Source organism: Xanthomonas sp. MLO165, from assembly GCF_018831305.1.
Lineage (GTDB): Bacteria > Pseudomonadota > Gammaproteobacteria > Xanthomonadales > Xanthomonadaceae > Xanthomonas > Xanthomonas arboricola.
Window position 1 is genome coordinate 1,317,150 of the sequence record NZ_CP029263.1, and the last position, 922,746, is coordinate 2,239,895.

Genomic DNA, 922,746 nt, shown 5'->3' on the forward strand with positions numbered 1-922,746 from the left:
GGCACCCGCTTCGTGCTGCTGGTGGAAAACGCGCACGGTTATCCGCAGTTGTGCGCGCTGATCACCACCGCGCGGCGTGCGGCAAGCAAGGGCGCGTATCGGCTCGGGCGTGCCGAGGTGGAGGCGCAGTTTCGCGCTGTGGAACCCGGCGTGTTTGCGCTGTGGTTACCCGGTGCGCAGCCACAGGCCGAGCAGGGCGCCTGGCTGCAGCAGCTGTTCGGCGAGCGTGCATTCCTGGCGGTGGAACTGCACCGCGAACAGGACGATGCGGCGCGGTTGCTCGCCTTGCAGCTGCTGGCGCAGCAACTGGGCATGACCGCTCTGGCCAGCGGCGATGTGCATATGGCGCAGCGGCGCGAGCGCATCGTGCAGGACACCCTGACCGCCATCCGCCACGGCTTGCCGTTGGCCGAGTGCGGCGCGCACCTGTTCCGCAACGGCGAGCGCCATCTGCGCACGCGGCTTGCCTTGGGCAACATCTACCCGGATGCGCTGTTGCAGGCCGCGGTGGACCTGGCGCAGCGCTGCAGCTTCGATATCTCCAGGCTTGAATACACCTATCCGCGCGAACTGGTGCCGCAAGGGCATACGCCGGCGAGTTATCTGCGACAGCTCACCGAAGAGGGGATGCGTGAGCGGTGGCCGAATGGAACGCCGCCAAAGGTACGCGCCGACATCGAGAAGGAACTGGCGCTGATCGCGCATAAGAGCTACGAGGCCTTCTTTCTCACCGTGCAGGACGTGGTGCGCTTCGCCCGCGAGCAGCACATCCTCTGCCAGGGCCGTGGCTCATCGGCCAACTCGGCGGTGTGTTATGCGTTGGGCATCACCGCGGTCAACCCGGATGAAACGCGTCTGTTGATGGCACGCTTCCTGTCCGAAAAACGCGACGAGCCCCCGGACATCGACGTCGATTTCGAACACGAACGCCGCGAGGAGGTGCTGCAGTACGTTTACAACAAGTACGGCCGCGAACGCGCGGCATTGGCGGCGACGGTGATCTGCTATCGCGGCAAGAGCGCCGTGCGCGATGTGGCCAAGGCGTTCGGCCTGCCGCCGGACCAGATTGCGTTGCTGGCCAATTGCTATGGCTGGGGCAATGGCGAAACGCCGATGGAACAGCGCATCGAAGAGGCCGGGTTCGATCTGGCCAACCCGCTGATCAACAAGATTCTTGCGGTGACCGAGCAACTGCGCGATCACCCGCGCCATCTGTCGCAGCATGTCGGCGGTTTCGTCATCTCCGACCAACCCCTGTCGCTGCTGGTGCCGGTGGAAAACGCCGCCATGGCCGACCGCACCATCATCCAGTGGGACAAGGACGATCTGGAAACCATGAAGCTGCTCAAGGTCGATTGCCTGGCGCTGGGCATGCTGACCTGCATCCGCAAGACGCTGGAGCTGGTACGCGGCCACCGCGGGCGCGATTACAGCATTGCCACGCTGCCAGGCAATGACGAGCCGACCTACAAGATGATCCAGCGCGCCGACACGGTCGGCGTATTCCAGATCGAGTCGCGCGCGCAGATGGCGATGTTGCCGCGGCTCAAGCCTGCGGTGTTCTACGACCTGGTGATCGAAGTGGCGATCGTGCGCCCCGGCCCGATCCAGGGCGACATGGTGCACCCGTATCTGCGCCGGCGGCAGGGGCGCGAGGACGTGAACTACCCCTCGCCAGAGGTGGAGGACATTCTCAAGCCGACGCTTGGAGTTCCGCTATTCCAGGAACAGGTGATGGAGCTGCTGATGCACGCTGCCGATTACAGCGAGAGCGAAGCGGACAATCTACGCCGCTCGATGGCCGCCTGGCGGCGCGGCGGCGACATGGAACAGCACCGCGAACGGGTGCGCGAGCGCATGCAGGGCAAAGGCTACGCCTCCACCTTCATCGACCAGATCTTCGAGCAGATCAAGGGCTTCGGTTCCTACGGTTTCCCGCAAAGCCACGCCGCCTCGTTCGCCAAGCTTGTCTACGCCAGCTGCTGGCTCAAGCGCCATGAGCCGGCGGCCTTCGCCTGCGGGCTGCTCAATGCGCAGCCGATGGGCTTCTACTCGGCCAGTCAGATCGTGCAGGACGCACGCCGCGGCAGTCCCGAGCGTGCGCGCGTGGAGGTGTTGCCTGTGGACGTGTTGCACAGCGACTGGGACAACACGCTGGTCGGTGGCCGGCCCTGGCGCAGCGACGACGACCCCGGCGAGCAACCGGCGATCCGGCTGGGCATGCGCCAGATCGCCGGGTTATCGGAAGTGGTGGCCAACCGCATTGTCGCGGCACGCGCGCAGCGGGCCTTCGCCGATATCGGCGATCTGTGCCTGCGCGCCGCACTCGACGAAAAGGCGCGCCTGGCATTGGCCGAAGCCGGCGCCTTGCAGGGCATGGTGGGCAATCGCAATGCTGCGCGTTGGGCGATGGCTGGCGTGGAAGCGCGTCGGCCGTTATTACCGGGCAGCCCCGAAGAACGCACGGTGACGTTTGAAGCCCCGCGCGCAGGCGAAGAGATCCTGGCCGACTATCGCTCGGTCGGCCTGAGTCTGCGCCAGCATCCGATGGCACTGCTGCGCCCCCAGATGCAGCAGCGGCGCATCCTCGGCCTGCGCGACCTGCAGGGCCGCCGTCACGGCAGCGGCGTGCATGTCGCCGGCCTAGTCACCCAGCGCCAGCGCCCGGCCACCGCCAAGGGCACCATCTTCGTCACCCTGGAAGACGAGCACGGCATGATCAACGTCATCGTCTGGTCGCACCTGGCGCTGCGCCGCCGCCGCGCACTGCTGGAATCGCGCCTGCTGGCCGTCCGCGGCCGCTGGGAGCGCGTGGACGGCGTGGAGCATCTCATCGCCGGCGATCTGCACGACCTCAGCGACCTGCTCGGCGAAATGCAGCTGCCCTCGCGCGATTTTCATTGAAACTTTGTCTGGTCTGCGATTGCTGGTAAATTTCGCGCTCAGTTTGCACACGACATGGAGCAGTACGTGCGGAAAAGGATTTTTATTGCGGCCTTGGGGTTGCTGATGGCTGCCGGCACTGCCGCAGCGCAGGTGGATGTTGGCGCCTATATCAAAAAAGACAAGTTTGCCGATATCAAGCTATCGCCCAGCGGCGCGTTTTTCGCCGCTACCGTGCCGATGGAAGACAAGACCGCGCTGGCGATCGTGCGGCGTTCGGACAACAGCATGGGCGCAACCTTTGTGCTGGAGAAGAACACGTATGTGAGCGACTTTGCCTGGGTCAGCGAGACGCGTGTGTTGATCTCCATCGCACAGAAATACGGTCTGCTCGACAAGCCGTTGCCGACCGGCGAGCTGTATGCCATCAATGCCGATGGCACTGGTGTCGAGTTGCTGGTGGGCTATCGTGCTCGAGGCACCGGGCTTGGCACCAACATCAAGGTCAAGAAAACCGAAGCAGTTGCCGCATTCCTCACCGATACCTTGCCCGATGACGATCGCAACGTGGTCGTCGGCATCTGGCCGTTGTCAGGGCAGGACCCGTACACGCGCGCAGAAAAGCTCGACGTCAACACAGGTCGGCGTCTTCCGCTGGCGCGTGCCCCGATTCAGCGCGCCAGCTTCACCACCGACCACCATGGCGAGGTGCGTTTTGCGCAGGGCGCAGGCTCGGACAATGTCAGCAAGCTGTATTACCGCGTTGGTGGTGGAACCGAGTGGACGCTGCTCAACGACGAACAGGCCAGCGGCCGCATCGAAACCCCACTGGGCTTTTCGCAGGACGAGCGCATTGCCTACCTGCGCGTGCAGGCTGCCGATGGCCCCGATGCGATCGTGGCTTGGGACATCCAGGCCAATCGCCGTGAACAGGTGCTGCGTGACGCAGTGGCCGATCCACTGGACGTCATCTATCGCAACGGCACCACGATCCCGGTGGGTGCCATTTTCATGGCTGACCGTCCGCGCAGCCGCTTTTTCGACGAGCAGGGCCCCGAGGCGCGGATGTATCACAGCCTGGAGGCCGCCTTCGCCGGCAACGCCGTGCGTATCACCTCCAGTACCAGCGATGGCCGCTACGTCATGTTGCAGGTCGATTCGGGCAGCAACCCTGGCGATTTCTATGTGTTCGATACGCAGGAGAAAAAAGCCCAGCACGTGATCAGCCGACGCGACTGGTTCGATCCCGAGCGCACCGCGACCGTGCAGCCCATCGCGCTGCAGGCACGCGATGGCGTGCCGTTGCATGGCTACCTCACGCTGCCGCGCACCGGCGCGGCAAAGAACCTGCCGATGGTGGTGATGCCGCATGGCGGCCCGTTCGAGATCTTCGACAGCTGGCAGTTCGACGACGACGCGCAGTTGCTGGCGCAGGCCGGCTATGCGGTGCTGCAGATCAATTTCCGTGGTTCCGGCAATTACGGCCGCGCTTTCCAGCATGCCGGCGCGCGCCAGTGGGGCGGCACCATGCAGGATGACGTCACCGACGCCACGCGCTGGGCGGTGACGCAAGGCTATGCGGATGCGCGCAGGATCTGCATCTTTGGTGCAAGTTATGGGGCGTATGCAGCCCTGATGGGGGCAGCCAAGGAACCTGGGTTGTATGCCTGCGCGGCCGGCTATGTCGGCGTCTACGATTTGCCGATGATGTTCACCAGCGGCGACATCCAGAAGCGCGGTTCAGGCGAGAACTATCTGAAGCAATGGCTGGGCGATCCGGCAACCCTGGCCGCACGCTCGCCGGTCCATCTGGCCAAGCAGATCAAGGTCCCGGTGTTTCTGGCGGCCGGTGGTGAGGACGAGCGCGCGCCGATCCAGCACAGCAAGCGCATGGAGGCGGCATTGCGCCAGGCCGGAACGCCGGTGGAAACCTTGTACTACGACACCGAAGGCCACGGGTTCTATACCGAGCCGCATCGGCGTGCGTTCTATACGCAGTTGCTGGCGTTTCTGGCCAAGTCGCTGGGTGGTGCCAAAGCGAACTGACCGCGTCAACGCACGCATATCCGGATCTTGTCGACCGCGCCATCCATGATGGCCGTCGCTACGCGACCGGCGGGGCAGCCCGCCACAAGGCGATGACGCAAAAGCGCGGGTGAATAGCCGCCGTGGCGGGTCATCGTCATCCAACCGGTCTGTGCTACACCATGCACGCCGGCGCGGCCGCGCTGGCTTACCTTTCATCCACGAGGCGATCATGAAGTTGGAGGCGTTGTTCGACCAGTTGCACACCTTGCCCACCGTGCCCGAGGTGGCGCAGGACCTGATTGCCCGGTTCGACGATCCGGCAACCAACATCGATGTGCTGGCGCACACCATCGAGCGCGATCCGGTGATCGCCGCCAAGGTGCTGCGGCTTGCCAATTCGGCGCGCTTCCACGGCCTGCGCGACTCCACCAGCGTAGAAGACGCGGCCATGCGGCTGGGCTTCAACACGCTGCGCACCCTGGTGCTGGCCTCGGCGATGACCGGCGCGTTCCGCGCCGGCCCGGGCTTCGATCTGAAGGCGTTCTGGCGGCACAGTTTCGAGGTCGCCGGCATCTGCCGCCTGCTGGCGCGCCAGCACGGCGTGGATCCGGAAACCGCGTTTACCTGCGGCATGATGCACAACATCGGCGAGCTGCTGATCCAGTCCGGCGCGCCGGATTACGCCAGCCGCATCAATCACGACAGCTCATCGGCTGGCCATGCCGCCGAAGAAACCCTGCAGCTGGGCTTCGGCTACCCGGAGGTCGGCGCCGAGCTGGTACGTCGCTGGCAGCTGCCCGCCGTCATCCAGGAAGCGATCGCCTATCAGGTCCGCCCGGCCGCTGCGCCGGAAGGTGCGCGGATGCCGCTGCTGGTCGCCCAGGCGGTGCAGGTATCCGATGCGCTGCGTGCACATGGTGGCGCCACGCCGGCGGCGTTGGAGGCGGTGCGCGGTCCGTTGATGGACACGGTGGATCTGGATGCCTTGTTCGCCGCATTGCCGGACGTGATCGAGGCCGACCGCGCGTTTGCCGAACTGCTGCATTGATCGGACAGCCGCGCCGACGTCGCCAGCGTCGGCGCAGCCGCTGACGCACCATCGCCGGCAGCAGATCCCTGACGTGCAGAAAAAACGGCAGCGTCCAGTGCTCACGGCGATAGCGATGTAACGGCAACGCGTGCCGGCCGCTGCAGCAGCAGACCAGTCGGCCCTTACGGGCGCGCGGCCTCATCCGCGACCCCTCATCAGCGCATTGTCCCGCCAGCACGGGCGGCAGGCGACTGCCGGTACGAGCGATGGACGTGATGACGAGTCCATCGCTCGTTGTCACCTATCGGCCACGGCGCGCGTCGCTCATGGCGCCTCCGTCGGTCGACGAGCCGGAAAACCACATCGCTGCATCCTGATGCCGTATGCCGCTGGTCTGCATGCCATGCAGCAGTGTCCGCCACCTCCACACCGTGCGACCTATGCGCTTGCGATCCGCATGCGCGATGCAGTCGCCGGCACACGCTGGTACACGCCTGTCGTCCCCGTCGCTACATCCCCGGGTATTCCAGCCGCCACAGCAGGCACAGTGTCACGCCGCGGCGCAGCTGGACGGAACCCCGTGTAGGCGCTAGCGTGGTCCGGATTTTTTGCCACAGGGGAACTGCCCATGAGCCATGACGCGCAGCCGCGCCAGCTCACCTTCCGCGCCGTCGTGCTGGCCATCGTGCTGGCGGTGGTGCTTTCGGCCGCCAATGCCTATCTCGGCCTGTTCGCCGGCCTGACCATCGCCACCGCCATTCCGGCTGCGGTCGTCTCGATGGGCGTGCTGCGCCTGCTCGGCGGCGGCACCATTCTGGAAAACAACATCGTCCAGACCGGTGCCTCGGCCGGTTCGTCGATCGCGGCCGGGGTGATCTTCACCATCCCCGCGTTGGTGATCATGGGCTACTGGCCGGACTTCAAATACTGGTGGGTGCTGGGCATCGCCGGCATGGGCGGCTTGCTCGGGGTGCTGTTCTCGGTGCCGTTGCGGCGCTCGATGATCGTCGAAGACCCGCTGCCGTTCCCCGAAGGCAAGGCGGCGGCCGAGGTGCTCAAGGCCGGTGAAAACCCCGGCCCGGGCCTGAAGATCCTGGCGATGTCCGGTGCGATCGGCGCGCTGGTCAAGCTGGGTGCGGCCAGCGGCCTGCGGGTGATCCCGGATACCTGGGCGCAGGCCACCTATCTGGGCAGCAGCCGGCTGGTCGGCTATCTGGGCACCAACCTGTCGCCGGCGCTGCTGGGGGTGGGCTACATCGTCGGCCTGAATGTCGGCATCGTGGTGCTGTCCGGGTCGATCCTGTCCTGGCATATCGCCATTCCGCTGTATCAGCAGTTCTTCATGGGCAGCGACCCGGCCCTGGCGCAGAGCCTGGTCGGTGCGCCGGCGGCCGATGCGGCATTCGGCATCTGGGGCGCGAAGATCCGTTACCTGGGTGTCGGCGCGATGCTGATCGGCGGCGTATGGACGCTGTTCTCGCTGCGCAAGTCGCTGTTGTCCGGCGTCAAGAGCGGCTTTGCCGCCGCGCGCAAGAGCGGCGGCGGTGTGGTCGCCGAGACCGAGCGCGACCTGCCGATGAAGTGGATGCTGGCGGCGCTGGTGCTGTGCACCTTGCCGCTGCTGGGCTTGTACCAGGCGATCGTGCAGCAGTGGCACGTGTCGATCCCGATGACCATCATCATGATCGTGGCCGGCTTTCTGTTCGTGTCGGTGTCCGGCTATCTGGCCGGCCTGATCGGTTCGTCCAACAACCCGGTCTCGGGCATCACCATTTCCACCATCCTGTTCGCCTCGGCGGTGCTGGTGCTGTTGCTCGGCAAGGATGGTCTGGTGCCGGTCGGCATCGGCGCGGCGCCGTTGGGTGCGGTGGCGGCGATCATGATCGGCGCGGTGGTGTGCTGCGCGGCAGCGGTGGGCGGCGACAACCTGCAGGATCTCAAGGCCGGCTATCTGGTCGGCGCCACGCCATGGAAGCAGCAACTGATGCTGGGCATCGGCGCGTTTTCCTGCGCACTGATCATGGCGCCGGTGTTGAACCTGCTGGCGCAGGCCTACGGCATTGGCCCGGCCACGCCGCAGCACCCCAACTCGCTCGCTGCACCGCAGGCCACGCTGATGGCCTCGGTCGCCAAGGGCCTGTTCGGCGGGCAGCTGCCGTGGTCGATGATTGCCATCGGTGCCGCAGTGGGCGCGGCGATCATCGCGCTGGACGAATGGCTGAAGAAGACCGGCAAGCGCTTCCGTGTGCCGGTGCTGGCGGCGGCGATCGGTATCTACCTGCCGCTGGAGCTGATGGTGCCGATCTTCCTCGGCGGCCTGATCGCGCACCTGGTGGAGCGCTTCCACAAGATCCGCGCCGATGACGAAGATGGCCGCGACCGCGTGCATCGCCCGGGCGTGCTGTTCGCCGCCGGCCTGATCACCGGCGAGGCGTTGATGGGGATCGCCATCGCGGTGCCGATCGTGCTGTCCAGCCGCGCCGATGTGCTGGCGTTGCCGGCCAGCCTGCAGCTCAACCAATGGTTCGGCCTGGCGATTCTCGCCCTGGTCGGCTGGCTGCTGTACCGCGTCGGCAAGCGCGGCGAACAGACCGCCTGAGGGTGACGCTTCACTAAAGCATGTGCCCGCGCGCTGCCTCTCGACGGACACGCATCGCTGGATGCGTGTCCGTTTTTCGTTGTGGCATTGAAACCGGATTGCCGCAGTTCTGATTGCCTTGCCGCAGACGCGGTTCGAATGCGGCCCTGCTGCCGAACGCGCAAGTGCAGCAGCATGCCGGCAAGGCATGGTGCACCGAATCGATGCCGTGACCGCACAGCGGCACATCCAGTTCGAACATTCCTGCATGCTCGTGCATTGCCACCGTGAGCGGACCTGCATTGCCGGTGCAGGGCAACGTCGTTGGCGCATCTGGTCAATCAGCTGACACGACGAGCGCAGCTGCACCGCGCCAACGCATCAAGCGTTTGCCGATCGCGCAATGCACGCACAAGGCTCAGGCCATCGCGTCTGCACCACCGCAGCGCCTTTGCGCCGGCTTTACGCCCCACCCAGGCCTCGTGCATAGCGACTTTATGCGGCTGCTCCGTATCGTGCCGTCTCCCGCACCGATGGTGCACCACGGCGACCGCATGCCTCGATCGATCCCGGTGACGCGCCACGGCGCAGTTCATCGCTCCGCCTGACCCCATTAATGATGGGTGTGGAAAAGCGACTCACATCACGCTGTGCGACATCCGCACACTGTTGAGGCCGCTTTTGTCACCGACGGCGTTTTCGGACCTGCCGACGCCTATAAGATCGATTGGCAACACGCCGCCCTCCAGCGGCCATGCAGTCGTTCGACATCCACGCGCATTCCCCCTCCCACTGCTGGCCGTTCACGCGATCTGGCCAGCGTCTTGCCATGGAAACCACTGCAATGCTGACTGCTGCTATCTCCCACCGTTCCACCCGCGCACGCCGTGCCCCCTTATTGAGTATCGCCCTGGCCGGTGTGCTGTGCAGCCTTGCGCTGCAGGCGCAGGCACAGGAGGCCACCGACGCGGCGCTGTGTACCGATCGCCCGACCAAGGCCAATTCCACCTGTACCGTGCCAACCGGCGCCTGGCAGCTGGAAACCGACATCGGCAGCTACACCCGCGACAGCCAGCCCGGCACGCGCATCGAAACCTCGGTGTTCACCAATCCCACGCTCAAATACGGCGTCAGCGACCGCATCGATCTGCAGCTCAACTGGGCGCCGCAGCTGCAGGTCAAGACCACCGACCGCGCCACCGGCGCACGCAGCAGCCTGAGCGGCGGCGGCGACATCTATCTGCGCATGAAGGCGCGTTTCTACGAAAGCGACACCGCCAGCGTGGCGTTGCTGCCGTTCGTCAAGGCACCGACCGCGCGCACCGGCCTGGGCAACGACGAGTGGGAAGGCGGCGTCGCATTGCCGATCAATTTCGCGCTGCCCAACAGCTTCTCGCTGACCTTCGGGCCTGAGGTGGATTGGTTGGCCGACAGCGATGGCAGCGGCAAGCATGTTGCGCTGATCAATGCGATCAACCTGGCGCATCCGCTCACCTCCAAGTTGTCGATGGCGGTGGAAGTGTGGTCCTCGATCAACCGCGACCCGGCGCAGACCATCGAGCAGTATTCGGCCGACATCGCCGCTGCGTATCTGCTCAATCCGCTGCTGCAGCTGGATGTGGGCGCCAATTTCGGCCTCAACGACCGCACCCCGGACGCGCAGGTGTATGTGGGCATGTCGCACCGCTTCTGACGCGCGCAGCGCGCGCTGCGCATACAAAACGCCGCTGCGGTCCGCGCCTGTGCGGACTGCAGTGTTCCGCAGGAAACCGCTTCAGATATGTAATAACTGCCCGGTGCGGTGCGACACTATGTCGTCAGTCTGCCGGGCATGCCGGTGCCGGTCTCGCCAGAGGTACGCGGGCCGGGGAGGGGAGTGACAGAAAGTGGGCAGTGATGCTGCCTCTACTGGCCGCCGTGCGGGCACCTTGCAGCATCCAGATCGGAATGCCGGGCGCAATGCAGGGCGGAATCTCCTGATCGAGGTGTTGCAACGTGGAAACGAAATCGAAGTTGCCGGTCCCGGGCCGGGCATTGCTGCTGGTGCTGGGCATGCTGGTCGCGCTGGTGGGGCTGATCTTTCTGCTGGGTGGCGCGAGGTTGGCCAGCCTGGGCGGCAGCTGGTACTTCCTGCTGATGGGCCTGGCGACCGCTTTGGCCGGTGTCTTGATCGTGCTGCGTCGGCCGGCCGGTGCGCTGGTGTACGGCGTCGCCTTCGCGCTGACGCTGGTGTGGGCGCTGTGGGATGCGGGGCTGGAGTTCTGGCCGCTGGTCTCGCGGCTGATGCTGCCTGCGGCGTTCGCCGTGCTGGTGGCACTGGCCTGGCCAGCGCTGCGGCGCAGCCGGGCGTTGCCGACCGGGCGTACGGCCTATGGCGTGGCGACGGTGCTGGCGCTGGCGGTAGTGGCCGGGATCGGCGGCATGTTCGTGCCGCATCCGCCGGTGGCAGGTAACGCGGGGCCGGGCATGACGGCGGTGCCGCCTGGAAGCGTGCAACAAAACTGGTCCGCCTACGGCAATACCGATGGCGGCAGCCGCTTCGCTGCGCTGGACCAGATCAACCGCAGCAACGTCGACCAGCTGCAGGTCGCCTGGACCTACCACACCGGCGAGATCGCCAACAGCGACGGCAACGGTGCCGAGGATCAGCTGACCCCGCTGCAGGTGGGCGAGAAGGTGTTCCTGTGCACACCGCACAACAATCTGATTGCGCTCGACGCCAGCACCGGCAAGCAGCTGTGGCGGCGCGAGATCAATGCGACCTCGTCGGTCTGGCAGCGCTGCCGTGGCCTGGGCTACTTCGACGCAGACGCGGCGTTGCCGACGCCGAGCGCGGCCAATCCCTCGCCGATCGCCGCAGTGACGGTGGCGCAGGACGCCAACTGCCGTCGCCGCCTGTTCACCAACACCATCGATGGTCGCCTGATCGCGGTGGATGCGGACACCGGTGCGTTCTGCCAGGGCTTCGGCAGCAACGGTCAGGTCGATCTCAAGGCCGGCCTGGGCGCTGCGCCGGATCCGTTCTACCAGCTGACCTCGCCGCCACTGGTGGCCGGCACCACCGTGGTGGTGGGCGGACGCGTGGCCGACAACGTGCAGACCGACATGCCTGGTGGCGTGGTGCGCGGCTTCGATGTGGTCACCGGCGCGCAGCGCTGGGCCTTCGACCCGGGCAATCCGCACGACCGCCAGGCGCCGGCCGCCGGCAGCAGCTATGTGCGCAGCACGCCGAACGTATGGGCACCGATGTCCTACGACGCGGCGATGAATACCGTGTTCCTGCCGCTGGGCGGGCCGTCGACCGATCTGTACGGCGCCGAGCGCACCGCGCTCGATCACCGGTACGGCGCCTCGGTGCTGGCGCTGGATGCCACCACCGGTGCGGAGAAGTGGGTCTACCAGACCGTGCACAACGATCTGTGGGACTTCGACCTGCCGATGCAGCCCAGCCTGATCGACTTCCCCAACCCGGACGGCAGCCACACCCCGGCGGTGGTCATCGGCACCAAGGCCGGGCAGATCTACGTGCTCGACCGCGCCACCGGCCAACCGCTGACCGAGGTCAGGGAAGTACCGGTGAAAGGCTCGGATATTGCACACGAGCAGTATGCACCGACCCAGCCGCTGTCGGTCGGCATGCCGCAGATCGGCACCAAGCACCTGACCGAATCGGACATGTGGGGCGCCACTGCGATCGACCAGATGCTGTGCCGCATCGCGTTCAAGCAGATGCGTTATGAAGGCCTGTACACCGCGCCGGGCACCGATGTCTCGCTGAGTTTCCCCGGCTCGCTGGGCGGCATGAACTGGGGAGGCCTGTCGACCGACCCGGTGCATGACGTCATCTTCGCCAACGACATGCGCCTCGGCTTGTGGGTGCAGATGATTCCTGCCGACACCCGCAAGGCCGAGGCGGCCGGTGGTGGCGAGGCCGTCAATACCGGCATGGGCGCCGTGCCGCTGAAGGGCACGCCGTATGCGGTCAACAAGAACCGCTTCCTGTCGGCGCTGGGCATTCCGTGCCAGGCGCCGCCTTACGGCACGCTCAGCGCGATCGACCTCAAGACGCGCAGCATCGCCTGGCAGGTGCCGGTGGGGACGGTGCAGGACACCGGCCCGTTCGGCATCAAGATGCATCTGCCGATCCCGATCGGCATGCCCACGCTGGGCGGCACCCTGTCCACCCAGGGCGGGCTCGTGTTCATCGCCGGCACCCAGGACTACTACCTGCGCGCGTTCGACAGTGCCACCGGCAAGGAACTCTGGAAGGGCCGCTTGCCGGTCGGCAGTCAGGGCGGGCCGATGACCTACGTCTCGCACAAGACCGGCAAGCAGTACGTGGTGATCAGTGCCGGTGGTGCGCGGCAGTCGCCCGATCGGGGCGATGACGTGATCGCCTACAGCTTGCCTGACGCGCACTGACACCGCCCCCACCCCCGTGACCACGTCGCCAGCTGCGTCGGCGTGGTCACGGAGCGGCCGACAAACCTCGCGCGTGCCCGGCTGACCGCTGCGCACTCGCGTCAGCCGCTGTTGGCTGCAACCCGACGGCCGGGTGTCTCGCACATCCCGGCCAACGCTCCCGTTACCGCAGCGGCGCTTTGGCACACCGCCATGCATCGCCACCGCTGGCCGTGCACGCTGCCCCGATCAGAGAACCACGATGCATCGTCTGTCTTTCCTCCCGCGCCGCAGTGCGCTGGGCTACGCCTTGTTGCTGGCACTGCCGGCCACCGCAGTCGCTGCGGGCGATACCACGCTGACCGGCAACTGGGGTGGGCGCCGGTCAGCCTGGACCGAGCAAGGCGTGAGCGTCCGCGGCGACTACGTGTCCGAGACGTTTGGCGTGGTGGATGGCGGCTACGAAAACACCAGCGCGCTATGCGCAGCAATTGCGGGTGGGCGTGGATCTGGACATGGCCAAGCTCGCCGGCTGGGGTGGTGGCAGCCTGCACGTCACCATCAACGACCGCCGCGGCCGCAGCACTTCCGCCGATCTGGTCGGCAATCGCTTCCCCATCCAGGAAGTGTACGGAGGCCAGTACACCCGCCTGAGCGAGTTCAGCTACGACCGCAGCTTCAACCAGGGCAGGATGTACCTGAAACTGGGCTTCTATGCGATGGGCAACCAGTTCGCCTCGCACACGTTGCTGGTGAACTTTGTCAATGCCGCGTTCTGCGCGCATCCGCTGGCGTTTTCGGCCAATAGCGGCTGGTACAACTATCCGGCCGCGCGCTGGGGCATCGAAGGCGCGCAGCAGCTGACCCCGCAGCTCAACCTGCATGCCGGCTGGTTTCAGGTCAACCCGAATCTGGGCTTCGGTGCCCGCGATACCTACGCGTTCGAGCCGTTCGCCAGCGGCACCACCGGTGCGATCTTCCCGCTCGAATTTACCTGGAAGCCGGCCACCGCACGCTACCCGGGCGTGTACAAGTTCGGCGGCTACTACGACTCCTCGTCGGTGCCCAGACGTGGGCTGGATACCAGCCGCAGCACCGGCCGCGACGGCGCCTATCTGCTGGTCGAACAGAAACTGTTCACCCAGGGAGCGGACCCCGTCATCGGCCTGACCGGATTCGCCCAGTACATGGCCAGCGACCACGACAGTGCGCTGATGACACGGTGGTATTCGGTCGGCGGGGTGTACCAGGGCATCGGCACACGCACGCGGGACCGCATCGCACTCGGCTATGTGGCCGGCAGGATCAATCATCGGCTGCTCGATGCACGCCGCGCAGAACTGATCGATGCCGGCGTGGCGGCCGATTCGCCACTGGTCGGGCTGAGCGCTGCCGAAGAGCTCTACGAGCTCGCCTACAGCGCGCAGATCACGCCGTGGCTGATGTTGCGCCCGGACCTGCAATACATCGTCAACCCCGGGACCTACGCCTATACCCACACGCGCAACGCAGTGGTGGTCGGGCTGCAGGCCAAACTCACGTTCTGAGTGCGTGCCCACAGCGTGGCGCGCCGTTGCCGCACGGCGCACTGCGCGCTGTGCGCATTCGGCGCCTTGCAGGGCGGCCACGTGCGGCGCCTGCGGGTGCATGACCTTGTGCCTTTGCGCGTGCGGCGCAGCAACGCCTACCATCGACGTTTTGCCGTTGCAGGAACTCTCGATGAAGCTTCGTTACGCCGTGCTGCCCCTGTGTCTGTTGGCCGCCTTGCCAAGTCTTGCCGCTGCGCGCGGATTCGATGTGCGCGACATGGTCGCGCTGGACCGGGTGTCTTCGCCCACGCTCAGCCCCGACGGCAGCGTGCTGGTGTTCGCCAAGCGGCAGGCCAAGAGCAGCAACGGCAAGCCGGCCACCGGCCTGTGGACGCGCAATCTGCGTACCCGCGATGCCGCGCCGCCCAGGCGGCTCACTCCCGACGGCTGGAACGTCAACAGCCCGGCGCTGTCGCCGGACGGCAAGACGGTGTACTTCCTCAGCAGTAAATCCGGTACACAGCAGCTGTACGCGCAGCCGCTGGCCGGCGGCGCGCCGCAGCAGTTGACCGCCTTTGCGGTGGATGTGGACAGCTACAAGCTCTCGCCCGACGGCAAGCGCATCGCCTTCAGTGCCGGCGTGTTCCAGGACTGCGGCTCGGACCTGGGTTGCACCAAGAGCAAGCTCGCCAACCTCAAGAGCGCCAAGGCCAGCGGCGTGGTCTATGACCAGTTGTTCGTGCGGCATTGGGATACCTGGAACGATGGCCGACGCAACACCTTGTTCGTCGCCGACCTGCCGGCTGCCGGCGGCAAGGCCGTGGCCGGTGCCTCGGCGATCAGCGCCACGCTGGCCGGCGATGCGCCCTCCAAGCCGTTCGGCGGCAACGACGATTACGCCTGGTCGCCCGACGGCGGCAGTGTGGTGGCCAGCGTGCGCGTGCCGCAGCCGCATGGACCGGAAACCGGCAAGAAGGCAAGCGCCGGCGCCAAGCCCACCGGCAACGACGAGCCGTGGCAGACCAACTTCGACCTGTACCGCCTGGATGCGGCCGACAAGGCCGCGCCGGTCAATCTGACCGCGTCCAACCCGGCCTGGGATGCCGGCCCGGTGTTCAGCAGCGACGGCAAGACGCTGTACTACCGCGCGATGAAACGCCCCGGTTTCGAAGCCGACCGCTTCGGCCTGATGGCGATGGACGTGGCCAGCGGCAAGAGCCGCGAGATCGCCCCCAAGTGGGACCGCTCGGCCGGCGAGATCGTCTTGAGCGCCGATGGCGCCAGCCTCTACACCAGCGCCGATGACCTCGGCGAGCATCCGTTGTTCAAGATCGACATCGCCAGCGGCCAGGCGACCAAGCTGGTGGGCGAGGGCAGCGTGCATGCGCCGACCCTGGCCGGCAACACGCTGGCGTTCACCCGCAACTCGCTCAAGAGCGGCGACCAGGTCTTTGTGAGCGACGTGCAGGGCCAGGGTCTGCGTGCGATCACCCAGAGCGCCGGCGAGTTGCTGCCGGAGGTGCAGTTCGGCGATTACGAGCAGTTCCAGTTCAAGGGCTGGAACAACGACACCGTGCACGGCTATGTGGTCAAGCCGTACAACTACCAGGAAGGCAAGACCTACCCGGTGGCATTCCTGATCCACGGCGGGCCGCAGGGCAGCTTCGGCAACGGCTGGAGCAACCGCTGGAATCCGCAGACCTACGCCGGCCAGGGCTATGCGGTGGTGATGATCGACTTCCACGGCTCCACCGGCTACGGCCAGGAATTCACTGATGCGATCAGCCAGCATTGGGGCGACCGCCCGCTGGAAGACCTGCAGAAGGGCTGGACCGCCGCGCAGAAGCAGTACGGCTTCCTCAATGGCGACAAGGCCTGCGCGCTGGGTGCCAGCTATGGCGGCTACATGGTCTATTGGATGGCCGGCAACTGGAATCAGCCGTGGAAGTGCCTGGTCGACCACGACGGCGTGTTCGACAACCGCACCATGGGCTACGCCACCGAGGAACTGTGGTTCAGCGAATGGGAAAACGGCGGCACGCCGTGGCAGAACCCGGCCGGCTACGAGAAGTTCAACCCGGTGCTGCACGTGGACAAGTGGAAGGTGCCGATGCTGGTCATCCACGGCCAGCAGGATTTCCGCATCCCGGTCGAGCAGGGCCTGGCCGCGTTCACCGCGCTGCAGCGCAAGGGTATCGATTCCAAGTTCCTGTACTTCCCGGACGAGAATCACTGGGTACTCAAGCCGGACAACAGCGTGCTGTGGCACGACACCGTCAACAGCTGGCTGAAGCAGCATATCGGCCAGTGAGGTCGCGACCGGCACGCCGCCTGGAGCGGCGTGCCGGTTGGTGCGGCGATGACGCGTGAGACCTCGGCCTTTGATGCGGGTCGCAGGGTTGTTCGGTTTGCTCAGTTCGGCAGCTGATCGCGTTTGGCCAACTGGCCTTCGACGATCTGCAGGATCTCCGCCACCGCGATGCCGAACGAGCCGGCATTGCCGGCATCGAAGGCGGCCTTCCATTCTGCATAACCCGGCAGGTAATCCTGATTGGGCGCGGCAGTGCCGACGTGTTCGGCAGCGCTGCGCTCCAGGGTCTGCGCGATCACCGGGATGTGCGGCAGCGCGTCCAGGATCCCAGCGGGCAATCCTGCGTGACGCACCTGGATGTCGCTGATGCTCACGTGCAGGATCTGGCCGCCGTGGGGGTGCACATCGATCTGGTTGATCAGCAGCAGCGGGGCCTCGGTTGCGGTGCGCCCGCGGCAGCGCCAGAGCTGGCCGACCGCATAGACGGGGGAGGTGGTGTCAGGCATCGGGTACTCCACGATCAAACCGCAATGATGCAACGCGCTTGCGGAGATGGCGACTCTGCCGGCATGCCGGGGTTGGTCCGGCGTTCGACCCGAGGTCTGCGCAATCGCGCTTCGCCCGTCAGACGATGTTCGCAGGTACGGCGTTGCGTGCCGGCAGCGTCCACGCGTGGATGAGTCCGCTTGCGGAGCGTGGAGAGGGCCTGGATCGCCGCATCTGGCTGAATGCCAGCATGAGCCAGCAGTGCCGCAGTGCACGCAAGCCATGTCAAAATAGCGATTCTTTAACTTCCTCAACTCCCTGCCAGGATCGCAAGGACCGTTTGCATGCGCACCTTGTTCCGCCCCTCATTGTGGGCGCTCGCCCTCGTCTGTAGTCCTGCCCTGAATGCCGCATCGCGGCCCGCCGCCGTGCCCGCGCGTGCGCCCGTGGCTGCGACTGCCGCGGTTGGCACCGATGCGGTGGCCAGCGATCCGGGCGTGCCGCTGCCGGCCACGCTGAAGCCCGGCATGGGCTACCGCGCGTTTGCGCAGGCGGTGATGGAGCAGGGCTGGCAGCTGGTGGATCCGCTCGCCGCCGACAGCTGCATGGCCGCCGGCGATTGCGCCGTCGAGTTCATCGCACCCGGCGGCAGTGCACGCCTGCAGGTGCAGGTTGGCTCGCAGTCCGGCGCGGCGGTGGTCAGTGGCTGGCGCGCGCAGCAGGTGCCGCTGGATCGCATCGGCAACCCCACCGCAGCGGCGGTGGACAGCAAGGCTGCGCCGGCCGCGTCCAAGGTGGCCGACAACCCGCGCTGACGCGGTGCGCCGGCGTCTTAGGCGCGCGGCGTATCATGGCGCTGCATGCGCTGCATGCGCTGCATGCGCTGCATGCGCTGCATGCGCTGCATGCGCTGCATGCGCTGCATGCGCTGCGGCCTGCATTGGTGGCGCGCGTCAGCGCCAGCTGCGTCTTTCCTGATCCCGAGTCCAGTCCCGCATGACCTCCATGAAGAGCATCGATCCTGCCGATCTGGAAGCGTTGTTCGATGCGGTGCCGGACGTGCTGTTCTTCGTCAAGGATCGCGAGGGCCGCTATACCCACGTCAACCAGACCATGCTGCGGCGCCTGGGCCTGAAATCGCGCAAGGAATTGATCGGCAAGCGCGTTGCCGAGGTCTATCCCAGCGGGCTGGGCGCCAACTACGCCAATCAGGACGAGCAGGTGCTGGCCGGTGAAGTGATCGACAACCTGCTGGAACTGCATCTGTTCGCCAACCGCGAACCGGGCTGGTGCCTGACCTGCAAACGTCCGCTGCTGGTCGACGGCAAGGTGCAGGGCATCATCGGCATCTCGCGCGATCTGGGGCCGCAGGACGGGCACGAATCGCAGTACGAAAAACTGCGGCTCGCGCTGGCGTACCTCAACGCCAACTACGCGCAGAACGTGCGCATGCAGGCGCTGGTGGAGATCACCGGGTTTTCGATGTCCAAGCTGCAACGCTCGTTCCGCAAGGTGTTTCAACTCACCCCGCAACAGGTGCTGGCCAAGCTACGCCTGCAGATGGCCATGCATCTGCTGCACGGAAACAAGAGCCTCACCGAAATCGGGCATGCCTGCGGTTTCAGCGATCAGAGCGCCTTCGCACGGCAGTTCAAGCTGGCGGTCGGCATGACGCCACGCGAGTACCGCGCGCTGGCGAACGCGGCGCAGTTTCCTGCCGAACCGGCTTAGCGCGCCTGAGCAAGACGACTGCTCAGTTGCTGAGTCGGTCGAGCACGGCTTCTCTGTAATGCTTGCGGGGAGCTGCGTGAATCCATCGGGATTCCGGGTTGCAGTTTCGTTTGGTAGATGCAGTCGAAAGCCTGGTGAGTCGAGTGTGCGGCGCCCCCACCGCTTGCGGGACACGCCGTGAATCCGTCCATGGAGGCTCGGTGGCGGCATCCATGCCGCCACACGGTCCCGCAAGCGGCGAGGGCACCGCACCAGACAGTTGGTCGGCTGTTTTCCTGAAAGCTTGTTGCTCAGCCTGGGCAGAAGAGAAGTTGGTAGGTCACGTGTTGAAAGCCTGTCGGCTACCCCGCTTGCAACGGAGAGTCGTTAAGAGCTGGTCGCGCCCAGAGCAATCCGCCCAGCGCACCGCATGCTCTTGCTTGCAACCGTGCACACCGACCCTCTCGACGGGTCCTTGCCCGCCCACCGTCGCGGGACCTTACGCGGCATGGATGCCGCGTAAGAGCCTACACGGACGTACTTGCGGCGTGTCCCGCGAGGGTGGGCGGGCAAGGGCCTCGCAGCCAAACCGCAGCCCGCCGCTCTACTGCCGACCTGGTCGCGCGCACCGACACCCCAAAGACACGACCGAGCAACGACATAAAGACAGCCAGGATTCCAAGTCGCAGCATCGTTTAGTAGACGCGGCCAAAAGAATGGCTGAAGGCCGGCCGTTGCACAGGACGCGTTGATCTACTGCTGAAGATGAGTTGCTATCCGCATCAACGACTTGGGCGCGAACGACGTGGAGTCGTTCGCGCCCAAGCCTGTGCAGCCTATGCGGATGCGGTTACGCCAACATGCGCACCTTTGGTTCGCGTGCCCACTGGCGGGTCTTGGCGGCAGTGATGAATGCCTTGGTATCTGCCGCCGCGATCACACCCGCGTCCTTACCGACATTGCCGGCCTTCAGCAGCAGCTGCGCGCCATCGTCGAAGGCGATTGCCTTCAGATGCGCCCACGCATTGCTGACAAAATCCAGCGCCGCCGATTCGCGTGTCAGCGCCTTGGCAGCTTCCGACGACAACACCACTGCCACTGCATCGAACACCACCGAGGGTGTGCCGGCCAATTGACCATCTGCAGCCAGTTGCTTGCCGTCGCTGAGCTTGGCGCCGCCCAGTTTCGGCGCAACGATCTTGACCGTAGCACCGGCGGCTTCGGCGGCCTTGCGCACCTCCTTGATCGTCGCTGCATCGGAGCCATCGTGAATCAGGATGCCGACCGTGCGGCCCTGCAAGGTGTCCTTCATCTTGCCGATCAGCTGCAAGGCAGGCGACAGCGGCATGTCGGTCGGTGCGACCGCAGCCGGCGGCGCCGGCGGCAACGTGGTCATGCCCATGCCATCGGCCACACGCTGTGCCAGCGTCGGGTCGATGTGACGCAGGTGACCGACGATGGCTTCACGCACGTGCGCGGTCTCCACCTTGGACAACTCGAACACCAGCGCCGATGCCATATGCGCCTGTTCCGGTGCGGTCTGGCTGCGGAAGAACATGCGTGCCTGGCTGTAGTGATCGGCAAAACTTGCTGCGCGTACGCGGCCCTTGGCGCCGTCTTCGGCCGGTGTCGCATGGCTGGGGAATCCACGCAGCGCCTCACGCGGTGCATCGGCCTGCAACGAGCTGGGTTCGTAGGCGACACGGCCCTTGGGGACGCCCATCTGCATATGGCCGTCGCGCTGGTTGTTGGCGAACGGGCACTTGGGCGCGTTGACCGGGATCTGGTGGAAGTTCGGTCCACCCAGGCGGCTCAGCTGCGTGTCCAGATACGAGAACAGGCGGCCCTGCAGCAGCGGATCGTTGCTGAAGTCGATGCCGGGCACGATGTTGGCCGGGCAGTACGCGACCTGCTCGGTCTCTGCGAAGAAGTTGTCCGGCCAGCGGTCCAGCACCATGCGGCCGACGATCTGCAGCGGCACCAGTTCTTCCGGAATGACCTTGGTCGAATCCAGGTGATCGAACGGGAATGCATCGGCTTCCGCCTCGGTGAACAGCTGCACGCCCAGCTCCCACTCGGGGAAGTCGCCGCTCTGGATCGATTCGAACAGATCGCGACGATGGAAGTCCTGATCGGCGCCGGCGATCTTCACTGCCTCGTCCCAGATCGTGGACTGCAGGCCGAGCTTGGGGCGCCAATGGAACTTGACGAAGGTGCTGTCGCCCTTTTCATTGAGGAAACGGAAGCTGTGGATGCCGAAGCCTTCGATCATGCGCAGCGAGCGCGGAATGGTGCGATCGCTCATCGCCCACATGATCATGTGCATCGACTCGGGGCTCAGCGAGATGAAGTCCCAGAAAGTGTCGTGCGCACTGGCAGCCTGCGGGAAACCGCGGTCCGGCTCCATTTTCACCGCGTGGATCAGGTCCGGGAACTTCATCGAATCCTGGATGAAGAACACCGGGATATTGTTGCCCACCAGATCCCAGTTGCCTTCCTTGGTGTAGAACTTCACCGCAAACCCGCGCACGTCGCGCGGCGTGTCCACCGAGCCGGCACCACCGGCAACGGTGGAAAAACGCGTGAACAGCGGCGTCTTTTCGCCGACTTCGGTGAAGATCTTGGCAGTGGTGTACTGGCTCAACGACTTGGTCAGCTCGAAATAGCCATGCGCCGCGCTACCGCGTGCGTGCACGATGCGCTCGGGGATGCGCTCGTGATCGAAGTGGGTGATCTTCTCGCGCAGGATGAAGTCTTCCAGCAACGTCGGCCCGCGCGGCGTGGCGCGCAGCGAGTTCTGGTTGTCGCCAACCGGAATGCCCTGGTTGGTGGTCAGCTGCGGATGCGTGCCGCCGGCCTTCTGATGCAATTCATCGCCCGTGCCGCGCAACGTTTCGGGAGTTGCGCTGACAGCAGCGGTGGACGGAAGTTGCGCGGACTTGCTGGGGGACTTGGGCATGGGACTCCACTCTGGCGGGCTTGAAATGCGGGCTGATCCACTGAGCCTGGGAGGGGCGCTGTTAAGTGCATGTGTCTGCATGCGAACGAATACTCACATGCAACCAAAAGCTTGCGCTGGATCGCAGCCGTCCGATGCGTCGGTCACGCAATGTGCCGACGCACGTCTGCAAGCGCATGCAGCGAACGCGACCGTTACATGCCGACTACAGCAGATCCAGCGGCTGCTTGCGCGTCGGTGGCGGGAACGCACGGTCCAGTTCGGCAAGGTCCTGCGCGTCCAGGTGCAGCGTGCACGCAGCTGCATTCGCGCGCACATGCGCGGGCGTTCCCGATTCGGGAATGGCAATGACCTGGCCGCTGCGGATCGCCCATGCCAGCGCTACCGCAGTTGCGGCCACGCCGCGTCGCTCGCCGATCGCGTGCAGTACCGGGTGATCCAGCAATGCGCGGCTGCCTAGCGGCGAATACGCCATTACCGTCACCTCGTGCTGTGCGCACCACGGCAGCAGATCGAACTCGATGCCGCGGCTACCGGCGTGATACAGCACCTGATTGACCAGGCAATGCTGCCCGCCCTCGATCTCCCACAGCTCCTGCATGTCCTCCACATCGAAATTCGATACGCCCCAGTCGCGGATCTTGCCGGCATCGCGCAAGGCCTCGAAGGCATCGACCACCTCGCGCAGCTCGCTGCCGCCGCGCCAGTGCAGCAGATACAGATCCAGCGTGCGCACGCCAAGCCGCTGCAGGCTGGCCTCGCAGGCACGCGCGATGCCGCGCGCGCTGGCATTGCTCGGCAGGACCTTCGATACCAGATAAGGCCGCTGCGCGCTGTCCATGGCCTGGCCGATCAGTTGCTCCGACCGTCCATTGCCATACATCTCGGCGGTGTCGATCAGGCGCATGCCCAATTGCTGGCCTGTCTGCAGCGCATCGATCTCCTGCTGCGGCGGGTGTCGTCCCTGGCCCAGGTTCCACGAGCCGAGCCCGAGTGACGGCACGCTGCGTCCGTTGCGCAGGCGCACCGTGGGGCAGGGAGATGAGGTGGAAACGGACATGGGTGGCTCCTGATGATGCGATCAATGCGAGTGTGACTGTGCCGGCGTTGCTGTCGCGTGCGGTGGTGTCAGCGTTGCCTGTGCATCCCAGAACGTGCAGCGATGCCGTTGCGCGAAGTCGGGCGTTGCGCCGATCCTGCCGGGCGACAGCGTCAACGGAGCGTCGCCATCGAAGCGCGGCCATTGCGGACGGCCAGCCCCGTTCGGATCGCCGGTGCGCGCAAACGCGCCCCAGTAATCCTGCAGCGTATTGGCGAAGGCCTGCTGCGCCGGCGTGAACGCCGGCTCGCCACTGAGTACCCACGGACGCTGGAACAGGTACACCAGTTCGGACGCGTGATACGCGCCCAGCGGATGCGAGAACGGCAGGCGCAACAGGCCGTAAGGCGCCTGCGGGTTGTCGAATTCGTACGCATACACCGGCGCGCGGGTGTGCAAGGCCTGGCCCAGCCTACGTGTCGGGCAGGCGAATCCGCCATCGGTGACGATGTCGGCAAATGCATCCCAGCGCGATTGCGCGGCAACGTCCGCGTAGCGCGCCATGATCGCGCTAGGGTCGGCATGCATGCGCTTGAGGCGTGCCTCATAACCGCTGCGCAGGTTGAGCTTGCCGATGTAGGACAGCAACTGCGCAAACAGCCGCCCTTCGTTGCGGTTGGTGCCGATCAGCACCGGCACCTGCGCATGTTGCAGGTTGGCGATCGCCTTGGCGGGCGGCAACGGCAACACCTCGCCGCCGGACATCGGCGCCCACGCATCGCTGCCGGTCAGGCCACGTCGCTGCGGTTTTGCGTCGGCCACGCTGTCGGCAGGCAATGCGCGCAGGCACGCGGCAACATCGCCTGAGCGCTCGCAGCCAAGCGTCTGCGCCATGCGCACACCGCCGCGCTCGGCTTCGGCACGCGGCAGGCTGGAATCGCTGGCCAGGCAACTGCCGCTCTGCAGGATTGCGCGTTGGAACAGACCGGCCGCGCCCGGTGCGGCCAGTTGATAGCAGATGCTCCAGGCACCGGCCGATTCACCGAACACGGTGACGTTGTGCGCATCACCGCCGAAGGCGGCGATGTTGCGCCTGACCCAACGCAACGCAGCCTGTTGATCGAGCAATGCATATGCGCCTTCGCCCTCGCCACGCAGCGCCGGATGCGCGAAGAAACCGAACACCCCCAGCCGGTAATTGGGCGCCACCACGATGACGTTCTGCCGCGCCGCCAATGCACTCAGGTCGTAGTCGACATTGCTGCCCAGCTCCAGCGCGCCACCGTAGATCCACACCATCACTGCGCGCGGATGCGCCGGCGCAGGGCCGGGTGGCGCATAGACGTTGAGGGTGAGGCAATCCTCGGACACCTGCTTCTGCCCGAAGCGATAACGCGGCAGGCACGCCGGCCCGGCCTGGGTGGCATCGCGGACTCCCTTCCAGGCGGGCGCCGCCTGCGGCGCGCGAAAGCGCAATGCGCCCACCGGCGGCGCGGCGAACGGCACGCCCAAGAACACCCGCCCCTGCGCGCCGGCAACACCGCGGACTGCGCCGGCATCGGTCTGCACCACCTCGGCCTGCGCATCGGCCGCGTGCACCAGCGCCGGCACCTCGCCAGGGCGGCGGGGCGCGCACGCGGTCAGCGTGCAGGCCACCAGCAGGAGGATGCCGAAGTGTTTCAGCTGAAGCATGCGCAGGTCTGCCGTGTGCGTGAGGACGTCCGCCATCATCTCCACCGCACGTGTAGGGCAGGCAAACGTGTGGTTGGTAGGGCTCCGGCATGAGATGGCCGGGTACACGTGTCGCCGAGGATTGGTCAGATATCGCTGCCTACGACGTATGTGTATCTACTCGCGCAGTCCTCATGCACGAGTGTTGATGCATCCGCCGGCGAGGGGCAGATGGCATCGCTGTCGCCTGGTCGAGTGCGGTGCGATGAGCGCAGCACGCGCCGGAGGGCAATCTTTCATCGCTGCCCATGAAGAGCCGGCTATCGCCCTGGCTGTGACAAACGCAAAACCTGTGTTGGCGGCAGCGCCGTCCCGTCCCGGCACGGCAACAAAAAACCCAGCCGTGTGACCGGCTGGGTTTCGCGTTTTTACCTGGTGGTGGCGCTTACGCCTCCACGTCGTCCTTGTACGCATCCACCGGGATGCAGGCGCACATCACGTTCTTGTCGCCGTAGACGTTGTCCACGCGCGCCACCGGCGGCCAGTACTTCTGCTGCTTGAGGCTGGGCAGCGGGAAGGCGGCTAGTTCGCGCGGGTAGGCGTGGGTCCACTCGCTGGCCGACACCTGGGTGGCGGTGTGCGGGGCGTGCTTGAGCGGGTTGTCGTCGCGGTCCAGGCGGCCGTCTTCGATGGCGCGGATCTCTTCGCGGATCTGGATCATCGCGTCGATGAAGCGGTCCAGTTCGTGCTGCGATTCGCTTTCGGTCGGCTCCACCATCAAGGTGCCGGCGACCGGGAAGCTCAGCGTCGGCGCGTGGAAGCCGAAGTCGATCAGGCGCTTGGCGATGTCTTCGGCACCGATGCCGCTGGTCTTTTCCAGCGGGCGGATGTCGAGGATGCACTCGTGCGCCACCAGGCCGTTGCGGCCGGTGTACAGCGTCTTGTAGTGCGGCGCCAAGCGCTTGGCGATGTAGTTGGCATTGAGCAGGGCCACCTGGGTCGCCTTGCGCAGGCCGCCGCTGCCCATCATGGTCACGTACATCCAGCTGATCGGCAGGATCGAGGCCGAGCCGTAGGCCGCCGCGCTGACCATGCCGCCAATGCGCGAGGAGTGTCCACTCCCGCTTTCGGAGTTGAGTCCGCCGCCATGGATGGCGGCAGTTTGACCTTCGCCGGCATGGATGCCGGCACGAGGCAGGTATGGCGCCAGATGCGACTTCACCGCGCACGGGCCCACACCCGGGCCGCCGCCGCCATGCGGAATGCAGAAGGTCTTGTGCAGGTTCAGGTGCGACACGTCCGAGCCCCACTTGCCGGGCTTGGCCACGCCGACCAGGGCATTCATGTTGGCGCCGTCGGTGTAAACCTGGCCACCATGCGCATGCACCGCTTCGCAGATCGCCACCACGTCCTCTTCGAACACGCCGTGGGTGGACGGGTAGGTGATCATCAACGCGGCCAGACGCTCGGAGTACTTTTCCGCCTTGGCGCGGATGTCGTCGACATCGACATTGCCGTTGGCATCGCACTTGGTCACGACCACGGTCATGCCGCACATCTGCGCCGACGCCGGGTTGGTGCCGTGGGCGGATTCCGGAATCAGGCAGATGTCGCGATGCGCTTCACCGCGCGCGCGGTGATAGGCACGGATCGCCAGCAGGCCGGCGTACTCGCCCTGCGCGCCGGAGTTGGGCTGCAGGCTCACCGCGTCGTAGCCGGTGCATTCGACCAGCATCGCTTCCAGCTCCTCGATCAGCTGCGCATAGCCAGCCGATTGCTCGGCCGGGGCCAGCGGATGGATTGCGCCGAATTCGGGCCAGGTCACCGGGATCATCTCGGCGGTGGCGTTGAGCTTCATCGTGCAGCTGCCCAGCGGGATCATGGTGCGATCCATCGCCAGGTCCTTGTCGGCCAGCGAGCGCATGTAGCGCAGCAGTTCGTGCTCGCTGTGGTGGGTGTTGAACACCGGGTGTGTCAGGAACGCGCTGCTGCGCAGCAGGCCCTGCGGCAATGCGTCGGCGGTGGCGGCATCGAGTGCGTCCACATCCGCCTGCGCGCCGAACAACGCGGCCAGCGCGACCACATCGGCGCGCGTGCTGGTTTCATCCAGGCTGATGCCGACCGCTTCGCTGTCGATCGCGCGCAGGTTGATGCCGGCGGCGCGGGCCTTGGCGTGGATGGCCTCGGCATCGATCGCCTTGACGTGCAGGGTGTCGAAGAACTGCTCGCCCACGGTGACACCGGCGCCGCGCAGGGCGGCGGCCAGGATCGCGGCAAGGCGATGCGTGCGCCGCGCGATGCGGGTCAGGCCCTCGGGGCCGTGGTAGACCGCGTACATCGAGGCCATCACGGCCAGCAGCACCTGCGCGGTGCAGATGTTGGAGGTGGCCTTCTCGCGGCGGATATGTTGCTCGCGCGTCTGCAGGGTGAGGCGGTAGGCCGGGTTGCCGGCGGCATCGATCGACACGCCGATCAGGCGGCCCGGCATCGAGCGCTTGTAGGCATCGCGACAGGCCATGAACGCGGCGTGCGGGCCGCCGAAGCCGAACGGCACGCCGAAGCGCTGCGAATTGCCGACCACGATATCGGCGCCCCATTCGCCGGGTGCGGCGATCAGGGTCAGCGCCAGCAGGTCGGTGGCCACCGCGACCAGGCCGCCTTGCGCGTGCACCGCATCGGCCAGCGCAGCGTGATCGCCGATGTGCCCGAAGCTGTCCGGGTACTGCAGCAGCACGCCGAAGCACTCGGCCTGCAAGGCCTCTTCCGGCGTGCCGACGCGCAGCACGATGCCCAGCGGCTCGGCGCGGGTGCGCAGCAGTTCCAGCGTCTGCGGGTGCACCGCGTCATGCACAAAGAAGGTGTCCGACTTCGACTTGGCCGAGCGCTTGGCCAGCGTCATCGCTTCGGCCGCGGCAGTGGCCTCGTCCAGCAGCGAGGCGTTGGCGATCTGCATGCCGGTGAGGTCGGTGCACAGGGTCTGGAAGTTGATCAGCGCTTCCATGCGGCCCTGCGAAATCTCGGCCTGGTAGGGCGTGTAGGCGGTGTACCAGGCCGGGTTTTCCAGGATGTTGCGCAGGATCACCTTGGGCGTATGGGTGCCGTAATAGCCCTGGCCGATGAAGCTGCGCTGCACCTGGTTCTTGCTGGCGATGGCGCGGATCTTGGCCAGCGCCTCTTCTTCGGTGATCGCCTCGGGCAGCGCCAGCGCCGCTGGCGACTTGATGTTGCCGGGCACGATCGCATCGGTCATCGCATCCAGCGAGGCGTGGCCGACCACCTCCAGCATCTGTGCGATTTCTGCGTCGTTGGGGCCGATATGGCGTTCGACGAACGCACTGTGGTGTTCGAGGTCGCGCAAGGAAGACGTGGTCTGGGACATGGCGGGCATCCGGGGCAGGGGGCAGACGAATGGTCGACGGCCACCGGACCGGCGTGACGCGCGCAGCGCATCACCTCCTGTCGCAGCGACAGTCTTCCTCGCGCCCCTCTGTCCTTTTGCCTGAGAGTTTAAGAACGCGGCATGGCGCTGGGCCTGCCTGCGTTCCGTGCCCCTTCGGCGCCGGCATCGGCCGGTCTCTCCAGAGTTGTACTGCGGATGGTATCGGGCCTGAGCGATTACGGGCTGTTGCGCCTTCGGCAGCGGCAGTGCCGCTTCTCCCACCGTGTTGCCGGCCGATTATAGCCTGCGTGCGCACGCGCCGGAGCGCACGCGGCAGGCCATGCGCTCGGGTTTGCTTAACCTTGCAACGGCCAGCGCCTATCATCGACGCCCTTGTGCTCATCCCGACGCCGCCCCCAGGGCGGCGCCGGCGTGCGTCCCCCCGATGCACCACGTTTCGGATCCCTGCATGACCCCCACCACGCCTTCCACCCGTCGCATGGCGCTGCTGCTCGCCGGGTTGGCGATGTTCGGCCCGTTTTCCATCGACACCATCTTCCCGGCGTTCTCGCGGCTCAGCCGCAGCCTGGCGGTGGACGAGGTGGCGATCCAGCAGACCATCAGCGTCTATCTGCTCGCCTACGGGCTGATGAGCATCGCGCACGGCCCGCTGTCCGATGCCTGGGGCCGCAAGCGGGTGATCCTGGGCGGGCTGGTGCTGTTCATCGCCGGCTCGGTGGGCTGCGCGCTGTCTCAGGACCTGCCCACCCTGCTGGCGTTCCGCGCACTGCAGGGGCTGTCGGCCGGGGTAGGCATGATCGTCGGGCGGGCGGTGATCCGCGACCTGTTCCAGGGGGCGGACGCGCAACGGCTGATGAGCCAGGTGTCGATGATCTTCGGCATCGCCCCGGCGATCGCGCCGATCATCGGCGGCTGGATCCTGCTCAGCGGTGCCGGCTGGCCGCTGATCTTCTGGTTCCTGGTGGCGTTCGGGCTGGTGCTGCTGGTGGCCACGCTGACCTGGCTGCCGGAGACCCACCCGCCGGAGGCGCGCACGCCGCTGCAGCTGCGCCGCCTGATGCACGACTACGTGCGGATCGGCTTCAACCCGCGTTTTCAGCGGCTGGCGGCGGCCGGTGCGTTCAACTTCGCCGGCATCTTTTTGTACATCGCCTCGGCGCCGGTCCTGATCATGCGCCACCTGCACCTGGGCGAGGGCGACTTCGCCTGGCTGTTCATTCCCACCATCGGCGGCATGACGCTGGGCTCGTTCCTGTCCGGGCGCATGGCCGGCAGCATGGACCCGGTGCGGCAGATCCGCATCGGCTTCATCTGCTGCGGCGTGGCGGCGCTGGCGAACCTGGGCTACACCATGACGGCGGCGCAGATCGCGCTGCCCTGGGCGGTGCTGCCGATCTTCCTGGCCGGCGTGGGCATGGCGCTGATCTTCCCGATCCTGGCGCTGGCGGTGCTGGACATGTACCCGCATCAGCGCGGCCTGGCCTCCTCGCTGCAGGCCTTCACCCAGCTGATGACCAATACGCTGGTGGCCGGGGTGCTGTCGCCGCTGCTGAGTGAACACCCGCGCCATCTGGCGATCGGCATGACCGGTTTTTTCCTGCTGGGCTGGCTATTCTGGCGCTGGGAACGCCGCAGCGGCCGCCGTCTGCGCCGCCGCCAGGCCGAGGAGGCAGTGCCTCTGGAGCCGGCCGACCATCTCTGACCTCACAGGAGCCTGCATGTCCACCGATTCCAAGCTGCGCCGCGATGCCCGCAAGCGCGCCGCCGAGCGCCAGCGCAACCAGGCCGCCGCCAATCCCGCGCCGGTCTCGCCGATCGAGCCGCATGCCGAACTGCGCGACCAGCAACGCACGCTACTGGCCGGCATCGTCCGCCGCGACGGCGAATGGGTGCTGGGCATGGACGGCCGCATTGCCGGCGAAAGCACCAGCGCCGCCCAGGTGCTGGCCCTGATCATGCGCGCGGCCGAGCTGCACGAGCGCCAGGGCACGCCGGTACGGCTGACCTATTCGGATGCGCTCAAGGACGCGGCGCATGCCGAGGCGGCCGCCGACGGCAGGGATTTCGAGGCGTTCCGGATCGAGTTCGCGCAGAAGCTGGTGCCCGCGCGCACCAACTGAGGTCATAACGCAGCGGTGTCGGCGAGGCCGGCTCCGAACACGGCCCATTCCGCGTCAGCGGGCCGTGTTCGGTGCTGACCTGCGCCAGCGCTTGGCTGTGGATCAGCCGGCGCGCTGGATCAGCGCGCCGGAGCCTGTCGCTGGACGTCCTGCTGCTGCGCCTGTTCCTGCGCGGCGGCGTTGCGATCCTGCTCGGCGCCCACTGCCTGCGCGCGCTGCAGGCTGTGGTCCACCGGCGTCTGCTGCGCGGCCTGGGCATCGAAGGGTCCGCGCAGGTGCGCCGGCGAATCCAGCGCTCCCTGGACCACGAAGCCCTGTGCCGGGTCGCGGCCGAGCACCACGTGGTCGACGCGCTGCAGCCCGTGCTCGCGTGCGGCCACCAGCGCGCCGGCTGCCAGGCGCTCACTGTCCGCATCGGGTACGCGGCCGCGCGCGGCTTCCAGCTGCTCCACCGCTGCGGTGCATTGGGTCAGCAGCGCATGGTCCGGACTGGCCGGATTGCGCGGATCCGCCGCCGCGGTTTCCGCAGCCGCCTGGCGCGGAAGCGCCTCGGCATCGATGCGCTGCAACCGGCCGTCGTATGCCCCATCGGCGCCGTCGGCGATGCGCTGCAGCCGCTCGACGAACGGATACGGCTCGCCGCCCACATTGCGGGCCATCGCGATCGCGAAGCGTTCGGGTGACTGCGGTGCGGCGTTGCGGTCGCCGACCAGCGCCGTCAGCGAGCTGCCGCCGATCCTGCCGGCTTCGACGCTGGCCTGGGTCTGCTGCATCAGCGCCTGCATCTGCGCCTCGCTGAAGGCCAGCGTGGTCTTCTGCCCTGGCGCAATCGCACCGGTGCCCGCCATGTCGCCGCTCAGCGCGCTGTTGAGATTCTGTGCAATCGCCTTTTCCTCGCTGGCCTCGTTGCGCCCGCCCAGGCGTTGCAGCAGCCCCGGCGCGGCGACATCACCATCGATCTCGAAGCGGTAGCTGCGTTCCTGCACGCGTTCGGTGTCGTTGCCGTCGTACTGGCGCACGATCGTCAGCGGCACGTTGCCGCCGTATTGCAGCTGCTGCACCACGGTGTAGCCGTCCTGGCCCGGTGTGCTGATGCGCACCTGGCTGCCCTGATTCCGGTTGCCGGCCACATCGGCGCTGAGCGGGCCCAATTCCAGCTGCAGACGCTGCTGCGAGCTGAAACTGATCCGCTCCACCGTCTGTAGCTCATCGACGCCGGGCACGCCCGGTGCCATCTTGCCCTCGCGCACAAAGTCGCCCATGGCTGCGCGCGCACGCGGATCGGCCAGGTCGAATTGCGCGCTCTCCACACGCGACTGGCCCAGGGCGTCGGCGCGCCCGAGCAGGGCCTGCGCCGGTCCCACCTTGACGCCAACGGCGTTCACTGCCTCGATGGCTGCATTGGGCCCGGTCACCACACGCACGTGGCGCTCGTCCACGCGCTCGATCAGGTAGCTGCGGCCGCTGGCTTCGGTGATCTCGCTTTGCATGGTGAGGTGTTGCAGGCTCGCCGAGGCGTCGCGCTGGGTGTAGGTCTGCGCGTCCATCACCGCGCGCGCGCCGATCGGCAGGCTCTCCGGCTGCAGCGGATTGACGCGGGTGGCCGCTTCTGCAGGCTGGTCTGCACCGGGCAGCGTCAGTGCGTAACGCATGCGCTGCCCGGCACTGGTGCTGGTCTCGATGCTCAGCTTGCTGTCGCCGAGCTTGGTCTGCAGGCGTTGCTGCTGGCCGGTGTTGGCGTCGGCCTCGAGGTTGAAGGTGGTGGTCTTGGCTTCGGCGTCGCTGAGCTTGCCCAGGCCGAGCGAGCGGCTGCTGCGCAGGCTGTTCTCGCCCAGTGGCTGCGTCGGACTGCCGCTGCTCTGCTCGCTGGTATGGGAATACTTGACCGTCTGATCTTCGGGGCTGAGCTCGATGTTGCTGCCGCCCACTTCCAGCGCGTAGTCGCTGCTCTTGCTGCTGTAGATCGGGTCGAATGCGCGGTCGTTTGCGTCGTCGATGAACTGCTTGTTGCGGTCCGCGTCGCGCGGGTCCGGGCCGGTGGAGGTGTTGTTCACTGGATGCATCCTGCATGCTGCGCCGGTGCAGCGGGCGCGCAGTATATCGCCGGCGTTTTGTGCGTTTATCAAATCAACGTTATGCGGCGGCCAGGGTGAGGGCCGTCGCCTGCCGCAGGAAACGCGTGCGTCAGTGCGGTGCGGCAGGCACAGGCGTAGTGCTGGCGGCCGCGGGTGCGTTCGCCTGCCAGCCGCACAATTTCCCCTGGTTCTGCTGCTTCAGCCACTCGTTCATCGGCGCGAAATATTCCAGCATCGGGCCGGCATCCAGGCGGTCGTTGCCGGTGAGTTCCTTCAGCGTGGTCTGCCAGGGTTGGCTGGAACCCCGTTGCAGCATCGACCAGAACTTCTGCCCGGCGTCCTTGTTGCCGTAGAAACTGCACTCGTACAACGGGCCTTGATGGCCGGCGGCTTCGCACAGGCCCTTGTAGAACTGGAACTGCAGGATGTGCGCGAGAAAATACCGGGTGTACGGCGTGTTGCCGGGCACATGGTACTTGGCGCCGGCATCGAAGAACTCTTCGCCGCGCGGGCTCGCCGGTGCCACGCCCTGATACCTGGCTTTCAGTTCCCACCAGGCCTGGTTGTAACGCTCGGGGGGGATCGAGCCGTCGAACACGCCCCAGCGCCAGCGATCGATCATCAGGCCGAACGGCAGGAAGGCGATCTTGCTCAGCGCCATGCGCATCTGCGAATTGAGCAGCGCCTCGCGGCTGGTTTGCTGTTCGCCCACCATGCCGATCGACTGCAGATACTTGGGCGTCATCGCCAGCACGATGGTGTCGCCGATCGCTTCGTGGAAACCGTCGTTGGCGCCGTTCTGGAACAGTGGCGGTAGCGGGTTATAGGCCAGGTCGTAATAGATGTGCCCAAGCTCGTGATAGATGGTGGTGAAATCCTCTTCGGTCGGCTTGATGCACATCTTGGTGCGCACGTCCGCACCGATGTTCTGCGTCGCTTCGCCGCCCATGTTCATGTCCCATGCGCTGGCATGGCAGACCACGTCGCGGTCCAGCGGTTTGATGAACTGCGAACGCTGCCAATAGGTGTCGGGAAGCTTGGGCATGCCGAGCGAGGTGTAGAAATCCTGCGCACGTTCGGTCATCTGTCTTGCGGTGCGCAGCTGCGCTTCGCGCTCGGCCTGGAAGCGCGCGCCACTGCCGCCCTCCGTGCCGGTGGTGCGCGCCAGCACCGCACTCAGGTTGCCCTGGTACTGTTTTTCCAGCGCAGCGGTGATGTCCAGGTCGCCGGCACCCGGGTACGGCTGCAGCAGGTCCCACAGATTGCTCCAGTCCTGCTGCCACATATTGCCCATCAGATGCGCCGGCAACATGCCGCCGGCGAGCTCGCCCTTGTCCTTGCCGTACTGCGTATCGAGCTTGCCGCGCGCATAGCACTGCAGTTGTGCGTATAGCGGCTTGACCTGGTCCCAGAGACGGTCGGTCTCGCTGGCCAGTTGCGCTGGCGGCATGTCGTAACCGCTGCGCCACAGCACGCCGACATCGGCAAAGCCCAGCCCGCGCGCGCCCTCGTTGGCGAGCTCGACAAAGCGCTGGTAGTCCTTGCGCATCGGGACTGCAGTGCCATGCCAGCCCTGCCAGGCATCCAGCTGTTCGGCGTAATCACGGCTGCTGGCCAGCACCTGTTCCAGCTCGCCAAGCTGGCGGCAGCGGCGTTGTTCGCCATCGCCCATGCAATAACTGGCCGCACCATAATCGCCTTCCATCTTGGCGGCGATCCGGGTGAGCTCTGCCAGCTTGGCCGGGTCGCGTGGTGCGGGCAGGGCGCTCATCAATTTCAGCAGTTGCAATGCACGCGCGCTGTCGGCCGACATCGGGGTGCCTGCATACTGCTTGGATTGTTCGATCCAGCGGTCCAGTTGCGCCAGCGAGCGTTCGTTGGCCTTGGCGGCCAGCAGCTGCGAGTCGCCGTTGATGTAGGTCGAAGACAACCATTGCGCGGCGGTGAGTTCTGGGTAAGCGGCCTTGTACTCGGCGCTGATGCGCGCGACGAACTGGTCGGCGCTTTCCTCCGGCGCGGTTTTGGTGGCAGCGGGCTTGGCGGGTGCTGCCGCGTCCTGACGGCAGGCCGACAACGACAGGGTGCCGGCTGCCACGGCCAGTGCCAGCCACAACAAACGAGGATTCACGGGTGGTCCTTGCGGTGAAGTCCGACGCAGGCTAGAGCGCGTCGAGGTTCACCGCAAGCGCTGTCACGGTGTACGCGACTTGGGTGGGCTGCAAATCCATCTGTGCTCGTCAGAGCAAGTGCCACATTGGCGTGCTCACCGCAGGCGGGCACGGCCGTTACCTGTTTGCTCGCGATGTACTGCCAGTTGCTTCAAGACTGGGGGACCGATGGCATTGGGTTGATGGAGCGGTGTAGGCGGATCAGTTGCAGAGCGGATGATCTGCCGCTTGGCTGCGGGGCCCTTGCCCGCCCACCCTCGCAGGACACGCCGCAAGTACGTCCTTGTAGGCTCTTACGCGGCATCCATGCCGCGTAAGGTCCCGCGACGGTAGGCGGGCAAGGACCAGTGGAGATGGTCGGTGTGCACGGTAAGAGCAGTGCGTGATGCGCGTTGTTCGATACTCGACGTCCGACACACGCGCGACAAGCAGCTTTTCACGAGATTGCTTTTGGTGTCGTGCTCCAAAGGACTGGACGACGCTGATGTATCAGCTGCAGAGCGGTTGATCTGCCGCTTGGCTGCGGGGCCCTTGCCCGCCCACCCTCGCAGGACACGCCGCAAGTACGTCCATGTAGGCTCTTACGCGGCATCCATGCCGCGTAAGGTCCCGCGAGGGTGGGCGGGCAAGGACCAGTCGAGATGGTCTGTGTGCACGGTAAGAGCAGTGCGTAATGCGCGTTGTTAGATGCTCGAAGTCCGACACACGCGCGACAAGCAGCTTGTCACGCGTTGTTTTGGGTGTCGTGCTCCAAAGGTCTGGACAGCGCGGATAGATCGGCTACAGAGCGGATGATCTGCGGCTGGGTTGCAGGGCCCTTGCCCGCCCACCCTCGCAGGACACGCCGCAAGTACGTCCATGTAGGCTCTTACGCGGCATCGATGCCGCGTAAGGTCCCGCGAGGGTGGGCGGGCAAGGGCCCGTCGAGATAGTCGGTGTGCACGGTAAGAGCAGTGCCTGATGCGCGTTGTTCGGAGTGTCGTGCGTCCGAAAATCTTTCCATCGCAAGTTGCGCAGCAAGTCTTCAAAAAAGAATCCGACCAACTTACTGGCGCGGTGTCCTTGCCGGCATGGATGCCGCCAGGGCGCCTCCACGGGAAGATTCACGGCGTGTCGCGCGAGCGGCTAGGGCACCGTGCCTTCGATAAGCCATGCTTGAAGAAATCCAGCTGCATTTATCCCGTGCATTGCGCGAACAGATCGCGCTCGCGCGCATAGGCGCTGGTCTTGACCTGCATCAGACCGAGCACCGACGGAAACAGCGCGTCCTGATCGGTGTACTGGCCGGCACGGTGGCGCAGGCAGGTTTCGTCCAGGCCGCGGTCACGTGCGAACTCCGGCGAGAACCACATCACCATCGGCACGTGGGTCTGTTCCTTGGGCGCGATCGCGTATGGCACGCCATGCAGGTAGAGGCCTTTTTCACCCAGCGATTCGCCGTGATCGGAGAGGTAGATCATCGCGGTGTCGTAGTCCTGCAGCCCGCGCAGCGTGTGGATGGCCTGGTTGAGGAAGTGATCGGTATAGGTGATGGAATTGTCGTAGGCGTTGACGATGTTCTGGCGGCTGCAACTGCCCAGGTCGGCGGTCTTGCACACCGGCTTGAAGCGCTCGAACTGTGCCGGGTAGCGCTCGAAGTAACTCGGCCCGTGGCTGCCGAGTTGGTGCAGCACCACCACGCGGTCGCCGGGCTTTGCGCGGACTTGCGCAGCCAGGTCGCTCAGCAGGATCTCGTCCATGCAGCGGCCATCGGCGCACAGCCCTGGCGTGGTGGCATCGTCCAGCTTCTGGATGTCCAGGCCATCGCAGACGCCCTTGCAGCCGGACTGGTTGTCGCGCCACAGCGTGGAAATGCCGGCATGTTCGAGCACATGCAGCAGCGACTGGTGGCCGCGGATCGTGTCCTCGTTGTAATCGCGGCGACCGAACGGCGAAAACATGCACGGCACCGAGACCTCGGTGCTGGTGCCGCAGGAATGCATGTCGGGGAAATTGATCACCCCGGCCTGGGCCAGCTCGGGCGTGGTCTGGCGCGCATAGCCGTTGAGGCCCCAGTTCTGCGCACGTGCGGTTTCGCCCAGCACCACCAGCAGCAGGCGCGGACGGCTTCCGGGTGCACGTGGTGTGGCCATGGCGTCGTGTTCGACCGGTTGCTTGGGCGCATGCTTGATTGGCGAATCGGATTTGAGGTTCTGCCGCAGTGCCACGATGTAGTTGATCGGCGTGGCCAGGTAACGTACCTCGCGGTGATTGCGCATCAACGCCGAGACGTCCTGCGACGACAGCATCGCGCCGGCCGCGCCGACCACTGCCACCACCAGCAAGAAACCGGCGCGGATTGCCAGTGATCTGCCGATGCTGGGTGCCTGCAGGCGCGTGCGCCACAACAGCGTGGCCGGAATCAGGAAGTAGCACAGCAGCGGCAGGATCAGGTCGGGCGTGAGCAGTTCGCGCGATTCCTTGTGGTCGGTATGCAGCACATTGCGCAGCATGTCCGCATCCAGGTAGACGTTGTAGCTGTCCATGTAGTGCGCAGCCAGCGCGGTGGTGAACAGCAGCAGCGTCAACAGCGGCTTGGCGTTCCAGCGCCACACCAGCAGGCCCAGCAATAACGCATGCACGGCCACCAGCAAGGCCATCAACGAGATGGCAAACCCGAGACTGCCCGGATGCGTGGCCATGGCCGTGTGCCAGAACAGCTGGTTGCACACCAGTGCGAAGAACAGACTCGACAACAATACCAAGGTTTCGGTCGAGACCGTCGGTCGCGTCGTCCAGCTCAGTGCGCGCAGGCGCTTGAACCCACGCGATTGCGGTAGATAGGTACTCATGCTGCATCCCCCGATTGCAACACCACAACATTGGCGCGATGCGGTCGAGCCAGCATCACGCAGTACAGTGCAAGTGCAGTTCCCCAACACACCGCCAGCGACCACAGGTCGTGCGACAGAAAATGCGCGCCGCGTAATTGCTGCGCAATCCCGAACAACAACCCTGCCGCGATGCCCAGCCACAATGCAGGAACACGCCACGCAGGACGTAGTGCCAGCGCACAGAAATACAGCGCCACCCACGCATAACCGGCGCTGGCGTGGCCTGCAGGAAAACAACCGGACGCAGCAATGCCGTGGCGCGATTCGAACAGCCCGATCATCTGCTGGGTGCCGCCGTAACGGCTCAGATCCCACGGGCAATCCATCGCCGTCCACGACTTGAGCAAGGACACCAGCGAGGTCGACAGTGCGATCGATGCAGCCAGATACGTCAGCGGCCAGCGCAGCACACGCAGGCGCGGCCGGTACCAGGCAATCAGCGCCAGCACCAGTACGCTGACAGCGCCGGCGGTGCTCAACCATTTGCCGACACGGTGAATCACGCCACTGGTGAACCAGTGGTCCTTGAGCAGCCACTGCCCACCTTCCAGGCGATACAGCGCATCGGCAACCCACTGGTCGCCGCCGGCGCCCATCAACAACGCGCTGAGCACGAGCACGCCTGCCAGCGGCAGCCATAGATGCCGAACGAGAAAGCGGGTTTGCGCAACGGTGGCTGTGCGCGCCAGGGCTGGTGCGTATACGGGAAGCGTGGTCATCGAAGCATCGGCCGGTGGTCTATGCCCGGCATCTTCGAAAGCGGCATGTCGGAAAGCGGTCGGACCGGAGTTGTCCGGCGGTTAACGCGCTATCCGGCGTTCAGTCTGTCTCGCTGTCGCCACTGCCGGTGTTGGTGTCGGAGGCGGTTGCAACGCAACCGGCATGCCATGCCGTGCCCGGCACCAACTGCCATTGATTGCGGTTGGACTCGCCAATATCGATCCGTTGCGCCGGATCGATGCACGCCGGTACCGCCTGCTTGAGGACGAACAGCCAACGGCGCTCAGGTGCGTTTGCAAGCCACAGACCGGCCTTGGCCCACTGCTGCTGCCAACTCGCCTTGAAGCCGAAGTCGGTGACCGGTCGATCCGCCTGCAGCATGTTCTGCTCGCGCCAGGCCAGCATGCCGAGCTCGGCCTCCGGGCCGATGCGCTGTCCCACGCGCTGCATCAAGCGGGCGGCAGAACTGTACGGGTCCAGTGCCGGCATCAAGCCCAGGCCATACACGCTCCACAGCGCGGCGGTCACCACCACCACCGCGGTGCCGGTGCGCTTGCCACGCGACCATGCAATTGCCGCCAGGCCGACCACACCCAGGCCGATCAACCAGAGAGCCACCGACCGCAGCGAGGCCAACTCCATCCCGCGCTGCAGGGCGGTGTTTTCCGCCCAGTGCAGATGCAGTGCGATACCGCTGCCCAATGCAAGAGCGGCCAGCGCAAGCAGCAGCAGGTAGCCGGTCAGCAATACGCGGACGCCACGTTTGCGCAGCAGCCCGGCCAGAAGCGGTGCGGCGGCGATGCACAGGGCCGGCAGCATCGGAAAGATGTAGACCTCGCGCTTGCCCGGGCTGGCGCTGAAGAACACCAGCACCAACATGCTCCAGGCAAGCAGCAACAGATAGCGCGGGTCGCCGCGTCGCAGCCGCCGCCACCAGGCCGGCAGCAGCCAGGGCAACAGCAGGCAGCCGGGCAACCACAACGTGGCGATCACCTGCAGGTAGTACCAGGCCGGCTTGAGGTGATGCCAGGCGTGGGCGTAACGGGTACCGGTCTGCTTGAACAACAACTCGTGCGCGTAGGCATGCAGCGTCGGGTCGTTGCTCTGCCACAACGCGATACCCAGCGGACCAAGCCATACCGCGGTCCCCGCCAGGAACGCGGGCAGCACCAGCAACCAGCTGCGCCCGGCCTGTGCGCGTGCCGGCAGCACGCGCCAGTGCCTGCGCGGCAGCGCCATCCACGGCAGCAACAGCAGCAAGGGCAGAAAGCCCACACCCTTGGTCACCGTGCCCACGCCGGCGGCGAACAATCCCAGCGTCCATGCGCGCCAGTCCGGCCCGCGCAGCAGATGCCGCAGCATCCCCCACAACGACAGCGTGGTCAGCGCCACCAGCACCATGTCGATCTGCGCACGCTTGGCCATCAGGCCGAACTGCAGCACCGCAAACAATGCCAGTACCGCATGCCGCGCCACGCGCCGGTTCCACAACCGCCGCGCGATGTCCCAGGTCAGCCATAACGTGGCGAGCGCAGCCAGCAGCGACGGCAGCAGGAACGCGACCGGCCAGTGCGGCACCAGCTCGTAGCTGGCTGCCTGCAACCACATGAAGACCGGCGGTTTTTCGGCATACAGCTCGCTGCCCCGGTGCGGCAATAGCCACTGACCGGTCGCAACCATGCTGCGTGCGGCCAGCACAAAGCGCGGCTCGTCCGGCGGGTTGGGCTGGCGCAGGCCCAGCCCGGCCAGCAGGCTGACGACGATCAGCAACACGGCGGCGAGCAGTGCGCGCTGGCGGGAAGTGGCGGCGGAGATGGCAGGCGACACGCGCACGCCCCGATCGGTGGGGCGCCACACTATCCGGCAAGCAGGTCGGAATTTTGTCGGAGCCATCCAGAGCGGCTGTGTTCGGCCAGGCTCGGTTAGGATGCGCACATCGTCCCTGCCGGGCCGCCCTGGAAACGCGCTCATGCGGCTGCTGGTCATCGAAGACAACCGCAACATGGTTGCCAACCTGTTCGACTATTTCGAAGCGCGCGGGCACACCCTTGACGCAGCGCCCGACGGCATCACCGGCCTGCATCTGGCCACCACCCAGCAGTACGACGTGCTGGTGCTGGACTGGATGATGCCGCGCATGGACGGCCCGGAAGTGCTGCGCCGCCTGCGCGAGCAGCACCAGTCCGAGCTGCCGGTGATCATGCTCACCGCCCGCGACGAGTTGCCCGACAAGATCGCCGGCTTCCGGGCCGGTGCCGACGACTATCTGACCAAGCCGTTCGCGCTGCCGGAACTGGAGGTCCGCATCGAGGCCCTGCTTGCGCGTGCGCATGGACGCCGACGCGGCAAGTTGTTGCAGGTGGCCGATCTGCGTCTGGACCTGTCCACGCTGGAAGCCACCCGCGCCGGCCAGGTGCTGCATCTGTATCCGGCCTGCCGCAAGCTGCTGGAAGTGCTGATGCAGGCCAGCCCCGCCGCGGTTACCCGCCAGCGGCTGGAGCAATCGCTATGGGGCGACGATCCGCCCGATGGCGACATGCTGCGCTCGCATATCTACGAGTTGCGTCGCAGCGTGGACGGCCCGTTCGCGCAGAAACTGATCCACACCCTGCCGCGGCTGGGCTATCGCCTGGCGCCGCTGGAAGGTGCCGGCGATCCCGCTGCGGGCGAGTGCAGCGATGCTTAGGCAGCGCCCGTTGGGCCGCCGCGTGCTGGTGTGGTTGTTCGGCTACACGCTGTTGATGGTGCTGGCGGTGTTCGGCACCGCGCAGTATCTGCACGAGCGCGCAGAACACGGCGTGTGGCGCTCGTTGCTGAATTCGGAGCTGGACAGCATCCTGGATCGCAGTGCGCAGAATCCGGATTACCGCTGGCAGGACTCGGACACCTTGCGGCTGTATCGCGTCGACGGCGGCGCGGCAGTGCCGCCGGTCTTGCGCACGCTGCATCCCGGCCTGCACGACGAGCTGGAAATCGCCGGCCGCCAGAGCGCGGTGATGGTGCGCGACACACCGCATGCCGGGCGCCTGGCGCTGGTGCTGGACATCACCGACTTCGAGGCGCTGGAGCAGTTCATCACCCGCTGGATGCTGGCGGCAGGCGTCGCGCTGATCGGCATCACCTTGCTGATGGGCACTTATGCGATGGCGCGGTTGGTGCGCCCGCTGGTGGAGCTGGCGCGCGACATCGGCGCGCTGCGTCCCGAGCGGCGTGCACAACGCATTGCTGTTGGCCCGCAGGGCAGCGCCGAGCTGTACGTGATTGCCGACGCGCTCAACGACTATCTCGACCGCAACGGCCAGTTCGTCGAACGCGAACGCGCCTTCATCGACAGTGCCAGCCACGAGTTGCGCACCCCGCTGGCGGTGATCGGCAACGCCGCCGAACTGGCGCTGGAGCAACCCGGCACACCACCGGCGGTGCGCCACCAGCTGGAGCGCATCGCCCAGACCAGCGCCGCGGTGGAGCAGTTGATCACCTTGTTGCTGGTGCTTGCCAAGGACCCCGGCCGGCTGACGCGCAGCAGCGATACGCTGCGTCTGGACCAGTTGCTGCCGGAGATCGTCGCCGACCACGCGCATCTGCTCGCCGACAAGGACCTGCAGGTACTCACCGACCCGCTTCCGCCATGCAGCCTCACCGCACCGGTGGCGATCGTGCAGACCGCCATCGGCAATCTGTTGCGCAACGCGATCGAGAACAGCGACCGCGGCATCATCCGCGTCTCGCTATCGGCACCAGGTGTGGTGCGCATTGCCGACCCGGGCCACGGCATGACGCCGGAGGAGATCAGCGCGATCTACGCGCGCCTGGCGCGCGGCAACACACGCCAGGGCAACGGCATCGGGCTGGAACTGATCGGACGCCTCTGCGAGCATCTGGGCTGGCATCTGAACCTGGATTCCAATGCCGGCCAGGGCACGGTGGCGACGCTGGACCTGTCCGGGGCATTGGCCGCGACAGCGAAGGGATGATGGGGCAGTCACGCAGGCGGTGACATCGCACGTGGTCGCGCACACGCCGCGTGTGCGGCATCTGCCAGCGCCCGACGGCTGTTTACTACGGCGTGGCAGCCACTGCGTTGAGTGGACGCATCGACTGATCTCGAGAGCCGCATCCAGCGCAACGCCCCTCGACCACGGCGCGGGCACTCAGGCCGGCAGCAAACCGCGCGCGCTCAACCAGCTGCGCGCATTTTCCGCATCCTGCTCGAACCAGGCGCGCGTGGATCCCAGCCGGTAGGTATAGCCCCAGGTGTCCATGTCGGTCATCAGGCGCGCGCTGCCCACGCCCGGCAATTGCTCGGCCAGCAGGATCTGCAGATAACAGGTGGCGTCTTCCTCATCCACCGAATCGGTGGCGTCGGTATGCACAGCCGCGCGTTTGTCGGCCGGCAGGACGATCAGGTGCCCGGCCTCGTGCAACAGCGAATGCACCGGCGTGTCGTCACGCACATAGACATCGCAGCCGATGATGCCGGCTTCCGGTTCGCCCCAGAAACTGCCAGGGATCGGCGCGCCGGCTTCCACGCGATGCAGGCGCAGGCCATAGCGGGCGAGCAGCGCGGCCGGCGCGTCCAGGCCGATATCGCCCACGCACAACACGCTGGCTGGCTCGGGGCTGGGAGAGGAATCGATGGTCACACGCAAAGGCTCGCGGTCGGTTCGGGCCGTCAAGGCGGCACCGTGCAAACACGGTGCCGCAGGGGCGCTTACTTGTCGCCGTCTTCGGGCAAGGCAACCGAAATATCGAGCACGTCATGCTCGCCATCCTTGACCAGATCAACCCGCACCGCATCGGCGTCGATGTTGACGTACTTCTTGATCACTTCCAGCAACTCGCGCTGCAGCAGCGGCAGGTAATCCGGCCCGCCGCGGTGGTTGCGCTCCTGCGCAATGATGATCTGCAGGCGGTTCTTGGCCGTCTCGGCGGTGTTCTTCTTGCTCTTGAGAAAATCGAGCAGGCCCATGCTTACCCTCCGAACAGCTTGCTGAAGAAGCCTTTCTTCTCCACGGATGTGAATCGCATCGGGCGCTCTTCGCCCATGATGCGGGCGACCGCGTCGTCGTAGGCCTGGCCGGCCGGGGACTCGGCATCCAGGATCACCGGCTCACCCTTGTTGGAGGCGTTGAGCACATCGCCGGATTCGGGAATCACGCCGATGGCCTTCAGCCCCAGCACTTCTTCCACGTCGGTGATGCTGAGCATCTCGCCGCCTTCCACGCGGCCCGGGCTGTAGCGGGTCAGCAGCAGGAAGGCCGGCACGGTCTGGCCTTGCTCGGCCTTGCGGGTCTTGGAATCGAGTAGACCGATGATACGGTCCGAGTCGCGGACCGAGGAAACTTCCGGATTGACCACCACCACCGCGCGGTCGGCGAAATACATCGCCAGGAACGCGCCTTTCTCGATGCCGGCCGGCGAATCGCAGACGATGTAGTCGAAGCCGTCGGCGGCCAGGTCCTTGAGCACCTTCTCCACGCCTTCCTGGGTCAGCGCGTCCTTGTCGCGGGTCTGCGAGGCAGCCAGCACGTACAGGTTGTCGAAGCGCTTGTCCTTGATCAGCGACTGCTTGAGCGTGGCTTCGCCATGCACGACGTTGACGAAGTCGTACACCACGCGCCGCTCGCAGCCCATGATCAGGTCCAGGTTGCGCAGACCGACGTCGAAGTCGATGACGGCGACCTTCTTGCCGCGCCGTGCCAGCCCGCAGGCCAGGCTCGCGCTGGTGGTGGTCTTGCCAACGCCGCCCTTGCCGGAGGTGACTACGATGATTTCAGCCAAAGGATTTCTCCGAATATTTCTGTGGTTGGGCTGCGTCAGTCCAGCGCAGCGATCTTGATCTGATCCTGCTCCAGCCAGACCTGGACGGCCTTGCCACGCAGGTCCATGGGAACATCGTCCAGCACCTTGTAGTGGCCAGCGATGGCAACCAGTTCGGCGTGGAAGTCGCGGCAGAAGATGCGCGCGTCAGGGTTGCCCTGGGCGCCGGCCAACGCGCGGCCACGCAGGGTACCGTAGATATGGATGCTGCCGTCGGCGATGACCTCCGCCCCGGCACCGACCGTACTGAGCACAGTCAGGTCGCAGTTCTCCGCATACAGCTGCTGGCCCGAGCGCACCGCGTTGCGTTGCATGCGCCCAGGCGCCGGCCGCGCCGCGGGCGCTGCGGGTTCGGCACGCGCCGGTGGTGGCGGGGGTGGCGGCGGGCTCACCGCGGTCGGCTCGTATTGCGCACGGAACTTGGCCAGCAGCGGTACGCCGAGCTGCTGCGAGAGCAGGTCGATCTCGCTGGTGCCGTAGGCCAGCGCCACCGGCAACACGCCGGCATCGCGCAGACCGTCCAGCAGCGCCTTGGCCGTGGCCAGGTCCGGTACCTGCGACAAGCCGCCGAAATCCAGGATCACCGCCGCACGTCCGAACAACTTCGGCGCGCGGGTCACGCGTTCGCGCATCTCGCGCACCAGGCGCGGCACATCCAGCGTGCGCACGCGCAGGTTGGCAATGCCCACCTGGCCGATCTTCAGTTCGCCGGCCTGTTCAAAATCCACATTCACGCTCGCCACGCCTCAGCCCCCCGTCGACGGGTTGTCGGTGGCGGCGGCATGACGCGGCCGGCCGACCCACGGCAGGTGGTCGGGCAACTTGCCGGCATAGGTCTCCTTGACCCACGGATAGCTGCACATGTCTTTCATCAGCATGCTGGCGCGCACCTCGACATCGGCCATGGTGTTCTGGCCGACCTCGCGGAAGCCGAAGCTGCCATGGAACAGCAGCGCCGCATCGGCGCCATGGTCCAGGAACACCTCGCAGGCCAGTTGCGGGTAGCGCAACTCGGTGTAGCTCTGCACATCGGCGTAGAACGCACGCCCGACGCCACCGCCGCGACGGCGGCTGGCGACCACGATGCGGTCGATATAGAAGAATTCCGGGTAACGGTCCCGGAACCAGGCGAAATTGCTGCTGTCATGCGCACTGCCGCTGCCGAACCCGACCAGGAACCCGGCCAGGTTGCCGTCGCGCTCGGCGACGCGGAAATATTCGGCCTGCTCGTAGAAACGTTGCAGCTTGGTTGAATCCAGCGGCAGGATTGCCAGTCCGGCATTGTTGTTCAGGGCCAGGACGGAATCGAGCTCGTGCTCGCGCACGTCGCGGATAACGATCGACATTGGGACTCCGTGGGGTAACGCTCTCGACCCGAAATCGGATCTGCGTCGGATTATTGCATGCGTGGCCTGAAGCGGCGACCCGCCGTGTGCTGCCAGCCAGGCATGAGAACCGACTGCAGCATGCCAATGCCGGCAGCTCCTGCTGCCAGGCCCGGCGCGCCATGCCACGCGCATGCATGACTTCCGGCAAGAGGGCAGCCGCCCGGCGAGCGCCTAAGATGCCTGCATGTTGGGATACCTCAGTCATACGCGCGTCCTGCGCTTCGCCGGCCTGTTCACCTGGGCAATGATCGCCATGCCCTTGGTGTACACCTACTGGCCTGCGGCCGAAGAGGGCGACCACCGCAGCGTGGCCGAAGGCCTGCTGATGTCGGCGTTCTTCGTCGGCTTCGGCGCCAGCTACTTCTGGCTGACCCGCGGCCTGAGCAGCGGCGGCCATGCGCATTGGTACGACCGGCTGATCCTGCTGCTGCTGACGATCTTCGCGCTGGCGGTCAGCTATCTGAGCGGCACCGGGCTGGGCAGCATCCTGATGATGGTGGCGGCCGGGGTGATCCCCTGGCTGCTGCCGCTGCGCATCGGCGTGGCCTGGCTGGTGCTCAGCCAGCTGGCGGTGCTGCCGGTGTTCTATTACCTGCGCCCGGACTTCACGCTGTTTGCCGCACTGATGCAGTCGCTGCTGTACGGCGGCTTTTCGATGTTCATCTTCGTGACCAGCCTGGTCGCGCGCCAGCAGACCGATGCCCGCGAAGAACAGCGCCGGCTCAATGCCGAGCTGCGCGCCACCCGCGCGCTGCTGGCCGAAAGCGCCCGCGTCAACGAGCGCACCCGCATCTCGCGCGAGCTGCACGACCTGCTCGGCCACCACCTCACCGCGCTGAGCCTGAACCTGGAAGTGGCCGGCCACATCACCGACGGCCAGGCTCAGGAGCACGTGCGCCAGGCGCATACGCTGGCCAAGCTGCTGCTCACCGACGTGCGCGAAGCGGTCAGCCACCTGCGCGACAGCGGCGCGATCGATCTGGAAGCGGCCCTGCGCCCGCTGGTGACCCAGGTGCCGTCGCTGGACATTCACCTGGACATCGCCCAGCCGCTGACCCTGGACGACCCCGAGCGCGCCCACGTGCTGCTGCGCTGTACCCAGGAAATCATCACCAATGCGGTGCGCCATGCCGGTGCGCGCAATCTGTGGATCCAGGTGCGGCGCGATGCCGACACCGTGTTGATCGACGCGCGCGACGATGGCCATGGCGCCGACACGGTGGCGCCCGGCAACGGGCTGCGCGGCATGCGCGAGCGGCTGAACCAGTATGGTGGCCAGCTCGAGATTCAAACCCGGCGGGGTGACGGCTTCGGCCTGCGCATCTCCGTCCCAGGCGCGCCGGCACTGATGCCTGCGGCCGTGACTCAAGGAGTGTTCTGATGATCCGTGTGTGCCTGGTCGACGACCAAACCCTGGTACGCCAGGGCATCCGCTCGCTGCTGGCGCTGGATAACGGCATCGAGGTGGTGGCCGAGGCCTCGGACGGCAAGCAGGCGGTCGAGCAGATCCCGCAGGTCCAGCCCGACGTGGTGCTGATGGACATGCGCATGCCGGTGATGTCCGGCCTGGAGGCGCTGCAGATGCTCTCGCGCAACGGCACGCTGCCGCCGACCATCATCCTGACCACCTTCGACGACGACCAACTGGTGCTGGCCGGGCTCAAGGCCGGCGCCAAGGGCTACCTGCTCAAGGACGTCTCGCTGGAACAACTGGTCGGCGCGATCCGCACCGTGGCCGACGGCGGCTCGCTGGTGCAGCCGGCGGTGACCCAGCGCCTGCTGTCGGGCCTGGAGCACATGCGCAACGAGTTCGTCAGCCTGGACCGGCCCGATCCGCTGACCGACCGCGAGACCGAGATCCTGCGGCTGATGGCCAGCGGCTTCTCCAACAAGGAGATCGCCAACTCGCTGGGCGTGGCCGAGGGCACCATCAAGAATCACGTCTCCAACATCCTGTCCAAGCTCGGCGTGCGCGACCGCACCCGCGCGGTGCTGAAGGCCTTCGAGCTGCAATTGGTCTGATCGGCAGCGCAGGGGGTGCAGCTGCCGGCGCGCGGCGCTGCGCGCGCTTCGCAGCGCATGTGGCAACGCGCGTGGCGGGGTGGTCTGGTCGTTTCCACGCCGATCATGCGTGCTGCCGGAGGAACGAAAACCGCGCCGGCGGCAATCGCATCACACACAGGCATCGCGCGATGTGCATGATAGCTGCGCGCAATCTGCCCAAACCCTTGTGCAGGTTGGGATTGCGCAGTCATGGACTGCGCGGTTGCGCGGTGGATGACACCGCAAGACCGCGCTACCCGTCGCACAACTGAACATCTTTCTCGAAGCCTGCTAGGATGGCGGCTTCGCTTCACTCAACCCGGCCGTGGGATCGGCCCCGGAGACCTCCTGAATGACCCGTATTATCGAGTTCCTGATCGCCTTGGGGATCGTGGCTGGCTTGTTTGTCGTGGTGGGCTTGGTGTTGCCCTCGGAGCGGCAGATGTCCGAGAGTGTTGAGACCAACCGCAGGATGACGATTGTTTACGACACCGTGAACAGCTTCCGTCGTTTCAAGGATTGGAACCCGCTTGTGCTGCGTGACCCGAAGATCCAGCTGAAGCTGGTCGGCCCGACCGAGGGCAAGGGTGCACGCGTCGAATACAGCTCCACTGAAGGCTATATCGGCGACGGCAGCTGGGAGATCACCAACAGCGTCAAGAACGAGCGTGTTGAGATTTCGATCGACGATCCCACCAAGGGCTACGACAAAGTCACCAACTTCACCCTTGCGCCAACCGGCAAGAACAACAAGAACGTAAAGATCACCCAGGACTACAGCGTCAAGTACGGCTGGAACCTGTTCGGTCGTTATGCCGGCCTGTATGTCAGCCGCCACGTGGGCGACGACCTGAAGCTGGGTCTGTCGCGTCTGGCGATCGCACTGGCCACCGTGCCGAATTTCGACTACCGCGCCCAGCTCGACGGCAAGCCGGTGTTGAGCGATCTCAAGCTCGTCGATGTGCCGGCCGAGGACCTGCTGGTCGTCAACGCGGGCAACATCGATCGTGACAACGAGACGATCAAGAAGTCGATCAAGGACAACCAGGAGTGGATCAAGCGCGTGATGGACGCCAACGGCCTCGAGGCTGCTGGTCCGGTCCGCATCGTGACCACCGACTTCGCTACCGACAAGTACGCGTTCGACGTGGTGCAGCCGGTCCGCAAGCGTGCCGGTGGTGCGCCGAAGACCGATGCCAAGGCCGACACCGCCAAGGCCGATGCCAAGAAGGACGACGCCGCGGCTGCCGCACCTGTGGATGCAACCCCGGTTGCTGCAGCGGGCGAGGAGTTGAAGGTCAACATCCCGTCGGAAGCACCGGTCAAGTACGAGCGCACCAAGGCACACCGTTCCGCGTTTGCAACCTACGCAGGCCACATGGCCGGCCTGGATGCAGTGCGTAGCTCCCTGCGTGCCTGGGCTGCCACCAACGGCAACGACGTGACCGAGCGTCCGTACGAGTCGTGGAAGGGCGGCGTGGACAAGTCGTTTACGCAGGACGGTACCTACGACGTCTACTGGGCCATCAAGTAATCGTCTCACCACGATGATCTGATCCAGACGAAAACGCGCCGCAGTCCTGCGGCGCGTTTTTTTTTGCATCACGGCGCTGCAATGGAAACTTCGTTATGTCCCTGCTCGAACGTCGCAAGAAACATCCGTCGCTGCTGGCGTTTTGCGGCGCCTTGCTGGCCGCCGTCGCGGTGGGCCTGTCGGCCTATGCCTCGCACGGGGTGGCCGATGCGCTGGTGCAATCGCGGCTGCAACTGGCAGCGCTGTATGCCTTTGGCCACGGTGCCGTGCTGACGGTACTCGGCGCCACCGAAACGCGCGCGCTTGGCCGGCTCGGCCTGTATCTGCTGTTGCTCGGCACGCTGCTGTTTGCCGGCAGTCTGGTCGGCGGCGCGCTGCTGCACTGGCCCACCAGCCTTGCACCGGTGGGCGGCGTCAGCCTGATGCTGGGCTGGGCGGTGCTGGCGATCGGCGCGTTGAGGCGCTGAGCATGCCGCGCCATGCCCGCGGATTCGATGTGGAGGCCGCCTTCGCGCACCTGACCCGGCGCGATCGCGCGCTGGGCGCGTGGATGAAGCGCATCGGCCCGATCACCGCGCAGCCGGGTTGGCGCAAGCCGTTCGATCCGGTGGACGCGTTGGCGCGCGCGATCCTGTTCCAGCAACTCAGCGGCAAGGCCGCATCGACGATCGTGGCGCGGGTGGAAGCGGCCATCGGTGCGTCGCGCCTGCATGCAGACACGCTCGGTCGCATCGACGACGCGGCACTGCGTGCGTGTGGCGTGTCCGGCAACAAGTCGCTGGCGCTGCGCGATCTGGCGCGCCGCGAGCGCGATGGCGAGATTCCCTCCCTGCGCAGGCTCGCCTTCATGGACGAGGAAGCGATCGTGCAGGCGCTGATCCCGGTGCGCGGCATCGGCCGCTGGACGGTGGAGATGATGCTGATGTTCCGCCTGGGGCGCCCGGATCTTCTGCCCGTCGATGACCTGGGCGTGCGCAAGGGCGCCCAGCGCGTGGACAGGCAGGAACAGATGCCCACGCCGAAGGAACTGGCCATCCGCGGCGAACGCTGGGCCCCGTACCGCAGCTACGCCGCGTTTTATCTATGGAAGATCGCCGACTTCAGCGTGGCAGCCAAGGTGCCGACGCCGCGCTCGCAGGAATAGGGCGTTGCAGTGCGGTGCGTGCGGCTTGCCGCGCGCATTACGCCGCCGACCAACGCCAATGCCAGGGCTCGTAGATGATGCCGTAGGGATTGTCGCGCGGATAACTCAGCCGGTAGCCAAAGCGATCCGCGTTGTCGCGCAGCCACGCGAAGGCCGGCGTGGTCTCGAAGGATTCTTCCACCGGCGGCTCGCCGGGCGTGCCGATATCCAGTGCATCGCCGCTGTGGTGTTCGCTGAAGCCGGGCGCGGTGTTGACCGCCAGGATTTGCGGCACCGTCAGGCCGCGCGCCAGCTTGCGTTCGAAGATCGCCAGTTGGTAATCGTGGCTGCGATACCCGGACAACGCATCCAGCAGCACGCCAGCGCGTGCAGCGTCGGCCTGCATCTGCCGCCATGCATGGCTTGCGCCGGCGCTGAGCCACAACGGCCGTGCAAAACGATCGCGTCCGGCAAAGTGCAGGGCAGCAGGTTCGGCCACCAGGCTCAGCCCGGTCTGCCGTGGATACGCTTCCACGTCGATTTCCAGTTGCGCCAGCCGCTGCTGCACGCCGCTGACCGGCAACAGCGTGTTCGTACGGTCCGATGCACGCCCGCCTGGCAGTTCCAGCAGCGCCAGTGCCTCGTCCAGCCCCGGCTCGTACGCCAGTCGCGGGATCAACGGCATCACGCCCTGCGGCAGATGCGCGGCCAGGTAGCGTCCGTCGCGCTTGCGCCGCAGCAGCCAGTCGGCCTGCGCCAGCACGCGTGCATCCGCATTGCCGCGCGCACGCAGCAGGTCTGCCGGCCACAGTTCGATGTTGGAGGTGTTGAACAGAAAGCGTGGGGAGTTGCGCATCGCCGCAGCTTAGCGGGTGCCACGTGAGGGCTGCCAGTCCGGAGCGGCGCGAATGCTGGCGTGCGCCGGTAGAGATGCTCCGTTGAGCAGCGGCGGGGCGGATGCATGCGAGCGGAAGCTGATCCGTTCTGACGATCACTCACGCCTGTGCTTGTTCTCAACCGGGCTTACTTTCAAGCATCGGCGTCCTTGTCGCCCTGCGGCTTCGGCAGGCGCCCGGCCTTGCGTAGCGCATCGCGCAGCACGTATTCGATCTGCGCGTTGAGGCTGCGCAGTTCGTCGTCGGCCCAGCGCTGCGCGGCGGCCAGCACGTCGGCGTTGATGCGCAGCGGATAGGCCTTCTTCTCGCTCACTCGCGCTCCTGGCGGCCGCTGTGGCGGCGCAGGTGCATCACCATCGACACGATCAACACATTCACACCGACGAGCATGCCGATCACCACCGCGTAGATGCCGGCGCGGTTGTCGCCGGCCCAGTACAGGCAGGCAGCACCGATCAGGATGACCAGGCTGATCAGGGCCCAGCGCAGCCCCAGGCCGCGCGCGCGGTCGTCGTCGTCCGCACCGATGGAGGCGGCGATTGCCAATGCAGGCAAGCCGGAAAGCGCGACGACCAACGGCACCATGACATTCATTGCATCACCTCAATACAGCGAGCCGGCGTTGACCACCGGTTGGGTGCCACGATCAGAACACAACACGGTGAGCAGGTTGCTGACCATGTGCGCCTTGCGCTCTTCGTCCAGCTGCACCACGCCGTTTTTCTGCAACTCGGCCAGCGCCATTTCGACCATGCCCACCGCACCGGCGACGATGCGCGTGCGTGCGGCGATCACCGCATTGGCCTGCTGACGTTGCAGCATGGCCTGGGCGATTTCCGGCGCGTAGGCCAGGTGGCTGATGCGTGCTTCGATCACGTCCACGCCGGCCTGGGTCACGCGCTCGTCCAGATGGCGCTTGAGTTGTTCGCTGATTTCGGCCGGATGGCTGCGCAGCGAGATCTGATCGTCTTCGTGCTGATCGTACGGGTAGCTGGTGGCCATCGCGCGCAGCGCCGCTTCGGACTGGATATGCACGAAGCTTTCGTAATCGTCGACGTTGTAGACCGCCTCGGAAGCGTCCAGCACCTGCCACACGATGACCGCGGCGATCTCGATCGGGCTGCCGTCCAGTTCGTTGACCTTGAGCCGGCCGCTCTCGAAGTTGCGCACGCGCTGGCTGACCCGGCGCTTGGCGTAGAAAGGGCTGTTCCAGCGCAGGCCCGGGTCCTTGACCGTGCCGACGTACTTGCCGAACAGGCTCAGCACCGCCGCCTGGTTCGGCTCCAGCGTGTACAGGCCGGCCAGCATGAAGATGCCCGCCGCCACCACCAGCAGCGCAATCAGCAGCCCGCCTGGAGTCGGGCTGCCGGCCGCCAGGGTCGTGAGAATGAACCAGGCGGCGCCCGCGAACGCGGCGCCAGCGGCGAGGATGACCGGGATGCCCGGCAGTGAGCTGATCGGCTTCTCTTTCATGAGGTGGGTGTCCTTGGGGAGTTCAAAAAAGATATCAAAGTGATATCAGTCGATGCAAGTCGTGCGGTCGGCGGCCGGAGTGACGGCCCGTTAGAATGGCGGCCCCCTCCCGATCTGGACCGCGCTCATGACTACTCTCGGCACGCCGTTGTCGCCTTCCGCCACCCGCGTGTTGTTGCTGGGCTCGGGCGAGCTGGGCAAGGAAGTGGCGATCGAATTGCAGCGCTTCGGGGTGGAAGTGATCGCCGCCGATCGCTATGCCGACGCGCCGGCGATGCAGGTGGCGCACCGTTCGCACGTGCTGGACATGCTCGATCCCCAGGCGCTGCGCGCGCTGATCGCCCAGGAGCAGCCGCATCTGATCGTGCCGGAGATCGAGGCGATCCATACCGAAACGCTGCTCGCGCTGGAACGCGAGCAGGGCCAGCGGGTCATCCCGACCGCGCGCGCCGCACGCCTGACCATGGACCGCGAGGGCATCCGTCGCCTGGCTGCCGAAACACTGGGCCTGCCGACCTCGCCGTATCGCTTCGTCGACACGGCTGCCGAGTATCGCGAGGCGATCGCCGCGGTGGGCCTGCCGTGCGTGGTCAAGCCGGTGATGTCGTCCTCGGGCAAGGGCCAGAGCACCCTGCGCAGCGAGGCGGACATCGAGGCGGCCTGGGACTACGCGCAGACCGGCGGACGTGCCGGTGCCGGCCGCTGCATCGTCGAGGGCTTCATCGACTTCGATTACGAGATCACCTTGCTGACCGTGCGGCATGCAGGCGGCACCTCGTTCTGCGACCCGATCGGGCATTGGCAGAAGGACGGCGACTACCGCGAGAGCTGGCAGCCGCAGCCGATGTCAGCGGCCGCCTTGCAGCGCTCGCAGCAGATCGCGCAGGCCATCACCGACGACCTGGGCGGTCTGGGCCTGTTCGGCGTGGAATTGTTCGTCAAGGGCGACGAGGTGTGGTTCAGCGAGGTCTCGCCACGCCCGCACGACACCGGCCTGGTCACGCTGGTCTCGCAGGAGCTGAGCGAATTCGCCCTGCACGCGCGCGCGATTCTCGGCCTGCCGGTCGGTGCGGAAAACGGCGGCGTGATCCGTCAGAGTGGCCCGTCGGCGTCGTGCGCGCTGCTGGCGCACGGTCATGGCGTGCCGGCCTTCGACAATGTCGCGCAGGCTTTGCGCGACCCGGACACCGCACTGCGCCTGTTCGGCAAGCCGCGCGTGGACGGTCACCGCCGCGTCGGCGTCACGCTGGCGCGCGCCGACAGCATCGACGCCGCGCGCGCGAAGGCGCGGGTAGCCGCAGAGGCAGTGCAGATCCGGCTGGACTGAGCGCTGCGCGGGTCATGGCGCGGTTGCGGCGACCAGCCGCAATCGCGCCACGACACAAGCAACCACCCGACGCGTCAAATCCCCAATCCCCAATCCCCAATCCCCAATCACCGCGCCCCAGCCACATCCACCCAAACCGCATGATGGTCGCTGCCATCGGCGATCGCCGCTTCCGGCGTGGCGCTGGCGGGCCAGAAGATGCCGCTGCCGACCAAGGTGAACTGACGCGAAGGCAGCACGTAGTCCAGCCGCATCGTGCCCGCCTGCGGCCCGAAGTCGCCGGTGACCTGGTGCGGGTCGCCCGCATGGGCAATGCCTTGCGCGGCGTATTCGGCGGTTTTTTCCGGGCCGCCTGCACTGTGCGGCGTGGGGTACTGCAGCACCCGCGGGTGCGTGATCAAGGCGCGGATCGCATCGTGCCGGCCGGCGCCGTCGACCGGGTCGTTATTGAGGTCGCCGAGAATAACGAAGCGCGCATCGGCGGGCAGCCCGCCGCAGCGGCCCTGGTCGTCGCACAGCCAGCTGGCGTCCTTGGGATTGTCCAGATACTCGCGCCACAGCCGCAGCTCGTCGTGGTTGCGGGCGACGTTACGCTTCTCGGCGCCATCGAACACCGGCGGGGTGGGGTGCGAGACCAGCGCGTGCACCACACCAAGCGGCGTACGCACCGGCACGTCCCAATGTGATTTGGACGACAGCCGCAGTTGCGCCCAAATCGCGTCGCGATAGAACGCTTGTTTGCTGGACGGGTCGGTCGGGCGCAGCGCACCCGGCAGCGCGCTCCATTTCAGCAACTGGAAACTGCGCACCGCCTGCGTGTCGATCGGGTAGCGCGACAGCACCAGCATGCCGTACTGGCCGGGATGCAGCCCGTAACCCCAGGCATCGTTGCCGCGGGTGCGGCCATCGCCACCGACGCTGCCGTTGTTGTCCAGATCCAGGCCACTCGGCACGCCGGTATTGACCGGGGCCAGGTAGCGATACGGGTAGCGCAACGCTGCGCCGCCGCCCGGCTGGGCGACCTGAAGATAGCGCTGCTGGAACAGATCGGCGGCGCGGTGCTCGGGGTCGAAGTCGAACTCGTTGAGCAGCACCAGATCCGGACGCACCCGCTGCAGCACCGCGGCGATCTTGCGCGCGTGCGCGCTGTCGCCCTGCAGTTCGCGCACCAGGCCGCCGGCCTGATCCGAATACAGCGAGGTGTTGTAGGTCGCGATGCGCAGCTGGGCCGGCGCGGAGGCGGCAGTTGCCTTGGCGCTTGTCTCCGGAGAGGTCGCCTGATGGGCGCAGGCGGCGCAGAGCGCGGTCAGCGCAAGCAGTAAGAGAGGTCTGATCATCGCCACATTCTCGCATGTGCAAGACGACAGCCCGATGTCGTCCCGGCGGGGTTCACCCTTCCGGTGCAGCGGCAGGAAGCCCACGCCACTGGCGGCCGTCGTAGGCCTCCAGCGCGCTGAAGCGGCGCTTGTAGTTCATCTTGGCATGGCCGTCGATCCAGTAGCCCAGATACACATGCGCGCGGCGCTCGCGTTGCGCCCACTGGATCTGCTGCAGGATCGCAAAGGTGCCCAGGCTGCGCGCAGTGGCATCCGGTGCGTAGAACGTATAGACCGCCGACAACGCATGCTCGGTGACATCGGTGACCGCAACGGCGAGCAGCCGCCCAGGCGCATGCGCCACCGCCGGTTCGCGGATTTCCAGGAAGCGTCCATGCGACCAGCCGCCGATCAGGAACTGGTCGAATTCGGTGGCGCCATGCTCGTCCATGCCGCCGCCGGGATGGCGGTGCTTGAGGTACTGCCGGTACAACGCGAGTTGTTCGTCGGTGCGCTCGGCAGCAACCACGCGCACCACCAGGTCCTGGTTGCGCGCCAGGCAGCGGCGCTGGCTGCGATCGGGCCGGAACGCATCCACCGCGATGCGCACCGGCACGCAGGCGCGGCAACGTTCGCAATGCGGCCGGTAGACCAGATCACCGGAGCGACGGAATCCCCATGCCAAGGCCTGCGGATAGATCGCACCCAGACGCGGGTCGTGTGGATCCAGCACCAGGTCGCGCGCACGGCGCTCGGACCAGTAGCCACAGGCATGCTCGCCGGTCTGGAACAGGCGCAGGTCGTCATGGGTGTCGGCGTGGATGGCCATGGCGTCAGGATAGCGCCTGCGCGTCGCAACGGCGGCGACTGTCCGCCGGATGAATACGCCCGGTTGCCGCGTCAACGCGCGCGCCGATGGCTCGTTGATGTGGGTGTTGGTGGCAGCGCACGGTGGATCCGGATGCGCCACCCACGCGATGCGGCCCATGCAGGTGCCGCGTGTGGTTCCCACATTCCAGGAGTTTCTCATGACGTCTCGCAAACCGTTTCTCGCACTGGCCGTGCTGGCTGCCCTGTCCACCGGCGCGGTGTTCGCCGCTCCGCCTGCCGCCGGCGATGCGCCGCGTCCTGCCAAACTCGACAAGAACGGCGATGGCGTGATCGATCGCAGCGAAGCCGCCGCCGACCCCAAGCTGGCCGCACAGTTCGACACGCTGGACACCAACAAGGACGGCAAGCTGTCGCGCGACGAGCGCCCGCATCATCGCGGCCCGGGGCGCGGTGGACGCGGCGAATGGCTGAGCAAGCTCGACACCAACAAGGACGGCCGCATCAGCCGCGAAGAAGCCAAGGCCGACCCCAAGTTCGCCGCGCGCTTCGATGAGATGGACATCAACAAGGACGGCTTTGTCGATCGCGCCGACCGTGAGCTGCGCATGCAGCAGCATCGCGACGCGTGGTTTGCCAAGGCCGATACAGACAAGGACGGCAAGCTGAGCAAGGCCGAGTTCGATGCCGCATCCAAGCAGCGTGGCGAGCATGGCCGCTGGGGTCAGGGCGAGCATGGCGATCACGGCAAGCGTCCGATGCCGGCCAAGCCTGCCGCGGGCAACTGAGTTCATCCAGTCGCTTACCCGGTCGCAGTGCTGCGACCGGGGCAGCACTGACGTCACACGCAGCATGTAAACCGCAACACGCAACAAGGCGCCGATCGACCAACGGCCTCCCGCGCAAGCAGGGGGCCGTTTTTGTTGACTGGAATGGCCGCACTTGCCGCATACGGCGATGGCGCCACGCCGGGATCAGAGCATCCCCAGCTTCATGTAGTGCCGCACAATGGGCAGCATGACCGCCGCCGTGCTCACCAGCATCGCGGCCGGGCTGAACATGCAGCGATACAGCAGCGGTGCCCGCGTGGTGCCGCGTCGTTGCGCATCGCGTTCCAGCATCGGGCGCATGACGCGTGGCAGCACCCGGATGGATTGGTAGTTGAGCACCGCCATGCCTGCGCCCAGCAACAGCAGCGACGTCCATGCGCCGGCATCCAGGCGTTTGAGCAGCAGCGTGCTGCCCACCACCAGCACCGACGTCAGCGTGGTGATGTGCAGGAAACGACGAATCGCCGCTGCTTCGGCGGCGGTCTGCGCAAAGCGCAGCAGATACCAGCACGACCAGTACGTGCCGACGCCGGCAACCAGCACGGCGCCGGCGGCGAACAGCGACGGCAGGCCGAGCCAGAGGCTTAGCGCACCAGCGGCGCCACCCCCGCCCAATGCCGAGCCGGTCAGCCCGCTCACGCCTAATTTGCCCGCGCCCCCCATGCCGGTCAGCACGATGGCCGCGCTCGCCGTCCCCGGCGCGGCCAGCAGGGTTGCCGAGGTCACCGCGGTGGCAAAGGCCACGCTGGGCGCGCTGCCACGGGCGAACTCGCCGAAACGGCGCAGCAGCTCGCCGCGCACGCTGGCACGTGCCCGCGACAGGCGCTTGCGCACGGCCGCATCGCTCAGGCCGAGCAGCGAGGCAACCTGCCGCGAACTCTGGCCTTCGCGATAAAACAGCAGCAGCGTCTCGCGGCTCTCTTCGGGCAATGCAGAAATGATGTCGAGCGCGGCGATCTCTTCTTCCACCTGCAGCAACTGGTCGGCGGGCGAGGGGGCCGGGTCGGCAGCCATCGCGATCGCCAGGTCCGCCGCTTCGCCGCTGAGCGCGCGATGCCGGTTGGCGCGCAGCCAGTCGCGCGCCAGGTTGCGGGTGATCTGCCGCAGCCACGGCAGGAAACTAGCCGGCTGATGCAATTGCGCCAGCCGCTGCCAGGCGCGCAGAAAGGCTTCCTGGGCGATGTCTTCGCTGGCGGCGATATCGCGGGTGATCGCCAGCGCGATGGCGGTCACCGTGTTCTGGCAGGCGCGCACGATGCGGCCGTAGGCCTGCTGGCAGCCGGCGGCGGCGACCGGCAATTCGCGTTGCAACATCAGGTCTAGCGTGTCGGTGTGCATCGGCGCAATCCATGTCCTGGTCCCAGCATGACGCAGGCGAGCAGCGGATGTGACCAACGTGATGGCGGTGGCGCCTGGCGCAGCGCCGGGTGACTGCGCTCAGCGCGCCGGCTGGATCCGTACACGCACTTCGTCGTCTTCTGCGGCGGGCGGTGCGGTGGTGGCGGGCGCTGGTTGCGCGGCCGGCGGTGCCACTGGCCTGGCCGCATCCGGGGCATTGCGATGGCGCAGCACCACGAACATGGCGACCGCGCCGATCACCAGCAGCAGCACCAGCCGGATGCGCCAGGCCCAGCTGCGCGCATTGGTGCTCGAGCCGTTTTCGCCGTCGCGGAAGGTGTACTCCACATTCGGCAGATCGCGGCGGGTGGTGTCGAGCAGGCGTGCGTCGCGCAGCAGATCGCGGGCACGCGGCTGGTCGTCGGCGTGCACGATCCACACCGTGGGGTAGGCCTGGGCGTTGCCCTGTTCGAGATAGCTGAACTGGCCGCTGCGCTTGCTCTCGTAGGAGCGGCCGTTGCTCATGCGCACGTCGATACCGGCGTTGCGCAGGAGATCGGCCACGCCTTCGGCGGTTTCGATACGTTGACTGCTGAAGATCTTGCGCATGCTTAAGGAGTGCCAGCGATTGCCGAGCAGGGCGCGCTGCGAATGCGCTTGCTCGAGCTGAAAGAAAGGAGCGGCAAGGACGTCGATCCAGGCCGGAAAGTGCAGGCGGCCATCAGCATGCCTGCGCGCGACGAACGCGGTGCAGCGATCAACATGGCGAGTCGTTTGCCGGCACCGCGATCGCGCTGCCGTCGGGCACCACCCGGATCAGGCCTTCCTGGGTGGTGCTGGCGACCAGCACGCCATCGCGGGTGAAGAACTGCCCGCGCGCCAGGCCGCGCGAACCCTGTGCGGTGGGGCTGTCGAGCGAATACAGCAGCCAGTCGTCGGTGCGGAACGGGCGGTGGAACCACAGCGCGTGATCGAGCGAGGCCATCTGCACGTTCGGCGTGTAGTAGCTGATGCCATGCGGAAAGGTGGAGGTGCCCAGCAGCTGAAAATCCGAGGCATAGGCCAGCAAGGCCTGGTGCAGGCCGACGTCGTCGCCGACCGGGTCGCTCAGGCGCAGCCACATCTGCTGGAAGGGCGGGCGCTTGGGCGGCTTGAGTTCGTCGCGCGGAAACACATGGCGAAACTCGAACGGGCCGCCACGCGACAGCCAGCGCTGCACCTTGGCAGGCAGTTTCTCCAGCACCTCCGCTGCCAGCGGCGGGGTGGGTTCGATGTCTTCGGGCGGCGGTACCACCGGCATCGCGGACTGGTGTTCGGCGCCGTCTTCGCGCTGCTGGAACGAGGCCGCGCAGAAGAAGATCACCTTGCCATGCTGGATCGCGGTGACCCGGCGCACCGAAAAACTGCCGCCATCGCGGGTGCGGTCGACGTCGTAGACGATCGGGTGGTCGATATTGCCGGCGCGCAGGAAATAGGCATGCAGGGAGTGCGCCTGGCGACCGTTGTCCACGGTGGCCTGCGCGGCGGCCAGTGCCTGGCCCAGCACCTGTCCGCCGAACACGTACTTGGTGCCGATGTCGCGACTCTGGCCGCGGAACAGGTTGTCTTCCAGGCGCTCCAGCGACAGCAGGCTGATCAGTTCGGAGACGACGGGTTCGGCAGTGGCGGACAAGGGGCTGGCCTGGGCGTGCGACGGACCGCGATTATAGCGGGCCGCCCCCTGCGCGCCGTGCGGGAGCGGCGTCAGGCCTTCTGCAGCCGCGCCACTAGGCCGTGCAGGGCGGCCTGCGCATCCGGCGCGTACCAGCCGTCGATGAAGCGCTCCAGCTGGATCAGCTCCGGCGCCAGTGCCGCGCGCAGATCGGCGCGGGCAATCGCGCGCGTGGCCAGCATCGGCTGGCGCGGCAGCTGCTGCAGGTCCTGCAGCCAGGCCACCGCGCGCGCGGTGACCAATTCGCCATCGACCAGTTCGTCGACCAGGCCGATCGTGACTGCCTGCTCGGCCGGCAGCAGCTGCCCGGAGATCAGCAGGCGCTCGGCGCGGTGCGCCCCGACCACGCGGCGCAGCAGGCGCTGGATGCCTTCCGGCGCGGCCATGCCCACCTGCACTTCATTCAAGCCGATCGCATACGGTTTGGCGGTATCGGCGCTGCGCGCCATCACCCGGTAGTCGCAGCACAGTGCCAGCACGCAGCCGCCGGCCGGCGCATGCCCGCCGATGGCCGCGACCACCGGCACGCGGCTGTTGGCCAGCGCCTGCGCGGCCTCGAAGAAGGCCGTCCAGCTGGCCAGCAATGCGGCGCGGTCGGTGCCATGCGCCAGCAGGTGCGGCACGTCCATGCCACCGGAAAAGATCCGCTCGCTGCCCGACAGCACGATGCCATCGGTCTCCTCGCCGGCCTGCTGCACCGCAACGCTCAGGGCCTGGCACAGCGCGCTGTCCAGTGCATTGACCGGCGGGCGCGCCAGACGGATTTCGCGTAGACGGCCATGGTCTAAGATCTGGATGCTCATTCGGGGCTCCTGGAGGTTGGGTCATGATAGACGGCAGTCGAAGCAGGCAGCGCATGTACGCACGCGTGCTCGGTGCATGGGTGATGCTGGCAAGTGCAGGCGCTGGCGCGCAGTGCCTGCCCGAGTTCAAGGGCGGCTGGATCCGCATTCCGCCACCCGGTGGCATGGGCATGGCAGCGGGCTTCGGGCAGTTCCACAATGGCTGTGCGCAGCCGTCGAAGGTCACCGAGGCCAAGAGCAGTGCGTTTGCCGATGTGTCCATCCACGAGACCACGCAAACCAACGGCGTCAGCCGCATGCGCGCGGTGCCGGAGCTGGCATTGCCGGCCGGCAAGTCGGTGCCGCTTGCACCGGGCGGCCTGCATTTGATGCTGATGGAAGCGCGTGCGCCGCTGCAGGAAGGCGCGCAGGTGCCGGTGACCTTTACCTTGCAGGATGGCCGCGAGGTCAATACCACGCTGCAGGCGCGCAAGCGCGCGCCGGGTTCGTAAACGCGCGCAGTGCGTGGCTGAGCGAGGCTGCAGCCGTGCAGGTTGCAGTTCTTGCAGAGCCCACTACGCGATGTTGCCGATCAAACGCGATGCGTGGTGGCAGGTAGCCGCCACTTCACTGTGTCAGTCCGGTCTCGATCACGTGGCCTGTCGGTGGTATCGCGCAGCGGCATGACAGGATCGCTGCAAACAACAACGGCGGCTCCCGGAAGAGCCGCCGTCGTCTTATGGCGCTGGAGATCCAGCGCGCAACTGGCAAATCTCAGCTGCTGGCGGCGCGTACCGCGTCCGGCAGCGATGCGCTCTTGCCGGTCTGCGTGTCGATCCACACCACCACCACGTTGCCATCGGAATACAGCACGCCCTCGTCCTTCTGGTCGAGGATGCGGTGGCCGATGGTGATGCTGCTGCTGCCCAGGCGCTCGACGAACAGTTCCACCAGGATGTCGTTCGGCCATATCAGCGGGCGCTTGTAGTTGACGTTGGTGGCCGCGACCACCGGCGCGATGCGGTCGGTCATCGCCACGCCTTCAACGCCCAGCATCCAGCGCACGCGCGCTTCCTCCAGGTACGAAATGTACTTGGCGTTGTTGACATGGCCCATGCTGTCCATGTCGCGCCAGCGCACGCTGATCGGGATGCGTGCCAACACCTTGTGCTCTTCGCTCATCAGCTTGCCTTCTTCTTTGCGGTTTTCTTGGTGGCGGACTTGGCGACTTTCGCCACCTTCTCCGGTTTGATCTTGCGTGGCGGGCGCGCATCGGGCTTGTTGGCCATCGCCGCCGGCCGGGTCTCGCGCGCCTTCACCGATGGCAGCATCTTGGCCAGGAACTGCCCGGTGTAGGACGCCTTGTGCGCGGCCACATCTTCCGGCGTGCCGGAGACCAGGATGCTGCCGCCGCGATGGCCACCTTCCGGGCCCAGATCCACGATCCAGTCGGCGGTCTTGATCACGTCCAGATTGTGTTCGATCACCACCACCGTGTTGCCCTCGTCGCGCAGCTTGTGCAGCACGCCGAGCAGCGCTTCGATGTCGTGGAAGTGCAGGCCGGTGGTCGGCTCGTCGAGGATGTACAGGGTACGTCCGGTATCGCGACGCGACAGCTCCTTGGACAACTTGACGCGCTGCGCCTCACCGCCGGACAGCGTGGTCGCGCTCTGGCCCAGCTTGATGTAACTCAGGCCCACATCCACCAGCGTTTCCAGCTTGCGTGCGATCGACGGCACTGGCTCGAACAGCCGCAGTGCGTCCTCGACGGTCATCTGCAGCACGTCGCTGATGTTGAAGCCCTTGTAGCGGATCTCCAGCGTCTCGCGGTTGTAGCGCTTGCCGTGGCAGACATCGCAGGGCACGTAGACGTCGGGCAGGAAGTGCATCTCCACCTTGATCAGGCCATCTCCCTGGCAGGCCTCGCAGCGGCCGCCGCGCACGTTGAAGCTGAAACGGCCCGGCGAATAGCCGCGCGCACGCGCTTCCGGCACCTGTGCGAACAGCTCGCGCAACGGGGTGAACATGCCGGTGTAGGTGGCTGGATTGGAACGCGGGGTGCGCCCGATCGGCGACTGGTCGATATCCACGACCTTGTCGAACAGATCCAGATTCTCCACCTCGCGATGCGCGGCCACCGGATGCGAGGCGCCGTTGATCTCGTTGGCCGCCAGCGAGAACAAGGTGTCGTTGATCAGCGTGGACTTGCCCGAGCCGGACACGCCGGTGATGCAGGTCAACAGGCCGGCCGGAATATCCAGGTCGACATTCTTCAGGTTGTTGCCCGTCGCCCCGCGCAGATGCAGCATCATCTTCGGGTTGGGCTTGTGGCGCTGCTTGGGAATCTCGATGCGGCGCTTGCCCGACAGGTACTGGCCGGTCAGCGAGCCGGGTGCATCCAGGATGTCCTGCAGCGTGCCCTGCGCGCAGATTTCGCCACCGTGCACGCCGGCGCCGGGGCCGATGTCCAGCACGTAATCGGCCAGGCGGATCGCGTCCTCGTCATGCTCGACGACGATCACGGTATTGCCCAGGTCGCGCAGCCGCGTCAGCGTGCCGAGCAGGCGTTCGTTGTCGCGCTGATGCAGGCCGATCGACGGCTCGTCCAGCACATACATCACCCCGACCAGGCCTGCGCCGATCTGGCTGGCCAGCCGGATACGCTGCGCCTCGCCACCGGACAAGGTATCGGCCTTGCGTTCCAGGGTCAGGTAATCCAGGCCCACGTCGACCAGGAAGCCCAGCCGTTCGCCGATCTCCTTGACGATCTTGCTGGCGATCTCGCCACGCCAGCCCGGCAGCGACAAGCCGCGGAAAAAGCTCAGCGCCTCGTTGACCGGCAGCACCACCAGTTCGGGCAGCGGGCGGTCGGCGACGAACACGTTGCGCGCGGCACGGTTCAGGCGCGTGCCGTTACAGGCCGGGCAGGGCTGCTGGCTGACGTACTTGGTCAGCTCCTCGCGCACGGCCGGCGATTCGGTTTCGCGGTAGCGGCGTTCCAGGTTCGGCAGGATGCCTTCGAAGCGGTGCTTGCGCGTGGTGCGCCCGCCCGCATCGGTGAAGTAAGTGAAACTGATCGCCTCATCGCCGCTGCCGAACAGCACCGCCTGGCGCACTTTGGCTGGCAGCGTGTTCCACACCGCGTCCACGTCGAACTTGTAGTGCTTGGCCAACGAGGCGATCAGCTGGAAATAATAGGCATTGCGGCGATCCCAGCCGCGCACCGCGCCGGCCGACAGCGATAGCTCCGGATGCACCACGACGCGATCCGGGTCGAAGAACTCGGCCACGCCCAGGCCATCGCAGCTGGGGCAGGCGCCCACCGGTGCGTTGAACGAAAACAGCCGCGGCTCCAGCTCCGGCAGCGAGTAATCGCAGACCGGGCAGCTGTACTTGGACGAGAACAGGTGCGGGGCCGCGGCCGGGTCGTCCAGCGACTGCACTGCGACCATGCCTTCGCCGAGCTTGAGCGCAGTCTCGAAACTTTCCGCCAGCCGTTGCTTGATGTCTTCGCGCGGACGGAAGCGGTCGATCACCGCCTCGATGGTGTGCTTCTGGCGCAGCGCCAGCGGCGGCACCGCGTCGATCTCGTATAGCTCGCCATCCACGCGCACGCGCACAAAGCCCTGCGCGCGCAGCTGCTCGAACACCTGCGCATGCTCGCCCTTGCGCTCGCGGATCACCGGCGCCAGCAGCATGTAACGCTGCTCCTGGTCCTGCGTGAGCATGTGGTCGACCATCTGGCTGACGGTCTGCGCCTCCAGCGGGAAGCCGTGGTCCGGGCAGCGCGGCTGACCGACGCGCGCGTACAGCAGGCGCAGGTAGTCGTAGATCTCGGTGATCGTGCCGACCGTGGAACGCGGGTTGTGCGAGGTCGATTTCTGTTCGATCGAAATCGCCGGGGACAGGCCTTCGATGTGGTCCAGGTCCGGCTTTTCCATCACGCTGAGGAACTGGCGCGCATACGCCGACAGCGACTCGACGTAGCGGCGCTGGCCTTCTGCATAGATGGTGTCGAACGCCAACGACGACTTGCCCGAGCCGGACAGGCCGGTGATCACGATCAGTTTGTCGCGAGGCAGGTCGAGGTCGATGTTCTTGAGGTTGTGCGTCCGCGCGCCGCGGATGCGGATGAAATCCATCGCCATGGGGGATCCGATGTCGGGCCGGCGAACCGGCGGTGGTGCGAGCGTGCTCAGCAGGAATGAGTGGCAGTCGATCAGCCTACCCGCCGACCTAGGTGAGGGCAATTGCCCCAAATGCCAGTCTGACCGGGCGCCTGTGGCGGCCGGATGATGCGTTGCACGGGTGGATCGGGCGGGGCCATGGCCGGCTGGCCGGCAGGTTGACCCCAAACCCCGCCAGCCCGTACAATCCCGCTCCTGTCTGCCCTAGGGCACGTCAGTGCGACCATAATAACTACAGAGGAAAACCTGGTCATGTACGCAGTTCTGGTAACCGGCGGTAAGCAATACCGCGTCGCGCAGGGCGAAACGCTCCGCGTGGAAAAGCTCGATGTCGAAGCTGGCAACGAGATCAAGTTCGACACCGTCCTGATGCTGGGCGATAGCGATGGCATCAAGCTGGGCGATGCGCTGAAGGGCGCCTCGGTCACCGCCAAGGTCGTGGCCCATGGCCGCGCCGACAAGGTGCGCATCATCAAGTTCCGTCGCCGCAAGCACCACATGAAGCGTCAGGGACACCGTCAGCACTACACCGAAATCGAGATCACCGGCATCGCCGGTGGCGATAAGAAGTAAGGAGAACCAGTCATGGCACACAAAAAAGGCGTAGGTTCCTCGCGCAACGGTCGCGATTCCAACCCGAAGTACCTGGGTGTGAAGATCTTCGGTGGCCAGGCCATCGATGCCGGCAACATCATCGTGCGTCAGCGTGGCACCCAGTTCCATCCGGGCGCCGGCGTCGGCCTCGGCCGTGACCACACCCTGTTCGCGCTGGTCGACGGCAAGGTGGAGTTTTCCACCAAGGGCCCGAAGAAGCGTCGCACCGTCAGCGTGGTTGCCGAGGCGTAATCGCCCGCTCCATGCAGGCCAGTCCGTCAGGCATCGCTGCCTGGCGGACGAGACGGAAAGCCCCGCTTTTGCGGGGTTTTTCGTTTGACGGCCGGGAGTGGAGAATCGGGATTGGGGATTCGCAACGGCGGATTTCGAGAGTCCCGGTACCGCTGCTTCCTGCTGTTTCCGCGGCCGCCTAGCGGCGTCCTGCGGTGGTGTTACCAATCCCAAATTACGAATCCCAAATCTCATGAAGTTAGTCGACGAAGCAGAAATCCTGGTCAGTGCCGGCAATGGCGGCAATGGCTGTGTCGGCTTTCGCCGCGAGAAGTTCATCCCGCTCGGTGGGCCCGATGGTGGCGACGGCGGTAACGGCGGCAGCGTATGGATCGTGGCCGACGAGAACGTCAATACGCTGGTCGACTTCCGGCATGAGCGCACCTTCAAGGCGCAGCGCGGCGAGAACGGCATGGGCCGCCAGGCCTACGGCAAGGGCGGCGAAGACCGCATCATCGTGGTGCCGGTCGGCACCGTGGTGATGAACGTGCAGACCGACGAAGTCATCGGCGACCTGACCCAGCATGGCGATCGCCTGCTGGTGGCCAAGGGCGGCAAGGGCGGCCTGGGCAACATGCATTTCAAGAGCTCGGTCAATCGCGCGCCGCGCCAGTCCACCACCGGTGAAGAGGGCGAGGAGCGGTTGCTCAAGCTGGAGCTGAAGCTGCTGGCCGACGTCGGCTTGCTGGGCTTTCCCAATGCGGGCAAGAGCACCCTGATCCGCGCGGTGTCCTCGGCAACCCCGAAGGTGGCCGATTACCCGTTCACCACCCTGTACCCGAATCTGGGCGTGGTCAGTGTCGAGGCATACCGCAGCTTCGTCATCGCCGACGTGCCGGGCCTGATCGAGGGCGCGGCCGACGGTGCCGGGCTGGGCACGCAGTTCCTGCGCCATCTGCAGCGCACCCGTCTGCTGCTGCATCTGGTGGACATTTCGCCGATGGATGGTGGGGTGGAGGCGTCGCCGGTGGATCAGGTGCGCACCATCGAACGCGAGCTGGAGCGCCATGATCCGGAGTTGCTGAAGAAGCCGCGCTGGCTGGTGCTCAACAAGGCCGACCTGATGTTCGAGGACGAGGCGCGCGCTGCGGCCGAGACGATCGTGGCCGAACTCGGCTGGGCCGCGCCGTGGTATCTGGTCTCGGCGCTGGGCCGCGATGGCACCTTCCCGATCATGAAGGACATCATGGCGTTCTTCGACCGTCAGCGCGAGGACGAGCTCGAGGCACGCAATGCCGGCTGAGCGCATGCGCAGGCACACAAAAAACCCGGCCAAGGCCGGGTTTTTCTATGCCACCGCAAGCCAGGCCTGCGGTGATGCCAGCACGGCTCGCTTACGCGGCCTTGATGGCCTTGATGCGAGCGGTCAGGCGGCTCTTGTGACGCGCAGCCTTGTTCTTGTGAATCAGGCCACGGGCGCTGAAACGGTCGAGGATGGGCTGGGCAACGGCGAAAGCAGCTTCGGCGCCTGCAGCATCGTTGGCGTCAAGGGCCTTGATCACCTTCTTGACGGCGGTGCGCAGCATCGAACGCTGGCCCGTGTTGCGCTCATTGCGCACGACGGTCTGCTTGGCGCGCTTCTTGGCGGACTTGATATTGGCCACGGTGGTGGGTTCCTGAAAAATCGGTGTAGTGGAAAAAGCAAGCGGGAAAGTATGATGGGCTTAGTTATGTACGTCAAGTCAGTTGTCAAGAGGGATGCAGCGTGAGCAAGCCCGGCATGTTGAGAGGCCTGCTCTCATTCAGCAGTATGACCATGGTGTCGCGGGTGTTGGGCCTGATCCGCGACCAGGCGATCTCCACCACCTTCGGCGCCAATGCGGTCACCGACGCGTTCTGGGTGGCGTTCCGGATCCCCAATTTCCTTCGTCGGCTGTTTGCCGAGGGCTCGTTCGCCACCGCCTTCGTGCCGGTGTTCACCGAGGTCAAGGAGACCCGCCCGCATACCGACTTGCGCGAGCTGATGTCGCGGGTGTCCGGCACGCTCGGCGGCATGTTGCTGCTGATCACCGCGCTGGGGCTGATCTTCACCCCGCAGCTGGCGTCGGTGTTTTCCGATGGCGCGGCCACCGATCCGGATAAATACGGCCTGCTGGTCGATTTGTTGCGGCTGACGTTTCCGTTTCTGTTGTTCGTCTCGTTGACCGCGCTGGCGGGCGGGGCGCTCAACAGCTTCCAGCGGTTTGCGATTCCGGCGCTGACGCCGGTGATCCTCAACCTGTGCATGATCGCCGGCGCGCTGTGGCTGGCGCCGCGGCTGGACGTGCCGATCCTGGCGCTGGGCTGGGCGGTGCTGGTGGCCGGGGCGCTGCAGTTGCTGTTTCAGCTGCCGGCCCTGAAGGGCATCGACCTGCTGACGCTGCCGCGTTGGGGCTGGACGCACCCGGATGTGCGCAAGGTGCTGACCCTGATGATTCCGACCCTGTTCGGTTCGTCGATCGCGCAGATCAACCTGATGCTGGACACGGTGATCGCCGCGCGGCTGGCCGACGGCTCGCAGTCGTGGCTGTCGCTGGCCGACCGGTTCCTGGAACTGCCGCTGGGCGTGTTCGGGGTGGCGCTGGGCACGGTGATCCTGCCGGCGCTGGCGCGCCATCACGTCAAGACCGACCGCAGCGCGTTCTCCGGCGCGCTGGACTGGGGGTTCCGCACCACGCTGCTGATCGCGATGCCGGCGATGCTCGGCTTGCTGCTGCTGGCTGAGCCGCTGGTGGCGACCTTGTTCCAGTACCGCCAGTTCACCGCCTTCGATACGCGCATGACCGCGATGTCGGTCTACGGCCTGAGCTTTGGCCTGCCGGCGTACGCCATGCTCAAGGTGCTGCTGCCGGCCTTCTACGCCCGTCAGGACACCCGCACCCCGGTGCGTGCCGGCGTGGCGGCGTTGATCGCCAACATGGTGTTCAACTTCGCGTTGCTGGCAGTGGTCTACCAGGTCATGGTGCCGCCTGAGCTCAAGGCGCAGGGCGTGATGCAGGCGCTGGGCAAGCAGCCGGGTCTGCATCTGGCGCTGGGCATTGCCAGCGCGCTGTCCAGTTATCTCAACCTGGCTTTGCTGTGGTACTGGTTGGGCAAGTCCGGCGTGTACCAGCGCCGGGCGGGCTGGGCTGGCTATGCGCTGCGCCTGCTGCTGGCATGCGCGGCGATGGTGGCGGTGCTGTTGAGCCTGCTGTGGTGGCTGCCATCGTTCACTGTGATGGATAAGTGGGATCGCATCGGCTGGCTGGCGGTGCTGGTCGGCAGCGGTGGGGCGACCTACCTGGTGGCGCAAGTGGCGCTGGGATTGCGGCCGCGGCATCTGCGCGAGGGCTAGTCGTCCGCCGAGCTGGCCGAGCGGGTGCAGAGCCAGCCGTCATGCACGGTGGCTGGGGCCAATCCTGGGCCGGGAAGGCGCGCAATCGTCTGCCCGCTTCCGGGACGCGGCGGCACAGGCCCGGGGCCGCGCCCATGCGGATTGACAGGCACGGCTATACTTGCGGGTTATGCATCAACGAGGGTCGGCCGGTAGGCCGGCATCTGTTTGGATCGAGGAATGAGCAGGCTGTTTAGAGACGTCGAGGGCGGGACGCTGTTCCCGCACGGAAGCGTGGTCTGCATCGGCGCCTTCGATGGCCTGCACCTGGGGCATCGGGCATTGGTGCAGCATGCGGTCGCGCGCGCGCGCGCGCTTGGGGTGCCGGCGGTGGCGGTGAGCTTCGAGCCGTTGCCGCGCGAGTTTTTCGCCCCGGCCGCGCCGCCGCCGCGGCTGACCCTGGCCCGCGCCAAGATCGAAGGGCTGCACGGCTTCGGTGCCGACAGCGTGGGCATGATCCGGTTCGACGGTCGCCTGTCGGCGATGAGTGCCGAAGACTTCGTGCGCCTGGCCCTGGTCGGCCGGCTGTGCGCCAAAGAGGTCTGGATCGGCCCGGAGTTCCGTTTCGGCCATCGGCGTGGCGGCGATATCGGCCTGCTTCGCTCGCTTGGTGCGCACTACGGCTTTGCAGCGGGCGAAATCGCGCCGGTGCACCTGCACGGCGAGCGCATCTCGGCCACGCGCATCCGTGAGCTGCTGGGCGCGGGCGAGTTCGCGCACGCCGGGCAATTGCTTGGCCGTCCGTATGCCATCGGCGGGCGGGTGGTGCGCGGCAAACAGCTTGGCCGCACCCTCGGCTATCCCACCGCCAATCTGCGCTTTCCGCGCACGCCGGCGCTGTCGGGTATTTACGCGACCTGGGTGCATGGCGTGGCCGAGCGGCCGTGGCCGTCGGTCTCGAGCTTTGGCACGCGCCCGACCGTGGCCGGTGTGGAGCCGCTGCTGGAAGCGCATCTGTTCGATTTCCAGGGCGACCTGTATGGCCGGCATATCGAGGTCGAATTCGTTGCCAAGCTGCGCGACGAAGAGAAGTTCGACGGCCTGGACGCGCTGACGGTGCAGATGCATCGTGATGCCGAGCAGGCGCGTGCGGTGTTGGACAGGCACGCAGTTTCTGCAACACATGCGAGTTCCTCGCAACAGCCCGCCTATGATGCGAGTCCCTCGCAAGAGCCGACCTATGATGCGAGTCCCTCGCAAGAGCCCGCACATCCATGTGCGGACTTATTAAAAAATCCAGCGCAACGGTAGAGACCTGTGACCCAAGACTACAAAGCCACTCTCCATCTGCCCGCGACGGAATTCCCGATGCGTGGCGACCTGCCCAAGCGCGAGCCGGCGATGCTGGACCGCTGGGAGCGCGAGGGGCTGTACGCGCAACTGCGCGCCAATGCGGCAGGGCGCCCGCTGTTCGTGCTGCACGACGGCCCGCCGTATGCCAATGGCCAGATCCATCTGGGCCATGCGGTCAACAAGATCCTCAAGGACATCATCGTCAAGTCGAAGTATCTGGCTGGCTTCGATGCGCCCTACATCCCGGGCTGGGATTGCCACGGCCTGCCGATCGAGATCGCGATCGAGAAAAAGTATGGCAAGGTCGGCGTCAAGCTCGACGCCGCCGAGTTCCGCCAGAAGTGCCGCGAGTACGCCACCGAGCAGATCGATCTGCAGCGCCGCGATTTCAAGCGCCTGGGCGTGATCGGCGATTGGGACAACCCGTACAAGACGCTGGATTTCCGCTTCGAAGCCAACGAGATCCGCGCGCTGGCCAAGGTGGTCGACAACGGCCATCTGACCCGTGGCGTGAAGCCGGTGCACTGGTGCTTCGACTGCGGCTCGGCACTGGCCGAGGCCGAGATCGAATACGCCGACAAGGTGTCGCCGACGGTGGACATCGCCTATCCGGCGCGTGATCCGGCGGCTGTCGCTGCCGCGTTCGGCGCCAGCCTGCCGGCGGGCGTGGGCGTGGCGGTGCCGATCTGGACCACCACGCCGTGGACGCTGCCGGCGTCGCTGGCGGTGAGCCTAGGCGCGGAACTGGACTACGTGCTGGTCGAAGGCCCGGCCGATCGCGGCCAGCCGCGCTGGTTGGTGGTGGCCGAGGCCCTGGCCGGCAAGGCGCTGTCGCGCTATGGCGTGGACACGGTGGTGGTGCACGGCCATGCCAAGGGCGCGGCGCTGGAGCGGATGCTGCTGAACCACCCGTTCTATGCCGAGCGCGAGATTCCGCTGCTGCTGGGCGACCACGTGTCGGCCGAGGACGGTACCGGCGCGGTGCATACCGCACCGGGCCATGGCCAGGAGGACTACCAGGTCTCCAAGCAGTACGGCTTGCTCGAGCGTTACGGCGCGGCGCAGATCAACCCGGTGGACGGGCGCGGCGTGTACCTGCCGTCGACGCCGCCGCTGGGCGACACCGTGCTGGCTGGGCTGCACATCTGGAAAGCCAACGACATCATCATCGAGGCGCTGCGCGATACCGGCGTGTTGCTGGCGGCCAGCAAGATGGAGCACAGCTATCCGCATTGCTGGCGCCACAAGACGCCGATCGCGTTCCGCGCCACGCCGCAGTGGTTCATCTCGATGGAGCAGGCCAACCTGCGAGCCGATGCGCTCAAGGCCATCGACAACGTGCACTGGTATCCATCCTGGGGCCAGGCGCGTATCGCCGGCATGGTCGATGGACGTCCGGACTGGACCATCTCGCGCCAGCGCACCTGGGGCGTGCCGATCGCCTTGTTCGTGCATCGCGAAACCGGCGAGCCGCATCCGCGCAGCACCGAGTTGCTGCGCCAGGTCGCCGACCGGGTGGAACTGGGCGGCGTGGACGTGTGGTACACGCTGGATGCGGCCGAACTGCTGGGCGATGAGGCCGCCGATTACGACAAGATCACCGACATCCTGGATGTGTGGTTCGACTCCGGCGTGACCCACGAGGCGGTGCTGGTGGACCGCGGCCTGCCCAAGCCGGCCGACCTGTACCTGGAAGGCTCCGACCAGCACCGTGGCTGGTTCCAGTCCTCGCTGCTGACCGGCGTGGCGATGGACAAGGCGGCGCCATACAAGCAGTGCCTGACCCACGGCTTCACCGTGGACGAGCACGGGCGCAAGATGTCCAAGTCGCTGGGCAACGGCATCGAGCCGCAGGACATCATGAAGACCCTGGGCGCGGACATCCTGCGCCTGTGGATCGCCTCGGCCGATTACAGCAACGAGATGTCGCTGTCGCAGGAGATCCTCAAGCGCAACGCCGATGCGTATCGCCGCCTGCGCAATACCGCACGCTTCCTGCTCGGCAACCTGCATGGCTTCGATCCGCTGCAGCACCTGGTGGCGCTGGACGACATGGTGCTGCTGGACCGCTGGATCGTGCACCGCGCGCACGAACTGCAGGAAAAGATCGCTGCCGCGTATGCGCGCTACGACTTTGCCGAAATCGTGCAGGCGCTGCTGAATTTCTGCAGCGTCGACCTGGGCTCGCTGTATCTGGACGTGACCAAGGACCGCCTGTACACGATGGCCGAGGATGCACGCGGCCGCCGTTCGGCGCAGAGCGCGATGTATCACGTGGCCGAGGCGTTCGTGCGCTGGATCGCGCCGGTGCTGAGCTTCACCGCCGAGGAACTGTGGGGCTACCTGCCGGGCAAGCGGGTCGACAACGTGTTGTTCGCCACCTGGTACGACGGCCTGGCGCCGTTGCCGGCCGATGCCGCGCTGAGCAGTGCCGATGTCGACAGGCTGCTGGCCTTGCGCGAGCAGGTGGCCAAGGTGCTGGAGCCGATGCGTGCCAATGGGGCGATCGGCGCGGCGCTGGAAGCGGAGATCACCGTGGCGGCCGATGCGCAGACCGCCGCGCGCTGGCAGCCGCTGGCCGAGGAGCTGCGCTTCCTGTTCATCAGTGGCGACGTGACCGTGACTGCGGCCAGCACCGACGACATCTTCGTCAGCGCGCAGCCGACCAGCAAGGCCAAGTGCGTGCGTTGCTGGCACCACCAGGCCAGCGTGGGCAGTGATCCGCGTCACCCGGAACTGTGCAGCCGCTGCGTCAGCAATATCGAAGGCCCCGGCGAGCAACGCCACTGGTTCTGACGGGGTTGCGTGAATGCGCGTGGCGGGCAGGTCCTGCCACGCGTTATCGAGACCCCGTACGGGCTGGCGTGCGCCTCTGTCGCGGCATCATGGGCAGGCGCTGGTGCCGGACGGCGAGTGCCCCGGCGCTGCATGCACGCCCTTGCTGAAGCATGGCGCATGCGGCACGGCGGGGCAGGGTAGCCGGCTCCGGTGCCCATGCCATCCTTGCCTGCCTGTCATCCCGCTTTCGTCAGCTTCATCTGCCACCGCCCTCACTTATCGCCATCCAGGCATCTTCTCCGACGTCGGAGAAGTCACCCCCAACTGCGACCTTTCGACATGAGTCAACGCCCCAAACCCTCCGCCCTGATCTGGTTGCTGCTGTCGGCACTCGTGATCGGGCTGGACCAGTGGAGCAAGGCCTGGGTGCTGTCCAGCCTGCCCGAATACACCCCGGTGCCGGTGATCGACGGCTTCTGGAACTGGTACCGCACCTACAATACCGGCGCGGCCTTCAGCTTCCTGAGCGATGCCGGCGGCTGGCAGCTGTGGTTCTTCACCGCGCTGGCGGTGGGCATCAGTGGGCTGCTGGCGTTCTGGCTGTCGCGCACCGCACGCAGCGAATGGCGCAGCGCGCTGCCGTATGCGCTGGTGATCGGCGGGGCGATCGGCAACGTGATCGACCGCCTGATGCACGGCCATGTGGTCGATTTCATCCAGTGGTACATCGGCAGCCACACCTGGCCGTCGTTCAACATCGCTGACTCGGCGATCGTCGGCGGCGCCATCGGGATCGCGGTATTCGGTCTGTTCGACAAGTCCGGCAAGCGCGAGTCGGGGATGCGGAAGTAGGAATCGACGCTGAAGTCGCGGCGCACCGGCGCCGTCCGGTCCCATCCTCCATTCCCCATTCCCGTAGAATGCCCGCCATGGATGTCCTGCTCGCCAATCCCCGTGGTTTCTGTGCCGGTGTCGACCGCGCGATCGAGATCGTCAAGCGTGCGATCGAAACGCTGGGCGCGCCGATCTATGTGCGCCATGAAGTGGTACACAACCGTTTTGTGGTCGACGACCTCAAGCAGCGCGGCGCGGTCTTCGTCGAGGAATTGGACGAGGTGCCCGACAATGCCACGGTGATCTTCAGCGCGCACGGCGTCTCGCAGGCGGTGCGTCAGGAAGCCGAGCGCCGCGGGCTCAAGGTGTTCGACGCGACCTGTCCGCTGGTGACCAAGGTGCATTTCGAGGTGGCGCGGCATTGCCGGGCCGGCCGCGACGTGGTGCTGATCGGCCACGCCGGGCATCCGGAAGTGGAAGGCACGATGGGGCAGTGGAGCCGCGAACGCGGCCCGGGCACGATCTATCTGGTCGAGGATATCGAACAGGTCGCCACGCTGCAGATCCGCCAGCCGGAGAACCTTGCCTACACCACCCAGACCACGCTGTCGGTGGACGACACCATGGGCATCATCGAGGCCCTGCGTGCGCGCTACCCGGCGATGCAAGGGCCGCGCCACGACGACATCTGCTACGCCACCCAGAACCGTCAGGATGCGGTGCGCGATCTGGCGCGCCAATGCGATCTGGTGCTGGTGGTCGGTTCGCCCAACAGCTCCAATTCCAATCGCCTCAGCGAGCTGGCCCGGCGCGACGGGGTGGAGTCCTACCTGATCGACAACGCCGGCGAGATCGATCCGGCCTGGATCGTCGGCAAGCAGCACATCGGCCTGACCGCCGGCGCTTCCGCACCGCAGGTGCTGGTCGATGGCGTGCTGGCGCGGTTGCGCGAGCTGGGGGCCGAAAGTGTGTCCGAGCTGGAGGGCGAGCCGGAATCGATGGTGTTCGCGCTGCCCAAGGAACTGCGGTTGCGTCTGGTCAGCTGACGCAGGGCACGCCGGACTGGCTGAGCCGGCGTCGACTGCCTGCAGCAAGTTGGTGTGCCTCACCGCTGCAGGTGGCCATATCGGCCAGCCACAGCCCGGGTCCGGCGCCGGACATGCTGTCCTCCGCCTGGTGGCGATTGACCCGGCACCGGCTCCGCTCCTACAATTCACGGCTCGCCGGAATAGCTCAGTTGGTAGAGCGGCGCATTCGTAATGCGTAGGTCGTAGGTTCGATTCCTATTTCCGGCACCATCGCTTCAGCACTGGGTCGACCATGGGTCGGCCCAGTTGCGTTTTGGGCCGATCACGCACATCCCGGCGCTGCGCCGCCATATACGCCGCACATCACACAGGCCGCAATCGATGGCCGCAAGCGCATCTTTTCCGCCCTGCGCAGCGCTGCGACAACATGTCGCACAGTTTTGCGCGCATTAATTGCGGCAGATCATTGCCGATGGGTTTCGTGCAGGTGCAGCAAAGTCTAAAATCAGGGAGCTAACTCGTGTCTTCGGTCTGCGTGGCCGCCTTCCCCCGGGAAGCGCGCCGTCAGGACGAGTCCACATGGATACGACGAACGAGGCTGGCGTTCCTTCGCACTTGGATCGACCGATGATTCCGTTGAAACATCTCGGGCGTGTACTTCGTCCAGGCCTGATGCTGCCGTTCCTGCTGTTGGCAGGCTGCAACTCGGCCATTCTCAATCCGAAAGGCCAGATCGGCCACGACGAGAAGCAGCTGCTGATCACCTCGGTCGTGCTGATGCTGATCGTGGTCATCCCGGTGATCGTGATGACGATTGCGTTCGCGTGGAAATACCGCGCGTCCAACACGAAGGCGCGCTACGAGCCGGACTGGTCGCACTCCACCGCCATCGAAGTGGTGGTGTGGTCGATCCCGTGCGTGATCATCCTGGTGCTGGCGGTGCTGACCTGGCGCTCCTCGCATGCGCTGGACCCGTACCGTCCGCTGGATTCGGACGTCAAGCCGATCACCATCGAAGCGGTGTCGCTGGACTGGAAGTGGATGTTCATCTACCCGGACCAGAACATCGCCACGGTCAACGAGATCGCGTTCCCGGTGCATACGCCGCTGAACTTCAAGATCACCTCCGATACGGTGATGAACTCGTTCTTCATCCCGCACCTGGGCACGATGATCTACGCGATGGCCGGCATGGAAACCAAGCTGCACCTGGTGGCCAACGAGCCTGGCGAATACTTCGGCCTGTCGACCAATTACAGCGGTCACGGCTTCTCGAAGATGAGCTTCAAGGCGCATGCGGTCGATCAGGCCGGCTTCGATGCGTGGGTGGCCAAGGTCAAGGCATCGCCGACCGCGTTGAACGCTGCCGAGTACCAGGTGCTGGCCGCCAATCGCAACGACAAGGAACAGTATCCGGTCACCTACTACTCGTCGGTGCAGGACGGCATGTTCCGCTCGCTCGTCGACAAATACATGAATGGTCCGGGCCATAACAAAGGCCATGGCGACCATCAGGCAGCGGCTGCAGAGCCGGTTGCCATGTGCACTTCTGGAGACAAGTGATGCTAGGCAAACTTACGATCGAGGCGGTTCCGTACCACGAGCCGATCATCATGGTCGCACTCGGTGGTGCCGGCCTGCTCGGCCTGCTCATCGCGGGCGCCATCACCAAGTACAAGCTGTGGGGCTACCTGTGGAAGGAGTGGTTCACCTCGGTGGATCACAAGCGCATCGGTGTGATGTACATCATCGTGGCGCTGGTCATGTTGCTGCGCGGCTTCGCCGATGCGGCGATGATGCGAACCCAGCAGGCGCTGGCGGGTAACGGCGGCGAAGGTGTGCTGCCGCCGCATCACTACGACCAGATCTTCACCGCGCACGGCGTGATCATGATCTTCTTCATGGCCATGCCGTTCATGACCGGCCTGTTGAACCTGATCGTGCCGCTGCAGATCGGCGCACGCGACGTGGCGTTCCCGTTCCTGAACTCGCTGAGCTTCTGGCTGTTCGTGGCCGGTGCGGCGCTGATCAACATCTCGCTGGGTGTCGGCGAATTCGCGCAGACCGGCTGGCTGGCCTACCCGCCGTTGTCGGGGCTGGAATACAGTCCAGGGGTCGGTGTCGACTACTACATCTGGGCGTTGCAGGTCTCAGGCCTGGGCACCTTGCTGACCGGCATCAACTTCTTCGTGACGATCATGCGGATGCGCGCGCCGGGCATGACCCTGATGCGCATGCCGATCTTCACCTGGACCGCGCTGATCACCAACATCCTGATCATTGCCGCATTCCCGATCCTGACCGTGGCGCTGGCGCTGCTGGGTGCCGACCGTTACCTGGGCACGCACTTCTTCACCAATGACGGTGGCGGCAACGCCATGATGTACGTCAACCTGATCTGGATCTGGGGTCACCCGGAAGTCTATATCCTGATCCTGCCGGCGTTCGGCATCTTCTCCGAGTTGATCGCGACCTACAGCCGCAAGCGCCTGTTCGGCTACACCTCGATGGTCTACGCCACCTCGTGCATCGGCGTGCTGTCGTTCGTGGTGTGGTTGCACCACTTCTTCACCATGGGCTCGGGTGCCAACGTCAATGCCTTCTTCGGCATCACGACGATGATCATCTCGATCCCGACCGGCGTGAAGATCTTCAACTGGCTGTTCACCATGTTCCGCGGTCGTGTGCACATGACCTCGCCGGTGCTGTGGACGATCGGCTTCATCATCACCTTCACCATCGGTGGCATGACCGGCGTGATGCTGGCGATTCCGGCCGTGGACTTCGTGCTGCACAACAGCCTGTTCCTGATCGCCCACTTCCATAACGTGATCATCGGCGGCGTGGTGTTCGGCTACCTGGCCGGCCTGACCTACTGGTTCCCGAAGGCGTTCGGCTTCAAGCTCAACGAGAAGATCGGCAAGGCCTCGTTCTGGTGCTGGATCATCGGCTTCTTCGTGGCTTTCATGCCGCTGTACGTGCTCGGCTTCATGGGCATGACCCGTCGCATGAACACCTACAACCACCCCGAGTGGGCGCCGTGGCTGTACGTTGCTGCGGCCGGTGCTGCGATCATCGGCCTGGGTATCTTCCTGAACCTGGTGCAGATCGGTTACAGCGTGTGGAAGCGCAAGGAGCACATGGACTACACGGGCGATCCGTGGGATGGCCGTACGCTGGAGTGGGCCACCTCCTCGCCGCCGCCGTTCTACAACTTCGCCGTGCTGCCGCACATCGACGACCGCGATCAGTTCTGGGCCGACAAGCAGAACGGCAAGGGCTGGGTGCGTCCGTCCAAGTACGAGGCGATCCACATGCCGCGCAACACCGGGGCTGGCGTGTATATCGGTGCCTTCAGCGTGCTGATGGGCTTCGGTCTGATCTGGCACATCTGGTGGCTGGCCATCATCGGCCTGGTCGGCATGATCGGCAGCTTCATTGCGCGCACCTTCGATGACGACATCGATTACTGGGTGCCGGCCGACGAAGTGGAGCGCATCGAAAACGCGCGCTTTGCCCTGCTCGAACAGCAACATGCGGCGCAGGCCGCGAAGGTGGTATGACCATGTCTTCCTCGACCACGCTTGACCACGCCGCCCACGCGGGCGGCCACGACGACCACGAACATCACGACGCCGGTGGCAACACCGTCTTCGGGTTCTGGGTCTACCTGATGAGCGACTGCCTGCTGTTCGCCGGCCTGTTCGCCACCTATGCGGTGCTCTCGGGCGCCACGGTGGACGGACCGACCGCCAAGGAGCTGTTCGACCTGAAGTTCGTGCTGGTGGAAACCTTCCTGCTGTTGTTCAGCAGCCTGAGCTTCGGCGTTGCGATGATCTCCGCGCACAAGCGCAGCATGACCGGGCTGTACGCCTGGCTGGGCGTCACCGCACTGCTGGGTATCGGCTTCCTGTGCATGGAAGTGTGGGAGTTCAACCACCTGATCCATGAAGGGGCGGGTCCGGGGCGCAGCGCGTTCCTGTCGGCCTTCTTCACCCTGGTGGGCACGCACGGCCTGCACGTGGCCTCCGGTCTGTTGTGGATGGCAGTGCTGGTGATCCAGATCTCCAAGAACGGCCTGACCCCGCGCAACAGCACGCGTCTGGCCTGCCTGAGCCTGTTCTGGCATTTCCTGGACATCATCTGGATCGGTGTGTTCACCGTCGTCTACCTGCTGGGAGCGCTGTAATGGCCAATCACCACGCGCATGAAACCGCTGCCGACGCACATGCCGGCGGCCTGAAGTCCTATCTGATCGGCTTTGTGATGGCCGTGATCCTCACCGTCATCCCGTTTGCGATGGTGATGAGCGGGGCGTTCTCCAAGGGCGTCACCGTCATCGTGATCTCGCTGATGGCCGCAGTGCAGATGCTGGTGCACATGGTGTACTTCCTGCACATGGATCGCTCGCCCGAGCAGCGCTCCAACGTGCAGGTGGGCCTGTTCTCGCTGCTGATCATCGGCATCGTGATCGTCGGTTCGCTGTGGGTGCTGCACAACATGAACGTCAACATGATGCATTGAGACGGCGCTGTGCCGGATCACGGCACGCCGGATCCAAGGATGCTGGACAAAAAGCCGCCGGGTCACCGGCGGTTTTTTTGTGTGTGAATCGCTGCGCAGCATGACCTATGGCATACGGGGAAGCGCGGGCAGGCGCTTAGCATCGTGGGCTTGCCTGTTCCAGGTCCCTGCGGAGTTGCGATGAAGATCCCCACCTTGTTGTCCGTGTCGTTGCTGGCGGCACTGTCGTTGCCTGCGGCCGCACAAACTGCCGCGCCGCAGGACGTGCCGTTCGACGGCACCTTGAAGATCGACGTCGATGCCACCGATCTGGCCCATCGCATCTTCAAGGTCAAAACCACCATGCCGGCGCGGCCGGGCCCGATGACGCTGCTGTATCCGCAGTGGATTCCCGGCAATCACTCGCCGACCGGGCCGATCGACAAGCTCGCCGGTCTGGTGATCAAGGTCGATGGCAAGGTGGTGCCGTGGAAGCGCGACCAGTTCGATGTGTATGCCTTCACCGTGGACGTGCCGCAGGGCGCCAGCGAGCTGGTGGCCGAGTTCAGGTTCCTCTCGCCGCAGGCCCCGAACCAGGGCCGGGTGATGATGACCCCGGAGATGCTCAACCTGCAGTGGAACACCACGGCGCTGTATCCGGCCGGCGTCTTCGCACGCAACATCAAGGCCCAGGCCAGCGTCACGCTGCCAGCCGGCTGGAGCTATGCCACGGCGCTGGAGACTGACCGCCGGGTTGGCGACACGGTGACCTTCAAGCCGATCGACTTCGACGACCTGGTCGACTCGCCGATGTTCGCCGGCAAGTACTACAAGCGCGTGGAGCTGAGCGGCGGCAAGCAGCCGGTCTACCTCAACGTGTTCGCCGACGAAGCCAAGTCGCTGGAGGCCAAGCCCGAGCAGATCAAGGCGCATGCATCGCTGGTGCAGCAGATGGACAAGCTCTACGGCGCGCGGCATTTCGACCACTACGAATTCCTGCTGGCGCTGACCAAGAAGTTGGGCGGCATCGGCCTGGAGCACCATCGCTCCAGCGAAAACAGCGGCGTGCCGACCTACTTCACCGAGTGGGACAAGAGCTGGACCGGGCGCGACCTGCTCGCGCACGAGTTCAACCATTCCTGGAACGGCAAGTACCGCCGTGGCGCCGACCTGGCCACGCCCAATTTCAACGTGCCGATGGGTGACAGCCTGCTGTGGCTGTACGAAGGCCAGACCCAGTTCTGGGGCGAAGTGATGGCTGCGCGTTCGGGCCTGTGGACGCAGGATCAGGCGCGCGAGATGCTGGCCGGCGTGGCGGCGAACTACGAGCGTGGTCGCCCCGGCATGGCCTGGCGCACCGTGCAGGACACCACCAACGACCCGACCATGTCGATGCGCCGGCCCAAGGCCTACCGTAGCTATCAGATGGCCGAAGACTATTACTCCGGCGGCCAGATGATGTGGCTGGAAGTGGACAGCAAGCTGCGCGCGCTGACCAACAACAAGCGTTCCATCGACGATTTCGGCAAGGCCTTCTTCGGCATGAAGAACGGCGACTGGGACGTCAATCCGTACACCTTCGACGACATCGTCGCCACGCTCAACGGCATCGCCGCCTACGACTGGGCGAGCCTGTTGCGCAGCCGCATGGACGGGCATGGCTCCTTGAACGGCGGTATCGAAGCCAACGGCTGGAAGCTGGTCTATAACGAGGAGCCGAACCTGGCCACCAAGGCCGACGAGAGCGACGACAAGGACGCCAGCCTGACCTATTCGCTTGGCGTGTCCCTGAAGGCCTCTGGCGATATCAGCGATGTGCTGTGGGACGGCCCGGCCTTCAATGCCGGCCTGATCGCCGGCAACACCATCGTGGCGGTCAACGGCCGCGCCTTCAGCAGTGAGGTGATCAAGGACGCGATCAAGGCGGCCAAGGGCACCACCGCGCCGATCGAACTGCTGGTCAAGCGCCTGGACCGCTACGACACCGTGCGCATCGATTACCACGGCGGCCTGCTGTATCCGCATCTGGAACGCATCCCCGGCAAGCCGGATCGCCTGAGCGAGTTGTACAAGCCGCGCTGAGCGGCAGCCGCTCGCTCACAGCCGTTGAAGCGGGCAATGGCAAGACCTGGAGCTGCATGACCGGCTGCGATCGATCATGCGGCTCCAGACGCTGGTTCTGGTCGGTACCGATGCCGACCGACCAGAAGACAGCGCGCCAGCCAAACGCTCGGCGCCATCGATGTCCGAGTGAAAACGCAGCAGCAGGAATGCGCGGTTGCATCCATTCCAGCGCCGCCGCAGCCTGGCCGACTCCCGACTCCCGACTCCCGACTCCCGACTCCCGACTCCCGACTCCCGACTCCCGACTCCCGAATCCCGACTCCCGACTCCCGAATCCCGAATCCCGACTCCCGAATCCCGAATCCCGAATCCCGAATCCCGAATCCCGAATCCCGAGCCAGCGTCGCGCATCCTGAGACCAACGCCGACTATCCTGTCGCTCCAGAAGCGATTGGTTAACTGACGATGGCGAAGGCGAAAACGGCCTATGTCTGCGGCGAGTGCGGCGCCGAATACAACAAGTGGCAGGGGCAATGCACCGAGTGCGGGGTGTGGAACACGCTCAGCGAGATCGTGCTCGAAAGCGCCACGCCCGGCGGCAAGGCCTCGCCTGCGGCATCGCGGCGTAGCGGCTGGGCCGGCAAGGCCGAGGCACCCAAGATCACCGCGCTCAAGGACGTGCAGCAGTCCGAGCAGGCGCGCGTGTCCACCGGCATTGGCGAGTTCGATCGGGTGCTGGGCGGCGGCCTGGTCGAAGGTGCGGTGGTGCTGATCGGTGGCGACCCCGGCATCGGCAAGTCGACGCTGTTGCTGCAGGCGCTGGCGAGCATGGCCAGCACACTGCCGGTGCTGTACGTCACCGGCGAGGAATCGCTGGCACAGGTGGCCGGGCGCGCAGTGCGGCTGGATCTGCCGTTGGAGGGCCTGAACGCGCTGGCTGAAACCGGCATCGAAAACATCCTGCAGCATGCCAGCGTGGCGCGGCCGAAGCTGATCGTGGCCGATTCGGTACAGACGCTGTGGACCGAATCGCTGACCGCAGCGCCGGGCTCGGTCAGCCAGGTACGCGAGAGTGCGGCGCGGCTGGTGCGTTACGCGAAGGAGACCGGCACCGCGGTGTTCCTGGTCGGTCATGTGACCAAGGAAGGCGGCATCGCCGGCCCGCGCGTGCTCGAGCATATGGTCGATGCGGTGCTGTACTTCGAAGGCGAGAGCGGCAGCCGGTTCCGGCTGTTGCGCGCGTTCAAGAACCGCTTCGGTGCGGTCAACGAGCTGGGCGTGTTCGCGATGGGCGAGAAGGGCCTCAAGGAGGTCTCCAACCCGTCGGCGATCTTCCTGTCCGGTGGCAGCACCCAGCAACCGGGCAGCTGCGTGATGGTCACCCGCGAAGGCACCCGTCCGCTGATGGTGGAGGTGCAGGCGCTGGTGGACGCCTCGCCGCTGTCCAATCCGCGGCGCGTGGCGGTGGGTCTGGAGCAGAACCGGCTGGCGATGCTGCTGGCGGTGCTGCACCGCCACGGCGGCATCGTGGTGGGCGACCAGGACGTGTTCGTCAATGTGGTCGGCGGCATCCGTGTGCAGGAAACCGCTGCCGACCTACCGGTGCTGCTGGCGGTGTTGTCCTCGCTGCGCGATCGGCCGCTGTCCGAGAAGACCATCGCCTTTGGCGAAGTGGGCCTGTCCGGCGAGATCCGGCCGGTGCCCAACGGCGAGGACCGTCTGAAAGAGGCCGCCACCCACGGCTTCAAGCGCGCGATCGTGCCCAAGGCCAACGCGCCCAAGACCACCAGCATCAAGGGCATGGAGATCGTTGCGGTGGAGCGGCTGAGCCAGGCGCTGGAAGCGGCCGCCGAGTGATACCGGGGCGGTAGGTGAGCGACTGTCTTTACGAGGCGTCGCTCTGCATGCGATGAGCTGACCCCGCACCGCCGTGCAGTGGGCGGTATGGCTGCCTGCGCCATGCTTGAATGACATCAATGAAGTTTCGGGCTGGCTGTCGCCAGCTCCTGTGACCGTCCGTCGGCCAGCAGGTCGCGATCCGCCATTCGTCGATAAGAAAACGTTTTCAGCGCAGGGCGGCTATGGCAACATGCGCGGCCCGTTGCACTGTGCACCGGATCACGGACAGCGCTCACTGCGCGTTATCAGGAGAAAACACGATGGAATGGATGTTGTTGCCACTCAAGCGCTACGCCGACTTCAATGGCCGCTCGCGCCGCAAGGAATATTGGATGTTCATGCTGCTGCAGGCGATCGTCCTGCTGGTGTTGGGCGGCCTGTTCGGCATCGCGGCTGCACTGATGGGCGGCGAGAACGGTCCTGGTGCACTGGCATGGCTGGTTGCTGCCGTCATGGGGATCGTGGTGCTGGCATTGATTGTGCCGAGCATTGCAGTGACCGTGCGTCGCTTGCACGACCAGGGCAAGTCGGGTTGGTTCTATCTGATCAGCCTGGTGCCTTATGTGGGCGGCTTCATCGTGCTGGTCTTCATGTGCCTGGAAGGTACGCCCGGCCCGAACGAGTACGGCGAGAATCCCAAGCAGTAACCGGGTGCAAGGCCTGATCGAACAATGGCGCGGAGACTCCTCCGCGCCATTGTCGTTTCTGGAGATGTACGGTCGGCGCAGGCTGACCAACAACACGCGTGCGTTTGAGTGCCGGATTCGGCTCGATTGATGCGTTCTTCAACTGCCGGCAAAAACTTGGACGTCCTGCCAGGGTGTAGGAAGCAGTCGACCGGCAATGCGCCAAGCTCTATTTGTATATTCAATACATTATTGAACTATTAACTGGGTGCGTTTCCACTCGACATGGAGCCGGCGAACAAGCTCTGCCAGTTAATGCCTGACCAGATCAACGCATGGCAACGGCCGATTCACTGCCATGCAGGCGCCGGTAGCAGATAGCAAGCGCAAGTCGCCGCGCTTCGCTCTTGCAGGTCCGCATCGGTCAACAGGCCGCAGCATGATGGCCGGTGCTGGGGCTGACGACCTTGCCGGGCGTCGGTGCGTCCTTGACCTGCAGGGCAAGTTCCAGCTTGTACCCATGCGAATACACGGTTCTGATGCGCACCACGCCGCTGTGATTGCACAGCTGCAGCTTCTTGCGCAGCTTGTAGATGTGTTGCTCCATCGTGCGGTCGGTGAACTCGGTGTGGCTACCCCACACCGCCTTGGCCAACTGGCAGCGGCGGAAACACACACCGGGGCTGGAAAACAGCAGCCAGGCGATCGAGAACTCGCGTGCGGTCAACACGATCGGCTTGCCGTGCAGGTATACGGTATTTTCGTCGCGGATCAGCTGGTAGGGGCCCACACTCAGCTGTTGGCTCTCGGGGCACGCCTCGGCCACCGGCGACAGCGCCAATGCTGCGCGCACATGCAGCTCGTGCGAATTGAAGGGTAGGGCGAGCACATCGTGTGCGCCGGCGCGGTACCAGGCCAGGATGTCGTGGGCACAGTCGAAACGCCCCAGCACGATCAGCGGCGTGGGATGGCCGCTGTGGCAGCGTTGCCAGGCCAGCAGCGAGCTGTCGTCCGACGCGACGCAGGTCGCATCGAAGATCAACAGCTCGCAAGGGGAATGCCGCAGCGAGCGCAGAAGTTCGAGTTCATCGGAAAACACCGCAAAACTCGGGGCCAGCGGTGCGAGGCTCGCGTTGACCTGCGATGCCAGACGCGCGTCCTGCGTCAACAGGAAAGCCGATCCGTGCTTGCCGGGAAGGTTGCCGTGCATCAGCCGGCCTTCCCATGTCTGCACACGTACCAGGCGTACGTCGGATGCCTGTTGCGGACAGCAGGCGCCAATACAAAACCCACGTGTAGAGATAAGTGCATCGCCATCGCCTTTGGCTGCCAGGGGATCCGACCTGGGGCCGGACGAATGGTATGTACCATTGCCGAGCCAGAAAGTTTCACTGCTGCGTACTTTTCTTCGGCTTTGGGTAGGCCGGCTTTAACGTACGCTCATCTAGGCGTAAAGCAGCTCTTACATCCAGGGCATGCGTCGTCAGTAACTAACAAAATTCCGACATTGCGCAACGCGCAGCCGGTCGACGCGGCGAGACAACGGGCGCAGTCGCAGAGTCCATCCCATTGCGCGTCCAGGTCTATACCACGGTATTGCGATTTGCACGCGCTTGCAGCGCACATGGAATATCTGAGCGATCCGCCGATGCAGCACAACGGCGCGGCCATCGTTTGACGCGCATCTTTCATTTACTGAAGTACCGCGGATGCGGCCATTGCAACGTCATGCCGGGACAGCACTGAAGCCGACACAAGGCATGGGATTTGGTTGGCCCTGCCAATCTTCTCCGGCTGCCGTCCTGTCTTCAATACGGCTTCGCATGGCGTGCAATGTCCTATGCACGACAGCGCCGGCGGTATGCAAAAAGTGCCCTTTATCTGCATGCCGCATAACTGGGTTGGCAGGAGACAGAGTGAGGTTTTTTGATTTTCTTAGTGCCTTGGAGTGAGAAATTCCATTGGATCCGCTGCATACAATCGGTTGCGCCAGCCAGACCGGCGCATTGTTGTTTTTGCTCATCCCCCTATGAGAGAGCCCGGCATGATCCTTTCAACCTACTTCGCGGCGATCTCTGCGTTGTCGTACGCAGACCGTCTTCCTACCTATACAAGCAGGATGCTGGTTGGTGCCTGGCCGCAAGGTCTGCAACATCTTCAACAACGCCGTGATGGCCAGGCCGCCGCGGATGGCGCCGACGACGAAGTCGGCCTGCTCGGCGCCAGCGGCGACGCCTTGTTGATCCTCGAATACCAGGAGGAGGCCGAAGATGCCTACCGCCACGCCTTGAAGGCGATGCGCGGGCATCAGCGCCAATTGCGGTTGCTGTCCTGCCGCAATACCGCCTGGTTGATGCTGAGCCAGCGCCGCCTGAGCGCTGCATTGAACTGCTTTGCACAGCTGGCGATGGACCGCGAGACGCCGGCCTGCCTGTGCGGGGAGAGTCTGCTGGGCAAGGCGCTGACCCACTTTCATCTGGGCCAGAGCACGCTGGCGTTGCAGACGCTGGAGCGTGCCAACGACGTGCTGGCGGACCTGGACAGCGGCGCAACCGAGTGGCTGCGCATCGCCAATGCGCTGCGCCTGGACATGATTGCGCAGTTGCGCATCCGGCGCGCCGACCGGATGAGCGACCACGTGTTCTGGCAGGCCACGCTGCGCCAGGAGGATGCGGCGCACGCGTTCGAGCCCAACGAGCTGCGTGCCTGCATCGCCGACCTGGCCGAGAGCATGCCGGTGCTCGCACAGCGCATGCGCCACGTGCGCAATCTGCTGCGCATCGCCGGTGGCGACACCTTCGGTTTCGATGCGCAGATCGATGCGCTGCCGGCCGCCGCCACCGGTTGCCCGCCCTGCGCCCGGCAGGATGCGCAGGTGGAGCTGGCGCTTGCCGCATTGGCGGTAGGGCGTGCCGATCTGGCAGAGCGCGCCCTGGCCGGTGCGGGCCGGCACCACGCGCCGCGCTGGAATCTGGAGTTCGAGTATTGCCAGGCCAAGATCAGCCAGGCGCTGGGCAAGACCGAGCAGGCACTGCTGCTGTACAACCGCTATGCGCTGGGTGCGGTGCAGTGCCTGCGCAGCGAGGTACAGGCGCCGCGGCTGCTGGAAAGCGGCACGCCGGCGCATGTCAGCGACGACATCTCCGCGCGGCTGCCGGCCAAGTACCGGCGCGCCTACGCCTACATGATCACCAATGCGCACCGCTCGGATCTGTCGATCAACGAGGTGGCTGCGCAGATCGGCGTCACCGGGCGCGCCTTGCAGCAGGCGTTCAAGTCCGCTACCGGGCTGTCGCCGACCCAGGTGTTGCGTCGTTACCGGATGCAGAGCATTCGCGACGAACTACTGGCCGAAGGCGGCTGCGGCAGCGTGCTGCAGGCGGCCAGCCGCTGGGGCGTGGGCAGCCGCTCGGCGCTGGCCAAGGGCTATCGCCAGCATTTCAATGAGGCACCGATGGAAACCCTGCAGCGCTAGGTCGTTGCGCGCCACGGCCGGGCGTCGATGCAGGCCGTGGCGTGTCGTTTCCGAAGGCCGTGCTGCAGTGGCGACCGAACGGCCGGCCAGCCATTGGAAGTCGTGAGAGTGCGGCGCGCGTGCGTACGACGTGGCTTGCGGCTATCCTGTTCGGCTCGCACTGCCACCCAGGAAGGCGCGTCCGAGGATGGGCGTGGCCGCCAAGGAAACGACGAACGATCATGCAAGATCACACCTCCGAGGCGACGGACGCCTCCCAGATCCGCCGTGCAGGCGTCGATCTCAACGGACTGATGTCCGTGCTCAGCAAGCATCTGTATTCCACGCCGGTGGTCGCGCTGCGCGAGCTGGTGCAGAACGCGCACGACTCGATCCTGCGTCGCCGGCTGGAACAACCCGACTGGCAAGGCGAATCGCGCATCGAAGTGCATGCCGACGCTGCCCAGGGCATCGTGCGCATCATCGACACCGGCGCCGGGCTGACCCAGCAGGAGATCCACGATTACCTGGCCACGGTCGGCGTGGGGTATACGCGTGGCCTGCGTCAGGGCGGGCATGAGGACAGCGGCCTGATCGGCATGTTCGGGCTGGGCTTTCTGTCGGCCTTCGTGCTGGCGCGCCGCGTCACCGTGCGCACCACCTCCTACCAGAGCCCGACGCTGGGGCATTGCTATATCTCCAGCAATGCCGAGCAATACACGGTGAGCCCGATCCCGGCGCGTGCGCAGGTCGGGACGGAAGTGGTGCTGGAACTGCACCAGGACTATCTGTCGTTGGCCCAGGAAGCACGGCTGCGCGAGATCCTGTCGCGCTATTGCGCGCTGCTGCGCGAGCCGATCTGGATCGGCTCCGATACCCAGGCGATCAACCCCGAGCCGCCGCCGTGGCGCATGCACGATGCGGTGCCGTTGCATCCGGTGCAGGCCTGGCGGCGCCAACGCGAGTTTGCCGCACGTTTCGAGCGCAACTTCGAACCCTTGTGCTGCATGCCGGTGCGCGCGGAGGAGGGCAGCGATGCGGTCGGCCTGCTGTGGGTGCAGGACGGAGCCACCTACGGCACCAGCGACAACCGCAATCTGTCGGTGTTCCTGCGCGGCATGCTGCTGGACGACAACGCACGCGAATTGCTGCCGCCGTGGGCGGGCTTTATCGGGGGCGTGATCGAATCCAATCGCTTGACGCCCACCGCCAGCCGCGAAGACCTGCAGCGCGATGCCACCTACGCGGCCGTGCAGCACGCGTTGTCCGAGGCGCTGGTGCAGGGCCTGGCCGATGTGGCGCGTCAGCAGCCGGAAGCCTGGCGGCGCATCCTGCTGCGGCACAACGAGGCATTGCTGGGCGCTGCCTTGTGCGACGAGCGTCTGTTCGAGTTGCTGATGGAACACGTGCGGGTGCCGACCTCGCAGGGCGACCTGCCGGCGCAGCAATTGCCGGCGCGTGGTGCGGTGCACGTGATCCTGGACAGCGACAGCGGTTTCGAAGAAATGCTGTTCCGCGCGATGGGCGTGCCGGTGGCCTACGGAAATCGCTATGCGGTGGTGCCGTTCCTGCGCCGCTGGACGCAGGCCAAGGGCGTGCGCCTGGTCGAGCTGGGCACCGAGCAGGGCAACCGGCAGTTGTTCCAGCTGGACACGCTGCCGGCCGACGAACTGGCCTGGCTGGAACAGCATCTGGGCGATGGCGAAGCGCTGGTGCCGGCGCGTTTCAGCCCCGAGGCGTTGCCGTTGGTGGTGGTGCCCGACCGCGAGGCCGAACTGAAACGCCGCCTGGAGCAGGACGAGAACGACAAGCGCGTGTCCACCGCTGCGCTGCGGCTGGCCCGGCAGTTCACGGCGGGGATCGAAGCACGGCAGACCCAGCGGCTCTACCTGAATCTCGATAACCCGGCATTGCAGGCGCTGCTGGCGGCGCAACGCGCCGGCAATCCGCAGGCGGCGGTGGCGGCACGGCTGCTGCGCTCACTGAAGGTGATCGTGTCGGCGCAGGGGCGCACCCAGCCGCAGCCCGGTGCCAACGCATCGGGCGGATCGGATTTGAACCGGGCCTTCGGCGATCTTGCCGAGGCCGTGACCCAATTGCTGGCACGCTGAGCGCCGCATCGAAGGAGCAACACGATGGAAATCTGGAACTGGGTGGAGAAGCTACAGGACGATCTGGGCGAAGCCGGGCAGCCGCAGAATGCGCAACTGCTGACGCGCCTGACCGACCATATCTGCGACCTGCAGATCGAACGTGCCGAAGCGCTGTTGCCCGAGGCGCGTGCGCTGGGCAAGACGCTGGCCAATCCGTGGCTGGAGGTGTTCGTCGGGCATTGGGAAATGCGCAACCGGGTCGGCAACCTGTGCGAGGGCGAGCGTGCGCTGAGCGATGCGGTGACGCTGTTCGAGCGTGCGCACCGCCCCGATGCGGTGGAGTGCCCGCAGTCGGTGTGCGTGACCCAGGATCTGGCCGCGTGCTACGCCAACATCGACGGTCCGGGCTGGGTGGAAGAGCGCATCGAGGTGTGCGAGGAAACGCTGGGCCGCATCGATCCGAGCTGGTCGTGCTACCAATGCCTGAGCTGCGAAAAAGCCGATGCCTTGCTCGACGACGGACGCGGCGAGGCGGCGCTGAGTTATCTGGAGCAGCAGTCGCAGACCATTGTTGCGCATGGCGGGCAGATCTACGACGGCGTGCCGGACATGCGCATTTCGATCCTGCTCTCGCTGGGCCGCGCGGAAGACGCGCTGGCACTGATCGAGCAGCGCGAGCGCGAGGCCGCGCGCGAAGGCGCGGAGTGGGCCAACTGCAGTCAGCCGCGGCGTTTGCAGAAAGCCCGCGCCCTGGCGATGCTGAATCGCGACGACGAAGCACTGGAAGCGTTTCTGCCGTGGCGCGAGGTCGCGCCGCGCTACCGCCTGCACTGGTTGCGTGCGGTGGTGGTGCTGGTATCGCGCCAGCCCGAGCGCAATACCTGGGATCTGGGCAGCCGCCTGCAGGTGATGCTCGATCATTACGCGCAGGTCGGTGCACATCGCATCCTGATCGACGCGGCCGAGATGGCGATCGGGCTGGCCTTGCAGCGTGGCGCGGTGTGGACCGCACGCCGCCACCTGGCGCTTGCGCGTGCGCACGTGCCCAAGTTGCGCCAGGACCGGGGCGCCACGCAACTGCTGGACGGTCTGGCCGTGCGCATCGAAACCGCACCGGCCGGCGAGCCGGCGCCGGTGCCCGCCGAGCAGTTGCTGGCATGGCTGGATGCGCAGGGCGAAGACGTGGCGCGTAACCCCGAGCGCGAGGCGCAGTGGTTGCTGCAGGCAGTGGCCGAGCGACCCGACGATGCCGAGTTGGTGGACACCACGGCGTCGGCATTGAGCGCGTGTGCGGCCGACGACGAGGCGATCGCGCTGCTGTGGTCATTCGTGCAGCGGCATGCCGATCGCGAAACCAGCCCGACCTTCCGGCTGATGAATCTGCTGCTGGGCCGTGGCGACGAGGCCGGCCTGCGCCGGCTGGCGCAGCTGTATCGCCCGCTGGTGCCGGTGGCGGCGCTGTGGTGCGAAGCGCAGCTGGCCCAGCGGCTGGCCGATTGGCCGGCGCTGGAGCAGGCCTGCACCGCGTTACTGGAACTGTCGCCCGGCTCGCACGGTGCGCGCGGCTTGCTGGGGCGCATGTATCTCAATACCGGCCGCTTCGCCGATGCCACCGAGGTGTATCGACAGCTGACCGAGTTGATGGAAGAACCGCGCTCCGCGCATTGGGATCACATGACTGCGGCCAGCGCGGCGCAGCAATGGGACGCAGTGCGCACCTCGGCGCTGGCGCTCGGCATGGAGCTGAGCAGCACCAGCGGCGTGGTCGAAGAAACCTGGGGTTGGGTGATCGTGCGCTGCGTGGATGACGGCGAGGCAGCCGAGTACTACGCGCGGCGCACCGGCCCGGTCACCGCGCGTATCGTCGAAAATGCACCGGCGCATCGGCGCCAGCATGTCGGCGACTGGGTGGTGTTCGATGCGGAGTTGTTGTATCCGCCGCCGGAGGACGAGGCCGAGCGCGAGCGCTTCGTGCCGACTTATGCGCAGGTGCATGTGCTGGAGGCGGGCGGTTACGGCAGCAGCTGGCTGGTGGATGGCGTGCATCCCGGCGGGCAGGCGATCGAGGCCTTGCGCGAGGACATCGAAGCGCGTGGCTGGAAACTGTGGCTGCATAGCCGCGACGACTATCGCGTGGTCGATCCGGAACACGCGGAGGCGTTCGACCCGGAAGATGCGAGCACGGGTCTGCCGGGCGTGCTGTTCACCGTGGCGCTGCCGGAAGCGGCGCCGCCGTTGGAACTGCATCGCCTCCTGCTGGCCACGACCGCGCAGTGGGCGCACCCGATGTGCTGGCTGCGCCTGGCCGAGGCCTGCGACCAGGACCCGCGCCCGCATCTGGACGCAGTGGAGCGTTACGGGCTGTAGGGCGGCGATCAAGCTCGTCGCGCATTAGCTGCTGACGCGGCCGCCGCCGGGATTGGGGATTGGGCATTCGGGATTGGCATGCGTGGTTGCGTGCCAACTGCTGGCCTGTCGTCAGGAATGGTGATGCTCGGAAGAACGTGCAGCCCATCTGGCTGTTCGCATTTCTTTCCGCAACCGATAGCAATCGGTGGTGCTTGCGCGGTTGCCGGCGTGGGACCTTGCGCGGCATGGATCTCGCGCCAGAGCCTACACGGACGTACTTGCGGCGTGTCCTACGCTGGTACGCGTGCAAGCTCCCTCGGCAGACCGAGGCATTCGCGAAGAACCGGTGGATGTCGTGCGCAAGATTGATCGGTGTGCGGAGTCGGTCGGCGGCGCGGCGCCGCATCCAGTGTCGGGACACGCCGTGAATCCGTCCCTGGAGGCTCGGTGGCGACATCCATGTCGCCACACGGTCCCGCCACCGGACGCGGCGCCACGCTCCCCATATTGCTATCGCTGATCGGCAAGCAATGCTTCAAGCAGGTGTTGATGCCTGCGGACTTCGTGGCCGATGTAATCAGTAAGCCTTCCATCTACTGTCACGTCGCCAGGAATGGACGCTAGGAAGAACGTGCAGCTCAGCTGACCCTCCGCATTTCTTTCAGCAACCGACAACAACCGGTGGTGCTTGCACGCGTGCCGGCGTGGGACCTTGAGCGGCATGGATGCCGCGCCAGAGCCTACAGGGACGTACTTGCGGCGTGTCCCACGCCGGTACGCGTGCAAGCGCCCTCGGCAGACCGCAGCATTCGCATGGAACCGGCAGAGGTCTTGCACAAGATTGCCAGGTCTGCGGAGCTGGTCGGCGGCGCGGCGCCGCATGCAGTGTCGGGACACGCCGGGAATCCATCCCTGGAAACCCGGTGTAAGCGCCCGCAGCAGACCTAAGCATTCGCCTGTACGGCTATCTCGCAGTGCATGGCAGCTGCCCGATCAGCTGCGCTTGCCGTAGCGCTCCAGCCAGTGCGCGTACGAGGGCGGCAGCACCCAGGACGGGCGTTCTTCGCCCAGGGCCAATGCGGCGTGATACGGCCAGTGTGGGTTGGCCAGGTGCGCGCGGCCGACCATCACCAGCTCCATCTGTCCGGCGGCGACGACGCGGTCGGCTTCCAGCGGATCGTCGATGTTCCAGGACGAGGCAACCGGCAGCTGCGCCTCGCGGCTGACCCGTTCGGCGTAAGGCGCCAGCAAGGCCGGTCCCCATGGAATCTGCGCAGTCGGGGTGCTAAAGCCGATGCTGACGTTGAGCAGATCCAGGCCGCCTTGCTTGAAGTTGCGCGTCAGTGCGATGGCTTCCTGCAGGGTCTCTTCGTCGCGGCCATCGAATTCGATCACGCCAAAGCGTGCGGTGAGCGGCAGCTGTTCCGGCCAGACCGCACGCACGGCCTGCAGCGTTTCCAACAGGAAGCGCGCACGGTTGTCGGCAGTGCCGCCGTAGTGATCCTGGCGTTGATTGGCGTGTACCGAGAAGAAGCTTTGCGCCAGATAGCCATGGGCAAAATGCAGCTCCAGCCACTGGAAGCCGGCATCGCGCGCGCGCTGCGCGGCGGCGACAAAATCGCCGCGCACGCGGGCGATGTCGTCCAGCGTCATCTCACGCGGCACTTTGGGCAGGCCGCCGCCGAAGGCGATGGCCGAGGGCGAGATGGTGTCCCAGCCGCGCGGGTCGCCGTCGGGGATGTGGTTGTCGCCTTCCCACGGCAGGTTGGCACTGGCCTTGCGGCCGGCGTGGCCGATCTGGATGCCCGGCACCGCGCCGGCAGCGCTGATCGATGCCGCGATGCGCGCCAGTCCCTCGGCCTGGGCGTCGTTCCACAGGCCCAGACACCCGGGGGTGATGCGTCCTTCCGGCGACACGCCGGTGGCCTCGACGATGACCAGGCCCGCACCGCCGCGCGCCATGCTGGCGTAGTGCACCTGATGCCACGCGTTGCTGAGGCCGTCGACGGCGGTGTACTGGCACATGGGCGGCACCGCGATGCGGTTGCGCAGGGTGACGTCCTTGAGTTGATACGGAGAGAACAGCGATGACATGGAGAGCGACCACCTGAGAAAAGCAGGCTGCGATCAGAACACGCCCGGCCGCCGCGCAGACACTCTGCCGGTGGCACAGCGCGTTGCATGCGGTGCCGGTTGTGGACAAGCGGGCCAGCCGGCGCAGCGGGCGCGTCCGCTGGCATGGGATGCGCGCTTCCGACAGGTATTGGGCGGCGTCAGACGCGCTCCGCCCGCAAAACCATGACCACCGTTGCGTAGCGGTCGGCGGCTGCACGCACGGCCGAGCCGGCGGTGGACGCCAACCGGCGGCCGTCGCGCCTGCAATCGTCGCGCCTATGGCAAGGGAACGGGACGGCAGTTATCGCATCTTTCCAGGCGTGGTCGCGCTCACGTTCACCGCGTGCGCCGCAATGTCAAACTCTGTCTGGACCTTCCTCTGACCGCTACAGGTTCGTTGCTGGTTGCCGAAACTGAATTGCTTTATTCTGCTGCGCTTCGGCGTGGGGGCGCCGCGCCAGTCAGGGGGCGCCATCGTCCCGCATGCCCAGCCTTCTCTCTTCTACTCTCGGCGGGTGATCTCATGGTGGCATTGCAGCAGCGCTCGATCGATGCGATTCGTGGCCAGGAAACGGCGTTGTTGGCTGCATGGCTAAGCTCCAGCCTGGGCAGCGATGGACGTATTTCCCGGCAGGACGTCGAAACCCAGAGCGCGGACTTTTTGCATCTGCTGGTCGCTTCCCTGAAGGACGGCGGCAGCAGCCTGGATAGCGCCGACTGGAGCGAGGTGCGTCGTTTCCTGGAAAACCTCTCGCGCGACCGCGCCACCCGTGGCTTCGATTCGCAGGAAACCGCCAACTTCATCTTCTCGCTCAAGCGGGTGCTGTTTGCGCTGATGCAGCGCGAGTATGCCGATGCGCCGGAGGATCTGGGCCAGCAGCTGTGGGCGCTGTCCGAGCTGCTGGACCGTCTGGGCCTGTACACCGTCAAGGCGTTCCAGAAGACCCGCGAAGACATCATCGTGCGCCAGCAGGAAGAAATGCTGGAGCTGTCCACCCCGGTGGTCAAGCTGTGGGAGGGCGTGCTGGCACTGCCGATGATCGGCACGCTGGATTCGCAGCGCACCCAGGTGGTGATGGAGTCGCTGCTGCAGCGCATCGTCGATACCGGCTCGGAAATCGCCATCATCGACATCACCGGCGTGCCCACCGTGGACACGCTGGTGGCGCAGCACCTGCTCAAGACCGTCACCGCGATCCGCCTGATGGGCGCCGATGCCATCATCAGCGGCGTGCGCCCGCAGATCGCGCAGACCATCGTGCACCTGGGCCTGGACCTGCAGGGCATCGTCACCAAGGCCAACCTGTCCGACGCTTTGGCGCTGGCGCTCAAGCGCATCGGCGTGACCGTGGGCAAGGCGGGCTGACATGGAGCGCATCCCGATCCTGCGGATGGGCGACCTGCTGCTGGTCACCATCCAGGTGGACATGCACGACCAACTGGCGATGACGCTGCAGGAAGACCTGTCGGAAAAGATCAGCGCCACCTCCGCGCGCGGCGTGCTGATCGACATTTCCGCACTGGACATCGTCGACTCCTTCATCGGCCGCATGATCAGCACCATCTCCGGCTTGGCGGCAATCATGGATGCCAGGACCGTGGTGGTCGGCATGCAGCCGGCCGTGGCGATCACGCTGGTCGAGCTGGGCCTGACCCTGCCGTCGGTGCGCACCGCGCTCAATGTCGAACGCGGCATGCTCCTGTTGCAGCAACCCGATCACGCTTCATGACCACCGGTTCGCAACCGGTGCGCACCGAACAGGATGTGGTGCTGGCCCGGCAGACGGTACGCAAGCTGGTGGTGCAGTGCGGCCTGCGTTTGGTCGACCAGACCAAGCTGGTCACCGCAGCCAGCGAGCTGGCCCGCAACACCGTGATCTACGGCGGCGGCGGCGACATGGATTGGGCCCTGGTGGAAAGCGGCATCCGCAAGGGCGTGCAGCTGACCTTCCGCGACGAGGGCCCCGGCATTCCCGACCTGGATCTGGCGCTCACCGATGGCTGGACCTCCGGCAGCGGGCTGGGGCTGGGCCTGTCCGGCAGCCGTCGGCTGGTGGATGATTTCGTGCTGGACACCGCAGCCGGCAAGGGCACGCGGATCACCATCACCAAATGGAAGTGATGCTCGCCGGCGAGGTTACGCGCGCGTTTCGCGTCGACGAAACCAGCCAGGTCGGGCAGGCGCGCCGCGAGGCGGCGGTGCTGGCTCAGGCGCTGGGTTTCGATGAGGCCGCCTGCGGGCGCGTGGCGCTGGTGGCCACCGAGCTTGCCACCAACATGGTCAAGCATGGACGTGGCGGCGTGCTGCAGTTGTCCACGGTCGCCACCGCCCAGGGCATGGGCGTGGAGATCTGCGCCATCGACGGCGGCCCCGGGTTCGCACTCGTGGACGGCCTGCGCGATGGCTATTCCACCGCCGGGACGCCGGGCACCGGGCTGGGTGCGATCCAGCGCCAGGCGCAGGTGCTGGATGCGTATTCCGATGCCAAGGGTGCGCTGGTGATGGCACGGTTGTTTGCGCAGCAACGCGCCGAGCTGGACCTGCCGTACGGCGCCATTCGCCTGCCGCTGCACAACGAAACGGTGTGCGGCGATGCCTGGCATCTGGCGATCGGCGAGCAGCGGGCGACCGTTACCCTGATCGATGGCCTGGGCCACGGTCCGGGCGCCGCCGAAGCCGCCGACGCCGGCGCGCGCGCAGCGGCGGCGGCCCGCGGCGAACCCGGCGAGCGCATCGCGCAGCTGCATGCCGGTATGTCCGGTACCCGCGGCGGCGCGGCCGCGGTGATGCAGTTCGACAGCAGCACCGGCCGGGTGCGCTTTGCCGGGGTGGGCAATATCGTCGCCTCGCTGTGCGATGGCGACGGCGTGCGTGGCATGCCGTCGCATCCGGGCATCGTCGGGGTGCAGTTCCGCAAGGCGCAGCCATTCGATTTTGCGGATGCCGCCGGCAAGCTGCTGGTCATGCACAGCGATGGCCTGCAATCGCGCTGGAACCTGCGCGATCACCCGGGCCTGCTGTCGCGCCATCCGCGCCTGATTGCGGCGGTGCTGTTGCGCGATTACACGCGTGGCCGCGACGATTGCGGCGTATTTGTCATGCGGCTGGGAGGCCTGCAATGAATGCTTCCGGTGAGACACCACCGCTCGATCCGCTGGCCGAACTGGATGCGCTGCGGCGGCAGAACCAGGCCCTGCGCGAAGAGCTGGAAGAGACCAACCAGGGTGTGCTGGCGCTGTATGCCGAGCTGGATCAGCAGGCCGAACAGCTGCGCGATGTGTCCGAGCTCAAGAGCCGCTTCCTGTCGTACATGAGCCACGAGTTCCGCACCCCGCTCAGTTCGATCCTGAGCATCACGCGGCTGCTGGAAGACGGCATGGACGGGCCGCTGACTGCCGAGCAGTCCAAGCAGGTGCGCTTTGTCAGCGCCTCGGCGCGCGAGCTCACCGAGATGGTCGACGACCTGCTGGATCTGGCCAAGATCGAGGCCGGGCGCATCACCATCTCGCCGGGCTGGTTCGACCTGATGGACCTGTTTGCGGCCTTGCGCGGCATGTTCCGCCCGCTCACCGATGCCGGCAGCACCACCTTGATCTTCGAAGACCCGCCGGTGCTGCCGATGCTCTATACCGACGACAAGAAGCTGGCGCAGATCCTGCGCAACTTCATTTCCAACGCACTCAAGTTCACCCCGCAAGGCCATGTGCGCGTATTCGCGCAGCTGGAAGGCGAGACCCATGTGCGCTTCAGCGTGCAGGACACCGGCATCGGCATTCCGGCCGAGCTTCACGACGCCTTGTTCGAGGATTTTGTACAGGTGGATTCGCCGTTGCAGAAACGCCTCACCGGCACCGGTCTGGGGCTGTCGATCTGCAAGCGGTTTGCCGAGTTGCTGGGCGGCACTGTGGGGATCAACAGCGTGGTCGGGCAGGGCTCGGAATTTTTCGTGGTGCTGCCGGTCACGCTGGCAGCGGAGGATGCACTTGGGCAGTAAGCCACACATTCTGGTCGTCGACGATAACGCGGTGACGCGTTATTCGGTGCGCCGCGTGCTCGAACACCACCAGTTCGTGGTCGACGAAGCCGGCACCGGCACCGACGGCCTGACCAAACTGGCCGAGCAGGCATTCTCTGCGGTGGTGCTGGACGTCAATCTGCCGGACATGAGCGGCTTTGACATCGTGCGCACGCTGCGCGCCGAGCCGCGCACCGCGTTGCTGCCTGTGGTGCACGTGTCGGCCGCGTCGATCGCCACCGGCGACATGATCACCGGCCTGGAGGCCGGTGCCGACGCCTACCTGATTCACCCGGTCGACCCCAGCGTGCTGGTCGCCACGCTGCGCACCCTGCTGCGCGCGCGCCAGGCCGAAGACGCCTTGCGCATCAGCGAGGCACGCTTCCGCGAGATCTTCGAGCACATCAGTGCACCGATTGCGGTGGTCGATGCGAGCTTGCACACGCATGAGGCCAACGCGGCGTTCCAGCGCTTGATCGGTACCGTCACGCCCGGCGAGGCGCTTGCCGTGCCCGGCGTGGACCAGGCCGCCACCGTGCAGGCGCTGACCAACGCACTGGCGCAACGCGAGCGCTGGAGCGGTGCCTTGTCGATCCTGCGCGAGGGCAAGGTGCGCGAAACCGAGTGGCGCGTGTCGCCGTATCGCGAACCGGATCTGGGCCTGCTGCTGGTCGAGGACGTCACCGAACAGCGCCTGCGCGAGCGTGAGCAGCGCCAGGAGCTGGATACCGCCACCACCGAGCTGGCCCACCAGATCGCCGAGCGCCAGCGCACCGAAATCCAGTTGCTGCAGGCGCAGAAGATGGAGGCGCTGGGCAAGCTCACCGGCGGCATCGCGCACGACTTCAACAATCTGCTGACCAGCATCATTTCCGGCCTGGACATGATCCAGCTGGCGGTCGAGTCCAACCGCATCGAGCGGGTGCCGCGGCTGGCCGAGATCGCCACCGGCTCGGCGCATCGCGCCGCCGCACTGACCCAGCGCATGCTCGCCTTCGCGCGTAAGCAATCGCTGGATGCGCAAGCCTTCGACATCAACACACGCGTGCGTTCGCTGGAAGACATGCTGCACCGCTCGATCGGCGAGAACATCGTGCTGGAGCTGGAGTTGGCCGACACGCCACTGGTGGCAATGGCCGATGCCAACCAGCTCGAAAACGTGGTGCTCAACCTGGTGATCAACGCACGTGACGCCTTGAAGGGCCGGGGCACCATCCGCATCCAGAGCGCGGCCTACACCGCGCAAGGCGATCCGGAACTGGACGATGGTGATTACGTGGTGCTGAACGTGATCGACAATGGCAGCGGCATCGAACCGGCCATCCTCAATCAGGTCTTCGAGCCGTTCTTCACCACCAAGCCGATCGGCGAGGGCACCGGCCTGGGCTTGTCGATGACCTATGGCTTTGCGCGCCAGTCCGGCGGCACCGCACGCATCACCAGCACCGTGGGCCGCGGAACCACGGTGGCCTTGCTGCTGCCGCGCGGGCTCACTGCCAGCGCAGTGCCGCCGGCACCGGCACCGAGTTCGCCCCGTACACGCAGCGAGCGTATCTTGCTGGTGGACGACACCGATGTGGTGCGCATGATGGTGAGCGAGGTGCTCAGCGATGCCGGCTACCACGTGGTGGAAGCCGATGATGCCAACGGCGCGCTGGATCAGTTGCGTGCCGGGGTGGAGATCGATCTGGTGGTGTCCGACGTCGGCCTGCCCGGCATGAACGGGCGCGACATGGCCGACGTGGCGCGCGCGCTGCGGCCGGGCTTGCCGATCCTGTTCATCACCGGCTACGCCGAAAACGCCGCCACCCGCCAGGAATTCCTGGCCGACGGCATGGCGCTGCTGCCCAAGCCTTTCAGCCTCAACGATCTGCTCAACATGGTCGGGCAGATGCTCGATAGCAGCGTGATCGCCGCCCGCGCCTGACGCGGTTTACGCGCGTAGGCGCCAGCTGTCGGTGCCTGCCTGCCGCGCAACGATAACGATAGCGATGTGCCGCGACGCCTCAGGCGTTGCGCGCGTCCAAACCAGCGTCCAGCTGCGTGTGTTTCAGGTGTGCGCCGCCTGTGCCTGACACGCCGTGTTGCACGCACCTGGCTGCAGTGGATGCCTGTGCAGTGCGCCGGCAGCACCGGCGTGTCGTTGGCGTGCGTGCGCTCACTGCGCGTCCGCGTACGGGCCGAACGTGGCACCCAGGAAACCGCCGGCGCTGTCGGTACTGAGCATGCGGGCATCGCCCTGTTCCAGCAGCGTCTGCCACTGGCCGCTGCCGACTGCGTAATCCACATGCACGCGTGCGCCATCCAGGGCAAAGCGCAGCGTGACCGGTTGGGTTGCATCGGCCAGCGGCGCGCGCGCCAGCACGGTGCCGCTGCCTGGCTCCTGCGTCCCGGCGCGGCGCGACAGCACCACCGACATGCCGGCATCCTCGCGCACCAGCAGTAAGGCCAGGTAATGCGTTTCCCTGGCGACGATCGCCAGCCCCGCCTGTTCGCCCGCTGCCAGCGTGCTGCCATCGACGGTCGCCGCCAGCGTGGCGTGGTGATGCTGCAGACGGTGGCCCAGATACGCCGGCTGCCCGCGGCCGATATCGCCCAGCGCCACGCTCGAGGGCGTGATGCGCAGACCCTGCGGGCTGGTGACATACCACGGCGCCGTTGGCGGATGGATGGTCATCCATTGCATCGGCACGCGCGCGTCCTGGAAATGCTCGCTCCACTGCATTGGCCCGCTGGTGGGTGCGTCCTGCGTGCCTGCCGGCAGCGGCGGGCGCGTGGCGACCGCAGGCACAGCCGTGCCGTGCGGCAGTATCACCGGCCAGCCGTCGCGCCATTGCACCGGCAGCAGGAAGGTTTCGCGACCCAGGGTGTAGTGGTTGCCTTGATACGGGCGGGTGGCCAGGAATACCGCCCACCAGGAGCCGTCCTGCAATTCGACCAATTGCGCGTGGCCTGCGGAGGTGATCGGCGCGCTGCGGCTGGGGTCCAGATCGCGCTGGGTCAGCACCGGATTGCCGCTCCAGGGCTGGTAGGGCCCGGCGATCTGGCGGCTGCGGTAGATCATCTGTGCATGCTGCTCGCCGGTGCCGCCCTCGGCTGCGGTCAGGTAGTAATAGCCATCGCGACGGAACAGGTGCGGGCCCTCGATATGCTCGGGGTTGCTGGCCGGCTGGAAGCCCGCATCCACCAGTACCTGGCGCGTGCCGACCAGTTTCATGCTGGCCAGATCCAGTCGCTGCAGCCAGATCGCGCGGTGCCCGTCGTAACGCAGCTTGCCTGCCGGCACATCGTTGTTGACCAGCCAGGCGCTGCCGTCGTCGTCGAAGAACAGCGATGGGTCGATGCCCTTGGCATCCAGCCAGATCGGGTCCGACCAGGGCCCGGCCGGATCCTTGGCGGTGATCAGGAAATTGCCGCCATCGCAGTAGAAACAGGTGTTGGCGATGTAGAAGGTGCCGTCGTGGTGGCTGATGCTGGCGGCGAACAGGCCGCGGGTGAGTTCGTCGTTGCCGTATTTGATCTGATCGGGGCGATCGATCGCGTTGCCGATCTGCGTCCAGTGCACCAGATCGCGGCTCTTGAACACCGGCAGGCCGGGGAAATAGCCGAAGCTGGAGTTGACCAGATAGAAGTCGTCGCCGACGCGGACCGCCGACGGGTCAGGATGGAAACCGGCCACGACCGGGTTGCGGTACTGTGCCGCGGTCGGTATCGGGCCGCCGTCATCGCCCTGGTAGTCGATCCGGCTGATCACCGCGCTGCCGGCCTGCGCCAGCTGACAACTCACTGCGGCCAGTACGCCCGCCATCCATCCAAGTCGTTTCAAGCTCTGTTCCTCTCCGCTGAGCGCGTCCGCATGGCGCCAGCATGACAGCACGCGGCCAGCGCAGGCATGCCGTTTCGAAATGCCTGGCGCGCGCCGCGGCATGGCTCTGCAACGGCGGCCATGTGCGCAACGACACGCTTGCCATAGAGCTGCAACATTGCTGACATATCGTGCGCGCGGCGCCACCTTGCGTCGTCGGCCGGCATGCCCGGTGCCGACGGACGCTGGAGTGGCCAACAACACGTGGCGAGCAGGTGTCAGGTGGGTGCGGACGGTGGGGGAGGAACCGGCGTGTACGAGTGCGACGTGCCGATTCCAAGTACCGGCCGTGCCCGACTGATCGCCGCGCAGCCATGTTGATCGCCACGTTTGCCTCCGTGTCACCCCTCGCGTCACCTACCCAAGGATCATCTCGCATGTCGTTGTACTCGTCTGTCTCCGCGTCCCTGACGTCCGCCACCACGCACGCACCCGCACGCCGTCGCGCCGCCTTGCAGCGCACGCCGCTGGCGCGTGCCTGCGCCGGCCTGCTGCTTGCCTCGCTGGCCGCTGCTGCCTCTGCGCAGCAGGCGCCGACGCGCCAGGGCGAGGGCGAGGGCAGCCCGACCGCGCTGGATACGGTCACCGTCACTGCCGAACACCGCGAGCAGAACCTGCAGGAAGTGCCGGTGTCGGTGGGCGTGGTGCAGGGCGCGGCGATGCGCGAGTTCACCGCCGGTGGCGACGACACGCTGCTGGCGCTGTCCGGCCGCGTGCCGGGCTTCTATGCCGAGACCACCACCGGGCGCATCTTCCCGCGCTTCTATATCCGTGGCCTGGGCAATATCGATTTCTACCTCGGCGCTTCGCAGCCGGTGTCCATCATCCAGGACGACGTGGTGCTGGAACACGTGGTGCTCAAGTCCAACCCGGTCTACGACGTGGACCAGGTCGAAGTGCTGCGCGGCCCGCAGGGCACCTTGTTCGGCCGCAACACCACCGCCGGCATCGTCAAGTTCGACACCATCAAACCTGGCGATACCTACACCGGTCGCGTCGATGCCAGCTACGGCAGCTACAACACCGTGTCGCTGGATGGCGGCTTCGGTGGGCCGATCAACGACGTGCTTTCGTTCCGCGTGTCGGCCCTGTACCAGCACCGCGACGACTGGGTGGACAACACCTTCGCCGGCAGCAGCGCCGACGGCACGCGTACCCCGCGCAAGGATGCAATGGGCGGCTACAACGACCGCAATGCGCGCCTGCAGTTGCTGCTCAAGCCCAACGACGCGTTCTCGCTGCTGGGCTCGGTGCATACGCGCGACTACGACGGCACCTCCACGTTGTTCCTGCGCAATGCGGTCACGCGCGGCAGCGACAAGGTCGACGTGCCGCGCGATCGCGTGGCCTACGACGAGGCGCACGACAACCCGCAGGCGTATCAGACCGACGGCGGCTCCATCAAGGCGATCTACGATTTCGGCGGCGTGTCGCTGACCTCCATCACCGCCTACGAAACCACCTCCGGCTATAGCCGTGGCGACACCGATGGCGGCGCAGCGGCCAACTACCCGGTCAACGGCGTGCCGAACGGCTTCGGCCAGTCGATGGGGCAGATCCGCGACCTGGACCAGTACACCCAGGAACTGCGTCTGGCCAGCGAAGGCGACGACGCTCTGCAATGGCAGGTGGGCGCGTTCTACTTCGACGGGCGCGACACCACCGATTTCTATCAGCGGGCGTATTTCCTGCAGACCGCCGCGCGCAACCCCAACAACTGGGTGCGCCTGCGCAACACCAATACCTCCTGGGCCGGCTTCGGGCAGCTCAGCTACAAGGCCACCGACGCGCTCACCCTGACTGCCGGTCTGCGCCAGACCAAGGACAGCAAGGAAACCCGCCTGCTCAAGACCGCCGATACCGCCGCCGGTGCGGTGACCTATCGCGGCCGTCGCGACGTGCGCATGTCCGACACCCAGCCCAGCTGGGATCTCAGCGCGATGTATGAAATCAATCCCGAGCTGAGCATCTATGCGCGCGTGGCACGCGGTTTCCGCGGCCCGACCATCCAGGGCCGCAGCGCGGTGTTCAATTCGGATTTCACCACCGCCGATTCGGAAACCATCCTGTCGTGGGAAGCCGGCATCAAGAGCAGCCTGTTCGACAACCGCCTGCGTCTGAACGTCAGCGGCTTCACCTATACGGTGGACGACATCCAGCTCAACGGCAACGACTCGGACGGTAATGGCGTGCTGTTCAATGCCGACAAGGCCAAGGCCTACGGCCTGGAGGCGGATCTGGACTGGCGCCCGATCTCCAACCTGTCGCTAACCGCCGGCCTGAGCCTGTTGCATAGCGAAATCCACGACGATCGCGTCTACGCGCAGGCCTGTGCGCTCAACGGCGTGGTGGTGTGCACGGTCAACGACCCGACCATCCGCGTCGGTGCCAACACCTTTGCGCAGATCGACGGCAACCCGCTGCCCAACGCGCCCAAGTACAACCTCAACCTGGCCGCGCGCTACGACATTCCGGTGGGCAACGATGGCGCCTTCTTCGTCTCCACCGACTGGAACAAGCAGGGCGAAACCAGCTTCGTGCTGTACGACTCCACCGAGTTCCGCGCCAACGGCAATTTCGAAGGCGGCCTCAAGCTCGGTTACACCGGCGGCTATGGCGCGTGGGAGGTGGCGGCGTTTGCGCGCAACATCACCAACGAGAAGAACGTCAAGGGCGTGATCGAAAACTACATGGCGGCGGTGTACAACGAGCCGCGCGTGGTGGGCGTGTCGGTCAACGTCAACTGGCAGTAAGAGCGACTGAAAAGTCGCCAGCGGCTGCACAGTGCTCTGGTCAGCCGCTCCCGGTGCTTGATCGATCGACTGCATCACTGCGCGTGTGCCGCAGTGATGCCGATCGTAGAACGTAGAACAGACCCGCTGCGTGCATCATGCAGCGGGTTTTTTTGTATCAACGGCTGCGCAACACCGACTGCACCCAGCTGACGATCTGCGCGCTGCTCACCGCGCCGGAGTGACGGCCCAGCTCACTGCCGCCGCGGATGACCAGCAAGGTCGGGATGCTGCGGATGCCGAAGCGCGTGCCAAGCGCCGGATGCAGATCGGTATCGACCTTCGCCAGCCGGACCTGCGGTTCGAGCAGTGCCGCGGCTGCGGCAAACTGCGGCGCCATGCTCAGGCACGGCCCGCACCACGGCGCCCAGAAATCCACCACCAACGGCAGCGCGCTACGCACCGCATGCTTATCGAAATCGGCCTCCGACAGCGCCACCGGCGTGCCCAGGAACAAGGGCTTGTGGCAACTGCCGCAGTTGGGTGCATCGCGCAGACGCGCAGCTGCAACACGGTTCATCGCAGCGCAGCTCGGGCAGGCGATTAAAAGCGGTGCGTCGGTCATGCGGTGGTCTCCGGTGGCAGGCAATACAGTCGCTGCGCCCGCGCATCGTGGGCGGCGAGCGCGGCTGCATGCGGCCAGTGTAACGGCCAACGCCGAAGACCCGGTGCCGTCGGCCACTTCCGCAACACCGGGGGGGAGCGCGCACGTGAAAGACAGATACGCGTGCGCGCTGCAGTGCTCAGCCCGATTGTCCCAGGCTCAGGATCGGAACAAAGCCGCCGTAGATCAGTCGCTTGCCATCGAACGGCATCGGGTTGACCGACGGGTCCATGCGCGGGTCGTCCATCATCTTGCGCATGCCCGCATCGCGGGTCGCCTTGTCCGGCCATTCGATCCACGAAAACACCACGGTTTCGTCCTCGCCGGCAGCGACCGCGCGGTGGAAGTCGGTCAGTTGTCCATGCTGGACGTCATCGCCCCAGCACTCCACCACGCGCAGCGCGCCGTATTCGATGATGATGGCATCGCCCATGCGGGCATGTTCCAGAAACGCGGCCTTGTTGGCCGTGGGTACCGCGAGTGCAAATCCATCCACATACGACATGACCACCTCCTCGGACATGGCGCACGGCGTGCGCCGGATGATGACGACAGATGCTGGTGCGATCGAAACAGGCTGGAACGCTGCGCCGGGACGGGGCGTGGAGTACGAGCATACGGCGCATCCGTCATGCGGGCACTGGTCGCGCCCGCATGACGATGCAAACCGCTTTCGTGCCGGCTTCCGTTGTCGGACCGCATGCGCCGCGCGCTGCGTGAGGCGTCTTGGATGAGTTCGTCAGAGGGATTATGTTGCCGCGATGGGCGGGGCTTACGACAGGCCGCCAGCATCGGGATTGCATGGGTTTCGATCACCCCGCACGCCTTGCCGGGTGCCGCGGCGAACGCCCGGCGTGATGCTTGTCGCCCCGTTGGCCGCGATTACGCGGCCAGATTGTGTCGCCGCATCACGGCTTCAAACACCACGTCGCCGTTTTCGTTGCGTGCCTGCAGCGTGCCGCCGTGCGCCTTGACGAACTGGTCGGCGATGAACAGGCCCAGCCCCAGGCCCTGGCTGGTATGGAAGCTGGCCTTGAACGGCTCGAACAGGCGCGGCATCAGGCTGTCCGGGATGCGCCCGACATTGCGCACCGACAGCCGCAGCGTGTCGCGTTCGCGTCCGTCCAGATGCACCCGCACCGGCTGGCTGCCGCCATGCAGCACCGCATTGCCGACCAGGTTGGACACGACCTGGGCCAGGCGATCGCCGTCGCCATCGCCGTCCAGATCGCCTTCGGTACGCAGGTCGATCGGCGTGTGCGGGTTGGCCTGCGCCACTTCGCCCACCACGCTGTGGGTGACTTCGCCCAGATTGCAGGGGCCGAACTGCATCGACAGCCCGTCGCTGCGCAGGCGCGAGAAATCCAGCAACTGCTCGACCATCCGTGCCATCCGCCGCGCGCTGTTTTCCAGGTGATCGAGCGTGCGTGCGGCCGAGCCATCGGCCTTCACATCCAGGCCGAGCTTGTCGGCGCACAGCAGGATCACCGACAGCGGCGTACGCAGGTCGTGGGTGAGCACGGCCATCATGGTTTCGTTGAGCGTAAGCGCGCGTTCCAGCGAGGCGTTGCGTGCCTTGAGCAGGCGCCGCTGCTGGTACAACTCGATGAACACATTGACCTTGCTCAGGATCACGTGCGGCTCGATCGGCTTGTGCAGGAAATCCACCGCGCCGGTTTCGTAGCCCTGGAAGGCGCGCATCGGATCGTTCGGCGATGCGGTCAGGAAAATGATCGGCACATGCCGGCTGCGCTGCGAGCCGCGCATCAGTTCGGCCAGCGAAAAGCCGTCCATTTCCGGCATGTGCACATCCAGCAGCGCCAGCGCCACATCGTGTTCGAGCAGCAGCTCCAGCGCCTGCGCGCCGGACGCGGCACACAGCACCTGGAGGCCGTCGCGCTGCAGCAGCGCTTCCATCGCCACCAGGTTCTGCGGCACGTCGTCGACGATCAGCAGCTTGGCGGGTTCGTCGCCATTGCTGTGCGCAGCCAGGCCGGTCGCGGTGAGATTCATGGGTGAAAGGCTTCCAGTCGGCTGCAGATCGCCTGCAGGGTGAGCACCGCATCGGCGCCAGCATAGGCGAGAGCGGAGGCGGGCATCAGCGGTGAGGCGGCATCGTCGGGGCGCTGGATCCATGCGGTGCCACCGACTGCGCGCACCGCCGCCACGCCGGCGCTGCCGTCGCTGCTGGCGCCGGTGAGCAGGATCGCCAGCAGGCGCTGCCCGAAGACGTCGGCCGCCGATTCGAACAGCGGGTCGATCGCCGGGCGCGAGAACAGCACTGGTGCATCCATCGACAACGCCAGGCTGTCGCGCGTTTCAACCAGCAGATGGTAGTCGGGCGGGGCGATGGTCACGCTGCCGGCAAGCAGTGGCTGCTTGTCTTCGGCCTCGCGCACCGGCAAGGCGCAGCGTGCATCCATCAGCTCGGCAAGATGGCTGGTGCGGTCGCGCGGCAGGTGCAACACCACCAGCACCGGCATCGGCAGGTCTGCAGGCAGGCTGGACAGCAGCGCCTGCAAGGCCATGACACCGCCGGCCGAGGCACCGATCACCATCGCGTCGAACTGCGCCGCCGCCGCGTGCATTGCGTTCATGCCGCCGCCTTGCGGAACAGGCGCTGCTCGCGCGCCACGGTTTCGAACGCCTGCGCATGCGCACCGAACTGCAGCGACTCCTTGCTGCCCAGGCCCAGGAACCCACGGTGCACCAATGCATCGTGGAACAGGCCCACGGCACGGTCCTGCAGGCTGCGGTTGAAATAGATCAGCACGTTGCGGCACGACACCAGGTGTACTTCGGAGAACACCGTATCGGTGGCCAGGCTGTGGTCGGCGAAGACGATATTGCGCTTCAACCGGCGATCGAACACCGCGCCATCGTAGGCGGTGGTGTAGTAATCCGAGAGCGAGCCGCGGCCGCCGGCATCCAGGTAATTGCGGCTGAACTGCGCGATGCGGTCGATGCCGAAGGCGCCGGCCTCGGCCATGCCCAGTGCTTCGGGATTGATGTCGGTGGCGTAGATCACCGCCTTTTCGAGCAGGCCTTCTTCGTGCAACAGGATCGCCAGCGACCAGACTTCCTCGCCGGTGCTGCAGCCGGCCACCCACAGCTTGATCGATGGATAGGTGCGCAAGACCGGCACCGCATGCTCGCGCAGTACGCGGAAGTAGGCCGGGTCGCGGAACATCTCCGACACCTGCACGGTGAAGAACTGCATCGCCTGCGCGAAGGTGTCAGGTTCGTGCAGCAGGCGGTGCTGCAGATCGGCCACGCGCGCGCACTCCAGGCGTGCCATCGCGTGGCGCATGCGCCGGCGCAGCGACGACACCGCGTAATCGCGGAAGTCGTAGTGGTAGCGCTGGTAGACCGCTTCCAGCAGCACCCGCAGCTCCAGGTCGAACAGCTCAACCGCGTTCATTGCCGCGAGCACCACACCCGGCACAGCGACACCAGCTTGTCCACGTCGATGGGCTTGGCGATGTAGTCGTTGGCACCGGCCTCCAGACAGCGCTCGCGATCGTCGGCCATGGCCTTGGCGGTCAGCGCGATGATCGGCAGATCCTGCCACTGGCGATTGGCGCGGATCTGGCGCATCGCGGTCAGGCCGTCCATCTCCGGCATCATGATGTCCATCAGCACCAGGTCCACTTCGTGCTTGGCCAGATGTTCCAGCGCCTCGCGGCCGTTGCGGGCGATCTGCAGCGTCACGCCCAGCGGCTCGAGCACGCTGGAGAGCGCAAAGATGTTGCGCACGTCGTCCTCGGCCAGCAGCACGGTGGCGCCGTCCAGCACCGCGTCGCGGCGGCGCGCTTCGCGCAGCAGGCGTTGCTGGTCGCTGGGCAGCGAGGCTTCCACGCTGTGCAGGAACAGCGTCACCTCATCGAGCAGGCGTTCGGGCGAGCGCACGCCCTTAATGATGATGCTCTTGGAATAGCGGCGCAGGCGTTGTTCCTCGTCGCGGGTGAGCGCGCGCCCGGTGTAGACGATGACCGGCGGAAACGCGACTGCGTCGTTGCCGGCCATGCGCTCGAGCAGGTCGTAGCCGCTGCCGTCGGGCAGCGCCAGATCGGTGACCATGCAGTCGAAGGTCGAGCCGGCCAGTTGCTGCATCGCCTCGGCAATGCTGCCCACTGCGATGATCTCCAGCTGATCGCGCGCCAGCAGCAATTGCAGATTCGCACGCAGCGCGCTGTCGTCTTCGACGATCAGCAGGCGGCGCACCGCGCGTGCATTGGTGTCTTCCAGTTGACGGATCGCGCCCGCCAGCAGCTCGCGCGTGGCCGGCTTGATCAGATAGCCCACCGCGCCCAGTTCCAGCGCAATCTGGCTGCGCTCCAGCGCGGACACCACATGCACCGGAATATGGCGCGTGGCCGGATCGCGCTTGAGGCGTTCGAGCACGCTCAGGCCGGACGCATCCGGCAGGCCGATGTCGAGCAGGATGCCGCTGGGGCGCAGTTCGGCGGCCAGGCGCAGCGCTTCTTCGGCGCTGGGCGCCACCACGCAATCGAAGTCCAGCTCGTGTGCCAGGTCGACCAGCGCCTGTGCAAAGCGTGCTTCGTCCTCCACCGCCAGGATCAGTCGGCCGGGGCGGGTACGTTGGTCGCGATCATCGTCGGCGCGCTGCAGCGGCGGGGCGGCGGCTGCCGGAATCGGCAGCGGCATCCCCGTGGACGCACCCGTTGCACGCCCATCGAGGCGCGAGGCCATGGCCGTGCCACTGGCGGATTGCGACAACGGCGTGGCGCCGATCGCCAGCGCACCCGCGTTGGCCTGTGCTGCGGTGACCAGCTCGGCCGGCGCGCCGTCGATCGGCAATTCCAGCGTGAAACAGCTGCCACGTCCGGGCTGGCTGTCCACCCGAATGCTGCCGCCCATGCGCTGGGCCAGGTCACGCGAGATCGACAGGCCCAAGCCGGTGCCGCCGTAGCGACGGCGCGTGCTGCCATCGGCCTGACGGAACGCTTCGAAGATGATCTCGGTCTGTTCGTGCGCGATGCCGATGCCGGTGTCGTTGACCTTGAACAGCACCCGGCCCGGCGTGTGCGCCTGGATCGACAGGCTGACGCTGCCGTGCTCGGTGAACTTGATCGCGTTGGCCAGCAGGTTCTTGAGGATCTGCTGCAGGCGCTGGCTGTCGACGACCAGTTGCGTCGGTGCATCGGATTCGGCAGCCAGCTGCAACGCCAGGCCCTTCTGGCGCGCCAGCGGTTCGAAGGTCTCGCGCAGGCGCTGCAGCACCGAGCTGGTGGTGACGGTTTCGTCGGCCAGTTCCACATGCCCGGCTTCGATCTTGGACAGGTCGAGAATGTCGTTGATCAACGCCAGCAGATCGTTGTTGGACGACAGGATCGCCTGCGCGTATTTCACCTGCTCGGGGCTGAGCGTGCCGTCCTTGTTGTCCGACAGCAGCTTGGCCAGGATCAGCGCGCTGTTGAGCGGCGTGCGCAGCTCGTGCGACATGTTGGCCAGGAACTCGGATTTGTAGCGCGAGGCGGTGGACAGCTCGTTGCTGTTGCGCACCAACTGATTCTGCGCGATCAGCAAGGCCTGCTTCTGCGCTTCCAACGCCTGGGTGCGCTCTTCCAGCTGCACGTTGGTCTGTTCCAGCTCGGCTTGCTGCAGTTCCAGATCGCTCTGCGATTGCTGCAGGCTGCGGCTTTGTTCCTCCAGCTCCTCGTTGGCCACGCGCAGCTCTTCCTGCTGGGTCTGCAGCTCTTCGCTTTGGCGCTGGGTTTCTTCCAGCAGGGCCACCAGCTGCGCGCGCAGCAATGCCGTGCGCAAGGCCAGGCCGATGTTCTCGCCGCAGCGCGTGAGGAGTTCTTCCTCGCGCGTGCGGGCAGTGCCCGGCGCAGCGGCGCGGCCCAGCTCGAGGATGCCGATCACCCGCCCATCGGCGATGACCGGTGCCAGCAGCAGTTCCTGGCAGGCGCTGCGGCCCAGGCCCGAGGCGATCTGCAGATGTCCGGCTTCCACACCGCGCACCCGGCGCACCGTGCCGCTGCGCAAGGCCTCGCCGAGTTGGCCGGCATCGGTCGGCAATGTCCTGGACACATCGGCCGGCAGCGCGGCGCCGCCGGTCAGACGCAGGCGGTCGCCCTCGATGCGATACAACGCGCCGACCTGCGCATCCAGCGTGTCGCACAGCGCGCGCACGGCGGCATTGGCCAGATCGTCGGGGCTGTGATCGCCGCGCAAACTGGCTTCAACGGTGTTTTCAGCCTGCTGCAGCCACAGCGCCAGTTCGGCCTGGCGGCGCGCGCGGATCGCCTGCATCACCACCAGCGCCATCGCCAGGAACGACACCCCGCCGATGCTGCGGTTGATCGAGGAAAAACTCGAGCTGGTACTGGACGGCGCCAGCTGAAAACCGACGGCCAGCAGCACGCACGAGAGCGCGGCGACCACCAGGGGCACCTGCACGCGATTCTGGAAGACCGTCACGCCCACCGCGACGAAATAGGTCAGCCACACCGCATAGCCGAGCGGCGTGACCAGTTCCACGCCGAGCGTTCCGGCCATCAAGGCCCCCGCGATCACCCACACCCAGCGGTCGCGTGTGGTCGAGATGTTCTGCATAAAGGCGCGGACCGGACGGGGAGGGCGGTCATGGTAGCCGATAACTTTCACGCGCAAATCGCCGGGATTTTGACGCTCTGCAGCCGGGGCGGCTTGCACGCAGCCTTCACGCACTCGTCACTATGGTCGCGCGCTTTTCCGGGGGAAAGTTGCGTGATGGATGCGGAAACGGCCGTCGACAGTGCGGGGCCGCTTTCTCACGACAGCCGGCAGTGCCAGCTGTTGGTGCAGAGCGTGTCCGATTACGCGATCTACATGCTCGATACGGGCGGCCACGTGTGCAGCTGGAATCCCGGCGGCGAGCGCATCAAGGGTTACACCACCGCCGAGATCATTGGCTCGCACTTTTCGCGCTTCTATCTGCCGGAGGATGCGCAGGGCGGCGAACCTGCCCGCAATCTTGACACCGCCAGACGCGAGGGGCGTTTTGCCACCGAAGGCTGGCGGGTGCGCAAGGACGGCAGCCGCTTCTGGGCAAGCGTGGCGATCGAGCCGGTGCTGGAATTCGGTGTGTTGGTGGGGTTTGCCAAGGTCACCTGCGACATCGACCAGCGGCACCAGGCGCAGCAGCTGTTGCAGCATGCGCAGCATGCCCTGCTGCAGTCGCAGAAGGTGGACGCGCTGGGTCGCCTGACGCTTGGCATGGCGCACGATTTCAATAACCTGCTGACCGTGATGGTGACCAGCCTGGACCTGATCGCGCTGCGTGCCGGCGACGACGCGCGTACGCGCATGCTGGTGGACGCGGCGCAGACGGCAGTCGATCGGGGCACCTTGCTGACACGCCAACTGCTCGCCTTTGCGCGCGGGCAGCGGCTGATTCCCGAACGCCACGGCGCCAACGCGGTGGTGACGCGCTCGCTGGAGCTGCTGCGGCGTGCCTGTCCGGCCGGGATCGTGCTGTCGCTGGCGTTCGCCGAGCAGTTGCCCGATATCCGCGTAGACCCGGGCCAACTGGAGGCGGCCTTGCTCAATCTGGTGTTCAACAGCTGCGATGCCATGCCGGGCGGCGGCACCATCGTGCTGGAAACGGCGCTACAGCAGCGTGCTGCGCCATCCGATCCGCATGGCCGGCCGCGCGCTTACGTCAGCATTGCCGTACGCGATGACGGCCCCGGCATGTCGGCACACGTGGCGCAATGCGCCAGTGAGCCGTTTTTCACCACCAAGGACGTGGGCAAGGGTTCGGGCCTGGGATTGAGCCAGGTACACGGCTTTGCGTCCCAATCCGGTGGCTTCGTCGAGCTGGACACTGCGCCTGGCCGCGGCACCACCGTTACCCTGTTTCTCCCGGCCATCGAGGAGGCTGAGCATGACTGAATCCCTGCGTCTGTTGATGGTGGAAGATCAGCAGGAATTGCGCGAACTGATCGGCGAGGCGCTGCGCGACGCAGGCATCACCGTCGAAACCGCCGACGACGGCCACACCGCCTTGCGCATGCTGCGCGAGAACGGCCCCTACGATGTGGTCTTCAGCGACATCCGCATGCCCAACGGCATGTCGGGCATCGAACTGAGCGAACACGTGGCGCAGCTGCTGCCGCAGGCGCGGGTGATCCTGGCCTCGGGGTTTGCAAAGGCGCAATTGCCGCCGCTGCCGGCGCAGGTGGATTTCCTGCCTAAACCGTATCGCCTGCGTCAGCTGATCGATGTGTTGAAAGGCGTGGCAACCAACGCCTGAGCGTTGGCTGCGGGTGTCTTGCGCTGCAGGGGCCGTGACCGAGCGTCCTGCGCCTGCGCTGCTCAACGGCTCTGGTAATACACCTTGTCGATGGCGATCTCCACTGGCGCAGCCGGCGGATCGGCCACCAGCATGAACATCTGTTTGACCGCCTGCAGATCCAGGTCGTAGAACGCACTGAAGGGAATGCTCACCTCATGCCAGGCGCCATCGCGCACCAGGCCGTACTGATTGCCGCCCGCGACAAAATCCACCCAGCTGTCGCCAAAGCTGGTGTTGATGCCGATCTTGAAGGTCGATGGCGTGGTGGTTTTCAGGTGCAGCTTCAGCGCGCCGCCGGCATAGGCGGCCATGTTGCGATAGTCGGTCTGGATGCCCAGGCCATACCAGGCACCGGCATTGGCGCGGTAGGCCATCACGTTGCTGCCTTCGAACGGCGCCTGCGCAATCGGGGTGAGGTTGTTCCACAGATACAGCTCGGCATCCTGGCCGAAGTTGAGTCGCCCGCTGGTATCGGCCTGCTCGGTGAACACGCCGAAGCGCCCTGCGGGCGCCGCGTGTTGCGCGCCCACGTACAGCTGCGAACCGGGGTTTTGATACAGGCGGATGTAATCGATCTCCATCCTGCCCGGCAACGGCGCGGTCACCGCCGCAGGCGAGGTGATGCCGGTATAGGCGCCGCCGACGGCGAGATTGAGCAGCAGATACTGCTGCTGATGGAATTCGTGCAGCGAGGCGCCTTCGATATTGGAGATCGCAAACTCGAAGTACTGCTGGCCATCGATCGACACGCGGATGAACTGCGGGTCCCAGGTCATGCGGTACACATGGAAGTCGGCATGCAGATCCACCGGGCTGGTGTAGCTGGTGTCGTAGTCGGCCTGCTGGCCGTTGTAGTCCCAGTGCACCGCCGCGCCGATACGGCGATTGGCGGTGCCATTGGCGATCGCTGCGGCCATGCCGGCTTCCAGCAGGTCGATCTCGCCGCGACCTGGCCACACGCCGATGGTGCCCAGCATCCAGTACGCCGGCCATAGCCCGTTGCCCACGACCGGCGTCTTGATGCGCGCCTCCAGCGTGCCGTATTTGAAGTGCATGCGGCCTTCGGTCTTGAGACGCGCCGAGGTAAACGGCATGCCCTGGAACGCTTCGCGTCGCGCTTCGATCACCAGCCGGCCGTTATCGATGCGCGCGTTTTCGGCGCGGCTGGTGTAGTACTGCATCTCCCCGTTGCCCCAGCCGCACAGGCCGATCTGACAGCCGTTGCCGACGTCGTAGGTCCACTTGTTGCCGTCGATGCCGGGGCCGTTGAAATTGTCCTCCCACACCAGGGTTTGCGCGTGTGCGCCTGGTGGCATCGCCACTGCGCATAGCAAGGCGAACTGCACAGCGACACTGCGTAGCGTGTTCATTGCGTGCGTCTCCAAAAAGTGGACCGAAGTCCAGGGAGAAGTGACGCTGCGCAGCGGCTACTTCAGTGTCAAAGCAATTGTGTGGCGCGTTTCAGTTCCGTGGTGTTCATTCCGGAATCATCCATCATTGGCATGACGGCGGTCGCAGACTGCATGCGCCGGATGTTGCGTGGCAGCAGCTGGCTGCGGATGTTTCGTTGCGGGCGCGACCGCATCTGCGGCGTCCAGCTCAATGCGTTCAAGCCGGCAGATGCTTCGAGCGCCAACGCATGCACGCGTTGGCAGGCTTTGGAATGGCTACGGCGCAGGGGATGCCAACGTGGCAGGCAAGCCGCGTGCTGCGGCACATCGATGGCCTTGCGGATGCATCGGCACGATTGCCTGCGGCAGCGTTTCGCGCATGCCGCATACGCCAGACTCAATGCCCGGCGTGGACCGTCCAGGCCACCAGCCGTATCACCAACGGTCGCACCACCAGCACGCAGCAGAACGCGGTGGGCATCGCAATGCGGTAGGCATCCAGCACGCGCCACAGGTAGCCGGGGGCAAGGCCGGTATTGGCGCCGGTGATCACCAGGCACATCAGCAAGGCCATGATCGTGGCCATATAGAACGCGAACACGAACGGGGTGGTGCGCACGCCGAGTTTCCAGCGCGGGCGCAGCAATGGGGAGGAGGGGGGAGATGACGACATGCAGTGGCCTCGGTTGCCGCGGATCGGCGTGATGGGCAGCACTGTAGAGACGCCACCGCGGGCGGGGTAGATCGCGTAGCCTTGCGGCTTACGTAAGAAAAACTTACGAATCCTTTGGTAATACTCGCCTGACCAATGAACATTCTTCAGTCCATCCGTAGCTTTGTCAGTACTGTCGATGCCGGCAGCATTGCCGGAGGCGCCAAGCTGCTGGGGATCAGCGCGGCTGCGGTCAGCCAGAACATCGCGCGGCTGGAGCAGCACCTGGGCGTGCGTCTGCTGCACCGGACCACGCGCAGCCTGGCGCTGACCGAGCGCGGCACGCTGTACTTCGAGCAGGTGCGGCAGCTGGAGCGCGACCTGGAGCGCGCGCGCCAGTCGGTGGCCGGGCCGCAGCAGGCGCCGGCGGGGCGCTTGCGGGTGGCCAGCACCGCGGCCTTCGCGCGGCACGTGCTCGCCCCGATGCTGCCGGCCCTGCGTCAGCAGTACCCGCAGCTGGAGATCGAGCTGCTGTGCACCGACCGGGCGGTGCAGCACGCGCAGGAAAGCGTGGATGTCAGCCTGCGCATCGAAGCGCAGCTGGAAGACGGCCTGGTCGCACGCTGCATCGCCCAGGTGCCGCTGGTGGTGTGCGCAGCGCCCGAGTATCTGGCGCGCTGCGGGACGCCGCAGGGCACGGACGACTTGAAGTATCACGATTGCCTGCTGCTGCGTTACCCGGTCGACGGGCGCTGCCTGCCGTGGAATTTCGTGCGCAATGGCGTGCGCTTCCAGCCGGAACTGGGCAAGGCGATGGTCAGCGACGATATCGATGCGCTCGCCACCATGGCCGCGGCCGGCGGCGGCATCGCGCGCCTGGCCGCCTATGTCGTGCAGCCTTACCTGCAGCGCGGCGAGCTGCAGCCGCTGTTTGTCTCCGATCTCGGCAGCACAGCCCAGGCATTACCGGAGCCGCTGCGGATCTACCTCTGCGTCGCCGACCGCCGCGACTTCACCCCGAAGGTGCGCGCCTTCATGGAGCACGTGCTCGAACGCCTGCCGGTGCAATGGCGTACTGCCGAGCCCGCGCCGGCGCCGGCTCACGCAGCGACCGGGGTGTAGCCAGCATCTGACATCTGGAGCGCGCCTGGTTCGTGCTCTGTTCGACAGGGTGCACGCGGGCGTGACGTGCTGATGCGTGATGGATGCCACGTTGCTTGAGAGCGAACGACGCTGAAGACGCAGTTTGCGCAGTTGTCGTTCTCGACCAACGACTAAGGCGGCAGTTGATGCTGCCGCCGCCATCGCTCACTCCAGCTTGAGCATCACCACCGAGCGCGCCGGCAGCGCGACAGTCACTGCGTTGCCTTGCACGCGTGCCCCCTCGAACGCTTTGGGTTCCACCGTGCGCGGCTGCGTAAAGGTGTTGTGCGCAGTGATCGCCGGCCCGGTCAGAATCTGTCCGGTCACCCCGCGCGCCGTCAGGCCATCCACCTGCACATTGACGTTCGCGGCCGACGTCGCATCCAGATTGGTCAGGGCGATATAGACATGTCCATCCCTGGCCTTGACCGCCGAGCCGTGCACTGCGGGCACGTGGACATCGCCATGGCGATACTCGGGTGTACTTAGTTGCAACGGCAGCTGGGTGGCGTCCTGGTAGGGCTTGTACAGCGCGAACACATGGTAGGTGGGCGTCAGCACCATCTTGTCGCCGTCGGTGAGGATCATCGCCTGCAGCACGTTGACCATCTGCGCGATATTGGCCATGCGCACGCGCTCGGCATGCGCGCTGAAGATGTCGATGTTCAACGACGCCACCAGTGCATCGCGCAGCGTGTTCTGCTGATGCAGGAATCCCGGGTTCGCGTCCGGCAGCCCGGCGTACCAGGTGCCCCATTCGTCCACCACCAGTGCGACCTTCCTGCCCGGGTCGTAGCGGTCCATGATCGCGCTGTGTTTGCGGATCAGCTCGTCCATCACCAGCGTGCGCGACAGGGTGTCGATCCAGGCGGCTTCGTCGAAGTCGGTGGAGGAGGCGCGCGGCGGCCAGCCACCGGGCACGGTGTAGTAGTGCAGGCTCAGGCCGTCCATCAGCGTGCCGGCCTCGCGCATCATCACCTCGGTCCAGTGGTAATCGTCGTTGTTGGGGCCGGGCGCGATCTTGAGGATCTTCTGATTGGCCGGGGCCTTGACGAAGGTCTGGTAGCGCCGATAGACGTCGGCCGCGTATTCCACGCGCATGTTGCCGCCGCAGCCCCACAACTCGTTGCCGACGCCGAAGTAGGGCACCTGCCACGGTGCATCGCGGCCATTGGCGCGGCGTTCGTTGGCCAGGCTCGAGCGGGTCGGCGCCGTCATGTATTCGGCCCACTGCGCGATCTCGTCCGGCGCCGCATTGCCCACATTGCCGGCGATGTAGGCCTGGGTGCCGAGCAGTTCGGTGAAGTCCATGAACTCGTGCGTGCCGAAGCGGTTGGACTCTTCCACGCCGCCCCAGTGCGTGTTGACGCTGACCGGGCGCTTGGCCGGCGCACCGACGCCATCGCGCCAATGGTATTCGTCGGCAAAACAGCCGCCGGGCCAGCGGATGTTGGGCACTGCAATCGCCTTCAACGCGGCCAGCACATCGTTGCGATAGCCGCGCGTATTGGCAATCGCCGAGTCCTCGCCGACCCACACCCCGCCGTAGATGCCGGTGCCCAGATGCTCGGCGAACTGGCCGAACAGCTGCCGCGACACCTGCGCACCGGGCTGGTCCACGCGCAGCGTGCCGGTCACCTTGACCTCGGCCGCAGGGGCGGCGAGCGCGCTGGCGAGCAAGGCCGCGCCAACGACAGCCTGCAACAGCCGTCCCGGTGAGATTCGCAAAGCGGGGGAAATCCACTGCATCGGCTTGGCGCTCCTGTGCTGATCGATCGAGGTGGTCACACGCCGGTGCGGGGCGGGCGCGTCGCTAGCCTAGTGCCTGCAATGGCAGGTTGTCGCTGCATCACGATCAATCAGCCAGGGCTGGCGTAGGTCTCGCCGACACGATCATCGCATCGCACGCCAGGATGTGCGCCGGGGCATGGTCGGCGACCGCGCTCCCCCGCTATGCTCGCCAGCTTCCAGTATCGGCAGGACGATCCATGCAGCGAGTGTTCGGGCAGTTGCCAGACGGTGTCGAAGTCCACGCGCTCACGCTGCGCAGCACTGCCGGGCTGGAGGCGGAGGTGCTCACCTATGGCGGCATCCTGCATGCGCTGCGGCTGACCACCGAGCATGGGGTGGTGCCGCTGCTGCTGGCATTGCCGGATCTGCCGGCCTACGCCGCCGATGGCGACAGCCTCAACATCCTGGTCGGCCGCTTCGGCAACCGCATCGCCGGCGCGCGCTACACGCTGGATGGGGTCACCCACACGCTGGCCGCCAACGAAGGGCGCAACCAGTTGCACGGCGGCCTGCGCGGCTTCGGTCGGCGCGTGTGGAGCGTGCTGGAGCAGGCACCGGATCAGGTACTGCTCGGTTACGACTCGCCCGATGGCGAAGAAGGCTATCCCGGCAATCTGCAGGTGCGTGCGCGGCTGCAGCTGCAAGGACGCAGCCTGCAGCTGGACTTCGAGGCGCACTGCGATGCCGCCACCGCGTTGAACCTCACCCATCACCCGTACTTCAACCTATCCGGCAACCCGCATCGGCGCGCCGCGCTGCAGGTGCTGCGGGTGCCGGCCGATCGCTATCTGCCGGTGGATGCCGAATCGATTCCGACCGGCGAAATCGCCTCGGTCGCCGGCACGCCGTTCGATTTCCGCCATGCTGCCGCGTTGGCCGACAAAAGCGATCCGTCGCACCCGCAGGTGGTGCTCGGCAAGGGCTACGACCAATGCCTGGTGCTGGCCGCCGGGGCCGATTGCGTTGCCGAGTTGTACTCGCCGCACAGTGGCGTGGCGCTGCGCATCAGCAGCGACGCACCGGCGGTGCAACTCTACGAAGGCCAGCATCTGGACGACCACCATCCCGGACTCGGCCGCGGCGTCTGCCTGGAGCCGCAGGACTACCCGGACGCGCCCAACCACCCCAATTTCCCGTCGACGATCCTGCGGCCCGGGCAGGTCTACCGCCGCCGCATCGCCTATCGCTTCGCCAGCCCGGGGCCGGATCAGCCGTGGGCGGCGGTGAGCGCTGCGCTGGACGCCTGAGCGCGGGCGGTGTGGCGGCGGCGGGGCCTGGACGGGCCTGGAGCCAACGCGATCAGCGCGGCCCCAGCACCAGTTCGATCACGAACTTGCTGCCGAAGAACGACAACACCAGCAGCGCCATCGCGGTCAGCGTCCAGTGCACCGCTTTGGTGCCGCGCCAGCCATTGCGCCAGCGCCCGATCAGCAGCGCACCGAACACGATCCACGACAGGATGCTGAGTACGGTCTTGTGCAGCAGCCGCTGCGCCAGGAAGTCCTGCACGAACAGCAGGCCGGTCAGCAGGGTCAGGCTCAACAGCACGAAGCCGACGGTGATCGTGCGGAACAGCAGCGTCTCCAGCTCGGTCAACGGCGGCAGCGCGCGCAGCCAGGTATGGAAGTCGCGCCGGCGCAGGGCGCGCTCCTGCAGCCACAGCATGATCGCCAGCAACGCGGCGATGCCCAACGTGGCGTAGGCCAGCAGCGCCATCCACGCGTGCAGTTCCAGCCGCCAGCCCAGGTCCGAGCTCGGTTCGTGGCCGTAAGCGTGATAGCAGGCCAGCAGGATTGCCGACAGCGGGAACACCACCACGCCCACCGCCGCCATGCGCCCGCGCGCGCCGAACACCGCCGTCAGCGCGGCCATGCCCAGGCCGCACAGCGATAGCGCCGCGAAGAAATGCATGTCCGGCCCGCCGGCGGTGCGCAGCGCCACTAGCACGTGGTACCCGGCGTGCAGCGCCACGGCCGCCAGTGCCGGGATCAGCCAGCGTGCAGGCGCCTGGTTGCCATCGCGCAGCACCGAGCGGGTGAGCAGTGCCGTGGCCAGCAGATACAAGGCGAACGCGATGAGAACGATTGTCATCGTGGAAGTTTCGCATATTGGGGGATGGGAATCGGGAATCGGGAATCGGGAATCGGGAATCGGGAATCGGGAATCGGGAAAGCAGTTGCGAGCTGCGGGGCTGGAGGTGGGCTGGCGTGCTGGGGGCGGAGCGCGAGCGGGCAGGGGCTACCTGCTGGCACCGCAGTTGCCGTTCCCGTCCTGGCGCTGCTGCGCTGGTTGGCCGTGCGCGTTGCTGCGCGTTGGTGAAGCTGCTTGCGGGTCGGCTTCGCCGGTCGGGCGCTGGCGGCCGCCGGGGCGGCCGGCTGGCCGGTGCCGCTATAATCGACGCCCGTTTCCCCTCACGCGGTCCCTTGCGCATGTTCGAGTCCCTTACCCAACGTCTCTCCGGCACCATGGAGCGCCTGCGCGGCCGCGGCCGCCTGACCGAGGAGAACATCCGCGAAGCCACCCGTGAAGTGCGCATCGCGTTGCTCGAAGCCGACGTGGCGCTGCCGGTGGTACAGGCGCTGATCGAGCGCATCAAGGTGCGCGCGGTCGGTCAGGAAGTGCTCAAGTCGCTGACCCCGGGCCAGGCGCTGATCAAGATCGTCCGCGACGAGTTGACCGCTGTGATGGGCGCGGCCGCCACCGACCTCAACCTCAACGTGCCGGCGCCGGCGATCATCCTGATGGCCGGCCTGCAGGGCGCGGGCAAGACCACCACGGTCGGCAAGCTCGCCAAGCACCTGAAGGAAAAGCGCAAGAAGAAGGTCATGGTGGTCTCGGCCGACGTCTACCGTCCGGCCGCGATCGAGCAGCTCAAGACCCTGGCCGAGCAGGTCGGCGTGCTGTTCTTCCCCTCCGACGCCTCGCAGAAGCCGGTCGACATCGTGCGCGCCGCCATCAGCGATGCGCGCAAGTCGTTCGCCGACGTGCTGCTGGTCGATACCGCCGGCCGCCTGGCCATCGATGCGGCGATGATGGAGGAGATCAAGGCGCTGCACGCCGCGGTCAACCCGACCGAAACCCTGTTCGTGGTCGATGCGATGACCGGCCAGGACGCGGCCAACACCGCCAAGGCCTTCGGCGAGGCGCTGCCGCTGACCGGCGTAGTGCTGACCAAGACCGACGGCGACGCCCGTGGCGGCGCCGCGCTGAGCGTGCGCTACATCACCGGCAAGCCGATCAAGTTCGTCGGTACCGGCGAAAAGACCGACGGCCTGGACGTGTTCCATCCCGACCGCGTCGCCAGCCGCATCCTGGACATGGGCGACGTGCTGTCGCTGGTGGAACAGGTCGAGCACAGCGTCGACCAGGAAAAGGCCGCCAAGCTCGCCGCCAAGGTCGCCAAGGGCAAGAAGTTCGACCTCAACGACATGAAGGAACAGCTCGAGCAGATGCAGAACATGGGCGGCATCCATGGGCTGATGGACAAGCTGCCGGGCATGGGCCAGATCCCGGACAACGTCAAGCAGCAGGTCACCGGCAAGGAAGTGCCGCGCATGATCGCGATCATCAATTCGATGACCAAGAAGGAGCGCCGCAACCCGGCCCTGCTCAACGGCTCGCGCCGCGCCCGCATCGCCCGCGGCTCCGGCATGCAGCCGGCCGACGTCAACAAGCTGATGAAGCAGTATCAGCAGATGGAAAAGATGATGGGCAAGCTGGCCGGCGGTGGCATGAAGGGCCTGATGCGCAACATGAAGGGCATGATGGGCGCCATGGGCGGCCGCGGCGGCATGCCGTTCCGTTGAGTTTCAATCGGCGACGCGCGCGGTAAGTCCTTCGACAGGCACGCGTGGCGTTGAACTCGCGCACAACGCGTCATCACTTTAGGCCGCGCACGATGGGTTCGTTTTCGCAGATCGACGCCTTCCAGCAGCGTTTTGGTTTAGGCCTTCCCATCCTGCTCAGCCCCATGGCCGGTGCCTGCCCGGTGCCGTTGTCGGCGGCGGTTGCCGAGGCCGGCGGCATGGGCGCGATGGGTGCGGTGTTGTCGCAACCGCAGGACATCGTGGCGTGGATGGCGGCGTTTCGCGGCGCGAGCGCCGGGCCCGCCCAGGTCAATCTGTGGATTCCCGATCCGGCCCCTGTGCGCGACGCCGCGGCAGAGGCGCGCGTGCGTGCGTTTGTGTCGCAGTGGGGGCCGCCGGTTCCCGAGGATGCGGGCGACGCAACACCGGCCGACTTCGATGCCCAGTTCGACGCCTTGCTCGCCGCACGGCCCGCCGTCGCCTCATCGATCATGGGCGTGTTTCGGCCCGATCAGGTTGCGCGGCTGAAAAGCGCCGGCATCGCCTGGTTCGCCTGCGCCACCACGCTGGACGAAGCGCGTGCGGCCCAGGCGGCCGGTGCCGATGCGGTGGTTGCGCAGGGCGCCGAGGCCGGTGGGCATCGTGGTGCATTCGATGCCGGTCGCGCCGAGCGGCAGATGACCGGGTTGTTCGCCTTGTTGCCACGATTGGTCGATCACCTGGATCTTCCGGTGATCGCCGCAGGCGGCATCGCCGATGCGCGCGGCATTGCCGCGGCGCTGACGCTGGGTGCGAGCGCCGTGCAGATCGGTACCGGCCTGCTGCGCACGCCCGAGGCGGCGCTGCCCAGTGCCTGGGCGGACGCGCTGGCCCAGGCCGAGCCGGAACAGACCCAGCCGACCCGTGCATTTTCCGGCCGGCTGGGGCGTGCGCTCGCCACGCACTATGTGCGTGCTGCCATTGCGGCCGAGGCGCCGGTGCCGGCGCCGTATCCGGTGCAGCGCGCGCTGACCGCGCCGATGCGTCAGGCCGCCGCGCGCGACAACCGCCTGGACGCCATGCAGGCCTGGGCCGGCCAATCGGCCTGGATGGCACCTGCCCAGCCTGCCGCGCAATTGCTAACCCAGTGGTGGGCTGAGGCACAGGCGCTGTTGTGCCGCTGATCTTCTGCAACGGCGCAGTGGCGACAGCGCAGCAGTTGGGCGCGGCCGCATTGATCAATTACGGCCACTTCACCACGCTGCAGGTGCGCGGCGGTGCGGTACGCGGGCTGGACCTGCATCTGCAACGACTGCAACACGACGGCGCTGCCTTGTTCGGTGCATCGATCGATGAGGTATCCCTGCGCGCCCAGTTGCGCGCTGCGTTGTCGGCTGCGAACTGCGAAGACGCCAGCGTGCGCATCACCGTGTTTGCGCAGGATTTCGACCTGCGCGATCCATTGCGCCAGCTTGCGCTCGATGTGCTGATCTCCATAGCGCCCGCAGCCCGGATGCCAACCACCGCGCTGCGCGTGCAGCCGGTCCTTCATGTGCGCGAGCAACCCCGGCACAAGCATGTCGGCACCTTCGCGCTGCTGCATCTGCGTCGCCAGGCCATGGCGGCCGGTTACGACGACGCATTGCTGATCGACGCGCAGGCGCATCTGCTGGAGGGCGCCTTCTGGAATCTGGGCGTGTGGCAGCAGGGCAGGGTGGTGTGGCCGCAAGGGCCGGCGCTGCCCGGCACCCAGCAGCGTCTGCTGCAGGCCGGACTGCAGACGCTCGGTATCCAGCAGGAGTTTCGCCCGGTCATGCTGAGCGAGCTTGGCGGCTTCGATAGCGCCTTCAGCTGCAACGCGCGCGGTCAGCAGGCGATCGTGCAAGCCGGCGCGGCGTCATGGCCAGCACAGGCCGCGCAGCTGCCATTGCTGGAACAAGCCCTGCAGACTCAGGCCTGGCAGGGGATCTGAGCGATTCCGGGGTGACTTGGCTTCGCCGCCGGAGCCCGCTATAATCGCCGGCTTACCGCGCCATTCTGGCGACTGGGCAACTCAGGAAAACGACACCATGGTCAAGATTCGACTGACCCGCGGCGGCGCCAAGAAGCGTCCGTTCTACCACATCATCGTGACCGACGTGCGCAGCGCGCGCGACGGCCGCAACATCGAGCGTCTGGGTTATTACAACCCGGTTGCGCAGGGCGCCGAACCGCGCGTCGTGCTGGACGTTGCACGCGTCGACCATTGGGTCGGCCAGGGCGCTCAGCTGACCGACAAGGTGCGCAACCTGTATCGCGAAGCATCCAAGTCCCAGGCCGCTGCGGCCTGATCCTGGAGGGCCGGGCGCCAGCGCCTGGCCCAGAGTCGACGCAGATGAAGCCGACCGAGCGCCGCATCCTGTTAGGCAGGATTGTCGGCGCTTTTGGTGTCAAGGGCGAGCTCAAGCTCGAATCCTGGACCGAGCCGCGCAGTGCGATCTTCCGGTATCAGCCGTGGATCGTGCGGACGCCCTCGGGGCAGGAATCAGTCGTGAGCGGCGTACGTGGGCGCGATCAGGGCAAGAATCTGATTGCGGTGTTCCCCGACGTCACCGACCGCGACACCGTCGAGGCCATGCACGGAACCGAGATTTACGTCGCGCGCAGCGTGCTGCCGCCACCCAAGCCCGATGAATATTACTGGGTGGATCTGGAAGAGCTGCAGGTGGAAACCGTCGAAGGCGTCAAGCTCGGCACGGTGTCGCACCTGTTTTCCACCGGCTCCAACGACGTGATGGTGGTGCGCGGCGATCGCGAGCGGCTGGTGCCGTTCGTGCTGCCGGATTTCGTCAAGTCGGTCGACTTCGAAGCCAACCTGATCGTGGTGGACTGGGATCCGGATTTCTGACCGGAATGGCGCATCGCGCCGCTCCGCTATTGCTTTCCCCATTCCCACTTCCGATTCCCCAGTGCGCATCGACGTCATCAGCCTGTTCCCCGAGTTCATCGCGCAATGCGCGGCGTTCGGTGTGGTCGGGCGGGCGCAGGAGCGTGGCTTGCTGGAATTGCAGGGCTGGAATCCACGCGAGCATGCGCAGGGCAATTACCGCCGGGTGGACGATCGTCCGTTCGGCGGCGGGCCCGGCATGGTGATGTTGATCGAGCCGTTGCGGGCCTGTCTGGACGCGGTGCAAGCGGCAGACGCGCGTCCGGCGCCGGTGATCTATCTCAGCCCGCAGGGGCGGCCTCTCACCCAGCCGCTCGCTCGCGAGCTGGCGCAGTTGCCACGCATGGTGTTGCTGTGCGGGCGCTACGAAGGCGTGGACGAGCGCTTTCTGGCGCAGGCGGTGGATATGGAAATCTCCATCGGCGACTACGTGTTGTCCGGTGGCGAGCTTGGCGCGGCGGTGCTGGTGGATGTGGTGACGCGGTTGCAGGAGGGTGTGTTGAACGACGCCGAATCCGCAGCCCAGGACAGTTTCGAAGGCCCGCAAGGCCTGCTCGACTGCCCGCACTACAGCCATCCATCGACCCATGACTGGGGCGATGTGCCGGAGGTATTGCGCTCGGGCAATCACGCTGCAATTGCGCGCTGGCGTCGGCAGCAGTCGCTGGGCCGGACCTGGTTACGTCGCCCGGACCTGCTCGATGAGGCCGGGTTGGACAAGAACGATCGCCGTCTGCTGGACGAGTTTCGCCGCGAACTCGCCCCGGGCGACGAGAAATAAGGGCTCACCCCTAGCTCTTGCACTATCGATTGGGGTACAATATGCGGCTTGCTGGCCAGCCTTGCGTCTGGCCCTCCTACGAACCTCGAGCAATCGCCGTGCGGCGACTGCCGGTCCAATATCACCAGACACGCGGTGCCCATCATGAGCAAACTCAACAAGACCATCCTGGCTGACTTCGAAGCCGCCCAGATTCAGCGCAAGCTTCCCGAGTTCAACCAGGGCGACACCGTCGTGGTGAACGTCAAGGTGAAGGAAGGCAACCGCGAGCGCGTGCAGGCCTATGAGGGCGTCGTGATCGGTACCAAGAACGCCGGCCTGAACTCCGCGTTCACCGTGCGCAAGATCTCGCACGGCTTCGGCGTCGAGCGCGTGTTCCAGACCCACAGCGCCATCATCGACTCGGTCGAAGTGAAGCGTCGCGGTAAGGTGCGCGCCGGCAAGCTGTACTACCTGCGTGGTCTGGAAGGCAAGGCTGCCCGCATCAAGGAAGATCTGGCCGCCGCTGCACAGGCCAAGGCCGCTCGCCAGGCTGCTGCCAAGGCTGAGTAAGTCACTGGCAGGCTGGTCCTGCTGTTGCCAGACGGCCGCCTTCGGGCGGCCGTTTGCGTTGTGGGGATTGGGGAATCGGGATTGGGGATTCGCCGGTTGTGCGTACGCGATGCTCATCGGTTTACACGTGAGCGCGCGGCTGCTGCGCAGTGGGCGGGATGTCTTTTCGTCGTGACTCGGCGAGCGATGGCCTCGGTCGGCTGGGCCGATCACTCAAGAAATCCCTGCGCGCTGTCTTGATCATTTCAATACAGTGTCTGGCTCCTGCTTTCGCGTGATGTCGGCCGGTGTGGCAGCGTGCCGCCTGGTGCCAGCCGATGTCAGTGCCGGCGGGGCTGTGGCGCGCCTGCGATCGGCGCGGTATCGGCGACCGGCGAGGCCGGATGTGCCGGCACTTCTGCGGCGGCGGCCAGTTCGGCAGGATCTGCCGGCGTGGTCAGCATGCGTGCCTTGCGCCAGCCGCCCCAGCGGTAATACGCCAGCGACAGCAGCATCGAACACAGCGAACTGATCGGAAGACTCCACCAGATGCCATCGGCTCCCAGATGCGGAATCAAGGCGTTTGCCAGCGGCACGCGCACGCCCCACAGACCGAATGCCAGGATCAGCAGCGGCGGGATCACCGCACCGGTGGCCCGCACCACGCCGGAAACCACAAAGCTCACGCCGAACAGCAGGAACGACCAGATTCCGATGTGGTTGAGATGCCGCGCGACCTCCAGTGTCGGGCTGTCGGACGGCAGGAACAGCGCCAGTGTCCAGCGATCGAACACGATCAGCAGCCCGATCAGCACGCCGGTCATCAGGAAGTTGGCAGCGATGCCGGTGCGTGCGGTCGCATCCACGCGTGTCCACAATCCCGCGCCCACGTTCTGCGCGGCCATCGTCGAACACGCCGCACCCAGCGCCATCGCCGGCATCTGCACATAGGTCCACAGCTGCAACGCGGCGCCGTAGGCGGCTGCGGTGTCGGTGCCGAAGCCGTTCACCAGCGTCATCATCGCGATCATGGCCAGCGAGATCAGCACCATCTGCAGGCCCATCGGCACGCCTTTGACGATGAGCGCGCGCAGGATCGTCGGCGCGATGCGGAACAGGTGCAGATCGGCGCGGTCCAGCCACAGCACATGGCGTTTGCTGCGCAGATACAGCAGCAAACCGCCCAGTGCCACCGCCTGCGCCAGCAAGGTGGCCCAGGCCGCGCCGGCGATGCCCAGCGCCGGGAACGGGCCCAGGCCGAAGATCAGCAGCGGGTTGAACACGATGTCCAGCACCACCGACACCAGCAAGAAGCGGAATGGCGTGCGGGCATCGCCGGTACCGCGCAGTGCCGCCGACAGGAACGCAAACACATAGATCAGCGGCATCGCCAGGAAGATCACCCGCAGATACTCCTCGGCCAGTGTCTGCGACGCCGGTGGCGTGCCCATGGCGGTCAACAGATGCGGGGCCAGAAACCAGCCCAGCACCGCGATCAGCGCCGACAGCCCGCCAAAGAAACTGGCACTGGTGCCCATGACCTTGCGCGCCTGCGCGATGTCGCGCGCACCCATTGCCTGGCCGATCAGGATGGTCGAGGCCATGCCGATGCCGAACACCGAGCCGATCAGGAAGAACATGATGCTGTTGGCGTTGGCCGCCGCAGTCAGCGCCGCCTCGCCGAGGTAGCGGCCCACCCAGATCGCATTGATCGAGCCATTGAGCGATTGCGCGATGTTCCCGGCAAGGATCGGCATCGCGAACAGCAGCAGATTCTTGCCGATCGGGCCTTCGGTCAGGACAGCGGATTTGGGCATCGCAGGCGCGCCGTGGTGCGGAAGCTGCGAACACTAGCATTGGCAGGTGTGACGCGTGCTGTCGCCAGGCCGATGACACGACGCACGCTGTGCGGATCAGTCTGTATGAGTCAGCCAGCGTGTGGAAGGAAGGCTGTACTTGGACGGCAGCCACGCTTGAGTTACAGCGGGCTCGCCCAGATATTTCCCGCTCAACGCAGCCCGTTGCGACGCGCCGATACAGTGGCGATCACGGCAGCGGCCCGCAGCCCATTGGATCCGACGGCAAGCACAACGCGATGACTCAACTGGTGGAACAAGCGACGACGGTCAGGCTGGATGTCTGGCTGTGGGCGGCGCGCTTCTTCAAGACGCGCAGCCTGGCCAAGACGGCGGTGGACAACGGCAAGGTGGACGTCGCCGGCCAGCGGCCCAAGCCCTCGCGCACGCTGCGCAGCGGCGAACAGTTACGCATCGACCGTGGCGGCGAAATCTTCGAAGTCACCGTTGCCGCGCTGAGCGATGTGCGCGGCCCGGCTCCGGTCGCACAGACGCTGTACGTGGAAAGCGATGCCTCACGCGAGGCGCGGGCGCAATGGCGGCTGCAGCGCGCCGCCGAACGTACCGGCTATCGCGCACCCGAGGGCAAGCCGGACAAGCGCGCACGCCGGCTGATCAACGCGCTGGGCGATATCGACGCGTTGTAGCACTGCGCGGGCTATTCGCTGCGAATCGACTGACGGAAACAAGAAACGCCTTGGCATCCGTCATGTTGTTCAATCAATAAAAACGGCGCTTCTCCATCGCGGGGGAAGCGCCGTTCGTGATGCTCTGCTCTCAACCATGCACACCGACCATCTCGACGGGTCCTTGCCCGCTCACCGTCGAGGGACCTTACGCGGCATGGATGCCGCGTAAGAGCCTACAAGGACGTACTTGCGGCGTGTCCCGCGATGGTGGGCGGGCAAGGGCCTTGCAGCCAAACCGCAGACCCGCCGCTCCACTGACGTCTTCCGTGCCGAGTCGGTCTCTTGCGTGCAGTTCAACAGAGAGTTGGAAGCGCACGCACGATGGCGTGCGCCTTGCCACTCACGCCAGATCGAAACGATCCAGCTGCATCACCTTGGTCCAGGCGGCGACGAAGTCCTGGACGAACTTCTCCTGTGCGTCGGCACTGGCATAGACCTCGGCCACCGCACGCAGGATCGAGTTGGAGCCGAACACCAGATCCACGCGCGTGCCGGTCCATTTGGCTTCACCGGTGCTGCGGTCGCGGCCTTCGTAGACCTCCTTCGATTCGGAGGTGGCTTTCCACTCGGTGCGCATGTCGAGCAGGTTGGCGAAGAAGTCGTTGCTCAGCACGCCGGGGCGGGTGGTGAACACGCCATGGCTGGAGTCGCCGACATTGGCGCCGAGCACGCGCAGGCCGCCGACCAGCACGGTCAACTCGGGCGCGGTCAGCGTCAGCAGCTGTGCCTTGTCGATCAACAGCGCCTCAGCGGGCACCGCATAGCGCTGCTTGGCGTAGTTGCGGAAGCCATCGGCCACCGGTTCCAGCACCGCGAACGATTCGACATCGGTCTGCTCCTGCGAGGCATCGGTGCGGCCGGGTGCGAACGGCACGGTGACGCTGTGACCAGCGGCCTGTGCGGCATGTTCGACCGCGGCATTACCGGCCAGCACGATCAGGTCGGCCAGCGAGATCTGCTTGCCGCCCGCCTGCGCGCCGTTGAAGTCGGCCCGGATGCGCTCCAGCGTGCCCAGCACCTGTGCAAGCTGCGCGGGCTGGTTGGCCTGCCAATCCTTCTGCGGTGCCAGACGGATGCGTGCGCCGTTGGCGCCGCCACGCTTGTCCGAGCCGCGGAAGGTCGATGCCGATGCCCACGCGGTGGACACCAGCTGCGCCACGCTCAGGCCGGAATCGAGGATGGTCTGCTTGAGGGCGGCGGCGTCCTGCGCATCGACCAGCGGGTGGTCGACGGCCGGCACCGGGTCCTGCCACAGCAGTTCTTCGCTCGGCACCTCGGTCCCCAGGTAACGCGAGCGCGGGCCCATGTCGCGGTGGGTGAGCTTGAACCAGGCCCGGGCGAACGCGTCGGCGAACTGGTCGGGGTGTTGGTGGAAGCGACGCGAGATGGCCTCATAGGCCGGGTCGAAACGCAGCGCCAGATCGGTGGTCAGCATGGTCGGCCGATGCTTCTTCGCTGCATCGTGGGCGTCGGGAATGATGGCGTCGGCATTCTTGGCCACCCACTGGTGCGCGCCGGCCGGGCTCTTGCTCAGTTCCCACTCGAACTTGAACAGATGGTCGAAGAAGTCGTTGCTCCACTGCGCCGGGGTGGTGGTCCAGGTGACTTCCAGGCCGCTGGTGATGGTGTCGGCACCCTTGCCGCTGCCGTAGCGGTTGTGCCAGCCCAGGCCCTGGCTCTCCAGCTCGCCGGCTTCCGGCTCGGCACCAACGTTGTCGGCCGGGCCGGCGCCGTGGGTCTTGCCGAAGGTGTGGCCGCCGGCGATCAGCGCCACGGTCTCTTCGTCGTTCATCGCCATGCGTGCGAAGGTGTCGCGGATGTCGCGCGCGGCGGCGACCGGGTCGGGCTTGCCGTCCGGGCCTTCCGGATTGACGTAGATCAGGCCCATCTGCACGGCGGCCAGCGGGTTCTCCAGATCGCGGGTGTGCGGCACTTCGCTGTCGTCGTCCTTCACCAGCACGCCGTGCGCTTCGTCCACGCCGGGCGAACCGCGCGAGTAGCGCTCGTCGCCACCCAGCCACTTGGTTTCGCGGCCCCAATACAGGTCCTGATCCGGTTCCCAGGTGTCTTCGCGGCCACCGGCAAAGCCGAAGGTCTTGAAGCCCATGCTTTCCAGCGCGACGTTGCCGGTGAGGATCATCAGGTCGGCCCAGGAGATCGCCTGGCCGTACTTCTGCTTGATCGGCCACAGCAGGCGGCGCGCCTTGTCCAGGCTGACATTGTCCGGCCAGCTGTTGAGCGGTGCGAAGCGCTGCTGGCCGCGACCGCCGCCGCCACGTCCGTCGCCGATGCGGTAGGTGCCGGCGCTATGCCAGGCCATGCGCACGAACAGCGGACCGTAATGGCCGAAGTCGGCCGGCCACCAGTCCTGCGAGTCGGTCATCAGCGCACGCAGTTCCTGCTTGAGCGCGGCCAGATCGATGCGCTTGAACGCCTCGGCATAGTTGAAGGTCTGGCCCAGCGGGTTGGACTTGCTCGAATGCTGGCTGAGCAGGTCCACGCGCAACTGCTTGGGCCACCAATCGCGGTTGGTGGTTCCGGTACCGACGACGGCGTGATTGAAAGGGCACTTTGCTTCGGTTGTCATGGCAATACCTGTGTGCGTGAGCACTTGGGGAGCTGTGTGCCGAAACTGCGGACACGTGCTGGTGGAATCAAAAAGGTGGGCAATGCGTCAGCGGTGGTCATCGATCGAAGGCGCAGATGCGGCCGTGGGGTTATCGAGAATGGTCGCCGGGTGTGCCGATGCTAGCGCCTGCCTGCAGGCGCCGGTATAGGTCGATATGCAGACTGTGACTGGCAGACAGACGCATCAGGCGGACTCATCGTGGTGGCGTGCGCACACGATAAGCAGCATCGATCGGTTGGGGAATTCGAATTATTCAACCATATCGATAGCGAGACGCTATGGATGGCACGCCGGTGCCGAACCGACCTGTTGCTGCGATCTCAGCGCTTGCCGAACAGGCTGCCGCCGAGCTTCATGACATCGCCCAGTCCAAGCTTCCCGTCGCCGTCCTGATCCAGCACGCTGCCCAGCACGCCGTTGATCCCGGTGTCGCTGCTGGCGCGCTGCTGTTCCTGCGCCAGGGCCGGGCCGAGCTGGCTGCTGGCATCGGCATTGCCGCCGAGGAAACGCTTGGCCAGATACGCCATCACGATGGGTGCCAGCAACTGCAGCAGTTGATTGGCCTTGCCGGTTTCCAGGCCGGTGGCCTGGCCCAGACCAGCGGCAGCCTGCGGCGCCCTGTCGCCGAACAGATGCCCCACGATGCCGGCGCCATTGCCTTGCGCACCGCTGGCCGAGCCGCCCAGCAACGTACCGAGCAGGCTGCCGATGTCCGGGCTGCCGGCATGATCGCGCTGCAAGGCACCCAGCAACGCATCGGTGCCGCCGGCCTGCTGGCTGTTACGGCCCAGGGCGCCCATCAACAGCGGCAGCGCGGTCTGCACCGCCGATTGCGCCTGCTCGGGCGCAATGCCGAGCCGGCTGGCGAGCTGCTGCAACTGCGGGCCTTGCAACTGCGCGGCGAGTTGATCGGTCAACGAGGCGGACGTGGTCATGGGTGTCTCCGGTTGGACAAAACGTTGCCGCAGCGTGCGCCCGTCGCGGCAGCAGAGCAACACGGCACGCGTCGCACTGCAGGGCGAGGGCAGCGATGCCGCACAGTGGCAGTCAAGTCACTTCATCCGACAACAACACAGCAACGGGTTGACCAACCCCGCAAAGCATTAGAGCCAGGCAACTACGCTCCTACGATTCCCGATTCCCGATTCCCGATTCCCCGCCCTCAAAGCAACGCCTTCAACCGATACAAGGCTTCCAGCGCCTGCTTGGGCGTGAGTTCGTCCGGGTCCAGCGCCTGCAGCGCTTCCTGCGCAGCGGACGAGGGCGCGGTGAACAGGCCGAACTGTTGCGGGGCGTCCAATGCGGCCGGCGCCATCTGTGCGACATGGCTTTCGCCGCCGCGTTGTTCCAGTTCGGCCAGGCGATGACGCGCCTGGGTCACGGCGGCCTTGGGCAAGCCGGCGAGCGCGGCCACCTGCAGGCCGAAGCTGCGATTGGCCGGGCCGTCCTTGACCGCATGCATGAACACCAGGCGCTCGCCGTGTTCGACCGCGTCCAGATGCACGTTGGCGATGCCGCTGGCACCGCCGGCATGCGATTCGTCGGCCAGTGCGGTGAGCTCGAAGTAATGCGTGGCGAACAGCGTGTAACAGCGGTTGGTATGCGCCAGATGGCGTGCGACGGCATCGGCCAGCGCCAGGCCATCGTAGGTGGAGGTGCCGCGGCCGATCTCGTCCATCAGCACCAGCGATTGCGGCGTGGCGTGATGCAGGATGTAGCTGGTTTCGGCCATTTCCACCATGAAGGTGGACTGCCCGCGCGCCAGATCGTCGCCCGCGCCGATGCGGGTGAGGATGCGGTCGATCGGCCCGATCACCGCGCGGCTGGCCGGCACATAGCTGCCGATGTGCGCCAGCAGCACGATCAGGGCGTTCTGGCGCATGTAGGTCGATTTACCGCCCATGTTCGGGCCGGTGATGACCAGCATGCGGCGGTCGGCATGCAGCTCCAGATCGTTGGGTTCGAACGGCTGGTCGCGCACCGCTTCCACCACCGGGTGGCGGCCGCGTTCGATACGCAGGCAGGGGGCACTCTCCAGTTCCGGCTGCGCCCAGTCCAGCGCCTGCGCGCGCTCGGCGAAGGCGGCCAGCACATCCAGTTCGCTCAATGCACTCGCGCAACGCTTGAGACCTTCCAGCTCGCTGCCGAGTGCATCGAGCAGGCCTTCATACAGCAGTTTTTCGCGCGACAACGAGCGCTCGCGCGCCGACAGCACCTTGTCCTCGAAGCTCTTGAGTTCTTCGGTGATGTAGCGCTCGGCGTTGGTCAGCGTCTGCCGGCGGCTGTAGTGCAGCGGGGCCTTCTCGGCCTGGCCCTTGCTGATCTCGATGTAATAGCCATGCACGCGGTTGTAGCCGACCTTGAGCGTGGCGATGCCGCTGCTGGCGCGTTCGCGCTGTTCCAGGTCGATCAGGAATTGATCGGCATTGGTGGACAGGCGGCGCAACTCATCCAGATCGGCGTCGTAGCCGGTGGCGATCACGCCACCGTCGCTGAGCTTGAGCGGCGGTTGTTCCGCCACTGCGCTGATCAACAGGTGCGCGGTGGCATCGTGCTCGCCGAGTTCGGCATGCAGCGTCTGCAGGCGCGGCGAATCCAGTGGTGCGAGGATCGTACGCATCTTCGGCAACAGCGCCAGTCCATCGCGCAAGGTGGAAAAATCGCGCGGGCGCGCCGAGCGCAGCGCCACGCGGGTGAGGATGCGTTCCAGATCGCCCAGCGCGCGGAAGGCCTCGCGCACGTCGGCATCGGCGCCGCTGTCGATCAGCGTGCCGACCGCGTGGTGGCGCTGCACCAGCACCTCGCGCAGGCGCAGCGGGCGGTGCAGCCAACGTCGCAGCAGGCGCCCGCCCATCGGCGTGACCGTGCTATCCAGCACCCCGAGCAAGGTGTTGCGGGTGTCGCCATCGACGCGCGTGTCCAGCTCCAGATGCCGGCGCGTGGCCGCGTTCATCGAGATCGCTTCGCTGGCTACTTCCATTGCGATGGAGGTCAGATGCGGCAGCCGCTGTTTCTGGGTTTCCTCGACATAGCCCAGCAGCGCGCCAGCGGCGGCCGTAGCGCAGGGCTTGTCGTCGATGCCGAAGCCGGACAGGTCGTGCAACTTGAAGAACGCCAGCAGCTGGCGCCGGCCGCTGTCGGCGTCGAACAACCACGGTGGCCGCCGCCGCACGCCGACGCGGCCACGCAGGAACTCCGGCCAGTTGTCTTCGTCGGGCACCAGCAGTTCGGCCGGTTCCAGGCGTGCGATCTCCGCTTCCAGCGCGTCCACGCTGTCCACTTCGTTGACCAGAAAACGCCCGCCGGCCAGATCGGCCCAGGCCAGGCCGTAGCCTTGCTTGCTGCGCGAGATCGCCATCAGCAAGGTGTCGCGGCGTTCGTCCAGCAGCGCCTCGTCGGTGACCGTGCCGGGGGTGACGATGCGCACCACCTTGCGCTCGACCAGGCCCTTGGCCAGCGCCGGGTCGCCGATCTGTTCGCAGATCGCCACCGACTCGCCCAACGCCACCAGCCGCGCCAGATAGCCCTCGTAGGCATGCACCGGCACGCCGGCCATCGGGATCGGCGCACCGCCGGAGCTGCCGCGCTGGGTCAGGGTGATGTCGAGCAGCCGCGCAGCCTTGCGCGCATCGTCGTAGAACAGCTCGTAGAAATCGCCCATGCGGAAGAACAGCAGCAGGTCGGGGTAGTCCGACTTGGCGGCGAAGAATTGCTTCATCAGCGGGGTGTGCTCTACAGCCCCGTTAGCGTTCTTGGTTTTTTCTTTTGTATCAGTGCTTTGCAAGAAATGTTCTTCCGGGATGTGGCGGTCAATCAGGGTCGCCAGCGGCGAGTAACGGTGATTTGTTGCGAGGCTGTTGCGACGACCCTCCAAACGAGATCAATCGATGTTGCGACGAAACGGTCGAAGCGTTGGAATGGCACAGGATGTTGCGACGGAACCAGGAGCCGCCTCACGTCGGCGCGGACGCAAGTTTAAGCCCACCCACCGACAAATCCTTGCGCTGGCGGTCGAGAGCGTGCCGGCCCTGGGTCCCGGTGGGCGATTTGCCATTGGGCCGGGGCCTTCAAACGTCCATCGCCGGATCGCTCAACGCATACCGCCGCTGTCGCAGATGAATCGGCGACAGCGGCGCTAGTGCGCACGGCTGCCGGCTGGGCGGCCTGGCACCTGAGCGTGTGGCTCGGTCAGCCCAGGCACTTGCCGCTACGTCATGACCTGTGGACTTGCCGCAAGTCAGTACCAGCCAAGATGAGACCTCGACGGTCAATGTTGATGCCAAAACTTGGCAGGTGTTGGCACGCCGACGCTGTCGTGCGGTCCTTGTTGGTTGTCGTCGGTCAGCCATTGTCCGTTCTGTTCGCGGAACGCGCTTCGCGTACGCAAGATGCAGCCATGCGAGCACCCACAACGCAGCGTGCGGCGCGGCCATCAGCCATCAAACGACGCATGCCCGGCTTGCTTGGCGCGCTGTTCGGCGCTCGCCGCGCAAAGGCCCGCGTGTGCGCGGCGCATTGCACAAACCGCCTGTTGCTTTGGAACTCTTTCGCCTTGGGAAAAGCTAAGATCGAAACTTGTGCAAAGTCGGAGGCGCTAATGATCGATCGTCGTACCTTTCTTGCCACGGGTGTGGTGGCCGCCGCCAGCTTCAGTGCCTCGGCAGCTCGCATCGCGCAAACGCCACGCGCCAGCAGCCCCGCGCCGTGGGGTGCGGTGCCCAGTGCGCGACAGCTGCGCTGGCATCGGTGGGAGCAATACGCCTTCGTGCATTTTGCGATGAACACCTTCACCGACAAGGAATGGGGCTACGGCGACGAGGATCCGCGCAAATTCGATCCCAGCGATTTTTCAGCCGATCAGATTGTTGCTGCTGCCAAGGCCGGCAATCTGAAAGGGCTTATTTTCACGGCCAAGCATCACGATGGGTTTTGTCTTTGGCCGACGCGCCTGACCGAGCATTGCATCCGGAACTCGCCCTACAAGAACGGCAAGGGTGACATCGTCGGCGAAATGGCAGCGGCGTGTCGTCGCGCTGGCCTGGCGTTCGGCATCTACCTGTCCCCCTGGGATCGCAATCATGCCGAGTATGGGCGTCCCGGCTATCTCGACTATTTCCGCAAGCAGATCGTCGAACTCTGCACGGGTTATGGCGACCTGTTCGAGTTCTGGTTCGACGGCGCCAATGGCGGCGACGGCTACTACGGTGGAGCGCGCGAATCGCGCAAGATCGATGCGCCCGCTTACTACAATTGGCCACGGATGATCGAGCTTGTGCATCGGCACCAGCCGATGGCCTGCACCTTCGACCCGCTCGGCGCCGATATCCGCTGGGGCGGCAACGAGGACGGTATCGCCGGCGATCCGAGCTGGCCAACCATGCCCAATGCCCCGTATACCCAGGAAAACGGCAATTCCGGTGTGCGCGGTGGTGCGCTGTGGTGGCCGGCCGAAACCAACACCTCGATCCGCCCTGGCTGGTTCTACCATGCCGATGAAGACGGCAAGGTGCGCAGCCCGGAGAATCTGGTGCGCTATTTCGACACCTCGGTCGCGCGTGGCACCAACATGAACCTCAATCTTCCGCCCGACCGACGCGGCCGCATCCCCGACCACGATGTGGCTGTGCTGCAGAGTTTTGGCGACGCGATCCGCGCCAGCTTCGCCATTGATTTGGCCAAGGGTGCCAAGGCCAGTGCCAGCGCATCGCGTGGCCCCGGGTTCGAGCCGGCGCGCGTCCTCGACCGCCAGCCGGACAGCTACTGGTCCACGCCGGACGAGGTCACCACGCCGACGCTGACGCTGGAGTTGTCGGCGGTGCACAGCTTCGACCTGATCCGGCTGCGCGAGTATCTGCCGCTGGGCGTGCGCGTCACCCGCTTCGCGGTCGAAGCCGAGGTCGATGGGCAATGGCGGCGGCTGGCCGAAGCGCAGTGCATCGGTGCACAGCGCATCGTGCGACTGGATCGCCCGGTCGCCGCACGCCGGGTGCGCCTGCTCGTGCTGGAGGCGCCGGTGTGCCCGGCGATCAGCGAATTCGCGCTGTTCCGCGCCGTCGCGCCGGTGCCGGTCGCGCGGCCGACCACGAACGCGCCAGACGTGCTGTCCACCGCCGGCTGGCGAATCGTCGAGGCCAGCGCGCCAGGCGCGGACACGTTGCTCGACGACGATGCCAGTACGATCTGGATCACGCCCGCTCCCACGCCGGGCCATCCCGTACAAGCGACCATCGACCTCGGTGCGCTGCGTCAGGTTGCCGGTTTCAGCCTCACGCCCTCGCGTACGGTGATGAACGGTGCGGCGCCGCCTAAAGGCTATCGCGCTGAAACCAGCGAAGATGGGCAGCACTGGCAGCCGGCTGGCGCCGGCGAGCTGTCCAATATCGCCTATGCGCTCTCGACCCAGCGCCTGAATTTCCCCGAGATCCGCCAGATCCGCTACCTGCGGCTGTCGTTCGCGGAGACGGCGGTGCCCGCCGACCGGTTGGCGATCGCGGGTATCGGTGCGTTCTCGCGCTTGCGATGAGGCTTGCGCTCCCGCGCCGCCACGCGCCGCGCGGGAGCACATCGTTGCGGTGACGCAGTGTCGCGGGCATGAGATGGATCAGGCGAAGCGATGCAGAGATCAATCACGTGTTCGCAGCACGCGGTGACCTGAATCTTGAACTGTGCTTGCACACCGCCGTTCCGGATGACGCGCTATTGTGCGCGGCGCACGAGGCAAGCGATTCGGTTGGGTATGGAACAGAAACAGCAAGAGTGGATGCAGGCCGTGACCGAGGCGCTCAGCGACCTGCTGGCCGCACGCGTGGCGCAGGCCACGCTGCTGGAAGCGATGATGGTCTCGCATCCCGACCCGGTGATGCTGCGCAAGGCGTGGGACGAGCTGTCGTCCCAGCGCATCGCGTATGTGGCGCAGAAAAAGGCGGTCGCCGCCGATCCGCGGCCGATGGATGCCTACACGCTTGAGCAGTTCCAGGCGTGGGAAGAAAAGCTCAGCCGCTACTTTCCGCGTGCGCCGGATGCAGGGAGCACGGATGCGTGAACCGGCCCGCCAGCAATCCAGTCGCGCGACCTAGCGGCGGTGGGCCGGGCGGGTGTCGCCACTGCCTGTCGCTTGCGCACGCAGGCGCAGGCGACTGACTGTGCCGGGAGCCGGTCATGGACTCCCAGTCTTGCGGTCGGTTGGTGCCGACATGGTTCCTGATGATCACTGCAGCCGCTGCCACGGCCTGCGTCAGGCCACCGATGCGCGCGGTTTGGCCTTGTCGGCCTCCAGGCGCAGGGTGGCAGCGGCAAGGCCGGGTGCGGTGGCCTGCAAGACGATGCTGCCGGCGCTGCGCGTGCTCTGCAGCAGGGCCGCACACAGTCCATTGAAGGCCTTGCGTTGCGGTGCCTTGTCGTCCTCATGGCTGGCGGGGTCGCCGTTGCCCACGCCGATCAGCCGCGCAGGGCCGCGCAGCGCGAACTGCACCAGGTTGTCGGCGGTCGGCACCAGGCGGCCCTGCGCATCGACGATCTCCACCTTGACCACCGCCACGTCTTCGGCATCGGCGCGCACTGCATTGCGGTCGCAGCTCAGGCGGATCGCTGCCGGCTTGCCGGCCGTCTCGCGGCGTTCGCTGAGCACCAAGTTGCCAGCGCGATAGCCGCGTGCCTCGATCACGCCCGGTGCGTAGGCCACGCGCCATTCGACATGGCCGTAGGCCGGCACCTGCTGCAGGCCCTGGCTGACGCCGTTGACCAGCAGTTCCACCGCTTCGAGATTGCTGTGGCACCAGACCTGGATGCGGCCCTTGTCATCGGGCTGCAGCAGGCCGTCCCAGTTCCAGTGCGGGAACAGATGCAGCACCGGTTCGCTGGTCCATTGCGCGCGGTAGTACCAGTAGTTGTCCTTGGGAAACCCGCAGCTGTCGAGCACGCCGAATTGCGAGGCGACATTCGGCCAGCGGTTGTAGGGCGTGGGTTCGCCGCGGTAATCGAAGCCGGTCCAGATGAAGCCGCCAGCGATATATGGGCGCTGCGCGACATAGCTCCACCAGGCTTCGGCGGTGCTGGCCCACCATGGGTGGTCGGTGTCGTAGGCGCGGGTGTAGCCGCGCGCGTCGTCGCGCCGGTAGTTGCCGCGCACCGACACCGTGCTGCCGGTTTCGCTGCCGTAGATCGGAATGTGCGGGTATTGCGCGTGGAAGCCGTCCATCTGGCTGGTGCGGTAGTTGAAGCCGACCACATCCACGACCTGGCCGACGCCATCGCCAAAGCCCTTGTCCATGGCGAAAGTGGTGGGGCGGGTGGGATCGAGCTGGCGCACGCGTTGTTGCATGCGGCTGACGATGCGCGCGCCGCGCTCGGTGACCTGCTGCGGCTCTTCGTTGCCGAGCGACCACAGGATCACGCTGGGATGATTGCGCCCGCGCCGCACCATCGTCTCCAGCTCGCCCATGGCTTCGGGGTCGGTGGACATGCGGCGGGTTTCCTCGATCACGAACATGCCGAGCCGGTCGCACAGCGCGAGCAGTTCGGGCGTGGCCGGATTGTGCGAGCTGCGGTACGCGTTGCAGCCCATCGACTTGAGCTGGCGCAGGCGCCATTCGTGCAGGCTGTCGGGGATGGCGGTGCCGACGCCGGCGTGGTCCTGGTGGTTGTTGGTGCCGTGCAGCTTGAGCGGCGTGCCGTTCAACAGGAAGCCGCGTTGTGCATCGAAGACGGCCGTGCGCACGCCGAACGGGGTGACCAGCGCATCCACCGCCTTGCCATCGCTGTGCACGCTGGTGGTCAGGCGGTAGAGCTGCGGGGTGTCGATCGACCATAGCGCCGCTTCGCCGAGTGGCAGGGTCTGTTCGACGAGGTGCACCTGGCCGGGTGCAACAGTGACCGCGGCGCTGGCTGCCTGTGCGACGACGCGTCCATCCGGCGCGGTCACGCGCGCCTGCACCGTGCACTGGCGCGGGGCGCTGCCGTCGTTGCGCACCTCGGTGGACAGCTGCGCGGTGGCGGTGGTGCCTTGCAGCGTGCTGCGCACGAACACGCCGTCCTGCGGCAGATGCAGCGGATCGGTCTTGTGCAACCACAGATGGCGATAGATGCCGGCGCCTTCGTAGAACCAGCCTTCGCCCAGGGTGGCATCCACGCGCACCGCGATCAGGTTGGGCTTGCCGTAGTCGAGCACGTCGCTGAGGTCGACCTCGAAGCCGCAATAGCCGCTGGCATTGCGCCCGACGATGTGGCCATTGCAGAACACGATGCAGTCGCGGAACACGCCGTCGAACACCAGGCTGATGCGCTTGCCCAGATCGTCTGCGGGAATCTGCAGCACGCGGCGATACCAGCCGACGCTGGTTTCCGGAAAGCTCGTGCCCAGCGGTTTGTAGCCGTGCGCGGCGGCCGGATCTTCCTCGGTGATGGTGGCCGAGATCGGTTCCTGCCGGAAGGGCAGGGTGACGGCCCAGTCGTGCGGCAGATCCAGCAGTTCCCAGCCACTGTCGTCGAAGGCGAGTTGCGCGGCGGTCGCAGTGTCCTTGCCGGCCTTGGCGAAGCTGCGCTGGAAGGTACCGAACTCGAAGTCGCGCGCTGGGTCGCTGGCATGGCCCAGATGGAAGCGCCAGCCGAAGTCGAACAGCAGCCGTTCGCGCGGTGCCAACGCTGCATCGCCGAGCGCGGCAAGCGGCGTGGCGGTGTTACCTGCAGCTGGTGCTGCAGCGGCGATGGCGGGCAGCAACGCACCGGCCGTACCGACCGGAAGTGCAGCGCTTACGCCGCTGGCGAGCATGCCGCGCAGCAGTTCGCGGCGATTGATGCCGGTCATGGCTGGGTCCTCTTGTCGGTATCCGCAGCGTTGCCTGGCGTGCCCGCAGCAGGCTTGCTTGTCGTTGCAGGTACGCCGGTATACGGGTGGCGCATGAAGTCGATCGCCGGCAGCACTTCATTGCCATGCTTGAAGTCGAAGAAGCTGGCGTTTTCCCACGACGAGCCGGTGCCCCAGCGTGTCTTGCAGCTGCTGCTGGTCCATACCGGCTCCCAGTACACGACGCCGGCGCCGCCGGTGTCGATCACCAGCTGGGTGAGGTCGACCATGTAGCGGAACTGGCCCTGCGGCGTGGCCGGGTAGCCGGGAATCAGCGAGTCTTGGCCGAGCAGATTGTGCGAGGTGTCGCCGGAGTCCAGCGTCCACGGATAGGCGGTTTCCACCACCACCACGTCGGCATCAAAGCGGCCGCGCAGGCGCTTGATGGTCTTGCCCAGCTCGGCCATCGACTGGGTCGACCACTTGCGGTAGTAGCTGATGCCGATCAGATCGTAGTCGGTGACGCCGGCCTTGGTCGCGGCGGCAAACCACGGTTCCACATTCTCCGGCTGGGCGATATGCAGCATCACCCGCGGCTTGATCGCCGAGCGTGCGCCGATGTCGCGTACCGCCTTGATGCCGGCGTTGAACAGCTTGGCGTTGCGCTGCCAGTCGATGGGGCGCTTTTTGTCCCACGGCTTGCTGTCCATCAGATCGGAATTGCTTTCGTTGCCCACTTGCACCAGCTCCGGCATCAGGCCGGCACGGTCGAGCGCGCTGAGCGTGTCATAGGTGAAGCCGTACAGCGTGCGCGCCAGTTCATCGGTATCGGTGATGCTGGCCCAGGCCTTAGGAATCAGCTGTTTTTCGCCGTCGGCCCAGTCGTCGGAATAGTGCAGGTCCAGCAGCACCTGCATGCCTTGCGCGCGTGCGCGTGCGATGGTCTTCTTGACGTCGGACAGGTCGCTGTAGCGGGTCCAGCGGGCATCGTTCCACAACCGCACGCGCACCAGATTGGCGCCGTGCGCATGGAACAGTTCGAACGGGTCCTTGACCACGCCGTTCTCGCGGTACTGCACACCGCATTCCTCCATCTCGTTGACGTAGGACAGGTCCGCGCCCAGATACAGCGTGGCGGGGGCCGGGGCGGCGTGTGCGAAGGTGGAGATGGCCAGCGCGAGCAGCGCGGGCGTCCAGAGGCGGCGTGTGGAGCGCATGCAATTCCTCGACAGATGAAACGCGGAGCGGGTGACAGCCTGCCGCATGCGGCGGTGCCGTCGTGCGGGCGGTGCGCGCAATCACAACGTCAGTGACGTAGGCGATTGCGCACACCGCGCGCAGTGGTGGAGCAGGCGTGCAACAGCGGTGTCAGCGGTGCTTTAGAACTTGTAGGTCGCTTCCAGCGCGTAGCGACGGCCGAACACCTGATAGCCGCCGTCGTCCTGGTTGGCCAGACGGTTGGGCTTGTTGTCGGTGTAGGCGCGCAGCGGTTCGTTGGTGAGGTTGCCGGCCTGGAAGCGGAAACCGAGCTGCTTGCTGTACTGCCAGTTCAGGCTCAGATCCACCGTGCCTTCGCTCTGCAGCCGTGCCAGCCGCGCCGCATTCCAGCCGTACACCACGGTGTAGGGGCTGTGGTACTTGTAACCCACGCGCGCCTCGAAGCTGCCGTTGCTGTACCACAGGTCGAAGGTGCCGGTCTTGCGTGCCAGCCCGCTCAGCGGCAGCGGGTTGTCTTCCGGTGAGAATTCCTTGAGGTTGGAATCGACCAGCGAGAAGTTGGAGTAGACGCCGAAGTTTTCCATGTGCGGGATGAAGTAGAACGGCGTCTGGAAGGTGAGTTCCACACCGTTGATATGCCCGCCGCCGCCATTGAACGGCGCACTGACCAGGTAATCCAGGCCGTTGATCACTTCGCGGTCGGTGCGGTAGCCGATGCTGGAATCCACTTCCTTGCGATACACCGCAATCGCCGCCAGCGCTTCCTTGTGGAAGTACCACTCGTAGGACAGGTCGACCTGGGTGGCCTTGAATGGATCCAGCTGCGGGTTGCCGCCGCTGCCGGTGAGCTGGCCGACGGTGACGTTGGGGTCGTCCAAGCGCCGGCCGGTGCGCAACTCGTCCAGTGGCGGACGTGCGATGACCTTGGCCACCGCAAAGCGCAGGATGCGTTGATCGTCGATCAGGAAGTTGACGGTGGCACTGGGCAACACGTCGGTATATTCCTTGCTGTCGCTGCTGGCCTGCACGGTGGTGCCGACCGAATCGAAGCCGTCGCTGGTGGTCTTGGTGTTGACCAGGCGCACGCCGATGTTGCCGGTGACATCGGTGCCGAACAGCTGCGAGCTGAACACCGCCTTGGCGAAGGCTTCGCGCACGTCTTCCTTGACGTTCCAGTGGTCGAGCAACTGCTCGTCGAGCGTGGCCGGGTCGAAACCGCCGAAGCCGATCTGGGCGATGGCATCCATGTTGCCGCCGGTCAGCGTGGGCACGTTCAAGTCCGGCATGGTCACCGGATAGATCAGGCCCTGGTACGCCGAGATCGGTTGGTCGTAACCGGACTGGTTGCTGATGAAGCGGCGGTTCTGCTTCTCGCGGCGCGCGGCGCGTGCGCCGAATTCCAGTGAGGTGAACGCCGCGGCATCGACCGGGCGGCTGGCGTTGAGCGCCAGCGCGGCGATCTTGTCGCGCAGCCCCTGCGGCTCGGTCTGGCCGGCGATGCCCCACTCGGGCGTGTCCGAGCTGGTGCTGATGGTGGGGGTGACGCTGCGGCGGAAATCGAACGAGACGGTGTCCGGGTTGCTGCCGAAGCGCACCGCCTGCCAAGTGTTGTCGCGCTTGGCCTGCGAGAACGACAGGTCACTGCCCAGCGTCCACACATCGCCGCTCCACTTGGCGTTGAGGCCGCCGGCAGTGAGCGTCTTGACCTCGTTGTAGTGGCTGACCACATGGTCGACCTGCAGGTTCGAGTTGGCCAGCGTGCCGGCCACCACGTCGCCATCGACGATAGTGTAGGACGAGCCCGGCGTGGTGTACGGATTGGCGCCGGTCGAGAAGGTGCTGTAGGCCAGGCCGTTGAACCAGTTCTGCAACTGGTCCTCGTCGATCTCGATACGCGAATACAGGCCGTCGAACTTCAACTCGAAGTTGCCCGAGCGCCATTGCACGGTGCCCATCGCACCGGTGCGGGTCTGCTCGGTCAGCTTGAGCTGGTCGGCCGCGCCCCACGGGGTCGGGTCCACGCGGCCGTCGCCGTCCACATCGCGCGAGGTGGTGGCATCGGTATAGCCCCAGCTGCCGATCGAGGAGTTGGAGTTCTTCTGTTTCTGGTAGGTGGCACCCAGCGCAACCGCGAGGTTGTCGTTAATCTGGTGCACCCAGCTGGCACCGAAGCGGCTGCCCCACGGGGAATAGCCGTCCACGTCCTTGGCGTGGTCGTAGAACACCGGGCCGGCGGTGCCGACAAAGCCCGGGCCGGTGTAGTCCAGCGGGCTGATGGTGGAGATGTCCACCGTCGCGGCAAGGCCGCCGGCGACCAGGTCCGCCGACTGGGTCTTGTAGACCTTGACGGTGGAGACGATCTCGGTGGGAAACACTTCCCAGCGCACGGCGCGATTGGGCTCGGAGGAGGCGATTTCGCGCCCGTTGACGGTGCCCATGGTCATGCGCGGGCCAAGGCCACGCACGGTCGCCAGGCTCTCGTTGCCGCGGTCGCGGGTACCGTTGACGCCGGGCAGGCGCACCAGCGCTTCGGCGACGGTAACATTGGGCATCTGGCCCATGTTGTCGGCGGAGATCACTTCCATGACGTGATCGGACATCTGCTTGGCCTGCACCGCCTGGTTCAGGCTGGCGCGCTGGCCGATCACGGTGATGTTGTCGAGCGTGACCGGCGGCGCAGCCGTGGTGGTGGCATCAGTGGCCGGCGGCGCGGCAGGCGCGCTGTCCTGTGCGTGCGCACTGAACGCGGTGGCCAGCACACAGGCGATGGTGGTGCAGAGAACGTCGCGCACGGGGGTGCGGCGCAGGCGCATGCGCCGGCTGGCCGGGTGGCCGGTGTGGTGAACGGGCATCGTTTGATCCCTCCCAGGACAAAGTTACCGAATGAAATAGTGGCCGCTGGTGCGGCGCTGTGGCGCGGCTGCGCGTTGGCGTGTCCAACGCGGGCATGGCGGTTGCTGCGGTGTGGAGCTGATTGATCGTTTGCGTGACGCTGCGACGATGGTCGATCGCCTTGACGTCCCCCTGTCCTGCATGTGTCCGCTTCAGGGTAGAAGCGCAAGTCATTCCATTCCAATGAAGCATTTTGCGGGAGCTATCTCGCGTTGGAATGCTGCAGTGCAGCGGTAGCGTCTGCCCGGTCACAGTTGCGGTGTGCGTGGCCTGTACCGCGGACCAAGGTTGCCTGGTCGGCGCGACGGACCAGGGTTCTGCACTAGCGCGGGTGGGCAGATAACCGGGGCAATGCCGGAAAGGCGCGCTGCATGCAGTCGTTGCGTTCGCAGGTCAGGCAGCCGGGGCCGATCGGCACCGCATCGTCCACCGCGTCCAGGTCCCAGCCGCGCGCATACACCAGTTGATCGGCATGGCGCAGGTCGCAGCCCATCGCCAACGCAAAGGTCTTGCGCGGGCGGCCGTAGCCGGGCGCGCCGCTGCTGACCTGGCGCGCCAGCCAGAAGTAGCGCCGGCCATCGGGCATGCGCGCGATCTGGGTCAGGATGCGGTCGGGCTGGTTGAAGGCCTCATAGACGATCCACAGCGGACAGGCGCCGCCGACATGCGAGAAGTGGAAGTCGGTGGCCGAGTGGCGCTTGGACACGTTGCCGGCACGATCGACCCGCATGAAGAAGATCGGCAGCCCGGCCGCACCGCGCCGCTGCAAGGTGCTGAGCCGGTGGCAGACCGCCTCGAAGCCGACGCCGAAGCGATCGGCCAGCCATTCGATGTCGTAGCGCGAGCGCTGGGCGCTGCGCAGGAATTGGCCATACGGCATCACCAGCGCGCCGGCGAAATAGTTCGACAGCCCGATCCGTGACAACGCGATACGCTCGGCATCTTCGAAGCCGGCATCGGCGATGCGTGCGTCGAGCAAGGGCGCGCATTCCAGCAAGGCCAGTTGCGCGGCCATCTGGAAGGCCTGCTGGCCAGGGCGCAGATGCGCGGGCAGCCACAGCACGCGCGCCTGCGTATCCACACTGCGCTTGTCGCTGTGCAGATCGGGCGCGTCCTGCACCAGCAGGCCGTGGCGATCGGCCAGGCGTTGGCGCAGCCGCAGCGGCAGGTTGTCCGAGGTCAGGCCGAGTTCGGCATACAGCGCCTCGGCGCGCTCATCCAGTTCCGGCAGATAGTTGTGCGCGCGGTTGAAGTAATCGCGCACCTGCTCGCCCGGCGACAGCGAGGGCAGTGCGGCGTGGTCGGCGCCGATCTGTATTTCCAGTGCGGCGGTGCGCTCGAGCAGGTGCTGGTGGGCGCGGTGCAGGTCCAGCAGGGCCTGGGCCACCTGCGGCAGGTTGCCGGTGAGCACGCGCAGTTCGGCGGCCGAGAGGCTGTGGCCCAGGCTGCGCAGCGATTCGTCCAGCGGCTCGACCAGCGCGGCCGGGTCGTCCAGGTCGAGCAGGCCGTCCAGATCGCCCAGGGTGGCTTTGAGCCGCTGCTGGATTGCCAGGGTCAGGGGGCGCTGGTTGCGCTCGATCTGGTTGAGGTAGCTCGGCGACAGCCCGAGCCGGCGTGCCAGCTCCGCCTGGGTCAGGCCGTGGCGCTGGCGCAGCCGCTGCAGGCGCAGGCCGAGCTGGTGGCGGAGCGGGAGGGACGACTGCGGCATTCGCAAGATTCGCAAAATAGTGGCGGCAGCTTAGCGCGATTAAGCAGTCTCGGGCTGGGAATGCCAGGTCCCGCTGCGAACAATGCGAAGTATCCGTAGCGACCTTCTGCGAGCGACCCTGCAATGAGTGATTCCGTCCCGCGCGTTTCCCTGTTGATCGACGGCCAGTTCGTCACCTCCGCCAGCACCCATTGGCAGGACGTGGTCAACCCGGCCGATCAGTCGGTGCTGGCACAGGTGCCGTTCGCCACCACTGGCGAAGTGGCCGCGGCGGTGGCGGCGGCCAGCCAGGCCTTCGTGAGCTGGCGCAAGACCCCGATCGGCACGCGTGCGCGCATCTTCCTCAAGTACCAGCAGCTGATCCGCGAACACATGCCCGAGCTGGCCGCGCTGCTCAGCGCCGAGCAGGGCAAGACCCTGGCCGATGCCGAAGGCGATGTGTTCCGCGGGCTGGAAGTGGTGGAACACGCCGCGGCAATCGGCAACCTGCAGTTGGGCGAGTTGGCCAACAACGTCGCCAACGGCGTGGACACCTATAGCCTGCTGCAGCCGCTGGGCGTGTGCGCGGGCATCACCCCGTTCAACTTCCCGGCGATGATTCCGTTGTGGATGTTTCCGATGGCCATCGCCACCGGCAACACCTTCGTGCTCAAGCCCTCCGAGCAGGACCCGATGGTGACCATGCGGCTGGTGGAATTGGCGCTGGAGGCGGGCATTCCCAAGGGCGTGCTCAATGTCGTGCACGGCGGCGAAGACGTGGTCAACGCGTTGTGCGACCACCCGGACATCAAGGCGCTGTCGTTTGTCGGTTCGACCAGGGTCGGCACGCACGTCTATCGGCGCGCCTCGCTGGCAGGCAAGCGCGTGCAATGCATGATGGGTGCGAAAAACCATGCCGTGGTGCTGCCGGACGCCAATCAGGAGCAGACGCTCAATGCGATGGTCGGCGCCGCCTTCGGTGCGGCCGGCCAGCGCTGCATGGCGGCATCCACACTGGTGCTGGTGGGCGAGGCGCGGCAATGGATTCCGGCGCTGGTGGCCAAGGCCAGGGGCCTGACCCTGGGCGCGGGCAATGCGCCGGGCACCGAGGTCGGGCCGCTGATCTCCTGCGCGGCGCGCGAGCGTGTGGAAGGCTTGATCGCCTCCGGCGTCGAGCAGGGCGCCACACTGGAACTGGATGGGCGCGCGCCCAGCGTGCCGGGCTTCGAGCAGGGCAACTTCGTCGGCCCGACGATCTTCTCCGGCGTGCGGCCGGGCATGCGCATCTACGACGAGGAAATCTTCGGCCCGGTGCTGGTGATCCTGGAGGCGGCCACGCTGGACGAGGCCATCGCCCTGGTCAATGCCAACCCCAATGGCAATGGCACCGCCTTGTTCACCCAGTCCGGCGCGGCGGCGCGGCGTTTCCAGGAAGACATCGACGTGGGCCAGGTCGGCATCAACGTGCCGATCCCGGTGCCGGTGCCGCTGTTCTCGTTCACCGGATCGCGTGCCTCAAAGCTCGGCGACCTGGGCCCGTACGGCAAGCAGGTGGTGATGTTCTACACCCAGACCAAGACCGTGACCGCGCGCTGGTTCGACGACGAAACGCTGGGCCACGGCGTCAACACCACCATCTCCCTCAAGTGACACGATCGCCATGAATGCAGCCATCCAGCTACACGCCAATACAGCCGATTTGAATGACGAGCAGGAAGCCTTCCGCGCTGCCGCGCGCGACTTTGCCGACAAGGAACTCGCACCGCACGCCGCGCACTGGGATGCGGAAAGCCACTTCCCGCGCGAGGCGATCGCCAAGGCGGCTGAGCTGGGGTTCTGCGGGCTGTACACCGATGAGGGCGTGGGCGGCCTGGGCATGCGCCGGCTCGATGCCGCGGTGGTGTTCGAGGAACTCGCCACGGTCGATCCATCCACCTCGGCGTTCATCAGCATCCACAACATGGCCACCTGGTTGATCGCCAGTTACGGCAACGACGCGGTACGCGCGCAGTGGGGCGAGGCGATGACCAGCGGCGCCAAGCTGGGTTCGTACTGCCTCACCGAGCCGGGTGCCGGCTCGGACGCGGCCTCGCTCAAGACGCGTGCACAGCGCGATGGCGACAGCTACGTGCTCAACGGCAGCAAGGCCTTCATTTCCGGCGCGGGCGCCACCGATGTGCTGGTGGTGATGGCGCGCACCGGCGACGACGGCGCGCGCGGCATCAGCGCCTTCGTGGTGCCCGCCGATGCGCCCGGCATCAGCTACGGCCGCAAGGAAGAGAAGATGGGCTGGAACAGCCAGCCCACCCGCGGGGTGAGCTTCGAGAACGTGCGCATTCCGGCCGGCAATCTGCTGGGCAAGGAGGGCGAGGGCTTCAAGATGGCGATGAAGGCGCTGGATGGCGGCCGCATCAATATCGCCGCCTGCTCGTTGGGAGCGGCGCAAGGCGCGCTGGATGCCGCCCGCCGCTACATGGGCGAGCGCCGGCAGTTCGGCAAGAAGCTGGCCGATTTCCAGGCGCTGCAATTCAAACTGGCCGACATGGCCACGCAACTGGTGGCCGCGCGGCAGATGGTGCACACCGCTGCGCGCAAGCTCGATGCCGGCAGCCACGATGCCACCGTGTGGTGCGCGATGGCCAAGCGCTTCGCCACCGACGCCGGCTTTGCGATCTGCGACGATGCCTTGCAGATCCACGGCGGCTACGGCTATATCCGCGAGTATCCGATCGAGCGCCTGCTGCGCGACAGCCGCGTGCACCGCATCCTGGAAGGCACCAACGAGGTGATGCGCATGATCATTGCGCGCCACCTGCTCAACGGCGAGGAGGAATTGCGATGAGCGATTGGGCAACACGCACGCATACCGGTTTACATGTCGAACGCGACGGCCATGTCGCCATCGTCACCCTGCGCAATCCGCCGGCCAACACCTGGACCGTGCACAGTCTTGCAGCCTTGCGCGATCTGGTCCGCGCGCTGGATGCGGACCGCAGCATCTACGCGCTGGTGATCACTGGCGACGGCGAGAAGTTCTTCAGTGCCGGCGCCGATCTCAAGCAGTTTGCCGATGGCGACAAGGCTGCTGCACGGGAGGCCGCGCGCCGCTTCGGCGAAGCTTTCGAAGCCTTGAGCGCGTTTCGCGGCGTGTCGATCGCCGCCATCAACGGCTATGCGATGGGTGGTGGCCTGGAGTGCGCGCTGGCCTGCGATCTGCGCATTGCCGAGCAGCACGCGCAACTGGCTTTGCCGGAAGCCAGCGTCGGCTTGTTGCCGTGCGCCGGCGGCACCCAGAACCTGCCGCGCCTGGTCGGCGAGGGCTGGGCCAAGCGCATGATCCTGCTCGGCGAGCGTCTGGATGCCGCCACGGCGCACCGCATCGGCCTGGTGGAAGAGGTGGTGGGCACGGGCGAGTCGCGCGCGCTGGCCATTGCCTGGGCACAGCGCGCCGGCAAGCAGAGTCCGGCCAGCGTTGCGGCGTGCAAGCGCCTGGTGCAGTCCACCCGCCACGGCACGCATGCCGCCGCGCTGGTGGCAGAGCGCGAAGCCTTCGTCGACCTGTTCGAGCAGGCGGATCAGGCCGAGGGAGTGGCGGCCTTTCTCGAGAAGCGCGCACCGCAGTGGAGCAATGGCTGATGCTGGATGTGAGCCTCCCCGAAGAAGCCCCGGTGCTGTTCGAACAACGCGATTGCGCCGACGGGCATCGCATCGGTATCGCCACCTTGAATGCGCCCAGGACGCTCAACGGCCTGTCCCTGCAGATGACGCGCCTGCTGGATGCACAGTTGCGCATCTGGGCCGACGATACGCAGATTGCCTGCGTGGTGCTGCGTGGCGCAGGCGAGAAGGCGTTGTGCGCGGGTGGCGATCTGCATGGTCTGTACCAGAGCATGCGCGCGCATCGCGAGGCGGTGCCGGATGCGCAGCAACGTCGCGCGCAACCGCAGGGCAATGCGCACGCCGCTGCGTTCTTCGAAGAGGAATATCGGCTCGACCATCGCATCCACACCTACCCGAAGCCGCTGCTGTGCTGGGGCCACGGCATCGTCATGGGCGGCGGCATCGGCCTGATGTCCGGTGCCAGCCATCGCGTGGTCACCGAGCGCTCGCGGCTGGCGATGCCGGAGATCAGTGTCGGCCTGTTTCCCGACGTGGGTGGCAGCTGGTTGTTGCGCCGCGTGCCGCACGGCGCCGGATTGTTCCTGGCACTGACCGGCGCGCCGCTGGACGCCAGCGATGCCATTTATGCCGGGCTTGCGGATGTGCGCCTGGAGCATGCGCAATATGCGGCAGTGCTGGACGCCCTGGACGCGCATGCCTGGACAGGCGATGCCGATGAGGATCGCGCCCAGCTCGGCGCATTCCTGCACGGGATTGCGCAACCGCTGGCGCCGGGCCCGCTGCAGGTGCATGCGGCGCTGATCGCGCAATTGGTGGCAGGCCAGACGCTGCAGGAGGTAGTCGCCGCAATCCTGGCACTGCAAAGCGAAGATGCCTGGCTGCAGGCCGCGCGTGCAACGCTGGCCGCCGGCGCCCCCGGCTCGGCGCGCCTGGCCTGGGAGCTGCAACGTCACCCGGGCACCGGCACGCTGGCAGACACCTTTCGCACCGAGTACGTGGTGGCGCTGCATGCCGCCGCGCATGGCGACTTCGCCGAAGGCATTCGCGCGCTGTTGATCGACAAGGACCGCACGCCGCAGTGGCAGCCTGCCGCGCTCGAACAGGCCGATGCGCAATGGGCGGCGGCATTCCTGCAATCGCCCTGGCCGCCTGCACGGCATCCACTTGCCGATCTTGGTGCAGGTTGAGTCGCTGACACGCCGCTGCGAACGGTCTTGGCGGATGCGGACAATGAGCCGCATCCGCAGTGCAGGGCCGAGGAACGCCACTGCATCCGTTTGCCGCACTGCGCTGCGGCCGGGCACACCATTCAACGGCCGCGCCAGTCGGTGATGGCCGCCCAACCCTGGAAAACCACACCATGAGCAAGATCGCTTTTATCGGCCTGGGCAATATGGGCGGGCCGATGGCCGCCAACCTGAGCAAGGCCGGGCACCAGCTGCGGGTGTTCGATCTGGTGCCCGCTGCGCTGGATGCGGCAGTCGCTGCCGGCGCGCATGCCGCCAGCTCCGCACACGACACCCTGGCCGACGCCGAGATCGTGATCTCGATGCTGCCGGCCAGCCGCCATGTCGAAGCGCTGTACCTGGGCGAGGCCGGGATTCTGGCGCAGATTCCCGAAGGTGCCCTGGTAATCGACTGCAGCACCATCGCACCCGCCAGCGCACGCAAGCTCGCCGCCGAGGCGCAGGCGCGTGGCCTGGCGGTGCTGGATGCGCCGGTCTCCGGCGGGACGGCGGGTGCGGCGGCAGGCAGCCTGACGTTTATCGTCGGCGGCGCCGCGCAGGTATTGGAGCGCGCGCGGCCGGTGTTGCAGGCAATGGGCAAGAACATCTTCCACGTTGGCGACAACGGCGCCGGCCAGGTCGCCAAACTGTGCAACAACATGGCGCTGGGCGTGATCATGGCCGCCACCGGCGAGGCGCTGGCGCTCGGCGTTGCGCAGGGGCTGGACCCGGCGGTGCTGTCGCAGATGATGGCGGTCAGCACCGGACGCAGCTGGGCCACCGAAGTGTGCAATCCGTGGCCGGGCGTGTTGCCCAGCGCGCCGGCATCGCGCGGTTACAGCGGCGGCTTCGGCAACGATCTGATGCTCAAGGACCTGGGGCTGGTCGCCGAATCCGCAGTGCAGGCAGGCGTGTCGATTCCGCTCGGCGAGCTGGCGCGCAATCTGTACGCGATGAACAGCCAGGCCGGCAACGGTGCGCTGGATTTCTCCAGCGTGATCAAGCTGGTGGCCAAGGTTTGAGAGCGGCGAGCAAAAGTGTCTACGCCCACCGTCAAGTAGGTGCGGCTGGAGTGGTGATTCGTCTCTGTCTGGAGAGTTGATCGAACTAGGGGTGTCGGCTGTAGAGCGGATGATCTGCGGCTTGGCTGCGAGGTCCTTGCCCGCCCACCATCGCAGGACACGCCGCAAGTACGTCCTTGTAGGCTCTTACGCGGCATCCTTGCCGCGTAAGGTCCCGCGACGGTGGGCGGGCAAGGACCAGTCGAGTTGATCGGTGTGCATTTTTTTTTTTCAATAGCACAGCCAGCAAACTGTCTGACGCGGTGAGGGCACCGCGCACTCGACGCTGTGGTTTTGCTGCAGGGCCCTTGCCCGCCCACCATCGCGGGACACGCCGCAAGTACGTCCTTGTAGGCTCTTACGCGGCATCCATGCCGCGTAAGGTCCCGCGACGGTGGGCGAGCAAGGACCAGTCACGATGGTCGGTACGCACGGTTGCAAGCAGGGGCAGGCGGTGCATGCAGCACATGCAGCGCAGCCGTCCGACGAGGTGCGGTCTGATCGGCTTCTTTCTATCGAGCAACGTCACTGCCAATACGACATCACTCCACCCGCTAACGAAAGCGGGGGTTGCCGACACGTTGCCGCCATCGCTGCGGCGTTCGAGAGGTTCTGTTGGCCGCCCCAAGTCGCTATCCGGCCTGGGCAACAAGGTGCGGCGCCGCGCTCGCGTGATGTGATGTCATCACGCCCGGGTGTAATAGTCTCCGCCATCGCGTGCGCCTAAGGTGCGCGCATTGCACGAGGCCACCGCATCCATGGGACACGACCACAACCACGCACCCAGCGAAATCCGCCACGAGACACCGCTGTGGTGGGCGCTGGGACTCACCGCCACGTTCCTGCTGGCGGAAGTCATCGGTGCGTTCATCACCAACAGCCTGGCGCTGCTGTCCGATGCCGCACATATGGCCACCGATACCGTGGGCCTGATGATCGCCCTGCTTGCCGTGCGCCTGAGCCGTCGTCCTGCCGATGCGCGCCGTACCTACGGCTATGTGCGGCTGGAAGCGCTCGGCGCGCTGGCGAATGGGGCGCTGTTGTTCGCAGTCGGCGCCTACATTCTCTGGGAGGCCGCGCAGCGCTTCCGCGCACCGCAGGATATTTCCTCCAGCGGCATGCTGCTGATCGCCGGTTTCGGCCTGGTGATCAATCTGATCGCCATGAAGTTGCTGCACGCCGGCAGCGGCGAGAGCCTCAACGTCAAGGGTGCCTATCTCGAGGTCTGGAGCGACATGCTTGGCTCGGTGGCGGTGATCATCGGCGCGTTGCTGATCCGCTGGACCGGCTGGCAATGGATCGACCCGGTGCTGGCCGTGCTGATCGGCCTGTGGGTGCTGCCGCGCACCTGGGTGCTGCTGCGAGAGGCGATCAACGTGCTGCTAGAAGGCGTGCCCAAAGGCATCGATCTGCCGCAGGTGCAGCAGGCGCTGAGCAGCTACCCCGGCGTCGAAGACGTGCACGACCTGCATGTCTGGGCACTGGCCTCCAGCACGCCCGCGCTCACCGCACACGTGGTGGTCAGCGAAACCACCGACCGCGACCGCCTGCGCGACGCCCTCGCCGAGCTGCTGCACGCGCGTTTCGAGATCACCCACGTCACCTTGCAGGTGGAGAGTGGCGACTGCGGCACCGAGCCGTGTGGCGCGGCCCCGGCCGCGCAAGGCGCCGCGCATGACGATCACCGTGGTCACGCGCATTCGCACGGCGGCCACGCGCACTGACGCGGACCACGCCGCCAGTGGGCTTGTTGTCTGATCGGCGGTGGCATGGCGTTGCCTGGAGCAGCGCCCAGCCAGGTCATCGGGTCCGATCCAGGGGAGAACCGTCCTGCTTCCTGGCTGCCTCCCAGGCCGTATGATCGAGCCGGGGAAGACTGCGAGGCCGGCGGCGCAATGGCGGTACAGATCGAACAACGCAACGAACGCATCGCCACGCTGATCGCCGAGGCGGGCGCGGCAGCATCGGCCGGGCAATGGCAACAGGCCGAGCAATTGTGGACACAGGTGCGCCAGTTGGCGCCGACGCACCCGCAGGCCTTGTACAGCCTGGGCGTGCACGCCTACCAGCGCGGCGATGCAACGGCGGCGCTGGAATACCTGGCAGGCGCACGCGCAAGCAGCCCGGGCGATCCGATGATCGTGCTGACCATTGCGGTGGTGAAGCAGGCGCAAGGCGATGTGGATGGCGAATGGCAGGCCATCAGCGCGGCGCTGGCGCTGGATGCGTACTTCCTGCCCGGGCTGCTGGCAAAGGCCGCATTCCTGCAGGCACGCGGCCGTCCGCGCGCCGCCGCTAGTGTCTATCGCGATGCGCTGAAGGTCGCGCCGCCGGAGCCGCAATGGCCTGCGGTGTTGCGTCGCAAGCTGGCCCTGGCCACGCAGGCGGTGGAGCAGGACACGCTTGAGCTGGAGGCGCAATTGCGCGCCGTCCTGGACGCTCCTGGCATCGCCGTGGACGCCGCACTCGCAGGACGCTGGGCGGAAGCGGCCGCGATCGCATGCGGGCGCAGTCGCCCGTTCCATTCCCAATCCAACCGCTTGTACATCCCGCGACTGCCAGCCCTGCCGTTTCACCCGCCGGACGCGTTTCCCTGGATCGCTGCAGTACAGCGTCAGACCGCGGCGATCGCGCAGGAACTTCGCGCCGTCATGCACGAGGACAAGGGCGGCTTTGCGCCGTACATCGCCTACGCGCCGGACCAGCCGGTCAATCAGTGGAAGGAGCTCAACCATTCGCCGGCATGGAGTTCCTATCCGTTGTGGGCACATGGACAGCCGGTGGATGAGCATCTGCGGCAGTGCCCGGCAACCGCCGCCGCGTTGGCATTGGTCGATGCGGCGCAGATCGACGGCGTGTGCCCCAACGCGATGTTTTCGGTGCTTGCGCCGCAGACGGTCATTCCGCCGCACCACGGCGAGACCAACGCACGTCTGGTGGCGCATCTTCCGTTGATCGTGCCCGAGGGCTGCAGCTTCCGGGTCGGTTACGACTGGCGGCAGTGGGAGGTCGGCAAGGTACTGGTGTTCGACGACTCGATCGAGCATGAAGCGCGCAACGCGAGCGCGCAGCAGCGTGCGGTGCTGATCTTCGATGTCTGGAACCCGCTGCTGAGCCAGGAGGAGCGGCAGATGGTCAATGCCATGGAGACGGCGATTGCGCGCCACCGTGCGGGATGAGGTGGTGCCGGTAGTCGGCCGGTTCAGTCCGCAGGCATGATGCCAAACCGGGCAAGTGTGTCGCGCAGCGGAGCGAGCTGGGTCGCGTAGGGTTTCCAGCGTCCGGACGCATCGCCATGCAGGGGTTGGCGCACCTGCCAGTAGCTGGCTGTCCTGACGGCTCCAGGCGCCTTGTGGAAATCCAGGCAATCCGGTTCCCAGGGCAACTGCAAAAAGTCCAGCAGTGCGCGCAGGCTGGGCTCCGGCGCGGCGACAAAGGCGTCGTAGTCGAACGTGTGGATGCTGTCCGGATACAGCGACAGCCAATGCGCCATCAGTCGCTGGTAGGCGGCATAGAAATGCCCGATGTCCTCCAGCCGGCCCGCATAGTCAAAGCGTTGCGGATTGAGCTGCTGCATGAAGATCGACAGCCCGTTGTCCAGCGGGTGACGGCGTGTGTGCACGATCCTGGCCGCCGGAAACAGCTGCTTGATCAGCCCGATCAGCAGAAAGTTGTCGGGGCGCTTGTCGGTGATGTAGCGCAGTTGCGCATGCTGGGGAACGGCTGCTGCCATGCGTTGACGATAGGCCGCGGCCAGCTGCGTCAGCGTGTGCGAGGACAGATGCTGCGCGGCTTGCGGGAACGGCGACAGCGACTGTGCAACCAGTCGCGGCAGCGCATCCAGTTCGCCCCCGGCGGCAATGCACGAGTGGCGCGACAAGGCCTGTTCGATCAAGGTGGAGCCGGAGCGGAACATGCCGCAGATAAACAGTGCCGGCACCGCGTCGCCGACAGCATCCATGGGCGGTGGCTGGCGCGCGTCGCTTGCATCGGCAAATACCGCAGCGATGCTGTCGAACTGCTGCTGTGTGCGGATCGGGTCATAGCGCCGCGCATGTGCATGGCCATGCCGGTTGGCGGCACTGGCCGCAGCGAATGCCTGGCTGTGCAGGCCGAGGCGGTCGTAGGCATGGGCCAGTGCATGCAGCAGCGTGGCCGTCAACGCAGGATCCTGTCCCGCGACCGAGCCTGCCTGCGCAAGTGCAAGCAGGCGTGTGTCCTGCGCATGCGTGGGAGGATCCAGGTGCAGCAGGCGTGCGGTGGCTTGCAGCTGCAGCGCCCGTGTCTGGGCATCGACAGGAGGACTGGCGAGCAGCCGGCGATAGGCGGCGACCGCCTGGTCGCGTGCGCCCAGCTCTTCCTGCAGGTTGCCCAGATTGAGCAAGGCCGGGGCGTAGTCCGGCCGGCACTGCAGTGCCAGGTCGAGTTCCTTCAGCGCTGCCGCCTCCTGATGAAGATGGTCACTCAGCAGCGCGGCGCGATTGAGATGGATCTGTTCCGGCAGTGCGGCACCGCATTGCAATGCCTGCGCATAAGCGTCCAGTGCGGCGGATGCCTCGCCGGTCTGGCGCAGCAGATATCCCAGGTTGTACCAGGCATCGGCGCAGCGGGGCTGCGCTTGCAGGATGCGGCGATAAGCGGCGATCGCCTGCGCCAGATGGCCTTGTTGCAGTAAGCGTGCGGCGTGCTGCAAGGACGGGTCCAAGGCGTTTTCCAGGCATTCTTGCAGCGGGTGGGAGACCTGCAGCTTAGGCGGCGCCGTCGGTGCGTTCAATCGGCCCGTGGCGGACGGTGATGAGCGGTCTTTCCTGTGTGCGCCGCTTGCCTTGTATGCTCTGCTGCAATCGACGAGTGAAGATGCGCGCATGCACAAGCGAGTGGTGTGGGGGCTGACGGTGTTGAGCTGCGCCTGGGCGGCATCGGCGCAGGACGTGCCGACGCATCGCTGCGCCGCAGTACTCGATCCCTTGCCGCGGCTGGCCTGCTATGACGCCAGCTTCCCGCCAACGCAGGCGGTGCGGGCGGCGGAGGCGGACAGGGCAGTCAGGGCATTCGGCCGCAGCAGCCAACAGGCCTCGGCAGCGACAGGCGCGCAGCAGTCAGCGCCTGCGCAACTCACCGCGAAGGTGCTCGCGGTGGCGTATCAGCCAGACGGTACGCGCATCGTGTCGCTGGACAGTCGCCAGCGTTGGGCGCTGACGGAAGCGACCAGCCGTGGGCCGCTGGCCGAGGGCGAGGTCGTGGTGATCCGCAAGGCCGCAATGGGAAGCTACATGCTGGTCACCGCTGCCGGTGTGGCACTACGTGCCCGCCGCATCGACTAGCCAGGCCACCGACGGCATCGCAACAGACAGAAGAGAATGGATGACTGAGAGACCGCTACGCGCCCTGTTGCACAACGGGTATCAACTGCTGCGTCAGGGACGTTATGCCGAGGCAGCTGTGTTCGCCGACCGCGCCTGCGCAGAGCAGCCAGGCAATGCGCATCTGCTGGAGCTTGCCAGCGAAGCCCGGTTGGCCAACGGCGATCCGCAGGCCGCAGCCGACCGCATCGCACAGGCTGCGGCGGTTGCAACGTCACCGCTCCCGCTATTGATCAAATACGCCAGCTTGCTGCTGCAGCTGCGTCGCCGCCGCGAGGCCCGGCTCGTCGCCGGCCAGGCGCAGGCGTTGGCGGCCGCCGACGGCGCTGCATGGTGGCGGATCGGTGCGCTGTACAGTGGCTGCCACGAGGTGGCGGCCGCCCGTGATGCGTACCGGCATGCGATGACATTGCTGGGAGAACAGCCCGGCTTGCTGTACGACCTCGCCACCATGCAGTTCTTTGGCGGTGAATTCGATGCGGCTGAGCTCACCCTGGAGCGGCTATTGCAACTGGCACCCGGCACGGGCGATGCCTTGTACCTGCGCGCCACGCTCCGGCGTCAGACCGGGCAGCACAACCACCTGGACGATCTGCGTCACCGCTTGACCACGCTATCGGAACCATCCGCCCGAGCGGCCGGTCTGTACGCCTTGAGCAAGGAGCTGGAGGACCTGGGCCAGCATGCGGAGTCGTTCGAGACATTGACCGCAGCAGCGGCCTGCAAGCGCAAGACTTTGCAATACGACGTTGCTGCCGAGTGTGCGCATATCGCCCAGGTGCTCGAGGCGTACGGCCCGGCTGCCTTGCGCGCACTGCAGCCCGGTCATGCGGGCGAGGGAGCGATCTTCATCGTCGGTTTGCCACGCTCCGGCACCACTTTGCTGGAGCGCCTGCTGATCCAGCGCGGCGGTGCACGCTCGGCCGGGGAGCTGATGGATTTCGGTGCGTTGCTCGGCAGTGCGACCTCCGGCGTACTGTCGACCAATCCCGAACTGACCGCCGCCCAGGCATCGCTGCAGATCGATTTCGCGGCGCTTGGGCAGGAGTATCTGCGCGGTGCCCGTGAGCTGGTGCACGACCATCCGGTGTTCATCGACAAGCTGCCGGTCAATTACCTGTATTGCGGCATGATTGCCGCCGCGCTGCCACGCGCACGCATCATCCATCTGGTGCGCGATCCGCTGGACACCTGTTATGCGATGTACAAGACCTTGTTCTACAACGCCTATCCGTTCTCGTACGCGCTCGATGAGCTCGCGGATTACTACCTGGCCTACCAGCAGACCATGCGGCACTGGCATGCGGTGCTGCCCGGCGCCATTCTCGACGTGCACTACGAAGAGTTGGTGCGCGATACCGACCAGCAGATCACGCGGGTGCTGAGTTGGTGCGGGCTGGCGCGCAGCGACACCATCGCCGAACTGGAGCATGTGCCGTTCGTGACTGCGAGCGCGGCGCAGGTGCGCGGCGATGTCCACCAACGCTCGGTGCATAGCTCTCGCCGGCATCTGGACGTACTGCTGCCGTTGTTGAGGCGACTTCAGGCAGCTGGCGTGATCGTGCCCGGCGCCGAAGTGGTGTAGCGATTGGCGCTGGCCGATCCACCGGTCCAGTCCTCCGAGTGAGCGCGCCGCCGGCTCGCGAGCCACGAGCGAACACACGTGGCGGCATCGAGCCCTACATCAGACACCGGCGGCAAAGGGCCACTTTTGCCTGACTTCCGCACTGTTTTGGGGATTCGTCGCACCGATTCGGAGCATTTCTGAATGGCGCTTTAATTCTCCTCAACGTGGTCTTAACATCGGGTTGGCAACGTTTTTTCGGGCGCTCTTTCGTCCGGCCGTTCGCCAGTGTGGAAGCGCAGTTTGATGCGCTTGCCAACAACGTCGCAGCACGTGCCGGCATTGCCTCAGATGCCGATGCAGTGCGTCGCGCTCACCCGTTCGAACTTCTCGGAGAGAGAGATGAGATTGAAGACCACCAAGCTGCGCGACGCCATCCGGGTATCGCTCACGGTTGGCGCTGCCGCATTTGCCCTGTCGGGAACCGTGATGGCGCAGGAGCAGCCCTCGACGGAACTCAAGAGCCTGGACGCGATCAGTGTCACCGGTACGCGCATCAAGAGCCAGACGATGACTGCCTCCAGTCCGGTGGCAGAGATCAACAAGGAGGAATTCCAGTACACCGGCTCGACCAAGGTCGAAGATCTGATCAACCAGTACCCGCAGCTCTCGGCGAGCTTCGACAACTTCGCCAACAATGGCTCGCAGGGGTATGCGACCGTCGATCTGCGTGGATTGGGCGCGCAGCGCACCTTGACCCTGGTCAACGGCAGGCGCATTCCCAAAGGCATCGGCGAGAGTCCGGACATCAGCATCATTCCGGCAGCGCTGGTGCGCCGCGTGGACATCCTGACCGGCGGCGCCTCGGCGGTGTACGGCTCCGATGCCGTCGCCGGCGTGGTCAATTTCGTGCTCGACGACGAGTTCGAAGGTGTCAGTGTCGACATGGGCTACAACGCCTACCAGCACGACAACGGCAACACCTTGATGCGCGGTCTGATGGACGACGCCGGTTACGATTATCCGACTGGAAACTCCGGTTTCGACGGCATCTCCCGCAATGTGGATTTGGCCATCGGCGGCAGCTTCGGCGAGGCGGGGCATGCCACCGCATGGGCCACCTGGCGCGAAAACGATCCACTGCTGCAGGGCCAGCGCGATTACTCCGCATGCGCATTGAGCAACCGCGGCACCGCCTGCGGCGGCTCTGCCACCGCAGATCCAGCCAACTTCTATGTCGTCGCTCCGTCGGCTGGCGCGTTCTACGTGCAGCCTTCAGCCGGCGGCACCTGGTCGCAGGTCGCATCCCCGAACCTCTACAACTTCGCGCCGTTGAATTACTACCAGCGTCCGGACACGCGCTACACGGCCGGCACCAACATCAAGTACGAGGTCAACGAGCACTTCAAGCCCTATCTCGAAACCTTGTTCGTCAACCGCAAGAGTTCGACCCAGATCGCGCCGTCGGGTGCGTTTTTCACCGACCTCAACGTCAACTGCGCCACCTCGGTGATCGGCAGCCTGTGTAACGATGTGGGCATCACCGACGACGAGTTCACCGTCTACGTGGCCAAGCGCAACGTCGAAGGCGGCCCGCGCATCACCGACTCGGATACCAACAGTTTCAGCATCACCACCGGCGCCCAGGGCGACATCAACGACAACTGGTCGTACGACGCCTCGTTCACCTACAACCGCAGCACCACCAAGTCGGAAAACAGGAACGACTTCGTGACCACGCGCGTCCGCGATGCACTGCTGGGCTGCCAGCCTGGTTCGTTCGATGGTTGCGTGCCCTACAGCGTGTGGACCGACAGTGTCACCGCAGCAGAGGCAGAGGCATTGCAGGGCGTGGGTATCGTCAACTACGAAACCTCGATGCGCGTGTTCAACGCCTATGTGACCGGCAATTTCGGCTACAGCCTGCCGTGGGCCGGCGATAACCCGATCAGTCTGGTCGGTGGTGTCGAGACCCGCAACGAGACCTTCAAGCGGGTGGCCGACAGCAACATGCAGACCGGCAACTTCACCGGCCTGGGTGGCCCGACCTCCAATGTGTCCGGCGACATCGGCGTCAAGGAACTGTTCCTCGAAGGCGCGGTGCCGCTGGTGGCGCAGGCCGGTAGCCTGGATCACCTCGACATGCAGCTTGGCTATCGCTATTCGGACTACGACACCTCCGGTGGTGTGAGTACCTACAAGGCCGGTCTGGGTGCAACATTCGTCGATGGCAAATACCACCTGCGCGCGGGCTGGAATCGTGCGATCCGCGCTCCGAACGTGACCGAGCTGTATAACGAAAATACGATCGGGCTATGGAGTGGTAGCGACCCGTGCGCCGGTGCCAATCCGGTCTTCACCCAGGCCCAGTGCGCCAACACCGGTGTGACTGCGGCGCAATACGGCCGCGTTGCAGCCAACCCGGCCGGCCAGTACAACGAAATCGGCGGCGGCAATACGACGCTGCAGCCGGAAACGGCCAACACCTGGACCGTCGGTTTTGCTGCCAGCCCGATCAAGGGGCTCGATCTGAGCGTGGATTACTACGACATCAAGATCGACGACGCGATCCGCAGCATCGGCTCGTCCAACATCCTCACCGCATGCGGCGTGACCGGTAATGCGGATATCTGCAGCCGCGTGCGCCGCAATGCCACCACGGGCGATCTGTTCCGCGGTAGCGACCCGGACGTGTCCGGTCTGATCCTCAATTCCCAGGATAATTTTGGTTCGCTGCATTTCCAGGGCGTGGATCTGACCGCATCGTATGCCTGGAGCGTTGGCCCCGGGCGCCTGACCGCCTCGATGATGGGCAGCTACGCCATCAAGCAGGAGTACGAGCCGGTTCCGGGTGTGCAGGAAGTGACCTACGACTGCGCGGGCGTGGTCAACGTGGCCTGCAACAGTGCCGAATGGCGGCATGTGCTGAGCACGCGCTACAGCTTCGATCGCTACACCGTCGGGTTGCGCTGGCGTTATATCGGTGAGCTGGATTACCAGAACACCGACGGCACCCGTGGCACAACCGACGTACGCCTGGTGAACCAGGGCAACAAGGTGTCGGCGTACAACTACTTCGACCTGTCCGGTTCGATGCAGTTGGGCGATTACGTCACCTGGACCTTGGGCATCAACAACATCGCCGACAAGGAGCCGCCGCTGGTGGGCGGCAGCCTGACCTTCAACGGCAACTCGCTCGCCGGTTACGACCAGGCGGGTCGTTACTTCTTCACCAGTGTGGGTCTGCGTTTCTGAGGCACGTTGCAAGCTGGTAAAAACAACGGCGAGCCTCGGCTCGCCGTTGTTGTTTGTTGCCTGTGACAGCGTGTGTCGATGGCTCGCCGCGCTGCAACCTGCGGATCACCCCAGTCGCCGATCGCCCCCCGCTTGCGTGGCTGATCGACGTCGAAGACAGCGTCGACGGTTCACTCCACCGGTTCACGCAGCAACGGCGACTGCCAGCCCGGGCGCGGCGCGAAACGCTCGCCATAGCGCGCCTGCAGTGCCTGCAGACGTGCCAGCAAGGCGTCGGCGCCGACACTGCGGATGTGCTGGATCGGGCCACCGCGGAACGGCGCAAAGCCGGTGCCGAAGATCACGCCGGCGTCGAGCAGGTCCGCATCGGCCACCACGCCGTCGTGCAGGCAGGCGACCGCTTCGTTGAGCAGCGGCAGGATCAGGCGATCTTCCAGGTCTGCCGGCGCCTCGTAGCCGCTGGCGACCTCGGGCTTGACCGCGCGCCCGTTCTCCCACTTGTACAGGCCCTGGCCGTCCTTCTTGCCGCGCTTGCCCGGCTCTACAGTGGCCAGCGCCGCCGGAATCGGCAGGTGCAGGAACGGTGCGAGCTCTGCGCCCACGCCGGCGGCAACGTCCAGCCCCACCGTGTCGATCAGTTCGATCGGCCCCATCGGCATGCCGAACTTCACCGCGGTCTTGTCCAGCACCGGGCCCGGTACGCCTTCGGCATAGGCGGTGGCCGCTTCGAGCAGGTACGGGAACAGCACGCGATTGACCAGGAAGCCCGGCGTGCCGGCCACCGGTACCGGGAACTTGTCCAGCGCCTTGCAGAATGCCGCCAGGCGCGCGACGTTGGCCGGATCCAGCCCGTCGTGCTGCACGATTTCCACCAGCGGCATCATCGATACCGGATTGAAGTAGTGCAGGCCGGCAAACTGCGCCGGGCGCTGGATATGCCCGCGGAGCTCGGTCAACGGAATCGACGAGGTGTTGGTGGTCAGCAAGGCATCGGGCTTGAGCTGCGGCTCGATGGACTGATACAGCTCGCGCTTGGCCTGCGGGTTCTCGATGATCGCTTCGATCACCAGGTCCGCCTGCGCCACGCCCGCGCCGGCCAGGTCGCCACGCAGGCGCGCCGCCACCGCCGGCCGCTTGGCCTCGTCCTTGACGCGCTTGGCGAACAACTCGCCGCCGCGGCCCAGCGCCGTATCGATGAAGCGCTGCTCGCGATCCTGCAGCGTCACCTCGAAGCCCTTGTACGCCGCCCAGGCCGCGATATCGCCGCCCATCACGCCGGCGCCGACCACATGCACATGGCGGATCGGAGCCAGCGCCTCAGCGCCGGCATCCTTGCCGCCCAGCGCCTTCAGGCGCTCGGTGAGAAAGAAGATGCGGATCAGGTTGCGTGCGGTCGGCGTGCTGGCGAGCTTGACCACCGCCTTGCGCTCGGCCGCCAGGCGCGCCTGGATGCCGCTGCCGCCGGCCCGTTCCCACACGTTGATCAGGGCGTAGGGCGCCGGGTAATGCTCCTTGCGCGCCTTGCGTGCAACCTGCTTGCGCATCTGTGGCGCCAGCAGCTTGCGCGCGAGCAAGGTATTGGTGGCCCACGCGGTGGCGCGCTGCTTGAACGGGCGTTTGCTGCCGGTAAGCGCCAGCGCGGCGGCGACATCGACCAGCACCGCGGGCGCGGCGACCTTGTCGACCAGGCCCATCGCGCGTGCGGCCTTGGCCGCGACGGTGCGACCGGTCAGCATCAGGTCCATCGCCGCCGGCGCACCGATCAGGCGCGGCAAGCGGGCGCTGCCGCCCCAGCCGGGGAAGATGCCGAGCTTGGTTTCCGGCAGGCCGATGCGCGTGCCGGCATCGTCGGAGGCCACGCGATACCGGCACGCCAGCGCAATCTCGGTGCCGCCGCCCATGCAGAAGCCGTGGATCGCCGCCACCGTGGGGCAGGGCAGCTCGGCCAGCTTCTGAAAGACGCTCTGGCCGCGATGGATCGCATCGTTGACGGTGCCCTTGCGGTCGAACTCCTGGAATTCCTTCAGGTCGGCGCCGGCGATGAAGCCATTGGGCTTGCCCGAGCGCAGCACCACGCCCTTGGGCGGGTCCAGCGCCAGGCGCTCGACCAGCGCGCCCAGTTCGAGCAGCACCTCCTGCGAAAACGCGTTGACCGGTGCGCCCTGACGATCAAGGCTGAGCACGACCACGCCGTCCTCGCGCAGGTCGGCCTGCCAATGGCTGAATCGGAGCCCGTCGAAACCTGGAAGCATGCGTCTGGCCGTCCGGAGATATAAGGAAAGGTCGTTATCATCCAGAGGTTGTTTCCTTCACGTCAAATACCCATACCTGTCGGCAGGGCGGCGCGCGCCTCGTGCGAGGCGTCGCCAGTGGCGCATCGGTGCAGCTAGTCTGATGCGTGACGATCGTCCGGATCGGTATGAACTTTTCTTTTCAATGGTTGTCTCATTGCCCGACTTCGGTGGGCTGACAGGAGTGCGGCCCGACATGGCCGAAGTCGATACACCTCAGGAGCTGGACCTGGAACTGGTCCGGCGTGTGCAGCGCGGCGAGAGCGCAGCGTTCGATGTGCTGGTGCGCAAATACCAGCACCGCATCGTTGCGTTGATCGGGCGCTACATCGCCGACTGGAGCGAGTGCCAGGACGTGGCCCAGGATACGTTTGTGCGCGCCTACCGCGCGATCAACAGTTTCCGCGGCGACTCGCAGTTCTATACCTGGTTGCACCGCATTGCCGTCAACACTGCCAAGAACCATCTGGTTGCGCACAACCGCCGTCCGCCCACCGACGATATCGAGATCAGCGATGCCGAACAGTTCGATGGTGCCACCCGCCTGCGCGATACCGACACCCCGGAGCGCGAATTGATGCGACAGGAGCTGGAACAAACGGTGATGCGTGCGGTCCAAGCCCTGCCGGAAGAACTTCGGTCGGCCATCACCCTGCGCGAGGTGGAGGGGCTGAGCTACGACGAAATCGCGCGAAAGATGGATTGCCCGATCGGAACGGTGCGCTCGCGCATCTTCCGGGCGCGCGAGGCCATCGACATCGAGCTGCGGCCTCTGTTGGAGACCGAAAGCGCCACCCGTGAGCGACACCGTGTATGAGCCATAACCCTGCCATGTCCACCACCGACAAGTTCGAGCGTCACTACCGTCAGCAGCTGTCTGCGCTGGTGGATGGCGAATTGAGCGCCGACGAGTCGCGCTTCCTGCTACGCCGCCTGGCCCACGACGAGGAACTGGCCGGCTGCCACGAGCGTTGGCAGCTGTGCGGCGATGTGCTGCGCGGTGCGGCCAGCGCGCCGGCACCGCTGGATTTTGCCGCGCGCGTGCGCAGCGCCATTGCCGACGAGCCGGTGCCGCAGGCGCAGCCAGCCACGCGCGCGGCCACGCGCTGGCGCTGGGGTGGTGGCGCAGCGATTGCAGCATCGGTCGCGGCGATTGCCCTGTTCATGGCGCGCGAGCGCCTGCCCGAGACCGTACCGCCGGCCGAGCAGGTCCCGGTGTTCGCCACGACAGCGCAGCTGCCGGCGGCCACGCCGGCCCCCGCCACGCCCGCAGCACCAAAGGGTCCGGCCGAGCCCGGCCCGGCCGCCCCCGATGAGGTGGCCGCGCTGGCCGCAGCGGTGCCGGCCGCCGCGCTGGCATCCACGCGCCGTGGCGCGGCCACGCGCAACCAGCAGGTCGCCCGCAGCGTCGCTTCGCGTCAGCAGCAGGTGCCGACCCGCATGCTGGCGTCCGCTGCTCCTGCTGCGACGACGGCCACGGCCGGTGCGGTGTCGCCATCGAATCCGTTCACGCATCCGGATACCACCTTGCAGGCACGCCCATGGCCGCGCGCGGCGCTGTCCGGTGCCGGTGAAAGTCCGCTCAATGCCAGCTTCCGCCAAGGCGGACAGGGCACCGCGTTCTATCCGTTCGAGCCTGCGCCGCAGGGTGTTGCCAGCCCCGCGCCCAACCGGCCGCTGCCGGTGCAGCCGCAGGATTGATGTCGCCGCCGATCTTCATCCGTTCGGCGCCCTCCCTCCCGTTATCGTGCCGGACCCCTGCAGTGGCAGGGGCTTTGGCCCCTGTCGCCCTGCCATCGGAGGCAACCTGATGAACCATCGCATTCGCACCCAGATGTTCGGCCTGATCGCCATGACCCTGCCGCTGGCCGCCTGCGCGCAGCAGTCCGCGCCCACGGCCAAGGATGTTGCCCCGATTGCCGCCAACCGCAGCGCCGACCCGGCTCCGCAGCTGGTGGCCGGCTTGCCGGACTTCACCAATCTGGTCGAGCAGGTCGGCCCGGGTGTGGTCAATATCGAAACCACCATCACTCGCAAGGACGCCATGGCGCGCCAGCGGCGGGGTGGGCAGGACGGCGGCGCGATGCCCGGCGACGAGCAGATGCCGGAATTCTTCCGCCGCTTCTTCGGGCCGGATTTCCAGATGCCGGGCGGGCCGCGGCAGGGGCCGGGCCAGGGCGGCGATGACGATGGCGGCATCGCCGGCAAGTCGATGGGCTCGGGCTTCATCATTTCGGCCGACGGCTATGTGCTGACCAATCACCATGTGGTCGATGGCGCCAGCGAGGTCACCGTCAAGCTGACCGACCGCCGCGAGTTCAAGGCCAAGGTGGTCGGCAGCGACGAGCAGTTCGACGTGGCGCTGCTCAAGATCGAGGCCAAGGGCCTGCCGACGGTGCGCCTGGGCGACTCCAACACGCTCAAGCCGGGCCAGTGGGTGGTGGCGATCGGCTCGCCGTTCGGCCTGGATCACTCGGTCACCGCCGGCATCGTCAGTGCCACCGGGCGCAGCAATCCGTACGCGGACCAGCGCTACGTGCCCTTCATCCAGACCGACGTGGCGATCAACCAGGGCAACTCCGGCGGCCCCTTGCTCAACACGCGCGGCGAGGTGGTCGGCATCAATTCGCAGATCTTCTCCGCCTCGGGCGGCTATATGGGGATCAGTTTTGCGATCCCGATCGACCTGGCCTTCAGCGCTGCCGAGCAGATCAAGGCCACCGGCCATGTGAGCCGCGGCATGCTGGGCGTGGCGGTCGGCCCGATCGACTCGCTCAAGGCGCAGGGCCTGGGCCTGCCGGATACACGCGGCGCGCTGGTCAACGACATTCCGCCCGGCAGCCCCGCCGCCAAGGCCGGGATCGAGGTGGGCGATGTGATCCGCGCCGTCAACGGCAAGCCGATCGATGTCGCCAGCGATCTGCCGCCGATGATCGGCCTGATGGCGCCGGGCACCAAGGTCAACCTGGACGTGTTGCGTGATGGCAAGCCGCGCAAGGTGGCCGTCACCCTGACGACGCTGGACAACCCCGCCGGCAACGCCGCCCCGCGTACCGCGGCCGACGACGCCAAGCCCAGTGCTCCGGCCAGTGTGGAGCTGCTCGGCCTGCAGGTCGCCGATCTCACCGCTGCCGAGCGCAGCCGCCTGGGCCTGGAAGCCGGCGAGGGCGTGCGCATCGCCTCGGTGACCGGCGCGGCAGCACGCAGCACCCAACCGCCGCTGTCGCCGGGCCTGGTCATCGCCCGCGTCGGCCGCACCAAGGTCGGCAGCGTCGCCGAACTCAACCGCGCCCTGTCCAGCTACAAGAAGGGCGACGTGGTCATGCTGCTGGTCACCGACGGCAAGGCGACCAGCTATGTGGCCTTGAAGGCCGGCGGCTAACGGAAGCCGGGATTCGTCATTGGTGATTCGGGATTGGCAAAAGCAGGCTCCTGTTCGCGGGTGCCTGCTCTTGTTCTGCCTTTTCGAATCCCCAATCCCCACTCCCAAATCCCGGCTCCAAAGCGTGCGATAATGCTGCGTTACCCTGACGACGGCACCGCCGGCGCCCACCTCAATGTCCTCTGATTCAATGCGGAATATCCGCAACTTCTCCATCATCGCCCACGTCGACCACGGTAAATCCACCCTGGCCGACCGGATCATCCAGCTGTGCGGCGGCCTGCAGGCGCGCGAGATGGAGGCCCAGGTCCTGGACTCCAACCCGATCGAGCGCGAACGCGGCATCACCATCAAGGCGCAGTCGGTGTCCTTGCCGTATACGGCCAAGGACGGGCAGGTCTACCACCTGAACTTCATCGACACCCCCGGGCATGTGGACTTCTCCTATGAAGTCAGCCGCTCGCTGGCCGCGTGCGAAGGCGCGCTGCTGGTGGTGGATGCGGCCCAGGGCGTGGAAGCGCAGTCGGTCGCCAACTGCTACACCGCGGTGGAGCAGGGCCTGGAAGTGGTGCCGGTGCTCAACAAGATCGACCTGCCGACCGCCGACATCGAGCGGGCCAAGGCCGAGATCGAAGCGGTGATCGGCATCGACGCCGAAGACGCGGTGGCGGTCAGTGCCAAGACCGGTCTGAACATCGATCTGGTGCTGGAAGCGATCGTGCAGCGGATTCCGCCGCCCAAGCCCCGCGACACCGACAAGCTGCAGGCGCTGATCATCGACTCCTGGTTCGACAACTACCTGGGCGTGGTGTCGCTGGTGCGCGTGATGCAGGGCGAGATCAAGCCGGGCAGCAAGATCCTGGTGATGTCCACTGGCCGCACCCATCTGGTCGACAAGGTCGGCGTGTTCACGCCCAAGCGCAAGGAGCTTGCCGCGCTGGGCGCGGGCGAAGTGGGCTGGATCAACGCCTCGATCAAGGACGTGCACGGCGCACCGGTCGGCGACACGCTGACCCTGGCGGCCGACCCGGCGCCGCATGCGCTGCCCGGTTTCCAGGAAATGCAGCCGCGCGTGTTCGCCGGCCTGTTTCCGGTCGATGCCGAGGATTACCCGGATCTGCGCGAGGCGCTGGACAAGCTGCGCCTGAACGATGCGGCGCTGCGCTTCGAGCCGGAAAGCTCCGAAGCGATGGGCTTCGGCTTCCGCTGCGGCTTCCTGGGCATGCTGCACATGGAGATCGTGCAGGAGCGGCTGGAGCGCGAGTACAACCTCAACCTGATCTCGACCGCGCCGACCGTGGTCTACGAAGTGCTCAAGACCGACGGCAGCATCATCCCGATGGACAATCCATCCAAGTTGCCGCCGCTCAACAACGTGGAAGAGATCCGCGAGCCGATCATCCGCGCCAACATCCTCACCCCGCCCGATTACGTCGGCAACATCATCACCTTGTGCGAAGAAAAGCGCGGCACCCAGATCGGCATCAACTACCTGGGCAGCCAGGTGCAGATCAGCTACGAGTTGCCGATGGCCGAAGTGGTGCTGGATTTCTTCGACAAGCTCAAGTCGGTCTCGCGCGGTTACGCCTCGCTGGATTACCACTTCCTGCGTTTCGATGCCGGCCCGTTCGTGCGCGTGGATACGCTGATCAATGGCGACAAGGTCGATGCGCTGTCGATCATCGTGCACCGCAGCTACGCCGACCGGCGCGGCCGCGAACTGTGCGAAAAGATGAAGGATCTGATCCCGCGGCAGATGTTCGACGTGGCGATCCAGGCCGCCGTGGGCTCGCAAATCATCTCGCGCTCCACGGTCAAGGCGATGCGCAAGAACGTGTTGGCCAAGTGCTATGGTGGCGACGTTTCGCGCAAGAAGAAGCTGCTCGAAAAGCAGAAGGAAGGCAAGAAGCGCATGAAGCAGGTCGGCCGCGTGGAGATTCCGCAGGAAGCCTTCCTGGCTGTCTTGCAGATGGATAAGTAGCAGGGATTCGGGAGTCGTGATTGGGGATTGGCAACGACTTGCCAGCCCCGTGCTTTTGCGAATCCCCAATCTCCAATCCCAAATCCCGTTCCGAAGGAACATCAATGAAATGGTTTGAAATTGCCCTGGTTGTGTTGACGCTGGGCACCGGCTTCATCTGGCTGCTGGACAAGCTGTTCCTGGCCAAGCGCCGCGCGGCACGCGCCGGTCTGCTGGACAGCGAGCCGGCGATCATCGACTACTCGCGCGCTTTCTTTCCGGTGCTGGCGGTGGTGTTGATCCTGCGCAGCTTCGTGGCCGAGCCGTACAAGATTCCGTCCAGTTCGATGATGCCCAATCTGCTGATCGGCGATTTCATCCTGGTCAACAAGTTCGCTTACGGTTTCCGTCTGCCGATCACCAATACCAAGTTCATCCCGACCGGCGAGCCCAAGCGCGGCGACGTGGTGGTGTTCAAGCCGCCGCATGCGCCGGACCAGAACTGGATCAAGCGCGTGGTGGGTCTGCCGGGCGACAAGATCGGCTTCCACGGCGATACGCTGTACATCAACGACAAGCCGATGCGCTACACGGTCAAGGGCGAATACATCGGCAAGGGCAAGGGCGCCGAGATGACCGGCACCACCTTGCTGGTCGAGGATTTGCCGGGCCGCACCCACACGGTGCTGGAGTGGGTCGATCGCAACATGCCGGCCGGGCAGGGTGACTGGACCGTGCCGGCGGACAGCTATTTCGTGATGGGGGATAATCGCGACAACAGTGAAGACAGCCGGTTCTGGACCCAGACGCACTTCCTGCCGGAAGCCAACCTGCGCGGCAAGGCGTTCCTGATCTGGCTCAATTGCGAAGGGTGGTTCTGCAAGGGGAGTTTCGATCCGTCGCGGATCGGGACCGGAATCCAGTAATGCACGCACGGCGTGCCGGGGGAAGCACAATGAAGCGCAAGCAGAGCGGTATGACGTTGACGTCGTTCGTGGTGGTGCTGGCGGTGGTGGGGTTCGCGCTGTACATCGGAATGAAACTGTTTCCGATGTACCAGGAATACTATTCGGTGCGCACGGCCATGAAAGGCCTGGCCAAGGAACCCGACAGCGCCAACATGGATCCGTCCAAGTTGCAGGATCTGTTCTTTCGTCGGCTGTACATCAACTACTCGGAAAACGTCAAGAAAGAGGACGTCAAGTTCGAGCGCGTCGATGGTGGCTGGCGCATGAAGGTCAACTACGAAGTTCGCCGCGAATTGATCGGCAATCTGGATGTCGTCGGTAAATTCGAGACGTCCCAGGACATGACGGGACGTGGTGGCGAATAGGACTTTCCAGCGCGGCGATCCGATCGGGCATGCGTTTGCCGATCCGGGATTGCTCGCCCAGGCGCTGCGACACCGCAGCGCCGGGACACCGCATAACGAACGACTGGAATTTCTCGGCGACGGCATCGTCAACCTGCTGGTCGCCGAAGCGCTCTACCAGCGCTGGCCCAAGGCCGACGAAGGTGCATTGACCCGCGCGCGTGCCGAACTCGTACGCGAAGGGGCGCTGGCGGTGATCGGCCGCACCCTCAATCTGGGCGAGCGGCTGACGCTGGGGCCGGGCGAGCTGAAGTCCGGCGGCCATCGACGTGATTCGATCCTGGCCGACGCGGTTGAGGCGATCGTCGCGGCGATCTATCTGGACTGCGGCTTCGAACGCTGCCGCGCGGTGGTGCTGCCGTGGTTCGAGCCTTCGCTGGCGGCGCTGCCGGTGGGCAAGGCAGAAAAAGACCCCAAGACCCGGCTGCAGGAATGGCTGCAGGCGCGGCAGCTGCCGTTGCCCACCTACGCGCTGATCAGCGAAAGCGGCGACGAACATGCCAAGCAGTTCCACGTCGCCTGCATCCTGGAACAGCCCGTCGCCCGCGCCGAAGGCCAGGGCAGCTCGCGTCGCCTCGCCGAGCAACAGGCGGCCACCCTTGTCATCGCACAACTGGATTCCAACACGTGAGCGAAACCTCTTCCCCCCACCGTAGCGGCAGCGTTGCGGTGATCGGCCGGCCCAATGTCGGCAAGTCCACCCTGACCAATGCCCTGGTCGGCGCCAAGGTCAGCATCGTGTCCAACCGGCCGCAGACCACGCGCCATCGGTTGCTGGGCATTGCCACCTTCCCCGAAGGGCAGCTGGTGCTGGTCGACACGCCCGGACTGCATCGCGAGCAGAAGCGCGCCATGAACCGGGTGATGAACCGCGCCGCGCGCGGCTCGCTGGAAGGCGTGGACGCGGCAGTGCTGGTGATCGAAGCCGGCCGCTGGGACGACGAAGACACCCTGGCCTTCAAGGTCCTGAGCGACGCCGGAGTGCCGGTGGTGCTGGTGGTCAACAAGGTCGACCGGCTCAAGGACAAGACCGCGCTGTTTCCGTTCCTGGCCCAGGTCAGCGAGGGGCGGACGTTCGCTGCGGTACATCCGGTGTCCGCGCTCAAGCGCAAGGGCCTGGAGGCGCTGGTCGGCGACCTGCTCAAGCTGGTGCCGGAGGCCGAAGCGATGTTCGGCGAGGACGAAATCACCGACCGCAGCCAGCGTTTTCTGGCCGGGGAACTGGTGCGTGAGCAGTTGATGCGTCAGCTCGGCGAAGAACTGCCGTATGCCACCACGGTGGAGATCGAACGCTTTGCCGAAGATGGCGCGCTGCTGCGCATCGGCGCGGTGATCTGGGTCGAGCGCGAAGGCCAGAAGGCGATCGTGATCGGCAAGGGCGGTACCCGCCTGAAGGACATCGGCGGCAAGGCGCGCCTGCAGATGGAGCGCCTGTTCGGGGCCAAGGTATTCCTGGAGACCTGGGTGCGCGTGCGCGAAGGCTGGTCGGACGACGAAGCGGCATTGAAGGCGTTCGGATACGAGTGAGGCCCTGGCTGGCGCCAGTGCCAGTGCCGTGCTGACAGCCTGTCGATGCGGTCGCCGGCACCGGCACGGACATGGGGCTGCGATGCAAGCGATGTCCCGATGCACCGGATCGCGCCTGGCCATTGCGGCGGCTGCCGTCGACGGCTGCGACCAGCTGCGCTGCCGGCAGCGGCTCACGGCGGTCATCGCTGCTGGCCGCTCTTGTGTCCTGCAATCGCGCCCCCTGCCGCATAACAGACCATGCTGATCGAACACGAACGCGGTTTCATCCTGCATGTGCGGGCCTGGCGCGAGACCAGCCTGCTGGTGGAAGTGCTGACCGAGCAGCATGGCCGGGTCGGGCTGTTGGCGCGTGGGGTGCACGGGCCTCGCAAGCAGGCCTTGCGGGCCGCGCTGCAGCCACTGCAGTTGATCCAGTTCACTGCGGTGCAACGCGGCGAACTGGCCCAGCTGCGTCAGGCCGAAGCGTTGGATACCGCCCCCCGCCTGGCGGGCGAATCCATGCTGGCCGGCTTCTACATCAGTGAACTGCTGCTGCGCCTGGCGCCGCGCAACGACCCGGTGCCAGAGTTGTTCGATTGCTATGCGCAGGCGCGTGCGCATCTGGCATCCGGCCTGCCGCTGGCCTGGGGGCTGCGCCAGTTCGAGCGCGATGTGCTCGATGGCCTGGGCTTTGCGTTCGATCTGCAGCACGACCGCGACGGCCAGCCGATCGACCCGGCGGCGCGTTACCGGCTCGATCCGCAGGAGGGCGCGCTGCGCGTACTGAGCGAGGCGATGGCGCAGGACCGGCGCGACACCGTCACCGGTGCGGCGCTGCTGGCGTTGGGCCAGGACGTCATGCCGGCGGCCGACGACATGCCGGGCCTGCGTCGCAGCATGCGGGGCGTGCTGCTGCATCACCTGAGTGGACGCGGGCTCAAATCTTGGGAGATGCTCGAGGATCTGGCGCGGCGGCGTTGAGGGTCGCAAGGCAGGTCTACCAGTCTTGCGAGCAGTCGCCGGATGCGCGTTGAACTCCATGCGGAACCATCGTCATGCATGGTGCTCAATGTCACCAGTTCCGATCGCCGACGCTGCGCCGGGCCCAGGGACACCGCTGCAGTCCTCCTTCAGTGCAGCAGTGCAGCCACCGCCGCATGGAACTGGGTCTGCGCCGTGCTGGAGTGCGGGTCGCCGCGCAGCAGGCGCACTGCGCCGGCAAGCCGTGCTGCGCCGACAAAACCGCAGCTGGCCTGCAGCCGATGCAGATGGCTGCGCAGTGCCTGATCGTCGCTGACCTGCAAGGCCGAATCCACCGCGTCGCGGGTGCCCGGCAACTCGGCCAGGAACAATTCGCGCAGCGCGTTGAGATGGTGTTGCTGGCCGTTGAGCGCGCTGAGCGCGGCCGCTTCGTCCCAATCGCTGGCGGCAATGTCGACCACGCCCACCGGCGCCACGCTGTAGCGGCCGCGCGCCAGCCCACGACGCACCGCCTGCAGCAAGCGCTCGGAGGTCAGCGGCTTCACCAGTAGCTCCAGAAAACCATCGGACTGCAGGCTGCGTTGCATGGCCGTGGTGGTGTCTGCGGTATGGGCCAGTGCAGGCACGTCCGGGTGCAGCAGGCGCAGTGCGCGCAGCAGGCCGCTGCCGGTGCCATCGGGAAGATTGACGTCGATCAGCCACAGGTCGTGGCGACGCGCGCGCGCACGGTCCAGTGCCGACGACAGCGAGTCTGCACAATCCACATGGGCGGGAAGACCTTCCAGCACCGCCTGCAGAAAGCCACGGCTGATCGGGTCGTCCTCTACCAGCAAGAGGCGTGGTTGGGGTTCCTGGCGTGTCGCCATGTTCATGCTGCCTCCTTGTCAGCGATGCCGCGTCCTAGCAGCCGCGTGCAGCGGAAGTGTGCCTGTGTTTGCGGGGCGCGACAATTGTTCCACTGCGCGAAGCGGCCGGGATCGGTCGCATCTGCGACAATACGCACCCTTTTTGCCCGCAGCTCGTCGCCACGTGGCCAGAACCCGAAACCGCTTCGACCGTACTCCGTTCCAGACCGCGATCACCGACCTCAGCCACGACGGACGCGGCGTGGCCCGCCGCGACGGCGAGGGCGGCAAGGTCACCTTCATCAGTGGCGCCTTGCCCGGTGAGCTGGTGCGGGCCGAACCCACCGCGCGCAGCCGGCATTTCGACGAGGCCAGGACGGTGGAGGTGCTGGAGGCATCGCCGCAGCGGGTGACCCCGCGCTGCCCGCATTTCGGCGTCTGCGCCGGCTGCGTGCTGCAGCATCTGGACGAGTCGCAGCAGATCGTGGCCAAGCAGCGCGTGCTGATGGACAACCTGGAACGCATCGGCCACGTCACACCGCAGGCGGTGCTGCCGGCCCTGGTCGGCGATACCTGGGGCTATCGGCGCAAGGGCCGCTTTTCGGTCCGTCGCGTCGAAAAGAAGGACAAGACCCTGGTCGGCTTTCGCGAGCTGGATCCGCGCTTCGTGGCCGATCTGTCGGTCTGCTACACGGTGATCCCGCAGATCGGCGAGAAGATTCCGCAGCTGGCGGCGTTGGTCGAAGGCCTGGACGGCAAGCGCGATATCCCGCAGATCGAATTCATTGCCGGCGACGATGCGGTGGTGTTGACCATCCGCCATCTGCAGCCGCTCAGCGAGCGCGACCTGCAGGCGCTGACCGCGTTCGCCCAGGCGCACGGCTTTGCGATCTTCCTGCAGCCCGGTGGCGTGGAGAGCGTGCATCCGCTATGGCCGCAGGAGGTGCCGCTGTCGTTCCGCCTGCCGCAGTGGGATGTGGAGCTGGCGTTCCGGCCGCTGGATTTCATCCAGGTCAATGCCTCGCTCAACCAGAAGATGATCGCGCATGCGCTGGCGCTGCTCGACGCCGGGCCGGACGACCGCGTGCTGGATCTGTTCTGCGGGCTGGGCAATTTCACCCTGCCGCTGGCGCGCGGTGTGCGCGAAGTGGTCGGCGTGGAGGGCGATGCTGGGCTGGTGGCACGCGCCCGGGACAACGCGCAGCGCAACGGTCTGGCCAATGCGCAGTTCCATGCGGCCGACCTGACCCAGGACCAGCGCAACGCGGCGTGGATGCGGCAGGGCTTCGACAAGCTGCTGCTGGACCCACCGCGCTCGGGCGCGCTGGAAGTGCTGCAGCAGTTGCCGCTGAAAAAGTTCGAGCGCATCGTCTATGTGAGCTGCCACCCAGGCTCGCTGGCACGCGACGCCGGTTACCTGGTCAACGAGCAGGGCTTCACGCTCAAGGCCGCCGGCGCGATGGACATGTTTCCGCATACCGCGCATGTGGAGAGCATCGCGGTGTTCGAGAGGCGGTGATTGGGGATTGGGCATTGGGGATTCGCAGGAGCGCATTTCCTAAGCCCGCCAGTTAGCCGCTGTGACCAATCCCCAATCCCGAATCTCTAATCCCCAAAATCCCATGCCCATCGAAATCGAACGCAAATTCCTGGTCACCGGCGAGGGCTGGCGTAGCGCCGCGCATGCGGTGATCCCGATGGCACAGGGCTATATCAACGATCAGGCGGCATTGCGCAGCGGTGCGCAGAACGCATCGGTGCGGGTGCGCATCCAGGGCGAGAGCGCGTTTCTCAATCTGAAATCGCGTGAGGTGGGGCATACCCGGCAGGAGTTCGAATATCCGATTCCGGTGGTCGAGGCGCGTGCGCTGCTGGCGCTGTGTGTCGGCGGTCTGATCGACAAGCGCCGGCACCTGGTCCAGTACCAGGGGCATGTGTGGGAAGTGGACGAATTCCTCGGCGACAACGCCGGGCTGGTGGTGGCCGAGATCGAACTCGGCGATGCCGACGAGGCCTTCGCCAAACCCGACTGGATCGGCGCCGAAGTCACCGACGATGTGCGCTATTACAACCTGGCCCTGGCCTCGCACCCGTTCAAGCACTGGAGCGGGGATTTGTAGGGCGGGATTCGGGATTGGGCATTCGGGATTCGTAAAAGCTAACGCGATGCGTCGGACTTGGGCTGATTGCGTTGCGCCCCCCATCCCTGCCTTGGTATTGGGTTTATGCTCTGCGAGTCCCCAATGATGAATTTCCACTCCCCGCCCATGCGCATCGATATCTGGTCTGACGTGGTCTTCCCCTGGTGCTGGATCGGCAAGCGCCGTTTCGAGCAGGCGGTGGCCGCACTCGGTGCGCAGGCACCGGCGCTGGACATCCATTACCACGCGTTTCAGCTGGACCCAGATGCTGGCCTGGAGCCGACCCCGCTGCGTGATGCGCTGGCGCAAAAGTTCGGCGGTGCTGCGCGCGTGGAGCAGATGCTGGCGCAGACCCAGGCCACTGCGCGCGCCGAAGGCCTGCCGTTCGATTTCGGGCGTGGGCAGGTGCAGGTCAGCACGTTGCGCGCGCATCGGCTGATCTGGCTGGCCAGCCGCGAGGGCGATGTCCAGGCTGTGATCGAAGCCTTGTTCCATGCGCATTTTGCCGAAGGCCAAGACGTCGGCGCGACCGCAACACTGGTGACTGCCGGGGCCGCCGGCGGTCTGGACGAGGCCCGCGTGCGCGCGCTGCTGGACTCCGACGAAGGCGTCGTTGCCGTGCAAGCGCAACTGGCGCAGGCCGCTGCGCTGGGAATCCGTGCGGTGCCCAGTTTCGTCATCGATGGACGCAGCCTGATCCAGGGCGCGCAGCCGCCGGAGAGCTTTGCGCAGGCACTGCTGCAGCTGGCGGCCGAATCGGCGCCAATCGGTGGTCCCGATGCCTGCGGGCCGGATGGCTGCGCGGTGTGATCGGCCGGCGGCGTGTGGCAACGGCCTGCCGCTGACGAGATGACGCGGCCCATCCCATCGAGGACGGTTGCGGTGATCGGCGCCGGGCTGGCCGGGCTTGCCTGCGCGCAACGGCTGCAGGCTTCGGGACTGGCTGTGACGTTGTTCGAGCAGGGCGACCTGCCCGGCGGACGCATGCGCAGCTGTGGCGGCGCTGGCTGGCAGTGCGATCACGGCGCGCAGTATTTCACCGCCCGCGACCCGGCGTTTGCCGCAGTGGTGGATGCATGGATTGCGCGCGGTGACGCGGCGATCTGGCCTGCGCGCGTCGCCAGTTGGGATGGCGCCCACCTGCGTGCGTCGCAGGGCGGGTTGACGCGCTTTGTCGGGGTGCCGGACATGGGCGCACCGGCGCGTGCGCTGGCGGCGTCCCTGAATGTTCGGTTGGGCGCCTCTGTGCGATCGCTGCAGCGTGATGGCGAGAGCTGGCAGCTGGAGGTGACAGAAGACGGAACGACACGTAACTGCCGCTTCGACACCGTATTGCTGGCGGTACCGGCACCGCTTGCAGCTGCATTGCTGGCGGACAGCGCGCCCACGCTGGCGACGACGGCCGCCAACGCACGGATGCAGCCGGCCTGGGCGGTGGTGCTGCGTTTCGACATGCCGGTCGACCCCGGGTACGACGCATTGTTCGTCAACGCCGGCCCGTTGCGCTGGGTGGCACGCAACGCCAGCAAGCCGGGCAGGGATGGCATGGAAACCTGGCTGCTGCATGCCACTGCCGACTGGAGTCGGGCGCATCTGTACGCAACGCCTGAAACGGTGATTGCCAGCGTGTTGCCCGCGTTGGCCGCGCTTGGCCTGCCCCTGCCGCAGTCCTGCGATGCGTATCGCTGGACGGTGGCCAGCACTGAGCCTGCCTTGCAGATCGGCTGTGCCTGGGATGCGCCGCTGAGCATCGGCATCTGCGGTGACTGGTTGGCCGGTGGCAAGGTCGAAGGGGCCTGGCAAAGCGGTGTGGCCTTGGCTGCGCGTGTGTGTGCCGGCGATGCCGCCTGCAGTGGGCAGGAGTGATGCGGTGGCATGCGCGGCGGAGATATGCGCTGGCGTGTCGATGCAGAGCGCGTCTGCACGCCAGGCCGTTCGCCAACGCAAACGGGCCGCGCAGGCATGACAGACCATGTGCCGCTATGCAGTGCGCGCGCGCGTGCGACCTCGATTGTTGCGACGCTTTGTGCGCGTGCACGCGCCCGGCATAGATGAGCAATTCTGACGCGACCGCAGGCGAGCGTCATCCGCAGCCAGCTGCACACACGCTGCGCCTGGTCCTGGGCGATCAGCTCAACCCGCAACACAGCTGGTTCGATGTCACCGATGCGGGCGTGGTCTACGTGCTGATGGAAGTGCGCGAGGAAACCGACTACGTGCTGCACCACGCGCAGAAGATCCTGGCGATCTTCGCGGCGATGCGCGCGTTTGCCGCGCGTCTGCGGCAGGCCGGTCATCGGGTGCGTTACGTGGCCATCGACAATCCCAGCAATCGGCAATCGATTCCCGCCAATCTGGACGCGTTGATGGCGCATTACCGCGCCAGCCAGCTGGAGTATCAGGCGCCGGACGAATGGCGGCTGGACAAAGCATTGCAGCACTGGTGCGCGCGGCAGCCGTTCGCCACGCGCATGGTCGACAGCGAACATTTCCTGACCGAGCGCGATGAGGTAGCCGGGTGTTTTCGTGCTGGCGGCCAATGGCGCATGGAAGTGTTCTATCGAAAGATGCGCCGCCGGCACCGGATCCTGCTCGATGCCGCAGGCGAGCCGGAAGGCGGGCGCTGGAATTTCGATCACGACAACCGTGCGCCATGGCCAGGCGATCCGCCCGCGCCGCAGGAGTGGCGCGCCGCGCACGATCACCGCGCGCTGTGGAGTGTCATCGAGGCAGCCGGCGTGCACAGCTTCGGTGCGCCGAATGCCGATGCGCTACCGTGGCCGCTGGATCGCGACGAAGCCTTGCAGCACCTGGATGCCTTCGTTACGCATGCGTTGCCGCACTTCGGTCGCTACGAGGATGCGATGAACACGCGCAGCCCGCGGCTGTTCCATTCGCTGCTGTCGTTCGCGCTCAACGTCAAGCTGCTGCATCCGCGCGAGGTGATCGCGCGCGCGGAGGCGGCCCTGCATGACGGGCATGCGCCGCTGGCATCGGTGGAAGGCTTCATCCGCCAGATCCTGGGCTGGCGCGAGTACGTGCGCGGCGTGTATTGGTCGCAGATGCCCGGTTACGCGCTGTCCAATCGGCTCGACCAGCATGCGCCGCTGCCGCACTGGTTCTGGGATGGGCAGATCGGCATGCGCTGCCTGGCCGATGCGATCGGCAATTCGCTGACCAACGCGCATGCGCACCACATCCAGCGGCTGATGGTGATCGGCAATTTCGCGCTGCTGGCGGGGCTGGACCCGCAGGCCCTGCATCGCTGGTACCTGGGCATCTACATCGATGCGTTCGAGTGGGTGGAGCTGCCCAATACGGTCGGCATGAGCCAGTTCGCCGACGGCGGCCTGCTCGGCAGCAAGCCGTACATCAGCGGCGCGGCCTACATCGACCGCATGAGCGATTACTGTGGTGGCTGCCGCTATCAGCGCAAGGTGCGGGTGGGCCCGCAGGCCTGTCCGTACAACTCGCTGTACTGGGATTTCCTGGCGCGGCAGCGCACGCTGCTGGGCGCCAACGAGCGCCTGGCGCTGCCCTACCGGCAGCTCGACGCCATGGCACCGGAGGTACTGGAGCAGGTGCAGGCGCAGGCCGCGCACTGGCGGGCGAATCTGGAGGTGCTCTGAGCTGCAATCGAAGGGCAGTGGCGGGGCCGAGACGGCCGGAAGCACGGGCCTGCCTGAATGCGCGATCTGACGCTGCAACGCGCATCTGCGACAATGCCGCGCTGCGCCAACGTGGCGCCTGGCCCGGGAGTCCCCCCAACATGCTTCTGATCGGCGTTGCCGGTACCGAACTCAGCGCACAGGAACGCGACTGGCTGCAGCACGACGCGGTCGCCGGCGTGGTGCTGTTCAAGCGCAACTTCGCCTCGCGCACGCAGGTGGCCGAGCTGTCTGCGTCCATCCGCGCGGCCGCACCGCGCCCGGTGCTGATCTGCGTGGACCAGGAAGGCGGGCGCGTACAGCGCTTTCGCGACGGCTACAGCGCCCTGGCGCCGCTGCAGAGCTTCGGCGCGCACTACGCGCAGGACCCCGAGGCCGCGCTCGCCGCCGCGCGCGCACATGCGCAGCTGATGGCCAGCGAAGTGCGTGCCAGCGGCGTGGACCTGAGCTTCGCACCGGTGGTGGATCTGGGCCGCGGCAACCGCGCCATCGGCGATCGTGCCTTCAGCGACGATCCGCAGATCGTGGCCAGCTTCACCCGCGCCTATGTGCAGGCGCTGCACGGCGCCGGCATGGCCGCCACGCTCAAGCATTTCCCCGGCCACGGCACCGTGCTGGAAGACACCCACGTCGACCATGCCAGCGACCCGCGCCCGCTGCAGGTCCTGCTGGCCGAAGATCTGCTGCCGTTTATGGCCGGCATCGAGGCCGGTGCCGACGCGGTGATGATGGCGCACGTGGTCTACCCGCAGGTCGCCCCGGAACCGGCCGGCTATTCGCCGCGCTGGATCGAGCAGATCCTGCGCGGGCAACTGGGCTTTCGCGGCGTGGTGTTCTCCGACGACATCGGCATGGCCGCCTCGTTCAGCGCCGGCGGGGTGGCCGGCCGGGTGCATGCGCACCTGGATGCCGGCTGTGACGTGGTGCTGGTTTGCCACCCGGAACTGGTCGACGAATCGCTGCAGGCCGTGCAGGGCCGCAGCCTCAATACCGCAGCATTGATCGGCCTGATCGGCCGCGGCGCGCTGGGCTGGGATGGCCTGCTCGCCGGCTCCGACGCCTCATTCACCACCCCCCTTTCCGCCTCTTTCGGAACAACTGCCTGATGTCCACGCTCACCATTTCCCAGGCCCTGGCCCAAGCCGATCTGCTGGTCGATCGCCCTGCCATCGATGCGGCGGTCGCCAGCATTGCCGACGCGATCGCGCGCGACTATGCCGGCGAAGTGCCGGTGTATCTCACCATCATGCATGGCGCGTTGCCGTTCTCCGGGCAGCTGGCGCTGGAGCTGGGCGCACGCGGCCAGGACCTGCAGTTCGATTACCTGCATGCCACCCGTTACCGCGGCGAAACCACCGGCGGCGAGCTGGTGTGGAAGCACCGTCCGGCCACTGCGTTGTTCGGTCGCCGGGTGATCCTGGTCGACGACATCCTCGACGAGGGCTACACGCTGCAGGGCGTGCGCCAGTGGTGCCTGGAGCAGGGCGCCACCGACGTGCGCGTGGCGGTGTTGACCGTCAAGCGTCACGACCGTTGCGTGCCTGGTGTGGCCGCCGACTACGTCGGCGTGGAAGTGGCCGACCGCTACGTGTTCGGCTTCGGCATGGACGTCAACGAGCAGCTGCGCGGCATTCCCGCCATCTACGCGATGAAGCAGTAACTGCCGCAGTTTGCCCGCGTCGCTGCGGGCAGCCCGGCGCGCAGGGCTGCGCGTCACCATCCTGTCTTTCGTTGCAGAGGTTGCTTGTGTCCTCCACTTCCATCGCATTGGCCGTCATCGGCGGCACCGGCGTCTACAAGCTCGCACAGCTGGATCAGGTGCAGACGCACGACATCGAAACACCGTATGGCGCGCCCTCCGGCCCGATCCGCGTGGGCATGTTGCTGGGCCACCGCGTGGCATTCCTGGCGCGTCATGGCGAAGGCCATTCGCTGCCGCCGCACAAGGTGAATTACCGCGCAAACATCGCTGCGCTGCAGCAAATCGGTGCTGCGCGGGTGCTGGCGCTCAATACCGTCGGCGGCATCACCGAGCAGTTCGGCCCACGCGTGCTGGCGTGCCCGGATCAGCTGATCGATTACACCTGGGGCCGCGTGTCCACCTTCTGCGAAGAGCCAGGCAGCGAGGTGCAGCACGTGGATTTCGGCCATCCGTATTCGCCGATGTTCCGCAGCAAGGTCATCGCCGCCGCCAAGGTGACCGGCGTCACGATGGTCGCCGGCGGATGTTACGGCGCAACCCAGGGGCCGCGACTGGAAACGATTGCAGAGATCGCCCGCATGCGTCGCGACGGCTGCGATCTGGTCGGCATGACCGGCATGCCCGAAGCGGCTCTGGCACGCGAAAAAGGCCTGGAATACGCATGTTTGGCGATCGTGGCCAACTGGGCGGCCGGCTGTGGCGACGCGCAGGAAATCACCATGGCGGAGGTGTTGGCCAACGTCGATGCCGCCTCGTCCGGATTGCCGGAGCTGATCGGCGAACTTGCACGCGGGTGATTGTCATCGGGGCATAAGCTTTGCATACTCGGCGCGTACGCATCGCCGTACACCACCCATTAATTATTGCAAAGGTCTCGCATCACCATGCCGAACGGTACCGTCAAGTGGTTCAACGACGCCAAGGGATTTGGCTTCATCTCACCGGAGGACGGCAGCGCCGATGTCTTCGCGCACTTCTCCGCGATCAACTCCAAGGGCTTCCGCAGCCTGCAGGAAGGCCAGCGCGTCAGTTATGACGTGACCCAGGGCCCCAAGGGTGCCCAGGCTTCGAACATCACGCCGGTCGAGTGATGTGACTCGATTGTGCGGTTGAAGAACCCCGCCACGGCGGGGTTTTTTTTGCATCGCCCCATGCGGGGTCGGTGCCGTCCAGGGAGCGAAGGACATGCAGCGAGCATTGCGCATTGCGGTAGTGGGTTATGGAACGGCGGGGCAGGCACTGGCCGTGCTGCTGGGCGCCGACGGGCACCGGCTGGACGTGTTCGAACGTGCCGCCACGCCCGGGCCGGTGGGAGCAGGCTTCCTGCTGCAGCCCAGTGGCCTGCAGGTGCTGTGGAAGATGGGCCTGCTGCCGCAGGCGCTCGCGCATGGCGCACCGGTGCGCCGGCTGTATGGCGAAACGCCGTGCGGACGCGCGGTGATGGACATGCAGTACCGCGATCTGGATGCGCGGCTGATGGGCCTGGGCATGCAGCGCGGCGCTTTGTTTACGCTGTTGCGCGAGGCCTGGTCAGAGCAAGCGCAGCTGCATGTGGATACCCGGATCACCGCGATCGATCACGACGGCGCGCGCGTGCAGGACCAGCGCGGGCACTGGCACGGCCCCTACGATCTGATCATCGCCGCCGATGGTTCTGCGTCGAGCTTGCGCGCGCAGGCGCAGGGCACGCGGCTGGATCGGGTGTATCCGTGGGGTGCGTTGTGGTGCTTGCTGCCACGCGAGGACTGGCCGTTCGTCGATGAGTTGCGCCAGCGCTATGTCGGCGCGCGCAAGATGATCGGCCTGCTGCCGGTGGGCACGCGCCCGGGCGACGCCACCCCGCGGCTGAGTTTTTTCTGGAGCCTGCCGTGCAGCGATTTTGCCGCGTGGGAACAGCGCGGCATTGCCGCATGGCGGCAGGAGATTGCGCAGATGTGGCCGGATGCATATGCGCGTCTGGAAACCGTGCAAGTGCATGGCGCATTGGCGCGTGCGAGTTATCGCGACGCGGTGGTGACACGCTGGCATCGCGGCCGCTTCGTGCTGGCCGGCGATGCCGCGCATGCGATGAGTCCGCAGCTGGGGCAGGGCGTCAACATGGCGCTGCTGGATGCGTTGGCGCTGCGCGATGCCTTGCGGGTCGGCGCCGATCTGGATGCGGCCTTGCAGCACTATCAGCGCGAGCGCCAGGCGCATGTGGCGATCTATCACCGCTGGAGCCGTTGGCTGACGCCGTTGTTCCAGTCCGAACGCGATTTCTGGGCGCACGGGCGCGATCTGCTGCTGCGCCCGATGGGACGCGTGCCCGGCGGACGCGGGCATATGCTGCGGGTGCTCAGCGGCACCCAGCACGGCTGGTTCGGCAAGCTGGCACTGGCGCCGGACTTTGTGGACGCGTTGGCGCAACCGGTGCCGCGTGTTGCCGTCGACAAGGCCGAAGCGGCCGCATAGAAGAAGCGGCGGCCTACGCAGTGCCGCGCCCGCTAACGCACCGGCAATGCCAGCGCATCGTCTTCCACGCAGGCGACCAGGCGCTCGCCTTCGACCAGCGTTGGCACGATGCCCGCGGTGAAATGCGAGAACGCCGGCAGGATGGTGACGCGCTCGCGCAACCAGAACGCCGGCCAGCGACGCGACATGCCGGGTAGCGCAGCCAGCGGATGCAGGTGCCCGCACAGCACATGCCCGGTCGGATGGGGCAGCGGATCGTGGCGCAGCACGAAGGGGCCATCTTCTACCTGTTCGCCGGCCGCTTCGATATGCAGGTCGGCGCCCGACAATGCGCGGTCGTGATTGCCGCGGATGGCGATCACGCGCAACGCGCAACGGCGCTCGCGCCATGCGCTCCAGCGGCGATGCCAGGCCGCGCGCGGTACGGGGCCGTGCAGCAGGTCGCCGAGGATCCATAACGCGTCCACCGTGCGCTGTTGCAGCAGCGCATCCAGCCGCTCCAGATCGTGCGCGGTGCCGCCGGCCGGCATTCCGATGCCGGCGCGACGGAACACATCGGCCTTGCCCAGATGCAGGTCGGCGATCAGCAAGGCGCGTTGCGCCGGTCGATACAGCGCGCGTTCGCCGAGCAGTTCCACTGTTTCGCCAGCAAGCTGCAGTTGCACGCTATCGCCCATGTTTACGCTCCAGTTGTTCGGCAGCGCGCAACACGCGGGCCTTCCAGTCTTCGGTACTCAGTTGGCCGCGCACACGTTCGGCCCATAACGGAAACGACAACGGGGTGAGGCTGCGCGGTTTGCACAGGCGCAGTTCGCGCCGCGCGCAATCTTCCAGTGCATGCGCAAGCCGCGCCAGTTCGAGCTGGCCTTCGAACACTTCGCGCTCGGCCTGGGCAAGCAGCAGGTGATCTGGGTCGAAACGTTGCAACACGTCGTACAGCAATCCGCTGGAGGCCTGCAGCTGCCGCAGGCTGCGTGGTGCACGGCCGGGCAGCGATGGCGACAGCAAGCCGGCCACGCGCGCGATCTCGCGGAACTGGCGGCGTGCCAGTTCGCCCAGGTTGAGGCTGTCGCGCAGATCGGCAAACAGCCCCTCCGGCGACAGCAGCGCCTGCAGGACGCCCGCATCGAGTTCCACATCCTGCGCGGGCGACAGCACGAATCCGTAATCGTTGGCAGCAAAACTGAAGGTATTGCGCTGACGCCTGCCCCAGCGCGCCGCCAGCAACGCGGCCAGCCCTTCGTTGACCTGGCGACCGGCGAACGGATACACGAACACGTGCCGGCCATCGCGCGCCTTGATGCTTTCCACCACCAAATGGTCCGGGCCGGGCAGCGAGGACAGCGAGGCCTGCAGGCGCAGCAACGGCGCCAGCGCCTGCATTTCCGGCGCGTCGCCGGGATCGGCAAACACCGCTTCGACCTCGCGGCCCAGGGCCGACGACAACGGCATGCGTCCACCCATCCATTTGGGCACCACGCCGCTGCCACCCTTGGCCACGCGCACGTAGGCGGTCATGTCTTCCAGCCGCACCAGCTCCAGCAAACGGCCGGCAAATTGAAAACGATCGCCACGGCGCAGGCGGCCGACGAACTGCTCCTCCACCGCGCCCAGGCGGCCGCCGCGTAGGAACTGCACGCGCACGCTGCCGTCGCTGGTGATCGTGCCGATGGACAGGCGGTGCCGCAGCGCGACGCGCCGGTCGATGACCCGGTACACGCCTTCTTCGTCGCGCACGACCTTGTGGAAATCCGGGTAATGCGCCAGCGCGCTGCCGCCCTGCACGATGAAGTCCAGCACCGCCTGCCAGGTGGCGTGATCCAGTGCCGCAAACGCATCGGTGCCGCGCACCTGCTCGAACAAGGCATCGGCCTGAAAACCGCCGCCCAATGCCAGGGTCACGCAGTGCTGCGCCAACACGTCCAGCGACAGGCGCGGCGGCGGCCGTGCCTCGATCTGGCCATGCACGATGGCGCGCCGCGCGGCGGCGTATTCCACCAGTTCCAGCGCATGCGAGGGCACGCACACCACATGCCCGGATTCGCCCGGACGGTGGCGCGCGCGGCCGGCACGTTGCAGCAGGCGCGCAATGCCCTTGGGGCTGCCGACCTGCAGCACCTGATCGACAGCCGGGAAATCCACGCCGAGATCCAGGCTGGACGTGGCGACCACGCAACGCAGGCTGCCGTCGCGCAGGCCTTGCTCGGCCGCCGCGCGCAAGGACGGGTCCAGCGAGCCGTGATGCAGCGCGAGCGTGGCCAGATCGTCCGGCCACACCGCACTCAAGGCCTGATGCCACAACTCGGCCTGGGCGCGCGTATTGGTGAACACCAGGCTGGTGCGCTGCTGCATGATCTTCTGCAATACGCGCGCCAGCTGCGCCAGACCCAGATGCCCGGCCCACGGAAAGCGCTCGCCGCTGTCGGGCAGCAGCGTCTCCAGGGTCATCGCGCGGGGTTTGACGCCCGACACCAGCGCGGCATCGGGGCGATGCGGCAACAGCACGTCGCGTGCCTGCGCCAGGTTGCCCAGCGTTGCCGACAGGCCCCAGATGCGCAGCTGCGGCGCCCAGCCGCGCAGCCGCGCCAGGCACAGTTGCAGCAGCACGCCACGCTTGTTGCCGAGCAGCTCATGCCATTCGTCGACGATCACGCAGCGCAGCGCCGACAGCTGCGGCGCGGTGTCGGGATACGACAACAGCAAGGCCAGCGATTCGGGCGTGGTGACCAGCACATCGAGCTTGCCGCTGCGCGCCAGCCGCTTGTCGCGCGCGCTGGCGTCGCCGGTACGCAGGCCCACCTGCCAATCCAGCCCCAGGGCCTCCACCGGCTCGCGCAGCGCGCGTGCGGTATCGGCGGCGAGTGCGCGCAGGGGCGTGATCCACAGCACCTGCAGCGTGCGTTGCTGTTGGCGTCGCGCGGCCGTGGCGGGCTTGCTCGCCGGCTTGCGTCCACGCGTGGACAAGGCCTCCAGCAGCGGCCCACCGAAGGCTGCCAGCGTCTTGCCGCTGCCGGTGGGCGTATGCAGCAAGCCGGACTCGCCCGCGAGATAGCGCTTCCACACATCACGTTGAAACGGCAACGGCGCCCAACCGCGCTGCGCGAACCAGGCACGCCATTGTTGCAAGGGCGTGCCGCGTGTCTGCGCCGCAGCGCTCACCGTGCCAGCGCCTGCAGGCTGCTCAGGTGGTCGGCCTCGTTCATCGGCTTGTCCTGTCGCCAGCGCAGGATGCGCGGGAAACGCACCGCAATGCCGGACTTGTGCCGCGCGCTGCGGTTGACCGCTTCGAACCCCAGTTCGAAGACATGGTGCGCGGTGACCGCACGCACCGGTCCGAAGCGTTCGGTGGTGTTGGCGCGGATCCAGCGATCCAGCTGCAGGATCTCCTTGTCGTCTAGCCCCGAGTAGGCCTTGGCGATCGGCACCAGCTGGCCCTCGTGCCACAGCCCGAAGGTGTAGTCGGTGTACAGCGTGCTGCGGCGGCCATGGCCGGCTTGTGCGTACAGCAGCACCGCATCGATGGTGAGCGGGTCGATCTTCCACTTCCACCAGTCGCCGCGCCGGCGGCCGGATTGGTAGGCGGAGCTGGCGCGCTTGAGCATCAACCCTTCCACGCCGCGCTCGCGTGCATCCAGGCGCAGCTGCGCGGCCGCCTGCCAGTCGCCGGCCTTTACCAGCGGCGAGGCGACGATGCGTGGGTCGGCGAGCGTGCTCAGCACGCCTTCCAGCAATGCGCGACGCTCCTGCAAGGGGCGCTCGCGCAAATCTTCGCCGTCCAGCTCGAGCAGATCGTAGGCAACCACGCGCGCCGGCGCCGCCGCCAATGTCTTCGGCCCGGGCTTGAGCCGCTGGATGCGCGTCTGCAAGGCGGTGAACGGCATCGGCAAGGACTGCTCCGGTTGCCAGGCCAGCAGCTCGCCATCGATGACCGTGCCGTCGGGCAACTGCAGCGCGGCCTGTTCGATCTCCGGGAAACGGCCATCCAGGCGTTCCTCGCCACGCGACCACAACGCCGCTTCGCCAGCGCGCCGGATCAACTGCAGGCGAATGCCGTCCCACTTCCATTCCAGCAACCAGTCATCGACCGCGCCCAGCGTTTCGACCTCGGCTTCGAGTGGCGAGGCGAGAAAGAACGGGTAGGGCTGCTGGCGATCGCCGGGCAGTTCCTCGGCGGTCAGCAGAGTGGCCAGATAGCCCGGATGCGGCCGCCAGCTGCCGAGCATGCGCTGTGCAATGCGCGCGATCTCTATCCCGGACATCTCCGCCAGCGCCTGCTGCACCAGTCGCTGCGACACCCCCACGCGCAGGGCGCCGGTGAGCAGCTTGTTGAACACCAGGCGCTCGTCGAAGGCCAGGCTGCGCCACGCCTGCACGATGCAGGCCTTGCGCACTTCCACGTCCTGGTTGGCGATCGGCAGCAACCGCTGTTCGATCCACTCGGCCAGCGGCAGATCGGCCGCTTCGGTGATCGGGTCGTCCAGCAACAAGGCCAAGGTCTCGGCCAGATCGCCGACATGGTCGTAGCTGTCGGCCACCAGCCAGTCGGCGATGCCGGCGGTGTCGGTGATCCATTCGCGCAGTTCGCCGCTGCTGGCGATGCGCATGCGCGTGCTGGCCACCTTGCCACCGGCCAGCAGGTACAGCGCCCACGCCGCGTCGAACGGCGGCGCACTGCGGAAATACGCGACCAAGGCCGCACGCTTGTCGAGCGTGCCGGTGCTGCGATCCAGGGTGCGGTACAACGCGGCAAATCGCTTCACGCCGGGCCCTGCAGCTTGGTGCGGTTGTCGGCAGCACGCAGTTCCAGCGCGCGCCGCGTAAATGCGCCCAGGCAGCGCGGGCGCCGGTAAGGTCGTGGCGGCCCGATCACTGCCGCCGGCAGTGTGCGGTGCACGCGAAACGCCAATGCGTGGCGACGGAACGCGAGTGCGCCGGTCAAGCGGATCCGTGGGCGCGCGCGCGCATAACGACGTGCAGGCAAGGGGTTCATTCCTCGGCTCCGAAATCGGTACGGAAGGCTTCGGCAGCGACGCCGCGTTCCAGCAGGTGCTGAATCAAGGCATCGGTGTTGCCGTGGGTGGCGATCACCCGCCGTGCGCCGGTGTCTTCGATGGTGCGCAGCAGGTCCGGCCAGTCGGCATGATCGGACACCACAAAACCGCGGTCATAGTTGCGCCGACGGCGATTGCCGCGAATGCGCATCCAGCCCGATGCGAAACCCTGTTGCGCGTGCCGGAAGCGACGGATCCAGGCGCTGCCGGCCGCCGATGGCGGCGCCAGGACCAGTTGCCCGGCATAGTCGGCGCCACGCGCATGTTCGCTGACCGGTTGGGTATCCAGCATCGGGATGCCGGCCTGGCGATACACCTCCACGCCCACCGCAATCGCGCCATGCAGCAAGGCTGGTTGCGTATCCCAGGCGCGCAATTCCGCCAATACGCGTTGCGCCTTGCCCAGGGCATAGCAATACAGAATGGCGGCCTCGCCGCGCTCTGCACATTCGTGGCGCCAGGCGACGATGTCGGCCGCGACATCGGCGGTATCCGGCCAGCGATACACCGGCAGCCCAAAGGTCGCTTCGGTGATGAAGGTGTCGCAGGGCACCACTTCGAACGGTTTGCAGGTGGGATCGTGCTGGCGCTTGTAGTCGCCCGATGCAACCCAGACTTCGCCATCCACCTCGATGCGCACCTGCGCCGAGCCGAGCACATGCCCGGCCGGATGCAGCGACACCCGCGCGCGTCCCAGCTCGAAGGCTTCACCGTCGGCATGCGTGTGATAGACCTGCTCGCCCAGGCGCCACTGCAGGATCGGCAAGCTCTCGTGCGTGCAGTGGTATTCGCCCATGCCGCTGCGTGCGTGGTCGCCATGCCCATGCGTGATCACCGCACGTGGCACCGGCCGCCAGGGATCGATATGGAAGTCGCCCTGCGGGCAATACAGGCCTTCGGGGCCAAGCACCACCAGATCGCCAAGTTGTCCGTTGCCGTTGCGCATGGGGCAACTCTGGCCAAGCCGGTGTGCAGATCCTGAGAATGGGAATGGCACGCATCGACGCACCACTGCGCCAAGGCCTGCAGATCGCAATCGCTAGTCGAGCCAGTGCGCGATCAAGGCAAGGCCATCGACTCGAGCAAGCGCCCGGCGTGGCATGAGCTGTCCGTCAATGCAGCACGCCCGCCGCCAGCTCGCACCATTGCGCATCGGAATAATCAGTCAAGACTCGGAAATCGAACACCCACGCAGGCGCTGGCCCGCATCATCCACCCCGATTCCCGATTCCCGATTCCCGATTCCCGATTCCCCGCCCCAACCGCTAATGCCGCGACCGCCGCCCAGGCGAACGCACCGCAGTCGCCTCCACCGCCAGCGTAAAGCCGCGCTCCTCGCCGCCCTGCATTGCGCCGACATCCACGACCTGGCGCCGAATCTCCTCGCCCTTGCCGTTACGCACCACCACCACCACGGTGTATTCCCATGGATCGCCATCGGCGGGATGGCGAATGGTGCCGTCGACCTTGAGCGGCACGATCGGTGCCGGCTGTGCGTGCTGCGCCGCCGCCGAGTCGAAGCGCAGGTGGTGCTTGCACGCAGGGCAGACGCTGGCGCTTTCCAGGATCGTCGCCTTGCAGTGCGGGCAGCTGCGCGTGGCACCGGGCGTGCCCGGGCGGGGCGCACTCATGTGCCGTCGCTGTCTCCGCTGACGACCGGCTTGGCCGCAACGACCGTTTTGCCGGTGTCCTCGCCCCAGCCGAAATCGGCCTGGCCGCGCATGCGCGCACCCGAGGCCACGGTCAGGCTGCCGGCCTTGACGTCGCCGACCAGCACGCCGGAGGTCTGCAGCTCCACCTGCGCGGCCGATTCGATATTGCCCTCCAGCTCTCCGGCGATGATCACCTTGTTGGCGCGCACGCCGCCGTTGAGCTTGGCGCCGCGCTCGATGGTCAGATCGCCCTTGACGTTGACATCGCCCTTGAAGCGGCCGGCCAGACGCACGTGACCGGCGCCCTCGATCTTGCCTTCGATGCTGATGTCGGCGGCGATCAGCGATTCCTTGGCCTCGCCCTGGCGCTGCGGTGTGGCCGCGGCGGGTGCGGCGCTCGGTGGCGCGGCGGCGGGCACCGGGGGTGCCGGGCTGGCCTCGGCAGTGAACAGCCGTCCATCGGCAGCCGGGACCTCAGGGGCTGCGGGAACGCCGTCTTTCTTGTTGGGACCTTGATCGCGCCACATCGACATCGGACTGTCTCGCTCGGGGGTCAAGACCGACTATCGCCGCGCGGACCGATCTTTTGTGTGACGGGTTACGCAAACCAGCACCGATGGCGCGCGTGCTCAGTCCACTGCGGGCGTGGCGGCGCCATGCCGCTCGACCCGGTTACGACCGCCGTGCTTGGCGACATACAGGGCCGCATCGGCCTTCTGGATCAGGCTGGCCCCCAGTTCTCCATCGACCGGGAAGCTGGCCACGCCGATCGAGGCCGTCACCCACGGCAACGAGCGCGGGCCGTCGCTGACTGCCAGGGCCGCGATGTGGCCGCGAATGTCCTCGGCCACGCGCAGCGCCTCGACGCCATCGGCCTCGGGAAGAATGACCGTGAACTCTTCGCCGCCGTAGCGGCAGGCGACGTCTTCGGCACGCAGCCGGGTCAGCAGCAACTCGCCCAGCGCCGCCAGCAGCAGATCGCCGCCGGCGTGGCCCTGGCTGTCGTTGAATTGCTTGAAGTGGTCTACGTCCAGCATCAGCACCGACAACGGCAGGCCGCGGCGTGCGCAGCGCGCCAGTTCGTGGCTGAGCGATTCTTCCAGATAGCGGCGGTTGTACAGCCCGGTCAGCGGGTCGCGAATCGACTGCCGGCGCAGCGATTCGCGCAGGCGCAGATTGCTCAACGCCAGCGACAGCTGTTCGGCGGCCGCCTCGGCGATTTCCAGGCGGGGCATCGGCCCCGGACCCGGCGAAGACAGGAACAGGAAGCCGAGCTGGGTGCCTTGCGCGGACATCGGCAGGCATGCGGTGGTGACGGCGCTGCCGGGCTCGGGCGTACCGATATGCACGCACAGCGCATCCCGGCCCAGGTCGTCGACGATGTGCGGTTGTCCACGGCGCAGCGCCCAGCACTCTTCAGGCAGCAGATGTGGCGCGCTGTGCACCAGCGGCTCGCCCCAATGGCTGATCGCCTCGGCGCGATCCTGCGAGGCACGCAGCAGATACACGCTTCCGGCAACGCCCGGCAGCAGGCTGGCGAGGGTGCGGCTGCTCACCATCAGCGCCTCTTCTGCGCTGATGCAGCTTTGCAACAGGCCGGTATAGCGGCTGAGCAGATTGAGATCGGCGGTACTGCGTTGTAGCGCAACGACGCTGTCGCCCAACTCGCGATTGGCCTGCGCTGCCAGTTTCTCGGCCTGCGAGCGATGCCGCAGTTCGCGCATCAGCAAGGCATAGACGGTACCGACCACCGCCAGCCCGAACGGGATGCCGGCCAGTGCCAGCACCAGCAGCAAGGCCGCACTTTGTCGGCTGCTTTCGGCGCGCTGGGTCAGCAGCTCCTGCTCGCGTTGCACCATGGTCAGCGCCTGCTCGCGGATCGCGCTGGTGGTGCGGAAGGCGGTCTGCCGGATGCCCGCGCGGGCCGGCTCCAGGCCCTGCTGCGCGTACACGTCGAGCACGTGCTGGATCTGCTGCAGGCGCGTTTCCACCAGTCGCTGCAAGGTGTCCAGGTGCTGCACCTGGTCGGGATTGTCGGCAATCAGGCGACGCAGGTTATCGAGCAGGATCGGCAGGCGCTCGACGCTGGTCTGATAGTCGAGCAGATAGGCATCGTTGCCGGTGAGCAGAAAGCCGCGCTGCGCCGATTCGGCATCCAGTACGCGCGCCTGGATCTCGTCGACCCGGCCAATCACTTCATGCGTATGCGAGACGAGTGCTGCATCGGCCAACGAGCGACGGGCACCGACAAAGATGCCGATACCGATGGCGATGAAGATCAGGGCAGAGAACGCCAGCGCCAGCTGGTTGCGGCGGCGCGCAGTAAAAGAGGAGGGCATGGACGAATGCTAGCCTGCCAGCCTCGACAACACGAGGTCGCCGTTGGCGGGAAACAAGCGCGCCGGCCCAATTTGGCCGGCGCGTTCGCAAACTGCTGATACGGTCACACGGTCAATCAATGCTGCGGATGGTCGGCGTCGTGCTTGTCGGCGTTCTGCTCGGCCTTGTTGGCCATCTCGCGGGTCTTGTCGGCAGTGGCGTCTGCGGCATTGGCGGTTGCGCGGCTCGCATCGGCGGCCAGTTCGCGTGCAGCCACGCGTGCATCTGCGGTGGCGGCCTTGGCCTGCACGGCGGCGCGATCGGCAGCTTGTTCGGTCGCAGCCGCAGCGTGCTTGGCAGCGGAGGCGGCATCGCGTTGCGCCTGCTCGGCGTCAGGGCCCTGGCAAGCGGCGAGGGTGAGAGCGGCGATGGCGCTCAGCGACAGCATGCGGATCGTCTTCATGGGTGGTCCTGTTCCTGTTCCGGTGTTGGAAGAGCGAGCTTATGCACGGGCCGATGCAGCCGGCGTCAATGCGCGGCCGGCCATTCAGCCAACGGGCGGCATGCACCGTGCACGTCGCCACAGGGAGCCGCTCCGGTGCAGGAACGGCAACGCTGGTCAGGCGCCTATAAATCGCGGGCAAAGAAAAAGCCGCTGGAAACCAGCGGCTTTTTCCGAACTCGCTTGGAGCTAAGAAGTGATTACTTCTTGGCTTCTTCGGCGGTGTCCTTAGCAGCTTCGGCGGTGTTTTCAGCCGTCTTGGCAGCGTCGGCAGCCTGCTCAGCAGCAGCGTCGGTGGCGGCGCCGGAAGCAGCCTGGGCAGCGTCAGCAGCGGTGTCAGCCGAAGCAGCGGCGGTGTTGGCAGCAGCCTGAGCGGCGTCAGCCGACTGCGAGCCCGAGGCAGCAGCCTGGTCAGCAGCGGTCTGAGCGTCGGCAGCAGCTTCGTTAGCCGAAGCAGCAGCGTCCTGAGCCTGTTCCGGCTTCGAGCAAGCGGTCAGGGCCAGGCCCAGAGCCATTGCGATCAGCAGCTTGTTAATGGTCATTGTTTCAATCCTCGTCGTTAGATTAGGCAACGCGCTATTGCGCGCCCCCGACATGATGACGGTCCAAAGACCAGTGTCAAGCGTGCGCGCATTCAGTTTTGCAAAATCGCCGTTAAAAACAATTAAATCAATTCGATAGCGATGGCAGTCGCCTCACCGCCGCCGATGCACAGGGTCGCGATTCCGCGCTTGCCACCGCGCGTGCGCAACGCATTCACCAATGTCACCACCAGGCGGGCACCGGATGCGCCGATCGGATGCCCCAAAGCGCAGGCACCGCCGTTGACGTTGACCTTGTCGTGCGAAATGCCCAGCTCGGCGATCGGCGTCATCGCCACCACGGCGAATGCTTCGTTGATTTCGAACAGATCCACCTCATCCAGTTGCCAGCCGATCTTGCCGATCAACTTCTGGATGGCAGCGACCGGCGCAGTGGTGAACCACTCAGGTTCCTGCGAGTGGGTGACATGCCCCACGATGCGCGCCAACGGTGCGATGCCACGCCGCTGCGCCTCGTCTGCGCCCATCAGCACGGTGATCGCCGCGCCATCGGAGATGCTGGACGAGCTGGCGGCGGTGACGCTGCCGTCCTTCTTGAAGGCCGGCTTCAGGGTCGGGATCTTGGCGATGTCGGATTTGGCCGGTTGCTCGTCGCTGTCGACGACCACCTCGCCCTTGCGTGTGGCCACGGTGACCGGAACGATTTCATCGGCGAACGCACCGCTGCGCTGGGCAGCCTGCGCGCGTTCGACCGAGGCGATCGCAAACGCGTCCTGATCGGCGCGGCTGAAACCGAACTTCTCGGCGGTGGCCTCGCCGAACACGCCCATCGCCTGGCCGTCGTAAGGGTTGGTCAGCCCATCCCAGGCCATGTGGTCGACCGCCTGGAAGTTGCCGTAGCGGTTGCCGGTGCGCGAATTGGGCAGCAGATGCGGCGCATTGCTCATCGACTCCATGCCGCCGGCGACCACGATGCTGGCCGAGCCTGCCTTGATCAGATCGTGCCCGAACATGATCGCCTTCATGCCCGAGCCGCACACCTTGTTGATGGTGGTGGCGCCGGTGGAGGTGGGGATGCCTGCGGCAATCGCCGCCTGACGTGCGGGCGCCTGGCCCAGGTTGGCCGGCAGGACGCAGCCAACGATGACTTCTGAAATGTCGGCCGGCGCGACGCCGGACTGCGCCAGCGCGCCGCGGATCGCAGTGGCGGCGAGCGTCGGCGCCGGCACACCGTTGAATTGACCAAGGAACGAGCCGATGGCAGTGCGTTTGGCAGCAACGATGACGATGTCGGACATAAAGGAGATACCGTTTAAAGTGAAACGATTATCTGCCTCATGCTCGGTTCGCGCCAGCACGCCCCCGGCGCTGCAACATTCGCTACGCAATCAGCTGCGACAGCCGTGTGAGGATGCAGTATAAAGACGGCGTTCGGGCCCGGGATTGGGCCCTATCCATGGAATGGGTTCGGGGAGAGCATCAAATGAACAAGACAGACGTCGCCAGGACTGTCCTGGCCTCGGCGTTGGCCGTGGCGTTGACCGCGTGTGGCGGCGGTGGTGGGGGCGGTGGTATCCGTCCGAGTACACCGACGGCACCGCCACCGACGTCGCCACCGCCGCCACCGCCGCCGACTTCACCGCCACCGCCACCACCTCCGCCGCCGGTGGTGGCACCGCCGACGACCCCGGAACCCGCATTCGACGCGCATCTGGCGCTGACCAACGCACGCGCTGCGCAGGCATTGGGTTTCACCGGTGCGGGCTATCGCATCGGCGTGATCGATACCGGCATCAATTCCAATCATCCGGCCTTGCAGGGGCGGGTCAGCGACAGCTTCATCTATGTGGATCCGCGTACCAACAATGTCGCTGCGGGCGATGTGGTGGGCCACGGCACGGTGGTCGCGCAGCTGGCAGCCGGGCGCGCAGTGGGCCAGTGGCCGGGCGGCATCGCCAGCGGCGCCGGCCTGGTGTCGGCACGCATCATCAGCGACGAAGCGCCGGACGATGACGGCAGCGGTCAGGGCAACGAGGTCGATGGCCCGCTTGGCCTGGGTCCGGTGCATGCCGATCTAATCAGTGCCGGCGTGCGCATCATGAACAATTCCTGGGGCGGGCTGTATTGGAACGACCCGGCGGTGACCAACCAGATTGCGCAGGAATACCGGCCGTTCGTCATCGGCAACGATGGGTTGGTGGTGTTCGCGTCGGGTAACGAATCGCGAGCGCAACCCTCCGATACCGCCGCGCTGCCCAGCCAGCTGGGCCCGAACGGCACGCTGCCGGCCGCCGATCTGGAGCGCGGCTGGCTGGTCGTCGCTGCGCTGGATACCGCCAATCCCACGCAGCTGGCCTCGTACTCCAATGCCTGTGGCGTGGCGATGCGCTATTGCCTGGTGGCACCGGGCACCTCGATGTTCCTCGACCCCGATGCGACCGCCAGCAACATCCGCTACTTCTACGGCAGCGGCACCTCGTTTGCGGCGCCGTTGGTCTCCGGTGCGGCTGCGCTGGTGTGGCAGGCTTTTCCGTACTTCAGCAACGATCTGGTGCGGCAGACGCTATTGGGAACGGCCACCGATCTGGGTGCGGCCGGCGTCGACCCGACCTTCGGCTACGGCTTGCTCAATGTCGGCAAGGCAGTGTTGGGGCCGGCGCGCTTTGATTGGGGCACGGTGGATGTCACCGTCAACACCTTGCGTTCCACCTGGGCCAACGACATCAGTGGCACGGGTGGCCTGACCAAACGCGGCACCGGTACGCTGGTGTTGAGCAGTGGCGCCAATACGTTCAACGGCGACACCCAGGTGCTGGGCGGCACCTTGCAGACGGCCAGTCTGCAGAGTGCGCGCATTGGCATCGCCAATGGTGCGACGTTGATCGGTGCGGGCAGGATCGGCGGACGCGTCGATAACGCCGGCACCCTGCAGGTCAACAGTGCGACGCTGTCGATCGCGGGCAATTACACGCAGGCCAGTAACGGTCGCCTTGCCTTGAACGTGGGCGACCGGGTGAACGTGACCGGGACCGCGACGATTGCAGGTGATCTGCAAGTGCTCGGCCGCCGCGATTACGTGGTCGACAACGCGACCTACACGCTGTTGCAAGCCAGCAGCGGGTTGCAGGGCACGTTCGACACGCTCAGCCGCGGCGCGGCCGTGACCTTCCTGGATGCCTCGCTGACGTACGACAGCAATACGGCTTACCTTGCCTTGCGCAGCTTGAATGCCACCGCCGTTGCCGCCACGCTGGGCATGACCGGCACGGCAGCGATGGATTCGGCAATCCGCGTCGAGCAGGCGTTCCAGCAGGTGGATGCGCAGCAACTGCAGGGCATTGGCGGCATCAGCAGCGGGTTCATCCGCGCCGCAGCGGCGTTGCAGCAGTCGCCGGATGCCAAGGCTGCCGCCGATTCGCTGCGTAGTTTGTCGGGCCGTGCGCACGCCGAGTCGGCAGCGATGACCTTCGACACCATCGATCTGGGGCGGCGTGCGTTGGCCTCGCATTTCGACGGCTTGTCGCAGCAGCCGCGTATGCTGGGCGTCTGGCAACGCGCGCTCGGTGGGCCGGGCGAGGGTGGCGTGACCACCGCAGGATTCGCCACCTCCGGCTGGATGATGGGCAACGACCTGCGCCTGGCGTCGGGCGCAGTCACTGGCTTTGCCTTCGGCGAAACGCGCTCCAACAGCCTGGGCGATCTGGACGGTGCACGCGGGCGCGATCGGCAGGTGCAGGGGCAGCTGTACTGGGGTACCACGCTGGGGTCGGCGTACACGCTGAGTCAGTTGGGTTTCGGCAACGTCAACCGGCAGATCGAGCGCAGCCTGCAGTTGGGCGAAGACCGCAGCAGTGCCTTCAGCGACTACAGCGGCAGTTACCTCAGCGGCAACCTGGAAACCGGGTATCGCCTGGGTGGCGCGCGCGCCAGCCTGACGCCCTACATGGGGCTGGATTATGTGCGTCTGCGCAGCGAGGGATTCCGCGAAAGCGGTGGCGACGGCTTCGGCTTGCGTGCCGATGCCAGCACCTCCTCGCGCACCCAGGTGCTGGCCGGCGTGCGTTCGTCCTATCGCTGGCGCGGCGTGCAGCTCGGCGGTTATGCCGAATGGCAGCAGGCGTTGAGCAGCGAAGGCCTGACGCTGGATGCCAGCTTCATCGGCGTGAACGCATGGGCGCCATTGCGCGGCATGCAGCCGGCGCGCTCGGGTGGTCTGTTCGGCATCACCGCGGCCGCGCCGTTGGGGCCGCAGAGCCAGTTGCGCTTCGGCTACGACCAGCGGGTGGGCGAGCGCGGTGACGATCGCGCGCTGAGCCTGCATTACAGCGCCGATTTCTGATCGGCGCGCCTGATCGGTGGTTCATCTGTCCAGGCAAGATGCCTGGACAGGTGGGTCACTCGCCGCGCAGCTTGTGCAGGAAGCGCGGTGCGGTGCGGCCCAGCGGCAGTTTGAGCTTGCTGATGGCCTCGATACGCGCCTCGGCAATCTGGTCGGCCGCCTGCTGCGGCGCGACACCCAAGCGGGAGGACAAGTCGAAGACCTTTTCCAGGTTGTGATAGATGCTGCGGATCAGCCGCATCGCGCGTTCGCGGTTGTAGCCGTCGATCTCCAGCGACACGTTCATTACGCCGCCGGCATTGACCACGTAATCGGGCGCATACAGGATGCCGCGCCTGTGCAGCTCTTCGCCGATGGCGGCGCTGGCGAGCTGGTTGTTGGCGGTGCCGCAGATGATCTTGGCCCTCAATCGCGGCAACGTGTCTTCGTTGATTGCCCCTTCCAGCGCGCAGGGTGCGAATACATCGGCCGGCACCTGGTAGATCTCCTCGATGCTGACCGCTTCAGCACCGTATTCGGCCACCGCGCGATCCACCAGCGCCGGGTTCAGATCGGCCACATAGAGTTTGGCGCCGCGCTCCTTGAGCAGCTTCACCAGCTCCATGCCGATATGGCCCAGGCCCTGGATCGCGATGCTGGTCTTGCCGACTTCCTCGTGGCCGAGCCTGCGATTGAGCGAGGCCATCAACGCCTGCAACGCACCGTAGGCGGTGAACGGGGCCGGGTCGCCGGAGCCGCGATGCACCTGGTGCACGCCGGTGACGTACTCGCTCTCCAGATAGATCTGTTCCATGTCGTTGACGTCGGTGCCGACGTCTTCGGAGGTGATGTAGCGCCCGCCCAGGGTGTCGACAAAACGGCCGAATGCGCGGAACAGCGCCTCGCTCTTGTCACTCTTTGGGTCGCCGATGATCACCGCCTTGCCGCCGCCGACATTCAATCCCGCCAGCGCGTTCTTGTAGGTCATGGTGCGGCTGAGCCGCAGCGCATCGTCCAGCGCCGCCTCGCTATTGGGGTAGGGGCGCATGCGCACGCCACCCAGCGCGGGCCCGAGACGGGTGCTGTGCAACGCGATGATCGCTTTCAGGCCGGCGTCGCGGTTGTGACAGAAAATCACCTGCTCGTGGCCGGTGGTGTCGAGGGTTTCGAAAAGCATCGAAGGCTCCGCGGGGCTGCGTGATGTGCCTTCCCTGAGGCCGGGCTGGAACCCGTGCAATGGGAAAAAAAAACGCGACGTCTGCAGACCCTGTCCGATCACGTCGCGCTGCAACATTTTAAACCACGTCGGCGGGGGCTAGTGTATGAATCTGTTCACCAATGCCGATAGCGCTGCTGCCGGAACCACAGCGTTCCCAGCCATTTGCTCCCTGCGCTGACCGGCAGGCCGGCGTGCAGCGAGTCGGGGTCGGGGCGGCCATCGGCATGCAGATTGTCGAAGCACACCACCGACCCGGCACGTGGACGCACGCGCACGCCCGCGACCGGGAAGTCGGTATCGCCTCCCGCGTCGACGTCGTTGAGGTAGACGCAGGCGGTGCGCAGGCGATTGCCGGCAGTGGGGCGGTCGGCGGCGATCGTGCCGGGCGGCAGGTAGTCGCGATGCGCGCGGTACTGCTCACCCGGCGCGTAGCACAGCACCGACAGCGCTTCGGCATGGGTCAGCGGCAGCTGCGCGCAGGCCGCCACGCGCGCCTGCGCCGCACGCGCGGCAAAGTCTTCGAGGATGGGGTCCAGGGTGGCGCCGCGGCTGGTGCGGATCGGCGCGCGGCGCGTGCGCGCATCGTCGGGGTCGACCACTTCGGAGGCGCGCAGGTGCGGCCGCGCCAGCAACATCAACAGGCGGCACTCGTCGGCAGACAGCACGCCGCAGACTTCTTCGATCATGGGCGCGTCGTGGCGGCGCGTTGCGACATGTCGGGCAGCGAAACGGATGCGCGGATCGTCGACGAGCGGATCCGGCGGCGTGATCTGCACGGCAGGCGCCGCGGCGATACCCAGCGGCTGCAATTGCCGCAGCAGCTGCGCCGCGGCGTCGGGTTGTGGCCGGACGCCTTCGCCACGCAGCAGACGCTCGGCCAGTAGCGCGGCAGCCAGTGCGTCACCGGCTGCGGCGGCGCGCTCCAGCAAGGCAACGCAGCTGCGTTGCTGCGCGGGGTGATCGATCCGGCCGTGCTGGATGGCCAGCGCGCGCAGCGCAGGCGGATAGTTGGCTGCGGCCGCTGCATGCAAGCGGGATTGCGCCTGCGTGTCGAGCATCAATGGGGCGTCGGTGATGGCCACGGTCGCCAACAGATAGCGCGCTGCCGCAACATCCTGGCGCTCGGCGTGTTGCCAGTGCTCCTGCGCACGGGCCAGGTCCACCTCGCAACCCACACCGTAGGCCAGCATGCGGCCGGCTTCGATCTGCGCGCCGGCATCGCCTGCGGCCGCACTGCGCGTGTACCAGGCCAGCGCCTGCTCGGGCTGCCCGGTACGCACCAATGCATGTGCCAGCGCCGTCATTGCCGCGGGTTGGGCGGTCTGTGCGGCCTGGGTGAGCTGCTGGAGGGACGGTGCCTGCATGGAGGCATTCTAGGAGAGGCCGGCAACCCTGTCGTGCCTGATCCTAGGCGGGCGCCGCTGCGGCCCGCGTAGGGCGATGGCGGTCTCGCCGAGATCAATGCAGGTCGTGCGTCCCCGGCGGGCGACCGGTGGCCATGGACCGGTGGTCGCAGCGATGGGCTGCCTCGTCTAGCCGGTGCGCGATCAGGCGTCCGTGGACAGCGCCAGGTGGGTCAGATACAGGCGCAGGTCGAACTCCAGTTGGTGGTAGTCCGGGCTCATGTGGTTGCACAGCTGGTAGAAGGCCTTGTTGTGATCGGCCTCCTTCAGATGCGACAGCTCGTGGGCGACGATCATCTGCAGGAACGGTTCGGGCGCATCGCGGAAGATCGAGGCGATGCGGATCTCGCGGCTGGCCTTGAGCCGGCTACCGTGGACGCGCGAGATCGCCGTATGCGTGCCCAGCGCGTGCTTCACCACCTGCAGATGGTTGTCGTAGAGCGCCTTGTGCAGCGTGGGCGAGGAGCGCATGTAGCGCTCCTTCATGGCCTTGACGTAGTCGTACAACTGCCGGTCGGTGCGGATGCTGTGGCGGTCCGGGTAGCGGCGTGCCAGTACCAGGGCGAGTTTGTCCTGCGCGATCAGCTCGCGCACCTGATCCAGGACGGCGGGCGGGTAGCCGGCGAGATAGCGAAGAGTGTCCATGCCAATCGATTGCTGCGAGCTGCGCATGATCGCCGATGCAGGCGCTGCTGGCGAATCTGCGCGAATGTGGCGTCGTGTGTCAGGCGTATTCACGAATGCGGCACATCCGGATGCGTAGCGTGCAGCGCATGTTTTGCGGCACGACTGCGCAAGCACACGACTGAACACGGCACCGTGCCGGATGAGGAGACAACAAACATGATCAAGTGGGCCATTATTTTCGCCATCATCGGACTGATTGCCGGTGCGCTCGGGTTTGGCGGCATGGCGGGCGCTGCAATGGGGATTGCCAAGTTCCTGTTCTGGGCCGGCATCATCATCGCCATCGTGCTGTTCGTGCTCGGCATGACGATCGCCAAAAAGGTGACCTGACGCCCGAGGCGTGCATCGGCATGCGGTTCGCATGCCGGCTACATCGCCCGGAGTGCAAAGGAGCGGCCAGTGGCCGCTCTTTTTTTTTATTCCTGCAAGCTAATCAACCAACAAAACGACAAGCCGGCCGCGAGCGAGGTCTAGCGCAGGACACTCGCTGCGTTCTTGCGCGGATCAGACGCCGGTGTCGTCGGCGGTGGTGTGCAAGGCGATATTGAGTTGATCGATGGTCACGATCCAGTCGGCATCGTCGAGGCGCTCTTCACGCAGCAGCTGCGCCTGCGCCGGTGTCCAGAAGGGCGCTTCCTCCAGGCGCATGTCGCCCGGCAGCGGAGAGTGTTCGTCGATGAAGCTGCGGATGCTGACCTCATCCGACGGCAGGCCCAACTGGGCGAATAATTCGGAGAACGGGTGGACGTGTTGTTCCATTGCGACTTCCTCGAAGAGTGCGAATGGGCGGATGCTAAAGCACCTGATTTGAGCGCGCTGTGCACGTCCGGCTTGGATTTGCCTGGGCGCATGCCCATATTTGAGTTCTGAGCAGACAAGCCGAGGCGAACATGGCGACCGGATGGGCAGGTGATGGGGCGGTGCAGGACCAGATCGATGCGACCGTCGAGGACGCGATCAAGCGCGCGCGGAGCCAGCTGCATCAGGGCCCGAGCCTGACTCACTGCGAGGAGTGCGATGCGCCCATCCCCGAGGCGCGCCGCAAGGCAGTACCGGGCGTGCACCTGTGCGTGAACTGTCAGCAGGCGCACGACCAGGAGCAGGCGGCGCAAGGCGGCTACAACCGTCGGGGCAGCAAGGACAGCCAGCTGCGTTGATTGCCACGCGGCTTCAGCGCAACCGGCAAACGACTGCGCTTGCCGCCAGGCGGCTGCGGCCATCGCTCGGGGCCTACATGCGACATTCGTATGCCGTGTCCTTGCGAGGCGCCGACCGAGTCACCCGATAACGGCTCGCTACGTCCTGCCAGACGCCCTCAGCTGGCGTTGAAGTGGCTGGTCTCGCGCCAACGGCGCGTGGTGCGCTGGAAGAACAGGCTGTTGGGAACCTGCAGTACGCTGCCGGCATGATCGCCGGTTTCTTCCAGGGTCGTGTAAATCACGTTGATGTCGATCACCCGGCCCTTCAGGCCGGGCTTGTCGCCGCCTTCCAGCAGCTCGATGTGGTCGTGCAGGCGGAACGGGCGCGTGGTGATGATCAGGAAGGTGCAGAAGATATTGGACAGCACGCTCCATGCCGCGAAGAACGCCACCGCACCGACTGCCGCGAATCCGGTGAACGCGGTCCACAAGGTGCCGCTGGAGACGCCCAGCACGTTCAGTACGGTCAGCACCGCAGTGACGGAAATGATGAAGCTGCCCACGCGACGGATGCCGATCATCATTTCCGCCGGCAGGCTGTAGCGCGTACACAGGCGGCGCAGCACTTGCCGCAGCAGTAGCCGAACCAGCGCGGCAACGGCGAGGATCAGCACGATCTGGACCGTCAGCACTGCCACGGTCAGCCACTGCGGATTCCAGTGCGGCAGCAGGCTACGGATCATGGTGGGCAAAGCGTCGGACGCGGACATCGGATCGTGCAGGTTCACAGAGAACAGCCATTGTAACGGGGGCGTCATTGCGCAGCCGGTGCGCGGGGTGAACGCGTGCTCAGCGGTGGCGGCAGCGAGCTTGAGTCAAGGATGCTGCGATGGAGTGCCGCATCTCAGCTGTACGTGGCCGGGCGTTCGCTGCCATGCGCATCGATGAAGGCCAACACGGCGATACAGCAGCGACCGAAATTCATGATGACGCTGCAACCGGTCAACGCGTTGAACTGCGGCCATGCGCGGACAATGCGACAACACGCCGCCACAGCTGCTCGGCGCGGCGTACCGGCAACCAGTGCGCTGGTGAGTTCAGCTCGACGCATGACAGCCGCGTCGACGGCAGGTGCAGCAGGCAGGCCTGCAGGCGCGCAGGCGTCAGCGTGAGCTGCACTGCATCCATCGGCAGCGGGGCCGAGCACTGGGTGGAGCACAGGCTCAGCAGGATTCCGAGAACATGCGGCATGGCGACGTCCGATCAGGGGGCCTGCGCCTGGAGCGGCCAACGGCGGTGCTCCCGGCAAACGATGCGGCGCAGGATTGCGCCATCGCAGGCTTGGATGCGGCGAACGGCGAAAGGGTTTAGAACGGCAAAAAAGGAAGCGAGCAGTCGTCAGGTGGTAAGGACCGCACGCTCTGAACCGAAGTGGCACGACGGGGCCATGCCGATTCCGACCACCGGCCGCGCCCGCCGGGCGGCGGCGCAGTAGGCTGGTCGGTCGCGACTGGAACCGTGCTCGAAAAAAACCTGGGCGCGGTTTAAACCTTTGTGCTGCCCAGCGCATCGAAGTGGATATGCTCGACACCTCCATGCCCATCGATGCCTCAGCTTGTGACGGTCCGGCCGGACGCGACGATGCGGCGCTGGCGCGTGCCGCTGCAGGCGGCGATCGCACCGCCTACGAGGCCATCTACCGCCGTCATGCGCCGCGCCTGTATGCGGTGGTGTGGCGGCTATGCGGGGGCAATGCGGCACGTGCCGACGATGTGCTGCAGGAGACCTTCATTGCCGCGTGGAAGGCCTTGCCGCAATTCCGCTTCCAGAGCGCGCTGGGCACCTGGCTGCACCGGCTGGCCGTCAATACGGCCCTGATGGAGCTGCGTGCGCGTTCGGCTGCGGGCGATCAGATGGTGGACGATGCCGATGGCGAGATCCTCGCTGCCATTCCAGGTGTCGCAGCCTGCCAGGCCACCCAGATGGATCTGGAGCGCGCGCTGGAGACGCTGCCGCCGCGTGCACGCGCGGTACTGGTGTTGCACGACATCGAAGGCTGGAAACATCAGGAAATTGCCGACGAACTGCAGATGGCGGTCGGCAGTTCCAAGGCGCAACTGCATCGCGCGCGCGGCCTGCTGCGCGTGCGGCTGGGAGACATTGCATGAATCACGATCCGCTTGATCCGCACGCAACCGATGACGCCGCGTTGTCCGCGCGTCTGCGTGCGTTGCCGCAACAACGTCAGCCACCGGCACAGCTCTGGGAGCGCATCGCGCCCGCACTGACGCCGCACACCAACGTGGTTGCGCTGCAGCCGCGCCGCCAGCGTGCCTGGGCCTGGCCCGCGTTCGGTGTGGCGCTTGCTGCTGCGCTGGCCGTGGTGGCGATCGTGCCAGGGCTCGATCGCTCGACCCAGGCGCCAGCGCCAGCGTCGGCGCGCTCTGGCCTGGTGGCGCAGGCGCAGGCAATGGCCGGCCAGTACCAGCAGGCCATCGATGCAGTGCCGGTGCAGCAGGTGCCGGCCGATCTGCGCCCGGCGCTGGCCGAGCTGGACCAGAGTGCACAGGCCATCCACCACGCCATCGCGCAGAGTCCGCGCTCTGCATTCCTGTTGTCGCAGCTGCAACGCACCTATGCCAAGCGCCTGCAACTGACCCGTCTTGCCGCGCAGGGCGAGACGTCCTTTCCAAGCTGAGGAGCATGCCCATGCGTTACGCCCATCTATCCGTGTTGTTGCTGCTTGCGTTTTGCGCACTGCCGGCGGCAGCGCAGACCACCGTGAAGCAGAGCCATCCGCTGACGCGCGGCGGGCGCGTGGAGCTGGACAACATCGCCGGGCAGATCCGCGTGCGCGGCTGGGACCGCGACGACGTGGCGCTGACCGGCACCCTGGGCGAAGGGCAGCGCCTGGAGGTGGATGAAAGCCCGGACCGGCTGCAGTTCGAGGTGATCTACCCGCGTAACAACCGCAACAGCAGGGGGGCCCAACTGGAGCTGCGGGTTCCGCGCGCGGTGCTGCTGGAGGTGGAGGCGGTGAGTGCCTCGGTGGATGTCGATCAGGTCGATCTGGCGCGGTTGCAGCTCAAGTCGGTCAGCGGCAACGTGGTCGCAGCCGGACGCGCCAGGGAAGCGCAACTGGAAACCGTCAGCGGCGCTCTGCGCAGCACGGTGGCCAGCGCACGGCTGAGCCTTGGCACGGTCAGCGGGCAGATCGATGCGCCGGCCGGCGCCAGCGGCGTAGTGTCGGTCGAGTCCGTTTCCGGCCAGATCCGGGTCGGCGCGGGGCAGGTGTCGCAGCTGCGCGCCGAGAGCGTGTCCGGCGCAACGGCGCTGACGGTGGCCGGTCTGGCGCCGGGCGGCAGCATCGCTGCGGAGAGCGTCAGTGGCACGATCAGCCTGGGTGTGCCGCGCAACGTGTCGGCAGCGCTGCAGGTGGAGGTGTTCAGCGGCGACATCCGTTCGGTGGCCGGGCAGGTGGAGCGGCCGGAGTACGGCCCGGGCAAGAGCCTGAGAACCCGGCTGGGGGCCGGCAATGGCGACATCAAACTCGAGTCGCATTCCGGCTCGGTGCGCATCGATTACGGCAACTGAGCGGCTGCGCCAACTGTGGCCGGAAACGAACGTGCCACCTTGCGGTGGCACGTCGGTACAACGCTTCGGCTTGCGGGGGGTGACGCTTAGGCGATCTTGTCGCCATCGTTACGCGCAGGGCCGAAGTTGGTGGTGAGCACTTCGATCCGGCCGCCGGTCTTGCGGAACGCGGCGATGTCGGCAGCGATGCGCTCACGACTGAGCGGCTGCGACTTGCCTTCGCTGCGAGCGATGCTGGGCTGGGATTTCTGCTTGGTCGCGGGACGTGCCATGTGGCCTCCTGTAGCGGGGAAGTGCGATGACACCGCGTGCGGCTAGGGTGGCGCGCGCGGAAGCGGTGTCGAGAGGTGCGGTCGCGTTCGGTGCGCAATCGCGGCGGCACGGCAAGCGTGCCTTGCTGACAAGCCGGCTAAGCGGTATGCAGCAACCGTGCATTGTAACGGATGGGCGCCCGCGTTGCCTTAACCGTCCGACGGACGGGCCTGGCGGGCCGCCGCCCAGGCCAGACCCTGCACCACGCCGAAGGACGGATCGCCCTGCACCAGGCGCGATTGCGGGAACGCGGCAGCCACCGTGTCGCGGATATAGCCGGCACGCGACATGCCGCCGGTCAGGAACAGCGTGGCCGGCGGCGCATCCAGGTCGGCACGGACCTGCGCAAGCAAGCCTTCCAGTTCGCCCAGGTAGCTGGAAGCGGACGCAACCAGCGCGCTGGCCTGCACCTCCACCTCCAGCCCGCGTTCGATGAAGTCCAGCCCGGCCTGGTGCCGGTCGCGCTCGCTGAGCGCGATCTTGCAGGCTTCCACGCCGCGGTACAGGCGCGCGGTGTTGCCGGTGTCCTGCAGCGCCTGCAGGCGCTTGTCGAACGGGGCAGGGACGTCCTGGTACTTGTGCAGGCGGAATTCGCGCTGGCGGGTCATGTCCTGCACCATCGCCGCTTCCACGTAATGGTGGGTGGGCACGCGGGTGATGCCGCGGCCGAACAGCGGCATGTAGGCGGCCAGACTCAGCGCCAGATCGATATCGGTACCGCCGCGCGCGATGCCCCAGGCGCGGTGCACCTGCGGCGCGGCGCTGCCGCCGACGCTGGCATGGGCGATGTCGGTGGTGCCGCCGCCGATGTCCACCACCACGGTGTCGTGACGGCTGTCGTGGCTGACGTGGTAATGCATCGCGGCCGCTGCGGGTTCTTCGAGGAAATCCACGCTGTCGAAGCCGGCCGCGATGGCGGCGGTCTGCAGAATGTCCAGCGCCTGCGCGTTGCCGGCCTCGCCGATGGAACTGCGGAACTGCACCGGGCGGCCCAGCGTGGCGCTGCGGATATTGATGTCGAACTGGCGCGAGGCGGTGAGCCGGATGTGTTCCAGCACGTGCGTGGCGATGCCGGTGATGGTCTGGCGCGCACGCGGATGCAGGTTGTAGCCCAACATCGATTTGGGGCTCTGCACCAGGCTGCCTTCGCCTTCCAGGAAATACGCATCCAGCGCTTCGTCGCCATAGACCGCGTTCTGCAGCAGGGCGGCGGAGCTGCGCGGCTCGCGCACCTGCTCTTCCATCCACTGGCGGCGCACGATGCGGATCGCGTCGCGGCGCAGGCTGTCGTTGCTGGACGTGCGGCCTGCCGCGGCGGCATCGCGACGGCCGGAGTCGATCAGCCGTTCGACCTCGTATTCCAGCGCCGGGGTCAGGCTGAAATCGTCCGGGTCGCGCATGGTCTCGGGGAAATACACCGTGGTGCGGAACTGCAGGGCCTCGCCGAAGCGCACCGGGACCACCTGACCATCGACGATCGCCGCGGCGGCGGAGTTGCTGGTACCGAAGTCGATGCCGAGTTTCATGCAAGCGGGCCTGTGAGCGGGCCGCGCACTTTACTACTTCTGCTGCCGGCGACGCCCGTCGCGCTGCGTTCGGACGTCGCAGCAGCCGAACTGCCGCATGCCCACAGGCACGCGGCACACCCGATCAGGCCGCGACGCTGGCGACCTGGCCTTCGTTTAGTTCTTCGGTGGTGGCTTCGCGCACCTCGATGACTTCGACCGCGAAATGCAGGGTCTGCCCGGCCAGCGGATGGTTGCCGTCGACGGTGACCTGCTCCGGGCCCACCTCGGTGACGGTGACCAGCACCGGGCCCTGCTGGGTGCGCGCCTCGAACTGCACACCCGGCACGACCTCGACATCGGTCGGGAATGCCTCACGCGGTACCTGCTGGATCAACTGCTCATGGCGCGGGCCATAGCCTTGCTCGGGCACGACATCGGCAGTGAGTGTCTCGCCGACGCGCTTGCCGTCCAGCGCCTGTTCCAGGCCGGGCACGATGTTGCCGGCACCGTGCAGGTAGCTCAATGGCGCGTCCGGCGTCGAACGGTCCAGGACCTGGCCGCTGTCGTCGGAAAGGGTGTAATGAATGGTCGCAACGCGACCCTGGCTGATTTCCATCGGAAACCTCCATGACTTGTGATCGAGTGGGATGCGTCGGCTGACTCACGACGCCAAGAGGTGGTGCCCGCCTACCGTAGGCAATCGACCCGGATGATGCAACCGCAGCCGGGGCTGCGGTTAGGGCGAGGATCAGCTTGGTGGTGACGATGTCACCGCTGCGATGCAACTGCTTCCTACGCGATGCGTCGGTGCGTCGGTGCGAAGATGAGCCGATCGATGCGCGTCACGTGCGGCGTTTGGCCGCGTGGCGATGCACGCATTCCACGGCCTGCCGTGCACTAATCCTTCTCTGCTCCACGTTCGATCTGGGCGCGGCGCGCGTGCCAGGTTTCCGGCGTCTGCGGCTTGATGAACAGCGCGGTGAGCTCGGGATGCTGACGCTTGGCGGCCGCTTCGATGCGCCCGACGCAGGCTTCGATCTGTGGCGTGGTGCGGCTGTCTTCGAACTCGGCGCTCAACGCGGCGACCACCTGGTTCGGGCCCATCTGCATGGTCAGTACGCCGTTGGCGGCGCGCACATCCGGATCGCTGGCGGCAATGCGCAGTAGCGATTCGGTGACGTGCGCATGCGCGGGTTCGCCGATCAGCAGGCCCTTGGTTTCGCGCGCCAACAGGAAGGCGGTAAAGGCCAGCACGCAGGCGATGCCGATCGAGGCGATGCCATCGAGTTCGGGCATGTCCAGCAGCTGTGCGCCGGCCAGGCCCAGCACCGCCATGAACAGGCCGATCAAGGCGGCGCTGTCTTCGAGCAGCACGGTGAACGTGCTGGGGTCCTTGCTCTGCCGGAATGCCTGGAAATAGCCCATGCGGCCCTTCTTGGCGCGGAATTCGCGCAGCGCCACCACCCAGGAAATGCCTTCGAACACGATCGACACACCGAGCACGATGTAGGCGAGCAGATGGCTCTTGGCCGGCTCGGGATTGCGCAGATGCACGATGCCCTCGTACAGCGACACGCCTGCGCCCATCGCGAATACCAATAGCGCGACGATGAAACTCCAGAAGTACAGCTCACGCCCGTAGCCGAACGGATGGGTCGGCGAGGGGGCCTGCGCGGCGCGGCGCAAGCCGTACAGCAGCAACACTTCGTTGACGGTGTCCACCAGCGAGTGCACGCCTTCGCTGAGCATCGCCGAGCTGCCCGAAATGCCTGCGGCGATGAATTTTGCGATCGCGATGGCAAGGTTGCCGGCCAGCGCGACATAGACGACCAGATGCGAGCCGGTTTTCTTTGCCGCGCCCGGTTCGCCAGCCGTAGGCGCGGTGGATCCTGGCGCAGCGCCGGGGGCTTGGGGAAGCGATGGGTTGGGCACGTGCGACCTGCAGGGCATTCGACAAGCGCTGCACTATCGCGCTGGCGCCGTGCCGGAGACGTGATCGCGCGGCCGGGGCGCTACAATCCACGCCCGTTTTGAACCTAGGAATCGCATGTCTTCCGTTCCCGCCTGCCCGCAATGTGGCCTGGACAATACCTATGCCGATGGCGCGTTGCTGATTTGCGCAGACTGCGGCTTCGAGTGGAGCGCGGGCGAGTCCGCCGCGACTGCGACGGTGGTGCGCGACAGCAACGGCAACCTGCTGCAGGCCGGCGACACGGTGACCGTGATCAAGGACCTGAAGGTCAAGGGCTCGTCGATTCCGCTCAAGCAGGGCACGCTGATCCGCAACATCCGCCTGGTCGAGGACGATGCCGAGCACATCGAAGGCAATTCGGAAAAGATCAAGGGCCTGGTGCTGAAGACCTGTTTCCTGCGCAAGGCCTGAGGCTGTTGCGGAGGCAGCAGCACAGCCTGCAGCATGTGTAGAGGAGCGCGCTTGCGCGCGATGAAGCGGTATCGATACCGCCTCATCGCAAGCAAGCGCGCTCCTGCGTTGCGGCGTGCTCAATCGCGCGGATACACCGCCGCCACCGTGCAACTCTGGCGCATCCGCGCGGCCAGGCTGCCACGCGTGGTGCTCAGGTCGCCCTGCTGGCCGGATCCGGCAGCCGCGCCGGCAAGTGCCATTTCGTCGAGCACATCGACCTTGTCGCCGGGATTGCCGCAGATCGCATTCAGGCCCATGCCGGAGACGAAGCGGATCGGCGGCGCGCCACTGAGTTCGCGGCAGCTGTCCATCAGTTCGACGCGGTAGTGGCGATGCGTGCCGGGGTGACGTGGAGAGACTTCCACCACCAGGCCCTGGCCGTCCTCCGACCACGAGCGCAGCATGCTGGGATTGAAGCAGTAGCTGGACGAACCGGCGAAATTGCGCCGGCGCGCTTCGCGCACGCTGACCCCGTCCAGGGTCGGGATGCCGCTGTCGCGTTGCCGTGCCGCACTTGCGTATTCGCGCGCATTCAACGTGGCGATCTGGCTGACCGCGCAGTGCTGCTGGCCCGAGCGCACGTATGCCGGCGCACCGTTGCAGACCCAGCCGTGCGCCGCCAGCAGGCTCGCATCGGCTTGTGCGGCCAGTTGCGGGCAGTCCTGCGCCAGGCTGATGCGGAACAGCCGTCCGCCTTGTTCGGCCACTGCCAGCGTGCGCGGATCGGCTTGATGCAGCTCCGTCACCTTGCGCGCATCCAGGCACTCGGCGTTCGGTGCGGCAGGGCGCAGCGGCTCGGCCGCTGCGGTGGAGGACGCGTAACCGAATAGCGTGCTGCCGAGCAGAACCGCAGTGAGTAAACGCATCACGCACATCCTTGGCAATGAGGGGATGTCCGCATCATCTGCCAAGCAGGTCGCGCTGACAATCGCAGCAACGCGCGTCGGGTCGCGGGGCTCAACAACACTGGGCGGGCCGCCAGCGCTCGGCACCGCCAGCGCATACGAGTGCATGCCGATGCCGGGCTGCACGCATGTGCGCGCGCAACCTCACGCGCGTCTTTCACTTTGCTGCCGCAATAACGCAGCGCAGCCTGCGCTCAGGGCGCCTCGGGCGGATCCGAATCCAGCACCTGCAGCTTGCCGCCGGTGGTTTCGGGAAGGATGCGTTGGTCGGTGGCCACCAGCACCACACCAGGTGTCAGCAGCGGCAGCAGGCCGGCCAGGAATGCCGGCGGCACCTGCAGCCGCGCGATGGTGTCGGCATCCAGCGGCTGTCCTGCCGCGGCGCTGCTGCCCGGGATGCCGATGCGCATCCAGTTGGGCATGCGTTGACCGGGCAAGCCGGGCACTTCGCCAGGCAGGAAGCCCTGGCCGACGATGAACGCCTGCGTGCCCAGCGGCGCGGCGCCGGTCTGCGCGCGCAATGCCACTTGCGCGCGTCCGATTTCCACGCCGTTGCGATACACCACCAGTTGCTGATCGCTGCTGCTGACCAGCATCGAGATCGGGCCGGTGGGTGCCAGCGCCGGCTGCCATGCAAAGCTCTGGCCGTTGGGCAGCGGCAGCAATGCCCGCTGCGCACCGGTGGTCGGGTCGATCGGGCTGAGCGCGCGGGGATGCACCACCGCGTCCGCATCCACACCGGCTTGCGCGACCACCACCACCATGCCCATGTTGGAATTGTCGAACAGCAGCCGCGCGAATTCCGACGGCAGATGCACGCAGCCATGCGATTCCGGATAACCGGGCAGGCCGCCAGCATGCAGAGCCACGCCGTCCCAGGTCAGGCGTTGCTGATACGGCATGGGCGCGGCGTTGTAGAGGTTGGAGCGGTGGTCCTTGTCCTTCTGCAGGATGGTGAACACACCGGTCGGTGTCTCGTGCCCGGGCTTGCCGGAGCTGATGGTGGACACGCCGATCAGGATGCCGTTGCGATACGCATACGCGCGTTGCTCGGTGAGGCTGACGATCACCGCCATCGGCCCCCAGCCCTTGCTGACGCCGCCCCAGATCCATTCGCCCGGCTTGAGGTCGGCCGGCGCCGTTTCGGCAGGGCTGGACTGGCGCGCGCCCCAGAACGGCACCGCAAGCGCTGGCCCGCAGATCAGCAGCGTGCAAAAAACAATGGCAGTGAGCAGGGGCCGCATCGGCATTCCAGAGAGCAGTGTCGGCACGATCCTAGCGGGGCAGGGTGTACGCGTCATGTGGTTGCTACCGGGATGGCTACGTTGCGAAGCTCCCGGCATTGCGAGGGACGTGCTGTGTATGCATTTGCGTATTTGCCGAGCCCAAGGCGCAACACACGCACAAGCGCCTGGCCTTGCGCGCCGGTTCAACGATTGTCTTGGTAGATGCAGGAGGGCCGCCGCATTGCGACGGCGATCGGGCAAGGGATGCGTATCGCGCTTGCACGAGACGCCAGGCCGGCGACGTGCTTAGGTCCAACGTGCGCGTGCGGGCCGGCCGATCCGATACGGCAGCTGCGCTCGCTTGATGCCGAGCGCAGCCGCTGTGTCGGCCCGACCTGGTGCGGCTGACAAAACGGAGCTGGCAGGCGTCAGGTGGGTGCGGACGGCGCGCAGGAACCGGAATGTACGCGTGGTACATCCCGATTCCGGACATCGGTCGCGCCCGCCTGGCGGTGAGCGCAGGCGTTTTGCAGCCGCGCTCAGTTCGGCAGGGCGGGGTAGTCGGTGTAGCCCTTGGCACCGCCGCCGTACAGGGTGGCCTGGTCGAGCTCGGCCAGCGGGGCGTTCTCGTGCAGGCGACGCACCAGATCCGGGTTGGCGATGAACGGCCGGCCGAAGGCGATCGCATCGGCGTAACCGCTGTTGATGGCGTGGTCGGACAGCGCCTTGTCGTAGCTGTTGTTGGCGATCCAGGCGCCGTCGAACTTTGCGCGCAGCGCGGCATAGTCGAAGGCGACGTTGTCACGCGCACCGCCGGTTGCGCCTTCGATCACGTGCACGAAGGCCAGCCCGCCGATCAGGTTGAGACGCTCCACCGCACGTTCGAACAGCGGCTGCGGATCGGAGTCATGCATGCCGTACACCGGCGTGACCGGCGACAGCCGCACACCGGTGCGCTCGGCACCGATCTCGTCGGCGATCGCCTGCACCACTTCGGTCAGCAGGCGGGTGCGATTTTCGATGTCGCCGCCGTACGCGTCGGTGCGCTGGTTGGAGCCGTCACGCAGGAACTGATCGAGCAGGTAGCCGTTGGCCGCATGCACTTCCACGCCGTCGAAGCCGGCATCGATGGCGTTGCGCGCGGCGATGCGGTAGTCCTCGATCAGGGCGGGGATTTCGTCCAGCGCCAGCGCGCGCGGCTCGGAGACGTCCTGGAAGCCGTCCTTGGTGTAGGTCTTGCCTTCGGCGCGGATGGCGCTGGGCGCCACCGGCGATTCGCCCGGCGGCAGCACGCTGGTGTGCGAGACGCGGCCCACATGCCACAGCTGCAGCACGATCTTGCCGCCACGGCGATGCACTTCATCGGTGACCGCACGCCAGCCCTGGACCTGCTCGGCGGTATGGATGCCGGGCGTATCCAGGTAGCCCTGACCCAGCGGGCTGATCTGCGTGCCTTCGGCCACGATCAGGCCGGCACTGGCGCGTTGGCCGTAGTACTCGGCGGCGAGCGGCGAGGGCACCTGCCCGGCGACGGCGCGATTGCGCGTCAGCGGCGCCATGATCACGCGGTTGGCAAGATCCAGTGCGCCCAGGCGCACGGCGGAAAACAACGGGGACTCGGTGGATTTGGACATCAGCAACCAATTGGGTGTGGATCACGCGCCAGGCGCGACACCGCGCCGATCGCGAGTGCCCCCTAGCGATGGTGGCGGAGCAGCGCCGATTCGAGCGATAGCGATAGGACACAGCGTCTCCTGGCGCATCGAGAGCGGCCAGACCGTGATGTGCCGGGGCCTGGCGCTGAATCGCAGCAGGCGCCGCGCTTCCGTTGATTGCTGCGTTGCACAATAATACGCTGCCCCGTCATCCTGGAGTCGGGCATGTCCGATACCGATCTTTCGACGCCGCGCGTATCACGGCGCGATTACGTGCTGATCCTGTTTGCGTTGGCGATGGGCGGCTTTGCGATCGGCATCAGCGAATTCTCCACCATGGGCCTGATGACCCAGATCGCGCAGGGCCTGCAGATCAGCGAGCCGCAGGTCGGCCACGTGATCAGCGCCTATGCGCTGGGTGTGGTGGTCGGTGCGCCGTTGCTGGCGATCATTGGCGCGCGCTGGCCGCGGCGCACCTTGTTGCTGTTGCTGATGGTGTTCTACGCGCTGGGCAATCTCGCCAGCGCGTTGGCGCCGAGCTATCACACGATGTTGCTGTGCCGTTTCATCGCTGGTTTGCCGCATGGCGCGTACTTCGGCGTCGCTTCACTGGTGGCCGCGTCGATCAGCCCGCCCAACCAACGTGCCACTGCGGTGGGCCGGGTGTTGTTGGGCCTGAGCATTGCCTTGCTGGTCGGCAATCCGTTGGCGACCTGGCTGGGTCAGATCGTGAGTTGGCGGTGGGCCTACGCGGCGGTGTCGGTGCTTGCGCTGTGCACGGTTGCGGCAGTGGCGGCGCGCCTGCCGCCTGCGCCGGACGAGCCGCGGCAACAGCCGTTGCGTGAGCTGCGCGCGTTCAATCAGCCGCAGGTATGGCTGGCCCTGGCGATCGGCGCGGTGGGCTTTTCCGGCATGTTCTGCGTCTTCAGTTATCTGGCGCCCACCCTGACCGCGGTGACCGGCGTGGAGCCGGCGCGGATCCCGCTGGCGATGGTGGCGTTCGGGGTCGGCGGCGTGCTCGGCAGCATCCTGGGCGGCTGGCTGTTCGACCGCATGCAGTTCCGCGCGGTGCCGGTATTGCTGGTGTGGTCGGTGGTGGTGATGCTGACCTTTCCGTTGGCTGCGCAGCCGGGCCTGTGGGTGTTTGTGTCCATCGTGGCGGTCGGCACCATGGGCGCACTGGCACCTGCGCTGCAGACGCGCCTGATGGATGTGGCCGCGGAGGCGCAGACCCTGGCAGCGGCGTCCAACCATGCCGCATTCAATACCGCCAATGCGCTGGGCCCGTGGCTGGGCGGTATGGCGATCACCGCCGGGTGGGGCTGGACCTCGACCGGCTACGTGGGCGCGGCCACTGCGCTGGGCGGCTTGCTGGTGTATGCGCTGGCGGTCTGGCAGGAGCGCCGCCAGCGCGCGTCGCTGGCGAGCTGCTGAGGCGCTGCCGGCCTGCACTGCCTGCTGCAGTTGGAGTGATGAGTGGCAGAGTTGGCAGAAGGCGTGCTGGTTGCCACGTTGGTCAGTGCAGGACGCAAGGCCATATCCACGGCCAACTCACGAGCGCACGTCGAGACTGCACGCTTCACTGCAAGCGGACCGTACAGCGCCATGACCGAACACACGCCACCGCCCTGGAAGCGCGGCAAGCCCAAGGGTAACTCCGCCTCCACGCCGCTGACCGCAAGCCAAAAAGCCGCTGCCAAGCAGCGCGCAGAGGAGGCCGGTCGCCCCTATCCCAACCTGGTCGACAATATGTGGGCGAGCCGGCAGCCAAGGTAGGTTTGACCTGCTCTTGGCATCGATGAATCGCCATTCATTGCCTGCATGATCGCGTGAGGACAATCACCACATCACTCACATGTCGATTATGTGTGTCCCGCCAATCTAAGGCCGTACACAACGCCAAGGCATGCAATCAGCACATCGATTGCCTCATCCCCGAAAGCCAGCGCAGACGCATCCACCAACCGCGCAGCGCTGGCCCATCGCAACCAGGAGCGACACATGAGCATTCAGAGCAAGACCGAGCATAGCCTCAACGACCTCATCGCCATTTCCCGTGACGGCAAGGACTTCTACGAAGAAGCGGCTGCCAAGGTGGGCGATGCGGAACTTGCAACGCTGTTCCGCCGCATCGCCGGTGTGAAGTCCGACATCGTCAGCAATCTGAGCAGTGTGGTTGCATCGGTCGGCGGCAAGCCGGAAACCAACGGCACCATGGTCGGCAGCATGCAGCAGTTCTACGGTAAGGTGCGCGCTACGCTGGGCGATACCAAGTACGGCTACGTTGCCGAACTGGAAGAGTCCGAAGACCGTCTGCTGAAGGCGTTCGACGAAACCATCGCCGACCAAGACACCCCGGCTGCCGCACGCGACGCCGCACTGCGTCTGCTGCCGGAAGTGCGCGCATGTCACGACGTGATGCGTAACCGCAAGCATGCGATGAAGAACGCCGCGTAAGCTGCGTACGTGACCCAGGCGCATCCAGGTGATGCAGCTTGCGGAGTGAACCGATAAAGGCGGAAACGGGCAGCGCAAGCTGCCCGTTTCTTTTTGTGTCGCGAGTGGTCAATGCTGCGCGGTTGTTGTTCCACGCATTGCACGCGTTCCACGTTTTTGCATTGGCATTGAATGCGTGTCACGCATGCATCTGGTCTGCTAGTATCCGCCGCCCTTCTTCCCGGCAGGTCCGCGTACGCGGTCGTGGAATCAGCCCATGCAACAGCAGTTCCTGTACCTGTCCTCGGCCGAGGCGCAGTTGTCGCTCGGCCTCGGTGAGGAGAAGACCACCGAGCGCCTGTTCTTTGCGGTGATGGCCGATGCGGCCACCGGTCAACGCGCTGCGGCGATCGCCGATGGGCTGCTGCACAATGGTCATGTCGATGGCAAGCCGCTGGCGCGCGAGCGCTTGCATGTGACCCTGCATCATCTGGGCGATTACGCTGGCGGCTTGCCGCCTTCGCTGGTGAGCCGCGCCAGTCAGGCAGCCGAGCGCGTGGTGTTGGACGCGTTCGAAGTGGAGTTCGATCGGGTCGGCACCTTCGGCGGCCGGCGCTCGCAGCTGCCATGCGTGCTGCGTGGCGAAGACAAGGTGCGCGGGCTGTACGAACTGCAGGGCGCGCTGGGCCGGCAGCTGGCGCATGCGGGCATTGCCGGCGACGCGCAGTACACGCCGCATATGACGCTGCTGTATTGCAACCAGTCGTTGCCGCAACGGCGCTGCGATGCGCTGGCGTGGACGGTGCGCGAGTTCGCGCTGGTGCGCAGCTTCCTGGGCCAGTCGCGTTACCAGATCGAAGGGCAGTGGGCGCTGCGCTGATGTGCAGGCAGATGCGTACGCGGTAGCCTGCGTGCATGGATGCCACCACCACACCACTGCCATTGCAGCCCGAGCACCTGGCCGCGCTCGAACAGGCCTATGCCACGCCACCGCGCGCCTATCACCACTTCGGCCATGTGCGCGCGCTGCTGCAGCACTACGCCGAGGTCGCCGCCGGGCCGGGTTGGCAGCAGCCGGTCGAGGTCTGGCTGGCGGTGCTGTTTCACGATGCGGTGTACCAGCCCGGGCGCAGCGACAACGAGGCGGAATCCGCCAACTGGGCGGTGGACTGCATCCCGCGCTGGTGGCCGCAGGCATCGGTGGACCTGCAGCGCGTGCAGCGCCTGATTCTGCTCACCGCACGCCATGGACAACTGCAGCCGGCGGATGTGGACGCCGAAGCGGCGTTGTTCCTGGACTGCGACATGGCGATCCTGGCCGCACCGGCAGCGGTGTTCGATGCGTATGACGAGGGCATTGCCGCCGAATACCGTGGGCATGTCCCCAGCCTGCTGTTTCGGCTCAACCGCAGGCGCTTTCTGGCCGGCCTGCTCGAGCGTCCGCGCATCTTCCTGAGCGACTACTTCCATGCGCGCTGCGACGCTGCGGCGCGGGCCAATCTGCGCCGGCGACTGGGGCGCTGACCTGGCACGCTGCGCGCCGTGGTTCATCCAGGCGCAGCCACGGCGCACGCTACAATGCGCGCATGCACGACCGCGCAGCTTCCGATCACGATCCACGCCCGCAGCCGCCCGAGCCGCCTGCGCCCAACGAGTGCTGCGAAAGCGGTTGCCCGCTGTGCGTGCACGATCTGTACGCGGACGACCTGGCGCGCTACCGGCAGGCCTTGGCCGCCTGGGAAGATCGCCAGCGAGCACATGCGCGATAAGCGAAGCGCCGCGCTTCGCGTGGCCGCCTGGAGCGATTATCTTTGAACCACTTTTCCCGATGGTGCGACATGCGACGACTTGAGATGTGGAGCGCGCTCTGCGGCGCGGCGGTGTTGACGCTATCGGGCATGGCGGCTGCGCAGACCACGCAGCCAGTGAGCCACGGCCGCTTCGAGCAGGTGCCGGTGCTGATGCCCAAGGGCGAGCCGCAGCGCGTGGTGATCTGGCTGACCGGCACCGGCAACAACGTCAAGCGCCAGACCCAGGCGGAAAGCCTGCGCGCCGATGGCGCGATGGTGGCGATGGTCGATACCGCGCATCTTTACGCGGTGCTGCGCAAGGCCGGCGGTACCTGCGCGTTCTCGGTCGGCGATGTGGAAAATTTCTCGCGCTACGTGCAGGCCTTCTACCACATCCCCACCTACCGCCTGCCGCTGCTGGTCGGCGACGGCGAGGGGGCTGCGCTGGCCTATGCGATCGCGGCGCAAGCCAAGCCGCATGTGCTGGCCGGCGTGCTGACCGACGGGCTCTGCCCGGCGACGGTGTCCGATCAGGCGATCTGCCAGCCGGGCGTGCGCCCGGGCAGCAACACCCTGCTGCCGGTGCCGTTGCAGATTCCCTGGGTGCTTGCCGGCAGCCAGGACAAGCGTTGCCCGGCCGCGGCCGAAGACGGCTTCCTCAAGCAGGTGCCGCAGGCGCGCACGTTCACGCGTTCGGCGCAGGGCGACATCCTGCCGGGCCTGCGCGCGGCGGCACGTTCGCTGGGCGAGCAGAAGGGCGTGGCGCTGCCTCCACCGCCGGGCGGGCTGGAAGACCTGCCGGTGGTGGAGCTGCCGGCCAAGCCCGATGGCGACAGCGACGACGACACCTTCGTGATCTTCGTCTCCGGCGACGGTGGCTGGGCGGGTCTGGACGAAGAGGTGGCCGATGCGTTGGCCGCGCAGGGCATTCCGGTGGTCGGCCTGGATTCGCTGCGTTACTTCTGGACCGAGCGCACACCGCAGGGCTTTGCCACCGATCTGGATCGCATCGCGCGTTTCTATGCGCAGCGCTGGCAACGTCAGCGGGTGGTGCTGATCGGCTTCTCGCAGGGCGCGGACGTGTTGCCGGCCGCGATCAACAAGCTGCCGGCGCAGACCAAGCAGAACCTGCGCATGACCGCGCTGTTGTCGGTGGGCAAGCTGGCCGATTACGAATTCCACGTCAGCAACTGGCTGGGCTCGGACGACGAAGGCCTGCCGATCGCGCCGGAAGTGCAGCGTCTGCCCGCCGGCACCACCGTGTGCATCTACGGCCAGGACGACCAGGACGCGCTCTGCCCGAGCCTGCCGGCACAGGCCGCCAAGCGGGTCGCGCTGCCGGGTGATCACCACTTCAAGGGCGATTACGCGACCCTGGCCAAGGTGATCATGGAGCAGCTGCACGCGCTGTCGAAGCCGTAAGCGAGCGCGGCATGTCTGACCTGTCCCGGCCCGACTCCAGGCCGACACAGGTCAACAACCCGGTCGTAGCCGTTCGGTTCGGCCCCTGCAGCCAGGCAGGCCCCGGCATTTCTTTCCGCAACCGACACCAACTGGTGGTGCTTGCGCGGGTGCCGGTGTGGGACCTTGAGCGGCATGGATGCCGCGCCAGAGCCTACACGGACGTACTTGCGGCGTGTCCCACACCGGTACGCGTGCAAGCGCCCGCAGCAGACCGAAGCATTCGCGTGGAACCCCCAAATGCCGTGCGCAAGATCGATCGGTGTACGGAGTCGGTCGGCGGCGCGGCGCCGCATCCAGTGTCGGGACACGCCGTGAATCCATCCCTGCAGGCTCGGTGGCGACATCCATGTCGCCACACGGTCCCGCCCCCGGACGCGGCACCGCGCTCCCAGCATTGCCACTGCTGATCGGCAAGCAATGCATTCAAGCACGCGTGCGAGCGCACTCAGCAGCCTGAAGCACTCGCGCGCGTAAAACCGCAGGTATCGAGCGGCCTTACTCCTGCCGGCCCGGATCCGCCGAGATCAATCGGGTGACATCCAGCAGCGCCGCCGGCAGATGCATGCCACCGGGCGCGACCAGATAGCGCGGGCGCCAGGTCGGGGCGAACTTCGACTTGAAGCGGCGCAGGCCGCTGAAGCCATAGAAGCGCTCGCCGTGACGTGCGACCAGGCTTGCGAAGCGATTCCAGCGGCCGGCCAGGCGATGCTCGGCCAGGCCCGACAACGGCGCCATGCCCAGCGAGAAGCGCGTATAGCCGTTGGCTTGCCCCCACAGGAACAACTCGATGAACAGGAAATCCATCGTGCCCTTGGGTGCCTGTGCGCTGTGCCGCATCAGGTCCACCGACAACTCGCCGCCGGCCGGCGCCCACCACACATTGGCGAAGGCCACGATTTCGCCTTCCGCCTCGGCCACTGCCACCGGGAAGCGGCGCAGGTAGTCCGCATCGAAGCTGCCCAGCGAGAAGCCTTTTTCTTCGCCGGACTTTTCTTCCAGCCATTGTTCGGACACTTCGGACAGGCGCGGCAGTACCGCGTCCACCTGTTCGGGCTGCAGCATGCGGAAGCTCAGGCCGCCGCGCTTGCCGCGGTTCCAGGCCTGGCGCAGATCGGCGCGGTCGCGGCCTTCCAGGGTGAAGCCTTCCAGCGGCACGATCGCCTCTTCGCCCAGTTTGACCAGGGTCAGGCCCATGTCGAGGTAGGTCTGCCAGTATTTTTCGCCGACCTGGTAGAACACCGGGCGCAGGCCCATATGGTCGGCCTCCTCGCGGAAGCGCCAGATCAGGGCGCGCGCGACCTCCGGCGGGCCGACCGGGTCGCCCATCGAGATCAGCGAGCCACCGTAACGCTGCATCATCACAAAACCGCGGCCCTGCTCGTCGAGCAGGAAGGCCTTGTCGCCGGTCAGCGCCAGGCAGGCTTGGGTGTCGGTGCTGATGGCCAGGATCGGCGCCAGCGTCTGCAGGGTCTGCGCATCGGCGGACGGCATCGGGCGTCGGCCGCCACGCAGCAGGCGCGCCATGCCGAACACGATCACGCCCACGCACAGGATCAGCGCCGCGCGCAGCGCACGCGGTGCATTGGCCGAGGTGGCGAATTCCCACCACAGGTCGTTGCTGTATTCGACGTGGCTGTAGACGAAGAACAGCAGCCAGAACGTGGCCACCAGCACCAGGCCGAGGTTGCTCAGCCAGCGCCACGACCAGGCTTCGTCCAGCAGCGCGCCCTGGCGGTAAAACTCGCGGCGTGCCGCCCAAAGCGCCACTGCGGCCAGTGCCGCCGACAACGACACCGAGATATGGCTGCCGCGCAACAGCGACAGCGGCGGCAGCAGGATGCACACGCCCAGCGCCAGCACCCAGGCCGCATGGCTGCGGCGTTGCAGGCCCTGGCCGATCAGCAGCAGCACCATGCCGCCCAGGCTGACCAGCAGGTGCGAGGTTTCGATCAGCGGCAGCGGCGCCACTTCCTGGCGCGCGCGCGGAGTGGGCAAGGTGCCGTCGATGACCAGCGCGGCGCCCACCGCAAACACCGCCAACGCCAGGATCTGCGGCAACCACGGGCGCAAGGCCTTCCATACCGTGCGTGCGGTGCTGGCGCTGGCACGCACCGGTGCGCCCAGGCCGGAGGCTGCCGCCATCGCCACCGAGATCAGCAGCGGCACGATGTAGTAGGTGACCCGGTAGGCCAGCGCGGCGGCCAGCACCGCGGCGGGGGTGACATGCGGCAGCAGCTTGAGCAGGCTCCACTCGAACACGCCCAGGCCGGCCGGCACCGTGGAGATCAGCCCGGCGACCACCGCCACCAGCCAGATGCCGATAAACCCGAAGTAGCCGGTGCCCGGGTCCGGCGGCAGCAGCACGTAGAACGCAGCGGCGGCCAGGCCCAGCTCGACCACGCTCAGCGCGGTCACGCCCAGGACCGTGGTGCGGTCGGGCAGCCAGAAGCGATGACTGCGGATCCCGAATTCGCGGCCCTGTCTGCCGACCAGCCCCAGCATCGCGACGTAGCCGACCAGCAAGGCGATGCCGGCGATGCGGATGCCTTCTGCGGTGATCGGCAAGGCACGTGCAGCCGCTTCCGGTTCCAGCAGCAGCGCCAGGCCAAGCAACACCCAGGCGCCGAAGACGAAGCCCAGCGTGCTCATCAGCACCACCTGGCCGATCTCGGCCAGGGTCAGCCCGACGCTGCCATAGCCGCGCAGGCGGACCGCGCCGCCGGTCAGTGCGGCAAAGCCCAGCGTCTGCCCCACCGCATGCGCCATGAAGGCGGTGATGCCCACGCGCGCCGGATGCAGCCGCTTGCCGGTGCGCTTGAGCCCGACCCAGTCAAAGCCCACCAGGCAGGCGTAGCTGCTCAAGCCCAGCAACAGGGTGAGCGCGATCTGGCCGGCACCCAGGGCGCGGAAGGCCTGGCGGATCTGCCGATAGCCATGGTCGGTGAATTGCCCCGACAGCGCGTGCAGCGCCATTGCCAGGATTGCCAGGCTGATGATCACCGGCAAGGCGCGGCGCCACCCGCTGGCCGGCGCTTGGGAAGACACGGAGGTATCCGTCATGAGGGAAACGGGATCTGCTGAAGGGGAAGAAGGGCACATGCACGGTGCGTGCCGCGCGGGCGGTTGCTCTGCATGGGACGGTCGGTGTCAAGGTACATGCAGGGTGATCGCACGGATGCCGAATGAGGTGAACGCAGGGTTCGGTCGCGCCGACAGGTGTCGGCTCAGGACGGCCGCGCGCATCATAGGGCATCGCCGCGCCCGCGTGCCGCACGAGACCGACATGGACACGATGACCGTTGCAACACAGACAGGCTGCTGATGGAAGATCAACACAACAGCGGCACTGTGATGCCACCCGGGCCGGCCTGCCCGCCACGCTGGGCCGGGCAGGCCGGCGCAGTCGCCGCCTGCATGGGCCTGGCCTTCATCGCCTTGATCCTGCTGCTGCAATCGCTGCGCGGCGATCTGGACTGGATCGACGCACAGCTGAGCGCGTATCTGCACGGTGCCTACGGCCTGCTGCTGCGCACGGCCTATTGCGTGCTGGCTGCGGCGATGGCGTGGATGGCGCTGGGCCTGCATGCGGCACTTGCACCGCCCGCGCGCAGCCGCGCCGTGGTGGGGCTGTTCTGGGCGGCGGCGGTGGGCCTGTGCATGGTGTCGATCGGCGATAGCTGGATGCCGGAGCTCGCGCCCGACGCGGCCGTGCCGGTGCACCTGCTCTCGGCCGACATGACGTTTCTGTGCGTGATCGCGGCGGTATTGCTGCAGTCCTGGTACTTCCGCCGCGACCGGATGTGGCAACGCCACTTCGCCGCCGCGTTCGGCCTGGGGCTGTGCGCATTTGCGGTGTTGCTGTTCCACGTCACGGTCACCGGCGCGCCGTTGGGCATCAGCCAGAAGAGCGCCATCGTGTTGATCGTGGCCTGGATGGTGCGGGTGGGGGCGTGGTTGGCGCAGCACGTGCGCGCCGGGGCTGCACGTTTGCCGCATTCGCGGGACAATGCCCGGGTCAATCAACCGTAGGAAGTCTGAAAATGCTGCAGCGATTCGATGCGGGTCCGCGGATGTCGGAAATGACCGTCCATGGCGGCGTGTGCTACCTGGCAGGCCAGATTGCCGAAGACACCAGCCAAGACATCACCGGGCAGACCCGCCAGGTGCTGGGCGAAATCGACAAGCTGCTCGCGCAGGCGGCCAGCGACAAGACCAAGATCCTGCGTGCGGAAATCTTCCTGGCCGACATCGCCGATTTCGACGGCATGAACAAGGCCTGGGACGAATGGGTGCCGCACGGCTTCACCCCGGCGCGGGCCACGGTCGAAGCCAGACTGGCGCGGCCGGAATGGAAGGTGGAAATCGTGATCACCGCTGCAGCGAGCTGATCGCAGCGCGGCGCGCGGCTCGATCGCGCGCCGACGTCGCGTCATCTGCGCGCATGCGCTCGGACATGCAGCGCAGCGTTGGTGGACGACAGCGGCGAAGAACCGCTCACACGTTTGCTTGGCAGGACCGCCAGCGCGCTTGTCGGCGCACCCCATGAGTGGAACGCCGACATGTCGCGCTTCACTCACGCGGGCCGCCTCGTCGTTTCGATGCGCGCGCGTGCGTAATCAGCGTTTGACGAAGCGGTAATGCGCCACGCCCCATTCGCGGCCCTGGTCGTAACCGAACAGCTCGGCGCAGGCCAGCCAGAACATCCGCCAGCGCTGCCACCAGCGCTGCGCATCGTCGCCATAGGTCTGCCGCAGTAGCGGCATGATCTGCTCGCGGTGGCGGTCCTGGTTTTCCAGCCAGGCGTTGGCGGTTTTTTCGTAATGCTCGCCCGATAGCACCCAGCGCTGTTCGATGACCACGTCCTGCTGGAAATGCAGCAGGGTATCGGCCGCCGGCATCAGCCCGCCGGTGAAGAAATGCCGTCCCATCCAGTTGTCTTCGCCGGCCACTTCGAACGGGTAGGCCAGGTCGCGGTGGCAGAAGATATGCACGAACAGCTTGCCACCTGGCGCCAGCCAGCTGCCGACGCGCGCCAGCAGCTCGCGGTAGTTGCGCATGTGTTCGAACATCTCCACCGACACCACGCGGTCGAAGTTGCCCGGCGGCAGCGCCAGCGCGTTGACGTCGGCGGTGATGACCTGCACGTTGCTCAATCCGCGCACCCGGCACTGCTCCAGGATGTGCGCGCGCTGCGGACGCGAGTTGGACACCGCGGTGATGGTGGCGCCGGGATAGCGCTCGGCCATCCACAAGGTCAGCGAGCCCCAACCGCAGCCCAGCTCCAGGATGCGTTGGCCATCGGCCAGTTCGGCGCGCTCGCCGTACAGCGCCAGCATGCGTTCTTCGGCCGCATCCAGATCCGGCGTGGTGGCGTCCCAGTAGCAGCTGCTGTACTTGAGCCGGCGGCCCAGGCACAGGGTGAAGAACTGCGGCGGCAATTCGTAGTGCTGGCGATTGGCGGCATCGGTTTCGATCGCGATGGCGCTGGCACGCAGGCTGTCGATGAAGGCGCGTTGGCGTTCGCCGCTGGCGTCGGCACCGCCGGTACGCTCATCGCGCAGACGTTGCGCACACAGCCGGCGGATGCCGTAACGCAGTGCGGCGTCGGGGAGCACGCCGGATTCGGCCAGCCGGGTGGCGAAGGATTCTTCGGGCAGCGAGGAGGGCGGGATGGTGACAGTGGACATACGACTCTCCAGGCGACTCAGGACGAAGGGGGAAGTGGGAAAAACGCGCTGGTGCTGCGCTGGTATTGCGCGTAGTCCTCACCACGCGAGCGCAGCGCCTGCTGCTCGGTGTAGGGAATGCCGGTAAAGCGATACAGGAATACGAACATCACCACCGGCCCCAGCGCAGCCAGGGCAAGCGGCCACGGCCCGGCACCGACGGCCAGCGCCAGATAGGCGAACCAGTGCACGAACTCGAAGAAGTAATTGGGATGGCGCGAATACCGCCACAATCCGCTGCGGCAGGTGACGCCGCGATTGGCCGGGTTGGCCTTGTGCGCAGACAGTTGCCGGTCGGCCAGGGCTTCGCCACCGACCGCGATCAACCACACCGCAATCGCCAGCGTGCTCCATACGCTCCAGGCCGGAGTCGGGTTGCTGGCAGCGGCCAGAAACGGCACACAGAACAGCACCACGACCACCGCCTGCGCCAGGAAGAAGCCCAGGAATTTGCGTTGGTCGCCGTTCCAGTGCTCGCGCAGGGCGCGATAACGGCCATCTTCGTGCGGGTCGCCGAACACGCGCACGCCCAGATGCAACGCCAGGCGCGCGCCCCAGACACCGCCGAGCACGCCGACCAGCACGCGCGGCAGCAGCGCGCCATCGGACATCCACGCGCAATACGGCGCCGCCACCGCCAGGCACGCGGCCCACAGCACGTCGACCGGGCCGGCATTGCCGCTGCGGCGTTGCCACAGCCAGCCGATCACCATCACCACGCTCGCAAACACGCCCACATGCAGCAGCGGCCAGGCATTCATTGCAGTTCTCCCCTCAGGTGTTCAGGCGATGGTCGCGCGAGGCGGCGTGCATACAGCGACAACAGACCGCAGGCCACGCCCCAGCCGATGCCGACCGCGACCGCCGCATGCAGCTGCGGCGGCTGGAATTGCACCGCCTGCCAGCTGCGTTGCGCCAACCAGTACGAAAACGGCCCGAAGATCGCGCCCAGCAGCACCGCCAGCCACGGCCGCTGCATCACCGACGCCAGCGAATGATTGAGCGTGAGCGCAAAGCCCAGCCACAACGCCAGGATCCAGGCCGGCGCCAGCGAGGTGCCCGGCCACGGCGCGGCATAACGCACCCAGCCTGCGGCGGCCAGCGTGGTGTCCAGCAGCAAGCCCAGCGACAGCGCGGCGACCAGCAATTGCAGATCGCCCGGCGCACGCCGCGACGGCCATAGCTGATACAGCGCGAACAGCGCCAGCACCAGCAGGGTGGGCCAGACACGCGCCTGCGCGGCCGCGCTGACGGCCACCAGCCACAGCACCTGCAGGCCCAGATAGTTGCCGAGCTGCTTCATGCGTCAACGGGAAGGCCGGGCACGAACTGCGGCGGGCGTGCGCCCGGCTTGCTCAGCCATAGATGTACATCGCCGATCGAGCGCTCCAGGAAGCCGGCTTCGCAATAGGCCAGATAGAACTCCCACATGCGGATGAAGCGCTCGTCATAGCCGAGCGCGCGCACCTGTGGCAGCTGCGCCATGAAGCGCTGCCGCCAGGCGCGCAGCGTCAACGCATAGCTCGGCCCGATGTCTTCCAGGTTGAACAGGCGCAGGTCGCTGGCGCGTGCGATCGCGCCGGTCATCGCCGCCACCGACGGAATGAAGCTGCCGGGGAAGATGTGCCGCTTGATGAAGTCCACCGAGCGCAACGCCTGCGCATAGCGATGGTCTTCGATGGTGATGGCCTGGATCAGCGCCTCGCCATCGTCGGCCAGCAGGCTGCCGACCTTGGCGAAGTAGGTGTCCAGATACTGATGGCCGATCGCCTCGATCATCTCGATCGACACCACCCGGTCGTAGCGCCCGTCCAGATCGCGGTAGTCGCGCAGCAACACGCTGACCCGGTCGCTCAGGCCGGCCGCGGCGATGCGCTGGGTCGCCAGCTCGAACTGCTCGCGCGAGATGGTGGTGGTGGTGACGCGGCAGCCATGCTCGCGTGCGGCGTGCAGCGCAAAGCCGCCCCAGCCGGTGCCGATTTCCACCACATGGTGTTGCGGGCCGAGCCGCAGCTTCTGGCAGATGCGTTCGAGCTTGCGTGTGGCTGCGCGCTCCAGTGCGGCCTCGCCCTGGGCTTCTTCGCCCTCGACGAAGATCGCCGAGGAATACATCAGGTTCTCGTCCAGGAACAGGCGGAACAACGGGTTGCCCAGATCGTAGTGCGCGGCGATGTTGCGCCGGCTGCCGCTGCGGGTATTGCGTGCGAATGCATGCAGGCTGCGCATCGCCCAGCCGCCCAGTCGCGCGGTACCGGTCTCCATCGCATCCAGGCGCTCGCGATTGCGCAGCAGCAGGCGCATCAACGCGACCAGATCATCGCACTGCCATTGCCCGTCCATGTACGACTCGCCGGCACCGACGCTGCCGTTGAGCGCGGCCTGGCGATAGAAGCCGGGGTCGATGACGCGCAACTGCATCTGCAGCGCATCCGCACCACTGGCGTTGCCGAGGGTGGTGACGCCATCGGCTTCGTGCAGCTGCAGCTGTCCATCGCGCAGCTCGCCGAGCGTGGCCAGCAGGCGCTTGCGCAACAGGCGGTCCGTCCAGGAGGCCGCGCGCGGCGCAGCGGTGTCGGGCAGGGACGTGGCGTTCATCGGGGTTCTCGCACAGGCGGATGAGGGTGATCGTGGACGGGGTTGCCGCGCAGCCACAGGCGCAGGGCCTGCCAGTGGATGGCCAGCACCACCTGCACGGTCATCAAGGGGTAGGCCAGCAGCGTGCGCGCCAGGGTGCGTGCGTTGAGCGGCTGGCGTTGCAGAACCAAGGTGGCATCGAAGCGGCGCGTGCCGCGCTCGCTGCCCGCGCCATCGGCGTCAGGATGAGTGGCCGGCGTATCGCCGCCGGGTGCATCCAGCACCTGCATATGCACGCGCAATTGCGCATCCGGCACGCTGAAACGCCAGTCGTACTGATGCTGCATGCCCATGAACGGCGAGACGTGAAAGCGCTTGTCGAAGCGCCAGGCATGCACGTCGCGATGCGTGCGCGCCTGCGCGACTGGCAGCACGTAGGTGTGGCGCTGCTGCCAGGGCGTATTGGTGATTTCTGCAACGATCCAGCGCAGGCCACCGTGGCGATCGAAGCAGTAGTAGAAGCTGACCGGATTGAACACATGGCCGAAGTAGCGCAGATGCGTGAGCAGACGGATCGCGCCATCGGGGCGCTCGCCGGTCTGGGTCTGCACGCAATCGCGCACGGCCTGGTCCAGCGGAACCTGTGGGTCGCCGAGATAATCGCTGCGCCGGAACTGCGCCAGGTTGGCGCGTCCCACCGACCACAGCCAACGCCGCGCAAACACCGCATCGAGCTCGGACAGATCCAGGTACATCAGGAACAGCCGGTAGCGGAACGCCAGCGCCCTGGGCGCGAACCGACGGTGCCGCACCCAGCCAGTGTAGATCGCGCTGCGCAGTGTGCCGGCCACGCTGCCGGCACCGCTGTCCTCGCCCGGAGGCAGCGGTACCGCATCGGGGCTGGCTTCGCGCAGCAGCTGCATCACCAGTCCACTCCCAGGCCACGGGCCACGTCCACGCCGCTGCGCAGGCCGTCCTCATGGAAGCCGAAGCCCCATGCCGCGCCGGCAAACCAGGTGTGCTGCAGGCCCTGGATCTCGGCCTTGCGCGTCTGCGCGGCGAGCGCGGCGGCGTTCTGCACCGGGTGGCGGTAGCGCATGCGCCGCAGCACCTTGTCCGGGGCGATGTCGTGGTCGCGATTGAGACTGACGATGAACGGCTGCGGCGCTTTGATCGACTGCAGCGCGTTCATCCAGTAACTGACCGTGCACGGCGCCTGCGGGTCGGCCGGCACATGCGCATTCCACGCTGCCCAGGCGCGGCGGTCGCGCGGCAGCACGCTGGCGTCGGTGTGCAGGACGGTGTCGTTGTCCTGGTAGGTGATGCCGCCCAGGATCTGCTGCTCGGCCGCTGTGGCATCGCTGAGCAAGGCCAGGGCATCGTCGGCATGGCAGGCCAGCACCACGTTGTCGAAGTGCTCCTCGCCACGCAGGGAGCTGAGCACCACACCGTTGGGCGCGCGCCGGATCGCATGCACCGGCGTGGACAGGCGCTCGAGCACCTGCCAGCGCCGACGCAGCGCACGCACGTAGCTGTTGGAGCCGCAGCGCACCACCTGCCATTGCGGACGCCCGCTGAGCTGCAGCATGTGGTGATTGGCCATGAAGCCGATCAGCTGGCCCATCGGGAATTCGAGGATGCGTTGCGAGGGCGATGACCACAACGCCGAGGCCATCGGCACCAGATGCTGGTCGCGAAACGCGTCCGAGTACCCATTCCGCTGCAGATACGCGCCCAGCGTGCTGAAGCGCTCCTCGCTGTGCAGCACCGCCGGTGCCTGCCGGTAGAAGCGGCGCAGGTCGGCCAGCATGCCCCAGAAGCGCGGGCTGAGCAGGTTGCTGCGCTGGCAGAACAGCCCGCCCAGGCTGCCGGCGTTGTATTCGAGCCCGCTGCGCGCATCGTGCACCGAGAAGCTCATCGTGGTCGGCTGCGCGGCCACGTCCAGCTCGGCGAACATGCGCGTGAGCAGCGGATAGTGCTGCGGGTTGAACACGATGAAGCCGCTGTCCACCGCATAGCGCTGGCCGTCCAGCTGGATGTCGTGGGTATGCGTATGCCCGCCCAGATAATCGGCGGCCTCGAACAAGGTGACCTCGTAGCGGCGCGACAACAGCCACGCTGCGCCCAGGCCGGCGATCCCGCTGCCGACCACGGCAATCCTGCCCTCGCTCATCGGCTCACCCGCTCGGCACGCTGGGTGAGCGATTTCGGCATCGGCTTGAGGTCCCACACCAGGCCCACCCACGACATCGCGGTGAGCCCGTACCAGGTGACGTCGTACTCCCACCAGCGCAGGCCCTGGCGCGCCGAGCCGGGAAAGAAGTGGTGGTTGTTGTGCCAGCCTTCGCCGAAGGTGAGCAGTGCCAGCAGCCAGTTGTTGCGGCTGTCGTCGCGGGTGTCGAAGCGCCGGCTGCCGAAGCGGTGCGCCAGCGAATTGATGGTGAAGGTGGCATGGAACAAGGCCACGGTGGAGATCACAAAGCCCCACACCAGCAGCTGCGCACCGTTGGTCTTCAACGCGGGCGCGGCAACCGCCAGCCAGTCGCCGAGCAGGTACAGCCCGATCGCCAGCAGCACCGGCATCACGATGTCGAAGCGGTCCAAAAAGCGCAGCTCGGCAAAGCGACGCAGGTCGGGGATGACCTCCCAATCGGTGCGGAAGTTGCGCGGGGTCAGGAACCAGCCGGTGTGGCTCCACCAGAAGCCGTGCTGCGCCGGCGAATGCGGATCGCGGCCGGTGTCGGTATGGCGGTGATGGTTGCGATGATGCGCGGCCCACCACAGCGGCCCGCGCTGCACGCAGGTGGCGCCGATGGCCGCGAACAGGAACTGCAGCACGCGCGAGGTCTTGAACGCGCGGTGCGAGAAATAACGGTGATAGAACCCGGTCAGCGCGAACATGCGTAGCGCGTACAAGGCCACCGCCATGCCGACCGCGAACCAGGACGCACCGACCCAGAACACCGCCAGGCAGGCCAGGTGCAGCGCGATGAAGGGCAGGGCGCGCAGCCAGTCGATGCGGTCTGCGCGTGCTTCGTCCAGCGGCTCGTCGGTTTGCGAATCCACCCAACGACGCAGGCTGCCGGTGCGTGCTGCGAGCCACCCGCGACGGCGGGTGTCGGCAGGCTGCGGCGGCGCGGCATGTGGGTCAAAGCCAGTACTCGGCACGCGTGGTTCTCCGTGTGTAGTCGTGACCCTTTACGGACGCCGCCGGCAAACAGATGCACCAGCCCGTTTGATCGTCGCATGCGTGCGCGCGCTTGGCGTGCCGGTGCGAACGAATCGCGCAATTGCGCACACATTCAACGGCGCACGCCAGGGTTGAGGCGGATGAGGCTGTTGCTCGGAAGCCGCCTGCGACGTGGTCGCAGGCGGCGTCAGGCGCGCCGGATCAGGGCGCCATTGCCAGTGTGCTGATGCCGCCCTTGGCCACCACGGTCCCGGTGGCAATGCCGCCCGGTGCGCCGCCTGGCGGCTCCAGCGTGACGGCCAGGATGGCCTCGTTGCTGAGCATGGGCATCAGCTGGTCGGGAATCTGCGCGCGGCGTGCACGCTGGTCGTCGAAGGTACCCATCGAATGCGCCTTGCCGTCCGGGGTGATCAGCCACAGCTCGGGCACCTTGTCGGCGGTGGCGGTGCGGTCCAGCGGCGTCACCGTGATGGTGTGCTTGTCGGCATCCATCAAGGCGACATAGCCCGGGCGGCCGTCTTCGGTGGCCAGCGTGGAGGTCATCGCGATACCGGTCGCCGGCGCGGTGGTGGTTGCAGGCGGCGTGACCGGTGTCTGTACCACCGGGCCGGTGCCCGGCGGCGGCTGCACCGCTGCCGGCGGCGTGCGCAGGTTCAGCAGCGCCAGCACGCACACAGCGGCAGTGGCCAGGCCAGCGGCGCTTGCCCAGCGCCAGAACCGCACGCTGTTCCACACCGCTGGCTTTGGCGTGCCTATCAGCGGCGTTGCCGATGGCGCGGAGGCCACCGCATGCAACGGCGTATCGAAGCCCAGCGTCTGGCGGATGCGTGCCCAGACCTGGCCGGGCGGCGTCACTGCGGCGATCTCGTCCAGCAACGGCGCCAGATGTTCCTGCCACTGCGTCACCGCCTGGGCGAACTGGCCGTCGGTGGCGACGCGTTGTTCGGCAGCCAGGCGCTGGTCGGCACTGAGCAGGCCCAGCACGTATTCGCCTGCCAGCACGTCGCGCGGCGGTTCCTGGTCAATGGGAAAGGGCGTGCTCATCGTTCCAGACATGCCTTGAGTTTGGCCAGGCCGCGGCGGATCCAGCTCTTGACCGTGCCGATCGGTGTGTCGGTGCGCGCGGCGAGTTCTTCGTAGGTGATGCCATCGAAGAACGCGGTGCGGATCAATTCGCTGCGCGGCGGCTCCAGCTCGGCCAGGCAATGGTCGATGCGGCGACGCGTGCTGGCGCGCTCGGTGCGCTCCAGCGGCGAGGCATCGCCAGCGCGCAGTTCGCCGGCATCGTCCAGCGCCACGTTGCGGCGTTGCGGTGCATTGGCGCGCAGATGGTCGATGGCCTTGTTGCGCGCAATCATCGCCAGCCAGGTGAGCCCGCGTGCACGGGCGGGATCGAACTGCCCGGCCTTGTGCCAGATCAGCGTGAACACGTCCTGCAGCACCTCTTCGGCTTCGGCACGTTGCGGGATCATGCGCAGGCAGACCCCGAACAGTTTCGGCGAGGTCTGCCGGTACAGCGCTTCGAAGGCATGCCGGTCGCCGCCCGCGGTTGCGGTCAGCAGTCGTCCGGTTTCATCGTCGTCGTGGCCAGGGATGGCACTCATGCGGTCGGGCGTTGTCTGAGGTGGGAGCGATGCTACCGGACTGTGCTGACGCTGTCCTTCACTTGCGCTGAAACCACAGCAGCACTGCCGCGAGCAGCAGCAGGATCTCGACGCCTGCCAATGCCACCGTGGGTGCGGAGACCGGCCACAGGCGCGCCAGCGAGACGCTGCGGAACAGCACGATCGGCACGTAGAACGCGAGTGCGACCAGCAGGCCGGTGCGCGGTTGATCGATCCAGGCGAAGTAGCCGAACAGGAACGCCATGCCCAGCTGCAGGCCGCCATAGATGACCAGGTATTCCGATTGCCCGGCCGGCGAGAGCTGGGTGTAACCCACGGCATTGGCGGTCTTGGCCGGCGAGAGCGTGCACCAGATTGCCAGGACGACGTAGAGCACTGCGTTGATCCAGAGGTAGGCCTTGGCCATGGCGATGGTCCTGTATGGGGAAGAAGTGACCGGGCCGTTGTACGCAACCGCGTGTGGTCGAACGTGAAGATGGCAGGTGTCTGGTTCACGGGGCGCTGCAGCTCTTGGCCAGCGGCTGCTCGCGCGCCTGGCGCAGTTCATCGGCGCCGACGGCACGCGCAGCGGTGTCCGGAAAAACGATGCGTACGTGCGGATAGCGGCCACGCGCGTCGCGCAGGTTGCCCACGCCACGGAACTGCAGCAGGCGCTTGTCGGCGATGGAATAACGCACTTCGAGCGAGGGCACCGCCGCGCCGTACCAGACATCCAGGCTCAAGCGAAACCGCCGCTCGCCGCCGGTATCGCCGATACGCTCGACACGAAACGCCAACTGGCGTTGCAGGCTGGGCAGCACGAAGTCCACGCGTTGCGGCGCGCTGGCGAGCGCCTCCCAGTTGTTGCGCAGGTAGGCATCGAAGCCGGCATCGATCACGCGTGGGCCGTCGTCGGCCGGCAGTGGCGTGCGCTGCTCGGCCTTGCCGGGCTCCTGCTGGAACATCTCGCGCACGCCGTTGCGTTGCCGCACGCCCTGGCGATAGCCGTCGCGGCCGTCGATCAGGCTGAAGTCGGGCGAGCTGCCGCCGCCATCGACCTGCTTGCGCGCGAACGGGCGCCCATCCGGGCAGCGATACAGCACCACGCGTCCGCCATCGTCGAGCAGCCAGTGCGACTCGCGATAGCGCAACGCGCCGCTGTCGCCATCGAAGGCATCGCCATCCACGCGGGTGACCGCAGCCGCACTCAGAGGCAGGCCGCCCAGCACCAGCAGCAGCAACGGCGGAATCGGCCGGCAGACGGTGGCGAGCGCGGCAACGGCGGCGGCGAATGGGCGCATCGGCGGATTCCTCGATGGGAGTGCCTACCAATACGAGCGCATCCGCGGCACGGATGCGCCGGACGCGTCAGGACGTTCCTGACAAACAGGGCGTCGTTGGCGGCCGGTGCCGTTGGTCAGGGATCGCGTCGCGGTGAGATGCGCGCAACGCTGGCAGGCGTTGCGTTTGACGCGGCATGCCGCCTCGCCAGCCGCTCAGCTGCCTGGGTGCAGCGCGATGCAGTCCACCGGGCAGGCCGGCAGGCACAGCTCGCAACCGGTGCACAGCGCGGCGATCACCGTATGCATGTGCTTGGCGCCGCCGACGATGGCGTCCACCGGGCAGGCCTGGATGCATTTGGTGCAGCCGATGCAGTCGGCCTCCACGATCCAGGCCACCTGCGGCGGCGTGTGGCTGCCACGGCTGCGGTCGTACGGGCGTGCAGGACGCTGCAGCACGTGCGCCAACGCGCGTGCCCCGGCGTCGCCGCCGGGCGGGCAGTGATCGACATCGGCCTGGCCGTTGGCCATGGCGTGCGCATACGGGCGACAGCCGTCGTAGCCGCACTGGCCGCACTGGGTCTGCGGCAGCAGGCGGTCGAGGCGTTCGACCAGATCGGGCGATGAGGCGGGCGTTGCGATGTGCATGTCAGTGCAGCAGGTTGCCGCGATACCAGCGCTGCTGCGCCAGCGCCAGCATCGGCTTGTCCTCGCGGCTGTCGCCGTAGGCATGCACGCATGCGTAGTGCGACAGGTCGTAGCGCAGGCGGATCTGCGCAGCCTTGTGCGGGCCGCAATCGCCGTCTGCATAGCGCCCGCTCAGCACGCCGGCGTGGTGTTCCAGCTTGTTGCAGATCAACGACAGGCCATGCTGGGCGCACCACGGCTGCAGATACAGGTCCAGCGATGCCGACACCAGCACGACTTCATGCCCCTGTGCTTGATGCCAGTCGATACGTCGCATCATCTCGGCGCGCACCATCCCGGGCAATGCGTTGCGTGCATGGTCAGCCCCAAGGGCGGCCATCTCATCCAGCGAGCGACCACTGAAGACCAGGCGCGTGACGCGCGCGCGCAATGCGTGTGCGGAGACCAGCCCGACCCGATAGCCGAACACCCACGGACCGGCCTGCCACTTCGCCGTCGCCAGCTGCGCAGGCGTCGCCACCTTGCGCAGGAAGCGCGCATAGCTGTCGCAGGTGGTGATGGTGTGGTCGAAGTCGAACAAGGCCAGGTGCATGGGGGCGGGGATTGGGGAGTCGGGAGTGGGGATTGGTTGGAAGCGTGGTGTCTGTTCCTTCTCCTTTCGGGAGAAGGTGCCCCGCAGGGGTGGATGAGCGGTCGGGCCAGGCACGCGTGTCAGGTCTTCCTCAACTATCAGCTCCGGCTTTTACAAATCCCGATTCCCGATTCCGCTTCACCGCACCGGCATCCCCGGCTGCGCACCACCATCGGCGTCCAGCAGTGCCAGCGCGCCGCCGTCGAAGCCGGCCGACAGGATCATGCCTTCGCTGATGCCGAAGCGCATCTTGCGCGGGGCCAGGTTGGCGATGAACACCACACTGCGGCCGACCAGCGCTTCCGGTTCGCCATAGCTGGCGCGGATGCCCGAGAAGATCTGGCGCTTGCCCAGTTCGCCGGCATCCAGTTCGAAGCGCAGCAGCTTGTCCGAGCCTTCCACGAATTCGCACACCAGCACCTTGCCGATGCGCAGGTCGAGCTTGGCGAAATCGTCGATGCCGATGAGGCTGGAAGTGGCGGTCGGGGATTGGGGATTGGCAACGGCCGCCAATTTCGTCTCGGCCTTGGACGGGACGGGCTTGGCGGTAGTGACAGCGGGTGCCGCAGGTGCGGCCATGGTGTCTTTTGAAGCGTCGGTCATGGCGTCGATCAGTTTGGGGTCGATACGGGTGAACAGGGCGGTGTAGGGCTGGATCACGTGGGCGGTCAGCGGGCGGGTGACGTCTTCCCAACTGGTCATCGGTGCCGACAGGAAGGCTTCGGCCTCGGCACAGGTGCGCGGCAGGATCGGCTTGAGCGCGGCCACCAGGATCCGGAACAGGTTCAGGCCCTGCGTGCATACCGATTGCAGTTGCGCATCGGCGCCGTCCTGCTTGGCGATCACCCACGGCTTGGTGTCGTCGATGTACTTGTTGGCCTCGTCGGCCAGCGCCATGGTCTGGCGGATCGCGCTGGCCGCATCGTTGCGCTCGTAGGCCTCGCGGATCGGCGCCAGCGCGGCGACGAAGCGGTCGTACTGTGCCGGGTCGGGCAGGGCGTCGGCCAGCTTGCCGTCGAAGCGCTTGCCGATGAAGCCGGCGCAGCGGCTGGCCAGGTTGACGAACTTGCCGACCAGATCCGCATTGACCCGCGCGATGAAATCGCCCAGGTTGAGGTCCAGGTCGTCCACGCCGCCGGAGGATTTGGCCGCGAAGTAGTAGCGCAGCGCCTCCGGTTCCAGGCCCACGTCCAGGAAGGTCCGCGCCATCACGAAGGTGCCGCGTGACTTGGACATCTTGGCGCCGTCCACGGTGAGATAGCCGTTGACGTGTAGCCGGGTCGGCGCGCGATGGCCGGTGCCGTGCAGTACCGCCGGCCAGAACAGGCCGTGGAAATTGACGATGTCCTTGCCGATGAAGTGATGCAGCTCGGTCTGCGTGCCGGCGACCAGATGCGCGTCGAAGTCTTCGCCCATCTGCGCGCACAGCGTCTTGAAGCTGCACAGGTAGCCGATCGGCGCGTCCAGCCACACGTAGAAATACTTGCCCGGCTGGCCGGGAATCTGGAAACCGAAATACGGCGCATCGCGCGAGATGTCCCAGGCACGCAGGCCGCCCTCGGTGTCCAGCCATTCCTTGAGCTTGGCCTTGACTCCGGGCAGCGCCACATCGCCGGCCAGCCACTCGCGCAAAAATCCGTCGAAATGGCCCACTTCGAAGAAGAAATGCTCCGAGTCGCGCAGCTCCGGCGTGGCGCCGGAGATTACCGATTTGGGCTCCTTCAGCTCGGTCGGCGCATAGGTGGCGCCGCAGACCTCGCAGTTGTCGCCGTACTGGTCGGCGCTGCCGCAGTTGGGGCAGATGCCCTTGATGTAGCGATCCGGCAGGAACATGCCCTTGGCCGGGTCGTAGAACTGCGCCACCGAGCGACGGCTGATGTGACCGGCCGCTTCGAGCTTGGTATAGAAGGCTTCGGTCAGTTCGCGGTTGACCGGCGAATTGGTCGAATCGTAATGATCGAAGGTCACCCCGAACGCGGCGAAATCGCGCTCATGGCTGGCCTGGATGTTGGCGATGAAGGCCTCCGGGGTGACCCCGGCCTTTTCGGCGGCGAGCATGATCGGTGTGCCGTGGGTGTCGTCGGCGCAGACGAACCAGGTCTTGTCGCCGCGCAGCCGGCGCGCGCGCACCCAGATGTCGGCCTGGATATAGCCGACCAGATGGCCAAGATGCAGCGGCCCGTTGGCGTAGGGCAGGGCGGTGGTGACGAGTGCGGTGCGGGTCATGGCAGGCGTAATGCGGGGGACAGCCGATTATCGCATTAGTCGAGTGCCGGGATTGGGGCTGGGAGATTGGGGATTCGTCAAAGCAGGATCAGGCCGCGTGCCGGTCCAGACGCGCGGCCTTGGCCGTCGCTGCGGCAGCAGCGGACGATCCCGCCCAATAGGACAAGCCCCCAGAAATGCGCCGACGCACAAAAAAGGCGCCCGAAGGGCGCCCGCTTTTGCGAATCCCGACTCCCGACTCCCCAATCTCAGCTACTCGCGAATCCAGGTCTGGGTCCGGCCCAACGCTTCGATGCCGACATAACCGCGCATCTGCAGCTTCTTGCCGCCATCGGTCAGGGTGACCTTGGCCTTGTAGGTCTTGCCCTTGGCCGGGTCGAGCACCGAGCCGCCGCTCCACACCGCGGTGCCGTCCGGCTTGAGGCCCCACAGGATGGTCATGCCCTTGATCGGCTTGCCCTTGAGCGCGCCATCGCACTTGTCGCAGGTCGGGTTGGGCCCGTGGTTGGACTGCAGGATGTCGACTACCTTGCCGCTCAGCGTGCCGTTGCCGAGCTGTTCGATCTGCACCACCGACTTGGGCTTGCCGGTCTCGTCGTCGATGGTCTTCCAGCGGCCCACCGGCGAATCGGCGGCCTGGGCCAGCAGCGAGGCGGCGGCCAGCGGCAGGGCCAGCATCAGGGTCTTGAAGGTCTTGCGCATGTGTCCCCTCCCAGGGATTGCTATGGCCGCCGTCGACGGCCTGACCGGAATGTATACCGTGGAGTATGGTGGCGGAAAGACGCGCTGCGGAATGCGTTCATTCGGCTACTGCAGCGTCACCTGCTTGCGGTTGTCCGCCGGCACGCGGTCGATCAGCTTGTTGTCCGGATCGAAGCCGGCTTCGACCGGCAGGCGGTCCACGGTCATGCTGAAACTGGGCGCGGCGCTGGTGACGTGTTGCCGTTGCAAGGCCAGCACCGGCGCTTGCGCGTCCTTGCCGGCCGGAGCGCCGTAGATCGCCACCTCGATCCAGTCGTCCAGCGGCACTGCATGCTCCTTGCCCTTGCCATCGGCCTGCAGCTTGGCCGCCTGCGCTTGCACGGTCACCTCGAAGCGGCCATCGGGGCGCTTGCGTGCCTGCGCGCTGACCACGCGGTTGTCGTAGAAGGTGATCTTCTCGAACAGGTCGGTGATCAGGCCTTGCTGGTCCGGGCGTGCCTCGGCGCGAATGGCCTGCAGCAGCTCGGCCGAGGTAGTGTAGGGCGGTTGTTGAAACGCCTTGGCCGCCAGAAAGCGCTGCAATGCGCGATTGAGCGCCTGCTCACCGATGTCCTCGCGCAGCCGATAGAACGCCAGCGAGCCCTTGCGGTAGTGGATGTATTGCTGATCCTCCACCCGATACAGCGGCAATTCCTCGATGGTTTCGCCACCACGGCCTTCCAGGTAGCGATCCAGCTCGTAGCGGAGGAAACGGCGCATATGCGCGCGTCCGTACTCGCGCTCCATCACCATCAACGCCGAATACTGCGCCAGCGATTCGGACAGCAGGGTGGCGCCCTGCACGTTCGCACCGATCACCTGGTGCGCCCACCACTGGTGCGCCACTTCGTGCGCGGTGACATAGAACACGTAGTCGATGTCGTCCTTGTCGCGCAGGTCGGCGATGAAGCCGATCGACTCGGAGTAGGGAATGGTATTGGCGAACGACTGCGCAAACCGCGCGTAGCCGGGGAACTCGATGATGCGCACCTGATGATGCTGATACGGGCTGAAGTTGGCTTCGTAATAAGCCAGCGATTTCTGCACGCCCTCGATCATGCGCTGCACGTTGTACGGATGCTTGGGGTCGTAATAGATCTCGATCGGGATGTTCTTGTAACGCGCCTTGCGCACTTCCCAGCGTGCCGACAGGTAGGCGTAGAAATTGAGCATGGGGCGATCCATCACGTAGCGGAAGCAGCGCCTGCCATTGCGTTGGAATTCCTGTTGCAGATAGCCCGGCGCCAGCGCGATCTGGTCCGGCGCGGTGCAGACGGTGCTGGAGAAAGCGAGCCAGTCGGCATCGTTGCTGACGTAGGTGTTGGCGCGCGCGGCCTGGTCTTCGAGCTTGGGCATGCGGGTGGGTTCGCCCAGGCCGCGCTTGCGGCGCTCGTTGCGGTCGCTGATCTCGGCCTGCGTGTTGTAGCCGAACCAGGGCAGCCGGGTGGTGTTGAAGAAGCTGCCGTTGGCGACCAGTTCGGTTTGCGCCTGCTCGGCGGTGAGGCCGTGCGGGTGCTGGTCCACGCGGAAGCGGAACACGCGCTCCTGCCCGGGTTGCAGCGGTGTCTGCAGGCGATAGATGCGATAGCCGGCCGGGATATCGTGCGTGGTCAGCGTCTGCCCGCCCAGATCCACCTTGACCAGGCTGCGGTCGCCGGTGCGGCCCTGCATGCCGATGTGCACTTCGCTGATCGGTGTGGGGTGGGTGTTGCGCACCGTCCAGGTGGCATCGACCACGACCGACTGGGTTTCCGGATGCAGGTCGACGTGGTTGTCGACGGCGACGATGCGCGGCTGCGGCAGATCCTTGTACTTGCGGTAATCGCGCTCGTAGCGTGCCTGCAGGTCCAGCTGTTGTTCCGGCGACAGGAAGCTGTTGTAGACGTTGGTGTTCCAGTACAGCCAGCCGCCGATCGCCGCGAAGCCGAGCAGGGTGATCGCCAGGGCCGCACCGGTCGGGCTGCGCAGGCGCCGTAACGCCAGCCGCACGCGCTGGCGCAGGCCATGGCCCACGCCGCGCGGCCAGAACGCCGAGGACAGCAGGAGCAGTGCCAGCAGGAACACGCCCCAATAGCCCTGGAACCACAACTGGCCAGGCAGGAAGTGCCCGTAGCCGTTCATGTCCGAATACGGCGCGTTGGGCCAGCCGCCAAAGGTGTAGAGGTTCTGGGTGTAGTCGAGCATCGACAGCACCGATTGCCCGATCAACACCAGCATCAGCAGCGCATAGCCGACGAACTTGTTGTTGCTCAGCACCTGCAGCGCCAGCGCCATGCCGCCCATCAGCACGTACAGCACCGAGCCCAACGCCAGCGTCTTGAGATACAGCAGCGGCTCGATGCTGGTATAGCCACGGCCCAGCTGCAGCGCGATCGAGGTCAACGCACCGGCGGCCTGGAAGCTGGCGATCACCGCCAGCAAGGCGACGAACTTGCCGAGCAGCGGCACCCAATCGGGGACCGGCATCGCGTCGGTGATGCCGTCGATGCGGTTGCTGCGCTCCTTCCAAACCAGTTCGCCGGCATAGAACAGCACCACGATGATCAGCAGAAAGCTGTAGCTGTTCTGTAGCGCCTCCAGCATCAACGAGGTCACCGGCAGCACGGCAGTGCCGTAATAGCGCGCTTTGAACAGCGCGGTCGGAATGAAGTTGGCCAGGCCCAGCATCAGCAGCACCACGAACGGCGCGCTGCGCAGCACGCCCAGCGTGTCGAAGCGGATCTGGCGCAGCAGTTGCCGCCATGCAGTGGCCGCGCCAAAGCGCGGGGTGACCGTCAGGCGTGTCGTGCTGACGCGCGTGCTGGCGGGAGGTGCATCAGCGGGCGTAACCGACGCCACACCACGGCGCCGCCGCGTCCCGCTGCGCTCGGTACGGAATAGCGCGAACGTGGCGGCAAACAACACACCGCTCATACCCAGCCACACCGCGCGATTGGCGAGCAGGTAACCGGTCAGCGGCGGTAGCTGGTGGTTGCGCTGTTCCACCGACCAGTAGCGCAGCGTCTGCGATAGCGCGCGAATGCCGAGCGGGTCGGCCAGGGTGGCAATCCACACATTGTCCAGGTCGGCCATCAGCGCACGGCTCACGCCGTACAGCACGAAGAACACGATCACGCCGATGTAGACCCACAGGATGTTGCGCGTGGTCACCGCCAGCACCGACAGCAGCGCGGTGGTGAACAGCAGGTTGGGCAGCACCAGCACCAGCAGCGACCACAGATAGGGCAGCACCGCGACCGGCCCGAGCCGCGCCCGATCGATCCACGGCATGAACTGCGCGGCGAACATGCCCAGCGCGATCACCACATACATCAGCATGCCGGCGATCAGTGCAGCACCGATGCGGCCGAGCAGGTAGTCGCGCCGCCGTATCGGTGTGGAAAACACCAGCTCGGCAGTGCCCAGGTCAAAGTCGCGCAGCAGGGCATTGCTGACGAACAGGGTGATCACCAGCAGGCCAAGCAGGCTGAAAAGCCCCAGCAGCGTGGCGATCACCGTAGGCGCATTGCGCAGCACGTTGCCGATGCCGCCGCCGATCTGCACCGCATCGCTGGACAGCGCGGCAAACGCCAGCAACGCGTACAGCGCGGCCAGCAGCCACAGCAAGGGCGAGCGCAGTTGTTCGCGCAGCTCGAAGCGCAGGAACGCCATGATCATCGCCGCGCTCCGTCAGGCGGCCAGCGCTTGCTTGCGCAGGCGCTGGAAATAGACATCCTCAAGATCGGGAGCGACCTGTTCGAACCCCGGCTCCGGGCAGTCGGCACTGAACACGTGGATCACCGGGTGGCCGGCAATCAGGCGCGTGGACAGCACGGTGAAGCGCGCCTCGTAATCGGGCAATGCCTGCTTGCTGACCTGTTTGCGCCAGACCTGCTGATGCAGCATGTCGATCGCATCGGCGGGCCGCCCACTCAACAGCACCTGGCCCTTGTTCATGATGGCCATCGTCGGGCACAGGTCGGTGACGTCTTCGACGATATGGGTGGACAGGATCACCACCACGTTTTCGCCGATTTCGGCCAGCAGATTGAGAAAACGATTGCGCTCCTCCGGATCCAGCCCGGCGGTGGGCTCGTCGACGATGACCAGTTGCGGATTGCCCAGCAGCGCCTGCGCAATGCCGAAGCGTTGCCGCATGCCGCCGGAATAGGTGCCGAGCTTGCGCTTGCGCGCGTCCCACAGGTTGACCTGCTGCAATAGTCGCTCGACCACCTCCTTGCGTTGGCCGCGATCGGTAAGCCCCTTGAGCACGGCGAAGTGATCGAGCATGTCCAGCGCGCTCACCTTCGGGTACACCCCGAAATCCTGCGGTAGATAGCCCAGCCGGCGCCGCAATGCGTCCTTGTCGGCAAGTACGTCGATGCTGCTGCCATCGGCGTCGGTCAGGCTGACGCTACCCGAGTCGGGTTCCTGCAGCGTGGCCAGCGTGCGCATCAGCGACGACTTGCCGGCGCCGTTTGGCCCCAGCAAGCCGAACATGCCGCGCGGGATGTCGAGCGTGACGCCTTGCAGCGCATGCACGCCGTTGGCGTAGGTCTTGGACAGCGCACGGATCTGCAGCATGGACGGTTCCTGTGTCCTGGGTGGCCTGATCTTCACGGCGTGACCGCAGTGCCGCATGCGCCGAAAGTCACAGAGACGATCGACTACGCCTGCTCGACATGCCCGTGCGGCGGATGTGACCGAGCCCGCAGGCGATGCTGCGCTCAACCCACTTCGTACAATTCCAGCGGCAGGTCATCCGGGTCGGCGAAGAAGGTGAAGCGGCGGCCGGTGTACTCGTCGATGCGGATGTCTTCGGTGACCACGCCATGCGCAGTGAGATGCGCCACGGCCGCGTCCAGATCCTCGACACGGAAGGCGAGATGGCGCAGGCCGCGTGCTTCCGGGCGGCTGGGACGCAGCGGTGCGGCGGGAAACGAGAACAGCTCGATCTGGCCGCCATCGGGCAGTGCCAGGTCCAGCTTCCAGGAATCGCGCGCCTGCCGGTAATGCTCATCGAGCACGCGCAGGCCCAGGATGTCGCAGTAGAACCGTTTGGACACCGCGTAGTCGCCGGCGATGATCGCCACATGGTGGATGCCGGCAAGCTTCATGCTGCACCTCGCAAGCGCTGCGCGATCGGCTGCGACGCGCCCAGACTGTCGGCGAGCGCTGGTGCGTTGCGCGCAGCGGCTGTGTCACGTGGTGCGCGTGCGGGCACCGCCGCGCTGGTCGAGCGAGACGTCTTCGCATGCATGGGTGGTTGCAGGGCGTGCGGCATGGCGACCTTCCAGGTGAACAGTACGCAAGCATACCCGCGGGCCGTTGCACGCTGGTGCACCGTCACAGCTTGCCATCGCATGGCTGTGCTCGCCTGGCCGCGCATGGCAGGATGCGTTGCCACCGATCAGACACGCCGATGCCCGAGCCGCCGTCCACCGCCGCACCGCAATTCCAGCGCAGCATGCAGGTGCGCCACCTGGTGATGTTGTCGCTGGGGGGCGTGATCGGCACCGGCCTGTTCTTCAATACTGGCTACATCATCGCCAGCACCGGCGCGCTCGGCACGGTGATCGCCTATCTGATCGGCGCGCTGGTGGTGTATCTGGTGATGCAGTGCCTGGGCGAGCTGGCGGTGGCGATGCCGCAGACCGGCGCCTTTCATGTGTATGCCGCGCGTTATCTCGGCCCGGCCACCGGGTACGTGGTGGCGTGGTTGTACTGGCTGACCTGGACGGTGGCGCTGGGCTCGAGCCTGACTGCGGCGGCGTTCTGCATGCAGTACTGGTTCCCGCACACACCGGCATGGCCGTGGTGCCTGCTGTTCTGCGCGCTGATCTTCGGCCTGAACACGGTGTCGGCGCGCTGGTTTGCCGAGGGCGAATTCTGGTTCTCGCTGATCAAGGTGATCACGATCGCGCTGTTCATCGTGCTTGGCGGCGCGGCGGTGATCGGCGTGCTGCCGTTGGCCGATGGGTCGCCGGCACCCGGATTGCGCCACCTGCGCGCCGACGGCTGGTTTGCGCAAGGCACGCTGCCGATCCTGATGACGATGGTGGCGGTGAACTTCGCCTTTTCCGGCACCGAGTTGATCGGCGTGGCCGCTGGCGAAACCGCGCAGCCGGCGCGTGCGATTCCGCTGGCGATCCGCACCACGCTGGTGCGGCTGGTGGTGTTGTTCGTCGGCACCGTGCTGGTACTGGCCGCGTTGCTGCCGGCCGAGCAGGCGGCGGTGGACACCAGCCCGTTCGTGCGCGCGTTCGAGTTGCTGGGCATCCCGTATGCGGCCGATGTCTTGAATGCGGTGATCCTGACGGCGATCCTGTCGGCGGCCAATTCCGGTCTGTATGCGGCCGCGCGCATGCTGTGGTCGCTGGCCAACGAGGGCACGCTGCCGGCGCGGCTCGCAGGCCTGACCCGGCGCGGCATCCCGTTGCCGGCCCTGGTACTGAGCATGTTGGGCGGCCTGTTGGCGCTGCTCACCGGCGTCTATGCGGCCGACACCGTGTTCGTGGCGATTTCGGCGGTGTCCGGCTTTGCGGTGGTGGTGGTGTGGCTGAGCATCTGCGCCTCGCACTACCGTTTCCGTCGCCAGTTGCTGCGCGATGGCATCGCGCCGGAGAGCCTGGCCTATCGCGCACCGTGGTATCCGTGGACGCCGCTGCTGGGCTTCGCACTCTGTCTGCTGGCCTGCATCGGCCTGGCATTCGATCCGCAGCAGCGCATTGCGCTGTGGTGCGGCATTCCGTTTGTGGCGCTGTGCTATGGCGCCTATGCATTCACCCAATGGCTTGCGAGCAGGAGGCAACCCGCATGACGATTCTTCCGCGCCAGCCGCGTGCCGGTGCGCCTTTCAGCCAGGCGCTGCAGCATGACGGCTATGTGCTGCTGGATGGCGCGCTCGCCACCGAACTGGAGCAGCGCGGTTGCGATCTCAACGATGCGCTGTGGTCGGCGCGCGTGCTGATGGAGCAGCCGGAGCTGATCTATCAGGTGCATCGCGACTATTTCGCTGCCGGCGCGCAGTGCGCCATCACCGCCAGCTACCAGGCCACGCCGCTGGGCTTTGCCGCGCGCGGGCTGGACCTGGCGCAATCGCAGGCGCTGATCGCACGCAGCGTGGCCCTGGCCGCACAGGCGCGTGCCGATCATCTGCAGGCGCAACCGCAGCACGCGCCGTTATGGGTGGCCGGGTCGGTCGGGCCGTACGGCGCCTACCTGGCCGATGGCTCGGAATACCGCGGCGATTACGCCCTGCCGCTGGCGCAACTGATGGACTTCCATCGCCCGCGCATCGTCGCGTTGGCCGAGGCGGGGGTGGATGTGCTGGCTTGCGAGACGCTGCCGTCGGCCAACGAGATCATCGCGCTGCGCCTGCTGCTGGAGGAGTTCCCGCAGCTGCACGCGTGGTTCTCGTTCACCCTGTGCGATGCGGCACATTTGAGCGATGGCACCGCGCTGGCGCAGGTCGTACCCGCGCTGGATGCGTGTGCGCAGGTGATCGCGGTGGGCATCAACTGCATTGCGCTGGAGCAGGTCACCGCCGCGTTGCAGACATTGTCCGCGCTGACGGCGCTGCCGCTGGTGGTGTACCCCAATTCCGGCGAGCACTACGATGCCGGCGCAAAACAGTGGCATGCCGGCAGCACGACCGCCTGCACCCTGGCCGACCAGCATGCGCAGTGGCTGGCGGCCGGTGCGCGGCTGATCGGCGGTTGCTGCCGCACCACACCGCGCGACATCGCCGCGCTGGCGCGTGCGCGGGTGGCGGGCTGAGCTGCCTCAGCCCTTCTGCGTGGCGATCCAGCGCTGGATCTTGTCCTGCAGGATATCCAGCGGCACCGAGCCGTCCTTGAGCACTTCGGTGTGGAAGGCGCGCACATCGAAGCGCGGGCCCAGTTCGCGTTGCGCCTGCTCGCGCAACTGCGCGATCTTCATCTCGCCGACCTTGTAGGCCAGCGCCTGGCCGGGGATGGCCATGTAGCGGTCCACCTCGGCCTCGGCATCGGTCCGGGTCATGGCCGAGTTGTTGAGCATGTAGTCGATCGCCTGGGTGCGGGTCCAGCCCTTGCTGTGCAGGCCGGTGTCGGTGACCAGGCGAATCGCACGCCACAACGCATTCTGCAGATAGCCGTAGTAGTTGTACGGGTCCTGGTACAGGCCCAGTTCGCGGCCCAGCGATTCGGCATACAGCCCCCAGCCCTCGATATAGGCGGTCTCGCCGCCCAGGCGGCGGAACTTGGGCAGGTCGGTCAGCTGCTGCTGCAGCCCGAGCTGGAAATGGTGGCCGGGGATGGCCTCGTGCAGATACAGGCTCTCGGTCTCCCAGGTCCGGCGCGTGTCCAGGTCGGAGGTGTTGACGTAGAACACGCCCGGTGTGCTGCCGTCGCCGCTGGGGCGCATGTACGAGCCGCTGGCGGCCGACTGCGCACGCTGCGGTTCCACCACGCGCACTTCCAGCGCCGGCATGCCCTGCACATTGAACAGGCGCGGCACCGCAGCCTGTACGCGTCCCTGCAGGCCGCGGTAATAGCCCAGCAGTTCGGTCTCGCTGCGGAACGCAAAGCGCCTGTCGGTCTGCATGAACTTGTAGAACTTGGGCAGGTTGCCGCGGAACCTGACCTGCTTGGCCAGCGTGGCGATCTCTGCCTGCAGGCGCGCGACCTCGCCCAGCCCGATCTGATGGATCTGCTCCGGGGTCAGCTCGGAGGTGGTGCTCTGGCGCACATCGTAGGCGTACCAGGCCGCGCCATTGGGCAGCGCGGCCAGGCCGTCGGTGTCGCGGCAGGCCGGCAGGTACTCGGTGGCGATGAAGCCGCGCAGTGCTCGGTACGCCGGCATGATCCGCACTTCGATCAGCCGCTTGTACTCGGCGGTGATGCGCTGCTTGTCGGCCTCGGGCATGTCTGCCGGCAGGTTGCGCACCGGACCCCAGAACAGGCTGTCTTCGGCATTGCGCGCGATGATCGCGTCCAGCTGCGGCAGCACCTTCTGCATCAATACCTTCGGCTGCACCACGCCAGCCTGCATGCCCGCCCGCATGTTGGTGATGGCCTGGTCGAACAGCTCCGGGATGCCCACCGCGCGCCGCGACCAGTTGTCATAGTCCTTGACCGTCTTGAACGGCTGCGCGCCGGTGCCCGAGCCCAGCACCACCGCGATGCTGGCGATGTTGTAGAACTGATTGATCGGCAGCATCCAGCTGGGGAACTGCTCGGCCGCCAGTGCGCTGCGCGCATCGCGCACGAAGATCTGGTAGCTCAGCAGGTCCTGCCCGCTCAGCCCGTCTGGCCCCAGCGCCTCGGCCTTGCCCAGCCACAGCACGGTGAAGTCGTGCGACTGCTGCCGGAACGCCGGCGACAGGAAGTTGGGCAACTGGTCGTTGTAGCGGGTTTCGCCCTGGAAGGTGGCCTGCAGCGGGTTGAGCTTGAGCGAGGCATCCCAGTACTGGTCGTAGAGCAAATTGAGCTGCTGCGCCTTGGTCAGCACCACCGGTGCGGCCACGGCACGCGGCCTGGGCTTGGCGGCTTTGCCACCCCTGGCGGCCTTGGTGGTCTTGGCCGCCGGCTTGGCGGTCTTCTTGCCCTTGCTCGCCTTGGCGCGGGTTTGCGTGGTCTGTGCCTTGCCGGTTTTCTTCTTGGCCGCGTCGGCGGGCGCTGCCACTGACAGGCTCAGCACGGCGGCCAGGGCCAGGGACAGCAGGCGGGAAAAGCTGAGGGGCATTACCGGCTCCGGGAACAAGCGAGCGGGGAGCTTGCCCGATCCGCACCGTTCCGGCCACCCATGCGGCACACGGGGCGCGCCTGGAATTCATGAAGTCCGCTGCGCACGCCTGAAGCACGCAGGCATGTTGCAGTGCGATAGGCTTGCGCATATGCCAAGGGATGAATCGATATGCGGGACGCAGCTGCCGGTGCAGGGCGGGCAGGGCTTCTGGCGCGATCCGGCATTGCCCTTCGTCGAACTGCGCCAGGTGATCAACAGCCGCAGCCTGTGTTACGCCGCGCATACGCATGAGCAATGGTCGGTGGGCGCGATCGATCGCGGGCTGGCGCGTTATCGCAATGGACGCATGCAAGCGCAGGTGGGTGCGCGGTCGCTGACCCTGATCAACCCTGGCGATGTGCATGCCTGCAATCCGGATCAGCAGCAGGACTGGTCGTTCCGCATGCTGTATCTGGACGTGGCGTGGCTGCGCGAACAACAACGCGCACTCGGCCTGGCCGCCAATGCGGATGTGCACATGCTGGCAGCGCCGCTGTGCCAGACCCCGGCTGCCTATGCCGCCTTCGAGCGCATGCATGCCGTGTTGACCGATGGCAACGCCGATGCGCTGGCACGCGAAAGTGCGTTGATCGCGTTCGTGGCGCGGCTGCATCTGCATGTGGAGCCGATCAGTCGTGCGCTTGCGGTCGATACCGGGCCGATGCAGCGGGTGGCCGAGTATCTGCAGACCCATCATGCACGTGCGGTCTCGCTACGCGAGCTGTGCACGCTGGCCGGGATACCGGCACCGCGCTTGATTCGCGGCTTCCGTCAGGCGCACGGGCTGACCCCGCATGCGTATCTGCTGGATTGCCGTTTCCAGCGTGCGCGCGAGGCCTTGCGGCACGGCGGTGACATTGCCGAGGTCGCCTACGCGCATGGCTACGCCGACCAGGCGCACCTGCAGCGCAGCTTCAAACGTGCCTGGGCGGTGACGCCAGGGCGTTACCGCAATGCCGTGCCCCATTCCAGCAATAGATAGACCGCGCTCAGCACCAGCAGCGCCGCCAGCACCCGGTTCAACCGCCGCAGCTGCCTTGGTACCTGCACGTGACGCCGCAGCACGGCGCCGGCCAGCAACCAGCACCCCAGCGAGGGGTAGCAGATCAGCGCATACAACGCCGCAAAGCCCGCCAGTTGCGTGGTGCCTGCCGTCGCATACAGGGCAACGCCGGAGGTCGCCGCCAACCAGGCCTTGGGGTTGAGCCATTGCATCGCCGCACCGGTCCAGAACGAGGCCGCCGGGCGCGTCCCGGTGGTCTGGATGACGCCATCGTCGCGCAGCAGGCGCCAGGCCATGTAGAGCAGAAATGCCACCCCGGCCAGATGCAATGCACGGCCGAGCAGCGGCCAGCGCAGCAGCACCTGCTGCAGTCCCATGCCCACCAGCAACAGCAGCGCGACGAAGCCGACGGTGGCGCCGATCACATGGCCGTGCCCGGCACGCGCGCCGGCGCTGGCGCCGGTGCTCAGCGCGACCAGGTTGACCGGCCCGGGCGAAATCGAGCACACCAGCGCGAAGCTGGCCATTGCGACAAGATGGTCCATGGCACGGAATCCATAGCGGGGCGCAACAGCATGGCCAGCGAGCGCGGCGACGGATTGAACAAAATTTCGATGGGCGGTCGCTGTGGGCGTTGCATGATCGGTAAACGCAGCCAGCGGTCGTCAGGCAGCGACACGTATGACCGACGAGGCCGGGTGCAAGCCGCAGGCGCCAGCCGTCGCCTGGCAGTGCTGCGGTCGGCAGGTCTTGCGTTGTCAGCCGGCGGCGGCTTCTTCGCGCAGTTGCTCGGCGCGCTCGGCGCCCAGGTATGCGCCGATGGCGCGGCGCGCCAGATACAGCAGCGGGATCAGTGCGATCGCAAAGCCCATCTTGTAGACGTAGTTGAGCGTGCTCACCGCCAGAAACTGGTCGGTGGACCAGTGCTGCGGGCCGAGCACGAAGGCGATGTAGATCACCACGAAGCTGTCCATCAACTGCGACACCGCCGTGGAGCCGGTGGCGCGCAGCCACACGTGCTTTTCGCCGGTGGCGCGGCGGATGCGATGGAACACCGACACATCGATCAACTGGCCGAACAGGAAGGCCACCAGCGAGCCGCCGATCGTCCACAGCCCCTGGCCGAACACCGCTGCAAAGGCGGCCTGGTAGTCGGGCACGCCCTGGCTCTGCGCCGCCGTGACCCACCAAGCCGCCGGCGCCAGTGCGATGGCGGCGAACGCGAACACGAAGCCGTAGCCGATCAGCGCCACCGCCACCCACGAGATGAAACGCACCCCGCGGCTGCCGAAGAACTCGTTGATGGTGTCGGTCATGATGAACACCACCGGCCACAGCAAGGTGCCGGCGGTGAAGCTGAGCGAGCCGGTCTGGCCGAACAGGTTCCAGTTCAACGGCGCGATGCCGAGGGTGTCTTCCAGCGCGAAGATCTTGACCCCGATGAACTCGGCCAATGCCGCGTTGACGCAGAAGAACGCGGCCAGCGCAATGAACAGGCGAACCGCACGATCGTCGAGGGTGCGCACCTGTGTCATGGCGTTAGCGATCCGCGGTACGGGTAAAGGGAACCGATTCGGGCGCCACTGCGCCGCCGGAGATGATGAAGCTCATCGCCTGGTCCACGCTCCAGTCGGTGGGCGTGAGCAGCTCCACCGGCACGATCTCCAGATAGCCGGAGGTCGGGTTGGGCGTGGTCGGCACGTACACCGCCGCCAGCTCGCGGCCGGTGCCCTGTTCCTTGATCACCCGCGTGACCAGGCCCACCGACTTCATGTCGCGGTGCGGGAAGTCGATCAGCACCACGCGCTGGGTGCTGCCGGGCTGGGTCTGCAGGATGTCGAGCAACTTGCGCGCGCTGTCGTACACCACGCTGGCCAGCGGGATGCGCCGCATGATCGCCTCGAACCAGCGCAGCAGGCGCTGGCCGATCACCCGCCGGCTCAGGATGCCGACGAACAGGATCGCGCCCACGGTGGCGATCAGCGCGATGGTGTTCTGCACCCACAGCGCCTTGATCCAGCCCAGATAGTCGGGGAACGAGGCGGCGATGCGTTCGGACAACGGCACCACCCACGGGCTGCTGATGCCCGACAACAGCGAGAACACAAACTTCACCACCACCCAGGTCAGCCAGACCGGCAGCAAAGTGAGCAAACCGGTCAGAAAGACGCGTTGCAGGGAAGGGCGGGTGGGCGGAGTGGGGGATTCGGACATACGCGCATTGTAGGCATTCGGCCGCGTCCGGTGCAGGCGCGCGGCGCGCCTTGTTCGCCGGGGAGACGGCAAGTGCGCATCGGCGTATGCAACTCGCGGCTCTGTCCGGGCCGCTCTAAGATGACACAGCTCATCCACGGACGGTTGCCCCCGCATGCTCGCTAAATTCCTCAAGTCGGCCCTGCTGGGGCTATGCATCCTGGTCGCCCTGCTGGTGGCCCTGTACGCGATCTCCGCGCGCTGGCCGATTCCTGACGCGCAGCGCCAGGCGTTGGCGCAGATCGATCAACCACCAGCCGCACCGCCGGCAGGCTCGAATCTATTTGCTGCACTCTGGTTGCTGCCGTATGCCGTGCCGGCTACAGAACAGGACGTCGTGATGGCACGCGATCTGCAGCGGTTTGCGAAGGCCAGGACTGCGGCCGGTTTTGTCAGCGACGCAGCGCGCTATCCGCGCACGCCGCCGTGGCCAGCCGCTGCACCGCCCAAGTGCAACTGGTCCACTCCAGACTGCCTGGACAAGGTGCGCGCTCAGCCCCAAGCCTATGCCGATGCGCTGATGTCACAGGCACCGCTGTTGCAGCGCGCCGCCACGCTGTCATCGCGTGACTATTACCGCAATCTGTTTCCGACCCGTGCCGACACACCGCTGCCGGAGTTGCAGGGGTTGAGTGTGCCGATGACCCAGCACGCGCTGGACTTCGTCCAGGGCCACCAGCAGGCTGCGTTGTCTGGCGTGTGTGCGGACGCACAGGTGGCGCGCGTGCTGTTGCGCGGTCAGGACACACTGATCGCGACGATGATCGGGGCAGCCATGTTGCGCGGTAACGCCGAGCTGTTCACCGACATGCTGAGCGAACTGCCGTCCGCCCAGCCGTTACCTGCGCATTGCCAAGCGGCATTTGCGCCGTTGACGATGGATGAGACCAGCCTGTGTGGAGGTCTACGCGGCGAAGCACGCTTGGTCAGCGCCAATTACCGCGCGGTCGTCGAAGCCGGCGGCGAGCAGCGGCGCTGGTACGACAGGCTGGTACCGCCGCTGCTGGACGTTGAACGAACCCGTGCACTGACCGCGCCGTATTACACCTGGGCCTGCCACACCGACGTGCGCACGCAGCTGGAGCAGGACCGCAAGGTGGCGACCAGTGCCATACCCGCCGCGCCAACAGTGACCTTCGCCTGTATCGCTAACGCAATCGGCTGCCTGTTCGCCGACGTGGAGCATATGGATACCGCGCAGTATCAATGGCAGTTGCAGGATCTGGCCGCGACAACGCGGCTGACCTCGGCAGTGCTGTGGCTACGTGCGCATCCTGCCGAGCAACAGACGCTGGCGCAGCGCCTGGATCAACTGCCCGCCACGCTGATCCGACCAGGGCGCGACATCACCGCTGTAAAAGATGGAAAGACGCTAGAACTGCCGCGTTACGCGCGCAGCGATCACGCCAACCTGCAGATGCCATTGGCGGCAAGCAAGGTGGCACAGGCAGCAGCGATGCAGGGCAAGCCGTGACACTTGCGGCTGCAGAAGGCGACACCAGGGCAGGCAAGCACGCGTCGCTGATTGCATAACGGGCAACGCCACCCAGGAACGGATCCCGGGTGGCGTTGTCAGGCACTACATCAGCGTGATGCCCCTACTTAGAACCGGAAGTTCAACCAGCCCATCACGAAGGTCGAATCGCCGTAACCGGCCTTTTCGAGCGCGGGCCCGGCCATCAGGTGTTCGGCGCGGAAGGTGACCGACCAGTTCGGGTCGATGTTCCAGGTGGCGTTGATGCGCGGCATGGTGCCGATGCGGCGCTCGCCGGTGCTCTGCGTGCGGGCGTAGGCGCGTGCCTGGTTGTTGTAGATCGCATCGCTGGTGGTCTGCCGCCACAGGGTTTCCCATTCCAGGTTCACGGTGATCTTGGAAGTGGGCGAGAAGGTGAACGTGGGCGCGGCGGTGACCAAGTTGACCGGGCCGAAGAACGTGGCCCAGCTGAAGTAGATCGTATTGCCGTACAGGAAGTTGTTGTTGCGCAGCGTGCCGGTGCCGGAGGTGCCACCGCCGCCGGAAGCGATTTCGCTATGGAAGCCCAGCCGCGGTTTCCAGCCCGATTCGCTCAGCGTCCAGGCATTGGAGGTGCTGGCCATGTAGGCACGCAGATCGCGCCCGCCGTAGCTGCCGCGCTGCACGGTCACGAACGAGTCGGTGCGCAGCTTGCCCACATTGCCCCACAGGCGCAGGCCGTAATAGTTGCGGTTTTCTTCGGCGGTCTGCCGGCCCCAGATCTGATTGTCGTTGCGGAACTGGTAGAAGAACGGCTCCAGGTACATCGGCTTGGCGGTCGGCATGCGATAGCCGCCGACCACGCCGCGGAAGTGCCGCGAGCGGTCGATGCGATCATCGCCCAGGCCCTCGGTGCCATCGAGGTTGAAGTTGAAATCGAACAGGTCCACACGGGTCTTTTCGCCGATCGCCCAGGCGCGCACACCGTTGAAGGTCACGAAGATATCGGTGTTGTCGCGCAATGCCATCAGCGTGGTGGGACCATCGACAAACACCTGACGACCGACTCGCAGGCCGAGGTCGGCATCTTTGACGCGTCCTTTCACATCGAAGAACACCTGCTGCAGGATCGCGTTGTTTTCCTGCGTGCCGGTCTTGGTACCTTCGTTGCGTCCATCCAGGCTGCCGTGCGCCAGTTCCGTATACAGACGGAAATGCTCGCCGACATGGAAGTCGGCGCCGAAGAACGCGCGCAACAGATACTGCTGCTGCGAATGGCTGCCGGGAATCAAACCGGGATTGGTGATGGTATTGCTGCGCACGCGCAATTCATTGCTGAGCGAGACATACACATCGCCCGATTCATTGAGCGGAATATATTTGAGCGGATCGAACGGACTCTTGCGCTTGGACGGATCCTTCAGATACGACCAGTCTTCGGCCCAACGCACCTGCCACATGTTGCCGCCCTGCTTGGCGCCCCAACCCTGCGCTTCCAGGGGATAACCCTTCGCGGCAGCGGGCGCTGCCGGAGCGGCGGGCGCAGCCTTTGCAGGCTCCGGCTGGGTCTGCTCGGCGTTGACCGGCGCGGTCTGCGCCTGCGCAAACCCCAGTCCCGGCAGTGACAACCCGATCGCCAAGCACAGGCGCCGGGTGGCACCAAAGGAAGTTTCAGCCATGGCCGGCTGTGCCAAGCGTGCTAGTCGCATCGTGTCGCCCTATCGAAAAAAGTGAGTCGTCTGAGCGAGTGGTATCGGCTCAGTGGGCACTGACTGTAGTGGAGCGCTGCCGCAAAGGGAGTAACCCAATGGTTCTAAGCACATGAGCGGGGATTGGGGAGTCGTGATTGGGGATTTGCAAAAGCAGGCATGCAAGCGACGCCCTAGTTCTTCTTCAGTCCGCTTGAGTCAACGCAAGGAAATTCTCGGCCGGAATGCTCTGCGAATCCCCAATCTCCAATCTCCAATCTCCAATCCCCGCCTCATGACTACCGGCACATCCACTATACCCAACTTCGCAATAGCATTGCCTTCGACCTAGCGGAGATGGCCGATGAGCGAACCCGATGCCTACCTGCGGAAATTTCAGAAAGAGCTGAGTGCCGGCACGGTGTCGCTGGCCTTGCTGGCGGTGCTGGCGCAGGCCGAGGAGCCGCTGTACGGCTATCTGATCGCCAAGCGCATGGAGCGGCTGGACGGCGTGCTGAGCGGCAAGCAGAGCGCGTTGTATCCGGTGCTGCGCAATCTGGAGGGGGCAGGGTTGCTGCAAAGCCATGTCGAGCCGTCGGCGTCCGGCCCGCCGCGGCGCTATTACCGCATCACCCAAACCGGGCGTGATTGCCTGCGCGACTGGACCGCCGCTTGGCACGCCACCCGCGATTCCGTTGACTCAGTGCTGGAGGGGACCCACTCATGACGACCATTGCGCAGGCACGCCCGTTGCCGACCACCATTCCCGATTACCTGGCACAACTGCGCCAGGCCCTGGCCGGCGCGGACCCGGCGATGATCCAGGACGCGCTCTACGACGCCGAAGAGTATCTGCGCGCCGAACTGGCCGAGCAGGCCGGCAAGAGCGAAGCGGAGGTGATCGCCGGCGTGGCAGGCAGCTACGGTGCGCCGGATGAAGTGGCCGAGATCTATCGCGAAACCGAAGTGACGGTGACACGTGCACTGCGCGCGCCGCTGCCGCGCAGACGCAGCACATGGTACGGCAGGTTCTTCGGCGTGGCTGCCGATCCACGCAGCTACGGCGCGCTGTTCTACATGTTGTTGTCGTTGGTCACCGGCGTGTTCTATTTCACCTGGGTGATCACCGGCGCGAGCCTGTCGGCCGGCTTGATGATCCTGATCATCGGCGTGCCGTTGCTGGTGCTGTTCTTCGGATCGGTGCGGGTGCTGTCGCTGGTGGAAGGCCGCGTGGTGGAAACGCTGCTGGGCGTGCGCATGCCGCGTCGTCCCGCCCATCCGGGGCCGCAAGGTGGCTGGCTGCAACGCATCGGCGCGATGTTTACCGATGCGCGTACCTGGAGCACGATGCTGTACTTCCTGCTGATGCTGCCGCTGGGCATCGTCTACTTCAGCGTGTTCACCACCTTGTTGTCGTTGGCGCTGGGCCTGGCCGCTTCACCGCTGGTGCTGCTGTTCGACAACACGGCGGTGCTGACCTGGGATGGTGTGGATGTCACCAGCGCTTGGCTGACGCTGCCGTTGTTCGTCGTGGGCGTGCTGCTGCTGTTCGTCACGCTGCATCTGGCACGCGCCGTCGGCAAGCTGCACGGCATGTTCGCCAAGCACCTGCTGGTCAAGAGCGGTGAAGGCTGAGTGCATCGTGTGATTGCCGGTTGCCGGTTGCCGGTTGTGCGGCACGCGGCACGCGGCTGCGATCGCTGCAGTGTCACGTGGTCTGTAGTGAAAGGTCTGAAAGACGCAACGACTTGAAGTCCCGTAGTCGTGTAGGTGGTTGGACAGTGCGGATGGAGCGGTTGCAGGGCGGCTGCTCTGTGGCTTGGCTGCAGGGCCCTTGCCCACCCACCATCGCAGGACACGCCGCAAGTACGTCCTTGTAGGCTCTTACGCGGCATCCATGCCGCATAAGGTCCCGCGACGGTGAGCGGGCAAGGACCAGTGGAGATGGTCGGTGTGCATGGTTTTAAACAACGCAATCGATCAACTCTCTGGTGCGGTGTCCTCGCCGGTTGCGGGACCCTCAGCGGCATGGACGCCGCTGAGGAGCCTCCAGGGACGGATTCACGGCGTGTCCCGCGAGCGGCGAGGGCACCGCGCGCTCGACGAACCGAGCGTTTGACTGCACTCAACCGACGTTGCTGCGCGAAGGCCTGGTGTTAGCTGCGTAGCGTTTGATCTGCAGCTTGGCTGCAGGCCCTTGCCCGCCCACCCTCGCAGGACACGCCGCAAGTACGTCCGTGTAGGCTCTTACGCGGCATCCGTGCCGCGTAAGGTCCCGCGACGGTGAGCAGGCAAGGACCAGTGGAGATGGTCGGTGTGCATGGTTTTAAACAACGCAATCGATCAACTCTCTGGTGCGGTGTCCTCGCCGGTTGCGGGACCCTTAGCGGCATGGATGCCGCTGAGGAGCCTCCAGGGACGGATTCACGGCGTGTCCCGCGAGCGGCGAGGGCACCGCGCGCTCGACGAACCGAGGTGTTTGACTGCACTTAACCGACGTTGGCGTACAAAGGCCTGGTGTTGGCTGCGTAGCGTTTGATCTGCAGCTTGGCTGCAGGCCCTTGCCCGCCCACCATCGCAGGACACGCCGCAAGTACGTCCGTGTAGGCTCTTACGCGGCATCCGTGCCGCGTAAGGTCCCGCGACGGTGAGCAGGCAAGGACCATCGAAGATGGTCGGTGTGTGTGGTGGCAAGCAGTTTCAATAAAGCGACCGGCAAACTGTCTTGTGCGGGCGCCACGCACCTTGCCACGCAGTGCGCTGTCTTTACGCGAACCAAAAATCTGCGCATAAAAAAACGCCCCTTGATCGGTCTCGATCAAGGGGCGTTTTTTGTCGGCCGATCAGGCGCGCTTGCCGCGCTTGCGGATCGGGGTGACGGTGGCGGGGTCGCGGCTGCCGACCGGGTCGGCATCGTAGCGAGCGATGAATTCGCGCACCTGCGGGTACACCACTTCGCGCCAGCGACGGCCGCTGAAGATGCCGTAGTGACCGGCACCTTCCACCACCAGATGACGACGATGCGCCGCATCGATCCCGGTGCACAGATCGTGCACCGCTTCGGTCTGACCAAGGCCGGCGATATCGTCCAGTTCGCCCTCGATGCTGAGCAGTGCGGTATTGCGGATCGCCGACGGCTTGACCAGCTGGCCATCCACTTTCCACTTGCCCTGCGGCAGCAGGAAGTCCTGGAACACCACGCGGATGGTGTCCAGGTAATACTCGGCCGGCATGTCGAGCACGGCGTTGTATTCGTCGTAGAACTGCCGGTGCGCCTGCGCGTCCTGCAGGTCACCCTTGACCAGATCGGTGTAGAAATCCCAATGCGACATCACATGCCGGTTGGGGTTCATCGACAGGAAGCCGGCATGCTGCAGGAAGCCCGGATACACCTGCCGGCCGTGGCCCGGATACGGGAACGGCACGGTGTGGATCAGGTTGTTCTGGAACCACTCGATGCCATTTTCGGTGGCCAGGTTGTTGACCTGGGTCGGGCTGCGGCGCGCATCGATCGGCCCGCCCATCATCACTAGCGAGCGCGGCGTGGGTTCGTCGTTGGAGGCCATCAGCGACACCGCCGCAAGCACCGGCACGGTGGGCTGACACACGCTCACTACATGCAGGCGCTCGGCGCCGATGTGACGGATGAACTCCTGGATGTAGCTGATGTAGTCCTCGAGCCGGAAGGCGCCGGCTTCCAGTGGCACCATGCGCGCATCGACCCAGTCGGTGACATAGACCTTGTGGTTGCGCAGCAGGGTGCGCACGGTGTCGCGCAACAGGGTGGCGTGGTGGCCGGACAACGGCGCCACCACCAGCACGGCCGGCTGCTGCTTCATCGTGCCGATCAGCTCGACATGGTCGCTGAAACGCTTGAAGCGCAGCAGACGGCAGAACGGCTTGCTCAGCACCTCGCGTTCGATGATCGGCAACGAATGGCCGTCGACCTCGACATCGTCGAGCGCCCAGGCCGGCTTTTCGTATTCCTTGCCCAGGCGATGGAACAGCTCATTGCTGGCCGCCATGCGTTCGGCGCCCGGGAGCGAGGCCCACAGACTGTCGGGGTCGGAGAACATCTTGGCGTTCGCCTGGGCCTGGTGCACCCAAGGGGCTAGCAGATTGCGGGTCAGCTCGTGCAGTTGATAAAGCATTCCACCCATCCGTGCGGCTCTTTGCTGCCGCGCAGCATACCCCCTTTGGCGCATTTGCACCTTAATGGGGCTGCGGACGGTAGAGGCTGTCATACGACTTATGGCAGGCGTCAGCGCGTTGATTGGCCGCGATTTTGTTTGCCGCGATTGGTGATCCTTCGGATGGCTGTGCGAGCCGAAAGCGCGCGTTCGTCGCAGAACCCTATGGCTGCTGGACGATTCTTCTTTCCTGCAAGGCGGGGATGGGTGAGGTGCGCGGCAAAGCCCAGTGCACTCAACCCTCATCAGCGCTCGATCTCCACCAGGCTTCGCACGCACCCTCATCCGCCCCCGCGGGGCACCTTCTCCCTGCGGAAGAAGGGAATGAAGCCGCTCAGCGTGCGCAGAGGGATGCGTGAACTAAAGCCCCTCTCCTGCGGGAGAGGGGGGTGAGGGGACGCGGCGAAGCCACTTGCCATGCGTGCCTCAACCGGCCAACGTCCTGCTCAGCCGCGCTCCAGCGCAGACGCCTCATCGGCCAATTGCGGCGACAACCAGCAGTGCGAGCCGAGTGCAGCAAACCCCACGCTGGCGAAGCGGCGCCGATACCAGCGCGCCGGCCGCGCCTGAAAGCCATCGTGGTCGCCTTCGAAGGCATCCTCTTCGGCGAAGGTTTCCAGAAATGCCACGCCCGCGCACATCTCGGCCAACCCCGGCAGGCCCTGGTTGAACTCGCGCGTGGACACGTAATGCAGCACGTCCGAGCAGATCAGCAGATCCACTGGCGCGCACGGGCGCAGCCAGGCGAAATCGCCGAAGCGGGCAGGGTGGATCTGCCGGCTGCGTCCGTAACGCTGCACCGCGTAGGCGCTGCTGTCGAAGCCCAGATAGCTCAGCTTGGGGCGTAACGCCAGCAATGGCGCGCGCCAGGCCGCCTCGCCGCAGCCGATATCCAGCACGCTGCGGATCGGGCGCTCCAGGTAGTACTCGGCCTGGCTCACCGCCAGTGCGACCTTGCGTCGCAGACGCGCAGGGTCGGCCAGCCCGGCATCCCGGTACCAGCGGCGGAAATAGTGGGCGTCGTACTGCTTGTCGTCGGGTTCGGACATGGACGTCAGGTGCTTTCGCGTCGGCGGATAGGTGAAAATGCGGGCCATCCTACGCCAGCCAGCGAAGCCAGCACATGACCCTGTACCTGTGGATCAAGACCTTCCATCTGTTGTTCGTCACTGCGTGGATGGCGGCGGTGTTCTACCTGCCACGCATCCTGGTCAATATCGCCGAAGCCGGTGCCGAGCCTGCGGTGCGCACGCGTCTGGTGCTGATGGGGCGCCGCCTCTACAAATTCGGCCACAGCATGCTGGGGCTGGCGCTGCTGCTGGGCGCGGTGCTGTGGCAGGGCTATCGGGTGATTCCGGATTTCCCGACGATGGTGGCCGGTGGCTGGCTGCACGCAAAACTGTTTGCGGTGGCCTTGATCCTGGCGCATTACATCGTGGCCGGGCGCTGGCTGAAGGGCGTGGATCAGGGCCGCAGCCTGCCCAGCGGCCGCGCATTGCGGCTGTTCAATGAAGTGCCGGTGGTGTTGCTGGTCGGGGTGATCTGGCTGGTGCTGGCCAAGCCGTTCTGACACAACGCCCGGGCAATGCATGCGCTTGCCGGATGCGCTTGGTCGTCGCTGGCGTGTTTGCGCAGCACGGCGGTGATGTGGCGCGGATGGTCGAGGGATTCCGCCAGGGCGCCATTGCGAAACGGCTGCGTCGACGATTGCAGCAGGTGATCGATCCGGGCCTTCAGGCTTGCCGCTATCCCCATCCTTTCTGGGCATGGCGGCGCCCTCGGTTGCGTACCAGGTCTTCTACACACGGTGCGCGCATCCTGTGTGTTTCGCCGCTTGAGTATCGCGTCAGGCGGCGATCACGCCTGGGCGCCGAGCTCGCTCAGTCCCTTGCGCGCCAGGTCGATCCAGGCGCGCTGCTCGCGCTGGTAATGCTTGGGGGAGGCGGCTGCGTGGCGCAGCACCTGCTCGAGGACGGCCCTGGCGTCTTGCGGGCGCGCGGCGCGCAACAACAGCTGCGCATAACGCACGCGTGCCTCTTCGCCCGGATAGCCTTGCGCAAGCGTCTCGTATTCGTGCAGCGCCTCGTCGATGCTGCCGCTGTCTTCGACTGCGCGCGCGTACAGCAGGTGCCCGTCGTGCGAACGGAAACTCGGATTGGCCGCGATCAACGCGTCCAGCGTCTTGCGTGTGTCTGCGGCCTGGCCCAGCCCGTACTGGGCCTTGGCCAGGCCCAGCATCAGGTCCGGATCGTCCTGGTAGATGCCGCGCAGCGCGCCCTGATACAGCTCGGCGGCACGCGCGTAGTCGCCCTGTTCCAGCAGCGTCTGCGCGAGGCGGCGGCGATTCTCGGGGGTGTCGGCCACATCCAGCTGGCGCGATGCGTCGCGTTGTTCGCGTTGCGGATCGATGCGCTGACGCACCTTGCGCAGGCCACGGCGCGCCGTCGGGTCGTTGCGCAGGTCCGGGATCACCGCCACGCACACGTAGACCAGGACCGCCAGCAACGAAAACGCCAGCAGGATGAAGATCCAGTACAGCGGGCGGCCGCTGCGCACCACATGTACGCAGCAGGCGGCTTGCAATACCAGCGACAGCAGAAGTAGCGGGCTCATATCCGAACAGGTCCTTCCATGGTGGGCAATCGTCTTGCTGGCTGGCAATGCTGCGTGCAGCACCATCGCCCCGGCAGACCTCCGATCAGTTGCCTTCGTAGGCGCCGTAGCTGCGCAGGCGCTCGTAACGACGCTGCAGCAGGCCCTCGACCGGCAGCTTTTCCAGCGCTTCCAGCTCGTTGAGCAGCACCGCCTTGAGGCGCTTGCCCATCTGCTCGGGATTGCGATGCGCGCCGCCGGTGGGTTCGCGGATCACCTTGTCGACCAGGCCCAGGCCTTTCAGGCGCTTGGCGGTCAAGCCGAGCTGCTCGGCCGCGTCCTTGGCCTTGGCCGCGTCCTTCCACAGGATCGAGGCGCAGCCTTCGGGCGAAATCACCGAATAGGTGCCGTATTCCAGCATCAAGGTGCGGTCGCCCACGCCGATCGCCAGCGCGCCGCCGGAGCCGCCTTCGCCGATCACGGTGCAGATCACCGGGATCTTCAGTTCGGCCATCTCCAGCAGGTTACGCGCGATCGCTTCGGACTGGCCGCGCTCTTCGGCGCCGATGCCCGGGTAGGCGCCCGGGGTGTCGATGAAGGTCAGCAGCGGCAGGCGGAAACGCTCGGCCAGCTTCATCAGGCGCAGCGCCTTGCGGTAGCCCTCCGGGCGCGGCATGCCGAAATTGCGGGCAACCTTGCTCTTGGTGTCGCGGCCCTTCTGGTGGCCGATGATCACCACCGCGCGGCCATCGATACGGCCCAGGCCACCGACGATCGCTTTGTCGTCGGCATAGGCGCGGTCGCCGGCCAGTTCCTGGAATTCGTCGCAGATGGTGTTGATGTAGTCCAGCGTGTACGGGCGCTGCGGATGGCGCGCCAGCTGCGAGACCTGCCAGGCCGACAGGTCGCGGAAGATCTGTGCGGTACGCACGCGCAGCTTGTCGCGCAGCGCACGCACCTCGGTGTCCACGTTGACTGCAGGACCGGTGCTGGCCTTGCGCAGTTCCTGGATCTTTGCTTCCAGATCGGCGATGGGTTGCTCGAAGTCGAGGTAGTTAGGATTCATGCAGTGGTGTCGTCGACGTAAGGCGGGGAGTGTAGCTGAAGCGCTGCCTTCGGCCCGTACGGGGCCGTTCGGTGGCGGGGATTCGGGAGTCGGGATTCGGGATTGGCAACAGCGGCGCTGCTGCGTTCGGGTTGCTGTTGCCAATCCCGAATCCCGAATGCCCAATCCCCGCCCCTCAAGCCCACGGAGGGCTGTACTTGATCTTCAAGGTCCGCACCGCGGGGTCGGCGCGCAGGTTGTCCATCAGCTGCTGGTCGATCCGCACCGAGTGGCTGCCGTTGAGGTCGAGCATGCCGGCCACGCCGCCGGTCGGGGCGCGCAGCAGCAGGTCCAGGCGCAGGGGCGTCTTGCCGGGTCGGTGCTTGGCCAGCAGCGCGTCGATGCGCTTCCAGGCCTGTTTCTCGCGCAGGTCCAGGCGCAGCGACAGGCGCTGCGCGTGGTCGGCGCAGATCTGCTCGTAGTCCCAGCATTGGCGGATGCGCAGGCTGTAGCCGCCGTTGAATTCGTCCTCGCGCAGGCCGCCCTTGACGATCAGGATGCGGTCGCGGGTGAGCAGATGCCCGAACTCGGCCATCGCATCGGAGAATGCGCTGCATTCGACCCGGCCACGGCCGTCTTCGAGCTGCACGAACACCTGGCTGTCGCCCTTGCGCCGCACGCCGATCACCTGGCCGGCCAGGATCGCGCTGACTTCCGGGCGCCAGGCGCGCTTTTCGCCATCGCCACCGCCGCCACCGCCGCGTTGTTGCGAGGCGAGGATCTTCTCCAGCGCGCCCAGGTCGCAGCCGACCAGCTCGCGCACTTCGTCGCGGTGCGGGTCGAACGGGTGACCGCTGAGATAGAAGCCCAGCGTTTCGCGCTCGCCGGTGAGCAACTGGCCCAGCGGCCATTCCTTGCTTTCGGGCAGGTCCAGACGCAGCGCCGGCGCGCTCGGGTCCGGCCCGCCGAACAGCGAGTTCTGGCCCGAGGCGCGTTCGCGCGCCAACTGCTCGGTGGCCTTGACCACTTCCGGCAGCTGCAGCATCAGCGAGGCGCGGTTCTTGCCCAGCCCGTCCATCGCGCCGGCGTTGATCATCGCTTCCAGCGTGCGCCGGTTGAGCTTGGCGGTGCCCACGCGCGTGCAGAAATCCAGCAAGGTGGTGTAGGGGCCGCCGCGCTGGCGTTCTTCGACGATCGCCTCGCAGGCGCCCTGGCCGACACCCTTGATCGCGCCCAGGCCGTACTGGATGGTGTCCGGGCTGGCGGCCTCGAACATGTAGGCCGACTCGTTGACGCGCGGTGGCTTGACGGTCAGGCCAAGATTGCGCACCTCATCGAGAAAGCCCACCACCTTGTCGGTGTTGTCCATGTCCGAGGACAGCGTCGCGGCCATGAATTCGGCCGGGTAATGCCGTTTCAGCCAGGCGGTCTGGTAGCTGACCAGCGCGTAGGCGGCGGCGTGCGACTTGTTGAAGCCGTAGCCGGCGAACTTCTCCATCAGGTCGAAGATTTCGTCGGCCTTGGCCGCGCTCACTCCGCCCTTGGCCGCGCCTTCGCGGAAGATCTCGCGGTGCTTGGCCATTTCGGCCGGCACCTTCTTGCCCATCGCGCGGCGCAGCAGGTCGGCGCCGCCCAGCGAATAATCGCCGACGATCTGCGCCATCTGCATCACCTGCTCCTGGTACACCATGATGCCGTAGGTGTCCTTGAGGATGACTTCGGTGCGCGGATCCGGGTAGACGATCTCCTGCTGGCCGTGCTTACGCGCGTTGAAGTCCGGGATCAGGTCCATCGGGCCGGGGCGGTACAGCGACACCAGCGCGATCAGGTCTTCGAAACGGTCCGGGCGCGCGTCCTTGAGCAGGCGGCGCATGCCCGAGGATTCGAACTGGAACACCGCGCCGGTATTGCCCGAGGCGAATACGCCCTTGTAGGTGGGGGCATCGTCGAGCGGAATGGCGCTGATGTCGACCGGGTCGATGCCGGCGCGTGCGTGACGCACGTTGATCGCCTTGACCGCCCAGTCGATGATGGTCAGCGTGCGCAGGCCGAGGAAGTCGAACTTGACCAGGCCGACCGCTTCGACGTCGTCCTTGTCGAACTGGGTGACCTGGTTCTTGCCGCGTCCGTCCTGGTCGTGTTCGGCGAACAGCGGGCAGAACTCGGAGAGCGGTTCGGGCGCGATCACCACGCCGCCGGCGTGCTTGCCGGCGTTGCGGGTGAGGTCCTCGAGCTGACGGGCCAGATCCATCAGGTCGCGCACGTCGTCCTCGACCTGATAGCGCTGGATCAGGTCCGGCGAGGCCATCTCCGAGTCCTTGCCTTCGCCCATCGCATCCTTGAGCGTGATGCCCAGGATGTTGGGGATCAGCTTGGCGACGCTGTCGACCAGACCGTAGCTGAAGCCGAGCACGCGCCCGGCGTCGCGCACCACCGCCTTGGCCGCCATGGTGCCGTAGGTGATGATCTGGCTGACCCGGTCGCGGCCGTACTTGCGCGCCACGTAGTCGATCACCTCGTCGCGGCGATCCATGCAGAAGTCGATGTCGAAGTCGGGCATCGACACGCGTTCCGGGTTGAGGAAGCGCTCGAACAGCAGGTTGTACGGCAGCGGATCCAGATCGGTGATCTGCAGCGCCCAGGCCACCAGCGAGCCGGCACCGGAACCGCGGCCCGGGCCGATCGGAATGCCCTGGTTCTTGCCCCACTGGATGAAGTCGGCCACGATCAGGAAGTAGCCGGGAAAGCCCATCTTGATGATGGTGTCCAGCTCGAATTCCAGCCGGTCGACATAGTCCTGGCGGGTCTTGCCGGGCGCGATCGGGTTCTTTTCCAGGCGTGCGGCCAGGCCCGCGCGCGACTGGCTGCGGATCCAGCTGTCCAGCGTCTCGTCTTCCGGCACCGGGTAGGCGGGCAGGAAGTAGGTGCCCAGGCGCATCTCGATGTTGCAGCGCTGCGCCAGCGCCAGCGTGTTGTCGATCGCGTCGGGCACGTCGGCGAACAGCGCGGCCATTTCGTCGCCGGACTTCAGGTACTGCTGGTCGCTGTACTCGCGCGGACGTTTGGGATCGTCGAGCACGCGGCCGGAGGAAATGCACACCCGCGCCTCGTGGGCATTGAAGTCGCTGGCGTACAGGAAGCGCACATCGTTGCTGGCCACCACCGGCAGGCCGCGCACACCGGCCGCATGCAGCGCGAACTGGTTGAAGCGTTCCTCGCCCTCGCGCCCGGTGCGGGTCAGTTCCAGGTGCAGGCCATCGCCGAACACGCGCTGCCAGTCGGCCAGTTGCTGCTCGGCCAGGTCGGCGCGGCCCTCGCCGAACAGGCGCCCGGCCAGGCTGTCACGCCCGGCCAGGGCGAACAGGTTGGCGTGGCCGCTCTGCAGCCACTCCGGGTGGATCGCCACGCCGCCTTCGGGGCGGTGGCCTTCCATCCAGGCGCGGGTCAGCAGGCGCGACAGGCTCAGGTAGCCTTCGCGGTCCCGGCACAGTAGGGTCATGCGCCAGGGCGTCATGTCCGGGGTGGCGATCATCACGTCGGCGCCGGCGATCGGCTTGATGCCCACGCCTTCGGCGGCCTTGTAGAACTTGACCAGCGCGAACAGGTTGTTGAGGTCGGTGACCGCCAGCGCGGGCATGTCGAGTTCGACCGCGCGGCTCAGCAGGTTGGCCTGCTTGGCCTTTTTCGGGTCAGCCTGATCCGGTTTCTCGGGCACACGGATGGTGGAATCCGCCAGCGAGAACTCGGTGTGGACGTGCAGATGGACGAAGCGGGAAGTGGACATGCGAGACCGGAATAATGCGTGGTCAGGGTAGCGAGCGTGGTCGGGTCGAACAAGGCTTGACAGCGCCGGCGCAGGGCCGCGGCCAGCTGCCACGGGGGCTGGGCGGTGCGGCCGATTCAGGCTTTGGCTAGCTGCGCGCAGCGCGACGGTGGCGATTGCGCGGATCGGCAGGCGTGCGGGGCTGCGTGTGCGGGACGCGACGCTCCAGGCCATGGCCGCAGCGGCGGCATGCACGCCAAGCGAAGGAGGACGCCATTACCGTTTCAGGTTCGCCCGGAGGGCGGTCGATCAGTCGGCCAGCAGCAGGTCATCGGCCGGGGCCGCGCAGGGCACGTCCCACGGCGACTGCGTCGCCTCGATGCCCAACGCACGCCGCACCGGGGCGAAGCTGCGGCGGTGCTGCGGGCAGGGTCCGTGGCTGCGCAGCGCGGCCAGATGCACTGGCGTGGCGTAGCCCTTGTGCTGGTCGAAGCGGTATTCCGGATGCTGGGCGTGCAGGGCGTGCATCAGGCGGTCGCGGGTGACCTTGGCCACGATCGAGGCCGCCATGATGGCGCGATCGAGCGCATCGCCGCCGATCAATGCCTCGGCCGGGCAGGGCAGGCCCTTGGGCACCCGGTTGCCGTCGATGCGCGCAAACCCGGCCACATGCGCCACGCCCTCCACCGCACGCCGCATGCCCAGCATGGTCGCCTGGTAGATGTTGATGCGGTCGATCTCCTCGCTGTCGATCAGCACCACCGACCACGCCAGCGCCCGCTCGACGATGCGCGCATACAATTGCTCGCGCCGCTGCGCGCTCAGCTGCTTGGAATCGTCCAGCCCGTTGATGCGCGGCTTGCTCGGGTCGAACACCACCGCCGCCACCGCCACCGGCCCGGCAAGCGGGCCGCGGCCCGCTTCGTCGACACCGGCAATCAAACGCCGGGATTCGGCATTCGGGATTTGGGATTGGCCGAACAAGGGCGACTGGCGCGCCTCGGCTTGAGCGCCCGCAGCGATGATCTTCACGCTTTTGCTCCTGCCGAATCCCCACTCCCCACTCCCGAATCCCGGCCCTCCAGCAGCCCAGCCACCGCATCGGCCGCGCGTGCCGATGCGTCGCGGCGCAGTTCGGCGTGCAGGGCGAGATAGCGCGGTTGCAGGGCGGCGACCTTTTCCGGGTGCTTGAACCAGTCCAGCAGGGCCACGCACAGCCGTTCCGGGGTGCAGTCGTCCTGCATCAGCTCGGGGGCGAGGTCGTCGTTGGCCAGGATGTTGGGCAGCGCGTAGCGGTTGACCTTGAGCAGGCCCAGCGTCCTGACGATGCGGTAGGTGAGCGGGGCGACCTTGTAGCCGACCACCATCGGGCGCTTGACCAGCATCGCCTCCAGCGTGGCGGTGCCCGACGCCAGCAGCACCACGTCGGCGGCCAGCATCGCGGTGCGCGCCTGGCCATCGAGCAGGTGCGAACGCAGCACCGGCAGCGACGACCGCGACAACTGTTCGGCCAGCAACTGCTTGCAGCCGGGGTTGGCCGCGGGCACCAGCACGTGCAGGTTGGGCAGGTGCTCGGACACCAGCCAGGCGGCCTGGAAGAAGGTATCGCCGAGCTTGCTGATTTCGCCATGCCGGCTGCCGGGCAACACCGCCAGCACCGTGCTGGACGCGGACAGGCCCAGATTGGCGCGCGCGGCTGCGCGATCGGCCTGGTAGGCGATGTCGTCGGCCATCGGGTGGCCGACAAAGCGCGCATCGATGCCGTGCTTGGCATAGATCGGCGGTTCCATCGGAAACAGGCACAGCACCAGGTCGGCGCTGGCGCCGATCTTTTCCGCACGCTTCTCGCGCCAGGCCCAGACCGAGGGGCTGACGTAATGCACGGTGCGCACGCCGCGCTGCTTGAGCCAGCGCTCGACCGACAGATTGAAATCGGGTGCGTCGATGCCGATGAACACGTCCGGCTTCCACGCCAGCACCCGCTCGCGGAAGGCCCGGCGCAGCTTCAACAGCCGCGGCAGATGCTGCAGCACTTCGGTCAGCCCCATCACCGCCAGTTCGCTGGCATCGAACCAGGTCTGGCAGCCGGCACCACGCATCGCATCGCCACCGATGCCGACGAATTCAGCGCCCGGATAGCGGCGACGCAGCTGTTCGATCAGGCCCGCACCCAGGATGTCGCCGGAGGCTTCGCCGGCGATCAGCGCGATGCGTGGAGAGCGGAGATTGGGGATTGGGGATTGGGGATTGGCCAGCGCGTCGTGCACGACTTCGCCCGGTGTGGTGTGGACGCTTTGCATCCCCAATCCCGAATCCCGAATCCCGGCCTTCATCGCAACAACGGCCTTTCCGCCGCCTCGATGAACTCGAGTAGCCCGCGCACGTCTTCGCTGCTCTTGGCCTGTTCGGCCAGTTGCAGCTTGGCTTCGGCCAGCGGCAGGCCGGCGACGTACAGCGTGCGGTAGGCGCGCTTGATCGCAGTGATGCGCTCGGCATCGAAGCCGCGCCGCTTGAGCCCTTCGCTGTTGATGCCGCGCGGGCGGCCCAGCGATTCGCTGCCGACCATGGTGAACGGCGGCACGTCGCCGTTGGTCAGCGCGCCCATGCCCAGGAAGGCGTGCGCGCCGATCCGGCAGAACTGATGCGCGCCGGCAAAGCCGCTGATGATCACGTAGTCGCCCACGGTGACGTGGCCGGCCAGTGTGGTGTTGTTGGAGAACACGCAGTGGTTGCCGACATGGCAGTCGTGCGCCACGTGCGTGTAGGCCAGCATCCAGTTGTCGTCGCCAACCACGGTGATGCCGCCACCGCCGCCAGTGCCGCGATTGATGGTGACGAATTCGCGGATCACGTTGCCGTCGCCGATCACCAGCTCGGTGCGCTCGCCGGCGTACTTCTTGTCCTGCGGTTCGCCGCCGATCGCGGCGTGGCCGATGAAGCGGTTGTTGCGGCCGATCCGGGTCGGGCCGTGGATCGAGCAATGCGGCCCCACCTCGGTGCCCGCATCGATCTGCACATCGGCGCCGATCAGCGAAAACGCGCCCACGCGCACATCGCTGGCCAGTTGCGCCGACGGATCGATGACGGCGGTGGGATGAATCAAGGGTGCTTGATCACGCATCGTGTCTCACCTCCAAAACGGTTATTCCTTGGCGCCGGCGCACATGACTTCGGCACTGGCCACGACTTCGCCGTTGACCTTGGCCTCGCCGTAATAGCATCCCATGTTGCGGATCAGGCGCTTCATCTGCACTTCCAGCATCAGCACGTCGCCCGGCACCACCTGCTTGTTGAAGCGGGCGTTGTCGACCTTGACCATGTAGAACAGCTTGGACAGCGCGTCGCGCCCCAGGCCGAGCTGGGTCATCACGCCACCGGCCTGCGCCAGTGCCTCGATGATGAGCACGCCGGGCATCACCGGGCGGGTGGGGAAATGGCCCTGAAAAAATGGCTCGTTGATGCTGACGTTCTTCTGCCCGACGATGCGCTTGGCATCCAGGTCGAGCTCGATGACCCGGTCGATCAGCAGGAACGGATAGCGGTGCGGGATCAGCGTCTGGATCTGGTTGACGTCGATCGGCAGCTCGTAAGTGGGGTGACTCATTCTTTCTCCTTGCCCACAGCCAGGATGCGCCTTGCCAGCACATCGAGTTGTTTGAAGCGCGCGGCATTCTTGCGCCACGTGCGATTGTCGGTGAGAGGGGTGCCGGACGAATACTCGCCCGGCTCATGGATGGAATTGCGCACCACCGACTTGCCGGTGATCACCACCTTGTCGCAGATCTCCAGATGCCCGACCACGCCGACATGCCCGCCGAGCAGGCAGTAACGACCGATCTTGGCGCTGCCGGCGATCCCGGTACAGCCGGCGATGGCGCTATGCGCGCCGATGTGGCAGTTGTGCGCGATCTGCACCAGGTTATCCACGCGCACGTCTTCTTCCAGCACGGTGTCTTCCAGTGCACCGCGGTCGATGCAGGTGTTGGCGCCGATCTCGCAGTCGTCGCCGATCACCACGCCGCCCAGTTGCGGGACCTTGATCCAGTGCCCGGCATCCATCGCCAGGCCGAAGCCGTCGGCACCGATCACCGCACCGGGATGGATACGCACGCGCTTGCCCAGGCGCACCCGGGTGACCAGGGTGACGCGGGCGATCAGCTCGCTGCCGTCATCGACCATGCAGTCCTCGCCGATGATGCTGCCGGTGCCGATCACGCAGCCATCGCCCACGCGGCTGCGCGCACCGATGCTGACGAACGGGCCGACGTGGGCGTTCGGCGAAACCTGTGCGCTGGAATCGATCACCGCGGAAGGGTGGATCCCCGGTTCGCGCACCGGCGCCACGTCGAACAAGGCCGCGATCTTGGCAAAGGCGGTATAGGGATCCTTGGCGACCAGCGCGGTGCCGCGTGCATCCGCCGCATCGTCGGCGCGCAGGACCACCACGGCCGCCTGGCTCTGGCCCAGTTGCGGCCGGTAGCGCGGATTGGACAAAAAGCTCAGTTGCCCGGCGCCGGCATGCGCCAGGGTGGCGACGCCACTGACTTCGACGGCGCCATCGCCAACGACGGTCAACCCAAATTGTTCGGCAATTGCACTGGCGGTCAAGCGCATCGGGGTGAACCTCTTGTAAATGTGGGAGCGCCGCTTTAACGGGGAAAAAACACCATTAAACAGTTCCCAACAAAGCCTGCGTATTTAGGGTCCTGTCGCAATCAAGCGGCGAATCCAGGAGCAAGCATATGAAAACCGTTCTTTCCATCCTTGGTGGTCTGGTCATGATGGGCGCGGTCGCGAGTGCATCGGCCCAATCCTTCGATATCGAGCAGGGCAAGGCGATCGGTGAGCAGCAGCTGCAGTGTCTCAGCCTGCCTGCCGGCGACATCGCCAGCTGCCTGTCCAACACCGTGTCCACCTGGTTCGACAGCTGGTTCTGACCGGCCGACACTCCACCTGCGATACACGGGCGGCCCGCACGCGCGGGCCGCCTTTTTGTTGCCGTTGGCTGTTAGAACTGGCCGCCGAAGGTGAACTGCAGACGTTCGATCTCGTCGTTGTCTTCCTTCTTCAGCGGGAACGCGTAGCTGATCGAGATGGGGCCGACCGGTGCGCGCCACAACAGCGCCACGCCGGTGGACGCACGCAGCTCGTTGGCCTTGAAGTTGTCCACGCCGTCGTAGACGTTACCGAAGTCGAAGAACGCCGATACGCGTGCCGACGGGCTGTCGAACAGCTTGGGGAAATACATTTCCACCGAACCGACGGTCTTGAACGAACCACCCAGCGGCTGGCCGCGCGAATAGTTCACCGTCCGTTCCGAACGCGGACCCAGCGTGTTGTCTTCGAAGCCGCGTACCGAATTGGTACCGCCGGCGTAGAAGTTCTCGTAGAACGGCAGGCCGGTGGCGGTGATGGTGCGCGACACGCCATTGGCGTCGGTCACCACGCGCGTGCTGTCATTGCCGTAGCTGTCGCCATAGCCCAGCTCGAAGCGGGTGTTCAACACGATTGCCGGAATGATCGGCCAGTAATTGGAAATCTGATAGTTGAGCTTGTAGTACTCGACCGTGGAGCCGGGCAGGGTGGTCTCCAGGCCGACGCGCTGGTACATGCCGCGGGTCGGCATGAAGAAGTCGTTGCGGGTGTCGCGTGCCCAACCCAGCTCGGTGCGCCAGGCATGGAAGGTGCGCGTGCCGACCGCATCGATGTAGTCGATGATCGCCTGCGGGGTCTGGCCCTGGAACGTGTTGATCTGGTTGCTGTCGATGCCGACCATCGCCGAGACGGTGTCGTTCTCGGTGATCGGCACGCCGAACACCACCTGCGCCGAGCCATTCTTGCTGTTGTACTGCGCGGTGTTGAAGTCCGAGTAGTCCAGCGAGCGCCACGACAGGTTGTAGCCCAGCGACACGCCGTCGTCGGTAAAGAACGGGTTGGTATAGGAGAACGCGTAGCGCTGCTGGTAGCTGCTGCGCGAGGCTTCCACCGCCACCCGGTTGCCGCCGCCCAGGAAGTTGTTCTGCGACAACTGCACCGAGGTGGTCACACCGAAGCTCTGCGAGTAGCCCAGGCCGAACACGAAGCTGCCGGAGGTGGTTTCCTTGACGTTGTAGACCACGTCGACCTGGTCGTTGCTGCCCGGCACCGCCGGCGTTTCCACGTCCACGCTCTCGAAGTAGCCCAGGCGCTGCAGACGGATCTTGGAACGGTCGATCGCCGCCTGCGAGTACCAGGTATTTTCGAACTGGCGCATTTCGCGGCGCAACACCTCATCGGAGGTGCGGCTATTGCCTTTGTACAGGATGCGGCGCACGGTCACGCGCGGGCCCGGCACCACCTGCAGGTTCACCGCAACGGTGCGGTCCTCGCGGTTCGGAGTCGGGATCGGGTTGACCTTGGCGAACGCGTAACCGACGTTGCTCAGCGTGTTGGTGATCGCATCGGAGGTGTACTCCAGCAGCGCACGCGAGAAGATGTCGCCGGCCTTGGGGATGACCAGACGCTCGATATCGGCCTGCGGCAGCACGGTGTCGCCGGTGACCTTGATCTCGGAAATCTTGTACTGCTCGCCCTCGGTGACGCCGGCGCTGACGAACATGTCGCGCTTGTCGGGGCTGATCGACACCTGGGTGGAGTCGATGCTGAAGTCCACGTAGCCGCGGTCCAGGTACCAGGAGTTGAGCTTCTCCAGGTCGCCGGACATCTTTTCCTTGGAGTACTGGTCGTCGCGGCGGTACCACGAGGCCCAGTTGTGCTCCTTGGATTCCCAGTTTTCCAGGATGTCCTCGTTGGCGAACTTTTCGGTGCCAATCAGGTTGACGTGGCGGATCTTGGCCGCCTTGCCTTCCTTGATCGCGATCGCCACATCCACGCGGTTACGGTCCAGCGGGCTCACCGTCGGGGTGATCTCGACGTTGTACTTGCCGCGGTTGTTGTACTGGCGGGTCAGTTCCTGGGTCACGCGGTCCAGGCTCAGGCGATCGAAGGTGCCGCCTTCGGTCAGGCCGATGTCGCCTAGGCCCTTGAGCAGCTCCTCGGACTTGATGTCCTTGTTGCCGGTCACGGTGAGCTTGTTGATCGCCGGACGCTCCTTCACGGTGATCACCAGGATGTTGCCCTGGCGATCCAGCTGCACGTCCTCGAAGAAGCCGGTGCGGTACAGCGCACGGATCGAGTCGGCGACCTTGGCATCGTCCACGGTGTCGCCGCGGTTCACCGGCAGATAGGTGAACACGGTGCCGGAGGCGATGCGCTGCAGGCCGTCGACGCGGATGTCGCTGGCAACGAACGGCTCTGCGGCCAGGGCAACGACTGGCAGGCTGAGGCCGGCGGCAAGAGCGAGGGCAAGCAGGCGGCGAGTGGGAAGACGCGTCATGTCACATCCGGTTGGAGTCGATTTCGGGTGTTGCTGGATGCCGACGTATGACGACGACAACAGGCGGAAAGAGTGGAGCAGCTTCATCGTGGAACCAGGCCGAGGATGTCGTTGTAGAACGCCAGTCCCATCAGCCCGGCCAGGACCGCCAGGCCGACATATTGCCCGGCAATCATGGCCCGTTCGCTGATCGGGCTGCCCTTGACCAACTCGATAAGGTAATACAGCAGATGCCCACCGTCCAAGATCGGGATCGGCATCAGGTTGATGATCGCCAGGCTGAGCGACAGCAATCCCAAGAAATACAGGAACCAGTCGAGCCCGCGTTCGGCCGAGGCGTTGGCCGCGCGCGCGATCGTGACCGGCCCGGAGATGTTCTTGACCGAGGCCTGGCCGGTCAGCATGCGCTTCATCATGCCCAGCGAATCGGCGGTCATCCGGCCGGTTTCACGGATCGCCGCCGGCACCGCGGCGAACACGCCGTACTGCTGGCGGCTGTCGTAGGCCGGCGCCTGAGCCGCCGCAAATCCCACGCCCAGCAGCCACTGGCCCTGCGGCGATCGGCGCGGGGCGATTTCCAGCGCCAGCCGGTCTTCGCCGCGCGCGACCTCGATCATGCCGGTATCGCCTTGCGCGCCCAGTGCCTGCAGCTGGGCGGGAATCTCGTCGGCTGAGCGAATCGGCTGGCCGTCGATGGCGACGATGCGGTCGCCCGGCTGCAGCAGCCCCTGCGCCGCGGAGCCGGCGACCACCTGGCCCACCACCGGCGGCTGCAGCATGAACTGCCAGCCGATGCCGGCCAGCGAGGCCACGCGGCGCTCGTCAAAGCCGGCCGGCAGCTGCGACAGCCGCAGCGTGTGCTCGCGGTTGCCGGCGCCGTCGGTGGCTGTCAGCACGTGGATATCGCGCTTGTCCATCGCCGCGGTGGTGAGCTGCATGCTGGCATCGCTCCAGCTGCTGACATCGCGCCCATCGATGCGCACGATGCGCTCGCCCGGGGTCAGGCCGGCTTCTGCGGCCAGGCCATCGGCACGGCCGACGGTGGCCGAGTAATCCTGTTTGCCGACCACGAACATCGCCCACAGCATCGCCATGCACAGCAGCAGGTTGGCGATCGGGCCGGCGGCCACGATGGCGATGCGCTGCCACACCGTCTTGCGGTTGAAGGCCTGGTCCTGCTCGGCCGGATGCACGTCGCCTTCGCGCTCGTCGAGCATCCTGACGTAGCCGCCCAGCGGGATGGCCGCCACCACGAACTCGGTGCCGTGACGGTCGCGCCGCTTCCACAGGGGTTTGCCGAAGCCAACCGAAAAGCGCATCACCTTGACGCCGCAGCGGCGCGCGACCCAGAAGTGGCCGAATTCGTGGAAGGTCACCAACACGCCCAGGCTGACGATCATCCACCAGACCGAACCGATGAAATCACCCATGGATGCAACTCGTCTGCGTAAATCGATCAGGCATGAAGGCGGTGATGGGCGAGGGCACGTTCGGTGATCTGCCGCGCTTGCGCATCGGCAGAAAGCAGGGTGTCGAGGGAGTCGGCATTGTGCCGTGGGAGCGTTGTCAGTGTGTGTTCGACCAACGCGGGAATCGCTAGGAAACCCACCTGGCCCTGAAGAAACGCTGAAACAGCCACTTCATTGGCCGCGTTCAGGATCGCAGGGGCGGTTCCACCGGCCTCCAGCGCCTCCCAGGCCAGGCGCAGGCATGGGAATGCGGCGGTGTCTGGCGCCTCGAAATCCAGCCGCCCTTGGGTCAGCAGGTCCAGCCCGGCAACCCCGGACTCGACCCGCTCCGGCCACGCCAGGCCGACCGCCAGCGTGGTGCGCATGTCCGGCAGGCCGAGCTGGGCCAGGGTGGAGCCGTCGACGAATTCCACCAGCGAGTGCACCAGGCTCTGCGGATGCACCAGTACATCGATCTGCGCGCCGGGCAGGCCGAACAGGTGATGCGCTTCGATCACTTCCAGGCCCTTGTTCATCAGCGTCGCCGAATCCACCGAGATCTTCGGCCCCATCGACCATTTGGGATGGGCAACCGCCTGCGCGGGGGTGACAGCGCTCAGCGCGGCGCGGTCCCAGCCGCGGAACGGCCCGCCGGACGCGGTCAGGATCACCCGGCGCACGCCGCGACTGGCGTCGCAGGAGCGCAGACACTGGAAGATCGCGCTGTGTTCGCTGTCGATCGGGATGATCTCGGCGCCGGCCGCCGCCGCGGTGCGGGTCAGCAGCTCGCCGGCCAGTACCAGCGATTCCTTGTTGGCCAGCAGCAGGCGCTTGCCGGCGCGGGCTGCGGCCAGCGTGGAGGGCAGGCCGGCCGCTCCCACGATCGCCGCGACCACGGTGTCGCAGGCATCGCTGGCAGCCAGCGCGTCCAGGGCGTCGGAGCCGGCGTGCGCCTGGGTGGCCAATCCGGCCGCGCGCAGACCGTCGCGCAGTGCCGGATACAGGGATGGGTCGGCGATCACCGCATGCGCAGGGCGATGGGTGACGCAGAGCGCCAGCAGCTCGTCGACCTTGCTGCCGGCCGACAGCACGCTGGCGCGCAGCCGCTGCGGATGACGGGCGATCACATCCAGTGCCGACGCACCGATCGAGCCGGTAGCGCCGAACACGGCGACCTGACGGAGAGGGGAGCCAGCCATGCCTAGAATCCGAGAATTTCCTTGCCGAGTGCGAACACCGGCAGGGCGGCGAGCACGCCGTCGATACGATCCAGCACGCCGCCATGGCCCGGAATCACCGCACCCGAGTCCTTGGCGCCGGCGTGGCGCTTGAGCAGGCTCTCGAACAGATCGCCCAGCACCGAGGCCAGCACCGCCACCGCCGAGACCAGCACCAGCTGCGGCACGTGCGCCAGGGTCAGCCCGGCCAGCCAGCCGAATGCGCAGGCGACCACGATGCCGGCGACCAGGCCGCCGAGCAGGCCTTCGATGGTCTTGTTCGGGCTGACCCGCGGCGCCAGCTTGTGCTTGCCGAACGCGCGGCCGGCGAAATAGGCGCCCGAATCGGCCGCCCACACCATGGTCAGCGCGGTCAGCAGCCACAGGTTGCCCTTGTCCGGGTTGGCGTGCAGCAGCACCAGCGCGGCCCAGGCCGGCAGGACCGCCAGGGTGCCAGCGGCGAGCTTGAGCGCGCGCGCCTGGCCGTTGCCGTGATCGGCACCGAAGGTGAAAAAGCGCAGCCATAGCAGCGCCAGCAGCCACCAGACCACCCCCACCAGGGCGGCGATCTGGAACAGCACCATGGAGCCGGCCGAGGCCCACACCATCAGCACCATCAGCAGCAGATTGAGCATCAGCAGCACGGTGCGCGGCAGGCTGTCGTCGATGCCGGAGAGCTTGAGCCACTCCCACAGGCCGGTCAGGAACAGGATCGCCGCCAGCGCCGCCAGCCATTGCGTGGGCAGCAGCACGATCGCGCAGATGGCGAGCGGCGCCATGATCAGCGCGGCAATCACGCGGGTCTTGGTCATGCGGAGGAGCTCTCCGTCGCCTTGTCGGCGATCTGGGCGCTGGTCAGGCCGAAGCGACGTTCGCGCCCGGCATAGTCATCCAGTGCCTGCTGCAGTACGCCGGCATCGAACTCCGGCCACAGGGTTTCGGTGAACCACAGTTCGGTATAAGCCAGCTGCCACAGCAGGAAATTGCTGATGCGGGTGTCGCCGCCGGTGCGGATGAACAGGTCCGGCGCCGGCAGATCGGCCAACGCGACGCGGCTGGCCAGCAGCGCTTCGTCGATCTGCTGCGGTTGCAGGCGGCCGGCGGCCACTTCTTCGGCCAATGCCCGCGCGGCCAGCGCAATGTCCTGGCGGCCGCCATAGCTGGCGGCGATGCTCAGCACCAGCCGCGCATTGGCGGCGGTGACGCGCTCGGCGGCGGCCATGCGTTCGCGCAGCGGCGTAGCGAAACGGCTGCGATCGCCGATGAAGCGCACCTGCACGCCGCGCCGCTGCAGTTCGTCGACCTCGCGATCGAGCGCGTGCAGGAACAGCTTCATCAGTGCATCGACTTCCTCCTGCGGGCGGCCCCAGTTTTCACTGGAAAACGCGAACAGGGTGAGCGCCGAGACGCCTTTTTCCAGGCAGAAATCGATGGTGCGATTGACCGCACGCGCGCCGGCGCGATGACCGATCATGCGCGGACGCCGCCGACGCTGTGCCCAACGCCCGTTGCCATCCATGATGATGGCAATGTGGCGCGGCACGGCGGCAGCGGAAGGTGCTGGATGCATGGCAGGCGATGCCACGATCAGACCGTCATCAGTTCCTGTTCCTTGGCCTTGACGACCTCATCCACATCCTTGATGGCCTTGTCGGTGAGCTTCTGGATGTCGTCTTCGGCGCTGCGCGCCTCGTCTTCGGTGACCGCCTTGTCCTTGAGCAGATCCTTGACCTGCTGGTTGGCATCGCGACGGATGTTGCGGATGGCCACCTTGCTGTCTTCGCCCTCGCCATGCACGGCCTTGCTGAGCTCCTTGCGGCGCTCCTCGGTCAGCGGCGGCAGGTTCAGACGGATCACGGTGCCGACCACGGTCGGGGTCAGGCCCAGATCCGAGGCGTAAATCGCCTTTTCCACGTCCTTGATCATGCCCTTGTCGAACAGGCTGATGACCAGCGAGCGGCCTTCGGAGACACTGATGCTGGCGACCTGGTTGAGGGGGGTGTCGGTGCCGTAGGCCTTGACCTTGATGCCGTCCAGCAGCGCCGGAGAGGCGCGGCCGGTGCGCACGGTGGTCAGGGAATGGCGCAGAGCATCGATGCTCTTGGTCATGCGCGTCTGCGCGTCTTGTTTGATCTGGTTGAGCATCGCCGGAATCCGTGTGGAGCTGAATCCGGAGATTATAGCCGGGACTGCGTTTTGAGACTTGCCGGCCGGCAGAGTCCTGCGCAGCCGGTTCACCTGGGGTGCCACTCCACGCCCGGCATCGCCATCGGTCAGGCGTCAGCGCAGTCTCCGGGACCGCGCCTTTGCGATTCCCGAATCCCGATTCCCCACTCCCGGCCTCAGCTCCGGCCCTGCACCAACGTGCCGATCTGCTCGCCATGCAGGATGCGCAGCAGCACGCCGGGCTCGCTCATGCCGAAGATGCGCAGCGGCAGGTCGCTGTCGCGCGCCAGCGCGAAGGCGGCGGTGTCCATCACTTCCAGGCCCTGCAGGATGACCTGGTCGTAGGTCAGGCTGTCGTAACGCACTGCGTCAGAATGCTTCTTCGGGTCCTTGTCGTATACGCCGTCGACCTTGGTTGCCTTGAGCAGCAGGTCGGCGCCGATCTCGATCGCGCGCAGCGCCGCGCCAGAGTCGGTGGTGAAGAACGGGTTGCCGGTGCCGGCGGCGAAGATCGCGATGCGGCCCTTTTCCAGATGGCGGATCGCGCGCCGGCGGATGAAGTCCTCGCAGACATCGTTGATCTTGATCGCGCTCATCACGCGCACCTTGGCGCCGAGCTTTTCCAGCGCGTCCTGCATCGCCAGCGCGTTGATCACGGTGGCCAGCATGCCCATGTGGTCGCCGGTGACGCGGTCCATGCCGCTGGCGGCCAGGCCGGCGCCGCGGAAGATGTTGCCGCCGCCGATCACCAGCGCGACCTGCGCGCCGGCCTGCTGGGCTTCGATCACTTCATGGGCGAGGCGGTTGATGACCTTGGGATCGATGCCGTAATCCCCGTCCCCCATCAGCGCCTCCCCGGAAAGTTTGAGAAGAATGCGGCGATAGGCAAGTTCAGACATGGGGGAGACCTCGGTGTGGGGGATCGGCAAACGCCGGCAAGTCTAGCGGAAGCCTGTCACCGGGCGTGGTAAAAATTCGGTAGTTGGCGATGCCGTGATGCGTTGCTCAGTGCGCGCGCGGAGGTTGCGGCGTCGGCATGTCGGTCGCATCGTAGGCGGTGACGCGGTTGCGGCCGCGATGTTTGGAGCGATACAGCGTGCTGTCGGCAGCCTGCAGCAGATGCTCGATGCTCTCGAACTGCCGGTCGCCACCGCCGTGGGTGGCCAATCCCGCCGAGAAGGTGATGTGCAGCGGGCCGCCCTGCAGTTGCGCCATCGGCGTGCGTGCGGTCTCGGCCAGGATGCGCTCGACCACCATCAACGCCGCCTCGGCTGCAGTGTTGGGCAGGATCACCAGGAATTCCTCGCCGCCATAGCGGGCGACCAGGTCGCTGGTGCGCACCATGCGCTGCAGCGTCTGCGCGAAGTTGCGCAGCACCTCGTCGCCGACCAGATGGCCATGCGCATCGTTGACGCGCTTGAAGTCGTCCAGATCGATGAAGGCGATCGACAGCGGCCAGTTCTGGCGCGATGCCAGCTCGAACTCGTGCGCGAGCGCGGTGCCGAGCTGGTGGCGATTGAACACGCCGGTCAATGCATCGCGGCTGGCCTGTTCGGCCAGATGGCGCATGCGGTTTTCCGATTCGTCGGCATGCCGGCGCGCTTCGGCCACGTCCTGCAGCTCGCGCAGGCTGCGCAGCATCGCCAGCTCGCGGGCCTGCTCGAAGATCATCTGGATGTGCTCGGGCTGCGGCACGCGGATGTCGAACAGGGCTTCCAGTTCGGGCAGCGACTCGGCGATGCGTTCGATCACCTTTTCGAAGCGTTCGGCATCCAGTTCCAGCACGTCCTGCGCCTGGCGCTGCGCGTGCTCGGTGGCGGCCACGGCACTGGCCGACAGCCAGATGTCCGCCAGGCGTCCGGACAGCGCGACACAGGCCATGAACGGCTCCAGGCTGGCGGGCTCTTCCTCGCTCTGCGCGATGGCGTTCTGCAGGTACGGCGGCAGTTGCCATTGATGCGCGAGCCAGGCGCCGACTTCGGCATGGGTGGCGCCCAGATGCGCACGTTCGGCCTCGATCAGCGCGGCGTTGTCGGGCGCCTGTTCCAGCAGCGGCGCATACAGCTCGGGCGCGCCCTGCAGCAGGGCGAGCTTGCCGATGTCCTGCAACAGGCCGGCCAGCATGAGTTCTTCGGGTTTGCGGATGCCGTAGGCCTGGCCGAGGATGCGGCTGGCCAGCGCACACAGGCCGGCACGGCGCCAGATGCGCTCATGCAGCGGATGCGCGGTAAAGGTGCTGCGCACGCCATGCACCATCGAAAACCCCAGCGCCAGGCTCAGGGTCGCGTTGAGGCCGAGCATGGTCAGTGCCTGGCCGAGGTTGTCGATGCGGCGGCGGCTGGCGTACAGCGGCGAATTGGCAACCCGCAGCATGCGCGCGCTCAGGGCCATGTCCATGCCGATGACGTTGGCCGTGGTGGTCATATCCACGTCGGGGTCCTGCGCCAGCTCGATGACGCGCAGCGCAACGCCCGGGGGCGATGGCAGGTTGCGGCAGTAGTGCAGGGCGGCCTGTAGATCTGGTTGCATGGGTCATCGCCGACGGTGGGCGCAAGCATACCGCTGCGCTCGTTAATGGGGCACGCCATGCTCCGCCGTCGCCGCGCGGCAACGCGTGCGCGATAGGGGCGGAAAAGCCTGGTCGGCATCCAGTTCTAACGGCAACCGCCACGACATCTGTAGAGTTGAGGCCGGTCGCGGGCCCGGCGGATGCGTTCGCTTCAGCTTCGCGCTTTCATGGGCCTGCGCGACAGTGTCGGGCCCAAAAAAAAAAGCCGCGGCAGTCCGCGGCTTTCTCTATGCAGTGGCGAGGATCAGGCCAGGCCAGCCTGCTTCATCACTTCGGCGGCGTAGTCTTCCACCACCTTCTCGATGCCCTCGCCAACGGCCAGGCGCTGGAAGCCGACCACTTCGGCACCGGCAGCCTTGACGGCCTGCTCGACGGTCTGGTCGGTGTTCAGCACGTACGGCTGGCCGTACAGCGTGACTTCGTTGACGATCTTGCTGATCTTGCCGCTGATGATCTTTTCCAGGATCTCGGCCGGCTTGGCCTTGTCCTTCTCGGACATCTTGGCCAGTTCGATTTCCTTTTCCTTGGCGACGAACTCGGCCGGGACATCGGAGGCCTTGACGTGCGGCGGGTTCATCGCGGCGATGTGCATGGCGATGCCGCGTGCCAGCTCGATGTCGCCACCCTTCAGCTCGACCAGCACGCCGATGCGGCCGCCGTGCACATAGGCCGCGACGTTGTTGGCGCTGTCGATGCGGACCAGGCGACGCACCTGCAGGTTCTCGCCGACCTTGGCGATGACCGCGGCGCGACGCTCTTCGATGGTCTCGCCGCTGTCGAGCTTGACGCTCTTGAGCGCTTCGGCATCGGCGGCATCCGAGTTCAGCGCGGCGGTGGCCACGGTCTCGGTGAAGGCCAGGAAGTTCTCGTCCTTGGCGACGAAGTCGGTCTCGGAGTTGACTTCGACCAGCACGGCCTTGCCGCCGGCCTGTGCGGTGGCGATGCGGCCTTCGGCGGCAACGCGGTCAGCCTTCTTGTCGGCCTTGGCCAGACCCGACTTGCGCAGCCATTCGGCAGCGGCGTCGATGTCGCCTGCGTTTTCGACGAGTGCCTTCTTGCACTCCATCATGCCGGCGCCGGTGCGCTCGCGCAGTTCCTTGACCAGGGAAGCAGTGATTTCCATGGAATTACCTCATATGGACGAATGCGTGCGGCGGAGGGTTCCGCCAGTAGGGGACGGAGCAGCCAGGCCGGCCGCCCCCCGTAGAAATGTTCAGTGGCCTCGGCGACGGGCCGCGCTGGACCCGTCGGGGCTGCGGCCGCACAGCATGGTGCGGCCGCATTGCAGGCCGATTACTCGGCAGCCGGAGCGGCAGCGTCGGCCGGTGCGTCAGCCTTCTTGTCGCCCTTCTTGGCCGGAGCGCGACGGCCCTTGCCTTCGTCGGCGGATTCGGCCGAGAACTCTTCTTCGCGGACCGAAGCGGCGTTCGGCGCAGCAGCCTTGCCTTCCAGCACGGCGTCGGCGGCGGCACGTGCATACAGCTGCACGGCACGGATGGCGTCGTCGTTGCCCGGGATGGCGTAGTCGACCAGGGCCGGGTCGTAGTTGGTGTCGACCACTGCGATCACCGGGATGCCGAGCTTCTTGGCTTCCTTGATGGCGATGTCTTCATGGCCGATGTCGATCACGAAGATCGCGTCGGGCAGACGGTTCATTTCCTTGATGCCGCCCAGCGAGGCGTCCAGCTTCTCGCGCTCGCGACGCAGACCCAGCACTTCGTGCTTGACCAGCTTGTCGAAGGTGCCGTCGGTCTCGGCCGACTCCAGTTCCTTCAGGCGGGCAACCGACTGCTTGACGGTACGGAAGTTGGTCAGCGTGCCGCCCAGCCAGCGCTGGGTCATGAACGGCATGCCGCAACGCTCGGCTTCTTCCTTGATGGACTCGCGCGCGCTGCGCTTGGTGCCCAGGAACAGCACGGTGCCGCGCTTCTGCGCGATCGAGGAGAGGAAGTTCATCGCGTCATTGAAGAGCGGAACGGTCTTCTCGAGGTTGATGATGTGGATCTTGCCGCGCGCGCCGAAGATGTACGGCGCCATCTTGGGGTTCCAGTAGCGGGTCTGGTGACCGAAATGGACGCCGGCTTCCAGCATCTGACGCATGGTGACTTGGGGCATTGAAGTAACTCCTGATAGCGGAATCTACGTGCGCGGACTGGGCTTTGAAGAGTCCGCACATGGATGTGCGGGCCCTTGCGAAAGGATGCGCACAAACGATTCCGGGGTTGGGCTTCCCTGTCGCCTCCGTGACGAACCCCTCGCGGGGCACCCCGGCACGGATGGCGGCGGCAGGTGTGAATTCGTCGGTGACGTCCGACGTGAACGACGCAATGCGCAAGAGACGCAAAACAGCCGGCGGAGTATAGCTGGCTGAGCGGGCGGGCGCAATTGGCGAATCGGGATTGGGGAATAGGGATTCGGGATTCGGGATTCGGGATTCGGGATTCGGGATTGGCGGGCCGTGTGTCGCGGCAGTTGTTCGCTGTCGGTCCAGGATGGTCAAAGCGCCAGCTCTTGCGAATCCCCAATCCCGAATCCCCAATCCCGAATTCCCAATCCCCAGAGCTCACGGCTCCAACGCCAGCGTCGTCTCGATATCGCTGTTGATCCGCGCCACGAAGCGGCCATTGTCGGCGGCCACGTTGGCGGGCAGCGACCATTGGCGGGTCTGGCCGGGAAGCACATAGCCGGCAAGGTCGTCGCGGATGCTGCGGCGGGTGCCGCCGGCATCGATGTAGGCCAGGTCGGCCAGCCTAGCATGGCCGAGCCCGGCGTTGTGGACCTTCAGCGCGCGGCCGCTGCCCTGGCCGGACAGGCTGGCCTGCAGCAGCGGGCGCAGGTCGCCGGGCTGGCTGGGCAGGGCGAACACCGGCGTGGAATAACGCAGCAGTGCGGTGTCGCTACCGGAGGCATGCTGGGTCACTACCAGGCGGTAGCTGTCTTCGCTCTGCACCGGGCTGGGGCCCAGGCGGATCACCCGCAGCAATTGCCGGCCTTGCGCAGGAATTTCGAATTGCGCCGGGCTGACGGTGGCGGCGGTGGCCGGTTCAAGCAGTTCGCGGTCGCCATCCTGGCGCCAGCGGTAGAGCTTGGCTTCTGCGCGCCATGGCAGGGCTGCCTGGTTGTAGAGCCAGACGGTGGTCTGGTCGCTGTCGGCGGGAATGCGGGCGGTGGTCGGGGCGATGGCGATCTCGGCGGCAACGGCGCTGCCACCGATGGCCAGGCCGGCGAGTGTCAGTGCCAGCAGGCCGCGACAGGAGCGGGACGCGGCCATGGTCAGAACGCGATCGTGGTGATGGGCGCGCTGCCGGCAGGCGTTGGCCCGGCGAGTGCGCTGGCATCCTGCCCGGTGCTGGCGGCGGCTGGGGTGTCGGCGCTGCCGGCCGGCGGGGCGATCGCCATCGGCGTGCCCCTGGAGCAGCTGGCGCGCGGCGGCGCAGTGCGCAGTTCGCAGCCGCTGAGCAGGCGCAGGCCGATGTGCAGGGTGAAGTTTTCCGGGCCAGGCGCGGTGGCCGCGTTGGCCGCGGTAGAGCTCGCGCTGCAGACGAGGGCGACCAGCGTCAGGCGCTTCAACAAAGTGACCAGCGTCATGAAGGCAATCGTTTGCATTGGAGACGTAACAAATAGCGACGCCCCCAATGCGAACTTTATTAACTGTCAGTAAGTGATGGAGACGGTCACCGTGTCGTTGTAGGCACCCGCAATGGGCTGTTGCGGTGCCGGCGCGCGGCCATAGACGGTCACCGTCTGCGCGACTCCGTTGCCGGTGCCGCTGAGCGTATCCACACCGATGCTGGTGCCCCAGCGGTTGCCGCGGCCGGCGTCCCGATACAGTTCATAGGCGATGTAGTTGGCACTGCTGGCGTGGCGCATGCGCCGGACGTTGCCGGTGGCATTGATGCCATCGCCCAGCCCGATATTCCAGGCAGTGCGGTTGGTGCATGACAGGCTGATGGTGGAGGTGCGGTCGATGGCGGTATCGATGGTGCCGGCGATGCTGCCGAAATCCAGGTCGCTGGTGACGTAGGTACTGCAGCGTGCCGGCACGTTGGCCGAGGCCGTGAACGGAAAGGCGTTGCTGGCGGTCTTGGCACCGCTGCCGCCGGCCGTGCAACTGCTCGGCGCCGGCGGCATACCGATGACGCTTTCGTTGTAGGAGTAGCGCAGCACGGTGTCGGCACCGCCGAAGCTGCTGGTGTGGTTGCCGACCGACAGCGTCTGGTTGGCCGGAATGCGCCCGTACAGGGTAATGCTGGCCGTCTGCGAGCCGCCGGTGACCACCGGAACACCGTAGGACAGTGTCAGCAGGCGCGGCGAGGGCGTCGTCGACCCGGTGGCGCCCCAGACCTGGGTCCGCGTGGCCTCGCTGTAGATCTGGAAGTCCAGGCTGTCGCTGGTGGGGTTGAGCATGCGGCGTGGCGCGTACAGCCCGTTGCTGGCGCTGCCCGGCCCGAGGTCCAGGCACAGACTCACCTGGGCATAGCCGAGCACGCTGAGCGCTGCGGTCGCGCAGGAGACGTTGAGCGTTGCCACCGCATCGGTGGTGCCGTTGGCCGCCACGTTGCCGAACGCCAGCGGGGTACCGAGGGTGACGCTGCAGGTGGTGTCCGCGTGCGCGCCCTGGCAGGGGGCAAGCCACAACGTGGCGATCGCCAGCGCAACGACCAGGCGCCACAGTGCGGGCAGGCTCATGGGGTTTGCTGCTCGAGAACGCAGGGCAGCGGGCCGACCCGCGGGATGCCGCCGGGGTTGATCGGGTAGGTGAAGCGCGCGCTGCAGCGGCCATCCGGCAGCTCCACCAGGATGCGGTTGTCGATCTGCAGATTGTCCAGATAGGTTTCGCCGTCGTAGCCGACCACCACGCGTTCGGCGTTGCCCTCGCGTTGCACCACGCTGCCGACCGGCAACGGCACGCCCTGGGCGTCGTGCAGCACGATCATGGCCGCGCGCACCCGGGTGATGCCGAAGCGCACCGCCACCCCGGACTGCTGGCGCGGTGTCACCGCGGTATCGACGCGGTCCACGCGTAGGTCCGCCGGCAGATTCAAGGTGTCGATGGACAGCTGGTTGCGCTGCCACGACTGCAGCGGGGTGACTAGCAGCATCCCGCGCGCATCGGTGACGCCGATCAGGCGATTCTCCAGCCGCACCGGAATGCCGGGCTGGCCGTCGGTGGAGACCACCGCAAAGGCATCCTGGATATCGCGCGCGGCAAAGCCGCGGCCATTCATCCACACCAGGCTGCCGCTGGCGCTGGCATAGCCGAAGTTGGCGCCATCCTGGTTGGCGACGCCGAGGTTGTAGCGGCCGATGCGGTTCAACCACCCCAGCTCGGCCAGGCCGCCGTTGGCATCGTCGCCGGCACGCCCTTGCAGGCGCCAACCGATCCCGCCCAGGTCGCCGTCGCCGGGCAGCGGCTGGCTCAGATCGGCCACGAACCCGGTGCGGTTGCCGTTGCGCTGCATCGAGGCGCTGGCCTGGCGCAACTCGCCGAACGTGGTCGACAGCGACAGGTACAGGCTGCGGTCGCTGCGCACATCCAGGTTCTGGTTGCCGGACAGATTGGCCGCCCAGTTGCGCCCGAAACTGCGCGACCAGAACAGGCTCGCATATCTCGAGGTGTCGCCTTGCGGGTAGCTCAGCCGCACATAGCTGGTGCCCAGCGAGCCGATCGGATTGACGTTGACGCCGAACACCGCGCGGTCGCTGATGCGCGCCGGCAGCGCGCCCTGCAGCGCGCCCAGGTCGCGATAGTCGCCGTGGGTGCGCTGGGTGCCGACAGTGAAGTTGAAGCGACGGTTGTTCCAGGCATACCCCAGCACGTACTGGCCGCCGCGCAGCGCATCCATCCGGCTATGCGCGTAGGCCGCGTTGACCACGCCGCCCGCGCCGAGCAGCCACACGCCGCCGGCACCGGCATTGGCCACGCCGCCGCCGGCCTCGGTATGCGCTTCGATGGTGAAGTCATCGCGCAGGCCCTTGCGCAGCGTGGCGCTGGCGACCGTGCGCGACTCGTAGGAAAACGAGCGCACGCCGTAGTCCTGGCGCAGATGGCCGATGCCGGCCGACCATTCGGAAATGCCGCGCGCCAGCAGTTGCGGCGTGCCATAGAAGGCGAAGTCCAACCGGCGCACCTGGCCGAACGCATCGGTCACCACGATCTGCGCCTGCCCGGTGCCGCTGATGCCGGGTTGCGCGGCCAGCTGGAACGGGCCGGCCGGCACCTGGCCGCTGTACTGGCGCAGGCCATCGACGTAGAGCTCCACCGTTGACGGCACCACCGCCTCGCCCAGGAAGCTTGGTGTGGGGGTGAGCACGCGGTACGGCTGCAGGGCGTAATTGCGGCCGATCTGTATCCCGCCCAGGCGGATCGAGCGGCTCCAGTCGACAAAGCCGCTGTAGAAGTCGCCGACCGTCAGGCTGGTGGCGCTGTCGGGGAAATCCATCTGCCAGGCGCTGTCCAGGCGCACCGCTTCGCTGCGCCAGCGCTGGTCCTGCGGGCGGTCGTAGGCCAGGAACACCGCGGTGGTGTCGACCATGCCGCGGCCGATGCCGAAGCCGCGCACTTCGGTCGCCAGCGACACGCTGCTGGCCCCGGCATTGCGCGTGGCATAGAAGTCGTAATTGAGCAGCATGCCCGGCGAGGCAGTGGCGCTGGGCGGTGAGACCTGTTCGGCCTTGAGTACCGTGGTGGAGAGCGACAGCTGCGCCAGCGGCACCTGCAACGCAAGCCGTTGCAGCGCAGCGTCGTAGCGCACCTCCACATCGGGCAGGCGATCCAGATCGACCAGCTCGCTGGCGGGGCGGTCGGCCAGGAGGAAGCCCAGCTTGCGCAGCGTGTCGACGGAGCCGCGCAGGTGGCCGTTCACCAGTTCGAACGGTGCCAAGCCGCGCTCGGCCTGGTTGAGGCTGACATCCAGGTACAGCGTCTGCGGCAGGGCCGCCACGTTCTGCGGCGCCTGATCGGACAGTGGCGCCATGTCGGCCAGATCGCCAGAGGCGGCATGTGCCAGGCAGGTGGCGGTCGCAAGCAGCGTCATCGCCAGCCGGCCCGCATCACGGCGCTGCTGGCGCGGCCAACAAGGTGCGTTCGTCCGCCTCACCATTGATCCTTGCGATGATGGTGCCGCGGCCGAACTGGGTCAGCGGTGCCCCCAGCGACCAGCGCATGGTCTGGCCGGGCAGGACATAACCCACCAGCCCGTTCAATGCCGTCCTGGTCGTGCCATCGACCCGATGCTGCAGGTCGGCGACCTGGGCGTGCCCATTGCCGGTGTTGCTGATCTGGATCTGCGCATTGCCGTCGCTGCCGGCAATCACCTGCGTGCTCAAGGTCGGGGTGGATTCGGTCTTGCCCGGCGGCAGCAGGAAGATCGGCACCGAGTAGCGCAACACGAACTGCATGCCCTTGCGATCCGCATCGGCGTTTGGCAATTCGTCGACGATGATGCGGTAGCAGGCTTCCTCGCCGGTCGGCGCAGGCCCGGCGCGAATCACCCGAATCAGCTGGCGCTCGCCGGCGGCCAGCGTGCGCATCGGCGGGCTGACCAGCAGTTCCTGGGTCGGGTCGAGTTGATCCTTGCCGTCACGCTGGGTCCAGCGATAGGCGCGGGTCTGCACCTGCACCGGCGCGCTGCCGCTGTTGCTCAACCAGAGCCCGTCGGCGGACTGCTGTGCGCTCAGCGTCAGCGAGGTCGGCGCCAGCTGCAGGCTGGCCGCATGGGCCGGCTGCAGCGGCACGCCGCTGCCAAGCGCCAGCGTCAGGCTCAATCCGGCCGTGACCAGCCAGGCCGGCATCCGGTACGACAGGCGGTGGTGCAGTGGCATGCGCGCGCTCAATAGACGATCGTGGCGGTGATGGTGTCTTGGTAGGTACCGGTCGCGGGATTGTTGGCCGACGGGTTGGTCACGCGGCCGTAGACCGGATAGACCTGGTTGATGCCGGTGGCGGTGCGGCTCAGCGTATTGGTGCCGGTGGTGCTGCCCCATACCGTGCTGCGGCCCAGATCCTGGTACAGCTGGTAGGCGATGAAGTTGTTGGTGGTGACCAGCGCATCGGTGTTCTTCATGCGGCGGGTGGTGACGTCGTTGGCGGTGCCGGCATTGCTGCCCGCGCTCAACGCAATGTTGTACGGCGTCAGTGCGGTGCATTGCGCGGTCACGCTGCCGTTGGCGTCGGCATTGGCGGTGGAGGTGGACAACACCGAGCCGAAGTCGACGTCCGTCGCCGAGGCAGCGGTGATGGTGCAGGCCTTGGTGACGGCGATCTTGACGTTGAATGTGGTGGTATCTGCTGCGGTGGCAACGCCAATGGTCGAGAGCAGGCCGAGGGACAGCAGGACAGGGCGGACAGTACGCATGGACATTTCCTTGACCGGTCTGGTCATTGGTGACGCGACGACTCGTCGCCCTGCCTCCAATGCATCAGCTGTGCCAAAGATTACCCTGAATGATTTGGCTATCTCGCTGTTTATCCTCAGAGTTTTCCCGAAATTGCGATGTCTCTCGGATGACCCCGTTCATTGAGTTTTTGACGCGCGCGGTAGTGCGTCACACATGAATGCGCGGTGCCGCCAGATTCTTGCTGCCCGGTCCGTCTGGGCGCTTGATCGGCTGCGGCATGAAAAACAAACGCACGGGTCGTTCAGATTCAGGCCGAATCGGCGATAATCGCTGCCATGAGCGTCAATCTGAAAACCAAAGAAGAAATCGAACTGATGCGCGTCGCCGGCCGTCTGGCCGCCGAGGTGCTCGATGTCGTGGCGCCGTACGTGCAGGCGGGCGTGACCACGGCCGAGCTGGACCGCATCTGCCACGACCACATCGTCAACGTGCAGGGCACCATTCCTGCCAACGTCGGCTACCGCGGCTTTCCCAAGAGCGTGTGCACCTCGGTCAACAACGTGATCTGTCACGGCATCCCGAGCGCGGCCAAGGTCCTGAAGGACGGCGACATCGTCAATATCGACGTCACCGTCATCAAGGACGGCTGGCATGGCGACACCAGCCGCATGTATTACGTCGGCACGCCGTCGGTGATGGCCAAGCGGCTGGTGGAAACCACCTACGAGGCGATGTGGCGCGGCATCCGTGCGGTCAAGCCGGGTGCAACGCTGGGCGATGTCGGCCACGCGATCCAGAAATTTGCCGAAGCCGAGCGCTTCAGCGTGGTGCGCGATTACTGCGGCCATGGCATCGGCAAGGTCTACCACGACGAGCCGCAGGTGATGCATTACGGCCGCCCCGGCGAAGGCCTGGTGCTCAAGCCCGGCATGACCTTCACCATCGAACCGATGATCAACGAAGGCACCTACCACCATAAGACCCTGCCGGACGGCTGGACCGTGGTGACCAAGGACCGCAAGTTGTCCGCGCAGTGGGAACACATGGTCGCGGTGACCGAAGACGGCGTGGATGTGCTGACGCTGTCGCCGAACGCTCCCGCTCCGGTATGACGGCCACGCCGGCGGACCGACCCGACCCGGGTGTCGCCGGCGATGCCGAGTGGGCCGCGCAAGCGCGCCCGCTGCTGGTGCATGCCGACATGCGCCTGTGCAAGCGCTTCGACCAGGGCGAGCCGATCGAGCGCCTGGTGGCCTTGCGCGCCCGCGCAGTCGATCAATTGATGCGCAATGCGTGGACGCGCTGCATTCCGGCCGATGCCGGGCTGTCGCTGCATGCCGTGGGTGGCTATGGGCGCGGCGAACTGTTCCCGCGCTCGGATGTGGATGTGCTGGTACTGGGCGAGACCGGCATGCAGCAACAGCACGAGCAGGCCCTGGCGCGGCTGTTCGCCTTGCTGTGGGATGTGGGCCTGCCGATCAGCCACGCGGTGCGCTCGCCGGCGCAGTGCACCGCCGCGGCGGCCGATCAGACGGTGCTGACCGCCTTGATCGAGTCGCGCCCGCTGGTGGCCGGCAGCCAGGCGCGCGCCGCGCTGGCGGCAGCGATCTCGCCGCAACAGGTGTGGCCGGCGCGCGAATTCTTTCAGGCCAAGCGCGAAGAGCTGCTGGCGCGGCATCAGCGCTTCGGCGATACCGCCGACAATCTGGAGCCGGACATCAAGGACGGCCCCGGCGGCCTGCGCGACCTGCAGACGCTGGGCTGGATGGCGCTGCGCGCGTTCGGGGTCAAGGATCTGGAGGCGCTGGTCGGGCTGGGCCATGTCGGTTTCGACGAGGCCGTAGCGCTGCGACGCGAGCGCGAGGAGCTGGCGCGCTTGCGCTTCGGCCTGCACCTGGTGGCCAACCGGGCGGAAGAGCGGTTGGGGTTCGATTACCAGAAGACGCTTGCCGAGCGGCTGGGCTTTGCCGACGACCCGGAAAGCCTGGGCGTGGAAAAGATGATGCAGCGCTTCTACCGCAGCGCTGCATTGATCCGCCGCATCAGCGACCGCCTGCTGCAGCGTTTCGAAGAACAGTTCGACGGCGAGGCGGTGCCGGAGCCGCTCGGGGAGGGCTTCAGTCTGCGCCGCGGCTATCTGGCTGCGGATGCAGAGGACTGGCCGGCCGGCGACGTGCTGCAGGTCTTTGCGCTGTTTGCGCAGTGGGCGGCGCATCGCGAGGTACGCGGGCTGCATTCGCTGACCGCGCGCGCGCTGGCCGAGGTGCTGCGCGATTTGCCCGCTTACGACGTCGCCGATGCGACCGCGCGCGACCGCTTCATGGCGCTGCTGCGCGGCCCGCGGGCGGTGGAGTCGCTCAACCGCATGGCGCGTTTGGGCGTGCTGGGCCAGTGGATTCCGGCATTCGCCAGCGTGTCCGGGCGCATGCAGTTCGATCTGTTCCATGTCTACACGGTGGACCAGCACACCTTGATGGTGCTGCGGAACATCTCGCTGTTTGCCGCCGGTCGCGCCGACGAGCGTTTTTCGATCACCCATGAAGTCTGGCCGCGCCTGCGCAAGCCGGAATTGCTGCTGCTGGCCGGACTGTTTCACGACATCGCCAAGGGCCGCGGCGGCGATCATTCCGAGCTGGGCGCGGTGGATGCGCGCGCGTTCTGCCAGGCGCACCGGCTCAGCGAAGGCGATACCGCGCTGGTGGCCTGGCTGGTCGAACAGCATCTGCGCATGTCGGTGACCGCGCAGAAGCAGGACATCTCCGACCCGGAGGTGATCCACCGTTTCGCCACCCTGGTCGGCACGCGCGAGCGCCTGGATTACCTGTACCTGCTGACCTGCGCCGATATCGCCGGCACCAGCCCTAAGCTGTGGAACGCGTGGAAGGACCGGCTGCTGGCCGACCTGTATTTCGCCGCGCGGCGCGCACTGCGCGAGGGCCTGGAGCATCCGCCGCCGCGCGAAGAGCGCCTGCGCGAAGCGCGCGAGTCCGCCCGCGCGCTGATGCAGGCGCAAGGCCACGACGATGCCACCATCGACCGCCAGTTCGCCGGCATGCCGGATGAAAACTTCCTGCGCTTCCGTCCCGAGCAACTGGCCTGGCAGGCGGTGTCGCTGATCGAGGTGCAGATCGGCCAGACCCTGGTCAAGGCGCGGCGCGCGGTACCGGACAACGATGCGCTGGAAGTGTTCGTGTATTCGCCCGATCGCGACGGTTTGTTCTCCGCGATCGTCGCCACGCTGGATCGCAAGGGGTATGGCATCCATCGCGCCCGCGTGCTGGATGCGCCGCACGATGCGATCTTCGACGTGTTCGAGGTGCTGCCGCAGGACAGTTCCGCCGATGGCGACCCGCAGCGCCTGGCCGCGGCCTTGCGCCAAGTGCTGGCCGGCGACCTGCACAAGGTGCGTCCCTCGCGGCGTGCGGTGCCGCGCCAGCTGCGCCACTTCCGCTTTGCGCCGCGCGTGGAATTCAGCGAAAGCGCCGGTGGCCGCCGCACCCGCATCAGTCTGGTTGCGCCCGATCGCCCAGGCTTGCTGGCCGATGTGGCCAATGTGCTGCGCCTGCAACACCTGCGTGTGCACGATGCGCGCATCGCCACCTTCGGCGAGCGCGCCGAAGACCAGTTCCAGATCACCGACGAGCACGACCGCCCGTTGCCCGAATCCGCCCGGCAGGCGCTGCGCGATGCGCTGTGCGCCTGCCTCGATCCCACCTGAGTAGTCCGTTCGGAGACCCCCCATGGCCACCAGCAAGAAGACCGCGCGCAAGCAGGGCGCGACCCCCACCGGCGCGTCGCCCAAGCGCGCGCCGAGCAAGAGCGGCAAGGCGCCCCAGGCGCCGGTCGTCGACAAGCGCAAGGCCACCGCGGCGGCTGCCAAGCCCGTGGCCGCCAGCAAAAGCGTTACCAAGCAGGTCACCAGGAAAAGCGCGACCAAGCCGGCGACCAGTGCGGCCCCGCGCGTGGCCAAGCAGCCGGCCAGCGTGGTGTCCGCACCGGCTGCCAAGAAGGCTGCAGCCGCGAAGAAACTGCCGATCGCCGAAAAGGCGGTGCGCGGCGCTGCAACGCCGGTGGGTACTGACGAACTCAAGTTCGGCATCGAAAGTGCATTCGAGCGCCGCGCCAGCCTGACCGTCGACGAGATCGACGGCTCCACCCGTGCCATCGTCACCCGCGTCATCGACGGCCTGGAAAGCGGCGAGTTCCGCGTCGCCGAGCCGGACGGTCAGGGCGGCTGGAGCGTCAACGAGTGGTTGAAGAAGGCCGTACTGCTGTATTTCCGGGTCAACGAGATGGCCGTGATCGACGCGCAGCCGGCACCGTTCTGGGACAAGGTGGAGTCGCGTTTTGCCGGCTTCGGCGAGGCCGAGTTCCGCAAGGCCGGCGTGCGCGTGGTGCCGGGTGCGGTGGCGCGGCGCGGCAGCTATTTCGGCAAGGACGTGGTGCTGATGCCGAGCTTCACCAATATCGGCGCGTATGTGGGCGAAGGCACCATGGTCGATACCTGGGCCACGGTGGGGTCGTGTGCGCAGATCGGCGCGCATTGCCATCTGTCCGGCGGCGCCGGCATCGGCGGCGTGCTCGAACCGCTGCAGGCCAGCCCGACCATCATCGAGGATCATTGCTTCATCGGTGCGCGGTCGGAAGTGGTCGAAGGCGTGGTCATCGGGCACCACAGCGTGATCGGCATGGGCGTGTTCATCGGCCAGAGCACACGCATCTACAACCGCGCCACCGGCGAGATTTCCTACGGCTACGTGCCGCCTTACAGCGTGGTGGTGTCCGGCCAGCTGCCGTCGAAAGATGGCTCGCACTCGCTGTATTGCGCGGTGATCGTCAAGCAGGTGGATGCCAAGACGCGCAGCAAGACCAGCGTCAACGAGTTGCTGCGCGGCCTGGCCGATTGAGTAACGCGCAGCCTGTGCGCGGCACCATGCTGTCGCGGCCGCTCAGTGGCTGGGTGCGTTGGGGCATCCCCGCCCTGTGGTTGGGATGGGTGGCGCTCTACGTGGCCGGCTCGCTGGCGCGCGATGGCGTGCCGCAGCAGCTGGAGGTCCTGCGGTGGCTGGCGCCTGCGCTGACGGTGCTGATGACCCTGCGTCTGGCATGGGCATCCAGCCGCTGGGCACAGGTCCGCGATGCGGGCGATGCGCTGGAGATCGTGCAGCAAGGACGATCGCAGCGTGTGGACCTGGCCGAGCTGCGCTCGGTCGATGCCGCATGGCTGATCCCGCCGCGGCGGATGGCGCTGAAATTCCACGGCACACGTGCCGATGTAGTGTTCCTGCCCGCCCATGGGCAGGAACACGATCAACTGGTAACCACCCTGGTGGCGCGTGCAAGCGCGCGCCGCGGAGTCGAAAAGGCGACGACATGACCACGCTCTACGGATTGAAGAACTGCGACACCTGCAAGAAGGCGACCAAGTGGCTGGACCGCTTCGGCGTGGCCTACAGCTTCGTCGATTACCGCGAGCACACGCCCGCGCCGGAGACATTGGTGGATTGGGCCGGCCAGGCCGGCGGATTCGAGGCCTTGATCAACAAGTCCTCGACCACCTGGCGCCAGTTGCCCGACAACAAGAAGACGCCGGGTTCGGACGCCGAATGGAAGCTGCTGCTGCGCGAATACCCGCAATTGATCCGCCGCCCGGTGGTGGTGAGCGACGATGGCGCACTCAGCCAGGGCTTCTCCGACAACGGGTTCAAGGCGCGCTTCAACATCGCCTGATGGCGCCACCGCGTCATCGGTCCGTACAGGCCTGTGCGGGGCGGGCGCGGGGAAGGCAGGCGAGCTGCCGATGCCGGCAGCCCAGGTGGATCTTTTATCGGAAGGACGAGCATGACCAGCGACGTACTGCAACTGACCTGCGAGCTGATCGCACGCGCCTCGGTGACACCGGACGATGCCGGCTGCCAGGCGCTGCTTGCGCAACGCCTGGAGGCTGCCGGATTTGCTTGCGAGCATCTGCGCCTGGGCCAGGTCGACAATCTGTGGGCCACGCATGGCAGCGGTGCGCCGGTACTGGTGCTGCTTGGCCACACCGATGTGGTGCCGCCGGGGCCGCGCGAGGCCTGGACCAGCGATCCGTTCGATCCGCAGATCCGCGATGGTGTGCTGTACGGACGCGGCACGGCCGACATGAAGGGCAGCGTGGCCGCCTTCGCGATCGCTGCCGAACAGTTCGTCGCCGCCCATCCGCAGCATGCCGGCACGCTGGCGGTGTTGCTGACCTCCGATGAAGAGGGCGATGCCATCGACGGCGTGCGGCGCGTGGCCGAGCTGTTCCGTGCGCGCGGGCAGGCGATCGACTGGTGCATCACCGGCGAGCCGTCGTCCACCGAACGGCTGGGCGACCTGCTGCGCGTGGGCCGCCGCGGCAGTCTGTCCGGCACGCTGACGGTGAAAGGCGTGCAGGGGCACGTGGCGTATCCGCACAAGGCGCGCAATCCGATCCATCTGGCCGCGCCGGCCTTGGCCGAGCTGGTGGCGCGGCAGTGGGACGAGGGTTTCGAGAGTTTTCCGCCGACCAGCCTGCAGGTGTCGAACATCCATGCCGGCACCGGCGCCAATAACGTGATTCCGGGCGAGCTGCAGGTGGCCTTCAATCTGCGCTACACCCCGCTGTGGGATGCGCCGCGGCTGGAAGCGGAAATCACCGCATTGCTGGATCGCCACGGGCTGGACTATGCGCTGCGCTGGCATCGCAGTGGCGAGCCGTTCTACACCCCGGAAGGCCGCCTGCGCAGCGTCGCACGCGAGGTGCTGGGCCAGTTCGCCGGCGCACCGCCGGAAGAAAGTACTGGCGGCGGTACTTCGGATGCGCGCTTCATCGCGCCGCTGGGTGCGCAATGCATCGAAGTCGGCCCGGTCAACGCCAGCATCCATCAGGTCGACGAGCATGTGCGCGTGGCCGATCTGGAAGCGCTGCCGGCGTTGTATCGCACGCTGATCGAACGCCTGCTGGTCTGAGTTGCCAGGACATGCCCATGCCACGCGCTGGTTTACACACTACGCAGCCAGCGCACGGCATGCGTTCACCTGCCGCATGCCGATGCCGATGCCGATGCCGATGCTGCTGCGCGACGCGGGTATCGCCAAGCTGCACTAAGACCTTTGGGATTGCAGCAGCATCGCGCTTGCATTGCATTGCATTGCATTGCATTGCATTGCGCTGCCAGGTGGCATGGACGCACAAGGCTCGGGGGGCTAGTCGAACGTCCAGAACGGCGGTTTGATCGCCTCGCGCCAATGCGATTCGTCCGCGATATAGAACGTCTGTGCGGACGCCTTGGCAAACCAGGTTGCCGCGGTCTCCACGTCGCGCGTCACGCCGCTGCTCCCGCGTCCGAGCAGCAGACCGGAGAAATACTGACCATACACATTGCCCTGGTCCGCGGCGCGCCGGTACCAGCGCAGCGCTTCCGTACCGTCTCTGTCCACGCCACCCATTCCTTTTTCATGGAGTGCGCCAAGATCGACCTGCGCCTCGGCATCGCCGTTACGGGCGCGGCGCTGGATGTCGCGTACCAGCGGGTGCAATGCACCTCCGCTTGGCGCGATGGCGGCGGGAAGCCCCGACGATCCTGATGCGGAGCGCTCATAGATCGTCGCGCGCAGATCCCAGCGCAACGCCGCAGCCGCCTCCCCACGGTCGCGGTGAAACTTGGCGAGCTCGGCGATGGCATACGGGTTTCCATGCATGGCCGCTGCCAGGTACCAGTGCTCGCCCTTGCGCGGCGACGCAGGTAATGCGACGCGTTGGTCGATGTACGGGCTGTCGGGATGGAAGAGCGTCCCGCTTGCCCAGATCCGTCCCAGCGCCAGTTCGGCGCGGGTGTTGCGGAACGTCCACGGGGCGATCGCAGCGGCACGTTCGTACCAGTGGATGGCGCGCGGGTCGTTGCGTGCCTCCAGGCGTTCGGCCGCATTCCAGGCGCTATCGAAACTGCCATCGGCCGCGTGTTGTTCCAGCTGTTGCAGATAGACTGGATCGGTGCGCGGAGGGGCGCTGCTGCAGGCCTGCAGCAACACTGCAAGCAACAGGGCCAGGGGCGGCATGCGTCCGATGCGTGGGGTCATTCCATTACTGCCGATTGTTGGGGCGGTCATTATCCTCGCAATACGCCGGTGCGACCGCGGCGTGGTCTGCGATGCCGGGCTTGGTTGCCATCGCAACAGTTGCGCCGCCGTCGAAAGCGGGATACGGTCGAGGCATGTCATCGTTCCTGCCCAACCTCGTCAATAACGCCAACCGCAACAATCTGCGCGCGAACAATCGTGCGCGGCCGATGCGGGTCTGCGACTAGGCGAAGTAAAACCACACGCCCAGGAATCAAAGAACCCGCATCGGCCGATGCGGGTTTTTTTATGGGTGTCATTCTCGTGCAGCACGCTTGCCACCGGCCGCCAACCCCCGCAGTTTCATCCAGGAGTGTTTCCATGTGTTCCATCTTCGGTATTTTCGGTCTGCAACCCGGTGACGATCTGCAGGTATTGCGCCGGCAGGCGCTGGAATGTTCGCAGCGGCAGCGTCACCGCGGCCCGGACTGGAGCGGCGTCTATGTCGACGCCGGTGCGATCCTGGTGCACGAGCGGCTGGCCATCGTCGATCCGGCTGGCGGCTCGCAGCCCTTGTTGTCAGAAGATGGCGCGCTTGCGCTCGCGGTGAATGGCGAGATTTACAACCATCGCGAGCTCAAGCAGGAGCTGGTGCAGCCATACGCCTTCCAGACCGGCTCCGATTGCGAGGTGATCAACGCGCTGTACCGCGAGGATGCGCCGGCCTCCTACCTCAACCGCCTCAATGGCATCTTTGCGTTCGCGCTATGGGACAAGGCGGCCGGGCGGGTGATCATCGCGCGCGACCCGATCGGTGTGGTGCCGCTGTACTGGGGCCATGATCGCGAAGGCCGGCTGCGCGTGGCCTCGGAACTGAAGTCGCTGGTGGACGATTGCGCCGATGCCGCGCAGTTCCCGCCCGGCCACTGGTACGACAGCGCCACCGGTGCGCTGAGTCGCTATTACGAGCGCTCCTGGCGCGAATACGCGGAGGTGGAAGGCGTGCAGGTGCAGTTGCAGGAGTTGCGCGAGGCCTTCGAGCGCGCCGTGCATCGCCAGTTGATGACCGATGTGCCGTACGGCGTGCTGCTGTCCGGCGGGCTGGATTCGTCGCTGGTCGCGGCGGTGGCGGCACGCTATGCACGCCATCGCATCGAAGAGAACGACACCACCGAAGCCTGGTGGCCGCGCCTGCATTCGTTCGCGATCGGCTTGAAAGGCTCGCCGGACCTTGCCGCGGCCGAAGTCGCCGCCGCCGCGCTGGGCACCGTGCATCACGGCTTCGAGTACAGCTTCGAGGAGGGCCTGGATGCGCTGCCGGAGGTCATCCGCCATATCGAAACCTACGACGTCACCACCATTCGCGCCTCCACGCCGATGTTCCTGCTGGCACGACGCATCAAGGCGATGGGCGTGAAGATGGTGCTGTCGGGCGAAGGCAGCGACGAAATCTTCGGTGGCTACCTGTATTTCCACAAGGCACCCAACGCACGCGAATTCCATGAGGAACTGGTACGCAAACTGGATGCGCTCAACAACTACGATTGCCTGCGCGCCAACAAGTCGATGATGGCCTGGGGCGTGGAGCCGCGCGTGCCGTTCCTGGATCGCGAGTTCCTGGACGTGGCCATGCGCATGGACGCCAGTTTCAAGATGATCGACAAGACCAGCAGCGGCGCTGCGCGAATGGAAAAGGGCGTGTTGCGCGAGGCGTTTGCCGGCTATCTGCCCGAATCGATCCTGTGGCGGCAGAAGGAGCAGTTCAGCGATGGCGTGGGCTATGGCTGGATCGATGGACTCAAGGCGCACGCCGCCGCACATGTCAGCGACCGCGAGCTGGCTGCCGCCTCCAGACGCTTTCCGGTCAATCCGCCGCAGACCAAGGAAGCCTATTTCTATCGCACGCTGTTCGAGCAGTTCTTTCCCAGCCAGGCGGCTGCGGAGACGGTGCCGGGCGGCAAGTCGATCGCGTGTTCGTCGCCGACCGCGATCGCCTGGGATGCCAGCTTCGCCGCGATGGCCGACCCGTCCGGCCGTGCGATTGCCGGCGTGCACGAACAGGCCTTGGCGTCGTAACGCTGCTGCATCGAAGTTGAAACTCCAGCGGCCGGCATGCGCTCACGCGCTGCCGGCCGCTGCTGCGATCACTCGTGGCGCACGCAGTATCCGTAGCGCTGCGGCTCGATATCCACGCCGGCCACGTCGGCCTGGTTGTTGCGCCACAGGTTCGGCTTGAAGTCGGCCGCCGTGCAGTTGGCAGCGCGGTCCACACCGATGGTGTAGGTGAACGGCGTATTGGAGAAGCGGTTGTTCTCGAACACGTTGTCCTGGCTCATGCTGTTGTCCCAGCACAGGATTTCCGGCGTGCGGTAGCGGATGGCGCAGGCCAGGAACACGCCGGCGACCTTGTTGCCGTCGAACTGATTGTTGCTGAAGCGGTTGCGGCGCGCGTCGGACAGATAGATGCCCTGGCTGCCGTTGCGCTCGAAGCGGTTGTTGCGGATCTCGCTGTCTTCCAGATGCTCGGTGGTCAGGCCTGCAGCCACGTTGTCGTGGATGTAGTTGTTGACCATGGTGACCTTGGCGGTGCGGTTGAACGACACGCCGTCCCAGATCGCGCCGGACACATCGTTGTTTTCGATGGTGAGCTCGCGGGTGTCGTACTCGCTCAGCAGGCAGGCGCTGCGGCACTTGTTGACTTGCAGGCCGGCCAGCCGGATGCCCTGACCGGAACGCACCACCACCGCGCTATTGCTCAGGTACGGACGCTCGGGCATGAACTCCTTGTCGCCAGTGCTGGCGACGATCTGCATGTCTTCGATGCTGACATTGCGGATCACGCCGGTCGGCTGCTGGTTTTCGTAGTCGCCGACCACCAGCGCCGGTTGCTGTACGCCATCGGCCATGCGCAGCACCGTGGTCGGGCCCTTGCCGCGCAAGACGAGATTGCCGCGGTGGATCGAGACCAGCCCATTGAGCGGAAATTCGCCTTTTTCCAGGCACAGCACCGCAGGCGCATCGCCTTGCGGGAGCTTGTCGATGGCTTTCTGCAGATCCTGCCCGGGGCGCAGCTTGGCGGTACAGGCGGCGACCGGCGCATCCGGTGGGCCGGATTTGGCGGGCGGCGCTGCCGAGCAGGCAGTGGCAACGAGCAGGGGCAACAGGGCGGAAACGGAGCGGGCAAGCTGAGGCATGCGGATTCCGGTCAGTGGGGGGGAGGAGGGCGATCGTGCGCAAATACGCTGCAGATCGCGACGGCCTCTAGTGTGTCCCACCGGACGTTAAAGTCTGGCTGATTCCGGCCTGCCTGATTCGGCGCAGGTTCATTGCACTGCCTTGGTCAGGGCCGCAACTGTGCGTGCAGTGGCCGCTTTGGCCGACCAGCGTCACAGTTGCAGCATCGCCCAAGGCCTGGGCAGGCGCCCGTTCGCCCCGCTTAAAAACTGTAGGCCAGCTGCGCGTAGATACGGCGCGGTTCGCCAGGAAAGTGCCCGGTGCGTTCGGTGAACCCGCTGGCGGCGTAGACCTTGTCGAACAGGTTCTTGACGTTGACCTGCAGTTTCCAGGCATCCCACTGCGTCTGCCAGCTGATGTCGAAGATGGCGTAAGGTTTGACGCGCTGGCCTTCAAGGCTGACCCGCTCGCCCACGTAGTCGGCACCGAAGGCAATTGCCGAATTCCAGGCCGGCAGGTCGTAGCGCGTCCACAGACCGAAGGTGTTGCGAGGTGCATTGGCGAAGCGGTCGCCGGACGCATTGGTGATGCCGTTGGTGCCGGCATCGAGCACGCGTGCATCGTTGTAGGCGTACGTCAGGTTGAGCACCCAGCGTTCGGTGAGGTCGGCCAGCAGATCCACTTCCAGGCCCTCGCTGCGCACCAGGCCGAGCGCGGAGAGCTGATTGACGCCATCGACGATACTGCCGTTGGCCTGCACGATATTGCTGCGTTCGATGCGATACAGCGCGGTGTTGAGCGTCAGCCCGCCATCGTTGAGCGCGGTCTTCAGGCCCACTTCCCACTGCGTGCTGCGCTCGGGATCGAACGGCCCGCCGACGCTGCTGTCCTGATTGGCCGCATCCTGCGGCAGGAAGCCGCTGGCATAACTCGCGTACGCGTTGATGCCATCGCGCAGCACGAAGGTGCTGCCCACACGCCAGCTGAGATCGTTGCCGGTGACGCGCGAGCCGTCCAGACGGTTGTCGTCCTTGAAGCCATCCCAACGCAGTCCGGCCATCGCAAACCAGCGCGGCGTCAGCGTGAGTTCGTCCTGCAGATACGCCCCATAGCGCTGGCTGCGGGTACTGGTGGCGCGCCAGGGCAGGCTGTCCAGGCCGTAGTCGTAGAAGCCGCTGCGGCCATACACCGGGTTGAACAGGTCGATGCCCGGCACCGGCCCACGCACGCGGCCGGTGTCTGCGGTGTTGGCGGTCTGCGCGCGGAAATCCGCATCCAGCCGATAGTAGTCCGCGCCCATCAGCAGCTTGTGCTCGATCGCGCCGATGCGGGTGCGGAACACCGCGTTGACGTTGCTGGAGATCGCATCGTTGTCGCGGAACTGGTTGCGCAGCTGCCGCGTCATCCATTCGGCGGTGCCGTCGCCATCGCGGTCGATCAGGCCCATCGGCTCGTGATAGATCTGATGCTCGTCGTTCTTGAACCAGCGCATCGCCATGTCCACATCCCACGCATCCGATGGCGCAAAGCGGTACTGCGCGAACGCCACCTTGGCGCGCATGTCGAGGAAATCGGTGGGCTCGTTGTGGTTCCAGCGACGGTCGGTGAGGAAGTTGCCGTCGTCGTCCACCGGCACGCCGCGCAGGCGATTGCCGCCCAGGTTCTGGGTGATGTCGGTGTACTGCAGCGTGAGCTCGCCGGTCTGGCCGATGTCGAACGCCACCGACGCATCGCCGATCTGGCTCTGGCTATCGGTGTTGCGGCGAAAGCCATCCTCGCCATCGGCATAGGCGCCGATGCGGTAGCGAATGCGCCCGTCTTCGCGTGCCGGCCCGGTGGCCTCGAACGAGGCCGCCCCAAAGGATTGATTGCCCACCTGCAGCTCGACCCGACGCGCGGCCTGATGGCCGGGCTTGCGGGTGACGTAATTGATGACGCCACCGGGTTCGCCGCCGCCGTACAACGCACCGGCCGGGCCCTTGAGCACTTCCACGCGTTCGATATTGAACAGCTGCGGCACCGAGAAGCCGGCATACGGATCGCCACGCAATCCGTCGTAGAGCACGTTTTCCTGGCGGAATCCGCGCAGGGTGACGCCGGCATAGCTGAAGAAACTGATGCCGCTGATGCTGCGATACAGATCGGTGATCTGGCGCGCGGCCTGGTCGTCGATCAGCTCGCGCGGCAACACCTGCACCGACTGCGGCACCAGCGACAACGGCGTATCGGTGCGTGTGGCCACCGCGGCGTCGTCAGATTTGTACAACGTCTGCGCACGGCCGACGACGTCGACGCCATCGAGGTCGGTGACGGTTGCCGAGGTGCTGGTGTGTTGCTGGGCGAAGGCGCGGGGCGAGGGTAACGCCAGGACAGCGGCGAGCGCGGTGACAAGGAGCGTGGGGCGCATTGGTCACTAATGGGAATGGTTATCAAATGCATCTTAGCATGTTGTGCTCGCTTGATTGGGCAGATCGGTGGGTGGGCGTGGTTGCGGATACTTGGGTATCCAGATGTGCCAGGTGCAAGGTGCGCGGTGCGATCTGCAGAACGCAGACACCGATTTTGCGTTCGTCCAGCCCCCCAACGACGGTCGAAACCTGTGTCGACGCTCGAGACAGCAATGACCCCGCCTACTTCGGCTGCAGTTGCAACGAATAACGGGTCGCGGTCGGCAGGAACGGGGTCGGCCGGCCGTGTACCCAGTCGTCGTGGCCTGCGCCCCAGAACGGCGACAAGGGGTGTCCGCTCTGGCCGCCCGGCATGTGCACGATGCCGTCCTGTTCATGGCCGGGCGACACCACCATGCGTTCGGAGGCGCCGAAGGCCGGGCCTTGCACGCGCGGCATGTCGCGATCGCCTGGCAGTTGGTCGGGTGGCATGCACAGCCAGCGCTTGGCGAGCGCAGGCAATGCCCGCGCGATCGGGTGACAGATGGCGGCGGTGTTGCGTTCACCCCAGGTGCGTTCGCTCAAGGCGCCGTGCTGCGCAGCGAGATCGGTCTGCGCCTTGCGTGCAGCCTCGGCAAGCAGCTGATCCCAGTTTGCATAGGCGGGCGGCAGCAGATGCGCCGGGCGCTGCTGCAGCAACGGCCAGACGATGCCTTCCAGCTGCGCGCGACGCGGCGGCAGGAAGTCCTTGCCGAGCGCGGCTTTTGCCGGCGCCAGCAGGCCGGCTTCCACTGCGTCGATGGTCATGCCGCGAAAGCCGCGCACGATGCGGTAGCTGGTCGAGCGGGTGGATGCGTGCCCGTCCCACTGCCGGGTGGCGGCTTCGATCTGCTGCAAGGCCGGGTCCTTGCTGTGCTCGACCACGCTGCGCAACAACTGCCACCACCGCGTGAGCAGCACGGCGCGATCGTCGAGCTGGATGGCGAGCAGGTCCAGCTCGTTGAAACGTTGCCTGGCGAACAAGTCGTCGCGGATCTGCTGCGCACGCGCACCCAGGTCGTAGCCGGCATTGCCGAGCGTGGCCAACTGCTGCGCATCGACGACGCGGCTGTTGGCGGTCCACAGCCGGTGCGAGGAAGGATCGATCAGGGCGGGGGCAGCGTCGCTGCGCACCGGCCAGGGCAGGCAGCCGCCCTGCGCCGATGCCGCCGTTGCCGCAACCGAAGGCGATGCCGCGTCCGCACCCTGCGCCGAGCTTGCCAGTTCGGCGATGCCGCCCGGGCCACAGCCGGCGTTGCGCACCGGGCGCGCACCGATCAACCGCCAGGCGATGCGCCCGCTGCGATCGGCCAGCAACAGGTTCTGTGCCGGAATGCCCGAGCGATCCGCCACTGCAAAGGCGGCCTGCACATCGGCCGCCGTACTCATCTGCGCAAAGTCCAGCCGGATCGCGCCGGGCAGCTGCGCGGCCCAGCGCAGTGCGAGCAGGCTGCCATCGGCGTTGTCGTGCAGGACCGGGCCCCAGGCGCTCTCGCGCACCGCAAAGCGCACCGGCGCGGCGCCGGCCACGCGAATGGTCTCGATATGGGTGGTGAGCGCTTGCGGATGACCCGGCGTGGCCGGCGCAATCCGCGCAAAGTCGGCGGTGTCGATGTAGCTGTTGGTAAAGGCCCAGGCCACATGCCCGTTGCTGCCGACCACCACCGCCGGCAAGCCGGGCAGGGTGAAACCGGTGACGTCCACCTTGCCGTCGGGCGCACTGGTGTCCGGGTAACGCAGGCGTGCGCGGAACCAGATGTTGGGCGCGCGCAGGCCCAGGTGCATGTCGTCGGCGACGATGGCGCGGCCGTCGCTGGTGAGGCTGCCGTCCACGGCGAAGTTGTTGCTGCCCGGCGTCGGCGACTCGGCGCCTGCGGTGGCGGCTGCATGCGGCAGGCGGCGCAGATCCAGCGTGGCGGCGTCGGGCAGCACGGCGTCGCCTTGCGCGGGGCCGAACAGCGGCGCATCCCAGCTGGAGCCTTGATGGTCGAGCAATGCCGCCAGCGCCGCCGGCACCACCGCACGGATGCGGGCGGCTGCCAGTTCGGTCTGGTTGTCGTTGTCCTGCAGGTCGGCATACATCGCCATGCCGGTGAGGATGGAGTCGTCCAGCGTCCACGCGCGCGGTGTCTGCCGCAGCAACAGGTACGGCCAAGGGCGCACGCGCAGTGCAGCCAGCCCGGCATTGACGCCCTCGGTATAGGCCTGCAGCGCGGCGCGCTGGCTGCCGGCGGCGACATCCAGGCTGGCATGCACGCGCGCGCGCAGCCGGTGCACGCGATTGCGTTTGTCCAGGTCCAGCGCTGCGGCGCCGAACAGCTCGGACAACTCGCCGGCCGGTGCGCGGCGCATCAGGTCCATCTCGAAGTAGCGCTCCTGCGCGTGCACATAGCCGAGTGCGCGCATGGCATCGACCTGGCTGGCCGCATCGATGGTGACCACGCCACGCCGGTCGCGTTGCACGCTGACCGGTGCCGCCAGGCCCTGCAATGCGCTGTTGCCATCCAGCTGCGGCAGGCTGCCACGCATCAGCAGATACACGGCCAGCACGGCCGCCACGATCAACACCACGATTGCCAGCAGCAGCCGGCCCAGCCATTTGCGCATTGTCGAGTCCTTGAGTTCGGTCACAGTGTGGCGGCCGCTCATGACCATGGCGGGTCTGGCCGCAAGCGCAACTGAAAGTGATTCCGATTAGATCATTGCGCTGCGGCTTAGGGCACCATGCGCGCATTGCGTCGCTGGAGCACATCATGAAAGGCCATCCCGAAGTCGTCGACTACCTCAAGCAGCTGCTGCGCGGCGAACTGGCGGCACGCGACCAGTATTTTCTGCACTCGCGCCGTTACGAGGACCAGGGCCTGATGGCGCTGTACGAGCGCATCAACCACGAAATGGAAGAGGAGACCGAGCACGCCGATGCGCTGCTGCGGCGCATCCTGTTCCTGGAAGGCGACCCGGACATGCGGCCGGCCGAGTTTGCGCCAGGCAAGACCGTGGTGGAGATGCTCGAGCGCGATCTGGTGGTGGAATACGAAGTGCGCGCGAATCTCGCCGCTGGCATGAAGCTGTGCGAAGAGCACGGCGATTACGTCAGCCGCGACATCCTGCTCAAGCAGCTGCAGGACACCGAAGAAGACCACGCCTGGTGGCTGGAGCAGCAGCTTGGCCTGATCAAGCGGATCGGCCTGGAGCTGTATCAGACCTCGAAGATCGACAAGGGCCACGTCGCCGGCTGAGCCCGGTGACTGGGCACTGCGCAGGCGCCGAGCAGGCGCAGTGCAGGGTTGCAATCGGCAGGTGCCGCCCGGTGCGTTGCCGTTGCCTTGCTGCGTGGTCTGCGTCAGCTGCCGGCGGTCTGCGGCGCTGTTGCTCGGCGGCTTGCGCTGTTGTGCGAGCCATCGCGTGGCGCAACGCCGCGCGGTCCTGATCGGCGCGCGCTGCGCTGCCTGTGCAACATCTGCGGCGCCCGACTGGGGCGTCGGCAGCGCTCGCCGATGACAAAGTTCGCCCGTGACCGTCAGTTGCGTTGCAGACGATAGACGCCGGTCGACAGGGCGGTGACGCCATCGGCACGGAAGCGCGGCTCCTGATCGAGGATGTCGCGGTGTTCCAGTGGCTGCACCCGCCATTGCGTGTCGAACAGTGCGTGCACCGCGGCAGCATCCACCGAAAACGGCGGCCCGGCCTTTTCGGCCTGCGGGTATTCCAGGGTGATCAACAGCCCGCGGCATCCCGCAGGCAGGCGCGCGTACGTGGTGTGCAGATACTGCTGGCGCAAGCCGGCCGGCAGGGCGATCAATGCGGCGCGGTCGTAGACGGCGCTGCAATCGGCCAGCACGCTTGGCTCCAGTGCAAACGCGTCGCCGCAGATGATTTCGATCGGGCCGGCGATAAAGTGCTCGCCCGCGCGGCTGCTGTGGCGCTGCGGTTGCAGGCCGGCATCAGCGAAGAATTGCGTCACCGCCAGCGGCGATATCTCCACGCCCAGCACGCGATGGCCTTGTGCGGCCAACCAGTGCAGGTCCAGCGTCTTGCCGCATAACGGCACCAGCACGCGGGCAACCTGCGGCAGCTGCAACGCCGGCCAGTGCTTTTGCAGCAACGGCATCACCTGGTCCTGATGGAAGCCGGTCTGACCGTTCTGCCAACGCTGCAGCCAGAAATCTGTGTCCATGATGTTGTCTTGTTGGTTTGCGTTGACGAGTGCCGTGATGCAGCCAATGGCACTGACACTGCAGATCGAAAGGAACCGCTCACACCGCACCGCCGCGCGACATGCACTGCGCACAACCACGCACGCCGCGCTCGCAACCACCCATACCGACCATCTCGACCGGTCCTTGTCCGCCCACCGTCGCGGGACCTTACGCGGCATGGATGCCGCGTAAGAGCCTACAGGGATGTACTTGCGGCGTGTCATGCGATGGTGGGCGGACAAGGGCCCTGCAGCAAGGCCTCAGTCTCTCGCTCTACAGCCGACGCATCCGCACCGTTCGATTACCTCTCAAGGCAATGCAGAGCTTGAGCCTCAGCGTGACCTCGCCGTTGCAAGCCAACCTGGCCGAGGGCACGATGCCGTAACGCCGGCAGCGTCCAGCTGGCGGTAGTTTTGTGGGTCGCTCAAGACCGCGCGGCCAACGCGCCATCGCGCGGTGCGTCAGCGAATCACCGTTACTGCACTTCCAGCCCGTCCACCTTTTGCCGCGCCTCAGTAAATCGAGGCAGCGGCAGCGTCGAACGCGCCGCTGCGCGCCACGTCGGTGAACAGCCGTTACTGCACTTCCAGCCCGTCCACCTTTTGCCACCCTCGCGGCAGCAATGCACCGCGACTCGCACGCGCGCCCACATAGCTATCCAGATCCTTGAACGACAGGCTCATGGTGCGTGCGCCGCTGCGCACCAGCAGCGTGTTGCCCGGAGCCACCGCCACCACCGCGACCACGCGCTCGGTGCCGAGCTTGGCCTTGGGGATGTCGATGATCTTGTTGCCTTTGCCCTTGTCCAGCTCGGGCACATCGCTGGCGGTCACCGCCAGCAGATTGCCGGCACTGGTGACAGCGACGATGCGGTCGCTCTGCGGATTGGTCACCTGCGCAGGCGTCAGCACATGCGCGCCGGTGGTCAGGTTGAGCATCGCCTTGCCGGCCTTGTTGCGGCCGGTGAGGTTTTCGAAGCGGGTGACGAAGCCATAGCCGTGCGATGACGCCAGCACGAAGCGGGTGGCGTTGTCGGCGCTGGCCATGACCTGGAACGCCGCGCCCGAGGCCGGCGAGAAACGTCCGGTCAACGGTTCGCCATTGCCGCGTGCCGAGGGCAGGGTATGCACCGCGGTCGAATAGGCGCGGCCTTCCGAATCCAGGAACGCCACCTGATGGGTGCTGCGGCTGCGCACCGCCGCCAGCAGGCTGTCGCCTTCGCGGTAGGACATGCCGGCCGGGTCGACCTCGTGGCCCTTGGCCGCGCGTACCCAGCCCTTCTCCGACAGCACCACGGTCATCGGTTCGCTGGCGACCATCTCGGTTTCGTCGATCGCCTGCGCGGCGCCACGCTGCACCAGCGGCGAGCGACGTGCATCGCCGAACTTCTTGGCGTCGGCGGTCAGCTCGTCCTTGATCAACTTCTTCAGCTTGGTCTTGCTTTCCAGGATGGCCAGGATCTGCGCGCGTTCCTTGGCCAGGGCTTCCTGCTCGCCGCGGATCTTCATTTCTTCCAGGCGCGCCAGCTGGCGCAGCTTGGTTTCCAGGATGTATTCGGCCTGTTCCTCGCTGAGCGCGAAGCGCGCGATCAACACCGGCTTGGGTTCGTCCTCGCTGCGGACGATGCGGATCACTTCGTCCAGGTTGAGGAAGGCGATCAACAACCCTTCCAACAGGTGCAGGCGGCGCTCGACCTTCTGCAGGCGATGGTTGAGGCGGCGGGTGACGGTGTCGCTGCGGAAGCTCAGCCACTCGCTCAGCAAATGCCTGAGGTTCTTGACCTGCGGGCGACCATCCAGGCCGATCACGTTGAGATTGACGCGGTAGCTGCGCTCAAGGTCGGTAGTGACGAACAGGTGGCCCATCAGCTGCTCGGCATCGACACGGTTGGAGCGCGGCACCAGCACCACCCGCACCGGGCTGGTGTGGTCGGACTCGTCGCGGATGTCCTCCAGCCATGGCAGCTTCTTGGCGCGCATCTGCTGGGCGATCTGTTCGATCACCTTGGACGGCGAGACCTGGTACGGCAACGCATCGATGACGATGTTGGCGTGTTCTTTCTTATAGGTGGCGCGTGCGCGCACGCTGCCGTGGCCGGTCTCGTAGATTGCGCGCAGATCGGCCGCCGGGGTGATGATCTCGGCGGTGGTCGGGTAGTCCGGGCCGAGCACGTGTTCGCACAGCTCGGCGACCGTGGCATCGGGGTTGTCGAGCAGGCGCAGCAGCGCGCTGACGATCTCGTTGAGGTTATGCGGCGGCACGTCGGTGGCCATGCCCACCGCGATGCCGGTGGTGCCGTTGAGCAGCAGGTGCGGCAGGCGCGCCGGCAGCCAGGTCGGCTCTTCCAAGGTACCGTCGAAGTTGGGCGCCCAATCGGTGGTGCCCTGGCCGATTTCGCCCAGCAGCACCTCGGCGATCGGGGTCAGCTTGGATTCGGTGTAGCGCATCGCCGCGAACGACTTGGGGTCGTCGGTGGAGCCGAAGTTGCCCTGGCCCTCGATCAGCGGGTAGCGATACGAGAACGGCTGCGCCATCAGCACCAGTGCTTCGTAGCAGGCGCTGTCGCCGTGCGGATGGTACTTACCGATCACATCACCCACGGTGCGCGCGGATTTCTTCGGCTTGGCAGCGGCATTCAGGCCCAGCTCGCTCATCGCGAAGATGATGCGCCGCTGCACCGGCTTCAGGCCGTCACCCAGGAACGGCAGGGCGCGGTCGAGCACCACGTACATCGAATAGTCGAGATAAGCGCGTTCGGCGTACTCGCGCAGCGGCAGCTGCTCGAAGCCGTGGAAGGTGGGGCGGGTCAGATCGGTCATGTAAAGCCAGGTCCTACGAAAGAGGAGCCCGCGCCGTGGCGCGAGCTCGAAGAGCGCCGATTATCCGGATGCGGCGGGGGATGCCAAGCCGCGCGCATGCGTGCCGGCCAGATAACGCGTGGGTGGAGCGCCGAAATGGCGGTGGAACACACTGACGAAGGCGCTGGGGCTGCTGTATCCGAGCTGGTCGGCGACCTGGGCGACCGGGCTGCCCTGGCTGAGCCGCCGCAGCGCCTCTGCCAGCCGGGCCTGCTGCCGCCACTGCGCGAAACTCAGCCCGGTCTCGCTGCGGAAATGCCGGCTCAGGCTGCGCGCCGACAGCCCGCCCCAGTCGGCCCAGGCGTCCAGCGGGCGCGGGTCGGCCGGGGTATCGAGCAGCTGTCGGGCGATGCGCAGCAGCCGCCGGTCGGCCGGCATCGGCAGGTGCAGGTGGTCGATCTGCACCTGGTGCAGTTCGTCCAGCAGCACCGCGGCCAGGCGTTGCCGGGCGGGGTCGAGCGGCTGGCCCAGCGGCCAGTCGGCCGCGCGCATGATCACCTCGCGGGCGAGCCCGGTCAGGCGGATCACCCCGCCTTGCGCGGGCAACGCGGCGCAGGCGTCCGGCCGGACCACCACGCCCCAGCCGCGCAGCGGCCCGGCCAGTTCCACGGTGTGTTGCTGGCCGGGCGGCATCCAGCCGGCGCAGCCCGGCGGTAGCGACAGGGTTCCCTGCTCGGTGTGCACCGTCAGCACGCCATGCTCCACATACATCAGCTGCCCGCGGACATGCGCATGCCGCACCGTCTCCGGCGCCCATACCGCGCGCAGGTCGGCCAGGAACGCGATCACCTCCGGTCCGTCGGCCCACTCGAAGCTGTCGCGCACGCCGGGCGGCAGGGCATCGCGTGTGGTTGGCGGATTTTCGACAGTCATTGGCGCAATTGTATTACCAGGCCAGCGGCACAGGCGCGTAAGGTGACGATCCTTGCTGGCGGTTTAATCCCGTTAGAAATATTTGCGTTGACAAATATATTTTTCGGAAGAAAATAGCCCGCCATGAATGACCTCTCCACCGCCTCGCCGTCGTTCGGCCTGCTGTTGCGCCAGGTGCGCGATGCGCTGATGCGTCAGCTCGATGCCGAAATGAAGGGCGAGCTGCCGGACTTCGGCTTCAGCCACTACGTCGGCCTGAAGATCCTGGCGGTGCGCTCGCCCTGCACGGCCAACGAACTGGCGCTGGCGCTGGACCAGACCCCGAGCGCGGTCACCCGCCTGCTCGACAAGCTCGAAGCGCTCGGTGCGGTGCGACGCGAGCCACACGCGCAGGACCGGCGCGCGCTGCAGATCGTCATGACCGAACAGGGCGTGGCGCTGTGGGAGCGCCTGAAGCTGCGCGGCGAGCGCGCCATCGAGCATGGCTTGCGCGATCTGGCCCCGCCCGAGCGCGAGCAACTCACCTCTCTTCTCATCCGTGTCCGCGATGCACTCAACTCATGAACGCTGCTAGTTCCCCGATCCAGATACTGCGCCTGCGGTCCACGCAGCTTGCGCGGCCGCTCGTCCTCACTGCGCTGACGCTGGCGCTGGCCGCCTGCGCCAGCAGCCGCGGGCTTGCCCCGCAGGGCACCATGCTGGAGCCGGGCGCAGTGCATGCCGAGCGCACCCTCGCGCAGGCCAACCTGAGCCCGGCCGCCTGGCCGGCCAGCGACTGGTGGCGCGCCCTGGGCGATGCGCAATTGAACGCGCTGATCGCCGAAGGCCTGCAGCACAGTCCCAGCCTGGCGGCGGCCGATGCGCGCCTGCGCCAGGCGCAGGCACGCATCGGTAGCGCGCAGGCCGATCGCGGCCCCAGCCTGTCGGTGTCCGGTGGCTATGCGGGCGTGCAGTTGCCCGAATCGATGGTGGGCGATGAGCGCGGCGGCAAGTTCGGCGGCAACGGCCAACTGGTGCTGGACTTCCGCTATGGCGTGGACCTGTGGGGCGGCAAGCGCGCCACCTGGGAAGCGGCGGTGGACCAGGCGCATGCGGCCGAGGTGGACGCACAGGCGGCACGCCTGAACCTGTCGGCGGCGATCGCCGAAGCCTATGCGCAGCTCGACTACGCATGGCGCCTGCACGACGTGGCCAACGATGAGTTGACCCGCGTGCAGAAGACCCTGGAGCTCACCCGGCAACGCCGCGGCGCCGGCATCGACAGCGATCTGCAGGTGCGCCAGGCGCAGGCCCGCGTACCGTCGGCGCAGCAGCAGTTGCAGTCCGCGCAGCAGCAGATCGACGAGGCGCGCAACGCCCTGGCCGCGCTGGCCGGGCAGGGCCCGGATCGCGGGCTGGAGATCGCGCGCCCGACGCTGGAGGCGGCCATCGCCACGCAGCTGCCGAGCAACCTGCCTGCCGACCTGTTGGGCCGCCGCCCCGACGTGGTCGCCGCGCGCTGGCGCGTGGAGGCCGCCGATCAGGATATCGCCGCCGCCAAGACCCGCTTCTACCCCAGTTTCAACATCACGGCGCTGGGCGGTGTGGTGAATCGCGATGTCGGCCAGTTGCTGGAAAGCGCCTCGGTGTTCGGCGTGGTTGCGCCGGCGCTGAGCCTGCCGATCTTCGATGGCGGCAAGCTGCGCGCCAATCTGGCCGGCAGCGATGCGCAATACGACCTGGCGGTGGCCGATTACAACCAGAAGGTGATCGACGCCCTGCGCGAGGTAGCCGACCAGGTCAACGCCGTGCGTTCGCTGGAGCAGCGTGCGCGCGCGCAGGACGACGCCGTGCAGACCGTGACCGCCGCCTTCGAACTGGCGCAGCAGCGCTACCGCGCCGGCATCGGCAGCTACCTGGAAGTGCTCAGCGTGCAGGAGCAATTGCTGCTCGCACGCCAGCGCATGGCCAGCCTGCAATCGCAACAACTGTTGGCCTCGGTGAGGTTGCAGCGTGCCCTGGGCGGCGGATTCACGCCGGAACCTGCGCGCGATACCGCACACGCCGCGACCACTTCCGCATAACCGAATTCCTGAGACAGCGACGATGAGCCAGACGACTCCAACTTCTTCCCAACCTGCGCCGGCCGCGCCCAGCAAGCGCCGTGCGGCGCTGCGCATCGTGGCCATTGTGGTGATCCTGGCGATCATCGGTCTTGTGGTGTGGTACTTCCTGGTCGGCCGCTGGCACGAGGACACCGACGACGCCTACGTGCAGGGCAACCAGGTGCAGATCACCCCGATGGTCGGCGGCACCGTGGTCAGCATTGGCGCCGAAGACGGCATGCGCGTGGAGCGCGGCCAGTTGCTGGTGCAGCTGGACCCGGCCGACACCGCAGTCGCATTGCAGCAGGCCGAGGCCAATCTGGCCAAGACCGTGCGCCAGGTGCGTGGTCTGTACCGTAGCGTGGAAGGCGCGCAGGCCGAACTGTCCTCGCGCGAGGTGAGCCTGCGCAGCGCACGTGCCGACTTCGCACGCCGCAAGGATCTGGCCGCCAGCGGCGCGATCTCCAATGAAGAACTGGCGCATGCCCGCGAGGAACTGGCCGCTGCCGAAGCGGCGGTGAGCGGTTCGCGCGAGAGCTTCGAACGCAACCGCGCACTGGTGGACGACAGTGCGGTGGCCAACCAGCCGGACGTGCAGACTGCCGCCGCGCAGCTGCGTCAGGCCTATCTCAACCATGCGCGCACCGGTGTCATCGCGCCGGTGTCCGGCTACGTGGCGCGTCGCTCGGCGCAGCTGGGCCAGCGTGTGCAGCCCGGCAGCGTGCTGATGGCAGTGGTGCCGCTGGAGCAGGTGTGGGTGGAAGCCAACTTCAAGGAAACCCAGCTCAAGCACATGCGCCTGGGCCAGGAAGTGGAACTGCATTCGGATCTGTACGGCGGCGGCGTGGACTACACCGGCCGCATCGAAAGCCTGGGCCTGGGCACCGGCAGCGCGTTCTCGCTGTTGCCGGCGCAAAACGCCAGCGGCAACTGGATCAAGATCGTGCAGCGCGTGCCGGTGCGCATCGCGGTGGATGCCAAGCAACTGGCCGGCAATCCGCTGCGCATCGGTTTGTCGATGAAGGTCGACGTCAACCTGCACGACCAGCAGGGCAGCGTGCTGCCGACCAAGTTCGCCAATGGCGCGGTGTTCTCCACCGACGTGTATGCGCAGCAGTTGCAGGCCGCCGACGCGGACATCCAACGCATCATCCAGGACAACCTGCCTGCGCAGGCTGCGTCCAAGGCGGGCTAAGCCAGCATGTCTTCGCAAGCTCCCACCGCGCCAGGCGGTCCCTCGGCACCTGCACCCGCCGCCGGCTTTCGCCCGGCGAGCGTGGCGCTGTGCACCGTGGGCCTGGCGATGGCCTCGTTCATGCAGGTGCTGGACACCACCATCGCCAACGTCTCGTTGCCGACCATCGCCGGCAATCTCGGCGCCAGCTCGCAGCAGGCCACCTGGGTCATCACCTCGTTCGCGGTCAGCACCGCGATCGCCCTGCCGCTGACCGGCTGGCTGAGCCGCCGCTTCGGCGAGACCAAGTTGTTCGTGTGGTCGACGCTGGCCTTTACCGTGGCCTCGTTGCTGTGCGGCCTGGCCCAGAGCATGGGCATGCTGGTGGTGTCGCGCGCGCTGCAGGGGTTTGTTGCCGGGCCGATGTACCCGATCACCCAGAGCCTGCTGGTGTCGATCTACCCGCGCGAAAAACGCGGGCAGGCGCTCGCCTTGCTGGCGATGATCACCGTGGTGGCGCCGATCGCCGGGCCGATCCTGGGTGGCTGGATCACCGACAACTACAGCTGGGAATGGATCTTCCTGATCAATGTGCCGTTGGGCATCATCGCCAGCAGTATTGTGGGTTCGCAGTTGCGCCATCGCCCCGAGCAGCTGGAAAAGCCGCGCATGGACTACATCGGCTTGATCCTGCTGGTGGTCGGCGTCGGTGCGCTGCAGCTGGTGTTGGACCTGGGCAACGACGAGGACTGGTTCTCTTCCGACAAGATCGTGGTGCTGGCTTGCGTCGCTGCTGTTGCGCTGGTGGTGTTCGTGATCTGGGAACTCACCGACAAGGATCCCATCGTCGATCTCAAGCTGTTCCGGCATCGCAACTTCCGCGCCGGCACACTGGCGATGGTGGTGGCCTATGCGGCGTTTTTCAGCGTGAGCCTGCTGATTCCGCAATGGCTGCAACGCGACATGGGCTACACCGCGATCTGGGCCGGCCTTGCCACCGCGCCGATCGGCATCCTGCCGGTGCTGATGACGCCATTCGTGGGCAAGTACGCGCTGCGTTTCGACCTGCGCATGCTCGCCACCGTCGCCTTTATCTTCCTGTCGTTCACCAGCTTCCTGCGCTCCAACTTCAACCTGCAGGTGGACTTCAGCCATGTGGCCACCGTGCAATTGGTGATGGGCGTGGGTGTGGCCTTGTTCTTCATGCCGGTGCTGCAGATTCTGCTCTCGGACCTGGACGGTCGCGAGATCGCGGCAGGTTCCGGCCTGGCCACCTTCCTGCGCACCCTGGGCGGCAGCTTCGCCGCATCGCTGACCACCTATCTGTGGGCACGCCGCACCCAGGTGCACCACGCGCACATCACCGAACACATCTCGGTCTACACCCCGGGCATGCAGGAGCAGGTCACCGCGATGGGGCAGGGCGACCTGCAACGCGGCGCGGCCTCGCTCAACAACATGATCAATCACCAGGCCTCGCAGATGGGCTTCAACGACATCTTCTACCTGCTCGGCTGGACGTTTCTGGCGATCATCTTCTTCCTGTGGCTGGCCAAACCGCCGTTCGGTGCGGGTGCCGGTGGTGCAGCGGCGGCGGGTGGGCATTAGGCGCGGGTGACAAGGTGCTTGGCCGCTCTAACGTCGGCTAAGACCACGACTTCATGCCGGTCTAGTGCAGAGCGCGTGATCTGCGACTTGGCTGCAGGGCCCTTGCCCGCCCACCCTCGCAGGACACGCCGCAAGTACGTTCTTGTAGGCGCTTATGCGGCATCCATGCCGCGTAAGGTCCCGCGGCGGTGGGCGGGCAAGAGCCAGTCAATATGGTCGGCGTGCGTAGCGCTTCGCAGAGCAACCAGCAAACCGTTTGGAGCGGTGAGGGCGCTGCGGCCTTGACCGACGCAGATGCGGAGATTCGTGTGTTCGCGCTCAATGTGTTGCTGTTTCCGGCGTCCCGCAATGCTGGACAGCCTTGCCGAGGCGTATGAGGCAAGCGGAGATCTCGCCCGTTCAAGCGCCATCCGGCAGGGCATCAAGGACATGCCCGCCCCGCCAGGGGAACAATGATCCGACCGAGGGCGTGAGGCCTCAGCTGTTTGTTGCTGGTTGCAGCCCGACTGCGCGGTTCGGTGGTGCGTCGCCGTTGTCGGGCTTCGGTTCGGCATGTTCGGTATCATGGCGCGGCGTGTCGTCCTGCAGGGGAGCGAGTAGTTGCAGTCGCTTGCCCTGGTAACGGAACTCGAGCGCGTCCTCTAACTGACGCAGTGCCTGCACCTGGGTGCATAGCGCGTTGGCGCTGGCCTCGATGGTGGACGCCTGGGCATCCAGCCTTGCATCCAGTTGGCCCTCCATCTGTTGGGCGCGTTTGTCGATTCCGTCCGAACGCCCGGTGACGATTTGCCAGAGCATGTGGCGCGCGATGCTGCCCTTGAATTGCTCGGTTTCGTGTTCGACGTAGTTTGCGAAGTTGCCGTCGAAGGCCTTCTGCTCCCAACGCCCCTTGCCCAGGGTGCCGTCGACATACGCGCGTGCGCGTTTGCGCAGCCGTTCGATCTTGCGGGCGTTGAGCGCACTGCCGGTCATGACCTCGATGACACCGCCGAGTGCGTCGTAACTGAGGTCGATCACCTGATAGGCAATGCCGGCAACCTGCGGCATCAGTGCGCGGGTGCGCTGTTCCATCTCCCCAAGGCGTCGTGCATCGGCCGTGCTGGTCTGCTGCAGCTTGTGGTCGATGCTCAGTTCGCCGCCGTGGAAGAAAATTTCGCGTGGCCAATCGCTGTCGCGGTAAAGCCAGATGCCGCCGCTGTCGGCGAGCACGTTGAACGGCGTGCCCAGACCGCATTGCTGCGAAGACACCTGCGCGCGATGGCGCGGGGCATCGTGTTTGTCGGTCTGCTGTGCCCGTGCATGCGGACTGACAACGGCCGGCAGCAGGGCAAGCCAGAGGAGGATGCGCATGGCGCGTGCTGCCGTCGTGGAGGCGTTGCGCATGGTCGCCACAGCGGCAACAGGTGGTCGCGTGTCGAAAGTCACTGACGCCGCGCCCTTGCGACGCTGCCGATCGGCAGACATCACCGATGCCGCACACCATCGTGAATCGTATGGCCCAGACGCAAAAAACCCCGCCAGAGCGGGGTTTTTTACGATCTACCGTGAGTCGTGGTGCCCAGGAGAGGACTCGAACCTCCACGAAGTTGCCCCCGCTAGCACCTGAAGCTAGTGCGTCTACCAATTCCGCCACCTGGGCGACTCAGGACGCGAATTGTGCAAGTTGCGCGCGACGCTGTCAACGCATCCGGCACAAATTTTTCGTGGTGGCCGGTGCCTGCCGGCGACGGGAGAAGACAGCGTGGCGGACATGCGCACTGCATGCCCGCCACCACACCGGATTACGGCAGCTGCGCCGCCTGCAAGCTGACCTCCGCACTCTGCACCGGTTCGCCTGCCGAACGTGCCAGCTGCACGCGATAGGTGCCGGCGGCAATCGTCCAGTGACGCGCCTTGGCATCGAAGTCGGCCAGCGTCTTGGGTTCGGCGATCACCTGCACGGCGCGCTTTTCGCCCGGCTTGAGCGTGAGCTTCTGCCAGCCGATCAGGCGCAGCGGGGTGGCATGGCCGTCGGGCAGGGTGACGTAGAGCTGCGGCACGGCGGCGCCTTCGCGCTGGCCGATGTTTTCCACCTCGAAGTTCGCCGTGAGCTGGCTGCCGTTGGCTTCCACGCGCAGCCCGCCCATGCGGAACTGCGTGTACGACAGGCCATGGCCGAATGGATAACGCGGGGTCAGCTTGCGCGCGGCAAACCACTTGTAGCCGACGTTGGCGCCTTCGATGGCGTAGTCGATGCTGTCTTCGCCCGGCTTGGCCGGCTTGAAGCCCAGGCCCGGGATCGAGGGACGCGGCAGCTGCGATTCGTCCACCGGCCAGGTCACCGGCAGATGGCCGGAAGGGTTCACCGCGCCGGTCAGCAGGTTGGCGATCGCCTCACCGCCGCCGATGCCGGGATACCACGCCTGCAATACCGCCGGCACGCGCTCGGCCCAGGGCATGCGCACCGGGCCGTTGGTTTCCAGCACCACGGTGGTCTTGGGGTTGGCCTTGGCCACCGCCTCGATCAAGGCATCCTGGTTGTCGGGCAATTGCATGTCCGGCAGGTCCACCGATTCGGCCGACCATTGGGTGGCGAACACGATCGCCACATCGGCAGCCTTGGCCGCGCGTGCCGCGGCAGCGCGGTCCTTGCCGTCGACATAATCGATCTGCACGTTCGGCAACGCGGCGCGCAGCGCCTGCAGCGGCGAGGACGGATGGATGATCACCGGGCCGGGCCAGGTGGTCGGATTGAGGCCGGGTACGGCGTTGCCACCGTTGATGGTGTAGTCCACACGCGAGGAACCGCCGCCGGACATCACGCCCTTGTCGGCATACCCACCGATCACCGCGATGCGGCGCACCTCCTTGGATAGCGGCAAAGTGGCCTGCTCGTTACGCAGCAGCACGCTGCCTTCCTCGGCAACATGCTGCGCGGACAGCTGCCCGGCCTTGCCATCGATCGGCTGGCGCTGGGTGGGATGATCGAACGCGCCATGCGCGAACAGGCTGCGCAGCACGCGCTTGACCATGTCGTCAAAGCGCGCGCGCGGCACCACGCCGGCCGACACCGCCATGCGCAACGGCGCGTCGAAGAACACCGCCGCGTCGAACACTTCGCCAGCCGATTGCTGATCGAGTCCGGCCAGGGCCGCCTTGGAGCCGCTATGCACGCCGCCCCAGTCGGACATCACGTAGCCGGGGTATTTCCATTCCTGCTTGAGCACCTGGTTGAGCAGGTAATCGTGCTCGCAGCCGTAGATGCCGTTGATCTTGTTGTAGGAGCACATCACCGAGGCCGGGTCGCCGATCTTCAAGGCGATCTCAAACGCCAGCAGGTCCGATTCGTGCATCGCCTGCTCGCCGATCTCGGCGCTGTGGAAATTGCGTCGCGTCTCCATGTCGTTGAGCGCGTAGTGCTTCATCGTCGACAGCACGTGCTCGCTCTGCACGCCGCGGATCGACTCGCCGACCATGGTGCCGGCCAGCAGCGGGTCTTCGCCGGCATATTCGAAATTGCGTCCGTTGCGCGGGTCGCGCTGCAGGTTGACGCTGCCAGCCAGCAGCACATTGAAGCCCTGCTGCCAGGATTCACGGCCCATGGTCTTGCCGCCGGCATAGGCCAGCTGTGGATTCCAGCTCGACGCGGTCGACGGGCCGGACGGCATCGCGGTGGCGAAGTCGCCCTTGCGGATGCCGCCGGGATTGGTCACGCCCACGCCGGCATCGGCCAGTTGCTGCGCCGGGATGCCCAGCCGTGGGACGCCGGGGACATAGCCGGCCGAGCCCAGCGCGCCCTCGGGCTTGGGAATCTTGTCGGTGCCCAGGCCGAAGTAGCTGCGCAGCATCTGGAATTTTTCGTCCTCGCTCATCTGCGCGAGCAGACGGTCGGCGCGCTGGTCCGCGGTCAGCGCGGTGTCCATCCACGGCTGCGCTGCGGCGGCGGTCTGTGCGCCGAGCGGGGCGGCAAACGCGGTGCTGACGCCAAGGGCGATGGCCAACGCAAGACGGCGTGGACTGGAGTGTGTAAACGGTTTCATATCGAGATGGGGCACGGGTGGTCCTTGTGGTGCGGTTGCAATCAGGGAGGGCACCGCGGTGCCCGGGTTCGAAAGGCGCGCGTGCGCGCCGAATCAGGTGTTTGCCGGAAGCGGGCGCCGGCTCAGAACTGCGTCTGTGCCGTGCGTAGCACCGGATACAGGCGGTAGCGCTCGTCCCAGGAGGCGTGCAGGCGCGCGAAGAATTCCAGGCGTGCCTTCGGGTCGGCCGCGAAGGCCGCATCGCTGGCCAGACGCTGTTCGAATTGCGCCTTCACTGCCGGGTCGCGCTCGAGCATGTCGCGCGCGACCTCTTCGGCGACGTAGTCCTCCATGTATTCCTTGCGCTCGAATGCGGTGTTGAACAGGCCCCATTGCAGCAGTGAATCCGGCGCCTGCGGTTCCAGCATCGCCATCACCAGGCGCGACCTGGCCTGGGCGATCGGAACGAACAAGGAGCCGGCCGGCACGGTGCGGGTTTCATCGCGCCATTGCCCGGTGATCTCCAGGTTCTGGTGGCCTTCGTTGGAACGCGCGGCAAACGTTGCCTTGTCGGCACGGAAGCTCTGCACCGGATGGGCGGCAGTGGTGGCGATGGTGTCGAAGGCGATGCCGTGCAGGCGCAGTTTCTCCGCCACCAGCGCCGCTTGCGCGGCAGGCACCAGGTAGCCGCCGCGTGGCGCATCGACCACCACGTCCGGCTTGATCTGATCGCGTAACGGCACCTTCCAGAGTTGTGGCCTGGTCTCGTCGTAGCGCGTCATCAACGCGCCGGAAATCGGCGAGGGCGTCCGCGTGTAGGCGTAACCACGGAAGGCCACGGTGCGTGCGGCCGGGCCGGCAGCGAAGCTCAACGGCTCCATCTCGCCGGCCAGCCTGGTGGCGCGCTGATCGGCCGCCAGCGCATCGGCGCGCCAGCGGGCGCCGTTGCGCGCGGCCTGCTGCAGCACGGACACGATGGCGTTGCAGGTGACGCGTACGCGCACCGGGTAGGTCTTCCACGAGTGCGTTTCCACCAGCATGCCGAAGCGGTTGCGCAACAGGAAATAGCCATGCGAAAACCGCGGCGGCGACACGTCGTCGGCAAAGCCCGAGGTCGGGTCGTCCTCGTGCACGAATGAGGGGTAATACGGCAGCGGCAGCGAGCCCTGTCTGGACAGGTCGGCAATCACCGCATCGCGCCAGCGCGTGCCGTCGCGTTGCAGCGTGGCATCGCCGGCGTGCACGGGCTCCACCTGCACCGATACGTCGTGCTCGAACTTGGCACCATCGGTGACGTGCAGGTCCACGTACATCAACGGATCCCACTGCTGCACCAGCCGCAGCATCGCCTGCATTTCCGGCGCGTCGGCCTTGAGGTAGTCGCGATTGAGATTGAGGTTCTGCGCGGTGGTGCGCCAGCCCATCTGCTCGGGGCCACGTTGATTGGGTCGGTTCCAGGCGCCGAAGCGCTCGTGGCCGTCGACGTTGAACACCGGCACGAACACCCAGACCAGTTTGTCGAGCACACCTTTGCCGGTTTTGCCGTCCAGCAATTCGCGCAAGGCCAGAAAGCCCGCGTCCTTGCCGTCGATCTCGCCGGCATGGATGCCGCCTTGCACCAGCACCACCGGCAACTTGCGCTGCGCAGCGCTGTCGGCATCCAGTGCGCCGCTGGTGGAGACGATCAGCGCCTTCATCGGCCGGCCTTCCGGGGTGGTACCGAACTCGATGCAGCGCACCGCCTGCGGGTAGCGCTGCGCAAAGGCATCGCAGAGCGCGATGACTTCATCGTAGCGTCCGGTTTGCGCAAACCCGCTGCGCTCGGCCTGGGTGGTCAGCGGTTCGGCGGCCAGTGCGGCAGGGGCGGTGGTCAGCAGCAACAGGCTCAGGGCCAGGCGGGTGAAGCGGGGCATCCAGCGGTCCAGTGTTCCAGGAAAACGTTTGCAATGTAGCCGAGCCGGCGCAGCAGGCCAATCTGCACTGCGTCATGACTTGCGTGTGATCGGCGTGGTTGCGGCGTACCGACAGGTTTTTTTGGCACGCCTGGGCCGGAGGACGTGTCAGGCGCACCGCAACGGTGGCAACGAGCGCGCCGACTTCGATGCATGCAGCGGTGCACCTTGGGCCTTATCCAATGGTCGCGATGGCGGCCAACCGGCGGCCGCCGGTACGATAGCGCGTGTTTTCTGCTCGACCGGACTGCCCTTGACCACTTCCACCTTGCCGGGCCCCACTGCCGGTGCGCGGCTGCCGCGCCAGATACCCTTCATCATCGGCAACGAAGCCTGCGAGCGTTTCAGCTTCTACGGGATGCGCAACATCCTGGTGCAGTTCCTGATCACCTCGCTGCTGTTGCAGGAGGTCAGCGGACCCGGCCGCGAGGCGGAGGCCAAGCACATCCTGCACAGCTTCATGATCGGGGTGTTTTTCTTCCCGTTGCTCGGCGGTTGGCTGGCCGATCGCTTCTTCGGCAAATACAACACCATCCTGTGGTTCAGCCTGGTGTATTGCGCCGGGCATGCCTGCCTGGCGCTGTTCGAAGGCAGCCGCAACGGCTTCTTCCTCGGGCTGGGCCTGATCGCGCTGGGGGCGGGCGGCATCAAGCCGCTGGTGGCCTCGTTCATGGGCGACCAGTTCGACCAGTCCAACAAGCACCTGGCCAAGGTGGTGTTCGACGGCTTCTACTGGATCATCAACTTCGGCTCGTTGTTCGCCTCGTTGTTGATCCCGCTGGCGCTGAAGAATCTGGGCCCGGCGTGGGCATTCGGCATTCCCGGCATCCTGATGTTCGTGGCCACGCTGGTGTTCTGGCTGGGCCGCAGGCGCTATGTGCGGGTGCCATTGCCGCCGAAGGACCCGCACGGCTTCGGTGCGGTGGTGCGCACCGCATTGCTGACACAGGCGCCGGGGCAGGGACGTCCGGGGCTGATGCTGGCAGTGCTGTCGGTACTGCTGGCGCTGGCCTGCTTTGCGCTGGTTGACCAGCTCGGCATCGTCATCTGCCTGTGCATGGCGCTGGTGCTGTTGCTGGCCGGCATCGGCGGCGGCACCTGGTGGCAGCTGGAGCGCGCGCGCGGCATCCATCCCGATACCGCGGTCGAAGGCGTGCGCGCGCTGCTGCGGGTGCTGGTGATCTTCGCGCTGGTGACGCCGTTCTTTTCACTGTTCGACCAGAAGGCCTCGACCTGGGTCCTGCAGGGGCGCGAGATGACGATGCCGGCCTGGTTCACCGCCTCGCAGATGCAGGCGCTCAATCCGCTGCTGGTGATGCTGCTGATCCCGTTCAACAATCTGGTGCTGTACCCGCTGCTGCGGCGTGGCGGCTGGGAGCCCACCGCGCTGCGCCGCATGACCTGCGGCATCGCGTTCAGCAGCCTGGCCTGGATCGCGGTCGGTGCCATCCAGATCAGCATGGACGGCGGCGAGCCGATGCATATTGCCTGGCAGATCCTGCCCTATGCGCTGCTGACCTTCGGCGAGGTGCTGGTGTCGGCCACCGGGATCGAGTTCGCCTACAGCCAGGCGCCGCCGTCCATGAAGGGCGTGGTGATGAGCTTCTGGTATCTGACCACCACGGTGGGCAATCTATGGGTGCTGCTGTCGAACGTGGCAGTGCGCAACGCCACGGTGACCTCCCACATCGCCGATACTGGGCTCAGCGAAGCGGCATTTTTGATGTTCTTCTTCGCGGCCTTCGCGTTCCTGGCGGCACTGGCCTTCGGCCTGTACGCGCGCGGGTATCGCATGGTCGACAATTACCGTTCTGCCTGAGGTCCGCATGATTACCCTGATCCTGATCGCCATCACCGGCATCGTCTCGTGGATGGCGTTCAACAACCGCAAGCTGGCCGACCGCCTGATCCTGTGGCCGCCGGCGCTGGACAAGCACAAGCAGTACGACCGCCTGGTCACCTACGGTTTCATCCATGCCGACCTGGGCCACCTGGTCTTCAACATGATCACGCTGTTCTTCTTCGGCCGGGTGATCGAAAACGTGATGACCCAGCTGACCGGCAGCGTGCTGACCTATCCGCTGTTCTATCTGGCGGCGCTGGTGGTCTCGATCCTGCCCAGCTATCTGAAGAACCAGAAGAACCCGAACTATCTCAGCCTGGGCGCCTCCGGCGCGGTGTCGGCGGTGTTGTTCGCCTTCATCCTGCTGCAGCCGTGGACCATCATCCTGGTGCTGTTCATTCCGGCGCCGGCGATCATCTACGCGGTGTTCTATGTCGGCTACAGCCTGTGGATGGACCGCCGCGGCGGCGATCGCATCAACCACAGCGCGCACCTGGCCGGTGCCGCGTTCGGCGTGATGTTCATGCTGATCATGGAGCCGCGCGTGCTGCAGGTATTCATGGAGCAGCTGTCCCATCCGCGTTTCGGCTGACCGGTTGGCAAACCGACCGCCGGCAACCGGTGGCACGCGCGGTTAGGTCAAAGGTGTCGGGATGGGCAGGTCGCGTCGGGCGACCGGACCAGGACCATCGCGGCGAGTGCGCGAGCGGTCCTGGCGAGTGGTGCGATGCCGGCTCAGGCCGCGTCGCGGTTCTGGTCGCCAGCGACGCTGCCGGTGGGCACCGACCCGTAGGCCTGCTGCAGGCGCTGGTACACCGTGTCGTTGAGCTGCGCGAAGTCGGGGTTGTGGGTGTCGCCCTTGATGGCGAACTGGAACAGGCCTTCCAGCAGCGAGCTATCGCTGTCTGCGCCGTGTCCTGCCGAATCGTTGTGCATGCGGTGACTCCTCGTAGATAAGGCGAAGGCATCGGCGATCGCGCCGGCCCAGCTTGCAACGGGCGCCTTCGGCTCAGCTATCGGCGCGGCGCGAGCGAACTTAAGTGCCAGTTCGGCAGGCTGCGCGGGCGGTCACAGCATCGATTCATTTTCACGCAGGCGCGGCGCCGCGCTGGTCACACTGCTCGCCATCGTCACTGCCTCGTGCAGACCACCATGGAGGCAGCGACAGTGCAGGCAGACCACGATTCCACGCAGCAGCGCTTCAGCGTAGACACCGATGGACAGCATGCCGAACTGGCATACCGTCTGGAAGGTGAGCGCATGACCATCACCCATACGCATGTGCCCGACGCGATCGGTGGACGCGGCATTGCCGCAGTGCTGGTGGAGGCTGCCTTGGCGCATGCGCGCCAGCAGGGCTACAAGGTCGTACCTGCCTGCAGTTATGCCGAGGCGTATATCCGGCGGCACCAACAGTTTCAGGATCTGCTGGCCTGATCGCCGGCAGCGTGTCTTTGCAGATGTATCGATGGGGAGCAGGTGGGAATGGGGCGGTTGTCAGGAGTGAACGCAGTCCGGGGCTTGCTGGTGCTGGCCGTGTTGGCAGGATGTACGCAGCGCGAGCCGACGACGGCCGAATCGGCACAGCCGGCCGCTGACGCCGCCGCCGCCGCGGCACCGCCGGCCGAGCCCGTGCTGGTGCAAAGCGGCCCGCTGGAGGATGTGATCGAGCACGCGCCCGCCTATATGGTGGGTATCAGTTATCCGCGCGGGCTGGACGCGTTTCCCGAGCTGACCGCACTGATCCGCAGCTATGCGCAGGCAGCACGTACCGAGCTCATGGAAGCGGTCTCCGGGCTCGGCAACGACAAGCCGGCCGCACCCTACGAGTTGTCGCTGGCGTTCGAGACCGTGTTGCAGACACCGGACCTGATCGTCGTGTCCGCCGACGGCAGCCGCTATACCGGTGGTGCGCATGGCGAGCCGTTGGTGGCGCGCTTCGTCTGGCTGGTCAAGGAGCGCAAGCAATTGACCGCGCAGGCCTTGATTCCGGATCCGGCAGGCTGGGAAAGGATCGGGCGCGAGGTGGCCGTGCAATTGCACAACGCCGCCAGCCAGCGCGTGGAGGCCGATCGCGTGCCGGTCGAAGAACAGGCCGAGCAGCTGGCCTCTGCCGATCGCATGATTGCCGAAGGCACTGCCGCGCAGGTCGACAACTTTGCCCAGTTCGTACCGGTGCTCAATCCGGCAGGGCAGATCACCGCGCTTCGGTTCGTGTTTCCGCCGTATCAGGTCGGGCCGTATTCGGATGGGACGCAAACGGCCGAGGTCGCTGCCTCGACAGTGTTGGCCTCGGTCGCGCCGGAATATGTACATCTCTTCGCACGCTGAGGTGTCACCCCACAGATGATGTGATTGAATGGCTTGGCCATTCAGTAATGTAAGCAAACGGGTGATATGAGTAGTTTCGATCCAACCGCAAGTCGCGTGGACCACACCTGTGTGCGCTATCCGGCGTTTCCGCGTGAACCGGCCGTTCTGGTGCGGCTGATCAAGCACCTCTACAAGCGACTGCATACGCAGGGGTGCGCGCGGTTGAAGCCATACGGCATCAGCCCGCCGGAATACGAGATTCTGATGATGCTCTACGGCACCCCGGAGCAGGCGATCACGCCCACCGAAGTGGCCGAAGCCGCCAGCGAAAAGCCGGCTAACATCACCCGGCTCACCGATCAGTTGTGCGAGAAGGGCCTGATCGCGCGTGGCAGCAGCCCGGACGATCGGCGCAAGATCATGCTGACCTTGCAGCCGGCAGGCCTGGCGTTGATCAACAGCCTGCTTCCCGACGCCTGCACGCTGCTCAATGCAGAGACCTCCAGCATCAGCGATGCCGAGCAGGTGCGGCTGGAAAAGCTGTTGAGGAAATTGCTCGAGGGCGTGGATTCGGTCGAGCTCTGAGCGCGGCGGCTGCGGCTCGCGCAGCCCGCTTCATCGCGACCATCAAAAACGCCGCCCGGATCGCTCCGGGTGGCGTCTTGGTTTCAACGCAGTGCGATTACGGCTTGGACTGCGGCACTTCCGGCGTGGCGCCATCGCCACCTTGCGCACTCAGGCCGCGCTTCTCGAGCAGGGGCTCGATCTGCGGCGCATGGCCGGCAAAGTTCTGGAACAGTTCCATCGCATCGACGCTGCCGCCGCGCGAGAGCAGGGTCTGACGGAAGCGATCGCCGTTGGCGCGGCTCAGCCCGCCGTGCTGCTTGAACCACTGCTGGGTGTTGGCGTCGAGCACTTCCGACCAGATGTAGGCGTAATAACCGGCCGCGTAACCGCCCATGATGTGACTGAAATACGGGGTCTTGTAGCGCGGCGGCACCGGCGCGTAGGCGATGCCGTCCTGCTGCAGGGCCTTGGCTTCGAATGCCATCACGCCGGCGGCATCGGGCACCTGGCTGGCGCTGATCTGGTGCCAGTTCTGATCGAGCATGGCCGCACCCAGATACTCGGTGGTGGCAAAGCCCTGGTTGAACTTGGAGGCGGCAATCACCTTGTCCAGCAGCGCCTGCGGCATCGGCGTGCCGTTCTGGTAATGCTTGGCGTAGTTCTTCAGGATCGACGGCTCGTCGGCCCACATCTCGTTGACCTGCGAGGGGAACTCGACGAAGTCGCGCGGCACGCTGGTGCCGGAGAAATACGGGTATTTAACGTCCGAGAACATGCCGTGCAGCGCATGGCCGAACTCATGGAACATGGTGGTCACCTCGTCCCAGGTCAGCAGCGTCGGCTGGCCGGCCGGTGGCTTGGGGATGTTGAGGTGATTGGCGACCACCGGCTTGAAACCGGTCAGCGCCGACTGCGACACGTAGGAGTTCATCCAGGCACCGCCGCGCTTGGATTCGCGTGCATACATGTCGGCGATGAAGATCGCCAGCTGCTTGCCGTCGGCGTCGAACACGTCATAGACCGTGATGTCGTCGCGGTAGGTCGGCAGGTCGGTGCGCTGCTTGAAGGTCAGGCCGTATTCCTGATTGGCCGCATAGAACACGCCGTTTTCCAGCACGTTCTTCAGCTCGAAGTACGGCTTGAGCTGGGATTCGTCGAAGTTGTACTTGGCCTGGCGCACCTTCTCGCTGTAGTAGGCCCAGTCCCAGGCTTCGAGCTTGAACGTCGGCTTGCGCGCGGCCTTCTGCTCCTTGTCGATCATCGCCTGCAGATCGGCGGCCTCGCGCTTGGCATTGGCCACCGCCGCCGGCGCCAGCTTGCCCAGCATCGCGTTGACCGCCTCTGGTGTCTTGGCGGTCTGGTTTTCCAGCGAATAGGCAGCGTAGGTCGGGAAGCCGAGCAGCTTGGCCTTGTCGGCACGCAGCTTCATGATGCGCGCCACCAGTGCGGTGTTGTCGTACTGGCCACCGTGGCTGCCACGCGACACCGAGGCATCGTAGATCTTCTTGCGTAGTTCGCGATTCTTCAGCTGCGTCAGCGGCGGCTGGCCGGTGGTGTTGAGCAGCGCGATCACGTACTTGCCGTCGAGCTTGCGCGCCTTGGCGGCTTCGGCGGCAGCGGCAATCTGCTCCTCGGACAGGCCATCGAGCTGCTTGACGTCATCGACGACAACGGCGGCGGCATTCACTTCCGCCAGCACGTTCTGGCTGAAGGTGGTGCCCAGGTTGGCCAGCTCGGCATTCATCGCCTTGAGCGTGGTCTTGTCGGCATCGGAGAGCTTGGCGCCGTCGCGTACGAAATCGCTGTAGTACTTCTCGACCAGGCGCACGCCCTGGGCGTCCAGGCCCAGCTTGCTGCGTTGGTCGTACAGGGTCTGGATACGCGCGAACAGCTTGCCATTGAGCGAGATTGCATCACGGTGCGCGGCGAACTTCGCCGAATAGTCGGCCTGCAGTTTCTTGCGCGCGTCGTTGGTGTCGGCACCGACCAGGTTGAAGAACACCGTGGTGGCGCGATCCAGCGTGGCGCCGCTTTTTTCCAGCGCGATGAGGGTGTTGTCGAAGCTCGGCTTGGCCTTCTGGTTGGCGATCTTTTCCACTTCCTTCAACTGCTCGGTCATGCCGGCGTCGAAAGCGGGTGCGAAATCGCTGTCCTTGATCTTGTCGAACTGCGGGTAGTGCAGCGGCAGCGTGCTGTCGGCAAAGAAGGGGTTGGCTTGGGTGGCGGCCTGCGTGGTGGCGGGTGCGGCGATGCTGTAGGACGGCATGGCAAGTCCCAGGGAGGCGGCCAGGGCAAAGGCGAGACGGGTGGTCAAGAGGATGGCTCCAAAGTGCGAACCGCCGAGGCTACCCCAGCCGGGCCGGACAGGCGTGTGACAAAAGGCATGGCTGCACGGTCATTACGATGCCATCAGGCGGGCACGAGCGTTGCTGGTCTTGTGTGCACACGACCGATGACACCATGCGCATGCCGCCGCCGGGCGGGCGCTGCCTGTCTACGGTGCGGCGTGTTCCACCCGGCTGCATTCCGGCTGCTCGGCGGGCAGCGATGTCTCGATCAGTCCGCCTGACGGATGCTGGCCGGTAGCGCGCCGTGGTAGCGGCCGGCAACGGTCGGAACCAGCGGGAAGGGTCAGATGGCTGCGGCGACGCATGCGTTGAAAAACGCCTCTTCCGGATGACGCGCTCGGCGACCGCGATGCGACGCTGCCGGCTGCTGGGTTACGCTGCCCACCTCGCATACTTCAGGGCAGCCATGAGCGATATCTCCACGTTCGCATTCACCGACCTGGAAGGCCGGCCCCGCTCGATGCGCGATTACGCCGGCAAGGTGGTGCTGGTGGTCAATGTCGCTTCGAAATGCGGATTTACTCCGCAGTACGCAGGCCTGCAGGCGCTGTGGCAGCGCTATCGCGAGCGTGGTCTGGTGGTGATCGGGTTTCCCTGCGATCAGTTCGGTCATCAGGAGCCGGGCGATGCCGCGCAGATCCGCCAGTTCTGCTCGCTCGATTACGCGGTGGATTTTCCGCTGGCCGAGAAGGTCGAAGTCAATGGCAGCGGCGCGCATCCGCTGTGGCAATGGCTCAAGCGCGAACAGCGCGGCGTGCTGGGATCGGAGGCGATCAAGTGGAATTTCACCAAGTTCCTGATCGGCCGCGATGGCGCGGTGCTGGAGCGTTACGCCCCGACCACCAAACCGGACGCGCTGGCTGCGGACATCGAGCGCGCGCTAGTTGAATCGTAGGAGCGCACCTGGGCGCGACGAGGCATTCCCGGGAACGCTTCGTCGCGCCCGGGTGCGCTCCTACGATAGTGCATGCCGGCGTCGCGGTCTGCGTAAACGCCGCATCGCGCGGGCGTTTCGCGCGCGCCGCATCACTTCTCGACGAAGGCGCGCTCGAACACGTAATGCCCCGGCGTGCCGATGCGTGGCGAGGTCTGGAAGCCACGCGCATCCAGCAAGCTGCGCAGGTCGGCCAGCATCTGCGGGCTGCCGCAGATCATGAAGCGGTCGTTGGTCGGATCCAGCGGCGGCAACCCGAGCGTCTGCTGCATGCGGCCGTCGGCCATCAGCTCGGTCAGGCGGCCCTGGTTGGCGAACGCCTCACGCGTCACCGCCGGGTAGTACAGCAACTTCTCGCGCAGGATGTCGCCGAGGAATTCGTGCTGCGGCAGCTCGCGCTCGAAGTAGTCGCGATAGGCCAGATCCTGCACGAAGCGCACGCCCTGGGTCAGGATCACCTTGTCGAAACGCTCGTAGGTTTCCGGGTCCTTGATCACCGACAACCACGGCGCCAGACCGGTACCGGTGCCCAGCAGGTACAGGTTGCGGCCCGGGTGCAGGTCGCTGATCAGCAGCGTGCCGGTGGGCTTCTTGCCGACCAGTACCTTGTCGCCCGGCTGGATGTGCTGCAGCCGCGAGGTCAGCGGGCCGTCCGGCACCTTGATGCTGAAGAACTCCAGGTGTTCTTCCCAGTTGGCGCTGGCGATCGAGTAAGCGCGCAGCAGCGGCCGCGTCTCGGTCTCCAGACCGATCATCACGAACTGCCCGTTCTCGAAGCGGAAGCCGGCATCGCGGGTGGTGGTGAAGCTGAAGTAGGCATCGGTCCAGTGACGGACCTCAAGCACCGTTTCGGTGCCGAAAGCGGAAGACATACCGGTAAGTGTCGTGGGAAGAGTACCCGGCAATTCTACCTCAAGCAGGCCAAATGAGAGGGGCTCTCATTTGGCCTGCTGGGATTCGGGAGTCGGGATTGGGGATTCGCAAGAGCAGATCCTGGGTCCCGGACGCGCCGGGCTCGCGCATGAGCCAGCAGCTCTTACCAATCCCCAATCCCGAATGCCCAATCCCCGGCCTCACCGATACCCCGCCGCCTGCAATTCGAACAGCTCCGCATAGCGCCCGCCCTGGGCCATCAGTTCGGCATGGGTGCCGTTGGCCTCGATGCGGCCCGCGGCCAGCACCAGGATGCGGTCGGCCATGCGCACGCTGGAGAAGCGGTGCGAGATCAGCACCGCGGTGCGGTTGTCCGACAGCTCCTTGAAGCGCTGGAACACCTCGAACTCGCTGCGCGCATCCAGGGCGGCGGTGGGTTCGTCCAGGATCATCAGCTGCGCATCGCGCATGTAGGCGCGGGCGATGGCGATCTTCTGCCATTGCCCGCCGGACAGGTCCACGCTGTTCTTGAAGCGGCGCCCGACCAGTTGGTCGTAGCCATCGGGCAGGCTGTCGATCAGCTCGCCGGCCATCGCACGCTGCGCAGCGGCGCGGATGCGTGGCGCATCGTCCATCGCATCGACCTGGCCGACACCGATGTTCTCGCCCACGCTCAGGTGATAGCGCACGAAGTCCTGAAAGATCACGCCCAGGTTGGCGCGCACATCGTCCAGGTCGTAGTCGCGCAGGTCGCGGCCATCGAGCAGGATGCGGCCCTCGTCCGGGTCGTACAGCCGCGCCAGCAGCTTGACCAGTGTGGTCTTGCCGGCGCCGTTTTCGCCGACCAGCGCCAGCACTTCGCCGGCACGCAGCTCGAAATCCAGATGCCGCACCGTCCACTGCTCGGCATCCGGGTAGCGGAAGCCCACGTCCTCGAACACGAAGCCCTGGCGGATCGGTCGCGGCACCGGCAGCGCGTTCGGGCGCGAGCGGATCTCCGGCACGATGTTGAAGAACGAATACAGATCGTCCAGATACAAGGCCTGGCCGGCGACCTGCGAGAACCCGATCAGCAGACCTTCGAGCAACTGGCGCAGGCGCAGGAAACTGCCGGCCAGGAAGGTCAGATCGCCGATGCTGAAATCGCCGCGCACGGTGCGCCAGGCGATGTAGCCATAGGCCATGTAGTAGCCCAGCGTGCCCAGCGCGGCCAGCAATGCGCCCCACAACGCGCGCTTGCGCGCCAGTGCGCGGTTGGCCTGGAAGAACTTGTCGGCCAGACGGCGATAGCGTGCGATCAGGAAGCGGTGCAGGTTGAGGATCTTGACTTCCTTGGCGGTCTCGACGCTCGCGCCGACCTGGCGCAGGTAGTCGAGCTGGCGCCGCTCCGGTGTCCACTGGAAGTTGAGCGAATAGCCCAGCGCATTGAAATGCGCCTCGCCGATGAAGGCCGGGATCAGCGCGATCGCCAGCAGCAGGATCAACCATGGCGCGTACACCACCAGGCCCACCGCCAGGCTGACCACGGTGATGGCGTCCTGCACCTGGCCGAACAGCTGGCTCATCAGGTTCATGCGGTTCATGGTCTGGCGCCGCGCGCGATCCAGCTTGTCCTGCCGGTCGGGGTCTTCGAAGTCCTCCAGATCCAGCTGCGCGGCATGCTCCATCAGGCGCACGCTGGCGGCGTTGTTGAACAGCTCCGACAACAAGGCATCGGCGTAGCCGACCAGCCGGCCGAGCAGGTCCGAGCCGATCGCCAGGGCCAGTTCCAGCGCCAGCAATTCCAGCAGCCGGTTCAGCCGGCCGCTGCCCAGCGCCTGCGTCAGCGAGTCGAAGGCCGGCGGTTGACCGACCAGGTGGATGGCCTCGTCGATGATCAGTTTGCCGATATACAACGAGGCCACCGGCATCAACGCGCGCAGCACGCGCAAGCCGATGCTGCTGGCGCTCAGCCAGCGGCTGGTCTGCCAGATCTGGCGCAGGAAGGGCGGCAGGTTGCGCAGCGCATCCAGGCGCTCGCGCAGGGTGGGGCCGGTACGGGGAGCGGCAGGCGCAGGGGCGCCGGAACGGGAGGCTGACATCGGCTTAGTGTGCAGCGCCACGCGTCGGCGCGGGGTGTTGGAGGTGCACCGCGCCCACGGCGGACTGCGTGCGCTGCCGACTGCACGCGTGCAAGGCAATGCGGTCGATGGCCTGCAGTGTGCCCGTACCGCGGGGCAGCCCCCGCGCGCGATCGCAGGCCCGATCAATCGCCTCGATTGACGCAACGCCCGGACACGCCGGGAGTTTCGACTAAAATGGCCGGATTGCCCCCGCCAGCCGTAGAGCCAGCCGTGACCTCGATCAAGCAGGAAGACCTCATCCAGTCCGTCGCCGACGCGTTGCAGTACATCAGCTACTACCACCCGGTCGACTACATCAGGAACCTGTCCGCTGCCTACGAGCGCGAAGAGTCGCCGGCGGCCAAGGACGCCATCGCGCAGATCCTGATCAACTCGCGCATGTGCGCCGAAGGCCATCGCCCGATCTGCCAGGACACCGGCATCGTCACCGTGTTCCTGGAGATCGGCATGCAGGTGCGCTGGGACGACGCCACGATGGGCGTGGAAGACATGGTCAACGAAGGCGTGCGCCGCGCCTACAACCACCCCGACAACAAGCTGCGCGCCAGCGTGCTGGCCGACCCGGCCGGCAAGCGCACCAACACCCGCGACAATACCCCGGCGGTGGTCAACACCAAGATCGTGCCTGGCCACCATGTCGAAGTGATCGTCGCGGCCAAGGGCGGCGGTTCGGAGGCCAAGAGCAAGTTCGCCATGCTCAACCCGTCCGACTCCATCGTCGACTGGGTGCTCAAGACCGTGCCGACCATGGGCGCCGGCTGGTGCCCGCCGGGCATGCTCGGCATCGGCATCGGCGGCACTGCCGAAAAGGCCATGCTGCTGGCCAAGGAAGCGCTGATGGAGCCGATCGACATCGTCGACCTGCAGGCGCGCGGTGCGTCCAATCGCGCCGAAGAACTGCGGCTGGAACTCTACGAAAAGGTCAACGCGCTCGGCATCGGCGCGCAGGGCCTGGGCGGCCTGACCACGGTGCTGGACATCAAGGTCAAGGATTACCCGACCCATGCGGCGAACCTGCCGGTGGCGCTGATTCCCAACTGCGCGGCCACCCGCCATGCGCACTTCACCCTGGACGGCAGCGGCCCGGTGATGCTGGACCCGCCGTCGCTGGAAGACTGGCCCAAGCTCACCTACAACCCGACCAATGCGCGCCGGGTCAACCTGGACACCATCACCCGTGAGGAAGTGGCCAGCTTCAAGCCGGGCGAGGTGGTGCTGCTCAACGGCAAGCTGCTGACCGGCCGCGACGCCGCGCACAAGCGCATGATCGACATGCTCAACAAGGGCGAAACCTTGCCGGTCGACTTCACCAACCGCTTCATCTATTACGTCGGCCCGGTCGACCCGGTGCGCGATGAGGTGGTCGGCCCGGCCGGCCCGACCACCGCCACGCGCATGGACAAGTTCACCCGCCAGATGCTGGAGCAGACCGGCCTGCTGGGCATGGTCGGCAAGTCCGAGCGCGGCGATGCGGCGATCGAGGCGATCCGCGACAACAAGGCCGTGTATCTGATGGCGGTCGGCGGCTCGGCGTACCTGGTGTCCAAGGCGATCAAGGCCGCACGCGTGCTGGCATTCGAAGACCTGGGCATGGAAGCGATCTACGAATTCGAGGTCAAGGACATGCCGGTCACCGTGGCGGTGGATTCCACCGGCGAATCGGTGCACAAGACCGGCCCGCGGCAATGGCAATCGCGCATCGGCAAGATTCCGGTGGTGGTGGAATAAGGGCGCCAGCCAGCGCGCCCGCAGTGCGGGCTGTTGCATCGCGCAGTGCAACCAGAGTGCCAGGCAATGCCGCGCCGACCGGGCCGGCGAGCGCAGGTGCAGCGCCGCGGTGGCGCCGCGCTGAAACCGCTGCGACGATGTACGGAATCCGTCGCAGCGGGCCAACTGCCCTCGCGCGGGTCTTCGATGGCATCCACCAGGGCGAGGACAATCGCTGTGAACCACGCAAGCTCGCCTGCACCAACCGACTCAGGAATCCGTATGAGCGCCACGCTGTACCACACCCCCAGCACCGCAGCCCTGGTCGTGCATTGGCTGCTGATCGAACTCGACGTACCGCACGTACTGCATCCGCTGGATTTCGAACGTGCCGAACAGAAATCCCCGCAGTATCTGGCGCTCAATCCGGCCGGCGTGGTGCCGACGCTGGTGCTCGACGGACACGTGCTGACCGAGGCGGCCGCGATCGTGCTGCATCTGGCCGACCTGCATCCGCAAGCAGGGCTGGCACCGCCGCTCGGCACTCCCGAGCGTGCGGCGTACTACCAGTGGATGTTCTTCTGCGCCAACACCTTGCAGCCGGCGTACCGGGCCTGGTTCTATCCGGACGAGCCGGCCGGTGCCGCGCACGCCGAAGCCGCGCAATCCCAGGCGCGCGCCAGACTGGAGGCGGCCTGGGCCCGGGTCGATACGCACCTGCAGGCCAACGGCCCGTATCTGCTCGGGCAGACCCTGTCGGCGGCCGATTTCATGTTGACCATGATGATGCGTTGGTCGCGCAACATGCCCCGTCCCAGCGATAGCTGGCCGGCCTTGCAGGCGCATGCGCAGCGAATGAAAGCCCGCCCGGCATTTCAGGAAACCTATCGCCGCGAGGGGCTGAAGGACTGGACCTGAACCCGGGGGGGCGCGGGCTGCGAAATCGTGTCGACATAAGGTCCAGCCACGCCGTGGTGCCGCGCCTGCCGCGGTGTACGATCGCGGCACAACCAGAGAGCAGGGGCTCGTCCATGTCGCATTCCGCATCCCGTCGAAAACTGCTGCAATGTGCCTGTTGTGCGCCGATCGCGGCCGCCGCCGCGTCACTGCCGTTCGCCGCAGGCGCGGCGCCGTCGAAGAAGACCGATCTCAATGCCGAGCAGGCATTGCAGGTGCTGCGTGACGGCAACGCCGCCTTCGTGGAAAACCGCCCCAAGAAGGTCATTTCCGACAGCAAGCGCCGTCTGGAACTGGCGCTGGGGCAGACCCCGTTCGTGATTCTAGTGTCGTGCTCGGATTCGCGCGTGCCGCCGGAGCTGCTGTTCGGGCGCGGCCTGGGCGAGATGTTCATCGTCCGCAATGCCGGCAATACCGTCGACACCACGGCATTGGGCTCGATCGAATACGCGGTCAGCCAGCTTGGCGTGCCGCTGGTGGTGGTGATGGGCCACGAGAGCTGTGGCGCGGTCGCCGCGGCGGTGTCGGTGGTGGAAAAGAACGCATTCTTCCCGGGCGCGATCGGCGCGATGATCGAGCCGATCGTCCCGGCCGTGCTGACCGCCAAGAGCAAGGGCGGCGACGACCTGCTGGCGGCCTCGGTCAAGGCCAACGTCAAGCGCACCGTCGACCGCCTGCGCGGCGCGTCCGAGCCGGCGCTGCTCGAACCGCTGCGCGCGGGCAATGTCCGCGTCGTCGGTGCGTACTACACCTTGAAGGACGGCAAGGTCGATTTCTTCGACGTCTGATCGCTGCCAAAGCCGTTTCATGAAGACAGCGCAGGATGATCTCCTGCGCTGTCTTTTTTATATGTGCGGAGGGTGCGGAGCAGCCTATATATGCGCGGGGCAGCGTGATCGTCAGCGCTGCGGAACCAGAAGCGGCTATCAAGCTGCTGCTTTCACCGCCAGGCAGGCGTGGGCCATGTCCGGAATCGGCATGCGCTGCAATTCCTGCGCGCCGAGCTGACGACTGCCTGCCACGTCTACCGCTCCAGGCCTGCAATCCCGGACGCAAAAAAGCCGGCATGCGCGCATGCCGGCTTTTCAATGGTCTCGACGTTGCTCAGCGCAGCGGTGCGATGTGCTTAGAACCACTCCAGCAACGACACGCCCAGGCCGATGTAGGTGGCCTTGTGGTTGTAGTCGATCAGGCTTTCGCCGTAGCCGTCGAACACCTGCACGTGACCACGCAGCAGGTTGGTGATCGGGAAGCCGTAATCCAGCTGCACCGAGCCATGCGAGCGGTCGCCGCCGCGCAGCGAATGCCGCGCAATCAACGCCACTTCATGCCCGTCCTTGTTGTAGACCAGGGTGGCGTCGCCACGGCCCATGTAATCCTCGATATCGGGATTATTGTCGTCGGCGCGGTCTTCCTTGATGCGGAACCACGGGCGCAGCGTCAGTGCCCAGTTCTCGCGATCCAGCCCGATGTTGAGGATGACCCGGTTCCAGGAGCGCGACAGCGGATCTTCGCGGCCGTTGGACATGTGGTTGATGCTGATGCCGCTCATGCGGCCCTTCCAGCCGAACAGGCTGTAGTTGTTGCGGAACACCAGCATCGCTTCCGGCTCGTAATTGGTTTCGCGGAACGGGCGCGAGGCATCGGTGTTGTAGGCCTGCCAGCGCGAGCTCTGGGTGTAGCCCATCCAGATGTCGCCGTTGTCGCCGAACAGATCCTCGACCACCTTGGTCTTGAAGCTGAGCTGGAATTTCAGTTCGGTGCTGTCCAGTTGCTGCGGGGTGGACACCGAGTTGGCCGGGTTCGGCGACTGCGGGGCGCGGTTGGAGTCGCTGGTCCAGAATGCCGGCAGCAGGTAGACCGGCTTGTAGCCGCGCAACTGGAAGGTGCCCAGCTTGGAGTCCTTGGCCAGCTCCCAGCGGCGGTCCAGCAACGAACCGCGGCCAGCATTGGCGACCGCCTCGGCCTTGGGCTGATCCTGGCCGTCGGCACGGAAGAAGTCGCCGACGCGGCTGATGGCACGCTCGTCCTGCGGCTTGGACTCTTTCTGCTTGGCGATCTGCGCGGCGGCATCGGCCTCGGCGGTCAGCTGCGGGGTATAGCCCAGCGCCTGGTCGTAGCAGGCAAGCCGTGCCGCATCCGAGGTGACGGAAGTGCAGGCCTGCGGCGAGGCGGGGGTGGGGGCGATTTCCTGTGCGTGCGCCAGCGGCGCGGCCGCCAGGGCAATCAGCATCAAGGGACGGGTGCGGTGCTTGGACATGGGCAGTCTGGCCGAATAAAGGCGCCAGGCAGGCGCGTCAGATGCGAAGCTTAACGGTCGCGCCTGCATACGCGGTGTGTACACGGTGGCATAACATCCGGGCGACGCCTGCAATCGGCAGCTGTCTGCGACCGCGTGGCTGCCTGCGTCGTCAGTGTCCGGGAGACCAGTCGACCCAATCACCGTCTGTGAGCGCTGGAAATCCGCTAGAAAAACCAGGCGATCGCGAACACGCCCAGCATGCACAGGCCCAGTGCCAGCTTGGTCGCGGTGCCGAACACGATGCCCAGCCAGGTGCCGAAGCCGACCTTGGTGGCCTGGTCGGATTTGCGGGTCTGCCAATACTCGCCGAGCCACGCGCCGGCGAACGGCCCGACGAACAAGCCGATCGGCATGAAGAAGATGCCGACGACCGAGCCGATCACCGAGCCCCACAGTGCCGCCTTGCTGGCGCCGACCCGCTGGGCGCCGTACACGGTGGCAAGGAAGTCGATCGCAAACGACAACGCCGTCATCAGGCCCAGGATCACCAGCGCCACCCAACCGACATGGGCAAAGCCATCGGCCCAGGCGGCCACCAGCAGTCCCGCGAACACCAGTGGCAGGCCTGGCAGCGCCGGCAGGACGACCCCGGCAAGGCCGATCAGGACCAGCACGCCAGCCAGGATGTAGTAGACGACGGTGATGTCCATGATGTTTAAAAATGTCCTGTTTCAGGCTTGACAAAATTGCGCAAGAGGTGCTTGAAAATTCGTTTGGTGCGGGTTAAGTTGCCAGCGCTGCTGTTTGCAACGGTCACCGTGAATCGTGGCCTGATGCGGTAGATCGTTCGATCCGCTACATCCTTGTACCTCGCTTCCTCCTTGCAATCACAGCCACCACCGTCAGTCCATCACAGTGTCGTAGGGAGTCAGTCGAGATGTCCAATATCGAACGCGAGAATGGTGTCGTGAAGTGGTTCAACGATGCCAAGGGTTTTGGCTTCATCAGTCGCGAAAACGGCGAGGACGTCTTCGTCCACTTCCGTGCGATCCAGATCCAGGGCTTCAAGAGCCTCAAGGAAGGCCAGAAGGTCAGCTTCACCGTGGTGCAGGGACAGAAGGGCCTGCAGGCCGATGCAGTGCAGGTGGTCTGAGCGCGGTGCGACACCGCGGCCATCGTGCAGACAGCAGAAAGGCCCGTCGCCGGGCCTTTCTGTCATTCGCCAACACTGGCGAATTGAACGTAGCGAGCAGTGGTCAGGCGGGCACGAAGAAATCGAAGTACACGTGGATGCATGTCGATTCCGGGTGCCGACTGCGCGGATCTAGCGGTGAGCGCAGTGGTTTTACTGGCCGCTACTGGTAAGCGCGCCGATCAGCGCAGCACGACCTTGCCGTTGACCACGCGCACGTAGGCGTTTTCGCGCACGCCAGCCAGGTCGCGCTGGTTCACCACGATCACGCGGCCGTCGTCCATGCGCACCTGCACATCGAAGCTGTCGCTGGTGACGTTGTTCTGGATCGCATTGCCCGCCAGCGCGCCGGCGGCGGCACCGGCCACGGCCGAGACGTTCTTGTTGCCTTTGCTGCCACCGGTCTCCTTGGAGATCTGGCGACCGGCCACCGCGCCGACGATGCCGCCGAGCACCGCACCGGTGCCGGTGGGAGCGCTGCGGGTCGGGCCGACTTCATCGATGCGGGTCACGATGCCGCAATCCACGCAGCGTGCCTGCGGCTGCGAGTAGCCCTGGTCGTAGCCGCGGTCGCCGCGGTAGCTGCCGTACTGGGGCTGGGAGGTGGCGCAGCCAACCAGCGTCGCGGTTGCAGCCAGGCCAATGACGAGCAGTCGGGTCTTCATGAGGTCTCTCCGGGGTGGTTCGAAAAAGCGGTCAGGGCCGCGGCGACGTCATCCTGGGTTGGTCAGGGTGAACGGTCTGCCAACTGGATCACTCCAGGCTTAACGAAACCCGAGCGTCCTGTTCACCACCGCCGCCGTGAGCATCGATGCGGCGGTGCAATGGCGGGTTAGCGGAAGTCGCGATGACAGGCCTCGCAGGCGTCATTGATCTGTGGCCTGAGTGCGGCAAGCGCGGCGCAATCCGCTGGCGGCGTGCGCTGTGCCTGGTCCAGGACCGTGCGCAGGGCGCTGGCATGCTCGCCGAAGCGGCGGTCCTCGCCGATGTCCGGAAAGGCCGGCTCCAGTTCGCCGGCAAGCAGGCGCAACGATTGCAGTCGCGCTCGCTGGCGTGTGGAGTTGCAGCCACCATCGGTATCGGCTTGCAGGGCGCGCACTTGGTAAGCCATCACCTGCATCAGGCTGTCCGGCACCGGGTTGCGTCTGGCCTGCAGCACGCGCGCCACCATCACCGTGCACACCAGCCCGATCAGGATGCCCAGCACCAGCAGGAAGGCATAGCGGGACGCGCGCGATTGTTCGGTGGGTGGGGCGGGCATGGACGGAACTCCGGTGGACACGAGCTTCAATAGGTCGATGGGCGCGCGCTGAGCGGCGCGCGTAAAATAGGCCGATGAAAGCACAATGGCGTGAACGCTTTGCCGGTATCGACCGGCTATACGGAGTCGGCACGGTGGAGCGGCTGGCCGCCTGCCGCGTGGCGGTGGTGGGGATGGGCGGCGTGGGCTCGTGGGTGGTCGAGGCGCTGGCGCGTACCGGCGTCGGCCATATCCGCCTGATCGATGCCGACGACCTGTGCGTGTCCAATACCAACCGGCAATTGCCGGCGCTGGCCGGGCAGTACGGACGCAACAAGGCGCGCGCGATGGCCGAGCGCTGCGTGGCGATCAACCCGGAAATCGACGCCGACGCGGTGGAGTCGTTTCTCACCGCCGGCAATATCGAACAGCTGCTCGGCGATGCGTTCGACCTGGTGATCGATGCCTGCGACAGCTTCCGGGTGAAGGTGGAAACCATCGCCTGGTGTCGCCGACGCAAGTTGCCCTTGCTGACGGTGGGTGCCGCGGGCGGGCGCACCGATCCCACCCTGGTGCGGGTACGCGATGTCTCGCGCACCGAACACGACGCGATGTTGGCGCTGATCCGCAAGAAGCTGCGCAGCGAGTTCAATTTCCCCAAGAATCCGCAGCGCTATTTCGGCGTGCCGGCGGTGTACTCGCTGGAGAACGTCAAATACCCGCAGGCCGATGGCAGCGTCTGCGGCATCCGTCCGCAGCTGGATGCCGACGCCACGCTCAAGCTGGATTGCGGAGCCGGGCTGGGCGCAGCCACGCATATCACCGGCACCTTTGCGTTTGTCGCGGTGGGCAAGGCGCTGGAGATGTTGCTCAAGCCGAAGGTGGCTGCTGCCAGGCCTGTTGCCGAGGCTGCCTCGGCGGGGTGAGTGCGCGTTGCCGTGTCATGCGGCAACGGGCAGTGCGCTCAGCCCGGCAACCCGAACAACCGCCGCGCGTTGGCGGTGGTCTGCGCGGCGATGTGCTCGGCCGCCTCGCCGCGTAGCTGTGCGATGCAGTCCAGCACCGTGCGCAGGTAGGCCGGCTCGTTGCGTTGGCCGCGGATGCTGGCGTCGGGCTGATCCGGCGCATCGGTTTCCAGCAGCAGCCAGTCCAGCGGCATCGTTGCGGCCAGGCCGCGCAGGCGATTGGCACGCGGGTAGGTGACCGGGCCGCCCAGGCCGATCATGAAATCCAGCTTCCACAATTGCTGCGCCTGTTCGGGGCTGCCGGCAAAGCTGTGCACCACACCACGCAGACCGCCCACGGCCTTGATGCGGGCGATGACCTCTTCGGTGGCGCGCCGCGCATGCACGATCAGCGGCAGCTCGAAGCGCTTGGCCAGCTGCAGTTGCCCGTCGAAATAATCGCGCTGCATCTGCGCGTCCAGCCCGTCCAGATAGAAGTCCAGCCCGCACTCGCCGATGGCGCAGGGCCGCTCGCGCTCGATCCACTCGGCCAGCAGCTCCAGATGCTCGGGGCGGTGCTGATCGAGAAAAATCGGGTGCAGCCCGTAGGCGGGGTGCAACCCGGGGGCCAGGGTGCAGACGGAGCGCAGTGCCGGCCAGCTGGCGGCGGTGATCGCCGGGATCACCTGCTGTACGACACCGGCTGCCCGCGCGCGTGCGATCACCGCGGCGCGGTCGTGGTCGAACTCGCCGGCATCCAGATGGCAGTGGCTATCGACCAACTGCATCAATCGCGGCGCACCGGCGCTGGCAGCGGTGCCTTGCGGGTCTTCCAGTTGGCCAGCAGCAGCGTGGTCAGACCGAACAGCAGCTCGTCCAGGAATGGGATCGGATCGGGCATCACCAGGTCGACAAGAAACAGCGCCGCCGCCAGCTTGAACAAGGTGGGGTAGCGCAGGGTGCTGGCCCACTCCAGGGCGCGCGAGGTGATGGGATTGCGCATGCGGATGCTCCGGCTGTTAGAAGTGCATGAAATAACCGCTAGCTGAACTTAACTGCGGCGTTCATGAGCGAGGGCGTTTTTGTTCAGGGTTCGCGTGCTGGAATCACGCCGTCAACAACGCGGCGTGTCCGCACGGAGCTGGATCATGAAGAGCAATACGACAACTATACTGGTCGCTGCTGGTGCGTTGCTGGTTGGAGGCGTGGCCACGGCCGCCTTCATGAACAATCGCCCGTCGTCCGGCGATTTCGTCGCCAACGGCGAGCCGGCACCACGTGGTCTGGAATATGCCGACGTGGTCAAGGTCGCCCCGATCACCGAGCGCGAGCCGCAGTATGCGCAGGTCGTCAACAGCGCGGCCATCCGCGAAACCACCACCAGCTCCTCGCCGCGCGAAGTCTGCCGCGACGTGGTGGTGCAGGAACGTCTGCCCGAGCGCGACGGCAATGTTGGCGGCACCGTCGCCGGTGCGGTGATCGGCGGTCTGCTCGGCAACCAGGTCGGCGGCGGCAACGGCCGCAAGCTAGCCACGGTGGCCGGTGCGGTCGGTGGCGGCATGGTCGGTAACCGCGTGGACCGCAATCATGTCGGCGGCCGCGTGGTGGATCGCACCGAGCGCCAGTGCCATACCGAAAATGCCAATTCGCAGTCCTCGCGCGTAGTCGGCTACGACGTGACCTACCGCAATGCCGACGGCACCACTGGCACCATGCGCATGGACAGCAAGCCGGGCGAGCGCATCTCGCTGGGCGATGCCGACAACGTGGTGGCCTACGACGTGACCTACCGCTACGACGGTTTCGAGAAGACCGTGCGCATGAACGACAAGCCGGCCAGCGATCGCCTGCCGGTGGTCGACGGTCAGCTGGTGACCCAGACCGCTTCGACCGCCGGTGACAGGGGCGTTCGTGTGGATGCGGGCAGCACGCGTCAGTAAACCGCTGGCAGCGATCCGCCCAGGATCGCTGGTTGGCAGGAAAAGAGCCGGCATTGCCGGCTCTTTTCGTTTTCAGGCGCTGGTGACGACGTCCGTGCGCTGAACAGGTCGCCGCCATGTTCGGCCGGCAACTGGCTGATAATCGCCACTTCTCCTGGAGTGGAAGCCGACATGCCGGTGCGCCCCGATGATCTGTTCGATGTACGTGCGCTGCTGACCGACGAAGAGCGGGCAGTGCAGGATGCGGTGGCGCGCTTCACCGATACGCGGGTGCTGCCGGCGATCGGCGATGCCTTCGATGCAGGGCGCTTTCCGCGCGAATGGGTACCGGAACTGGCGGAGCTCGGCCTGCTGGGCGCCAGCCTGCCGGTCCGCGATGGCGGCGCGGGCCTGGGCGCGGTGGCGTACGGATTGATCTGCCAGGAACTGGAGCGCGGCGACAGCGGCCTGCGCAGCTTCGTCAGCGTGCAGTCCTCGCTGTGCATGTACCCGATCCATGCCTACGGCAGCGACGAGCAGCGCCAGCGCTGGTTGCCGGAGATGGCAGCCGGCCGACTGATCGGCTGTTTCGGGCTGAGCGAAGCGCAGGGCGGCTCGGATCCGGCCGCGATGACCACGCGCGCGGTGCGGCAGGGCGACGGCTGGCGCTTGAACGGGGCCAAGATGTGGATCACCAACGGCAGCATTGCCGGCCTGGCGATCATCTGGGCGCATACCGATGACGGCGTGTGCGGCTTTCTGGTGGAGACCGGCAGCGCCGGCTTCAGTGCACAGGACATCGCGCACAAGATGAGCCTGCGCGCATCGGTGACCTCGGGCTTGTTCCTGGACAACGTCTACGTGCCGGAGCAAATGCGCCTGCCGAACGCGGCCGGTCTGAAGGCGCCGCTGGGGTGCCTCAATCAGGCGCGCTACGGCATCGCCTGGGGCGCGATCGGCGCGGCGGTGGCCTGTCTGCGCGAGGCATTGGCTTACAGCGGGCAGCGCATCCTGTTCGGCCGGCCGCTGGCGGCCACGCAGAGCGCGCAGATCAAGCTGGCCGACATGGCGCGGCGGATTTCCACCGCGCAGCTGCTGGCGCTGCAGCTCGGGCGGCTGAAGCAGGCCGGCCAGCTGCGGCCAGAACAGATCTCGCTGGCAAAGTGGAATAATTGCCGCATGGCCCTGGATGTGGCGCGCGAGTGCCGCGATCTGCTGGGCGCGGCCGGCATCACCACCGAACATGTGGCGATCCGGCATGCGCTGAACCTGGAATCGGTGATCACCTACGAGGGGACCGAGACCGTGCATCAGTTGGTGGTCGGGCGTGCGCTGACGGGACTCAATGCGTTTTGACGAGGAGTGGGTGTTGATCGACAGGGATGGGAGGCGACGCCTGCGTGGCGTGTTCTGGATGCGCTGCGTGCTGGCGGTGGTGGCGAGCGTGATCGCACCGGCACAGGCCAGCGAGGCGCCGCGCATGGCGCCGCCACCGGCCTGGGTCATCGCCGATGCGGTGCCCGACAAGGTGCCCGGTGCCAGCGGGTTGCGCTATGAGCTGGTATCCGACCAGGTTGATCTGACCGGCGCGGCGCCGCAGGCCTATCGCCGCCTCAGTTACACCGTGCAGCGTGCGAAAAGTCTGGACGAGGCCGGGCAGATCTCCATCGATTACCAGCCGCAGTACCAGCAGCTGGCGCTCAACAGCCTGGAGGTCTGGCGTGACGGCAAGCGCATCGACATGCGCAAGCAGGCGCACTACGCCCGGTTGCGCCGCGAAAGCGGACTGGAAGACGGGCTGATCGATGGCGCGCTGACGCTGTCGATCACCTTGCCGGACCTGCGCGTGGGCGACCGGGTCGATTACGGCGTGACCATCACCGGCAGCAATCCGGTGTTCGGCAAGGGCTATTACGACGTGTTCGATGCGCGCTATGGCGTAGCGCTGGGCGAGCGCCGGGTGCGCGTGCGGCATCCGGCCGACATGGGATTGCAGTGGCGGGTGACTGCTCCCGGCTTCAGCCGCAACGTCAGCCGCACCGGCGATGTGGCGACACTGGACATCGCCGCACGCGACCTGCCCGCCGTGCAGGAAGAAAAGGATACCCCGGAGGATGTCGATCCGTATGGCCGGATCGAAGTCTCCACTGCCGGCAACTGGGCGGCAGTGGCGGCATGGGCAGCGCAGTTGTATCCGCACGCGTTCAAGGACGCGCGCGTTGCCGACGGGATGGTGCAGAACCTGCAGCTGCGCCGCGACGACCCGCAGGGCGCACTGCTGCGTGCAGTGGCCTTCGTGCAGGGCGAGATCCGCTACGTCGGCCTGGACATGGGCGAGAACTCCCACGCGCCGCATACACCGGAAGTGACGCTGCGCAATCGCTACGGCGACTGCAAGGACAAGGCGACGCTGTTGATCGCGCTGCTGCAGCTGGCCGGCATCCGCGCCGAGCCGGTGCTGGTCAGCAGCGACAAGGGCCACGGGCTGGATCTGCGCTTGCCCAGTCCCTACGCGTTCGACCACGTGGTGGTGCGCGCGCACCTGCCGCAGGGCGAGGTATGGGTGGATGCCACGCGCGACCGCGAAGAGGGCCCGCTGGCGCAACGCCGGCCGTTGCCGTTCGTGCTTGGCCTGCCGGTCGTGGCCGGGCAGCGCGATCTGGTGGCGGTGCCATCGCCGATGCCGACGCTGCCGCAGGTCGAGGTGGACGAGGAGGTCGTGATCTCGCTGCGCAAGCCGCAGCGCGTGGCGACCTTCACCGTGGACACCACGTATCGCCAGGGACGCGGCGAGCGCGTGGCGACCAGCTTCGACGACAACGGTGCGCAGGCGGTCGGCGAGCACTATCTGGAATTCATGCAGCAGTACTACACCGCGCTGACGCAGGTCGGCGTGCCGACCATCGACGCGGCCGATGTGTTGAACGTGCGCACGCACGAGGCCTACCGCCTGGAGTGGCCGACCGACGAGGGCGACGAGCTGGGCTTTCCGCTGTTCCAGCTCGGCGAATGGATGGACGCCCTGCCCACGGCGGCGCGCAAGAGCCCGCTGGCGCTGGGCGGCCCGCGGCTGGCGCGGCAGACCGTGCGGGTGCGGGTCGACCCGGCGGTGCGGGTGCAAGCCGATACGCAGGTGGTCGCCAACCCGTGGTTCCGGTTCTCGCGCACGGTCTCCACGCACGAAGGACGCATCGTCATCGTCGGCGAATGGCAACGGCTGTCCGACCGCATTCCCGCCAGCGGCGTGAAGCGTGCAGCCGCCGACATGGAGCGTGCCCGCGACCTGCTGTACTTCAATCACGACCTCAAGCCGCAGCCGCGCAGACAGCCGCTGGAGATGCACGTCTTCGTCTATCCGCTGGCCGCGCTGCTGGCGCTGATCGTGCTGGTGCTGGCATGCCTGGCCTGGTGGCGCGGCGGCGGCTTGGGCGGGATGCTGTTTGATCCGCACACCGTTGCGCAGCGCCTGCACACGCAGGCCGGCGCGCGCTGGAGCGCGTGGTGCGTGTTCGGCCTGATCCTGGTGCTCTCGAGCTGGATGTGGGTGTCTCCGCAGCCGTTGTGGGTGCATGCCATCGCCGTGGCGATCATGCTGGCCATTGCGCTGGTGGGCTGTGTGCTGTTGCAGTGGATGCTGCGCTGGATGGGCGGCACTGCGGAGTTTGCGGTGTTGCTGCCGGCGCTGCTGGGCAGTGCCTTGCCATGGCTGGTCTGCCTGCTGGCGGCACTGGCCGCGGTTGGCGGCGATATCGTCCTGTTCGGAACCGGTGTGCACGATCCGGCCGGGCTGGCGCAGGTGACCATGGCGGTGCTGATGCTGCTGCTGGGCGGGCTGTGGTGGTCGATCGCTGCGGTCCAGGCGGTTGCCGGTGCGACCGGCTGCGCACGCGCGCGGGCCTTCGGTGCGCTGGCATTGACGTTGTCGGTGCTGGGCATGCTGGTCGCCGTGCTGGGTGTGCCGGTGGCGCTGGTGGTGATGCGCTGAGCCGCGCTGCCGGCAGCGCACGCAACCGCGGCCACGCCTTGCAGCAGAATCGGTGCAGGGCTTTGCAAAGGCCCCCGGGGCTGTGACACTGCCAGCCCCTCGTTGCTGCCGCGGAGCCAGCTTGATGTCGACCGTGCGTCCCCCGTTGACCGTCCATGGCATGTCCAGTTCCGGCAACTGCTACAAGGTGCGCCTGCTGCTGGAGCAACTGGGCAGCCGCTATCACTGGGTCGAGGTCGACAGCGTCGCCGGCGAAACCCGCACGCCCGCGTATCTGGCCAAGAATCCCAACGGCAAGGTGCCGATGGTGGAGCGCGACGACGGCCGCGTGCTGACCGAATCCAACGCGATCCTGTTCTGGCTGGCCGAAGGCACTCCGTATCTGCCCACCGACGCGTGGCAGCGCGCGCAGGCCTTGAGCTGGATGTTCTTCGAGCAATACAGCCATGAGCCGTATGTCGCGGTGGCGCGGTTCATCAGCCTGTGGACGCCGCGCGATGCCGCGCGCCGCGCCGAACTGCCGCAGCTGCGCGCCCGCGGCGAGCAGGCGCTGGCCGTGATGGAGCAGCATCTGCAGCAGCACCGCTGGTTTACCGGCAGCGACTACGGCATCGCCGATATCGCGCTGTTTGCCTACACCCATTGCGCCGAGGACGGCGGCTTCGATCTGGAGCGCTGGCCGGCGATCGGTGCCTGGCTGCAGCGCGTGCAGGCAGTACCCGGTTTTATCGCAATGCCGGCGCCTGCGCCCGGCGCGGTGACGGCATGAGCGGCATGCGCTGCCGGCAGGAGCACTGACGATGTGCGGATTGGCTGGACTGCTGCTGGCCTCGCCACGCATGCATGGCGAACAACTCGATGCGCTGGTGCGGCCGATGGGCGCGGCCTTGCGTCATCGCGGCCCCGACGATGCCGGCACCTGGTGCGATGCGCAGGCCGGCGTGGCGCTGGCGCATCAACGCTTGAGCATCCTGGATCTGTCTCCGCTGGGCCATCAGCCGATGCGCTCGGCCGATGGCCGGTATGTGCTGGCCTACAACGGCGAGATCTACAACTTCGCGCAGCTGCGCGCGGCGCTGTCCGCACTCGGGCACCGCTTCCGCGGTCATTCCGATACCGAAGTGCTGCTGGCGGCGGTGGTGGAGTGGGGGCTGGACGACACCCTGACCCGCTGCAACGGCATGTTCGCGCTGGCGTTGTGGGACGAGCGCGACAACTGCCTGTATCTGGCCCGCGACCGTGTCGGCAAGAAGCCGCTGTACTACGGCTGGGCCGGCGACACCCTGGTGTTCGGCTCCGAACTCAAGGCGCTGTGGCAGCACCCGGACTTCGATAACGGGGTCGATCGCAATGCGCTGACCTTGCTGCTGCGGCTGGGCTACATCCCGGCGCCGGCCTGCATCCACGAGCGCACCTTCAAGTTGATGCCCGGGCGGGTGCTGCGGCTGGATGCGCAGATGGTGGCGGCCGGCGCGGCGGCGCATCGGCCGGACCAGGCGCAGCAGCCGTTCTGGAATGCGCGCGAGGCGATGCAGCGCGCGCTGGCGGCGCCGTTCACCGGCAGCGATGCACAGGCCGAGGAACAGCTCGATGCCGTGCTGCGCGATGCGGTGGCGCTGCGCATGGTGGCCGACGTGCCGGTGGGCGTGTTCCTGTCCGGCGGCACCGATTCGTCGATCGTCACCGCGATGATGCAGGCGCAGAGCGCCCAGCCGGTGCATACCTTCAGCATCGGCTTCGAAGGTTCGCATCACGACGAAGCGCCGCTGGCGCGCGAAGTGGCCACGCATCTGCACACCGACCACACTGAGCTGTATGTCAGCGGCGCCGACGCGCTGGCGGTGGTGCCGACCCTGCCGGACATGTTCGACGAGCCCTTCGCCGATGCCTCGCAGGTGCCGACCGCGCTGGTCGCACGGCTGGCGCGCGGCGGGGTGACGGTGGCGCTGTCCGGCGATGGCGGCGACGAATTGTTCTTCGGCTACGGCCGTTACCAGCGTGCGCTGCGCAACTGGCGCATGCATGGGCTGGTGCCGGGGCCGCTGCGGCGCTTGATGGCGCTGGCGGCGCGCCGCAACGGCGAGTCTTCGCGCACCGGCGGCCTGGCCGCGCTGGTGGCCGAGGCCGGCGCACGCGGCATCGGCGACATCTACCGCAACCGCATCTCGCGCTGGCGCGATCCGGCCGCGGTGGTGCTGGGCGCGACCGAGCCCGACAGTTTCTACAGCCTGGCCGACCCACTGCACGGTTCCGGCACGCCGGCCGACGCGATGATGCTGGCCGACTTCGCCGCCTATCTGCCCGACGATCTGCTGTGCAAGGTGGACCGCACCACCATGGCGGTGGGGCTGGAAGCGCGCGCACCGTTGCTGGACTGGCGGGTGGCCGAGTTCGCCTGGTCGCTGCCGCTGTCGCTGAAGTACCGCGACGGGGTCAGCAAGTACCTGCTCAAGCGCGTGCTGTGCCGCTATCTGCCCGACCCGATGGTCTACCGCGGCAAGCGCGGCTTCGGTGCGCCGGTCAGTGCCTGGTTGCGTGGCGACCTGCACGGCTGGGCCGACGATCTGCTGGCGCACGCCACGCTCGAGCGCGACGGCGTGTTCGCCGCCGACACCGTCGCCGGGCTGTGGAGGGACTTCAACGGCGGCGAGCGCAAATGGCATACGCATCTGTGGACGGTGCTGATGTTCCAGGCCTGGCAGGTGCATTGGCGCGCCCAACGCGCCGCGATCGGCCGCTGAGGCAGCCGCGCTTCACCGGGTCTGAGCGCCAGGCTCACTAGAGTCGGGCGCTGATTCCCCCAATGGAGCGTTCCCCATGAGCAAGATCACCATCGCCGTGCTGGTCGGCAGCCTGCGTGCAGCGTCCTACAACCGCCAACTGGCGCGCGCGCTGGAGCATCTGGCCGGCGACAAGGCCGTGTTCGAGTATGTGGAGATCGGCGACATCCCGCCGTACAACCAGGACCATGATGGCGATTACCCGGCAGAAGGCACGCGGCTGAAGCAACAGATCCGGTCTGCTGACGCGGTGCTGTTCGTCACCCCGGAGTACAACCGCTCGATTCCCGGCGTGCTCAAGAACGCCCTCGATACCGGCTCGCGCCCCTACGGCGATAGCGCGTTTGCGGGCAAGCCGGCCGCCGTGGTCGGCATCTCGGTCGGGGCGATCGGCACCGCCACCGCGCAGCAGCACCTGCGCAATGTGCTGTCGTATCTGGACATGCGGGTGCTTGGCCAGCCGGAAGTCTTCCTGCAGTACAAGGAGGGCCTGTTTGGTGCCGACGACCAGGTTGCCAATGCCGACAGCCGCAAGTTCCTGCAGGGCTTCGTCGACGCCTTCCTGGGCCTGGTCGAACAGTCTAAGCACTGAGTTGACCACAGCGGCGTTGGGCCTGGAGACAGCTGTCAACCGGCACCGGTAATGCGGCGCAAACCCAGGCGCAGCAAGCGTCTCGGTGGTTGCGACAGCGGTCGCGTAGAACGGTGATGCACCGGCTGTCCACCAGTTATCCACAGAGTTGTGCATGGTCGTCGGCGCCGCCGATGACTATGCTTCCTGCCCTCGTCTCCCTCGCGTCAGGTCTGTTTGTCCATGTCCGCTCGTCCTGGTTTCCGTTCCAAGCGCAATCGCGATCGCGACGACGACGATTACGATCGTCCCGAGCCGCGGCTTGACCAGTTGCGGGTACCGCCGCATTCGGTCGAGGCCGAGCAGGCCGTGCTCGGCGGGTTGATGCTGGCGCCGGATGCGTTCGACCGGGTCAATGACCAGCTGACCGAAAACGACTTTTACCGCCGCGATCACCGGCTGATCTACCGTGCGATTCGCGAACTGAACGAGAAGGACCGCCCCTTCGATGCGGTAACCCTGGGCGAGTGGTTCGAATCGCAGGGCAAGCTGGAGCAGGTCGGCGATGGCGCCTACCTGATCGAGCTGGCCAGCACCACGCCTTCGGCAGCCAATATCGCCGCATACGCGGAGATCGTGCGTGACAAGGCGGTGTTGCGGCAGCTGATCGAAGTGGGCACCACCATCGTCAACGACGGCTTCCAGCCGGAGGGGCGCGACAGCGTGGAGTTGCTGTCGTCGGCGGAAAAAGCGGTGTTCAAGATCGCCGAGGCCGGCGCGCGCGGGCGCACCGACTTCGTGGCGATGCCGGGCGCGCTGAAGGACGCCTTCGAGGAATTGCGCAGCCGTTTCGAAAACGGCGGCAACATCACCGGCCTGCCGACCGGCTACAACGATTTCGATGCGATGACCTCCGGCCTGCAGCCGACCGACCTGATCATCCTGGCCGCGCGTCCGGCAATGGGCAAGACCACGTTCGCGCTGAATATCGCCGAATATGCCGCGATCAAATCCAAGAAGGGCGTGGCGGTATTCTCGATGGAAATGTCGGCATCGCAGCTGGCGATGCGCCTGATCTCGTCCAATGGCCGCATCAATGCGCAACGCCTGCGTACCGGCGCGCTGGAAGACGAGGACTGGGCGCGCGTGACCGGCGCGATCAAGATGCTGAAGGAAACCAAGATCTTCATCGACGACACGCCGGGCGTGTCGCCGGAAGTGCTGCGCTCCAAGTGCCGCCGACTCAAGCGCGAGCACGACCTGGGCCTGATCGTCATCGACTACCTGCAGCTGATGTCGGTGCCGGGCAACAGTGAAAACCGCGCGACCGAAATCTCGGAAATCTCGCGTTCGCTCAAGGGCCTGGCCAAGGAGCTCAACGTGCCGGTGATTGCGTTGTCGCAGCTCAACCGCTCGCTGGAAACACGGACCGACAAGCGCCCGGTGATGGCCGACTTGCGCGAATCCGGCGCAATCGAGCAGGACGCGGACATGATCGTGTTCATCTATCGCGACGACTATTACAACAAGGAAAATTCGCCGGACAAGGGCCTGGCCGAGATCATCATCGGCAAGCACCGCGGTGGACCGACCGGGTCGTGCAAGCTCAAGTTCTTCGGCGAATACACCCGATTCGACAATCTGGCCCACGATTCGGTGGGCAGTTTCGAATAAACCCCCTGCGTGATGCCGGGCGACAATCCGTCGCTGCGGCATCGCGCCATCCTTGCATCTGCTGGCTTATGCTGCGCGCCTCATCGCCGCTGCCGAGCTTGTATGTCCTACGCCATCGTCTGGTTCCGTCGCGATCTGCGCCTGCAGGACAACCCGGCCTTGCAGGCTGCGCTGGATGCAGGGCACCAGCCGATTCCGCTGTATATCGATGCGCCGCACGAAGAGGGCGAGTGGACGCCGGGCGCCGCCTCGCGGAGCTGGCGGCATCGCTCGCTTGCGGCGCTGGATGCGGCCCTGCGCGCGCTCGGCAGCGGTCTGGTGATGCGCGCCGGTGACAGTGCGCAGGTGCTGGATGAGGTGATCGCGCAGACCAAGGCGGTGGCGGTGTACTGGAACCGCAAGTACGAGCCGGCCACGCAGCCGCGCGATGCGCAGATCAAGCGCAGCCTGCGCGAGCGCGGGATCGAAGTGCAGAGCTGCAACTCCGCACTGATGGTCGAACCATGGCAGTTGACGACGCAGCAGGGCGGCCCCTACAAGGTGTTCACCCCGTTCTGGCGCAATGCGCTTACGCAGCTGCAATTGCCGGCTGCCGTGCCGGCACCGCGCAGCCTGCCGCCGTTGCCTGCGCACTTGAAGAGCGCTGCGCTGGACACGCTGGGGCTGGTGCCGGCGCTGGACTGGGACCGAGGCTTCTGGGAACACTGGCAGCCCGGCGAGGCCGGCGCGCACGAGATGCTGGAAATCTTCATCGACGGCGCGCTGTCCGGGTATCGCGAAAACCGCGACCGGCCCGACCGGGTCGGCACCTCGCAGTTGTCGCCGCATCTGCATTTCGGCGAGATTGCGCCTTGGCGGATCGCCAGCACGCTGGAAGCCAATCGCAACGCACGCAACGGTGCCGAGATCGACGGCTATATCCGCCAACTGGGCTGGCGCGATTTTGCGTATCACCTGCTGCACCATTTTCCCGACACCACAAACCAGAATCTCAACCCGCGTTTCGAAGGCTTTGACTGGGCCAAGCTGGACCCGGTCGCATTGCAGGCCTGGCAGCGGGGCCGCACCGGCATTCCGATCGTCGATGCCGGCATGCGCCAGCTCTGGCACACCGGCTGGATGCACAACCGCGTGCGCATGATCGTGGCGAGCCTGTTGTGCAAGCATCTGCGCGTGCACTGGATCGAAGGCGCGCGCTGGTTCTGGGACACCCTGGTGGATGCGGACCTGGCCAACAACACCCTGGGTTGGCAATGGGTGGCCGGTACCGGCGCCGATGCAGCGCCGTATTTCCGTGTGTTCAATCCGGTCACGCAGGCGGAGAAGTTCGATCCGCAGGCCGCCTACATCACGCGCTGGGTACCTGAGCTCGGCAAGCTTGCGGTGAAGGAGCGCTTCGCACCGTGGCTGCATCCGTTGTCGCTGGCGCGTCTGGCACCGAAGTATCCGCGCACGCCGATCATCGGCCTGGCCGAAGGCCGCGATGCGGCGCTGGCGGCGTATGCAAAAACGCGCGGCTAAGCGCGAGCGACATCCTGATTGCGTGGTCAGCTGATGCTCGCTTCTGCGTGTTCTCTTCTACAAGGCTGCAGCGTTGCATGCGTGCGCTGCGACGCTTGTTTCGCACATCACCGAATGCGTTATGTGTGGGCATGCCGCTGTCCGAGCAGAAAACGTTTTCCTGAATGCAACACTAGCCGCGCGCGATCGGCGGTCGGTTTCATCATGCGCCAGTCGCGTTGGCCTGTTTATCCTCGCCGACACGATTGAGTGCCGGATGGTCCGGCCACAGGAGAACACCATGTCCCCAGCAGCCACCAAGAGCCTTGCCGTTGCCCTGGCCAGCGCCATTGCGTTGTCCGCCTGCGCCACCGGCGGCTCGTATGTGCAGCGCGACCAGTACGGCGAGCAGACCCAACAGCAGAACCGCACCGGCCGCAATGCGCTGATCGGCACAGCGATCGGCGTGGCCGCTGGTCTGCTGACCGGCGACAGCGCCACCGAGCGTCGTCAGCATGCGATGGTCGGTGCCGGCATCGGCGCGCTCAGTGGCGCGGCGGTTGGCCAGTACCAGGATCGCCAGGAGCGCGCACTGCGCGAGCGCACCGCCAACACCGGGATCGAAGTGCAGCGCCAGGGCGACAACATCACCCTGAACCTGCCCGACGGCATCACCTTCGACTTCGGCAAGTCTGCATTGAAGCCGCAGTTCTACAGCGCGCTCAATGGCGTGGCGTCCACACTGCGCGAGTACAACCAGACCATGGTGGAAGTGGTCGGTCACACCGACAGCGTCGGCAGCGACGCGGTCAACCAGCGTCTGTCCGAAGAACGCGCCGGCGCGGTCGCGCAATATCTGACCGCACAAGGCGTGCAGCGTGAGCGCATGGAAACCATGGGCGCCGGCAAGCGTTACCCGATCGCCGATAACAGCACCGATGCCGGCCGCGCACAGAACCGCCGCGTCGAAATCCGCCTGATCCCGCTGCGCTCGGAGGGTGCCGGGAACAACACGGGCATGCGTTGAGTCTGCCTCACTGAATCGTGGCGAGTCGATTGACGAGCCGCGATGGGTAAGCAAGACAGGCCGCGAAAGCGGCCTGTTTTTTTGCGCTACGAATTTCTGATCAGGCGCGCATCGGGTGCAAAGCTGCCGATCTGCGGGTTTTCTGCAGGGCCCTTGCCCGCCCACCATCGCGGGACGCGCCGCAAGTACGTCCGTGTAGGCTCTTACGCGGCATCCATGCCGCGTAAGGTCCCGCGACGGTGGGCGGGCAAGGACCTGTCGGGATGGTCGGTGTGCGTGGTTGCAAGCAAGGCAAGCCGTAGGTTGCTCGGAGCACTAAGTGTTCGATCAACCTCTCGCCATTTTCCCATCGCAAACCGAGCAACAAACGTGCTTTCAACACGCAAGCTACAAACGTCGCATCTGCTATCGCAAGCCGAGTAACAATCCTTAAAAAAGCAGCCGACCAACTCTCTGGTGCGGTGTCCTTGCCGGTTGCGGGACCCTCGGCGGCATGGATGCCGCCGAGGAGCCTCCATGGACGGATTCACGGCGTGTCCCGCAAGCGGTGAGGGCACCGCGCACTCGACCGACTGATCTTTTGACTTGCAGCTAGACGTTATCGCTAGGCATTGACCAACGCAGCTTCGGATCTCCAGACCACGCTAAAGCGCGCGCGCGGTCGCTTCAGGATTGCATCGGTCGACAACGGTCATGGTGATTCGCCGCGACAAGCAGTACCGGCGCCGGATGGCCCCGACACCCCTGCAGGAATTCGGGATTCGGGATTCGGGATTTGTAGCAGCCGGGACGTTTTCGCTTGTACGGGCAACGTCTCCCCATCGCCCTTCGGGCACCTTGTCCCGAGGGAGGGTGCCCCATTAGGCGACTATTTGATTACGGACTACGCCGTGACGTTTTCCAGGATGCGCTTGCCTTCTGCACGCAGTTCCGCGTCTGCGCCGACCTCGATCTTTGCATCGTTGTCGGCCTTTTGCGCGGCCAGACGCGCGGGGCACTGCGCCATCATGTAGTCCGCGTCGAAGTTCATCCGCGTCACCAGGAAGTCCACGAAAGCGCGCACTTTCGGCGAGACCAGGCGGCCGCCGGCGAACACCGCGTTGAAGTCCACCTCCGGCCCGGTCCAACCCGCGAGCACCCGGCGCACCAGACCCGATTGCACGAAGGGCTTGGCCATCACATCGCCGGTCAACAGCAAGCCTTCGCCGCATAGCACCGCGCCATTGAGCGCAGCCGGATCGTTGGCCACCATCAACGGATTGACCGGGAAATCGCGCACATCGCTGCCGTCGCTGAGCGACCAGAAAAAGCGGTTGTTGTGCACGTTGCGGTTCTTGCGCAGCGCCAGCGTGCGATGGAACTGCAGCTCGTCCGGATGCAGCGGCTCGCCATAGCGCTCGATGTAGGACGGGCTGGCGAAGACCTGCGTGCGCAGGCTGCCGAGCTTGCGCGCCACCAGATTGGAATCGGGCAGCGCGCCGACGCGCAGTGCCAGATCGGCTTCGCCGCCGATCAGGTCCAGCTTCTCGTTGCCCAGATGCATGTCCAGCTGGATTTCCGGGTATTGCGCATGGAACTCGCCCAGCAACGGCGCGATCCAGGTGATGCCCAGCGAGTAGGGCACGGTGAAGCGCAGCCAGCCGCGCGGACCGGACTGCAATTGCCCGACGGCGCTCTCGGCTTCTTCCAGTTCGCGTGCGATGCGCTGGCAATGTTCGTGATAGACCGAGCCGGCTTCGGTCAGGCCGATGCGGCGCGTGGTCCGGTGCAGCAGGCGGGCACCCAGGCGGGTTTCCAGTTCCTGCACCTTGCGGCTGACGGTGGTCTTGGGCAGGCCGAGCGCGTTGGCGGCGGCGATGAAGCTGCCTTGTTCGACCACCTTGACGAAGATCAGGGTGTCGTTGAGATCGTGAGTCATGGGGACTGCCTTCCGGGGGTCAGGAGGGATTAGACCGCTTACGGGACGATTATTCCCCTAAATCCGGACTAATCAAGTGCTGGTTTGGGGCCTAACTTATGCGGCATCCCCTCCATGCAGGAGCACGGCCATGTGGTTGTGCAATGTTTTCGGCTTGTCGTCGACATCGCGTAGCGCCATCGAAGGTGCCTTCGATCCAGTGGTTTCCACGGCGAGAAGCCCGCGTACCGGCGTTTCGCGCGCTTTTTCGGCATCGCCCCGGCGTCAGGCCGGCGGCGCTCCGACACAGCGGACTGGACTGTCGGCGCGTCTGGCGCAGCGCGGAATTGTCCCGATGTCGGGAGTGAAAGTCCCATGACCGGGATGGTCCAATCCGAGACAGCCGTCATTGGCGGCGCGGGCAATGTCGGCGCCGGTATCGTCGCCGCCTTGCTCGATGCCCGGATGCCGGTGCTGGTGATTGGACGCGACGCCGCCAAGCTCGACGCGCTGCGCGCGCAGCATGGCAATACACCGCTGCTGGAAACCTTGCAGGGCTCGGTCGCCGACGACGCTTCGGCGCAGGCGCTGGCCGGCGAACTGGCCCAGCGCCCGCGTCCGCTGGCGGCGGTGATCGCCAGCGTGGGCAGCCCGCTCAAGGCCGGCCGCCTGCTGGACCGCCCGGTCACTGCGCTGCGTCGCCGCATCGAGCGCGATGTGCTGCCGCACCTGGCGGCCGCGCGGCATCTGCTGCCGCTGCTGGCCGAGGCCGAGGGCGGTGGCCGCTACCTGTTGCTGGGCAGCCCCTGCGCGCTGCGTGCCTGGGCCGCGCACGGCGATACCTCGATTGCTGCTGCCGCCACCCGCATGCTCGCCCAGGTCCTGCACGAGGAAGCCAAGCCGCTCGGCGTCCGCGTGCACCTGCTGTCGGTCGAGCAGCCGGTGTGTACGCCGGGCCGCGCCAAGGACGCGTGTCCGGAATGGATCCGCGCCGTGGATGTCGGCCGTGCCGCAGTTTCACTGATCGCCGGGCCTGGCCAGCCCGGGCAAGCCATCGTGACCGTCAGCCGTCGCCTGCACGCCGCTCCTTCGGCCGACCGGCTCGCCGGTCTGCATTTTCCCATCCCCACCCGAGAGATTTCCCCATGACCCCGAACGCCACCCCGTTCCGTTTTCCCTTGCGTACTGTATTGACGGGCGCCGTACTCGCGGTTGTGCTGGCCGGTTGCGGCAGCAAGGCTGCCGAGACCGGCGCGCCGCCGCCGCCCAGCGTCAGCGTCGCCCCGGTGTTGCTGAAGGAGATCAGCCAGTGGGACGAATTCAGCGGCCGCATCGAGCCGGTGGAAAGCGTCGAGCTGCGCCCGCGCGTGTCCGGCTATATCGACAAGGTCAACTACGTCGAAGGCGCCGAAGTGAAGAAGGGCGATGTGCTCTTCAGCATCGACGACCGCAGCTACCGTGCCGAATTCGCGCGTGCCAACGCGGCGCTGGTGCGTGCACGCACGCAGTCCACGCTGGCCCGCAGCGAAGCGGCACGCGCCCGCAAATTGTCCGACCAGCAGGCCATTTCGACCGAGACCTGGGAGCAGCGCCGCGCTGCCGCCGATCAGGCCGACGCCGATCTGCTGGCCGCACAGGCCGCGCTGGATACCGCCAAGCTCAACCTGGACTGGACCCGCGTGCGTGCGCCGATCGATGGCCGCGCCGGGCGTGCGATGGTCACCGCCGGCAATCTGGTCACCGCCAGCGACAGTGCCAGCGTGCTGACCACGCTGGTGTCGCTGGACAAGGTGTTCGTGTACTTCGATGCCGACGAAGGCACCTTCCTGCGTTATTCGCAGATGGCCCGCAACGGCGAGCGTCCGGATGCGCGCGGCGGCGAGTTGCCGGTGCGCATCGGCCTGGTCGGCGAGCAGGGCTTCCCGCATACCGGGCGCGTGGATTTCCTGGATAACCAGGTGACCCGCAGCACCGGCACCATCCGCGTGCGCGCGGTGCTGGACAACGCGCAGCGCCAGTTCACGCCAGGCCTGTATGCACACGTGCAGTTGCTGGGCAGCGGCCAGTTCAAGGCCATGCTGGTCGACGAAAAGGCCGTGCTGACCGATCAGGACCGCAAGTACGTGTACGTGGTCGACAAGGACGGCAAGGCGCAACGGCGCGACATCGAGCTGGGCCGCAATGCCGACGGCCTGCGCATCGTGCGCAAGGGACTGGCCGCCGGCGACCGCGTGGTGGTCGATGGCGTGCAGAAGATCTTCATGCCTGGCATGCCGGTCGATGCCAAGACCGTGGCCATGGCCGCCGCACCGGACAAGCGCACCGCGTCGAACTGATTCATCGCTGCATCGCACCCGTGACAACCGGCCTTGAAACAAGGCCGGTCCGGGCCCGCTGTGCCGCGCCGCCACCCGGCGGCAACCTCTTTCAGGACCACCCCAATGGACTTTTCCCGTTTTTTTATCGACCGGCCGATTTTTGCCGCGGTGCTGTCGATCATCATCTTTGCTGCCGGCCTGATCGCCATGCCGCTGCTGCCCATCAGCGAGTACCCGGAAGTGGTACCGCCGAGCGTGCAGGTGCGTGCGGTGTATCCGGGCGCCAACCCCAAGGTCATCGCCGAGACCGTCGCCACGCCGCTTGAGGAAGCCATCAACGGCGTGGAAGACATGATGTACATGAAGTCGGTCGCCGGCTCCGATGGCGTGCTGGTGGTCACCGTGACCTTCAAGCCGGGCACCGATCCGGACCAGGCGCAGGTGCAGGTGCAGAACCGCGTCAGTCAGGCGCAGGCGCGTCTGCCCGAGGACGTACGGCGCCAGGGCGTGACCACGCAGAAGCAATCGCCAACGCTGACCATGGTCGTGCATCTGACCTCGCCCAAGGGCAAGTACGACTCGCTGTACCTGAGCAACTACGCCACCTTGAAGGTCAAGGACGAACTGTCGCGCCTGCCGGGCGTGGGCCAGATCCAGATCTTCGGTGCCGGCGATTACGCCATGCGCATCTGGCTGGATCCGGACAAGGTCGCCGCGCGCGGGCTGACCGCCAGCGACGTTGTGGCGGCCATCCGCGAGCAGAACGTGCAGGTTTCCGCCGGCCAGCTCGGTGCCGAGCCGATGCCCAACAAGAGCGACTTCCTGCTGTCGATCAATGCGCAGGGCCGCCTGACCACCGAAGAAGAGTTCGGCAACATCGTGATCCGCAGCGGCAACAGCGGCGAGATCGTGCGCCTGTCGGATGTGGCGCGCCTGGAACTGGGTGCGGGCAACTACACCCTGCGCTCGCAGCTGGACAACAAGAACGCGGTGGGCATGGGCGTGTTCCAGTCGCCGGGTGCCAACGCGATCGAATTGTCCGATGCGGTGCGCGCCAAGATGGCCGAGCTGGAAAAGCAGTTCCCGCAGGACATGGCGTGGTCGGCTGCGTACGACCCGACCGTGTTCGTGCGCGACTCGATCAGCGCGGTGGTGCACACGCTGCTGGAAGCGGTGCTGCTGGTGGTGCTGGTGGTGATCCTGTTCCTGCAGACCTGGCGCGCCTCGATCATTCCGTTGCTGGCGGTGCCGGTGTCGGTGGTCGGTACGTTCGCCGCGCTCTACCTGCTGGGTTTTTCGATCAACACGCTGAGCCTGTTCGGCCTGGTGCTGGCGATCGGCATCGTGGTCGACGATGCGATCGTGGTGGTGGAAAACGTCGAGCGCAACATCGAAGAAGGACTGGCCCCGTTGGCTGCTGCGCATCAGGCGATGCGCGAGGTGTCCGGGCCGATCATCGCCATCGCGCTGGTACTGTGCGCGGTGTTCGTGCCGATGGCGTTCCTATCGGGCGTGACCGGCCAGTTCTACAAGCAGTTCGCGGTGACCATCGCCATTTCCACGGTGATTTCGGCGATCAATTCGCTGACCTTGTCGCCGGCACTGGCCGCCATGTTGCTCAAGCCGCATGACGCACCGAAGGATGGCCCGTCGCGGTTGATCGATCGCTTGTTCGGCTGGTTGTTCCGTCCGTTCAATCGCTTCTTCAACAGCAGTTCGCACAAGTACCAGGGCGCGGTCTCGCGCACCCTGGGCAAGCGTGGCGCGGTGTTCGCGGTGTATGTGCTGCTGCTGGTGGTCACCGGCTTCATGTTCAAGGTGGTGCCGGGCGGCTTCATTCCGACCCAGGACAAGCTGTACCTGATTGCCGGAACCAAGTTGCCGGAAGGCGCCTCGCTGGAACGCACCAACGAAGTGATCCGTCAGATCACCCAGATCGCGCTGCAGACCGAAGGCGTGGACCACGCGATTGCGTTCCCGGGCCTGAACCCGCTGCAGTTCACCAACACGCCCAATACCGGCACGGTGTTCCTGACGCTCAAGCCGTTCAGCCAGCGCAGCCGCACTGCGGCGCAGATCAACGCGGAGATCAACGCCCGCATCAGCCAGATCCAGCAGGGCTTTGCGTTTGCGTTCATGCCGCCGCCGATCCTGGGCCTGGGGCAGGGCTCGGGCTACTCGCTGTACATCCAGGACCGCGCCGGCCTGGGCTATGGCCAGTTGCAGAGTGCGGTCAATGCGATGTCCGGTGCGATCTCGCAGACGCCGGGCATGCAGTTCCCGATCGGCACGTATCAGGCCAATGTGCCGCAGCTCGACGCCAAGGTCGATCGCGACAAGGCCAAGGCGCAGGGCGTGCCGCTGACCAACCTGTTCGACACCTTGCAGACCTATCTGGGTTCGTCCTACATCAACGACTTCAATCGCTTCGGTCGCACCTATCAGGTGATCGCCCAGGCCGACGGACAGTTCCGCGACAGTGTCGAAGACATCGCCAACCTGCGCACCCGCAACGATCGTGGGCAGATGGTGCCGATCGGCAGCATGGTTACACTGGGCCAGACCTACGGCCCGGATCCGGTGATCCGCTACAACGGCTACCCGGCGGCCGACCTGATCGGTGAAGCGGACCCGCGCGTGCTCTCCTCCACCCAGGCGATGCAGACGCTGGCCGGCATGGCGCCCAAGGTGTTGCCCAACGGCATGAACATCGAGTGGACCGACCTGAGCTATCAGCAATCCACCCAGGGCAACTCGGCGTTGATCGTGTTCCCGATGGCGGTGTTGCTGGCGTTCCTGGTGCTGGCTGCGTTGTACGAGAGCTGGACGCTGCCGCTGGCGGTGATCCTGATCGTGCCGATGACCTTGCTGTCGGCCTTGTTCGGCGTGTGGCTCACCGGCGGCGACAACAACGTGTTCGTGCAGGTGGGGTTGGTGGTGCTGATGGGCCTGGCGTGCAAGAACGCGATCCTGATCGTGGAGTTCGCCCGCGAACTCGAAATGCACGGCAAGGGCATCGTCGAGGCCGCGCTCGAAGCCTGCCGCCTGCGTCTGCGTCCGATCGTGATGACCTCCATCGCCTTCATCGCCGGCACCGTGCCGCTGGTGTTCGGGCATGGCGCCGGCGCCGAAGTGCGCTCGGTCACCGGTATCACCGTGTTCGCCGGCATGCTCGGTGTGACCTTGTTCGGCCTGTTCCTGACCCCGGTGTTCTACGTGGCGCTGCGCAAGTGGGTCACCCGTCGCGAACCCGCTGCACCGGCCACCGTCGCGCACGATCACCTCAAGGCGTGAGTGCGTCGTCCCCAATTCCCATTCGCAGTACAAGGACATTGAAATGAGCAACCACAAGATCGCATTGGTCACCGGCGCCACCCGCGGCATCGGCCTGGAAACCGTTCGACAACTGGCCCAGGCCGGCGTGCATACGCTGCTGGCCGGGCGCAAGCGCGACGATGCCGTCGCCGCCGCACTCAAGCTGCAGGCCGAAGGCCTGCCGGTGGAGGCCATCCAGCTCGACGTCAACGACGACATCAGCATCGCTGCGGCAGTCGGCACGGTGGAGCAGCGCCATGGCCACCTGGACATCCTGATCAACAACGCCGGCATCATGATCGAGGACATGCAGCGCACGCCGTCGCAGCAGAGCCTGGAGGTGTGGAAGCGCACCTTCGACACCAACCTATTCGCGGTCGTCAGCGTCACCAAGGCGTTCCTGCCGCTGCTGCGTCGCTCGCTGGCCGGGCGCATCGTCAATGTGTCCAGCATGCTCGGCTCGCTGACCCTGCATACCCAGCCCGGTTCGCCGATCTACGACTTCAAGATTCCCGCCTACGACGCCTCCAAGAGCGCGGTCAACAGCTGGACGGTGCACCTGGCCCATGAGCTGCGCGACACCGCCATCAAGGTCAACACCGTGCATCCGGGCTACGTCAAAACCGACATGAACGGTGGCGGCGGCGAGATCGAGGTGGAGCAGGGCGCGCACAGCAGCGTGCAAATGGCATTGCTCGACGCGCACGGCGCCACCGGCAGCTTTACGCATCTGGGAGAAGTGTTGCCATGGTAAGAACCTTTCTGAGCGTGGCACTGGCTGCGCTGGTGCTCAGCGGCTGCGCGGTGGGGCCGGATTACCGGCCCGACCCGCCGGCCGCGGTGACCTTGCAGGGCGCGCAGGATGCGGCCTTCAGCGGCGAATCACCGGTCGGTAATTGGTGGTCGCAGTTCGACGACCCGGTGCTGGAACAACTGGTGCGCGATGCCTTGTTCGCCAACCACGATCTGCGCATCGCCGTGTCGCGCGTCAAGCAGGCACGCGCGGTGTTCGTCGAGCGTCGCCTCGACCAGGCCCCGCACATCACCGCGCAGGGCAGCTTCGATCGACGCGAACAACAGCAGGTGGTTGCCGGCAACCAGCGCTTCCTCACCGAGCAGACCACCCTGGGTCTGGATGCGGCCTGGGAGCTGGACCTGTTCGGCCGCCAGCGGCGCGCCTCGGAAGCGGCACGTGCGGATCTGGAAGCCGAGCAGGCCAGCCTGCTCGACGTGCAGGTCACCGTCGCTGCCGAAGTGGCGCGCAACTACTTCGAGTTGCGCGGTACGCAAAAGCAGCTGGAGGTGTCCAAGCGCACGCTGACCAACCTGCACGACACCCAGCGGCTGACGCAGACGCGTTGGGACCTGGGCGCCGGCAGCGAACTGGATGTGCAGAGCAGCCTGGCGCGCCTGAAGGCGATCGAGGCGGACATTCCGTTGCTGGAAACCGCCGAGGCGCAGTACCGCCATCGCCTGGCGGTGCTGCTCGGCCAGGCGCCCAATGCCCTGGACGCCACCCTGGTGGCGCGCACCACGCCGGCGTTCGCACGTGCGTTGCCCTTGGGCGATACCGCCGGATTGCTGCGTCAGCGCCCGGACGTGCGCAGCGCCGAACGTCGCCTGGCAGCTGCCACCGCGCAGGTCGGCGTGGCCACCGCGGATCTGTTCCCGCGCATCAGCGTCAGCGGCTTTGTCGGCTTCCTGTCCGGCGACGCGGCCAGGCTGACCGAGGGCAGCGGCAAGGCCTGGTCGATCACCCCGTCGATCAGCTGGGCGGCATTCGACTTTGGCACCGTGCGTGCCCGCCTGCGTGCCAGCAAGGCGCAGGCCGACGGTGCCTTGGCGCAATACCAGCAGACCGTGTTGCTGGCGCTGGAAGACACCGAGAACGCCTTGATCGGCTACGGCCGCCAGCAGGCACGCCTGGCGATCGTGGTGGAGCAGGCCAATGCGGCGCGACGTGCCGAACAACTGGCGCAGATCCGCTACCGCGAGGGCTCGGAAGACTTCCTGACCCTGCTGGACGCGCAACGCACCCAGCTGGCCGCCGACGATGCGTTGGCGCAGGCCGAGGCCGCGGTGAATGTCGGCGTGGTCGGTGTGTACAAGGCGCTGGGCGGCTGGAAGCAGGGCGAAGCACCTGCGGCACCGGTGGCCGTGCTCAATCGGTGAGGCAGGCCTGCAGGGCGGCCGTCAGGTCGTCCTGCAGGCACCCGGCTGCGCCAACGCTTCGTCGGCCGATACGGCGGCTGGATTCCGGGCGACCGTCGGAACGCCTGCCGACCGGCCGATCACACGAGGGCTGCGCTCAGTCGGCAACCCGCACGCTGTCGCGGCCGCCGTTCTTGGCCAGATACAGCGCCGCATCGGCACGCGAAAACCAGTCCTGCCAATGCGTTTCGCCGTCATGGCGGGCCGCGCCCAGCGACACCGTGATCCGCCCACCCGGGCCACGCAGCCCGTTGCGGATCACCTTGCGCAGGCGCTCGGTGGCAGCTTCCAGTTCCTGCAGGGAGCCGGCACGCAACAGCACCACGAATTCTTCGCCGCCGAAGCGGAACACCTGGTGTGGCTCGCGCACTTCGAAGCGCAGGATCGTGGCCAGATCCGACAACGCGGCGTCGCCTGCGGCATGCCCGTAGAGATCATTGACCTCCTTGAAATGGTCCAGATCCAGAATGATCAGGCTGTTGAGCCGTTCATTCGGCTGGCGTCGGTCGATCTGATGGGTGAGCGCACGCTCGAGCATGCGCCGGTTGGGCAGGCCGGTCAGCGCATCCAGCGAGGCCAGCTCTTCCAGATGCACGCGGTCGTCCTGCATGCGCAGCGAGAACGCATACCCCACCGCCAGCGTCACCAGCGTCACCACGACCGTCGACACGCCCTGGCCGGGGCTGACGATCAGGCCCGGCAACAGCAGCAGCGCCGCCAGCAGCGGCAGGCTCAGCAGCACGGCGCGTTGCGGGCCGCACAGGAAGTAATTGGTGGCCAGCACTGGAAACAGCCAGGGCAGGGCGCCATCGCCGCCGGTCCAGCAGGCCACCAGACAGCCGCCCACATTGATCGAGGCCAGCCACACGCCGCCAGCGCCGGTGCGCTCTGCATCGCGCATCTTCCAGCCACGCCATATCGCAAGCACACCGAGCGATGCGGTGATCAGGCAGGCCAGCGCCTGACCGGTAATGGCCAGGTACACCGCATAGAGGCAAAGCAACAGCGCGGTGATCGGCCCCAGCATCTTGACGATGCCGAGACGGAAATCCCGCCGCAGGTGGAGGATCACAGGGAAGGTTCTATAGGAGTCGGCATCATTATCGGCGGAGCCTTGCGAAAGTTGAGCGTGCACGCGCCGCGGCAGCGGGTCGGAAAATGAAGCGTTGCCGGGTCGGGCTTCGCACATCCTTGACGGCCGTGCCGCAACCGTAGCGTCTTTGCCGTCGGAGTCTGCCATGCCCACACGCGAAGAACTCGACATGCGCCTGGACGCGCTGCAGGACGAACTGCCGCAGCTATCGGCCGATGAAGACGCGGATTTTGACTATCTCGATTTTCAGGCGCGTGCCCAGGCCGTGCTCAGCAGTGCCGCGGCCGAGGACGCGGCCTATGTGCGGACCCGCGTCGACAACATGCTGGCGGGTGCCGGCCTGATTCCAACCGATGCGGATGGGCGCAGTTGCGCTTGATGCCCGCTGTGCGCGGTCAGTGCAACGCCTGCATTGCGGGCGCGCGTGGCGCGTCGGTATGCCCGCAGACGCAGGTCCAATCTGATAACGGCATGTCTCAGCCTGCGGCTGCGGCGCCCGCACTCACTACCTGATTGCGTCCGGCCTGCTTGGCGCGGTACAGCGCCTCGTCCGCGCGACGCAGCAACTGCGCCATATTGCCCGCATGTTGGGGAAAGCTGGCCGCACCGAACGAGGCGCTGACCTTCGGCAACGACACGCCATCGGCCATCACCTGCAGCGTTTCGATGCCGGCACGCAGCTTCTCGGCCATCCTGCAGGCGGTCGCCAGATCCACTTCCGGCAGGATGATCGTCAACTCCTCGCCGCCATAGCGGCAGCAGATGTCTTCGCCGCGCGTCTGCGCCAGCAGGAATTCGCCGATCGCCGCCAGCACGCGGTCGCCGCCGCTGTGGCCGTGCAGATCGTTGAACTGCTTGAAGTGGTCCACGTCCAGCATCAGCACCGACAAGGGGAGGGCCCGCCGCGTGCAGCGCGCCAGTTCGTGATTGAGCGCTTCTTCGAGATAACGGCGGTTGTACAGACCGGTCAACGGATCGCGAATGGATTGCTGGCGCAGCGTCTCGCGCAGGCGCAGGTTGTGCAACGCCAGCGATAGTTGTTCGGCTGCGGCCTCGGCCACGGTCAACGAGGCCAGATCGCGCGGATCCTCGCTGCGTAGCGCCAGCATCCCCAGTTGCGTGCCCTGAGCCGATAGCGGGATGCAGGCGGTGCTCGCATGCGCCGGAAGATTGGCGCCGATGTGTTGGCAGAGCATGCCCTGGCTGGCGTCTTCCACCACATGCGTGCGGTCGCGGCGCAAGGCCCAGCACGTGTCCGGGGCGATGCTGGCGTTGTCGTCGTCGGCCATCGTGCCCCAGGCCACCACCTGTTCGGCACGATCGCGCGAGGCGCGCAGCAAATAGACCGCGCCGGCCGCGCCCGGGATCAGCGGGGCGATCGTGCGGGCGGTGATTTCCAGCGCTTCCTCGGCATTGCGGCAGTTCTGCAGCAGGCCCGAGTAACGTGCCAGCGCCTCCAGCCCGGCCGACGTGCGTTCGAGCGTAGCGAACGATTCGATCAGGCGTTCGCTGGTCGTGCTGGCCGCGTCTTCGGCGAGCACGCGTCGTTCCAGTTCGCGCGACAGCAACCGGTAGGCCAGCAACATCACCAGCAAGCCGCTGAAAATCCCGACCACCGTCACCCACAGCACCCACTGCGCGCTGCGCGCATTGGTGTCGGTACGCTTCACCAGTTGCTGGCGCTCCAGTTCCGTCATGGTCTGCACCTGGCGGCGCAGCGACGACGAGGTCTGGAACACGCCGCGTGCGATCGAGGCGCGCGCGCCATCCAGGCCCTGCTTGCGATAGCTGTGCAACAGGTCATTGATCTGGACCAGGCGCATGTCCACCAGGCGTCCGAGCGCCACGACGTTGCGCCGCTGCACCGGGTTGTCCTGCACCAGGGCATCCAGCCGCACGATGCGCTCGGGAAGCCGCCCGATCGCATCGGCGTACACCCCGAGAAACGCTTCATTGTCGGTCAGGACATAGCCACGCACCGACGACTCTGCCGACAGCATCCCGGCCTGGATCTCGTCGATGCTGGCGATCACTTCCTGCGTATGCGTCACCCAGCCGGCATCGGCCAGCGAGCGCTGCGTGGTGAAATAACCGCCCACGCCGATCAGGACGAAGATCACCCCGCCAAGCAACAAGGCGCCGGCGGCGTGACGTTTTGCGTTCCTGGTTAACACCGTGTTCCCCTGACATCGATTGTCTGGTTGAGGCTGATGCAAGTCGCGTGCCCATGCTCCACTTCGCTTGTCAGTCAGCTGCGGGACGGGCTTGAGGTCGCTCCGGCGCCGGCACGACGGTATCCTTCATGCTCGTCACCGAGCCGGGCAACAGAGTGGTCATTTTCCTTGGTAGCTATCGATTGACCTGTCGCGCTGCCCGGGGCGATGGCCCCAGCCGCGGCTGGGTCGCCGACTGGCAGATCGCCCAGATTGGGGCCGGCAGCGCCGGCGACCTGGCGGGCAGCGCCCTGTCTGCCACGTTTCCCGACCACCGCAGCGCCATGGCCGCCGCCCGGGTTGCCGGCATGGTGACGCTGGAAGCGATGCATGCCGAAGCGCAGCGGCAGCTCGAGTCCGCGTGAGCGGCATGCGTGCCCGGTCGCATCGACCATGCCGGCACCGCACCAGCTGGCATACGGTTTGCTTTCAGCCCTGAACAACGCTGGGGAGCGTCTTGGACGGAAGCGACATGCAAGAGCCCAACAAAAGTGCCCTGGCCCTGCTGCAGCAGGAAGCCACCGAACTGCTCGCGCTATTCGATCAACTGCGTGGCGATGCAGTGCCTGCGCATGACGCGGACAGCGTCGTCGCAGCCGCATCCGCCGAATGCACCGAACAGACCGCCCACGTCACTAATTGACTCAGCAGGTAAGCCCGCCGCCGTCTGCGATGCAGGGGCTGTCGGGCGAGACGCGATGCGGCATTCTGTCAGCGCCATGTCGCTGCCGATCATGCGTCACCACGGCAGGGTATCGCCCATGAAAAAGGCCGGAAGCCCTCTGCATCGAGGAGTCCCGGCCTTAGTCGGTCGTCTTAGGACCGTTGTTTGGTGGAGGTGGGCGGAATCGAACCGCCGTCCGGAAGCACTCCATCCCCAGCACTACATGCTTAGCCCTCCGTTGGATCTCATTCCCAGGCAGCACGGTTGGCAAAGCGCACCTGGAAACCAGCCTGCTTTATCTAACCGGTAGCTGACAGGCAGCCACTACCGATGGTTCCGTGATAATGACCCTACACCTACGAGCACGGGCACAAGTAGGTTCGGGGGTTCGCCTAAGGCGGCTGTAGAACTACAACTAAAGCCAATTAAGCGGCGATAGCGAAGTCCGAACCGTAGTTGTCATCGTTGGCAACTAAAAGTTTGCTGCTGGATTAACGAGGAAAGCTGCCCCCTCGGCATGCGCCAAGCGACTTCGCGACCCCCGTCGAAACCAGTGCACCCCCGGGGAAAGCATCAAAACGCTGACCTGGTCAGTGTAGGGATCGGAGCGCCCTGTCACAAGTGGTGAGACGTGCAGCGCTTACAGTGGCTTCAGTCCTATCGGACGGAAAAGTCTGGTAATCAAGGAGCCAAACGATGGCGACAGGCAAGTCCCCAGGTCCGCGGCAGGCACGCAGCACGCCCCGCAAACGCGCATCGGGCGTCGACGCCCCCAGGCCTCGACGCGCAGCCAAGGCTGCGCAGCAGCAAGCGCAGGACACCGTACTGACGCGCGTGCAGGGCAAGGCGCGCACCGTGATCTACATCCATGGCATCGGCAACAAGCCGCCGGCCGAGGTGCTGCGCTGTCAGTGGGACAAGGCCTTGTTCGGGCGGCCGATGGGCGAGCGCACGCGCCTGGCGTACTGGGTCAATCGCGAGCGCTATCCGGTTGCCGAACCCGGTAACTGCGATGCGCGCGATGTCGGCCCGGCGCTCAATCAGAGCGTGCAGCGCGCCCTGAGCACGCTTGGGCTGGTGCCAGGCGAGCAGGATCTGCATTTGCTTGCCGATGCGTTGGCGCAGAGCGAGCAAGAGCGTGTCGATCTGCACCGCTTGCTGGACGAACTGGATGCCGCGCCCGCGATGCCGGCGGCGGGCCAGGTGCAGGCCAAAGGTCCGATCGATGCGATCAACCGCGTACTGCTGCGGCTGATCTCCGCCGCGCTGCTGCAGGACGTGCACGATTTGTTCTTCGTGCCCGAGCGTGCGGCGTTGATGCGCGAGAGCCTGACGCAGCGGTTGCGCTCGGGTGGCGGGCCGTTTGTGGTGGTGGCGCACAGCCAGGGCTCGATGATCGCCTTTGACGTGCTGCGTCAGCTCCAGGCGGCCGAGTGCGAGGTCAGCCTGTTCCTGACCCTGGGCTCGCCTTTGGGCCTGCCGCAGGTGCGCAGCATGTTCAAGCGCTGGACCGGCACACGCAAGCTGCCGTTTCCCGCGTGCGTACGGCGCTGGATCAACGTGGCCGACACGCGCGACCCGATCGCGCTGGATCCGGATCTCGGCGACGACATCGCCAACGCCAAGGGGCGTTTCGAAAACCTCGCGGGCGCGCGCCTGAATCCGGACTGGCAGCACAACGCGCATTCGGGCTCGGGCTATCTGTCGATTCCGCAGGTGCGCGCGGCGGTGCGCGAAGCGGTGGGCGTCGGCTTCGACCAACCGGTCTCCAATGCGGTGCTGATCAAGGATCTCAGCGAGCAGCTGGAAGCGCATGGCGCCGAGTACCGGCATGAGGTGCTGATCGAGCTGGATCGCCGGTTGCTGGGCGACGACCCGGCCGCCACGCGTGCGCTGCTGTTGGCGCAGTTGCGCCAGACCGCTGCGGCGACCACCGGCTTGAGCGGCGATGCGCTGGACGAGGCGATCGAGCTGGAAGATGGCTTGCAGCGGTTTGTGTCGGCGCGGCTGACGCGGTTCGAGATCGAATCGCTGCAGGACCGCTACCGCGCGCTGGGATTCCGGCGCGTGTGGCGCGATGCCGGCAAGCGCGCGTTGATCAACGTGTCCGGCAACGTCCTGCATGCCGATGCGGCGCGCACCGCGTATCGCGCGCGCGGGCAACAGATCGGCTGGGCGGTGCTGGACACCGGTATCGCAGCCAGTCACCCGCATTTCTTCGTAAAGGGGGAGCGCGACACGGTGGTGGCGCAATGGGATTGCACGCGGCGGGGGGCAGCCAGGCGATTGACGCGCGCCGACGGCGATGCCTTCGCTCGGCTGGATCGGCACGGGCACGGCACGCATATCGCCGGGATCATCGCCGGCCATAGCCGCGCGGTGATTCCCGACGCGCAGGGCAACCCGGGCAAACCGCTGGAGTTTGCCGGCATGGCGCCGGACACCCAGCTGTACGGGTTCAAGGTGCTGGACGATGCCGGCAACGGCCGTGATTCCTGGATGATCAAGGCGGTGCAGCAGGTCGCAGCGATCAACGAGCGCGCCGGCGAGCTGGTCATCCATGGCGTCAATCTGAGCCTGGGCGGCTACTTCGATCCGGAGAGCTACGGCTGCGGTTTTACGCCGCTGTGCAACGAGTTGCGGCGGCTATGGCGGCAAGGCGTGCTGGTGGTGGTGGCCGCCGGCAACGAAGGCCTGGCCTGGTTGATGCGCAACGACGGCGATGCATATCCGGCCAACATGGATCTGTCGATCAGCGACCCGGGCAATCTGGAAGACGCCATCGTGGTCGGCTCGGTGCACAAGAGCAGCCCGCACAATTACGGCGTGTCGTATTTTTCGTCGCGCGGGCCGACCGCCGATGGACGCGGCAAGCCGGATGTCGTGGCGCCGGGCGAAAAGATCCTGTCGGCCTATTACGATTTCGACCCGAAAGATCCGGCCAGCCTGATGGTGGAGATGAGTGGCACCAGCATGGCCGCACCGCACGTCTCCGGCGTGCTGGCCGGCTTCCTCTCCGCCCGCCGCGAGTTCATCGGCTTCCCGGATCGGGTCAAGCAGCTGATGCTGGACACCAGCACCGACCTGCAACGCGATCGCTATGTGCAGGGCAGGGGAGTGCCGAATTTGATGCGGATGCTTGGAGCGACGTGATTCGGGATTAGGAATTGGGGATTCGCAAGAGCATGGGTTCTACGCGCCGCGTTGCTCGCCGGGGCCGAGAGCCATGCAAACGCCGGCTGCGAATGGATTTGCCGTTACCAATCCCCAATGCCGAATCCCCAATCCCGGCTACTCACGCATCCCGGTTATGCCGCCGCATCACGCGCTGCTTGTCGCGTTGCCAGTCACGGTCCTTGGCGGCGTCGCGCTTGTCGTGGTTCTGCTTGCCCTTGGCCAGCGCGATTTCCAGCTTGACCTTGTTGTTGCTCCAGTACAGCGCTGTCGGCACCAGGGTGTAGCCGTCGCGTTCGACGCTGCTCAGCACCTTGTCGATTTCCCGGCGGTGCAGCAGCAGCTTGCGATCGCGGCGTTCCACCGGCACGGTGTGGCTGGAGGCCTGGATCAGCGGGGTGATCTGGGCGCCGATCAGGAAGATCTCGCCGGAGCGCACATAGGCGTAGCCGTCGATGATGTTGGCGCGGCCGGCGCGGATCGCCTTGACCTCCCAGCCCTGCAGGGCCAGGCCGGCTTCGTAGCGCTCTTCCAGGTGGTATTCATGGCGCGCACGCTTGTTCAGCGCGATGGTTTTCGTGGCCGTCGCGCCGTTTGCTTTATCCTTGGCTGGTTTCTTGCTCATGCCGCCATTGTCGCCGATTCGGCGTCATCAAACGATCTTCTGTCTTTCACAAGTTAGCGAATGCCTACCATCCGTCGCAGCGCCCTGGTCGAACACAGCGCCACCCGCATGTTCGATCTGGTCAATGATGTTGCCGCCTATCCGCGCCGTTTCGGCTGGTGTGATGCTGCGCAGGTGCTTGAACAGGACCAGGCGCATATCGTGGCGCGGCTGGATCTGGGGTTGGGGTCGTTCCGCACCTGGTTCACCACCGAAAACGTGCTCGAACGTCCGCAGCGCATCGTCATGCATCTGCGCGACGGGCCGTTCAAGCGCCTGGAAGGCCTGTGGGAGTTTCAGTCGCTGGGCGAGAACGCCTGCAAGGTCAGCCTGACCCTGGAAGTGGAAACCAGCTCGCGGCTGTTGGGTCCGGCGCTAGCGCTGGGCTTTCAAGGCCTGGCCGACCGCATGGTCAACGATTTCGTGCGGGTCGCCGATCGCGGCGACGTCTGAGCATGCGGATCGACGTCGTGCTGGCCTGGCCGGACCGCTGCAGTTCGGTATCGCTGGAGCTGGCCGAGGGCGCTACCGTGGCCGAGGCGATTGCCGCCTCCGGTCTGGCACCGGATCGACCGCCTGCCGCGCAGGCGATCCATGGGCTGATTGCACGCGCGGATCAGGTGCTGCGCGACGGCGACCGGGTGGAATTGCTCAGGCCGCTGCTGCTGGATCCGAAGGAGGCACGGCGTCGCCGTGCCGGACCGAGCAAAAAGGCCGGTCCCAACGGATAGCTGTTGGCCGGCACTGCGATGCATGTGCGCCGTGCGCAACAGCGAGCTCTTCTGTTGAATGATCTGGGCTAGCGAGCGCAGCCTGTGGCTTGGGCAGGCGCCTGTCGCCGCAAGACGGCTGACGGAAAACCGCGGATGTCGATATCCAGATCAGCGCTGCAGTTCCTGACCGAACACGTCTCTGCGACCAGGCAAATAAAAAACGCATCCGTTCAAACGGATGCGTTTTCTGGTGCGGCGACACTCAGGCGATCGCGCAGTGCGCGACCGAGCGCATCAATGGCCGCGCTGCTTTTTCTTGTCGCGGGCCAGATTGCGACCGAACTGCTTGGGTGCCGACTTGGCCAGCTGCTCGTCCTGCGAGGGGAAATAATCGCCTTCCCAGCGAACGACCTGCTCGTTTTCGAAGAACACGGTGAAGTTCTTGATCTCGGTGCGCGCCAGACGGTCCACACGCTGGGTGGAGGTGTAGTCCCAGCGCTGCGAATGGAATGGATCGGGGATCGAGGGGGTACCCAGCAACGCGCTGACCTGCTGCTTGCTCTGGCCTACCTGCAGTTGCTCCACGGCATTCTGTTTGATCAGATTGCCCTGGTAGATCGGCTGCTTGTAGATGATGCCGCAGCCAGCGGTGGAGAGAGCAACGGCGGCGACCAGCAGGAGATTACGCATCGGGGATTAAGTGCTGAGGAAATCACGCCGATGATACACTCCCGCCGGTCGCCGCGACCCGTTTGATGGCAGCTGGCGCTAAATCGCCAATGAACGGAGAACATATGGAAACCCACGACCTGCGCAAAGTCGGGCTCAAGGTGACCCATCCGCGGATGCGGATCCTGGAGTTGCTCGAGCAGAAGAGCAACCAGCACCATCTCAGCGCAGAAGACATCTACCGGCAGCTGCTCGACCATGGCGACGAAATCGGTCTGGCCACGGTGTACCGGGTGCTGACCCAGTTCGAGGCCGCCGGTCTGGTGCTGAAGCACAATTTCGAAGGCGGCCAGGCGGTCTATGAGCTGGATCGCGGCGGCCATCACGACCATATGGTGGACGTGGATACCGGCCACGTGATCGAGTTCGAGAGCGAAGAGATCGAGGCCTTGCAGCGGCAGATCGCCGCCCAGCATGGCTATGAGCTGGAAGAGCACTCGCTGGTGCTGTACGTGCGCAAGAAGCGTCCGCGCTGACGGCAAGCCGGTGGTAGTGCGGCAACGACAAGGCGGCTTCGGCCGCCTTGTGCGTTTGCCGCCATCGGCTGCCTGGTCACCCCCGATGGCGGCCGAGACAGCGCCCGGCGGCTCAGGCGCTCTGCAGCAGCTTGCGTGCCGCCGCGCGGGCTTCCTTGCTGACTTCCACCCCGCCCAGCATGCGCGCCAGTTCTTCCTGGCGCGCCTGCGGGCCGAGCAGTTCGACCGCGCTCTGGGTCATGCCGTCCACCGGCGCCTTGCTGACCCGATAGTGCGCGTGGCCCTTGGCGGCCACCTGCGGCAAGTGGGTCACGCACAGCACCTGGCGCTCTTCGCCCAGGGCGCGCAGTTTTTGCCCGACGATGTCGGCCACCGCGCCGCCGATGCCGGAATCCACTTCGTCGAAGACCATGGTCGGCACGCTGTCCAGCCCGAGCGCGGCGACCTCGATCGCCAGCGAAATCCGTGACAGCTCGCCGCCGGAGGCGACCTTGCGCAATGCGCGCGGTGGCTGCCCGGCGTTGGCGGCGACCAGGAATTCCACCCGCTCGGCGCCGTTGGGGTCAGGGCGCAGGGTGTCCTGCGGCTGCAGCTGGATCAGGAACTGCCCGCCGCCCATGCCCAGCTCGCCGATCAGCGTGGTGGTGGCGGCCGACAAGGCCTCGGCAGCGGTGGTGCGGCTGGCGCTGAGGCTGCTGGCCGCGCTGCGCCAGACGCCGATCGCCGCCTCGATATGCTTGTCCAACTGCTGCAGGCGCTCGTCGGCGCCGCGCAGGCTCTCCACTTCCAGGCTCATGCGGTCGCGCTGGGCGGCCAGTTCGTCCGGGGTGACGCGGTGCTTGCGGGCCAGATCGTGCAGGCGGCCGAGCCGGCGCTCCATCGCCTCGAACTGGGCCGGGTCGGCCTCCAGGTCGTCGCGCACGCGGTCGAGCAGGGCCAGCGCCTCCTCGATCTGGATGACCGCGCTGTCCAGCAGTGCATCGACCTCGCCCAGGCGCGACTCGTGCTCGGCCACGCGCGCCAGGTCATGGCGGCTGTCCTGCAGCAGGCCCAGCGCGCAGGCGCCGTCGTCGCCATTGAGCTGCAGGGCCACGCTGTCGCAGGCGCCGATCAATGCGGTGGCGTGCGCCTGGCGGCGATGATTGACGTCCAGCGCGGCGATCGCGGCCGGGTCCAGGTCCTCGCGTTCCAGTTCGCTGAGCTGGTGTTCCAGAAAGCCGATGCGGTCGGAGACATCGCCCTGCGCGGACAGCGCATCGCGTTCGTCCAGCAGGGCTTGCCAGCGCTGGCTGGCCTGGCGCACCTGCTCGCGCTGCGCGCCGTTGCGGGCGTAGGCGTCGAGCAGGGCGAGCTGGCTGTGGCGGGCCATCAGGGCCTGGTGTTCGTGCTGGCCGTGAATCTCCACCAGCCGCGAGGCCAGCTCCGCCAGTTGCGAAGAGGTCACCGGGCGGCCGTTGATCCAGGCACGCGAGCCGCCATCGGCACGGATGATCCGGCGCAGCTGGCATTGCGCGTCGTCGTCGAGTTCGTTGTCCGACAGCCAGGTCAGGCCCGGGTGCTGGGCCGGTAGCTGGAATTCGGCCGACAGTTCGGCGCGGTCGGCACCGTGGCGGACCACGCCGCTGTCGGCGCGCAGCCCGGACAGGAAGCCCAGCGCGTCCACCATCAGCGACTTGCCGGCGCCGGTTTCGCCGGAAACCACGGTCATGCCTGGCCCGAATTCCAGTTCGGTGGCGCGGACGACGGCGAAATCCTTGATGGAGAGGTGTCTGAGCATGGGATCGAGTGTGAACGCTTTGGGGAAGCTTAGGGTGGGAGCGGCGGGCAGGGAATAAGACGCTTGCCAACCGCAGGGCCAGACATTATCTATGCCCAGTCTCACCGGATGATCCCATGCGCGCGTCCCAGTCCCCAACGCTTGATCCCCGCGCACGCCAACTGCTGCGGACGCTGATTGCCCGCTATATCCGCGATGGCGAGCCGGTCGGCTCCAAGACGCTGGCCCAGCACGCCGGGCTGGACGTCAGCCCAGCCACCATCCGCAACATCCTGGCCGATCTGGAGGATGTGGGGCTGCTCAGCTCTCCGCATACCTCGGCCGGGCGGGTGCCCACCGCGCACGGTTACCGGGTGTTCGTTGACAGCCTGGTGCAGATGCAGCCGCCCGGCGAGGAAGAAGTGCGCCGCCTGCGCGCGGAGCTTGCCAGCGGCAACGGCACCCAGTCGCTGCTGGGCAGCGCCTCGCAGATGCTGTCGGCGATGAGCCATTTCGTCGGCGTGGTCAGTGCGCCGCGGCGCGAGCAGTTTGCGTTCCGGCATATCGACTTTGTGGCGCTGGACGCGCGCCGGGTGCTGGCGATCCTGGTGTTTGCCGACAACGAGGTGCAGAACCGGGTGATCGAGCCGCGCCGGGCCTACGAACCGGCCGAGCTGGAGCGGGTGGCCAATTACCTCAATGCGCAATTTGCCGGCCGCGCGCTGTCGGACATCCGTGCTTCGCTGCTGCGCGAGCTGCGCATGGCAAAGAACGAGATGGAGCAGCTGCTGGCCCACAGCGTGGATCTGGCCAGTGAGGCGCTGGTGCCGGCCGACGCCGACGACATGGTGATGGCCGGGCAGACCCGCCTGATGGGCGTGCAGGACCTGTCGGACCTGGACCGGTTGCGCGAGCTGTTCGAGGCCTTCGCCAGCAAGCGCGAGATCCTGCAGCTGCTCGAACGCACCATCCAGGCGCCGGGCGTGCGCATCTTCATCGGCGAAGAGACCGGCATGCTGTCGCTGGACGATGTCTCGCTGGTCACCGCGCCGTATGCCGCCAATGGCCAGGTGCTGGGCGTGCTGGGCGTGATCGGGCCCAAACGCATGGCCTACGACCGGGTGATTCCGCTGGTGCAGACCGCCGCCCAGGTGCTGGGCGCGGCCATGGAGCCGCCCGGCACGCGATAAGCGGCAGCGATCGATACGATCGTTTTGCTTGAAACGCGCGCGCGCGCCCACATACGGGGTGACGTTGGGGCGGGCGTTCCGCTTGCCCGGGAACTGCACATGAACCAAGACCACCCCGAATTCGACTCCGAAGACCTGTCCCAGAACCCACCCGAGACCGATCCGCTCAAGGCCGAGATCGAGTCGCTGCGCAGCGAGATCGCGCTGGTCAAGGCCGATGCCCTGCGCGAGCGGGCCGATCTGGAAAACCAGCGCAAGCGCATCGCCCGCGATGTCGAGAACGCACGCAAGTTCGCCAACGAGAAGCTGCTGGGCGAGCTGCTGCCGGTGTTTGACAGCCTGGATGCCGGGCTGACTGCGGCCGGCACCGAGCCCAGCCCGCTGCGCGATGGCCTGGACATGACCTACAAGCAGTTGCTCAAGGTTGCGGCCGACAACGGCCTGACCCTGCTCGACCCGGTCGGCCAGCCGTTCAACCCGGACCAGCACCAGGCGATCAGCCAGGGCGAGGCCGAGGGCATCGCCCCGGGCCACGTGGTGCAGGTGTTCCAGAAAGGCTATCTGCTCAACGAGCGTCTGCTGCGCCCGGCCCTGGTGGTCGTGGCCAAGCACGACTGAACCGCAGCGCCCGGCTGAACTGCCGGGCGCATGCGCGAAACGCAGATTCGTGCAGGTGGCTTGAACACCTGCGCACCACCCCCACATCTCAGCCAGACCCGGCGTCGCCGGACACAGCTACAGAATCATCAGGAGCGTATCCATGGGCAAGATCATTGGTATTGACCTCGGCACCACGAACTCGTGCGTGTCGATCATGGACGGCGGCAAGGCCCGCGTCATCGAAAATTCCGAGGGCGACCGCACCACGCCTTCGATCGTCGCCTACACCAAGGACGGCGAAGTGCTGGTCGGTGCCTCGGCCAAGCGCCAGGCGGTGACCAACCCGAAGAACACCTTCTACGCGGTGAAGCGCCTGATTGGCCGCAAGTTCACCGACGCCGAAGTGCAGAAGGACATCTCGCACGTGCCGTACGGCATTCTTGCCCACGACAACGGCGATGCCTGGGTGCAGACCAGCGATGGCAAGCGCATGGCGCCGCAGGAAATCTCTGCGCGCGTGCTGGAAAAGATGAAGAAGACCGCCGAGGACTTCCTGGGCGAGAAGGTCACCGAGGCCGTGATCACGGTGCCGGCCTACTTCAACGACAGCCAGCGTCAGGCCACCAAGGACGCCGGCCGCATCGCCGGTCTGGACGTCAAGCGCATCATCAACGAGCCGACCGCGGCCGCCCTGGCCTATGGCCTGGACAAGAACGGCGGCGACCGCAAGATCGCCGTGTACGACCTGGGCGGCGGTACCTTCGACGTGTCGATCATCGAAATCGCTGAAGTCGATGGCGAGAAGCAGTTCGAAGTGCTGGCCACCAACGGCGACACCTTCCTGGGCGGCGAAGACTTCGACAACCGTGTCATCGAGTACCTGGTCGACGAATTCAACAAGGATCAGGGCATCGACCTGCGCAAGGATCCGTTGGCACTGCAGCGCCTGAAGGACGCCGCAGAGCGCGCCAAGATCGAGCTGTCGACCAGCCAGCAGACCGAAGTGAACCTGCCGTACGTCACCGCCGATGCCTCGGGCCCGAAGCACCTCAATATCAAGCTGACCCGTGCCAAGCTCGAAGCGCTGGTGGAAGACCTGGTCAAGAAGTCGATCGAGCCGTGCCGCACCGCGTTGAACGATGCCGGCCTGCGCGCCAGCGACATCAACGAAGTGATCCTGGTCGGCGGTCAGACCCGCATGCCGAAGGTGCAGCAGGCGGTTGCCGATTTCTTCGGCAAGGAACCGCGCAAGGACGTCAACCCGGACGAAGCCGTGGCCGTGGGCGCTGCGATCCAGGGCGGCGTGCTGGCCGGCGACGTCAAGGACGTGCTGCTGCTGGACGTGACCCCGCTGTCGCTGGGTATCGAAACCATGGGCGGCGTGTTCACCAAGATCATCGAAAAGAACACCACCATCCCGACCAAGGCCTCGCAGACCTTCTCCACTGCCGAGGACAACCAGTCGGCCGTGACCGTGCACGTGCTGCAGGGTGAGCGCGAGCAGGCCCGCTTCAACAAGTCGCTGGCCAAGTTCGACCTGTCCGGCATCGAGCCGGCGCCGCGCGGCATGCCGCAGGTGGAAGTGTCCTTCGACATCGACGCCAACGGCATCCTGCACGTGTCGGCCAAGGACAAGAAGACCAACAAGGAACAGAAGGTCGAGATCAAGGCCGGTTCGGGTCTGTCGGACGAAGAGATCCAGCGCATGGTCGCCGACGCGGAAGCCAACCGCGAGGAAGACAAGAAGTTCCAGGAACTGGTGCAGGCCCGTAACCAGGCCGATGGCCTGATCCACGCCACCCGCACCGCGATCACCGAGCATGGCAGCAAGGTCGGTGGCGATGTGATCGGCAAGGTGGAAGCGGCGCTGTCGGATCTGGAAACCGCCATGAAGAGCGACGACAAGGCGCAGATCGAGGCCCGCAGCAAGACCCTGGAAGAAGCCGGCCAGTCGCTGTACGCCGCCGCCGCCGCGGCAGAGCAGGGCGGCAACGCCGATGCGGCCAGCGGCAACGCGCAGGCCTCCAAGGCCGCCGACGACGTGGTGGACGCCGAGTTCACCGAGGTCAAGGACGACAAGAAGTAAGCCGTGATTTGGGAGTCGGGAGTGGGGATTGGCAGCCGCTAAAGGTGCCGATCCCCATCCCGATATCCTTTACGCGTCGCGTCGCCAAGGCGGACCAGCGCATGCTGTCCGCTTTTGCGTTTCAACGAATCTCAAATCACGAATCCCCAATACCGGCTTATGAGCAAACGCGATTACTACGAAGTGCTGGGCGTTGCCCGTGGCGCCAGCGACGAGGAGCTGAAGAAGGCGTATCGGCGCTGTGCGATGAAGCACCACCCGGACCGCAATCCAGGCGACGCTGCTGCCGAGGCGATGTTCAAGGAGTGCAAGGAAGCCTATGAAGTGTTGTCGGATGGCAACAAGCGCCGTGCCTACGATGCGCATGGCCACGCTGCGTTCGAGCACGGCATGGGCGGTGGTGGTGGGCCGGGTGGCCCGGACATGGGAGATATCTTTGGCGATATCTTCGGCAATATTTTCGGCGGTGGCGCCGCCGGTCCGCGCGCTGCGCGACGTGGCGCCGACGTCGGTTACGTGTTGGAACTGGATCTGGAAGAAGCCGTCGCTGGCATCGAGCGCCGCATCGAGATCCCGACCCTGATCGAGTGCGAGCCCTGCCACGGCAGCGGTTCGGAAGACGGCAAGGTGGAAGTGTGCGGGACCTGCCACGGACGCGGCCAGGTACGCATCCAGCGCGGCATCTTCGCCATGCAGCAGAGCTGCCCGCATTGCGACGGGCGCGGCACGCTGATCCAGAATCCGTGCAAGACCTGCCACGGCGCCGGTCGCGTGGAAGAAGACAAGGTGCTGTCGATCAAGGTGCCTGCCGGTGTGGATACCGGCGACCGCATCCGTCTGGCAGGCGAGGGCGAGGCCGGTCCGGCTGGCACGCCGCCGGGCGATCTGTATGTGGAGGTGCGCGTGCGCGAGCATGCGATCTTCCAGCGCGACGGCGACGACCTGCATTGCGAAGTGCCGATCCGCATCTCGCAGGCGGCGCTCGGCGACACCGTGCGTGTGGCGACCCTGGGCGGCGAGGCGGAAATCCGCATTCCGGCCGAAACCCAGACCGGCAAGCTGTTCCGGTTGCGCGGCAAGGGCGTGCGCTCGGTGCGTAGCCGTACCGAAGGCGACCTGTATTGCCGCGTGGTGGTCGAAACGCCGGTGAATCTGACCGCCGACCAGCGCGCGTTGCTGCAGCAGTTCGAGGCCACGTTCACCGGTGAGGATGCCCGCAAGCATTCGCCCAAGTCGGCCACGTTCATCGATGGCGTCAAGGGCTTCTGGGATCGGATGACGTCCTGAGGCCGGGGGTCGGGAATCGGGATTGGGGAATCGTAAGGGCGGTGTGGCCCGGCCTGCCGGGGTAGTGCGCCAGTGTGGCGATTCGGGATTCGTGGGAGCGGATGCCCGCTTCCGAATGCCCGGAGAGTTGCACGGCTGAGCGAAGTTCTCCCTACGAATGCCGGCCCCAGGGGCCGGCATTTGCGTTTGTGCGGCGGGAGCCCGTAAAGGTAAGAGCGATAGCGACTGCTGCCGGCGCACAGACCGGCCTGGTGGCGGCGCGTGCAGCGGCGAGCGGACGGTGGGCGCATCGATCGACGCCGGGCGCGCGGTGGCGCTGGCGTAAAATGCGGCGATGAACAATGCCCCCGACAGTCACCTCGTCCACGGTCGCCGCCAGCGCCCGGATGGTCCTTCGCCGATCGATGTGATCTCGGTGCAATCGCAACTGGTCTACGGCCATGCCGGCAACAGCGCGGCGGTGCCGCCGTTGCGTGCGCTGGGCCTGCGGGTGGCGGAAGTGCCAACCACGCTGCTGAGCAACGCGCCGTTCTACGCCACCTTGCGCGGCCGTATCCTGCCGGCCGACTGGTTGGCCGACCTGTTGCTGGGTGCCACCGAGCGCGGCCTGCCGCAGCGTGCGCGCATGCTGGTCTCCGGCTACTTCGGCAGCCTGGCCAATGGCGAGGCATTCGCCGACTGGCTCGAGCAGACCCTGCCGCTGGCGCCGCAGCTGCGGTATTGCCTGGACCCGGTGATCGGCGACACGCACACCGGCCCGTATGTCGAGCCTGGACTGGAGCGCGTCTTCGCCGAGCGGCTGTTGCCGCATGCCTGGCTGGTGACGCCGAATGCGTTCGAGCTCGGGCGCCTGACCGGTTTGCCGAGTCTGCAGCAGGACGATGCCATCGTCGCCGCGCGCGCATTGCTGGCGCGCGGCCCGCAATGGGTGCTTGCGCACAGCGTGGCCGGTGCGGCCGGTGAGCTGGTGACCCTGGCGGTCAGCGACACGGCGGTGTATCGATGGGCCACGCCGCATCTGCCGGTGGATGTGGCCGGCACCGGCGATGTGCTGATGGCCTTGCTGATTGGTTTGCTGCTGCGCGAGGTGCCGTTCGAGCTGGCGGTGGGGCATGCGCTCAGCGGCGTGCACAGCGCGCTGGAAGCGACCCTGGCTGCAGGCTTCGAAGAGTTCGATGTGCTGGCCGCCGCGCCGGCCGCACTCGCGGCCGTACCGCGCTTTGCCGTCGAGCGATTGGCGTGATGGCGCAGCCGGTGGTCGGCATCGTCGGCATCGCCGGCGCCTACGGACGCTGGCTGGCGCAGTTCCTGCGCACGCGCATGCGGCTGGAGGTGATCGGCTTCGATCCGGCCGTTGATGGCGACATCGACGAAGCCACATTGGCGCAGCGTGCGGACGTGCTGATTTTTTCTGCACCGATCCGCCACACCGCCGGCTTGATCGAGCGCTATGTGGATCTTGCCGGCCCGCGTGCCGCGTCGCAGTTGTGGATGGATGTCACCTCGATCAAGCAGGCACCGGTCGCCGCGATGCTGGCCTCGCCGGCCGAGGTCGTCGGCCTGCATCCGATGACCGCACCGCCCAAATCGCCCACCTTGAAAGGTCGGGTGATGGTGGTCTGCCAGGCACGCGTGCAGCACTGGTCCACGTGGGTACAGGCGCTGTGTACCGCGTTGCAGGCCGAGTGCGTGTACGCCACGCCCGAGCACCACGACCGCGTGATGGCGCTGGTGCAGGCAATGGTGCACGCCACCCATCTGGCGCAGGCCGGCACCTTGCGCGACTACGCGCCACTGCTCGGCGAGCTGCGCGCGCTGATGCCGTATCGCTCGGCCTCGTTCGAGCTGGATACCGCGGTGATCGCACGCATCCTCTCGCTCAATCCGGCGATCTACGAAGACATCCAGTTCGGCAACCCCTATGTCGGCGAGATGCTCGATCGGCTGTTGCTGCAACTGCAGGAGCTGCGCGCCCTGGTCGCGCAGGGCGACGATGCGGCGCGCGCGCAGTTTCGCGCCCGGTTCCTGGACGACAACGCGCAGGCGCTGCAGGGCGAATCGCTCGCGGCCGGCAACTACACCTATGAGCGCGTGGGCTACCTGCTGGCTGACCTCACCGAACCGCTGACCTTGAGCGTGTATCTGCCGCAAGACCAGCCCGGCTCGTTGCGTGCCTTGCTGCATGTGTTCGAGCAGCATGGGGTGAACCTGTCGTCGATCCATTCCTCGCGCACGCCGGTGGGCGAGCTGCATTTCCGCATCGGGTTCGAGCCGGGTAGCGATCGCGCGGCGCTGGCGCAGGCGGCCAGCGAAATCGACCGCAGCGGCATCGGACGGGTGCTGGAGCGTTCCGACCGCAACGGGTAGCAACAGTGCAGGGCGGCCGTGGGCTTGCCCACTGTCGATGGCCGCAGCAGGGTGCAGATGTCAGGCGCCGATCATGTGCTGGCCGAGCGATACCGCATGCTATGCATCGAGGGCGAGGGTGATTGTCGCTCGGCGCAATGCCAAATAACGCGCACCGGTTTCATCCACATAGGGTGTGGATGAAACCTGCACAAGCATGTGGATAACTGTGCGCAGCCTTTGCGCTGCAACGGCTACGGACGGGTTGGTCAAAAAATGACCAGTGCTATTTCAGGGCGTCGACAGGCGCAGCTCGCCACCATCGGTGATGAAGCGCTGGCCCTGCCGTTGCAGGCGGCGGCCATCGGGCAGTTCGTAGCGTGGCGCCGTATGCGCTTGCATGCGGCCTTGCTGCCCGTTGCGGGATTCGAGCTCGTCGCGGAATTCGATGATGACGTAGGACTCGCCATCTGCACCGATTGCGGGAAATTGCCGGAAAGACATACGCACCTCCGAAGGATTTCAGGGTCGCAGTGCGAGCCGCCAGGGACCGCACGCCCGGCGCCGGGCCGGTGCAGGCGAGCATGCGCAGGCAGGTGTTACCCGGGCGTCATTGCGCACTGCGGCACCGTTTGGCGAGCCGGCCAGAAGCCTGCTCAACGGCTCAGCTGCAACGCGTCCCGGTCGGCCGTTGCCGCTGCCAGCTCGGCACGCGCCGAGGCAATGCGCGCCTGCGCATCGATCAGGCGCACGCGGGCATCGTTGGCGGTTTCTTCGCGCTGATTGACCAGGAAGAAATCGCCCGACCCCAGTTCGAAGCGTCGGCGCTCGGCCACGGCCAGGCGGTCGGCCAGGCTGCGTTCTTCGTCGGCGATCTTGGCCAGCCGCTCGGCAGCGGTGAGCGAAATGACGATCGACTCGACCTCCACCGTGATCTGGTCGCGCAGGTAGCGGCTGCGCTGATCCAGCGCCTCGATCTCGGCGCGTGCTTCGGCGACCTTGCCCTTGGCGGTGCGGTTTTCCAGCGGCACGCTGAAGCGGAAGCCGATGATCGCATCGGTCGGCGAGCGGTTCGGGCCACCCACACCCGGCGCCCCCAGGTCCTTGCTGACCTCGAAGCTGACATCCAGGCGTGGTTTGAGATCGTTCTGCGCCAGCATCAGCCGCGCGGTGGCCTGGTCGATCCGGGTCAGCACCGCACGGTAATCGGGGCGCTCCACCGGCGCGGTGATCCTGCTGGCACCGGCCAGACCTTCCAGCGCCGATGTATCGGCCGGCAGGCGCTCGGTGGAGACGATCAACGGCATGCCGGCATCGTCGCGCAGGTACAGCGACAAGGCATTGGCGGCGTTGGCGAAGTCCTGCTCCGAGCGCACCACCAGGGCACGCCGGCGGACCAGGTTCTGGTCGTTCTCGGTCAGCAGGATGGTGGGCCGCGCGCCCAGCGTCACCTGCCGGGAAATCGCATTGCGGCGCTGCTCGGCCAGCTGCAGCAGGTCGTTGTACGCGCGCAGCTTCAGGCCGGCCGCGACCCAGCTCTGGTAGGCATCCACCGCGCGGCGTTGCACACCGATGGCGACCATTTGCGCTTCGTACTGGGCGACATCGATATCGCCACCGGCAACGCTGCGGCGGGTGCGGCGTTCGTCGACCACGCGGTCGCGCAGCAACGCATACAGCGCGCCGACTTTCACTTCGCCGCCGCGGTCGGTGTAGGACTTGTCTTCGTAGACCGGGAACGCGCCGCGCGAGGAGCGGTAACCGCCGTAGTAGTAGCCGCCGTTGTCATCGAAGGGACGCTTGACGGTGCTTTCGATCGTGCTGCCGTCGTAGTAGCCGGCCTCGCGCGAACGGCCGTCGAGATCAAACACGGTATCGAACGCACCATCGGCCGAGATGCCCTTGCCTTCGGCCTGGCGGACCTTGGCCAGCGCTTCGACGATCTGCGGGGAAGAGCGTGCAGAGGAGCGCAGCACTTCGTCCAGCATCAGCGGGGTGGTCTGGGCGGCGACCATGCCCGGTACGAGCGCGATCAGCAAGGCGACAAGACGGCGGATCATTTCTTGCCGGTCTCGTCGTCTTCGGCCTTGGGCGCCGCCTTGGCCTTGCCCTCATCCTGCGTCGTCGTCGCTGCCGGACGGCGGCCAAACTCCAGCGGGAAATTGTTGAGCTGGCGCCACAGTTCGTAGCCCACCTTCACCGTTTCGCCCTGCACCCAGCCGCGCACCTTGCCGCCCTGGCGGGCGAATTCCTGCGCCGGCCAGGCCGGCTTGCCCGGCTGCGGTTCGACCAGGATGCGGAACAGGCCGTCGGGCGCGGCATTGGGGTCGATGGCGCGCACGCGGCCATCGAACATGCCGTGCGCCACCGACGGCCAGCCGCTGAACTGGATCGCCGGCCAGCCTTCGAACTCCAGCCGCACCGGGCGGCCGGGGCGGATCAGCGGCACGTCGCGGCCGTCGATATATAGCTCGACCGCGCGCTCCACCCGCTCCGGCGCGATCACCGCCAGCACCGTGCCGGGCGAGACCATCGCACTACCGCTGGCGGCGTTGAGCTGCTGCACGCGGCCATCGCGCGGTGCGCGCACCAACTGCGCCGACTGGCGGTTCAACTGGATGTCGATGCGGGTCAGCTTGGCGCGCGATTCGGCCAGCTTGGCATCGGCCTCAGCGACCTTGATCTGGGTCAGCTCGAAGTCGCGGCGGCCGGCCAGCCCCTCGGCGAGCAATTGCCTGCTGCGTGCCACATCGATGCTGGCAACCGCGCGCGATTGCTGGATCGCGGTGATTTCCGCCTGCACCTGGGCCCGCTCGCTGGCCAGGCGGGCGAGCAGATCCGGGTCCAGGTCGCCGACACGCGCGATCGGATCGCCGCGCGAGACATGCTGGCCGTCGTGCACATACCAGCGCTCGACCCGGCCGGGCACGAAGGCGGTGACCTGCTGCTGGCGGTCGCCCGGATCCAGCGCCACCACCTGGCCCTTGCCGCTGGCGGTCTGCACCCACGGCGCCAGCGCCAGGATCGCGCTGGCAATGACAATGCCGATCAGCAGCATCCAGGCCAGCGCCTTGGCAATGCTCGGTGGGCGCATCGCCGCCAGGGTGGGGAAGTGCGCGTTGCGATCAGTAGCGTGCTGCATCGTTTGCCTCCTGCGTGGAGGCGACCAGTTCGGTGCGGGTGGCAAAGCGCTGCTGTCGCTCGGGCTGCAGGTGGAACCAGCCATCCAGGGTGATGTCTTCCGGCCGCCCGGTGCACAGCAGCACCGTGGTGCCGGCCGCCTTCAGGCGTCGCAGCACGCCGGCCAGGCGGTCGGCGGGAATCAGGTCGTACAGCTGCGACAGCATCAGCACGCGCGGGCGCACCAGCAGCGCATTGGCCAGCTTCAAGGCCATCACTTCACCGATCCACAGCGGGTAGCCGGAGGCGGCCAGCCGCGTGTCCAGGCCCTGCGGCAGCGCGGCGATACGGGTGCGCAAGCCCACCGCATCGATCGCCTCCAGCATCGCTTCGGAGTTCACATCGGCCGACGCCAGCGCCAGATATTCGCGGATGGTGACCTCGACAATGGTCGGCCGGTCGAGCACCGTCACTTCCGAGCGCAGCAGATACATGTCGAAGGTGGCCAGGTCCGCACCGCCCACCATGACCAGCCCGCGATCGGGGACCACGTGGCGCTTGAGGATCATCGCCAGCAGCCGCTCCGCGCCGCCATCGGCGATCGTCACCAACTGCTCGCCGGCAGCCAGCGAAAAATCGAAACGCGCGCCGTCGATCACCACCCCGTCCAGGCGCACCGCGCTGTTGCCGGGCGTCTTGCCGGGTGCCACGACCGCGCGTTCCTGCGGGATGGCGAACAGCAGCGACAGTTCCTCGGAGCTGGCCACCAGGTCGTAGAACGCGTCCAGGTACGCACCGAGTTGCGAGATGCCGTAAAAGACCGCGCTGAGGATCAGCTCGGCTGCCACCAGCTGGCCGATCGACAGCTCGCCCCGCAGGATCAGGTTGCCGCCCAGCGCCAGCAGCGCCGCGCTGGCGATCGCGTAGACCAGCAGGAACGCCACCGTCTGGGTGAAGCTGTAACGGAAGTGGCGCCGATGCCGGTCGACATAGGCGGCGGTGACGGACTCGGAGCGGTCCATCGCGAAGTTGAGGTGGCGGCTGGATTTATAGAAGCCGTTGGAGCCGCCGACACTTTCCAGCCAGCGCGCGGCCTCGTGCTTGGCATGGCTCAGGTCGACCGCGGTGCGGATCGACCCGCGCGACCAGATCATCCAGATGCCGAAGATGACCAGCAGCAGCAAGGCATTGAAGCCCAGGAAGAACGGGTGGTAGAAGCTGGTGAGTATCAGCCCGACCGCCGATTGCAGCACGATGGTGAAGGCGCCGATGGCCAGGCTCGGCACCGCTTTCTGCACCACCACCAGATCGAAGTAGCGGTTGAACATGTCGCCGCGGTTCTGGTCGGCGAAGAACGGATTCTGCGCATGCACCGCGCGCACGGTGATTTCCGACACCACGCGTGCGAACAGCCGGCGCTCGAACAGCGCCATGATCCACACCCGCATCGCGCTCAGGCCGGCGACCAGCAGCAACAGGCCCAGCAACAGGCTCGACAGGGTCCACAGCGGCGCCGCCAGCGCGGTATTGGCCACGCTGTTGATCAGCAACTGCACCGAGATCGGCGTGGCCAGCGACAGCAGGCTGATCGCGACTCCGTACACCATGGCCAGGCGCACATAGGGCATGTCCGGCCCGACGATTTCCGCCAGCCAGGCTCCCGCTTCCCGCCATCCGATCTGCTTGCCCGCCATTCGATTTCCGTTGATGAGTTCAATGAAGCATTGACGAGTTGCAGCTGGCGAACAAGGCCGCAGCACTTATTCGAGGCATAGGATTTTCCTATGCGGCCACCGCACGCAGAAGATCGGCGATCAGGCCGAAGGCCGGCGCGCGTCCTGCGCCCTGCCGCCACAACAGCCCTATCTCCCTATAGTAGCGTCCGCCTTTGATCGGCCGGACCACGACATCGTCGCCCTCGCGGATTTCCTGGCGCACATACAGTTCTGGCAGCAGTGCAAGACCCATGCCCATCCCGGCCATCTGGCGGATCGCATCCAGGCTGGTGCCTTCGTAATCGCGCAGCACATTGGCACCGACGTCCATGGCGATCGCCGCCACCTGTTCGGCCAGGCGGTACTCTGGCATCAAGGTGAGCAGGTTGGCGCCGCGCAGATCGGCCGGCGTGATGCAGGTCTTGGCCCGCAAGGGATGATCGGCGGCCATGGTCACGTGCAGCGGTTCGCGGAACAGCCGCTCGCTGTGCAGGCCGCGCCCGGCCACCGGCAATTGCGCCAGGATCAGGTCGTGCACGCCGCTGGTCAGGCCGCTGGCGAGCGCGGTCGGCAGGCCTTCGCGCACGTGTACGCGTAGTGCCGGATGTTCGCGGTGCAGGCGCGCCACCAGGCTCGGCATCAGGTAGGCGCCCAGCGTGGGCGATACGCCGAGCCGGATGGTGCCGATCAAGGTGTCGGCCGAGGTGGCGCGCACCTCTTCCAGATCGGCGACGTCCAGCAGGATGCTGCGCGCGCGCTCGAGCAGGTCGCGCCCCAACGGCGTCAGGATGGCCGGCACGCCACGTTCGAACAGCGCGGCGCCGACGATGGTTTCCAGCGCACGGATCTGCTGCGACAGCGAGGGTTGCGACACGCCCATCTGCTCGGCGGCGCGGGTGAAGCTGCCGGTGTCGGCGAGCGCGACGAAATAACTGAGTTGGCGAATGGTGGTTCGGGGGCGGGGCATGCGTGACGTCGTCAGGTGGGGGCGCGTGGGGGCGCAGGATCGGCCCGGGCCGCTGCCGCGGACACGCTGGCATGACAGCACACGCCGGTGTCACCCAGGCGTCATTGATCGATGAACTGCAGCCGCGCCAGCTCCGCGTACAGGCCGCCTTCGGCGATCAACTGCGCGTGCGTGCCCTGCGCGACGATGCGGCCGGCATCCATCACCACGATGCGGTCGGCCTTGAGCACGGTGGCCAGGCGATGGGCGATGACCAGCGTGGTGCGGCCTTCCATCAGCCGGTCCAGCGCCTGCTGCACGGCGCGTTCGCTCTGCGCATCCAGCGCGCTGGTGGCCTCGTCCAGCAGCAGGATCGGCGCGTCCTTGAGCAAGGCGCGCGCGATCGCCACCCGTTGCTGCTGGCCGCCGGACAGGCGCGTGCCACGTTCGCCGAGTTCGCTGGCGTAGCCCTGCGGCAGCGCGCGGATGAAACTGTCGGCCTCGGCGGCCGCGGCGGCGGCTTGCACCTCCGCATCGCTGGCATCCAGGCGCCCATAGCGGATGTTGTCGGCGGCGCTGGCGGCAAACAGCGTGGGTTGCTGCGGCACCAGGGCGATGCGTTCGCGCAGCAGTACCGGGTCGGTATCGCGCAGGTCCACCTCGTCGATACGCAGCCTGCCGCTGACCGGGTCGTGGAAGCGCAGCAACATCGCCAGCACCGTGCTCTTGCCGGCGCCGGAGGGCCCGACCAGCGCCACGGTTTCGCCCGGATGGACATGCAGGTCGAAGCCATCCAGCGCCGGCGCATCGGGGCGCTGCGGATAATGGAACACCACCTGATCGAAATGGATCGCGCCGCGCAGCGGCTGTGGCAAGGGTTGCGGCGTGGCCGGCGCGACGATCGCCGGCCGCTCGTCGAGCAGTTCGCCGACCCGGCCCATGCCGCCGGCCGCGCGCTGCAACTCGTTCCAGACCTCGGCCAAGGCACCGACCGAGCCGCCGCCGATCAGCGCGTACAACACGAACTGTCCCAGCGTGCCGGGGGTCATGCGTCCGGCGATGACATCGTGCGCGCCCAGCCACAGCACACCGACGATGGCGCCGAAGATCAGCATGATCGCCACCGCCGTCACAGTGGCCTGGGTGCGGATGCGCAGCCGTGCGGTATCGATCGCGGCGAACAGGGCCTGGCTGAAACGCTGGCTCTCGTAGCGCTCGCGCGCATGCGCCTGCACGGTGCGCACCGCGCCCAGCGTTTCGGCCGCCAGCGTGTTGGCATCGGCAACGCGGTCCTGGCTGGCGCGCGAGATCTTCTGCAGGCGGCGTGCGCCCAGCACGATCGGCATCACCGCCAGCGGAATGCCGATCAGGGTGAAGCCGGCTAGCCGCGGGCTGGTGACGAACAACATCGCCATGCTGCCGATCACCGTGACCAAGCTGCGCAATGCCACCGACATGGTGGTGCCGATCATCCCGCGCAGCAGCTCGCTGTCGGCCGACAGGCGCGACACCAGCTCGCCACTGCGGCTGCGATCATGGAAGCCGGCGTCCAGCCCGATCAGATGCGCATACAGGCGGCCGCGTAGGTCGGCCACCACTTTTTCGCCTAGCAGCTCGACGAAATAGAAGCGCGCGGCCGTTGCCACTGCCAGTACCGCCGCCACCGCTAACAACAGCGCGAAGGCGTGGTTGATCTGCGAGCCGCCGGAGAAACCATGGTCGATCATCTGCTTGACCGCCGCCGGCAGGCTCAATGTGGCGGCCGAGGAAATGGCCAGTGCGATCAGCCAGGCGGCGAACAGGCCACGCTGGCGCTGCACGAACGGCCACAAGGTGCGCAGGCTGCCAAGCTTCCGCAACGGGTTGGGCCTGGCGGCGGCTGGCTGGTTCATGCGGCTTCCGGTGATGAGAGATGGACACGGTTGCGAGTGGCGTCGCACAGGCGCGTTTTCAAGCCGGCCAGCTGATCGGCCGGCAGTTGCACGCGTAGTGCCGCGCCCTGCGCGTCGAAGTGCTCGTCCAGCTTGTCGGCGTGGAAGGCGCTCAAGGCAGCATGCACCAGGCCCAGGTCGTCGAACCGGCATTGCAGGTCGAGCAGCGACAACGCAATCAACGGCTGTCGCGCCGCCAGTCGCAGGCATTCGGCCGCAGCGCCGCCGTAGGCACGCACCAGCCCACCGGCACCGAGCTTGATGCCGCCATACCAGCGTGTGACCACCACCACCACGCGGTCGTAGCCCTGGCCATCGATGGCCGCGAGAATTGGCCGCCCGGCGGTGCCGCTGGGCTCGCCATCGTCGCTGGAACGGTAGTCCTGCCCGAATCGGTAGGCCCAGCAGTTGTGGGTGGCATCGGCAACGGAGACGCGCTGCACGATCTCCAGCGCCTGCGCGGGAGAGTCCAGTGCCGCAGCATTGGCCAGAAAGCGACTGTGCTTGATGTCCAGGCTGTGGTGCGCGTCAGCGGCGAGGGTATCGAGCATCATCGCCATTCTATGCGAGCCGCTCGTGCCGGACGCTGCAGCCATCGTGACTGCCGTTGCAAGCTTGCAGATCGGCAGGGGTTGGGCAGCGCGTTGCGTCTGGACGGATGTGCAATGAGCGCGCGAGCTCCCGGGCAGTTGCGTCAGGGCGCTGTCGTTGCTCTGTCGACTTGGTGAACAACGTGACGCGGTGCCTGACACGGCAGCGCCGCCGGGTGCGGCATCGCGCCGGAGCGATGGCCGCATAAGTGGGACATGGCCCGGTGCGTGGCTACTTCCACGCAGCTGACGTATGACTACAGCGCCGCTGCGTGCCTACTGAGGCGCGTGCCTGACGCCGGGCCTGGCAGGCGATGGGACAGGGAGCGGGCGTCGCCCCGCATCACACCAGCGTGGAGCGGCGCTTCTCGTCGATCCACTTGGAGGCCTGCGCCGGCGTGTAGTGCTGCATCCACTCCAGCATCTGTTCGATATCGGCGCCGTACCACAGGTCGCTGCGCTGGTCCGGATGCAGGAAGCGCTCTTCCACCATGCGATCGATCATGCCGATCAGCGGTGCGTAAAACCCTTCGATATCCAGGAACGCGCAGGGCTTGTTGCCGATGCCGAGCTGGCGCCAGGTCAGCATCTCGAAGATCTCTTCCATGGTGCCGAAGCCGCCGGGCAGGGCGACGAAGGCATCGGACAGCTCGAACATGCGCATCTTGCGCTCATGCATGGAGCCAACGATTTCCAGCGTGGTCAGCCCACGGTGCGCCACTTCCCAATCGGCCAGCTGCTGCGGAATGACCCCGGTCACCTCGCCACCAGCCGCCAGCACCGCATTGGCCACGGTGCCCATCAGCCCGACATTGCCGCCGCCATACACCAGCCGCAGGCCCTGCTCGGCGATGCGCTGGCCCAGCGCAGTGGCGCGCTCGGCGTAGGCGGGTTTGTTGCCGGCATTGGAACCGCAGTAGACGCAGATGCTTTTCATGGGATTCGGGAGTTGGGATTGGGGATTGGTAAAAGCGAGGCAGCGCTGCTGATTGCAGGTGATGCCATCGGCAGGGGGCGCGCTGAATTGTTTGAGTTATTGCCTGGCTTGAAAAACATAACGCCGGGTTTTCACCCGGCGCCATGTCATTGCCGGAGAGGGCCGGGACGGAGAGCCGCAGTTGCGAATCCCCAATCCCGAATCCACCAATCCCGGTCAGTTGGCCTTATGAATCGCGCGCTTGCTCACTGCCATCGCGGCATCGTGGATCGCTTCGGACAGCGTCGGGTGGGCGTGGCAGATGCGTGCCAGGTCGTCGGCCGAGCCGTTGAACTCCATCGTCAGCACGCCTTCGTGGACCAGCTCGGAGACGCCCACACCGACCAGGTGCATGCCCAGCACGCGGTCGGTTTCGGCATCGGCGATGACCTTGACGAAGCCGGCCGGCTCGCCCATGGCCACGGCACGGCCGATCGCCGCGAACGGGAAGCTGCCGGCCTTGTAGGCGACGCCTTCGGCCTTCAACTGCTGCTCGGTCTTGCCGACCCAGGCAATCTCCGGCTCGGTGTAGATGACCCACGGAATGGTGTCGAAGTTGACGTGGCCGGGCAGGCCGGCGATCAGCTCGGCGACCGCGATGCCTTCCTCGAAGCCCTTGTGCGCCAGCATCGGGCCGCGCACGCAGTCGCCGATGGCCCACACGCCGTCGACGCCGGTATGGCAATGGCCATCGACCTCGATCTGGCCGCGGTCGGTCACCTTGACGCCGGTGCCGTCAGCCAGCAGGTTCTTGGTGGCGGCCTTGCGGCCCACGGCCACCAGCAGCTTGTCCACGGTCAGGGTCTGCTCGCCGGCGCTGTCGGTGTAGCTGAGCACCACCTGCTTGGCATCGCCGCTGCCGGTGATCTCGGTCTTGCTGACCTTGGCGCCGAGCTTGATGTCCAGGCCCTGCTTCTTGAATTCCTTCAGCGCGGTCTTGGCCACTTCGGCATCGGCCAGCGCCAGGAAATCCGGCAGCGCTTCGAGGATGGTGACCTCGGCGCCCAGGCGCTTCCACACGCTGCCCAGTTCCAGGCCGATCACGCCGGCGCCGATCACGGCCAGGCGCTTGGGCACGGAGGTGAAGTCCAGGCCGCCGACGTTGTCGACGATGGTGTCGCCGTCGAACTTGGCGAACGGCAGCTCGATCGATTCCGAGCCGGCCGCAAGGATCACGTTGGTGCCCTTGAGTTCGATCTCGCCGCCTTCGTGCTGTGCGACCTTGACGATGTTGCCCGGCAGCAGCTGGCCGAAGCCGTAGTACGGGGTGATCTTGTTCGCCTTGAACAGCATCGCGATGCCGCCGGTGAACTGCTTCACGATCTTGTCCTTGCGGCCGATCATGGTGGGCACGTCCATCTTGGCGTCGTTGAAGCTGATGCCGTGGTCGCCGAACAGGTGGCCCATGTTCCAGAACTGGCGCGAGGAATCCAGCAGTGCCTTGGACGGAATGCAGCCCACGCGCAGGCAGGTACCGCCCAGCGCCGGCTTGCCATCCTTACCGATAGCCGCGTCGATGCAGGCGACCTTCATGCCCAGCTGGGCCGCGCGAATCGCAGCGTGATAACCGGCCGGACCGGCACCGATGACGACGACGTCGAATTGTTCTTGTTCGCTCATTCTTCGCTCACGAGATTGGGAATTGGGGATTGGGGATTCGTAAAAGCGGGATGCTTGGGAAAGGGCGGCTCTCGCCAATCCCCAATCCCGAATCCCCAATCCCGGCTTTCATCACAGACCGAACAACATCCGGCCCGGGTTTTCTAGCTGATTCTTGATGTCGACCAGGAACTGCACCGAGTCCTTGCCGTCGATGATGCGGTGGTCGTAGGACAGCGCCAGATACATCATCGGGGCGATCACGACCTGGCCGTTCTCGGCGATCGGGCGTTCCTTGATCGCATGCATGCCCAGGATGGCGCTCTGCGGCGGGTTGATGATCGGGGTCGACAGCAGCGAGCCGAAGGTGCCGCCGTTGGTGATGGTGAAGGTGCCACCCTGCAGATCGTCCAGGCCCAGCTTGCCGGCGCGGGCCTTGGCGGCGTAGTCGGCAATGCCCTGTTCGACGTCGGCAAACGACTGGCGCTCGACGTTACGCAGCACCGGCGTGACCAGGCCCTTGTCGGTGGACACGGCGATGGAGATGTCGCTGTAGCCGTGATAAATGATGTCGTCGCCGTCGATCGAGGCATTGACCAGCGGGAAGCGCTGCAGCGCGTTGGCGGCGGCCTTGACGAAGAAGCTCATGAAACCGAGCTTGATGCCGTGCGCCTTCTGGAACTCGTCTTGCAGCTCCTTGCGTGCGGCCGAGACCTTGGCCAGGTTGACCTCGTTGAAGGTGGTCAGCATCGCGGTGGAGTTCTTGGACTCCATCAGGCGCTTGGCGATGGTCTTGCGCACGCGGGTCATCGGCACGCGCTCTTCCGGACGGGCGCCGGACGCCTTGCCCACGCCGCCAGCCTTGGCGAAGTTGACGATGTCTTCCTTGGTCACCGCGCCACGACGGCCGGTGCCTTCGACCTGCGCCGGATCCACGCCCTGGGTGATCGCGGAAAAACGCGCACCCGGCGGCAGCGCATCGGCAGCGGACTTGGATGCAGCGGCAGGCGCAGCGGCAGCAGCCGGGGCCGGCGCGGCGGCCGGGGCAGCAGCGGCCGGCGCCGGTGCCTCGGCCTTCTTCTCGTCGGCCGGTGCGGCCGCAGCCACGGCGCCTTCTTCGATGATCGCCAGGATCTGGTTGCTGGTGACGGTGCTGCCGGCTTCGAACTTGATTTCCTTCAGCACGCCGTCGACCGGCGAAGGAACTTCCAACACGACCTTGTCGGTTTCCAGGTCGACCAGATTCTCGTCGCGCTTGACCGCTTCACCGGCCTTCTTGTGCCAGCTGGCGATGGTGGCGTCGGAAACGGATTCGGGCAGTACCGGAACTTTGACTTCGGTGGCCATTCGGGGAGCGTCCTAGGGTTTTCGTTCTTTGGGGAAGGTGAGTTATTCAGCGACTTGGTCGTTGAACGGATTGAGGAGCGCATCGGCGACCAGCTTCTGCTGTTCGACGATGTGGTCGGCCATATGGCCGGCGGCAGGCGAGGGCGAACGGGCACGGCCGGCGTAATGCAGGCTCTGGCCGCTGGCCAGGCAGAAGTTCAGGTGGTGGCGGATCTGATACCACGCACCCTGGTTCTGCGGTTCTTCCTGACACCACACCACGTCGGTGGCGTTGGCATAGGCCTTGAGCTCGGCGGCCAGCTGCGCACGCGGGAACGGATACAGCTGCTCCACGCGCAGGATGGCGACGTCGTCCTGGCCACGCTTGGTCTGGTCTTCGAGCAGGTCGTAATAGACCTTGCCCGAGCACAGCACCACGCGCTTGACCTTGCCGGCATCGGCCTTGGCGTCGGGAATCAGATGCTGGAACTCGCCCTCGGCCAGTTCTTCCAGGCTCGATACCGCCAGCTTGTGGCGCAGCAACGACTTGGGCGTCATCACCACCAGCGGCTTGCGGGTGGTCATGCGCATCTGGCGGCGGATCATGTGAAAGCACTGCGCCGGCGTGGTCGGCACGCAGACCAGCATGTTCTCCAGCGCGCACAACTGCAGGAAGCGCTCCAGACGCGCGGAGCTGTGCTCCGGGCCCTGGCCTTCATAGCCGTGCGGCAGGAACAGCGACAGGCCCGCGATGCGGCCCCACTTGGCTTCGCCAGCGGCGATGAACTGGTCGATCACCACCTGCGCGCCGTTGGCGAAGTCGCCGAACTGCGCTTCCCAGATGCACAGCGCATTCGGGTCGGTGGTGGAGTAACCGTATTCGAAGCCCATCACCGCTTCTTCGCTGAGCAGCGAGTCGATGATGGTGGCGTCTTCGGGGTTCTGCACCAGCTGGCGCAGCGGCAGGTGATAGCTGTCGGTCTTCTGGTCATGCAGGATCGCGTGACGGTGGAAGAACGTGCCGCGACCGGCGTCCTGGCCGACCAGGCGCAGCTTGTGGCCTTCGGCCAGCAAGGTGGCATAGGCCAGGTTTTCGGCAAAGCCCCAGTCGCCGGCCTGCTCGCCGGCCGCCATCTTGACGCGGTCGTCGTAGATCTTGCCGACGCGCGCATGCAGCTCGACGCCTTCCGGAATCGTGGTGATCAGCTTGGCCAGACGGTCCAGCTGCTCGCGCTTGACGCGGGTGTCGACCGGATCGGCAGCGGTGCCGACCAGATACTTGGACCAGTCGATGGCGAATTCGTCCGGCTTGCGCGTCGCCAGTTCGGTGGTGTATTCGCCCGAATCGAGCTTGTTGCGGTAACCGTCGACCAGAGCCTTGGCCTCGTCGGCGCTCAGCACGCCGTCGCTTTCCAGCTTGGCGGCGTACAGCTCGCGGGTGGTCTTGTGCTTGCGGATGGTCTGGTACATCACCGGCTGGGTCGCTGCCGGTTCGTCGGCCTCGTTATGGCCCCAACGGCGGTAGCAGACCAGGTCGATGACCACGTCCTTCTTGAACTGCTGGCGGAATTCGTAGGCCAGCTTGGACACGAACATCACCGCATCCGGGTCGTCGCCGTTCACGTGGAAGACCGGCGCGCCGATCATCTTGGCCACGTCGGTGCAGTACAGCGTGGAACGGGCGTCGTCGCGGGCGCTGGTGGTGAAGCCGATCTGGTTGTTGACCACGATGTGCACGGTGCCACCGACGGCGAAACCGCGCGCCTGCGACATCTGGAACAGTTCCATCACCACGCCCTGGCCGGCGAATGCGGCATCGCCGTGGATCAGGATCGGCAGCACGCTCTTGCGCTCGGCATCGCCGAAGCGTTCCTGACGCGAACGCACGCTGCCGACCACGACCGGGTCGACGATTTCCAGGTGCGAGGGGTTGAAGGCCAGCGCCAGATGCACCTGCTTGTCGCCACCGACCGCGATGTCGGCCGAGAAGCCCATGTGGTACTTGACGTCGCCGGTGTGGGCGCGGTCGTCGTGGGCGTGCTCGAACTTGCCTTCGAACTCGTCGAACAGCTTGCGCGGGTTCTTGCCCAGCGTATTGACCAGCACGTTGAGGCGGCCGCGGTGGGCCATGCCGATCACGATGTCCTTGACCTGATCGTTGCCGGACTGGCGAATGATCTCGTCCATCATCGGGATCAGCGCGTCGCCGCCTTCCAGCGAGAAGCGCTTCTGGCCGACGTACTTGGTGTGCAGGTAGCGCTCCAGGCCTTCGGCGGCTGTGAGCCGCTCCAGCGTGCGCTTGCGGCTGGCCGCGTCGCCGGCGATCTTGCCGCCGGCATCTTCCAGGCGCTTGTAGATCCACTGGCGCTGGTCGAATTCCTGGATGTGCATGAACTCTGCGCCGATGGTGCTGGCGTAGGTCGCCTTCAGGCGGGCCAGCAGGTCCTTCAGCTTCATGCGCGGCTGGCCGCCGACGCCGCCGGTGCTGAACTCGCTGTCCAGATCCGCCTGCGACAGGCTGTGGAACGGCAGGTCCAGGTCGGGCGGGTTGACCGGCGGGGTCAGGCCGAGCGGATCGAGCTGCGCGCCGAGGTGGCCACGTGCACGGTAGGCGGTGATCAGGCGGCCGACGTTGCGCTCGCGCTCGTCACTGGCCGCTGCGCCGGTGCCCGCGTTGGCAGCCTGCTTGGAGGCGGTGAGGATGTGGGCAATGGCTGCCGAGTGCGGCACATCACCGGCATCGCGACCCTTGAAGCCATCGAAATAGCTCTTCCACTTCGGGTCAACACTGTCCGGGGCGACGAGGTACTGCTCGTACAGATCCTCGATATAGGCGGCGTTGCCGCCGGCGAGCTGCGATGACTGTGCGAACTGCTTTAGGAGATTATCCACGATGGTAAGTCGGGTCTGCTGTGGGGATGATTGTGCGGAAGCGGCGGGGCGAGATGCCCTGTCGGTCGGTCTCAAATCTCGAAAAATTATACCCCCTTGCGCTAGTGAGGGGGCGTCTGCCAGCTGACCGGACGGGTAGGTGCAACCGCCTGGCGCCTACGTGCGAAGGGCGCTGCGGTCTCAGATGCCGAGTGCGCGCGGTTCGTTCCAAAGCGCGCTGCGCTCCCATATCTGCGCGAATTCGCGCTCCAGCTGGCGGCTGCGCGCCGCGCCCGACAGCCAGGTTTCGCCATCGTCGAAGCGATGGCCTGTTGGACGAAAGTAGTAGGCGTCATCGCCCACCACATAGGCCGACGCATAGCTGGCATCGACCGGATCGCTGACCGCACGGAAGCGGAACACGCTGGGCAGGCGCTGGGCCAGCCGCAGCATCGCGCTGCTGTTGGCGCCCGCGACGGCGGTGTCCTGCACCAGCACCTGCACGCGCTTGTCGTGGCGGGCGGTGGCAAAGCGGCGCAGCGCATCGAGCACTGCGGGGTTGTCGAACAGCGGTGGATCCAGTGCCCGCGTATAGATCAGCACCTGGCGGCGTGCGGCGTACAGCAGGCCGGTGGTGGCGGCCAGGGCCGCGCGCAGGTCGTCCACCGCCATCGGGCCGTCGAGACGGCGGTGCAGCGGCCTGCCCGGACGATCGTCCGCCGTTGCCGCGCTAGCGGGGTGCCGGTCGGAAGAGGTGTCCGGCAGGAAGCCCAGGCGTGCGAACACGGCCTCGGCGTCTGTGTTCACACGGGTTTGCAGGCCGGGCCAGCCGCGTTGTTGCGCGCTGGCGACGGCGGCTGCGAGCAACCGGTCGGCCAGGCCGCGGCGGCGCCAGCCCGGCAGCACGCCGAGCCGGTCGATGCGCCGATCTGCCGTCAGCCGCACCGAGCCGATCAACTGGCCGTCCTCGCTGCGCAGCGCCAGGTGCAGGCTGAGCGGGTCCAGGGCGTCCCAGTCGGCGGTGCTGCCGGTACCGCAGGCCAGGCGCAGCGCACGCAGGGCTGCGGCGTCGGACGCCGCCTCCACCGAGACGATCTGCGGCCCGGCCTGGGAACTCATGCGCGCTGGTCGGACCCGTCGTCGTCAGCGTCCGATGCCGCGTCGTCGTCGGCCAGCCCGCTGTCGTCGTCCTGGTCGGCATCCTCGCCTTGTTCGGCCTCCTCAACCTGGGCCGGGCCGTCCGCGGCGTCGGCGACCTGCTCGACGTCGGCTTCGGCGTCGATGTCATCGTCCGCGTCCGGCGTGTCGGCCCCGGCGTCGGCATCGTCGTGGTCGCCCGACAGGCTCAGGACGTGGGCCTGGTCGTCGTCGATGTCCTCAATGTCGTCCTCCGCGTCCTCGTGGGCGCGCTGGTAATGGCCCTGCGCCAGCAGCTCCAGCACCACCTCGCGGCCACGGTTGGACAGCTGCGCATACAGCGCACCGTCGATCTCTTCGGCTGCGGCCAGACGTGCGGCATCCTTGGCCGACAGCGGGAATTCCAGGCCGCTGCAGAACAGGGTGGCGCCACGCTTGGCACGCCGCCAGGCCAGCCGCGACCAGGGGTGACGGTGCAGCAGCACGCCTTCTTCCAGCGCCTGCTCGACCGCCTCGCGGGGGATCGGTTCGGGTGCCGGCACCACGTCGCCGGAGGCGCGGTAGGTGGTCATGAAGCGGCCGAACCAGTCGCCCAGGCGATCCGGATCGTTCATGCGCAGCGCGTTGAGCGCTTCGACCACGCGGTTCATCGCGGTGACGTCGATCTCGTACGGATCGGCCGGCACCTTGAGGTCTTCGTCGTGATAGCGCACGGCCTCGTCGGCATCGGCGATCAAGGTGTCCAGGTAGTCGCCGATCAGCTCGGCCGAGGACGGCGCGCGGGTGCCGATGGAGAAGGTCAGGCAGGCGTCTTCGGCCACGCCGTGGTGCGGCACCAGTGGCGGCAGGTACAGCATGTCGCCCGGGCCCAGCACCCAGTCGTGGGTGGGCTTGAAGTCGCGCAGCAGCTTGAGCTCGACATCGTCGCGGAACGCCAGCGGCGCGGCCTTGCGGCCCTGCTGCGCGCGTGCGTCGATCTGCCAGCGGCGGTGGCCCTGGCCCTGCAGCAGGAACACGTCGTAATGGTCGACATGCGCGCCGACCGAGCCGCCGGTGGCGGCGAAGCTGATCATGATGTCGTCGATGCGCCAGCGCGGCAGGAAGCGGAACTGTTCCAGCAGCGCGCGGACGTCGGCGTCCCACTTGTCCACGTCCTGCACCAGCAGGGTCCAGTCATGGTCGGGCAGGCCGGGGAAGTCGGTTTCCTGGAACGGGCCGGTGCGCACGTTCCAGTCGTCGGTGGCGCGGTCGTGGCTGATCAGGCGTGCCAGCACGCCGTCTTCGCAGGCCAGGCCGGCCAGGTCTTCAGGCTGCAGCGGGGACTGGAACTCCGCAAACGCGTTGCGGATCAGCAGCGGGTGCTTGTGCCAGTAGTTGCGCAGGAAGCGCTCGAGCGGCATGCCCAGCGGCTGGTCGCGGGTGGCATGGATCTCGAAGGGCAGTGGCGCGCCTTTCCTGGCGGCGATCTTTTTTGCGGGGGTCTTTTTCATGGTGTCACGGGTCCGACTGGAGGGCCGGCGCGGTGCGGCCGGCGAGGTGGCTTATTGTCGCCCAGCCCGCCATGCGCTGCCTTGCATGCGGGTGTCGCGGTAAGGTTGCGGTGCGCGTCCGGGCCATGCACGGTCGGGGATGCACCTGGGTGTCTCGGTGTCAGCAGATCAGCGGGTGGAGATCTGGTTGTTGCTGCCGTAGTCGTTGACCATCGCAGTGCCGGATTGCTGGGTGATGCGGTTGCCGCGGCCGTGCAGTGTGGCGGAGGCGATCGCCTCCGCCCGTACCTGGTTGTCGTCGCCCGGCACCAGCAGCGTACCGATGCGGCCGGCCTTGAGCGTGGAGGTGCGGCTGAACAGTTCGATGGTGCTGGCATCGCCGGCGAGGGTGACCTGGGCATCGTTGCCGACCATGCGCACTGCCTCGGCGCGCTCGATCTGCACGATCGCATGCTGGCCCAGCACTGCGATCGTGCCGCAGTCACCCTTGAGGACCAGATTGGCGTTCTGGCCGGTCAGATCGACGTTATGGCCGTCGCAGCTGACCGTGCCGCTGGTCGAGGTGACCATCAGTGTCGGCCGCTCGCCATTGCTGGCGACCTGGGTGGCGCCGTCCATGCTCGGAACCGACGGAACCGACGGAACCGACGGAACAGACGGAACCGGTGCGGCCGTCACGCCGGCCGGCGCGCGCGGCACGGCAGCGGCGGAGTCGGGCTGCGAGTCGGGAGTGGCCTGCTTCCCGCAGGCCAGCAATCCGCAGGCCACCGACGCAAGCAGGGAGACAGACAGCAGCGCGCGCAATGCCATGGCGATACTCCTGACAGCTGGATACAAGGGCGTGATACCGGTGGATGGATACCGCTGCTTAGATCGCGCGCGCCAGCTGTTCGGCCAGCCCGGTGTAGGCACCCGGTGTCAGCGCCCGCAGCCGCTGCTTGTCCTGCTCCGGCAACTGCAGGCTCTCGACAAAGGCCTGCATGGACGCGGCAGTGATGCCCTGGCCGCGGGTCAGCGCCTTGAGCTGCTCGTAGGGGTTGGGCAGGCCGTGGCGACGCATCACCGTCTGCACGGCTTCGGCCAGTACTTCCCAGGCCGCATCCAGATCGGCATCCAGGCGTTCGGGATTGACGGTCAGCTTGCCCAGGCCCTTGGCCAGCGAATCCAGCGCGACCTGGGTATGGCCGAACGCGGTGCCGAGCGCGCGCAGCACGGTGGAGTCGGTGAGGTCGCGCTGCCAGCGGCTGATCGGCAGCTTGGCGGAAAAGTGTTCGAACAGCGCATTGGCGATGCCGAAGTTGCCTTCGGCATTTTCGAAGTCGATCGGGTTGACCTTGTGCGGCATGGTCGAGGAGCCGACTTCGCCTTCCTTGAGCTTCTGCTTGAAGTAGCCCAGCGAGATGTAGCCCCAGATGTCGCGCGACAGGTCGATCAGGATGGTGTTGACGCGGCGGCTGGCGTCGCCGATTTCGGCCACGTTGTCGTGCGGCTCGATCTGGGTGGTGTAGGGGTTGAACACCAGGCCCAGGCTTTCGACGAAGCGCTGCGCGAACCCGGCCCAGTCCAGCTCCGGGTACGACACCAGGTGCGCGTTGTAGTTGCCGACCGCGCCGTTGATCTTGCCGGTGAGTTCGACCGCGGCGATCTGCTTGCGCTGCCGCTCCAGGCGCGCGACCACATTGGCGATTTCCTTGCCCAGCGTGGTGGGCGAGGCGGTCTGGCCATGCGTGCGCGACAGCATCGGCTGGCCGGCCTGGGCATGGGCGAGGGTGCGCAGGCTGGCGGTGATGCCGTCCAGCGTGGGCAGCAGCACCTCGCGGCGCGCCTGTTCCAGCATCAGGCCATAGCTGAGGTTGTTGATGTCCTCGCTGGTGCAGGCGAAATGCACGAATTCCAGTGCCGGGCCCAGCTCGGCATCGTCCTTGAGCTGTTCCTTGATGAAGTATTCCACCGCCTTGACGTCGTGGTTGGTGGTGCGCTCGATCTGCTTGACCCGCGCGGCATCGCCGACGCTGAAGTCGTCGGCCAGGCGGCGCAGGGTCTGGGTGGCGGCGGCCGAGAATGGCGCCAGCTCGGCGATGCCCGGCTCGGCGGCCAATGCCAGCAGCCATTCGATCTCGACCTTGACCCGCGCCTTGATCAGGCCGTATTCGGAGAAGATCGGGCGCAGCGCATCCACTTTGGAAGCGTAGCGGCCGTCGAGCGGGGACAGGGCGAGCAGGGCGGAATCCGACATGGGCAGGGCACTGGGAGGCTGGCGGGGGTGCGTATTCTACGCCGCCCCGGCGCCGGCTTCGCCGATTGGCCGCACCGTGATGGCCTGGATCCGGTGCCCGGCCATGCGCCGCACCGTCAGTGCGTGGCCGTCCAGCTCCAGGGTTTCGCCTTCTTCGGGCAGCCGCTGCAATTGGTGCACGATCAGCCCGCCGACCGAATTGACGTGGTCCGGCGCGCTCAGGTCCTGGCCCAGCAGACGTTCCAGGCGGAAGATCGAGGTGCTGCCGGCCACCAGCAGCGAGCCATCCTGGCTGCGGATCGGGGCATCGCGTACCACGTGGCGGTGCTCGTCCTCGATCTCGCCGACCACCACTTCCAGCAGGTCTTCCAGGGTGAAAAAGCCCAGGATGCGGCCCTCCTCCCCCACGCACAGCGCCAGATGGGTGGTGCCGGTGCGGAACTGCTCCAGCGCGCTGGGGATCGGGGTTTCCAGGGTCAGCAGGGTGGGCGGGCGTAGCAACGGGCGCAGATCGTCCAGATCCTGGCTGCGTGCCATCGCCACCAACAGATCCTTGGTATGCAGGATGCCCAGCACCTGCTCGCCATCGGCGTCGAACCACGGGTAGCGGCTGTAGCGCGACTCGCTGAACTCGGCCAGCACCGATTCCAGCGTCATGCCTTCGCGCAGGCTGCGCAGGTGCTCGCGCGGACGCATCAGGTCGCCGGCGACCAGGTCGGGCAGTTCCAGTGCATGGCTCATCAGGGCCAGCCCGTGATCGGGCGTGGCGGCGTTGGGATCCTGGCGGCCGACGATCAGCATCAGCTCCTCGCGCGAATAGCGATGCGACTGGTGCTCCACATCGCCCCAGCCCAGCACCCGCAGCAGGCGGTTGGCGCTGGTGTTGAGCACCCAGATCGCCGGGTACATCAGCCAATAGAACACGTAGAGCGGCGCGGCGGTCCACAGCGACATCCGCTCCGGGCGGCGGATCGCCATGGTCTTGGGCGCCAGTTCGCCCAGCACGATGTGCAGGAACGAAATCAGGCTGAAGGCAATCGCCAGTGCGGTGAACTGTGCCGCTTCCGGCGACAGGCCGGCGGTATCGAACAACGGCTGCAGCAGATGCGCGAAGGCCGGCTCGCCGACCCAGCCCAGGCCGAGCGAGGCCAGGGTGATGCCGAGCTGGCACGCCGACAGGTAGGCATCCAGATGCGCATGTACCCCGAGCAACAACCGCCCACGCCAACCATTGTTCTGCGCCAGGCCCACCGCCTGCGTGTGGCGCAGCTTGACCAGCGCGAACTCGGCGGCGACGAAGAAGCCGTTCAACAGCACCAGCAGCAATGCGACGAACAACAGCAGCACGTTACCCAACATGGCGTCCGCCTCCATGGCGCGTAGCGGCAGACCCGCGGTATGTCAGCGGCTGCGCGTCGGTGCCGGGGTAGTGTGCAGGCAAGCAAGACGCAAACGATGCGTTTCTACAGTCAGGGTCGTCGCCCATGGCGGCGTGGTACCTCGTATGGATCATTGGGCAGTCTAGCCCAGGGCTTGCGACGACACGGTCGCAACGCTGCGAGCGGGTATCGTAGGCAGCATCGCCAGCGTGGGTACGCCCGCTGCCAGCCATCCATCACCACAAACCAACCATGTGCGGAGAGTGCAGATGAGCGAACGTTTCAGGACCGAACACGACAGCATGGGTGAGCTGCAGGTGCCCGCCGATGCCTTGTGGGGCGCGCAGACCCAGCGTGCCGTGCAGAATTTTCCGGTGTCCGGCCAGCCGATGCCGCGTGGCTTCATCCGCGCGCTGGGGCTGATCAAGGCCGCTGCGGCCGGCGTCAATGCCGAACTCGGCCTGCTGCCCAAGTCGATCGGCAAGGCCGTGCAGGACGCGGCGCTGCAGGTCGCCGATGGCACGCATGACGCCCAGTTTCCGATCGACGTCTACCAGACCGGCTCGGGCACCTCGTCCAACATGAATGCCAACGAGGTGATCGCCACGCTGGCCACGCGCGCCGGCAAGGACGCGGTGCATCCCAACGATCACGTCAATCTCGGGCAGAGTTCCAACGACGTGGTGCCCACCGCGATCCGGGTGTCGGCGCTGCTGGCGGTGCAGGAACACCTGCAGCCGGCGCTCAAGCATCTGCGCAAGACCATCGACAAGCGCGGCAAGGGGCTGGACAAGGTTGTCAAGACCGGGCGCACGCATCTGATGGATGCGATGCCGCTGACCTTCGGCCAGGAATTCGGTGCATGGTCGGCGCAGCTGAGTTCGGCGCAGGAGCGCATCGACGATGCCCTCAAGCGCCTGCGCCGGCTGCCGCTGGGCGGCACCGCGATCGGCACCGGCATCAATGCCGATCCGCGTTTTGGCGGCAAGGTGGCCAAGGCCTTGTCGGGCCTGAGCAAGTTCAAGTTCGAGAGTGCGGACAACAAGTTCGAAGGCCTGGCTGCGCAGGACGACGCGGTGGAGTTGTCCGGTCAGCTCAATGCGCTGGCGGTGGCATTGATCAAGATCGCCAACGACCTGCGCTGGATGAATGCCGGCCCCCTGGCCGGGCTGGGCGAGATCGAGTTGCCGGCGCTGCAGCCGGGCAGTTCGATCATGCCGGGCAAGGTCAACCCGGTGATTCCCGAAGCCACCGTGATGGCCTGCGCGCAGGTGATCGGCCACCACACCGCGATCACCGTGGCCGGGCAGACCGGCAACTTCCAGTTGAACGTGACGCTGCCGTTGATCGCCTACAACCTGCTGGATTCGATCAACTTGCTGGGCAATGTGGCGCGGCTGCTGGCCGATAGCGCGATTGCCGGGTTGAAGGTGCGCCAGGAGCGCGTGCGCGAGGCACTGGACCGCAATCCGATCCTGGTCACCGCGCTCAACCCGATCATCGGCTACGAGAAGGCCGCGGCGATCGCCAAGCGTGCCTACAAGGAACAGCGCCCGGTGCTGGACGTGGCGCTGGAAGACAGCGGACTCAGCGAGGCGGATCTGCGCCGTTTGCTGGATCCGGCTGCGCTGACCCGCGGTGGCATCCAGGCCGGCAGCACGGGCGGCGGTGGCTGACCACCGCAGCGTGCGTGCGTAGGAGCGCACCTGGGCGCGATGGGGCTTTATCGACAACGCCCCGTCGCGCCCAGGTGCGCTCCTACACGGCTTTGCGCGAATCCGCGGCGTCGCCAGGACTCAGTGCCGCTCGGCCTGCACGTTGCCGAAGCTCTCGCGATACGGCTGCAGCGACGGGATTTCATCGAGCAATTCGCCGCTGAGCTTCTGGATCTCCGGCGTGGCCGTCAGCTTGATCGACTTGTACTCCGGATCCGCGCCAGCCTCGTTGATGGCCTGCTGGCGCAGCATCTGCAGGTGCCCGAACAGCAGCTGCAACTTGGCGCGCGTCGGCTCTTTCTGCGGCAGCGCGATATCGTCGATCTTCAGCGTGCCGTCCGGGGTGATTTCCGCATTGGCGGCCGGTGGGCGGCGGATCATCACCGACTGGGTGGTGATGGCAACGCGCGGCTTGCCGCGTTCGGCGCGCCGCGACGACTGGTCGCCGCAGGCAGTCAGGGCGCATAGCAGGAGCGCCATGCAGAGCATCACCAACTTGTTCATGGGGTCGCCGGATTCAGGGGAGCGCACTAGTGTAATCCCGCTCCGGCCAGCCGATCGGTGCCTGCGGCACATGGCGCGGCTGACAAGATGTCGCAGGCCGATGTTGGGTGCCTGGCGTGCGCGCAGCAATCGGTGTGACGATCCATCCGGTTTCCGGTCAGCCGCTGCGCCCGTCGATGTGGGCGCAGCGGCGATCAAGGCCGCGCTTACTTGCGGCAGTCGTCGACATCGTGCTGGCTGAGGGTCGAGTACGGCGCGAATGCCGGCACCAGTTGCGCGGCGGCGTCCTGCGCGTTGCGCAGCTTGGCCAGCTGATCGCAGATCTGCATCGCAGTGTGTTTGAAGGTTTCCGCCTGCGCTTCGATCTTGTCGCCGATCTGGTCGGTGTTGCCGCTGAGCACACCCTTGAGCGCTTCGCCAGCGGCATGCGCACCGAAGGCCGCGCCCTGCGTGCCGATGTCGATGCCTTTATCGGCGACGCCCTGGATCTGCACGTAGAAACCGCGCATCGCCTGGCGCTGCGCATCGTTCAGGCTCACCGGCTTGCCAGCGATGCTGAGCGCGCCATCCACGCCGATGGTGGCCGCGGGCAGGCCGTCGCGGTGGAGCGTCAGGCTCTTGCCGTTGAAGATCACCCCGTTCGCGTTGGTCTTGCCCGACACCACGACCGTGGGTTCGGACTTGCCGCAACCCACTAGCAGCGCACCCACCAATACCGCACAAATCAACAGTTTCATCAGCCGTCCCCCTCTCGAATGGTCAATGCAGTGGTCAGTTGTCGGTCGGCACGCGGGTGGTGCCGGCCACATCGCTGACGTCGATATCGCCGCTGCCCTTGCGCGCGACGCTGACATCGCCGCGCACCTTGTGCACGCTCAGGGCGCCGGAGTTGACCGCCTCCACGCCGACATCGCCTTGCACATCGTCGATGTCGACATCGCCGGAGCCGATCGTGCCGAACTTGACGTTGCCTGCCACGCCGCGCAGCTTGACGTCGCCCGAACCGACCTTGCCGACCTCCGCCGCGCCATGCACCTGCCTGGCCTTGAGATCGCCCGAGCCGACCGCCAGCACGCGCAGCGACCCCATCTCTTCCAGTTCGATATCGCCGGAACCGACCTTGGCGGTGACCCGGCCCCTGGTGCGGCGGATGGCCATGTCGCCGGAACCGACATCGGCACTCACGGCCGCAGCGCCGCTGATCTCGGCGTCACCGGAGCCCACGTCGAACTGCACCAGCAGCGTGTCCGGCACGCTGCCGCGCAGGTCCAGGTACGAATAGCTGTCGCCGATGGAGATGCGCAGCGGGCGGTCATCGGCCAGCGTCACCACCAGCTTGTCGCCGACCCGCTTCTGGGTGACGGTCAGGCCCTTGAGCAGCTCGGCCCTGGCCGCGCAGGCGCGGCCGCCCAAACGCCCGCCGTTGCCCGGCGCAGCGTCCAGATGCAGGTCGTTGGAGCCGACCTCGAACAGCACCGACTTCACTCCGCTCAGTTTCAACTCCAGGCTGCGCGGTTCGGAGAACTTGCATTGCTCCTCGGCAAACGCAGCGCCGGGCACGGCGAACAGGATGGCCAGACTCAGCAGACGACGCATGGGATGTCCTTCAGGCTTCGGAGCGCCGACGGCGCAGGTAGATGGAGGCGGCGATCAGGGCAACGCCGATTGCAGCGCCGATCCAGATGTCCGGATTGCCGTAGACCCGTGCGCTGTCGGTGTGCTGCAGCGCCCACTGCACCAGATCGCTGGGGTTCTGCATCGCGCTGCTGTCGAGGTTGCCGCTGACCGCGCGCGGCGACCAGGTGCCGGGCAGGGCGCTGAGCAGGCCGCGGTAGCCGACGATGTACCAGATCCAGCCGATCGGCAGCGAGATACCCGGCATCGCCGAGAGGATGCTCAGCATCACGCAGGCCAGCAGCGGGAACAGCACCGCCCACAGGAACGGCTTGCTGGTGGCCCAGGCCGAGCAGAACATCAGCCAGCCCACTGTCGGCAACGCCCACAGCAGACTCATCGGCACGGTCTTCAGCAACAGCCACAGCAACGAGAACGGGTGCGAATGGGTCGCCAGGGCCCAGGGGCTGGGGACGCCGGCGATCGAGGCGCCCACGATGGCGATCAGCCACAGTGCCAGGCCGACCAGCACGCCGATCACGATGGCGATCAGCGGCGCCAGCAACAGCGCCCAGGCGGCCTTGGACAGCACCGTCTGCACATCGGACACCGGCAGCGATTTCCAGAACAGCACGCTGCGGTCGCGGCGGTCGTCGTACAGGCTGCCCAGCGAATAGAAGAACACCACGAACGCCAGGACCACCGAGGCGATGCCGATGCCGCCGAGCAGCAGGCCGTCGCCGACCTGGCCCAGGGTGCGCGTGTATTCGGCCAGATCGTCCATCGTGATGCTGTCGCCGATCATGTTGCGACGCGCGCTGATCGCGCCGATCACCGCGCCCAGCAGCGCGAAGAACACCGCGATGCCGCCGGTGATGATCTGTGCCCAGACGAAACCGCCACGGTGTTCCCAGTACTCGCGTTTGAGCAGCCAGCCGAACGTGCGTGCGGGAGAAGCTTGGTGGGTGAGTGCATTCATGCGTAGGTCCCCTTCATGACCGCAACGAACAGGTCGGCAAGGCCGGGATTGCGGGTTTCGCCAAAACGGGCGAGCTGCGCTTTCGGCACGCCATCGAACAGCATCACGGTCTTGCCAAATGGGAGGCTGCGCTCGTCGATCGGCTGCAGGCCTCTGGCGGCGTCGAGATGCTCAGCACCCACCAGCACTTCGGTGTATCGCTCGGCCACGTTTTCCATGTCGGCGGTCAGCACAATGCGGCCGTCGCGGATGAACATCACATCGGTGAGGATGTGTTCGATCTCTTCGACCTGGTGGGTGGTGACGATGATGGTCTTCTGCTCGTCGAAGTAGTCCTCCAACAGGCGTTGGTAGAACTGCTTGCGATACAGGATGTCCAGGCCCAGCGTCGGCTCGTCCAGCACCAGGATGCGGGCATCGATGGCCATCACCAGCGCCAGATGCAGCTGCACGATCATGCCCTTGGACAACTCGCGCACCCGCGACTTGCGGTTGAGCTGCGTATTGGCCAGGAAGCGCTCGCACTTGGCGCGATCGAAGCGCGGGTGCACGCCGGCGACGAAGTCGATCGCCTCGCCAACCCGCAGCCAGCGCGGCAGTACCGCCACGTCGGCGATGAAGCAGACCTCGTTCATCAGTGCGTTGCGCTGGGTGCGCGGATCCATGCCGAGCACGCTCAGGTCGCCATCGAAATCGGTCAGCCCCAGCACCGCCTTGAGCGCAGTGGTCTTGCCGGCGCCGTTGGGGCCGATCAGGCCGACGATACGCCCGGCGGCGATGGTGAAGCTGGTGTTGTCCAGCGCGAGCCGATGCTTGTAAGCCTTGCGCAGGCCACGTGCGTCGACCACATGGTCGGAGGAGACGGCGGTCATGGTGTTTTTCCCTGTGGCAACAGATCGTCGATGGACAGTCCCAGGCGCTGGATGCGTTCCAGCACTGCGGGCCATTCTTCATTCAGGAAACGCTCGCGCTCGCTGCCGCGCAATTTCTGTGCGGCCTCCGGGGTCATGAACATGCCCAGGCCGCGGCGTTTCTCCACCAGGTTCTCGTCAGCCAGTTCCTGGTAGGCGCGCGAGACGGTGATGGGATTGAGTTGGTAGTCGGCCGCCACCTGCCGTACCGAGGGCAGGGCGTCGCCAGGCTTGAGGATTCCATCGAGCATCATGGCAATCACCCGTTCCTTGAGTTGGCGGTAGATGGGAGCGCCGTCGCTCCATTGGATGTCGTTCATGGTCAGCTCCGTGGGCGCAGAACCTGCGCGAAGGAGAAATAGGGCATCGACAGCGAAGCGCGCAGGTGCCGGCTGGGCCGGGTGCGCGCCTCGGGGGGAGTTGTCGCGTTTTCCGTAACCGCCTCCGACACGCCATAATCGGCGCCGGATTCCGTGACCTGACTGGAAGCGGCTCCCAGGCAACCAATGGCGAACAGGGCGCTGCCGAACAGCAGCAATGGAGCTGGTCGCGTGAAGCGTGTGCTGTTCATGCTTTCCCCTGCGTTGGATGACTGGTGTTGTATTCAACTATAACACCGACACGCAGGCAGTCAACTGCCTGTCATACCCAACTGATGGCACCCCGCGTCGGCGGGTGGCCCGGACCTATCGAAAGGGATCGCTCATGTTGCTCAAGCGTCTGCTGGTCGTTGTATTCGCTGGCTTTTTCTCCGCCTCGGCGCTGGCCGCCGGCGCGCCGGTGCTGGATCTGGACTACCGGCCGCTGGCCGGCAAGGCGCCAATCAACCTGAACCGTACCTACGGCGGCAAGGTGCTGATGGTGGTCAATACCGCCAGCAAGTGCGGCTACACGCCGCAGTACGAAGGGCTGGAGGCGCTCAACCAGCGCTTCGGCAGCCGCGGTTTTTCGGTGCTGGGCTTTCCGTCCAACGATTTCCAGGGGCAGGAACCCGGATCTGAGAAGCAGATCCAGGAATTCTGCACGCTGACCTATGGCGTCAAGTTCCCGATGTTTGAGAAGGTGCATGTGCTGGGTGCACAGGCCACGCCGCTTTATCAGCGCCTGACCCAGGCCACGGGTGTGGCGCCGGGCTGGAACTTCCACAAGTACCTGATCGGGCGCAATGGACGGGTGGTGGCGCAGTTCCCCAGCAAGATCAAACCGGACGATCCGAGCGTGCTGGCGGCAATCGAACGCGAGCTCAACGCGCCGTCGCGCTGAGCACGGCGCTCGCAAGGCCACGCGCACATGCGACAATGCGCATTCAGCGCCGGCGTCGGCGTGTCTTTTCACTTTCGGGAAGTGCATCGAATGAAGATGGGAAAGCGCGGCGCGGCGGCGTCGCTACTGATGGTGGCACTGTCGGCATCGATGCCGGCGATGTCGCAGCAACCGGCCGCAGCGGCCACCAAGGAGAAGCCAGTTTTGAATGCATCGTCTGAGAAGAGCACGCGCGACAACGTCAGCTACGCCATCGGTATGGACGTGGCACGTTCGTTCGAGCCGATTGCCCAGGACATCGATGTGAGCGCACTGCAACGCGCCATCGAGAATGCATTCAAGGGCGGCAAGCCGCTGTTGTCCGACGAGCAGACCCAGGCCACCGACACCGCACTGCGCACGGCGCTGGCGGCGCGTAACGGCCAGCAGGTTCCGGGCATGGCGCCGGGTAGCGCGCCGGCCGCGCCGTCCAAGGAAAATGTCGGCCTGATGCTCGGCGATCGCGCGGTCGGTCCGTCGCTGGCCGGCATCAAGGACGAGATCGACCTGTCGATCCTGATGGAAGCGGTGCGCACCGTGTTCGCCAAGGGCACCACGCGTCTGACCCAGCAGGAAGCCGCTGCCACCATGCAGGCGTTCGCCTCTGCCAAGCAGGGCGCCGCCGGTGCCAAGAATCGCGAGGAAGGCAATGCCTTCCTGGCCAAGAACAAGACCGAGAAGGGCGTGATCACCACCGCGTCGGGCCTGCAGTACATGGTGCTGCGCCAGGGCAGCGGGGAGCGTCCGATGCCCACCAACACGGTGCGCGTGAACTATGAAGGCAAGCTGCTCAACGGGCAGGTGTTCGACAGCTCCTACCAGCGCGGCCAGCCGGCCGAATTCGGTCTGAATCAAGTCATTGCAGGTTGGACCGAGGGCGTCGCGTTGATGCCGGTCGGTTCGAAATACCGTTTCTGGATTCCATCCAACTTGGCCTATGGCCCGAACGGCACGCAGGGGGGGCCGATCGGACCAGACGCAACGTTGACGTTCGATGTCGAACTGATGGGTATCCTTCCCTGATCCCCCACAGGAGTACCCCCACCCATGCGAGTTGCGATCTTTGGTACCGGCTATGTTGGTCTTGTCACCGGTACCTGTCTGGCGGAAGTAGGTCATCACGTTATCTGCGTGGATATCGACCAGGCGAAAGTTGATGGTCTCAATCGTGGGGTGATTCCCATCTATGAACCTGGCCTGGAGCCGATGGTGAAAGCCAACCACGCCTCTGGCCGGTTGCGCTTCACCACCGATGCGGCCGAGGCGATTGCGCACGGCGAAATCACCTTCATCGCCGTGGGCACGCCGCCGGACGAGGATGGCAGTGCCGACTTGCAGTACGTGCTGGCGGTTGCGCGTACCGTCGGTCGCCATATCGATGGCCCCTCGGTGGTCGTCAACAAGTCCACCGTGCCGGTCGGCACCGCCGACAAGGTGCGCGTGGCGATCCAGGAAGAGCTGGACGCACGCGGCGTGGACCATGAGTTCGATGTGGTCTCCAACCCCGAGTTCCTCAAGGAAGGCGACGCCGTGGCCGACTGCATGCGTCCGGATCGCATCGTGATCGGCGCCAAGAAGCCGGCGGCCATTGCCCGCATGCGTCGTCTGTATGCGCCGTTCAACCGCAACCGCGACCGCATCGTGGAGATGGACGTGCGTTCGGCCGAGCTGACCAAGTACGCGGCCAACGCAATGCTGGCGACCAAGATCAGTTTCATGAACGAGATCGCCAATATTGCCGAGCGCGTCGGTGCGGACGTCGAGCACGTGCGTAACGGGATCGGCTCGGATCCGCGCATCGGCTGGCACTTCATCTATCCCGGCGCCGGTTATGGCGGCTCGTGCTTCCCGAAGGATGTGCAGGCACTGGCCAAGACCGCCGAACAGTACGGCATGGAGCCGACCCTGCTCAACGCGGTGGAAAGCGTCAACAACGCGCAGAAGGGGCACCTGTTCGAACTGGTGCAGCGGCATTACGGCGCCGAAGGCACCGGCAGCATTGCCGGCAAGACCTTCGCGGTGTGGGGCCTGGCGTTCAAGCCCAATACCGACGACATGCGTGCCGCGTCCAGCCGCCGTTTGATGGAGCAGTTGTGGGAAGCCGGTGCCACCGTGCGTGCCTACGACCCGGAAGCGACCCATGAAGCCAAGCGCATCTTCGGCGAGCGCGACGACCTGACCTTCTGCGACGAGGCATTTGCCGCACTGGAAGGCGCCGACGCCCTGGTCGTGGTCACCGAGTGGAAGCAGTTCCGCAGCCCGGATTTCGGCAAGATCAAGCAGGCCTTGAAGGACGACGTGGTGTTCGACGGCCGCAACCTTTACGACCCGCAGGAAATCGAAGCTGCAGGTCTGGCCTACTACGCCATCGGACGAGGCCGTTCGTTGCATGCATGAGCAACTCTCGCCGCGCGACCAGGAACTGGACGCGCGGTTGGTTGAACTGGAAACGCGCCTGTCCTTTCAGGAGCAGGCGCTCAATGAACTGAGTGAAGCACTTGCGGACGCCCGTTTGACGGGCGCCCGCAATGCCGAACTGATCCGCCACCTGCTCGAGGATCTGGGCAAGGTGCGCTCCACGTTGTTTGCCGACGCAGCGGATGAACCGCCGCCTCCGCATTATTGATTGCAGATTGCCACCGCCATGAGCGATACCTTACGTGACCAGTTGCTTGGGTTGGGCTTCAAGTCCGCACCCAAGCCCGAACGCAAACCCGACGCACGGCCTGCCGCGCGTCAACATGGCCACGGTGGCAGGCCCGCGCCCGGCGGCAACAAGCCGGGTGGCCAGGGCAGGGGACCGCAGCGGCCGCATGCCGCTGCGGTGACAGACGGCAAGGGCGAGCGCAAACACGGCGGCAGGCCGGAGCGTCGCAACGATGGCAAGCCGGCAGGATCGCAACGTCCGCCGCAGTCCACGGCCGACCGCCGCGGACCCAGGCCTGCCCGCACGCGTGAGGACATCGACCTGGCCAAGGCCTATGCGATCCGCGCGCAACGCGAGAAGGACGAGCGCATCGAAGCCGAGCGGCTGAAACAGGAAGAAGCACGCCTGCGTCGCGAAGCCAAGGCCAAGCTCGAAGAACTGCTCAAGGACAAGGGGCTCAATCATGCCGATGCGGATATCGCCCGGCATTTCCCATATGGCGGCAAGATCAAGCGTATCTACGTGACTGCCGATCAGCTCAAGGCACTCAACGCCGGCGAGCTCGGCGTGTTGCAGCTCAACGGTCGTTATCTATTGGTGACTGCCGAGGTACTGGCCGACGCCGAAGCGGTATTCGCACCGTCGGTGGCATTGAAGGTGGACCCGAATGCGCCGGCAGGCGAAGACCCGTATGCCGATCCCCAGTACCAGGTGCCCGACGACCTGGTCTGGTAAGGCTGCGTAGATAGGTTTGCGTTGGCACATGGGCACCTGATGGGTGCCCATCTGTTGAGTGGTGGTCAACCCGATTGCGTGGCCGCCAAGTGGATGCGGTCGATGCGTCAAGGCGGGAGATCTAGTTTTCCTGCATGGCGGCCCGTATGCGTTTTAGAGTGCGCCGGTCGGCCGTTCGCGATGAGGGGCGGCCGCTTGTGTGCAAGTGACGAAACTTCGAGGATCAGGATGACGCGCTCGGCGACAGGGAATGCTTACTTCGCGCATATCGACGGATTGCGTGCATTGGCGGTGCTGTCGGTCATCGCCTATCACCTGGACGCCAGCTGGTTGCCCGGTGGCTTCACCGGCGTCGATATATTTTTCGTTATCTCGGGGTTTGTGGTCAGTGCGTCGGTCGATCGATTGCCGCGCATTGCGGTGGCCGCCGAGTTGGCGCGGTTTTATGCGCGCCGCTTGCGGCGTATCGCACCGGCCTTGCTGGTCTGCGTGCTGGTCACCGCGCTGTTTTCGACCTTGTTCATTCCCGAGTCGTGGCTGAGCGAAGCCAGCACCAAGACCGGGCGCATGGCCTTGTTCGGGCTGAGCAACTGGGTATTGGCCAGCGTCGGCCAGGATTATTTTTCTCCGCGTGCCGAGTTCAATCCGTATACGCAGACCTGGTCGCTGGGCGTGGAGGAACAGTTCTATCTGCTGTTTCCGTGGATGTTCCTGGCCTGGATGCGTGGCGGTGCCGGACGTGCCTGGTCGCTGGGCCTGTTCGCGCTCGCCAGCGCGGCCTCGCTGGGCTATGCCTGGCAGCGCACGCAGGTGCCGGGACACGAGGTCACTTCCTTCTATCTGACCACCGCACGCTTTTGGCAACTGGGTGCCGGCGTGGTGTTGTTTCAGCTGATGGCACTGCTGCGCCGCCGCGACGGGCAGCGTGTGTTCGCAGCAGGCATCGGCCTGCCTGCACCGTTGCGCGCAGTGCTGTTGCTGTTGGCCTTGGCAGCCATCGGCAACGGACTGTGGAATGCGCGGCCTGGGCATTCGCCCTGGAGCGATGGCCTGTGGCCGGTGGTTGGCACGCTGGTGGTGTTGGCGTTGCTGCATCGGCACAGCGAGGGCTGGATCGGGCGCGTGTTGTCCGCCAGGCCGGTGGTGACGATCGGGCGCATCTCGTATTCGTTGTATCTGTGGCACTGGCCGGTGCTGGTGCTGCTGCGCTGGACGATCGGGCTGGATGCGGTGGCTGCCAAGCTGCTGGCGTTGGTGCTGACGGTTGTTTGCGCGGCGGCGTCGTATCGCTGGGTGGAACTGCCCTGGCGCAATCGGCGTCTGGGTGGCTGGTCGAACGTGCGCGTGGTGATGGCCGGCCTCGCTGCGTTGGTGCTGGCCTTCGGCGTGCAATCGGCAGTGATCAAGTCGACGCCGTATACCTCGTTGAGTGTGGTCAGCCGCCACCCGCTGGATTGGTATGCGTATGCGCGCGGCTTGCGCAAGGAGCTGCCGGACTGCCGCCTGATCGCCAGCAACGCATCGGTGGGCGGGCAGCCGGTGCGCATCTTCGCGCGCGGGCAGTGTTCGCGTCCTGCGGCCAGTCAGCGCCAGGTCTTTGTGATCGGCGATTCGCATGCGCTGGCCTACAACGAAATGCTGCGGCGTTTTCCGTTGCTGGAAGGCGGCAGCGTGCGCATGTATGGCGTGGCCGGGTGTGCGGTCGCATCGATGCAGCCGGGTGGTCAGGGCGCAGGTTGCGACGCGTTCCTGCGACCGGCGCTGGAGGACGTGGCGGGCAGGGCGCGTGCGGGCGATGTGCTGTTCCTGCCTGGTTTGCGGGTGCCGCGGCTGGCCGAGCAGGACGTGTTGTTCGACCTGCACGGCAATATCGCCACGCTGCAGAGCGAGCCGGCACAGCGCGAGCGCGATGCGACGGTGGCGGCGACGATCGCATTGCTGGCACCGGTGCAGGCGCGGGGCGTTCTGGTTGTGTTCGAAGCGCCCAAACCGGTGCTCAGGGCACCGCCTTACCGATGTTCGGACTGGTTCAATCGTGGCAATGCGATCTGCGCCAACGGCATGCAGATCGAGCGCAAGGCGATGGAAGACTATCGCGCGCCGGCACTTGATGGATTGCGTCGCATCGCATCCGGGCTAGGGGGCGCCAGCATCTGGGACCCGCTGCCATCGCTGTGCGATGCGCAGGTGTGCGCGCCGACACAGCAGGGCCGGCCGCTGTTCTTCGATGCCGACCACTTGAGCGGGTATGGCAACCGTGTGCTGCTGCCGGGTTTCGCCGCGCATCTGCGTGGCTTGCCGGCGTCGGCACCGGTGGCTCAATAAAGGACCGGCTGCTCAGGAAAGGTTGACGTGCCGCTGGCGATACACGGGCCGGTCACGGCGCGCGCGGCACCATCGCCGCGTTATTGTCGACGCAGCCGGGCATGGTGCCCACTGCGTCGCTGCCCACTTCTGCCGATGGTGCCGCGTATGTCCTTGTTGTCGAACGTGTTGAAGTCCCGTGCCGTTGCGTCGGTTGCCTCCAACGCGCGTGGCGCTTCGGGTTTGCAGGCGACGCGCGCCACGGTGTTGGCCGCTGCCATGTTTGCGTTATGCGGGATGAGTGGGCAGGCCGCTGCACAGACGGAGGATGCCCCTGCGTTTGACCGTCCCGGCATTCCGTTTGCCGCCGAAGTGCTGCAGCCTGGCGTGTTCGCCTGGGAGCAGGGTCTGCCGGATGCGAGTACCGATCGCAGCGACGGGCAGCGAATCACCCAGTACACCGCCGATACAGTGCTGCGCCTGGGCCTGTTCCAGAACGTGGAACTGCAGGTCGGCAGCGACAGCTACAACTGGCAGCACGGTGGCGGTGCGCATGTGCGTGGCGGAGGCGATAGCCATATCGGCCTGAAGGTGGCATTGCCGTCGCAGTCGGACAGCTTTCATTGGGCCGCGCTCGGCAGCTACAGCGTGCCGACCGGCAGCGCTGCCTTCAGCGATGGCTACGCGCGCGAACTGGGCGTGACCGCGTCCTGGGATCTGGCCCAGCAGCGCGCACTGGCGCTATACGTCAACTATGCGCGCGACAGCGACGGGCATACCTGGACCTTCTCGCCCAACTACACGTTCTTTTCCGGCGAGCGTTTCAGCAGTTATGTCGAGGCAGGCTTCGATACCGGCAGCGAGCATTCGCGCGTGGCCGGCGCCGGCGGTGCCTGGCTGTTGCCGCATGCGATGCAGCTGGATGTCTCGGTGCTGCGCGGGCTGACCTCGGAGAGCCCGGACTGGCAGGGCGGGATCGGCCTGTCGATTGCCTTTCAGTGATGGCAAGATGGAAGGCGGCGGCAGCGTCGCGGCCGCTGTCCATGTTGCACTGCCGCATGCATTGAGTGCGTGGAAAAGGCCTAATTGGATCGATCCAATCGACGCCAGATGCATGCGCACTTTTCCCATTGCAAGGTCGGCAACGTGACGCGTGCCAAACCGGCGCCCTCCGCTTCGGAGGATGGCGACGCGCGCCGCAGCGGACGCGGGCCGGTGACCCTGCGCGATATCGCCAGTGCCATCGGCGTATCGCGCGCGACGGTGTCGTTGGTGCTGCGCGGCAGCCCGCTGGTGCATGCGAGCACGCGCGCGCGCGTGGAGGCCGAACTGGATCGGCAGCACTACGTCTACAACCGTGCTGCGGCCAATCTGCGCTGCCGCACCTCATCCAGCATCGCGCTGGTCATCAACGATCTGTCCAATCCGTTCTTTGCCGAATTCGCCGCAGGCGTGGACGAAGCGCTGGGCGCGGCGGGTTATGTGACCCTGCTCGGCAGCACCGGCGAATCGACGCAGCGCCAGCAGGCGGTGCTGACCTCGTTGATGGAGCACACCCCTGCCGGCATTATCCTGTCGCCGGCCGAAGGCAGCCAGGCACAGGCGCTGACCCAGGTGCTGGGACGTCAGCACAACGTGGTGTTGTTCAACCGCGAAGTGGAGGGCGCGGGCTGGGATCTGCTGGCGCTGGACAACGAGCAGGGCGCGTTGCTTGCCTGCGCGCATCTGATCGCGCAAGGTCATCGGCGCATCGTGTTCTTCGGTGGTCATGCCGAATCCAGTTCCTGCCGGCAACGCCGTGCCGGTTACGCGCGCGCGATGGCCGACGCCGGTCTGGCCGTGCATTACGTTGAATCCGCACCGAATCGACAGGATGCTGCGCTGTGCGCCGGTCGCATGTTGGACAGCGCCGAGCACGATCGCGCAACTGCGGCGGTCTGCTACAACGATAGCGTCGCGTTGGGCCTGATGGCCGCGCTGGCGATGCATGGCATCGTGCCGGGGCGCGATTTCGCGGTGACCGGCTTCGACGATATCGCCGAAGCCGCGTTGTTCACGCCCTCGCTGACCACGCTGGCCGCAGATCCGCGCGCGCGCGGGCGCCAGGCTGCGCAACTGGTGTTGCAGCGTATCGGGAGTCCCGCCCTTGCATCGCAGCGTCTGACCGCCGCAGTCGAATTGAAGATCCGCGCCAGCAGCGCCAGCGCGTTGAGCTCCGTGGTTCCGCTTCACTCCCCCAGTGATTCTCCCGCCCATTCCCCCACCAAGGCCTCAGGCCGCTGACCAGGCAATTCCTATGGTTTCCCTTTCCACGCAGTCCACAGTGCCTAGCGGCAACAAGGCGCCCGTCAACAACGGCGTTGCGTTGTCGGTCGTTACCACGATCTTCTTCATGTGGGGCTTTCTCACCTGCCTCAACGACATCCTGATTCCGCACCTGAAGGCGGTGTTCGAGCTCAACTTCGCGCAGGCGATGCTGGTGCAGTTCACCTTCTTCGGCGCGTACTTCCTGATGTCGCTGCCGGCCGGTTGGCTGGTGGCCAGGCTTGGCTACAAGCAAGGCATCGTGGCCGGGCTGGCGGTTGCCGCGGTCGGTGCGCTGGGCTTCTGGCCTGCGGCGGAATTGCGCGTCTATGGCGCATTTCTCGGCGCGTTGTTCGTGCTGGCCACCGGCATCACCATCCTGCAGGTGGCGGCCAACCCGTATGTCGCGCTGCTGGGCCCGGAGCGCAGTGCGTCCAGCCGCTTGACCCTGGCGCAGGCGCTCAATTCGCTGGGGACCGCGATCGCGCCGCTGTTCGGTGGCTGGCTGATCCTGTCCAACACCGTCATGAGCGGCGACCAGCTCAAGGTGCTGCCGGAAGCCGAGCAACTGGCCTATCGCGTGCAGGAAGCGCAAGCCGTGCAGGGGCCGTACATCGGTCTGGGCATCGTGCTGTTTCTGCTGGCGATCTTCGTGTTCCTGTTCCGTCTGCCGGCCCTGACCGATGCGGGCGCGCAGAAGGATGAAAGCAGGCATTCGCTGCTGGATGCGCTGGCGCATCCGCATGTGCGCTTTGGTGTGTTGGCGATCTTTTTCTATGTCGGTGCGGAAGTGGCGATCGGCAGCCTGATGGTCAACTATTTCTCGTTGCCGCAGATCGGCGGGTTCACCGAACGCGAAGCGACCCACTACGTGTCGGCGTACTGGACGCTGGCGATGATCGGCCGCTTCATCGGTTCGGCCTTGCTGGCCAAGTTGTCGCCGCGCGTGCTGTTGTCGGTGTTCGCCGGGATCAACGCACTGCTGCTGGGCCTGACCATGGCCAGCGGCGGCATGCTGGCGGTGTATGCGCTGGTGGCGATCGGCCTGTTCAATTCGATCATGTTCCCGACCATCTTTACGCTCGGTATCGAGCGGCTTGGCCCGCTGACCGGCCGCGCCTCGAGCCTGTTGATCATGGCCATTGTCGGCGGCGCCATCGTGCCGTATCTGCAGGGCCTGCTGGCCGACAGCATCGGTTTGCACGAGTCGTTTGTGCTGCCGCTGGTGTGCTACCTGTACATCGTGTTCTACGGCATCTGGGGTTCGCGTCTGCGCGGCGCACTGGCGGAGGCGCGCGCATGAGTGCCTTGAAGAACCGGGTGGTGTGTTTTGGCGAGGCCTTGATCGACATGCTGGCACTGCCACAGGCCGGTCCGGATGAGGCGCGCACATTTGCGCAATACGCCGGCGGTGCGCCGGCCAATGTCGCGGTCGCGGTGGCGCGCCTGGGTGGCGCAGCGCATTTCGTCGGCATGCTAGGGCGCGACATGTTTGGCGATTTTCTGCTGCAGAGCCTGCAGCAGGCTGGTGTCGCCACCGAGGGCATCGTGCGCACCGATGAGGCCAAGACCGCGCTGGCCTTCGTGGCGTTGGATGAAGCCGGCGAACGCAGTTTCAGTTTCTACCGTCCGCCTGCGGCGGATCTGCTGTTCCGGCCGGAGCATTTCGCCGCGGACGGCTTCACGCAGGCTGCCGTGCTGCATGTGTGTTCCAACAGCATGACCGAGCCTGCGATCGCGCAATGCACGCTGGACGGCATGCGCCGCGCACGCGCCGATAGCGCCATCGTCAGCCTGGATCTCAACCTGCGCCCGATGCTGTGGCCGCAGGATGTGGACCCGGCTGCACTGCTGTGGGAGGCGTTGGCGCTGGCCGATGTGGTCAAGCTCTCGCGCGAAGAACTTGATTACCTGGCCGGCACGCTCGATGGCGATGCCAGCGCGGTCACTCGCAAGCTCTGGCAGGGCCGGGCCAGCTGGTTGCTGGTCACCGACGGTGGTGGCCCGGTGCACTGGCAGACACGCACCGATTCGGGTCAGGTGCCGGCCTTCCGCGTGCAGGTGCGCGACAGCACGGCAGCGGGCGATGCGTTCGTCGGTGGCTTGCTGTTTCAGCTGGCGACGCGTGCATCCACGCTGGAGCAGCTGTCCGGCGATGCCGCTGCGATCACCGAGGTGATCCGCTTTGCCGCGGCGGTCGGCGCGCTGGCGGTGACGCGCAAGGGCGCGTTTGCGGCCATGCCGAGCGTCGATGAAGTCCATTCCCTGATCCAGGAACAATCATGAGCCGTTTGCCTGCGAGCCCCGCACCCGATTTCCGTTCGGCCGATGTGCTGCGTCAGCATATCGCCGACACCATGGCGTTCTACCACCCGCGCGCGATCGACCCGGCGGGCGGGTTTTTCCAGTATTTCCGCGACGATGGTTCGATCTACGATGCCGGGCATCGGCATCTGGTCAGCAGCACGCGCTTCGTCTTCAACTATGCGATGGCGTATCGCGAATTCGGCGATGCGCAGTACCTGCAGGCGGTGCGTCACGGCCTGGACTATCTGCGCAACGTGCATCGCAATCCGGCCACCGGCGGTTACGCATGGACCTTGCGCGACGGCGTGGTCGAAGACGACATGAATCACTGCTACGGCGTGGCCTTCGTGCTGCTGGCGTATTCGTGCGGCCTGAAGGCGGGCATCGAGGAGGCGCGCGCATGGATGGACGAGACCTGGCAGCTGCTGGAAAAGTATTTCTGGGAGCCGGAATTCGGCCTGTACCGCGACGAAGCCGATGCGCAATTCAACTTCACCAGCTACCGCGGCCAGAACGCCAACATGCACATGTGCGAGGCGATGATCGCCGCGTACGAAGCCAGTGGCGAGCAACGCTACCTGGACCGTGCGCTGTCGCTGGCCGACACCATGACCCGGCGCCAGGCGGCCAAGGCCGACGGTCTGGTGTGGGAACACTACGATCTGCAATGGAACATCGACTGGGACTACAACCGCGACAATCCCAAACACCTGTTCCGCCCCTGGGGTTTCCAGCCGGGCCATCAGACCGAATGGGCCAAGCTGCTGATGTTGCTGGATCGCTACGCACCGACCGACTGGTTGCTGCCGACCGCGCAACACCTGTTCGATGTGGCAGTGGAGCGCTCCTGGGATGCGCAGCGTGGCGGGCTGTATTACGGCTTCGACCCGGACGGCAAGGTCTGCGATGACGACAAGTACTTCTGGGTGCAGGCCGAATCGCTGGCGGCGGCGGCGTTGCTGGCGCAGCGCAGCGGCGAGCCGCGCTATTGGCAGTGGTACGACAAGCTCTGGGCGTATTCCTGGGAGCACATGATCGACCACCGCTATGGTGCGTGGTACCGCATTCTGGATGCGGACAACCGCAAGTACAGCGACGAAAAGAGCCCCGCCGGCAAGACCGATTACCACACCATGGGCGCCTGCTACGAGGTCTTGAACGTGTTGCGGCCGGCTGCTTGATGCTGGCGTGATCAAGGGCGCCGCCACGCAATGCGTCGGCGCCGCGTAGGAGCGCACCCGGGCGCGATGCGGATTTACCGGTAAAGCCTCGTCGCGCCCGGGTGCGCTCCTGCGATGTCTGTGGTCTGCGGCTGTGCTTATTCCGGGTCGTAATCCAGATTCGATGCCAGCCAACGTTCGGCCAATGCTACGGTGATGCCCTTGCGCTTGGCATAGTCGGCCACCTGTTCCTTGCCCAAGCGCCCGACCACGAAGTACTGGCTCTTGGGATGGCTGAAGTAATAGCCGGAGACCGCTGCGGTGGGCAGCATCGCGAAACTTTCGGTCAGCGTCATCGTGGTATGACGCTCGGCATCGAGCAGGTCGAACAGAGTGCGCTTTTCGCTGTGCTCGGGGCAGGCGGGATACCCTGGTGCCGGACGAATGCCGCGATAGCGCTCGGCGATCAGCGCCTCGTTGTCCAGCGTCTCATCCTCCACATAGCCCCAGAATTCGGTGCGCACGCGTTGATGCAGGCGCTCGGCCAGCGCCTCGGCCAGACGGTCGGCCAGGGCCTTGAGCAGAATCGCGTTGTAGTCGTCGTGCGCGGCTTCGAACCGCGCTACATGCGGCTCGATGCCGATGCCGGCGGTGACTGCAAACGCGCCGATCCAGTCCTGCTTGCCGCTGCTCTTGGGCGCGATGAAATCGGCCAGGCAGAAGTCGGGGCGGTCGATGGGTTTGTCGACTTGTTGGCGTAAGAAGTGCAAGAGCTGCCGGGATTGGGCATTCGGGATTTGGGATTGGCCGGGCTGCTGCGAATCTCCAATCCCGTTTGCCGAATCCCGGTGGTCTGTCAGCACCACTTCCACGTCATCGCCCACACTGTTTGCCGGCCACAGCCCGAACACCGCCTTCGCGGTCAGCCATTTTTCGGCGACGATGGTGCGCAGCATCTTGCGTGCATCGCGGTACAACTCGCTGGCCTGGATGCCGACCACCTCGTCGCTGAGGATCGCCGGGAACTTGCCGGCCAGCTCCCAGGCCTGGAAGAACGGGGTCCAGTCGATCAGCTCGATCAACTCCTGCAGCGGATAGTCGTCGAACACGTGCAGGCCCGGCTGACGCGGGGCGGGCGGTGTGTAGGTGTCCCAATCACCGTCGAAACGCTGTGCGCGTGCCTTTTCCAGCGACACCAGGCGTTTGGCGTCGCCGCGATTGCGATGGCGCGCGCGGATCTCTGCGTAGTCGGCATCGTTGGCGGCGACGAAGGCCTGGCGCAGGTCGCGCGAGATCAGCGATTGCGCAACGCCCACCGCGCGCGAGGCGTCCTTCACCCACACGGTGGGGGCGGCGTAATGCGGGTGGATCTTCAAGGCAGTGTGCGCGCGCGAGGTGGTGGCGCCGCCGATCAACAGCGGAATCTCGAAGCCTTGCCGCTGCATCTCGCGTGCGACATGCGACATCTCTTCCAGCGACGGCGTGATCAGGCCGGACAAGCCGATCAGGTCCGCATTCTCTGCGCGTGCACGGTCCAGTATCACCTGCGCCGACACCATCACGCCCAGATCCACCACGTCGAAGTTGTTGCATGCCAGCACCACGCCGACGATGTTCTTGCCGATGTCGTGCACGTCGCCCTTGACGGTGGCCATGATGATCTTGCCGTTGGACTTGCCGACATCGCCGGTCCGCAGCTTTTCCGCTTCGATGAAGGGCAGCAGGTACGCCACCGCCTTCTTCATCACACGCGCGGACTTGACCACCTGCGGCAGGAACATCTTGCCGGCGCCGAACAGGTCGCCGACTACGTTCATGCCGTCCATCAGCGGGCCTTCGATCACGTCCAGCGGGCGGGTGGATTGCTGGCGCGCCTCCTCGGTATCGGTTTCCACGAATGCATCGATGCCGTGCACCAGCGCATGCGCCAGCCGCGCACGCACTGGCTTCTCGCGCCAGGCCAGGTCTTCGACTTTCGCCGCGCCCTTGCTGCCTTTATAGCGCTCTGCAATTTCGAGCAAGCGTTCGGTGCCGTCCTTGCGGCGATTGAGGATCACATCCTCCACGCGTTCGCGCAGTTCCGGGTCGAGCTCATCGTAGATCGGCATGCCGCCGGCGTTGACGATACCCATGTCCATGCCGGCCTTGATCGCATGGAACAGGAACACCGAGTGGATCGCCTGGCGCACCATCTCGTTGCCGCGGAACGAGAACGACACGTTGGAAACGCCACCGGAAACATGGCAATGCGGCAGCGTGCGTTTGATCTGCCGGGTGGCTTCGATGAAGTCCACCGCGTAGTTGTCGTGCTCCTCGATGCCGGTGGCCACGGCAAAGATGTTCGGGTCGAAGATGATGTCTTCCGGCGGAAAGCCCACCTGCTCGGTCAGCACCTTGTAGGCGCGCGTGCAGATCTCGACCTTGCGCGCGCAGGTATCAGCCTGGCCCACTTCATCGAAGGCCATCACCACCGCGGCAGCGCCATAGCGCAGCACCTTGCGCGCCTGTTCGATGAACAGCGCCTCGCCTTCCTTGAGCGAGATCGAATTGACCACGCTCTTGCCTTGCAGGCACTTCAGGCCGGCTTCGATCACGCTCCACTTGGACGAATCCACCATCACCGGAATGCGCGCGATATCCGGCTCGGACATGATCAGGTTGAGAAAGCGCGTCATCGCCTTTTCCGAATCGATCAGGCCCTCGTCCATGTTGACGTCGAGGATCTGCGCACCGTTGGCGACCTGCTGGCGCGCCACCTCCACCGCCTCTTCGTAGCGCTCTTCCTTGATCAGCTTGCGGAACTGCGCGCTGCCGGTAACGTTGGTGCGCTCGCCCACGTTGACGAACAACAGGTCCGGGGTGATGACCAGCGGTTCCAGGCCGGACAGGCGGGTGTGGCGGGGAGTGCTCATGCGATGCTCTGAAGAAGGGCGGCCGCGTTGCTAGCCCGGATCGGAAAAGGAAGTGACGGGACGCAGTCGTCTGCACTCATCCGGCGCTGCACGCCTGCTTCCCCCGCATGCGGATGAAGGTGCCCGAAGGATGGATGAGTGTCATCGCTCTGCATCACGCTGCCAGCTCCTGCGCGCCAGGCAATTGCCGCGGCGGCAGGTCGGCGACCGCTTGGGCGATCGCACGGATGTGATCCGGCGAGGTGCCGCAGCAGCCGCCGACCAGATTGAGCAGGCCGGCCTGCGCAAATTCGCGCAAGGTTTCGGCCATTTCTTCCGGGGTTTCGTCGTACTCGCCGAAGGCATTCGGCAGGCCGGCATTGGGGTGCGCGCTGACGTAGGCGTCGGCAATCTGCGCCAGCGTTTCCACATGGGGGCGCAGGTCCTTGGCACCGAGCGCGCAGTTCAGGCCCACCGACAGCGGCCGTCCGTGCGCGACCGAGGCGTAGAACGCCTCGGCCGTCTGGCCGGACAAGGTGCGTCCGGAGGCATCGGTGATGGTGCCGGAGATCATCACCGGCAGGCGCCCGCCGCGCGCTTCGAACACTTCCTCGATGGCATACAGCGCGGCCTTGGCGTTGAGCGTGTCGAAGATGGTTTCCACCATCAGCGTGTCGGCACCGCCGTCGATCAGGCCGTCGATGGCCTCGCGGTAGGTGTCACGCAAGGCGTCGAAGCTGGTGTTGCGGTAGCCGGGGTCGTTGACGTCCGGGCTGATCGAAGCAGTGCGGCTGGTGGGGCCAAGCACGCCGATCACGAAGCGCGGCTTGTGCGGGGTCAGCGCCTCGACTTCGTCGCAGCAGGCGCGCGCAACCTGCGCGCCGGCTTTGTTCAATTCGTAGACCAGATGTTCCAGGTGATAGTCGGCCTGGCTCACCGAGGTGGCGTTGAAGGTATTGGTTTCCAGCAGGTCGGCACCGGCGTCCAGATAGGCGCGATGGATGCCGGCGATGATCTCCGGGCGCGACAGCAACAGCAGATCGTTGTTGCCTTTCAGGTCGTGGCCTTCCGGCGCGTGTGCGTGATCGCAGCCCGCGCCATGCACGTGCACCTGCGCGCTGTCGTAACCGTCGGCAAAGCGGCTGCCGCGGTAGTCGCGCTCCTGCAGATCGTGGCGCTGGATCATCGTGCCCATCGCGCCGTCGATGATGAGGATGCGTTCGGCAAGCGCCGCAGTGAGCCTGGCGGCGCGCTCGGGATGCAGCCAGGGCAGTGCAAACGGGATTGGGGGTTGGGAATTGGGGGTTGCTGCGGGCGTCATGATGCGATTCTCCGTGAGGCAGTGGCGCCGCTTTCAACGATTCCCGATTCCCGATTCCCAATTCCCGGCTTCACCGCAATCAATGAAATCACCTCGAAATGCGGCGGGCGCTTCTCGCGCGTCACCGTCTCCAGGCTGGACACGTCCAGCCCGGCTTTCTCGGCAAACTTGCGCAGTTCCTTGGCAGCAAAGCCGAGATTGACATGGCCATAGGCATGCACCGCGGCACGGTGTTCGTGCTTGGCCAGGCTGCACAGCAGCAGCCGCCCGCCGGGGCGCAGCACGCGCGCAGATTCGGCCACTGCCTGCGCCGGCTTGGCTGCATAGGTGAGCGCATGCATCAGCACCACCAGGTCGAAGCTGGCATCCGGGAACGGCAGCGCATGCATGTCGCCCTCGCGCACTTCCACATTGCGCAGCTTGCGCAGGCGCTCGCTGGCGGCGGCGACCACGCGTGCGCTGGTGTCGATACAGATGTAGCGGGTGGCATGTGGTGCCACCAGCTCGGCCAGCACGCCGTCGCCGGAGGCGATGTCGAGCACGTCGCCGGTTTCCAGCAGGGGCAGGGCGGTGCGCGCCAGCGCCTCCCAGGTGCGCCCCGGGGAATAATGCCGCTCCATGTCGCCGGCCACCGAGTCGGCCCAGTTCTGGTCGGCGGCGCGGTTGGCCAGCACTGCGGCCACGCGCTCGGCGTCCTGACGCAGCAGCGGGTCGTCGCTGCCGGTGCTCAATGCCAGCCACAGGGCGCGCTGCGCCGGGTCCAGCGACACCTCGTCGAAACGGTAGTAAGCCGACACGCCGGCGCGGCGGTCGCGCACCAGCCCGGCTTCCTTGAGCTTGGCCAGGTGCGTGGACACGCGCGGCTGGGCCAGGCGGGTGATCGCCGACAGCTCGGCCACGGTGAGTTCTTCCTGCTCCAGCAAGGTCAGCAGGCGGACGCGGGTGGCGTCGGCAAATACCTTCAGGCGCGCCGACCAGTCTTCCAGATCCATGAATATCTCTATATCGCGATATGGAGATATTTTCGGCCGGGCAGGGTGTGGGGTCAACTACATACGCATGCGAATGGTTGGGGCTACAATGGGCGCTCAGCCTAGGCCTGGAGGGGTGCGACGTGGATTTCAGCTTTACCGAAGAACAATTGATGATCCAGGATGTGGCGCGCCGCATCGCCCAGGAAAAGATCGCCCCCAGCGCGGAGCAGTTCGATCGCAGCGGCGAGTTTCCGCTGGAGAACATCCGCCTGCTCGGCGAGAACGGCCTGATGGGCATCGAGGTGCCGGCCGAGTACGGTGGGGCCGGCATGGACCCGATCAGCTATGCGCTGGCAATGATCGAGATCGCCGCCGCCGACGGCGCGCATTCCACCATCGTGTCGGTCAACAACTCGCTGTTTTGCACCGGCATCCTGAAGAACGGCAGCGAGGCGCAGAAACAGCTGTACGTGCGCGCGATCGCCGAAGGCGCGCAGATCGGCGCGTTCGCACTGACCGAGCCGCAGTCCGGTTCGGATGCCTCGGCGATGCGCTGCCGTGCGGTCAAGCAGGCCGATGGCAGCTTTGTGATCAACGGCAAGAAGAGCTGGATCACCTCCGGCCCGGTCGCCAAGTACATCGTGTTGTTTGCGGTGACCGAGCCGGACAAGGGCTCGCGCGGCATCACTGCTTTCATGGTCGACGCCGATCGCGCCGGCTTCCATCGCGGCAAGACCGAGCCCAAGCTCGGCATCCGTGCCTCGGCCACCTGCGAGATCGAATTTGCCGATTACATCGCCCAGCCCGACGAAGTGCTGGGCGTGGAAGGCGAGGGCTTCAAGACCGCGATGAGCGTGCTCGACGCCGGGCGCATCGGCATCGCGTCGCAGGCGGTCGGCATCGCGCGTGCGGCCTATGAGGCGACCCTGGCCTACGTCAAGGAGCGCAAGGCCTTCGGTGCGGCCATCGGCACCTTCCAGATGACCCAGGCCAAGATCGCCGACATGAAGTGCAAGCTGGATGCAGCGCTGCTGCTGACGCTGCGCGCGGCCTGGTTGAAGGGGCAGGGCCAGAAGTTCGGCACCGAAGCGGCCGTGGCCAAGCTCACCGCCTCGGAAGCGGCGATGTGGATCACCCATCAGGCGGTGCAGATCCACGGCGGCATGGGCTATTCCAAGGAGATGCCGCTGGAGCGTTACTTCCGCGACGCCAAGATCACCGAAATCTACGAGGGCACCTCGGAAATCCAGCGCCTGGTGATCGCGCGTGGCGAGACCGGCTTGCGCTGAAGGGCCTGATTCGGCAGTACACCGCGGTCGACACCATCGGCCCGAGCTGCGCAGCAGTCGATCCGGCACCGTGGCGCTGGCGATTGCCTCACCCTGTGTAGGAGCGCGCAAGCGCGCTCCTACACAGGGTGAGCGGTCAGATATCACAGAAGCGCCGTACATCGCACATGGTTGCGCCCGACCTTGTCGCGCGCGGCGCGCGCAGATCACAATCGCAGCTTCTCTGGCCTCTGGTGCGCGCATGCCCCGGTCCTTGCACGCTGTGTTTTCCCGCCTTTCGTTGTCCGCCCGTGTTCCGGCGCTGGTGTGTTGGGGGCTGTTGCTGGTCTGCGCTGCGGCAAGTGCGCAAACGCCGCCGCCCTCGATCGTGCCCACCGACCGCCTGCAGGAAGCCTGGTGGGCGCAGCGGCATGCGCAGGTGCTGGAGCAGGTGAAGCAGCACGCCGACACGCCGCTGTTGTTGATCGGGGATTCGATCACCCAGAACTACGAAAAAGCCAAGGCGCCGGACGAGGATTTTCAGCCGACCTGGCAGACCTTCTACGGCAGCCGTGGCGCGCTCAACCTGGGCTTCAGCGGCGATGGCACCGAGAATGTGCTGTGGCGGCTGGCCAATGGCGAGGTCGATGGCCTGCAGCCCAAGGTCGCGCTGGTATTGATCGGTACCAACAACACCGGCCATCTCGGCCAGACCGCGGAGCAGGCCCAGCTCGGTATCGATGCGGTGGTGGCGGCGATCGAACAGAAGTTGCCGCGCACCCAGATCTTGCTGGTGGGTGTGCTGCCCAGCGACATCTCCAGCGATAAGTCGCGCCGCGATGCGCAGATCAACCAGGGCCTGGCGGTGCGCTATGGCGACAATCCACGCGTGACCTATCTGGATGTGGGGTCGATCTTCCAGCGCGACGGCAAGCTGCGCACCGAACTGTTTTACGACACCCGCTTCCGTCCGCCGGCCGCTGCCCTGCATCCGGACACGCAAGGCCAGCGCATGCTGGCCGAGGCGATCGAGCCGACCCTGGCGCGCCTGCTGGGCGAGCCGCCAGTCAAGCCGGTTGCCGCGCTGGGCCGCGATTTTGCGACCTCGCTGATTCCGGTCGACCGGCTGGAGCAGGACTCCTACGACTGGTATGCGCGTCACCATGCGGCGCTGGCCGCAGCGCGCACGCTCAAGCCCGAGGTGGTGATGATCGGCGATTCGATCACGCACTTCTGGGCCGGCACACCGCAGGCCACGCGTGTCAGTGGCCCCGAGTCCTGGAGCTGGTTGTACGGCAGGGCCCCGGTGCTGAATCTGGGCTTTGGCTGGGACCGCACCCAGAACGTGCTGTGGCGCATTCGCCAGGGCGAGCTCGACGGCCTGGATCCGCGCTGGGTGGTGCTGCATATCGGCACCAACAACCTCACCGGCACCGCGCAAGCGCGCGCCTCCACGCCGGCCGAGGCCGCCCAGGGTGTGGAGGCGGTGGTGAGCGAGGTGCGTCGCCGTTTGCCCAGGAGTCAGCTGATCCTGATGGCGATCATGCCGCGCGGCCGCCATGCCGGGGATGCGCAGCGCGCGCCCATTGCCGAGACCAATCGGCTGCTGGCCGCGCGTTATGGCAAGGATCGGTCCGTGCGTCTGGTCGACATCGGTCCTCGGATGCTGCAGCCGGACGGGACCTTGCCCGAGGCGCTGATGCCCGACGGCACCCATCCCAGTGAGACCGGGTACGCGATCTGGGCCACGGCGCTGCGCGAGGCAGGCATCACGGCAACGCCATAGGCCGTCCTGCGCTGCGGAGTCAGGGCAGCGGCGTCGAAGAGGGCGCTGCTGTCGTGTAGCAGGCTATCCGGTTGCACGGTTGCCGCGTCATGGCGTGAGCGGAATGAAGCGCCGGCCGCCGATCAATAGCGGGCTGCCATCGGCCGGCAACGCAGGCGCACGGCTACCAGCAGAACTTTTCGGACCCCAGAAACCAGAAGACCCCCGATCGCTCGGAGGTCTTTTTAAACTGGTGCCCAGAAGAGGACTCGAACCTCCACGAAGTTGCCCCCGCTAGCACCTGAAGCTAGTGCGTCTACCAATTCCGCCACCTGGGCAGGTGAGCCGCAAATTTTGCAGACTCCCGGCGGGCTTGTCAATGCCTGGTGGCAGGCAATTGCGACCGGCCAGGCGAGGCGTGCCGCCCATGGCGCGGCCGCAAGGGGTACCATGTAAGCAATGACAAAGAAAAACACCCCAGATTCCGATCGGCCCAGTCGCCGCAAGTCCACCAGCCCGGGCGAGTCCACCACCGCCGAAAAGCAGAAGTTGCCGGGCTGGATGCCGGACTTCCTGGTCCGCGCCGCCGCCGGTGCGTCGACCAAGTCCGCCAACAAACGCGCTGCCGACAAGGCCGCCAACGCTTCGCCCGAGCTGCCGGTAGCGCCTGCGCTGCCCACGCCGCCGGCACCACGCGCACCGCATCCGCGCAAGAGCGGTCCGCCGGCGCCGCCGCCGGAACGCTTCCAGCAGGCGCCGACCGAAGCGTCCGCGCCGGCGGCGGAGTTCAAGGACCCGCATGCCGACCGCGAGGCACTGCGCTACGCCGAGCCGATCGCCAGCCGCGAGGCCATCCTGCAGTTGCTCGACGCCTGCGATGGCCCGCAGACCGCCGAGGAAATCGCCGAACAACTCAATCTCAGCGACCGCATCGACGCGCTGGGCAAGCGCCTTGCAGCGATGGTGCGCGAAGCGCAGCTGGTGCAGAACCGTCGCGGCGGCTACGCGCCGGTGCAGCAGACCAGCCTGATCGCCGGCGTGGTGATCGCCAATCCGGAAGGCTTCGGTTTCCTCAAGCCGGACGAGGGTGGCGACGACCTGTTCCTGCCGCCTTATGAAATGCGCAAGGTCATGCACGGCGATCGTGCGCTGGCCAACGTCACCGGCATCGACCGCCGCGGCCGTCGCGAAGGTGCGATCGCCCGCGTGCTCGAACGCCGTATGTCGCGCATGCTCGGACGCTTCTTCTACGAGCATGGCGTGGCCTATGTCGACCCGGACGACAAGCGCGTGCAACGCAACGTGCAGATCGCACCTGACGGTATCGGCGAGGCGCGCGAAGGGCAGTTGGTGGTGTGCGAACTGATCGCGCCGCCGGACGCGCGGCGCCCGGCGATCGGCAAGATCATCGCGGTGCTCGGCGACAAGCTCACCCCGTCGCTGGTGGTGGAGATGGCCATCCACGGCCATGAGCTGCCGCACGAATTTCCGCAGGAAGTGCTGGACGAGGCCGCGGCAGTGCCGTTGGTGGTCGAGCAGCAGATGATCGGCGGGCGCGTGGATCTGCGGCAGATGCCGCTGGTCACCATCGACGGCGAAGACGCCAAGGATTTCGACGACGCGGTGTATTGCGAGCCCAATGCCGACGGCTTCCGTCTGGTGGTGGCGATCGCCGACGTGTCCAACTATGTGCGTCCGGGCACGCCGCTGGACGATGAAGCACAGAAGCGTGCCACCTCGGTGTATTTCCCGGGGTTCGTGGTGCCGATGCTGCCGGAGACGCTGTCCAACGGCATCTGCTCGCTGATGCCCAAGGTCGACCGCATGTGCTTCGTCTGCGACATGCAGGTGGGGCGCGACGGCGAAGTCACCGGTTCGCGTTTCTACGAAGCGGTGATGAACTCGCATGCGCGCCTGACCTATAACCAGGTCTGGAAGGCGGTGGGCGAAGACGACGCCGACACCAAGGCCTTCATCGGCCCGTTGCTGCCGCAGGTGCAGCGCCTGCACCAGCTGTACAACGTGCTGTCCAAGGCGCGCACGCAGCGTGGCGCGATCGAGTTCGAAACCTCCGAAGTGCGCTTCGTGCTCGACAACACCGGCGAAGTCACCCAGGCCGGCATGCTGGTGCGCAACGATGCGCACAAGCTGATCGAAGAATGCATGATCGCCGCCAACGTCGAGGCCGCGCGTTACCTGCTGAGCATGCATGTGCCGGCGCCGTACCGCGTGCACGAGCGGCCGCCGGAGAGCAAGTACGAAGACCTGCTGGAGTTCCTCAAGGAATTCCAGCTGAGCCTGCCGGCATGGAGCAAGGTGCGCCCCGGTGACTACACCAAGTTGCTGAAGAAAGTGCGCGCGCGCCCCGACGCGGCGCTGCTGGAGTCGGTGCTGCTGCGCAGCCAGAGCCTGGCGGTGTATTCGCCGGACAACAACGGGCACTTCGGTCTGGCGCTGGAGGCGTATGCGCACTTCACCTCGCCGATCCGGCGTTACCCGGACCTGCTGGTGCACCGCGCGATCAAGCACGCCCTGACCGGTGCCAGCCCGGAAAAATACATCTATACCCCGCGTCAGATGGCGGCCTTGTCGCTGCAGTGTTCCGAGCGTGGTCGGCGTGCCGACGAAGCCGAACGCGAAGTCGACGAGCGGTATCGCGCCGCGTGGATGGAAAAGCATGTCGGCGGCCAGTTCGATGGCGTGATCAGCGGCGTGACCGGGTTCGGCCTGTTCGTGGAGTTGACCCAGTCCAAGGTCAACGGCCTGGTGCATGTCACCCAGCTGCCGCAGGACTATTACCAGTTCGATCCGATCCGCAAGACGCTCAGTGGCGAGCGCCGTGGCCGCACGTTCCGTCTGGGCGATCCGGTGCGGGTGCTGGTGCTGAAGGCCAGCATGGAAGAGCGCAAGATCGACTTCCGCCTGGCCGAGGATCGCGGCGATTCGCCCGAACCGCCGCCGCCGCCGAGCGCTCAGCCGGCCAAGCGCAAGAAAAAACAGTACTAAGCGCGTCTGCAGGATCACAAGCCGCCGTCCGTCGGCGGCTCGCGATGTATACGGACCGCCGGATATGAGCGGCAGGTCGTTGCGGGCAGACGCTCGCAACGCGCGCTGGGTGCCCACTTTCAAGGCTTGAGGCGACGATGGACGCAGCAATCGAGTACAGCGGTGGCTGCCAGTGCGGTGCGGTGCGTTTCCACGCGCGCGGCAGGCTGACGGACGCCTCGATCTGCCATTGCCGCATGTGTCAAAAAGCCTTCGGTGCCTACTACGCGCCGTTGGTTTCGGTGCGCGGTGTCGAGTTCAGCTGGACACGCGGCGAGCCGAAGCGCTTCGCCTCTTCATCGATGGTGTTGCGTGGCTTCTGCGCCGAATGTGGAACGCCGCTGACCTATGAAGCGCCCGACGGCCTGGCGATTGCTGCCGGTGCGTTCGATACGCCCGAGCGGCTGCCTCCGGCAATCCAGTACGGGGTGGAGCGCAAGCTGCCGTTCGTCGATGCATTGGCCGATCTACCGGCGCGCACCACCGAGGAAGATGTCGCCGCATTGACCTTTCTGGCCGATGTGGTGTCAAGGCAGCACCCGGATCACGATACCGCGCAGTGGCCAATGTGAGTCCGCGCCCGCAGGCCTGAATGCCTACCGCAGGGGCGCGCGACAGCGGGGTGCGTGCAGGTGCCGGCACCATCACAACGGGGCGAGCGCCATCTTCGATCCCCGCAATCGGCCGTACAGCGTGCTGAAGTTCTGGCCGTGGCCCAGGAGCACCGCGATCTCCTTGCTGGCAGCGCCGTCTGCGCTCCGGCCGTGACGTGGCAGGCCGCAGGCCCTACCATTCCCCTTTATCTCTTCGTATCCGGCGCAATGAGCAGCAAGCAGAATCAGTGGATCGTCGGCGTCAACGCCGTCGCCTCGTCCGTCGAGAACGACGCCGACAACGTGCGCGAGGTCTTGATCGAGGCCGGCAGCAAGAATCCGCGCCTGATCGAAATCGAAGAGCAGGCCCGCCGCAAGGGCATCGACGTGCGCCGGGTCAATACCCAGGCACTCGATGGCGTCGGTGGGCAGGTGCGCCACCAGGGCGTGGTCGCCCGCTATGCCGCAGCGCGGCTGTGGGCCGAAAACGAGCTCGAAGCGCTGGTGACCGCCGCCGAGGGACGTGCCTTGCTGCTGATCCTCGATGGCGTGCAGGACCCGCACAATCTCGGTGCATGCCTGCGCAGCGCGGCCGCGGCCGGCGTCACTGCAGTGGTCATTCCCAAGGACAAGTCGGCCACGGTCAACGCGACCGTGCGCAAGACCTCGGCCGGTGCGGCCGACCGTATTCCGGTGGTCGCGGTGACCAATCTGGCGCGTTGCCTGCGCGATCTGCAGAAGCAGGGCGTGTGGCTGTATGGCCTGGCCGGTGAAGCCGAGGCGTCGCTGTACAGCGTGGACCTGCGCGGCAACGTCGGGCTGGTGCTCGGCGGCGAGGCCGACGGCCTGCGTCGTCTCACCCGCGAGCACTGCGATGGTCTGGTCAAGATCCCGATGCCGGGCGATATCGAAAGCCTCAACGTGTCGGTGGCCGCCGGCGTGACCCTGTTCGAAGCGGTACGCCAACGCCTGGGCGCCTGAAGCGGTGACCGAAACGGCTGCGCTCACCGCCAGGTGGGCGCGGGCGCGGCCGATGCCCGACTCGGCACGCACCCCACCGTGCACTGCGCTTGCTGCACGTCTTCCGCATCCAGCTGGCGACTGTTCGCCCTGTGTTGCCAACCACTCTGCATCGCACGTGCGTGCCAATGGCGAGCGCAGGTCGATCGGCATGGCGAGATCGCGCGTGCGGCGCGGTTTCGATCCGCGCACCCACGCAGTGGCCGATCTGCGCAAACAATGGCGCTGGTGCGCTTGCCGCTGCAGTGCCGGGCGCGCAGGTGGCCCGCCGCGCATGACGTTGACCAAGGCGTACGACGATTGACCGGCGCGCGTGCCCGTTTTTGCCTACCATATCGCCAGCGAACGGCGTGTTATGTCTGATGAGAGATGGGGCGGGGGCCTGGTCGACGGGCGAGAACGGATGCGATGCCAAGGCGTCGGCACGGGGAGACAAGCGGCCGCAGCGCTGGCTCGGTGCCGTTGTCTGCATGCTGCTGGCGCTGTGCTCACTCGCGGCACTGGCTGCACCGGCCGGCACGGCGCCATTGCGCGACTACGCGATCGACAGCTGGAGCTCGCGTAACGGCCTGCCGCACAACTCCTTGCGCGATATCGCCCAGACCCGCGACGGCTACCTGTGGTTCGCCACCTGGGAAGGCCTGGTGCGTTACAACGGCCTGGAATTCGGCATCATCGACCGCAGCACGCGTCCCGGCCTGCCCGACAACGGCGTCGGCGCCTTGTACGTCGACCACGACGGGGCGCTGTGGCTCAGCGATGCGCGCGGCAATCTGGTGCGTCACGGCAGCGACGGGCAGTGGCGGCACTGGCAGCGGCAGGGACCGTGGCCGCAGGCGCTGATCCATGCAATGACCATGGATGCGCGCGGTCGCATGTGGTTGCTGTTCGAGGGCCACGGGCTGGGCTGCCTGTGGCCGGATGGGCGCTTCGAGTATTTTCCGCCGCGCGATGGCGTGCCGCTGCAGAGCAGCTTTCCGCGCATGGCATTCGACGACCAGGGCCGGCTGCTGATCGGCACGCTGGACGGCCTGATCTATCGCGAACCGGACGGACGCATGCATCGCGCCCCGGCCGCGTTCGGCCTGCCACCCGGGCTGGCGTGGCCATACCGCGCGCCGGACGGCACGCTGTGGGTCGTCGCCGGCGAGCAGCTGTATCGGCTGCGGGGCGAGACTGCCGAGCTGGTACGGCGGGTGCCCGGGCAGGGCCATTTCACCGCGATGCTGCAGGACCACCATGGCGACCTGTGGCTGGGCAGCGAAAATCAGGGGCTGCTGCGCATCGGCAGTCATGGAGTGGAGCATCTGCCGGCTGGTCGCAGCCTGCCGACCGGGCGCATCGTCAGCCTGCGCGAGGATGCCGAAGGCAGCATCTGGGTCGGCGCCAACGGCGGGCTGTTTCGGCTGCGCGAAACCCTGTTCAGCAGTTACAGCCAACGCGATGGGCTGAGCGGCGACTACGCCCGCGCGGTGCTGGAAGACCGCGACGGCAGCCTGTGGATCGCCAGCACCGCCGGCCTGGATCGCATGCTGCCGGACGGGCGCATCGTGCCGGTGGCGGTGGCCACGCCATCCGGGCGCAAGCTCTCGGTGCTCAGCCTGGCGCTGGATCGGCACGGCGATCTGTGGGTGGGCACGTATGCCGATGGCGTCTTCGTGCTGCACGACGGACGCCTGCTGCGGCATTACGGCGACGCCGAGGGCATTCCCAGCGGGCATATCCGCGCCATCGTGATCGACGAATCCGGCGTGGTGTGGCTGGCCACGCAGCGCGGCGTGGTGAAGCTGGTGAACGGCAAGCGGGTGCCCCTGGCGGTCGACGGCCTGCCCGATGGGGTGGTGACCGCGCTGGCCAGCATCGATGGTGCGCTGTGGATCGGCTCGGTCGACGGCGCGGCGGTACTGCGCGAGGGAAAATTGCAGCAATTGAATCTGGAAGCGCTGGGCGGCGCGCGGAGCGTGTTCGGTTTTCAGCGCATCGGTGACGCTGTCTGGATCTCGACCGATCGCGGCCTGTACCGGGTGCGCAACGGCAGGCTCGCACGCGTGGGGCTGGAGCAGGGCATGCCGGTCGATACGGTGTTCCAGCTGGTCGGCGACCGTCTCGGCAACGCCTGGATCAGCAGCAATCGCGGCGTGCTGCGCACGCAACTCACGCAGCTCAACGCGGTTGCCGATGGACGCGCCCGGCTGGTCATCGAACGCTATGGCGAGATCGACGGCATGGGCAACGCGCAGGCCAACGGCAGCTCCGGGCCGAGCATGATCGCGCGTGCCGACGGCTCGATCTGGGTGGTCACCGCCGGCGGCGTGAGCACGGTCGACCCGGCGCGCCTGCAGCGCTTTCGCGAGCGGCGCGCGCCGCCGGCGGTGATCGAAAGCGTGCAGCAGGACGCACGTCCGCTGACATGGCGGCAGCAGGCGCGCCTGCCGGGCGGGCATCGCCTGAACGTGTCCTACGTCGGCATGAGCTTTCTGCTGCCGGAGCGGATCGAGTACCGCACGCGCCTGGAAGGCCTGGACAGCGACTGGACCGAGCGTGGCCGGCAACGCAGCGTGGAATTCATCGGCCTGCCGCCGGGGCGCTACCGTCTGCATGTGGCGGCCCGTCACCCGGGCGGTGCCTGGAGTCCGCACGAGGCGGTGTGGGCGTTCGAGGTGCTGCCGCTGTGGTGGCAGCGCCAGGACGTGCGCCTGGCCGCGGTGCTGGGTGCGATTTTATTGCTGGCGCTGGTGTATCGGTTCCTGCTACGCCGCTACAAGAGCCATAACGCACGCCTGGCCGAACTGGTGCGCAAACGCACCGAAGATCTGCAACTGCAGGCGCAGCGTTTGCTGCAGGCCAACCAGGAAAAGAGCGAGCTGCTGACACGGCTGCGCATCAAGTCGGATGTGTTCGAGCGCCAGGCGCACGAGGATGCCCTGACCGGGCTGCCCAACCGCAGGCATTTCGACGAGGCGCTGGCGCGCGACATCAGCCGCGCACGCCGCAGCGGGCGGCCGTTGGTGCTGGCGATTCTGGATATCGATCATTTCAAGCGCATCAACGACCACTATTCGCACGCCAGTGGCGATGCGGTGCTGCACGAAGTCGGCGTGCTGCTGACCGCCGCCGCGCGCGCGTCGGACCTGCCGGCGCGCCTGGGCGGCGAAGAGTTCGCCCTGCTGCTGGCCGACACGACGCTGGAGGATGCACAGGCGCTGTGCCAGCGCATCCGCGCGCTGTTCCACGCGCGCCACGGCTGGGGCGGCGTGGAAGGCCTGCAGGTGACCTTCAGCGCCGGCGTGGCCCAGTTGCGCGACGACGACACCGGCTCATCGCTGATGCAGCGCGCCGATCAGGCGCTGTACCAGGCCAAGAGCGCGGGGCGCGATCGCATCTGTGTGGGTTAGGTGCTGGGATTGGGGAATCGGGATTGGGGATTGGCAAGTGCAGTGTGTTGGTCTGCTTTAGAACCCACCGACTGGCTGTGCCATTGCGTGCGGCGCGAAGGGACGCGTCAGGCAGCGTGCCTTTGCGAATCCCCAATCCCCAATGCCCAATCCCCGCTCAAACAGGCCCCGGCCAGGCATTGGCGATCGTGCAGAACAGTCGCGCGGTCTGCTCGGTGTCGTAGACCGCGCTATGCGCATCGGCGGCATTCCATTCCAGCCCTGCGGCTTGTGCCGCGCGCGCCAGCACGGTCTGCCCGTACGCCACGCCGGCCAGGGTCACGGTGTCGAACACGCTGAACGGATGGAACGGGTTGCGTTTGTGGCCCACGCGCGCAACCGCGGCGTTGAGGAAGTTCAGGTCGAAATGTGCGTTATGGCCGACCAGGATCGCGCGCTGGCAGCCGTATTTCTTCACTGCCGCACGCACCGGCGCGAACACATGGTCCAGCGCGTCCTTTTCCTGCTTGGCGAAGCGGAACGGGTGGTCGAGCACGATGCCGGTGATCTCCAGCGACTTCGGGTCGATCTCCAGTCCTGGCGCGGGCACCAGATGGGCACTGGCGGTGTCGCCGGGGAAGAACCGCCCGTCGGCATCCATTTCGATCGGCACGCAGGCAATTTCCAGCAGGGCGTGCTTGTTCCAGTCGAAACCTCCCGTTTCCACATCCACCACCACGGGCAGATAGCCGCGGAAGCGCCGCGACATGGGCAGGAAGGAGGGGGCAGGCTGCAGGTCGACCGGTTCGTTCATCGACATAGCCTAGCAGGTCGTACGGCCGGCCCGATCGTGGCAGCTGGCGGCCTGCCCGCGTGTACTGAGCGGCGATCCGGCAAACAAAAGCCCGACCCGTGTTGCCACGGATCGGGCCCGGAAGCTGTGCTACTCCGCTGGCGTCAGCGGGCGGCGACCACGCTTGCAATCAGCCCGGTGGCCACCGCAATCAGCACGTAGTTGTTGTCCACGCGGCGCCATTCGTGCCCGCGCTGCGGCGTGTTCAAGTGATGCTTGCGGTAGTCAGTTACCCGTGTGCCGCGATGGTCCGGTGCCAGACGTTCGCCACGCCGGTACGGCGGGCCGCGACGATCGTTGCGGTGGTCGTCGTTGTGCGCGCCGGGGCGGTGGTCACGCTTGTCATCGTGTCTGTCGTCGCGATGATCGTCGCGGCGGTCCGGGCCATGCGCGTCGTGGTGCTGCGCGCTGCGGTCGCGGTCGTCATGCTGTTGCGGCGTGGCGAACGCTGCGCCGGACGTGAGCAGCGATACAACCATGAGGGATCCGATGATGCGTTTCATCTGCCTACTCCTGCGTCACAGGAACAGCCTGTGCGAGTTCACCGTAGGCATTTGGAGCTGAATACGTAATGAAATAAGGCGTTGCGACCTGTGCCGGCAGATGCCGCCGGCACACGTTGACGATCAGATGACACCGGTGGTGCTGGTGTCGTCGCGCTTCAGGCGCGGCGGCAGCGGCTGTTCGCCGTGGACCAGGAACCACACGTTCTCGGCGATGTTGGTGGCGTGGTCGCCGATGCGCTCCAGGTTCTTGGCCATGAACAGCAGGTGCGTGCAGGGAGTGATGTTGCGCGGGTCTTCCATCATGTAGGTCAGCAGTTCGCGGAACAGCGCGGTGTATTGCGCATCCAGGCGTGCATCTTCATCGCGTACGCGGATGGCCGCATCGGCATCCTTGTTGCGGTATGCCTGCACCGCTTCGCGCACGGCATCGGCGGCCATCTGGCCGAGCGCACGCAGGCCCACCGTCTGTGGCAGCGGCGGTGCGGAATTAAGCGCGATCGAGCGCTTGGCGACATTGGCCGCGTAATCGCCGATGCGTTCGATATCGGCCGGAATGCGCAGGCCTGCCAGGATCTCGCGCAGGTCACGCGCCATCGGCCCACGCAACGCCAGCCGCATCACGTCGTGGCTGATCGCATGCTCCAGCGCATCGATCGCCTCGTCGTTGACCACGATGCGATGCGCGGCGTTGTCGTCGCGACGCTCCACCACATCCAGTGCGGCTTCCAGCTGCGCCACCGCCGTGTCGCCCATGCGCACGATCTCGGCGACAAGACGGTGCTGCTCCTCGTCGTAGCTTTTGACGATATGGTCGTTGAGGTGCTGGTTCATCGTGATCTCGATTCGTGGCGGTGGTGGATGTCCGCCGTAACCCTGGCGACATCGCGGGTGATGCAAATGTCGTGCCGGGCAGTGCGGCGGAGCTGCGTCAATGCGGCGTCGCGATGGCCCGCCTTACATCAACCGAAACGGCCGGTGATGTAGTCCTCGGTCTGCTGCTTGGACGGCTGGGAGAAAATCGTTTCGGTGCGGTCATGCTCGATCAGGTCGCCCAGGTACATGAAGGCGGTGTAGTCGGAGACACGCGCCGCCTGCTGCATGTTGTGGGTCACGATCACGATGGTGTATTCGCGTTTGAGCTCTTCCACCAGTTGCTCGATACGGCTGGTGGAAATCGGATCCAGCGCCGAGGTCGGTTCGTCCAGCAGCAACACGTCCGGGCGGAGCGCCACCGCGCGTGCGATGCACAGCCGCTGCTGCTGGCCGCCGGACAGGCCCAGCGCGCTTTGCCCCAGCTTGTCCTTGACCTCGTCCCACAGCGCGCCCTGGCGCAGCGCCTGCTCGACCCGGTTCTGCATGTCGGCCTTGGACAGTTTTTCGTGGTGGCGGATGCCGTAGGCGACGTTTTCGAAGATCGTCATCGGAAACGGCACCGGCTTCTGGAACACCATGCCGACCTTGCTGCGCAGCCGGTTCATCGGGTATTTCGGCGACAGGATGTTTTCGTTGTCCAGCAGCACTTCGCCACGCGCTTCCATCTTCGGATATAGCGCATAGATGCGGTTGAAAATGCGCAGCAGGGTCGACTTGCCACAACCCGACGGCCCGATCAGCGCGGTGACGCGCTTTTCCGGAATCTCGATGTTGATGCCCTTGAGCGCGTGGTACTTGTCGTAATAGAAGTCCAGATTGCGTGCGGCCACTTTCACCGGCGCCTGCGCGGCCGGTGCTCCCTTGGCGGCCGGAACGGCGATGCGATGCATCGGCATGGCGTTTTGGAGATCGTTCATGTCGGGTGTCCGGAGGGAGAGGTCAGTCATTGGAAATCTTGTTGCGCAATAGCAGGGCGCGCGCGCTCAGGCTCACCAGCAGCACGAACACGGTCAGCACCAGCGCGCCGGACCAGGCCAGGGTCTGCCAGGTCTCATAGGGGCTGCCGGCAAACTGATTCATGATCACCGGTACGCTGGCCATCGGCTGGAACACGTTGCTGTTCCAGTACTGATTGCCGAAGGCGGTGAACAGCAACGGCGCGGTCTCGCCGCTGATGCGGGCCAGGGCCAGCAGGATGCCGGTGAGGATGCCGGCCGAGGCGGCGCGATACAGCACCTGCACGGTGACCTTCCATTGCGGGATGCCCAGCGACAACGCCGCTTCGCGCATCTGCGCCGGCACCAGGCGCAGCATTTCGTCGGTGGTGCGCACCACCACCGGCAGCACGATGAAGGCCAGCGATAGCGCGCCGGCAAACGCGGAGAAGCGCCCGCCGGTCTGCATCACGTACAGCGTGTAGACGAACAACCCCAGCACGATCGACGGTGCCGACAACAAGATGTCGTTGACGAAGCGCACCACCAACCCGGCCTTGCGTGCATTGCCGTATTCGGCCAGCCAGGTGCCGGCGGCAATGCCCAGTGGCGTGCCGATCGCCAGCGCCAGGCCGCACATCACCGCACTGCCGAAGAAGGCATTGAGCAGGCCGCCTTCCTGCATCGGCGGCGGTGTCATCTTGGTAAACAGGTTGACGTCGATGCCCGGCACGCCCTTGGACAGCAAGGTCCACAGGATCCAGGCCAGGAAGAACAGGCCGAACACCGCGGTGACGCAGGACAGCAACAGTGCGATCGCGTTGGTCACGCGGCGGCGGTTGTACAGCGATTGCGAGACCGAGGACATCAGTTGCCCTCCCGACGCGACAGCTGCATCAGCATGAAGCGCGCAATCGCCAGCACGATGAAGGTCACGATGAACAAGACAAAGCCCAGCAGCAGCAATGCCGAGCGATAGGTTTCGGTGGCCTCGCCGAAGTCATTGGCGATCAGTGCGGCGATGGTGGTGCCGGGCTCCAGCAGCGACGGCGACAGCCGCACCGTGTTGCCGACCACGAACGCCACTGCCATGGTTTCGCCCAGTGCGCGGCCCAGGCCCAGGAACACGCCGCCGATCACCGCAGAGCGGGTGTAGGGCAGCACGATGTCCCAGCTGACTTCCCATTTGGTCGACCCCAGCGCGTACGCCGATTCCTTCAGGCGCGTCGGCACGGTCAGGAACACCTCGCGCATCACCGAGGAGATGAACGGAATCACCATGATCGCCAGCACGAAGCCTGCGGTCAGCAACCCGATTCCCAACGGCGGGCCCTGGAACAACGGGCCGATCAACGGCAGCGTGCCCAGGTGATCGTTGAGCCAGGGCGTCACGTGTTCGGTCATCACCGGCACCAGCACGAACAGGCCCCACATGCCGTAGATGATCGACGGGATGCCGGCCAGCAGTTCGATGGCGGTGCCGACCGGGCCGCGCAGCCAGCGCGGCGCCACCTCGGTGAGGAAGAACGCGATACCGAAACTCACCGGCACCGCAATCACCATCGCAATCAATGCGGTGACCAGGGTGCCGTAGATCGGCGCCAGCGCGCCGTATTTGTTTTCCACCGGATTCCAGTCGGCGGAATAGAAAAAGCTCAGGCCCTGCATCTGCAAGGCATGGCGCCCGCCCCACAGCATCGACAGCGCGGCGCTGCCGAGCGCCAACAGGACGAAGACGACCGTGGCGGCCAGCGCAAGCTTGAACAGGCGATCGGCACGTGCATCGCGCAGGTCGCGGCCGCGCGGGGCGGTCATCGCTTCGGGAATGGCGGTGGCATTCATTCGATTGGACTCGTCACCCGCGCACTGGCGGGAGCGTGAGACAGCAGGAACGGCGAGGCGCCCGCAGGCACCTCACCGCAGCGCAACCCGCCATGCCAGCGGGTGCAGGGCATCACTTGAACTCGCTGGCCCAGTAGGCCTGGATCTGCTTGACCAGTTCCGGCGGCAGCGGCACGTAATGCAGTTCGCTGGCCTGGGCCTGGCCGTTGTCCAGCGCCCACTTGAAGAAGTCCAGCGTCGCCTTGCTGCGCGCCGCATCCTTGGGCTGCTTGTGCATCAGCATGAAGTTGGTCGCGGTGATCGGCCAGGCCTTCTCGCCCGGTGCGTTGGTGATCACCAGGTTGAAATCCTTGGCGTTGGCCCAGTCGGCGCTGGCGGCAGCGGCGGCGAAGCTTTCTGCATTCGGCTCCACCCACTGGCCGGCCGCATTCTGCAGCGAGGCGTAGGGCATCTTGTTCTGCAGGGCGTAGGCCAGTTCGACATAACCGATCGAACCCTTGATCTGCTGCACGTACGAGGCCACGCCTTCATTGCCCTTGCCGCCGACGCCACCTGGCCACTGCACCGAGGTGCCTTCGCCGACCTTGCTCTTCCACTCCGGGCTGACCTTGGACAGGTAGTTGGAGAAGTTGAAGGTGGTGCCCGAACCGTCGGAGCGATGCACCAGGTTGATCTTGGTCGCCGGCAGGGTCACGCCCGGATTGGCCGCGACGATCGCCGCGTCGTTCCACATCGTGACCTTGCCCAGGAAGATGTCGCCCAGCAGCGCGCCGGTCAGGCGCAGCTTGCCCGGTGCGATGCCTTCCAGGTTCACCACCGGCACCACGCCGCCGATCGCCGACGGGAACTGGCCCAGGCCGGCCTGCTGCAGTTCGGCGCTGTCCAGCGGCTTGTCGGTCGAACCGAAGTCCACCGTGCCGGCCTTGATCTGCGCGATACCGCCGCCGGAGCCGATCGACTGGTAGTTCACCTTGTTGCCGGTGGCGGCGTTGTAGTCGGCCGACCACTTGGAGACCAGCGGATAGATGAAGGACGCACCGGCGCCGGAGATCTCGGCGCTCTTGCTGTCGCCAGCGGTGGCACCTGCGGCGGTGGCACCCTTGGCGGTGTCGCCGGACTGCGCATCCTTGCCGGGCGAGCAAGCGGCCAGGGCGAGGGCGATGGTGAGGGACAGGGCGGTCAGGCTGGCCGACTGCAGTTTCATGGAAGCTCCGAGGCTGGGTTGGCCGGGGGACCCGGCAGACCACGCTATGAAATGATGTTTTTGTTACACGTGCATGACAGTGCCTTTTGGAGAAGGCATCACAAAAAAGACGCGACCCCGTGGGGGCCGCGTCCCGGTGCCGACGCCGGGGAGAGAGACGGCGTCGTTCCTGTCGCTGTGGCTGGCGTTACTTGGGCAGGTTCTTGGCCCAGTAGCCTTCGATCTGGGTCACCAGGCTGTCCGGCAGCGGCACGTAGTCCAGCTGCTTGGCCTGCGCATCACCCTTGCTGTAGACCCAGCGGAAGAACTCCAGCGTGTTCTTGAGGCCGGTCGCGTTCTTGGGCTTCCTCTGCACCAGGATGAAGTTGGTGGCGGTGATCGGCCAGGCGTTGTCGCCGGAGGCGTTGGTCATCACCAGGTAGAAGTCCTTGCTGTTGCCCCAGTCGGCGCTGTTGGCGGCGGCGGCAAAGGTCTCGTCGGACGGCTGCACGAACTTGCCGGCGGCGTTCTTCATCGCGGTGTAGGCCATCTTGTTCTGCAGCGCATACGACAGCTCGACGTAGCCGATGCCGCCCTTGATCTGCTTCACGTACGCGGCCACGCCCTCGTTGCCCTTGCCGCCGATGCCGGTCGGCCATTGCACCGCGGTGCCTTCGCCGACCTTGCCCTTCCAGTCCGGGTTGACCTTGGACAGGTAGTTGGTGAAGTTGAAGCTGGTGCCCGAACCGTCGGAGCGATGCACCACGGTGATCTTGCCGTCGGGCAGCTTGACGCCCGGGTTGAGCGCGGCGATCGCCGGGTCGTTCCAGGTGCTGACCTTGCCCAGGAAGATGTCGCCCAGGGTCTTGCCGTCCAGCTTCAGCGCGCCTGCCACCACGCCGGGCACGTTGACCACCGGCACCACACCGCCGATCACCGACGGAAATTGCGCCAGGCCGGCCGCGGCCAGTTCTTCCGGCTTGAGCGGCGCATCGGACGAGCCGAAATCCACGCTGGCTGCCTTGATCTGGGCGATGCCGCCGCCCGAACCGATCGATTGGTAGTTGACCTGCTTCTTGGTGGCCGCGTTGTAGTCGGCCGACCACTTGGACATCACCGGGTAGATGAACGACGCACCGGCGCCGGTGACATCGGCGGCCTGGGCGCACAAGGCCAGCGAGGCGGTGAGCACGCCGACGGCCAGACGGGTCTTCAGAGAGTGGATCACGGAACAGCTCCTGTAGCGAAGGGATGAGGACGTCCCGCGGTCGTGCCATTGCAGGGCAGGGGCATGACTGCGCGATGTCCGGGAGATGACATGCAGATGACGGCGTTGCGGCGGGGCGCGTTGCCGGGTGGGATCAGGGTGATTGCCGCCGTGGCACGCTCACGGGAGCGCAGCACGGCAGCCGATCCAGCGCGCACTTACCAATAGAACTGCGCACGTGCCTCGATGATCGACGGGTTGTCGTCGACCAGGCCACGCGTGGCGCTGTTGTAACGGGTGCTTTCCACCTTCGCGTAGTCGAGTGCGAACTTGAAGTTGGAGCGCCAGTACCAGTTGGCACCGATCGTCCACACATCCATCTTGCCGCCCAGCACGCCGTCCACGAACGGGGTTGTGCCGTTGGAGACCAGGTGGCCGTCGTTGAGGTCCAGGGTGTCGTAGCGCACCGCCAACTGCCACATCCCCGAGGCCGGCGCGTTCGGCAGCGGGGTGGTCGGCACGCCGGCCTTGTAGCCCCAGGTCTCGCCGGTGATGTTCCAGACGCCGCTGACGTACCAGCCGTCACTCTTGTAATCGTTGGCGTTGTTGCCGATGCGCTTGGCGTTTTCCTGGAAGAACTCGCTCTGCAGCTTGAACGGGCCGGTGATCCACATTGCCTCGGCGCCGGCCACACCCACGCGGTCCACGTTGGTGATGGCGCCGCTGTCGATCAGGCGCACCGTGGTCAGGTCGGCGTCCGGGCGTGCGCGCAGGCGCAGGGTGTCGTCGTCGGTGTCATAACCCAGGTAGCTCAGACCGAAGTGCAGCACGTTGCCGCTCTCGTTGATCGGCGCCCAGGTGCCGCGCGCGCCGTAGCCGCTGCCGTGTGCCTGGTTGCGAGTCAGTTCGCGGCCGAACGCACTGGCGGTGATGCTCCAGTCGTTGTCGCCCATGCCGTAGGCCACGCCCAGCCGGCGCGAGATGCCGTAGGTGTTGGTCACTGCGGCCTTGGAGACGAAGTCGTTGTTCTTGGTGCTGGACAGCTCTTCCAGGCTGTTGGGCTGCTTGAACTGGCCGACCTGCAGGTAGTTGTTGGCGTTGCCAGCGAACTTGTACTTGATGTTGTTGTCGAGGAAACGCCCGGTGCTGCGGATGGTGGTGCCGCGGATGGTGACTTCCTTCAGCACGCTGGGGTCGTAACCGGCCACCCATTCGAAATTGCCCGGGCCCTTGCCCTTGAGCACCAGCTCGGCACGGCGGATGCTGAATTCGGAATTGTCGCCATTGGCACCGATCGGGCCATTGAGGTCCTGCACGTCGTTGTGGAACCAGTTGCCGTCGGCCTGGACCAGGCCTTCGAGCGACATCTCCGAGCCGCCGATCACGTCGATGGCGATTTCGGCGTGCGCGGCGGGTGCGGCCAGCGCCAGCAGCAGGGCGGAGCCAAGCAGGGTGGGAGAAAGTTTCATATGTGCCTTGCGACCTGAGAAAGTGAGCGCAGGCTATGGCGTGAAAGTTGCGTTAATGTGACAACTTCAGATCGTGTTGCAATCTGATTTTTGTCAACAAAGACAAAGATTTACGCGTGTTTGTTTTTTGTCAGTGTGTGTCATGAGTCTGAACAGGCCGCGTCGTATGACAGATGTGACAGTGGCATGGTTCACCGTTTCAGCGAGCTCAAGCTTATTGCGACCTGAACCAACGTAAGTGGAACTGCGGCGTATCAAGCGCTTTGTGCGTCGCACCACTTGCACAGGCGCGTTCTAAATTGTTAGTTTCGAGGCCATGTTTCCTCGATTCCTCCAGTTGCTGTTGGTCTGCCTGCTCGCGCTTACTGCGTGGTCGGCGGCCGATGCGCACAGCCGCATCCACGATGCGCTTGTGGGCGACGGCGTGGCGGTAATGGCGGACGCTGGCGAAGAACGTGATGCAGCCGATGATCTGCAGGGCGACGGGGACGCACAGACCCAGGTCGATACCCATTCTGCAGACGATATCCCCTTGCTCTCCCAGGCATGGCCGGTGGTCGCACGTTATTTCCCCTCTTGGTACGCGCATTACGCGCCGGCAACTCAAAAACGCGACCTGATCCCGCAACTGCGTCCTCCCAACGCAGTGCGCGCCTGATCCTCCGTTAGTCGCGTCAACCGGTGCAGCGCACCGGATTCCTTTGACTTGTTCGTCTTTGCACTTCGCGGTTTGCGCCGCGGAGAGCCATCCGTTGCCTAGAGGTATCTCCCATGGAAAGTTTGCTAGAAGGTTTTCGTCATTTCCGTAAGGAAGTGTATCCGCGCCAGAGTGCGCGCTTTCAGGAACTGGCCGGTGGCCAGAGTCCGCATACGTTGTTCATCACCTGCGCCGATTCGCGTGTCATGCCGGAGCTGATCTTCTCCGCACAGCCGGGCGAACTGTTCGTCTATCGCAATATCGGCAATGTGGTGCCGCCTTACTCCCAGCACGTCAGCGGCGTGGTTGCGGCGATCGAATACGCCATCGCCGTGCTGGGCGTGCGGCACATCGTGATCTGCGGTCATACCGACTGCGGCGCAATGAAGGCGGTGCTCAAGCCGGAATCGCTGGAAGACGTGCCGTCCGTGGCGGCCTGGCTCAAGCACACCGATGCAGCGCGTCACGTCACTGCCCATCACGGACACGATCCGCATAGCCAGGAAGCGCTGAGCTGCATGACCGAAGAGAACGTGGTCTCGCAGCTGGACCATCTGCGTACGCAGCCGGTGGTCGCCGCGCGTCTGGCGGCCGGCACCTTGCGCATTCATGGCTGGATCTATGACATCGCCCATGGCGAGATCCGCGCCTTCGATGCCGAGAAGGGTGGCTTCCGTCCGTTGTTGGCGGACAACACCCCCGAAGCCACCCCACGTCCGCGACTGCAGCAAGTCGTGCGCGCTGAACTCGCCTGACGGAGCACATCATGAACACATCAGGTATCGGCGGATATTTCCGCCAGGGACTGTTCGGACGTGATTTGTTGTCGTCTGTCGTGGTCTTCCTCGTCGCGCTCCCGTTGTGTATGGGCATTGCGATTGCTTCCGGCATGCCGCCGGCCGCAGGTCTGATCACCGGCATCATCGGTGGGCTGGTCGTCGGCTTCCTGGCGGGCTCTCCTCTGCAGGTGAGTGGACCGGCCGCCGGCCTGGCTGTGTTGGTGTTCGAGCTGGTTCGCGAGCATGGCGTTGCCGCCCTCGGTCCGGTGATCCTGCTGGCCGGTGCGATTCAGTTGATTGCCGGCCTGTGCCGCGCAGGCGTGTGGTTCCGGATGACGTCGCCGGCCGTGGTGGCCGGCATGTTGTCGGGTATCGGCATCCTGATCGTGGCCTCGCAGGCACATGTGCTGATGGACGCCGCTCCCAAGGCGCGCGGTCTGGAAAACTTCGCTGCTTTGCCGGCCGTGGTGTGGCAGGCGATCACCGAAGGGACCGGCCGTACCGCGTTGTTCGTGGGCCTGGCCACCATCGGCATTATCCTGGCCTGGGACAAGCTGCGTCCGCAGCGTCTACGCTTTTTGCCGGGTGCGTTGATCGCGGTGGTGGTGGTCACGGCGACGGTGCAGTTGCAGGGCCTGAACGTCAACAAGGTCGACGTGCCGACCAATCTGTTCTCGGCGATCAGCATCCCCAGCGTCGCGGACATCTTCGGCGTGTTCAATGCGACCTTGCTGGTGTCGGCGGTGACCTTTGCCTTCATCGCCAGCGCAGAGACCTTGCTGTCGGCGGCGGCGGTGGATCGCATGCATCAGGGTGCGCGTACGCAGTACGACCGCGAGCTGGCGGCGCAGGGTGTGGGCAATATGCTGTGCGGCTTCCTGGGCGCATTGCCGATGACCGGCGTGATCGTGCGTAGCGCAGCCAATGTGCAGGCAGGTGCGGCCACGCGCATGTCCACGGTGCTGCATGGCGGCTGGTTGCTGGTGTTCGCGATGCTGCTGCCGTGGCTGTTGCGGATGACGCCGGTGGCGTGTCTGGCCGGCATCCTGGTCTACACGGGCGTGAAGATGATCAAGATCGGGCAGGTCAAGGAGCTGGCGACCTATGGTCGTGGCACCGCGGCGATCTACCTGGCGACCACCTTCGCGATCGTGGCGACCGACCTGCTGACCGGCGTGCTGATCGGCTTCGGCCTGTCGTTGTTCCGTCTGGCCCTGCATTCTTCGCGCCTGAAGGTGGACGTGCGTGAGCACGAGCACAAGAAGGACGAGATGCATCTGACCCTGCAGGGTTCGGCGACGTTCCTGAAGGTGCCGGCGATGGCGCGTACGCTGGAAAGCGTGCCGCCGAACACCGCACTGCACCTGGACGTGGCCAAGCTGCATCACGTCGACCACGCCTGCATCGAGTTGCTGCGCGACTGGAGCCGGAACGCGGCCTCGCGCGGCTGCGAGCTGGTGGTGGACTGGAACGAGCTGGATCGACGCGTGGAAGGCCAGCCGACGGTGGAAAGCGCGCTGGTCGAACAGCGCGTGGAGCAAGCCAAGGCGGCGTAGACCTGCTGCAGACGCCCGGCGCTCGCGCCGGGTGACATCTATCGTGACCGGGTGATGCATGGCGCCGCAAGACGCATCATCCCGGTCGCGATTTTTTTTTGGGCGGGGATTGGGGAGTCGGGATTTGGGATTCGTAAAAGCGCACGCATGCTTTGCCGGCATGATTGCTTGGCGTTGGTTTTGCGGGTTCGTTGCTGTGACGGCTGGTTAGCCTTTTGCTGCTGTCGGCTTTTCGGCGGGTGCGGGGGTCTTGTCGCGGTAGCGGCACAGGTCGTGGATCACACAGCCTGGGCAATCGGGTTTGCGTGCCTTGCAGACGTAGCGGCCATGCAGGATGAGCCAGTGGTGTGCGTCGTGCAGGAATTCGGCCGGAATGACCTTGACCAGCTTGTCCTCGACCACGCGCACGTCCTTGCCCGGTGCAAGACCGGTGCGGTTGGCGACGCGGAAGATATGCGTATCCACCGCCATGGTGGGCTCGCCGAACGCGGTGTTGAGCACGACGTTGGCGGTCTTGCGGCCGACGCCGGGTAAGGCCTCCAGTGCAGCGCGATCGTGCGGCACCTCGCCGCCGTATTGCTCCAGCAGGATTCTGCAGGTGGCGATGACGTTCTTGGCCTTGGCGTTGAACAGGCCAATCGTGGCGATGTAGCGCTTCAGGCCTTCTTCGCCCAGATCGAGAATGTCGCGCGGGGTATTGGCCACCGGGTACAGCTTGCGGGTGGCCTTGTTGACGCCGACATCGGTGGCTTGTGCCGACAGCAGCACCGCGATCAGCAACTCGAACGGCGTGGTGTATTCCAGTTCGGTGGTCGGGTGCGGATTGAGCTCGCGCAGGCGCGCGAACATCTCCTGTATTTCGGGCTTGCGCATGTTGCTGCCGCGCCGTGCCGGCGCGGTGACGTGGATCGCGTTCATGGCTGTGCTCCACCAGCGGCCTTGGCCTTGGCGCGCGCCAGGATGGCCGCAGCCAGCGGCGGTAATGCGGCGGCCGCCGGTTGGCTGGGCGCCGCTGCAGGCGTCCGGCGTGCATCGCGTTCGGCAGCGCGACGTTGCAGGCGCGCGGCGCGTGCACGGTAGCGGTCGCGTGCTGCCCAGGCATCGCGTAGCCGTTGTTGTGCGGCCAGCAGCACCGCGCTCAGTTGCGGGCAGGCCGGATCCAGCAGGTCGTCGCGTGGATCGGGCCGGTACTCCATCAGGCCCAGTGCCAACGCACGATCGAGATCGTCGGCGTGGACGCAGTCGAACAGCTGCAGGGCCAGTGGACGTGGTGCCGATGTGGGGTCGAACGTCATGGCAGGCCGATCAGCGGTTGAGAAAGTGTGCGGGGCGTTTTTCGAGAAAGGCGCCGGTGCCTTCGCGCATGTCGTCGCTGGCGAACAACAGTGCAAATTGCGCAGTTTCCAGCTGCAGGCCTTCTTCGATGGCGCATTCGCCACCGAACACCACCGCATCCAGGATGCCGCGCAGCGCGAGCGGTGCGGCCGCGGCCAGGCGTTGTGCCAGGGCGAGGGTTTCGTCCTGCAATGCCTCCGGCTCGACCACGCGATTGACCAGACCCAACTGGAACGCGCGCGCAGCATCGATCGGCAGGCCGAGCAGGCACAGTTCCAGCGCTGCCGCTCGCCCGGTCAGACGCAACAGCCGTTGCGTGCCGCCGAAGCCCGGGATCAGGCCGAGATTGATTTCCGGCTGCCCCAGGCGCGCGCTGGATGCGACGACGCGCAGATGGCAGGCCATCGCCAGCTCCAGCCCGCCGCCGAGTGCAAAGCCATTGACCATGGCGATCACCGGCTTGGGCATGCGCTCGATCCGGCGCATCAGCTGCTGGCCGAGCAGCGAGAACTCGCGGCCCTGCATTGCCGACAGATCGCGCATTTCGGCGATGTCCGCGCCGGCGACAAACGCCTTGGGGCCGGCACCGGTCAATACCACCACGCGGATGTCGTCCGCGCTCGCTGCCTCGGCGAAGGCGTGATCCAGCGCCTGCAGCGTTTCCTGGTTCAAGGCGTTCAGTTTGTCCGGTCGATTGACCGTGATCGTCCGTACACTGGCGTGGTCGGCGATCAGAATGACGTGATTGGACATGGAAATCCTTACGAACGTAAAAAATTAGTAAATGCGGAACTTCCGAAAGCCTTGCTGGTCATAGCTTTCGTGATAAGTAGCGGTTCGCTATCGCGGCCGCTATCCTAGCGCGTCATCTCAGGCGGCAGACCCGTCCTGTGCCACCACCCTGGAGAATTGTTTGATGAAGTTGCGTTCTATCGCGGTCGCTGTGGCGGCCCTGGCCCTGACGGGCAATGCACTGGCCCAGGACACGACGTCCGAGAAGGGCAAGTTGAGCTACTACTTCGGCTATGACTACGGCAACAACCTTGCCGAGCTCACCGGCCGCGGCGAGCAGCTCGACATCAACTCGGTGGTAAAGGGTCTGCAGGACGCCTATGCCAAGAAGCAGCCGGCGATCACCGCCGACCAGCTGAAGCCGGCTGTCGAAGCGTTCCAGAAGCGTGAGCAGGGCCGTGCCCAGCAGGCCAAGGCCGAGTACGACAAGGCCGCTGCGGCCAACAAGACCAAGAGCGACCAGTTCCTGGCCAAGAACAAGGGCACCGCTGGCGTGCAGACGCTGCCGAGCGGCGTGCAGTACCGCGTGATCGAAGCCGGCAAGGGCGCCAAGCCGACCCAGGCCAGCACCGTGCAGCTGGAAGTGGCCGGTCCGTTCCCGTTCGGCGACCGCGAGAAGGCCCGTCCGGCGCAGCAGATCCCGGCCATCAAGGTCAGCGAAGTCGAAATGCAGGCCATGCGCGACACGCTGCTGCAGATGCCGGCCGGCTCGAAGTGGGAAGTGACCCTGCCGCCGGAGAAGGCCTACGGTGCCGACCCGCGTACCCCGTTCCCGCCGAACGTGGCCGTGCAGTTCGAGATCAAGCTGGTCAGCGTCAAGTAATTGCGTTTGCTGTTGCTGTGACAACGCCGGCCACCAGGCCGGCGTTGTCGTTTGGGTCCACCGGATGCGCGACAGGATGGACGGACGGCGTGAGGATGCGGTGCGGCGGGAGCCAGCGATGAGCGACACGGATTCGAACCGCAGTGGCCTGCCCAGCCCGTGTATCGGTGTATGTTCGTTGGACGCGCAGGCGCACTGTGTCGGCTGCCTGCGCAGCCTGGATGAAATTGCACGCTGGATGAGCATGAGCGACGGCGAACGTCAGGAGTATCTGCACACGGTTCTGCCCGCGCGCGCGTTGGCCGCGCGGCTGCCCGAATGTGCGCAGCTGCAGCGTGCGCTGTATGCGATGGACACCGCGCCCGACGGGCCGGGCTGGAATCATGCCGAATTGATCGACCTGACCGAAGGCGGCGCGTCTGCCGAGGCCGCGGTGCTGTGCGGTCTGGTGCCGCGCGCGCAGGGCACCATGGTGCTGCTGACCCGGCGCACCGACAGCCTGCGTCACCATGCCGGACAGGTCAGTTTTCCCGGTGGCCGGGTCGAGCCGTCGGATGCGGATGCGGCCGCTGCGGCCTTGCGCGAGAGCTGCGAGGAAATCGCGCTCGGCGCCGGCCAGGTGCATGCGCTGGGATATCTGGATCCGTTTCTGACCGTGAGCGGGTTTCGCGTCATCCCGGTGGTGGCGGTGATCGACCCGGCGTTCGTGGCGGTGCCGCAGCCGGATGAAGTGGCCGAGGTGTTCGAGGTGCCGTTGGCCTATCTGATGGACCCGGACAATCTGCGCAGCGTGGAGCTGGAGTTTCGCGGCCGGCCACGCCGCGTGCTGGAATACGACTGGCCTGGCCACCGCATCTGGGGCGCCACCGCGGCCATTCTCCTCAATCTTCGTCGTCGTCTGGAGCAGGTTGCATGAGTGCGGAACCCCACTGGACCACGCTGGTCGACAGCGCCACGCTGGCCGCGGCATTGCCGCATCCGCAGTTGCGACTGCTGGACGCGCGCGCTGCGCCACCGACTGCGCCGGACCCGGATGCAGCGCGCAAGGCCTATGCACAGGGGCATCTGCCAGGCGCGCACTACGCCGATCTCGACGAGGATCTGGCCAATCTGTCGCAGCCTGCGCAAGGGCGGCATCCGCTGCCGACCAGCGCGGCATTCGCCAGGCGGCTGGGCGAGTGGGGGATCGACCCGGACAGCCAGGTGGTGATCTACGACGCCGCCGACGGCAGCATGGCCGCGGCGCGGGCATGGTGGATGCTGCGGTTGTTGGGGCATCGCCGCGTGGCGGTGCTCGATGGCGGGCTGGCCGCCTGGCGCGCGGCGGGGTTGCCGGAAAGCACCGAGCCGCCGGCACTGCACGATTGCGCGGCATACCCGGGCAGCTTCGATGGCGATGCCGTGGTCGAGGCCGAGCAGATCCTGGCGCGGCTGGATCAGGCGCCGGGCTGGTTGCTGGATGCACGCGCCGCCGAGCGTTTTCGCGGCGAGGTGGAGCCGGTCGATCCGGTGGCCGGGCATGTGCCCGGTGCGGTGAGTCGTCCGCTGGGTGTGAGCCTGCGCGATGGTCGCTTCAAGCCGGCCGAGGAACTACGCAGCGAGTTGTCTGCGCTGCTGGGCGCGTATCGCCCCGAGCAGGCAGTGGTGATGTGCGGCTCGGGCGTGACCGCCTGCCATCTGCTGCTGGCGCTGGAAGTGGCCGGCTTGTCGGGCGCGCGCGTTTACGCCGGCTCCTGGAGCGGTTGGTTGCAGGATGCGACACGCCCGGTCGCGACCGGCCCCTGATTGCAGGCACAATGGCGGCAGGAACGGTGACCTGTGGGGACGCAGGTTCGCTGCGCGGAGCGCAGTTTCTCGCAGTGCTGGGTGACTCATGCGGTTGCAGTTGCAGGTCGGCGCGCTGTGCGTCGCGATGCTGTCGATGGCGGCCTGTTCGGCAGGGTCGACCGCCGACGCCAACGGTGCGCGCATCGCCGGTCGTGGACAGAGCGACCGCCATGCGGTGTATCAGGTCGAACTCGAACGTGCACGCGCCGAGCGCTTGCAGCGCTTGCGCGCGCCCGACGGTTGGCTGAGCTACACCGGCTCCGGGCGCGTGCGCGCAGGCCGTTACCAGGTGGGCAGCGATCCGCGCAGCGATCTGGTATTGCCGGCCGGTCCTGCGCAGCTGGGGCAGCTGACGCTGGATGGCGACGGCCGCGTGCACTTCGACGCCGCCGCACATGTACCGGTGTACTTGAACGGGGAGCGTGTCGATCGCGTCCGCCTGGAGCCGGAGCGCGCAGGGCAGCGGGGCGATCGCCTCGATGTGGAAGGGCGGCAGTTCTATCTGGTGCAAACCGGCAGCTTGTTCGGCTGGCGTTTCCGCGACCCGGCAGCGCCGCTGCTGAGCCATTTCGCCGGGCTGGAATATTTTCCGACCGATCCGCACTGGCGCATCCAGGCGCGCTGGCAGGCGTATCCCACCCCGCGCACGACCACGCTGCTGACGTCGATCGGCACGCCGCTTACCGTCGAGATACCGGGCGAGGCGGTGTTCTCGCGCAATGGCCAGGAGTACCGCTTGCAGCCGATCGTCAGCGACGACGGGCAGGGCCTGTTCTTCCTGTTCGCCGATCGCACCAGCGGCAAGGAAAGTTATGGCGGCGCGCGTTATCTCTACACCGCGCCGCCACACGATGGCCGGCTCGTGCTCGACTTCAATCTGGCCGAAAATCCGCCCTGCGCGTTGACGCCGCACGTGGTCTGCCCGATCGCATCGCCGGAAAATCGCCTGGATCTGGCGGTGAATGCGGGCGAGAAGACCTACCGCGCAGCCGAGCGTTGAGCGCTGTACCAGCGAAGGCAGAATGCTGTTTCGATGGGGGCACCGCTGCTAGCGCGGTGCATGCGACCAGCTGACCGCCGCTTCGATCTGCGGCCACGGAAACAGCGGGCCGGGATCGAGCTTGCGCTGGATCTTGCGCGACGGGTCGTCGCTGGCCGCTTCCTGGGTGGTGTCCAGTGCCTGGTGGCCGGCAATCCGGCGTACCGACGGCAACTGTTGTTGCAGCCATTGCAGCAGCGTGATCAGCGCGTTGATCTGCACCTGCGGGTACGGTTCGTTCATGCACTGATGGCGCGAGTCCAGCCAGTGCGGATAACGGCCGCTGTTGACCAGTTCGATGCCCAGCGTATGCGGGTTGTGGCCGCGCACGTGGTGGGCGACGCGCTCCAGCGCAACGTATTGCTGGATGCTGCCGTTGCGGTCGATGTAGTAATGCCCGCTGTTGCCGGTGCCGCTGTCGTAGAGCACGCGTTCGCCGTATTCGCGCGCCATCGCCATGTCGGGCAATTCGGTGCAATGGATGACCACCATGTCGATCTGCGTGAGCGCGCGTCGCGCCAGCCGCGATTCGTAGGACAACGGCGCATAGGTGATCGGTGGCGACGGCAGGACGGCATCGGACATGGGGCGGATGCTAGCATTCGACGATGGCTTTGAATCCCGACAGCCCTTTGGGCAAATTGATGGCAACCCTGCCGCAGACCGGCCAGGTGACCTGGATCGGCGTGCGCCCGGCGCGCGACGTGGACATGATCGAGGTGGACGCGGCGCAGGCCACCACCGGCATCGGCCTGGTCGGCGACCGCTACAAGGGCGGTAGCGGCAAGCGTGGCGTGACCCTGATCCAGGCCGAGCATCTGCCGGTGATCGCAGCGCTGGCCGGTCATACAGAAATTGCGCCGGCCACCTTGCGTCGCAACCTGGTGGTGTCCGGCATCCCGCTGATCGCCTTGAAGGGGCGGCGCTTCCGCATCGGCGATGTCGAGCTGGAAGGCACCGACCCCTGCGATCCGTGCTCGCGCATGGAAGACGCACTGGGCGCGGGCGGCTACAACGCCATGCGCGGCCATGGCGGCTTGTGCGCGCGCATCCTGCGTGGCGGCGTGCTGCGCATCGGCGATACGGTGCAGGCGCTATGAGCCGCGGTCATTGCATCCTGTCGCACGGCTTCGAAAGCGGCCCGGACGCGCTCAAGGTCACCGCCCTGGCCGATGTCGCCGGGCAGCTGGGCTGGACCCACGAGCGCCCGGACTACACCGATCTGGACGCACGCCGCGAGGTCAGTTCGCTCGGCGACGTGCAGGGCCGGCTGCAACGCCTGCTGGAGATCGCGCGGGCGGCGGCCGACAAGGGCCCGCTGGTGCTGGTCGGCTCCAGCCTGGGCTCGTACATCGCTGCGCAGGTGTCGTTGCAGGTGCCCACGCGCGGGCTGTTCCTGATGGTGCCGCCGACCCGGATGGGGCCGTTGCCGGCACTGGATGCGGCGCGCGTGCCGATTTCCATCGTGCATGCCTGGCGCGATGAATTGATTCCGGCCGGCGAGGTGATCGCCTGGGCGCAGGCGCGGCATGCGCGCTTGCTGCTGGTCGACGACGAACACCGGCTGGCGTCGCATGTGGATGCGTCGGCGCGCGCTTTCGCCGAACTGTTGCAGAGCCTGTGATGCGCAATGGTCTGAAGACAAGCGGGCCGCGGGGCCTGCGATGAACGTGCTGATTCGCGAAGCCAGCGATGGCGATGCTGCGGCGATCGAGCTGCTGACGATGGTCGCGTTCATGCGCGACGAACATAGCCGCCACGACGAGCAGCATGTGATCGCCGCCTTACGCAACGACGGCGCGCTGGCGCTGTCGCTGGTGGCCGACCACGACGGGTATGTGGTCGGCCACCTGGCGGTATCGCCGGTGTCGCTGTCGGACGATTCGCCCGGCTGGTACGCATTGGGGCCGCTGGCGATCGGGCCGGGGCATCAGCGCCAGGGGCTGGGCACGCGCCTGGTGCAGGCGGCGCTGGGCAGCTTGCGCGAGCGTGGCGCCGCCGGTTGCCTGGCATTGGGCGAGCCGGCCTTTTTCCGGCGTCTGGGCTTTGCGGTGGAACCGGGGCTGGTGTTGCCCGGCGTGCCGGCGTCCGAGCTGCAGGCGCTGGCGTTCGGCGACCGGCTGCTGCCGCTGGCCGATGTCGCCTATCACCCGGCCTTCGGGCTGGGTTGAGTCCAGCCGTTGGCGACCGCTTGGCATGATCCACGCCAGGCACTGGGTCGGCAGGGGATGGTTTCCGCGGGCTTGAGGACGCAGGGACACCGGATCCCGGCAATTGCGTACCGGCGAGCGCTCGCCGCGGTTTCCGGGGGCGCCTGGAGGTCGGCGAGGTGCTGGCCTGCAGGAGCGTGAACCGCCATGAACGCCGGTGCTCGCCATGCTGGGCTTGACCGCGGCCACGCCTGCGATTTGGCCTGGCTCGCAGGCTGACCTACACTTTGCCGCATTGCCCACTGTCTGAGGATTGGTCCAATGCGCCATTGATGCCGCCGTCGTGATGACGGCCTTACCCGCTGCCGGTCCGGCTGGATCGGTGCGTGTGCTGGCATGCAATGGAGACCCGTATGACCTGTCCGTCGCTGACGCTGGAAAGCGTTGCGTATGTGCTGCCCGATGGCAGCCCGCTATTTTCCGATCTGTCCATCCACATCGACCAACGCGCCACCGGCCTGGTCGGGCGCAATGGCGTGGGCAAGAGCGTGCTTGCGCGCCTGCTGGCCGGCGAGGTGCTGCCCAGCGCAGGGCGTTACGTGCGCAACGGCAGCGTGCATTACCTGCCGCAGCGCGTGCGCGTGGCGCCGGGGCAGAGCATTGCCGAACTGGCCGGTGTCGCGCCGCTGCTGGATGCGCTGGACCGTATCGCCGCCGGCAGCGTTGCGCCCGCCGATTTTGAACTGGTCGGCGAGCGCTGGACCGCCCATGCGCAATTTGCCGCAGAACTCGAACGACAAGGTCTGGGTGGGCGCGATCCGCGTGCACCGGCCGCGCAGCTCAGCGGCGGCGAAGCGACGCGCGTGGCACTGGCCGGTGCGTTTCTGACCCGGCCGGACCTGTTGATTCTGGACGAGCCCAGCAATCACCTGGATGGCCCGCAACGGCAGCGGCTGATGGATCAGTTACTGGCGTGGAGCGGTGGCTTGCTGGTGATCAGCCACGACCGCGACCTGCTCGATGCGATGCAGCGCATCGTTGAATTGTCCGCGCAGGGGCTGCGCAGTTATGGCGGCAATTACACGTTCTATGCGTAGCAGCGCGCCATCGAACAGCAGGCGGCCAGCACGTTGCTGGCCCAGCGCAAACAGGCGCGTTCACGCGGTGAGCAGGCGCTGCGCGAACAGCAGCAGCGTCAACAGCAACGCCAGGCACGCGGCGCGCGTGCCGCAGGGCAGGCCAACCAGGCCGCGATCCTGCTCGGCGCGCAGAAGCAGCGCAGCGAGCTCAGCGCGGGGCGGCTGCAACAGCAACGCCAGGCCGAACAGGCGCGGCTGAGCGAGGCTGTGGTGCAGGCCGCAGCGCTGGTGCAGGACGACCCCACGATCGCGCTCCTGGCGCCGACATCGCCCGCCGGTGCATCGCGGCAGCTGGCCACGCTGCAGCAGGTGGAGCTGGCCGACGGACGGCTGGGCGGGCGGCGGGTGGACCTGCTGCTGCATGGGCAGCCGCGGATCGGCCTGGTCGGCCCCAATGGCAGCGGCAAGTCGTCGTTGCTGCAGCTGCTGGCCGGGCGCCTGCAACCCAGCGCGGGGCGTTGCCAGGTGCATGTGCCGGTGGCGTACCTGGATCAGCACCTGGGGCTGCTGGATCCGGCGCGCTCGGCCGCTGCGCAGCTGCAGGATGCAGCTCCGGACGCGCCAGCACACGCGCAGCGGCTGCGCCTGGCGCTGCTGGGCCTGGACCAACAGCGTGCCGACCTGCCCACCGGCCAGCTCAGCGGCGGCCAACGGCTCAAGGCGGCGCTGGCATGTGCGCTGTACCGGGCGCAGCCGGCGCAACTGCTGTTGCTGGACGAGCCGACCAACCACCTGGACCTGGCCGCGGTGGAAGCGATCGAGGCGCTGCTGCGCAGCTACCAGGGGGCGCTGATCGTCGCCTCGCACGATGCCGCCTTCCTGCAGCGGCTGGGCCTGCGGCAGCGCCTGGAGACTGCGCAGCCGCAGTGGCGGCTGGCGCCGTGGTGAACCGCGCGGTGGGCGATCCGGCCGGCGGGCTGGTAAAGCCGGCTCCGATGGCCGACCATTTGCGCCCCGCCCGCGGCGGCCACGGCTTTGCCCTCCCGGGCGCCGGCCCAGCGTCCTGCTCCCACGCTCGCCCCCACGGCCAGCGTCTCCATCGATACCTGCCTACGTGAAATTCTTCGCATCCTGTGCCAAGGGCCTGGAATACCTGCTTGCCGACGAGCTGCTGTCGCTCGGGGCCAGCAAGGCCACCGCCACCATCTCCGGCGTCAACGTCGAAGGCGACCTGCGCGACGCGCAGCGCGCCGTGCTGTGGTCGCGCCTGGCCAGCCGCGTGTTGTGGCCGCTGAGCGAATTCGATTGCCCGGACGAGGACGCGCTGTATGCCGGCGTGGCCGAATTGCCGTGGGACGAGCACCTGTCCGTCGGCCACACGCTGTCGGTGGACGCGCATGTCTCCGGCACCGCGATCACGCACGCCCGTTACGCGGCGCAGCGGATCAAGGACGCGGTGGTCGACACCATGCGCCGGCAGGGCCTGGAACGTCCGTCGGTGGACGTGGACAACCCGGATCTGCGGTTGAACCTGTCGCTGCGCAAGGGCCGCGCCACCATCTCGGTGGATCTGGGCGGCGGCCCGCTGCACCGGCGTGGTTGGCGCATGGCGCAGAACGATGCGCCGCTCAAGGAGAATCTGGCTGCGGCGGTGTTGCTGCGCGCCGGTTGGCCGCGCGCCTACGCCGATGGCGGCGGCCTGCTGGATCCGATGTGCGGCAGCGGCACCCTGCTGATCGAAGGCGCGCTGATGGCCGCCGACGTGGCGCCCGGCCTGCAGCGCTATGGCAGCGATCTCCCCAGCCGCTGGCGCGGCTTCGACCGCGAGGGCTGGCAGCAACTGGTGGGCGAAGCGCGCGAGCGCGACAGTCTCGGCCGCGCCGCGCTCCGGCAGGTGATCCACGGCAGCGACATGGACCCGCATGCGATCCGCGCCGCGAAAGAAAATGCGCAAGTGGCTGGCGTGGCCGAGGCGATCTGGTTCGGCGTGCGCGAGGTGGGCGACCTGCAGACCCCGCCGCAGGCCACCGGCGTGGTGGTGTGCAATCCGCCTTACGACGAACGTCTGGCCGCCGATGCGGCGCTGTATCGCCGCCTGGGCGATAGCTTGCAGCGCGCCGTGCCGCAATGGCGGGCCAGCCTGCTGTGCGGCAACGCCGAGCTGGCGTATGCCACCGGCCTGCGCGCGGGCAAGAAATACCAGCTGTTCAATGGCGCGATCGAATGCGCGTTGATTGTCTGCGACCCGATCGCGGTGCCGCGGCGCACCCCGCTGGCGGCGCCGACCGCGCTCAGCGAAGGCGCGCAGATGGTTGCCAACCGCCTGCGCAAGAACCTGCAGAAGTTCAAGAAGTGGCGCGCACGCGAAGGCATCGAATGCTTCCGCGTCTACGACGCCGATCTGCCGGAATACTCCGCCGCCATCGACGTGTACCAGCAAGCCGATGGCGATCGCCGCGTGTTTCTGCATGTGCAGGAATACGCGGCGCCGGCGACGATTCCGGAAGCCGACGTGCGCCGCCGTCTGGGCGAACTGCTGGCCGCCGCACGCGAGGTGTTCGAGGTGCCGGGCGAACGCGTGGCGCTCAAATCGCGCGAGCGCGGCAAGGGCGGCAGCAAGTACGGCCGCTTCGAGCAGCGCAACGAATTCATCAACGTGCGCGAGCATGGCGCGCTGCTGCGGGTGAATCTGTTCGATTACCTGGATACCGGCCTGTTCCTGGATCATCGCCCGTTGCGCGGCACCATGGCCACGCAATCGAAGGGGCGGCGCTTCCTCAACCTGTTCTGCTACACCGGTGTGGCCAGCGTGGAAGCGGCGGTGGCCGGCGCGAGCTCGACCACCAGCGTGGACCTGTCCAGCACCTATCTGCAGTGGTGCGCCGACAACCTGGCCCTGAACGGCCAGGCCGGCAGCAAGCACAAGCTGGTACAGGCCGACGCGCTGGCCTGGCTGGAAGCCGAGCGCGCGCATTTCGACGTGATCTTCTGCGACCCGCCGACCTTCTCCAACTCCGCACGCGCCGAAGACTTCGACATCCAGCGCGAGCATGTGCGGCTGTTACGCGCGGCAGTGGCGCGCCTGGCGCCGGGTGGGGTGCTGTATTTCTCCAACAACTTCCGCCGCTTCAAGCTCGACGAGGAACTGGTGGCCGAGTTTGCGCAGTGCGAAGAAATCAGCCCGCGCACCATCGACCCGGATTTCGAGCGGCATGCGCGCATCCATCGCGCCTGGCGGTTGACCGCCTGAGGAAGTGGCCCGGTGACGTCTGGCCGGGCAGTACGCGCAGGGCGCGCGCGGGATTGCCGCGCCCGTTGCGCTGACGTGCGTCGTGTCACCGGTGGCGCCCGATCCCGATCGCGCAGGCGCAGGCGCAGGCGCGTCCGCGCAGGCGAGGGCGGGGCGGCTAGCCAACAAGCCCACCACAGCGCTGCGGTATGCTGATTCGCATGCTCTGGAGTCAACGATGACCGCACCACCCCGGATTGCCTTTCTCGCCAGTCACGCCGAGCCGGCGGTGACCGCGCGCGCGCGTCTTGTGCAGCGCTATGGCGATCATGCGCTGGATACCGCCGACATCGTCTGCGCACTGGGCGGGGACGGCTTCATGCTGCAGACCCTGCACCGGCACGGCGCTGCCAGCAAGCCGGTGTTCGGCATGAAGCTGGGCTCGGTCGGGTTCTTGATGAACCAGTACCGCGACGACGAGGATGACCTGCTCGCGCGTCTGCAACGTGCCGAACCGGCGCACCTGCGCCCGCTGGAAATGCAGGTGCAGACCGAGTCCGGTGCCAGCACGGTGTCGCTGGCCTATAACGAGGTCTCGCTGCTGCGCCAGACCCGCCAGGCCGCGCACCTGAGCGTGGATCTCAATGGCCAGACCCGCATCGCCGAGCTGATCGGCGACGGTGTCATGGTCGCCACGCCAGCCGGCAGCACCGCCTACAACTATTCCGCGCACGGGCCGATCCTGCCGCTGGGCTCGCACACGCTGGCACTGACCCCGATCGCCCCGTATCGCCCGCGCCGCTGGCGTGGCGCGATCCTCAAGGCCGACACCGAAGTGTGCTTCCGCGTGCTGGACCCGTACAAGCGCCCGGTCAGCGTCACTGCCGACTCGCACGAGATCCGCGACGTGGTCGAAGTGACCATCCGCGAATCCACCCAGCGCCAGGTGACGCTGCTGTTCGATCCCGAACACAATCTGGAAGAACGCATCTTCAGCGAACAGTTTGCGGTTTGAGGAGCGGGGATTGGGGAGTGGGGATTCGGGATTTGCAACGGCAGCAGCGTGCCACCTAGCGCACGCGATGTTGTCGGCACAGTACGCTGCGGTATGAATGATCCGGTCCCGAATTTGAAACTCCCTGATCCCTGCTCCTGACCAATCCCGAATCCCCACTCCCGAATCCCCGCCCCAATGACCGATAACTCCCCAAGACTCCTGACCGTCGCAGTGACCTCGCGCGCGCTGTTCGATCTCGAAGAAGGCCACGCGCTGTTCGAGGCCGATGGCGTGGAAGCGTATTCGGCGTTCCAGCGCGAGCATGAGGACGACATCCTGGAGCCGGGCGTGGCCTTTCCGGTGGTGCGCAAGCTGCTGGCGCTCAACCACGATGTGCCCGAAGAAACCCCGCGTGTGGAAGTGATCCTGCTGTCGCGCAATTCCGCCGACACCGGGCTGCGCATCTTCAATTCGATCCAGCACTACAACCTGGGCATCGTGCGGGCGACCTTCACCTCGGGTCAGCCGACCTGGCCATACGTGAAGCCGTTCGGCACCGACCTGTTCCTGTCGGCCAACCCGGAGTCGGTACGGCGTGCGCTCACCCATGGCATTGCGGCGGCGACCATCATGCCGCGCGCGCCGGGCGAACGCGCCGAGGCCGCCGCGGCGATCGTGGACAACGACGAAAGCCGCCTGTCGACGCAGCTGCGCATCGCCTTCGACGGCGATGCGGTGATCTTCGGCGACGAGAGCGAACGCATCTCGCGCGAGCAGGGCGTGGAGGCATTCGGGCGCCACGAGCGCGAACGTGCGCGCGAGCCGCTGTCGGTCGGGCCGTTCCGCAATTTCCTGTCGGCGCTGCATGCGCTGCAGGCGGCATTCCCGCCGGGCGAGGCCTCGCCGATCCGCACCGCGCTGGTCACCGCGCGCTCGGCGCCGGCGCACGAACGGGTGATCCGCACCCTGCGCGAGTGGGGCGTGCGTCTGGACGAGGCGCTGTTCCTCGGTGGGCGGCACAAGGGGCCGTTCCTGGAGGCGTTTGGCGCGGACATCTTCTTCGACGATTCGCAGCACAACATCGACAGTGCGCGCCAGCACCAGCACGTGGCGGCCGGCCACGTACCGCATGGCGTGGCCAACGATCCGCCGGGCAGGTGAGCGAGGCACCGAAGCCGGCCGGACGCGCCGCGCTGCGCTCCAGCTGGCGCCAGCTGGAGTTGTACTTCGCCGACGACACCGTGCAGACCCGCATGTCGCGCTGGGCACCGTACCGGCTGATGCTGCCATATACGCGCGGCATGCTGGCGGCGCTGTGGCTGCAGCCGCGGCCCGAACGCATCGGTCTGATCGGCTTCGGCGGCGGCGCGCAGGCCAAGTTCTGTCACCGCTATCTGCGCAGCACGCGCATCGAGGCGGTGGACGCCGATGCGCAGGTGCTGGCGTTGCGCGATGCGTTTGGCGTGCCGCGCGACGATGCGCGGCTTGAGGTTACGCATGGCGACGGTGCGCAGTGGATCGGCACGCGTGCCGGGCGCTACGACCTGTTGCTGCTGGATGCTTACGATGCCGATGGCATCCCACCGGCGTTGTGCACCCCCGAGTTCTACGCCGATTGCCGCGCTGCGCTGACGCCCGGCGGTGTGCTGGCGCTGAACCTGTTCCAGGTGCCACTGGCCGGGCATCTGGCCACGCTGCGCGAGGTATTCGATGGGCGGGTGCTGCTGTTGCCCGAGCCGGATCCGCGCAACCAGCTGCTGTATGCCTGGAACGGCAAACGCACGCCGGGCACTGCGGAGCAGGCACTGGCGCCGTTGCCGTGGCCGGCGCGCCGGCAACTGCGGCCGTCGATGCTGCGGCTGCAGGCAGCGTGGATGGAGCGGGCCTGGCGGTTTTCGTAAGCCGCTGTCCGGCGCGCGGCGTCAGCCTGCGCAAGAGAAAATCCCAATATCGCTCGCAAGCGCGCGCTTATGGGGGCAGCGGAGTTTCCGCATCTGCCAGCGGCAGCTGGATATCGGTCAGCCGCCAGCGCAGCCCTTGGCGGGTCAGCACGAACACCACCGGCGCTCCGGTCGCGGTGCGGGTGGTGGCGGTGAAGCGGCGGGTGGATTCGAAGCGCTGCTCGGCGCCTTGCAGCGGACGCGCCGGCGCCGGGGCCGCATAGGTGTCCGGGCTGACGGTGGTGCCGGTGACGCGATTCCACACGCTATGGCCTTGCAGCAGCGCGCCGATGCCCAGCGGCGTCACCAGCGTGTCCACGCCGGCACCGCTGATACCGCTGGCGAGCTGCAGGGCGAACCCGCCGAGCAGGCTCGATTGCATGCGGCTGCCGGCCTGGCGGACCAGGTAATCGTCCAGCTGCGCCTTGAGGTTGACCCGCAGGCTGGGGAAATCCACATGGCGTTCCAGTTGCGCCGTGTCGCGATTGGCGACTGCCTGGCTGATGCCGCGAATGGCCAGGTACGGGCCTGCAACCACATAGCTGACAAGCAGCAGCACGGCCAGTACGGGCAACAGCAACCAGCGTTTGTTCATGGTGTGCAGTCCATCGCGGTGGTTGGTGCAAGACGCAGCGATGCACAGCGCCGCGCAGCGAGAGATCGCTTCGGTGTGCCGACCGCCGGCGCCGCGTCGATGGCCGTCGGCGCCGCGCGATCCATCAAAATTCCAGATCCAGCGCGGCGCACAGGTAATCGACGAACGGCGCCAGCACCACCAGGTCGGCCTCGATGGTCTGACGCAGGCGCGGGCCGGTCATGACGGCATCGTCGAGATGACGCAGGTACGCCCAGTTGCGATGCTTGAGATCGTCGATGAACTCGAACTCGTTGGGAAAACCGCGCGGTGCACGCACCAGCTTCTCGCTGTCATCCAGCGCGAACTTGCGGCGCAGTCTGGGTTCGTAGGCGGCCGCTTTCCAGTTGGCGGGATTGTCGAAAATGAACTGGCGCAGCTTGCGCTGGGTGTCCGGCTCCGGATGCCACAGCCCGGCACCGACGAAACTCTCACCCGGCTGCAGATGGATGTAGAACGACGGCGCCGGCACCTGGCGGCGGCGCTCATGAAACAGGCGCGCGCCCTGCCAGTTCTTGTACGGCGACTTGTCGTTGGAAAAACGCGCATCGCGGTAGATGCGAAACAGCGAGCCGCCCTGGGTCTTGGGATCGGCGCGATAGTGCTCGCTGACCTCGGCCAGGGCCGGCTGCAGGTCGGTGATGAGCTGCAGAAACGGCTGGCGCACATGCGCCTCGTACTGATGCCGGTGGTCGTTGAACCAGGTCTTGTCGTTGTGGCGCGCCAGGGCGCGCAGGAACTTGAAACTGGCGTCGGAAAAATAGGTGGTCATAGCGTGCGTTGGAGGTCCAAACCCCAGGCGGCGAGCTGATCGAGCAGGGACTGCTTGGTAGCATCGTCGGGGTGAGCAAGCCGTAAATCCGCGATCTGCGCATGGAACTGATCGAGCGTGACCTCGCCCAGGCCACGGTCGTCGAGCAGGCGTTGACGGCGATAGACATTCCAGCGTTCCTGCTCTTCGAACGACAGCGTCTGCGGCCAGTTGCGCGCGCGGTAGCGGAACAGCAACTCGACCAGGCGCGGGTCGCGGAAGCGCGACTCCAGCGCGCCCAGTTCGGCCGGCGCACTGGCGCGCACCTGCGCCAGCAGGCGCTTGTCGCCTTCGGCCAGGAAGCCGTCGTAGAGCGAGGCATCGGCATCGTTGACCGCCGGCGCCGCAGCGCGTTCGTTGCCGTACACCTGGCGCACTTTTTCGGCCAGCTCAGGGCCGAGCTCGCGCAGGCGTGCAGCCTTGGCCAGCACCGCGTCGTGGTCGATGCCCAGGCGCTGGAAATCCGCTGCGCGCAGATGCTGCCAGGCCACCAGCGCCGGCGACTTGTTCAAGTGCACTTCCTTGAGCGGAATGTGCTGCTCGCCCTCGGGCAGGTCGGCGGCGCGGATATACAGCCGGTCGGCGATCTCGTCCGGGCTCAGGCGCAACAGCACTTCAGGGTCGCCATCCAGATCGAACACGATCACGCGGCTGTCGATGCGCGGATGGCGCGTCAACGGCAGCACCGCGGCGGCGCACATGCGCGAGGCGGGATAGCGCTGCGAGATATGCAGCACCGGTTGCATCGCGATGACGTCCAGCAGCGTCGCCGCAAAGCGCTTGTCGCGCAGGCGCAGCGCGTAGTCCCACAACTTGGGTTGATGCTGCTGGAACCTGCGCGCCATGCCGATGGTGGCGTACACGTCCGACAGCGCCTCGTGCGCGTCGCCTTCGCGCACTGCGTTGGCATCGGCCAGGTGTTCGAGCTTGAACGAGGTGGCGCCGTCTTCGCGCTGCGGCCAGACAATGCCGTCAGGGCGCAGCGCATGCACCAGCCGCAACACGTCGAGCAGGTCCCAGCGTGAATTGCCGCCGCGCCACTCGCGCTCGTACGGGTCGTAGAAATTGCGGAACAGCCCGCAGCGCACAAACTCGTCGTCGAAGCGGATCGAGTTGTAGCCCAGCGTGCAGGTCTGCGGCCGGCTCATCTGCTCGGAGATGCGCGCGAACGCTTCGGCCTCGCTCACGCCTTCGCGCAGTGCGTGTTGCGGGGTGATGCCGGTGACCATGGTCGCGTACGGCGAGGGCAGCAGATCGTCGGCCGGTTGCACATAGAAACTGATCGGCTCTTCGATCACGCGCAGTTGCGCATCGGTACGCACCGCGGCGAACTGTGCGATACGCGTGCGGCGTGGATCCTGGCCGAAGGTTTCCAGGTCGTAGAAGAGAAAGCTGTCAGGCATGCCGTATGAAATCCAGATCCGCGGCGCACTGCGCAGGGCGCCGCCAGTGCTGCCTAGTATCTCTTATCCGCACCTACGCCTGCTGACGCCGGCCTGTGCGGGTGGATCAGTGCGCGCCTTCCAGCGGCTGCAGGCGCGCATGCACGACCGCCTCCAGCGCGGCCCAGTCGATGCGCGACAGGTCGCTATGCCCGCGCGTGGCCTCGACCAGGATCTGACGCTGGATCTCGCTGCGCGCCAGGGCGATCGAGTAGCGCGTGCGCAGGAAGGTCACCATCGTGTAATGCGGCACGAAACGGGTGGGCCAGCGCGCCTGCAATTGCTGTTCGAGCGCGCGTTGCAGCAGGAAATCGGGATCGTCGACGCGGTCGCGCATCTCCAGGTAATTCTCCAGCGCCATCTGCTGGATCGCTGCGGCGTCGTCACGGCGTGCGGCCTGGAACGCGGCAAACGCAGTTTCCAGATCCTCGTGCGCATCCAGCTGCTCTGCCAGCGCCACGCAATCTTCGAACGCGCAGTTCATGCCCTGGCCGTGGAACGGCACCATCGCGTGCGCGGCGTCGCCGATCAGCAGTGCGCGGCCGCCCAGATGCCAGCGGTCCAGGGTGAGGGTGCCGAGCAGGCCGGGCGGATGTTCTTCCCAATGCTCCTTGAGCTGCGGGATCAGCGGCAGGGCATCGGGAAAATCACGCGCAAACAGGGCCAGCGCTTCGTCGCCGGTACGCGTGGTGGCAAAGCTGGGCTCGCCGGCGTTGGGCAGGAATAGCGTGACGGTGAAGGTGCCGCCGTCGTTGGGCAGCGCGATGCACATGTAGCGCCCGCGCGGCCAGATGTGCAGCGCATTGCCTTCGATGCGGAAACCGCCACCGGGCAACGGCGGAATTTCCAGCTCCTTGTAGGAGTGATCGAGGAATTCGGTGCGCTCGCCCAGCGGCGACTTGCGCTGCATCGCCGCGCGCAACGCCGAGCCGGCGCCATCGCTGCCGATCAGGCTCTGGAAGTGGATTTCGTGCGGCTGGTCGTCGCGGTCGTCGATGAAGCGCGCATAGCCGGCATCGAAGTCCACCGTGTGCAGGCGGCGATAGAAATGCACGCGTGCACCAGCGCGTTCGGCCAGATCCAGCAGTGCGACATTCAATGCGGCGCGGTGGATCGACCAGATCACTTCGCTGTCGTCGCGTCCGTAGCGTTGCAGCTGCGGTTCGCCGATCAACGGATGCACCATGCGCCCGCGCATCATCACCGCCTTGGCCATCACCGCGTCTTCGGCACCGGCCTGGCGCAGCGCATGGCGGCCGCGCTCGGCCAGCGCCAGGTTGATCGAGCGGCCGGACTCGTAGCCCTTGATGCGCGGATCGCCGCGGCGCTCGTAGACGGTGACCTGCCAGCCGCGACGCGACAGCAGGATGGCCAGCAGGCAACCGGCCAGGCCAGCGCCGATCAAGGTCAGGGAACGGGGAGAGACTGCGCTCAATGCGGTATCCGGCAGCGGCCGGACGCAAGTGCCGGCGAAGGGGGGGAACGGGGATGGCTGGCAACGGCACCTGCCGCGATCAGCCAGGTGCGGGTTCGGAGTGTACGTGCGCGTGTGCCGGTTCCGGCCCACGCACCGATCTGGTCGATGGCACAGTCTGTGCCGTGCGTACTCAGGCGCTGGCCCAGGTTTCCACCTGTTCGACCAACCGATGCAGATCGCTGAAGCGGTTGTACAGCGGCACCGGCGCGATGCGGATCACGTCTGGCTCGCGCCAGTCGCCGAGCACGCCGACCGACTGCAGGTACTCGAACAGCGAGCGCCCCTGCGCGCGGCCACCGGCCACCCGCAACGACAGCTGGCAGCCGCGTTGCGCCGGCTCGGCCGGGGTGACGATCTGCAGCGCCTGCGGCACGCGGGCGTGGATCAGCTGTTCCAGGTGCCCGGTGAGTTGTTCGGACTTGGCGCGCAGCGCCGGCATGCCGGCCTGATCGAACAGCTCCAGCGACGCACGCAGCGGCGCCAGCGCCAGCACCGGCGGATTGCTCAGCTGCCAGCCTTCGGCGCCAGGCGAGGGCACGAACTGCGGCTGCATGCGGAAGCGGCTCTGCTGCTCGTGTCCCCACCAACCGGCCATGCGCGGCAGGTCGCTGTTGGCATGGCGTGCGTGCACGAAACAGCCACCCACCGCGCCGGGGCCGGCGTTGAGATATTTGTAGTGGCACCACACCGCAAAATCCGCGCCGTCGTCGTGCAGCGTCAACGCGATATTGCCGACCGCATGCGCCAGGTCGAAACCCACCATCGCGCCCTGCGCGCGTGCCAGCCGCGCGATTTCGCCCAGCTCGAAGGCCTGGCCGGTGCGGTACTGGATGCCGGGCCACAGCACCAGCGCCAGCCGCGGACCGTGCCGTGCGATGGCATCGGCGATCGCCGCCATCGATACCGTGCCATTGGGTTGGTCGGCTTCCACTTCGATCAGCTGCGTGACCGGATCCAGCCCATGCAGGCGCAGTTGCGATTCCACCGCATGGCGGTCGGACGGAAACGCGCCGGCTTCGATCAGGATGGCGCCACGTTCGGGCGTGGGCCGGTAGAAGCTGGCCATCATCAGATGCAGGTTGACGCTCAGCGTGTTCATCGCGACCACTTCGCCGGGCTGTGCGCCGACCACGCGCGCCAGGCCATCGCGCACCAGCTGGTGATAGGTCAGCCACTGGGTGGGACCGGTGAAGTGGCCTTCCACCGCGAGCGCGCCCCACTGGTCGAGCACCTCGGCCACCATCGCGCGCGCGCCGCGCGGCTGCAGGCCCAGCGAATTGCCGACGAAATAGGTCTGGTCCTGGCCGGCATGCTGCGGGAACACGAAGTCATCGCGCAGGTGGCGCAGCGGGTCGGCGGCGTCCAGGGCAACGGCATGGGCGCGGGACAGCAGGTCGGTCATGATCACGGCTCGCAACGCAGGTCAGTGACGCAGTTTACCCGCCGGCACCGTGTGCGCCGTCATGCGCGGCCGCTGCCTCGGTTGCAGCGGTGGTCGAGGCTGGCCGGGCAGGGCGCAGTAGATGCGTCAAGGTGCCGATACTGTCGGTGATGCGGTCGATGGTGTCGGCCAGTGCGGCGGTGGCGGGCGAGCCGTCGGGTAGGGCTGCTAGCGCATCTGACAGCTGGCGCTCGGCGCCGCGCAGGGTGGCTGCGGCGGGAATGCCGCCGTCGACCAGGCAGGCGATCAGCTCGGACAATGCCTGGTCGGCCTGTTGCGCGAAGGCGGGCAGCGCTTCCAGCGCAGGCAGGGGATGGCCGTCGCGCAGTACCGCCTCCAGCGACAGGGTGGCGCGGATCAGCCGGTTGCCGTTGGCCAGCAAGGATTCGGCGAGTTTGAGCTCGTGCAGATTGCGCCGGCTGCGTGGCTCGCCGCGCAGGCGTTCGATCGAGGCCTGCGCGTTGGTGCGCGCCACGCGTGCGGCAGCGCGGGTGTCGCCCAGATCCTCCATCCTGCCTAGCAGCAGATTGCGCAGATGATCGCTATAGGCGCTCAGCAGTTGCGCCAGCGAGGCGCGGATATGCCGACGCTCGCGCGTGGGCCACACCGCGTAGGCGATCAACGCCCATGCACTGCCGGCGACCGTGGCCTGCAGACGCGCACCGATGGCCTCGCCCGGTGCCACGCCTTCGAAGGACAGCAGCAGCACCAGCATGCCGGTCAGAAACGCCACGCCGATGCCGTAATTCACCTGCGTCAGCAGGCGGAAGCCCAGGCAGAACAGCGCCAGCAACGCCAGGCGGACGCTGGCGCCGTCCATCGCCAGGTGCGCCAGCAAGGTCGCCACCAGCAGGCCGACGAAGGTGCCGGCCACGCGCAAGGCGCCGAAGCTGAAAGTGCCGCCGAAATCCGGCTTGAGCACGATGGCGGTGGTCATCGGAATCCAGAAGCCGTGCGGGATCTGCTGCCAGCGCTGGAAGGCGATCGCCAGCGCCAGGCACACGCCGCAGCGCAAGGCATGCCGGAACGCCACCGAGGACAGATCCAGGTTCGCGCGCAGCGTGGCCCAGGTCGCCGCGGGCCGCAGGGCCGCCGGCAGGCGCGCTTCGGCCAGCTGCGCCTGGATCTCGCCACGGCTGCTGGCCCAATGCGCGTTGCGGATCAGGGCGCGCAGCTGGCCGCCCAGGCCTTGCGCGCGCGCCACCGCCACCCGCACCAGCCGGCGCTCGCGGGTATCGGCGTTGTCGTGCTGGAACTGCGCCAGTGCGGCGACCAGATCGTCGAAACCGGTCATCGAGGCATTGGCGGCGAGCGGGTCTTCGCCCACCGTCATCGCATGCGCGAGCTGTTCCAGCACGATGGCGCTGCGTTCGAGCACGCGCTCGATCGCCGGGCGCGCCTGCGAGTCGGTCAGGCGGGTATCGACATCGGCCAGCGACAGCAGCTCGAGCCGTACGCGCTCGCACAGCTCGGCGATGATGCGGAAGCTCTGCACGGCGATCGCGCGCGAGCGATGCTCGCCATGCAGCATCACCATCGCATCGAGCACTTCCTGGGTGGCCGGTGGCGGGGCGCTGGCTTCCGGACGCTGGCGTGCGATGCCGGCCAGTTGACGCATCAGGTCGGCCAGCGCGAAGCGCTCCGGGCGATAGCGTTGCAATGGCCAGGCCGCCAGTGCCAGCACTACCTGGAGCAGGCCGCCGGCGAAGATCAATGCCGCCACGCCCGCGGCCTGCTGCACCGGCAGGCGCATGTCGGCGCTGACCACCAGCAGGATCATGCTGGTCAGCCCCACCCGCGCTGCCACCGGGCCAAGTGCCACCAGCAAGCCGCCGCCAAGACCGAGCAGCAGCCCGGCGATCACCAATGCCGGCGTGTTGTGGCCGACCCAGATGCCAAGCAACGCAGCCAGGCCCGCTGCCAGCGCGGCCATCAGCATGCGCTGCAGGCGCGCACGGTACGGGCCGGGCTGGTCGGTGAACATGGTGTTGAGCGCGCCGGTACACACGGCCAGACCGGCGGCGACATGCCCGGTGGCCACGCCGACCGCCAGCGGCAGCACCACCGCGGCGGTGTTACGCAACGCAACGCGCAATGGCACGTCGCGCGGCTTGAGGTCGATCAGCGTGCGCAGCATGGCATGGGGTTCAATGCGGACGCACGGCGCGGCTGCGGCGCGTGCACACGCTCGACACACGGTGCGCTGCGCGCAGCTGCATCGTCATTGCGTTGCGCGGCATTGCGAGGGCGCGGCGGCGCGCCGATGGCCACCGCCGAGCGAATGCGCTCGAAGACCTGTGCGACGCGTGCCTGGAATTGCCCCGGCCATCGCCCACTCATGCCTCGACAGTGGCATAGCGCTCCGGCGCAGGGTGCAGATGCCCGCACTGGCTGCAGGTGCGCAGCGCGAGCGAACGATAGAAATGATCGAACACCGGCGGAAAATCGGTTTCGATGTCCTGCAGCGGAAACATCGCCTCGTACAGTTTGTGATTGCACTGCGGGCAATACCACTGCAGCCCGTCCTGCTCGTTGGGCAAGCGTTCGCGTTCGATCACCAGGCCGATCGAGCCGGCCGCGCGTTGCGGCGAATGCGGCACCTTCGGCGGCAGCAGGAAGATCTCGCCGGCGCGGATCGGGATGTCGCGTGCCACGCCTTCGTCCTGCACCTTCAGCACCATCTCGCCTTCGAGCTGGAAGAACCACTCCGGGCCTTCGTCGTAGTGATAGTCGGTGCGCGCATTCGGCCCACCGACGATCATGATGATGAAGCCGTCCTGCTGGATGCATTTGTTGCCCACCGGTGGCTTGAGCAGGTGGCGGTGTTGCTCGATCCAGGCTTGCAGGTTGATCGGCGGGACCAGCATCGACGTTCCTCGGCAAAGAAGACGTCCAGCATAGCCAACCGACGGCGCCGATGGGCGCCGCGGCCGGATGGCGTGCGGGTGCGGCTCAGCGTTCGGCGTGATCGGCCTGGATGCGCGCCAGTGCGGCGTCGTAACGTTCCTGCAGCAGCTCCGGGCGGTCGATCGACATGCCCAGGTCGTGCGCACGTCCGTCGCGCAGGCTGTAGACCCAGCCATGCACCTGCAGTGCCTGGCCGCGGTCCCAGGCGTCGCGCACGATGGTGGTGCGGCACACATTGACCACCTGTTCGAGCACGTTGAGCTCGCACAGGCGCGCGTGCTGCACCGGCAGGTCGCCCGCGTCGTGCAGGCAGGCCTCGTGCTTGTCGGCCACATCGGTGACGTGGCGGATCCAGTTGTCGACCAGGCCCATGCGCTTCTGGGTCAGGCTGGCGAACACGCCGCCGCAGCCGTAATGGCCGACCACCAGGATGTGCTTGACCTTGAGCACGTCGACGGCGAACTGGATCACCGACAGGCAGTTCAGGTCGGTATGCACCACCACGTTGGCGATATTGCGGTGGACGAACACCTCGCCCGGGGCCATGTCGATGATCTGGTTGGCCGGCACGCGCGAGTCCGAGCAGCCGATCCACAGGTACTCGGGCGTCTGCTGGGTGGACAGCTTGGAGAAGAATTCCGGGTCCTCGCGGCGGATGCGCTCGGACCAGGCACGGTTGTTTTCAAGCAAATGGTTGAGCTCGTTCATGCGCGCAGTATTCCAGAAAACGCAGTGTTGGTGGCCCCTGTCGGGGCCCGGGATGAATCAGCTTTCAGGCTTCGTAGTATCGGTGAAGGGCCGATGTGCCGCTATTGCACCGATGCGGAAACTGGCGCCACCGATCAATTCAACAGGTGGCGCCGATGGCTGACTTCAACATGTTTTTTCCAACCCTGCTCAAGCACGAGGGCGGCTTCGTCAACGACCCCGCCGATCCGGGCGGTGCCACCAACAAAGGCATCACGCTGCTGACCTTCAAGGCCTGCGCCCAGAACTTGCTCGGCGTGGAGCCAAGCTTGGCGAACCTGCGTGCATTGACCGATGCCCAAGCCGGGGTCATTTACAAGACGCAGTACTGGGACCGGCTACGCGCCGACCAAATCGCACTGCAGCCGTTGGCCAACATCTTGTTCGACTTCTATGTCAACGCCGGCGGCAACGCGATCAAGCTGCTGCAGACCGTGCTCAACGCCCAGACCGGCGGCGCGCTGGTGGTGGACGGACGGATGGGACCGGCGACCTTCGCCGCCCTGGCATCCAGCAACCAGCAAGACCTGTATGCGCGCTACAAGGTCGGCCGCAAGGACTACTACCAGCGACTGGTCGCCGCGCGACCGGCGCTTGGCAAGTTTCTCAAGGGGTGGCTGGCACGCGTGGATAGCTTTCCCAACGTGGTCTGAGCCGTCACCGTCCCCGCGACATCTCCGACCAACGAGCCCAACATGGCGCAAATCTCCCTCAATGATCTGATCGAAGCGCTGGCCGGGGCAGTTATCGACGCCCAGGACCGGATCGAACAGCACCAGATGGCTAACCTGGGCGCGTTCTTTGACGAGGACAACCGTCCCAGAAGCGTTCTGATCCGCTTGCCGTCGCAGCACCCGGAAGCGGGCGAGAACGACGAAGACCTGTATCGCGCACCGCTGTTGCCGCTGGTGTCGTCCAATGTCCTGCGCATCAAGGACGTAGAGATCAGCTTCGATGCACAACTCGGCGAGCTCAGCGAACTGGACGAAGCCGCGTTGCCGGCGTCGCTGGCGGTTCCCGCCGCCGTCGATGACTGGCATCCCAAGCCGCCAGCGCTGCCCGGCCAGATCGGCATCGACCTCGGCTCCAATGCAAAAAGTGCGCGGCACAGTGCGGTGCATGTCGTGTTACGCGTGGAAGGCAGCGAGCCGACCGAAGGCGTGGCACGTCTCATCAATCGCCTTGCGCAGTCGCAAGGCGTGTTCAAGACGGTCAAGGGCGATTGATCCCCGCCGTCATCGATTGTTTTTCAAACAACCACTCTTCAGGAGAACACCATGAGCGATATTGTCAATATGTCCGACCAATTCAAGGGCCTGCCGATGGCGGACCTGATCGGCGCCCCGTTGCGTGCAGCCTGCGATGCGCAGGTCATGCTGGCCCGCGCCACCGCCGACTTCATCAAGGTCATCGGTTTTCTGCCGCCGACCGACCCTGCTGCCAATCCCAACGGAAACGGCGGTACGCGGACCGCGCAGTTCAAGTTCAAGCGCCCGGTCGAAGACCCCAGCGGTACCGGGATGGCCGAGGAGGAAGTCGAGATCGTCGTGCCGCTGCTGACCTTGGTCAACGTTCCCAATTTGAGCATTCAGACCGTAGACGTGACCTTCGACATGGAAGTCAAATCCTCGTTTTCGGAAAAGGAAGCCGAAGACAAGAGCCTCAAGGTGGATTTGGAGGCAAGCGTCGGCTGGGGCGTGTTCAAGGCCAAGGTCAACGTGCAGGGGTCGGTGTCCAGCCACAAGGAAAACACGCGCTCTTCCGATAACTCGGCCAAGTATCACGTCGCATTGCACGCCGAAGATCGCGGTACCCCCGAAGGGCTGTCGCGCGTGCTCGACATCCTGCAGACCGCTGCAGCACCACGTAAAGTCACTGCGCCTGTGCCGGTGCCGTAAGCGTCGCTGTTGAGTCCTACACCTTTCTATCACCCGAGTCGTTGCCGATGATCGATTTGTCAGAAGTGAGCTACATCAAGCGCATCGTCGTCGGCAGCGACAACCCGGCAAAGATGCAGACCGCTGAGCAGGTCGAGGCCGCGCAGCATCTGCTCAATCGCTGCCTCAGCGAAGCGCCCAGGGGAACGATTCTCGGCATCGAGAAGAGCTTCACCATTGTGCAGCTGGGCGAGCATCAGGTGGTGCTGCAATGGTTGTGCTACCACGTGGGGTTCAAGCGCAAGCCGATCTGGCTGACGGAGTCGTAGATGGCACACGCGGGCTATTCCCTGGACGCCTTCGTGGAGCTGCTCGACCAGGCCGTCCGACAAGCGCAACAGCGATGCCGCCAGCGGCACGCCGCACTGGTGGATGCTGTGGTGGCCGCCTACGGCATGCAGGTTCGCTGCATGCATGATGACGGAACGGCCCAGGGCGAAAGGGAGACCCTGCTGTCCATTCCGGTCTGCCAATTGCGTGCGCTGCGGCTATCGCAAATCAGCGAGTTTTCGTTGACGCTGCACGTGCAAATAGAGCCGGTCACGCAGAGCGACGGCGCTCCCGGACTGGCGCTGCGTATCGCGCCGCCATGCAGCCGTACGCCAAGCCACGCGCTGAAAATCGGCTATCAAGGCAGCGAGTGTCCGCGGGGCGTGCTTTGGTTCGATGGCATCGCGCTGAAGGAATGGACGCTTCATCCGTTCGTGGACGTGCCATCTTCCGATCCCGGAGCGGTGCCGTGAGGTTGCTGCTGTCAGACGCCGATGCCCGCGCGCTCGCCGAGCGGCTGGGAACCGATGTGGCGGCCCTGCATGCGGATCTTTGCCGGCGGTCTCGGTGCCGGCGGCGATCCATCTCCATCATTTGCTTGGTTGCAGTTCTGGTAGTTACTGCAGCCGGTGTGCTGAGCAGCAGCTTGATCGATCTTTCCATCCTGTCCAACTTCTTATCGGAGCTTTCTCATGTCTACCCAACCTCATCATCGACGTCACGTTCTCCGCATCACCTCAGCACTGGCCTTGTGTCTTTCGTTGACTGCAGTACAGGCCGCTCCGGCTGGTAGCATTCCGACGGGTGACTGGCGCGGAATCCTGTCCGCCAGCGGCGGTGCGGGCCCGGTTTATGTCCGCCTGAGCGGGCGCGCGGTGGGAGCCGACGGCACCCAAACGGCGGACGTGCGGTTTGGACCTCCTTTCAATTGTGCGCTGGAGCTACGAGCGCAGCCGGACGGTTACGCGCTGCTGTCTCGCAATGGCGGCAGGTTTTGCGATGGGCTAGCCGGTGGCCGCGCCCAGCTTGAGGTGACGGAGGGTGCGACGTCCGGCATGCAACTCACGCTGCCCGGCCGCGATTCGCCGTTGGTCGTTGCCTTGGATCAGAGCAGCGCAGGTTTGGCCGAAGCTGGGCGCTGGCGCGGGGCGGGCCTGATTTCCGCCCAGTTGGAGATTGTGGCGACCACAGTCCGCCCGGGAGACGTGCTCGGTCGCCTGCGCTATGGCGCCCCCCGCGACTGCCAGGTGGAACTGCGCTATGCCGGGCGTGCGGCAGGCGCGTTGAATGCCTGGATCGGCGCCAACGATAGAGGCTATTGCCGCCAGCTCAGCGATGGCCAAGCCAGTCTGCGGATTCGCGACGATGGCAGCGCAGAGCTTGCTCTTGTTGTGAAAGGTCAGCGCGATACGACGCTGTTCGAACGGATGCCCTGAGGTCGGGCTGGATGCGCGCCTGCATGTTGGGAATCACTTATGTGGAAGCGAACCAGGATGCGCGTCGGCCTGCGGCGACGCGCGGTGGCCCAGTCCGTCTCGTCGGCAGGATTCATCGGGCCGGTCTTCTCCAGCGTGCTTGAACAGCTGGAGCTCGAATGTCGGGCCATGGTGTCGTATGCGCTAAAGCAGGGGTTGGCGATGTCCCCCGATCTGCCTGGCCGGTTGGCGGAATTACGGGTGATGCCTGGCACCTCCCTGCATGGCGAAGCTGGCGCGCGCGAACTGGCCGCTCTGCACCGACAGCTGGTTCGCGCGATCCAACCCGCAACGCCGCAAGCTGTGGTGCTGATCGAGCGGGAGCGTTTGCGCGGTGGCTTTTTGCGCTGGCTCGGTCCAATTCCGCTGATTCGCACCTTGACTTTAAGCTCGGTCGGCTGTCTTGCCTCAGTGGTCGGGCTGGCGATGTCCAGCCTTGTCAACGAGCAGAACATCGCGCTGGGATTTCTCGACTCCTCGGGCAGTACGCTGGGCTGGAATGTGATGTTCATCCTTGCCTGTGCCGGGCTTGGCGCAGCGTTTTCCGCCCTGTTCCAGGCCCATCGTTACGTCGCCGACGCGACGTACGATCCGCGATTCGATTCTTCCTATGCCGCGCGCATGATTCTGGGCCTCATCGCCGGTCTGATCTTGGTGGAGTTGCTGCCGGAGGATCTGTTTGCCGAAAGTAGCCTGGGCGCGTTCGGAAAACCCGCATTGGCGATGATGGGTGGATTTTCGGCAAGTGCCGTCTATCGCCTGCTGCAACGCATGGTCGATGTCATGGAAACGGTCGTACGCGGCGATTCCAGCCAACACGCCGCTGCAGCGATCCAGTCTCAGCGCGCATCGGTCGAGTCTGAAGGTATCCGCGCGCGCGGCGAACTTGCCGCAGGTCTGCTGGACCTGCAGCGCGAGTTGGAGGCAGACCCGCGTCTGGATCAGGTGCGTCAGCAACTGACCGGCCTTGCCAGGCAGATGATGTCCGGCGACTCGTAATCTTTCGCGGTTGAGCTGCAGCTGGAACCGCGTTCGTTTTTTATCGGCAGTCTTATGCAGAAACGATGTCTGGCACAGGGTGCCAAGCATCAGGTGGCGGTGCGTGTTGGTCCGGAGCGGCGCAGTCCGCTTCGGCTCCGGTTCAACGTGCGTAACACACCTCAGGCAAACCTACCCGTCATTGCGTCGCACCGACATCTACACCGTTGTGCAAACCAGCATTCGACGGTCGCCAAATCAGTCCAGAACCGATGGTGTCGAGATGAGCGTATGACAAGCTCGCTCAAGTGCTCCTGCCGAGCATCTGTCGATTCGCTGCAGCGCGCCGCTCGAATGCCGCTGCACATCGCGGTCCCCATTCGTGTAACCGAGGGAATGATGAAGACACGTATCGTCGTCGCTGCTGATCGCACCATCCTCGTGGAAGGCATGGTCGCTTTGCTGCAAAAGGTTCCGGGTTTCGAAGTGGTGGGGCATGCCGAAGACGGACTGGCGTGTCTGCAGATCGCTGCCAGAGAGCAGCCGGATATCGTCCTGGTGGATGTCCTGCTCCCTGGCCTCAAATGGCATCGATCTGACGCGACGTTTGATTCAACGCAGTCCCGGCAGCCGGGCAATCTGCATTGCTCCGTCCGATGCCTGCATGCGTGCCAGCGCGGTCTTCGAAGCTGGCGCAAAAGCCTATCTGGCGCGAACCAGTACCTTCGCCGAGTTGCTGCGTGCGATTCAACTCGTTGGTCAGGATCAGATCTATATCAGTCCGCAGATGTCGCGTTCGTTGATCGCAGGACTGCGTCGAGCCGCCAAAGACGATTCTGCGTATACCCGGCTGACCTCACGTGAGCGCGAAATCGTGCAGCTCTACTCCGAAGGCCTGTCGACCAGGCAGATCGCCACGCGCTTGCACTTGAGCGTGAAAACGGTGGGCACGCATCGCGAAAACTGCATGTTGAAACTCAATATTCAAAGCATCGCCCAGCTCACCCGTTATGCAATCGCACAAGGACTTTCTCCGCTTGATCCTGCATCCGGCTGTGGCAGCGATCCCTGTGAGGCGCTTGTGCCGCAGCGATCGCGCCGGGCTGGCTGAGTTGCACTAGCCTTCGGGGAAATAGGGTGCCAGGCACGCCGGCGTCGGCCGACAATGTGGCCGACGCGTCCCAACCCTCTGGTGATCTGTCTTTCCAATGCGCGACTGAGGCCATCTCAGCGCGTCGGATTGGCGTCCATGGCCGCCTGCATCAACGCTGCGATCGCGTTCGAGGCTTGGTCGGGTTGCTGCGCCAGGAACTGGCTGACGCTGCGCTGATTGGCGGCGGGGTGGTTCTGGCTGAGCTTGAAGGTCAGCTCGATGCGGCTGGGAACGAAGCGGAAGCCGACCAGGCCGCGTAACTGGCGGCGGTGGCTGTCGCGTTCCATCTCGAACAGCCAGTCGCTGCCGACGCGTTGTTCGAAGTGGGTGCTCATGCGGCCGATCAGCTCGCCCAGCGCCGCCTCATCGCTCACCTGCTCGCAGCGTCCATGCAGATGCGCCACGGCGTAGTTCCAGGTCGGCACGCGTGCGGCCGCTTCCTTGTCCGGATACCAGCTCGGCGACACATAGGCATGCGGGCCCTGCACCACCAGGACCGCGTCGCCGGGGCTGCGTGCCTGCGGATTGGGGCGCGCCCAGTGGCCTTCGATGACAACTGCCTGGTCATCGCGTCGGTACAGCACCGGCAGATGCGAGATCGCCGGCTGTCCGTCCTCGCCGTGGCTGATCAGGGTGACGAACGGGTCGCGCGCGATCAGCCAGTCCAGCAGTGCCAGATCGGTCTGCGCGAACGCGCGTGGGGCGTACATGTCAGGCGCGACCGCCCAGGGTCAGCACCATGCGTTCGCGCAGGTCCGCATCGTCGTCGCCACGCGGCGGCGAGACCTCATCGAGCGAGAAGCCGCGCATCAGCGCGTCTTCTTCGTCCAGCCCGTCGAGCGCGACGAATTCGGCATCGAACAAGGCCGCGCGGGCGCTGTCTTCGCTGTCGTAAGGCAGGATCTTGCCGTCGCTGTCCAGGACTTCGGCGGTACCGGCCTGCTTCACGCGCAGGCGCGCCCAGATCAGCGTGCGGCCGATCGTGGCCAGCCACCACGAATCGTGGTCGTCATGTGCGGTGTCTTGCGGTGTATTCATGGCATTACCTTGGAAAGCAGGCCGAGCAGGGCTGCCATGCCCAGGCCGAAGAAGATGGTCAGCAGCGACAGCCAGGCCGGCGTGGCCAGGCCGGACAGCGCACCGTCGCGATGGCTGCGGTAGCGCCGCGCCAGCAACCAGCGCAGCGCCGCAGGACTGATGAAGGCCGGTTCGCCGAAGCTGGCCAACGCCTCTGGATGTCGGTCGCGCAGGTGCACCAGCGTCAGCGGCCAGAAGATCAGCAAGGCGGTGAGGCCGGCAACGGCCACACCGACAAAACACAGCGCGAAGAACAGGGTCATGTGCCCGCCAGCATCAGTGCGAGTTGGGGAAGTGCTGCGCCGATCACCAGCGCAGTGATGGTCCACCATAAAGGACGCACGGCGTGGATGATCGCCCTGCGTGCCGTGTCACCCTGCCACCAGGCGCTTGCACCGGGATGTGCGGCTGCCCGCTGCGCCAGTCGGACGCCGCGCACGCCGGCGATGTCGGCGCCCGGCAACGCCGCCGCGAAGGCCAGCAACTGCAGCGTGGCGGCGGCCAGCAGGCTCACATCAGAACTCGGCGCTGCCCGGCGCGCGCGGGTAGGGGATGGCGTCGCGGATATTGCTCAGCCCGCACACGTACACCACCAGGCGCTCGAAGCCCAAGCCGAAGCCGGCATGCGGCACCGAGCCGTAGCGGCGGAAATCGCGGTACCAGCTGTAGTGCTCCTGGTCCAGGCCGAATTGCGCCATGCGTGCATCCAGCACATCCAGGCGCTCTTCGCGCTGGCTGCCGCCGATGATCTCGCCGATGCCCGGCGCCAGCACGTCCATCGCCGCGACGGTCTTGCCGTCATCGTTCAGGCGCATGTAGAACGCCTTGATGTGCTCGGGGTAGTTGGTCACCACCACCGGGCGGCCGATATGCTCTTCGGTCAGCCAGCGCTCGTGCTCGGTCTGCAGGTCCAGGCCCCATTCGACCGGGAAGTCGAATTTCTTGCCCGAGTTCTGCAGCAGCTTCACCGCCTCGGTGTAGTCGATCTGCTCGAACGGGGCATTGATGAAGGCTTCCAGTTTGGCGATCGCGTTCTTGTCCACGCGCTCGGCCAGGAATGCCAGATCGTCGCCACGCTCATCGAGCACCGCGCGGAACAGGTACTTGAGGAACTGCTCGGCCAGGCGCGCGTCTTCGGCCAGATCGGCAAAGGCGATTTCCGGCTCGATCATCCAGAATTCGGCCAGATGGCGCGTGGTGTGGCTGTTCTCGGCGCGGAAGGTCGGGCCGAAGGTGTAGACCTTGCTCAGCGCCAGGCAGTAGGCCTCCACGTTGAGCTGGCCGGACACGGTCAGGAAGGTTTCCTTGCCGAAGAAGTCGCGGCTGAAATCCACCGCGCCCCTGGCATCGCGCGGCAGATTGACCATGTCCAGCGTGGAAACGCGGAACATCTGCCCGGCGCCTTCGGCGTCGGAGGTGGTGATGATCGGGGTGCTGATCCAGTTGAAGCCGTTCTGGTGGAAGAAGCGGTGCACCGCCTGCGCCAGGCAGTTGCGGATGCGGGTGACCGCGCCGAACAGGTTGGTGCGCGGGCGCAGGTGCGCCACTTCGCGCAGGAACTCCGGCGACATCGGCTTGGGCTGGATCGGGTAGGTCAGCGGGTCTTCGACCCAGCCGACGATCTCCACGCCGCTGGCCTGGATCTCGAACGACTGACCCTTGCCCTGCGACTTCACCAGCACGCCCTTGGCGATCAGCGAGCAGCCGCTGGTCAGGCGCTTGATCTCGTCGAAGTTGGGCAGCGTGTCGTTGGCCACCACCTGGATCGGAGCGAAGCACGAGCCATCGGTCACGTTGATGAAGGCCAGTCCGGCAGATCCGCGCAGTGTGCGCACCCACCCCCGTACCGTGACTTCGCCGCCTTCCGGGAGTTTTCCCGCAAGCGCATGTTCAACGCTGACCACCGTCATGACTTGTCCTCGCCGTAGCGACTTTGAATGGTCTGCGAGTTTACTGGCTGCGGGCGCGCTGGCGCGAGCATCTGAACCGCTTGCGGGTGGTTGCGCTTGTCCAAGGCCGGATATGGCCCCATCTAAGGAACACGGCGTCGCAGCGGCTGCAGCCCTGGTGATTGCTGCCTCGCTATACTTGCCACCATCGTTTCCGGAGCACCCCCATGGCCATCAGCCTCACCCCCGCCGCGCTGGAGCGCGTGCAGCGTTTCGTGCAGCAGACCCCGGGGACGCTGGGTCTGCGCTTTGGCGTGACCAAGACCGGTTGCTCGGGCTGGGGCCATGTCACCGACCTGGCGCGCGAGAAACGCGACGACGACGCGGTGTTCGAGCAGGAGGGCGTGCGCATCTTCGTCGACCCGGTCAGCCTGCCGCTGGTCGATGGCACCTGCATCGATTTCGGCAAGCACGGCCTGAGCGAGACCTTCACCTTCCGCAATCCCAACGCGACTGCCGAGTGCGGCTGCGGGGAAAGTTTCACGACCGAAGCCGAGCATCGCTGAGCTCGCTGGTGCGCGCTATTCCTTCTCCCACCGGGCGAAGGCGCCCGAAGGGCGGATGAGGGGACGGGCGAGGCCTCGCGCGGTTAGACGTCACCAGTGGCTTCGCCGCGGACCCTCACCCCAACCCCCGCGCCCCGGCCCGCGCTTGCGGCGCGGGCGTTCCAAGGCACGCGCGCCAGTAGCGCGCAAGCGGTGCCTTATCGCCCCGGCGGGAGAGGGGCTTAAGCAGTCACCACGTAGATGTTACGTTCCTAGGCTCAGCCGCTGGCTCGGCTCAGTTGCGGCTAAGCGCTTGAACTGCCATACTTTCCTGCTTCCTGCCCGGTTCCGGGTGGGAATCCTTGCTCCACCGGCCGCCTTGCGCGGGTCACCGGGGAGCTGTCCGGCCCACGTGGCCACATCCGAAAGGTAATACAACATGAGTCGTCATTACGAAGTCGTGTTCCTGGTCCACCCGGATCAGAGCGAGCAGGTCCCGGCCATGATCGAGCGCTACAAGTCGCTGATCGAGGGCGGTAACGGCACCATCCACCGTCTGGAAGACTGGGGCCGCCGTCAGCTGGCCTACCCGATCCAGAACCTGGTGAAGGCGCACTACGTGCTGCTCAACATCGAAGTCGACCAGGCCGTGCTGAGCGAGCTGGTGGAAAGCTTCCGCTTCAACGATGCGGTGCTGCGTCACCTGGTCGTCAAGCGCGATGGCCCGGACACCGAGCAGTCGCTGATCATGAAGAGCAAGGACGAGAAGGGCGACAAGCCCGAGCGTAGCGAGCGTCGTCGTCGTGATGACGATGAGGGCGATGCTGCACCTGCCGCCACCGATACCGACGGCGACAACGCCGAAGCCGCTTAAGGAGCGCTGTCATGTCCAAGTTCTTCCGTCGTCGCAAGTTCTGCAAGTTCACCGCCGAGGGCGTGAAAGAGATCGATTACAAGGATCTCAACACCCTGCGTCAGTACCTCACCGAGAACGGCAAGATCGTGCCGAGCCGCGTGACCGGTACCAAGTCCAAGTACCAGCGTCAGCTGGCCACGGCCGTCAAGCGCTCGCGTTTCCTGGCGCTGATCCCGTACACGGACAATCACGACGTTTAATCCGAGTCGTCGATGTGAGTTCCTCACAAAAGCCCGCACGGTTGTATGTGAGTTCCTCACAAGAGCCCGCACATCCATGTGCGGGTTATTAAAAATATAGAGGCCGGTCATTCGAGATGCGGTGTTGATCGTGCTCTTGCGATTCCCAAATCCCGATTCCCGAATCCCGTCTTTTCGGACAGCAAACGTTGCGTCGGCCAAAGTGCCGGCGCTAACGAATAACGGAGCACCACCATGGATCTGATTCTTCTGCAGAAAGTGACCAACCTCGGCGGCCTGGGCGACAAGGTCAGCGTCAAGCCGGGTTACGGCCGCAACTTCCTCGTGCCGCAGGGCAAGGCCGTTCCGGCCACCGCTGCCAACGTTGAAGCGTTTGAAGCCAAGCGTGCCGATTACGAAGCCAAGGCCAACACCATCCTGGCCGATGCACAGAGCCGCGCCGGCAAGTTCGAAGGCGCCAGCGTCACCATCGGCGCGCATGCGTCGACCGAAGGCAAGCTGTATGGCTCGGTCGGCCCGCGCGACATCGCCGAGGCGTTCACCGCCGCCGGCCTGCCGCTGGAAAAGAGCGAAGTGATCCTGGGCGAAGGCGCATTCCGCAATGTCGGCGAGTACGACGTTGTGCTGCACCTGCACGCCGATGTGGAAACCTCGGTCAAGGTCATCGTCGAATCCGACGCCTGATCCACGCTGCACGCTGTACCCGAAGGGCGCCTGGTTAGGCGCCCTTCGTCTTTCTGCGGCCACGCCAGCGATGCCAGGCCCGCTATACTCATGCTCCATTGCCGGTTCCACGGCCCATAGATCTTGTGGATCAAGGGCTTAGGGGCGGCTTCACAGGAAAAAGCGCCTGCCGGCCCCGCCCGTGCGGTGCCCGGAACCTTCAGTCCCATGCGCCTGTCCACGATCAAACTGTCCGGTTTCAAGTCGTTCGTCGACCCGACCACGTTGCACCTGCCCACCAACATGACCGGCATCGTCGGTCCCAACGGCTGCGGCAAGTCCAACATCATCGACGCGGTGCGCTGGGTGATGGGCGAAAGTTCGGCCAGCCGCCTGCGTGGCGACTCGCTGACCGACGTGATCTTCTCCGGCTCCTCGGCGCGCAAGCCGGTGTCGCAGGCGACGGTGGAGCTGATCTTCGACAATTCCGATCACACCATCAGCGGCGAGTTTGCCTCGTTCAACGAGATCTCGGTCAAGCGCCTGGTCAGCCGCGACGGCAACAGCGCCTACTACCTCAACGGCACCAAGTGCCGGCGCCGCGACATCACCGACCTGTTCCTGGGCACCGGCCTGGGGCCGCGCAGCTACTCGATCATCGAGCAGGGCATGATCAGCCAGATCATCGAGGCGCGCCCGGAAGACCTGCGCGTGTACCTGGAAGAAGCCGCCGGCATTTCCAAGTACAAGGAGCGCCGCAAGGAAACCGAAACGCGCATCCGGCATACCCGCGAGAACCTGGATCGCCTGGGCGACCTGCGCGAAGAGATCACCAAGCAGCTGGCGCATCTGCAGCGCCAGGCGCGTCAAGCCGAGCAGTATCAGGCCCTGCAGGAAGAGCGCCGGATCAAGGACGCCGAGTGGAAGGCGCTGGAATACCGCGGCCTGGATGGCCGGTTACAGGGCCTGCGCGAAAAACTGAATCAAGAAGAGACCCGGCTGCAGCAATTGATCGCCGAACAGCGCGATGCCGAGGCGCGGATCGAAACCGGGCGCACGCGTCGCGAGGAAGCCGCCGAAGCGGTGGCCAAGGCGCAGGCCGATGTCTATCAGGTCGGTGGCGCACTGGCGCGCATCGAGCAGCAGATCCAGCATCAGCGCGAACTCTCGCATCGCCTGCACAAGGCGCGCGACGAGGCGCAGAGCCAGTTGCAGGAGCTGACCCAGCACATCAGCGGCGATTCGGCCAGGCTGGCGGTGTTGCGCGAGGCGGTGGACGCTGCCGAACCGCAACTGGAACAGCTGCGCGAAGACCACGAATTCCGCCAGGAGTCGCTACGCGAGGCCGAAGCGCGTCTGGCCGACTGGCAGCAGCGCTGGGAAACCCATAACCGCGACACCGGCGAAGCCTCGCGTGCCGGCGAAGTGGAGCGCACGCGCGTCGATTATCTCGATCGCCAGTCGCTGGAGGCCGAGCGTCGCCGCGAAGCGCTGGTCAACGAGCGCGCCGGGCTGGACCTGGATGCGCTGGCCGAGGCGTTCGAGCAGATCGAGCTGCGCCACGAAACCCAGAAGACCTCGCTGGACGGGCTAACCGAGCAGGTCGAAGCGCGCAAGCACGCGCTCGGCGGGCTGCAGGAACAACAGCGCGCCAGCCAGGGCGAACTGGCCGACGTGCGCAAGCAGGCGCAGGCCGCGCGTGGTCGGCTGTCGTCGCTGGAAACCCTGCAGCAGGCCGCACTTGGCCAGGAGCAGGGCGCCGCAGTGGCGTGGCTGAAGTCGCGCGGGCTGGATTCTGCCGCACGTGTCGGCGAGCGCATCACGGTCGAAAGCGGCTGGGAAAACGCGGTGGAAGGCGCGTTGGGGCAGTTGATCGAAGGCGTGCTGGTGGATGCGCCGGAACAACTGGTCGATGCGCTGGGCGAATTGGGCGAGGGCCGCATCGCGCTGGTGTCCGGTGCCAGCGACAACGCGAGCTTCGCGCCGACCTCGCTGGCGGCCAAGGTGCAGGGGCCGATCGCGATCCGTCGCCTGCTCGCGCGCCTGCACGCGGCCGAGGATCTGGAGGCCGCGCGCACGCTGCAGCGTAGCCTGCCCGAAGGCGATTCGGTCATCACCCGCAGCGGCGAGCGGCTGGGCGAGGGCTGGGTGCGGGTGTCGCGCTCCGGTGCCGCCAAGCAGGGCGCCTTGCTGCGCGAGCGCGAGATCCAGGAGCTGCGTGCGCAGATCGAAATGCTGCAGGAGCGCGAGGCCGAACTCGAACAGCGCCTGGGCAGCTTCCGCGAGCAACTGCTGGCGGCCGAACAACAACGCGAAGATGCGCAGCGCCAGTTGTACATGGCGCACCGCAGCGTGTCCGAACTGGCCGGCCAGCTGCAGAGTCAGCAGGGCAAGGTCGATGCCGCGCGCACGCGCATCGAACGCATCGAAAACGAATTGTCGCAGCTGCTGGAAACGCTGGATACCAGCCGCGAGCAGGCACGCGAGGCACGCGCCAAGCTCGAAGACGCGGTGACCCTGATGGGCGACCTGCAAGGCACTCGCGAGGCGCTGGAGAACGAACGCCGTCAGCTCACCGATGCGCGCGATCAGGCCCGGGATGCCGCACGTGGCGTGCGCGATGCGATGCATGCATTGGCGCTGACGCTGGAATCGCAACGCACCCAGATCACCTCCCTGAGCCAGACGCTGGAACGCATGGACAGCCAGCGCGGCCAGCTCGATACGCGCCTGGAGGACCTGGTCGCCCAGCTCAGCGACGGCGACTCGCCGGTGGAAACGCTGGAGCACGAGCACCAGTCCGCGTTGAGCGAGCGTGTACGCACCGAGCGCGTGCTGAGCGAAGCGCGCACCATGCTGGAGAGCATCGATGGCGAGCTGCGCAGCTACGAGCAGACCCGCCAGCAGCGCGACGAACAGGCGCTGGCTCAGCGCGAGCGCATCTCGCAGCGCAAGCTCGATCAGCAGGCGCTGGTGCTCAGCGCAGAGCAACTGGAGGCCGCCGTGGTGAAAGCGGGCTTCGTGCTCGAAGACGTCGTCAATGGGTTGCCGGAAGCCGCGAACGTGGCCGAGTGGGAGGCGGCGGTCGGCCAGATCGACGGCCGCATGCGGCGGCTGGAACCGGTCAACCTGGCCGCGATCCAGGAGTACGGCGAAGCGGCGCAGCGTTCGGAATATCTGGACGCACAGAATCTGGATCTCAACACCGCACTGGAGACGCTGGAAGAAGCCATCCGCAAGATCGACCGCGAGACCCGCGGCCGCTTCAAGGACACCTTCGACCGGGTCAATTCCGGCGTGCAGGCGCTGTATCCGCGCCTGTTCGGCGGTGGCCATGCGTATCTGGAGCTCACCGGCGAAGACCTGCTCGACACCGGCGTGACCATCATGGCGCGCCCGCCGGGCAAGCGCGTGTCCAGCATCTCGCTGCTGTCCGGTGGCGAGAAGGCGATGACCGCAGTGGCGCTGGTGTTTGCGATCTTCCAGCTCAATCCCGCGCCGTTTTGCCTGCTCGACGAGGTGGACGCGCCGCTGGACGAAGCCAATGTCGGCCGCCTGGCCAACATGGTGCGGGAAATGAGCGAGAAGGTGCAGTTCCTGTTCGTCAGCCACAACAAGGCGACGATGGAGGCTGCGCGCCAGCTCTCGGGCGTGACCATGCGTGAGCCGGGCGTCAGTCGACTGGTCAGCGTGGACCTGGAAGAGGCCGCACGTTTGGCGGGTGCGGCATGACGTGCCATGCTTGTCGGAATATCGACACCTGTCACTCTTATGCGGAGGCACGCTGAATGTCCGACATGGCCATGATCCGGATCGGGATCCTGATCGCTGGACTGCTGCTGGTCGCGGCCATCTTCCTGTTTGGTCGCCCGAAAAAATCGCCACAAGGGCGCCGGGTCGACAAGGACGACGGGCAGCCGCGCGAGCGCCGCGAGCCGGTGATCTCCAGCGAGCCTGGCGTGGACGGCGACCCGTTCGAGCGCAATGAAGGCGCCGAGCAAAGCGAACTGAACCTGGACGATGCCGATGCGGCCGGCGGCAACGATGTCGGCAAGCGGCCCAACCAGGATTTCGACAAGATCGTCTCGCTGTTCGTGGCCGCCAAGGCCGGCCAGGTGCTGCGCGGCGAAGATGTGGTGGTCGCTGCGGAGAAGACCGGGCTGGTGTTCGGTCACATGAATGTCTTCCACCGTTTGGTGGAGGGGCATCCGGAGCGCGGGCCGATCTTCAGCATGGCCAGCATCCTCAAGCCCGGCAGCTTCGACATGGCCAACATCCGCGAGATGCAGACCCCGGCGATTGCGTTCTTCCTCACCTTGCCGGCGCCGATGACCGCGCTGGATGCCTGGGAAAAGATGCTGCCGACCGTGCAGCGCATGGCCGAACTGCTCGACGGCGTGGTGCTGGACGACAGCCGCAATGCGCTGGGCCGCCAGCGCGTGGCGCATATCCGCGACGAACTGCGCGCCTACGATCGCCAGCACCAGGCACCGCCGCTGACCAAGTCGCCGCGCTGGTGAGTGCGTATTGCTTTTAAGTGCGCGCTGCTGGTGATGTGCGTGGGTGGTGATTGCGCACCGCTGGTGATCGAGCGTCGCTGAGTCAGTGATTACGAGCCGTTGACCGCGAGCCATCCCGACCGCGAGTCATCCATACGCAGTCTGAGTCGCGACCTGCCGCAGGACGCGTTCTAGCGTGAGGTGAACGATGTGGAGCTTGCAGGGCGCGCTGGCGGTGCTGATGTTGCTGGCGGTGTGGGCCATCCTGGCCGCACCGCTGCTATGGATGGTGTCGCGGATTGCGCTGCGTTTGCGCAAAGGCGCGTCGACAAGCCCACATCGCGCGCAATGGAGCTCGATCGGGTTTGCTGTTGCGGTGACGCTGCTGGTTGCGCCAGTGCCAACGCCTATCGTCACTGTCTTCCTGCCGCATGCAATCGCGCTATTGGATGCAAGCTACTACGCGCGCATCTTTCAGGGCCCGCCGATGCTGCGCCAGCTCCTGGTGTGGATTGCGGTGTCGATGGCGCTGACGTTTGCGCTCAGCTACGTGTGGATCCGGCGCATGTTGCGTCCGAATGCTGCCGCGCCGCTTCCAACTCCCACGCGATAGGAAATCAAAGCCCCTCTCCGGCGGGAGAGGGGTGAGGGTACGGAGGCGAAGCAGTGCAGCAGTCGGTGATCCAGGTCTGCCGGCGCGTGGCGACGCGTTTGTCATTGCAGGTGTTGGCAGATCTCTTAGGCGCACCCTCAGCCGCCCTTTCGGGGCACCTTCTCCCGAGAGGGGAAGTGATGGCCACTCTGTGCTTGGCGATCAGCGCTTGGCCTTGGTAAAGGCCTCGCGAAAGCGCAGCATCTCCGCTTCGGTGCCGATGCTCACACGCACACGCTTGGGCCAGATCGGCCAGCTGCGGCCGACGATGACGCCCTGTCTCTGCATCGAGTCGGCGAACACGCCGGCGTCGCGCTTGACGTCGAGCAGGAAGCAATTGGCCTGCGTGGGCAGGCAGGTGTAGCCCTTGCTCTTGAGCCAGGCGATGGTGTCGTCGCGCACGCGGGCGTTCTCCGCGCGGCGGGTCTGCACCAGCTGCGGATCGCGCAGGCTGGCGATGCCGGCGGCCATTGCCGGTACCGACAACGGATTGCTGCCCAGGCTGGCGAGCTTGGTCTGCAGCCCCGGCGGCGCCAGCGCGGCGCCCAGGCGCAGGCCGGCCATGCCGTAGAGCTTGGAGAAGCTGCGCAGCACGATCAGGTCCTGGCGCTGACGCACCAGGTCCGCCATGGACGGCTCGTTGCTGTAGTGGATATACGCCTCGTCCACCACCAGCACCGCGCTGGCCGGCTTGTTGGCCAGCAGCCACTCGATATCGGCGCGCGGGGTGATGGCGCCGCTGGCGTTGCCGGGGTTGCACAGGTAGATCAGGCCGGCGGACGGGTCGGCCTTGGCCATCGCCTTGACGTCGTGCGCGCCATCGGCCCGCAGCGGCACCTTGCGTACCGGCACGCCGCGGGCGGTGGCGCTGTCGATGATCGGGTCGAAGCTCGGGTCGGCCACCACCAGCCCGGCACGTGCCGAGGTGAACAGGCTGCCGGCACGAAGCAGCGCGTCCCTGGAGCCGGGAAAGAACGCCAGATGATCGGCGGGCAGTTGCAGCTCGCCGGTCATCAGGTTGCGCAGGTCCTGCTCCATCTCGAACAGATAGCGGCCCGCACGTGCCAGCGAGCGCGTTGCCGCGTCCACTGCGGCGGGCGAGGGGCCGAGCGGATGCTCGTTGAGATTGAGAAACACCGCGCCCGCTGCCGGCGCCACGCCTGGCTTGGCCGGCGCAGCGGCACGCTTGCGGGCTGCCTCGGCCGCGGGTGCCAGTCCCAGTGCGGAGATCGCCACGCCAACGCTGGCAAGGCTGAGAAACGAACGGCGCGAGACGGGCAACGGCACGGTGAGCTCCAGGCGAGCAGGCAAAGAGGGCGCCACGCTAGCGGGTTTGTGCCTGTCTGCCTATCGGGAAATCGCTGCCGGGCTCGCTGTCGCGCGGTTTGGTCGGCGGTCGGGCAGCACTTGCACACCGGCACGGCCCGTTAGAATGGGCGGCCCAGAGCCAGCCCAGCGATCGTATGACTGTCAGCCCGGATCCCGCTCAGCGCATCGACGCCCTGCGTCATCGTATCGAGGACGCCAACTACCGCTATCACGTGCTCGACGAGCCGCAGATGGCCGACGTCGACTACGACCGCCTGATGCGTGAACTGGAAGCCCTGGAGGCGGCGCACCCGGAGCTGGCCAGCGCCGATTCACCGACCCAGCGCGTCGGCCACCTGGCCGCGTCGCGCTTTGCCGAGGTGCGGCATGCCCTGCCGATGCTGTCGTTGGGCAATGCCTTCAGCGACGAGGAAGTGACCGAGTTCGTACGGCGGATCAGCGAGCGGCTGGAGGTGAAGCAGCCGCTGTTCTCGGCCGAGCCCAAGCTCGATGGCCTGGCGATCAGCCTGCGCTACGAAAACGGCGAGTTCGTGCAGGGCGCAACGCGGGGCGACGGCGCCACCGGTGAGGATGTCAGCGCCAATCTGCGCACCGTCAAGGCGATTCCGCTGCGCCTGCGTGGCGAAGGCTGGCCGCAGGTACTGGAGGTGCGCGGCGAGGTGTACATGCCGCGTGCCGCCTTCGAGACCTACAACGCGCAGATGCGCCTGCAGGGCGGCAAGGTGCTGGCCAATCCGCGCAATGGCGCTGCAGGCTCGCTGCGTCAGCTGGATGCGCGCATCACGGCGCAGCGCCCGTTGAGTTTCTTTGCGTATGGCGTGGGCGAAGTGAGTGAAGGTGCGTTGCCGCAGACGCATTCGGCGATCCTGGCGCAGTTGCGCGCATGGGGTTTCCCGGTCAGCGCCCTGGTCGAGGTGGTGCAGGGTAGCGACGGCCTGTTGGCGTACTACCAACGCATCGGTGAGGCGCGCGACGGCTTGCCCTTCGATATCGACGGCGTGGTCTACAAACTCGACGATCTGGCCGGGCAGCGCGAGATGGGCTTTGTCTCGCGCGCGCCGCGCTGGGCGATCGCGCACAAGTTCCCGGCGCAGGAGCAGTCCACCACGGTGGAGGCGATCGAGATCCAGATTGGCCGTACCGGTGCGGCCACGCCGGTGGCGCGGCTCAAGCCGGTGCACGTGGCCGGGGTGATCGTCACCAACGCCACGCTGCACAACGCCGACCAGATCGCGCGGCTGGATGTGCGCGTGGGCGATACGGTGATCGTTCGGCGTGCCGGCGATGTGATTCCCGAAGTGGCCGGCGTGGTTGCCGAGCAACGGCCGCCCGGCACCCAGCCATGGCAGATGCCCACGCACTGCCCGGTCTGCGGGTCGGAGATCGTGCGCGAGGAAGGCGAGGCGGTGTGGCGCTGCTCCGGCGAGCTGACCTGCCCGGCGCAGCGCAAGGAAGCGTTCCGGCATTTCGTCTCGCGCCGCGCGATGGATGTCGATGGCCTGGGCGAAAAATTCATCGAGGTGCTGGTCGACAGCGGCGTGGTGCAGGGCGTGGCCGATCTGTATCTGCTCAACGTGGACCAGTTGCTGCAATTGCGCATGATCAGCACCGCCGAAAGCCCGCACGCATTCCTGCGCGAGGCGCGCGAGCATCTGGCCAGCGGTGCGTACGGCCAGCTGGAAAACACCGTGGTCGGCATCGGTGTGGACCTGGCCGGCGAGCGCGAGGCGCCGCACACCTGGCAGGCGGATCTGTTGCGCGCCGGGCTGCCGGCGTTCGATTGGAACCGCAAGAAGATCGCCACCAAATGGGCGGAAAACCTGATCGAGGCGATCGAGCAATCGCGCGATACCACGCTGGAGCGTTTCCTGTTTGCGCTCGGCATCGAGCATGTCGGCGAGAGCACCGCCAAGGCCTTGTCGGCGTGGTTCGGCGATCTGGAGTTGATCCGCCATCTGCCGTGGCCGCTGTTCAAGCGCGTGCCCGACATCGGTGGCGAGGTGGCGCGCTCGCTCGGGCACTTCTTCGACCAGCCCGGCAATCAGCAGGCCATCGACGACCTGCTGCAACGCGGCGTGCGCATCGGCGATGCGCATCCGCCATCGCCTAAACTGCGCGAGGCGCTGAGCTTTGCCAGCGTGCTGCAAGACATGGATATCCCCAAGGTGACGCCGATGCGTGCGCAGCAGCTGGCTGCCGCGGTGGCCTCCTTCGATGCGCTGCGCAGCGCCGGGTCCGATGCCTTGTTGCAGGCCGGCGTTCCCGCGCCGGTGGTGGCGTCGCTGCTGCAATGGCTGGAGCGGCCGGAAAATGCGGCCTTGGCAAGCGCTGCGCAGCAGGCGATGGAAACGGTGCTGTCGCGTCTGCCCGACGCCGACGCGCTGCAAACCGGCCCGCTCGACGGCCAGACCGTGGTGATCACCGGGACCCTGGCCGCGCTCACCCGCGATGCGGCCAAGCAACGGCTGGAAGCGCTGGGTGCCAAGGTCGCCGGCAGCGTCTCCAAGAAAACCGCGTTTCTGGTGGCCGGCGAAGAAGCCGGGTCCAAGCTGGACAAGGCGCAGTCGCTGGGCGTGGAGATCTGGGACGAGGCGCGCTTGCTGGCCTTCCTCGGCGAGCACGGCCAGCAACCATGACCGCCACGCAGGTCGATCTGGACGCGTTGCGGTTGCGCGCGCGGCTCAACGCGCTGATCCGCGCTTTCTTCGCCGAGCGCGACGTGCTGGAAGTGGAGACGCCGGTGCTATCGGAGGCCGGCAACACCGAGCCGAATATCGAGAGCTTCAGCACGCGCTTCAGCGGCCATGTCGATGCCGGCGCGCCGGTGCGCTGGTTGCGCACCTCGCCGGAATATCCGCTCAAGCGGCTGCTGGCGGCCGGGGTGGGCGATTGCTACGAGCTGGGGCGGGTGTTCCGCAATGGCGAGGCCGGCGGCCGCCACAATCCCGAGTTCAGCATGCTCGAGTGGTACCGGGTGGGTTGGGACGATCGCGCCCTGGCACAGGAGACCGTTGAGTTGGTGCGCTGCGCGCTTGCGCTGGTCGGGCGCCAGGCGCAGGTGCAGGTGCTGAGTTATCGCACGCTGTTCGTGCAGGCGCTGGGCATCGACCCGCTAAGCGATTCGATCGAAACGCTGCGCGCACCGCTACACGACATCGCCATCGATCCGGATGGCCTGACCCGCGACGACTGGCTGGATCTGCTGATGACCCATCGCCTCCAGCCGGGCTTTGCCAGCGACACGCTGACCGTGGTGCACGACTGGCCTGCCAGCCAGTGCGCGTTGGCGCGCATCCGCCCCGGGGAGCCGCCGGTGGCCGAGCGCTTCGAGCTGTATCTGGGCGCTTACGAGGTCGCCAACGGGTACCACGAGCTCAACGATGCGCAGGAGCAGCGGGCGCGTTTCATGCGCGATAACGCGGTGCGTGCGGCGCGCGGATTGCCGCAGCTGCCGGTGGATGAGCGGCTGCTGGCGGTGTTGTCGCAACTGCCCGATTGCGCGGGGGTGGCGGTCGGTGTGGACCGGCTGTTGATGGCCATGCATGGCACCACGCAGATTGCCGATGTGCTGGCCTTCGCCTTTGCCCGCGCCTGACCCACGGCGGTACCCAGTGTCTGCGCGGCACCGGGCGCGCGCCCGTTGCCATCCCGCTGTCATCGCCACCGTATTGCTATCTTCACATCGATGATGCTCTCATCGTGGCGTCCACGGGGGCGCGGCGCAGAGTGTGTTTGGGTGAGGATTGTCGGCATGAAGTGGCTGATCAGCTTATGCGGTTTGTGGTGCTTGCCGCTGCTGATGCTGGCCGATGCGCGTGCAGCGGATCGCGCCGCCGGCGTGGTGCGCTGCGAGTCCAAGGACATGGCGCGCGTGCATTGTGCGATGGATACCGAGCACGGCGTCCAGCTGGTACGCCAGCTGTCCGAGACCAGTTGCATCCGTGGCAGCGAGTGGGACATCGAACGCGGTGGCGTCTGGGTCGAACAGGGCTGCCGTGCAGAGTTTGCGACCGCACGGGCGCTGAGCGCTCCGCAGATGCGCCGCGTGGTGCGCTGCGATTCCAACGGCGGCAAGGTGGTATGCCCGGTGGTGCTGCGTGGTGCGCCTGTGCGCCTGCTGCGCCAGCGCTCGGTGTGGCCGTGCAAGGAAGGCCGCAGCTGGGGCGCGCGCCGTAACGAAATCTGGGTCTCGCGCGGCTGCGATGGCGAATTCGAGGTCGCTGCCGAGGACGGTTCCGGGTTCGTGGCCATGCCACGCATGGTGACCTGCGAATCGAAGAAGGGCGCGCGCCGCACCTGCGGGATCTCGGTGGAGCGCCAGGTGCGGGTAGGCCGGCAGATCTCCAAGAAGGAATGCGTGGAAGGCCAGACCTGGGGCTGGAGCCGCGACGGCGTGTGGGTCAACGACGGCTGCCGCGCCGAGTTCATCGTCGACTGATGGACTGACGAAGCCGCTGCTCTCCATCGCATAGGTGGCGTAACCAGCGCCGTGGCCCCCGTCAGCACGCGACCAGGTTGGTGAGGGTGTCTAGCCCTCAACCAGCTCTGCTTGGAACATCCAGACCACGCTGAAGCTCAAGCTCCCAGTTGTCTTGAGATGTGATTGAACGGGGTGCGGATGCGTCGGGTGTGGAGCGGGCGATCTGCGGCCTGGCTGCAGGGCCCTTGCCCGCCCATCCTTGCGGGACTCGCCGCAAGTACGTCCTTGTAGGCGCTTACGCGGCATCCATGCCGCGTAAGGTCCCGCGAGGGCAGGCGGGCAAGGACCCGTCGGGATGGTCGGTGTGCATGGTGCAAGCTGGGCATGACGTGCGCTGGTTGGATCACTGTGCGTCGGCCAGCTTCTCTTTGCCTTGCCATTGCAAGCCCGGCAACTGAAAGGCGTTCAACACGCCACCTGCCAACTTCTCATCCGCCTCGCGCAGGCTGCGCAACGGGCTTCCAAGAAGCGGCAGGCCAACGTTCTGGCGCGGTGCGGACGCCGCGCACTCGACCTGCTCAGTAGCGACATCGCCAGCGGGCTGAGCGATGCGGCCACTGACTGGGCTGCCCGCGCGCCTTACAATGTCCGGATGAACGACAGCGCCCATATCGATTACGCCCGCTACGACCATATCCGCCCGCTGCTGTGGACGGGCGATGCCCTGGAACTGCTCGACCAGCGCAAGCTGCCCTTCGTGGTCGAGCATGTGCGTTGCGACACCAGCGATGCCGTGGCCGAGGCGATCCATTCGCTGGCCGTACGCGGCGCGCCGGCGATCGGCATTGCGGCCGGGTGGGGCGTGGTGCTGGCCGCGCGCGACATCGCTGCCGACGACGGCAGTGCGGCCCTGCAGAAGCTCGAACCGGCGCTGTTGCGGCTCAATGCCGCGCGTCCGACCGCGGTCAATCTGGCCTGGGCGCTGATGCGCATGCGTCGCGTGCTGGGCGCTGCCGGCGCCGACTGGCGCGAGGTGATCGCGCGCGAGGCGCAGGCCATCGCCGACGAAGACCTGGCGGCCAACCGGCATATGGGCGCGCTCGGTGCGTCGTTGATCGAGACCGGCAGCGGCGTGTTGACCCATTGCAATACCGGTTCGCTGGCCACCGCCGGCTTCGGCACCGCGCTGGGCGTGATCCGTGCCGGCATGGCGCAGCAGCGCATCGCCAAGGTGTTTGCCGGCGAGACCCGGCCGTGGCTGCAGGGCGCGCGCCTGACCGTGTGGGAGCTGCAGCAGGACGGCATCGACGCGACCCTGATCGCCGATTCGGCCGCCGCGCATCTGATGAAGTCCGGGCTGGTGCAGTGGGTCATCGTCGGCGCCGACCGCATCTGCGCCAACGGCGATACCGCCAACAAGATCGGCACCTATCAGCTGGCGATCGCCGCGCGCCACCACGGCGTCAAGTTCATGGTGGTGGCACCGTCGTCCACGGTGGACATGGACACCGCCAGCGGCGATCAGATCGAGATCGAGCAGCGCGACCCGGGCGAATTGTTCGGGGTCGGCGGCGTGCGCACGGTGGCCGATGGCATCAACGCCTGGAACCCGGTGTTCGATGTCACCCCCGGCAGCCTGATCGATGCGATCGTCACCGAACGCGGGGTGATCGCGCAGCCGGACCTGGCGCGCATGCAGGCGGCGTTCGGCGGCTGAGGCCAGTGCGGCGCACTATCGCCGCATCGTCCCGTCAAAATCCTGCAAGTGCTTGTTTCTGGCCGGTAAACCGGCGGCATCGTGGTGCCCCTTCGTGATACAATCCGGGGCTTGAATCGATCGGCGGGAGCGTGGGGTCGGCAGCCTGTTGTCAGGGCGCCCCCGACGCGGCTTTCCGGCTCGCCCGCCACCTCACTTACGGAACCCGAATGGCAGAAACCGCCAAGGAAATCATCCAGGTCAATCTGGAAGACGAGATGCGCAAGAGCTATCTCGATTACGCGATGAGCGTGATCGTGGGCCGCGCACTCCCCGATGCCCGTGATGGCCTCAAACCCGTGCACCGCCGCGTCCTGTACGCCATGCACGAGCTGGGCGCACACAGCAACAAGGCCTACTTCAAGTCGGCGCGTATCGTCGGCGACGTCATCGGTAAATACCACCCGCACGGCGACCAGTCGGTGTACGACACGCTGGTGCGCATGGCGCAGCCGTTCTCGCTGCGCTACATGATGGTGGACGGCCAGGGTAACTTCGGTTCGGTCGATGGCGACTCCGCCGCGGCGATGCGTTACACCGAGTCGCGCATGTCGCGGCTGGCGCATGAGCTGATGGCCGACATCGACAAGGAAACCGTCGATTTCCAGCCCAATTACGACGAGAAGGAACAGGAACCGACGGTCATGCCGACCCGGTTCCCGAGCCTGCTGGTCAACGGCTCGGCCGGTATCGCGGTGGGCATGGCCACCAATATCCCGCCGCACAATCTGACCGAGGCGATCAACGCCTGCATCGCCTTGATCGACACGCCGGAGCTGGATGTCGAAGGCCTGATGGAATACATCCCCGGCCCGGATTTCCCCACCGCCGGCATCATCAATGGCACCGCCGGCATCGCTGCCGGTTACCGCACCGGCCGTGGCCGCGTGCGCATGCGCGCCAAGGCCGATGTGGAAGTGGCCGACAACGGCCGCGAAGCGATCATCGTCACCGAGATTCCGTATCAGGTGAACAAGGCGCGGCTGATCGAGAAGATCGCTGAGCTGGTCAAGGAAAAGAAGCTCGAAGGCATCAGCGAGCTGCGCGACGAGTCCGACAAGGACGGCATGCGCATCTACATCGAGGTCAAGCGCGGCGAGTCGGCCGAGGTTGTGCTCAACAACCTGTATCAGCAGACCCAGATGGAGTCAGTGTTCGGCATCAACATGGTGGCGCTGATCGACGGCCGCCCGCAGTTGATGAACCTCAAGCAGATGCTGCAGGCGTTCATCCGCCACCGCCGCGAAGTGGTCACCCGCCGCACCATCTTTGAACTGCGCAAGGCGCGTGCGCGTGCGCACGTGCTGGAAGGCCTGACCGTCGCGTTGGCCAACATCGACGAAATGATCGAGCTGATCAAGACCTCGGCCAACCCGCAGGAAGCGCGCGAGCGCATGCTGGCCAAGACCTGGGAACCGGGTCTGGTCGGTGCGCTGCTGGGCGCCGCCGGTGCCGAAGCCTCCAAGCCGGAAGATCTGGCGCCGGGCGTGGGCCTGGCCAACGGCTTCTATCAGCTCAGTGAAGTGCAGGCCTCGCAGATCCTGGAAATGCGCCTGCATCGCCTGACCGGGTTGGAGCAGGAAAAGCTGACCGACGAGTACAAGCAGTTGCTCGAGGTCATCCAGGGCCTGATCCGCATCCTGGAAAACCCGGACGTGCTGCTGCAGGTGATCCGCGACGAGCTGATCAACATCCGCGAGGAGTACGGCGACGAACGCCGCACCGAGATCCGTCACAGCGAAGAAGATCTGGACATCCTGGACCTGATTTCGCCGGAAGACGTGGTGGTGACGCTCTCGCATGCCGGCTATGCCAAGCGCCAGCCGGTGAGCGCGTATCGTGCGCAGCGCCGTGGTGGCCGCGGCCGGTCGGCGGCGGCGACCAAGGAAGAGGATTTCATCGACCAGCTGTGGCTGGTCAACACGCACGACACGCTGCTGACCTTCACCAGCAGCGGCAAGGTGTTCTGGCTGCCGGTGTACCAGTTGCCGGAGGCCGGCTCCAATGCGCGTGGCCGTCCGATCATCAACTGGATTCCGCTGGAACCCGGCGAGCGTGTGCAGGCGGTGCTGCCGGTGCGCGAATACGCCGACAACCGCTATGTGTTCTTTGCCACGCGCAACGGCACGGTCAAGAAGACCCCGCTGAGCGAATTCGCGTTCCGGCTGGCACGCGGCAAGATCGCGATCAACCTCGACGAGGGTGATGCGCTGGTCGGTGTGGCCTTGACCGATGGCGACCGCGACGTGTTGCTGTTCGCCTCCAACGGCAAGACCGTGCGCTTTGGCGAATCCACCGTGCGTTCGATGGGCCGTACCGCCACCGGCGTGCGCGGCATCCGTCTGACCAAGGGCGAAGAAGTGGTCAGCCTGATCGTGGCCGAGCGCGCCGGCGGCATCGAAGGCGATGTCGAGGACGAGGGTGTCGAGGACGTGGTGGAGAGCACGGACGGTGTCGAGGCGGAAGTGATCGACGTCGCCGAGAGCGACGACATGGCCTACATCCTCACCGCCACCGAGAACGGCTACGGCAAGCGCACCCCGCTGACCGAGTACCCGCGCAAGGGCCGCGGCACGCAGGGCGTGATCGGCATCCAGACCACCGAGCGCAACGGCAAGCTGGTGCGTGCGGTGCTGCTGGGCGCCACCGACGAAGTGCTGCTGATTTCCGATGGCGGTACGCTGGTGCGCACCCGCGGTTCGGAGATCTCGCGCGTGGGTCGCAATACTCAGGGCGTGACCTTGATCCGCTTGTCCAAGGGCGAAAAGCTGCAGGCGGTCGAACGCCTGGATGCCTCGCTGGATGAGGCCGAGGACGTGCTGGACGATGCAGCGGTTGCACCGGCAGCAAGTGCAGGCGACCTGCCACCGACCGAAGCGTGATCGCACCTGCCGAGCAACGCAGCTGAAGAAAAACGCCGGCGAACAGCCGGCGTTTTTTATTGCACGCGGTGACATCTGCAACGCAGTGTTTTTCGACGGCGTTCGCAAAGAACGCGGTTTTTTCACCGCGGCGGGTCGAAGGTTGGGGGTGGTGTGGCGGCGTTGCGTCGCCGCAGATCGAAGAGGAACAACTGATGACGACATTGCATCGTCCTTCCCGTCGCGGCCACTGGGCGCTGGCGACGTTGGGAGGCGTGATTGGAGTGCTGGGCGCCGTGCTGCTGGCAGGCGGCGTGTGGCTGGCCGCGCTGGGCGGCTCCTGGTATTACGCGCCTGTGGGCGTGGCCTTGCTGATCGCCGGCGTATTGCTGTTTCGCGGTCGCAATGCGGGCGCGTGGTGGTTTGCCGCAGTGGTGGCGGCGACGTTGCCGTGGACGTGGTGGGAATCGGGCAGCGACTACTGGCGTTGGGTACCGCGGCTGGGCTTGATCGTCGGCCTGGCATTCGTGCTGGCGCTGCTGCTGCCGAAGCTGGAGCGCCCGGTGTCGCGTGCGGTGTCGCGCAGCGTGGCCGGCGTTCTGGCGGCGGTGTTCGTGGTGGCCTTCGCGCTCGCCTTCGTGCCGTTTGGGGTGACCGAGGCCGATGGCGCGCTGGCACACGCCGCCGGCATGGCCGCGGGCCTGGTCAAGCGCAGCGCGTCTGCAGCGCCGGCCGCCGCCGACGGGCAGCCGGGCAATGCGCCTGCCGACGACGACTGGGCCGCGTATGGACGCAGCCAGGCCGGGCAGCGCTATTCGCCGTTGCAGCAGATCAACCGCGACAACGTTGCGCAATTGAAGCAGGCCTGGGTCTTCCACACCGGCGACCTGCCGAGCAAGCGCTGGGGTGCGGAAACCACGCCGCTGAAGGTGGGCGACAGCCTGTACCTGTGCACCGCGCGCAATCAGGTGATCGCGCTGGATGCCGCCAGTGGCAAGGAGCGTTGGCGTTACGATCCCAAGGTCAAGGACGAGGCGATTCCGTATACGGCCGCCTGCCGTGGTGTGTCGTACTACCAGGTGCCGGTGGCAGCCAACGACGCCGCCGCAGCAGTGGCAGCGGATGGGGCGCCGCTGTGCCGCACGCGCATCATCGAAGGCACGCTGGATGGCCGCCTGATCGCGCTGGATGCGCGTAGCGGCAAGCCGTGCACGGATTTCGGCAACAACGGCCAGGTCGACATCACCGTCGGCATGGGGCAGACGCCGCCGGGCTATGTGTCGATCAATTCGCCGCCCGCCATCGTGCGCGGGGTGGTGGTCACCGGCCATCAGGTGCTGGACGGGCAGAAGCGTTACGAGCCGTCCGGTGTGATCGAAGGTTTCGATGCGGTGACCGGCCAATTGCGCTGGGCCTGGGACATGACCCATCCGGACTGGAACGGCGCACCGCCGCCGGGCCAGACCTGGACGCGTGGCACGCCGAACATGTGGACCACCGCCGCGGCCGACGAACAGCTGGGCTATGTGTATCTGCCGATGGGCAACTCCACCGCCGATTACTGGAGCAGCTCGCGCACGCCGCAGGAGAATCGCTATGCGACCTCGCTGGTGGCGCTGGACGTCACCACCGGCAAGCCGGTGTGGAATTTCCAGACCACGCATATCGATGTGTGGGATTACGACCTGGGCTCGCAGCCGAGCCTGATCGACTTCCCCAAGGACGGCGTCAACGTGCCGGCGGTGTTGTTGCCGAGCAAGCAGGGCGAGTTGTACGTGCTGGATCGGCGTACCGGCAAGCCGCTGGTGGGCGTGGAAGAACGCGCAGTGCCAGGCGGTGGAGTGGAGCCGCAGATGCGTGCCAAGACGCAGCCGTTTTCGCTGTACCACACGCTGCGCAAGCCGGATCTGACCGAGCGCGACATGTGGGGGATGACGCCGATCGATCAGCTGGTCTGCCGCATCCAGTTCCGCAAGGCCAGCTACAAGGGTATCTACACGCCGCCGGAAGCCGACCGCCATTCGATCGAATACCCCGGCTACAACGGCGGTTCGGATTGGGGCAGCGTGTCGGTGGATCCGCAGCGCGGCGTGATCGTGGCCAACTACAACGACATGCCCAACTACAACCTGCTGGTGCCGCGCGCCAAGGCCGACAAACTAGGCTGGGCACCGCGCGATGAAGCGCGCGGCGATGCAGGTGGCGCGGAAGGTGCAGGCGATCCGCAGGCCGGTACGCCGTATGCGATCAACGTCAATGCCGGCTGGCGCCTGCCGTTCACCAAGTTGCTGTGCAAGCAGCCGCCGTATGGCGGCATCCGTGCGATCGATCTGGCCAGCGGCAAGACCCTTTGGGACCGCCCGTTCGGCAGTGCACGCGGCAATGGTCCGTTCGGCATCCGCTCGGGTCTGCCGATCGAGATCGGCACGCCCAACAACGGCGGTTCGGTGGTGACGGCCAGTGGCTTGATCTTCATTGCCGCAGCCACCGACGACCTGATTCGCGCCATCGATCTGGCCACCGGCAAGGAGCTGTGGCATGCCAAGCTGCCGGCCGGCGGCCAGGCCAACCCGATGGTCTACGCCTACAACGGCCGCGAGTATCTGGTGATCATGGCCGGCGGCCACCACTTCATGGAAACGCCCGCAGGCGATGCCGTGGTGGCCTACGCGCTGCCGCAGCAGGCACCATGACGCAGGCAGGGACCAAGCTCGCCAACCAAGGCAAGCCGGCCATTCCCGAGGCCTGAAACGAAAAAGCGCACCCCAAGCGGTGCGCTTTTTTTATGGGCAATCGCATCGCAGCAGTCGCTGCATCGGGAAGCGGTCAAACAGCATGCATCTACCTGTTGACCTAACAGAACCCCGCACCCACGCTCTTGCGATTCCCGATTCCCGATTCCCGATTCCCGATTCCCGATTCCCGATTCCCGACTCACCCAACATTAGCCGCAACCGCATCCTCCATCACCGCATCGTGCACATCCTGCGCCAGCGTCGCCTTGACGATGATCGAGCGGATGGCATCGGTGGCATCCGACAGCGGCACATCGCTGCTCAGGCGCTGGAAGGTGTCGCGGCTGTTGTAGCCAGACCCGTCCTTCAGATAGTGGTCGTACATCGACAGCAGATCCTGGCAGGCGGTGATCAGCGCCGCGACGTTGCCGCGCAACAGGGCATAGCCGATCTGGTCGAAGCTGTGCAGGCAATCGGCCAGCCAGTGCAGGTCGTAACGGGCGGTGGCCGGTTCCGGCGCAGTGTGGCCGCGGCTGTAGGCGCTGTAGCGGCGCAGGCTGCGTGCCACCCGTGCGACGTGCGCGAACAACGTGCCGATCTCGTTGGCGATATCCAGCCGCTGCACCATCACCATCGGAATCACCTGGCTGTCGGCAGCCGGCGCCTGTTCGGCGGCCGTCTGTTCCTGCTGCTCCAGCGATTGCTTGAGGATGGTGTAGCTGCGCTGCAGCGATTCCAGCTCCAGCACGCTGGCGGCCGCACGCGCCTTCGCCTGCGAGAGCGCGGCCTGGTAGCGGGCAAGGCTGTCCTGGGTGCTGGCGAGCTGGCCGGATTCGGCGCGCAGCTGCCGGCCACGCACGAACGCCAGCACGGTGGCAATCAGCGCCCAGAGCGCGAATGCAGGCACCAGGTAGATCAAGATGCCCATGGAGAGTCCTCGAAACGTTGCATACCTTGTCGGCCTGCACGCGGCGGACTTGAGGGCAATCGCCGAGAATGTGATGGGCAACGATGTCCTCGCTTGCAACCCGACGCCGGAAGCTGTCGCGCCCCCTGACCAAAGGCACGTGGCGGGCGGTATCCCGGCATGCTCGAATCAGCGCACCCGCCAGCCCGGAGCCTTGCATGCGCAGATGGATCGATCGCTGGCCGCCAACGCTGCGGCGCGTCTGCTCAGCCGGACTGATCTGGGTCGTGATGTGTGCCACCGCGCATGCCGCGCCAGCCATGCCGTCATCGGCACCCGTGCAGGTGGGTTACAGCGAGGCCACGGACCTGTTCAACCTGCTGGATAACCTGTCGGACTGGTTGCCGGGCTATACGGCGCCCGTGTATCGCAGCTATTTCGAAACCCATGGCGGGCTGGACCCGGCCGATCGTGCAGCGCTTGTGGCCTACGCAGATTTCCGTCGGCGCACCTCGGGGCTGGCAAAGGACGACGATCTGGAGGTGCTCGACCGTGTGTTTGCGCCAGATGCCACCCGTGAGGTGGATCCTTTTTCCCGGCATTTCCTCGGGAATGCGGGATTCGAGGCCTCAGCGGACGCCGCCATTGCCGAGCAGTCGGCAGACGACCAGGCGATGTTGCGCGCGTATTTTGCCCGCTTCGTTCCGCGCGCCAGGCACCTGGTCGCCGTTGCACCGCGTTTCGCGCAACAGGCGCGCGAGCTGGGCGAGGAACTGTCCAAGCCCGCCGTCTCGCGGTTGGCAGCGCAGATGCGGGCGTTCTTTGCAGTGCCGGAGCCTGCGGTATTCCAGGCAAGATTCGTCTGGTGGCCGGAGCCGGACACCACCCAGGCCAAGGTGCGCGGACGCACCATGCTGCTGTATTCGCAGCATGATGCGCGTACCGGCACGGCCTCGATGGACTGGGCGCCGATCGTGTTGCATGAATTGAGTCACTACCTGTCTGCGGGGCAGCCATCGGCGCGCAAACGCATGCTCGCTGCCAACTTTGTGCGGCTGTGTCCGGGTGCGGCTACCTTGCGTAATCCGCTCAACGCGCTGGAAGAGCCGTTGGCGGTCTACTGGGGACAGTATCGCTTCGAGCAGGCGGTGCGCGGGCGTTTGCTGCCGCCGTCGTCGCAGTGGTATATCCAGGCGGACGCCGATCGCGCGGCGAAGGCGATCGCAGCGGCCTATCCCGCAAGCGGGGCGGCACCGGTGCTCGATGACAACGCATTGCTGGCCGCTGCTGCATCGGCCTGCAAGTAGACCGTGATGGAGCTGGAAGCCGCCGGCAGAACGCGGCGGATCGTCGTCGCCTGCTGCGGACGCTGCGCCCACAACCGGTGATGTCCGCGTGCTGCATGCCGACCGCATACGGCGTGCACGCGGTCGGCGAAACAGCCGGGGCCGAGAATCCTCAGCCGAGAATGCCGGGCAAATCCAGGCCTTTTTGCTTCGCGCAGTCGGTGGCGATGGCGTAGCCGGCATCGGCGTGGCGCATCACGCCGGTGGCCGGGTCGTTCCAGAGCACGCGCTCCAGGCGTCTGTCGGCTGCCTCGCTGCCGTCGCAGACGATGACCATGCCGGCGTGCTGCGAGAAGCCCATGCCGACGCCGCCGCCGTGATGCAGCGACACCCAGGTCGCACCGGACGCGGTGTTGAGCAGGGCATTGAGCAGCGGCCAGTCGGAGACCGCATCCGAGCCGTCGGCCATGGCCTCGGTTTCGCGGTTGGGCGAGGCGACGCTGCCCGAATCCAGATGATCGCGGCCGATCACCACCGGCGCCTTCAATTCACCGCTGCGCACCATCGCATTGAAGGCCAGGCCGAGCCGATGGCGGTCGCCCAGACCGACCCAGCAGATCCGTGCAGGCAGGCCCTGGAAGGCGATCTTTTCGGCAGCCATGTCCAGCCAGCGATGCAGATGCGCATCGTCGGGAATGAGCTCCTTGACCTTGGCATCGGTCTTGGCGATGTCGTCCGGATCGCCACTGAGCGCGACCCAGCGAAACGGACCGATACCGCGGCAGAACAGCGGCCGGATGTAGGCGGGCACGAAGCCGGGGAAGTCGAACGCATTGTCGACGCCTGCTTCCAGCGCCATCTGGCGCAGGTTGTTGCCGTAATCGACGGTGGGCACGCCGAGTGCGTGGAAGGTGAGCATGGCGCGGATGTGGTTGGCCATCGAGTCGCGCGCGGCCGCTTCCACCGCCTTCGGCGCGCTCACGCGTTTCGCGTCCCATTCCTCCACCGTCCAGCGCTGCGGCAGGTAGCCGTTGATCGGGTCGTGCGCGGAGGTCTGGTCGGTCAGCAGGTCCGGCTTGACTCCACGTAGCAGCAGTTCGTCCAGCACGTCTGCGACATTGCCGAGCAGGCCGACCGACAGCGGCTTCTTCGCCGTGCACGATTCCTCGATCAGGCGCAGCGCTTCGTCCAGGTCATCGGTCCAGGTGTCCAGGTAGCCGGTGCGCAGCCGCATGTCGATGCTGGAACGGCGGCACTCCACCGCCAGGCACGAGGCGCCGGCCATTACCGCGGCCAGCGGCTGCGCGCCGCCCATGCCGCCCAGGCCACCGGTGAACAGCCACTTGCCGGCCAGGCTGCCGCCGTAATGCTGGCGGCCCATCTCCACGAAGGTTTCGTAGGTGCCTTGCACGATGCCCTGCGCGCCGATGTAGATCCAGCTGCCGGCGGTCATCTGGCCGTACATCGCCAGACCCTTGCGATCGAGTTCGTTGAAATGCTCCCAGCTGGCCCAGCGCGGCACCAGGTTGGAGTTGGCGATCAGCACGCGCGGCGCATCGGCATGCGTGCGGAACACCCCGACCGGCTTGCCGGACTGCACCAGCAGGGTCTGGTCGTTGTCCAGACGCGTTAGCGCGGCGACGATCGCATCGAAGGATTCCCAGTCGCGCGCGGCGCGGCCGATCCCGCCGTAGACCACCAGTTCCTGCGGGCGCTCGGCCACGTCCGGGTCCAGGTTGTTCATCAGCATGCGCAGCGGCGCTTCGGTGAGCCAGCTTTTTGCGGTGAGCGTGGTGCCGGTGGCGGCGCGGATGACGCGGGTTGCATCGTGACGGGTCATGCCGGTTTCCTTGCAATCAGCGGTGCGCCGCAGGCGGCGTGGTGGCGGAGGAGTGAGCGGTGGTATTGGCAAACTGCAGGCAGGCCAGCAGCACGTGGCGCAGCACCGCGCGTAGTGCGACCGCATGCGCGGGGAGCCAGGGCGTGGGCCAGTTCTGCGGGGTGATGGTGTCCGGCTCACGCATATAGCCGCGGCACGCCAGCTCCATCTGCAGCGTATGCACGCCATGCCCGGGCTGCGCGTAATGGCGGGTGATCCAGCCGCCCTTGAAGCGCCCGTTGCGCACGGTGCTCGAGCCGCTGCTGCGGCACAGCTGCTCCACGGCATCGGCCAGGGCCGGATCGCAACTGCGGTCGTCGTTGCTGCCGATGTTGAACTGCGGCAGCTCGCCATCGAACAGATGCGGAATATGCGAGCGGATCGAATGCGCGTCGTAGACCACGATGCTGGCGTGCTGCGTGCGCAGGCGCGCGATCTCGGCAGCGAGCGCAGCGTGATAGGGGTCGAACCACTGCGTGCGGCGCCAGGCGATCTGCGCTTGGTCGGGTTCGGCGCCGTCGGCATACAGCGGCTGGTTGTCGAAGGTGGTCAGCGGACACAGGCCGGTGGTGTTCTGGCCCGGGTACAGGGACGCTCCGCTGGGGTCGCGGTTGACGTCGATCACCGAGCGCGAGATCGCGGTGCGCACGGTGGTGGCGCCGAGCGATTGCGCGAAGTCGTACAGCTGATGCACCCACCAATCGGCATCGCGGCGTGCCAACCAGGGCGAGACGAACTGGTCGACCATCTCCTCGGGCAGCTCGGTGCCGGTATGCGGGAAGCTGAGGATCAGCGGCGCATCGCCGCGGTGGATCTCGAGCCAGGGCAGGGCGCTCATCGCGGTGCGCCTTGTGCAGATGCGATCGTCAAGGCGCGACAATGTCGCGCCTGCGTCCGGTCGGCGCGCGGCGCGCGAGCGCGCACCACGGCCTGACGCGCAAGCAGTCCGCGCGTGCGTATCGCCCGCAGTGCATGGTCGTCGCGCAGATGCGCGCTCGGCAGTGACGCAAAACCTTGCGCGTGCGTACACCACGTTGCCGAGATCATTCCAGCGGCTGCGAGGTGGCGCGTCATGCGTGCTGCTCCACGCCTGGCAAGGCGATGGCGACTGCCTGCGCGAGCGCACCCGAACGCACCAACGCACTGGCCGCCAGCATGTCGGGATGGAAATAGCGGTCGTCCTGCAGGGTCGGCACCTGCGCGCGCAGCAGGGCGCGCGCGGCTTCCAGCGCGGCGCTGGAGCGCAGCGGCGCATGGAAGTCGCAGCCTTGCACGGCCGCCAGCAATTCGATGCCGATCACGTGCGCGGCGTTCTCGGCCATCGCCAGCAGACGCCGCGCGCCATGCGCGGCCATCGACACATGATCTTCCTGATTGGCCGAGGTCGGAATCGAATCGACACTGGCCGGATACGCGCGTTGCTTGTTTTCCGACACCAGGGCCGCAGCGGTGACCTGCGGAATCATGAAGCCGGAATTCAGGCCCGGGCGCGGGGTGAGGAACGCCGGCAGGCCCGACAAGGCCGGGTCGACCAGCATCGCGGTGCGGCGTTCGCTGATCGAGCCGATTTCGCAGACCGCCATCGCCAGCATGTCGGCTGCGAAGGCCACCGGCTCGGCGTGGAAGTTGCCGCCGGACAAGGCCTCGCCGGTATCGCTGAACACCAGCGGGTTATCCGAGACACCATTGGCCTCAATCTCCAGCGTGCGTGCGGCCTGACGCATGATGTCCAGCGCCGCGCCCATCACCTGCGGCTGGCAGCGCAGGCAGTACGGATCCTGCACGCGCACATCGCCGAGCCGGTGCGATTCGCGGATGCTCGAATCGGCCATCAGCGCGCGCAGCGCGGCAGCGGTGGCGATCTGCCCCGGCTGGCCACGCAAGGCATGGATGCGCGCATCGAACGGCGTGTCCGAGCCCTTGGCCGCTTCCACCGACAGCGCGCCGGTGACCAACGCGGCCTGCAACACGGTTTCGATCTCGAACAGGCCGGCCAAGGCGCAGGCGGTGGAGAACTGGGTGCCGTTGAGCAGCGCCAGGCCTTCCTTGGCGCCCAGCACGCGCGGCTGCAGCTGCGCCTGCGCCAGCGCGTCGGCGGCAGGCAGGCGTTGCCCGCCGACGAAGGCTTCGCCGACGCCGATCATCACCGCGGCCAGGTGCGAAAGCGGTGCCAGATCGCCGGAGGCACCGACCGAGCCCTGGCACGGCACCACCGGTGTGATGCCCAGGCGCAGCATCGCGTCCAGCAATGCCAGCGTCTGCGGCTGTACCCCGGAAGCACCCTGGGCCAGGCTGGTGAGCTTGAGCGCCATCATCAGCCGCACCACCGGCACCGGCGTGGGCTCGCCGACGCCGGCGGCGTGCGAGAGCACGATATTGCGCTGCAGGGTCTGCAGGTCCTCGCGTTCGATGCGCACGCTGGCCAGCTTGCCGAAGCCGGTATTGACCCCATACACCGGCTCGCCGCGCGCCACGATGGCCTCCACCGTCTGCGCGCTGCGCAGCACCGCGGCCGCGCAGGCGTCGTCCAGCACGACGTCGGCGCCGCGATACAGCGCACGCCACTGCGCCAGCGTGACCTGGCCGGGCTGCAAGACAATAGAAGCACTCATGACGACTCCGGATTCAGCAGGAATGCCCGCGCCAGACGCGGGCATGAAGAGGGTTGAAGCCCATGCGGTAGACCAGGTCGGCCGGCGCATCGATGTCCCAGATCGCCAGGTCGCAGTGCAGGCCGGCGCGCAGCCGGCCCAGTCGCTCGCCGCGCCCGAGTGCGCGTGCGGCTTCGCGGGTGAACCCGGCGATGCACTCGTCCACGGTCATGCGGAACAGCGTGGCGGCCATGTTCATCGCCAGCAGTGGGCTGGTCAGCGGCGAGGTGCCCGGGTTGCAGTCGGTGGCCAGGGCCAGCGGCACGCCGGCGGCGCGCAACGCCGCGATCGGTGGCAGCTGGGTGTCGCGGGTGAAATAGAACGCGCCCGGCAACAGCACCGCGACGGTGCCGGCGCCGGCCATTGCGGCAATGCCGGCGTCATCCAGGTATTCGATGTGATCGGCCGACAACGCGCCATGGCGTGCGGCCAGTTGCGCGCCATGCTGATTGCTCAGTTGCTCGGCATGGATCTTGATGTCCAGGCCATGTGCCTGCGCGGCACGGAAGACCTGTTCGGCCTGCGCGGGCGAGAACGCCAGATGCTCGCAGAACACGTCCACCGCCTCGGCAAGCCCTTGCGCGGCGATCGCCGGAATCATCTGCGTGCAAACGGCGTCGATATAGCTCTGCGCATCGCCGCCCGGCGGCACCGCATGCGCACCGAGGAAGGTCGGAACCACTTCGACCTTGCGCAGTGCCGCGAGCTGGCGTGCCACGCGCAGCTGCTTGGTTTCGTCCTCCAGCGTCAGCCCGTAGCCGGATTTGATTTCCAGCGTGGTCACGCCTTCGGCGAGCATGGCGTCCAGGCGCGGCAGGCTGGCGGCCAGCAGCGCTGCGTCGTCGGCGGCGCGGGTGGCGCGCACCGTGGCCACGATGCCGCCGCCGGCTGCGGCAATCTCGGCATAACTGGCACCGCGCAGGCGTTGCTCGAATTCGTTGGCGCGATTGCCTGCATACACCAGATGGGTATGGCAATCGATCAGGCCGGGGCTGATCCAGCGGCGCCGGCAATCGTGCGCAACGTCCGGCGTCACCGCCGGGGCCTGCGCGGCCGGGCCGGCGTAGGTGATGCGGCCGTCCTGGCAGGCCAGAACGCCATCGTCCACGATGCCTAGGCCACCGTCTGCTGCGTCCAGGGTCATCAGCTGTGCGTTGTGCCAGAGGACGTCGCAATGCATGGCGCAGGCTCGTGGTGTCTGATATGTATATACAATAGAACCGGCAATCGAGGGTGTCCAGTGGCAGACCAACAGGTGCAGGCGTTGTGGACGGCGCGGGCTCTCCTGCCCGATGGCTGGGCGGGCGACGTGCGGATCACGCTGGCGCAGGGGCGCATCGCCTCGGTGCAGCCCGGCACCGCACCCGCTGCCGGCGACAGCCGGGTCGAGCGGCTGCTGCCCGGGCTGGGCAACCTGCATAGCCACGCATTCCAGCGCGGCATGGCCGGGCTGACCGAAGTGGGCGGGCGCAGCGGCGACAGTTTCTGGAGCTGGCGCGAGTTGATGTACCGCTTCGTCGACCGGCTGGACCCGGACAGCCTGCAGGCGATTGCCGAACAGGCCTATGTGGAAATGCTCGAAAGCGGCTTCACCCGCGTCGGCGAATTCCATTACCTGCACCACAGCCCCGGCGGCGCGGCGTATGCGCAGGCCGGCGAAATGTCCGGGCGCATCGCTGCTGCCGCCGCCAACACCGGCATCGGGCTGACGCTGTTGCCGGTGTTCTATGCGCATGCGGATTTCGGTGGCGTCGCGCCCAGCGCAGCGCAGCGTCGTTTGATCCACGACCTCGACGGTTTCGCGCGGTTGCTGGACGACTGCAAGGGCAGCCTGAAACCATTGCCGGATGCCGTGCTCGGGCTGGCGCCACACAGCCTGCGCGCGGTCACGCCGGAGCAGTTGGCGGCGTTGGTGCCGCTCACCGATGGCCCGATCCATATCCATATCGCCGAGCAGCAGCGCGAGGTCCATGCCTGCCTGGCCTGGTCCGGCCAGCGCCCGCTGCAGTGGCTGCTGGCCAATGCGCCGGTGGATGCGCGCTGGTGCCTGGTGCATGCCACGCATGTGGACGCGAGCGAGCTGCAGGGCATCGTCGGCAGCGGCGCGGTGGTCGGGCTGTGCCCGATCACCGAGGCGAATCTGGGCGACGGCTTGTTCCCGATGCAGGCATTTGCCGCTGCGGGTGGGCGCTTTGGTGTCGGCTCGGATTCGAATGTGTTGATTGACGCGGCCGAAGAACTGCGCCTGCTCGAATACGGCCAGCGTCTGAAGCTGCAGGCACGCAATGTGCTGGCGCAGGCGGGTGCCTCCAGCGGGCGTTGGTTGTTCGAGCAGGCGGGCGAGGGTGCGGCGCAGGCCCTGGGCATTGCGCGCAGCGGCATCCGGGTCGGCGCATCGGCCGATCTGCTCGAACTGGACCCGACCCATCCGGCGCTGCTGGCCCGCAACGACGATGCGCTGCTGGACAGTTGGCTGTTCGCCGCGCGCGGCGGTGCGGTGCGCACCGTCTGGCGCGCCGGGCAACCGGTCGTGCGCGACGGGCGCCATGTGGATCGCGCGCGGATTGCCGCGCGTTTTGCCGGGGTTCTGCGATCGCTGCTGAGCAAATGAGTGGATGCGCGCACAATGCGGGTCTGACCGGAGACCTGTTTTGACCGCCACCCCCACCGCCGCGCCCGGCACCCTGCATCAACGCATCCGGCAGGATCTGGAACGCCGCATCCACAGTGGCGACTGGCCGCCCGGTCACCGGGTGCCGCCCGAGCACGAGCTGATGGCGCAATACGGCTGTTCGCGCATGACCGTGAACAAGGTACTCGGCCTGCTTGCCGATGCCGGCATGATCGAACGCCGGCGCCGCACCGGCTCGTTCGTGGCGCGCCCGCATCCGCATCTGGAGCAGGTCGCGTTGTCGATCCCCGACATCGAAGTGGAGATGACCGCGCGCGGCCACCTCTACCGGTTCGCGCTGCTGTCGCGTCGACTGCGCAGCCCGCGCCTGCGCGTGCCGCAGGAGCGCGCCCTGGGCAGCAGCGGCAAGGTGCTGGCGCTGGAAAGCGTGCACCTGGCAGACGGCCGCCCGTTCGCGCTGGAGCAGCGGGTGATCGACATCACCACCGTGTCCGAGGCATTGCTGCAGGCGTTCACCGACGTGGCGCCGGGCAGTTGGTTGTTGCGCAACGTGCCGTGGACGCGCGCCGAGCACCGCATCAGCGCCGTCAATGCGGACGCCGCGCAAGCCGAACGCCTGCAGGTGGACGATGGCGCGGCCTGCCTGGTCATCGACCGCCACACCTGGCGCGGCGACCAGCCGGTCACCTATGTGCGGCAGCTGTTCCTGGGCGGATCCTACGACCTGGTTGCGCGGTTCGCACCGGGAATGCGCTGACCCTCAAGCCTCGCGCGCAGGCGCATGGGGCGATGCGTGAATCAGATCGTCGTGCACTGCCGCCAGCGCACCGCTTCGTCCACGCCGGGGCGCGGATTGAGTTGCACGCGCACGGTGCGCAGGTAGGGATAGCGCTGCAGTTCGCGGCAGATCAACGGCCACGCCGCCGCATCGTCAACCGAGCGATCCACCGCCAGCGTTGCCTGGGTGATCCAGATGCCGCGCACCAGGCCGGGCGTCTGTGCCAGCGCCTTGGACACCTCGCGCTGATAGCCCTGCATGGTTGCCGCATCCGGTTCGGCATCGCCTGCCAGTGGCGTCGATGCAGGCGGCGCCGCTGATGGCGGCGCGGCCTGCGGCGAGCTTGTGCCCTGCTGTGGGGGTGTTGCGGCGACCGCTGCGGCAGCGCCTGGGGCGGCCACCACCGCTGCCTGCTGCGCAGGCGCAGGTGGCTGCACCGGTTGCAAGGCCAGCACCGCGACTAGCGCCAGGGTCGCCAGCGCTGCACCGGCAATAAGGCTGTGACGGATCGCGCGACGGCGCGCCATGCCGACCACGCCGGTTTCCACATCGCCCGGCAGATACGGTTTGAGCAAGGGCCACAGGCGCACGCCATCCAGCACTTCGATGGACTGCTTCTCGGCGGCCGCCAGGCCTTCGCGTTCCATGCGGCCCTCGGTCACCATCACGCCGCCGCCCGCGCCGGCCAGCCGCGCCATCGCCCCCAGCTCGTTCACCGCTGCCACGCCGATGCGGTAGCCGCGCCCGTGCTTGCAGGCCACCAGGCGCGTGCCGTGCTCGGTCTGCATCATGAAGTCGGCCGTCGGCAGGCCGTCCTGCGGCACCTGCGTGGGTTGCCAGCCGCGTTGCTCCTGCAGCATGCGCTGCACCACGGCGGAAAAGTCGCGCCAGTGCATCGCCGCCAAGGCACGCACGCCCTCGCTGGTTTCGTTGGCACGGCGGCGCACCAGCCACACATACGCACACACTCCCAGCCAGAGCAGCAGGGAAGCCACAAGCGCCACAATCCAGGAAGGCATGAGCATCAAGCGAAGGTATGGAACGTATGACGAAGCGGTACGCCTAGAAGAATCTTTCGCCGCAGATTCGTCAATGGATCGCGAGCGGCGATACCACGCACCGTGATCCAGATAGCGAAAGACCCGCCAGTCCGAAGCCGTGAGGGGAGGGGAGCAAACGGACTTCGTATTACAGGACTGGCGGGTCCTTCCCGATTGTCTAAAAAATCATGCTGCTTTGCAACATCATCGGGCCGGCTTATTCACCATCGAATGCAGCATTGTTGGGACTGGAGCTGCCGCCGGCCGAGCCCGCGCCGGTGGTTTCGCTGCTGGCAGCCTGTGCGGCCTGATTGGCGGTGCGGTTGGCGCGCTTGGTCGCGGCAGTATTGGCGCGCACCTGGGCCTTGAGCGATTCCACCTCGCGACGCAGGTTTTCCAGTTCGTCCTGCTCGGGGATGTTGAGCGTGCGCAGCACGCCCTTGACGCGTTCGTCGAAGGCCTTGCCCAGCTTGTCCCAGCCGCGCACCGCAGTGTCGCGTGCCTGTTCGAACTGGGTTTCCACCTCTTCGCGCAGCTCATCGACGCTTTCGGCCGCCTTGCGCTGGCCGCTGCGCTCGTAGGCTGCGCCTTCGCGCACAAGCGAATCGAACAACTTGCCACCCTCGCTCTGCACCCTTCCCAGCGCACCGAGCCCGGCTAGCCACACCGTCTGCGCCGATTCGCCGAGCCGGCGCGAAATCTGTTCCGCCTGCGCCTGGAAGCCGTGCGCCGCATCGTCGCGCTTGCCGTTCTGATCGTATCCGGTCGTCATGGAATGCTCCTGTGGGTTGCCAAAGTGACGTTGCCTTCACCCTAGTCCCGGCACTGCATCGAGCAGGTGAAGCACGTCCAGAGCATCCGCCTGCCAAGGGCCGTGCGGGTGACTTGTCGCTGAAGCACCGGTGCGGTCGGGCTCTGGCAAGGCGATCAGGCCCGGACCAGCGACACGGCATGCTCAGGCGAGTTTTTCGGCCAGCAGGCGACGGATCTCCGACTCCACCATCGGCTGCATCGCCGACAACAGGAAGCCGAGCTCGGCGGTGACATGTACCTGCTGCGGCAGCAGGGTGATTGCCCCATCCACGCCAGCCCGCGCGATGCGCAAGGTATCGCCTTCCCAGTGCGAGGCGACGCCATAGCGATCGGTCAACTTGCGCGCCGCCGCGTCGATCGCTGCGCGGGCCTGGGCCGGCGACAAGGCATGGTCGTGGCGGATATCGATGCTGGACATGGGTTCCATGGGGAAGACGAAAGAAGCGTGCATTGTGCGCATGCGCGAGCCAGGCTCCAAGTGCGGCGCGCGTGTGGCCGAGCAGCGACGCACCTCGGTGCCGTACCTGCGTCGGCCGGACGCCGGTCACATTGTTGGCCGCGGCGCGGGGCAAACCTGCTAGGCTGCGGCGGGTGCGCGATCTGCAAGTTCATTTCACCCACCGGCAGCAGCCGGATCATTCCCTCAAGCCCGGCGTCCACCGGATCGTCCGCCATGCCTCTGGCAGTGTGCGGGTGGTTGCCGATGCGCAGGGAGCGTTGCTGTTGGCGCAGTTCTGCCTGGACCAGCGCGGGCTTTGGCTGCAGGTGGCCAACGGGATCCGCGGCATCCACGTCAACGGACGTCCGGTGCGGCGCATGGCGCTGTTGCGCCCCGGCGATGCGATCTACGCCGACGGCGTGGAGATGCTGCTGCGCAGTGCGCCGTCGAGCGCGCCGGCCAACGACGTTGCAGACGACGATGCCGGCCTGAGCGAGGTCTGCCTGTTGTTACGCGGGCTGGGCGGACGCCATCACGGGCGCAGCTTCACCCTGGACCGCTCACGCCTGGTCGGCAGCGACCCGGCGGCGGACATCGTCATCGACGACCCAGCCTTCGCCGCGCAGCACGCGCGTCTGGAACGCCACGGCGACCGCGTGCTGATCCGCGACCTGGGTTCGGAAGAAGGCAGCTGGATCAACGGCGTGCAGGTGCGCGACGGCTGGCTGCAGGCCGGCGACCAGGTGGTGTTTGATGCCCGCCATCGCTTTGTCGTGGAGGTGCCGCGCACCCATCACGGCACCACCTGGGACCTTCCCGAGTCGGAGCCGTTGCCGCCACCACGCGCGCCCGGCGAACCGGCACGTGCGCCTGTCAAAGTGGCGCGCTGGCCGTGGCTGCTGCTCAGCGCGGTGTTGCTGGCGGCGGCGTTGAGCGCCTTGCTGTGGTTCGGCGCGCGCTGAGTTTCTTCCAGATCCGCCAGCCCAACAGCACCGCCAGAATGCCGGCATATAGCGCCGGTTCGCGGATGTCGGATTTCACCAGCCACCAGAAATGCAGTACCGCCAGCAAGCCGATCGGGTAGATCAGCATGTGCAGGCGGCCCCAGTTGCGCTTGAGCCGCCGCATCCAGCCCTGGGTGGAGGTGATCGCCAGCGGCACCAGCAGCAGCCATGCCGCAAAGCCGACCGTGATGTAGGGGCGCTTGAGGATCTCCTCGAAGATCTGCGTCCAGAAGCCGCGCAGATCCAGGCTCAGGTAGGCCGCCAGATGCACGCTGGCGTAGAAGAATGCGTACAGCCCGAGCATGCGCCGGAATCGGATCAGCGTCGCCTGGCCGGTGAGCTGGCGCAGCGGCGTGATCGCCAGGGTGATCAACAGGAAGCGCAGCGCCCACAGCCCGGTGCGGTGCTCGATTTCGGCCACCGGATCGGCGCCCAGCGCATCGCTGCCGGTTTGCCATACCTGCCAGAACTGCCAGCCGAGCAAGGCGATCGGGGTCAGCGCGGCGACATGCACCAGGGTCTTGGCGGCGATCAGGGATGCGGAGGTCTTGGCCATGCGATCTCGAAGAAGGGAGCGATGCCGCGCGGGCATCAACATACATCGTAGGAGCGCACCCGGGCGCGACTGGCATTCCTGGTAACGCCCGTCGCGCCCGGGTGCGCTCCTACGCGGGGGACATCACTGCCTAGAACCACTTCTTCAGGTCCATCCCCGCGTACAGCGAGGCGACCTGGTCCGCATAGCCGTTGAACGGCTTGGTCGCGATGCGCTCGGCGAACAACTTGCTCGCGGTGCCGGCGATCCGGCGCTCGGTCTTCTGGCTCCAGCGTGGGTGATCCACCGCCGGATTGACGTTGGAAAAGAAGCCGTACTCGGACGGCTGCAGATCGTGCCACGCGGTTTCGGGCATCTTCTCGACAAAGCGGATTTCCACGATCGACTTGATGCTTTTGAAGCCGTACTTCCACGGCACCACCAGCCGCAGCGGCGCGCCGTTCTGCTGCGGCAGCGGCTTGCCGTACAGGCCGGTGGCCAGCAGGGTCAGCGGATGCATCGCTTCGTCGATGCGCAGGCCCTCGCGGTACGGCCAGTTGATCGAGCGGTAGCGCACGCCGGGCATCTGCTGCGGATCAGCCAGCGTGGTGAATGCCACGTACTTGGCCTTGGAGGTCGGCGCGAAGCGCTTGAGCACCTCGCCGAGCGGCACGCCCGTCCACGGAATCACCATCGACCAGCCTTCCACGCAGCGCAGCCGGTAGATGCGTTCCTCCGCGCTGATGCCCTTGAGCAACTCGTCCAGCGACAGACTGCCGGGCTTTTCGCATTCGCCGCTGACCTTCACCGACCACGGCGACAGCTTCAGGGTCTTGGCGGCTTTGGACGGGTCGGTCTTGTCGGTGCCGAACTCGTAGAAGTTGTTGTAGCTGGTGACGTCTTCCAGCCGGGTCAGTTCCTCGGCGGTACGGAAGCCGCTGCGCGCCTGCGCCGGGGTCACCACGGTCTTGGGCGGAGGCGGCGGATCGGCCTCGGCGCAGCCGGCCACGCCCAGCGCCGGGGTCAGCGCAAACAGCTGCAGCAGCCGGCGTCGGTCGCGGTAGACGGCCTCATCGGTGATCTCGCTGGACGGCGTCTTCAAGACATCGCGAAGGGACATGGCTCGCTCCTGACAGTGGCTACTGATGAGAATACCGGACCATGGTGATGACGCTGCCGATGGCCTACGCAAACCATACGTCGCCATGGGTGAGAAGGATGCACATGCAACTTTTCTGCAACGCTGCCAAGGCCGGTGCGCTGCGGCATACTAGAAGGCTAGCTCGCCAAGGTGTGCCATGACACGCGCGTTCAATTTCAGTGCCGGCCCTGCGACATTGCCGGAATCGGTCCTGCGCCAGGCGCAGGAAGAGATGGTCGAGTGGAACGGCGTCGGCGCCTCGATCGTGGAAATCAGCCACCGCAGCGCCGATTTCATGGCCGTGGCGGCCGCGGCCGAAGCCGATCTGCGCACCCTGTTGTCGATTCCCGACGATTACGCGGTGCTGTTCACCGCCGGTGGCGCCACCACCATCCAGGCGCTGCTGCCGCTGAATTTCGCCGCACCCGGCCAGGCCGCCGACTACGTGATCACCGGCCACTGGGGCAAGACCGCGATCAAGCAGGCGGCCACCTATGTGGATGCGCGCATTGCCGCAGACGGCCAGGCGGGCGGCTTCACCGACATTCCGCCGGTGGCCAGCTGGACCTTGTCGCCGCACTCGGCCTACGTACACATCACCGCCAACGAAACCATCCACGGCGTCGAGTTCCGCGACACCCCGGCAGTGGGCACGCTGCCGCTGTTCGCCGATTTCAGTTCGTCGATCGCCTCCGAGCCACTGGATGTCTCGCGCTACGGTCTGATCTATGCCGGCGCGCAGAAGAATCTGGGCCCGGTCGGGATCTCGGTGCTGATCGTGCGGCGCGAGTTACTCGAACGCGCCGGCCAGCCGCGCGCGGACATCTTCAACTACGCCTCGCATGCCGCCCGCGATTCGATGCTCAACACGCCGCCGACCTGGAACTGGTATCTGCTCGGACTCACCGTGAAGTGGATGCTGGAGCAGGGCGGGGTGGACGAGTTCGCCCGCCGCAACGCCGAAAAGGCCGCGCTGGTGTATGGCGCGATCGACGGCTCCGGCGGGTTCTATCGCAACCTGGTCAAGCCGGCGGTGCGTTCGCGCATGAACATCCCGTTCTTCCTGGCCGACGAGCAGCTGGATGCGTTGTTCGTCAGCGAATCCAAGGCAGCCGGTCTGTTGGCGCTGAAGGGGCACAAGGCGGTCGGCGGCATTCGCGCGTCCTTGTACAACGCGATGCCGGTGGCGGGCGCGCAGGCGCTGGCGAGCTTCATGCACGACTTCCAGCAGCGTCACGGCTGAGTCTTTCATTCGACCGCGGCGCGTGCCGCGCAGGCGCATGCGCCGCAATTTCAAGGAATGCCGAGCGATGGCTCCCAAGTCCAGCAAGCCCAGTGCCGCCACCGGCGGCAAGACCAAACCGGCAGGCAAGTCCGCCGCCAAGTCCGCGGCCAACGCCTCAGACAAGCGCGCGACCAAGCCGGCCACGGCTGCGCCGGTGCTGGCCGATGTGCGCGCCAAGATCGACGAGATCGACCGCACCATCCAGGCGTTGATCGCCGAACGCGCCAACTTTGCCCACCAGGTCGGCAAGGCCAAGGGCAAGCTCGCCGCAGCGGTGGATTACTACCGGCCCGAGCGCGAGGCGCAGGTGCTGCGCATGGTGGTGGACCGCAACGAGGGCCCGCTCAGCGATGAAGTGCTGGTGCACGTGTACCGCGAAATCATGTCCGCGTGCCTGGCCCAGCAGGAGCCGTTGAAGATCGGCTATCTCGGCCCGGAAGGCACCTTCAGCCAGCAGGCGGTGCTCAAGCACTTCGGCCGTTCGGCAGTCGGCCTGCCGATGGCAACCATCGAGGAAGTGTTCCAGGAAGTGGAAGCCGGCAATGCCGATTTCGGCGTGGTGCCGGTGGAAAATTCCGGCCAGGGCACCATCCAGGTCACCCTGGACATGTTCCTGACTTCCAACCTGAAAATCTGTGGCGAAGTCGAGCTGCGCGTGCATCAGTACCTGCTCTCGCGCAACGGCCGGCTGGAAGACATCGAGCGCATCTACGCGCATTCGCAGTCGTTTGCGCAGACCGCCGGTTGGCTGCGTTCGCACCTGCCTAAGGTCGAGAAGATCGCCGTCTCCAGCAATGCCGAAGGCGCACGCCGCGCCCGCAATGCCGAGGATGCCGCGGCGATCGGCGGCGAGAGCGCCGCGCATGTGTATGGCTTGAAGAAAGTCATCATGAAGTCGATCGAAGACGACGACGACAACACCACGCGTTTTCTGGTGATCGGCCGGCAGATCTTCCCCACCTCCGGGCATGACCGCACCTCGGTGCTGGTGTTCATCCACGACAAGCCAGGTGCGTTGTTCGACGTGCTCAGCCCGTTCGCGCGGCATGGCATCAGCATGAACCGCATCGAGTCGCGTCCCTCGCACCAGGCCAAGTGGGAATACGGCTTCTTCATCGACCTGGCCGGCCACGTGGAAGACGAGGCGATGAAGCAGGCGCTGGCCGAACTGGAAGTGCACTCGGCGCAGATCAAGGTGCTGGGCTCGTACCCGGTCGCCATTCCCTGAGCGCCGGGCGTCACGCCAGCGCCGTCCTGACAGGCGCGTCGTCACCGGCCGAGGTGACGGCAGCGCCACGACACTCTTCAACGCGCATCGCCGCACAGGGCGATGCCGCAGCAATCGGATCACACGCATGAGCAGCAGCACGCACCACTGGATCGCCCGGCAGGGCAGCGCATTGCAGGGCAGCCTGGCCATTCCCGGCGACAAGTCGGTCTCGCACCGCGCGGTGATGTTCGCCGCGCTGGCCGATGGCGTCTCGCAGATCGACGGCTTTCTCGAAGGCGAAGACACGCGCTCTACCGCGGCCATTTTCGCCCAGCTCGGTGTGCGCATCGACACGCCGTCGGCGTCGCAGCGCATCGTGCACGGCGTCGGCGTGGATGGCCTGCAGCCGCCCAGCCAGGCGCTGGACTGTGGCAACGCCGGCACCGGCATGCGTCTGCTCGCCGGCCTGCTGGCGGCGCAGCTTTTCGATAGCGAGTTGGTCGGCGATGCGTCGCTGTCCAAGCGCCCGATGCGGCGCGTGACCGGCCCGCTGGCACAAATGGGCGCGCGCATCGACACCGAGGACGACGGCACCCCGCCTCTGCGTGTGCATGGTGGTCAGGCCTTGCATGGCATTGACTTCGTCTCGCCGGTGGCCAGTGCGCAGGTCAAATCCGCGGTGTTGCTGGCGGGCCTGTATGCGCAGGGAGAGACGTCGGTCAGCGAGCCGCATCCCACCCGCGATTACACCGAGCGCATGTTGTCTGCGTTTGGTGTGGAAATCGATTTCTCGCCCGGCAAGGCGCGGTTGCGCGGTGGTCAGCGTCTGCGCGCCACCGATATCGCGGTGCCTGCGGATTTTTCATCGGCGGCGTTCTTCATCGTGGCAGCCAGCATCATTCCCGGTTCGGACGTGCTGCTGCGTGCGGTGGGCCTGAATCCACGTCGCACCGGGTTGCTGGCGGCACTGCGGCTGATGGGCGCGGATATCGCCGAAGAACGTCATGCCGAACATGGTGGCGAGCCGGTGGCCGATCTGCGCGTGCGCTACGCGCCGTTGCGGGGCGCACAGATTCCCGAAGCGCTGGTGCCGGACATGATCGACGAATTCCCGGCGCTGTTCGTGGCCGCCGCTGCCGCAACCGGGCAGACGGTGGTCACCGGCGCTGCCGAACTGCGGGTCAAGGAGTCCGACCGCCTTGCAGCCATGGCCACCGGGCTGCGCGCGCTGGGCGTGCGTGTGGACGAAACCCCGGATGGCGCCACCATTCACGGCGGCAGCGTCGGCAGCGGCGTGATCGAAAGCCATGGCGACCACCGCATCGCGATGGCGTTTGCCATTGCCGGGCAGCTGTCCACCGGCAGTGTGCGGGTCAATGACGTGGCCAATGTCGCAACCTCGTTTCCGGGCTTCGACAGCCTGGCGCGGGGCGCCGGTTTCGGGCTTGAAACGGCGTGAGTAGTGAAACGGCTTCGGTAGGAAAGACGGCAGTTCTCTTGCTGGTTGAGGACTGCTCTTCGGATGAGGAGCGGTCGACCAAAGGCGTCGTAACGCCTGTCAGTCGACGCTTGGATACCGCATTACAGCCAGCACGGCGCCACTGCGATCCGACTTGGTTGATGATCCCGCTCAGTGCTCGGCGGTGAACTCCACCGGCACCTGCACGCTGCTGACGACGGCGTGGCCATCGCGGGTGGCTGGCTCGAAACGCCACTGACGCAAGCTGTCCATCACCGCTGCATCCAGGCGCGGGTCATTGCTGCCGCTGCGATCGACGATGCTCACATCGCTCACCCGGCCTTGCACGTCCAGCTGCAGTCGCGCGGTGCGGCTGCCTGCGATCCCGGCCTGCGCGATGTCCGACGGGTAGCTCGGCACCGCATTGCCCGGCAGCGGAATCGCTTCTTGGGTGCTGATCGCCGCGCGCGCGGGTTGGTGCGCGATCATGGTCATCGCACGCGGACCCTCCGAGGTCGGCAGGATCTGGCGACTGGCCGCAGGCGCGGGGCGCGTGTCGGTCGCAAACGATTCATCGCTATGGCGGGCCCACCACCAGGTCGGCACCACCACCAGCAACGCCAGCAGGGTCGCCCACAGCCATGGCGAGGCGCCGTCGGCCGTGTCGTCGCCCACGCGGTCTTGCGCATGCACGGGGCGCTGCGGCAGTGCCTGGGTAGGGTGTGACGAAGGATTGGAGATGAAGGACATGGCCGGCCTCCTGGCGCATCTTTGGGATGACGTGGCCAGTCTGGTCGGCCTTGCCTGAGGGCCAGCTAAGGCAGGGCGCTCGGGAAGGTTTAAACGGCGGTAGACATTCAGCTTGGTCAAGCCGAGTCGGGGGCTGGTTCGCCCCGCCTTGTCCGGTTAACGCGCAGTGGTGTTCGTCGATTGCGGCAGTCTGGCCGCCGTCGTGTGCGGTGCGCACGACGCGGCGTATCGGCGGGGCTTACTGCGCCGGCTTGAACTCGAACGGGATATCCAGACTGCCGGCAATCGGCTGGCCGTTGCGCTGCGCCGGATGGAAGCGCCAGTGACGCACCGCTTCCATCGCGGCGCGGTCCAGATCGCGCGAGCCGCTGCGTTGCACCAGCGTCACCCCGCCCGGATTGCCCGCCGCGTCCACGTCCACCCGCACCACCACATCGCCGGCATCGCCGCGACGCAGGGCAGCCGAGGGATAGCGCGGCGGCGGCATCTGGCCCTGCATCGGCACCGGGCGATCTCCGCCTGCAGCCGCCGCGGTGTTTGCCGGTGCTGCGCCCGGCGCGCCGGGAACCGCGTCCTCCGGCAAGGGCGTCGGCGCGGGCGGGGCTGGCGGTGCAGTTTCCACCAGTGTCGGGGTTTCTTCGGGTGGTTTGGCCTGTGGCATGTCGCTGGCGCCGTCCTGGGCCGGCAGCGGCGCGGGCAGCGGCTGGATGTTGTCGTCGGCCTGCGCACCCGCAGCCGGTTGCGCCGGCGAGGCCTTGTAGAAGTCGTCCTTGCGGCCGGTGGCCCACACCAGCAGGAACAGCAGCAGGCCGGCAACGAAGGCGATACCGGCAATTTTCAGGGTGTGGCGGGGCAGTCGCAGGACAATCTGCCGATCGGACGCAGGGCGGGGCGCGGGCATAGGGCTCACCTGAAGGATCGGGCCAATTCTGGCATAGCGGCGGTGAATCGATCGCAGCAGGTGGCGGAACAGGCGATAATCTCGCGCTTCCTACCGACACACAGACTCCCGATGCTAGATCCGGCCCTGCTTCGCCAACATCCCGCCGACCTTGCCGAGCGCCTGCGCAGCACGCGCAGTTTCTCCCTGGACACCGCGGAACTGGAGTCGCTGGAAAGCGAGCGCAAGCGCATCCAGGTGCGCACGCAGGAGTTGCAGAGTCAGCGCAACTCCAAGTCCAAGGCGATCGGGCAGGCCAAGGCCAAGGGCGAGGATGTCACTGCGCTGATGGCCGAAGTGGCCGGTTTCGGCGATGAGCTCAAGGCCTCCGAAGACGCGTTGGAGGTGATTCGCGCCAAGCTGGAGACCATCGCGCTGGGCCTGCCCAATCTGCCGGCCGACGACGTGCCGCAGGGCAAGGACGAGAGCGAGAATGTCGAGCAGTCGCGCTGGGGCACGCCGCGCCAGTTCGACTTCCCAGTCAAGGACCATGTGGAACTCGGTGCACCGCACGGCTGGTTGGACGGCGAGACTGCCGCCAAGCTGTCGGGTGCGCGTTTCACTGTGCTGCGCGGGCCGGTCGCGCGGCTGCACCGCGCGCTGGCGCAATTCATGCTCGACCTGCATGTCGGCGAGCATGGCTATGAAGAAACCAACGTGCCGCTGCTGGTCAATGCCGAATCGATGCGCGGCACCGGGCAACTGCCCAAATTCGAGGACGACCTGTTTCAGACCGAAGTGGGCGAGTCGCGCCGCTATCTGATCCCCACCTCGGAAGTGCCGCTGACCAATATCGTGCGCGACGAAATCGTCGATGCCGAGCGTCTGCCATTGCGCATGACCGCGCATTCGATGTGCTTCCGCGCCGAAGCCGGCAGCGGTGGCCGCGACACGCGCGGCATGATCCGCCAGCACCAGTTCGAAAAAGTCGAACTGGTCACCGCCTGCGCACCGGAACACAGCGATGCCGAGCATCAGCGCATGACCCGCTGCGCCGAAGTGGTGCTGGAAAAACTCGGCCTGCCGTATCGCAAGGTGCTGCTGTGCACCGGCGACATGGGCTTCTCGGCGATCAAGACCTACGATCTGGAGGTGTGGCTGCCGTCGCAGGACACCTACCGCGAGATTTCGTCGTGCTCGAACTGCGGCGATTTCCAGGCGCGGCGCATGCATGCGCGCTGGCGCAACCCGGCCAGCGGCAAGCCGGAGCTGCTGCACACACTCAACGGCTCCGGCACTGCCGTGGGACGCGCGATGATCGCGGTGATGGAGAACTACCAGAACGCCGACGGCTCGATCGATGTGCCCGAGGTGCTGCGTCCATACATGGGCGGGCTCGAGCGGATCGGATAAGAGCGGCGGAGGCTCCGGCTGCGCGGTGTCCAGGCGGGCGCGGCCGATGCCTGGAATGGGCGTGTATCTTCATGCGCGATTTCGGGCAGGCAGGCAGCCTCGACTGGCGACTGCCAGCTCCGGCTCGCTCGTCAGCCTTGTTGAGCGTGTTGCTCGCGCGGCCGCTCAGCTGCCCAGGTTGCGATGGCGTAGCTGTTAGACATATTGATCAAGAACGGGGCCGTCACTGGCCCCGTTTGCATTTTCATGGAGCATGGCCTGTTGCGGCGCCTGGAAGACCCCGGCGGATCTAGCGAGCGCTACCTGCCGACATCTGTGCCGGGTGCTTGGCGTCGCTTTGGTAAAAAAGATGAAGCTCCATGCGCAAGAGTTCGATGGTCTGGCTGCAAGGAACTACATTTCTGATGTATCAGGTCGTTGCTCTGCTGGAATAAAGGTGATTAAATGTCACTTATCGTTCTATCCATGGATGCCTGCGCCATGCACGACCTGAATGACCTGTACTACTTCGCGATGGTGGTGGACCACGGCGGCTTCGCCGCGGCCGAGCGTGCGCTCGGGATCCCCAAGTCGCGCCTGAGCCGTCGTATCAGCCAGCTCGAAACGGATCTTGGCGTGCGCCTGCTGCAGCGCTCCACGCGCCGCTTTGCGGTCACCGACGTCGGCACCAGCGTGCATCGGCACGCGCAGACCATGCTGGCCGAAGCCCAGGCCGCGCGCGAGGTGGTGGATCGTCTCAGTGCCGAGCCGCGCGGTCTTGTACGTGTGAGCGTTCCGGTCTCGCTGGCGCAGATCCAGCTGCCCAAGCTGTTGCCGGAATTCCTGGCCAAGTACCCCAAGGTGCGGCTGCAGCTCAACATCAGCAATCGCCGCGTCGACGTCATCAACGAGGGCTACGACATCGCGCTGCGCGTGCGATCGCGCCTGGACGACGACGGCAGCCTGGTGATGCGCAGCTTTGGCCAGGTGCAGGAGTTGCTGGTGGCCAGCCCCAAATACCTGGACCGCGCCGGGCGTCCCAAGGACCCGAGCGAGCTGGCCAACCACACCACCATGAGCACCAGCGAAGACGAAGCGCACCAGCGCTGGGAACTGCACGGCCCCAACGGCGAGATGCGCCGCGTGGACCTGCAGCCGCGTCTGGCCGGCTTCGATTTCCCGTTGCTGCAGTCGATGGCGCGCGATGGCTTCGGCATCACCATGCTGCCGGAAACCGTGTGCGCCCAGGCAGTGCGCAGCGGCGAGCTGGAAGTGGTGCTGCCGCACTGGTCGCTGCCGCAAGGCATCTGCCACGCGGTGTTCGCCTCGCGCCGCGGCCTGCTGCCGGCGGTGCGGGTGTTCATCGACTTCCTGGCCGAGCACCTGCCGCAGGAAATTGAGCGTTCGCGCCTTGATTGCGGCGGCAACTGCGCCGAGCTGGCCGAAAAGCTCAAGCGTGCGGCCGCGACCGCACCGCGCCTGGCCGTGGCGGAAGCCGGCTGAGCGCTTTGCCTGTTCGTGGCTGAAGCCGGCCAAGCGCTGCGCCTGGTCGTCGAGGTCCTGGTTGTCGACGTTGGCACATCAGCGCTGCGCCGCCTGGCAAGGCCGCGTCGTCGGGAACGCTGCGTACCTGGCAAGCGGAACCGCTTTGCAAAGCCTGGCAGCTCGGCAAGACGCAGCGCTTAGCAAAGCGCGTCCGGGCATGCGAGAATGCGCGCCCGGGAGCAATCCCGGGTCGATGGCAGCGCGCAATGCGGCGTCCATCGACATGCGTCACCCGCATCGCGCGTGGCGCAGGCGTGATCACCCGACACCTTCGGCGGTCACGCAAGGCAGCATCGGAGAGATGGCCGAGCGGTTTAAGGCACCGGTCTTGAAAACCGGCGAAGGGTCAAACCTTCCGTGGGTTCGAATCCCACTCTCTCCGCCAGTCAATTCCAAATCCTTGATTTTTAACATAAAAATCTGAATTGGTCTGATTGGAAGGCAGGAAGCATGCAGAGGAAACACTCGCATGCGCATCCCTCATCATTTGAGCCGGTCGTCCACCGGCCGCTGGTCGTTTGTCCAACGTGTTCCCATCGATTTGCAAACCGTGATGGGCTGCCGGCTTATCAAACGCACCTTGCAAACGAAGGACTTGGCGCAGGCGCATGTGCGTGCGGTGGTGCTTGGGGCGGGCTATGCTCGGCTCTTCGCACAGTTGAAGGATCAACGCGTGGACAAGCTGAGTAAGACAGACGCTGATTTGCTCATCGCTCGCCTGACGAGTGCCGAGAACCTCCAAGAACTGACACTCAACCGCACCCGCCAGCCAGATGGGACGGTGACGGAGCAATGGCAGATCGATAGTCCGAAGGACTTGAAGCTGTATCGGCAGCTCATGGAGCTGGAAGCAATGGCCGGCGCTGCCTTGCAGGCTCGGGCAGTTCCGGTGGCCGCGCCAACCATGTTTGGCTCACCGCATGCGGGCCCGAGTAGGCAGGCCTCTGCGCCGGCCATTGAAACGATGACGCTGGGCAAAGCCCGTGACGCGTTCCTGGCGACCCTCAAAGGCTCGACGCTCCCGAAGACTTACACCATCAAAAAGACGGCGATTGAGGCATTGGTTAGTTTCCTCGGGGAGAAGGCCAAGGTCCACGCCATCACCCGGTCCGACCTGGCTCGCTGGTATCAGGAGATGCGGGAGAAGGGCGCTTCCACGCCGACGCTCACGAACAAACAGAGCTACATCGGCGGCAAGGGCGGGTTCTTCGAATGGGCCATGGCGTCGGGCCACTACCCGAAAGGCGACAACCCTGCTAGCGGCCACGTCAGCTACTCCCAGCGCGAAAAGCGGGCCCGGAAGAAGTTGGGTTTCAAAGCGTATGACCGTGCACAGATCCAGGCGCTGTTTGCGCCGGAGGCGTTGGCCAAGCTGTCCGAGTCGGCCCGTTGGGCCTCGCTCATTGGACTCTATACGGGGGCGAGGGCATCTGAGGTCGGCCAGCTCCTCGTCAAGGACGTGTTAGAGGAGGACGGCATCCCTTGCATTCGTATCTCGGATGAAGGCGAGCATCAGAAAGTAAAGACTGAGGTGAGCCTTCGAACGGTGCCGCTCCATCCCGAAATCCTCGAAATGGGCTTCCTGGATTGGATCGATGGCAAGCGCAAGGTCGGTGAAACGAGGCTGTTCCCGGCAGCTAAGGCCACGGCAGTCAACGGGCAGGGCAACTGGATCACCAAAGCGTTTAGTAGACATCTGGCCGAGGTGGGGAAGGGCTGGGTGCCGGCAAAGCGAGGCTTCCATTCGCTCAGAAAGACGTTTATCCAGGAGCTACAGGGGGCTGGTGTGGTTTCGGAACTCCGGGCGCAGATCGTCGGGCACGAGCTCGATGATGAGCATCATGCGACATATAGCCGAACCTTTACTGTGGTTGAAAAGCTCACGGGACTGGGGGCGCATTCTCCTGGCTTAAGTTCCCTAGCTTGGAGCTCGCGGTGACCCAGCTCGCCTAGTCGATGCAAAGATATGACGGTGAACTCATTAGCCGAAGCTCGGGCGATCACTACGTCAGATTCAGAAGACACCGGCTAGCCTTTTATCGATACGGGATCGCAGGCTGAATTTGACCTGGCTTAGATTCCTCTAAGTTTAATTTCCGGTTTCGCTTCCCATGCATCAGCGGGGCAGCTTGAACGACGATATACAATGTAAGGGCGGAGTGTGTTTGTGTAAGCGGGAGGAGATTCGGGTTATTCTTAAATGGGCTTTGGTTCTGTGCCAATCATTTAGTGATAAGGACTTCTAGCAGGTGAGTTTTATGTTAAGGAGCAGCCATGTCTGAGCAGGAAAGCGATGTTCAAGTGCAGCCAGTATATGTGGCATTTCAGGGAGGAGGAGCGAAAGGTGCGATTCACATTGGGGCCCTTAGAGCACTTGAATCTAATATAGTAGCTGAAAACTCTTTGGGCAAAACCCTTAAAGCCAAAATAGTTGGCGTGGCAGGCACTTCAGCTGGATCGATTATGGCTGCGCTCGTAGCATGCAAATATGAAGCTAATGAATTGTTTAAGAATGATTCTGAGCTTGTTTTTCTCGAAAAAATGATGGGGGGTGGGAAGAGTTCGTTGACCAGTATGTTTACCTGGAGGGGCTGGCTAAAAATTAGTTTGGCAAGGTTTCTATCTAAATTGTCCGCTGTGGCCCTGTGTATTATATCGGTCCTCTGCTCGCTGGTTATACTGCTATTGGCCAGTCCTCAAATTGTTTCGAGTAGCTATGGGGCGATCTACGATACGGCTCTCCTGACTTCGTCTTATGTGGCCGTAGCTTGTATATTCTTTGTTTGGATTGCTATTTATTTCTTTAGGCCGGGTCTGGCTCCTCTCAAAGAAGTTCGAAGTGCCATAAATAGAGCTTTGTCGGGAAGTGATATTTTTAAAGGTAAACCTCCCTCTGATGTTACGTTTAGGCAGCTTGAGGTGGCCGGTGGTAGGCCCCTTAAAATAGTCTCAACCAATCTCACCACTAAAGGCATACAGGTTTTTTCCGCGAGATCAACTCCTGACGTCTCAATTGCAGATGCGGTTTGCGCATCAATTTGTCTGCCTTACATATTTAAGCCGTATGAGGTTGCTCTTGATCATGATAGGAAGTGCAAATTCGTGGATGGAGGCCTGCTTTCCAATTTGCCGCTATGGGTATTCGACGAGGAGCGGCGGGTAGATGATTCGGGGAGCTGGACCATTGGATTTTCGATCGTGGGTGAGACGTCAGAGAAATCTCATTGGCTGGGTGCCATTCTCGATGCTGTCGTTGCTGGGCCCCCGGAGATCCACGCTCGTGGAATAGATAATCTTATGGTTGTTCCATTAAGTACTTCACTGGGAATGCTCGATTTTGGTGCTCCTCTAAAGGACTTTAAGAAAGAAATCGATTGTGTTGAAAAGGTTGCTAGCAATATCATAGTTTCTCGCCTTGATGAGTGGCATGTGGAAGGAGTTCTTGCGCGTCTTGGGGATTCTCTTGTCGATTCGTTCAAGCGTGAGCTGAAGAGATGTGGGATAGGCAAGAAGATAAGTTTGAAGTTGGCAATTGCGTGTCCGGGTAATAATGGTAATGGAGGCATGGTCACTCGTTTCCGTAGCGGATATCAGTTTTACGATATTCGCGAACGAGCGGTAGGGAATGACTCAAGTCCTATCATCGATTTCAGCTTGAAGCGCAAGAAGAACGATATAAGGCTGAGCAGCAGTATCTGGATTGTTGCCTTGCCTCTTAAAACGACGGCGGGCAGGGTGGTGCCCTCAGTGATCCTGATAGAGTCACCAGACTTGACATCTAGCGATGTTTGCCGTATATATGATTGTGAGTCGAAAGAGGCCTTTGGTCAGTTGGCGGAAACGTTGTCTGATGCAGTGGATCAAATGGATTTTGAAGCGGAAGTCGGCTCGATTGTTTTTCCGGAGACGAATAATGGAACGTAAAATCGCTAACGAAATATTCGACGTGACGATGGTTGATGAAAACGGCAATCGAACGAAGCGAAGTGTTTCGCAAAAAAAGGCAGGTTTTACCGTAACTATTAAGCCAGCGAGTGCATCTGAGAAGAGGCTTGGGATGGCCACCCGCGCCATTCATAAGCAGAGGCGGGGTCTGAAGGCGATTCCTGGTGAGGGCGTCTTCCTCAATCCGGACGCTAAGCGCGCCAAGCCGCTGACCTGAGTCGCTGACGCGAACAAGATGCTTTCAGTTTGTTGCAAGTTCTCAAGCTTGGGAATCCTTGTCCAGCATATCTATGAACCAGCAGGGCTGCGCTATGCGGCCCTTGCTGCGCTTAAGGTGCTAGGTTACTGAGTCAGCTTCTGCCACCGGGGGGCGTATCCCTAGCCTGAGCCACACCAGCTTTGATCGGGTAGAGGCGTCCTACCTTCCGTGTTCCTCGCCGGGCCATAAGCGGCCAGACAAGAAGCCCGAAAGGTCCTAGGAAGAGCAGAGACAGCGAATGCCGCCGGGAAAACCGGCTCCTGACAATCATCAACTTCCGGGGTTCGGCTGGTCAACGAGGGGAAGGGGCGCGCTCATTTGGCGTAGGCCCTGTGACCAATGCTTTCTGGGTTTGCGTAGGAGGGCGGGCCGCCACAAGCACAGAGTATCTCCGGAGTGCTGGAGCCAGCTACGGCAAACCGTGGCGTTCGACCCTCACGCTCTTGCGAAGATAAGGGCCCCAAGCTCAAGCCTCCCTACGCCTCCCTGCCAGGTGCCTATATAGCACGGGGTTCGCTCGAAAATGGGCCTAATGCGGTCGAAGGATGCGGCTAAACCTCGGTGTCTGGCGGCAGCAGTCGCCGAACGCACTCAGCCCGAGCCTTAGGCTCCATCTTGGAAAGCGACACCAACACCCCCGCCAGCTGGTCCTGCTGACGCGGAGGCTGCTGCCCCAGCGCCAAAACAGCGTCGGCCATGCTCGCGGTGCTGGCCAACAAGTAGGCCGGAGGGACTTCAAGGGCCTTAGCCAGCTCGAACAAGGCCTCCAACGAAATCGACATGGCTCCCGACTCGTATCTGGAGAGCCTCGCCGAAGCTGTGTATTTGTCCAGGCTCATACGCATCCCTACCTCGCGCTGACTCAAGCCCCGCAGCTCGCGGGCTTGGAGCAGGCGCGCGGCGACCACATCGCGGGGAGCGATCGGGGCGGGCTTCACAGGCTGAACAAATGCAGTGCAGGCATGCCCAGAGCATGACGGAACCGCTACGCCCCGGGTAGACTCTACGTGACACGTAACTTTGTCGCAACCCAAAGGAGAGGGGCATGAAGAAGCAGTGGGCAGCGGCCACAGGCGCGTGCGTCTTGGCAGCAAGCATGGCGGTGCAAGCGCAGGACAGGGGAAATCTTCTTCAACAGATTGGGCGGGCCATCACCGGGGCTCCGCAGGCATCGACGGACAGGGCCAAGAGCCCGTATCTCGATCCGCAAGGAGCCTACTGGGACCTCGACCAGGACGAACTGGCAGGCGCGCAACACATCCGCGCTGGGTTGGCGTCCACGGCCTCGGCGGGCTACCACACCTGCGATGCGAGGCTGATTGCGTCGACGCGGTCCAGCTACCGCTTGAGCAAGACCGAGCGCGAGCAGTGTTTGTATGGCGAGTGGCTGATCGATACGAAGCGGAACGGGCCTAATGGCATCACCGCTCAGGAGCCGGAAGCCATTGAGCGCAAGTATGGCGCGGCCTTTGATGCGCGGGCCGAGCGCTTCCGGGGCATCGACCGGTTCGCCGTTCGCCCCCATTTGGTCGACCAGCCGGCATACGACCCTAAGCGTGGCGTCCTGGACATTCATGTGCCGATTCCTTGGATCACCGGATTCCAGGTAGAGGGCATCACGGGCGAGGGGTTTGTCCCGACCAGTGCTCGCAGTGAGCGATCCGTTTGGACACCCCAGCATGCCGGGCACTTTCATCTTCCGATCCGCATGAGCGAGAGCGAAGCCACCGGATTGTTTAAGCAGGGCAGGGACGCCAGGGACGATCTGGTGGTCTTCACCGTCAAGCGGGTCTGGTTGGAGAACGGAGGCCCGCGCGCCGAGGTGGATGTTGAACGCGTCCAGGTGGGTTACCGAAACGAGGTCATCGGCGTGGACCTGACCAAACAGAAGAAGGGAGAGTCGTGATGCGGACCATTCAACGTGTTTGGATTTCGGCGTGCTTCTTGGCGTTGGGCTTGTCGGCCTGTGGTGCAAAGCATGCGCCGAGCAAGGAGGACGCTGTCAAAGCAGTAGAGCGATTCTTTACTGAGCAGGGGAGGCAGGCAACGCTTCAGCGGACTTGGCGGTTCGAAGTCAAGGAAGCGAGCGGGCTGGAGATCGCCTGCACAAAACTGCCCAACGGTGATCAGGACTGTCGGATCTCCGGGAGTGTCGATGGACTGGGCTTCATTGGCGATCAGCCTACGACGCCGAAGGCCAAGGAAATGCGCCTAAAGATGACGATGAAGTTCCGGCCGGCGGGCGAAGGTTGGGAACTGGTCGACGTGACCGACAACGGAACATCTGCGGGCTGACCCTCGACCAACCACTTGCCATGCGGTTGCCGTGACGCCGTTTGGTCTTGCTCCTAACAGAGAAAAAGAAATGAATCACCAAGCGAACTACCAGCGGCTTTATGCGCCGACCGGGCCGGCTGCCATGATCCTGCCCTGCGTTATTCTCGGGCCTTTGGGCATGCTGTTGTTTGGAGCAGGCCTCGACGCTGTTTTCAAAACCCAACAGCTGATGGGCTTGGTCTACTGCGCAGGTGGGCTGCTGATCGCCGGCTTCCTGGTGTTCTGCCTGATGCTGCACATCCGCGCCCAGCAGGTCTGGGCTTGGCATGTCAGGACCGGCCGCATTCCCTATTTCCGCAAAGGCGGATTTCTGAAGGGGGCGCTCGTGGGCGGCGGGGTGGGGCTTGTAGCCGTCTTCGGTTGCGCCGTGCTTGGCTGGAGGTTCGCGGAACATCCGGTCTACGGTGAGCTCGCTACTGCTGCCTTCTACCTCGCGTTCTTGTGGGGTCTTCTCGTCATCGTCGTGCCCGCAATCGTCCTTGGGTGGGCGAAGCGGGCGTGGGATCGAACGGCAATCCCTCTAAAATAGCTGTTCGTAAGATTCGCATCGATAAGTGAGCAGCGATGTGTCGGAAGAAATTTCTTCACTGGTCCTGACAATAGCCACGTAGTTAGCCGGCCGGGGAACTAAAGCGCTCCCCGGCCGATCGATTAGTTGTGACACGTCGCGGTTGGCAAGTCAGGCCAACATGCCGCCCAGGCGTCGCATCCAGTCCCGCACTTCGCCGCTAGGATCGCGCTCATCTAGCATGGCGCAGGTCATGCGGGGAAAGGCTCGGTCTGCTAGTTTGGCTTTGGCTTTTTTGTCACCGAGCGGGGCACCATGACCTCGTTGTGCCGCAAATGCTTCACCAAAGACCTTGGGTGTCGCCTTTCCTTCTATGGGATGGTCCGTCACCTCTATCTCAAACCCAAATGCCAACGCGATGGCATCTTTGTGCAGGTAGCTCTCGATCTCGTGCTTAATGGTGATCACGGCCCATGACCCGTCTCCTCGGCCGTTCACCTGCTCCGCGCTATCCGCGTAGGCCGGAACATCTCCATCGTAGATGTGCACCTCCCGCTTTCCGAGGCCGCGCAGGTAGTGCTGATTGACCCAATGCTCTAACGTTCCCCCTCCCAAGACGACAAACGCTACGCGCGAATCAGTGCCCAGGTTTGGCAATGTTGAGTCAGCTTCGTGGAGAGCGTTGGATAGGGCCTTTATTGCGAGGACATCGGTAGGTCCCTCCACGCACACCAATACTTGGATCCGACTGTCAGGAGTCACGCCCAGTGCCTCTGCAACCCTGCCAAACACGTCTACGCCCGATTCGATCTGAGGTTTTTTGGTATCGGTGTGGCGAGAAACATAGCGGATGCTTTCTTGGGGAAGCGATGAAGCGAACCCGGGACTGTGAGTGGTCAGGATGACCTGGCAGCCTGGATCCTCGGAAAGCGACTTGAACGAATCGATGAGGATGCGTTGGTTGTTGGGGTGCTGCGCGGTTTCCGGCTCCTCAATCGCATAGATAATGCTGCGCTTTGTGCTCGTTTTGAGCCGGCGCTCGGCCTCAGCTTTGAAGAAGCTGACCAGCACAAGCCTCCTTACGCCGCTACCGCGTTTGTTCAGCGGGATGCCGTCGTCCGTGTTTAGACCCAGCGAAAAGAGGCCCTGCCACTTGGCGGGAGTAGGGGGGCTGAACTCGGGCGTCAGTTCGCTTGCAAGACTGGGATCGATAGTGGCCAAAGCCGCGTGCGTGTTCTTAGCGATCTCCTCTGCCTTCTCTCGGACCTTCGCCTGAATTCGAGCGATGTCGTCTTGGACTTCGGCAATTGCGGCAGCTACGGCCGCTTTCATCGGACTCTGGACTTCAGTGTCGGAGTCGCGGCTGCTCCGATCACTTTGGAAGAGCGCGAACATGGGCATGTGCGGCTCGATTTGATCCCATATGCGCTTGACGTCCTCCTTGGGTTTGCCCACCGAGATGGCGACCTCTTGAAGCTTGAGGTCACCTGCGGCACCCCATAGAGCGCGACGCATACCGGGATTGCCCTTCAGAGGAACCTCCAAGCCAAGGTCTTTCACCTTCTTCTGAAGTTCTTTCTCCTTCAGCTCCAGAAGATTGTCGAAATCCGTAACAGTGGGGTGGAAGCCTAGGACAAATACATCAGCAGATGGCTTTTTGCTGGCGCAATCGTAAGATTTCCGAATCTTCAGCCGACCATCTTGCGATAGCAGATATTCGTCGGCCAAGGTTGTATCTGCTCCAGCGTCTAGCGTAAGTGTCGGTGGCAGCTCAGAGAACTCGCAGGTGACCGACACAATCTTGTTGGCGTTATGGACGTGGGCGTCGCCCTGCTCCATAGACACCACGTCCGAGTTGAAGAAAATCTCCAGCGCTTCGAGGATGGCTGATTTGCCGATATCGTTTCGACCCACGAACGTCGTTAAGTCGTCGAGCTCAACCCGGACTTCTTCGCCATAGCAGCGGAAGTTAGAGATACTGACTGCTTCCAAGCGCATATTGTCGCTCCCCCTGAGCGTATTCCATACGGCCAAGTCGACCGCCTCAGAATCATGCCTTGGGGCAGGCGGGGCGGCAACGGGGTGGTTTCGCCCACCAGCTGACAGCACCAAAATCTAGGGGTTAGAACTTCGCATCCTTACCCAGCTGCTACCGTTGGAGCACCGCCATCTGATGGGCCCGCTCTTCGGGGTTCTCCGTGGTTTGATAGAGGTTCAACACTGTCGTAAAGCATGGAAACCGAGCTCATGGGCAAACATGGAGCACGTGAGGGCGACAATGTGGCGGACGGGACCGGGGTAGCGAGCGCATTGATCGAGAGTGATCTTCGGCTTGATATATGTGCCAAGAATCGATCGAGAGCCTGGGTTATACGTTGGGGGAAGGCAAAGTATCTTCCTGAACTCGGCTTGAGGACAGCCGGCGCGCACTCTCTGAGCTCATGCTTCCATGTGTGTAATTGACGCGCTGTTGATCGGATTCGCTCCGTCGTCACTTCAACATCGCTTTTCCTCAATGTTTGGCCGGATAGGGTGCGGTTTCCCCTAATCTAACGAGGACATTCTCATGGCCGAACCCAAAGAAAACCTGCTTGATTGGCTCCGCGATGCCCATGCGATGGAACAGCAGGCCGAAACCATGTTGAGGGGCCAGGCGTCTCGCATTGAGCACTACCCGGTCTTGAAGGCGCGGATTGAAGAGCACATCCAAGAAACGATCGGCCAGCGAGAGTTGCTCGATGGGTGTATCAAGCGTTTGGGCGGTTCTCCCTCCACGATTAAAGACGTGATGGGCAAGATGGCGGCTCTAGGCCAAGCGGTGGGTGGGATGACCGCTTCAGACGAAATCGTGAAAGGCGCGATGGCCGGCTATGTCTTTGAACACCTCGAAATAGCGTCTTATACCGCGCTTATCGCGGCGGCCAAGACCGCCGGTGACCCGGAAACGGCACGCGTGTGCGAGGAGATCTTGGTTCAGGAGGAAGCAATGGCCGACTGGCTCGCGACGCACCTGCCAGAACTCACCGAAGAATTCCTGGTGCGCGATGCAACTCCGGGCGTTGAGGCGAAGAAGTAACGATTGGCTCTTCATCGGCGCCTTGTCGGATGTGCTGCGACGGCCCCACGGGCGCTGATTTGCATTACATCTTAGGTTTTGCGATAGGCGTGGGTGCCGAACTTCTAGAGAGCGAGCACCGTAAGAAGCAACACCAGCACGATGGCAAATAGCCATAGATCGAGGAGATCACCATGAGTGATGACAAGAAGAACACGGGTAGTCCGGACCGCGATCGGATCAACGTCAATGAAGACTACGAGCTGCAATATTGGACCAAGGCCTTGGGCGTCAGCGCGGATGAGCTTCGGGCAGCGGTCAAAGCCGTCGGCCCAACCGCGGCGGCCGTGCGTAAACACCTGGGCAAGTAACCGGGAGTAGGGCATGTCCCTCACCGAATACCGCCGCAAGCGGAGTTTTGACAAGACCAAGGAGCCCGAGCCAGGGAAGGCCTTGCCATCGGGGCGGCGCGCGATTTTCGTGGTTCAACTCCACCATGCCAGCCGCCGTCATTACGACTTCCGGCTCCAGGTCGGCGATGCGCTCAAGAGCTGGGCCGTTCCCAAAGGGCCCAGCTACGACCCCAAGGTCAAGCGCATGGCGGTGGAGGTCGAAGACCATCCCGTGGACTACGCCGGCTTCGAAGGCGAGATTCCGAAGGGGCAATACGGGGGCGGCCACGTCGCCCAGTTTGACCACGGGGTATGGGCCACCTCAGGCGACCCGGAGGCCCAACTCGCCAAGGGACACCTGCGTTTCGAGCTCTTTGGCACCAAGCTCAAAGGCGGTTGGCATCTGGTCCGGTCGGGCAAGCCGGCCAAGCAGCCGCAATGGCTTCTTTTCAAGGAAGACGATGCCTTCGCCAGCGATGTGGAGGCGGATGACCTGTTGGGCGACGTCACCTCGCCGCCTCCTGAAGATCTGAAGCGTGCAGGGGCTGGCAAGGCAGACAAGAAAAAGCTCACTGCCGTGGCCCTGTTAAGTAAGGGCCGTCGCAAGGACTGGGCGAAGAAGGCCGCCGCGCTGACCAAGGCCAAAAAAGCCAAGCCGCCAGAGGGCCCCCTCGAACCGCAGCTGGCCAAGCTCGGCGACGCTCCACCCCAGGGCGACCAATGGGTGCATGAGATCAAGTGGGATGGTTACCGCATCCTGGCCACCATTGCGAATGGCGTGGTGCGCCTTTGGTCACGCAATGCCCTGGAATGGACCGAGAAGATTCCTGAGATCAGGGATGCCGTTGCAGCCCTCGGGCTGAAGTCAGGAGCACTCGACGGGGAACTCATCGCCGGCAATGGCACGAAAGAGGATTTCAACCTTCTCCAGGCCACCCTGTCCGGAGAACGGCAAGGCACCTTGGCCTATGCCTTGTTCGATCTGCTCCACATCGATGGAATAGATGTTGCCGATGCGCCCCTGCTGGAGCGCAAGGAACTCCTGCAGGAGCTGCTGGAGGGCAGCCAAGGGCACTTGGCCTTCAGCTCCCACATCAAGGGCGATGGGGAATCGGCCTACCGGCTGGCAGGCGAGCGCCACTTTGAAGGCATCATCTCAAAGCGTGCAGACCGGGCCTATAAAGGGGGCCGGGGCGAGGACTGGAAGAAGACCAAGCAGCTGGCCAGCGACGAGTTTGCCGTCGTGGGTTACACGGCCCCGAAAGGCAGCCGCACGGGCTTTGGGTCGTTGCTTCTCGCCAAGCCTGACCCCAAGCACGGCTGGCTTTACGTGGGCCGGGTGGGTTCAGGCTTCTCCGATGTGCTGATCAAAGAAATTGCCCAACTGGTCGGCCGAGCTGGCAGCAAGACGCCTACCGCTTACGTTCCCACGGAGGACACCGACCTTCGCTCGGCCACGTGGTTTGAGCCGAGGTTCGTGGTGGAGGTCTTTTATCGCGGCATCGGCGGGCAGCAACTGCTGCGCCAAGCCTCGCTGAAGGCGGTCAGGCGAGACAAGGACGTGGCCGATTTGGCCGACTCGGATAGGGCTGCCACAGTCGAACAGCCCGCCGATGCCCCCCAGCTCAAAACCCCTGGCAAGCAGCTCGAGAGCGCCTCAAAGCACGGCAACGCTTCAAAGCACCGCACCGCTTCAGAGCACAGCACGGCCCCGACAGGAACCCAAGGCCGCACACCGCCTCGGCTGTCCAGTCCGACCAAGGTGATCTTTCCTGACATCAAGGCCACTAAGCAGGACGTGTGGGATTACTACACGGCCGTGATCGACCACGTGTTGCCCGAGGTTATCGGCCGCCCCTTGTCGATCATCCGGTGCCCCAGTGGGACCGCCAAACCTTGTTTCTTCCAGAAGCACCACACCGCAGGCCTGGAGCTCGTGGACTCGGTTCGGCTGAAGGAGGACAGCGGTATCAATGCCCATTACCTTGTGGTCAGGGATGCAGCCAGCCTGCTTGAGCTGGTTCAGTTCAACGCGCTGGAGTTCCACCCGTGGGGCAGCCACGCGGAAGCGCCTGATCGCGCCGACCGCGTTGTCTTTGACTTGGACCCCGGCCCCGACGTGCCCTTTTCCGAAGTCAAAAAGGCAGCCGTGGACATCCGCAAGCTGCTTGAACAGTTGGAACTGGAGTCGTTCTTGCGGGTGTCAGGCGGCAAGGGGCTGCACGTGGTCGTGCCGTTGAACCCGGGGTGCGATTGGGACCTGACCAAGCGTTTCGCCAAGGGGTTTGCCGACGCGTTGGCACAATCGGAGCCGACCCGCTTTTTGGCCACCTCGACCAAGAGTCTCCGCAATAAACGCATTTTTGTGGACTACCTGCGCAACGGCCGCGGGGCAACAGCGGTTGCGTCGTATTCCCTGCGCGGCCGCCCCGGCGCGCCAGTGGCCATGCCCATTTCCTGGAGCGAGCTTGCCAAGCTGACCCGTGCGGATGCTTTCGCTATGAAAGACGTGCCGGCGAAGTTGACTAGACGCAAGAAAGATCCTTGGGCGGATATCAACACGATCCAGCAAAACCTGGCCCGGTGGGCGCAAGACGCTTGATCTGGCCGCCTGCCTTGATACTGATTTGGGAGAGAAACCGATGCGTCGATCCATCCTGTCCGCTGCCGCAGCCCTCCTCTTAACCGCGTGCGGGGGCGGAAATACCGAGTCCAGTGTCCAAGCTCCTGGGGCGGAGGAAACGGCCAAGACGAAGGCCTTGGAAACGGGTGCGGCAGTGATGCAGGATCGGCCGCCGATCGATGCCGTCAACGCCTACCTGGACGGCTTTCATTTCTACAATGGTCAGATGAAGCTCCAGATGGAGGCTCATCATTACTGCTCAATCCTCAATGAGGATGTCATTCAGTGCACCATCTACGATGGCAATGTGAAAGACGCCAAGCTGATGGGCGTGGAATACATCATCAGTGAGAAGCTATTCGCGGGCCTCCCTGAGCAGGAGAAGGCGCTCTGGCATAGCCACGTCCAAGAAGTGAAATCGGGGCAGCTGATCGCACCAGGGATCCCGGAGGTGGCTGAGCATGAGCTCATGGAGAAACTCATCCGCACGTATGGGAAAACGTGGCACACCTGGCACACCGACCTGGACAAAGACCTTCCGCGAGGTATGCCGCAGTTGATGATGGGCTTCACGGCGGATGGCCAAGCGGACCCGGCGATGGTGGCGGCCCGCGACACGCGGCTTGGCGTCAGCAGCGAGGACAAGCGAAAGCGCCGCGCCGATATTGCTGCGCCGAACATAGACCCGGGCGCAGACGCCTGGCGAGAGGGGACGGTGATCCAAATCCAAGACCCAAGCGGTGGACACGCTCACGAGTCCGAGAGCCGGGATAAGGAGCCTTCCAACCGGAAGGAGAACGCGACGTCCAAAGGCTCGACCGACCAGTAGCTTCAGGAATGCTCGGTCGGGCGGCCGACTAGGCCGATGCACTCCTCTCATGCAGCGCTCGCAGTTGGTTGATAGGGGGCAGTCAGATGATTCAGGTCCTAGGCAAGCTTGGACCAGCGCTCATGAAACGGACCTCGTATACGCGGCTCTCCTGTGCAAGTGTCGTTCTCGCCCAGGTTGGCTTCACAGATTCTGACATAGCGATTGAGTAGGTGGTTGAGTGCCTATTTCACTGTGACCATAAAACGAAATAATCACTTTTGTGTCTCCGGCGCGACGGCGATTTCCATCCTGACCATCTTCCATAACAGTCGCGCAGCATCTATTCAGATTCTTTTGCGTATGCGTGTCATACGCTTTGGATCATCTACGCGCATAAGGAGCGCAAAATGCCTACGCCTTTCTCGCGAACCCTATTTTCCGTCGCATTCGGGCTTGCAGTTGTAACCACGTCTACCGCTGCTGTCGCAGCGCAGCAGTATGGAACTCAACCTCAGCGAGAATCGAACGATCGTGCAACCGCAGACCTACGCACCCGCATCGGGGCCACGGGAGAGCGGATCGAGGAGGCTCTGCGTGGCGGCGCAATCACGAGCGTTCGTGCGACCACGCTTCAGCGCCAGGTGGAGCAGACCCAGGCAAGCATGGACCGCCTTTCTCGCCAACAGGGTTTCGTGAGTGCAGGAGAATTGGCCTCCTACAATCGCACCTTGAGTGCAATTGACGTCGAACTCGATCGTCACGGCGCCGCGCGCAGTTACGGAAATGATGCGTTGGTGGCATCCGACAGCAAGGACCAGGCTCAAAGCTTCCGCTACGATTGTCAAAATGAACCGGTCGCAATTGCCATTCCAGGGGATCAGCTCGACCACGCCCTCGACCAGCTGCGCTTAACCACCCACTGTCCGATTTCTGGCACCGATCTCGCGCGCGGTAAGCGTTCCCAGCCAGTGGTGGGCACAATGACTCCAACCGCCGCCTTGCAGGCAATGCTCAATGGAACAGGCCTCCAGATGCGTTCGATCAAGGGCAGCTTTGAGGTTCTCCGTCTGCCTCGGTGATGAGGCAGCCAGAGTATCGATGGGCTACTAACCAACCATGTGCACGAGGACGGTTGATCGGTAACAACGGGTGAGCACTCTATGGAGCTTTGTAGTCCATGGCTTTCCAGTATCGACCGCTGAGTCCAATTACGGATAGAACTTGCGAACGGTCTCGTTGGTCTGGTTGATCAGGGTGATTTTCGACATGTATCAAACTCCTTTTGGTCGCAGGGAGAAATCCTATGTTGACCATTAGTGCAAAACGAATTGGGTAGCACAAGCTAGGGTTCCGCTCTTTTGCGATCTGCTTCGCTTTTTCTGAGGCTGGAAGAGTCACCCGTAACGGGCAGCCCCATGCGTGCGCACAAGCACCTGGTCGCCCATAAAGCGTGGCAAGGTCAGCCCATCACAGGAGATCTTATTCAGCGATTTTTTTAGGCTACTCATCCGACAACTTGGGTAAAAGAACCACGTAAAAGCCGGGAAGTGGCGCTCTGACGCTCGGGCCAACTCCCTTTTATCAGCCCAGCTGATGTCAGCATCCATCAAGCGTTCTCCGAAGGTCTGGCGTAGCGCTGAGAATCCGCTTTTTTTGATGCCATGAGAGCGCAAGTATCGAGCGAACTTGCTCCTAAGCCATGCGGCTGTGTCGGCTGTTCGCTCCCTCTGGCTGGTGGGAAAGAGTTCCCGCCTGTCCTTGCTTTTGATGGCTGCGACGTAGTCCGGAAACCCGGCATCAAGCAACACTTTCGGCACCGGAATTGACCCTGTGCTATGCCTCTGTCGAGTTCGGTATTTGGAGGCAGTGGCGCTTTCCGATTCCGGCGCAGCTCGATTCTTGAGCACGATGCACATCAGCCCGGCGGGTTCGATGATGTCGTCGATAGACAGCGCAGCCGCCTCCGATGCCCGGACACCCATGTAGAGTCCGAGCAAGGGTGCCCAAAAAAGTAGCGGTTCGTTGGCTGCCCATTTATCGTAGGCCGGAGATGCGAAAATCTTCGCTAGGTCGCTCTCAGCAAGACGCTGCGGGCGTTGGCGGTGAGATTCGGCATTCATAACAAATGCTGTGCTTGCGGTGCTGCGAGGTGTTCGAAAGGTTACTTTGCCAGGTAGGCGTTGATTGAGGAGAGAGGACAGATGTTCGGCAGTAGGCGTGCTGGTGATGCTCATGATTGAATTCCGAAAGGGTGGAGAAGGAAGGGTGGAGAAGGGCGTTGAGGTTTGAGCCGGCTGCGTCAGTCGTTTGGCCTCCGTCTTCAGTTGCCCAGCAACGGGGGTCGAAGCAGGCGACATAGCGGTGGCGACAGCACCGCAACAAGGTTGCAAAACCGGACATCAGGGCAGGGCACGGTCAGGGGTAAAACTTGCTCGGGTCCGCCAAACACTCCGAAAACTGGCCACGCTCATACTTGGGCAACTCGACCGGCGGCTTGTATTTCGCCAGAATTCTGATCTGCGTGGCCCGAGCAAGCTTGGGCTTCTTGTGGAAATACGCGTCATGCAAGACGGGCACGTTCTTCCGCAGCGAATGGCCGGTAATGAGGGCGATGTCTTGGTCGGACACGTTCTTGTGGTGAAGCTCGGTGGCAAGCGTGTGGCGGAAGGTGTGAGCGCCGATCCCCTTTCCGAAGCCCAAGGTCTTCATGTAGCTGCTGAACTGGTTCACCGCGCCTTGGCTGTAGCGCGCATTGGTCTCACCCGTTTCCCGGTTCACGCCCGCAGACAGATGCGGAAAGAGTCTGGGATGGCCAGTAGCCTTGATGTCCTCAATGAAATCCAGGAAACCAGCATCCAGCAATGGTTTCGGGATGGGCAGCGTGCGAACTGCTGCTTTGCCTTTTAGGCTTTGACGGCTCCTGTCTCGATCCTTATGCCTGAGATCGGCGTCGACCGTTTTTTGGATGCGGATACACCAGACCTTGGCCTCCTCAACGATGTCCGCGACCTTCAATTGAGCGAGCTCGTTGATGCGTGCGCCCGTGTAGAGCGAGATCATGGGCAGCCACCACCGATGCGGATACTTCTTGGCCCAGGCCGGGAACGTCTTGGGTGAAAAGATGCGCTGAAGCTCTTCCTCGTCGAACAAGCGCTGGGGCTTGTTCGTGTCCACGACCAGGTCTTTCTTGATTTTCGGGAACGCATCCATTGGCGATATGGGAATCGCCTTGGCTTTTACTAGATTGCTGAAGAAGGTCACCAGGAACCGCCGGTGCTTCTCCAGCGTGGCGGGAGCGGGCGGCGTCACGCCAAGTTCTTTGCCACGGGCAACCGCCTGCTCGAACGTGTAGTCCCGATACTTAAGGTCGGACAGCAAGAGCGGGGGTGCCCAACGCATCAGGTCCCAAAGCTTGTAGATGTGAGCGTGGTCGATGCGCGAGACAGGAACGTCACCACAGGCAATCCGTAGGAGCTTCAGCGTGCGAGCCGTGTCGTCGACGGTTTCCTTTGCCAGGCAGCACCGCTCGCGATGGCCGAGGTAGTCCGAGATCTCGACCGACAGCAGTCGAGCAGGAGAGCAGAGGGGTAGGGGCTCGGGGTAGAGCGTCCGATTCTTACTGAGGCGCACTCTACGGGAGCGCTCATCCGCGCGGTCAAAGAGCTCCAGGGCGTGGATGGCGGCTTCGCGACCCGTAATGTTGATTTCGGAGGCCCGGACGTTGCCGACATGGACATCCTTGATTTGTAGGAGCCCAAACGGGGAGGTGATGTAATCGCGGAGCTGTTGCTGGACGATAGAGGACATTGCTTGCTTCCATTGTTTCAATGGAAGTAGTGATAAAACAGCCCGGAAATTCGTCAATCAAAACGGGCTGTTTTTTTCTTTTCCTGAAGCAAACTCTACCGCAACGGTGTCGCATGGACTTGAGCCAAAATTATTATGTTCGCTTTCAACTCGATAGATCCATGTAATTCAATGATTTAAGTCTGACTGGCGAAATATTTTTGAGTGATTTGCCCTGGCATTATTGTACTGTTTAATGCAAATAAGCTAACTAAAGCAGTCTTTATGTTAGTTTTTAAGGTGTACCGTTCCTAAGTGACCTGCTCAGATGTTAGTATTATCTTGGTAGATAAAGCAGCTAAAACGGGAGTTAACTAACATGGACCATTTCGAGGGTGTGGTGCTTGATTACCTTCGAGCGGACCGCGCGCTTTTCGTCAACAGCCAGTGCTGCATCCAGCTCAACGAGGGCGCCAACCCGGACACCAGCGGCCCGCATTGGTATTGCGATGCGGTGGCCGTGAGCTTCAAGGAGGGGGCGGCTTATTTGTGCGAAATCAGCTACGCAGCCCGGTCCCCTTCGTTGATTGCTCGCCTGAAGGGATGGAACGAGCACTGGGCCGGCATCAGGGGCGCCCTTGAGCGAGACAGCGGTGTCCCGCTGGACTGGACGGTGAGGCCTTGGCTTTTTGTCCCCGAGGCTCAGGCCGAGCGGTTGCGCGCCAGCATCGCAGGATTTGGCAACCTTCCCAGCCCCCGCATCACGTTTTTGGAGGACGTGGTGCCTTGGCGCTATCGTTCCTGGAATCGCGGTGCATACACCGATACGACCCCATGACCCCGCTGACCTTTAGCGCTCCAAGTTACGCCCTCCTGCAAGCGACCACTCAGTGCTGGAAGTGCGCAAAGGCCATTCCTGTCACCACGGTGTGGGTGCCGTCCTTCATCGACAACGAAGGTGTTCAAAAGCCAGACGACGAGCCCGAGATAGGTGGCACGGCCATACTGGGCTACATCGAGGCGCTGGACCCAGGCACAGCGGCGCACATCCAAGCGGTTGCACCATGGCTCAAGCCGGGGCGCTCGGAGACCGCGAACGCGACCTATTGGGCCAACCACTGTGAAGTATGCGGGGCCATTCAAGGCGACCACTTCGTAAGGGGCGTGGACGGGCCGTTCTTTCCCCAGGATCAGGCCGGCGTGGACGCGCTCCAGGTCATCGCGGGCTGCGGCCCGTTGAGCGCCCAAGCTTCCGCATCTCAGTCTGGGTGGATGGATCTAGTGGCGAAACGTTTGGGCTGAAGATCAGGACCCCGTCCCCGCGTAATGGTTGATGTCCCGTAACTTCTGTGCGGCCGTGACTTGGTCGCGCCGGAGATGCCTCGGGGAGCTTGGCGCTATTGGATGACGGCTGGCTCAGAACTTCCTGACATCCCGTAGGGCGCGAGACCGATGGTTTCAGGAATGCCAGAGGCGCAATCTGATTCTGCCGGACGCGGGACCGATGGTCGCTCACCCCGCGCGACGCTTGAGCAGCGTCGTGCCGGCACAAATAGCCTTCGTGGTGGAGAGCGAGTCCACACATGCCAGCGGCATAGCTCCATCCGGATTTAGCCAGGGCAAGGCGGTGTGCAAAGCTATCACCTACTTCAGCTTTCGCCTTCAGAGGGGCGCAGCCATGTGTCTCAACCGATGCGACAGCGCTGCCGATACTTGAGGTCATGGACCGAGCCGAGTTGCGCATCCACCTCAATCAACTAGACGCAGCGGTGCCAGCGTTGCGCGCGTCGAGTCCTGACCGCCGCCACTTTTGGAGAGCCTTTACAGTCATGGCCACCGCCATCGAGAGCAAGGCAGCGACGAGCGAGGACGTGCAGTTCGTCGGCCGCCGGGCCGAGGAAATCTTGTTTTGGCATGGGCTAACAGACGCGGACGGCGAGGGCTGAGGTAAGGTGGTTGTCAGGCCGCGCTTACTGAGCCTGTGCTAGACACATAGCACGCGCAGCCATCCAGTGCTTGGCGTAGTCATACGCAGCGCTTCGATCAGGGAAGGCAACACTGAGGACTGGGTAGCGGTGAAGCGTGATGCCGCTGGGCCTGGAAATTAGGAGCTCTGGTAGGAACTTTCCGTCAGAAGGGGTGACGTGGGCTGTGAGCAGGCAATCGCCCACGTGCCGAGTTGTTGCCGTAACGCCCAACAGTGATCCTCCGAAATGATGCTATGCATCTCTGGTTGCCTGACACCATCGTCAGACAAACGACTGCCAGGGCCAGCCCTTGGGAAGACGTCATCATGGAGGGAAAGAGCTTGAGGCACTCTCGGCGAAAGGCGGACTGGACTGTAGGTATTTTCCTAGCCCGGTTCGAATCGCCGAGGTCGCTGTCTAGCTCAGGTGTCGCATCAGCCACTCGGAACTCATCGTTGAAAAGCCGGACCACGCGGCGTCCTTCTTTGCCAGCTTGGCAAGCAGAAGACGATCCTCCTTATCGAGGTAGTACCTTGATATGTCACCTGTGCTAGCACGTGAATAGCCGGGTCCGCAGGCAAGAGCAAGCGGTCTTAAAGACGAAGCCTCGGTGGTGACAGTTGGGAGAGTTACTCCGGCTATAATATCGAAACCACCTCGGCAAAGTAATAACGTGTCCAAACGTATCTATCTTGTCCCCGATACAAATGTGCTGGTGCAATGCCGACCGCTCGTCGAACTTCCCTGGAAGGAAGTGTTTCCCGGGTTTGACTCAATTATCTTAGTTCTGATTGCCCCCGTGATGCGGGAGGTTGACAGGCAGAAGGGAGGGCAGGGCCGCTTAGCAAAGCGTGCGAGAACCGTTAATGGCTTGATCGGTGAGCTGCTAGAGTCACCATCTGTCCTCATCTCTAAACAGGGCTCGCTACCTGACGTTAGCTTGATTTGCAGAGAAGATCTTCGTCCTGATCCTGAGACCGAAGAGTCTCTCGATTACAGACAGGCCGATGACGCCATCGTCGGGACGGTTTCTGCTTTGGTGAAAGCCTGCGCTGATGAGCCAGTGAAGCTTTTGTCCAACGACAACGGCGTTCTGATGAGTGCTCGGCGCATTGGAGTGCCATTCCATCGTGTGCCTCAAGAGTGGCTTTTGTCTGCTGAAAGCGATGAAGATCAAAGGAGAATCAAAGCTCTTGAGGGAGAGTTAAAACGGCTCAGGACTAGTGAGCCTGTCTGCGTGGTTAAGGCAGCAGCGCTACCCTGGCGATTCGAAGTGGACGGGTTTGAGGCCCTGAGTGAGGCACAAATAGTAGAGCTACTTAATGCGCTTAAGAGAAAATTTCCTCAAGAAACCGATTTTGGTCAGCGTGAAAGTTCAGTTCGTAGCACAAGGCCCGGACTTCATGGAATTCATGCACATTTCGGGAAGGAGGAGTTCGTTCCGGCCACCGATGACGAGATTCAGAAGTATCAGCAGGAAAAATATCCTGAGTGGATTTCCAACTGTGAGGCCTATTTCAAAGAGCTTCACCTTAAGCTTGAGAGGCGCCAGCCAGCGCCACGAATTTTTCTTGAACTGATCAACGACGGCGCATGTCCCGCTAAGGATGTAAGGGTGACGTTTTCCATCCGCGGCGGCGAGCTATTGGTCAAGCTGCCTGACGAAGACGAGGAGCCAAGAGCTGCTGATCTTGAGAATGGTATGCAGGTGGAGATCAATCAGGTGAATTTAGGGTTGGCGCTTCCACGCCCTCCTGCAGCACCGAAGGGCCATTGGAAGAAGGCGAGGGCTCTTAGCGCACTGGGGCGGACCGTCTCATTTTCTGGAATTTCCCACGGATTCGACCCCCTGACTTCCCACGTCCATAGATTCGTCTCTCCCATGCTGCCATCGACGTTAGAGAGTGATAAGTTTTATTGGGAATCGGGCAAGCGACCGAGGAGCCCCCGTCCCTCCACTGAACTGACCTGCCAGCAGTGGAGGCATCGTTCGATCCCCGAATCGTTTGAGTTTGAGGTCGTTTGGTTTGGTGGCGTGGAGTGTCGGAAAGGTGCTCTCACTGTGGAAATCCATGCAGCCAACCTGACAGACCCTGTGACAAAGACGATTCCGATTGAGGTGATTGCGCATGCCGGGGACACGTGGGCTGAGGCAGAGTCGCTGATCGAGCTTCTGAATAAACCAGCCGGACTTCTTTGTTTGCCACGAATATAGACGCGCTTCCTTTTATCGGCGACCTGTGCACATGAGATAGATGGATGAAGGGCTATAGAGTGAGCCAATAGCATTGGATTTTAGCGATGCATTGGGCACTTCCATGAGGGTATCGATGGATAATGGATATTATTGCGAGGTAAGCATCCTAAGGCTAGCTTTTTGCAAATTCGCTACTTTGGGGGAAGCGGGCGATTGGATGACGGCGATTTTAAAAATTCCTTACATCACCAAGGGCGTTTTGCCTTTCCCCATGACTAGCCTCAACCTTTTATAAGAGGGCTTCGAAGGCGTAATGCCGTGACCCTAAATTAGTATTTAAAAGTGGTGGGAAGTCTTTCATGTGGATGGTGGGTAAATACTATATTGCTATATTAACGCTCATTGCGTGATTGATAAAATCAAATAAAGTGAAATATGTTGGCGCTATTTCAATATGGAAAGCTTACGCATCGTGTCGCCATCGCCAACAAGTAATCTTGATGCAAGAATCTTGTTTGATGGGGTTATTATATAGAAGAAAAGTATGTTGAAGCTCTTATCTAATAGGGCTTTGTGACGTAATCCCGGGATGCCAAGCTCTTCTGAATATTTGGAATTTCCGAGTTTAGGGTGTTGCTTTATCCAAGTTCTTGTTTCTTTCACTGCATTTGTGAATGCTTTCCGACGCTCTTTCGTTTTATACGAGCAGGTCAAATCTTCCAGGTCTTGCCTAAACCAGTCTGGCTCGGTCATCGATTTTTAGGGCCTTTCGGGGCGGTCGCGTGATTGCCGAGGTCCGTTTCTATTGATGGAGGATCGCGAACGAGAGACTGTTCTAAAATTTCGTCAAAATATGCATCGTCTAGCTCATTGATATCTGGGCGGATGCCAGAGGTGAAAAACGTTATCAATTCAGCCTTTAGCTCGGCTTTGGTTTCTTCGTTGTGCTGTGACATGTGTAGTCTGCATCATAAGTGTGTTTCTCAATTATCACTTCTCACTCTGGTTTGTCAACTCGCATTGGGGCCTCTCAACATTTTCGTTTTTTACGTATGTTCTTAAAAAATTGCGCCGGGATTCGATAGTGTTGTGGAGTGCTCGTTGAAGGTTCAATGTGAGCTTGCCGGACGTGGGGTCGAATGGTTGCCTCCCGCAGGACGCCTGAGTAGCGTCGTGCTGGCATCCGAAAGAAATTGACTCCGCGCACCTTGGCGACGACGTGTCTCAGGCGGTGCGACCGCACTGCCGATACTCAGGCCCATGGACAGAGCCGAGCTACGCCTTCACCTCGAACGCCTGGATGCAGCCGTGCCGACATTGCGGGCGTCGAGTCCTGATCGCCGCCACTTTTGGCGAGCTTTTACAGTCATGGCCGCCGCCATCGAGAGCAAGGCAGCGACGAGCGAAGACGCACAGTTCGTCGGCCGTCGGGCCGAGGAAATCTTGTCCTGGCACGGACTGGAAAACACCGAAAACCAAGTCTGAGTTCATGAGTGTTGCCAAGGCCATCCCGATGGTTGCGCGCTTCTCGTGCGCAGTGATGCGTGCGTAAGGCAAGCAAGCACAGGTCCGCAGTAGCTCCATCAATGGCTGCAAAACCCAGCCATCGCCTGCTGACAACATCAGTTGCCTCGTCAATCCGCACGCCGTTTGGCCCGTAAGCCTTGTTGGCAGGCATGGTGTTTTCTCCACCAGCGCTGGGCCTCTCAAAAGGACCTTGGCTCCGCTGTCCCGACCGCAAGGGCAGGCCTCCTTCTCGACGCTGACGCTCTGTTGCGGCCCTTCGCTGCGCGCCTAACGGTGCTCACTCCCGGGTGCGGTCGGGCCGCACGCTTCGCCTACCGGTTCCCACGAGGCGCACAACGCGCTGGTGGAGAAGAACCGATGAAGCGCACCCAAGACCGAGCGGTCCAGTATCAACTTCAGATGGACGAGGAGGGGATTCTCCTGGCGGCAGCGAATATCCTGGAGCAGCGCCTTCAACGCCAAGGCCGCATCCACAGCCCGGAGCAAGCCGGCAGCTACCTGGTCGCCCGCTGCGCCCACCTGCCGCGTGAGGTCTTCGGATGCATCTTCCTCGACACCAAGCACCACATCTTGGCCACCGAGCACCTCTTCAGCGGCACCATCGACGGGTGCGATGTCCACCCGCGAGTCGTAGCAAAGCGTGCCCTGGACCTCAACGCCGTCGCCGTCATCCTCTTCCACAACCATCCGAGCGGGAATCCGGAGCCCAGCGAAGCCGACCGCAAAGTCACTAGGCGCCTGGAGCAAGCCTTGGGCCTCCTGGACATCCGAGTCCTCGACCACCTGGTTATTGGCGGCCAGCAGCACGTCAGCCTGGCCAGCAGGGGGTGGGCATAGCCCGCCCCTTTAAACCCATTCGTAGAAGCAGACGATAGCGGCAGTCCGTGCTGCCGCTCCGACGTTCACATCCACCAACTCACGGCTCTTCTCAAGAGCCCTATTTCTTGGTCGGAATAAGGGCCACAACAAGCTTGGTCCCTTTGGGTAGTTCCGCGCGCAGTTGCGCTTCCATGACTCCATCCTTCAAGTCGAACCAAGGATCCATATAGCCGCCTGGAACCTTGAGCAGGTAGTGATAGCTGGCGTATCTGACCCGGCTATGGATACACACGATGGTGCCGCTGGGCAACTTCGCGGGAGGATTCCAGTCGGCAACAACCTTTACATTTTTTTTGTAGAGAGCATGGGCGATTTCATCGATCTCGAAGCCTTTTGGCTTATCGTTTATCCCGGCCGACTTCTCTTTTTCTAGCAAGCGCTTTGCCCGCTGGTATGGGATGTCCAAGATCGATGCCACGCAGGCAGCCGCACAACCCCATTCGTCATCCTGCGATACAAGTTCGTATTTCCGCATGCGTCCTATGCTTTTCTGAGGTTGCTGCATTGTATGGCTATCCATACAGCTGGAAACGGCCGCGCTCAGCTGTCCATGGCGAAGGGTAGGGCGGTAGACTCTTGGGCAGAGCAATGGGTTGACACCCATATGGAGACCGAACGCATGGAAACGAAGACGATCAACGAACCCAAGGTCGGTGAGTTCTTCCAGTTACGTCCCGATGCCCGCAGAGGCGGAAAAGGCCACGGCGTGGTCTTCGAGAACGAGAAGGCATTGCTGTCGCCGCCGCGGCTCATCTTGAAGCCGGACGAGGGTGGGTTTCCGCCACTGCACGAGACTCCGCGCTTGGTCTACAACCCCAGCGAAGGGGAGTTGCCGCAGGACCTGGAGGGCGGCTTCAGTGGCTATTGGTTGGTCTCCGAACGGCTCCGCCAAGTGATGGAGTCTGTGGACGCAGATGCCTTCGTTTTCGCTGACGCCGACTATCGCCTGGCCGATGGCTCCAAGGGGCCGACGTTCTTCCTCTGCGATGTCGTTCGCACGTTGGATGCCTTGGACGAGGACGCGTCCGAACTCGACATCAAGATCAGCGATGACTATGAGGACGGGAAGTATTACAGCTTGGCAGGCGGGAGTCGTTTGGCTTTCAAGCATGACGTGCTTGGAGAGGCCCACGTTTTCAGGCTTCCTTTCCATGGCGGTGTTTTTTGCGATCGGGTGTTCAAGGACGCTGTTGAGGCAGCGGGGATTGGCACCGAAGGCCAGTCGGATGGCCTCTGGTTCTACGACGTAGTGAACCGTTGACGCGAGCCGCAAGCCAACAGGAAGGAGCCTGAGTCATGCCGAACTATCGGACGCTTTTTCAAGATCACCACAACATCGAACAGCAGACGCTCAAGAACAGCGAGTTGCTGGCGAAGCTTCAAGAGACGGGCCGGTTCGACATTCACGCCCCAGAGAATCGCCTGTTCTTGCCGTCCGATCCGCAGTTCGCTCAGGCGTTGGACATTACGCCGCACAGCGGCGGTCCTCTTGGTGCTTACCAAGATGGCGTGATTGAGCGCTTGGACGATCTCCAGGCGACGCGGGATGGTCGCGCCGCCTTGCGTGGCGACCCTGAGGCATTGGACCGCGTTGCCCAGCGTGTGGAGCAATTGCGCGACACCATCAAGGTCGGCTTGATCAATGGCGACTTGAACACCAACACGCCAGTGGGACTTTCGCCCTCACAGGCGAGCGCGAAAGTCCAGAACTTTTTCCGTGACACCCCGGGCTATCACGAAGCCCACGCTACACAAATCGATGCCCTGAAAGGCTTCACCGGAGTGGATCACGGCTGGGGAGGCGTGGCGAACTCTGAGTCCCGCATTGTCACCGCGCTCGATCAGATCCAGGTCAGCAGCACGGCCATTGCGCGTGGAGGGAATCCAACGCTGCAACGAAGTGGGCTCTCGGTTGCCATCGCCAATGCCCATCACGACGGACGTGTGGTGCTGTCAGAGCAGGGCATCCTCAAGGTTGAGCAAACCTTGGGTGAGGAAGCTGCACAAAACATCCGTGTGCCGCGCGGGCAGCGCGGTGATGTCGCCATGCAGCTGTTGATGGGCGAGGCCTCTGCTCGGGGCCTGACCCGTGCTGGCGGACTTTTGACCACGGGCACGGATGCGGTCATGACCGCGCGCACGGCGTCCGCGCTGATGGAGCAGGGAAACACCACGGCGGCACAGTCAGAGGTGCAGCACGCCATTGCCCGCAACGCGGGCGGCTGGGCTGGTGGTGCGTCCACGGCAGCGGCGCTGGGCAGCAGCGGAGGCTTTGTGCCTGCGGCCTTGGTGGTTGGCGACGCGGTCCTGATGAGCAAGGCCTTCGACAAAGGCGCCGATTTGCTGGACAACCGCGCCATCTACCACCAGACCGACAAAGCCGGTGTGGATTGGCAATTCAACGGCCGGGATTGGCAGCGCCAAGGCGCTTTCGAGCGCGGGGCCGATGGACGAGACACTCCTAGTCAGGCCCCAGTGGGGGCCAGCTACGCCAAGTCCCAGGAACTGGGTGCGGTGGCGAATGCCAGAGCTGCCGAGTTCGCGCTGGGCAAAGCACCGCCGCCGCAGGACCCATTCAACCTCCCGGCCCAGCCTGGCGATCGGACGGGTCTGGACAACCAGAATTGGCAGCGCAATCCGGCCACCGAGTCCTGGGAGCGCCAGGTCAAGACCGGCGTGACGGGTGCAAGCGACCAGGGTGTTTACGAGCCTCAGGCCGCTACCCCGGCGCAGGCGCAGCGCTTGAACCAAGAAGCCCTGTCGCGGATCGAGAGCAACATCGCTAATGGTCGTGAGGCCATCGCCCAGGCCTACCTTGAAAACCATGCCGCTCAGCGGTCACAGGATTACGGGGTGGTGGTGCCGGCGGCAGTGGAAAGTGCTCGTGCCCAGCAGGGCCGGGTGCAAGGCCACGATGGTCAGACCTACCAGCGCAATGAGGCTGGGCAGTGGACCAGCAGGGACGGGGTTGCCACCGGCAACCTGGCAGTGGAACTGGAGCTCACCAACCAGATGCGCCAGCCGTCCCTGGAGCGTGCTCAGGAGCACTTGGCGGCCATCCAATCGCGGCCAGCGCCCACGCCCGCGCAAATGGAGCACAACGAGCTCCTGCATCGCTACCGGGCCGCCGGCGTCGACCTCAACGCCCAAGAGAACAATCTTCAAGCGGTGGAGCTGGCCACCCAGCGCACCAAGCAGACCGAAGGCCTTGCTGGCCCGACGATGCAGCAGCTGAAGCCGAACGAGCACGGGCAATACGGCTACGACAGTCCCATTGCCCATTACCAAGTTGGCCAAGACGGGGTTGCCCACCAGGTCGCGTTGACGACCGCTGAGGAGCTACGCCAAGCCAAGGCCGAACTCGGCCAGCCTGCTATGGCGCATGTGCCGACGCTGGGCGCGGTGTCGGTGACCGGGCCAGGGCGCAGCAAGGAGCAAGAGGCCGAACCGGCGCTGGAGAAGGCGGCGGCTGGTCCGCTATTGGCGGACAACCCCGCGCACCCAGACCACTCCACTTACCAGCAGATCCATTCCTGGGTGCGGGGCACGGGCAACTGGAACGAAGAAGAGACCAGGAATGTCTCAGCTGCACTTTACAAGCAGCAGGTGGACGACCCGTTGCTCAAGCGAGTGGACAGGGTCACAGGAGGCTTGGGGAACGATGGCGCTCAGAACGTCGTTGCGATCTATGCCCCGCACGGGTTGGACAAAGCGCCGCAGTTCCATGCCCACGTGGATGGGCGCGAGGCCTCGCAGGAGCCGGCCCAGCAGAGCTTGCAGCAGGCGGAGGTCATTAAGCAGGACCAGACGCGACAGCAGCAGATGGAGCAGACCCAGCAGCGGACAGCTCAGCAGGAGCAGGGGCCCCGAATGACAATGTAGAGACCAAGGTTGGTCTGTTCTTGCGATTTGCAAGTGTCAGTCTGGCCAGTCACGTGTGGCTTACGGCCATGCGCTAGCGTTGGCTCCAGGTCGCGCCTGGCCGATAATTGCCGCTTGTTCGAAGGGATGTCTTAGATGCCGCTGCTCAACTGGTCCAACCGTGATGAGGACCTGACCCGTTCCGCCTTGACGCCCTATCGACTTCTGGAGCCGGTGGCCAGCTTGTCCTATGGGGAGGTGGACTCTCCCAACATGCTGATCGAGGGCGACAACCTGGATGCGCTGAAAGCGCTGCTGCCTTACTACTCCGGGCAGGTAAAGTGCATCTTCATCGACCCGCCATACAACACGAAGAGCGCCTTTGAGCAATACGACGACAACGTTGAGCATGCGAAGTGGTTGTCGATGATGTATCCGCGATTGGAGCTTCTTCGTGAGTTCTTAAGCAAATCTGGGTCCATCTGGATCACGATCGATGACAATGAGGGGCACTACCTCAAGGTCATCATGGATGAGATCTTTGGGCGGAAAAACTTCGTCGCAACTTGTATCTGGCAAAAGCGCTACTCACGTGAAAATCGCGAGGCCATCGGCGATGTCCACGACTATATCTTGGTTTATGCCAACGACCCTGACACATTCAAAAAAGCAAGGAATCGTGTTCCTTTTACCGAAGAGCAAGCCAAGGTCTACCGCAATGTAGATAAGGCTACCGGCCGACGCTGGCGTCCGATCCCGATGACTGCACAAGGCTATCGAGCCAATCAGATGTATGAAATTGAGGCTCCAGGTGGCGCTATTCACACGCCGCCTGAAGGACGTTGCTGGAGCACCATCGAGCCTGAATATCTAAAGATGAAGGCGGAAGGGCGCATCTACTTTGGCAAAGACAACAACTCTCAACCCAACATCATTCGTTTTCTGGACCAGTCGGAAGGTGTAGTCCCCTGGACTTGGTGGCCTTCCGAAGAGGTAGGTCATACGGACGAGGCTGCAAAGGAACAGCACCAGTTGATGGGGAAGGGTGACACCTTCGCCACACCCAAACCCGAAAGGTTGCTTAAGCGCATCATTGAGATAGCTACGGACCCTGGCGACATAGTTTTGGATAGTTTCCTCGGGTCAGGGACTACTGCGGCCGTCGCTCATAAAATGCGTCGGCGGTGGATTGGCATCGAGATGGGAAGCCATGCGCGGAGCCACTGCCAGCTTCGACTACAGAAGGTGGTCGACGGAGAGAAAGGGGGAATTTCCGAGGCAGTGAAATGGGAGGGCGGAGACGGATTCCGCTTCTTCAAGCTCGGCGTTCCTGTGTTCGACGAATCGGGGCATATCCGTGAGGGCATCAAGTTTGAGCACTTGGCCGCTCACGTATGGTTCGCGGAGACCGGCACGGCACGATCCACTCGCGCAGCCAAGCAACCATTCCTCGGGGAATACTATGAGGTGGGCTACTACCTGCTGTTCAACGGCATCCTGGGCGATGAGAGCAAGACTGGCGGCAACGTGCTGACCAAGCGGGTGTTGAAAGGCTTGCAGGCCTTTGAAGGGCCTAAGGTGATCTATGGCGAGTCCTGCGATTTGCCCAGGGAGCGGCTGGAAGAGCTCCAGATCACCTTCAAGCAGACCCCCTACGACATCAAGGCACGCTAAGCATGGCTCTTTCCCTCAAGGTGTATCAGCAGCGGGCCTTGTCCAGCCTGGCCCAGTTTCTCGAAGACGCCCGCCTGAACGGTCCCTCGCCAGCGTTTGAGAAGAACGTAGACGCCGGCCTGGTGACCCAATACAAGGCCATGCCAGGCTTGGTGGCTTCGCCCTACGTTTGCCTACGCATCCCCACGGGTGGTGGCAAGACGGTCATGGGCGCGCACATCATCCAGGCGGCAGGCGACGCTTATCTGGAGCGCGAGTTCCCGCTGGTTATGTGGATGGTGCCCACCACCCAGATCAAGACCCAGACGCTTGAAGCCTTCAAGAACCCTCGCCATCCCTACCGTCAGGAGCTGGACGAGGCGTTCGGGGGTAAGGTCGCCGTGTATGACGTGGAGGACTTCACCCACATCCGCCCCGCTGACCTAGGCACCAAGGTGTGTGTGGTCATCTCGACCATGGCCGCGCTGCGCGTGGAGAACCAAGACGGCCGCAAGGTCTACGAGCACCACGAGGACCTAGAGGCGCACTTCGCCGGCAGCGTGTCCGATCTGGCCTACCTGGAGCAGAATAAGGCGGGCAAGGCCATCGCGTCCTTTGCCAACCTGCTCAAGCTCCACGGCCCGTTGGTCATCACCGACGAAGCGCACAACGCCAATACGCCGCTCTCCTACCAGGTCTACGAGCGTCTGGGCGCCAAGGTGGTGGTGGAGCTCACGGCCACGCCGGAAGCCAGCAAGAGCAACGTGCTGGTGAGCGTAAGCGCGTTTGAGCTGAAGAACGCGAACATGATCAAGTTCCCGGTCGTGCTCAAGGAGCACGTCGGGCAGTGGGAGGTAGCCGTGGGCAGCGCCGTGGCCCGCCGCAACGAGCTGGGCAAGACCGCGCTCGGGGAGCCGGACTACATCCGGCCGATCCTGCTAATTCAGGCCGAGAACGCCAAAGGCACGGCCACGGTCGAGGAGGTCAAGAAGCACCTCATTGAGAACGAGAAGGTGGCCGAGAAGGCCATCGCCATCGCAACCGGCGACCAGCGCGAGATCGACGGCGTTGACCTGTTTGCCAAGGATTGCCCCATCGAGGTCATCATCACCAAGCAAGCGCTCAAGGAAGGGTGGGATTGCTCGTTTGCCTACGTCTTCTGCTCGGTGGCCCAAGTTAAGAGCGACAAGGACATTCAGCAGCTGCTGGGCCGTGTGCTGCGCATGCCATATGCCACTCGCCGCAAGCAGGAGGCCATGAACAAGGCCTATGCCCATGTCACTACGACCCACTTCAACCTGGCCGCCGCCGAGCTGACCAAATCCCTCATCGACATCGGGTTCAACCCGCTGGAGGCCGTGGGCGCGGTGCTGCCTGATCCCACTCCCGGTCCCGGTTTGGACCTGCAAGGTGGCAAGGTCAACCCGGTCCCCGTCACGCCCAAGACCACGATTACGGTGAGCAAGCAGCCGGACCTGACAGGCGTGCCTGCGCGCGACCAGGCCAGCGTTGTGTTCATTCCGAACGAGGAAGGCAAGGGCGGTTCGGTAGAGATCACCGGAGAGGTGGACGACTCGACCGTGGAAGCCATCACTCAAGCCGTTCCGGCCAAGGAGCGCGAGGAAGCCACCGCCACCATCGAGCGGCACCAAATTGCCTCCAAGGCGGTTGCAGCTCCAAGCCAGAACGGCGTGGTGTTCAGCGTGCCCCGGCTCGGCGTCATGGAGCAGGGCGAGCTGGAGTTTTTGGAGAGCGGGGCGGTGCCGGCCGGCTTCACTTGGGACCTGCTTGCGTATCCACCGGACCTAACCAGCCTCAAGTTCAACGCCGACAGCCAAACCTTTGAGGTGGATCTTGTCGATTCAAAGGTTAGCTACACAAAGATCGATGACGACGTAAACACCTACTTGCCGGGCTTCGCCAAAGATCGCACCCAAGCGGACTTGGTGGGCTGGCTGGACCAGAAGATCCGCGATCCGGGGGTCAAGCAGCCCGTGCTTCGGGAGTGGCTGCGCCGAGCCATCAGTTCTCTGTCCGAGGATCGCGGGTTCTCGCTGTCCCAGTTGCTCAACGGCCAGTTCGTTCTCCGGCGGAAACTGGGCGAGCAGCTCCAAATCGCCAAGGCCGAAGCGCTCAAGGACGGCTTCCAGCAGGCGTTGTTCGGTGCGGACGCCGATATCGTGGTCAGCGACGAACCCGGTGTGATGTTTACCTACCCGGCGGACATGACCCAATATCCTGCCCATTCCTATTACCTGGGCGGCACCTACCGGTTCCGCAAGCATTACTACCCGTTTGTGGGCGACCTCCAGTGGAAGACCGCCAGCGGCAAGGTAGGCGAGGAGTTCCTGTGCGCCCAAGCCATTGATCAGCTAGATGAGGTGGAATTCTGGGTCCGCAACTTGGTAGACAAGAGCCAGTTTTGGATGCCCACGTCAAAGCAGCGCACCTACCCTGACTTCGTCGCACGACTAAAGGACGGCCGCTTGCTGGTCGTTGAATACAAGGGCGGCGACCGCTATTCAGCAGACACGGAGAAGGAGAAGCGCATGATCGGCGAGTTGTGGGCCAAGAAGAGTAATGGGCGAGGCGTCTATCTCATGGCTCAGCTGAGAGATGAGAAGGGGAACAGCGTGACCGAGCAGTTGCAGGCTGCCATTTCAAAGTAGAGCAGTCAGGACATGCCTGGGGAGGTGTGTCATCCAAAAACGTTTGCGGAAGAAAATGCACAAACAGGGTGAGGAACATGGAAGGATTTGTCGGACGCCAACGTGAAGCGCAAGTGCTCAAGGACCTGCTTGAGGGGGCATCAAGTAGAGGGTTGAAGATTCAAAGCATTGAGGGTCCGAGCGGTATTGGTAAGAGCAGCGTTTTTGCTAAGGCGTTGCAAGCGGTCGATCTCGACAGTCTTGGATATCTCAAGATCGAATTGGCAGGAGCTAACCGGGGCGTGGATGGCTCAAGTGGTGACTTTACTGTGGCGGCTATAGACCAGTTGGTGGGTTCGATAGTTCGCTCGGCGGCAGGGCCCGGAATTGGGCTAAAGCCGCCCAGCTACTATTTTCCTAAGACACGTGAAGCGATTGAGGCTGTCTCGCGGATCCGGAGTGAGATCACTAAAGAACTCTCGGGCCGAGGAATTAGCACCGAGGATTTCAAGGGCGTTGCCGACCTAATCAAGACGGGAGCGTCGATTGTTGGCCGCGTTGGCGTGTTTATTCCGAAGATCCGCGAGTTCGTTGACGCGCAGGCAGTGAAGGATGCGGCTGACGAGATTCCACTAGCAACTGAAGAGATCAAGGCGCTGTCAGCGGGATCCATCCATTTCTGGGAGAAGCTGGGACTCGGTTCAGCCTCATCTCTTCGCGAAGCTGCCAAACAAGACCCGGAAGAAGTTCTTGCAAGTGCCTTGGTCGCTGACCTGACGGCCATTCTTGTTGGCACTCATGAAGGAAAGCTCCAGCCGGGTCATGGAAAAATCAAGCGGCTCGAGCGGTTGCTTTTTGTTGTAGAGGACTACGAGGCTCTACACAAACAGCTTGGTAGCCTATTGATACCGAAGCTCTTCAATAAGCTTAAGAACAGTGATATAGATTCAACTTTGATTGTTCTGACAAGATTTAGGCTCAAAGCTACAAATGCTTTGTGGAAGGATTACGAAGCGCAACTCAGGCGAGCCATAGTGCTCAAGCCTTTAGAAAGAGCGGAAGTCAATGAACTCCTCACAAACTTGGGGATTGACGATCCACAGGAGCACGAGCGAGCGTGGCATGAGTCGTCAGGTCTTCCGTATCACCTCTCACTATTGATCGATGAAATCGATAGTGGAGGGCGCAGCTCTACCAGTCTAAAAGAGCTTCATGACCGAGTTGTGATGTGGATGAGACCATGTGAGATTGCCTGGTTGCACCAAGTCCTTTATATGGATGTTATGCGAGTGGAAGCGTTAGAGCAGGTATTTGGCAGTGAACAAGAGGCTAAAGAGGTGCGTGATTGGTTTGAGTCGGAAGGCTCCATCCTTGATCAGGCTTCCTGCGAGCCAAGAATGCTTCCCTTCGTTCGTTCACGCCTCCGTGAGTATTTGGAGGGCCGTGACCGAAGAAAGACAAAGGAACTGAAAGCCCGTGCCGATGCAGTTGTGCTAGAGGAGTGATCACGACTCCAAGTGGAAAACTAGTATTCTTGGCCAAAGGATGCCTCGCGTAGATGCGCGCTTCTACCTTTCTGGGGCCCTTGGGTCAGTTCCGATTGAAGCCGCTGCGGGACATCAAGATTCGTTTCCAGTGTGATTCGCGCTTTTCGATTTGCTCCTCCTGTGAGCGCCTGTCCATGATTTCGAGGATGGAAAACCGTAAGTCTTTCTGGCGATCGTTGGCCTTGATGCCGAACTCTTGCACCAAAGCTTTGTTCCACCCGTGCCCGGTGCTCGAATACTGACACCAGCGGCCCCAAATACCGGCCTCGCCGTCGGCTTTGCCGACGTAGAGCATGCTAGTCTTGCTATCGGTGAGGAGGTAGATCCCTTTTACGCTGGAGAGCGCAGCACGCCACGAGTTGTTGCCGCTGGCCACGATGCGATCCAACGTGTCTTTTGGGATATCTACTTGATTGAAGCCAGGGAACTCACCATCTCCCAGCTTCTCTGCCAGCAGTTCGTGCACTACCATGTCTTCAGACAGTGTCTCACCCTTCAAATATGACGTGCGGCTGACGTATTTGCCAGTGACAAAGAGACGCCCTTCCAGCGAAAGTGTGCTGGGTATGCGTTCAAGCTCATACGCGTAGTGGAGCGTGCCTTCATGGTCATGCTCGGGAAGACTGCCGCGCGACCAGAAGAGTCCGGCAAACATCCAGCGATATGTGTCGGGAACTTGGACCAAGGCCAACACAAGGTCCCGCTCAAAGTTTCGTCTCTTCCGCTGCCAGCATTGCCACTCGTCGAACTTCCCGTTCAACCAAACATCCATTGGCCTGTCTCTGCCGTGGCTTCGAGCTAGATGCACTTTGGTGATTTCAGGCTTAAAGGAAGGCTCGTAAAGATTTATGAGGTCATACAGGCGCATGCGCAATCCCTGGCGGCAGTAAAGTCCACCATTTTCCCACCGCCAGCCGCTTCCGAACCAGTGTCCGGAAAGCGCCAGGGGAGGGTGTGGGCCCTTGCCGCTTGTGGCGTCCTTGATTGCAGCGTGCGCGCGCGGCCACCACGTTCTCGGGCACATCCAAGCCGCCGTCTTGTTGAGCAATCAGGTGTTCGGCCGTGCACTGGTAAGGACGTGCAGAGCGGTGACGTAAGCCCAGCTCGTTAGGCGAGGCAAGCCACATCGGGAGGCTGCAATAGAAACAGTGGCCCGCCTGGGCGTGGAAGGCACGGATGCGAAGAGATTTGAGGCGCTCGTTGCTCATAGAGGGCTCCGGAATCAAAAGACGATTCCCGCGGCCCCATTGGGTGGATGCTGCAACTGCCAGCGCTCATGCCCAGGACCGTGAGCCTCAAGGACAAGGATCTGCCCGTTGGCGTTGAGATCGGCGAGACGGAGAAGAAGTCCGTGGCCGCGCGCCAAGGCGGTGTGCGCGTGACCTTCCCGGTGCTGACCCAGAACGCGCGAGCGTTCACCCTGACGGGTTCAGCCATCGAGCCGGGCATCATGGCCTCTACGAGCAGCGATCAAGAGATGGTGGGCTGCGACGGCGCGCTTTACCTCGAACACCCCGAGCCGGGGATGGCCGTTGATGTGGCTGGGGTGTGCCGAGCCGTGTTGCCCTCGCCCCTGCCGGGTGTGGACGAAGTTGGCAGCATTCAATGCGGGAAGTTACGGTCTCAAGCTGGGAGATAGGAGGCCGTTACCGTCTACTGGTGCAGCCATGGTTCGCACCAGGTTCTACTGCTGGCAAGGACCGTGGCCAACAACTAAATTACGACCACGGTGGTCGTAGATGGCCATCAATCAGGGGATGACATGGGAAGTGTGACCGTTTCAACGCGGGATGAGTTGGAAGCAGCCAAGAACGCTAAGGCCAGTGAAATCTTGGTGGTGGGAAAGCTCGCTGAGGATCTCAAGAAGACGAAGAAGATCACCAAGATTGGAAAGATTGGTCTAGCTGCTGTTGTTGCGGCGGTTGGCTTGACTCCTTTTACCGGCGGGTTAAGTGGCGCGGTTGGTCTGGGTGGGTTGGCGGCAGTTACTGGGATGGAAGTGGCCGCAATCATCCTTGCTGCAAGCATTGGCATAGGCTTGCTTGTTGCGCTCTCGAAGGACTATGACGAGATCGACGTTGGGCCAAATCACGCACGTTTTAAGCGCAAGGCCGGCAAGTGAGCACCGGCCTAATTCCTGGTCCGCCATACTTCTTCGCATGCAAGAAATGCAAGCACCAGTTCAGCCGGCGCATCAATCTGGGATTGATTTGTCCTCAGTGTAAGTCGCTCTCAGTCATTCCTCGGCCGATCTTGAAGTAAGAGACTTTGCGAGTATCCAAGGAAGGACTCATGGCATTCGACTGGACCCAGCTTCCCCTCGCCAACACCCCCTGGCGCATCCAGGTCGTCGCCGACATCCTCCCAATCCTGATTCGCCGGGCGAAGGAGGGGCGGCCCATCTTTTACGGGGAACTGGCCGAGCAACTGGAACGCGAGTTCGGGCACGAGCCCAAGGCCCGCAAGACGATCTACGGGCCAGCTATCGGGGCTGTTGGACTGGCTATTCAACAACTCGGGCAGCTTCCAGAGTGGCGAGGTGAACGCATCCCGCCAATCAACACCATCGTGGTGAGCAAGAGCACTGGCTACGCGAGCACTGGTGCCGGAGAGATCGCGAGCTACTGGTTTGAGGATAACGGCGCCGGCATGGCCGCCAATCGCGAGGCCTACCTCGACGCTGCCATGAACGCGGTCTACCACTTCGACAAGTGGGACCAGATCGCCGCGGCGCTTGGAGTGGCCCGTTTGGAACCCGCGTCCGGAGAACTGGAGGCCGACAAGGGCGACGTGCTCCCGTTGCCCAAGGTTCAAGCCGGCGGAGCACCCGAGAGCGCCGAACACCAAGCCCTCAAGCGCTGGATGCGTCAACACCCCGAGGAACTGGCCGACTTCGGCGCCTTTGAGCCGGGCCGAAACGAGGCCGTGTTGAGCAGCGGGGATCGGTTGGACGTGCTGTTCGAGAACGGCAAGCAGCGCCTGGCGGTGGAGGTGAAGGCCAGCAAGTGCTCGGAGGACGAGCTCATGCGCGGGGTCTATCAGTGCGTGAAATACCGCGCCATCCTGCGTGCCGAACAGTTGGCCATGCGCCAGGTGCCCAATGGCGAGGCCGTCCTGGTGTGCTCGCGGGCTCCGAAAAAGGCGACCAAGGCACTCATCAAGCGACTCAATGTGAACTTCCACCGGGTGCCAGTGGACGCTGAAAAGTGAGGGCAAGCGTGGTCGCCCCTGATTGAGGTCAGCCTATTTCCCATACGCGCTCGTTGGATCTCATAGCGCGCCGGCTTCGAAGCTGATCAATGTGTTTTTCGGTGCTCTCCGACTTCCGGGAAAAGGAGTTGCACCGCACGAACTCTATGTCCTCCCAAAAGGCCGTCACTGCCATGAACATTTGCTCGAGGACAGTTCGGGGAAGGGTGATGGAATCGAAGGCAGGGTGGCGCGGTGCGTCAAGTGGGACGGTAAAGAGATTGGCAATGACCGTGCCTGGGGGAAGCCAGTTGATCCAGAGAGACGGGGCGAGCTTATGAATAGTCATAGCGGCGTTCCCGTCGCCGTGTCGAAGAGCATTGCCTAGCAAGTTGAGAAACAGCAGGTCATCGTGCAACCCGAACAGTTCCATCGGCGCATCGAATAGTTCAAGGAAGAGGCTTTGAAGGCTCTCCTTGCCAGTCAAAGAGCAGCGTTGGATCTGGCCTTGTTGGGCGTTGGACCATGCTTTCTTTCGCGCCATGGCGGTCATCAACCCTCGCAGTGCCCGTTCGTGCATGGACTGCGTGGCTAGCAAGAACGCTTCAACAGTGGATTGTTGGAGTTTCGCGTAACTATCAGCTGCCAGGGTTCTTTCCACTTCTTCCTGGCTGCTTCTTAGTTCGTCGATTTTTCTATCCAGGGAGTCGATAGCCGCGAACACCACTTCGTCTCGGAAGGTGGCAAAGGAGTAAAGGCGCAGCCCTTGGTAGACCGCGACCTCGCCGTGCTCCATGCGGACGTGCTCCAAAGGGTCAGCGTGGGTGTCCATCGTGATCCTTGTCACCAGCAAAGGCGCCGCCTATTTCGTTCATGGCCTCGCCTCGCATCCTGGCAAGCAGAGCCGAATGTGAAATCTTAGATGGGGCTCGCAGCGTCAACCGCTGTCCATGAAGTGTGCGATAGCAAGGATCGGTGACCGAATCGGAGACAGACACCAGCAGGTCTGGTGAGATGTCGAGCAATCCTGCATCAAACAGGGCGTGGATGTCCTTCCGAAGCAGCAAGCCGTTGCTTAGGGCGTTGGTAGAGATCCCGTTGTAAGGCTTGATGTGCGCGGCATCGATCACGCTTGCGTGCGACGTCCCGGTGACCATGCAGACGGCCCCGTAGTGCTCCACCAGGCGCTTTCGGAAATCGGATTGTCCTTCCCTGATCACACGCAGCACTTGCTCAACCCGTTTTCCCTCCAACGATGGGTCGGGCGGAATAGATGGGGGAGTCGAGGATAGATGGAGCCGGCCCGATTCTTCTAGTGAGCCCTTCAAGGCTTGGATGGCGTCGTTGCCCGTCATCTGCGCCGGAGATCGAAGGGACGCATCAATCCCCGAGCGGTGGCGGATGTGAGCAAGCAACCGTGCAGCGTCTTCAACATAGGACAGCTTTTGCGCCCGTTCGCTCCACAACTGGCGGAGCGAATCCATGTCCCAGGACCACAAAGCAAGGCGCAGCTCGCTGCTGGACAGGCGTGGAGACGGTTCAGCAGGCGCCGATGCCCGCTGCGCCAATGCTTGCTCTTCAGCATCCGCGGCGGCGTCGGCGGGATCGATGCTTTCCTCATCATCGTCCGCGAGGAAGAAGTGGCCTGCGAACTGCCGCGTGCGGCTTCGGCCGCGTTCCTGTTCGAAGCGTTCCTGACGCCTCTTCGCGCGCCACTGTGCGATCCGCTGCTTTTCGTCGTCCATGCGATTCCTTACTGGCTCTATTAGGTTAGACCATCGATGGAGCTCGCTTTCCTGTCAGCGAGTGGACTTCCGGCTGAGAGTGTCCGAGTAAGGATGGCGGCTAGTGGAAGTCCCGTCCAGTCGCCGCATCGGCATCCTTGTCCGCCTCGATCAGCGCTTCGCTGCGCATCTTCAGCACCGCCTTTTCAGCACTGCTACCGTTGTGCAAGGCCAGGCTGCGGAAGACCTTCCCCAAGTCCTCGCGCCGCACCAGGTTGAGGAACCGCGTGCCATCGGCGGTCGCACGAGCAATGTCTGGATACCCGCCGCTCTCCGCCATCACCACGATCAGCATGTCCGGGTTGCTCATCGCCAGGCCGCTCAAAAAAGTTTACGGCGCATCGCCGATGACCACCGGCTCTGCTACGCCCTGGTGGGGCTTGAGCGGCTACCCTCGGGTCGCCCGTGCTTTCGGGCCATGCTCAAGCGCTGCGCCGGCGCTTGGTCGGGAGGTGAGCCCCCGGACGAGCACGAAGAGCGCTTACGTGCTGCACTCATTCGTCTAGAGCTTTCAACCTGGCCCCTTCATGGCCGGATTGCGTTGGAAGAGAAGGGCGAGAACTTGCGCCAGCTCCACGTGCTGGATGCCTGGCACTACCTGGGCACCGTCACGACACTGACAGCGGCCAGGAAGCTGAAAGGCGAGCCGTTGGGCTTCGACCGGGACAGCTACAGGATCATCAGGGCTGCGATAGAGTCGGGACTTCATGCCATCACCGTCCTTGGCTCGTAGAGCTCTTCCGGGCTATCAAGCAGGGCCAGATCCGTTGGCAAGTCATGGAACCGATGCAGCCGGGGAGCGTCCAGCAGGAGCAAGGGCCTCGGATGACCATGGGCGAGCATTGGGTGGCTTGCAAAAAAGCTGACTTGATAGGGCAAGGTTAGTGAAGCAAGCCTGCCCGGTCCCTCATGTGATTGAGCAGCAACGTTTCCAGTTCTGCCTCGTCTAGTGCATGGGCACCGGTCTGGAAGACTAGATCAGCCACTCGCTGCCGTCGTCTCATCTCTTCGCGCCTCGCTGTTTCCTGCGCCTTCGCTTCGCGGCGCTGGTTGGCTAAAAGCTCTTTCGCTTGCAGCTGTGCTAAGCGCTCGGTGGCCCGCTGAATTTGATCTCGGTAGTGATTCGTTGCGGTCATGCGTTTCTCCTGTCGCTTGGAAATGAGTCAAGCAGGAAAACGGCTCGCGTCAAGTTCGCGCCGGCTTGAAAATTTGGGCTCCCTCGAAATTGAAAAAATCTGAAAAACAAGGCTTAAAAAAAAGAAGCAAGAGCGCACTGATGCAATGTCTGCGACATAGCGCGCGCCAGGTGCTACGCCCCCGGACCCCAAGCGCTCCGCGCTTGCGCAAATCAAAAGCCACGGCATAAAGAGAGCAACCTCATCCGGAGCTCTCCATGGCCATTTACCACTCTCGCGTCAAAGTTTTTAGTCGTTCCCGAGGCGATTCCGCTGTCGCAGCCGCTGCCTACCGCGCTGGTCTACTTCTCATCGATCACATCACCGGTCAGCGTCACGATTACCGCCGCCGCGGTGGAGTCGTGGCATCCGAATGCCTCGCTCCCCAGGATGCCCCAGCATGGGCACTCGTCCCGGCCGAGCTCTGGCCGAAAGCTGAGGCGGCTGAGAACCGCAAGAACTCGGTGGTGGCCCGCGAGTTCGAGGTCGCCTTGCCCCACGAGCTCAACGACGAGCAGCGGTCCGTGCTCGCCACGGCCATCGGCCAAGCGCTGGTCGCCCGCTACGGGTTTGCTGTGCAAGCCAGCATCCACTCGCCGGGCTCCCGTGACGGCCTGAACCATCACGTCCACCTCCTCGCCACCACGCGGCGGTTGACCAGCGACGGCTTTGCCGAGAAGACGCGGGAATTGGATGGCGGCGCGTCTGGGAAGATCGAGATCGAATGGGTTCGCCAGACATTTGCCTCCACGATCAACGAGCACTTGGCCGCTGCCGGCATCGATGCTCGGGTCGACCACCGCCGCCTGGAGGTCCAAGCAGAGGAGGCTCTGGCTCGCGGGGACTGGGCCGAAGCCATGGTGCTGTCTCGGCAGCCCACGAAACACGTGGGCAAGACAGCCACGGCATTGGCTAGTAAGGGGGTGATGACCGACCGTGCGGCTGAGAACGCGCGCATCGTTCGAGAGAACGAGGAAGCCTTTGAACAATTGCTTGCTCAAGCCGAGCAGGAGGGCAGGGCAGTTCCAGGCTCCAGTGGTCATAGCCATAACCAGGCGCAGCGTGACCGTCGACGCCGAGCTGGCTCCACGAACGACCTTCAAGCCTCTGTGCCCGGGTTGGAAATCCACGGGTTCCGCGGCATGCGCCTCTCGGATGCCCTGGGTCGGCCTGCGGAAGATGCGCGAGTGCGACCGCTGCGCTCTATCACTGAGCTGGTAGCAGAGGCAGCTCGGGACCTGGCGGAGATATTCTCGACCCGGCCAGACCTGGCGTTGACCGCTACGCAGCGCGTGGTGGAGCAGTGGACCGCGCGTGCAGCTGCCCTTGTCGACAGTGTCGATTTGCGCAAGTGGCTTAACGGGCTGGTTGAACGACTCGGCCGTCTGAAACGGAGCGTGCTCAAGTTCGCCCAGCGGACCAGCTCCTTGGGGCGTGCCGAGAAGCTCTTCCACTTGGCCGAACAGGCGTGGGAGCAGTTCAACGGCGACCACCCTCGTCCCGATGGCGAGTGGGCCTCTCAAGAATGGGAAAAGCGGCGGGGAAGGCGGTTGGCCGTCTTGGAGAAGCGCACAGCTGAACTGGGCGCAACCCAGGCGGCCGTCTCAGAGCAGCAGTGGAACGATTGCGAGAACGAGATTGAGACCCGCGCGGCTCAAGTGGAACAGTGGAGCGAAGCGATGCTCGCAAGTCCAGAGCCTGAAATCGTCCATGGCTCTGTTGGATCTATTGACGCTGCTCCTGCTTTGCCCAAGCCCTCCCCATTGCCGACGCCAGCGCCACGGCCAACAAGTCGGCGCCCGCGGCCATAATGAATGTCAAAAGCCCCGCATCTGCGGGGCTTTTTTTTCTTGGCCCTCAGTGCCGGGGCCGAGGACGCAAATCTATGTGCTCGACTCCAGTGGACTCCTTGGGACGGGGGACATTGTCCTTGTTCTTCTTCTTGCGTGCCTCTCGCCACTCCTCAATGGAGGTAGGCATGGTCGGCACGACGTTGCGATCCACGACCGCTCGTTTGACGAGGATGGGTTGAGCAGGCGCCATGGCCGACGCCTGGGTTTGACCGGCCGGCCCCGGCGCGCCGAGCCTCAATAGCTCGGCTGCCAAGTCGAGGGCGTATTGGATGTCTTCCACTTCGTGAGGGGGAAGACGGGTCGTGCGCTGCTGGAGGAGATGGCCGAGCAGGCGGCTAGCGATGTGAATCTGTGTTTGTTGGTGCATGGGTGCTCCTGTGTTGGGTAAGCCCTTATCCAACCAAGAAACGGTGCTTACGCAAGAGCTCGCTTGCGGCTGCATTTCACAAATTTGAATACGCGAAGAAATTCGATGGCAGTTATGCCATTTGACGAATAGAAAAGATTTCAACTAGGTCGGCATCCCCGATTCGTCGTTTGTAGAAGCACATGGACCGCTGAGGCAATGGGAGCAATCACGCCGTATCGGGGGGTTCTGGCTTGTGCGCGATGCTGACCGACCAGCCGCCGGTCTCCTCCCGTTGCGTGGTCAGCAGGTCGTAGGTTTTGACCATATTGAGCAACCCCGAATGGCCATAGAGGTTGGGTGAGAAGGACGGGTCAGTGCGTTTGAGGTATTGGCCCAGTGCTCCCAGTCCAACCTTGCCTTCAGAGGTGTCTCCCGTCAGCAGGGTTACGGCTTCAACCAAGAACCGAGGGCGGCGCTTGGGTAGCGGCTTGGCTTCAGCGCGGGGCGCTTCTTCTTTCGCCGCCTCCGATTTCAGGACAGGAAGTTCATTGCCCTGGACTTCGGGTGCTGCCGCTTCCTTGGCCTTCCGGTCCCATTCGAAGAACTGGTCGCAGGCGTTGCGCAAAGCATCCGGGGTCTTGGGCTCGCCCACGATGAAGACCGTCGCTCCACGCTCCCGGAGCTTGCGGCAAAGGTAAGAAAAGTCCGAGTCGCTCGTCACTAGGCAAAAGGTATCGGCTCGGTGATCGAACAACGCCTCCAAGGCGTCGAGCGCCAAAGCGATGTCGGCCGTGTTCTTGCCGGAGGCGTATTGGTATTGAAGGCACGGAGTGAACGCCTGGCGGACCAGGACTTCCTGCCATTTGTTGGCGAGGGTGTTGTGGTTGCCATACCCACGGCGCAGCACGACCCGGCCGAACTGGGCCACCATGAGCAACGCATGCTCGACGATGTCGGTCGGGACGTTGTCGCAATCGACCAACACGGCGACACCTGCTTCAAGCGGGCTGTTTAAGTTGCTCATGTCTGTGAGGTCCGAGTTTATGCAGACGGACAATGGCGTCAGCAACTTGCCGATGGCAAGCGGGCGCTAGCAATCGAGCCAAGACCGGGGCTATGATCGAGGAAACATTGAAAGGAAACCTGCTTGGCAGGCTTTCTGCAACGGTTAGAAGGGCTTAGGTCGAAGGTGATCCGATCCCACTCTCTCCGCCATACGTCGCTGGAGCACTAAGGCGCCCGATTTTTTCAAGACCCGCCGATTCGTCCCATCTCCTGTCCCATACTCGGCGCCGCGGTCTTTTCGTCATCGCGGTCACTGAGTTGTCGAGCCGTGGACAGCCGGAGGGTTTCTTCAGGGCACTGCGGTGTGTTGATGCCTGCTCGCGTGTGTTGGGGCTTGAAGTGTGTGTCATCCGATCGCCGGGCGGCGATCAGCGACGTTCATGCCCATCGTATGAATCAGGCGCGGGGCAGCCGCCAACCGATGCGGCCAACGCGTGTGCAAATCTCTGCCGTCTGTCTCGGCGCAGCAGCTGATTTATGGCCATCATCTGCTCGCCGTCCCCGCGATCGCTGCGGCCATTGCCGGGTAGCGCCGGGACGGCCTTTTCACTTGGTCAAATTCGCCATGGGGGCTTCCAATGTCTGCTCGACATCATCGTCTGCGTCGCATCTTTCGCATGATTTCGGCGCTCGCGCTTTGCCTGGTGCTGCCTGCAGCACCGGCTGCTGCGGCTGACAGCATTCCGCCTGGGGATTGGCGCGGAATCCTGTCCACCCGCGGCGGCACCGGGCCGGCTTATGTCGTTCTGAGAGCGCGTGCAGCAGGAGCCGATGGCATGCAGGGTGCGGACCTGCGATTCGGGCCCCCGTTCAATTGCGCACTGGAGCTGCGTGCGCAAGCAGACGATTACGCGCTGCAGTCGCGCAATGGTGGCAAGTTCTGCGATGCGCTCTCCGGCGGGCGTGCCCAGCTCCAGGCAGGGGATGGGATGGCATCAGGCATTCAGCTCACGCTGCTGGGTCGCGAGGCGCCGCTTGTCATTGCCCTGGACCAGAAGGCCGATGCAGCGTTGACCGAAGCAGGGCGCTGGCGCTCAAACGGCCTGACGTCGGCGCAGCTGGACCTGGTGGCGACGGCGGTCCGGCCGGGTGATGTGGTCGGTCGCCTGCGCTATGGCGCTCCTCGGGACTGCCAAGTGGAATTGCGCTATGCTGGCATGAGGCAGGTGCTTTGACTGCCTGGATCGGTGCCAACAATGGAGGCTACTGCCGGGGGCTCAGCGACAGCCAAGCCAGGATGCAGATGGGTCCGGATGGCAGCGCCGTGCTTTCGCTGCTCTTGCATGGTCAACGCGATATGGTGTCGTTTGAGCGAGTGCCCTGACCTCGGTGCAGGTGCAGGCTGCCAGTGCGACAACACCGCCGTCTTTCAAACGGTGATTACTGTGTGTTGGTGTGCTGATGGGAGTTAAGCCTTGCGGCAGCGAACGAGGAAAAACATCAGGGGCGTGGACTGGCTATAAATTGTTCATGAAATGAGCAAGATCAGCCGCCTGCGAGGACTGCCGCGGGTTTCTCCAACGAAGCGGCAGCTTCGGCCAGAAAAGCGAAAGGAATGCCGGGCGTGGGCTGCATCGCCCGTCTATTAGCCATTGCCATTGCAACGGCAGGCCAGAGTAGGCGTGCGGCCCTCGACGAGTGACTGCCTACGGCTTCGACGGAGCGTAAACAGCGGGTGTAGCACATTGGCCTGACCAGCCATAAAGCCAGGAACCCCATGAACGCGCCCGTCGAATATCGCCCCGATCTGGAAACGCCCAGCGTCAGTGAGCAGGAAACCATTCGCTCGCTGGAAGCGCTGTTCGTCGACATGGCAACAACCGTGGCGGAAAAGGAAGGGCACGCGCACCGCGCAGTCCATGCGAAAGGGCAGGGCCTGTTTACCGCCAGGCTTTAGCGTATTCAACGATCTGCCTGAAGAGCTGCGACAAGGCCTGTTCGCAGGGCCTGGGCAATACGATGCTTACATCCGCCTGTCATCGCCACCTGCAGAACAACTGAGCGATGCTGTGTCGACTCCGCGTGCCCTGGCGTTGAAGGTGTTGGGTGTCAGCGGCGAGCGCGTCGAGGGCGGAGACGAGAAGCACAGCCAGGATTTCTTGATGGTCAATGGCCCTTCCTTCACCACCCCCGGTCCCGACGGGTTCTTGCGTAATTTCCGGGTGCTGGCGACGACCACGGAAAAGGCGCCGGGCGCCAAGGCGGCGCTTTCAAAAGTGCTTCGGGGTGTCGAACACACGCTTGAAAAGATCGGTGGGGGAAGCGGCAGCATCAAGCAGATGGGCGGACAGCCGCAGGTTCATCCGCTGGGCGAGACGTTTTTCTCGCAGGTGCCGTACCTCTACGGGCGTTACATCGCCAAGTTCTCGCTGGCGCCGGTGTCCAGCAATCTCGTTGAACTCGATGGGCAGGAAGTTGGCGACTCGCCGGATGCGCAGCGCGAGGCCGTCCATCACGCCATCAGCACCCTGGACAGCCCGGCCGAGTGGGAGTTGCGCGTGCAGCTGTGCCGGGATGTGGAAAAGATGCCGGTCGAAGATGCGTCGATAGAGTGGCCGCAATCCATCAGCCCCTTTGTGGCGGTCGCGCGCGTGGTGGTCGAGCGCCAGGCCGGTTGGGACGGAGAGAACTCGCAGCAGCTGGAAGACCGCATCGCCTTCTCGCCGTGGCATGCCTTGGCCGCTCACCGGCCGCTGGGCGCCATCAACCGGGCGCGCCGTATCGTGATGGCAGCCTCGCGCCGATTCCGCTCCGAGTTCAATCGCTGCCCGATCCATGAACCGACTGGCGTCTAGCTGCTCCTGCTGCGTGCCCGTGTCGTGCAGCACGCCTGTATCCGGGGGGCCGGAGTGCCCCTGGATCGCAGCTGCCAGGCGAGGATTTTGATCAGTCGTTGAGCGACTGCGTCGACTCGCGTGGCATGCCAGGGTGACCGCCGCTGCGTTTGGCGAGGAGTAGCAGAAGCGGACTCGATCCACCGGGACTGCTGCTGTCTAGCTGAATGCTCGACTCACCCAGGGTGATGGATCGGGAAAGGACCATCAAGAACGACCGATCGCTGCCGCTAGGGACGCATCCCCAACGCAAGCAGCAGAGGCCGCTATGTTTTTCTCCGACAGCCACAAGGTGGACGCACTGACCAAGGCGGTTGATGCCACGTTGAAAGGTGGCAGTGCGCAGTGGCCCAACAACGGATCGGCTCTGCTGCTCAAGAAAATGGCTGAGCGTTTGTATGCGGCCCAGCAGGAGCGTGACCTGGCCAAGGCCGAGGCGGAAGACGCGACCACCGCGTTGCGCCATCTGGAGGGCCGTTTCGATCTGGTCGCCAGTGGTACGACCGACGGGCTCTGGGATATTGGTGTCATTGCCGGGGATCCCAGCCACCCCGACAGCCCGGTGTGGTGGTCGCCGCAGATGCGTCGGCTGCTGGGCTTTGCCTCTGAACAGGATTTTCCCAATGTCCTGGACAGTTGGGTCGCATGCCTGCACCCGGATGACAAGCAGCCGACGCTGGATGCCTTTGCGGCGCACCTTGCCGATCGCAGCGGTCGAACCCCTTACGACGTGGAAAACCGCCTGCGTCTGAAGTCCGGCGAATATCGCTGGTTCCGCGCATTTGGCACTACCGAGCGCGATGCACAGGGCTTGCCGCTCCGGGTGGCGGGTTCGCTCACCGACATCACCGAGCGTCGCGCGCGGGAGCAGTTCCTCGACATCACGCTGACGCGCTTCGAGCTCGGCTCGCAGATGCTCAGCGACGGCTTGTGGGACATGAGCGTGATCGCGGGTGACCCGATCAATCCGAACAACGAATTCTGGTGGTCGCAGCAGTTCCGCCATCTGCTCGGCTTCGAGTCCGAGCAGGACTTCCCCAACGTGCTCGATAGCTGGGCGTCACGGCTGCACCCGGAAGACAAGGAGCGTTCTTTGAACGCGTTCGCGGCGCATTTGAACGACCGCAGTGGCCGCACCAACTTCGATATCGAGTATCGCCTGCAGCTCAAGAACGGCCAGTACCGCTGGTTCCGCGCACGCGGCCTGACCAAGCGCGCTGCCGATGGCACGCCGTTGCGCGCGGTTGGAGCATTGATGGACGTGGAAGCCGGGCGTCAGCTGGGCGAGGTGGCAAATACGCTCAGCAGTGCGGCAGGCGATATCGTGCGCAGCAACGATGACCTGTCGCGGCGCACGGAGCAGCAGGCGGCGGCGCTCGAGGAGACTGCAAGCTCCATGGAGGAGATGACCAGCATCGTTCGCAAGAACGCCGAAGGTGCGCGTCAGGCCAATTCGCTGGCGAGCAAGGCCGCAGAGACCGCGTTGCATGGCGGTGAGCTGGTCAATGGTGTCGTCAGCACCATGGCGGCAATCCAGGCGTCGTCGCGGAAGATCGGCGAAATCATCACCGTCATCGATGGCATCGCGTTCCAGACCAATATCCTTGCCTTGAACGCTGCCGTGGAAGCGGCGCGGGCTGGCGAGCAGGGGCGTGGCTTTGCGGTCGTCGCGTCCGAGGTACGCAGCCTCGCGCAGCGCTGCACCATGGCGGCCAAGGAGATCCGCGACCTGATCGCCGATTCGGGTGCGAAGGTGGGGCAGGGCGCGGAGCAGGTCAACGTGGCGGGCAAGGCCATGGAAGAACTGCTTTCCTCGGTGCGGCAGGTCAACGACATCATGAGCGGCATTGCCGCGGCCAGTCATGAGCAGAGCGCTGGCATCGAGCAGATCAATCAAACCATCTCGCAGATGGATGCAGCGACCCAGCAAAACTCCGCTCTGGTTGACACCATGGCATCGTCGGCCCGCGCACTTGAGGATCAGGCGACGGCGTTGGTGGAGAGTGTTGCCAACAGCTCACGCAGCGCCTCCGGCAAGACGAAGCTCGCATTGGCTGCATAACGCGTGTAGCCAGTGCCGCCCTGTGACCTGGTAATGCCGGGAAGCAGGGCGGTGCACTGGAAACCAGAATGCGTTCAATGGCTTTTCTACGCTCGGCCTGAAAAGGCGCCCGGTCTAGGCCGATCGCCTGAAATGTTTCATCGAGCAGGTGCGGTGTCGATGCGTGCGCCGGTCGCGAATGAGGCTCTCTGGATTTTTCCGTCGACCACCTCGTAGAGGCATAGCATCTCAACAAGGCCGATCCCGTCAGGAAAGTTGCGGGTGATGCGCTCTGCGTCGGCGACGATGTTGCCGACGACGGTCCGCGACAACAGCTGCGCATGCAGGTCCGGCTCTTGAAAGCGGGCCAGAAACCGCTCGCGAAGCATGGCATGTCCCTTGGCCAGCTGTGGTCCGTGCAAGGTGTAATGCTCGGCATCGTCAGCATAGGTGGCCAGCAAGGCGTCGATATCCTTGGCGTTGTAGGCGTCTAGCTGCGCTTGAACGATCGAGAGCAGGCTATCGGTGGTCATGTCTGGACAGTCTGCTCATGCAGCGGAGGGCAAGGCGCTATCGTCCAGCATCCGTGGATGACGTGACAAGGATTTGTTGGCAGTGAGGCACACCGAAGCAAGCGGGGTCCTGGTAGGTACTTGCTAATACCAACCCAGATACAGCGTCGCAATGCCCCAGGTGTCGACCAAGCCATGCGCCAGGATCATCGCCCAGAGGTTGCGCCGTGATCGCAGGTAGACATAGCCGAACAACACGCCGACAAGCCCGGTCAGCAGCACCCCCGAGATGCCTTGGGTCAGGTGCATCGCGCCAAACAGGGCTCCCCCTGCCACTGCCGCCATCACGCGTCCGCCACGATGGCGGCCCAGCAGGTGATCGAGGTGGTGCATCAGGAACGCACGGAAGACCAGTTCCTCGCCAAGCGCCGCGCTGAGCCAGGCGCCGCCTGCCAGGTGGGCGGCCGCGTTGACGTTGCCAAGCAGTGCGCCGTAGCCGCTGTAGTCGGCCTTGGTCCCGGTCAGCGCATCGATCAGCGGTTGCACGAACGGATTGATGACGCCGATGACCAGCGCGAGCAGCAGCAGCGTCCAGCCGAGCAAGGCGCGAGACGACTGAGGCTTTAATCCGCAGGCACTCAGCGAGCGCGTTTCCAGCCAGACCAGGACAATCCCTAGAATGCCGACAAGCGGCATCCGCCAGGGAAACTGCACCCAGCGGTAGTGCGCCAGTGCGAGGATGACGGCGATTGCTGCGATGCGTGCCAGAGGATGTCCCAGTGCAGGAATGCCCGGGCGGGGATGTGCGCTTGAGGAGCCTTGTTGAAACATGCTGGACGAAGGATCGAGTGGGTCCTCGAACGGTAACCACGGGAGCGGCAAGCGTCCTGTGCCAGAGGGCATGGGTTGCTGACTGCGACGAGGGAAAGACATGCGCTGTCTCAGGCGCTCGACCGTGATCCGCACATTGAAGTGGGGCCGGCCGATGTCGCCGTGTGCGGTGAAGACGCTGCTGGCAGCGGCTGATTTCAATATTCATCACTGATGGTTTGCATTGAGTTCAAGCAATGTCTGCATCAGCCCAGTTTTTCAGTTGGCAGCTGCTCCACGCTCTCATTTCATTTTCTGGTGGTGGCTGGGGATTCGTTTCAGCTTGGACTGCACATCGCTCCGAAGTGACGATGTTCTTGGTGCCTTCGCCATCCGGCTTGAGTTGCCTGATCACAGCTTGAGCATTGATTGCCGGGCTCAACGTCAGCTGGTATCGATCATCGACCAACCAGCGTGGTTTCGTCCTGGCATGCATCTCTTCAAGCGATGGTTCTAGGTTGCAGAAACTAGGTTAGCTAGTGGTAACCGCTGACGTCTGTCATGCAGTGCTCTGCTTGAACTCGGCATCACCTTGCTTGTTCAGCTGTGTTTGCGCCGACTGGCAAAACGCACCACCAAGGACATGTGGATCCGGATACGCTATGCGCTTCCCACAGCGTTGTTGAAAGGTATGGAGCAGTTGAACGAGCAATGGATGACAGCGGTTGTGGATGCCTTGAGCGACCTGCAGGCAGCAAGGGTGGCGCAGGGCGCGGTGCTTGAGGCCCTGGTTGCTTCGCATCCATCCCCGGTGCTGCTGATGCGGTGTTGGGATCGCCTTTCCTCCTCCTTGGTTGCGACCGTTTCGCAACACAAGGCCTCGTCGACAATGGCAAAGCCGATCGAGGCGTATACGCTTGAGCAGTTGGCAGCGTGGACGGATCGAATGGAGCGCTGTTTTCCCCAGGCCAGAGGGCAATCCTAGCCTGGGCTACTGCAAGGCAGCGCTTGCCATCCCGCTCGATGCACGGCACCTGGCCATCCAGTGCGTAGCGTAGTCATACGCCGCGCCTGGATCAGCGAAGGCAACAATGAGCAGCCGCCAGCAATGCTGCGTGCTGGCGCCGGACGCTAGCCGGCCGTACAGAGCGGGCAGTCTGCATCGACGTGCTGGAGCTTACTGACGCATGCCAATCGCCAAACGATTGAATGCAGCCATCAGCGCGATGGCAAAACTCAGGTCAGCAATCTCGGCGTCACTGAAATGGGCTTTTAGAAGAGCAAAGTCATCGTCAGGGGCTCGGCTGTTTGCGATATCTGTCAATGACTCGGTCCACCCCAGGGCCACGCGCTCACGGTCGCTGAAATGCGGACTCACCCGCCACCCTGCCAGGCTGTCCAACTTGGCGTCGGGCATGCCGCCGGCGCGTAACGCAGCGGCGTGCATTTCCAGGCAGAAGGCGCGCCATTGAGTTGCGAAACGCGCAGGTAGACAAGTTCAATCAAGGGCTTGCCGAGGCTGCTCTTTTCCAGCGCCTTCTTGGTGATGCCAAATCCCTTATAGGCATCTGGAGATAGGGTTTGGTAAGGCAAACGAAGTGTGTTCACGCAGAATCCAGTCTTGAGTCAGTGGCAGCAAGCAGCCGTTGATCGGAGGGCAAACCCGCTGATGCTGCCGTTGCACCAATGAGGCCGCAGAACAGGGATGAGCGGCGAGCAATGTTCGGGTGCCCGGCGGAACTTCAGCCGCATCTTGTGCGACAACGCCTACTTTAGGAGACTGATGTCCCGGCTGGATGGGGCAAGAATTGAAGATTCGAGTAGGGCATGAGTGACAGGGGGCAGCGCGAGCCGGATACGGGGTCTTTCAGCAAGGTGCTTTTCCCTGGTCTACGCCTGGCCTATCTGGTCGTCCCCAAGGCAAAGACCGAACGTTTCACCGATGCAGCCGGGCAGCTTGGCGGCGTGGGATCCTTCGTGTCACAGGCCACGGTCGCCGAGTTCATGGAGCAAGGGCACTTCTCCCGTCACTTGCGCAGGATGCGCGTGCTCTACAGTCAGCGGCGCAGCTATTTGGTCGATGCGCTCAGCGATATCTTTGGCTCCCGCATGGCGATCCAGCCCCAGGCAGGCGGACTCCAGGTGTTGGCCTACCCCAGCACCGGGCAAAGCGATGCGCTGCTGGCGCAGGCCGCCCAAGCACACGGACTGCCACTCCAGGCATTGAGCAGGTGGCGAATGCGCCCCTCATCGTCGGGCGGTTTGCTGATGGGATTCTCAGGCTTTGCAACGCGAGAACAAGCGTATGCCTCGGTTCAACGGCTACGAGCAGCACTGGATGACGTGTGGGCGCCTGCAGGGCATCGCGTCCGTGCTGCATCGCCCCGGGCCTGAAGCACTTTGATCAACGCCCACCCTGAAAGCGGAAGGTGAAGCGCATGTTCGACGCGGCGGCCGTTGCCGAGTCTGCTGGTGGGGCAGTGGCGTCGACCAACGTCAACTGGCCATCGGCCACAGCCACCGGAACGCCAAGCGTGAGATCGATCTGTTTGGACCAGCCGCCGCCGAGCACGGTTGCCCTGACGATCAGCCGGCCCGCCACGACGCACTGCACCTCGGCCGGGCAACGGCTGTCTTCGATGACGCGGTCGGGACGTACCTTGGGGCCATCGACCGCCGCGATTTCTCCCAGCCGCACCGGGCCTTCGATGGGCTGGCTGGTGATGGACCCAGCTGCCGCGCACGCGGCAAGCCAGGCGACCAGAAGCGTTGCAAGCATCAGCGTGCGGAAGGGGCGGAGGCGTTCCATTGCGGCAATCATGCCCGTGTGTTGTGGAGATGCAAGCTGATGTCTTCGGTGCGCTGTGCGGATGTAGCGACCACATCAATGCGATGCAGCGTCACTTCGCCGTGACGCGCTCGCGCAAGTGCGCAGCATTGCGCGAGCGCAGGCAGCAACACGGCCAGTCACTAAGGATCGCACTACCCGGCCGGTCAGATCACCGAGGCATTGACCTTGAACACCTCGACCGCCTGCGTCAGCTGGGTCGAATGCGCTTCCAGCGAACGGGCTGCCGTGCTCGCGGCTTCGACCAGGCTGACGTTCTGCTGGGTGGTTTCGTCCATCTGGGCGATGGTCAGGTTGACCTGTTCGATGCCGCCGGCCTGTTCTTGCGAGGCGGCGGAGATGTGGCCCATGATGTCGGTGACATGCTGGACGCTGGTGACGACCTCGCCCATGGTGGTGCCGGCCTTGTGCACCAGCGTTGCACCGTCGGCGACGCGCTGCACGGAGTCGTCGATCAGGCGTTTGATCTCCTTGGCGGCGTCCGATGAGCGGTGCGAGAGAGTGCGCACTTCCGAGGCCACCACGGCAAAACCGCGGCCTTGTTCGCCGGCGCGTGCGGCCTCGACGGCGGCATTGAGCGCGAGGATGTTGGTCTGGAAGGCGATGCCGTCGATGACCGAGATGATGTCGGCGATGCGCCTGGACGAGGCTTCGATGCCGGACATCTGTTCGATGACCTGGCCAACCACGTCGCGTCCCTCCGAGGCGATGGCGGCGGCGCCCAGCGCGAGCTGATTGGCACGGCCGGCGTGCTCGGCATTCTGCTTGACGGTGGAGGTCAGCTCTTCCATCGAGGCGGCGGTTTCTTCCAGGCTGGCGGCCTGTTGTTCGCTGCGGCGGGACAGTTCCTGGTTGCCGCTGGCGATGTCTTCGGCGGCAAAACCGATGCTGTTGGAGGTGGTCTGGATATGCGTGACGATGTCGGTGAGGCGATGCACGGTGCTGTTGGCATCGTCGCGCATGGAGGCGAACACGCCGTGGAAGTTGCCGGTCATGCGCACGGTCAGGTCGCCATCGGCGATGCACCGCAGCAGGTCGGAAAACCTGGCCAGGTTGGTGTCGGAGGTGGCCATCATGGTGTTGAGGTTTTCGACCATCAGGCGGAAGTCGTGCTCGAACTTCTCAGGCTGGCCGCGCAACGCGAAGTTGCCGGCGCAGGCAGCCTGGGTGAGCTGCTGGATCTGCGCGTTGATGGCGCGCAGGTTCTGTTTGACCTGCTGCATGGTGGCGGTGATGGCGGCCTTTTCGCCGGGGTATTGCTCGATTTCGGGAGCCAGGTCGCCGATGGCGTAGCTGCCCATGACCTCGGTCATGCGCAGCTGGGTCTGCACGTGCGCATGCACCAGGGCGTTGGTGTCCTGCACCATGTGCCCGTATTCGCCGGGGAACTGCTGGGCGTCGGTGCGGTAGCTGATCTCGCCGGCATCGTGGCGGGCCGCCATGTTGCGTTGGGCGGAGATCACATCCTGCAGGCGGCGCTGCATCTGTTGCATGGCGCGCAGCAACTGGCCGGATTCGTCCTTGCTGGTGGGCAGGTCCTGGCTGCGCAGGTCGCCGTCGTTGATGCGCTCGGCCAACCGCAGCGATTGGCGCAAGGGCAGCACCACGCTGCGGGTCAGCAACCACGCAATGGTGGCGCCCAGCAGCAAGGCGATGACGGTGGAGACCACCATCAGCATTGCAAAGCCGCGCGCGGTGGTCACCGCGTCCTTGGCGGCCGCGCGGTTCTTGGCTTCCTGCAGGTCGATGAAGGCGTTGATGCTGGCCAGCCAGGCGACGAAAGCAGGGCGCGCCTGCTGCAGCAGGCGTTGTTCGGCATGCGGCTTGTCGGCGCCATCGCGGAACGCGCGCACCTGCGCGATCAACGGCATGGTGCGCTGCTCGATGGCCTTGATCCGCTGGAGGATGGCCTTTTCTTCCGCGTCCGTGGAGGCCGCGATCATGTCGTCCAGTGGCTTGGCGGAGCGGGCGTAGTCCGCGGCGAGCTTGTCGATCGATTGCTCTGCCGTGTGCCGCTCTGCCGGGTCGTCCAGCAGCACGACATCGCGCAGGGCGATCGCGCGGTCGTGCACGCTGCCGCGGAAATTGATCGCATAGCGTTGCTTGACGCTGTTCACTTCGTTGATGGCGGTGAGCTGCTGGTCGATGCTGCGTACGCGCTGGATGCCGACGACGGTGAGGATCACCATCAGGACAATGATCGCGAGGAAGCCGAGGGCCAGGCGCTGACCGATGCGCAGATTCGAAAGCAGGGACATAGGGAGTTTGATCGGTGATCCGGCGAGCGGAAGAGCGGGGGAGAATCCCAGCAACAGCTGGGAGGCGATGCGCCCGGGACACCGATGGGGTCGGCAGCGTTGCCGCTGCACGAAGGATGTCTCGACCTGTTCGTTAGCGGCCTGCGTCAGCGGAAATGAAACCGCCGGCGGTGGCAGGATTCATCCACGGTTGGCTTCGCAATGCCGTCAGCCATGGCGATCAGAACGCAAGCCAGCGGTCGCGGCCCCAGCGCAGCGCTTTGGTACCGGTCAGCGCCGGGGGGCAGAAGCGGATTCAGGCGCGGCAAGTGACCGAGGCGTGGAGACGGCCGCGGCGCCGGTGCTGCGGCCGATGGCAGGCGTCGATCGGCATGCATCGTGCCGCCACCGCAGCACGGCCGCCATCCAGGCGGCCTCAGTCATAGCGCGACAGATCCGGCGCCTTCATCGACGGCGTCATCAGCTTGGCGGCAATGTTCTGGACGCTGGGCTGGCTGGCGAATTTCAGTGCGCCGTGCAGCAGCTGGATGCCGAGCCGGCTGTGCGGATTCATCAGGCGCGGGCCGATCTTCGGCACGCCCTGGCCCTGTTCCACCATCGGCCGCATGGCGTCGGCGTAGGCGGTGAGGGCCTGTTCCAGTGTCGCGGCACGTGCGATCTCGTTGGCCAGCACGTAGCCGCCGGTGACCGCAAGAGTGGCGCCGATGCCGGCCAGCGGGGTTGCGCACCAGGCGGCGTCGCCGGTCAGCACGACGCGGCCGGCGTGCCAGCGCGGCATGCGCACCTGCCGCAAGGCATCGAAGTAGAAATCGTCGGTGGTGTCCATGCCGTCCAGTACCCGCGCAGCCTGCCAGCCGGCGTCGGCGAAGCGTTCGCGCAGATAGGCCTTCTGGGTTGCCAGGTCCCAGTCCTGCTCGCCCTCGGGGGCTTTCTGCAGCGACAGCATCGCGCGTGTGGTGCCGTGCTGGTCCGGGCGCAACGAGATGCTGCGCCCGCCGGTGGTGTGATACCAACGCCACAGGCGGTCGTCGTCGGCGGTGCGTGCGATGGTGAAGTAGGCAATGGTCAGATCCATCCAGCGCGGGTCGTTCTCGCCGGGAAACACCAGCTCGCGTGTGGCCGAGCCGACGCCTTCGGCGACGATGACGGCATCGAAGTGGTCGCTGCGTCCGCTCTGGAAGCGGACGGTGGCAGCCTCGCCGTCGTCGTCGATGCTGGCGATGCGGTCGCCGAACCGGTACTCGGCCGTCTGGCGTGCGGCGTCGTAGAGCAGGCGGGCGAGATCGCCGCGCAGGATTTCCAGTTCTGCGGTCGGGCCATCGCCATCGATGTCGTCGGTCGTGAAGGTCGCCACCGCATGGCCGTGGTCGTCGACCCAGGCAGTACCTTCCTCGCCGGTGCCATGATCGAGTGCGGCCTGCTCCAGGCCCATGCGCTGCAGGACCTCGCGGCCGACCCCGCGCACGTCGATGTTCTGGCCGCCATCGCGAAACTGCGCGGCCTGCTCGACGACGCTGACGTCGAATCCCTGCCGGGCGAGCGCCCAGGCCACGGTGTTGCCGGCGACGCTTGCGCCGGTGATGAGGATGCGACGCGGCATGACAGATCACCCGAAAGAAGAAATATCAGAAGTGATATTACATGCCCTGGTCGCGCTGCTCCAGGTTGGCGATCAGGCGCTGCATGAACGCGACAGTCTGCTGCGCCTCCTCGGGGGAGAAGTCCTTCAGCGCATCGGCATTGAGATCGATCAGTATCTTGCCGCCGATCTCGGCGATCTTGCGCCCGCGCGGCGTGAGCGAGACCACTGCGGCGCGGCGGTCCTGCGGCGCCGGGGCGCGCTCGATCAGCTGCAGGCCCTCCAGCTTGTCCAGCAGGGCCACCATTGCCGGCTGCTTCACCGCCGAGTCGATCACCAGGTCGCGTTGCAGCATCGGCCCTTTCCAGGACAGCAGCATGATCGGCCCGAGCAGTGCCAGCGACATGCCATGCGGGCGCAGTTGCGCATCCACCAGACGGTTGAAGACCCGTGCAGCATGGTTGGCCAGATACCCCGGGGCCACCGCAGCCAGCGGGTGAATGAGTGCATCGCGATCCTGCATTTGCGTCATCGTGCCACGCCGTTGGGCCATTTCGCGATTTTATCCGGGCACGCGCACCACCGGGCATCGCCGGCGCGCCGCGGCGCGGCATCCATGCCGGTTGCCGCGGCAGCGCGCCATGGTGGGCCCGGCGCGCAGTCGGCAGGCATCGTCACCTGAGTGTTGTAACGTAGGCGGGCGCTGCACGCCTTGCAGGGCGCCACCGGCAACGCCGGATGGCGTTGGCAGGTGCGGCCGGCATCTCGGCCCGTTCCGTTCCTGCCTGCCGGCGCTGCGCGGCGTTTGATCCTGGTTCTTCTTCAATGGTTCGTCAAAGATGCTTGTTTGGGTGATTGGTAAGCCGTCCGCGCACCGCGTTGCGTATTGTCCGCATGACGACTGCCGCTGGGCGGCAGCGCGCCTGGGCACCACGTGAGCGCGCCGTTTCCGTATGGCGACAGCGCCATGGCGCAGGCCGTGCGCGCCTACGACTGGGCCGCAACACCGCTGGGGCCGACCACGCAGTGGCCGTCGCCGCTGCGCAATGCGGTCAGCCTGATGCTCAGCTCGCCGGAAAGCATGTATGTGGTGTGGGGCGATGCGCTGACCTTTTTCTACAACGATGCCTATACGCCGATCCTTGGGCCGCGGCAGCCGCATGCGCTGGGTGCGCCGCTGCGGGAATTGTGGGCCGATGCCTGGGAGGCGGTACGTGCGCCGATCGAGGCCGCGTTCGCGGGGCGCGCCTCGCGCTTCGAGGAAGTGCCGATCGGCATGAACCGCTACGGCACGCCGGAAGACACCTGGTGGACATTCTCGTTCTCGCCGATCTATCTGGACGATGGGCGTGTGGGCGGCGCGTTCTGCGTCACCAACGAAGTCACCGACCGCAAGGTGGCGCAAAACCGGCTTGCCGATGAGCACGAGCGGCTGATCCGGTTGTTCGAGCAGGCGCCGATGTTCATGGCGTTTCTGAGCGGTCCGCAGCATCGGGTGGAGTTCGCCAACCCGTGCTATTCGCGATTGATCGGGCACCGCGACGTGATCGGCAAGCCGCTGGCCGAGGCCCTGCCGGATCTGGTCGAGCAGGGGCATCTGCATCGCCTGGACGAGGTGTACCAGTCCGGGCGCGCCTATGCGGCCAATGCGCTGGCCTACAACGTGCAGGCCGAGCCGGGCGGCCCGGTGGAGCGACGCCTGCTGGATCTGGTCTACCAGCCGATCGCCGGTGCCGATGGCACCGTCTCCGGCATCTTCGTGCAGGGCCTGGACATCACCGACCGCATCGGCCTGGAACGCGCGGTGCGCGAGGCGGAAGTGCGCAACCGGCAGATCCTGGACAGCGTGATGGACTACGCGATCATCGCCACCGACCTGCACGGCCTGGTCACGTCCTGGAACGAGGGCGCGCAGCGCATTCTGGGCTGGAGCGAGGCCGACATGCTGGGCCAGACCCTGGAGCGCACCTTCACCCCGGAAGATGTGGAGCGCCGGCAGATCCTGATCGAGGCGGCGGCGGCGCTGGAAAGTGGCAGCGGCATGGACGAGCGCTGGCATGTGCGCAAGTCCGGCCAGCGTTTCTGGGCGAACGGGTCGCTGATGGTGCTGCGCGACGAAACCGGTGCGGCGATCGGATTTGTCAAGGTGTTGCGCGACCGCACCGCCGAGCGGCTGGCCAGCGAAGCCCTGCGCGAGAGCGAGCGTCGGCTGGATGCGCTGGTGCGCGCGTCCTCGCAGTCGATCTTCTCGGCCAGCGCCGACTGGCGCGAGCTTCGCCAACTGGTTGGCGAGGGGGCGCTGAGCGATGCGCTCTCGGCAAGCTTGAACTGGCAGCAGGAGATGGTGCACCCGGACGATCGCGCGCGGCTGGCCGAGGCCATTGCGCATTCGATCGTCAACAAGACCGGGCTGGACGTGGAATACCGCGTGCTGGATGCCAATCAGCGGATGGGCTGGACCCTGATGCGCGCGATCCCCTTGCTGGACGAGGGCGAGCAGATCGTGGAGTGGTTCGGCACCGCGGCCGACATCACCGACAAGCGGCTGGCCGAGCAGCAGCTGCGCCAGCTGACCGAAACGCTGGAAGAGCGCGTGCGCGAACGCAGCGCGGCGCTGCTGCTGGCCGAGGAAAAGCTGCGCCAGAGCCAGAAGATGGAGGCGGTCGGCCAGCTGACCGGCGGGCTGGCGCACGACTTCAACAATCTGCTGACGGCGATCAGCGTCGGTCTGGAGCTGTTGCAGACGCGCATCGAACAGGGCAAGTACGACCGCCTGGAGCGCTATGTGGAAATGGCGCAGTCCAGCGCCGCGCGCGCCACCGCACTGACCCAGCGGCTGCTGGCGTTTTCGCGCCGGCAGACCCTGGCGCCCACCGCGCTGGAGGTACAGGCGCTGGTGCAGGGCATGCACGACATCATCGCGCGCACGCTGGGGCCTTCGATCGCCTTGCAGCTGCGCCCTGCAGCCGACCCGTGGAAAGTGCTGGTGGATGCGCCGCAGCTGGAAAACGCGCTATTGAACCTGTGCATCAACGCGCGCGACGCGATGCCCGATGGCGGCGAGCTCACCATCGCCGTCGCCAACCGGGTGCTGGACGCCGGCGCCGCCCAGCAGCTGGACCTGCCGATCGGCGAGTACGTGTGCCTGAGCGTGCAGGACACCGGCACCGGCATGAGCGCCGACGTGATGTCCAAGGTGTTCGAGCCGTTCTTCACCACCAAGCCGATCGGGCAGGGCACCGGTCTGGGCTTGTCGATGATCTACGGATTCACCCGCCAGTCCGGCGGCCACGTGCGCATCGATTCGGAGGTGGGCGTCGGCACGACCATGGCGCTGTACCTGCCGCGCTTCGATGGCGTGCTGGCGCAGGACGAGGCAGTGCCGGCGACCGAGCAACCGCTGCGCTCGACCGCGCCAAGCTGCACGGTACTGCTGGTGGAAGACGAAACCGCGATCCGCGTGCTGATGTCCGAAGTGCTGAGCGAAGCGGGCTACCGCGTCATCGAGACCGCCGAAGGCAGCGCCGCAGTGGAGCGGCTGCGCTCGCAGGAGACGATCGATCTGCTGGTGACCGACGTCGGGCTGACCGGTGGATTGAACGGACGTCAGGTCGCCGACGCGGGGCGGCAGTCGCGGCCGACGCTGCCGGTGCTGTTCGTCACCGGCTACGCGGCAACCGCGGCGGTGGGCGCCGGGCAATTGGAGGACGGCATGGAGGTGCTGACCAAGCCGTTTCTGGCCGTGGACCTGGAACGTCGCGTGGCGCAGTTGCTGGAACGCAAATCGCACTGAGGCCTGCGTGCAGGCTTGGCGATGATTCGGTCGGGGTTGCTTACAGCGCGGTCTGCACGATGCCCAGCAGGTCGCGCAACGAAAACGGCTTGGTCAACAGACGCATGCCGGTATCGAGAAAATCCGCACGCTTGGCGATGGACCCGGCATAGCCGGTCATGAACACGATGGGCAGGGCGGGATACAGACGGCGCGCATTGTCGGCGAGGTCGCGCCCGTTCATACCGGGCAGGCAGATATCGGAGAGCAGCAGATCGAACGGACGCGCCTGGTTGAGCTGCTCCAGCGCCTGCTCGGCGTCTGGCGACACGATGACCTGGTAGCCCTCGTCACCCAGGATATCTGCGGTCATCGCACGAATGGCATCGTCGTCTTCGACCAGCAAGATACGGGCGTTACATGATGCGTGGTTCACCGCAGTCCTCGAGCGATCGCAACCATGCGATGCACTTCAGGTGCAACGCTAGGCCCACGCGCGTGACGAACGTGTCGGAACTGTCATAAAGCGCGGCGCAGGTCACAGCACGCTACCGATATCGCGGGGGCTCAGCTCGCGCCAAGCAAGCTGATCGATTCAGTGGTGCGCAGCGGGCAGTGATGCGCCCGTGATAAATTTAAGCCTATGGGAAATCTGAAGCCGATGATCGCAAACCGCATTACGACTGGTACGACGGGGCTTGACACCATCCTGCGCGGCGGCCTGCCGCCCAATCGCCTGTACCTGCTGGAGGGCCAGCCGGGCTCGGGCAAGACCACCGCATCGCTGCAGTTCCTGCTCGATGGCGCTGCCAAGGGCGAGAGCTGCCTGTACGTGACCTTGTCGGAAACCATCGACGAGCTCAACGAAGTGGCCGCCTCGCACAACTGGTCGCTGGAGGCGCTGCATATCTTCGAGCTGGCATCGGCCGAAGCGTTTCTGGGCGATGGACGCCAGCAGTCCATCCTGCATCCGTGGGAAATGGAGCTGGACGGCACCATCAAGCTGATCCAGGCCGAGGTGGACCGGGTCAAGCCGACGCGTGTGGTGTTCGACTCGTTGTCCGAGTTGCGCCTGCTGGCGCAGGATTCGCTGCGCTACCGGCGTCAGGTGTTGGCGCTCAAGCAGTTCTTTGCGCCGCGCAACATCACCGTGTTCCTGGTCGATGACCTCACCGGCGAGAACGGCGAACGCGATGCGCATCTGCACAGCCTGTGCCATGGGGTGATTTCGCTGGAACGCATGACGCTGGATTTCGGCGCGGCGCGGCGGCGCATGCAGGTGCAGAAGTTGCGCGGCGTGGATTTCATCGCCGGCTACCACGACATCACCATCACCACCGGCGGCATGCGGATCTTTCCGCGGCTGATCGCCTCCGATCACCATGTGCCGTTCATCGGCGATGCGGTGTCCAGTGGCGTGGCGCGTGTCGATGCGCTGCTGCACGGGGGGCCGCTGCGCGGCACCAGCACCCTGCTCACCGGGCCTGCCGGTTCGGGCAAGACCAATATCGCGCTGCAGTATGTGACCGCCGCCTGCGAGCGCGGCGAGCATTGCTGCATTCTGGAGTTCGACGAGCGCACCGGCACTTTGCTGACGCGGGCCGAGAGCCTGGGCATGGATCTGCGCAAGTATCTGGACGCGGGCCTGCTGGAACTGCATCAGATGGACCCGGCCGAGCTGACCCCGGGCGAGTTCGCCTGGGCGGTGCGCGCCAGTGTGGAACAGCGCAACTGCCGCGTGCTGGTGATCGACAGCCTCAACGGCTATCTCACCTCGATGCCGCAGGAAAAGCAGCTGATGCTGCAGATGCACGAGCTGCTGTCCTACCTCAACCAGAGCGGCGTGACCACGTTCCTGGTCAATCCGCAGCACGGCCTGGTCGGCACCATGTCCACCGGCAACCTCAACATCTCCTACATGGCCGACACCGTCATCCTGTTCCGCTTCTTCGAGGCGCAGGGGCGCATCCGTAAGGCCGTGTCGGTGATCAAGAACCGCAGCGGCGCGCATGAGGATTCGATCCGCGAGTTGCGCATCGGGACGGGCGGTATCCATCTGAGCGAGCCGCTGGAGAAATTCCACGGCGTGCTGACCGGTACTCCGCATTTCGTTGGGGACGACACGCCGTTGCTGGATCGTCCACTTGACTACCTGTGACCCGGATGGGTCCATCGTCCACGTCATCGCGCCGTTCGGCCGCGATGCGGAGAGCATTGCCGGCATCGTCGGTCAGCGCGGACTGACGCGCCGGGTGTACGGGTCGCTGGCTGCGCTGGCGGACGACCTGCTCGATGCCTCCGGCGTGGTGGTGTTGACCGAGGAAGCGGTGGGCGGGGATCTGCGTCAGTTCTCGCATGCCCTGCAGAGCCAGGCCGCCTGGTCGGATATTCCGTTCGTGCTGCTGCGTGCGCCGCGCGGCAGCCACAACGGGCGCCAGGCCACGCTGCCGGCGGAAGTGACCAACGTCATCGAATTGGAACGGCCGCTGAGCTCGCCGTCGTTGTTGAGCGCGATCTCCACTGCGTTGCGCTCGCGCCAGAAGCAGTTCGTGATTCGCGACCAGATGGCGCAGTTGGCCGAAAGCAAGACGGCCCTGATGTCGAGCGAGGCCGAGCTGCGTCGCGTCACCGACGCACTGCCGGTGCTGATTGCCTTCATCGACAAGGATCTGGTGTACCGCTTCGCCAACCGCTCGTATGAAGACTGGATCGGCATCCCGCCTGCCGAGGTGATCGGGCGGTCCATGGTGGATGTGGTGGGACCGGCGATGGTGCAGCAGCGCCGCGCCTGGATCGAGGCCGCACTGGCCGGGCAGGCGTTGACGGTGGAGGCCAGTTGGCCGCACACCGACGGACGCCGGCGCGATGCGGAGATCCGCTACATGCCGCGCCTGGATGCGGACGGCCAGGTGGACGGCTTTCATGTGTTTGCCACCGACATCACTGCGCGCGCGCTGGCGCTGGAATCGATCCAGCAGCAGGCCAGCCTGCTCGAGGTCAAGGTGGCCGAACGCACCGCCGAGCTGCAGCAGCAGATGCTGGCACGCGAGTCCAGCGAAGCGGCATTGCGCCAGGCGCAGAAGATGGAAGCGGTAGGCCAGCTCACCGGCGGCATCGCACACGACTTCAACAACATGCTGACCGGCATCCTGTCGGCGCTGGATCTGGCGCGCCTGCGCATCGACCAGGGCCGCACCGAAGGGCTGGGCCGCTTTCTGGATGTGGCGTCGGCCTCGGCCCTGCGCGCGGCCGCACTGACGCAACGGCTGCTGGCGTTCTCGCGACGGCAATCGCTGGAAGCGCGGCATCTGCATCTGAACGACCTGGTGGTATCGCTGCAGGAATTGCTGGCGCGCACGCTGGGCGAATCGGTGCATCTGGAAACCGATCTGCAGGCCGACCTGCCGCAGGCGTATGTCGACGAAAACCAGCTGGAAAGCGCGCTGCTCAATCTGGCGATCAATGCCCGCGACGCCATGCCCGACGGCGGGCAGTTGCGCATCGCCACCCGGCAGTTGCAGGTCCAAGCGCAGCCGCTGGAACTCGGGCGCGGGGTGACGCTGGCGCCGGGCAATTACGTGGTGGTGTCGGTGACCGACAGCGGCGCGGGTATGCCGGCCGACGTGCTGGAGCGTGTGTTCGAACCGTTCTACACCACCAAGCCGATCGGGCAGGGCACCGGCCTGGGCATGTCGATGATCTACGGCTTCATGCAGCAGTCCAACGGGCAGGTGTGGGTGGAGTCCGAGCTGGGCAAGGGCACCACGGTGAGCCTGTATCTGCCCGCCGGTCTCCATCCGCAGGCGCTGTCGCCGCAACCGCAAGCCGGTGCCGTGGTGTCCGGACGCGGCCAGCAGGTGCTGGTGGTGGAAGATGACGAACAGGTGCGGCTGCTGGTCACCGAACTGCTCAATGAGTTGGGCTATGAAGCCGATGTGGTGGCCGACGCCGATGCGGCGCTGCCGATCCTGGCTTCGCAACGGCGCATCGATCTGCTGGTGACCGACGTGGGCCTGCCCGGGCTCAACGGGCGCCAGTTGGCGGAGATCGCGCGGCAGTCGCGGCGGGATCTGCCGGTGATCTTCATGACCGGCTATGCGGAAACCGCGCGCGATCGCGGCGAGTTTCTTGCCGACGGCATGAGCATGATCGCCAAGCCGTTTACGCTGGGCGAGTTCAGCGGAAAGCTGCACGAGGTGTTGGGGCCGTCGGCCTGATCGGGGTGCGCGGTCAATCGCGCCTGACACTACGACGGTGCTGCCATCGGCTGGTGTGGTGGTGTCCTTGAAGGCGGGTGCAGTCCAAGGTTGGCGTCAGGGCGCTGCGCGCCCGGATTGCCGCGCGCTGGCCAGCGACTCGGCCACGGCGATCTTGTCGGCCACCGCCTTCTGCATCGGCGAGCCGGCGTCGAGCAAGCCATGCAGATGCCGCCAGTGCTCGCTGGCAGCGCGGTAGTCCTGCTGCTGAAAGTCGCTGATGCCCAGCAGCCACAGGCCGCGCTGATGGTCCGGCTCGCGTGCGACCACCTGTTGCAGGCGGCTGCGTGAGTTGGCGTCGATGGCGAAATCGCTGCGCGTGGCCATGTCCGCGGCCACCCAGCCGACGATGGCGGCGCTGAGATCCGGCGCGATTTTGAGCGCTTGCGCATAGGCCTCACGCGCATCGGCGGGGCGGTTGTCCTGCTCGTGGGTCCTGGCTTGCTGCATCCACGACTCCAGCGCCTGCTCCTGCGCAGCGTCGGCGTTAGCCTCTGCGGCCCGGGCTTGCTCACCCGCGGCGGCGGCAGGCGCGTCTGCCGGTTGCGGCGGCGGCTGTGCCGTCGCGTAGACACGCCGTGCGATCGCGTCCGGCGCGCCGACCAGCCGATACAAGCCGGCCGTGGCGATCGGCAAGCCGAGCACCAGCACAATCGGCAGGCTGTAGCGTGCATTGCCCTTGCGCGCGGGCTGGCGCAGCAACGGCGCCAGTATCAACAGCAAGGCGACGACCACCAGCGCGGCGCTTGCGATATAGAAACCGGTCATCACCATTCTTCCTCCGGTTGCGGCGCCACCGGCGTACCGGCGCGCGCACGTTTGCGCACGGTATGGATCACCACGCCCGCACCGGCACCCAGCAGCAGCAACGGACCGAACCACAGCAGCCAGGTGCCGCGCTTGACCGGCGGGTCGTACAGCACGAAGTCCGAATAGCGATCGACCATGTACTGCTTGATCTGCGCATCGCTCCTGCCGGCCTGCAACTGCGCGAACACCTGGTGGCGCAGATCGCGCGCGAGCTCGGCATTGGAGTCGGCCAGGTTCTCGTTCTGGCACACCAGGCAGCGCAACTGCGCGGTCAGGCGCTGATAACGCGCTTCGTCGCTGCGGTTCTTGAAAGGCAGCGGGTCCACCGCCTGCGCCGCCAGCGGCGGCGCAAGCAGCACGCCCAGCAGCAGCACCAGCAGCAGACGCAGTTGCCGGCCGTGCATGCGCCGGTACCAGCGCCAAACCCAGCGCGCCGCCATCAGCGCGTGCCCCCGGGCAGTGCGGCGATGGCGGGCAGCAGCTCGTCGTTGATGACCGCGGGCGTGAGCACGCCGATGTGCTTGTAGCGGATCACGCCTTGCGCATCGATCAGGAAACTCTCCGGCGCACCGTAGACACCGAAATCGATCGCGGTCTGGCCGGCTTCGTCGGCAATCACCAACGCATACGGATTGCCGTACTGCGCAAGCCAGGCCGTGGCGTCGGCAGGCGCGTCCTTGTAGTTGTAGCCGATCAACGCCACCCCGAGCCGGCTGGCCTGCGCCATCAGCACCGGATGTTCGTGCACGCATTCGGCGCACCAGCTGCCGAAGACATTGAGGACGTAAGGCTTGCCCAGCAGCTGATCGCGGCTGACGCGTTGCTCGGGCCGATCCAGCCGCGGCAGCGAGAACGCCGGTGCCGGCTTGCCGATCAACGGCGAGGGCACATCGCGCGGGTTGTGCTGCATCGTCCAGTAAATGCCGAAGCCGAACAGCGCCGCCAGCAACAGAAAACCCAGCAAGGGCAGCAGACGGTTCATGCGTGCGATTCCTGCGCAGTGACACTGGTGCCGTGTGCCGGTGCCGTGGCCGCCGTCGTGGCGAGCGCCGGCGCACGGAACCGGCGGGCACAGGCGCTGACGAAGCCGCCCAGCATCATCAGCAGGCCGCCGGCCCAGATCCAGCGGATGAAGGGTTTGTAGTACAGCCGCAACGTCCAGTCGTATTCGATGTGCTGATCGTCCAGCGGCTCGCCGAGGGCGACATACAGATCGCGGGTGATACCGGGGTCGATCGCCGATTCGGTCTGGATGCGCTCGCTGCTGTACAGGCGTTTTTGCGGATGCAGTTGCGCGACCAACTGGCCATCGCGGCTGACCTGCACGCTGCCTTGTTCGGCCTTCCAGTTCGGCCCGTCGATCAGTTGCACGCCGTCGAAGCGGAAGGCGTAACCGGCGATCTCGGCGGTCTGCCCGGGCGACAGACGCACGTCGCGTTCGACCGACAGGCTTTCCGACACCAGCACGCCGGCCACGAACACCGCCACGCCCGCATGCGCGAGCAGCATGCCGGCCATTTCCGCCGGAAACCGCCGGCCGCGCGGCATCTCGCGCCAGCGCTTGTACATGTACAGCGCGGTGCCGGCCGCCACCCATGCGGCGACGCCGATGCCGGCGATCGCCCTGGGCTGGCCCTCGGCAAACAGGCTGCCGACCAGCGCACAGGCGACCGCGGCGATGCCGGCGCGCGTGCCCAGTGCCTGCAACGGCGCCGCCTCGGCCTTGCCCCAGCGCAGGTACGGGCCGAACGGCAGCAACAGCATCACCGGCAACATCAGCAGCGGGAACAGCAAGCCGAAGTAGGGCGGCCCCACCGACACCTTGCCCAGGCCGAAGGCATCGGCCACCAGCGGAAACAAGGTGCCCAGCAGCACCATCGCCGCCGCCACGGTGAGCAGCAGGTTGCCGATCAGGATGGCGGTCTCGCGCGAGGCGGCGGCGAACGGTTTGCCGCTGGCGATCCGGGGCGCGCGCAGCGCGTACAGCAGCAACGAGCCGCCGACCACCGCGATTAAAAAGATCAGGATGTACAGGCCGCGGCGCGGATCGGCGGCGAAGGCGTGCACCGAGGTCAGCACGCCCGAGCGCACCAGGAAGGTGCCCAGCAACGACAGCGAGAACGCCAGGATCGACAGCAGGATGGTCCAGGCGCGCAGGCTGCCGCGTTTTTCGGTGACCGCCTGGGTGTGGATCAGCGCGGTGCCGACCAGCCACGGCATGAAGCTGGCGTTTTCCACCGGGTCCCAGAACCACCAGCCGCCCCAGCCCAGTTCCGCGTACGCCCACCAGCTGCCGGCGACGATACCGGCGGTGAGGCAGGCCCAGGCCACATTGGTCCACGGCCGCGCCCAGCGCACCCAGGCCTGCTCCAGTTCGCCACCCAGCAAGGCCGCCACCGCGAACGCAAACGCCACCGAGAAGCCGACATAGCCGGTGTACAGCACCGGCGGGTGGAAGGTCATGCCCGGGTCCTGCAGCACCGGATTGAGTTCGTTACCATCCAGCGGAATCGGCGACAGCCGCGCGAACGGATTGGAGGTCAGCAGGATGAAGGCCAGAAAGCCCACCGACACCAGCCCCAGCACCGCCAGCACGCGCGCGGCAAAATGCTGCGGCAGATGCCGGCTGAAGGCGGCCAGCAACAGCGTCCAGCTCGACAGGATTGCGATCCACAGCAGCAACGAGCCTTCGTGCGCGCCCCACACCGCGGCAAAGCGGTAGTACCAGGGCAGGGCGATGTTGGCGTTGTCGGCGACATAGCGCACCGAAAAATCCAGCGACAGCAGCGACCAGGCGAGCAGGCCGAACGCCATCCACACGAACAGCGCCTGACCGACCGCGGCAGGCCGCGCAACGCCCATCAACGCGCCACTGCCGCGCCAGGCGCCGATCAGCGGCAGTACGCCCTGGGCAAGCGAAAGCAGTAACGCCAGGATCAGGGCGATCTGGCCGAGTTCAGGTGTCATGGGCGAATCGCATCGTGCAGCGAAGAGGCATCATTGAGGGAAGGAACAAGCTGCGCGCCGCATCAGCGCGGCGCAGGCAGCGGCACCGCGGCGGCGGGAATCGGCTTGCCGACATGGCCTTCGGCCATCGCGTCCTTCAGTTCCTTCGGCATATAGGTTTCGTCGTGCTTGGCCAGCACTTCGTTGGCGACGAAGCGCCCGCTTTGCATGCGCCCGTTGGCGATCACCGACTGGTTGTCGCGGAACAGGTCGGGAAGAATGCCGGTGTACTCGACCTGCGTCGCGGCATGCCTGTCGATCACGGTGAAGTGGACGGTGAGACTGTCGGTGGCGCGCTGGATCGAGCCGGCCTTGACCATGCCGCCGAGGCGGAATTGCCGGTAGCCGGCCGCCTCGCCGGCATGCACCTGGCTGGGCGTGAACAGGTAGCTCATGTTCCGCTGCAGCGCGAGCACGATCAGCGTGACCGCCAATGCCGCAGCGGCGAGTGCGCCGATCACCAGCCACAGGCGTTGCTTGCGGGTGGCGTTCATGGGGCGTCACGCTCCAGCGGCGCTGTTGCCGACAGCTCGCGCGTGCGCCGCGGCGTTTGCCGTTGCAGCTGGCCGCGCAGCTCGCGCGGCAGGCGGCGGCGACGCAACCATGGCGATGCCAGGTCGGCCAGCAGCACCAGCACGAACAGCGCGTATGCGGTCCACACGTATTGCCCGTAACCGCCCATCGCCAGCAGGGTCGTCATGCGGTGCGCTCCGTCAGCACGATGCGGCGCGCCCAGTCCTTGCCGCTTTCCAGGGCGAGCAGGTCCACGCGCACGCGGCCGAACAGGCTGGCCAGGTAATAGCACTTGGTCGCCAGCATCATCGTCAGCAGCGGCCACAGCATGTCCGCGCTCATCGTGGAGGGGCCGAGCAGGCGCACGGTAGAGCCCTGGTGCAGCGTGTTCCACCACACCACCGAGTAATGCACGATCGGCAGATTCACCAGGCCCACCAATGCCAGCAAGCCGGCCGCACGCATCGCCTGGCGGCGGTCTTCCACCGCGTGGTACAGGCCGAGCACGCCCAGATACAGGAACAGCAGCAGCAACTCGGAGGTCAGCCGCGCATCCCAGGTCCACCAGGTGCCCCACATCGGCTTGCCCCACAGCGAGCCGGTGCACAAGGTGATGAAGGTGAAGGCCGCGCCGATCGGCGCCGAGGCCATGGTCACCACCTCGGCCAGCTTGATCCGCCAGACCAGTGCGATGAACGCGGATACGCCCATCGCCGCGTAGATGAACAGGCTCATCCAGGCGCTGGGTACGTGGATGAAGATGATGCGGTAGGCATCGTGCTGCTGGTAATCCGGCGGCGCCAGCACCAGCCCGCCGTAGGCGGCCACCGCACCAAGCAACAGCGCCAGGCCCAATGCCCACGGACGCACGCGTCCGGCCACGCGATAGAAGGTCGGCGGCGAGCTCAGTCTGTGCAGCCACAAGGGAATCCACTTGGCCATGCCGGTGTCGTCAGTTGGAATGTCTGGCGGGAGGCGCCAGCGCCTGCACGGCGGCACCGGCGTTGACCTGCAACTGGCCGTCGGAGAGCTTGCTGGTGCGCTGCATCAGCTCGCGCAATGCGGTGGCGTCCAGCGACGGCGACAGCGACAACAGCAACGCGACCACGCCGCTGACATGCGCGGTGGCCATCGACGAGCCGGAGGTGAAGTCGTAGCGGCCGTTCGGCTGGGTGGTCAGGATGTCCTTGCCGGGGGCGCTGAGCACGCCGGGCATGGCCGCGGTGGGGCTGCTGCTGCGTACCACCAGCACGCCCGGCACATCGTTGGGAAAACCGTCCAGCCGGCCGTTGGGCGGCATCGCGGCGACCACGATGCGGCCCTGCTGCACCAGGTGCTGCAGCATCTTGCTCAGCAGTGGGTCGGCCGGGCCGCCCAGGCTCAGGTTGATCACGCGCGCGGAGCTGTTGTTGATCGCCGCCAGCGCCTTGGCCAGGGTGAAGGTGTTGCAGCGTGCGGTGGCGCCGACCGTGGGCGCATACCAGCAGGCCTTGTAGATGCTCAGCATGGCCTTGGGCGCCATGCCGACGATGCCTTGATGGTTGTTGCTGCCGGCGGCGATGATGCCGGCCACCTCGGTGCCGTGCGAGTCGCTGCTGGTCATCACCGGCGAATCGTCGACCAGGTCGTGCACGTCGCGGATGCGCGCCTTCAGGTCGGCATGCGTGGTGTCCACGCCGGTGTCGACCACCGCCACCACCACGCCGCGGCCCTGGGTGACGGTCTGCGCGCTGGCCGCATCGGTGGCGATGAAGCCGCGCTGCAGATCCACATAGGGGTCGTTGTAGCCGGAGAGCGCGGTGGTCTTTTCCGATGCGTCGGCGGAAAACACCGAGAAATCCTGCACCGGTTGCACCAGCTCCACGCCGTCGTCGTCGGCCAGCGCGCTGACCAGTTCGTCGCGCGACACCCCCGGCGGCGGCTGCAGCACGGCGCAATACAGGCCCAGCGAGGTGATCGGCCAGCCGGAGACTTCGCGCAGCTTGTAGCGCTGCTTGAGTGCTTCCATGCGCACGGCGGCCTTCTGACCGGCGCCGTAATAACTGGAGGCGTAGCCGATCAGGCTGGACCCGGCGCGGGCTGGTGGTGCGCTGAGCGGGTTGGCCACCGCCAGCAGGATGTCGCGGCTGCTGTCGGGCGTGTGCGCATCGGCCGCCGGTGGCGTGCTGGCGCTGGCGGCGGCCTGCGCCGGCTCCTGCGCGGCGGCCTGCGGGCCAAGGCCGATGCAGGCGGCGATGATGCCGATGGCGAGCAGGCGCTTCATGGTGCGGACACGATCTCGGCCATGCGGATGCCCGGGTTGGCGCGCAGCTGTTGCACGGTCTGCTGCGGCTGGGCCGGCGGTTGCGGCTGGGCCGGCACCACGGTGTAGGCGCCCATCTCGTTGGGCCCGCCGATCACCTGCAACTGCTGTGCATGCAGCAGGCGGTCCCAGTCGGCCACGGTCATCTTGGCGTCCGGCACCACCCGGATGGCGCCTTGCGGCACCGGCTGGGCGGTGGCGCTGCTGAGCGTGCGGTAGTCGTGCGAGGGCGCAGGCGTGGCCAGCCTGACGCCCATGACGCCCAGGCCGATCGCCTGCACCAGCGCTGCGGCCGCCAGCGCGCGCACCGTCCAGCTACCGGAGCGGCGCGCTGCCGGTGGCGCGGGCGCGCTGGCCTGCTCCGGCGCATCCAGGCGACCGAGCAGGCGCTGCAGGCCGGCGTTGGCGTCCAGCTTCACCGCCGACGGCAGCGCCAGCGCCTGGCGCAGGCGGTTCTGCTGGGCGAACTCGGCACTGCACGAGGCGCACTTGGCCACGTGCGCGATCAGCCAGGTGTTCTCTTCCTCGGTGGCGCTGTCGAGCAGGACCGCGGGCATCAGTTCCCAGGCGTGCGAGCATTCCTTGCCAGGCGCGATGAAAAACGTCTTCATTGCATGGTCTCCGTATAGGGGGCGCCGCCGGCCAGGCCGGGCAGCACATTGCGTAATTTGACCCGCGCATGGAACAGCCGGGCCTTGATGGTGCCTACCGGGCACTGCATGATCTCGGCCACTTCTTCCAGCTTGTGGCCGACGCCGTAGACCAGTTCGATCACCAGGCGCTGGTCCGGCGACAGCCGTTCCATGCCCTTGTCGAGCCAGTCGCGCAGCTCGCGGTCGTCGTTGTCGTCGGCGCTGGGGGCGTGGTCTTCCACCACCGCGGTATCGTCGATGGCCTCGCCGTCGTGCTGGCGCAGGCATTTGAGGCCGCAGCGATAGGCGATGCCCATGATCCAGGTCGAAACCTGCGAATCGCCGCGGAAGTCGCCGGCCTTCTGCCAGGCGATCCAGAAACAGTCGTTGATGGCTTCTTCGATGATGTCCGGGCGCCGGGTCAGGCGCGACAGGAAGCGGCACAGCCGGCCGTGATAGCTGGTGTACATGGTGGACAACGCGGCGCGATCGCCCGCCGCCATGCGGCGCAGCAGCATGCGATCGGTGGCATCACCCAGGGTGTCGGAATCATTCATCGAGGCAGGCACGGCTTAGGACGCATGTCAGTGCCCGCGGGCGGGCAAAAGGTTGCGTGGGGATCAGAAGGTGACCGACGCGGTACTCAGCCAGGGCGTTTCGCCGGGGCCGCCCTGCAGGCGTGGGGTGTTGTCGCTGGTGACGATGCGTTCCAGCTTCAGCGTCCATCGGTCCCGACTCCAGCGCAGGCCGAATTGCCCATACTGATAGCGGCCGGACCGCGCGGCGCCGTAGGCCATCGCCGGGAAACGTGACGAACCGGCGCCGACCGTCAGGCTGAGGTCGTCGCGCAGCGGGACATTGGCGGTGACGTCGATGGCGACATTCCACGGCGACTGGTCGGCACGCGGGAAATTGAAGGTCGACACCGAGAAGGTCAGCACGTCGCGATAGGACCAGGCCAGGCTGGCCTCCTGGCGGTCGAAGGTGCGCGTGGCCTGGTTGGTCGGGTAGCCGTAATACAGCGCGCTGGCCTGCATCTGCCAGCGGTCGCCCAGCATCCAGGCGCGTGCGGCCTGGGCGGTCACCGCCACCGGTCTGCTCAGCGAGGGCGATTGCAGCGCGACCGACGCCGACATCGACCAGCCCGGTGCGGGCAGCCAGTAGCCGGCGGTCTGCAGGGTGGCCTTGTTGGGCGCGATCGAGATGCCGCGGTCGATCAACTGCGAGGTCAGCGCCACCGCGCCGCCGACCGTGCCGGCGATGGCATTGCCCGGGCCCAACACCAGGGCCAGCAGCAGGCAGTGGCGCAACGCGGCGCGTCGGCGTGCGGCTTGCGCGTGCCGGCAGTGCGGCATGCCCCGGGGCGTGTGGCAGCGTCGCCGGCCCGCCCCGTGGCCGCTCGCGAGCCACGGCTGCCCGTCGCAGGCGCAGCTGCGTCGCGTCCGGAGCGGGTAGGGCCTGGCAGTCAAGGCATTCGGCAATGGGGTAAGCGTCTACATGGAACAGGGGCGCGATAGTGACCCATCACGCAAGACGAGACCGCTGCGACGGCGGTTGTTCCGTCCGTATACGCGAAGGAACCGGCACAGGCAACGCGCACCCGTGCCGGTATGCGCCGGCGAGCGCGCTTCCGGATGCCAACCGGCAGCGCTGGCGCCAGCACGCCGGTGGCGATCAGTGCAGGGTGTTGAGGTAGGCGATCAGCGCGTCGAGCTCCTTTTGATCTTCCAGGCCTTCGTACTTCATCTTGGTGCCAGGCAAGGCCTTGGAGGAGGACTGCGACAGATAGGTCTTGAGCTGGGCAGGCGTCCACTGCCACTTGCTTGCCTTGAGCGCATCGGAGTAATTGCTGTAGTCGGCCAGGCTGGCGGCCGGGCGCCCGGCCACGCCGAACATCGACGGGCCCTTCTTGTTCTTGCCCTGGGCGGCGCTGTGGCATTCGGCGCATTCGGTCATAAAAACGCCTTTGCCGTCGGCCGCGTGCGCAGGTGGGGCAAGCAGGGCGCCGGCCAGCAGCAGGCCGGCCAGCGGGGCGCACAACAGGGTCTGGTGGAATGACTTCATGGGGGTCCTTACGCGTGCGGGGGATCAGAACGAGACATTGACCGACAGCGCGAAGCTGTCGAGATCGCGTGGGTTGGTGATCGGAATGCCGCCACCGAACACATTGCTGGTGCTGCCGTTGAACTTGTCGAAGCGGAACCAGGTGGCCGCGAACCGCACGTTGGCATTGGTGGTGTAGGTGCCTTCCTTGCCGAACGGGGTCCAGTACAGCAGGATCAGATTGGCGGTGGTGTCGGGGATGCCGTAGGGCTGATAGCGCGCCACATCGAACGAGCCGCTGTTGATCAGATGCGCCGCCAGCACGCCGTAGGTCTGCTTGAACGCGTAGTTCATGCTGATGTTCTGGTCGCGCACGCTGCCGCGATCGCGCGGGGACATGCTCGGGTCGGTCGGCAGCAGCGGGCTGCCGTATTTGCGGCGCTCGTAGATGTTGACGTAGGCCAGCGACAGCACGTGCTCGCGGGTGCCAAGGAACTGATAGGTCAGGTCGTAGCCCAAGTCGGTGAGGTCATCGCTGGGGCCGCCGCTGCGCAGCCGCTGGCGGCGCGTGGTCATGGCGGTCAGGCCGGCCGAGAAGAACTGCCGCTTCATGTCCTTCATGTACGCAAGGCGCGCATAGCCGGTGTCGCTGAGCTTGCCTGGGTCGCCGTTGGGGTTCCAGCCCAGGTGGTCCTGCGCGTCGGTGGACAGCGCGCTGTAGCTGCCGACTTCGCCGTACCAATTGCGGTCGAACAGGCCGTACACGGTGGCGCCGATCACGCGGTTGGAGAGCGAGGACGAACTGAGCATGCTGGCCGAGCCGGCATTGGACACCGGGCTCAACGTCGATGCATTGGGCAGCACCTGGATCGGGTCGGACACGCCGGGATTGTTGTTGATGCTGACGCCGACCATCGCGTCCTTGCCGGCCAGCTGGAACGGCTTGCTGACAAAGCGCAGATCCACATCGTCGAGCTGGGTGTTGAAGGTGTCGTTGCCGCCGTTGTTGGAGCGGATCTTGGAGTAACCGCCGACGTGGTCGTTGACCCGTCCGGCCAGATACAGGTCCGCTTCGTTGATGCGTGCGCTGCTGTCGCCGCGGCTGGGATTGCGCCGGGTCCAGGTGACCTGGCCGGAGGCCGGGATCTTGGTGCCGTTGCCGTCGGTATCGGTGAAGCCGCCGAGCTTGAAGCGCATGCCGTATGGCGTCAGCGACGGACCGTAGGAGCCGACATGGCAGTCCGCGCACGACGAACCGGTCTGGCGTGCGAAGGAGGGAATCGCCTGCGCCTGGGTGCTGGCCAGCAGCAGCAACGGGCCGGACACGCACAACAAGGAGGTCAGGGAAGCGGTGCGCGTGGCAGTGGTGCGACGCGGAGCGGGCTGGGGTGTAGGCATGGAAAGTCCTTGTTCGACGGTACGGGGGGCGGCGCTGCGGGAGCAGGGGACAGCGGGCAACACGGCGGAGCTCATCGGCGTGTTCCCGGCAGCACGCGGTGCAGCAGGCCATCGCGCAACACCATGTGATGCCAGAGGGCGGCGCCGATATGCGCGATCACCAAGGCCAGCAACACCCAGGCGGCATTCAAGTGCCAGGTGCTCAGGGTGTCGGCCAGGTCTTCGTCCGGCGCAACCAGGTTCGGCAGCGTCAGTCCGAACAGATAGACCGGTTTGGCGTAGGCATTGCTCAACGACCAGCCGATCAGCGGCAGGGCGACCATCAAGCCGTACAGCGCGAGGTGGGTGGCGCCTGCAGCCAGCCGCATCGGCAGCGGCGATGGCGGGCCGGGCGGCAACGCGCGCAGGCGGATGCGCAGGCCCACCCGCAGGCCGAACAGCAGCAGCACCATCAAACCGAAGTGGCGATGGCCTTCCATCAGCCACTGCCGCAGGGCGCGTCCTTCCAGCTCGGCGCGCAGCAGGATCAGCGCGGCCGCCATGGCCAGGCAGAACACCGTCAGCCAATGCAATACGCGCATCGGTCTGGGCAGCGGAATGACGCGCGCCGGCAGTGCGGCCTGCTCCGGCAGCGCCGTGGCACTGTCGGCTGCAACCGCATCGGGCGCGTGGGGGGATGAACTCATCGATCGGTGTCCTGCGCTGGTGTCGTTGGATCCGGCAGTGCGCGGTGCGCTGCCAGGCCTGGCTCCCCACGCCGGCCGAACTGCGGCCACGTGAACGTGCAGCGATATGTGCGGCGCGGCCGCCGAAAGGTTGCATCGCCGTGCAGTGATGACGTGCCTGGGCACGGTGTTGGCGGCAGCGACTGCGCTTGCGCGCACCTGGGTTCGCAGCGCCGTGACGCCGCGCAACCTTTCGCGCATGCCGGCGCACTCAGGCATGTCGCACTACGTGCAGTCAGCGGTTACGCCCTTCCGATCATGGCCATCGAACGCATCCAGTTGCATACCCACGGCGACGATCGCGGGCTGCTCATCTCGTTGGAGCAGCAGCGCAATGTCCCGTTCGAGATACGTCGTGTGTATTACCTGTTCGGCACCCGCAACGGCGTCCATCGTGGACAGCATGCACACCGTCGGCTCAACCAGCTGGCGGTGGCCTTGCATGGCTCGGTGACGATCCTGCTGGATCAGGGCGACGGCCACGGCCAGCAGGAAGTAGTGCTGGACGATCCATCGCAGGGCCTGCTGCTCGGCCGCATGGTGTGGCGCGACCTGCATCGCTTCAGCCCCGACTGCGTGCTGATGGTGCTGGCCGACCAGTTCTACGATCCCGCCGACTACATTCTCGATTACGACCAGTTCCTCAGCGAAGTGCGCGCTGGCAGCGGTCTGGATGCACGCAGGCTGGAAGCATGAGCGTGCACAAGCCCCTGGTGATCGTGGGCGCAGGCGAATTTGCGCAGATCGCCTGCGAGTATTTTCAGCACGACAGCGACTACACGGTGGTGGCCTTCAGCGTGGAGCGCGATTTCCTGTTGCGGCCCACGCTGGCCGAGTTGCCGGTGGTGGCCTACGAAGAGCTCGAGCAGCGCTATCCGCCCGAACAGTACGAGGTCTTCGTCGCCATCCCGGCCACCCAGCTCAATCGCCTGCGGACGCGCTTTTTCCAGGACATGCTGCGGCGTGGCTATCGCTGCGCCAGCTATGTCAGCTCGCGTGCGTTCGTCTGGCGCAATGCGCAGATCGGCGCCAACTGTTTCCTGTTCGAAGGCAACGTGATCCAGCCGTTCACCCGGATCGGCGACAACTGCATCCTGTGGAGCGGCAACCATATCGGCCACCGCACGGTGGTGCAGGACAATGTCTTCATCGCCTCGCACGCGGTGATTTCCGGCTATTGCGAGATCGGGCGCGGCAGCTTCATCGGTGTCAACGCCACGCTCAGCGACAAGGTGCGCATCGCCGCCGACAACATCATCGGCGCCGGTGCGCTGGTCACCCGGCACACCGATGCCGAGCGTGTCTACGTCGGCTCGCCGGCGCGCGCGGTGGCCGGTAGATCCAGCTTCGACGTGGAGCTGTGAGCATGTTTGCCTGGACCAAGCGCGGCCTGGTGTTCGACGTCGCACGCGATGGCGTGGGTGGCTGGATGCAGCACGCCGCGCTGACGCCGACGCCCTACCGGTTGTCGGCGCAGGTGCTGCGTGTCTATGCGGGCTTTCGCGATGCGCAGGGCGTGAGCCGGATCGGTTATGTGGACGTACGCGCCGACGCACCGACGCAGATCGTCGGTGTCAGCCGGCAGCCGGTGCTGGACATCGGCCGCGCTGGCTGTTTCGACGACAACGGCATGATTCTCGGCGATGTGGTGGCCGGGCCGGATGGGCTGTACATGTTCTATGTCGGCTTCCAGCGTGTGGCCAAGGCCAAGTTCCTGGCCTTCACCGGGCTTGCGCTGTCCCGCGACGGCGGCGAGCGTTTCCAGCGCTTGCAGGACACACCGCTGCTGGATCGCGCGCCCGGGCGCAGCACGATTGCCGCGGTGCATTCGGCACGTTTCGAGGAGGGGCGGTGGCGGCTGTGGTACGCGGTGGGCGACGATTGGGAAACCATCGGCGGCCAGCCGTATCCGCGCTACCACATCCGCTATGCGGAGACCGACGATCTGCGCTGCATCCCTGCCGACGATGTGGTGTGCCTGCGTCCGCAGGGCGACGAATACCGCATCGGCCGTCCGCGCGTGTATCGCCTGGGTGATCGCTATCTGATGTATTTCACCCGCGGCGATACGCACGGCGGTTATTTCCCGGGTTTCGCGGCCAGTCGCGACGGTGTGCAGTGGCAGCGCGATGACAGTCAGCTGGGGCTGCAGCTGTCCGAGCAGGGCTGGGATGCGCAAACACTCTGTTACCCGGCCTTGATCCAGCAGCATGATCGGCTGTTGATGTTCTACAACGGCAATGCGATGGGCCAGGCCGGCTTCGGCCTGGCCGATGCAGCGTTGCCGCCGGACCTGCAGGGGCGCCATGTTTTCGGTTAGGCCGTATCTGCCCGGCGATGCGCCTGCCTGGGATGCCTTGGTGGCGTCCTCGCGCAATGGCAATGTGTTGCATCGGCGCGGCTACATGGACTATCACGCCGACCGCTTCGTGGACGCATCGTTGCTGATCGAGCGCGGTGGCGAGGTGGTGGCGGTGTTGCCGGCAAACGTGGAGGGCGACTGTGTCAGCAGCCACGCCGGCCTGACCTATGCGGGCCTGCTGTCGTCCACGGCCTTGCGCGCGGGTGCGACCTTGCAGGTGTTCGAACAGATCGCCGCGCACTATCGCGCGCGCGGGGTGCGCGAGCTTGTGTACAAGCCGGTGCCGCATATCTTTCACGCATATCCGGCCGAAGAAGACCTGTATGCCCTGCATCGCGTGGGCGCGCAGCTGTACCGGCGCGATCTGTCCTCGGCGATCGCGTTGCGCGAGCCGTTTGCGTTCAGCGCCGAACGTCGACGCTCGCTGGGCAAGGCACGCAAGGCCGGTATGCAGATCCAGGTCGGCACCCAACTCGATGAATTTCATGCCCTGCTGACCGAGGTGTTGCAGCGCCACCACGTGGCGCCGACCCATCGGCTGGACGAGCTGCAATTGCTGCAACGCCGGTTTCCGCAGCAGATCGTGCTGCATGAGGCGCGAGCCGAAGGGGAGCTGTTGGCGGCAGCGCTGGTGCTGGATTTCGGTCGCAGTGTGCATACCCAGTATCTGGCGGTGTCCGCGCGCGGTCGCCAGCTGGATGCGCTGAGCCTGCTGCTGGCCGAGCTGATCACCCAGGTGTATGCGCAGCGCCATTACTTCAGCTTCGGTATCTCGACCGAGCAGGCCGGCCAGGTGCTCAACGACGGTCTGGTCGAACAAAAGGAACGTTTCGGCGCACGCGCCGTGGTACAGGATTTTTATCGGTGGATGCTGTAATGGATGTGCCGTTCTTGGATTTGCGCGCGGTCAATGCGCGGTATGCGGATGAGCTGAAGGTCGCTGCGGCGCGGGTGATCGATGCCGGCTGGTATGTGCTTGGGCAGGAGTTGGCCGCCTTCGAGGAAGAATTCGCCAGCTACTGCGGCGCTGCGCAGGCGGTGGGTGTGGGCAACGGGCTGGATGCGTTGTCGCTGATCCTGCGCGGCTATCGCGAGCTGGGCGTGTTGCGCGAGGGCGACGAAATCATCGTGCCTGCCAATACCTTCATCGCCACCTTTCTTGCGATCAGTCAGAACCACCTGGTGCTGGTACCGGTGGAGCCGGACCCTGCGACCTTCAACATCGACCCGGCCAGTGTGGAGAAGGCGATCGGCCCGCGCACGCGCGCCATCATGGCGGTGCATCTGTATGGGCAGTTGGTGGATGTGGCGGCGCTACAGACGCTGGCGCATCGCTACGGGCTGCTGCTGATCGAAGATGCCGCGCAGGCGCATGGTGCCAGTGCGCACGGGCGACGTGCCGGCGCCTTCGGCGATGCGGCGGCGTTCAGTTTTTTCCCGACCAAGAACCTGGGCGCACTCGGCGACGGCGGCGCAGTGGTGACCTCGGATACGCGCCTGGCCGAGCGCATCCGCGCGCTGCGCAACTACGGTTCGCAGGTGAAGTATCACCACCTCTGCCAGGGCGTGAACTCGCGGCTGGACGAGATGCAGGCGGCGTTCCTGCGGGTTAAGCTGGGCTATCTGGACGATGAGATCGCCCGCCGCCGCGCGGTGGCGCAGCGCTACCTGCACGGCATCGACAACCCCCTGATCACCTTGCCGACGGTGGTGGCCGAAGCCCAGCACGTCTGGCATCTGTTCGTGGTGCGCAGCGCCCAGCGCGATGCCTTGCAGGCGCATCTGCTGCGCTCGGGCATCCATACCCAGATCCATTACCCGGTGCCGCCGCATCGGCAGCCGGCCTACACCACCTTGGGCGATGCCTGCCTGCCGGTGAGCGAGCGGCTGCACCGCGAGGTGCTGAGCCTGCCGATGGGGCCTGCGCTGGACGATGCGTCGGTTGCGCGCGTGATTGCCGCATGCCAGTCGTTTGGCGCCCCCGCATGAATGTCGTGCGCAGCAGCGCCTACACCGGCGTTGCGACGCTGGCCAAGCTGCTGGCCGCGCTGGTGGTGGTGAAGCTGGTGGCGGTCTACGCCGGCCCGCAAGGGGTCGGCCGGCTGGGCCAGTTCCTCAATCTGATGTCGGTGCTGGCGGCGCTGGCGGGTGGCGGCATCAGTGCCGGCATCGTCAAGTACGTGGCCGAGTACCGCGACGATACGGCTGCGCTGGCACGTCTGCTCAGCGCGGCGCTGTGGTACGCGTTCTGCGCGGCCTGCGTGATGGCGGTGCTGGCGTTGCTGTTCAGTGGCGCCATCGCCGAGCGCCTGCTTGGCGATGTGGCGTACCGGCCGCTGATCTGCGTGGCGGCGGTGGCGCAGCTGGGCATCGCACTGGTCAACTACGTCCTGGCGGTGATCAACGGCTTCATGGATGTGCGCCGCCTGGCATTCGTGCAGGTCAGCGGTGCGGTGCTGAGCACGGCACTGGTGGCATGGCTGTCCAGCCGGGCACAGCTGCAGGGCGCCTTGCTGGCGCTGGTGCTGGGGCAGGTGCTGTGGTTGCTGGCCGGCGTGCCGGCGCTGCGGCGCAGCGGTTATTTTCGACGCGAGATGTTGCGCATGCGTTTCGATGCGCAGATGACGCGCAGGCTGGCGGCGTTTTCGGTGATGACGCTGACCTCCACGCTGGTGCCGCAGCTGGTGGCCATGCTGGTGCGCGACCATCTGGCGCTGCAGTTCGGCTGGCAGCAGGTGGGGTACTGGCAGGCGGTGAGCCGGGTGTCGGATGCGTATCTGCTGTTCTTCACGACCGCGATCAACGTGTATTACCTGCCCAAGTTGGCATCGCTGCAGGAGCGTGTAGCGCTCGGGCGCGAGCTGCGCGCCGCGTATCGCCATGTGCTGCCGGCGGTGATCGTGATGGCGCTGGGCGTCTACCTGTGTCGCGATTGGCTGACCTGGCTGCTGTTCGACGCCCGGTTTGCCCAGGCCACCCCGCTGTATGCCCCGCAGCTGCTGGGCGATGTGATCAAGATCGCCGCCTTCGTGCTGTCGTACGTGATGCTGGCCAAGGCGATGACGCGGCTGTTCGTGATCTCCGAATGCGTGTTTGCCGCCAGCTACCTGGCGCTGGTGTATCTGTTCACCGCGCAATGGGGGCTGATCGGCGCGATGTATGCCTTCCTCGCCAACTACGTGCTGTATCTGCTGTTCAACATCGTGGTGGTGCGGCGCTATCTGGTGCAGCCGGCATGAGCGATTCCACCCAACCCGCCGGGCGCGCGCGCTGGCCGCTGGTCTCGGTGCTGATCCCGGCCTTCAACCACGAACGCTTCGTGCAACGCTGTCTGGACAGCGTGCTGGAGGACCCGTACCCGTGCAAGGAGCTGGTCATCATCGATGATGGCTCCAGCGATGCGACCGGAGAGAAGATTGCGCAGTGGATCGCCAGCCATGGCCACCGGCTGCCGGTGCAGTTCGTACAGCGCGCCAATCGCGGGGTGGCGGCCACACTCAACGAGCTGGCGCTGCGTGCGCGCGGCGAGTACCTGCGGCTGGGCGCGAGCGATGATTATCTGCTGGCCGGCGGGCTGGATGCACAGGTGCGCTACCTGCGCGCGCATCCGCAGAAACTGGCGGTGATCGGCGATGCCTGTGTGGTCGACCAGCATGGGCAGCTGCTGCACGGCAGCGCCATGCGCGACCTGCATCGGGTGGATGTGGACCTGTACCGCTCCGCATCCGGCATCCGCCGCGCGGTGATCCAGCAGTGGGCGGTTGGCGGCGCGGTGGCGCTGCTGCGCCGCAGTGCCTTCGATGCGCGCGCCGGCTGGGACGAGTCGCTGCGGATCGAAGACTGGGATTTCTTCCTGCGTCTGGCCGCGCGTGATGCGCTGGGCTTTGTCGACGTGCCGGTGTGCGCGTACCGGTTGCATGGCCACAACCTCAGCAAGACCGTGGACGTGCGCGCGCGCATCGCCAACCTGAGCGAGTCGCGTCAGGTGGCACGGCGCTGTGCGGAATTGTTCGATGCGCCCGAGCGCAGCTTGCTGCACGCGCAGTCGCACTACATCGCCGCAAAGGTGGCGTTCCTGCAGCGCCGGCCGCACCGGGTGATCGGGCATCTGCTCGCCTATGCCTGGGTGTCGCTGCCGGCCAGGTGGCGGCCCAGGCAGGCGCGCAGCACGGTGAAACCGGCATGAGCACGCTGCTACGCCGGCCGGTGACCTATCTGGCACTGCCGATGCTGCTCAGCTGCGCGCTGACCTTGCTGACCTATGCGCTGCCCGGCGACTACGCGGACGGCATCGCGCTGCTGGCCGCCGCCGCCGCCGCGACCTGTGTACTGGACGCCGTGCTGCGCGTGCAGTTGCCTGCGGTGGAGCGCTTTCGCGCCTACCGTTACGCCGGCACCCGTGATGCCTTCCTGGTGATGACGCTGGCGGCAGTGGTGACGCTGTTCTGCATCGTGGATGTGGCGCTGTTTCCGATTCCGCTATTCAGCGATCCGTCCTCGTATGCCACCTTGAGCCCGCTGCGCGCGCATGTGCGGCACATCTCCAACATGTGCTGGATCCTGCCGCCGATCGCGTTGCTGTGCGTGCGCCATCGCGGGCTGCGTGCGGCGATGCTGACGCTGGGATTCGTGTTTCCGATCGTGGTGATCGACCGCAACCGCATCTTTGCGGGGCTGTTTTCGTTCGTGCTGGTGATGCTGTTGCGCCGCGATCCGGCACGTCGCCTGCCGTGGAAGACCATCGGCCTGCTGGTGCTGGCCGGTGGCGGGGTGTTTTCCATCCTCGGCGCACTGCGTTCCGGCTCGCTGGCCACCGTGGCCCTGCCGTTCAGTGCCTTGTATCGCGCCATGCCGCAGGGCGTGCAGTGGTTGCTGCTGTACATCAGCGCCGGGCCGTACAACTTCGGCGCAATCCTGGCCAAGGGCTATGTCAACGCCAGTTTCCTGGTCAATCAGCTGGTGCCGTTCAGTGGCTCGATCGCCACTGCCGGCACCAGCATTCCGCTGGACGCGCCCAACATCAATGTAGGGACCGAATTCTTCCCGTTCCTGATGGCCTGGGGGGCGCCGGGTGCGTTGCTGGCGCTGCTGGCGTTGTATGCAGGGCTGGTGTGGAGCGTGCGCCTGCTCAACAGCTCGCTGTCGATCTTCCATGTGCTGATCTTCCTGCGCATCGCCTATGCCTGCCTGATGTCGCCATTTGCGCCGCAGGCCTTCACCTGGACCAATTTCGGCTTCGTCGCGCTGTGCCTGGTGTTGCATGCCTGCACGGTGCTGTTGCCTGTCCGCAATGCCGTACCCACCGCTGCTGCGTAATGCGCGGCCGCTTCGCTTCACCCTGTTCCAGAGCCGGTGCACCATGACTCAACACGACGATATCTATCTGATCGACCTGTGGCGCATCGCGCGCCGCGAATGGCGCTGGGCGCTGGCCGCACTGCTGGTGGTGCTAGCACTGACCTTGGCCTTCACCCGCCTGGCCCGGCCGCAGTGGGAGGCCACCGCCTGGATCCAGGTCGGCGAGATCGGCCCCACGCCGGCCGGGCGCGACCCCAAGGTCGAACCGTTCCAGCGCGTGATCGACCGCATGAAGACGCGGCTGTTCCAGGATGCGGTGCTGCGCCAGGCCGGCGTGCCGCTGAAAAGCCGCGCTGCGCAGCTGTACCGCGGCAGCCTCAAGCCGGACCCGGACCCGTATGCCAATCTGATCGGGGTGACCATCCGGGCCGAATCGTCGGCGCAGGCGCGCAAGCTGGCGATGGCGACGGTGACCGCCTTGCAGGGCCTGCACGGTGACACCAATGCCGTGGCGCTCGCACTGGCGCGTACACGCCTGCAAGGCCTCACCGACGATCTACGCGCGGCAATCCGCAACCGCGATCGGTTGCAGCAGCAGGTGCAGGCCGGGCAGGGCGCCGCCGCGGCCACGCCGGCCCAGGTTCTGGCAGGCGTGCTGTTGACCGACAGCAACACCACCGTGCGCGCATTGAAGAGCGAACGCGACGATCTGATTGCCCGCCTGACCACGCGCTACACCTATCAGACCTCGTTGGCGTGGCCATTGTACGTGCCCGAGCAGCAGGCGTTTCCCAACGCCGTCACCACCTGGGCCGCCGGTCTGCTCGGCGGGGCGGGGCTGGCGGTGCTGGCGGCGGTGTTGCGCAATGCATGGCGGCGCCGCGCGGTGGCCACCCCGCGCGCTGCCGGCTGATCTGCGCAGCGTCGTGCGGCACGCTGCGCAAGGCTGCCCACGCTGCAACCAAACCGCCGGCACGTGGCACTCACCGGTCAATCAAGCGATGCCGCGTTGGCGGTGTCGCGCCTGGAGAGTGTCGTGAGAACAGCTGGATCGGTGTGGGAGGCTGCGCATGTCGGTGGTCAATGAGCATGCGGCGCGCGGTGGCACGGTGGCCCCGGAGCGCTTGCTGGAGACGCAACGCGCGTTCGACAGCGTTGCGCCCGACTACGACGGCCCACGCGGCAACAACGCGCTGATCCAGCGCATGCGCACCACCTTGTGGGACACCGTCGCGGCCGAACTGCCGGTGGGCTCGCACCTGGTGGACCTGGGCTGCGGTACCGGCCTGGATGCCGGCGAATTCGCACGTCGCGGTTACCACGTGCTGGCCACCGACTGGTCGCCGGCGATGGTCGAGCGCACCCGCCACCGCGCGGCCACGCACGGCCTGCAAGAGCGCCTGAGCGCGGCCCATGTCGGCATCCAGCAGCTCGACCAGCTGCAGGGCAGCTTCGACGGCATGTATTCCAACTTCGGCCCGCTCAACTGCGCGCCGGATCTGCCGGCGGTGGCGGCCGAATGCGCGCGTCTGCTGCGCGCCGATGGCTGCCTGGTGTTCTCGGTGATCGGGCGCATCTGCCCCTGGGAAATCGGCCATTACGGCGTGCGCGGGCGGTTCAAACGCGCCGCGGTGCGCGCCGCGCGCGGGGTCACCGCGGTGGGCATGAACGGCCACACCATCTGGACCTGGTACCACCTGCCGCGCGAGTTCTACCGTGCCTTCGCCAAGCACTTCGTCCTGGACCGCTATCGCGCGTTGAGCCTGTTCCTGCCGCCGCCGTACCTGGTGGATTTTTGCGAACGGCATCCGCGCCTGTCCGCGCGCCTGGGGCAGTGCGACGACCGGCTGGGCGGCCTGCCGTTGCTGCGCGACATGGGCGACCACTTCCTGATCGTGATGCGCAAGCGCTGAGTGGAGACGCCGATGTCCATGGCCGATGTCTGTCTGCAGGGCGCGCGCTCGATCACCCTGGCCGGCCCTTCGCGCGCGCCGCTGACCATCCGCGCGGGGCGCTTCGGCGGCACGCTCGGCACGCGCAGCCTGCGCCTGGACCTGCAGGGGCATGTGCTGGCGCCCGGCCTGATCAATGCGCACGATCATCTGCAGGTCAACTGCGTGCCGCCGCTGCCGCAGGGCGCGGCGTTTCCCAACAGCTATGCGTGGATCGAGGCATTCCAGGCACATTTCCAGCATCCCGAGGTGGCCGCGGCCCTGCGCGTGCCCAAGGCGGTGCGTCTGCGTCACGGTGGACTGAAGAATCTGCTGGCCGGCGTCACCTGCGTGGCGCAGCACGACCCGTGGCACGCCACCCTGGACGAGGCCGGCTTTCCGGTTGGCCTGCTGCGCGAGTTCGGCTGGAGCTATGCACTGGGATGGACCGGCTATGGCCCACCGGTGCAGGGCAGCTTTGTCGCCACCTCGCCCGAGCATCCCTGGATGATCCACCTGGCCGAAGGCACCGACGCGGCGGCGGCCGCCGAGCTGGAGGAACTGGATCGGCTTGGTTGCCTGGCCTCCAACAGCGTGCTGATCCACGGTGTGGGCATGGGCGAGTGCGATATCGAGCGGGTGATCGCACGCGGCGCGGCGGTGGTGTGGTGCCCGTCGAGCAATCTTGCGCTGCTGGGTCGCACGCTCGACCCCTGGCGCCTGTGCATGGCGGGCCGGCTCGCGTTGGGCAACGATTCGCGCGTCAGCGGTTCGCGCGATCTGCTGGAAGAACTGCGCATTGCCGCCAGCAGCGGCTTGGCTGCGGATCTGCTGCTCGGCCTGGTCACCCATCAATCGGCGCGCATCCTGCGCATGGCCACGCGTGGACGCCTGGCGCCAGGGGCGGCGGCGGATCTGGTGATCGTGCGCGACCGCGGTGGCGACCCGGCCGACAGCGTGGTGGGCTGCGCACGCAGCGACCTGCGCGCGGTGATACGCGATGGCGTCCCGCGCATCGCCGACCCGGATTTTGCCGACTGGTTCGACGCTGCAGGTGTCCAGACCGTGCCGGTACTGCTGGATGGCCGCCCCAAACTGCTCGATGCCACGCTGGCCGATCCGGCGGTGCTGGCACTGGAACCGGGCCTGCAGCGCGTGGCGCAGGCTGCGCACCGGCCCGGTGTGGCCATGGCCGCCAGCGGTGCGCTGTCGTGAGCGCAGTGCCGACGCTGGAGCCGGCAGCGGCGTATGCGCTGTGGGCGCAGGCGTATCCGCCGCATGCGCACAATCCGGTGATGCTGGCCGAGGAGCGCGCCATGCTCGCGCTGATGCCGAGCGTGTTGCAGGGCCAGCACGTGCTGGACGCCGGCTGCGGCAGTGGCCGCTACATGCTGCATGCCTTGCGGCGCGGCGCGCTGCAGGTCACCGGCGTGGATCTGTCGCCGCAGATGCTGCAGCGTGCGCACGCCGAGCTGTCGCAGCACTGGCCAGCGGCGCGCATGCGCCTGCAACAGGGCAGCCTGGAGCAGCTGCCGCTGGACGATGCGGTGGCCGATCTCAGCGTCTGCGGCCTGGTGGTCGGCCATCTGCAGCGGCTATGGCCGGCGCTGGAAGAACTGCATCGGGTTACCCGCGTCGGCGGCATCGTACTGTGCAGCGACGTGCATCCGATCGGCCATGCGCTGGGCTGGCGGCGCGACTTCAAGGCCGATGGCCGGCAGTACGCGGTGCGGCACACGCAACATCTCTACAGCCATTGGCATGCAGCCTGTGCGGCGCTGGGGATGGAGATCGAAGCGGTGGCCGAGCCGATGCTGGACCCGGCCGACATCGCGCCCGGTGCACGGTTCGATCAGGCCGCGCTGCAGGTGCCGGTCGCGCTGGTGTTGCGGCTGCGGCGCATCGCGTGAGCGCCGTGGCGGTCATGCTGGCGTGTGCCTGCAGCACCTCGGCCACGGGCAAGCCTTGCCGCTTGCGCATCGCGCAGTGCGCGGCATGTGGCTGGATCGCGATTGCAGGCCGTGCAATCCGTGCGTGGTCGCTGTCATGAGCTTGCGGGTGGCGCAACTCAACCTGGTGCCGACGCCGGCCGGCCTGACGGCAGAACAGGTGTTCGCGCAATGGCCATCGCTGGCAGATATCGCCGAGGCCGTCGCCAGCGCCGGGGTGCGCGTGGCGGTGATCCAGGCCTCCACACTGAACCTGCGGCTCACCCGCCAGGGCGTGGACTACCGCTTCGTCGAGCTGGGTGCGCGCGGCAGTGCGCGGCGCGCGACGCTGCTTGCGGCGATGCTGCGCGAGATCGGTGCCGATGTGGTCCATGTCCACGGTCTGGAATTTGCCGGCGATGCACGCCGGCTCGCGCGCCTGCTGCCGCATACGCCGATCCTGCTGCAGGATCACGCCAACCGCCCGCCGCGCTGGTGGTCCCGGAGTGTGTGGCGGCGTCGCTACGCTGCCGCCGCCGGGATCGCGTTCACCTCGCTGGACATGGCGCAGCCGTTCGCACAGGCGCGCCTGTTTCAGGCCAGGACGCAGCTGTTTGCGATTCCCGAATCGAGCAGCCGCTTCTCGCCGGGCGATCGCCTGCAGGCACGCGAGCAGACCCGCCTGCATGGCGACCCCTGCGTGTTGTGGGTCGGGCATCTGAGCGCGGCCAAGGATCCGCTGTGCGTGCTCGATGCCGTCGCCCTGGCCGCACGCGTGTTGCCGGGCCTGCGGCTGTGGTGCGTGTTCGACCAGGCGCTGTTGCTGGAGCAGGTACAGCAGCGCCTGCGCGCCGATCCGTCGCTGGCGCGCTGCGTGCAGTTGCTGGGCAAGGTGCCGCATGCGCGCGTGGAAACCCTGTTGCGTGCCTGCGACCTGTTCGTCTCCGCCAGCCATGCGGAGAGCTGCGGTTACGCGGCTGTGGAAGCCTATGCCTGCGGCACCTTGCCGCTCTTGACCGATATCCCGGCCTTTCGTGCGCTCAGCGATGACGGCGCAGTCGGCGCGTTGTGGCCGGTGGGCGATGCCTCGGCCCTGGCGGAACTGCTGTTGCGGCTCTTCCGGCAACGCCCCGACCGCGCACAGGTACGCGCGCATTTCGAGGCACGGCTGTCGTTTTCCGCGGTGGGGCAACGCTGGAAGCATGCGTACACCCGGTTGCTGGCCGCCGCGCCAGGGCGGGGCGCATGAAACTGGCCCTGGTGGTCCCGGGTGGCGTGGACCGCAGCGGCGAGGTCCGCGTGATCCCGGTGTTCCTGACCCTGATCGAATGGCTGGCGCGCCATCACCAGGTGCATGTGTTCGTGCTGCACCAGGAGCCGCTGCCCGGTACCTGGGCATTGCGCGGCGCCACCGTGCACAACATCGGCGCCAGGCGCACCCGCACGCGCGCGATCGCCGCCATTGCCAGCGAGCACCGGCGTGCTCCCTTCGATGTGATCCAGGCCATTTTTTCCGGCTACTGCAGCCTGATCGCGGTCGCCGCGGCAAGGCTGTTGCGCCGTCCCAGCGTGGTGCATATCGCCGGTGGCGAACTCGTCGCATTGCATGGCATCGGCTACGGCGGCCGGCAGCGCTGGCGCGGGCGTTTACGCGAAGCGGTGATCCTGCGCCTGGCTGATCGCGTCACCGCGGCCAGTGCGCCCATCCTGGAGTCGCTGACGGCGCTCGGCATCCACGCGCAGCGGGTGCCGCTGGGCGTGGACCTGCGGGCCTGGCCGCCGGCGGCGCCGCGTGCACGCAGCGGCGGCATCGCCCGCTTGCTGCATGTGGCCAGCCTCAATCCGGTCAAGGACCAGACCACCTTGCTGCAGGCAATGGCGGCGCTCAAACGCGCCGGTGTCGCCTTTACCCTGGACATGGTCGGCGTCGATACGCTGGATGGCGCCATGCAGCGCCTGGTGCACCAGCTGGACCTGGGCGGGCAGGTGCGTTTTCTCGGTTTCAAGACCCAGCGCGAGTTGCGCCCGATCATGCAGACGGCCGACCTGCTGGTGCTGTCGTCCTTGCACGAAGCCGGCCCGCTGGTGCTGCTGGAAGCGGCGGTCGCCGGCGTGCCCACCGTCGGTACCGCAGTCGGGCATCTGGTCGAGTGGGCACCGGTGTGTGCGCTCGCTGTGCCGCCGGGCGACTGGGCCGGGCTGGCAGAAGCCGTCCGCCAGGTCCTGGCCGATGACGAGCTGCGCCTGCGCCTGGCCTGGGCAGCGCAATGCCGTGCGGTACGCGAGGACGCGGCGTTGACCACGCGGCTGTTCGAGCAGCTGTATCGGCAACTGTGCGAGGCGCGGCCGCTGCGCTGACTGCGCCTGCAAGGACGCAGCCTGCAGCGGCCGCCATGCAGTACGCGCGGTGCAGCAACGAGGCTGCCAGGCCAAACCTGGTGACATCCTCGCAAGGGTGGTCGGCTGAACAAGCCGGCAGCCTGTGCACGCCTGCCGAAGTCCTGGAATCACCAACAAGACGTCGCGATCGGCCGATGGATGGATGCGGCCGGCGCGCCCGGAATCGGACTGTGCGGCTGATACCTGCGGACTCAGGGCATCGGCCGCGCCGGCGCGGCAGTGAGCGCAGCAGCGTTGTCAGCCGCGCTCAGGCTGGTTGCAGATAGCCGTCCAGCGCTGCACGCACCACATACAGCATGTCGGTGCGCGGCACCGGCCGGGTCAGGCGCGTCATCATCCGGCGCAGCTGGGTCTGCCGCACCCATGGTTGGTCCTGAAGCCACAACTGGGTCTGCAGCATATCCGCACGTTCCTTGCGGCTCTCGGCCGACGGCACCACCCGGTTGCGCAGGTACTGGCGCGCTTCGCCCAGCGAGCGTGACCATTCGATGCCGGGCAGTGCCGACAACCACAGGTTGGAACACGAGGCGGTGGTCAGGGTCTGGCGGGCCGCACGCATGCGCAGCAGGCGCGGGCAATTGGCCTGCAGCCGCGCCATCACCGCCGGCGGCACCACGCTGCGGTAATAGCGTTGCAGCAGCAGCAGCGGCGGCAACGCCCACCACGGCGCCATGGCCGGGTCGTCCCACAACTGTTCCCAGTCGCGCGGGCCCATGCGCGTGGCCAGCAATGCCAGGTCATGCAGATGCATCAGGCGGATGCTGCGCTGGCAGATGCCGCCGGCTGCATGCAGCAGCAGATGGCACATCAGCGCGCCGACCGACGGGTAGGGGTTCAATCCCGGCTGCGGACGCTCCGGCAGGATGCGCGCGGTGATGTCCACGCTGCTCAGCGGCAGGCGTTCCTGGATGCGGGTATGCAGCTCGAGATTGATCGGCGCATCGCGATGCTCGCCCAGTCCCGCAACCGCCTCGCCCTGCAGCGGCTTGAACACCTGGTGCTTCCATTGTTCGAAGGAGGCCACGTAACCGAGTTCGCACAACAGTGCCGTCGCCGCGGGCGCATCCTCCGGCGCCACCAGCAGATCGATATCGGCCATCGGGCGATCGCCGGGCAGATAGACGCCGAGCCGATGCAGGGCGGTGCCCTTGAGACCGACCAGAGCGATGCCCGCCGCACGCGCTGCCGCGTCGATGCGCGTCAGCAGCAGCGCGATGCGCCGATGGCGGTCTTCGACATGGCTGCGTTGCTCGCGCAGGAACGCGGTCCAGTCGGCGTCGTGCCACAGCGAGCGGCGTTGCAGCAGCGGCGACACCCCATGCGCGGCCGCCGCGGCCGCGGCCAGCTGCCATTGCAGCCGGTCCCACTGCGGCACCGCCTCGCCGGGCTGCGCCAATTCCCGGGCCAGCCGTTCGGTGGCCGTCTGCAGGCCGTGCTTGATGGTGCGAAGGGAAGGCTGCATGCGGCGGAAGTCCGAGAAAGGCAACGTGAGGTCGGGAAGCGAGGTCGGCGGGTTGCGCGTCAGCCGACCAGCACGCTGGCCAACTGGCGCGGTTGGCGTTCGGCAGCGCCGGCAAGCGGCTCTGTGCGATGTTGCCTTTCGCTGGCGATCAAGGCGGACCAGCGCGCTTCCAGCGCGTCTGAGGCCTGTGCAAACGCATCGGCGCCCAGCGTGGCGCGCGCCTGTTGCAGGTCCACCTGCGTATGCAGCAGATCGCGCACGCTGCGGTAGAACTCCGAGTCGTACGCGCCATGGAACATCATCGCCAGGTCGTCGCTGTCCTGCCAATGGGTCTTGCCGCCCAGCTGGTTTTTCACTTCCTCGTAGAACTTGGTGCCGGGCAGCGGATAGGACACGCTGACGCCGATGATGTCCGGGTTGGCCTGCGTCACCAGTGCGCGCGTGGCCAGGATGTCTTCGAGTTCTTCGCCCAGGTAGCCGAGTTGAATGAAGAAGCCCACGCGGATCCCGTGCGCACCCAGGCGCCGGCGTGCGGCGATCACCTCGCCAACCTCGGTGCCCTTGGTCATTTTGTCCAGGATGCGCTGGCTGCCGCTTTCGGCACCCAGCCAGGCCTCGGCGCAGCCGGCGCGCGCCAGCGCGGCAGCCATGCGCTCGCTGGCCAGGTCGGCGCGGGTCTGGATGGTGAACGGGATCGCGCCATCGGCGTCGCTCAGGCACTGCGCAAAGGTTTCCACCCAATCGATATGGAAGCCGAAGATGTCATCGGCCATCCAGAGGTGATCGGGCTGGAAGCTGCGCTTGAGATGGATCATTTCGGCAGCCACTTCGTCCGCATCGCGGCGCTTGTAGTGATTGCCCCAGATCGGTTTGGCGCACCAGTTGCAGCGGAACGGGCAACCGCGCGAGGCGGCCATGTTGAGGCTGAAATAGCCGTGCCGTTGCCGCCAGAAACGCTGATAGCGCGGCATGTCTACCAGGTCCCAGGCCGGCAGGCCGCTCAGGCGCGCGTCCGGCGGTTGTGCGCCACGATGCACGTGTGCTGCAGCAGCTGGGCTGACGGCGATACGTGCAACGCCCGCGAGCCAGGCGTCTGTATCGATGATGGGATCTTCTTCGACGCGCGCCACCAGTTCGAGCAGTGGTGCGATGCCTTCGCCGATCAATACCGCGTGCGCGCCGGCAGCCAGAAACACATCCGGGTTGTCGGATGCATCGGAGCCGGCGACCAGCACGCGGCAGCCGGCCGCGCGCGCTTGCGCAATCATCTGACAGGCCGCCTCGCGCATGCGGCTCAGGCACATCTTGGTGAGGAAGTTGAAGTTGTCTTCGTAGAACACCACCAGGTCCGGCTGCGCAGCGTGCAAGGCGCCGGTGTAGTCCTGCACGTCGTCGGCCAGCATCGCGTCGAACAGGCTCAGCGCATGGCCGCGCTCGCGCAGCAATGCCGCGACCTGCAGCGTCGCCAACGGTGGATACGGCTTGCCGCGCTCCCATTGCTTGGGGTCGTAACGCAGGAAATACGAATGACTGACCTGGATCTTTAGCATCTGCAAAGGCTCTCGTTCTGTCGCCAGGTGCGCGCAGCGGCGGCGTGCGCAGGCACCGGCATTCGGCTCGGCAGTAGGTGCGGATGAAGGTGCCTTTGGTTGCGCCGATCGGCATGCCGTCGTTGGCGTGCATGGGGCACAGGTGCCGATGCGGATGCGGCAACCTTTCTGTTGCCGTTCGGCACACACCGGCTGATCGATGCAATGGGTGGAAGGGCATGCCGCAGTCGGCTGCGTTGGCGCAATTGATGCCGGTGGGCGATTACGCAGGCACTGGCGCGCCGGATGCGGCGGCAGTGGCAGCAGATCCGTTCGGCGAACATCGGCCGCGTCGGCAGTGCGTGCGCCGGCAGATCCTCGGCGCACTGTTCCACTTCGAAAGCGACAGCGAAGCGCTGCTGGCATTGGTGGACCTGGCCTACGCGGGCCTGCCCGCGCATCGCCTGCCGGGTGCGCCGGAATTCCATATCACGCTGGATCTGGTGGCGCGTGGTCACGCGTCTTCGAGCGCACAGCCGCCACCGGTGCGCACCCATGCCAGCGGCGGCTTGCTGTGTGGCGTCATGGATGCCTGCAATTACCTGATGTTGTCGGTGCCCGCGCGCCGCGCCATGCTGGTGGTTTCCGACGACATGCTCGCCCACGCCTATCACGTGCGTTATGAGCTGATCGAATTTTCGGTGTTCCTGCTGGCGGCGCGCGGCATGGGCCTGGTGCCGTTGCATGGCGCCTGCGTGGGCCGGCAGGGACGCTGTGTGCTGTTGCTCGGCGCCAGTGGCGCCGGCAAATCGACCCTGGCGCTGCACAGCCTGCTGCATGGCCTGGATTTCATCGCCGAAGACGGTGTGTTCGTGGCGCCGGAGAGTCTGCTCACCACCGGCGTTGCCAACTTTCTGCATCTGCGCGCCGACGCGCTGAGCCTGGTCGATGCGGACACCCGCGCGTGGATCAGCGCCTCGCCAACCATCCGTCGCCGCAGCGGTGTGGAAAAGTTCGAGATCGACATCCGCCACGGCCGTGCGCAACTGGCACACGCGCCCTTGCAGCTGTGTGCGGTGGTGATGCTGTCGGCAATGCCGGCGAGCGATCCCGCACAGCCATTGCTGGCGATGCCGACCGAACGCATTGCCGCTTGCCTGGCAAATGATCAGCCGTATGCGGCCGGGCAACCGGGCTGGCAGCGCTTTGTCCAACAGGTACAGCGCATCGGCATGTTCACCCTGCGCCGCGGAGCGCATCCGCAGGCCGCGCTGGATGCGCTGCTGCAGGTGTTGCGGTGAGCGCGCCGGCAACGCGGCAGCAGCGCGTCCTCTTTCAAGCCGACGCCATGCCGTATCCCACAGTGAGGGTCAGGCGTGACTGAGATACGCGCGGCTGCAGATCGCAAGCCCATGCGCGCGCTGTGGCGCGATTTCGTCGACACGCTGGTGCCGGCGGATGTGTCGACCATCGTGCTGTACGTGGGCTTGTCGCTGCTGGCCGCACTGGCCGGCAGCCTGGTCGCGGTCAGCCTGGTGCCACTGGTGCAGCCTGGTCATGCCGTCCGCCTGGCCGGCTACGCGCTGGCGTTACCAGATGGTCTGGCGATGCAGGTGACGCTGTTTGCCGGTGTCAGTCTGGTGTTTGCCGCACTGCGCTGGCATGGCGCACGGCTGGCCGCACGGCTGACCAGCCGCTACGCGATCGGGTTGCGGCAGCGCGTGCATGCGGCGCTGATCGATGCGCCGCTGCCGGCGCTGTCCGGTGCCAGCTCGGCGGAAATCGCCAATGTGCTGACCTACAATATCGAGATCGCCACCCAGGGCTTCAGTGCGGCCTTGCAGCTGCTAGTGGCCGGCATGACAGCTTTGGTGAGCATCTGCATCGCGGTCATGATCGCCCCCGCGTTGCTGATGGCGACGCCGTTGCTGCTGGCACTGGCGTGGCTGGGCTTGCGCATCTCCAGCAGCGACACCCAGGCGCGCATCAGCCGCGATTACGTGGCCGACATGACGCAGCTGTTCTGGCTGAGCGAAGATTTCCCGCGTCGCCTGCGGCATGTGCGTTCGTTTCAGCGCGAAGCGCTGGAAACCCGCGATTACGAGCGCATTTCCGCTCGGCTGGGGCAGGGCTATGCGCAGCAGCAGGCGCTGGTGGCGGGCAGCCGGCTGATGCTCGAGGCCACCGCAGTGGCTGCCATCGCCGGCATCCTGGTGCTGGCCAACCTGTGGCAGGGCGCGGATCGCGCTGCGTTGATCACCGTCAGCCTGCTGCTCGGGCGCCTGCTGCCGTATCTGGTCAGCACCCGGCAGAGCGTGCAGCAACTGCGCTCGGCGTGGCCGGCGTTGCAGCTGTGGCGGCGCCATGTCGCGCTGGGCACAACGCGTCCGCCGGCGTCGGCCGCACCGGCACAACCGTTGCCGGCCGCCCTGCATCTCGAACACATCGGCCTGGCACCGCCGTTGCCCAGGCTCGCTCTCGATCCGCTGCTGTTGCTGCCCGGCGAGCTGACCTTGGTCGTCGGTCCCTCCGGCATCGGCAAGAGCAGTCTGATGGACGTGCTCTCGGGTCAGACCCCGCCTGCACAGTTCACCGCGCACATGGCCGGGCGCCGGCTGGATTTTGCTGCGTATCGCGCCCTGGTGCGGCATAGCGCCTACCTCGGCCAGGGGGTGCGGCCGTGGCAGCGCACGGTCCGCGCCTGTCTGGACTGGGCATTGCCCGGCACCAGCGATGCGCGCATGTGGCAGGTGCTGGCCGACGTCGGCCTGGGCGCGCGTCTGCAGCGCGACGGGCAGGGATTGGACAGCCCGATCAACGGCCCGGATGGGCGCCTGTCCGGTGGCGAAGCGCAGCGCCTGCTGCTGGCGCAGGTGCTGTTGCGCAAGCCGACCCTGGCGGTGCTGGACGAGGCCACCAGCGCACTGGATGCCGAGGCCGAACAGCAGGTGTTGTGCATGCTGCGGCAACGCCTGCGGCAGACCGTGCTGGTGGTGGTCTCGCACCGCACCAGCCTGGCCGCAATGGCCGATCGCACGGTTGTCTTGGGCATTGCAGTGGCGGCGCAGACCGCTGCCCACGCCGATGCGGTTGCAAGCTCAGACGCGTGATGTCAGGTGGCGTGCTCGCGTCGGCAGCGCGATCAGCCGGCAATCTCTTCCAGCGCCCGATTGCGCGTGCGCGGACCCAATAGCGCAATCACGCTGGCCACGATCGACATGCTGATCACGATAAAGGCCAGCACGCCATGGCTGCCGACCTGGGCGAGCAGCCAACCGATCAGCACGCTGCTCACCGCCGTGGAAAGACGGCTGAAGGAATAGCAAAAGCCCACTGCCCGCGCGCGCAAGCCGGTGGGGAACAGCTCGGCCTGATAGCCGTGATAGGCAAAGCTCATCCAGGCATTGCAGAACGCAATCATCGCCCCGCACAGCACCATGCCGAGCGCCTGATGCTGCAGCGAAAACAGCACGCCGAACAGCACTGCGCCCAGGGCCGATGCGGTGATCTGCCATTTGTTCTCCCAGCGCTGCGCAAAGCGCAGCAACAGCAGCGGCGCCAGCGGGTAGGCCAGCGAAATCGCAAAGGAATAGGCCAGGCTCCTGGTCACGCCGGTGCCTTGCGCCGAGATCAGTGCCGGCAACCAGTTGCCGAAGCCAAAGAAGCCGATCGCCTGAAAGATATGGAATACCACCAGCATGCCGATGCGCCCGCGATACGGCGCACGCCACAGCATCGCGGTCTGCATGTCGCCGGCCGGCGAGGGGGCAAGCGGCTGCGCTGCGGCCAGGGGCGCACCCAGATCGCGCACGCAGCGCGTTTCGAGCTGGGTCACGACCGCATCGGCTTCGGCATGGCGTCCCTGCGCCGCCAGCCAGCGGGCCGATTCGGGCAACCGGCTGCGCAGCCACCAGATCGCCAGCGCAAACACCCCGCTCAGCAGAACTACCCAGCGCCAGCCGCTCACCCCCAGCGGTGCATGCGGCACCAGCAGCCAGGCAGTCAGCGCCACCGCAGGTACCGCCAGAAACTGCACGAAGAACGCAAACGCGAACGCGGCACTGCGCATATGCCGCGGCACCAGCTCGGACAGGTAGGTGTCGATGGTGACCAGCTCGATGCCCAGGCCGATCCCGACCACCAAGCGCAGCACGATGACCCCGGTGGCGGTGTGCTGCAGGCCCATCGCCACGGTCGCGGCGGTGTACCAGATCAGAGCGAAGGTGAACACCGGACGGCGCCCGAAGCGGTCGGCGAACGGACTCAACAGGGCGGCGCCGACGAACAGGCCCAGAAATGTCGCCGCCGCGAACGCGGCCTGGTCGGACATGCCGAACGCGCCATCGGCAGCGCTGGCGAAGATGCCGTCGCGGATCAGCCCGGGGCTGATGTAGGCGGTCTGGAACAGGTCGTACAACTCGAAAAATCCACCCAGCGCGAGCAGGCCGACCAGCCGCCACAGCGTGGCGCTGGCCGGCAGCCGGTCGATCCGCGCGGCGATGTGCAGGGTGGCGGAAGCGGGGTCAAGCGGAGCGGTCGAAGCCATCGTCATGCAGGCGCTGCCAGTGCGGTGTTCATCATAGCCAGCAGCCCTGTTACCCGGCGCCCGCGCTTCGCGGTCAGGCAACTGCATTCGCAGGCGATCCGGCGAGCGCAAGACACCCCACAGCCATCGCGCATGGCCTGATATCCCTCCCTCCGCGGCGAATGTGTGGCTTGCGCGCCATCGTCGCCCTGCATTGCAGCACCCGTCCAACAAGGCGCGGGCCCGGGCACGGAGCGGGGCAGTGCCCAGCTACAGATCCTCCCGTTGTTTGACCACTGGAATGCTGTAATCCCCCCAGCGCCACCTGGGCAGGTGGCAAAGCCGCCTGGCCAGCCCCATCTCTTGCACATCACTCATTCCCCGGAGTCATCCGATGACGCCCATTTCCGTGCTCGACCTGGCGCCGGTCTGCGAAGGCAGCGACACCACCCACGCCTTCGCCAACATGCTCGATCTGGCCCAGCACGCCGAGCGCTGGGGCTACCAGCGTTACTGGCTGGCCGAGCACCACAACATGCCGGGCATCGCCAGCGCCGCCACCGCGGTGTTGATCGGCCACGTCGCCGGCGGCACCAAGACCATCCGCGTCGGCGCCGGCGGCATCATGCTGCCCAACCATGCGCCGCTGCAGGTGGCCGAACAGTTCGGCACGCTGGCCTCGTTGTACCCGCAGCGCATCGACCTGGGCCTGGGCCGTGCGCCCGGCACCGACCAGCCGACCGCGCGCGCCCTGCGTCGCTATTTCGACAGCGCCGACCATTTCCCGCAGGACGTGGCCGAGCTGTTGCGCTACTTCGCGCCGGTGGTGCCGGGGCAACTGGTGCAGGCAGTGCCGGGGGGCGGTCTCGACGTGCCGGTGTGGCTGCTGGGTTCCAGCCTGTTCAGTGCGCGGCTGGCCGCGGCGATGGGCTTGTCGTTCGCGTTCGCCTCGCATTTCGCGCCTGACGCGATGGACGAGGCGGTGGCGATCTACCGCCGCGAGTTCCGTCCGTCCGCGCAGTTGGCCAAGCCGCACGTGATGCTGGCCTTGAATGTGGTGGCTGCGGAAACCGAAGCGCAGGCACGCCGCCTGTTCACCACCCAGCAGCAGAGCTTCGTCAACCTGCGCCGCGGCAAGCCGGGCAAGATTCCCGCGCCGATCGACGATATCGACAGCTTCTGGCAGCCGCACGAGCGTGCCGGCGTGGAGCGCGCGTTGGCATGCACGGTGCTGGGCGATGCCGAGCAGATCGCCCAGGGCGTGGCCGAGTTCATCGAGCGCCACACCCCGGACGAACTGCTGTTCACCGCCAACATCTACGACCATGCTGCGCGTTTGCGTTCGTTCGAAATCGCCGCCATGGCCTGCCGCGAGCTGGACGTGACTCCTGCGTGATTCACGTCGCTTTGCGCGGCGATCCGCTCAGATGCATGCACCTCCATTGGGAACACCAGCATGCAATTTCAGGAACGCAGCGAGAGCATCAAGCAGTTGGCGGAATTGATCCGCGGCGTGGACATCGCGATGTTCACGACCGTGTCGGCCGACGGCAAGTTGGTGAGCCGGCCGTTGGGGACGCAGGAAGTCGAATTCGATGGCGACCTGTGGTTCGCCACCGCCGCCGACAGCCCGAAGGTGGCTGAAATTGCCGCCGATCCGCGCGTCAACGTGGCCTATGCCTCGGCCTCGAAGAACAGCTACGTATCGGTCGCCGGTACCGCACGCGTGGTCGATGACCGCGCCAAGATCGAACAGCTGTGGTCGCCGGCGATGAAGGTGTTCTTCCCCGGTGGCAAGGACGACCCCAACCTGCGCCTGATCCATGTGCGCGCCGAATCGGCCGAGTACTGGGATGGCCCGAGCGGGCTGCTCGGCAAGGCGCTGTATTTCGTGATGACGGCCGTGACCGACGATACCGGCAGCCTGTCGGACAACCGCGTGGTCGATCTGAAGTAACTGCGCTCCAGGTGCGCCGGCCGTCGCGCGCTCAGCGCCAGGCGGCCGGCCACCAACCGCGGATCAGGTCCAGTAACTGGTCCGAGGTGACGCCGAACACCGCCACCGAGATCAGCGCAGCGGCCCAGCCCACCAGCAGCAATGCGCCGTCGCGCTCGAGCAGGGCCAGCGCAAACAGCAGCAGGATCAGCCCAAAGATGTAGTTGGTGAACGGAATCGGCAGCGTCAGCAGGATGCCGACCAGCACCAGCAGCGCGCCGGTGACCATCTGCGCCGGCATCCGGTCCAGCATGCCGTGCAGGCGCGGCTTGAGCAGCCGGTCCAGGCGCTGCAACGTCGGCGCAAGCCGCGCGACGAAACGCTGGCTGGTACTGCGGCGCGGCCCGCGATCGCCGATGAAACGCGGCACCCACGGCTTGCGCAGGCAGCACATCATCTGCAGCCCGATCAATACCGTCAGCGGGCCACTGATGCCGCCGGCCAGGCCGGGAATCGGAATGAACGACGGCAGGATCGCCAGGAACAGGAACACCCCGAATGCGCTCTGCTGCAGATCGGCCAGGATCTCGCGCACCCGCAGCACATGCTCCGGATCGCCCTCGCTGAAGGCCGCCAGCAGGCTACGGATGCCTTCGTTGCGATAGCGCATCTGCGCGCCGTCCGCTCCATCCGATGGCGGTACGCGGTTATCCGACGATGTCATCGCTGCCCTCGTCGCTGACGCGGCTCAGCAGCAGCTTGTCCACGCGTGCGCCATCCAGATCGACGATCTCGATGCGCCAGCCGGCCCAATCGAAGAATTCGCCCGCCTGCGGAATGCGCCCGAAGTAGTAGATGCACAGGCCGGCGAGCGTGTGGTAGTCGCCTTCGTCGGCCTCCGGCAGTTCGGCGCCCAGCACTTCGCGCAGTTCCTCCACCGGCAACGAGCCGTCGATCAGCAGCGAGCCGTCGGCGCGCGTGACCACCAGCGCGTCCTCGTCGGTGTTTTCCACCGCCTGCAGGCGGCCCACCACCGCGCCCATCAGGTCACTGATGGTCACCAGTCCGCGGATTTCGCCGTATTCGTCCACCACCAGCGCCATCGACTGCTGCTCTTCGCGGAAGATCTCCAGCAGCTTCATCGCATGCGTGGACTCGGACACGAACAAGGTGTCGCGCAGCGCCTGGAACAGCTGCGCGCCGTGTCCGTCCATGCGCGTGACCAGCGATTTGACCTCCAGCACGCCGGCGATGTCCTGGTCGCTGCCGCGGTAGACCGGATAACGCGAGAATTCGTGTTCGCGCATCACCAGCAGATTGCGTTCCGGCTCGGCATTGGCATCCAGCCAGGCGATGCGGTTGCGCGGCGTCATCAGGCTGTCGGCGGTGCGGTCACCCAGCCGCATCACGCGGTTCATCATGTCGCGCTCGTGCGCATCGATCACGCCGGCCTCGTGGCTTTCGGCCACCAGCATGCGGATCTCCTCTTCGGTCACCGATGCCGATTCGTCCTTGCCCATGCCGAGCATGCGCAGCACCAGCCGGGTCGAGCGCGCCAGCACCCACACGCCGGGCGCGGCGATCTTTGCCAGCCACGCCATCGGCACCGCGACCACCCCGGCGATGTCCTCGGAGTTGCGCAGCGCCAGCCGCTTGGGCACCAGTTCGCCGAAGATCAGCGTCAGGAAGGTGATCAGGGCCACCGCCAACGTGCTGCCGATCACCACCGAATACGGGCGCGGCTTGCCGACCAGCTCGAACGAGGCCGACAGCGCCGGGAACAGCCCCTGCAGCCAGCTGCTGATGGCCTCGCCGATCGCCTCGCCACCGAACACGCCGGTCAGGATGCCGATCAGGGTGATGCCGATCTGCACCGTGGACAGGAAGTTTTCCGGGCTTTCGGCCAGCGCCAGGGCGCGGGCGGCGCGCTTGCTGGAGCCGGCCATCTGCTTCAGCCGGCTCTTGCGCGAGGTCATCAGGGACATTTCCGACATCGCGAAGAAGCCGTTCAACAGGATCAGCGCGATGACGATCAGAAACTCAACCACGGGCGTCTTCCCCGGTCAGTGAAGGGGAGGGCGGGCGAGCACTGGGTTGGCCGGCGCGCACAGGGGCGGGGCGGCAACGGGGGAATATAGGGTCGTCTTCCATAGGGTGCACCCGAGGGCGCGGGAGCATGTTAGCAAACCACAGGGTGGTTCGAGCCGGGAAATGCCGATGTGAAGGCCGCCTGCGCCGCCGAGATACCCAGACAGGTCATGGAACGGTCATAATTCGCGCTTGGCGTCCGTCTCTCCCTCGACGGCAGGAAGTTTTCCACCCATGTTCTCGTTGCAGACCATCTTCGGCTCCGGCAAGCAGTTCTATGCGCTTCTGAACGAAGCGGCGCAGGCCGCCTACGACAGCACCAAGGCCTTGCACGCCATGATGCGCACGTCCGACCGCCAACCCGCGCTGGACGCCTTCAAGCTGGCCCGCCTGCGCGAACGCGCCGCTTCGGACAAGATCGGCCAGGCGCTGGTGGACAGCTTCATGACCCCGATCGAGCGCGAGGACATCGAAGCGCTGGGCTCGGCGCTGTACAAGATTCCCAAGCAGGTCGAGAAGTTCGCCGACCGCTACTCGCTGGCCACCAAGCATCTGGAGCACATCGACTTCGCCCCGCGCGCGGCGATGCTGGAGCAGGCCGCCGCGGTGGTGGTGGAGATGGTGGCCGACCTGCCGCAGATGAACATCGATCGCATGACCGCGCTCAACGACAAGCTGCGCATGCTGGAAAACGAGGCCGACCGGCTGATGCTCGAGCTGTACCGCGACATCTATTCCGGTCGCCTGGACACGCTGCAGATGTTCCTGCTCAAGGAATTCTTCGAGATTCTGGAAAAGGCCATCGACCGTTGCCGCGAGGCAGGGGTGGTGGTGTACCAGATCGTATTGAAGAACAGCTGAGGTCGCCGCGTGCTTACCCTAGTTCTGGTGGTGATCCTGGCGGCGTTGGTGTTCGAGTTCATCAACGGCTTCCACGACACCGCCAACTCCATCGCCACCGTGGTCGCCACCAAGGTGCTGTCGCCGGGCTGGGCGGTGATGCTGGCCGCCGGCATGAACCTGATCGGCGCGCTCACCGGCACCGCGGTGGCGTTGACGATCGCCTCCGGCCTGCTCAACACCGAGGTGGTCGAGGTCACCCCGCAGGTGATCCTGTGCGCGCTGCTGGGCGGCATCATCTGGAACCTGATCACCTGGTGGAAGGGCCTGCCGTCGTCGTCCTCGCACGCCTTGATCGGCGGGCTGTGCGGCGCCGGCCTGGCCGCCGCGCACAACAACTGGAACGCCTTGATCTGGTCGGAAAACATCGGCAACTGGGCCAAGAACAAGGGCCTGTTGTGGAAGGTGTTCGTGCCGATGATCACCTCGCCGATCGCCGGCTTCCTGCTCGGCATCGTGGTGATGCTGCTGCTGTGGGCGATCATCGCCGGCATGGCCCGGCTGGGCGGGCCGATCGGGCGGCTGGCGCGTCCGCGCTGGGTCAATGCGTTCTTCGGCAAGGCGCAGATCGCCTCGGCCGCCTACATGGGCTATGCCCACGGCCATAACGACGCGCAGAAGACCATGGGCATCATCGCCATGACCCTGATCGGCGCGCAGTCGGCCGGTGCGCTGGACGATCTGCCGAGCTGGCTGTCGTTCCTGCATCCGGGCACCGGCCTGGCCGCGGGTGCCGGCATTCCGATGTGGATCGTGCTGACCTGTGCGGTGGTGATGGCCGCCGGCACCGCCTCGGGCGGCTGGAAGATCATCAAGACGCTCGGCCACAAGATGGTCAAGCTGCATCCCATCCACGGCTTTGCCGCAGAAACCAGCTCGGCCACCGTGCTGACCGTGGCCGCGCACTTCGGCATGCCGGTGTCGACCACGCACAGCATTTCCACCGCGATCATGGGCGTGGGCTTTGCCAAGAACCCGCGCTCGCTGCGGCTGGGTGTGATCGAGCGCATCGTCTGGGCCTGGATCCTGACCATCCCCGCCGCCGGCGGAGTGGCGTATCTGATCCTGCGCTGCTTCGAATGGTTCGGCTGGACCTGAGCGATGTCGTGCTGTGGTCACCTCGGTGGGCGAGCATGCGCGCCAACCGCGGCGTGCCCTGCAGGCCCCCCGTTCGACCCTGATGTGCCAACGCGTCCTGCCTGAGGAAACGCGCCGATGATGCTTGCGCTGGTGTGCGTGCTGTTCTTGCTGTCCTGGCTGATCGGCCGCAGGCGCTGGCTGCGCAGTGCGCGTGCGCTGGCAGCGGCCACATTGGCGTTGCTGCTGCTGGTCGGCTGCGGCCCGTTGGCGAGCTGGATGCTGCACGGGCTGCAGCAGACCGGCGTCAACGATTTCAACGACTGGCGCGCGCGCAACATGATCGTGCTGCTGGGCGCGGGCACGGTGCGGCCGGATGGCCCCGACGCCACCGCCGAGGCCAACATGTTCGCCTACGGCCGCATCGTCGAGTCGGCGCGGCTGTACCGGCAGTGCCGTGCGCATGGCGGCGGCTGCAAGATCGAGATCAGCGGCGGCGACGCGCGCGGGCTGGGCCTGTCCGAGGCGGTGGTGTATCGAAAGGTGCTGATCGGGCTGGGCATCGACCAGGCCGACCTGATCATGGAGCCGTCCAGCATGAACACCTGGCAGAACGCGCAGTTCAGCCAGCCCTTGCTGCGCCAGTACCGCCCCGATCGGGTCGTGCTGGTGTCCTCGGCCACGCATCTGCGGCGTGCCGAGCTGTACTTCCGCCACTTCGGCATCGACGCCACGCCAGTACGCTCGGACTGGTTGACCGCGTCCTGGGCGTGGTTGCCGCAGAGCTACAACTTCACGGTGGCCGATGTCGCCTTGCACGAGTACCTGGGCATTGCGCGCTATCGGGTTTACGAGTGGCTGGGGTGGAATGTGGAGGCTGTTCGGGCTGGGGCGTTGTGAATCGGGAATGGGGAATGGGGGAGTGGGGAATCGGGATTCGGGATTCGTAGCAGCTGGTGCGCTTCCTGATATGTGCGGCTGATTAGCGTCCGACAGCGCTTGCCGCTCCGGATTAACGGGGTAAGGCGTGTACGCGGCGGTCGGGAGGGGATTGCGCTGCTTGGTGGCAGCGCGGCTGGTTGCGCATTTACTTGCGGCTGGCGTGATGCATCGCCCGCCGCGTGTGCGGCCGGCGATGGTGGTGCTCAGCGGGTTTCGTACATCGTCCTGACGTCGTTGCGGAATGCGGCCTGGCTGTCGGCGCGGTTGTAGAACATGTGGCCGCCGGGATATTCGCGCACCTGTACGCGCTTGGGGTCGCTGCCCATCGTCGGCATCTGGTCCACCGTCAGCACCGAGCCCATGAACGGGCAGGAGAGATCGTTCCAGCCATGCGCGATCAATACGCGCAGCTTGGGGTCGATCGCCACCGACTGGCGCAGCTGGGTCACCGCGCCCTTGCGCAGTTCGTCGTTCCAGTCCCATAGCGTGTTGACGTCGTAATTGAGCGCCTGATAACGCGCATCGACCTTCCAGCCGACCACGCGGGTGACGAAGTCCACCATCGCGGTGGTGGTCGGCGCGATGATGCTGTCCAGCAGCGGGTCGTTGGCGCGCTGCTCGGGATCGTTGGGGAAGGGGTCGAACGCGGTCACGTTGGCGTCGTAGCGGCTGCCCAGCTCGCCCTTGTCGCGGAACACCTCGCGCAGATACGCCTGGGTTTCCAGGCGCCCGCCGGAGCGGCGCACATAGGTCGCGTCCAGCCCGGTCATGCGGGTGACCTGCTGCAGCATCGCCTCGGTCGCCTGCGGGTCAGTGCGGCCCCTCATCAGCGCCACCGCGTAGTCGCCGCGGGTGTAATCGATCACTTGGCGCATCGCCGTGTCGCTGAGCTGGCCCTGGCGTTCCAGGTGTGCGGCGGCGATCGAGGGCAGCGTCATCATCCAGGCCAGCGGCGACACATCGCTGTTGTCGTCGAGGGTGGGATTGAGATACGGCGACACCAGCACCACGCCGTTCATCGCCACGCCCAACCGGGTCTGCAGGTACTGGGTGATGCGCGGGCCGCGGAAGCCGCCGTAGCTTTCGCCGACCAGGTACTTGCGTGCCTGCAGGCGGCGGTTCTTCAGCAGCCAGTCGTAGACCACACGCGAGAGATATTCCACGTCGGCCTGCGGGTTGTAGAACTGTTTTTTGGCCTCGTCGTCGCCGATCAGGGCGCGGCTGAAGCCGGTGCCGACCGGGTCGATGAACACCAGGTCGGTGAAGTCCAGCCAGGTGCCGGGGTTATCGCGCAATGCCGCCGGTGCGGAGGCGCTGTCGCCTTCGGCGCCGAAACCGACCACCTTGGGTCCGATCGCGCCCAAGTTCAGATACACCGACGACGCACCGGGGCCGCCATTCAGCGCGAAGGTCACCGGGCGGTCCTTGCCATCGACGGTGTAGGCGGTGAACACCACCTCGCCGGTGGTCTTGCCCTGCGCATCGCGCACCGGCAGCGTGCCGACGGTTGCGGTGTAACTCAGCGTGCGCCCACCCACGCGGGTGCTTTGCCGCACGCTGGCATCGGCCGGCAGTGGCGCGGGTTTGGCGGCCGCGGCATCGGCCTTGGTGTCGGTTTTTGCAGCGTTCTTGTCGGGCGCGTCGGCCAGCGCGGTTCCGCTGAGCAGGACGCAGGCCAGCAGGCTGGCACGGAGGAAGCAGGGCATGAGCATCGGAAGGTTCGGCAGGGAGCGACGATGCTAGGCCGCCGATGGCGTCGGATGGATGTGCACAAAGGCATGTGTGTCGCGTTGGCCGACGTGGCCTGCCTGGCTAGAAGCAGCATGTGCCACTGCAGGTGGCCGTCTGAGCCGAAGGGTGGGGATCGGCTTCGCCCTCACCCCAACTTCCGCTTCGCACCCCCGGCCCGGGCTGGCAGCGCGGGCGCTCGAAGAGACCTGCGCCAGCAGTGCCTTCTCGCCCCGCTGGGGGGGCGAAGCTTTCGCTGCTTGGTGTTTTCAGAATTTCAGCGAACTCAAACCTCCAGCGACGCCAGATCGCCCTTGGTCTCCAGCCACTGCTTGCGGTCGCCGGCGCGCTTCTTCGCCAGCAGCATGTCCATCAGCGAGCGGGTCTGTTCGCCATCGTCGATGGTCAGCTGCACCAGGCGACGCGTATCCGGGTGGATGGTCGATTCGCGCAGCTGTTGCGGATTCATCTCGCCCAGGCCCTTGAAGCGGGTGACGCTGACCTGGCCCTTGAGCTTCTCGCGCGCGATCTTGTCCAGCAGCGTGGTCTTTTCCTCTTCGTCCAGCGCGTAGAACACCTGCTTGCCCACGTCCACGCGGAACAGCGGCGGCATCGCCACGAATACGTGGCCGGCCGCGACCAGCGCCGGGAAATGCTGCAGGAACAGCGCGGTCAGCAAGGTGGCGATATGCAGGCCGTCGGAGTCCGCATCGGCCAGGATCACTACCTTGCCGTAACGCAGCCCGGTGATGTCGTCCTTGCCCGGGTCGCAGCCGATCGCGATCGCCAGGTTGTGCACTTCCTCGGAGGCAAGCACGCTGCCCGATGCCACTTCCCAGGTGTTGAGGATCTTGCCGCGCAGCGGCAGGATCGCCTGGAAGTCCTTGTCGCGGGCCTGCTTGGCCGAGCCGCCGGCCGAGTCGCCCTCGACCAGGAACAGTTCGGTGCGCGACAGATCCTGGCTGATGCAGTCGGCCAGCTTGCCGGGCAGGGCCGGGCCCTGGGTGACCTTCTTGCGGACGATCTGCTTTTCGGTCTTCAGGCGCGCGCTGGCGCGGTCGATGGCGATCTGCGCGATCTTCTCGCCGATCTCCACGTTCTGATTCAGATACAGGCTGAAGGCATCGTGCGCGGCGCCTTCGATGAAGCCGGCGGCCTGGCGCGAGGACAGGCGTTCCTTGGTCTGCCCGGAGAACTGCGGGTCGGTCATCTTCAGGCTGAGCACGAAGGTGACCCGGTCCCACACGTCTTCCGGCGCCAGCTTGACCCCGCGCGGCAGCAGGTTGCGGAAGTCGCAAAACTCGCGCAGCGCATCGGTCAGGCCCGAACGCAGGCCGTTGACGTGGGTGCCGTGCTGCGCGGTCGGGATCAGGTTGACATAGCTTTCCTGCACCAGCTCGCCTTCCGGCACCCAGGCCGCGGCCCAGTCGACGATCTCGGTGTCCTTCTTCAGGCTGCCCACAAACAGGTCGGCCGGCAGCATCTCGTGCGCGGCCATCTCGCCCTTGAGGTAGTCGCGCAGGCCGTTCTCGAAGTGCCAGCTGTCCTGCTCGCCGGTGGCCTCGTCGTGCAGCTTGACGGTCAGGCCGGGGCACAGCACCGCCTTGGCGCGCAGCAGATGGCGCAGCGCGCGCACGTTGAACTTGGGCGTGTCGAAGTACTTCGGATCGGCCCAAAAGCGCAGGCGCGTGCCGGTGTTCTTCTTGCCAACGGTGCCGACCACTTCCAGCTTGGAGGCGGCGTGGCCGTCGCGGAACTCCATGCGGTGCTCGCTGCCTTCGCGCTTGATGAACAGCTCGACCTTGGTCGACAGCGCATTGACCACGCTCACGCCCACGCCATGCAGGCCGCCGGAGAAGGTGTAGTTGCGGTTGCTGAACTTGCCGCCGGCATGTAACCGGGTCAGGATCAGCTCGACACCGGGAATCTTTTCTTCCGGGTGCATGTCCACCGGCATGCCGCGGCCGTCGTCGGACACCTCGCAGCTGCCGTCCTTGTACAGGGTCACTTCGACCTGCCTGGCGTGACCGGCCAGCGCCTCGTCGACCGAGTTGTCGATCACTTCCTGCGCCAGATGGTTCGGGCGCGCAGTGTCGGTATACATGCCAGGGCGGCGTTTGACCGGGTCCAGGCCCGACAGCACTTCAATATCGGCGGCGTTATAACGGGTGTTCATGCATCTCGTTGGCACGTGAAACGACGCGCAAGTGTGGGGGCTGAGCCGATTTTTTGCACGCGACAGGCGTTCAGTGCAGGGCGGGGTGCGGCTGGATACCCTGGCGTTGGATTCGGAACCAAACGTCCCCACCTGAGGATGTCACCGAACCCGGAGGACACCATGAAGTTCAAGCACATCCTGATGCTCACCCTCGGTGCTGCCGCAGTGGCCGCGCTTCCTGCCATGGCCCAGGCCGCTCCCCAGCAGACCGGGCAGGGCGCCGGTGCCAGCGCGCAGAAGGCCGACGACGCCAAGGCCAAGACCGAAGCCGAGCGCAAGGCCGAGCGCCGCGCCGCCGCCGCGGCACACAAGCCCAAGGCCGACGCCGCCACGCGCGAGGAAGAGGAAGAAGAAAAGCCGGCGCGCTGATTCCATTGCGCGACGGCACAACGCCACACGGACGCCCCGGCCTTGGTCGGGGCGTCTGCATTTGCGCGCCAGGCGCAGTGCGTTTTTCGCCGCTGTGACGACATGATCGTCACGCAACCCTTGGGCATTCGCCCGACACCCGCTAAACTATGGCTTTCCGGGAGGCTTCAAGCCCCATGACCCCCCTGATTTTTGTTACCGGCGGCGTAGTGTCCTCGCTAGGCAAGGGCATAGCCGCCGCTTCGCTTGCCTCCATTCTGGAAGCGCGTGGCCTGAAGGTCACGATGATGAAGCTGGACCCGTACATCAATGTGGACCCGGGCACGATGAGCCCGTTCCAGCATGGCGAGGTCTACGTCACCGACGACGGCGCCGAGACCGATCTGGATCTGGGTCACTACGAGCGCTACGTGCGCACGCGGCTGTCGCGCAAGAACTCGGTCACCACCGGCCGGATCTACGAGAACGTGATCCGCAAGGAGCGTCGCGGCGATTACCTGGGCGCCACCGTGCAGGTGATCCCGCATATCACCGACGAGATCCGCCGTTGCATCGACGAGGCCACCGCCGGGTTCGACGTGGCGCTGATCGAGATCGGCGGCACCGTCGGCGATATCGAGTCGCTGCCGTTCCTGGAAGCGATCCGCCAGGTGCGCACCGAGCGTGGTGCCGAAAAGGCCATGTTCATGCACCTCACCCTGGTGCCGTACATCGCCGCCGCCGGTGAGTTGAAGACCAAGCCGACCCAGCATTCGGTCAAGGAGCTGCGCTCGATCGGCATCCAGCCGGACGTACTGCTGTGCCGTTCCGAGCAGGCGGTGCCGGATTCGGAGCGCCGCAAGATCGCGTTGTTCACCAACGTCTCCGAGCGCGCAGTGATCAGCTGCCCCGATATCGATGTGCTGTACGGCATGCCGCTGGAGCTGCGTCGCCAGGGCCTGGACGAACTGGTCATCGATCAGTTCAAGCTGCGCGACAAGGTGGCTGCGCCCGACCTGTCCGAATGGGCTGCGGTGGTGGATGCGGTCAAGCACCCGCTGGACGAGGTCACCATTGCGGTGGTCGGCAAGTACGTCGATCACCAGGACGCCTACAAGTCGGTGGCCGAAGCGCTGCGTCACGGCGGTCTGCGCCAGCGCACCAAGGTCAACCTGAAGTGGCTGGAAGCGCAGGATCTGGAAGGCAGCGACATGGCTGCGCTGCAGGATATCGACGGCATCCTGGTGCCGGGCGGCTTCGGCGACCGTGGTTTCGAAGGCAAGGTGCTCACCTCCAAGTACGCGCGCGAGCACAAGGTGCCGTACTTCGGCATCTGCTACGGCATGCAGGCGGCGGTGGTGGACTATGCCCGCCACGTGGCCGATCTGGACGCAGCCAACAGCACCGAGAACGATCGCCAGTCGCCACACCCGGTGATCGGCCTGATCACCGAATGGCGCACCGCCACCGGCGAAGTGGAAAAGCGCGACGAGAAGTCCGACCTGGGCGGCACCATGCGGCTGGGTCTGCAGGAGCAGCGGCTCAAGCCGGGCACGCTGGCGCGCGAGGTGTACGGCAAGGACGTGGTCGCCGAGCGTCATCGCCACCGCTACGAGTTCAACAACCGCTACCGCACCCAGCTGGAAGACGCCGGCCTAGTGATCTCCGGCAAGTCGATGGACGACACGCTGGTGGAGATGGTGGAGCTGCCGCGCGATGCGCACCCGTGGTTCCTGGCCTGCCAGGCGCATCCGGAATTCCTGTCCACCCCGCGCGACGGGCATCCGCTGTTCATCGGTTTCGTGCGCGCTGCGCGCGAGAAGAAGGCGGGCGGGAAGTTGTTGAAGGAAGCGCGTGCCTGAGCCACTCCTTCTCCCGTCGGGAGAAGCTGGCGCGCAGCGCCGGATGAGGGGCGCCGCAACGCACCGGAAGTTGGCAGCCATGACGGACGCGTCGCCACGCGTCATTCAGGGCAAACCATCGCACGTCAGCAGCGCTTCGCAACCGTACCCGCACACCAACCCCTCTCCCGACGGGAGAGGGGCTTTAATCAATAGGTGACCTGATGAAACTGTGTGACTTTGACGTTGGCCTGGATCAGCCGTTGTTCCTGATCGCCGGCCCCTGCGTGATCGAGTCGATGCAGCTGCAGCTCGACGTGGCCGGCAAGCTCAAGGAGATCACCGGCAAGCTGGGGATCAACTTCATCTTCAAGTCGAGCTTCGACAAGGCCAACCGCACCTCCGGTACCAGCTTTCGCGGCCCGGGCCTGGAAGAGGGCCTGAAGGTGCTGGCTGCGGTAAAGCAGCAGATCGGCGTGCCGGTGCTGACCGACGTGCACGAATACACCCCGATGAACGAGGTCGCCGCCGTCGTCGACGTGCTGCAGACCCCGGCCTTCCTGGTGCGCCAGACCGATTTCATCAAGAACGTCTGCGCCGCCGGCAAGCCGGTCAACATCAAGAAGGGCCAGTTCCTGGCGCCGTGGGACATGAAGCCGGTGGTGGACAAGGCCAAGTCGACCGGCAACGAGCAGATCATGGTCTGCGAGCGTGGCGCCTCGTTCGGCTACAACAATCTGGTCAGCGACATGCGCTCGCTGAGCGTCATGCGCGACACCGGCTGCCCGGTGGTGTTCGATGCCACCCATTCGGTGCAGTTGCCGGGCGGGCAGGGCAGCAGTTCCGGCGGCCAGCGCGAATTCGTGCCGGTGCTGGCGCGCGCGGCGGTGGCGGTGGGCATTTCCGGCCTGTTTGCCGAAACCCATCCGGACCCGTCCAAGGCCTTGTCGGACGGCCCCAACGCCTGGCCGCTGGACCGCATGGAAGAGCTGCTCGAGACCCTGATGGAACTGGATGCCGTCACCAAGAAGCACGGATTCGCGCGCTTCGCATGAGTTCCGATGCCTGGGCGCTGGCCGCGTCGCAGCGCCAGCGTCGGCAGTGGCGCCACTGGCCCTGGGGCTGGATCGCGCTGGTCGCATCGATCGCCGCGTGGGCGTGCATGGCCGCGATGGTGTTTCTGGTCGCTGCCAGCATCGGCATGCCGGGTGACGGCGACCATGCCATGCAGGCCACGCGGGTGCCAATGCTGGTCACGCTGCTGCTGGCCGCAGTCGCGATCACAAGTTGCCTGATCGCCGGTCCGCTGGCGTTGCGGCTGGCTCGCCAATCCGGCGCAGCGATCTTTGCGTTGGTGTTGCTGTCGGTCTTGCTGCTGCTGTCTGGTTTACCGCTGCTGGGCTTGATGGCCTAGCAGCATGCTTGCGGGCCTGTTGCGTGCGGCAGCTTCACGCGATTTGGCAATGTGCCGGTGTGCGGCGATAATCCCGCAGCTTGTTTCCGGTGTACTTCCCCCTTACTGGTAACCGATCGACCTATGACCACTATCGCCAAGATCCTCGCCCGCGAAATCCTCGACTCCCGCGGCAACCCCACGCTGGAGGCCGAAGTCACGCTGGACGACGGCTCGTTCGGCCGCGCTGCCGTGCCCTCGGGCGCCTCGACCGGCACCAAGGAAGCGGTGGAACTGCGCGATGGCGACAAGACCCGCTACCTGGGCAAGGGCGTGCTGCATGCGGTGCAGAACGTCAACGGCACCATCGCCGAGACGCTCAAGGGCTTTGACGCGGCCGACCAGCAGGGTCTGGACCGCCGCCTGATCGACCTGGACGGCACCGAGAACAAGGGCCGCCTGGGCGCGAACGCGCTGCTGGGGGTTTCTTTGGCCGCCGCGCATGCGGTGGCCGCCTCGCGCAAGCAGCCGCTGTGGCAGTACCTGTCCACCATCACCGAGTCCGATGTGGCACTGCCGGTGCCGATGATGAACATCATCAACGGCGGCGCGCATGCCGACAACAACGTCGACTTCCAGGAGTTCATGGTGCTGCCGGTCGGCTGCAGCTCGTTCTCCGAAGCGCTGCGTGCCGGCACCGAAATCTTCCACGCGCTCAAGTCGGTGCTCAAGGGCCACGGCCTGAGCACGGCGGTGGGCGACGAAGGCGGCTTTGCGCCGGACTTCCGCAGCAACGTCGAAGCGCTGGACACCATCCTCGAGGCGATCGGCAAGGCCGGCTACACCGCCGGCGAAGACGTGCTGCTGGGCCTGGACGTGGCCTCCAGCGAGTTCTACGACAACGGCAAGTACAACCTGGTTGGCGAAAACAAGCGCCTGACCAGCGAGCAGTTCGTCGACTTCCTGGCCGACTGGGTCGCGCAGTACCCGATCATCAGCATCGAAGACGGCCTGGCCGAGGACGACTGGGCCGGCTGGAAGCTGCTCACCGACCGCGTCGGCAAGAAGGTGCAGCTGGTCGGCGACGATCTGTTCGTCACCAACCCGAAGATCTTCAAGCAGGGCATCGACTCGGGCACCGCCAACGCGATCCTGATCAAGGTCAACCAGATCGGCACGTTGACCGAGACGCTGGAAGCCATTGCGATGGCGCATGCGGCCAATTACGCCTCGATCGTCTCGCACCGCTCGGGCGAAACCGAAGACACCACCATCGCCGACATCGCCGTGGCCACCACCGCCACGCAGATCAAGACCGGCTCGCTGTGCCGCAGCGACCGCGTCGCCAAGTACAACCAGTTGCTGCGCATCGAGCAGGCGCTGGGCTCCGGCGCGCGTTACGCCGGCCGCGACGCGTTCGTTTCGCTCAAGCGCTAAGCCGTGCGCAACTGGCGCTGGCTACTGCTGGTGCTGGCGGTGCTGCTGGCTTGGCTGCAGTACCGCTTCTGGTTCGGGCCTGGGAATTCCGGTGAAGTGATGATGCTGGAAGCCCAGGTCGCGCATCAGACACAGGACAACGAAGGTCTGCGCCAACGCAACCAGGCGTTGGCAGCAGAGGTGAAGGATTTGAAGGACGGCGAGGCGGCAATCGAAGAGCGCGCGCGCAGCGAACTGGGCATGATCAAACCGGGCGAGACGTTCTATCGCGTGGTCGAAGATGCACCGCCGCTGCCGCCCGCAGTGGCCGCGCCGTCCGCTGCGCCCGTCGAGCCTGACGCTCCGGCGGAACAGCCATGACCGGTTCGATCTGGGCGATCGTGCCGGCCGCCGGGCGCGGCACGCGTTTTGGTGGGCAGACCCCCAAGCAATATCTGTGCGCTGCCGGGCAACCGCTGATGGCCTACACGCTGGCGGCGCTTGCCGCGCATCCGGTGGTGGCCGGCATCGTGGTGGCCATCGCGCCCGACGATGCGGATTGGCCGGGCTGGACCTCGGTGCAGGGCAAGCCGGTGCTGACCTGCGTCGGTGGCGGGACACGTGCGGCATCGGTACTGGCCGGATTGCTTGCCCTGCCGGAGAGCGTGCGGGCCGATGACTTTGTGCTGGTGCACGATGCCGCGCGGCCCAATCTGGCGCTGGCCGATCTGGAACGTCTGCTGGAGATCGGCCGCGGCGATCCGGTCGGCGCGATCCTGGCTGCGCCGGTGCGCGACACGCTCAAGCGGGCCGGCGACGATGGCGGCATCGATGCCACCGAGCCACGCGAGCGGCTGTGGCGCGCGCTGACCCCGCAGCTGTTCCGTCGCCATCAACTGATCCGCGGCCTCACCGAGGCGTCGGCGGCCGGGGTGGACGTGACCGACGAGGCGATGGCGATGGAGCGGCTGGGATTGCGCCCGTTGCTGGTGGAAGGTGCCGAAGACAACTTCAAGGTGACCACGCCAACGGATCTGGCGCGCTTCGAATTCGAGCTGGCGCGCCGAGGTGTTGCAGTGGATGCCCAGTCGCCTGCAACCGACCCGCGCGCCGGGGCGGTCGTTGGCCACACCGATGCGCTGTCCGCTGGTGCCCACCACGACGCCGACGCTCCCTAATCACCACGGATTACCATGTCTTTCAATTTTCGAATCGGTCAGGGCTACGACGTGCACGCGTTCGGTGCGGGCGACCACGTGATGCTGGGCGGCGTGCGCGTCGCGCACAGCCATGGCGTGCTCGCGCACAGCGATGGCGACGTGGTGCTGCACGCGCTATGCGATGCGATGCTGGGCGCGCTGGCGCTGGGCGATATCGGTCAGCACTTTCCGCCGTCCGACGCGCGCTGGAAGGACGCCGACAGCGCGCAGTTCCTGCAACATTGCGATCACTTGCTGCGCGAGCGTGGCTGGCGGGTCGGCAATGCCGATGTCACCGTGATCTGCGAGCGTCCCAAGATCGGCCCGCATGCACTGGCGATGCGCGAACGCATCGCCGGCCTGCTGGCGATCGAACTCGATGCGGTCAGCGTCAAGGCCACCACCAGCGAAAAACTCGGCTTCACCGGCCGCAGCGAGGGCATCGCTGCGCAAGCGGCAGTCTTGCTCGGCAGGATCGCCGGCTGACCGCGGCTCACAGACGCCTGCGCACCGTCGGTGGCATGGAAGGTGCCGGGCATGGCGATCATCCCGCATACCCTGCAGTGCTGAGCCTGCCGTCCACGCATCCGGCCACTGCCGGCTAGCTGTTCCAGCCGCTCCAGATCGCGGTTACCTGCGCCGGGCTCGTCTTGGCGTCGCACCGCGACATCACCGCGCCGAGGCATTCGGCACATAGCGCACGACCTGTCGGCGCGAAGGTAAATCACAGCATGAGCGACACCTCTGTTCTGCCGCGCGCGCATGGCGCTGCGGTCCTCGGCGCGGCAATGCGCAGCACGCCCGACGATTTTCAGGTCGATGAGCTGCCTGCCTTCGAGCCAACCGGCGAGGGCGAGCACCTGTTGCTCACCATCCGCAAGCGTGGGCAGAACACCGCCTATATCGCGAAGAAACTCGCGCAGTGGGCCGGAATCGCCGAGATGGGCGTCAGCTACGCCGGGCTGAAGGACCGCCATGCGGTGACCACGCAGCGCTTCAGCGTGCATCTGCCCAAGCGCATCGCGCCGGAGCTCGCCGCGCTCGACGACGATGAGATGCAGGTCATCGCCAGTACCTGGCACAACCGCAAGCTGCAACGCGGCGCACTGCTGGGCAATCGTTTCGTGTTGACGTTGCGCCAGGTGCACGGCGAGCGTGCGGCGATCGAACAGCGCCTGCAGGCGATCGCCGCGCGCGGTATCCCGAACTGGTTTGGCGAACAGCGCTTCGGCCGCGATGGCGGCAACGTGGCCTCCGCGCTGGCGATGTTCGGTTATGTGTCCAATGCCGACGGCACCTTGTCGGCGGCGCCGGCATCCCGGCGGCGGCTGCGCAACGATCAACGCTCGATGCTGCTGTCGGCGGCGCGCTCGGCGCTGTTCAATCGGCTGCTCACCGCACGCGTGGAGCAGGGCAATTGGGATGCCGCGCTGGATGGCGAGGCGTGGATGCTGGATGGCTCGCGCAGCGTGTTCGGCCCCGAGCCGTTCACCGATGTACTGGCAGAGCGCCTGGCGCGCTTCGATATCCATCCCAGCGGTCCGTTATGGGGCGCCGGCGAACTGCGTTCGACCGCGCAGGCCGCGGCGGTGGAGCAGGGCGCGTTGTCGGACCCGCAATCGGAGGTGCTGCGACAAGGCCTGGAGGCCGCGGGCTTGAAGCAGGAGCGCCGCGCACTGCGCTTGCGTCCGCAACAGTTGGCGTATCGCTGGCTGGATGCGGATAGCCTGCAGATCGCATTCGCACTGCCGCCGGGCTGCTACGCCACCGCGGTGCTGTGGGAACTCGGCGAGGTCAGCGACGCCGGCCGTCTCAACGCCGGCACGCGTCCCGACGCCTAGGTCTATCCAGTGGTCGTCGGCTGCCCGGCAAACACGTCACCGCCGTAGGAGCGGACCTGGCCGCGACAGGCCTGCCCATCAACACGTCCTTTGCGCAAGCGCATGCCTGCACCAGCGACCCGTCACCCAATCGGCGCTAACGCCGCGCCAGCAACACCAGCAATGCTCCGGTGCCACCTTGCGTGGCCGGCGCGGAATGAAACGCCAACACGTCGTTGCGCTGACGCAGCAGGCGATCCATCAGGTTTTTCAACACCGGCGCGCCGTTGTCCGACTGCAGCCCCTTGCCGTGGATGATGCGCACGCAGCCATGGTCGTGCGCATGCGCTTCCAGCAGGAACTGCCGCAGCAGCGATTCCGCCTGCGCGGCGGTGGCGCCATGCAGGTCCAGTTCGTCCTGGATCGAGAACTGACCGCGCTTGAGCCGCTGAAACAATCGGGTGGGAAGATTCTCGCGCCGGTAGCTGGCGGTATCGCCCGCCTCCAGCGGCGCACTGTCGCGCAGCAGACGCGCGAATTCGGTGTGCGCTTCCTCATCGTCGCGCTCGGCCATGCGTGCGCGCGGCTTGGGGCGCGGCTTGGCATTGGCCGGTGGGGCGACTTCACGAATCGGCTTCACCGCGCCGATCGCTGCGCGGAACAGCGCGCCGTCGTCTTCGTCTTCAGGATGCGACATGCTCACAGCCTAACCTGCCCAACCTCAGGCGCAAGCGAAGATCAAGCGCGAAGGGCGCGGACGCATCCGGTATCATGACCCGGTTTTCCGAGGAGTCCCATGCGCGTACTGGTTAGCAACGACGACGGTGTCGACGCCCCCGGCATCCAGATTTTGGCCGAGGCGCTGCGCCATGCCGGTCATGAAGTGATGGTGGTCGCGCCCGACCGCGACCGTTCCGGCGCCAGCAACTCGCTGACGCTGGATGTGCCGATCCGCACCCGCCGCATCGACGCGCAGACCTGCGCGGTTGCCGGCACGCCGACCGACTGCGTGCATCTGGCGCTGACCGGCATGCTCGATTACGACCCGGATATCGTGGTCTCCGGCATCAACAACTCGGCCAATCTCGGCGACGACGTGATCTATTCGGGCACCGTGTCCGCCGCGATGGAAGGCCGCTTCCTCGGCCTGCCGGCGGTGGCGGTCTCGCTGGTGACGCACAATCACGAAGCGCATCACTACGAAACCGCCGCGCGCGCCGCGGTGGAGATCGTGGCACGGCTGAAGTCCGACCCGTTGCCCGCCGATACCATCCTCAACGTCAACGTGCCGGACCTGGCCTGGTCGGAGGTGCTCGGTTTCGAGGTCACCCGGCTGGGCAACCGCCACCGGTCCGAGCCCTGCGTGCCGCAGCGCGACCCGCGCGGCCGCACCGTGTACTGGATCGGCCCGGCCGGGCCGGAGCAGGACGCTGGCGCCGGCACCGACTTCCATGCCGTGCGCACCGGGCATATCTCGATCACCCCGATCCATGTCGACCTGACCCGCTATCAGGCGCTGGAGACGGTGGCCGGCTGGGTGGGCGGCCTGACCGCCGCGCTGGATACGCCGGCATGACGCCGAGGCTGCGGCTGCAACCGGAATCGGTCGGGATCGGCATGACCTCGCAACGCGTGCGCGACCGGCTGGTCGAGCGCCTGCGCGAGGCCGGTATCCAGGACGAGGCCACGCTCAACGCGGTGCGCACCGTGCCGCGCCATCTGTTCATCGACGAAGCGCTGGCCTCGCGTGCCTATGAAGACACCGCCTTGCCGATCGGCCACGGCCAGACCATCTCGCAGCCCTGGGTGGTCGCACGCATGACCGAGGCGGTGCTGCAGGTTGGCCCGACCAAAGTGCTCGAAGTGGGCACCGGCTCCGGCTACCAGGGCGCGATCCTCGCCGCGCTGGGGCTGGAGGTGTACACCGTCGAGCGCATCGGCGACCTGCTGCGGCAGGCGCGCAAGCGCTTCCGCCATCTGGGCATGAACGTGCGCAGCAAGCACGACGACGGCCGCATCGGCTGGCCCGAACATGGCCCCTACGATGCCATCGTGGTCACCGCCGCCGCCCCGGCGCTGGTCGACGCGCTGGTCGATCAGCTGGCGGTCGGCGGGCGGCTGGTCGCGCCGGTCGGTGGCGCCTCGTCGCAGTCACTGGTGCAACTCACGCGCGCTGCCGACGGCGCGATCGAGCAGCAGGTTCTGGCGCCGGTCACGTTCGTCCCGCTGTTGTCGGGCATGCTGGATTGAATCCATGAGAGTTTTTCGATGAAGATCTTCGGGCCGTTGTACGACGTGGCCATTCGCTGGTCGCGCAATCGCCGCGCTCCGGCGCTGCTGACCGGCCTCAGTTTCGTGGAGGGCTTCATCTTCCCGGTACCGCCGGAGGTGATGCTGGCGCCGATGTCGCTGGCCGAACCCAGGCGCGCCCTGTGGTTCGCCACCTTGAGCCTGATCGGCTCGGTCTGCGGCGCGCTGGTCGGTTATCTGCTGGGCCATTTCGCCTTCGCCGCCTTGCAGCCGCTGATCGAATGGCTGGGCTGGAGCGCCAAGATCCAGGCGCAGATCGAGACGTTGCGCACGCTGGTCGCCGATTCGCCGTGGAAGGCCTTCTGGGCGCTGGTGCTGGTGGGCTTTACCCCGATCCCGTTGAAGATCTTTACCTGGGCCTCGGGCGTGGTCGGCGTGCCGATCCTGCCCTTCATTGCCAGCATGCTGGTGGGGCGCGGCAAGCGCGTGTATCTGGTGGCCGGCGCGATCCGGCTGGGTGGGGCGCGTGCCGAGGCCGCGCTGCATCGCTGGATCGAGCCGCTGGGCTGGGTGGCCATGGCCGTCCTGGCGGTGGGAGCAGGCTGGCTGGTGTGGAAGACAACCAACGGATGAGCAAGTTGCAGATGAATTCGGTACGTAAGACAGCAGTCCTGCTCGCAGTCGCCGTCGGGCTGGGCGCCTGCAGCAGCGCCACGGTGGTGCGCTCGCCCGGAGCCGGCGGTGGTTCGGCGTCCGCGCGTCCGTCCGCGGCGCCGCGTCCATCGGTGCCGCGCCCGGGTGCGACCGTCACCGTGCAGCGCGGCGACACGCTATACGCCATCTCGCGCCGCACCAACATCACCGCGCCGGACCTGGCGGCCTGGAATGGCCTGTCCTCGCCGAACACCATCTATCCCGGCCAGACCCTCAAGCTCTATCCGCCCGGAGCCAGCAGGCCGGGCGGCAGCAGCTCCAGTGCCGGCACGGTGGTTCCGCCGCGCCCGAGTGCCCCGATCGCAGCACCGGTCAGCAGCGGATTTCCGTGGCGCTGGCCGGCCGATGGCGTGGTGGTCGGCACCTTCGTCAGCGGCGAGACCACCAAGCAGGGCGTGGACATCGCCGGTGCCAGCGGGCAGGCGGTGCGTGCCGCGGCCGACGGTGTGGTGGTGTACTCCGGCGCCGGCCTGGTCGGCTACGGCGAGCTGATCATCATCAAGCACAACGACCAGTGGCTGTCCGCCTACGGACACAACCGCAAGCGCCTGCTCAACGAAGGCCAGAGCGTCAAGGCCGGCCAGCAGATCGCCGAGATGGGCCGCAGCGGCGCCGCCCGCGACATGCTGCACTTCGAGATCCGCTACAACGGCAAGCCGGTGGATCCGCTGCTGTATCTGCCTAAGAAGTGAATCGGGATTTGGGATTTGGGATTCGCAACGGCAATGGCGCTGGGCTGTCAGCGCTACTTACAAGACGCTGACAGCGGCTGGGAAATCGTTTGGGGTGTCGCTCCTGCTGTTGGCATGAGAGCGACACCTGCTCCAGCCCGCGGTTGCAAATCCCCAATCCCGACTCCCTAATCCCGGCCTTCCAGGATCATCGCCAGTGCCACCCGGCGGCCTTCGCTGGCCAGCACGTTGTAGGTGCGCGCCGCGGCCGCATTGGTCATCGCTTCCAGGCCGATGCCGCGGGTCAGGCATGCTGCCAGCACGTCCGTCTTCGGGAACTGCTGCCGCTCGCCGGTGCCGAGCAGGATCACCGCCGGGGCGAGCGCCAGCACCGCGTCCATATGCGCGACCTGGAGCTGTTCCAGGCCGGAGACCGGCCAGCCTTCCACCAGCTCGTCGGGCATCAGGATGAAGCTGTGCTGCAGAATCTGATCGTTCACCTTGGCGTGGCGGCCATCGGCCGCGCGCAGCGCATAGGTGTAGTCGGGGTGTTCCTGGCTTAAGGGCATGTCGAACTCGTCGGGTCAGCCGCGCGGCAGCACGATCTGACGCTTTTCCTTGCTGGGGCGGTACAGGATGGCGACATGGCCGATCCGCTGCACCAGCGCGCTGCCGGTCTGCTCGGTCAGTTCGGCAATCATGGCGTCACGGGCCTCGCGATCCTCCGATGTCACCTTCACCTTGATCAGTTCGTGGCGCTCGAGCACTTCCTCGAGTTCGGCCAGAAATGCCGGCGTGACCCCTTTGCCGCCGGTTTGCAGCAGTGCCTTGAGATCGTGGGCCTGGCCGCGCAGGAAACGGTTCTGGGCGGAGGTGAGAACAATGGACATGCAGGATCAAAGGGCAGCAAAGGGTGTTCAGGGTATCATGGCGACCCGTTCAGACCCCTTTGCCGATGCCCTCCCGTAGTAAAAGCAGCCAGCGCTGGCTCAAGGAACACTTCGCCGATCCGTTCGTCAAGAAGGCGCAGGCCGAAGGCATGCGCTCGCGTGCGGCCTACAAGCTGGAAGAACTGCTCCAGCGCGACCGCCTGCTCAAGCCGGGCATGGTGGTGGTCGACCTGGGCGCGGCGCCAGGCGGTTGGTCGCAACAGGTGCGCAAGTCCATGGGCGACAGCGGCCGGGTGGTGGCGCTGGATATCCTGGAGATGCCGCCGCTGGCCGGCGTGGAGTTCCTTCACGGCGACTTCAGGGAGCAAACCGTCCTATCGGAATTCGAGGCGATGCTGGGCGATGTGCCGGTGGACCTTGTGCTGTCCGATATGGCCCCCAATAAGAGTGGCATGGATGCGGTCGACCAACCGCGGATGATGCACCTGGCGGAACTGGCGATGGAATTTGCCGACACCCACCTCAAACCGGGCGGGGCGTTCCTGATCAAGCTGTTCCAGGGTGTCGGGTCCGACGATTACATTCGTGAGCTTCGCCGCCGCTATGACAAGGTGACGATTCGCAAGCCGGCGGCCTCGCGCAAGCGTTCCCCGGAAGTTTATGCGCTCGGTCAGGGCAAGCGTGCCCAGATCAAGTAAGCTGCCAATGACCACCGTGTTTCAAGAATTTGAAGAGTAGAGGGCACCGGAGCCAATGAGGATGAACGACTTGACCAAGAATCTGCTGCTGTGGGTGGTCGTCGCGGTTGTGCTGATGGTCGTCTTCCAGAGCTTCTCGCCGCGGATGGCGGGCGGTGTCGGCCCCGACTCGATCACCTACACCCAGTTCCTGAAGGAAGTGGACTCGGGCCGCGTCAAATCGGTGGACTACACCGACGAGACCAACCTGGCGGTCAACGCGATCCGCTTCAAGCGCACCGACGGCAGCGAAGCCACCGTCTACGGTCCGCGCGACGACAAGCTGGTCGACGTGCTGTATAGCAAGAACATCGAAATGACCCGCCAGAAGCCCTCCACCGGGCCCGGCTTCTGGTCGTTGGTGCTCAATTTCCTTCCGGTCATCCTGATCATCGGCTTCTGGCTATTCATCATGCGCCAGATGCAGGGCGGTGGCGGTGGCGCCAAGGGCGCAATGAGCTTCGGCAAGTCGCGCGCCAAGCTGCAGGGCGAGGACCAGGTCAAGATCACCTTCGCCGACGTCGCCGGCTGCGACGAGGCCAAGGAAGAAGTCGGCGAGCTGGTCGACTTCCTGCGCGACCCGACCAAGTTCACCAAGCTGGGTGGCAAGATCCCGCGCGGCGTGCTGATGGTCGGCCCACCGGGTACCGGCAAGACGCTGCTCGCCAAGGCCATCGCCGGCGAGGCCAAGGTGCCGTTCTTCAGCATCTCGGGCTCGGACTTCGTGGAAATGTTTGTCGGCGTAGGTGCCAGCCGCGTGCGCGACATGTTCGAGCAGGCCAAGAAGCATGCGCCATGCATCATCTTCATCGACGAAATCGATGCGGTGGGCCGTCATCGCGGCGCCGGTCTCGGCGGCGGGCATGACGAGCGCGAGCAGACCCTGAACCAGTTGCTGGTCGAGATGGACGGTTTCGAAGGCGGCGAAGGCGTGATCGTGATCGCGGCGACCAACCGTCCCGACGTGCTGGATCCGGCGCTGCTGCGTCCGGGCCGTTTCGACCGTCAGGTCGTGGTCGGCCTGCCGGACGTCAAGGGCCGCGAGCAGATCCTGCGTGTGCACATGCGCAAGCTGCCGCTGGCCGACGACGTGGTGCCGATGGTCATCGCACGCGGTACGCCGGGCTTCTCCGGTGCCGACCTGGCCAACCTGTGCAACGAGGCGGCGTTGTTTGCCGCACGCGGCAGCGAGAAGGAAGTCCGCATGGACCACTTCGATCGTGCCCGCGACAAGATTCTGATGGGTGCCGAGCGCCGCTCGATGGCCATGAGCGAGGACGAGAAGACGCTCACCGCGTACCACGAGGCAGGTCACGCCATCGTCGGCCGTCTGGTGCCCGAGCATGACCCGGTCTACAAGGTCACCATCATTCCGCGTGGTCGTGCGCTGGGCGTGACCATGTACCTGCCCGAGGGCGACCGCTACTCGATGAATCGCGTGGCGATCGAGTCGCAGCTGTGCTCGCTGTACGGCGGCCGCGTTGCCGAAGAACTGATCTTCGGTGGCGACAAGGTCACCACCGGCGCGTCCAACGACATCGAGCGTGCGACCAAAATGGCACGCAACATGGTGACCAAGTGGGGCCTGTCCGACGAGCTCGGCCCGGTGGCCTACGGCGAGGAGGAGGACGAGGTGTTCCTGGGGCGTTCGGTCACCCAGCACAAGAACGTTTCCGACGAGACCGCGCGCAAGATCGACGAAGTGGTGCGCTCGATCCTGGACAAGGCTTACAGCAAGACCAAGGCCATCCTCACCGAGAACCTGGACAAGCTGCACGCGATGTCGCAGTTGCTGCTGCAGTACGAGACCATCGACGTGCCGCAGATCGACGCCATCATGGAAGGCCGCGAGCCGCCGCCGCCGGCGGGTTGGGGCAAGTCCGACAAGGACGGTGGCAACAACAACGACAAGGGCAGCCCGCGTCCGTTGCCGCCGATCGCCGGGCCGGCCGAGCAGCTGTAACCGACGCATCGGTCAGCTGCAGCAGCATCCATCAAGGCCGGGAAGCGATTCCCGGCCTTGATGCGTTGTAGCGACGCCTCGCCCCGGCGGCGCTGATCGCAACCATCCAAGGAGACACCACCGATGTTCGATACTGCCCTCAAGCTGGATTGCGCCGGTCGCGCGCTGCGACTGGATGCGCCGCAGGTGATGGGAATCGTCAATGTCACGCCGGATTCGTTTTCCGACGGCGGCCAGCACGCCAGCTGCGACGCCGCCATCGCGCATGGTTTGAGGCTGGTCGAGCAGGGCGCTGCGGTGCTGGATATCGGTGGCGAATCCACCCGTCCCGGTGCCACGCCGGTATCGCTGGAGGAAGAGCTGCAGCGCGTGGTCCCGGTAATCCAGGCATTGGCGCAGCAGACCACTGTCCCGATCAGCGTGGATACCTACAAGCCGGAGGTGATGCGCGCGGCGGTCGCGGCCGGCGCCGGCATGATCAACGACGTGCATGCGCTGCGCTCGCCGGGTGCGTTGGATGCGGCAGCCGAATTGCGGGTGCCGGTGGTGTTGATGCATGCACGCAGCGCGCCGCATGCGATGCAGGACGCGCCGCACTATGACGACGTGGTGGCCGAGGTGCATCGCTTCCTGGCCGAGCGCATCTTCGCGGCCGAAATGGCCGGGATCGACAAGCGCCGCTTGATCCTCGACCCGGGGTTCGGCTTCGACAAGACCACCACGCACAATCTGACCGTGCTGGCGCAGTTGCAGCGCCTGCAGGAATTCGGTCTGCCGGTGCTGGCGGGGCTGTCGCGCAAGCGCAGCATCGGTGAGTTGACCGGGCGCCAGCTCGCCGCAGAGCGCGTATACGGCTCGGTCGCCGCGCATCTGATCGCCGCCCAACACGGAGCGATGTTGCTGCGCGTGCATGATGTGGCCGCCACCGTGGATGCCCTGAAGGTGTGGAGCGCGATGACGGCGATTCCGCTGCCGCGCGTGAGCGCGCCTGCGGCACCGAGCATTCGCTGGCCGGACGAGGACTGATGCCGGCCGACCGCCGCCCGCTGGCGATTGCGCTGATGGGGCCGACCGCCAGCGGCAAGACCGCGCTGGCACTGGACGCCGCGCAGCGCTGGAACGGCGAGATCGTCAGTGTCGATTCGGCGCTGGTGTATCGCGGCCTGGACATCGGCGCGGCCAAGCCGGATGCGGCGATGCGCGCGGCGGTGCCGCATCACCTGATCGATCTGCGCGAGCCCTGGCAGATCTATTCGGCGGCGGAATTCGCCAGCGATGCGCGGCAGGCGATCGAGCAGATCGTGGCGCGCGGCAAGCTGCCGATCCTGGCCGGCGGCACCGGGCTGTACTTCCGCGCCTTGCTGGAAGGGCTGTCGCAGTTGCCCGAGGCCGATCCGGCGGTGCGCGCGGCAATCGCAGCCGAAGCCGGGGAACTTGGCTGGGCGCGGATGCACGCACAACTGGCGGACGTCGACCCGGTCGCGGCGGCGCGGATCCATGCCACCGATCCGCAGCGGATCCAGCGCGCCCTGGAGGTCTACCGCATCAGCGGCAGGCCGATCAGCTACTGGCAGGCGCTGCCGTCGGGTCCCCGTTTGCCGGTGCGGGTGCTGAAGGTGGTGCTGGCGCCGCGCGAGCGCGCGGTGCTGCATGCACGCATCGAGCAGCGCCTGGACACGATGCTGGCACAGGACTTCCTGGCCGAGGTGGAACGTCTGCGGGCACTGCCGCAACTGCGTGCAGTCTCCGCGCCGCTGGATCTGCCCGCAGTGCGCGCGGTGGGGTATCGCCAGGCTTGGGAGTACCTGGATGGGGCCGGTCGCCTGGCCGACTTTCGCGACAAGGCGGTGCAGGCCACCCGTCAACTGGCCAAGCGGCAGCTCACCTGGCTGCGTGGCGAGCTCGACGCGCGCTGGTTCGACCCGGAGCATGACCGCCAACGATTGGAAACTGCACTTGTCGGCTTCCTCGGCCAACGTCCCGCTGTACGGCAGGCTTCAGGCGTGTAACATCCCGTTTCCGGGGCCGGCTGGGGATGGCAGGTGTCGACCGGGACTATAAGAACAATAATGAAGAGGAGTTTTCGATGGCTAAGGGGCAATCTTTACAGGACCCATTCCTCAACGCGCTGCGGCGCGAGCGGGTGCCGGTTTCTGTGTATCTGGTCAACGGCATCAAGCTGCAGGGCACGATCGAGTCGTTCGACCAGTTCGTGGTCCTGCTGCGCAATACCGTGAGTCAGATGGTCTACAAGCACGCCATCTCCACGGTCGTGCCGGCGCGCAATGTGCGCGTGGGACCGGGTGGTGGGTATGTGCAATCCAATGAAGGCAACCAGGCGGAAGATGACGACGTCGAGCAGTAATGGAGTAGTGCGTGTTTGATCGCTCACGCAAGGGTGAACACGCGTTGTTGATTCAGACCCACTCCGGTGGGCCTGCCGAAGAAGATGTGCTGGAGGAGTTCGCCGACCTTGCCAAGTCGGCGGGCGCCACGGTGGCGGCCACGCTCACTGCGCGCATCGACAAACCGAACCCGTCGACCTTGATCGGCAGCGGCAAGCTGGAAGAGATCAAGGCCGCCGCCGAGGCCACCGGTGCGGATCTGGTGTTGGTCAATCACACCTTGTCGCCCGGCCAGGAGCGCAATCTGGAGCGCTATCTGGAGCGGCGCGTGATCGACCGCACCGGCCTGATCCTGGACATCTTCGCGCAACGGGCACGCAGCCACGAGGGCAAGCTGCAGGTGGAGCTGGCGCAGTTGCGGCATATGGCCACCCGGCTGGTCCGCGGCTGGACCCACCTGGAACGTCAGCGCGGCGGCTCGATCGGCCTGCGCGGCCCTGGCGAAACCCAGCTGGAAACCGACCGTCGCCTGCTGCAGAAGCGGGTGGAGCAGTTGCAGCAGCGGCTGGAAAAGGTCGAGGTGCAGCGCACCCAGATGCGGCGTGCGCGCATGCGCAGCGAACTGCCGCGGATTGCGTTGGTCGGTTACACCAATGCCGGCAAATCCACGCTGTTCAACGCCTTAACCGGTGCGGAGGCCTACGTGGCCGACCAGTTGTTCGCCACGCTCGATCCCACCGTGCGCCGCATCGCGCTGCCCGGTGGCAGTGCGATCCTGGCCGATACGGTCGGCTTCGTGCGTGACCTGCCGCACCAACTGGTCGCCGCATTCCGTTCGACCTTGTCCGAGGCGCGCGACGCCGATCTGCTGTTGCATATCGTCGATGCGGCCGACCCGCTGCGCGAGGAACGCATCCAGCAGGTCGATGAGGTGTTGCATGCGGTGGGTGCGGGCGATCTGCCGCAGCTGCTGGTATTCAACAAGATCGACAAGATCGAAGGCGCGCAGGTGCGTCACGATGCGCAGGACGGCATTCCCGACCAGGCGCGGCGTGAGCGCGTGTGGGTCTCCGCGCGCGACGGACGCGGACTGCAGGAATTGCAGCATGCGCTCGGGCAGCGACTGGACCTGCGCCATGTGACCGGGCAACTGCGGTTGCCGCCGTCGGCCGGCCGTCTGCGCTCGAAGTTGCATCAACTGGAAGTGGTGCGCGGCGAGCAGTCCGACGAGGACGGCTGGTTGCTGGAGGTCGACCTGCCGATGGTCGAGGCCGAGCGCCTGGCTGCCGGCGACGACGGTGCGCCACTGCGGGCGATGCTGCCCGATCGTCGCGAAGACTGGGAGTCGTGAGCGGCGCTGCACGGTCGGCTTGTGCCAGCCGTGCAGATCGCCGTTGTCGGGGCAGGCCGATATCTGCCGGCGGTGTGGCGATCGCGCTGGGTGACGGTGGGTTCTGTTGCTGGGGCGACCGAATGCGTGTCTGCAGCAGTCGTGCAGGCGTGAGAATGTCCGCCAGCCGCCGATATCCTTGCGATCCGGTTACCAGCGCAGCCGATGCCCGTTGCCATCGGCTGCACACGGCCACTGAACCCTGGCCACGTCGTCGCTGGCGCGGATTGGGCGCCAGCGCAGACAGGCGCGGCGAATTCGGCTAAAACGTCGGTTGCTTCTTCATGCGCCGTGCCCATGTCCATGTCCGCCGAATCCGAACTGCAGCAGCTGGCCGAACGCCTCGGTCAGCAGCTGCTTGCCGCGCGCGAGCGCCTGGTCACTGCCGAGAGCTGCACCGGTGGCTGGATCGCCAAGGCAGTCACCGATGTGGCGGGGTCCTCGCACTGGTTCGATTGCGGCATGGCCGCCTACAGCTACGAGGCCAAGCAGGCCTTGCTGGGCGTGCGGCCGCAGACGCTGGAAGTGCATGGTGCGGTCAGCCGCGAAACGGTGATCGAAATGGTGTCGGGCGCGCTGGTCAATTCCGGTGCGAGCATCGCGGTGGCGGTGACCGGCATCGCCGGCCCGGGTGGCGGCAGTGAGGACAAGCCGGTCGGCACGGTATGGATCGGCTGGAAGCGGCGCGGCGGCTATGCCACTGCGCAGTTGTTCCAGTTCGCTGGCGATCGCGATGCAGTGCGGCGTCAGACCGTGGTTGCCGCGCTGCAGGGCTTGAGCGCACTACTCTAATTCCGGCGAATCCGTCGACCGCTACGAGCTCGGCGCCAGGGCCAGCTGGCTAGGTGACAACCGTCTGCTCAATGCCGCGCTGTTCTACCAGGACTTCAGCGACTTTCAGCGCAGTCATTTCCTCGCAACCAGCTTCTGGTGGGTGCCATTCCCAGCGAGGTGTCGCGCGGCATCGATACCGAACTGCTGCGGCAGGGCGTCATCCCCGGCCTGATGCGGAAGGGCGGGCTCAGCTACACGGATGCTGCGTTTGGTCGCGATCCGCTGCTGCCCGGCAGTCGTGATTGTCTGGGCGCGCCGCGCACGTATGGGGTGACCTTGCGCTTACGGGATGAAGGCTCGAAGACCTGGGCACGCCATTGCCAAGCCACCAGGATGCAAGCGTAGGCGCAACCTCGGCTAAGCCGGCAAACGTTCATGACGCGACAGGCTGGTGCAGATCGGCTACAAACAAGGTCCCGTCTTCAACCCGCATGCCGATGCTTCCGCTGTTTGCTCATGCGTTGTTTTTGTCCGTACCGTCTCGATCTGCTGGCGATGTCCCGGTGTTGCCCGATGGCCTGCGCGCATCCGGCAGGCAACCGATGCCGGAGGCGGCCGCTCGGTGCGTCATCGTGTGCGCAAGCGATCATGCCGCCATGGCGGTTGCGCGTGGTCGTGCATGCTCAATGGGTGCGCGCAGCGACGGCACACATGCAGCGATGCACGTTAACGCCATTTGTCCTGTTGCCGCAGCGCGATCGCAGGCGGTGTGCTGATGTGGGAAGCGCTCGGCACCGTTCGGGACCTGGGGCGGCTGCAGGAAATCGCCGCGGTGCTGATCCGTTACGGATTCGGCGATGTGGTGCGGCGCATCGGGCTTGCCGACGTGCTCGAACGTGCCGGCAAGCTGCTGCACTGGCATAACGCCGAGGGCCGCCTGCGCATGTCCGCCGCGACGCGGGTGCGGCGCGCGCTCGAGGAACTCGGGCCAACCTTCGTCAAGCTGGGGCAGGTGCTGGCCACGCGTGTGGACCTGCTGCCGCCGGAGTGGATCGAGGAGCTGAGCGAGCTGCAGAACGCGGTGCCTGCGCTGCCGTTCGAACAGATCCGCCCGCAACTGGTCGCAGCCCTGGGCGCGGAGCCGGAAAGCGTGTTCGCACGCCTGGACGAGCAGCCTCTGGCTGCGGCATCGCTGGCGCAGACGCATCGCGCCTGGCTGGCCGATGGCACGCCGGTGGTATTGAAGATCCGCCGCCCCGGCATTGGCGATGTCATCGATGCGGATCTGCGCCTGTTGGCACGCCTGGCGGAAATCGTGGAAACGCGTGCTCCCGATCTCAAGCGCTATCGCCCCGCCGAGGTGGTGCAGCAGTTCACCGTCTCCCTGCGGCGCGAACTCGATTTCGCCGCCGAGTGCCGCAATGCCGAGCGCATCGCAGCCAATTTCGTCAACGACCCCCAGGTGGTGGTGCCGTCTGTCGATTGGCAGTGGACCTGCGAATCGCTCAACGTGCAGGAATTCATCGACGGCATCCCGGGGCGGGATCTGGTCGCCGTGGATGCGGCCGGCCTGGACCGCAAGGCGCTCGCACGCACCGGCGCCGGGATCGTGTTGAAGATGGTGCTGCAGGATGGCTGCTTTCACGCCGACCCGCATCCGGGCAACATTTTCTATCTGCGCGATGGGCGCATCGCCGTCATCGATTTCGGCATGGTCGGGCGCGTTTCCGAGCAGCGCCGCTTCCAGGTCGCACAACTGCTGCATGGCATGGTCAGCTACGACGCCGAAGCGGTCATCGACGTACTGCTGGAATGGGCCGGTACCAGCCTGGAGATCGATGAGTCGCGGCTGCAGCAGGATATCGGTGCCTTCGTCGACGAGTACCGCGGGGTGCCGCTGAAGGAGCTGCGCATCGGCGCGATGCTGGGAGATGTGACCTCCATCCTGCGCGATCACGGGCTGACCCTGCCGTCGGATCTGGCGCTGATGATCAAGGCGTTCCTCACGCTCGAAGGCATGGGGCGCCAGCTCGATCCGGATTTCGACATGGCCACCGAGGCGCGTCCGTATCTCGAACGGGTGGTGCTGCAGCGTTATGCACCCAGCGCAATGCTGCGGCGCAGCCGTCGCACCGTGACCGGCGCGATCGACCTGATCGGCGATCTGCCGCGCGACCTCAAACGGCTGCTGCAGGCCGCGCGGCGCGGCAAGCTGCAACTGCAGATCGAAACGCGTGCATTGCGCGAGTTCGGCGAGCAGGTCGATCGCGCGGCCAACCGGCTCACCATGGGGATCGTGACTGCCGCGCTGGTGATCGGCTCGTCGATCGTCATGAACAGTGTCGGGGGCAGTGCCAGCCGCTGGCTGCTCGCGTTGGGCGTCGGCGGGTTCATCGGTGCAGCCCTGTGCGGCGTCTGGATCCTGTTCTCCATCTGGCGCAGCCGACGCTAGACGCGGCACGCGTGCCGACTCCGGTGGCTGACCCGTGCGTAGCGTACGACACGGCTATTGCGCAGGCGCCAGTTAGTAGTAATACTACTAACCATGGACCTGACCGATACCCAGCAAGCAATCCTGGCCTTGATCGCCGAGCGCATCGATGCCGACGGCGTACCGCCCTCGCAGACCGAGATCGCGCGCGCCTTCGGCTTCAAGGGTGTGCGCGGCGCGCAATACCATCTGGAGGCATTGGAGCAGGCCGGTGCGATCCGTCGCGTGCCCGGCCAGGCCCGCGGCATCCGTCTGGCCGGGCAGGGCGCCCAGTCGCGCACCCCGCCTGCCGCTGCAAACGAGCTGGTGCGCGACGATGTGCTGCGCCTGCCGGTGCTGGGACGCGTGGCGGCAGGCCTGCCGATCGGCGCGGATATCGGCTCGGACGACTTCGTGGTGCTGGACCGGGTGTTCTTCTCGCCGTCGCCGGACTATCTGCTCAAGGTGCAGGGTGACTCGATGCGCGACGAAGGCATTTTCAACGGCGACCTGATCGGAGTGCACCGCACCCGCGACGCGCGTTCGGGGCAGATCGTGGTGGCGCGCATCGATGAGGAGATCACGGTCAAGCTGTTGAAGATCGGCAAGGACCGCATCCGCCTGTTGCCGCGCAACCCGGACTACGCGCCGATCGAAGTGTTGCCGGATCAGGATTTCGCGATCGAGGGCCTGTACTGCGGGCTGTTGAGGCCGAATCGTTGAGTACTGCGCCTATGGCCTCACTGGCGTTATCCCGAGCCGGTGCCGCAGGATTTCCCGCTGCCATCGCCATGGCCGCCTCCCTAATCTGAGCGTGTCGCAGCCAGTCTCAGCCTGTGCGATACACCGCCGTTACATTAGCCCTACACCGAAATCACTGACAAGGATCACCCAGATGGATGAGAACAAGAAGCGCGCCCTTTCCGCCGCACTGAGCCAGATCGAGAAGCAATTCGGCAAGGGCTCGGTGATGCGCATGGGCGACCGTGTGATCGAGGCCGTCGAAGTCATTCCGACCGGCTCGCTGATGTTGGACATCGCACTGGGGATCGGCGGCCTGCCCAAGGGCCGCGTGGTGGAGATCTATGGTCCGGAATCGTCGGGCAAGACCACCCTGACCCTGCAGGCGATTGCCGAATGCCAGAAGAAGGGAGGCACCGCTGCCTTCATCGACGCCGAGCATGCGCTGGACCCGATCTACGCCGCCAAGCTGGGCGTCAATGTCGACGACCTGCTGCTGTCGCAGCCGGACACCGGCGAACAGGCGCTGGAAATCGCCGACATGCTGGTGCGTTCCGGTTCGGTGGACATCGTGGTGGTCGACTCGGTCGCCGCGCTGACTCCGAAGGCGGAAATCGAAGGCGAAATGGGTGACCAGCTGCCGGGTCTGCAGGCCCGCCTGATGAGCCAGGCGCTGCGCAAGCTGACCGGCAATATCAAGCGTTCCAACACGCTGGTGGTCTTCATCAACCAGCTGCGCCACAAGATCGGCGTGATGATGCCGGGCCAGAGCCCGGAAGTGACCACCGGCGGCAATGCGCTGAAGTTCTACGCATCGGTCCGTCTGGATATCCGTCGTATCGGCGCGATCAAGAAGGGCGACGAAATCATCGGCAACCAGACCAAGATCAAGGTGGTCAAGAACAAGCTGGCGCCCCCGTTCAAGCAGGTCGTGACCGAAATCCTCTACGGTGAAGGCATCAGCCGCGAGGGTGAGCTGATCGACATGGGCGTGGAAGCCAAGCTGGTCGAGAAGGCCGGCGCCTGGTACAGCTACGGCGAAGAACGCATCGGGCAGGGCAAGGACAACGCGCGTGGCTATCTGCGCGACAACCCGCAGGTTGCAGTGCGGCTGGAAGCCGAGCTGCGTGAGAAGTTCCAGCCGGCCGAAGCGCCGCGCGAAGCCGGCGATGACGTCGAGAAGGAATAACAGCAGCCAGGCAGTGCGAGCCCAGCCGTCATCAGGCAGGTGTCTCGGCAGCAGCGCGAACCGGGACGTCCGCGTGGGGCCACCCCGGTTCTGCCTACCGGCCGCGTCCGCCTGATGGCAGAACGGCAGCACTGACGGCTGTGGCAGGTTTTCTATCGCGGGGACGGCGGAGTCAGTGCCGTCGCTTCCCGCGGTAGATCTATTGAAGGCCAGGAGGGCAGGCGCCACGGACGGCGCATTGATGCTGTGTGGTTTTGGTACTCGGGACACCCACGATGGACGAGCAACAGCCCGCGCCAAAGCGGGGACGCCGGTTCAAGGAGCAGACGCCGGTACAACGCGCACTGGGATTGCTGGTGCGGCGTGAGCATTCGCGCAAGGAATTGAATCGCAAGCTGCTGGCACGCGGTATCGAGCCGGACGCTGCACAGGCGGCCGTGGAGCGCCTGGCTGAGGAGGGGTGGCAGGACGACACCCGTTTTGCGGCCTCGGTCGTACGCAATCGTGCAGGTTCGGGCTACGGTCCACTGCATATCCGCGCCGAGCTCGGAACTCACGGCCTGGACAGCGATGCCATCAGCGCCGCAATGGCGACGTTTGAGGGCGACTGGACCGAAAACGCGCGCGACCTGATCCGCCGTCGCTTCGGCGAGGAAGGGCCTACCGATCTCCCGCAGCGGCGCAAGGCCGCCGATCTGCTGGCACGGCGTGGTTTCGATGGCAACAGCATTCGCAGCGCCACGCGCTTCGACCTTGAGGACTGAGGGCGTCAGGCCTGCTACCCTTCGTGGTTTCAGGTTGTTCCGCTCATCTGCGCCCACATCTCATTGGGTGACCGGGACTGCCGCCCGCCCAATGCCAGCACATGAACGCATCCGCCAAATTCAGCACTTCCCAGATCCGTAGTGACTTCCTCGCGTTCTTCGAGGGGAAGGGCCACACCATCGTGCCATCCGCGCCGCTGGTGCCGGGCAACGACCCGACCTTGCTGTTCACCAACTCCGGCATGGTCCAGTTCAAGGACGTCTTCCTCGGCGCGGAGAAGCGCAGCTACGTGCGCGCGGCCGACGTACAGCGCTGCCTGCGTGCCGGCGGCAAGCACAACGATCTGGATTCGGTGGGCTACACCGCGCGCCATCACACCTTCTTCGAGATGCTGGGCAACTGGTCGTTCGGCGATTACTTCAAGAAGGATGCCATCAGCTGGGCCTGGGAGCTGCTGACCCAGGTCTGGAAGCTGCCGGCGGAGCGGTTGCTGGTCACCGTCTATCACACCGACGAAGAAGCCTTCGCGCTGTGGCGCGACATGATCGGCATTCCGGAAAGCCGCATCGTGCGCATCGGCGACAACAAGGGTGCGCCGTACGCGTCGGACAACTTCTGGCAGATGGCCGATACCGGCCCGTGCGGCCCCTGCACCGAGATCTTCTTCGATCATGGCGACCACATCGCCGGTGGCCCCCCGGGCTCCCCGGACGAGGATGGCGACCGCTTCATCGAGATCTGGAACCTGGTGTTCATGCAGTTCGATCGCCAGCCCGACGGCACCCTGGTGCCGCTGCCGGCGCCGTGCGTGGACACCGGCATGGGCCTGGAGCGCCTGGCCGCGATCCTGCAGCACGTGCATACCAACTACGAGATCGATCTGTTCCAGGCCTTGATCGGCAAGGCCAGCGCGCTGACCGGCGTCACCGATCTGGAGAACAAGTCGCTGCGGGTGATCGCCGACCACATCCGCGCCTGTTCGTTCCTGATCGTCGACGGTGTGCTGCCGTCCAACGAAGGCCGCGGCTATGTGCTGCGCCGGATCATCCGGCGTGCGCTGCGCCACGGCTGGATGCTGGGGGTACGCCAGCCGTTCTTCAGCAAAATGGTGCCGACCCTGGTCGAGCTGATGGGCGAGGCCTATCCCGAACTGGTGGTCGCGCGGGAGACCGTCGCGCGCGCACTGCTGGCCGAAGAAGAGCGCTTTGCCGAGACGCTGGACGCCGGCATGAAGATCTTCGACGACGTTGCTGCGCGCTCGCAGGAAGTGATTCCCGGCGCCGATGCGTTCCGCCTTTTCGATACCTACGGGTTCCCGGTCGATCTGACCTCCGACATCGCACGCGAGCGCGGCTTGCGCGTGGACATGGAGGGCTTCGAGTTCGCCATGGAGCGTCAGCGCGAGACCGCGCGTGCCGCCGGCAAGTTCGGTGGCGGCGTCGCATTGCCGGCCGATCTGGTCGCCACCATGTCGCCGACGGTGTTTCTGGGCTACGAAGCCTATGACGCCGATGCGCTCAAGGTCGTGGCGTTGCTCAAGCAGGGCCGTCCAGTTGAACGCGCGGAAGCCGGCGACGAGGTCATCGTGTTCACCGACCGCACGCCGTTCTATGCCGAGTCCGGTGGTCAAGTCGGCGATAGCGGCCAGCTGAGCGGTAGCGATGTCTCCATCGAGATCACCGACACCCAGAAATTTGCTGGCCAGTTCCATGGCCATGTCGGGCGCATCACCGAAGGTTCGCTGGCATTGGGCGATGTGCTGGCAGGCGGCATCGACGTGCAGCGTCGCGGCAAGACCATCCTCAACCACTCGGCCACGCATCTGCTGCATGCGGCCCTGCGCGAGGTGCTGGGCACCCACGTACAGCAGAAGGGCTCGCTGGTTGCACCGGACCGCTTGCGGTTCGACTTCTCGCACTTCCAGCCGATCACACCCGAAGAGCTCGCCGTGATCGAACGCAAGGTCAACGCCGAAGTGCGCACCAACCACAGCGTGGAAGTGCACAACATGGCCATGCAGGAGGCGCTGGATTTCGGCGCGATGGCGCTGTTCGGCGAAAAGTACGGCGAGAACGTGCGCGTGCTGAAGATGGGCGGTTATTCCACCGAGCTCTGCGGCGGCACCCATGTCACCCGCACCGGCGACATCGGTTTGTTCAAGATTACCTCCGAGGGCGGTGTGTCCTCGGGCGTGCGTCGCATCGAGGCGATGACCGGGCAGGGCGCGCTGGACCATGTCGCCGATGAAGAGCGACGTCTGCTCGAGGCAGCCAGCTTGCTCGGCGGCAATGCGACCGAGGTGGTCGACAAGGTTCGCGCGCTCACCGAACGTCAGAAGCGGCTCGAGCGTGAGCTGGAGTCGCTCAAGGCCAAGCTGGCCTCCGGCGCAACTGCAGACCTGGGTTCCAGCGCGGTCGATGTGGCAGGCGTCAAGGTGGTCGCCGTGCGTCTGGAGGGCTTCGATGCCAAGGCGTTGCGCGATGCGATGGATCGCCTCAAGCAGCAGTTGGGCGATTCGGTCATCGTGTTGGCAGGCGCGGCTGCCGGCAAGGTTGCGCTCGTTGCCGGCGTGAACGGCAGCCCAACTGGCAAGGTGAAGGCGGGGGAACTCCTCGGGCATATCGCCAGTCAGATCGGAGGCAAGGGCGGTGGTCGTCCGGATCTCGCCCAGGGTGGTGGCGAGGATGGTCCCGCCCTTGCGACCGCGCTGGAAGGCGTGCCCTCCTGGGTCAAGCAACACTTGGGCTGAACACTTGTCCTGGTATGCCTTGCTGCTTGGCAGGGTGTCCCGCTACCATTTCCGGTCTATTCCCTTTACCTAGGGCGCGCCTCGTCAGTCGGCCGCCGATGCTGGTGGGAAACCCACCGGTTCCAGGAGATTTGCAAAATGTTGATCCTCACTCGCCGGGTAGGCGAAACCTTGATGATCGGCGACTCGGTCACTGTGACCGTACTCGGCGTCAAGGGTAATCAGGTGCGTATCGGCATCACCGCACCGAAAGATGTTGCTGTACACCGCGAGGAAATCTATCAGCGGATCCAGCGTGGGGATGAGCCGGTCGCTTCCGGTGCGCATCAAGGCGACGATTCTTCGAATTGATCGTCATAAAGGGTTTACGTTAGCCCCTCTTACCCGGTATTCTTCGCGGCCTGCAACGGACACCGCGGCAGGACGCAAAAACTGGAGCGATGCCCGAGCGGCTGAAGGGGCTCCCCTGCTAAGGGAGTATAGGGTCAAAAGCTCTATCGAGGGTTCGAATCCCTCTCGCTCCGCCAGTGTTTCAGACGCCCGCAAATCCCTGATTTGCGGGCGTTTTCATTTGTGCCGGCAGGTCAGTGACGGTCTGCAGTGGCATTGCTCGCGCCACGCTGGTGGCTGTGCCGGCCGCAGCATCTGAATTGCCACGAACGTGTTGCAGGCGGCGATTCAAGTAAGCCGGGCACGGGTCGCTAAGGCTGTGACACCTCTCTCGGATCTCACCCCGATGCGCCTACCGCCTCTGCTTGGACGCCTGTTTTCTTCCCGGAGCCGTGGGCTGCAGCACAAGGCCGATGCGGTGGACCGGGTGATGGCGGTGATCGAGTTCGATCTTGATGGCCGCATCCTGCATGCGAACCAGAATTTCCTGTCGCTGATGGGCTACCGGCTCGACGAAGTCGTCGGTCAGCATCACCGCATGTTCGTGACCCCCAGCGACCGCGACAGCGAAAGCTATCAGCAGTTCTGGCAGGCGCTGCGTCGTGGCGACTTCAACGCCGGGCGATTCTGCCGGCTGGACAAGAACGGGCGCGAGGTATGGATCAACGCTTCCTACAATCCGTTGCTGGATCGTGCAGGCAAGGCCTATCGGGTGGTCAAGTACGCCACCGACATCACCACGCAGGTCCGCCAGACCGCCGACTTCGAAGGCCGCATCGATGCGATCGACAAGGTCATGGCGGTCATTGAGTTTTCGCTGGATGGCACAGTGCTCGATGCCAACGAGAATTTCCTTGCGGTGATGGGCTACAGGCTCGATGAGATTCGCGGCAAGCACCATGGCATGTTCGTGGACGCGCAAACGCGCCAGTCGGCGGCCTATCGCGCGTTCTGGGAGAAGCTGGGACGCGGCGCGTTCGACGCGGGGCGCTACAAGCGCCTCAACAAGGACGGCAGCGAGGTGTGGATCCAGGCGTCCTATAACCCGGTGCTCGACGAGCACGGGCGGCCGTACAAGGTGGTCAAGTACGCCACCGACGTGACCCGTCAGGTGATCGATTCGGCCGACGCCGATGGTCGCATCCAGGCCATCGACAAGGTGATGGGCGTGATCGAGTTCGATCTGGAAGGGCACGTGTTGAGTGCCAACGACAACTTCCTGGCCATTTTGGGGTACTCGGCCGAGGAGGCGATCGGCCAGCATCACCGCATCTTCGTGGACGCAAACTACGGTGCCTCCGAAGACTATCGGCATTTCTGGGCGAAGCTGGCGCGTGGGCAATTCGATGCGGGCCGCTACCGTCGGCTGCGCAAGGACGGCAGTCCGGTGTGGATCCAGGCGTCCTATAACCCGATCCTGGATGTGTCCGGTCGTCCGTACAAGGTGGTCAAGTACGCCACCGATGTCACCGATCAGGTGCGCTCGGCCGAGCGCATGCGTCAGTTGATGCAGCAGACCATGAGCATTGCGCAGAACGTGCAGCGCGAGGCGCACCATATTTCGGTCAGCAACCAGGACCTGGTGAGCCGCTCGTCAACGCAGTCGGCAGCCGTGGCGCAGACCTCGACCACCATTGACCAGCTGGCAGAGACCGTACGCAGCAATTCCGACAGTGCCGGCTCGGCGCAGCGCATGGCCGAGGCATCGGCCGATGTTGCCCGACGCGGCGCTACCGTCATCGCCGACATGGTCAAGACCACGGCCGGCATACGCTCGGCTACCGATCGTATCGGCCAGATCATTGAGGTGATCGACGGCATCGCGTTCCAGACCAATATCCTGGCCTTGAATGCGGCCGTGGAAGCGGCACACGCTGGCGAGCAGGGGCGTGGATTTGCCGTGGTGGCGACCGAGGTGCGCAGCCTGGCGCAGCGCTGCAGTGTCTCGGCGAAGGAAATTCGCGGCTTGATCGACAATGCAGCCGACCAAGTGGGCGATGGTTCGCGCCTGGCCGAGCAGGCCGGGGCGGTGATGCAGGACATGGTCAGCTCGGTGCTGCGGGTCACCGCGACCGTGGAGCAGATTGCCGCTGCCAGTCAGGAGCAGGCGCGGGACATTTCCACCGCCAACACCGCGCTGCAATCGATCGGTGTGCAGGCGCGCGACCAGGCGCAGATGGTCGACGATCTGGCGCGCTCGGCGCGTGTGCTGGAAGCCGATGCCGACGCGCTGTTTGCGCTAGTCAATGGCGACAGCGATGGCGCGGTGGAGGCGGCTGCCGTGCGCAGCGAACCCGCGAGCAAGTCGCTTGTCAGGCCTGCCAAGCCGCAGGCGGCATGATCCCGCGCAGAGTGCTGCGCGGGATTGTCGATGCGCGGCGTCGTTGCAGCTGCCCTGCAAGCAGAGGTGCCTGAGCACAAAAAAGCCCGCCGGAAGCGGGCTTTTTGATATCGGCCGATCCCCAGTGCGCGGCGTGCCGCCTGGTCTGCGGCACGCCGTGCGCTGAGCTGGTGGCGCTTACCTCGGCAGATCGAACACCAGCACTTCCGCATCGCGTGCATCGGCCAGCACGATCTCCGGCTCGTCGGTGATCTGCAACGCATCGCCGGCCGACAGCGCCTGGCCATTGACGCTCAGGCTGCCGCGCGCCACCTGGACGTAGCCGATGCGGCCCTCGGCCAGTGGCTGCTGCAGACGCACCTCGCCATCGAGGATCGAGGCATACAGGCGCGCGTCCTGATGCAGGCGCAGCGAGCCGTGCTCGCCGCCGGGCGAGGCGATCAGGCGCAGTTGGTTGCGCTTGCTGTCGGCATCGAAATGCTTCTCCTCGTAGCTGGGCTCGATGCCGCTGCGCTCGGGCATCACCCAGATCTGCAGGAAGTGCACCGGTTCGCTGGCGGAGTGATTGAACTCGCTGTGGGTGACGCCGCTGCCGGCGCTCATGCGCTGCACGTCGCCGTAGTGCAGGACCGAGCCGGTGCCCATGCTGTCCTTGTGCTCCAGTGCGCCACCCAGCACGTAGGAAATGATCTCCATGTCGCGGTGGGCATGGGTGCCGAAGCCTTCGCCCGGGGTCACCTTGTCTTCGTTGATCACCCGCAGCGGGCCGATGCCCATGTGGCGCGGGTCGTGGTAACTGGCGAAGGAGAAGGTATGGCGCGAGGACAGCCAGCCATGTTCGGCGCGGCCACGGGTTTCGCTCTTGCGGACATTCAACATGCTGCTTCTCCTTGAAAGGGTTGGTGTCGCCAGGGAGTGACTCGGTGTCCCGGCGGCTTGGTGGCTAGTCTCTACCTCCGCGCCGGCGCCAAAAAGCGAGTAGATTTGGTCGCTACCATCGAAAAAATCGAACAATGAAGATCAGCCTGGAAGCACTGCAGATTCTGGATGCGATCGACCGCCGCGGCTCGTTCGCGGCCGCGGCCAAGGTGTTGTTCAAGGTGCCGTCGACGATTTCCTACACGGTCTCCAAGCTGGAGGACGATCTGGGTGTGCAGCTGTTCGAGCGGGTCGGCCCCAAGGCGACACCGACCCAGGCCGGGCGCGAACTGCTGCGCGAGGGGCGGCAGCTGCTGCGGGCCGCGCAGGAGCTGGAGGTGCGGGTCCGGCGGGTGGCGTCGGGCTGGGAGTCGGACTTTGCGATCGGTCTGGATGCGATCCTGCCGGTGGCCTTGCTGCAGACGCAGATCCTGGACTTCTACACGGTGGCCGACAGCACCCGCCTGCGCGTGGTGAGCGAATCCTTGTCCGGCAGTTGGGAGGCGCTGCTGGATCGGCGCGTGGACCTGATCGTGGCGGCGGGCGAGGGGCCGAGCGGTGGTGGCTATGTGGCCGAGGCGATCGGCACGCTGGGCTTCGTGTTCGCGGTGGCCTCCACGCATCCGCTGGCGGGCGCCGGCCTGCTGGGCGCGGCCGAGCTGGCCGAACACCGTGCGATCGCGGTGGCGGATTCGGCGCGGCGTCTGCTGCCACGCACGGTGGGCCTACTCTCCGCGCGCGATGTGCTCACCGTGCCGGACATGCAGGCCAAGCTGCAGTTGCAGCTGGCCGGTGCCGGCTACGGTTTTCTGCCCGAGCCGTATGCGCGCGGCGCGCTACAGGACGGGCGGCTGTGTGCGCTGCAGGTGGAGCCCCGTAAACCCGATGAAACCTTCTACCTGGCGTGGCGGCCGGGCGAGGAGGGCGAGGCACTGGGTTGGTGGCGGCGCGCACTGCGCCGCGATGGACTGTTCGATGGCTGGTTGCAGTCGCTTGCCGAAACGTATCGTTCCGTCGCCGGCGGGCAGCCGCGCGTGTGAGGAAGGGCGGATAATGGGCCCTCGCCGTCGCGCAGGGTCGCCGCATGCAAGGCTTGATCGAACAGTACGGATTGGCGCTGGTCTTTGCCAACGTGCTGGCGTTGTCGCTGGGCCTGCCGGTGCCGGCGCTGCCGACCCTGGTGCTGGTTGGTGCCGGCTACGCGCTGCAGGGCGGGAGCGACGCCTGGCTGGCCGGATTGCTGGCGTTGGCTGTGTCGGTGCTGGCAAGTCTGCTCGGTGACCTGGCCTGGTATCTGGCAGGCCGCCGTTTCGGCAACCGCACCCTGCAGTCGCTGTGCCGGCTGTCGCTGTCGCGCGATACCTGCATGAAGAAGACTGAGCGGTTCTTCTCGCGCTGGGGTGTGCGGGTATTGGCGGTGGCCAAGTTCGTGCCCGGTCTGTCGATGGTCTCGGTGCCGATGGCCGGTGCGATGCGGGTGCGCCCGGCGGCATTCCTGCGCTACGACGCCCTGGGTGCGTCGCTGTGGGCGTTCGTCGGGCTGAGCCTGGGCGCGCTGTTCGCGCATCAGGTCCAGGACGTGCTCGCGTTGCTGTCGGATCTGGGCTCCGGTGCGGTGGTGGTGCTGGCCGTGTTGCTGGCCTGCTACGTCGGCTGGCGTTGGTGGCGGCGGCATGCCTTGCTGCGCTCGCTGGAGCACGCGCGTATTGCGGTGGACGAACTGGTGCCGTTGCTGGATGGCGACGAAGCGCTACGGCCGACGGTATTGGATATCCGTGCGCCGGGCCATCGCGATCTGCAGCCGTACACGATTCCCGGCGCGGTGTTTGCCGACGAGCGTCAGCTTGCGCAGATCCTGGCCAGCGTGCCGCGCGATCGCAGTGTGGTGATTTATTGCGCGTGTCCGGACGAGGTGTCGGCGGCGTGGTTGGCCGGTCGGATGCGCGAGCGCGGATATGGCGACGTGCGGCCGTTGCTGGGTGGGCTGGATGCATGGCGCGACGCCGGGCATCCGGTGACCTCGTTGCTGCCGGTGGCGGTGGTTGCCCGTACCGATGATGTGCTGGGCGCGATGGCCTGACCGCAGTGACGCGATGTCCTGTGACGGGCGTGCTGGTCTTTGGCAGTTGCTGCGTCGCGTTCGCTGCGTGGTAACAGCGCGGCCACGCCATGCGCTCGAACGACAGGCAAAAAAAAGACCAGCAAGCTGGTCGTTTTCTTCAAGATTGGTGCGCCCGGAGAGATTCGAACTCCCGACCGCCTGGTTCGTAGCCAGGTACTCTATCCAACTGAGCTACGGGCGCATTATCTTGTTTTGACTTGCATTTCCAACTTGCAGATCCGTCGCAATGCGATCGAATCCTTGTAACTAAAAAGACAGCGGTTGAAGGCTGTCTCTTATTGTTCTGAAGATGGTGCGCCCGGAGAGATTCGAACTCCCGACCGCCTGGTTCGTAGCCAGGTACTCTATCCAACTGAGCTACGGGCGCGTCGTCAGGAGCGGAATTATGCGGATGCCCGGAGTCCTCGTCAATCCCCTTGTGACATTCGATTGTCGCTACCCCCATCGCCAAGACGCCGGCGCAGCGCGGCGGCCACGGCGGCGGGCGTCTTCATCCATGCGAAGTGATCGCTGCGCGCGCCCAGTTGCGCATCGTCCAAGGCGACACGTTCGGCACGTGCCTGCGGCATTTTCTGCAGCAAGGCCTGCAAGGCGCCGGGCGGGCCGAAGCGGTCGCGTGCGAAGGTCACTGCGCTGATCGGCATGTCGAGTTGGCCCAACGCCTGCTCGAGATCCCACGACGTGCCTGCCGCACGATAGCGATTGCTGCGACCGACCTGCGCCCAATCGGCGATCAGGCTGCGCGCCTCGGTGCCGCCGAAACCGAGCGTTCGCCCGTGCAGCACGCCTTGCGTGCGTGCCAGCCATGGCAGCAGCCGGAAGATCAGCGGCAGGCCGTAGCGCATCGGCACCGGAAAATTGCGCCAGTACGGCGAGCCGCTGGCGACCAGCCACAGCTGCGCAATCCGTACCGGCTGCAACGCGGCATGGCAGCAAGCCAGTTGGCCGCCCAGGCTATGACCGCCCAGCACGCACGGCAGTTGCGGGTCATGCAGGTCGAGCAGCGCGCGGCTGGCGGGGATATCGTCGGCAAGCAGCGTGCGATAGCCCCAGTCGTGCTCGCGCGAGGGGCGCAGGGTGCTGCTGCCGTTGCCGCGCCACTCGTGCAGATAGACCGCAATGCCGGCGCTCGCCAAGGCGTGCGCGAACGGCTGGTAGTGCCGGGCGGCAACGCCCAGTGCCGGCAGCCACAGCAGGCTGGCGATCGGCCGCGCCGGTGCGTGGCGCAGCACCTGCCAGGCATGTCCATCCGCTGCGGTCACGGCGAGCGTGCTGGCCTGCACGCTCATGGGCTAGGCGCGGCGCCGAAATGGTCCAGCACCAGCACCTCGCTGTGACCGGGGCTGTGGCCAAGGCGGATGGCGCGCGCGATATAGTCGATGGCCGCTTCGCAGGCGTTGAGCAGGGAAAGGCCTTGGCACAGCTGCGCGGCAATGGCCGCCGACAGGCTGCAACCGGTGCCATGCGCATCGACCTGCAGGCGCGGATGCATGAACACGTCCTGGGTGACACCGTCATCGAAGCGGTCGATCACCCGCGTGCCTTCGTGCAGGTGACCGCCTTTGAGCAGCACCGCATTGGCGCCGAGTTCGAGCAGGGCGGCGGTGGCGTGCTCGGCGCCATCGGCATCGTCGATACGGCGGCCGGTCAGCAGCTCGGCTTCGGGCGTATTCGGTGTGATCAGCGTGGCCAGCGGCAGTAGACGCGCGCGCAGGGCCTCCAGCGCGGCGTCTTCGAGCAGGCGGGCGCCACTGGTGGACACCATCACCGGGTCGAGCACCACGAACGGTGGGCGATGGGTTTCGAGCAGATCGGCCACGCAATGGATGACCTCGGCGTTGGCGAGCATGCCGAGTTTGACTGCCTGAATTTCGAAGTCCTCAAAGCAGGCATCGACCTGCGCCCGCAGAAACGCGACCGGGGGGATATGCACGGCAGTGACGGCGCGGGTGTTCTGCGCGGTCAATGCGGCGATCGCCGACAAGCCGTGCACGCGGTGCGCGGCAAAGGTCTTGAGGTCGGCCTGGATGCCGGCACCACCGCCGGAATCGGAGCCGGCGATGGTCAGGGCGGACAGCGTGCTGGACGTGGTCATGGGTGGATTCTGCACTGCTGTCTGGCGGATGTGCGGATCAGCGCGTGCGCCAGCGACGCCACTGCAGGTAGCCAACGTAGCCGGCACCGGTCACTCCGGTCAGGCCCGCCGGCAGGTAGAGCGCGTCGTAGTGCCAGCGCTGGAATAGCCAGGTGCCGAGCATGCTGCCGCCGAGAAAGCCGCCGATGATCAGCCCGCTCAGCGTGAGCCGGCGCACCTGCAGCGGGCGCCCGCGCAGCAGATGCCCCAGGCCGATGCCCAGGTCGGTGAACATGCCGCTCAGATGGGTGGTGCGGACCGCGGCGCCGCTGAGGGTGGTGGCCATGGCGTTCTGCAGGCCGCAGGCGCCTGCGGCGACCAACGCGCCGCCGACATGGTGCAGCTTGAACAGTGGGATTGCGGCCAGCAGCAGCAACGCTTCGAGCAGCAGTGCCGCACCGTAGCGCTGTCCCAGCCGCAAGACATCGTCCTGGATGATCAGGCCGCTGAGCATGGCGCCTGCGCAGAACGCGATCAGGATGCCCCAGAGAAAGCCGATCTCCGGTGCGCTGTTCTGCACCAGGGCCACGCCGAGCAGGCTGGTGGTGCCGGTGAGGTGGCTGACCACCTGATGCTCGGAGCCCAGGTAGCCGACCACGTTGACCATGCCGGCCACGCCCGATAACGCTACCGCGCCGATCCAGACCCAGCGCGGCAGCAGCAGGCCCATCGCGGGTCAGGGCGTACCGTTGACGGCGATCTGCGAGAACGCGCCGGTTTGCGGATCGTACAACGCACCCCAGAAGGCGCTACCGCCATCGCACACCCGGATCGCTTCCTTGGCCGGTTTCACCGGCGGATCGTTCGGGAGTTTGAAGGCGTTGATGTAGATCAGCTGCTGGCCCTGGACCACCACGCCCACGTACTGGCGATCGAAATCGCGCGGCTCGGGGATGGTCGGCGTCAATGAGTCCTGCCGGGATTCGAGCTGTTCGATCTGCTGCTGGCTCGGTGTCCAGTAGCCGGTGATCTGGCCCGGATGCCGCGCCGGGCTGTCGCGCGAGCAGGTGTCCAGCACCTGCTCGGCGATGCCCTGGCGGGTTATGACCCAGGACTGCCCGTTCTTGAGGTTGGTCGGCACGCTCGCTGGCGGCGGCGTGGTCGCGCAGCCGGCCAGTGCCATCACGGCGAGTGCCGCCGCGCCGCGCAGCCTGTGCATCACAGCACCTCCGAAGCGAAGTCGGCCAGGCGCGAACGCTCGCCGCGCCGCAGTGTGATATGCGCGCTGTGCGGCCAGGCCTTGAAGCGATCCACCGCATAGGTCAGGCCGGAGGTGGTTTCGGTGAGGTAGGGCGTGTCGATCTGTTCGACGTTGCCCAGGCACACGATCTTGGTGCCGGGGCCGGCACGGGTGATCAGCGTCTTCATCTGCTTGGGCGTGAGGTTCTGCGCCTCGTCCAGGATCAGGTAGCGCGACAGGAAGGTGCGCCCGCGCATGAAGTTCATCGAGCGGATCTTGATGCGGCTGGCGAGCAGGTCGTTGGTGGCCGCACGCCCCCAGGCGCCGCCGTCCTGGTTGTGGGTGAGCACTTCCAGGTTGTCGGTCAGTGCGCCCATCCACGGCGTCATCTTTTCTTCCTCGGTGCCGGGCAGGAAGCCGATGTCTTCGCCGACGCTGACGGTGGCGCGGGTCATGATGATTTCGCGGTAACGCTGCTGATCCATCGTCTGCGCCAGGCCGGCGGCCAGGGCGAGCAGGGTCTTGCCGGTACCGGCGGTGCCGAGCAGGGTGACGAAGTCGATTTCCGGGTCCATCAAGGCATTGAGCGCGAAGTTCTGCTCGCGGTTGCGCGCCACGATGCCCCAGACCGCATGTTGGCCGCTGCGGAAATCGTCGACCAGGCACAGCGTGGCCTTGCCGCCGCCGACCTTGGCCACGCGCAGCTCCACTTCGTCCTCGCCCGGCAGGTACAGGTACTGGTTCGGATACCAGTCTTCGTCCTCGGCCAGCACGATCTCGTAATGGGTGCGGCCACGCTCGTTCCAGCTGCGCAGGTCCTGATTGTGCTTTTCCCAGAAGTTGTCCGGCAGCTCGATGGCGCCGGTGAACAGCAGGCTGAAATCGTCCAGCGCGCGATCGTTCTGGTAGTCCTCCGCGTTCAGGCCGCTGATATAGGCCTTGATGCGCAGGTTGATGTCCTTGGACACCAGAATGACCGGCACGTCCGGATGCTCTTCGCACAGCGCCAGCACCGAGGCCAGGATCTTGTTGTCCGGGATCATCGCGCCGAAGGTGCGGCCCGGGTCGATCGGATGGATCTGGAAATACAGCCGGCCGATCGCCGCCTGGCCCTTGAGCTGGATACCCTGCGGATGGCTGAGCAGGATGCCGGCCTGGATCTGCTCGGCATTCGTGTTCTCCAGCAGTTCGTCCAGGAAGCGGCTGACCTGGCGCGCATTGCGGCTGACTTCGGACGTGCCCTTCTTGGCGTTGTCGAGTTCCTCGATCACCTGCATCGGCAGGAACACATCGTGTTCCTCGAATTTGAACAGCGCGGTGGGATCGTGCATCAGCACGTTGGTGTCCAGCACGTAGATGCGCTTGCCTCGGGTCATTGGGTCTTCCAAGTGATGGAGCAGGGGCGAGCCATCACGCCTGCAGGGCAGGGTGATGGAGGACACGGGAAACCAGGGGGCGTCACTGTCTGGCGTGCGCCTTCAACGCGGCCAGCACGGCATCGGCGTGGCCGGGGACCTTGACCTTGCGCCAGGCCTGCACCACCACCCCTTCGGGCGACAGCAGGAAGGTGCTGCGCTCGATGCCGAGCACCTGCTTGCCGTACATGTTCTTTTCCTTGATCACGTCGAAGGCGCGGCACAGGGCCTCGTCGCCATCGCTGACCAGCGGGAAGGTAAATCCCTGCTTGGCGCAGAAATTGTCGTGCGACTTCACCGAGTCGCGCGAAACGCCCAGCACGACCGCGCCGGCCTGGGTGAACTGCGGCAGCAGCGCGTTGAAATCCAGGCCTTCGGTGGTGCAGCCGGGCGTGCTGTCCTTCGGGTAGAAGTACAGCACCACCCATTTGCCGGCGTAGCCGCGCAGCGTGGTGTTGGTGCCGCCGGACAGCGACAGTGGCAGGTCGAAGCTTGCAGCAGGTAGTTCGAATACAGCGTCGGTCATCGTTGCTCAGCCCTAAGTGGAGGGGCGTACGGCGCGGTCAAGCCGGGCCGACGTCCATCCCATCATAAGCAGCCACATGGAAACGTTTGGCAAGCGCATCGAACTGCGCATTGCGCTGATTCAGCGACTCGATGGTGTGCTGTTCCAGCTTGTCCACGTGCAGGAAGTACGACTCTTCGTCGTCGCCATCGTCTTCGTCGCGTTCGCCCAGGAAGATGTCGATGACCCGATAGCCGTCCCGGGTCAGTTGCTCGGCGAGGTGTTGCAGCGGTTGCTGCGCCGGGTCGGCGAAGAAATATTCCCAGCGCAACGGCCCGTCGAGATTCCAGTCGGTCTCGGAGCGGATGTGCTCGAACATCTGTTTTAGGGCGGAAAGGGCAATGGCCATCGGAACGTCTGCCTCAGAACTTCATCGGGTCCATGATCGCGTCGAGATTGAGGTGATCACAGAATTCCAGGAAATCATCGCGCAACGCGGCGATGTGCATGTTGGCCGGCACGCCGATGGTCACCTGCGCCGAGAACATCTCCGCGCCGGTCTGCATGGCGCGGTAGCGCGTGCTCTGCAGGTTCTCGATGGTGATGCCCTGGCGGTCGAAAAAATCGGCCAGCTGGAACAGGATGCCCGGCTTGTCGGCGGCGATGACTTCGACGATGTAGGGCAGCAGGTTGGACTGGGTCTGCTTGGGGCCGGTGCGGTACCACACCAGCTTCAGGCCTTCCTCGCGCTCGAGCCGGGTCAGCATCGCTTCGAGCTTGGCGACCGAATCCCAGGAGCCGGTGGCCAGGGCGGTGACCGAGACATCGCGCCCCACCGTGGCCAGGCGGGCGTCCACGAGATTGCAGCCGCTGTCGGCGATGCGGCGGGTGACGGGCAACAGGGGGGACTCCGGATGCGTCGTATAGGCGTTGATCAGGAGGTGGTTTTCGGTCGGCGAAGGCCGGGGAGTCGAGTCGGTCAAAGGGGCTTCCGGCATTGCATCAGGCTGAATGGCCGCCCGGGCAGGCGCCCTGGCGGTGACCAGCATACTTGCCCGTGGTTTCGCGCCGCAAGTAACATGCAGGCGGCCACAACCCGCGTGCGCGCGGGCCTTTCCTGTCACGTAAGAGCAGCAGAATCTTGTCCCTTTCCGGCATCATCACCGCGCTGGCGACCCCTTTCGGTCCGGACGGCGCACTCGAACTGGATGCCTGGCGGCGGTTGCTGGAACAGCAACTGCACGGCGGCGTGCAGGGAATCGTCGTCGCCGGTTCCACCGGCGAGGCCGCGGCATTGAGCGACGAGGAGTACGACACCTTGTTGCGTGCCGCCGTCGCGCAGGTGGCCGGCCGTGTGCCGGTGCTGGCCGGTACCGGCCTGTCGGGCACCGCCAAGACCATCGCGCAGACGCGCCGCGCTGCGGCGCTGGGTGCGCAGTACGCGCTGGTGGTGACGCCGCCGTACGTGCGTCCGACCCAGGCCGGGCTGCAGGCACATTTCCAGGCGGTTGCCGACAACGGCGGGCTGCCGGTGGTGCTGTACAACGTGCCCGGCCGCACCGGATGCGATCTGTTGCCGGAGACGGTTGCCGCACTGGTCGGCCATCCGAATATCGTCGGTATCAAGGAAGCGCGCAGCGAGCCGGAGCGCGTCGCCGCGCTGGTGGCGCTGCGCAGCGAGTCCTTCGTCGTGCTCAGCGGTGACGATGGCAGCGCCGCGCAGGCGATGCTGTCCGGTGCCGACGGGCTGATTTCGGTGGCGTCCAACGCGTTGCCGTCGGCGTACCGGCGGCTGTGCGATCTGGCCCGCGATGGTCAGCGCGAGGCGGCCACCACGTGGGACGCACGCCTGAGCGAGTACCACAGTTTCTGCGGGATCGAATCCAATCCCATCCCGGTCAAGGCGCTGCTGCAGCGCGCCGGGATCGGGCACGGCCTGCGCCTGCCGTTACTGCCCCTTTCTGCGGCGCACCAGCCTGCCGCCGACCGCCTTGCCGCCGACGCTGTTGCGTTGGAAGCGCTTTCCAGCCGCGAAATGCTCGCGGCCTGACCCAGGAGATTTATCGATGCGTCATTCCGTTTCCCCCGTCCGCGTGCTCTCGCTCGCGTTGCTGGCGACCGCCACCGTCGCCGCCACGAGCGGTTGCAGCTGGTTCCACAAGGGCGCACGCGGTGACTACGCGCTGGCCCCGGAAGCCCGTCCGCTGGAAGTGCCGCCGGATCTGAACCTGCCCGACACCTCCGGTGCGATGAAGGTGCCGACGCTGGCATCGAGCGCGCAGCAGAACACTTCGGCGCCACCGTCCGCCAGCGCCAACAGCGGTTTCACCGTGCCGGGCGAGCGCGACGAGGTGTTCGCCAAGGTTGGCGCGGCGCTGGCCGACATTCCCGGCCTGACCATCGCCAGCAAGGCGCAGATGCTCGGTTCCTACGACGTCAGCTACGAAGGCTCCAGCTTCCTGGTGCGCGTGGTGAAGGTCGAAGCCGGCAGCTATGTGTCGGCGGTGGATCCGCGCGGCATGCCGGCCACTGCGGCAGCGCCGGTGGCGGTCATCACGGCGTTGAAGGGCAAGCTGGGCGGCTGAGGCCGCTGCAGCAACTGCAGACAGCAGAACGGGCGCTTCGGGCGCCCGTTTTGCGTTCTGGTGCGTGGTATCGCTTTATCGCTGCGTTGTCGCCGGCTGGATGCTGCCAGGCGCCGTTTCAGCGTTGCAGCAGTGGCAGCTTGTTCGGCTTGCCGTCCCACTCGGCGGCATCGGGCAGCGGTTCCTGGCGCACGGTCAGCACCGGCCAGGCCTTGGCCAGCTCGGCGTTGAGCGCGACGAAGCCTTCCTGGCCTGCCGGGACGTCGTCTTCCGGGTAGATCGCATTGGCCGGGCATTCCGGCTCGCACAGCGTGCAGTCGATGCACTCATCCGGGTCGATGACCAGGAAATTCGGGCCGACATGGAAGCAATCCACCGGACAGACCTCGACACAGTCGGTGTATTTGCACTTGATGCAGTTTTCGGTGACAACAAAAGGCATGGCGGAATCCGGCGTTTAGCCTGTCAATTCTAAAGCAGTCCGGTGGCCGGTGTGGGGTTGGCCGGGATTTGTCGGCCTCCAGCCCTGGCCGCTCGGCGCGGTTCTGACCGTCTCCGGTCAGGCCAGCCCGCGCTGCCTGGCCAGTGCGAACAATCCCGTGGCAGCCAGATCTTCCCGATGCAGCTGCGTCCGCACGCCCAACTGCGCCAGCGCCAGCGCGTAGCGCTGCGCCAGGCCGGGGCTGCCGACCAGGTGCACGGTGGCGTGAGTGCCGCGCTGCTCGCGCAGTTCGTGGCCGATCAGCAGGCCCGAGAGGTAGGACGGCAGCGCGGTGGCGGTGAGGCGGTCGAACAGGCCCAGCGTGCGGGCGCCGAACAGGTGGTGGCTGAGGCCACCGGGCGCGGCGCTGCGGTCGACGCCTTGCGCGAAGGCATCGGTGTCCAGGTCCGCAGGGTCGTCCTGCATCAACTTGCCCAGGATGCTGTGCTGGCGCAGCACCGCATACAGCTCGCCGGTCATGACGGTGGCGAAACCGGTCAGCTGGCCGTGCGCGATCTGCGCCCATTTGCTGTGGGTGCCGGGCAGGCAGGCGACGTGTTCGCCATCGCCGAGTGCGGCGATCAGGCCAACCAGCTGGGTTTCCTCGCCACGCATGACATCGGGCACGCCGTGCTGCTCGCCGGTACTTACGCCGGGGACGAACCACAGCGTGCGTCCGGGCAGCAGGTCGGCGTAGCTGCGCATCGCCTGCGCCAGGGCGGCGGTATCGGCCGGGCAGGGCAGATAGGCCTGCTCGACCCAACCATTGCGGCTGCCGATCATGCCCGACAGCAGCAGCGGGCCGTCCCAGCCGTCGATCAGCGTGCTCAGCACCTCGGCGAAGCGGCCCTGGCAGGCCAGGATGCCGTCGCTGCCGCGGCGTTGCTCCAGCACCGTGCCGTCGGCAGCGAGCAGGTAGCCGCGCAGGCTGCTGGTGCCCCAGTCGATGGCGATCATGCGCTGGCCACCCGGCTCTCGGGCAGGCCCTTGATCGGCACGTCGCAGACGTACAGACCGCCGGCTTCCGGCGTGCGCGCCAGTTCTTCGGCGCTGTGGTCCAGGCGCGAGCTGATCACGTGCAGGCGGTCCAGCGCGGCGCCGCCGAGGGCGCTGCAGGTGGGGTGCTTGACCGGCAACTGCACGATGCGCTCGATGCTGCCGTCGGGGCGGTAACGCACCACGCGCCAGGCGCGCCATTGCGCATTCCACAGATGGCCTTCGCTGTCGATGATGGAGCCGTCCGGCTCGGCATCGTCGCGATCCAGCGTGGTGAACACGCGCACGTTGCTGGTCTGCGCAGTGTCGGCGTCGTAATCGCAGCACAGGATCTGCGGGCGCAGCGAGTCGCAGTAATACAGCGTGCGGCCGTCGGGGCTGAAGCAGATCGAGTTGGGGATCGACACGCCCGGCAGCGGCAATGCACGCAGGCCGTGGCGCAGCGAAAACTGGTACATCGCGCCGCGTGCGGCCTTGTGGTCGTGCTCGTCCATGGTGCCGAACACGAGGTTGCCGTTGCGGTCGGCGCGGCCGTCGTTGCTGCGCGTGTGCGGGTTGTCGGCTTCGATATCGGCCAGGTGCTCGAGCGGCAGCGTGTCGGCGTCGGCGTTGTCCGGGTCGGCGATGCAGACCGACTTGGCCAGCGCGATCAGCAGACGGCCGTCGTCCATCAGGCCGAGGCAACCGGGGCGGTCCGGCAGCGTCCAGTACTGCGTGCGTGCGCTGTGCGGATGATGCCGCCACAGCCGCTTCTCGCTGATGTCCACCCAGTACAGCGCTTCACGTTGCTCGCACCACAGCACGCCTTCGCCATGCGTGCAGCGGCTGTCGACCGCCAGCACGGCGGTGTGTTCGGGCGTGCTCACCATTCGGCGATGCTGCCATCGCTGTGACGCCAGACCGGGTTGCGCCAGTCCGGCGGATTTTCGTTTGCGCGCTTGAGCATGTCTTCGTCGATCTCCACACCGAGCCCGGGTTTGGGCAGCGCGGCGATACTGCCATCGACACACTGAAAATCGTCTTTATTGATGACGTAATCGAGCAGGTCGGCGCCTTCGTTGTAGTGGATGCCGATGCTCTGTTCCTGCAGCACCGCGTTGTGCGAAACGAAGTCCACGTGCAGGCAGGCGGCCAGCGCGATCGGCCCGAGCGGGCAGTGCGGGGCGAAGCCGACATCGTAGGCTTCGGCCATCGCGGCGATCTTGACGCACTCGGTGATGCCGCCGGCATGCGACAGGTCCGGCTGCACCATGCCGATACCGCCGGCGCACAGCACGTTCTTGAATTCGAAGCGCGAGAACATGCGCTCGCCGGCCGCCAGCGGAATCGAGGTGCTCGCGGCCAAGCGCGGGTAGTACTCGGCCTGCTCGGCCAGCACCGGTTCCTCGACGAACAGCGGCTTGAACGGCTCCAGCTCGCGCAGCAGCGCCTTGGCCATCGGCGCGCCGACGCGGCCGTGGAAGTCGATGCCGAAGTCGATGCTGTTGCCGAAGGTCTCGCGGATCTCGGCGACCTTGACCACCGCCGCATCGACCGCGCGCGCGCTGTCGATCAGCTTCATCTCCTCGGTGCCGTTGAACTTGAAGGTGTCAAAGCCCAATGCACGGTAGTCGGTGATCTGCTGGATGATTGCGCCCGGGCGGTCGCCGCCGACCCAGCGATAGGTCTTCATGCGGTCGCGCACCAGCCCGCCCAGCAGCTCGTACACCGGCACGCCCAGGGCCTTGCCCTTGATGTCCCACAAGGCCTGGTCGATACCGGCGATGGCGCTCATCAGGATGGCGCCGCCACGGTAGAAACCGGCGCGGTACATGGTCTGCCACAGATCGTTGATGCGCGCCGGATCCTTGCCGACGACGTAGCCGGCCAGTTCGTGCACGGCGGCTTCCACCGAGCGCGCGCGGCCTTCGATGACCGGCTCTCCCCAGCCGGTGATGCCCTCGTCGGTTTCGACCTTGAGGAACAGCCAGCGCGGTGCGGCGTGGTAGGTGGTGAGGCGGGTGATCTTCATCCTTGCAGTTCCTGGTAGGCCTGCACGAAGGCGCGTGCATGCGTCTGGGTCGTTTCGAGCGATTGCGCGGGTTTGTACAGTTCGCCACCGATGCCGGCGCCGGCGGCGCCCTGGGCAAGGAAGCCGGCCAGGGTCTGCGGGCTGACGCCGCCGACCACGTAGACCGGAATGTGCTTGGGCAGCACCGAGCGCAGCGCGCGCACATGCGCGGCGCCATAGGTGGCTGCGGGGAACAGCTTCAGGATCGTGGCGCCGGCATCGATGGCGTCGAACGCCTCGCTGGCGGTGGCGAAACCGGCCACCACGGTGAGCCCGCGCGACACCGCATGGCGGATCAGCGACGGGCGCGTATTCGGGGTGACGATGAAGCGCGCACCGATCTCGGCCAGGGTGTCGACATCGTCGTTGCGCAGCACGGTGCCGGCGCCGATCCAGGCGCGCTCGCCGTAGGTCTGCTGGGCCAGGGCGATGCTCTCGGCCCAGCGCGGCGAATTGAGCGGGATCTCGATCGCGTCGAAGCCGGCGTCGATCAGTGCACCGACATGGTCGAGCGTTTCTTCCGGCGTGATGCCACGCAGGATGGCGATCAGCGGCAGGGCGAACAGGCTGGCGGTGGTGTCTGAGGTCATCGTGTTACTCGCGATAGAGCGGAAAGCGGCCGTCGGCGTCCGGATGGGCGCCAGCGTCGGGGGAAGTTGCAGCGCTGCCTAGCAGCGCGCGGAGGGCGGCAGGCAGCCGCGACGAGTTGGCTGCGGCACTTGCGTGCGCACTCCAACGGCCTGCAATTGGCCGGCAAGTTGCCGTCATCGTCGTCCACCTCCGCAATCATGGCGTGCGTGTTGCCATCTCGTGGAAGATGGGTCACGTCTGTTCTGGCCGCGCCCGGGAGGTAGGGGCTCCTGCTGCGGCGTTCGATAGCCTCGCGCGGGGAGATATGTGCTGCAAATGAAATTTTCGGCATATTCTATTCCTCCTACGAATACAGCTGCGTGGCGATACCCCATGGCAAATTCCGGCACTCCCTGGTTCAACGCTGCCCGCCTCAAGACGCGCCAGCTCCTGCTGCTGCTGCATCTGCACGAACAACGCTCGGTGCTGCGCGCGGCCGAGGCCGCCAGCATGACCCAACCGGCCGCCTCCAAGCTGCTGGCGGAAATGGAAGACATGCTGGGGGTGAAACTGTTCGAGCGGCATGCCCGCGGGGTGGAGCCCACCTGGTACGGCCATGTGCTGATCCGGCGTGCGCGTGCGGCGATGTCGGAGATCGGCCGGGCGCAGGAGGAGATCGCCGCGCTGCGCGCCGGGAGGATGGGCCAGGCCTCGATCGGTACGGTGGTCAATCCGGGCACCAACCTGGTGCCGCAGGCGATCGCCGAGGTCAAGCGCGAGTTCCCCGACATCCTGGTGCGGGTGGAAATGGATTACAGCCGCCCGCTGGTGGCCAAGTTGCTGGATGGCCAGCTGGACATCGTGATCGGCCGCATCCTGGGGCCCGAAGGCGTGGGCGAGCTGGAGTTCGAGCCGCTGGCCGACGAGCCGCATTCGGTGATCGCGCGTGCCGGCCACCCGCTGGCCAGTCGGACCGGCCTGCAGCATGCGGATCTGGTGCGGCATGGCTGGATCCTGCCGCCGGCCGACAGCGTGCTGCGCGCGCGGCTGGATTCGATGTTCATGGAGCACGGCGTGCAGACGCCGACCAATGCGATCGAGACCTCGTCGCTGCCGGTGACCTCCACGCTGTTGCGTGGCACCGACATGCTGACCGCCTTGCCGGTGGAGTCGGTGGCGCCGCTGATCCAGGCCAAGCTGCTGACCGTGCTGCCGATCGAGCTGGGCGTCCGCATGGAGTCGTTCGGCATCATCCGGCGGCGCGATTACATCCTGCCGCCCGGGGCCGAGCGCATTCTGCAGGCGCTGCGCACCACCGCGCGGCGTTTGTACCCCGGTCTGCGCGGGCCGGAATCCACTGGTTAAGCGGGCTCTTCCATTTGTATTCCGGCACGGAATACCAGGCTGTGAATTTTTCATTGGCTGGCGCTAGACCACGCGCCTATATCTGTGAGCCAGATCGCACGCTGAAGCGCACGTGAAGTCGGGCAGGTGATCGGCGGGCAAACCGTCAGATAGAGGGAGGGGCAGGCGTCCGTGCCGGCTCCGCCGTGATCACGCGGGCCGCGTCGCGGCGCCGCGACAACCAGTCTTCAGTCGTCTTGCGTCCTGGGAGGGATTCAGATGTACAAGTTTTCAAGCCATGCCTCGGCAGGGACGGGCGTGCACGCACGTCGTACCCCGCGTTTGTGTCATTCGGCCATGGCCGTCAGCATCGGGTTGCTGCTCGCCGCCCCCGTCTATGCGCAACAGGCGCAGTCGTCGCAGGCCGCCTCCAGCGCCAATGGCGGCACCAGCGCGGTGGATCTGGACACGGTGGAAGTGCGCGGCGTGCGCGCCAGCCTGATCAAGTCGCAGGTGATCAAGCGCGATGCCAGCCAGATCGTGGATTCGGTCAGTGCCGAAGACATCGGCGCCTTGCCCGACCGCAGCGTCACCGAAACCCTGCAGCGCGTCAGCGGCGTGACCATCGATCACTTCGCCGCACGCAGCGATCCGGACCATTTCTCCGCCGAAGGCAGCGGCGTGATGATCCGCGGCCTGACCCAGGTGCGCGGCGAACTCAATGGGCGCGACATCTTCAGCGCCGCCAGCGGCCGCGGGCTGAGCTTCGAAGACGTGCCGGCCGAGTTGATGGCCGGTGTGGACGTCTACAAGAACCCCTCGGCGGAAATCATCGAAGGCGGGCTGGGCGGCACGGTCAATCTGCGTACGCGCATGCCGTTCGACAATCCGGGCCGGATCGTCGGCGGTAATGTCGATTACAACTACGGCGACATGAGCAAGAAGTACAAGCCGTCGGCCTCGTTCCTGTTCAGCGACCGCTGGAACACCGGCATCGGCGAAATGGGCTTCATGATCGATGTCGCGCATTCGGAGCTGGCCACGCGCTCGGACGGCATCCAGGTGGAGCCGTACGTGCGGCGGACCGATGAGGCCGTGCTGGCCGGAAGCGGGCGCAGCGAAGTGTTCGTGCCGGGCGGGGTGAACTGGCGTCAGCTGGATTTCGAGCGCAAGCGCGACGGGATCGCGGCGGCGTTCCAGTGGAAGCCCAGCGACGCCACCGAGATCTATGCGCAGTTCCTGCGCTCGCGCTACGAGATGAACTGGCAGGAGCGCGCCGCGTTCTTCAACGACAGCAACAACAGCATCACGCCGGCACCGGGCACCACCTTCGACTACGACGATCGCGGCGCCTTCCTGCGCGGCTCGCCGGTATCCAGCTCGTGGCGCGGGGTGCTCACCGGCGATGGTGTGCGCTTCAATACCGATAACCGCTATTCCGAACAGCGCACCACCACCACCGACATGTCGGTGGGCTTCAGCCATTTCTTCAACGACAACCTGCAGATCAAGGGCGATATGCAGTTGGTGGAGTCGGAGAACGAGCAGCTGGATTTCACCGTGTTCAGTGCGACCTATCTGCCGGGCCTGTCGTACGACGTGTCGGGCAAATATCCCAGCGTGCAGATCGCCAATCCGGGCTTTACCCAGGACCCGTCCAACTACTTCTGGGCGGCGGCGATGGATCACCTGGGCAAGAACCGCGGGCGGCAGCTGTCCACGCGTGTGGATCTGGAATACACCTTCGATGACAGCAGCTGGTTGCGCTTTGCGCGCTTCGGCATGCGCGCCACCGACCGCAACCAGATCAACAAGAATTCCGGCTACAACTGGGGCGTGATCTCCGACAACTGGGCCGCCATTCCGGGCACCAGCAACGGCCTGGCGAATATGTCCGAGTTCATGACCGACCAGTCGTCGTTGTTCACCTTCTCCGACTTCTTCCGCGGCGGGGTGAACGTGCCGACCACGCTGGTGGTGCCCAACAGCAGCCTGGTCAACAACTACCGCTCCGCCTCGCAGATGATCCAGCAGATCGTGGCGCTGCGCGGCTACGGCTGGGCGCCGGACACCTATCAGCCGCAGGACACCAACCGCCAGCACGAACGCACCCAGGCCGCCTACGCGGCGCTGTACTTCGGCAATGACGAGGCCTGGGGCGTGCCGGTGGACGGCAACATCGGCATCCGCGTGGTGCAGACCAAGACCCAGGCCGAAGGCTTTGGCCAGTTCCAGAACCTGGCCGGTCTCAATGTCTCACCGGAACTGCAGGCGCGCTATACCGGGCAGTACTTCGAGAACAACTCCCAGGGCAGCTATACCAACGTGCTGCCCAGCCTGAACCTGCGGCTGCGCTTCACCGACAGCCTGCAGTGGCGCTTTGCCGCCTCCAAGGCGATGGCGCGCCCGGACTACACCCAGCTGCAGCCGTATGTGTTGCTCAACGTGGAAACCAACGACGCCGGCCAGGCGACCGATTTTGTCGGCACCGCCGGCAACCCGAACCTCAAGCCGATGGTGGCCAACCAGTTCGACACCGCGCTGGAGTGGTATTTCGACACCAGCGACATGCTGTACGCCACGCTGTTCTACAAGAAGGTCAAGGATTACTTCTCCACCCAGACCCGCAGCGAGATCTACGACAACCGCCCCTGGCTGGTGACACGCCCGTACAACATGGACGAGGGCACCATCCGCGGCGCGGAGCTGGGCTATACCCAGTTCTTCGATCAGCTGCCGGGCTGGCTGAGCGGGTTCGGCGTCAATGCCAACTTCACCTTCGTCGACAGCCAGGGCGGCGCCAACACCGCCACCGACCCGTACACCAATACCACCGTCACCGGTGTGGAGCTACCGCTGGAAGGCCTGTCGCGGCGCAGCTACAACCTGGCTGGTATCTACGAGAAGGGCCCGTTGTCGTTGCGTCTGGCCTACAACTGGCGCTCGCGCTACCTGCTGACCACCAGCGATGCGTCCACCCGTCTGCCGACCTGGGCCGACGACTACGGCCAGCTCGACGGCTCGTTCTTCTACCGCTTCAACGAGCACCTGCAACTGGGCGTGCAGGCCAACAACCTGACCAACACGGTGACCAAGGTGCTGATGGGGCCGACCTCGTACGAAGGCGGCGAGGTGGATCCGCGTCTGTATACGCGCTCCTCGTTCGTCAACGACCGGCGCTATTCGCTGGTGCTGCGCATGAACTGGTAAGCGCGGGCCATCACGGAACTGCCGTGCGCGGGCTCGCAGACTTGAGCCCGCTTTGGCCGCTCCGGCCGTCCGGATCCGCAATGCCATACCCGGCGGGTTTGTTGGCGTTGCTATAGTTTTTACGAATAGCTTTCCAGGAATATTTCATTGGTGTGGCACGACAGCGCCGCCCTATGCTCCGGCCGCAGCCGCTAGGTAAGCCTTGTCAGGATTACCACGCATCGCACCGCCCGGCCTTCCGGTCGTGGGCGGATGCGGGCCAGCACCAACGACGGGCAGGGCGTTCGCGCACCGGCCCGCTAAAAATTAGAAGTACATGCGTCCTGGGAGGGAGCACCATGTCAGTGCAACATCGCCACATTCCGGCAGGCCGGACTGTGGGTCAGCGTTCGATCCGTGATTTCCGCCGCTCCGTGATGGCCCTCAGTGTGGCCACGCTGTTGAGCACGCAGGCCTACGCGCAGGACGCGACCACCACAGCCACCCCGGCTCAGGACGCCACCACCCAGCAGCTCGACACCGTGCAGGTCACCGGCACGCGCAGCAGCGTCACCAAGGCGCAGCTGGTCAAGCAGAATGCCGAGCAGATCGTCGATTCCATCGTTGCCGAAGACATCGGCAAGCTGCCCGACAACAACGTCGCCGAGGCGCTGCAGCGCATCTCCGGTATCCAGATCTCGCGCAACTACGGCGAAGGCAGCTCGATCGCCATCCGCGGCCTGACCCAGGTGCGCACCGAACTCAATGGCCGTGACATCTTCACCGCCAACGATGGCCGTGGCCTGAGCTTCGAGGACGTGTCGGCCGAACTGCTCGGCGGCGTCAACGTGTACAAGAATCCCTCGGCCGACATGATCGAAGGTGGCCTGGGCGGCACCGTCGACCTGCGCACGCGCCTGCCGTTCGACTACGACGGCCGCAAGATCGCCGGCAGCGTCCAGTACAACTATTACGACCTGGCCGACGACGGCAAGCCGGCGTTCTCGGGCCTGTTCAGCGATCGCTGGCAGACCGGCATCGGCGAGATCGGCCTGCTGGTGAATTACTCGCAGCAGAAGAGCCCGTTCCGCCAGGACACCATCTCGATCGAGCCGTGGTACACGCAGACCGATCTGCCGGGCTATGAAGGCCAGGGCGTGTCGGTGCCGCACGGCGCCGGCATCAACACCACCATCGGTGAGCGCGAGCGCAAGACCGGTGCGTTCGCAATGCAGTGGCGTCCGAACGATTCGGTCGAGGTCTACACGCAGGTGCTGCGTTCGGATTATGACTTCAGCTGGCACGACTATTCGTTCTTCGCCCTGACCGGCGCCAACCCGATGCAGGGCTTGCCGGGCATCCAGGTCAACGACCGCAACGAGTTCGTCAATGGCTCGTTCCAGAACGTGCCGACCGAATCCAACACCAGTCTGACCGAGCGGCATTCGGTGACCACCGATTACTCGCTGGGCGCCAAGTGGACGGTCAACGAGAAGCTGACCCTGAGCACCGACTTCCAGTACGTCGATGCCACCACCAAGGGCACGCGCTACATCGTCGCCACCGGGCAGGACACCAGCCCGCAGTTCAACGTCGACTTCCGTGGCGATCTGCCGCGCCTGTCGGTGACCGATGCCAGCGGCGCGGAAGGCTATCTGGCCGATGCCAACAACTACGACGGCTGGCGCTGGCACCTGGACAACAAGGACGACAACAAGGGCACCGAGTTCGCCTGGCGCGCCGACATGGACCTGGCCTTCGACAGCGACTTCGTGCGCAGCTTCAAGGCCGGTGTGCGTTACACCGACCGCGATGCCGAGACCAAGGGCAATATCTACCGTTTCATGTGCATCAACGATTGCTCGGGCACGCCGTTCTCGCAGTACCCGACCATCGGTCTGGTGACCAACCCGATCACCGACTTTTTCCGCGGTGAGAGCAGCACCTTCGGCCGCACGCTGACGGCTGCCGACTCGGCAGTGGCCAACTACGAGCAGACCCTGGCTACCTTCGGCGCCAGCCCGCTGGAATTTGCGCCCAACAACATCAATACGCAGAACGAGAAGACCTACGCGGCCTATGGCGTGCTGCGCTTCGGCGTGGACAGCGACTCGATTCCGTTCGACGGCAACATCGGCGTGCGCGTGGTGCGCACCGAGGTGGGCTCGCAGGGCGTGCGCACCGGAACCGACAGCGAAGGCGGCGGACTGATCCCGGTGGATGCGCAGCAGACCTATACCGACGTGCTGCCCAGCTTGAACCTGCGCTGGATGCTGAGCGATCAGCTGCAGTGGCGTTTTGCGGCCTCGCGCGGCATCTCCCGTCCCACCTTCGACCGGCTCAACCCGAACCTGAGCCTGAGCACCGGCACCTCCAATGGTGCCTCGACCTTCACCGGTACCGCGGGTAACCCGAGTCTGGAAGCGGTCAAGGCCGACCAGTTCGACACCGCGCTGGAGTGGTACTTCGGCCAGGGCTCGATGATGTACGGCACCTTGTTCTACAAGAAGGTCGAAGGCTTCATCGCCAATGCCGTCTTCAACGAGGTCTACGACGGCCAGGTCTGGCAGATCACCCGTCCGGTCAACGGCGATGCCGGCAAGATCCGCGGTGCGGAACTGGGCTATACGCAGTTCTTCGACTTCCTGCCGGGCTGGCTGAGCGGCTTCGGCCTGCAGACCAACTACACCTATGTCGACAGCGAGGCGCCGAGCCCCACCGCCACCGACACCAACGGCCAGGCGCTGACCGTGCCGCTGGAAGGCCTGTCCAAGAACAGCTACAACGCGATCCTCAGCTACGAAACCTCGCGCTTCCAGGGCCGTGTGGCCTACAACTGGCGCAGCGACTGGCTGGTGACCACCGCGGGCAACGGCACCGGCAACCTGCCTGTCTACAACAAGGGCTTCGGCCAGCTGGATGCCTCGCTGCGTTTCAATATCAATGATGTGTGGTCGATTTCGCTCGATGGCGTGAATCTGCTCGATACCCGCCGCGAAAGCTATCTGGGCACCGAGTCGCGCTACCGTGACTTCGTGATCAACGATCGTCGGTATGGCCTGACATTGCGGGCCAGCCTGTAGAACGCGCCGTAGGAAGTGCGTCTCCGGTCCGGCGAGCTGTGCAGGCAGCCCGTCGGGCCGGTGTTTTTCCTATCGACGGCAGGCCGTCGATCGCAAGAGGAGCCGGAGGAATGATCGCTGTGATCGATCCGCCTACTGTGCGCCGCGTTACCGCAGCGATGTGGCTGGTCCGTGTATGGCTGGCACTGCTGGTGCTGTTGTCGCTTTCGATCCTGCCGCTGCAGGCCGCCGACCCGGCGGTGCAGGGGCCTTACCAATGGCGCAGCGTCGCCATCGGCGGTGGCGGATTCGTCACCGGTGTGCTGTTTCATCCCGCCGAGCGCGACCTTGCGTATGCACGTACCGATGTCGGTGGTGCGTACCGCTGGGATGCGCGCGCGCAGCAGTGGGTGGCTTTGACCGACTGGCTGGGTGCCGACGACTGGAACCTGATGGGGATCGATGCGTTCGCGGTCGATCCTGCCGACCCGCAGGCGCTGTATCTGGCTGCGGGCACCTATATGCACGAGCGCGCCGGCAATGCTGCGGTGCTGCGTTCGTTTGATCGCGGCCGCAGTTTCGAGCGTGCCGAGTTGCCGTTCAAACTCGGCGGCAATCAATTGGGCCGTGCCAATGGCGAACGGCTGGCGGTGGACCCGCACGATGGCCGTGTGCTGTTGCTGGGCTCACGCGATGCAGGCCTGTGGCGCAGCGACGATCGCGGCGCGCACTGGGCGCGGGTGGATGCATTTCCCGCCGAGGCAATGGCGGGCGCGACGGCGCGCAATCATGTCGGACGCGAGCAGGCGGTGGGCATCGCCTTTGTCGTCTTCGATGCCGCCAGCGGCCGTGCCGGCCGTCCGACCCCGCGCATCTATGTCGGCGTGTCCACCGCGCAGACCAGTCTGTATGTCTCCGACGACGCCGGTCGCAGCTGGTCGGCGGTGGCCGGGCAGCCCAAGGGCCTGCGTCCCAGTCATATGGCCGGCGGCAGCGATGGGCAGTGGTATCTGAGCTACGGCGACCAGCCCGGGCCGGACCTGATGGCCGGCGGCGCGCTGTGGAAATACACCCCGGCGCAGGGGCGCTGGAGCGAGATCAGCCCGATCGCGCAGCCGGCCAGCGGCGATGGTTTCGGCTGGGGCGCGGTGGCGGTGGATCCGCAACAGCCGCAGGTGCTGCTGGCCAGCACCTTCCGCCGTCGTAGCCCGCGCGATGAGCTGTTCCGCAGCGTCGACGGCGGGCGCAGCTGGACTCCGTTGCTGGCGGGCGCGCAGTTCGATCACAGCGCAGCGCCGTGGACCGCGCAGGCCACGCCGCACTGGATGGGCGCGCTGGCGATCGATCCGTTCGACAGCAACCACGCGCTGTTCGTCACCGGCTACGGCATCTGGGCTTCGCGCAACCTGCAGGATTTCGCCAGGCAGCAGCGGCCGTTGCAGTGGTGGTTCCAGGATCGTGGGCTGGAAGAGACCGTGCCGCTGGATCTGCTCAGCCCGATGCAGGGCGCGCACCTGCTCAGTGCGCTGGGCGATATCGACGGCTTCCGGCATGACGATCTGGAGCGTGCGCAGCTGCAGTACGCCGGCCCGCGCCTGACCAATGGCGAGAGCATCGATGCCGCCGGGCAGGCCGCACAATGGGTGGTGCGCAGCGGCACCGTGCGCGATCGCCGCAACAACGAGATCCGTGCGCTGTATTCGCGCGATGGCGGTACGCAGTGGACGGCGTTCGCCAGCGAGCCGCCAGCCGGGCAGGGCGCCGGCAACATCGCCATCGCCGCCGATGCATCCCATGTGGTGTGGGCGCCCGAGAAAGGCGGCAACTGGCGCACCGCCGATTTCGGCAAGCACTGGCAGCGGGTGCAGGGGCTGCCCGAGACCGCGGTGGCGGTGGCCGATCGCGTCGATGCGCGGCGCTGGTATGCAGTGGATACCGCCAGCGGGCGCTTGTACGAGAGCCGCGATGGTGCAGTGAACTTTCGCGACACCGGTGCCCAGGCCGGCAATCCGGCGCGCGACGAACGGGCGCGCCCGCAGCTGCGCCCGGATCCGTGGCGGGCAGGGGTGGTGTATCTGGCCAGCCCCGCGCTGGGCGTGATGCGCTGGCAGGACGGGCGTTTGCAGACCTTGTCCAGGCCGGACGAGGCGCGTTCGCTGGGCATTGGCAAGGCACTGCGCGATGGCGCACCGCCGGCGCTGTATCTGGCCGGCCGCGTGGATGGAGTGGACGGCGTGTTCCGCTCCGACGATGAAGGCGCGCACTGGTTGCGCATCAACGACGACGCGCACCGGTTCGGCAAGCCCTACAGCGTCACCGGCGATCCGCGCCTCCCCGGGCGCGTGTACTTCGCCACCGGTGGGCGTGGCATCTTCTACGGCGATCCACGATGAGCGCTGCGTCCCTGCGCGCGTCATCGCGCTGTCTTACCGTGTACGGCGGCATGCGCCGTCGCATCGCTGCGCGCCGAGTGGCCGCGCCGACCCTGGAGATCACTGCATGACCGCTTCCCTCATCCGTCGTGGCTGCCTATTGGGCCTGGTCCTGGCCAGCCCTGCTGCGTTGGCGCAACCGAGCCTGCCGTTGTTGTTTGCCGATGGCGCGGTGCTGCAGCGCGACCAGGCGATGCCGGTGTGGGGCTGGGCCACGCCCCATGCCGCCATCACGGTCGGCTTCGACGGCAAGCGGGCCACCGCCAAGGCCGATGCCAAGGGTCAGTGGAAGGTCAGCCTGCCCGCACACAAGGCCGGCGGCCCCTATGTGCTGAGCGTGCAGGGCGACGGCGGCGAGTTGCAGGTGCGCGATGTGCTGGTCGGCGATGTGTGGCTGGCCAGCGGTCAATCGAACATGGAGTGGCCGCTGGCGCAGGCCAGCGATGGCCCGCAGGCGGTGGCGGCGGCCAACGACCCGCAGTTGCGGCACTTCAAGGTGCCCAAGTCGTGGTCGCTGCAGCCGGAAGCGCGCCTGACCGGCGGCGACTGGAAGCCCGCCACACCGGACAACGCCGGCGAGTTCACCGCAGTCGGTTATTTCTTCGCCAAGGAGCTGCGCGCCAGCACCGGCGTACCGATCGGCATCGTCAACAGCACCTGGGGCGGCAGCGCGATCGAGGCGTGGATGGATGCGACCTCGCTGGGCCTGGATGCCGGGCAGAACCAGGGCGCGATCGAGGCGATCAAGCAGCGCGATGCCGCTGCGCAGGCGGCCACCGGCAAGCGCATCGCGCGCTGGCCCAAGGTGGATGGCGAGATGCCGCAGTGGCGCGAAGCGACATTCGACGACAGCGACTGGGACAGCATTCCGACCACCCAGCAGTGGGAATCCAGCGGCTATGACGGCATGGACGGAATCGCCTGGTATCGCACCACGGTCACCCTGAGCGCTGCCGAAGCCAAGGCCGGCATCAGGTTGGGCGTGGGACAGATCGACGACTCGGACATCACCTACGTCAATGGCCAGCAGGTCGGCACGACCGAAAAGCAGTGGAACCTGCCGCGCGTCTACACCGTGCCGGCCTCGGTCTTGCATGCAGGGGTCAACCACATCGCGGTGCGGGTGGAAGATCTCAGCGGCGGTGGCGGCATGCATGGCCCGGACGAGCAGCGCTTCGTGCAGACCAGCGCCGGTGCCAAACGCGCGTTGGGCGGCTGGAAGTTCCGCCCCGCCGACGTGCGCGTGTCGCTGGTCGACAACAAGAATCAGCTGCCCACGCTGCTGTACAACCAGATGATCCATCCGCTGCAGCCGTTTCCGGTCAAGGGCGTGATCTGGTACCAGGGCGAAACCAATGCCAGCGACACCGGCGCCCTGAAGTACCGTGAACAGTTCGCCGCGATGATCCAGCAATGGCGCGCCGAACGCGGCGCGAAAACGCTGCCGTTCCTGTGGGTGCAGCTGGCCAACTTCAAGGCCGGCGGCGACAAGGGCGAGCTGAGTCCGTGGGCACTGTTGCGCGAGTCGCAGTCCAAGACGCTGGCGCTGCCGGCGACCGGGCAGGCGGTGATCATCGATATCGGCAACCCCACCGATATCCATCCCACCAACAAGCGCGATGTCGGCCATCGCCTTGCGCTTGCTGCACGTCATGTGGCGTACGGCCAAACGCTGGTGTACAGCGCGCCGGTGTTCAAGCAGGCGCGCTTTGTCGATGGTCAGGCAATGCTGAGTTTCGATCTGCAAGGCAGTGCGTTGCAGGTGCGTAATGGTGGCGAAGTGCAGGGTTTCCGCGTCGCCGGTGCCGACAAACACTTCCATCCGGCCACCGCGCGCATCGAGGGCGATCGCGTGATCGTGCGCAGCGACGCGGTGGCTGCACCGGTCGCGGTGCGCTACGGCTGGAGCGAAAACCCGGACGACGCCAACCTGGTCAATCGCGAACAGCTTCCCGTTTCCCCCTTCCGCACCGATACCTGGTGACACGGAGTCCTATGTCCATGCATTCCCCCGTTGCACGTCTAATCACTTCTTCCCCTGCACGCCGTTGCCTGCGTCCGCTGCTGCTGTCCGCGCTAACGCTGGCCCTGGCAGCGTGCCAATCCGGCGAGCAGGAAGAGAAAGCCAAACCGGCCGCAGTGGCACCGACTGCCGGTAGCGCAGCGACCGCGCCTGCCACGGCAGCGGCGCCGGCTGCGCAGACACCGATGCCGCAGTTCGTCAGCAAGGACGGCAAACACGCATTGATGGTCGATGGTGCGCCGTTCCTGATCCTGGGCGCGCAGGTCAACAACTCCAGCAACTATCCCGGCGTGATGGACAAGGTGTGGCCGGCGATGCAGGTGCTGGGCCCCAATACCGTGCAGGTGCCGATCGCCTGGGAGCAGGTCGAGCCGGAAGAAGGCAAGTTCGATTTCTCCTTCGTCGATACGCTGCTCACGCAGGCACGCGAGCACAAGGTGCGGCTGGTGCTGCTGTGGTTTGCGACCTGGAAGAACAACGGCCCGGCGTATGCGCCGCATTGGGTCAAGACCGACAACCAGCGCTTCCCGCGCGTGGTGACGCGCGAGGGCAAGGCGATCGGCTCGTTGTCGCCGCATGCGCAGGCCACCCTGGATGCCGACCGCAAGGCCTTCGTCGCCTTCATGCAGCACCTCAAGCAGGTCGATCCGCAGCACACCGTGATCATGATCCAGCCCGAGAACGAGCCGGGCACCTACGGCAGCGTGCGCGACTTCTCGCCGATGGCGCAGCAGCTGTTCGACGGCCCGGTGCCGGAAGAGCTGCTCAAGCGCTTGAACAAGCAGCCGGGCAGCTGGGCACAGGTGTTCGGTGCCGATGCGGACGAGATCTTCCATGCCTGGTCGATCGGTCGCTACATCGACCAGGTGGCCGAAGCCGGCAAGGCCGAATACCCGCTGCCGATGTACGTCAACGCCGCACTGCGTGGCCCGTTCAATCCCGGCCAGCCCGGCCAGTACGCCAGCGGCGGCCCCACCGACAACGTGCTGGATGTGTGGAAGGCCGCCGGCCCGCATATCGACCTGCTGGCGCCGGACATCTACATGCCCGAGTACCGTACCTACACCACGGTACTGGAGCGCTACGCCCGCCCGGACAATGCGCTGTTCGTCGCCGAAACCGGCAACCGCCCGGAATACGCGCGCTATCTGTTCCCCGCGCTGGGCCACGACGGCATCGGCTGGTCGGCGTTCGGCATGGACTACACGCGTTATTCCAACTATCCGCTGGGCGCCAAGCACGTCAACGCGGAAACCCTGGCCCCGTTCGCGCTGGGGTTCGAGCTGGTCAAGCGCGGCATGCGCCCGTTCGCCAAGGCCGCGTCCGAAGGCAAGCTGCACGGCACTGCCGAAGAACCCGGCCAGGCGGTGCAGGAGCTGCAGCTCAACGAGCGTTGGGGCGCCACCATCACCTACGGCGTGCCGCAGTTCTGGTTCAAGGGCGAGCCGCCGGGCAACCCCGAGCCGATCGGCGCGGCCTTGATTGCCGAGCTCGGCCCTGACGAATTCCTGGTCACCGGCTACCACGTGCGCGTGACCCTGCATCCGGCCAGCGAGGCGACCGCCAACATGCTCTACGACCGCGTCGAGGAAGGCGTGTACGACGGCAGCGACTGGAAGTTCGAGCGCAACTGGAACGGCGACCAGACCGATTACGGCGTCAACTTTTCCAGCGCACCGCAGCTGCTGAAGATCAAGCTGGCCACTTACAAGTAAACCTGCACGGCCACTTGCTGCGCAGCCAGATCGCTGCGCAGCACGCCGGCTTCCAGGTCGAACGCAATGAACCCATGCGTTGCCGCCCCCGCGGCAGCGTTTCGTAATCCAAGGGAGTGAACATGCAAACCATCAACCGTTCCGCCGGCCATGCGCCTGCCACCCGACGTACACCGCTTGCGCAGTGCCTGGCGTTGTCGCTGGCCTTGCTGGCCAATGCCGCGCACGCGCAGGAAGTGCGCAAGGCCGCCGATGGCGTCACCGTGGTGCCGAGCGCCAAGGGCGCCGCACCGGTGCGTCTGCAGGTGGTCGATGCCGGCATCATCCGCGTCAGTGCCGACCCGGACGGCGACTTCGCGCGCAGCCCCAGCCTGATGCGCGTACCGGTGCAGGGCGATGGCAACTTCCAGCTGGCCGAGCAGGGCGACAGCGTGCAGCTGAAGACCGGCAAGGTCACCGCCACCGTGTCCACCGTCGATGGCCATGTCAGCTTCGCCGATGCCAATGGCAAGCCGGTGTTGTCGGAGGTTGCCGGCGGGCGCAGTTTTGCGCCGCTGAAAGTGGAGGGCAAGCAGTACCTGAGCGTGCGTCAGCGCTTCCAGTCGCCCGACGACGAAGCCCTGTACGGCTTCGGCCAGCACCAGCAGGGCTGGATGAACCAGAAGGGCCGCAACATCGAGTTGCAGCAGAACAATATCGACATGGCGGTGCCGTACCTGGTGTCCAGCCGCAACTACGGCCTGCTGTGGGACAACAACTCGATCAGCCGCCTGGGCGACCCGCGCGGCCTGCAGCCGCTGCCCAAGACGCTGAAGTTGTATGACGCCAAGGGCAAGGCCGGTGCGCTGACCGCACGTTATGCGATCAACGGCAAGCAGATCGTCGAACGCCGCGAGAGCGAGGTGAACTACCAGTACCTCAGCGACCTGACCAAGTATCCGAAGAAGGCGATCACCAAGGACAAGGACAGCCGCATGCAGGTCACCTGGGAGGGCGAGATCGAAGCGCTCACCGGTGGCGAGCACACCTTCTCGCTCTATTCGAGCGAGTACGCCAAGCTGTACGTGGACGGCAAGCTGGTCGTCGATCGCTGGCGCCAGAACTGGAACCCGTGGAATCACGAGTTCAAGCTGGATCTGGAGCCGGGCACGCGCCACACCGTCAAGGTCGAGTGGGACCTGATCGACCCCAGCTACATCGCGCTGCTGCACCGCGACCCGCTGCCGGCCGCCGAAGCGAAGGACCTGTCGCTGTGGTCCGAAGCCGGCCAGATGATCGACTACTACTTCGTCTCGGCCGATTCCTACGATCAGGCCGTGGCCGGCTACCGCGAGCTCACCGGCAAGTCGGTGATGCTGCCCAAGTGGGCCTACGGCTTCTGGCAGAGCCGCGAGCGTTACAAGAGCCAGGACGAGTTGGTCGGCGCGGTGGCCGAATACCGCAAGCGCAAGTTGTCGCTGGACAACATCGTGCTCGACTGGTCGTACTGGCCCGAGAATGCCTGGGGCTCGCACGATTTCGACCCGCAGCATTTCCCCGATCCGGACGGCATGGTCAAGGCGGTGCACGACATGCATGCGCAGATCATGATTTCGATCTGGCCCAAGTTCTATCCCACCACCGCCAACTACAAGGAACTGGACGCGGCCGGTTTCATGTTCAAGCGCAACGTGGAAGTGGGTGAGCTGGACTGGATCGGCAAGGGCTACAAGAACTCGTTCTACGATCCGTATTCGGAAAAGGCGCAGGCGATCTACTGGCGCCAGGTCAACGAAAAGCTCAACAGCAAGGGCTTCGATGCGTGGTGGATGGACGCCGACGAACCGGACGTGCATTCCAACCTGGACATCGGCGAGCGCAAGGCGCGCACCACGCCCAACGCGCTGGGCTCGTCCACCGAATACTTCAACTCCTACCCGTTGCCGCACACCCATGGCGTGTACGTGGGCGACCGTGCGGCCGACGACAAGCGCGTGTTCATCCTCTCGCGCAAGGGCTACGCCGGCACCCAGCGCAATGCGGTGGCGGTGTGGAGCGGCGACATCGTCTCGCGCTGGGACGACATGCGCGACCAGATCTCCGGTGGCGTCAACATGGCGCTGTCGGGCCTGCCCAACTGGACCTTCGACATCGGCGGCTTTGCGGTGGAGAAGCGCTACGAGAACCAGGACCCGGCACACCTGCCGGAATGGCGCGAACTCAACACGCGCTGGTTCCAGTTCGGCGCATTCGTGCCGATCTTCCGCTCGCACGGCCAGTTCCCGTACCGCGAGATCTGGAACATCGCCCCGGAAGGCACGCCGTTCTACGACAGCATGGCGTACTACAACCGCCTGCGTTACGCGCTGCTGCCGTACATCTACAGCCTGGCCGGCGACACCTATCAGCGCGATGGCGTGATCATGCGCGGCATGATGATGGACTTCCCGAACGACCCCAAGGTCCGCGACATCAACGACCAGTACCTGTTCGGCCCGGCCTTCCTGGTCGCACCGGTGACCCGCTTCGGCGCCACCTCGCGTCAGGTCTATCTGCCGGCCGGCAGCAGCTGGCTGGATTTCGCCACCGGCAAGCGCTACGAAGGCGGCCAGAGCATCGAAGCGGCCGCGCCGATCGAGCGCATGCCGTTGTTCGTGCGCGCCGGTTCCATCGTGCCGACCGGCCCGGTGCAGGAATACGTGGATCAGAAGCCGGATGCGCCGCTCACCGTGGTGGTCTATACCGGTGCCGATGGTCAGTTCTCGCTGTATGAGGACGACGGCAAGGGCTACGGCTACGAGAAGGGCGAGTTCAGCCGCATTCCGCTGAGCTGGAACCAGGCCAAGGGCGAGCTGAGCATCGGCAAGCGCGAAGGCAGCTGGACCGGCATGCAGGCCAAGCGCACCGTCAACGTGCGCTTCGTCGACGGCCCGCGCGAGGACGCCGGTGCGCTGGAGCCCAGGACCGATGCCAGCATCCAGTACGACGGCAATCCGGTCAGCGTGTTGCAGCGCAAGATTGCGTCCGGCAAAGCGCGTCGTCGATGATCGCAACTCGTTGTCAGTCAGTGAGTGCGCAGATGCCGGATCGCCGCAAGGCTCGGGCGTGCAGGTCCGGTCATGCAGCACGGTGGTGCACGTGCTGACCCGCAGGGAAGTCTGCAAGGCAACCGGTGCCGCACTCGCGGCGCTGGGCGCTGCGCCGGCTGCGTCCGCCATTGCTGCGCCGGCCAAGGCTGCCGGCGAGCAATCGCTGCCTGCCGTTGCTGCGGGCGATGCTTTGCAGCTGTGGTACCGCGAACCGGCCAACGAATGGGTGCAGGCGCTGCCGGTCGGCAACGGCCGGCTGGGCGCGATGGTGTGGGGCGGCATTGCCCACGAGCGCCTGCAACTCAACGAGGACACGCTGTACGCAGGTGGCCCGTACGATGCCACCAGCCCCGAAGCACTTGCAGCCTTGCCACAGGTGCGCGCGCTCGTGTTTGCCGGGCGCTATGCCGAAGCCGAAACCCTGGCCGACGCCAAGATGCTCTCGCGTCCGCTCAAGCAGATGCCGTATCAACCGCTGGGCGATCTGTTGCTGGATTTCGATCGTGCCGACGGCATCAGCGAGTATCGCCGCCAGCTCGATCTGGATACCGGCGTAGCCACCACCACGTTCCGCTCCGGCGGTGCTGTGCACAAGCGCGAAGTGTTCGTGTCGGCGCAGTCGCAATGCATCGTGGTGCGTCTGTCCTGCGATCGGCCACGCGCGATTTCCCTGCGCGTGGGCATCGACAGCCCGCAGACCGGCGCGGTCACGGTGGAGCAGGGCGGGCTGCTGTTCAGCGGCCGCAACGGCAGCTTCGCCGGCATCGACGGCAAGCTGCGTTTTGCCTTGCGCGTGCTGCCGCAGGTCAAGGGCGGCACGCTCAGCGGGCTGCGTGACCGCCTGCGCATCGACGCCGCCGATGAAGTGGTGCTGCTGCTCACCGCCGCCACCAGCTACCAACGCTTTGATGCAGTCGATGGCGATCCGCTGGCATTGACCGCAGCAAGCATGCAGAAGGCCGGCAAGCTGGACTATGCCGCATTGCTGCGTGCGCATCTGGCCGATCACCAGCGGCTGTTCCGGCGCGTGGCAATCGATCTCGGCACCAGCGAGGCGGCAGCACTGCCCACCGACGAGCGCGTGCAGCGTTTTGCGCAGGGCAACGACCCGGCGCTGGCCGCGTTGTATCACCAGTTCGGCCGTTACCTGCTGATCTGCAGCTCGCGGCCCGGCACCCAGCCGGCCAATCTGCAGGGCATCTGGAACGACCTGATGCAGCCGCCGTGGGAAAGCAAGTACACCATCAACATCAACACCGAGATGAACTACTGGCCCAGCGAGGCCAACGCGCTGCACGAGTGCGTCGAACCGCTGGAATCCATGTTGTTCGATCTGGCCAAGACCGGCGCGCACACCGCACGTGCGATGTACGACGCACCGGGTTGGGTGGTGCACAACAACACCGATCTGTGGCGCCAGGCCGGGCCGATCGATGGCGCCAAGTGGAGCCTGTGGCCGATGGGTGGCGTCTGGCTGTTGCAGCAGCTATGGGATCGCTGGGATTACGGCCGCGACCGTGCCTATCTGGGCAGGATCTACCCCTTGTTCAAGGGCGCGGCGGAGTTCTTCGTCGCCACGCTGGTGCGCGATCCGCAGACTGGCGCGATGGTGACCAACCCGTCGATGTCGCCGGAAAACCAGCATCCGTTCAACGCCGCGCTGTGTGCCGGCCCCACCATGGATGCGCAGCTGCTGCGCGATCTGTTCGCCCAATGCATCGCGATGAGCAAGCTGCTCAAGGCCGACGACGCCTTCGCGCAACAACTGAGCACGCTGCGCGAGCAATTGCCGCCCAACCGCATCGGCAAGGCGGGACAATTGCAGGAGTGGCAACAGGACTGGGACATGCAGGCGCCGGAGATCCATCACCGCCACGTCTCGCATCTGTACGCCTTGCATCCTTCGAGCCAGATCAATCTGCGCGATACGCCCGAGCTTGCCGCCGCGGCCAAGCGCACGCTGGAAACGCGCGGCGACAACGCCACCGGCTGGGGCATCGGCTGGCGGCTGAATCTGTGGGCACGGCTGGCCGATGGCGAGCATGCCTACCGCATCCTGCAACTGCTGATCTCGCCCGAACGCACCTACCCGAATCTGTTCGACGCGCATCCGCCGTTCCAGATCGACGGCAACTTCGGCGGCACCGCCGGCATCACCGAAATGCTGCTGCAAAGCTGGGGCGGCAGCGTGTTCCTGCTGCCTGCCTTGCCCAAGGCATGGCCGCGCGGCAGTGTGCGTGGCTTGCGCGTGCGCGGCGGTGCCAGCGTGGACCTGCACTGGGAGGGCGGCCGCCTGCAGCAGGCACGCGTGCACAGCGAGCGGGGCGGGCGCTATCAACTGTCTTACGCAGGGCAGACCCTGGACCTGGAACTGGGTGCCGGCCGCACCCGGCAGGTGGGCCTCAACAACAACCGATTGGTGACGCAATGAGCTTGTACGTAGGACTGGATGTGGGCACGCAGAGCGTCAAACTGGTGGCCTACGATCCGCAGGAGCGCGCCGTGGTCGCCACGATCGCCGCGCCGATGGAACTGATCAGCCGCGACGACGGCACCCGCGAGCAACAGGCGCAGTGGTGGATCGACGGCATCGTGCATTGCTTCGCGCAGCTCGATGGCGAGCAGCGTGCGCAGGTGCGTGGCATCTCGGTCTCCGGTCAGCAGCACGGTTTCGTGCCGGTGGCCGCCGATGGCAGCGTCACCGCACCGGTGAAGCTATGGTGCGATACCAGCACCGCACTGGAATGCGAGGAAATCATGGATGCGGTGGGCGGCGCCGCAGGCAGCGTGGCCACCGCCGGCAACCCGATCATGGCCGGCTACACCGCCTCCAAGCTGCCGTGGACGCGCAAGCATCGCCCCGAGGCGTACGCGGCGATGACCACGGTGATGCTGCCGCACGACTACGTGAACTTCTGGCTCACCGGCGAGCGCTTTGCCGAAGTCGGCGATGCCTCCGGCACCGGCTGGCTGGACGTGCGCACGCGGCAGTGGTCCGAGCGCATGCTCGGCGCGGTGGATGCGCAGCGCGACCTGCGCGAGGCACTGCCGCCGCTGGTGGAGACCGGCGCGGTCTATGCCTTGTCCGACGCAGCCGCCGATGCCTTGAATCTGCCGGCCGGCGTGCGTGTCACCACCGGCGGCGGCGACAACATGATGGCCGCCATCGGCACCGGCAACGTGGTGCCGGGACGCCTGACCATGAGCCTGGGTACCTCGGGCACCTTGTTCGCCTACGCCGATCACCCGGTGGTGGACGACGAGGCACGCTGGGCCGCGTTCTGCTCGTCCAGCGGCGGCTGGCTGCCGCTGATCTGCACCATGAACTGCACCGTCGCCACCGAGGCGGTGATGCGCATGTTCTCGATCACCCGCGAGCAGACCGACGCCTTGATCGCGAGTACCACGCCGGGCGCCGATGGGCTGGTGCTGCTGCCGTTCTTCAACGGCGAGCGCACCCCGGACTTGCCGGCCGCCCGCGGCTGCCTGTTCGGCATGGACCTGCACAACACCACCCCGGCGCATTTCTATCGCGCCGCGATGGAAGGGGCGACCTATAGCCTGCGCAACGGCTTCGATGCCTTCGTTGCGGCGGGTCTGCAGTTCGACACCATCCTGCTCACCGGCGGCGGCAGCAAGAGCGCGCAATGGCGGCAGATGGTGGCCGATATCTTCAACCTGCAGGTCGTGGTGCCGACCCAGCCCGAAGGCGCTGCCTTCGGTGCCGCGCTGCAGGCCTTGTGGGCCTGCGATCGCGATGACGGCGGTACGCACGCGTTGTCGGATGTGGTGCTGGAGCATCTGCAAGTCGACGACAGCCTGTCGGCGCGCCCGGATCCGCAGCGCGTGGCCCAGTATCAGCAGCACTACCAGCACTTCCTCAAGCACCTGCATGTGGTCAGCCCGCTCTACGCCGGCTGATCGACACGCTTTCTACAACTCCCCCAGCAGCAAGGACATTCCACCCCATGAGCAACACCGTCTACATCGGCGCCAAGGAATATTTCCCCGGTATCGGCAAGATCGGCTTCGAAGGCCGCGACTCGGACAACCCGCTGGCGTTCAAGGTCTACGACGCCAACAAGCAGGTCGGCGACAAGACCATGGCCGAGCATCTGCGCTTTGCCGTGGCCTACTGGCACAGCTTCTGCGGCAACGGCGCCGATCCGTTCGGCCCGGGCACGCGCGCGTACCCGTGGGATATCGGCAACACCGCGTTGAATCGCGCCGAAGCCAAGGCCGATGCCGCGTTCGAGTTCTTCACCAAGCTCGGCGTGCCGTACTACTGCTTCCACGACGTGGATCTGTCGCCCGATGCCGACGACATCGGCGAGTACCAGAGCAACCTCAAGCACATGGTCGGCATTGCCAAGCAGCGCCAGGCCGATACCGGCATCAAGCTGTTGTGGGGCACCGCCAACCTGTTCTCGCACCCGCGTTACATGAATGGTGCGTCGACCAACCCGGACTTCAATGTCGTCGCGCGTGCGGCGGTGCAGGTCAAGGCCGCGATCGATGCCACCGTCGAGCTGGGCGGCGAGAACTACGTGTTCTGGGGCGGCCGCGAAGGCTATGCCTGCCTGCACAACACCCAGATGAAGCGCGAGCAGGACAACATGGCGCGCTTCTTGACCCTGGCACGCGACTACGGCCGCGCGATCGGCTTCACCGGCAACTTCCTGATCGAGCCCAAGCCGATGGAGCCGATGAAGCACCAGTACGACTTCGACAGCGCCACGGTGATCGGCTTCCTGCGCCAGCACGGCCTGGACCAGGACTTCAAGCTCAACATCGAAGCCAACCACGCCACGCTTTCGGGCCACAGCTTCGAGCACGACCTGCAGGTGGCATCCGATGCCGGCCTGCTCGGCAGTATCGATGCCAACCGCGGCAACCCGCAGAACGGCTGGGATACCGACCAGTTCCCGACCGACCTGTACGACACCGTCGGCGCGATGCTGGTGGTGCTGCGCCAGGGCGGGCTAGCACCGGGCGGGCTGAACTTCGATGCCAAGGTGCGCCGCGAGTCGTCGGACCCGCAGGATCTGTTCCTGGCGCATATCGGCGGCATGGACGCGTTCGCACGCGGGCTGGAAGTGGCCAATGCGCTGCTGACCTCCTCGCCGCTGGAGCAGTGGCGCGCCGAGCGCTACGCCAGCTTCGACAGCGGCGCGGGCGCGGACTTTGCCAACGGCAGCAGCACGCTGGTGGATCTGGCCAAGTACGCCGCCGGCAACGAACCCAAGCAGCTCAGCGGCCGTCAGGAAGCCTACGAGAACCTGATCAACCAGTATCTGACCCGTTGATGTCCCGTGGCCGGCGGCGCGTTGCGCGTCGCCGGCCGATGTCGGCCGCCCCCGTGGCCGCTCCCTTGCATGCTTCCAGGTGAATCCATGTCCAGTGTCTCCGTAAACGGCGCCCCCGATGCCGGTGAGAACACCCGTTTTATCGTCTTGATCAGTTGCGTAGCCACGATCGGCGGTTTTTTGTTCGGTTTCGATAGCGGTGTGATCAACGGCACTGTCGACGGCCTGAAGCAGACCTTCAATTCCAGCGCCGCCGAGACCGGGTTCGAAGTCGCCTCGATGCTGCTGGGCTGCGCCATCGGCGCCTTCTTTGCCGGCCGTCTGGCCGACCGCTGGGGCCGCCGCGCGGTCCTGATCATTTCGGCGGCACTGTTCCTGCTCTCGGCCATTGGCGCCGGTGCCTCGCACAGTTCCGGCTTCTTCATCTTCGCTCGCGTGATGGGCGGCTTTGCGGTGGGCGCCGCCAGCGTCATCTCGCCGGCCTACATCGCCGAGGTCGCCTCCGCGCGCTATCGCGGCCGGCTCGCCACGATGCAGCAGATCGCCATCATCAGCGGGCTGTTTTGCGCATTCCTGAGCAACTACCTGCTGGCCAACGCCGCCGGTGCCTCCACCGAGCCGCTATGGGCCGGGCAGGCCGCCTGGCGCTGGATGTTCTGGATGCAGGCGGTTCCCTCGCTGCTGTTCCTGTTGCTGTTGCTGGTCATCCCGGAAAGCCCGCGCTACCTGGTGGTCAAGGGCCGCCGCGAGCAGGCGCTGGTGGTGTTGAAGCGGCTATACGGCAACGCCGCCGCGCAGACCAAGCTGGCCGAGATCTCGGCCTCGATGTCGGCCGACCAGCACAAGCCCAAGTTCTCCGACCTCATCAACAAGGCCACCGGCAAGATCCGCCCGATCGTCTGGATCGGCGTGGGCCTGGCGGTGTTCCAGCAACTGGTCGGCATCAACGTGGTGTTCTATTACGGCGCGGTGCTGTGGCAGGCGGTGGGCTTCTCCGAGCAGGACGCACTGCTGATCAACGTGCTCTCCGGCGGCCTGAGTATCGGCGCCTGCCTGGTCACGGTGATGCTGGTCGACAAGATCGGCCGCAAGCCGTTGCTGTGGATCGGCTCGGCCGGCATGGCGGTCTCGCTGGCCCTGGTGACCTATGCCTTCGCCACCGCCTCGCTGGACCCCAACGGCAAGCTCGCCATGTCCGATGCCATGGGCATGCTCGCGTTGGTGGCCGCCAACGTCTACGTGGTGTTCTTCAATGCCTCGTGGGGCCCGGTGATGTGGGTGATGCTGGGCGAGATGTTCCCGAACCAGATCCGCGGCTCGGGCCTGGCCATTGCCGGCGCCGCGCAGTGGACCTCCAACTTCGCCATCACCGTCAGCTTCCCGATCTTGCTCGGCAGCATCGGCCTGGCCGGCGCCTACGGCATCTACACCGTCGCCGCCTTCATCTCGGTGTTCTTCGTGCTCAAGTATGTCTACGAGACCAAGGGCAAGGAGCTGGAGCAGATGGAGGGCTGATCTGCCCCGTTATGCTGATATCGGCATGGAAGACGAACAAGGCCGCGCACTGCGCGGCCTTGTTCGTTGACGGTCTCGCCGGGATCTTGCCGATGTCTCGCATGCCTGCGGGCGCCTCAATCGCGCTGGCTGTCATCGTTGGGCTGGATTGGGTGCGTGCGTCGTCTCGTGACTGCCGGCAGCTCTGACCTGTGCTGTGTCAGGCGGCCTGATTCCCGCGTGGCCCAACGCACCAGCAAAGTGCAATGCGCGTCTTCAATGGCGATAACCGCCTGCAAGGGCACCGGCTCTTTTTGCAAATTGTGCGCCACCGCTATACTCCACCAGGCAGTTTCCCTCCAGACTAGGGCGAATCGTGGAACCAAGGAGTGGTGGTATGGCGGTAGCTAAAGAACTTGTCAGGGGCATGCTGATCAGCGTGTGCTACTGCCTGGTGTTTCTGATGCTTTGGCGCTTGTCGATCGAACAATGGTATCTGCCGGTTGGTTTGCGCGTAGTCGCCTTGCTCTTTCGGCCTTATCGCGAGTGGCCTTTTCTGTTGGCAGGTGACGCTGCGGCGATGTTGTTCTTGCGTATTCCGCTAGGCGAGTTACAGGGCTTCAATCCGTTATGGTCATATCTAAGTCCCTTCATTCATGCGCCTTTGATTGCTGGGGCGATTGGCCTGCTTCGATATCAAGTTCCTCATATTGTTAAAAGCCAGCAATGGTTTATTCCTGCTGCTCTTGCGATAGCTCTCTGGAACGCTATATGCAGTCTGTTAATAAACGCGACCCTCGGTGGACCGCAGGCTGACCCTGCACTAGACCTGATAGTGCTCTATTGGTCAGGTAGCTATCTGGGCATGCTGGTCTTGCTTCTTCCTGCGATGTTATGGGCGAACTGGAATGACGGTCCTGTACGCCCGAGTCTCCAGCGAGATCTCGGAATCGCGGTGGCTGTTATCCTCGGTCTGTTCTTCTTATTAGGGGTCTCGCAGGAACCACTGACTCGAAGCATCTTGATGGTTGCGATGCTCGTGCCAATGGTCGTGTTGACTTTCAGGCAGGGGTGGAGAGGCAGTGCTCTAGGGTCACTATTGGCAAGCTTCGCAATTGAGTTCTCGCTTCCTCGGGTGTATCAGATCGGGTTTTTTGATCAACAAGTTTTTAGTATCCAGTTGCTCTATGCGGTCACGACGACGGCTCTTTTTGTTTTCAATGCTCGTCTGCGCAAGCCTGCCCGCGATAAGGTTTCGAGCCAGCCAAGAGATGATGCCTTCACACTAGCCCGAGCAAGCTATTCCAGTGCTGAGCGCATGTTGCGCAATCGGGTGCTCGAATACTCTGACATCAATGTTCAGATCAACAAGATGCGCAAAGATGTGGTGGCTGATTTGAGGGGCAGAGGGCAGCATTCTGCAGCAATGGAGATGACGCGGGTTGGTGTCCTTGAGTCGCAATTGCTTCAGCAGTATGTCGCCGCGCTGTATCCGTTGGAAATCGAGACGCATGGGCTGTATCAGGCTCTGCGTTCGTCAGCACTCGAACGCTTCTGCCAATCTCAGTTTCAATGCGTGTTTCGCGGTGACTGCAGGAAGCTGTCATTGGAGCTCCAATTGAGTGCTTATCGCAGTACGCTCAATTGTGTGGAGATCTTGCCGCCGGCTAGTCGGCACTTCATTCAGGCTCGTGCTTGGACAGGGAGAGGAGCTAAGGGCGTGTTGGTGCGCGTGATTGCGGATTCGTCGTCAGCTGAGGCGGCCAAGAGCGACTCGATCGATGTGGAGGCTGAACTGAAGGCGCGCTTGAAAGCGCATGGCGGCATGTTTCGCCGCCGCCATGCGTTGGTTCTCACCTTTCTGGTTGCCGAGCCAGTCTCCGTTGCAGTCAGGGGGAGACTATCCAGTGTTCCCCAGTTGCTTCCCGCCAGTTGAATACCGTGAAGTTCTTTGTTTTGTAGACAAGTCGTGCTTGATCACGCTGAGTTGAATCAAACATTGGCGGATTGTTTGAACTCGTGCCTGCCGAAATCCTGTTCGCCGCCGGCAGCACGACGCGTTCTACATCCTTGCCCATTGGCAAGGTCCAGAGTGCGTTGTCCACTCGTGCTACCACTGCGTGGACCACTCCAGTTACATCGTTGATCTGGAGATATGTCACTCCATCGCGATGGAGTTCATAAATGGCAAGCGACGGATCCATCGTTAGGTTGGCTGCCTTGGGATTGCTGTCGCCAAGTCCTGTCATTGCATGTACGCCGACGCCACCATTGGCACAGCATTGAGCCATTGCCATGCCTGACGACAGCATTCCAGCAACGACGCAAAAAGCCATAAGCCAATTTTTTGCGTTCTTCATGATTTTGCCTTCCCCCTGCATGGGGCAACTCCGCCTGCGATTCAGGCGCTTATACGTTACGTGTTGAATGGCAGATTTTGTTGATTGTTTGTCGCAGAAAATCGCTGCGGCATACCGTTGCCGATCAGCGAGGAACAGTCAACCGCATCCGCTGTTACCTGGACCTATCCGGTCAGGCGTGATGTGCAGTGCTGGAGCGCGCGCGCTATTTAGCGGCTCGGCTCGAGTTCGCCACCGGCACGTTCAAACCATCCAATCACTCGCCGGTGATGAGATTCGCCCCAACGACGCAAGAACTGCTGGGTGTGGTGGTCGCTCAGATCGCGCAGGCTTGCGATTCGTTGGGTGATGAAAGGGGCGGTCAGTGGCTGGGCGCAGTCGACTTCGATGCAGTGGCGCCAGGCGGTATAGCTGTCGGGGATGACGGGCGACATCGTTGTGCTCTTCGGTAAAAGTGAACGTGAGGGCAGTGGCGGGGCACGGCGGGCTTGATTTTGCGCAATAAGTGTTACTTTATAACACTTCATCCATCGTTCGTCCGGTCACGCCGTGTCGCGTTCCTTGCCGCAGAGTGTCGTTTGCCTGGTCACCATGCCGAACCGTCCGTGCTCGAAGTGGCGCGGTGGCCACGTCGATCCTCCGGGGTTGGCTCGATGAGGCGGCGGCAGGTGTTGCACGCCGTCGGTGCCGCCTTGGTGCTGTCGCCGCACCTGGTCCACGCGCAGCCGCAGCCGCTGCTGCGCAGTTGCAATCTGCAGCGTCAGGGCGCGGGACTGCGACTTCGGCTCGCATTGAGTACGCAGGTCGCCTACCGCAGCTTCAGCCTGTCCAATCCAGCGCGCTTGGTCATCGACCTGCCGGGCGTTTCGACGCAACCACCGCAGATCGATCCATTGCCTGACGATCTCGCGGTCGTCGCCATCCGTAGCGGCTCGCACGGCGATGGGCTGCGCGTGGTGCTCGATCTGGCGCAGCCGCTGACAGCCACGGCGCGCTGGGAGGATGGTGCACTGGTGGTCGATCTTGCTGCTGTGTCCGGCACTGCGTCGTTGTCCGCGGCCGATCCGACCGAGCCAGCCGTTGCGGCGGCTGCGCCCACGCGCTCCCGCCTGCATCCCTACGTGGTCGCCATCGACGCCGGTCACGGCGGCAAGGATCCCGGCGCGGTCAGTGCCGATGCGCGCTACGAGAAGCATGTGGCCATGGCGGTCGCGGGGCGGCTGCACCAGCGCCTGGCGGCCGATCCGCGTTACCGGCCGACCATGATCCGCAGCGATGATCGCTTCGTGGCGTTGCACGAGCGGGTGTTGATCGCCCATCGCCGCAATGCCGATCTGTTCGTGTCCATCCATGCCGATGCTGCGCCCAGCAGCCAGGCGCGCGGCGCGTCGGTGTTTGCCTTGTCGCAGAACGGCGCCAGCTCTGCATTGGCGCGCTGGATCGCCGACAGCGAAAACGCCGCCGACGACATGGGCGACAGTACGCGCCGTCTGCGGGTGCCAAGCAACCCGGTGTTGTCGCAGGTGCTGGCCGACCTGTCGCTGAGCGGCACCATCGCCAGCAGCGTGGCGTTCGGCAAGGTGATGCTCGGGCGGCTGCAGCAGGTGACGCGGCTGCATCAGGACCAGGTCGGGCAGGCCGGCTTTGCCGTGTTGAAGTCGCCGGATATTCCGTCGCTGCTGGTGGAAACCGGCTTCATGAGCAATCGCGACGATTGCCGGCGGCTGTGCGGCGATACGCATCAGGACGAACTGGCGCACATGCTGCATGCCGGTATCGACGATTACTTCCAGATGTTTCCCGGTCGCGCCTGAGGCGCGATTGCCCTCATCCCTTCTACGAGCTTTCGATGTCCGCCACGCTGCCCGATGTTGCCGTTACCGAACCTTCCCCACTGAGCGCGCCGCTGCGCTGGGTCGGCATGCAGGACATCGCCGTGCCGCTGCGGCTGGCCGATGCCGGGCCCAGTGGCAGCGTAGCCGCGCGTGCCAGCGTGCAGGTGGATCTGCCGCGCCCGGAACTCAAGGGCATCCACATGTCGCGCTTGTACCGCCTGCTGGATCGGCATCTGGAGCAGCCGGTGTCGCCGGCGATGGTGTCGCAGCTGCTGCAGGCGCTGATCGACAGTCATGCCGATTGCGGCAGCCGTGCGGCGCGGCTGGGGCTGAACTTCGAGTTGATGCTGCGGATGCCGGCGCTGCGCAGCGAAGGACTGAGCGGTTGGCGCGCCTATCCGGTGCGCATCGATGCGCAATCCAGGGCAGGCCGCACCGAGATCCAGTTGCAGGTCGATGTGCTGTACGCCTCCACCTGTCCCTGTTCGGCGGCCTTGTCGCGCCAGTTGCTGAGCGATGCGTTTTTGCAGCAGCACCAAGGGCGCGATGCGTTACCGATCGCAGAGGTTGCGCAATGGCTGCAACACAACGGTTCGTACGCCACGCCGCATAGCCAGCGCAGCGTGGCGCAGGTGCGCGTGGAGCTGAGCGCATGCGCGCAGCGCTTGGACATCCGCGAGCTGGTCGGCCTGTGCGAACAGGCACTGGCGACGCCGGTGCAGGCGGCGGTACGGCGCATCGACGAGCAGGCGTTTGCCCGCTTGAATGGCGCCAACCTGATGTATGTCGAAGATGCCGCGCGGCGGTTGCGCAAGGTGCTGGCCGAGCGCCACGCCGTCTTCCATGTGGCAGTGCGCCACCTGGAAAGTCTGCATGCACATGACGCCACCGCCGAAACCGACAGTAATACCGATGCCGATGCGTTTCATTCCTTCGCCGAGTGAGGAATTGCCATGCAGTGCAAACATCCACGTCGATCTGCCGTTGCTGCGCGCAAGTGCGAGGTCGATCGCACGCTGCGGCGATGCGGACGCGCGGTCGCGCAGGCCTATGTGTTGATCGGGCCGTACATGATTTTTTTAGTGGGGTGATCGGCAAGATCCACGCCCATGCGCCCACGCCAGGGTGCACCACGTGCAGTTGCAGGACTGAAGTGCGCGATCGACGGCAAGGTCAAACCCGCTGCGCCCGGCGCCGTAACCAGCCTCAGCCAGTCGGCGCATCTCAGCACCTTGGATCGATGGCGTTGCCATGGGAGCTGCGCTTCTCTGACCCTGGGCGGGATCGAGGCGCATCCACCCGACCAGCGGCAACCACCCATGCCCAATAACGCAAAAACCCCGCAATGCGGGGTCTTGGCGTGTTCTGCAGTCAGACGACGGTGGTGCTCCCTAGGGGACTCGAACCCCTGTTTTAGCCTTGAGAGGGCCACGTCCTAACCATTAGACGAAGGGAGCGTTTGGTGCGTCTTGTGCAGCGCGCTAGTATAGTGCGCTAAAACCCGTTGGGCAATCCTGCAACACAAGACGGAAGCGCCATCATCGAACCCTCAGTTACATCTCCGTTCACGCTGCGCGTCATCCCACGCGATCAGCACACCATCTCGCGCAAGGACATCAGCCCCAACGCGCTGCGCGTGCTGTACCGCCTGCGCGAATCGGGCTTTGGTGCCTACCTGGTCGGCGGCGCCGTCCGCGACCTGCTGGTCGGCGGCCATCCCAAGGATTTCGACGTGGCCACCAGCGCCACGCCGGAAGAAGTCAAAGCGCTATTCCGCAACTGTCGCCTGATCGGCCGCCGCTTTCGCCTGGCGCATGTGGTGTTCGGCCGCGAGATCATCGAAGTGGCCACGTTCCGCGCCAACATCGACGATGGCAGCGGCGACCGCGAACTGGATAACGGCCGGCTGGTGCGCGACAACGTCTACGGCACCATCGAAGACGATGCGATCCGTCGCGACTTCACCTGCAACGCGCTGTACTACGCGATCGAGGATTTCTCGGTGCGCGACTACTGCGGCGGCTTCGAGGACGTGCAGGCGCGCCTGATGAAGCTGATTGGCGACCCGGAACTGCGCTACCAGGAAGATCCGGTGCGCATGCTGCGCGCGGTGCGTCTGGCGGCCAAGCTGAACTTCGATATCGAAGCCGGCACCGCAGAACCCATCCCGCGCCTGGCCGGTCTGTTGTCCGAGGCCGCGCCGGCGCGCTTGTTCGAAGAGATCCTCAAGCTGTTCCTGTCCGGACACGGTGTGGCCAGTTTTGAGGGGCTGGAGCGTTACGGCCTGCTCGGTGCGCTGTTCCCGGAGAGTGCGGCCGCATTGCGCTCCAACCGCAGTGGCGCATTGCGCGCCATGGTGCTGGAAGGCCTGCGCAATACCGACGCGCGCGTGGCCAATGACGAGCCGGTGTCGCCGGCGTTCCTGTTCGCCCTGCTGCTCTGGCCGGCGTTCTGCCGCACCCTGATGGGCCTGCAGGCACAGGGCGTGCAGCCGGAAGACGCGCAGCGTCGCGCCGCCGACCGGGTCACCCTGCATCAGCTCGAGCGCGTGGCGCTGCCGCGCCGTTTCTCGCTGCCGATGCAGGAAATCTGGCTGCTGCAGACGCGCTTCTCCTCGCGTCAGCGCAAGCGCGTGTTCCGCACCTTGTCGCACCCGCGTTTCCGCGCCGCGTTCGATTTCCTGGTGTTGCGCCAGTTCGCCTCGGCCGATCACGCCGCCGATGTGGAGTTCTGGCGTGAGGCGCAGAAGTCCTCCGGCCAGGAACTGGTCGATGCGATCGAAACTGCGCAGGCCGATCACGAAGGCGAGGAAGGTGCACCGCGCAAGCGCCGCCGCCGCCGCCGTCGCACCGGCGCGCCTGCAGGCGAGTAGGGCGTGCACACCGCCTTCGTCGGCCTGGGCGCCAACCTGGGCCCGGCCGAGGCCAGCGTGCGCGCGGCCATCGCCGCACTGGGTGAGCTGCCGCAATCCACCCTGATTGCCGCCTCGCGCCTGTATCGCACGCCGGCCTGGGGCCGCGAAGACCAGCCCGATTTCATCAATGCGGTGGCGCAGCTGCGTACTGCGCTGGCGCCATTGCAACTGCTGGAGGCCTTGCTCGGCATCGAGCAGGCCTTCGGCCGGCAGCGTATCGACGGCGAGCGCTGGGGCCCGCGCACGCTGGACCTGGATCTGCTGCTGTACGCCGATCAGGTGATCGACCTGCCACGCCTGCAGGTCCCGCACCCGCATCTGCAGGTGCGCGCCTTTGCGCTGCTGCCGCTGTCCGAGCTCGCTCCGGAGGCGATCATTCCGGGCCATGGAACAGTGCGACACGCCCTGCAGGCCATCGATGTCTGCGGGCTGGAGCCGATTGGGTAGATAATGGCCGGCTTATCACCCCACGTAATGACTTCATGAGCAGCCATACCGACAGCAAGCCCTGGACCGTGCCCGCCTTGGCGCAGGCCAAGCGCGAGGGTCGAAAACTGGTCATGTTGACCGCCTACGACGCCGGCTTTGCGCGGACCTTCGATGCCAACGGCGTGGACCTGATCCTGGTCGGCGATTCGCTGGGCATGGTGGTGCAGGGGCACGATTCCACCTTGCCGGTGACCACCGCCGACATGGTCTACCACACCGCCGCAGTGGCCAGGGTGCTGGAGCGGGCGTTGCTGGTGGCCGATCTGTCGTTCCAGGCCGATGCCACGCCCGAGCGCGCACTGGACGCTGCCACCCAACTGCTGCAGGCTGGCGCGGAGATGGTCAAGATCGAGGGCGCCGGGCACAAGCTCGAGGTGATCCGCTATCTGGTCGAGCGCGAGATCCCGGTCTGCTCGCATCTGGGGCTGACCCCGCAATCGGTGCTGCGTTTCGGCGGTTACACGGTGCAGGGGCGCGGCGAAGCCGGCGAGCAGTTGCGTCGCGACGCGCAGGCCGTGGTCGATGCCGGTGCCAGCCTGGTCGTGCTGGAATGCGTGCCCACGCCGATCGCCACCCAGATCAGCGCCGCGCTCAGCGTGCCCACCATCGGCATTGGCGCCGGTCCCGGCTGCGATGGCCAGGTGCTGGTGATGCACGACATGCTGGGCCTGGACAGCGGTCACCGCCGGCCCAAGTTCGTCAAGGATTTCCTCGCCGAAGGCGGCTCGGTGGCGGGCGCGGTGCGCGCTTACGCGCAGGCCGTGCGCGACGGCAGCTTCCCCGACGCAGCGCACGCGTACGCCGCATGATCCAGACCCTGACCGATCTTTCCACCCTGCGCGCACTGGTCACCGGCTGGAAGCGCGAGGGCCTGCGCGTGGCGCTGGTGCCGACCATGGGCAACCTACACGCCGGCCACTATTCGCTGGTGATGCTGGCGCGCCAGTACGCCGACCGCGTGGTGTCGAGCGTGTTCGTCAACCCGACCCAGTTCGGCCCCAACGAAGACTTCGCACGTTACCCGCGCACGCCCGAGGCCGACCTGCGCGGCCTGGAAGACGCCGGTTGCGATGCACTGTGGCTGCCCGACGTGGACACCATGTATCCGCTCGGCACCGCACTGGCCACACCGATCCACGCGCCGGGCGTCAGCGACGTGCTGGAAGGGGTGTGCCGGCCGGGGCATTTCGACGGCGTGTGCACGGTGGTGGCGCGGCTGTTCAATCAGGTGCAGCCGGACGTGGCCGCTTTCGGCAAGAAGGACTATCAGCAGCTGGCGGTGATCCGCCAGATGGTGGCCGACCTGGCGTTTCCGATCGAGATCCTGGGCGGCAGCATCGTGCGCGAGGCCGACGGCCTGGCGATGAGCTCGCGCAACCAGTATCTGACCGACGACGAGCGCCCGCGCTCGACCCAGATCCGCAAGGTGCTGCTGCAGATGCGCGACAGCTACGCGGCCGGCACGCCGCGTGCGCAGGTCGAGGACGCCGCCACCCAGGCGCTGGAACAGGCCGGTTTCCGCGTCGATTACGCGGTGGTGCGGCTGCCCGATCTGAGCGAGCCGGGCGACAGCCATGCCGGCGCGCGCGTGGCCCTGATCGCCGCCCGTCTGGGCAGCACGCGGCTGATCGACAACCTGGAATTCTGAGCGGTCTGATGCCGCTGCAAGCGCTGCATCAGACCGTCACCGGCGACACCCGCGGTCCGGCGCACAGGCGCATTTGTCCAGTGCCGGCCTGAAGCCCTCACCACCGGTTGCGCGGCAGGCCGGTGGACACCGGCGCTTTCCGCTAAAATGCCGGCTTTCCTTTGCCGTTGCCCGTCATGCACCTGTCCCTGCTGAAAGCCAAGATCCACCGCGCCACCGTCACCCATTCCGAGCTCAATTACGAAGGCTCGATCGCCATCGACGGCCTGCTGCTGGAAGCCACCGGCATCCGTGAGTTCGAACAGGTGCATATCTGGGACGTCACCAACGGTGCGCGTTTCAGCACCTATGCCATCCGCGCCGACGAAGGCAGCGGCATCATTTCGCTCAACGGCGGCGCCGCGCGTCACGTGCAGGTCGGCGACCTGATCATCGTGGCCGCCTTCGCCAGCATGAGCGAAGCCGAAGCCGAGACCTTCAAGCCCAATCTGGTATATGTGGACGGCAACAACACGATCACCCACACCAACCACAGCATCCCCACGCAGGCCGCATGACACATACCAACGGATTCGACGCGCTTCACGCCCACGCCCAGCGCCTGCGCGGCGCTGCCATCCCCGCATTGCTTGCCGCCGAGCCGCAACGGCCGACGCAATACGCCAGGCAGGTCGGTCCGTTGTATTTCAATTTCGCGCGGCAGAAGTACGACCGCGCCGCGCTGGATGCCTTGTTCGCCATCGCGCGCGAGCGTGACCTGGCCGGCGCGTTCCAGCGCCTGTTCCGCGGCGAGCAGGTCAATGTCACCGAACAGCGCGCTGCATTGCACACCGCATTGCGCGGCGACCTGACCGATGCGCCGGTGGCCTCCGAAGCGTATGCCACCGCTGCGGAAGTCCGCCAACGCATGGGCGCGCTGATCCAGCAGCTGGAAGCCACCGACGTCACCGATATCGTCAGCGTCGGCATCGGCGGTTCGGACCTGGGGCCGCGGCTGGTGGCCGATGCCTTGCGGGCACCGTCGGGTGCGCGTTTCCGCGTGCATTTCGTCTCCAACGTCGATGGCGCGGCGATGCAGCGCACGCTGGCCACGCTGGACCCGGCACGCACCGCCGGCATCCTGATTTCCAAGACCTTCGGTACCCAGGAAACGCTGCTCAACGGCAGCATCCTGCACGCCTGGCTGGGCGGCAGCGAGCGCCTGTACGCGGTAAGTGCCAATCCCGAGCGCGCTGCCAAGGCCTTCGACATCGCACCGAGCCGCGTGCTGCCGATGTGGGACTGGGTCGGTGGGCGTTATTCGCTGTGGTCGGCGGTAGGTTTCCCGATCGCCCTGGCGATCGGCTTCGAGCGTTTCGAACAATTGCTGGAAGGCGCTGCGCAGTTCGACGCGCATGTGCTCGACACGCCACTGGAAGAAAACGTCGCCGTGCTGCACGGCCTGACCGCGGTGTGGAACCGCAACCTGCTCGGCAGCGCCACGCATGCGGTGATGACCTACGACCAGCGCCTGGCCCTGCTGCCGGCCTATCTGCAGCAGCTGGTGATGGAAAGCCTGGGCAAGCGGGTCAAGCTCGACGGTTCTGCAGTGGACAGCGACACCGTGTCGGTGTGGTGGGGCGGTGCGGGCACCGATGTGCAGCACAGCTTCTTCCAGGCGCTGCATCAGGGCACCAGCGTGGTGCCGGCCGATTTCATCGGCACAGTGCACAACGACGATCCGTATGCGGAGAACCACGTCGCGCTGATGGCCAACGTGCTGGCGCAGACCGAAGCGCTGGCCAACGGCCAGGACAGCAGCGATCCGCACCGCAGCTATCCGGGCGGCCGCCCAAGCACGGTGATCCTGCTCGATGCGCTGACCCCACAGGCGCTGGGTGCGCTGATCTCGATGTACGAGCACAGCGTCTACGTGCAGTCGGTGATGTGGGGCATCAACGCGTTCGACCAGTTCGGCGTGGAGCTGGGCAAGCAGCTGGCCAGCCAGTTGCTGCCGGCGCTGAAGGGCGAGTCGGCCGACGTGGCCGACCCGGTAACGCGCGAGCTGCTGGCCAAGTTACGCGGCTGAGCCTGTCGCGCATCGATGGTGTCAGACGACGGGGCCTGCGGGCCCCGTTTTGTTTTTGGAGTTCCTGCGTGGCGATAAATTTGGGCCAAATAGCCAAATTTCCCAAAATGGGACGTTGGGAGTAGGCTGAAGCTACCACAGCGCGCAGGACCGTCCCATGTCTCGCCTCCAGGATCTGCCCGAGCTCGAAAAATCCCCCGCCGCCGACATCAAGGTGAAGGGCTGGCCCAGCCTGATGCGCAAGGTGCGCTCGCATGGCGCAGTGGTCATCACCAACCACAATCACCCCGAGGCGGTGGTGGTGGACGCGGAGGAATACCGCCGGCTGGTCAGCCAGGCAAGTGCAGCGACGGCCGCCTCGACGCGCGCGCAGTCGCTGCAGGCATTGCAGACCAGGTTCGATGCGCATCTTGCGGCGGTGACCGATGGCGCAGGCCTGGCCCAGGTGATCGGCAAGCCGGCACGCCGGGGCAGCAAGATCGCGCTGGGGCCGTCGCTCTAAATCGTGGGGAACATTCTGGTGCTGGCCGGCGTCAACGGCGCCGGCAAGAGTTCGCTGTTGGGCAGCCTGCTGCGGGAAGACGGCGCCACCTGGTTCAACCCGGATGCGTTCACCCGGGACCTGGTGGAGCAGGGCTGGTCACCCGAAGACGCCAATGCACAAGCCTGGCAGGAAGGCGTGCGGCGACTGCGTCAGGCCATGGACGCCGGCCATGACTATGCGTTCGAAACCACCCTGGGCGCGACCACCATCCCGCGCCTGCTGTGGCAGGCCTGCGCGACGCACACGGTGGCGGTCTGGTTCTGCGGCCTGTCGAGCGTCGAGCTGCATATCGCACGTGTGGCGGCGCGCGCGGCCGCTGGCGGGCATGCCATCCCCGAGCACAAGATCCGCGAGCGTTACGATGCCTCGCGTGCCAACCTGATCGCGCTGTTGCCGCACCTGTCGGTGCTGCATGTCTACGACAACAGCGCGCCTGCCGACGCGACCGGGCAGGTCGCGCCGCTGCTGGTGCTGGAACTGGACCGCAATGGCCTGCAATACCCGCAAACGCCCGAAGAACTGGCGCAGGTGCCCAATTGGGCCAAGCCCATCGTGATGGCGGCGCTGGAGTTGCGGCAGCCCTGACCGCGCTCAGGCACTTGCGGTCTGATCTGCTTCTCGCGCCCAGGTGTGCTCCTACCGGCCTAGCGACAGCAGCGAGAACGCCACGCTGCACGTTCGGCCTCACCCGTAGGAGCGCACCGGGGCGCGACAGGCCATACCGATAAAGCTCCTCGCGCCCAGGTGCGCTCCTACCGGCCTTGCGACAGTAGCGAGACGCCATGCTGCACGTGTCGGCCTCACCCGTAGGAGCGCACCTGGGCGCGACAGGCCATACCGGTAAAGCTCCTCGCGCCCGGGTGCGCTCCTACTGGCCTTGCGACAGTAGCGAGAACGCCACGCTGCACGTGTCGGCCTCACCCGTAGGAGCGCACCGGGGCGCGACAGGCCATACCGGGAAAGCTCCTCGCGCCCAGGTGCGCTCCTACTGGCCTTGCGACAGCAGCGAGAACGCCATGCTGCACGTGTCGGCCTCACCCGTAGGAGCGCGCCGGGGCGCGACAGGCATACCGGGAAAGCTCTTCGCGCCCAGGTGCGCTCCTACTGGCCTTGCGACAGCAGCGAGAACGCCACGTGGCACGTGTCGGCTGCAGCGTCACGCAGCGCTGTAACTGCAACGGCGGCGCTTACGCCTTGCCCAGCTTCACCGCCACCGGGTCGCCGGTGAGATAGCCCACCGCTGCACCGAAACGGTTCTTGTAGTTGGCGCGGATCAGCGGATCCAGCGTGGCCTTGACGGTGTCGTGCAGGGGGCTTTCCCAGTCGCCGGGATGCTGGAAATTGCTCATCACGTAGGTCCAGCCGTGGATCTGGTCGACCGCATGCAGGCCTGTGGATTCGGCGCCGGCCGGCACCGACAGCACCCGCGTCAGCGTGCCGCTGTCCACGTTGTAGGCCCACAGGAAATTGTTCACGTGCAGGCTGCTGTCTTCGCCGATGAACAAGGTGCGCAGCGCTTCGGAGAACTTGAGGTTGTCCGGGTTGGCCAGCCGTTCCGGGTCGGCCAGGTTGCCCAGCGCGTCGGCCTTGGCCAGATCGTGGCCGGTGAGCGCGGCCGGTGCGGCCATGTCGATCGGCACCCAGTCGCTGTGGATCGGCGCGCCGTGGTTGTCGCGCTGGCCGCCACGCAGATTCAGGGCGTACACCGCACCCGCATCCGGGCCTTCCACCTTCACGTCGCCCGAGCCGTTGCGCATGCTGGTGACGATGTAGGACATCGCCATGTAGGCGATCTTGTCGCGCGCGTTGACGGTTGTGCCTTCGAGCTTGGTGAAACCCAGGCTGCCGCCGGCCAGCGCCGCGTAGCGATGGGTTTCCAGATAGGTCGCCGCCTTCTCCATGCCCGGCTTGATGCGGATCCAGTTGAAGGTGCCGTTGAACGGGATCTTGGTAAACGAGGCATCGCTCGGGTCGCTCAGATGCACGTCGAGGATGTCGGCGGCGGTCAGGCGGTCGGCCATGGCCTGGATCTCGGCGCTGGTGGCGTGGCCGAGCTTGATCCAGCGCAACGTGGCCGCGCCCGGGCCCACGCCCGAGGTCTGCTGCCACTTGCCCACGTACAAGGTGCCGGCCGACAAGTCCGCCTTGCGGTCGGCGATGAACATGAAAAGACCGCCATTGGTGGCGTCGTCGCCCATCAGCACGGTGCGCTGGTCGGGCATCACCTGCACCAGCTCGTGCGAGATGCGGCCCAGGCAGTAGTGCTTGCGCACGCTCCCGGTGCCGTCCGGGTGCACGGTGATTTCGGGCAGGTGGCCGTAGTGGTACGGATTGGCTTTTTCCGGGTCGCCGTACAGATGCGTGCTGTAGCTGCGGAACTGGGTGTTGCCGGCCAGCGCGGTGGCGTCGGGTTCGTACTCTTCGCTGGACAGGTGGGTATTCCACGGCGACAGGCTGGCGCCGCAGGTGGTCCACAGCCCGTGCACCGGCGCGGTGTCGACGTTGTGGTATTTCACCAGCGACAGCTTGCCGGTGGCCGGGTCCTGATCCAGCGTCAGCACCGCGATCGGCGCGGGCAGGTGGCGGTTAGTGTCGTTGCCGGCCTGGTCGCGGGTGGTGTATTCGAACTGCACCACCGCAAATACATGGTTGCCCTTGACCCCGGGCACCTTGGCATCGGGCAGGGTCAGCAGCGAGGAGCCGTCCGGGCAATCGGAAAAGAACGGGCGTTCGGCACCGGGTTTGGAGCGGTCGATGATCGGCCGATGCTGGATGTCGTAATAGCCACCGGCCAGCACGGTGCCACCCTTGCCGTCGGGCACCTGGTCGCCGGTGACGAAGAACGGGTGGTACGCAAGCGCATAACGCTGGGTGCTGCCGTCGCTGCGCGCCACCGTCAGCGCCGACCCCACCGTGGTGGTGGCCATCGCCGCGGGGTTGGCCAGGCTGGGTGCGGGCATGCCATGGAAGGTGGCCGACACCAGCTGGGTCGGGTTGTCCGACGGCCGCAACGGGTGTGCGGCCAGTGCCGCGCCGCCGAGGTGTTGCAGGGCGGCGGCGCTGGCGCTGCCCAGCGGCAACAGCGGGACGGACGCCAGCAACTGCATCAGGCGGCGGCGGGCGGGATCGGGGGAGGCAGACATCGAAACTCCAGGCAAAGACGGCGATCAACGATGGCCGGTGGCGCATCGGCAAGCCGGTCACGCTAGGCCCGAGGTATGACAGTTGTTTGACGGCGAGCTCACCCGTTGGCGGGCGTTCGTACACGGTGCAACAAGCGAACCCAGCAGCGCGCGTGCAGGTGACAGGAGCTGCGCAATGGTGATCGCGGACAGTGGTGCATTGCAGCAAACTGCGCCGCCGCGAAAGACCAAGCGCCACGCCGGATTCGGCGCTTTGCCGTGGTTTGACAGGTGCTGCCGGTATTCCAAGCCTATAGCCCGGGCCAATAAGTTGGCCGGCGTTTGGCATACAAGCGCGTGTTGTTGACAGGGTAGGGGATTCACGCAAGCGTACGCCGCCTAATGGCCTGCGGCGTCACGCATCGCCGTGGGGAGAACCACCTGGAGACCTGGATCTTGGACAAGCTGCTTCGTCGTACCGCCGCGCCCGTGGCGCGTCGTGCCCTCTCTCTGGCCACCGCCGCAGCGGTGCTGATGCTGGCCGCCTGCCAAGGCAAGGACACCGCTGCCGAGGCGAGCAAGACCGCACCGGCCGCCGCACCTGCCGAGGCGTCCACCACGATCCATCCCGACCAGTGGCCGTCGCCGAAGTGGCCGTTCGCCCAGGACCAGGCCCTGGAGCAGCGCATCACCGATGTGATGGCCAAGATGAGCGTCGAAGAGAAGGTCGCGCAGACCATCCAGGGCGACATCGCCAGCATGACCCCGGACGATGTGCGCAAGTACCGCATCGGCTCGGTGCTGGCCGGCGGCAATTCCGATCCAGGCGGCAAGTACGACGCCAGCCCGGCCGAGTGGTTGAAGCTGGCCGACGCCTTCTATGAAGCGTCGATGGACACCTCCAAGGGCGGCAACGCGATTCCGATCATCTTCGGCATCGATGCGGTGCACGGCCAGAGCAACATCGTCGGCGCCACGCTGTTCCCGCACAACATCGGCCTGGGCGCCACGCGCAACCCGGAGCTGATCAAGCAGATCGGCGAAGTCACCGCCGCCGAAACCCGCGTCACCGGCATGGAGTGGACATTCGCGCCGACCGTGGCGGTGCCGCAGGACGACCGCTGGGGCCGCAGCTACGAGGGCTATTCCGAGTCGCCGGATGTGGTGGCCAGCTTCGCCGGCAAGATGGTTGAAGGCGTGCAGGGCGTGCCGGGCACCCCGCAGTTCCTCGATGGCAGCCACGTGATTTCCTCGGTGAAGCATTTCGTCGGCGACGGCGGCACCACCGACGGCAAGGACCAGGGCGACACCAAGGTGTCCGAAGCCACCATGCGCGATATCCACGCGGCCGGTTACCCGCCGGCGATCGCGGCCGGTGCGCAGACGGTGATGGCCTCGTTCAACAGCTTCAATGGCGAGAAGATGCACGGCAACAAGGTCATGCTGACCGACGTGCTCAAGGGCCGCATGAACTTCGGCGGTTTCGTGGTCGGCGACTGGAATGGCCACGGCCAGGTCAAGGGCTGCACCAACGAAAACTGCCCGGCCTCGTTCATTGCCGGCGTCGACATGGCAATGGCCTCCGACAGCTGGAAAGGTATCTACGAGACCGAACTGGCGGCAGTGAAGTCGGGCCAGATCTCGGCCGAGCGGCTGGACGATGCGGTGCGCCGGATCCTGCGCGTCAAGCTGCGCCTGGGCCTGTTCGAAGCCGGCAAGCCGTCCAAGCGCCCGCTCGGCGGCAAATACGAATTGCTGGGCGCGCCGGAACACCGCGCGATCGCCCGCCAGGCGGTGCGCGAGTCGCTGGTGCTGCTCAAGAACCAGGCCGGCATCCTGCCGCTGGATCCGAAAAAGCGCGTACTGGTGCTGGGCGACGGCGCCAACGACATGGGCAAGCAATCCGGCGGCTGGACGCTGAACTGGCAGGGCACCGGCACCAAGCGCAGCGACTATCCCAATGGCAACACCATCTGGGAAGGCCTGGACAAGCAGATCAAGGCCGCCGGCGGCAAGGCCGAGCTGGCAGTCGATGGTGCGTACAAGACCAAGCCCGACGTGGCGGTGGTGGTGTTCGGTGAGAACCCGTACGCCGAGTTCCAGGGCGACATCGCCACCCTGCTTTACAAGCCGGGCGACGAGAGCGAGCTGGCGCTGATCAAGAAGCTCAAGGCCGAAGGCATCCCGGTGGTGGCGGTGTTCCTGAGCGGGCGTCCGTTGTGGATGAACCAGTACATCAACGCCGCCGATGCCTTCGTCGCCGCCTGGTTGCCGGGTTCGGAAGGCGAGGGCATTGCCGACGTGCTGCTGCGCAAGGCCGATGGCACGGTACAGAACGACTTCAAGGGCAAGCTGAGCTTCTCCTGGCCCAAGACCGCGGTGCAGTTCGCCAACAACGTCGGGCAGAAGGATTACGACCCGCAGTTCAAGTTCGGCTTCGGCCTGACCTACGCCGACAAGGGCGACCTGGCTGCGTTGCCGGAGGAATCGGGCGTGTCCGGCGAGCAGTCGGTGGGCGGGGTGTACTTCGTGCGCGGCAAGCCGGCACTGGGCATTGCGATGCAGCTGTCCAATGCCGGCCAGGCCAACATGCCGGCCACCACGCTGCCGGTGGGTCTGTCCGATGGCAGCCTGAAGATGACCGCGGTCGACCACAAGGCGCAGGAAGATGCGCGGCGCCTGGTCTGGTCCGGTGCCAAGGCCTCCAGCGTATTGCTGGTGTCCGGCAAGCCGGTCGATGTCTCGCGTGAGAGCAACGGCGATGTGCAGTTGCAGCTGACCGTGCGCCGCGACAGCGCAGTGACTGCGCCGGTGTGGCTGGGCGTGGGCTGTGGCGACAAGTGCGGCGGCCGCGTCGATGCGCAGAAGACCCTGGCCGCGCTGCCGCAAGGCCAGTGGAAGGTGGTGGGCGTGCCGTTGAAATGCTTCGCAGTGGCCGGTGCGGATGTGACCAAGCTGACCCAGGTCGCCAGCATCGAAAGCGCTGCAGCGCTGGACCTGTCGGTGTCGAAGATCGCGCTGGGCGCGCTCAACGAAGCTGAAGTCACGCTCGACTGCCCGGTCAAGTAGGCAGCACGCCCGCAGGCGCGCTTGCGGGTATGCCCAGGTAACAACCCCATACATGCGTCGCCGGCCCCGGCGATGTGTCAAAGCGGCCACCCTCAGCGGTGGTGTCATCAGCCGCCGCGGGACGCGCGCGTCGATCGGCCGGGACGGCCTGCAGCTGCGGTTCGCCGCGCTGCTGTCACGCACGCAGTGCGGGCGGCGGCAGTCTGCAGACCTGTCCGGTCCACGACGCTCAGCCCAGAGCCAGACAGGAGAGTGCAGTGGGTTTGGCGACGTTGGATATCGTGATTGTGCTGGTCTATCTGACCGGCATCTTCGTGCTCGCGCAGTGGGTCTCGCGCGAGAAGGCAGGTCACAGCAAGAGCGCCGAGGATTACTTCCTGGCCAGCAAGTCGTTGCCGTGGTGGGCGATCGGCGCCTCGCTGATCGCCGCGAACATCTCGGCCGAACAGATCATCGGCATGGCCGGTTCCGGTTATGCGATCGGCCTGGCGATCGCCTCCTACGAGTGGATGGCGGCGCTGACGCTGCTGATCGTGGGCAAGTTCTTCCTGCCGATCTTCCTGCGCAACGGCATCTACACCATGCCGCAGTTCCTGGAACAGCGGTACGGCAAGTGGATCCGCACCCTGATGGCGGTGTTCTGGCTGCTGCTGTACGTGTTCGTCAATCTCACCTCGATCCTGTGGCTGGGGTCGATCGCGGTCAGCCAGGTCACCGGCATGGACCAGACCCTGGCCCTGGCGTTGATCGGCGTATTCGCGCTGGTCTACCAGCTGTACGGCGGTCTTAAAGCGGTGGCCTTGACCGATATCGTGCAGGTCACGCTGCTGGTGCTGGGCGGCCTGCTGGTGGCCGGGCTGACCCTGGCACGGATCGGCGACGGTGCCGGCGTGCTGGCCGGCTTCAAGCACCTGTGGACTGCGCACCCCGAGCACTTCCACATGATCCTGAGCAAGGACAACCCGTTCTACAAGGACCTGCCCGGCCTGAGCGTGCTGCTGGGCGGTCTGTGGGTGATGAACATCAGTTACTGGGGTTTCAACCAGTACATCATCCAGCGCGCGCTGGCGGCCAAGAACATCGGCGAGGCGCAGAAGGGCATGGTGTTCGCCGCGTTCCTGAAGCTGCTGATGCCGTTGGTGATCGTGGTGCCGGGCATCGCCGCGGTGGTGCTGGCGCCGGACCTGGCCAAGCCCGACCAGGCCTATCCGACCATGATGCAGCTGTTGCCGACCGGCATCCTGGGCCTGGTGTTCGCGGCGCTGGTGGCGGCGATCGTGGCCTCGCTGGCTTCAAAGATCAACTCGGTGGCGACGATCTTCACCCTGGATTTCTACGCCAAGTTCCGCCCGCAGACCGAGCAGAAGCAGCTGGTGCGCGTGGGTCGCATCGTGGCCATCGTAGCGGTGGTGATCGGCATCCTGACCGCGCGGCCGCTGCTGGGCAACTTCGATCAGGGCTTCCAGTTCATCCAGGAATTCACCGGCTTCTTCACGCCTGGCGTGGTGGTGATCTTCATGCTTGGCCTGTTCTGGAAGCGCGCCAACGAGGCCGGCGCACTGACCGCGGCGATCGGCTCGGTGGTGCTGTCGTTCGCGCTCAAGTTTGCCTGGCCGGAATTGCCGTTCATGGACCGCATCGGCGTGGTGTTCGTGGCGGCGCTGGTGCTGGCAGTGCTGGTGTCGTTGATGACCGCGCCCACCCAGGCACGCGACCTGATCCGTACCGACGATGTGGCCTACGGCACCACGCTGGGCTTCAAGGTCGGTGCGATCGGGGTGGTGGTGATCCTGGTCGCGCTGTATGCGGTGTTCTGGTAATCGCCCAGCCAGTCCGCTGAAATTGGTTGTGCGCACGCGGCGCGACACTCAGGTGTCGCGCCGCGTGCGTTTTGGCTGCTGTGCTGCTTCCGCTTACACCCGCGCCGCGGCCAGGCTTGCGGCGAGCAGATTGACCGGCGCTTCCAGCTGCTCATGCCACGGCGTCTGCAGCCAGGTTTCCAGTGCGGCCGCCGGCATCGGCTTGGCGATCCAGTAGCCCTGACCTTCGTCGCAGCCCCAGGTGCGCAGCTGCGCGTAGGCCTCCGCCGACTCGATGCCTTCGGCGACCACGCGCTGGCCCAGGCTGTGGCCGAGCTGGATCATCGCCGGCACCAGGGTGCGGTCGGTGCGGTTGTCCGGCAACGAGCGGATGAAGGACTGATCGATCTTCAACGAGCTGGCCGGCAGCTGCTTGAGATAGCTGAAATTGCTGTAGCCGGTGCCGAAGTCGTCGATGGCGATATGCACGCCCAGCGCCGCGATGGCCGCCAATTGCTCGGCCAGATGCTCGGGGTGGCGGATCATCGCGCTTTCGGTGAATTCGATCTCCAGCCGGCGCGGATCCAGGTTGTGGCGCTCCAGGCCACGCCGCAGCAGGCCAACGAATCCGGGCCGGTCCAGATCGGCGGCCGACACGTTCAGTGCCAGATTGAAATCCAGGCCCTGTTGCTGCCAGCGCGCGGCCTGGGCAATGCCGTTGTCGATGACCCAGGCGGTAATGCGGTTGATCAACGCGGTTTTTTCGGCCATCGGCACGAAGTCGGCGGGCATCACCGGGCCGATCATCGGATGCTGCCAGCGCAGCAGCGCCTCCACTCCGACGCAGCGGTGATCGTGCAGGTCCACGCGCGGCTGGTAGTGCAGGCGCAGTTGGCTGGCGCTGTCCAGCGCGGCGGGCAGGGAAGCCAGCAGGCGGAAGGTGTTGCGCTGGGCCACGTCGTGCTTGCGCTCGTACATGCTCCACGGCACGCCACGTTCGCGCGAGATGTCCACCGAGGTGGTCAGCGAGCGGATGGTGTCGGCCGCGCCATAGCTGGTCTGCAGCGAGACCGCGCCGATCGAGGCCACTGCGGTATGCGGAATGCCCTGATGTTCCAGCGTCTCGGCAAAGGCCTTGGAGACCTTGGTGCACAGCGCGGACAGACGCTGCGTTTCGGCCTGGGCCAGAAAGCCGAAGGTGGTCGGGTCCAGCCGATACAGCGCGGTGCCGGCGGGCAGATACGCTGCCAGCCGACGCTGCGCGATCGCCACATAACCGTCGGCATAATCCCAGCCTAGCGCCTTGACCATGTCACGGAAGTAATCGCTGCCGCAGATGTCGACCGCCACCGCGGTAGTGGCCGGCGCGCTATCGCGTTGCGACAGCCAGGCATCCAGGTCTTCGGCAAAGCGCGACCGATTGGGCAGCCCGGTCGGTCCGTCGCGGTAGGTGGTGCTGCGCAGGTTTTCCACCCGCAGCACCGCCAGGTCGCGCAGGCCTTCCAGTTGGGTGATCGCTTCGGCGTCCAGGCCCGGACGCGGGCTTGTCCCGATCACGCACAAGGTGCCGATGCGGTGGCCGTCGCGCAGCGTCAGCGGCGCGCCGGCGTAGAAGCGGATGAAGGGTGGCCCCAGCACCAGCGGGTTGTCGCAAAAGCGCGGATCCAGTTGCGCGTCGGGCACTACCATCACCTCGGGGGCACGGATCGCATGCGCGCAGAACGCCTGGTCGCGCGGCGTTTCCTGCGGTTCCAGGCCGATGCGGGCCTTGAACCACTGACGATGCTCATCCACCAGCGACACCAGCGCGATTTCTGCGCCAAGGTTGCGGGCGGCCATGGCGGCGATGGTCTCGAACACCGGGTCCGGCGGCGAGTCCAGCAGGCACAGGCCACGCAGGACGGACAACCGGGTCGACTCGTCGACCACGGGCGGAAGAGGGGAATTGGCAGGAGCAAGCACGGATTGCATGTGCTTCTATCGGCCTGAAGCGTAATCCCTTGATCGACGCTGCTAGGTGGCGTTCAGTTGAGGCGGCATTGCCGCGCGATGGCTGCGCCAACGCCGCTGCAGGGACAACAGCGGTGCGATGGCATCAGGCCACAGCATGACGAGGCGGCCTACGCGCCAGGTCGACGGTCGCTCTGACTCACGCGTCATGCGTGATGTAAGCAAACGTGCGGCGTCGTGGTCGGCGCTGGCGCACGACCGCTAAACATTGCCGCCCCCTCGCCGATGACTGAGGGTGCGCCTGCCTTGTCCCCCACAACAACGTAATCGTTCAGCGCACTTGTTTCGGCGCTTGTTCGATATGTGACAGGGGTTGCATCGGCTGGCACGTCAAATTGACACAGTGTTCACGCGCACTGTGAGTTCCGCCATCGCTCGTCCTCCTCCCCTCTGTCTGGAAAAATCGATCGTGAAATCACCGTTGTCTCGTTTTGCCCACCGCATGCTGCTGGTCGTTGCAGGCCTAGCAGTGTCGTCTGCCGCGCACGCGGGGCTGTCGGTGTCCGGCACACAACTGCGTGAGTCCAATGGCAACACCGTGGTCCTGCGTGGCGTCAATCTGCCGCATGCCTGGTACGCGAGCCGCACCGACGCGGCCCTGGCAGCCATCGCTGCCACCGGCGCCAATAGCGTGCGCGTGGTGCTCAGTTCCGGTTATCGCTGGAACCGCACGCCGGAGGCCGAGGTGTCGCGCATCATCGCGCGTTGCAAGAGCCTGGGCCTGATCGCGGTGCTGGAAGTGCACGACACCACCGGCTATGGCGAAGACGGCGCTGCCGCTGGCCTCGCCCACGCTACTGCGTACTGGACCAGCATCCGCAAGGCGCTGATCGGCAACGAAGACCAGGTCATCGTCAACATCGGCAACGAGCCGTTCGGCAATCAGTTGAGCGCCAGCGAATGGGTCAACGGCCATGCAACCGCAATCGCCGCATTGCGCAAGGCCGGATTGACTCACGCCCTGATGGTGGATGCGCCGAACTGGGGCCAGGACTGGAAGTTCTACATGCGCGACAACGCTACCGCGTTGCTGGCGCGCGACAGCCGCCGCAACCTGATCTTCAGCGTGCACATGTACGAAGTGTTCGGCAGCGATGCGACGGTCAACAATTATCTGCGCGCCTTCCGCGATAAAAAGCTGGCGCTGGTGATCGGCGAGTTCGGTGGGGACCATCGCGGCGCGCATGTGGACGAGGCAGCGATCATGCGCCGTGCCCGCGACTACAACGTCGGCTATCTGGGCTGGTCGTGGTCGGGCAATGACAGCAGCACGCAATCGCTGGATATCGCAATCGGCTGGAACGCCACGCGCCTCAGCAGCTGGGGGCGCAACTTGATCCTCGGCGCCGATGGCATCACCGCGACCTCGCGCAGGGCGAGCGTGTTCGGGCCACGTTGAGAGTGAAGCCCTGAAGCCAGCGTATTTGGTTTTTCGGGATGGGTGGATAGTTAGCTGCGGAGCTGCCGATCTGCGGCTTGGCTGCCGGGCTCTTGCCCGCCCACCATCGCAGGACACGCCGCAAGTACGTCCTTGTAGGCTCTTACGCGGCATCCATGCCGCGTAAGGTCCCGCGACGATGGGCGGGCAAGGACCAGTCGAGCTGGTCGGTATGCATGGTTTTCAACAAAACAGCCGGCAACCGGTGCGGTGTCCTCGCCGTGTTCTCGACGCTGTGAATTGGCTGCACGGCCCTTGCCCGCCCACCATCGCAGGACACGCCGCAAGTACGTCCTTGTAGGCTCTTACGCGGCATCCCTGCCGCGTAAGGTCCCGCGACGGTGGGCGGACAAGGACCCGTCGAGATGGTCGGTGTGCATAGTGGAAATGACACAGGACGTGCGTTGGTCGGATCACTAAGCGTTCGATCAACCTCTGACTATTTTCGCGTCGCAAGCCGAGCAGCAAACGGGCTTTCAACACGCAAGCTGCAAACGTCGCATCTGCTGCCGCAAGCCGAGCAACACGCTTTCAAGAAAGCAGCCGGCCAACTGTCTGGCGCGGTGTCCTTGCCGGTTGCGGGACCCTTGGCGGCATGGATGCCGCCAAGGAGCCTCCATGGACGGATTCACGGCGTGTCCCGCAAGCGGCGAGGGCACCGCGCTCTCGACTCACCGAGCGTTTGAGCTATGTATCGGATCTCGCCAAAAACAGCGCCATGGTTGAATGGATCAAGCCTCGGGTAGCGCCTGAAAAACGCCACGGTTCAACGTCTCGATGCCAGGCCTCAACGCCCGGGCTCGCGTAACGGCCCCGGGCTTGGCCGCTTGGTCAGCTTGCGCTGCAGCGAGCGGCGGTGCATGCCGAGCAGGCGTGCGGCGGCGGAGACATTGCCGCCGGTTTCGTGCAGCGCCTGCTGGATGTGCTCCCACTGCAGGCGGCTGAGCGGTGTCATCATTTCCCGCGCGGTTTCTTCTTCGTCCGGCTCCGGCAGCTCGTCGTCCTCTTCGCCCAGCGCCCGCATGATGGTCGGGATATTGGCCGGCTTGGGCAGGTAGTCGTCGGCGCCGAGCTTGATCGCCTCCACCGCGGTGGCGATGCTCGCATAGCCGGTGACCAGCAGGATGCGCATGTCGGCGCGGATCTCGCGCAGCGGCTGGATCAGGCTCAGGCCGGAATCGTGGCCGAGCTTGAGATCGATCAAGGCGAAATCGGGCAAGGCGCTGCGTGCGGTCGACAGGGCACTGGCCGCGTCGGTGGCGGTCAGGGTTTCCACGCCGCGGCGGGCGAGGCTGCGCTGCAGCGTACGCAGGTACAGGGTGTCGTCGTCGACCAGCAGGCCGGTACGCAGGGGAGTGCTTGTCATGCGAGTGCCTCGTGTTCGGAGAGCGGCAGACGGAAACCGACGCGGGCGCCGCTGCCTTCGGCGGGCAGCATCCACAACTCGCCCTGCAGCCGCTCGACGGTGGCGTGCGAGAGCGCCAGCCCAACGCCCATGCCGTCGTGTTTGCCGCTATTGAACAAGGTGCCCGGCAGCATGGCCTGCGAGGTGTCGAAGCCCGGACCATAGTCGCGGACTTCGCCGCTGAGATGGTCCTGCTCCACGCGCAGGGTGAGATCGATCTGCGGCCGGCCGGCACGTTCGCCGGCATCGGCCGCATTGTTGAGCAGCACCATCAGCAGATGGCTGACGCCTGGCTGCAGCAGCAGGCGCATCGGTGCGTCGTCGTTGCGGCGCAGCTCGATGGTCGGGCGCACCAGCCGCCATTGTTCCAGCACGTCCTTGACCGCCACCTCGCGGCTGAGGTGGCCGTTGTCGGCCGGTGCGGCCAGCGCCAGCACGCGCTCGTGACACTGCACCAGCAGCTCGCGCAGGGTGTCCAGATCCTCGCGCAATTCGCCCTGGTCGCATTGATCGGCGATGTCGTCGACCAGCAGGGTCATCGTCGCCAGTGGCGTGTTGAGCTCATGCGCCACCGAGGCGGCATGCGTGGCCAGCGCGACGATGCCCTCGTTACGCGCAAAGCGCTCGCGCAGCGTGGAGATCTCGCGCTCGCGTTCGCGCATCGACAAGGCCAGCCGGGTGGCGAAGGCCAGCACCACCACCGTCGACAGCAGGAAGTTGGCGGCCATGCCCCACATGTGCAGGCTAAGCGGGTCGAAGCTACCGTAGGGCAGCGGCAGGCCGAACGCCGCACTGATCACATAGCCGGCCACACAGGACGCCGCCACCGCCATCGCCCAGCCCAGCGGCAGGGCCAGCGCGGCCAGCGCGATCAGCACCAGGAACAGCGAGCCGAACGGGTTGGCGATGCCGCCGCTCCAGCCCACCATCCAGGTCAGCACGGTGACATCGACCAGGATATGGCCGAACTCGGTGGCCGGGCTGACCGCGCCACGGTGGGCCACCCGCAATTGCGCATACAGGTTGAACACCGCCAGTGCGGCCACGCCGGCCCACAAGGGTTGCTGCGGCAGGTCCAGGCCCATCAGGCCGGTGGCGACCAGGATGGTGGCGGCCTGGCCGGCGGTAGCCAGCCAGCGCAGGCTGCACAGGGTCCGCAGGAAGGAGGCGTCTGAGGAATTCATCACGGCAATGCTATGCGCTCGGGGGCGTGGCGGCCTGCGACAAACCGTCGCATCGGCCCGGAAGACGACCCGCGCAGCGCTTCAGCTGTGAGCGGACCGATGACAGGCTAAAATACCGCGATGTATGACGCCGTGACTCGCCCAACCCCTCCCGCCGACGCCACCGCCTGGCCGCGCCGCATCACCCAGGCCGTCAAGATCGGCAGCGTGACTGTGGGCGGCGGCCACCCGGTGGTCGTCCAGTCGATGACCAATACCGATACCGCCGACATCGCCGGCAGCGTCAAGCAGGTGGCCGACCTGTGGCGCGCCGGCTCGGAAATGGTGCGCCTGACCGTCAACAATGCCGAGTCGGCCGCGGCCATTCCGCGCATCGTCGACAAGCTGCGCATGATGGGGATCGAGGTGCCGTTGATCGGCGACTTCCATTACAACGGTCACCAGTTGCTCGCCGCCGAGCCGGCCTGCGCCGAAGCGCTGGCCAAGTACCGCATCAATCCGGGCAATGTCGGCTTCGGCAAGAAGAAGGATCTGCAGTTCGCGCAGCTGATCGAGTTCGCGATCAAGTACGACAAACCGGTACGCATCGGCGCCAACTGGGGCTCGCTGGACCAGTCGCTGGCTGCGCAGCTGATGGACGAGAACTCGCAGCGCGCCACGCCCTGGGATGCCGGCCGCGTGCTGCGCGAGGCCTTGATCCGTTCGGCGGTGGATTCGGCCGAGCGCGCGGTGGAACTGGGGCTGGCGCGCGAGCGCATCATTTTGTCGGCCAAGGTATCCGGTGTGCAGGAGCTGATCGCGGTGTATCGCGACATGGCGAGCCGCTGCGACTTTGCGCTGCATCTGGGCCTGACCGAGGCCGGCATCGGCAGCAAGGGCATCGTGGCCTCCGCCGCCGCGCTGAGCGTGCTGCTGCAGGAAGGCATCGGCGACACCATCCGCATCTCGCTGACGCCGGAACCGGGCCAGTCGCGCACCCAGGAAGTGATCGTCGCGCAGGAACTGCTGCAGACCACCGGCCAGCGCGCCTTCACGCCGATGGTCACAGCCTGCCCGGGCTGCGGCCGCACCACCTCCGAGTTCTTCCAGGAACTGGCCGGCGTGGTGCAGAACCATGTGCGCGCCAAGATGCCGGAGTGGAAGATCAGCAACCCCGGCGCGGAAAACATGACCCTGGCGGTGATGGGCTGCGTGGTCAACGGGCCGGGCGAATCGCGCCACGCCAACATCGGTATTTCGTTGCCGGGCACCGGCGAGGCGCCGTCGGCACCGGTGTTCATCGATGGCGAAAAAAGCGTCACCTTGCGTGGTGAAAACATCGCCTACGAGTTCATCGATCTGATCGATCAGTACGTCGAACGCACCTATGTCCGTCGCGCCGGCTGAATCGCCGGCGGGTTTCAGGGGATGGCTGCGCAGCAATGCGTGGCGCATGGCGTTGCTGTTTGCCGGCGTGCTGCTGCCGTTGGGCTTGTTCGTCGACCTGGCCGACGAAGTCCACGAGCTGGAAAATTTCTATTTCGACGAGCCCCTGCTGTGGAGCATGCGCAGCATCGCCACGCCGGGGCTGGATGCGTTTTTCGGGGTGGTGTCCAAGATCGGCTACCAGTACGGGGTGATCCCGGCCGATGTCGCCATCGTGCTGGTGTTGCTGATGTTGCGGCGCTGGCGCGAGGGAACCTTTGCCGCACTCGGCTTCGGCGGCTCGGCCTTGTTGAACATGGGCGCCAAGCAGGTGTTCCAGCGCGACCGCCCGAGCCTGTGGGAATCGATCGCCCCGGAAAGCACCTTCAGCTTTCCCAGCGGGCATGCGATGGGCTCGATGACGCTCGCTGCGGTGGTCATCGCGCTGGCCTGGAACACGCGCTGGCGCTGGCCGGTGACCACTGCCGCCAGCCTGTTCGCGGTGCTGGTCGGCGTGTCGCGGATCTACCTGGGCGTGCATTATCCCTCCGATATCCTGGGCGGCTGGTCGGCCGCGCTGGTATGGGTGGTCGGGCTGTATCTGGTGATGTTTCGCGGCGCACGGCGGCCGCATTGGCGCCGCCATCTCACCTCGGCCTGAGGGTACGGCCGCGCGACGTCGAACTTGGTCGGCGCAGGTGTGTGACCGGGACTGGCGCAGACCGGCACGGTGTTCGACTCAGTAACGACGTACGCGCTCCCGGCGCCACAACTGCAGCCCGATCACGCTGCCGATTGCGGCCAGCAGAATCATGTAATACGCCGGGCCCATCGGGTGCTGCTTGAGCAACATCACCACCACCAGCGGGGTCAGGCCACCGAATACCGCATAGCCCAGGTTATAGGCGAACGACACGCCGGACAGACGCACCACCGGCGGAAACGCTTCGACCATGACGCGCGGAACCGCTCCCAGGACGCCGAGCGCCGCGCCCAGCAGGGCGTACAGCGGGAACAGCAACTGCGGATCACCGGCCAGGCGATAGAACAGCCAGGCGCTGGCGCCCAGGAACACGCTGCCGGCAAGCAGCACGCGTCCGTTGCCGTAGCGATCGGACAAGGCGCCGGCCACGATCGAGCCGATCGCCTGCAGCAGGACCGCGAGCAGGTTGACCTGCAAGGCGACCGCTGCCGGGTAGTGGTACGCGCTCTGCAGCAGCGTCGGCGTCATCAACGACACCACCAGCACCCCGGCTGCCACCATCCAGGTCAGCCACAACGACTGCGCCACACTGCGTGGATGATCGCGCAGCACCAGCTTGAGCGGCGTTTCGCGCGCGACGGCACGCATCGCCATCAGCTCGGCGAACACCGGTGTTTCGTGCAGCCAACGCCGCAGATATACGGAAAGCAGGCCGAAGAGGCCGCCGGCCAAGAACGGCAGGCGCCAGGCATAGTCGGCGATTTCCTGCGGCGTGAAGGCGCGATTGATCGCCCCGGCGCTGAGCGAACCGAGCAACACCCCGGCGGCCAGGCCGGCGGTCAGTGTTCCGCAGGCCAGTCCCCTGCGTTGCGCAGGCACGTGCTCTGCGACGAAGACCCATGCACTGGGGACTTCGCCGCCGATGGCTGCGCCCTGCAGCAACCGCATCGTCAGCAGCAGCAGCGGGGCGGCCAGGCCGATCTGCGCGTAGGTCGGCAGCATGCCGATGGCCAGCGTCGGCAAGGCCATCAATCCGATGCTGAGCGCGAACATGCGCTTGCGACCGAGCAGGTCGCCGAAGTGCGCCATCACGATCCCGCCCAGCGGACGGATCAGGTAGCCGGCAGCAAAGATGCCGAAAGTCTGCAACTGCCGCATCCAGTCCGGTATGCCCGGCGGAAAGAACAGCTCCCCCAGCACCGTCGCGAAGAAGATGAAGATGATGAAGTCGTAGAATTCCAGCGCGCCGCCCAGCGCGGACAGGGCCAGGGTCTTGTAATCGCCGCGTGTGAGCTGGCTTGTGGGTGCAGTGCCTGTTGCGGAAGGGGTCTTCAAGGCATGACATCCTGTGGCAGGTGCTCGCGCGCATGCGCGTGCTGGAGCAGTGAGGTATGAGTCATCCGTGCTATTGCCGCGGCAATGCCCAGCTTGCACGCTTGCCCGCCACGGCCAGGCGCATGCACTTCGGGAAAGGCGCGCTGGCTGCGACTTCGGTGCCGATCAGTCGCGCACACTTGCGTGCGCCGCCGCTTCGGCATGCAGTGCGGTGGTGTCGAACAACGGCAGCTGCGCATCGCTGCTGTCCACCAGCAGCGAAATCTCGGTACAGCCCAGGATGATCGCTTGCGCACCCTCCTGGCCGAGGTCGGCCATGACCTGGCGGAAATAGCCGCGCGACTCCGGCCGGATGATGCCCTGGCAGAGTTCGTCGTAGATCACCCGATGCAGTTGCGCGCGTGCTTCGGTCGGCGGTACCAGCACCTGCAGGCCACGCGCAGCCAGGCGCTCGCGATAGAACGGCTGTTCCATGGTGAAACGCGTGCCGAGCAGCCCGACCCGGGTGACCCCCGCGGCAATCAACGCATCGGCGGTGGCATCAGCGATATGCAGCAATGGCAGCGGCGTTGCGGAGGTGATCGCATCGGCAACGCAATGCATGGTGTTGGTGCACAGCACCAGGAGGTCGGCACCGCCGGCATGCAGCGCGCGCGCCGCTGCCGCCATTGCCTGGCCTGCGCCGTCCCAGTCGCCGGCGTGTTGCAGGCGTTCGATCTCATGGAAATTGACGCTGTACAGCAACAGCCTGGCCGAATGCAGGCCGCCGCAGGCCAGGCGCACCCGCTGGTTGATGATGCGGTAGTAGGGCAGGGTGGATTCCCAGCTCATGCCGCCGATCAGGCCGATGGTTTTGCTTGGAACCGGCATGCCGACCTCACCTTGGAACAGTCAACGAATGTGCGTGCGCATCGCCCCTTCGATGGCCGGGGAGCGCGTACCAGCGCAGTGTACGTCGGCATCGTCGCCACGCCACCGCGCGGGCCGGTCAGGCCGCGCGCAGACGCTCGATCACTCGCCCGGTTTTGCGCCTTCCAGCGGTGCGTGCGTGGCGGCGCGACGCGCCAGCACGCTTTCACGATGGGCGATGTAGACATTGGCGCAGATGATGATGGCCGCACCGATCAGGGTATGGTGTTCGATCGCCTCGCCGAACAGCCACCAGCCCAGCAGCGCCACCAGCGGCAGCTGCATGAAGCTGATTGGCTGCAGTGCGGAGACTTCGCCCAGCTTGAGCGCGCGCGTCCAGAACAGCTGGCCGGCGGTGCCGAAGATGCCGGTCGCCGCCAGCCAGAGCCAGTCGATGCCCTGCGGCCAGCTCCACTGAAACAGTGCCGGAATCAGCGACATCGGCACCCAGAACACATAGGTGTAGAACACCACGGTGTCCGAGTCGTCGCTGCGCGAGAGCTGCTTGATCTGGATCGCCACCACGGCGCTGATCACCGCTGCCAGCAGCGCAATCAGCAGACCGGGCGTAAAGGTGGACGAGCCTGGCCGCAGGATCACCAACACGCCGATGAATCCGGCCGCCACCGCCAGCCAGCGGCGCAGGCGCACCTGTTCGTGCAGCCACACCACGGCCAGCACGGTGACGAACAACGGGGTGGAATACGACAGCGAGATCGCCTGCGACAACGGCAGGTGGCCGATCGCCCAGAACCCGCACAGCATCGACGCCAGGCCGATCAGGGTGCGTGCCAGGTACTGCGGCAATTGCCGCGTGCGCGGCGCCTTGCCGGCGCGCAGGATCAGCGGCAACAGGGCTAACAGCCCGAACGCATTGCGAAAGAACGCGATCTCGGTGGTGGCGATCGTGCCCGACGCCAGCCGGATGCAGATGGCCATCAGGCCGAAGGCGAAGGTACTGGTGAGCATCCACAGCGCAGCACGTCGCGATGCCTGCTGCACTGTCACCAATGCGCTCCGATGATGCGCGGCTCCGGCTCCAGGATCACCGAGTAACGCTCGCGCACCGATTCGGCGATGCGCCGCGCAAAGTCCAGCAGCTGCGCACCGCTGGCGGTGCCGTAATTGACCAGCACCAGGGCGTGATCCGGCGACACTCCGGCATCGCCTTCGCGCCGGCCCTTCCAGCCGCACTGCTCGATCAACCAGGCCGCCGACAACTTGCCCTGGCCGGGCTGTTCGCCAGGGTAGACCGGCATATCGGCAAAGGTGGCCTGCAGCGCGGCAATCTGCTCGCTGGGCAGCAAGGGATTCTTGAAGAAGCTGCCGGCATTGCCGAGCACATCCGGGTCCGGCAGTTTGCGCCGACGGATGTTGATCACCGCCTGCGCCACATCGGCGGCACCGGCCAGGTCGGCGCCCATGCTGGCCAGCTCCTCGCGGATACCGGCGTAGTCCAGCCGCAACTCGTGCAGCAGCGGCAAATTGAATTCCACCGCGACGATCAGATAACGCTCCGGCTGCTGCTTGAACACGCTGTCGCGATAGGCAAAGGCGCACTCGGCCGCGGTCAGCCGCACGAACTGCTGGGCGTACAGATCGAAGGCATCCACCACATGGATGAAGTCGCCCACCTGCGCGCCGTATGCGCCGATGTTCTGGATCGGGCAGGCGCCGACGGTGCCGGGAATCAAGGCCAGATTCTCCAGCCCCGACAGGCCTTGCTGCAGCGAATACAGCACCAGCGCGTGCCAGTTGACGCCGGCACCAGCGCGCACGATGGCGTGGTCGGCGTGGTGCGCGATGATGGCGACGTCGCGGTTTTCGAAACACAGCACGCAGCCCGGCGGGTCGCCGGCCAGCAGCACGTTGCTGCCGCTGCCCAATACCAGCAGCGGTTGCCCGGCGATCTCCGGCGCTGCCAGCGCCTGCGGCAAGGCATCGGCTGCGTGGATGCTCAGCAACCAGCGCGCCGTGGCATCGACATGAAAGGTATTGAGCGCGCGCAGGGGCGCGTGTTCGCTCAAGCGCCAGCCGGCCTGCGTTGCATCGCTCATAGCGGCGACACCGCACCGCCGCTGGGCGCTTCGCGGCGGCGACGGATCGCGTCCACGCATTCGCCGATCAGCGGCGGCCCGCGATAGACCAGGCCGCTGTAGCACTGCACCAGCGTCGCGCCGGCCGCCATCTTGGCCACCGCATCCGCACCGGAGTTGATGCCGCCCACGCCGATCAACGGGATCGACTCGGGCAGACGCGCGCGCAGGCGGCGCAGCACCAGCGTGGATTGCCCCAGCAGCGGCGCGCCCGACAGGCCGCCGGCTTCGGCAGCCAGCGGATGGTTGGCGATCAGGGTGCGCGTCACCGTGGTGTTGGTGGCGATCACGCCATCCACCGCCAGATCGGCCAGCACGCGTGCGGCCGCATCGATGTCGCGATCGTTGAGATCCGGCGCCACCTTCACCAGCATCGGCACGCGCTTGCCGTGTTGCGCGGCCAGGGCTTCCTGGGTGTCGCGCAGATCGGCGATCAGCCGGCGCAGCGCCTGTTCTTCCTGCAGTTCGCGCAAGCCGGCGGTATTGGGCGAAGAAATATTGACGGTGATGTAGTCGGCCAGCGGGTATACGCGCTCCATGCAATAGCGGTAGTCGCTGGTGGCTTCCTCGTTGGGCGTGTCCTTGTTCTTGCCGATGTTGATACCGAGCAGGCCGCCACGACGCCGCGCGCGTTGCACGTTGGCCACCAGCACATCCACGCCCAGATTGTTGAAGCCCATGCGGTTGATCACCGCCTGGTATTCCGGCAAGCGGAACATGCGCGGCTTGGGATTGCCTTCCTGCGGCCGCGGCGTCACCGTGCCGATCTCGACGAAGCCGAAACCCAGCGCGAGCAGCGCATCGATGTGCTCGCCGTTCTTGTCCAGGCCGGCACCGAGCCCGACCGGGTTGGGAAACATCAGACCGAAGGCCGGCGTCGGCAGCGGCACCGGGCGCTTGGCCAGCAGCGGCGTGGTGCCGGTGCGGTAGGCGACATCGATGGAGCGCAATGCCAGCGCGTGGGCGCGCTCGGCATCGAGGGAAAACAGCAAGGGGCGGGCAAGCGAATACATGCGGGTCAGTTCAATCCCCCGGCGAACACCCGGGTCTGGTATTGGAAGTCGATCAGCCCGTCGCGTGCATGCGCGTCGAACAGCGTGCGTAGCGCGGCGAGCATCGGGGCATGGCGTGGGTCATGCGCGAGCGGGGCATACGACGAAGACAACAGCCGGCCGCGTAAGGCATCGAAGTCCAGCCGTTGCACATTCGGAAAGCGTGCCATCGCGCGGAAGCCTTCGCCGAACCACGCCTGCATGGTGGCATCGTCCTGATAGCGTTCGGCCACGGCCGAATAGTCGGTGCCGTAGTCCAGCAGCAATTGCTCGTAGCCGCGCAGGAAGTCGGTGGTGTCCAGCTCGCGGCTGTTCCAGTAGATCACCGCCAGCCCGCCGGGCTGCAGGATGCGCGCCCACTCGGCACGCACCGCCTGCACGTCGAACCAGTGAAAGGCCTGCGCCGCAGACACCAAGCCGACGCTGGCATCGGCCAGCCCGGTGGCCTCGGCGGTGCCGTCGACCGCGCGGAACTTGGGGAACTCCGCCAGCCACTGCTGCGCGGCTGCGCGCATGGCCGGGTTGGGTTCCACCGCCGTGACCGGGTAACCGGCCTCCAGAAACAGCCGGCTGGAGATGCCGGTGCCGGCACCGATATCGGCCACCGCGGTGGCCGGCGTCAGGCCCAGCTCTTCGTGCAGCCAGCGCAGCAGCTGCGGCGGATAGCTCGGCCGGTAGCGCACATAGGCCGCGACGCGGTCGTTGAAGCGTTGGGCGGAGGAGGGCGCGGCCATGCTCAACTGTTGGCGGCCGCAAGCCAGGCCAGGCCGCCGAAGAACAGGATGAAGATCGCCACCCCTGCCACCCAGAGCGCGACCGCCAGCCAGCCAAGAATCAGCCCGCCGATGGCCAGCCCGTCGCCGTCCAGCCCCTGCGGATTGCGGCGGATTTCGCCGCGCGCCAGGTGGCCGGTGATGATGGCGCAGAGGCTGCCGAGGAACGGGATCAGCGTCCAGCCGAGAATGCCCGAGACCAGGCTGACGATGGCCATGGCACTGGTCTGTCGAACGACGACGTTCATCATGAACTCCTGAAGTGGCGGCAGCCGACGGCTGGCGTGGGCCGATTATCCCAGAGCCGCCGCCCGAATGGCGTGCCGTCTGCGGCCAGACGCGGTGCGTGGCCGGTTTTGACCGGAATGGGCGAGGCTGCATCTCTGGCCGTGCCCGACATCGGGACTAGCGGCCGATGAAGCGTTGAGCACCGAGGTCGTGCGCAACTGCGTGACTCACTGCAAATGATCCAGGCACCCGGCCGCCGCTGATTGGCCGAGCCGTGCGCAGGCACAACGTGGCGGCCATGCTCCGGTACGCGTGCGACAGCGCGCCGGCTCGATGCCCGGCGCGCTGCACCTCGATCAAAGATCGAACTTGATGCCCTGCGCCAGCGGCAGCGAGTCGGAGTAGTTGATCGTATTGGTCTGGCGACGCATATAGACCTTCCACGCATCCGAGCCGGATTCGCGGCCACCGCCGGTCTCCTTTTCGCCGCCGAACGCGCCGCCGATCTCCGCACCCGAGGTGCCGATGTTGACGTTGGCGATGCCGCAGTCGCTGCCAGCCGCCGACAGGAACTTCTCGGCCGCCTTCAGGTTCTGGGTGAAGATCGACGACGACAGGCCCTGCGGCACGCCGTTCTGCAGCTCGATCGCCTCGTCCAGCGTGCTGTACTTCATCACGTACAGGATCGGCGCGAAGGTCTCGTGCTGCACCACCGCGTCGCTGTTCTGCAGCCCGGTGACGATGGCCGGCAGCACGAAGTTGCCGGGGCGGTCGATCGCGGTGCCGCCCACTTCGACCGTGCCGCCAGCGGCCTTGGCCTTGGCGATCGAGGCCAGGAACTGCTCCACCGCGCCCTGGCTGTTGAGCGGGCCCATCAGGTTTGCCGGGTCGGTCGGGTCGCCGATCTTGCTGTCGAGCTGCTTGTACGCCTTGACCAGCGTGGCCAGCACGTTGTCGTAGATGGATGCGTGCACGATCAGGCGGCGCGTGGTGGTGCAGCGCTGTCCGGCGGTGCCCACCGCGCCGAACACGATGCCCGGGATGGCCAGCTTCAGGTCGGCGGTCTCGTCCAGGATGATGGCGTTGTTGCCGCCCAGCTCCAGCAGGCAACGGCCCAGGCGGTGCGCGACCTTTTCCGCAACCACGCGACCGATCTGGGTCGAACCGGTGAAGCTGATCAGCGGCACGCGGCCGTCTTCGACCAGCTTCTGCGACAGCGCCGTGCCGGCATCGTTGATCAGGAAGAAGATGTCCGGGAAGCCGGCGTCCTTCAATGCCGCATTGCAGATCTTCATCGTCGCGATCGCGGTCAGCGGGGTCTTGTTGGACGGCTTCCAGATGCAGATATCGCCGCAGATCGCCGCCAGGAACGCATTCCACGCCCACACTGCCACCGGGAAGTTGAACGCGCTGATGATGCCGACCAGACCCAGCGGCTGGTACTGCTCGTACATGCGGTGGCCCGGGCGCTCCGAATGCATGGTGTAGCCGTACAGCATGCGGCTCTGGCCGACCGCGAAGTCGGCGATGTCGATCATCTCCTGCACTTCGCCATCGCCCTCGGGCTTGCTCTTGCCCATTTCCAGCGCCACCAGCGAGCCCAGCGCATCCTTGTGCGCACGCAGCGCCTCGCCACACAGGCGAACGGCTTCGCCACGGCGCGGCGCAGGCGTGGTCCGCCACACCTTGAAGGCGGCCTGCGCACGCTGGACGATCAGCTCGTAGTCTTCCGGCGTGGTGGCCTGCACCTCGGCGATCACCGCGTTGGTGGTCGGATTGAGCGGCTGCAGCACCCCGGCGCCGGTGGCCTGCGACCAGGTCGCCTCGCCAAGATAGGTACCGGAATTGGACGCGGCGAGGTCGAGCGCCTTGAGCAGGTCAGCGGACATGGGATCTCCAAAGGTCGGGACGGTCGCGTGGCGGCCAAGGCCCCGCGACACGGGTAGCCGCCGATTTTAGCAGGCTCCGCCGACCACCCGCCGGCTTGGCAATCGCAACGATCGTGCGACAATGCCCACCTTGGCCCCGTAGCTCAGCTGGATAGAGCGTCCCCCTCCTAAGGGGAAGGTCGCCCGTTCGAATCGGGCCGGGGTCACCAGAAATCAGTGGTTTAGCGCGACACGCGCGTACTGCCCATTTTGCGTGACTACTGCCAAGGGTCGTATGGCGGGCCATGTCCAACTTGCACGTGTCCTGACCCTGTGCCCTCGCGATGCCACAGGGTCGGTCACCGACATCGCAGACGTTGAGAACCCAATGACCCGGTCCACGGTTCCTGGCCGGGCAGCAGGCGCTACCTGATCAAGCACTTCTAGCCCTGCTTCACGTCGAAGGGCTATCAACGAATGCCAGGAGCTGCGTTTTGTGCATTTCCGCCCAAGCACGGACGTTGATTGCTGGCCGGCCCAGCAGATAGGGGACGTCGTCCTTGACCGTACCCATGTAGCCCATGCGTCCATCGGCGAACTGTGTCAGTAGCTCGAATGAGCTACGGGCATACCAGTCCTCGACTTCCACAGTACCTTTCTTGAAGTGCGCTTCCACATCAGAGACACCGAGCATGTTGCAGTGAATCGGACGGTCGAGCACCTCGCTAAACGCGGCGGCAAGCTCTGCGCCGGTCATGGTTTCGGTACTGAGGTAGTAGTTCTTGGACCCGTGGCGTTCCGGACCCTCGCGCAGGACCTTGGCAGTTACTGCCGCCAGATCGTGAAGCGCGACATAGCCGACTCGGTTCTCACCCCAATAAACCGAGAACGTGCCTCCGACCGGCGGCGACACACTCAGCATGTTTTCGAGAAACACGTTGGGGTGCAGGTGCGTCCAGGCAATGCCGCTGGCCTCGATGTAGGCTTCGACCAGCGCGAACCAGCAATACTTCGAATCGGTAGCGTCGTCTGCCGCGAAGACTCCCTGGTTGACGATGTGCCGGACGCCGGCCTTTTTCGCCGCGTCCACCACGGTCTTGGTCTGGTGAGTCATGGCGATGGTATAGCCGGTCAGGACGTTCATGCGATCGACACCGCAGAGCGCAGTGGCAAAGGTGCGTGGATCATCGAGGTCGAATAACACGGCATCACGGCCCTCAGCGCGCAGCCGTTCCAGATCCTCCTGCTTGCGCACGCCGATGCGAACGCGCACGTCGCCTGGGTTCTTGTCGAACTCTTGTAAAATTAGGCGGCCGGTCTGGCCAGTGGTACCCATGAGGAAGATGAGAGGAGTGCTTTGGCTCATAAACGTTTTCCAGTGGTGACTTTTGGGTTGTGCAGGGCATGCGCGATCCGGCTAGGGCAATCTGGGCGTCGTGCATGTCCCAAGGCGAAAGAGCAGGGACACTTAGCGAGGCAGCAGAGTGCCGCCATCGTGGCGGCTCACCCATAGCCGGAACGCCGCAGTGGTCCGTTCGAACCATGAGCAACGCCTCATCGACCTGTTATGCCTCGCCGGCGGTGCCCACGCCCGAAGAGGGCAGGGCGCGCTTGATTGCAAAAGACGATATGTTTCGGACCCATCAGCCGGCAGTCTGCCGCTGAGGTAGCTCCTCAAGGCACGTTGCGACGCTCACATGAAGAGCGCCCGGGTAAGGCGAACGGCATACTCCGAGTCGGGGTTGGTGGTTCCGTCGCCAACCCGCTCCATGATCGCCTCGATCGCCAGGTCGCGGCGCTTAGGCAAGCGTGCACGGTCGGTAGCCTTCAAGGCCTGGGGCAGCTCCTCGCGCGTGAGGTCAGTGCAATAGCTTGGCGATCCAGGCTGCTGGCGCCATGATTCGCTGAGCGGTCCCGAATGGACGGCGTCAAGTCCGGTATCGTCCACCAGCCTCATCGCCATGTCGCGTGCACGGTCATCGTTGGCAGCGACGGGGATGGCGATTCGCCCCTCCGCGCCGGCAGGGACACCCTTCTCCGCGAAGGACGCGGAGGTGATGGCATTCCACGCCTTGGCGATAGAGCGGCCAAGCTGTGCTGCGACCCATTCGCTCTCTGTCAGCCCAGCCTCGATCTCCGCAATCTCACCATCGCGCTTGGGGTAGTAGTTGGAAGTGTCGATCACAACGGGATTGGCAGACAGGTTGGCAAACAGTGGGGCTATCTTTGGAATGGCACCGAGGGGCGTCGATAGAATCACCACGTCCACGTCCTGTACCGCTTCCAGGGACGTGACGGCACGGGCACCATGCCCAAGGATGTCGCCCTTGATGGTGTCCGGCCCTCGCGAATTGGCCACTTTGACTTCATGACCTGCGGCACTGAGTTTCTTCACGAGCGTTTTGCCGATGTGGCCGGTTCCCAATATGCCTATTTTCATTGTTTATCCTTTGAGTGGTCGATCGCTGCCAAAGGCGCGGCAAGCCGCGCGAAGCACTCCGTTCACCGCCCCGACTCAATGGAGTGGGCGCGGTGGATAATTGAATGCGCGCTGGCGTGCGTCAGGAATGGAAGGTCGTACTCGTGTCGACGGGCACGCGATCCATATAAATCCGGTTGCCAGGCGCTGCCTCATCTACGTACCCGAAAGAGATGCCGAACAGCAGCTTCAATTCGTCGGGAATGCCAAGGAATTCGCGGATTGTTCCGGCAAAGAACGCGAGCGCGGTTTGCGGGATGCCGCCGAGTCCGCGAGCTGCAAGCGACAGAAGGATGGTCTGGCCATACATGCCCATGTCACCGGCGACGCGTACATTGTCGCCAAATGAGGGCATGAACAAGAACGCGACCTGTGGGGCATTGAAAAACGAGTAGTTCATCGCTCCTACGCGGCGCCGGCCTTCCTTGTCTTCGCGCATGACGTTCATGGCTTCGTAGTAGGCCTTGCCTAGCGCGTCGTTACGTTTGCGATACTCGCCGTAGAAGTCATTCTGATCAAACGAGAAGTCGGGAGTGAATTCTCCTGCGTCGTTCTTGGCATGCAGTAACCTGGAAAGCTGCTTGAGCTTGTCGCCGCGGACAATGTGAGTATTCCAAGGCTGCGTGTTGCAATTGGACGGCGCGTGTTGCGCATCCTCCAGAACCTCCCGGATAACACGATCCGGCACCGGCTCATCCAGAAAGCCGCGTATCGAGCGACGCACGCGAGTTGCCTCGGTGAACGAGAGCATTCCTTCGGAGGTCGTTGCTGATTGTTCTCTGGCTTTGTGCATTTTTATGAATACTCCCGGATTTGTAAGGGCGTTCAGAGAATCCTCCAAGTCCGCCGCGGAACCTCAGAAAAATCTGGTGAACTACAACATAGTGCGCTAGATAAATGGGTTGAAGAGAAGGCTCTGGCGGCGTCTTTAGCCGAGTTGAGGACGACTCAGGGCCTGCAAGGTGTCGCGTAACTCGATCAAGCCCTGTTCGTCGAGCTTGCAAGCACTCTTGATCTTCTGGCTGACGCTCAAGATCTCGTCCCGGATGCCGCCGGCACGCGCTGTCAGATCAACAAGCACGCGTCTTTCATCGCGTGGGTCGCGGGCACGGGTAACAAATCCCGCCGCTTCAAGCCGCTTCACAAGGGGGGTGATGGTGCCGGTGTCCATGTCGAGACGCTCGCCAAGCATGCCTACGGACTGCGGCGAGCCATGCAGGAGCTCAAGTATCACAAGGTACTGCGGGAACGTCAGGCCCAGTGGCTCAAGGAACGGCTTATGCATCCGAGCCATTCTGTTGGCCGCTCCATACAGAGCGAAAGACAGTTGCAAACCCACGCTTTGAGACTTCGGCATCACGTTTCTGGTGAATTAGTCTTGTGCGCTAGACAATAAATCCGGCAATTCGCTATTGCAATAGCTGTGATTGACAAAGGGAACCAGCATGGCCTTTCCATACATTTTCGAGCGGCTGTCAACAGGCTTGGTCAGCGTATGTCAGCTGAGTCCCACGGATACGCTTCGTACGTGGGGAAGCCTTGTGCGCCCGAAGGCCGTTGTTCAGTGATGTGCAGTCATGGCTCAGACATTCTTGAATTGCGCCAGCATAGCCATGGTGTAGCGAGGTCGACTGTTGTCATCTGCATCTACACGCTCGGCGCTGCCCCCCGCGAGCAACAGGGACCGAATCTTCCCTCCTCCTAGCCACAGCGAGGCCATGGATCGGCACGAAGCCCTGCAGCCCCGGAAGGTCGCCCGTTCGAATCGAGCCGGGGTCAACAGAATCGACTAGACTGACGCTTGCGCTCGGCGCATTGCTGAGCGAGGTCATCGATTGCCTGAGCGATCGGTCGTATCTATCGTTCATCAACCCGACTCACCCATGCCGCACAACCCGCACCCCCACCGGCCTTGCAAACTTATCCATCGCTACCGAGGAGATGCGGCTATGGCGTAGCAGGCTGCCGAGTTGCTCGGGGACGCCCAGGCGTTGATCGACTTCCGGTTCGAGCACGGTGCGGCGGCGTTTGCGTTGATCGGCCTTGGCGAAGCGGATGCGGTTGTACTCGGCCCAGCCGACGGTGGTGATGGCGCTCATCAGGGCGATTACCGGCAGGGCGCCCAGTGCGAACGGATCCAGCGCGTTGTGCTTGAGATACAGCTCCGTGTAGGCGCTGCGCAGGCCGAAGAACCAGGCGATCAGCGTTGCCAGGGGTGCCCACAGATAGAAGTAGACCATCCAGGCGCCAGCGGTGGCGGCGCCGTAGGCGAGGCGGCGCGAGCGGCCGAGGCGTTGCGGCAGGTTGATGATGGGCGGTGTCATTGGATTCCTCGGTCGGGGCTTTTCCAGCGGGCGCGTTTGCTGCGGCGCGCGAGCAGGGCACGGGGGAAGGCGATGACGGCAGTGAGCATGCCGATCATCCAGAAGGCGACCGGATACCAGATCACCCAGAAGAACTGGCGCGCCAGGCCTTTTTCGTAGCGGCGTTCGATCACCAGGCTGGTGGCGAACTGCATCAGGCACACCACCGCCAGCACCAGGCCATGCCAACGCGGCAGGATGGTGTCGACGTACAGCGCAGGCGGCAGCGGGATGACCTTGCCGAGCAGCCACAGCACGATGATGAAGAGCATCGTGTAGGCCCAGGCCAGGCTGAGCGCATATTCCAGCAGCACGCCCCACATGCGTCGGCTGCGCCAGGACAGCACGCGGCGGCCATGGCTCAGCAACACTTCCACACCACCGCGCGCCCAGCGCAGGCGCTGCATCCACAGGCCACGGAAGGTCTCCGGCATCAGGATCCAGCACAGCGCGTTGGGTTCGTAACGGATATCCCAGTCGTCGAGCTGCAGACGCCAGGAGATGTCGATGTCTTCGGTGACCATGTTGTCGGACCAGAAGCCGACGTGATGCAGCGCCGACCGCCGGAACGCGCAGATCACGCCCGACACGGTGAACAGCCGTCCGTAGACACGCTGCGCACGCTTGATCAATCCGACGATGGCGGAGAACTCGCCCACCTGCATGCGGCCCATCAGCGTGGTGCGGTTACGCACCCGCGGGTTGCCGGTGACGCCGCCGACGCGCGGGCCGGAGATCAGGTGGCCGACCATCCAGCGGGTGGCATTCGGGTCAAGGATGGCGTCGGCATCCACGCACACCAGATAGTCCGAGCGCGATGCCAGCGTGCCGACGCGCAGCGCGTTGGCCTTGCCGTGGTTCTGCTCCAGGTGCACCACGCGCAGGCGCGGATGCTGGTGGGTGAGATCGTCGAGCGCTTGGGCGGTGTCGTCGCTGCTGCCATCGTTGATGGCGATGATCTCGAAGTCCGGATAGTTCTGCGCACTCATCGCGACGATGGTTTCGCCGACATGCTTGGCCTCGTTGTAGCAGGGCACCAGCAACGACACGAAGGGCTCGCTGGCCAACGGTGGCGGCGACGAGGGACCTGGCGTGCCGCGTTCGCGTCGCAGGTAGTAGTACGTGCCTCCGATCATCCAGAAGAACGCCATGATGATGGGATAGAAAAACGCGAAGTTGAACAGGGCGCCCAACAGGAGGCTGGTCGTCATCGGCTACCGCTCGATATATGGGAATTGCCGAGCCGACATGGCCTCGCGCGCTTCGGGAAGAGACGGGCGGCTGCCGATGAAGTCGTCGGGGTAGTACGCCAGGTGGCGCACGCCCGCAGCCAGGAGCAACTTGCTGTGTTCGAGCAGCACGCCCTCCGGCAAGGGCTTGCCGGTGCGCCAATCCACGGTCTGCAGTTCGAAAATGGTGTTCTCGAAACCATGCGGCTGCTGGCCGACCCGCTGCGCCAGCTGCTGCAGCCACTGCTGTGGGTCGTTGGCTTGCTCCATGTACGGCATCGCCATCAGCGCGGTGTAGTCGTAGGCCGAAGCAAATGCGTCCAGGCGCTGCGCGAACCAGGCCTCGCTATGCGGCTGCAGCACTGGCTGCGCGAACAGGTTGCGCACGGTCACCAGCTTGGGGCGCCAGCGTTCGGCGGCCGCTTTCAGCTCCTGGGTGAAGCCGATCAGCTGCTGCGTGCGCGTGGCAGGATCGCCATTGCCGTAGGCAGGCACTTCGTCGTCGCGCAGATAGGCATCGTCGTGGAACAGCAGGCCTTCGAAGTAGGTGTTGGCGGCCAGGTCTTCGTAGATGTCGGCGACCAGCTGATGCGTGCGCGGATTGCCCGGATCCAGGCGCGGCACATCCTTCGGGTCCTTGCCGCGAATCTGCAGCGCCGCCTGCTGCTGCGCGTCGGGGAGACGGAAGCCCAGCACTGGCAACCAGGCAAACACGCGCACCCCTGCACGGGTGCGCAGCTGCCAGGCCACACGCCCGAACAGATCCGCGCGCATCGGCAGATGCCGGTTGGGGAAGTACAGCGCATCGGCTGCGCCATCGCCATCAGGGTCGGCGAAGGCCTGCAGGAATACATGACTGGGGCCGATGTCCTTGACGCGCTGGACCAGGATGTCGAGGTTGCGTGCCAGCTGCGCCGGGTCCGGGTCGTAGACGTAATCCAGATCGATCTGGATCGCACGCAGGCCATCGCGCGACAGGTCGCGTCGCAGTTCGCCGGCCAGGTCGCGCACATCGGGGTTGTTGAACAGCAACAGGCGGCCGAGGCTGGCCAGCGATTGCCCGTCCACGCGGTCGCGGCCCTGCTGGCCGATATCGGCTTCGTGCGAACGGCCTTCCAGGTCGAAGCTGAGCGTCATGCCCAGTTGCGCGGCAATGGCGTTGCTGGCGCGGTTGTAGGCGGCATACGGCCACACCATGGCGCGCGGCGGTTTGCCCAGGTGCGCCACGATGGCGTCGCGGCTATGGCGCAGATCGGTCTGGATGCGCTGGCGATAATCCGCTTCGCTCTCATAGCCCTTGCCCGCTTCCCAACGACGGGTGACCGCTGCCGGGGTCTGATTGCCGAATGGATTGCCGGGGATACCTTTGTGCAGATCGTCGCTGTGCGAACCGATTTCGATCAGGCCGCTGTCCTGCATTTCGCGCAGTTGCGCCCAGGTGACGAAATCATCGTGGGTGAAATCGCGATGGCCGTAGGGCACCACCTGGCCGGCCGGTAATTCAACCCAGCTGGTGACGGGGGCAACCAGCGCGGGATAACCATAGGCCTGCAATAACGGAAAGACGCGCGTGTAGACGCTGCGCAAGCCGTCGTCGAAGGTCAGTAGCACCGGCCTGGAAGGCAGGGCGCGCCTGCCGGCACGTGCATCCAGAACCTGCTGCACACTCACCGGGTGGTAGGCGTGCGAACGCAGCCAGTCCAGATGCGCGGCGAAGTTGCTGGTGGACACCGCATAACGATCGGGATCGCCCTTGGCGGCGACGTCGTCGCGAATATCGTGGTAGCTGAGCACCAGCAGGCCCGCCTGCGCCGACGACGCGAACGTCATCAGCAGCAAGGCGACCAGCAACAGCGGCAGGCGGATCAAGGCGTACCTCCCCATCGGAAATCCAGGTCGAATCCAAGTTGTTGTTCGCGCTGGCCGTCGTAGACCGGGCGCGACCAGCTCACGCCGTAGCTCAGCGCACTGCCGTCGCCCAGCGACCACAGGTGCCGATACGCCGCGCTGGGCACCCACTGGCTGCCGAAGCCGGACTGATAGGTCGGCCCGACGGTGACCTCCAGCCGCTGCCGGAAGGCGTAGTCGTAGCGACGCCAGCCGATCTGATCGATGCGCACGCCAGCGGCCACCGCAGAGTTGCGGCGCGGATTGAAGTAATTGACGGCGCGGTCGTCTTCGGCGCGTCCGGCCGAAGCGGCGAACAGGCCATCGAGCAGCACGTGCGGGCTGGCCCACAGGCGCTGGCTGCCGGACAGATCCAGCTGATCGCGCCGATTGCCGTCGCTGTAGCGCAGCTGGCGTGCCTGCAGTTCCCAACGGCTTTCGTCGTTGGGTATCCAGCGCAGGGCGGCGCCGATGCTGTCGCCAGTGATGCCGAAACGGCGTGCCTGCAATGAGGCGTCCGGATCGCGTGTGCGCCAAGCCAGGCTGCCGTACCAGGCATCGGAAAACCGCCAGCCGGCATCCAGCGCCCAGGCGGTGCCATCGCGATCGAATTCGTCGAGCGCCCGTCCGCCGTAGGCGCTGACATCCAAGCGGTCGTAGCGGTAGTGCGTGCCCAGCCAGAAGCTGCGATAACGTACGCGCGTGTCCTGGAAATCGGCCCAATCGTCGCGTGCACGCAATCCCACGCGCCAGCGCTCGCCGAGCAGCGGCGATTCGGCTTCGAGCAGCGTGCTGCCGAAGTCGTTGCCGAGCGGCGAGGTGCTGTTGGTCAGGGTGTCATTGTCGCTGCGGCCGCGCGCATGGCTGAGATGTACCTGCCAGCCGCGTTGGCGTTCCAGCGAGGCGCCAAGCCGCTGCAGGCCGGCGTCATCCGGATATTCCTTGCGCAGCGGCGCAAAGGTCGCCTCGGCCAGATCCAGGCGATCCAGATCGCGCTGCGCTTCGACCACGCCACTGCGCGCCTGTTTCTGGTGCGGATCCAGCGTCAAGGCCATCGCATTGCGTTGCAGCGCGGCGCTCGGGTGCCCGCGACGGAATTCGATCGAGGCCAGTGCCGCTTGCAGCTCCGCATTGTCGGGGCCGATGGCTACGCGTTCGCGCAACAGGGCGTCTGCGTCGCGATTGTGGTTGGCCGCCGAGCGTGCGGTGGCCAGGGCGATGTCTGCGCTGAAGCGATCCCAGTTTTCGTAGCCGCTGCTGGCGCCGTTGCGGCGCGGCCACGGCGCCTGCGTGGCCGCGAGTCTTTCAAACAGCGGCATCGCCAGGTCGAAGCGCTCCTGCTCGAGCAAGGCGTAGCCCAGCAACAGCTGCGTATTGAAGTCGTCGGGATTGTGCTGCAGGGCCTGCCGGAGCACGGCTTCGGCCTCGGCCGGGCGACGCAGGCCCATCAGCGAATCGCCGACCGTCGGCAGTACATAGGCGGGAACCTCGATACCTTCCGCCTTCAACGCCTGGTAGTTGGCCACGACGTCGCGATGGCGCTGCCGCTGGTTGAGCGCGACCAGGCTGTCGACGCGCAACCGCGTGGCTTCCCAGGTCAGCGTCGGCGGTGATTCGCGTTCGATGCGGGCGACGTTGACCAGGGCCTGGTCGGTCTCGGCATAGCGGTGTGCGGTGTCGATGGGTTCGGCGCTGGCCCACCCGATCATGCGGGCGACACGATCGTTTTCGATGCGCTCACGCTCCTGCTGCGAGAACCAGTCCGGATGCCGCCACACGGCCTCTGCGGCAAGCTGGGCGCTGCCGAGGTCGCTCAGCGTGATCGCACGCATGGCATAGGCGCCACGATCCCGCGGATTCGCACGCAGTACGCGCTCATAGATGGCCAAGGCATCCGCATGGCGTTGCTGGCCGCGCAATTGCTCAGCCTGCTGCATGGGAGTGAGGGCGGTGGAGGCGTCAGTCACCCCGTTCGGCCGCACTTCACCACTGTGCGCCTGGGGCACACATGCGGCAATCAAGGCGAGGCTGAGCAGAGGAGTGAGTGCGCCCGTGCGGTCAGGACAACCGCGACGCACGTGGTTGCAAAAGCTGGGGGAAAAGGCAGTGCATTAGCGGTCCAGGCGTATGACGACTGGCGATACTGCGTATGCCTATGTAAAGCCTACGTCATCACGAATTTAACGCGATCTTCATCGGATCAGTCTGCTTTAAGTGTGACATCAGTCACTAAAAACGCGTCGAGGCAATCTTCCCGTTCCAGTCAATCGCCTTCAAGCGGCGCCACGGGGGCCCGGAAATTGACGGGGCGGGCATCACTCGAATACGCCCCATGATTTGCCACGCTGGTCGCAGTTACATATGCATTAATCGTCATTACTGTGTTGTCTACGTTAGTCACGCGTTGCCGGATGTTTTGCGCTTAAAAGGGGCGAATCAGGTAGCAGAGCCGATACGCAGGGATATTTTTGCCCGCTTTTTAAGTGATTTGAGTCACAAAATTGGAAGGGTCGGGTTTTTCTTACAGGGTGACCCCTACACGGCGCGTTGACCAGTTCTTAACGTTCCATCACAGTTGCGCCGCGTTCGTTGTGCTGAAGGTTGCGTCGCCGTCTTGGTGGCCGGGCATGGCGGTGTGAGCGACGGGGCGCCCAAGCGCGGCCCGCCGGACAGGGGGCAGGACAAATGTGGATGCGTTCGGCGCCAATGGCGCTGGCGGCTTGCCTATGGGCTGTCGCCGGGCTGGCGGCTGCACAACAAACAGCACCGACAACGCTGGATCGCCAGGAGCAATTGCGCCAGGCCGAGGAGATTCAGCGGCGTCAGGAACAGGAGCGACAAGCACCCTTCGCCGGCCCGCGCGAGGATGCCGAGCGCGTGGATGCGCGCAGCACCGTGCTGCCAAAGGAGGAACTATGTTTCCCGATCGCCCGCGTGCGCCTGTCCGGTGCAGGGAACGACGGTGCACGCTTTGCGTGGTTGTGGACCTCGCTGCGTCGTTATGAGGGCCGCTGCATCGGTCGCGCGAGTATCGACATCATCCGCCGTCGCGCCCTGGACCAGCTGGTCGCGCGCGGCCTGGTCACCACCCGCATCGGCGTGCCCGAACAGGATCTTTCGCGCGGCGAACTGCGTTTCGAACTGATGCCCGGCCGCTTGCGTGCGGTGCGCGTAGTTTCCGACACCGGCGGCGAACATTGGAAGAGCGCGCTGCCGCTACGGCACGGCGACCTGCTGGACCTGCGTGCGATCGAGCAGGCGGTGGAGCAGTTCAAGCGACTGCCATCGCAGGACGCCAAGATCGACATCGCGCCGGGCGAGGCACCGGGCGAATCGGATCTGGTCATCACCTTGCAGCATGGTCGGCGCTGGCGCGGCGTGGCCAATGCCGACGATTCTGGCGTGGAAGCTACCGGGCGCGTGCAGAGCGGGCTGGATTTTTCGCTGGACAACCCGCTGGGGCTCAACGATCTGCTCAGCGTCGGCTACAGCCATGACCTGGCCACGCGCGACGAAGAGCGCGGCACGCGCGGCAATAGTCTCAGTTACAGCCTGCCATGGGGCTGGTGGACGTTTGCGTTGTCGGCCTCGTCGTACCGCTACCACCAGCGCGTGGACGGATTTTTGCAGACCTTCCAGTCCAGCGGCGAATCCAGCAACGCGCAGCTGGATATCCAGCGCGTATTGCATCGCAACGGCACCAGTAAGACCTCTGCCGGTGTCACGGTTGGCCGGCGGCGTGCGCGCAGTTATCTGGATGGCGTGGAGATCGGCATCCAGCGTCGCGATACCAGCAGCGCGGAGTTCTACGTCACCCATCGCCGCTATCTGGGGACGATGCAGTTGGACGTGCGCATCGCGCATCGGCGTGGCACGCCGTGGTTCAACAGCCAGTGGACCGGTTACGACCCGCAGATCGGCTTCCCGACATTCCGTTATGGCGTGACCACGCTGGACGTGAGCACCGCCATGCCGTTCAAGCTGGGACCGGTGCCGATGGCGTGGGAAAGCAGCCTGCGTGCGCAAACCGCAGGCGAGCTGTTGCTTGGCTCGGAGTTCGTCACCATCGGGGGCCGCTACAGCGTGCGTGGCTTCGATGGCGAAGCGACCTTGGGCGCGGAAAAAGGCGCGTATTGGCGCAACACCTTGAGTTTTCCGATCCAGCAGATCGGGCTGACACCGTACCTGGGCCTGGATGCCGGTCGCATCGATGGCACCAGTGCCAGCGGCCTGCGCGGCCGCAGTCTGGTGGGCGGCGCGGTGGGTCTGCGCGGGGGCTGGTTCGGTGCCAGCATCGATGCGTTTGCCGGCTGGGCGATCCATCGCCCGGATGGGTTTGGAAGTGCGCAGCCGGCGTATGGCGCGCGTGTGATCTACCAGTTCTGACATGGATCGCGCCGCCAGCCGGCAGCGCGCTGTTGATTGATGACGCCGACCAGTGGCGAGAGAGAAACGATGGACACCGAAGCGATGAGCGTACGTGCTTACCTGGCCGAACAAAGCAAGCGCGCGCTTGCGTTGCTGCTGTGCTGCACGGTCACCTGGACATCGTTTCCGGCGTGGGCACAGGTGGCACCAACGCCAAATCCCGGCGGCCAGACACCCGGTCAACAGGTCGCCGCCAATGGCGTGCCGGTGGTGGACATCGTCGCGCCCAATGCGCGCGGCATCTCGCATAACCGCTACAGCAATTTCAACGTCGGCCCGAACGGGTTGATCCTCAACAACAGCGCGCAGATCTCCAAGACCGAGCTGGGCGGCTATGTCGCCGGTAACGACAATCTGCAGCGCAGCGGTGCCGCCTCGCTGATCCTCAATGAGGTCACCTCGGCCAGCAGCCGCTTGCAGGGGTACACCGAAATCGCCGGTGCCAAGGCGCAGTTGGTGATCGCCAACCCCAACGGCATTTCCTGCGATGGCTGCGGGTTTCTCAACACTTCGCGCGTGACCTTGACCACCGGCACGCCCAACCTGGGCAGCGATGGTGCGTTGAACGGCTTCAGCATCACCGGCGGTGCGCTGAGTATCGGCAGCAACGGTCTGGATGCGTCTAACGTGGATCGCCTGGACCTGCTCTCGCGTCAGCTCAGCGTGGAGGGCTCGATCTGGACCAGGGAACTGGTCGCCGCCGCAGGTGCAGGGCGGGTCAGCTACGACGGCATGCTGCTGGACGTGATGCCGGACACCGATGGCGCCGCACCGTCGATCGGCATCGACGTGGCGCAGCTGGGCGGCATGTATGCCGACCGTATTCGTCTGATTGCGACCGAAGCCGGTGTCGGCGTGGTAAGTCGCGGCACCCTGGCGGCGCAGAGTGGCGATCTGCAGATCGACAGCGCGGGCCAGGTGAGCCTGAGCGGGACCACGGTGGCGCGCGATGGAATGGGTGTGCGTGCCGCCGGTGACCTCGGCCAGCGCGGCGTGCTCGGCTCGCAGCAAGGCGATGTGCGTCTGCGCGGCGCGCGCATGACCCTGGCAGGCGATCTGGTCGCCGCCGGTACCCTGGATGCACAAGCCAGTGGCACCTTGAGCCACAGCGGCCGCAGCAGCGCCGGCGCTATCCGTCTGTTCGGTTCGGAATTGAATGCCGATGGCAGTCTGCATACGACTGGTGCGCTGGATCTGGGCGCCGATGGCGTGTTGCGCAGCAACGGTGTGGCCTATGCGGCAACCGCTGCAACCCTGCGCGCGGGGCAGATTGGCCTGACCGGCACGCTGCAGAGCGGCGGCGCGATCGGGCTGAATGCGAACGCGATTGATGCACTGGGCACCCTGGACGCGGCCACCGCCTTGCGCGTGAATAGCAGCGGCAACGTGCGCCTGGGTGGATTGGCGCAGGCCGGGCAGGGTGCTGATGTGCAAGCCGGCGGTCGGCTGGAACTGCAGGGTCAGCTGATTGCAGCAGATGCAGTGGCGCTCAATGCGGCGGGTATCGACATCGCACAGCGCGGTTCAGTGTCTGCGGGTGGCGATCTGGAGTTGCGCAGTGCAGGTGCGTTGAACAATGCCGGTAGCGGCTACGCCGGCCGCGATCTGCGTCTCCAGGCAGCGTCTGTCGCCACGACGGGCAGTCTGGCGGCCGCACGCGATGCGCAGGCGGCGGTTGCCGGTGGTCTGGTCAATAGCGGCACGTTCGTTGCAGGCAATGCGCTGACCATCGACGCGGCGCAGCTGGACAGTCGTGGCGATATCGGCAGCCAGCGTGGGGAGACGCTGCTGCGCAGCCGCGGCGGTCTGGCGCTCAGCGGCAACACCGTGGCAGGTACTGTTCTGGGCCTGGACGCCGCAGCGGACGCGCAGGTCTCGGGCATCCTCAACGCCGGTCGCGTAAATCTTAGTAGCGGCGGGGATACCGCACTCTCCGGCACCCTGCAGACCACCGCCGGTGGGTTGGTGATCGCCGCAGGCGGTGAGCTCGTCAGCGATGCCGTGGTGGGTTCGACAGGCACGATCGATTTGCAGGCGAACGGCGCGCTGCGTCAGCGTGGTCAGCTTCGCGGCGACGGCGCGGTGCAAGTGCGCGGCGCGGCGGTAGAGCACAACGGTGTCATCGATGCAGGTGGCGACCTGCGCATCACCAGTGCTGCCGAGCTCGCGTTGGACGGCACCGTGCAGAGCGCTGGCTCAGCCACATTGCAGGCGGGCGCAGCACTGCAGAACCGCGCGAAGGTGATCGCAGCTGGTGCGCTGGATGTAGAGGCAGCCTCGTTGCGCAACGCGCAAAGTGGCGCGTTTTCGTCGGATGCCGGTGCGCGCGTGCGCACGGCCGGCACATTGGACAATGCCGGCAGCCTGTATGCGGCGAGCGATCTGCAGCTGACCGCAGGCGCGTTCACGCAAAGCGGCAGCGCCAGCTCGGGCAACACGCTTTCGGCAGCTGTGAGCGGGTCATTCGACAACGCTGGCAATGTGATTGCCAGGAACGCGCTACAGATCGATGCCGGCAGCGTGCGCAGCAGCGGTCAACTCGGCAGCGAAGCGGCAAGTGTTCGTCTGGACAGCCAGGGCGATATCGCGCTGCAAGGCGTGGTTGCCGCTGCGACCACGCTGCAGGCCAGCGCCGCTGGCGATCTGCAGCAGGCAGGCTCGCTAAGAGCGCAGTCGCTGGCATTGAGTGCCGGGCGTGATCTCACCGCTGCTGGCAACCTGCAATCAGCGTCCACGCTGGATCTGCAGGCACAACGTGCTCTGACATTTGCTGCCCAGGGCCAGGCTGGCGGTGATGCTTCGATGCGCGCTGCCACACTGACAACCAGCCAGGATGCGGTGTTGCAGAGTACGGGAGCGATTGCGCTGGACAGCGCGGCCATCGACAGCCGCGGCAAGCTGGATGCAGGGAGCGATCTGCACATCCGCAGCCAGGGCGATCTGGTGCTGGCGGGTGTGGCACAAGGAGGGCGCGACGTTGTGTTGAATGCCACCGGCGCGCTCAGCAACGCAGCGCAAGTGTTTGCAGGCCGCGATCTGTCGTTGCAGGCAGCTAGCCTCGACAACACCACGAGCGGTGTGTTGGCGGGCGAGGGCAACATCGCCCTGACCACTACGGCACTGCTGAACAACGCTGGCCGCGTGCAGGCCGGTGGCGATCTGCAGGTCAGCGCAGCAAATATGGACCAAGGCGGCAGCGCGTCTGCAGGCAGGGCGTTGCGCGCCGCCATCGCAGGCACGCTGGCCAATCGTGGCAATCTGATCGCCAAGGATGCGTTGCAGGTCGATGCGGCCACGCTGCGTAGCAGTGGGCAGCTGGGTAGTGAGCGCGCCGATGTCACGTTGAACAGCCGAGACGCGCTGCAACTCGAGGGTGTGGTTGCAGCGGCCACTGCATTGCGTGCGACTGCTGGCGGCGATTTGCAGCAGGCCGGCTCGCTCAAGGCACAGTCGATCGCGTTGCAGACAGGGCGCGACCTCACTGCAAATGGCACTCTGCAATCGGCATCCACGTTGGACCTGCAGGCGCAGCGCACGCTCGCCCTGAATGGACAGGCATCGAGTACGGGTGAGGCAACCGTCACCGGTGCAACGGTTCTGACAGGCGCTGCAGCAGTGCTGCAGAGCGGTGCCGCCATCACCCTGGATGGCGGCTCCATCGATAGCCGCGGTTCGCTCGATGCGGCGACCGATTTGAACGTGCGTAGCGCCGGTGATCTTGCACTGGCTGGCGTGGTCCAGGGCGGGCGCGATGTTGCGCTGACCGCTGCGGGCGCGTTGAACAATGGCGCTCGAGTCGTCGCAGCCCGCGATCTACACCTGCAGGCCGCCAGTGCTAACAACGCCGCAACGGCGACCCTGGGTGCACTACGCGATCTGCGCGTCGATGTCGCTGGCGTGCTGGAAAACAATGGCACCCTGCATGGCGAGCGTGGCCTTGCACTGAACACCGGCACGCTGCTGCAGCGCGGCCGTGTCTACAGCGGGGATGCGGTATCGATCTCGTCGACAGGCGTATTCGAAAACGCGGGTCAGTTGGTAGCGGGCAAGGGTCTGAGCATCGCTGCCGACAGCATCGTCAGCAGCGGGCAACTCGGCTCGGTCGACGGCGCACTGACGCTGACCAGCCAGAACGCGATCGATCTGCACGGTGTGGTGGCTGCGGCGACCACGCTGCAAGCCACCGCTGGCACCGATCTGCTGCAGGCCGGCTCGCTCAACGCGCAGGCCGTGACATTGCAGGCCGGCCGCGATCTCACTGCCGGGGGAACCCTGCAGTCCGCGTCTGCGTTGGATCTGCAGGCGCAGCGTAGCCTGACGTTGAACGGTCAGGCGCAGGCGGGCAGTGACGCTAGCCTGCGCGGCAACAGCATCGCCACCGGCCGCGACGCCGTGCTGAAAAGCGTCGGCGCGATCAGCCTGGACGGTGCGGCAATCGACAGCCGTGGCACGCTTGATGCCGGCACGGACCTGCGCCTGCGCAGCACGGGAGCACTTGCGCTTGCAGGCGTGGCACAGGCCAATCGCGATGTTGTGTTGAGCGCAACCGACACCTTGAGTAATGCGAGCCAGGTGATTGCTGGCCGTGATCTGTCGGTGCAGGCAGGCAACATCAACAACGTGGCGGCCGGCGTGTTGGCCGCCGATGGCAGCGTCACGCTGACCACTGGCGCGTTGCAGAACGCCGGCAGCCTGCAGAGCGGTGGCGATCTGCGCATCACCGCCGCCAGTATGGAGCAGGGCGGTACTGCGATTGCAGGCAAGGCACTGACCGCGAAGGTCACTGGCACGCTGGACAACCGCGGCAACCTCATTGCCAAAGAGACGCTGCAGGTGGAGGCAGGCAGCTTACGCAGCAGCGGCCAGCTCGGTAGCGAAACTGCCAACGTCAGCTTGATCAGCCAAGGCGACATGACGCTACAAGGCGTTGTCGCCGCAGCGACCACACTGCAGGCGACTGCAGTTGGCGATCTGCAGCAGGCCGGCTCGCTCAAGGCGCAATCGATCGCGCTACAGGCCGGGCGCGATCTCATCGCCGCAGGCACGCTGCAGTCGGCAACGCAACTGGATCTGCAGGCGCAGCGCGCACTAACAATGAACGGACAGGCGGTGGCGACGGGCGATGCAACCCTGCGCGGCGCGCGGATCGGCACCGGTCAGGCTGCCGTGCTGCAAAGCGGTGGCGCGATCAGCCTGGATGGCGCCGCGATCGACAGCCGTGGCGCACTCGATGCAGCCGCTGATTTGAATCTACGCAGCACCGGCGACCTGGCGGTTGCTGGTGTCGCGCAAGCCGACCGTCATGTGGCGCTGAGCGCAGCTGGCGCGTTGACCAATGCGGCGCAAGTCGTCGCTGGTCAGAGCTTGAACGTCACCGCAGCCAGCGCAAGCAATGCCGCCAGCGGCGTGCTGCTAGCGCAGGGCGACGCCACCTTCACCATCGGCGGCTTGCTCGACAATGCTGGCGCCGTGCGCGCCGGCAATCAACTCGCCTTGGGTGTCGGGTCGCTGCGCCAGTCCGGCCAGGCCTATGGCTTGCAACGCCTGGGTGTCATCGCCACTGGAGCGGTGGACAATCGCGGTGACCTGATTGGCGGCAATGGCTTGCGCGTGGAAGCGGCGCAAGTCAGCAGCAGTGGCCAGCTGGGCAGCGAGCGCGGCGATGTCGCATTGATCAGCCGCGGCAACCTGGAGCTCGGCGGCAACCTCGCATCGGCAGGCAGCTTCTCGGCGCAGGCCGATGGCGCGCTGGCACAGAGTGGCACCTTGAGCGCTGGCAGCACGCTGGAGTTACGCTCCAAGGGCGATCTGGGTGTGGCCGGTCAGCTCGGCGCTCAGCAGGTCACCTTGACCAGCGACGCCGTGTTGCGTCAGCAGGGCACCGTCAGCGGTACGACGGTAGGTCTGCAGGGGGGCCGCATCGAGAACGCCGGGCAGACCACCGCTTCGGGCAACTTGAGCCTGCGTGCGGGTGAGATCAGTATCGCCGGCACGGTGGGCGCCGGTATCAGCGCAGACGGCAGCCTCGGCAGCGGACGCACGCTGAGCCTGATCGCCGATCGCCAACTCAGCGCCTCCGGCAAGCTGTTGGCTGGCGGCAACCTCACGGCGCAGGGCAGCCAGCTGCAGCTGGCGGGTGCCAGCACACGCGCAACCGGCAATGTCGCACTGACCACCGGCGGCAACCTCGATCATCGTGGCGGTGATTTGCTTGCCGGCGGCACGCTCACCGTGCAGGCCGGCGGCAACATCGACAACGGGCGTCTCAACGCTGTTGCCGGCCAGATGCAGGCCAACCAGCTGAGTATCGACGGCGCCAGCCTGAGCAATGCCGGCGGGCGGTTGGTGCAAAGCGGCAACGGACTGACCCGCGTCAGCATCGGCGGCGCGATCGACAACACCGGTGGCACGCTGGCCAGCAATGCGCAGGATCTGACCATCACTGCAGCCAGCCTGGAAAATGCACAAGGACGCATCGAGCACGCCGGTGCCGGCGTCCTGTCGGTCACCAGCCGTAGTGCGCTGGGCAACAGCAGTGGGCGCATCCTCACGCAAGGGCAACTGCACCTGGACGCGAGTGGCGCGTTGAACAACCAGGGCGGCGCGATTGCCGCAGCGGGCGATGCAGCACTCACTGTTGCTGGCCTCAATAACATCGGTGGTTCGGTCTCAGCACGTGAATTGAAGGTGCAAAGTACCGGCGCGGCCGACAACCGCAACGGCTTGCTGCAGGCCAGCGGTGGTGCGCTGACCTTGCGTGCCGACAGCCTCAGCAATGCCGGCGGCATTGTGCAGGCGGTCGCGAACGCTGGTGCGGGTGGAAGCCTGCGCGTCGAACTCAATCGTGGCCTGGACAACGGCAACGGTACGATCGGTGCCGGCACCGACGCAGTGGTTACTGCGGAAAACATCAGCAGTAGCGGCGGCAGTCTGCAAGCAGCGCGCGACCTCAGCGTCACGGCACGCGGCCAGCTAGACAATCACCAAGGCGGCAAGCTCAGTGCTGGCCGTGATCTCAACGTTGCCGTCGCCGGCGCGTTGCTCAACAGCGGCGGCCAGCTCGATGCCGGCAATACGCTGACCGCCTCCGGCGGAAGTATCGACAATAGCCAAGGCAGTATCGTCAACAACGGCGGTGGACTGACACGCATCACCACTGGCGGTGCATTGACCAACAGCGGCGGCAATCTCGGTGGACGCGGCAGCGTGGTGATCGATGCCGCCAGCATCGCCAATAACAGCGGTCAGCTGGTCGCCGGCGGCGACCTGATCGCCAACACCAATGGCTTGAACAACCAGGGCGGCAACGTCTATGCCGGCGCGAGCTTCCTGCTGCAGCGCGCAGGCGCCACGCTAGACAATCAGAACGGCACCATCAAGGCCGAGCAGGCAGTCCGCTTGAACCTGCAGAACTTGAACAACGCGGGTGGCAAGATTGGCGCCGGCAGCATGACCGGCGGCGCCGGCGATGTGGTGATCGACACCGTCGGCTTCGACGGTGGCGGCAGCATCCTGGCGCAGAACCTGCTGGACCTGACCTTGCGTAGCGACTACACCCACCGCGCCGGTGCAGACCTGATCAGTAATGGCACTTTCAACCTGCGCGTCGGTGGGAGCCTGGTCAACGAGTCCACGCTCAAGGCTGCGCGCAGCCTGGACATTACGGCCAGCAGCATCACCAACCGCGCCGGCGCCAATATCCTGTCCAACGACACCCGCCTCAACGGCGGCAACATCATCGACAACGCCGGCAGTATCTCCGGCAATGGCTCACTGTCGCTGGAGGCGAACAGCATCAACAACACCGGCAGCATCGTCGGCGGCAACGTCTCGGTGAACACCGGCACATTGGTGAATGGCGCCGACTTCGGCGGCGCGACCGACAACGCAGCCTATGGCTCGGCCTTGCTCGGTTCCACCGGCAACATGAATCTGATCGTGCGCGATCAACTGCTCAATCGCGACGCGCGCATCTTCAGCCTGGGCAATATCGCCATCGGCGGCGCGCAGGATGGCGGCGGTACCTTGGTATCGCGTACGGGTGTGGTCAATAACCTGTCGGGCAGTATCGAGGCTGATGGGAGCATCTTGATTGCGGCCAATCAGCTGAATAATCGGCGGCGGGTTTTGACTGCCGCATTGGGTACATTGACCGACCAAGAAAAGGCAGCTGCGAATGCAACGATGCCCGAGGAGCTTATTGAGTCACGCGGAATCGTCTATCCAAGGCAGTCTTACTTCATTCGTATTCCTTACGTCGGAAAAAATCCTGGTGTTTATCGTTCCTATTCGGTCGAGCAGCAAGAGCGTCTCATCGCTGCAAGTGCGGAAGGACGAATCGCGGCTGGAGGAAATATAGCGATTTCCGGAAGCGTCACCAATAACACTTCGTCGATTGCGGCGGCTGGTGCGCTGCAAATAAATCAACGTGGTGTGGGTGGATTGAGTGATGGGCTTTTCGTTGGTGGAGAGTCGATCTTCAACGAATCGCTTGCCTTGAATAGGCAAGTCGTACAGAGAGACTACGAGTATGCAGTAACAGCGGTCATTGACGACTGTGCGCTGAACCAAGGAAATCGGCGTCCTATCTGTACATATGATGCTGAATCAAAAACCATTTCTTCTTCCACGATCAATACGAGCTATATCGCCCTGGGCGCCAGCATGACCGGTGGCCAAGGCGTCAGCATCAATGGTGCCAACATCAGCAATGGTGCCGTCGGCAGCGACGGTCGTGGTATCAGCGGCGCTTCGCTGAACGGTGTCGGCGCACAAGGTGGCTTGACCGGTCGCGCCATGCAGAGCGCCGGTGGAGTGGGCGGCCAGGCAGTGATCGGCCGTGCCAATGGCGGCGCGAACAGTATTCGTGTTGCCACCGGTACGACCGGCAGTGCAGGCACCCAGGTGGGCGCCAACACGCAGGACGCAACGCTGGCCACATCGGGTGGCATCGTCAAGATGTCGGTTGCACCTGTCGCGTCCAACGACAGTGGGCTTGTACGCAGCAGCGTCGATCAGGCAGACGTGCAGGCCACCGCGGCTGGTACCGGCGTCACTGCCGTCGCGACCGACAGCCGTACCCGCGTCGATCCGGCCACCATTCCGGTGACCAACATTGTGGGTAGCGGGCAAACCTCGCTGACGCAGATCGATCTGCCCATTGGCGGGCTGTATCGCCTATCCGGCGGCACCGGTACCGATCTTACTGCAATGGGCCGTGCCGCCAACGGGCTGGGCGGCATCAATGCCTGGCGCAGCAATGGCCCGGGCCGTCGTTACCTGATCGAGACCGATCCGCGCTTCGTCAACTACGACAACTTCATCAGCAGCGACTTCCTGCTGGACAAGCTGGGTGTTGACCCGGAGTGGACCCAGACCCGCCTGGGCGATGGCTTCTACGAGCAGCGCCTGGTGCTGGACCAGATCACCCAGCTCACTGGCCGCCGCTATCTGGGCAACTACGCAGATGGCGTGGCGCAGTACCGCGCCTTGCTGGAGTCGGGCGTGGCCGCCGCAGGCCAGCTGCAGCTGAGCATGGGCGTGGGCTTGACCGCCGCACAAGCGGCCGCACTGACGCAAGACATCGTGTGGATGGTCGAACAGGACTACCAGGGCCAGAAGGTGCTGGTGCCGGTTGTGTATCTGGCCTCCAACTCGCTGCAGTTGCGCGGCAACGGCGCATTGATTGCAGGCGGCAACGTCGAGCTCAACGCCACCAATTCCATGAGCAACCAGGGCGTCATCGCCGGTGCCGACGTCAGCGTCACCGCCGGTAACCTGCTCAACCAGGGCCGCATCAGTGGCACTGGCGCTGTATCGCTGGAAGCCCGTAACGACCTGCTCAACCAGGGCCAGATCCAGGGACGCGATGTGGCGCTGGTGGCTGGCAACAACCTGGTCAGCGAAGCATCCAAGGCCATCAACGGCGTCGGCATTCTGTCCGGCATCAGCGCCAGTAACACCCTGCAACTATTTGCCGGCAATGACATGACGCTGAGCGGTACCCGCGTGCAGGCCGATGGCAGCGCGGCGCTGATCGCAGGCGACAACCTTAGCCTCACGTCCAGCGCCTTGCGCAACGACAACGGCCTGCTGCGCGGTGGCGATGCGGTGTCGGTGACCACTGGCAAGGATCTGGTGATGTCTGCAGGCAACGACCTGCAACTGCATGGCGTGACCATCAACGCCGGCGGCAGTGCCGCACTGCAGGCAGGCAACAACCTCTCGCTGACCCCGACCATCGGCCTGGACGGCAAGGTCGCCACGCGCACCAACATCAGCACCGGCGACAGCCTGCAACTGACCGCCGGCAACGACCTGACCATCCGCCAGGCCGACGTCAAGGCCGGCGGTGATCTGATTGCTGCAGCCGGCAACAACCTCAACGTCGAATCCGTCCTCAACGAGACCGAAACCAACAGCTACAAGAGCCGCAACGGCAAGACCCGCGTCACCACCACCACGACCACCCAGAGCATCGACCAGCAGGCACTCACCGCCGGCGGCAACCTGATCCTCAGCGCCGGCAACGACGTCAATCTAGTCGCGGCCAAGCTGGACGCCGGCAAGGGGCTGGGCATCAGCGCCGGCAACGACATCAATGCCAGCACGCTGACCACGGTGGACACCAGCAACACGCTGGAAACGCGCAAGCGCTTCAAGCAGACCACCGCGACCAGCGACGAGACCGTCCACGGCACCGAGTTCAACGCTGGCGGCAACCTGGCGATGCAGGCCGGCAACGACATCAACCTCACTGCCGCCTCTGCCGCCACCAGGGAAGGCGGCATCACGCTGGCAGCCGGCAACGACGTCAACCTGCTCGCCGCCAGCGAGCAGCACGACGCTGTGCAGGACATGACCAAGAAGAAGAAGGGCACGTTCTCCAGCAAGACCACAACCACGCATGATGAGTGGCACGACAACGTGGCGGTCACCACCACGCTCAGCGGCGACACGGTGCAGATTGCGGCGGGTAACGATCTGCTCTCGCAAGGTGCGCAGATTGTCGGCACCGGCGACGTCACGCTTGCAGCAGGCAACAACCTGACCTTGGAAACTGCTCAGAACACGCATAGCGAAGAGCATGACAAAGTCACCACCAAGTCCGGTCTGTTCGGAAGTGGCGGTATTGGGGTGACGCTCGGTAAGCAAAAGGTCTCCACTGGCGCCGACATCGACCAGATCACGCATACCGGAACGACGGTCGGCAGCCTGGAGGGTGACGTCACCCTGGTGGCCGGCAACAAGTTGGCGATTACGGGCGGCGATGTCATGGCGTTGCAGGGCGACCTGACCGCGACCGGCAAGGACATCGCGATCACGGAGGTCTATAACGACAGTGATGCGGAACAGCGCAGCAAGTTTAGCCAAGGCGGTTTGTCGCTGACCCTGAGCTCGGCTGCGATCAGCCTGGCGCAGGCGGCAAATGACAGCTACAAGGCCAGCAAGGAGGTCAAGGGCGACAGTCGCATGGAAGCACTTGCGCTCGGATCGGCGGCCTATAATGCATATGGGGCAGGACAGGCGCTGGGCCAAGCTGGCAGCGCGTTGAGCAGTGGCAGCGCCGCCGGCGCAGCTCAGGGGGCCAATCTGAGCATTGCCATCAGCATTGGCGGCAGCAAGAGCGAGAGCAAGAGCACGCAGACGGCCAGTCTCGCACAAGGCTCCAAGCTACAGGCAGGTGGTGACGTCAACCTGATTGCCACCGGCGGTGGCGACCAAAGTAATTTGTTGATTCGTGGGAGCGACATCAAGGCGGGCACTGATCTGCTGCTGGCAGCCGATCACGATGTACTCATCGAAGCAGCCAAGAACACCGCCGAGCAAAAAAGTACCAGTAAGAGCAGCAGCGCGTCGCTGGGTGTCGGTATCACTTACGGCCCGGATGGTGCCGCATTTGGCGTGATGATCAGTGCAGCTGGATCGCGCGGCAAAGCCAATGGCGAAGACGTGACCTACAGTAATAGTCATCTGGTTGCCGGCAACACGGCCACGGTCATCAGTGGCAATGACACCACGCTCAAGGGCGCGCAGCTGTCGGCGGACAAGGTGATCGCCGATGTCGGTGGCAATCTGAGCATCGAGAGCCCGCAGGACACCAGCACGTACGACAGCAAGGACAAGAGTGTTGGCGCGAGTGTGACCTTTGGCGCAGGGTTCAGTGCCAGCGCCAGCTATAGCAGTAACAAGGTCAGTGGCGACTTTGCCAGCGTGACCGAACAGAGCGGTATCCAGGCCGGCGACGGCGGCTTCGACATCCGTGTCGGCGGCAATACCGATCTGAAAGGCTCGGTGATCGCCAGCACCCAGGCGGCGGTGGATGCCGGCGTCAATCGCCTGCAGACCGGCACGCTGACCTATAGCGATATTGAAAACACTAGCAGTTACGACGCCAAAGGGTTCAGTCTGTCGGGCGGATATAGCAAGGGAACAGGCGACAAGAAGCAGCAAGGAGAAACCGGTCAGGTCCAGCCGACAGTCAATAACGGCGCAAACTGGTCGTGGCAGAACTTCCAGACTGGAAGCACCGGTACAGCGGCTGGCATTGGGAGCAAGAGTGGCGATGCGACATCGACCACCACCAGCGGGATCAGTGGTGGCAGCTTGCTCATCACCGACGAGGCTGGGCAACTCGCCAAGTCTGGTAAGACCGCTGCAGATGCATTGGCGGGTCTTAAGCGCGATGTGATCAGCGGCGATGACGCAGGTGGCTTGACCAAGCAATGGGATGGTCAGGCACTGCGTGACCAAGTTGCCGCGCAAGCGCAGATCACCGCCACCGCAGGGCAGCAGGCAACGAAGTTTGTTGGCGATTACGCACAGGGAAAAGTTGACAAGGCGGCCGAGCTCTATGCGGAAGCAGATGCAACCGGTGACGACAGCAAGCGGGCTGAAGCTGATCAGTTGATGAAGGATTGGGGCAATGGCGGCACGTTGCGTGTGCTGTCACATGCGGTTGTGGGTGGTCTGACAGGTGGCACAGAAGGAGCGCTAGGCGCAGCCGCAGGCACCGTGGCGGCACCATACCTGGCAGAAGCGTTGGAGAAAGCCGGAATCAATAAAGCGGTGGCTGCCACGTTGACAGGGTTGTCAGCGAGCGCGCTAGGCGCTGCGACCGGTGGTGCTGCAGGCGGTGCCGCAGCCTTGAATGAGGTGTCCAACAATTACCTCGGCCATCAAGAGCGGATGGAATATGCCACAGCCCTGATCGCTTGTTCCAAGTCTGGCACCCAGTGTGAGCGCGCCGAGCAACTGAAGGCGCTGTCGGAAGAACGCAATCTCGCGTTGCGCGGTGCGTGTAGCGATCCAGCCAGCGGCGGATGCGCGGAGCAAAAACAGCTGGCCGCCGCAGCCATGCAAGATCAGCTCGATCACGCTGGGGAATACACCGCTTGGCTTGCGGGTCATGTGCCTGAGTTGGTTGGCCTGTTTAACTCCGACAAGGACGGTTCACTGACCAAGGACTTCGTCACCCATGTGACGACTGCAGATCTTGGCCACAAGCTTGCGTGTGCGATGGCAGGTGATTGCAGTAACCAAGCGCTGGCTTCGGCAGCATGGAACGGTAGCATCCCGCTATCGGTTGCTACCGCTGATTCTGCGCTGCGCGCGGCGCTGGGTATGGGAGCAGGTACGGTCGGTGCTACCGGCCGGGTTTGGGAAATGGTTACCGGTGTGGCAGAGCTGGCCAACGGTATGAGTCCTGCAGGCCAGGTCGGAAAATCGATTGATCAACTAGCCTACCTGTGGGGGAATGGTTACGCAGCTACTGCCGAGAAGAACTTTAACGACGCAAAGAGCGCGTTAAATGCAATAAAAACTGGTATCAGCGGCTATGCAGAGGATCTTGCATTTGCGGCCTACACGAACACGCACGGTTCTTGGGATATCTATGACATAGCCAAGGCGGGTGCAATTGGTGGCAAGGTCAGCGTTGACGTTCTCTCGCTCGTTGTTCCAGAGCTCTATGCAGGGAAGGGTGGTGTCGCTGCAAAGGCAGCCACAGGCTTGGGCGACGCGTTCAAGGCCGATGATGTAATTGATTACCTGAATTCGACGCGACCAAATCCTAACAGCTTAATTAGAGATGGGGCTGGCTCGGTCGCTGACTCTGAAGTTGTCAATTATTTCAGGGTCGAGGGCGGTGGGACGGGCACTGCTACGAGTAAAAATCGTATTACTGCGAACTCTGATGGTAGTATAAGCATTAATCCCGGCTGTTCTGGTCAGCTTTGTGTAAGTGTGGGGACCGCCGATCACGCGGTTTATTATCTTTCAAATAAGCGGCCTGACGGTTCTGTCATAGTTTTTGAGGTTGATGCTAGTCTCCATGGTGAAATTATGAATTCCGCTATACCTCAGCGCCCTATTCCGGGCATTCCTAGAGATCCTAAGGCGCCAAAAATTGTGGATCCTAATAAGCCCGGTACAGCTTTAGAGCTTCCTAAGGTGTGGGAGTCATTGCTGGAGAATGGGTCTAGAAATGCAAGGGTTTACACTCATGATGAATTTTTGAAGGAGTTTGGAAAGTGAGATTGAATAGAAGTATTTTTGATGATTTATATAGTGGCGAGAAAGCTATATGTTTTTTTGTGCACCATGGGAGGTGTTACTGGGTTTTGGATCATAAGTACAATTTTTCTCTTGATGCGGAGCGTGATTATAAGGCGCATCTTGACAAAGGGAATATAAATAAAGAGCAATACCTGTCGGCTTGTGAGAGCTTTAGGGGTGGCGTACTTAAGTTAAATTCAGAGAATTTCTTTAAATACTTGAAAGTTGATGGTGTGGTCGTAATTTCAAAAGATGATCTCGAAAGAACTTTTTTTTCCGATAGCGCCGGTGATGTTTTGTCAATTTTTAACTCTGTTGAAAAATATTATCTATCTGGGGTTGAGTTGAATGCACATGATTTCAGAGTTGCTGGAAATATTTCAACACTACTTCCTATGTTTTATATCAATTTCGATAGAATGATCTATATGCACTTGGATCATGGTAGATTTCATGAAGATCTTGTTTATCCCGGCTGGATTGCAAAAAATGTTGATTTCAATTTTCTAATACCAGAAAAAGAAAAATATTGGATTGCTAGAGGGGACTGCTGGAAAATTAGATTCATTCAGGGCGCGGTTTAGTTACGTAAAAATTTATTTAACACCTGTGAGTGGATTTTTAACTTTAATTGGGAAGATGCATCTATTTGTATTTATAAATAATAAATATTTGTACTTGTCGTAGGAATTGACCCGATGACCGAAGCTCGCGTACGGGCCGGTGTCAGTTTCCACGCCAACTGAGTACTAGCTATGAAAAAAGACAGAGGCTTAAGGTTGAAACTCAGTGTCGAACCCGTTGGGACTCGGTCAACCCAATAGTCATGTAGGCCTTGCAGTCAGCGATATGGTGGGGCTAGCACATGTTTGATTGGTTGGGTTCAGACGGTTTATTCGTGTAGTCACGGCTTGCACAGATGCTCTGCCACGCTGCGAAGCGCTTACAACACTTCAGGCAGTCATGACGCAAAGTACTTCAAGAAAGTCGCAATGGTTCGGCCTCTTCGGCTGGTTGGCGTTGTGCTATGCGGTCGCTGGGTTTGGTGCGATGGCATCCATCCAGGCGGCCGGCTTCTATGCAGAACTTGCGCGGCCGGCGTGGGCGCCGCCGGGCTGGTTGTTCGGACCGGTGTGGACAGTGTTGTACGGAATGATGGCGGTGTCGGTCTGGTTGGTGTGGCGGCGTGGCAGCCGGGCGGGGACGCGTCCGGCGCTGGGCCTGTTCGTGCTGCAGTTGACGCTCAATGGTTTGTGGAGCTGGCTGTTCTTTGCGTGGCAGTTGGGAGCCTGGGCGTTTGCCGACATCGTGGCGCTGTGGCTGGTGTTGGCCGGAACGATCGCCGTGTTCGCGAAGCGGCAGGCACTGGCGGCGTGGTTATTGGTGCCGTATCTGGCGTGGGTGAGCTTCGCGGCTGCGCTCAACTTTTCGGTCTGGCAGCTCAATCCTCAGGTGCTTGGCTGATCTTTCTGCTGCGCTTGCTGACTTGCACCGTGCGTCGCGGCGATGGCGATCATCTACCGTTGATCCGAAGTGATATGTTGCTTGGCGTAGTGACACCGGCAGCGATGTGATGCACTCGCGCACAAGCGATCCCTCAGCCGCATCGCCTTAGCCAAGTCGCACGACTGCATCAATCCATGCTCGAAACCTGCGCAGCGCCACCCACTGAAGCCGCTCCAAAAGTTTCCATAGCAATCAATTGCTTGCGAGCGCGTCGCTTAAATCCCTGAGCCGCAAGGTTTTCTGTTCTGTTTGCCGAGCACGTGCGCCTACCCATTCACACAATGCTTGACACGCCTCGGCCCTGTGATGTCTTTTGCACGCATGCCTAACGCCTCCGCCATCTCCTCGCTTACCTGTCAGCCGCAGCTGCGGCCGGGTGCGGGCGTGGCCGGCATTAGCACCACCATTACCACCGTCACCATTCGCCCGGTGCGGCCCGTCGTCTTCGCGTAACTTCCGAAAACAACGGCCCCGCACCCGGATCAGGATGCGGAGGCTTTCCTCCCTCATCTGATGCGGACGGGGCCTCCCTAACGAGGTCTGTCGATGTCATCGTCTGTCGTTTCGCTCGAACCCGCTGCTGTTGCCGCCTCTTCCGCACGCACCGTCATGCACAAATTTGGCGGCACCTCGGTGGCCGATGCCGAGCGCTACCGGCATGTGGCGCAGTTGTTGCTGGCACGCGACGAGTCGGTGCAGGTCACCGTGGTGTCGGCGATGAAGGGGGTGACTGATGCGTTGATCGCGCTGGCCGAACTGGCCGCGCAGAACCGCCCCGAATGGCGCGAGCGCTGGCATGAGACGCGGGCGCGCCATCGCGGTGCGGCGGTGGCCCTGCTGGGCGAGCATTCCGGGCCGACCGTCGAATGGCTGGACGAGCGCTTCGAGCATCTGTCGCAGATTCTCGGCGCCTTGGCGGTGATCGGCGAGCTGCCGCGCGAGGTGCTCGACCGCGTGCAAGGCCTGGGTGAGGTGTATTCGGCGCAATTGCTGGGCGACCATTTCCGTGCGCTTGGCGAGGATTGCGCGGTGCTGGATGCGCGCGATGTGCTGGTGGTCAACCGTGGCGAACTCGGTGTCGATGTGGACTGGGACACCAGCGCGCAGCGCCTTGCCACCTGGCGCCAGGCGCATCCGCAGACGCGCGTGGTGGTCACCGGGTTTGTGGCGCGCGACCGCGCCGACCGCATCACCACGTTGGGGCGCAACGGCAGCGATTATTCCGGTGCAATTTTCGCGGCCTTGTTCGATGCCGATGAGCTGCATATCTGGACCGACGTGGACGGCGTGCTGTCGGCCGATCCGCGCGTGGTGCCCGAAGCGGTGCAGCTGGAAACGCTGAGCTACGACGAGGCCTGCGAGCTGGCCTATTTCGGCGCCAAGGTGGTGCACCCGCAGACGATGTCGCCGGCGATCGAGCGCGGCTTGCCGATCATCATCCGCAACACCTTCCAGCCGGAACATCCGGGCACGCGCATCACTGCCAGCAGTGCGGTGAGCGGGCCGATCAAGGGGCTGACGCTGAGCCCGGATCTGGCCGTGCTCAACCTGGAAGGCACCGGCTTGATCGGCGTGCCGGGTACAGCCGAGCGGGTGTTCGCGGCGCTGCGCACGGCGCAGGTGTCGGTGGTGATGATCTCGCAAGGTTCTTCCGAGCATTCGATCTGCTGCGTGGTCAAGCAGCATGAATCCGAGCGCGCACGCAATGCCTTGCTGCAGGCCTTTGCGCATGAACTCACGGTCGGTCAGGTGCAGCGTGTGCAGCTGACCACCGGCATCAGTGTGCTCGCCGCAGTGGGCGATGGCATGGCCGGGCAGCCGGGTGTGGCTGCGCGGCTGTTCGAGTCATTGGGGCGTGCGCAGGTCAATATTCTGGCGATCGCACAGGGTTCGTCGGAGCGCAACATCTCGGTGGCCATCGACGCGGCGCATGCGACCAAGGCCTTGCGTGCGGCGCATGCCGGCTTCTGGCTGTCGCCGCAGACGTTCTCGGTGGGCGTGATCGGCCCGGGTAACGTGGGTGCGGCGTTGCTGGACCAGTTGCGCATTGCGCAGCCGCAGTTGCTGGGCAAGGCCAACCTGGATCTGCGCCTGCGCGCAGTGGTCTCGCGCGGCCGCATGCTGCTGGACGAGCGCGGCCTGGTCGGCAACTGGCGCGATGCCTTCGCCTCTGCAGCCACCGCGACCGATCTGGAGCGTTTCACCACGCACCTGTTGTCCGCGCATCTGCCGCATACGGTGATCATCGATTGCAGCGGCAGCGCGGAAGTGGCCGATCGCTACGCGGACTGGTTGGCTGCCGGCATCCATGTGGTGACGCCGAACAAACAGGCTGGCTCCGGTCCGTTGCAGCGGTATCAGGCGATCCGTGCGGCGGCCGATGCCAGCGGCGCGCGCTTCCGTTACGAAGCCACCGTGGGCGCCGGCTTGCCGGTGATCACCACGCTGCGCGATCTGGTCGATACCGGCGATGCGGTGACCTCGATCGAGGGCATCTTTTCCGGCACGTTGGCCTGGCTGTTCAACAAGTACGACGGCAGCGTGCCGTTCGCCGAACTGGTGACGCAGGCGCGCGGCATGGGCTATACCGAACCGGATCCGCGTGACGATCTGTCCGGCGTGGATGTGGCGCGCAAGCTGGTGATCCTGGCGCGCGAAGCCGGGCGCGCGATCAGCCTGGAAGATGTGCAGGTCGAAAGCCTGGTGCCCGAAGCACTGCGTCAGGCCAGCGTGGACGATTTCATGGCGCGCCTGCATGAGGTGGATGCGACGTTCGCGCAGCGCCTGGCCGACGCACGTGCACGCGGCAATGTGCTGCGCTATGTCGCGCAGCTGCCGCCGGATCGTGCTCCCAGCGTGGGTCTGGTCGAACTGCCGGCCGATCACGCGTTCGCCAACTTGCGCCTGACCGACAACGTGGTGCAGTTCACCACGCGTCGCTACTGCGAAAACCCGTTGGTGGTGCAAGGCCCGGGCGCTGGCCCGGAAGTCACCGCGGCCGGCGTGTTTGCCGATCTGCTGCGGGTGGCGGCGGGCGAGGGGGCACGCTTGTGAATCAGGCGGTTGCAGACCAGTCCGCGGAGATGCAACAGGTGGCGATCGCTGCGCGCGAGCTTGGCCAGGCACGCGCCTTTGCACCGGCCTCGGTGGCGAATGTGGCGGTGGGATTCGATCTGCTCGGCTATCCCATCGACGGCGTCGGCGACACCGTCACGGTGCGGCGCATCGATGCGCCTGTGGTGCGCATCGCCGCCATCCGCGGCACCACCGTGGCCTTGCCGCTGGATGCCGAACGCAACACGGCCGGTGCGGCATTGATGTCGTTGCGCGCGGCGTTGTCGCTGCCGTTCGGCTTTGAAATCGAAATCGACAAAGGCATCGCCTTGAGTTCGGGCATGGGCGGCTCGGCAGCGTCATGCGTGGCGGCGTTGGTTGCCGCCAACGCGCTGCTGGACGCGCCGCTGAGTAACGAGCAGCTGTATCAGCACGCACTCGATGGCGAGGCGGTGGCCAGCGGTAGCCGCCACGGCGACAATCTTGGCCCGTTGTTTTTGGGCGGCCTGGTGCTGTGCACGCTGGAGCGTCTGGTGCCGATCAGCGTGCCGGCGGCGTGGCACAGCCTGCTGGTGCATCCGGATGCGGTATTGGAAACGCGCCGCGCGCGCGAAGCCCTGGCCGGCGACTATCAGCTGCGCGAGTTCGTCGCGCAGAGCACCAACCTGGCCTTGGTACTGGCCGGCTGCCATGCCGGCGATGCGGGGCTGGTGCGGGCGGGCCTGCGCGATGTGCTGGTCGAACCACGCCGCGCGCCGTTGATCGCCGGCTTTGCCGCTGCCAAGCAGGCCGCGCTGGGTCACGATGCCTTGGGCGCCAGCATCTCCGGCGCCGGCCCCAGTGTGTTCGCCTGGTTCGCATCGCGCGCGGCCGCCGACGCGGCCGCCGCATCGGTCAAGGCCGCCTTCGCAGGTGTTGGCCTGGACAGCCAGCACTGGGTGTCCCCGATCGCCAGCCCGGCCGCGCGGTTGCTCGCATGAGCCATCGCGCGGATGTCGTCGTCGATCGATCGCCCGCGCACGGCAGGCATGCCGTGCAGCGCGCAAGGCACGCTTCAACCGACCACGACCTCACTGATCTGCATGACCGGCGCAAGATCGGTGTAGTTGGCGATATCGGCGAGAATCTCCTCGGCGTGCGGCCCGAAGCTAGCGCCGAAGGCCTCCACCGACTCGCAGAAGATATGGCACATGCCGATGAAGGCCGGGGGGCTGCCCGGCTCGCCGCCGCTGATGCCCTTGTCCACCGTGTAGCGCAGGCAGGCCGCGCCCATCCGCGCGCTCACCAGCGGCATGTGCGAGTCGCGGTAGTAGGCATGGTCGAAGCGGGCGCCTTCGCGGTAGGGGTACATCACGCTGACCTTGATCATCTGCCGGCTCCACTGGAAGGTGCGCGCAGCATAGCGCTGCGCCGCCCTTGCCGGGCGCCGCCGCAACGCGGCGCGGCCATGCCGCAGTGTCCGGCCTTCTCATTCACGGGCAACGCCCCGTCTTCGTCTTGTCTGGAGTCGTCACCATGAACTTTCTCTCCACCCGTGGCCGCGCGCCCGCCGCAAGCCTGAGCCAGGCGATTGCCGCCGGCCTGGCGCCCGATGGCGGCCTGTACGTGCCGCAGACCCTGCCACCGGCACGCACGCTGACGGCCGGCACCACCTTGGCCGACACCGCCGCCACGTTGCTGCAGCCGTTCTTCGACGGCGATGCGCTGGCGGCCGAGCTGCCGGCCATCTGTGCCGAAGCGTTCGACTTCCCGGCGCCGCTGGTGGCCCTGGGCACGCCCGGCGATTACGCGCTGGAGCTGTTCCATGGCCCGACCGCCGCGTTCAAGGATTTCGGCGCACGCTTTCTTGCCGCCTGCCTGACCCGCCTGCGCCGTGCCGAAGACCGCCCGCTCACCATCCTGGTTGCCACCTCCGGCGACACCGGCGCTGCGGTGGCCGCGGCATTCCACCGCCAGCCGGGTCTGCGCGTGGTGGTGCTGTATCCGGACGGGCGCGTGTCGCCGCGCCAGGCGCATCAGCTGGGCTGCTTCGGCGACAACATCCACGCCCTGCGCGTGGCCGGCTCGTTCGACGATTGCCAGGCGATGATCAAGCAGGCCTTGAACGATGCCGACCTACAGGCGCAGCTGCCGCTGAGTTCGGCCAACAGCATCAGCCTGGGCCGCTTGCTGCCGCAGATGAGCTATTACGCGCACGCCGCCCTGCAGCACCATGCCGGGGCGGGGGCGGCGCTGAATCTGGTGGTGCCCACCGGCAATCTGGGCAACGGGCTGGCGGCGATCCTGGCGCGCGCGCTCGGTGTGCCGCTGGGCCGTATCGCGTTGGCGTCCAATGCCAATCATGTGTTGCCGGATTATTTTGCCGGCGACGATTACGCGCCGCAGCCCAGCATCGCCACGCTGGCCAATGCGATGGACGTGGGTGCGCCGAGCAACTTCGAACGGCTGCGCTGGCTCTACCAGGGCGACGATGCGGCGCTGCGCGAGGCCTTCCGTGCGCTCTCGGTGGACGATGCCGCGATCCGCCACACCGTGCAGCAGCGCTTTGCACGCTATGGCGAAGTGCATTGCCCGCATACCGCCACCGCCGTGCATGTGCTGGAGCAGCTGCGCGCAGAAGGGGCCGAGGGCGGCACCGGCGAATGGGCGGTGGCGGCCACCGCACATCCGGCCAAGTTCGAGGGCGTGGTCGAGCCGCTGATCGGGCGTGAGGTGGAGGTGCCGACGGCACTGGCCGCGCTGCTGCAGCGTCCTGCGCATGCCGAAACGCTGGCGCCGGACTACGCGGCGTTCCGGCAGCGCCTGCTTGCGGATGCGGCCTGACCGAACGCGTTCAGCCTGCCGGGGTTGGAAAGTGCCGCACATGCGGCTATTTGTAGGGGGTGCGGTTCCGCCATGGCGCCGCGTCCGATGTGGGTCGTTGCATGTCTTATCGAGTGATCGCCGTTGCCGCCGCGTTGTGCGGTTGGTCAGCGGCTGGAACGGCCAGTGCGGCCGATGCCATCTCCGCCGCACCGTTGCCGGGGCTGGGCGCACCGCGTATCGGTCTGGTCGAAGCACTGGCGCGGCAGGCGCCGTCGCTGGATCGCCAGGTGCTGGCCCTGGCGGCCGAGGCGCTGCAATGCGCGCGGCAGCGCCAGCAGGTGGGCGCCGAACGCGTGCTCAGCGTCATCGACTACAGCCGGCCGTCGACCGAGCGCCGGCTGTGGGTGTTCGATCTGGAGCGGCAGCGGCTGCTGTTCCAGGAATGGGTGGCGCACGGGCGTAATACCGGCAACAACCTGGCGGCCAAGTTTTCCAACGACGACGGCAGTTTCCAGTCCAGCCTGGGCGCGTTCACCGCGCAGGAGTCGTACACCGGCCACAACGGCTATTCGTTACGGCTGAAGGGCCTGGAGCCCGGGTTCAACGACCATGCGCGCGACCGCGCGATCGTGATCCACGGCGCGCCCTATGTCAGCGAGGCGGTGATCCGCACGCAGGGCCGGCTTGGCCGCAGCCTGGGCTGCCCGGCGGTGCGTCCGGCGGTGGCCCGACAGTTGATCGATACCTTGCGTGAGGGCGCCTTCGTATTCGCCTACTACCCGGACCGGGCCTGGCTGCGGCAATCGCGGTTGCTGGGCGGCGGCTGCGGCGCGTCGGTGGCGAGCGCGAATCTGGGCGGTCGCTGAGTCGTTGTAGGCGGCGCGGGCGGTGACGATCGCGCGAGCGGCCTGGAGTGCCGGCATCGCGTTCGAATCTGCGGGTCAGTCACGCGCGGCGATGCTTGCTGTCTGCGCGACGCGCAAAGCAAAGCTTGGTCGATGGCCTGGTGCGGACGGGCGCGCAAACATCCGAAATTGTTGATGCCAACATCCGCACCACTTGCGCCTATGGGTGCGTGCGCTCGCTGGTTACATCGGTCCTGTTGGCCGTCGCGTCTCAGACGGTATCGCCCGCCAGGCTGCGCAGCGCCGCGTAATCCAGGATCTGCACCAGATGCAATTGCGGCAGCGCGATCAGCTGCTGTTGCCGCAGCTTGGTGAAGGTGCGGCTCACCGTTTCCACGGTCAGCCCGAGGTGGTCGGCGATATCGCTGCGGCTCATCGGCAGGGCGACGGTGTCGCCGCTGGCGCCGGGCTGGGTGGAGCGGGCGGCCAGTCGCAGCAGGAAGTGCGCCAGCCGTTCGCCCGGTTGCAGGCGCGCCAGCAGCAGGCCGGTGTCCTGCGCGGCGGCCAGCTCCATGCTGGCACGCTGCAGCAGCTTGCGTTCCAGCTGCGGGTAGCGCTCGCGCAACTGGCGCATCTGTGCCAGCGGCGTGCGGCAGACCCGGCTGTCGATGATGGCTTCGATATCGTGGCGGTGCTGCGGGGTTTCGGTCAGCCCCACGTAATCGCCCGGCAGCACGAAGCCGGTGACCTGGCGGCGGCCGTCGGCCAGCGTGCGCACCATGCGCAGCGCACCGGAGGTCAGCGTATAGACGTGGTGGCGGGTGTCACCGGCGCGCACCAGGGTGCTGCCGGGCGCGTACGACTGGGCGCTGGTGGCCTGGTCGAGTGCGTCCATTTCCTGCGGCGACAGCGCCGCGCAGATGGCCCGGCCGCGGACCGCACACTGTGCGCAGTCGGAGCCGCGCGCATCGGTGCGCGTGGCCGCGCCGGGCGCCGGGCAGGTCGTGCTGGGGTCTGGAAGCTGCCGGTACATGAGTCACGCACTGCTGGAATGCGTGTGAATGATACGCCATGCGGTCAGCGCGGCCGGCAGCCGGTAGAATTGCGCGTTCGCCACATTGCCCTGCAGGAGTTTCGCTCGTGATCAAGCCCCGTACGCCGCCCGGCATCATGGAATTGCTGCCGCGCGAGCAGATCGCGTTCCAGCGCATGCTGGACGTCATCCGCCGCAACTACGAGCGGTTCGGGTTCCTGCCGGTCGAAACCCCGGTGTTCGAGCTGTCCGATGTGTTGCTGACCAAGTCCGGCGGCGAGACCGAGCGCCAGGTCTACTTCGTGCAGTCCACCGGCGCGCTGGCCAATGCCGCCGCGGCGGCAGACGAGGGCGGCGAGGGCGGCCTGCCGGAGCTGGCACTGCGTTTCGACCTGACCGTGCCGCTGGCCCGCTACGTGGCCGAGCACGAGCACGACTTGAGCTTCCCGTTCCGCCGCTACCAGATGCAGCGCGTGTATCGCGGCGAGCGTGCCCAGCGCGGGCGGTTCCGCGAGTTCTACCAGTGCGACATCGACGTGATCGGCAAGGATGCGTTGAGCATCCGCTACGACGCCGAAGTGCTGGCGGTGATCCACGCGGTGTTCGCCGAGCTGGGCATCGGCGCGTTCAAGGTGCAGTTGAACAACCGCAAGCTGTTGCGCGGCTTCTTCGAAAGCCTGGGCGTGGCCGAGGGCGAGCTGCAGCTGGCGGTGTTGCGCGAGGTCGACAAGATCGACAAGCGCGGCGCCGATTACGTGCGCGACACGCTGGTGGGCGAAGGCTTCGGCATCGCCGCCGCGCAGGTCGACAAGATCCTGGCCTTCGTGGCGGTGCGCTCGAACGGGCATGCCGATGCGCTGGCACAGCTGCAGGCGCTGGAGGCCTCGGTCGCTGCGAGCGCGACGCTGGGCGAGGGCATTGCCGAGCTGCGCGAGGTGCTGGAACTGGTCAAGGCGCTGGGCGTGCCCGAGAGCGCGTACTGCCTGAACTTCTCGATCGCGCGCGGGCTGGACTACTACACCGGCACCGTCTACGAGACCACGCTGACCGACCACCCGCAGATCGGCTCGATCTGCTCGGGCGGCCGTTACGAAAGCCTGGCCAGCCACTACACCAAGTCCAAGTTGCCCGGCGTGGGCATCTCGATCGGCCTGACCCGGCTGTTCTGGCAGCTGCGCGAGGCCGGCCTGATCCAGGGCATCGCCGAGAGCAGCGTGCACGCGATGGTCGCGCTGATGGACGAGTCGCGCCTGGACGACGCGCTGGATATCGCGCGCCGGCTGCGCATCGGCGGCATCAATACCGAAGTGCAGATGGAGCCGAAGAAGATCGGCAAGCAGTTCCAGTACGCCGCACGCGCGGGCATCCGCTTCGTGGTGCTGGCCGGCGACGACGAGCTGGCGCGCGGGGTGGTGGCGGTCAAGGACCTGGTGCGCGAGCAGCAGTTCGATGTGGCCCGCGACGAGCTAGCCAGCACCTTGCTGGTGGAGCTGGAGCAGGCCAGGGCGATGCTGGTGGCTGGTAACGTCAACGGCGATTGACGCCTCCGAAAGCAGCGCGATGGCGTCGCCAGGGTGGTAAAGATGGGTAGCGGCGCTCACCCCTGCCAAAGCATGCACAGGCCCACTGGCACCTCGGTGTCGGTGGGTTTGTCGTTTCTGGTCCGCCGCCACGGTCCGGGACTTCTCTGAACGCTTCGCCCATCGGGCTTGTCTCAGGGTCTGCCTTTGCGTTAATGTGCTAACACGCTATTACATTAACGCAATGAAACAACGACCTGCCCCCCGCGAAAGTGCCGATGCCGCCGCCTCCCTCAAGATGCTGGCCGATGCGCTGGCGTGCCTGAAGGAACCCGGCGCGGTCGAGGCCTTTCTGCGCGACCTGTGCACGCCCGCCGAGCTGGAGGCCATGTCCGACCGCTGGCGGGTGGTGCCCTTGTTGATCAAGGGCGTGCCGTATCGCGAAATCCACGAGCTGACCCAGGTCAGCGTGACCACCATCGGGCGCGTTGCGCGCACCCTGGAACATGGCGCCGGCGGCTATGCCGAGGCCCTGCGCGAGCAATCGTCGCGCCCTGTCAAATCCCACTGAGAGAACAAGATGAGTGCTTCCACGGCAGCACCGGCACGTGACCGGTTGCGTATCGCCATCCAGAAGAGCGGCCGCCTGGCCGAACCGGCGCGCAGCCTGCTGGCGGCCTGCGGGCTGAGCTGGCGGCAGAGCCGCGACAAGCTGTTCTGCTACGGCGAATCGCTGCCGGTGGACCTGCTGCTGGTGCGCGATGACGACATCCCCGGCCTGATCGCCGATGGCGTCTGCGATCTGGGCATCGTCGGCCAGAACGAACTCGAAGAGCAGGCATCCGAGCGACGCCGCAACGGCCTGCCGGCCGCGTATCACGCGGTGCGCGGAGTCGGTTTCGGCCAGTGCCGGTTGATGCTCGCGGTGCCGGAAGAGTGGGACTGGCAGGGCGTGGCGCAACTGGCCGGCAAGCGCATCGCCACCAGCTACCCGTCAATCCTGGCCGACTGGCTGGAGCGCCAGGGCATCGACGCGGCGGTGGTGGAGCTGTCCGGCTCGGTGGAGATCGCCCCGCGCCTGGGCACCGCCGATCTGATTTGCGATCTGGTTTCCAGCGGCGCCACCCTGGCCGCCAACCAGCTCAAGCCGGTCGAGCTGGTGATGGAGAGCGAAGCAGTGCTGGCCGGTGCGGTGCGCGAGCCGGCCGACGCACGCGCCGCGCTGCTGGCGATGCTGTTGCGGCGCATGGACGGTGTGCTCAAGCTGCGCGACAGCAAGCTGCTGATGTTCCGCGCTGAACACGGCAACGTGGATGCGCTGCGCCGTCTGCTGCCCGATGCCGAGCCGCTGGTGCAACTGCCCGACGATGGCAACGGCGCGTTGCGCCTGCAGACCATGTGTCATGGCGCGGTGACCTGGCAACGCTTGGAAGAACTCGAACGCGCAGGTGCGCAAGGTCTGATGGTGTTGACGGTGGAGCGCTCGCTGGCATGAATATTCTCGATTGGTCGCAACTGGATGCCGCTGCGCGGACGCAGGCATTGACCCGCCCGGTGCAGACCGTGGCCACGCAGACGCGCGACGCGGTGGCTGCATTGATTGCCGATGTGCGCACACGCGGCGATGCCGCCTTGCGCGAGATCACCGCGCGTTTCGATGGCGTGGCGCTGGACAGCTTTGCCGTGAGCGAGGCCGAATTCGCTGCCGCCGAAGCGGCGGTGGCGCCGGAACTGCGTCAGGCCATGCAGGATGCGGTGGCGCGCATCGACACCTTCCACCGCGCCGGCATGAGCGACGGCTATGCGGTGGAAACCGCGCCGGGCGTGGTGTGCGAAAAGATCGTGCGGCCGATCGGCCGGGTCGGCCTGTACGTGCCGGCCGGCAGTGCGCCGTTGCCGTCGACTGCGCTGATGCTGGGCGTGCCGGCACGTCTGGCCGGATGCCGCGAGGTGGTGTTGTGCACGCCGCCACGCAAGGACGGCAGCGTGGACCCGGCGGTACTGGTCGCCGCGCAGCTGACCGGCGTGCGCCGGGTGTTCAAGCTCGGCGGTGCGCAGGCGATTGCGGCAATGGCGTATGGCAGCGAATCGGTTCCGAGTTGCGACAAGCTGTTCGGCCCGGGCAACAGCTTCGTCACCGAGGCCAAGCAGCAGGTGGCGCAGTCCGGCGCGGCGGCCATCGACATGCCGGCCGGTCCGTCCGAAGTGCTGGTGATCGCTGATGCCGGTGCGCAGCCGGCCTTCGTTGCCGCCGATCTGCTGTCGCAGGCCGAACACGGCCCGGATTCGCAGGTGCTGCTGTTGTCCGACAGCGATGCGCTGATCGCGGCGGTGCAAGTGGAACTGGACACCCAGTCGGCGCAACTGTCGCGCGCCGGGATCGCACGCCAGGCGCTGGCGCAATCGCGCCTGATCAAGGTGCAGACCCTGGACGAGGCGTTTGCGATCAGCAACCGCTATGCACCTGAGCATTTGATTCTCGCGTTGCGCGAGCCGCGTGCGTGGCTGAGCCAGGTCGAAGCGGCTGGCTCGGTGTTTCTCGGCGATTACACGCCCGAAGCGTTGGGCGATTACTGCAGCGGCACCAACCATGTGTTGCCGACCAGCGGCGCGGCGCGCGCCTACAGCGGCGTGAGCGTGGCCAGCTTCCAGAACATGGTCAGCGTGCAGGCCGCCAGCAAGGCCGGCATCGACGGCATCGGCGCATGCGCGCTGATTCTGGCGCGCGCCGAAGGCCTGGATGCGCACGCCAATGCAGTGGCATTGCGCATGGGAGTGGCAGCATGAGCACGTCTTCGATTCTGGAACTGGTGCGCGAGGACCTGCGTGCGTTCGCCGGCTATTCGTCGGCACGCACCAGCGCTTTGCAGGGCGATGTGTGGCTCAACGCCAACGAGTCGGCCTGGGGCAATCCGGCCGACCCCGGCGCAAGCACGCGGCGGTATCCGGATCCGCAACCCAAGGGCTTGCGCAGTGCACTGGCGGCGCTGTACGGCTGCACGCCCGAGCAGCTGTTGATCGGCCGCGGCAGCGACGAGGCGATCGATCTGCTGGTGCGCGGCCTGTGCGCCCCCGGGCGCGATGCGGTGGTGGTGACGCCGCCGGTGTTCGGCATGTACGCAGTGTGCGCACGCCTGCAGAACGCACCCCTGGTCGAGGTGCCGCTGGTGGACGGGCCTGCGGGTTTCCACGCGGATATCCCGGCGATCGTCGCGGCAGCGCTGGCCTCGCAGGCCAAGCTGGTGTTCCTGTGTTCGCCGTCCAACCCGGCGGGCTCGGCGATTGCCCTGGACGCGATCGAAACCGCCGTGCAGGCCCTGCAGGGCAAAGCGCTGGTGGTGGTCGACGAGGCCTACGGCGAATTCTCCGATGTGCCATCGGCTGTGAGCCTGCTTGCGCGCTACGACAATCTGGCGGTGTTGCGCACGCTGTCCAAGGCGCATGCGCTGGCAGCGGCGCGCATCGGCAGCCTGATCGCCAACGCCGAGCTGATCGCCCTGCTGCGGCGCTGCCAGGCGCCGTACCCGGTGCCGACGCCGTGCGCGGCAATGGCCGAGCAGGCCTTGTCGGCGCCTGCGCTGGAGGTCACGCGTCGGCGCATCGCCGAGGTGCGCAGCGAGCGCACGCGCGTGCACCAGGCGCTCGAGCAGCTTGCCGGTGTGCGTCAGGTGTATCCCTCGCAGGGCAACTTCCTGCTGGTGCGCTTCGACGATGCCGAGGCGGCATTCCAGGCGCTGCTGGAGGCCGGTGTGGTGGTACGCGACCAACGCGCGGTTGCGCAGCTGTCCGACGCGCTGCGCATCACCCTGGGCACGCCCGAACAGAACGAGCGCGTGCTGAGCGCGCTGCAACGCAAGCAGGAGGCCGCCGCATGACCCCGATTCTTTTCGTCGACCGCGACGGCACGCTGATCACCGAGCCGGCCGATTACCAGATCGACGCCTACGAAAAACTGCGCCTGGTCGACAACGTGATTCCGGCGATGCTCAAGTTGCGCGATGCCGGCTATCAGTTCGTCATCGTCAGCAACCAGGACGGGCTGGGCAGCGACAGCTATCCGCGCGCGTCCTTCGATGGCCCCAACAACCTGATGCTGCAGATCTTCGCCAGCCAGGGCATCGTGTTCCGCGAGGTGTTGATCGACTGCAGCTGGCCGGCCGACAACGCGCCCACACGCAAACCCGGCGTCGGCCTGATGGTGCCTTACCTGCAGGACCGCACGATCGACTGGGCACGCTCGGCAATGGTGGGCGACCGCATCACCGACATCCAGTTCGCGCAGAACCTCAATATCCGTGGCTTCCAGTTGCGCACCGACGAGTTCGGTGGCGAGTGGGACTGGCCCGGCATCGCGCACGAGCTGGCCGATGCGCCAAGGCGTGCGGTGGTTCAACGCAACACCAAGGAAACAAAGATCCGCGTCGAACTGGATCTGGACCGCGTGGCCGAGCCGAAGACCGCCACCGGCCTGCCGTTCTTCGATCACATGCTGGAACAGATCGGCAAGCACGGCGGTTTTGCGCTGGACATCCGCGCTGAAGGCGACCTGCACATCGACGAGCACCACACCATCGAAGACACCGGTCTGGCGCTGGGCCAAGCCTTGCGCGAAGCGCTGGGCGACAAGCGCGGCATCGGCCGTTACGGCTTCGATCCCGACGACAGCCCGTGGCGCGTGGCCGGTGACACCGCGCAGCATGGCTTCACGCTGCCGATGGACGAAACCATCGCCAGTGCCGCGCTGGATTTCAGTGGCCGGCCGTACTTCGTGTTCGAAGGCGAGTTCAAACGCGAACGTGTGGGCGACATGCCGACCGAACTGGTGCCGCATTTCTTCCGTTCGATCTGCGATGCCTCCGGTTTGAACCTGCACCTAAGCGTGCGCGGCGAAAACGATCACCACAAGGTCGAAGCCTGCTTCAAGGCCCTGGCACGTGCGTTGCGCCAGGCGATCCGTCGCGAAGGCACCGCGTTGCCCACCACCAAGGGTGCGCTATGACCGATGTCGCGTTGATCGATGCCGGCGGCGCCAACCTGGGCTCGGTGCGCTACGCGCTGGAGCGGCTGGGCGTGGAAGCGCGGCTGGTACGCGATGCAGCCGGGTTGCAGGGCGCGCAGCGGGTGATCCTGCCTGGCGTCGGCGCTGCGCCCGAAGCGATGTCGCGCCTGCGCGCACAGGGCCTGGTCGAGCCGTTGCGACAACTGCAGGTGCCGCTGATCGGCATCTGCTTAGGGATGCAATTGCTGTTCGAACATTCCGAAGAAGGCGATGTCGATTGCCTAGGCTTGCTGCCGGGCATCGTGCGTCACATGACGCCGGCGCTCGGCATTCGCGTACCGCATATGGGTTGGAATCAGCTGGTGCCGATGCGCGCGTCCGCGCTGCTGGACGGCCTGCCGGAGCGTGCCAGTGCGTATTTCGTGCATGGTTATGCCGCGCCGGTGACGGCCGACACCGTGGCCGCCTGCGATCACGGCGGTCTGTTCACGGCGGTGGTGCAGCAAGGCCTGCGCTGCGGCGCGCAGTTCCACCCCGAGCGTTCGGCCGAAACCGGTGCACGCATCCTGCGCAATTTTCTTGAGATGAGCTTCCCATGAGTTTCACCGTTTACCCGGCCCTGGATATCCGCAACGGTCGCGTGGTGCGCCTGCTGCAAGGCGACTACGCACGCGAAACGCAGTACGGCGACGATGTGCTGCCGCGCGCGCAGGCGTTTGCCGATGCCGGCGCGCAGTGGATGCATCTGGTCGATCTGGATGCGGCAAAGGCCGGTGGTTACACGCTGGCCACCACACTGGGCGAGATCGCACGTGCCACCGGCTTGCGGGTGCAGACCGGTGGTGGCGTGCGCTCACGCGAGGACGTGGCGCGCATCCTCGATGCCGGCGCCGCACGCGTGGTGATCGGCTCGTTGGCGGTGCGCCAGGCCGACAGCGTTATCGAATGGCTGCAGGAATTTGGCGCCGATCGGTTGACCATCGCGCTGGACACGCGCCAGGACGCCGACGGCATATGGCAGTTGCCGGTGCACGGCTGGACCGAGCCCGCCGAGGCCACGCTGGATCAGTTGGCCGTACGTTACGCGCAGGCCGGCCTGCAGCATCTGCTTTGCACCGACATCGCGCGCGACGGCATGCTGTCCGGCCCGAACATGGATTTGTACGCGCACCTGCGCACGCTGGCGCCGCAGTTGCAGGTGCAGGTGTCCGGTGGTGCGCGCAACCTGGCCGATGTCGCGGCCGCCAAGGCTGCCGGCTGCGCCGGCATCGTGCTCGGCAAGGCCTTGCTGGAAGGGCATCTGGCGTTGAAGGAGGCACTGGCATGCTGAGCCGCCGTATCATTCCGTGCCTGGACGTGCGCGACGGGCGCGTGGTCAAGGGCGTCAAGTTCCGCGACCACATCGACATGGGCGACATCGTCGAACTGGCGCTGCGCTACCGCGAGCAGGGCGCAGACGAACTGGTGTTCTACGACATCGGTGCCAGCCCGGAAGGGCGCTCGGTCGACTACACCTGGGTCGAGCGGGTGGCGCGGCTGATCGATATCCCGTTCTGCGTAGCCGGCGGCATCGGCAATGTGGAAACCGCGCGCGCGGTGCTGCATGCCGGTGCCGACAAGATTTCGATCAACTCGCCGGCGCTTGGCAGGCCGCAGTTGATCTCCGAGCTGGCCGATGCCTTCGGCGTGCAATGCGTGGTGGTCGGTGTCGACTCGATTCGTGAGGACGATGGGCAGTGGAGGGTGCGTCGCTATACCGGCGACCCGAGCAAGACCCAGGCCTTGCCGATGCGCACGCTGGACTGGGTGGCCGAAGCGCAGCGCCTGGGTGCGGGCGAGATCGTGCTCAACTGCATGGACAACGACGGCGTGCGGCGCGGCTACGACATCGCGCAATTGCGTCAGGTGCGTGCACTTTGCAGCGTGCCGTTGATCGCCTCCGGCGGTGCTGGCGAGATGCAGCATTTTGCCAACGTGTTCGACCAGGCCGATGTCGATGGCGCGCTGGCGGCCAGCGTGTTTCACAGCGGCGCGATTCCGATCCCGGCACTCAAGCAATTTTTGCGCGCGCAACAGATCGAGGTACGTGATGGGCAGTAACGAGACGGCAGCGGGCGACGCGCTCGCCGCGCTGGACTGGAGCAAGGGCGAGGGCCTGTTGCCGGTGGTCGTGCAGGACGCCGACAACCTGCGCGTGCTGATGCTGGGCTACATGAACGCCGAAGCGCTGGCGGTGACGCAGCAGCGTGGCGAAGTGACCTTCTTCAGCCGCAGCAAGCAGCGCCTGTGGACCAAGGGCGAGAGCTCGGGCAACGTGTTGCGGGTGGTGTCGATCGAGACCGATTGCGATGCCGACACGCTGCTGGTACAGGCACGCCCGCACGGGCCGACCTGCCATCTGGGCCGCACCAGCTGTTTCCCGGGCGCGCCTGGCCAGTTCCTCGGCAGCCTGGACGCCTTGATCGCCAGGCGCGAGCAGGAGCGCCCGCATGGCAGCTACACCACCAAGCTGTTCGAACAGGGCATCCGCCGCATTGCGCAGAAGGTGGGCGAGGAGGGCGTGGAAACCGCCTTGGCCGGCGTGGTGCAGGGCGATGCCGAGTTGCTCGGCGAGTCTGCCGATCTGCTGTATCACCTAATCGTGCTGCTGCGTGCGCGCGGCCTGGGCCTGGGCGATGCGGTGGCGCTGCTGGAGTCGCGGCACAAGTAACGTAGTCATGTAGGAGCGCACCCGGGCGCGACGCGTTAGGGGTAAGGCCCGTCGCGCCCGGGTGCGCTCCTACGGGGCACGTGTCGGCGTGTCTTTGGCGCCGTGCGCCTGGCGAGGGCGGGTACAATTTCCGCTGATCTTCGCGCGGGAAAACGCATGCAGCTTCGCTTCGCTCTGTTGGCCCTGGGTGTGCTCGCGGGAAGCGCCTACGCGCGCGATGCCGTGGTCGATGGCACCGTCTACGAAGAACGCGACGGGCGTGCCGGGCGCAGCGCCGATGAGCCCGGCATTGCCGATGTAGCGGTCTCCAACGGCGAGCAACTGGTGCGTACCGATGCGCAAGGCCGCTATCGCCTGCCGGTGCGTGACGGGCAGACGGTGTTCGTGATCAAACCGGGCGAGCGCAGCTTCGTGCCAGCCGCCGACGGACTGCCGGGTTTCTGGCGTCACTACGCGCCCAAGGGCTCGGCCAAGCGCAAGTATCCAGGCATCGCCGCAACCGGGCGCAATACGCAGCACTGGGATTTTGCGCTGACCCCGCGCGCCAGTGCCGGCAAGGAAGGCTTCCAGATGCTGGTGTTTGCCGACAGCCAGACCGCCAGTCTGACCGACGTGGGCTACTACCAGCGCGATATCGTGGCACCGATCGTCGGCAAGACCTCGGCCAGGCTGGGCACCACGTTGGGCGATATCGTCAGCGACGATCTGAGCCTGTACCCGGCCCTGAACAAGGTGACCACCCAGCTCGGCGTGCCGTGGTTCCATGTGCCGGGCAATCACGATCTCAACGTCGACGCCGGCGACGATGCGCATTCGCTCGACAGCTGGCGTGCCGTCTACGGCCCGGACACCTATGCAGTGGAAGAGGCCAACGTCAGCTTCGTGTTCCTGGACGATGTGATCTATACGCCAGGCGGCAGACCGGCCTATGTAGGCGGCCTGCGCGAGGATCAGTTCGCGTTCCTGCAGGCCTATCTGGCGCAGCTGCCGCGCGAGCGGCTGCTGGTGCTGGGCATGCATATTCCGTTGTTCGACGCGGCGCCGGGGCAGGAGACCTTTCGGCATGCCGATCGTCGCCGCCTGTTCGCCTTGTTGAAGGATTTTCCGCATGTGCTGGTGCTCAGCGCACACAGCCATACCCAGCGACAGGTCGATCACGGCGCCGACGAAGGTTGGCAGGGCGCCCGCCCGCTGCACGAATACAACGTCGGCGCGGCCTGCGGGGCGTTCTGGTCCGGTGCCAAGGATGCCGACGGCATTCCCGACGCGACGATGAGCGACGGCACGCCGAACGGGTACGCGGTGCTGCAGGTCGCGCCCGGCGGCGACTACACGCTGGCCTATCACGTCGCGCGCTCGGTCGATGACGCGCAACTGCTGCTGCACGCGCCCAAGGTGCTGCGCCAGGGTGCGTATGCGGCCTGGGGCATCTACGCCAATGTCTTCATGGGCCAGGACAACACCCTCGTCGAGATGCGCATCGACAATGGCGCGTGGCAACCGATGAAGCGGGTGGAGCGTGCCGATCCGCGCCTGCTGGCCGAGAACGTGGGCGACGATGCGGCCGAGCAATTGCGCGGCTACGACCGCTCGCCCGAGGCCACGCCGTCCACGCATCTATGGCGTGGTGCGCTGCCGACCACGCTGGAAGTGGGCGAGCACACGGTGGATGTACGCGCATCGCTGCCGACCGGGCAGTACAGCGCACGCACGGTGTATCGCTTGCAGCGCGCCGATCCCTGACGGGGAGGCGTGCGTAGTGCTGGGGGTTCTGGTGTGGAGCCCGTCGCGCATCAATGCGCTCCTACGGTGATTGGTTGTTGGTTCGTTGACGCTTGAACCTTATCGCCGGAAACACAAACGCCTCCACGAGGGAGGCGTTTTGGGATCCGGGCTGGCAGGCGATGGCGCGCTGGCGGGATCGATGCTGGCTGGCGTGAGCTGGCTGGCAGGGCGAGTGTAGCGAGGCTGCGCAGGCGTTGACGAAATGAGAATTAGTCTCAGCGCGTGGCAATCTTCATGGCGTCGCGGGTGCCGGCACGGGCGACGGTTTGCGCGGGCTGGCCGGTGCGGCCGGCACCTTGACCTTGGTCGGGTTGTCCAGCGACCTGCTATCGGGATCGGCTTCCGGATCCTGGTCCTGCCCGGCATCCGGAGCGGTCTCCAGCGGCGGATACGGGTAGGCCACGGCCGGGCCTACCTGTAGTCCCGCACGCCAGCGTGCCAGCACCGGCGCGATGCGCTTGCCGAGTGATTGCTGCGGCAACGACGGCAGTTCGCCTTCCTGCTTCTCGCGCGCGGTGATCGCTGTCCTGGCCATATCGAACGCGGCCAGCGGGTCGTCGCTGCGGTTCATCGCATCGATCAGCCAGGCCTGGCCGAAGTAGGTTGCATTGGAGGTGTTGCCGCAGCCGAACGAGGGCCGGTCGGCGCGCGCGGCGGTGAGGATCAGCGTGTCCGGCGAACGCAGCGCCGGAATGAAGCCACCCGAGTAGCACGCCGACAGCACGATGATGCGATTGCCGATGCCGGCATCGTCCAATGCCTGGCGCAGATCCTGCGGGCTGATGAAGTCTTCCTCGTTCTGGTCCACCTGCACGTACAGCGTGTGGTCTTCGGTGCCATGGGTGGTGACGAACAGCAGCAGCGCGTCTTCCTTGCGATCCATGCGCTTGCCGATTGCGGCGAGCGTGTCGTACAGGTTGTCATAGGTTGCCAGCGGTGCGTACGGCTGCTCGCCCAGATTGTCGGGGTTGTTGACCAGCGTCACCACGCGGCCGCGCGCATCGAAGCGTTGTTCGAACAGTTGCCTGAGGTAGAGCGTCTCGTTGCGAAACACATCGTCGCTGGCATCGCCGGCGAAGCCGACCACATACAGGTCGGTCACCCCAGGACGCTGTGGCTGCAGCGCGTTCAATGCCTGCGCAAGCGCCGCCTGGTCGACCGGGTCGACCTCATCCTTGCCTGCCGCCGCCTGCTTGGGCAGTGCGGCACCGGCATCGGGGTGACAGCCGGCCATCAAGGCCACGATGAGGATCAACAAGGAGAGTCGCCGCAACAAGGCGTTCGGTCCGAAGGGGGAGTGCAGCGACATGACAAACGCCGAGGTCTGGGAGGACGGGTGGAGCGCCTGGGCGCAGTGATCGCAACGCAGGCCACGACGTTGCACAACGTCCATCGATCCGCTTCAAGCACATCTTGCAGAACACGTTGCCTGCAGCAGGCCTTGCCTGCCAAGTCTCGCCACTGCGCATCGTCGATGTCGGCTGACCCACGCCTGCAACCGCGCCGCGAGCGCGCCGTCAGGCAGGTGCGGACGGCGCGCTTGAACCTCAATACATCAGTAGCGCATGCAACGCCGAGTAACGACTGCGCTCACCCAAGGATGAGCGCAGCGGGCTTGCCGATCGCGCTTACAGCGCCAGCTCGGTGAAACTTTCCACGCGCTGGTGGCTGCCGATCTCGTCGGCCGAGCGTGGGGTGGGGTAGTCCTCAAGGCGGTCCAGCAGCGCGGTAGGCATGCCGGCACGCTTGGCGGCGTCCAGCTCTTCGATCACGTCCGACAGGAACAGGATCTCGCCCGGCGGCACGCCGATGCGTTCGGCGATGCGGCGGTAGCTGGCGCTCTCGCGCTTGGGGCCGACCTCGGTATCGAACCAGTCGCTGATCAGCCCGCTCAGGTCGCCGGCATCGCTATGGGCGAAGAACAACTTCTGCGCCGGCACCGAGCCGGACGAATACACGTACAGCGGAATGCCGGCCGCATGCCAGGCCTGCAGCTGGATCGCCGCATCGGCATAGATGTGCGCGGTGAAGTCGGCGGTCTTGTAGCCGTCGCTCCAGATCATCCCCTGCAGCGCCTTGAGTGCGGTGTGCTTGCGATCCTCGTCGATCCAGGTCTGCAGGGTGCTGACCAGGACTTCGTCCGGCACGTCCTCGCCGATCTCGTCGGCCACCTGGTTGAGCCAGTGCCGCACCTGCGGGTGACCGCCGTGCTCCTGCACGTAGGCCGGCATGGCGCGGCGCGCATACGGAAACAACACGTCCTTGACGAACGAGATGCTGCTGGTGGTGCCTTCGATATCGGTGAGGATCGCTTGCGGTCGTGTCATCGTCAGCTGGCCTTTGGAGGTTTCTCGGGGGCGTAGCGGGGGAATTGTTGGGCAATCTCGGTGCCGGTGAAGTGGCCTACCCAGCCATCAGGCTCGGTGAAGAAGCGGATCGCCACAAAGTGCGGCTCCGGCCCCATGTCGAACCAGTGCAGGGTGCTGTCAGGCACGGCGATCAGGTCGTCCTTCACGCATTCGATCTCGTAGACCTTGTTGTCCACGTGCAGCGTGAACTGGCCCGAGCCGGCGACGAAGAAGCGCACCTCGTCTTCCTTGTGGAAGTGCTCGTCCAGGAATTTGGCGCGCATTTCCTCGCGCTTGGGATTGTCAGGCGCGATGCTGACCACATCGACGGTCTTCAGCCCGCGCTCGGCGCTGAGCCGCTCGATATCCTCGCGGTAGGCCGCCATCACCTGCTCGGGTGATGCACCCGGCTCGATCGGCTGATTGGCCTTCCAGCGCTCGAAGGTCACGCCGATCTTGCTCAGCTCGGCGGCAATCTGCTCGCCGTCGCGGCTATCGAGCTGCGGCAGGTTGGGATCGGAATCGTTGTAGATGCGAAGTCGGCTCATGGCGATCTGGCTCACAAGGGAAGGGGGAGGTGGCGAGGACTCAGCGCGGGCCGCGCAGCTTCAGCAGTTCGAGTTCGCAATGCAGCAGGAATTCGAAGGCCTCCAGGTGACGGCGCGCCTCGGCCATGTTGCGGCCCCAGGCATACAGACCATGTCCTTCGATGAGATACCCCCACAGGCTCTGTTTGTCCAGCAGGGCCTCGACCTGCGCGGCCAGCACCTGCATGTCCTGCGTATTGGCGAACACCGGCACGTCCACTGCCGTTTCATGTGTGGTGTTGCCTTCGAAGGCTTTCAACAGCTCATAGCCCTCCAGCCGGATCATGCCGCTGCCGGCGTACAGTCGCGAGGCAATGGTCTGCACCGGCGAATGCGTGTGCAGCACGCAGCCGATCTCGGGGAAGCGGCGATACAGCTGGGTGTGCAGCAGCGTTTCCGCAGACGGGCGTAACGGACGGCCAACCGCCAGGCCATCGAAGTCCACCACCATGATGTCTTCTTCGACCAGGCGGCCCTTGTCGCGGCCGGACACGGTGATCGCCGCGTGCTGTTCGTCCAGGCGATGGGAGAAATTGCTGCTGGTGGCCGGCGTCCAGCCGGCCTGGGCCAGCTCGCGGATATTGCCGATCAGCAGGTGCGCTAGCTCGTGCAGACGCGCGGCGCTATAGGGCAGGGGGGCAGTGGTCGCATTCATGGACCTATTCTACTGCCCCGCCGGATTACGGTCAGGTGCAGCGCAGCAGGGTTTTGTTCCTGCCAGGCCCGTACCCAGATCGGCCTACTAAACGTGAGGAGCGCGCGCTTGGCAGAGGTCAAATGCCTAGCTGGTCGGGAGCGCGGTGCCCTCACCACTTGCGGGACACGCCGTGAATCCGTCCATGGAGGCTCCTTGGCGGCATCCATGCCGCCAAGGGTCCCGCAACCGGCGAGGGCACCGCACCAGGAAGCTGATCGGTGGTCGTATGAAAAGCCGCTTGTCGCCCCCGTGTCGCACCTCGAGCCGGCGCATCAGTGTCGAACAAAGCGCACTACGCACGGCGGTTACTGCTCTTCAACTGTGCACACCGATCATCCCGATTGGTCCTTGCCCGCCCACCGTCGCGGGACCTTACGCGGCATGGATGCCGCGTAAGAGCCTACAGGGACGTACTTGCGGCGTGTCCTGCGAGGGTGGGCGGGCAAGGACCCTGCAGCCAAGCCGCAGACCAGCACCCACCAACCAAGCTACAGATCAGCCCGCCCAGATCAGCCGCTCTGCGATAGACCGGCGCGCAGGCGTTCTATCGGCCGCTCTCAGCCCATGCGTGTGCTCAGCGACCGTCGCGCAGACGGCTGTGGCGGTAACCGTAGCCGAAATAGACCACCAGCCCGACCAGCGTCCACACTCCCATCAACATCCAGTTGTGCAGGGTCATCGCCGACAGCAGGGCCAGGCAGCTCAACACGCCGGCGCTGCAGATCAGCCAAGCCACCGGCATGCGAAACGGACGCGGCAGTTCCGGGTGGGTACGGCGCAGGATCAGCACGCCGGCGCACACCGCGGCGAAGGCGATCAGCGTGCCCATCGAGGTCAGCTCGCCCAGCACATCCAGCGGGAACACTGCCGCCAGCAGGGCGATGCCCACGCCGGTGATCACGGTATTGACGTGCGGGGTGCGGTACTTGGGGTGGATGCGGGTGAAGATCGACGGCAGCAGCCCGTCGCGCGCGATGATCATGAAGATGCGCGGCTGGCCGATGATCATCACCAGCACCACCGACGACAGCCCGATCAGCGCGCCGACTTCCACCACCACGCGCAACCAGGCCAGCTGCGGATGCGCCGCCACCGCGGTCACCACCGGCTCGTCGGTGCCGAGCAGGGTGTAGGGCACCAGGCCGGTCATCACCGCCGCCATGGCGATGTAGAGCACGGTGCAGATGACCAGCGACAGGATCATGCCGATCGGCAGGTCGCGTTGCGGGCGGTGCGATTCCTGTGCCGCCACCGACACCGCCTCGAAGCCGATATAGGCGAAGAACACCATCGCCGCGCCGCGCAGCACGCCTTCCATGCCGTATTTGCCCGGACCTTCGTTGGCCGGAATGAACGGGTGCCAGTTGGCGGTATCCACGTACTTCCAGCCCACCGCGATCACCAGCAGGATCAGCCCGGTCTTGAGGATCACCATCGCCATGTTCATCGCCGACGACTTGCGGATGCCCACGTAGCACAGCCAGGTCAGCAGCAGCACGATACCGGCGGCAGGCAGGTTGGCGATCGCGCCGGTGCGCTGCAGCTTGCCGTCCAGCGGCGCGCTGACCAGGGCGGCCGGCAGGTGGATGTTGAAATGCTCCAGCAGGCTGAGGAAATAGCCGGTCCAGCTGACCGCTACCGCCGAGGCGGACACGCCGTACTCCAGCACCAGCATCCAGCCGATGAACCAGGCCGCCAGTTCGCCGAAGGTGGCGTAGGTATAGGTGTAGGCGCTGCCGGACACTGGCACCATCGCCGCGAACTCGGCGTAGGCCATTGCGCAGAACGCGCAGCACACCGCGGCCAGCACGAACGACAGCATGATCGCCGGGCCGGCATGGTCGGCCGCGGCCTGGCCGGTGATGACGAAGATGCCGCCGCCGATCACCGCCCCGATGCCCAGGGCGGTCAGCCCCCACGGCCCGAGTGCGCGTTGCAGGCCCAGCCCGTCGGCCGCCTCGTGGCTGGCGTGCGGGTGCTTGGTGGCCCAGAGTTGCTTGAACATGCAGCGGTTCCTGTTGAATCCCTGCACATGGCGGTGCGGGCGTGTGCGAGATGTGCGGGCTGTTGCGAGGGACTCGTGTCGTCAAATCCCCGCACACGGATGTGCGGGCTCTTGCGAGGGACTCGCAATCAAACCTTGCGGGCCAGCCGGCTATGGCGAATGCCATAACCGAAATAGATGACCAGGCCGATCATGGTCCAGCCCACGAACACCTTCCAGTGTTCCTGGAAGGCCTGGAAGAACAGGAACAGGCAGGCCAGCGCGCCCAGCGGGCAGATCAGCATCGCCAGCGGCACCCGGAACGGGCGCGGCAGATCCGGCTTGGTGAAACGCAGCACCATCACCCCGGCGCACACGGTGGCGAAGGCGAGCAGGGTGCCCATCGACACCAGTTCGCCCAGCACGCTGAGCGGGATCAACCCTGCCAGCAGCGCCGCGACCACGCCGACGAAGATCGTCCCGACATAGGGGGTATGGAACTTCGGATGCACCTTGCCGAACAGTCGGGGCATCAACCCATCCTTGGCCATGGTGTAGAAGATGCGCGGCTGCGCCATCAGCATCACCAGCACCACCGAGGACAGGCCGGCGATCGCGCCGATCTCCACCGCGGTCTTGAGCCAGGTCAGCTGCGGGTGCGCTTCCAGCGCAGTGGCCACCGGCTTGGCGGTGCCGAGCTGGGTATAGGGCAGCAGGCCGGTCAACACCGCGCAGACGATGATGTAGATGACGGTGCAGACCGCCAGCGACACCAGAATGCCGATCGGCATGTTCTTCTGCGGATCCTTGGTCTCGCCGGCGGAGGTGGAGACCGCGTCAAAGCCGATATACGAGAAGAACACGATGGAGGCGGCGCGGAACACGCCGTCCCAGCCGAACTGGCCCGGCCCGGTGTTCTCCGGGATGAAGGGATGCCAGTTGGCCGGGTCGATGTAGGCGATACCGAAGCCGACGAACAGGCAGATCACCACCACCTTGATCGCCACCACGATGGCGTTGGCGAACGCCGACTGGGTGACGCCCACGTAGCACAGCATGCTCACCGCAGCCACGATCAGCACGGCCGGCAGGTTGATGAGGTTGCCGGAGCTGACAAAGTTGTGGCCGTCCCAGGCCAGTGGCGCGCCGGCCAGCTCGGCCGGGAACGGCAATCCAAGCGTGCCGGTCAGGAAACTGATCAGGTAGGCGGACCAGCCGACCGCAACGCTGGAGCCGGCGAACAGGTATTCCAGCACCAGGCACCAGCCGATGAACCAGGCGATGCCCTCGCCGAGGGTGGCATATGAATACGAGTAGGCGCTGCCAGAGACCGGCATCATCGCCGCGAACTCCGCGTAGCACAGGCCGGCGAACGCACAGGCGATGCCGGCGAATACGAAGGACAGCATCACCGCCGGGCCAGCATGGTTGGCAGCGGCCTGGCCGGTCAACACGAAGATGCCGGCGCCGATCACCGCACCGATTCCCAACATGATCAGGTGCTTGGCGGTCAGGGTGCGTTGCAGGGTGGCTTCGCCTTGCAGGCTGCCTTCGACCGGTTCGCCCCCGTCGACATGTCCAGCGGGCTCGATCGGTTTGACCCTCAACAGAGACTTCAGCATTCGGTACATCCCTAAGTGGCAACTAAGGCGCGCGCGCCTGGGCGAAGGTGGTGCGCCGCGTCCCGGTGGGACAGGCAAGCGGCCTACCTTGCCAAAGCTACACGCTCACGACAAGCGCGTACGCAGCATGAATGGCGATAATGGCCGCCTGGCCCGCAACGGGCGACCGGGAACGACAGATGGTGGATGCAACCCTGCAACAGCGATTGGCCGACTACCGCGCACGCTGGCCGGACGAAGCGGAGTTGGCCGAGCAGTTCGCTCAGCTGCTGGACGATGCCACCAACCCGTTCCTGCGCGAGCGTGTCGAAGGTCATTTCACCGGCTCGGCGTGGGTGGTCAGTGCCGATGGCACGCGCACGTTGCTGACCCATCACCGCAAGCTGCAACGCTGGCTGCAGCTGGGCGGGCACGCCGACGGCGACCGCGACCTGGCGCAGGTGGCCCTGCGCGAGGCGCAGGAGGAATCCGGATTGACCGGCTTGCGCCTGGCTGACGCGGCCATTTTCGACCTGGACCGGCACTGGATTCCCGCGCGCGGCGAGGTGGCCGGGCACTGGCATTACGATGCGCGCTATGTGGTGGTGGCGGGAGCGGACGAGGCATTCGAAGTCAGCGAGGAATCGCTGGCCCTGGCGTGGCGCCCGGTCGCCGAGCTGCTTGCCGATCCGCAGCTGGATCCGTCGATGCGGCGCATGGCGGAGAAGTGGGTGGCGCGCGCGCGTTGAGCAGCTTGTCAAAGCCCCTTTCGTCGGGGTAATAAGGCGCTGCTTGCGTGCCACTGGCTCGGGTGCCGCAAGCGCGGGCACGCCTGTTACTTGACGGCTTCGGTGGGCGGCAGCAGCGCGGCCGGCGATCGGCTGCTCGGCTCGGTCAGACATCCTGTCTGACTCGCCGCCGCGGCACATCCGTGTGCCGCTCTCCGCCAATCCCCGGCCACGCTGCTGCCTCGGCCATTCGCTGTCATGGCCTTGGAAGCAGTGGGTGAGTGATGAGACGCTTTTTCGTGCTCAGGTCTGCGAAAGCCCCTCTCCCGTCGAGACGAGCAGGCACAGCTTGCGCGCCACAAGCGCGGCCTGGCCTGTCGCTTAGCGGCTTCGGTGGGTGGCAGCAGCGCGGCCAGCGATCGGCTGCCCGGCTCGGTCAGACATCCTGTCTGACTCGCCGCCGCGGCACATCCGTGTGCCGCTTTCGGCAATCCCCGGCCACGCTGCCTCGGCCATTCGCTGTCATGACCTTGGAAGCAGTGGGTGAGTGATGAGACGTTTTTTCATGCTCAGGTCTGCGAAAGCCCCTCTCCCGTCGAGACGAGCAGGCACAGCTTGCGCGCCGCCTTTGATCGCCCGCGCCGCAAGCGCGGGAGGGCCGCGGAGCGGAGGTTCGGGGTGAGGGAACGGGTGGCTAGAGTTTTCGAGTCACCCGTACCCTCATCCGGCCCTTCGGGCCACCTTCTCCCGATGCGAGAAGGGAAGGCTGCGCAGTTTTGTGCTGGCTTCCTTACTGGCGCGTGGCGAGGCGTTTGCCATGGCAGACGCGCCGAAGTTGGCCGCAGCGCGCCTCTTTGGGCCACCTTCTTCCGTTGGAGAAGGGATCACCTCAGTACAACGTCCGCTCAGTACAAAATGCGCGTCCGCAAGGTCCCTTCGATCAAGGCCAGGCCTTCCTTCAACGCGGTGGCCTGCGCCTCGCTGGCGCTGACGTCGATCACCACGTAGCCGACCTTGGGATCGGTGCGCAGGAACTGGCCGTCGATGTTGACGTTGTGGCGCGAGAACAGTTCGTTGATCTTGGACAGCACACCCGGCACGTTGCGGTGGATATGCAGCAGACGCAGGCTGTCGGGGTGCTCGGGCAGGGTGACCTCTGGGAAGTTCACCGCCGACAGGGTGCTGCCGTTGTCGCTGTAGCGCACCAGCTTGGCGGCCACTTCGATGCCGATATTGTCCTGCGCTTCCAGCGTGCTGCCACCCACGTGCGGAGTCAGGATCACGTTGTCGTGTGCGGTCAACTTTGATTCGAACGCATCGCCATTGCCCTTGGGCTCGATCGGGAACACGTCCACCGCCGCGCCGCCGATCTGGCCCGAGCTCAGCGCCGCGTCCAGTGCGTCGATGTCGATCACGGTACCGCGCGAGGCATTGATCAGATGCGCGCCGTGCTTCATGCGCGCGATCTCCGCCGCGCCGATCATGTCCTTGGTCGACGGCGTCTCCGGCACATGCAGGGTCACCACGTCCGCGCGTGCCAGCAGGTCGTCCAGATCGATCGCCGCGCGCGCGTTGCCCAGCGACAGCTTGGTTTCGATGTCGTGGAAGATCACCTGCATGCCCAGCGACTCGGCCAGTACGCCGACCTGGGTGCCGATATGCCCGTAACCGACGATGCCCAGCACCTTGCCGCGCGTTTCGTGGCTGCCGGCAGCCGACTTGGACCACCCACCGCGATGGCACTCGGCGTTCTTCTGCGGGATGCCGCGCAACAGCAGGATCGCCTCGGCGATGACCAGCTCGGCCACGCTGCGGGTATTGGAGTAGGGCGCGTTGAACACCGGGATGCCGGCCAGCTCGGCCGCGTCCAGATCGACCTGGTTGGTGCCGATGCAGAAGCAGCCCACTGCGATCAGCCGCTTGGCATGCGCCAGCACCTCGGCGCTCAACTGCGTGCGCGAGCGGATGCCGACGATATGCGCCTCGGCGATGCGCGCGATGAGCTCGTCTTCCGGCAACGACTTGGCGTGCAGTTCGATCTGCGAATAACCGGCGGCGCGGAACACATCCACGGCCGTCTGGCTGATGCCTTCCAGCAACAGGACGCGGATGTCCTGCTTGGGAAACGAGGTTCTCTTCGGCGACATGGGGGGAGCGCATTGCAGCAATCGGGTCGGCAACTATGCCAGATGGGCCGCGCGATGGGGCGCCCGCAACGCAGTGTTTGCGCAGGCAAAGTCCTTGCGGTGCAACGGTTTCAGCTGAATCCAACGCGGTGGCGGCGCCACGCCGTGCAACTGGACGCGCCTGGCGCGCACTGGCACGCTGTGCGGTTCCTACCGCAGCGCCGTGTGCCATGACCGATCCCCGCATCCTTTCGTTGCAACAGGCCGTGCCCGCGTTGCGTTTGAAGACCGAGCCGGCCGACCTGGAACACTACGGCCGCGACTGGACGCGGCGCTGGACGCCCAACCCGCTGGCGATCGCCTTGCCCGGTGCGGTGGACGAGGTGCAGGCGGTGCTGCGCTGGGCCAATGCGAACGCGGTTGCAGTAGTGCCCTCGGGTGGGCGCACCGGCTTGTCCGGCGGTGCGGTGGCTGCCAACGGCGAGCTGGTGCTGAGCCTGGAGCGCCTGAACAAGCCGCTGGAGTTCAATGCGGTGGATCGCACGCTCACCGTCCAGGCCGGCATGCCGCTGGAAGCGGTGCACAATGCCGCGCGCGAGCATGGGCTGGTGTATCCGGTGGATTTCGCCGCGCGCGGCTCGTGTTCGATCGGCGGCAATATCGCCACCAATGCCGGCGGCATCCGCGTGATCCGCTACGGCAATACCCGCGACTGGGTGGCCGGCCTGAAGGTGGTCACCGGTGCCGGCGAACTGCTGGAGCTCAACAACGCGCTGGTGAAGAATTCCAGCGGCTACGATTTCCGCCATCTGATGATCGGCTCCGAGGGCACGCTCGGCGTGGTGGTCGAAGCGACATTGCGACTGACCGACCCGCCGCCGCCCAGCAACGTGATGCTGCTGGCGCTGCCTTCGTTCGAGGTGTTGATGCAGGTGTTTGCCGCGTTCCGCGCGCAGCTGCGGCTGGAGGCATTCGAGTTCTTCACCGACCGCGCGCTCGAACACGTGCTGGCGCACGGCGCGCAGGCGCCATTTGCGCAGGTGCATCCGTATTACGTGGTCACCGAATTCGCTGCTGGCGACGAGGCGCAGGAAGCCGCAGCGATGGCGGCATTCGAGACCTGCATGGAGCAGGGCTGGGTCAGCGACGGGGTGATCAGCCAGAGCGATGCGCAGGCCGCGCAACTGTGGCGGCTGCGCGAAGGCATCACCGAAGCGCTGGCGCGCTACACGCCGTACAAGAATGACGTGTCGGTGCGCATCTCGGCGATGCCGGCGTTCCTGGCCGAAACCCATGCGTTGCTGCACGATGCGTATCCGCATTTCGATGTGGTGTGGTTCGGCCATATCGGCGACGGCAACCTGCATATCAACGTGCTCAAGCCCGATGGCACCAGCCAGGCCGATTTCGTGGCGGCCTGCGATCAGGTGACCAAGTTGCTGGCGCAGGCCTTGCAGCGTTTTGGCGGCAGCATCTCTGCCGAACACGGCATCGGCCTGGTCAAGAAGGCCTATCTGTGGAGCACGCGCTCGGCCGAGGAGATCGCCTTGATGCGCGGGATCAAACATGTGCTCGATCCTCATCTTTTGCTGAATCCCGGCAAGCTGTTCGAGATGGACGACGCGCCTGCCGCCACGCGTGCCGGTTAGTCTTTCACCACCTTCACATGGAATCGATACGCCAATGATGCGCTCCCTCGTGTTTTGCGCTTTGACGCTGCTGCCGCTGGCGGCCTTCGCATCCAGCCTGGCCGGAACCTCGGCGGGTGCATCGTCGGCCGGTTCGTCCAATTCCTCCGGCAGCAGTTCCGGCGACGACAAGGTGGTGGCCGACGCACGCGAAGATGCCGCCGGCTTCGTCGCCAGCGATGGCGCGATCCGCGGGGCGCGGCTGGAAGCGGCGCTGCTGCAGTTGCGTAGCCGTAGCGATGCGGCGCGGCTGTCCAGCGACCTGGAGCTGGCGCAGTCCATCCTGGCCCAGTGAGTTTTCCTCGCCGGTGCTGGTGGCTGTGGCTGGCCGCAGCGATCGCACCGGCGGCGCAGGCCGAATTACGCATCGATGTCGATCCGCAGGGCCTGTCTGCGGCGCAGATCGATGCCACGCACGCATTGGTGGAACAGGTGGCGCAGCGTCTGCCGCCGGCCTGGATGCAGCGCATCGACGCACCGATCCAGCTGCAGTGGCGCACGGATTTGCCGGCACACGTGCATGGCCGCGCGATCGGCCGCCGCATCCTGCTCGATCGTGACCTGCTGGATGCCTGGAGCGTGCAGGCGACAGCTGCGCAGACCGACCCCGAGGCACCGGCCACGCGCGCGGCAATGGCCGCCGTGGTGCATGAACTGGCGCATGTGCTGGACCGCGGTGCGCACGGCGGCCTGTCGCGCGACCCGCGGCTGCGCGATCTGGCCGGCTGGCAGGTGCGTCCCTGGCGGATCGGGCGTGGCGCAAACCGGTTCAGCGATCGCAGCCCCGACGATTACGAGCGGCGCAGCCCAGCCGAATTCGTCGCGGTGAATCTCGAACACTACGTGCTCGATGCCGACTATCACTGCCGGCGTCCGGCGCTGGCGGCCTGGTTCGCCGAGCAGGTCGGTGGCATGCCCGGTGCAACGCATTGCGAGACGACGCTACCGTACCTGCAGGCCGACAACGATGCCGGCGCGATGTCGCTGCTGGCACTGGATCCAGCGCGTGTGTACGCGGTGGACTACCTGCTGGCCGAGGGCAATGCGCAGCCGATGAGCCGCTGGGGCCACAGCATGCTGCGTCTGGTGATCTGTGCCCCTGGCCGCGCGCCCGGTCCCGATTGCCGTCTGGATCTGCAGTATCACCGCGTGCTGTCGTTCCGCGCCTTCGTCGGCGATGTGCAGATTTCCAGCTGGCGCGGGCTGACCGGTTCGTATCCCTCGCGGCTGTTCGTATTGCCGTTGAATCAGGTCGTGGACGAATACACCAAGGTGGAGCTGCGCGCGCTGTCGTCGGTGCCGCTGACACTGGCGCCCGGGGAGATCGCCGCGCTGCTCGCACGCGCAGCGCAGGTGCATTGGAGTTACGACGGGCGCTACTACTTCGTCGGCAACAACTGCGCGGTGGAGACCTTCAAGCTCCTGCACGACGGCGTGCCGCGGCTGGCCGCGGCCCGGCTGTCGTCGATCACCCCGCGCGGCGTGAGGCAGCGCTTGCAGCGCGCCGGAATCGCCGACATGCAGGTGCTGGACGACCCTGCGCAGGCGATTCGCCAGGGCTATTACTTCGAGTCGGCGGCGGCGCATTACCAGACCATGTTCGAGGTGATCCGCCACGGCCTGCAGGTGCCGCAGACCAGCGTGGAGCAATGGCTGGACGCGCGCGCGGACGCGCGTGCGCAGTGGTTCGACCGCGGCGGTCTACGCGAGACGGCTGCAGCGTTGTTGCTGGAACAGGCTGCGTTGCGCCGCCAGGAGTTGCTGGCACGCGATGCGCTCAAGCGCCTGCTGACACCCGGCGCGGCCGCGCGTGACTCGGTGCAGGGTCAGCTGCAGTCGGTGTTCGCGCGGCAGGCCCGGCTCAGTCATCCGGCCACGCTGTTGGGCAGCGCCAGCTACGGACTGCCGCAAGCGGAAGAGCGGCAGGACCTGAGCGCGCGCGTGGCGCAGGAAACCGTCGTACTGGTCGACGGCTGGAAACAGCTGCAGGCGCTGGGGCGGCAGCAACTGCCGGCCGACATCCGCACTGGATTGGAGCAGGGCGAGGCGAATGTGCAGCGCCTGCGCGCACGCCTGCGCGAGCTAGCGCGCGGTGATGCGGCCGACGACAAACGCCTGCAGCGGTAAGTCCCAGTTCCCGGTGCTCCGGCCAGGGACGACGGCATTGCACCAGCCGGCACCTGTCACACCAGCCGGCGCACTTCAGCCAGCCGGTTGCAGATCCGCCTGCACCGAATACTTGCGTAGCCAGTCGCTGACCTGCGCGTTGTTGCGGTACTGCTGCATCAGCTTTGCAAGCCGTGCCGGTGCCGGCGTGCAGAATTGCGCGATCGCCACTTCGATCTCGTGGCGACGATCGGCGTCGTACGGGTCCTCGCCCGCGAAGTGCTCGCAGGTGTCGTAATCCTCCACCAGCGTGCGTACGTCCTCCGGCATGCCGCACAGGCCGGGCGGATGTTGCAGCCACTCCTCGTCCACCTTGGCATCGGTGCAGGCCACCGGCGCAGGTGCGGGCGTGGCTGTCGGCGCCGGGGCTGGTTGCGCCGTGCAGGCGCCCAGCAGCCCCAGCGTCACCACAACGACCAGCTTGCGCATCAGTCGGCGCGGCCCGCGAATTCGCCGGTGGTGGTGTTGACCAGCACGCGCTCACCGTTGGTGATGTACTCGGGCACCATGATTTCCAGGCCGGTATTGAGCTTGGCCGGCTTGGGCCGCTTGGTGGCGGTGCCGCCCTTGAGTTCGGGCGGGGTTTCGACCACTTCCAGCGTCACCGTCTGCGGCAGTTGCACGGCCACCGGCTGGTCGTCGATCACCTGCACGTAGATGCCGGTCAGCCCGTCGATGATGTAGCCGGCATCGGTGCCGATCACGTCCGCATCCAGCGTATACGGGGTGAAATCCTCGTCGTCCATGAACACGAACGCCTCGCCATCCTTGTACGAGAACGTCGACAGGCGACGCAGCAACTCCACTTCCGGCAGGTTGTCGTCGGCGTCGAAGCTGGCGTCCAGCTTGGCGCCACCGGGCACGCTGTACATGATGAAGCGGAAGCGCACGTTGCCACCGCGGCCCTGCGGCGAGCTGCGCTCGATGTCGCGGATCTGGTAGATGCCGCCGTTGTATTCGACGACGTTGCCTTTCTTGATGTCGTTAGCTTTCATGGAATGAGTCAGGGATTGGTGATTTGGGATGAGGGATTGGCAAAGCAGGACTGGAGCGGGCGGGCAGGGCAGTAGTGCTGTTACAAATCCCCAATCCCGACGCACCAATCCCTGCTACTTCGGCGCCAAGCGCACGCCGCCGTCCAGGCGAATCACGTCGCCGTTGAGGTAGCGATTGCGCAGGATGAAGGCGACGGTGTCGGCGTATTCGTCGGGTTGGCCCAGACGCGAGGGGAACGGGATCGCTGCGGCCAGCGATTGCTGCACCGCCTCGGGCATGCCGTCCACCATCGGGGTCCAGAACACGCCCGGTGCGATCGTCATCACGCGGATGCCGAAGCGCGCCAGCTCGCGCGCCATCGGCAAGGTCATGCCGACCACACCCCCCTTGCTGGCGGCATAGGCGGCCTGGCCGATCTGGCCTTCGTAGGCGGCCACCGACGCGGTGTTGATGATCACGCCGCGCTCGCCGTCGTCGCCGGCGCTGTTGTGCTGCATTACGTCGGCCGCGGCCTTGGCGACATTGAAGCTGCCGACCAGGTTGACCAGCACGGTGGTGCGGAAGGTCGCCAGCGGCATCGGCGCTTCCTTGCCGAGCACGCGGCCCGAGCCCAGGATGCCGGCGCAGTTCACCGCCAGGTTGAGCCCGCCCAGCGCCTGCGCGGCCTGCGCCACGTTGGCGGCGACCTGCGCTTCGTCGGTGACGTCGGTGGCGAAATACTGCGCGTTGCCGTCACCGAGCAGCGCCAGCGCCGCCTCGGCCTTGTCGGCGTTGACGTCGAACAGGGCGACCTTGCCGCCGTCGGCCACGATGCGCTGCGCCACGGCCAGGCCCAGGCCGGAAACGCCGCCGGTGACGATGGCAAGAACAGAAGAAGGCTGCATGCGGTGGTTCCTTGGAAATCCTGGAAGCCGGTGGATGCCGGCAGGCGAACGGGTGACGACGCAGCCGGCGATTCTAGCCGAAGCGTCCGTGTGACCGCCCTGGAAGATGTGCGGGTGCGGCAGCGTGCGGGACTGAAATCTCAGCCGGCCGCCGCCAAGGCCTTGCCGACCTTGCTGCCGGTCTCGCGGCCCAGTAACTGCGCCAGCCAGCGGCCGGTACGGGCGAGGGCAGGCAGGTCGATGCCGGTCGACATGCCCAGCCCATGCAGCAGATACACCACATCTTCGCTGGCCACATTGCCGCTGGCGCCCTTGGCGTAGGGGCAGCCGCCGGCACCGGACACCGCCGCATCGACCACGCGCACGCCTTGCTCCAGACAGGCGGCGATGTTGGCCAGCGCCTGGCCGTAGGTGTCGTGGAAGTGCACGGCCAATGCCGGCATCGGGACCGCCTGCGCAACCGCGGCCAGCATCTGGCGTGCCTTGGCCGGGGTGCCGACGCCGATGGTGTCGCCCAGCGAAATCTCGTAGCAGCCCAGTGCGTACAGCCGTTGCGCGACATCCACCACGTCGGCCACCGGCACCGCGCCCTGATACGGGCAGCCCAGTACGGTGGAGACATAACCGCGCACGCGCACGCCGTCGAGCGCGGCCTGTTCCAGGATCGGCCGAAAGCGCGCGATCGATTCGTCGATGCCGGCGTTGGTGTTGGTGCGATTGAAGGCCTCCGACGCCGCGGTGAACACCGCCACCTCCTGCACACCGGCGGCGCGTGCGCGCGCATAGCCCTGCAGGTTCGGCACCAGCACCGGATAGGCGATGCCCGGCGCCTGGGTGATGCCGGCAAACACCTCGGCCGCATCGGCCAGCTGCGGCACCCAGCGCGGGCTGACGAAGCTGGTCGCCTCGATGCTGCGCAGCCCGGTCGCGGAGAGTTGATCGATCAAGGCGATCTTGTCGGCGGTGGCGATCGGTGCCGCTTCATTCTGCAGGCCATCGCGCGGGCCGACCTCGACAATGCGGACGAAGTCGCTCACGCCGCGCCCTCCGGCACCCAGGCCGGGCTGCGCTTGTCGAGGAAGGCGCCCAGGCCTTCCTGGCCTTCCGGGGAAACGCGCAGGCGCGCGATCCACGCGGCATTGGCAGCGTCGATGGCGTCGCGGTCGATCGGTGGCAGCACCGCGCGCACCAGCGCCTTGGCGCTGGCCGCGGCCAATGGGGCGGCCGCCAGCAACAGGCGGACCTGGCGCTCCACCGCGATATCCAGTTGGTCGGCGGCGACCAGTTGATGCAACAGGCCCAGCAGCTGCGCGGTGGCCGCATCGAAGATCTCGGCAGTGGCGAACCAGCGCCGTGCCTGGCGCGCGCCGATCGCGGCGATCACATACGGTGAAATCACCGCCGGCAGCAGGCCGAGCTTGCTCTCGGTCAGCCCGAAGCGCGCCTCGGTGCAGCCGATGGCGATATCACAGCACGCCACCAGGCCCACGCCGCCGCCGAACGCCGCGCCGTTGACGCGCGCGATGGTCGGCTTGGGCAACTCGTCCAGCGTGCGCATCAGGCGCGCCAGGGCGAGTGCATCGGCCGCGTTTTCGGCCTCGCTGGCACCGGCCATGCCGCGCATCCAGTTCAGGTCGGCGCCCGCGGAGAACGCAGCGCCGGCACCGGTGATCACGACGACGCGGATCTGCGCTGCCCGGCCGGCCTGCTGCAAGGCGTCGGTGAGCGCGCCGATCAAGGTCGCATCGAAGGCGTTGTGCACCGCTGGGCGGTTCAGTCGCAACGTGCGGACCGCTCCCTGGTCCTCCACGATCAAGCCGGTGTCCTGCATTGCGTCAACGTCCATGAATGGGATGCGAACCATGATAGCGGCACGGGTCGGCTGAGCCATGACGCGGTGCGTCGATGCTAGAATTGAGAACCATTCCTAACAATCAGGCCGTCTTTGTGACGCTGTCCGACATGCCCTTGCATCGCGCCGCCATCGTGGATTCCGTGGAGGATCGCCTCCCCAACGACACGATCGCCCGGCGTCTGCGCGAACTGGGTTTTGTCGCCGGCGAAGAAGTCACGGTGCTGGCGACCGGGCCGGTCGGGCGCGAACCGCTGCTGGTACAGGTCGGTTACACCCGGTTCGCCCTGCGCCGCAGCGAGGCCGCACGCGTGCAGGTGCGCGTCGATGGAGCACAGGCATGAGCGCGGCGAGCGTCCCGTTGCGGCTGGCGCTGGTGGGCAATCCCAACAGCGGCAAGACCGCACTGTTCAATCAGCTGACCGGCAGCCGGCAGAAGGTCGCCAACTACACCGGCGTCACCGTCGAACGCAAGGAAGGGCAGTTCCGTGCGCCATCCGGGCGCGACTTCGCGGTGCTGGATCTGCCCGGCGCCTATAGCCTGCAGCCGGCCAGCCTGGACGAGGCGATCACCCGCGACCTGTGCCGTGGCTTCTATCCCGGCGAACCGGCACCGGACGTGCTGGTCTGCGTGATGGATGCGACCAACCTGCGCCTGCACCTGCGCTTTGCGCTGGAGCTGCGCGAGCTGGGCCGGCCGATGATCGTGGCCTTGAACATGGTCGACGCCGCGCAACGACGCGGCATCGTCATCGACCTGCCGGCGCTGGAACAGGCGCTCGGGGTGCCCGTGGTGGAAACCGTGGCGGTGCGCCGCGGCGGTGCCAAGGCGCTGGTCGAGCGGCTCGATACACAGGCCGCGCGCCTGGCGGCACCGAGCGCCACGCCGCCTGCCGATGGCAACTACCATGCGCAGGTGCGACAGATCCTGAGTGCGGCTGTGACCATGCCGACGCGGACCTCGCGGGTGGACGATGCGCTGGACCGCTGGCTGCTGCATCCGCTCTGGGGCCTGGTCACGCTGGCGGTCGTGATGTTCCTGATCTTCCAGGCGGTGTATGCCTGGGCCACGCCGGTGATGGACCTGATCGACGGCGGCACCTCGGCACTGGGCGAGTGGGTCGGCGCCACCTTGCCGGAAGGCCCGCTCAACAGCCTGCTCAAGGACGGCATCATCGCCGGCCTGGGCGGGGTGGTGATCTTCCTGCCGCAGATTTTGATCCTGTTCGCCTTCATCCTGGCGCTGGAGGAGTCCGGCTACCTGCCGCGCGCGGCCTTCCTGCTCGACCGCATGATGTCTGCCGCCGGCTTGTCCGGGCGCTCGTTCATTCCGTTGCTGTCGAGCTTTGCCTGCGCGGTGCCGGGCATCATGTCCACACGCAGCATCCAGGACCCGCGCGACCGGCTCGCCACCATCATGGTCGCGCCATTGATGACGTGCTCGGCGCGCCTGCCGGTGTATGCCTTGCTGATCGGCGCCTTCATCCCGCAGAAGACCGTGTGGGGCATCTTCAACCAGCAGGGCCTGATTCTGTTCGGTTTGTATGCCGCGGCCATCGTCAGCGCGCTGCTGGTGTCGTGGACGATGAAGAAGTGGCGCCGCGACAAGAGCGAGCATCCACTGATGCTGGAGCTGCCGTCGTACCGCCTGCCGCATCTGCCCGACCTGGCGCTGGGGCTGTGGGAGCGTGCGCTGATCTTCCTCAAGCGCGTCGGCGGCATCATTCTGGCCCTGACCATCCTGCTGTGGTTCCTGCTGTCGTTCCCGGCCGCGCCGGCCGACGCCACCTTGCCGGCGATCGATTACAGCTTCGCCGGGCGCATCGGCCATGCGATGGCGGTCTTCTTCGCGCCGCTGGGCTTCAACTGGCAGATCTGCATCGCGCTGATTCCGGGCCTGGCCGCGCGCGAAGTGGCGGTGGCCTCGCTGGCGACCGTGTACGCGCTGTCGGCGGCCGACGACGATGCCGCCGCGCAGGCCTTGTCGCCGCTGATCAGTGATGGCTGGTCGCTGGCCACCGCGCTGTCGCTGCTGGTCTGGTACATCTACGCGCCGATGTGCATCTCCACGCTGGCCACGATCAAGCGCGAAACCAACTCGTGGAAGCAGATGACGGTCAGCGCGGTGTACCTGTTCGCGCTGGCCTACCTGGCCTCGCTGGTGACCTACCAGCTGGCCGTGCTGCTGGGAGCCGGCTGAAGTGGATCTGTCGCTTACGCTGCAATACGTTGTCATCGCGCTGGCGGTGTTGCTCAGCCTGTGGGTGGTGATGAAGAAGCAATTTCCCGGCACGCTGCGGCGTCTGCGCGGCGCAGTGGCGATCGGCCTGCTGCGCGATGGGCGGCCTGCGTGGATGCGGGCGCTGGGCCGCCGCGTGGCGCCGCCGGCCGCGCAGAACGCCGCGGCCTGCGGTGGCTGCGACAGCTGCGGTCCGACCCCGCCACGTCGTCACTGACGCACCGCAGTTCTTCGGTAGCGCCACCGCAACCCAGGCGTGTGTCGTGACGCGTGGCGATGGTTGGCGCAGCGGCGATACCGCCACTGGACGGGTTGCGTCGTCGACGCTGCAGTGCACAGCGCGTCGGCCACTGGCCTTCGCTATGCTTGCGCGATGACGACCTCTTTCCAGATCTCCCGACGTGCGCAGGCGCTGACCAGTTCGGCGATTCGCGAAATCCTCAAGGTGACCGAGCGGCCGGAGGTGATTTCCTTCGCCGGCGGGCTGCCGTCGCCGGCCACCTTTCCGGTGGAGCGCATGCGCGCGGCCAGCGATCAGGTGCTGCGCGATGCGCCGCAGGCCGCGCTGCAATACGGCCCCACCGAAGGCTATGCGCCGCTGCGCGAATGGGTGGCCGCACGCCTGAGCCGCGACGGCGCCAACATCCGGCCCAGCCAAGTGTTGATCACCACCGGCTCGCAGCAGGGCTTGGACCTGCTCGGCAAGGTCTTCATCGACGAAGGCAGCAAGGTGCTGGTGGAAACGCCAAGCTACCTGGGCGCGCTGCAGGCGTTCTCGCTGTTCCAGCCGAGCTTTGTCGGCATGCCCTCGGACGAGGATGGAGTGGTGGTGGACGCGCTGGATCCTGCAGTGCTGGCCGATGCGCGCTTTCTGTATTGCCTGCCGAATTTCCAGAACCCGACCGGTCGCCGGTTGCCGCTGGCGCGCCGTCAGGCCCTGGTGGCGCGCGCGGCGGAGGCGGGCGTGCCGATCGTCGAAGACGATCCGTATGGCGAGCTGTATTACAGCGGCCAGCCGCTGCCGAGCCTGCTGTCGCTCAGCCCGGAGGGCGTGATCTACATGGGCTCGTTCTCCAAGGTGCTCGCGCCCGGGTTGCGGCTGGGCTATGTGGTCGCGCCCGAAGCGGTGCTGGGCAAGCTGATCCAGGCCAAGCAGGCGGCCGATCTGCATACACCCTCGTTCACCCAGCGCGTGGTCCACCAGACGTTGCAGGACGATTTCCTGGACACGCATATCCCGCAGATCCGCGCGCTGTATGCGCGTCAATGCAGCCTGATGCTGGAGGCACTGGATCGGCATTTCCCGCCCCAGGTGCAATGGAATCGCCCCGAAGGCGGCATGTTCCTGTGGGTGACCCTGCCGCCCGGGCTGGATGGCACCGCGCTGCTGGCGCGTGCGATCGCGCGCAATGTGGCGTTCGTGCCGGGCGCGCCGTTCTACGCCACCTTGCCGCAGGTCAATACCTTGCGGCTGTCGTTTGTCACCGTGCCCGGCGACAGGATCGACGCCGGCATCCAGGTCCTGGGCGAGGTGCTACGCGAGGCGCTGGCCGAATTGCCCGGGCAGGGCGCGTGAGCACGCAGGCCGCTGGCGTGCAGGCGCCTGCGCTCGCGATCACTCTCGACAGCGTCGCGATCGGTGTCGCACGCGACTTCACCCGGCCCGGTAGCCGCAGCGCGATCGACAAGCGGGCGGTGGACGGCAGGGTGCACGTCGGTCCCGACGGTCTGCACGGCGACGAGCAGGGCGACCGGCGTGTGCATGGCGGGCCGGACAAGGCGATCCACCATTATCCACGCGATCACTACGCCGCCTGGCGGACCGAGCTCGGTGCACATGCGTTGCTGGAGACGGCCGGCGCATTCGGCGAGAACCTGAGCAGCCTCGGCCTTACCGAAGCCGAGGTCTGCCTGGGCGATCGCTTTGCGTTGGGTACGGCAGTGGTGGAAGTGTCGCAGCTGCGTCAGCCATGCTGGAAGCTGTCCGACCGTTTCGGCCTGCGCGACATGGCGCGCCGCGTGCAGGACACCGGCCGCACCGGCTGGTACTACCGCGTGCTGCAGCCCGGCGACGTTGCTGCCGGCGATACGCTGACACTGCAGCAGCGACCGCATCCGCAATGGACGCTGTTGCGCCTGCAACAGCTGCTGTATGCGCGCGATGTCGATGTCGCCGCCATCACCGAGGTGCTGCAACTGCCGCTGGTGCCGTCATGGCAGGCGCTGTTCGAACGCCGCCTGCAACGCCGCGAAATAGAGAGCTGGAGCAAACGCCTGCAAGGCGCAGGCGACTGAGAGCCGCCAACACCATCGCGCGCGATCAATGGCCGCGGCCGCGCCAGCTGCAGGGCTGAGATTTGGGATTCGGGAGTCGGGATTGGGGAATCGCGGCCACGAAGTCGGCAAACGCCACCTTCCAGGCGCCGCAATGATGGCCGTATGCCATGCGTCCTCATCGTCCTTACCAACGTACAGTGGCGCAGCCTTTACCAAGCCATGGCCGCTCGCGACGTTGTATGCCAACCACCACGCGCACCCCACGGACGCCACCAAGCCAAAGCGCCACAGCACGTAAAACGCGCACACCCGCACCCGCTCTCACGAGTCCCTGATCCCGATTCCTGGCTTTAACGACTCCCCAATCCCGACTCCCCAATCCCAGCTTTTACGATTCCCGATTCCCGATTCCCAGCTATCTTGTACAACCCCATCGCCCAGCTAGGCCTGCCGCCATGACACCGTCTCCTGTGAAAGTTCTGATCCACGGCGCCTCCGGGCGGATGGGCAAGGCATTGCTGCGCCTGGCTGCCGAAGACGAGGCGCTGCACGTCGTCGGTGCGGTGGTGGGGCGCTCGCCTTCGCAGCGCGTGGTGGACGGCGTGCCGTACTTTGCCGCCAGCGAACTCGGCGGTGCGCCGGCCTTCGATGTGGCAATCGACTTCAGCCTGCCGCAGGGCTTCGCACCGATCCTGGCGCTGTGCGCGCAGCGCGGTAGACCGCTGGTGTCCGGCACCACCGGTCTGGATGAGGCGCAGCGCGCTGCGTTGCTGGAGGCCGCGCAACAGATCCCGTTGGTGTGGGCGTCCAACTTCAGCCTGGGCGTTGCGGTGCTGACCGAACTGGTGGAGCGTGCCGCCGGCAGCCTGCCGGGCTGGGATTGCGACATCGTCGAGGCGCATCACGTGCACAAGCAGGACGCACCCTCCGGAACCGCACTGACGCTGGGGGAGGCGGCCACCGGCAGCGGCGCGCAGCCGCGCTTTGCCAGCCTGCGCGCCGGCGACATCGTCGGCGAGCACACGGTGCAGTTCACCGGGCTGGGCGAGCGGGTGGAGCTGGTGCACCGCGCCACCAACCGCGACATCTTCGCGCGCGGTGCCCTGCATGCGGCCAAGCGGCTGCTCGGCAAGCCGGCCGGCAGCTATCGCGTGCGCGATCTGGTGCTGTAAGCCGGCGCGTTGCTGCGCATGAATGGCGAATGATCGCGGTGGCGCATTCATCCCGCCATTGCGATGTCACCGCGGCAACCGGTGTTCTCCAGGCTGGCATGCCGGGGCACTTGCCTTTACAATTCTCGCTTGCCCGAACCAGCGTCGGACCGGTCCTCAGCACCGCGTCCGCGCTTTGCTGCAACCGGAATTTGGCCGGAAGCGCATCGGAGTCCCAGGCAGCCAGAGCGAGACCCCCACGTGACCCAACCCGCAATCCTTGTCCTCGAAGACGGCACCGTGTTCGAGGGCGAATCCGTAGGCGCCAACGGGCTTTCCGTCGGCGAAGTGGTGTTCAACACCGCCATGACCGGTTACCAGGAAGTCCTGACCGATCCCTCCTACGCCCGCCAGATGGTCACGCTGACCTATCCGCATATCGGCAACACCGGCTTTACCGATCAGGATGACGAGGCCAGCAAGATCTGGGCCGCCGGCCTGATCGTGCGCGATGTGCCGCGTCGCCCCAGCAGCTGGCGCAGCGAAGTCGCACTGCCGGAGTGGCTGCAGGCCCGCGGTGTGGTGGCCATTTCCGGCATCGACACCCGCAAGCTGACCCGCCTGCTGCGGCAGAAGGGCGCCCAGAACGGCGCACTGATGGCCGGTGAGATCGATGTCGCCAAGGCGCTGGAAGCCGCGCGCAGCTTCCCCGGGCTGAAGGGCATGGACCTGGCCAAGGTGGTTTCCACCGAGACCAGTTACAGCTGGCAGGAAGGCTCGCTGGATCTGAATTCCGACACCTTCGTGCGCGCCGAGCTGAAGCACAAGGTTGTTGCTTACGATTACGGCGTCAAGCTCAACATCCTGCGCATGCTGGCCGACCGTGGGTGCGACGTCACCGTGGTGCCGGCACGCACGCCGGTGGCCGAGGTGCTGGCGATGAATCCGGACGGCGTGTTCCTGTCCAACGGCCCGGGCGACCCGGAGCCCTGCGATTACGCCATCAGCGCCATCCAGGAACTGATCGCCAGGCAGGTGCCCACCTTCGGCATCTGTCTGGGCCATCAGCTGCTGGCGCTGGCCGCCGGCGCCAGCACGGTCAAGATGACCACCGGCCATCACGGCGCCAACCACCCGGTGCAGGATCTGGACGGCGGGCGGGTAATGATCACCTCGCAGAACCATGGCTTTGCGGTCGACGAAAGCACGCTGCCGGCCAATGTGCGGGTGACCCATCGGTCGCTGTTCGATGGCACCAATCAGGGCATCGCGCTGACCGACGCACCGGCGTTCTCGTTCCAGGGCCACCCGGAAGCCTCGCCGGGGCCGCGCGATGTGGGGCCGTTGTTCGACCGGTTCGTGGAGTTGATGGCCAAGGATGCCAAGCGCGCATGAGCGCTCGTTTGATGGGTGTGCTGATCGTGCTGATGGGCGTTGCGCTGACGTATTGGGGCGTGTGGATGCCGCTGGAGCAGGCACGCGCTGGTGCACAGTCGATCACGCTGCATGGCGGCATGAAGCTGGCCTTGCTGGTGCCGATGTGCTTCGTTTTCGGCGTCGGCTATGTGGCTGGAGGGGAATCCTTTCACCACCGCATGCAGAACACCGACCCGGACAAGGTACGCCGTTGGGGCAAGACCTCCGGGATCGGCTGGCTGCTGATCCTGGGCAGCTTTGCCGCGTCCTTCGGGCTGTATCAATGGATGCAGCACACCCTGCGCGCCCTCGGCTATGGATCTGCCGGATGAACCCGGCGTTCGGCTCTGCCGAGCCGATGCACTATCACGCCGCGTCGCGATGCGATCGCCGCGGCCACTCTTCCGCACCTGCGGCTTGCCGCATGTTCCTAATCGAGTAAAGAAATGCCAAAGCGCACCGACCTAAAAACCATCCTGATCATCGGCGCCGGCCCGATCGTCATCGGCCAGGCCTGCGAGTTCGATTACTCCGGCGCGCAGGCGTGCAAGGCGCTGCGCGACGAGGGCTATCGCGTGGTGCTGGTCAACAGCAATCCGGCCACGATCATGACCGACCCGGACATGGCCGATGCGGTGTACATCGAGCCGATCAACTGGCAGACGGTCGAGAAGATCATCGCCAAGGAAAAGCCCGATGCCCTGCTGCCGACCATGGGCGGGCAGACCGCGCTGAACTGCGCGCTGGATCTGGCCGACCACGGCGTGCTGGAGAAGTACAACGTCGAGCTGATCGGTGCCAAGCGCGAAGCCATCCGCATGGCCGAAGACCGCGAGCTGTTCCGCGTGGCGATGGGCGAGATCGGCCTGGATTGCCCGCGCGCCGAAGTGGCGCACACGCTGGAAGAGGCGCTGGATATCCAGACCCGGGTCGGCTACCCGACCATCATCCGTCCCAGCTTCACCCTGGGCGGCAGCGGCGGCGGCATCGCCTACAACCGCGAAGAGCTGATCGAGATCGTCGGCCGTGGCCTGGAACTGTCGCCGACCACCGAGGTGCTGGTGGAAGAATCGGTGCTGGGCTGGAAGGAATTCGAGATGGAAGTGGTCCGCGACACTGCGGACAACTGCATCATCGTCTGCGCGATCGAAAACCTCGATCCGATGGGCGTGCATACCGGCGACTCGATCACCGTGGCGCCGGCGCAGACGCTGACCGACAAGGAATACCAGCGCCTGCGCGATGCCTCGATCGCAGTGCTGCGCAAGATCGGTGTGGATACCGGCGGCTCCAACGTGCAGTTCGGCATCAGCCCGACCACCGGCCGGGTGGTGGTGATCGAGATGAACCCGCGTGTGTCGCGCTCCTCGGCGCTGGCGTCCAAGGCCACCGGTTTCCCGATCGCCAAGGTCGCCGCCAAGCTGGCGGTGGGCTACACGCTGGACGAATTGAAGAACGAGATCACCGGTGGTCTGACCCCGGCCTCGTTCGAGCCGTCGATCGACTACGTGGTCACCAAGATCCCGCGCTTTGCGTTCGAAAAGTTCCCGCAGGCCGATGCGCGCCTGACCACCCAGATGAAGTCGGTGGGCGAGGTGATGGCAATGGGCCGCACCTTCCAGGAATCGCTGCAGAAGGCGCTGCGTGGCCTGGAAACCGGCAAGATCGGGCTGGACCCGACCGGCCTGGATCTGAGCAGCGAAGACGATATCGCCGCGCTCAAGCGCGAGCTCAAGGCGCCGGGCCCGGAGCGTCTGTTCTATGTCGCCGATGCGTTCCGCGCCGGCATGAGCGTGGCCGATGTCTACGCGCTGTCGTTCATCGACCCGTGGTTCCTGGACCAGATCGAAGAACTGATCAGCCACGAACAGCAACTGGCCGATGACGGCATGCCGGCACTGGATGCGGCGCGTCTGCGCACGCTCAAGCGCGCCGGTTTCTCCGACGCGCGGCTGGCCGAGTTGACCGGCACCAACGAAGAGTCGGTGCGCACGCTGCGTCGCGCGCTCAAGGTGCGCCCGGTCTACAAGCGCGTGGATTCCTGCGCCGCCGAATTCGCCACCAGCACCGCGTATCTGTATTCGACCTACGAGGACGAGTGCGAGGCGCTGCCGACCGACCGCGACAAGATCATGATCCTGGGCGGTGGCCCCAACCGCATCGGCCAGGGCATCGAGTTCGACTACTGCTGCGTGCATGCGGCGCTGGCGCTGCGCGATGACGGCTACGAGACCATCATGGTCAACTGCAACCCGGAGACCGTGTCCACCGACTACGACACTTCCGACCGTCTCTACTTCGAGCCGCTGACGCTGGAAGACGTGCTGGAAATCGTCGAGCTGGAAAAACCCAAGGGCGTGATCGTGCAGTACGGCGGCCAGACCCCGCTGAAGCTGGCGCGCGCGCTGGAAGCCAACGGCGTGCCGGTGATCGGCACCTCGCCCGATTCGATCGATCTGGCCGAAGACCGCGAGCGGTTCCAGCAACTGGTCGACAAGCTGGGCCTGAAGCAGCCGCCGAACCGCATTGCCCGCAATGCCGAGGAAGCGCTGGTGCTGGCGCGCGAAATCGGCTATCCGCTGGTGGTGCGCCCGAGCTACGTGCTGGGCGGCCGCGCGATGGAAATCGTCTACGGCGAATCCGACCTGGCGCGCTATGTGCGTGACGCGGTCAAGGTCTCCAACGATTCGCCGGTGCTGCTGGACCGCTTCCTCGACAACGCGGTGGAAGTGGACGTGGACATCATTGCCGACAAGGACGGCAACGTGCTGATCGGCGGGCTGATGGAACACATCGAAGAGGCTGGCGTGCATTCGGGCGATTCGTCCTGCTCGCTGCCGCCGTACTCGCTCTCGCCCAAGACCCAGGCCGAGCTGCGCCGTCAGGTGGTGATGCTGGCCGAAGGCCTGAATGTGGTCGGCCTGATGAATACCCAGTTCGCGGTGCAGGTGAACGAGGCCGGCGACGATGTGGTGTTCCTGCTGGAAGTGAACCCGCGTGCCTCGCGCACCGTGCCGTTCGTGTCCAAGGCGATCGGCATGCCGCTGGCCAAGATCGCCGCGCGCTGCATGGCCGGCAAGACGCTGGCCGAGCAGGGCGCCACCAAGGAAATCGTGCCGGGCTATTACTCGGTGAAGGAGGCGATCTTCCCGTTCGCCAAGTTCCAGGGCGTGGACCCGATCCTCGGGCCGGAGATGCGCTCCACCGGTGAGGTGATGGGCGTGGGCCGCAGCTTCAGCGCCGCGTTTGCACGCGCGCAGGAGGCCGGCGGCATCAAGGCCCCGCCGGTGGGCAAGGCGTTCGTGTCGGTGCGCGATCCGGACAAGCAGCGCGTGTTGCCGGTGGCGCAGGCGCTGGTGGAGCGTGGCTATACGCTGGTCGCCACGCGCGGTACCGGTGCCTGGCTGCAGCAGAACGGGCTGAGCTGCGAGATCGTCAACAAGGTCGCCGAAGGGCGCCCGCATATCGTCGATTCGATCAAGAACGGCGAGATCGTGTATATCGTCAACACCACCGAAGGTCGCGCCGCCATCTCCGACTCGTTCTCGATCCGGCGTGAAGCGTTGCAGCATCGCGTGACATATTCGACCACCGTTGCCGGCGCCAAGGCGCTGGTGCATTCGCTGGAATTCCGCGGCACCGGCCCTGTGTGGTCGCTGCAGGAACTGCACAAGGAGCTGGAAGCATGAGAGCACCCATGACGGCAAAGGGCGCGCAGCGTCTGCGCGAAGAGCTGGACCAGCTGAAGTCGGTCAAGCGTCCGGCGGTGATCAACGCGATCGCCGAAGCGCGCGCGCACGGCGATCTGAAGGAAAACGCCGAATACCACGCCGCGCGCGAGCAGCAGAGCTTCATCGAAGGCCGCATCAAGCAGCTGGAAGGTGAGCTCTCGCATGCCGAGATCATCGATATCACCAAGCTGTCGGCCGGCACCAAGATCGTATTCGGTGCCACGGTGACGCTGGCCGACACCGAGACCGACGAAGAAAAGCGCTACCAGATCGTTGGCGATCTGGAAGCGGACATCAAGCTGGGCATGATCGCGATCTCCTCGCCGCTGGCGCGTGCGTTGATCGGCAAGCTGGAAGGCGACTCGGTCACCATCGATGCGCCGGCCGGCCAGCGCGAGTACGAAGTGGTCAGCGTTGCCTATCTGGACTGACGGGCCGGGATTGAACGACGCCACCGCCCGATGACCACCGCCACGCTGCTGCTGCCGGAAAAACGTCGTCTGCCCGGTGAACTGGGCGACACGCCGGTGGCGCGTGCGCTGGCGCGTGCCGACCAGCACGGTGCCGAGCCCGGCGAAGTGGCGCAGCTGCAGCGCCACTTCACGCTGACGCCTGCGCACTGGCCGGTGGCCGCGTTGACCCGCCAGCTCGATGCCGGCGATGCGGCCGGTGCGACCTGGGTGCGTGCCGATCCGGCCTATGTGGTGCCGGATATGCAGGGCGCGCGCTTGATGGGCTACGGCGAGGCGCTCGGTCCCACGGCCGAGGACCTGGCGGTGTTGCTGCCCATCCTCAAGCCGATGTTTGGCGATGCCGGCTTCCTGCTGGATGCGCCCACGCCTGCGCGCTGGTACCTGCGGCTGTCGCCGGATGCCAAATTGCCGGAATTTGCGCCACCGGATCTGGCGATCGGCGACGACCTGTTCGAGCATCTGCCGGCCGGCGAGATCGGCCGGCGCTGGCGCGCCTTGCTGACCGAGGCGCAGGTGCTGCTGCATCAGCACCCCTGGAACGAGGGCCGCGTGGCCAGCGGCAAGCCGGCGATCAATTCGCTGTGGTTCTGGGGCGGCGGCGTGCTGCCGCATGCGGTGAGCTCGCCGCACCGTCAGGTACGCAGCCGCGAATCGCTGCTGCGTGCGCTGGCGCTGGCGGCCGGTGCCGATGCGCAGGGCGAACAACGCGTGGATGCGTTGGTGGACCTGCGCCATCTGCGCTCGCTGCAGCAGTTCAGCGACGATGCGGTGGCGCCGTTGCTGGCGGCGATGGCACGTGGCGAACTGGATCGGCTGGTGCTGGATTTCCAGGACGGCGAAACCGTGTCGCTGACGCATGCGCAACGCTGGCGTTTCTGGCGCAAGCCGCGCGTACAGCTGGCGCAATGACCTCCACCCCGCGGATCGTTCGGCGCCCGCCCGGGCAGGCCGGCAGCTGGCCCGATGCCATGTTGCCGCTGCTGCGCCGCATCTATGCCGCGCGCGGCGTCACCGATACCCACGGCGCGCACCCGCGCCTGGGTCAGTTGCTGTCGCCGCAGTTGCTGCACAACAGTGACGTGGCCGCCGAGTTGCTGGCCGATGCGATCGCCCGGCAACGGCGCATCCTGGTGGTGGGCGATTTCGACTGCGATGGCGCCACCGCCTGTGCGGTCGGCGTGCGTGGCTTGCGCATGCTCGGCGCGCTGGATGTGCATCACGCGGTACCCAATCGCATGGTGCATGGCTACGGCCTGTCGCCGGCACTGGTGGAGGAACTGGCCGCATTGCAGCCGGATCTGCTGGTCACGGTCGATCACGGCATCGCCTGCCACGCCGGCGTGGCCGCGGCCAAGGCGCGTGGCTGGACGGTGCTGGTCACCGACCATCACCTGCCTGGCGAGGTATTGCCGCCGGCCGACGCGATCGTCGATCCGAATCTGGCCAACGATCGCTTCCCGAGCAAATCCCTGGCCGGGGTCGGGGTGATCTTCTATGTGCTGATGGCCTTGCGCGGTGTGCTGCGCGCGCGCGGCGCCTTCGCGGAACGCGCCGAGCCGGATCTGTCGGTATTGCTGGACCTGGTGGCAGTCGGCACCGTCGCCGATCTGGTGCCGCTGGACACCAACAACCGTGCGCTGGTGTCGGCCGGCCTGCGCCGCCTGCGCGAGGGCAAGGGTTGCATCGGCCTGCGCGCCTTGATCGATGCCAGCGGCCGCGACGTGGCGCGTCTGAGCGCCAGCGATATCGGATTTGCGTTGGGCCCGCGTCTCAACGCAGCCGGCCGGCTGGAAGACATGGCGCTGGGCATCGAGCTGCTGCTCAGCGAGGACTGGAACCGGGCGCGCGAGATCGCCGGCATGCTGGAAGAGATCAACGCCGAGCGCCGCGCGGTGCAGCAGTTGATGACCGACGATGCCGAGCAGGCCGTCACCAAGGTGGTGCTGGATGCCGATGGCGCGTTGCCGATCGCCGCATGCCTGTTCGATGCCGACTGGCACCCGGGCGTGATCGGCCTGGTGGCCTCCAAGCTCAAGGACCGCCTGCATCGCCCGGTGATTGCATTGGCGCCGGCCGAGCCCGGCAGCAGTCAGCTGCGTGGTTCGGCGCGTTCGATCCCCGGCCTGCATATCCGCGATGTGCTGGCGGCAGTGGATGCGCGCCACCCGGGCCTGATCCAGAAGTTCGGCGGCCATGCGATGGCGGCCGGGCTGAGTCTGGAGCATGCCGCGCTGGCGACCTTCGAACAGGCATTCCAGCGCCAGGTGCAGGCGATGGTCGACGCCTCGCTGCTGCATGCCGAATTGCACAGCGATGGCGAACTGGCCGCGCACGAACTCGATCACCTGCATGCCGAAGCGCTACGCGTGGCCGGGCCGTGGGGGCAGGGCTTTCCCGAGCCGCTGTTCGATGGTCAGTTCGAAGTGCTGCAATGGCGCCTGCTCAAGGAACGCCATCTCAAGCTCATGCTGCGCTGCGCCGGCCGTGCCGAACCGCTCAACGCCATCCACTTCAACGGCTGGCGCGGCAGCGAGCCGGCACGTATGGTGCGGCTGGCGTACCGCCTGGTCAGCGACGACTATCGCGGCGGCACCGCGGTGCAGTTGATCGTCGAGCACTGCGAGCCGGCGACAGTCACGGGCTGAGCGCGCGGCTGTCAACCGCGGGCTTCGGTAGGGGCGGCAGCGCGGCCCTGCAGCCAGGCTTCACATCAACCGCTCTACACGGGGCGGCGCACCCACAGCCGGCATGTACGTGGTGGTACATGCCGCAAGTGGCGCATGCCTGATGGCGGCAAGGTGGTTTGGTTCGTCGCTCAAGGCGTCTTGCAAGACAGTGCTGCAAGCAGACCTGCGCTCGCACGACCTCGCCCCGGTCAGGGCGCCTTCTTGACCTCGGTCACCAAGGTCGGCAATTCCCACGCGCCGCCAGCGGCGACCAATCTGCACAGGCCCGAGGTGGATTCGGAGGTCGGCACGAAACGGCGGCCGTCCCAGGTCCAGCTGGACTCGCTGTAGCAGTCACCCAGGCCGCGTCCCTTCTGCGATGCAAGGATGGTGGAGCCGTCGATATCGCTGGCTTGCGTGGTCACCAACGTCGGCGCGAACGGCGCGCGTGCATTGATGACCCAGAAACCGGTGCCGATGTTGTAGGCGCCCATCCAGCAGTCGGTCGAGACCAGCAGTTTGTCGCCGCTGAGCCGGGTGACCGACAGCGGCTCGGCTGCATCGCCAGCCTGCAGCCCCTTGCATTCCTCATCGGCCGGCAAGCTGGCACGCAGCGCTTGGTACAACGCCGGCAGCGTGCCCAGGCGCGCATCGGCTGCTTGCGTTGCTGCGAGTTTGACCGCTCGCACCTGCGGTGCGGGCACAGCCGGCAGCACTGCAGCCTCGTCGCGATCGCCCTTGCGCAACAGGGCGCCGCGCGTGCCCAGCCGGCCCTGGAACTCGTCCATCTTCAGCAGCACCGCTGCGGCGCCGCGGTCGGACAGCTGCCAGCGGCGACCATCGTTGCCGAGCGCCACGATCTTGCTGCTGCGGGTCAGTGCGGCCAGCAGCGCGGTCACCTGCGCGCTGGTCAGCGGTGCAGTGCCGCTGTCGCGATTCAGTGCCAGCTTGCCCAGGTCGCGCTGGTCAATGCGCAAGGTGAGCGATGCCGGCATCTTGAGCTCGTCGTACTGGCCCAGCATCAACTCAGCAGTGACCTGCTGCCCCGCACCGGCCTTGCGCGTCAGCAAGACCGACACCGGCGTGCTGCCGTCGTCATCCGGCTGATAGCCAGCGGCGCGGCAGGTGCGGGTGTTGTCGCAGGCGATGGTCCAGTCCTGGTGCTCGAAGGCGATGCCGACCGGCGCATCGGCAAGGGCGGCGGCAGGCGCGAGCAACAAGGTGGCGGCAAGCAGGGTAGGGCGCATGGTGTCTTCGAAAGAGCGTGTCCGGCGCGCATCTTGCGTTGCTGCCGACGGGCCGTCCAGTGCGTCGCATGCCGAAGCGGGACACGCCTGCGCAACATTTTCATGACGGCACCGGCGCGCTGTCGGTCTTGCTCGCCGGTCGCGGCCTGCGTGCACGCAATCCGAACAAGGGACGCAACCAGCGCGCCCGGCGGATCGCAAACTCATGCAACGTCAGGCAGCCGATCACGGTGGCGGCGATCACCAGCGCCGGCTCCAGCCAGGCATGCAGATGCAGGGGCATCAGCCAGTACAGCGTCACGATGATCAGGCTCTGGTGCAGGATGTACCACGGGAACACCGCCTCCGTGCAGTACGGCAGCCAGCGGAACGGGCGATTCAATCGAAGCCTGGCCCAGCCAAGAATCGTCAGCAGCGCCAGCCAAGTGTAGGCGGCCCGTGCGCTGTGTTCGATCGCCTCCCACGGCAGCGCGGCCAGCGGTGCACCCAGTTGCGCAGTCTGCCCCTGGATGCTGGCATAGCGAATGCCCAGTTCGGTGCCGATCGCCACCAGTGCGGCGACCAAGGTGAGCCAGCGCAGTTGTACGGCCAGCTGCCAGAAACGCTCGCGGCGTGCCAACAGATACCCCAGGACGAACAGCGGGAACGATTCGGCGTGCACGAACCAGTCGCCAAACAGCGCGTGGGTGGGCGGATGCCGCGGCATCACCCACAGCACGCAGAACGCTTCCCACAGCATCGGCAACAGCAGCAGCGCCGGCACCGCCAGCGCAGCGGGTAAGCGCGGCCACGCGGCCAACCGCAGCGGTCGGGTCAGCGACACCAGCGCCGTCAAGGCGATGGTGTAGGGCAGCAGATAGGCCAGATACCACAGATGGTTCCAGGTAATGCCGTGCTCCCAGCCATCGAAACTGCCGGCCGGCCATGGCCGCACCTGCCAGTAGCGCAACAGGAAGCTACCGAAGCCCGGGCTGACCTTGCCGTTGCTCACGCCCTGGCAATAGGCCTGCACCGCGACCACCACGAACATGCCGAACAACAGCGGCGGCAGCAATCGCCCGCAGCGTTGCAGGGCGAAATGCCAGGGCCTGGCCTGCGGCCGCGCCAGCCCGATCGCGATGCCGGAGATCATGAACAACAGCGGCATCCGCCAGCGGTTGAGCACGATCATCGGCCATTGCAGCCATTGCGCGGTGTGCACGCTCTTGAGGTGGAAATCCCAGTCGGCCACATAGGCCATGCCCACGTGGTAGAGGATCAGCAGTGCGAAGGCGAAGACGCGCAAGGCATCGATATCGTGACGGCGTTCGGTCATGGTGGTGTCGGCAGGAGGCATGCCCGCATCCTCGGCAACGCAGGCCCCAAGCAGCTGCGCCAAGGGCGGCAATGCCGTCCCCGAGTGACCAGTTGCGGTCCCACAGGGACGAACCGGGGACGGCAAGCGGGCGGTTTGCATAGAATGCGCGGATGAATTCACCTGTGTCCGGGGCTATCGCACGCGAGACCGACAGCGATTCCGGCGCGGGCAGGCGCTGGGTAGCGTTGATCTGGCTGCTGGTTTTCTATGGCAGCGCGCTGGGCAACACTGCGAGCATATGGCTGGCGGCACGGCGCGACGGTCAGCCGCTGCTGCTGTGGCAGGTGCTGACCTGGGAGCTGAGCAGCGCGACCGTCTCACTGCTGCTCTTGCCGCCGCTGATCTGGCTCTGCACGCGTTGGCCATTGCATGCCGATGTCTGGCGGCGGCGCGTTCCTCTTTATCTTGCGGCCGCACTCGTCTGGTGGCTGCTGCACGTGAGCGGCATGGTGCTGCTGCGCAAGCTGGTCTATCTGGCGGTCGGTGCGCACTACGATTTCGGTGCCTTGCGGTTGCAGTGGCTGTATGAACTCTCCAAGGATCTGCGCACCTTTGCCTTGCTGGTGGCGCTACGGCATGCGCTGGCATGGTATGGCCGGCGTCGGCAGGGCGAGGCACATCTGCTGGCCGCCCCGGACGAAGGCCCGCCGGTCGAGCCGCTGGACCGTCCGGAACGTTTTCTGGTGCGCAAGCTGGGGCGCGACTTCCTGGTCGCCACCGCCGACATCGAATGGATCCAGGCGTCGGGCAACTACGTCAATCTGCATGTGCGCGGCCACGATTACCCGCTGCGCAGCACGATGGCCGCGATCGAGGCCAAGCTCGATCCGGCCGTGTTCGTGCGCATCCACCGCAGCTATCTGGTGCAGCTGGCACGCGTACAGGCGATCGAGCCGCTGGAATCCGGCGACGCCCGCGTGCACCTGGCCGACGCCACCGTGCTGCCGTGCAGTCGCCGTTACCTGGCCGCGTTACGGGCGATGGCAGGGCAGGCGCCTACCCCGCAGCGTGTGGAGGCCGCGCAGGGCTGACGGTTGTCCAGGCTGTCAGCCCTGCGATCGCACCGAGGGCTTTGCAGTGTCAGATGGGCCCAGGCGCTCGTCATCTGAGCCGCCTCCTGGCTGCCTTGTTCCGGTCTGAGCTTGCAGTGCTGGCCATGACGTCCACCGCCGGCACGAAACTGCGGCCCGTCACGATCGCCACCGCGTTCCGCCACCGTCGCCCGCTTGCTAAACTAGCCAGCTTGTTTGCCGGAAGTCCGTCATGATCGAAACCAATCCGATCCGCCAGCGCATCACCGATCTCAACGATCGCGTGCTCTCGCTCAGGGGGTATCTTTGACTACGACGTCAAGAAAGAGCGTCTAGAAGAAGTCAGCCGGGAGCTTGAGAGCCCCGATGTGTGGAACGACGCCGAGCGCGCGCAGGCCCTGGGCCGCGAACGCTCGCTGCTGGAAAAGACCGTCATCGGCATCGCCGATGTGCTGGCCGGCCTGAGCGATGCGGCCGATCTGCTGGAACTGGCCGAAAGCGAGCAGGACGAGGACACCGCGGTGGCGGTGATCGCCGATCTGGACAAGTACCAGACCCATGTCGAGAAGCTGGAATTCCAGCGCATGTTCTCCGGCCAGATGGACGGCGCCAACGCGTTCGTCGACATCCAGGCCGGCGCCGGCGGCACCGAGGCGCAGGACTGGGCCGAAATCCTGTTGCGCATGTACCTGCGCTGGGCCGAGTCGCGCGGCTGGAAGACCGAGCTGATGGAAGTGTCCGGCGGCGAAGTGGCGGGCATCAAGTCGGCCACGATCCGCATCGAGGGCGAGTACGCCTATGGCTGGCTGAAGACCGAGATCGGCGTGCACCGGCTGGTGCGCAAGTCGCCGTTCGATTCGGACAACCGCCGGCATACCAGCTTCACCTCGGTGTTCGTGTCGCCGGAAGTGGACGACAACATCGAGATCGACATCAACCCGGCCGATCTGCGCACCGACGTGTATCGCTCATCGGGCGCCGGTGGTCAGCACGTCAACAAGACCGAATCGGCAGTGCGCATTACGCATATTCCGACCAATACCGTGGTCGCCTGCCAGACCGGCCGCAGCCAGCACCAGAACCGCGACAACGCGATGAAGATGCTGGCCGCCAAGTTGTATGAGCTGGAAGTGCAGAAGCGCAACGTCGAGCGCGACGCGCTGGAAGCCACCAAGTCCGACATCGGCTGGGGCAGCCAGATCCGCAACTACGTGCTCGACCAGAGCCGCATCAAGGATCTGCGCACCGGCATCGAACGCAGCGACACGCAGAAAGTGCTGGACGGCGACCTGGACGAATTCGTCGAGGCCAGCCTCAAGGCCGGTCTGGCGGCAGGCTCCAAGCGCCTGGATGCCTGACCGCAGCAAGACCTCGCCGCGCCCGCCGCGCAGCGACGTCTTTTTTCGCGGACGCTGCGACATGTGCAGCGCCGCGCAGCCTGTACATCGCCACGCAGTCCCGTTGCGCCGTGCAGTTGTCACCGATACACCGTAAAACGCAGGAACCGGCCAGCCCGGTTCCGCATTCTCCACCGGGCACGCGCCCGACCTATCGCAGACCGATTCCCGCCATGACCGAGCAGACCCCCGCGCCGCAGATCCCCGCCGACGAGAACAGCCTCATCGCCGAGCGTCGCGCGAAACTGGGCGCGTTGCGCGGCCAGGGCATCGCCTATCCCAACGATTTCGTGCGCGAACACTTCGCCGGCGATCTGCAGGCCGAATTTGCCGATGCCGACACCTGGACCTCTGAGGCACTGGAAGCAAGCGGCCGCACGGTCAGGATGGCCGGCCGCCTGATGGCCAAGCGGGTGATGGGCAAGGCCAGCTTTGCGCAGATCCAGGACGAGTCCGGGCGCGTGCAGCTGTTCCTGCAGGGCAATGTGCTGGGCGATGCCTATACCGCGTTCAAGGGCTGGGATGTCGGCGACATCGTGGCGGTGGAGGGCGGGCTGACCCGCACCAAGACCGGCGAGCTGTCGGTCAAGGCCAGCGCGCTGCGCCTGCTGACCAAGTCGCTGCGTCCGTTGCCGGACAAGTGGCACGGCCTGTCGGACGTGGAGCAGCGCTATCGCCAGCGCTACGTCGATCTGATCGTCACCCCGGAGGCGCGCGAGGTCTTCATCAAGCGCTCCAGGATCATCCGCGCGATCCGCGCCTGGCTGGATACGCGCCGCTTCCTGGAAGTGGAAACGCCGATGATGCATTACATCCCCGGTGGCGCCACCGCCAAGCCGTTCACCACCCACCACAACGCGCTGGACCTGGACCTGTACCTGCGCGTGGCGCCGGAGCTGTACCTCAAGCGGCTGGTGGTCGGTGGGCTGGAGCGGGTCTACGAGATCAACCGCAATTTCCGCAACGAGGGTGTGTCGACCCGGCACAACCCCGAGTTCACCATGCTCGAGCTCTACGAGGCCTATGCCACGTATCACGAGATCATGGACCTGACCGAGCAGGTGATCCGCGACACCGCGCAGTCGGTATTGGGCACCGCCCAGGTGAACTGGGACGGCGCCGCCATCGATCTGGCGCCGGCTTTCCGGCGCTGGCGCATGGATGAGGCCGTTCGTCACCACAATCCGGAGATCAGCGCGGCTGATTGCACCGATCGCGATGCGCTGCTGCGCCATTGCGAACGGCTGAAGATCAAGGTCAAGCCGTCCTACGGCTGGGGCAAGTTGCTGCTGGAAATCTTCGAGGCCACCGTGGAACACACCCTGGTGCAGCCGACTTTCATCACCGACCACCCGGTCGAGGTGTCGCCGCTGGCGCGTTCCAGCGACACCGAGCCGGGGTACACCGACCGCTTCGAGCTGTTCATCAACGGCAAGGAGCTCGCCAATGGCTTCTCTGAGCTCAACGACCCGGAAGACCAGGCCGCGCGCTTCCAGGCGCAGGTGCAGGCCAAGGACGGTGGAGACGACGAAGCGATGCATTACGACGCCGATTACATCCGTGCGTTGGAGTATGGCATGGCGCCGACCGGCGGCCTGGGCATCGGCATCGACCGGCTGGTGATGCTGCTGACCGGCAGCACCTCGATCCGCGATGTGCTGCTGTTCCCGTACATGCGTCCGGAAGCCTGATCTTTTTTGTGCCGTCGGCGTGCCGACGGCACAGATACTGCATATGCTAGAGCGGAGCCCCGAATGGCGTATCGTCGGGGGAGTCGGCACAGCGGCCGGCGTCATCGCTTTTCCGTTCTCGGGATAGAGGAGCAACGGCTATGCAGGATGTTTTGGGTAATCTTGCCGGCGTATCGTCGGCGGATCCATCGGGAAGCTGGTCGGAAAAGGCGGATCTGGGATTGAACATCGTCATTGTCGATGACCAGATGTCTGCGCGGACGATGCTGCGCCACGTCATCGAGGACATCGCACCGGAGTTGAAAGTCTACGATTTCGGTGACCCGCTCGACGCGCTGGCGTGGTGCGAGGCCGGACGGGTGGATCTGTTGCTGCTCGACTACCGCATGCCCGGCATGGATGGGCTGGAGTTCGCCCGGCGTCTGCGCCGGCTGCCCAGCCATCGCGATATTCCGATCATCCTGATCACCATCGTCGGCGACGAGCCGATCCGCCAGGCGGCGCTGGAAGCGGGCGTGATCGATTTCCTGGTCAAGCCAATCCGCCCGCGCGAACTGCGTGCGCGCTGCGCCAATTTGCTGCAGCTGCGTCAGCAGAGCGAAAGCGTCAAGCAACGCGCACTGTCGCTGGAGCAGCGTCTGCTGGCCAGCATGAACGAGGTCGAGGAGCGCGAACGCGAGACGCTGTCGCGACTGGCGCGTGCCATCGAGTACCGCGACTCGGGCACCAGCGCCTTCCTGGAGCGCATGTCGCACGTGGCCGGCCTGATCGCCGAGCAGCTCGGCTTGTCGGAAGAAGAAGTGCGCATCATCGAGATGGCCGCACCGCTGCACGACATGGGCAAGATCGCCATTCCCGATGCGGTGCTGCTCAAGCCGGGCAAGCTCACCGACGACGAGATGAGCATCATGAAGCGGCATCCGCGGATCGGCTACGAGCTGCTCAGCGGCAGCCAGAACCGCTTCATCCAGGTCGGCGCCCTGATCGCGCTGCGTCACCACGAGCGCTACGACGGCACCGGCTATCCGGATGGACTGGTGGGCGAGGCGATTCCGCTGGAAGCGCGCATCGTGGCGGTGGCCGACGTCTTCGACGCACTGTTGTCGCCGCGCCCGTACAAGGAGGCCTGGACCATGGACGCCGCGCTGGCTTATCTCTACGCACAACGCGGTCGCCTGTTCGACCCACGCTGTGTGGATGCGCTGCTGCGCGGCCGCGCGCAGCTGGACCAGATCTGCGGCGAATTCTCGACCGCATCGGCACGACCCGGGGTGTAAGGCTATGAATCCGTTCGGAAGGATCCGGCAGCGGTTGATGAATCGACCTGACAGCGAACATGGCCAGGCGATCGTCCGCATCGTTCTGATCAGCCTGATCCTGTCGTATGTCCTCGTGCCGAGTGTCCGGCACAGTTTGCCGCTGCACCAGCACACCGGTGTCTTGGTCATCGTGCTGACAGGTCTCGGGCTTGGCCTGGCGTTGTTTGGATGGCTGCTGTGGCGACCCGACCGCTCCGATGCGCGTCGTATCCTGGGCATGCTGGCCGATTACGGGTTGATGGCGGCCGGCATGATCCAGATGGGCGAGCCGCTGGCCTGGGTTTATGTCGTGGTGATGTGGGTCACCGTCGGTAATGGCCTGCGCTACGGCAACCGCTATCTGTATCTTGCGGTGGCAATGGCGGTGGTGAGCTTTTCCACGACGCTGTCGATGACCGAATACTGGCAACGCAACCAGCGCCTTGGGGTCGGGCTTGCGGTTGGTCTGGCCGCCGTTCCGCTGTATTTCTCCAGTCTGCTGCGGCAGTTGACCCGTGCAACCGCCGAGGCGCGCCGCGCCAGCGAGGCCAAGAGCCGCTTTCTGGCCAACATGAGTCACGAGTTTCGGACACCGCTGAACGGTCTGTCCGGAATGACCGAGGTATTGGCAACGACGCGTCTGGACGATGAGCAGCGCGAATGCCTGAAAACCATTCAAGCCTCCACACGCAGTCTGCTGGCGCTGGTGGAGGAGGTGCTGGACATCTCGGCCATCGAAGCCGGCAAGCTCCGCATCAATGCGTCCGATTTCGCATTGCGCGATACGCTGCAGGCCATTGCGCTGATCCTGGAACCGCAGGCGAAGACCAAGGGCCTGGACTACCGGGCGAACGTGGCAGAGAACGTGCCGACGCTCTTGCATGGGGATGCGATCCACCTGCAGCAAATCCTGCTCAATCTGGTCGGCAATGCGGTCAAGTTCACCGATCATGGCCGCGTGCAGCTGACCGTGGCGGTCAGCAATGCCCAGGCGGCGACCGCAGTGCATGCCCGCGCCGGACTGCGGCTGCGGTTCGAGATTCTGGATACCGGTATCGGCGTGCCGGTCGACATGCGCCCGCGCCTGTTCGAGGCCTTCGAACAGGCCGATACCGGACTGGCCCGGCGGTTCGAAGGCAGCGGGCTGGGAACGACCATCGCGCGGGGACTGGTCCAGTCGATGGGCGGCGCAATCGGTTTCGATGAAAATCCAGAAGGCGGTAGCCTGTTCTGGTTCGAGCTCCCGTTCGGTCCGGCGACCGCCAAGCCGGCCACCTCGACACCGCCCGTGTTGCAGGACGCCGATGCCACAACGATCCCGGGCAACGTGATCGCGTTTGCCGATCCATTCCTGCGCCACCGTGCCCGCGTACGCAGCATGATGATCCTGGTGGCAGACGATCACCTGGCCAACCGCCTGGTCCTGCAGCGGCTGTTGCAGAAAGCGGGACATCGCGTGACCTGCGTGGATGGGGGTGAGGCCGTGCTGGACGCGTTGGCCGAAACCGACTACGACGCCGCCATCGTCGACCTGCACATGCCCGGCGTCAGCGGCCTGGACATGCTCAAGCAACTGCGGGTCATGCAGGCGGGTGGCAAACCGGGCACCCCGGTGGTGGTGCTGAGTGCCGACGTGACACCCGAGTCGATTCGCAGTTGCGAGCAAGCGGGTGCATATGCATTTCTGGCAAAGCCCGTTGCGGCGGTCAAGCTGCTGGACACCCTGGCCGACATTGCCGTCAACCAGAAATTGCGTCAGGCCGATCCGGTCATCGTCCAGCGTGGCCCGGCGTTGAGCGGTGTGGTGCTCGATCCTGCGGTCCTGGACGAACTGGCCGAACTGGGCATGGGGAAGGAATTCGAACGCGAGTTCATCCAACAGTGCCTCAGCGATGCGGCTGCCTGTGTGGTGCAGCTTGGCAAGGCCGCCGCCGACCAGGACTGGGAGCGGTTGCGCGAGCATGCGCATGCCGTCAAGGGGGTGTCCAGCAATCTCGGGCTGGTCGGACTGGCCGAGCAGGGCGGTGAGTTGATGCGGCTTTCCGAAGCCCAGTTACGCGCCGAATGGCGGCAGCGGCTGGAGCAGCTCAATCACGGGTTGATGCAAGGACGCGAAGCGCTTGCCCTGCGGGCCCAGAAAGCATCCGATGGCGACGTCACGGGCAACGGCGATTCGGGCTGAGCAAAGCCCGGCCATCGGCCGGGCCTGATTCCCCCAGTATTGGATCGACCAAAAATCAGGCAACGCTTGCGCCGGCTCGGCGATTTTGTGCCTTGACCAGGCGGTCCATCGTACGCAGCGATTTGTCGCTCAGGGCCAGCGCCGTGTCGACCCAGACTTCGGTAATGCGCAGCAATTCGTCGTAAGGCACTGCCTGTGCCAGATTGCGCGCCGCGTTCATTGCCAGATAGGAATTGGAGATGCGCTTCTGCTGGCGGATGAGGGTCTGGGTAGCCGCGACGCCCTGTCCCTTGGGTACCAGCACGTCCACGATCCCCATCGCATGCATCTCTTCGCTGCTGTAGATGCGTCCATCGAGAATGATCTTCTCTGCCAGTTGGGGCGAAACGCGACGGCACAGGAAGGAATACGCGCCCATGCCCGGAAACAGGCCGAACAGGACCTCGGGCAGCCCCATGCCGATGCCTTCCTCGGCAACGATGGTGTGGCAGGCCAGCGCCATCTCCAGCCCGCCTCCCAATGCATCGCCTTGCAGCAGCGCAATGCTGCGTACGTCCCCACCGAAGCCGACATGCAGGTGATGGACGCCTTCCACGCAGCGAATCGCATAACGCATGAGCTGCTCGCGATTCTGTTCGCGGATCAAGCGTGCGAACAGGTCCAGATCGCCGCCGAGATTGAATGCGTTCGCGTCGGAGGCCAGTACGAAATGGCGGAGCTCGCCGGTGCGACGCTCATGCGGAGCGCGGGTGATGGTGCTCATGATCTCCCACATGTCTTCCAGCAAGTCGGTCCGGCAGCACGGCCGTACTCCGGCATCCGCGTCCGCATGCATAAACAACCAGTGGGTGCCGTCGGCGACCGATGAGTCAACACGAATGGTGGGGTGAGGACGGCCGAGGTAGCGCTTTTCAATCGTGTTCATGGGCATGATCCTGGGAGGGCCCGCGATGGGAGAGTGGATGCCGGCGGGCGCGCACGATCCACTCCAAATCGATGCTACACCGGCACTATCTCCATGAACGCAGAGGGCTTTCCCATCGCCGGGAAAGCCCTCTGGTGTGCATCTTCGGCAGGGTCTTCACTTCCTGCCGGGACATGTCTGCGATTACCTGGGTGGCGTATCCCGCAATTCGCGGCGCAGGATTTTGCCGACGTTGGTTTTCGGCAGTTCCTTGCGGAACTCGATCACTCGCGGCTGCTTGTAGCCGGTCAGGTTGGCGCGGCAGTGCGCCTTGACGGCGTCGGCGGTCAGGGCAGGGTCCTTCTTCACGATGACGGCCTTGACGATCTCGCCGGACTTCTCGTCCGGTACGCCGACGGCGGCCACTTCCAGCACGCCGGGCATCTCGGCAATCACGTCCTCGATCTCGTTCGGATACACGTTGAAGCCGGACACCAGGATCATGTCCTTCTTGCGGTCGACGATGTAGACGAAGCCCTGTTCGTCCATCCGCGCGATATCACCGGTATGCAGCCAGCCGTCGGCATCCATGACCTTGGCGGTTTCTTCGGGCTTCTTCCAGTAGCCCTTCATCACCTGCGGGCCCTTGATGCACAGCTCGCCGATCTCGCCCAATGGCAGCGCCACACCGGCGTCGTCCTTGATGCAGGCATCGGTGGACGGAATCGGCAGGCCGATCGAGCCGTTGTAGTCCTTCAGGTCCATCGGGTTGATGCAGGCGGCCGGCGAGGTTTCGGTCAGGCCGTAGGCCTCGACCAGGGTCAGGCCGGTGACTTTTTTCCAGCGTTCGGCGACCGAACGTTGCACCGCCATGCCGCCGCCGAGGGTCATCTTGAGCGAGGAGAAATCCACCTGATCGAAGCCGGGGGTATTGAGCAGGCCGTTGAACAGCGTGTTGACCCCGGTGAAGGCGGTGAAGCGGGTCTTCTTCAGTTCCTTGACGAAGCCGGGCATGTCGCGCGGATTGCTGATCAGGTGATTGCAGCCGCCGATCTTCATGAAGACCAGGCCGTTGGCCGTCAATGCGAAGATGTGGTACAGCGGCAGCGCGGTGATCACCACCTCGGCGCCTTCTTCCAGCTTGCCGGTGCCGGCAAGCCACTGATGGGCCTGCTGCATGTTGGCCACCAGATTGCGGTGGGTGAGCATCGCGCCCTTGGCCACGCCGGTGGTGCCGCCGGTGTACTGCAGGAAGGCGATGTCGTCGGGCTCGATCTGCAAGGTCGGCACGCTGTGCTTGCGGCCCAGCGCCAGTGCGTCGCGGAAACGGATCGCGCCATTGAGGCGGTAATCGGGCACCAGCTTCTTGACGTACTTGACGACGAAATTGACCAGCGCCGCTTTCGGGAAGCCGAGCATGTCGCCCAGCCCGGTGGTGATCACCTGCTTGACCGGGGTGTCGGCGATGACCTGCTGCACGGTGGTGCCGAAGTTGTCGATCACCACCAGCACGCTGGCACCGGAGTCGATCAGCTGATGCTTCAGCTCGCGCGGGGTGTACAGCGGATTGACGTTGACCACGGTCAGGCCGGCACGCAGGATGCCGAAGGTGGCGACCGGATACTGCAGGCAGTTGGGCATCATCAGGGCGACGCGGTCGCCTTTCTTCAACTGCAGTTCGCCAAGCAGATAGGCGGCGAACTGCTCGACCAGTTGATCAGCTTCGCGATAGGTGATGGTCTTGCCGAAGCTGTGATACGCGGGGCGGTCGGCAAACCGCTCGACCGAGGTGGCGAACACCTCGGCCACGGTACGGAACTGCTCCAGATCGATCTCGGCGGCAACGCCGGCCGGATAACTTTGCAACCAAGGACGTGCCTGATTCATCTGCCCCCCTCCAGGGTATTCGGTACGTGACGCGGTGTGTTCCACGGCACTACAACAGCGGGCAGCATACCGTCATGGATGGAAAAGGCGAAGCGTGATGCAGAGCAGCATTCAAGCGTGGTGGCGGGTCGGGCTGGTCGCGATTTTGGTCGTGGCCTTGAGCGGTTGCACGCGTGCCGCACCGGAGCAACGGCTACGCGCAACACTGGAAGCGATGCATCAGGCGATCGAGGCGCGGCAGATTGGCGCGGCGATGGCGCCGGTGGCCGAGGACTTTGTCGGCGAACAAGGGCTGGACGCAGCCGGGCTGCGGCGACTGATGCAACTGCAGATGCTGGGCAACCGCCGCATCGGCGTGACCCTGGGGCCGGTGGAGGTGCAGCTGCGCGACGACACCGCGCGCGTGCGCTTCACCGCGCTGCTGACCGGTGGCAGCGGACGCTGGCTGCCCGAGCAGGCACAGACCTATCAGGTGACCACCGGCTGGCGCCTGCAGGACGGCGACTGGCAGCTGACGCACGCGCAATGGGAGCCCGCGGGGCGCTGAGCACGGCGACTCCGGTGTGCGCATCGTCAGGCGAGCGCGGCCGGTGTCTGGTGGCAAGGTATCTCCCCCGTTGCGCTGCGTCGCGTGCAGCGTCTTGCTGCCTCCGACGACGGTTCACCGTCCCGGCGTTGGCGAGTTCTGGCCACCCAAAACGACACTCCCGCCAGGCGGCGGGAGTGTCGTCGAGCTGATGGCGCAGCGCGCCTTGCGATCAGGCTGCCTTGCGTGCGGCCAGTTGGCGCAGCACGTACTGCAGCAGGCCGCCGTGCTTGAAGTACTCCACTTCCTTGGGCGTCAGCAGCAGCACCTTGACCTGGAACTGCTTGACGCTGCCGTCGGACTTTCTGGCATCCACGGTGGCACGGCGGCTGGCGCCGTCCTGCAGGCCGGTAATGTCCAGCACTTCGGAACCATCCAGGCCCAGCGTCTGCGCGTTTTCGTTCTCCAGGAACTGCAGCGGCAGCACGCCCATGCCGACCAGGTTGGAGCGATGGATACGCTCGAAGCTCTCGGCGATCACCGCCTTGACGCCGAGCAGGTTGGTGCCCTTGGCCGCCCAGTCGCGCGAGGAGCCGGTGCCGTATTCCTTGCCGGCCAGCACCACCAGCGGCACGCCGTCGGCCTTGTACTTCACTGCCGCATCGTAGATCGCCAGTTTTTCCGGCGCCGCGCCGTCCTTTCCGTAGTACAGCGTGTTGCCGCCTTCTTCGCCGCCGAACATCAGGTTCTTGATGCGGATGTTGGCGAAGGTACCGCGCACCATCACGTCGTCATTGCCGCGGCGGCTGCCGTAGCTGTTGAAGTCGGCCGGTTGCACGCCGCGCTCCTGCAGGAAACGGCCCGCCGGCGAATCCTTCTTGATGTTGCCGGCCGGCGAGATGTGGTCGGTGGTGATCGAGTCGCCGAACAGGCCCATGATGCGCGCACCGTGCACGTCCTCGACATGGCCGACCTGCATGGTCATGCCGTCGAAGTAGGGCGGGTTCTTGATGTAGGTCGAGGCCGCGTCCCATTCGTACAGCGCACCATCCGGGGAGGCGATGGTGTTCCAGCGGCTATCGCCCTTGAACACGTCGGCGTAGTTCTGCTTGAACATCTCCGGGCCGACGGTGGCGGCGATGGTGTCGCCGATTTCCTTGTTGCTCGGCCAGATGTCGCGCAGATACACCGGCTGCCCGTCGCTACCGGTGCCCAGCGGATCGGTGGTGAGGTTGATGTCGGTGGTGCCGGCGATCGCGTACGCCACCACCAGCGGCGGCGAGGCGAGGTAGTTCATCTTCACTTCGGGATGCACGCGACCTTCGAAGTTGCGGTTGCCCGACAACACCGAAGACACCACCAGGTCGTCCTTGGCGATCGCCGCAGACACATCGTCCGGCAGCGGGCCGGAGTTGCCGATGCAGGTGGTGCAGCCGTAGCCGACCACGTAGAAACCGAGCGTTTCCAGATCGGCGAGCACGCCGGCCTTGCTCAGGTAATCGGTGACCACGCGCGAGCCCGGCCCGAGCGAAGTCTTCACCCACGGCTGCGCCTTCAGCCCCTTGGCCGCCGCGTTACGCGCGAGCAAGCCGGCGCCCAGCATCACTGCCGGGTTGGAGGTGTTGGTGCACGAGGTGATCGCGGCGATCACCACCGAGCCGTCGCGCAGCTGCCAGCCGGCACCGCTGTCGGTGGAACTCTCGGCCTGCGCTGCCTTGGCGCCGACCGCAGTGCCGCCGCCGCCTTCGTTCTTCAGCCGGTCTTCCTGCTTGATATCGGTCAGGCGCTTGCTGCGCGCATCCACGAACGGCTTGAGGCTCTCGCGGAAGTTGGACTGCATGTCTTCCAGCAGCACGCGGTCCTGCGGGCGCTTGGGGCCGGCCAGCGACGGCTTGACCTCGCCCATGTCCAGCTCCAGCGTGGCGCTGTACTGCGCCGGCGGGGTGTTGGCGTCGTGCCACAGGCCCTGCGCCTTGGCATAGGCTTCGACCAGCGCGATCTGCTCCTCGCTGCGGCCGGACAGGCGCAGATAGGTCAGCGATTCGTCGTCGACCGGGAAGATGCCGCAAGTGGCGCCGTATTCCGGTGCCATGTTGCCGATGGTGGCGCGGTCGGCCAGCGGCAGATGCTGCAGGCCTTCGCCGTAGAACTCGACGAACTTGCCGACCACGCCGGCCTTGCGCAGCATCTGGGTGACGGTGAGCACCAGATCGGTGGCGGTGGCGCCTTCGGGCAGCTTGCCGCTGAGCTTGAAGCCGACCACCTGCGGGATCAGCATCGACGAGGGCTGCCCCAGCATCGCGGCCTCGGCCTCGATCCCGCCCACGCCCCAGCCCAGCACGCCGATGCCGTTGATCATGGTGGTATGGCTGTCGGTGCCGAACACGGTGTCCGGGTAGGCGATCTGTGTTCCGTCCTTGTCCGCGCTCATCACCACGCGCGCCAGATTCTCCAGGTTCACCTGGTGGACGATGCCGGTGTTGGGCGGCACCACCTTGAAGTTTTCGAACGCCTTCTGGCCCCAGCGCAGGAAGCCGTAGCGTTCCTGGTTGCGCTGGAATTCGATCTTGCCGTTGAGGTCGAGCGCATCGGCCGAGCCGAACACGTCCACCTGCACCGAGTGGTCGATGACCAGCTCGGAGGGGATCTGCGGGTTGATCTGGTCGGCGTTGCCGCCGAGCTTGACCACGGCATCACGCATCGCGGCCAGGTCGACCACACACGGCACGCCGGTGAAGTCCTGTAGCACCACGCGGGCGGGCATGAAGGCGATTTCGATATCGGGCTCGGCGGTGGGGTCCCACTTGGCGACCGCTTCGATATGGTCCTTGCCGACGGTGACACCGCCGTCCTCGTGCCGGAGCAGGTTCTCCAGCAGGATCTTCATCGAATAGGGCAGATGGCCGATATCGAAGCGCTCGCCCAGCTTCGGCAGGCTGTAGTACTCGTAGCGCTTGCCGTGGACCTCAAGCGAGGTGCGGGTGGAAAAGGAATCGCTCATGCATCACTCCTATGGCTGCAGGCTGTAGGTCTGTGTGGAACAGTGTGACCAATTCAGTGTGTACGTTCGGTTGCAGGACAGGGTATGTGGCCTTGAGTACGACAAGTCAAGTATGTAAAATCGGCGCATACTTTCTGCCGGGGTCACCTCCATGGAAGCCACAGTTGCCGAACGCGGACAGATCACGCTGCCCAAGGCCGTGCGCGATGCCCTGGGCCTGACCAAGGGCACCACGCTCAAGATCGAGCTCGACGGCGGGCGCATCATCCTGCGCAAGGACGTCAGCGAGGCGCTGCGCAAGGTGCGCGGCAAGTTCAAGCTGGTCGACGGGCTGACCAGCACCGACGAGGCGATGCGCGCCATCCGCGGCCGCGCCCCCGGGGATCCGTTCGACCCATGATCGCTCTGGATTCCTCGGTGCTGCTGGACATCCTGGTCGGCGATGCGGTCTACGGCGAGGTGTCGGAGATCTGCATCGGCGATGCGCTGGCGCGCGACGAGGTGGTGGTCTGCGATGCGGTGGTGGCCGAGGTGCTGGCCATGCTCGATACCCAGGTCGACCTGATGGAAACCCTGGCCTCGATCGGGGTGCGTTACGAAGCCACCCAGGAAGCGGCGGCGGTACGCGCCGGCCATATGAACAAGCGCTTCCGCGCGCGCGGCGGCAAACGCGAGCGGGTGGTGGCCGATTTCCTGATCGGCGCCCACGCGCTGCTCCAGTGCGACGGGTTGATCACCCGCGACGAGGGCTTTTTCCGCGACTACTTCAAGGGTTTGAAGATCATTGTTCCCAAACCCGCAAGCTGATCCACGTTTCGCGTCTACACATTCACTGTTGTCTTTCGGAGAATCCGCATGTTGGAAGCCTACCGCCACCACGTTGCAGAGCGCGCCGCGCTCGGTATCCCGCCGCTGCCGCTGACCGCGCAGCAGACCGCCGAGGTCATCGAGCTGCTGAAGGCTCCGCCGGCGGGTGAAGAAGAGTTCCTGGTCGAGCTGCTCAGCCAGCGCGTGCCGGCCGGCGTCGACGATGCCGCCAAGGTCAAGGCTTCGTACCTGGCCGCGGTGGCCTTCGGCACCGAGAAGACCGCGCTGATCAGCCCCACCCGTGCGACCGAGCTGCTCGGCACCATGCTGGGTGGCTACAACATCCAGCCGCTGATCGACCTGCTCGACAACGCCGAGCTGGGCGCCACCGCCGCCGAAGCGCTCAAGCACACCTTGCTGGTGTTCGACGCCTTCCACGACGTGCAGGAAAAGGCCGAAGCCGGTAACGCGCATGCCAAGGCCGTGCTGCAGAGCTGGGCCGACGCCGAGTGGTTCACCAGCAAGCCGGAAGTGCCGCAGAGCATGACCGTCACCGTGTTCAAGGTGCCGGGCGAGACCAACACCGACGACCTGTCGCCGGCCCCGGATGCGACCACGCGCCCGGACATCCCGCTGCACGCGCTGGCGATGCTGAAGAACAAGCGCGACGGCGCGGCCTTCGAGCCGGAAGAAGACGGCAAGCGCGGCCCGATCCAGGCCATCGCCGATCTCAAGGACAAGGGCCATCTGGTCGCCTACGTGGGCGATGTGGTCGGTACCGGTTCCTCGCGCAAGTCGGCGACCAACTCGGTGCTGTGGTGGACCGGCGAGGACATTCCGTTCATTCCGAACAAGCGCTTCGGCGGCGTGTGCCTGGGCAGCAAGATCGCCCCGATCTTCTACAACACGATGGAAGACGCCGGCGCGTTGCCGATCGAGCTGGACGTGTCGCAGATGGAGCACGGCGATGTGGTTGAGCTGCGTCCGTACGACGGCAAGGCGCTGAAGAACGGGCAGGTGATCGCCGAGTTCGCGATGAAGTCGGATGTGCTGTTCGACGAAGTGCGCGCCGGTGGCCGCATTCCGCTGATCGTCGGCCGCGGCCTGACCGCCAAGGCGCGCGAGTTCCTGGGCCTGCCGGCCTCGGACCTGTTCCGCCTGCCGATGGACCCGCCGGACACCGGCAAGGGCTTCTCGCTCGCGCAGAAGATGGTCGGCCGCGCCTGCGGCTTGCCGGAAGGCCAGGGCATGCGCCCGGGTACCTATTGCGAGCCGAAGATGACCTCGGTGGGCTCGCAGGACACCACCGGCCCGATGACCCGCGACGAGCTGAAGGACCTGGCGTGCCTGGGCTTCTCGGCCGACCTGGTGATGCAGTCGTTCTGCCACACCGCCGCTTACCCGAAGCCGGTGGACGTGAAGACCCACCACACCCTGCCGGAGTTCATCTCCACCCGTGGCGGCGTTTCGCTGCGCCCGGGCGACGGCGTGATCCACAGCTGGCTCAACCGCATGCTGCTGCCGGACACCGTGGGTACCGGCGGCGACTCGCACACGCGTTTCCCGATCGGCATCTCGTTCCCGGCCGGCTCCGGCCTGGTGGCCTTCGCCGCCGCCACCGGCGTGATGCCGCTGGACATGCCCGAGAGCGTGCTGGTGCGCTTCAAGGGTGAAATGCAGCCGGGCGTGACGCTGCGTGACCTGGTCAACGCGATCCCGCTGTACGCAATCAAGGACGGTCTGCTGACCGTGGCCAAGCAGGGCAAGAAGAACATCTTCTCCGGCCGCATCCTGGAAATCGAAGGCCTGCCGAACCTGAAGGTGGAACAGGCGTTCGAGCTGTCCGATGCCTCGGCCGAGCGTTCGGCGGCCGGTTGCACCGTGCACTTGGACAAGGCGCCGATCATCGAATACCTGACCAGCAACATCACCCTGCTGCGCTGGATGATTGCCGAAGGCTATGCCGATGCGCGCACGCTGGGCCGCCGCATCAAGAAGATGGAAGAGTGGCTGGCCGATCCGCAGCTGCTGCAGCCCGATGCCGACGCCGAGTACGCCGCCGTCATCGAGATCGACCTGGCCGACATCCACGAGCCGATCGTGGCGTGCCCGAACGACCCGGACGACGTCAAGACGCTGTCCGACGTGGCCGGTGCGGCGATCGACGAGGTGTTCATCGGTTCGTGCATGACCAACATCGGTCACTTCCGTGCCGCTGCCAAGTTGCTGGAAGGCAAGCGCGATATCCCGACCCGTCTGTGGGTTGCACCGCCGACCAAGATGGACGCCTCCGAGCTGACCAAGGAAGGCCATTACGGTACCTTCGGCGCGGCCGGTGCACGCATGGAAATGCCGGGCTGCTCGCTGTGCATGGGCAACCAGGCGCAGGCACGCGAGGGCGCCACGGTGTTCTCCACCTCCACGCGTAACTTCCCGAATCGTCTGGGCCGCAATACCAACGTGTACCTGGGTTCGGCGGAACTGGCGGCGATCTGCTCGCGTCTGGGCCGTATCCCGACCAAGGACGAGTACATGGCCGATGTGGGCGTGATCAAGACCAGTGGCGATCAGATCTACCGCTACATGAACTTCGATCAGATCCAGGAATATCAGGACGTGGCCGATACCGTTGCTGCCTGATCCAGTTGGTTGATCACCTGTTCGAAAAACGCCCGGCGATGCCGGGCGTTTTTCGTTATTCGGGCGATGACTTCGTTTTGGCTGCGCAATGTCGGGAGTTAAGGCAATCGCAGTTAACTCGTCTGTCGCATTGCAACAAAAATCTGAAGTCGGCAGGTCTAGAGTGGTGCCGCTCCCATCGCTCTGATTGATCTCCAATGCCTACTTGCACGATCGCTGGTCAAACGCTGCATTACGCACAATACGGTCAAGGGTTTCCGGTGTTGCTTGGCCACAGTTATCTCTGGGACGCGGCCATGTGGGAGCCGCAGATCCAGGCGCTTTCGCAGCACTATCGGGTCATCGTTCCCGAGTTGTGGGGGCACGGGCAATCGGCAGCGCTGCCAGCGGGCACGCAGACGGTTGGCGATCTTGCCAGGCAGATGCTGCTGCTGCTGGATGCGCTGGAACTGCCGCAATGCGCGGTGGTCGGCCTGTCGGTCGGCGGCATGTGGGGCGCCGAGCTGGCGCTGCTGGCACCGCAGCGCGTGCGCAGCCTGGTGCTGATGGATACCTTCCTGGGTGCCGAGCCGCAAGCCACGCAAACGCGTTATTTCGGTCTGCTCGATGCGATCGAAGCGGCCGGGCAGGTGACGCCTGAGTTGATCGAGGCGATCGTGCCGATCTTTTTCCGCCCCGGCATCGATCTGAATTCCGCGCTGCCGGCTGCGTTTGCGCAGCGTCTGGCGGCGCTGTCGGCCGAGCAGTTGCGCACCTCCATCGTGCCGCTGGGCCGGCTGATCTTCGGGCGCGCGGATCGCCTGGAGGCGATGGCCGCGCTGGATCCGGCCAGCACCTTCCTGCTCGGTGGCGCAGACGATATTCCGCGCCCGCCCGAAGAGCTGTGGCTGATGGCCGAGGTGATCGGGTGCGACTACGAGCTGATTCCCGATGCTGGGCACATCGCATCGCTGGAGAATCCGGCCTTCGTCACTGCGCAATTGCTGGGTTGGTTGAAGCGCACCGTGGCATCGGATTCGACGCGGATGCAAAGGCGCGCGCTTGAAGACAACAGTCAGGCACAGGCATCGCTCTCATGATGTGCCGCTGATCTGGCGATCAGAACGACACCATGCGTTGCTTGCAAGCATGAGCACCGGCCACCTCAGTTGGCGCTGCTTGCAACCATGAGCACCGACCACCTCACTTGGTCTTTGCCCGCTCACCGTCGCGGGACCTTACGCGGCATGGATGCCGCGTAAGCGCCTATAAGGACTTACCTGCGGCGTGTCCTGCGAGGGTGGGCGGGCAAGGGCCCTGCACAGAACCACCAGATCAGATGCTTTGCCTTCTGGCAATTTGCTTCGACTTGCTGGTGCGTGCGTAAAAACGCTATGAGAACAGCCTGACAAACCACGACATGGTTGTCGTGAGCCGCTCTAAGACTGCGCACCCAGCCAGGCTTCCAGTGCCGCCGCCGGCAATGGCCGCGAAAACAGATAGCCCTGCAGCACTTCGCAGCCGAGGTCGGCGAGGAACAGGCGTTGGGCTTCGTTTTCCACGCCTTCGGCAACCACGTGCTTGCGCAGATGCTCGCCGATGCGCAGCACCGAGGTGGTGAGGGCGCGGGCGTCTTCGCTGTGTTCGATGTCGCGCACGAAGCTCATGTCCAGCTTGAGCTCGTCGATCGGCAGGCGATGCAGGTGGCTCAGGCTGGAGTAGCCGGTGCCGAAGTCGTCCAGCGACAACGAGATGCCGGCTTCGCGGATGGCGTGCAGGTTTTCCAGGACGCCGGGTTGCCCGGAGAGCATCACGCTCTCGGTCATTTCCAGCGTGAGGTCGGAGGGCTGCGCGCCCATGTCGGCGATCAGGCGCAACAGGTCGCTGAGCATGCGCGGGCTTTCGAAGCTGCTCGCCGACAGGTTCACCGACACGCGCGACACCGGCACGCCACGCTTGCGCCAATCGGCGATCTGCCGGCAGGCACTGCGCAGCACCCAGTCGTTGAGCTGCGGCATCATGCCTTGCTCTTCGGCCACGGGCAGGAACCGCGCCGGCGAAATGGCGCCCATCTGCGGATGATTCCAACGCAACAGCGCTTCCACGCCGTATAGCGCGTGCGGTGCGGCGCTGTGCAACTGCGGTTGGTAGTGCAACTGCAGTTGATCGCGGTCGATCGCCTGGCGCAGCTCCGCTTCCAGCGCAACGCGTTCCTGCGCCATGCGGTTCATGTCGGAACTGAAGAAACGGAACCGCCCGCCGCCTTCCTGCTTGGCGCGGTTCATGGCCAGATCGGCATGCCGCAGCAGGATGTTGATGTCGCGCCCATCTTCGGGAAACATCGCCACGCCGATACTGGCCGACGGATGCACGGTCATGTGCCCGACCGGCAACGGCCTGGCGATGGTGCCCAGCACGCGTTCTGCGGCGGCACTGGCTTGCTCGGCACTGCATTGCGGCAGCGCGAGCGCGAATTCGTCGCCGGCCAGGCGCGCCAGCATGGCGGTGGCGGTCAGCTGTTCGCCGATGCGCAAGGCGATGTCGCGCAACAGGCCATCGCCGGCGGCATGGCCCTGGCTGTCGTTGATCAACTTGAAGCGGTCGATGTTGATGAACATCAACGTGGCCGGTTCGCCGGCGTATTCGGCCTGTGTCAGGGCTTGCTCGGCGCGTGCGCTGAACATGATGCGGTTGGGCAGGCCGGTCAGCGCATCGTAGAACGCCAGTTGATGCACGCGCTGGCGGATCTGTTCGCGTTCCAGCGCCAGTGTGCACAACTGCTGGCACAGATCGGTGAGGCGTACGTGCCAGGCATCGGCACGCTGCGCCTTGCGGTAGTACAGCGCGAAGGTACCGAGCACGCGTGCGCTGTTGGAGCGGATCGGTGTGCTCCAGCACGCGCGCAGACCCATCGGCAGCAGCAGTTCGCGGAATTGCGCAAACAGCGGGTCGGTGGCGATGTCTTCCACCATTACCGGGCGGCCGCGCCAGGCGGCCGTACCGCAGGCGCCTGCACCCGGCGCGATCTTCAGTCCGTTGACCGCATCGGCATATTCCGGCGGCAGGCTGGGCGCGGCCAGCGAATGCAGGCAGCCCTGGTTGTCCGCGCTCATGACCGTGGCCAGCACGTCCGGTGCGATGCGCTCGACCTCGGTGCAGATCAGCGTCATCACCTCGATCAGCGGCCGTTCCTGCACCAGCGCCTCGAGCACGCGGTGCTGCAGCACCTCATGCATCTTGGTGTCGGTGATGTCGGTCAGCACCGCCACGTAATGCGACGGCAGATGCCTGGCGTCGTAGATCGGATTGAAGTTGAGCGAAATCCACAGCGGCGTGCCGTCCTTGCGGTATACCAGCAGGTCGGCCTGGGTCTGCTGCAACGCATCGGCGCGGTCGCGGATGCGCGCCACCTCGTCCTGGTCGCTTTGCGCGCGGGTCAGCACGTCCGAGGGACGCTTGCCGACCAGTTCGGCCTCGGTATAGCCGAACATGCGCTGGAAGCCGTCGTTGGCGTAGAGCAGGCGCGATTGCAGATCGCAGATCAGGATCGCACTGCTGCTGCCGTCCAGCGCTTCGGCCAGCAGGCGCGAGCGCGTGGCATCGGGATGTTCGTCCGGCCTGCTCACGCCAGCGGTGATCGGGCCGACCTTGAACGTCCTGGGAAGGGGCGCGTGATCTGCCGGTGTCTCCGCCGTCGCCAGCGATGCGGTTACCGCGACGCCGGGAACCGCCGCCTGTTCAGCCGGATGCGGGGGACGAACGGTCATGCCGGATCAACGCGCCTGTGCCGACAGCGCGATCAGGCGCTCGGCAACGCGGCTCAGCGGCACCACTTCCTGCGCGGCGCCGAGCTTGTAGGCGGCGCCTGGCATGCCCCACACCACGCTGCTGGCTTCGTCCTGCACCAGCGTGGGCGCACCGGCCTGCAACATTTCCAGCAGGCCGCGTGCACCGTCGTCGCCCATGCCGGTGAGGATGGCGCCGACCGCGTTCGGGCCGGCGTTGGCGGCGACGGAACGGAACAGCACGTCCACCGCCGGCTTGTGGCGATTGACCGGCGGGCCGTCGTCGATGCGGCAGCGCCAGCGCGCACCGTCGCGGATGATGCGCAGGTGCTGGCCGCCCGGCGGCAGGTAGGCGTGACCCGGCAGGATCGCCTCGCCATCGCTGGCCTCGCGCACCGACATCGCCGAGTGGCGATTGAGGCGTTCGGCGAAGGCGGTGCTGAAGCTGGCCGGCAGATGCTGGGTCATCACCACCGCCGGGGCATCGGCGGGCATGTGTTCGAGCACCACGCGCAGGGCTTCGGTGCCGCCGGCCGAGGCGCCGATGGCGATCAGGCGGTCGGTGGTGCGGAAGCGCAGCGCGCTGCCGGGAACCGGTGCGGACTGCATGTCCAGGGTGACCTTGGGCGCGCTGGGACGATTGAGCGCGCTGACCTTGGCCTTGGAGGCCATCTTGACCTTGCTGACGATTTCTTCCGCGTAGCCTTCCAGCCCGCGTGCGACGTCGATCTTGGGCTTGGAGACGAAATCCACCGCACCCAGCGACAAGGCCTGCAAGGTGGTGTCGGCGCCGCGCTCGGTCAGCGACGAAATCATCACCACCGGGGTGGGGCGCAGGCGCATCAGGTTTTCCAGAAACACCAGACCGTCCATGCGCGGCATTTCCACATCCAGCGTGATCACGTCCGGATTGAGGCGTTTGATCTTTTCGCGCGCCAGGATCGGGTCGGCGGCCGAGCCGATCACCTCGATGCCGGCATCGCGCGAGAGAATTTCGGTCAGCATCTGGCGTACGACCGCCGAGTCGTCGACGATCAATACACGCACAGGGGTTTCCAGCGTCATTCGAACAACTCCACTCCACCGGTAACCGGTGCTTTGGACAGACGGGCGCGCACGGCCGATTCGGCGGCGGCGACTTCGGCTTCGTGTGCATGCGGCAAGCGCTGCACGACCACGCGTCCGGTCGTCGGGAAGAACCACACCTTGCGCGGATGGATGCCGCACAGATCTTCGGCAATGATGGGAATGTGTTCGGCCTGCAGGTACTGGCGCACGAACTCGGCGTTGCGGGTGCCGACCGGGTTGCTGGTGAAGCCCTTGAGCACGTTGGCGCCGCCGAAGACCTTGGCTTCGATACGTTTGCGGTGCGCGCCGCGCTTGAGCATGTCGTTGATCAGCAACTCCATCGCATAACTGCCGTAACGCGCGGGTGCGCCATCGCCGACCTGGCCTTCCGGCAACAGGAAGTGATTCATGCCGCCGATCTTCAGGACCGGGTCGCGCAGGCAGGCGGCAACGCACGATCCCAAGGTGGTCGTCAACGCGGTGTCGTCGTCGACCACCAGGTACTGGGTGGGCAACAGCTTGGCGGTGATGGTCTGGAACCGCGAATCGCGGTAGCGCATGACATCGTCGACCTGCACGGCGGTACTCATGCAGACGCTCCCGCGCGCGGGCTGCGCCGATACAGCGTGCGCCCGCACGGCTGGATCAGATCGGCCGCGTGCAGGTAGTTCTCCGAATGCCCGGTGTAGAGCAGACCGTCGTCGCCCATGTGGCTGACCAGCCGCGACAGGATGCCGCGCTGGGTCGGTTTGTCGAAGTAGATCATCACGTTGCGGCAGAACAACGCCGCATACGGGCCGCCCACGTCGTAACGCGGTGCCAGCAGGTTCAACTGGCGGTATTCGATGAGCTGGCGCAATGCCGGGATCACCCGGCACTTGCCTTCGTTGGGGCCGCTGCCGCGCTGGAAGTACTTGCGCTTGATCGATGCGTCCAGCGAGGCGACGCGGTCGATGGCGTAGACGCCGCGCGAGGCGGTCTCCAGCACCTGGGTGTCGACGTCGGTGGCGACGATGCTGACCGGCGGGGTCAAGGTGCCGAAGGCTTCGCAGGCGGTGATGGCGATGGAGTAGGGCTCTTCGCCGGTGGAGGCCGCGCACGACCAGATCTTCAACGGCGCCTGCGAGGCGCGCTTTTGCAGTTCTTCGCGCAGCTTGTCGAAGTGGTGTGGCTCGCGGAAGAACGAGGTCAGGTTGGTGGTCAGCGCGTTGGTGAACGCCTGCCATTCCTCCTCGTCGTTGCCTGCTTCCAGCTGGTCCAGGTAGTCGCGGAAGGAGCGCAGGCCGAGCACGCGAAGGCGACGCGACAACCGGCCATACACCATGTCGCGCTTGGCCGGAGCCAGGGCGATGCCGACACGCTGATAGATCAGGTCGCAGACGCGCTTGAAATCGCGGTCGCCAAAATCAAATTCGCGTGTGTCTGAAGCGGGAGTCGAGGTGGTCGTCATATCCATACGCGTCGTTAGCTATGACTGGATATCGGCCATGTGGTCATGCAACTGAAGCACCAATCGTGCATTGCAGACAGCCGGGTCCGCTGGCGGTGCACGGCGCTGCGCGGGCGGTGCGATCGCAGCCGGCGACAGGGCAGTGCGCGCTGCGCCGGGGGCAGATACACAAAGCCCCGGCAGTGCCGGGGCTTTGTGGGGAGACAGCAGCGGCTTAGAACTCCTGCCAGTTACCGTCGGCCAGCGCGGCCTGCGGCTTGGCCGGGCGCGATGGGGTGGCTTCACGCGTCGCCGCCTTGGCTGCGGACTTCACCGCGACCGGGCGCGAGGCGACCGGGCGTACGCGCGCGGCCGGGGCGGCCGGCTCGTCCAGCTTGAACACCGACACCGCTTCGGCCAGGTGGCCGGCCTGTTCTTCCATCGAGCGTGCGGCCGCAGTGGCTTCTTCCACCAGGGCGGCGTTCTGCTGGGTGGTCTCGTCCATCTGGGTGATGGTCTGGTTGACCTGCTCGATGCCGGTCGACTGTTCCTGCGAGGCGGCGGAGATCTCGCCCATGATGTCGGTCACGCGCTGCACGCTGGCCACGATCTCGGCCATGGTCGCACCGGCCTTGCGTACCAGGGCCGAGCCCTCGGCCACCTTGTGCACGGAGTCGTCGATCAAGCCCTTGATCTCCTTGGCGGCACCGGCCGAGCGCTGTGCCAGCGTACGCACTTCCGAGGCGACCACGGCAAAGCCGCGACCCTGTTCGCCGGCACGGGCGGCTTCCACCGCCGCGTTCAGGGCCAGGATGTTGGTCTGGAACGCGATGCCGTCGATCACCGAGATGATGTCGGCGATCTTCTTGGACGAGGCTTCGATGCCCGACATGGTGGTGACCACCTGCGAGACCACCTCGCCGCCCTGCGAGGCCACGCCGGTGGCGCCGATGGCCAGCTGGTTGGCCTGGCGGGCGCTTTCGGCGTTCTGCCGGACGGTGGAGGTGAGCTCCTCCATCGAGGCGGCGGTTTCTTCCAGATTGGCGGCCTGCTGCTCGGTACGATGCGACAGATCGCTGTTGCCGGAGGCGATCTCGCCGGCCGCCGAGTTGATCGCTGTGGACGAGACCTTGATGCGCCCGACGATGTCGGCCAGCTGCTCGGCGGTGGCATTGGCATCGTCGCGCATCTGCGCGAACACGCCGCTGAATTCGCCATGCATGCGCACGGTCAGGTCACCGCGCGACAGCGCCGACAGCAATGCCGAGATCTGCTCCAGGCTGCCGGCATTGGCATCCAGCAGGCCGTTGAGCTGCTGGGCCAGCTGCAGGAAGAAGCCCTGCTTGCCGTCGGTTTCCACCCGGCCGCTCATGTCGCCGCTGGCGGCGGCACGCACGATGCGGGCGACTTCTTCTTCGACCTGGACTTCGATGGTGCGGTCGCGCCACTCGCAGACCTCGCCGGTGCTTTCGCCGTGCTCGTTCTTGATCGAGGTGACGGTCTGGGTCACCACGAACTCGCCATAGCGCTCTTCGAAGCTGGTGATGCCGTCGCGTTCCAGTGCTGCGATGGCCTTGCGCACGGTCGATTCGGGCATGCCGAGATAGCTGATGTGCTGGCCGATGATCTTGTTCGCATCGAAGTCGGACGATGCCAGGCGGATGCTGCCTTCGTAATGCGTCACAATCTTCATGAACGCCTCGTTGGCGTAGATGATGGTGCGATCGGCATTGGTGATGAAGGTGCCGGTGGACGATTCGTCCAGCGCGGTGCGGATACGCAGGTTTTCGTCGGCGATCTTCTGATCGCGTTCGATGCGTTCCTTCAGGTCGCGCTGCATGCGGTGCATGGAGCGCATCAGTTCGCCCACTTCGTCCTGGCCCTGCACATTGATCTGGCCATCGAGCTTGCCGCTGGCGATTTCGGTGGCGGTGGACACGGCGCCGCGCATGCTCTTGACGATGGAGCGTGCGAACAGGAATGCCAGGCCCAGGCCACCGGCGATGCCGATCAACAGCACCATCACGGTCAGCGATACCGAGGTGGCATGGACCTTTTCGGCCTTGCTCTTGGCAGCCTGCGCCAGCTTGTTGTCTTCGACGATCAATGCGGCCAGCGAATCCTTGGCCTTGTTGTGCAGGGTGCGGGTCTCGCCGACAAAGGTGTCGACGGCATCGTCGGGCAGATTGAGCTCGATCATTTCGTCGACGCTGGCGTAGGACGCGGCTGCCTTCTTCCAGTCGGCCACGAACACGTCGAACAGCTTCTTCTGCTGCGGGCTCTCGATCAGACGGGGATAGCCCTTGATCGTGGCATCGATTTCGCCATGGAGCCGCTTGGCGCGGACCTTGGCTTCCTGCTTGACCGAGTCGCTGGCGCGCACCAGATTTTGGTAGGCCGCATTTCGATATTCGCCGAGCATGCCGCGCAGGTCGCCTGCTTCGCGCACGCTGGACATGGTGTTGCCGGCCAGGTCGCGGGTGACGTTATTGAGCGACGCCAGGCCCGCATAGGCGATGATGCCCTGCACCAGCATGATCAGCAGCACGATGCCGAACGCCAGCATCAGCTTGGGCATCAGTTTGAGATTGTTGATCCATTGCATTGACACGATTCCCCGATAGAAGTCAGTGCGCATAACCGCAAACGGCAGATCGCCACGCGCGAGGGCGTGGCGATCTGCGGGGCGATTACTTGATGGTGGCCAGCTTCAGGCTGGCCGGCGAGCTGACTTCGATTTCGGCACGCGAGCTGTCACGCTGGATCTTGCCGAGCACACAGACGTCCTTGCCTTCCAGGCTTTCCGGGGCAAAGCTGAACTTGCCGCGGTTGGCGCCGTCGATGCGGGCCGAGAAGGTGTGACGCGGGAACATGCCGCCCATGTACAGGAAGGTGGGTTCACCTTCCGAGCTCTGGGCGTACTTGGCCTTTTCGACCTTGCCGCACACCATGCCGTCCTTGCCGACGAAACGGGTCGCCATTTCCGGCGGAATCATTTCCTGCGACTGAGCCGACAGCGTGGGAGCAACAATCACGAGAGCAGCGACGGGGAGGAGCGAGAGCAGGAACTTCATAGGGATTCTCCAGAATCAAAAGTCGAACGGTGACCCGTTTGTGTACGCGGGCTTCTATTCAGCTATCGGCTAGCCGCCGTTCAACTTGAATCCGAAAAACGTGATTTCCATCTCACTTCAACTTCGTTGTGCGTCTCGTGTCGGGAAGCTCCCGACACCAGATGGTCTGAATCAGGCCGCTTCTTCGGCCAGTTGCTGCTGACCGAGCTCGGTGCTGTCCAGCAGGGTCTCGATATCCAGCAGGATCAGCATGCGATCGTCCTGGGTACCGATGCCCGAGATGAAGCGGGTGTCGACCGAGGCGCCGAATTCGGGGGTGGGGCGGATCTGGTCGTCGTTGAGCGGAATCACGTCCGAGACGCTGTCCACCACGATGCCGACCACGCGGTCTTCGACGTTGAGCACGATCATCACGGTGAAGGCGTCGTAGCGCGCTTCTTTCAGGCGCAGCTTCAGGCGCAGGTCGATCACCGGCACGATGGTGCCGCGCAGGTTGATCACACCCTTGATGTAGTCCGGTGCGTCGGGCAGGCGGGTGACCGAATCGTAGCCGCGGATTTCCTGCACCTTCAGGATGTCCACGCCGTAGTGTTCTTCGCCCAGGGCGAAGCTGAGGAATTCACCACCGGTGCCGGTGGTCGTGCTTTTGTCGTTCATGGAAACTCCGGGCGTTGCGGCTGAGTGTCGGATTGCAGCTATAGGAAAAGCATGCGGATGAGGATTGCCCTAGCAACATCGGCGCAGCGCAGGGCAACTTTAGCCGTGCGCCGCAGCTGGTGCGGGTGGGTTCAGAACACGCCGCTCTTGCGCGCATTGCGCTGGCGGTCGACCCGGAAGATATAGCGCTGGATGGTCTCGTCGGCACCGCGTGGCAGGTCGCTGAACTGCATGCCGACGCGGAAACCTTCGCTGCCGTTGGGCAGGGTCTGCTTGTACTGGCTGCACACCGTCAGCGGCAGGGTGATCGGCGCGGTGTCGGGCAGTTGCAGCGTGCAATTGCGGTAGGTGCGCTGCGGTTCGAGCAGAGGCATGCCATCGGTGAGCGAGACCGCCAGGCCGCCGCTGCTGATATCGATCACGCGCAGCTGCAGGTTGAGATTGCCGCCCTGTGCCTCGTCCTGGCGAATGATGCAGATGGGCGAGTCGGTGATCGGCGTTTCCAGCCGGTACGACTCGCGACGCTGCAGGTGATACATCGCCTCGGGCAGCTCGGCGCGGAAGGCGACGTGGATGTCGCGCTCCAGCCGCTCGGGCGTTTCCAGGCGGAAGCGGATATTGACCCGTTCCAGTTGTGCGTAGCACAGCAGGTACTTGGCGTCCTGGATGGCGCGGTTGGAGGCTTCGTTATGGCTGCCGTCCAGAATCACGCAGTCGTCGTCCTCGTCCACCTCGAGCACGGCGGTGGGCACGGCCATGTCGCGCCCGGCCACATGCATGGTCACGATGGCGCGCTGGTCGAGCAACTGACGTAGCAGGCCACGGATCTGCCGTTTGTTGCGCAGCAGATAGCGCTCGTCACCTTCGGCGAGGTGGTCGGCGTCGTGGTCCAGCTCTGAGGTATCGCCTTGGGACATGGGCACAGGCACAGTAGATGCGGGAAACCGCCGGAACGGTTGTCCCGGCGTCGCCTTGATATCGGCGGCAAAGCGAAATCTTTAAGAGCGGCTGACAAAAACTATTGCGTGAAGCCTTGGTTGCTTTGGGCGTTGTGTTCCCAGCGGCTGAATAGTGCACATGGATCAAGTGTAGAGCGCGTGGTGCTGCCGCTTGGCTGCAGGGCCCTTGCCCGCCCGCCATCGCAGAACACGCTGCAAGTACATCCATCTAGGCGCTGGCGCGGCATCCATGCCGCGCAAGGTCCCGCGACGGTGGGCGGACAGGGACCAGTGGAGATGGTCGGTGTGCACGGTTCCAGGCCTCTTTTTTAGTTGCCGTGTTTCGATGGACTTGGGGAGTGCAAATATATAAGTCGCAGAGCGGGTGATCTGCGGCCTGGCTGCAGGGCCCTTGCCCGCCCACAATCGCAGGACACGCCGCAAGTACGTCCCTGTAGGCTCTTACGCGGCATCCATGCCGCGTAAGGTCCCGCGACGGTGAGCGGGCAAGGACCAGTTGAGATGGTCGGTATGCATAGGGGAAGCGATGCATGACATGTGCTGGTCGGATCACTAAGCGTTCGATCAACCTCTGACCATTTTCCATTCGCAAGCCGAACAATACGCTTTCAAGAAAGCAGCCGACTAGCTGTCTGGCGCGGTGTCCTCGCCGGTTGCGGGACCCTTGGCGGCATGGATGCCGCCAAGGCGCCTCCATGGACGGATCCACGGCGTGTCCCGCGAACGGTGAGGGCACCGCGCACTCGACTCACTGAGCTTTTGATTCAATCAGGATCGCGCCTAAATGACGCGACGCAGTCTTCGCTTACGGAGTCACGGAGTTTCCGCAAGCGGCGAGGGCATCGCGCCCTCGACTTACATATTCGACGGGCGCGCCGTCGTCGTCTGTCGCATCAGGTGTAGGCGTGGCGTGCGTTGGCCTGCAAGGTGTTGAGTTGGTCCTGCTGTTCCAGGCGGAACACGGCCACTGCATCCACCAGTTGCGCGGCCTGGTCTTCCATCGCGCGTGCAGCCGCGGTGGCTTCTTCCACCAGCGCGGCGTTCTGCTGGGTGGTTTCGTCCATCTGGGTGACGGTCTGGTTGACCTGGGTGATGCCGGCGGCCTGCTCGCGCGAGGCGCTGGTGATCTCGCTCATGATGTCGGTGACGCGCTGCACCGAGCTGACTACCTGCTGCATGGTGCTGCCGGCTTCGGACGCCAGTGCGGCGCCGTTGCCGATGCGGGTGACCGAGTCCTGGATCAGGTGCTTGATCTCCTTGGCTGCGCCGGCCGAACGCTGTGCAAGCGTACGTACTTCCGAGGCGACCACGGCGAAGCCGCGGCCCTGTTCGCCGGCGCGTGCGGCTTCCACTGCCGCGTTCAAGGCCAGGATATTGGTCTGGAAGGCGATGCCGTCGATGACGCCGATGATCTCGGCGATCTTCTTGGACGAGGTGTCGATGTCGGCCATGGTGGTGACCACGCGGCCGACCACATCGCCGCCCTGGGCCGCCACGCCGGCGGCGTCCAGCACCAGGCGGTTTGCCTGGTCGGCGTTGTCGGCATTCTGCTTGACGGTGGCGGTGAGCTCTTCCATCGAGGCGGCGGTTTCTTCCAGGGCCGCAGCCTGCTGTTCGGTGCGACGCGACAGGTCGCCATTGCCGGTGGCGATCTCGGTGGCGGCCGAGTTGATCGCCAGCGAGGAGTCCTTGATCCGGCGCACGATGCCGGCCAGCTGATCGGCAGTGGCATTGGCATCGTCGCGGATGGTGGCGAACACGCCTTGCAGGTCGCCATCCATGCGCGCGGTCAGATCGCCCTGCGACAACGCAGAGAGCAGGGCGGACACGCGCGACAGCCCGTCCGCATTGTTGTCCAGCAGCGCGTTGAGTTGCTGGGCGAGCAGCAGCAGGAAGCCCTGCTTGCCTTCCAGGCCGACGCGCTCGCTCAGGTCGCCGGCAGCGGCGGCCTGCACGATACGTGCGACCTCCTGTTCCACCTGGACTTCCTGGGTGCGGTCGGCCCATTCGACCACAAAGCCCATGCGCTCGCCGGCCGCGCCCAGCACCGGGTTGACCACCAGCCGCATGGTGCGGCCACCCACATGGATCTGCGCGGTGTGGGTGCCGGTGAGCTGGTCGAGCATGCGTGCCTGGTGCTCGGGCTTGCGATGGAACTGGTCGATGCTGGCATTGATCAGCGCATCGGCATCGAAGTTGGGCAGGTCGCGGCGCAGTTCGTCCTGCACGCTCTTGAGCATGCGTTGCAGCGGGCGGTTGACGTAGATGATGCGGCGATGGGCATCGGCGATCATCACGTTGGTGCTGACATCGTCCAGAGCGGTGCGCACGCGCAGCGCTTCGCTGGCGATCAGCTGATCGCGTTGCAGCCGCGCGCGCAGGTCGTCGCGCATGGCGCGCGCGTTGAGCAGCAGGCGACCGAGTTCGTCTTGGCGGTCGATCTCGATCGGGTTGTCCAGGCGCCCGGCAGCCACATCGCCGAGCACGCGTTCCACCGCCAGCAGCGGGCGGGTGACCATCTTGCGCGCGGCGATGAAGACCACTGCGATGCACAGGCCCAGCACCACCAGCGAGAACAGCAGCATGCTGCCCATCAGCTCGTCCAGCGGGCCGTCGATGGCACTGCGCGGCTGGGTGCCGATCACCGCCCACTGCCACGGCGCGTAGCGCTGGGCGGTGACTTCGAAGGCCTGGGCGTTGCCCTGGGCATCGCGCAACTGCAGGCTGGCGCTGGGCTGCTTGCCGTCCAGCACCGACTGCAGCAGCGATTGCTGCTCGGCCGGCACCAGCGCCGCCAGCGTGGCCGGTGTGCCCGGCGGTGCGGCGATGACCTGGCCCTGGTGCTCGCCCGGCGCCATGTCGACGATGAGGAAATAACCGTCCTGGCCCAGCTTGGTGGTGCTGACCTGCGCCTTCAGCGCGGCCAGGCCCTGGGTGTAGTTGCGCCCGACGAACAGTGCGCCGATCACCTCGCCGGCGGCATTGCGCAGCGGCTGGTAATGGGTCATGTACTGCTCGCCGAACAGCTGCGCCTGGCCGGTGAAGGCCTTGCCTTGCGACAGTGCGGCGTAGGCCTTGCCCTTGCGGTCGAGCAGGGTGCCGATCACGCGCTCGTTCTGCTTGTTGCGCAGCGAGGTGGTGATGCGCACGAAGTCGTCACCGGTGCGCGCAAAGATCGTGGCGACCCCGCCGGCGGTCTGCGCGAAGCGATCCACGGCGTCGAAGTTGAGATTCAGTGCCTGCTTGCCGGCACGCAGCGACGGCGTCTGCTGCGCGCCGATGGCGACGGTGCTGGCGGTGTCGAGAGTGCGCTCGCCGCTGGGGAGCATGGTCTCGAACACGCTGCCCAGGCGCTGGGTGCCCTCGGTCAGGGTGACGTCGTACATCGCCACTGACTGCTGCATCAACCGGGTGCTGGAGCGCAGCTCGGCCTTGACCTGGGATTCGATGTCGTCGGCGGACTGGCGGTAGATGGTCAGGGCCAGCAGGCCGAGGGAGAGCGCGATCACCACGGTCAGCAGCGCGGACAGCCGGGTGCCGACGGACAGGCGGTTGAAGGAGTGCATGAGGAATCGACCTTGCCCGGGGGAGGGCGTTACGGATGCGTGAAGTCGATAGCGGCCGTTTATGCAATTAATTGATGGTTTGTGTCGAAATCCGCACAATTGTCCAGTTCGCTTTCCCGATTGGGCCGCTGCGGTGATGTAGTAATTGTTAATTCTTGATGAAGTATGACGCGTCGCCTGACGCCCGCCGGCGGATGTCGACAGATTCTCGGAACAAAAAAAGGGCCGCTTCCCTCGCCAGGAAGCGACCCTCAAGATTCGTCACCGAATCAAACTGCGCTCGAATGGTATTTCTGGAGACTGCGGGTGTGACGCGTTGCGGTGGGGCTCAGAACTCCTGCCAGTCGCTCGGATCGGCGGTGGCTGCCACCGTCGTCTTGCCGGTGTTGCTGCGGCGCGGGGCCGCGTTGCTGCCGGCACGGGCAGCCGGGCGGGCGGCAAAGCGTGCATTGACCGGCGCAGCGACCATCGACGCGGGCTGACGTGCGGCCGGGCCCTGCTCGACGATCTTGAACACGGCCACCGCCTCGGTGAGCTGCTGGGCCTGTTCTTCCATCGCGCGGGCGGCGGCGGTGGCTTCTTCCACCAGCGCGGCGTTTTGCTGGGTGGCTTCGTCCATGTGGGTGACGGTCTGGTTGACCTGCTCGATGCCGGCCGACTGTTCCTGCGAGGCGGCGGAGATCTCGCCCATGATGTTGGTGACACGTTGCACGCTGGCCACGATCTCGGCCATGGTCTTGCCGGCCTGGTCCACCAGCTGCGAACCGTCGGCCACCCGCTGCACGGAGTCGTCGATCAGGCTCTTGATCTCCTTGGCCGCCGCCGACGAACGCTGTGCCAGGGTGCGCACCTCGGAGGCGACCACCGCAAAGCCGCGGCCCTGGTCGCCGGCACGCGCCGCTTCCACGGCGGCATTCAAGGCCAGGATGTTGGTCTGGAACGAGATGCCGTCGATGACGCTGATGATGTCGGCAATGCGCTTGGACGAGGCCTCGATGCCGCTCATGGTGTCGACCACCTTGCTGACCACCTCGCCGCCCTGCGAGGCCACGCTGGCGGCGCCGATGGCGAGTTGATTGGCCTGGCGTGCGCTTTCGGCGTTCTGGCGCACGGTGGAGGTGAGTTCCTCCATCGAGGCGGCGGTTTCCTCCAGGTTGGCGGCCTGCTGTTCGGTGCGCTGCGACAGATCCTGGTTGCCGGCTGCGATCTCGCTGGCGGCGGCATTGATCGAGGTGGCCGAGTGCTGGATGTGCCCGACGATGCCGGACAACTGGGTCGCCGTGGCGTTGGCGTCGTCACGCATCTGTGCAAACACGCCCTTGAACTCGCCGTCCATGCGCGCGGTCAGGTCGCCCGCCGCAATCGCGCGCAGGATGCCCGACAGCGACTGCAGGCTGCCGTCGGCGGTGGCCATCAATTGGTTGAGGCTCTCGACCATGACGCGGAAATCGAACTGGAACTGCGCCGCATCGCCGCGTGCACCGAAGTTGCCGTCGGCAGCCGACTGGGCCAGCTGCTTGATCTGCTGATTCATCGAGGCCAGGTTGGTTTTCACCTGCGCCATGGTGTCGGTCAGCCTGGCCTTTTCGCCGGGCAGCGCGTCCATGTCCTCGCTGAGGTCGCCGATGGCGTAGCGGCCCATGATCTGCGCCAGACGCAGCGTTACCTGCACGTGGCTGTCGACCAGTGCGTTGGTATCGCCGGCCATGCGGCCATAGTCGCCCGGGAACGCGTCGGCATCCATGCGGAAGCTGATCTGGCCGTTGTCGTGGCGCTTGGCCATGTCCAGCTGCGCGGTGATCAGGTTGCGCACCTGCGACTGCATCTTGTCCATTGCCTGCAGCAGGCGGCCGGTTTCGTCGCTGGCCTCGCTGTGCACTTGGTTGTCGAGCCGGCCGTCGGCGATCGCCTCGGCGGCGCGGGTGGCGCGGTTCAACGGGCCGGTGAGGCTGCGGGTGATGGTCCAGGCCAGCAGGGCGCTCAGCAGCACCACGGCCAGGCCGCCGCCGATCAGCATGCTGCGGCCACGTGCCATGGCGTCATTGGCCTGCGTGTAGGCGACCTGGCTGCTCTTGCGTTGCGCTTCGGAGTAGGTGCGGATCGCATCCTGCCAGCGCTGGGTGGCTGGGGCGGCACGCTGGATCAGGATCGGCATGGCCTGGTCGACCTTGCCGGCTGTGCCCAGTTCGCGTACCTGCTGGTTGTGCGATAGCGCCTGTTCGCGCGCCAGATCCAGCGCATCGCGCATGCGCTGCCCTTGGGCATCGGTGGGGAAGGCATACAGCTTGTCACGCACTTCCTTGTAGCGAATCCGCTGCGCATCGATCGCATCACCGAACTGGCGATTCTGCTCGGCAGTGGTCGGCAGCACGATGTTGCGCAGGTTCAACGAGATGGTGGCATTGGCGTCCAGCATGTCGGTGGCGTACTGGATCATCGCCATGTTGCGGTTGACGATGGTGTCCAGGCGCTCACGCGCCTGGCTGAGCGTGTACAGGCCGGCGGCCACCAGCGCGCAGGACAGAAGGATCAACACGCCGAAGGCCAGGGAGAGGCGCTTGCCGACGTTGAAGCGGTGCAGAAAGGAATTCATGAAGTGATCCGAGCGAATGTGCAGTTAGGTGGACTGGCATGCGATGCAGTGCTGGAGCAGTGCGTCGCACGTCATGCCTTGTGTGATGCGTCGGTCAGATAACGGCGTTAGAACTGCTGTATTGAGGCAAGCCGGGCTGGCCGGTAAAGCCGGGTCTCAGGCACGTGACTGCCATGTGTACAAGGGGTAAGGAATTGGTGGGGGTGTGTCGGGAATTCCCCTAGAAAACACCTGTTGAACGTGGTTTTGGAGGCAACGCGAGAGAGTCCGGGGTGCACGATGTGAAGTGCGTTTTCACGCCGGACGCGGTGTATGCGGGCTTGCGGACAGTTGGCATGGCGCGCACAACGCAAAACGGCACCGCGTGTGCGGTGCCGTTGTGACCTTGCTGCGGATGCGGAACTGCACGGCCGCGTGCTCGAGCGTGGTGTCGAGCGTGTGTATCCCGCGCACCGTGCACGCCGGTTGCAACAACTGGCGTGCACTGCTGTCGATGTGCTGACAGCACCTGTTGGCGGTTTAGAACTCCTGCCAGTCGCCCACGTCGTTTGCCGTTGCCGATGCACCCGCGGTGCTGCGGCGCACGGGCGCGGCCATGCTGGCGCGGGCGATCGGGCGCGGTGTGCTGCGGGCATTGGCGGGCGCATTGGCAATGGCCGACAACTGGCGCGCCACCGGTGCGTGTTCGGCAACCTTGAACACGGCGACCGCTTCGGTGAGCTGCTGGGCCTGTTCTTCCATTGCCCGTGCGGCGGCGGTGGCTTCTTCCACCAGCGCGGCATTCTGCTGGGTGGTTTCGTCCATCTGGGTCACGGTCTGGTTGACCTGCTCGATGCCGGAGTACTGCTCCTGCGACGCAGAGGAAATCTCGCCCATGATGTTGGTGACGCGCTGCACGCTGGCAACGATTTCGGCCATGGTGGTGCCGGCCTGGTCGACCAGGGTGGCCCCCTGGGTGACCTTGTCGACCGAGTCGTCGATCAGGTACTTGATCTCCTTGGCCGCACCGGCCGAGCGCTGCGCCAGTGTGCGTACTTCGCTGGCGACCACTGCAAAGCCGCGCCCCTGTTCGCCGGCACGCGCCGCTTCCACTGCTGCATTCAAGGCCAGGATATTGGTCTGGAAGGCGATGCCGTCGATCACGCTGATGATCTCGGCGATCTTCTTCGACGAGCTCTGGATGTCGGACATGGTGGTGACCACCTTGGCCACCACATCGCCGCCCTGCGACGCCACTGCCGCCGCGCCGATGGCGAGCTGGTTGGCCTGGCTGGCGTGTTCGGCATTCTGCTTGACGGTGGAGGTGAGCTCTTCCATCGAGGCGGCGGTTTCTTCCAGGTTGGCGGCCTGCTGCTCGGTGCGCTGCGACAGATCCTGGTTGCCGGAAGCGATTTCGCCCGAGGCCAGGCCGATCGCGTCGGCAGCGGTCTGGATGCGGCCCACGATGCCGGCCAGCTGTTCGGCGGTGGCGTTGGCGTCGTCGCGCATCTGTGCAAACACGCCCTGGTACTGGCCACTCATGCGTGCGGTGAGATCGCCGGCGGCGATCGACTGCAGCAGGCCGGACAACGACTGCAGGTTGCCGTCGGCGGTGGCCATCAAGGTGTTGAGGCTTTCCACCATGATGCGGAAGTCGAACTGGAACTGCTCGGCATTGCCACGCGCGGTGAAGTCGCCGTTGGCGGCGGCCTGTGCCAGCTGCTTGATCTCGGCGTTCATCGTCGACAGGTTCAATTTGACCTGATTCATTGCCGTGGTGATGGCGGCTTTTTCGCCCGGCAGCTGCGGCATGTCTTCGCTCAGGTCACCGATCGCATAGCGCTCCACCAGGTGGATGGTCTGCATCTTGACCTTGATGTGCGCGGCGACCAGCTCGTTGGTGTCCTTGGCCATGCGGCCGAAGTCGCCCGGGAAGGCGCCGGCATCCATGCGGAAGCTGATCTGACCATCATCGTGGCGCTTGGCCATGTCCAGCTGCGCGCTGATGAGGTTGCGCACCTGGCCCTGCATGCGATCCATGGCCTGCAACAGGCGGCCGGTTTCGTCGTTGGACTGCGTGCGTACGTCGTTGTCGAGATTGCCGTTGGCGATCGCTTCGGCGGCGCGGGTGGCCTGGGTCAACGGGCGCACCAGGCTGCGGGTGATCAGGAAGCCGAGCAGGGTACTGAACAGCACCACCGCCACGCCGCCGCCGATCAACAGCGCACGGCCGCGGGCCATTTCTGCCGTCGTGGTCACATAGGCTTCCTGGGTGCGCTGACGCTGCAGATCCGAATACTCCGTCAACGCATCCTGCCATTGCTGCGTGCCCGGTGCGGCCTTTTCCAGCAACAGCTTGAGTGCCTCATCAGCCTTGCCGGTCAGGCCCAGCTGCACGACGGTGTCCCTGGTCTCGCGGGCCTGCTCACTGGCAAGGTCGATCCGCTCGCGGATCTGGGTGGCCTGGGGCGAGGCCGAAAATGCATACAGCTTGCGGCGCGTGTCTTCGTAGCTCTTCAGCTGGTTCTTGATGATGGCGTAGAAGCGCAGATTGTCTTCTTGCGAGGTCGGCAACACGATGTTGCGCAATTGCACGGCGATGACCGAGGTGGCGTTGGTCATGTCCTGTGCGTACTGCATGATCGTGATGTTGCGGTTGACCACCGTGTCCATGCGATCGCGGGCCTGCGCCAATGTATGCAGGCCGGCGGCGACAAGTGCGCACGACAACAGGATCAGCGTGCCGAAGGCGAAGCTCAGGCGCTTGCCGACGTTGTACCGTTGAAGAAGAGCGATCATTTGGGGGTCTCAAGGCAGTGGGACAAGAAGGAACAAGACGCGTCGGGTTGACGCGTGGGCGATGCGCAGTGACGGCGCAGCAGGCAGGCATCCAGCCGATCCATCGCCCGGGCCGTAGCGCGGCCCGGGCGATTGCAAGGCAGGTAGGCGGGCCGTTGTAGGTAACGGCCAGCGGCTATGGCACTGAACGGGTCAGCCTCGCTGCGTATGGGTGGCCGTCACCGAAGTGACGCGCATGTGCACAAACGGCCGAAAAATGCTGATGGGAGCGCTATCAACGCGCCTGCCCGCATCGGCGGATTCACATCTGTCTCACCCCATCGGGCGCGATGCGAGACGCCAGGCGCGAGCATGGCCGGGTGCAAGACACCGGCGGATGTAGCAATCCACCCGGCGATGCGACCTTGTCGCACCCGCGCGTAGAAGCAGGGCTTGGCCTGCGCCAGGCATCGAACGTGCCCTGCGCCGTGTTGACGCGGCAGCGGTGATCTCATGCCGCTGCATTGGTTTGGATCAGATGCAGCGCTTTCTTACGGAACAGGGGCTGTCACGTTGCACGAGAGCCCCGTACGCCGGCCCGCAGGTGTGCGACAGACCGCGCGGCGCGCACACGCACATCCGCATGCGACCGCGTCACGCGGCGCGCACGAGCCTGGCTGGCCTGGCGAGGCCGTGCAGTTGGAACACCGACACCGCATCGCGCAGCTGCTGCGCCTGTGCTTCCATCGCACGCGCGGCGGCAGTGGCTTCTTCCACCAGCGCGGCGTTCTGCTGGGTGGACTGGTCCATCTGCGCGATGGTCTGGCCGACCTGTTCGATACCCTGCGACTGCTGCTGCGAGGCTTCGCTGATCTCGTGCATGATCTCGGTGACGCCGCGCACCGAATCGACGATGTCCTGCATGGTGCGGCCGGCCTGGCTGACCAGCACGTTGCCTTGCTCGACCCGGTTCACCGAATCGTCGATCAGCTGCTTGATCTCCTTGGCCGCGCCGGCCGAGCGCTGCGCCAGGGTACGTACCTCGGAGGCGACCACCGCAAAGCCGCGCCCCTGTTCGCCGGCGCGTGCAGCTTCCACCGCCGCATTCAAGGCCAGGATATTGGTCTGGAACGCGATGCCGTCGATGACCGAGATGATGTCGGCGATCTTGCGCGAGGCGGCCTGGATGCCGGCCATGGTGCCGACGACTTCGCCGACCACCGTGCCACCTTGCGCGGCCACCGCGGCGGCACCGACCACCAGCTGGTTGGCGCGCCGCGCATGCTCGGCGTTGTTGCGCACGGTGGAGGTGAGTTCCTCCATCGAGGCGGCGGTTTCTTCCAGGTTGGCGGCCTGCTGCTCGGTGCGCTGCGACAGGTCCTGGTTGCCGGCGGCAATCTCGCTGGCGGCATCGTTGATCGCGTCGGTGGACTGCTGGATGCGTCCGACGATATCGGCCAGTTGCACCACGGTGGCATTGGCATCGTCGCGCATCTGCGCGAATACGCCGTGGAAGTCGCCATGCATGCGGGTGGTGAGGTCGCCGGCGGCGATGGCCCGCAGCACGCTGGATAGCGCGCCCAGATTGCCATCGGCGGTGGCCATCAGCTGGTTGAGACTCTCCACCATGGCCAGGAAGTCGTGCTGGAAGCGCTGGGTATCGCCACGCACGCTGAAATCGCCGTTGGCCGCAGCCTGCGCCAGCAGCTTGATCTCGCTGTTCATCGCAGACAGGTTGCGCTTGACCGCGTCCATGGTGTCGCTGAACACGGCTTTTTCGCCGGGAAGGCGGTCCATGTCCTGGCTCAGGTCGCCGATGGCATAACGCGACATGATCTGGGCGAGTTTCATCTTCACCGCGATATGCGAGCCGACCAGCGCGTTGGTGTCGCGCACCATGGTGGCGTACGCGCCCGGGAAGGTCTCGGCGTCCATGCGATAACTGATCTGGCCGGCGTCGTGGCGCTGGGCCATCTCGCTCTGCGCGGCCAGCACCCGCTGCAGCTGCTCCTGCATCCGGCGCATGTTGTCGAGCAGCTGGCCGGTTTCATCGCGGCTGGGCGCGGCGATGCGCTCGCCGAGCTGGCCTTGCGCGATATTGGCGGCCACCACAGCGGCGCGGCGCACATTGCGGGTCAGCCGCGACAAGGTGTACCAGCCCAGCGCTGCGATCAGCACCGCCAGCAGCGTCAACCCGGCGATGGCCTGCCACATCGCGTTGCGGGCATCGGCCAGGTGGCGTTCGGACTGGCGCTGCAGGGCCTGCAGCGAGACGCTGCTGAGCGCCTGCATGGCTTGGCCGAGATTATCGAGCGCAGCGTTCCATTGGGTGTCGGCGTTGGCGTCGCTGCCGTCCAGCGCGGTGCCGAGCGCGGCCAGCGCCGCGGTTGCACGCGTGGTTTCGGTCCTGGCGGCATCGGCCAGGGCGGGGTCGGGTTGTTCCAGCAGGCCCATCGCCTTGTCCAGCTCATGCCGGAAGCGCGCATGGCTGCGCGCCAACTGGCCGAGCTGTTCGCGCAGCATGGCGCGGCTGTCGGCCGCCTGCGACGGATCGCTGGCCGCATCCAGGCGGGTCAGCGATTCGGTGGCATCGGGACTGTAGATCAGGGTGGCCACCACCAGGTGGTAGCTCTCGATATAGGGGGTATAGACCAGCTGGCTGTCGTCGCGCAAGGCGTCGAGCGCAGCAAACGCCTGCTCGCTGACCGCGGCGTAGCCGTCTGCCGCGGCGCTGGCGACGTGGCGCTGCTGCAGGCCCAGCAAGGCCTTCTGGCTGCGTTCGAAGCCCGGCATCGTGGCGGTGGTGGCCAGCAGGTGTTGCAGATCGCGATCGGCGCGCGCGGCCGCGGCTGCAGCGGCGTCACCGCTGTCGACGTGGGCGGCGTGCAGGTCGGTGATCAGGCCCAGCATCTGCCCAAGCGGCGCATAGCTGCGCAACTCGTTGCTGCTGATGGCCACACTTTCGTTGAGCTTGCCGCTGTACAGCAGTACCGGAATGACCAGGCCGGCCAAGGCCAGGATGCCGATGATGCCGAGTTTCTTGGCGATCGCCAGATCATCCCAGCGGCTGCTCCAGCGCTGGTGAGGGGGTGGGGCGGTCTGCGGCGACAGCGCGGGCGAAGTGGTCATGGAAGATTCTCGTAGGCGTACGCAGCCTATCGGCCGATAACAGTTATGCCTTGAGCCGGTCGGCATCGATGCCGACCGGCTCCATTCAGACTGTTGTGCTCGCTTGGCTCAGAACTCCTGCCAGCTGGCGTCGTTGCTCGGCGCGGTGACCACGGGGCGCGGCTTGGACGCGGCGGTGCGTCCGGCCGCGACCACCTTGGCCTTCAGCGCGGGAGTCACCACCGGCCGCGGCGCAGCGGTGCGCACCGGCGCCAGGGCATGGCCGGCATCGGTCTTGAACACCGCCACCGCGTCGGTGAGCTGGGTGGCCTGGTCTTCCAGCGCACGTGCGGCGGCGGTGGCTTCTTCCACCAGCGCGGCGTTCTGCTGGGTGGTCTCGTCCATCTGGGTGACGGTCTGGTTGACCTGCTCGATGCCGGAGGATTGCTCCTGCGAGGCCGCGGAGATCTCGCCCATGATGTCGGTGACCCGCTGCACGCTGGACACGATCTCGCCCATGGTCTTGCCGGCGCTGTGCACCAGCACCGATCCTTCGGAAACACGCTGCACCGAGTCGTCGATCAGCCCCTTGATCTCCCTGGCCGCCGCGGACGAGCGCTGCGCCAGCGTGCGCACTTCCGAGGCGACCACGGCAAAGCCGCGTCCCTGCTCGCCGGCGCGGGCGGCTTCCACCGCCGCGTTCAAGGCCAGGATGTTGGTCTGGAACGAGATGCCGTCGATGACCGAGATGATGTCGGCGATCTTCTTGGACGAGGCTTCGATGCCGCTCATCGTCTCGACCACCTTGCTGACGATCTCGCCGCCCTGCGAGGCCACGCCGGCCGCGCCGATGGCGAGCTGGTTGGCCTGGCGCGCGCTCTCGGCGTTCTGCTTGACGGTGGAGGTGAGCTCTTCCATCGAGGCGGCGGTTTCTTCCAGGTTGGCGGCCTGCTGCTCGGTGCGCTGCGACAGATCCTGGTTACCGGCCGCGATCTCGCTGGCAGCGCCCTTGATCGACACCGCCGAGGCCTTGATGCCGCTGACGATTTCGGCCAGCTGCGTGGCGGTGGCATTGGCGTCGTCACGCATCTGCGCGAACACGCCGCGGAAGTCGCCGCTCATGCGTGCGGTGAGGTCGCCGGCGGCGATGGACTGCAGCAGGGTGGAGAGCGACTGCAGGTTGCCGTCGGCGGTGGACATCAGGTTGTTGAGGCTTTCCACCATCAGGCGGAAGTCGTACTGGAAGCGCTCGGCATCGCCGCGGGCGCTGAAGTCGCCGTTGGCCGCCGACAGTGCCAGATGCTTGATCTCGGTATTCATTGCACCGAGATTGACCTTGACCTGCGCCATGGTCTCGCTGAGCACGGCCTTTTCGCCGGGCAGTTTTTCCATATCCTCGGACAGGTCGCCGATCGCGTAGCGGCCCATGATCTGCGCCAGGCGCATCTTCACCGCGATGTGCGAGCCCACCAACATGTTGGTGTCGTGCGCCATGCGGCCGTACTCGCCGGGGAAGGCAGCGGCATCGATGCGGAAGCTGATCTGGCCATCGTCGTGGCGCTTGGCCATGTCGGTCTGCGCGCTGAGCAGGTTGCGCAGCTGCAGCTGCATCTTGCTCATGGCCTTGAGCAGGCGGCCGGCTTCGTCATTGGCCTGCGTATTGACGTCGTTGTCCAGGTTGCCGCCGGCAATCGCTTCTGCGGCGCGGGTGGCGCGGCTCAACGGCTGGGTGAGGCTGCGGGTGATCAGCAGGCCCAGCGTAGCGCTCAGCAACACCACCAGCAGCGAACCACCGACCAGCAGCTTGCGCGAGCCGTCCATGGATTGCAGCGCTGCTGCCGAGGCTTCGCTGGCCAGCTTGTCTTGCAGTGTGATGTTTTCGCCAATCTTGTCCTGCCATTGCTGCATTGCAGGTGCCGCCTTGGTCAGCAGCAAGGGCAGTGCCTCGTCTCTGCGACCGGTCATCACCATATCCATGACTTTGTCGTTCAAGACTTTAACTTCGGCGCGGCGGGCATCGATCTCCGCGCGCAGGATCTTGCCTTTTTCGGACGGCGGCAATGCATACAATTCGTCGCGTGCCTTGGTGTAGTCGGCACGTGCAGACTGGATCTTCGCAATGAAGTCGCGATTTTCCGCATCGGTAGTGGGCAGCACCACATTGCGCAACTGCAGGCCGATAATGAAATTGGCATTGATCATGTCGTTGGACAGACGGATCTTTGTCATGTTCTCGTGCACCAGCTGGTCCACCAGCGAGCGGGCCGAACTCAGGCCGCGGTAGCCGATAAAGGCGATGACGCCAGACAACAGGATCAGCACGGCAAAGGCCGCCGCCAAGCGAGGGCCGACGTTGTAGCGTTGGAGAAGTGCAGTCATGACAGATCCTGGAAGGCGTTATGCGATTGAAGGGAAGCGACCGAGTAGCGCCGACCACATGCTGTATGCCGCGTCGCTATGCGCAGTAACGGCGCGCAATGCCTATTACTTAATACCTCCATATCAAAAATATATAAGTCGAGTCATGCTTGTGAAATCGACTTTGCGGAGTAAATCGCGGCGCGCTCCGAATTTAAGTCTTCCAGAGATACATAATGCCGGGCTCAAGTGCTGGTTTATTGATACACAAGTAAAATATTATTATCTATATGCGTTTATTCTTGCCTCATGGCTGAGACTGCTTCCGGAACATTGCGGCAATAAAAAAGCCGCGCTCCCGAAAGAGCGCGGCCTGGACTGCAGCGACTTGTATGTCGACGATCTGCGCGTTTAGAACTCCGCCCAATCCGACTCGTTGGACGGCGCTGCTGCAGCGGCAGTACGTGCGGTCGACCGTGCGGCAGCCGGCTTGGAGGCAGCCAGCGTGGACACCGATGACCTGGCAGCGGGCGTCTTGGCAGCAGGCGCAGTGCTGGCGGCCGGGCGCTTGGCGGTGATGTGGCGCACCACCGGTGTGGCACGCGTCACCGCTTCCAGTTCGGCCGACAGGCGGAACAGGGCCACCGCTTCGGTGAGCTGCTGCGCCTGTTCTTCCATCGAACGCGCGGCGGCGGTGGCTTCTTCCACCAGCGCGGCGTTTTGCTGGGTGGCTTCGTCCATGTGGGTGACGGTCTGGTTGACCTGCTCGATGCCGGCCGACTGTTCCTGCGAGGCGGCGGAGATTTCGCTCATGATGTCGGTCACGCGCTGCACCGAGGAGACGATCTCGCTCATGGTGGTGCCGGCCTGGTTCACCAGCGCCGAGCCTTCGGCCACCTTGCTGACCGAGTCGTCGATCAAGCTCTTGATTTCCTTGGCGGCGCCGGCCGAACGCTGCGCCAGCGTGCGCACTTCCGAGGCGACCACCGCAAAGCCGCGGCCCTGTTCGCCGGCACGTGCCGCTTCCACCGCCGCGTTCAGGGCCAGGATGTTGGTCTGGAATGCGATGCCGTCGATCACCGAGATGATCTCGGCGATCTTCTTGGACGAGGTCTGGATACCGGACATGGTTGTGACCACCTGGCCGACCACGCTGCCGCCATGCGAGGCGACATCGGCCGCCCCGATCGCCAGCTGATTGGCCTGGCGTGCGTGCTCGGCATTCTGCTTGACGGTGGAGGTGAGCTCTTCCATCGAGGCAGCGGTTTCTTCCAGGTTGGCGGCCTGCTGTTCGGTGCGCTGCGACAGGTCCTGGTTGCCGGCGGCGATTTCGCCAGCGGCGGTGTTGATGGCCAGGGTGGAGTGCTTGATGCGCCCGACGATGTCGGTCAGGCGCTGGGTGGTGGCATTGGCATCGTCGCGCAGGCGCGCGAACACGCCGTGGAATTCGCCGTCCATGCGTGCGGTCAGGTCGCCTTCGGCGACGGCGCCGAGCAGCTGCGACAGCTTGCCCAGATTGCGGTCGCTGACCTCCATCATCGAGTTCAGGTCCGCCACCATCACCGCGAAGTCGTACTTGAAGCGCGTCGCGTCGCCGCGTGCGCTGAAATCGCCGGCCGCTGCGGCTTGCGCCAGCTGCTTGATCTCGGTGTTGATCGACAACAGGCTGGCCTTGGCCGCATCCATCGCCTCATGCAGGATGGCGCGGCTGGCCGGCAGACGACGTGCGTCCTGGGTCAAATCGCCCTGTGCGTACTGGTTGAGGATGCGCACCGCGTCGGTGATGGCATCCAGATGCTCGAAGATCATCGTGTTGATGCCGCCGGCCAGGGTGCCGTACACGCCGGGGAAATCCTCCGGCATGCGGTGGGTGATGTCTTCGGCCGCGTGCAGGTGCGACATGCGCGCGGTTTCGTCGCTGAAGCGGCGCAGCATCTGCGTCATGCTGCCGGTGGCGTCGAGCATCTGGCCGATTTCGTCCTTGCTGGTCTTGCTGACCTGCACGCTCAGATCGCCACGCGAGACCGCCTTGATGGCGCCCAGCGCCTTGGACAGCGGATTGGTGATGCCGCGCGCGATCAGCCAGCCGAAGGTTACCGACAGCGCGGCCATCAGCAGCGTGCCGATCAGCAATACCGCGCTGGTCAGCTTGAACGAGGCGTCGCTGGCCGCGACCATGTCGCTCAGGGCCTTGGATTGCTGTGCATACAGCTTGTCGACCGAGGCGAACAGTTCCTTGCGGATCTCGCCGGACTGCTTGCGCGAAAATTCCATCGCCGCAGCGCGGTCGGGTTCTGCATAGAGCTTGCGCAGCTGCTGGTTGGCGGCAAAGTAACGCGTGCTGGCATCGCTCAGCTTCGCGTATTCGGCCTGCAGCGGCGAGCCGGCGCCGATCTTGGCGTCCAGCAGCTTTTGCGTTTCGAGGTACTTGGCCTGGATCTCATCCATGCGTTTGAAGAACATCGCATAGCGTTCCGGATCGTCCAGATTGACGAACTGGCCCACTTCATAGACGCGGAATTCGCCGGCAAAGCCACGCAGCTCGGACAGACGGCTCAGCACCGGCACCACGTCCTGGTTGATCAGGGTGGTCTGCCGCTGCATCTGCTGCATGCGCGAAAAACCGAGCCCGCCAAGCAGGGCGGTCAACACGGCACTCAGGCAAAAGGCAAACATCAGTTTGCGGCGGATCGGCCAATCGTTGAACTTGTTCATCAGTAACTCCGGGGCATTGCGCAGGAACGCTCTCCAGCACGCTAGCGGCTGCCCGGTATGATTCTTTATCTTTGAAGGATGAACGGTGCCGTGGCCGGCTCGCGGATGCCGCGATCAGGCCGCCGGCAACGCTGCCGTGGCGGGCAGGGCGGGCACGCCGGTGGCGCTGCAGCTACGCGGGTGCGGCCCAGGCTTGGGCCGCCTGCACGCGTGGCTCAGAAGTCCTGCCACTGCCCGTCGTTGCCGCTGGCAAGCACCGGCGTGGTTGCCGGCTTGCGTGCAGCCGCTGCGCCGGGGCTGCGCTTGGGCGCAGCCACTGCCGCTGTGGCGGCTGGCGCTGCCGCCATCGGTGCCGGCGCATCGGCAAGGGTGAAGCGCGACACCGCCTGGGCCAGCTGGCCGGCCTGGTCTTCCATGGTGCGCGCGGCGGCGGTGGCTTCTTCCACCAGCGCAGCGTTCTGCTGGGTGGCCTCGTCCATCTGGGTGATGGTGAGGTTGACCTGCTCGATGCCGGCCGACTGCTCCTGCGAGGCGGCCGCGATCTCGCCCATGATGTCGGTGACACGCTGCACGCTGGCCACGATGTCGGCCATGGTGGTGCCGGCCTGCTGCACCAGCACCGAGCCTTCGGCGACCTTGCTCACCGAGTCGTCGATCAGGTGCTTGATCTCCTTGGCGGCGCCGGCCGAGCGCTGCGCCAGCGTGCGTACTTCCGAGGCGACCACCGCAAAGCCGCGCCCCTGTTCGCCGGCACGCGCCGCCTCCACTGCTGCATTCAGGGCCAGGATATTGGTCTGGAAGGCGATGCCGTCGATGACGCTGATGATCTCGGCGATCTTCTTCGACGAGACCTCGATGCCGGACATGGTGGTGACCACCTTGGCCACCACCGCACCGCCTTGGGAGGCGACGCCGGCCGCGCCGATCACCAGCTGGTTGGCCTGGCGCGCGCTTTCGGCATTCTGCTTGACGGTGGAGGTCAGCTCCTCCATCGAGGCGGCGGTTTCTTCCAGATTGGCGGCCTGTTGTTCGGTGCGCTGAGACAGGTCGTTGTTGCCGGCGGCGATCTCGCTGGAAGCGGTGTGGATGCTGCCGGCGGCTTGCTGGATGCGTCCGATCACCAGCGCCAGCTGCTCGGCGGTGGTGTTGGCGTCGTCGCGCATGCGGGCAAACACGCCGTGGAAATCACCCTGCATGCGCGCGCTCAGGTCGCCATCGGCCAGTGCGCTGAGCAGGCGCGAGACCTCGGCGATGCTGACCGCGTTGGCATCGAGCAGTGCATTGAGCTGCTGCGCCAACTGCAGGAAGAAGCCTTGCTTGCCGTTGCTGTCGATGCGCCTGGACAGGTCACCGGCCGCGGCGCTGCGCACCACATCGGCCACGTCGATTTCCACGCGTGCCTCGGCGGTGCGGTCGCGCCATTCGCAGACAAAGCCCAGATGCGCACCGGCCGAGTCGCGGATCGCCGAGACATCCTGGGTGATGCATGCCGCGCGGTACTGCACCTGGCGTTGCGCCGAATCCTGGCGATCCAGACGTTGATAGATCTCCGCATCCTGCGCATTGCCCACTTCCAGCATGGACACCGATTGGCCGATCAGGTTGCTGGAGCGGTCGAACGCCGGCGCGCAGGCATGGATGTCGTCGGCATAGGTCTGCAGCAAGGTCCGCAGCGCGGTGTTGGCGTAGATGATGGTCAGGTCCGGGTCGGCTATGTACATGCCGGTGGAGGCGTTGTCGAGCGCGGTGCGGATGCGCAGGTTTTCCGCAGCGATGCTGCGCTCGCGCTCCAGGCGTTCGCGCAGGTCGCGCTGCATGCGCGCCAGTGCGGCCATCAGGCTGCGCGTGTGATGTGCGGCCACCGGAATGGGCTGGTCCAGGCGACCTTCGGCGATGTGCTGCGCAGCGCTCATGGCCAGCTGCGGCTCGCCGCCGAGCAGGCCGAACACCGAGCGTAGGATCCAGCCGGCGGCCAGTGCCAGGCAGACGAAGGCGAGCACCACCGCGCCGCCTTGCTGCCACATCACCCGGTGGCTGTCCTGTTCGGCCTTGAGCCGATTGGCCTTGTTCAAGGCCAGGATGCGCTCGCTGATCGCGCCCATGCGGGTTTCCAGCTGGGCGAACTTGGCGGTGAAGTCGGCGTAGGCCGCGCCGCTGTCGGCCTGCGTCTCGGCCAGGGTCATGACCTGGTCGGCCGCGCCGATATAGGCCTGCAATGCCGGTGCCGCCGCGTCCAGATCGCTGCGCAGTGCCGGGTCCAGCGGCAGTTTGCGGTTGGCCTGCAGCGCCTGACGAAATTCCGTGGCGTGTTCGCCCAGTGCGCTGCGTGCTTCTGCGATCGCGGCGGCGTCCTGGCGCGAGGCGGCCAGCAGGGCGGCTGTGACGTCGCCGCGCAGGGCGTCGTGCATCATGTCGGCCTGCATGTGGTTGCGCAGCGCATCGGAGGAGATGACCTGTGCGGCGATCGCGTCGAGCAGGCCGCGCTGGCCGTTGTAGCCGACGCCGCCCAGCGCGAGCAGCGCCAACGCTGCCACCAGCACCAGGATCCCCAGCATATGCATGATTTTCATTGTGCGGCCTGTTTCAGAAGCGGAAAGACAGACCCACGCCGAGCGCGTGATCCGGTGAGCGATCGTTGAGGCCGCGGCTGTACACCGCGTCCAGTTGCACGTCGTTGCTCAGCAGCCAGGCCGAGCCGACGTCGAGCAGTGCCACGGTGCCGCCGTCCTCGCTGTTGGCGACCTGCGGCAATGCCACTTCCACGAAGGAGCGCACGCGCTCGTTCCAGGCCTTGCCCAGCACCGCACCGAAGATGCCGGCGGTGTAGCGGTTGCCTTGCCCATCGTCGTCCCACACCACGCCGGGCATCAGCCCGGCCGAGAGGCTGTCGCTGAGCTCCCATTCGGCCACCAGCCGCAACGATGGCCGTGCACCGTGCCCACGCAGGGCGCGGGCGCCGCTGGGCAGGTCCACATGCAGCAGCCAGGCCAGCGAGGCCTTGCCGTCGTCGGACCCGGCAAGATGGTGCTTGACCCCGAGCGCCACATCGGACATGCCGCTCACCTTGGCCTCGCCGGGTGCGTCGATGCGCTGCCAACCGTCGGTTTCCAGCCGCAGTTCCCAGCTCTGGCCGAGGCCGTAGCGAAACAGCGTGGGCGTGGAATATCCGTCGACCGAGGCATCGCGCTCCCAGGCGACGCTGGTTTCCACCTGCAACCGGCGGTCGCCGACGGTGAGGCTGGACTCGACGAAATCAGGACGGTCGGTGGCGATCGGATCTTCGGCGCGGGCATGGCCGACGACGCAGAACAGCACAATACAGCTGGCAACAAGGCATGGCTTCATGGCAACCCCTGGAACGCGCGAATCTCCGGGCGCATGCGCGGGTCTGGCGACCGGGCAGATGCGCTGCTGGACCGGCTGCTACGGTGGGGGGCGCAGGCAGTCGATGTCTTCCTCGCTAACGGCAACGGCGGCTGAATCTTTAAGCGTCGCCGATGGCCGGAGCCGGGCAGGGGAACGCGGTCGAGTGTCAGGTCCGCGATAGGACGATGTGGATGTGCTTCATCCTGTGTCGGCAGCTGCGCGCGTGCGCAGCTGCCGACGCCGCACTCAGAAATCCTGCCACTGGCTGTCGTTGCCGGCGACACTGCCGGGCGACTTGCCGGTGGGGGGACGCGGCGTTACCGCCGCACGTTTCTTGTCGGTCGGCGCCCGTGTGGATGGCGCAACCGCGCTGACCACCGGTCTGGCGGCAGGGGCAATCGCCGCCGGCCTGCCGGCATGGCTGAGCTTGAACACCGCCACCGCCTCGGTCAGCTGGCCGGCCTGTTCTTCCATCGCCCGCGCAGCGGCAGTGGCTTCTTCCACCAATGCCGCGTTTTGCTGGGTGGCCTCGTCCATCTGGGTCACGGTCAGGTTGACCTGCTCGATGCCGCTGGATTGCTCCTGCGAGGCGGCGGAGATCTCGCCCATGATGTCGGTGACGCGCTGCACGCTGGCGACGATCTCGGCCATGGTGGTGCCGGCCTGCTGCACCAGCGACGAGCCCTGCGCCACCTTGCCGACCGAATCGTCGATCAGGTGCTTGATCTCCTTGGCCGCGCCGGCCGAGCGCTGCGCCAAGGTGCGCACTTCGCTGGCGACCACGGCGAAGCCGCGGCCCTGTTCGCCGGCGCGTGCAGCTTCCACCGCCGCATTCAAGGCCAGGATATTGGTCTGGAACGCGATGCCGTCGATGACCGAGATGATCTCGGCGATCTTTTTCGACGAGACCTCGATGCCCGACATGGTGGTGACCACCTGCGCCACCACCGCGCCGCCATGCGAGGCGACATCGGCCGCGCCGATCGCCAGCTGGTTGGCCTGGCGTGCGTGCTCGGCGTTCTGCTTGACGGTGGAGGTCAGCTCCTCCATCGAGGCGGCGGTTTCTTCCAGGTTGGCGGCCTGTTGTTCGGTGCGTTGCGACAGGTCGCTGTTGCCTGCGGCGATCTCGCTGGCGGCTGCGTTGATCTGCGTGGCCGAGGTCTGGATGCCCGAGACGATGCCGGTGAGTTGCGCCACGGTGGCATTGGCATCGTCGCGCATGCGTGCGAACACGCCCTGGAACTGCCCGTCCATGCGCACGGTGAGGTCGCCCTCGGCCAGCGCGCTGAGCAGGCGGGAAATACGCTCCAGGCCTTGCGAGGTGGTTTCCAGCAAGCCGTTGAGCTGACGGCCGAACTCCAGATAGAAGCCGCGCTTGTCGTCCAGCGCAAGACGCTGGCCGAAGTCGCCCATCAGGGCCGACTGCACCAGCGCGGCGACCTCTGCCTGCGTGCTGACTTCGGCACTGACATTGCGCCACAGCAGCATGCTGCCGCTGCGATGGCCGTCGGCGGCGTAGAGCGGGGTCATGGTCAGATCCAGCGTCACCGGGCCGAAGGTGTAGCGCTCCAGGGTGGTGGACTGCAGTTGCTGCAGGCGTTGCAACCGCGCCTTGCCCTCGGCATCGGTGCCGAACACGTAGTCCAGCGGTTTGCCGACCACCGCATCGGCGCTGAAGCCCTGCTGGCCCTTGGCATGAAATGCCGCTTCGCCACCCTTGAACGAGGTGTGCAGCGCCTCGGTGATGAACACGGCAGTGTGTTGCTCGTCGGCCAGCAGCACTTCCATTTCCGAATGTTCCAGCGCGGTGCGGATGCGCAGGTTTTCGTTGGCGATCTGTGCGTCGCGTTCAATGCGCTGGCGCAGGTCGGTCTGCATGCGCTGCATGGCGCCCATCAGGCGGCCCACTTCGTCCTGGCGCTGCGCGGCAATCTGGTTGTCCAGCTTGCCGGAGGCAATCGCACCGGCCACCTTGGCCGCGGCGTCCAGCGGACCCACCACCTGACGCCGCAACAGTGCGAACAGCGCCAGGCTGAGCACCAGCGCCGAGCCCAGCCCGACCGCCAGAATGGTCCACAACAGGCGATGTGCCTGCTGCATGATCGCCGCATACGGCACCACCACGCCCAGCGCAAAACGCTCCTGCGCCTGGCCGATCTGCAACGGCACATAGGCGCTGACCGTGCCGGCGGCATCCGGCGTGAAGTCCAGATAGTCCTTGCCGGCCCTGGTGGCCGCCAGCATCGCGCGATAGTCGGCGCCGTCGGCCGGCTTGCCGATCCGCGCAGCGTCGCGCGAGGCCAGAATGACGCCGGCGGGCGAGATCAGCTCGACATAGCCGTCGTCCATCGGACGCAAGGCACTCAGGCGTTTCTGCAACGCGGCCAGGGCGAAATCCACCGACACCACGCCCACATACTTGCCCTGATCCAGGATGGGCGTGGACAAGGTGGTCATCAGCACCGGCTTGCCGCCGATCTGGTAATCGTAGGGGCCGGCCACGATCTGCCGGCCCAGCTCGCGCGGTTTGAGGTTCCAGTCGCCGTCGCCGGGTTTTTCGTAACCGACCAGGGGTTCGCGGATCAGCGATTGCCCGTTGTAGGCCCAGTAGGTCATGAAACGGCCGGTGTTGTCGTGACCCTCGGCATCGACATAGTCGCTGTCTTTGCCGTCGAAGGCCTGCGGCTCCCACAACGTGCCCATGCCCACCCATTCCGGATGGTTCTGCAACTGGTCGTGCACGATCGCCGACGCCGCCTCGCGGCTCACCCCGCCGTGCGCACGCTGCGCCAGCAAGGCGCTGGCGACCGACTGGCCGGTGGTGAACGCCTGTCCCAGCTCGCTGCCGATCTGTTCGGCCTGATAGCGCGCCGCGTTCTGCATCGTGGTCTGTGCCGAGGCGATCAGTGCGCGACTGCTTTGCCAGTAGCTGATCGCTGCGGTCAGGCCGAAGCACAGCAACGCAGCAACGGCGGTGCCGAGCATCAGGCGATACGCAAGACTGCCGCCGGAGCGGGGTTGCGTGGGGGACGAGGGCATGGGCGTGGCTTCGAAGTGAGGGAGGGAGTGCGGGAACGATCTGGCAATCATCAGCTGGCGACGCGCAAGGCCTCCGCGCGCGCGGCAGCGCGGCCGCTGCCGCGCTGCGCCGACGAGGCAGCGCTCACGCGGAAGCTGGATACCGCCTCGTCAAGCTGCTGCGCCTGCTGCTGCATGGCGTTGGCGGCGGCGGTGGCTTCTTCCACCAGCGCGGCGTTCTGCTGGGTGCTCTCGTCCATCTGGGTGACGGTGAGGTTGACCTGCTCGATGCCGGCCGATTGTTCCTGTGAGGCGGCGGAGATCTCGCTCATGATGTCGGTCACGCGCTGCACCGAGGACACGATGTCGGCCATGGTCTTGCCGGCCTGATCCACCAGCGCCGACCCCTGCGCCACCTTGCCGACCGAGTCGTCGATCAGGTGCTTGATCTCCTTGGCCGCGCCGGCCGAACGCTGTGCCAGCGTGCGTACTTCGCTGGCGACCACCGCAAAGCCGCGGCCCTGTTCGCCGGCACGCGCCGCTTCCACGGCGGCATTCAAGGCCAGGATGTTGGTCTGGAAGGCGATGCCGTCGATGACCGAGATGATCTCGGCGATCTTCCTGGACGAGGTCTGGATGCCGGACATGGTGTCCACCACCTGGCTGACCACCTGGCCGCCCTGCGAGGCCACCGAGGCGGCACCGATCGCCAGCTGGTTGGCCTGGCGCGCGTGCTCGGCGTTCTGCTTGACGGTGGCGGTGAGCTCCTCCATCGAGGCGGCGGTTTCTTCCAGGTTGGCGGCCTGCTGCTCGGTACGCTGCGACAAGTCGTTGTTGCCGGCGGCGATCTCGCCGGCCGACCCGGTGATGGCACCGGCGGCCTGCTGGATGCGCCCGACGATGCCGGCCAGCTGCGTGGCCGTGGTGTTGGCGTCATCGCGCATGCGTGCGAACACGCCGTGGAACTGACCATCCATGCGCGCGGTGAGGTCGCCTTCGGCCAGCGCGGCCAGCAGCTCGGACAGCTTGCCCAGGTTGCGGTCGCTGACTTCCATCATCGCGTTGAGGTCGTTGATCATGCGCGCCGAGTCGTGCCTGAAGCGCGTGGCATCGCCGCGCTGGCTGAAGTCGCCATTGGCTGCGGCCTGGGCCAGGCGCTTGATCTCGGTGTTGATCGCCAGCAGGCTGGCCTTGGCCGCATCCATCGCTTCGTGCAGCACCGCGCGCGTGCCCGGCAGGCGCGCGGCGTCGCGCGACAGGTCGCCTTGCGCGTACTCGTTGAGGATGCCGATCGCATCGATGATGGCGTCCAGGTGTTCGAAGATCATCGTATTGATGCCGCCGGCCAGTTCGCCGTAGACACCGGGGAAATCGGTGGGCATGCGGTGGCCGACGTCTTCGCCGGCGTGCATGTGCACCATCACCTTGGTCTGCGCGGAGAAGCGCTCCAGCGTGTGCACCATGTCGTCGGTGGCCTTGAGCATCTGTCCGATTTCATCGCTGCCGTGCTGTGCGGTGCGCACGCTCAGGTCGCCACGCGCCACGCCCTTGATGGCGGCGAGCGCACGCGAGACCGGCTCCAGGATCGAATTGCCGATCAGCCAGCCCACCAGCAGGTTGAGCAGCACCAGCACGCCGCCGGCCAGGGTGACGACGCCGGTGAAGGCCAGCGCCTGCGACTGGGTGTCGTCCAGATACACGCCGGTGCCGATCACCCAGCCCCACGGCTTGTACAGCGCGGCGTACGAGGTCTTCTGCACCGGCTCTTTTTCACCCGGCTTGGCCCAGGCGTAATCGACGTAGCCGCCGCCGGCCTGCGCCGCAGCGACGAAGGCCGGGAAAATCCGTTTGCCGTCCGGGCTCAGCACATCGTTGAGCGGCTTGCCGTTGAGATCCGGGCGGATGGGGTGCATCAGCATCACCGGCGTCTGGTCGGTGACGTAGATGTAATCCACGCCGCCACGTGCGCGCATGGTGGACAAGGTATGCAGCGCGGCTTTCTTGGCACTGTCCACATCCATCTCGCCCTTCTCGGCGCGCTCGGCGTAGCCATTGACCACCGCAATCGCCATCTCGATCTGGCTCTTGAGCCCGTCGCGGCGCGTATCGGTGAGATCCACGTATTGCATGCGGGCGGCGATCACTGCCAGCGCGATGATGCCCAGCGCCACCAGTGCGGTCTGCGCCAGAAACTTGCGCTTCAGCGGAACGTTGGCCAGCGTGTTTGCAATCGTGGTCTTGAAGGTCATGGCAGGTATCCAGCAAAGGAATGTGACCGGGATAAGTCGAATAGCGACCTGATCCCCAAAAGGTTGAGTGCCGCGCGATAGCCGGTCTGATGGCGGTTTTTCAGCGTGTTTGCGGCTGTAGCCGCACGCCGAGCGCGCCTGAGCCGGTTGCCGGCGCTGCGCGGCGGCAGCGCGCAACCGTGCGGGCAGGGCAGGCGGCATTGGGATCAGTCGGGGCAGGGCGCACGCTTACCTGCACGGCAGGCCGCGTGGTTTGGCGCAGCGGGCTGGCTAACCGGGAATGCTGCAACGCCGCTGCGACCGCTGAGGTCGCAGTGCGGACAATGCTCAGTTGCGTTGCGTGGTGCGCACGCTGGCGACCGATTGCTGCAGGGCCTGCAGTTCGGTCCACAGCACATGGCGCGTGTCGCCGGCATGGCCCAGCGACAGGGCCTGCGCGTATTGCAGGTCGCCCTCGTGCAGGGCGCGGTTGGCCTGCCGATGCTGCGCCAGGTAGTGGCCCAACTGCTGCTGCACCAGCGCAAACTGTCGCGCCTGCTCGCCCTGCGGCGCGCTGGCCTGGAAGTAGCCCGCATGTCGTGCAATGCGTTGACGCAGCTGACCCAGGCGCTCGTCGTAGGCCTCGATGCGGGCGGGATCGTGCGCGGCGGCAAGCTGCGCCCGCTGGTCGTCGCGCAATTGCACCAGGTCGATGGCGAGCGACTGCAACGCGCTCATCGGGATGTTGTCCAGCAGGACCGAAACCGGCGCGGCCGGCGCTGCGAAGGAGGGCGGTAACCAGACGCTGGCAGCCAGCAGCGCGACGGCGAACACCGAGCCCAGCATGTGGCGGGCAGAGCGGGGTGAGTTGACGGTAGGCATGCGGACTTCCTTGGACGTGGCGCGGGCCAGGCAGCCCCCATTGCTCCTGGTATCGGCCGTCGAAGCTTGTGCTTGATCATCTTTCGACCAACGGCAGCATTGCCAGGCGATCGCAGGGATGGTGTGGTGCGTCTGTGAGTCGCTGCCGGATGGCAAGACGCCCCGACAGGATCGGGGCGTTACGGGTGCCGATGTAGAGGTGCCAGACCCGACAGCGCGGTTGCCTGTTCCCGCGCACGAGAGTGGCGTGCAGCCCCTGGGGAGGGGACGAAGGCAGCCTCGTTTGGCTTAAACCACGGCCAGATGCCGCGGGGCGGATTGGCGGCTTGCCGGCGACAGCGCAGCATGCGGCTGGATCTTGAAGATCGCCACCGCATCGGACAGCTGGCCAGCCTGTGCTTCCATCGTACGCGCAGCGGCGGTGGCTTCCTCCACCAATGCCGCGTTCTGCTGGGTGGCCTCGTCCATCTGGGTCACGGTCAGGTTGACCTGTTCGATGCCGGCCGACTGCTCCTGCGAGGCGGCGGAGATTTCGCCCATGATGTCGGTCACGCGCTGCACCGAAGACACGATGTCGGCCATGGTCTTGCCGGCCTGATCCACCAAGGCCGAGCCCTGCGCCACCTTGCCGACCGAATCGTCGATCAATTGCTTGATCTCCTTGGCCGCACCGGCCGAGCGCTGCGCCAGCGTGCGTACTTCCGAGGCGACCACGGCGAACCCGCGCCCCTGTTCGCCGGCACGCGCCGCCTCCACTGCGGCGTTCAAGGCCAGGATATTGGTCTGGAAGGCGATACCGTCGATGACGCTGATGATGTCGGCGATCTTCTTGGAAGACACCTCGATCCCGGACATGGTGGTGACCACCTGTGCGACCACGCTGCCGCCTTGCGAGGCCACTGCGGCGGCGCCGATCGCCAGCTGGTTGGCCTGGCGCGCATGCTCGGCGTTCTGCCGCACGGTGGAGGTGAGCTCTTCCATCGAGGCGGCGGTTTCTTCCAGGTTGGCTGCCTGCTGCTCGGTGCGCTGCGACAGGTCCTGGTTGCCGGCGGCGATGTCGCTGGCGGCCGAATTGATCGAGCCGGCGGCCTGCTGGATGCGCCCGACGATGCTGGCCAGTTGCTCGGTGGTGGCGTTGGCATCGTCGCGCATCTGCGCGAAGACGCCGTTGAACTGGCCGTGCATGCGTGCGGTCAGGTCGCCGGCGGCAATCGCCTGCAACAGCGTCGACAGGGAGCGCAGGTTGGCATCGGCGGTGGCCATCAGCTGATTGAGGCTGTCCACCATCGCGTGGAAATCGTACTGGAAACGCTGCGCATCGCCGCGCACGCTGAAGTCGCCGTTGGCAGCGGCCTGTGCGAGCAGCCTGATCTCGCTGTTCATCGCCGACAGGTTGTGCTTGACCGTATCCATGGTCTGACTGAGCACGGCTTTTTCGCCGGGCAGGCGGTCCATGTCCTGGCTCAGATCGCCGACTGCATAGCGCGACATGATCTGCGCCAGCTTCATCTTCACCGCGATATGCGAGCCGACCAGAGTATTGGTGTCGTGCACCATGGTGCCGTAATCGCCCGGAAATGCGCTTTGATCCATGCGGTAGCTGATCTCGCCGGCCTCGTGGCGTTGCGCCATTTCCGATTGCGCCGCCAACACTGCCTGCAGTTGTCGCTGCATGTCCTGCATGCTGCGCAGCAGCTGGCCCGCTTCGTCGCGGCTGTCGACATGGATGGCGTTATCCAGCTTGCCTTGGGCGATGGCGCCGGCCACCCGCGTGGCGCGACCGAGCGGCCCGGCGATGCTGCGGGCGATGAACCAGCCTGCGGACGCGGCCAGCAGCACCGCCAGCGTCATCGCTGCGAGCATGATGCGCACCGAGGTTTGATACGCCGCTTCGGCCATGGCGATTTCGGCATTCATCTGCGCGGTATTGAACTTGGTCAGCTCCACCAGCTTGGCGAACAGATCCCGACGTGCGGGGCGCGACTGCTCGTCGGACACGGTGTTGGCGGTGACCAGGTCGCCGGCACGCACGGCTGCGCCAAGCGCCGCGTTGGCCTTGTAGTAGTCGGCGAGCTTCTGCTTGACCGCCTCGTACAGCTCGGCCTCCTTGCCCGGCTGCGTGGTCCTGGCATACGCAGTCTGCGCGATCTCGACCTCGCTGCGGGCCTTGTCCATGCGCTCGAAGTAGTTCTGCACCGCCTTCGGATCGTCTGCGTGCGCAAGTTGCGCGAGCTCGTAGGTGCGGAATTCGCCAAGCAGCGCGCGCATTTCGCTGAGCTGTTGCACCGCCGGTGCCCAGGTATAGCCGATCTCGCGCAGCAGATGCGCACTGGATTGCATGCGTGTCAGCGCGAATACGCCAAGGCTGAGCGTGATCAGGACGGTAATGGAAAAGGCAACGGCGAGCTTGCGGGCAACGGCGAGATTGCGGAACCAGTTCATCGAAGTCATCTCGTGCGTACAGAGATCAATGGGCAGCGTTGGCGTCTGCAAGCGGGCAGACGCGCCAGGACGGTCGCTGAGTTGGACATGGCCGCGGGCCAGGACACCCCGCGGGTCGTGCCATGCCGCGCGGGTTCGGCGCTGCCGGCGGGCCCCAGACCGCCGGAAACATCACACCATGGTGTTGGATGTGTTGCAGGTGTTACAGGTGTTGCGATGCGGCGTCCGTGCCGCGGTTGTTGTACTGACTCAGGCGGCCTGCGGCACGCGCAGCGAGCGCACCAGCCCACCGATGTCCACGATCAGCGAGACCCGTCCATCGCCCAGGATGGTGGCGCCGGACACGCCCGGGATGCGGCGGTAGTTGTTCTCGATGTTCTTGACCACCACCTGTTGCTGGCCGAGCAGTTCGTCCACTTCCAGCGCGATCTTCTGGCCATCGCCTTCGACCACCACCACCAGCGGTTCCTGCGAGGACTGCTGCCCGCCGAAGCCGTAGTAATCGGTGAGCGACAGGATCGGCAGGTACTCGCCGCGCACCCGCAGCACCCGGCCGTCGCCGGCCATCGAGCGGATGTCTTCCGGTGCCGGCTGCAGGGCCTCGAGCACATAGGCCAGCGGCAGGATCAGGGTTTCGCCGGCCACCGACACGGTCATGCCGTCGAGGATGGCCAGGGTCAGCGGCAGACGGATCAGCACGCGGGTACCGCTGCCGGCGTTGCTTTCCAGCTGCACTTCGCCACCCAGGCCCTGGATGTTGCGGCGGACCACGTCCATGCCCACGCCACGGCCGGACAGGTCGGTGACGGCATCGGCGGTGGAGAAGCCCGGTGCGAAGATCAGGTCCCACACCTGCGCATCGGTCGGGTTGTCCGGCACGGCGATACCGCGTTCGGCCGCCTTTTCCAGAATTTTGGCGCGATTGAGGCCACGGCCGTCGTCGCTGACTTCGATCACGATATGACCACCCTGATGCGAGGCCGCCAAGGTGATCGTGCCGGTCTCGTCCTTGCCGGAGGCGCGACGCGCATCGGGCATTTCCAGACCGTGGTCGATCGAGTTGCGCACCAGGTGCACCAACGGATCGGCAATCTTTTCGATCAGGCCCTTGTCCAGTTCGGTGCCTTCGCCGATGGTGCGCAGGCGCACCTGCTTGCCGAGGCGGCTGGAGAGGTCGCGGACCAGGCGCGGGAAGCGGCGGAACACCGCATCCACCGGCAGCATGCGCACGCCGATGACCGCTTCCTGCAGATCGCGGGTATTGCGTTCGAGCAGATCCAGGCCGGCGAACAGCTGTTCGGCGTGCGCCGGATCCAGGCCGGTGGAGACCTGCTTGAGCATGGCCTGGGTGATGACCAGTTCGCCGACCAGATTGATCAACGCATCGACCTTGTCGACGCTGACGCGGATCGAGGTTTCCGCTTCGGCAGCGGCGGCCTTGGCCGGCGTGGCAGCAGCAGCGGCGGCAGGTTCGGCAGCAGCGGCGGGCGCCGCAGCGACGGCGACGGGCGCCGCGACAGCGGCTTCGACGGCCAGGCTCGGCGGCGGGCCGGGCACCGCCATCGGGCGGATGTCCAGCTCGCAATCGTCCACCACCCAGGCGAAGGTGTCTTCGATCTTGCTGCGCGGAATCTTGCCGATCAGGCCCAGATCCCAGGCCAGGTAGGCTTCCAGCGGGTCGATGTTCTCAAAGCCCGGCATGCGCTCCAGGCGTGCGGCAATCTGCAGCGGGCCCAGGTGCTCGAGCTCGCGGATGATGCGCAGCGGGTCGTTGCCGCTCATGAACAGCGACGGCGCCGGGGTGAATCCGATATGCCAGGCTTCGGGTTCTTCTTCCTTCGGCTTGGCGACCGCCGCAGCGGCCGGCGCTTCGCCGGCCAGCACGGCGTTCAACCGGGTATGCACGGCCTTGACCGCGGCCGGGTCGGCCGGGGTGCCGTGTTCGGCTTCGCGCAGCAGGGCGCGCAGCACGTCGACCGAGCCGAGCATGGCGTCGACCGCATTGGGTTCGAGCTGGCGCTTGTTGGAGCGCAGCTCGTCCAGCAGCGTCTCCAGCACGTGGGTCAGGCCGGCGACGGCTTCGAAACCGAAGGTGGCCGCGCCGCCCTTGATCGAGTGCGCGGCGCGGAACACCGAGTTGATGATTTCCGGGTCGCGGTTGCCCTCTTCAAGGGACAACAGCCCGGCCTCCATCGCGTCCAGCCCTTCGCGGCTTTCCTCGAAAAAGGTGGCGTGGAAACGTTGCAGGTCCATGCTCATGGGCGTGAGATCCGATGGTGAAGCGAGTAAGGATTAACCCAGAACTTTCTGGACGGTGGCGATCAGCTGTTCCGGATTGAACGGCTTGACCAGCCAGCCGGTGGCACCGGCGGCCTTGCCTTCGGACTTCTTGTCGGCCGCCGACTCGGTGGTGAGCATCAGCATCGGGGTGAACTTGTAGTCCGGCAGCTGGCGCAGCTCGCGGATCAGCGAGATGCCGTCCATGTTGGGCATGTTCACGTCGGTCACCACCGCATTGAAGCGTTGGCCCTTCGCGCGGCCCAGCGCAACGGCGCCGTCCTCGGCTTCTTCGACGGCAAAGCCGGCAGAGGTGAGGGCGAAAGAGACCATCTGGCGCATTGACGCCGAATCGTCCACCACCAAGATACGTGCGCTCATGCGGCGTTCTCCACAGATTTCAGGTTGTCATTGGATGCGGAAAGTCCGAGCGCGTCGGTGACGCCGAGCAGACGGGCCGCATCTCTAAAAGTGTCGTTGCAGCCATCGAATTCGGTATGCAAGCCCGCCTGGCGGCGGCTCTGCACAAAGGCGCAGAGCAACTGCACGCTGGCGGTATGGATGCGCCGGACGTCGCCGGCATTGAGCACCAGGTCGCCGTCCTGGGTCAGGAACGCGGCAAGCTTCTGCTTGAGGTCGGCGCTGGTCTCGATGCCGAGATCCTCACCCAATGTCACTGTGCTCATTGTTGCTCCGAACGGATGGTTCTATGCGTACTAACGGCGGGGGGCGGGAAAGCTTTAACGCTGAATCGTTGCGCGTGCAGGTGCGCGTCAGCTGCGCGCTGGATCAATGCAGCAGATGGCTGGCATCGAGCAGGATCATCGGCTGATGGCCCAGCCGCGCGACGCCGCGGAACAGGTTGTTGGAAATGCGGCACAGGCGGGCGTTGTCCGGCGGCTCGATCTGCTGATCGGTCAGGCTGGTCACATCCTCCACCGCCGACACGCGCAGGCCCATGGTTTCGCCATTTTCTTCCAGCACCACCACACGCGTCTGCAGATCCATGTCGATCGGTGCCGAGCCCAGATGCATGCCCAGGTCGATCACCGGCACCACCTGGCCACGCAGGTTCATGATGCCGAGCATTGCGCTGGCGGTGCCGCGCAGCGGCAGCAGCGGCACCGGCAGCACCACTTCCTGCACCTTGAGCAATTCCAGCGCGTAGGTCTGCTCGCCGCAGCGCAGGCGCAGCCAGCGCGTACTGCGTTCGCTGGCGCGCCGCTCGGCCTGGATGTGCTCGGCCTGGCCGGGCGCCAGCAGCGCCTGCAGGCCTTGCGGATAGATCGGCGACGGTGGTGCGCGGTGCGGTGCCTGCATCGGTGCCGGCGCAGGCCGCGCCGGTGCCGGCGGGGCGGGTGCGGCATCGGCGAAGGCCGGGTCGGCATCCATCTCCGACAACAGATCGGCCGCCAGCAGGTCCGCGCCGGAGGCAGCGGTGGCAAACGCCGGGTCGGCGTCCATTTCGGCCATCAGGTCGGCGGTGCTCATGAACGGGCTGGGTGCAGCGGCGGCAAAGGCCGGGTCGGCATCCATTTCGGCGAGGAAATCGGCAGCGATATCCGCGGCGCTGGGCGCGGCAACCACCGGCGGCCCGAAGGCCGGGTCGGCATCCATTTCGGCCAGGAAGTCTGCAGCGATATCCGCGGCGCTGGGTGCAGCGACCACCGGCGGCCCGAAGGCCGGGTCGGCATCCATTTCGGCCAGGAAGTCTGCAGCGATGTCCGCGGCGCTGGGCGCGGCAGCCACCGGCGGCCCGAAGGCCGGGTCGGCATCCATTTCGGCGAGGAAATCGGCAGCGATATCCGCGGCGCTGGGCACAGCAGCCACCGGCGCCCCGAAGGCCGGGTCGGCATCCATTTCTGCGAGGAAGTCTGCAGCGATTGCATCGGCGCTCGCCACCGCGGCAACCGCGTGGGCGGTAGCCGCTTCCGACACGGCGGCGGCTTCGGGAGCCGTGGCAGCCTGCACCGGCGGCTCGGCCAGCGCGAGGTCTGGGTCCGCAGGCGCCGGAGCCTCGCTGGCAGCAGGGGCGGCAGCGGTGGCAGCGGGGATCTCGACGCCGGCATCGTGCAACAGGCCTTCCAGATAGTCGTCCAGCTCACCGTTGGCGGTGTGGTTGCTCATGCAGCTTGCTCCATACGCATCGCGTCATCGGCCAGCACCCATTCCAGCGCGCGGCGATAGGCGGACAGGCCGCGGCCCTGGTAGTCGCCGCCGGTGGCGGGGACAGTCAGCGCGGCGGCATTGCAGATTCGGGTATCCACCGGCACCGCGTCTTCCCAGACGACGGCGCCGTAGGTGTCCTGCATCTCCTTGAGTGTCTCGGTGCCGGCGCGGGTGCGCCGGTCGAACAGGGTCGGCAGGATCGACACCGGCAGCGCGCGGCGACGCGAGCGCTGCACCATGTCGGCAGTCCGCACCATGCTGGCCAGGCCATGCAGCGCCAGCGGCTCGGCCTGGGTGGGCACCACCACGCGGTCGCAGGCGGCCAGGGCGTTGATCATCAGCAGGCCGAGCGTGGGCGGGCAGTCGAGCAGGATGTAGTCGTGCTGGCCGGCATGCCGGGTCATCGCGTTCTGCAGCGCCAGGCCCAGGCCGGGCTGGTTGGCGCTGCGGCGTTCCAGCGTGGCCAGTGCGGCTTGTGCGCACACGTAGGACAGGCCGGGGATGGCGCTTTCATGGGCCAGGCTGGCCAGGTCGCTCGGCGGGGTGCCGAACAGGTCCAGTACACCGCGCGGCGGCGGGTCGATCGCCACACCGAACGCGCGGGTGAGGGAGGAGTGCGGATCGAGGTCGATCAACAATACCCGGTGGCCGAGCGCGGCCAGGCCGCGACCCAATGCCAGCGTCGTGGTGGTCTTGCCGACGCCGCCCTTTTGGTTGGCGATTGCCCAGATACGCATCTCACTGCACTCCTTGAATTACGGCGGGGACGGAACTTGTGCCGCTTTCGGTGGTGACGGCCGTTTGGCCGCCGTCAGACTTGGGAAGCTTGGGCGCCCCGGCGGCGGTCGCATGCATCTGCGATGGCGGATCGGGTGCGAGTGAGCCAGCCGAGTCAGCGAGGATGATCAACACCACACGCCGGTTCGCATTCCGTCCCGCCTCAGTGCTGTTATCGGCACGTGCGCGGAATTCTCCATAGCCCACCATCGCCAATCGTTGCGGGGCGACGCCGTCGTCGGCAAACAGGTGCACCACGCTGGCGGCGCGCGCGGCCGACAGCTCCCAGTTGGAGGGGAACTGTGCGGTGGCGATCGGCTGGTTGTCGGTATACCCCTCCACGCGCACGCCATTGGGCGCATCGCGCAGCACCGCGGCCAGCGCCGACAGGGTGCCGCGGGCGCTGCCTGCCAGCGAGGCCGAGCCGGTGCCGAACAGGATGTCGCTGTTGATCTCCACCTCGATCCACAGGTCGTTGCGGCGGATGGTGATGAGTTTCTGCTCGATCAGCGGCGCCAGCGTCTTGCTCAGCTGCTGGGCCACCGCGTCCATCTGCCGCTGCGCGCGCGCCAGCTGCGCCTGGTTACGCAGCGACACCGGCATGCGCATCTGCGCGGCCATCGACGGCAGCAGGGTGGGGTCGGTCGGCCCGCTGGAGGCGGCCATCGGCGCGCCGGCCTTGATCACCGAGGGGCGGTCGTAATCGGCGCCCAGGGTCTGGGTCTTGCCGATCTGCACCGGGCTGGCGGCAGTGGACGAGCCGCCGAAAGCGGTGGTCAGCGCCTGCGCCATGACCTTGTACTTGCCCTCGTTGAGCGAGGAGATTGCGTACATCACCACGAAGAACGCCAGCAGCAGCGTCATCAGGTCGGCATACGGAATCGCCCACGCTTCGTGGTTGCCATGGTCTTCGTGATGTTTGCGACGGCGGGCCATGACGGGACTAATGCAAGTATCCGGCCAATTTCGACTCGATGTTGCGCGGGTTCTCGCCCTGGGCGATCGCGATCAGGCCTTCGATCGCCATTTCGCGCTCGTTGGTGCTGCAGTGGATGACGCTCTTGAGCTTGGCGGCGACCGGCAGGAACAGCAGATTGGCCGAGGCGATGCCGTAGATGGTGGCGGTGAACGCCGCGGCGATGCCATGGCCGAGCATGGCCGGGTCGGCCAGGTTCTTCATCACCGCCATCAGCCCCAGCACCGCGCCGATGATGCCCAGCGTGGGCGCATAGATGCCCATGCCTTCGAACACCTTGGCCGCGGCAAGATCCTGACGCTCCTGGTTGTCCATTTCGATCTCGAGCATGTGCCGCATGGATTCGGGCTCCACGCCATCGACCAGCATCTGCAGGCCCTTGCGCAGGAACGCATCGTCCTGGCGCGGGAGCTGGTCTTCCAGGCCCAGCAGGCCCTGGCGGCGGGCGATGTTGCTCCATTCGACGATACGCGCGACCAGCTGCGGGCGATCGCTGGCCGGCGGCTGGATCACCCAGCGCAGGATCTTGAAGGCGCGCCGGAAAACCGCCGGCGAGGTGTGCAGCAGGATCGCCGCCACGGTGCCGACGATCACGATCACGAAGGCAGCCGGCGACCACAGCGACGAAATGCCGGCGCCTTTCAACACGCTGCCGCCCACGATCGCCACGATCGCGAGCACCAGTCCGATGATGCTGAGTCTGTCCATGGAAGCGATATCGGCGCGAGCCCGGCGGACTTGATAGACGCACTCGGTCGATGCGCCAGAAAGTTGTCGTTTTGCGGCATGGGCCGCTTCCACGCTGGCGGCGATGCAGGGTTGACAGGTCATCGGCGCATGCGCTTTCCGACCAAGGCGTGTCATCGATGCCGCAGGAGGCCCCGCCGCCCTTGCGCGTGTACGCAGGCAACAAGCGCGCGCATGTTCGGTGTGGCGATCGCGTTGGCGATGGCCGCCAAGCGGCGTGTGGCAGGCGATGCCCTCACGTCGATCCAGTCTGTTGCTGAGCTCGGTTTCAAACAAGGTGTGTGCTGGCGCGTCGGCAAACCGCTTGCGTCCGGTTGCGGGCAAGGGTGTGTTGCTTGCAGCGATCACCCTGCTGCAGCCGGCAACGCGGCAGGCCGTGCCATGCCGCGTGCAAGCGTGGCGGGCCGGCCGGCCATCGTGGATGCCCTGCAATGCCGCGGGCCTGTTGCGGGGCAGAATGCGCTGCCGCATGGGCTGTGCTACTTAGCTTTCCACGGTATTAGAACGATCTAATTGCATCTGCGTGGAAGCGGACGCAAGAGGAGGGGGGGCGCAACGGCGCCGGATATTTTTGTGTCACTTCGCGCAGCGTTCTTGGCGGATCGTTGGATCGACAGGAATCGGCCGAAGCCAATCACTATTGGGAGAGCATGATCGAAATGAACTGCATGCCATTCGCACGCAACCGCAGCACGCTGTCCGCCGGTATCGCCATCGTCTTGTTCGCGAGCGCCGCCTCTACCACCGCTGCCGCCCAGCAGGCCGACGCCACGCCGGCGCCCACCGGCCAGGCCGAGGTGCAGGCCACGGACCTGGATGCGGTGACGGTGACCGGCTACCGCTACGCGATCGAAAAAAGTCTGGAGCAGAAGCGCAACGCCAACGCCGTGGTCGATGTGATCACCGCCGAGGACGTGGGCAAGTTCCCCGACAAGAACGTGGCCGATGCGCTGCAGCGCGTGCCCGGCGTGGTCATCAGCCGCGACGGCGGCGAAGGCAAGAACGTCAGTGTGCGCGGCCTGTCCTCGGAGCTGGTGCTGACCGAATTGAACGGCAACTACATCGCCACCGCCGAATCCAACGGCGACCCGACGCGCTCGTTCAACTACACGCTGCTGCCATCGAACCTGCTGGGCAGCGCGGAGCTGTACAAGACCCCGGAAGCACGCATCGACGAAGGCGGCATCGGCGGCACGGTGATCCTGCAGACGCGGCGCCCGCTGGAACTGGAGCCACATTCCGGCTTCGTCTCGGCCGAGGGCACCTGGTCGGATACCAGCAAGAAGACCGACGGCCAGTTCTCCGGTTCGTACTCGTGGCACGACAAGGACAACCGCTTCGGTGTCTTCGTGGGCTACACGCAGCAGAAGCGCACCGCTCGCACGCTCAATGCCAGTACCGAGAGCTGGCAGTGGTACGGCCGCGACGAAGTCGGCCCGGCGGTCGACGTGAATGGAAATCCGTCGGACTTCAACGCCAACTGGTGGGGCGGTACCGGTTTCTGGGACCAGAACAGCAATTACTACACCGGTTTCATGATGCCGACGGCGGTCAGCCTGGACGCCAAACGCGAGGAGCGCGAGCGCAAGGGTGGGCAACTGACCTTGCAGTTCAAGCCGACCGACGACCTGACGCTGACCGCGAACTACTTCCGCTTCGACCTGTCGCAGGACTCGCAGACCAATACCATCAAGATTCCGGAGTGGAACATTGCCCGCTATAACGGCGACGGCAACTGGCGCGGCGGCCGTCTGCTCGACGGGCTGCAGTTCGATCCCAGCGGCACCATCGTCACCGGCGCCGCCTACAGCCTGCGTCCGGGCAAGACCTATTATTGCAGCGAGGCGCAGGCCGCCGCGGCCGGCCTGCCGCCGGGCGGCTGGGGCTCGGACGATTGCACCGTGCCGACGCCGCAGATCACCGGCAGCTACAACATCGAGAAATCGCAGTCGCAGACGGTGGACCTGGGCGGCGAATGGCGTGGCGAGCAGGTGGACGTGGCGTTCAAGGTCGGCCGCACCTGGGCCAAGGGCGGGCCGGAGCTGCAGTTCTCCCTGCCGATCAAGCCGCGCCTGCAGAACGCCGACGGCAGCTGGAGCAATGGCAACTTCGCCAGCGCCTGGGACCTGACCGGCACGCCGTCCATGACATTCTCGCCGCAGCTGATGCAGAACCTGCGCGACGGCATCCTGCAGGTCGACCTGGGCTCGACCGGCTCGTCCTGGACCCGTAACACCAATCAGCAGCAGTACGCGCAGATCGATACCACCTGGCATTTCGATGGCGAGGTCGTCGACTCGCTGCAGTTCGGCCTCAAGCGTCGCGACGGCGGCATCCACCGCAGTACCGGCAACAACTACTGGGTGTGCCCGGGCACCGATCCGGGCGACTACGACAACCGCTACTGGAACGGGCGCTGCAATGCCATCGCCACCCAGTTCTCGCCGGGCCTGCTGTTCGCGCAGGACAACCTGGCCGGTGGCGTCAACGCCAGCGCGTTCCCGGCGATCAACTTCCCGGGCTACATCGGCTACTTGAACCAGACCTACGGCGCGATGCAGACCCGCAGCGAAGACAACTTCGTCTACAACGTCGACGAGGAGATCTATTCCACGTACCTGCAACTCAACTTCCACACCGAGCGGCTGCGTGGCAACGTCGGCGTGCGGGTGGCGCGCACCGGCCAGCGTGCCGATTCCACCGACAAGGTGACCGCCTACAACGACTACTTCTTCGATGGCGCCGACGGCAATCCGCTGGCCTGCCAGCAGGGCGCCGCCATGCCCGGCGGCGCCCCGGCCGACACCTATTGCGGGACCGAAGGCTACTGGCGTTTGTCCGACAGCGTGCAACGCACCGAATCGTTCGTGGTCAGCGGGCTGGACCGCAACTACACCGACGTGCTGCCGAGTTTCAACCTGGCCTACGACCTGACCGAGAACCTGCTGCTGCGTGCGGCAGCCGCAAAGGTGATCGCACGTCCCAGCTACAACGACATCGCCGCGCCCGGCAGCCTGGAGTTTTACAGTCCCGAGTACGTGGCCGACCGGCGCCTGACCGGCGGTGCCAGCGAGCAGGGCTGGTACGGCTCGGGCAGCAACAAGAACCTGGAGCCGTACAAGGCCAACCAGTTCGACCTGGGGCTGGAATGGTATTTCCAGCCGGGCTCGGTGGCAGGTGTGGGACTGTTCCGCAAGAACGTGGAGAACTTTGCGGTCGACGTGATCAGCGACGTGAACATGATGGTCGACGGGCAACCGGTCACCGTGCAGAACTACAGCACCCAGGCCGGCGGCCAGGATGCGGTCTCGCAGGGTGTGGAGCTCTACGCGCAGCACACGCTGCCATTCGGTCTTGGTGTGCAGTTCAACTACACCTACAACGATGCCAGCAAGGCGGCGGTGCGGCTGGAGGACGGCACCGAGGCCGGCAAGACCTCCATGCCGGGCAGCGCCAGGAACCAGACCAACCTCACCGTGTTCTACGAGACCGACAGCCTGCTGCTGCGCGCCTCGTACAACCGTCGCGGCGAGCTGGTGCAAGGCCTGGTCAACGGGCTGAACGTCTTTGAGGAGCCGTACTACCAGGTCGATCTGAACGCGGCGTACAACATCACCCCGGCGCTCAGCCTCACCGCCTCGGTGCTGAACCTGACCAAGCAGGAGTCACGCTCGCACCTGGGCGAGGACACCCGCGCCCGCTTCTACACCGGCGGCTACGCAGGCCGGCTGGCGTACCTCGGGCTGACCTACAAGTTCTAGCGCCAACGTGTCGCGCCCATGCCTGCCGCGTGGCGGTATGGGCGCGATGGTTCGCTGACGGCCGGACTGCAGTGTTCGCTGTCCGCGACGACATTGTCGCGTGTGCGCGGTCGTTCACCGCAGGATCTCATCGCATGAGGTCTTTGCTGGTGCGAATGCTCTCCCTGTCCCCGGTGCCGTCGCTGGCCACGCCGACGCTGGCTGCCGCACCGCGGTCAAACCGTCGCGCGATGCGGCGGTCTAGTCGGGCCTTGCTGAAAAGAAGTGGACCTGGGCCCGTTATTTCGACCCGTTATTTCGACACCACGGGCGACGACGCAGCGCCATTTCGTCGGCGATCGGGGTGATTCATCGGCGGCTTCTGTGGCTTGGTCGCAAACGGATTGCCACGCCCCCGCGCGGATGGCAACTTGCAGCGGCGATCACGTCGACCTGGAGCCCCGCATGACCCCCGTTGCCCTGTATTCGCCCGATCCAGCCCGCGGCTGGCTGCCCTGGGCCTGGGTAACGCCGATCCTGATGATCCTGTTCAACGCGGCACCAGCGATCGCGCTGGACGGGTGGATGCAGTCGCAGCATTGGTCGACGCCGCACGGCGATCCGATCGGCCTCGCTGGCTTGTATGCGCTGTTGTGGATCGGCTTCGCGCCGACGCTGGCGGCCGTGCTCGTCTGGGTACGCTTCGTCGAAGGGCGCTCGCTGGCCAGTATCGGGCTGACCGGTCCGGCGCCGCTGAAAACCTTCCTTCGCGGACTGGCCGTTGGATTGGGCACGATCGCGCTGGTCGTAGTTGCGATCTGGATGGCTGGCGGCATGCAGGCGGCGGGCTTGGGGCAGGCTTGGCGGTCGCCCGTCAGTCTGCTGCACATCAGTCTGCTGCTATTGAGTTTCATGTTCCAGGCGAGCGTGGAGGAAGTCATCTTCCGCGGCTGGATGCTGTCGGTGGTCGCGCGCAAGACCAATGTCGCGGTGGCAGTGCTGCTGGTGTCGCTCGTTTTCTGCTTCCTGCATTTCAGTCCGCACCAGCCGCCCCGGGTCATGCTCGGCACGTTCCTGTTCTCGCTGTTCGCCTGCGCCTGGGCGCTGCGGACCGGCAATATCTGGGGCGTGATGGGCTGGCACGCGGGGTGGAACTGGTTGCTCGCGACCGGCTTCGAACTGCCCGTCACCGGCATCGATGCGCACTTGCCGGCGCTGCTGGTGGCGCTACGCCCGCAAGGCCTCGACGCTCTGACCGGTGGCGCGCAAGGGCCGGAAGGCAGTTACCTGTGCAGCGTCTTCTTCGTCGCCGCGATCGCGTGGATCCAGTGGCGAAAGACGTGCGGAGCTCAGAACTTCTCGCCGACCAGCAGGTAACGCCACTGCCCGGGCGGCATCGCCCCGTCCGGGCCCTTGCCGATCGGATGCTGGTTCGCGCCGTACCGGCGACGACCACGCAATGGAGCGTCTGCTAGCGCTCGGTGGGCCGATCGACGCTCCGCTACGGGGCTTCTCGGTAGGGTAGGGGGACTGCTATCCAATACCAGAATTAGGGATGTTTATCGGGGGTAGGGCAGCTCCCGACCCTAAGCGGTCACTCAAAAGAACGGGCTCAGATTCACTCAAGGAAGTCGACCTGACCCTAAGGTTTCAGAACTACGGCACCCAGGCCGGCGGCCAGGACGCGGTCTCGCAAGGTGTGGAGCTCTACGCGCAGCACACGCTGCCGTTCGGTCTTGGTGTGCAGTTCAACGACACCTACAACGATGCCAGCAAGGCGGCGGTGCGGCTGGAGGATGGCACCGAGGTCGGCAAGACCTCCATGCCGGGCAGCGCCAGGAACCAGACCAACCTCACCGTGTTCTACGAGACCGATAGCCTGCTGCTGCGCGCCTCGTACAACCGTCGCGGCGAGCTGGTGCAAGGCCTGGTCAACGGGTTGAACGTCTACGAGGAGCCGTACTATCAGGTCGATCTGAACGCGGCGTACAACATCACCCCGGCGCTCAGCCTCACCGCCTCGATGCTGAACCTGACCAAGCACGAGTCCCGCTCGCACCTGGGCGAGGACACCTGCGCCCGCTTCTATACCGGCGGCTACGCAGGCCGGCTGGCGTACCTGGGGCTGACCTACAAGTTCTAGGCGCCAACGTGTCGCGCCCATGCCTTCCGCGTAGCGGAAGGCATGGGCGCGATGGTTTGGCGAATGCAGTGCTGCATTCGCCGTCCGCGACGGCACCGTTGCGTGCGCGCGGTCGTTCACCACAGAATCTAGTCGCGTGACGTCTTTGCTGCTGCAAACGCTGGCACTGTCCCTGTTGTTGGCTATGGCGTAGTCTCGCAACCTTCTCCAACCGAACTGGTCGGCGATGCTGCGTTTGACTCAGAGTTCGCTGAAGGAAGTGAACCTGGAACTGTTATTTCAGAACCGTTATTTCCACCCCAAGGATTGTCCCGGGTTGTGGACCTCAATAGTTCTGGGCATTAGTTCGTCCACTTTGTTTTCTGGAGCCTCCCTCAAACGCCAGTGCTTCACTGAGCAATGTGAGAGGCCCCCGAATGACCTCTGCAACGGCGTGGAAGTCCTCCTTCAATAGAGCGCCGTGGCTTTTTTCGAATGGAACAACCGCAAAGCTGGAAATGTCGAGGTCAGCCGGGAGGGTCTCGATTGCCAGGACCACTTGATGGCTTGCGCTGGCCGCACGTTCGGCGACTTCGATCATCTTCCGTAGATTCTTCTCGTCCTGGCCGGACTGTTGCGGGGTATCCATGACAAACGGGAACAAGGGGCAATCCCCATACTCGGCGTTTGTGCTCAACAGCCCGAGGTGGACGGCGAGCATGGAGCGTGGGGCAGAACTTCCCCCAGCCTCAGCACGATCCCCGGGCACAACCTTGGAGACTTGCTCATCGCTTGGAACATTGAGTGTTTGTGAGAACGTGGCAACGGCGTTGGAGAAGTATTCCTGGACAGTCTTGATGCGGTGTTTATCGAGGAACTGTTTAGCGCAGGCTTTTAGCTCCCGCTCTTGAGCCTCAAGGTCTGTCAGGTTGACCTGAATTTCCATTGATACGCGGCGAAAAGCCTCATCTAAGGTGCGTCGACTTTGCGCGGCGAGAAGTTCGCCAAGTGCGAGGTCCGCCTTGCGCTCATGCGCCGTGCGATCAAAATCGGCGATGGTCCTTGCGATCTCAGAAAGCTGTGATCGGATGCTTTCCTCTTCCGTCCTAAGCTCGTCTGAGCGGACTTGGAGCTCCGCGACAAGAGCAGCCATCGTGTCCGCATCTTGCGATAGCGTGAGTCGCGCATGGAATGAGTTTTCATGCTGGACGCCACAAGTGGGGCACTCGATAGGACCGGGCGGGAGGTCGGATAGATAGACGATGTCTGAGTTCAATTCTTTGTGGGCTGCTCCAGCTAGTTGCAGTTCTGCCCGCATCTGTTCACGCGCGCCCATCACGGTGAGAAGCTTCGCGCGCGTCTTTACCTGGAGGTTGTAGGCGTTAGTTGCTTTCCTACCCAGCTCTGCCAGTTCGTCTCGGAAAGCCTGCGGGTCTAGAGTCGGTACGTCTTCCGGGAGAATCTCCTCCACGCGCCGGAAGGCTGCGGTTTGAGCATCCAACTCCCTGCGCTTCTCGTTTAAGACGATAGATAGCTCGTCTTGCTTCTGCTTCGCTTCGAAGTATGCATTGGGCTTGAGCCCGATGAAAGATTCGAACGCGGGCTTCTTCCAGGCTTTGAATTGGCCGAGGTTTTCATACGTGTCCCAACTCGCGCCCCAACTGCCGTCCTGGTCCATATAGAACGGGAGGGTAAGGTAGTCCATCCCTGCTTGATCGAAGCGGTCGCCCTTGGGGCGGGGAAGCTGGAGGCGGTAGCCAAATATCCGGGCTATATGTCGATTCCACTCGCTCATCTTCTGAGCGCCAAAAAGCAGCCGCCCATCGAGGAACAACCCCAAGCGGTTCCCCTGACGCAATACAAAATAATCCTTACCATCAAACGAGAACTCAAGCGCCCCGATGGTTTCAGTGTCCCAATTGCCGACGTTGCGCTTGGGTGGATTGCAGCCAAAGACCCAGAACAGGTTCTTAGTGATTCTCGATTTCCCCGTCCCGTTCGAGCCGAGAAGGAGAGTCTGCTGGGACAAATCCAGCTTCCGAGCGCTTGCGTCTCGCTGCGATATCAGAAATAGCGTCTTGAAGGTGACTTTCCGGCTCATGCTTGAGCCTCAGATTTCGGATGAGCCGCAATATGGAGTACGTCGATTTCGATTCCATCGTTTAGCACCAATAAGGCAACCGCATTTATGTATCCAGGCTTGAGCCCGGCAAATACGGAAGCGTTTGCGGAGAGGCCTGCTTGCACCAAATTGTCCATGAGCTCCCCCAGTTTGGCTCCAACCGCCGCAGTCATAACTTCGTTAACTTGCGTCGCAAGGATTGAGACGCACTGCTTTAGCTGATTGTTTGTTCGGTCCACGGCATGGGCGAGCACAGTCACGCGCTCGGCTTGGATCGACTTGACTGCTTGGAATGGGTGCGTTTCGACGTGAAGTCGAGCAATGGCTCCATCCAGGACTTCGCCGATTTGAGGCTTTGCTCCGGCAACGCTGGCGAGAGCCTGAACGGCCTCGCTTCGGGAGAGAAGCCTCTTCTTTAGCTCGGCGAAGTTCGACGCGTAGCCGATATTCGATGCTTTGGATTGCAATATAGATGCCAGGACGCGCGCCGCGACGTTCGGCTGTTTCAAATCGAACGGAAGCTTCCCGCTCTCACTGAGTTCCGCAAGCTTTCCGGCAAGGAAGACGTGCTGCTGCCCAAGTGGTAGATCGCTACGATGAATTACGAAGTTGCTCAGGTCCAGGTCTGCCGCTGCAATGCCTAGCTGCTTTCCAAGGTGCTCTCGAAGCTCGTCCTGCTGGCTCGTCGCTAAGTCGGACAATTGACACTGATTGACAAAAACATTGTCTGCCTCTTCGAGCGAGACCTTCACTCCAACATTCGAGACAAACCGAAGCTTTGTGGGGTGGCCCGAAAAATCACTCCTGCGTTTGTAGAGCTTCGCTAGAGGCGACGCATCTCGCGTCTTGTCCTTGCGTTTTCGGCCTTCCGTCCGGAGGTCTTTTAGCTTCCACCCTCCTGTTTGCTCATTCTTCTTTATCTGGCAGAACTCGACAGCTGTGGGCGAGTCGGCAGAGTCCAGAAGCGTCACGTCTTCTTTGACTTCCATGCCAACTGCAAAGTCTTCTTCGCTTGCGAGCAATTCTGCTACCGCCAAAGCTCCCCACCATTGTTGGTAGGTAAATCCGAGAGTGGCGTTTGCGCCGGTCTTCTCGTCGGTCGGCTTGTCCCGAAGCAGCAGCTCAAGAGCATCCGGCTTGTGCTCTTGGTCACTTAACAGGTCCGTCATGCGTTTTCCCTCGCTCCCCCTACTCGAAGAGTAGCGCATTACAGGACGAAGTTGCCGAGGCCAAAAAAGCATAAGGACGACCCCGAGAACGTCCTAGGTGTACTGTTGACGTAAGCTAGAAGATGCTGTTTGGACCGAGATGGGGTCAGGTGCACTTATCAGGCGGCGGCGCTCGGCTTGCTTGGCCCTTATGGAACTGCGCCAGCGGCGCACGTAGCCGCGCGAGACTTGCCAGCGTGTATTGACACGCCAGACCGCGTACTTGCAATCTAGGCCCAAGGAGCGTCGAAACTCCTCACGTAGCGGTACCCACCTCCGTCAAACCGGTGGGTTTTTTGTGCCTGCATCCTGCAGGTACAAGCCGACGCAATGCCTGCGTCGGGAGGGCGGCTAATACAACACCCGCAAGGGGAATATGCCCGCCGGCTACGTGCGGTTTCGAACCTCCCGACATCCCGTCGCCGTTGGCGGCGGTTCTTGGGTTGTTCCAGGAGGGCATTGCCATGTCTACCGCACTATCCATGCCGGCATCTGTGCCGGTTGATCTGTTGCCAGCCTCTGCTCACCGCCTGCGGTGGGATCTGGACGATGTGCTGCGCCGGCTCGTCGCATGCGCAGCTATTGAGCAGGCGAGAGACCATACCGCGCATCCGCTGAGTCGCCAGCTCGGTGTGTCGCCGCACACCTCGCGCCGCCTGTTGGCACGCAGAGCTGTGCCATTGCAGCAGTACGTCGCTGCAACCATCGCCCGCTATCACCCGGAGGCGCCATGACACGCCGCCGCCCACCCACGGCATCTGCCAGCGCACGGCCCACCCGCACGCGTGCGCGCCCAACGCCGCCCAAGCGGGTGCAGTGGGTTGTTGTGGAGCCCGACCGCACCAAGCTGCCACCGATGCTGCCGCCCGACCCGGACGCCTCGCCGCAAGGCCCCGGCACGCTACGCGCACCCCGCCGCGCCCGCCGCCCGCGCCAATGCACCGTCAGCTACACCCATTACCCCGGCGCCCACGACCACGCCGGCGACCAGCACGTGCCCCACGTCCGCCTCAGCGGCCTATGGCTGGAACAACTGGGCTTTGCCATCGGCACCAAGCTGCGCATCACCGCCAGCGAAGGGCAGCTGCTGATGGAGGTGTTGCCGCCGGTGGAGGTGCCGGCCAAGGCGCGCAGCGTGCGGCGATGATGCTGCGTCTGCCAGACGCCTTCCGATTGACCTCGGTGCCGGATGCCACTAGCGTCGCAGCCACACCAGCGCACAACGGGAAATAACGGTTCCAGGTTCACTTCCACGGCAGCCTGGCCGTCGCTAAACCATCGCGCCCATGCTTGCGCGCGTAGCGACATAGATCAGCAGCGATGCTGGTAGTGAAACGACAACGGCCGCAGTACGCGGCCGTTGTCATTAGATCAGGCAACCAGGATCGTCTTGACGATTCCCGATTCCCGATTCCCGATTCCCGATTCCCGATTCCCGAATCCCGAATCCCGAATCCCGAATCCCGAATCCCCAACCTCAATGATCGCTGGAACGCAGCCCATCCACATCCAGGATCAGCGCCATGCGGCCGTCGCCGATCAGGGTGGCGCCGGCGTAGCCGGGCAGGCCGCGCAGGGCGCGGGGCAGGGGCTTGATCACCACTTCCTCGCGGCCGCGCACCTGGTCCACCACCAGGCCGAAGCGGGTTTCGCCGGCCTGCAGCAGCACCACGGTCAGCAGCGGCGGTTGTTCGGCGGGCACGCCCAGCCAGCGGCGCAGGTCGATCAGCGGCAGCGTATGCGAGCGGCGGTCCAGCACGGCGCGGCCGTCGAACCAGCCCAACGAGGTCTGCGGGGCGTGCAGCACCTCGACCACGCGCGCCAGCGGCAAGGCATACACCGCTTCGCCAGCCTGCACCAGCAGGGTCGGCAGGATCGCCAGGGTCAGCGGCACGCGGATCATGAAGCGGCTGCCGCGGCCCAGTTCGGACTGGATCTGGATCTGTCCGCTGAGTTCGCGGATGCGCGATTGCACCACGTCCATGCCCACGCCGCGGCCGGAGATGTCGGTGACCTCGGCCTTGGTCGAAAAGCCCGGCATGAAGATCAGATGCAGGCACTCGTCGGTGCTCAGGCGGGCGGCGGCTTCGGCATCGATCAGGCCCTTGTTGCGGGCGATTTCGCGCAGGCGTTCCGGGTCGATGCCGGCGCCGTCGTCCTGGATCTCGATGCTGACGTAGTCGCCTTCCTGCTGCGCGGACAGGCGCACATGGCCGCTGCGCGGCTTGCCGGTGGCTTCGCGCAGGGCCGGCGATTCGATGCCGTGGTCGATCGCGTTGCGCACCAGGTGCACCAGCGGGTCGGCCAGAGCCTCGACCAGGTTGCGGTCCAGTTCCGTCTCGGCGCCGATCAGTTCCAGTTCCACTTCCTTGGACAGCGTGCGCGCGACATCGCGGGCCACCTTGGGGAAGCGCGCGAACACCTTGCTCACCGGTTGCATGCGGGTGCGCATCACCGCGGTCTGCAGACGCGCGGTGGCGATGTCCAGCGTGCTGACCGCGCGGTCGAGTTCTTCGTCGCGCAGGCGGGTGCGCAGGGTCTTGAGACGGTTGCGCGACAGCACCAGTTCGCCGATCAGGTTGACGATGGCGTCCAGGCGCTTGGTGTCCACGCGCACGGTCTGCTCGGCGTCGGCGGCCTTGGCCGCCGCCTTGGGCGCGGCCTTGGCGCCCGGCGCAGCAGCGCCGTGTGCGTCATCGTGTGCAGGTGCAGCGGCAGCGGCCTTGGGCGCGGCCTTGACCGCCGGCGGGCCGCTCTTGGCATCGAACTGCGCAATCAGCGAGGCCGGTGCATGCGGCACGGTTTCGCCCGAGCCCATCGCATCCAGCATGGCCTGCAGATAATCCAGCGACTGCTGCGCGGCATCGAAGTGATGCGCCTGCAACACCGCCTGGCCGGAGCGCGCCATGCCCAGGGTTTCCTCGGCGGCGTGGCAGAGCTCGACCATCGGCTTGATCGCCAGGAAGCCGGCGCCGCCCTTGAGCGTGTGGAAGCCGCGGAATACCGCGTTGAGCTGGTCGGCTTCGTCCGGTGCCTGTTCCAGCGACACCAGCTGTTCGCCGAGGCGATCCAGGATCTCCTGGGCCTCGACAATGAAATCGGCAGCAATATCGTCTGGAACAGCACTCATGGTTACAGCCCCAATCCGGACAGCAGGTCGTCGGCGTCGTCCTGCGACACCGCGTGACGGTCCAGGCCCTTGACTGCAGGACCGGCAAGACCGCCGTCGTCTTTCTTCGGCTCGGGATTCTTCGGCGGCAGGCCGAGCGCACCGAAGCCCTCGTGCACGCGCCGCACGATCCCGGCCACGCGACGGATGATCTGGCCGCTCAGGTCCTGGTAGCTCTGCGCCAGCGACAGCTCGGTCAGGTTATGGCGCATCTTGTCCATCAGTGCGCCCTGGTCCTGGTTCAGGCCACCGTCGCGCAGCTGGTTGGCCAGCTCGCGGCATTCCTCGACCAGATCCAGCGTGCGATGGCTGGCCTTCTCGGTCATTTCCACCACGTGGTCCAGGCGCGAGCAGGCATCGTCCAGTTCGCCGGCTTCCTCGGGCACGGTGGGCAGCTCGCCCAGCGCCTGCCCGAGTTCGCGCGCGAGCCGGCTGAGGCTCTGCATCATCGGGCGCGTGCGCAGCGCGGCGAGGTGGTCCACCTCGCGCCGCCAGGCGACCTGGTCACCGCTTTCCAGTGCATCGAGCGCGTGCTGCAGGCGCTCGATCAGGGCGGCACGTTCGGCATCGGCTTCCACGGTGGCGTTCATCAGGCGGTCGCCGCCAGACGTTCGAACACCTTGCCCAGCTTCTCTTCCAGCGTCTGTGCGGTGAACGGCTTGATGATGTAGCCGTTCACGCCGCACTGGGCCGCTTCGATGATCTGCTCGCGCTTGGCTTCGGCGGTCACCATCATCACCGGCAGGTGCTTGAGCTTGGCGTCGGCGCGGATGTTGCGCAGCAGGTCGATGCCGGTCATGCCGGGCATGTTCCAGTCGGTGACCACGAAATCGAACGGGCCGGCCCGCAACGCCGCCAATGCGCTGTTGCCGTCTTCGGCCTCTGCGGTATTGGTGAAGCCCAGATCGCCCAACAGATTCTTGACGATACGTCGCATCGTCGAGAAGTCGTCCACGATCAAAATCCGCATGTTCTTGTTCACATCAAGCTCCTAACACTAAAAAATGCGCGAAAAAATCATTCGTCAATTTCGACACCGGCATCGGCCAGTTCGAAGACCTTGAGGCGGCCGCGCAGACGCACCACCGCCTGGCCATGGATCTGGCAGACGCGCGATTCGCTGACACCGAGCACGGCGCCGATTTCTTTCAGGTTCAATTCCTGTTCGTAGTACAGCGACAGCACCAGCTGCTCGCGCTCGGGCAACTGGCCGATGGCCTTGCCCAGCTCGCGGCCGAATTCGCCACGCTCCATCATCTGCTGCGGATTGGGGCCGCCCTTGGCGGTGGTGTCCAGCTCGCCGTGATCCTCGATCCGCGACTCCAGGCTCAGCACCTGGCCGCGGGCGGCATCTTCCATCAGACGCAGGTAGTCGGGCAGCGGCATCTCCATCGCGGCGGCCACTTCGGTGGCGGCAGCGGCGCGGCCGGTGTGCTGTTCGATCTTGCGCACGGCGGCGGCAGCGTCGCGTGCGCGGCGGTGCACCGAGCGCGGCACCCAGTCGCCACGCCGGATTTCGTCGATCATCGAGCCGCGGATGCGGATCGACGCATAGGTCTCGAACGAGGCGCCCTGTTCGGAGTCGTAACTGCGCGAGGCTTCGATCAGGCCGATCATGCCGGCCTGGATCAGATCGTCCACTTCCACGCTCGCCGGCAGGCGCGCGGCCAGATGGTGGGCGATGCGGCGCACCAGGTCGGCGTGCTGGGTGACGATGTCGTTGGCGTTGTTGCGCTGCACGGCGCGGTACTGCGCGCTGGCCGTGGTTGCGGTAGCGGTGCTCATGCGGCCACTCCCCGTTGGATGATGCGTTCGACGAAGAACTCGACATTGCCGCGCGGCACGGTGGGGGCCTGCCAGCGCGAGGTACGGCGAGCGATTTCTGCAATGGCCTGCGCCGACGGACTGGCGGGGTAGGCCTTGATGACCGGCTGCTGGCGCTGCACCGACAGGCGCAACCAGTCGTCCTGCGGCACGTGGCCGAGGTAGTTCAGCGACACGTCGCCGAGGAACTTTTCGCAGACCCGCGACAGCTTGTCGTACAGCAGGCGGCCTTCGTTGGGGTCGCGCACCATGTTGGCGATGATCTGCAGGCGGTCCACGCCGCGTTCGCGCGAGAGCACCTTGATCAGCGCGTAGGCGTCGGTGATCGAGGCCGGCTCGTCGCAGACCACCACCACGGTGTCCTGGGCGGCCTGGCAGAAGGTCAGCACGCTGTCGGTGATGCCGGCGGCGGTGTCGATGACCATCACGTCCAGGTCGCGTTCCAGCTCGGAGAACACGTTGACCAGGCCGATGTGCTGGGCCGGGGCCAGTTCGGCCATGTGGCGGCGACCGGAGGCGGCCGGGACCACCAGCACGCCGCCGGGGCCTTCGATGATCACTTCATCCAGCGTGCAGCGGCCGGCGATCAGGTCGGCCAGGGTGTACTTGGGCGACAGGCCCAGCACCACGTCCAGGTTGGCCAGGCCCAGGTCGGCATCCAGCAGCAGGGTGCGCTTGCCCATGTCGGCCAGCGCTACGGCCAGGTTGGCGGAGATGTTGGTTTTACCCACGCCGCCCTTGCCACCGGTCACGGCAATGGTGCGCACCGGGCCCAGGGGCTCGGGACGGGTCGCCGACAGGGGGAAGGCGTTGGTCAGCTTGGCGTATTCACGCGACTGCATGGTTGTGCTCCGGAGTACAGGGCTTATCGGCAGCGCGCCGCAAATCTTCAAGGCGAAGAACGAGACTGGCGGCATTGGCGCGGTGCAGGTCGTCGGGGACCCGCTGTCCGTCAGTCACCCAGGTGATGGGCATTTGGTGATCGACGACGACCGACAGCGCACTACCGAAGCGGCCGGTCTCGTCAAGTTTGGTCAGCACCACGCCCTGGGGCTTGGCGTGGGCGAAGCGGCGCACGACCTCGTCGAGGTCGGAAAAGTGCGCGTTGGCAGGCAGCACCAGCAGCGAGGTGACCTGGTGCGCGGCGCGCAGCCAGTTCAGCTGGGCGGCCAGGGCGCGGTCGCGCTGGCCCATGCCGGCGGTGTCGATCAGCACCAGCTTGTAGTCGCGCAGGCGCTCGAGCAGTTCCAGCAGGCTCTCGGCGCTGTCGGCCTCGTGCACGGCGATGCCGAGCTGACGGCCGTAGCTGTGCAGCTGCTCGCGGCCGCCGACGCGCTGGGTGTCGGTGGTGACCAGGGCCACGTCGCGCGGGGCGTGCTGGGCGGCGAAGCGCTGGGCGAGCTTGGCGATGGTGGTGGTCTTGCCGGCGCCGGTCGGGCCGACCAGGGCGATCACGCCGCCGCGTTCCAGCGGGTCGACCGGGGCCACCGGCAGGCGCTTGGACAGCAGCCCCAGCATCAGCCCGCGGCCGCGGTGCAATTCGGTATCGGCCGGAATCTGCAGTGCCACGTCGCGGATCAGGCCGGCGTCGAAGCCGTAGTCGTCCATCAGCTCCAGGGCCTGCGCGCGCACCGGCGAGCCACGCAGGCGCTCGTCGGTGAGGCGGTTCATTTCGCGCTCGATCATCTGCCGCATCAGCGCCAGCTCGCCACGCAACTGCTTGAGTTCTTCGTCGTTCTGCGGCGCCGGGGCGGCGGCGACCGGCACCGCGGCCAGCGCCGGCGGGGCAACCACCAGCGGCGGCAATGCGGCCGGCGGCAGGATCTGCGGCAGCGCGTCCAGGTCGAAGTCGGTGTCGTCGTCCAGCGCGTCCTCGTCCTGGTCGTAGCCGGCCTGCGCAGGCGCAGCGGCGGCGGCCATGATCGGGGTCGGCGCCTGCACCGGGGCAGCCTGCACGGCGGCGCGCTGCACCGGCGCGGTGGTCAGGAAATCGGCGAACAGCTGTTCCGGCACGGCCGACAGCGCGTGTTCCTGGCGCGGCGCGGCGGTCACCGCAACAGCGTGGGCCAGGGCCTGGGCGGCGGGCGAGGGGACGGCGGCGCTACGCACCGGTGCGGGCACCTGCGGCTGACGCGGCACGTTGACCGGCTGGCGCAGCGCCATCGCGGCGATCATGTCCTCGGCGGCACTGGCAACGCGCTGGCGCTGGCTCGTGCCGGCATCGGCGGCCGGCTTCAGCGGTGCGTGGACCGGTGCGGCGGCTGCTTGCGGGGCCGGTGCCTGCGGGGCAGCTGCCGACGGGATCGGCGCGGCGGCAACGGCCGGCGCCTCGGAGCGCGCGGTTTCCAGGGCGCGCTGCACGAGTTCTTCGTCGTAGTTGCTGGCAGCGACGATCTCGATGCCTTCGGCGGTGCGGCGATTGGACAGGATCACTGCGTCCGGGCCGTGTTCTTCACGCACCATGCGGAATGCGGTGCGCATGTCCGGGGCAACGAAGCGTTTGATTTTCATGCGAAGTGCCTCCAGGAACGGGACCCGCCGGACGCCGGACGGGTGCGCGATGAATGTGGGTGTGTTGCCAGCGTCATGAGTTGCCTGTCCCGTTCGGTTGTTCCAAGTGCTGCTCTCGCCCCGCAGCGGTGGCGCTGGCTGCGGTCTCGGCAGAGCTAATGCACGCGGCGTGCCAAAACGGGGTGCCGGGGTTCCGGCGCGGGGAGCTGGTGCGTTAGGACCAGGCGGGAGTTGTGTGTCCGGCTGGGTCCGACGGCTTCAAGTCAATGGATTGATTGACTTTTTTCCAGGGCGGCTGTGCGCTGGTGGCGTCGTGCGGGCGGATGCGTTTGCGGGCGGAAGGCCAAGCTTGGAGCACTTGGACCGTCTGGAAACGGCCAGCGCCGTGCAATCGATTGGAGATCCGGACCAGTGGCGGCTTTCCGACGCCGGGTGCTGGTCGGCGTGGTGGGTAGGTTCGTAGGAGCGCACCTGGGCGCGACGGGCCGTGCCGGTAACGCCTGTCGCGCCCGGGTGCGCTCCTACCGTGGTGTCGGCGTCTGAGATGTGTTGTCGGATTGCCCGGCCTGTCGTAGGAGCGCGCCCGGGCGCGACGGGCCGTGCCGGTAACACCTGTCGCGCCCAGGTGTGCTCCTACGGTGGTGTCGGCGTCCGCGATGTGTTCCCGGGTTGCCCGGCCTATCGTAGGAGCGCACCTGGGCGCGACGGGCCGTGCCGGTAACGCCTGTCGCGCCCAGGTGCGCTCCTACCGTGGTGTCAGCGTCCGCGGTGCGTTCCCGGGTTGCCTGGCCTATCGTAGGAGCGCACCTGGGCGCGACGGGCTGTGCCGGTAAAACCTGTCGCGCCCGGGTGCGCTCCTACCGTGGTGTCGGCGTCTGCGGTGTGTTCCCGGGTTGCCTGGCCTGTCGTAGGAGCGCACCCGGGCGCGACGGGGTGTGCCGGTAACGCCTGTCGCGCCCGGGTGCGCCCCCACAGGGTGCGTTGGCCGGTGGGCGGTCTCAGCTGATCGTGCCGACCAGCTTCAGGCGCTTGTCTTCGGGCACTTCGCTGTAGGCCAGCACCGACAGGGACGGGACGCTGTGGCGGACCAGGCGGGCCAGGGCGGCGCGGACCTGGCCGGGCACCAGCACCACTGCCGGTTCGTTGCGCGCTTCCTGCTTGCCGACGCAGTCGGCCAGGCTCTGGTGCAGGCGTTCGGCCAGGCCGGGCTCCAGCGCCACGCCGTTGCCGTGGGTGGATTCCTGCAGCACGCGCTCCAGCTGCGGGGCCAGCGTGTAGACCGGCAGCTCGGCCGACATGCCGGCGATTTCCTGCACGATGAAGCGGCCCAGCGAGGTGCGTACCGCGGCGGTGAGGGTGGTCGGGTCCTGGCTGTGCGGGGCGTGTTCGACCAGCGCTTCGACGATCTTGCGCAGCTGGCGCACCGGGATGCGCTCGATCAGCAGGTTCTGCAGCACGCGCACCACCACCGACAGCGGCAGCGCCTTCGGGGTGAGGTCTTCGACCATCTTCGGCGCGGTCTTGGCCAGGGTCGCCAGCAGCTGCTGCACTTCTTCGTGGCCGAGCAGTTCCGGGGCGTGTTCGCGGATCAGGTGCGACAGATGGGTGGCGACCACGGTGGCCGGGTCGACCACCGTATAGCCCATCGATTCGGCATAGGCGCGTTGGTGCGGCTGGATCCAGGTGGCGTCCAGGCCGAACGCCGGGTCCTTGCCGGGGATGCCGTCGAGCTGGCCGAGTGCACCGCCCGGGTCCAGCGCCAGTTCGCGATCGGGATAGATTTCCGCGGTGGCCACGGGCACTCCGTGCACCAGCAAGCGGTAGGCATTGGCCGACAGTTCCAGGTTGTCGCGGATATGCACCGGCGGCACCAGGAAGCCGATGTCCTGGGTGAGCTTGCGGCGCACGCCCTTGATGCGCGCCATCAGTTCGCCACCCTGGTTCTTGTCCACCAGCGGAATCAGCCGGTAGCCCACTTCCAGGCCCAGCGGGTCGATCGGGCGCAGCTCGTCCCAGCTCAGCTCCGAGCTGGCCTGGGCGGCAGTGGCCGCGGCGGCGGCCTTGGGATCGGTGGCGGGGTCGCCGGTCGGCGGGATGACCAGGCTGCGCTTGTACATTTTCCAGGCGATCACGCCCAGGATCAGGCCCAGCGTCAAAAACGCGACGTTGGGCATGCCCGGCACCAGGCCGACCAGGCCCAGGATGGCCGCGGCCACCGCGAGGGCGCGGTGCTGGCCGAACACCTGGCTGATCATGGCGCCGCGCATGTCCTGCGCGCGCGAGGCGCGGGTCACCAGCAAGGCGACCGAGGACGACACCAGCAGGGCTGGCAGCTGCGCCACCAAACCGTCGCCGATCGACAGCAGGGTGTAGGTGGAGGCGGCATCCACAAAGCTCATGCCGTGCTGGAACATGCCCACCGCCATGCCGCCGACCAGGTTGATGAACAGGATCAGGATGGCGGCGATGGCGTCGCCGCGGATGAACTTGTTGGCACCGTCCATCGCACCGTAGAAGTCGGCTTCCTCGCGGACTTCCTCGCGGCGGGCCTTGGCTTCCTCGCGCGTCAGCAAACCGGCATTGAGGTCGGCGTCGATGGCCATCTGCTTGCCGGGCATGGCGTCCAGGATGAAGCGCGCGGTCACTTCCGACACGCGTCCGGCACCCTTGGTGATGACCACGAAGTTGATGATGGTCAGGATCGCGAACACCACGATACCCACGGCGTAGTTGCCGCCGATCACGAACTGGCCGAACGCCTCGATCACCTTGCCGGCTGCGGCATGGCCGTCCTGGCCGTTGATCAGGATCACGCGGCTGGAGGCGACGTTCAGCGCCAGCCGCAGCATCGTGGTCATCAGCAGCACGATCGGGAAAATGGTGAATTCCAGCGGGCGCTGCACGTAGACGACCGCCAGCAGCACCATCAGCGAGATGGCGATGTTGAAGGTGAACAGCGCATCCAGCACCGGCGCGGCCAGCGGCACCATCAGCATGGCCAGCATGGCCATCAGGGCCAGCGGCGCGCCCAGGCCGTTGCGCAGCAACTCCATGATGCGCCGGGCGTTCATCGGGGCGGGTTGGGCGCTCATACGCTGGCTCCCTTGCCGAACTCATCCACGTCCAGCGACGGCAATTCCGGCATCGGGCCGCCGTTCCAGCCACGCAGCTGGTAGACGTAGGACAGCACCTGGGCCACGACCGAATAGAGTCTCACGGGAATTTCCTTGCCGATTTGCGCTTCTCTATACAAGGCGCGTGCCAAAGGCGGGGCGGTGACGATCGCCACGCGGTGCTGTTCGCAGGCTTCGCGGATGCGGAAGGCCATTTCGTCCACGCCCTTGGCCACCACGATCGGGGCGCGCATCTTGCCGCCTTCGTACTTGAGCGCCACCGCGTAGTGGGTCGGATTCATCAGCACCACGTCGGCCTTGGGCACTGCTTCCATCATCTGGCGCTGCGACATCTGCATCTGCATCTGGCGGATGCGGCCCTTGACCTCCGGGCTGCCCTCGCTTTCCTTCATCTCGCGCTTGATCTCTTCGCGCGTCATCTTCAGCTTCCGTAGCCAGTTCCACTTCTGGTAGGGCGCGTCGATGGCGGCCAGCAGCACCAGCGCGCCGGCGGTGTAGAACAGCAGGCTCTTGGTGAAGTCCAGGCCGTTGCCCACCGCCTGTTCCAGCGGCTGGTTCACCAGCGAGCGCAGGCCGTGCAGGCCCTTGGAGATGCACAGGCTGGCGGCCAGGCCGACGAACAGCAGCCGCAGCACCGACTTGATCAACTCGGCCAGGCTGTTGCTGCCCCACATGCGCTTGATCCCGTTCATCGGGTTGAGCTTGTTGAGGTCGGGCATGATCGCCTTGCCGGAAAAGCGCAGCCCGCTCATCAACAGCGGGCCGGCCAGGCCGGCGGCCAGGCAGATGCCGATCAGCGGCAGCATCACCCACAGCAGCTGCAGCAGCAGGTCGCCGAAATGGCCGAACAGCGCCATCGGGTTTTCACGCATCTTCGGGTCCGGGCTGAGCGCGGTCTTCATCCAGACGCTGGCGCCATCGCCGATGCCGCGGGCCAGGGCCATCAGCGCGAACACGCCGGCACCGAACACCGCGGCGGTGGACAACTCGCGCGATTGCGGGATGTTGCCCTGCTCGCGGGCTTCGCGCAGGCGTTTTTCGGTGGGAAGCTCTGTGCGTTCGCCGCCGTCTTCGGACTCGGACATGGAGGTGCCGGTGACTGGTCAGCCCTGTGTCATGCAAGTGGCGTTCCAGTCGCTGGGGCCGGGGTTGGGGAGTCGGGGTCGGGGGAGAGCTGGCCGAGAGGGGGCCGGCCTGAAAAAGTGGCTGATCGGGGCAGGCGGCGCTGTGGGGCCGCTGGGTTGGATGCGCCTGGCCTGCGCCCCGGGGCGCGGCTGCTCATGCCACCGAGGATTCGGGCTCTTCCGGTTCGATGCGATTGCGGCCATGCCGCTTGGCGCGGTACAGCGCCTCGTCGGCACGTGCCAGCAGCGTGGCGGCGTTGTCACCGCTCCGGAACCAGGCCACGCCGACCGAACAGGTCACCGGCAGCGGCCGGGCGGCGCCCACCTCGTACGGTGCCAGGCTGAGCTTTTCGTGGATGGCGCGCAGCCGGTGCTGGCTATGCTGCGACATGCCCGGCAGCAGCAACAGCAGTTCCTCGCCACCGTAACGGCCCACCTTGTCCGAGTCGCGCAGGCAGGCGGTCAGGCGAGCGCCGACCTTGGCCAGCACCGCATCGCCGACCAGATGCCCGTGTTCGTCGTTGACCAGTTTGAAGTGGTCCAGATCGATCAGCACCACCGCCAGCGGATGCCCGCCGTGCGCGCAGGCCTGCAGTTCTTCGGCCATGGCTTCGAGCACGCCGGAGCGGTTGAGCAGGCCGGTCAGGGCATCGTGGCTGGCCTTCAGGGCCAGCGCCGCACGCGCGCTTTCCAGATCGCGTTTTTCGTGTTCCAGCTGATAGGTGCGCTCGGCCACCAGTTCGGCCAGCATGCGTTCGCGCGCGACCAGATGGCGGTGCCGCCAGCGCCACAGGCCGGCCAGCAGCGCGCTGCCGATCAGCACATACAACACGATCGCCGGCGGGCTGCGCCACCACAGCGGGGCCACCGCAAACGGCAGGTCGGCGATCGGCGAGGCGGTGCGGCGGTAGCGGTCCAGCACCTGCACCTGCAGCCGGAAATGCCCGGAGGGCAGCGGCGCCTGGTCGATCGACAGGTTGTCGCTCTGGATCCATTCGTTGTGCAGGCCGAGCAGGCGGTAACGCACGGTCAGGCGGCTCGGGTCGTCGTACACCTCCATCGTGGACAGCTCGATATGCAGCGGCTGGTCGCTCCAGCCCAGCAACTGGCCGCGCTGCACCGGCACGCCGCCACGGCTGACGCTGTCGATGCGCACGCTGGGCTGGCGCGCATCGAACAGCCGCGCCGGGTCCAGCAGATGGCTCACCCCGCGCGAGGTACCGATCCAGATCGACCCATCCGGATCCTCGGCGAAGGCGGCTTCGGAGATGTCGTCCCACAGCAGGCCCTGCGATTGCGACAGATGCGCCCAACGCTCGCCGTCGTAGACCTCCACGCCGCGCGCATGGCCCACCCAGACCCGGCCGAGGCTGTCGCCGCGCATCAGGTAGACGCCGACATCGCGCAGCGCCTCGTCGCTGATCGCCTGCAGATCCAGCCGCTCGCCCAGCAACATGCCGTGCCAGAGACCGGGCCGATAGAACGCCAGCCACACCTCGCCGCTGTCGCTGATGTGGAACTTGCTGATCCACGGGTCCGAGGCGCCGCCATTGACCAGCACCTCGACCCTGGACCAGCGTGCGCCCTGCAGCCGGAACAAGCCGTTGGCGGTGGACACCCACAACGTGCCGTTGGCGGTCTGCTGGATGTCGGTATAGGCGATCGTGGGCATCTCCGGAACAGCTTCCATCGTGCCGCCCTCCAGCGGATGCCGGATCACGAACAGGCCGCCCGCGCTGAGCATCCACATCCGCCCCTGCCGATCGATCAGCAGGCGGCGTGCGGTGCGCGGCAGTTTGGCGATCTGCGCGCTGCGGCCATCGGGCCAGGTGCGGCGCAGTGAACCGGCCGAATTGAGCGTCCACAGGCTGCCATCGGCGCTGCGTTGCATGCCCACGATCTGGATCCCGGAGGCCTGCAGGGCCGGGACGAACCGGCCGCCCGGATCGACCTGGCGGCCGGTGCCGTGTTCGTTGCCGACCAGCAGCGCGCCCTGCGCGTCGCGGGCGATCGACCAGGTGGGCGCGGCCGGCATGCCCTGCGAGGCGTCCCAGTTCTCGATCCATTCGTAGCCGGCCCAGCGCACCAGGCCTTCGCCATCGACGGTCATCCAGACATCGCCATCGCGGTCCACCAGGATCGCATCGCTGCTGCCGGGCGGCAGCCCGTTGTCGGCGCCGAAACTGCGCCAGCGGCCGTTCTCCCAGCGCGCCAGCCCGTCGTTGCGACGTACCAGCACGCGTCCTTCGCGGTCCAGCACCAACGGCGCCTGTCGCCCGATGGTTCTGCCATCGAGCAAGGGCAGCGGCCGCACGCTGAATTTGCTGGCGCCCGGCGCGCGATAGAGCAGGTTGCCGGTGCCGCGGACCCACAGTGCGCCGTCGTGATCACGCAATACGCTGTACCAGCGATCTTCCGGCACGCCTTGGTCCGGCCCGTACACCTGCACCTTGCGCTGCGCATCGATGGCGCACAGCCGCTTGGCGCAGCCGGCCCACAAGGTGTCGCCGTCCACCGACAGGCTCAGCACCTTGGACAGCTCGGGCACGCGCACCCGGGTGGCGGTATCCAGCAGCGGCTCGCTGTGCCAGTGGCCGTTGCCGCGTGCGCTCAATCGTTCCAGCGTGCCGCCATTGGCCAGCACCGTGCCCCAGGAGGGACTGGCCAGCAGCATGTCTTCCTGCAGGTGTTCGGCCTCGTCGGGGGCCAGTTTGCGGAAGCCGTGCTCGTCGCCGACGAACAGGGCCTGGAAGCCGGCCACCCACAGCCGCCCGTCGGCGGCTTCGGCCATCGAGGTGATCGGTTCGTTGCGCAGGCCATCCAGCATCACCTGCTGGAAGCTGCGCCCGTTGTAGCGATACAGGCCGCTTTCGGTACACACCCACAGCAGCGTGGCGCGGGTCTGCAGCAGGCAGGTGCCGGCCAGCCCGAGCAAGCCCTGGTCGTGGGCGTAGCGACGAATGCTCGCGCTCTGCGCGCCGGCCAGATCGGCTAGCGACAGCAAGACCAGCAGCAGCACCGCCAAAAACGGTGCACGCCGGCCTGACGACCTGCATTGACGGTACTCAACCCCCACGAGCGTTGCACTCTCCCACGCATCGGCGCGTGTGGTCCGCGCCCCTCGCGCGGGTGTCTCACGCTTGCCATGGGCGGCCCCCATAGCAGGCCGCAGTAAACCGACTAGCGGCTGTTCACGCGTGTTTCTTTAATGCTTAAGCAGGCATGGCGGCGTGAGTGCGCAGCGCGCACGGCCCTTGCCGGGCGCGTGTTGTTCCCTGGGCCGGACCCTGTCGCTGCAGGCGCGATCACGCCGATGGCTTGATGCCGGTCGCGCAACGGCTGCATGGCTGCCCGCACGCGGGTGTCGCAGCGGATACGTCTTTCCCGGCGAGGCGTCCGTGGGAGGCTACGTGCCCGGCCGGTTGGCAGATCGCAGCAATGGCGCTGTCCTTCGGCCTGCGTCCAGACGCGGGTTCAGCCGCTGGACGCGGCGTCGTAGCGCACATGGTCGTAATCGATGCGGTTGCGTCCATTGCGCTTGGCGCGATAGAGCGCGGCGTCGGCACGCGCCAGCAGCTGTTCCAGGGTTTCGCCCGGCTGGAACCAGGCCACCCCGACCGAGCAGGTCACCGGCAGCACGCCACCATCGATCGGGTAGTTGCCGCAGATCCCGCGATGCAACGCCTGCAGGCGATGGGTGGACTGGGCACTGAGCCCCGGCAGCAGCGCCAGCAATTCCTCGCCGCCGTAGCGACCGATGCGGTCGTCGCCGCGCACCAGCGTATCCAGGCGCCGGCCGACTTCGGCCAGCACCGCGTCCCCGGCCAGGTGGCCGTGCTGATCGTTGACCAGCTTGAAGTGGTCCAGGTCGATCAACACCACCGCCAGCGGCCGCGCGCTGGTGTCGGCACGCGCCAGCATGCCGCGCAGCGCGTGCAGGATGCCGGCGCGATTGAGCAGCCCGGTCAGCTCGTCGTGGGTGGCCTTGAGCGCGAGCTCGGCGCGTGCCGCCTCCAGCTCGCGCTTGTCCTGTTCCAGCTCGGCAGTGCGCTCGGCCACCAGTTGCTCCAGTTCGCGTTTGCGCCGCAGCAGCTTGCGCGTGCGCCAGCGCAGCAGCGCGATCACTGCGGCAATGCCCAGCAGCACGTAGCCAGCCACTGCCGGCACGCCGCGCCACCACGGCGGGCGCAGCACGAAACGCAGCCGCGCGACCGGGCTGGCGCTGCGCTGGTAGGCATCCAGCGCCTGGACTTCCAGCGTGTAGGTGCCGGGCGGCAACAGCGGGTAGGTGAGGTGACTGAGCGAGGTCTGGGTCCAGCGTGCTTGGTGGCCCTCCACCCGGTAGCGGAAGCTGATGCGGTCCGGGCCGCCTTCGGCGCCGGGCGCGCTGATGTCCACATCCAGCGGCACCTGCGACCAGTCGACCTGCGCCCCCGGCGTGATCGCCTGGTTGCCACGCCGCACGCGCAGGATGTCCACGCGCAACGGCGGTGCGGCGAACACGCGCAACGGATCGATCAGATGGGTGGCACCGCGGCTGCTGCCGAGCCAGATGCTGCCATCCCCGTCCTCGAAGAACGCATTGGCCGACATGTCATCCCACAACAGGCCCTCGGTGCGCGTGGCCCGCGACCAATGGCCGTTTTGCAGCATGTCCAGGCCCTGGCTGCTGCCCAGCCACAGCCGGCCCTCGCGGTCGTGGCGCAGGATGAACGGCATCACCCGCGCCACCAGCGGATCGTCCACCGCGCGCAGCGCCAGCACGCCATCGGCCTGCAGGCGGCCATGCCACAGCCCGGTATCGCGCAGCGAGATCCACAGCTCGCCATCGGGAGCAAAATCGATCAGGAAGAAATCCTGGCTGGGCAGCACGCCACGCACCTGCACGCGTTGCCAGGCACCGTCTGCCTGCCGCTTGTACAGCCCCTCGCGGGTGCTGGCCCAGAGCCGGCCCTGGGGGTCGAGATCGACATCGCCCACGAACGCGGCCGGCACGCCCGGATCGCGGATGGCCTGGTATGGCGCGCCCGGCGGCATGCGATACAGGCCGCGCGGGGTGGTGATCCACAAGGTGCCGGCGGCGTCGAACAACAGCTTGTTGATCGGCAGGCCCAGCTGCAGCACGTCGACGGTCCGGCCGCTGCGCGGATCGCGCCGCGCCAATGCGCCGGACGAGCGTGCCACCCAGGCGGCGCCGTCTGTCGGCGAGAGCGCCAGGGAGATCGACTGCAGCAGCGGCTGGCCGTCGTCCAGCGTCCAGGGCTGCATGCGCCCGCTGCGCGGATCCAGCACATTGGAGCCGGCATCGCCGCCGACCAGCAGCTCGCCGCTGGGCAGGCGCTGGATCATCCAGGTCGGCGCTTCCGCCAGGCCCTGGCTCTCGTCCCAGTGTTCGATGTTGCCGTAGCCCAGCCAGCGCTGCACGCCCAGGCCACGGGTACCGATCCATAGCTGGCCGGTGCGCTGCATCAGCAACGGGCCGACCATCGGGCTGATCGGCAGCCCCTGGTCGTGGCCGAAGTAGCGCCAGTGATCGCCTTCCCAGCGCACCAGGCCGCGATCGGAGCGGGTCAGCAGGCGGCCCTGTGCATCTTCGGACAGGGTGGTGGCGGCCGAGAGCGTGTCGAAGCTGGTGCCTGCCGGCGCCGCATGGTTGCGGAATACACGCTCACCAGTCGCGCGCGACAGCACCAGGCCACCGCCGCGCAGCCACAGGGTGTTCTGGTGGTCGCGAAAGATCGCCCGCCACTGCCGCTCCGGCACTCCGTCTGCTTCGCCGAGCAACTCGGTGCGTCCGTTCTCGTCGATCCGGCAGACGTGCGGCCCGCAGCTGCTCCAGAGTGCCGTGCCATCGGCAAGTAACGCCTTGCCGGCCGGCAGAGTGGTGCCATCGGCCAGCTGCAACGGCAGCGGGTGCACCGACCAGCCGCCCGTGTGATCCGGCGACAGGCGCAGCAAGGCGTTCTCGCTGACCACCACCACGCCGCCGGCATAGGCAGCCAGCACATTGCCGCTGTCGGCGCGGATCGGTTTGCCGTCGCGCAGCAGCTGCACGAACGCACCGCCGTCGCGCACGAACACGCCGTTGGCACTGGCAACCCATAACCGTCCTGCGGCATCCAGCGCCAGGGCGCGGATATAGCGCGCATCCAGGCCGCTTTCCTGGCCGACCGGTATGAAACTCTCGCGCTCGAAGCGGTGCAGGGCCAGCTCGGTGCCCACCCAGACCACACCCTGGCGATCTTCGAGCAGGCTGTTGACGGTCATGCCCTGCAGGCCATCGGCCTGGGCGTAGTCGCGGAAGCTGTAGGTCTGCGCCCGCGCGTTGCCGCACGCCAGCAGCACGGCAATCCAAAGACAGCCCCAGGCCCACCAGTGGCCGCGTCGTGACGCAATCGGAGCGAACAGCGCAGACACGTTGGGCATCGGTTCCCGCCGACTTTGGCGTGGGTGAGTGATGGCGATTGGCGGTATCAATCGTCCTGTGGCGTTGACGGCTGACGGGCGAAAAACTTGAGGCAGTTCACACTTATGGATGTGTCCGCTAGGCAGTCAAATCCCTGGCGGCGTCGAAGGCGGTATCGAACATGCGTTGCACGGGCGGCGCGAATTCGCTGGCGAAGCTGGACAGCAGGAACAGCCCCAGCAACACCGTCAGCGGCAAGCCCAGCTGCATCGGATTCAGCGCCGGCGCGGCCTTGGCCAGCGCGCCGAAGGCCAGGTTGACCGCCAGCATCGCCACCATCATCGGCAGTGCCAGGGTGAGCCCGCCGCGCAGGATCTGCAGGAACAGGGTCGGCGCCACCTCGGCGAAGGCGGCGGCATCGGGAAGCGCGGTGCCGATCGGCAGGGCCTTGTAGCTGTCCACCAACAATGCGATCACCGCCAGGTGTCCGTTGGCCGCGAAGAACAGCAAGCCGAACCCGAGATAGAACCACTGCGCGATCACCCCCGAGGTGACTCCGCGCAGCGGGTCGGACATCTGCGCAAACGACAGGCCGGTGGACTGCGACACCAGTTCGCCGGCCATCGCGCCGGCCTCGAAGATCAGCTTGAGCATGAAGCCCATGCTGGCGCCCACCGCCAGCTCGCGGGCGACGCTGAGCACCGCCTGCGCGGTGAAACCGTCCCAATCCGGCACCGGCGGCAGCAGCGGCGCCAGCACCATCGACAATGTCCCGGCCAGCATCACCCGCACCCGTCCCGGCACCGCGCGCGTGCCGATCAACGGCATCGCGGTCAGCAGCGCACCGGTGCGCAGCATGGTCCACATGATCGCCCCGACCATCGCAAACGCGCGCTGGCCGTCGATCACCATCTGGGTGGCAGCATCCATCCGGCCGGGTCCGCTAACCGATCAGATGCGGTATGCGCTGGAACAGCGCAATGGTGAACTCCACCAGATGCCCCAGCAGCATGCTGCCGGTGGCAAACAGGGTGGCCGTCAACGCTACCGCCTTGGCCACGAAGGCGATGGTCGGCTCGTTCAACTGGGTGGCAGCCTGCACCACACCGATCACGACACCGACGACCAGCACCGCCAGCAACATCGGGCCGGCAATCCACAGGACGGTGACCAGGCCACCACGCAATTCGGTCAGGGCGATTTCAGGGCTCATGGGTGTGGTGATGCAAGTGGGGTGCCAATGGATGGGATTGGGGAATCGGGAATCGGGAATCGGGAATCGGGAGGCGGGAGGCGGGAATCGGGAGGCGGGAGGCGGGAGGCGGGAGGCGGGAGTCTGAATAGGGGGCTGAGCTGTTCGACGGTGTGTGGGCTGACAAAGCTGCGGTCTGCAGAAACTCGCCCCTCTCCAGCGGGAGAGGGGGGTGGGGTGGGGGTGCGAGGCGAAGCCACGCGTGTTGGGTGGCTCCCCGGGCCCATTGCTCAGCCGTGCGCTTCGGCGCTATCGGCTGCACTGGTTGGCGCGCTTGCTGTCTGCTCTGCGTCTGCTGCCCGACGTCGGGCCCATGCCGAAGCGGCAGGACGGGTCGGCACGCCGGCAGGGCGGCACGCATGCAGACCTTGCGGCTACGACGCGTTGAAGCTCGCGGCCAATGTGCCCACCACCAGCACCCAGCCATCCACCAGGATGAACAGCAGGATCTTGAACGGCGCCGAGATCAACATCGGCGACAGCATCATCATGCCCATCGACATCAGCACGCTGGCGACCACCAGATCGATGATCACGAACGGGATGAAGATCAGAAAGCCGATCTCGAACGCCGTCTTCAGCTCGCTGGTCACGAATGAGGCCACCAGCACCGGGAACGGCACCGCGTCCGGGCCGGCGTACTTGCCGTCGCCGGCCATGCCGGCAAAGGTCATCAGGTCGGTCTCGCGGATCTGCGCCAGCATGAAGGCACGCAGCGGCTGGGTGGTCAGCGTCCAGGCGGTCTGGAAATCGATCTGGTTGTTGAGGTACGGCGAGAGCCCGGCACCCCACATCTTCTGCCACACCGGCATCATCACCAGCGCGGTCAAAAACATCGACAGCCCCAGCAGTACCTGGTTGGACGGGGTCTGGCCGGTGCCCAGCGCCTGGCGCAGCAGGCCCAGCACGATGGTGATGCGGGTGAAGGCGGTCAGCACCAGCAGCATCGACGGCAGCAGGGTGATCGCCGTCATCAGCAGCAAGGTCTGCAGCGGCAGGCTCACCGGCTGGTCGCCGATGCGGCCGACGCTGACATTGGGCAACGACGGCAGCTGATTGGCGCCGGCCGGCGCGGTCGCCGGCGCGGCGGCGGGAGCGGCGGCCTGGGCCATGGCCGGCAATGCGGCGGGCGTGGCAGCGGCCAGCAGCGGGCAGCTCATCACCAGCAGGATCAGCACCAGGCGGAGGCTGCGCCCCCAGCGATTCCAACGACTCAACATGTCACGGGTCCTTGCGCAGCTTCTGTGCCAGCAGCTGGGCGAAATTGGGAAGTTGCTTGAAGTTGGGCAGGGTGGGAGCGGGCGCGGACGGCAGCGGTTCGGACAGGGTGTGCAAGGTGTTGATGCCGCCGGCGGTGACGCCGAGCAGCAACTGCTGGCCGTTCACCTCCACCACCACCACGCGTTCCTTGGCACCCACCGCCAGGCTGGTCACCACCCGCAGGCCCTCGGTACTGCGGAAACCGCTGCCGGGCATGCGCTTGAGCAACCAGCCCAGGCCGACGATCAGCGCCAGCACCAGCAGCAATGCAAACACCGCGCCAAACAGGCTGGGCGAGGACGGCGCCTGCGCGCCGACCTGGGTGGCCTTGGCCGCGACCGGGGCGGCAGCGGCCAGCAGGCCGATCACCGCAGCCTCCGGATCCGTTCGCTGGGGCTGACCACGTCGGTCAGGCGGATACCGAAGCGGTCGTTGATGACGACCACTTCGCCATGCGCGATCAAGGTGCCGTTGACGTACACGTCCAGCGGCTCGCCGGCGCCGCGCTCCAGTTCCACCACCGAGCCCTGGTTGAGCTGCAGCAGGTTGCGGATCGGGATGCGCGCGCGGCCCACTTCCAGCGACAGCGTCACCGGCACGTCCAGGATGACGTCCAGGTTGAGGTCGGTGGCATTCTGGTCGTGCTCGGCCTGCAGGCTGTCGAAGGTTGCAGGCGCGGCGTCGAGGATGTCGGAGTTGATCATTTGCTGGAGTCCTGGGAGGGAACGGCGCGTGGGGCTTGCACGCCGGGCGGGCGTACGGCGGTGATCTTGACGGCGTTGTTGCCATTGGAAACGCCGAATTCGCCGGTGAACAACGGAATGTCTTCCACGCACAGCGGCACCTGTGCGGGCAGGTCGATCGGCAGGATGTCGCCGATCTTCAGGCCGGTGAGCTGGCGCAGGCTCATGCGCTTGCTGGCCAGCACGCTGGACAGGGTCACCTCGGCGGTATCCAGCTGCTCGCGCAGCATCACGTTCCAGGAGTCGTCGCGGTCGTTGCGGTCGCTCTGGATGCCGGCATCGAGCAGTTCGCGGATCGGCTCCAGCATCGAATACGGCAGGGTGATGTGGATCTCGCCGCCGCCGCCTTCCAGTTCGACATGGAAGCGGCACACCACCACGTACTCGCGCGGGGTGACGATGTTGGCGAAGTGCGGGTTGATCTCCGAGTTGATGTACTCGAAGTCCACTTCCATCACCGGCGCCCAGGCTTCCTTCAGGTCGGCGAAGGTCTGCTTGAGCATCAGCTGCACCACGCGCATCTCGGTGGCGGTGAATTCGCGACCTTCGATACGGGTGTGGTAACGGCCGTCGCCACCGAAGAAGTTGTCCACCACGGTGAACACCAGCGTGGGTTCGAACACGATCAGGCCGGTGCCGCGCAGCGGCTTGAAGCGGATCAGGTTGAGGTTGGTGGGCACATACAGCGAATGCATGTACTCGTTGAACTTGACCAGGTCGATGCCGCGCACCGACAGGTCGGCCGAACGCCGGATCAGGTTGAACAGGCCGATGCGCCACAGCCGCGCGAAGCGCTCGTTGACCATCTCCAGGGTCGGCATGCGGCCACGGATGATGCGGTCCTGGCTGGACAGGTCGTACTGGCGCGCCTCGCCGGGCAGCGGCTCCGGCTCGGTATTGACCGCACCCGAATCCACGCCATGCAGCAGGGCATCGATTTCGTCCTGGGAAAGCAGATCGCTGACGCTCATGGGGCAGGCCTTACTGGGTGACGAAACTGGTGAACAGCAGTTCTTCGACGCACTTCTTGCCGGTCTCGCTGGTCATGACCTTCTGCGCTTCGGCCAGGGCGGCCTTCTGCAGCTTCTGCTTGCCGACCAGGTCGGCCACATCGGTGGCCTTGACCTGCGACAGCAGCATCAGCAGATGCGCGCGGATGGCCGGGGCGTTTTCGGTGATCAGCTTGAGGTCTTCCGGGTCGCGGGTGACCAGCTGCACTTCGACCTGCAGGTACTGCGGGCCGTCGCCGGGGTCGGCCAGGTTGACCACGATTGCCGGATCCATCGGGAAGTACTGCGCCGGCTTGGGCACCTCGGCCACCTTGGGCGCGGCGTGCTTGCCGTCTTTCTCCTCGCCCTTGTGGCCGAAGAAAAACCAGGCGCCGCCGCCGGCAGCGGCCAGCACCACGACCCCGACGGCGATCAGCAGAAGTTTCTTGCCGCCCTTCTTCTTGTCGCCCTTGTCGTCTTTGTCTTCGGTCTTCTTGGGTTTTTCCGCGGCTGCCACAGTCTGCTCCAGGGGGAATGCTCACCCAGTGGATGCAATTGGCATGCCAATCCGGCGACGGTTTCCTGGCGCGCGTGCAACTTGAACGACAAAGCCCCCGCAGACCTTGCGCTGCGAGGGTCGTGGGGTGCTGTCCGAGCTTGCCGGCACCCAGGTTTCAGCCGCGCCGGGGCGTGCCCGGCGCGCGTGCTCAGGCGTAGGCGTCCAGCAATCCACGCTGGCGTAACACCACCGACGGAATTCCGACGGGCGGGCTGTCGTCCAGGCTGAGGCCAGTGCCGTCGCTGCCGCCGCCGTTGCGGTTACCCGACTGGCTCTGCTGTTGCTGGCCGACATCGGCCTGGCCGAGCTGGAAGCCGTTCTGGCCGAGCATGTCGCGCAGGCGCGGCAGGCTCTGCTCCAGCGCCTGGCGCACGTCGGCATTGGCGGAGCTGAAGCTGGCATTGACCTTGTCGCCGTCCAGATGCAGCCGCACCTCGACCGGGCCCATCTCGTTCGGGGTCACCTTGATGTGGGCATGGCCGATCTTCTGGTCGGCCAGCCAGCTCAGGCGCGCGCCGATGGCGTCGTCGAAGGTGTCGCTGCCCATCTCCGGGGTCGGCGTGGGCGAGGCGCTGAACACCGGCGCCGGGTCCTGCAAGCGGCCGAGTGCGGCCGCCGTGGTGGTCGGCAGCACGAACGCCGGGGCGTCCGGCGCGGCCGGGCCGGCGCTGTCGTCGGTGCCCGGGTCCAGCGCCTTGGTCGCCATGCTCATCAGCGCGGCCGCCTGGGCGTCGCCGCTCAAGGCGGTGACGGAGGTGGGCTTGGCGCCTGCGGCGGCAGCCGGTGCCAACGCGCCCAACGAGGGCAGGGCGGTGCCGGCGGTCGCGGGTGCGGTGGGTGTGGCCGCGTCGGTCGGCAGCGCGGTTGCGGCCGGCGTGGCGCCGGCCGCAGCGGT

General features: G+C 65.7%; 762 protein-coding genes, 9 tRNA genes, 4 other RNA genes, 8 pseudogenes and 1 riboswitch (2 of these 784 running past the window's edge). Of the genes and pseudogenes, 404 read left to right on the forward strand and 379 right to left on the reverse strand.

Going from position 1 to position 922,746, the window contains the following annotated elements; genetic code table 11:
• Positions 1 to 2,904, forward strand: the 3' portion of a protein-coding gene (locus DGN21_RS05735) for an error-prone DNA polymerase (protein ID WP_215825151.1). The gene continues 348 nt to the left of window position 1, outside the view; 2,904 of the gene's 3,252 nt are visible here — the last part of the coding sequence; its start codon lies beyond the left edge, outside the window; it ends in the stop codon at positions 2,902 to 2,904.
• Between the two features lie 146 nt (positions 2,905 to 3,050).
• Here DGN21_RS05735 and DGN21_RS05740 read toward each other — a convergent pair whose 3' ends face one another.
• Positions 3,051 to 3,254 (reverse strand): hypothetical protein, encoded by a 204-nt coding sequence (locus DGN21_RS05740; protein WP_080716326.1) that lies wholly within the window; start codon positions 3,252 to 3,254, stop codon positions 3,051 to 3,053.
• Between the two features lie 82 nt (positions 3,255 to 3,336).
• On the opposite strand from DGN21_RS05740, the gene DGN21_RS05745 reads away from it, so the two are divergent.
• The 7 genes from DGN21_RS05745 (at position 3,337) to DGN21_RS05775 (ending at position 16,760) form a co-directional block, all read left to right on the forward strand.
• Positions 3,337 to 4,929, forward strand: a complete 1,593-nt coding sequence (locus DGN21_RS05745) for a S9 family peptidase (RefSeq protein ID WP_126967039.1) — start codon at positions 3,337 to 3,339, stop codon at positions 4,927 to 4,929.
• A 211-nt stretch (positions 4,930 to 5,140) separates the two neighbouring features.
• Positions 5,141 to 5,959: an HDOD domain-containing protein gene (locus DGN21_RS05750; RefSeq protein ID WP_054590888.1), complete on the forward strand. Its 819-nt coding sequence runs from the start codon at positions 5,141 to 5,143 to the stop codon at positions 5,957 to 5,959.
• Positions 5,960 to 6,569: 610 nt separating this feature from the next.
• A complete protein-coding gene (locus DGN21_RS05755; RefSeq protein WP_047125795.1) occupies positions 6,570 to 8,540 on the forward strand; it encodes an oligopeptide transporter, OPT family in 1,971 nt (656 codons plus the stop codon).
• An 823-nt stretch (positions 8,541 to 9,363) separates the two neighbouring features.
• Entirely contained in the window at positions 9,364 to 10,212 is an 849-nt protein-coding gene (locus tag DGN21_RS05760) for a transporter (RefSeq protein WP_126967024.1), read from the forward strand.
• A gap of 302 nt (positions 10,213 to 10,514) precedes the next feature.
• A complete protein-coding gene (locus DGN21_RS05765) occupies positions 10,515 to 12,941 on the forward strand; it encodes a glucose/quinate/shikimate family membrane-bound PQQ-dependent dehydrogenase (protein ID WP_241235279.1) in 2,427 nt (808 codons plus the stop codon).
• A gap of 431 nt (positions 12,942 to 13,372) precedes the next feature.
• On the forward strand, positions 13,373 to 14,467 hold the full coding sequence (locus DGN21_RS05770) for a carbohydrate porin (RefSeq protein WP_252374694.1): 1,095 nt from the start codon (positions 13,373 to 13,375) through the stop codon (positions 14,465 to 14,467).
• A 172-nt stretch (positions 14,468 to 14,639) separates the two neighbouring features.
• A complete protein-coding gene (locus DGN21_RS05775) occupies positions 14,640 to 16,760 on the forward strand; it encodes a S9 family peptidase (RefSeq protein ID WP_126967022.1) in 2,121 nt (706 codons plus the stop codon).
• 101 nt (positions 16,761 to 16,861) lie between these two features.
• Here DGN21_RS05775 and DGN21_RS05780 read toward each other — a convergent pair whose 3' ends face one another.
• A complete protein-coding gene (locus DGN21_RS05780; protein WP_202397570.1) occupies positions 16,862 to 17,266 on the reverse strand; it encodes a hypothetical protein in 405 nt (134 codons plus the stop codon).
• Between the two features lie 324 nt (positions 17,267 to 17,590).
• Between DGN21_RS05780 and DGN21_RS05785 the strand changes: the two genes are divergently transcribed.
• From DGN21_RS05785 to DGN21_RS05795, 3 genes are read left to right on the forward strand one after another with little or no spacing between them, the layout of a single operon-like run.
• Positions 17,591 to 18,061 (forward strand): hypothetical protein, encoded by a 471-nt coding sequence (locus DGN21_RS05785; RefSeq protein ID WP_065031898.1) that lies wholly within the window; start codon positions 17,591 to 17,593, stop codon positions 18,059 to 18,061.
• A gap of 35 nt (positions 18,062 to 18,096) precedes the next feature.
• The gene (locus tag DGN21_RS05790) at positions 18,097 to 18,246 is read left to right on the forward strand and encodes a hypothetical protein (protein ID WP_215825152.1); all 150 of its coding nucleotides are present in this window, start codon (positions 18,097 to 18,099) and stop codon (positions 18,244 to 18,246) included.
• Positions 18,247 to 18,251: 5 nt separating this feature from the next.
• On the forward strand, positions 18,252 to 18,977 hold the full coding sequence (locus DGN21_RS05795) for an AraC family transcriptional regulator (protein WP_024939479.1): 726 nt from the start codon (positions 18,252 to 18,254) through the stop codon (positions 18,975 to 18,977).
• Positions 18,978 to 19,806: 829 nt separating this feature from the next.
• Here the strand turns inward: DGN21_RS05795 and DGN21_RS05800 are convergent.
• From DGN21_RS05800 to gcvP, 4 genes are all read right to left on the reverse strand, one after another.
• On the reverse strand, positions 19,807 to 21,915 hold the full coding sequence (locus tag DGN21_RS05800; RefSeq protein WP_160955129.1) for a catalase: 2,109 nt from the start codon (positions 21,913 to 21,915) through the stop codon (positions 19,807 to 19,809).
• 205 nt (positions 21,916 to 22,120) lie between these two features.
• Complete coding sequence (locus DGN21_RS05805) at positions 22,121 to 22,975, reverse strand: aldo/keto reductase (RefSeq protein WP_215825153.1); 855 nt, start codon at positions 22,973 to 22,975, stop codon at positions 22,121 to 22,123.
• A gap of 21 nt (positions 22,976 to 22,996) precedes the next feature.
• Positions 22,997 to 24,646, reverse strand: a complete 1,650-nt coding sequence (locus DGN21_RS05810; protein WP_126967020.1) for a carboxylesterase family protein — start codon at positions 24,644 to 24,646, stop codon at positions 22,997 to 22,999.
• Positions 24,647 to 25,070: 424 nt separating this feature from the next.
• A complete protein-coding gene (gcvP, locus tag DGN21_RS05815; RefSeq protein WP_126967019.1) occupies positions 25,071 to 28,004 on the reverse strand; it encodes an aminomethyl-transferring glycine dehydrogenase in 2,934 nt (977 codons plus the stop codon).
• A 98-nt stretch (positions 28,005 to 28,102) separates the two neighbouring features.
• A riboswitch (glycine riboswitch) is annotated at positions 28,103 to 28,217 on the reverse strand.
• A 256-nt stretch (positions 28,218 to 28,473) separates the two neighbouring features.
• Between gcvP and DGN21_RS05820 the strand changes: the two genes are divergently transcribed.
• A complete protein-coding gene (locus DGN21_RS05820; protein ID WP_024939474.1) occupies positions 28,474 to 29,727 on the forward strand; it encodes a multidrug effflux MFS transporter in 1,254 nt (417 codons plus the stop codon).
• A 16-nt stretch (positions 29,728 to 29,743) separates the two neighbouring features.
• Positions 29,744 to 30,145, forward strand: a complete 402-nt coding sequence (locus DGN21_RS05825) for a hypothetical protein (protein ID WP_016901679.1) — start codon at positions 29,744 to 29,746, stop codon at positions 30,143 to 30,145.
• A gap of 119 nt (positions 30,146 to 30,264) precedes the next feature.
• On the opposite strand, the gene DGN21_RS05830 is transcribed toward DGN21_RS05825, so the two are convergent.
• The 5 genes from DGN21_RS05830 to DGN21_RS05850 form a co-directional block, all read right to left on the reverse strand.
• Positions 30,265 to 32,199: an XVIPCD domain-containing protein gene (locus DGN21_RS05830; RefSeq protein ID WP_164738972.1), complete on the reverse strand. Its 1,935-nt coding sequence runs from the start codon at positions 32,197 to 32,199 to the stop codon at positions 30,265 to 30,267.
• Positions 32,200 to 32,329: 130 nt separating this feature from the next.
• Positions 32,330 to 34,348 carry a M2 family metallopeptidase gene (locus DGN21_RS05835; RefSeq protein WP_126967017.1) on the reverse strand — a complete coding sequence of 673 codons (2,019 nt, stop codon included), beginning with the start codon at positions 34,346 to 34,348 and terminating at the stop codon, positions 32,330 to 32,332.
• 1,215 nt (positions 34,349 to 35,563) lie between these two features.
• Positions 35,564 to 37,219 carry a phosphoethanolamine--lipid A transferase gene (locus tag DGN21_RS05840; RefSeq protein WP_126967016.1) on the reverse strand — a complete coding sequence of 552 codons (1,656 nt, stop codon included), beginning with the start codon at positions 37,217 to 37,219 and terminating at the stop codon, positions 35,564 to 35,566.
• The gene (locus tag DGN21_RS05845; RefSeq protein ID WP_126967015.1) at positions 37,216 to 37,980 is read right to left on the reverse strand and encodes a phosphatase PAP2 family protein; all 765 of its coding nucleotides are present in this window, start codon (positions 37,978 to 37,980) and stop codon (positions 37,216 to 37,218) included. The genes DGN21_RS05840 and DGN21_RS05845 overlap by 4 nt, the downstream gene beginning before the upstream one ends.
• Positions 37,981 to 38,080: 100 nt before the next feature.
• Complete coding sequence (locus DGN21_RS05850; RefSeq protein WP_160955133.1) at positions 38,081 to 39,814, reverse strand: glycosyltransferase family 39 protein; 1,734 nt, start codon at positions 39,812 to 39,814, stop codon at positions 38,081 to 38,083.
• 136 nt (positions 39,815 to 39,950) lie between these two features.
• Between DGN21_RS05850 and DGN21_RS05855 the strand changes: the two genes are divergently transcribed.
• Entirely contained in the window at positions 39,951 to 40,667 is a 717-nt protein-coding gene (locus DGN21_RS05855) for a response regulator transcription factor (protein WP_016901685.1), read from the forward strand.
• Positions 40,660 to 41,955, forward strand: coding sequence for a HAMP domain-containing sensor histidine kinase (locus tag DGN21_RS05860; protein WP_126967014.1), 1,296 nt, complete (start codon positions 40,660 to 40,662; stop codon positions 41,953 to 41,955). Before DGN21_RS05855 ends, DGN21_RS05860 begins: the two co-directional genes overlap by 8 nt.
• A gap of 177 nt (positions 41,956 to 42,132) precedes the next feature.
• Here the strand turns inward: DGN21_RS05860 and DGN21_RS05865 are convergent, their stop codons facing one another.
• From DGN21_RS05865 to DGN21_RS05885, 5 genes are all read right to left on the reverse strand, one after another.
• Positions 42,133 to 42,624, reverse strand: coding sequence for a hypothetical protein (locus tag DGN21_RS05865; RefSeq protein WP_102252572.1), 492 nt, complete (start codon positions 42,622 to 42,624; stop codon positions 42,133 to 42,135).
• 68 nt (positions 42,625 to 42,692) lie between these two features.
• Positions 42,693 to 42,950 carry a cell division topological specificity factor MinE gene (gene minE / locus DGN21_RS05870; protein WP_005994583.1) on the reverse strand — a complete coding sequence of 86 codons (258 nt, stop codon included), beginning with the start codon at positions 42,948 to 42,950 and terminating at the stop codon, positions 42,693 to 42,695.
• A 2-nt stretch (positions 42,951 to 42,952) separates the two neighbouring features.
• Positions 42,953 to 43,762 (reverse strand): septum site-determining protein MinD, encoded by an 810-nt coding sequence (gene minD, locus DGN21_RS05875; RefSeq protein ID WP_046342008.1) that lies wholly within the window; start codon positions 43,760 to 43,762, stop codon positions 42,953 to 42,955.
• A 35-nt stretch (positions 43,763 to 43,797) separates the two neighbouring features.
• A complete protein-coding gene (gene minC, locus DGN21_RS05880; protein ID WP_016901690.1) occupies positions 43,798 to 44,544 on the reverse strand; it encodes a septum site-determining protein MinC in 747 nt (248 codons plus the stop codon).
• Between the two features lie 3 nt (positions 44,545 to 44,547).
• Positions 44,548 to 45,147 (reverse strand): GNAT family N-acetyltransferase, encoded by a 600-nt coding sequence (locus DGN21_RS05885; RefSeq protein ID WP_126962257.1) that lies wholly within the window; start codon positions 45,145 to 45,147, stop codon positions 44,548 to 44,550.
• A gap of 226 nt (positions 45,148 to 45,373) precedes the next feature.
• On the opposite strand from DGN21_RS05885, the gene DGN21_RS05890 reads away from it, so the two are divergent.
• The 5 genes from DGN21_RS05890 to DGN21_RS05910 all read left to right on the forward strand — a co-directional run bounded on the left by DGN21_RS05890 (position 45,374) and on the right by DGN21_RS05910 (position 49,910).
• Entirely contained in the window at positions 45,374 to 46,570 is a 1,197-nt protein-coding gene (locus DGN21_RS05890; protein WP_016901692.1) for a sensor histidine kinase, read from the forward strand.
• Positions 46,570 to 47,211 carry a response regulator transcription factor gene (locus tag DGN21_RS05895; RefSeq protein WP_016901693.1) on the forward strand — a complete coding sequence of 214 codons (642 nt, stop codon included), beginning with the start codon at positions 46,570 to 46,572 and terminating at the stop codon, positions 47,209 to 47,211. Before DGN21_RS05890 ends, DGN21_RS05895 begins: the two co-directional genes overlap by 1 nt.
• 373 nt (positions 47,212 to 47,584) lie before the next feature.
• Positions 47,585 to 48,766: an SRPBCC family protein gene (locus DGN21_RS05900; RefSeq protein WP_215825154.1), complete on the forward strand. Its 1,182-nt coding sequence runs from the start codon at positions 47,585 to 47,587 to the stop codon at positions 48,764 to 48,766.
• 95 nt (positions 48,767 to 48,861) lie between these two features.
• Complete coding sequence (locus tag DGN21_RS05905) at positions 48,862 to 49,233, forward strand: DUF423 domain-containing protein (protein WP_126965668.1); 372 nt, start codon at positions 48,862 to 48,864, stop codon at positions 49,231 to 49,233.
• Between the two features lie 2 nt (positions 49,234 to 49,235).
• Complete coding sequence (locus DGN21_RS05910; RefSeq protein ID WP_126965669.1) at positions 49,236 to 49,910, forward strand: DNA-3-methyladenine glycosylase; 675 nt, start codon at positions 49,236 to 49,238, stop codon at positions 49,908 to 49,910.
• A 37-nt stretch (positions 49,911 to 49,947) separates the two neighbouring features.
• Here DGN21_RS05910 and DGN21_RS05915 read toward each other — a convergent pair whose 3' ends face one another.
• From DGN21_RS05915 to DGN21_RS05930, 4 genes are all read right to left on the reverse strand, one after another.
• Complete coding sequence (locus DGN21_RS05915) at positions 49,948 to 50,745, reverse strand: M15 family metallopeptidase (RefSeq protein WP_160954591.1); 798 nt, start codon at positions 50,743 to 50,745, stop codon at positions 49,948 to 49,950.
• 173 nt (positions 50,746 to 50,918) lie between these two features.
• Positions 50,919 to 51,098 carry a hypothetical protein gene (locus tag DGN21_RS05920; RefSeq protein WP_024939461.1) on the reverse strand — a complete coding sequence of 60 codons (180 nt, stop codon included), beginning with the start codon at positions 51,096 to 51,098 and terminating at the stop codon, positions 50,919 to 50,921.
• Positions 51,095 to 51,379: a hypothetical protein gene (locus tag DGN21_RS05925; RefSeq protein ID WP_016901699.1), complete on the reverse strand. Its 285-nt coding sequence runs from the start codon at positions 51,377 to 51,379 to the stop codon at positions 51,095 to 51,097. Before DGN21_RS05925 ends, DGN21_RS05920 begins: the two co-directional genes overlap by 4 nt.
• A 9-nt stretch (positions 51,380 to 51,388) precedes the next feature.
• Positions 51,389 to 52,258, reverse strand: coding sequence for an SPFH domain-containing protein (locus tag DGN21_RS05930; RefSeq protein ID WP_160954592.1), 870 nt, complete (start codon positions 52,256 to 52,258; stop codon positions 51,389 to 51,391).
• 127 nt (positions 52,259 to 52,385) lie between these two features.
• Here DGN21_RS05930 and purT point away from each other — a divergent pair, with 127 nt between their 5' ends.
• Positions 52,386 to 53,585, forward strand: a complete 1,200-nt coding sequence (gene purT, locus DGN21_RS05935) for a formate-dependent phosphoribosylglycinamide formyltransferase (protein ID WP_160954593.1) — start codon at positions 52,386 to 52,388, stop codon at positions 53,583 to 53,585.
• Positions 53,586 to 53,692: 107 nt separating this feature from the next.
• Here purT and DGN21_RS05940 read toward each other — a convergent pair whose 3' ends face one another.
• Together DGN21_RS05940 and DGN21_RS05945 are read right to left on the reverse strand one after the other, a co-directional pair.
• Complete coding sequence (locus tag DGN21_RS05940; RefSeq protein ID WP_237474882.1) at positions 53,693 to 54,922, reverse strand: endonuclease/exonuclease/phosphatase family protein; 1,230 nt, start codon at positions 54,920 to 54,922, stop codon at positions 53,693 to 53,695.
• Positions 54,923 to 54,974: 52 nt separating this feature from the next.
• Complete coding sequence (locus DGN21_RS05945; protein WP_039519976.1) at positions 54,975 to 55,889, reverse strand: arginyltransferase; 915 nt, start codon at positions 55,887 to 55,889, stop codon at positions 54,975 to 54,977.
• 40 nt (positions 55,890 to 55,929) lie between these two features.
• Between DGN21_RS05945 and DGN21_RS05950 the strand changes: the two genes are divergently transcribed.
• Positions 55,930 to 56,517: an EF-hand domain-containing protein gene (locus DGN21_RS05950; protein ID WP_039530107.1), complete on the forward strand. Its 588-nt coding sequence runs from the start codon at positions 55,930 to 55,932 to the stop codon at positions 56,515 to 56,517.
• Positions 56,518 to 56,703: 186 nt separating this feature from the next.
• Here the strand turns inward: DGN21_RS05950 and DGN21_RS05955 are convergent, their stop codons facing one another.
• From DGN21_RS05955 to DGN21_RS05970, 4 genes are all read right to left on the reverse strand, one after another.
• The gene (locus DGN21_RS05955) at positions 56,704 to 57,897 is read right to left on the reverse strand and encodes a sigma-70 family RNA polymerase sigma factor (RefSeq protein WP_160954595.1); all 1,194 of its coding nucleotides are present in this window, start codon (positions 57,895 to 57,897) and stop codon (positions 56,704 to 56,706) included.
• Between the two features lie 99 nt (positions 57,898 to 57,996).
• A complete protein-coding gene (locus DGN21_RS05960) occupies positions 57,997 to 58,506 on the reverse strand; it encodes a pathogenicity-like protein (RefSeq protein WP_016901706.1) in 510 nt (169 codons plus the stop codon).
• A gap of 148 nt (positions 58,507 to 58,654) precedes the next feature.
• A complete protein-coding gene (tesB, locus tag DGN21_RS05965; RefSeq protein WP_016901707.1) occupies positions 58,655 to 59,569 on the reverse strand; it encodes an acyl-CoA thioesterase II in 915 nt (304 codons plus the stop codon).
• 71 nt (positions 59,570 to 59,640) lie between these two features.
• Positions 59,641 to 60,411 (reverse strand): enoyl-CoA hydratase/isomerase family protein, encoded by a 771-nt coding sequence (locus tag DGN21_RS05970; RefSeq protein ID WP_160954596.1) that lies wholly within the window; start codon positions 60,409 to 60,411, stop codon positions 59,641 to 59,643.
• Positions 60,412 to 60,464: 53 nt separating this feature from the next.
• On the opposite strand from DGN21_RS05970, the gene DGN21_RS05975 reads away from it, so the two are divergent.
• On the forward strand, positions 60,465 to 60,902 hold the full coding sequence (locus tag DGN21_RS05975; protein WP_237474883.1) for a copper chaperone PCu(A)C: 438 nt from the start codon (positions 60,465 to 60,467) through the stop codon (positions 60,900 to 60,902).
• A gap of 262 nt (positions 60,903 to 61,164) precedes the next feature.
• On the opposite strand, the gene DGN21_RS05980 is transcribed toward DGN21_RS05975, so the two are convergent.
• Positions 61,165 to 61,572: a thioesterase family protein gene (locus DGN21_RS05980; protein WP_024940078.1), complete on the reverse strand. Its 408-nt coding sequence runs from the start codon at positions 61,570 to 61,572 to the stop codon at positions 61,165 to 61,167.
• Positions 61,572 to 64,538 carry an excinuclease ABC subunit UvrA gene (gene uvrA / locus DGN21_RS05985; protein ID WP_160954598.1) on the reverse strand — a complete coding sequence of 989 codons (2,967 nt, stop codon included), beginning with the start codon at positions 64,536 to 64,538 and terminating at the stop codon, positions 61,572 to 61,574. Before uvrA ends, DGN21_RS05980 begins: the two co-directional genes overlap by 1 nt.
• A 291-nt stretch (positions 64,539 to 64,829) precedes the next feature.
• On the opposite strand from uvrA, the gene rplU reads away from it, so the two are divergent.
• From rplU to obgE, 3 genes are all read left to right on the forward strand, one after another.
• Positions 64,830 to 65,150, forward strand: coding sequence for a 50S ribosomal protein L21 (rplU, locus tag DGN21_RS05990; protein WP_046342025.1), 321 nt, complete (start codon positions 64,830 to 64,832; stop codon positions 65,148 to 65,150).
• A 12-nt stretch (positions 65,151 to 65,162) separates the two neighbouring features.
• Complete coding sequence (gene rpmA, locus DGN21_RS05995) at positions 65,163 to 65,423, forward strand: 50S ribosomal protein L27 (protein ID WP_003484326.1); 261 nt, start codon at positions 65,163 to 65,165, stop codon at positions 65,421 to 65,423.
• 232 nt (positions 65,424 to 65,655) lie between these two features.
• A complete protein-coding gene (obgE, locus tag DGN21_RS06000) occupies positions 65,656 to 66,705 on the forward strand; it encodes a GTPase ObgE (protein ID WP_104624164.1) in 1,050 nt (349 codons plus the stop codon).
• A gap of 91 nt (positions 66,706 to 66,796) precedes the next feature.
• Here obgE and rpsT read toward each other — a convergent pair whose 3' ends face one another.
• Entirely contained in the window at positions 66,797 to 67,066 is a 270-nt protein-coding gene (rpsT, locus tag DGN21_RS06005) for a 30S ribosomal protein S20 (RefSeq protein ID WP_002807888.1), read from the reverse strand.
• A gap of 116 nt (positions 67,067 to 67,182) precedes the next feature.
• On the opposite strand from rpsT, the gene murJ reads away from it, so the two are divergent.
• The 13 genes from murJ (at position 67,183) to DGN21_RS06070 (ending at position 83,860) form a co-directional block, all read left to right on the forward strand.
• Positions 67,183 to 68,775 (forward strand): murein biosynthesis integral membrane protein MurJ, encoded by a 1,593-nt coding sequence (gene murJ, locus DGN21_RS06010; RefSeq protein WP_047126655.1) that lies wholly within the window; start codon positions 67,183 to 67,185, stop codon positions 68,773 to 68,775.
• Between the two features lie 219 nt (positions 68,776 to 68,994).
• Positions 68,995 to 70,065, forward strand: a complete 1,071-nt coding sequence (locus tag DGN21_RS06015; RefSeq protein WP_104608706.1) for a bifunctional riboflavin kinase/FAD synthetase — start codon at positions 68,995 to 68,997, stop codon at positions 70,063 to 70,065.
• A 6-nt stretch (positions 70,066 to 70,071) separates the two neighbouring features.
• Complete coding sequence (gene ileS, locus DGN21_RS06020; protein WP_126965678.1) at positions 70,072 to 72,903, forward strand: isoleucine--tRNA ligase; 2,832 nt, start codon at positions 70,072 to 70,074, stop codon at positions 72,901 to 72,903.
• Positions 72,904 to 73,224: 321 nt separating this feature from the next.
• The gene (lspA, locus tag DGN21_RS06025; RefSeq protein WP_039511422.1) at positions 73,225 to 73,737 is read left to right on the forward strand and encodes a signal peptidase II; all 513 of its coding nucleotides are present in this window, start codon (positions 73,225 to 73,227) and stop codon (positions 73,735 to 73,737) included.
• Positions 73,738 to 73,814: 77 nt separating this feature from the next.
• The gene (ispH, locus tag DGN21_RS06030; RefSeq protein WP_102252551.1) at positions 73,815 to 74,765 is read left to right on the forward strand and encodes a 4-hydroxy-3-methylbut-2-enyl diphosphate reductase; all 951 of its coding nucleotides are present in this window, start codon (positions 73,815 to 73,817) and stop codon (positions 74,763 to 74,765) included.
• A 176-nt stretch (positions 74,766 to 74,941) separates the two neighbouring features.
• Positions 74,942 to 75,017, forward strand: a tRNA-Thr gene (locus DGN21_RS06035).
• 357 nt (positions 75,018 to 75,374) lie between these two features.
• The gene (gene cyoA, locus DGN21_RS06040) at positions 75,375 to 76,310 is read left to right on the forward strand and encodes a ubiquinol oxidase subunit II (RefSeq protein ID WP_024940071.1); all 936 of its coding nucleotides are present in this window, start codon (positions 75,375 to 75,377) and stop codon (positions 76,308 to 76,310) included.
• Positions 76,310 to 78,310, forward strand: coding sequence for a cytochrome o ubiquinol oxidase subunit I (gene cyoB, locus DGN21_RS06045; RefSeq protein WP_039511404.1), 2,001 nt, complete (start codon positions 76,310 to 76,312; stop codon positions 78,308 to 78,310). Before cyoA ends, cyoB begins: the two co-directional genes overlap by 1 nt.
• Complete coding sequence (gene cyoC / locus DGN21_RS06050) at positions 78,307 to 78,936, forward strand: cytochrome o ubiquinol oxidase subunit III (protein ID WP_006450194.1); 630 nt, start codon at positions 78,307 to 78,309, stop codon at positions 78,934 to 78,936. The genes cyoB and cyoC overlap by 4 nt, the downstream gene beginning before the upstream one ends.
• Positions 78,936 to 79,271 (forward strand): cytochrome o ubiquinol oxidase subunit IV, encoded by a 336-nt coding sequence (gene cyoD, locus DGN21_RS06055; protein ID WP_006450195.1) that lies wholly within the window; start codon positions 78,936 to 78,938, stop codon positions 79,269 to 79,271. The genes cyoC and cyoD overlap by 1 nt, the downstream gene beginning before the upstream one ends.
• Before the next feature lie 180 nt (positions 79,272 to 79,451).
• The gene (locus DGN21_RS06060; RefSeq protein WP_160954599.1) at positions 79,452 to 81,332 is read left to right on the forward strand and encodes a tetratricopeptide repeat protein; all 1,881 of its coding nucleotides are present in this window, start codon (positions 79,452 to 79,454) and stop codon (positions 81,330 to 81,332) included.
• 447 nt (positions 81,333 to 81,779) lie between these two features.
• Positions 81,780 to 83,171 carry a DNA repair protein RadA gene (radA, locus tag DGN21_RS06065; protein WP_016901522.1) on the forward strand — a complete coding sequence of 464 codons (1,392 nt, stop codon included), beginning with the start codon at positions 81,780 to 81,782 and terminating at the stop codon, positions 83,169 to 83,171.
• Between the two features lie 302 nt (positions 83,172 to 83,473).
• Positions 83,474 to 83,860 carry a DUF805 domain-containing protein gene (locus tag DGN21_RS06070; RefSeq protein WP_016901521.1) on the forward strand — a complete coding sequence of 129 codons (387 nt, stop codon included), beginning with the start codon at positions 83,474 to 83,476 and terminating at the stop codon, positions 83,858 to 83,860.
• Between the two features lie 403 nt (positions 83,861 to 84,263).
• Here the strand turns inward: DGN21_RS06070 and DGN21_RS06075 are convergent, their stop codons facing one another.
• Entirely contained in the window at positions 84,264 to 85,049 is a 786-nt protein-coding gene (locus DGN21_RS06075; RefSeq protein WP_126965680.1) for a response regulator transcription factor, read from the reverse strand.
• Positions 85,050 to 85,958: 909 nt separating this feature from the next.
• Between DGN21_RS06075 and DGN21_RS06080 the strand changes: the two genes are divergently transcribed.
• The 3 genes from DGN21_RS06080 to DGN21_RS06090 all read left to right on the forward strand — a co-directional run bounded on the left by DGN21_RS06080 (position 85,959) and on the right by DGN21_RS06090 (position 91,753).
• Positions 85,959 to 87,314 (forward strand): helix-turn-helix transcriptional regulator, encoded by a 1,356-nt coding sequence (locus DGN21_RS06080; RefSeq protein ID WP_024940067.1) that lies wholly within the window; start codon positions 85,959 to 85,961, stop codon positions 87,312 to 87,314.
• A 221-nt stretch (positions 87,315 to 87,535) separates the two neighbouring features.
• A complete protein-coding gene (locus DGN21_RS06085) occupies positions 87,536 to 89,404 on the forward strand; it encodes an ATP-binding protein (RefSeq protein ID WP_024940066.1) in 1,869 nt (622 codons plus the stop codon).
• 24 nt (positions 89,405 to 89,428) lie between these two features.
• A complete protein-coding gene (locus DGN21_RS06090) occupies positions 89,429 to 91,753 on the forward strand; it encodes a hypothetical protein (RefSeq protein ID WP_126965683.1) in 2,325 nt (774 codons plus the stop codon).
• 975 nt (positions 91,754 to 92,728) lie between these two features.
• On the opposite strand, the gene DGN21_RS06095 is transcribed toward DGN21_RS06090, so the two are convergent.
• On the reverse strand, positions 92,729 to 93,829 hold the full coding sequence (locus tag DGN21_RS06095) for an NADH:flavin oxidoreductase/NADH oxidase (RefSeq protein ID WP_126965684.1): 1,101 nt from the start codon (positions 93,827 to 93,829) through the stop codon (positions 92,729 to 92,731).
• Between the two features lie 544 nt (positions 93,830 to 94,373).
• Here DGN21_RS06095 and DGN21_RS06100 point away from each other — a divergent pair.
• Genes DGN21_RS06100 through DGN21_RS06125 form a run of 6 tightly spaced genes read left to right on the forward strand, consistent with a single transcriptional unit; the run spans position 94,374 to position 99,793 of the window.
• Positions 94,374 to 95,216: an STAS domain-containing protein gene (locus tag DGN21_RS06100; RefSeq protein ID WP_046342035.1), complete on the forward strand. Its 843-nt coding sequence runs from the start codon at positions 94,374 to 94,376 to the stop codon at positions 95,214 to 95,216.
• Position 95,217: 1 nt separating this feature from the next.
• Entirely contained in the window at positions 95,218 to 95,580 is a 363-nt protein-coding gene (locus DGN21_RS06105) for an STAS domain-containing protein (RefSeq protein ID WP_126965685.1), read from the forward strand.
• Complete coding sequence (locus DGN21_RS06110; RefSeq protein ID WP_016901512.1) at positions 95,577 to 95,972, forward strand: ATP-binding protein; 396 nt, start codon at positions 95,577 to 95,579, stop codon at positions 95,970 to 95,972. The genes DGN21_RS06105 and DGN21_RS06110 overlap by 4 nt, the downstream gene beginning before the upstream one ends.
• A complete protein-coding gene (locus DGN21_RS06115; RefSeq protein ID WP_126965686.1) occupies positions 95,963 to 96,973 on the forward strand; it encodes an ATP-binding protein in 1,011 nt (336 codons plus the stop codon). Before DGN21_RS06110 ends, DGN21_RS06115 begins: the two co-directional genes overlap by 10 nt.
• On the forward strand, positions 96,970 to 97,845 hold the full coding sequence (locus tag DGN21_RS06120; RefSeq protein ID WP_065031873.1) for an ATP-binding protein: 876 nt from the start codon (positions 96,970 to 96,972) through the stop codon (positions 97,843 to 97,845). Before DGN21_RS06115 ends, DGN21_RS06120 begins: the two co-directional genes overlap by 4 nt.
• The gene (locus DGN21_RS06125) at positions 97,835 to 99,793 is read left to right on the forward strand and encodes a response regulator (protein ID WP_215825155.1); all 1,959 of its coding nucleotides are present in this window, start codon (positions 97,835 to 97,837) and stop codon (positions 99,791 to 99,793) included. The genes DGN21_RS06120 and DGN21_RS06125 overlap by 11 nt, the downstream gene beginning before the upstream one ends.
• Before the next feature lie 231 nt (positions 99,794 to 100,024).
• Here DGN21_RS06125 and DGN21_RS06130 read toward each other — a convergent pair whose 3' ends face one another.
• Together DGN21_RS06130 and DGN21_RS06135 are read right to left on the reverse strand one after the other, a co-directional pair.
• Complete coding sequence (locus tag DGN21_RS06130; RefSeq protein ID WP_126965750.1) at positions 100,025 to 101,674, reverse strand: glycoside hydrolase family 43 protein; 1,650 nt, start codon at positions 101,672 to 101,674, stop codon at positions 100,025 to 100,027.
• A 249-nt stretch (positions 101,675 to 101,923) separates the two neighbouring features.
• A non-coding RNA gene (locus DGN21_RS06135) (sX9 sRNA) lies at positions 101,924 to 102,000 on the reverse strand.
• 108 nt (positions 102,001 to 102,108) lie between these two features.
• On the opposite strand from DGN21_RS06135, the gene DGN21_RS06140 reads away from it, so the two are divergent.
• Positions 102,109 to 104,484: a TonB-dependent receptor gene (locus tag DGN21_RS06140; RefSeq protein ID WP_126965688.1), complete on the forward strand. Its 2,376-nt coding sequence runs from the start codon at positions 102,109 to 102,111 to the stop codon at positions 104,482 to 104,484.
• A 157-nt stretch (positions 104,485 to 104,641) separates the two neighbouring features.
• Here the strand turns inward: DGN21_RS06140 and trxC are convergent, their stop codons facing one another.
• From trxC to DGN21_RS06170, 6 genes are all read right to left on the reverse strand, one after another.
• On the reverse strand, positions 104,642 to 105,088 hold the full coding sequence (trxC, locus tag DGN21_RS06145) for a thioredoxin TrxC (protein WP_104576313.1): 447 nt from the start codon (positions 105,086 to 105,088) through the stop codon (positions 104,642 to 104,644).
• A 178-nt stretch (positions 105,089 to 105,266) separates the two neighbouring features.
• Positions 105,267 to 105,632, reverse strand: a complete 366-nt coding sequence (locus tag DGN21_RS06150; RefSeq protein WP_046345870.1) for a DUF1428 domain-containing protein — start codon at positions 105,630 to 105,632, stop codon at positions 105,267 to 105,269.
• A gap of 377 nt (positions 105,633 to 106,009) precedes the next feature.
• Complete coding sequence (locus tag DGN21_RS06155; RefSeq protein ID WP_126965689.1) at positions 106,010 to 107,140, reverse strand: hybrid sensor histidine kinase/response regulator; 1,131 nt, start codon at positions 107,138 to 107,140, stop codon at positions 106,010 to 106,012.
• The gene (locus DGN21_RS06160; protein WP_024938076.1) at positions 107,137 to 107,715 is read right to left on the reverse strand and encodes a chemotaxis protein CheB; all 579 of its coding nucleotides are present in this window, start codon (positions 107,713 to 107,715) and stop codon (positions 107,137 to 107,139) included. Before DGN21_RS06160 ends, DGN21_RS06155 begins: the two co-directional genes overlap by 4 nt.
• Before the next feature lie 5 nt (positions 107,716 to 107,720).
• Positions 107,721 to 108,572 carry a CheR family methyltransferase gene (locus DGN21_RS06165; protein WP_180970621.1) on the reverse strand — a complete coding sequence of 284 codons (852 nt, stop codon included), beginning with the start codon at positions 108,570 to 108,572 and terminating at the stop codon, positions 107,721 to 107,723.
• Positions 108,545 to 111,709, reverse strand: a complete 3,165-nt coding sequence (locus tag DGN21_RS06170; RefSeq protein ID WP_126965690.1) for a response regulator — start codon at positions 111,707 to 111,709, stop codon at positions 108,545 to 108,547. Before DGN21_RS06170 ends, DGN21_RS06165 begins: the two co-directional genes overlap by 28 nt.
• A gap of 156 nt (positions 111,710 to 111,865) precedes the next feature.
• On the opposite strand from DGN21_RS06170, the gene DGN21_RS06175 reads away from it, so the two are divergent.
• Both DGN21_RS06175 and DGN21_RS06180 read left to right on the forward strand, forming a co-directional pair.
• Positions 111,866 to 113,029 (forward strand): PAS domain-containing sensor histidine kinase, encoded by a 1,164-nt coding sequence (locus DGN21_RS06175; protein ID WP_046342045.1) that lies wholly within the window; start codon positions 111,866 to 111,868, stop codon positions 113,027 to 113,029.
• The gene (locus DGN21_RS06180; RefSeq protein WP_102581770.1) at positions 113,022 to 113,390 is read left to right on the forward strand and encodes a response regulator; all 369 of its coding nucleotides are present in this window, start codon (positions 113,022 to 113,024) and stop codon (positions 113,388 to 113,390) included. Before DGN21_RS06175 ends, DGN21_RS06180 begins: the two co-directional genes overlap by 8 nt.
• Before the next feature lie 62 nt (positions 113,391 to 113,452).
• On the opposite strand, the gene DGN21_RS06185 is transcribed toward DGN21_RS06180, so the two are convergent.
• From DGN21_RS06185 to DGN21_RS06195, 3 genes are all read right to left on the reverse strand, one after another.
• Entirely contained in the window at positions 113,453 to 114,802 is a 1,350-nt protein-coding gene (locus DGN21_RS06185; protein WP_126965691.1) for a glycoside hydrolase family 16 protein, read from the reverse strand.
• A 68-nt stretch (positions 114,803 to 114,870) separates the two neighbouring features.
• Positions 114,871 to 115,224 (reverse strand): hypothetical protein, encoded by a 354-nt coding sequence (locus DGN21_RS06190; protein ID WP_126965692.1) that lies wholly within the window; start codon positions 115,222 to 115,224, stop codon positions 114,871 to 114,873.
• Complete coding sequence (locus tag DGN21_RS06195; protein WP_126965693.1) at positions 115,221 to 115,496, reverse strand: DUF2798 domain-containing protein; 276 nt, start codon at positions 115,494 to 115,496, stop codon at positions 115,221 to 115,223. Before DGN21_RS06195 ends, DGN21_RS06190 begins: the two co-directional genes overlap by 4 nt.
• A 135-nt stretch (positions 115,497 to 115,631) precedes the next feature.
• Between DGN21_RS06195 and DGN21_RS06200 the strand changes: the two genes are divergently transcribed.
• Complete coding sequence (locus DGN21_RS06200) at positions 115,632 to 116,597, forward strand: LysR family transcriptional regulator (RefSeq protein ID WP_126965694.1); 966 nt, start codon at positions 115,632 to 115,634, stop codon at positions 116,595 to 116,597.
• Positions 116,598 to 116,783: 186 nt separating this feature from the next.
• Here the strand turns inward: DGN21_RS06200 and DGN21_RS06205 are convergent, their stop codons facing one another.
• Positions 116,784 to 118,367, reverse strand: a complete 1,584-nt coding sequence (locus DGN21_RS06205; protein WP_160954603.1) for an alpha-L-arabinofuranosidase C-terminal domain-containing protein — start codon at positions 118,365 to 118,367, stop codon at positions 116,784 to 116,786.
• 239 nt (positions 118,368 to 118,606) lie between these two features.
• Between DGN21_RS06205 and DGN21_RS06210 the strand changes: the two genes are divergently transcribed.
• Positions 118,607 to 119,656 carry an aldose epimerase family protein gene (locus tag DGN21_RS06210; protein ID WP_126965695.1) on the forward strand — a complete coding sequence of 350 codons (1,050 nt, stop codon included), beginning with the start codon at positions 118,607 to 118,609 and terminating at the stop codon, positions 119,654 to 119,656.
• A 52-nt stretch (positions 119,657 to 119,708) separates the two neighbouring features.
• On the opposite strand, the gene ccsA is transcribed toward DGN21_RS06210, so the two are convergent.
• Positions 119,709 to 120,500 carry a cytochrome c biogenesis protein CcsA gene (gene ccsA / locus DGN21_RS06215; protein WP_016901491.1) on the reverse strand — a complete coding sequence of 264 codons (792 nt, stop codon included), beginning with the start codon at positions 120,498 to 120,500 and terminating at the stop codon, positions 119,709 to 119,711.
• Positions 120,501 to 120,838: 338 nt separating this feature from the next.
• Between ccsA and ffh the strand changes: the two genes are divergently transcribed.
• From ffh to rplS, 7 genes are all read left to right on the forward strand, one after another.
• Complete coding sequence (ffh, locus tag DGN21_RS06220; protein ID WP_016901489.1) at positions 120,839 to 122,215, forward strand: signal recognition particle protein; 1,377 nt, start codon at positions 120,839 to 120,841, stop codon at positions 122,213 to 122,215.
• A 92-nt stretch (positions 122,216 to 122,307) separates the two neighbouring features.
• Complete coding sequence (locus DGN21_RS06225) at positions 122,308 to 123,378, forward strand: nitronate monooxygenase (protein WP_126965696.1); 1,071 nt, start codon at positions 122,308 to 122,310, stop codon at positions 123,376 to 123,378.
• A complete protein-coding gene (locus DGN21_RS06230) occupies positions 123,369 to 124,166 on the forward strand; it encodes an aminotransferase class IV family protein (protein WP_215825156.1) in 798 nt (265 codons plus the stop codon). Before DGN21_RS06225 ends, DGN21_RS06230 begins: the two co-directional genes overlap by 10 nt.
• Before the next feature lie 97 nt (positions 124,167 to 124,263).
• Positions 124,264 to 124,524: a 30S ribosomal protein S16 gene (gene rpsP, locus DGN21_RS06235; protein ID WP_011036396.1), complete on the forward strand. Its 261-nt coding sequence runs from the start codon at positions 124,264 to 124,266 to the stop codon at positions 124,522 to 124,524.
• Positions 124,525 to 124,568: 44 nt separating this feature from the next.
• Positions 124,569 to 125,081, forward strand: coding sequence for a ribosome maturation factor RimM (gene rimM, locus DGN21_RS06240; RefSeq protein ID WP_016901486.1), 513 nt, complete (start codon positions 124,569 to 124,571; stop codon positions 125,079 to 125,081).
• Between the two features lie 61 nt (positions 125,082 to 125,142).
• On the forward strand, positions 125,143 to 125,901 hold the full coding sequence (trmD, locus tag DGN21_RS06245; protein ID WP_039520068.1) for a tRNA (guanosine(37)-N1)-methyltransferase TrmD: 759 nt from the start codon (positions 125,143 to 125,145) through the stop codon (positions 125,899 to 125,901).
• Between the two features lie 144 nt (positions 125,902 to 126,045).
• Entirely contained in the window at positions 126,046 to 126,453 is a 408-nt protein-coding gene (gene rplS / locus DGN21_RS06250; protein ID WP_005989873.1) for a 50S ribosomal protein L19, read from the forward strand.
• 320 nt (positions 126,454 to 126,773) lie between these two features.
• On the opposite strand, the gene DGN21_RS06255 is transcribed toward rplS, so the two are convergent.
• Entirely contained in the window at positions 126,774 to 128,249 is a 1,476-nt protein-coding gene (locus DGN21_RS06255; protein WP_215825157.1) for an MATE family efflux transporter, read from the reverse strand.
• 278 nt (positions 128,250 to 128,527) lie between these two features.
• On the opposite strand from DGN21_RS06255, the gene DGN21_RS06260 reads away from it, so the two are divergent.
• Positions 128,528 to 128,935, forward strand: a complete 408-nt coding sequence (locus DGN21_RS06260; RefSeq protein ID WP_039528472.1) for an RNA-binding S4 domain-containing protein — start codon at positions 128,528 to 128,530, stop codon at positions 128,933 to 128,935.
• Between the two features lie 382 nt (positions 128,936 to 129,317).
• Here the strand turns inward: DGN21_RS06260 and katG are convergent, their stop codons facing one another.
• The 3 genes from katG to mutS all read right to left on the reverse strand — a co-directional run bounded on the left by katG (position 129,318) and on the right by mutS (position 135,390).
• Entirely contained in the window at positions 129,318 to 131,564 is a 2,247-nt protein-coding gene (katG, locus tag DGN21_RS06265; protein WP_102256849.1) for a catalase/peroxidase HPI, read from the reverse strand.
• 362 nt (positions 131,565 to 131,926) lie between these two features.
• Positions 131,927 to 132,541 (reverse strand): DUF937 domain-containing protein, encoded by a 615-nt coding sequence (locus tag DGN21_RS06270; protein WP_126965700.1) that lies wholly within the window; start codon positions 132,539 to 132,541, stop codon positions 131,927 to 131,929.
• A 227-nt stretch (positions 132,542 to 132,768) separates the two neighbouring features.
• Positions 132,769 to 135,390, reverse strand: coding sequence for a DNA mismatch repair protein MutS (gene mutS / locus DGN21_RS06275; protein ID WP_126965701.1), 2,622 nt, complete (start codon positions 135,388 to 135,390; stop codon positions 132,769 to 132,771).
• An 813-nt stretch (positions 135,391 to 136,203) separates the two neighbouring features.
• Here mutS and DGN21_RS06280 point away from each other — a divergent pair.
• Positions 136,204 to 138,129 (forward strand): alpha-L-fucosidase, encoded by a 1,926-nt coding sequence (locus DGN21_RS06280; protein WP_126965752.1) that lies wholly within the window; start codon positions 136,204 to 136,206, stop codon positions 138,127 to 138,129.
• Positions 138,130 to 138,294: 165 nt separating this feature from the next.
• Complete coding sequence (locus tag DGN21_RS06285; RefSeq protein WP_126965702.1) at positions 138,295 to 138,648, forward strand: hypothetical protein; 354 nt, start codon at positions 138,295 to 138,297, stop codon at positions 138,646 to 138,648.
• Positions 138,649 to 138,840: 192 nt separating this feature from the next.
• Here DGN21_RS06285 and galA read toward each other — a convergent pair whose 3' ends face one another.
• The 4 genes from galA to DGN21_RS06305 form a co-directional block, all read right to left on the reverse strand.
• Entirely contained in the window at positions 138,841 to 141,408 is a 2,568-nt protein-coding gene (galA, locus tag DGN21_RS06290) for a beta-galactosidase GalA (protein WP_126965703.1), read from the reverse strand.
• On the reverse strand, positions 141,405 to 142,604 hold the full coding sequence (locus DGN21_RS06295) for an arabinogalactan endo-1,4-beta-galactosidase (protein ID WP_126965704.1): 1,200 nt from the start codon (positions 142,602 to 142,604) through the stop codon (positions 141,405 to 141,407). The genes galA and DGN21_RS06295 overlap by 4 nt, the downstream gene beginning before the upstream one ends.
• Before the next feature lie 162 nt (positions 142,605 to 142,766).
• The gene (locus DGN21_RS06300) at positions 142,767 to 145,457 is read right to left on the reverse strand and encodes a TonB-dependent receptor (protein WP_126965705.1); all 2,691 of its coding nucleotides are present in this window, start codon (positions 145,455 to 145,457) and stop codon (positions 142,767 to 142,769) included.
• Positions 145,458 to 145,819: 362 nt separating this feature from the next.
• Positions 145,820 to 147,205, reverse strand: a complete 1,386-nt coding sequence (locus DGN21_RS06305; protein ID WP_046342092.1) for a short-chain fatty acyl-CoA regulator family protein — start codon at positions 147,203 to 147,205, stop codon at positions 145,820 to 145,822.
• A gap of 123 nt (positions 147,206 to 147,328) precedes the next feature.
• On the opposite strand from DGN21_RS06305, the gene DGN21_RS06310 reads away from it, so the two are divergent.
• The 7 genes from DGN21_RS06310 to DGN21_RS06340 all read left to right on the forward strand — a co-directional run bounded on the left by DGN21_RS06310 (position 147,329) and on the right by DGN21_RS06340 (position 156,271).
• A complete protein-coding gene (locus DGN21_RS06310; protein ID WP_065031849.1) occupies positions 147,329 to 148,834 on the forward strand; it encodes a CoA-acylating methylmalonate-semialdehyde dehydrogenase in 1,506 nt (501 codons plus the stop codon).
• A gap of 10 nt (positions 148,835 to 148,844) precedes the next feature.
• The gene (locus DGN21_RS06315; RefSeq protein WP_024938048.1) at positions 148,845 to 150,026 is read left to right on the forward strand and encodes an acyl-CoA dehydrogenase family protein; all 1,182 of its coding nucleotides are present in this window, start codon (positions 148,845 to 148,847) and stop codon (positions 150,024 to 150,026) included.
• Positions 150,023 to 150,820 carry an enoyl-CoA hydratase gene (locus DGN21_RS06320; RefSeq protein ID WP_016903185.1) on the forward strand — a complete coding sequence of 266 codons (798 nt, stop codon included), beginning with the start codon at positions 150,023 to 150,025 and terminating at the stop codon, positions 150,818 to 150,820. Before DGN21_RS06315 ends, DGN21_RS06320 begins: the two co-directional genes overlap by 4 nt.
• Positions 150,820 to 151,992, forward strand: a complete 1,173-nt coding sequence (locus tag DGN21_RS06325) for an enoyl-CoA hydratase/isomerase family protein (RefSeq protein ID WP_160954625.1) — start codon at positions 150,820 to 150,822, stop codon at positions 151,990 to 151,992. The genes DGN21_RS06320 and DGN21_RS06325 overlap by 1 nt, the downstream gene beginning before the upstream one ends.
• A gap of 158 nt (positions 151,993 to 152,150) precedes the next feature.
• Positions 152,151 to 153,053 (forward strand): 3-hydroxyisobutyrate dehydrogenase, encoded by a 903-nt coding sequence (gene mmsB, locus DGN21_RS06330; protein WP_181097777.1) that lies wholly within the window; start codon positions 152,151 to 152,153, stop codon positions 153,051 to 153,053.
• Positions 153,054 to 153,850: 797 nt separating this feature from the next.
• Complete coding sequence (locus DGN21_RS06335) at positions 153,851 to 154,816, forward strand: cation diffusion facilitator family transporter (protein WP_104593526.1); 966 nt, start codon at positions 153,851 to 153,853, stop codon at positions 154,814 to 154,816.
• Positions 154,817 to 154,987: 171 nt separating this feature from the next.
• The gene (locus tag DGN21_RS06340) at positions 154,988 to 156,271 is read left to right on the forward strand and encodes an aspartyl/asparaginyl beta-hydroxylase domain-containing protein (RefSeq protein ID WP_126965706.1); all 1,284 of its coding nucleotides are present in this window, start codon (positions 154,988 to 154,990) and stop codon (positions 156,269 to 156,271) included.
• A 23-nt stretch (positions 156,272 to 156,294) separates the two neighbouring features.
• On the opposite strand, the gene DGN21_RS06345 is transcribed toward DGN21_RS06340, so the two are convergent.
• Entirely contained in the window at positions 156,295 to 157,797 is a 1,503-nt protein-coding gene (locus DGN21_RS06345) for a sulfotransferase (protein WP_126965707.1), read from the reverse strand.
• Positions 157,798 to 157,957: 160 nt separating this feature from the next.
• On the opposite strand from DGN21_RS06345, the gene DGN21_RS06350 reads away from it, so the two are divergent.
• The 3 genes from DGN21_RS06350 to DGN21_RS06360 all read left to right on the forward strand — a co-directional run bounded on the left by DGN21_RS06350 (position 157,958) and on the right by DGN21_RS06360 (position 163,274).
• Complete coding sequence (locus tag DGN21_RS06350) at positions 157,958 to 158,416, forward strand: hypothetical protein (RefSeq protein ID WP_126965754.1); 459 nt, start codon at positions 157,958 to 157,960, stop codon at positions 158,414 to 158,416.
• A 40-nt stretch (positions 158,417 to 158,456) separates the two neighbouring features.
• Positions 158,457 to 160,040 carry a sulfotransferase gene (locus tag DGN21_RS06355; protein WP_126965708.1) on the forward strand — a complete coding sequence of 528 codons (1,584 nt, stop codon included), beginning with the start codon at positions 158,457 to 158,459 and terminating at the stop codon, positions 160,038 to 160,040.
• 381 nt (positions 160,041 to 160,421) lie between these two features.
• Positions 160,422 to 163,274 carry a TonB-dependent receptor gene (locus DGN21_RS06360; RefSeq protein ID WP_102252400.1) on the forward strand — a complete coding sequence of 951 codons (2,853 nt, stop codon included), beginning with the start codon at positions 160,422 to 160,424 and terminating at the stop codon, positions 163,272 to 163,274.
• Positions 163,275 to 163,444: 170 nt separating this feature from the next.
• Here the strand turns inward: DGN21_RS06360 and DGN21_RS06365 are convergent, their stop codons facing one another.
• Positions 163,445 to 165,526 (reverse strand): 3-hydroxyacyl-CoA dehydrogenase NAD-binding domain-containing protein, encoded by a 2,082-nt coding sequence (locus tag DGN21_RS06365; protein ID WP_126965709.1) that lies wholly within the window; start codon positions 165,524 to 165,526, stop codon positions 163,445 to 163,447.
• A 235-nt stretch (positions 165,527 to 165,761) separates the two neighbouring features.
• Here DGN21_RS06365 and rpoE point away from each other — a divergent pair, with 235 nt between their 5' ends.
• From rpoE to recO, 9 genes are all read left to right on the forward strand, one after another.
• Complete coding sequence (gene rpoE, locus DGN21_RS06370) at positions 165,762 to 166,382, forward strand: RNA polymerase sigma factor RpoE (protein ID WP_016903799.1); 621 nt, start codon at positions 165,762 to 165,764, stop codon at positions 166,380 to 166,382.
• Entirely contained in the window at positions 166,379 to 167,266 is an 888-nt protein-coding gene (locus DGN21_RS06375; RefSeq protein ID WP_184576847.1) for a sigma-E factor negative regulatory protein, read from the forward strand. The genes rpoE and DGN21_RS06375 overlap by 4 nt, the downstream gene beginning before the upstream one ends.
• A gap of 109 nt (positions 167,267 to 167,375) precedes the next feature.
• Positions 167,376 to 168,947 (forward strand): DegQ family serine endoprotease, encoded by a 1,572-nt coding sequence (locus DGN21_RS06380; RefSeq protein WP_126965710.1) that lies wholly within the window; start codon positions 167,376 to 167,378, stop codon positions 168,945 to 168,947.
• A gap of 190 nt (positions 168,948 to 169,137) precedes the next feature.
• Positions 169,138 to 170,928, forward strand: coding sequence for a translation elongation factor 4 (lepA, locus tag DGN21_RS06385; protein WP_024938035.1), 1,791 nt, complete (start codon positions 169,138 to 169,140; stop codon positions 170,926 to 170,928).
• Between the two features lie 104 nt (positions 170,929 to 171,032).
• Positions 171,033 to 171,833, forward strand: a complete 801-nt coding sequence (lepB, locus tag DGN21_RS06390; RefSeq protein WP_011036465.1) for a signal peptidase I — start codon at positions 171,033 to 171,035, stop codon at positions 171,831 to 171,833.
• Entirely contained in the window at positions 171,833 to 172,240 is a 408-nt protein-coding gene (locus tag DGN21_RS06395; protein WP_024938034.1) for a DUF4845 domain-containing protein, read from the forward strand. Before lepB ends, DGN21_RS06395 begins: the two co-directional genes overlap by 1 nt.
• The gene (rnc, locus tag DGN21_RS06400) at positions 172,230 to 172,910 is read left to right on the forward strand and encodes a ribonuclease III (RefSeq protein ID WP_039511552.1); all 681 of its coding nucleotides are present in this window, start codon (positions 172,230 to 172,232) and stop codon (positions 172,908 to 172,910) included. Before DGN21_RS06395 ends, rnc begins: the two co-directional genes overlap by 11 nt.
• Entirely contained in the window at positions 172,907 to 173,806 is a 900-nt protein-coding gene (gene era, locus DGN21_RS06405; RefSeq protein WP_024938032.1) for a GTPase Era, read from the forward strand. Before rnc ends, era begins: the two co-directional genes overlap by 4 nt.
• A gap of 240 nt (positions 173,807 to 174,046) precedes the next feature.
• Entirely contained in the window at positions 174,047 to 174,769 is a 723-nt protein-coding gene (gene recO, locus DGN21_RS06410; RefSeq protein ID WP_024938031.1) for a DNA repair protein RecO, read from the forward strand.
• A 149-nt stretch (positions 174,770 to 174,918) separates the two neighbouring features.
• Here recO and DGN21_RS06415 read toward each other — a convergent pair whose 3' ends face one another.
• On the reverse strand, positions 174,919 to 175,641 hold the full coding sequence (locus tag DGN21_RS06415; RefSeq protein WP_046342105.1) for a response regulator: 723 nt from the start codon (positions 175,639 to 175,641) through the stop codon (positions 174,919 to 174,921).
• 157 nt (positions 175,642 to 175,798) lie between these two features.
• On the opposite strand from DGN21_RS06415, the gene rlmD reads away from it, so the two are divergent.
• The 10 genes from rlmD (at position 175,799) to DGN21_RS06465 (ending at position 185,576) form a co-directional block, all read left to right on the forward strand.
• Positions 175,799 to 177,133: a 23S rRNA (uracil(1939)-C(5))-methyltransferase RlmD gene (gene rlmD, locus DGN21_RS06420; RefSeq protein WP_126965711.1), complete on the forward strand. Its 1,335-nt coding sequence runs from the start codon at positions 175,799 to 175,801 to the stop codon at positions 177,131 to 177,133.
• Positions 177,134 to 177,236: 103 nt separating this feature from the next.
• Positions 177,237 to 177,734, forward strand: coding sequence for a CYTH domain-containing protein (locus DGN21_RS06425; protein WP_126965712.1), 498 nt, complete (start codon positions 177,237 to 177,239; stop codon positions 177,732 to 177,734).
• A 147-nt stretch (positions 177,735 to 177,881) separates the two neighbouring features.
• Positions 177,882 to 178,565, forward strand: coding sequence for a DsbA family oxidoreductase (locus tag DGN21_RS06430; protein WP_215825158.1), 684 nt, complete (start codon positions 177,882 to 177,884; stop codon positions 178,563 to 178,565).
• Between the two features lie 39 nt (positions 178,566 to 178,604).
• On the forward strand, positions 178,605 to 179,621 hold the full coding sequence (locus DGN21_RS06435; protein ID WP_126965713.1) for an FAD-dependent oxidoreductase: 1,017 nt from the start codon (positions 178,605 to 178,607) through the stop codon (positions 179,619 to 179,621).
• A 185-nt stretch (positions 179,622 to 179,806) separates the two neighbouring features.
• Complete coding sequence (locus tag DGN21_RS06440) at positions 179,807 to 181,384, forward strand: cryptochrome/photolyase family protein (RefSeq protein ID WP_126965714.1); 1,578 nt, start codon at positions 179,807 to 179,809, stop codon at positions 181,382 to 181,384.
• Positions 181,385 to 181,524: 140 nt separating this feature from the next.
• Entirely contained in the window at positions 181,525 to 182,529 is a 1,005-nt protein-coding gene (gene nagZ / locus DGN21_RS06445) for a beta-N-acetylhexosaminidase (protein WP_126965715.1), read from the forward strand.
• Entirely contained in the window at positions 182,529 to 183,083 is a 555-nt protein-coding gene (locus DGN21_RS06450) for a hypoxanthine-guanine phosphoribosyltransferase (RefSeq protein WP_016903731.1), read from the forward strand. Before nagZ ends, DGN21_RS06450 begins: the two co-directional genes overlap by 1 nt.
• Positions 183,084 to 183,169: 86 nt before the next feature.
• Positions 183,170 to 183,922, forward strand: coding sequence for an S-methyl-5'-thioinosine phosphorylase (locus tag DGN21_RS06455; RefSeq protein ID WP_039809937.1), 753 nt, complete (start codon positions 183,170 to 183,172; stop codon positions 183,920 to 183,922).
• Positions 183,923 to 184,009: 87 nt separating this feature from the next.
• Positions 184,010 to 184,216, forward strand: a complete 207-nt coding sequence (locus DGN21_RS06460; protein WP_003488188.1) for a cold-shock protein — start codon at positions 184,010 to 184,012, stop codon at positions 184,214 to 184,216.
• A 94-nt stretch (positions 184,217 to 184,310) separates the two neighbouring features.
• Entirely contained in the window at positions 184,311 to 185,576 is a 1,266-nt protein-coding gene (locus tag DGN21_RS06465; protein ID WP_126965716.1) for an NAD(P)/FAD-dependent oxidoreductase, read from the forward strand.
• Between the two features lie 32 nt (positions 185,577 to 185,608).
• Here DGN21_RS06465 and pdeM read toward each other — a convergent pair whose 3' ends face one another.
• From pdeM to DGN21_RS06520, 11 genes are all read right to left on the reverse strand, one after another.
• Positions 185,609 to 186,253, reverse strand: coding sequence for a ligase-associated DNA damage response endonuclease PdeM (gene pdeM / locus DGN21_RS06470; RefSeq protein ID WP_215825159.1), 645 nt, complete (start codon positions 186,251 to 186,253; stop codon positions 185,609 to 185,611).
• Positions 186,243 to 188,735, reverse strand: coding sequence for a ligase-associated DNA damage response DEXH box helicase (locus DGN21_RS06475; protein WP_126965718.1), 2,493 nt, complete (start codon positions 188,733 to 188,735; stop codon positions 186,243 to 186,245). The genes pdeM and DGN21_RS06475 overlap by 11 nt, the downstream gene beginning before the upstream one ends.
• Positions 188,732 to 190,336, reverse strand: a complete 1,605-nt coding sequence (locus DGN21_RS06480; RefSeq protein WP_102581096.1) for an ATP-dependent DNA ligase — start codon at positions 190,334 to 190,336, stop codon at positions 188,732 to 188,734. Before DGN21_RS06480 ends, DGN21_RS06475 begins: the two co-directional genes overlap by 4 nt.
• Positions 190,333 to 190,566 (reverse strand): hypothetical protein, encoded by a 234-nt coding sequence (locus DGN21_RS06485; protein WP_024938018.1) that lies wholly within the window; start codon positions 190,564 to 190,566, stop codon positions 190,333 to 190,335. The genes DGN21_RS06480 and DGN21_RS06485 overlap by 4 nt, the downstream gene beginning before the upstream one ends.
• Positions 190,563 to 191,573, reverse strand: a complete 1,011-nt coding sequence (locus tag DGN21_RS06490; protein WP_065031828.1) for a ligase-associated DNA damage response exonuclease — start codon at positions 191,571 to 191,573, stop codon at positions 190,563 to 190,565. Before DGN21_RS06490 ends, DGN21_RS06485 begins: the two co-directional genes overlap by 4 nt.
• Before the next feature lie 319 nt (positions 191,574 to 191,892).
• Positions 191,893 to 192,258: a hypothetical protein gene (locus tag DGN21_RS06495; protein WP_016903723.1), complete on the reverse strand. Its 366-nt coding sequence runs from the start codon at positions 192,256 to 192,258 to the stop codon at positions 191,893 to 191,895.
• Positions 192,255 to 192,812 (reverse strand): polymer-forming cytoskeletal protein, encoded by a 558-nt coding sequence (locus DGN21_RS06500; RefSeq protein WP_126965720.1) that lies wholly within the window; start codon positions 192,810 to 192,812, stop codon positions 192,255 to 192,257. Before DGN21_RS06500 ends, DGN21_RS06495 begins: the two co-directional genes overlap by 4 nt.
• A gap of 96 nt (positions 192,813 to 192,908) precedes the next feature.
• A complete protein-coding gene (locus tag DGN21_RS06505) occupies positions 192,909 to 194,618 on the reverse strand; it encodes a diguanylate cyclase (RefSeq protein WP_160954628.1) in 1,710 nt (569 codons plus the stop codon).
• A 116-nt stretch (positions 194,619 to 194,734) separates the two neighbouring features.
• Entirely contained in the window at positions 194,735 to 195,061 is a 327-nt protein-coding gene (locus DGN21_RS06510) for a hypothetical protein (protein WP_126965722.1), read from the reverse strand.
• Between the two features lie 239 nt (positions 195,062 to 195,300).
• Positions 195,301 to 195,642, reverse strand: a complete 342-nt coding sequence (locus DGN21_RS06515; RefSeq protein ID WP_016904096.1) for a hypothetical protein — start codon at positions 195,640 to 195,642, stop codon at positions 195,301 to 195,303.
• 122 nt (positions 195,643 to 195,764) lie between these two features.
• A complete protein-coding gene (locus DGN21_RS06520; RefSeq protein WP_024938012.1) occupies positions 195,765 to 196,940 on the reverse strand; it encodes a thiolase family protein in 1,176 nt (391 codons plus the stop codon).
• 185 nt (positions 196,941 to 197,125) lie between these two features.
• On the opposite strand from DGN21_RS06520, the gene DGN21_RS06525 reads away from it, so the two are divergent.
• Entirely contained in the window at positions 197,126 to 199,981 is a 2,856-nt protein-coding gene (locus tag DGN21_RS06525) for an autotransporter serine protease (protein WP_184428986.1), read from the forward strand.
• Positions 199,982 to 200,036: 55 nt separating this feature from the next.
• Here the strand turns inward: DGN21_RS06525 and DGN21_RS06530 are convergent, their stop codons facing one another.
• From DGN21_RS06530 to DGN21_RS06540, 3 genes are all read right to left on the reverse strand, one after another.
• On the reverse strand, positions 200,037 to 201,137 hold the full coding sequence (locus DGN21_RS06530) for a Glu/Leu/Phe/Val dehydrogenase dimerization domain-containing protein (RefSeq protein ID WP_126965725.1): 1,101 nt from the start codon (positions 201,135 to 201,137) through the stop codon (positions 200,037 to 200,039).
• A gap of 155 nt (positions 201,138 to 201,292) precedes the next feature.
• Positions 201,293 to 202,543, reverse strand: a complete 1,251-nt coding sequence (locus DGN21_RS06535; RefSeq protein WP_160954630.1) for a 2OG-Fe(II) oxygenase — start codon at positions 202,541 to 202,543, stop codon at positions 201,293 to 201,295.
• 183 nt (positions 202,544 to 202,726) lie between these two features.
• On the reverse strand, positions 202,727 to 203,254 hold the full coding sequence (locus DGN21_RS06540) for a M48 family metallopeptidase (RefSeq protein ID WP_160954631.1): 528 nt from the start codon (positions 203,252 to 203,254) through the stop codon (positions 202,727 to 202,729).
• A gap of 171 nt (positions 203,255 to 203,425) precedes the next feature.
• Between DGN21_RS06540 and DGN21_RS06545 the strand changes: the two genes are divergently transcribed.
• Entirely contained in the window at positions 203,426 to 203,599 is a 174-nt protein-coding gene (locus tag DGN21_RS06545) for a DUF1328 domain-containing protein (protein WP_003489471.1), read from the forward strand.
• A gap of 174 nt (positions 203,600 to 203,773) precedes the next feature.
• On the opposite strand, the gene DGN21_RS06550 is transcribed toward DGN21_RS06545, so the two are convergent.
• Positions 203,774 to 204,028 (reverse strand): DUF2789 domain-containing protein, encoded by a 255-nt coding sequence (locus DGN21_RS06550; RefSeq protein ID WP_016904102.1) that lies wholly within the window; start codon positions 204,026 to 204,028, stop codon positions 203,774 to 203,776.
• 131 nt (positions 204,029 to 204,159) lie between these two features.
• On the opposite strand from DGN21_RS06550, the gene DGN21_RS06555 reads away from it, so the two are divergent.
• The gene (locus DGN21_RS06555) at positions 204,160 to 204,426 is read left to right on the forward strand and encodes a DksA/TraR family C4-type zinc finger protein (protein WP_024938007.1); all 267 of its coding nucleotides are present in this window, start codon (positions 204,160 to 204,162) and stop codon (positions 204,424 to 204,426) included.
• A 158-nt stretch (positions 204,427 to 204,584) separates the two neighbouring features.
• On the opposite strand, the gene DGN21_RS06560 is transcribed toward DGN21_RS06555, so the two are convergent.
• Together DGN21_RS06560 and DGN21_RS06565 are read right to left on the reverse strand one after the other, a co-directional pair.
• A complete protein-coding gene (locus DGN21_RS06560) occupies positions 204,585 to 205,178 on the reverse strand; it encodes a mechanosensitive ion channel family protein (protein ID WP_104626969.1) in 594 nt (197 codons plus the stop codon).
• A 232-nt stretch (positions 205,179 to 205,410) separates the two neighbouring features.
• Positions 205,411 to 205,659: a hypothetical protein gene (locus DGN21_RS06565; protein WP_039520183.1), complete on the reverse strand. Its 249-nt coding sequence runs from the start codon at positions 205,657 to 205,659 to the stop codon at positions 205,411 to 205,413.
• Positions 205,660 to 205,988: 329 nt separating this feature from the next.
• Here DGN21_RS06565 and DGN21_RS06570 point away from each other — a divergent pair, with 329 nt between their 5' ends.
• Genes DGN21_RS06570 through DGN21_RS06580 form a run of 3 tightly spaced genes read left to right on the forward strand, consistent with a single transcriptional unit; the run spans position 205,989 to position 208,002 of the window.
• Positions 205,989 to 206,576 carry a sigma-70 family RNA polymerase sigma factor gene (locus tag DGN21_RS06570; protein WP_024938004.1) on the forward strand — a complete coding sequence of 196 codons (588 nt, stop codon included), beginning with the start codon at positions 205,989 to 205,991 and terminating at the stop codon, positions 206,574 to 206,576.
• Positions 206,573 to 207,106, forward strand: a complete 534-nt coding sequence (locus DGN21_RS06575; RefSeq protein WP_126965728.1) for a hypothetical protein — start codon at positions 206,573 to 206,575, stop codon at positions 207,104 to 207,106. The genes DGN21_RS06570 and DGN21_RS06575 overlap by 4 nt, the downstream gene beginning before the upstream one ends.
• An 11-nt stretch (positions 207,107 to 207,117) precedes the next feature.
• Positions 207,118 to 208,002, forward strand: coding sequence for a DUF4097 family beta strand repeat-containing protein (locus DGN21_RS06580; protein ID WP_126965729.1), 885 nt, complete (start codon positions 207,118 to 207,120; stop codon positions 208,000 to 208,002).
• Between the two features lie 86 nt (positions 208,003 to 208,088).
• Here the strand turns inward: DGN21_RS06580 and DGN21_RS06585 are convergent, their stop codons facing one another.
• The 4 genes and pseudogenes from DGN21_RS06585 to DGN21_RS06600 all read right to left on the reverse strand — a co-directional run.
• Complete coding sequence (locus DGN21_RS06585; protein ID WP_010366034.1) at positions 208,089 to 208,274, reverse strand: hypothetical protein; 186 nt, start codon at positions 208,272 to 208,274, stop codon at positions 208,089 to 208,091.
• Between the two features lie 189 nt (positions 208,275 to 208,463).
• Positions 208,464 to 209,840 carry an Hsp70 family protein gene (locus tag DGN21_RS06590; protein WP_065032048.1) on the reverse strand — a complete coding sequence of 459 codons (1,377 nt, stop codon included), beginning with the start codon at positions 209,838 to 209,840 and terminating at the stop codon, positions 208,464 to 208,466.
• 124 nt (positions 209,841 to 209,964) lie between these two features.
• Positions 209,965 to 210,438 (reverse strand): peptidylprolyl isomerase, encoded by a 474-nt coding sequence (locus DGN21_RS06595; RefSeq protein WP_039511537.1) that lies wholly within the window; start codon positions 210,436 to 210,438, stop codon positions 209,965 to 209,967.
• 281 nt (positions 210,439 to 210,719) lie between these two features.
• Positions 210,720 to 211,664 (reverse strand): annotated as a pseudogene (locus DGN21_RS06600) (cation diffusion facilitator family transporter); the annotation flags it as partial.
• Between the two features lie 205 nt (positions 211,665 to 211,869).
• On the opposite strand from DGN21_RS06600, the gene DGN21_RS06605 reads away from it, so the two are divergent.
• Positions 211,870 to 212,205 (forward strand): zinc ribbon domain-containing protein YjdM, encoded by a 336-nt coding sequence (locus DGN21_RS06605; protein WP_039520205.1) that lies wholly within the window; start codon positions 211,870 to 211,872, stop codon positions 212,203 to 212,205.
• A gap of 119 nt (positions 212,206 to 212,324) precedes the next feature.
• Here DGN21_RS06605 and DGN21_RS06610 read toward each other — a convergent pair whose 3' ends face one another.
• The 4 genes from DGN21_RS06610 to DGN21_RS06625 all read right to left on the reverse strand — a co-directional run bounded on the left by DGN21_RS06610 (position 212,325) and on the right by DGN21_RS06625 (position 216,012).
• Complete coding sequence (locus DGN21_RS06610) at positions 212,325 to 213,122, reverse strand: hypothetical protein (RefSeq protein WP_184576840.1); 798 nt, start codon at positions 213,120 to 213,122, stop codon at positions 212,325 to 212,327.
• A 224-nt stretch (positions 213,123 to 213,346) separates the two neighbouring features.
• On the reverse strand, positions 213,347 to 214,402 hold the full coding sequence (locus DGN21_RS06615) for a L,D-transpeptidase (RefSeq protein ID WP_184576837.1): 1,056 nt from the start codon (positions 214,400 to 214,402) through the stop codon (positions 213,347 to 213,349).
• Between the two features lie 378 nt (positions 214,403 to 214,780).
• Positions 214,781 to 214,856: non-coding RNA, sX9 sRNA (locus DGN21_RS06620), on the reverse strand.
• Positions 214,857 to 214,917: 61 nt separating this feature from the next.
• Positions 214,918 to 216,012, reverse strand: coding sequence for an alkene reductase (locus DGN21_RS06625; RefSeq protein ID WP_184551575.1), 1,095 nt, complete (start codon positions 216,010 to 216,012; stop codon positions 214,918 to 214,920).
• A 246-nt stretch (positions 216,013 to 216,258) separates the two neighbouring features.
• Between DGN21_RS06625 and DGN21_RS06630 the strand changes: the two genes are divergently transcribed.
• From DGN21_RS06630 to DGN21_RS06660, 7 genes are all read left to right on the forward strand, one after another.
• The gene (locus DGN21_RS06630) at positions 216,259 to 217,467 is read left to right on the forward strand and encodes an MFS transporter (RefSeq protein ID WP_184516676.1); all 1,209 of its coding nucleotides are present in this window, start codon (positions 216,259 to 216,261) and stop codon (positions 217,465 to 217,467) included.
• A 42-nt stretch (positions 217,468 to 217,509) separates the two neighbouring features.
• Positions 217,510 to 217,809: a hypothetical protein gene (locus DGN21_RS06635; RefSeq protein WP_184380521.1), complete on the forward strand. Its 300-nt coding sequence runs from the start codon at positions 217,510 to 217,512 to the stop codon at positions 217,807 to 217,809.
• 225 nt (positions 217,810 to 218,034) lie between these two features.
• A complete protein-coding gene (locus DGN21_RS06640) occupies positions 218,035 to 218,490 on the forward strand; it encodes a PA2169 family four-helix-bundle protein (RefSeq protein ID WP_215825160.1) in 456 nt (151 codons plus the stop codon).
• 256 nt (positions 218,491 to 218,746) lie between these two features.
• Positions 218,747 to 219,349, forward strand: coding sequence for a 2'-5' RNA ligase family protein (locus tag DGN21_RS06645; RefSeq protein WP_104552946.1), 603 nt, complete (start codon positions 218,747 to 218,749; stop codon positions 219,347 to 219,349).
• A 35-nt stretch (positions 219,350 to 219,384) separates the two neighbouring features.
• Positions 219,385 to 219,993 (forward strand): hypothetical protein, encoded by a 609-nt coding sequence (locus DGN21_RS06650; protein ID WP_024937993.1) that lies wholly within the window; start codon positions 219,385 to 219,387, stop codon positions 219,991 to 219,993.
• Between the two features lie 62 nt (positions 219,994 to 220,055).
• The gene (locus DGN21_RS06655; protein WP_024937992.1) at positions 220,056 to 220,238 is read left to right on the forward strand and encodes an oxidoreductase-like domain-containing protein; all 183 of its coding nucleotides are present in this window, start codon (positions 220,056 to 220,058) and stop codon (positions 220,236 to 220,238) included.
• Positions 220,239 to 220,307: 69 nt separating this feature from the next.
• The gene (locus DGN21_RS06660) at positions 220,308 to 221,681 is read left to right on the forward strand and encodes an AcvB/VirJ family lysyl-phosphatidylglycerol hydrolase (protein WP_039511551.1); all 1,374 of its coding nucleotides are present in this window, start codon (positions 220,308 to 220,310) and stop codon (positions 221,679 to 221,681) included.
• Between the two features lie 537 nt (positions 221,682 to 222,218).
• Here the strand turns inward: DGN21_RS06660 and mprF are convergent.
• Entirely contained in the window at positions 222,219 to 224,783 is a 2,565-nt protein-coding gene (gene mprF, locus DGN21_RS06665) for a bifunctional lysylphosphatidylglycerol flippase/synthetase MprF (RefSeq protein ID WP_104627628.1), read from the reverse strand.
• Between the two features lie 261 nt (positions 224,784 to 225,044).
• Here mprF and DGN21_RS06670 point away from each other — a divergent pair, with 261 nt between their 5' ends.
• Together DGN21_RS06670 and DGN21_RS06675 are read left to right on the forward strand one after the other, a co-directional pair.
• Positions 225,045 to 225,752, forward strand: a complete 708-nt coding sequence (locus tag DGN21_RS06670) for a DUF998 domain-containing protein (RefSeq protein WP_184551577.1) — start codon at positions 225,045 to 225,047, stop codon at positions 225,750 to 225,752.
• Between the two features lie 11 nt (positions 225,753 to 225,763).
• Entirely contained in the window at positions 225,764 to 226,111 is a 348-nt protein-coding gene (locus DGN21_RS06675; RefSeq protein WP_016903508.1) for a RidA family protein, read from the forward strand.
• A gap of 228 nt (positions 226,112 to 226,339) precedes the next feature.
• Here DGN21_RS06675 and DGN21_RS06680 read toward each other — a convergent pair whose 3' ends face one another.
• The 18 genes from DGN21_RS06680 to DGN21_RS06765 form a co-directional block, all read right to left on the reverse strand.
• The gene (locus DGN21_RS06680) at positions 226,340 to 227,410 is read right to left on the reverse strand and encodes a cyclopropane-fatty-acyl-phospholipid synthase family protein (protein WP_039511565.1); all 1,071 of its coding nucleotides are present in this window, start codon (positions 227,408 to 227,410) and stop codon (positions 226,340 to 226,342) included.
• Positions 227,411 to 227,427: 17 nt separating this feature from the next.
• Positions 227,428 to 228,210, reverse strand: a complete 783-nt coding sequence (locus tag DGN21_RS06685; RefSeq protein ID WP_024940522.1) for a DUF1295 domain-containing protein — start codon at positions 228,208 to 228,210, stop codon at positions 227,428 to 227,430.
• A complete protein-coding gene (locus tag DGN21_RS06690; protein WP_065049683.1) occupies positions 228,207 to 228,752 on the reverse strand; it encodes a DUF2878 domain-containing protein in 546 nt (181 codons plus the stop codon). The genes DGN21_RS06685 and DGN21_RS06690 overlap by 4 nt, the downstream gene beginning before the upstream one ends.
• Entirely contained in the window at positions 228,749 to 230,044 is a 1,296-nt protein-coding gene (locus DGN21_RS06695; protein ID WP_039514269.1) for a cyclopropane-fatty-acyl-phospholipid synthase family protein, read from the reverse strand. Before DGN21_RS06695 ends, DGN21_RS06690 begins: the two co-directional genes overlap by 4 nt.
• A complete protein-coding gene (locus DGN21_RS06700; RefSeq protein ID WP_184551578.1) occupies positions 230,041 to 230,946 on the reverse strand; it encodes a DUF1365 domain-containing protein in 906 nt (301 codons plus the stop codon). Before DGN21_RS06700 ends, DGN21_RS06695 begins: the two co-directional genes overlap by 4 nt.
• Positions 230,946 to 232,196 carry an FAD-dependent oxidoreductase gene (locus DGN21_RS06705; protein ID WP_184551579.1) on the reverse strand — a complete coding sequence of 417 codons (1,251 nt, stop codon included), beginning with the start codon at positions 232,194 to 232,196 and terminating at the stop codon, positions 230,946 to 230,948. The genes DGN21_RS06700 and DGN21_RS06705 overlap by 1 nt, the downstream gene beginning before the upstream one ends.
• On the reverse strand, positions 232,193 to 233,191 hold the full coding sequence (locus DGN21_RS06710; RefSeq protein WP_024940527.1) for a fatty acid desaturase: 999 nt from the start codon (positions 233,189 to 233,191) through the stop codon (positions 232,193 to 232,195). Before DGN21_RS06710 ends, DGN21_RS06705 begins: the two co-directional genes overlap by 4 nt.
• Before the next feature lie 223 nt (positions 233,192 to 233,414).
• A complete protein-coding gene (locus DGN21_RS06715) occupies positions 233,415 to 234,257 on the reverse strand; it encodes an anti-sigma factor (RefSeq protein WP_184551580.1) in 843 nt (280 codons plus the stop codon).
• Positions 234,254 to 234,817, reverse strand: a complete 564-nt coding sequence (locus DGN21_RS06720) for a sigma-70 family RNA polymerase sigma factor (RefSeq protein ID WP_024940529.1) — start codon at positions 234,815 to 234,817, stop codon at positions 234,254 to 234,256. The genes DGN21_RS06715 and DGN21_RS06720 overlap by 4 nt, the downstream gene beginning before the upstream one ends.
• 58 nt (positions 234,818 to 234,875) lie before the next feature.
• Positions 234,876 to 235,244 (reverse strand): DUF4345 family protein, encoded by a 369-nt coding sequence (locus DGN21_RS06725; protein ID WP_024940530.1) that lies wholly within the window; start codon positions 235,242 to 235,244, stop codon positions 234,876 to 234,878.
• An 85-nt stretch (positions 235,245 to 235,329) separates the two neighbouring features.
• Positions 235,330 to 236,118, reverse strand: coding sequence for a hypothetical protein (locus DGN21_RS06730; RefSeq protein WP_184551581.1), 789 nt, complete (start codon positions 236,116 to 236,118; stop codon positions 235,330 to 235,332).
• Between the two features lie 195 nt (positions 236,119 to 236,313).
• The gene (rnfB, locus tag DGN21_RS06735; protein ID WP_049818222.1) at positions 236,314 to 236,745 is read right to left on the reverse strand and encodes an Rnf electron transport complex subunit RnfB; all 432 of its coding nucleotides are present in this window, start codon (positions 236,743 to 236,745) and stop codon (positions 236,314 to 236,316) included.
• Position 236,746: 1 nt separating this feature from the next.
• On the reverse strand, positions 236,747 to 237,337 hold the full coding sequence (locus DGN21_RS06740) for an HAD family hydrolase (RefSeq protein WP_184551582.1): 591 nt from the start codon (positions 237,335 to 237,337) through the stop codon (positions 236,747 to 236,749).
• A 177-nt stretch (positions 237,338 to 237,514) separates the two neighbouring features.
• A complete protein-coding gene (metG, locus tag DGN21_RS06745; RefSeq protein ID WP_184551583.1) occupies positions 237,515 to 239,602 on the reverse strand; it encodes a methionine--tRNA ligase in 2,088 nt (695 codons plus the stop codon).
• 252 nt (positions 239,603 to 239,854) lie between these two features.
• Positions 239,855 to 240,304: a DUF2147 domain-containing protein gene (locus tag DGN21_RS06750; RefSeq protein ID WP_016904108.1), complete on the reverse strand. Its 450-nt coding sequence runs from the start codon at positions 240,302 to 240,304 to the stop codon at positions 239,855 to 239,857.
• A gap of 105 nt (positions 240,305 to 240,409) precedes the next feature.
• On the reverse strand, positions 240,410 to 244,000 hold the full coding sequence (locus DGN21_RS06755; protein ID WP_184551584.1) for a M1 family aminopeptidase: 3,591 nt from the start codon (positions 243,998 to 244,000) through the stop codon (positions 240,410 to 240,412).
• 12 nt (positions 244,001 to 244,012) lie between these two features.
• Positions 244,013 to 244,906, reverse strand: coding sequence for an ABC transporter ATP-binding protein (locus DGN21_RS06760; protein WP_104542984.1), 894 nt, complete (start codon positions 244,904 to 244,906; stop codon positions 244,013 to 244,015).
• A 143-nt stretch (positions 244,907 to 245,049) separates the two neighbouring features.
• On the reverse strand, positions 245,050 to 245,439 hold the full coding sequence (locus DGN21_RS06765) for a VOC family protein (protein ID WP_024940636.1): 390 nt from the start codon (positions 245,437 to 245,439) through the stop codon (positions 245,050 to 245,052).
• 305 nt (positions 245,440 to 245,744) lie between these two features.
• On the opposite strand from DGN21_RS06765, the gene mmuP reads away from it, so the two are divergent.
• Entirely contained in the window at positions 245,745 to 247,142 is a 1,398-nt protein-coding gene (mmuP, locus tag DGN21_RS06770; protein ID WP_184551585.1) for an S-methylmethionine permease, read from the forward strand.
• Entirely contained in the window at positions 247,139 to 248,101 is a 963-nt protein-coding gene (gene mmuM / locus DGN21_RS06775) for a homocysteine S-methyltransferase (RefSeq protein WP_184455439.1), read from the forward strand. Before mmuP ends, mmuM begins: the two co-directional genes overlap by 4 nt.
• 6 nt (positions 248,102 to 248,107) lie before the next feature.
• Here the strand turns inward: mmuM and DGN21_RS06780 are convergent, their stop codons facing one another.
• Complete coding sequence (locus tag DGN21_RS06780; RefSeq protein ID WP_184551586.1) at positions 248,108 to 250,048, reverse strand: DUF885 family protein; 1,941 nt, start codon at positions 250,046 to 250,048, stop codon at positions 248,108 to 248,110.
• Positions 250,049 to 250,199: 151 nt separating this feature from the next.
• Here DGN21_RS06780 and DGN21_RS06785 point away from each other — a divergent pair, with 151 nt between their 5' ends.
• A complete protein-coding gene (locus tag DGN21_RS06785) occupies positions 250,200 to 251,072 on the forward strand; it encodes an AraC family transcriptional regulator (RefSeq protein ID WP_160955258.1) in 873 nt (290 codons plus the stop codon).
• Here the strand turns inward: DGN21_RS06785 and DGN21_RS06790 are convergent.
• From DGN21_RS06790 to DGN21_RS06800, 3 genes are all read right to left on the reverse strand, one after another.
• Entirely contained in the window at positions 251,036 to 251,638 is a 603-nt protein-coding gene (locus DGN21_RS06790) for a LysE family translocator (RefSeq protein WP_046342154.1), read from the reverse strand. The genes DGN21_RS06785 and DGN21_RS06790 overlap by 37 nt on opposite strands.
• Before the next feature lie 213 nt (positions 251,639 to 251,851).
• Complete coding sequence (locus DGN21_RS06795; RefSeq protein ID WP_160955259.1) at positions 251,852 to 252,628, reverse strand: queuosine precursor transporter; 777 nt, start codon at positions 252,626 to 252,628, stop codon at positions 251,852 to 251,854.
• Positions 252,629 to 252,632: 4 nt separating this feature from the next.
• Positions 252,633 to 253,307, reverse strand: coding sequence for a DUF502 domain-containing protein (locus DGN21_RS06800; RefSeq protein ID WP_024940643.1), 675 nt, complete (start codon positions 253,305 to 253,307; stop codon positions 252,633 to 252,635).
• A 154-nt stretch (positions 253,308 to 253,461) separates the two neighbouring features.
• Between DGN21_RS06800 and DGN21_RS06805 the strand changes: the two genes are divergently transcribed.
• Positions 253,462 to 254,820: a hypothetical protein gene (locus DGN21_RS06805; protein WP_160955260.1), complete on the forward strand. Its 1,359-nt coding sequence runs from the start codon at positions 253,462 to 253,464 to the stop codon at positions 254,818 to 254,820.
• Between the two features lie 128 nt (positions 254,821 to 254,948).
• Here DGN21_RS06805 and DGN21_RS06810 read toward each other — a convergent pair whose 3' ends face one another.
• Entirely contained in the window at positions 254,949 to 256,508 is a 1,560-nt protein-coding gene (locus DGN21_RS06810; RefSeq protein ID WP_160955261.1) for an alginate export family protein, read from the reverse strand.
• 343 nt (positions 256,509 to 256,851) lie between these two features.
• On the opposite strand from DGN21_RS06810, the gene DGN21_RS06815 reads away from it, so the two are divergent.
• The 3 genes and pseudogenes from DGN21_RS06815 (at position 256,852) to DGN21_RS20295 (ending at position 258,606) form a co-directional block, all read left to right on the forward strand.
• The gene (locus DGN21_RS06815) at positions 256,852 to 257,214 is read left to right on the forward strand and encodes a PadR family transcriptional regulator (RefSeq protein ID WP_160955262.1); all 363 of its coding nucleotides are present in this window, start codon (positions 256,852 to 256,854) and stop codon (positions 257,212 to 257,214) included.
• A complete protein-coding gene (locus tag DGN21_RS06820) occupies positions 257,211 to 258,122 on the forward strand; it encodes a sensor domain-containing protein (protein WP_160955263.1) in 912 nt (303 codons plus the stop codon). The genes DGN21_RS06815 and DGN21_RS06820 overlap by 4 nt, the downstream gene beginning before the upstream one ends.
• 258 nt (positions 258,123 to 258,380) lie before the next feature.
• Positions 258,381 to 258,606, forward strand: a pseudogene (locus DGN21_RS20295) (hypothetical protein).
• A 724-nt stretch (positions 258,607 to 259,330) separates the two neighbouring features.
• Here the strand turns inward: DGN21_RS20295 and DGN21_RS06825 are convergent.
• Both DGN21_RS06825 and DGN21_RS06830 read right to left on the reverse strand, forming a co-directional pair.
• Positions 259,331 to 260,638 (reverse strand): polyhydroxyalkanoate depolymerase, encoded by a 1,308-nt coding sequence (locus DGN21_RS06825; protein ID WP_065050133.1) that lies wholly within the window; start codon positions 260,636 to 260,638, stop codon positions 259,331 to 259,333.
• 485 nt (positions 260,639 to 261,123) lie between these two features.
• Positions 261,124 to 261,726: a class I SAM-dependent methyltransferase gene (locus tag DGN21_RS06830; RefSeq protein WP_160954889.1), complete on the reverse strand. Its 603-nt coding sequence runs from the start codon at positions 261,724 to 261,726 to the stop codon at positions 261,124 to 261,126.
• Positions 261,727 to 261,800: 74 nt separating this feature from the next.
• Between DGN21_RS06830 and DGN21_RS06835 the strand changes: the two genes are divergently transcribed.
• A complete protein-coding gene (locus DGN21_RS06835; RefSeq protein WP_016902407.1) occupies positions 261,801 to 262,247 on the forward strand; it encodes a CopD family protein in 447 nt (148 codons plus the stop codon).
• Between the two features lie 287 nt (positions 262,248 to 262,534).
• Here DGN21_RS06835 and DGN21_RS06840 read toward each other — a convergent pair whose 3' ends face one another.
• The 8 genes from DGN21_RS06840 to lpxD form a co-directional block, all read right to left on the reverse strand.
• Complete coding sequence (locus tag DGN21_RS06840) at positions 262,535 to 263,290, reverse strand: tetratricopeptide repeat protein (protein WP_126965523.1); 756 nt, start codon at positions 263,288 to 263,290, stop codon at positions 262,535 to 262,537.
• A gap of 85 nt (positions 263,291 to 263,375) precedes the next feature.
• Complete coding sequence (locus tag DGN21_RS06845) at positions 263,376 to 264,335, reverse strand: acetyl-CoA carboxylase carboxyltransferase subunit alpha (protein WP_016902405.1); 960 nt, start codon at positions 264,333 to 264,335, stop codon at positions 263,376 to 263,378.
• A 175-nt stretch (positions 264,336 to 264,510) separates the two neighbouring features.
• Positions 264,511 to 268,098, reverse strand: a complete 3,588-nt coding sequence (dnaE, locus tag DGN21_RS06850) for a DNA polymerase III subunit alpha (RefSeq protein ID WP_065031798.1) — start codon at positions 268,096 to 268,098, stop codon at positions 264,511 to 264,513.
• A gap of 288 nt (positions 268,099 to 268,386) precedes the next feature.
• Entirely contained in the window at positions 268,387 to 269,109 is a 723-nt protein-coding gene (locus tag DGN21_RS06855; protein ID WP_024940383.1) for a ribonuclease HII, read from the reverse strand.
• Positions 269,106 to 270,377, reverse strand: a complete 1,272-nt coding sequence (lpxB, locus tag DGN21_RS06860) for a lipid-A-disaccharide synthase (RefSeq protein ID WP_160954888.1) — start codon at positions 270,375 to 270,377, stop codon at positions 269,106 to 269,108. Before lpxB ends, DGN21_RS06855 begins: the two co-directional genes overlap by 4 nt.
• A 29-nt stretch (positions 270,378 to 270,406) precedes the next feature.
• Positions 270,407 to 271,198, reverse strand: a complete 792-nt coding sequence (gene lpxA, locus DGN21_RS06865) for an acyl-ACP--UDP-N-acetylglucosamine O-acyltransferase (RefSeq protein ID WP_024940381.1) — start codon at positions 271,196 to 271,198, stop codon at positions 270,407 to 270,409.
• A gap of 21 nt (positions 271,199 to 271,219) precedes the next feature.
• The gene (gene fabZ, locus DGN21_RS06870; RefSeq protein WP_016902400.1) at positions 271,220 to 271,681 is read right to left on the reverse strand and encodes a 3-hydroxyacyl-ACP dehydratase FabZ; all 462 of its coding nucleotides are present in this window, start codon (positions 271,679 to 271,681) and stop codon (positions 271,220 to 271,222) included.
• Entirely contained in the window at positions 271,678 to 272,691 is a 1,014-nt protein-coding gene (lpxD, locus tag DGN21_RS06875; RefSeq protein WP_126965524.1) for a UDP-3-O-(3-hydroxymyristoyl)glucosamine N-acyltransferase, read from the reverse strand. Before lpxD ends, fabZ begins: the two co-directional genes overlap by 4 nt.
• 128 nt (positions 272,692 to 272,819) lie before the next feature.
• Here lpxD and DGN21_RS06880 point away from each other — a divergent pair, with 128 nt between their 5' ends.
• Positions 272,820 to 273,014 (forward strand): hypothetical protein, encoded by a 195-nt coding sequence (locus tag DGN21_RS06880; protein ID WP_046342163.1) that lies wholly within the window; start codon positions 272,820 to 272,822, stop codon positions 273,012 to 273,014.
• A 71-nt stretch (positions 273,015 to 273,085) separates the two neighbouring features.
• Here DGN21_RS06880 and bamA read toward each other — a convergent pair whose 3' ends face one another.
• The 16 genes from bamA to DGN21_RS06960 all read right to left on the reverse strand — a co-directional run bounded on the left by bamA (position 273,086) and on the right by DGN21_RS06960 (position 291,236).
• Positions 273,086 to 275,452 (reverse strand): outer membrane protein assembly factor BamA, encoded by a 2,367-nt coding sequence (gene bamA / locus DGN21_RS06885; protein WP_024940379.1) that lies wholly within the window; start codon positions 275,450 to 275,452, stop codon positions 273,086 to 273,088.
• Positions 275,453 to 275,535: 83 nt separating this feature from the next.
• The gene (gene rseP, locus DGN21_RS06890; RefSeq protein WP_126965525.1) at positions 275,536 to 276,882 is read right to left on the reverse strand and encodes an RIP metalloprotease RseP; all 1,347 of its coding nucleotides are present in this window, start codon (positions 276,880 to 276,882) and stop codon (positions 275,536 to 275,538) included.
• 26 nt (positions 276,883 to 276,908) lie between these two features.
• Complete coding sequence (locus tag DGN21_RS06895; protein WP_160954886.1) at positions 276,909 to 278,099, reverse strand: 1-deoxy-D-xylulose-5-phosphate reductoisomerase; 1,191 nt, start codon at positions 278,097 to 278,099, stop codon at positions 276,909 to 276,911.
• A gap of 2 nt (positions 278,100 to 278,101) precedes the next feature.
• Entirely contained in the window at positions 278,102 to 278,929 is an 828-nt protein-coding gene (locus tag DGN21_RS06900; RefSeq protein ID WP_126965527.1) for a phosphatidate cytidylyltransferase, read from the reverse strand.
• The gene (gene uppS, locus DGN21_RS06905; protein ID WP_024940375.1) at positions 278,926 to 279,687 is read right to left on the reverse strand and encodes a polyprenyl diphosphate synthase; all 762 of its coding nucleotides are present in this window, start codon (positions 279,685 to 279,687) and stop codon (positions 278,926 to 278,928) included. The genes DGN21_RS06900 and uppS overlap by 4 nt, the downstream gene beginning before the upstream one ends.
• A gap of 17 nt (positions 279,688 to 279,704) precedes the next feature.
• Positions 279,705 to 280,262: a ribosome recycling factor gene (frr, locus tag DGN21_RS06910; RefSeq protein ID WP_016902392.1), complete on the reverse strand. Its 558-nt coding sequence runs from the start codon at positions 280,260 to 280,262 to the stop codon at positions 279,705 to 279,707.
• A 197-nt stretch (positions 280,263 to 280,459) separates the two neighbouring features.
• Positions 280,460 to 281,182 (reverse strand): UMP kinase, encoded by a 723-nt coding sequence (gene pyrH / locus DGN21_RS06915; protein WP_024940374.1) that lies wholly within the window; start codon positions 281,180 to 281,182, stop codon positions 280,460 to 280,462.
• Between the two features lie 106 nt (positions 281,183 to 281,288).
• Positions 281,289 to 282,812, reverse strand: a complete 1,524-nt coding sequence (locus tag DGN21_RS06920; protein WP_024940373.1) for a GGDEF domain-containing protein — start codon at positions 282,810 to 282,812, stop codon at positions 281,289 to 281,291.
• 284 nt (positions 282,813 to 283,096) lie between these two features.
• Positions 283,097 to 283,975, reverse strand: coding sequence for a translation elongation factor Ts (gene tsf, locus DGN21_RS06925; RefSeq protein ID WP_016902389.1), 879 nt, complete (start codon positions 283,973 to 283,975; stop codon positions 283,097 to 283,099).
• Positions 283,976 to 284,145: 170 nt separating this feature from the next.
• Entirely contained in the window at positions 284,146 to 284,967 is an 822-nt protein-coding gene (gene rpsB / locus DGN21_RS06930) for a 30S ribosomal protein S2 (protein WP_215825161.1), read from the reverse strand.
• Between the two features lie 448 nt (positions 284,968 to 285,415).
• Entirely contained in the window at positions 285,416 to 286,123 is a 708-nt protein-coding gene (locus DGN21_RS06935; protein WP_184551588.1) for a fimbria/pilus periplasmic chaperone, read from the reverse strand.
• A 2-nt stretch (positions 286,124 to 286,125) separates the two neighbouring features.
• Positions 286,126 to 286,458, reverse strand: a complete 333-nt coding sequence (locus DGN21_RS06940; protein ID WP_054591608.1) for a hypothetical protein — start codon at positions 286,456 to 286,458, stop codon at positions 286,126 to 286,128.
• A 48-nt stretch (positions 286,459 to 286,506) separates the two neighbouring features.
• Positions 286,507 to 287,541 carry a spore coat U domain-containing protein gene (locus tag DGN21_RS06945; RefSeq protein ID WP_184551589.1) on the reverse strand — a complete coding sequence of 345 codons (1,035 nt, stop codon included), beginning with the start codon at positions 287,539 to 287,541 and terminating at the stop codon, positions 286,507 to 286,509.
• Complete coding sequence (locus DGN21_RS06950; RefSeq protein WP_184551590.1) at positions 287,538 to 289,889, reverse strand: fimbria/pilus outer membrane usher protein; 2,352 nt, start codon at positions 289,887 to 289,889, stop codon at positions 287,538 to 287,540. Before DGN21_RS06950 ends, DGN21_RS06945 begins: the two co-directional genes overlap by 4 nt.
• Positions 289,890 to 289,905: 16 nt before the next feature.
• Entirely contained in the window at positions 289,906 to 290,676 is a 771-nt protein-coding gene (locus tag DGN21_RS06955) for a molecular chaperone (RefSeq protein WP_184551591.1), read from the reverse strand.
• 8 nt (positions 290,677 to 290,684) lie between these two features.
• Positions 290,685 to 291,236 carry a spore coat U domain-containing protein gene (locus DGN21_RS06960; protein ID WP_102254495.1) on the reverse strand — a complete coding sequence of 184 codons (552 nt, stop codon included), beginning with the start codon at positions 291,234 to 291,236 and terminating at the stop codon, positions 290,685 to 290,687.
• 291 nt (positions 291,237 to 291,527) lie between these two features.
• Here DGN21_RS06960 and map point away from each other — a divergent pair, with 291 nt between their 5' ends.
• From map to dapE, 6 genes are all read left to right on the forward strand, one after another.
• Positions 291,528 to 292,304 carry a type I methionyl aminopeptidase gene (gene map, locus DGN21_RS06965; RefSeq protein WP_039520326.1) on the forward strand — a complete coding sequence of 259 codons (777 nt, stop codon included), beginning with the start codon at positions 291,528 to 291,530 and terminating at the stop codon, positions 292,302 to 292,304.
• Positions 292,301 to 294,910: a [protein-PII] uridylyltransferase gene (locus DGN21_RS06970; protein WP_054591604.1), complete on the forward strand. Its 2,610-nt coding sequence runs from the start codon at positions 292,301 to 292,303 to the stop codon at positions 294,908 to 294,910. The genes map and DGN21_RS06970 overlap by 4 nt, the downstream gene beginning before the upstream one ends.
• 22 nt (positions 294,911 to 294,932) lie before the next feature.
• On the forward strand, positions 294,933 to 296,099 hold the full coding sequence (gene dapD / locus DGN21_RS06975; protein WP_184551592.1) for a 2,3,4,5-tetrahydropyridine-2,6-dicarboxylate N-succinyltransferase: 1,167 nt from the start codon (positions 294,933 to 294,935) through the stop codon (positions 296,097 to 296,099).
• Entirely contained in the window at positions 296,096 to 296,569 is a 474-nt protein-coding gene (locus tag DGN21_RS06980; RefSeq protein ID WP_184551593.1) for a hypothetical protein, read from the forward strand. The genes dapD and DGN21_RS06980 overlap by 4 nt, the downstream gene beginning before the upstream one ends.
• On the forward strand, positions 296,566 to 296,922 hold the full coding sequence (locus DGN21_RS06985; protein WP_047124215.1) for an arsenate reductase: 357 nt from the start codon (positions 296,566 to 296,568) through the stop codon (positions 296,920 to 296,922). Before DGN21_RS06980 ends, DGN21_RS06985 begins: the two co-directional genes overlap by 4 nt.
• Before the next feature lie 111 nt (positions 296,923 to 297,033).
• A complete protein-coding gene (gene dapE / locus DGN21_RS06990; protein ID WP_184551594.1) occupies positions 297,034 to 298,164 on the forward strand; it encodes a succinyl-diaminopimelate desuccinylase in 1,131 nt (376 codons plus the stop codon).
• A 237-nt stretch (positions 298,165 to 298,401) separates the two neighbouring features.
• Here dapE and DGN21_RS06995 read toward each other — a convergent pair whose 3' ends face one another.
• Positions 298,402 to 299,274 carry a tetratricopeptide repeat protein gene (locus tag DGN21_RS06995; RefSeq protein WP_184551698.1) on the reverse strand — a complete coding sequence of 291 codons (873 nt, stop codon included), beginning with the start codon at positions 299,272 to 299,274 and terminating at the stop codon, positions 298,402 to 298,404.
• 360 nt (positions 299,275 to 299,634) lie between these two features.
• On the opposite strand from DGN21_RS06995, the gene asnB (DGN21_RS07000) reads away from it, so the two are divergent.
• On the forward strand, positions 299,635 to 301,329 hold the full coding sequence (gene asnB, locus DGN21_RS07000; protein ID WP_184551595.1) for an asparagine synthase B: 1,695 nt from the start codon (positions 299,635 to 299,637) through the stop codon (positions 301,327 to 301,329).
• A 68-nt stretch (positions 301,330 to 301,397) separates the two neighbouring features.
• On the opposite strand, the gene hpaM is transcribed toward asnB (DGN21_RS07000), so the two are convergent.
• From hpaM to DGN21_RS07015, 3 genes are all read right to left on the reverse strand, one after another.
• The gene (gene hpaM, locus DGN21_RS07005; RefSeq protein WP_305803658.1) at positions 301,398 to 302,528 is read right to left on the reverse strand and encodes a type III secretion-associated outer membrane-bound protein HpaM; all 1,131 of its coding nucleotides are present in this window, start codon (positions 302,526 to 302,528) and stop codon (positions 301,398 to 301,400) included.
• A 161-nt stretch (positions 302,529 to 302,689) separates the two neighbouring features.
• Positions 302,690 to 304,834 (reverse strand): TonB-dependent receptor, encoded by a 2,145-nt coding sequence (locus tag DGN21_RS07010; protein ID WP_166771115.1) that lies wholly within the window; start codon positions 304,832 to 304,834, stop codon positions 302,690 to 302,692.
• Positions 304,835 to 305,057: 223 nt separating this feature from the next.
• Entirely contained in the window at positions 305,058 to 307,460 is a 2,403-nt protein-coding gene (locus DGN21_RS07015; protein ID WP_184551699.1) for a penicillin acylase family protein, read from the reverse strand.
• Between the two features lie 146 nt (positions 307,461 to 307,606).
• Here DGN21_RS07015 and bfr point away from each other — a divergent pair, with 146 nt between their 5' ends.
• Positions 307,607 to 308,092: a bacterioferritin gene (gene bfr / locus DGN21_RS07020; RefSeq protein WP_039511630.1), complete on the forward strand. Its 486-nt coding sequence runs from the start codon at positions 307,607 to 307,609 to the stop codon at positions 308,090 to 308,092.
• Between the two features lie 281 nt (positions 308,093 to 308,373).
• Here the strand turns inward: bfr and DGN21_RS07025 are convergent, their stop codons facing one another.
• From DGN21_RS07025 to DGN21_RS07035, 3 genes are all read right to left on the reverse strand, one after another.
• Complete coding sequence (locus DGN21_RS07025; RefSeq protein WP_215825162.1) at positions 308,374 to 309,030, reverse strand: thiopurine S-methyltransferase; 657 nt, start codon at positions 309,028 to 309,030, stop codon at positions 308,374 to 308,376.
• 597 nt (positions 309,031 to 309,627) lie between these two features.
• Positions 309,628 to 311,871, reverse strand: coding sequence for a DNA topoisomerase IV subunit A (gene parC / locus DGN21_RS07030; protein ID WP_065031781.1), 2,244 nt, complete (start codon positions 311,869 to 311,871; stop codon positions 309,628 to 309,630).
• Between the two features lie 60 nt (positions 311,872 to 311,931).
• Complete coding sequence (locus DGN21_RS07035; RefSeq protein WP_024938904.1) at positions 311,932 to 312,783, reverse strand: helix-turn-helix transcriptional regulator; 852 nt, start codon at positions 312,781 to 312,783, stop codon at positions 311,932 to 311,934.
• Between the two features lie 123 nt (positions 312,784 to 312,906).
• Between DGN21_RS07035 and DGN21_RS07040 the strand changes: the two genes are divergently transcribed.
• Genes DGN21_RS07040 through DGN21_RS07055 form a run of 4 tightly spaced genes read left to right on the forward strand, consistent with a single transcriptional unit; the run spans position 312,907 to position 317,649 of the window.
• A complete protein-coding gene (locus DGN21_RS07040; protein WP_016904051.1) occupies positions 312,907 to 313,347 on the forward strand; it encodes a MarR family transcriptional regulator in 441 nt (146 codons plus the stop codon).
• 23 nt (positions 313,348 to 313,370) lie between these two features.
• Positions 313,371 to 314,846: an AdeC/AdeK/OprM family multidrug efflux complex outer membrane factor gene (locus tag DGN21_RS07045; protein WP_305803660.1), complete on the forward strand. Its 1,476-nt coding sequence runs from the start codon at positions 313,371 to 313,373 to the stop codon at positions 314,844 to 314,846.
• Between the two features lie 22 nt (positions 314,847 to 314,868).
• Positions 314,869 to 316,062, forward strand: coding sequence for an efflux RND transporter periplasmic adaptor subunit (locus DGN21_RS07050; protein ID WP_024938906.1), 1,194 nt, complete (start codon positions 314,869 to 314,871; stop codon positions 316,060 to 316,062).
• A gap of 6 nt (positions 316,063 to 316,068) precedes the next feature.
• Positions 316,069 to 317,649 carry a DHA2 family efflux MFS transporter permease subunit gene (locus DGN21_RS07055; protein ID WP_024938907.1) on the forward strand — a complete coding sequence of 527 codons (1,581 nt, stop codon included), beginning with the start codon at positions 316,069 to 316,071 and terminating at the stop codon, positions 317,647 to 317,649.
• Positions 317,650 to 318,126: 477 nt separating this feature from the next.
• Here the strand turns inward: DGN21_RS07055 and DGN21_RS07060 are convergent, their stop codons facing one another.
• The 4 genes from DGN21_RS07060 to DGN21_RS07075 form a co-directional block, all read right to left on the reverse strand.
• Positions 318,127 to 318,858 (reverse strand): DUF2884 family protein, encoded by a 732-nt coding sequence (locus tag DGN21_RS07060; protein WP_252374696.1) that lies wholly within the window; start codon positions 318,856 to 318,858, stop codon positions 318,127 to 318,129.
• A 343-nt stretch (positions 318,859 to 319,201) separates the two neighbouring features.
• Positions 319,202 to 319,288 (reverse strand) — tRNA-Leu (locus tag DGN21_RS07065).
• Between the two features lie 142 nt (positions 319,289 to 319,430).
• The gene (locus DGN21_RS07070; protein ID WP_126965544.1) at positions 319,431 to 321,668 is read right to left on the reverse strand and encodes a glycoside hydrolase family 3 C-terminal domain-containing protein; all 2,238 of its coding nucleotides are present in this window, start codon (positions 321,666 to 321,668) and stop codon (positions 319,431 to 319,433) included.
• Positions 321,669 to 321,790: 122 nt separating this feature from the next.
• Positions 321,791 to 323,560 (reverse strand): M14 family metallopeptidase, encoded by a 1,770-nt coding sequence (locus DGN21_RS07075; protein ID WP_160954881.1) that lies wholly within the window; start codon positions 323,558 to 323,560, stop codon positions 321,791 to 321,793.
• A gap of 292 nt (positions 323,561 to 323,852) precedes the next feature.
• Here DGN21_RS07075 and DGN21_RS07080 point away from each other — a divergent pair, with 292 nt between their 5' ends.
• Both DGN21_RS07080 and DGN21_RS07085 read left to right on the forward strand, forming a co-directional pair.
• Positions 323,853 to 325,418: an oligopeptide:H+ symporter gene (locus tag DGN21_RS07080; RefSeq protein ID WP_126965546.1), complete on the forward strand. Its 1,566-nt coding sequence runs from the start codon at positions 323,853 to 323,855 to the stop codon at positions 325,416 to 325,418.
• 7 nt (positions 325,419 to 325,425) lie between these two features.
• Positions 325,426 to 326,034: a rhomboid family intramembrane serine protease gene (locus DGN21_RS07085; RefSeq protein ID WP_102256128.1), complete on the forward strand. Its 609-nt coding sequence runs from the start codon at positions 325,426 to 325,428 to the stop codon at positions 326,032 to 326,034.
• A 143-nt stretch (positions 326,035 to 326,177) separates the two neighbouring features.
• Here DGN21_RS07085 and DGN21_RS07090 read toward each other — a convergent pair whose 3' ends face one another.
• Positions 326,178 to 326,378, reverse strand: coding sequence for a hypothetical protein (locus DGN21_RS07090; protein WP_046342190.1), 201 nt, complete (start codon positions 326,376 to 326,378; stop codon positions 326,178 to 326,180).
• A gap of 216 nt (positions 326,379 to 326,594) precedes the next feature.
• Between DGN21_RS07090 and DGN21_RS07095 the strand changes: the two genes are divergently transcribed.
• The 3 genes from DGN21_RS07095 to DGN21_RS07105 all read left to right on the forward strand — a co-directional run bounded on the left by DGN21_RS07095 (position 326,595) and on the right by DGN21_RS07105 (position 328,340).
• Positions 326,595 to 326,879, forward strand: a complete 285-nt coding sequence (locus DGN21_RS07095) for a GNAT family N-acetyltransferase (protein ID WP_102252307.1) — start codon at positions 326,595 to 326,597, stop codon at positions 326,877 to 326,879.
• A 48-nt stretch (positions 326,880 to 326,927) separates the two neighbouring features.
• Complete coding sequence (locus tag DGN21_RS07100; protein WP_160954880.1) at positions 326,928 to 327,773, forward strand: DUF3298 and DUF4163 domain-containing protein; 846 nt, start codon at positions 326,928 to 326,930, stop codon at positions 327,771 to 327,773.
• 66 nt (positions 327,774 to 327,839) lie between these two features.
• Entirely contained in the window at positions 327,840 to 328,340 is a 501-nt protein-coding gene (locus DGN21_RS07105) for a MarR family transcriptional regulator (protein WP_046342192.1), read from the forward strand.
• Between the two features lie 97 nt (positions 328,341 to 328,437).
• Here the strand turns inward: DGN21_RS07105 and DGN21_RS07110 are convergent, their stop codons facing one another.
• The gene (locus tag DGN21_RS07110; RefSeq protein ID WP_181097724.1) at positions 328,438 to 330,636 is read right to left on the reverse strand and encodes a M3 family metallopeptidase; all 2,199 of its coding nucleotides are present in this window, start codon (positions 330,634 to 330,636) and stop codon (positions 328,438 to 328,440) included.
• Between the two features lie 440 nt (positions 330,637 to 331,076).
• Between DGN21_RS07110 and DGN21_RS07115 the strand changes: the two genes are divergently transcribed.
• Positions 331,077 to 331,565 (forward strand): glutathione peroxidase, encoded by a 489-nt coding sequence (locus DGN21_RS07115; RefSeq protein WP_160954879.1) that lies wholly within the window; start codon positions 331,077 to 331,079, stop codon positions 331,563 to 331,565.
• A 131-nt stretch (positions 331,566 to 331,696) separates the two neighbouring features.
• On the opposite strand, the gene DGN21_RS07120 is transcribed toward DGN21_RS07115, so the two are convergent.
• Together DGN21_RS07120 and DGN21_RS07125 are read right to left on the reverse strand one after the other, a co-directional pair.
• Positions 331,697 to 332,476: a ferredoxin--NADP reductase gene (locus tag DGN21_RS07120; RefSeq protein ID WP_160954878.1), complete on the reverse strand. Its 780-nt coding sequence runs from the start codon at positions 332,474 to 332,476 to the stop codon at positions 331,697 to 331,699.
• Positions 332,477 to 332,677: 201 nt separating this feature from the next.
• On the reverse strand, positions 332,678 to 334,558 hold the full coding sequence (locus DGN21_RS07125) for an ABC transporter ATP-binding protein (RefSeq protein ID WP_054591591.1): 1,881 nt from the start codon (positions 334,556 to 334,558) through the stop codon (positions 332,678 to 332,680).
• A gap of 252 nt (positions 334,559 to 334,810) precedes the next feature.
• On the opposite strand from DGN21_RS07125, the gene DGN21_RS07130 reads away from it, so the two are divergent.
• From DGN21_RS07130 to DGN21_RS07140, 3 genes are all read left to right on the forward strand, one after another.
• Positions 334,811 to 336,328 carry a fumarate hydratase gene (locus tag DGN21_RS07130; RefSeq protein WP_039528185.1) on the forward strand — a complete coding sequence of 506 codons (1,518 nt, stop codon included), beginning with the start codon at positions 334,811 to 334,813 and terminating at the stop codon, positions 336,326 to 336,328.
• A 261-nt stretch (positions 336,329 to 336,589) separates the two neighbouring features.
• Positions 336,590 to 337,225, forward strand: a complete 636-nt coding sequence (locus DGN21_RS07135; RefSeq protein WP_126965550.1) for a glutathione S-transferase family protein — start codon at positions 336,590 to 336,592, stop codon at positions 337,223 to 337,225.
• Between the two features lie 188 nt (positions 337,226 to 337,413).
• Positions 337,414 to 338,052: a carbonic anhydrase gene (locus tag DGN21_RS07140; RefSeq protein ID WP_180969661.1), complete on the forward strand. Its 639-nt coding sequence runs from the start codon at positions 337,414 to 337,416 to the stop codon at positions 338,050 to 338,052.
• Positions 338,053 to 338,390: 338 nt separating this feature from the next.
• On the opposite strand, the gene DGN21_RS07145 is transcribed toward DGN21_RS07140, so the two are convergent.
• Together DGN21_RS07145 and DGN21_RS07150 are read right to left on the reverse strand one after the other, a co-directional pair.
• Entirely contained in the window at positions 338,391 to 339,524 is a 1,134-nt protein-coding gene (locus DGN21_RS07145; RefSeq protein ID WP_126965551.1) for a phospholipase A, read from the reverse strand.
• A 206-nt stretch (positions 339,525 to 339,730) separates the two neighbouring features.
• Positions 339,731 to 340,216: a DUF456 domain-containing protein gene (locus tag DGN21_RS07150; protein WP_046342196.1), complete on the reverse strand. Its 486-nt coding sequence runs from the start codon at positions 340,214 to 340,216 to the stop codon at positions 339,731 to 339,733.
• Between the two features lie 227 nt (positions 340,217 to 340,443).
• Here DGN21_RS07150 and DGN21_RS07155 point away from each other — a divergent pair, with 227 nt between their 5' ends.
• Entirely contained in the window at positions 340,444 to 340,659 is a 216-nt protein-coding gene (locus tag DGN21_RS07155; protein WP_003483561.1) for a cold-shock protein, read from the forward strand.
• Positions 340,660 to 340,880: 221 nt separating this feature from the next.
• Here the strand turns inward: DGN21_RS07155 and DGN21_RS07160 are convergent, their stop codons facing one another.
• Positions 340,881 to 341,363, reverse strand: coding sequence for a glycine zipper 2TM domain-containing protein (locus tag DGN21_RS07160; RefSeq protein ID WP_016902706.1), 483 nt, complete (start codon positions 341,361 to 341,363; stop codon positions 340,881 to 340,883).
• 167 nt (positions 341,364 to 341,530) lie between these two features.
• Positions 341,531 to 341,959 carry a hypothetical protein gene (locus tag DGN21_RS07165; RefSeq protein WP_046342197.1) on the reverse strand — a complete coding sequence of 143 codons (429 nt, stop codon included), beginning with the start codon at positions 341,957 to 341,959 and terminating at the stop codon, positions 341,531 to 341,533.
• Positions 341,960 to 342,033: 74 nt separating this feature from the next.
• Between DGN21_RS07165 and DGN21_RS07170 the strand changes: the two genes are divergently transcribed.
• Entirely contained in the window at positions 342,034 to 342,864 is an 831-nt protein-coding gene (locus DGN21_RS07170) for a tRNA threonylcarbamoyladenosine dehydratase (RefSeq protein ID WP_104570554.1), read from the forward strand.
• A 38-nt stretch (positions 342,865 to 342,902) separates the two neighbouring features.
• On the opposite strand, the gene DGN21_RS07175 is transcribed toward DGN21_RS07170, so the two are convergent.
• Both DGN21_RS07175 and DGN21_RS07180 read right to left on the reverse strand, forming a co-directional pair.
• On the reverse strand, positions 342,903 to 343,670 hold the full coding sequence (locus tag DGN21_RS07175) for a TatD family hydrolase (protein ID WP_126965552.1): 768 nt from the start codon (positions 343,668 to 343,670) through the stop codon (positions 342,903 to 342,905).
• Positions 343,670 to 343,885, reverse strand: a complete 216-nt coding sequence (locus tag DGN21_RS07180; protein ID WP_126965553.1) for a DUF6116 family protein — start codon at positions 343,883 to 343,885, stop codon at positions 343,670 to 343,672. Before DGN21_RS07180 ends, DGN21_RS07175 begins: the two co-directional genes overlap by 1 nt.
• A gap of 145 nt (positions 343,886 to 344,030) precedes the next feature.
• Here DGN21_RS07180 and DGN21_RS07185 point away from each other — a divergent pair, with 145 nt between their 5' ends.
• The gene (locus DGN21_RS07185; protein ID WP_006451921.1) at positions 344,031 to 344,822 is read left to right on the forward strand and encodes a glycine zipper 2TM domain-containing protein; all 792 of its coding nucleotides are present in this window, start codon (positions 344,031 to 344,033) and stop codon (positions 344,820 to 344,822) included.
• Here DGN21_RS07185 and DGN21_RS07190 read toward each other — a convergent pair.
• On the reverse strand, positions 344,816 to 344,995 hold the full coding sequence (locus tag DGN21_RS07190; RefSeq protein WP_126965554.1) for a hypothetical protein: 180 nt from the start codon (positions 344,993 to 344,995) through the stop codon (positions 344,816 to 344,818). The genes DGN21_RS07185 and DGN21_RS07190 overlap by 7 nt on opposite strands.
• On the opposite strand from DGN21_RS07190, the gene DGN21_RS07195 reads away from it, so the two are divergent.
• The 8 genes from DGN21_RS07195 to DGN21_RS07230 all read left to right on the forward strand — a co-directional run bounded on the left by DGN21_RS07195 (position 344,982) and on the right by DGN21_RS07230 (position 356,338).
• Positions 344,982 to 346,157, forward strand: a complete 1,176-nt coding sequence (locus DGN21_RS07195) for an acyl-CoA dehydrogenase family protein (protein WP_016902712.1) — start codon at positions 344,982 to 344,984, stop codon at positions 346,155 to 346,157. The two genes, DGN21_RS07190 and DGN21_RS07195, sit on opposite strands and share 14 nt — an antisense overlap.
• Before the next feature lie 58 nt (positions 346,158 to 346,215).
• Positions 346,216 to 348,786 carry a DUF3857 domain-containing protein gene (locus DGN21_RS07200; protein ID WP_126965654.1) on the forward strand — a complete coding sequence of 857 codons (2,571 nt, stop codon included), beginning with the start codon at positions 346,216 to 346,218 and terminating at the stop codon, positions 348,784 to 348,786.
• A 124-nt stretch (positions 348,787 to 348,910) separates the two neighbouring features.
• Positions 348,911 to 349,555: a glutathione S-transferase family protein gene (locus DGN21_RS07205; RefSeq protein WP_054591584.1), complete on the forward strand. Its 645-nt coding sequence runs from the start codon at positions 348,911 to 348,913 to the stop codon at positions 349,553 to 349,555.
• A gap of 31 nt (positions 349,556 to 349,586) precedes the next feature.
• Complete coding sequence (gene asnB / locus DGN21_RS07210; protein WP_054591583.1) at positions 349,587 to 351,527, forward strand: asparagine synthase (glutamine-hydrolyzing); 1,941 nt, start codon at positions 349,587 to 349,589, stop codon at positions 351,525 to 351,527.
• A 76-nt stretch (positions 351,528 to 351,603) separates the two neighbouring features.
• Positions 351,604 to 352,158 carry an NADPH-dependent FMN reductase gene (locus DGN21_RS07215; protein ID WP_215825164.1) on the forward strand — a complete coding sequence of 185 codons (555 nt, stop codon included), beginning with the start codon at positions 351,604 to 351,606 and terminating at the stop codon, positions 352,156 to 352,158.
• 222 nt (positions 352,159 to 352,380) lie between these two features.
• The gene (locus DGN21_RS07220) at positions 352,381 to 353,811 is read left to right on the forward strand and encodes a replicative DNA helicase (RefSeq protein ID WP_047130779.1); all 1,431 of its coding nucleotides are present in this window, start codon (positions 352,381 to 352,383) and stop codon (positions 353,809 to 353,811) included.
• Between the two features lie 102 nt (positions 353,812 to 353,913).
• Positions 353,914 to 355,332 carry a deoxyribodipyrimidine photo-lyase gene (locus tag DGN21_RS07225; protein WP_215825165.1) on the forward strand — a complete coding sequence of 473 codons (1,419 nt, stop codon included), beginning with the start codon at positions 353,914 to 353,916 and terminating at the stop codon, positions 355,330 to 355,332.
• A gap of 280 nt (positions 355,333 to 355,612) precedes the next feature.
• Positions 355,613 to 356,338, forward strand: coding sequence for an OmpA family protein (locus DGN21_RS07230; protein WP_016902719.1), 726 nt, complete (start codon positions 355,613 to 355,615; stop codon positions 356,336 to 356,338).
• Positions 356,339 to 357,221: 883 nt separating this feature from the next.
• Here the strand turns inward: DGN21_RS07230 and DGN21_RS07235 are convergent.
• Positions 357,222 to 358,256 (reverse strand): LysR family transcriptional regulator, encoded by a 1,035-nt coding sequence (locus tag DGN21_RS07235; protein ID WP_054592674.1) that lies wholly within the window; start codon positions 358,254 to 358,256, stop codon positions 357,222 to 357,224.
• A gap of 130 nt (positions 358,257 to 358,386) precedes the next feature.
• On the opposite strand from DGN21_RS07235, the gene DGN21_RS07240 reads away from it, so the two are divergent.
• The 6 genes from DGN21_RS07240 (at position 358,387) to DGN21_RS07265 (ending at position 366,040) form a co-directional block, all read left to right on the forward strand.
• A complete protein-coding gene (locus DGN21_RS07240) occupies positions 358,387 to 358,614 on the forward strand; it encodes a hypothetical protein (RefSeq protein WP_081008617.1) in 228 nt (75 codons plus the stop codon).
• Positions 358,611 to 359,384, forward strand: a complete 774-nt coding sequence (locus tag DGN21_RS07245; protein WP_046342206.1) for an SDR family NAD(P)-dependent oxidoreductase — start codon at positions 358,611 to 358,613, stop codon at positions 359,382 to 359,384. Before DGN21_RS07240 ends, DGN21_RS07245 begins: the two co-directional genes overlap by 4 nt.
• Positions 359,381 to 360,571: an efflux RND transporter periplasmic adaptor subunit gene (locus DGN21_RS07250; protein ID WP_039514498.1), complete on the forward strand. Its 1,191-nt coding sequence runs from the start codon at positions 359,381 to 359,383 to the stop codon at positions 360,569 to 360,571. The genes DGN21_RS07245 and DGN21_RS07250 overlap by 4 nt, the downstream gene beginning before the upstream one ends.
• Before the next feature lie 105 nt (positions 360,572 to 360,676).
• The gene (locus tag DGN21_RS07255; RefSeq protein ID WP_024938935.1) at positions 360,677 to 363,847 is read left to right on the forward strand and encodes an efflux RND transporter permease subunit; all 3,171 of its coding nucleotides are present in this window, start codon (positions 360,677 to 360,679) and stop codon (positions 363,845 to 363,847) included.
• 43 nt (positions 363,848 to 363,890) lie between these two features.
• Positions 363,891 to 364,622 carry an SDR family oxidoreductase gene (locus tag DGN21_RS07260; RefSeq protein WP_016904913.1) on the forward strand — a complete coding sequence of 244 codons (732 nt, stop codon included), beginning with the start codon at positions 363,891 to 363,893 and terminating at the stop codon, positions 364,620 to 364,622.
• A complete protein-coding gene (locus DGN21_RS07265; RefSeq protein ID WP_126965556.1) occupies positions 364,616 to 366,040 on the forward strand; it encodes an efflux transporter outer membrane subunit in 1,425 nt (474 codons plus the stop codon). The genes DGN21_RS07260 and DGN21_RS07265 overlap by 7 nt, the downstream gene beginning before the upstream one ends.
• 136 nt (positions 366,041 to 366,176) lie before the next feature.
• Here the strand turns inward: DGN21_RS07265 and DGN21_RS07270 are convergent, their stop codons facing one another.
• Positions 366,177 to 367,151, reverse strand: a complete 975-nt coding sequence (locus DGN21_RS07270) for a GGDEF domain-containing protein (RefSeq protein WP_065032447.1) — start codon at positions 367,149 to 367,151, stop codon at positions 366,177 to 366,179.
• Positions 367,152 to 367,245: 94 nt separating this feature from the next.
• On the opposite strand from DGN21_RS07270, the gene DGN21_RS07275 reads away from it, so the two are divergent.
• The gene (locus DGN21_RS07275; protein WP_046342210.1) at positions 367,246 to 367,551 is read left to right on the forward strand and encodes a hypothetical protein; all 306 of its coding nucleotides are present in this window, start codon (positions 367,246 to 367,248) and stop codon (positions 367,549 to 367,551) included.
• A 97-nt stretch (positions 367,552 to 367,648) separates the two neighbouring features.
• Here the strand turns inward: DGN21_RS07275 and DGN21_RS07280 are convergent, their stop codons facing one another.
• Positions 367,649 to 369,346: a diguanylate cyclase gene (locus DGN21_RS07280; protein ID WP_126965557.1), complete on the reverse strand. Its 1,698-nt coding sequence runs from the start codon at positions 369,344 to 369,346 to the stop codon at positions 367,649 to 367,651.
• Between the two features lie 155 nt (positions 369,347 to 369,501).
• Between DGN21_RS07280 and DGN21_RS07285 the strand changes: the two genes are divergently transcribed.
• Complete coding sequence (locus DGN21_RS07285) at positions 369,502 to 369,750, forward strand: hypothetical protein (RefSeq protein WP_065032450.1); 249 nt, start codon at positions 369,502 to 369,504, stop codon at positions 369,748 to 369,750.
• Positions 369,751 to 369,857: 107 nt separating this feature from the next.
• A complete protein-coding gene (locus DGN21_RS07290; protein WP_164498205.1) occupies positions 369,858 to 370,028 on the forward strand; it encodes a hypothetical protein in 171 nt (56 codons plus the stop codon).
• Between the two features lie 187 nt (positions 370,029 to 370,215).
• On the opposite strand, the gene ssrA is transcribed toward DGN21_RS07290, so the two are convergent.
• Positions 370,216 to 370,612, reverse strand: a transfer-messenger RNA (tmRNA) gene (gene ssrA, locus DGN21_RS07295).
• Between the two features lie 133 nt (positions 370,613 to 370,745).
• Between ssrA and DGN21_RS07300 the strand changes: the two genes are divergently transcribed.
• A complete protein-coding gene (locus DGN21_RS07300; RefSeq protein WP_126965558.1) occupies positions 370,746 to 373,202 on the forward strand; it encodes a S8 family serine peptidase in 2,457 nt (818 codons plus the stop codon).
• Positions 373,203 to 373,344: 142 nt separating this feature from the next.
• Here the strand turns inward: DGN21_RS07300 and smpB are convergent, their stop codons facing one another.
• Entirely contained in the window at positions 373,345 to 373,848 is a 504-nt protein-coding gene (smpB, locus tag DGN21_RS07305; protein ID WP_006449452.1) for an SsrA-binding protein SmpB, read from the reverse strand.
• A 60-nt stretch (positions 373,849 to 373,908) separates the two neighbouring features.
• On the opposite strand from smpB, the gene DGN21_RS07310 reads away from it, so the two are divergent.
• Both DGN21_RS07310 and DGN21_RS07315 read left to right on the forward strand, forming a co-directional pair.
• Complete coding sequence (locus tag DGN21_RS07310) at positions 373,909 to 374,340, forward strand: type II toxin-antitoxin system RatA family toxin (protein ID WP_016901567.1); 432 nt, start codon at positions 373,909 to 373,911, stop codon at positions 374,338 to 374,340.
• A gap of 2 nt (positions 374,341 to 374,342) precedes the next feature.
• Positions 374,343 to 374,618: an RnfH family protein gene (locus tag DGN21_RS07315; protein ID WP_126965559.1), complete on the forward strand. Its 276-nt coding sequence runs from the start codon at positions 374,343 to 374,345 to the stop codon at positions 374,616 to 374,618.
• A 276-nt stretch (positions 374,619 to 374,894) separates the two neighbouring features.
• Here the strand turns inward: DGN21_RS07315 and bamE are convergent, their stop codons facing one another.
• Positions 374,895 to 375,290 (reverse strand): outer membrane protein assembly factor BamE, encoded by a 396-nt coding sequence (gene bamE / locus DGN21_RS07320; RefSeq protein ID WP_215825166.1) that lies wholly within the window; start codon positions 375,288 to 375,290, stop codon positions 374,895 to 374,897.
• Positions 375,291 to 375,394: 104 nt separating this feature from the next.
• Here bamE and fur point away from each other — a divergent pair, with 104 nt between their 5' ends.
• On the forward strand, positions 375,395 to 375,805 hold the full coding sequence (fur, locus tag DGN21_RS07325; protein WP_016901564.1) for a ferric iron uptake transcriptional regulator: 411 nt from the start codon (positions 375,395 to 375,397) through the stop codon (positions 375,803 to 375,805).
• 112 nt (positions 375,806 to 375,917) lie between these two features.
• Here the strand turns inward: fur and recN are convergent, their stop codons facing one another.
• Positions 375,918 to 377,582 (reverse strand): DNA repair protein RecN, encoded by a 1,665-nt coding sequence (recN, locus tag DGN21_RS07330; RefSeq protein WP_126965560.1) that lies wholly within the window; start codon positions 377,580 to 377,582, stop codon positions 375,918 to 375,920.
• 116 nt (positions 377,583 to 377,698) lie between these two features.
• On the opposite strand from recN, the gene hrcA reads away from it, so the two are divergent.
• The 6 genes from hrcA to DGN21_RS07360 all read left to right on the forward strand — a co-directional run bounded on the left by hrcA (position 377,699) and on the right by DGN21_RS07360 (position 385,091).
• On the forward strand, positions 377,699 to 378,751 hold the full coding sequence (gene hrcA, locus DGN21_RS07335; protein ID WP_024939315.1) for a heat-inducible transcriptional repressor HrcA: 1,053 nt from the start codon (positions 377,699 to 377,701) through the stop codon (positions 378,749 to 378,751).
• A 99-nt stretch (positions 378,752 to 378,850) separates the two neighbouring features.
• Positions 378,851 to 379,369, forward strand: coding sequence for a nucleotide exchange factor GrpE (grpE, locus tag DGN21_RS07340; protein ID WP_010366360.1), 519 nt, complete (start codon positions 378,851 to 378,853; stop codon positions 379,367 to 379,369).
• Positions 379,370 to 379,511: 142 nt separating this feature from the next.
• Complete coding sequence (dnaK, locus tag DGN21_RS07345; RefSeq protein WP_016901561.1) at positions 379,512 to 381,437, forward strand: molecular chaperone DnaK; 1,926 nt, start codon at positions 379,512 to 379,514, stop codon at positions 381,435 to 381,437.
• A gap of 159 nt (positions 381,438 to 381,596) precedes the next feature.
• Positions 381,597 to 382,724 carry a molecular chaperone DnaJ gene (gene dnaJ, locus DGN21_RS07350; protein ID WP_024939317.1) on the forward strand — a complete coding sequence of 376 codons (1,128 nt, stop codon included), beginning with the start codon at positions 381,597 to 381,599 and terminating at the stop codon, positions 382,722 to 382,724.
• Positions 382,725 to 383,058: 334 nt separating this feature from the next.
• Positions 383,059 to 383,967 (forward strand): pyridoxal kinase, encoded by a 909-nt coding sequence (gene pdxY, locus DGN21_RS07355; protein WP_126965561.1) that lies wholly within the window; start codon positions 383,059 to 383,061, stop codon positions 383,965 to 383,967.
• The gene (locus DGN21_RS07360) at positions 383,964 to 385,091 is read left to right on the forward strand and encodes a prephenate dehydrogenase (protein ID WP_126965562.1); all 1,128 of its coding nucleotides are present in this window, start codon (positions 383,964 to 383,966) and stop codon (positions 385,089 to 385,091) included. Before pdxY ends, DGN21_RS07360 begins: the two co-directional genes overlap by 4 nt.
• Positions 385,092 to 385,361: 270 nt before the next feature.
• Here DGN21_RS07360 and DGN21_RS07365 read toward each other — a convergent pair whose 3' ends face one another.
• The 16 genes from DGN21_RS07365 to DGN21_RS07440 form a co-directional block, all read right to left on the reverse strand.
• Positions 385,362 to 385,574 carry a hypothetical protein gene (locus tag DGN21_RS07365; protein WP_024939320.1) on the reverse strand — a complete coding sequence of 71 codons (213 nt, stop codon included), beginning with the start codon at positions 385,572 to 385,574 and terminating at the stop codon, positions 385,362 to 385,364.
• A gap of 152 nt (positions 385,575 to 385,726) precedes the next feature.
• A complete protein-coding gene (locus DGN21_RS07370) occupies positions 385,727 to 387,130 on the reverse strand; it encodes a TolC family protein (RefSeq protein ID WP_104608027.1) in 1,404 nt (467 codons plus the stop codon).
• On the reverse strand, positions 387,127 to 388,212 hold the full coding sequence (locus tag DGN21_RS07375; RefSeq protein ID WP_024939322.1) for an HlyD family efflux transporter periplasmic adaptor subunit: 1,086 nt from the start codon (positions 388,210 to 388,212) through the stop codon (positions 387,127 to 387,129). Before DGN21_RS07375 ends, DGN21_RS07370 begins: the two co-directional genes overlap by 4 nt.
• Positions 388,196 to 389,884 (reverse strand): ABC transporter ATP-binding protein, encoded by a 1,689-nt coding sequence (locus DGN21_RS07380; RefSeq protein WP_104543065.1) that lies wholly within the window; start codon positions 389,882 to 389,884, stop codon positions 388,196 to 388,198. Before DGN21_RS07380 ends, DGN21_RS07375 begins: the two co-directional genes overlap by 17 nt.
• Positions 389,885 to 389,972: 88 nt before the next feature.
• Positions 389,973 to 390,872, reverse strand: a complete 900-nt coding sequence (locus tag DGN21_RS07385; protein WP_126965565.1) for a hydrogen peroxide-inducible genes activator — start codon at positions 390,870 to 390,872, stop codon at positions 389,973 to 389,975.
• A gap of 101 nt (positions 390,873 to 390,973) precedes the next feature.
• Positions 390,974 to 392,743 (reverse strand): ABC transporter transmembrane domain-containing protein, encoded by a 1,770-nt coding sequence (locus DGN21_RS07390; protein ID WP_160955094.1) that lies wholly within the window; start codon positions 392,741 to 392,743, stop codon positions 390,974 to 390,976.
• The gene (locus DGN21_RS07395; protein WP_160955097.1) at positions 392,740 to 393,342 is read right to left on the reverse strand and encodes a YigZ family protein; all 603 of its coding nucleotides are present in this window, start codon (positions 393,340 to 393,342) and stop codon (positions 392,740 to 392,742) included. Before DGN21_RS07395 ends, DGN21_RS07390 begins: the two co-directional genes overlap by 4 nt.
• A gap of 373 nt (positions 393,343 to 393,715) precedes the next feature.
• Positions 393,716 to 394,309, reverse strand: a complete 594-nt coding sequence (locus DGN21_RS07400) for a TIGR00730 family Rossman fold protein (RefSeq protein ID WP_016901548.1) — start codon at positions 394,307 to 394,309, stop codon at positions 393,716 to 393,718.
• Between the two features lie 216 nt (positions 394,310 to 394,525).
• Positions 394,526 to 395,968 (reverse strand): dihydrolipoyl dehydrogenase, encoded by a 1,443-nt coding sequence (lpdA, locus tag DGN21_RS07405; protein ID WP_126965567.1) that lies wholly within the window; start codon positions 395,966 to 395,968, stop codon positions 394,526 to 394,528.
• A gap of 111 nt (positions 395,969 to 396,079) precedes the next feature.
• Positions 396,080 to 397,294 (reverse strand): dihydrolipoyllysine-residue succinyltransferase, encoded by a 1,215-nt coding sequence (gene sucB, locus DGN21_RS07410; RefSeq protein ID WP_065048889.1) that lies wholly within the window; start codon positions 397,292 to 397,294, stop codon positions 396,080 to 396,082.
• A gap of 42 nt (positions 397,295 to 397,336) precedes the next feature.
• Complete coding sequence (locus DGN21_RS07415; RefSeq protein ID WP_179464847.1) at positions 397,337 to 400,240, reverse strand: 2-oxoglutarate dehydrogenase E1 component; 2,904 nt, start codon at positions 400,238 to 400,240, stop codon at positions 397,337 to 397,339.
• A 105-nt stretch (positions 400,241 to 400,345) separates the two neighbouring features.
• Positions 400,346 to 401,263 (reverse strand): GNAT family N-acetyltransferase, encoded by a 918-nt coding sequence (locus DGN21_RS07420; protein WP_184576814.1) that lies wholly within the window; start codon positions 401,261 to 401,263, stop codon positions 400,346 to 400,348.
• Positions 401,260 to 402,747, reverse strand: coding sequence for a cupin domain-containing protein (locus DGN21_RS07425; RefSeq protein WP_215825236.1), 1,488 nt, complete (start codon positions 402,745 to 402,747; stop codon positions 401,260 to 401,262). Before DGN21_RS07425 ends, DGN21_RS07420 begins: the two co-directional genes overlap by 4 nt.
• Positions 402,748 to 402,939: 192 nt before the next feature.
• Complete coding sequence (locus DGN21_RS07430; RefSeq protein WP_215825167.1) at positions 402,940 to 403,581, reverse strand: DUF3060 domain-containing protein; 642 nt, start codon at positions 403,579 to 403,581, stop codon at positions 402,940 to 402,942.
• Positions 403,582 to 403,639: 58 nt separating this feature from the next.
• Entirely contained in the window at positions 403,640 to 405,007 is a 1,368-nt protein-coding gene (gene purB, locus DGN21_RS07435) for an adenylosuccinate lyase (protein WP_102580983.1), read from the reverse strand.
• Between the two features lie 36 nt (positions 405,008 to 405,043).
• Entirely contained in the window at positions 405,044 to 406,366 is a 1,323-nt protein-coding gene (locus tag DGN21_RS07440; RefSeq protein WP_252374697.1) for a hemolysin family protein, read from the reverse strand.
• Between the two features lie 289 nt (positions 406,367 to 406,655).
• On the opposite strand from DGN21_RS07440, the gene DGN21_RS07445 reads away from it, so the two are divergent.
• On the forward strand, positions 406,656 to 408,062 hold the full coding sequence (locus DGN21_RS07445; protein ID WP_104552771.1) for a class II fumarate hydratase: 1,407 nt from the start codon (positions 406,656 to 406,658) through the stop codon (positions 408,060 to 408,062).
• Between the two features lie 120 nt (positions 408,063 to 408,182).
• Here DGN21_RS07445 and DGN21_RS07450 read toward each other — a convergent pair whose 3' ends face one another.
• From DGN21_RS07450 to DGN21_RS07480, 7 genes are all read right to left on the reverse strand, one after another.
• Complete coding sequence (locus DGN21_RS07450) at positions 408,183 to 408,605, reverse strand: hypothetical protein (protein WP_102252182.1); 423 nt, start codon at positions 408,603 to 408,605, stop codon at positions 408,183 to 408,185.
• A gap of 206 nt (positions 408,606 to 408,811) precedes the next feature.
• Complete coding sequence (locus DGN21_RS07455; protein ID WP_102252183.1) at positions 408,812 to 409,342, reverse strand: DUF2884 family protein; 531 nt, start codon at positions 409,340 to 409,342, stop codon at positions 408,812 to 408,814.
• Between the two features lie 34 nt (positions 409,343 to 409,376).
• Positions 409,377 to 410,201 (reverse strand): DUF4097 family beta strand repeat-containing protein, encoded by an 825-nt coding sequence (locus DGN21_RS07460; RefSeq protein WP_039528077.1) that lies wholly within the window; start codon positions 410,199 to 410,201, stop codon positions 409,377 to 409,379.
• A 10-nt stretch (positions 410,202 to 410,211) separates the two neighbouring features.
• Positions 410,212 to 411,198 carry an ABC transporter permease gene (locus DGN21_RS07465; protein WP_039528074.1) on the reverse strand — a complete coding sequence of 329 codons (987 nt, stop codon included), beginning with the start codon at positions 411,196 to 411,198 and terminating at the stop codon, positions 410,212 to 410,214.
• The gene (locus tag DGN21_RS07470; protein ID WP_046342254.1) at positions 411,195 to 412,070 is read right to left on the reverse strand and encodes an ABC transporter ATP-binding protein; all 876 of its coding nucleotides are present in this window, start codon (positions 412,068 to 412,070) and stop codon (positions 411,195 to 411,197) included. The genes DGN21_RS07465 and DGN21_RS07470 overlap by 4 nt, the downstream gene beginning before the upstream one ends.
• Positions 412,067 to 412,429 carry a GntR family transcriptional regulator gene (locus DGN21_RS07475; protein WP_003483692.1) on the reverse strand — a complete coding sequence of 121 codons (363 nt, stop codon included), beginning with the start codon at positions 412,427 to 412,429 and terminating at the stop codon, positions 412,067 to 412,069. The genes DGN21_RS07470 and DGN21_RS07475 overlap by 4 nt, the downstream gene beginning before the upstream one ends.
• 2 nt (positions 412,430 to 412,431) lie before the next feature.
• Positions 412,432 to 412,680, reverse strand: coding sequence for a hypothetical protein (locus tag DGN21_RS07480; protein ID WP_024939341.1), 249 nt, complete (start codon positions 412,678 to 412,680; stop codon positions 412,432 to 412,434).
• Positions 412,681 to 412,814: 134 nt separating this feature from the next.
• Between DGN21_RS07480 and DGN21_RS07485 the strand changes: the two genes are divergently transcribed.
• The 11 genes from DGN21_RS07485 (at position 412,815) to DGN21_RS07535 (ending at position 424,889) form a co-directional block, all read left to right on the forward strand.
• Positions 412,815 to 413,372, forward strand: coding sequence for a glutathione peroxidase (locus tag DGN21_RS07485; protein WP_016901532.1), 558 nt, complete (start codon positions 412,815 to 412,817; stop codon positions 413,370 to 413,372).
• A gap of 90 nt (positions 413,373 to 413,462) precedes the next feature.
• A complete protein-coding gene (locus tag DGN21_RS07490; RefSeq protein ID WP_016901531.1) occupies positions 413,463 to 414,434 on the forward strand; it encodes an FKBP-type peptidyl-prolyl cis-trans isomerase in 972 nt (323 codons plus the stop codon).
• Positions 414,435 to 414,458: 24 nt separating this feature from the next.
• Entirely contained in the window at positions 414,459 to 415,808 is a 1,350-nt protein-coding gene (locus DGN21_RS07495; RefSeq protein WP_024939343.1) for a UDP-glucose/GDP-mannose dehydrogenase family protein, read from the forward strand.
• A complete protein-coding gene (locus tag DGN21_RS07500) occupies positions 415,801 to 416,037 on the forward strand; it encodes a SlyX family protein (protein ID WP_024939344.1) in 237 nt (78 codons plus the stop codon). Before DGN21_RS07495 ends, DGN21_RS07500 begins: the two co-directional genes overlap by 8 nt.
• Before the next feature lie 18 nt (positions 416,038 to 416,055).
• Positions 416,056 to 416,793 carry a DUF2058 family protein gene (locus DGN21_RS07505; protein ID WP_345776754.1) on the forward strand — a complete coding sequence of 246 codons (738 nt, stop codon included), beginning with the start codon at positions 416,056 to 416,058 and terminating at the stop codon, positions 416,791 to 416,793.
• A 228-nt stretch (positions 416,794 to 417,021) separates the two neighbouring features.
• Positions 417,022 to 419,118 carry an acyltransferase family protein gene (locus DGN21_RS07510; protein ID WP_215825169.1) on the forward strand — a complete coding sequence of 699 codons (2,097 nt, stop codon included), beginning with the start codon at positions 417,022 to 417,024 and terminating at the stop codon, positions 419,116 to 419,118.
• A 135-nt stretch (positions 419,119 to 419,253) separates the two neighbouring features.
• Entirely contained in the window at positions 419,254 to 420,099 is an 846-nt protein-coding gene (locus DGN21_RS07515; RefSeq protein WP_184551621.1) for a transporter, read from the forward strand.
• A gap of 108 nt (positions 420,100 to 420,207) precedes the next feature.
• Entirely contained in the window at positions 420,208 to 421,380 is a 1,173-nt protein-coding gene (locus DGN21_RS07520) for a LacI family DNA-binding transcriptional regulator (protein WP_184551622.1), read from the forward strand.
• 13 nt (positions 421,381 to 421,393) lie between these two features.
• Positions 421,394 to 422,704 carry an L-fucose:H+ symporter permease gene (gene fucP / locus DGN21_RS07525; protein ID WP_039812780.1) on the forward strand — a complete coding sequence of 437 codons (1,311 nt, stop codon included), beginning with the start codon at positions 421,394 to 421,396 and terminating at the stop codon, positions 422,702 to 422,704.
• Complete coding sequence (locus tag DGN21_RS07530; protein WP_184551623.1) at positions 422,701 to 423,687, forward strand: carbohydrate kinase; 987 nt, start codon at positions 422,701 to 422,703, stop codon at positions 423,685 to 423,687. The genes fucP and DGN21_RS07530 overlap by 4 nt, the downstream gene beginning before the upstream one ends.
• Positions 423,684 to 424,889 (forward strand): AGE family epimerase/isomerase, encoded by a 1,206-nt coding sequence (locus DGN21_RS07535; protein ID WP_184551624.1) that lies wholly within the window; start codon positions 423,684 to 423,686, stop codon positions 424,887 to 424,889. Before DGN21_RS07530 ends, DGN21_RS07535 begins: the two co-directional genes overlap by 4 nt.
• Before the next feature lie 137 nt (positions 424,890 to 425,026).
• Here the strand turns inward: DGN21_RS07535 and metH are convergent, their stop codons facing one another.
• The 3 genes from metH to DGN21_RS07550 form a co-directional block, all read right to left on the reverse strand.
• Complete coding sequence (gene metH, locus DGN21_RS07540; RefSeq protein ID WP_215825170.1) at positions 425,027 to 427,780, reverse strand: methionine synthase; 2,754 nt, start codon at positions 427,778 to 427,780, stop codon at positions 425,027 to 425,029.
• Between the two features lie 154 nt (positions 427,781 to 427,934).
• Positions 427,935 to 429,080 (reverse strand): homocysteine S-methyltransferase family protein, encoded by a 1,146-nt coding sequence (locus DGN21_RS07545; protein WP_167708733.1) that lies wholly within the window; start codon positions 429,078 to 429,080, stop codon positions 427,935 to 427,937.
• Positions 429,077 to 430,072: a metalloregulator ArsR/SmtB family transcription factor gene (locus tag DGN21_RS07550; protein ID WP_184551626.1), complete on the reverse strand. Its 996-nt coding sequence runs from the start codon at positions 430,070 to 430,072 to the stop codon at positions 429,077 to 429,079. The genes DGN21_RS07545 and DGN21_RS07550 overlap by 4 nt, the downstream gene beginning before the upstream one ends.
• A gap of 152 nt (positions 430,073 to 430,224) precedes the next feature.
• Here DGN21_RS07550 and DGN21_RS07555 point away from each other — a divergent pair, with 152 nt between their 5' ends.
• Together DGN21_RS07555 and DGN21_RS07560 are read left to right on the forward strand one after the other, a co-directional pair.
• Positions 430,225 to 431,343: an acyl-CoA dehydrogenase family protein gene (locus DGN21_RS07555; protein WP_225874194.1), complete on the forward strand. Its 1,119-nt coding sequence runs from the start codon at positions 430,225 to 430,227 to the stop codon at positions 431,341 to 431,343.
• A gap of 241 nt (positions 431,344 to 431,584) precedes the next feature.
• Positions 431,585 to 433,108 (forward strand): platelet-activating factor acetylhydrolase IB subunit, encoded by a 1,524-nt coding sequence (locus tag DGN21_RS07560; protein WP_184551627.1) that lies wholly within the window; start codon positions 431,585 to 431,587, stop codon positions 433,106 to 433,108.
• Positions 433,109 to 433,338: 230 nt separating this feature from the next.
• On the opposite strand, the gene DGN21_RS07565 is transcribed toward DGN21_RS07560, so the two are convergent.
• A tRNA-Leu gene (locus tag DGN21_RS07565) sits at positions 433,339 to 433,425 on the reverse strand.
• Between the two features lie 121 nt (positions 433,426 to 433,546).
• On the opposite strand from DGN21_RS07565, the gene rnr reads away from it, so the two are divergent.
• The 5 genes from rnr to DGN21_RS07590 all read left to right on the forward strand — a co-directional run bounded on the left by rnr (position 433,547) and on the right by DGN21_RS07590 (position 441,140).
• Positions 433,547 to 436,093, forward strand: a complete 2,547-nt coding sequence (rnr, locus tag DGN21_RS07570) for a ribonuclease R (protein WP_215825171.1) — start codon at positions 433,547 to 433,549, stop codon at positions 436,091 to 436,093.
• Between the two features lie 137 nt (positions 436,094 to 436,230).
• Positions 436,231 to 436,704: a GFA family protein gene (locus DGN21_RS07575; RefSeq protein WP_184551629.1), complete on the forward strand. Its 474-nt coding sequence runs from the start codon at positions 436,231 to 436,233 to the stop codon at positions 436,702 to 436,704.
• Positions 436,705 to 436,953: 249 nt separating this feature from the next.
• Complete coding sequence (gene rlmB, locus DGN21_RS07580) at positions 436,954 to 437,706, forward strand: 23S rRNA (guanosine(2251)-2'-O)-methyltransferase RlmB (protein WP_024940443.1); 753 nt, start codon at positions 436,954 to 436,956, stop codon at positions 437,704 to 437,706.
• A 66-nt stretch (positions 437,707 to 437,772) separates the two neighbouring features.
• Positions 437,773 to 437,849, forward strand: a non-coding RNA gene (locus DGN21_RS07585) — sX9 sRNA.
• Positions 437,850 to 438,107: 258 nt separating this feature from the next.
• Positions 438,108 to 441,140: a ligand-binding sensor domain-containing diguanylate cyclase gene (locus DGN21_RS07590; RefSeq protein ID WP_184551630.1), complete on the forward strand. Its 3,033-nt coding sequence runs from the start codon at positions 438,108 to 438,110 to the stop codon at positions 441,138 to 441,140.
• A 157-nt stretch (positions 441,141 to 441,297) separates the two neighbouring features.
• On the opposite strand, the gene rnt is transcribed toward DGN21_RS07590, so the two are convergent.
• From rnt to DGN21_RS07635, 9 genes are all read right to left on the reverse strand, one after another.
• Complete coding sequence (gene rnt, locus DGN21_RS07595) at positions 441,298 to 441,939, reverse strand: ribonuclease T (protein WP_184551631.1); 642 nt, start codon at positions 441,937 to 441,939, stop codon at positions 441,298 to 441,300.
• 137 nt (positions 441,940 to 442,076) lie between these two features.
• Complete coding sequence (locus DGN21_RS07600; RefSeq protein WP_184551632.1) at positions 442,077 to 442,475, reverse strand: RcnB family protein; 399 nt, start codon at positions 442,473 to 442,475, stop codon at positions 442,077 to 442,079.
• Between the two features lie 123 nt (positions 442,476 to 442,598).
• Complete coding sequence (gene phoU / locus DGN21_RS07605; protein ID WP_005994733.1) at positions 442,599 to 443,309, reverse strand: phosphate signaling complex protein PhoU; 711 nt, start codon at positions 443,307 to 443,309, stop codon at positions 442,599 to 442,601.
• Positions 443,310 to 443,437: 128 nt separating this feature from the next.
• Positions 443,438 to 444,268 (reverse strand): phosphate ABC transporter ATP-binding protein PstB, encoded by an 831-nt coding sequence (pstB, locus tag DGN21_RS07610; protein WP_016902480.1) that lies wholly within the window; start codon positions 444,266 to 444,268, stop codon positions 443,438 to 443,440.
• A 22-nt stretch (positions 444,269 to 444,290) separates the two neighbouring features.
• Complete coding sequence (gene pstA / locus DGN21_RS07615) at positions 444,291 to 445,154, reverse strand: phosphate ABC transporter permease PstA (protein WP_184551633.1); 864 nt, start codon at positions 445,152 to 445,154, stop codon at positions 444,291 to 444,293.
• Positions 445,154 to 446,128, reverse strand: coding sequence for a phosphate ABC transporter permease subunit PstC (pstC, locus tag DGN21_RS07620; RefSeq protein ID WP_006450306.1), 975 nt, complete (start codon positions 446,126 to 446,128; stop codon positions 445,154 to 445,156). Before pstC ends, pstA begins: the two co-directional genes overlap by 1 nt.
• 112 nt (positions 446,129 to 446,240) lie before the next feature.
• Positions 446,241 to 447,332, reverse strand: coding sequence for a phosphate ABC transporter substrate-binding protein PstS (gene pstS / locus DGN21_RS07625; protein WP_016902478.1), 1,092 nt, complete (start codon positions 447,330 to 447,332; stop codon positions 446,241 to 446,243).
• 187 nt (positions 447,333 to 447,519) lie between these two features.
• Positions 447,520 to 448,539 (reverse strand): phosphate ABC transporter substrate-binding protein PstS, encoded by a 1,020-nt coding sequence (gene pstS / locus DGN21_RS07630; protein WP_215825172.1) that lies wholly within the window; start codon positions 448,537 to 448,539, stop codon positions 447,520 to 447,522.
• 197 nt (positions 448,540 to 448,736) lie between these two features.
• Positions 448,737 to 449,987, reverse strand: coding sequence for an OprO/OprP family phosphate-selective porin (locus tag DGN21_RS07635; RefSeq protein ID WP_024940436.1), 1,251 nt, complete (start codon positions 449,985 to 449,987; stop codon positions 448,737 to 448,739).
• Positions 449,988 to 450,324: 337 nt separating this feature from the next.
• On the opposite strand from DGN21_RS07635, the gene DGN21_RS07640 reads away from it, so the two are divergent.
• The 3 genes from DGN21_RS07640 (at position 450,325) to DGN21_RS07650 (ending at position 453,019) form a co-directional block, all read left to right on the forward strand.
• Complete coding sequence (locus DGN21_RS07640) at positions 450,325 to 450,645, forward strand: hypothetical protein (RefSeq protein WP_016902475.1); 321 nt, start codon at positions 450,325 to 450,327, stop codon at positions 450,643 to 450,645.
• 113 nt (positions 450,646 to 450,758) lie between these two features.
• On the forward strand, positions 450,759 to 451,439 hold the full coding sequence (locus DGN21_RS07645; protein WP_016902474.1) for a carbonic anhydrase: 681 nt from the start codon (positions 450,759 to 450,761) through the stop codon (positions 451,437 to 451,439).
• Positions 451,440 to 451,450: 11 nt separating this feature from the next.
• Entirely contained in the window at positions 451,451 to 453,019 is a 1,569-nt protein-coding gene (locus DGN21_RS07650; protein WP_046342271.1) for a SulP family inorganic anion transporter, read from the forward strand.
• A 207-nt stretch (positions 453,020 to 453,226) separates the two neighbouring features.
• Here DGN21_RS07650 and nth read toward each other — a convergent pair whose 3' ends face one another.
• Genes nth through DGN21_RS07665 form a run of 3 tightly spaced genes read right to left on the reverse strand, consistent with a single transcriptional unit; the run spans position 453,227 to position 455,107 of the window.
• Positions 453,227 to 453,937 carry an endonuclease III gene (gene nth / locus DGN21_RS07655; RefSeq protein WP_184551634.1) on the reverse strand — a complete coding sequence of 237 codons (711 nt, stop codon included), beginning with the start codon at positions 453,935 to 453,937 and terminating at the stop codon, positions 453,227 to 453,229.
• Complete coding sequence (locus tag DGN21_RS07660; protein ID WP_024940433.1) at positions 453,934 to 454,314, reverse strand: hypothetical protein; 381 nt, start codon at positions 454,312 to 454,314, stop codon at positions 453,934 to 453,936. Before DGN21_RS07660 ends, nth begins: the two co-directional genes overlap by 4 nt.
• Positions 454,315 to 454,324: 10 nt before the next feature.
• On the reverse strand, positions 454,325 to 455,107 hold the full coding sequence (locus DGN21_RS07665; protein WP_215825173.1) for an enoyl-CoA hydratase-related protein: 783 nt from the start codon (positions 455,105 to 455,107) through the stop codon (positions 454,325 to 454,327).
• A 163-nt stretch (positions 455,108 to 455,270) separates the two neighbouring features.
• Between DGN21_RS07665 and DGN21_RS07670 the strand changes: the two genes are divergently transcribed.
• The 4 genes from DGN21_RS07670 to DGN21_RS07685 all read left to right on the forward strand — a co-directional run bounded on the left by DGN21_RS07670 (position 455,271) and on the right by DGN21_RS07685 (position 458,796).
• On the forward strand, positions 455,271 to 455,969 hold the full coding sequence (locus DGN21_RS07670) for an FKBP-type peptidyl-prolyl cis-trans isomerase N-terminal domain-containing protein (protein WP_016902469.1): 699 nt from the start codon (positions 455,271 to 455,273) through the stop codon (positions 455,967 to 455,969).
• Between the two features lie 118 nt (positions 455,970 to 456,087).
• Positions 456,088 to 456,885: a CoA pyrophosphatase gene (locus DGN21_RS07675; protein ID WP_215825174.1), complete on the forward strand. Its 798-nt coding sequence runs from the start codon at positions 456,088 to 456,090 to the stop codon at positions 456,883 to 456,885.
• Positions 456,882 to 457,754: a sulfurtransferase gene (locus tag DGN21_RS07680; protein WP_215825175.1), complete on the forward strand. Its 873-nt coding sequence runs from the start codon at positions 456,882 to 456,884 to the stop codon at positions 457,752 to 457,754. Before DGN21_RS07675 ends, DGN21_RS07680 begins: the two co-directional genes overlap by 4 nt.
• Before the next feature lie 88 nt (positions 457,755 to 457,842).
• Positions 457,843 to 458,796, forward strand: a complete 954-nt coding sequence (locus tag DGN21_RS07685; protein ID WP_167708744.1) for a DUF1684 domain-containing protein — start codon at positions 457,843 to 457,845, stop codon at positions 458,794 to 458,796.
• Between the two features lie 48 nt (positions 458,797 to 458,844).
• Here the strand turns inward: DGN21_RS07685 and DGN21_RS07690 are convergent, their stop codons facing one another.
• Complete coding sequence (locus DGN21_RS07690; protein WP_115043289.1) at positions 458,845 to 459,420, reverse strand: N-acetylmuramoyl-L-alanine amidase; 576 nt, start codon at positions 459,418 to 459,420, stop codon at positions 458,845 to 458,847.
• Positions 459,421 to 459,443: 23 nt separating this feature from the next.
• Here DGN21_RS07690 and DGN21_RS07695 point away from each other — a divergent pair, with 23 nt between their 5' ends.
• The 9 genes and pseudogenes from DGN21_RS07695 (at position 459,444) to DGN21_RS07735 (ending at position 468,191) form a co-directional block, all read left to right on the forward strand.
• On the forward strand, positions 459,444 to 459,935 hold the full coding sequence (locus DGN21_RS07695) for an MOSC domain-containing protein (protein ID WP_102252204.1): 492 nt from the start codon (positions 459,444 to 459,446) through the stop codon (positions 459,933 to 459,935).
• Positions 459,932 to 460,459: a YqiA/YcfP family alpha/beta fold hydrolase gene (locus DGN21_RS07700; RefSeq protein WP_024940678.1), complete on the forward strand. Its 528-nt coding sequence runs from the start codon at positions 459,932 to 459,934 to the stop codon at positions 460,457 to 460,459. Before DGN21_RS07695 ends, DGN21_RS07700 begins: the two co-directional genes overlap by 4 nt.
• Positions 460,460 to 460,499: 40 nt before the next feature.
• Positions 460,500 to 461,006, forward strand: coding sequence for an N-acetyltransferase (locus DGN21_RS07705; RefSeq protein ID WP_024940677.1), 507 nt, complete (start codon positions 460,500 to 460,502; stop codon positions 461,004 to 461,006).
• A 392-nt stretch (positions 461,007 to 461,398) separates the two neighbouring features.
• A pseudogene (locus tag DGN21_RS07710) lies at positions 461,399 to 463,012 on the forward strand (ATP-binding cassette domain-containing protein).
• Positions 462,991 to 463,182 carry a hypothetical protein gene (locus DGN21_RS07715; RefSeq protein WP_081008586.1) on the forward strand — a complete coding sequence of 64 codons (192 nt, stop codon included), beginning with the start codon at positions 462,991 to 462,993 and terminating at the stop codon, positions 463,180 to 463,182. Before DGN21_RS07710 ends, DGN21_RS07715 begins: the two are co-directional and overlap by 22 nt.
• Positions 463,179 to 465,314, forward strand: a complete 2,136-nt coding sequence (gene rlmKL / locus DGN21_RS07720) for a bifunctional 23S rRNA (guanine(2069)-N(7))-methyltransferase RlmK/23S rRNA (guanine(2445)-N(2))-methyltransferase RlmL (RefSeq protein ID WP_215825176.1) — start codon at positions 463,179 to 463,181, stop codon at positions 465,312 to 465,314. Before DGN21_RS07715 ends, rlmKL begins: the two co-directional genes overlap by 4 nt.
• A gap of 217 nt (positions 465,315 to 465,531) precedes the next feature.
• Complete coding sequence (locus tag DGN21_RS07725; RefSeq protein WP_016902458.1) at positions 465,532 to 466,308, forward strand: NAD kinase; 777 nt, start codon at positions 465,532 to 465,534, stop codon at positions 466,306 to 466,308.
• Positions 466,309 to 466,485: 177 nt separating this feature from the next.
• On the forward strand, positions 466,486 to 467,451 hold the full coding sequence (locus tag DGN21_RS07730) for a 5'-nucleotidase (protein WP_102584340.1): 966 nt from the start codon (positions 466,486 to 466,488) through the stop codon (positions 467,449 to 467,451).
• On the forward strand, positions 467,448 to 468,191 hold the full coding sequence (locus DGN21_RS07735) for a transferase (protein ID WP_215825177.1): 744 nt from the start codon (positions 467,448 to 467,450) through the stop codon (positions 468,189 to 468,191). Before DGN21_RS07730 ends, DGN21_RS07735 begins: the two co-directional genes overlap by 4 nt.
• A gap of 67 nt (positions 468,192 to 468,258) precedes the next feature.
• On the opposite strand, the gene DGN21_RS07740 is transcribed toward DGN21_RS07735, so the two are convergent.
• The 8 genes from DGN21_RS07740 to can form a co-directional block, all read right to left on the reverse strand.
• Positions 468,259 to 468,825, reverse strand: a complete 567-nt coding sequence (locus DGN21_RS07740; protein ID WP_126965592.1) for a DUF2939 domain-containing protein — start codon at positions 468,823 to 468,825, stop codon at positions 468,259 to 468,261.
• A gap of 124 nt (positions 468,826 to 468,949) precedes the next feature.
• Complete coding sequence (locus DGN21_RS07745; protein ID WP_024940671.1) at positions 468,950 to 469,636, reverse strand: DUF2461 domain-containing protein; 687 nt, start codon at positions 469,634 to 469,636, stop codon at positions 468,950 to 468,952.
• A complete protein-coding gene (sbcB, locus tag DGN21_RS07750; RefSeq protein WP_215825178.1) occupies positions 469,633 to 471,078 on the reverse strand; it encodes an exodeoxyribonuclease I in 1,446 nt (481 codons plus the stop codon). The genes DGN21_RS07745 and sbcB overlap by 4 nt, the downstream gene beginning before the upstream one ends.
• 106 nt (positions 471,079 to 471,184) lie before the next feature.
• Entirely contained in the window at positions 471,185 to 472,552 is a 1,368-nt protein-coding gene (locus tag DGN21_RS07755) for an NAD(P)/FAD-dependent oxidoreductase (protein WP_054592270.1), read from the reverse strand.
• Between the two features lie 172 nt (positions 472,553 to 472,724).
• Positions 472,725 to 473,996: a kynureninase gene (gene kynU / locus DGN21_RS07760; protein WP_215825179.1), complete on the reverse strand. Its 1,272-nt coding sequence runs from the start codon at positions 473,994 to 473,996 to the stop codon at positions 472,725 to 472,727.
• A 34-nt stretch (positions 473,997 to 474,030) separates the two neighbouring features.
• A complete protein-coding gene (locus DGN21_RS07765; protein ID WP_215825180.1) occupies positions 474,031 to 476,172 on the reverse strand; it encodes an FUSC family protein in 2,142 nt (713 codons plus the stop codon).
• Positions 476,173 to 476,371: 199 nt separating this feature from the next.
• A complete protein-coding gene (locus tag DGN21_RS07770; RefSeq protein ID WP_024939857.1) occupies positions 476,372 to 476,902 on the reverse strand; it encodes a 3-hydroxyanthranilate 3,4-dioxygenase in 531 nt (176 codons plus the stop codon).
• A gap of 85 nt (positions 476,903 to 476,987) precedes the next feature.
• Complete coding sequence (gene can, locus DGN21_RS07775) at positions 476,988 to 477,650, reverse strand: carbonate dehydratase (protein WP_016902447.1); 663 nt, start codon at positions 477,648 to 477,650, stop codon at positions 476,988 to 476,990.
• A gap of 155 nt (positions 477,651 to 477,805) precedes the next feature.
• Between can and DGN21_RS07780 the strand changes: the two genes are divergently transcribed.
• The 8 genes and pseudogenes from DGN21_RS07780 to DGN21_RS07815 all read left to right on the forward strand — a co-directional run bounded on the left by DGN21_RS07780 (position 477,806) and on the right by DGN21_RS07815 (position 483,460).
• Entirely contained in the window at positions 477,806 to 478,342 is a 537-nt protein-coding gene (locus tag DGN21_RS07780) for a glycosyl hydrolase 108 family protein (protein WP_184576917.1), read from the forward strand.
• Positions 478,343 to 478,384: 42 nt separating this feature from the next.
• Entirely contained in the window at positions 478,385 to 478,915 is a 531-nt protein-coding gene (locus tag DGN21_RS07785; RefSeq protein ID WP_039520615.1) for a DUF2589 domain-containing protein, read from the forward strand.
• Positions 478,916 to 478,966: 51 nt separating this feature from the next.
• Positions 478,967 to 479,587, forward strand: coding sequence for a DUF2589 domain-containing protein (locus tag DGN21_RS07790; protein WP_215825181.1), 621 nt, complete (start codon positions 478,967 to 478,969; stop codon positions 479,585 to 479,587).
• Positions 479,588 to 479,634: 47 nt separating this feature from the next.
• Positions 479,635 to 479,895, forward strand: a complete 261-nt coding sequence (locus DGN21_RS07795) for a hypothetical protein (RefSeq protein WP_016904187.1) — start codon at positions 479,635 to 479,637, stop codon at positions 479,893 to 479,895.
• Positions 479,896 to 480,369 carry a hypothetical protein gene (locus DGN21_RS07800; RefSeq protein ID WP_215825182.1) on the forward strand — a complete coding sequence of 158 codons (474 nt, stop codon included), beginning with the start codon at positions 479,896 to 479,898 and terminating at the stop codon, positions 480,367 to 480,369.
• A 219-nt stretch (positions 480,370 to 480,588) separates the two neighbouring features.
• Positions 480,589 to 481,332: a hypothetical protein gene (locus DGN21_RS07805; RefSeq protein ID WP_104575013.1), complete on the forward strand. Its 744-nt coding sequence runs from the start codon at positions 480,589 to 480,591 to the stop codon at positions 481,330 to 481,332.
• Positions 481,333 to 481,500: 168 nt separating this feature from the next.
• The gene (locus DGN21_RS07810; protein ID WP_039522704.1) at positions 481,501 to 482,370 is read left to right on the forward strand and encodes a hypothetical protein; all 870 of its coding nucleotides are present in this window, start codon (positions 481,501 to 481,503) and stop codon (positions 482,368 to 482,370) included.
• A 375-nt stretch (positions 482,371 to 482,745) separates the two neighbouring features.
• A pseudogene (locus DGN21_RS07815) lies at positions 482,746 to 483,460 on the forward strand (response regulator transcription factor).
• 116 nt (positions 483,461 to 483,576) lie between these two features.
• Here the strand turns inward: DGN21_RS07815 and DGN21_RS07820 are convergent.
• Genes DGN21_RS07820 through asnS form a run of 5 tightly spaced genes read right to left on the reverse strand, consistent with a single transcriptional unit; the run spans position 483,577 to position 486,489 of the window.
• Positions 483,577 to 484,212 (reverse strand): FMN-binding negative transcriptional regulator, encoded by a 636-nt coding sequence (locus tag DGN21_RS07820; RefSeq protein ID WP_184576737.1) that lies wholly within the window; start codon positions 484,210 to 484,212, stop codon positions 483,577 to 483,579.
• A gap of 1 nt (position 484,213) precedes the next feature.
• Positions 484,214 to 484,540, reverse strand: a complete 327-nt coding sequence (locus DGN21_RS07825; RefSeq protein ID WP_024939855.1) for a hypothetical protein — start codon at positions 484,538 to 484,540, stop codon at positions 484,214 to 484,216.
• Positions 484,537 to 484,842, reverse strand: coding sequence for a hypothetical protein (locus DGN21_RS07830; protein WP_065032404.1), 306 nt, complete (start codon positions 484,840 to 484,842; stop codon positions 484,537 to 484,539). Before DGN21_RS07830 ends, DGN21_RS07825 begins: the two co-directional genes overlap by 4 nt.
• Positions 484,839 to 485,093 (reverse strand): hypothetical protein, encoded by a 255-nt coding sequence (locus tag DGN21_RS07835; RefSeq protein ID WP_166771171.1) that lies wholly within the window; start codon positions 485,091 to 485,093, stop codon positions 484,839 to 484,841. The genes DGN21_RS07830 and DGN21_RS07835 overlap by 4 nt, the downstream gene beginning before the upstream one ends.
• Position 485,094: 1 nt before the next feature.
• A complete protein-coding gene (asnS, locus tag DGN21_RS07840; protein WP_184576734.1) occupies positions 485,095 to 486,489 on the reverse strand; it encodes an asparagine--tRNA ligase in 1,395 nt (464 codons plus the stop codon).
• 206 nt (positions 486,490 to 486,695) lie between these two features.
• Between asnS and DGN21_RS07845 the strand changes: the two genes are divergently transcribed.
• The 7 genes from DGN21_RS07845 to DGN21_RS07875 all read left to right on the forward strand — a co-directional run bounded on the left by DGN21_RS07845 (position 486,696) and on the right by DGN21_RS07875 (position 493,904).
• Positions 486,696 to 487,034, forward strand: coding sequence for an iron-sulfur cluster assembly accessory protein (locus DGN21_RS07845; RefSeq protein ID WP_016904198.1), 339 nt, complete (start codon positions 486,696 to 486,698; stop codon positions 487,032 to 487,034).
• A 418-nt stretch (positions 487,035 to 487,452) separates the two neighbouring features.
• Positions 487,453 to 487,887 carry a 30S ribosomal protein S6 gene (gene rpsF / locus DGN21_RS07850; protein ID WP_006451585.1) on the forward strand — a complete coding sequence of 145 codons (435 nt, stop codon included), beginning with the start codon at positions 487,453 to 487,455 and terminating at the stop codon, positions 487,885 to 487,887.
• Positions 487,888 to 487,898: 11 nt separating this feature from the next.
• A complete protein-coding gene (gene rpsR, locus DGN21_RS07855; protein ID WP_005991243.1) occupies positions 487,899 to 488,129 on the forward strand; it encodes a 30S ribosomal protein S18 in 231 nt (76 codons plus the stop codon).
• 234 nt (positions 488,130 to 488,363) lie between these two features.
• Positions 488,364 to 488,813, forward strand: a complete 450-nt coding sequence (gene rplI / locus DGN21_RS07860; protein WP_016904199.1) for a 50S ribosomal protein L9 — start codon at positions 488,364 to 488,366, stop codon at positions 488,811 to 488,813.
• A 207-nt stretch (positions 488,814 to 489,020) separates the two neighbouring features.
• Positions 489,021 to 492,524, forward strand: coding sequence for a chromosome segregation protein SMC (gene smc / locus DGN21_RS07865; protein WP_184576732.1), 3,504 nt, complete (start codon positions 489,021 to 489,023; stop codon positions 492,522 to 492,524).
• Positions 492,525 to 492,580: 56 nt separating this feature from the next.
• Positions 492,581 to 493,312, forward strand: coding sequence for a cell division protein ZipA (gene zipA, locus DGN21_RS07870; RefSeq protein ID WP_024939850.1), 732 nt, complete (start codon positions 492,581 to 492,583; stop codon positions 493,310 to 493,312).
• A gap of 187 nt (positions 493,313 to 493,499) precedes the next feature.
• Complete coding sequence (locus tag DGN21_RS07875; protein ID WP_184576730.1) at positions 493,500 to 493,904, forward strand: hypothetical protein; 405 nt, start codon at positions 493,500 to 493,502, stop codon at positions 493,902 to 493,904.
• 201 nt (positions 493,905 to 494,105) lie between these two features.
• On the opposite strand, the gene DGN21_RS07880 is transcribed toward DGN21_RS07875, so the two are convergent.
• On the reverse strand, positions 494,106 to 495,230 hold the full coding sequence (locus DGN21_RS07880; protein WP_184576728.1) for a pyridoxal phosphate-dependent aminotransferase: 1,125 nt from the start codon (positions 495,228 to 495,230) through the stop codon (positions 494,106 to 494,108).
• A 176-nt stretch (positions 495,231 to 495,406) separates the two neighbouring features.
• Between DGN21_RS07880 and ligA the strand changes: the two genes are divergently transcribed.
• From ligA to DGN21_RS07895, 3 genes are all read left to right on the forward strand, one after another.
• On the forward strand, positions 495,407 to 497,908 hold the full coding sequence (gene ligA, locus DGN21_RS07885) for an NAD-dependent DNA ligase LigA (protein ID WP_184576726.1): 2,502 nt from the start codon (positions 495,407 to 495,409) through the stop codon (positions 497,906 to 497,908).
• Positions 497,905 to 498,867, forward strand: a complete 963-nt coding sequence (epmA, locus tag DGN21_RS07890; protein WP_104568632.1) for an EF-P lysine aminoacylase EpmA — start codon at positions 497,905 to 497,907, stop codon at positions 498,865 to 498,867. The genes ligA and epmA overlap by 4 nt, the downstream gene beginning before the upstream one ends.
• 156 nt (positions 498,868 to 499,023) lie before the next feature.
• The gene (locus DGN21_RS07895; protein ID WP_024939845.1) at positions 499,024 to 499,710 is read left to right on the forward strand and encodes a DUF3011 domain-containing protein; all 687 of its coding nucleotides are present in this window, start codon (positions 499,024 to 499,026) and stop codon (positions 499,708 to 499,710) included.
• A 385-nt stretch (positions 499,711 to 500,095) separates the two neighbouring features.
• Here the strand turns inward: DGN21_RS07895 and DGN21_RS07900 are convergent, their stop codons facing one another.
• Positions 500,096 to 500,362: a hypothetical protein gene (locus DGN21_RS07900; RefSeq protein ID WP_155758302.1), complete on the reverse strand. Its 267-nt coding sequence runs from the start codon at positions 500,360 to 500,362 to the stop codon at positions 500,096 to 500,098.
• On the opposite strand from DGN21_RS07900, the gene mtnA reads away from it, so the two are divergent.
• The 3 genes from mtnA (at position 500,345) to DGN21_RS07915 (ending at position 507,002) form a co-directional block, all read left to right on the forward strand.
• A complete protein-coding gene (gene mtnA, locus DGN21_RS07905; RefSeq protein WP_016903849.1) occupies positions 500,345 to 501,409 on the forward strand; it encodes an S-methyl-5-thioribose-1-phosphate isomerase in 1,065 nt (354 codons plus the stop codon). The genes DGN21_RS07900 and mtnA overlap by 18 nt on opposite strands.
• Positions 501,410 to 501,618: 209 nt before the next feature.
• A complete protein-coding gene (gene gyrA / locus DGN21_RS07910) occupies positions 501,619 to 504,330 on the forward strand; it encodes a DNA gyrase subunit A (protein WP_039520640.1) in 2,712 nt (903 codons plus the stop codon).
• A gap of 194 nt (positions 504,331 to 504,524) precedes the next feature.
• A complete protein-coding gene (locus tag DGN21_RS07915) occupies positions 504,525 to 507,002 on the forward strand; it encodes a membrane-bound PQQ-dependent dehydrogenase, glucose/quinate/shikimate family (RefSeq protein ID WP_215825183.1) in 2,478 nt (825 codons plus the stop codon).
• A 241-nt stretch (positions 507,003 to 507,243) separates the two neighbouring features.
• Here DGN21_RS07915 and DGN21_RS07920 read toward each other — a convergent pair whose 3' ends face one another.
• A complete protein-coding gene (locus DGN21_RS07920) occupies positions 507,244 to 507,972 on the reverse strand; it encodes a hypothetical protein (protein ID WP_024939841.1) in 729 nt (242 codons plus the stop codon).
• A gap of 299 nt (positions 507,973 to 508,271) precedes the next feature.
• Between DGN21_RS07920 and DGN21_RS07925 the strand changes: the two genes are divergently transcribed.
• A complete protein-coding gene (locus tag DGN21_RS07925) occupies positions 508,272 to 509,258 on the forward strand; it encodes a hypothetical protein (protein ID WP_252374698.1) in 987 nt (328 codons plus the stop codon).
• Between the two features lie 151 nt (positions 509,259 to 509,409).
• On the opposite strand, the gene hutU is transcribed toward DGN21_RS07925, so the two are convergent.
• Together hutU and hutG are read right to left on the reverse strand one after the other, a co-directional pair.
• Positions 509,410 to 511,077, reverse strand: coding sequence for a urocanate hydratase (hutU, locus tag DGN21_RS07930; RefSeq protein ID WP_184551651.1), 1,668 nt, complete (start codon positions 511,075 to 511,077; stop codon positions 509,410 to 509,412).
• A 16-nt stretch (positions 511,078 to 511,093) separates the two neighbouring features.
• A complete protein-coding gene (gene hutG, locus DGN21_RS07935; RefSeq protein WP_054592817.1) occupies positions 511,094 to 511,954 on the reverse strand; it encodes an N-formylglutamate deformylase in 861 nt (286 codons plus the stop codon).
• Positions 511,955 to 511,995: 41 nt separating this feature from the next.
• Here hutG and DGN21_RS20275 point away from each other — a divergent pair, with 41 nt between their 5' ends.
• Positions 511,996 to 512,121 carry a hypothetical protein gene (locus DGN21_RS20275; RefSeq protein ID WP_256439162.1) on the forward strand — a complete coding sequence of 42 codons (126 nt, stop codon included), beginning with the start codon at positions 511,996 to 511,998 and terminating at the stop codon, positions 512,119 to 512,121.
• 65 nt (positions 512,122 to 512,186) lie between these two features.
• On the opposite strand, the gene hutH is transcribed toward DGN21_RS20275, so the two are convergent.
• A complete protein-coding gene (gene hutH, locus DGN21_RS07940) occupies positions 512,187 to 513,728 on the reverse strand; it encodes a histidine ammonia-lyase (RefSeq protein ID WP_047124979.1) in 1,542 nt (513 codons plus the stop codon).
• A gap of 13 nt (positions 513,729 to 513,741) precedes the next feature.
• The gene (gene hutI / locus DGN21_RS07945) at positions 513,742 to 514,947 is read right to left on the reverse strand and encodes an imidazolonepropionase (RefSeq protein WP_126965604.1); all 1,206 of its coding nucleotides are present in this window, start codon (positions 514,945 to 514,947) and stop codon (positions 513,742 to 513,744) included.
• A 60-nt stretch (positions 514,948 to 515,007) separates the two neighbouring features.
• Here hutI and DGN21_RS07950 point away from each other — a divergent pair, with 60 nt between their 5' ends.
• Together DGN21_RS07950 and hutC are read left to right on the forward strand one after the other, a co-directional pair.
• Entirely contained in the window at positions 515,008 to 516,378 is a 1,371-nt protein-coding gene (locus DGN21_RS07950) for a formimidoylglutamate deiminase (protein WP_160954988.1), read from the forward strand.
• A gap of 4 nt (positions 516,379 to 516,382) precedes the next feature.
• Positions 516,383 to 517,156: a histidine utilization repressor gene (hutC, locus tag DGN21_RS07955; RefSeq protein ID WP_164738875.1), complete on the forward strand. Its 774-nt coding sequence runs from the start codon at positions 516,383 to 516,385 to the stop codon at positions 517,154 to 517,156.
• 41 nt (positions 517,157 to 517,197) lie between these two features.
• Here hutC and DGN21_RS07960 read toward each other — a convergent pair whose 3' ends face one another.
• From DGN21_RS07960 to DGN21_RS07970, 3 genes are all read right to left on the reverse strand, one after another.
• Entirely contained in the window at positions 517,198 to 518,202 is a 1,005-nt protein-coding gene (locus tag DGN21_RS07960) for a restriction endonuclease (RefSeq protein ID WP_160954986.1), read from the reverse strand.
• 232 nt (positions 518,203 to 518,434) lie between these two features.
• Complete coding sequence (locus DGN21_RS07965; RefSeq protein ID WP_126965606.1) at positions 518,435 to 518,989, reverse strand: phasin family protein; 555 nt, start codon at positions 518,987 to 518,989, stop codon at positions 518,435 to 518,437.
• A 183-nt stretch (positions 518,990 to 519,172) separates the two neighbouring features.
• On the reverse strand, positions 519,173 to 519,448 hold the full coding sequence (locus tag DGN21_RS07970; protein WP_026064847.1) for a polyhydroxyalkanoic acid system family protein: 276 nt from the start codon (positions 519,446 to 519,448) through the stop codon (positions 519,173 to 519,175).
• 173 nt (positions 519,449 to 519,621) lie between these two features.
• Between DGN21_RS07970 and DGN21_RS07975 the strand changes: the two genes are divergently transcribed.
• Positions 519,622 to 520,431 carry an FHA domain-containing protein gene (locus tag DGN21_RS07975; protein WP_065032371.1) on the forward strand — a complete coding sequence of 270 codons (810 nt, stop codon included), beginning with the start codon at positions 519,622 to 519,624 and terminating at the stop codon, positions 520,429 to 520,431.
• Here DGN21_RS07975 and msrQ read toward each other — a convergent pair.
• Positions 520,373 to 521,029 (reverse strand): protein-methionine-sulfoxide reductase heme-binding subunit MsrQ, encoded by a 657-nt coding sequence (gene msrQ, locus DGN21_RS07980; RefSeq protein WP_065032370.1) that lies wholly within the window; start codon positions 521,027 to 521,029, stop codon positions 520,373 to 520,375. The two genes, DGN21_RS07975 and msrQ, sit on opposite strands and share 59 nt — an antisense overlap.
• A gap of 130 nt (positions 521,030 to 521,159) precedes the next feature.
• Entirely contained in the window at positions 521,160 to 522,128 is a 969-nt protein-coding gene (gene msrP / locus DGN21_RS07985; RefSeq protein WP_024940184.1) for a protein-methionine-sulfoxide reductase catalytic subunit MsrP, read from the reverse strand.
• A gap of 178 nt (positions 522,129 to 522,306) precedes the next feature.
• Between msrP and serC the strand changes: the two genes are divergently transcribed.
• The 3 genes from serC (at position 522,307) to aroA (ending at position 526,103) form a co-directional block, all read left to right on the forward strand.
• Positions 522,307 to 523,392 (forward strand): phosphoserine transaminase, encoded by a 1,086-nt coding sequence (gene serC, locus DGN21_RS07990; RefSeq protein ID WP_039514318.1) that lies wholly within the window; start codon positions 522,307 to 522,309, stop codon positions 523,390 to 523,392.
• Positions 523,393 to 523,459: 67 nt separating this feature from the next.
• Positions 523,460 to 524,662 (forward strand): prephenate dehydratase, encoded by a 1,203-nt coding sequence (gene pheA, locus DGN21_RS07995; protein ID WP_126965607.1) that lies wholly within the window; start codon positions 523,460 to 523,462, stop codon positions 524,660 to 524,662.
• A gap of 127 nt (positions 524,663 to 524,789) precedes the next feature.
• On the forward strand, positions 524,790 to 526,103 hold the full coding sequence (gene aroA / locus DGN21_RS08000; RefSeq protein ID WP_126965608.1) for a 3-phosphoshikimate 1-carboxyvinyltransferase: 1,314 nt from the start codon (positions 524,790 to 524,792) through the stop codon (positions 526,101 to 526,103).
• Between the two features lie 171 nt (positions 526,104 to 526,274).
• Here aroA and DGN21_RS08005 read toward each other — a convergent pair whose 3' ends face one another.
• Together DGN21_RS08005 and DGN21_RS08010 are read right to left on the reverse strand one after the other, a co-directional pair.
• The gene (locus DGN21_RS08005) at positions 526,275 to 526,742 is read right to left on the reverse strand and encodes an energy transducer TonB (protein ID WP_065032393.1); all 468 of its coding nucleotides are present in this window, start codon (positions 526,740 to 526,742) and stop codon (positions 526,275 to 526,277) included.
• 349 nt (positions 526,743 to 527,091) lie between these two features.
• Positions 527,092 to 527,754: an energy transducer TonB gene (locus DGN21_RS08010; protein WP_039520685.1), complete on the reverse strand. Its 663-nt coding sequence runs from the start codon at positions 527,752 to 527,754 to the stop codon at positions 527,092 to 527,094.
• A 111-nt stretch (positions 527,755 to 527,865) separates the two neighbouring features.
• On the opposite strand from DGN21_RS08010, the gene serS reads away from it, so the two are divergent.
• The 6 genes from serS (at position 527,866) to DGN21_RS08040 (ending at position 534,832) form a co-directional block, all read left to right on the forward strand.
• On the forward strand, positions 527,866 to 529,146 hold the full coding sequence (gene serS, locus DGN21_RS08015) for a serine--tRNA ligase (protein WP_102252232.1): 1,281 nt from the start codon (positions 527,866 to 527,868) through the stop codon (positions 529,144 to 529,146).
• Positions 529,147 to 529,611: 465 nt separating this feature from the next.
• The gene (locus DGN21_RS08020) at positions 529,612 to 530,628 is read left to right on the forward strand and encodes a LysR family transcriptional regulator (protein WP_016903391.1); all 1,017 of its coding nucleotides are present in this window, start codon (positions 529,612 to 529,614) and stop codon (positions 530,626 to 530,628) included.
• 337 nt (positions 530,629 to 530,965) lie between these two features.
• Positions 530,966 to 531,055 (forward strand) — tRNA-Ser (locus DGN21_RS08025).
• A gap of 84 nt (positions 531,056 to 531,139) precedes the next feature.
• The gene (locus tag DGN21_RS08030) at positions 531,140 to 532,609 is read left to right on the forward strand and encodes a site-specific integrase (RefSeq protein WP_184576720.1); all 1,470 of its coding nucleotides are present in this window, start codon (positions 531,140 to 531,142) and stop codon (positions 532,607 to 532,609) included.
• A gap of 335 nt (positions 532,610 to 532,944) precedes the next feature.
• Positions 532,945 to 534,594 (forward strand): patatin-like phospholipase family protein, encoded by a 1,650-nt coding sequence (locus DGN21_RS08035; RefSeq protein WP_184576718.1) that lies wholly within the window; start codon positions 532,945 to 532,947, stop codon positions 534,592 to 534,594.
• Positions 534,584 to 534,832, forward strand: a complete 249-nt coding sequence (locus DGN21_RS08040) for a hypothetical protein (protein WP_184576715.1) — start codon at positions 534,584 to 534,586, stop codon at positions 534,830 to 534,832. Before DGN21_RS08035 ends, DGN21_RS08040 begins: the two co-directional genes overlap by 11 nt.
• A gap of 593 nt (positions 534,833 to 535,425) precedes the next feature.
• Here DGN21_RS08040 and DGN21_RS08045 read toward each other — a convergent pair.
• Complete coding sequence (locus tag DGN21_RS08045; protein WP_229015528.1) at positions 535,426 to 535,719, reverse strand: helix-turn-helix transcriptional regulator; 294 nt, start codon at positions 535,717 to 535,719, stop codon at positions 535,426 to 535,428.
• Between the two features lie 200 nt (positions 535,720 to 535,919).
• Between DGN21_RS08045 and DGN21_RS08050 the strand changes: the two genes are divergently transcribed.
• The 3 genes from DGN21_RS08050 to DGN21_RS08060 are packed head-to-tail and all read left to right on the forward strand — an operon-like array spanning position 535,920 to position 537,740.
• A complete protein-coding gene (locus DGN21_RS08050) occupies positions 535,920 to 536,780 on the forward strand; it encodes a hypothetical protein (protein ID WP_184576709.1) in 861 nt (286 codons plus the stop codon).
• Positions 536,780 to 537,169 carry a hypothetical protein gene (locus tag DGN21_RS08055; protein ID WP_055829097.1) on the forward strand — a complete coding sequence of 130 codons (390 nt, stop codon included), beginning with the start codon at positions 536,780 to 536,782 and terminating at the stop codon, positions 537,167 to 537,169. Before DGN21_RS08050 ends, DGN21_RS08055 begins: the two co-directional genes overlap by 1 nt.
• Positions 537,170 to 537,200: 31 nt before the next feature.
• Entirely contained in the window at positions 537,201 to 537,740 is a 540-nt protein-coding gene (locus DGN21_RS08060) for a hypothetical protein (protein ID WP_235452851.1), read from the forward strand.
• 150 nt (positions 537,741 to 537,890) lie between these two features.
• On the opposite strand, the gene DGN21_RS08065 is transcribed toward DGN21_RS08060, so the two are convergent.
• The gene (locus DGN21_RS08065; RefSeq protein ID WP_184576706.1) at positions 537,891 to 539,717 is read right to left on the reverse strand and encodes an ATP-binding protein; all 1,827 of its coding nucleotides are present in this window, start codon (positions 539,715 to 539,717) and stop codon (positions 537,891 to 537,893) included.
• A gap of 568 nt (positions 539,718 to 540,285) precedes the next feature.
• Here DGN21_RS08065 and DGN21_RS08070 point away from each other — a divergent pair.
• The 5 genes from DGN21_RS08070 (at position 540,286) to DGN21_RS08090 (ending at position 545,679) form a co-directional block, all read left to right on the forward strand.
• Entirely contained in the window at positions 540,286 to 540,795 is a 510-nt protein-coding gene (locus DGN21_RS08070) for a ferritin-like domain-containing protein (protein WP_082340521.1), read from the forward strand.
• 173 nt (positions 540,796 to 540,968) lie between these two features.
• The gene (locus DGN21_RS08075) at positions 540,969 to 541,145 is read left to right on the forward strand and encodes a DUF3606 domain-containing protein (RefSeq protein ID WP_008266817.1); all 177 of its coding nucleotides are present in this window, start codon (positions 540,969 to 540,971) and stop codon (positions 541,143 to 541,145) included.
• Positions 541,146 to 541,158: 13 nt separating this feature from the next.
• Positions 541,159 to 543,768 carry a DNA ligase D gene (gene ligD, locus DGN21_RS08080; RefSeq protein WP_184576703.1) on the forward strand — a complete coding sequence of 870 codons (2,610 nt, stop codon included), beginning with the start codon at positions 541,159 to 541,161 and terminating at the stop codon, positions 543,766 to 543,768.
• 40 nt (positions 543,769 to 543,808) lie between these two features.
• Positions 543,809 to 544,618 (forward strand): OBAP family protein, encoded by an 810-nt coding sequence (locus DGN21_RS08085; RefSeq protein WP_078589709.1) that lies wholly within the window; start codon positions 543,809 to 543,811, stop codon positions 544,616 to 544,618.
• 389 nt (positions 544,619 to 545,007) lie between these two features.
• Positions 545,008 to 545,679, forward strand: coding sequence for an STN domain-containing protein (locus tag DGN21_RS08090; protein ID WP_215825184.1), 672 nt, complete (start codon positions 545,008 to 545,010; stop codon positions 545,677 to 545,679).
• Between the two features lie 315 nt (positions 545,680 to 545,994).
• Here the strand turns inward: DGN21_RS08090 and DGN21_RS08095 are convergent, their stop codons facing one another.
• Both DGN21_RS08095 and DGN21_RS08100 read right to left on the reverse strand, forming a co-directional pair.
• Positions 545,995 to 546,834, reverse strand: coding sequence for a site-specific integrase (locus tag DGN21_RS08095; RefSeq protein ID WP_252374699.1), 840 nt, complete (start codon positions 546,832 to 546,834; stop codon positions 545,995 to 545,997).
• Positions 546,835 to 547,015: 181 nt separating this feature from the next.
• Entirely contained in the window at positions 547,016 to 548,407 is a 1,392-nt protein-coding gene (locus DGN21_RS08100) for a site-specific integrase (RefSeq protein ID WP_181901168.1), read from the reverse strand.
• A gap of 358 nt (positions 548,408 to 548,765) precedes the next feature.
• Between DGN21_RS08100 and DGN21_RS08105 the strand changes: the two genes are divergently transcribed.
• The 4 genes from DGN21_RS08105 to DGN21_RS08120 all read left to right on the forward strand — a co-directional run bounded on the left by DGN21_RS08105 (position 548,766) and on the right by DGN21_RS08120 (position 552,568).
• A complete protein-coding gene (locus tag DGN21_RS08105) occupies positions 548,766 to 549,224 on the forward strand; it encodes a hypothetical protein (RefSeq protein WP_215825186.1) in 459 nt (152 codons plus the stop codon).
• The gene (locus tag DGN21_RS08110) at positions 549,221 to 549,688 is read left to right on the forward strand and encodes a hypothetical protein (RefSeq protein ID WP_215825187.1); all 468 of its coding nucleotides are present in this window, start codon (positions 549,221 to 549,223) and stop codon (positions 549,686 to 549,688) included. Before DGN21_RS08105 ends, DGN21_RS08110 begins: the two co-directional genes overlap by 4 nt.
• A gap of 419 nt (positions 549,689 to 550,107) precedes the next feature.
• On the forward strand, positions 550,108 to 550,332 hold the full coding sequence (locus DGN21_RS08115) for a hypothetical protein (protein ID WP_215825188.1): 225 nt from the start codon (positions 550,108 to 550,110) through the stop codon (positions 550,330 to 550,332).
• 694 nt (positions 550,333 to 551,026) lie between these two features.
• Positions 551,027 to 552,568, forward strand: coding sequence for a PIN domain-containing protein (locus DGN21_RS08120; RefSeq protein ID WP_215825189.1), 1,542 nt, complete (start codon positions 551,027 to 551,029; stop codon positions 552,566 to 552,568).
• A 426-nt stretch (positions 552,569 to 552,994) separates the two neighbouring features.
• On the opposite strand, the gene DGN21_RS08125 is transcribed toward DGN21_RS08120, so the two are convergent.
• Both DGN21_RS08125 and DGN21_RS08130 read right to left on the reverse strand, forming a co-directional pair.
• A complete protein-coding gene (locus DGN21_RS08125) occupies positions 552,995 to 553,303 on the reverse strand; it encodes a hypothetical protein (protein ID WP_215825190.1) in 309 nt (102 codons plus the stop codon).
• Entirely contained in the window at positions 553,300 to 553,506 is a 207-nt protein-coding gene (locus tag DGN21_RS08130; RefSeq protein WP_215825191.1) for a hypothetical protein, read from the reverse strand. The genes DGN21_RS08125 and DGN21_RS08130 overlap by 4 nt, the downstream gene beginning before the upstream one ends.
• A gap of 304 nt (positions 553,507 to 553,810) precedes the next feature.
• Between DGN21_RS08130 and DGN21_RS08135 the strand changes: the two genes are divergently transcribed.
• Both DGN21_RS08135 and radC read left to right on the forward strand, forming a co-directional pair.
• Positions 553,811 to 554,035, forward strand: a complete 225-nt coding sequence (locus tag DGN21_RS08135) for a hypothetical protein (RefSeq protein ID WP_047128362.1) — start codon at positions 553,811 to 553,813, stop codon at positions 554,033 to 554,035.
• Between the two features lie 399 nt (positions 554,036 to 554,434).
• Complete coding sequence (gene radC / locus DGN21_RS08140; RefSeq protein WP_054592838.1) at positions 554,435 to 554,914, forward strand: DNA repair protein RadC; 480 nt, start codon at positions 554,435 to 554,437, stop codon at positions 554,912 to 554,914.
• Positions 554,915 to 555,014: 100 nt separating this feature from the next.
• Here radC and DGN21_RS08145 read toward each other — a convergent pair whose 3' ends face one another.
• A complete protein-coding gene (locus DGN21_RS08145) occupies positions 555,015 to 555,431 on the reverse strand; it encodes a hypothetical protein (protein WP_232095574.1) in 417 nt (138 codons plus the stop codon).
• Positions 555,432 to 555,560: 129 nt separating this feature from the next.
• Here DGN21_RS08145 and DGN21_RS08150 point away from each other — a divergent pair, with 129 nt between their 5' ends.
• From DGN21_RS08150 to DGN21_RS08170, 5 genes are all read left to right on the forward strand, one after another.
• Positions 555,561 to 556,217, forward strand: coding sequence for a DUF1629 domain-containing protein (locus DGN21_RS08150; protein WP_055828839.1), 657 nt, complete (start codon positions 555,561 to 555,563; stop codon positions 556,215 to 556,217).
• 35 nt (positions 556,218 to 556,252) lie between these two features.
• On the forward strand, positions 556,253 to 558,838 hold the full coding sequence (locus DGN21_RS08155; RefSeq protein ID WP_215825192.1) for an XVIPCD domain-containing protein: 2,586 nt from the start codon (positions 556,253 to 556,255) through the stop codon (positions 558,836 to 558,838).
• A 135-nt stretch (positions 558,839 to 558,973) separates the two neighbouring features.
• Entirely contained in the window at positions 558,974 to 560,491 is a 1,518-nt protein-coding gene (locus DGN21_RS08160; protein WP_215825193.1) for a site-specific DNA-methyltransferase, read from the forward strand.
• A 2-nt stretch (positions 560,492 to 560,493) separates the two neighbouring features.
• The gene (locus DGN21_RS08165) at positions 560,494 to 563,139 is read left to right on the forward strand and encodes a DEAD/DEAH box helicase family protein (RefSeq protein ID WP_215825194.1); all 2,646 of its coding nucleotides are present in this window, start codon (positions 560,494 to 560,496) and stop codon (positions 563,137 to 563,139) included.
• 77 nt (positions 563,140 to 563,216) lie between these two features.
• Positions 563,217 to 564,623 carry an ATP-binding protein gene (locus DGN21_RS08170; protein ID WP_215825195.1) on the forward strand — a complete coding sequence of 469 codons (1,407 nt, stop codon included), beginning with the start codon at positions 563,217 to 563,219 and terminating at the stop codon, positions 564,621 to 564,623.
• Positions 564,624 to 564,708: 85 nt separating this feature from the next.
• Here the strand turns inward: DGN21_RS08170 and DGN21_RS08175 are convergent, their stop codons facing one another.
• A complete protein-coding gene (locus DGN21_RS08175) occupies positions 564,709 to 565,533 on the reverse strand; it encodes a GIY-YIG nuclease family protein (RefSeq protein WP_215825196.1) in 825 nt (274 codons plus the stop codon).
• Positions 565,520 to 565,873: an HNH endonuclease gene (locus DGN21_RS20300; protein ID WP_324250492.1), complete on the reverse strand. Its 354-nt coding sequence runs from the start codon at positions 565,871 to 565,873 to the stop codon at positions 565,520 to 565,522. The genes DGN21_RS08175 and DGN21_RS20300 overlap by 14 nt, the downstream gene beginning before the upstream one ends.
• An 80-nt stretch (positions 565,874 to 565,953) precedes the next feature.
• Here DGN21_RS20300 and DGN21_RS08180 point away from each other — a divergent pair, with 80 nt between their 5' ends.
• The 3 genes from DGN21_RS08180 (at position 565,954) to DGN21_RS08190 (ending at position 567,875) form a co-directional block, all read left to right on the forward strand.
• Positions 565,954 to 566,304, forward strand: coding sequence for a hypothetical protein (locus tag DGN21_RS08180; protein ID WP_184577927.1), 351 nt, complete (start codon positions 565,954 to 565,956; stop codon positions 566,302 to 566,304).
• Positions 566,305 to 566,427: 123 nt separating this feature from the next.
• Positions 566,428 to 566,787, forward strand: a complete 360-nt coding sequence (locus DGN21_RS08185) for a hypothetical protein (RefSeq protein WP_031422141.1) — start codon at positions 566,428 to 566,430, stop codon at positions 566,785 to 566,787.
• A gap of 170 nt (positions 566,788 to 566,957) precedes the next feature.
• Entirely contained in the window at positions 566,958 to 567,875 is a 918-nt protein-coding gene (locus DGN21_RS08190; protein ID WP_215825197.1) for a hypothetical protein, read from the forward strand.
• 28 nt (positions 567,876 to 567,903) lie between these two features.
• On the opposite strand, the gene DGN21_RS08195 is transcribed toward DGN21_RS08190, so the two are convergent.
• The 3 genes from DGN21_RS08195 to DGN21_RS08205 form a co-directional block, all read right to left on the reverse strand.
• Positions 567,904 to 568,686: a hypothetical protein gene (locus tag DGN21_RS08195; RefSeq protein ID WP_031422145.1), complete on the reverse strand. Its 783-nt coding sequence runs from the start codon at positions 568,684 to 568,686 to the stop codon at positions 567,904 to 567,906.
• Complete coding sequence (locus tag DGN21_RS08200) at positions 568,670 to 569,599, reverse strand: HNH endonuclease signature motif containing protein (RefSeq protein WP_051876402.1); 930 nt, start codon at positions 569,597 to 569,599, stop codon at positions 568,670 to 568,672. Before DGN21_RS08200 ends, DGN21_RS08195 begins: the two co-directional genes overlap by 17 nt.
• 100 nt (positions 569,600 to 569,699) lie before the next feature.
• Positions 569,700 to 569,948 carry a hypothetical protein gene (locus DGN21_RS08205; protein ID WP_184577958.1) on the reverse strand — a complete coding sequence of 83 codons (249 nt, stop codon included), beginning with the start codon at positions 569,946 to 569,948 and terminating at the stop codon, positions 569,700 to 569,702.
• A gap of 108 nt (positions 569,949 to 570,056) precedes the next feature.
• On the opposite strand from DGN21_RS08205, the gene DGN21_RS08210 reads away from it, so the two are divergent.
• Positions 570,057 to 570,371 (forward strand): ethanolamine utilization protein, encoded by a 315-nt coding sequence (locus tag DGN21_RS08210; protein ID WP_215825250.1) that lies wholly within the window; start codon positions 570,057 to 570,059, stop codon positions 570,369 to 570,371.
• Between the two features lie 148 nt (positions 570,372 to 570,519).
• Here the strand turns inward: DGN21_RS08210 and DGN21_RS08215 are convergent, their stop codons facing one another.
• The gene (locus DGN21_RS08215) at positions 570,520 to 570,774 is read right to left on the reverse strand and encodes a hypothetical protein (protein WP_011346616.1); all 255 of its coding nucleotides are present in this window, start codon (positions 570,772 to 570,774) and stop codon (positions 570,520 to 570,522) included.
• Between the two features lie 257 nt (positions 570,775 to 571,031).
• On the opposite strand from DGN21_RS08215, the gene mobQ reads away from it, so the two are divergent.
• Complete coding sequence (gene mobQ, locus DGN21_RS08220; RefSeq protein ID WP_184577932.1) at positions 571,032 to 572,624, forward strand: MobQ family relaxase; 1,593 nt, start codon at positions 571,032 to 571,034, stop codon at positions 572,622 to 572,624.
• 46 nt (positions 572,625 to 572,670) lie between these two features.
• On the opposite strand, the gene DGN21_RS08225 is transcribed toward mobQ, so the two are convergent.
• On the reverse strand, positions 572,671 to 573,033 hold the full coding sequence (locus tag DGN21_RS08225) for a hypothetical protein (protein ID WP_184577935.1): 363 nt from the start codon (positions 573,031 to 573,033) through the stop codon (positions 572,671 to 572,673).
• Between the two features lie 208 nt (positions 573,034 to 573,241).
• Positions 573,242 to 574,039, reverse strand: coding sequence for an NYN domain-containing protein (locus DGN21_RS08230; protein ID WP_215825198.1), 798 nt, complete (start codon positions 574,037 to 574,039; stop codon positions 573,242 to 573,244).
• A 619-nt stretch (positions 574,040 to 574,658) separates the two neighbouring features.
• On the opposite strand from DGN21_RS08230, the pseudogene DGN21_RS08235 reads away from it, so the two are divergent.
• The 4 genes and pseudogenes from DGN21_RS08235 (at position 574,659) to DGN21_RS08245 (ending at position 578,976) form a co-directional block, all read left to right on the forward strand.
• Positions 574,659 to 575,404, forward strand: a pseudogene (locus DGN21_RS08235) (hypothetical protein).
• A 393-nt stretch (positions 575,405 to 575,797) separates the two neighbouring features.
• Positions 575,798 to 575,977 carry a hypothetical protein gene (locus DGN21_RS20155; protein ID WP_237474941.1) on the forward strand — a complete coding sequence of 60 codons (180 nt, stop codon included), beginning with the start codon at positions 575,798 to 575,800 and terminating at the stop codon, positions 575,975 to 575,977.
• A gap of 112 nt (positions 575,978 to 576,089) precedes the next feature.
• A complete protein-coding gene (locus DGN21_RS08240; RefSeq protein WP_252374700.1) occupies positions 576,090 to 576,875 on the forward strand; it encodes a catalase in 786 nt (261 codons plus the stop codon).
• Positions 576,876 to 577,182: 307 nt separating this feature from the next.
• Positions 577,183 to 578,976, forward strand: coding sequence for a PAS domain-containing methyl-accepting chemotaxis protein (locus DGN21_RS08245; RefSeq protein WP_024940175.1), 1,794 nt, complete (start codon positions 577,183 to 577,185; stop codon positions 578,974 to 578,976).
• Between the two features lie 137 nt (positions 578,977 to 579,113).
• Here DGN21_RS08245 and DGN21_RS08250 read toward each other — a convergent pair whose 3' ends face one another.
• Both DGN21_RS08250 and DGN21_RS08255 read right to left on the reverse strand, forming a co-directional pair.
• Positions 579,114 to 579,488, reverse strand: coding sequence for a nuclear transport factor 2 family protein (locus tag DGN21_RS08250; protein ID WP_126965631.1), 375 nt, complete (start codon positions 579,486 to 579,488; stop codon positions 579,114 to 579,116).
• Between the two features lie 123 nt (positions 579,489 to 579,611).
• The gene (locus DGN21_RS08255) at positions 579,612 to 580,163 is read right to left on the reverse strand and encodes a CPBP family intramembrane glutamic endopeptidase (protein ID WP_126965662.1); all 552 of its coding nucleotides are present in this window, start codon (positions 580,161 to 580,163) and stop codon (positions 579,612 to 579,614) included.
• A gap of 724 nt (positions 580,164 to 580,887) precedes the next feature.
• Here DGN21_RS08255 and DGN21_RS08260 point away from each other — a divergent pair.
• Entirely contained in the window at positions 580,888 to 581,262 is a 375-nt protein-coding gene (locus tag DGN21_RS08260) for a hypothetical protein (RefSeq protein ID WP_172454156.1), read from the forward strand.
• A 192-nt stretch (positions 581,263 to 581,454) separates the two neighbouring features.
• Here the strand turns inward: DGN21_RS08260 and DGN21_RS08265 are convergent, their stop codons facing one another.
• Together DGN21_RS08265 and DGN21_RS08270 are read right to left on the reverse strand one after the other, a co-directional pair.
• Positions 581,455 to 581,694 (reverse strand): hypothetical protein, encoded by a 240-nt coding sequence (locus tag DGN21_RS08265; RefSeq protein ID WP_228959773.1) that lies wholly within the window; start codon positions 581,692 to 581,694, stop codon positions 581,455 to 581,457.
• A complete protein-coding gene (locus DGN21_RS08270; RefSeq protein WP_215825200.1) occupies positions 581,652 to 581,885 on the reverse strand; it encodes a carboxymuconolactone decarboxylase family protein in 234 nt (77 codons plus the stop codon). The genes DGN21_RS08265 and DGN21_RS08270 overlap by 43 nt, the downstream gene beginning before the upstream one ends.
• A 219-nt stretch (positions 581,886 to 582,104) precedes the next feature.
• Here DGN21_RS08270 and DGN21_RS08275 point away from each other — a divergent pair, with 219 nt between their 5' ends.
• Complete coding sequence (locus DGN21_RS08275) at positions 582,105 to 582,671, forward strand: aminotransferase class I/II-fold pyridoxal phosphate-dependent enzyme (protein WP_184429161.1); 567 nt, start codon at positions 582,105 to 582,107, stop codon at positions 582,669 to 582,671.
• A 10-nt stretch (positions 582,672 to 582,681) separates the two neighbouring features.
• On the opposite strand, the gene DGN21_RS08280 is transcribed toward DGN21_RS08275, so the two are convergent.
• From DGN21_RS08280 to DGN21_RS08295, 4 genes are all read right to left on the reverse strand, one after another.
• Positions 582,682 to 583,098 (reverse strand): hypothetical protein, encoded by a 417-nt coding sequence (locus DGN21_RS08280; protein ID WP_126965633.1) that lies wholly within the window; start codon positions 583,096 to 583,098, stop codon positions 582,682 to 582,684.
• 173 nt (positions 583,099 to 583,271) lie between these two features.
• Positions 583,272 to 585,383 carry a methyl-accepting chemotaxis protein gene (locus DGN21_RS08285; protein WP_054592772.1) on the reverse strand — a complete coding sequence of 704 codons (2,112 nt, stop codon included), beginning with the start codon at positions 585,381 to 585,383 and terminating at the stop codon, positions 583,272 to 583,274.
• A gap of 415 nt (positions 585,384 to 585,798) precedes the next feature.
• On the reverse strand, positions 585,799 to 586,983 hold the full coding sequence (locus tag DGN21_RS08290) for an FAD-dependent monooxygenase (protein WP_126965634.1): 1,185 nt from the start codon (positions 586,981 to 586,983) through the stop codon (positions 585,799 to 585,801).
• 37 nt (positions 586,984 to 587,020) lie between these two features.
• Complete coding sequence (locus DGN21_RS08295) at positions 587,021 to 587,485, reverse strand: MarR family winged helix-turn-helix transcriptional regulator (RefSeq protein ID WP_102580913.1); 465 nt, start codon at positions 587,483 to 587,485, stop codon at positions 587,021 to 587,023.
• Between the two features lie 411 nt (positions 587,486 to 587,896).
• Here DGN21_RS08295 and DGN21_RS08300 point away from each other — a divergent pair, with 411 nt between their 5' ends.
• Positions 587,897 to 590,755 carry a PAS domain-containing protein gene (locus tag DGN21_RS08300; RefSeq protein ID WP_126965635.1) on the forward strand — a complete coding sequence of 953 codons (2,859 nt, stop codon included), beginning with the start codon at positions 587,897 to 587,899 and terminating at the stop codon, positions 590,753 to 590,755.
• A 40-nt stretch (positions 590,756 to 590,795) separates the two neighbouring features.
• On the opposite strand, the gene DGN21_RS08305 is transcribed toward DGN21_RS08300, so the two are convergent.
• Entirely contained in the window at positions 590,796 to 591,140 is a 345-nt protein-coding gene (locus DGN21_RS08305; protein ID WP_102252252.1) for a response regulator, read from the reverse strand.
• A 237-nt stretch (positions 591,141 to 591,377) separates the two neighbouring features.
• Between DGN21_RS08305 and DGN21_RS08310 the strand changes: the two genes are divergently transcribed.
• A complete protein-coding gene (locus tag DGN21_RS08310; protein ID WP_024940164.1) occupies positions 591,378 to 592,892 on the forward strand; it encodes an ATPase domain-containing protein in 1,515 nt (504 codons plus the stop codon).
• Positions 592,879 to 594,951, forward strand: coding sequence for a PAS domain-containing sensor histidine kinase (locus tag DGN21_RS08315; RefSeq protein ID WP_126965636.1), 2,073 nt, complete (start codon positions 592,879 to 592,881; stop codon positions 594,949 to 594,951). Before DGN21_RS08310 ends, DGN21_RS08315 begins: the two co-directional genes overlap by 14 nt.
• A 96-nt stretch (positions 594,952 to 595,047) precedes the next feature.
• Here DGN21_RS08315 and DGN21_RS08320 read toward each other — a convergent pair whose 3' ends face one another.
• The 14 genes from DGN21_RS08320 to DGN21_RS08385 form a co-directional block, all read right to left on the reverse strand.
• Positions 595,048 to 595,764 (reverse strand): tetratricopeptide repeat protein, encoded by a 717-nt coding sequence (locus DGN21_RS08320; RefSeq protein WP_164738879.1) that lies wholly within the window; start codon positions 595,762 to 595,764, stop codon positions 595,048 to 595,050.
• Positions 595,758 to 596,240, reverse strand: coding sequence for a cytochrome c-type biogenesis protein (locus DGN21_RS08325; RefSeq protein ID WP_047125549.1), 483 nt, complete (start codon positions 596,238 to 596,240; stop codon positions 595,758 to 595,760). Before DGN21_RS08325 ends, DGN21_RS08320 begins: the two co-directional genes overlap by 7 nt.
• Positions 596,240 to 596,782: a DsbE family thiol:disulfide interchange protein gene (locus DGN21_RS08330; RefSeq protein WP_065049065.1), complete on the reverse strand. Its 543-nt coding sequence runs from the start codon at positions 596,780 to 596,782 to the stop codon at positions 596,240 to 596,242. The genes DGN21_RS08325 and DGN21_RS08330 overlap by 1 nt, the downstream gene beginning before the upstream one ends.
• Entirely contained in the window at positions 596,779 to 598,767 is a 1,989-nt protein-coding gene (locus tag DGN21_RS08335; protein WP_126965638.1) for a heme lyase CcmF/NrfE family subunit, read from the reverse strand. The genes DGN21_RS08330 and DGN21_RS08335 overlap by 4 nt, the downstream gene beginning before the upstream one ends.
• Positions 598,768 to 598,829: 62 nt before the next feature.
• Complete coding sequence (gene ccmE / locus DGN21_RS08340; RefSeq protein WP_126965639.1) at positions 598,830 to 599,300, reverse strand: cytochrome c maturation protein CcmE; 471 nt, start codon at positions 599,298 to 599,300, stop codon at positions 598,830 to 598,832.
• Complete coding sequence (ccmD, locus tag DGN21_RS08345; protein WP_024940343.1) at positions 599,297 to 599,506, reverse strand: heme exporter protein CcmD; 210 nt, start codon at positions 599,504 to 599,506, stop codon at positions 599,297 to 599,299. Before ccmD ends, ccmE begins: the two co-directional genes overlap by 4 nt.
• Complete coding sequence (ccmC, locus tag DGN21_RS08350; RefSeq protein ID WP_024940344.1) at positions 599,503 to 600,261, reverse strand: heme ABC transporter permease CcmC; 759 nt, start codon at positions 600,259 to 600,261, stop codon at positions 599,503 to 599,505. Before ccmC ends, ccmD begins: the two co-directional genes overlap by 4 nt.
• A 10-nt stretch (positions 600,262 to 600,271) precedes the next feature.
• Positions 600,272 to 601,582 carry a S8 family serine peptidase gene (locus DGN21_RS08355; RefSeq protein WP_104552731.1) on the reverse strand — a complete coding sequence of 437 codons (1,311 nt, stop codon included), beginning with the start codon at positions 601,580 to 601,582 and terminating at the stop codon, positions 600,272 to 600,274.
• Complete coding sequence (locus DGN21_RS08360; protein ID WP_054592783.1) at positions 601,579 to 602,232, reverse strand: zf-HC2 domain-containing protein; 654 nt, start codon at positions 602,230 to 602,232, stop codon at positions 601,579 to 601,581. Before DGN21_RS08360 ends, DGN21_RS08355 begins: the two co-directional genes overlap by 4 nt.
• Positions 602,229 to 602,810, reverse strand: coding sequence for a sigma-70 family RNA polymerase sigma factor (locus DGN21_RS08365; RefSeq protein WP_016902094.1), 582 nt, complete (start codon positions 602,808 to 602,810; stop codon positions 602,229 to 602,231). The genes DGN21_RS08360 and DGN21_RS08365 overlap by 4 nt, the downstream gene beginning before the upstream one ends.
• A gap of 63 nt (positions 602,811 to 602,873) precedes the next feature.
• The gene (locus DGN21_RS08370) at positions 602,874 to 603,608 is read right to left on the reverse strand and encodes a hypothetical protein (RefSeq protein ID WP_024940348.1); all 735 of its coding nucleotides are present in this window, start codon (positions 603,606 to 603,608) and stop codon (positions 602,874 to 602,876) included.
• Between the two features lie 319 nt (positions 603,609 to 603,927).
• The gene (locus DGN21_RS08375; RefSeq protein ID WP_016902092.1) at positions 603,928 to 604,317 is read right to left on the reverse strand and encodes a c-type cytochrome; all 390 of its coding nucleotides are present in this window, start codon (positions 604,315 to 604,317) and stop codon (positions 603,928 to 603,930) included.
• Positions 604,318 to 604,341: 24 nt separating this feature from the next.
• Positions 604,342 to 605,694, reverse strand: coding sequence for a hypothetical protein (locus DGN21_RS08380; protein ID WP_024940349.1), 1,353 nt, complete (start codon positions 605,692 to 605,694; stop codon positions 604,342 to 604,344).
• Positions 605,695 to 605,765: 71 nt separating this feature from the next.
• Positions 605,766 to 606,380: a cytochrome b gene (locus tag DGN21_RS08385; RefSeq protein WP_164738880.1), complete on the reverse strand. Its 615-nt coding sequence runs from the start codon at positions 606,378 to 606,380 to the stop codon at positions 605,766 to 605,768.
• Positions 606,381 to 606,677: 297 nt separating this feature from the next.
• Between DGN21_RS08385 and DGN21_RS08390 the strand changes: the two genes are divergently transcribed.
• From DGN21_RS08390 to DGN21_RS08455, 14 genes are all read left to right on the forward strand, one after another.
• On the forward strand, positions 606,678 to 607,115 hold the full coding sequence (locus tag DGN21_RS08390; protein WP_016902088.1) for an FdtA/QdtA family cupin domain-containing protein: 438 nt from the start codon (positions 606,678 to 606,680) through the stop codon (positions 607,113 to 607,115).
• Complete coding sequence (locus DGN21_RS08395) at positions 607,112 to 607,783, forward strand: acetyltransferase (protein ID WP_016902086.1); 672 nt, start codon at positions 607,112 to 607,114, stop codon at positions 607,781 to 607,783. The genes DGN21_RS08390 and DGN21_RS08395 overlap by 4 nt, the downstream gene beginning before the upstream one ends.
• A 2-nt stretch (positions 607,784 to 607,785) precedes the next feature.
• Complete coding sequence (locus tag DGN21_RS08400) at positions 607,786 to 608,739, forward strand: hypothetical protein (RefSeq protein WP_126965640.1); 954 nt, start codon at positions 607,786 to 607,788, stop codon at positions 608,737 to 608,739.
• A gap of 7 nt (positions 608,740 to 608,746) precedes the next feature.
• Positions 608,747 to 609,658: a GNAT family N-acetyltransferase gene (locus DGN21_RS08405; protein WP_126965664.1), complete on the forward strand. Its 912-nt coding sequence runs from the start codon at positions 608,747 to 608,749 to the stop codon at positions 609,656 to 609,658.
• Positions 609,658 to 610,770: a DegT/DnrJ/EryC1/StrS family aminotransferase gene (locus tag DGN21_RS08410; RefSeq protein ID WP_126965641.1), complete on the forward strand. Its 1,113-nt coding sequence runs from the start codon at positions 609,658 to 609,660 to the stop codon at positions 610,768 to 610,770. Before DGN21_RS08405 ends, DGN21_RS08410 begins: the two co-directional genes overlap by 1 nt.
• Positions 610,767 to 612,020: an O-antigen translocase gene (locus tag DGN21_RS08415; RefSeq protein WP_126965642.1), complete on the forward strand. Its 1,254-nt coding sequence runs from the start codon at positions 610,767 to 610,769 to the stop codon at positions 612,018 to 612,020. Before DGN21_RS08410 ends, DGN21_RS08415 begins: the two co-directional genes overlap by 4 nt.
• Positions 612,017 to 612,967 (forward strand): glycosyltransferase, encoded by a 951-nt coding sequence (locus tag DGN21_RS08420; protein ID WP_126965643.1) that lies wholly within the window; start codon positions 612,017 to 612,019, stop codon positions 612,965 to 612,967. The genes DGN21_RS08415 and DGN21_RS08420 overlap by 4 nt, the downstream gene beginning before the upstream one ends.
• Positions 612,964 to 614,097: a hypothetical protein gene (locus DGN21_RS08425; protein WP_160954972.1), complete on the forward strand. Its 1,134-nt coding sequence runs from the start codon at positions 612,964 to 612,966 to the stop codon at positions 614,095 to 614,097. The genes DGN21_RS08420 and DGN21_RS08425 overlap by 4 nt, the downstream gene beginning before the upstream one ends.
• Before the next feature lie 43 nt (positions 614,098 to 614,140).
• Positions 614,141 to 614,992 carry a Wzz/FepE/Etk N-terminal domain-containing protein gene (locus tag DGN21_RS08430; RefSeq protein ID WP_126965645.1) on the forward strand — a complete coding sequence of 284 codons (852 nt, stop codon included), beginning with the start codon at positions 614,141 to 614,143 and terminating at the stop codon, positions 614,990 to 614,992.
• 157 nt (positions 614,993 to 615,149) lie between these two features.
• On the forward strand, positions 615,150 to 615,992 hold the full coding sequence (locus DGN21_RS08435) for a class I SAM-dependent methyltransferase (protein WP_126965646.1): 843 nt from the start codon (positions 615,150 to 615,152) through the stop codon (positions 615,990 to 615,992).
• Positions 615,993 to 616,004: 12 nt separating this feature from the next.
• Complete coding sequence (locus DGN21_RS08440) at positions 616,005 to 617,225, forward strand: amidohydrolase family protein (protein WP_160954971.1); 1,221 nt, start codon at positions 616,005 to 616,007, stop codon at positions 617,223 to 617,225.
• A complete protein-coding gene (locus DGN21_RS08445) occupies positions 617,222 to 617,920 on the forward strand; it encodes a class I SAM-dependent methyltransferase (RefSeq protein ID WP_039520767.1) in 699 nt (232 codons plus the stop codon). Before DGN21_RS08440 ends, DGN21_RS08445 begins: the two co-directional genes overlap by 4 nt.
• Before the next feature lie 136 nt (positions 617,921 to 618,056).
• Entirely contained in the window at positions 618,057 to 619,187 is a 1,131-nt protein-coding gene (locus tag DGN21_RS08450) for a glycosyltransferase family 4 protein (protein WP_126965665.1), read from the forward strand.
• Positions 619,184 to 620,296: a glycosyltransferase family 4 protein gene (locus DGN21_RS08455; protein ID WP_024940361.1), complete on the forward strand. Its 1,113-nt coding sequence runs from the start codon at positions 619,184 to 619,186 to the stop codon at positions 620,294 to 620,296. Before DGN21_RS08450 ends, DGN21_RS08455 begins: the two co-directional genes overlap by 4 nt.
• A 289-nt stretch (positions 620,297 to 620,585) precedes the next feature.
• Here DGN21_RS08455 and DGN21_RS08460 read toward each other — a convergent pair whose 3' ends face one another.
• On the reverse strand, positions 620,586 to 621,800 hold the full coding sequence (locus tag DGN21_RS08460) for a nucleotidyltransferase family protein (protein ID WP_126965648.1): 1,215 nt from the start codon (positions 621,798 to 621,800) through the stop codon (positions 620,586 to 620,588).
• Between the two features lie 59 nt (positions 621,801 to 621,859).
• Positions 621,860 to 623,412: pseudogene (locus DGN21_RS08465) on the reverse strand (radical SAM protein).
• 156 nt (positions 623,413 to 623,568) lie between these two features.
• Between DGN21_RS08465 and DGN21_RS08470 the strand changes: the two are divergent.
• Both DGN21_RS08470 and DGN21_RS08475 read left to right on the forward strand, forming a co-directional pair.
• The gene (locus DGN21_RS08470) at positions 623,569 to 624,630 is read left to right on the forward strand and encodes a serine kinase (RefSeq protein WP_126965650.1); all 1,062 of its coding nucleotides are present in this window, start codon (positions 623,569 to 623,571) and stop codon (positions 624,628 to 624,630) included.
• 111 nt (positions 624,631 to 624,741) lie between these two features.
• Complete coding sequence (locus DGN21_RS08475) at positions 624,742 to 626,439, forward strand: ABC transporter ATP-binding protein (RefSeq protein ID WP_164738884.1); 1,698 nt, start codon at positions 624,742 to 624,744, stop codon at positions 626,437 to 626,439.
• A 32-nt stretch (positions 626,440 to 626,471) separates the two neighbouring features.
• Here DGN21_RS08475 and DGN21_RS08480 read toward each other — a convergent pair whose 3' ends face one another.
• A complete protein-coding gene (locus tag DGN21_RS08480; protein ID WP_126965651.1) occupies positions 626,472 to 627,881 on the reverse strand; it encodes an MFS transporter in 1,410 nt (469 codons plus the stop codon).
• 367 nt (positions 627,882 to 628,248) lie between these two features.
• Here DGN21_RS08480 and DGN21_RS08485 point away from each other — a divergent pair, with 367 nt between their 5' ends.
• Together DGN21_RS08485 and DGN21_RS08490 are read left to right on the forward strand one after the other, a co-directional pair.
• Positions 628,249 to 629,250 carry an LLM class flavin-dependent oxidoreductase gene (locus DGN21_RS08485; RefSeq protein ID WP_016902070.1) on the forward strand — a complete coding sequence of 334 codons (1,002 nt, stop codon included), beginning with the start codon at positions 628,249 to 628,251 and terminating at the stop codon, positions 629,248 to 629,250.
• A 60-nt stretch (positions 629,251 to 629,310) separates the two neighbouring features.
• Positions 629,311 to 629,811, forward strand: coding sequence for a pyridoxamine 5'-phosphate oxidase family protein (locus DGN21_RS08490; protein ID WP_016902069.1), 501 nt, complete (start codon positions 629,311 to 629,313; stop codon positions 629,809 to 629,811).
• A gap of 31 nt (positions 629,812 to 629,842) precedes the next feature.
• Here the strand turns inward: DGN21_RS08490 and DGN21_RS08495 are convergent, their stop codons facing one another.
• Both DGN21_RS08495 and DGN21_RS08500 read right to left on the reverse strand, forming a co-directional pair.
• Complete coding sequence (locus DGN21_RS08495; protein WP_160954960.1) at positions 629,843 to 630,514, reverse strand: exopolysaccharide biosynthesis protein; 672 nt, start codon at positions 630,512 to 630,514, stop codon at positions 629,843 to 629,845.
• Positions 630,498 to 631,838 (reverse strand): hemolysin family protein, encoded by a 1,341-nt coding sequence (locus tag DGN21_RS08500; protein WP_016902067.1) that lies wholly within the window; start codon positions 631,836 to 631,838, stop codon positions 630,498 to 630,500. Before DGN21_RS08500 ends, DGN21_RS08495 begins: the two co-directional genes overlap by 17 nt.
• A 274-nt stretch (positions 631,839 to 632,112) precedes the next feature.
• Here DGN21_RS08500 and DGN21_RS08505 point away from each other — a divergent pair, with 274 nt between their 5' ends.
• The 3 genes from DGN21_RS08505 to DGN21_RS08515 all read left to right on the forward strand — a co-directional run bounded on the left by DGN21_RS08505 (position 632,113) and on the right by DGN21_RS08515 (position 634,755).
• Positions 632,113 to 632,739 (forward strand): DUF47 family protein, encoded by a 627-nt coding sequence (locus DGN21_RS08505; RefSeq protein WP_016902066.1) that lies wholly within the window; start codon positions 632,113 to 632,115, stop codon positions 632,737 to 632,739.
• 9 nt (positions 632,740 to 632,748) lie between these two features.
• A complete protein-coding gene (locus DGN21_RS08510) occupies positions 632,749 to 633,876 on the forward strand; it encodes an inorganic phosphate transporter (protein WP_024939559.1) in 1,128 nt (375 codons plus the stop codon).
• Positions 633,877 to 633,993: 117 nt separating this feature from the next.
• Positions 633,994 to 634,755, forward strand: coding sequence for a YdcF family protein (locus DGN21_RS08515; RefSeq protein ID WP_126965756.1), 762 nt, complete (start codon positions 633,994 to 633,996; stop codon positions 634,753 to 634,755).
• 245 nt (positions 634,756 to 635,000) lie between these two features.
• On the opposite strand, the gene DGN21_RS08520 is transcribed toward DGN21_RS08515, so the two are convergent.
• A complete protein-coding gene (locus DGN21_RS08520; RefSeq protein WP_126965757.1) occupies positions 635,001 to 636,503 on the reverse strand; it encodes a S10 family peptidase in 1,503 nt (500 codons plus the stop codon).
• Positions 636,504 to 636,811: 308 nt separating this feature from the next.
• Positions 636,812 to 638,701 (reverse strand): DNA topoisomerase IV subunit B, encoded by a 1,890-nt coding sequence (gene parE / locus DGN21_RS08525; protein ID WP_126965758.1) that lies wholly within the window; start codon positions 638,699 to 638,701, stop codon positions 636,812 to 636,814.
• Positions 638,702 to 638,863: 162 nt separating this feature from the next.
• Here parE and DGN21_RS08530 point away from each other — a divergent pair, with 162 nt between their 5' ends.
• From DGN21_RS08530 to truD, 9 genes are all read left to right on the forward strand, one after another.
• Entirely contained in the window at positions 638,864 to 639,112 is a 249-nt protein-coding gene (locus tag DGN21_RS08530) for a hypothetical protein (RefSeq protein WP_024939563.1), read from the forward strand.
• Between the two features lie 176 nt (positions 639,113 to 639,288).
• Complete coding sequence (locus tag DGN21_RS08535; protein ID WP_024939564.1) at positions 639,289 to 640,953, forward strand: CTP synthase; 1,665 nt, start codon at positions 639,289 to 639,291, stop codon at positions 640,951 to 640,953.
• A gap of 203 nt (positions 640,954 to 641,156) precedes the next feature.
• Positions 641,157 to 641,987 carry a 3-deoxy-8-phosphooctulonate synthase gene (kdsA, locus tag DGN21_RS08540; RefSeq protein ID WP_006453321.1) on the forward strand — a complete coding sequence of 277 codons (831 nt, stop codon included), beginning with the start codon at positions 641,157 to 641,159 and terminating at the stop codon, positions 641,985 to 641,987.
• A gap of 116 nt (positions 641,988 to 642,103) precedes the next feature.
• Entirely contained in the window at positions 642,104 to 642,346 is a 243-nt protein-coding gene (locus DGN21_RS08545) for a hypothetical protein (RefSeq protein WP_024939566.1), read from the forward strand.
• A 123-nt stretch (positions 642,347 to 642,469) separates the two neighbouring features.
• Positions 642,470 to 643,762 carry a phosphopyruvate hydratase gene (gene eno, locus DGN21_RS08550; protein WP_016904017.1) on the forward strand — a complete coding sequence of 431 codons (1,293 nt, stop codon included), beginning with the start codon at positions 642,470 to 642,472 and terminating at the stop codon, positions 643,760 to 643,762.
• 3 nt (positions 643,763 to 643,765) lie between these two features.
• Complete coding sequence (gene ftsB, locus DGN21_RS08555) at positions 643,766 to 644,122, forward strand: cell division protein FtsB (RefSeq protein ID WP_016904016.1); 357 nt, start codon at positions 643,766 to 643,768, stop codon at positions 644,120 to 644,122.
• Positions 644,119 to 644,919, forward strand: coding sequence for a 2-C-methyl-D-erythritol 4-phosphate cytidylyltransferase (gene ispD / locus DGN21_RS08560; RefSeq protein WP_126965761.1), 801 nt, complete (start codon positions 644,119 to 644,121; stop codon positions 644,917 to 644,919). The genes ftsB and ispD overlap by 4 nt, the downstream gene beginning before the upstream one ends.
• Before the next feature lie 15 nt (positions 644,920 to 644,934).
• On the forward strand, positions 644,935 to 645,426 hold the full coding sequence (gene ispF, locus DGN21_RS08565) for a 2-C-methyl-D-erythritol 2,4-cyclodiphosphate synthase (RefSeq protein ID WP_065032327.1): 492 nt from the start codon (positions 644,935 to 644,937) through the stop codon (positions 645,424 to 645,426).
• A gap of 245 nt (positions 645,427 to 645,671) precedes the next feature.
• A complete protein-coding gene (gene truD / locus DGN21_RS08570) occupies positions 645,672 to 646,781 on the forward strand; it encodes a tRNA pseudouridine(13) synthase TruD (RefSeq protein WP_126965762.1) in 1,110 nt (369 codons plus the stop codon).
• Positions 646,782 to 646,917: 136 nt separating this feature from the next.
• Here truD and DGN21_RS08575 read toward each other — a convergent pair whose 3' ends face one another.
• Positions 646,918 to 647,457 (reverse strand): Smr/MutS family protein, encoded by a 540-nt coding sequence (locus DGN21_RS08575; protein ID WP_160955170.1) that lies wholly within the window; start codon positions 647,455 to 647,457, stop codon positions 646,918 to 646,920.
• A gap of 99 nt (positions 647,458 to 647,556) precedes the next feature.
• Between DGN21_RS08575 and surE the strand changes: the two genes are divergently transcribed.
• Genes surE through DGN21_RS08595 form a run of 4 tightly spaced genes read left to right on the forward strand, consistent with a single transcriptional unit; the run spans position 647,557 to position 650,416 of the window.
• Entirely contained in the window at positions 647,557 to 648,336 is a 780-nt protein-coding gene (gene surE / locus DGN21_RS08580) for a 5'/3'-nucleotidase SurE (protein ID WP_024939572.1), read from the forward strand.
• The gene (locus DGN21_RS08585) at positions 648,333 to 649,010 is read left to right on the forward strand and encodes a protein-L-isoaspartate(D-aspartate) O-methyltransferase (RefSeq protein ID WP_016904010.1); all 678 of its coding nucleotides are present in this window, start codon (positions 648,333 to 648,335) and stop codon (positions 649,008 to 649,010) included. Before surE ends, DGN21_RS08585 begins: the two co-directional genes overlap by 4 nt.
• Before the next feature lie 18 nt (positions 649,011 to 649,028).
• The gene (locus DGN21_RS08590; RefSeq protein ID WP_016904009.1) at positions 649,029 to 649,643 is read left to right on the forward strand and encodes a YqaA family protein; all 615 of its coding nucleotides are present in this window, start codon (positions 649,029 to 649,031) and stop codon (positions 649,641 to 649,643) included.
• Positions 649,640 to 650,416, forward strand: a complete 777-nt coding sequence (locus DGN21_RS08595) for a peptidoglycan DD-metalloendopeptidase family protein (RefSeq protein WP_054592808.1) — start codon at positions 649,640 to 649,642, stop codon at positions 650,414 to 650,416. The genes DGN21_RS08590 and DGN21_RS08595 overlap by 4 nt, the downstream gene beginning before the upstream one ends.
• A gap of 167 nt (positions 650,417 to 650,583) precedes the next feature.
• Here the strand turns inward: DGN21_RS08595 and DGN21_RS08600 are convergent, their stop codons facing one another.
• Both DGN21_RS08600 and yhbY read right to left on the reverse strand, forming a co-directional pair.
• Positions 650,584 to 650,964, reverse strand: coding sequence for an Mth938-like domain-containing protein (locus DGN21_RS08600; protein ID WP_126965764.1), 381 nt, complete (start codon positions 650,962 to 650,964; stop codon positions 650,584 to 650,586).
• A 15-nt stretch (positions 650,965 to 650,979) separates the two neighbouring features.
• Positions 650,980 to 651,285, reverse strand: a complete 306-nt coding sequence (gene yhbY, locus DGN21_RS08605) for a ribosome assembly RNA-binding protein YhbY (RefSeq protein ID WP_024939574.1) — start codon at positions 651,283 to 651,285, stop codon at positions 650,980 to 650,982.
• Between the two features lie 65 nt (positions 651,286 to 651,350).
• Here yhbY and rlmE point away from each other — a divergent pair, with 65 nt between their 5' ends.
• From rlmE to DGN21_RS08685, 16 genes are all read left to right on the forward strand, one after another.
• On the forward strand, positions 651,351 to 651,983 hold the full coding sequence (gene rlmE / locus DGN21_RS08610; protein ID WP_016904005.1) for a 23S rRNA (uridine(2552)-2'-O)-methyltransferase RlmE: 633 nt from the start codon (positions 651,351 to 651,353) through the stop codon (positions 651,981 to 651,983).
• A gap of 61 nt (positions 651,984 to 652,044) precedes the next feature.
• Positions 652,045 to 653,985, forward strand: coding sequence for an ATP-dependent zinc metalloprotease FtsH (gene ftsH / locus DGN21_RS08615; RefSeq protein ID WP_024939575.1), 1,941 nt, complete (start codon positions 652,045 to 652,047; stop codon positions 653,983 to 653,985).
• A 123-nt stretch (positions 653,986 to 654,108) separates the two neighbouring features.
• A complete protein-coding gene (folP, locus tag DGN21_RS08620) occupies positions 654,109 to 655,011 on the forward strand; it encodes a dihydropteroate synthase (protein WP_126965765.1) in 903 nt (300 codons plus the stop codon).
• The gene (miaA, locus tag DGN21_RS08625) at positions 655,011 to 655,994 is read left to right on the forward strand and encodes a tRNA (adenosine(37)-N6)-dimethylallyltransferase MiaA (RefSeq protein ID WP_126965841.1); all 984 of its coding nucleotides are present in this window, start codon (positions 655,011 to 655,013) and stop codon (positions 655,992 to 655,994) included. The genes folP and miaA overlap by 1 nt, the downstream gene beginning before the upstream one ends.
• Before the next feature lie 77 nt (positions 655,995 to 656,071).
• Positions 656,072 to 656,350: an RNA chaperone Hfq gene (gene hfq, locus DGN21_RS08630; RefSeq protein WP_005915027.1), complete on the forward strand. Its 279-nt coding sequence runs from the start codon at positions 656,072 to 656,074 to the stop codon at positions 656,348 to 656,350.
• Between the two features lie 11 nt (positions 656,351 to 656,361).
• The gene (gene hflX / locus DGN21_RS08635) at positions 656,362 to 657,681 is read left to right on the forward strand and encodes a ribosome rescue GTPase HflX (protein WP_024939578.1); all 1,320 of its coding nucleotides are present in this window, start codon (positions 656,362 to 656,364) and stop codon (positions 657,679 to 657,681) included.
• Between the two features lie 336 nt (positions 657,682 to 658,017).
• Complete coding sequence (locus tag DGN21_RS08640; RefSeq protein WP_160955169.1) at positions 658,018 to 658,512, forward strand: CinA family protein; 495 nt, start codon at positions 658,018 to 658,020, stop codon at positions 658,510 to 658,512.
• Between the two features lie 138 nt (positions 658,513 to 658,650).
• On the forward strand, positions 658,651 to 658,899 hold the full coding sequence (locus DGN21_RS08645) for a hypothetical protein (protein ID WP_126965767.1): 249 nt from the start codon (positions 658,651 to 658,653) through the stop codon (positions 658,897 to 658,899).
• A 370-nt stretch (positions 658,900 to 659,269) separates the two neighbouring features.
• Positions 659,270 to 660,946, forward strand: coding sequence for a 2-polyprenylphenol 6-hydroxylase (gene ubiB / locus DGN21_RS08650; RefSeq protein WP_215825201.1), 1,677 nt, complete (start codon positions 659,270 to 659,272; stop codon positions 660,944 to 660,946).
• Between the two features lie 93 nt (positions 660,947 to 661,039).
• On the forward strand, positions 661,040 to 661,687 hold the full coding sequence (lexA, locus tag DGN21_RS08655) for a transcriptional repressor LexA (protein ID WP_104568600.1): 648 nt from the start codon (positions 661,040 to 661,042) through the stop codon (positions 661,685 to 661,687).
• A 172-nt stretch (positions 661,688 to 661,859) separates the two neighbouring features.
• On the forward strand, positions 661,860 to 662,894 hold the full coding sequence (gene recA, locus DGN21_RS08660) for a recombinase RecA (protein ID WP_016904265.1): 1,035 nt from the start codon (positions 661,860 to 661,862) through the stop codon (positions 662,892 to 662,894).
• Positions 662,895 to 663,169: 275 nt separating this feature from the next.
• Entirely contained in the window at positions 663,170 to 663,658 is a 489-nt protein-coding gene (gene recX / locus DGN21_RS08665) for a recombination regulator RecX (protein ID WP_024939583.1), read from the forward strand.
• Positions 663,659 to 663,759: 101 nt separating this feature from the next.
• Positions 663,760 to 666,408 carry an alanine--tRNA ligase gene (gene alaS, locus DGN21_RS08670; protein WP_126965768.1) on the forward strand — a complete coding sequence of 883 codons (2,649 nt, stop codon included), beginning with the start codon at positions 663,760 to 663,762 and terminating at the stop codon, positions 666,406 to 666,408.
• A gap of 138 nt (positions 666,409 to 666,546) precedes the next feature.
• Positions 666,547 to 666,759, forward strand: coding sequence for a carbon storage regulator CsrA (csrA, locus tag DGN21_RS08675; RefSeq protein WP_024939585.1), 213 nt, complete (start codon positions 666,547 to 666,549; stop codon positions 666,757 to 666,759).
• Positions 666,760 to 666,842: 83 nt separating this feature from the next.
• Positions 666,843 to 666,935, forward strand: a tRNA-Ser gene (locus DGN21_RS08680).
• A 236-nt stretch (positions 666,936 to 667,171) separates the two neighbouring features.
• A complete protein-coding gene (locus DGN21_RS08685) occupies positions 667,172 to 669,139 on the forward strand; it encodes a methyl-accepting chemotaxis protein (RefSeq protein WP_184429170.1) in 1,968 nt (655 codons plus the stop codon).
• A gap of 177 nt (positions 669,140 to 669,316) precedes the next feature.
• Here the strand turns inward: DGN21_RS08685 and DGN21_RS08690 are convergent, their stop codons facing one another.
• The gene (locus DGN21_RS08690) at positions 669,317 to 670,018 is read right to left on the reverse strand and encodes a pirin family protein (protein WP_046342365.1); all 702 of its coding nucleotides are present in this window, start codon (positions 670,016 to 670,018) and stop codon (positions 669,317 to 669,319) included.
• 134 nt (positions 670,019 to 670,152) lie between these two features.
• Here DGN21_RS08690 and DGN21_RS08695 point away from each other — a divergent pair, with 134 nt between their 5' ends.
• Both DGN21_RS08695 and DGN21_RS08700 read left to right on the forward strand, forming a co-directional pair.
• A complete protein-coding gene (locus tag DGN21_RS08695) occupies positions 670,153 to 671,097 on the forward strand; it encodes a LysR family transcriptional regulator (protein WP_126965832.1) in 945 nt (314 codons plus the stop codon).
• Positions 671,098 to 671,141: 44 nt separating this feature from the next.
• Positions 671,142 to 672,137, forward strand: a complete 996-nt coding sequence (locus DGN21_RS08700) for a DedA family protein/thiosulfate sulfurtransferase GlpE (protein WP_024940830.1) — start codon at positions 671,142 to 671,144, stop codon at positions 672,135 to 672,137.
• A 146-nt stretch (positions 672,138 to 672,283) separates the two neighbouring features.
• Here DGN21_RS08700 and DGN21_RS08705 read toward each other — a convergent pair.
• The 10 genes from DGN21_RS08705 to DGN21_RS08750 form a co-directional block, all read right to left on the reverse strand.
• Positions 672,284 to 672,360, reverse strand: a tRNA-Arg gene (locus tag DGN21_RS08705).
• A gap of 109 nt (positions 672,361 to 672,469) precedes the next feature.
• A tRNA-Arg gene (locus tag DGN21_RS08710) sits at positions 672,470 to 672,546 on the reverse strand.
• 40 nt (positions 672,547 to 672,586) lie between these two features.
• A complete protein-coding gene (locus tag DGN21_RS08715; RefSeq protein WP_126965833.1) occupies positions 672,587 to 673,468 on the reverse strand; it encodes an alpha/beta fold hydrolase in 882 nt (293 codons plus the stop codon).
• Complete coding sequence (thiD, locus tag DGN21_RS08720) at positions 673,465 to 674,274, reverse strand: bifunctional hydroxymethylpyrimidine kinase/phosphomethylpyrimidine kinase (protein ID WP_160955168.1); 810 nt, start codon at positions 674,272 to 674,274, stop codon at positions 673,465 to 673,467. The genes DGN21_RS08715 and thiD overlap by 4 nt, the downstream gene beginning before the upstream one ends.
• Before the next feature lie 37 nt (positions 674,275 to 674,311).
• On the reverse strand, positions 674,312 to 674,983 hold the full coding sequence (locus DGN21_RS08725) for a YoaK family protein (protein ID WP_046342370.1): 672 nt from the start codon (positions 674,981 to 674,983) through the stop codon (positions 674,312 to 674,314).
• A 6-nt stretch (positions 674,984 to 674,989) separates the two neighbouring features.
• Complete coding sequence (locus DGN21_RS08730) at positions 674,990 to 675,472, reverse strand: hypothetical protein (RefSeq protein WP_126965835.1); 483 nt, start codon at positions 675,470 to 675,472, stop codon at positions 674,990 to 674,992.
• Positions 675,472 to 676,869: a PhoH family protein gene (locus DGN21_RS08735; RefSeq protein WP_016904785.1), complete on the reverse strand. Its 1,398-nt coding sequence runs from the start codon at positions 676,867 to 676,869 to the stop codon at positions 675,472 to 675,474. Before DGN21_RS08735 ends, DGN21_RS08730 begins: the two co-directional genes overlap by 1 nt.
• Positions 676,870 to 676,951: 82 nt before the next feature.
• Positions 676,952 to 677,434, reverse strand: coding sequence for a peroxiredoxin (locus tag DGN21_RS08740; RefSeq protein WP_102581140.1), 483 nt, complete (start codon positions 677,432 to 677,434; stop codon positions 676,952 to 676,954).
• Between the two features lie 37 nt (positions 677,435 to 677,471).
• The gene (locus DGN21_RS08745; protein WP_039515997.1) at positions 677,472 to 677,822 is read right to left on the reverse strand and encodes a ribonuclease E inhibitor RraB; all 351 of its coding nucleotides are present in this window, start codon (positions 677,820 to 677,822) and stop codon (positions 677,472 to 677,474) included.
• 13 nt (positions 677,823 to 677,835) lie between these two features.
• Positions 677,836 to 678,462 carry a glycine cleavage system protein R gene (locus DGN21_RS08750; RefSeq protein WP_002813792.1) on the reverse strand — a complete coding sequence of 209 codons (627 nt, stop codon included), beginning with the start codon at positions 678,460 to 678,462 and terminating at the stop codon, positions 677,836 to 677,838.
• Positions 678,463 to 678,554: 92 nt separating this feature from the next.
• Between DGN21_RS08750 and dapA the strand changes: the two genes are divergently transcribed.
• Both dapA and DGN21_RS08760 read left to right on the forward strand, forming a co-directional pair.
• On the forward strand, positions 678,555 to 679,463 hold the full coding sequence (gene dapA, locus DGN21_RS08755; RefSeq protein ID WP_126965836.1) for a 4-hydroxy-tetrahydrodipicolinate synthase: 909 nt from the start codon (positions 678,555 to 678,557) through the stop codon (positions 679,461 to 679,463).
• A 16-nt stretch (positions 679,464 to 679,479) separates the two neighbouring features.
• Complete coding sequence (locus DGN21_RS08760) at positions 679,480 to 679,998, forward strand: hypothetical protein (protein ID WP_024939787.1); 519 nt, start codon at positions 679,480 to 679,482, stop codon at positions 679,996 to 679,998.
• 118 nt (positions 679,999 to 680,116) lie between these two features.
• On the opposite strand, the gene fdxA is transcribed toward DGN21_RS08760, so the two are convergent.
• The 5 genes from fdxA to DGN21_RS08785 all read right to left on the reverse strand — a co-directional run bounded on the left by fdxA (position 680,117) and on the right by DGN21_RS08785 (position 684,115).
• Complete coding sequence (gene fdxA / locus DGN21_RS08765; RefSeq protein WP_006453280.1) at positions 680,117 to 680,440, reverse strand: ferredoxin FdxA; 324 nt, start codon at positions 680,438 to 680,440, stop codon at positions 680,117 to 680,119.
• Positions 680,441 to 680,557: 117 nt separating this feature from the next.
• Complete coding sequence (locus DGN21_RS08770; protein WP_104570437.1) at positions 680,558 to 681,436, reverse strand: 2-dehydro-3-deoxygalactonokinase; 879 nt, start codon at positions 681,434 to 681,436, stop codon at positions 680,558 to 680,560.
• A complete protein-coding gene (locus DGN21_RS08775; protein WP_104600621.1) occupies positions 681,433 to 682,344 on the reverse strand; it encodes an SMP-30/gluconolactonase/LRE family protein in 912 nt (303 codons plus the stop codon). Before DGN21_RS08775 ends, DGN21_RS08770 begins: the two co-directional genes overlap by 4 nt.
• Positions 682,338 to 683,486, reverse strand: a complete 1,149-nt coding sequence (gene dgoD, locus DGN21_RS08780; protein ID WP_102252485.1) for a galactonate dehydratase — start codon at positions 683,484 to 683,486, stop codon at positions 682,338 to 682,340. Before dgoD ends, DGN21_RS08775 begins: the two co-directional genes overlap by 7 nt.
• Positions 683,483 to 684,115: a 2-dehydro-3-deoxy-6-phosphogalactonate aldolase gene (locus DGN21_RS08785; RefSeq protein WP_039520823.1), complete on the reverse strand. Its 633-nt coding sequence runs from the start codon at positions 684,113 to 684,115 to the stop codon at positions 683,483 to 683,485. The genes dgoD and DGN21_RS08785 overlap by 4 nt, the downstream gene beginning before the upstream one ends.
• A gap of 373 nt (positions 684,116 to 684,488) precedes the next feature.
• Between DGN21_RS08785 and DGN21_RS08790 the strand changes: the two genes are divergently transcribed.
• The 12 genes from DGN21_RS08790 (at position 684,489) to DGN21_RS08845 (ending at position 709,664) form a co-directional block, all read left to right on the forward strand.
• Positions 684,489 to 685,460 (forward strand): LysR family transcriptional regulator, encoded by a 972-nt coding sequence (locus DGN21_RS08790; protein WP_024939782.1) that lies wholly within the window; start codon positions 684,489 to 684,491, stop codon positions 685,458 to 685,460.
• 258 nt (positions 685,461 to 685,718) lie between these two features.
• Positions 685,719 to 688,649 carry a TonB-dependent receptor gene (locus tag DGN21_RS08795; protein ID WP_126965837.1) on the forward strand — a complete coding sequence of 977 codons (2,931 nt, stop codon included), beginning with the start codon at positions 685,719 to 685,721 and terminating at the stop codon, positions 688,647 to 688,649.
• A 338-nt stretch (positions 688,650 to 688,987) separates the two neighbouring features.
• Positions 688,988 to 691,711 (forward strand): TonB-dependent receptor, encoded by a 2,724-nt coding sequence (locus DGN21_RS08800; protein WP_046342376.1) that lies wholly within the window; start codon positions 688,988 to 688,990, stop codon positions 691,709 to 691,711.
• Between the two features lie 110 nt (positions 691,712 to 691,821).
• Positions 691,822 to 694,083 carry a cellulase gene (locus DGN21_RS08805; RefSeq protein WP_126965839.1) on the forward strand — a complete coding sequence of 754 codons (2,262 nt, stop codon included), beginning with the start codon at positions 691,822 to 691,824 and terminating at the stop codon, positions 694,081 to 694,083.
• A gap of 106 nt (positions 694,084 to 694,189) precedes the next feature.
• A complete protein-coding gene (locus DGN21_RS08810; RefSeq protein WP_184429152.1) occupies positions 694,190 to 696,106 on the forward strand; it encodes a sialate O-acetylesterase in 1,917 nt (638 codons plus the stop codon).
• An 83-nt stretch (positions 696,107 to 696,189) separates the two neighbouring features.
• Positions 696,190 to 697,860 carry a GH35 family beta-galactosidase GalD gene (gene galD / locus DGN21_RS08815; protein WP_126965846.1) on the forward strand — a complete coding sequence of 557 codons (1,671 nt, stop codon included), beginning with the start codon at positions 696,190 to 696,192 and terminating at the stop codon, positions 697,858 to 697,860.
• Positions 697,861 to 697,982: 122 nt separating this feature from the next.
• Entirely contained in the window at positions 697,983 to 700,886 is a 2,904-nt protein-coding gene (locus DGN21_RS08820) for a TIM-barrel domain-containing protein (RefSeq protein ID WP_039520831.1), read from the forward strand.
• A gap of 91 nt (positions 700,887 to 700,977) precedes the next feature.
• The gene (locus DGN21_RS08825) at positions 700,978 to 703,359 is read left to right on the forward strand and encodes a glycoside hydrolase family 95 protein (RefSeq protein WP_160955165.1); all 2,382 of its coding nucleotides are present in this window, start codon (positions 700,978 to 700,980) and stop codon (positions 703,357 to 703,359) included.
• A complete protein-coding gene (gene xylB, locus DGN21_RS08830; RefSeq protein ID WP_016903224.1) occupies positions 703,356 to 704,849 on the forward strand; it encodes a xylulokinase in 1,494 nt (497 codons plus the stop codon). Before DGN21_RS08825 ends, xylB begins: the two co-directional genes overlap by 4 nt.
• A gap of 47 nt (positions 704,850 to 704,896) precedes the next feature.
• On the forward strand, positions 704,897 to 706,234 hold the full coding sequence (gene xylA / locus DGN21_RS08835) for a xylose isomerase (RefSeq protein WP_104568532.1): 1,338 nt from the start codon (positions 704,897 to 704,899) through the stop codon (positions 706,232 to 706,234).
• Positions 706,235 to 706,321: 87 nt separating this feature from the next.
• Positions 706,322 to 707,749: a sugar porter family MFS transporter gene (locus DGN21_RS08840; protein WP_016904374.1), complete on the forward strand. Its 1,428-nt coding sequence runs from the start codon at positions 706,322 to 706,324 to the stop codon at positions 707,747 to 707,749.
• A gap of 376 nt (positions 707,750 to 708,125) precedes the next feature.
• Positions 708,126 to 709,664, forward strand: coding sequence for an MASE1 domain-containing protein (locus DGN21_RS08845; protein WP_102257073.1), 1,539 nt, complete (start codon positions 708,126 to 708,128; stop codon positions 709,662 to 709,664).
• Here DGN21_RS08845 and DGN21_RS08850 read toward each other — a convergent pair.
• The gene (locus DGN21_RS08850) at positions 709,618 to 710,109 is read right to left on the reverse strand and encodes a hypothetical protein (protein WP_102581221.1); all 492 of its coding nucleotides are present in this window, start codon (positions 710,107 to 710,109) and stop codon (positions 709,618 to 709,620) included. The two genes, DGN21_RS08845 and DGN21_RS08850, sit on opposite strands and share 47 nt — an antisense overlap.
• Before the next feature lie 188 nt (positions 710,110 to 710,297).
• On the reverse strand, positions 710,298 to 710,522 hold the full coding sequence (locus DGN21_RS08855) for a hypothetical protein (RefSeq protein ID WP_046342384.1): 225 nt from the start codon (positions 710,520 to 710,522) through the stop codon (positions 710,298 to 710,300).
• Positions 710,523 to 710,741: 219 nt separating this feature from the next.
• On the opposite strand from DGN21_RS08855, the gene DGN21_RS08860 reads away from it, so the two are divergent.
• Positions 710,742 to 711,902 (forward strand): N-acetylmuramoyl-L-alanine amidase, encoded by a 1,161-nt coding sequence (locus DGN21_RS08860; RefSeq protein ID WP_126966410.1) that lies wholly within the window; start codon positions 710,742 to 710,744, stop codon positions 711,900 to 711,902.
• A gap of 35 nt (positions 711,903 to 711,937) precedes the next feature.
• A complete protein-coding gene (gene folE2 / locus DGN21_RS08865; RefSeq protein ID WP_126966409.1) occupies positions 711,938 to 712,867 on the forward strand; it encodes a GTP cyclohydrolase FolE2 in 930 nt (309 codons plus the stop codon).
• A gap of 438 nt (positions 712,868 to 713,305) precedes the next feature.
• Here folE2 and DGN21_RS08870 read toward each other — a convergent pair.
• Positions 713,306 to 713,380, reverse strand: a tRNA-Glu gene (locus DGN21_RS08870).
• Between the two features lie 47 nt (positions 713,381 to 713,427).
• Here DGN21_RS08870 and pcnB point away from each other — a divergent pair.
• The 8 genes from pcnB (at position 713,428) to DGN21_RS08910 (ending at position 720,171) form a co-directional block, all read left to right on the forward strand.
• Positions 713,428 to 714,795 carry a polynucleotide adenylyltransferase PcnB gene (pcnB, locus tag DGN21_RS08875; RefSeq protein WP_024939771.1) on the forward strand — a complete coding sequence of 456 codons (1,368 nt, stop codon included), beginning with the start codon at positions 713,428 to 713,430 and terminating at the stop codon, positions 714,793 to 714,795.
• Between the two features lie 3 nt (positions 714,796 to 714,798).
• Positions 714,799 to 715,284, forward strand: a complete 486-nt coding sequence (gene folK, locus DGN21_RS08880) for a 2-amino-4-hydroxy-6-hydroxymethyldihydropteridine diphosphokinase (protein WP_046342387.1) — start codon at positions 714,799 to 714,801, stop codon at positions 715,282 to 715,284.
• A gap of 35 nt (positions 715,285 to 715,319) precedes the next feature.
• Complete coding sequence (gene panB / locus DGN21_RS08885; RefSeq protein WP_053054586.1) at positions 715,320 to 716,135, forward strand: 3-methyl-2-oxobutanoate hydroxymethyltransferase; 816 nt, start codon at positions 715,320 to 715,322, stop codon at positions 716,133 to 716,135.
• The gene (gene panC / locus DGN21_RS08890) at positions 716,132 to 716,974 is read left to right on the forward strand and encodes a pantoate--beta-alanine ligase (RefSeq protein ID WP_053054587.1); all 843 of its coding nucleotides are present in this window, start codon (positions 716,132 to 716,134) and stop codon (positions 716,972 to 716,974) included. The genes panB and panC overlap by 4 nt, the downstream gene beginning before the upstream one ends.
• A 176-nt stretch (positions 716,975 to 717,150) precedes the next feature.
• Complete coding sequence (gene panD / locus DGN21_RS08895) at positions 717,151 to 717,531, forward strand: aspartate 1-decarboxylase (RefSeq protein ID WP_039527638.1); 381 nt, start codon at positions 717,151 to 717,153, stop codon at positions 717,529 to 717,531.
• Positions 717,528 to 719,042 (forward strand): glucose-6-phosphate isomerase, encoded by a 1,515-nt coding sequence (gene pgi / locus DGN21_RS08900; RefSeq protein ID WP_054593045.1) that lies wholly within the window; start codon positions 717,528 to 717,530, stop codon positions 719,040 to 719,042. Before panD ends, pgi begins: the two co-directional genes overlap by 4 nt.
• 157 nt (positions 719,043 to 719,199) lie before the next feature.
• Complete coding sequence (locus DGN21_RS08905; RefSeq protein WP_126966407.1) at positions 719,200 to 719,544, forward strand: type II toxin-antitoxin system prevent-host-death family antitoxin; 345 nt, start codon at positions 719,200 to 719,202, stop codon at positions 719,542 to 719,544.
• Positions 719,545 to 719,547: 3 nt separating this feature from the next.
• Positions 719,548 to 720,171, forward strand: a complete 624-nt coding sequence (locus tag DGN21_RS08910) for an AAA family ATPase (protein WP_126966406.1) — start codon at positions 719,548 to 719,550, stop codon at positions 720,169 to 720,171.
• Between the two features lie 602 nt (positions 720,172 to 720,773).
• On the opposite strand, the gene DGN21_RS08915 is transcribed toward DGN21_RS08910, so the two are convergent.
• A complete protein-coding gene (locus DGN21_RS08915; RefSeq protein WP_126966405.1) occupies positions 720,774 to 722,729 on the reverse strand; it encodes an alkaline phosphatase PhoX in 1,956 nt (651 codons plus the stop codon).
• Positions 722,730 to 723,164: 435 nt separating this feature from the next.
• Between DGN21_RS08915 and DGN21_RS08920 the strand changes: the two genes are divergently transcribed.
• Positions 723,165 to 725,777 (forward strand): exo 1,3/1,4-beta-D-glucan glucohydrolase, encoded by a 2,613-nt coding sequence (locus DGN21_RS08920; protein WP_104623391.1) that lies wholly within the window; start codon positions 723,165 to 723,167, stop codon positions 725,775 to 725,777.
• Positions 725,778 to 726,034: 257 nt separating this feature from the next.
• Positions 726,035 to 727,597, forward strand: coding sequence for a sodium/sugar symporter (locus tag DGN21_RS08925; RefSeq protein ID WP_126966404.1), 1,563 nt, complete (start codon positions 726,035 to 726,037; stop codon positions 727,595 to 727,597).
• Between the two features lie 93 nt (positions 727,598 to 727,690).
• Here the strand turns inward: DGN21_RS08925 and DGN21_RS08930 are convergent, their stop codons facing one another.
• Entirely contained in the window at positions 727,691 to 729,547 is a 1,857-nt protein-coding gene (locus tag DGN21_RS08930; protein ID WP_126966403.1) for a GGDEF and EAL domain-containing protein, read from the reverse strand.
• Positions 729,548 to 730,028: 481 nt separating this feature from the next.
• Between DGN21_RS08930 and DGN21_RS08935 the strand changes: the two genes are divergently transcribed.
• Positions 730,029 to 730,985, forward strand: a complete 957-nt coding sequence (locus tag DGN21_RS08935) for a cellulase family glycosylhydrolase (protein WP_126966421.1) — start codon at positions 730,029 to 730,031, stop codon at positions 730,983 to 730,985.
• An 826-nt stretch (positions 730,986 to 731,811) separates the two neighbouring features.
• On the opposite strand, the gene DGN21_RS08940 is transcribed toward DGN21_RS08935, so the two are convergent.
• Both DGN21_RS08940 and DGN21_RS08945 read right to left on the reverse strand, forming a co-directional pair.
• Positions 731,812 to 732,390 carry a response regulator transcription factor gene (locus tag DGN21_RS08940; protein WP_016903100.1) on the reverse strand — a complete coding sequence of 193 codons (579 nt, stop codon included), beginning with the start codon at positions 732,388 to 732,390 and terminating at the stop codon, positions 731,812 to 731,814.
• Positions 732,387 to 733,613 carry an ATP-binding protein gene (locus DGN21_RS08945; protein ID WP_016903101.1) on the reverse strand — a complete coding sequence of 409 codons (1,227 nt, stop codon included), beginning with the start codon at positions 733,611 to 733,613 and terminating at the stop codon, positions 732,387 to 732,389. The genes DGN21_RS08940 and DGN21_RS08945 overlap by 4 nt, the downstream gene beginning before the upstream one ends.
• A 120-nt stretch (positions 733,614 to 733,733) precedes the next feature.
• Here DGN21_RS08945 and ispG point away from each other — a divergent pair, with 120 nt between their 5' ends.
• Together ispG and DGN21_RS08955 are read left to right on the forward strand one after the other, a co-directional pair.
• Complete coding sequence (gene ispG, locus DGN21_RS08950; RefSeq protein ID WP_016903102.1) at positions 733,734 to 734,999, forward strand: flavodoxin-dependent (E)-4-hydroxy-3-methylbut-2-enyl-diphosphate synthase; 1,266 nt, start codon at positions 733,734 to 733,736, stop codon at positions 734,997 to 734,999.
• A complete protein-coding gene (locus DGN21_RS08955) occupies positions 734,980 to 735,678 on the forward strand; it encodes a phosphatase PAP2 family protein (RefSeq protein ID WP_104568526.1) in 699 nt (232 codons plus the stop codon). The genes ispG and DGN21_RS08955 overlap by 20 nt, the downstream gene beginning before the upstream one ends.
• A 78-nt stretch (positions 735,679 to 735,756) precedes the next feature.
• On the opposite strand, the gene DGN21_RS08960 is transcribed toward DGN21_RS08955, so the two are convergent.
• From DGN21_RS08960 to DGN21_RS08995, 8 genes are all read right to left on the reverse strand, one after another.
• Complete coding sequence (locus DGN21_RS08960; RefSeq protein WP_104568525.1) at positions 735,757 to 737,055, reverse strand: MFS transporter; 1,299 nt, start codon at positions 737,053 to 737,055, stop codon at positions 735,757 to 735,759.
• 165 nt (positions 737,056 to 737,220) lie between these two features.
• Positions 737,221 to 737,925, reverse strand: coding sequence for an aspartate/glutamate racemase family protein (locus DGN21_RS08965; protein WP_126966401.1), 705 nt, complete (start codon positions 737,923 to 737,925; stop codon positions 737,221 to 737,223).
• 141 nt (positions 737,926 to 738,066) lie between these two features.
• On the reverse strand, positions 738,067 to 738,975 hold the full coding sequence (locus tag DGN21_RS08970; RefSeq protein ID WP_126966400.1) for a DMT family transporter: 909 nt from the start codon (positions 738,973 to 738,975) through the stop codon (positions 738,067 to 738,069).
• Positions 738,969 to 740,021, reverse strand: a complete 1,053-nt coding sequence (gene murB / locus DGN21_RS08975; protein WP_126966399.1) for a UDP-N-acetylmuramate dehydrogenase — start codon at positions 740,019 to 740,021, stop codon at positions 738,969 to 738,971. Before murB ends, DGN21_RS08970 begins: the two co-directional genes overlap by 7 nt.
• The gene (locus tag DGN21_RS08980; protein WP_039521311.1) at positions 740,018 to 741,073 is read right to left on the reverse strand and encodes a quinone-dependent dihydroorotate dehydrogenase; all 1,056 of its coding nucleotides are present in this window, start codon (positions 741,071 to 741,073) and stop codon (positions 740,018 to 740,020) included. The genes murB and DGN21_RS08980 overlap by 4 nt, the downstream gene beginning before the upstream one ends.
• A 5-nt stretch (positions 741,074 to 741,078) precedes the next feature.
• Positions 741,079 to 741,846 carry a class I SAM-dependent methyltransferase gene (locus DGN21_RS08985; protein WP_016903109.1) on the reverse strand — a complete coding sequence of 256 codons (768 nt, stop codon included), beginning with the start codon at positions 741,844 to 741,846 and terminating at the stop codon, positions 741,079 to 741,081.
• Between the two features lie 2 nt (positions 741,847 to 741,848).
• Positions 741,849 to 742,133, reverse strand: a complete 285-nt coding sequence (locus DGN21_RS08990; protein WP_016903110.1) for a DUF4190 domain-containing protein — start codon at positions 742,131 to 742,133, stop codon at positions 741,849 to 741,851.
• A gap of 336 nt (positions 742,134 to 742,469) precedes the next feature.
• Positions 742,470 to 744,002: an aldehyde dehydrogenase family protein gene (locus tag DGN21_RS08995; protein ID WP_024940134.1), complete on the reverse strand. Its 1,533-nt coding sequence runs from the start codon at positions 744,000 to 744,002 to the stop codon at positions 742,470 to 742,472.
• A 132-nt stretch (positions 744,003 to 744,134) separates the two neighbouring features.
• On the opposite strand from DGN21_RS08995, the gene DGN21_RS09000 reads away from it, so the two are divergent.
• A tRNA-Arg gene (locus DGN21_RS09000) sits at positions 744,135 to 744,211 on the forward strand.
• Between the two features lie 224 nt (positions 744,212 to 744,435).
• On the opposite strand, the gene DGN21_RS09005 is transcribed toward DGN21_RS09000, so the two are convergent.
• From DGN21_RS09005 to DGN21_RS09040, 8 genes are all read right to left on the reverse strand, one after another.
• A complete protein-coding gene (locus tag DGN21_RS09005) occupies positions 744,436 to 745,347 on the reverse strand; it encodes an NmrA family NAD(P)-binding protein (RefSeq protein ID WP_065032283.1) in 912 nt (303 codons plus the stop codon).
• Positions 745,348 to 745,674: 327 nt separating this feature from the next.
• Positions 745,675 to 746,421 (reverse strand): NAD(P)-binding domain-containing protein, encoded by a 747-nt coding sequence (locus DGN21_RS09010; RefSeq protein ID WP_126966369.1) that lies wholly within the window; start codon positions 746,419 to 746,421, stop codon positions 745,675 to 745,677.
• A gap of 121 nt (positions 746,422 to 746,542) precedes the next feature.
• The gene (locus tag DGN21_RS09015) at positions 746,543 to 747,253 is read right to left on the reverse strand and encodes a nitroreductase (RefSeq protein WP_126966368.1); all 711 of its coding nucleotides are present in this window, start codon (positions 747,251 to 747,253) and stop codon (positions 746,543 to 746,545) included.
• Between the two features lie 135 nt (positions 747,254 to 747,388).
• A complete protein-coding gene (locus DGN21_RS09020; protein ID WP_202397492.1) occupies positions 747,389 to 747,745 on the reverse strand; it encodes a MarR family winged helix-turn-helix transcriptional regulator in 357 nt (118 codons plus the stop codon).
• A 592-nt stretch (positions 747,746 to 748,337) separates the two neighbouring features.
• Positions 748,338 to 748,784 carry a poly-beta-1,6-N-acetyl-D-glucosamine biosynthesis protein PgaD gene (gene pgaD, locus DGN21_RS09025; RefSeq protein WP_024937760.1) on the reverse strand — a complete coding sequence of 149 codons (447 nt, stop codon included), beginning with the start codon at positions 748,782 to 748,784 and terminating at the stop codon, positions 748,338 to 748,340.
• Positions 748,781 to 750,034, reverse strand: a complete 1,254-nt coding sequence (gene pgaC / locus DGN21_RS09030) for a poly-beta-1,6-N-acetyl-D-glucosamine synthase (protein ID WP_160954870.1) — start codon at positions 750,032 to 750,034, stop codon at positions 748,781 to 748,783. Before pgaC ends, pgaD begins: the two co-directional genes overlap by 4 nt.
• A 3-nt stretch (positions 750,035 to 750,037) precedes the next feature.
• The gene (gene pgaB / locus DGN21_RS09035; RefSeq protein ID WP_126966365.1) at positions 750,038 to 751,936 is read right to left on the reverse strand and encodes a poly-beta-1,6-N-acetyl-D-glucosamine N-deacetylase PgaB; all 1,899 of its coding nucleotides are present in this window, start codon (positions 751,934 to 751,936) and stop codon (positions 750,038 to 750,040) included.
• Positions 751,918 to 753,876 (reverse strand): tetratricopeptide repeat protein, encoded by a 1,959-nt coding sequence (locus DGN21_RS09040; RefSeq protein ID WP_126966364.1) that lies wholly within the window; start codon positions 753,874 to 753,876, stop codon positions 751,918 to 751,920. Before DGN21_RS09040 ends, pgaB begins: the two co-directional genes overlap by 19 nt.
• Positions 753,877 to 754,624: 748 nt before the next feature.
• Here DGN21_RS09040 and DGN21_RS09045 point away from each other — a divergent pair.
• The 6 genes from DGN21_RS09045 to DGN21_RS09070 all read left to right on the forward strand — a co-directional run bounded on the left by DGN21_RS09045 (position 754,625) and on the right by DGN21_RS09070 (position 776,463).
• A complete protein-coding gene (locus tag DGN21_RS09045; RefSeq protein WP_126966363.1) occupies positions 754,625 to 756,325 on the forward strand; it encodes a ShlB/FhaC/HecB family hemolysin secretion/activation protein in 1,701 nt (566 codons plus the stop codon).
• 69 nt (positions 756,326 to 756,394) lie between these two features.
• The gene (locus DGN21_RS09050; RefSeq protein ID WP_252374701.1) at positions 756,395 to 770,902 is read left to right on the forward strand and encodes a hemagglutinin repeat-containing protein; all 14,508 of its coding nucleotides are present in this window, start codon (positions 756,395 to 756,397) and stop codon (positions 770,900 to 770,902) included.
• Positions 770,899 to 771,507, forward strand: coding sequence for a hypothetical protein (locus DGN21_RS09055; protein ID WP_081280598.1), 609 nt, complete (start codon positions 770,899 to 770,901; stop codon positions 771,505 to 771,507). Before DGN21_RS09050 ends, DGN21_RS09055 begins: the two co-directional genes overlap by 4 nt.
• A gap of 379 nt (positions 771,508 to 771,886) precedes the next feature.
• Entirely contained in the window at positions 771,887 to 772,387 is a 501-nt protein-coding gene (locus DGN21_RS09060; RefSeq protein ID WP_126966362.1) for a TspO/MBR family protein, read from the forward strand.
• A 588-nt stretch (positions 772,388 to 772,975) separates the two neighbouring features.
• On the forward strand, positions 772,976 to 775,483 hold the full coding sequence (gene thrA, locus DGN21_RS09065) for a bifunctional aspartate kinase/homoserine dehydrogenase I (RefSeq protein WP_126966361.1): 2,508 nt from the start codon (positions 772,976 to 772,978) through the stop codon (positions 775,481 to 775,483).
• Positions 775,484 to 775,512: 29 nt separating this feature from the next.
• Positions 775,513 to 776,463: a homoserine kinase gene (locus DGN21_RS09070; RefSeq protein ID WP_126966360.1), complete on the forward strand. Its 951-nt coding sequence runs from the start codon at positions 775,513 to 775,515 to the stop codon at positions 776,461 to 776,463.
• 74 nt (positions 776,464 to 776,537) lie between these two features.
• Here DGN21_RS09070 and DGN21_RS09075 read toward each other — a convergent pair whose 3' ends face one another.
• Positions 776,538 to 776,852 (reverse strand): EthD family reductase, encoded by a 315-nt coding sequence (locus tag DGN21_RS09075; RefSeq protein ID WP_065032272.1) that lies wholly within the window; start codon positions 776,850 to 776,852, stop codon positions 776,538 to 776,540.
• A 146-nt stretch (positions 776,853 to 776,998) separates the two neighbouring features.
• On the opposite strand from DGN21_RS09075, the gene thrC reads away from it, so the two are divergent.
• The gene (thrC, locus tag DGN21_RS09080) at positions 776,999 to 778,306 is read left to right on the forward strand and encodes a threonine synthase (protein ID WP_126966359.1); all 1,308 of its coding nucleotides are present in this window, start codon (positions 776,999 to 777,001) and stop codon (positions 778,304 to 778,306) included.
• A 101-nt stretch (positions 778,307 to 778,407) separates the two neighbouring features.
• A complete protein-coding gene (locus tag DGN21_RS09085) occupies positions 778,408 to 779,154 on the forward strand; it encodes a murein L,D-transpeptidase catalytic domain family protein (protein WP_126966358.1) in 747 nt (248 codons plus the stop codon).
• Between the two features lie 250 nt (positions 779,155 to 779,404).
• Here DGN21_RS09085 and DGN21_RS09090 read toward each other — a convergent pair whose 3' ends face one another.
• Entirely contained in the window at positions 779,405 to 780,028 is a 624-nt protein-coding gene (locus tag DGN21_RS09090) for a helix-turn-helix domain-containing protein (RefSeq protein ID WP_054592468.1), read from the reverse strand.
• 245 nt (positions 780,029 to 780,273) lie between these two features.
• On the opposite strand from DGN21_RS09090, the gene hisS reads away from it, so the two are divergent.
• The 11 genes from hisS (at position 780,274) to DGN21_RS09145 (ending at position 791,138) form a co-directional block, all read left to right on the forward strand.
• Positions 780,274 to 781,707: a histidine--tRNA ligase gene (gene hisS / locus DGN21_RS09095; RefSeq protein WP_104595543.1), complete on the forward strand. Its 1,434-nt coding sequence runs from the start codon at positions 780,274 to 780,276 to the stop codon at positions 781,705 to 781,707.
• A gap of 223 nt (positions 781,708 to 781,930) precedes the next feature.
• A complete protein-coding gene (locus DGN21_RS09100; protein ID WP_126966357.1) occupies positions 781,931 to 782,257 on the forward strand; it encodes a YerC/YecD family TrpR-related protein in 327 nt (108 codons plus the stop codon).
• 9 nt (positions 782,258 to 782,266) lie between these two features.
• Entirely contained in the window at positions 782,267 to 783,181 is a 915-nt protein-coding gene (hisG, locus tag DGN21_RS09105; RefSeq protein WP_024937748.1) for an ATP phosphoribosyltransferase, read from the forward strand.
• Positions 783,178 to 784,473: a histidinol dehydrogenase gene (gene hisD / locus DGN21_RS09110; RefSeq protein WP_126966356.1), complete on the forward strand. Its 1,296-nt coding sequence runs from the start codon at positions 783,178 to 783,180 to the stop codon at positions 784,471 to 784,473. The genes hisG and hisD overlap by 4 nt, the downstream gene beginning before the upstream one ends.
• Positions 784,470 to 785,561 (forward strand): histidinol-phosphate transaminase, encoded by a 1,092-nt coding sequence (gene hisC, locus DGN21_RS09115; protein WP_126966355.1) that lies wholly within the window; start codon positions 784,470 to 784,472, stop codon positions 785,559 to 785,561. Before hisD ends, hisC begins: the two co-directional genes overlap by 4 nt.
• Positions 785,558 to 786,685, forward strand: coding sequence for a bifunctional histidinol-phosphatase/imidazoleglycerol-phosphate dehydratase HisB (gene hisB, locus DGN21_RS09120; RefSeq protein ID WP_024937745.1), 1,128 nt, complete (start codon positions 785,558 to 785,560; stop codon positions 786,683 to 786,685). The genes hisC and hisB overlap by 4 nt, the downstream gene beginning before the upstream one ends.
• Positions 786,682 to 787,284 carry an imidazole glycerol phosphate synthase subunit HisH gene (gene hisH / locus DGN21_RS09125; RefSeq protein WP_039521347.1) on the forward strand — a complete coding sequence of 201 codons (603 nt, stop codon included), beginning with the start codon at positions 786,682 to 786,684 and terminating at the stop codon, positions 787,282 to 787,284. Before hisB ends, hisH begins: the two co-directional genes overlap by 4 nt.
• Complete coding sequence (gene hisA, locus DGN21_RS09130; RefSeq protein WP_126966354.1) at positions 787,281 to 788,015, forward strand: 1-(5-phosphoribosyl)-5-[(5-phosphoribosylamino)methylideneamino]imidazole-4-carboxamide isomerase; 735 nt, start codon at positions 787,281 to 787,283, stop codon at positions 788,013 to 788,015. Before hisH ends, hisA begins: the two co-directional genes overlap by 4 nt.
• On the forward strand, positions 788,009 to 788,785 hold the full coding sequence (gene hisF / locus DGN21_RS09135) for an imidazole glycerol phosphate synthase subunit HisF (protein ID WP_126966353.1): 777 nt from the start codon (positions 788,009 to 788,011) through the stop codon (positions 788,783 to 788,785). The genes hisA and hisF overlap by 7 nt, the downstream gene beginning before the upstream one ends.
• On the forward strand, positions 788,775 to 789,395 hold the full coding sequence (hisIE, locus tag DGN21_RS09140; protein WP_046342441.1) for a bifunctional phosphoribosyl-AMP cyclohydrolase/phosphoribosyl-ATP diphosphatase HisIE: 621 nt from the start codon (positions 788,775 to 788,777) through the stop codon (positions 789,393 to 789,395). Before hisF ends, hisIE begins: the two co-directional genes overlap by 11 nt.
• A 156-nt stretch (positions 789,396 to 789,551) precedes the next feature.
• Positions 789,552 to 791,138, forward strand: coding sequence for a calcineurin-like phosphoesterase C-terminal domain-containing protein (locus tag DGN21_RS09145; protein WP_184578234.1), 1,587 nt, complete (start codon positions 789,552 to 789,554; stop codon positions 791,136 to 791,138).
• A gap of 274 nt (positions 791,139 to 791,412) precedes the next feature.
• Here the strand turns inward: DGN21_RS09145 and DGN21_RS09150 are convergent, their stop codons facing one another.
• From DGN21_RS09150 to DGN21_RS09175, 6 genes are all read right to left on the reverse strand, one after another.
• Complete coding sequence (locus DGN21_RS09150) at positions 791,413 to 792,489, reverse strand: C13 family peptidase (protein ID WP_126966351.1); 1,077 nt, start codon at positions 792,487 to 792,489, stop codon at positions 791,413 to 791,415.
• Positions 792,490 to 792,808: 319 nt separating this feature from the next.
• The gene (gene mtnC, locus DGN21_RS09155; protein ID WP_126966350.1) at positions 792,809 to 793,507 is read right to left on the reverse strand and encodes an acireductone synthase; all 699 of its coding nucleotides are present in this window, start codon (positions 793,505 to 793,507) and stop codon (positions 792,809 to 792,811) included.
• Positions 793,508 to 793,509: 2 nt separating this feature from the next.
• Positions 793,510 to 794,076, reverse strand: a complete 567-nt coding sequence (locus tag DGN21_RS09160; protein ID WP_024937737.1) for an acireductone dioxygenase — start codon at positions 794,074 to 794,076, stop codon at positions 793,510 to 793,512.
• Between the two features lie 40 nt (positions 794,077 to 794,116).
• Positions 794,117 to 794,770 (reverse strand): methylthioribulose 1-phosphate dehydratase, encoded by a 654-nt coding sequence (locus DGN21_RS09165; RefSeq protein WP_016904399.1) that lies wholly within the window; start codon positions 794,768 to 794,770, stop codon positions 794,117 to 794,119.
• Between the two features lie 616 nt (positions 794,771 to 795,386).
• Positions 795,387 to 796,817, reverse strand: a complete 1,431-nt coding sequence (locus tag DGN21_RS09170) for an amino acid permease (RefSeq protein WP_016904398.1) — start codon at positions 796,815 to 796,817, stop codon at positions 795,387 to 795,389.
• A gap of 128 nt (positions 796,818 to 796,945) precedes the next feature.
• Positions 796,946 to 798,418 (reverse strand): amino acid permease, encoded by a 1,473-nt coding sequence (locus DGN21_RS09175; RefSeq protein WP_024937736.1) that lies wholly within the window; start codon positions 798,416 to 798,418, stop codon positions 796,946 to 796,948.
• 140 nt (positions 798,419 to 798,558) lie between these two features.
• Between DGN21_RS09175 and DGN21_RS09180 the strand changes: the two genes are divergently transcribed.
• Positions 798,559 to 799,146, forward strand: a complete 588-nt coding sequence (locus DGN21_RS09180) for an NUDIX hydrolase (protein ID WP_024937735.1) — start codon at positions 798,559 to 798,561, stop codon at positions 799,144 to 799,146.
• A gap of 884 nt (positions 799,147 to 800,030) precedes the next feature.
• Here the strand turns inward: DGN21_RS09180 and serA are convergent.
• A complete protein-coding gene (serA, locus tag DGN21_RS09185; protein ID WP_054592450.1) occupies positions 800,031 to 801,272 on the reverse strand; it encodes a phosphoglycerate dehydrogenase in 1,242 nt (413 codons plus the stop codon).
• Positions 801,273 to 801,481: 209 nt separating this feature from the next.
• On the opposite strand from serA, the gene DGN21_RS09190 reads away from it, so the two are divergent.
• From DGN21_RS09190 to DGN21_RS09200, 3 genes are read left to right on the forward strand one after another with little or no spacing between them, the layout of a single operon-like run.
• Positions 801,482 to 802,900 carry an FAD-binding oxidoreductase gene (locus DGN21_RS09190; protein ID WP_215825202.1) on the forward strand — a complete coding sequence of 473 codons (1,419 nt, stop codon included), beginning with the start codon at positions 801,482 to 801,484 and terminating at the stop codon, positions 802,898 to 802,900.
• Between the two features lie 34 nt (positions 802,901 to 802,934).
• Complete coding sequence (locus DGN21_RS09195) at positions 802,935 to 803,234, forward strand: DUF2388 domain-containing protein (protein ID WP_024937732.1); 300 nt, start codon at positions 802,935 to 802,937, stop codon at positions 803,232 to 803,234.
• On the forward strand, positions 803,231 to 805,066 hold the full coding sequence (locus DGN21_RS09200; protein ID WP_126966345.1) for a DUF4105 domain-containing protein: 1,836 nt from the start codon (positions 803,231 to 803,233) through the stop codon (positions 805,064 to 805,066). The genes DGN21_RS09195 and DGN21_RS09200 overlap by 4 nt, the downstream gene beginning before the upstream one ends.
• A 75-nt stretch (positions 805,067 to 805,141) precedes the next feature.
• On the opposite strand, the gene DGN21_RS09205 is transcribed toward DGN21_RS09200, so the two are convergent.
• The 5 genes from DGN21_RS09205 to DGN21_RS09225 all read right to left on the reverse strand — a co-directional run bounded on the left by DGN21_RS09205 (position 805,142) and on the right by DGN21_RS09225 (position 808,816).
• Positions 805,142 to 805,534: a hypothetical protein gene (locus DGN21_RS09205; protein ID WP_024937731.1), complete on the reverse strand. Its 393-nt coding sequence runs from the start codon at positions 805,532 to 805,534 to the stop codon at positions 805,142 to 805,144.
• The gene (gene yeiP, locus DGN21_RS09210) at positions 805,534 to 806,100 is read right to left on the reverse strand and encodes an elongation factor P-like protein YeiP (protein ID WP_016904354.1); all 567 of its coding nucleotides are present in this window, start codon (positions 806,098 to 806,100) and stop codon (positions 805,534 to 805,536) included. The genes DGN21_RS09205 and yeiP overlap by 1 nt, the downstream gene beginning before the upstream one ends.
• Positions 806,101 to 806,214: 114 nt before the next feature.
• Complete coding sequence (locus tag DGN21_RS09215) at positions 806,215 to 806,985, reverse strand: SDR family NAD(P)-dependent oxidoreductase (RefSeq protein WP_039527531.1); 771 nt, start codon at positions 806,983 to 806,985, stop codon at positions 806,215 to 806,217.
• Between the two features lie 140 nt (positions 806,986 to 807,125).
• Positions 807,126 to 808,022: a hydroxymethylglutaryl-CoA lyase gene (locus DGN21_RS09220; protein ID WP_126966344.1), complete on the reverse strand. Its 897-nt coding sequence runs from the start codon at positions 808,020 to 808,022 to the stop codon at positions 807,126 to 807,128.
• Positions 808,019 to 808,816: an enoyl-CoA hydratase-related protein gene (locus DGN21_RS09225; protein WP_126966417.1), complete on the reverse strand. Its 798-nt coding sequence runs from the start codon at positions 808,814 to 808,816 to the stop codon at positions 808,019 to 808,021. Before DGN21_RS09225 ends, DGN21_RS09220 begins: the two co-directional genes overlap by 4 nt.
• 116 nt (positions 808,817 to 808,932) lie before the next feature.
• On the opposite strand from DGN21_RS09225, the gene DGN21_RS09230 reads away from it, so the two are divergent.
• The 12 genes from DGN21_RS09230 (at position 808,933) to recJ (ending at position 822,769) form a co-directional block, all read left to right on the forward strand.
• Entirely contained in the window at positions 808,933 to 809,181 is a 249-nt protein-coding gene (locus DGN21_RS09230; RefSeq protein ID WP_016904358.1) for a FeoA family protein, read from the forward strand.
• A complete protein-coding gene (locus DGN21_RS09235) occupies positions 809,178 to 811,037 on the forward strand; it encodes a ferrous iron transporter B (protein ID WP_126966343.1) in 1,860 nt (619 codons plus the stop codon). The genes DGN21_RS09230 and DGN21_RS09235 overlap by 4 nt, the downstream gene beginning before the upstream one ends.
• Before the next feature lies 1 nt (position 811,038).
• Positions 811,039 to 811,293, forward strand: a complete 255-nt coding sequence (locus tag DGN21_RS09240; RefSeq protein WP_016904924.1) for a DUF6587 family protein — start codon at positions 811,039 to 811,041, stop codon at positions 811,291 to 811,293.
• Positions 811,294 to 811,449: 156 nt separating this feature from the next.
• Positions 811,450 to 812,652: a PLP-dependent aminotransferase family protein gene (locus DGN21_RS09245; protein ID WP_126966342.1), complete on the forward strand. Its 1,203-nt coding sequence runs from the start codon at positions 811,450 to 811,452 to the stop codon at positions 812,650 to 812,652.
• On the forward strand, positions 812,649 to 813,371 hold the full coding sequence (locus tag DGN21_RS09250) for an MOSC domain-containing protein (RefSeq protein WP_126966341.1): 723 nt from the start codon (positions 812,649 to 812,651) through the stop codon (positions 813,369 to 813,371). The genes DGN21_RS09245 and DGN21_RS09250 overlap by 4 nt, the downstream gene beginning before the upstream one ends.
• Before the next feature lie 437 nt (positions 813,372 to 813,808).
• Entirely contained in the window at positions 813,809 to 814,525 is a 717-nt protein-coding gene (gene dapB / locus DGN21_RS09255; RefSeq protein ID WP_024937724.1) for a 4-hydroxy-tetrahydrodipicolinate reductase, read from the forward strand.
• Between the two features lie 240 nt (positions 814,526 to 814,765).
• Positions 814,766 to 815,899, forward strand: a complete 1,134-nt coding sequence (gene carA / locus DGN21_RS09260) for a glutamine-hydrolyzing carbamoyl-phosphate synthase small subunit (protein ID WP_024937723.1) — start codon at positions 814,766 to 814,768, stop codon at positions 815,897 to 815,899.
• A complete protein-coding gene (locus DGN21_RS09265) occupies positions 815,896 to 816,252 on the forward strand; it encodes a hypothetical protein (protein ID WP_104555005.1) in 357 nt (118 codons plus the stop codon). Before carA ends, DGN21_RS09265 begins: the two co-directional genes overlap by 4 nt.
• A 114-nt stretch (positions 816,253 to 816,366) precedes the next feature.
• The gene (gene carB / locus DGN21_RS09270) at positions 816,367 to 819,609 is read left to right on the forward strand and encodes a carbamoyl-phosphate synthase large subunit (RefSeq protein WP_024937721.1); all 3,243 of its coding nucleotides are present in this window, start codon (positions 816,367 to 816,369) and stop codon (positions 819,607 to 819,609) included.
• Between the two features lie 8 nt (positions 819,610 to 819,617).
• The gene (greA, locus tag DGN21_RS09275; RefSeq protein ID WP_024937720.1) at positions 819,618 to 820,082 is read left to right on the forward strand and encodes a transcription elongation factor GreA; all 465 of its coding nucleotides are present in this window, start codon (positions 819,618 to 819,620) and stop codon (positions 820,080 to 820,082) included.
• Positions 820,083 to 820,112: 30 nt separating this feature from the next.
• Positions 820,113 to 821,033, forward strand: coding sequence for a phosphoglycerate mutase (locus tag DGN21_RS09280; RefSeq protein ID WP_102581183.1), 921 nt, complete (start codon positions 820,113 to 820,115; stop codon positions 821,031 to 821,033).
• Positions 821,030 to 822,769, forward strand: coding sequence for a single-stranded-DNA-specific exonuclease RecJ (recJ, locus tag DGN21_RS09285; RefSeq protein WP_215825203.1), 1,740 nt, complete (start codon positions 821,030 to 821,032; stop codon positions 822,767 to 822,769). Before DGN21_RS09280 ends, recJ begins: the two co-directional genes overlap by 4 nt.
• A gap of 230 nt (positions 822,770 to 822,999) precedes the next feature.
• Here the strand turns inward: recJ and DGN21_RS09290 are convergent, their stop codons facing one another.
• Positions 823,000 to 824,037 carry a DUF1176 domain-containing protein gene (locus tag DGN21_RS09290; RefSeq protein WP_215825204.1) on the reverse strand — a complete coding sequence of 346 codons (1,038 nt, stop codon included), beginning with the start codon at positions 824,035 to 824,037 and terminating at the stop codon, positions 823,000 to 823,002.
• A gap of 100 nt (positions 824,038 to 824,137) precedes the next feature.
• The gene (locus tag DGN21_RS09295; RefSeq protein WP_215825237.1) at positions 824,138 to 825,352 is read right to left on the reverse strand and encodes an acyltransferase; all 1,215 of its coding nucleotides are present in this window, start codon (positions 825,350 to 825,352) and stop codon (positions 824,138 to 824,140) included.
• A 152-nt stretch (positions 825,353 to 825,504) separates the two neighbouring features.
• Here DGN21_RS09295 and DGN21_RS09300 point away from each other — a divergent pair, with 152 nt between their 5' ends.
• The 5 genes from DGN21_RS09300 to DGN21_RS09320 all read left to right on the forward strand — a co-directional run bounded on the left by DGN21_RS09300 (position 825,505) and on the right by DGN21_RS09320 (position 832,993).
• Positions 825,505 to 826,425 (forward strand): LytTR family DNA-binding domain-containing protein, encoded by a 921-nt coding sequence (locus tag DGN21_RS09300; protein WP_252374702.1) that lies wholly within the window; start codon positions 825,505 to 825,507, stop codon positions 826,423 to 826,425.
• Between the two features lie 232 nt (positions 826,426 to 826,657).
• Positions 826,658 to 827,783, forward strand: a protein-coding gene (gene prfB / locus DGN21_RS09305; RefSeq protein WP_102252050.1) for a peptide chain release factor 2 whose coding sequence is annotated in 2 segments (ribosomal slippage) — positions 826,658 to 826,732 and positions 826,734 to 827,783 — 1,125 coding nt in all. Because the reading frame shifts where the segments join, the coding sequence is not laid out codon by codon here.
• A 212-nt stretch (positions 827,784 to 827,995) separates the two neighbouring features.
• The gene (lysS, locus tag DGN21_RS09310; protein WP_104576814.1) at positions 827,996 to 829,513 is read left to right on the forward strand and encodes a lysine--tRNA ligase; all 1,518 of its coding nucleotides are present in this window, start codon (positions 827,996 to 827,998) and stop codon (positions 829,511 to 829,513) included.
• A gap of 140 nt (positions 829,514 to 829,653) precedes the next feature.
• Positions 829,654 to 830,790 carry a two-component system response regulator gene (locus DGN21_RS09315; protein WP_029219717.1) on the forward strand — a complete coding sequence of 379 codons (1,137 nt, stop codon included), beginning with the start codon at positions 829,654 to 829,656 and terminating at the stop codon, positions 830,788 to 830,790.
• A gap of 4 nt (positions 830,791 to 830,794) precedes the next feature.
• Positions 830,795 to 832,993 carry an ATP-binding protein gene (locus tag DGN21_RS09320; RefSeq protein WP_164738920.1) on the forward strand — a complete coding sequence of 733 codons (2,199 nt, stop codon included), beginning with the start codon at positions 830,795 to 830,797 and terminating at the stop codon, positions 832,991 to 832,993.
• Positions 832,994 to 833,048: 55 nt separating this feature from the next.
• Here the strand turns inward: DGN21_RS09320 and DGN21_RS09325 are convergent, their stop codons facing one another.
• Together DGN21_RS09325 and DGN21_RS09330 are read right to left on the reverse strand one after the other, a co-directional pair.
• Positions 833,049 to 833,918 (reverse strand): crotonase/enoyl-CoA hydratase family protein, encoded by an 870-nt coding sequence (locus DGN21_RS09325; protein WP_126966337.1) that lies wholly within the window; start codon positions 833,916 to 833,918, stop codon positions 833,049 to 833,051.
• Positions 833,919 to 834,101: 183 nt separating this feature from the next.
• Positions 834,102 to 835,784, reverse strand: coding sequence for a long-chain fatty acid--CoA ligase (locus DGN21_RS09330; RefSeq protein WP_126966336.1), 1,683 nt, complete (start codon positions 835,782 to 835,784; stop codon positions 834,102 to 834,104).
• Between the two features lie 97 nt (positions 835,785 to 835,881).
• On the opposite strand from DGN21_RS09330, the gene DGN21_RS09335 reads away from it, so the two are divergent.
• Positions 835,882 to 836,331 carry a hypothetical protein gene (locus DGN21_RS09335; protein WP_024937708.1) on the forward strand — a complete coding sequence of 150 codons (450 nt, stop codon included), beginning with the start codon at positions 835,882 to 835,884 and terminating at the stop codon, positions 836,329 to 836,331.
• Positions 836,332 to 836,542: 211 nt separating this feature from the next.
• On the opposite strand, the gene acnA is transcribed toward DGN21_RS09335, so the two are convergent.
• On the reverse strand, positions 836,543 to 839,311 hold the full coding sequence (acnA, locus tag DGN21_RS09340; protein ID WP_039527487.1) for an aconitate hydratase AcnA: 2,769 nt from the start codon (positions 839,309 to 839,311) through the stop codon (positions 836,543 to 836,545).
• A gap of 151 nt (positions 839,312 to 839,462) precedes the next feature.
• On the opposite strand from acnA, the gene DGN21_RS09345 reads away from it, so the two are divergent.
• The 4 genes from DGN21_RS09345 (at position 839,463) to DGN21_RS09360 (ending at position 843,837) form a co-directional block, all read left to right on the forward strand.
• Complete coding sequence (locus tag DGN21_RS09345; protein ID WP_016903180.1) at positions 839,463 to 839,711, forward strand: AbrB/MazE/SpoVT family DNA-binding domain-containing protein; 249 nt, start codon at positions 839,463 to 839,465, stop codon at positions 839,709 to 839,711.
• Positions 839,708 to 840,118, forward strand: coding sequence for a type II toxin-antitoxin system VapC family toxin (locus DGN21_RS09350; protein ID WP_046342478.1), 411 nt, complete (start codon positions 839,708 to 839,710; stop codon positions 840,116 to 840,118). The genes DGN21_RS09345 and DGN21_RS09350 overlap by 4 nt, the downstream gene beginning before the upstream one ends.
• A gap of 48 nt (positions 840,119 to 840,166) precedes the next feature.
• Positions 840,167 to 842,758 (forward strand): bifunctional aconitate hydratase 2/2-methylisocitrate dehydratase, encoded by a 2,592-nt coding sequence (acnB, locus tag DGN21_RS09355; RefSeq protein ID WP_024937705.1) that lies wholly within the window; start codon positions 840,167 to 840,169, stop codon positions 842,756 to 842,758.
• A 197-nt stretch (positions 842,759 to 842,955) separates the two neighbouring features.
• Entirely contained in the window at positions 842,956 to 843,837 is an 882-nt protein-coding gene (locus DGN21_RS09360; protein WP_237474928.1) for an alpha/beta fold hydrolase, read from the forward strand.
• Between the two features lie 339 nt (positions 843,838 to 844,176).
• Here DGN21_RS09360 and DGN21_RS09365 read toward each other — a convergent pair whose 3' ends face one another.
• From DGN21_RS09365 to DGN21_RS09425, 13 genes are all read right to left on the reverse strand, one after another.
• A complete protein-coding gene (locus DGN21_RS09365; RefSeq protein WP_226427790.1) occupies positions 844,177 to 846,504 on the reverse strand; it encodes an EAL domain-containing protein in 2,328 nt (775 codons plus the stop codon).
• Positions 846,505 to 846,510: 6 nt separating this feature from the next.
• Complete coding sequence (locus DGN21_RS09370) at positions 846,511 to 847,587, reverse strand: chemotaxis response regulator protein-glutamate methylesterase (RefSeq protein ID WP_104541965.1); 1,077 nt, start codon at positions 847,585 to 847,587, stop codon at positions 846,511 to 846,513.
• Positions 847,584 to 848,180, reverse strand: a complete 597-nt coding sequence (cheD, locus tag DGN21_RS09375; RefSeq protein ID WP_024937701.1) for a chemoreceptor glutamine deamidase CheD — start codon at positions 848,178 to 848,180, stop codon at positions 847,584 to 847,586. The genes DGN21_RS09370 and cheD overlap by 4 nt, the downstream gene beginning before the upstream one ends.
• Entirely contained in the window at positions 848,177 to 849,046 is an 870-nt protein-coding gene (locus tag DGN21_RS09380) for a CheR family methyltransferase (RefSeq protein ID WP_046342487.1), read from the reverse strand. Before DGN21_RS09380 ends, cheD begins: the two co-directional genes overlap by 4 nt.
• 208 nt (positions 849,047 to 849,254) lie before the next feature.
• The gene (locus DGN21_RS09385) at positions 849,255 to 851,624 is read right to left on the reverse strand and encodes a methyl-accepting chemotaxis protein (RefSeq protein WP_046342488.1); all 2,370 of its coding nucleotides are present in this window, start codon (positions 851,622 to 851,624) and stop codon (positions 849,255 to 849,257) included.
• An 85-nt stretch (positions 851,625 to 851,709) separates the two neighbouring features.
• Positions 851,710 to 852,093, reverse strand: coding sequence for a hypothetical protein (locus DGN21_RS09390; protein ID WP_005993867.1), 384 nt, complete (start codon positions 852,091 to 852,093; stop codon positions 851,710 to 851,712).
• Positions 852,094 to 852,264: 171 nt separating this feature from the next.
• A complete protein-coding gene (locus DGN21_RS09395; protein ID WP_016904902.1) occupies positions 852,265 to 852,750 on the reverse strand; it encodes a chemotaxis protein CheW in 486 nt (161 codons plus the stop codon).
• A 131-nt stretch (positions 852,751 to 852,881) separates the two neighbouring features.
• Complete coding sequence (locus DGN21_RS09400; protein WP_024937698.1) at positions 852,882 to 853,667, reverse strand: flagellar brake protein; 786 nt, start codon at positions 853,665 to 853,667, stop codon at positions 852,882 to 852,884.
• A gap of 935 nt (positions 853,668 to 854,602) precedes the next feature.
• Positions 854,603 to 857,275 carry a Cache 3/Cache 2 fusion domain-containing protein gene (locus tag DGN21_RS09405; protein WP_126966334.1) on the reverse strand — a complete coding sequence of 891 codons (2,673 nt, stop codon included), beginning with the start codon at positions 857,273 to 857,275 and terminating at the stop codon, positions 854,603 to 854,605.
• 328 nt (positions 857,276 to 857,603) lie between these two features.
• Positions 857,604 to 859,868 carry a methyl-accepting chemotaxis protein gene (locus DGN21_RS09410; RefSeq protein ID WP_104608483.1) on the reverse strand — a complete coding sequence of 755 codons (2,265 nt, stop codon included), beginning with the start codon at positions 859,866 to 859,868 and terminating at the stop codon, positions 857,604 to 857,606.
• Between the two features lie 519 nt (positions 859,869 to 860,387).
• Complete coding sequence (locus tag DGN21_RS09415) at positions 860,388 to 862,646, reverse strand: methyl-accepting chemotaxis protein (protein WP_215825205.1); 2,259 nt, start codon at positions 862,644 to 862,646, stop codon at positions 860,388 to 860,390.
• A 633-nt stretch (positions 862,647 to 863,279) separates the two neighbouring features.
• Complete coding sequence (locus DGN21_RS09420) at positions 863,280 to 865,754, reverse strand: methyl-accepting chemotaxis protein (protein ID WP_184578260.1); 2,475 nt, start codon at positions 865,752 to 865,754, stop codon at positions 863,280 to 863,282.
• 108 nt (positions 865,755 to 865,862) lie between these two features.
• Positions 865,863 to 868,112 carry a methyl-accepting chemotaxis protein gene (locus DGN21_RS09425; protein WP_184578263.1) on the reverse strand — a complete coding sequence of 750 codons (2,250 nt, stop codon included), beginning with the start codon at positions 868,110 to 868,112 and terminating at the stop codon, positions 865,863 to 865,865.
• On the opposite strand from DGN21_RS09425, the gene DGN21_RS09430 reads away from it, so the two are divergent.
• Positions 868,111 to 868,506, forward strand: coding sequence for a hypothetical protein (locus DGN21_RS09430; protein WP_126966331.1), 396 nt, complete (start codon positions 868,111 to 868,113; stop codon positions 868,504 to 868,506). The two genes, DGN21_RS09425 and DGN21_RS09430, sit on opposite strands and share 2 nt — an antisense overlap.
• Here DGN21_RS09430 and DGN21_RS09435 read toward each other — a convergent pair.
• From DGN21_RS09435 to DGN21_RS09500, 14 genes and pseudogenes are all read right to left on the reverse strand, one after another.
• Positions 868,503 to 870,806: a methyl-accepting chemotaxis protein gene (locus DGN21_RS09435; RefSeq protein WP_215825206.1), complete on the reverse strand. Its 2,304-nt coding sequence runs from the start codon at positions 870,804 to 870,806 to the stop codon at positions 868,503 to 868,505. The two genes, DGN21_RS09430 and DGN21_RS09435, sit on opposite strands and share 4 nt — an antisense overlap.
• Positions 870,807 to 871,021: 215 nt before the next feature.
• A complete protein-coding gene (locus tag DGN21_RS09440) occupies positions 871,022 to 873,376 on the reverse strand; it encodes a methyl-accepting chemotaxis protein (RefSeq protein ID WP_215825207.1) in 2,355 nt (784 codons plus the stop codon).
• 13 nt (positions 873,377 to 873,389) lie between these two features.
• A complete protein-coding gene (locus DGN21_RS09445) occupies positions 873,390 to 874,151 on the reverse strand; it encodes a transporter (protein WP_104608478.1) in 762 nt (253 codons plus the stop codon).
• Positions 874,152 to 874,418: 267 nt separating this feature from the next.
• A complete protein-coding gene (locus DGN21_RS09450; RefSeq protein WP_215825208.1) occupies positions 874,419 to 877,211 on the reverse strand; it encodes a methyl-accepting chemotaxis protein in 2,793 nt (930 codons plus the stop codon).
• 50 nt (positions 877,212 to 877,261) lie between these two features.
• Positions 877,262 to 879,439, reverse strand: a complete 2,178-nt coding sequence (locus DGN21_RS09455) for a methyl-accepting chemotaxis protein (protein ID WP_215825209.1) — start codon at positions 879,437 to 879,439, stop codon at positions 877,262 to 877,264.
• Positions 879,440 to 879,766: 327 nt separating this feature from the next.
• Positions 879,767 to 880,300, reverse strand: a complete 534-nt coding sequence (locus DGN21_RS09460) for a hypothetical protein (RefSeq protein WP_046342506.1) — start codon at positions 880,298 to 880,300, stop codon at positions 879,767 to 879,769.
• Between the two features lie 309 nt (positions 880,301 to 880,609).
• A pseudogene (locus tag DGN21_RS09465) lies at positions 880,610 to 882,742 on the reverse strand (methyl-accepting chemotaxis protein); the annotation flags it as partial.
• 249 nt (positions 882,743 to 882,991) lie between these two features.
• Positions 882,992 to 885,001, reverse strand: coding sequence for a chemotaxis protein CheA (locus tag DGN21_RS09470; RefSeq protein WP_102257017.1), 2,010 nt, complete (start codon positions 884,999 to 885,001; stop codon positions 882,992 to 882,994).
• Between the two features lie 33 nt (positions 885,002 to 885,034).
• On the reverse strand, positions 885,035 to 885,400 hold the full coding sequence (locus tag DGN21_RS09475; protein WP_002806565.1) for a response regulator: 366 nt from the start codon (positions 885,398 to 885,400) through the stop codon (positions 885,035 to 885,037).
• On the reverse strand, positions 885,397 to 885,705 hold the full coding sequence (locus DGN21_RS09480) for an STAS domain-containing protein (RefSeq protein ID WP_024937684.1): 309 nt from the start codon (positions 885,703 to 885,705) through the stop codon (positions 885,397 to 885,399). The genes DGN21_RS09475 and DGN21_RS09480 overlap by 4 nt, the downstream gene beginning before the upstream one ends.
• A gap of 103 nt (positions 885,706 to 885,808) precedes the next feature.
• Complete coding sequence (locus DGN21_RS09485) at positions 885,809 to 887,146, reverse strand: chemotaxis protein CheW (protein WP_215825210.1); 1,338 nt, start codon at positions 887,144 to 887,146, stop codon at positions 885,809 to 885,811.
• Positions 887,143 to 887,925 carry a ParA family protein gene (locus tag DGN21_RS09490; RefSeq protein WP_024937682.1) on the reverse strand — a complete coding sequence of 261 codons (783 nt, stop codon included), beginning with the start codon at positions 887,923 to 887,925 and terminating at the stop codon, positions 887,143 to 887,145. Before DGN21_RS09490 ends, DGN21_RS09485 begins: the two co-directional genes overlap by 4 nt.
• Position 887,926: 1 nt before the next feature.
• Entirely contained in the window at positions 887,927 to 888,901 is a 975-nt protein-coding gene (gene motD / locus DGN21_RS09495; RefSeq protein WP_039515497.1) for a flagellar motor protein MotD, read from the reverse strand.
• A 7-nt stretch (positions 888,902 to 888,908) separates the two neighbouring features.
• Positions 888,909 to 889,649 (reverse strand): flagellar motor protein, encoded by a 741-nt coding sequence (locus DGN21_RS09500; protein WP_024937680.1) that lies wholly within the window; start codon positions 889,647 to 889,649, stop codon positions 888,909 to 888,911.
• A 644-nt stretch (positions 889,650 to 890,293) separates the two neighbouring features.
• On the opposite strand from DGN21_RS09500, the gene DGN21_RS09505 reads away from it, so the two are divergent.
• The 3 genes and pseudogenes from DGN21_RS09505 to DGN21_RS09515 form a co-directional block, all read left to right on the forward strand.
• Positions 890,294 to 893,449 (forward strand): TonB-dependent receptor, encoded by a 3,156-nt coding sequence (locus DGN21_RS09505; RefSeq protein ID WP_215825211.1) that lies wholly within the window; start codon positions 890,294 to 890,296, stop codon positions 893,447 to 893,449.
• 444 nt (positions 893,450 to 893,893) lie between these two features.
• Positions 893,894 to 894,805, forward strand: a complete 912-nt coding sequence (locus DGN21_RS09510) for a type II CAAX endopeptidase family protein (RefSeq protein WP_215825212.1) — start codon at positions 893,894 to 893,896, stop codon at positions 894,803 to 894,805.
• A 274-nt stretch (positions 894,806 to 895,079) separates the two neighbouring features.
• Positions 895,080 to 895,571, forward strand: a pseudogene (locus DGN21_RS09515) (TonB-dependent receptor); the annotation flags it as partial.
• A gap of 325 nt (positions 895,572 to 895,896) precedes the next feature.
• Here the strand turns inward: DGN21_RS09515 and DGN21_RS09520 are convergent.
• Positions 895,897 to 897,651, reverse strand: a complete 1,755-nt coding sequence (locus DGN21_RS09520; protein WP_184578766.1) for a hypothetical protein — start codon at positions 897,649 to 897,651, stop codon at positions 895,897 to 895,899.
• Complete coding sequence (locus DGN21_RS09525; RefSeq protein WP_184578761.1) at positions 897,648 to 898,841, reverse strand: dsDNA nuclease domain-containing protein; 1,194 nt, start codon at positions 898,839 to 898,841, stop codon at positions 897,648 to 897,650. Before DGN21_RS09525 ends, DGN21_RS09520 begins: the two co-directional genes overlap by 4 nt.
• A 503-nt stretch (positions 898,842 to 899,344) precedes the next feature.
• Between DGN21_RS09525 and DGN21_RS20160 the strand changes: the two genes are divergently transcribed.
• Together DGN21_RS20160 and DGN21_RS09535 are read left to right on the forward strand one after the other, a co-directional pair.
• Positions 899,345 to 899,614, forward strand: a complete 270-nt coding sequence (locus tag DGN21_RS20160; RefSeq protein WP_252374703.1) for a hypothetical protein — start codon at positions 899,345 to 899,347, stop codon at positions 899,612 to 899,614.
• Positions 899,611 to 900,027, forward strand: a complete 417-nt coding sequence (locus DGN21_RS09535; protein ID WP_184352823.1) for a SymE family type I addiction module toxin — start codon at positions 899,611 to 899,613, stop codon at positions 900,025 to 900,027. Before DGN21_RS20160 ends, DGN21_RS09535 begins: the two co-directional genes overlap by 4 nt.
• A gap of 330 nt (positions 900,028 to 900,357) precedes the next feature.
• Here DGN21_RS09535 and DGN21_RS09540 read toward each other — a convergent pair whose 3' ends face one another.
• The 18 genes from DGN21_RS09540 to DGN21_RS09625 form a co-directional block, all read right to left on the reverse strand.
• Positions 900,358 to 902,010 carry a chemotaxis protein CheA gene (locus tag DGN21_RS09540; protein ID WP_016904945.1) on the reverse strand — a complete coding sequence of 551 codons (1,653 nt, stop codon included), beginning with the start codon at positions 902,008 to 902,010 and terminating at the stop codon, positions 900,358 to 900,360.
• A gap of 2 nt (positions 902,011 to 902,012) precedes the next feature.
• Complete coding sequence (locus DGN21_RS09545; RefSeq protein WP_016904946.1) at positions 902,013 to 902,639, reverse strand: protein phosphatase CheZ; 627 nt, start codon at positions 902,637 to 902,639, stop codon at positions 902,013 to 902,015.
• Positions 902,639 to 903,031, reverse strand: a complete 393-nt coding sequence (gene cheY / locus DGN21_RS09550; RefSeq protein WP_002813536.1) for a chemotaxis response regulator CheY — start codon at positions 903,029 to 903,031, stop codon at positions 902,639 to 902,641. Before cheY ends, DGN21_RS09545 begins: the two co-directional genes overlap by 1 nt.
• Before the next feature lie 35 nt (positions 903,032 to 903,066).
• Positions 903,067 to 903,834 carry an RNA polymerase sigma factor FliA gene (locus DGN21_RS09555; protein WP_024937674.1) on the reverse strand — a complete coding sequence of 256 codons (768 nt, stop codon included), beginning with the start codon at positions 903,832 to 903,834 and terminating at the stop codon, positions 903,067 to 903,069.
• Positions 903,831 to 904,715, reverse strand: a complete 885-nt coding sequence (locus DGN21_RS09560; RefSeq protein ID WP_010374294.1) for a MinD/ParA family protein — start codon at positions 904,713 to 904,715, stop codon at positions 903,831 to 903,833. Before DGN21_RS09560 ends, DGN21_RS09555 begins: the two co-directional genes overlap by 4 nt.
• Entirely contained in the window at positions 904,702 to 906,384 is a 1,683-nt protein-coding gene (gene flhF / locus DGN21_RS09565; protein WP_184578755.1) for a flagellar biosynthesis protein FlhF, read from the reverse strand. The genes DGN21_RS09560 and flhF overlap by 14 nt, the downstream gene beginning before the upstream one ends.
• Before the next feature lie 998 nt (positions 906,385 to 907,382).
• Positions 907,383 to 909,455 carry a flagellar biosynthesis protein FlhA gene (flhA, locus tag DGN21_RS09570; protein ID WP_024937671.1) on the reverse strand — a complete coding sequence of 691 codons (2,073 nt, stop codon included), beginning with the start codon at positions 909,453 to 909,455 and terminating at the stop codon, positions 907,383 to 907,385.
• A gap of 17 nt (positions 909,456 to 909,472) precedes the next feature.
• Positions 909,473 to 910,603: a flagellar biosynthesis protein FlhB gene (flhB, locus tag DGN21_RS09575; protein WP_065032222.1), complete on the reverse strand. Its 1,131-nt coding sequence runs from the start codon at positions 910,601 to 910,603 to the stop codon at positions 909,473 to 909,475.
• Positions 910,604 to 910,796: 193 nt separating this feature from the next.
• Positions 910,797 to 913,718: a ligand-binding sensor domain-containing diguanylate cyclase gene (locus DGN21_RS09580; protein WP_160955286.1), complete on the reverse strand. Its 2,922-nt coding sequence runs from the start codon at positions 913,716 to 913,718 to the stop codon at positions 910,797 to 910,799.
• A 398-nt stretch (positions 913,719 to 914,116) separates the two neighbouring features.
• Positions 914,117 to 917,068 carry a diguanylate cyclase gene (locus tag DGN21_RS09585; protein WP_215825213.1) on the reverse strand — a complete coding sequence of 984 codons (2,952 nt, stop codon included), beginning with the start codon at positions 917,066 to 917,068 and terminating at the stop codon, positions 914,117 to 914,119.
• Between the two features lie 118 nt (positions 917,069 to 917,186).
• Complete coding sequence (gene fliR / locus DGN21_RS09590; RefSeq protein ID WP_024937668.1) at positions 917,187 to 917,978, reverse strand: flagellar biosynthetic protein FliR; 792 nt, start codon at positions 917,976 to 917,978, stop codon at positions 917,187 to 917,189.
• Between the two features lie 13 nt (positions 917,979 to 917,991).
• Positions 917,992 to 918,261 carry a flagellar biosynthetic protein FliQ gene (locus DGN21_RS09595; protein ID WP_005917968.1) on the reverse strand — a complete coding sequence of 90 codons (270 nt, stop codon included), beginning with the start codon at positions 918,259 to 918,261 and terminating at the stop codon, positions 917,992 to 917,994.
• 413 nt (positions 918,262 to 918,674) lie between these two features.
• Positions 918,675 to 919,520 carry a flagellar type III secretion system pore protein FliP gene (fliP, locus tag DGN21_RS09600; RefSeq protein WP_104568466.1) on the reverse strand — a complete coding sequence of 282 codons (846 nt, stop codon included), beginning with the start codon at positions 919,518 to 919,520 and terminating at the stop codon, positions 918,675 to 918,677.
• A 1-nt stretch (position 919,521) separates the two neighbouring features.
• Entirely contained in the window at positions 919,522 to 919,929 is a 408-nt protein-coding gene (gene fliO / locus DGN21_RS09605) for a flagellar biosynthetic protein FliO (RefSeq protein WP_024937666.1), read from the reverse strand.
• On the reverse strand, positions 919,926 to 920,264 hold the full coding sequence (gene fliN, locus DGN21_RS09610) for a flagellar motor switch protein FliN (protein ID WP_016904992.1): 339 nt from the start codon (positions 920,262 to 920,264) through the stop codon (positions 919,926 to 919,928). The genes fliO and fliN overlap by 4 nt, the downstream gene beginning before the upstream one ends.
• Positions 920,261 to 921,274: a flagellar motor switch protein FliM gene (fliM, locus tag DGN21_RS09615; protein WP_016904991.1), complete on the reverse strand. Its 1,014-nt coding sequence runs from the start codon at positions 921,272 to 921,274 to the stop codon at positions 920,261 to 920,263. Before fliM ends, fliN begins: the two co-directional genes overlap by 4 nt.
• 10 nt (positions 921,275 to 921,284) lie before the next feature.
• Positions 921,285 to 921,809, reverse strand: a complete 525-nt coding sequence (locus tag DGN21_RS09620) for a flagellar basal body-associated FliL family protein (protein ID WP_016904990.1) — start codon at positions 921,807 to 921,809, stop codon at positions 921,285 to 921,287.
• Positions 921,810 to 921,999: 190 nt separating this feature from the next.
• On the reverse strand, positions 922,000 to 922,746 hold the 3' portion of the coding sequence (locus DGN21_RS09625) for a flagellar hook-length control protein FliK (protein ID WP_184578751.1). It continues 546 nt past the right edge of the window; the window shows 747 of its 1,293 coding nt (coding positions 547-1,293); its start codon lies beyond the right edge, outside the window; it ends in the stop codon at positions 922,000 to 922,002.

Coding starts and splice junctions, on each gene's coding strand:
- DGN21_RS05740 (WP_080716326.1), bottom strand. CDS start 3,254: ATGGAGATCAACACACGCGTCTCGCTGACCCAGGCAAAGTCGCTCACA.
- DGN21_RS05750 (WP_054590888.1), top strand. CDS start 5,141: ATGAAGTTGGAGGCGTTGTTCGACCAGTTGCACACCTTGCCCACCGTG.
- DGN21_RS05755 (WP_047125795.1), top strand. CDS start 6,570: ATGAGCCATGACGCGCAGCCGCGCCAGCTCACCTTCCGCGCCGTCGTG.
- DGN21_RS05760 (WP_126967024.1), top strand. CDS start 9,364: ATGCTGACTGCTGCTATCTCCCACCGTTCCACCCGCGCACGCCGTGCC.
- DGN21_RS05770 (WP_252374694.1), top strand. CDS start 13,373: ATGGCGGCTACGAAAACACCAGCGCGCTATGCGCAGCAATTGCGGGTG.
- DGN21_RS05775 (WP_126967022.1), top strand. CDS start 14,640: ATGAAGCTTCGTTACGCCGTGCTGCCCCTGTGTCTGTTGGCCGCCTTG.
- DGN21_RS05780 (WP_202397570.1), bottom strand. CDS start 17,266: ATGCCTGACACCACCTCCCCCGTCTATGCGGTCGGCCAGCTCTGGCGC.
- DGN21_RS05785 (WP_065031898.1), top strand. CDS start 17,591: ATGCGCACCTTGTTCCGCCCCTCATTGTGGGCGCTCGCCCTCGTCTGT.
- DGN21_RS05790 (WP_215825152.1), top strand. CDS start 18,097: ATGGCGCTGCATGCGCTGCATGCGCTGCATGCGCTGCATGCGCTGCAT.
- DGN21_RS05795 (WP_024939479.1), top strand. CDS start 18,252: ATGAAGAGCATCGATCCTGCCGATCTGGAAGCGTTGTTCGATGCGGTG.
- DGN21_RS05800 (WP_160955129.1), bottom strand. CDS start 21,915: ATGCCCAAGTCCCCCAGCAAGTCCGCGCAACTTCCGTCCACCGCTGCT.
- DGN21_RS05805 (WP_215825153.1), bottom strand. CDS start 22,975: ATGTCCGTTTCCACCTCATCTCCCTGCCCCACGGTGCGCCTGCGCAAC.
- DGN21_RS05810 (WP_126967020.1), bottom strand. CDS start 24,646: ATGCTTCAGCTGAAACACTTCGGCATCCTCCTGCTGGTGGCCTGCACG.
- gcvP (WP_126967019.1), bottom strand. CDS start 28,004: ATGTCCCAGACCACGTCTTCCTTGCGCGACCTCGAACACCACAGTGCG.
- DGN21_RS05820 (WP_024939474.1), top strand. CDS start 28,474: ATGACCCCCACCACGCCTTCCACCCGTCGCATGGCGCTGCTGCTCGCC.
- DGN21_RS05825 (WP_016901679.1), top strand. CDS start 29,744: ATGTCCACCGATTCCAAGCTGCGCCGCGATGCCCGCAAGCGCGCCGCC.
- DGN21_RS05840 (WP_126967016.1), bottom strand. CDS start 37,219: ATGAGTACCTATCTACCGCAATCGCGTGGGTTCAAGCGCCTGCGCGCA.
- DGN21_RS05845 (WP_126967015.1), bottom strand. CDS start 37,980: ATGACCACGCTTCCCGTATACGCACCAGCCCTGGCGCGCACAGCCACC.
- DGN21_RS05855 (WP_016901685.1), top strand. CDS start 39,951: ATGCGGCTGCTGGTCATCGAAGACAACCGCAACATGGTTGCCAACCTG.
- DGN21_RS05860 (WP_126967014.1), top strand. CDS start 40,660: ATGCTTAGGCAGCGCCCGTTGGGCCGCCGCGTGCTGGTGTGGTTGTTC.
- minE (WP_005994583.1), bottom strand. CDS start 42,950: ATGGGCCTGCTCGATTTTCTCAAGAGCAAGAAGAACACCGCCGAGACG.
- DGN21_RS05885 (WP_126962257.1), bottom strand. CDS start 45,147: ATGTCGATCGTTATCCGCGACGTGCGCGAGCACGAGCTCGATTCCGTC.
- DGN21_RS05890 (WP_016901692.1), top strand. CDS start 45,374: ATGTTGGGATACCTCAGTCATACGCGCGTCCTGCGCTTCGCCGGCCTG.
- DGN21_RS05895 (WP_016901693.1), top strand. CDS start 46,570: ATGATCCGTGTGTGCCTGGTCGACGACCAAACCCTGGTACGCCAGGGC.
- DGN21_RS05900 (WP_215825154.1), top strand. CDS start 47,585: ATGACCCGTATTATCGAGTTCCTGATCGCCTTGGGGATCGTGGCTGGC.
- DGN21_RS05905 (WP_126965668.1), top strand. CDS start 48,862: ATGTCCCTGCTCGAACGTCGCAAGAAACATCCGTCGCTGCTGGCGTTT.
- DGN21_RS05910 (WP_126965669.1), top strand. CDS start 49,236: ATGCCGCGCCATGCCCGCGGATTCGATGTGGAGGCCGCCTTCGCGCAC.
- DGN21_RS05915 (WP_160954591.1), bottom strand. CDS start 50,745: ATGCGCAACTCCCCACGCTTTCTGTTCAACACCTCCAACATCGAACTG.
- DGN21_RS05925 (WP_016901699.1), bottom strand. CDS start 51,379: ATGAATGTCATGGTGCCGTTGGTCGTCGCGCTTTCCGGCTTGCCTGCA.
- DGN21_RS05930 (WP_160954592.1), bottom strand. CDS start 52,258: ATGAAAGAGAAGCCGATCAGCTCACTGCCGGGCATCCCGGTCATCCTC.
- purT (WP_160954593.1), top strand. CDS start 52,386: ATGACTACTCTCGGCACGCCGTTGTCGCCTTCCGCCACCCGCGTGTTG.
- DGN21_RS05940 (WP_237474882.1), bottom strand. CDS start 54,922: ATGATCAGACCTCTCTTACTGCTTGCGCTGACCGCGCTCTGCGCCGCC.
- DGN21_RS05945 (WP_039519976.1), bottom strand. CDS start 55,889: ATGGGCCGCATCGCGTGGGTGGCGCATCCGGATCCACCGTGCGCTGCC.
- DGN21_RS05950 (WP_039530107.1), top strand. CDS start 55,930: ATGACGTCTCGCAAACCGTTTCTCGCACTGGCCGTGCTGGCTGCCCTG.
- DGN21_RS05955 (WP_160954595.1), bottom strand. CDS start 57,897: ATGCACACCGACACGCTAGACCTGATGTTGCAACGCGAATTGCCGGTC.
- DGN21_RS05960 (WP_016901706.1), bottom strand. CDS start 58,506: ATGCGCAAGATCTTCAGCAGTCAACGTATCGAAACCGCCGAAGGCGTG.
- DGN21_RS05970 (WP_160954596.1), bottom strand. CDS start 60,411: ATGAGCATCCAGATCTTAGACCATGGCCGTCTACGCGAAATCCGTCTG.
- DGN21_RS05975 (WP_237474883.1), top strand. CDS start 60,465: ATGTACGCACGCGTGCTCGGTGCATGGGTGATGCTGGCAAGTGCAGGC.
- DGN21_RS05980 (WP_024940078.1), bottom strand. CDS start 61,572: ATGAGCGAAGAGCACAAGGTGTTGGCACGCATCCCGATCAGCGTGCGC.
- uvrA (WP_160954598.1), bottom strand. CDS start 64,538: ATGGCGATGGATTTCATCCGCATCCGCGGCGCGCGGACGCACAACCTC.
- rplU (WP_046342025.1), top strand. CDS start 64,830: ATGTACGCAGTTCTGGTAACCGGCGGTAAGCAATACCGCGTCGCGCAG.
- rpmA (WP_003484326.1), top strand. CDS start 65,163: ATGGCACACAAAAAAGGCGTAGGTTCCTCGCGCAACGGTCGCGATTCC.
- obgE (WP_104624164.1), top strand. CDS start 65,656: ATGAAGTTAGTCGACGAAGCAGAAATCCTGGTCAGTGCCGGCAATGGC.
- murJ (WP_047126655.1), top strand. CDS start 67,183: ATGTTGAGAGGCCTGCTCTCATTCAGCAGTATGACCATGGTGTCGCGG.
- DGN21_RS06015 (WP_104608706.1), top strand. CDS start 68,995: ATGAGCAGGCTGTTTAGAGACGTCGAGGGCGGGACGCTGTTCCCGCAC.
- lspA (WP_039511422.1), top strand. CDS start 73,225: ATGAGTCAACGCCCCAAACCCTCCGCCCTGATCTGGTTGCTGCTGTCG.
- ispH (WP_102252551.1), top strand. CDS start 73,815: ATGGATGTCCTGCTCGCCAATCCCCGTGGTTTCTGTGCCGGTGTCGAC.
- cyoA (WP_024940071.1), top strand. CDS start 75,375: ATGATTCCGTTGAAACATCTCGGGCGTGTACTTCGTCCAGGCCTGATG.
- cyoB (WP_039511404.1), top strand. CDS start 76,310: ATGCTAGGCAAACTTACGATCGAGGCGGTTCCGTACCACGAGCCGATC.
- cyoC (WP_006450194.1), top strand. CDS start 78,307: ATGACCATGTCTTCCTCGACCACGCTTGACCACGCCGCCCACGCGGGC.
- cyoD (WP_006450195.1), top strand. CDS start 78,936: ATGGCCAATCACCACGCGCATGAAACCGCTGCCGACGCACATGCCGGC.
- DGN21_RS06060 (WP_160954599.1), top strand. CDS start 79,452: ATGAAGATCCCCACCTTGTTGTCCGTGTCGTTGCTGGCGGCACTGTCG.
- radA (WP_016901522.1), top strand. CDS start 81,780: ATGGCGAAGGCGAAAACGGCCTATGTCTGCGGCGAGTGCGGCGCCGAA.
- DGN21_RS06070 (WP_016901521.1), top strand. CDS start 83,474: ATGGAATGGATGTTGTTGCCACTCAAGCGCTACGCCGACTTCAATGGC.
- DGN21_RS06075 (WP_126965680.1), bottom strand. CDS start 85,049: ATGCACGGCAACCTTCCCGGCAAGCACGGATCGGCTTTCCTGTTGACG.
- DGN21_RS06080 (WP_024940067.1), top strand. CDS start 85,959: ATGCTGGTTGGTGCCTGGCCGCAAGGTCTGCAACATCTTCAACAACGC.
- DGN21_RS06085 (WP_024940066.1), top strand. CDS start 87,536: ATGCAAGATCACACCTCCGAGGCGACGGACGCCTCCCAGATCCGCCGT.
- DGN21_RS06090 (WP_126965683.1), top strand. CDS start 89,429: ATGGAAATCTGGAACTGGGTGGAGAAGCTACAGGACGATCTGGGCGAA.
- DGN21_RS06095 (WP_126965684.1), bottom strand. CDS start 93,829: ATGTCATCGCTGTTCTCTCCGTATCAACTCAAGGACGTCACCCTGCGC.
- DGN21_RS06100 (WP_046342035.1), top strand. CDS start 94,374: ATGGTGGCATTGCAGCAGCGCTCGATCGATGCGATTCGTGGCCAGGAA.
- DGN21_RS06105 (WP_126965685.1), top strand. CDS start 95,218: ATGGAGCGCATCCCGATCCTGCGGATGGGCGACCTGCTGCTGGTCACC.
- DGN21_RS06110 (WP_016901512.1), top strand. CDS start 95,577: ATGACCACCGGTTCGCAACCGGTGCGCACCGAACAGGATGTGGTGCTG.
- DGN21_RS06115 (WP_126965686.1), top strand. CDS start 95,963: ATGGAAGTGATGCTCGCCGGCGAGGTTACGCGCGCGTTTCGCGTCGAC.
- DGN21_RS06120 (WP_065031873.1), top strand. CDS start 96,970: ATGAATGCTTCCGGTGAGACACCACCGCTCGATCCGCTGGCCGAACTG.
- DGN21_RS06130 (WP_126965750.1), bottom strand. CDS start 101,674: ATGGCGGGCGTACTGGCCGCAGTGAGTTGTCAGCTGGCGCAGGCCGGC.
- DGN21_RS06140 (WP_126965688.1), top strand. CDS start 102,109: ATGTCGTTGTACTCGTCTGTCTCCGCGTCCCTGACGTCCGCCACCACG.
- trxC (WP_104576313.1), bottom strand. CDS start 105,088: ATGACCGACGCACCGCTTTTAATCGCCTGCCCGAGCTGCGCTGCGATG.
- DGN21_RS06150 (WP_046345870.1), bottom strand. CDS start 105,632: ATGTCGTATGTGGATGGATTTGCACTCGCGGTACCCACGGCCAACAAG.
- DGN21_RS06155 (WP_126965689.1), bottom strand. CDS start 107,140: ATGAATCTCACCGCGACCGGCCTGGCTGCGCACAGCAATGGCGACGAA.
- DGN21_RS06160 (WP_024938076.1), bottom strand. CDS start 107,715: ATGCACGCGGCGGCGGCGCAGTTCGACGCGATGGTGATCGGTGCCTCG.
- DGN21_RS06170 (WP_126965690.1), bottom strand. CDS start 111,709: ATGCAGAACATCTCGACCACACGCGACCGCTGGGTGTGGGTGATCGCG.
- DGN21_RS06175 (WP_046342045.1), top strand. CDS start 111,866: ATGGATGCGGAAACGGCCGTCGACAGTGCGGGGCCGCTTTCTCACGAC.
- DGN21_RS06180 (WP_102581770.1), top strand. CDS start 113,022: ATGACTGAATCCCTGCGTCTGTTGATGGTGGAAGATCAGCAGGAATTG.
- DGN21_RS06185 (WP_126965691.1), bottom strand. CDS start 114,802: ATGAACACGCTACGCAGTGTCGCTGTGCAGTTCGCCTTGCTATGCGCA.
- DGN21_RS06195 (WP_126965693.1), bottom strand. CDS start 115,496: ATGTCGTCATCTCCCCCCTCCTCCCCATTGCTGCGCCCGCGCTGGAAA.
- DGN21_RS06200 (WP_126965694.1), top strand. CDS start 115,632: ATGAACATTCTTCAGTCCATCCGTAGCTTTGTCAGTACTGTCGATGCC.
- DGN21_RS06205 (WP_160954603.1), bottom strand. CDS start 118,367: ATGCAGTGGATTTCCCCCGCTTTGCGAATCTCACCGGGACGGCTGTTG.
- DGN21_RS06210 (WP_126965695.1), top strand. CDS start 118,607: ATGCAGCGAGTGTTCGGGCAGTTGCCAGACGGTGTCGAAGTCCACGCG.
- ccsA (WP_016901491.1), bottom strand. CDS start 120,500: ATGACAATCGTTCTCATCGCGTTCGCCTTGTATCTGCTGGCCACGGCA.
- ffh (WP_016901489.1), top strand. CDS start 120,839: ATGTTCGAGTCCCTTACCCAACGTCTCTCCGGCACCATGGAGCGCCTG.
- DGN21_RS06225 (WP_126965696.1), top strand. CDS start 122,308: ATGGGTTCGTTTTCGCAGATCGACGCCTTCCAGCAGCGTTTTGGTTTA.
- rpsP (WP_011036396.1), top strand. CDS start 124,264: ATGGTCAAGATTCGACTGACCCGCGGCGGCGCCAAGAAGCGTCCGTTC.
- rimM (WP_016901486.1), top strand. CDS start 124,569: ATGAAGCCGACCGAGCGCCGCATCCTGTTAGGCAGGATTGTCGGCGCT.
- rplS (WP_005989873.1), top strand. CDS start 126,046: ATGAGCAAACTCAACAAGACCATCCTGGCTGACTTCGAAGCCGCCCAG.
- DGN21_RS06255 (WP_215825157.1), bottom strand. CDS start 128,249: ATGCCCAAATCCGCTGTCCTGACCGAAGGCCCGATCGGCAAGAATCTG.
- DGN21_RS06260 (WP_039528472.1), top strand. CDS start 128,528: ATGACTCAACTGGTGGAACAAGCGACGACGGTCAGGCTGGATGTCTGG.
- katG (WP_102256849.1), bottom strand. CDS start 131,564: ATGACAACCGAAGCAAAGTGCCCTTTCAATCACGCCGTCGTCGGTACC.
- DGN21_RS06270 (WP_126965700.1), bottom strand. CDS start 132,541: ATGACCACGTCCGCCTCGTTGACCGATCAACTCGCCGCGCAGTTGCAA.
- DGN21_RS06280 (WP_126965752.1), top strand. CDS start 136,204: ATGATCGATCGTCGTACCTTTCTTGCCACGGGTGTGGTGGCCGCCGCC.
- DGN21_RS06285 (WP_126965702.1), top strand. CDS start 138,295: ATGACGCGCTATTGTGCGCGGCGCACGAGGCAAGCGATTCGGTTGGGT.
- galA (WP_126965703.1), bottom strand. CDS start 141,408: ATGACCGGCATCAATCGCCGCGAACTGCTGCGCGGCATGCTCGCCAGC.
- DGN21_RS06295 (WP_126965704.1), bottom strand. CDS start 142,604: ATGCGCTCCACACGCCGCCTCTGGACGCCCGCGCTGCTCGCGCTGGCC.
- DGN21_RS06300 (WP_126965705.1), bottom strand. CDS start 145,457: ATGCCCGTTCACCACACCGGCCACCCGGCCAGCCGGCGCATGCGCCTG.
- DGN21_RS06305 (WP_046342092.1), bottom strand. CDS start 147,205: ATGCCGCAGTCGTCCCTCCCGCTCCGCCACCAGCTCGGCCTGCGCCTG.
- DGN21_RS06310 (WP_065031849.1), top strand. CDS start 147,329: ATGAGTGATTCCGTCCCGCGCGTTTCCCTGTTGATCGACGGCCAGTTC.
- DGN21_RS06315 (WP_024938048.1), top strand. CDS start 148,845: ATGAATGCAGCCATCCAGCTACACGCCAATACAGCCGATTTGAATGAC.
- DGN21_RS06320 (WP_016903185.1), top strand. CDS start 150,023: ATGAGCGATTGGGCAACACGCACGCATACCGGTTTACATGTCGAACGC.
- DGN21_RS06325 (WP_160954625.1), top strand. CDS start 150,820: ATGCTGGATGTGAGCCTCCCCGAAGAAGCCCCGGTGCTGTTCGAACAA.
- DGN21_RS06335 (WP_104593526.1), top strand. CDS start 153,851: ATGGGACACGACCACAACCACGCACCCAGCGAAATCCGCCACGAGACA.
- DGN21_RS06340 (WP_126965706.1), top strand. CDS start 154,988: ATGGCGGTACAGATCGAACAACGCAACGAACGCATCGCCACGCTGATC.
- DGN21_RS06350 (WP_126965754.1), top strand. CDS start 157,958: ATGCACAAGCGAGTGGTGTGGGGGCTGACGGTGTTGAGCTGCGCCTGG.
- DGN21_RS06355 (WP_126965708.1), top strand. CDS start 158,457: ATGACTGAGAGACCGCTACGCGCCCTGTTGCACAACGGGTATCAACTG.
- DGN21_RS06360 (WP_102252400.1), top strand. CDS start 160,422: ATGAGATTGAAGACCACCAAGCTGCGCGACGCCATCCGGGTATCGCTC.
- DGN21_RS06365 (WP_126965709.1), bottom strand. CDS start 165,526: ATGCTTCCAGGTTTCGACGGGCTCCGATTCAGCCATTGGCAGGCCGAC.
- rpoE (WP_016903799.1), top strand. CDS start 165,762: ATGGCCGAAGTCGATACACCTCAGGAGCTGGACCTGGAACTGGTCCGG.
- DGN21_RS06375 (WP_184576847.1), top strand. CDS start 166,379: ATGAGCCATAACCCTGCCATGTCCACCACCGACAAGTTCGAGCGTCAC.
- DGN21_RS06380 (WP_126965710.1), top strand. CDS start 167,376: ATGAACCATCGCATTCGCACCCAGATGTTCGGCCTGATCGCCATGACC.
- lepA (WP_024938035.1), top strand. CDS start 169,138: ATGCGGAATATCCGCAACTTCTCCATCATCGCCCACGTCGACCACGGT.
- lepB (WP_011036465.1), top strand. CDS start 171,033: ATGAAATGGTTTGAAATTGCCCTGGTTGTGTTGACGCTGGGCACCGGC.
- DGN21_RS06395 (WP_024938034.1), top strand. CDS start 171,833: ATGCACGCACGGCGTGCCGGGGGAAGCACAATGAAGCGCAAGCAGAGC.
- recO (WP_024938031.1), top strand. CDS start 174,047: ATGCTGATCGAACACGAACGCGGTTTCATCCTGCATGTGCGGGCCTGG.
- DGN21_RS06415 (WP_046342105.1), bottom strand. CDS start 175,641: ATGAACATGGCGACACGCCAGGAACCCCAACCACGCCTCTTGCTGGTA.
- DGN21_RS06425 (WP_126965712.1), top strand. CDS start 177,237: ATGCCCATCGAAATCGAACGCAAATTCCTGGTCACCGGCGAGGGCTGG.
- DGN21_RS06430 (WP_215825158.1), top strand. CDS start 177,882: ATGCGCATCGATATCTGGTCTGACGTGGTCTTCCCCTGGTGCTGGATC.
- DGN21_RS06435 (WP_126965713.1), top strand. CDS start 178,605: ATGACGCGGCCCATCCCATCGAGGACGGTTGCGGTGATCGGCGCCGGG.
- DGN21_RS06440 (WP_126965714.1), top strand. CDS start 179,807: ATGAGCAATTCTGACGCGACCGCAGGCGAGCGTCATCCGCAGCCAGCT.
- nagZ (WP_126965715.1), top strand. CDS start 181,525: ATGCTTCTGATCGGCGTTGCCGGTACCGAACTCAGCGCACAGGAACGC.
- DGN21_RS06450 (WP_016903731.1), top strand. CDS start 182,529: ATGTCCACGCTCACCATTTCCCAGGCCCTGGCCCAAGCCGATCTGCTG.
- DGN21_RS06460 (WP_003488188.1), top strand. CDS start 184,010: ATGCCGAACGGTACCGTCAAGTGGTTCAACGACGCCAAGGGATTTGGC.
- DGN21_RS06465 (WP_126965716.1), top strand. CDS start 184,311: ATGCAGCGAGCATTGCGCATTGCGGTAGTGGGTTATGGAACGGCGGGG.
- pdeM (WP_215825159.1), bottom strand. CDS start 186,253: ATGGGCGATAGCGTGCAACTGCAGCTTGCTGGCGAAACAGTGGAACTG.
- DGN21_RS06485 (WP_024938018.1), bottom strand. CDS start 190,566: ATGAACCCCTTGCCTGCACGTCGTTATGCGCGCGCGCGCCCACGGATC.
- DGN21_RS06490 (WP_065031828.1), bottom strand. CDS start 191,573: ATGCGCAACGGCAACGGACAACTTGGCGATCTGGTGGTGCTTGGCCCC.
- DGN21_RS06495 (WP_016903723.1), bottom strand. CDS start 192,258: ATGAGTGCGCCCCGCCCGGGCACGCCCGGTGCCACGCGCAGCTGCCCG.
- DGN21_RS06500 (WP_126965720.1), bottom strand. CDS start 192,812: ATGTCGATGTGGCGCGATCAAGGTCCCAACAAGAAAGACGGCGTTCCC.
- DGN21_RS06505 (WP_160954628.1), bottom strand. CDS start 194,618: ATGCCCTCCTCTTTTACTGCGCGCCGCCGCAACCAGCTGGCGCTGGCG.
- DGN21_RS06510 (WP_126965722.1), bottom strand. CDS start 195,061: ATGAAGACGATCCGCATGCTGTCGCTGAGCGCCATCGCCGCTCTCACC.
- DGN21_RS06515 (WP_016904096.1), bottom strand. CDS start 195,642: ATGACCATTAACAAGCTGCTGATCGCAATGGCTCTGGGCCTGGCCCTG.
- DGN21_RS06520 (WP_024938012.1), bottom strand. CDS start 196,940: ATGTCCGACATCGTCATCGTTGCTGCCAAACGCACTGCCATCGGCTCG.
- DGN21_RS06525 (WP_184428986.1), top strand. CDS start 197,126: ATGAACAAGACAGACGTCGCCAGGACTGTCCTGGCCTCGGCGTTGGCC.
- DGN21_RS06530 (WP_126965725.1), bottom strand. CDS start 201,137: ATGCTTTTCGAAACCCTCGACACCACCGGCCACGAGCAGGTGATTTTC.
- DGN21_RS06535 (WP_160954630.1), bottom strand. CDS start 202,543: ATGCAGGCACCGTCCCTCCAGCAGCTCACCCAGGCCGCACAGACCGCC.
- DGN21_RS06540 (WP_160954631.1), bottom strand. CDS start 203,254: ATGCGCAGCTCGCAGCAATCGATTGGCATGGACACTCTTCGCTATCTC.
- DGN21_RS06545 (WP_003489471.1), top strand. CDS start 203,426: ATGATCAAGTGGGCCATTATTTTCGCCATCATCGGACTGATTGCCGGT.
- DGN21_RS06550 (WP_016904102.1), bottom strand. CDS start 204,028: ATGGAACAACACGTCCACCCGTTCTCCGAATTATTCGCCCAGTTGGGC.
- DGN21_RS06555 (WP_024938007.1), top strand. CDS start 204,160: ATGGCGACCGGATGGGCAGGTGATGGGGCGGTGCAGGACCAGATCGAT.
- DGN21_RS06560 (WP_104626969.1), bottom strand. CDS start 205,178: ATGTCCGCGTCCGACGCTTTGCCCACCATGATCCGTAGCCTGCTGCCG.
- DGN21_RS06565 (WP_039520183.1), bottom strand. CDS start 205,659: ATGCCGCATGTTCTCGGAATCCTGCTGAGCCTGTGCTCCACCCAGTGC.
- DGN21_RS06570 (WP_024938004.1), top strand. CDS start 205,989: ATGCTCGACACCTCCATGCCCATCGATGCCTCAGCTTGTGACGGTCCG.
- DGN21_RS06575 (WP_126965728.1), top strand. CDS start 206,573: ATGAATCACGATCCGCTTGATCCGCACGCAACCGATGACGCCGCGTTG.
- DGN21_RS06580 (WP_126965729.1), top strand. CDS start 207,118: ATGCGTTACGCCCATCTATCCGTGTTGTTGCTGCTTGCGTTTTGCGCA.
- DGN21_RS06585 (WP_010366034.1), bottom strand. CDS start 208,274: ATGGCACGTCCCGCGACCAAGCAGAAATCCCAGCCCAGCATCGCTCGC.
- DGN21_RS06590 (WP_065032048.1), bottom strand. CDS start 209,840: ATGAAACTCGGCATCGACTTCGGTACCAGCAACTCCGCCGCCGCGGCG.
- DGN21_RS06595 (WP_039511537.1), bottom strand. CDS start 210,438: ATGGAAATCAGCCAGGGTCGCGTTGCGACCATTCATTACACCCTTTCC.
- DGN21_RS06605 (WP_039520205.1), top strand. CDS start 211,870: ATGTCTTCCGTTCCCGCCTGCCCGCAATGTGGCCTGGACAATACCTAT.
- DGN21_RS06610 (WP_184576840.1), bottom strand. CDS start 213,122: ATGTGCGTGATGCGTTTACTCACTGCGGTTCTGCTCGGCAGCACGCTA.
- DGN21_RS06615 (WP_184576837.1), bottom strand. CDS start 214,402: ATGCCGATGCGGCCCCTGCTCACTGCCATTGTTTTTTGCACGCTGCTG.
- DGN21_RS06625 (WP_184551575.1), bottom strand. CDS start 216,012: ATGTCCAAATCCACCGAGTCCCCGTTGTTTTCCGCCGTGCGCCTGGGC.
- DGN21_RS06630 (WP_184516676.1), top strand. CDS start 216,259: ATGTCCGATACCGATCTTTCGACGCCGCGCGTATCACGGCGCGATTAC.
- DGN21_RS06640 (WP_215825160.1), top strand. CDS start 218,035: ATGAGCATTCAGAGCAAGACCGAGCATAGCCTCAACGACCTCATCGCC.
- DGN21_RS06645 (WP_104552946.1), top strand. CDS start 218,747: ATGCAACAGCAGTTCCTGTACCTGTCCTCGGCCGAGGCGCAGTTGTCG.
- DGN21_RS06650 (WP_024937993.1), top strand. CDS start 219,385: ATGGATGCCACCACCACACCACTGCCATTGCAGCCCGAGCACCTGGCC.
- DGN21_RS06655 (WP_024937992.1), top strand. CDS start 220,056: ATGCACGACCGCGCAGCTTCCGATCACGATCCACGCCCGCAGCCGCCC.
- DGN21_RS06660 (WP_039511551.1), top strand. CDS start 220,308: ATGCGACGACTTGAGATGTGGAGCGCGCTCTGCGGCGCGGCGGTGTTG.
- mprF (WP_104627628.1), bottom strand. CDS start 224,783: ATGACGGATACCTCCGTGTCTTCCCAAGCGCCGGCCAGCGGGTGGCGC.
- DGN21_RS06670 (WP_184551577.1), top strand. CDS start 225,045: ATGGAAGATCAACACAACAGCGGCACTGTGATGCCACCCGGGCCGGCC.
- DGN21_RS06675 (WP_016903508.1), top strand. CDS start 225,764: ATGCTGCAGCGATTCGATGCGGGTCCGCGGATGTCGGAAATGACCGTC.
- DGN21_RS06680 (WP_039511565.1), bottom strand. CDS start 227,410: ATGTCCACTGTCACCATCCCGCCCTCCTCGCTGCCCGAAGAATCCTTC.
- DGN21_RS06685 (WP_024940522.1), bottom strand. CDS start 228,210: ATGAATGCCTGGCCGCTGCTGCATGTGGGCGTGTTTGCGAGCGTGGTG.
- DGN21_RS06690 (WP_065049683.1), bottom strand. CDS start 228,752: ATGAAGCAGCTCGGCAACTATCTGGGCCTGCAGGTGCTGTGGCTGGTG.
- DGN21_RS06695 (WP_039514269.1), bottom strand. CDS start 230,044: ATGAACGCCACGTCCCTGCCCGACACCGCTGCGCCGCGCGCGGCCTCC.
- DGN21_RS06700 (WP_184551578.1), bottom strand. CDS start 230,946: ATGCAGCTGCTGCGCGAAGCCAGCCCCGATGCGGTACCGCTGCCTCCG.
- DGN21_RS06705 (WP_184551579.1), bottom strand. CDS start 232,196: ATGAGCGAGGGCAGGATTGCCGTGGTCGGCAGCGGGATCGCCGGCCTG.
- DGN21_RS06715 (WP_184551580.1), bottom strand. CDS start 234,257: ATGAGCACGCCCTTTCCCATTGACCAGGAACCGCCGCGCGACGTGCTG.
- DGN21_RS06720 (WP_024940529.1), bottom strand. CDS start 234,817: ATGAGTGCCATCCCTGGCCACGACGACGATGAAACCGGACGACTGCTG.
- DGN21_RS06725 (WP_024940530.1), bottom strand. CDS start 235,244: ATGGCCAAGGCCTACCTCTGGATCAACGCAGTGCTCTACGTCGTCCTG.
- DGN21_RS06730 (WP_184551581.1), bottom strand. CDS start 236,118: ATGCGCCCATTCGCCGCCGCCGTTGCCGCGCTCGCCACCGTCTGCCGG.
- rnfB (WP_049818222.1), bottom strand. CDS start 236,745: ATGCACATCGCAACGCCCGCCTCATCGCCCGATCTGGTCGAACGCCTC.
- DGN21_RS06740 (WP_184551582.1), bottom strand. CDS start 237,337: ATGCACCTGGCCTTGTTCGACTTCGACCACACCATCACCACCTGCGAC.
- metG (WP_184551583.1), bottom strand. CDS start 239,602: ATGACCCGCACCGCACTCGTCACCACCGCCCTGCCCTACGCCAACGGG.
- DGN21_RS06750 (WP_016904108.1), bottom strand. CDS start 240,304: ATGCGCAAGACCTTCAAGACCCTGATGCTGGCCCTGCCGCTGGCCGCC.
- DGN21_RS06755 (WP_184551584.1), bottom strand. CDS start 244,000: ATGATCATGGCGTTCCTGCGCTTCGAGCTGCGCGAACAACTGCGCTCG.
- DGN21_RS06760 (WP_104542984.1), bottom strand. CDS start 244,906: ATGCTGCAGATCCGTGCGCTGTCCAAGACCTACGCCAACGGCGTGCAT.
- DGN21_RS06765 (WP_024940636.1), bottom strand. CDS start 245,439: ATGAAGCTTGCCGGCATCCACCATGTGGCGATCATCGCCGGCGACTAC.
- mmuP (WP_184551585.1), top strand. CDS start 245,745: ATGCCCGAGCCGCCGTCCACCGCCGCACCGCAATTCCAGCGCAGCATG.
- mmuM (WP_184455439.1), top strand. CDS start 247,139: ATGACGATTCTTCCGCGCCAGCCGCGTGCCGGTGCGCCTTTCAGCCAG.
- DGN21_RS06780 (WP_184551586.1), bottom strand. CDS start 250,048: ATGCCCCTCAGCTTTTCCCGCCTGCTGTCCCTGGCCCTGGCCGCCGTG.
- DGN21_RS06785 (WP_160955258.1), top strand. CDS start 250,200: ATGCCAAGGGATGAATCGATATGCGGGACGCAGCTGCCGGTGCAGGGC.
- DGN21_RS06790 (WP_046342154.1), bottom strand. CDS start 251,638: ATGGACCATCTTGTCGCAATGGCCAGCTTCGCGCTGGTGTGCTCGATT.
- DGN21_RS06795 (WP_160955259.1), bottom strand. CDS start 252,628: ATGACACAGGTGCGCACCCTCGACGATCGTGCGGTTCGCCTGTTCATT.
- DGN21_RS06800 (WP_024940643.1), bottom strand. CDS start 253,307: ATGTCCGAATCCCCCACTCCGCCCACCCGCCCTTCCCTGCAACGCGTC.
- DGN21_RS06805 (WP_160955260.1), top strand. CDS start 253,462: ATGCTCGCTAAATTCCTCAAGTCGGCCCTGCTGGGGCTATGCATCCTG.
- DGN21_RS06810 (WP_160955261.1), bottom strand. CDS start 256,508: ATGCGACTAGCACGCTTGGCACAGCCGGCCATGGCTGAAACTTCCTTT.
- DGN21_RS06815 (WP_160955262.1), top strand. CDS start 256,852: ATGAGCGAACCCGATGCCTACCTGCGGAAATTTCAGAAAGAGCTGAGT.
- DGN21_RS06820 (WP_160955263.1), top strand. CDS start 257,211: ATGACGACCATTGCGCAGGCACGCCCGTTGCCGACCACCATTCCCGAT.
- DGN21_RS06825 (WP_065050133.1), bottom strand. CDS start 260,638: ATGCTTTATCAACTGCACGAGCTGACCCGCAATCTGCTAGCCCCTTGG.
- DGN21_RS06830 (WP_160954889.1), bottom strand. CDS start 261,726: ATGTCCGAACCCGACGACAAGCAGTACGACGCCCACTATTTCCGCCGC.
- DGN21_RS06835 (WP_016902407.1), top strand. CDS start 261,801: ATGACCCTGTACCTGTGGATCAAGACCTTCCATCTGTTGTTCGTCACT.
- DGN21_RS06840 (WP_126965523.1), bottom strand. CDS start 263,290: ATGAGCCCGCTACTTCTGCTGTCGCTGGTATTGCAAGCCGCCTGCTGC.
- DGN21_RS06845 (WP_016902405.1), bottom strand. CDS start 264,335: ATGAATCCTAACTACCTCGACTTCGAGCAACCCATCGCCGATCTGGAA.
- dnaE (WP_065031798.1), bottom strand. CDS start 268,098: ATGTCCACTTCCCGCTTCGTCCATCTGCACGTCCACACCGAGTTCTCG.
- lpxB (WP_160954888.1), bottom strand. CDS start 270,377: ATGCAAAGCGTCCACACCACACCGGGCGAAGTCGTGCACGACGCGCTG.
- lpxA (WP_024940381.1), bottom strand. CDS start 271,198: ATGCGTGATCAAGCACCCTTGATTCATCCCACCGCCGTCATCGATCCG.
- fabZ (WP_016902400.1), bottom strand. CDS start 271,681: ATGAGTCACCCCACTTACGAGCTGCCGATCGACGTCAACCAGATCCAG.
- lpxD (WP_126965524.1), bottom strand. CDS start 272,691: ATGCGCTTGACCGCCAGTGCAATTGCCGAACAATTTGGGTTGACCGTC.
- DGN21_RS06880 (WP_046342163.1), top strand. CDS start 272,820: ATGAAAACCGTTCTTTCCATCCTTGGTGGTCTGGTCATGATGGGCGCG.
- bamA (WP_024940379.1), bottom strand. CDS start 275,452: ATGACGCGTCTTCCCACTCGCCGCCTGCTTGCCCTCGCTCTTGCCGCC.
- rseP (WP_126965525.1), bottom strand. CDS start 276,882: ATGGGTGATTTCATCGGTTCGGTCTGGTGGATGATCGTCAGCCTGGGC.
- DGN21_RS06895 (WP_160954886.1), bottom strand. CDS start 278,099: ATGGCTGGCTCCCCTCTCCGTCAGGTCGCCGTGTTCGGCGCTACCGGC.
- DGN21_RS06900 (WP_126965527.1), bottom strand. CDS start 278,929: ATGACCAAGACCCGCGTGATTGCCGCGCTGATCATGGCGCCGCTCGCC.
- uppS (WP_024940375.1), bottom strand. CDS start 279,687: ATGCATCCAGCACCTTCCGCTGCCGCCGTGCCGCGCCACATTGCCATC.
- frr (WP_016902392.1), bottom strand. CDS start 280,262: ATGCTCAACCAGATCAAACAAGACGCGCAGACGCGCATGACCAAGAGC.
- pyrH (WP_024940374.1), bottom strand. CDS start 281,182: ATGTCTGAACTTGCCTATCGCCGCATTCTTCTCAAACTTTCCGGGGAG.
- DGN21_RS06920 (WP_024940373.1), bottom strand. CDS start 282,812: ATGCAACCAGATCTACAGGCCGCCCTGCACTACTGCCGCAACCTGCCA.
- tsf (WP_016902389.1), bottom strand. CDS start 283,975: ATGGAAATCACTGCTTCCCTGGTCAAGGAACTGCGCGAGCGCACCGGC.
- rpsB (WP_215825161.1), bottom strand. CDS start 284,967: ATGCCCCAAGTCACCATGCGTCAGATGCTGGAAGCCGGCGTCCATTTC.
- DGN21_RS06935 (WP_184551588.1), bottom strand. CDS start 286,123: ATGGCCGCGTCCCGCTCCTGTCGCGGCCTGCTGGCACTGACACTCGCC.
- DGN21_RS06940 (WP_054591608.1), bottom strand. CDS start 286,458: ATGCAAACGATTGCCTTCATGACGCTGGTCACTTTGTTGAAGCGCCTG.
- DGN21_RS06945 (WP_184551589.1), bottom strand. CDS start 287,541: ATGAGCCTGCCCGCACTGTGGCGCCTGGTCGTTGCGCTGGCGATCGCC.
- DGN21_RS06950 (WP_184551590.1), bottom strand. CDS start 289,889: ATGACGCTGCTTGCGACCGCCACCTGCCTGGCACATGCCGCCTCTGGC.
- DGN21_RS06955 (WP_184551591.1), bottom strand. CDS start 290,676: ATGCCACTGCACCACCGCCTGTCGTACCGGATGCCGGCCTGGCTGGTC.
- DGN21_RS06960 (WP_102254495.1), bottom strand. CDS start 291,236: ATGACCAGACCGGTCAAGGAAATGTCCATGCGTACTGTCCGCCCTGTC.
- map (WP_039520326.1), top strand. CDS start 291,528: ATGAGCGTCAATCTGAAAACCAAAGAAGAAATCGAACTGATGCGCGTC.
- DGN21_RS06970 (WP_054591604.1), top strand. CDS start 292,301: ATGACGGCCACGCCGGCGGACCGACCCGACCCGGGTGTCGCCGGCGAT.
- dapD (WP_184551592.1), top strand. CDS start 294,933: ATGGCCACCAGCAAGAAGACCGCGCGCAAGCAGGGCGCGACCCCCACC.
- DGN21_RS06985 (WP_047124215.1), top strand. CDS start 296,566: ATGACCACGCTCTACGGATTGAAGAACTGCGACACCTGCAAGAAGGCG.
- dapE (WP_184551594.1), top strand. CDS start 297,034: ATGACCAGCGACGTACTGCAACTGACCTGCGAGCTGATCGCACGCGCC.
- DGN21_RS06995 (WP_184551698.1), bottom strand. CDS start 299,274: ATGACCCCACGCATCGGACGCATGCCGCCCCTGGCCCTGTTGCTTGCA.
- asnB (WP_184551595.1), top strand. CDS start 299,635: ATGTGTTCCATCTTCGGTATTTTCGGTCTGCAACCCGGTGACGATCTG.
- DGN21_RS07010 (WP_166771115.1), bottom strand. CDS start 304,834: ATGCGCCCCACGCTCCTTGTCACCGCGCTCGCCGCTGTCCTGGCGTTA.
- DGN21_RS07015 (WP_184551699.1), bottom strand. CDS start 307,460: ATGCGCAAATGGCTGGGCCGGCTGCTGCTGGCAATCGTGGTGTTGATC.
- bfr (WP_039511630.1), top strand. CDS start 307,607: ATGAAAGGCCATCCCGAAGTCGTCGACTACCTCAAGCAGCTGCTGCGC.
- DGN21_RS07025 (WP_215825162.1), bottom strand. CDS start 309,030: ATGGACACAGATTTCTGGCTGCAGCGTTGGCAGAACGGTCAGACCGGC.
- parC (WP_065031781.1), bottom strand. CDS start 311,871: ATGACCGATCTGACCCGCCCCACCTTCCACGGCTTCGAGCAGCTGCCG.
- DGN21_RS07035 (WP_024938904.1), bottom strand. CDS start 312,783: ATGACTGTCGAAAATCCGCCAACCACACGCGATGCCCTGCCGCCCGGC.
- DGN21_RS07040 (WP_016904051.1), top strand. CDS start 312,907: ATGAATGACCTCTCCACCGCCTCGCCGTCGTTCGGCCTGCTGTTGCGC.
- DGN21_RS07050 (WP_024938906.1), top strand. CDS start 314,869: ATGAGCCAGACGACTCCAACTTCTTCCCAACCTGCGCCGGCCGCGCCC.
- DGN21_RS07055 (WP_024938907.1), top strand. CDS start 316,069: ATGTCTTCGCAAGCTCCCACCGCGCCAGGCGGTCCCTCGGCACCTGCA.
- DGN21_RS07070 (WP_126965544.1), bottom strand. CDS start 321,668: ATGAAACCGTTTACACACTCCAGTCCACGCCGTCTTGCGTTGGCCATC.
- DGN21_RS07075 (WP_160954881.1), bottom strand. CDS start 323,560: ATGCCCCGCTTCACCCGCCTGGCCCTGAGCCTGTTGCTGCTGACCACC.
- DGN21_RS07085 (WP_102256128.1), top strand. CDS start 325,426: ATGATTACCCTGATCCTGATCGCCATCACCGGCATCGTCTCGTGGATG.
- DGN21_RS07090 (WP_046342190.1), bottom strand. CDS start 326,378: ATGCACAACGATTCGGCAGGACACGGCGCAGACAGCGATAGCTCGCTG.
- DGN21_RS07095 (WP_102252307.1), top strand. CDS start 326,595: ATGGAGGCAGCGACAGTGCAGGCAGACCACGATTCCACGCAGCAGCGC.
- DGN21_RS07100 (WP_160954880.1), top strand. CDS start 326,928: ATGGGGCGGTTGTCAGGAGTGAACGCAGTCCGGGGCTTGCTGGTGCTG.
- DGN21_RS07105 (WP_046342192.1), top strand. CDS start 327,840: ATGAGTAGTTTCGATCCAACCGCAAGTCGCGTGGACCACACCTGTGTG.
- DGN21_RS07115 (WP_160954879.1), top strand. CDS start 331,077: ATGAGCGATATCTCCACGTTCGCATTCACCGACCTGGAAGGCCGGCCC.
- DGN21_RS07120 (WP_160954878.1), bottom strand. CDS start 332,476: ATGTCTTCCGCTTTCGGCACCGAAACGGTGCTTGAGGTCCGTCACTGG.
- DGN21_RS07125 (WP_054591591.1), bottom strand. CDS start 334,558: ATGTCAGCCTCCCGTTCCGGCGCCCCTGCGCCTGCCGCTCCCCGTACC.
- DGN21_RS07135 (WP_126965550.1), top strand. CDS start 336,590: ATGAGCGCCACGCTGTACCACACCCCCAGCACCGCAGCCCTGGTCGTG.
- DGN21_RS07145 (WP_126965551.1), bottom strand. CDS start 339,524: ATGTCCAAGCACCGCACCCGTCCCTTGATGCTGATTGCCCTGGCGGCC.
- DGN21_RS07150 (WP_046342196.1), bottom strand. CDS start 340,216: ATGGACATCACCGTCGTCTACTACATCCTGGCTGGCGTGCTGGTCCTG.
- DGN21_RS07155 (WP_003483561.1), top strand. CDS start 340,444: ATGTCCAATATCGAACGCGAGAATGGTGTCGTGAAGTGGTTCAACGAT.
- DGN21_RS07160 (WP_016902706.1), bottom strand. CDS start 341,363: ATGAAGACCCGACTGCTCGTCATTGGCCTGGCTGCAACCGCGACGCTG.
- DGN21_RS07165 (WP_046342197.1), bottom strand. CDS start 341,959: ATGCCCGCCCCACCCACCGAACAATCGCGCGCGTCCCGCTATGCCTTC.
- DGN21_RS07170 (WP_104570554.1), top strand. CDS start 342,034: ATGAAAGCACAATGGCGTGAACGCTTTGCCGGTATCGACCGGCTATAC.
- DGN21_RS07175 (WP_126965552.1), bottom strand. CDS start 343,670: ATGCAGTTGGTCGATAGCCACTGCCATCTGGATGCCGGCGAGTTCGAC.
- DGN21_RS07180 (WP_126965553.1), bottom strand. CDS start 343,885: ATGCGCAATCCCATCACCTCGCGCGCCCTGGAGTGGGCCAGCACCCTG.
- DGN21_RS07185 (WP_006451921.1), top strand. CDS start 344,031: ATGAAGAGCAATACGACAACTATACTGGTCGCTGCTGGTGCGTTGCTG.
- DGN21_RS07190 (WP_126965554.1), bottom strand. CDS start 344,995: ATGTCGGCTTCCACTCCAGGAGAAGTGGCGATTATCAGCCAGTTGCCG.
- DGN21_RS07200 (WP_126965654.1), top strand. CDS start 346,216: ATGCGCTGCGTGCTGGCGGTGGTGGCGAGCGTGATCGCACCGGCACAG.
- DGN21_RS07205 (WP_054591584.1), top strand. CDS start 348,911: ATGTCGACCGTGCGTCCCCCGTTGACCGTCCATGGCATGTCCAGTTCC.
- asnB (WP_054591583.1), top strand. CDS start 349,587: ATGTGCGGATTGGCTGGACTGCTGCTGGCCTCGCCACGCATGCATGGC.
- DGN21_RS07215 (WP_215825164.1), top strand. CDS start 351,604: ATGAGCAAGATCACCATCGCCGTGCTGGTCGGCAGCCTGCGTGCAGCG.
- DGN21_RS07220 (WP_047130779.1), top strand. CDS start 352,381: ATGTCCGCTCGTCCTGGTTTCCGTTCCAAGCGCAATCGCGATCGCGAC.
- DGN21_RS07225 (WP_215825165.1), top strand. CDS start 353,914: ATGTCCTACGCCATCGTCTGGTTCCGTCGCGATCTGCGCCTGCAGGAC.
- DGN21_RS07230 (WP_016902719.1), top strand. CDS start 355,613: ATGTCCCCAGCAGCCACCAAGAGCCTTGCCGTTGCCCTGGCCAGCGCC.
- DGN21_RS07235 (WP_054592674.1), bottom strand. CDS start 358,256: ATGACTCACGATCTCAACGACACCCTGATCTTCGTCAAGGTGGTCGAA.
- DGN21_RS07240 (WP_081008617.1), top strand. CDS start 358,387: ATGTGGTTGTGCAATGTTTTCGGCTTGTCGTCGACATCGCGTAGCGCC.
- DGN21_RS07245 (WP_046342206.1), top strand. CDS start 358,611: ATGACCGGGATGGTCCAATCCGAGACAGCCGTCATTGGCGGCGCGGGC.
- DGN21_RS07250 (WP_039514498.1), top strand. CDS start 359,381: ATGACCCCGAACGCCACCCCGTTCCGTTTTCCCTTGCGTACTGTATTG.
- DGN21_RS07255 (WP_024938935.1), top strand. CDS start 360,677: ATGGACTTTTCCCGTTTTTTTATCGACCGGCCGATTTTTGCCGCGGTG.
- DGN21_RS07260 (WP_016904913.1), top strand. CDS start 363,891: ATGAGCAACCACAAGATCGCATTGGTCACCGGCGCCACCCGCGGCATC.
- DGN21_RS07265 (WP_126965556.1), top strand. CDS start 364,616: ATGGTAAGAACCTTTCTGAGCGTGGCACTGGCTGCGCTGGTGCTCAGC.
- DGN21_RS07290 (WP_164498205.1), top strand. CDS start 369,858: ATGCAAGAGCCCAACAAAAGTGCCCTGGCCCTGCTGCAGCAGGAAGCC.
- DGN21_RS07300 (WP_126965558.1), top strand. CDS start 370,746: ATGGCGACAGGCAAGTCCCCAGGTCCGCGGCAGGCACGCAGCACGCCC.
- smpB (WP_006449452.1), bottom strand. CDS start 373,848: ATGAGCAAGAAACCAGCCAAGGATAAAGCAAACGGCGCGACGGCCACG.
- DGN21_RS07310 (WP_016901567.1), top strand. CDS start 373,909: ATGCCTACCATCCGTCGCAGCGCCCTGGTCGAACACAGCGCCACCCGC.
- DGN21_RS07315 (WP_126965559.1), top strand. CDS start 374,343: ATGCGGATCGACGTCGTGCTGGCCTGGCCGGACCGCTGCAGTTCGGTA.
- bamE (WP_215825166.1), bottom strand. CDS start 375,290: ATGCGTAATCTCCTGCTGGTCGCCGCCGTTGCTCTCTCCACCGCTGGC.
- fur (WP_016901564.1), top strand. CDS start 375,395: ATGGAAACCCACGACCTGCGCAAAGTCGGGCTCAAGGTGACCCATCCG.
- recN (WP_126965560.1), bottom strand. CDS start 377,582: ATGCTCAGACACCTCTCCATCAAGGATTTCGCCGTCGTCCGCGCCACC.
- hrcA (WP_024939315.1), top strand. CDS start 377,699: ATGCGCGCGTCCCAGTCCCCAACGCTTGATCCCCGCGCACGCCAACTG.
- grpE (WP_010366360.1), top strand. CDS start 378,851: ATGAACCAAGACCACCCCGAATTCGACTCCGAAGACCTGTCCCAGAAC.
- dnaK (WP_016901561.1), top strand. CDS start 379,512: ATGGGCAAGATCATTGGTATTGACCTCGGCACCACGAACTCGTGCGTG.
- dnaJ (WP_024939317.1), top strand. CDS start 381,597: ATGAGCAAACGCGATTACTACGAAGTGCTGGGCGTTGCCCGTGGCGCC.
- pdxY (WP_126965561.1), top strand. CDS start 383,059: ATGAACAATGCCCCCGACAGTCACCTCGTCCACGGTCGCCGCCAGCGC.
- DGN21_RS07365 (WP_024939320.1), bottom strand. CDS start 385,574: ATGTCTTTCCGGCAATTTCCCGCAATCGGTGCAGATGGCGAGTCCTAC.
- DGN21_RS07370 (WP_104608027.1), bottom strand. CDS start 387,130: ATGATCCGCCGTCTTGTCGCCTTGCTGATCGCGCTCGTACCGGGCATG.
- DGN21_RS07375 (WP_024939322.1), bottom strand. CDS start 388,212: ATGCAGCACGCTACTGATCGCAACGCGCACTTCCCCACCCTGGCGGCG.
- DGN21_RS07380 (WP_104543065.1), bottom strand. CDS start 389,884: ATGGCGGGCAAGCAGATCGGATGGCGGGAAGCGGGAGCCTGGCTGGCG.
- DGN21_RS07385 (WP_126965565.1), bottom strand. CDS start 390,872: ATGCCCCGCCCCCGAACCACCATTCGCCAACTCAGTTATTTCGTCGCG.
- DGN21_RS07390 (WP_160955094.1), bottom strand. CDS start 392,743: ATGAACCAGCCAGCCGCCGCCAGGCCCAACCCGTTGCGGAAGCTTGGC.
- DGN21_RS07395 (WP_160955097.1), bottom strand. CDS start 393,342: ATGGCGATGATGCTCGATACCCTCGCCGCTGACGCGCACCACAGCCTG.
- DGN21_RS07400 (WP_016901548.1), bottom strand. CDS start 394,309: ATGAAAAGCATCTGCGTCTACTGCGGTTCCAATGCCGGCAACAAACCC.
- lpdA (WP_126965567.1), bottom strand. CDS start 395,968: ATGAGCGAACAAGAACAATTCGACGTCGTCGTCATCGGTGCCGGTCCG.
- sucB (WP_065048889.1), bottom strand. CDS start 397,294: ATGGCCACCGAAGTCAAAGTTCCGGTACTGCCCGAATCCGTTTCCGAC.
- DGN21_RS07420 (WP_184576814.1), bottom strand. CDS start 401,263: ATGAGTTCCCAGGCCGGGCCGCAGATCGTCTCGGTGGAGGCGGCGTCC.
- DGN21_RS07430 (WP_215825167.1), bottom strand. CDS start 403,581: ATGGCATTGCGCGCGCTGCTGTCTGTCTCCCTGCTTGCGTCGGTGGCC.
- purB (WP_102580983.1), bottom strand. CDS start 405,007: ATGTCGGATTCCGCCCTGCTCGCCCTGTCCCCGCTCGACGGCCGCTAC.
- DGN21_RS07440 (WP_252374697.1), bottom strand. CDS start 406,366: ATGTTGGGTAACGTGCTGCTGTTGTTCGTCGCATTGCTGCTGGTGCTG.
- DGN21_RS07445 (WP_104552771.1), top strand. CDS start 406,656: ATGAGCGAACGTTTCAGGACCGAACACGACAGCATGGGTGAGCTGCAG.
- DGN21_RS07450 (WP_102252182.1), bottom strand. CDS start 408,605: ATGAACAAGTTGGTGATGCTCTGCATGGCGCTCCTGCTATGCGCCCTG.
- DGN21_RS07455 (WP_102252183.1), bottom strand. CDS start 409,342: ATGAAACTGTTGATTTGTGCGGTATTGGTGGGTGCGCTGCTAGTGGGT.
- DGN21_RS07460 (WP_039528077.1), bottom strand. CDS start 410,201: ATGCGTCGTCTGCTGAGTCTGGCCATCCTGTTCGCCGTGCCCGGCGCT.
- DGN21_RS07465 (WP_039528074.1), bottom strand. CDS start 411,198: ATGAATGCACTCACCCACCAAGCTTCTCCCGCACGCACGTTCGGCTGG.
- DGN21_RS07470 (WP_046342254.1), bottom strand. CDS start 412,070: ATGACCGCCGTCTCCTCCGACCATGTGGTCGACGCACGTGGCCTGCGC.
- DGN21_RS07475 (WP_003483692.1), bottom strand. CDS start 412,429: ATGAACGACATCCAATGGAGCGACGGCGCTCCCATCTACCGCCAACTC.
- DGN21_RS07480 (WP_024939341.1), bottom strand. CDS start 412,680: ATGAACAGCACACGCTTCACGCGACCAGCTCCATTGCTGCTGTTCGGC.
- DGN21_RS07485 (WP_016901532.1), top strand. CDS start 412,815: ATGTTGCTCAAGCGTCTGCTGGTCGTTGTATTCGCTGGCTTTTTCTCC.
- DGN21_RS07490 (WP_016901531.1), top strand. CDS start 413,463: ATGAAGATGGGAAAGCGCGGCGCGGCGGCGTCGCTACTGATGGTGGCA.
- DGN21_RS07495 (WP_024939343.1), top strand. CDS start 414,459: ATGCGAGTTGCGATCTTTGGTACCGGCTATGTTGGTCTTGTCACCGGT.
- DGN21_RS07500 (WP_024939344.1), top strand. CDS start 415,801: ATGCATGAGCAACTCTCGCCGCGCGACCAGGAACTGGACGCGCGGTTG.
- DGN21_RS07505 (WP_345776754.1), top strand. CDS start 416,056: ATGAGCGATACCTTACGTGACCAGTTGCTTGGGTTGGGCTTCAAGTCC.
- DGN21_RS07510 (WP_215825169.1), top strand. CDS start 417,022: ATGACGCGCTCGGCGACAGGGAATGCTTACTTCGCGCATATCGACGGA.
- DGN21_RS07515 (WP_184551621.1), top strand. CDS start 419,254: ATGGTGCCGCGTATGTCCTTGTTGTCGAACGTGTTGAAGTCCCGTGCC.
- DGN21_RS07520 (WP_184551622.1), top strand. CDS start 420,208: ATGCATGCGCACTTTTCCCATTGCAAGGTCGGCAACGTGACGCGTGCC.
- fucP (WP_039812780.1), top strand. CDS start 421,394: ATGGTTTCCCTTTCCACGCAGTCCACAGTGCCTAGCGGCAACAAGGCG.
- DGN21_RS07530 (WP_184551623.1), top strand. CDS start 422,701: ATGAGTGCCTTGAAGAACCGGGTGGTGTGTTTTGGCGAGGCCTTGATC.
- DGN21_RS07535 (WP_184551624.1), top strand. CDS start 423,684: ATGAGCCGTTTGCCTGCGAGCCCCGCACCCGATTTCCGTTCGGCCGAT.
- metH (WP_215825170.1), bottom strand. CDS start 427,780: ATGAGCACTCCCCGCCACACCCGCCTGTCCGGCCTGGAACCGCTGGTC.
- DGN21_RS07545 (WP_167708733.1), bottom strand. CDS start 429,080: ATGACGCCCGCAGCAACCCCCAATTCCCAACCCCCAATCCCGTTTGCA.
- DGN21_RS07550 (WP_184551626.1), bottom strand. CDS start 430,072: ATGGATCTGGAAGACTGGTCGGCGCGCCTGAAGGTATTTGCCGACGCC.
- DGN21_RS07555 (WP_225874194.1), top strand. CDS start 430,225: ATGATCCAGGATGTGGCGCGCCGCATCGCCCAGGAAAAGATCGCCCCC.
- DGN21_RS07560 (WP_184551627.1), top strand. CDS start 431,585: ATGCCCCGGTCCTTGCACGCTGTGTTTTCCCGCCTTTCGTTGTCCGCC.
- rnr (WP_215825171.1), top strand. CDS start 433,547: ATGACAAAGAAAAACACCCCAGATTCCGATCGGCCCAGTCGCCGCAAG.
- DGN21_RS07575 (WP_184551629.1), top strand. CDS start 436,231: ATGGACGCAGCAATCGAGTACAGCGGTGGCTGCCAGTGCGGTGCGGTG.
- rlmB (WP_024940443.1), top strand. CDS start 436,954: ATGAGCAGCAAGCAGAATCAGTGGATCGTCGGCGTCAACGCCGTCGCC.
- DGN21_RS07590 (WP_184551630.1), top strand. CDS start 438,108: ATGAGAGATGGGGCGGGGGCCTGGTCGACGGGCGAGAACGGATGCGAT.
- rnt (WP_184551631.1), bottom strand. CDS start 441,939: ATGTCGATGAACGAACCGGTCGACCTGCAGCCTGCCCCCTCCTTCCTG.
- DGN21_RS07600 (WP_184551632.1), bottom strand. CDS start 442,475: ATGAAACGCATCATCGGATCCCTCATGGTTGTATCGCTGCTCACGTCC.
- phoU (WP_005994733.1), bottom strand. CDS start 443,309: ATGAACCAGCACCTCAACGACCATATCGTCAAAAGCTACGACGAGGAG.
- pstB (WP_016902480.1), bottom strand. CDS start 444,268: ATGAACGATCTCCAAAACGCCATGCCGATGCATCGCATCGCCGTTCCG.
- pstA (WP_184551633.1), bottom strand. CDS start 445,154: ATGTCCTCGGTCTCGCAATCGCTGTACAACCGCCGCCGCGTGACCAAC.
- pstC (WP_006450306.1), bottom strand. CDS start 446,128: ATGAATGCCACCGCCATTCCCGAAGCGATGACCGCCCCGCGCGGCCGC.
- pstS (WP_016902478.1), bottom strand. CDS start 447,332: ATGAAACTGCAGTCGGCCAGCCTGACCGCCCTGTCCCTCACCATCGCC.
- DGN21_RS07635 (WP_024940436.1), bottom strand. CDS start 449,987: ATGAAACTTTCTCCCACCCTGCTTGGCTCCGCCCTGCTGCTGGCGCTG.
- DGN21_RS07645 (WP_016902474.1), top strand. CDS start 450,759: ATGGAAAGTTTGCTAGAAGGTTTTCGTCATTTCCGTAAGGAAGTGTAT.
- DGN21_RS07650 (WP_046342271.1), top strand. CDS start 451,451: ATGAACACATCAGGTATCGGCGGATATTTCCGCCAGGGACTGTTCGGA.
- nth (WP_184551634.1), bottom strand. CDS start 453,937: ATGAACGCGATCCACGTCACCGCGCCGGCACGGCGCGGCAGCAACATG.
- DGN21_RS07660 (WP_024940433.1), bottom strand. CDS start 454,314: ATGACGTTCGACCCCACATCGGCACCACGTCCACTGGCCCTGCAGCTG.
- DGN21_RS07665 (WP_215825173.1), bottom strand. CDS start 455,107: ATGTCCAATCACGTCATTCTGATCGCCGACCACGCCAGTGTACGGACG.
- DGN21_RS07670 (WP_016902469.1), top strand. CDS start 455,271: ATGAAGTTGCGTTCTATCGCGGTCGCTGTGGCGGCCCTGGCCCTGACG.
- DGN21_RS07675 (WP_215825174.1), top strand. CDS start 456,088: ATGAGCGACACGGATTCGAACCGCAGTGGCCTGCCCAGCCCGTGTATC.
- DGN21_RS07680 (WP_215825175.1), top strand. CDS start 456,882: ATGAGTGCGGAACCCCACTGGACCACGCTGGTCGACAGCGCCACGCTG.
- DGN21_RS07685 (WP_167708744.1), top strand. CDS start 457,843: ATGCGGTTGCAGTTGCAGGTCGGCGCGCTGTGCGTCGCGATGCTGTCG.
- DGN21_RS07690 (WP_115043289.1), bottom strand. CDS start 459,420: ATGTCCGATGCCGTCCTGCCGTCGCCACCGATCACCTATGCGCCGTTG.
- DGN21_RS07695 (WP_102252204.1), top strand. CDS start 459,444: ATGGCTTTGAATCCCGACAGCCCTTTGGGCAAATTGATGGCAACCCTG.
- DGN21_RS07700 (WP_024940678.1), top strand. CDS start 459,932: ATGAGCCGCGGTCATTGCATCCTGTCGCACGGCTTCGAAAGCGGCCCG.
- DGN21_RS07705 (WP_024940677.1), top strand. CDS start 460,500: ATGAACGTGCTGATTCGCGAAGCCAGCGATGGCGATGCTGCGGCGATC.
- DGN21_RS07725 (WP_016902458.1), top strand. CDS start 465,532: ATGACCGCACCACCCCGGATTGCCTTTCTCGCCAGTCACGCCGAGCCG.
- DGN21_RS07730 (WP_102584340.1), top strand. CDS start 466,486: ATGACCGATAACTCCCCAAGACTCCTGACCGTCGCAGTGACCTCGCGC.
- DGN21_RS07740 (WP_126965592.1), bottom strand. CDS start 468,825: ATGAACAAACGCTGGTTGCTGTTGCCCGTACTGGCCGTGCTGCTGCTT.
- DGN21_RS07745 (WP_024940671.1), bottom strand. CDS start 469,636: ATGACCACCTATTTTTCCGACGCCAGTTTCAAGTTCCTGCGCGCCCTG.
- sbcB (WP_215825178.1), bottom strand. CDS start 471,078: ATGCCTGACAGCTTTCTCTTCTACGACCTGGAAACCTTCGGCCAGGAT.
- kynU (WP_215825179.1), bottom strand. CDS start 473,996: ATGACCGACCTGCTGTCCCGCGCCCATGCCGTTGCCCTGGACGCCGCC.
- DGN21_RS07765 (WP_215825180.1), bottom strand. CDS start 476,172: ATGCTGCGCACGCTGATCGACCTCAAGCCGCGCGACGTGCCATTGCGC.
- DGN21_RS07770 (WP_024939857.1), bottom strand. CDS start 476,902: ATGCTGGTCCCGCCGATCAACCTGCAAGCCTGGATCGAGCAACACCGC.
- can (WP_016902447.1), bottom strand. CDS start 477,650: ATGAACGAGCTCAACCATTTGCTTGAAAACAACCGTGCCTGGTCCGAG.
- DGN21_RS07780 (WP_184576917.1), top strand. CDS start 477,806: ATGGCTGACTTCAACATGTTTTTTCCAACCCTGCTCAAGCACGAGGGC.
- DGN21_RS07785 (WP_039520615.1), top strand. CDS start 478,385: ATGGCGCAAATCTCCCTCAATGATCTGATCGAAGCGCTGGCCGGGGCA.
- DGN21_RS07790 (WP_215825181.1), top strand. CDS start 478,967: ATGAGCGATATTGTCAATATGTCCGACCAATTCAAGGGCCTGCCGATG.
- DGN21_RS07795 (WP_016904187.1), top strand. CDS start 479,635: ATGATCGATTTGTCAGAAGTGAGCTACATCAAGCGCATCGTCGTCGGC.
- DGN21_RS07800 (WP_215825182.1), top strand. CDS start 479,896: ATGGCACACGCGGGCTATTCCCTGGACGCCTTCGTGGAGCTGCTCGAC.
- DGN21_RS07805 (WP_104575013.1), top strand. CDS start 480,589: ATGTCTACCCAACCTCATCATCGACGTCACGTTCTCCGCATCACCTCA.
- DGN21_RS07810 (WP_039522704.1), top strand. CDS start 481,501: ATGGTGTCGTATGCGCTAAAGCAGGGGTTGGCGATGTCCCCCGATCTG.
- DGN21_RS07820 (WP_184576737.1), bottom strand. CDS start 484,212: ATGTACGCCCCACGCGCGTTCGCGCAGACCGATCTGGCACTGCTGGAC.
- DGN21_RS07825 (WP_024939855.1), bottom strand. CDS start 484,540: ATGAATACACCGCAAGACACCGCACATGACGACCACGATTCGTGGTGG.
- DGN21_RS07830 (WP_065032404.1), bottom strand. CDS start 484,842: ATGACCCTGTTCTTCGCGCTGTGTTTTGTCGGTGTGGCCGTTGCCGGC.
- asnS (WP_184576734.1), bottom strand. CDS start 486,489: ATGACGGTGGTCAGCGTTGAACATGCGCTTGCGGGAAAACTCCCGGAA.
- DGN21_RS07845 (WP_016904198.1), top strand. CDS start 486,696: ATGGCCATCAGCCTCACCCCCGCCGCGCTGGAGCGCGTGCAGCGTTTC.
- rpsF (WP_006451585.1), top strand. CDS start 487,453: ATGAGTCGTCATTACGAAGTCGTGTTCCTGGTCCACCCGGATCAGAGC.
- rpsR (WP_005991243.1), top strand. CDS start 487,899: ATGTCCAAGTTCTTCCGTCGTCGCAAGTTCTGCAAGTTCACCGCCGAG.
- rplI (WP_016904199.1), top strand. CDS start 488,364: ATGGATCTGATTCTTCTGCAGAAAGTGACCAACCTCGGCGGCCTGGGC.
- smc (WP_184576732.1), top strand. CDS start 489,021: ATGCGCCTGTCCACGATCAAACTGTCCGGTTTCAAGTCGTTCGTCGAC.
- zipA (WP_024939850.1), top strand. CDS start 492,581: ATGTCCGACATGGCCATGATCCGGATCGGGATCCTGATCGCTGGACTG.
- DGN21_RS07875 (WP_184576730.1), top strand. CDS start 493,500: ATGTGGAGCTTGCAGGGCGCGCTGGCGGTGCTGATGTTGCTGGCGGTG.
- ligA (WP_184576726.1), top strand. CDS start 495,407: ATGACTGTCAGCCCGGATCCCGCTCAGCGCATCGACGCCCTGCGTCAT.
- epmA (WP_104568632.1), top strand. CDS start 497,905: ATGACCGCCACGCAGGTCGATCTGGACGCGTTGCGGTTGCGCGCGCGG.
- DGN21_RS07895 (WP_024939845.1), top strand. CDS start 499,024: ATGAAGTGGCTGATCAGCTTATGCGGTTTGTGGTGCTTGCCGCTGCTG.
- mtnA (WP_016903849.1), top strand. CDS start 500,345: ATGAACGACAGCGCCCATATCGATTACGCCCGCTACGACCATATCCGC.
- DGN21_RS07900 (WP_155758302.1), bottom strand. CDS start 500,362: ATGGGCGCTGTCGTTCATCCGGACATTGTAAGGCGCGCGGGCAGCCCA.
- gyrA (WP_039520640.1), top strand. CDS start 501,619: ATGGCAGAAACCGCCAAGGAAATCATCCAGGTCAATCTGGAAGACGAG.
- DGN21_RS07915 (WP_215825183.1), top strand. CDS start 504,525: ATGACGACATTGCATCGTCCTTCCCGTCGCGGCCACTGGGCGCTGGCG.
- DGN21_RS07920 (WP_024939841.1), bottom strand. CDS start 507,972: ATGGGCATCTTGATCTACCTGGTGCCTGCATTCGCGCTCTGGGCGCTG.
- DGN21_RS07925 (WP_252374698.1), top strand. CDS start 508,272: ATGCCGTCATCGGCACCCGTGCAGGTGGGTTACAGCGAGGCCACGGAC.
- hutU (WP_184551651.1), bottom strand. CDS start 511,077: ATGACCCGTCACGATGCAACCCGCGTCATCCGCGCCGCCACCGGCACC.
- hutG (WP_054592817.1), bottom strand. CDS start 511,954: ATGAGCGCCCTGCCCTGGCTCGAGATCCACCGCGGCGATGCGCCGCTG.
- DGN21_RS20275 (WP_256439162.1), top strand. CDS start 511,996: ATGTCGCGCCTGCGTCCGGTCGGCGCGCGGCGCGCGAGCGCGCACCAC.
- hutH (WP_047124979.1), bottom strand. CDS start 513,728: ATGAGTGCTTCTATTGTCTTGCAGCCCGGCCAGGTCACGCTGGCGCAG.
- hutI (WP_126965604.1), bottom strand. CDS start 514,947: ATGCATTGCGACGTCCTCTGGCACAACGCACAGCTGATGACCCTGGAC.
- hutC (WP_164738875.1), top strand. CDS start 516,383: ATGCGCGCACAATGCGGGTCTGACCGGAGACCTGTTTTGACCGCCACC.
- DGN21_RS07960 (WP_160954986.1), bottom strand. CDS start 518,202: ATGCTCATGCCTTCCTGGATTGTGGCGCTTGTGGCTTCCCTGCTGCTC.
- DGN21_RS07965 (WP_126965606.1), bottom strand. CDS start 518,989: ATGACGACCGGATACGATCAGAACGGCAAGCGCGACGATGCGGCGCAC.
- DGN21_RS07970 (WP_026064847.1), bottom strand. CDS start 519,448: ATGTCCAGCATCGATATCCGCCACGACCATGCCTTGTCGCCGGCCCAG.
- msrQ (WP_065032370.1), bottom strand. CDS start 521,029: ATGGCCAAGACCTCCGCATCCCTGATCGCCGCCAAGACCCTGGTGCAT.
- msrP (WP_024940184.1), bottom strand. CDS start 522,128: ATGTCCCTTCGCGATGTCTTGAAGACGCCGTCCAGCGAGATCACCGAT.
- serC (WP_039514318.1), top strand. CDS start 522,307: ATGACACGCGCGTTCAATTTCAGTGCCGGCCCTGCGACATTGCCGGAA.
- pheA (WP_126965607.1), top strand. CDS start 523,460: ATGGCTCCCAAGTCCAGCAAGCCCAGTGCCGCCACCGGCGGCAAGACC.
- aroA (WP_126965608.1), top strand. CDS start 524,790: ATGAGCAGCAGCACGCACCACTGGATCGCCCGGCAGGGCAGCGCATTG.
- DGN21_RS08010 (WP_039520685.1), bottom strand. CDS start 527,754: ATGCCCGCGCCCCGCCCTGCGTCCGATCGGCAGATTGTCCTGCGACTG.
- serS (WP_102252232.1), top strand. CDS start 527,866: ATGCTAGATCCGGCCCTGCTTCGCCAACATCCCGCCGACCTTGCCGAG.
- DGN21_RS08020 (WP_016903391.1), top strand. CDS start 529,612: ATGGATGCCTGCGCCATGCACGACCTGAATGACCTGTACTACTTCGCG.
- DGN21_RS08030 (WP_184576720.1), top strand. CDS start 531,140: ATGCGCATCCCTCATCATTTGAGCCGGTCGTCCACCGGCCGCTGGTCG.
- DGN21_RS08035 (WP_184576718.1), top strand. CDS start 532,945: ATGTCTGAGCAGGAAAGCGATGTTCAAGTGCAGCCAGTATATGTGGCA.
- DGN21_RS08040 (WP_184576715.1), top strand. CDS start 534,584: ATGGAACGTAAAATCGCTAACGAAATATTCGACGTGACGATGGTTGAT.
- DGN21_RS08045 (WP_229015528.1), bottom strand. CDS start 535,719: ATGCGTATGAGCCTGGACAAATACACAGCTTCGGCGAGGCTCTCCAGA.
- DGN21_RS08050 (WP_184576709.1), top strand. CDS start 535,920: ATGAAGAAGCAGTGGGCAGCGGCCACAGGCGCGTGCGTCTTGGCAGCA.
- DGN21_RS08055 (WP_055829097.1), top strand. CDS start 536,780: ATGCGGACCATTCAACGTGTTTGGATTTCGGCGTGCTTCTTGGCGTTG.
- DGN21_RS08065 (WP_184576706.1), bottom strand. CDS start 539,717: ATGCGCTTGGAAGCAGTCAGTATCTCTAACTTCCGCTGCTATGGCGAA.
- DGN21_RS08070 (WP_082340521.1), top strand. CDS start 540,286: ATGGCCGAACCCAAAGAAAACCTGCTTGATTGGCTCCGCGATGCCCAT.
- DGN21_RS08075 (WP_008266817.1), top strand. CDS start 540,969: ATGAGTGATGACAAGAAGAACACGGGTAGTCCGGACCGCGATCGGATC.
- ligD (WP_184576703.1), top strand. CDS start 541,159: ATGTCCCTCACCGAATACCGCCGCAAGCGGAGTTTTGACAAGACCAAG.
- DGN21_RS08085 (WP_078589709.1), top strand. CDS start 543,809: ATGCGTCGATCCATCCTGTCCGCTGCCGCAGCCCTCCTCTTAACCGCG.
- DGN21_RS08090 (WP_215825184.1), top strand. CDS start 545,008: ATGCCTACGCCTTTCTCGCGAACCCTATTTTCCGTCGCATTCGGGCTT.
- DGN21_RS08095 (WP_252374699.1), bottom strand. CDS start 546,834: ATGAGCATCACCAGCACGCCTACTGCCGAACATCTGTCCTCTCTCCTC.
- DGN21_RS08100 (WP_181901168.1), bottom strand. CDS start 548,407: ATGTCCTCTATCGTCCAGCAACAGCTCCGCGATTACATCACCTCCCCG.
- DGN21_RS08105 (WP_215825186.1), top strand. CDS start 548,766: ATGGACCATTTCGAGGGTGTGGTGCTTGATTACCTTCGAGCGGACCGC.
- DGN21_RS08110 (WP_215825187.1), top strand. CDS start 549,221: ATGACCCCGCTGACCTTTAGCGCTCCAAGTTACGCCCTCCTGCAAGCG.
- DGN21_RS08115 (WP_215825188.1), top strand. CDS start 550,108: ATGGACCGAGCCGAGTTGCGCATCCACCTCAATCAACTAGACGCAGCG.
- DGN21_RS08125 (WP_215825190.1), bottom strand. CDS start 553,303: ATGACCGAGCCAGACTGGTTTAGGCAAGACCTGGAAGATTTGACCTGC.
- DGN21_RS08130 (WP_215825191.1), bottom strand. CDS start 553,506: ATGTCACAGCACAACGAAGAAACCAAAGCCGAGCTAAAGGCTGAATTG.
- DGN21_RS08135 (WP_047128362.1), top strand. CDS start 553,811: ATGGACAGAGCCGAGCTACGCCTTCACCTCGAACGCCTGGATGCAGCC.
- radC (WP_054592838.1), top strand. CDS start 554,435: ATGAAGCGCACCCAAGACCGAGCGGTCCAGTATCAACTTCAGATGGAC.
- DGN21_RS08145 (WP_232095574.1), bottom strand. CDS start 555,431: ATGCGGAAATACGAACTTGTATCGCAGGATGACGAATGGGGTTGTGCG.
- DGN21_RS08150 (WP_055828839.1), top strand. CDS start 555,561: ATGGAGACCGAACGCATGGAAACGAAGACGATCAACGAACCCAAGGTC.
- DGN21_RS08155 (WP_215825192.1), top strand. CDS start 556,253: ATGCCGAACTATCGGACGCTTTTTCAAGATCACCACAACATCGAACAG.
- DGN21_RS08160 (WP_215825193.1), top strand. CDS start 558,974: ATGCCGCTGCTCAACTGGTCCAACCGTGATGAGGACCTGACCCGTTCC.
- DGN21_RS08165 (WP_215825194.1), top strand. CDS start 560,494: ATGGCTCTTTCCCTCAAGGTGTATCAGCAGCGGGCCTTGTCCAGCCTG.
- DGN21_RS08170 (WP_215825195.1), top strand. CDS start 563,217: ATGGAAGGATTTGTCGGACGCCAACGTGAAGCGCAAGTGCTCAAGGAC.
- DGN21_RS08175 (WP_215825196.1), bottom strand. CDS start 565,533: ATGCGCCTGTATGACCTCATAAATCTTTACGAGCCTTCCTTTAAGCCT.
- DGN21_RS20300 (WP_324250492.1), bottom strand. CDS start 565,873: ATGAGCAACGAGCGCCTCAAATCTCTTCGCATCCGTGCCTTCCACGCC.
- DGN21_RS08185 (WP_031422141.1), top strand. CDS start 566,428: ATGGGAAGTGTGACCGTTTCAACGCGGGATGAGTTGGAAGCAGCCAAG.
- DGN21_RS08190 (WP_215825197.1), top strand. CDS start 566,958: ATGGCATTCGACTGGACCCAGCTTCCCCTCGCCAACACCCCCTGGCGC.
- DGN21_RS08195 (WP_031422145.1), bottom strand. CDS start 568,686: ATGGACACCCACGCTGACCCTTTGGAGCACGTCCGCATGGAGCACGGC.
- DGN21_RS08200 (WP_051876402.1), bottom strand. CDS start 569,599: ATGGACGACGAAAAGCAGCGGATCGCACAGTGGCGCGCGAAGAGGCGT.
- DGN21_RS08205 (WP_184577958.1), bottom strand. CDS start 569,948: ATGAGCAACCCGGACATGCTGATCGTGGTGATGGCGGAGAGCGGCGGG.
- DGN21_RS08210 (WP_215825250.1), top strand. CDS start 570,057: ATGCTCAAGCGCTGCGCCGGCGCTTGGTCGGGAGGTGAGCCCCCGGAC.
- DGN21_RS08215 (WP_011346616.1), bottom strand. CDS start 570,774: ATGACCGCAACGAATCACTACCGAGATCAAATTCAGCGGGCCACCGAG.
- mobQ (WP_184577932.1), top strand. CDS start 571,032: ATGGCCATTTACCACTCTCGCGTCAAAGTTTTTAGTCGTTCCCGAGGC.
- DGN21_RS08225 (WP_184577935.1), bottom strand. CDS start 573,033: ATGCACCAACAAACACAGATTCACATCGCTAGCCGCCTGCTCGGCCAT.
- DGN21_RS08230 (WP_215825198.1), bottom strand. CDS start 574,039: ATGAGCAACTTAAACAGCCCGCTTGAAGCAGGTGTCGCCGTGTTGGTC.
- DGN21_RS20155 (WP_237474941.1), top strand. CDS start 575,798: ATGAACGCGCCCGTCGAATATCGCCCCGATCTGGAAACGCCCAGCGTC.
- DGN21_RS08245 (WP_024940175.1), top strand. CDS start 577,183: ATGTTTTTCTCCGACAGCCACAAGGTGGACGCACTGACCAAGGCGGTT.
- DGN21_RS08250 (WP_126965631.1), bottom strand. CDS start 579,488: ATGACCACCGATAGCCTGCTCTCGATCGTTCAAGCGCAGCTAGACGCC.
- DGN21_RS08255 (WP_126965662.1), bottom strand. CDS start 580,163: ATGCCGCTTGTCGGCATTCTAGGGATTGTCCTGGTCTGGCTGGAAACG.
- DGN21_RS08265 (WP_228959773.1), bottom strand. CDS start 581,694: ATGCCCGACGCCAAGTTGGACAGCCTGGCAGGGTGGCGGGTGAGTCCG.
- DGN21_RS08275 (WP_184429161.1), top strand. CDS start 582,105: ATGAGTGACAGGGGGCAGCGCGAGCCGGATACGGGGTCTTTCAGCAAG.
- DGN21_RS08280 (WP_126965633.1), bottom strand. CDS start 583,098: ATGATTGCCGCAATGGAACGCCTCCGCCCCTTCCGCACGCTGATGCTT.
- DGN21_RS08285 (WP_054592772.1), bottom strand. CDS start 585,383: ATGTCCCTGCTTTCGAATCTGCGCATCGGTCAGCGCCTGGCCCTCGGC.
- DGN21_RS08290 (WP_126965634.1), bottom strand. CDS start 586,983: ATGCCGCGTCGCATCCTCATCACCGGCGCAAGCGTCGCCGGCAACACC.
- DGN21_RS08295 (WP_102580913.1), bottom strand. CDS start 587,485: ATGCAGGATCGCGATGCACTCATTCACCCGCTGGCTGCGGTGGCCCCG.
- DGN21_RS08310 (WP_024940164.1), top strand. CDS start 591,378: ATGGGAAATCTGAAGCCGATGATCGCAAACCGCATTACGACTGGTACG.
- DGN21_RS08320 (WP_164738879.1), bottom strand. CDS start 595,764: ATGGTGATGACCGGTTTCTATATCGCAAGCGCCGCGCTGGTGGTCGTC.
- DGN21_RS08325 (WP_047125549.1), bottom strand. CDS start 596,240: ATGGCGGCGCGCTGGGTTTGGCGCTGGTACCGGCGCATGCACGGCCGG.
- DGN21_RS08330 (WP_065049065.1), bottom strand. CDS start 596,782: ATGAACCGTCTGCTGCCCTTGCTGGGTTTTCTGTTGCTGGCGGCGCTG.
- DGN21_RS08335 (WP_126965638.1), bottom strand. CDS start 598,767: ATGACACCTGAACTCGGCCAGATCGCCCTGATCCTGGCGTTACTGCTT.
- ccmE (WP_126965639.1), bottom strand. CDS start 599,300: ATGAACGCCACCCGCAAGCAACGCCTGTGGCTGGTGATCGGCGCACTC.
- ccmD (WP_024940343.1), bottom strand. CDS start 599,506: ATGACGACCCTGCTGGCGATGGGCGGTTACGGGCAATACGTGTGGACC.
- ccmC (WP_024940344.1), bottom strand. CDS start 600,261: ATGGCCAAGTGGATTCCCTTGTGGCTGCACAGACTGAGCTCGCCGCCG.
- DGN21_RS08355 (WP_104552731.1), bottom strand. CDS start 601,582: ATGAAGCGCCTGCTCGCCATCGGCATCATCGCCGCCTGCATCGGCCTT.
- DGN21_RS08360 (WP_054592783.1), bottom strand. CDS start 602,232: ATGAAGACGTTTTTCATCGCGCCTGGCAAGGAATGCTCGCACGCCTGG.
- DGN21_RS08365 (WP_016902094.1), bottom strand. CDS start 602,810: ATGAATGATTCCGACACCCTGGGTGATGCCACCGATCGCATGCTGCTG.
- DGN21_RS08370 (WP_024940348.1), bottom strand. CDS start 603,608: ATGCCGCACTGCCGGCACGCGCAAGCCGCACGCCGACGCGCCGCGTTG.
- DGN21_RS08375 (WP_016902092.1), bottom strand. CDS start 604,317: ATGAAGTCATTCCACCAGACCCTGTTGTGCGCCCCGCTGGCCGGCCTG.
- DGN21_RS08380 (WP_024940349.1), bottom strand. CDS start 605,694: ATGCCTACACCCCAGCCCGCTCCGCGTCGCACCACTGCCACGCGCACC.
- DGN21_RS08385 (WP_164738880.1), bottom strand. CDS start 606,380: ATGAGTTCATCCCCCCACGCGCCCGATGCGGTTGCAGCCGACAGTGCC.
- DGN21_RS08390 (WP_016902088.1), top strand. CDS start 606,678: ATGGCCATCGAACGCATCCAGTTGCATACCCACGGCGACGATCGCGGG.
- DGN21_RS08395 (WP_016902086.1), top strand. CDS start 607,112: ATGAGCGTGCACAAGCCCCTGGTGATCGTGGGCGCAGGCGAATTTGCG.
- DGN21_RS08400 (WP_126965640.1), top strand. CDS start 607,786: ATGTTTGCCTGGACCAAGCGCGGCCTGGTGTTCGACGTCGCACGCGAT.
- DGN21_RS08410 (WP_126965641.1), top strand. CDS start 609,658: ATGGATGTGCCGTTCTTGGATTTGCGCGCGGTCAATGCGCGGTATGCG.
- DGN21_RS08415 (WP_126965642.1), top strand. CDS start 610,767: ATGAATGTCGTGCGCAGCAGCGCCTACACCGGCGTTGCGACGCTGGCC.
- DGN21_RS08420 (WP_126965643.1), top strand. CDS start 612,017: ATGAGCGATTCCACCCAACCCGCCGGGCGCGCGCGCTGGCCGCTGGTC.
- DGN21_RS08425 (WP_160954972.1), top strand. CDS start 612,964: ATGAGCACGCTGCTACGCCGGCCGGTGACCTATCTGGCACTGCCGATG.
- DGN21_RS08430 (WP_126965645.1), top strand. CDS start 614,141: ATGACTCAACACGACGATATCTATCTGATCGACCTGTGGCGCATCGCG.
- DGN21_RS08435 (WP_126965646.1), top strand. CDS start 615,150: ATGTCGGTGGTCAATGAGCATGCGGCGCGCGGTGGCACGGTGGCCCCG.
- DGN21_RS08440 (WP_160954971.1), top strand. CDS start 616,005: ATGTCCATGGCCGATGTCTGTCTGCAGGGCGCGCGCTCGATCACCCTG.
- DGN21_RS08450 (WP_126965665.1), top strand. CDS start 618,057: ATGAGCTTGCGGGTGGCGCAACTCAACCTGGTGCCGACGCCGGCCGGC.
- DGN21_RS08455 (WP_024940361.1), top strand. CDS start 619,184: ATGAAACTGGCCCTGGTGGTCCCGGGTGGCGTGGACCGCAGCGGCGAG.
- DGN21_RS08460 (WP_126965648.1), bottom strand. CDS start 621,800: ATGCAGCCTTCCCTTCGCACCATCAAGCACGGCCTGCAGACGGCCACC.
- DGN21_RS08470 (WP_126965650.1), top strand. CDS start 623,569: ATGCCGCAGTCGGCTGCGTTGGCGCAATTGATGCCGGTGGGCGATTAC.
- DGN21_RS08475 (WP_164738884.1), top strand. CDS start 624,742: ATGCGCGCGCTGTGGCGCGATTTCGTCGACACGCTGGTGCCGGCGGAT.
- DGN21_RS08480 (WP_126965651.1), bottom strand. CDS start 627,881: ATGACGATGGCTTCGACCGCTCCGCTTGACCCCGCTTCCGCCACCCTG.
- DGN21_RS08485 (WP_016902070.1), top strand. CDS start 628,249: ATGACGCCCATTTCCGTGCTCGACCTGGCGCCGGTCTGCGAAGGCAGC.
- DGN21_RS08490 (WP_016902069.1), top strand. CDS start 629,311: ATGCAATTTCAGGAACGCAGCGAGAGCATCAAGCAGTTGGCGGAATTG.
- DGN21_RS08495 (WP_160954960.1), bottom strand. CDS start 630,514: ATGACATCGTCGGATAACCGCGTACCGCCATCGGATGGAGCGGACGGC.
- DGN21_RS08505 (WP_016902066.1), top strand. CDS start 632,113: ATGTTCTCGTTGCAGACCATCTTCGGCTCCGGCAAGCAGTTCTATGCG.
- DGN21_RS08515 (WP_126965756.1), top strand. CDS start 633,994: ATGATGCTTGCGCTGGTGTGCGTGCTGTTCTTGCTGTCCTGGCTGATC.
- DGN21_RS08520 (WP_126965757.1), bottom strand. CDS start 636,503: ATGCCCTGCTTCCTCCGTGCCAGCCTGCTGGCCTGCGTCCTGCTCAGC.
- parE (WP_126965758.1), bottom strand. CDS start 638,701: ATGAACACCCGTTATAACGCCGCCGATATTGAAGTGCTGTCGGGCCTG.
- DGN21_RS08530 (WP_024939563.1), top strand. CDS start 638,864: ATGAAGTTCAAGCACATCCTGATGCTCACCCTCGGTGCTGCCGCAGTG.
- DGN21_RS08535 (WP_024939564.1), top strand. CDS start 639,289: ATGACCCCCCTGATTTTTGTTACCGGCGGCGTAGTGTCCTCGCTAGGC.
- kdsA (WP_006453321.1), top strand. CDS start 641,157: ATGAAACTGTGTGACTTTGACGTTGGCCTGGATCAGCCGTTGTTCCTG.
- DGN21_RS08545 (WP_024939566.1), top strand. CDS start 642,104: ATGGTGTTTCTGGTCGCTGCCAGCATCGGCATGCCGGGTGACGGCGAC.
- eno (WP_016904017.1), top strand. CDS start 642,470: ATGACCACTATCGCCAAGATCCTCGCCCGCGAAATCCTCGACTCCCGC.
- ispD (WP_126965761.1), top strand. CDS start 644,119: ATGACCGGTTCGATCTGGGCGATCGTGCCGGCCGCCGGGCGCGGCACG.
- ispF (WP_065032327.1), top strand. CDS start 644,935: ATGTCTTTCAATTTTCGAATCGGTCAGGGCTACGACGTGCACGCGTTC.
- truD (WP_126965762.1), top strand. CDS start 645,672: ATGAGCGACACCTCTGTTCTGCCGCGCGCGCATGGCGCTGCGGTCCTC.
- DGN21_RS08575 (WP_160955170.1), bottom strand. CDS start 647,457: ATGTCGCATCCTGAAGACGAAGACGACGGCGCGCTGTTCCGCGCAGCG.
- surE (WP_024939572.1), top strand. CDS start 647,557: ATGCGCGTACTGGTTAGCAACGACGACGGTGTCGACGCCCCCGGCATC.
- DGN21_RS08585 (WP_016904010.1), top strand. CDS start 648,333: ATGACGCCGAGGCTGCGGCTGCAACCGGAATCGGTCGGGATCGGCATG.
- DGN21_RS08590 (WP_016904009.1), top strand. CDS start 649,029: ATGAAGATCTTCGGGCCGTTGTACGACGTGGCCATTCGCTGGTCGCGC.
- DGN21_RS08595 (WP_054592808.1), top strand. CDS start 649,640: ATGAGCAAGTTGCAGATGAATTCGGTACGTAAGACAGCAGTCCTGCTC.
- DGN21_RS08600 (WP_126965764.1), bottom strand. CDS start 650,964: ATGCCCTTAAGCCAGGAACACCCCGACTACACCTATGCGCTGCGCGCG.
- yhbY (WP_024939574.1), bottom strand. CDS start 651,285: ATGTCCATTGTTCTCACCTCCGCCCAGAACCGTTTCCTGCGCGGCCAG.
- rlmE (WP_016904005.1), top strand. CDS start 651,351: ATGCCCTCCCGTAGTAAAAGCAGCCAGCGCTGGCTCAAGGAACACTTC.
- ftsH (WP_024939575.1), top strand. CDS start 652,045: ATGAACGACTTGACCAAGAATCTGCTGCTGTGGGTGGTCGTCGCGGTT.
- folP (WP_126965765.1), top strand. CDS start 654,109: ATGTTCGATACTGCCCTCAAGCTGGATTGCGCCGGTCGCGCGCTGCGA.
- miaA (WP_126965841.1), top strand. CDS start 655,011: ATGCCGGCCGACCGCCGCCCGCTGGCGATTGCGCTGATGGGGCCGACC.
- hfq (WP_005915027.1), top strand. CDS start 656,072: ATGGCTAAGGGGCAATCTTTACAGGACCCATTCCTCAACGCGCTGCGG.
- DGN21_RS08640 (WP_160955169.1), top strand. CDS start 658,018: ATGTCCATGTCCGCCGAATCCGAACTGCAGCAGCTGGCCGAACGCCTC.
- ubiB (WP_215825201.1), top strand. CDS start 659,270: ATGTGGGAAGCGCTCGGCACCGTTCGGGACCTGGGGCGGCTGCAGGAA.
- lexA (WP_104568600.1), top strand. CDS start 661,040: ATGGACCTGACCGATACCCAGCAAGCAATCCTGGCCTTGATCGCCGAG.
- recA (WP_016904265.1), top strand. CDS start 661,860: ATGGATGAGAACAAGAAGCGCGCCCTTTCCGCCGCACTGAGCCAGATC.
- recX (WP_024939583.1), top strand. CDS start 663,170: ATGGACGAGCAACAGCCCGCGCCAAAGCGGGGACGCCGGTTCAAGGAG.
- alaS (WP_126965768.1), top strand. CDS start 663,760: ATGAACGCATCCGCCAAATTCAGCACTTCCCAGATCCGTAGTGACTTC.
- csrA (WP_024939585.1), top strand. CDS start 666,547: ATGTTGATCCTCACTCGCCGGGTAGGCGAAACCTTGATGATCGGCGAC.
- DGN21_RS08690 (WP_046342365.1), bottom strand. CDS start 670,018: ATGTTGAATGTCCGCAAGAGCGAAACCCGTGGCCGCGCCGAACATGGC.
- DGN21_RS08695 (WP_126965832.1), top strand. CDS start 670,153: ATGAAGATCAGCCTGGAAGCACTGCAGATTCTGGATGCGATCGACCGC.
- DGN21_RS08700 (WP_024940830.1), top strand. CDS start 671,142: ATGCAAGGCTTGATCGAACAGTACGGATTGGCGCTGGTCTTTGCCAAC.
- DGN21_RS08715 (WP_126965833.1), bottom strand. CDS start 673,468: ATGAGCGTGCAGGCCAGCACGCTCGCCGTGACCGCAGCGGATGGACAT.
- thiD (WP_160955168.1), bottom strand. CDS start 674,274: ATGACCACGTCCAGCACGCTGTCCGCCCTGACCATCGCCGGCTCCGAT.
- DGN21_RS08725 (WP_046342370.1), bottom strand. CDS start 674,983: ATGGGCCTGCTGCTGCCGCGCTGGGTCTGGATCGGCGCGGTAGCGTTA.
- DGN21_RS08730 (WP_126965835.1), bottom strand. CDS start 675,472: ATGCACAGGCTGCGCGGCGCGGCGGCACTCGCCGTGATGGCACTGGCC.
- DGN21_RS08735 (WP_016904785.1), bottom strand. CDS start 676,869: ATGACCCGAGGCAAGCGCATCTACGTGCTGGACACCAACGTGCTGATG.
- DGN21_RS08740 (WP_102581140.1), bottom strand. CDS start 677,434: ATGACCGACGCTGTATTCGAACTACCTGCTGCAAGCTTCGACCTGCCA.
- DGN21_RS08745 (WP_039515997.1), bottom strand. CDS start 677,822: ATGGCCATTGCCCTTTCCGCCCTAAAACAGATGTTCGAGCACATCCGC.
- DGN21_RS08750 (WP_002813792.1), bottom strand. CDS start 678,462: ATGCTGGTCACCGCCAGGGCGCCTGCCCGGGCGGCCATTCAGCCTGAT.
- DGN21_RS08760 (WP_024939787.1), top strand. CDS start 679,480: ATGCGTCATTCCGTTTCCCCCGTCCGCGTGCTCTCGCTCGCGTTGCTG.
- fdxA (WP_006453280.1), bottom strand. CDS start 680,440: ATGCCTTTTGTTGTCACCGAAAACTGCATCAAGTGCAAATACACCGAC.
- DGN21_RS08770 (WP_104570437.1), bottom strand. CDS start 681,436: ATGATCGCCATCGACTGGGGCACCAGCAGCCTGCGCGGCTACCTGCTC.
- DGN21_RS08775 (WP_104600621.1), bottom strand. CDS start 682,344: ATGGTGAGCACGCCCGAACACACCGCCGTGCTGGCGGTCGACAGCCGC.
- dgoD (WP_102252485.1), bottom strand. CDS start 683,486: ATGAAGATCACCCGCCTCACCACCTACCACGCCGCACCGCGCTGGCTG.
- DGN21_RS08785 (WP_039520823.1), bottom strand. CDS start 684,115: ATGACCTCAGACACCACCGCCAGCCTGTTCGCCCTGCCGCTGATCGCC.
- DGN21_RS08790 (WP_024939782.1), top strand. CDS start 684,489: ATGGCAAATTCCGGCACTCCCTGGTTCAACGCTGCCCGCCTCAAGACG.
- DGN21_RS08795 (WP_126965837.1), top strand. CDS start 685,719: ATGTACAAGTTTTCAAGCCATGCCTCGGCAGGGACGGGCGTGCACGCA.
- DGN21_RS08800 (WP_046342376.1), top strand. CDS start 688,988: ATGTCAGTGCAACATCGCCACATTCCGGCAGGCCGGACTGTGGGTCAG.
- DGN21_RS08805 (WP_126965839.1), top strand. CDS start 691,822: ATGATCGCTGTGATCGATCCGCCTACTGTGCGCCGCGTTACCGCAGCG.
- DGN21_RS08810 (WP_184429152.1), top strand. CDS start 694,190: ATGACCGCTTCCCTCATCCGTCGTGGCTGCCTATTGGGCCTGGTCCTG.
- DGN21_RS08820 (WP_039520831.1), top strand. CDS start 697,983: ATGCAAACCATCAACCGTTCCGCCGGCCATGCGCCTGCCACCCGACGT.
- xylB (WP_016903224.1), top strand. CDS start 703,356: ATGAGCTTGTACGTAGGACTGGATGTGGGCACGCAGAGCGTCAAACTG.
- xylA (WP_104568532.1), top strand. CDS start 704,897: ATGAGCAACACCGTCTACATCGGCGCCAAGGAATATTTCCCCGGTATC.
- DGN21_RS08840 (WP_016904374.1), top strand. CDS start 706,322: ATGTCCAGTGTCTCCGTAAACGGCGCCCCCGATGCCGGTGAGAACACC.
- DGN21_RS08845 (WP_102257073.1), top strand. CDS start 708,126: ATGGCGGTAGCTAAAGAACTTGTCAGGGGCATGCTGATCAGCGTGTGC.
- DGN21_RS08850 (WP_102581221.1), bottom strand. CDS start 710,109: ATGCAGGGGGAAGGCAAAATCATGAAGAACGCAAAAAATTGGCTTATG.
- DGN21_RS08855 (WP_046342384.1), bottom strand. CDS start 710,522: ATGTCGCCCGTCATCCCCGACAGCTATACCGCCTGGCGCCACTGCATC.
- DGN21_RS08860 (WP_126966410.1), top strand. CDS start 710,742: ATGAGGCGGCGGCAGGTGTTGCACGCCGTCGGTGCCGCCTTGGTGCTG.
- folE2 (WP_126966409.1), top strand. CDS start 711,938: ATGTCCGCCACGCTGCCCGATGTTGCCGTTACCGAACCTTCCCCACTG.
- panB (WP_053054586.1), top strand. CDS start 715,320: ATGAGCAGCCATACCGACAGCAAGCCCTGGACCGTGCCCGCCTTGGCG.
- panC (WP_053054587.1), top strand. CDS start 716,132: ATGATCCAGACCCTGACCGATCTTTCCACCCTGCGCGCACTGGTCACC.
- panD (WP_039527638.1), top strand. CDS start 717,151: ATGCACCTGTCCCTGCTGAAAGCCAAGATCCACCGCGCCACCGTCACC.
- pgi (WP_054593045.1), top strand. CDS start 717,528: ATGACACATACCAACGGATTCGACGCGCTTCACGCCCACGCCCAGCGC.
- DGN21_RS08905 (WP_126966407.1), top strand. CDS start 719,200: ATGTCTCGCCTCCAGGATCTGCCCGAGCTCGAAAAATCCCCCGCCGCC.
- DGN21_RS08915 (WP_126966405.1), bottom strand. CDS start 722,729: ATGTCTGCCTCCCCCGATCCCGCCCGCCGCCGCCTGATGCAGTTGCTG.
- DGN21_RS08930 (WP_126966403.1), bottom strand. CDS start 729,547: ATGCAATCCGTGCTTGCTCCTGCCAATTCCCCTCTTCCGCCCGTGGTC.
- DGN21_RS08935 (WP_126966421.1), top strand. CDS start 730,029: ATGCTGCTGGTCGTTGCAGGCCTAGCAGTGTCGTCTGCCGCGCACGCG.
- DGN21_RS08940 (WP_016903100.1), bottom strand. CDS start 732,390: ATGACAAGCACTCCCCTGCGTACCGGCCTGCTGGTCGACGACGACACC.
- DGN21_RS08945 (WP_016903101.1), bottom strand. CDS start 733,613: ATGAATTCCTCAGACGCCTCCTTCCTGCGGACCCTGTGCAGCCTGCGC.
- ispG (WP_016903102.1), top strand. CDS start 733,734: ATGTATGACGCCGTGACTCGCCCAACCCCTCCCGCCGACGCCACCGCC.
- DGN21_RS08955 (WP_104568526.1), top strand. CDS start 734,980: ATGTCCGTCGCGCCGGCTGAATCGCCGGCGGGTTTCAGGGGATGGCTG.
- DGN21_RS08965 (WP_126966401.1), bottom strand. CDS start 737,925: ATGCCGGTTCCAAGCAAAACCATCGGCCTGATCGGCGGCATGAGCTGG.
- murB (WP_126966399.1), bottom strand. CDS start 740,021: ATGAGCGATGCAACGCAGGCCGGCTGGCGCTTGAGCGAACACGCGCCC.
- DGN21_RS08980 (WP_039521311.1), bottom strand. CDS start 741,073: ATGTATTCGCTTGCCCGCCCCTTGCTGTTTTCCCTCGATGCCGAGCGC.
- DGN21_RS08985 (WP_016903109.1), bottom strand. CDS start 741,846: ATGGCCGCGCCCTCCTCCGCCCAACGCTTCAACGACCGCGTCGCGGCC.
- DGN21_RS08990 (WP_016903110.1), bottom strand. CDS start 742,133: ATGAACGTCGTCGTTCGACAGACCAGTGCCATGGCCATCGTCAGCCTG.
- DGN21_RS08995 (WP_024940134.1), bottom strand. CDS start 744,002: ATGTCCGCTGACCTGCTCAAGGCGCTCGACCTCGCCGCGTCCAATTCC.
- DGN21_RS09005 (WP_065032283.1), bottom strand. CDS start 745,347: ATGAGCCAAAGCACTCCTCTCATCTTCCTCATGGGTACCACTGGCCAG.
- DGN21_RS09010 (WP_126966369.1), bottom strand. CDS start 746,421: ATGAAAATAGGCATATTGGGAACCGGCCACATCGGCAAAACGCTCGTG.
- DGN21_RS09015 (WP_126966368.1), bottom strand. CDS start 747,253: ATGCACAAAGCCAGAGAACAATCAGCAACGACCTCCGAAGGAATGCTC.
- DGN21_RS09020 (WP_202397492.1), bottom strand. CDS start 747,745: ATGCATAAGCCGTTCCTTGAGCCACTGGGCCTGACGTTCCCGCAGTAC.
- pgaD (WP_024937760.1), bottom strand. CDS start 748,784: ATGACACCGCCCATCATCAACCTGCCGCAACGCCTCGGCCGCTCGCGC.
- pgaC (WP_160954870.1), bottom strand. CDS start 750,034: ATGACGACCAGCCTCCTGTTGGGCGCCCTGTTCAACTTCGCGTTTTTC.
- pgaB (WP_126966365.1), bottom strand. CDS start 751,936: ATGGGGAGGTACGCCTTGATCCGCCTGCCGCTGTTGCTGGTCGCCTTG.
- DGN21_RS09040 (WP_126966364.1), bottom strand. CDS start 753,876: ATGCAGCAGGCTGAGCAATTGCGCGGCCAGCAACGCCATGCGGATGCC.
- DGN21_RS09045 (WP_126966363.1), top strand. CDS start 754,625: ATGTGGATGCGTTCGGCGCCAATGGCGCTGGCGGCTTGCCTATGGGCT.
- DGN21_RS09050 (WP_252374701.1), top strand. CDS start 756,395: ATGGACACCGAAGCGATGAGCGTACGTGCTTACCTGGCCGAACAAAGC.
- DGN21_RS09060 (WP_126966362.1), top strand. CDS start 771,887: ATGACGCAAAGTACTTCAAGAAAGTCGCAATGGTTCGGCCTCTTCGGC.
- thrA (WP_126966361.1), top strand. CDS start 772,976: ATGTCATCGTCTGTCGTTTCGCTCGAACCCGCTGCTGTTGCCGCCTCT.
- DGN21_RS09070 (WP_126966360.1), top strand. CDS start 775,513: ATGCAACAGGTGGCGATCGCTGCGCGCGAGCTTGGCCAGGCACGCGCC.
- DGN21_RS09075 (WP_065032272.1), bottom strand. CDS start 776,852: ATGATCAAGGTCAGCGTGATGTACCCCTACCGCGAAGGCGCCCGCTTC.
- thrC (WP_126966359.1), top strand. CDS start 776,999: ATGAACTTTCTCTCCACCCGTGGCCGCGCGCCCGCCGCAAGCCTGAGC.
- DGN21_RS09085 (WP_126966358.1), top strand. CDS start 778,408: ATGTCTTATCGAGTGATCGCCGTTGCCGCCGCGTTGTGCGGTTGGTCA.
- DGN21_RS09090 (WP_054592468.1), bottom strand. CDS start 780,028: ATGGACGCACTCGACCAGGCCACCAGCGCCCAGTCGTACGCGCCCGGC.
- DGN21_RS09100 (WP_126966357.1), top strand. CDS start 781,931: ATGAAACAACGACCTGCCCCCCGCGAAAGTGCCGATGCCGCCGCCTCC.
- hisG (WP_024937748.1), top strand. CDS start 782,267: ATGAGTGCTTCCACGGCAGCACCGGCACGTGACCGGTTGCGTATCGCC.
- hisD (WP_126966356.1), top strand. CDS start 783,178: ATGAATATTCTCGATTGGTCGCAACTGGATGCCGCTGCGCGGACGCAG.
- hisC (WP_126966355.1), top strand. CDS start 784,470: ATGAGCACGTCTTCGATTCTGGAACTGGTGCGCGAGGACCTGCGTGCG.
- hisB (WP_024937745.1), top strand. CDS start 785,558: ATGACCCCGATTCTTTTCGTCGACCGCGACGGCACGCTGATCACCGAG.
- hisH (WP_039521347.1), top strand. CDS start 786,682: ATGACCGATGTCGCGTTGATCGATGCCGGCGGCGCCAACCTGGGCTCG.
- hisA (WP_126966354.1), top strand. CDS start 787,281: ATGAGTTTCACCGTTTACCCGGCCCTGGATATCCGCAACGGTCGCGTG.
- hisF (WP_126966353.1), top strand. CDS start 788,009: ATGCTGAGCCGCCGTATCATTCCGTGCCTGGACGTGCGCGACGGGCGC.
- hisIE (WP_046342441.1), top strand. CDS start 788,775: ATGGGCAGTAACGAGACGGCAGCGGGCGACGCGCTCGCCGCGCTGGAC.
- DGN21_RS09145 (WP_184578234.1), top strand. CDS start 789,552: ATGCAGCTTCGCTTCGCTCTGTTGGCCCTGGGTGTGCTCGCGGGAAGC.
- DGN21_RS09150 (WP_126966351.1), bottom strand. CDS start 792,489: ATGTCGCTGCACTCCCCCTTCGGACCGAACGCCTTGTTGCGGCGACTC.
- mtnC (WP_126966350.1), bottom strand. CDS start 793,507: ATGACACGACCGCAAGCGATCCTCACCGATATCGAAGGCACCACCAGC.
- DGN21_RS09160 (WP_024937737.1), bottom strand. CDS start 794,076: ATGAGCCGACTTCGCATCTACAACGATTCCGATCCCAACCTGCCGCAG.
- DGN21_RS09165 (WP_016904399.1), bottom strand. CDS start 794,770: ATGAATGCGACCACTGCCCCCCTGCCCTATAGCGCCGCGCGTCTGCAC.
- DGN21_RS09170 (WP_016904398.1), bottom strand. CDS start 796,817: ATGTTCAAGCAACTCTGGGCCACCAAGCACCCGCACGCCAGCCACGAG.
- DGN21_RS09175 (WP_024937736.1), bottom strand. CDS start 798,418: ATGCTGAAGTCTCTGTTGAGGGTCAAACCGATCGAGCCCGCTGGACAT.
- DGN21_RS09180 (WP_024937735.1), top strand. CDS start 798,559: ATGGCCGCCTGGCCCGCAACGGGCGACCGGGAACGACAGATGGTGGAT.
- serA (WP_054592450.1), bottom strand. CDS start 801,272: ATGTCGCCGAAGAGAACCTCGTTTCCCAAGCAGGACATCCGCGTCCTG.
- DGN21_RS09190 (WP_215825202.1), top strand. CDS start 801,482: ATGACCGATCCCCGCATCCTTTCGTTGCAACAGGCCGTGCCCGCGTTG.
- DGN21_RS09195 (WP_024937732.1), top strand. CDS start 802,935: ATGATGCGCTCCCTCGTGTTTTGCGCTTTGACGCTGCTGCCGCTGGCG.
- DGN21_RS09205 (WP_024937731.1), bottom strand. CDS start 805,534: ATGCGCAAGCTGGTCGTTGTGGTGACGCTGGGGCTGCTGGGCGCCTGC.
- yeiP (WP_016904354.1), bottom strand. CDS start 806,100: ATGAAAGCTAACGACATCAAGAAAGGCAACGTCGTCGAATACAACGGC.
- DGN21_RS09215 (WP_039527531.1), bottom strand. CDS start 806,985: ATGCAGCCTTCTTCTGTTCTTGCCATCGTCACCGGCGGCGTTTCCGGC.
- DGN21_RS09225 (WP_126966417.1), bottom strand. CDS start 808,816: ATGCAGGACACCGGCTTGATCGTGGAGGACCAGGGAGCGGTCCGCACG.
- DGN21_RS09235 (WP_126966343.1), top strand. CDS start 809,178: ATGAGCGCGGCGAGCGTCCCGTTGCGGCTGGCGCTGGTGGGCAATCCC.
- DGN21_RS09245 (WP_126966342.1), top strand. CDS start 811,450: ATGACGACCTCTTTCCAGATCTCCCGACGTGCGCAGGCGCTGACCAGT.
- dapB (WP_024937724.1), top strand. CDS start 813,809: ATGACACCGTCTCCTGTGAAAGTTCTGATCCACGGCGCCTCCGGGCGG.
- DGN21_RS09265 (WP_104555005.1), top strand. CDS start 815,896: ATGAGCGCTCGTTTGATGGGTGTGCTGATCGTGCTGATGGGCGTTGCG.
- carB (WP_024937721.1), top strand. CDS start 816,367: ATGCCAAAGCGCACCGACCTAAAAACCATCCTGATCATCGGCGCCGGC.
- greA (WP_024937720.1), top strand. CDS start 819,618: ATGACGGCAAAGGGCGCGCAGCGTCTGCGCGAAGAGCTGGACCAGCTG.
- DGN21_RS09280 (WP_102581183.1), top strand. CDS start 820,113: ATGACCACCGCCACGCTGCTGCTGCCGGAAAAACGTCGTCTGCCCGGT.
- recJ (WP_215825203.1), top strand. CDS start 821,030: ATGACCTCCACCCCGCGGATCGTTCGGCGCCCGCCCGGGCAGGCCGGC.
- DGN21_RS09290 (WP_215825204.1), bottom strand. CDS start 824,037: ATGCGCCCTACCCTGCTTGCCGCCACCTTGTTGCTCGCGCCTGCCGCC.
- DGN21_RS09295 (WP_215825237.1), bottom strand. CDS start 825,352: ATGACCGAACGCCGTCACGATATCGATGCCTTGCGCGTCTTCGCCTTC.
- DGN21_RS09300 (WP_252374702.1), top strand. CDS start 825,505: ATGAATTCACCTGTGTCCGGGGCTATCGCACGCGAGACCGACAGCGAT.
- lysS (WP_104576814.1), top strand. CDS start 827,996: ATGACCGAGCAGACCCCCGCGCCGCAGATCCCCGCCGACGAGAACAGC.
- DGN21_RS09315 (WP_029219717.1), top strand. CDS start 829,654: ATGCAGGATGTTTTGGGTAATCTTGCCGGCGTATCGTCGGCGGATCCA.
- DGN21_RS09320 (WP_164738920.1), top strand. CDS start 830,795: ATGAATCCGTTCGGAAGGATCCGGCAGCGGTTGATGAATCGACCTGAC.
- DGN21_RS09325 (WP_126966337.1), bottom strand. CDS start 833,918: ATGAACACGATTGAAAAGCGCTACCTCGGCCGTCCTCACCCCACCATT.
- DGN21_RS09330 (WP_126966336.1), bottom strand. CDS start 835,784: ATGAATCAGGCACGTCCTTGGTTGCAAAGTTATCCGGCCGGCGTTGCC.
- DGN21_RS09335 (WP_024937708.1), top strand. CDS start 835,882: ATGCAGAGCAGCATTCAAGCGTGGTGGCGGGTCGGGCTGGTCGCGATT.
- acnA (WP_039527487.1), bottom strand. CDS start 839,311: ATGAGCGATTCCTTTTCCACCCGCACCTCGCTTGAGGTCCACGGCAAG.
- DGN21_RS09345 (WP_016903180.1), top strand. CDS start 839,463: ATGGAAGCCACAGTTGCCGAACGCGGACAGATCACGCTGCCCAAGGCC.
- DGN21_RS09350 (WP_046342478.1), top strand. CDS start 839,708: ATGATCGCTCTGGATTCCTCGGTGCTGCTGGACATCCTGGTCGGCGAT.
- acnB (WP_024937705.1), top strand. CDS start 840,167: ATGTTGGAAGCCTACCGCCACCACGTTGCAGAGCGCGCCGCGCTCGGT.
- DGN21_RS09360 (WP_237474928.1), top strand. CDS start 842,956: ATGCCTACTTGCACGATCGCTGGTCAAACGCTGCATTACGCACAATAC.
- DGN21_RS09365 (WP_226427790.1), bottom strand. CDS start 846,504: ATGACCGTTCGTCCCCCGCATCCGGCTGAACAGGCGGCGGTTCCCGGC.
- DGN21_RS09370 (WP_104541965.1), bottom strand. CDS start 847,587: ATGACGCTGGAAACCCCTGTGCGTGTATTGATCGTCGACGACTCGGCG.
- cheD (WP_024937701.1), bottom strand. CDS start 848,180: ATGAGTACCGCCGTGCAGGTCGACGATGTCATGCGCTACCGCGATTCG.
- DGN21_RS09380 (WP_046342487.1), bottom strand. CDS start 849,046: ATGGATATGACGACCACCTCGACTCCCGCTTCAGACACACGCGAATTT.
- DGN21_RS09385 (WP_046342488.1), bottom strand. CDS start 851,624: ATGCAATGGATCAACAATCTCAAACTGATGCCCAAGCTGATGCTGGCG.
- DGN21_RS09390 (WP_005993867.1), bottom strand. CDS start 852,093: ATGAAGTTCCTGCTCTCGCTCCTCCCCGTCGCTGCTCTCGTGATTGTT.
- DGN21_RS09395 (WP_016904902.1), bottom strand. CDS start 852,750: ATGAACGACAAAAGCACGACCACCGGCACCGGTGGTGAATTCCTCAGC.
- DGN21_RS09400 (WP_024937698.1), bottom strand. CDS start 853,667: ATGTCCCAAGGCGATACCTCAGAGCTGGACCACGACGCCGACCACCTC.
- DGN21_RS09405 (WP_126966334.1), bottom strand. CDS start 857,275: ATGCACTCCTTCAACCGCCTGTCCGTCGGCACCCGGCTGTCCGCGCTG.
- DGN21_RS09410 (WP_104608483.1), bottom strand. CDS start 859,868: ATGAATTCCTTTCTGCACCGCTTCAACGTCGGCAAGCGCCTCTCCCTG.
- DGN21_RS09415 (WP_215825205.1), bottom strand. CDS start 862,646: ATGATCGCTCTTCTTCAACGGTACAACGTCGGCAAGCGCCTGAGCTTC.
- DGN21_RS09420 (WP_184578260.1), bottom strand. CDS start 865,754: ATGACCACTTCGCCCGCGCTGTCGCCGCAGACCGCCCCACCCCCTCAC.
- DGN21_RS09430 (WP_126966331.1), top strand. CDS start 868,111: ATGACAGATCCTGGAAGGCGTTATGCGATTGAAGGGAAGCGACCGAGT.
- DGN21_RS09425 (WP_184578263.1), bottom strand. CDS start 868,112: ATGACTGCACTTCTCCAACGCTACAACGTCGGCCCTCGCTTGGCGGCG.
- DGN21_RS09435 (WP_215825206.1), bottom strand. CDS start 870,806: ATGAACAAGTTCAACGATTGGCCGATCCGCCGCAAACTGATGTTTGCC.
- DGN21_RS09440 (WP_215825207.1), bottom strand. CDS start 873,376: ATGAAAATCATGCATATGCTGGGGATCCTGGTGCTGGTGGCAGCGTTG.
- DGN21_RS09445 (WP_104608478.1), bottom strand. CDS start 874,151: ATGAAGCCATGCCTTGTTGCCAGCTGTATTGTGCTGTTCTGCGTCGTC.
- DGN21_RS09450 (WP_215825208.1), bottom strand. CDS start 877,211: ATGCCCTCGTCCCCCACGCAACCCCGCTCCGGCGGCAGTCTTGCGTAT.
- DGN21_RS09455 (WP_215825209.1), bottom strand. CDS start 879,439: ATGACCTTCAAGACCACGATTGCAAACACGCTGGCCAACGTTCCGCTG.
- DGN21_RS09460 (WP_046342506.1), bottom strand. CDS start 880,300: ATGCCTACCGTCAACTCACCCCGCTCTGCCCGCCACATGCTGGGCTCG.
- DGN21_RS09470 (WP_102257017.1), bottom strand. CDS start 885,001: ATGAGCATGGACCTGCAACGTTTCCACGCCACCTTTTTCGAGGAAAGC.
- DGN21_RS09475 (WP_002806565.1), bottom strand. CDS start 885,400: ATGAGCGCACGTATCTTGGTGGTGGACGATTCGGCGTCAATGCGCCAG.
- DGN21_RS09480 (WP_024937684.1), bottom strand. CDS start 885,705: ATGAGCACAGTGACATTGGGTGAGGATCTCGGCATCGAGACCAGCGCC.
- DGN21_RS09485 (WP_215825210.1), bottom strand. CDS start 887,146: ATGAGCAACCACACCGCCAACGGTGAGCTGGACGACTATCTGGAAGGC.
- DGN21_RS09490 (WP_024937682.1), bottom strand. CDS start 887,925: ATGCGTATCTGGGCAATCGCCAACCAAAAGGGCGGCGTCGGCAAGACC.
- motD (WP_039515497.1), bottom strand. CDS start 888,901: ATGGCCCGCCGTCGCAAACATCACGAAGACCATGGCAACCACGAAGCG.
- DGN21_RS09500 (WP_024937680.1), bottom strand. CDS start 889,649: ATGGACAGACTCAGCATCATCGGACTGGTGCTCGCGATCGTGGCGATC.
- DGN21_RS09510 (WP_215825212.1), top strand. CDS start 893,894: ATGACCCCCGTTGCCCTGTATTCGCCCGATCCAGCCCGCGGCTGGCTG.
- DGN21_RS09520 (WP_184578766.1), bottom strand. CDS start 897,651: ATGAGCCGGAAAGTCACCTTCAAGACGCTATTTCTGATATCGCAGCGA.
- DGN21_RS09525 (WP_184578761.1), bottom strand. CDS start 898,841: ATGACGGACCTGTTAAGTGACCAAGAGCACAAGCCGGATGCTCTTGAG.
- DGN21_RS20160 (WP_252374703.1), top strand. CDS start 899,345: ATGTCTACCGCACTATCCATGCCGGCATCTGTGCCGGTTGATCTGTTG.
- DGN21_RS09535 (WP_184352823.1), top strand. CDS start 899,611: ATGACACGCCGCCGCCCACCCACGGCATCTGCCAGCGCACGGCCCACC.
- DGN21_RS09540 (WP_016904945.1), bottom strand. CDS start 902,010: ATGAGTGCTGTTCCAGACGATATTGCTGCCGATTTCATTGTCGAGGCC.
- DGN21_RS09545 (WP_016904946.1), bottom strand. CDS start 902,639: ATGAACGCCACCGTGGAAGCCGATGCCGAACGTGCCGCCCTGATCGAG.
- DGN21_RS09555 (WP_024937674.1), bottom strand. CDS start 903,834: ATGAGCACCGCTACCGCAACCACGGCCAGCGCGCAGTACCGCGCCGTG.
- DGN21_RS09560 (WP_010374294.1), bottom strand. CDS start 904,715: ATGCAGTCGCGTGAATACGCCAAGCTGACCAACGCCTTCCCCCTGTCG.
- flhF (WP_184578755.1), bottom strand. CDS start 906,384: ATGAAAATCAAACGCTTCGTTGCCCCGGACATGCGCACCGCATTCCGC.
- flhA (WP_024937671.1), bottom strand. CDS start 909,455: ATGAACGCCCGGCGCATCATGGAGTTGCTGCGCAACGGCCTGGGCGCG.
- flhB (WP_065032222.1), bottom strand. CDS start 910,603: ATGTCCGAGTCCGAAGACGGCGGCGAACGCACAGAGCTTCCCACCGAA.
- DGN21_RS09585 (WP_215825213.1), bottom strand. CDS start 917,068: ATGCCCAACGTGTCTGCGCTGTTCGCTCCGATTGCGTCACGACGCGGC.
- fliR (WP_024937668.1), bottom strand. CDS start 917,978: ATGGATGCTGCCACCCAGATGGTGATCGACGGCCAGCGCGCGTTTGCG.
- DGN21_RS09595 (WP_005917968.1), bottom strand. CDS start 918,261: ATGAGCCCTGAAATCGCCCTGACCGAATTGCGTGGTGGCCTGGTCACC.
- fliP (WP_104568466.1), bottom strand. CDS start 919,520: ATGTTGAGTCGTTGGAATCGCTGGGGGCGCAGCCTCCGCCTGGTGCTG.
- fliN (WP_016904992.1), bottom strand. CDS start 920,264: ATGATCAACTCCGACATCCTCGACGCCGCGCCTGCAACCTTCGACAGC.
- fliM (WP_016904991.1), bottom strand. CDS start 921,274: ATGAGCGTCAGCGATCTGCTTTCCCAGGACGAAATCGATGCCCTGCTG.